This is a genomic window from Myxococcus sp. MH1 (genome assembly GCF_059738865.1).
In genome coordinates, this window is sequence record NZ_AP026947.1 from 1,594,949 (window position 1) to 2,512,061 (window position 917,113).

The 917,113-nt window shown below is 70.0% G+C and carries 733 protein-coding genes, 16 tRNA genes and 8 pseudogenes (2 of these 757 cut by a window edge); 352 read left to right on the forward strand and 405 right to left on the reverse strand.

Annotated features, from left to right (window positions below; all coding sequences use genetic code 11):
* Both AC6JA9_RS06585 and AC6JA9_RS06590 read left to right on the forward strand, forming a co-directional pair.
* Positions 1-520: the 3' portion of an SMODS domain-containing nucleotidyltransferase gene (locus AC6JA9_RS06585; protein WP_497959282.1), read on the forward strand. The gene continues 365 nt to the left of window position 1, outside the view; 520 of the gene's 885 nt are visible here — the last part of the coding sequence; the start codon falls outside the window, past its left edge; it ends in the stop codon at positions 518-520.
* Positions 521-530: 10 nt separating this feature from the next.
* Complete coding sequence (locus tag AC6JA9_RS06590; protein ID WP_497959283.1) at positions 531-1,430, forward strand: S-4TM family putative pore-forming effector; 900 nt, start codon at positions 531-533, stop codon at positions 1,428-1,430.
* Between the two features lie 293 nt (positions 1,431-1,723).
* Here the strand turns inward: AC6JA9_RS06590 and AC6JA9_RS06595 are convergent, their stop codons facing one another.
* The gene (locus tag AC6JA9_RS06595) at positions 1,724-2,401 is read right to left on the reverse strand and encodes a transposase (protein WP_497959284.1); all 678 of its coding nucleotides are present in this window, start codon (positions 2,399-2,401) and stop codon (positions 1,724-1,726) included.
* Positions 2,402-2,427: 26 nt separating this feature from the next.
* On the opposite strand from AC6JA9_RS06595, the gene AC6JA9_RS06600 reads away from it, so the two are divergent.
* Positions 2,428-3,159 carry a class I SAM-dependent methyltransferase gene (locus AC6JA9_RS06600; RefSeq protein WP_497959285.1) on the forward strand — a complete coding sequence of 244 codons (732 nt, stop codon included), beginning with the start codon at positions 2,428-2,430 and terminating at the stop codon, positions 3,157-3,159.
* 51 nt (positions 3,160-3,210) lie between these two features.
* Here AC6JA9_RS06600 and AC6JA9_RS06605 read toward each other — a convergent pair whose 3' ends face one another.
* Complete coding sequence (locus AC6JA9_RS06605; RefSeq protein ID WP_223783409.1) at positions 3,211-5,811, reverse strand: M16 family metallopeptidase; 2,601 nt, start codon at positions 5,809-5,811, stop codon at positions 3,211-3,213.
* A gap of 195 nt (positions 5,812-6,006) precedes the next feature.
* Here AC6JA9_RS06605 and AC6JA9_RS06610 point away from each other — a divergent pair, with 195 nt between their 5' ends.
* The 17 genes from AC6JA9_RS06610 to AC6JA9_RS06690 all read left to right on the forward strand — a co-directional run bounded on the left by AC6JA9_RS06610 (position 6,007) and on the right by AC6JA9_RS06690 (position 24,837).
* On the forward strand, positions 6,007-8,493 hold the full coding sequence (locus AC6JA9_RS06610; protein WP_483577092.1) for a coiled-coil domain-containing protein: 2,487 nt from the start codon (positions 6,007-6,009) through the stop codon (positions 8,491-8,493).
* 13 nt (positions 8,494-8,506) lie between these two features.
* Entirely contained in the window at positions 8,507-9,712 is a 1,206-nt protein-coding gene (gene hemW, locus AC6JA9_RS06615; RefSeq protein ID WP_223746217.1) for a radical SAM family heme chaperone HemW, read from the forward strand.
* 35 nt (positions 9,713-9,747) lie between these two features.
* A complete protein-coding gene (locus tag AC6JA9_RS06620) occupies positions 9,748-10,593 on the forward strand; it encodes a tetratricopeptide repeat protein (RefSeq protein ID WP_223746218.1) in 846 nt (281 codons plus the stop codon).
* A 167-nt stretch (positions 10,594-10,760) separates the two neighbouring features.
* Complete coding sequence (locus AC6JA9_RS06625) at positions 10,761-12,299, forward strand: DUF4388 domain-containing protein (RefSeq protein WP_223746219.1); 1,539 nt, start codon at positions 10,761-10,763, stop codon at positions 12,297-12,299.
* 282 nt (positions 12,300-12,581) lie between these two features.
* On the forward strand, positions 12,582-13,370 hold the full coding sequence (locus tag AC6JA9_RS06630) for a TadE/TadG family type IV pilus assembly protein (protein WP_223746220.1): 789 nt from the start codon (positions 12,582-12,584) through the stop codon (positions 13,368-13,370).
* Positions 13,346-14,914: a hypothetical protein gene (locus AC6JA9_RS06635; RefSeq protein WP_141327687.1), complete on the forward strand. Its 1,569-nt coding sequence runs from the start codon at positions 13,346-13,348 to the stop codon at positions 14,912-14,914. The genes AC6JA9_RS06630 and AC6JA9_RS06635 overlap by 25 nt, the downstream gene beginning before the upstream one ends.
* Positions 14,911-16,041 carry a hypothetical protein gene (locus AC6JA9_RS06640; protein WP_223746221.1) on the forward strand — a complete coding sequence of 377 codons (1,131 nt, stop codon included), beginning with the start codon at positions 14,911-14,913 and terminating at the stop codon, positions 16,039-16,041. Before AC6JA9_RS06635 ends, AC6JA9_RS06640 begins: the two co-directional genes overlap by 4 nt.
* Positions 16,041-16,892 carry a hypothetical protein gene (locus AC6JA9_RS06645; RefSeq protein ID WP_223746222.1) on the forward strand — a complete coding sequence of 284 codons (852 nt, stop codon included), beginning with the start codon at positions 16,041-16,043 and terminating at the stop codon, positions 16,890-16,892. Before AC6JA9_RS06640 ends, AC6JA9_RS06645 begins: the two co-directional genes overlap by 1 nt.
* Positions 16,893-16,903: 11 nt before the next feature.
* Positions 16,904-17,086 carry a hypothetical protein gene (locus AC6JA9_RS06650; protein WP_141327720.1) on the forward strand — a complete coding sequence of 61 codons (183 nt, stop codon included), beginning with the start codon at positions 16,904-16,906 and terminating at the stop codon, positions 17,084-17,086.
* Positions 17,087-17,490: 404 nt separating this feature from the next.
* Positions 17,491-18,294 (forward strand): TadE/TadG family type IV pilus assembly protein, encoded by an 804-nt coding sequence (locus AC6JA9_RS06655; RefSeq protein ID WP_223746224.1) that lies wholly within the window; start codon positions 17,491-17,493, stop codon positions 18,292-18,294.
* Positions 18,270-19,826, forward strand: a complete 1,557-nt coding sequence (locus AC6JA9_RS06660) for a hypothetical protein (RefSeq protein WP_497959287.1) — start codon at positions 18,270-18,272, stop codon at positions 19,824-19,826. The genes AC6JA9_RS06655 and AC6JA9_RS06660 overlap by 25 nt, the downstream gene beginning before the upstream one ends.
* A complete protein-coding gene (locus tag AC6JA9_RS06665) occupies positions 19,823-20,881 on the forward strand; it encodes a hypothetical protein (protein ID WP_223746226.1) in 1,059 nt (352 codons plus the stop codon). The genes AC6JA9_RS06660 and AC6JA9_RS06665 overlap by 4 nt, the downstream gene beginning before the upstream one ends.
* Positions 20,881-21,057, forward strand: coding sequence for a hypothetical protein (locus AC6JA9_RS06670; protein ID WP_223746227.1), 177 nt, complete (start codon positions 20,881-20,883; stop codon positions 21,055-21,057). Before AC6JA9_RS06665 ends, AC6JA9_RS06670 begins: the two co-directional genes overlap by 1 nt.
* Positions 21,058-21,270: 213 nt before the next feature.
* On the forward strand, positions 21,271-22,074 hold the full coding sequence (locus AC6JA9_RS06675) for a TadE/TadG family type IV pilus assembly protein (RefSeq protein ID WP_223746228.1): 804 nt from the start codon (positions 21,271-21,273) through the stop codon (positions 22,072-22,074).
* On the forward strand, positions 22,050-23,597 hold the full coding sequence (locus AC6JA9_RS06680) for a TadE/TadG family type IV pilus assembly protein (RefSeq protein ID WP_497959288.1): 1,548 nt from the start codon (positions 22,050-22,052) through the stop codon (positions 23,595-23,597). The genes AC6JA9_RS06675 and AC6JA9_RS06680 overlap by 25 nt, the downstream gene beginning before the upstream one ends.
* Positions 23,598-23,662: 65 nt before the next feature.
* Positions 23,663-24,661 carry a hypothetical protein gene (locus AC6JA9_RS06685; protein ID WP_223746230.1) on the forward strand — a complete coding sequence of 333 codons (999 nt, stop codon included), beginning with the start codon at positions 23,663-23,665 and terminating at the stop codon, positions 24,659-24,661.
* Positions 24,661-24,837, forward strand: a complete 177-nt coding sequence (locus AC6JA9_RS06690) for a hypothetical protein (RefSeq protein WP_194869318.1) — start codon at positions 24,661-24,663, stop codon at positions 24,835-24,837. Before AC6JA9_RS06685 ends, AC6JA9_RS06690 begins: the two co-directional genes overlap by 1 nt.
* Positions 24,838-24,864: 27 nt before the next feature.
* Here AC6JA9_RS06690 and AC6JA9_RS06695 read toward each other — a convergent pair whose 3' ends face one another.
* A complete protein-coding gene (locus AC6JA9_RS06695) occupies positions 24,865-26,106 on the reverse strand; it encodes an ABC transporter substrate-binding protein (RefSeq protein WP_497959289.1) in 1,242 nt (413 codons plus the stop codon).
* 184 nt (positions 26,107-26,290) lie between these two features.
* On the opposite strand from AC6JA9_RS06695, the gene AC6JA9_RS06700 reads away from it, so the two are divergent.
* The 8 genes from AC6JA9_RS06700 to AC6JA9_RS06735 all read left to right on the forward strand — a co-directional run bounded on the left by AC6JA9_RS06700 (position 26,291) and on the right by AC6JA9_RS06735 (position 33,133).
* A complete protein-coding gene (locus AC6JA9_RS06700; protein WP_223746232.1) occupies positions 26,291-26,803 on the forward strand; it encodes an SUF system Fe-S cluster assembly regulator in 513 nt (170 codons plus the stop codon).
* A complete protein-coding gene (gene sufB, locus AC6JA9_RS06705; protein WP_141327701.1) occupies positions 26,800-28,236 on the forward strand; it encodes a Fe-S cluster assembly protein SufB in 1,437 nt (478 codons plus the stop codon). Before AC6JA9_RS06700 ends, sufB begins: the two co-directional genes overlap by 4 nt.
* Before the next feature lie 3 nt (positions 28,237-28,239).
* The gene (gene sufC / locus AC6JA9_RS06710; protein WP_223783403.1) at positions 28,240-29,028 is read left to right on the forward strand and encodes a Fe-S cluster assembly ATPase SufC; all 789 of its coding nucleotides are present in this window, start codon (positions 28,240-28,242) and stop codon (positions 29,026-29,028) included.
* Positions 29,025-30,344, forward strand: coding sequence for a Fe-S cluster assembly protein SufD (gene sufD / locus AC6JA9_RS06715; RefSeq protein ID WP_497959290.1), 1,320 nt, complete (start codon positions 29,025-29,027; stop codon positions 30,342-30,344). The genes sufC and sufD overlap by 4 nt, the downstream gene beginning before the upstream one ends.
* Positions 30,341-31,564, forward strand: coding sequence for a SufS family cysteine desulfurase (locus AC6JA9_RS06720; protein WP_497959292.1), 1,224 nt, complete (start codon positions 30,341-30,343; stop codon positions 31,562-31,564). Before sufD ends, AC6JA9_RS06720 begins: the two co-directional genes overlap by 4 nt.
* A complete protein-coding gene (gene sufU / locus AC6JA9_RS06725; protein WP_141327708.1) occupies positions 31,561-32,022 on the forward strand; it encodes a Fe-S cluster assembly sulfur transfer protein SufU in 462 nt (153 codons plus the stop codon). The genes AC6JA9_RS06720 and sufU overlap by 4 nt, the downstream gene beginning before the upstream one ends.
* A gap of 18 nt (positions 32,023-32,040) precedes the next feature.
* Positions 32,041-32,583, forward strand: a complete 543-nt coding sequence (gene sufT / locus AC6JA9_RS06730) for a putative Fe-S cluster assembly protein SufT (RefSeq protein WP_223746236.1) — start codon at positions 32,041-32,043, stop codon at positions 32,581-32,583.
* A 160-nt stretch (positions 32,584-32,743) separates the two neighbouring features.
* Positions 32,744-33,133 (forward strand): hypothetical protein, encoded by a 390-nt coding sequence (locus AC6JA9_RS06735; protein WP_223746237.1) that lies wholly within the window; start codon positions 32,744-32,746, stop codon positions 33,131-33,133.
* 62 nt (positions 33,134-33,195) lie between these two features.
* Here the strand turns inward: AC6JA9_RS06735 and AC6JA9_RS06740 are convergent, their stop codons facing one another.
* On the reverse strand, positions 33,196-33,903 hold the full coding sequence (locus tag AC6JA9_RS06740) for a type 1 glutamine amidotransferase domain-containing protein (protein ID WP_141327712.1): 708 nt from the start codon (positions 33,901-33,903) through the stop codon (positions 33,196-33,198).
* A 240-nt stretch (positions 33,904-34,143) separates the two neighbouring features.
* Here AC6JA9_RS06740 and AC6JA9_RS06745 point away from each other — a divergent pair, with 240 nt between their 5' ends.
* Both AC6JA9_RS06745 and AC6JA9_RS06750 read left to right on the forward strand, forming a co-directional pair.
* Entirely contained in the window at positions 34,144-35,262 is a 1,119-nt protein-coding gene (locus tag AC6JA9_RS06745) for an isoaspartyl peptidase/L-asparaginase family protein (RefSeq protein ID WP_497959293.1), read from the forward strand.
* A gap of 81 nt (positions 35,263-35,343) precedes the next feature.
* A complete protein-coding gene (locus AC6JA9_RS06750; protein WP_497959295.1) occupies positions 35,344-36,717 on the forward strand; it encodes an alpha/beta hydrolase family protein in 1,374 nt (457 codons plus the stop codon).
* Positions 36,718-37,279: 562 nt separating this feature from the next.
* On the opposite strand, the gene AC6JA9_RS06755 is transcribed toward AC6JA9_RS06750, so the two are convergent.
* From AC6JA9_RS06755 to AC6JA9_RS06780, 6 genes are all read right to left on the reverse strand, one after another.
* Entirely contained in the window at positions 37,280-38,620 is a 1,341-nt protein-coding gene (locus AC6JA9_RS06755) for a PQQ-dependent sugar dehydrogenase (protein ID WP_223746240.1), read from the reverse strand.
* A 138-nt stretch (positions 38,621-38,758) separates the two neighbouring features.
* Positions 38,759-39,820, reverse strand: coding sequence for a hypothetical protein (locus AC6JA9_RS06760; RefSeq protein ID WP_223746241.1), 1,062 nt, complete (start codon positions 39,818-39,820; stop codon positions 38,759-38,761).
* A gap of 146 nt (positions 39,821-39,966) precedes the next feature.
* A complete protein-coding gene (locus AC6JA9_RS06765; protein WP_497959296.1) occupies positions 39,967-43,743 on the reverse strand; it encodes a DUF3858 domain-containing protein in 3,777 nt (1,258 codons plus the stop codon).
* Positions 43,744-43,819: 76 nt separating this feature from the next.
* A complete protein-coding gene (locus tag AC6JA9_RS06770; protein ID WP_497959297.1) occupies positions 43,820-45,673 on the reverse strand; it encodes a serine/threonine protein kinase in 1,854 nt (617 codons plus the stop codon).
* 114 nt (positions 45,674-45,787) lie between these two features.
* Positions 45,788-46,378: a GAF domain-containing protein gene (locus AC6JA9_RS06775; RefSeq protein ID WP_223746244.1), complete on the reverse strand. Its 591-nt coding sequence runs from the start codon at positions 46,376-46,378 to the stop codon at positions 45,788-45,790.
* A 305-nt stretch (positions 46,379-46,683) separates the two neighbouring features.
* Positions 46,684-46,932, reverse strand: a complete 249-nt coding sequence (locus AC6JA9_RS06780; RefSeq protein ID WP_255665747.1) for a hypothetical protein — start codon at positions 46,930-46,932, stop codon at positions 46,684-46,686.
* Between the two features lie 302 nt (positions 46,933-47,234).
* Between AC6JA9_RS06780 and AC6JA9_RS06785 the strand changes: the two genes are divergently transcribed.
* From AC6JA9_RS06785 to AC6JA9_RS06805, 5 genes are all read left to right on the forward strand, one after another.
* Positions 47,235-47,690, forward strand: coding sequence for a hypothetical protein (locus AC6JA9_RS06785; RefSeq protein ID WP_141331959.1), 456 nt, complete (start codon positions 47,235-47,237; stop codon positions 47,688-47,690).
* A gap of 48 nt (positions 47,691-47,738) precedes the next feature.
* Positions 47,739-49,172, forward strand: a complete 1,434-nt coding sequence (locus AC6JA9_RS06790; RefSeq protein ID WP_223783611.1) for a sensor histidine kinase — start codon at positions 47,739-47,741, stop codon at positions 49,170-49,172.
* Positions 49,169-50,512 (forward strand): sigma-54-dependent transcriptional regulator, encoded by a 1,344-nt coding sequence (locus tag AC6JA9_RS06795; RefSeq protein WP_046711316.1) that lies wholly within the window; start codon positions 49,169-49,171, stop codon positions 50,510-50,512. The genes AC6JA9_RS06790 and AC6JA9_RS06795 overlap by 4 nt, the downstream gene beginning before the upstream one ends.
* Positions 50,513-50,888: 376 nt before the next feature.
* On the forward strand, positions 50,889-52,145 hold the full coding sequence (locus AC6JA9_RS06800; protein ID WP_497959299.1) for a C39 family peptidase: 1,257 nt from the start codon (positions 50,889-50,891) through the stop codon (positions 52,143-52,145).
* Positions 52,146-52,814: 669 nt separating this feature from the next.
* A complete protein-coding gene (locus tag AC6JA9_RS06805; RefSeq protein WP_497959300.1) occupies positions 52,815-54,497 on the forward strand; it encodes a L,D-transpeptidase family protein in 1,683 nt (560 codons plus the stop codon).
* Between the two features lie 2 nt (positions 54,498-54,499).
* Here the strand turns inward: AC6JA9_RS06805 and AC6JA9_RS06810 are convergent, their stop codons facing one another.
* The 4 genes from AC6JA9_RS06810 to AC6JA9_RS06825 all read right to left on the reverse strand — a co-directional run bounded on the left by AC6JA9_RS06810 (position 54,500) and on the right by AC6JA9_RS06825 (position 57,462).
* The gene (locus AC6JA9_RS06810) at positions 54,500-54,913 is read right to left on the reverse strand and encodes a secondary thiamine-phosphate synthase enzyme YjbQ (RefSeq protein ID WP_223746247.1); all 414 of its coding nucleotides are present in this window, start codon (positions 54,911-54,913) and stop codon (positions 54,500-54,502) included.
* Between the two features lie 7 nt (positions 54,914-54,920).
* On the reverse strand, positions 54,921-55,667 hold the full coding sequence (locus AC6JA9_RS06815) for an alpha/beta hydrolase (RefSeq protein WP_497959301.1): 747 nt from the start codon (positions 55,665-55,667) through the stop codon (positions 54,921-54,923).
* The gene (locus AC6JA9_RS06820) at positions 55,667-56,404 is read right to left on the reverse strand and encodes a peptidylprolyl isomerase (RefSeq protein ID WP_223746249.1); all 738 of its coding nucleotides are present in this window, start codon (positions 56,402-56,404) and stop codon (positions 55,667-55,669) included. The genes AC6JA9_RS06815 and AC6JA9_RS06820 overlap by 1 nt, the downstream gene beginning before the upstream one ends.
* An 89-nt stretch (positions 56,405-56,493) precedes the next feature.
* Positions 56,494-57,462, reverse strand: a complete 969-nt coding sequence (locus AC6JA9_RS06825; protein ID WP_497959302.1) for a PGAP1-like alpha/beta domain-containing protein — start codon at positions 57,460-57,462, stop codon at positions 56,494-56,496.
* On the opposite strand from AC6JA9_RS06825, the gene speD reads away from it, so the two are divergent.
* The 7 genes from speD (at position 57,452) to AC6JA9_RS06860 (ending at position 65,990) form a co-directional block, all read left to right on the forward strand.
* Positions 57,452-57,970 (forward strand): adenosylmethionine decarboxylase, encoded by a 519-nt coding sequence (speD, locus tag AC6JA9_RS06830; protein WP_223746251.1) that lies wholly within the window; start codon positions 57,452-57,454, stop codon positions 57,968-57,970. The genes AC6JA9_RS06825 and speD overlap by 11 nt on opposite strands.
* Entirely contained in the window at positions 57,967-59,868 is a 1,902-nt protein-coding gene (locus AC6JA9_RS06835; protein ID WP_497959303.1) for a DUF4178 domain-containing protein, read from the forward strand. The genes speD and AC6JA9_RS06835 overlap by 4 nt, the downstream gene beginning before the upstream one ends.
* A 30-nt stretch (positions 59,869-59,898) precedes the next feature.
* Complete coding sequence (locus AC6JA9_RS06840) at positions 59,899-60,060, forward strand: hypothetical protein (protein WP_223746253.1); 162 nt, start codon at positions 59,899-59,901, stop codon at positions 60,058-60,060.
* Positions 60,060-60,287, forward strand: coding sequence for a DUF350 domain-containing protein (locus AC6JA9_RS06845; protein WP_046711323.1), 228 nt, complete (start codon positions 60,060-60,062; stop codon positions 60,285-60,287). The genes AC6JA9_RS06840 and AC6JA9_RS06845 overlap by 1 nt, the downstream gene beginning before the upstream one ends.
* Positions 60,288-60,334: 47 nt before the next feature.
* Positions 60,335-61,831 (forward strand): polyamine aminopropyltransferase, encoded by a 1,497-nt coding sequence (locus AC6JA9_RS06850; protein ID WP_223746254.1) that lies wholly within the window; start codon positions 60,335-60,337, stop codon positions 61,829-61,831.
* Entirely contained in the window at positions 61,822-63,453 is a 1,632-nt protein-coding gene (locus AC6JA9_RS06855) for an FAD-dependent oxidoreductase (protein WP_223746255.1), read from the forward strand. Before AC6JA9_RS06850 ends, AC6JA9_RS06855 begins: the two co-directional genes overlap by 10 nt.
* Positions 63,454-63,632: 179 nt before the next feature.
* Positions 63,633-65,990, forward strand: coding sequence for an arylsulfatase (locus AC6JA9_RS06860; protein WP_497959304.1), 2,358 nt, complete (start codon positions 63,633-63,635; stop codon positions 65,988-65,990).
* A gap of 78 nt (positions 65,991-66,068) precedes the next feature.
* Here AC6JA9_RS06860 and AC6JA9_RS06865 read toward each other — a convergent pair whose 3' ends face one another.
* Complete coding sequence (locus AC6JA9_RS06865; protein WP_497959305.1) at positions 66,069-67,235, reverse strand: acyl-CoA dehydrogenase family protein; 1,167 nt, start codon at positions 67,233-67,235, stop codon at positions 66,069-66,071.
* 87 nt (positions 67,236-67,322) lie between these two features.
* Here AC6JA9_RS06865 and AC6JA9_RS06870 point away from each other — a divergent pair, with 87 nt between their 5' ends.
* Positions 67,323-68,336, forward strand: coding sequence for an NADP-dependent oxidoreductase (locus AC6JA9_RS06870; RefSeq protein WP_497959306.1), 1,014 nt, complete (start codon positions 67,323-67,325; stop codon positions 68,334-68,336).
* 36 nt (positions 68,337-68,372) lie between these two features.
* On the opposite strand, the gene AC6JA9_RS06875 is transcribed toward AC6JA9_RS06870, so the two are convergent.
* From AC6JA9_RS06875 to AC6JA9_RS06900, 6 genes are all read right to left on the reverse strand, one after another.
* The gene (locus tag AC6JA9_RS06875; protein WP_223746259.1) at positions 68,373-69,440 is read right to left on the reverse strand and encodes a hypothetical protein; all 1,068 of its coding nucleotides are present in this window, start codon (positions 69,438-69,440) and stop codon (positions 68,373-68,375) included.
* 87 nt (positions 69,441-69,527) lie between these two features.
* A complete protein-coding gene (locus AC6JA9_RS06880; RefSeq protein ID WP_223746260.1) occupies positions 69,528-69,872 on the reverse strand; it encodes a hypothetical protein in 345 nt (114 codons plus the stop codon).
* A gap of 101 nt (positions 69,873-69,973) precedes the next feature.
* On the reverse strand, positions 69,974-70,579 hold the full coding sequence (locus AC6JA9_RS06885; RefSeq protein WP_223746261.1) for a hypothetical protein: 606 nt from the start codon (positions 70,577-70,579) through the stop codon (positions 69,974-69,976).
* A gap of 6 nt (positions 70,580-70,585) precedes the next feature.
* Entirely contained in the window at positions 70,586-73,138 is a 2,553-nt protein-coding gene (locus tag AC6JA9_RS06890; protein WP_223746262.1) for a BamA/TamA family outer membrane protein, read from the reverse strand.
* Between the two features lie 255 nt (positions 73,139-73,393).
* Complete coding sequence (locus AC6JA9_RS06895; RefSeq protein ID WP_046711330.1) at positions 73,394-73,705, reverse strand: hypothetical protein; 312 nt, start codon at positions 73,703-73,705, stop codon at positions 73,394-73,396.
* The gene (locus tag AC6JA9_RS06900; protein ID WP_497959308.1) at positions 73,702-75,150 is read right to left on the reverse strand and encodes a DUF6209 family protein; all 1,449 of its coding nucleotides are present in this window, start codon (positions 75,148-75,150) and stop codon (positions 73,702-73,704) included. Before AC6JA9_RS06900 ends, AC6JA9_RS06895 begins: the two co-directional genes overlap by 4 nt.
* A gap of 176 nt (positions 75,151-75,326) precedes the next feature.
* On the opposite strand from AC6JA9_RS06900, the pseudogene AC6JA9_RS06905 reads away from it, so the two are divergent.
* The 3 genes and pseudogenes from AC6JA9_RS06905 to AC6JA9_RS06915 all read left to right on the forward strand — a co-directional run bounded on the left by AC6JA9_RS06905 (position 75,327) and on the right by AC6JA9_RS06915 (position 77,787).
* Positions 75,327-76,629: pseudogene (locus AC6JA9_RS06905) on the forward strand (AHH domain-containing protein).
* A 1-nt stretch (position 76,630) separates the two neighbouring features.
* On the forward strand, positions 76,631-77,209 hold the full coding sequence (locus AC6JA9_RS06910; protein WP_497959309.1) for an imm11 family protein: 579 nt from the start codon (positions 76,631-76,633) through the stop codon (positions 77,207-77,209).
* A 98-nt stretch (positions 77,210-77,307) separates the two neighbouring features.
* The gene (locus AC6JA9_RS06915) at positions 77,308-77,787 is read left to right on the forward strand and encodes an SgcJ/EcaC family oxidoreductase (protein ID WP_141328359.1); all 480 of its coding nucleotides are present in this window, start codon (positions 77,308-77,310) and stop codon (positions 77,785-77,787) included.
* 7 nt (positions 77,788-77,794) lie between these two features.
* On the opposite strand, the gene AC6JA9_RS06920 is transcribed toward AC6JA9_RS06915, so the two are convergent.
* Both AC6JA9_RS06920 and AC6JA9_RS06925 read right to left on the reverse strand, forming a co-directional pair.
* On the reverse strand, positions 77,795-79,147 hold the full coding sequence (locus AC6JA9_RS06920; RefSeq protein ID WP_426747934.1) for a sigma-54-dependent transcriptional regulator: 1,353 nt from the start codon (positions 79,145-79,147) through the stop codon (positions 77,795-77,797).
* A 240-nt stretch (positions 79,148-79,387) separates the two neighbouring features.
* The gene (locus AC6JA9_RS06925; protein ID WP_408887984.1) at positions 79,388-80,599 is read right to left on the reverse strand and encodes a sensor histidine kinase; all 1,212 of its coding nucleotides are present in this window, start codon (positions 80,597-80,599) and stop codon (positions 79,388-79,390) included.
* Between the two features lie 332 nt (positions 80,600-80,931).
* Between AC6JA9_RS06925 and AC6JA9_RS06930 the strand changes: the two genes are divergently transcribed.
* The 4 genes from AC6JA9_RS06930 to AC6JA9_RS06945 all read left to right on the forward strand — a co-directional run bounded on the left by AC6JA9_RS06930 (position 80,932) and on the right by AC6JA9_RS06945 (position 87,502).
* Complete coding sequence (locus AC6JA9_RS06930) at positions 80,932-82,080, forward strand: hypothetical protein (protein WP_497959310.1); 1,149 nt, start codon at positions 80,932-80,934, stop codon at positions 82,078-82,080.
* Positions 82,081-82,094: 14 nt separating this feature from the next.
* Entirely contained in the window at positions 82,095-84,263 is a 2,169-nt protein-coding gene (locus AC6JA9_RS06935) for a bifunctional alpha,alpha-trehalose-phosphate synthase (UDP-forming)/trehalose-phosphatase (RefSeq protein WP_223746268.1), read from the forward strand.
* 157 nt (positions 84,264-84,420) lie between these two features.
* Positions 84,421-86,196, forward strand: a complete 1,776-nt coding sequence (locus tag AC6JA9_RS06940; RefSeq protein WP_497959311.1) for an acyl-CoA dehydrogenase family protein — start codon at positions 84,421-84,423, stop codon at positions 86,194-86,196.
* A gap of 103 nt (positions 86,197-86,299) precedes the next feature.
* On the forward strand, positions 86,300-87,502 hold the full coding sequence (locus tag AC6JA9_RS06945; RefSeq protein WP_497959312.1) for a serine hydrolase domain-containing protein: 1,203 nt from the start codon (positions 86,300-86,302) through the stop codon (positions 87,500-87,502).
* 164 nt (positions 87,503-87,666) lie between these two features.
* On the opposite strand, the gene AC6JA9_RS06950 is transcribed toward AC6JA9_RS06945, so the two are convergent.
* Together AC6JA9_RS06950 and AC6JA9_RS06955 are read right to left on the reverse strand one after the other, a co-directional pair.
* A complete protein-coding gene (locus AC6JA9_RS06950; RefSeq protein ID WP_497960641.1) occupies positions 87,667-88,971 on the reverse strand; it encodes a hypothetical protein in 1,305 nt (434 codons plus the stop codon).
* 171 nt (positions 88,972-89,142) lie between these two features.
* On the reverse strand, positions 89,143-92,802 hold the full coding sequence (locus AC6JA9_RS06955; protein WP_497959313.1) for a DUF3857 domain-containing protein: 3,660 nt from the start codon (positions 92,800-92,802) through the stop codon (positions 89,143-89,145).
* 270 nt (positions 92,803-93,072) lie between these two features.
* On the opposite strand from AC6JA9_RS06955, the gene AC6JA9_RS06960 reads away from it, so the two are divergent.
* Positions 93,073-94,038, forward strand: a complete 966-nt coding sequence (locus tag AC6JA9_RS06960; protein WP_497959314.1) for a DUF6624 domain-containing protein — start codon at positions 93,073-93,075, stop codon at positions 94,036-94,038.
* A 14-nt stretch (positions 94,039-94,052) separates the two neighbouring features.
* Here AC6JA9_RS06960 and AC6JA9_RS06965 read toward each other — a convergent pair whose 3' ends face one another.
* From AC6JA9_RS06965 to rsfS, 8 genes are all read right to left on the reverse strand, one after another.
* Positions 94,053-94,796, reverse strand: coding sequence for an arylamine N-acetyltransferase family protein (locus AC6JA9_RS06965; protein ID WP_473566260.1), 744 nt, complete (start codon positions 94,794-94,796; stop codon positions 94,053-94,055).
* 92 nt (positions 94,797-94,888) lie between these two features.
* A complete protein-coding gene (locus AC6JA9_RS06970; protein WP_497959316.1) occupies positions 94,889-97,612 on the reverse strand; it encodes a M1 family metallopeptidase in 2,724 nt (907 codons plus the stop codon).
* Positions 97,613-97,728: 116 nt separating this feature from the next.
* Complete coding sequence (locus tag AC6JA9_RS06975) at positions 97,729-98,997, reverse strand: SBBP repeat-containing protein (protein WP_497959317.1); 1,269 nt, start codon at positions 98,995-98,997, stop codon at positions 97,729-97,731.
* A 209-nt stretch (positions 98,998-99,206) separates the two neighbouring features.
* Positions 99,207-99,908 carry a ComF family protein gene (locus tag AC6JA9_RS06980; RefSeq protein WP_223746276.1) on the reverse strand — a complete coding sequence of 234 codons (702 nt, stop codon included), beginning with the start codon at positions 99,906-99,908 and terminating at the stop codon, positions 99,207-99,209.
* 158 nt (positions 99,909-100,066) lie between these two features.
* Entirely contained in the window at positions 100,067-101,608 is a 1,542-nt protein-coding gene (gene gpmI, locus AC6JA9_RS06985; protein ID WP_267697806.1) for a 2,3-bisphosphoglycerate-independent phosphoglycerate mutase, read from the reverse strand.
* An 86-nt stretch (positions 101,609-101,694) separates the two neighbouring features.
* The gene (locus tag AC6JA9_RS06990) at positions 101,695-102,846 is read right to left on the reverse strand and encodes an RNA ligase RtcB family protein (RefSeq protein WP_223746280.1); all 1,152 of its coding nucleotides are present in this window, start codon (positions 102,844-102,846) and stop codon (positions 101,695-101,697) included.
* Positions 102,847-102,917: 71 nt separating this feature from the next.
* A complete protein-coding gene (locus AC6JA9_RS06995) occupies positions 102,918-103,382 on the reverse strand; it encodes a 23S rRNA (pseudouridine(1915)-N(3))-methyltransferase RlmH (protein ID WP_483579392.1) in 465 nt (154 codons plus the stop codon).
* Positions 103,379-103,951 (reverse strand): ribosome silencing factor, encoded by a 573-nt coding sequence (gene rsfS, locus AC6JA9_RS07000; RefSeq protein WP_473566271.1) that lies wholly within the window; start codon positions 103,949-103,951, stop codon positions 103,379-103,381. Before rsfS ends, AC6JA9_RS06995 begins: the two co-directional genes overlap by 4 nt.
* A gap of 60 nt (positions 103,952-104,011) precedes the next feature.
* Between rsfS and AC6JA9_RS07005 the strand changes: the two genes are divergently transcribed.
* Complete coding sequence (locus AC6JA9_RS07005) at positions 104,012-104,326, forward strand: tetratricopeptide repeat protein (RefSeq protein WP_497959318.1); 315 nt, start codon at positions 104,012-104,014, stop codon at positions 104,324-104,326.
* Positions 104,327-104,332: 6 nt separating this feature from the next.
* Here the strand turns inward: AC6JA9_RS07005 and AC6JA9_RS07010 are convergent, their stop codons facing one another.
* A complete protein-coding gene (locus AC6JA9_RS07010; RefSeq protein WP_223746284.1) occupies positions 104,333-105,397 on the reverse strand; it encodes a hypothetical protein in 1,065 nt (354 codons plus the stop codon).
* Between the two features lie 99 nt (positions 105,398-105,496).
* On the opposite strand from AC6JA9_RS07010, the gene AC6JA9_RS07015 reads away from it, so the two are divergent.
* Positions 105,497-106,036, forward strand: a complete 540-nt coding sequence (locus tag AC6JA9_RS07015; protein WP_223746285.1) for a hypothetical protein — start codon at positions 105,497-105,499, stop codon at positions 106,034-106,036.
* 13 nt (positions 106,037-106,049) lie between these two features.
* On the opposite strand, the gene AC6JA9_RS07020 is transcribed toward AC6JA9_RS07015, so the two are convergent.
* Together AC6JA9_RS07020 and AC6JA9_RS07025 are read right to left on the reverse strand one after the other, a co-directional pair.
* Positions 106,050-107,117 (reverse strand): coiled-coil domain-containing protein, encoded by a 1,068-nt coding sequence (locus AC6JA9_RS07020; RefSeq protein WP_473566272.1) that lies wholly within the window; start codon positions 107,115-107,117, stop codon positions 106,050-106,052.
* A 174-nt stretch (positions 107,118-107,291) separates the two neighbouring features.
* Entirely contained in the window at positions 107,292-108,698 is a 1,407-nt protein-coding gene (locus AC6JA9_RS07025) for a sigma-54-dependent transcriptional regulator (RefSeq protein WP_223784778.1), read from the reverse strand.
* Between the two features lie 160 nt (positions 108,699-108,858).
* Here AC6JA9_RS07025 and AC6JA9_RS07030 point away from each other — a divergent pair, with 160 nt between their 5' ends.
* From AC6JA9_RS07030 to AC6JA9_RS07040, 3 genes are all read left to right on the forward strand, one after another.
* Complete coding sequence (locus tag AC6JA9_RS07030) at positions 108,859-109,434, forward strand: NUDIX hydrolase (protein WP_223746288.1); 576 nt, start codon at positions 108,859-108,861, stop codon at positions 109,432-109,434.
* Positions 109,435-109,659: 225 nt separating this feature from the next.
* On the forward strand, positions 109,660-110,436 hold the full coding sequence (locus AC6JA9_RS07035) for an iron-containing redox enzyme family protein (protein WP_223746289.1): 777 nt from the start codon (positions 109,660-109,662) through the stop codon (positions 110,434-110,436).
* Between the two features lie 230 nt (positions 110,437-110,666).
* The gene (locus AC6JA9_RS07040) at positions 110,667-112,457 is read left to right on the forward strand and encodes a methyl-accepting chemotaxis protein (RefSeq protein WP_483577128.1); all 1,791 of its coding nucleotides are present in this window, start codon (positions 110,667-110,669) and stop codon (positions 112,455-112,457) included.
* Here the strand turns inward: AC6JA9_RS07040 and AC6JA9_RS07045 are convergent.
* Positions 112,441-113,913 carry a sensor histidine kinase gene (locus AC6JA9_RS07045; protein WP_408887969.1) on the reverse strand — a complete coding sequence of 491 codons (1,473 nt, stop codon included), beginning with the start codon at positions 113,911-113,913 and terminating at the stop codon, positions 112,441-112,443. The genes AC6JA9_RS07040 and AC6JA9_RS07045 overlap by 17 nt on opposite strands.
* A gap of 70 nt (positions 113,914-113,983) precedes the next feature.
* Complete coding sequence (locus tag AC6JA9_RS07050) at positions 113,984-115,297, reverse strand: chitosanase (protein WP_223746292.1); 1,314 nt, start codon at positions 115,295-115,297, stop codon at positions 113,984-113,986.
* Between the two features lie 176 nt (positions 115,298-115,473).
* Here AC6JA9_RS07050 and AC6JA9_RS07055 point away from each other — a divergent pair, with 176 nt between their 5' ends.
* Complete coding sequence (locus AC6JA9_RS07055; RefSeq protein ID WP_046711358.1) at positions 115,474-115,743, forward strand: GlsB/YeaQ/YmgE family stress response membrane protein; 270 nt, start codon at positions 115,474-115,476, stop codon at positions 115,741-115,743.
* Positions 115,744-115,753: 10 nt separating this feature from the next.
* On the opposite strand, the gene AC6JA9_RS07060 is transcribed toward AC6JA9_RS07055, so the two are convergent.
* Entirely contained in the window at positions 115,754-116,389 is a 636-nt protein-coding gene (locus AC6JA9_RS07060; RefSeq protein WP_223746293.1) for a LysE family translocator, read from the reverse strand.
* A 100-nt stretch (positions 116,390-116,489) separates the two neighbouring features.
* Between AC6JA9_RS07060 and AC6JA9_RS07065 the strand changes: the two genes are divergently transcribed.
* Positions 116,490-117,446, forward strand: a complete 957-nt coding sequence (locus tag AC6JA9_RS07065) for a helix-turn-helix transcriptional regulator (protein WP_223746294.1) — start codon at positions 116,490-116,492, stop codon at positions 117,444-117,446.
* On the opposite strand, the gene AC6JA9_RS07070 is transcribed toward AC6JA9_RS07065, so the two are convergent.
* Positions 117,443-117,967, reverse strand: a complete 525-nt coding sequence (locus AC6JA9_RS07070) for a CGNR zinc finger domain-containing protein (protein ID WP_248542229.1) — start codon at positions 117,965-117,967, stop codon at positions 117,443-117,445. The genes AC6JA9_RS07065 and AC6JA9_RS07070 overlap by 4 nt on opposite strands.
* 310 nt (positions 117,968-118,277) lie before the next feature.
* A complete protein-coding gene (gene trhA / locus AC6JA9_RS07075) occupies positions 118,278-118,952 on the reverse strand; it encodes a PAQR family membrane homeostasis protein TrhA (protein ID WP_473566284.1) in 675 nt (224 codons plus the stop codon).
* A gap of 433 nt (positions 118,953-119,385) precedes the next feature.
* On the opposite strand from trhA, the gene AC6JA9_RS07080 reads away from it, so the two are divergent.
* A complete protein-coding gene (locus AC6JA9_RS07080; protein WP_141328814.1) occupies positions 119,386-120,072 on the forward strand; it encodes an STAS domain-containing protein in 687 nt (228 codons plus the stop codon).
* A 34-nt stretch (positions 120,073-120,106) separates the two neighbouring features.
* Positions 120,107-120,703 (forward strand): hypothetical protein, encoded by a 597-nt coding sequence (locus tag AC6JA9_RS07085; RefSeq protein ID WP_267697799.1) that lies wholly within the window; start codon positions 120,107-120,109, stop codon positions 120,701-120,703.
* A gap of 69 nt (positions 120,704-120,772) precedes the next feature.
* Here the strand turns inward: AC6JA9_RS07085 and AC6JA9_RS07090 are convergent, their stop codons facing one another.
* The 3 genes from AC6JA9_RS07090 to AC6JA9_RS07100 are packed head-to-tail and all read right to left on the reverse strand — an operon-like array spanning position 120,773 to position 122,332.
* Positions 120,773-121,429, reverse strand: coding sequence for an IS630 family transposase (locus tag AC6JA9_RS07090; RefSeq protein ID WP_223786110.1), 657 nt, complete (start codon positions 121,427-121,429; stop codon positions 120,773-120,775).
* Positions 121,351-121,887 (reverse strand): helix-turn-helix domain-containing protein, encoded by a 537-nt coding sequence (locus AC6JA9_RS07095; RefSeq protein WP_408889046.1) that lies wholly within the window; start codon positions 121,885-121,887, stop codon positions 121,351-121,353. The genes AC6JA9_RS07090 and AC6JA9_RS07095 overlap by 79 nt, the downstream gene beginning before the upstream one ends.
* Positions 121,888-121,924: 37 nt before the next feature.
* Positions 121,925-122,332 (reverse strand): DoxX family protein, encoded by a 408-nt coding sequence (locus AC6JA9_RS07100; RefSeq protein ID WP_141328818.1) that lies wholly within the window; start codon positions 122,330-122,332, stop codon positions 121,925-121,927.
* Positions 122,333-122,439: 107 nt separating this feature from the next.
* Here AC6JA9_RS07100 and AC6JA9_RS07105 point away from each other — a divergent pair, with 107 nt between their 5' ends.
* Positions 122,440-122,865 carry a winged helix-turn-helix transcriptional regulator gene (locus AC6JA9_RS07105; protein WP_408887966.1) on the forward strand — a complete coding sequence of 142 codons (426 nt, stop codon included), beginning with the start codon at positions 122,440-122,442 and terminating at the stop codon, positions 122,863-122,865.
* Positions 122,866-122,871: 6 nt separating this feature from the next.
* On the opposite strand, the gene radA is transcribed toward AC6JA9_RS07105, so the two are convergent.
* Positions 122,872-124,233, reverse strand: a complete 1,362-nt coding sequence (radA, locus tag AC6JA9_RS07110; RefSeq protein WP_223746299.1) for a DNA repair protein RadA — start codon at positions 124,231-124,233, stop codon at positions 122,872-122,874.
* A 225-nt stretch (positions 124,234-124,458) separates the two neighbouring features.
* Between radA and AC6JA9_RS07115 the strand changes: the two genes are divergently transcribed.
* From AC6JA9_RS07115 to AC6JA9_RS07140, 6 genes are all read left to right on the forward strand, one after another.
* A complete protein-coding gene (locus tag AC6JA9_RS07115; RefSeq protein WP_141328824.1) occupies positions 124,459-124,725 on the forward strand; it encodes a GlsB/YeaQ/YmgE family stress response membrane protein in 267 nt (88 codons plus the stop codon).
* Positions 124,726-124,898: 173 nt separating this feature from the next.
* Positions 124,899-125,927: a biotin synthase BioB gene (bioB, locus tag AC6JA9_RS07120; RefSeq protein ID WP_497959319.1), complete on the forward strand. Its 1,029-nt coding sequence runs from the start codon at positions 124,899-124,901 to the stop codon at positions 125,925-125,927.
* Between the two features lie 12 nt (positions 125,928-125,939).
* Positions 125,940-127,133, forward strand: a complete 1,194-nt coding sequence (bioF, locus tag AC6JA9_RS07125; RefSeq protein ID WP_497959320.1) for an 8-amino-7-oxononanoate synthase — start codon at positions 125,940-125,942, stop codon at positions 127,131-127,133.
* Positions 127,134-127,498: 365 nt separating this feature from the next.
* Positions 127,499-128,173: a dethiobiotin synthase gene (gene bioD / locus AC6JA9_RS07130; protein ID WP_223784787.1), complete on the forward strand. Its 675-nt coding sequence runs from the start codon at positions 127,499-127,501 to the stop codon at positions 128,171-128,173.
* Positions 128,174-128,304: 131 nt separating this feature from the next.
* Positions 128,305-128,583 carry a hypothetical protein gene (locus AC6JA9_RS07135; RefSeq protein WP_046711372.1) on the forward strand — a complete coding sequence of 93 codons (279 nt, stop codon included), beginning with the start codon at positions 128,305-128,307 and terminating at the stop codon, positions 128,581-128,583.
* Positions 128,580-129,752, forward strand: a complete 1,173-nt coding sequence (locus AC6JA9_RS07140) for a pyridoxal phosphate-dependent aminotransferase (RefSeq protein WP_497959321.1) — start codon at positions 128,580-128,582, stop codon at positions 129,750-129,752. Before AC6JA9_RS07135 ends, AC6JA9_RS07140 begins: the two co-directional genes overlap by 4 nt.
* A gap of 517 nt (positions 129,753-130,269) precedes the next feature.
* On the opposite strand, the gene AC6JA9_RS07145 is transcribed toward AC6JA9_RS07140, so the two are convergent.
* The 3 genes from AC6JA9_RS07145 to AC6JA9_RS07155 form a co-directional block, all read right to left on the reverse strand.
* Positions 130,270-131,706 (reverse strand): ABC transporter substrate-binding protein, encoded by a 1,437-nt coding sequence (locus AC6JA9_RS07145; RefSeq protein WP_473566295.1) that lies wholly within the window; start codon positions 131,704-131,706, stop codon positions 130,270-130,272.
* Complete coding sequence (locus tag AC6JA9_RS07150) at positions 131,706-132,524, reverse strand: tetratricopeptide repeat protein (RefSeq protein WP_141328838.1); 819 nt, start codon at positions 132,522-132,524, stop codon at positions 131,706-131,708. The genes AC6JA9_RS07145 and AC6JA9_RS07150 overlap by 1 nt, the downstream gene beginning before the upstream one ends.
* Positions 132,525-132,673: 149 nt before the next feature.
* The gene (locus AC6JA9_RS07155; RefSeq protein ID WP_223746306.1) at positions 132,674-134,467 is read right to left on the reverse strand and encodes a phosphoenolpyruvate carboxykinase (GTP); all 1,794 of its coding nucleotides are present in this window, start codon (positions 134,465-134,467) and stop codon (positions 132,674-132,676) included.
* Between the two features lie 262 nt (positions 134,468-134,729).
* Here AC6JA9_RS07155 and AC6JA9_RS07160 point away from each other — a divergent pair, with 262 nt between their 5' ends.
* Complete coding sequence (locus tag AC6JA9_RS07160; RefSeq protein WP_223746307.1) at positions 134,730-136,523, forward strand: SLC13 family permease; 1,794 nt, start codon at positions 134,730-134,732, stop codon at positions 136,521-136,523.
* Positions 136,524-136,533: 10 nt separating this feature from the next.
* Here AC6JA9_RS07160 and AC6JA9_RS07165 read toward each other — a convergent pair whose 3' ends face one another.
* The 8 genes from AC6JA9_RS07165 to AC6JA9_RS07200 form a co-directional block, all read right to left on the reverse strand.
* A complete protein-coding gene (locus AC6JA9_RS07165) occupies positions 136,534-137,160 on the reverse strand; it encodes a MiaE family protein (protein WP_223784791.1) in 627 nt (208 codons plus the stop codon).
* Positions 137,161-137,202: 42 nt separating this feature from the next.
* A complete protein-coding gene (locus AC6JA9_RS07170; protein ID WP_046711379.1) occupies positions 137,203-138,039 on the reverse strand; it encodes a GNAT family N-acetyltransferase in 837 nt (278 codons plus the stop codon).
* Positions 138,040-138,066: 27 nt separating this feature from the next.
* Positions 138,067-138,672, reverse strand: coding sequence for an AgmX/PglI C-terminal domain-containing protein (locus tag AC6JA9_RS07175; RefSeq protein ID WP_223746310.1), 606 nt, complete (start codon positions 138,670-138,672; stop codon positions 138,067-138,069).
* Positions 138,673-138,878: 206 nt separating this feature from the next.
* Positions 138,879-140,717: a patatin-like phospholipase family protein gene (locus AC6JA9_RS07180; RefSeq protein ID WP_497959322.1), complete on the reverse strand. Its 1,839-nt coding sequence runs from the start codon at positions 140,715-140,717 to the stop codon at positions 138,879-138,881.
* Positions 140,718-141,170: 453 nt separating this feature from the next.
* A complete protein-coding gene (locus AC6JA9_RS07185; protein ID WP_223746312.1) occupies positions 141,171-142,109 on the reverse strand; it encodes a hypothetical protein in 939 nt (312 codons plus the stop codon).
* Positions 142,110-142,244: 135 nt separating this feature from the next.
* Positions 142,245-143,192, reverse strand: a complete 948-nt coding sequence (gene gluQRS / locus AC6JA9_RS07190) for a tRNA glutamyl-Q(34) synthetase GluQRS (RefSeq protein ID WP_497959324.1) — start codon at positions 143,190-143,192, stop codon at positions 142,245-142,247.
* A gap of 250 nt (positions 143,193-143,442) precedes the next feature.
* Positions 143,443-144,654 carry a PEGA domain-containing protein gene (locus tag AC6JA9_RS07195; protein ID WP_408887960.1) on the reverse strand — a complete coding sequence of 404 codons (1,212 nt, stop codon included), beginning with the start codon at positions 144,652-144,654 and terminating at the stop codon, positions 143,443-143,445.
* Positions 144,655-144,817: 163 nt separating this feature from the next.
* The gene (locus AC6JA9_RS07200; protein ID WP_497959325.1) at positions 144,818-145,633 is read right to left on the reverse strand and encodes a hypothetical protein; all 816 of its coding nucleotides are present in this window, start codon (positions 145,631-145,633) and stop codon (positions 144,818-144,820) included.
* Positions 145,634-146,071: 438 nt separating this feature from the next.
* Between AC6JA9_RS07200 and AC6JA9_RS07205 the strand changes: the two genes are divergently transcribed.
* Both AC6JA9_RS07205 and AC6JA9_RS07210 read left to right on the forward strand, forming a co-directional pair.
* A complete protein-coding gene (locus tag AC6JA9_RS07205; RefSeq protein WP_473566303.1) occupies positions 146,072-146,926 on the forward strand; it encodes a metallophosphoesterase family protein in 855 nt (284 codons plus the stop codon).
* Positions 146,927-146,959: 33 nt separating this feature from the next.
* Positions 146,960-148,570, forward strand: coding sequence for an adenylate/guanylate cyclase domain-containing protein (locus tag AC6JA9_RS07210; protein ID WP_408887957.1), 1,611 nt, complete (start codon positions 146,960-146,962; stop codon positions 148,568-148,570).
* Here the strand turns inward: AC6JA9_RS07210 and AC6JA9_RS07215 are convergent.
* Both AC6JA9_RS07215 and rlmN read right to left on the reverse strand, forming a co-directional pair.
* Positions 148,560-148,943, reverse strand: a complete 384-nt coding sequence (locus tag AC6JA9_RS07215; RefSeq protein ID WP_046711388.1) for a hypothetical protein — start codon at positions 148,941-148,943, stop codon at positions 148,560-148,562. The two genes, AC6JA9_RS07210 and AC6JA9_RS07215, sit on opposite strands and share 11 nt — an antisense overlap.
* A 188-nt stretch (positions 148,944-149,131) precedes the next feature.
* Positions 149,132-150,211, reverse strand: coding sequence for a dual-specificity RNA methyltransferase RlmN (gene rlmN / locus AC6JA9_RS07220; RefSeq protein ID WP_223746478.1), 1,080 nt, complete (start codon positions 150,209-150,211; stop codon positions 149,132-149,134).
* 167 nt (positions 150,212-150,378) lie between these two features.
* On the opposite strand from rlmN, the gene AC6JA9_RS07225 reads away from it, so the two are divergent.
* The 3 genes from AC6JA9_RS07225 to AC6JA9_RS07235 all read left to right on the forward strand — a co-directional run bounded on the left by AC6JA9_RS07225 (position 150,379) and on the right by AC6JA9_RS07235 (position 154,359).
* Positions 150,379-151,869 (forward strand): glutamate-cysteine ligase family protein, encoded by a 1,491-nt coding sequence (locus AC6JA9_RS07225; RefSeq protein WP_408887956.1) that lies wholly within the window; start codon positions 150,379-150,381, stop codon positions 151,867-151,869.
* Between the two features lie 110 nt (positions 151,870-151,979).
* Entirely contained in the window at positions 151,980-153,407 is a 1,428-nt protein-coding gene (locus AC6JA9_RS07230) for a hypothetical protein (protein ID WP_223784798.1), read from the forward strand.
* Positions 153,408-153,612: 205 nt separating this feature from the next.
* Positions 153,613-154,359 carry a TolB family protein gene (locus AC6JA9_RS07235; protein WP_223746320.1) on the forward strand — a complete coding sequence of 249 codons (747 nt, stop codon included), beginning with the start codon at positions 153,613-153,615 and terminating at the stop codon, positions 154,357-154,359.
* A 58-nt stretch (positions 154,360-154,417) separates the two neighbouring features.
* On the opposite strand, the gene AC6JA9_RS07240 is transcribed toward AC6JA9_RS07235, so the two are convergent.
* The 3 genes from AC6JA9_RS07240 to hemG all read right to left on the reverse strand — a co-directional run bounded on the left by AC6JA9_RS07240 (position 154,418) and on the right by hemG (position 157,888).
* On the reverse strand, positions 154,418-155,197 hold the full coding sequence (locus AC6JA9_RS07240) for a LytR/AlgR family response regulator transcription factor (protein ID WP_223746321.1): 780 nt from the start codon (positions 155,195-155,197) through the stop codon (positions 154,418-154,420).
* Positions 155,194-156,249 carry a sensor histidine kinase gene (locus AC6JA9_RS07245; protein WP_141324242.1) on the reverse strand — a complete coding sequence of 352 codons (1,056 nt, stop codon included), beginning with the start codon at positions 156,247-156,249 and terminating at the stop codon, positions 155,194-155,196. Before AC6JA9_RS07245 ends, AC6JA9_RS07240 begins: the two co-directional genes overlap by 4 nt.
* Before the next feature lie 253 nt (positions 156,250-156,502).
* Positions 156,503-157,888, reverse strand: coding sequence for a protoporphyrinogen oxidase (hemG, locus tag AC6JA9_RS07250; protein ID WP_497959326.1), 1,386 nt, complete (start codon positions 157,886-157,888; stop codon positions 156,503-156,505).
* 96 nt (positions 157,889-157,984) lie between these two features.
* On the opposite strand from hemG, the gene AC6JA9_RS07255 reads away from it, so the two are divergent.
* Entirely contained in the window at positions 157,985-158,683 is a 699-nt protein-coding gene (locus AC6JA9_RS07255; protein WP_228556728.1) for an SDR family oxidoreductase, read from the forward strand.
* Positions 158,684-158,700: 17 nt separating this feature from the next.
* Here AC6JA9_RS07255 and pdxH read toward each other — a convergent pair whose 3' ends face one another.
* Positions 158,701-159,285: a pyridoxamine 5'-phosphate oxidase gene (pdxH, locus tag AC6JA9_RS07260; RefSeq protein WP_267697780.1), complete on the reverse strand. Its 585-nt coding sequence runs from the start codon at positions 159,283-159,285 to the stop codon at positions 158,701-158,703.
* Positions 159,286-159,362: 77 nt separating this feature from the next.
* Here pdxH and glgA point away from each other — a divergent pair, with 77 nt between their 5' ends.
* Genes glgA through AC6JA9_RS07275 form a run of 3 tightly spaced genes read left to right on the forward strand, consistent with a single transcriptional unit; the run spans position 159,363 to position 162,225 of the window.
* Positions 159,363-160,796: a glycogen synthase GlgA gene (gene glgA / locus AC6JA9_RS07265; protein WP_483577139.1), complete on the forward strand. Its 1,434-nt coding sequence runs from the start codon at positions 159,363-159,365 to the stop codon at positions 160,794-160,796.
* Between the two features lie 35 nt (positions 160,797-160,831).
* Complete coding sequence (locus tag AC6JA9_RS07270; protein ID WP_046711397.1) at positions 160,832-161,749, forward strand: serine/threonine protein kinase; 918 nt, start codon at positions 160,832-160,834, stop codon at positions 161,747-161,749.
* A complete protein-coding gene (locus tag AC6JA9_RS07275; RefSeq protein ID WP_223746326.1) occupies positions 161,749-162,225 on the forward strand; it encodes an LEA/WHy family protein in 477 nt (158 codons plus the stop codon). Before AC6JA9_RS07270 ends, AC6JA9_RS07275 begins: the two co-directional genes overlap by 1 nt.
* 3 nt (positions 162,226-162,228) lie before the next feature.
* Here AC6JA9_RS07275 and AC6JA9_RS07280 read toward each other — a convergent pair whose 3' ends face one another.
* On the reverse strand, positions 162,229-163,572 hold the full coding sequence (locus AC6JA9_RS07280; RefSeq protein WP_223746327.1) for a hemolysin family protein: 1,344 nt from the start codon (positions 163,570-163,572) through the stop codon (positions 162,229-162,231).
* Positions 163,573-163,626: 54 nt separating this feature from the next.
* On the opposite strand from AC6JA9_RS07280, the gene AC6JA9_RS07285 reads away from it, so the two are divergent.
* On the forward strand, positions 163,627-164,409 hold the full coding sequence (locus AC6JA9_RS07285) for a hypothetical protein (RefSeq protein WP_497959327.1): 783 nt from the start codon (positions 163,627-163,629) through the stop codon (positions 164,407-164,409).
* A gap of 3 nt (positions 164,410-164,412) precedes the next feature.
* On the opposite strand, the gene AC6JA9_RS07290 is transcribed toward AC6JA9_RS07285, so the two are convergent.
* A complete protein-coding gene (locus AC6JA9_RS07290) occupies positions 164,413-165,966 on the reverse strand; it encodes an LVIVD repeat-containing protein (protein WP_497959328.1) in 1,554 nt (517 codons plus the stop codon).
* Between the two features lie 144 nt (positions 165,967-166,110).
* Here AC6JA9_RS07290 and AC6JA9_RS07295 point away from each other — a divergent pair, with 144 nt between their 5' ends.
* Together AC6JA9_RS07295 and AC6JA9_RS07300 are read left to right on the forward strand one after the other, a co-directional pair.
* Complete coding sequence (locus AC6JA9_RS07295) at positions 166,111-167,118, forward strand: hypothetical protein (protein WP_223746330.1); 1,008 nt, start codon at positions 166,111-166,113, stop codon at positions 167,116-167,118.
* A gap of 103 nt (positions 167,119-167,221) precedes the next feature.
* Positions 167,222-168,217 carry a WD40 repeat domain-containing protein gene (locus AC6JA9_RS07300; RefSeq protein WP_223784805.1) on the forward strand — a complete coding sequence of 332 codons (996 nt, stop codon included), beginning with the start codon at positions 167,222-167,224 and terminating at the stop codon, positions 168,215-168,217.
* A gap of 12 nt (positions 168,218-168,229) precedes the next feature.
* Here the strand turns inward: AC6JA9_RS07300 and aat are convergent, their stop codons facing one another.
* Together aat and AC6JA9_RS07310 are read right to left on the reverse strand one after the other, a co-directional pair.
* A complete protein-coding gene (gene aat, locus AC6JA9_RS07305; RefSeq protein ID WP_497959329.1) occupies positions 168,230-168,928 on the reverse strand; it encodes a leucyl/phenylalanyl-tRNA--protein transferase in 699 nt (232 codons plus the stop codon).
* 12 nt (positions 168,929-168,940) lie between these two features.
* Positions 168,941-169,783 carry an LEA/WHy family protein gene (locus AC6JA9_RS07310; protein ID WP_223784806.1) on the reverse strand — a complete coding sequence of 281 codons (843 nt, stop codon included), beginning with the start codon at positions 169,781-169,783 and terminating at the stop codon, positions 168,941-168,943.
* A gap of 56 nt (positions 169,784-169,839) precedes the next feature.
* Between AC6JA9_RS07310 and AC6JA9_RS07315 the strand changes: the two genes are divergently transcribed.
* The 10 genes from AC6JA9_RS07315 (at position 169,840) to AC6JA9_RS07360 (ending at position 181,812) form a co-directional block, all read left to right on the forward strand.
* Positions 169,840-170,478, forward strand: coding sequence for a hypothetical protein (locus tag AC6JA9_RS07315; protein WP_497959330.1), 639 nt, complete (start codon positions 169,840-169,842; stop codon positions 170,476-170,478).
* Between the two features lie 838 nt (positions 170,479-171,316).
* Positions 171,317-173,428, forward strand: coding sequence for a TonB-dependent receptor plug domain-containing protein (locus AC6JA9_RS07320; RefSeq protein ID WP_497959331.1), 2,112 nt, complete (start codon positions 171,317-171,319; stop codon positions 173,426-173,428).
* 29 nt (positions 173,429-173,457) lie between these two features.
* Positions 173,458-174,138 carry an HmuY family protein gene (locus AC6JA9_RS07325; protein ID WP_408887948.1) on the forward strand — a complete coding sequence of 227 codons (681 nt, stop codon included), beginning with the start codon at positions 173,458-173,460 and terminating at the stop codon, positions 174,136-174,138.
* Between the two features lie 37 nt (positions 174,139-174,175).
* Positions 174,176-175,267 (forward strand): hemin-degrading factor, encoded by a 1,092-nt coding sequence (locus tag AC6JA9_RS07330; protein ID WP_408887947.1) that lies wholly within the window; start codon positions 174,176-174,178, stop codon positions 175,265-175,267.
* A complete protein-coding gene (locus AC6JA9_RS07335; RefSeq protein WP_408887946.1) occupies positions 175,264-176,136 on the forward strand; it encodes a heme/hemin ABC transporter substrate-binding protein in 873 nt (290 codons plus the stop codon). Before AC6JA9_RS07330 ends, AC6JA9_RS07335 begins: the two co-directional genes overlap by 4 nt.
* Positions 176,133-177,230, forward strand: coding sequence for a FecCD family ABC transporter permease (locus AC6JA9_RS07340; RefSeq protein WP_223746338.1), 1,098 nt, complete (start codon positions 176,133-176,135; stop codon positions 177,228-177,230). Before AC6JA9_RS07335 ends, AC6JA9_RS07340 begins: the two co-directional genes overlap by 4 nt.
* A complete protein-coding gene (locus AC6JA9_RS07345) occupies positions 177,227-178,030 on the forward strand; it encodes a heme ABC transporter ATP-binding protein (RefSeq protein ID WP_141324226.1) in 804 nt (267 codons plus the stop codon). Before AC6JA9_RS07340 ends, AC6JA9_RS07345 begins: the two co-directional genes overlap by 4 nt.
* Before the next feature lie 210 nt (positions 178,031-178,240).
* On the forward strand, positions 178,241-179,992 hold the full coding sequence (locus tag AC6JA9_RS07350; protein ID WP_408887945.1) for a hypothetical protein: 1,752 nt from the start codon (positions 178,241-178,243) through the stop codon (positions 179,990-179,992).
* A 513-nt stretch (positions 179,993-180,505) separates the two neighbouring features.
* Positions 180,506-180,898 carry a hypothetical protein gene (locus AC6JA9_RS07355; protein WP_497959332.1) on the forward strand — a complete coding sequence of 131 codons (393 nt, stop codon included), beginning with the start codon at positions 180,506-180,508 and terminating at the stop codon, positions 180,896-180,898.
* A 65-nt stretch (positions 180,899-180,963) separates the two neighbouring features.
* Positions 180,964-181,812 (forward strand): EamA family transporter, encoded by an 849-nt coding sequence (locus tag AC6JA9_RS07360; protein WP_223746342.1) that lies wholly within the window; start codon positions 180,964-180,966, stop codon positions 181,810-181,812.
* A 205-nt stretch (positions 181,813-182,017) separates the two neighbouring features.
* Here AC6JA9_RS07360 and AC6JA9_RS07365 read toward each other — a convergent pair whose 3' ends face one another.
* The 8 genes from AC6JA9_RS07365 to AC6JA9_RS07400 form a co-directional block, all read right to left on the reverse strand.
* The gene (locus AC6JA9_RS07365; RefSeq protein ID WP_267697765.1) at positions 182,018-183,943 is read right to left on the reverse strand and encodes a tetratricopeptide repeat protein; all 1,926 of its coding nucleotides are present in this window, start codon (positions 183,941-183,943) and stop codon (positions 182,018-182,020) included.
* Positions 183,943-184,581, reverse strand: coding sequence for a hypothetical protein (locus tag AC6JA9_RS07370; protein WP_223746344.1), 639 nt, complete (start codon positions 184,579-184,581; stop codon positions 183,943-183,945). The genes AC6JA9_RS07365 and AC6JA9_RS07370 overlap by 1 nt, the downstream gene beginning before the upstream one ends.
* The gene (locus AC6JA9_RS07375) at positions 184,578-185,108 is read right to left on the reverse strand and encodes a hypothetical protein (protein ID WP_408887943.1); all 531 of its coding nucleotides are present in this window, start codon (positions 185,106-185,108) and stop codon (positions 184,578-184,580) included. The genes AC6JA9_RS07370 and AC6JA9_RS07375 overlap by 4 nt, the downstream gene beginning before the upstream one ends.
* Complete coding sequence (locus AC6JA9_RS07380) at positions 185,105-188,377, reverse strand: tetratricopeptide repeat protein (protein ID WP_223746346.1); 3,273 nt, start codon at positions 188,375-188,377, stop codon at positions 185,105-185,107. Before AC6JA9_RS07380 ends, AC6JA9_RS07375 begins: the two co-directional genes overlap by 4 nt.
* Positions 188,374-190,023: a hypothetical protein gene (locus AC6JA9_RS07385; protein WP_223746347.1), complete on the reverse strand. Its 1,650-nt coding sequence runs from the start codon at positions 190,021-190,023 to the stop codon at positions 188,374-188,376. Before AC6JA9_RS07385 ends, AC6JA9_RS07380 begins: the two co-directional genes overlap by 4 nt.
* Positions 190,020-190,655, reverse strand: a complete 636-nt coding sequence (locus AC6JA9_RS07390) for an outer membrane beta-barrel domain-containing protein (protein WP_046711417.1) — start codon at positions 190,653-190,655, stop codon at positions 190,020-190,022. Before AC6JA9_RS07390 ends, AC6JA9_RS07385 begins: the two co-directional genes overlap by 4 nt.
* A gap of 63 nt (positions 190,656-190,718) precedes the next feature.
* The gene (locus tag AC6JA9_RS07395) at positions 190,719-192,941 is read right to left on the reverse strand and encodes an AgmX/PglI C-terminal domain-containing protein (protein ID WP_497959334.1); all 2,223 of its coding nucleotides are present in this window, start codon (positions 192,939-192,941) and stop codon (positions 190,719-190,721) included.
* 39 nt (positions 192,942-192,980) lie between these two features.
* Positions 192,981-193,388, reverse strand: coding sequence for a hypothetical protein (locus AC6JA9_RS07400; protein WP_223746349.1), 408 nt, complete (start codon positions 193,386-193,388; stop codon positions 192,981-192,983).
* A gap of 233 nt (positions 193,389-193,621) precedes the next feature.
* On the opposite strand from AC6JA9_RS07400, the gene AC6JA9_RS07405 reads away from it, so the two are divergent.
* The 6 genes from AC6JA9_RS07405 to AC6JA9_RS07430 all read left to right on the forward strand — a co-directional run bounded on the left by AC6JA9_RS07405 (position 193,622) and on the right by AC6JA9_RS07430 (position 205,404).
* Complete coding sequence (locus AC6JA9_RS07405) at positions 193,622-195,964, forward strand: MtsA protein (RefSeq protein WP_497959335.1); 2,343 nt, start codon at positions 193,622-193,624, stop codon at positions 195,962-195,964.
* A 142-nt stretch (positions 195,965-196,106) separates the two neighbouring features.
* Entirely contained in the window at positions 196,107-197,696 is a 1,590-nt protein-coding gene (locus AC6JA9_RS07410) for a thrombospondin type 3 repeat-containing protein (RefSeq protein WP_223746351.1), read from the forward strand.
* A gap of 170 nt (positions 197,697-197,866) precedes the next feature.
* Positions 197,867-199,195, forward strand: a complete 1,329-nt coding sequence (gene mtsC, locus AC6JA9_RS07415; protein WP_223746352.1) for a cell-cell cohesion MYXO-CTERM protein MtsC — start codon at positions 197,867-197,869, stop codon at positions 199,193-199,195.
* Between the two features lie 34 nt (positions 199,196-199,229).
* The gene (mtsD, locus tag AC6JA9_RS07420) at positions 199,230-201,218 is read left to right on the forward strand and encodes a cell-cell cohesion protein MtsD (protein WP_223746353.1); all 1,989 of its coding nucleotides are present in this window, start codon (positions 199,230-199,232) and stop codon (positions 201,216-201,218) included.
* A complete protein-coding gene (locus AC6JA9_RS07425) occupies positions 201,215-202,963 on the forward strand; it encodes a vWA domain-containing protein (protein WP_223746354.1) in 1,749 nt (582 codons plus the stop codon). The genes mtsD and AC6JA9_RS07425 overlap by 4 nt, the downstream gene beginning before the upstream one ends.
* 14 nt (positions 202,964-202,977) lie before the next feature.
* On the forward strand, positions 202,978-205,404 hold the full coding sequence (locus AC6JA9_RS07430; protein WP_497959336.1) for a hypothetical protein: 2,427 nt from the start codon (positions 202,978-202,980) through the stop codon (positions 205,402-205,404).
* A gap of 316 nt (positions 205,405-205,720) precedes the next feature.
* Here the strand turns inward: AC6JA9_RS07430 and AC6JA9_RS07435 are convergent, their stop codons facing one another.
* Positions 205,721-206,167: a hypothetical protein gene (locus tag AC6JA9_RS07435; RefSeq protein ID WP_223746356.1), complete on the reverse strand. Its 447-nt coding sequence runs from the start codon at positions 206,165-206,167 to the stop codon at positions 205,721-205,723.
* A 48-nt stretch (positions 206,168-206,215) separates the two neighbouring features.
* Here AC6JA9_RS07435 and AC6JA9_RS07440 point away from each other — a divergent pair, with 48 nt between their 5' ends.
* Complete coding sequence (locus AC6JA9_RS07440; protein WP_223746357.1) at positions 206,216-206,704, forward strand: hypothetical protein; 489 nt, start codon at positions 206,216-206,218, stop codon at positions 206,702-206,704.
* On the opposite strand, the gene AC6JA9_RS07445 is transcribed toward AC6JA9_RS07440, so the two are convergent.
* Both AC6JA9_RS07445 and AC6JA9_RS07450 read right to left on the reverse strand, forming a co-directional pair.
* The gene (locus AC6JA9_RS07445) at positions 206,701-208,371 is read right to left on the reverse strand and encodes a GMC family oxidoreductase (RefSeq protein WP_223784815.1); all 1,671 of its coding nucleotides are present in this window, start codon (positions 208,369-208,371) and stop codon (positions 206,701-206,703) included. The two genes, AC6JA9_RS07440 and AC6JA9_RS07445, sit on opposite strands and share 4 nt — an antisense overlap.
* On the reverse strand, positions 208,368-209,021 hold the full coding sequence (locus tag AC6JA9_RS07450) for a gluconate 2-dehydrogenase subunit 3 family protein (RefSeq protein ID WP_497959337.1): 654 nt from the start codon (positions 209,019-209,021) through the stop codon (positions 208,368-208,370). The genes AC6JA9_RS07445 and AC6JA9_RS07450 overlap by 4 nt, the downstream gene beginning before the upstream one ends.
* 137 nt (positions 209,022-209,158) lie before the next feature.
* Here AC6JA9_RS07450 and AC6JA9_RS07455 point away from each other — a divergent pair, with 137 nt between their 5' ends.
* On the forward strand, positions 209,159-210,526 hold the full coding sequence (locus AC6JA9_RS07455; RefSeq protein ID WP_473566336.1) for a hypothetical protein: 1,368 nt from the start codon (positions 209,159-209,161) through the stop codon (positions 210,524-210,526).
* Positions 210,523-211,074 carry a hypothetical protein gene (locus tag AC6JA9_RS07460; protein ID WP_223746361.1) on the forward strand — a complete coding sequence of 184 codons (552 nt, stop codon included), beginning with the start codon at positions 210,523-210,525 and terminating at the stop codon, positions 211,072-211,074. The genes AC6JA9_RS07455 and AC6JA9_RS07460 overlap by 4 nt, the downstream gene beginning before the upstream one ends.
* Before the next feature lie 322 nt (positions 211,075-211,396).
* Here AC6JA9_RS07460 and AC6JA9_RS07465 read toward each other — a convergent pair whose 3' ends face one another.
* The gene (locus AC6JA9_RS07465) at positions 211,397-212,041 is read right to left on the reverse strand and encodes a DUF3332 domain-containing protein (RefSeq protein WP_141328777.1); all 645 of its coding nucleotides are present in this window, start codon (positions 212,039-212,041) and stop codon (positions 211,397-211,399) included.
* Positions 212,042-212,179: 138 nt separating this feature from the next.
* Here AC6JA9_RS07465 and AC6JA9_RS07470 point away from each other — a divergent pair, with 138 nt between their 5' ends.
* Positions 212,180-212,998: a M15 family metallopeptidase gene (locus AC6JA9_RS07470; RefSeq protein ID WP_497959338.1), complete on the forward strand. Its 819-nt coding sequence runs from the start codon at positions 212,180-212,182 to the stop codon at positions 212,996-212,998.
* A 5-nt stretch (positions 212,999-213,003) separates the two neighbouring features.
* Here AC6JA9_RS07470 and AC6JA9_RS07475 read toward each other — a convergent pair whose 3' ends face one another.
* A complete protein-coding gene (locus AC6JA9_RS07475; RefSeq protein WP_248542174.1) occupies positions 213,004-214,368 on the reverse strand; it encodes a sigma 54-interacting transcriptional regulator in 1,365 nt (454 codons plus the stop codon).
* A 128-nt stretch (positions 214,369-214,496) separates the two neighbouring features.
* Here AC6JA9_RS07475 and AC6JA9_RS07480 point away from each other — a divergent pair, with 128 nt between their 5' ends.
* The gene (locus AC6JA9_RS07480) at positions 214,497-217,187 is read left to right on the forward strand and encodes an amidohydrolase family protein (protein WP_497959339.1); all 2,691 of its coding nucleotides are present in this window, start codon (positions 214,497-214,499) and stop codon (positions 217,185-217,187) included.
* A gap of 95 nt (positions 217,188-217,282) precedes the next feature.
* Here AC6JA9_RS07480 and AC6JA9_RS07485 read toward each other — a convergent pair whose 3' ends face one another.
* Positions 217,283-218,887 (reverse strand): ligand-binding sensor domain-containing protein, encoded by a 1,605-nt coding sequence (locus AC6JA9_RS07485; protein WP_223784821.1) that lies wholly within the window; start codon positions 218,885-218,887, stop codon positions 217,283-217,285.
* A 202-nt stretch (positions 218,888-219,089) separates the two neighbouring features.
* Here AC6JA9_RS07485 and AC6JA9_RS07490 point away from each other — a divergent pair, with 202 nt between their 5' ends.
* The gene (locus tag AC6JA9_RS07490) at positions 219,090-219,788 is read left to right on the forward strand and encodes a class I SAM-dependent methyltransferase (protein WP_223746365.1); all 699 of its coding nucleotides are present in this window, start codon (positions 219,090-219,092) and stop codon (positions 219,786-219,788) included.
* 9 nt (positions 219,789-219,797) lie between these two features.
* On the opposite strand, the gene AC6JA9_RS07495 is transcribed toward AC6JA9_RS07490, so the two are convergent.
* Positions 219,798-220,490 (reverse strand): response regulator transcription factor, encoded by a 693-nt coding sequence (locus tag AC6JA9_RS07495; protein WP_141332557.1) that lies wholly within the window; start codon positions 220,488-220,490, stop codon positions 219,798-219,800.
* Positions 220,487-222,019: a sensor histidine kinase gene (locus tag AC6JA9_RS07500; RefSeq protein ID WP_408891701.1), complete on the reverse strand. Its 1,533-nt coding sequence runs from the start codon at positions 222,017-222,019 to the stop codon at positions 220,487-220,489. The genes AC6JA9_RS07495 and AC6JA9_RS07500 overlap by 4 nt, the downstream gene beginning before the upstream one ends.
* A gap of 259 nt (positions 222,020-222,278) precedes the next feature.
* Here AC6JA9_RS07500 and AC6JA9_RS07505 point away from each other — a divergent pair, with 259 nt between their 5' ends.
* Positions 222,279-224,273, forward strand: coding sequence for a c-type cytochrome (locus AC6JA9_RS07505; RefSeq protein ID WP_497959340.1), 1,995 nt, complete (start codon positions 222,279-222,281; stop codon positions 224,271-224,273).
* A 9-nt stretch (positions 224,274-224,282) separates the two neighbouring features.
* Here the strand turns inward: AC6JA9_RS07505 and sitI6 are convergent.
* Positions 224,283-224,588: pseudogene (sitI6, locus tag AC6JA9_RS07510) on the reverse strand (SitI6 family double-CXXCG motif immunity protein); the annotation flags it as partial.
* A gap of 107 nt (positions 224,589-224,695) precedes the next feature.
* Here sitI6 and tnpA point away from each other — a divergent pair.
* The 4 genes and pseudogenes from tnpA to AC6JA9_RS07530 form a co-directional block, all read left to right on the forward strand.
* Positions 224,696-224,821, forward strand: a pseudogene (tnpA, locus tag AC6JA9_RS07515) (IS66 family insertion sequence element accessory protein TnpA); the annotation flags it as partial.
* A 3-nt stretch (positions 224,822-224,824) separates the two neighbouring features.
* The gene (locus tag AC6JA9_RS07520) at positions 224,825-224,974 is read left to right on the forward strand and encodes a hypothetical protein (protein WP_497959341.1); all 150 of its coding nucleotides are present in this window, start codon (positions 224,825-224,827) and stop codon (positions 224,972-224,974) included.
* 3 nt (positions 224,975-224,977) lie between these two features.
* The gene (gene tnpB, locus AC6JA9_RS07525; protein ID WP_497959342.1) at positions 224,978-225,343 is read left to right on the forward strand and encodes an IS66 family insertion sequence element accessory protein TnpB; all 366 of its coding nucleotides are present in this window, start codon (positions 224,978-224,980) and stop codon (positions 225,341-225,343) included.
* 151 nt (positions 225,344-225,494) lie between these two features.
* Positions 225,495-225,854 carry an IS66 family transposase zinc-finger binding domain-containing protein gene (locus tag AC6JA9_RS07530; protein ID WP_497959343.1) on the forward strand — a complete coding sequence of 120 codons (360 nt, stop codon included), beginning with the start codon at positions 225,495-225,497 and terminating at the stop codon, positions 225,852-225,854.
* 30 nt (positions 225,855-225,884) lie between these two features.
* Here the strand turns inward: AC6JA9_RS07530 and tnpC are convergent.
* The 8 genes and pseudogenes from tnpC to AC6JA9_RS07570 all read right to left on the reverse strand — a co-directional run bounded on the left by tnpC (position 225,885) and on the right by AC6JA9_RS07570 (position 233,772).
* Positions 225,885-227,395: pseudogene (gene tnpC, locus AC6JA9_RS07535) on the reverse strand (IS66 family transposase).
* Positions 227,396-227,411: 16 nt separating this feature from the next.
* Complete coding sequence (tnpB, locus tag AC6JA9_RS07540) at positions 227,412-227,786, reverse strand: IS66 family insertion sequence element accessory protein TnpB (protein WP_497960643.1); 375 nt, start codon at positions 227,784-227,786, stop codon at positions 227,412-227,414.
* A complete protein-coding gene (locus tag AC6JA9_RS07545) occupies positions 227,786-228,172 on the reverse strand; it encodes a hypothetical protein (protein ID WP_497959345.1) in 387 nt (128 codons plus the stop codon). The genes tnpB (AC6JA9_RS07540) and AC6JA9_RS07545 overlap by 1 nt, the downstream gene beginning before the upstream one ends.
* 415 nt (positions 228,173-228,587) lie before the next feature.
* Complete coding sequence (locus AC6JA9_RS07550; RefSeq protein WP_497959346.1) at positions 228,588-230,048, reverse strand: restriction endonuclease subunit S domain-containing protein; 1,461 nt, start codon at positions 230,046-230,048, stop codon at positions 228,588-228,590.
* On the reverse strand, positions 229,991-232,018 hold the full coding sequence (locus AC6JA9_RS07555; RefSeq protein WP_497959347.1) for a type I restriction-modification system subunit M: 2,028 nt from the start codon (positions 232,016-232,018) through the stop codon (positions 229,991-229,993). Before AC6JA9_RS07555 ends, AC6JA9_RS07550 begins: the two co-directional genes overlap by 58 nt.
* Positions 232,019-232,251: 233 nt before the next feature.
* The gene (locus AC6JA9_RS07560; RefSeq protein WP_497960644.1) at positions 232,252-232,704 is read right to left on the reverse strand and encodes a transposase; all 453 of its coding nucleotides are present in this window, start codon (positions 232,702-232,704) and stop codon (positions 232,252-232,254) included.
* 59 nt (positions 232,705-232,763) lie between these two features.
* Entirely contained in the window at positions 232,764-233,132 is a 369-nt protein-coding gene (locus AC6JA9_RS07565) for a hypothetical protein (protein ID WP_497959348.1), read from the reverse strand.
* A 61-nt stretch (positions 233,133-233,193) separates the two neighbouring features.
* The gene (locus tag AC6JA9_RS07570) at positions 233,194-233,772 is read right to left on the reverse strand and encodes a hypothetical protein (RefSeq protein WP_497959349.1); all 579 of its coding nucleotides are present in this window, start codon (positions 233,770-233,772) and stop codon (positions 233,194-233,196) included.
* A gap of 187 nt (positions 233,773-233,959) precedes the next feature.
* On the opposite strand from AC6JA9_RS07570, the gene AC6JA9_RS07575 reads away from it, so the two are divergent.
* The 3 genes from AC6JA9_RS07575 to AC6JA9_RS07585 all read left to right on the forward strand — a co-directional run bounded on the left by AC6JA9_RS07575 (position 233,960) and on the right by AC6JA9_RS07585 (position 237,270).
* Positions 233,960-234,922, forward strand: a complete 963-nt coding sequence (locus AC6JA9_RS07575; protein WP_497959350.1) for a hypothetical protein — start codon at positions 233,960-233,962, stop codon at positions 234,920-234,922.
* Positions 234,923-234,958: 36 nt separating this feature from the next.
* Positions 234,959-235,960, forward strand: a complete 1,002-nt coding sequence (locus tag AC6JA9_RS07580; RefSeq protein ID WP_141325653.1) for an NAD(P)H-dependent glycerol-3-phosphate dehydrogenase — start codon at positions 234,959-234,961, stop codon at positions 235,958-235,960.
* Between the two features lie 71 nt (positions 235,961-236,031).
* Positions 236,032-237,270 carry an MFS transporter gene (locus tag AC6JA9_RS07585; protein WP_497959351.1) on the forward strand — a complete coding sequence of 413 codons (1,239 nt, stop codon included), beginning with the start codon at positions 236,032-236,034 and terminating at the stop codon, positions 237,268-237,270.
* A 4-nt stretch (positions 237,271-237,274) separates the two neighbouring features.
* On the opposite strand, the gene AC6JA9_RS07590 is transcribed toward AC6JA9_RS07585, so the two are convergent.
* The 8 genes from AC6JA9_RS07590 to AC6JA9_RS07625 all read right to left on the reverse strand — a co-directional run bounded on the left by AC6JA9_RS07590 (position 237,275) and on the right by AC6JA9_RS07625 (position 244,960).
* Complete coding sequence (locus AC6JA9_RS07590; protein WP_141325651.1) at positions 237,275-238,336, reverse strand: M20/M25/M40 family metallo-hydrolase; 1,062 nt, start codon at positions 238,334-238,336, stop codon at positions 237,275-237,277.
* Positions 238,323-239,180, reverse strand: a complete 858-nt coding sequence (locus tag AC6JA9_RS07595) for a [LysW]-aminoadipate kinase (protein WP_483577151.1) — start codon at positions 239,178-239,180, stop codon at positions 238,323-238,325. Before AC6JA9_RS07595 ends, AC6JA9_RS07590 begins: the two co-directional genes overlap by 14 nt.
* Positions 239,177-239,959 (reverse strand): SDR family oxidoreductase, encoded by a 783-nt coding sequence (locus AC6JA9_RS07600; RefSeq protein WP_223746376.1) that lies wholly within the window; start codon positions 239,957-239,959, stop codon positions 239,177-239,179. Before AC6JA9_RS07600 ends, AC6JA9_RS07595 begins: the two co-directional genes overlap by 4 nt.
* Positions 239,960-240,187: 228 nt before the next feature.
* A complete protein-coding gene (locus AC6JA9_RS07605; protein WP_497959352.1) occupies positions 240,188-241,186 on the reverse strand; it encodes a sulfotransferase in 999 nt (332 codons plus the stop codon).
* A gap of 45 nt (positions 241,187-241,231) precedes the next feature.
* Complete coding sequence (argC, locus tag AC6JA9_RS07610) at positions 241,232-242,275, reverse strand: N-acetyl-gamma-glutamyl-phosphate reductase (protein WP_497959353.1); 1,044 nt, start codon at positions 242,273-242,275, stop codon at positions 241,232-241,234.
* Positions 242,272-243,123 (reverse strand): RimK family alpha-L-glutamate ligase, encoded by an 852-nt coding sequence (locus tag AC6JA9_RS07615; RefSeq protein WP_223746379.1) that lies wholly within the window; start codon positions 243,121-243,123, stop codon positions 242,272-242,274. The genes argC and AC6JA9_RS07615 overlap by 4 nt, the downstream gene beginning before the upstream one ends.
* The gene (locus tag AC6JA9_RS07620) at positions 243,120-244,154 is read right to left on the reverse strand and encodes a transketolase family protein (protein ID WP_223784831.1); all 1,035 of its coding nucleotides are present in this window, start codon (positions 244,152-244,154) and stop codon (positions 243,120-243,122) included. The genes AC6JA9_RS07615 and AC6JA9_RS07620 overlap by 4 nt, the downstream gene beginning before the upstream one ends.
* Positions 244,151-244,960 (reverse strand): thiamine pyrophosphate-binding protein, encoded by an 810-nt coding sequence (locus AC6JA9_RS07625; protein ID WP_497959354.1) that lies wholly within the window; start codon positions 244,958-244,960, stop codon positions 244,151-244,153. The genes AC6JA9_RS07620 and AC6JA9_RS07625 overlap by 4 nt, the downstream gene beginning before the upstream one ends.
* Positions 244,961-245,181: 221 nt before the next feature.
* Here AC6JA9_RS07625 and AC6JA9_RS07630 point away from each other — a divergent pair, with 221 nt between their 5' ends.
* From AC6JA9_RS07630 to AC6JA9_RS07640, 3 genes are all read left to right on the forward strand, one after another.
* A complete protein-coding gene (locus tag AC6JA9_RS07630; protein WP_223746382.1) occupies positions 245,182-246,864 on the forward strand; it encodes an AMP-binding protein in 1,683 nt (560 codons plus the stop codon).
* Positions 246,865-246,886: 22 nt separating this feature from the next.
* Positions 246,887-247,153 carry a phosphopantetheine-binding protein gene (locus tag AC6JA9_RS07635; protein WP_254037070.1) on the forward strand — a complete coding sequence of 89 codons (267 nt, stop codon included), beginning with the start codon at positions 246,887-246,889 and terminating at the stop codon, positions 247,151-247,153.
* Between the two features lie 124 nt (positions 247,154-247,277).
* On the forward strand, positions 247,278-261,884 hold the full coding sequence (locus tag AC6JA9_RS07640; protein WP_497959355.1) for a non-ribosomal peptide synthase/polyketide synthase: 14,607 nt from the start codon (positions 247,278-247,280) through the stop codon (positions 261,882-261,884).
* On the opposite strand, the gene AC6JA9_RS07645 is transcribed toward AC6JA9_RS07640, so the two are convergent.
* Entirely contained in the window at positions 261,881-265,600 is a 3,720-nt protein-coding gene (locus AC6JA9_RS07645) for a type I polyketide synthase (RefSeq protein ID WP_497959356.1), read from the reverse strand. The two genes, AC6JA9_RS07640 and AC6JA9_RS07645, sit on opposite strands and share 4 nt — an antisense overlap.
* 366 nt (positions 265,601-265,966) lie before the next feature.
* Here AC6JA9_RS07645 and AC6JA9_RS07650 point away from each other — a divergent pair, with 366 nt between their 5' ends.
* On the forward strand, positions 265,967-268,987 hold the full coding sequence (locus AC6JA9_RS07650; RefSeq protein ID WP_223784836.1) for an amino acid adenylation domain-containing protein: 3,021 nt from the start codon (positions 265,967-265,969) through the stop codon (positions 268,985-268,987).
* Between the two features lie 58 nt (positions 268,988-269,045).
* Positions 269,046-273,047 carry a non-ribosomal peptide synthetase gene (locus AC6JA9_RS07655; RefSeq protein ID WP_483577159.1) on the forward strand — a complete coding sequence of 1,334 codons (4,002 nt, stop codon included), beginning with the start codon at positions 269,046-269,048 and terminating at the stop codon, positions 273,045-273,047.
* A gap of 157 nt (positions 273,048-273,204) precedes the next feature.
* Here the strand turns inward: AC6JA9_RS07655 and AC6JA9_RS07660 are convergent, their stop codons facing one another.
* Together AC6JA9_RS07660 and hflX are read right to left on the reverse strand one after the other, a co-directional pair.
* Positions 273,205-273,645 carry a hypothetical protein gene (locus tag AC6JA9_RS07660; protein WP_046711455.1) on the reverse strand — a complete coding sequence of 147 codons (441 nt, stop codon included), beginning with the start codon at positions 273,643-273,645 and terminating at the stop codon, positions 273,205-273,207.
* 51 nt (positions 273,646-273,696) lie between these two features.
* Positions 273,697-275,349, reverse strand: a complete 1,653-nt coding sequence (gene hflX / locus AC6JA9_RS07665) for a GTPase HflX (RefSeq protein WP_141332144.1) — start codon at positions 275,347-275,349, stop codon at positions 273,697-273,699.
* Positions 275,350-275,512: 163 nt separating this feature from the next.
* On the opposite strand from hflX, the gene proB reads away from it, so the two are divergent.
* A complete protein-coding gene (gene proB / locus AC6JA9_RS07670) occupies positions 275,513-276,640 on the forward strand; it encodes a glutamate 5-kinase (protein WP_223784838.1) in 1,128 nt (375 codons plus the stop codon).
* Positions 276,641-276,650: 10 nt separating this feature from the next.
* On the opposite strand, the gene AC6JA9_RS07675 is transcribed toward proB, so the two are convergent.
* Complete coding sequence (locus AC6JA9_RS07675; protein ID WP_141332142.1) at positions 276,651-277,115, reverse strand: hypothetical protein; 465 nt, start codon at positions 277,113-277,115, stop codon at positions 276,651-276,653.
* Between the two features lie 247 nt (positions 277,116-277,362).
* On the opposite strand from AC6JA9_RS07675, the gene AC6JA9_RS07680 reads away from it, so the two are divergent.
* The 5 genes from AC6JA9_RS07680 (at position 277,363) to acnA (ending at position 285,255) form a co-directional block, all read left to right on the forward strand.
* Entirely contained in the window at positions 277,363-278,391 is a 1,029-nt protein-coding gene (locus tag AC6JA9_RS07680; RefSeq protein WP_223746390.1) for a helix-turn-helix transcriptional regulator, read from the forward strand.
* Positions 278,388-279,317: a helix-turn-helix transcriptional regulator gene (locus tag AC6JA9_RS07685; protein ID WP_141332140.1), complete on the forward strand. Its 930-nt coding sequence runs from the start codon at positions 278,388-278,390 to the stop codon at positions 279,315-279,317. Before AC6JA9_RS07680 ends, AC6JA9_RS07685 begins: the two co-directional genes overlap by 4 nt.
* A 6-nt stretch (positions 279,318-279,323) precedes the next feature.
* Positions 279,324-280,919: an FHA domain-containing protein gene (locus tag AC6JA9_RS07690; RefSeq protein WP_223784839.1), complete on the forward strand. Its 1,596-nt coding sequence runs from the start codon at positions 279,324-279,326 to the stop codon at positions 280,917-280,919.
* A gap of 138 nt (positions 280,920-281,057) precedes the next feature.
* On the forward strand, positions 281,058-282,305 hold the full coding sequence (locus tag AC6JA9_RS07695; protein WP_370640318.1) for a phospholipase D-like domain-containing protein: 1,248 nt from the start codon (positions 281,058-281,060) through the stop codon (positions 282,303-282,305).
* A gap of 214 nt (positions 282,306-282,519) precedes the next feature.
* Positions 282,520-285,255: an aconitate hydratase AcnA gene (gene acnA, locus AC6JA9_RS07700; protein ID WP_223784840.1), complete on the forward strand. Its 2,736-nt coding sequence runs from the start codon at positions 282,520-282,522 to the stop codon at positions 285,253-285,255.
* 105 nt (positions 285,256-285,360) lie between these two features.
* Here the strand turns inward: acnA and AC6JA9_RS07705 are convergent, their stop codons facing one another.
* The 6 genes from AC6JA9_RS07705 to AC6JA9_RS07730 form a co-directional block, all read right to left on the reverse strand.
* Positions 285,361-285,783: an HD domain-containing protein gene (locus AC6JA9_RS07705; RefSeq protein WP_046711464.1), complete on the reverse strand. Its 423-nt coding sequence runs from the start codon at positions 285,781-285,783 to the stop codon at positions 285,361-285,363.
* Between the two features lie 90 nt (positions 285,784-285,873).
* Complete coding sequence (locus AC6JA9_RS07710) at positions 285,874-286,473, reverse strand: hypothetical protein (protein WP_223746394.1); 600 nt, start codon at positions 286,471-286,473, stop codon at positions 285,874-285,876.
* Positions 286,474-286,487: 14 nt separating this feature from the next.
* Positions 286,488-287,561 carry a PilW family protein gene (locus AC6JA9_RS07715; protein ID WP_497959358.1) on the reverse strand — a complete coding sequence of 358 codons (1,074 nt, stop codon included), beginning with the start codon at positions 287,559-287,561 and terminating at the stop codon, positions 286,488-286,490.
* Positions 287,558-288,136 carry a type II secretion system protein gene (locus AC6JA9_RS07720; protein WP_223746396.1) on the reverse strand — a complete coding sequence of 193 codons (579 nt, stop codon included), beginning with the start codon at positions 288,134-288,136 and terminating at the stop codon, positions 287,558-287,560. The genes AC6JA9_RS07715 and AC6JA9_RS07720 overlap by 4 nt, the downstream gene beginning before the upstream one ends.
* Positions 288,133-292,377, reverse strand: a complete 4,245-nt coding sequence (locus AC6JA9_RS07725) for a hypothetical protein (RefSeq protein WP_497959360.1) — start codon at positions 292,375-292,377, stop codon at positions 288,133-288,135. The genes AC6JA9_RS07720 and AC6JA9_RS07725 overlap by 4 nt, the downstream gene beginning before the upstream one ends.
* A gap of 209 nt (positions 292,378-292,586) precedes the next feature.
* Complete coding sequence (locus AC6JA9_RS07730) at positions 292,587-292,967, reverse strand: peptide chain release factor family protein (protein WP_223746398.1); 381 nt, start codon at positions 292,965-292,967, stop codon at positions 292,587-292,589.
* 257 nt (positions 292,968-293,224) lie between these two features.
* Here AC6JA9_RS07730 and AC6JA9_RS07735 point away from each other — a divergent pair, with 257 nt between their 5' ends.
* Positions 293,225-293,773: a YceI family protein gene (locus AC6JA9_RS07735; protein WP_223746399.1), complete on the forward strand. Its 549-nt coding sequence runs from the start codon at positions 293,225-293,227 to the stop codon at positions 293,771-293,773.
* Between the two features lie 161 nt (positions 293,774-293,934).
* Positions 293,935-294,630 carry a pirin family protein gene (locus AC6JA9_RS07740; RefSeq protein WP_223784842.1) on the forward strand — a complete coding sequence of 232 codons (696 nt, stop codon included), beginning with the start codon at positions 293,935-293,937 and terminating at the stop codon, positions 294,628-294,630.
* 97 nt (positions 294,631-294,727) lie between these two features.
* Here AC6JA9_RS07740 and AC6JA9_RS07745 read toward each other — a convergent pair whose 3' ends face one another.
* Complete coding sequence (locus AC6JA9_RS07745; RefSeq protein WP_408891680.1) at positions 294,728-295,432, reverse strand: hypothetical protein; 705 nt, start codon at positions 295,430-295,432, stop codon at positions 294,728-294,730.
* Positions 295,433-295,684: 252 nt separating this feature from the next.
* Between AC6JA9_RS07745 and AC6JA9_RS07750 the strand changes: the two genes are divergently transcribed.
* The gene (locus AC6JA9_RS07750; protein WP_223784844.1) at positions 295,685-296,926 is read left to right on the forward strand and encodes a vWA domain-containing protein; all 1,242 of its coding nucleotides are present in this window, start codon (positions 295,685-295,687) and stop codon (positions 296,924-296,926) included.
* A gap of 308 nt (positions 296,927-297,234) precedes the next feature.
* On the opposite strand, the gene AC6JA9_RS07755 is transcribed toward AC6JA9_RS07750, so the two are convergent.
* The 4 genes from AC6JA9_RS07755 to AC6JA9_RS07770 all read right to left on the reverse strand — a co-directional run bounded on the left by AC6JA9_RS07755 (position 297,235) and on the right by AC6JA9_RS07770 (position 300,539).
* Positions 297,235-298,890 (reverse strand): hypothetical protein, encoded by a 1,656-nt coding sequence (locus AC6JA9_RS07755; RefSeq protein ID WP_408891679.1) that lies wholly within the window; start codon positions 298,888-298,890, stop codon positions 297,235-297,237.
* Positions 298,887-299,705, reverse strand: a complete 819-nt coding sequence (locus tag AC6JA9_RS07760; RefSeq protein WP_141325908.1) for an ABC transporter ATP-binding protein — start codon at positions 299,703-299,705, stop codon at positions 298,887-298,889. The genes AC6JA9_RS07755 and AC6JA9_RS07760 overlap by 4 nt, the downstream gene beginning before the upstream one ends.
* A 63-nt stretch (positions 299,706-299,768) precedes the next feature.
* Entirely contained in the window at positions 299,769-300,146 is a 378-nt protein-coding gene (locus AC6JA9_RS07765; RefSeq protein WP_046711476.1) for a response regulator, read from the reverse strand.
* Positions 300,147-300,293: 147 nt separating this feature from the next.
* Positions 300,294-300,539 (reverse strand): hypothetical protein, encoded by a 246-nt coding sequence (locus AC6JA9_RS07770; protein WP_141325909.1) that lies wholly within the window; start codon positions 300,537-300,539, stop codon positions 300,294-300,296.
* Between the two features lie 285 nt (positions 300,540-300,824).
* Here AC6JA9_RS07770 and AC6JA9_RS07775 point away from each other — a divergent pair, with 285 nt between their 5' ends.
* Positions 300,825-301,103 carry a hypothetical protein gene (locus AC6JA9_RS07775; protein ID WP_046711478.1) on the forward strand — a complete coding sequence of 93 codons (279 nt, stop codon included), beginning with the start codon at positions 300,825-300,827 and terminating at the stop codon, positions 301,101-301,103.
* A gap of 112 nt (positions 301,104-301,215) precedes the next feature.
* Here the strand turns inward: AC6JA9_RS07775 and AC6JA9_RS07780 are convergent, their stop codons facing one another.
* The 3 genes from AC6JA9_RS07780 to ggt all read right to left on the reverse strand — a co-directional run bounded on the left by AC6JA9_RS07780 (position 301,216) and on the right by ggt (position 306,015).
* Complete coding sequence (locus AC6JA9_RS07780; RefSeq protein WP_370640323.1) at positions 301,216-303,111, reverse strand: M3 family metallopeptidase; 1,896 nt, start codon at positions 303,109-303,111, stop codon at positions 301,216-301,218.
* Between the two features lie 320 nt (positions 303,112-303,431).
* Positions 303,432-304,214, reverse strand: coding sequence for a TatD family hydrolase (locus AC6JA9_RS07785; protein WP_223746405.1), 783 nt, complete (start codon positions 304,212-304,214; stop codon positions 303,432-303,434).
* A 4-nt stretch (positions 304,215-304,218) separates the two neighbouring features.
* Positions 304,219-306,015, reverse strand: a complete 1,797-nt coding sequence (gene ggt / locus AC6JA9_RS07790; RefSeq protein ID WP_497959362.1) for a gamma-glutamyltransferase — start codon at positions 306,013-306,015, stop codon at positions 304,219-304,221.
* Between the two features lie 458 nt (positions 306,016-306,473).
* Between ggt and glmU the strand changes: the two genes are divergently transcribed.
* The 10 genes from glmU to AC6JA9_RS07840 all read left to right on the forward strand — a co-directional run bounded on the left by glmU (position 306,474) and on the right by AC6JA9_RS07840 (position 318,776).
* A complete protein-coding gene (gene glmU / locus AC6JA9_RS07795; protein WP_223746480.1) occupies positions 306,474-307,883 on the forward strand; it encodes a bifunctional UDP-N-acetylglucosamine diphosphorylase/glucosamine-1-phosphate N-acetyltransferase GlmU in 1,410 nt (469 codons plus the stop codon).
* A 109-nt stretch (positions 307,884-307,992) separates the two neighbouring features.
* Positions 307,993-309,828 carry a glutamine--fructose-6-phosphate transaminase (isomerizing) gene (gene glmS / locus AC6JA9_RS07800; protein ID WP_223746407.1) on the forward strand — a complete coding sequence of 612 codons (1,836 nt, stop codon included), beginning with the start codon at positions 307,993-307,995 and terminating at the stop codon, positions 309,826-309,828.
* A gap of 173 nt (positions 309,829-310,001) precedes the next feature.
* On the forward strand, positions 310,002-310,829 hold the full coding sequence (locus AC6JA9_RS07805; protein ID WP_267697725.1) for a hypothetical protein: 828 nt from the start codon (positions 310,002-310,004) through the stop codon (positions 310,827-310,829).
* Between the two features lie 112 nt (positions 310,830-310,941).
* Positions 310,942-312,030 (forward strand): recombinase RecA, encoded by a 1,089-nt coding sequence (recA, locus tag AC6JA9_RS07810; RefSeq protein WP_141325914.1) that lies wholly within the window; start codon positions 310,942-310,944, stop codon positions 312,028-312,030.
* Between the two features lie 229 nt (positions 312,031-312,259).
* Positions 312,260-314,422, forward strand: a complete 2,163-nt coding sequence (locus AC6JA9_RS07815; protein ID WP_223746409.1) for an alkaline phosphatase D family protein — start codon at positions 312,260-312,262, stop codon at positions 314,420-314,422.
* 218 nt (positions 314,423-314,640) lie between these two features.
* The gene (locus AC6JA9_RS07820; protein ID WP_497959363.1) at positions 314,641-314,820 is read left to right on the forward strand and encodes a hypothetical protein; all 180 of its coding nucleotides are present in this window, start codon (positions 314,641-314,643) and stop codon (positions 314,818-314,820) included.
* A 49-nt stretch (positions 314,821-314,869) separates the two neighbouring features.
* Positions 314,870-315,415 (forward strand): GNAT family N-acetyltransferase, encoded by a 546-nt coding sequence (locus AC6JA9_RS07825; RefSeq protein WP_497959364.1) that lies wholly within the window; start codon positions 314,870-314,872, stop codon positions 315,413-315,415.
* Positions 315,416-315,460: 45 nt separating this feature from the next.
* Entirely contained in the window at positions 315,461-317,842 is a 2,382-nt protein-coding gene (locus AC6JA9_RS07830; protein WP_497959365.1) for a Tex family protein, read from the forward strand.
* A 134-nt stretch (positions 317,843-317,976) separates the two neighbouring features.
* Positions 317,977-318,411, forward strand: coding sequence for a MarR family winged helix-turn-helix transcriptional regulator (locus tag AC6JA9_RS07835; protein ID WP_497959366.1), 435 nt, complete (start codon positions 317,977-317,979; stop codon positions 318,409-318,411).
* Positions 318,408-318,776, forward strand: a complete 369-nt coding sequence (locus AC6JA9_RS07840) for a VOC family protein (RefSeq protein WP_223746414.1) — start codon at positions 318,408-318,410, stop codon at positions 318,774-318,776. Before AC6JA9_RS07835 ends, AC6JA9_RS07840 begins: the two co-directional genes overlap by 4 nt.
* Positions 318,777-318,860: 84 nt before the next feature.
* On the opposite strand, the gene AC6JA9_RS07845 is transcribed toward AC6JA9_RS07840, so the two are convergent.
* From AC6JA9_RS07845 to AC6JA9_RS07855, 3 genes are all read right to left on the reverse strand, one after another.
* A complete protein-coding gene (locus tag AC6JA9_RS07845; RefSeq protein ID WP_223746415.1) occupies positions 318,861-319,145 on the reverse strand; it encodes a hypothetical protein in 285 nt (94 codons plus the stop codon).
* 290 nt (positions 319,146-319,435) lie between these two features.
* Positions 319,436-320,554 carry a hypothetical protein gene (locus AC6JA9_RS07850; protein WP_223746416.1) on the reverse strand — a complete coding sequence of 373 codons (1,119 nt, stop codon included), beginning with the start codon at positions 320,552-320,554 and terminating at the stop codon, positions 319,436-319,438.
* Complete coding sequence (locus tag AC6JA9_RS07855) at positions 320,554-322,404, reverse strand: HSP90 family protein (RefSeq protein ID WP_497959367.1); 1,851 nt, start codon at positions 322,402-322,404, stop codon at positions 320,554-320,556. The genes AC6JA9_RS07850 and AC6JA9_RS07855 overlap by 1 nt, the downstream gene beginning before the upstream one ends.
* A 216-nt stretch (positions 322,405-322,620) precedes the next feature.
* Here AC6JA9_RS07855 and AC6JA9_RS07860 point away from each other — a divergent pair, with 216 nt between their 5' ends.
* The 4 genes from AC6JA9_RS07860 to AC6JA9_RS07875 all read left to right on the forward strand — a co-directional run bounded on the left by AC6JA9_RS07860 (position 322,621) and on the right by AC6JA9_RS07875 (position 328,721).
* The gene (locus AC6JA9_RS07860; protein ID WP_223746418.1) at positions 322,621-323,466 is read left to right on the forward strand and encodes a metal-dependent hydrolase; all 846 of its coding nucleotides are present in this window, start codon (positions 322,621-322,623) and stop codon (positions 323,464-323,466) included.
* A gap of 201 nt (positions 323,467-323,667) precedes the next feature.
* Positions 323,668-325,032, forward strand: coding sequence for a hypothetical protein (locus tag AC6JA9_RS07865; protein WP_497959368.1), 1,365 nt, complete (start codon positions 323,668-323,670; stop codon positions 325,030-325,032).
* Positions 325,033-325,168: 136 nt separating this feature from the next.
* Positions 325,169-325,858 (forward strand): dienelactone hydrolase family protein, encoded by a 690-nt coding sequence (locus AC6JA9_RS07870; protein WP_194869399.1) that lies wholly within the window; start codon positions 325,169-325,171, stop codon positions 325,856-325,858.
* A gap of 751 nt (positions 325,859-326,609) precedes the next feature.
* The gene (locus AC6JA9_RS07875) at positions 326,610-328,721 is read left to right on the forward strand and encodes an FUSC family protein (protein WP_223784854.1); all 2,112 of its coding nucleotides are present in this window, start codon (positions 326,610-326,612) and stop codon (positions 328,719-328,721) included.
* A gap of 9 nt (positions 328,722-328,730) precedes the next feature.
* On the opposite strand, the gene AC6JA9_RS07880 is transcribed toward AC6JA9_RS07875, so the two are convergent.
* Complete coding sequence (locus AC6JA9_RS07880; protein ID WP_141329901.1) at positions 328,731-330,323, reverse strand: HEAT repeat domain-containing protein; 1,593 nt, start codon at positions 330,321-330,323, stop codon at positions 328,731-328,733.
* Between the two features lie 107 nt (positions 330,324-330,430).
* Here AC6JA9_RS07880 and AC6JA9_RS07885 point away from each other — a divergent pair, with 107 nt between their 5' ends.
* The 4 genes from AC6JA9_RS07885 to rsmB are packed head-to-tail and all read left to right on the forward strand — an operon-like array spanning position 330,431 to position 334,365.
* Positions 330,431-331,012, forward strand: coding sequence for a hypothetical protein (locus tag AC6JA9_RS07885; RefSeq protein ID WP_046711492.1), 582 nt, complete (start codon positions 330,431-330,433; stop codon positions 331,010-331,012).
* A 28-nt stretch (positions 331,013-331,040) separates the two neighbouring features.
* Positions 331,041-331,976, forward strand: coding sequence for a methionyl-tRNA formyltransferase (fmt, locus tag AC6JA9_RS07890; RefSeq protein ID WP_074949816.1), 936 nt, complete (start codon positions 331,041-331,043; stop codon positions 331,974-331,976).
* Between the two features lie 41 nt (positions 331,977-332,017).
* Complete coding sequence (locus AC6JA9_RS07895) at positions 332,018-333,052, forward strand: type II 3-dehydroquinate dehydratase (RefSeq protein WP_497959369.1); 1,035 nt, start codon at positions 332,018-332,020, stop codon at positions 333,050-333,052.
* The gene (gene rsmB, locus AC6JA9_RS07900; protein ID WP_267697713.1) at positions 333,049-334,365 is read left to right on the forward strand and encodes a 16S rRNA (cytosine(967)-C(5))-methyltransferase RsmB; all 1,317 of its coding nucleotides are present in this window, start codon (positions 333,049-333,051) and stop codon (positions 334,363-334,365) included. The genes AC6JA9_RS07895 and rsmB overlap by 4 nt, the downstream gene beginning before the upstream one ends.
* A gap of 7 nt (positions 334,366-334,372) precedes the next feature.
* Here the strand turns inward: rsmB and AC6JA9_RS07905 are convergent, their stop codons facing one another.
* On the reverse strand, positions 334,373-335,278 hold the full coding sequence (locus AC6JA9_RS07905; protein ID WP_046711496.1) for a LysR family transcriptional regulator: 906 nt from the start codon (positions 335,276-335,278) through the stop codon (positions 334,373-334,375).
* Between the two features lie 137 nt (positions 335,279-335,415).
* On the reverse strand, positions 335,416-335,709 hold the full coding sequence (locus AC6JA9_RS07910) for a hypothetical protein (RefSeq protein WP_473566409.1): 294 nt from the start codon (positions 335,707-335,709) through the stop codon (positions 335,416-335,418).
* A gap of 75 nt (positions 335,710-335,784) precedes the next feature.
* Here AC6JA9_RS07910 and AC6JA9_RS07915 point away from each other — a divergent pair, with 75 nt between their 5' ends.
* Positions 335,785-336,882, forward strand: coding sequence for an MJ1255/VC2487 family glycosyltransferase (locus AC6JA9_RS07915; RefSeq protein WP_408891666.1), 1,098 nt, complete (start codon positions 335,785-335,787; stop codon positions 336,880-336,882).
* A gap of 20 nt (positions 336,883-336,902) precedes the next feature.
* On the opposite strand, the gene AC6JA9_RS07920 is transcribed toward AC6JA9_RS07915, so the two are convergent.
* Positions 336,903-337,952 (reverse strand): SDR family NAD(P)-dependent oxidoreductase, encoded by a 1,050-nt coding sequence (locus AC6JA9_RS07920; RefSeq protein WP_223784859.1) that lies wholly within the window; start codon positions 337,950-337,952, stop codon positions 336,903-336,905.
* A 21-nt stretch (positions 337,953-337,973) separates the two neighbouring features.
* Positions 337,974-338,444, reverse strand: a complete 471-nt coding sequence (locus AC6JA9_RS07925) for a TlpA disulfide reductase family protein (RefSeq protein ID WP_141332529.1) — start codon at positions 338,442-338,444, stop codon at positions 337,974-337,976.
* Between the two features lie 162 nt (positions 338,445-338,606).
* Here AC6JA9_RS07925 and AC6JA9_RS07930 point away from each other — a divergent pair, with 162 nt between their 5' ends.
* From AC6JA9_RS07930 to AC6JA9_RS07940, 3 genes are all read left to right on the forward strand, one after another.
* The gene (locus AC6JA9_RS07930; RefSeq protein ID WP_497959370.1) at positions 338,607-339,725 is read left to right on the forward strand and encodes an aminotransferase class I/II-fold pyridoxal phosphate-dependent enzyme; all 1,119 of its coding nucleotides are present in this window, start codon (positions 338,607-338,609) and stop codon (positions 339,723-339,725) included.
* Between the two features lie 168 nt (positions 339,726-339,893).
* On the forward strand, positions 339,894-340,778 hold the full coding sequence (locus AC6JA9_RS07935) for a hypothetical protein (RefSeq protein ID WP_223746429.1): 885 nt from the start codon (positions 339,894-339,896) through the stop codon (positions 340,776-340,778).
* A gap of 21 nt (positions 340,779-340,799) precedes the next feature.
* The gene (locus AC6JA9_RS07940; protein ID WP_370640319.1) at positions 340,800-342,104 is read left to right on the forward strand and encodes a choice-of-anchor X domain-containing protein; all 1,305 of its coding nucleotides are present in this window, start codon (positions 340,800-340,802) and stop codon (positions 342,102-342,104) included.
* 86 nt (positions 342,105-342,190) lie between these two features.
* Here the strand turns inward: AC6JA9_RS07940 and AC6JA9_RS07945 are convergent, their stop codons facing one another.
* Complete coding sequence (locus AC6JA9_RS07945; protein WP_223784860.1) at positions 342,191-343,246, reverse strand: hypothetical protein; 1,056 nt, start codon at positions 343,244-343,246, stop codon at positions 342,191-342,193.
* Between the two features lie 303 nt (positions 343,247-343,549).
* On the opposite strand from AC6JA9_RS07945, the gene AC6JA9_RS07950 reads away from it, so the two are divergent.
* Together AC6JA9_RS07950 and AC6JA9_RS07955 are read left to right on the forward strand one after the other, a co-directional pair.
* A complete protein-coding gene (locus AC6JA9_RS07950; RefSeq protein ID WP_194869534.1) occupies positions 343,550-344,296 on the forward strand; it encodes a PP2C family protein-serine/threonine phosphatase in 747 nt (248 codons plus the stop codon).
* A 149-nt stretch (positions 344,297-344,445) separates the two neighbouring features.
* Positions 344,446-346,272, forward strand: coding sequence for a methyl-accepting chemotaxis protein (locus tag AC6JA9_RS07955; RefSeq protein ID WP_223746431.1), 1,827 nt, complete (start codon positions 344,446-344,448; stop codon positions 346,270-346,272).
* Positions 346,273-346,476: 204 nt separating this feature from the next.
* On the opposite strand, the gene AC6JA9_RS07960 is transcribed toward AC6JA9_RS07955, so the two are convergent.
* On the reverse strand, positions 346,477-347,238 hold the full coding sequence (locus AC6JA9_RS07960; RefSeq protein WP_223746432.1) for an SDR family NAD(P)-dependent oxidoreductase: 762 nt from the start codon (positions 347,236-347,238) through the stop codon (positions 346,477-346,479).
* 126 nt (positions 347,239-347,364) lie between these two features.
* Here AC6JA9_RS07960 and AC6JA9_RS07965 point away from each other — a divergent pair, with 126 nt between their 5' ends.
* The gene (locus AC6JA9_RS07965; protein ID WP_223746433.1) at positions 347,365-348,546 is read left to right on the forward strand and encodes an acyl-CoA dehydrogenase family protein; all 1,182 of its coding nucleotides are present in this window, start codon (positions 347,365-347,367) and stop codon (positions 348,544-348,546) included.
* Between the two features lie 78 nt (positions 348,547-348,624).
* Here AC6JA9_RS07965 and AC6JA9_RS07970 read toward each other — a convergent pair whose 3' ends face one another.
* On the reverse strand, positions 348,625-349,122 hold the full coding sequence (locus AC6JA9_RS07970; protein ID WP_223746434.1) for a DUF2058 family protein: 498 nt from the start codon (positions 349,120-349,122) through the stop codon (positions 348,625-348,627).
* 499 nt (positions 349,123-349,621) lie between these two features.
* Between AC6JA9_RS07970 and AC6JA9_RS07975 the strand changes: the two genes are divergently transcribed.
* The 3 genes from AC6JA9_RS07975 (at position 349,622) to AC6JA9_RS07985 (ending at position 352,045) form a co-directional block, all read left to right on the forward strand.
* Entirely contained in the window at positions 349,622-350,659 is a 1,038-nt protein-coding gene (locus AC6JA9_RS07975) for a hypothetical protein (RefSeq protein WP_141332551.1), read from the forward strand.
* A 370-nt stretch (positions 350,660-351,029) separates the two neighbouring features.
* Entirely contained in the window at positions 351,030-351,557 is a 528-nt protein-coding gene (locus tag AC6JA9_RS07980) for a porin family protein (protein ID WP_141332550.1), read from the forward strand.
* Positions 351,558-351,700: 143 nt separating this feature from the next.
* A complete protein-coding gene (locus tag AC6JA9_RS07985) occupies positions 351,701-352,045 on the forward strand; it encodes a hypothetical protein (RefSeq protein WP_046711509.1) in 345 nt (114 codons plus the stop codon).
* Positions 352,046-352,063: 18 nt separating this feature from the next.
* On the opposite strand, the gene AC6JA9_RS07990 is transcribed toward AC6JA9_RS07985, so the two are convergent.
* Positions 352,064-353,578 carry a peptidase M3 gene (locus tag AC6JA9_RS07990; RefSeq protein ID WP_408891660.1) on the reverse strand — a complete coding sequence of 505 codons (1,515 nt, stop codon included), beginning with the start codon at positions 353,576-353,578 and terminating at the stop codon, positions 352,064-352,066.
* 139 nt (positions 353,579-353,717) lie between these two features.
* On the opposite strand from AC6JA9_RS07990, the gene AC6JA9_RS07995 reads away from it, so the two are divergent.
* Entirely contained in the window at positions 353,718-354,641 is a 924-nt protein-coding gene (locus tag AC6JA9_RS07995) for an RluA family pseudouridine synthase (protein ID WP_426747843.1), read from the forward strand.
* 6 nt (positions 354,642-354,647) lie between these two features.
* On the opposite strand, the gene AC6JA9_RS08000 is transcribed toward AC6JA9_RS07995, so the two are convergent.
* Both AC6JA9_RS08000 and AC6JA9_RS08005 read right to left on the reverse strand, forming a co-directional pair.
* Entirely contained in the window at positions 354,648-355,691 is a 1,044-nt protein-coding gene (locus AC6JA9_RS08000) for a glycosyltransferase (RefSeq protein ID WP_497959371.1), read from the reverse strand.
* A 570-nt stretch (positions 355,692-356,261) separates the two neighbouring features.
* The gene (locus tag AC6JA9_RS08005; protein WP_497959372.1) at positions 356,262-356,444 is read right to left on the reverse strand and encodes a hypothetical protein; all 183 of its coding nucleotides are present in this window, start codon (positions 356,442-356,444) and stop codon (positions 356,262-356,264) included.
* A 3,322-nt stretch (positions 356,445-359,766) separates the two neighbouring features.
* Between AC6JA9_RS08005 and AC6JA9_RS08010 the strand changes: the two genes are divergently transcribed.
* The gene (locus AC6JA9_RS08010; RefSeq protein ID WP_497959373.1) at positions 359,767-361,491 is read left to right on the forward strand and encodes a hypothetical protein; all 1,725 of its coding nucleotides are present in this window, start codon (positions 359,767-359,769) and stop codon (positions 361,489-361,491) included.
* Positions 361,492-361,495: 4 nt separating this feature from the next.
* Here AC6JA9_RS08010 and AC6JA9_RS08015 read toward each other — a convergent pair whose 3' ends face one another.
* On the reverse strand, positions 361,496-362,347 hold the full coding sequence (locus AC6JA9_RS08015) for a hypothetical protein (protein ID WP_223746439.1): 852 nt from the start codon (positions 362,345-362,347) through the stop codon (positions 361,496-361,498).
* A 60-nt stretch (positions 362,348-362,407) separates the two neighbouring features.
* On the opposite strand from AC6JA9_RS08015, the gene galU reads away from it, so the two are divergent.
* From galU to AC6JA9_RS08030, 3 genes are all read left to right on the forward strand, one after another.
* On the forward strand, positions 362,408-363,310 hold the full coding sequence (gene galU / locus AC6JA9_RS08020; RefSeq protein WP_223746440.1) for a UTP--glucose-1-phosphate uridylyltransferase GalU: 903 nt from the start codon (positions 362,408-362,410) through the stop codon (positions 363,308-363,310).
* The gene (locus AC6JA9_RS08025) at positions 363,307-364,062 is read left to right on the forward strand and encodes a hypothetical protein (RefSeq protein ID WP_223784868.1); all 756 of its coding nucleotides are present in this window, start codon (positions 363,307-363,309) and stop codon (positions 364,060-364,062) included. Before galU ends, AC6JA9_RS08025 begins: the two co-directional genes overlap by 4 nt.
* A 160-nt stretch (positions 364,063-364,222) precedes the next feature.
* Positions 364,223-364,852 (forward strand): glutathione S-transferase family protein, encoded by a 630-nt coding sequence (locus AC6JA9_RS08030; protein ID WP_141332251.1) that lies wholly within the window; start codon positions 364,223-364,225, stop codon positions 364,850-364,852.
* A gap of 266 nt (positions 364,853-365,118) precedes the next feature.
* On the opposite strand, the gene AC6JA9_RS08035 is transcribed toward AC6JA9_RS08030, so the two are convergent.
* Positions 365,119-365,790: a GNAT family N-acetyltransferase gene (locus tag AC6JA9_RS08035; RefSeq protein WP_223784869.1), complete on the reverse strand. Its 672-nt coding sequence runs from the start codon at positions 365,788-365,790 to the stop codon at positions 365,119-365,121.
* A 335-nt stretch (positions 365,791-366,125) separates the two neighbouring features.
* Here AC6JA9_RS08035 and AC6JA9_RS08040 point away from each other — a divergent pair, with 335 nt between their 5' ends.
* From AC6JA9_RS08040 to def, 4 genes are all read left to right on the forward strand, one after another.
* Entirely contained in the window at positions 366,126-369,152 is a 3,027-nt protein-coding gene (locus AC6JA9_RS08040; protein WP_223746443.1) for a sensor histidine kinase, read from the forward strand.
* A 170-nt stretch (positions 369,153-369,322) separates the two neighbouring features.
* Positions 369,323-371,716 carry a replication restart helicase PriA gene (priA, locus tag AC6JA9_RS08045; RefSeq protein ID WP_223746444.1) on the forward strand — a complete coding sequence of 798 codons (2,394 nt, stop codon included), beginning with the start codon at positions 369,323-369,325 and terminating at the stop codon, positions 371,714-371,716.
* Between the two features lie 15 nt (positions 371,717-371,731).
* Entirely contained in the window at positions 371,732-378,280 is a 6,549-nt protein-coding gene (locus AC6JA9_RS08050; protein WP_497959374.1) for a response regulator receiver protein, read from the forward strand.
* Between the two features lie 88 nt (positions 378,281-378,368).
* The gene (gene def / locus AC6JA9_RS08055; RefSeq protein WP_223746446.1) at positions 378,369-378,896 is read left to right on the forward strand and encodes a peptide deformylase; all 528 of its coding nucleotides are present in this window, start codon (positions 378,369-378,371) and stop codon (positions 378,894-378,896) included.
* On the opposite strand, the gene nth is transcribed toward def, so the two are convergent.
* The gene (gene nth / locus AC6JA9_RS08060) at positions 378,856-379,620 is read right to left on the reverse strand and encodes an endonuclease III (protein WP_223746447.1); all 765 of its coding nucleotides are present in this window, start codon (positions 379,618-379,620) and stop codon (positions 378,856-378,858) included. The genes def and nth overlap by 41 nt on opposite strands.
* A gap of 47 nt (positions 379,621-379,667) precedes the next feature.
* On the opposite strand from nth, the gene ltaE reads away from it, so the two are divergent.
* Both ltaE and AC6JA9_RS08070 read left to right on the forward strand, forming a co-directional pair.
* The gene (gene ltaE / locus AC6JA9_RS08065; RefSeq protein ID WP_223784874.1) at positions 379,668-380,693 is read left to right on the forward strand and encodes a low-specificity L-threonine aldolase; all 1,026 of its coding nucleotides are present in this window, start codon (positions 379,668-379,670) and stop codon (positions 380,691-380,693) included.
* A 596-nt stretch (positions 380,694-381,289) separates the two neighbouring features.
* Positions 381,290-382,198, forward strand: coding sequence for a M23 family metallopeptidase (locus tag AC6JA9_RS08070; RefSeq protein ID WP_426747835.1), 909 nt, complete (start codon positions 381,290-381,292; stop codon positions 382,196-382,198).
* A 109-nt stretch (positions 382,199-382,307) separates the two neighbouring features.
* On the opposite strand, the gene AC6JA9_RS08075 is transcribed toward AC6JA9_RS08070, so the two are convergent.
* Positions 382,308-382,577 carry an HU family DNA-binding protein gene (locus AC6JA9_RS08075; protein ID WP_002635502.1) on the reverse strand — a complete coding sequence of 90 codons (270 nt, stop codon included), beginning with the start codon at positions 382,575-382,577 and terminating at the stop codon, positions 382,308-382,310.
* A 534-nt stretch (positions 382,578-383,111) separates the two neighbouring features.
* Here AC6JA9_RS08075 and AC6JA9_RS08080 point away from each other — a divergent pair.
* A complete protein-coding gene (locus AC6JA9_RS08080) occupies positions 383,112-384,515 on the forward strand; it encodes a hypothetical protein (RefSeq protein ID WP_497959375.1) in 1,404 nt (467 codons plus the stop codon).
* Between the two features lie 19 nt (positions 384,516-384,534).
* Here the strand turns inward: AC6JA9_RS08080 and AC6JA9_RS08085 are convergent, their stop codons facing one another.
* Positions 384,535-385,656, reverse strand: a complete 1,122-nt coding sequence (locus AC6JA9_RS08085; RefSeq protein WP_223746451.1) for an alpha/beta fold hydrolase — start codon at positions 385,654-385,656, stop codon at positions 384,535-384,537.
* Positions 385,657-385,779: 123 nt separating this feature from the next.
* On the opposite strand from AC6JA9_RS08085, the gene pssA reads away from it, so the two are divergent.
* The 4 genes from pssA to AC6JA9_RS08105 all read left to right on the forward strand — a co-directional run bounded on the left by pssA (position 385,780) and on the right by AC6JA9_RS08105 (position 390,117).
* On the forward strand, positions 385,780-386,640 hold the full coding sequence (pssA, locus tag AC6JA9_RS08090) for a CDP-diacylglycerol--serine O-phosphatidyltransferase (protein ID WP_223746452.1): 861 nt from the start codon (positions 385,780-385,782) through the stop codon (positions 386,638-386,640).
* A gap of 189 nt (positions 386,641-386,829) precedes the next feature.
* Entirely contained in the window at positions 386,830-388,092 is a 1,263-nt protein-coding gene (locus tag AC6JA9_RS08095; protein ID WP_223746453.1) for a CinA family nicotinamide mononucleotide deamidase-related protein, read from the forward strand.
* On the forward strand, positions 388,089-389,549 hold the full coding sequence (locus AC6JA9_RS08100; RefSeq protein WP_223746454.1) for a hypothetical protein: 1,461 nt from the start codon (positions 388,089-388,091) through the stop codon (positions 389,547-389,549). The genes AC6JA9_RS08095 and AC6JA9_RS08100 overlap by 4 nt, the downstream gene beginning before the upstream one ends.
* 58 nt (positions 389,550-389,607) lie before the next feature.
* Positions 389,608-390,117, forward strand: coding sequence for a DUF1285 domain-containing protein (locus AC6JA9_RS08105; protein ID WP_223746455.1), 510 nt, complete (start codon positions 389,608-389,610; stop codon positions 390,115-390,117).
* On the opposite strand, the gene recA (AC6JA9_RS08110) is transcribed toward AC6JA9_RS08105, so the two are convergent.
* The gene (gene recA / locus AC6JA9_RS08110; RefSeq protein ID WP_223746456.1) at positions 390,114-391,142 is read right to left on the reverse strand and encodes a recombinase RecA; all 1,029 of its coding nucleotides are present in this window, start codon (positions 391,140-391,142) and stop codon (positions 390,114-390,116) included. The two genes, AC6JA9_RS08105 and recA (AC6JA9_RS08110), sit on opposite strands and share 4 nt — an antisense overlap.
* 298 nt (positions 391,143-391,440) lie before the next feature.
* Between recA (AC6JA9_RS08110) and AC6JA9_RS08115 the strand changes: the two genes are divergently transcribed.
* Positions 391,441-392,802, forward strand: a complete 1,362-nt coding sequence (locus AC6JA9_RS08115; protein WP_223746457.1) for an NAD(P)/FAD-dependent oxidoreductase — start codon at positions 391,441-391,443, stop codon at positions 392,800-392,802.
* Here AC6JA9_RS08115 and AC6JA9_RS08120 read toward each other — a convergent pair.
* Entirely contained in the window at positions 392,685-394,445 is a 1,761-nt protein-coding gene (locus AC6JA9_RS08120; protein ID WP_223746458.1) for a YifB family Mg chelatase-like AAA ATPase, read from the reverse strand. The two genes, AC6JA9_RS08115 and AC6JA9_RS08120, sit on opposite strands and share 118 nt — an antisense overlap.
* 297 nt (positions 394,446-394,742) lie before the next feature.
* Here AC6JA9_RS08120 and AC6JA9_RS08125 point away from each other — a divergent pair, with 297 nt between their 5' ends.
* Positions 394,743-395,315, forward strand: coding sequence for a hypothetical protein (locus AC6JA9_RS08125; RefSeq protein WP_223746459.1), 573 nt, complete (start codon positions 394,743-394,745; stop codon positions 395,313-395,315).
* On the opposite strand, the gene AC6JA9_RS08130 is transcribed toward AC6JA9_RS08125, so the two are convergent.
* From AC6JA9_RS08130 to AC6JA9_RS08150, 5 genes are all read right to left on the reverse strand, one after another.
* On the reverse strand, positions 395,216-395,839 hold the full coding sequence (locus AC6JA9_RS08130) for a DUF2378 family protein (RefSeq protein WP_074949874.1): 624 nt from the start codon (positions 395,837-395,839) through the stop codon (positions 395,216-395,218). The two genes, AC6JA9_RS08125 and AC6JA9_RS08130, sit on opposite strands and share 100 nt — an antisense overlap.
* Before the next feature lie 79 nt (positions 395,840-395,918).
* Entirely contained in the window at positions 395,919-396,419 is a 501-nt protein-coding gene (locus AC6JA9_RS08135; protein WP_408891648.1) for an ExbD/TolR family protein, read from the reverse strand.
* Positions 396,419-396,832: an ExbD/TolR family protein gene (locus tag AC6JA9_RS08140; protein ID WP_223746460.1), complete on the reverse strand. Its 414-nt coding sequence runs from the start codon at positions 396,830-396,832 to the stop codon at positions 396,419-396,421. Before AC6JA9_RS08140 ends, AC6JA9_RS08135 begins: the two co-directional genes overlap by 1 nt.
* A gap of 128 nt (positions 396,833-396,960) precedes the next feature.
* Positions 396,961-397,644 carry a MotA/TolQ/ExbB proton channel family protein gene (locus tag AC6JA9_RS08145; protein ID WP_141325234.1) on the reverse strand — a complete coding sequence of 228 codons (684 nt, stop codon included), beginning with the start codon at positions 397,642-397,644 and terminating at the stop codon, positions 396,961-396,963.
* 66 nt (positions 397,645-397,710) lie between these two features.
* A complete protein-coding gene (locus AC6JA9_RS08150; protein ID WP_223746461.1) occupies positions 397,711-398,463 on the reverse strand; it encodes an energy transducer TonB in 753 nt (250 codons plus the stop codon).
* 231 nt (positions 398,464-398,694) lie between these two features.
* Here AC6JA9_RS08150 and AC6JA9_RS08155 point away from each other — a divergent pair, with 231 nt between their 5' ends.
* The 4 genes from AC6JA9_RS08155 to AC6JA9_RS08170 all read left to right on the forward strand — a co-directional run bounded on the left by AC6JA9_RS08155 (position 398,695) and on the right by AC6JA9_RS08170 (position 405,304).
* The gene (locus AC6JA9_RS08155) at positions 398,695-401,901 is read left to right on the forward strand and encodes a TonB-dependent receptor (protein ID WP_223746462.1); all 3,207 of its coding nucleotides are present in this window, start codon (positions 398,695-398,697) and stop codon (positions 401,899-401,901) included.
* A gap of 36 nt (positions 401,902-401,937) precedes the next feature.
* Positions 401,938-402,633 carry a hypothetical protein gene (locus AC6JA9_RS08160; protein ID WP_223746463.1) on the forward strand — a complete coding sequence of 232 codons (696 nt, stop codon included), beginning with the start codon at positions 401,938-401,940 and terminating at the stop codon, positions 402,631-402,633.
* Between the two features lie 117 nt (positions 402,634-402,750).
* Complete coding sequence (locus tag AC6JA9_RS08165) at positions 402,751-404,295, forward strand: radical SAM protein (RefSeq protein WP_223746464.1); 1,545 nt, start codon at positions 402,751-402,753, stop codon at positions 404,293-404,295.
* A 94-nt stretch (positions 404,296-404,389) separates the two neighbouring features.
* Positions 404,390-405,304, forward strand: a complete 915-nt coding sequence (locus AC6JA9_RS08170) for a hypothetical protein (protein WP_194869177.1) — start codon at positions 404,390-404,392, stop codon at positions 405,302-405,304.
* Positions 405,305-405,722: 418 nt separating this feature from the next.
* Here the strand turns inward: AC6JA9_RS08170 and AC6JA9_RS08175 are convergent, their stop codons facing one another.
* The gene (locus tag AC6JA9_RS08175) at positions 405,723-406,430 is read right to left on the reverse strand and encodes a hypothetical protein (RefSeq protein WP_223747746.1); all 708 of its coding nucleotides are present in this window, start codon (positions 406,428-406,430) and stop codon (positions 405,723-405,725) included.
* A gap of 3 nt (positions 406,431-406,433) precedes the next feature.
* Positions 406,434-407,006: a DUF4920 domain-containing protein gene (locus AC6JA9_RS08180; protein ID WP_267697690.1), complete on the reverse strand. Its 573-nt coding sequence runs from the start codon at positions 407,004-407,006 to the stop codon at positions 406,434-406,436.
* A gap of 89 nt (positions 407,007-407,095) precedes the next feature.
* Here AC6JA9_RS08180 and AC6JA9_RS08185 point away from each other — a divergent pair, with 89 nt between their 5' ends.
* Together AC6JA9_RS08185 and plsY are read left to right on the forward strand one after the other, a co-directional pair.
* Positions 407,096-407,527: a DUF2752 domain-containing protein gene (locus tag AC6JA9_RS08185; protein WP_223747747.1), complete on the forward strand. Its 432-nt coding sequence runs from the start codon at positions 407,096-407,098 to the stop codon at positions 407,525-407,527.
* 9 nt (positions 407,528-407,536) lie between these two features.
* The gene (gene plsY / locus AC6JA9_RS08190) at positions 407,537-408,115 is read left to right on the forward strand and encodes a glycerol-3-phosphate 1-O-acyltransferase PlsY (RefSeq protein WP_223785731.1); all 579 of its coding nucleotides are present in this window, start codon (positions 407,537-407,539) and stop codon (positions 408,113-408,115) included.
* Here plsY and AC6JA9_RS08195 read toward each other — a convergent pair.
* The 3 genes from AC6JA9_RS08195 to AC6JA9_RS08205 form a co-directional block, all read right to left on the reverse strand.
* Positions 408,032-409,270, reverse strand: a complete 1,239-nt coding sequence (locus AC6JA9_RS08195; protein WP_223747748.1) for a THUMP domain-containing class I SAM-dependent RNA methyltransferase — start codon at positions 409,268-409,270, stop codon at positions 408,032-408,034. The two genes, plsY and AC6JA9_RS08195, sit on opposite strands and share 84 nt — an antisense overlap.
* A 51-nt stretch (positions 409,271-409,321) precedes the next feature.
* Positions 409,322-409,606: an antibiotic biosynthesis monooxygenase family protein gene (locus tag AC6JA9_RS08200; RefSeq protein ID WP_223747749.1), complete on the reverse strand. Its 285-nt coding sequence runs from the start codon at positions 409,604-409,606 to the stop codon at positions 409,322-409,324.
* Between the two features lie 124 nt (positions 409,607-409,730).
* Positions 409,731-412,829 carry an FtsK/SpoIIIE family DNA translocase gene (locus AC6JA9_RS08205; protein ID WP_223785729.1) on the reverse strand — a complete coding sequence of 1,033 codons (3,099 nt, stop codon included), beginning with the start codon at positions 412,827-412,829 and terminating at the stop codon, positions 409,731-409,733.
* 179 nt (positions 412,830-413,008) lie between these two features.
* On the opposite strand from AC6JA9_RS08205, the gene AC6JA9_RS08210 reads away from it, so the two are divergent.
* From AC6JA9_RS08210 to gatB, 4 genes are read left to right on the forward strand one after another with little or no spacing between them, the layout of a single operon-like run.
* Complete coding sequence (locus tag AC6JA9_RS08210) at positions 413,009-413,338, forward strand: TFIIB-type zinc ribbon-containing protein (RefSeq protein ID WP_141328100.1); 330 nt, start codon at positions 413,009-413,011, stop codon at positions 413,336-413,338.
* A gap of 28 nt (positions 413,339-413,366) precedes the next feature.
* On the forward strand, positions 413,367-413,654 hold the full coding sequence (gene gatC / locus AC6JA9_RS08215) for an Asp-tRNA(Asn)/Glu-tRNA(Gln) amidotransferase subunit GatC (protein ID WP_223747751.1): 288 nt from the start codon (positions 413,367-413,369) through the stop codon (positions 413,652-413,654).
* 18 nt (positions 413,655-413,672) lie between these two features.
* Positions 413,673-415,139, forward strand: a complete 1,467-nt coding sequence (gene gatA / locus AC6JA9_RS08220) for an Asp-tRNA(Asn)/Glu-tRNA(Gln) amidotransferase subunit GatA (protein ID WP_223785728.1) — start codon at positions 413,673-413,675, stop codon at positions 415,137-415,139.
* A 20-nt stretch (positions 415,140-415,159) separates the two neighbouring features.
* Positions 415,160-416,599, forward strand: coding sequence for an Asp-tRNA(Asn)/Glu-tRNA(Gln) amidotransferase subunit GatB (gene gatB / locus AC6JA9_RS08225; protein ID WP_223785727.1), 1,440 nt, complete (start codon positions 415,160-415,162; stop codon positions 416,597-416,599).
* 205 nt (positions 416,600-416,804) lie between these two features.
* Here gatB and AC6JA9_RS08230 read toward each other — a convergent pair whose 3' ends face one another.
* Together AC6JA9_RS08230 and AC6JA9_RS08235 are read right to left on the reverse strand one after the other, a co-directional pair.
* A complete protein-coding gene (locus tag AC6JA9_RS08230) occupies positions 416,805-417,821 on the reverse strand; it encodes a carbon-nitrogen hydrolase family protein (protein WP_497959376.1) in 1,017 nt (338 codons plus the stop codon).
* A 54-nt stretch (positions 417,822-417,875) separates the two neighbouring features.
* A complete protein-coding gene (locus AC6JA9_RS08235) occupies positions 417,876-418,838 on the reverse strand; it encodes an isopenicillin N synthase family dioxygenase (RefSeq protein ID WP_223747755.1) in 963 nt (320 codons plus the stop codon).
* 178 nt (positions 418,839-419,016) lie between these two features.
* On the opposite strand from AC6JA9_RS08235, the pseudogene AC6JA9_RS08240 reads away from it, so the two are divergent.
* Positions 419,017-420,108: pseudogene (locus AC6JA9_RS08240) on the forward strand (serine/threonine-protein kinase); the annotation flags it as partial.
* Between the two features lie 1,323 nt (positions 420,109-421,431).
* On the forward strand, positions 421,432-422,346 hold the full coding sequence (locus AC6JA9_RS08245) for a PilZ domain-containing protein (RefSeq protein ID WP_497960647.1): 915 nt from the start codon (positions 421,432-421,434) through the stop codon (positions 422,344-422,346).
* A gap of 46 nt (positions 422,347-422,392) precedes the next feature.
* Here AC6JA9_RS08245 and AC6JA9_RS08250 read toward each other — a convergent pair whose 3' ends face one another.
* On the reverse strand, positions 422,393-422,752 hold the full coding sequence (locus AC6JA9_RS08250) for a hypothetical protein (RefSeq protein ID WP_223785725.1): 360 nt from the start codon (positions 422,750-422,752) through the stop codon (positions 422,393-422,395).
* Between the two features lie 249 nt (positions 422,753-423,001).
* Between AC6JA9_RS08250 and rplU the strand changes: the two genes are divergently transcribed.
* From rplU to AC6JA9_RS08280, 6 genes are all read left to right on the forward strand, one after another.
* A complete protein-coding gene (gene rplU, locus AC6JA9_RS08255; protein WP_223747757.1) occupies positions 423,002-423,310 on the forward strand; it encodes a 50S ribosomal protein L21 in 309 nt (102 codons plus the stop codon).
* 38 nt (positions 423,311-423,348) lie between these two features.
* On the forward strand, positions 423,349-423,621 hold the full coding sequence (gene rpmA / locus AC6JA9_RS08260; protein ID WP_046711556.1) for a 50S ribosomal protein L27: 273 nt from the start codon (positions 423,349-423,351) through the stop codon (positions 423,619-423,621).
* Positions 423,622-423,749: 128 nt separating this feature from the next.
* Positions 423,750-425,174: a GTPase ObgE gene (obgE, locus tag AC6JA9_RS08265; RefSeq protein ID WP_223747758.1), complete on the forward strand. Its 1,425-nt coding sequence runs from the start codon at positions 423,750-423,752 to the stop codon at positions 425,172-425,174.
* Between the two features lie 4 nt (positions 425,175-425,178).
* Positions 425,179-425,859, forward strand: a complete 681-nt coding sequence (locus AC6JA9_RS08270) for a TrmH family RNA methyltransferase (RefSeq protein WP_046711558.1) — start codon at positions 425,179-425,181, stop codon at positions 425,857-425,859.
* A 77-nt stretch (positions 425,860-425,936) separates the two neighbouring features.
* Entirely contained in the window at positions 425,937-426,794 is an 858-nt protein-coding gene (lolA, locus tag AC6JA9_RS08275) for an outer membrane lipoprotein periplasmic chaperone LolA (RefSeq protein ID WP_408891641.1), read from the forward strand.
* A 49-nt stretch (positions 426,795-426,843) separates the two neighbouring features.
* On the forward strand, positions 426,844-428,511 hold the full coding sequence (locus AC6JA9_RS08280; protein WP_408891771.1) for a hypothetical protein: 1,668 nt from the start codon (positions 426,844-426,846) through the stop codon (positions 428,509-428,511).
* A 247-nt stretch (positions 428,512-428,758) separates the two neighbouring features.
* Here AC6JA9_RS08280 and rimO read toward each other — a convergent pair whose 3' ends face one another.
* The 7 genes from rimO to AC6JA9_RS08315 all read right to left on the reverse strand — a co-directional run bounded on the left by rimO (position 428,759) and on the right by AC6JA9_RS08315 (position 439,566).
* A complete protein-coding gene (gene rimO, locus AC6JA9_RS08285) occupies positions 428,759-430,156 on the reverse strand; it encodes a 30S ribosomal protein S12 methylthiotransferase RimO (RefSeq protein WP_274622640.1) in 1,398 nt (465 codons plus the stop codon).
* 33 nt (positions 430,157-430,189) lie between these two features.
* Positions 430,190-431,305: a DOMON domain-containing protein gene (locus AC6JA9_RS08290; RefSeq protein ID WP_223747762.1), complete on the reverse strand. Its 1,116-nt coding sequence runs from the start codon at positions 431,303-431,305 to the stop codon at positions 430,190-430,192.
* Between the two features lie 8 nt (positions 431,306-431,313).
* Positions 431,314-431,811, reverse strand: a complete 498-nt coding sequence (locus tag AC6JA9_RS08295) for a YajQ family cyclic di-GMP-binding protein (protein ID WP_046711562.1) — start codon at positions 431,809-431,811, stop codon at positions 431,314-431,316.
* A 24-nt stretch (positions 431,812-431,835) separates the two neighbouring features.
* Positions 431,836-433,476, reverse strand: coding sequence for a ribonuclease J (locus AC6JA9_RS08300; protein WP_223747763.1), 1,641 nt, complete (start codon positions 433,474-433,476; stop codon positions 431,836-431,838).
* Positions 433,477-433,581: 105 nt separating this feature from the next.
* Positions 433,582-433,944 carry a hypothetical protein gene (locus AC6JA9_RS08305; protein WP_223747764.1) on the reverse strand — a complete coding sequence of 121 codons (363 nt, stop codon included), beginning with the start codon at positions 433,942-433,944 and terminating at the stop codon, positions 433,582-433,584.
* 108 nt (positions 433,945-434,052) lie between these two features.
* On the reverse strand, positions 434,053-436,767 hold the full coding sequence (locus tag AC6JA9_RS08310; protein WP_497959378.1) for a serine/threonine-protein kinase: 2,715 nt from the start codon (positions 436,765-436,767) through the stop codon (positions 434,053-434,055).
* Positions 436,768-438,354: 1,587 nt separating this feature from the next.
* Positions 438,355-439,566, reverse strand: a complete 1,212-nt coding sequence (locus AC6JA9_RS08315; protein ID WP_497959379.1) for a polysaccharide deacetylase family protein — start codon at positions 439,564-439,566, stop codon at positions 438,355-438,357.
* Between the two features lie 361 nt (positions 439,567-439,927).
* Here AC6JA9_RS08315 and AC6JA9_RS08320 point away from each other — a divergent pair, with 361 nt between their 5' ends.
* Positions 439,928-443,569: a CARDB domain-containing protein gene (locus tag AC6JA9_RS08320; RefSeq protein WP_497959380.1), complete on the forward strand. Its 3,642-nt coding sequence runs from the start codon at positions 439,928-439,930 to the stop codon at positions 443,567-443,569.
* Positions 443,570-443,617: 48 nt separating this feature from the next.
* Here the strand turns inward: AC6JA9_RS08320 and AC6JA9_RS08325 are convergent, their stop codons facing one another.
* The 17 genes from AC6JA9_RS08325 to AC6JA9_RS08405 all read right to left on the reverse strand — a co-directional run bounded on the left by AC6JA9_RS08325 (position 443,618) and on the right by AC6JA9_RS08405 (position 456,986).
* The gene (locus AC6JA9_RS08325) at positions 443,618-446,437 is read right to left on the reverse strand and encodes an AAA family ATPase (RefSeq protein WP_141332461.1); all 2,820 of its coding nucleotides are present in this window, start codon (positions 446,435-446,437) and stop codon (positions 443,618-443,620) included.
* A gap of 238 nt (positions 446,438-446,675) precedes the next feature.
* Positions 446,676-446,760: transfer RNA gene (locus AC6JA9_RS08330), tRNA-Ser, on the reverse strand.
* A gap of 260 nt (positions 446,761-447,020) precedes the next feature.
* Entirely contained in the window at positions 447,021-447,563 is a 543-nt protein-coding gene (locus AC6JA9_RS08335; RefSeq protein ID WP_074949914.1) for an HNH endonuclease, read from the reverse strand.
* A 20-nt stretch (positions 447,564-447,583) separates the two neighbouring features.
* Positions 447,584-447,657 (reverse strand) — tRNA-Leu (locus AC6JA9_RS08340).
* A gap of 50 nt (positions 447,658-447,707) precedes the next feature.
* A tRNA-Leu gene (locus AC6JA9_RS08345) sits at positions 447,708-447,781 on the reverse strand.
* A 193-nt stretch (positions 447,782-447,974) separates the two neighbouring features.
* Positions 447,975-448,049, reverse strand: a tRNA-Arg gene (locus AC6JA9_RS08350).
* A 14-nt stretch (positions 448,050-448,063) separates the two neighbouring features.
* Positions 448,064-448,137, reverse strand: a tRNA-Arg gene (locus AC6JA9_RS08355).
* Positions 448,138-448,143: 6 nt separating this feature from the next.
* A tRNA-Ala gene (locus AC6JA9_RS08360) sits at positions 448,144-448,214 on the reverse strand.
* A gap of 22 nt (positions 448,215-448,236) precedes the next feature.
* Positions 448,237-448,310, reverse strand: a tRNA-Thr gene (locus AC6JA9_RS08365).
* Between the two features lie 101 nt (positions 448,311-448,411).
* Positions 448,412-448,484: transfer RNA gene (locus AC6JA9_RS08370), tRNA-Phe, on the reverse strand.
* Between the two features lie 202 nt (positions 448,485-448,686).
* Positions 448,687-448,759: transfer RNA gene (locus AC6JA9_RS08375), tRNA-Gln, on the reverse strand.
* 5 nt (positions 448,760-448,764) lie between these two features.
* A tRNA-Lys gene (locus AC6JA9_RS08380) sits at positions 448,765-448,835 on the reverse strand.
* A 742-nt stretch (positions 448,836-449,577) separates the two neighbouring features.
* Positions 449,578-450,603: a Kelch repeat-containing protein gene (locus tag AC6JA9_RS08385; RefSeq protein WP_497959382.1), complete on the reverse strand. Its 1,026-nt coding sequence runs from the start codon at positions 450,601-450,603 to the stop codon at positions 449,578-449,580.
* Positions 450,604-450,911: 308 nt separating this feature from the next.
* Entirely contained in the window at positions 450,912-451,679 is a 768-nt protein-coding gene (locus AC6JA9_RS08390; protein WP_223785719.1) for a hypothetical protein, read from the reverse strand.
* Between the two features lie 181 nt (positions 451,680-451,860).
* Entirely contained in the window at positions 451,861-452,625 is a 765-nt protein-coding gene (locus AC6JA9_RS08395) for a hypothetical protein (protein WP_497959383.1), read from the reverse strand.
* Between the two features lie 387 nt (positions 452,626-453,012).
* The gene (locus AC6JA9_RS08400) at positions 453,013-453,906 is read right to left on the reverse strand and encodes an RNA polymerase subunit sigma-70 (RefSeq protein WP_497959384.1); all 894 of its coding nucleotides are present in this window, start codon (positions 453,904-453,906) and stop codon (positions 453,013-453,015) included.
* Positions 453,903-456,986, reverse strand: a complete 3,084-nt coding sequence (locus AC6JA9_RS08405; protein WP_497960650.1) for a protein kinase domain-containing protein — start codon at positions 456,984-456,986, stop codon at positions 453,903-453,905. The genes AC6JA9_RS08400 and AC6JA9_RS08405 overlap by 4 nt, the downstream gene beginning before the upstream one ends.
* 404 nt (positions 456,987-457,390) lie before the next feature.
* Here AC6JA9_RS08405 and AC6JA9_RS08410 point away from each other — a divergent pair, with 404 nt between their 5' ends.
* Together AC6JA9_RS08410 and AC6JA9_RS08415 are read left to right on the forward strand one after the other, a co-directional pair.
* The gene (locus AC6JA9_RS08410) at positions 457,391-461,590 is read left to right on the forward strand and encodes a hypothetical protein (RefSeq protein WP_497959385.1); all 4,200 of its coding nucleotides are present in this window, start codon (positions 457,391-457,393) and stop codon (positions 461,588-461,590) included.
* Positions 461,591-461,592: 2 nt separating this feature from the next.
* Positions 461,593-462,222 (forward strand): hypothetical protein, encoded by a 630-nt coding sequence (locus tag AC6JA9_RS08415; RefSeq protein WP_497959387.1) that lies wholly within the window; start codon positions 461,593-461,595, stop codon positions 462,220-462,222.
* Here the strand turns inward: AC6JA9_RS08415 and AC6JA9_RS08420 are convergent.
* The 20 genes and pseudogenes from AC6JA9_RS08420 to AC6JA9_RS08515 all read right to left on the reverse strand — a co-directional run bounded on the left by AC6JA9_RS08420 (position 462,162) and on the right by AC6JA9_RS08515 (position 477,295).
* On the reverse strand, positions 462,162-462,875 hold the full coding sequence (locus AC6JA9_RS08420; protein WP_497959389.1) for a hypothetical protein: 714 nt from the start codon (positions 462,873-462,875) through the stop codon (positions 462,162-462,164). The genes AC6JA9_RS08415 and AC6JA9_RS08420 overlap by 61 nt on opposite strands.
* On the reverse strand, positions 462,829-463,119 hold the full coding sequence (locus AC6JA9_RS08425; RefSeq protein ID WP_497959390.1) for a hypothetical protein: 291 nt from the start codon (positions 463,117-463,119) through the stop codon (positions 462,829-462,831). The genes AC6JA9_RS08420 and AC6JA9_RS08425 overlap by 47 nt, the downstream gene beginning before the upstream one ends.
* The gene (locus AC6JA9_RS08430) at positions 463,113-463,502 is read right to left on the reverse strand and encodes a gamma-glutamylcyclotransferase family protein (RefSeq protein WP_497959391.1); all 390 of its coding nucleotides are present in this window, start codon (positions 463,500-463,502) and stop codon (positions 463,113-463,115) included. Before AC6JA9_RS08430 ends, AC6JA9_RS08425 begins: the two co-directional genes overlap by 7 nt.
* Positions 463,499-463,939, reverse strand: coding sequence for a gamma-glutamylcyclotransferase family protein (locus AC6JA9_RS08435; protein WP_497959393.1), 441 nt, complete (start codon positions 463,937-463,939; stop codon positions 463,499-463,501). The genes AC6JA9_RS08430 and AC6JA9_RS08435 overlap by 4 nt, the downstream gene beginning before the upstream one ends.
* An 85-nt stretch (positions 463,940-464,024) precedes the next feature.
* On the reverse strand, positions 464,025-464,987 hold the full coding sequence (locus tag AC6JA9_RS08440; RefSeq protein ID WP_497959394.1) for an amidoligase family protein: 963 nt from the start codon (positions 464,985-464,987) through the stop codon (positions 464,025-464,027).
* A 376-nt stretch (positions 464,988-465,363) separates the two neighbouring features.
* The gene (locus AC6JA9_RS08445) at positions 465,364-465,702 is read right to left on the reverse strand and encodes a hypothetical protein (protein WP_497959395.1); all 339 of its coding nucleotides are present in this window, start codon (positions 465,700-465,702) and stop codon (positions 465,364-465,366) included.
* A 243-nt stretch (positions 465,703-465,945) separates the two neighbouring features.
* A complete protein-coding gene (locus AC6JA9_RS08450; protein ID WP_497959397.1) occupies positions 465,946-466,308 on the reverse strand; it encodes a hypothetical protein in 363 nt (120 codons plus the stop codon).
* Positions 466,309-466,316: 8 nt separating this feature from the next.
* Positions 466,317-466,463, reverse strand: a pseudogene (locus AC6JA9_RS08455) (DUF2924 domain-containing protein); the annotation flags it as partial.
* A gap of 83 nt (positions 466,464-466,546) precedes the next feature.
* Positions 466,547-467,311, reverse strand: coding sequence for an IS21-like element helper ATPase IstB (istB, locus tag AC6JA9_RS08460; protein WP_223786106.1), 765 nt, complete (start codon positions 467,309-467,311; stop codon positions 466,547-466,549).
* Positions 467,308-468,927 (reverse strand): IS21 family transposase, encoded by a 1,620-nt coding sequence (istA, locus tag AC6JA9_RS08465; protein WP_408890297.1) that lies wholly within the window; start codon positions 468,925-468,927, stop codon positions 467,308-467,310. The genes istB and istA overlap by 4 nt, the downstream gene beginning before the upstream one ends.
* Before the next feature lie 32 nt (positions 468,928-468,959).
* Positions 468,960-469,505, reverse strand: coding sequence for a DUF2924 domain-containing protein (locus AC6JA9_RS08470; RefSeq protein ID WP_497959398.1), 546 nt, complete (start codon positions 469,503-469,505; stop codon positions 468,960-468,962).
* Positions 469,506-469,619: 114 nt separating this feature from the next.
* The gene (locus AC6JA9_RS08475; RefSeq protein WP_497959399.1) at positions 469,620-469,844 is read right to left on the reverse strand and encodes a DUF6900 domain-containing protein; all 225 of its coding nucleotides are present in this window, start codon (positions 469,842-469,844) and stop codon (positions 469,620-469,622) included.
* Positions 469,845-469,916: 72 nt separating this feature from the next.
* Entirely contained in the window at positions 469,917-470,213 is a 297-nt protein-coding gene (locus tag AC6JA9_RS08480) for a hypothetical protein (protein WP_497959401.1), read from the reverse strand.
* 146 nt (positions 470,214-470,359) lie between these two features.
* Positions 470,360-470,797 carry a hypothetical protein gene (locus tag AC6JA9_RS08485; protein ID WP_497959402.1) on the reverse strand — a complete coding sequence of 146 codons (438 nt, stop codon included), beginning with the start codon at positions 470,795-470,797 and terminating at the stop codon, positions 470,360-470,362.
* A 10-nt stretch (positions 470,798-470,807) separates the two neighbouring features.
* On the reverse strand, positions 470,808-472,661 hold the full coding sequence (locus tag AC6JA9_RS08490; RefSeq protein ID WP_497959404.1) for a hypothetical protein: 1,854 nt from the start codon (positions 472,659-472,661) through the stop codon (positions 470,808-470,810).
* A 121-nt stretch (positions 472,662-472,782) separates the two neighbouring features.
* A complete protein-coding gene (locus AC6JA9_RS08495) occupies positions 472,783-474,120 on the reverse strand; it encodes a phage tail protein (protein ID WP_497959405.1) in 1,338 nt (445 codons plus the stop codon).
* Between the two features lie 9 nt (positions 474,121-474,129).
* Entirely contained in the window at positions 474,130-474,525 is a 396-nt protein-coding gene (locus AC6JA9_RS08500; RefSeq protein ID WP_497959407.1) for a hypothetical protein, read from the reverse strand.
* 5 nt (positions 474,526-474,530) lie between these two features.
* On the reverse strand, positions 474,531-475,226 hold the full coding sequence (locus AC6JA9_RS08505; protein WP_497959409.1) for a hypothetical protein: 696 nt from the start codon (positions 475,224-475,226) through the stop codon (positions 474,531-474,533).
* Positions 475,227-475,233: 7 nt separating this feature from the next.
* Positions 475,234-475,764 (reverse strand): hypothetical protein, encoded by a 531-nt coding sequence (locus tag AC6JA9_RS08510; protein ID WP_497959410.1) that lies wholly within the window; start codon positions 475,762-475,764, stop codon positions 475,234-475,236.
* 1 nt (position 475,765) lies between these two features.
* A complete protein-coding gene (locus AC6JA9_RS08515) occupies positions 475,766-477,295 on the reverse strand; it encodes a baseplate J/gp47 family protein (protein ID WP_497959412.1) in 1,530 nt (509 codons plus the stop codon).
* Positions 477,296-477,479: 184 nt separating this feature from the next.
* Between AC6JA9_RS08515 and AC6JA9_RS08520 the strand changes: the two genes are divergently transcribed.
* Positions 477,480-478,346 (forward strand): hypothetical protein, encoded by an 867-nt coding sequence (locus tag AC6JA9_RS08520; RefSeq protein WP_497959414.1) that lies wholly within the window; start codon positions 477,480-477,482, stop codon positions 478,344-478,346.
* A 55-nt stretch (positions 478,347-478,401) separates the two neighbouring features.
* Here the strand turns inward: AC6JA9_RS08520 and AC6JA9_RS08525 are convergent, their stop codons facing one another.
* The 29 genes from AC6JA9_RS08525 to AC6JA9_RS08665 all read right to left on the reverse strand — a co-directional run bounded on the left by AC6JA9_RS08525 (position 478,402) and on the right by AC6JA9_RS08665 (position 500,019).
* Positions 478,402-478,788, reverse strand: coding sequence for a GPW/gp25 family protein (locus AC6JA9_RS08525; RefSeq protein WP_497959416.1), 387 nt, complete (start codon positions 478,786-478,788; stop codon positions 478,402-478,404).
* 10 nt (positions 478,789-478,798) lie between these two features.
* A complete protein-coding gene (locus tag AC6JA9_RS08530) occupies positions 478,799-479,473 on the reverse strand; it encodes a hypothetical protein (RefSeq protein ID WP_497959417.1) in 675 nt (224 codons plus the stop codon).
* 8 nt (positions 479,474-479,481) lie between these two features.
* Positions 479,482-480,060, reverse strand: coding sequence for a phage baseplate assembly protein V (locus AC6JA9_RS08535; protein WP_497959419.1), 579 nt, complete (start codon positions 480,058-480,060; stop codon positions 479,482-479,484).
* Positions 480,061-480,070: 10 nt separating this feature from the next.
* Entirely contained in the window at positions 480,071-481,354 is a 1,284-nt protein-coding gene (locus AC6JA9_RS08540; RefSeq protein ID WP_497959421.1) for a phage late control D family protein, read from the reverse strand.
* On the reverse strand, positions 481,351-481,692 hold the full coding sequence (locus tag AC6JA9_RS08545; protein WP_497959423.1) for a hypothetical protein: 342 nt from the start codon (positions 481,690-481,692) through the stop codon (positions 481,351-481,353). Before AC6JA9_RS08545 ends, AC6JA9_RS08540 begins: the two co-directional genes overlap by 4 nt.
* Positions 481,692-482,204, reverse strand: a complete 513-nt coding sequence (locus AC6JA9_RS08550; protein ID WP_497959424.1) for a CIS tube protein — start codon at positions 482,202-482,204, stop codon at positions 481,692-481,694. The genes AC6JA9_RS08545 and AC6JA9_RS08550 overlap by 1 nt, the downstream gene beginning before the upstream one ends.
* A 15-nt stretch (positions 482,205-482,219) precedes the next feature.
* Entirely contained in the window at positions 482,220-484,913 is a 2,694-nt protein-coding gene (locus tag AC6JA9_RS08555) for a phage tail tape measure protein (protein WP_497959426.1), read from the reverse strand.
* Between the two features lie 3 nt (positions 484,914-484,916).
* Positions 484,917-485,108 (reverse strand): hypothetical protein, encoded by a 192-nt coding sequence (locus AC6JA9_RS08560; protein ID WP_046711595.1) that lies wholly within the window; start codon positions 485,106-485,108, stop codon positions 484,917-484,919.
* The gene (locus AC6JA9_RS08565) at positions 485,105-485,878 is read right to left on the reverse strand and encodes a T4 family baseplate hub assembly chaperone (RefSeq protein WP_497959427.1); all 774 of its coding nucleotides are present in this window, start codon (positions 485,876-485,878) and stop codon (positions 485,105-485,107) included. Before AC6JA9_RS08565 ends, AC6JA9_RS08560 begins: the two co-directional genes overlap by 4 nt.
* 558 nt (positions 485,879-486,436) lie before the next feature.
* Complete coding sequence (locus tag AC6JA9_RS08570) at positions 486,437-486,898, reverse strand: phage tail protein (RefSeq protein WP_497959428.1); 462 nt, start codon at positions 486,896-486,898, stop codon at positions 486,437-486,439.
* A gap of 11 nt (positions 486,899-486,909) precedes the next feature.
* Positions 486,910-487,644, reverse strand: a complete 735-nt coding sequence (locus tag AC6JA9_RS08575) for a phage tail sheath family protein (protein WP_497959430.1) — start codon at positions 487,642-487,644, stop codon at positions 486,910-486,912.
* The gene (locus AC6JA9_RS08580; RefSeq protein ID WP_497959431.1) at positions 487,592-489,127 is read right to left on the reverse strand and encodes a phage tail sheath protein; all 1,536 of its coding nucleotides are present in this window, start codon (positions 489,125-489,127) and stop codon (positions 487,592-487,594) included. Before AC6JA9_RS08580 ends, AC6JA9_RS08575 begins: the two co-directional genes overlap by 53 nt.
* Complete coding sequence (locus tag AC6JA9_RS08585; protein ID WP_497959432.1) at positions 489,124-489,453, reverse strand: hypothetical protein; 330 nt, start codon at positions 489,451-489,453, stop codon at positions 489,124-489,126. The genes AC6JA9_RS08580 and AC6JA9_RS08585 overlap by 4 nt, the downstream gene beginning before the upstream one ends.
* Positions 489,450-490,352, reverse strand: coding sequence for an IPT/TIG domain-containing protein (locus AC6JA9_RS08590; RefSeq protein ID WP_497959433.1), 903 nt, complete (start codon positions 490,350-490,352; stop codon positions 489,450-489,452). The genes AC6JA9_RS08585 and AC6JA9_RS08590 overlap by 4 nt, the downstream gene beginning before the upstream one ends.
* The gene (locus AC6JA9_RS08595) at positions 490,352-490,957 is read right to left on the reverse strand and encodes a hypothetical protein (protein ID WP_497959434.1); all 606 of its coding nucleotides are present in this window, start codon (positions 490,955-490,957) and stop codon (positions 490,352-490,354) included. Before AC6JA9_RS08595 ends, AC6JA9_RS08590 begins: the two co-directional genes overlap by 1 nt.
* Positions 490,958-490,964: 7 nt before the next feature.
* Positions 490,965-491,606, reverse strand: coding sequence for a hypothetical protein (locus AC6JA9_RS08600; protein ID WP_497959435.1), 642 nt, complete (start codon positions 491,604-491,606; stop codon positions 490,965-490,967).
* Positions 491,603-491,881: a hypothetical protein gene (locus tag AC6JA9_RS08605; RefSeq protein ID WP_046711603.1), complete on the reverse strand. Its 279-nt coding sequence runs from the start codon at positions 491,879-491,881 to the stop codon at positions 491,603-491,605. Before AC6JA9_RS08605 ends, AC6JA9_RS08600 begins: the two co-directional genes overlap by 4 nt.
* The gene (locus AC6JA9_RS08610) at positions 491,878-492,402 is read right to left on the reverse strand and encodes a hypothetical protein (RefSeq protein WP_497959436.1); all 525 of its coding nucleotides are present in this window, start codon (positions 492,400-492,402) and stop codon (positions 491,878-491,880) included. Before AC6JA9_RS08610 ends, AC6JA9_RS08605 begins: the two co-directional genes overlap by 4 nt.
* Entirely contained in the window at positions 492,402-493,040 is a 639-nt protein-coding gene (locus AC6JA9_RS08615) for a hypothetical protein (protein ID WP_497959438.1), read from the reverse strand. The genes AC6JA9_RS08610 and AC6JA9_RS08615 overlap by 1 nt, the downstream gene beginning before the upstream one ends.
* A 1-nt stretch (position 493,041) precedes the next feature.
* On the reverse strand, positions 493,042-493,419 hold the full coding sequence (locus AC6JA9_RS08620; RefSeq protein WP_497959439.1) for a hypothetical protein: 378 nt from the start codon (positions 493,417-493,419) through the stop codon (positions 493,042-493,044).
* 8 nt (positions 493,420-493,427) lie between these two features.
* Entirely contained in the window at positions 493,428-493,655 is a 228-nt protein-coding gene (locus tag AC6JA9_RS08625) for a hypothetical protein (protein WP_497959441.1), read from the reverse strand.
* Positions 493,589-494,368, reverse strand: a complete 780-nt coding sequence (locus tag AC6JA9_RS08630) for a phage major capsid protein (RefSeq protein WP_497959443.1) — start codon at positions 494,366-494,368, stop codon at positions 493,589-493,591. The genes AC6JA9_RS08625 and AC6JA9_RS08630 overlap by 67 nt, the downstream gene beginning before the upstream one ends.
* A 45-nt stretch (positions 494,369-494,413) precedes the next feature.
* Positions 494,414-495,103 carry a hypothetical protein gene (locus AC6JA9_RS08635; protein WP_497959445.1) on the reverse strand — a complete coding sequence of 230 codons (690 nt, stop codon included), beginning with the start codon at positions 495,101-495,103 and terminating at the stop codon, positions 494,414-494,416.
* Positions 495,100-496,452, reverse strand: a complete 1,353-nt coding sequence (locus AC6JA9_RS08640) for an XkdF-like putative serine protease domain-containing protein (protein WP_497959447.1) — start codon at positions 496,450-496,452, stop codon at positions 495,100-495,102. Before AC6JA9_RS08640 ends, AC6JA9_RS08635 begins: the two co-directional genes overlap by 4 nt.
* A complete protein-coding gene (locus tag AC6JA9_RS08645) occupies positions 496,445-496,630 on the reverse strand; it encodes a hypothetical protein (protein ID WP_497959449.1) in 186 nt (61 codons plus the stop codon). The genes AC6JA9_RS08640 and AC6JA9_RS08645 overlap by 8 nt, the downstream gene beginning before the upstream one ends.
* Before the next feature lie 54 nt (positions 496,631-496,684).
* Positions 496,685-497,764, reverse strand: coding sequence for a head morphogenesis protein (locus tag AC6JA9_RS08650; protein ID WP_497959451.1), 1,080 nt, complete (start codon positions 497,762-497,764; stop codon positions 496,685-496,687).
* Positions 497,745-498,026: a hypothetical protein gene (locus AC6JA9_RS08655; RefSeq protein WP_408891566.1), complete on the reverse strand. Its 282-nt coding sequence runs from the start codon at positions 498,024-498,026 to the stop codon at positions 497,745-497,747. Before AC6JA9_RS08655 ends, AC6JA9_RS08650 begins: the two co-directional genes overlap by 20 nt.
* Positions 498,023-499,822 carry a phage portal protein gene (locus AC6JA9_RS08660; protein WP_497959453.1) on the reverse strand — a complete coding sequence of 600 codons (1,800 nt, stop codon included), beginning with the start codon at positions 499,820-499,822 and terminating at the stop codon, positions 498,023-498,025. Before AC6JA9_RS08660 ends, AC6JA9_RS08655 begins: the two co-directional genes overlap by 4 nt.
* Positions 499,819-500,019 (reverse strand): hypothetical protein, encoded by a 201-nt coding sequence (locus AC6JA9_RS08665; RefSeq protein ID WP_497959455.1) that lies wholly within the window; start codon positions 500,017-500,019, stop codon positions 499,819-499,821. Before AC6JA9_RS08665 ends, AC6JA9_RS08660 begins: the two co-directional genes overlap by 4 nt.
* Before the next feature lie 239 nt (positions 500,020-500,258).
* Between AC6JA9_RS08665 and AC6JA9_RS08670 the strand changes: the two genes are divergently transcribed.
* On the forward strand, positions 500,259-501,146 hold the full coding sequence (locus tag AC6JA9_RS08670; protein ID WP_497959457.1) for a hypothetical protein: 888 nt from the start codon (positions 500,259-500,261) through the stop codon (positions 501,144-501,146).
* Between the two features lie 10 nt (positions 501,147-501,156).
* On the opposite strand, the gene AC6JA9_RS08675 is transcribed toward AC6JA9_RS08670, so the two are convergent.
* From AC6JA9_RS08675 to AC6JA9_RS08695, 5 genes and pseudogenes are all read right to left on the reverse strand, one after another.
* A complete protein-coding gene (locus AC6JA9_RS08675) occupies positions 501,157-503,994 on the reverse strand; it encodes a TIR domain-containing protein (protein WP_497959459.1) in 2,838 nt (945 codons plus the stop codon).
* A gap of 730 nt (positions 503,995-504,724) precedes the next feature.
* Complete coding sequence (locus AC6JA9_RS08680; protein ID WP_497959460.1) at positions 504,725-506,245, reverse strand: hypothetical protein; 1,521 nt, start codon at positions 506,243-506,245, stop codon at positions 504,725-504,727.
* Positions 506,246-506,896: 651 nt separating this feature from the next.
* Positions 506,897-507,349, reverse strand: a pseudogene (locus tag AC6JA9_RS08685) (terminase); the annotation flags it as partial.
* Positions 507,231-508,346, reverse strand: a complete 1,116-nt coding sequence (locus AC6JA9_RS08690; RefSeq protein ID WP_497959461.1) for a terminase large subunit domain-containing protein — start codon at positions 508,344-508,346, stop codon at positions 507,231-507,233. The pseudogene AC6JA9_RS08685 and the gene AC6JA9_RS08690, both read right to left, overlap by 119 nt.
* Positions 508,343-508,879 carry a hypothetical protein gene (locus tag AC6JA9_RS08695; RefSeq protein WP_497959462.1) on the reverse strand — a complete coding sequence of 179 codons (537 nt, stop codon included), beginning with the start codon at positions 508,877-508,879 and terminating at the stop codon, positions 508,343-508,345. Before AC6JA9_RS08695 ends, AC6JA9_RS08690 begins: the two co-directional genes overlap by 4 nt.
* Positions 508,880-509,008: 129 nt before the next feature.
* On the opposite strand from AC6JA9_RS08695, the gene AC6JA9_RS08700 reads away from it, so the two are divergent.
* From AC6JA9_RS08700 to AC6JA9_RS08710, 3 genes are all read left to right on the forward strand, one after another.
* Positions 509,009-509,623 carry a tyrosine-type recombinase/integrase gene (locus AC6JA9_RS08700; protein ID WP_497959464.1) on the forward strand — a complete coding sequence of 205 codons (615 nt, stop codon included), beginning with the start codon at positions 509,009-509,011 and terminating at the stop codon, positions 509,621-509,623.
* A gap of 1,199 nt (positions 509,624-510,822) precedes the next feature.
* Positions 510,823-511,590, forward strand: a complete 768-nt coding sequence (locus tag AC6JA9_RS08705; protein ID WP_497959465.1) for a hypothetical protein — start codon at positions 510,823-510,825, stop codon at positions 511,588-511,590.
* Positions 511,587-512,261, forward strand: coding sequence for a hypothetical protein (locus AC6JA9_RS08710; protein WP_497959466.1), 675 nt, complete (start codon positions 511,587-511,589; stop codon positions 512,259-512,261). The genes AC6JA9_RS08705 and AC6JA9_RS08710 overlap by 4 nt, the downstream gene beginning before the upstream one ends.
* 154 nt (positions 512,262-512,415) lie before the next feature.
* On the opposite strand, the gene AC6JA9_RS08715 is transcribed toward AC6JA9_RS08710, so the two are convergent.
* The 6 genes from AC6JA9_RS08715 to AC6JA9_RS08740 form a co-directional block, all read right to left on the reverse strand.
* Entirely contained in the window at positions 512,416-513,336 is a 921-nt protein-coding gene (locus AC6JA9_RS08715) for an AT hook motif domain protein (RefSeq protein WP_497959467.1), read from the reverse strand.
* An 8-nt stretch (positions 513,337-513,344) separates the two neighbouring features.
* The gene (locus tag AC6JA9_RS08720; RefSeq protein WP_497959468.1) at positions 513,345-514,175 is read right to left on the reverse strand and encodes a hypothetical protein; all 831 of its coding nucleotides are present in this window, start codon (positions 514,173-514,175) and stop codon (positions 513,345-513,347) included.
* Positions 514,151-514,489: a hypothetical protein gene (locus AC6JA9_RS08725; RefSeq protein WP_497959470.1), complete on the reverse strand. Its 339-nt coding sequence runs from the start codon at positions 514,487-514,489 to the stop codon at positions 514,151-514,153. Before AC6JA9_RS08725 ends, AC6JA9_RS08720 begins: the two co-directional genes overlap by 25 nt.
* Complete coding sequence (locus AC6JA9_RS08730; protein ID WP_497959471.1) at positions 514,486-515,145, reverse strand: 3'-5' exonuclease; 660 nt, start codon at positions 515,143-515,145, stop codon at positions 514,486-514,488. Before AC6JA9_RS08730 ends, AC6JA9_RS08725 begins: the two co-directional genes overlap by 4 nt.
* Positions 515,145-516,320, reverse strand: coding sequence for a RecB family exonuclease (locus tag AC6JA9_RS08735; protein ID WP_497959472.1), 1,176 nt, complete (start codon positions 516,318-516,320; stop codon positions 515,145-515,147). The genes AC6JA9_RS08730 and AC6JA9_RS08735 overlap by 1 nt, the downstream gene beginning before the upstream one ends.
* 130 nt (positions 516,321-516,450) lie before the next feature.
* Positions 516,451-517,050, reverse strand: coding sequence for a hypothetical protein (locus tag AC6JA9_RS08740; protein WP_497959474.1), 600 nt, complete (start codon positions 517,048-517,050; stop codon positions 516,451-516,453).
* Between the two features lie 1,419 nt (positions 517,051-518,469).
* On the opposite strand from AC6JA9_RS08740, the gene AC6JA9_RS08745 reads away from it, so the two are divergent.
* The 12 genes from AC6JA9_RS08745 (at position 518,470) to AC6JA9_RS08800 (ending at position 530,467) form a co-directional block, all read left to right on the forward strand.
* Positions 518,470-519,153, forward strand: a complete 684-nt coding sequence (locus AC6JA9_RS08745) for a sigma-70 RNA polymerase sigma factor region 4 domain-containing protein (protein WP_497959475.1) — start codon at positions 518,470-518,472, stop codon at positions 519,151-519,153.
* A gap of 233 nt (positions 519,154-519,386) precedes the next feature.
* Entirely contained in the window at positions 519,387-519,707 is a 321-nt protein-coding gene (locus tag AC6JA9_RS08750) for a hypothetical protein (RefSeq protein ID WP_497959477.1), read from the forward strand.
* Positions 519,708-519,712: 5 nt separating this feature from the next.
* Complete coding sequence (locus tag AC6JA9_RS08755) at positions 519,713-520,456, forward strand: hypothetical protein (RefSeq protein ID WP_497959478.1); 744 nt, start codon at positions 519,713-519,715, stop codon at positions 520,454-520,456.
* 88 nt (positions 520,457-520,544) lie between these two features.
* Positions 520,545-522,053, forward strand: coding sequence for a DEAD/DEAH box helicase (locus AC6JA9_RS08760; protein ID WP_497959479.1), 1,509 nt, complete (start codon positions 520,545-520,547; stop codon positions 522,051-522,053).
* Between the two features lie 26 nt (positions 522,054-522,079).
* Positions 522,080-525,265, forward strand: a complete 3,186-nt coding sequence (locus AC6JA9_RS08765) for a hypothetical protein (protein WP_497959480.1) — start codon at positions 522,080-522,082, stop codon at positions 525,263-525,265.
* 89 nt (positions 525,266-525,354) lie between these two features.
* A complete protein-coding gene (locus AC6JA9_RS08770; RefSeq protein WP_497959481.1) occupies positions 525,355-525,552 on the forward strand; it encodes a hypothetical protein in 198 nt (65 codons plus the stop codon).
* 91 nt (positions 525,553-525,643) lie between these two features.
* Positions 525,644-526,180, forward strand: coding sequence for a DUF2924 domain-containing protein (locus AC6JA9_RS08775; protein ID WP_497959482.1), 537 nt, complete (start codon positions 525,644-525,646; stop codon positions 526,178-526,180).
* Positions 526,177-526,377 (forward strand): hypothetical protein, encoded by a 201-nt coding sequence (locus tag AC6JA9_RS08780; RefSeq protein WP_497959483.1) that lies wholly within the window; start codon positions 526,177-526,179, stop codon positions 526,375-526,377. Before AC6JA9_RS08775 ends, AC6JA9_RS08780 begins: the two co-directional genes overlap by 4 nt.
* Positions 526,374-527,933, forward strand: a complete 1,560-nt coding sequence (locus AC6JA9_RS08785) for a recombinase family protein (RefSeq protein WP_497959484.1) — start codon at positions 526,374-526,376, stop codon at positions 527,931-527,933. Before AC6JA9_RS08780 ends, AC6JA9_RS08785 begins: the two co-directional genes overlap by 4 nt.
* Positions 527,930-528,367 (forward strand): hypothetical protein, encoded by a 438-nt coding sequence (locus AC6JA9_RS08790; RefSeq protein WP_497959486.1) that lies wholly within the window; start codon positions 527,930-527,932, stop codon positions 528,365-528,367. Before AC6JA9_RS08785 ends, AC6JA9_RS08790 begins: the two co-directional genes overlap by 4 nt.
* A 114-nt stretch (positions 528,368-528,481) precedes the next feature.
* Positions 528,482-528,916: a LysM peptidoglycan-binding domain-containing protein gene (locus AC6JA9_RS08795; protein ID WP_408891537.1), complete on the forward strand. Its 435-nt coding sequence runs from the start codon at positions 528,482-528,484 to the stop codon at positions 528,914-528,916.
* 396 nt (positions 528,917-529,312) lie between these two features.
* On the forward strand, positions 529,313-530,467 hold the full coding sequence (locus AC6JA9_RS08800; protein WP_497959487.1) for a protein kinase domain-containing protein: 1,155 nt from the start codon (positions 529,313-529,315) through the stop codon (positions 530,465-530,467).
* 109 nt (positions 530,468-530,576) lie between these two features.
* On the opposite strand, the gene AC6JA9_RS08805 is transcribed toward AC6JA9_RS08800, so the two are convergent.
* From AC6JA9_RS08805 to AC6JA9_RS08815, 3 genes are all read right to left on the reverse strand, one after another.
* Complete coding sequence (locus tag AC6JA9_RS08805; RefSeq protein WP_497959488.1) at positions 530,577-530,930, reverse strand: helix-turn-helix domain-containing protein; 354 nt, start codon at positions 530,928-530,930, stop codon at positions 530,577-530,579.
* A gap of 170 nt (positions 530,931-531,100) precedes the next feature.
* Entirely contained in the window at positions 531,101-532,279 is a 1,179-nt protein-coding gene (locus AC6JA9_RS08810; RefSeq protein WP_497958474.1) for an IS256 family transposase, read from the reverse strand.
* 103 nt (positions 532,280-532,382) lie between these two features.
* Positions 532,383-532,721: a helix-turn-helix domain-containing protein gene (locus tag AC6JA9_RS08815; RefSeq protein WP_497959489.1), complete on the reverse strand. Its 339-nt coding sequence runs from the start codon at positions 532,719-532,721 to the stop codon at positions 532,383-532,385.
* 197 nt (positions 532,722-532,918) lie between these two features.
* Between AC6JA9_RS08815 and AC6JA9_RS08820 the strand changes: the two genes are divergently transcribed.
* From AC6JA9_RS08820 to AC6JA9_RS08840, 5 genes are all read left to right on the forward strand, one after another.
* Complete coding sequence (locus AC6JA9_RS08820) at positions 532,919-534,820, forward strand: serine/threonine-protein kinase (RefSeq protein ID WP_497959490.1); 1,902 nt, start codon at positions 532,919-532,921, stop codon at positions 534,818-534,820.
* A gap of 73 nt (positions 534,821-534,893) precedes the next feature.
* Positions 534,894-535,814 carry a DUF2381 family protein gene (locus tag AC6JA9_RS08825; protein ID WP_497959491.1) on the forward strand — a complete coding sequence of 307 codons (921 nt, stop codon included), beginning with the start codon at positions 534,894-534,896 and terminating at the stop codon, positions 535,812-535,814.
* Positions 535,815-536,461: 647 nt separating this feature from the next.
* Positions 536,462-537,901: a hypothetical protein gene (locus tag AC6JA9_RS08830; RefSeq protein ID WP_497959492.1), complete on the forward strand. Its 1,440-nt coding sequence runs from the start codon at positions 536,462-536,464 to the stop codon at positions 537,899-537,901.
* Positions 537,891-540,230, forward strand: a complete 2,340-nt coding sequence (locus tag AC6JA9_RS08835) for a hypothetical protein (protein ID WP_497959493.1) — start codon at positions 537,891-537,893, stop codon at positions 540,228-540,230. The genes AC6JA9_RS08830 and AC6JA9_RS08835 overlap by 11 nt, the downstream gene beginning before the upstream one ends.
* Positions 540,231-540,232: 2 nt before the next feature.
* Positions 540,233-541,567, forward strand: a complete 1,335-nt coding sequence (locus AC6JA9_RS08840; RefSeq protein WP_497960652.1) for a hypothetical protein — start codon at positions 540,233-540,235, stop codon at positions 541,565-541,567.
* A 281-nt stretch (positions 541,568-541,848) separates the two neighbouring features.
* Here the strand turns inward: AC6JA9_RS08840 and AC6JA9_RS08845 are convergent, their stop codons facing one another.
* Positions 541,849-545,874, reverse strand: a complete 4,026-nt coding sequence (locus tag AC6JA9_RS08845; RefSeq protein ID WP_497959495.1) for a hypothetical protein — start codon at positions 545,872-545,874, stop codon at positions 541,849-541,851.
* 604 nt (positions 545,875-546,478) lie between these two features.
* On the opposite strand from AC6JA9_RS08845, the gene AC6JA9_RS08850 reads away from it, so the two are divergent.
* From AC6JA9_RS08850 to AC6JA9_RS08875, 6 genes are all read left to right on the forward strand, one after another.
* A complete protein-coding gene (locus AC6JA9_RS08850) occupies positions 546,479-546,670 on the forward strand; it encodes a hypothetical protein (protein WP_497960846.1) in 192 nt (63 codons plus the stop codon).
* A gap of 272 nt (positions 546,671-546,942) precedes the next feature.
* A complete protein-coding gene (locus AC6JA9_RS08855; protein WP_497959496.1) occupies positions 546,943-548,424 on the forward strand; it encodes an STAS-like domain-containing protein in 1,482 nt (493 codons plus the stop codon).
* A 92-nt stretch (positions 548,425-548,516) separates the two neighbouring features.
* Positions 548,517-548,858: a transposase gene (locus tag AC6JA9_RS08860; RefSeq protein WP_497959497.1), complete on the forward strand. Its 342-nt coding sequence runs from the start codon at positions 548,517-548,519 to the stop codon at positions 548,856-548,858.
* A gap of 196 nt (positions 548,859-549,054) precedes the next feature.
* Positions 549,055-549,195: a hypothetical protein gene (locus tag AC6JA9_RS08865; RefSeq protein ID WP_497959498.1), complete on the forward strand. Its 141-nt coding sequence runs from the start codon at positions 549,055-549,057 to the stop codon at positions 549,193-549,195.
* Complete coding sequence (gene tnpB, locus AC6JA9_RS08870) at positions 549,195-549,782, forward strand: IS66 family insertion sequence element accessory protein TnpB (RefSeq protein ID WP_497959500.1); 588 nt, start codon at positions 549,195-549,197, stop codon at positions 549,780-549,782. Before AC6JA9_RS08865 ends, tnpB (AC6JA9_RS08870) begins: the two co-directional genes overlap by 1 nt.
* Positions 549,783-549,910: 128 nt before the next feature.
* On the forward strand, positions 549,911-550,654 hold the full coding sequence (locus tag AC6JA9_RS08875) for a hypothetical protein (RefSeq protein WP_497959502.1): 744 nt from the start codon (positions 549,911-549,913) through the stop codon (positions 550,652-550,654).
* Between the two features lie 601 nt (positions 550,655-551,255).
* Here the strand turns inward: AC6JA9_RS08875 and AC6JA9_RS08880 are convergent.
* The 3 genes from AC6JA9_RS08880 to AC6JA9_RS08890 all read right to left on the reverse strand — a co-directional run bounded on the left by AC6JA9_RS08880 (position 551,256) and on the right by AC6JA9_RS08890 (position 551,858).
* Positions 551,256-551,327: transfer RNA gene (locus AC6JA9_RS08880), tRNA-Asn, on the reverse strand.
* Positions 551,328-551,350: 23 nt separating this feature from the next.
* Positions 551,351-551,421 (reverse strand) — tRNA-Lys (locus AC6JA9_RS08885).
* A 278-nt stretch (positions 551,422-551,699) separates the two neighbouring features.
* Positions 551,700-551,858 (reverse strand): hypothetical protein, encoded by a 159-nt coding sequence (locus AC6JA9_RS08890; protein WP_497959504.1) that lies wholly within the window; start codon positions 551,856-551,858, stop codon positions 551,700-551,702.
* Between the two features lie 630 nt (positions 551,859-552,488).
* On the opposite strand from AC6JA9_RS08890, the gene AC6JA9_RS08895 reads away from it, so the two are divergent.
* From AC6JA9_RS08895 to AC6JA9_RS08905, 3 genes are all read left to right on the forward strand, one after another.
* Positions 552,489-552,863: a PadR family transcriptional regulator gene (locus AC6JA9_RS08895; protein ID WP_223747769.1), complete on the forward strand. Its 375-nt coding sequence runs from the start codon at positions 552,489-552,491 to the stop codon at positions 552,861-552,863.
* Position 552,864: 1 nt separating this feature from the next.
* The gene (locus tag AC6JA9_RS08900; protein ID WP_223747770.1) at positions 552,865-553,422 is read left to right on the forward strand and encodes an HAAS signaling domain-containing protein; all 558 of its coding nucleotides are present in this window, start codon (positions 552,865-552,867) and stop codon (positions 553,420-553,422) included.
* 92 nt (positions 553,423-553,514) lie between these two features.
* Complete coding sequence (locus AC6JA9_RS08905; RefSeq protein WP_223747771.1) at positions 553,515-554,681, forward strand: metallophosphoesterase; 1,167 nt, start codon at positions 553,515-553,517, stop codon at positions 554,679-554,681.
* A 349-nt stretch (positions 554,682-555,030) separates the two neighbouring features.
* Here AC6JA9_RS08905 and AC6JA9_RS08910 read toward each other — a convergent pair whose 3' ends face one another.
* Complete coding sequence (locus AC6JA9_RS08910; protein WP_473566477.1) at positions 555,031-555,516, reverse strand: hypothetical protein; 486 nt, start codon at positions 555,514-555,516, stop codon at positions 555,031-555,033.
* 93 nt (positions 555,517-555,609) lie between these two features.
* Between AC6JA9_RS08910 and AC6JA9_RS08915 the strand changes: the two are divergent.
* A pseudogene (locus tag AC6JA9_RS08915) lies at positions 555,610-555,774 on the forward strand (IS3 family transposase); the annotation flags it as partial.
* Between the two features lie 101 nt (positions 555,775-555,875).
* On the opposite strand, the gene AC6JA9_RS08920 reads toward AC6JA9_RS08915, so the two are convergent.
* The 4 genes from AC6JA9_RS08920 to AC6JA9_RS08935 all read right to left on the reverse strand — a co-directional run bounded on the left by AC6JA9_RS08920 (position 555,876) and on the right by AC6JA9_RS08935 (position 560,464).
* Positions 555,876-557,141 (reverse strand): glycosyltransferase, encoded by a 1,266-nt coding sequence (locus tag AC6JA9_RS08920; RefSeq protein ID WP_267697615.1) that lies wholly within the window; start codon positions 557,139-557,141, stop codon positions 555,876-555,878.
* Positions 557,142-557,319: 178 nt separating this feature from the next.
* Positions 557,320-558,333 carry a calcium/sodium antiporter gene (locus AC6JA9_RS08925; protein ID WP_223747774.1) on the reverse strand — a complete coding sequence of 338 codons (1,014 nt, stop codon included), beginning with the start codon at positions 558,331-558,333 and terminating at the stop codon, positions 557,320-557,322.
* A 58-nt stretch (positions 558,334-558,391) separates the two neighbouring features.
* Positions 558,392-559,048, reverse strand: a complete 657-nt coding sequence (locus AC6JA9_RS08930; RefSeq protein ID WP_223747775.1) for a potassium channel family protein — start codon at positions 559,046-559,048, stop codon at positions 558,392-558,394.
* A gap of 9 nt (positions 559,049-559,057) precedes the next feature.
* On the reverse strand, positions 559,058-560,464 hold the full coding sequence (locus tag AC6JA9_RS08935) for a TrkH family potassium uptake protein (protein WP_473566480.1): 1,407 nt from the start codon (positions 560,462-560,464) through the stop codon (positions 559,058-559,060).
* A gap of 860 nt (positions 560,465-561,324) precedes the next feature.
* Between AC6JA9_RS08935 and AC6JA9_RS08940 the strand changes: the two genes are divergently transcribed.
* Positions 561,325-562,149, forward strand: a complete 825-nt coding sequence (locus AC6JA9_RS08940) for a hypothetical protein (RefSeq protein ID WP_223784468.1) — start codon at positions 561,325-561,327, stop codon at positions 562,147-562,149.
* Positions 562,150-562,408: 259 nt separating this feature from the next.
* Here AC6JA9_RS08940 and AC6JA9_RS08945 read toward each other — a convergent pair whose 3' ends face one another.
* The 7 genes from AC6JA9_RS08945 to AC6JA9_RS08975 all read right to left on the reverse strand — a co-directional run bounded on the left by AC6JA9_RS08945 (position 562,409) and on the right by AC6JA9_RS08975 (position 565,492).
* Positions 562,409-562,684, reverse strand: a complete 276-nt coding sequence (locus tag AC6JA9_RS08945; RefSeq protein ID WP_223747778.1) for an ABC-type transport auxiliary lipoprotein family protein — start codon at positions 562,682-562,684, stop codon at positions 562,409-562,411.
* Positions 562,685-562,924: 240 nt separating this feature from the next.
* Entirely contained in the window at positions 562,925-563,983 is a 1,059-nt protein-coding gene (locus AC6JA9_RS08950; RefSeq protein ID WP_223747779.1) for an amidohydrolase family protein, read from the reverse strand.
* A 60-nt stretch (positions 563,984-564,043) separates the two neighbouring features.
* A tRNA-His gene (locus AC6JA9_RS08955) sits at positions 564,044-564,114 on the reverse strand.
* Positions 564,115-564,121: 7 nt separating this feature from the next.
* Positions 564,122-564,192: transfer RNA gene (locus AC6JA9_RS08960), tRNA-Ile, on the reverse strand.
* Positions 564,193-564,236: 44 nt separating this feature from the next.
* Positions 564,237-564,322, reverse strand: a tRNA-Tyr gene (locus AC6JA9_RS08965).
* A 98-nt stretch (positions 564,323-564,420) separates the two neighbouring features.
* Positions 564,421-564,579 carry a hypothetical protein gene (locus AC6JA9_RS08970; RefSeq protein WP_223747780.1) on the reverse strand — a complete coding sequence of 53 codons (159 nt, stop codon included), beginning with the start codon at positions 564,577-564,579 and terminating at the stop codon, positions 564,421-564,423.
* A 103-nt stretch (positions 564,580-564,682) separates the two neighbouring features.
* The gene (locus tag AC6JA9_RS08975) at positions 564,683-565,492 is read right to left on the reverse strand and encodes a helix-turn-helix transcriptional regulator (protein ID WP_223747781.1); all 810 of its coding nucleotides are present in this window, start codon (positions 565,490-565,492) and stop codon (positions 564,683-564,685) included.
* Between the two features lie 89 nt (positions 565,493-565,581).
* Here AC6JA9_RS08975 and AC6JA9_RS08980 point away from each other — a divergent pair, with 89 nt between their 5' ends.
* Positions 565,582-566,235: a glutathione S-transferase family protein gene (locus AC6JA9_RS08980; RefSeq protein ID WP_408891519.1), complete on the forward strand. Its 654-nt coding sequence runs from the start codon at positions 565,582-565,584 to the stop codon at positions 566,233-566,235.
* Positions 566,236-566,593: 358 nt separating this feature from the next.
* Here AC6JA9_RS08980 and AC6JA9_RS08985 read toward each other — a convergent pair whose 3' ends face one another.
* Both AC6JA9_RS08985 and AC6JA9_RS08990 read right to left on the reverse strand, forming a co-directional pair.
* Positions 566,594-566,851, reverse strand: coding sequence for a hypothetical protein (locus AC6JA9_RS08985; protein ID WP_223747783.1), 258 nt, complete (start codon positions 566,849-566,851; stop codon positions 566,594-566,596).
* Between the two features lie 98 nt (positions 566,852-566,949).
* Positions 566,950-567,156, reverse strand: coding sequence for a LytTR family DNA-binding domain-containing protein (locus tag AC6JA9_RS08990; protein WP_223748023.1), 207 nt, complete (start codon positions 567,154-567,156; stop codon positions 566,950-566,952).
* A 284-nt stretch (positions 567,157-567,440) separates the two neighbouring features.
* On the opposite strand from AC6JA9_RS08990, the gene AC6JA9_RS08995 reads away from it, so the two are divergent.
* Positions 567,441-568,508 (forward strand): serine/threonine protein kinase, encoded by a 1,068-nt coding sequence (locus tag AC6JA9_RS08995; protein WP_223747784.1) that lies wholly within the window; start codon positions 567,441-567,443, stop codon positions 568,506-568,508.
* 11 nt (positions 568,509-568,519) lie between these two features.
* On the opposite strand, the gene AC6JA9_RS09000 is transcribed toward AC6JA9_RS08995, so the two are convergent.
* Positions 568,520-569,497 (reverse strand): hypothetical protein, encoded by a 978-nt coding sequence (locus AC6JA9_RS09000; RefSeq protein WP_223747785.1) that lies wholly within the window; start codon positions 569,495-569,497, stop codon positions 568,520-568,522.
* A gap of 195 nt (positions 569,498-569,692) precedes the next feature.
* Between AC6JA9_RS09000 and AC6JA9_RS09005 the strand changes: the two genes are divergently transcribed.
* Entirely contained in the window at positions 569,693-570,355 is a 663-nt protein-coding gene (locus AC6JA9_RS09005; RefSeq protein ID WP_223784471.1) for a glutathione S-transferase family protein, read from the forward strand.
* A gap of 87 nt (positions 570,356-570,442) precedes the next feature.
* Complete coding sequence (locus AC6JA9_RS09010; protein WP_497959510.1) at positions 570,443-571,459, forward strand: hypothetical protein; 1,017 nt, start codon at positions 570,443-570,445, stop codon at positions 571,457-571,459.
* 13 nt (positions 571,460-571,472) lie between these two features.
* Here AC6JA9_RS09010 and AC6JA9_RS09015 read toward each other — a convergent pair whose 3' ends face one another.
* Complete coding sequence (locus tag AC6JA9_RS09015) at positions 571,473-572,009, reverse strand: AAA family ATPase (RefSeq protein WP_497959511.1); 537 nt, start codon at positions 572,007-572,009, stop codon at positions 571,473-571,475.
* 87 nt (positions 572,010-572,096) lie between these two features.
* On the opposite strand from AC6JA9_RS09015, the gene AC6JA9_RS09020 reads away from it, so the two are divergent.
* Entirely contained in the window at positions 572,097-572,438 is a 342-nt protein-coding gene (locus AC6JA9_RS09020; RefSeq protein WP_223747788.1) for a zinc ribbon domain-containing protein YjdM, read from the forward strand.
* A gap of 115 nt (positions 572,439-572,553) precedes the next feature.
* Here AC6JA9_RS09020 and AC6JA9_RS09025 read toward each other — a convergent pair.
* From AC6JA9_RS09025 to AC6JA9_RS09055, 7 genes are all read right to left on the reverse strand, one after another.
* Positions 572,554-572,624, reverse strand: a tRNA-Gly gene (locus AC6JA9_RS09025).
* A gap of 84 nt (positions 572,625-572,708) precedes the next feature.
* Entirely contained in the window at positions 572,709-573,290 is a 582-nt protein-coding gene (locus AC6JA9_RS09030; RefSeq protein ID WP_497959512.1) for a HesA/MoeB/ThiF family protein, read from the reverse strand.
* Positions 573,291-573,299: 9 nt separating this feature from the next.
* Positions 573,300-573,548: a hypothetical protein gene (locus AC6JA9_RS09035; protein WP_046711652.1), complete on the reverse strand. Its 249-nt coding sequence runs from the start codon at positions 573,546-573,548 to the stop codon at positions 573,300-573,302.
* Positions 573,549-573,738: 190 nt separating this feature from the next.
* A complete protein-coding gene (locus AC6JA9_RS09040) occupies positions 573,739-575,040 on the reverse strand; it encodes a S8 family peptidase (RefSeq protein WP_223747790.1) in 1,302 nt (433 codons plus the stop codon).
* Between the two features lie 139 nt (positions 575,041-575,179).
* A complete protein-coding gene (locus AC6JA9_RS09045; protein ID WP_223784474.1) occupies positions 575,180-576,265 on the reverse strand; it encodes a hypothetical protein in 1,086 nt (361 codons plus the stop codon).
* Positions 576,266-576,370: 105 nt separating this feature from the next.
* Positions 576,371-577,726 carry a hypothetical protein gene (locus AC6JA9_RS09050; RefSeq protein ID WP_497959513.1) on the reverse strand — a complete coding sequence of 452 codons (1,356 nt, stop codon included), beginning with the start codon at positions 577,724-577,726 and terminating at the stop codon, positions 576,371-576,373.
* Between the two features lie 36 nt (positions 577,727-577,762).
* Positions 577,763-578,794 carry a hypothetical protein gene (locus AC6JA9_RS09055; protein WP_223747793.1) on the reverse strand — a complete coding sequence of 344 codons (1,032 nt, stop codon included), beginning with the start codon at positions 578,792-578,794 and terminating at the stop codon, positions 577,763-577,765.
* 299 nt (positions 578,795-579,093) lie between these two features.
* On the opposite strand from AC6JA9_RS09055, the gene nfi reads away from it, so the two are divergent.
* The 3 genes from nfi to AC6JA9_RS09070 all read left to right on the forward strand — a co-directional run bounded on the left by nfi (position 579,094) and on the right by AC6JA9_RS09070 (position 582,933).
* Complete coding sequence (gene nfi / locus AC6JA9_RS09060) at positions 579,094-579,795, forward strand: deoxyribonuclease V (RefSeq protein WP_497959514.1); 702 nt, start codon at positions 579,094-579,096, stop codon at positions 579,793-579,795.
* Between the two features lie 184 nt (positions 579,796-579,979).
* Positions 579,980-582,322, forward strand: a complete 2,343-nt coding sequence (locus tag AC6JA9_RS09065) for a GMC family oxidoreductase N-terminal domain-containing protein (RefSeq protein WP_223747795.1) — start codon at positions 579,980-579,982, stop codon at positions 582,320-582,322.
* A 104-nt stretch (positions 582,323-582,426) separates the two neighbouring features.
* Positions 582,427-582,933 carry a DUF2267 domain-containing protein gene (locus AC6JA9_RS09070; protein ID WP_267697585.1) on the forward strand — a complete coding sequence of 169 codons (507 nt, stop codon included), beginning with the start codon at positions 582,427-582,429 and terminating at the stop codon, positions 582,931-582,933.
* Positions 582,934-582,935: 2 nt separating this feature from the next.
* Here the strand turns inward: AC6JA9_RS09070 and AC6JA9_RS09075 are convergent, their stop codons facing one another.
* The 4 genes from AC6JA9_RS09075 to AC6JA9_RS09090 all read right to left on the reverse strand — a co-directional run bounded on the left by AC6JA9_RS09075 (position 582,936) and on the right by AC6JA9_RS09090 (position 587,172).
* Positions 582,936-583,307 (reverse strand): Mov34/MPN/PAD-1 family protein, encoded by a 372-nt coding sequence (locus AC6JA9_RS09075; RefSeq protein ID WP_223747796.1) that lies wholly within the window; start codon positions 583,305-583,307, stop codon positions 582,936-582,938.
* A gap of 21 nt (positions 583,308-583,328) precedes the next feature.
* Positions 583,329-584,336: a hypothetical protein gene (locus AC6JA9_RS09080; RefSeq protein ID WP_497959515.1), complete on the reverse strand. Its 1,008-nt coding sequence runs from the start codon at positions 584,334-584,336 to the stop codon at positions 583,329-583,331.
* Positions 584,337-584,368: 32 nt separating this feature from the next.
* Positions 584,369-586,132 (reverse strand): vWA domain-containing protein, encoded by a 1,764-nt coding sequence (locus AC6JA9_RS09085; RefSeq protein ID WP_223747798.1) that lies wholly within the window; start codon positions 586,130-586,132, stop codon positions 584,369-584,371.
* Between the two features lie 332 nt (positions 586,133-586,464).
* Positions 586,465-587,172 (reverse strand): metallophosphoesterase, encoded by a 708-nt coding sequence (locus AC6JA9_RS09090; RefSeq protein ID WP_473566498.1) that lies wholly within the window; start codon positions 587,170-587,172, stop codon positions 586,465-586,467.
* A gap of 319 nt (positions 587,173-587,491) precedes the next feature.
* Here AC6JA9_RS09090 and AC6JA9_RS09095 point away from each other — a divergent pair, with 319 nt between their 5' ends.
* Both AC6JA9_RS09095 and AC6JA9_RS09100 read left to right on the forward strand, forming a co-directional pair.
* Entirely contained in the window at positions 587,492-588,163 is a 672-nt protein-coding gene (locus AC6JA9_RS09095; RefSeq protein ID WP_046711661.1) for an RNA polymerase sigma factor, read from the forward strand.
* 46 nt (positions 588,164-588,209) lie between these two features.
* The gene (locus AC6JA9_RS09100; RefSeq protein ID WP_223784479.1) at positions 588,210-589,397 is read left to right on the forward strand and encodes a hypothetical protein; all 1,188 of its coding nucleotides are present in this window, start codon (positions 588,210-588,212) and stop codon (positions 589,395-589,397) included.
* Positions 589,398-589,465: 68 nt separating this feature from the next.
* Here the strand turns inward: AC6JA9_RS09100 and AC6JA9_RS09105 are convergent, their stop codons facing one another.
* The 4 genes from AC6JA9_RS09105 to AC6JA9_RS09120 form a co-directional block, all read right to left on the reverse strand.
* Complete coding sequence (locus tag AC6JA9_RS09105; RefSeq protein ID WP_223784480.1) at positions 589,466-590,632, reverse strand: AraC family transcriptional regulator; 1,167 nt, start codon at positions 590,630-590,632, stop codon at positions 589,466-589,468.
* 11 nt (positions 590,633-590,643) lie between these two features.
* Positions 590,644-591,192 (reverse strand): zf-HC2 domain-containing protein, encoded by a 549-nt coding sequence (locus AC6JA9_RS09110; RefSeq protein ID WP_223784481.1) that lies wholly within the window; start codon positions 591,190-591,192, stop codon positions 590,644-590,646.
* Positions 591,185-591,829, reverse strand: a complete 645-nt coding sequence (locus tag AC6JA9_RS09115) for an RNA polymerase sigma factor (RefSeq protein ID WP_223747803.1) — start codon at positions 591,827-591,829, stop codon at positions 591,185-591,187. Before AC6JA9_RS09115 ends, AC6JA9_RS09110 begins: the two co-directional genes overlap by 8 nt.
* A gap of 123 nt (positions 591,830-591,952) precedes the next feature.
* Positions 591,953-592,438 (reverse strand): PaaI family thioesterase, encoded by a 486-nt coding sequence (locus tag AC6JA9_RS09120; protein ID WP_141326223.1) that lies wholly within the window; start codon positions 592,436-592,438, stop codon positions 591,953-591,955.
* A 125-nt stretch (positions 592,439-592,563) separates the two neighbouring features.
* Here AC6JA9_RS09120 and AC6JA9_RS09125 point away from each other — a divergent pair, with 125 nt between their 5' ends.
* Positions 592,564-594,876, forward strand: coding sequence for an ATP-dependent helicase (locus AC6JA9_RS09125; RefSeq protein ID WP_426747798.1), 2,313 nt, complete (start codon positions 592,564-592,566; stop codon positions 594,874-594,876).
* 214 nt (positions 594,877-595,090) lie between these two features.
* Here AC6JA9_RS09125 and AC6JA9_RS09130 read toward each other — a convergent pair whose 3' ends face one another.
* The gene (locus AC6JA9_RS09130) at positions 595,091-596,137 is read right to left on the reverse strand and encodes an outer membrane protein assembly factor BamB family protein (RefSeq protein ID WP_497959516.1); all 1,047 of its coding nucleotides are present in this window, start codon (positions 596,135-596,137) and stop codon (positions 595,091-595,093) included.
* 92 nt (positions 596,138-596,229) lie between these two features.
* On the opposite strand from AC6JA9_RS09130, the gene add reads away from it, so the two are divergent.
* The 4 genes from add (at position 596,230) to AC6JA9_RS09150 (ending at position 600,477) form a co-directional block, all read left to right on the forward strand.
* Positions 596,230-597,393 (forward strand): adenosine deaminase, encoded by a 1,164-nt coding sequence (gene add, locus AC6JA9_RS09135; RefSeq protein ID WP_046711669.1) that lies wholly within the window; start codon positions 596,230-596,232, stop codon positions 597,391-597,393.
* Between the two features lie 107 nt (positions 597,394-597,500).
* A complete protein-coding gene (locus AC6JA9_RS09140) occupies positions 597,501-598,280 on the forward strand; it encodes an SDR family NAD(P)-dependent oxidoreductase (RefSeq protein WP_267697579.1) in 780 nt (259 codons plus the stop codon).
* Positions 598,281-598,456: 176 nt separating this feature from the next.
* The gene (locus AC6JA9_RS09145; protein ID WP_473566506.1) at positions 598,457-599,881 is read left to right on the forward strand and encodes an RtcB family protein; all 1,425 of its coding nucleotides are present in this window, start codon (positions 598,457-598,459) and stop codon (positions 599,879-599,881) included.
* A 128-nt stretch (positions 599,882-600,009) separates the two neighbouring features.
* Positions 600,010-600,477, forward strand: a complete 468-nt coding sequence (locus AC6JA9_RS09150) for a hypothetical protein (protein WP_223747808.1) — start codon at positions 600,010-600,012, stop codon at positions 600,475-600,477.
* Here AC6JA9_RS09150 and AC6JA9_RS09155 read toward each other — a convergent pair.
* On the reverse strand, positions 600,470-601,003 hold the full coding sequence (locus tag AC6JA9_RS09155) for a GNAT family N-acetyltransferase (RefSeq protein ID WP_483577196.1): 534 nt from the start codon (positions 601,001-601,003) through the stop codon (positions 600,470-600,472). The two genes, AC6JA9_RS09150 and AC6JA9_RS09155, sit on opposite strands and share 8 nt — an antisense overlap.
* Before the next feature lie 7 nt (positions 601,004-601,010).
* Positions 601,011-602,240 (reverse strand): glucose-1-phosphate adenylyltransferase, encoded by a 1,230-nt coding sequence (glgC, locus tag AC6JA9_RS09160; RefSeq protein WP_223747810.1) that lies wholly within the window; start codon positions 602,238-602,240, stop codon positions 601,011-601,013.
* Positions 602,241-602,466: 226 nt separating this feature from the next.
* Between glgC and AC6JA9_RS09165 the strand changes: the two genes are divergently transcribed.
* From AC6JA9_RS09165 to AC6JA9_RS09175, 3 genes are all read left to right on the forward strand, one after another.
* Positions 602,467-603,348 carry a GGDEF domain-containing protein gene (locus AC6JA9_RS09165; RefSeq protein ID WP_046711675.1) on the forward strand — a complete coding sequence of 294 codons (882 nt, stop codon included), beginning with the start codon at positions 602,467-602,469 and terminating at the stop codon, positions 603,346-603,348.
* Between the two features lie 2 nt (positions 603,349-603,350).
* Positions 603,351-603,506 carry a hypothetical protein gene (locus tag AC6JA9_RS09170; protein ID WP_194869235.1) on the forward strand — a complete coding sequence of 52 codons (156 nt, stop codon included), beginning with the start codon at positions 603,351-603,353 and terminating at the stop codon, positions 603,504-603,506.
* Positions 603,507-603,712: 206 nt separating this feature from the next.
* Positions 603,713-605,257, forward strand: coding sequence for an MFS transporter (locus AC6JA9_RS09175; RefSeq protein ID WP_483577197.1), 1,545 nt, complete (start codon positions 603,713-603,715; stop codon positions 605,255-605,257).
* A 420-nt stretch (positions 605,258-605,677) separates the two neighbouring features.
* Here AC6JA9_RS09175 and AC6JA9_RS09180 read toward each other — a convergent pair whose 3' ends face one another.
* The 5 genes from AC6JA9_RS09180 to AC6JA9_RS09200 all read right to left on the reverse strand — a co-directional run bounded on the left by AC6JA9_RS09180 (position 605,678) and on the right by AC6JA9_RS09200 (position 614,491).
* Positions 605,678-606,706 (reverse strand): NAD-dependent epimerase/dehydratase family protein, encoded by a 1,029-nt coding sequence (locus AC6JA9_RS09180; protein ID WP_223747812.1) that lies wholly within the window; start codon positions 606,704-606,706, stop codon positions 605,678-605,680.
* A complete protein-coding gene (locus tag AC6JA9_RS09185) occupies positions 606,703-611,121 on the reverse strand; it encodes an AMP-binding protein (protein WP_223747813.1) in 4,419 nt (1,472 codons plus the stop codon). Before AC6JA9_RS09185 ends, AC6JA9_RS09180 begins: the two co-directional genes overlap by 4 nt.
* 8 nt (positions 611,122-611,129) lie before the next feature.
* The gene (gene larAH, locus AC6JA9_RS09190; RefSeq protein WP_223747814.1) at positions 611,130-612,740 is read right to left on the reverse strand and encodes an NPN-dependent hydroxyacid isomerase, LarAH14/15/16 family; all 1,611 of its coding nucleotides are present in this window, start codon (positions 612,738-612,740) and stop codon (positions 611,130-611,132) included.
* Between the two features lie 13 nt (positions 612,741-612,753).
* Complete coding sequence (locus AC6JA9_RS09195) at positions 612,754-613,419, reverse strand: HAD family hydrolase (RefSeq protein ID WP_046711679.1); 666 nt, start codon at positions 613,417-613,419, stop codon at positions 612,754-612,756.
* Positions 613,420-613,510: 91 nt separating this feature from the next.
* Positions 613,511-614,491 (reverse strand): NAD-dependent epimerase/dehydratase family protein, encoded by a 981-nt coding sequence (locus AC6JA9_RS09200; protein WP_223748024.1) that lies wholly within the window; start codon positions 614,489-614,491, stop codon positions 613,511-613,513.
* A 398-nt stretch (positions 614,492-614,889) separates the two neighbouring features.
* Here AC6JA9_RS09200 and AC6JA9_RS09205 point away from each other — a divergent pair, with 398 nt between their 5' ends.
* From AC6JA9_RS09205 to hemH, 6 genes are all read left to right on the forward strand, one after another.
* A complete protein-coding gene (locus AC6JA9_RS09205) occupies positions 614,890-615,207 on the forward strand; it encodes an SWIB/MDM2 domain-containing protein (protein ID WP_223747815.1) in 318 nt (105 codons plus the stop codon).
* A gap of 178 nt (positions 615,208-615,385) precedes the next feature.
* The gene (treY, locus tag AC6JA9_RS09210; RefSeq protein ID WP_483577198.1) at positions 615,386-618,487 is read left to right on the forward strand and encodes a malto-oligosyltrehalose synthase; all 3,102 of its coding nucleotides are present in this window, start codon (positions 615,386-615,388) and stop codon (positions 618,485-618,487) included.
* Positions 618,484-620,622 (forward strand): glycogen debranching protein GlgX, encoded by a 2,139-nt coding sequence (gene glgX / locus AC6JA9_RS09215; protein WP_223747817.1) that lies wholly within the window; start codon positions 618,484-618,486, stop codon positions 620,620-620,622. Before treY ends, glgX begins: the two co-directional genes overlap by 4 nt.
* Before the next feature lie 123 nt (positions 620,623-620,745).
* Complete coding sequence (locus AC6JA9_RS09220) at positions 620,746-621,696, forward strand: TerC family protein (protein ID WP_223747818.1); 951 nt, start codon at positions 620,746-620,748, stop codon at positions 621,694-621,696.
* 67 nt (positions 621,697-621,763) lie between these two features.
* The gene (apaG, locus tag AC6JA9_RS09225; RefSeq protein WP_223747819.1) at positions 621,764-622,150 is read left to right on the forward strand and encodes a Co2+/Mg2+ efflux facilitator ApaG/CorD; all 387 of its coding nucleotides are present in this window, start codon (positions 621,764-621,766) and stop codon (positions 622,148-622,150) included.
* Positions 622,150-623,241 (forward strand): ferrochelatase, encoded by a 1,092-nt coding sequence (gene hemH / locus AC6JA9_RS09230; protein ID WP_223747820.1) that lies wholly within the window; start codon positions 622,150-622,152, stop codon positions 623,239-623,241. The genes apaG and hemH overlap by 1 nt, the downstream gene beginning before the upstream one ends.
* On the opposite strand, the gene AC6JA9_RS09235 is transcribed toward hemH, so the two are convergent.
* From AC6JA9_RS09235 to AC6JA9_RS09245, 3 genes are all read right to left on the reverse strand, one after another.
* A complete protein-coding gene (locus tag AC6JA9_RS09235) occupies positions 623,189-624,211 on the reverse strand; it encodes a hypothetical protein (protein WP_223747821.1) in 1,023 nt (340 codons plus the stop codon). The two genes, hemH and AC6JA9_RS09235, sit on opposite strands and share 53 nt — an antisense overlap.
* Before the next feature lie 182 nt (positions 624,212-624,393).
* Positions 624,394-624,981 (reverse strand): hypothetical protein, encoded by a 588-nt coding sequence (locus AC6JA9_RS09240; RefSeq protein WP_223747822.1) that lies wholly within the window; start codon positions 624,979-624,981, stop codon positions 624,394-624,396.
* A 588-nt stretch (positions 624,982-625,569) separates the two neighbouring features.
* Entirely contained in the window at positions 625,570-626,541 is a 972-nt protein-coding gene (locus AC6JA9_RS09245) for an L-threonylcarbamoyladenylate synthase (protein ID WP_426747791.1), read from the reverse strand.
* 31 nt (positions 626,542-626,572) lie between these two features.
* Here AC6JA9_RS09245 and AC6JA9_RS09250 point away from each other — a divergent pair, with 31 nt between their 5' ends.
* Genes AC6JA9_RS09250 through AC6JA9_RS09270 form a run of 5 tightly spaced genes read left to right on the forward strand, consistent with a single transcriptional unit; the run spans position 626,573 to position 632,651 of the window.
* On the forward strand, positions 626,573-627,991 hold the full coding sequence (locus AC6JA9_RS09250; RefSeq protein ID WP_267697569.1) for a TIGR01777 family oxidoreductase: 1,419 nt from the start codon (positions 626,573-626,575) through the stop codon (positions 627,989-627,991).
* Between the two features lie 52 nt (positions 627,992-628,043).
* Entirely contained in the window at positions 628,044-628,973 is a 930-nt protein-coding gene (locus tag AC6JA9_RS09255) for an ABC transporter ATP-binding protein (protein WP_141329344.1), read from the forward strand.
* The gene (locus AC6JA9_RS09260; RefSeq protein ID WP_141329342.1) at positions 628,970-629,692 is read left to right on the forward strand and encodes an ABC transporter permease; all 723 of its coding nucleotides are present in this window, start codon (positions 628,970-628,972) and stop codon (positions 629,690-629,692) included. The genes AC6JA9_RS09255 and AC6JA9_RS09260 overlap by 4 nt, the downstream gene beginning before the upstream one ends.
* Positions 629,689-631,560 (forward strand): motility-associated ABC transporter substrate-binding family protein, encoded by a 1,872-nt coding sequence (locus AC6JA9_RS09265; protein WP_223747825.1) that lies wholly within the window; start codon positions 629,689-629,691, stop codon positions 631,558-631,560. The genes AC6JA9_RS09260 and AC6JA9_RS09265 overlap by 4 nt, the downstream gene beginning before the upstream one ends.
* A complete protein-coding gene (locus tag AC6JA9_RS09270; protein ID WP_223747826.1) occupies positions 631,557-632,651 on the forward strand; it encodes a hypothetical protein in 1,095 nt (364 codons plus the stop codon). Before AC6JA9_RS09265 ends, AC6JA9_RS09270 begins: the two co-directional genes overlap by 4 nt.
* On the opposite strand, the gene AC6JA9_RS09275 is transcribed toward AC6JA9_RS09270, so the two are convergent.
* The 3 genes from AC6JA9_RS09275 to AC6JA9_RS09285 form a co-directional block, all read right to left on the reverse strand.
* Positions 632,634-633,446, reverse strand: coding sequence for a GvpL/GvpF family gas vesicle protein (locus AC6JA9_RS09275; protein WP_497959517.1), 813 nt, complete (start codon positions 633,444-633,446; stop codon positions 632,634-632,636). The genes AC6JA9_RS09270 and AC6JA9_RS09275 overlap by 18 nt on opposite strands.
* A gap of 611 nt (positions 633,447-634,057) precedes the next feature.
* A complete protein-coding gene (locus AC6JA9_RS09280) occupies positions 634,058-634,468 on the reverse strand; it encodes a response regulator (protein WP_046711692.1) in 411 nt (136 codons plus the stop codon).
* Positions 634,465-636,579, reverse strand: coding sequence for a PAS domain-containing sensor histidine kinase (locus tag AC6JA9_RS09285; protein WP_370640353.1), 2,115 nt, complete (start codon positions 636,577-636,579; stop codon positions 634,465-634,467). The genes AC6JA9_RS09280 and AC6JA9_RS09285 overlap by 4 nt, the downstream gene beginning before the upstream one ends.
* Before the next feature lie 443 nt (positions 636,580-637,022).
* Between AC6JA9_RS09285 and AC6JA9_RS09290 the strand changes: the two genes are divergently transcribed.
* The 6 genes from AC6JA9_RS09290 (at position 637,023) to AC6JA9_RS09315 (ending at position 643,753) form a co-directional block, all read left to right on the forward strand.
* Positions 637,023-638,534: an FAD-dependent oxidoreductase gene (locus AC6JA9_RS09290; protein WP_497959518.1), complete on the forward strand. Its 1,512-nt coding sequence runs from the start codon at positions 637,023-637,025 to the stop codon at positions 638,532-638,534.
* A gap of 66 nt (positions 638,535-638,600) precedes the next feature.
* Positions 638,601-639,089 carry a hemerythrin domain-containing protein gene (locus AC6JA9_RS09295; RefSeq protein WP_223747829.1) on the forward strand — a complete coding sequence of 163 codons (489 nt, stop codon included), beginning with the start codon at positions 638,601-638,603 and terminating at the stop codon, positions 639,087-639,089.
* A gap of 54 nt (positions 639,090-639,143) precedes the next feature.
* On the forward strand, positions 639,144-639,815 hold the full coding sequence (locus AC6JA9_RS09300) for a DNA-3-methyladenine glycosylase family protein (RefSeq protein WP_223747830.1): 672 nt from the start codon (positions 639,144-639,146) through the stop codon (positions 639,813-639,815).
* 113 nt (positions 639,816-639,928) lie between these two features.
* A complete protein-coding gene (locus tag AC6JA9_RS09305; RefSeq protein WP_046711697.1) occupies positions 639,929-641,077 on the forward strand; it encodes a zinc-dependent alcohol dehydrogenase in 1,149 nt (382 codons plus the stop codon).
* A gap of 17 nt (positions 641,078-641,094) precedes the next feature.
* Complete coding sequence (locus AC6JA9_RS09310; protein ID WP_473566533.1) at positions 641,095-641,487, forward strand: hypothetical protein; 393 nt, start codon at positions 641,095-641,097, stop codon at positions 641,485-641,487.
* 514 nt (positions 641,488-642,001) lie between these two features.
* The gene (locus AC6JA9_RS09315; protein WP_497959519.1) at positions 642,002-643,753 is read left to right on the forward strand and encodes a hypothetical protein; all 1,752 of its coding nucleotides are present in this window, start codon (positions 642,002-642,004) and stop codon (positions 643,751-643,753) included.
* 3 nt (positions 643,754-643,756) lie between these two features.
* Here the strand turns inward: AC6JA9_RS09315 and AC6JA9_RS09320 are convergent, their stop codons facing one another.
* The 3 genes from AC6JA9_RS09320 to AC6JA9_RS09330 form a co-directional block, all read right to left on the reverse strand.
* Positions 643,757-644,536 (reverse strand): hypothetical protein, encoded by a 780-nt coding sequence (locus tag AC6JA9_RS09320; RefSeq protein ID WP_473566537.1) that lies wholly within the window; start codon positions 644,534-644,536, stop codon positions 643,757-643,759.
* 157 nt (positions 644,537-644,693) lie between these two features.
* Positions 644,694-645,470 (reverse strand): hypothetical protein, encoded by a 777-nt coding sequence (locus tag AC6JA9_RS09325; protein ID WP_497959520.1) that lies wholly within the window; start codon positions 645,468-645,470, stop codon positions 644,694-644,696.
* Positions 645,471-645,563: 93 nt separating this feature from the next.
* Complete coding sequence (locus AC6JA9_RS09330; RefSeq protein ID WP_497959521.1) at positions 645,564-646,880, reverse strand: MFS transporter; 1,317 nt, start codon at positions 646,878-646,880, stop codon at positions 645,564-645,566.
* Between the two features lie 295 nt (positions 646,881-647,175).
* On the opposite strand from AC6JA9_RS09330, the gene AC6JA9_RS09335 reads away from it, so the two are divergent.
* A complete protein-coding gene (locus AC6JA9_RS09335) occupies positions 647,176-647,580 on the forward strand; it encodes a hypothetical protein (protein WP_223747837.1) in 405 nt (134 codons plus the stop codon).
* Positions 647,581-647,650: 70 nt separating this feature from the next.
* On the opposite strand, the gene AC6JA9_RS09340 is transcribed toward AC6JA9_RS09335, so the two are convergent.
* The 13 genes from AC6JA9_RS09340 to AC6JA9_RS09400 all read right to left on the reverse strand — a co-directional run bounded on the left by AC6JA9_RS09340 (position 647,651) and on the right by AC6JA9_RS09400 (position 663,296).
* Positions 647,651-648,913, reverse strand: coding sequence for a pyridoxal phosphate-dependent aminotransferase (locus AC6JA9_RS09340; protein ID WP_223747838.1), 1,263 nt, complete (start codon positions 648,911-648,913; stop codon positions 647,651-647,653).
* Positions 648,914-648,960: 47 nt separating this feature from the next.
* Positions 648,961-649,767, reverse strand: coding sequence for a hypothetical protein (locus AC6JA9_RS09345; RefSeq protein ID WP_497959522.1), 807 nt, complete (start codon positions 649,765-649,767; stop codon positions 648,961-648,963).
* 180 nt (positions 649,768-649,947) lie between these two features.
* Entirely contained in the window at positions 649,948-650,424 is a 477-nt protein-coding gene (gene dps / locus AC6JA9_RS09350) for a DNA starvation/stationary phase protection protein Dps (RefSeq protein WP_046711706.1), read from the reverse strand.
* Positions 650,425-650,553: 129 nt separating this feature from the next.
* Positions 650,554-651,078, reverse strand: coding sequence for a carboxymuconolactone decarboxylase family protein (locus AC6JA9_RS09355; protein WP_223747840.1), 525 nt, complete (start codon positions 651,076-651,078; stop codon positions 650,554-650,556).
* A 6-nt stretch (positions 651,079-651,084) separates the two neighbouring features.
* A complete protein-coding gene (locus tag AC6JA9_RS09360) occupies positions 651,085-651,639 on the reverse strand; it encodes a peroxiredoxin (protein WP_141324803.1) in 555 nt (184 codons plus the stop codon).
* Positions 651,640-652,018: 379 nt separating this feature from the next.
* A complete protein-coding gene (locus AC6JA9_RS09365; RefSeq protein WP_497959523.1) occupies positions 652,019-655,159 on the reverse strand; it encodes an efflux RND transporter permease subunit in 3,141 nt (1,046 codons plus the stop codon).
* Between the two features lies 1 nt (position 655,160).
* On the reverse strand, positions 655,161-656,252 hold the full coding sequence (locus AC6JA9_RS09370) for an efflux RND transporter periplasmic adaptor subunit (protein WP_497959524.1): 1,092 nt from the start codon (positions 656,250-656,252) through the stop codon (positions 655,161-655,163).
* 232 nt (positions 656,253-656,484) lie between these two features.
* Complete coding sequence (locus tag AC6JA9_RS09375) at positions 656,485-657,852, reverse strand: TolC family protein (RefSeq protein WP_497959525.1); 1,368 nt, start codon at positions 657,850-657,852, stop codon at positions 656,485-656,487.
* 241 nt (positions 657,853-658,093) lie between these two features.
* Entirely contained in the window at positions 658,094-659,197 is a 1,104-nt protein-coding gene (locus tag AC6JA9_RS09380; RefSeq protein WP_408891483.1) for an alpha/beta hydrolase family protein, read from the reverse strand.
* A gap of 90 nt (positions 659,198-659,287) precedes the next feature.
* On the reverse strand, positions 659,288-659,926 hold the full coding sequence (locus tag AC6JA9_RS09385; protein WP_223747845.1) for a glutathione S-transferase family protein: 639 nt from the start codon (positions 659,924-659,926) through the stop codon (positions 659,288-659,290).
* Between the two features lie 60 nt (positions 659,927-659,986).
* Positions 659,987-661,141, reverse strand: coding sequence for an EGF domain-containing protein (locus AC6JA9_RS09390; protein WP_497959526.1), 1,155 nt, complete (start codon positions 661,139-661,141; stop codon positions 659,987-659,989).
* Positions 661,142-661,529: 388 nt separating this feature from the next.
* Positions 661,530-662,294, reverse strand: a complete 765-nt coding sequence (locus tag AC6JA9_RS09395) for a hypothetical protein (protein ID WP_497959527.1) — start codon at positions 662,292-662,294, stop codon at positions 661,530-661,532.
* 171 nt (positions 662,295-662,465) lie between these two features.
* Positions 662,466-663,296: a LysR family transcriptional regulator gene (locus AC6JA9_RS09400; protein WP_267697550.1), complete on the reverse strand. Its 831-nt coding sequence runs from the start codon at positions 663,294-663,296 to the stop codon at positions 662,466-662,468.
* Positions 663,297-663,381: 85 nt separating this feature from the next.
* On the opposite strand from AC6JA9_RS09400, the gene AC6JA9_RS09405 reads away from it, so the two are divergent.
* Both AC6JA9_RS09405 and AC6JA9_RS09410 read left to right on the forward strand, forming a co-directional pair.
* Complete coding sequence (locus AC6JA9_RS09405) at positions 663,382-664,224, forward strand: pirin family protein (RefSeq protein ID WP_223747849.1); 843 nt, start codon at positions 663,382-663,384, stop codon at positions 664,222-664,224.
* 39 nt (positions 664,225-664,263) lie between these two features.
* Positions 664,264-664,971: a hypothetical protein gene (locus tag AC6JA9_RS09410; RefSeq protein ID WP_223784500.1), complete on the forward strand. Its 708-nt coding sequence runs from the start codon at positions 664,264-664,266 to the stop codon at positions 664,969-664,971.
* Between the two features lie 60 nt (positions 664,972-665,031).
* On the opposite strand, the gene AC6JA9_RS09415 is transcribed toward AC6JA9_RS09410, so the two are convergent.
* Positions 665,032-665,934 carry a LysR family transcriptional regulator gene (locus tag AC6JA9_RS09415; protein WP_497959528.1) on the reverse strand — a complete coding sequence of 301 codons (903 nt, stop codon included), beginning with the start codon at positions 665,932-665,934 and terminating at the stop codon, positions 665,032-665,034.
* Positions 665,935-665,999: 65 nt separating this feature from the next.
* Here AC6JA9_RS09415 and AC6JA9_RS09420 point away from each other — a divergent pair, with 65 nt between their 5' ends.
* From AC6JA9_RS09420 to AC6JA9_RS09440, 5 genes are all read left to right on the forward strand, one after another.
* Positions 666,000-667,067, forward strand: a complete 1,068-nt coding sequence (locus AC6JA9_RS09420; RefSeq protein WP_223784502.1) for an alkene reductase — start codon at positions 666,000-666,002, stop codon at positions 667,065-667,067.
* A 156-nt stretch (positions 667,068-667,223) separates the two neighbouring features.
* Positions 667,224-668,642, forward strand: coding sequence for a hypothetical protein (locus AC6JA9_RS09425; protein WP_497959529.1), 1,419 nt, complete (start codon positions 667,224-667,226; stop codon positions 668,640-668,642).
* Positions 668,643-669,193: 551 nt separating this feature from the next.
* Entirely contained in the window at positions 669,194-670,627 is a 1,434-nt protein-coding gene (gene ltrA, locus AC6JA9_RS09430) for a group II intron reverse transcriptase/maturase (protein ID WP_408888341.1), read from the forward strand.
* Between the two features lie 215 nt (positions 670,628-670,842).
* Positions 670,843-671,028, forward strand: coding sequence for a suppressor of fused domain protein (locus AC6JA9_RS09435; protein WP_223784504.1), 186 nt, complete (start codon positions 670,843-670,845; stop codon positions 671,026-671,028).
* Positions 671,029-671,492: 464 nt separating this feature from the next.
* Entirely contained in the window at positions 671,493-674,012 is a 2,520-nt protein-coding gene (locus tag AC6JA9_RS09440) for a cation-translocating P-type ATPase (protein ID WP_483577206.1), read from the forward strand.
* Here AC6JA9_RS09440 and mgtA read toward each other — a convergent pair.
* The 8 genes from mgtA to AC6JA9_RS09480 form a co-directional block, all read right to left on the reverse strand.
* Positions 673,933-677,421 (reverse strand): magnesium-translocating P-type ATPase, encoded by a 3,489-nt coding sequence (gene mgtA, locus AC6JA9_RS09445; protein ID WP_223784506.1) that lies wholly within the window; start codon positions 677,419-677,421, stop codon positions 673,933-673,935. The genes AC6JA9_RS09440 and mgtA overlap by 80 nt on opposite strands.
* Before the next feature lie 180 nt (positions 677,422-677,601).
* Positions 677,602-678,093, reverse strand: a complete 492-nt coding sequence (locus tag AC6JA9_RS09450; RefSeq protein WP_141324781.1) for an Hsp20/alpha crystallin family protein — start codon at positions 678,091-678,093, stop codon at positions 677,602-677,604.
* A 220-nt stretch (positions 678,094-678,313) separates the two neighbouring features.
* Entirely contained in the window at positions 678,314-680,416 is a 2,103-nt protein-coding gene (locus AC6JA9_RS09455) for a PAS domain-containing sensor histidine kinase (protein WP_497959530.1), read from the reverse strand.
* Positions 680,417-680,424: 8 nt separating this feature from the next.
* Positions 680,425-682,767 (reverse strand): phosphoenolpyruvate synthase, encoded by a 2,343-nt coding sequence (gene ppsA / locus AC6JA9_RS09460; RefSeq protein ID WP_497959531.1) that lies wholly within the window; start codon positions 682,765-682,767, stop codon positions 680,425-680,427.
* Positions 682,768-682,783: 16 nt separating this feature from the next.
* Entirely contained in the window at positions 682,784-684,217 is a 1,434-nt protein-coding gene (locus AC6JA9_RS09465; protein WP_497959532.1) for a glycosyltransferase, read from the reverse strand.
* Between the two features lie 33 nt (positions 684,218-684,250).
* Positions 684,251-685,306: a zinc-binding dehydrogenase gene (locus tag AC6JA9_RS09470; RefSeq protein ID WP_223747860.1), complete on the reverse strand. Its 1,056-nt coding sequence runs from the start codon at positions 685,304-685,306 to the stop codon at positions 684,251-684,253.
* A gap of 129 nt (positions 685,307-685,435) precedes the next feature.
* A complete protein-coding gene (locus AC6JA9_RS09475) occupies positions 685,436-687,673 on the reverse strand; it encodes a glycoside hydrolase family 88 protein (RefSeq protein ID WP_497959533.1) in 2,238 nt (745 codons plus the stop codon).
* A gap of 368 nt (positions 687,674-688,041) precedes the next feature.
* Positions 688,042-689,142 carry a M23 family metallopeptidase gene (locus tag AC6JA9_RS09480; RefSeq protein ID WP_305070926.1) on the reverse strand — a complete coding sequence of 367 codons (1,101 nt, stop codon included), beginning with the start codon at positions 689,140-689,142 and terminating at the stop codon, positions 688,042-688,044.
* Between the two features lie 247 nt (positions 689,143-689,389).
* Between AC6JA9_RS09480 and AC6JA9_RS09485 the strand changes: the two genes are divergently transcribed.
* Positions 689,390-690,010, forward strand: coding sequence for a hypothetical protein (locus AC6JA9_RS09485; RefSeq protein WP_223784511.1), 621 nt, complete (start codon positions 689,390-689,392; stop codon positions 690,008-690,010).
* Here AC6JA9_RS09485 and AC6JA9_RS09490 read toward each other — a convergent pair.
* On the reverse strand, positions 689,986-690,276 hold the full coding sequence (locus AC6JA9_RS09490) for a hypothetical protein (protein WP_223784512.1): 291 nt from the start codon (positions 690,274-690,276) through the stop codon (positions 689,986-689,988). The genes AC6JA9_RS09485 and AC6JA9_RS09490 overlap by 25 nt on opposite strands.
* Positions 690,277-690,400: 124 nt before the next feature.
* Between AC6JA9_RS09490 and AC6JA9_RS09495 the strand changes: the two genes are divergently transcribed.
* Together AC6JA9_RS09495 and AC6JA9_RS09500 are read left to right on the forward strand one after the other, a co-directional pair.
* Positions 690,401-690,691, forward strand: coding sequence for an amidohydrolase family protein (locus AC6JA9_RS09495; RefSeq protein WP_408891469.1), 291 nt, complete (start codon positions 690,401-690,403; stop codon positions 690,689-690,691).
* Between the two features lie 100 nt (positions 690,692-690,791).
* Complete coding sequence (locus tag AC6JA9_RS09500; protein WP_497959534.1) at positions 690,792-693,047, forward strand: di-heme oxidoredictase family protein; 2,256 nt, start codon at positions 690,792-690,794, stop codon at positions 693,045-693,047.
* Position 693,048: 1 nt separating this feature from the next.
* Here the strand turns inward: AC6JA9_RS09500 and AC6JA9_RS09505 are convergent, their stop codons facing one another.
* The gene (locus AC6JA9_RS09505) at positions 693,049-694,656 is read right to left on the reverse strand and encodes a DUF1552 domain-containing protein (RefSeq protein ID WP_426747762.1); all 1,608 of its coding nucleotides are present in this window, start codon (positions 694,654-694,656) and stop codon (positions 693,049-693,051) included.
* The gene (locus tag AC6JA9_RS09510) at positions 694,653-696,446 is read right to left on the reverse strand and encodes a DUF1592 domain-containing protein (protein ID WP_483577212.1); all 1,794 of its coding nucleotides are present in this window, start codon (positions 696,444-696,446) and stop codon (positions 694,653-694,655) included. The genes AC6JA9_RS09505 and AC6JA9_RS09510 overlap by 4 nt, the downstream gene beginning before the upstream one ends.
* 77 nt (positions 696,447-696,523) lie before the next feature.
* Between AC6JA9_RS09510 and AC6JA9_RS09515 the strand changes: the two genes are divergently transcribed.
* The 4 genes from AC6JA9_RS09515 to AC6JA9_RS09530 are packed head-to-tail and all read left to right on the forward strand — an operon-like array spanning position 696,524 to position 699,612.
* The gene (locus AC6JA9_RS09515) at positions 696,524-697,438 is read left to right on the forward strand and encodes a hypothetical protein (RefSeq protein ID WP_497959535.1); all 915 of its coding nucleotides are present in this window, start codon (positions 696,524-696,526) and stop codon (positions 697,436-697,438) included.
* Between the two features lie 50 nt (positions 697,439-697,488).
* On the forward strand, positions 697,489-698,040 hold the full coding sequence (locus tag AC6JA9_RS09520) for an RNA polymerase sigma factor (RefSeq protein ID WP_267697533.1): 552 nt from the start codon (positions 697,489-697,491) through the stop codon (positions 698,038-698,040).
* 49 nt (positions 698,041-698,089) lie between these two features.
* Entirely contained in the window at positions 698,090-699,070 is a 981-nt protein-coding gene (locus tag AC6JA9_RS09525; protein ID WP_473566565.1) for a FecR domain-containing protein, read from the forward strand.
* Positions 699,067-699,612, forward strand: coding sequence for a hypothetical protein (locus AC6JA9_RS09530; protein ID WP_223747872.1), 546 nt, complete (start codon positions 699,067-699,069; stop codon positions 699,610-699,612). The genes AC6JA9_RS09525 and AC6JA9_RS09530 overlap by 4 nt, the downstream gene beginning before the upstream one ends.
* A 6-nt stretch (positions 699,613-699,618) precedes the next feature.
* On the opposite strand, the gene AC6JA9_RS09535 is transcribed toward AC6JA9_RS09530, so the two are convergent.
* The 3 genes from AC6JA9_RS09535 to AC6JA9_RS09545 form a co-directional block, all read right to left on the reverse strand.
* Complete coding sequence (locus tag AC6JA9_RS09535; protein ID WP_223747873.1) at positions 699,619-700,329, reverse strand: HEAT repeat domain-containing protein; 711 nt, start codon at positions 700,327-700,329, stop codon at positions 699,619-699,621.
* Positions 700,326-702,074 (reverse strand): eCIS core domain-containing protein, encoded by a 1,749-nt coding sequence (locus tag AC6JA9_RS09540; protein ID WP_473566566.1) that lies wholly within the window; start codon positions 702,072-702,074, stop codon positions 700,326-700,328. Before AC6JA9_RS09540 ends, AC6JA9_RS09535 begins: the two co-directional genes overlap by 4 nt.
* A gap of 129 nt (positions 702,075-702,203) precedes the next feature.
* The gene (locus tag AC6JA9_RS09545) at positions 702,204-704,243 is read right to left on the reverse strand and encodes a serine hydrolase (RefSeq protein WP_223784521.1); all 2,040 of its coding nucleotides are present in this window, start codon (positions 704,241-704,243) and stop codon (positions 702,204-702,206) included.
* Positions 704,244-704,457: 214 nt separating this feature from the next.
* On the opposite strand from AC6JA9_RS09545, the gene AC6JA9_RS09550 reads away from it, so the two are divergent.
* Entirely contained in the window at positions 704,458-706,065 is a 1,608-nt protein-coding gene (locus AC6JA9_RS09550) for a sigma 54-interacting transcriptional regulator (protein ID WP_223747876.1), read from the forward strand.
* 4 nt (positions 706,066-706,069) lie between these two features.
* On the opposite strand, the gene AC6JA9_RS09555 is transcribed toward AC6JA9_RS09550, so the two are convergent.
* Entirely contained in the window at positions 706,070-707,425 is a 1,356-nt protein-coding gene (locus AC6JA9_RS09555) for a hypothetical protein (RefSeq protein WP_408891458.1), read from the reverse strand.
* Positions 707,426-707,544: 119 nt separating this feature from the next.
* On the opposite strand from AC6JA9_RS09555, the gene AC6JA9_RS09560 reads away from it, so the two are divergent.
* Together AC6JA9_RS09560 and AC6JA9_RS09565 are read left to right on the forward strand one after the other, a co-directional pair.
* A complete protein-coding gene (locus AC6JA9_RS09560; RefSeq protein WP_497959536.1) occupies positions 707,545-709,020 on the forward strand; it encodes an ABC transporter permease subunit in 1,476 nt (491 codons plus the stop codon).
* Between the two features lie 8 nt (positions 709,021-709,028).
* Positions 709,029-709,763 carry an amino acid ABC transporter ATP-binding protein gene (locus AC6JA9_RS09565; RefSeq protein ID WP_223747879.1) on the forward strand — a complete coding sequence of 245 codons (735 nt, stop codon included), beginning with the start codon at positions 709,029-709,031 and terminating at the stop codon, positions 709,761-709,763.
* On the opposite strand, the gene AC6JA9_RS09570 is transcribed toward AC6JA9_RS09565, so the two are convergent.
* The 4 genes from AC6JA9_RS09570 to AC6JA9_RS09585 are packed head-to-tail and all read right to left on the reverse strand — an operon-like array spanning position 709,754 to position 714,527.
* Positions 709,754-712,648 (reverse strand): CHAT domain-containing protein, encoded by a 2,895-nt coding sequence (locus AC6JA9_RS09570; protein WP_497959537.1) that lies wholly within the window; start codon positions 712,646-712,648, stop codon positions 709,754-709,756. The two genes, AC6JA9_RS09565 and AC6JA9_RS09570, sit on opposite strands and share 10 nt — an antisense overlap.
* 7 nt (positions 712,649-712,655) lie before the next feature.
* On the reverse strand, positions 712,656-713,198 hold the full coding sequence (locus AC6JA9_RS09575; protein WP_497959538.1) for a hypothetical protein: 543 nt from the start codon (positions 713,196-713,198) through the stop codon (positions 712,656-712,658).
* Positions 713,199-713,232: 34 nt separating this feature from the next.
* On the reverse strand, positions 713,233-713,970 hold the full coding sequence (locus tag AC6JA9_RS09580; protein WP_248545770.1) for a hypothetical protein: 738 nt from the start codon (positions 713,968-713,970) through the stop codon (positions 713,233-713,235).
* Positions 713,967-714,527, reverse strand: coding sequence for an RNA polymerase sigma factor (locus tag AC6JA9_RS09585; protein ID WP_473566652.1), 561 nt, complete (start codon positions 714,525-714,527; stop codon positions 713,967-713,969). The genes AC6JA9_RS09580 and AC6JA9_RS09585 overlap by 4 nt, the downstream gene beginning before the upstream one ends.
* A 497-nt stretch (positions 714,528-715,024) precedes the next feature.
* Here AC6JA9_RS09585 and AC6JA9_RS09590 point away from each other — a divergent pair, with 497 nt between their 5' ends.
* Entirely contained in the window at positions 715,025-716,278 is a 1,254-nt protein-coding gene (locus tag AC6JA9_RS09590) for a sensor histidine kinase (protein WP_497959539.1), read from the forward strand.
* Here the strand turns inward: AC6JA9_RS09590 and AC6JA9_RS09595 are convergent.
* From AC6JA9_RS09595 to AC6JA9_RS09610, 4 genes are all read right to left on the reverse strand, one after another.
* Complete coding sequence (locus tag AC6JA9_RS09595; RefSeq protein WP_463750733.1) at positions 716,257-716,733, reverse strand: GNAT family N-acetyltransferase; 477 nt, start codon at positions 716,731-716,733, stop codon at positions 716,257-716,259. The two genes, AC6JA9_RS09590 and AC6JA9_RS09595, sit on opposite strands and share 22 nt — an antisense overlap.
* 1 nt (position 716,734) lies before the next feature.
* Positions 716,735-717,607 (reverse strand): 5-oxoprolinase subunit C family protein, encoded by an 873-nt coding sequence (locus tag AC6JA9_RS09600; protein WP_497959540.1) that lies wholly within the window; start codon positions 717,605-717,607, stop codon positions 716,735-716,737.
* A complete protein-coding gene (locus tag AC6JA9_RS09605; protein WP_267697524.1) occupies positions 717,607-718,893 on the reverse strand; it encodes a LamB/YcsF family protein in 1,287 nt (428 codons plus the stop codon). The genes AC6JA9_RS09600 and AC6JA9_RS09605 overlap by 1 nt, the downstream gene beginning before the upstream one ends.
* A 263-nt stretch (positions 718,894-719,156) precedes the next feature.
* On the reverse strand, positions 719,157-720,692 hold the full coding sequence (locus tag AC6JA9_RS09610) for a c-type cytochrome (protein ID WP_497959541.1): 1,536 nt from the start codon (positions 720,690-720,692) through the stop codon (positions 719,157-719,159).
* 153 nt (positions 720,693-720,845) lie between these two features.
* Between AC6JA9_RS09610 and AC6JA9_RS09615 the strand changes: the two genes are divergently transcribed.
* On the forward strand, positions 720,846-721,982 hold the full coding sequence (locus AC6JA9_RS09615; RefSeq protein WP_463750731.1) for an aminotransferase class V-fold PLP-dependent enzyme: 1,137 nt from the start codon (positions 720,846-720,848) through the stop codon (positions 721,980-721,982).
* Between the two features lie 8 nt (positions 721,983-721,990).
* On the opposite strand, the gene cysK is transcribed toward AC6JA9_RS09615, so the two are convergent.
* Positions 721,991-722,914 (reverse strand): cysteine synthase A, encoded by a 924-nt coding sequence (cysK, locus tag AC6JA9_RS09620; protein ID WP_223747889.1) that lies wholly within the window; start codon positions 722,912-722,914, stop codon positions 721,991-721,993.
* A gap of 44 nt (positions 722,915-722,958) precedes the next feature.
* Positions 722,959-723,804, reverse strand: coding sequence for a serine O-acetyltransferase (locus AC6JA9_RS09625; RefSeq protein ID WP_223747890.1), 846 nt, complete (start codon positions 723,802-723,804; stop codon positions 722,959-722,961).
* Between the two features lie 163 nt (positions 723,805-723,967).
* Here AC6JA9_RS09625 and AC6JA9_RS09630 point away from each other — a divergent pair, with 163 nt between their 5' ends.
* Entirely contained in the window at positions 723,968-724,876 is a 909-nt protein-coding gene (locus tag AC6JA9_RS09630; protein WP_426747746.1) for an Fpg/Nei family DNA glycosylase, read from the forward strand.
* Positions 724,877-724,967: 91 nt separating this feature from the next.
* Entirely contained in the window at positions 724,968-726,614 is a 1,647-nt protein-coding gene (locus tag AC6JA9_RS09635; protein ID WP_267697520.1) for an AMP-binding protein, read from the forward strand.
* A 13-nt stretch (positions 726,615-726,627) separates the two neighbouring features.
* Here AC6JA9_RS09635 and AC6JA9_RS09640 read toward each other — a convergent pair whose 3' ends face one another.
* The 3 genes from AC6JA9_RS09640 to AC6JA9_RS09650 are packed head-to-tail and all read right to left on the reverse strand — an operon-like array spanning position 726,628 to position 728,961.
* On the reverse strand, positions 726,628-727,143 hold the full coding sequence (locus AC6JA9_RS09640; RefSeq protein WP_483579395.1) for a TfoX/Sxy family protein: 516 nt from the start codon (positions 727,141-727,143) through the stop codon (positions 726,628-726,630).
* Between the two features lie 39 nt (positions 727,144-727,182).
* Positions 727,183-727,971: an endonuclease/exonuclease/phosphatase family protein gene (locus AC6JA9_RS09645; protein ID WP_426747742.1), complete on the reverse strand. Its 789-nt coding sequence runs from the start codon at positions 727,969-727,971 to the stop codon at positions 727,183-727,185.
* Between the two features lie 45 nt (positions 727,972-728,016).
* Entirely contained in the window at positions 728,017-728,961 is a 945-nt protein-coding gene (locus AC6JA9_RS09650; protein WP_267697519.1) for a LysR family transcriptional regulator, read from the reverse strand.
* Between the two features lie 70 nt (positions 728,962-729,031).
* On the opposite strand from AC6JA9_RS09650, the gene AC6JA9_RS09655 reads away from it, so the two are divergent.
* The gene (locus AC6JA9_RS09655) at positions 729,032-730,396 is read left to right on the forward strand and encodes an MFS transporter (protein WP_497959542.1); all 1,365 of its coding nucleotides are present in this window, start codon (positions 729,032-729,034) and stop codon (positions 730,394-730,396) included.
* Between the two features lie 3 nt (positions 730,397-730,399).
* On the opposite strand, the gene AC6JA9_RS09660 is transcribed toward AC6JA9_RS09655, so the two are convergent.
* Together AC6JA9_RS09660 and AC6JA9_RS09665 are read right to left on the reverse strand one after the other, a co-directional pair.
* Positions 730,400-731,482, reverse strand: coding sequence for a serine/threonine-protein kinase (locus tag AC6JA9_RS09660; protein ID WP_497959543.1), 1,083 nt, complete (start codon positions 731,480-731,482; stop codon positions 730,400-730,402).
* Between the two features lie 37 nt (positions 731,483-731,519).
* On the reverse strand, positions 731,520-732,671 hold the full coding sequence (locus AC6JA9_RS09665; RefSeq protein WP_223747897.1) for an oxygen-binding di-iron domain-containing protein: 1,152 nt from the start codon (positions 732,669-732,671) through the stop codon (positions 731,520-731,522).
* A gap of 251 nt (positions 732,672-732,922) precedes the next feature.
* Here AC6JA9_RS09665 and AC6JA9_RS09670 point away from each other — a divergent pair, with 251 nt between their 5' ends.
* Together AC6JA9_RS09670 and AC6JA9_RS09675 are read left to right on the forward strand one after the other, a co-directional pair.
* A complete protein-coding gene (locus AC6JA9_RS09670) occupies positions 732,923-733,393 on the forward strand; it encodes a YqaA family protein (protein ID WP_223784534.1) in 471 nt (156 codons plus the stop codon).
* Between the two features lie 219 nt (positions 733,394-733,612).
* Positions 733,613-735,274 carry a lamin tail domain-containing protein gene (locus AC6JA9_RS09675; RefSeq protein ID WP_497960656.1) on the forward strand — a complete coding sequence of 554 codons (1,662 nt, stop codon included), beginning with the start codon at positions 733,613-733,615 and terminating at the stop codon, positions 735,272-735,274.
* Positions 735,275-735,320: 46 nt separating this feature from the next.
* Here the strand turns inward: AC6JA9_RS09675 and AC6JA9_RS09680 are convergent, their stop codons facing one another.
* Positions 735,321-737,555, reverse strand: coding sequence for a hypothetical protein (locus AC6JA9_RS09680; RefSeq protein ID WP_408891449.1), 2,235 nt, complete (start codon positions 737,553-737,555; stop codon positions 735,321-735,323).
* A 107-nt stretch (positions 737,556-737,662) separates the two neighbouring features.
* Positions 737,663-738,826, reverse strand: coding sequence for an AI-2E family transporter (locus tag AC6JA9_RS09685; protein WP_408891448.1), 1,164 nt, complete (start codon positions 738,824-738,826; stop codon positions 737,663-737,665).
* Positions 738,827-738,946: 120 nt separating this feature from the next.
* Here AC6JA9_RS09685 and AC6JA9_RS09690 point away from each other — a divergent pair, with 120 nt between their 5' ends.
* Positions 738,947-739,363 carry a DoxX family protein gene (locus tag AC6JA9_RS09690; protein WP_223747902.1) on the forward strand — a complete coding sequence of 139 codons (417 nt, stop codon included), beginning with the start codon at positions 738,947-738,949 and terminating at the stop codon, positions 739,361-739,363.
* Positions 739,364-739,373: 10 nt separating this feature from the next.
* Here AC6JA9_RS09690 and AC6JA9_RS09695 read toward each other — a convergent pair whose 3' ends face one another.
* On the reverse strand, positions 739,374-740,633 hold the full coding sequence (locus tag AC6JA9_RS09695; RefSeq protein WP_144426625.1) for a threonine/serine exporter family protein: 1,260 nt from the start codon (positions 740,631-740,633) through the stop codon (positions 739,374-739,376).
* Between the two features lie 137 nt (positions 740,634-740,770).
* Between AC6JA9_RS09695 and AC6JA9_RS09700 the strand changes: the two genes are divergently transcribed.
* A complete protein-coding gene (locus AC6JA9_RS09700) occupies positions 740,771-741,598 on the forward strand; it encodes a pseudouridine synthase (RefSeq protein ID WP_497959544.1) in 828 nt (275 codons plus the stop codon).
* On the opposite strand, the gene AC6JA9_RS09705 is transcribed toward AC6JA9_RS09700, so the two are convergent.
* The 11 genes from AC6JA9_RS09705 to AC6JA9_RS09755 all read right to left on the reverse strand — a co-directional run bounded on the left by AC6JA9_RS09705 (position 741,581) and on the right by AC6JA9_RS09755 (position 754,849).
* The gene (locus AC6JA9_RS09705) at positions 741,581-742,228 is read right to left on the reverse strand and encodes a hypothetical protein (protein WP_497959545.1); all 648 of its coding nucleotides are present in this window, start codon (positions 742,226-742,228) and stop codon (positions 741,581-741,583) included. The genes AC6JA9_RS09700 and AC6JA9_RS09705 overlap by 18 nt on opposite strands.
* 19 nt (positions 742,229-742,247) lie before the next feature.
* Entirely contained in the window at positions 742,248-742,826 is a 579-nt protein-coding gene (locus AC6JA9_RS09710; RefSeq protein ID WP_223784539.1) for an RBBP9/YdeN family alpha/beta hydrolase, read from the reverse strand.
* A 16-nt stretch (positions 742,827-742,842) separates the two neighbouring features.
* Positions 742,843-743,667 (reverse strand): aminotransferase class IV, encoded by an 825-nt coding sequence (locus AC6JA9_RS09715; protein WP_267697511.1) that lies wholly within the window; start codon positions 743,665-743,667, stop codon positions 742,843-742,845.
* Positions 743,668-743,679: 12 nt separating this feature from the next.
* Positions 743,680-744,249, reverse strand: a complete 570-nt coding sequence (locus AC6JA9_RS09720; protein WP_223747907.1) for an anthranilate synthase component II — start codon at positions 744,247-744,249, stop codon at positions 743,680-743,682.
* The gene (locus AC6JA9_RS09725) at positions 744,246-745,697 is read right to left on the reverse strand and encodes an anthranilate synthase component I family protein (protein WP_497959546.1); all 1,452 of its coding nucleotides are present in this window, start codon (positions 745,695-745,697) and stop codon (positions 744,246-744,248) included. The genes AC6JA9_RS09720 and AC6JA9_RS09725 overlap by 4 nt, the downstream gene beginning before the upstream one ends.
* Before the next feature lie 49 nt (positions 745,698-745,746).
* A complete protein-coding gene (locus AC6JA9_RS09730) occupies positions 745,747-749,325 on the reverse strand; it encodes an ATP-binding protein (RefSeq protein ID WP_497959547.1) in 3,579 nt (1,192 codons plus the stop codon).
* A gap of 22 nt (positions 749,326-749,347) precedes the next feature.
* Entirely contained in the window at positions 749,348-750,382 is a 1,035-nt protein-coding gene (locus AC6JA9_RS09735; protein WP_497959548.1) for a hypothetical protein, read from the reverse strand.
* Positions 750,369-751,619, reverse strand: coding sequence for an endonuclease domain-containing protein (locus AC6JA9_RS09740; protein WP_420715323.1), 1,251 nt, complete (start codon positions 751,617-751,619; stop codon positions 750,369-750,371). Before AC6JA9_RS09740 ends, AC6JA9_RS09735 begins: the two co-directional genes overlap by 14 nt.
* A 207-nt stretch (positions 751,620-751,826) precedes the next feature.
* Positions 751,827-753,023 (reverse strand): cupin-like domain-containing protein, encoded by a 1,197-nt coding sequence (locus tag AC6JA9_RS09745; protein ID WP_497959549.1) that lies wholly within the window; start codon positions 753,021-753,023, stop codon positions 751,827-751,829.
* 63 nt (positions 753,024-753,086) lie between these two features.
* Entirely contained in the window at positions 753,087-754,031 is a 945-nt protein-coding gene (locus tag AC6JA9_RS09750; RefSeq protein WP_223784543.1) for an SDR family oxidoreductase, read from the reverse strand.
* The gene (locus AC6JA9_RS09755; protein ID WP_141324309.1) at positions 754,028-754,849 is read right to left on the reverse strand and encodes a lysophospholipid acyltransferase family protein; all 822 of its coding nucleotides are present in this window, start codon (positions 754,847-754,849) and stop codon (positions 754,028-754,030) included. The genes AC6JA9_RS09750 and AC6JA9_RS09755 overlap by 4 nt, the downstream gene beginning before the upstream one ends.
* A 100-nt stretch (positions 754,850-754,949) precedes the next feature.
* Here AC6JA9_RS09755 and AC6JA9_RS09760 point away from each other — a divergent pair, with 100 nt between their 5' ends.
* The 5 genes from AC6JA9_RS09760 (at position 754,950) to AC6JA9_RS09780 (ending at position 760,475) form a co-directional block, all read left to right on the forward strand.
* On the forward strand, positions 754,950-755,900 hold the full coding sequence (locus tag AC6JA9_RS09760; RefSeq protein ID WP_408891443.1) for an ABC transporter ATP-binding protein: 951 nt from the start codon (positions 754,950-754,952) through the stop codon (positions 755,898-755,900).
* Positions 755,900-756,928, forward strand: a complete 1,029-nt coding sequence (locus AC6JA9_RS09765) for an ABC transporter permease (RefSeq protein ID WP_497960659.1) — start codon at positions 755,900-755,902, stop codon at positions 756,926-756,928. The genes AC6JA9_RS09760 and AC6JA9_RS09765 overlap by 1 nt, the downstream gene beginning before the upstream one ends.
* Positions 756,929-756,938: 10 nt before the next feature.
* On the forward strand, positions 756,939-758,426 hold the full coding sequence (locus AC6JA9_RS09770; protein ID WP_497959550.1) for a class I SAM-dependent methyltransferase: 1,488 nt from the start codon (positions 756,939-756,941) through the stop codon (positions 758,424-758,426).
* A 21-nt stretch (positions 758,427-758,447) separates the two neighbouring features.
* Positions 758,448-759,614: an aminotransferase class I/II-fold pyridoxal phosphate-dependent enzyme gene (locus AC6JA9_RS09775; protein WP_497959551.1), complete on the forward strand. Its 1,167-nt coding sequence runs from the start codon at positions 758,448-758,450 to the stop codon at positions 759,612-759,614.
* A gap of 177 nt (positions 759,615-759,791) precedes the next feature.
* A complete protein-coding gene (locus AC6JA9_RS09780; RefSeq protein ID WP_141324305.1) occupies positions 759,792-760,475 on the forward strand; it encodes a LysM peptidoglycan-binding domain-containing protein in 684 nt (227 codons plus the stop codon).
* A gap of 137 nt (positions 760,476-760,612) precedes the next feature.
* Here the strand turns inward: AC6JA9_RS09780 and AC6JA9_RS09785 are convergent, their stop codons facing one another.
* Both AC6JA9_RS09785 and AC6JA9_RS09790 read right to left on the reverse strand, forming a co-directional pair.
* Complete coding sequence (locus AC6JA9_RS09785) at positions 760,613-761,581, reverse strand: fatty acid desaturase (RefSeq protein WP_408891440.1); 969 nt, start codon at positions 761,579-761,581, stop codon at positions 760,613-760,615.
* A 114-nt stretch (positions 761,582-761,695) separates the two neighbouring features.
* Positions 761,696-763,198 carry a class I SAM-dependent methyltransferase gene (locus AC6JA9_RS09790; RefSeq protein ID WP_497959552.1) on the reverse strand — a complete coding sequence of 501 codons (1,503 nt, stop codon included), beginning with the start codon at positions 763,196-763,198 and terminating at the stop codon, positions 761,696-761,698.
* A gap of 166 nt (positions 763,199-763,364) precedes the next feature.
* Between AC6JA9_RS09790 and AC6JA9_RS09795 the strand changes: the two genes are divergently transcribed.
* From AC6JA9_RS09795 to AC6JA9_RS09805, 3 genes are read left to right on the forward strand one after another with little or no spacing between them, the layout of a single operon-like run.
* The gene (locus AC6JA9_RS09795) at positions 763,365-765,410 is read left to right on the forward strand and encodes an FtsX-like permease family protein (protein WP_497959553.1); all 2,046 of its coding nucleotides are present in this window, start codon (positions 763,365-763,367) and stop codon (positions 765,408-765,410) included.
* Between the two features lie 4 nt (positions 765,411-765,414).
* On the forward strand, positions 765,415-766,719 hold the full coding sequence (locus tag AC6JA9_RS09800; RefSeq protein WP_408891437.1) for an ABC transporter permease: 1,305 nt from the start codon (positions 765,415-765,417) through the stop codon (positions 766,717-766,719).
* The gene (locus AC6JA9_RS09805; RefSeq protein WP_141324300.1) at positions 766,719-767,537 is read left to right on the forward strand and encodes an outer membrane lipoprotein-sorting protein; all 819 of its coding nucleotides are present in this window, start codon (positions 766,719-766,721) and stop codon (positions 767,535-767,537) included. Before AC6JA9_RS09800 ends, AC6JA9_RS09805 begins: the two co-directional genes overlap by 1 nt.
* 13 nt (positions 767,538-767,550) lie before the next feature.
* Here the strand turns inward: AC6JA9_RS09805 and AC6JA9_RS09810 are convergent, their stop codons facing one another.
* Together AC6JA9_RS09810 and AC6JA9_RS09815 are read right to left on the reverse strand one after the other, a co-directional pair.
* Positions 767,551-786,102: a non-ribosomal peptide synthetase gene (locus AC6JA9_RS09810; protein WP_497959554.1), complete on the reverse strand. Its 18,552-nt coding sequence runs from the start codon at positions 786,100-786,102 to the stop codon at positions 767,551-767,553.
* 127 nt (positions 786,103-786,229) lie between these two features.
* The gene (locus AC6JA9_RS09815; RefSeq protein WP_497959555.1) at positions 786,230-788,266 is read right to left on the reverse strand and encodes a hypothetical protein; all 2,037 of its coding nucleotides are present in this window, start codon (positions 788,264-788,266) and stop codon (positions 786,230-786,232) included.
* A gap of 113 nt (positions 788,267-788,379) precedes the next feature.
* Here AC6JA9_RS09815 and AC6JA9_RS09820 point away from each other — a divergent pair, with 113 nt between their 5' ends.
* From AC6JA9_RS09820 to AC6JA9_RS09840, 5 genes are all read left to right on the forward strand, one after another.
* On the forward strand, positions 788,380-788,562 hold the full coding sequence (locus AC6JA9_RS09820) for a Xan family putative trans-acting RiPP leader peptide (protein ID WP_046711779.1): 183 nt from the start codon (positions 788,380-788,382) through the stop codon (positions 788,560-788,562).
* Complete coding sequence (locus AC6JA9_RS09825) at positions 788,559-789,575, forward strand: Rieske 2Fe-2S domain-containing protein (protein WP_223784552.1); 1,017 nt, start codon at positions 788,559-788,561, stop codon at positions 789,573-789,575. Before AC6JA9_RS09820 ends, AC6JA9_RS09825 begins: the two co-directional genes overlap by 4 nt.
* A 52-nt stretch (positions 789,576-789,627) precedes the next feature.
* On the forward strand, positions 789,628-790,581 hold the full coding sequence (locus AC6JA9_RS09830; RefSeq protein ID WP_497959556.1) for a c-type cytochrome: 954 nt from the start codon (positions 789,628-789,630) through the stop codon (positions 790,579-790,581).
* Between the two features lie 98 nt (positions 790,582-790,679).
* The gene (locus AC6JA9_RS09835) at positions 790,680-792,593 is read left to right on the forward strand and encodes a hypothetical protein (protein WP_223784554.1); all 1,914 of its coding nucleotides are present in this window, start codon (positions 790,680-790,682) and stop codon (positions 792,591-792,593) included.
* Positions 792,594-792,610: 17 nt separating this feature from the next.
* Positions 792,611-793,756, forward strand: a complete 1,146-nt coding sequence (locus AC6JA9_RS09840) for a hypothetical protein (protein ID WP_223784555.1) — start codon at positions 792,611-792,613, stop codon at positions 793,754-793,756.
* 301 nt (positions 793,757-794,057) lie between these two features.
* Here AC6JA9_RS09840 and AC6JA9_RS09845 read toward each other — a convergent pair whose 3' ends face one another.
* Positions 794,058-795,338 carry a TldD/PmbA family protein gene (locus tag AC6JA9_RS09845; RefSeq protein ID WP_408891431.1) on the reverse strand — a complete coding sequence of 427 codons (1,281 nt, stop codon included), beginning with the start codon at positions 795,336-795,338 and terminating at the stop codon, positions 794,058-794,060.
* A 734-nt stretch (positions 795,339-796,072) separates the two neighbouring features.
* Between AC6JA9_RS09845 and AC6JA9_RS09850 the strand changes: the two genes are divergently transcribed.
* Positions 796,073-797,437 carry a metallopeptidase TldD-related protein gene (locus AC6JA9_RS09850; protein ID WP_497959557.1) on the forward strand — a complete coding sequence of 455 codons (1,365 nt, stop codon included), beginning with the start codon at positions 796,073-796,075 and terminating at the stop codon, positions 797,435-797,437.
* Between the two features lie 4 nt (positions 797,438-797,441).
* Here AC6JA9_RS09850 and AC6JA9_RS09855 read toward each other — a convergent pair whose 3' ends face one another.
* The gene (locus AC6JA9_RS09855) at positions 797,442-798,809 is read right to left on the reverse strand and encodes a cupin-like domain-containing protein (RefSeq protein WP_223784558.1); all 1,368 of its coding nucleotides are present in this window, start codon (positions 798,807-798,809) and stop codon (positions 797,442-797,444) included.
* Between the two features lie 94 nt (positions 798,810-798,903).
* Here AC6JA9_RS09855 and AC6JA9_RS09860 point away from each other — a divergent pair, with 94 nt between their 5' ends.
* Both AC6JA9_RS09860 and AC6JA9_RS09865 read left to right on the forward strand, forming a co-directional pair.
* Positions 798,904-799,788, forward strand: coding sequence for a pirin family protein (locus tag AC6JA9_RS09860; protein ID WP_497959558.1), 885 nt, complete (start codon positions 798,904-798,906; stop codon positions 799,786-799,788).
* A 90-nt stretch (positions 799,789-799,878) separates the two neighbouring features.
* Positions 799,879-800,523 (forward strand): hypothetical protein, encoded by a 645-nt coding sequence (locus tag AC6JA9_RS09865; protein WP_248544050.1) that lies wholly within the window; start codon positions 799,879-799,881, stop codon positions 800,521-800,523.
* A 22-nt stretch (positions 800,524-800,545) separates the two neighbouring features.
* On the opposite strand, the gene AC6JA9_RS09870 is transcribed toward AC6JA9_RS09865, so the two are convergent.
* From AC6JA9_RS09870 to pdxR, 4 genes are all read right to left on the reverse strand, one after another.
* Positions 800,546-801,763: a 50S ribosomal protein L11 methyltransferase gene (locus AC6JA9_RS09870; protein ID WP_141332408.1), complete on the reverse strand. Its 1,218-nt coding sequence runs from the start codon at positions 801,761-801,763 to the stop codon at positions 800,546-800,548.
* A gap of 87 nt (positions 801,764-801,850) precedes the next feature.
* A complete protein-coding gene (locus AC6JA9_RS09875; protein WP_141332409.1) occupies positions 801,851-802,279 on the reverse strand; it encodes a 2TM domain-containing protein in 429 nt (142 codons plus the stop codon).
* 70 nt (positions 802,280-802,349) lie between these two features.
* On the reverse strand, positions 802,350-802,826 hold the full coding sequence (locus tag AC6JA9_RS09880) for a carboxymuconolactone decarboxylase family protein (protein WP_497959559.1): 477 nt from the start codon (positions 802,824-802,826) through the stop codon (positions 802,350-802,352).
* Between the two features lie 112 nt (positions 802,827-802,938).
* Complete coding sequence (pdxR, locus tag AC6JA9_RS09885; protein WP_497959560.1) at positions 802,939-804,480, reverse strand: MocR-like pyridoxine biosynthesis transcription factor PdxR; 1,542 nt, start codon at positions 804,478-804,480, stop codon at positions 802,939-802,941.
* Positions 804,481-804,639: 159 nt separating this feature from the next.
* On the opposite strand from pdxR, the gene AC6JA9_RS09890 reads away from it, so the two are divergent.
* The 6 genes from AC6JA9_RS09890 to AC6JA9_RS09915 all read left to right on the forward strand — a co-directional run bounded on the left by AC6JA9_RS09890 (position 804,640) and on the right by AC6JA9_RS09915 (position 810,686).
* A complete protein-coding gene (locus AC6JA9_RS09890) occupies positions 804,640-804,912 on the forward strand; it encodes a helix-turn-helix domain-containing protein (RefSeq protein WP_223747934.1) in 273 nt (90 codons plus the stop codon).
* A 324-nt stretch (positions 804,913-805,236) separates the two neighbouring features.
* Entirely contained in the window at positions 805,237-805,440 is a 204-nt protein-coding gene (locus AC6JA9_RS09895) for a cold-shock protein (RefSeq protein ID WP_141332411.1), read from the forward strand.
* Positions 805,441-805,513: 73 nt separating this feature from the next.
* On the forward strand, positions 805,514-805,696 hold the full coding sequence (locus tag AC6JA9_RS09900; protein ID WP_141332412.1) for a hypothetical protein: 183 nt from the start codon (positions 805,514-805,516) through the stop codon (positions 805,694-805,696).
* A gap of 212 nt (positions 805,697-805,908) precedes the next feature.
* Positions 805,909-806,115 (forward strand): cold-shock protein, encoded by a 207-nt coding sequence (locus AC6JA9_RS09905; protein WP_141332413.1) that lies wholly within the window; start codon positions 805,909-805,911, stop codon positions 806,113-806,115.
* A gap of 90 nt (positions 806,116-806,205) precedes the next feature.
* Positions 806,206-807,081 (forward strand): ABC transporter ATP-binding protein, encoded by an 876-nt coding sequence (locus AC6JA9_RS09910; RefSeq protein ID WP_141332414.1) that lies wholly within the window; start codon positions 806,206-806,208, stop codon positions 807,079-807,081.
* Between the two features lie 11 nt (positions 807,082-807,092).
* Positions 807,093-810,686 (forward strand): ABC transporter permease/M1 family aminopeptidase, encoded by a 3,594-nt coding sequence (locus tag AC6JA9_RS09915; RefSeq protein ID WP_497959561.1) that lies wholly within the window; start codon positions 807,093-807,095, stop codon positions 810,684-810,686.
* Positions 810,687-810,754: 68 nt separating this feature from the next.
* Here AC6JA9_RS09915 and AC6JA9_RS09920 read toward each other — a convergent pair whose 3' ends face one another.
* Together AC6JA9_RS09920 and AC6JA9_RS09925 are read right to left on the reverse strand one after the other, a co-directional pair.
* Complete coding sequence (locus tag AC6JA9_RS09920) at positions 810,755-812,431, reverse strand: long-chain fatty acid--CoA ligase (protein WP_141332991.1); 1,677 nt, start codon at positions 812,429-812,431, stop codon at positions 810,755-810,757.
* Positions 812,432-812,577: 146 nt separating this feature from the next.
* Positions 812,578-813,222: a helix-turn-helix transcriptional regulator gene (locus tag AC6JA9_RS09925; protein ID WP_141332990.1), complete on the reverse strand. Its 645-nt coding sequence runs from the start codon at positions 813,220-813,222 to the stop codon at positions 812,578-812,580.
* Between the two features lie 53 nt (positions 813,223-813,275).
* Here AC6JA9_RS09925 and AC6JA9_RS09930 point away from each other — a divergent pair, with 53 nt between their 5' ends.
* The 5 genes from AC6JA9_RS09930 to AC6JA9_RS09950 all read left to right on the forward strand — a co-directional run bounded on the left by AC6JA9_RS09930 (position 813,276) and on the right by AC6JA9_RS09950 (position 819,350).
* Entirely contained in the window at positions 813,276-815,714 is a 2,439-nt protein-coding gene (locus AC6JA9_RS09930; protein WP_497959562.1) for a DNA polymerase domain-containing protein, read from the forward strand.
* A gap of 140 nt (positions 815,715-815,854) precedes the next feature.
* Positions 815,855-816,475, forward strand: coding sequence for a trimeric intracellular cation channel family protein (locus AC6JA9_RS09935; RefSeq protein WP_141327543.1), 621 nt, complete (start codon positions 815,855-815,857; stop codon positions 816,473-816,475).
* Positions 816,476-816,538: 63 nt separating this feature from the next.
* Complete coding sequence (locus AC6JA9_RS09940; protein WP_141327542.1) at positions 816,539-817,033, forward strand: nuclear transport factor 2 family protein; 495 nt, start codon at positions 816,539-816,541, stop codon at positions 817,031-817,033.
* 46 nt (positions 817,034-817,079) lie between these two features.
* Complete coding sequence (locus AC6JA9_RS09945) at positions 817,080-817,481, forward strand: tetratricopeptide repeat protein (RefSeq protein ID WP_497959563.1); 402 nt, start codon at positions 817,080-817,082, stop codon at positions 817,479-817,481.
* A 171-nt stretch (positions 817,482-817,652) separates the two neighbouring features.
* Entirely contained in the window at positions 817,653-819,350 is a 1,698-nt protein-coding gene (locus tag AC6JA9_RS09950; RefSeq protein WP_497959564.1) for a dihydroxyacetone kinase family protein, read from the forward strand.
* Here the strand turns inward: AC6JA9_RS09950 and AC6JA9_RS09955 are convergent.
* Positions 819,340-820,359, reverse strand: coding sequence for a hypothetical protein (locus AC6JA9_RS09955; protein ID WP_497959565.1), 1,020 nt, complete (start codon positions 820,357-820,359; stop codon positions 819,340-819,342). The genes AC6JA9_RS09950 and AC6JA9_RS09955 overlap by 11 nt on opposite strands.
* A 135-nt stretch (positions 820,360-820,494) precedes the next feature.
* On the opposite strand from AC6JA9_RS09955, the gene AC6JA9_RS09960 reads away from it, so the two are divergent.
* The 3 genes from AC6JA9_RS09960 (at position 820,495) to AC6JA9_RS09970 (ending at position 824,307) form a co-directional block, all read left to right on the forward strand.
* A complete protein-coding gene (locus tag AC6JA9_RS09960; protein ID WP_497959566.1) occupies positions 820,495-821,103 on the forward strand; it encodes a hypothetical protein in 609 nt (202 codons plus the stop codon).
* A 180-nt stretch (positions 821,104-821,283) separates the two neighbouring features.
* Positions 821,284-823,359, forward strand: a complete 2,076-nt coding sequence (locus AC6JA9_RS09965; RefSeq protein WP_497959567.1) for an endo-1,3-alpha-glucanase family glycosylhydrolase — start codon at positions 821,284-821,286, stop codon at positions 823,357-823,359.
* Between the two features lie 39 nt (positions 823,360-823,398).
* Positions 823,399-824,307, forward strand: a complete 909-nt coding sequence (locus AC6JA9_RS09970) for a WG repeat-containing protein (protein ID WP_141327537.1) — start codon at positions 823,399-823,401, stop codon at positions 824,305-824,307.
* Between the two features lie 127 nt (positions 824,308-824,434).
* Here the strand turns inward: AC6JA9_RS09970 and AC6JA9_RS09975 are convergent, their stop codons facing one another.
* A complete protein-coding gene (locus AC6JA9_RS09975; protein WP_497959568.1) occupies positions 824,435-824,590 on the reverse strand; it encodes a hypothetical protein in 156 nt (51 codons plus the stop codon).
* A 77-nt stretch (positions 824,591-824,667) separates the two neighbouring features.
* Positions 824,668-825,315, reverse strand: a complete 648-nt coding sequence (locus tag AC6JA9_RS09980) for a hypothetical protein (protein ID WP_141327536.1) — start codon at positions 825,313-825,315, stop codon at positions 824,668-824,670.
* A 73-nt stretch (positions 825,316-825,388) separates the two neighbouring features.
* Between AC6JA9_RS09980 and AC6JA9_RS09985 the strand changes: the two genes are divergently transcribed.
* The 3 genes from AC6JA9_RS09985 (at position 825,389) to AC6JA9_RS09995 (ending at position 828,305) form a co-directional block, all read left to right on the forward strand.
* Complete coding sequence (locus AC6JA9_RS09985; protein WP_426732808.1) at positions 825,389-826,435, forward strand: sensor histidine kinase; 1,047 nt, start codon at positions 825,389-825,391, stop codon at positions 826,433-826,435.
* Positions 826,432-827,217, forward strand: a complete 786-nt coding sequence (locus AC6JA9_RS09990; protein WP_426732807.1) for a LytR/AlgR family response regulator transcription factor — start codon at positions 826,432-826,434, stop codon at positions 827,215-827,217. Before AC6JA9_RS09985 ends, AC6JA9_RS09990 begins: the two co-directional genes overlap by 4 nt.
* A gap of 113 nt (positions 827,218-827,330) precedes the next feature.
* Positions 827,331-828,305, forward strand: a complete 975-nt coding sequence (locus AC6JA9_RS09995) for a TolB family protein (protein ID WP_497959569.1) — start codon at positions 827,331-827,333, stop codon at positions 828,303-828,305.
* A gap of 337 nt (positions 828,306-828,642) precedes the next feature.
* On the opposite strand, the gene AC6JA9_RS10000 is transcribed toward AC6JA9_RS09995, so the two are convergent.
* Both AC6JA9_RS10000 and AC6JA9_RS10005 read right to left on the reverse strand, forming a co-directional pair.
* Positions 828,643-829,437, reverse strand: a complete 795-nt coding sequence (locus tag AC6JA9_RS10000; protein WP_223747951.1) for a dioxygenase family protein — start codon at positions 829,435-829,437, stop codon at positions 828,643-828,645.
* 148 nt (positions 829,438-829,585) lie between these two features.
* On the reverse strand, positions 829,586-830,431 hold the full coding sequence (locus tag AC6JA9_RS10005) for a DUF6597 domain-containing transcriptional factor (RefSeq protein ID WP_497959570.1): 846 nt from the start codon (positions 830,429-830,431) through the stop codon (positions 829,586-829,588).
* Positions 830,432-830,521: 90 nt separating this feature from the next.
* Between AC6JA9_RS10005 and AC6JA9_RS10010 the strand changes: the two genes are divergently transcribed.
* Positions 830,522-831,040 carry a DUF3224 domain-containing protein gene (locus tag AC6JA9_RS10010; RefSeq protein ID WP_223784581.1) on the forward strand — a complete coding sequence of 173 codons (519 nt, stop codon included), beginning with the start codon at positions 830,522-830,524 and terminating at the stop codon, positions 831,038-831,040.
* A 62-nt stretch (positions 831,041-831,102) separates the two neighbouring features.
* Complete coding sequence (locus tag AC6JA9_RS10015; protein ID WP_223784582.1) at positions 831,103-831,765, forward strand: hypothetical protein; 663 nt, start codon at positions 831,103-831,105, stop codon at positions 831,763-831,765.
* A 9-nt stretch (positions 831,766-831,774) separates the two neighbouring features.
* Here the strand turns inward: AC6JA9_RS10015 and AC6JA9_RS10020 are convergent, their stop codons facing one another.
* The 4 genes from AC6JA9_RS10020 to AC6JA9_RS10035 form a co-directional block, all read right to left on the reverse strand.
* A complete protein-coding gene (locus AC6JA9_RS10020; RefSeq protein WP_497959571.1) occupies positions 831,775-832,917 on the reverse strand; it encodes a leucine-rich repeat domain-containing protein in 1,143 nt (380 codons plus the stop codon).
* A 72-nt stretch (positions 832,918-832,989) separates the two neighbouring features.
* A complete protein-coding gene (locus tag AC6JA9_RS10025; protein ID WP_223747957.1) occupies positions 832,990-833,229 on the reverse strand; it encodes a hypothetical protein in 240 nt (79 codons plus the stop codon).
* Between the two features lie 139 nt (positions 833,230-833,368).
* Positions 833,369-834,244 carry an NAD(P)-dependent oxidoreductase gene (locus tag AC6JA9_RS10030; RefSeq protein ID WP_497959572.1) on the reverse strand — a complete coding sequence of 292 codons (876 nt, stop codon included), beginning with the start codon at positions 834,242-834,244 and terminating at the stop codon, positions 833,369-833,371.
* A 30-nt stretch (positions 834,245-834,274) separates the two neighbouring features.
* Complete coding sequence (locus tag AC6JA9_RS10035) at positions 834,275-835,021, reverse strand: SDR family oxidoreductase (RefSeq protein WP_223784586.1); 747 nt, start codon at positions 835,019-835,021, stop codon at positions 834,275-834,277.
* 169 nt (positions 835,022-835,190) lie between these two features.
* Here AC6JA9_RS10035 and AC6JA9_RS10040 point away from each other — a divergent pair, with 169 nt between their 5' ends.
* The 3 genes from AC6JA9_RS10040 to AC6JA9_RS10050 all read left to right on the forward strand — a co-directional run bounded on the left by AC6JA9_RS10040 (position 835,191) and on the right by AC6JA9_RS10050 (position 837,118).
* Positions 835,191-836,000, forward strand: coding sequence for an AraC family transcriptional regulator (locus AC6JA9_RS10040; RefSeq protein ID WP_223747959.1), 810 nt, complete (start codon positions 835,191-835,193; stop codon positions 835,998-836,000).
* 44 nt (positions 836,001-836,044) lie between these two features.
* Positions 836,045-836,614 (forward strand): hypothetical protein, encoded by a 570-nt coding sequence (locus AC6JA9_RS10045; protein ID WP_267697471.1) that lies wholly within the window; start codon positions 836,045-836,047, stop codon positions 836,612-836,614.
* 66 nt (positions 836,615-836,680) lie between these two features.
* A complete protein-coding gene (locus tag AC6JA9_RS10050) occupies positions 836,681-837,118 on the forward strand; it encodes a GFA family protein (RefSeq protein WP_223747961.1) in 438 nt (145 codons plus the stop codon).
* Between the two features lie 22 nt (positions 837,119-837,140).
* Here the strand turns inward: AC6JA9_RS10050 and AC6JA9_RS10055 are convergent, their stop codons facing one another.
* The gene (locus tag AC6JA9_RS10055; protein WP_223784589.1) at positions 837,141-837,770 is read right to left on the reverse strand and encodes a TetR/AcrR family transcriptional regulator; all 630 of its coding nucleotides are present in this window, start codon (positions 837,768-837,770) and stop codon (positions 837,141-837,143) included.
* A 199-nt stretch (positions 837,771-837,969) separates the two neighbouring features.
* On the opposite strand from AC6JA9_RS10055, the gene AC6JA9_RS10060 reads away from it, so the two are divergent.
* Both AC6JA9_RS10060 and gad read left to right on the forward strand, forming a co-directional pair.
* The gene (locus tag AC6JA9_RS10060) at positions 837,970-839,811 is read left to right on the forward strand and encodes a M4 family metallopeptidase (RefSeq protein WP_497959573.1); all 1,842 of its coding nucleotides are present in this window, start codon (positions 837,970-837,972) and stop codon (positions 839,809-839,811) included.
* A 231-nt stretch (positions 839,812-840,042) separates the two neighbouring features.
* Positions 840,043-841,434 carry a glutamate decarboxylase gene (gene gad / locus AC6JA9_RS10065; protein ID WP_497959574.1) on the forward strand — a complete coding sequence of 464 codons (1,392 nt, stop codon included), beginning with the start codon at positions 840,043-840,045 and terminating at the stop codon, positions 841,432-841,434.
* A 64-nt stretch (positions 841,435-841,498) separates the two neighbouring features.
* Here gad and AC6JA9_RS10070 read toward each other — a convergent pair whose 3' ends face one another.
* From AC6JA9_RS10070 to AC6JA9_RS10090, 5 genes are all read right to left on the reverse strand, one after another.
* Positions 841,499-842,338 carry an alpha/beta fold hydrolase gene (locus AC6JA9_RS10070; RefSeq protein WP_497959575.1) on the reverse strand — a complete coding sequence of 280 codons (840 nt, stop codon included), beginning with the start codon at positions 842,336-842,338 and terminating at the stop codon, positions 841,499-841,501.
* 72 nt (positions 842,339-842,410) lie between these two features.
* Positions 842,411-842,611: a hypothetical protein gene (locus AC6JA9_RS10075; RefSeq protein ID WP_426747690.1), complete on the reverse strand. Its 201-nt coding sequence runs from the start codon at positions 842,609-842,611 to the stop codon at positions 842,411-842,413.
* Positions 842,612-842,620: 9 nt separating this feature from the next.
* The gene (locus AC6JA9_RS10080; RefSeq protein WP_497959576.1) at positions 842,621-843,556 is read right to left on the reverse strand and encodes a hypothetical protein; all 936 of its coding nucleotides are present in this window, start codon (positions 843,554-843,556) and stop codon (positions 842,621-842,623) included.
* Positions 843,557-843,610: 54 nt separating this feature from the next.
* Positions 843,611-844,348 (reverse strand): hypothetical protein, encoded by a 738-nt coding sequence (locus AC6JA9_RS10085; protein WP_497959577.1) that lies wholly within the window; start codon positions 844,346-844,348, stop codon positions 843,611-843,613.
* A gap of 201 nt (positions 844,349-844,549) precedes the next feature.
* A complete protein-coding gene (locus AC6JA9_RS10090; protein ID WP_223784592.1) occupies positions 844,550-846,022 on the reverse strand; it encodes an MDR family MFS transporter in 1,473 nt (490 codons plus the stop codon).
* A gap of 229 nt (positions 846,023-846,251) precedes the next feature.
* Here AC6JA9_RS10090 and AC6JA9_RS10095 point away from each other — a divergent pair, with 229 nt between their 5' ends.
* The 5 genes from AC6JA9_RS10095 to AC6JA9_RS10115 all read left to right on the forward strand — a co-directional run bounded on the left by AC6JA9_RS10095 (position 846,252) and on the right by AC6JA9_RS10115 (position 852,831).
* Complete coding sequence (locus AC6JA9_RS10095; protein WP_483577258.1) at positions 846,252-846,887, forward strand: SRPBCC family protein; 636 nt, start codon at positions 846,252-846,254, stop codon at positions 846,885-846,887.
* Between the two features lie 125 nt (positions 846,888-847,012).
* Positions 847,013-849,085 carry an alpha-amylase family glycosyl hydrolase gene (locus AC6JA9_RS10100; protein ID WP_497959578.1) on the forward strand — a complete coding sequence of 691 codons (2,073 nt, stop codon included), beginning with the start codon at positions 847,013-847,015 and terminating at the stop codon, positions 849,083-849,085.
* A gap of 117 nt (positions 849,086-849,202) precedes the next feature.
* A complete protein-coding gene (locus AC6JA9_RS10105) occupies positions 849,203-850,789 on the forward strand; it encodes a fibronectin type III domain-containing protein (protein ID WP_497959579.1) in 1,587 nt (528 codons plus the stop codon).
* Between the two features lie 63 nt (positions 850,790-850,852).
* Entirely contained in the window at positions 850,853-851,242 is a 390-nt protein-coding gene (locus AC6JA9_RS10110) for a BlaI/MecI/CopY family transcriptional regulator (protein ID WP_223747971.1), read from the forward strand.
* Positions 851,239-852,831 carry a M56 family metallopeptidase gene (locus tag AC6JA9_RS10115; RefSeq protein ID WP_408891404.1) on the forward strand — a complete coding sequence of 531 codons (1,593 nt, stop codon included), beginning with the start codon at positions 851,239-851,241 and terminating at the stop codon, positions 852,829-852,831. Before AC6JA9_RS10110 ends, AC6JA9_RS10115 begins: the two co-directional genes overlap by 4 nt.
* Before the next feature lie 7 nt (positions 852,832-852,838).
* On the opposite strand, the gene AC6JA9_RS10120 is transcribed toward AC6JA9_RS10115, so the two are convergent.
* The 7 genes from AC6JA9_RS10120 to AC6JA9_RS10150 form a co-directional block, all read right to left on the reverse strand.
* Positions 852,839-854,098, reverse strand: a complete 1,260-nt coding sequence (locus AC6JA9_RS10120) for a PAS domain-containing sensor histidine kinase (protein WP_223747973.1) — start codon at positions 854,096-854,098, stop codon at positions 852,839-852,841.
* Between the two features lie 129 nt (positions 854,099-854,227).
* Positions 854,228-855,904 (reverse strand): isovaleryl-CoA dehydrogenase, encoded by a 1,677-nt coding sequence (locus AC6JA9_RS10125; protein ID WP_223747974.1) that lies wholly within the window; start codon positions 855,902-855,904, stop codon positions 854,228-854,230.
* 87 nt (positions 855,905-855,991) lie between these two features.
* Positions 855,992-856,465 carry a Csu type fimbrial protein gene (locus AC6JA9_RS10130; protein ID WP_426747684.1) on the reverse strand — a complete coding sequence of 158 codons (474 nt, stop codon included), beginning with the start codon at positions 856,463-856,465 and terminating at the stop codon, positions 855,992-855,994.
* Positions 856,449-858,758: a fimbria/pilus outer membrane usher protein gene (locus tag AC6JA9_RS10135; protein ID WP_497959580.1), complete on the reverse strand. Its 2,310-nt coding sequence runs from the start codon at positions 858,756-858,758 to the stop codon at positions 856,449-856,451. Before AC6JA9_RS10135 ends, AC6JA9_RS10130 begins: the two co-directional genes overlap by 17 nt.
* Positions 858,755-859,534 carry a fimbrial biogenesis chaperone gene (locus AC6JA9_RS10140; RefSeq protein ID WP_408891402.1) on the reverse strand — a complete coding sequence of 260 codons (780 nt, stop codon included), beginning with the start codon at positions 859,532-859,534 and terminating at the stop codon, positions 858,755-858,757. Before AC6JA9_RS10140 ends, AC6JA9_RS10135 begins: the two co-directional genes overlap by 4 nt.
* Positions 859,535-859,549: 15 nt before the next feature.
* Positions 859,550-860,077, reverse strand: a complete 528-nt coding sequence (pru, locus tag AC6JA9_RS10145) for a fruiting body development fimbrial-like coat protein PRU (protein WP_497959581.1) — start codon at positions 860,075-860,077, stop codon at positions 859,550-859,552.
* 297 nt (positions 860,078-860,374) lie between these two features.
* The gene (locus tag AC6JA9_RS10150; protein WP_223747980.1) at positions 860,375-862,243 is read right to left on the reverse strand and encodes a glycosyl hydrolase family 18 protein; all 1,869 of its coding nucleotides are present in this window, start codon (positions 862,241-862,243) and stop codon (positions 860,375-860,377) included.
* A 402-nt stretch (positions 862,244-862,645) separates the two neighbouring features.
* On the opposite strand from AC6JA9_RS10150, the gene AC6JA9_RS10155 reads away from it, so the two are divergent.
* Positions 862,646-865,948, forward strand: a complete 3,303-nt coding sequence (locus tag AC6JA9_RS10155) for an nSTAND1 domain-containing NTPase (protein ID WP_497959582.1) — start codon at positions 862,646-862,648, stop codon at positions 865,946-865,948.
* Positions 865,949-865,956: 8 nt separating this feature from the next.
* Here AC6JA9_RS10155 and AC6JA9_RS10160 read toward each other — a convergent pair whose 3' ends face one another.
* A complete protein-coding gene (locus AC6JA9_RS10160; protein WP_497959583.1) occupies positions 865,957-867,411 on the reverse strand; it encodes a hypothetical protein in 1,455 nt (484 codons plus the stop codon).
* A gap of 311 nt (positions 867,412-867,722) precedes the next feature.
* Here AC6JA9_RS10160 and AC6JA9_RS10165 point away from each other — a divergent pair, with 311 nt between their 5' ends.
* The 5 genes from AC6JA9_RS10165 (at position 867,723) to AC6JA9_RS10185 (ending at position 872,617) form a co-directional block, all read left to right on the forward strand.
* On the forward strand, positions 867,723-869,219 hold the full coding sequence (locus tag AC6JA9_RS10165) for a sigma-54-dependent Fis family transcriptional regulator (protein WP_223748033.1): 1,497 nt from the start codon (positions 867,723-867,725) through the stop codon (positions 869,217-869,219).
* A gap of 40 nt (positions 869,220-869,259) precedes the next feature.
* The gene (locus tag AC6JA9_RS10170) at positions 869,260-869,739 is read left to right on the forward strand and encodes a hypothetical protein (protein WP_497959584.1); all 480 of its coding nucleotides are present in this window, start codon (positions 869,260-869,262) and stop codon (positions 869,737-869,739) included.
* A 10-nt stretch (positions 869,740-869,749) separates the two neighbouring features.
* The gene (locus AC6JA9_RS10175; RefSeq protein WP_497959585.1) at positions 869,750-870,553 is read left to right on the forward strand and encodes a DUF4347 domain-containing protein; all 804 of its coding nucleotides are present in this window, start codon (positions 869,750-869,752) and stop codon (positions 870,551-870,553) included.
* A 231-nt stretch (positions 870,554-870,784) separates the two neighbouring features.
* The gene (locus AC6JA9_RS10180) at positions 870,785-871,759 is read left to right on the forward strand and encodes a hypothetical protein (protein WP_408891397.1); all 975 of its coding nucleotides are present in this window, start codon (positions 870,785-870,787) and stop codon (positions 871,757-871,759) included.
* A 111-nt stretch (positions 871,760-871,870) separates the two neighbouring features.
* Positions 871,871-872,617 (forward strand): hypothetical protein, encoded by a 747-nt coding sequence (locus AC6JA9_RS10185; protein ID WP_497959586.1) that lies wholly within the window; start codon positions 871,871-871,873, stop codon positions 872,615-872,617.
* Positions 872,618-872,641: 24 nt separating this feature from the next.
* On the opposite strand, the gene AC6JA9_RS10190 is transcribed toward AC6JA9_RS10185, so the two are convergent.
* The gene (locus tag AC6JA9_RS10190; protein WP_497959587.1) at positions 872,642-873,385 is read right to left on the reverse strand and encodes an NIPSNAP family protein; all 744 of its coding nucleotides are present in this window, start codon (positions 873,383-873,385) and stop codon (positions 872,642-872,644) included.
* 172 nt (positions 873,386-873,557) lie between these two features.
* Positions 873,558-873,950: a RidA family protein gene (locus tag AC6JA9_RS10195; protein WP_497959588.1), complete on the reverse strand. Its 393-nt coding sequence runs from the start codon at positions 873,948-873,950 to the stop codon at positions 873,558-873,560.
* A 193-nt stretch (positions 873,951-874,143) separates the two neighbouring features.
* Between AC6JA9_RS10195 and AC6JA9_RS10200 the strand changes: the two genes are divergently transcribed.
* Both AC6JA9_RS10200 and AC6JA9_RS10205 read left to right on the forward strand, forming a co-directional pair.
* A complete protein-coding gene (locus tag AC6JA9_RS10200; RefSeq protein ID WP_497959589.1) occupies positions 874,144-878,028 on the forward strand; it encodes a Kelch repeat-containing protein in 3,885 nt (1,294 codons plus the stop codon).
* Positions 878,029-878,660: 632 nt separating this feature from the next.
* A complete protein-coding gene (locus AC6JA9_RS10205; protein WP_497959590.1) occupies positions 878,661-879,914 on the forward strand; it encodes an OmpA family protein in 1,254 nt (417 codons plus the stop codon).
* Between the two features lie 56 nt (positions 879,915-879,970).
* Here AC6JA9_RS10205 and AC6JA9_RS10210 read toward each other — a convergent pair whose 3' ends face one another.
* The gene (locus AC6JA9_RS10210; RefSeq protein ID WP_223747990.1) at positions 879,971-880,576 is read right to left on the reverse strand and encodes a LysE family translocator; all 606 of its coding nucleotides are present in this window, start codon (positions 880,574-880,576) and stop codon (positions 879,971-879,973) included.
* Between the two features lie 121 nt (positions 880,577-880,697).
* Here AC6JA9_RS10210 and gcvA point away from each other — a divergent pair, with 121 nt between their 5' ends.
* The gene (gcvA, locus tag AC6JA9_RS10215; RefSeq protein ID WP_223784607.1) at positions 880,698-881,600 is read left to right on the forward strand and encodes a transcriptional regulator GcvA; all 903 of its coding nucleotides are present in this window, start codon (positions 880,698-880,700) and stop codon (positions 881,598-881,600) included.
* Here the strand turns inward: gcvA and AC6JA9_RS10220 are convergent.
* Positions 881,590-882,939, reverse strand: a complete 1,350-nt coding sequence (locus tag AC6JA9_RS10220; RefSeq protein ID WP_223784608.1) for a hypothetical protein — start codon at positions 882,937-882,939, stop codon at positions 881,590-881,592. The two genes, gcvA and AC6JA9_RS10220, sit on opposite strands and share 11 nt — an antisense overlap.
* A 253-nt stretch (positions 882,940-883,192) precedes the next feature.
* Positions 883,193-883,654: a carboxymuconolactone decarboxylase family protein gene (locus AC6JA9_RS10225; RefSeq protein ID WP_141323994.1), complete on the reverse strand. Its 462-nt coding sequence runs from the start codon at positions 883,652-883,654 to the stop codon at positions 883,193-883,195.
* A 130-nt stretch (positions 883,655-883,784) separates the two neighbouring features.
* Between AC6JA9_RS10225 and AC6JA9_RS10230 the strand changes: the two genes are divergently transcribed.
* Complete coding sequence (locus AC6JA9_RS10230) at positions 883,785-884,669, forward strand: sigma-70 family RNA polymerase sigma factor (RefSeq protein WP_497959591.1); 885 nt, start codon at positions 883,785-883,787, stop codon at positions 884,667-884,669.
* 12 nt (positions 884,670-884,681) lie between these two features.
* Here AC6JA9_RS10230 and AC6JA9_RS10235 read toward each other — a convergent pair whose 3' ends face one another.
* The 3 genes from AC6JA9_RS10235 to AC6JA9_RS10245 form a co-directional block, all read right to left on the reverse strand.
* Positions 884,682-885,968 (reverse strand): YncE family protein, encoded by a 1,287-nt coding sequence (locus AC6JA9_RS10235; RefSeq protein ID WP_497959592.1) that lies wholly within the window; start codon positions 885,966-885,968, stop codon positions 884,682-884,684.
* A 252-nt stretch (positions 885,969-886,220) separates the two neighbouring features.
* A complete protein-coding gene (locus tag AC6JA9_RS10240; protein WP_497959593.1) occupies positions 886,221-886,967 on the reverse strand; it encodes a DUF2652 domain-containing protein in 747 nt (248 codons plus the stop codon).
* Positions 886,968-887,019: 52 nt separating this feature from the next.
* Complete coding sequence (locus tag AC6JA9_RS10245) at positions 887,020-889,053, reverse strand: radical SAM protein (RefSeq protein WP_497959594.1); 2,034 nt, start codon at positions 889,051-889,053, stop codon at positions 887,020-887,022.
* A gap of 188 nt (positions 889,054-889,241) precedes the next feature.
* Between AC6JA9_RS10245 and AC6JA9_RS10250 the strand changes: the two genes are divergently transcribed.
* Positions 889,242-890,312: a hypothetical protein gene (locus tag AC6JA9_RS10250; RefSeq protein ID WP_267697441.1), complete on the forward strand. Its 1,071-nt coding sequence runs from the start codon at positions 889,242-889,244 to the stop codon at positions 890,310-890,312.
* Between the two features lie 196 nt (positions 890,313-890,508).
* On the forward strand, positions 890,509-891,927 hold the full coding sequence (locus AC6JA9_RS10255) for an alpha/beta hydrolase (RefSeq protein WP_267697440.1): 1,419 nt from the start codon (positions 890,509-890,511) through the stop codon (positions 891,925-891,927).
* A 66-nt stretch (positions 891,928-891,993) separates the two neighbouring features.
* Here AC6JA9_RS10255 and AC6JA9_RS10260 read toward each other — a convergent pair whose 3' ends face one another.
* The 3 genes from AC6JA9_RS10260 to AC6JA9_RS10270 are packed head-to-tail and all read right to left on the reverse strand — an operon-like array spanning position 891,994 to position 895,008.
* On the reverse strand, positions 891,994-892,737 hold the full coding sequence (locus AC6JA9_RS10260) for a LytR/AlgR family response regulator transcription factor (protein WP_483577277.1): 744 nt from the start codon (positions 892,735-892,737) through the stop codon (positions 891,994-891,996).
* Positions 892,703-893,887, reverse strand: coding sequence for a sensor histidine kinase (locus AC6JA9_RS10265; protein WP_223784615.1), 1,185 nt, complete (start codon positions 893,885-893,887; stop codon positions 892,703-892,705). Before AC6JA9_RS10265 ends, AC6JA9_RS10260 begins: the two co-directional genes overlap by 35 nt.
* Positions 893,884-895,008, reverse strand: coding sequence for a pyridoxal phosphate-dependent aminotransferase (locus tag AC6JA9_RS10270; protein ID WP_223784616.1), 1,125 nt, complete (start codon positions 895,006-895,008; stop codon positions 893,884-893,886). The genes AC6JA9_RS10265 and AC6JA9_RS10270 overlap by 4 nt, the downstream gene beginning before the upstream one ends.
* Positions 895,009-895,230: 222 nt before the next feature.
* Between AC6JA9_RS10270 and AC6JA9_RS10275 the strand changes: the two genes are divergently transcribed.
* Positions 895,231-896,115, forward strand: a complete 885-nt coding sequence (locus AC6JA9_RS10275; protein WP_497959595.1) for an FAM151A/B family protein — start codon at positions 895,231-895,233, stop codon at positions 896,113-896,115.
* A 28-nt stretch (positions 896,116-896,143) separates the two neighbouring features.
* On the opposite strand, the gene AC6JA9_RS10280 is transcribed toward AC6JA9_RS10275, so the two are convergent.
* From AC6JA9_RS10280 to AC6JA9_RS10310, 7 genes are all read right to left on the reverse strand, one after another.
* Complete coding sequence (locus AC6JA9_RS10280; RefSeq protein ID WP_408891385.1) at positions 896,144-896,665, reverse strand: FmdE family protein; 522 nt, start codon at positions 896,663-896,665, stop codon at positions 896,144-896,146.
* A 62-nt stretch (positions 896,666-896,727) separates the two neighbouring features.
* Positions 896,728-897,948, reverse strand: a complete 1,221-nt coding sequence (gene rocD, locus AC6JA9_RS10285; RefSeq protein WP_408891384.1) for an ornithine--oxo-acid transaminase — start codon at positions 897,946-897,948, stop codon at positions 896,728-896,730.
* A gap of 36 nt (positions 897,949-897,984) precedes the next feature.
* Positions 897,985-899,061 carry a cytochrome-c peroxidase gene (locus tag AC6JA9_RS10290; RefSeq protein ID WP_408891383.1) on the reverse strand — a complete coding sequence of 359 codons (1,077 nt, stop codon included), beginning with the start codon at positions 899,059-899,061 and terminating at the stop codon, positions 897,985-897,987.
* On the reverse strand, positions 899,058-900,167 hold the full coding sequence (locus AC6JA9_RS10295; RefSeq protein ID WP_408891382.1) for an MbnP family protein: 1,110 nt from the start codon (positions 900,165-900,167) through the stop codon (positions 899,058-899,060). Before AC6JA9_RS10295 ends, AC6JA9_RS10290 begins: the two co-directional genes overlap by 4 nt.
* 112 nt (positions 900,168-900,279) lie before the next feature.
* Positions 900,280-901,230, reverse strand: a complete 951-nt coding sequence (locus tag AC6JA9_RS10300; RefSeq protein WP_426747662.1) for an NAD-dependent epimerase/dehydratase family protein — start codon at positions 901,228-901,230, stop codon at positions 900,280-900,282.
* The gene (locus tag AC6JA9_RS10305) at positions 901,227-903,836 is read right to left on the reverse strand and encodes an SDR family oxidoreductase (RefSeq protein ID WP_483577279.1); all 2,610 of its coding nucleotides are present in this window, start codon (positions 903,834-903,836) and stop codon (positions 901,227-901,229) included. The genes AC6JA9_RS10300 and AC6JA9_RS10305 overlap by 4 nt, the downstream gene beginning before the upstream one ends.
* Positions 903,836-905,731 (reverse strand): FAD-binding oxidoreductase, encoded by a 1,896-nt coding sequence (locus tag AC6JA9_RS10310; protein ID WP_497959596.1) that lies wholly within the window; start codon positions 905,729-905,731, stop codon positions 903,836-903,838. Before AC6JA9_RS10310 ends, AC6JA9_RS10305 begins: the two co-directional genes overlap by 1 nt.
* Before the next feature lie 171 nt (positions 905,732-905,902).
* Between AC6JA9_RS10310 and AC6JA9_RS10315 the strand changes: the two genes are divergently transcribed.
* The 5 genes from AC6JA9_RS10315 to AC6JA9_RS10335 all read left to right on the forward strand — a co-directional run bounded on the left by AC6JA9_RS10315 (position 905,903) and on the right by AC6JA9_RS10335 (position 911,321).
* On the forward strand, positions 905,903-906,430 hold the full coding sequence (locus tag AC6JA9_RS10315) for a TetR/AcrR family transcriptional regulator (RefSeq protein WP_223748006.1): 528 nt from the start codon (positions 905,903-905,905) through the stop codon (positions 906,428-906,430).
* A 204-nt stretch (positions 906,431-906,634) separates the two neighbouring features.
* The gene (locus AC6JA9_RS10320) at positions 906,635-907,657 is read left to right on the forward strand and encodes a deoxyhypusine synthase family protein (RefSeq protein ID WP_046711849.1); all 1,023 of its coding nucleotides are present in this window, start codon (positions 906,635-906,637) and stop codon (positions 907,655-907,657) included.
* Positions 907,658-908,174: 517 nt separating this feature from the next.
* Positions 908,175-909,008 carry a hypothetical protein gene (locus AC6JA9_RS10325; protein ID WP_223784622.1) on the forward strand — a complete coding sequence of 278 codons (834 nt, stop codon included), beginning with the start codon at positions 908,175-908,177 and terminating at the stop codon, positions 909,006-909,008.
* A 43-nt stretch (positions 909,009-909,051) separates the two neighbouring features.
* Positions 909,052-909,510: a lipocalin-like domain-containing protein gene (locus AC6JA9_RS10330; protein WP_223748008.1), complete on the forward strand. Its 459-nt coding sequence runs from the start codon at positions 909,052-909,054 to the stop codon at positions 909,508-909,510.
* A gap of 92 nt (positions 909,511-909,602) precedes the next feature.
* Positions 909,603-911,321, forward strand: coding sequence for a B12-binding domain-containing radical SAM protein (locus AC6JA9_RS10335; RefSeq protein ID WP_223748009.1), 1,719 nt, complete (start codon positions 909,603-909,605; stop codon positions 911,319-911,321).
* A 3-nt stretch (positions 911,322-911,324) separates the two neighbouring features.
* On the opposite strand, the gene nhaA is transcribed toward AC6JA9_RS10335, so the two are convergent.
* The 3 genes from nhaA to AC6JA9_RS10350 form a co-directional block, all read right to left on the reverse strand.
* Positions 911,325-912,734: a Na+/H+ antiporter NhaA gene (nhaA, locus tag AC6JA9_RS10340; protein WP_223748010.1), complete on the reverse strand. Its 1,410-nt coding sequence runs from the start codon at positions 912,732-912,734 to the stop codon at positions 911,325-911,327.
* A 151-nt stretch (positions 912,735-912,885) separates the two neighbouring features.
* Positions 912,886-913,614, reverse strand: coding sequence for a hypothetical protein (locus AC6JA9_RS10345; protein WP_483577281.1), 729 nt, complete (start codon positions 913,612-913,614; stop codon positions 912,886-912,888).
* Between the two features lie 415 nt (positions 913,615-914,029).
* Positions 914,030-914,920, reverse strand: coding sequence for a sigma-70 family RNA polymerase sigma factor (locus AC6JA9_RS10350; RefSeq protein WP_497959597.1), 891 nt, complete (start codon positions 914,918-914,920; stop codon positions 914,030-914,032).
* A gap of 75 nt (positions 914,921-914,995) precedes the next feature.
* On the opposite strand from AC6JA9_RS10350, the gene AC6JA9_RS10355 reads away from it, so the two are divergent.
* On the forward strand, positions 914,996-915,301 hold the full coding sequence (locus AC6JA9_RS10355) for a hypothetical protein (RefSeq protein WP_483577283.1): 306 nt from the start codon (positions 914,996-914,998) through the stop codon (positions 915,299-915,301).
* A 13-nt stretch (positions 915,302-915,314) separates the two neighbouring features.
* Here the strand turns inward: AC6JA9_RS10355 and AC6JA9_RS10360 are convergent, their stop codons facing one another.
* On the reverse strand, positions 915,315-915,698 hold the full coding sequence (locus AC6JA9_RS10360) for a VOC family protein (protein ID WP_497959598.1): 384 nt from the start codon (positions 915,696-915,698) through the stop codon (positions 915,315-915,317).
* A gap of 231 nt (positions 915,699-915,929) precedes the next feature.
* Here AC6JA9_RS10360 and AC6JA9_RS10365 point away from each other — a divergent pair, with 231 nt between their 5' ends.
* Positions 915,930-917,113, forward strand: the 5' portion of a protein-coding gene (locus tag AC6JA9_RS10365; RefSeq protein ID WP_426747657.1) for a S1C family serine protease. The gene runs 646 nt beyond the window's last position; only the first 1,184 of its 1,830 coding nucleotides appear in the window; its start codon is at positions 915,930-915,932; its stop codon lies off the right edge, out of view.

A 917,113-nucleotide genomic window follows, 5' to 3' on the forward strand; every position in this document is an offset into this window, starting at 1 on the left:
GCCCGGCTTCTACGTTGGTCCCGCGCCTCGTAGCGGTCACCCGGTGTTCGCCATCCCGGACGGCGCGGGCCGCTGGCTCAACACCTCGCCACAGGCCCACGGTAAGTACCTCAAGGATGCCGACGAAGAGGCGGGAGGCATGCTCTCGAGTACCATCCGGCTGCTCAAGGCGTGGAAGTACGCGCGCTTCCCCAGCATCCCCGGCCTGTCGTTCCAAATCGAGATGCGCCTCGCGTCAGAGGGAACCTGTATCGGGATGGCGAGCTACGCGCTCTGCCTGAGGGACGCGTTTCAGCTTCTTCGAAGCGACGAGGGGCTGGCGCTGAGCGACCCGCTCGGGATCTCCGGCCTGATCCCCATTGTCTCCACCGAGAACCAGGGGAAGAACTTGCTCAACGACCTCGACTACGCCATCACCCACGTCAGGACGGCCCTCATGGCTGACTACCTCGGCCACCTCGACGAGGCGTTCCGGCAGTGGAACATCGTCTTCAACGGTGAGTTCCCCGCGAGGCGGTAGCGCCCCGTCCATGAGCGTGAGCAACGACATCAATCAGCGCCAGGACGCCGCGGACAACTTGGAGCGTCTCGCCGCCCAGCGCTATCTCTACTCGCGCGCCAAGAGCGTCCGCGGCACGGTCGCCTTCGTCGCCGGCGCGCTAGCCGTGGCTGCCCCACTCCTGGGGGCGTACTGGCCGAAGTCATCCGCCGCGCTTGCCCTGGCCGCGCTCGTCTGGGCACTAGTCGAAATGATGTTCCTGGACGGAGTTGAGGAACAGTGCCGGCAGCTGGCGGCCCTCATCCAGGAGGACTTCGACACCCGCGTGTTCAGCCTACCGTGGAACGGCGCGCTCGGAGAGCGCCCCCCGCCCGAGTTCGTCGTTGAACATGGCGCTGACGGCGCGGGAGACCCGAGCCTCCGGGGCTGGTACGCGGATGTCAGCGAGCTCCCGCAGTCGCTGGCGGTCCTCGTCTGCCAGCGCTCTTCGGTATCATGGGATCGCCAAGCCCGAACCCGCTATCGGACCCTGCTCGCGGCGCTAGGGCTGGCCTTGGTAATCGGCGCTTTATGCGTGGCGTTCCTGACCGACCGCAGCCTCGCGGACTTCCTCGTTTCCTTCGCCGTACCGCTGCTGCCCCTGCTTCAGCACGTGATCAAGACTTTCAGGGGACACGGCAAGGCCCAGCTCGAGCAGGAGCGCCTCCTCGGGGACATTTCTGCAGCCTGGACTCGCGGGCTTTCGGCCGGGGGCCATGTCGCTGTTGACGAGCTTCGGCGCGTGCAGGACCGCCTGCTCATCCTGCGGCGGGAGCAGACGCCCGTGCCCGACCTGCTCTACCGCTGGCTGCGGTCGCGCGCCGAGAACTCGATGCAGGCGACCACTCGACGCCTCATCGATGAGGCCAAGCGAGGCCTAACCATCTCCTGAAACCTGTTCTCCGCGATCTGGCTTACGATCCTTCGAATGCTGGGGCGATAGCTGGATCCCCCGCCAAGGAAAGCTGCTAGCCCTCTTCGAGATACCACCGGGCCGTGTCCCGGTTCGCGCTGAGCGCTTGCGCTACGGCAATCGCCGCTTCGCCGCGTAAAGCGTTGAGCTACACACGGGTCCGGTTTCGCTGCGCAAATCGGCGGTGCCTGCCGTCGGTGGAGAACAATGCAGAAGCTACCTGCTCCAGGGCAGACGCGTTCTCCACATCTTTTGCCGCTCGGGCAACTCTCTCAAGAATGGGGCTTGTCGGCGTCATAGGCCTTGTCGTCGATGAGCCGCGCGGGAAGCTCGTCGATGAGGCTCTCGTCGAGCGTGACTTCGAGGAGCCGGGTTTCGTGGGGAGAAGCACTTGCCGCGCCAATGGCGAGAGGAAGACCAGCGCCGTCTGCAACTGCCATGACCTTCGTCCCCTTGCCCCGCTTTGTCTTCCCGACGCAGGGCCCCCCCTTTTTCGCCGAGGCGAAGAACGCGTCGACGAAGCCCTCCTCCAAGTCGAATCCTCCGCGCTCCTTGAGGTCCAGAACCAGAGCGCGAAGGACATCGTGGAAGGTGCCGTCTTTCACCCAGCCCTGGACCGTCTTGTAGGGCGGATACTTCCCCTGCGGCAACTTGCTCCACTGCGCACCGGTCCTCAGAATCCACAGGATGCCGTCCCACAGCGCTCGAGAGGGCGTGGGCGTTCGCCCTGGGCGATAGGGACGTGCTCCAACATTCGCGTGCGTAAGGCGTCTGGGAGTCGCTCGAATGCGCGAGTCCACTGACCCTCGCCTCCAGTGCGCTCGAAGATACGCAAGAGACGATCGACCTTTCCCTGTGGACTCAGGCTCGTCATGGCTCCACGCCCTCCACGCCCTCGACTTGCCCCACGTCTGACATTCTTTGACTCCCGCCAGAGTCCCTGCTCGCATCGTCCCCTTCCACCGGGGGCGCACGCATGTCCGAGCAGTACGACAGCATCGGGACCAAGTACGAGCAGTTCAAGAACACCGCCGCTCTGCCCATCCCAGAGCGACACACCTTCCTGCGACTGGTCGGCGACCTGCGCGGGAAGCGTGTGTTGGACCTCGCCTGTGGCACGGGCCACTACTCACGGCTCCTCAACGAACTCGGCGCCGACGGCGTGGAGGGCGTGGACATCTCCCTGGAGATGGTCCAGCTCGCGCGCGACAAGGAACAAACCCAACCCCGCGGACTGCGCTACCACGTGCTCGACGCCCGAGCCCTCCCGCGACTCGGTGACTTCGACCTGGTGACAGCCGTCTACCTGCTGAACTACGCGGGCGCTCGTCAGGAGTTGCTCGACATGTGCCGCGGCGCCTACGCCAACCTCAAGCCCGGTGGGCGCTTCATCGCGATGACCATCGACCCGACCTTCGACGTGGCCCGCTCGAGCTGGGCACCCTACGGCGTCGAGGTCCTCAGCGAGCAGCTCGAGGACGGGCGCCACTTCTGCAAGGCCCTCTTCCTCACCGAGCCCCCAGCGCCCTTCGAGTACTTCCGCTGGTCCACCCAGGTCTACGAAGCCACCCTCGCCGAGGCGGGCTTCCGCGACATCACCTGGCACCCCTTCGAGATTCCCGAAGAGGCCCGTCAGAAGTACGGAGACGACTTCTGGCGCGTCTACCGAGACAACCCACTCCTCACCGCGCTCAGTGGCCAGAAGTAGCCCCGCAACGAGAAGGCGAGCGCCCCAACTCCGGCGCTCGCCAACCCAAGCTCACGGCCCGACGACGGCGAGCACGCTCTTGTCGAAGTCGATGACCTTGCGCGCCACGTCCCGCACCTGCTCCGACGTCACCGCGGCGATGTGCTCCGCGTAGTGCAGGAAGTTGTCCAGGTTCAGCCCGTACAGGGTGTCCATGGCCATCATCCCCGCGCGCGCGCCGTTGCGCTGGAGCGCGATTTCATGCGTGCCGATGAGGTTCTGCTTCGCCCGCTCCAGCTCCGCCTCGGGAATCCGCTCGTCACGCACGCGCCGAAGCTCCGCGCGGATGCCCTCCAGCGCCGCGTCCACCTTCTCCGGACTCGTCCCCATGTACGCCGCGAAGTAGCCCGGCTCGATGCCCTCCACGCCGAAGCTGCTCACGCTGTACGCCATCGACCGCTTGTCGCGCAGCTCCACGAACAGCCGCCCGCCCTGGCCGGACAACACCCCCGACAGCGCCTCCAGCGCGTGCCGCTCCGGGTCGTTGATGCGCATGCCCCGGAAGCCCATCACCAGGTGCGACTGCGCCTTGGCCAGCACGCGCTTCTCCTCGCGCGCACCCTCCAGCGGCCCCTCCTCCAGGATGCGCGGCGCCGGCGCGGCCTTGCCCCGCGACTTGCCGAAGTACTCGTTCGCCAGCGCGAGCACCTCGTCCACCTTCACGTCGCCCACCACCGTCAGCACCAGCTGCGACGGGTCCATGTACTTCTCGTGGTACGCGCGGAGCGCCTCGGGCCCCAGCGCCTCCACCGACTCCTTCTCACCCAGCGTCGGCATCCGGTACGGGTGCGTCCGGAACAGCGTCCGGTTGAACAGGTCGAACGCCAGGCCCGACGGCTTGTCCTCCCGCGTGAGGATGTCCTGGAGCATCAGCGAGCGCTCCCGCGCCACCTCCACCTCGGGGAACGAGGGGTGCAACACGCTGTCGGAGAACAGCCGGAACGCCGCCTCGAAGTGCCGCGAGAGGAACTCCCCGCGCAGGTTCACCGAGTTGCGTCCGCTCAAGCCCCCCATGCTGCCCGCGTAGATGTCCGCGAGCTGCGAAATCTCCTCCGCGTCCCGCGTCGGCGTTCCCCGCGTGAGGCTGCGCGCCAAGAGCGTCGTCAGTCCGTTGTCCGCCGGCGTCTCGTAGCGCAACCCGCCCATGAACGCCGCGCGCACCGCGAACAGCGGCACCGCCGGCTCCACGCGCACCACCACCTTCGCCCCCGAAGGCAGCGTCTCCTGGATGATGTCGCTGGGACCCTTCGCCTTCGCGCCCAGCTTGAGCGAGGGCTCGCCCGCCGACACCTTGCTCGCCCTGCGCTCGGGCGGCGCGGCCACGGGGCCCTTCTCCACGCGGTCCAGCACCGCGTTCACCTGCGCCTCCGTGAACTCCGTCCCGTGCGGCAACAGCGCCGTGACGATGGCCTTGTCCAGCCGCAGGTACTTCTCCGCCGCCTTCTGGATGTGCTCGGGCGTCAGCGAGCGCACGGCCTCGTAGTAGCGCGCCTCCGCCTCCAGGCTGCCCATGCCGGACTGGAAGTAGCCCATCTTCCGCGCCACGCCCTGCACCGTCTCGCGCTGGTAGACGGCCTCCGCCTCCAGCAGCGCCTTCGCCGTGGACAGCTCGTCCGCCGTCACCGGCGTCACGCGCATGGTGGCCAGCGTCTTCGCCGCCTCCTCCAGCGCGCGCTCGCAGTGGCCGGGCTGCAGCGTCATCGACACCGAGAACAGCCCCGGGTCCTGCGGCGTGTACGCGAAGGCGTGGATGTCGTTGACCAGGTTGTGGCGGCGCTTCACCTCGCGCGACAGCCGGGACGCCTCCCCCTGGCCCACCATCATCGCCAGCACGTCCAGCGCGGGCGTGTCCGGGTGCGCGGCCTCCGGAATCGGGAACGTCAGGTGCAGCCACGCCTCCTTCACCTCGTCCGGACGCAGCAGCACGCGGCGGCCCGTGAGCGCGGGCTCCTCGGGGCGCTTCACCTCCCCCTCGAACGGCCGGCCCCAGTCCCCGCCGAAGATCTCGTCCACCCACCCGCGCAGCTCCGCCTCGCTCAGGTCCCCGGAGACGGACAGCACCATGTTCTTCGGCGTGTAGTACCGGTGGTAGAACTCCAGCACCTTCTCGCGGCTGAAGCTGCGCACGCTCTCCGCGGTCCCCAGCACCGGCAGCCGGTACGGGTGGCGCTGGAAGGCCGTGGAGAACAAGTCGCGCGACGCGCGCCGGGACGGGGTGTCCTGGCTGCGTTTGATCTCCTCGCAGACGACCTCGATTTCGCGCGAGAGCTCCTCGGCGTCGAAGGCGGAGCGGCGCACCGCGTCCCCGAGGATGTCCAGGCCCGTCCGGGCGAACTGGCTGGCGATGACGATGTGGTAGACCGTCTGGTCGTAGGACGTCCAGGCGTTGATCTCCCCGCCGTGGGCCTCCACGTCCCGCGCGATTTCGCCGGGGCCGCGCCGCTCCGTGCCCTTGAAGAGCATGTGCTCGTGCAGGTGGGCCAGGCCCGCCTGGTCCGGGCGCTCGTCGGCGCTGCCGACCTTCACCCAGACCTGGAAGGCCGCGACCTTGGCGGCGTGCTGTTCCTCGAAGACGACAGTGAGCCCGTTGGGCAGCGCGTAGCGGATGGCCATATGGAAGGGTCCGAAGCTGGCACTCGCCCCCCAGGAGGGCAAGGCGAGGTGAGATTTATCCCTCACTGGCTAACGCCCAGGCGCCCCGGCGTCGAGGGGTCCGTGGGGCCTCCCCGCGTCCGGTCGCCCGAACCGACCCTTCCCGTCACGCGTCCCTGGTAGGCCGCGCCGCCGGGCGGTAACCTGCGTGGGCCCATGCCGTCACCTCCGGAAGAGGTGGATCCGCTCGCGGACCTGCGCGACAGCCTGGACCTGGAGGACACTGGCGTCCAAGCGGCCCCCCCCGCCCCCACCGCCACTGCCCTCCCCAGGCCCCAGCCCAAGCCCCCGCCTTCGGCGCCACCGCCCGCTGCCCCGCCCCCTCTGCCCCCTCGCCGTCCGGCGGCGTCCCCGGCTTTGTCGTCGGCGGGCACGGGCGCGGCCAAGGCCCCCGCGGCCACCCCCGCCCCCGTCGCCACCACCCCGGCCCCGGTTTCGCGGGCGGTGCGGGTGCCCGGGGATGATCCCTTCAAGGAGGCCGCCGAGCCCCGGATGCCCATGGGGGCTTCTCCGGAGGAGAAGCTCGAGTACTTCCGGGCCGTCGTCCGGCAGAAGACGGAGACCCTGGCCCGGGCGCGCACCCTGTACGCCGAGCGCGACGGGGAGGTGACGGGGCTCAAGCAGTCGCTCACCCAGGCGCGCAAGGAGGCCGCGGAGGCCAAGGCGCAGCTGGGGGCGGTGAAGGACTCCCCGGCGAAGCTGGCGCAGACCTCGGAGGCGCTGGCCAGCGCGGAGAAGCGCGCGGCGGACGCCGAGGCGAAGCTCGCCGCGGTGGAGGCGGAGCTGTCCGCGGTGGATGCGGACCGCAAGGACTTGTCGCGGGCGCTCGCGGAGGTGGAGTCGGAGGTCCCCCGGCTGACGGCGGAGCTCCACGACGAGCGCGAGTCGCGGGGCGCGGTGGCCGAGGAGCTGGTGGGCGCCAAGGAGGCGCTGTCGCTGGCGCAGGACCGCGTCGCGGAGCTGGCGGCGGAGAAGTCCGAGGCGCAGGGCGCGCTGGAGGCCGTCCAGGAGCAGTACCAGCAGGTGCTCTCCGACGTGGAGCGGCTGGGCGGCGAGCTGGAGACGGCCACGGCCGAGCGCGACTCGCTGGGCCTGCGCGTGGGCCAGCTGGAGGCCGCGCTCGCCGAGGCGCAGGGCGCGCTCTCCGCGGTGGAGAGCGAGAGCGACTGGTCCAAGAGCTCGCTGGAGGAGGCGCAGACCCGCTCGCGCACGCTGGAGGAGGAGCGCGACCAGGCGCGCCGCCAGCTCGCGGTGGTGGAGGAGGGGCTGCGCACGCTGCAGGCGCAGACCTCCGAGCTGGAGAAGGCGCTGGCCCTGAAGGACGCCGAAATCGTGGGCCTGCGCGCGGCGCTCACCGCGCGCACCACGGAGGCCTCCGAGCTGCCCGTGCTGCGGCAGGCGCTGGAGCAACGCGCCGCCGAGGTGGCCCGACTCGCGGCGCGGCTGGAGACCGAGGCCGCGCGCGCGAACGAGCGCGCCCAGGCCCTGGAAGAGGGGCTCGCGCAGGCCGGCGAGCGGGCGCAGGTGGCGGAGGGCGAGGCCGCGGCGCTGAAGGAGGCGCTGGAGGCGCTGGAGGTCGAGCAGGTCTCGCTGCGTGACCGCATGGAGGCGGACGCGGCCGCGCTGGGCGAGGCGGCGCAGCAGGCCGAGGCGAAGGTGGGCGAGGTGTCCGCGGCGCTGGAGGCCGCGCACGCCGAGCGCGACGATCTCAAGAAGCAGCTCGCCGCCGCGGAGATGAAGACCGCCACCACGGACGCCGAGCGCGTGGGACTGGCCGCGCGGGTGACGATGCTGGAGACGGCCTCCGCGCAGCGCGAGGCGGAGCTCGTCCGGGTGCAGGGCGCGCTCGCGCAGGCGAAGGAGGAGGTGTCCCTGGAGCGCGTGCGCCGCGAGGCCGCGGAGGCGGAGCGCTCCGACGCGCAGGTGCACGCGGCGGAAGTGGAAGCCCGCGCGGATGCGCTGGCGGAAGGGCAGGGCGGCGCCGAGGCCCAGCTGGCGGAGCTGCGCGAGGAACTGGAGGCCGCGCGCGCCGAGGCGGACAAGGCGGAGCGGCTCCAGCAGCGGCTGAAGATGCTGGAGGGCGCGCTGGAGACGGCGAAGACCGACGCGGCCCGCGCGAGCCAGGCGGCGCAGACCGCGCAGGCCGGCAAGCAGAAGGAGGAGGCGGCGGCCCAGGCGGCGGAGACCCGGCTCAAGGACGTCGAGGTGGCGCGGCTGGAGCTGGCCTCGAAGCTCGAGGCCGTGGAAGCGACGCGCGCGGAGCTGACCTCGAAGCTCCAGGAGGCCGAGGCAAGGCTTGCTCGCGCGGAGTCCTCGCAGGCGGGCAAGGCGCAGGAGTCGGCCGCGACGCGCGCCGCGTCCGAGAAGAAGCTGGAGGAGGCGAAGGCGGCGCTGTCTGCGGCGGAGGCGAAGCTGCGCGCCGAGCAGCAGGCCCGCGAGGCGCTGGAAGAGAAGCTGGCCCAGGCATCACAGCCCGTGGCGTCGAGTGCGCCCGCCGACTGGGAGGCCGAGCGGGAGGGGCTCAAGGCGGACGCGGCCAACCTCAAGCGCAAGCTGGTGGCGGCCGAGACGGCCCTCGAGGCGGCGGCTGGCTACAAGGCGAAGATCGCCAAACTGGAAGCGCAATTGAAGGGCCGGAAGTAGAGGTTTGCTCCTCATGCCGTTCGACGCGCCAGTGGACCTGCTCACGGGGATGCCGGCGGCCCGCTTCGGGCTGTACCTGCACTTCCCCTACTGCCTCGCGAAGTGCCCGTACTGCGACTTCGCCGTGGCCGTGGCGCGCCAGGTGCCCGAGGAGCGCTACGCGAACGCGGTGCTGGCGGAGCTCGACGCGCGCCTCGCCGTCTCGCCCGGGCTGCGCGACAAGCCCCTGGAGTCCATCTTCCTGGGCGGTGGAACTCCGTCACTGTGGCATCCGCGTTACGTCTCCCGCGTGCTGGACGGAATCGCCGCGAGGCTGAAGGTGTCGCCCGGCGCGGAGGTCTCGCTGGAGGGCAACCCGGAGCGCGCGGACGCGGAGCGCTTCGAGGGCTACCGGGCCGCGGGCGTGAATCGGCTGTCCCTGGGCGTCCAGTCCTTCGAGCCCCGGACGCTCAAGGCGCTGGGCCGCGCGCACGACGCCGAGCAGGTGGAGCGCGCGGTGGAGCTGGCACGGCGCGCGCGCTTCCCGGTGGTGTCCATGGACTTCATCTACGGCGTGCACGGCCAGACGGTGGCCCAGGTGGAGCAGGACGCGCGCCGCGCGGTGGCGCTCCAGCCCGAGCACCTGTCCACGTACGCGCTGACGGTGGAGCGCGAGGTGCTGGCGGTGGACACGCCCTTGTCCAAGCAGCTCAAGCGCGGCGAGCTGGAGCTGCCCTCGGACGACGACGTGGTGACGATGGCCGCCACGGTGCGCCAAGTGTACGGCGCCGCGGGCCTCACCCGCTACGAGGTCTCCAACCACGCCAGAGCGGGCTTCAGCTCCCGGCACAACGCGCTGTACTGGACGGGCGGCGAGTACCTGGCGCTGGGCGTGGGCGCCACGGGGATGCTGCTGTCCCCCGAGCCCTCGCGCTACGCCAACCTGCGCAGCCCGGAGAGGTACCTGGCCCAGGTGGAGGCGGGGCGCCTGCCCGAGGACAGCCGCGAGGCGCTGGGCGCCGAGGAGCTGTTCGCGGAGCGGCTGGCGATGGGGCTGCGGCTGGTGTCGGGCGTGGACTGGGAGGCGGTGTGTGAGCGATATGGCCAGCCGGTGGAGCCCCGACGGGCGGAGGTGGCGCGGCTGGTGGAGCACGGCTTCGCGACGCTCACGAACGGGCGACTGGCCTTGACGGAGAAGGGCGCGGACGTGCACAGCGCCGTCTGCGCGCGGCTCTTGTAGTCGAGCCGGCGCGCGCGAGGGATTTCGAGGAGCGTATGAGCAAGTGGCTGTTGTGGATGTTCCTGACGCTGCTGACGGGCAGCCCGCTGTTGTCGCTGGGCCTGGTCATCGTCTTCATCTTCGTGGCGGACCGCTTCACGTGGCGGCTGTTGCCCAGCCCCGTGCGGATGATGAAGCGCTTCCAGCGCGCCGGGTACCTGGCGGGGACCATCCTCACCAACCCCCACGAGCGCCGCGCGCGCCACGAACTGGCGGACATCCGCGTGGAGCAGAAGCGCTATGAGGAGGCCGTGGACATCCTCAAGCCCAACCTGGAGGCGGGCGACGAGGACGTGGACACCCTGTTCCTGCTCGGCGTCGCATACCTGGGCGCGGGCGACGCGCAGCGCGGCGAGCTGCTCCTGGACGAGGCGGCGAAGCTGGACGCCGGCTACCGCCAGGGCGCCATCGACCTGGAGCGCGGCCGCTTCCGATTGAAGCGCGGCGAGGTGAAGGGCGCCATCGAGGCGCTGGAGCGCTTCTGCGCGACGCGGCTGGGCTCGGTGGAGGGCCGCTACCTGCTCGCCCGGGCCCTGGCGAAGGACGGGCGCAGCGCGGACGCGAAGCGCGCTCGGGACGCGGCGTGGAACGAGTACGTCGTCGCCCCGGGCTTCCAGCGTCGCCGCGAGCGCCGGTGGGCGTGGCTGTCCCGACCCAGCCGTCCGCTGACCTACGCGGTGCTGCTCGCGCTGGTGCTGGGCACGGGCGCGACGATGGCCCGCCAGATGGGCCTGTTCACCCAGCGCACCCACCGCTATGGCGGCGGCTACGGCGAGGGCTACCCCCCGGGCGAGGCCCCCTCGGCCGCCGGCTGGGAAGAGGCCGGGCCCCCAATCGAGTAGCGCGCCGGGTAGCCCCAGACCCCCGGACCGCGAGTGGAGGCCGGTCCGCTCGCTGTTCGGACCTCCTGGTGAAGGGCCCTGGGGCCGGGGGATGTCTGGAGTGGCGGGACGGGCGTAGGCTTCAAGACGTCGTCCCTCCCCGCGTCCACAGCCGAGGCCCCCGCTCCATGTTTCCCTCCCCGTCGCAGGTGCTCCGGCAGCGCGAGGGATTGCTCGCGGACACGCCCTTCCCGCTGCTGCTCCAGGCGCTGATGGCCGAGGAGCGCACGTGCACGCTGGAGCTGAAGGTGCGCCAGCGCGAGAAGCGCATCCTCTTCGAGGAAGGCTCGCCCGTGGCGTGCCAGTCCAACCTGCTCCACGAGACGTTGGGGAAGTACCTGGTGGAGAAGGGCAAGCTGTCCGAGGCCGACTACCAGAAGTCGCTGGCGGAGAGCGTCTCCTCGGGCATGCAGATGGGCGGGCTGCTGGTGCAGAAGGGGCTCATCAGCCCGTTCGACTTGTACAAGCAGCTGCAGGCGAACCTGGCGCACAAGCTGCTCGACTGCTTCCGGTGGGTGGACGCGAAGTACCGCCTCATCGCGGACGTGGAGACGCCCGACGCGAGCGTGCGGATGAACACCGCGCAGCTCATCCTCACGGGCGTGGAGGGCGTGATGCCCTTCGACGCGGTGGCCACCCACTTCACCTTCACCGACGAGCGCCGCTTCGGGCAGATGCCCGCCGTGGAGTCGGGCCCCAAGCTGTCGTCCAAGGACGCCCGGCTGCTCCAGCAGCTGCGCCAGCGCCCCACCTTCAACGAGCTGATGGAGCGCACGGGCTTCGACATGGAGACCGTCCTGCGCCGCCTGTACGCGCTGTGCCTGCTGGGCGTCGCGGGCTTCGTAGAGGACGTGGACGCCCGGGCCGTGGAGCTGTCCTCGCGCGCGGTGCCCGTGGCCGCCCCGCCTCCCGAGCCCGTGGCGCCCGAGCCCGTCGCCGCCCGGGGCCTGCCCTTCAGCGACGAGGACGTGCCCACGCGCGACGCGCTGGTGTCGGCCTTCCTCGCGCACCGCGCCAAGGACCCCTTCGCGCTGCTGGAGGTGCCCGAGGACGTGCAGCCCCTGCCGCTGCGCCGGGCCTTCCTCGCCTGGGCCGAGCGCTTCTCACCCCTGCGCTTCCAGACGCCCGAGCTCAAGGAGAAGGCCGAGTCCCTGCTCGCCGCCTACGCCCGCGCCTATGGCACCCTGTCCGACGCGGAGCAGAACCTCCTGTGGCGGAAGCGCCGCGCCGCCCACCGCGAGAAGGAGCGCACCGCCACCGGGCGCCCCTCCACCGCCGAGCAGTTCCGCATCCGCACGGATTTGCTCGACGCCAGGACGCAGTTCGACGAGGCCCGCCGCCGCCTCAACGACAAGCAGTACGCCGGCGCGTTCGAGTACTTCGAGTACGCCTGCGACATCGAGCCCAAGCCCCTGCACCACGCCTGGCGCGCCTGGGCCCGGTATCTGATGAAGCCCGAGTCCCACGGCCGGCTGGCCCTCCAGGAGCTCCAGGAGGTGGTCCGCCAGGAGCCCGGCCTGGAGGATGGCTGGGCCTTGCTGGGCGAGGTGGCCCAGGGCGAGGGCCAGTGGGCCCTGGCCGACGAGGCCCTGCGCAAGGCCTTCAAGCTCAACCCCAAGAACCGCCGCTACGTGGAACTCATCCAGGAGATGGCCCGCCGCCGCTAGCCCGGTCAATCCCCCCCGAAAGCAGCCGTCCGAGCGGTGCATGGATGTCTCTTCACGTCACCCGCTTTTCCAGGCGCTGAGAGTTTTCCGGGGACCCATCGGTCATCTGGCCGAACAGCTCTTTCGCGCACGGCATTTTCTCCCAAGGAGAGGGATGCTCCCAGAGGGGGGGACGGGGCTCGCAACAACGGGCCCTTCATTCGCGAGATCTAAAGGTCCGTGCAACCCTGTTGTCGTCCGGCGGCAGCCCCCGGTGGGGTGCCGCTCCTGAAGCGAGGCTGGATGCGTTCCGTCCCCACAAGGGCCCAATCAGGCCAGGCCGCGGTGGAGTCCGCCATCGTCCTGCCGCTGTTCGTGTTCCTCATCCTGGGCACGTTGCAGCTGGGGCTGATGCACCAGGCGCGGCTGCTCGCGAAGTACGCCGCGTACAAGGCCGTGCGCGCCGGCTCGCTGCACAACGCCAAGGTGGAGACCATGGAGGCCGCCGCGCTCGCGGTGCTCCTGCCCATCCTCAGCACCCGGACCTCGGGCGAGGCGGGCATCGAGGTCGTCAAGCCCGTCGGCAGCGCCCAGGAGTTCGAGACCAAGTTCGAGGAGCTGAAGAACAACCAGATGCCCGGGGCGAACCTCAAGTACGCCGAGGTCACCATCTGCGGCCCCACGCAGGAGGAGGTGTCCGGCGGCGGTGAGTTCGACTTCGACGACCCGGACAACATCCACCCGGACGGCTGGCGGGAGAACCACCGCACCAAGCTGCGCATCCAGCTGACGCTCAACTACCGACTGGTGGTGCCGTTCGCGGACTGGGTCATCTACAAGGCCGCGCGCGGCCGCGAGGTGCCCATGCTGATGCGCATGGGGAAGATGAAGGCGGAGGAGCAATCCAAGACGTCCACCCGTCGCTTCGGCGGCGCCGCCACGGGCGAGGGCCCCTACGAGAGCGCCGCCTCCCAGGGCATCTACATCATGCCCATCCGCACCACGTACACCATGCGGATGCAGTCCAACCTGTACCTGGGCGCCAACGCCCTGCCCGCGAGCAACGCATGCCTCTTCCCGTTCTCCTACTGAGCCGGCCCGCCCGCCGCCGCCAGCGCGGGCAGGCCATCGTCCTGGGCTCGTTGTCGTTCCTCGTCCTGGCGCTGATGGTGACGCTGAGCTTCAACCTGAGCCACGCGCTGCGCCGCAAGATGTCCCTGCAGCAGCACAGCGACACGCTGTCGTTCTCCATGGCCGTGCTGGAGGCGCGCGCGCTCAACTACTACGCCGTCAGCAACCGGGCCATCGCCAGCTCCTACGTGGCGATGAACAGCCTGCACGCGTACATGTCCGCCGCCAGCCTCACCGGCCAGATGATGCGCGCGTCGTCGAACAACTTCATGCAGATCGCCATGATTGAGTTCGGCCTGTGCGTCGCCTGCGAGTTCATGTGCGACCACTGCGAGCACATGGCGGAGGCGTTCAAGATTTCCGGCGACTTCCGCGACGCGGGCAAGGACTACGACGACAAGGTGGAGGCCTTCGAGTCCAACTTCCGTCAAGCCATGGAGGCCCTGGACCTGATGGTGGACAACATCCACACCGCCCAGCGCGAGGTCCACGACAAGACGCTCCAGGCGGTGAAGGACGGCAGGAGCCACGGCCTGGGGCAGCTGCGCGACTACACCGCGCCGCTCGCCACGGATTTGGTCTCCGCGGTGGGCTCCATCAACGCCAACGAGTTCAACTGCGCCGTGGACGGCATGGAGTGCCAGGGCAGCGAGAGCAACACCTCGCCCGAGGCCCGCGCGCGGGTGATGACGGAGATCGCCAACGCCACGCGCTCGGGCTGGCCCGCCAACCGCGACAGCCCCGGCGCAGGCGCGTCCGCCAACCTGCCCAAGTACCTCAACTCGCAGTTCTTCGATGAGCTGGACGAGATTCCGGACAACGAGGCGACGAAGCTCATCTCGGGCACCAAGGGCACCGCCAAGACGGTGAAGAGCAAGGGGCAGCTCACCCAGGGCGGCCAGTCCGGCGGCAACGACGGCACCATGGTGGCCGCGTCGGACGAGGGCAACATCTTCCACCGCTGGGAGCACGGCGTGGGCACCAGCAACTTCAAGTCGGAGGTCTGGAGCGACGACGGCGGCGGTGGCCACGTGAACAACGGCGCGCACTCCGGCCAGCACCGCTTCGAGGGCGTCAACACGCGCGCGCTCACCGGCTGCGCGGGCTCCGGCAACTGCTTCATGAAGTTCCGCGCCAACCCGGACCCGGACCGGGACTGGGGCCAGCCGCGCGTCTACAGCTACGTGTCCATGCCCTTCCGCGTGGGCAACACGCGCCAGGCGCCGTGGGAGCTCAACTCGTCCGCGCAGGTGCGCCTCACCCACGGACAGCAGGGCCAGGGCAGCCTCACCGTGGCGGCCACCGAGGGCATGGCCATGTCCAAGTCCCTGGTCTACTACCACCGCTTCGGCGAGGAGGGCTGGAAGGAGGCGCCCAACCTCTTCGCGCCCTACTGGCGCGCCAAGCTGCACCCCTTCACCAAGGGGGATGCGCAGCAGGTGCTGGACGCGGCGGGCAACTCGGACGCGGCGCAGATGTCCCAGGTGGACGGGGTGGCCCTGTGAAGACTTATGGACAACGCGCGAGGCGCGGCGCGGCCGCGGTGGAGACGGCGCTGTGCATGCTCGTCATCATCCCCGTGTTCATGTACGCGCTCTTCGTCGATGACCTGCTGAGGCACACGCTGGACTCGCAAGAGACGGCGCTGTCGACCATCTGGGACTACGCCGTCCAGGACTATCCGACCAAGCCCAAGAACCCTCCGCCCGAGGGCGGCGCGGAAGAGCCCTTCTATGGCTTCAACGGCGCCCAGTACTACGCGCGCCTCCAGTACTGCGACCACGAGTCGGGCCTGGACAGCTTCGGCCCCGGCAAGGGCCCCGAGTGCGAGAACGACGAGGGCCACCACGCCGAAGTCACCGCGCACGCGTGCTGGCTCAACCCGGGCGCGCAGCAGGTGCAGTGCACGCTGAACCAGGCGGACCCGAACGGCGGCGGCGGTGGTGGGCCCGCGGGCGCGTACAACGTGACGCTGCACCAGGCGTACATGGATGACTTCGGCAAGGGCGGCGTCATCCGCTGCTCGGCGCGCCTGGGCGTGCAGAACTACCTGTTGCCGCGCACCTTCCTCCAGGACTTCAGCCAGGTGAACCTGGCGCGCCAGACGAAGAAGAAGAGCGACGGCATCCACAGCAACGCGCAGGGCGGTGATTTGCAGGACGACCCGCGGGGCCTCGCGGGCGATGTCTACCTGCTGCCCTGGGAGCGCATCGCCATCGTGACGGACACCTGGGCGCTGACCAAGGAGGCCCGCTACGAGCCGGGCACCGAGGACAGCGACCAGGAGAACCTCTACGCGCGCGTGTCGCAGATCTACAAGAGCGGGGACAACCCGGCCTACGAGCAGATGTCCTCGGCCGCGGAGGCGTTCGTCAACGAGGCCACGCAGGAGGTGCTCAGCAGCGACATCCGCCTGGATGACATGCCGCCGGGGGATGACCCGCGCGAGGCGAGCCTCTCCATCGTCCCGTTCCCGTCCAGCGGCGGCCCGACACAGACGATGAACCAGAATGGCGGCAGCGCCACGTACTTCAACAGCGAGTGGCGGGACTGGGACCGCAACAACAACGAGAAGACGCACAACGCGCGAGGGAACAACTACCTGGGCTGCGCCCAGGCGGAGCGCTGCTGATGCCCAAGTCGTCGAGCCTGGTCATTCGCGTGCCCGCGCTGCTGTTCTCCGTGGCCGTGGTGGGCGCGTTGATCGGCTTCGCCTGGGAGGGAGCCGTCTACGGGCGGCGGGACGTGTCCGAGGAGTGGTCTCCTCCGCCCTCGTTGGATGACGCGCCTCCGGCGAAGGCGCCGGGCCGCTCGCCCGCGGAGGAGGCGGCGCTGAAGCGGGCGCTGGTGCACTTCCCGGCGTACCCGCGCGCGAGCCGCGCGGAGCTGCTCGCGGTGGACTACCTGGGGCCGGACGTGCCCATCGCGGTGGCCTGGTTCACCACACAGGACACGCCCGAGCAGGTGCTGGAGCACTACCGCAAGGTGCTGCTCGACAACGGGCTGCCGGTGCTCGGCGAGCGGCACGGGGTGAACGGCGGCTGGGTGGGGTACTGGAGCCCGGCCACGGAGGAGATGCGGCTGGTGTCCGTGCTGGCGCAGGGCGGGGAGACCCTGGGCTTCGTGTCGGCGGGGCAGGTGGCGCCGCTGCTCAAGCGGGCCTCGAAGGTGCCGTCATGGATGCCGCTGCCGCCGGAGCTGAGCGAGCCGGTGACGCTGTCCTTCGACATGGAGGGCGCGGCGCACCACGTGGTGTCGGGCAGGCTTCCGGGAGACTCCCCCCAGGTGGTGGGGGAGACGTACCGGGCGCTGTTGAAGGAGAAGGGCTGGGAGGTGGGCGCGGTGGAGCCGATGGACGCCGGGGGCATCGGGTTCGAGGTGACGCGGGGGACGACGATGGGTCGCGCCACGCTGCGCCTGAAGCTGCCCGAGCCGGGCGTGGAGCTCCAGTTGTCGCTGCTGCAGCGCGGGGCTGTGCCATGAAGGAGGCCGTGGTGGAGAAGTCGCTGAGGAAGCAGGGGCGTGCCCGGGGCCAGTCGATGGTGGAGTACGCCGTCGTCACCGCGGCGCTGATGGGCTTCACCGTGATGGGCTGGCCGTTCCTCGTGCAGCTGCTCAACGCGCTGCACCGGTACTTCAACTCCATCTATTACGTCATCCAGTCGCCGATTCCGTAGAGGCGCTGGCGGTACCCGTGGCCCGGGACGAGTCGCGCGCTCCTCGCGCGCTGGATTCGACCGGGCTGTTTCATTCCCGTCAGGTTGATTCGCGTTCGCTCGCGTGGGCGCTGCCTGCCTGGAGGGCGGACGGGAAGCCCTTACGTGTTTTCCGAAAGACAGCCACCTCACTGCCCTCCAGGGCGATGAAGTGTCGCGGAGGCGTCGTTGTGTCGTGGATTCCCCCGAGGCGGATGCCTGTATTTGTTTGATGGGGCTGCGGGCAGGCAGGCGGGGAGGCCGGGATGGCTTTGTCCATTCATGACTGTCATTGGTGTGAGGCGCAGGACATTCCCAGTCAGGGGCGGAAGAATCGAATCCTCGGCTTTTGTGGTTCTTTCTGCGTGCGTGGTAGTGATTGATGGATGCGATGCTCCTTCCGCTTACATCCCGCGAGGGCGCAGTCCGGGCAGTCCGCGGTGGAGACCGCGATTGTCCTGCCGCTCTTCGTGTTCCTCATCCTGGGCATCCTGCAGCTCGGGCTGATGCACCAGGCGCGGCTGCTCACGAAGTACGCGGCCTACAAGGCGGTGCGGGCTGGCTCCATCCACAACGCGAACGTGCGGGAGATGGAGAAGGCGGCCGTCGCCGTGCTGCTGCCCATGCTCGCCCAGCGCGCGTCCGGCCAGGGGGGCATCGAGTACGTGCGGCCGGTGGGCAGCGGGCAGCAGTTCGCGGACAAGTGGAAGGAGCTCAAGGACAACAAGATGGCGGACACGGAGCTGAAGTACGCCGAGGTCACCATCTGCGGGCCGACGAAGGCGGACGCGGGCGGGAGCGGCGGCGAGGTGGACTTCGACGACCCGGACAACGCCACCTCCGCTGACTGGAAGCAGAGCCACCGCACCAAGCTGCGCATCCAGGTCACGTTCAACTTCCGGCTGGTCGTCCCGTTCGCGGACTGGGTCATCTTCAACGCCGCGCGCGCCCGCGACATGCCCATGGTGATTCGCATGGGCGAGGTGAAGGGCACGGAGAAGAGCAAGGTGGCCGTCCGGAAGTTCGGGAGCGCCTCCACCGGCGAGGGCCCCTACGACGCCGCCGCGTCCAAGCGCATCTACATCGCCCCCATCCGCGCCACCTACACCATGCGGATGCAGTCGAACCTCTACACCAACACCGACGACCTGCCCTCGAGGAACGCATGCCTCTTCCCGTTCGCATACTGAGTCGCCGGCCGCGTCGCCGCTCTCCTCGCGGGCAGGCCATCGTCCTGGGCTCGCTGTCGTTCCTCGTCCTCGCGTTGATGGTGACGCTGAGCTTCAACCTGAGCCACGCGCTGCGCCGCAAGATGTCCCTGCAGCAGCACGGCGACGCGATGGCGTTCTCCATGGGCGTGCTGGAGGCGCGCGCGCTCAACTACTACGCGGTCAGCAACCGGGCCATCGCCGGCTCCTACGTGGCGATGAACAGCCTGCACGCGTACATGGCGGCCGCGAGCGTCACCGGCGAGATGCTGCGCGCGGGCGGGGTGAACTTCACGGCCATCGCCGCCTCCGAGGCCGCCAAGTGCGCCGCCTGTCAGGGGAAGTGCCCCTGCTGCCAGCACGCCGTCGAGGCGGGGCAGATCGCCGCCAAGTTCGCCAAGCAGTCCTTGATGTACGACCGGGACGTCCGGGGCCTGGAGGGCAAGTTCAAGAACGCCATGGAGGGCCTGGACCTCATGGTGGACAACATCCACACCTCGCAGTGGGAGGTGCATGAGAAGACGCTGCAGGCGGTGAAGGACGGCTCGAGCCATGGCCTCTCCCTGCTGAAGACGCAGACGGTGCCGGAGGTCAGCGACCTGGCGTCGGGGGTGGGGGCGCTCAACGCCAACGAGTTCAACTGCGCCGTGGACGGGATGGAGTGCCAGGGCAGCGTGGCGAACACCTCGCCCGAGGCGCGCGCGCGCGTGGTGACGGAGATTGGCAACGCGAGTCGCTCGGCCTGGCCCGCCAACCGCAAGGGCCTGCCGCCCAACCACCTGCACGAGAAGTTCCTCGAGGAGTTCAAGACCATCCCCAACAACAAGGGGACGCACCAGTTCGTCGGTCACTTCGGCTCGTCGAAGACGGTGCAGAACATGCTGGGCGTCTACCTGCCGGGGCAGATGGGGGGCAACCAGGGCACCACCGTGGCGGCCAACGAGACGGGGGCCCTCGCCCAACTGTCGTGGGAGGACGCCATCCCGGCGACCGCGCCCTACCTGGCCAACATCTGGAGCGACGACAGGGGCGGAGGCCACACGGTGCTGATGGCGCACTCGGGGCAGCATCGCTTCGAGGGGACGAACGCGAAGGCGCTCACGTCGTGCGCCGGCTCGGGCAACTGCTTCATGAAGTACCGCGCCAACCCCGACTCGGAACGCGACTGGGGCCAGCCGCGCGTCTACAGCTATTACACGATGAAGCTGAACGTGGGGAACCCGCGCGAGGCCCCCTGGGAACTCAACAACTCCCGCAGCGTGAAGTTCACGCATGGCGAGCAGGGCACCGGCAGCCTGACGCTGTCCGCGGCCGATGGCATGAGCCTGTCGAAGTCCCTGGTCTACTACCACCGCTTCAAGCAGGGCGGCTGGTCGGAGCCCCCCAACCTCTTCGCGCCCTACTGGCGCGTGAAGCTGCATCCGTTCAAGCCCGATGAGGCGAAGAAGGTGCTGGAGGAGGCGGGCAACTCGGACGCGGTCGCCATCGTCGAGGCGCCGGAGGTGTCGCTGTGAGCGCCAGGACTGGGAGCCGCCTCGCGCGAGGCTCGGCCGCGGTGGAGACGGCGCTGTGCATGCTCGTCATCATCCCCGTGTTCATGTACGCCATCTTCCTGGACGACCTGTTGAAGCACGTCCTGGACGCCCAGGAGACCGTGGTGTCCACCGTCTGGGATTACGCGGTGTCGGACTACGCGGCCAGGCCGGAGGGCGGTGAGGCCTTCGCGAACTTCGGTCAGACGCAGGGCCTGGCCCGGCAGATGTTCTGTGACCACGAATCGGGGCTGGACAGCTACGGCCCCGGCAAGGGGCCCGAGTGCGACAACGACGTGCGCCACCACCAGGATGTGGTGGCCCATGCGTGCTGGCTGTATCCGGAGGCCAAGCAGGTGTACTGCTCGGTGGACCAGAACGCTGTCGGGAGCTACGGCGTCACGTTGCACGCCGCCTACATGCGGCAGTTCAACAAGGGAGGGCTCATCCGCTGCTCGGCGCGCAGCAGCGTCCAGAACTACCTGCTCCCCACGACGTTCCTCCAGGAGTTCTCGCAGGTGGACCTCGCGAAGGAGCAGAAGCAGAACAAGGGGCAGGTCCACAGCAACTCCCAGGGAGGGAGCGAGAAGGACACCTACCTGCTCCCGTGGGAGTACATCGCGCTGGTGACGGACACGTGGGCCCTCACCAAGGGCCAGAGCTTCTCGCCCGGGGAGGGACAGAAGGAGGAGGGTGACCTCTACGCGCGCGTGCAGCAGCTCTACTCGAACCAGGAGAACTCGGGCTACCCGCAGATGGCGTCCGCCTCCGAGGAGCTCGTCAAACAGGCCATCGACCGCAACCTGCTCGCCTCCAGCCTGGCGCTCAACCACACCCCCGGCGACGACCCGCGTGACGTCAGCCTCTCCATCCAGCCGCAGAACGGCGGCGCCCCGTCGCAAATCGTCATCCAGGGGCTGACCCCCGCCACCTACTTCAACAACGAGTGGCGCGACTGGGAGGTGAACAACAACCAGGCCACCGCGCGGCAGCGGGGCAACTACTACATGGGCTGCAAGCAGCCGGGGAAGTGCTGATGGCCGTGCTGAACCGACGCAAGCCTCGCGGCCAGGCCATGGTGGAGTACGCCGTCGTCACCGCGGCGCTGATGGGCTTCACCGTGATGGGCTGGCCGTTCCTCGTGCAACTGCTCAACGCGCTGCACCGCTACTTCAACTCCATCTACTACGTCATCCAGTCGCCCATTCCGTAGGGGCGCTGCCTGTCTGGAGGGTGGACGGTGAATCCTTACGGGTTTCCCGAAAGACAGTCTTCGAGCTGCGGGCGGGCAGGCGGGCTGCTGGAGTGGGTTCGTCCCAATGTGTGGTTGTCATGGGTGTGCGGCGCAGGACATTGCAGGCCAGGAATGGGAGATTTGAGCCCCTGGCTTTGTGGCTGTTTCCGTGTGCGTGGTAGTGATTGATGGATGCGATGCCCCTTCCGCTCACATCCCGCGAGGGCGCAGTCCGGGCAGTCCGCGGTGGAGACCGCGGTTGTCCTGCCGCTCTTCGTGTTCCTCATCCTGGGCATCCTGCAGCTCGGGCTGATGCACCAGGCGCGGCTGCTCACGAAGTACGCGGCCTACAAGGCGGTGCGGGCTGGCTCCATCCACAATGCCAGCGTCGCGGAGATGGAGAAGGCCGCGGTCGCCGTGCTCCTGCCGATGCTGGCCAAGCGCGCTGAGGGACCCGACGGCATCGAGTATGTGCGTCCGGTGGGCAGTGGCCAGGAGTTCACGGACAAGTGGAACGAGATGGCGGGCAACCGGATGGACAAGGTTGGCCTGAAGTACGCCGAGGTCACCATCTGCGGGCCCACCCGCGAGGACCTGGGCGGTGGGAGTGGCGAGCTGGACTTCGACGACCCCGACAATGCCACCTCCGACAATTGGCGACAGAGCCAACGCACCAAGCTTCGCGTGCAGGTGACGTTCAACTACAGGCTCATCATTCCGTTCGCGGACCGGGTCATCTACTACGCCGCACGGGGGCGGGACCTGCACATGTCGCTGCGGTTGGGGCAGGTGAAGGACGATGAACGGTCCAAGGTGGCTCAGCGCAGGTTCGGGAGCGTCTCCACGGGAGAGGGGCCCTACGAAGGTGCGGCATCGAAGGGGGTCTACATCGCTCCCATCCGTGCCACCTACACCATGCGGATGCAGTCGAATCTGTATCTCAATACGTCGGACATCCCCTCGAGGAACGCATGCCTCTTCCCGTTCTCCTACTGAGCCGGCCAGGGCTGCGCCGCCAGCGCGGGCAGGCCATCGTGCTGGGCTCCTTGTCCTTCCTGGTGCTGGCGTTGATGGTGACGCTCAGCTTCAACTTGAGTCATGCGCTGCGGCAGAAGATGAGCCTGCAGCAACATAGTGACTCCATGTCGTTCTCCATGGCGGTGCTGGAGGCCCGGGCGCTCAACTACTACGCGGTCAGCAACCGGGCCATCGCCGGCTCCTACGTGGCGATGAACAGCCTGCACGGCTATATGGCCGCCGCGAGTGTCACGGGCGAGATGCTGCGGGCGGGCAAGGACAACTTCGACAAGATCTTCCGTATCGAGATGGCCTTGTGCGTCGCCTGCCGCTTCTCGTGTGACCACTGCAAGCATGCCGCTGATGCCGAGAAGATCGCCAATCGGTTCGAAAAGGATGCGCTGATGGTCGACAGCAACGTCCGCGGCCTCGAACCGAGCTTCCGTACGGCGATGCAAGGCATGGACCTCATGGTCGACAACATCCATACGTCCCAGCGGGAAGTGCATGAGAAGACCCTCCAGGCCGTCAAGGATGGCTCGAGCCATGGCTTGTCCAGACTCAAGGGGGATACCGCCCCCAATGTCAGTGAGCTGGCATCGGCGGTCGGGAGCCTGAACGCCAACGAGTTCAACTGCGCCGTGGATGGCATGGAGTGCCAGGGAAGTGTCGCCAACACGTCGCCCGAGGCGCGTGCCCGCGTGGTCACGGAGATCGGGAATGCGAGCCGCTCGGACTGGCCTGCCAACCGCAATGGCAAGCCACCCAAGCATCTTCACCCGGACTTCCTCAAGAAGCTCAAGGACATCCCGGGCGAGGGCAATTACACGGTGCTCCAGCACGACGGCTCCGCCAAGGCGGTGCAGAACAAGTCCAGGGTCTTCAGCGAGGGCTCGAGGAGTGGAAACCAGGGCACCACCATCGCCGGCGCCGAGAAGGGCTCCGTCCAACACCAGTGGAAGCACAACCTGGTGTCCTCGGACTACGACACCGTCGTCTGGAGTGACGCCAATGGTGGAGGTCACGAGAACGGCGGTCGGCAGCATGTGGGGCAACACCGCTTCGAGGGGACGAACACGAAGGCGCTCACGTCGTGCGCCGGCTCGGGCAACTGCTTCATGAAGTACCGCGCGAACCCGAGCTCTGCGCGCGACTGGGGGCAGCCCCGGGTCTACAGCTACTACTCGATGAGGCTGAACGTAGGGGACCCTCAGACGGCGCCCTGGGAGCTCAACAGCTCGCGCTCCGTCAGGTTCCAGCACGGCGGGCAGGGCAGGGGGAGCCTGACGTTGTCGGCGGCCGATGGCACCGCCATGTCCAAGTCGCTCGTGTACTACCACCGCTTCAAGCAGGGAGGCTGGACGGAGGCGCCCAACCTCTTCTCCCCCTACTGGCGCGCCAAGTTGCACCCCTTCACGGCGCCCGAGGCGAAGCGGGTTCTCGAGGATTCGGGCAACTCCGATGCGTCGACCATCGCGGATGCACCGGGGGTGTCGCTGTGAGGACTCGGACGCGACGAGGGACGAGGTGCGCTCGGGGCTCAGCCGCGGTGGAGACGGCGCTGTGCATGCTCGTCATCATCCCCGTCTTCATGTACGCCATCTTCCTGGATGACCTCCTGCGCCACACGTTGGACGCCCAGGAGACCGCGCTGTCCACCATCTGGGACTACGCCGTGTCGGATTACGCGGCGGAGCCGACGGGGGGAGAGGCCTTCGCGGGTTTCGGCCAGACACAGGGACTCGCGCGGCAGATGTATTGCGACCATGAGTCGGGAATCGACAGCTATCAGACCGACCCTCCCGAGTGTCGGCTGCGGACCATGCATCACCATCAGGAATTGGTAGCACATGCCTGCTGGATGCATCCCGAGGCGCAGCAGGTGGAGTGCACGGTCGACCAGAACGCTGTCGGAAGCTACGGGGTGACGCTGCATGCCTCGTACATGCGCCAGTTCAATCGAGGTGGGCTCATCCGATGCTCGTCGCGCAGCGGCGTCCAGAACTACCTGCTCCCCACCACCTTCCTCCAGGAGTTCTCCCAGGTCGACCTCGCGAAGGAGCACAAGGATGGCGATGTCCACGACAACGCGGAGGCCAAGGGCGATCGAAGCAAGGATACCTACTACCTCCCTTGGGAGCGCATCGCCCTGGTCACCGACACGTGGGCGCTGACGACGCCGCAGAACACGGAGCCTGGCGTGAAGGACACCGAGCCGACCAACGTCTACGTGCGCGTGGCTCACATCTATTCGAGCCAGGAGAACTCGGGCTTCACTCAGATGTCTCCCGCCGCGGAGCAACTGGTCCGGCAGGCCATCCAACGGAAGTTGCTCGATACCTCCCTGCAACTGGACAACGATGCCGGAGATGACCCGCGCAACGTGAGCATTTCCATCAAGGCCCAGACTGGAAGCAACGCGCCCACCCAGCGCATCGACCAGGGCGATGGTGCCGGCACCTACTTCAACAACGAGTGGCGCGACTGGGAAGCCAACAACAACCAGGCCACGGCGCAAGCGCGCGGCGAGTACTACATGGGCTGCCAGCAGCCGGGGAAGTGCTGATGGCCTCGCTCACGCGTCGCAATCGCCGAGGCCAATCCATGGTGGAGTACGCCGTCGTCTCCGCCGCCTTGCTCGGCATCACCACGGTGGGCTGGCCCTTCCTGGTCCAGCTCCTCAACGCGCTGCACCGCTACTTCAACTCCATCTACTACGTCATCCAGTCCCCCATCCCGTGAGGGAGGGGGACCGGGCACGCGTCACCGCTACGGCGTCACGGTGGTGACGAACTCCGCCTTGCCGCCGGCGACCTTCAGCACGACGGCCTCCTTCACCGCGTCGCGGTTGACGTCCAGCGTGATGCGCCCCGCAACGCCCGGGAAGTCCTTCGTCGCCGCGATGGCGTCGCGCAGCGACGGGCCGCTCAGGTCCGGCGCGCGCTTCATCGCCTCCACCAGCACCCGGCCCGCGTCGTACGCCAGCGCCGCCACGCTGTCCGGCACGCTGCCGTAGCGGGCCTTGTAGCGCGCCAGGAACGACTGGAGCACCGGGTCCGGGTTGCCCGGCGAGTAGTGGTTGGAGAAGTAGCTGCCCTCCAGCGCGGAGCCGCCCAGCTCGAACAGCTTGTCGGAGTCCCACCCGTCGCCGCCGAGCAGCGGCACCTTCAGCCCCACCTCGCGCGCCTGCCGCGCGATGATGCCCACGTCCGTGTAGTAGCCCGGCACGAACACCGCCTCCGGCTTCAACTGCTTGATGGCCGTCAGCTGCGCGCGGAAGTCCGTGTCGCCCTTCGAGTAGCTCTCCGTCCCCACCACCTGTCCGCCGAACTCCTGGAACTTCGCGGTGAAGACGTTGGCGAGCCCCATGGAGAACGCGCTCTTGTTGTCCGTGAGCACCGCCACCCGCGACAGCTTCAGGTTCTCGCGCGCGAACTTCGCCATCACCAGGCCCTGGAACTCGTCGATGAAGCAGACGCGGAAGATGTAGTCGCCCTTCTTCGTCACCTCGGCGCTCGTCGACGTGGGCGTAATCATGGGCACCTTGCCCGCCTGCGCCTTCTCCGCCATCGCCATGGACACCGACGAGGCCGCCTCGCCAAGAATCGCCACCACCTTGTCCTGGGTAATCAGCCGCGTCGCCGCCTGCGCACCTTCCTCCGGGCGCCCCTGGCTGTCGTACACGCGCACCACCACCTTGCGGCCCTTCACGCCGCCGGCCGCGTTGGCCTCGTCCAGCGCCAGCTCGATGCCGTTGCGCGCCGACACGCCGAACGTGGCCTCACTGCCCGTGAGGCTGCCCACCTCACCCACCACGATGGGGCCCGAGTCCCCATCCGCCTGCGCCTGAGCGCCCGGCTGGGTGGGCGCCTGCGCTGGAGTGCCCTCCTGGGAGCCTTGGGGAGCCGTGGCCTGGCCGCTCGGCGGGGCGTCGGTGGGGGTGGGCGCGGACTTCTTCTCACAGCCCGCCAGACTCAGTGCCAGTGTGGCCAGGAGCAGCAGATGACGCATCGGCGGATTCCCTCCAGGTGACAAGGGCCTCACCCTAGCCCTGTCCCAGAAGCCCTCCAACCGCAGGGCCGCCCGCCTTCCGTCAAAATGCAATGTGGACTGAAACGGTCCAGATTACATATGACGCCCCGGCGGGCTGGAGGGCCCGCGTGGGAATGGACCCAGAGAGGAGAGAGCGTCCCGCATGCTTCGGATGAGCAAGATGACCGACTACGGCATCGTGCTGATGACCGAGCTGGCTCGCGCGGAGGGTGGCACCCGCACCACTCGCGAGCTGGCGGCACGCACCCGTGTGCCATTGCCCTCGGCCAGCAAGGTGCTCAAGGGCCTGCTTCAAGCGGGCCTCGTGGTGTCCCACCGCGGCGCCAACGGAGGCTATGGCCTGGCGCGGCCGCCGGCGTCCCTGTCGCTGGCGGAGCTGGTGGCCTCGCTGGAGGGCCCGGTGTCGCTCACCGAGTGTGGCGTGCACCCCACCGGCGGCGCGCCCTGTGAGCTGGAGGCGGTGTGCCAGGTGCGCGGCCACTGGCGCCTCATCAATCAGGCCATCCAGGAGTCGCTGGCGCGCCTGACGCTGGCGGACCTCATCGCCCCGGCGCCGCGCATGCCCGAGCGGCTGGTGGGCCTGGGCGTGCCCTCTCGGCCCACGAGCCCCAACGCCCCCCCGACGACTTCATCCGTGACAGGAGCACGCTCATGACCACCGACACCCTCCAGGAACTGACGCGCCGCCCGTACGCGGCGGGCTTCGTCTCCGCCGTGGAGGCGGACACCTTCCCGCCCGGCCTGAGCGAGGACGTCATCCGCGCGCTGTCCGAGAAGAAGGGCGAGCCGGCCTTCCTGCTCGAGTGGCGCCTGAAGTCCTTCCGCCACTGGCTCACGCTGCGCGAGCCCACGTGGCAGGCGGTGACGTACCGCCCCATCGACTACCAGGCCATCAGCTACTACTCGGCGCCGCGCTTCAAGCCGAAGAAGGACAGCCTGGACGAGGTGGACCCGGAGATTCTGCGCACCTACGAGAAGCTCGGCATCCCGCTCGAGGAGCAGAAGCGCCTGCAGAACGTCGCGGTGGACGCGGTGTTCGACTCGGTGTCCGTGGCGACGACGTTCAAGGACAAGCTCGCCAAGGCGGGCGTCATCTTCTGCTCGTTCTCGGAGGCGGTGCGCGAGCACCCGGAGCTGCTCAAGAAGTACCTGGGCACGGTGGTGCCGCACTCGGACAACTTCTTCGCGGCGCTCAACTCGGCGGTGTTCAGCGACGGCTCGTTCGTCTACGTGCCCAAGGGGGTGAGGTGCCCCATGGAGCTGTCCACGTACTTCCGCATCAACGCGGCGGAGACGGGCCAGTTCGAGCGCACGCTCATCGTCGCGGACGAGGGCTCCTACGTGAGCTACCTGGAGGGCTGCACGGCGCCCCAGCGCGACACCAACCAGCTGCACGCGGCGGTGGTGGAGCTGGTGGCGCTCAAGGGGGCCACCATCAAGTACTCCACGGTGCAGAACTGGTACCCCGGCGACGCCGAGGGCAAGGGCGGCATCTACAACTTCGTCACCAAGCGTGGCATCGCGCACGAGAAGGCGAAGATTTCGTGGACGCAGGTGGAGACGGGCTCGGCCATTACGTGGAAGTACCCGAGCGTCATCCTCAAGGGGGATGACTCGGTGGGCGAGTTCTACTCGGTGGCGCTCACCAACAACCTGCAGCAGGCGGACACGGGCACGAAGATGGTGCACATCGGGAAGAACACCCGCTCCACCATCGTGTCCAAGGGCATCAGCGCGGGCCGGGGACAGAACACGTACCGGGGGTTGGTGAAGGTGCTCAAGAGCGCCCAGGACGCGCGCAACTATACGCAGTGCGACTCGCTGCTCCTGGGTGACAAGTGCGGCGCCCACACGGTGCCGTACATCGAGGTGAAGAACGCGTCCGCGCAGGTGGAGCACGAGGCCTCCACGTCGAAGATTGGCGAGGACCAGCTCTTCTATTGCAGGCAGCGCGGCATCTCCCAGGAGGACGCGGTGTCGATGATTGTGAATGGCTTCTGCCGGCAGGTCTTCAAGGAGCTCCCCATGGAGTTCGCGGTGGAAGCGCAGAAGCTGCTCGGAGTGAGTCTGGAAGGGAGCGTGGGGTAGGTCATGGCGCTGCTGTCGGTTCGGAATCTGCACGCCCGCGTGGGCGACAAGGACATCCTCAAGGGCATCGACCTGGAGGTGGGCGCCGGTGAGGTGCACGCCATCATGGGGCCCAACGGCTCGGGGAAGAGCACGCTGGCGAGCGTGCTCGCGGGGCGTGACGCCTACGAGGTGACGCAAGGCGAGGTGCTGCTCGACGGCAAGTCATTGCTGGAGCTGTCGCCCGAGGCTCGCGCGGCGGAGGGCGTGTTCCTGGCCTTCCAGTACCCGGTGGAGATTCCGGGCGTGGGCAACCTGCACTTCCTGCGCACGGCGCTCAACGCGCAGCGCCGGGTGAAGGGGCTGGAGGAGCTGGATGCGATGGACTTCCTCCAACTCGCCAAGGAGAAGTCGAAGCTGGTGCAACTGGATGCGGCCTTCATGAACCGCTCGGTGAACGAGGGCTTCTCCGGCGGCGAGAAGAAGCGCAACGAAATCTTCCAGATGGCGGTGCTGGAGCCGCGCCTCGCCGTGCTCGACGAGACGGACTCGGGCCTGGACATCGACGCGCTGCGCACGGTGGCGGGGGGCGTGAACGGCCTGCGCTCCAAGGACCGCGGCATGGTGCTCATCACCCACTACCAGCGGCTGCTCGACTACATCGTCCCGGACAAGGTGCACGTCATGGCGGCGGGCCGCATCGTCCGCTCGGGCGGGCGCGAGCTGGCGCTGGAGCTGGAGGAGAAGGGCTACGGCTGGCTGGGCCTGGAGGGTGGCAAGGGGGCGCCGAAGGGCGGGGAGGTCCGGCGATGACGCGCTACCTGGACGTCGCCTCGCGCTTCCAGAAGGAGTCCGCGAGCGCGCCCGCCTTCCTGCGTGCCCTGCGTCAGGAGGGGCTCGCGCACTTCGAGCGGCTGGGCCTGCCGACGACGAAGGACGAGGCGTGGAAGTACACCAACGTCTCGCCCATCGCGGAGGGAGGCTTCACGCCCGTGTCGGCGCTGCGTGACAGCGCGGTGCTGGCGCCGGTGGTGGACAGGCTCGCGCTCGTCGGTGGACCCCGGCTGGTCTTCGTCGACGGACGCTTCGCTCCGGAGCTGTCGAGCGTGACGGGGCTGCCGCGCGGGCTGACGGTGAAGCCGCTCGGCGCGGCGCTGACGGAGGACTCGGCGCTGCTCGAGGCCCATCTGGGGCAGCGGGCGCGGGCGTCGGAGCAGGCCTTCACGGCGCTCAACGCGGCGCTGCTGGAGGACGGGGCGCTGGTGCACCTGTCGAAGGGCGCGCTGAGCGAGGTGCCCGTGCAGCTGGTCTTCCTGACGCGCGGAGACGCCGCCGTGCTGGCGAGCCCGCGCGTGCTGGTGCTCGCGGAGGAGGGCAGCGAGGGCACGCTGGTGGAGACGTACGCCAGCGCGAGCGGAGGCCCCGTGGCCACGTTCACCAACGCGGTGACCGAGGTGACGCTGGGGGATAACGCCAGCCTGAAGCACTACCGCCTCCAGTCGGAGGGGGACGCCGCGCTGCACGTGGGCGGGCTGCATGTGAAGCAGGGGCGCGACAGCCGCTTCGTCTCGCACACGTTCGCCTTCGGCGGCGTGCTGGCGCGCAACGAGGTGCACGTCTCCTTCGCGGGCAAGGGTGGCGACGCGACCCTCAATGGCCTGTACGTGGGGCGCGGGACGCAGCACCAGGACGTGCGCACCGCGCTGGACCACGCGGTGGCGGACTGCTCCAGCCGCGAGCTTTACAAGGGCGTGCTGGATGACCGGGCGCGCGGCACGTTCCACGGTCTGGTGAAGGTGCGGCAGGACGCGCAGCGCACGGACGCGCGGCAGCAGAACCGCAACCTCCTGTTGTCCGAGCACGCGCAGGCGGACACGCGGCCGCAGTTGGAGATTCTCGCGGACGACGTGAAGTGCGCGCACGGCGCGGCGGTGGGGCGGCTGGACGCGCAGGCGCTGTTCTACCTGCGCTCGCGAGGCATCCCCCAGGCGGAGGCGGAGCGGCTGCTCACGTATGCCTTCGCCCGTGAGCTGGTGGAGGCGGTGCCGGAGGGGCCGGTGCGCGCGAGCGTGGAGTCACTGCTGGCCCAGCGGTTGCCGGGCGCGGCCCGGACGGAGGTGACGGCATGAGCACGTTCGACGTGCAGCAGGTGCGCGCGGACTTCCCCCTGCTGCGGCAGGAGGTGCGGGGCCGTCCCCTCGTCTACCTGGACAGCGCGGCCACGGCGCAGAAGCCGCAGGCGGTCATCGACGCCATCATCCGCTTCTACCAGCACGACAACGCCAACGTGCACCGGGGCGTCCACATCCTCTCCGAGCGCGCCACGGAGGCCTACGAGGGCGCGCGCGAGACGGTGCGCGGCTTCCTCAACGCCCGGGACGCGCGCGAAATCATCTTCGTGCGCGGCACCACCGAGGCCATCAACCTCGTCGCGCAGACCTACGGCCGCAAGCACATCGGCGCCGGGGACGAGGTGCTCATCACCCAGATGGAGCACCACGCCAACATCGTCCCCTGGCGGATGCTGTGCGAGCAGACCGGCGCCACGCTCAAGGTGATTCCGGTGGATGACCGGGGCGAGCTGGTGATGGACGCGGTGGACGCGCTGCTCACGGAGAAGACGCGCATCCTCGCGGTGACACACGTGTCCAACGCGCTGGGCACGGTGAACCCGGTGAAGGAGCTGACGCGCCGGGCGCACGCGAAGGGCATCCCCGTGCTGGTGGACGGGGCGCAGTCGGTGACGCACTTCCCCGTCGACGTGCAGGACCTGGGCTGTGACTTCTACGCCTTCAGCGGGCACAAGACGTTCGGCCCCACGGGCATCGGCGTGCTGTACGGGCGGCTGGAGCGACTGGAGCCGATGCCTCCGTACCAGGGCGGCGGGGACATGATCCTCTCCGTGACGATGGAGAAGGTGACGTACAACCGCGTGCCGCACCGCTTCGAGGCGGGGACGCCGAACCTGGAGGGCGCGGTGGGGCTGGCCGCCGCCATCCGGTATCTGCAGGGCGTGGGGCTGTCCGCCATCGCCGAGCACGACCGGGAGATGATGGCCTACGCGACGGCCGCGCTGGAGTCGGTGCCGGGGCTGCGGCTCATCGGCACGGCGCGCGAGAAGGCGGGCGTGCTGTCCTTCACGCTGGAGGACATCCACCCGCACGACGTGGGCACCATCCTGGACCGCGAGGGCATCTGCATCCGCACGGGCCACCACTGCGCGCAGCCAGTGATGCAGCACTTCAAGCTGCCGGCGACGGCGCGGGCGTCGCTGGCGCTCTACAACACGCGCGAGGACGTGGACGCGCTCGTGCGCGGGCTGCACAAGGTGAGGGAGGTGTTCGGATGAGCTCGGGCTCGGATGACTTGAAGGACCTCTATCAAGAGGTGGTGCTGGAGCACTCGAAGCGGCCGCGCAACTACCGCGTGGTGGAGGGCGCCAACCACGAGGCGGCGGGGCACAACCCGCTGTGCGGAGACCAGCTCTCCGTGACGATGAAGATGGAGGGAGACGTCATCCGCGACATCGGCTTCCAGGGGCAGGGCTGCGCGATTTCACGCGCGTCCGCGTCGCTGATGACGGGGGCGGTGAAGGACAAGTCGCGCGAGGAGGCGGAGGCGCTCTTCGCGCTGGTGCACAAGCTGGTGACGGAAGGGCCGGAGTCGGTGGACCTGGACGCGCTGGGCAAGCTCGCGGTGCTGTCTGGCGTGAGCGAGTTCCCCGCGCGGGTGAAGTGCGCGAGCCTGGCGTGGCACACGATGCGCGCGGCGCTGGCGGGACACAGTGAAGCGGTCTCCACGGAGTAGGGAAGGAGGGAGCGGACCATGCGAGGCGTGACGGCGATGCTGGAGCGGGAGGTCCCCGCGACCATCATCCCCAGCGGTGACAGGGTGGTGCTGCCGGAGGGCGCGGAGCTGCGGGTGATGCAGACGCTCGGCGGCAACATCACGGTGCAGGACCCCTACGGGCAGCTTTTCCGCATCGACGAGAAGGACGGCGCGGCGCTGGGCGAGGAGTACGCGCCCAAGGAGAAGGCCGCGGGCGACCCCAGCGAGTTCCACGAGGAGCAGGTCTGGGAGCAGCTGCGCACGGTGTATGACCCGGAGATTCCGGTGAACATCGTGGAGCTGGGCCTGGTGTACGCGTGCAAGGCGGAGCCGATGCCCGAGGGTGGGCAGCGCGTGGACATCCAGATGACGCTGACGGCGCCCGGCTGCGGCATGGGGCCGGTGCTGGTGGATGACGTGCGCACCAAGGTCAGCGGCGTGCCCGGCGTGAAGGAGGCCCACGTGGAGCTGGTGTGGGACCCGCCCTGGGACCAGAGCCGGATGACGGACGTGGCCCGGTTGCAGCTCGGGTGGATGTGACTCCCTGATTCGAGCCCACCGCGGGCCTCGTGCCCGCGCGTGTCGAGACCGCGGAGCGATACTTCTGCCCCCGAGTTGCTCTTGATGTCCGGATTGCGGAGGATGCCGCCGGCTCGGTCGTCCTTCGCTCGCACACCTTCTCGACACCAGGAGGTCTGCCATGAAGTCTCTGAAGCTGTGGCTGTGGGCTTGCGCCGTCAGTCTTGTGGTGGGGTGTGGCGGAGTGCCCGCCGAGACGACGGTCGACGAGGGCGATGCCCTGACCTCCGCTTCGGAGGCGCTGGTGGGCTGTTACGCCTCCTGCTCGGATGGCACCACCGTCACGTGTCCGACGACGCCCGTCACCTGCACTTCGACGAACTACGTGAGCGTGGTCTGTGATGGCACGACGTACGCGTGCCCGCCCACGGGCTGCCGGCCTGGGATGCCGACCTGCTCCTTCGCGCGGACCAAGATCTGCCTCGACCTGTCCACCTTCTCCTGCTGCGATGACGGGGAAGTGGGGGAGTGCACCTGCCGGCAGGTGGGTGGAAATCCCCGCTGCCTCTGAGCGGCGCTCGACCTCGTCGGGCCCGAGGAGGGCCGTGGAACACACCACGGCCCTCGCGCGCTTCAGCGTGAAGCCGCCAGCCGGCGCACGCCGAAGCTGATGGCCGCGGTGGCCAGGCTGCCCGCGAGCAGCCGGGGCCAGCGCCGTCCGGACTCCTCCGTCGTCGGGTGGTAGCGCGCGGCCACGGGGTGCTCGTCCTGGGCCTGACGCAGGCGCTCGCGCACCTCGGGCATCTTCTCCGCGAAGAGCTCCACCATGGCGCGCTCGAAGGCGGGCAGGTCCTGCGGCCCCCGGCTGGAGACCCAGTTGTCGTCGCGCACCAGCTCGTCGTCGCGCCACAGGGCGCCGGAGTTCTTCACATCGTCCTGGATGCCGGGCCACGACGTGAGCGTGCGGCCCTCGGTGAGGCCCGCCGAGATGAGCAGCCACGGCGCATGACAGATGATGGCCATGGGCAGGTTGAGCGAGTCCGCGTCGTGGACGAAGTCCTTGGCCAGCGCGCTCTGGCGCAGCGTGTCCGGGTTGATGAGCCCGCCGGGCAGCAGCACCGCGTCGAAGTCCGCGGCCTTCACGTCGCGCAGCGTGGCGTCCACGCGGACCTTCTTGCCCGGCAGCATGTGGTTCATGCCCCGGATGTGGCCGGGCAAGAGCGACACGATGGTCACCTCCGCGCCCTGGCGCTGCAGCTTCTTGACCGGACGCGTCAGCTCCACCTGCTCGAAGCCGCTCGTCGCCAGCACCGCCACCCGCAAGCCCTTCAGCTTCTTCATCACGCGCTCCCCGGTTCCGTGGACGACCCCGAGACTGTGCACGCCATCGCCATCCGGCACGGGAAACGGAGCGGGCAGGAAGGCCCTTCACCCGTGGCCTGCTCGCCGCCTGGAGAGCAGGCAGGAGGCCGTCGTTGTGCCCTTCGGAGCGCCGTGCTACCGACGCGGGCACATCGCCTGTGAACACGCGTGTCGTCACCTCATACGCGTCGTCTCGCGGGTCCCGCTGGAGGTCACGGAATGTTCGCTTCCCTGCCGTCTCTTCCCCGAAGCCTCGTCGCGGGGACCGCGCTGTTCCTCCTGCCCGTGGGCTGCACGAGCACCCAGGGCGCGCGGGTCGATGACGCCCGACTCACCCAGGAGGGCTCGGCTGCTCGCAAGCCCCGGTGGGGGCTGGTCATCCACGGCGGCGCGGGCGTCATCTCGCGCGAGAACCTCTCGCCCGAGCGCGAGGCCGAGGTCCGCGCGGCGCTCCAGCAGGCCCTCGCGGCGGGACATGGCGTGTTGGCCCAGGGCGGCAGCAGCCTGGACGCGGTGAGCGCGGCCATCCGTGTCCTGGAGGACTCTCCGCACTTCAACGCGGGCAAGGGCGCGGTCTTCAACCACGACGGCGTCAACGAGCTGGACGCGGCCATCATGGACGGCAGGACGCGCTCGGCCGGGGCTGTCGCGGGGCTGCGTCACGTGAAGAACCCCATCGACCTGGCGCGCCGGGTGATGGAGCAGTCGCCGCACGTGATGATGATGGGAGAGGGCGCGGAGGCGTTCGCCAAGGCGCAGGGCGTGGAGCTGGTGGACCCGAAGTACTTCTACACGGAGGAGCGCTGGCAGGGCCTCCAGCGCGTGTTGGAGAAGGAGCGCGCGACGCCGGCTCCGGGCACGACGCCCTCGACGCTGCGACCCGGGTATGACCCGGTGACGGGGGACCACAAGTTCGGCACCGTGGGCGCGGTGGCGCTGGACCAGGCCGGCAACCTCGCGGCGGGCACGTCCACCGGTGGCATGACGAACAAGCGTTACGGCCGCGTGGGGGATTCGCCCATCATCGGCGCGGGCACCTACGCGGACCCGCGCTGCGCGGTCTCCGCCACGGGGCACGGAGAGTTCTTCATCCGCTACACCGTGGCGCGCGACATCTGCGCGCGCGTCGAGTACCAGGAGCTGCCCCTGCCCGAGGCCGCCAACCTCGTTGTCAACGACGTGCTGGTGAAGGCGGGAGGCGAGGGCGGCGTCATCGCGATGGACCGCGATGGGAATGTGGCGATGCCGTTCAACTCCTCGGGCATGTATCGCGGCTACGTGGGCGAGGACGGTCAGCCCCACGTGGCCATCTTCAAGGAACCCGAGGAAGCGAAGTAGCGCGGGCGCACTGTCGGGGCGGTGACGAAGAATCCGCGCTCGCCGCTTCCAAAAAATCCGGACTGCGGTGTCTTGGGGCTCATGCGCACGACACGATGGGTGATTCTCGTCCTGGCCCTGTTGGGCTGCTCCTCGTCCGACCTGGAGCCCGAGGCGCCGCTTCCTCCCGAGGAGCAGGAGAACGACTCCAAGCCCCTGACGGTGACCGTCCTGGGCTCGGGGCAGGCGGCGGCCGGTGGGCAGCAGTGGGCGTACCAGCTGCTGCGGCTCCAGGAGGAAGGGAAGGCGGCGTCCTACGCGCAGTGGTTCCCGCCGAGGAGTCCGGGCGCCTGGCCCGTGATGATGCTCACGCGTCCCTACGACGGAATCACGTGGACGGGCGAGGCGGTGGACGCGAAGTGGGCTGCGCGAGGCAACGGCTTCCATCCGGATGACAGCGAGCCGGGCCACCACGCGGGCTCGTCCAACATCGTCTACAGCATCAGCACGCCGGAGCTCATCGCGAGCGAGTCGTTCTTCTACCTGTACAACGGCTTCGGCGTGCTCAACGTCTTCGGCCGCTTCTACGCGGGTGGCAGCATCCAGAACGACCGGGACGACATGCACGCGGGGCTGCGCTTCCTCGCGCAGGCGCCCGAGGTGGACCGCTCACGCATCGGCATCCAGGGAGGTTCCTGGGGCGGCTTCGAGGCGCTCTACGCGGCGGCGGATGCGCCGGCGGCGGTGCGTCCCAGGGCGGGTGTGGCGCTCTTCCCGCTGTCCGACTTCGCGCGGCAGTTCGAATACCTGGAGACGGTGATTCCCTCGCGCGTGTCGGACCCGTGGGTGCGCTCCCAGTACGCCACGTTCTTCGAGCCCTATCGGCGCCGCATCGTCGCCGCCACGGGAGGGGCTCCGGGGGCGCCGGGCGCGGACTACAGCGCGTGGACGCGCGAGCACCTCGCGCCGAGGCTGACGACGCCCTTCCTCGTCCTGCACGAGGACTGGGACACGCTCGTCCCCGTGGAGCAGACGCAGACGCTCGCGCCGCTCGTGGGCCCGACGATGTCTCCGCTGTACATCCAGCACCTGGAGGTCCCGGACTGGAACACGCGCGCGTTGGACCACGGGCAGCTGGTGGTCCAGTACGCCCATGCCCTCACCACGGTGTCCCTGGGGTATCTGCTGACGAACCTGGGGCCCGAGGAGCAGTCGCTCTACGTCCCCTTCGTGCAGGACGCGTTGGTGGGGTGGCTCCAGGCGCAGCGCGTGCTCCAACTGAACGGGCGGGACGTGTCCCAGGTGGCCCCGCGCCTGTTCGAGCTGGCGGACCCTCGCGTCACCCTGGTCGAGATGACCTCGGGCAGCGTCTACGCGGGCCCGGAGGGGGTCGCCGTGCTGGTGAACGCGCTCTGGGGAACGCAGTATACGGCGGGGGAGATTCGCGAGGTGCTCTCCACGGGGCTGCCTCCCTGACGTCTCGTGGGCTTCGTCGCCGGATTGCAACGGGGATACTGCTGTAGGCTCCAGGGGTGGACCCACGGGTGGGCGGGTCCGCTTGCGCCGAAAGGAGCCTTTGCATGAGGTGCGTGTCCTCGTCGTGGCGTTCCCCTGTCCGGATGCTGTTCGCGGTGATGCTGCTCTGGCTCGGCGCGGCTCGCGCGGAGTCGGACGACGCGGTGGTCTGTGAAGCGTCTTCATCCCCGCGGGCCTTGTTCTGTTCCGAGGGGGACTGCCTCTCGGAGAGCGACTGTTGGTCCCTGTGCCCCATTGCCCGGAGCGTCTTCTGCAATGCGAGCAATGTCTGTGAGTTCGATGTGGGAGGCGGAGGGGGTGGCGGTGGTGGTGACCCGGTGTGCGAGATGCAGGAGTGTTCGGAGGACAGGCACTGTGTCTGCAATGGGCGTCCGGGCTCCTGCGGGCCCGACTTCCTCTGTTACTACTGACGTCCGCTGATCCGCTGGAGCGGGCGAGGACAGCGGACACCCCGGACGGACGTCAGCGCGTCGCGTCCGGGGTGCCGCCTGTTGAGCTCCTGTTACGGCGTCACGGTGCGCGTGCCGGTGAACTCGATGCGGCGCACCTCTCCGCCTCCGGCGTACGTCGTGTAGTAGAGCGCCTGGCGCGTGCCCGACGGGCCGAAGCGCAGCGTCACCGCGGAGCCGGAGCCCAGGCCCGTGGCGAACGCGTCCACCGTCACCGCGCCGCCCGCGCCGCGCACCAGCTTGAACACCTTCCCGCAGATGTAATCACTGAAGAAGTACGCGTTGTCGTCCGCGTTCGCCCACGCTCCAGGCGGCGCGAAGGCCCCTCCCGTGATGGAGTTGCAGTTCTGGAACGGCGAGCCCGTGGGGTTGGTGCCGCGCTTGTAGTCGAAGAGGGGGTTCGTCATCCCCGCCGGAGGCGCGCCGCAGTTGGTGGTGGAGTTGTTCGCGCAGTGCCCCTCGCGCGTGTTCCAGCCGTAGTCCGCGCCCTTGATGCCCTCGTCAATCTCCTCCCACAGGCTCTGGCCCACGTCGTTGATGAAGAACGTGCTGGTGCCCGGCTGGAAGGCGAAGCGGAACGGGTTGCGCAGGCCCGTGGCGTAGTTCTCCTGGCACGGCCCCGTGCCCGTCGGCACCCCCGCGGGATTGCCGCAGCGCCGGCTGCCCGACACCGCGTACCAGGGGTTGTCCGTGGGCGCGGTGCCGTCCTTGTTGATGCGCAGCATCTTCCCGAGCAGCACGTCCAGCCTGCGCGCCGTGGTGTTCGCTCCCCCGCAGCGGCTCGGGTCCCCGAGCTGACAGCCGCCGTCTCCCACGCTGACGTAGAGCAGCCCATCCGGGCCGAAGTGCAAATCACCGCCGTTGTGATTGCCGCCCGGGGACGGGATGTTGTCGAGCAGCACCACCTGGCTCGACGGGCTCACCACGTTCGTGCTCGGCAGCGTGAAGCGCGACACGCGGTTCACCGCCACGTTGGCGATGTTCGTCGTGCACGTGTTGAACTTGTTGAACGTGTAATAGAGGAAGATGTGCCCGGTGGTCGCGAAGTCCGGGTCCACCGCCACGCCCAACAGGCCGCGCTCCGAGTTGGTGCACAGCACCGCGGAGAGGTCCAACGCCGGCGTCGGCAGCAGCACGCCCCCGCTGAACACCCGCAGCTGCCCCGTCTGCGTGGTGATGAGCAGCCGCCCATCCGGCGTGAAGGCCAGCGCCGTGGGCCGGGCGATGGCCGTCACCTGCGCGTCCGTGTACGACGGGGGCAGGGTGATGGCCGCGCGGGAGGTCTCCAGGCCCTCCGGGGCCGGAGTCTCTTCCGCCGCGGGCTCCGGCGCGCAGGCCGGGGCCACGAGGAACAAGGACAGCAACACCGCGAAACGACAGGACCCAGGTGTCATGGTGCACTCCTGAAGGAGGGGGATGAGGCACCTGGGTTTTGCTGTTTAGTCTTGATTTTCGCGAGTCTGAACGACGCCCCTGTCGAGGGGTGAACGCTGGGGGGGCCCCCGGGGGGAGGCGGGCCCCGAGCCAGGGCTCTAGCGTCGGCGGTCGCCGTCTCCCCAGCCGCCGCCGCGTCCGCCGCGGTGGCGGTCGCCGCCGCGGACGGGCGTGGCCTCATGGCCGCGGGGCGAGGAGCGGTGGCTGGGGGCGCGCCAGCGCTCGTGGCGCTCCGGCCCGCGGTGGTGGCTCTTCCAGCGGTCATCGCGGCCGCGCCACGAGTCGTCGCGGCGGTGGTAGCCGGGGCCCGGCGAGGCGCGGTGGTAGTAGGTCGGCGAGCGCCAGACGCGGTCATGCCGGTAGTAGTGGCCGGAGGCGCGCCACGGGCGGTGGTAGTAGTAGCGGACGGCCGGCGCGCGGTACCACGTGTGCGCGAAGTAGTTGGGGTGGCCCCAGCGCACGGACACGCGGGCGTGGCGGAAGACGGGCACGGTGACGTGCAGCGAGCCGCGCGGCGCCCAGCCTCCGCTGACGAAGTGCCAGGTCAGGCCGCGCTGCACCCAGCGGGGCGACACGAAGACCAGGCCCGCGCGCGGCGGAGCGGCCCACGTGCCATCCACCCAGTCCCAGTTGTTGCCGGACCAGTACCAGTAGCCGGGCTCCCAGGTGAGGTCGGCGGAGGGCGCGGCCGGACGGATTTCCTGGCGCGGCGCGGGAGGCGCCTGCTGCACGGTGAGGGCCTCGGAGGACACGGCGATGGGAATCTCCACCTCGGTGGTGCCCCGCCGCGCCCAGCCGCCGGAGACCCAGTACCAGGCCCCCCGGTCCTCCTCCCAGTAGCCGTTCACGAACTGGTAGCCCTCCATGGGGGCCAGCCACGTGCCCGGGTTGAAGCGCCACTCGTCGCCGTCCCAGTACCAGTGCCCGGAGGCCCACACGGCGCCGGCATAGGGCCTGCGCGAGGGCTGCTCCGTGGGCAGCGCCGGAGGAGGCTGGGGCGCCATGGGGGCAATCTCCTCGTCGGAGTCTTCGTCGAACTCGCCTTCGCCGTACTCGCGGCCGTCGTACGAGGGGTCCGCGGCGGGCACTGGCGTCGTCTGCGCCTGAACCACCGGGGCCGACAGCAGGGCCACCATCCAGAGCCAGCTTCGAGGACTCATGACGTCTTCTCCAGGTTGAGAATCCAGCGCCCCGTGCAAGGGGCACCTCACGCCCTTCGGACGCGGGGAGGGGCTCCGTATTCAACCCGGGAGCCCCTCACGGGTCGACCCGTCTCGCCGGCAGAGCGGGCGGACAGGCGGGCGGGCTACTGCTTCACCAGGAACATCTCCCGCGTCTGGATGAGGTCCACGTCTCCGGTGAAGCCGGCGAACTGCTCGTACTGGCGGGGCGCGACGCGCGCGCGAGGCAGCCGCAGCGACTCGGTGATGGTGAGCGTGGCGCCCTCCTGCTTCTCGGTGCGGGTGAAGTGGCCGAAGGGGTTCTTCACGTCGATGGGGGGCTGCGGGTCGGGCAGCTTCCAGCCCGGGGGCAAGGACAGCGCCACCTGCGTGCTGCTGGCCTCGGTGTTGTCGATGTAGAGCGGCGTGCGGCGGCTGCTCAGCTGCACGTAGCGGCGGCCCAGCTGCGCGGGGAAGGTGAGGGGGCCCAGCGCCATGCGGTTGCCACCCTCCAGCCGTCCGAAGCGCGGCACGGTGAACTCGTAGCGCAGCACGAAGGGCGCGCCCACCTGGTCCCGGTGGTCCAGCGTGACGCTGGAGAGCGCCGCGCCGCCGAAGTAGCGCGCCACCGCGCCCTGGAGCGCCTGGTTGCGGCTCTCCGCCGACAGCTGGTTGAAGGCCTCCGCCAGCTGCGCCGCCTCGAAGCCCGTGTACGTCTCCTCGCCCTTGCCGGTCATCTTCCCCTCGGCGTCGAGCGAGAGCGTCAGGCGCACCTGCTTGCCCGTGGACTGCTTCGTCGCGGGCGTCTTCACCACTTCCAACTTCCTGCCCGGCTCCGGCAAGAGGTACGCCGTCAGCTCGCCCATGGCGAACTCCGGCAGCTCACCGAAGGGCCCGTAGCGCACCGACGTGTCCACCCACACCGGCTCGCTCCCCGGCACCTCCACGCGCAGGGCGGCGTAGGGCAGCAGGCTGTCGTTGGGGAACAGGTACTCGGCCGGGTCCACGTTGAAGGTGCGCACCGCCGCCACGCGCGAGGGGATGCCCAGCTCCTCCAGGCCCGCCTTGAGCACCGTCAGCCGGCTGCCCCGGTCCTGCGCCACCGTGGACGCCGCGGACTGGCCCAGCCCGTTGTCCCGTCCGGAGAAGCGCTGCATCACCGCCGCGTGCAGCGCCTTCACCGCCTCCAGGCCCTCCTTGCCCTGGGTGGCCTCGCGGGTGAAGCGGACGACCTCCGCGGTGCGCGCCCAGCGCTCCTGGAACGCGTCGCCGTAGATGCGCGCCAGGCTGTCGTTGCCCGTGGCGCCCGCGCCCACCATGACGAAGGGCAGGTACTCGTTGCCGGAGGGCGGCGCGTCCGGCTCGGGAATGAACGGCGGCACGCGGCGCGCCTCGTAGTGGAAGACCTCCTCGTCGCCCCTCACCGTGGGCTGGGGCGCCTTCATCGCGTGCGCGTCCACCTTCATGCCCGTGCCCTTGGGCGCGGCCACCGTGTACGTGGTCCACGCGTTGGGCTGGTTGGCGATCTGGAAGTAGAACGCGGACGCGGTGAAGCCCGGCTGCGCGGGGCCGCGCGGGCTCTCCGCCAGCAGGTACTCCACCTGCACGCTGTCCCCCACCTGCACGCCGGGCAGGCTCACCGTGTCCTTGCCCTCGATGTTCTCCGGCTCGAGCACGCGCCCGTCCGCCTTGAGCGTGCGCAGCGCCAGCACCTGCGCGCCGCGGGGCACGTTGACCTCCGCGATCTCCTGCACGCCCGACTGCTCCAGCGCCTTCTGGATGGTGTGGATGCGGTTGACGATGCTGCCGTCCGGGTACACGCGCACCGCCGCGGCATCCAGGACGAACACCGCCGCGCCGCCGGTCACGGGCTCCGCGTCGTAGGCGCGCAGCGCCTCCTGCCCGTCGATGGCGAACTCCTGCAGCAGCTCCTTGCCCGTCTTCGCGCGCTCCACCGCGCGGCGCAGCGACAAATCGTCCCCCTCCAGCGCCAGCGCCTTCTCGCGCAGCGCGAGCGCCTCCGCGCCCTTGCCCGAGTACTCGCGCACGTCCGCCATGCGCTTGAGCAGCTCCGTGTTGCGCGGCCACGTCACCGCCAGCTTCTCCAGCACGGCGATGGCGTCGTCATGGCGACGCAGGCCCACGTAGAGGGTCGCCAGCGACGTGCCCGCGCTCACGCTCGTCGGGTCCCGGGCGAGCAGCTGCGCGTACTCGCGCGCGGCGGCCTCCAGGTCCCCGCGCGTGCGCGCGTGGTCCGCCCGCCGCGCCGCGACGCCGGGGCAGTCCTTCTGCGCCTCCACCAGCGTGTTGGAGCGCTCCACCGCGTCGCGCCGCCGCGCCAGGTTGTACTGGAGCCCCAGCGCCTCACACAGCTGCGGCTGGAGCTGCAGCGCCGCGGCCAGCGACTCCTCCGCCAGCGCGTCCACGTCCAGCGTGAGCGCCGCGCGCGCGCGCATCAGGAACAGCGGGAAGCCCGGAGGCTGCACCGCCTCGCTCGCCGTCTTCAGGGTCTCCAGCGCGCTCGCCGCCTGCCCGTCGTCCATGAACAGGTCCGCGCGCAAGAGCAGCGCGGCCACGTGGGTCGGGTCCTTGGACAAGAGCGCTTCCAAATCCCGCGTGGCCCGGCCGCGCGCCACCTTGGAGGGCACCGTCCGGTCCGCCGCGGCCACCTCCGCGCGCAGGGCCAGCAGCGCGGGCGTCGTCGCGTCCACGTCCGCCATCAGCCGCCGGGCGCCGTCCGCGTCGCGCGCCAGGCCGTCACGCGCCGCGAGGAACGTGGAGAGCAGCTCCCCCGCCTCGCCCGAGAGCGCGTCCTTGATGGACTTCGCGGTGGGGTAAACGCCCTTCGCGTCGGCCAGCGAGGGGGCGCTGCCCCACGTCGCGGGCGCCGGTCCGGTGGCCGCGGTGAAGCGCACGTTGGCGGGCTGGCCGTCCTCTCGCAGCAGCGAGAACGACAGCACGCCGGAGGTGCCGCCCTTGAGCTGACGGACGATGATGCGGTGCTTGCCCGCCGACAGCTTCACGGCGCGGCTGGTGACGGTGGAGGTGGCCTGCGTCCACGCGGCGCGCTCCAGCACCAGCGTGCCGTCCACCACCACCTGGTGCGACGCGGCGCTCACCGAGCGCGCCACGTAGGTCGCCCCTTGCGGCACCTCCGCGTCGAAGGCCATGAGGTACACGTCGCCCTCGCCCGGCTCGCCGCCCAAATCCAGCCGGCCGTCCGGCGCCAGCAGCTTGCGCGTGGGGAGCGCCCCGAAGGCGCCGGTGAACGGGCCTGTGAGCGAGCCGCCCTGGCCGGTGGGCCACGCCTCGTCCCACGACAGGACATGGAAGGCGGAGAAGGGCCCCACGAGCGTCGCCTCGGACACGCCGCCCAGTTCCTTGAGCACCGCGTCGCGCGCCTTGAGGTCCCCGCGCGTCACCGCGACCGACAGCCTCGTGCCGCGCAGCAGGTACGCCGTCTCGCCCGACGCGCCCGCCGCGAGCGCCTTCTGCGCCGCCGCGAGGATGGCCTCATCCAGGGGCGGCGCGGTGCCCACGGTGTCCAGCGCGTAGCGCGCGCCGATGAGCGCCAGCGGGTGCGTGGGCGCGCGCGTCACCACCTCCAGCGCGGCCACGAGCGCCCGGTCCGGCCGCCCCGCGCGGCGCGCCAGCAGGTGCTGGCCGATGAGGGCGTAGGGGTCCGCCGGGTCCTTCGCCACGGCCGCGTCGAAGCGCTGCTGCGCCGCCGCCGCGTCGCCTTCCATCAGGTACGCGTGGAAGCCGGCGAAGGCGAGCGTGCGCGCCTCGTCCGTGCCGGAGCGCGCCTTCTCCGCGGCGCTCTCCAGCACGCGCGGCGCGACGCTGGGGGTGGGGGAGTGGGAGCAGCCCGTGAGGCCGGCGACGAGTGCGAACGCGGTCAGGCCGCGGCGGAAGGTGCGCATAGGAGTGCCGAGGGATAATGCAATCCCCCGTCACTGGCCATATTCCCCTGCGGAACTCTGTCGCCTTCGTGCCCGTCTAGCGGCGCTTGCCGTTCTTGGGCGCGGGCTTGACGGGCTGCTTCTTGGGGGGCGGAGGAGGCGCCTTCTTGGGCACCACCGCCTTGGCCGGCACCGCCGCGGCCACCTTCGGCGGGGACGGGGTGGGCGTCGGCGGCACCGGCGCCGTCGTCCCTACGGGCGGCGACTGCTTGAGCACGTAGGTGATGCCGGACACGCGGCAGGTGCCCTCGATGCAGCCGAAGCCGGGGAAGGGCGCGTCGCCGAACTGCTCCACCCAGCCCGCTCCCAGCACCAGCGGCTCGAAGAGCGCCCGGCGGTCCTTGCCCGTGCCCAGGAACGCCTCCAGCCGCCCCTCCGCGTCCACCGCCAGCTCCACGTTCACCGGGCCCGCCTTGGGGGACTCGATGCCGAGCATCGCACCCCGGCGCTCGCCGAGCGCCCACTCCAGCCGCAAGGGCTCGCCCACGCCGTTGTGCACCAGCGCCACGTAGCGGCCCGTGCTGCCCAGCAGCAGCATGGACGCGGTGGGCGGCGGGGACGGCTGGTAGAGGCTGAACATGTCGCGCAGGCGGCGCTCGAAGGTGAGCGGCGGCGCCTCCGTGAGCAGCTGCGCCGTGAGGCTGAGGCTGTCGCCGTCCCGGCGCGTGACGTCCACGCGCACCCGGCCCACGCTCTGCTCGTCGTCCTGCCAGGGGAAGACGAGCGTCTTGTCCTCGAGCGTGACGGGGCGTCCGGCCACCACCAGGCTCTGCTCCGCCAGGCCCTCGCCCAGGGTGAGCCTGCGCCGCTCGGGGTTGGACTCCTCGCGCCCGGGCACCGGCTGGATGCGCGGCTCGCCCAGGTAGGCCATGAGGGTGGCGCCCGGCGCGGACGCCGCGCGGCGCTCGCCGCTCAGATAGAAGGCCGTGCCCAGGACCAGGCTGGCCGCCAGCACCATCACCACCGCGGCGGCCTGCATGGTGGTGCGCACCACCTTGCGCACGCCCGCCTTGAAGCGCTGCACCCGCGTCTGCTTCACCGGCAGCATCGACGGCAGGCTGCCGGGGACGAGCAGCTCCAGGTCCGCGATGAGCGCCGCCACCGACGGGTAGCGGTCCTCCGGGTCCGGCTTGAGGCACTTGGTGACGATGCCGTCCAGGCGCGCGTCCAGCCCGGGCTTGCGCTGCGAGGGCGGGTCGAACGTGCCCAGCGGCACCTCGCCGGTCAGCCACTCGTAGAGGATGACGCCCAGCGAGAAGATGTCCGCGCGCGCGTCCGCGTTCTTCGCGTCCACGCGCTGCTCGGGCGCCATGTACGACAGCGTGCCCATGGACACGTGCGTGGACGTCAGCGCGTAGCGCGACGAGGGGCTGGCGTCATCCAGGAACGAGGCGAGCCCGAAGTCCGACACCTTGGCGATGCCGCCGGCCTGCTGGTCCAGCAGGATGTTCTCCGGCTTCAGGTCGCGGTGGATGACGCCGCGGCCGTGCGCGTACTCGATGGCCCGGCAGATTTCGAGCATGCGCCTGAGCGCGCCCATCATGTCGAACTGGGACTGGCGGATCAGCTCGCGCAACGACGGGCCGTCCACGAACTCCATCACCAGGTAGTAGGTGGCGTCCGTCTTACCCTTGTCGACGATGGAGACGACGTGGGGGTGGCTCAGCGCGGCGAGCGCCGCGGCCTCCTTCTGGAAGCGCGCGATGAAGGACGGGTCCTTCGCCAGCTCCTGGTTGAGCAGCTTCACCGCCACCGTGCGCCCGAGCGACAGCTGGGTGGCCTTGTGGACCTCGCCCATGCCTCCGGTGCCCACGAGCTTTTCGAGGCGGTAGCCGCTGATGAGGTCGGGGGAGCGAGGCCGGCTGATCGCCGTCGGGTCGATGGAGGACATGGCGGTAGACAGGGGGCCGCCAGGGTAGCAGAAACCCTCGACGCACGGGGCCAGGGCTCAAGGGGGGAGGGTCGCCCGCGCCCTCCGTCGCCTGGCGACCGGGGAGGCGAGGGGCTAGTGCCCGGACGCCGGCGTGCGGCCCACCGCCGCCCTCAGGCTGTTGCGCACCTGGTCCAGCGAGGAGCGCATCTGCCCGTGGCGCACCGACGCCGCCACCGCCCGCGACAGCGACTTGAGCAGCGACACGTCCTCGGGCTTCCAGGCCCGGGGCTGCCGGCAGTCCTCGAACACCGCCACGCCCCACCACTGCTGACGCGAGGGGTTGATGGGGCACAGCAGGATGGAGTGCGTCCCCTGCCGCTCGAGCAGATCGCGCATCATCGGCGGCGCGTCACGGGTGGGGCACGCGACCACCATCCCCGCCTCCAGCATGTCCACCCAGCCCGGCGCGAAGTCCCGGAACGAGAACGCGCGCAGCACGGGGTTGGCCAGGGGCGACGCGGTGGGCGGCTCTGCCCAGGCGTAGCGCAGGTCCGTCACGAACCGGCCGTACGTCTGCGACACCCGGTTCTCGAAGATGTAGGCCCGGTCCACGCCCATCGCGTGCCCCACCAGCCCCAGCGACTCCACCGCGGTGGCGGGGCAGAGGCCCTTCTCCAGCAACAGCTTCGAGGCTTCCGACACCTTCGAGAAGGCTTCCACCATGGGGGTGACTCCAGGAAAAGACGGATTTGCAATGGGGTTCCGCAGGAATCCGGAACCGACTGTCATCCTCTGAAGTCGTATTAAGCTCGATTACTGTGTTTCTGTCAAATCCCAGCTTTGCTGAAAATCAAGAGCTCGCCACGGAGACAATGACCCAGGCGGGGTGTAGATGACACAGGTGACTTTCCGAGGGAGGCGACCTGGCCGTGAAGTGTCCGGGTGATGACAGACCCCGAAATGCCGCGAGGGCGCCCCCCTTGGAAAGGGCGCCCTCGCGGGGATTCCTCGAAGTGAGGAAATCGAGACTACTTGGTCTCGGCGGCCGTCTCGGCCTTGGGGGCGGCCTTCTTGGCCTTCTTGCCCTTGGCGGGCTTGGCCTCCGCGGCGGGCTTGGCCTCGGCCGTCTCGGGCTTGGCCTCCTCGGCCTTCATCTCGGCGGCGGGAGCGGGCTGCGCCTCGGCGGCGGCGGGCTTGGCCTCCGCGGCGGCCGGAGCGGGGGTGTTGGCAAACGCGGTGGCGGCGGCGAGCAGGGCGGCGGCGAACACGGTCTTCATGGAATGCTCCGTTGAGGCAGGACGACGCAGGATTGCGCCGTATCAGCGGACAGGCGCTTGAGCAGCGGGCGTGCCAGCGCGGCCTTCCGAGGGAAGCGCGTGGGCTTTCGTGCGCGTGCTGGGGAGGAAATCCTCAGTTGAGGCTCCAACATTGGGGGCTTGCTCCCCAGACGGGCGCTTGTCGCTTTGACGACACCGGGCCACTTGAGCAAGCTGCGCACGCGTCCTTTGCTGCAACAGGACACGAGCCCGTCGCACCTCGTCGCGAATCTCTCGCGACCGCGGCGCGGGAGAGACGGTGTATGCGGTCCCTGTGGTTCGCGATGGCGACGGCGGTGGCATGGCTGGCGACAGGGTGCGCGCGAATCCCGCCTGAGCGCCTGGAGGCGCAGGTGCTGGAGACGCTGCACTGGCAGCGCCAGTACGAGGCGGAGCGCGAACGCATGGAGTCGGTGGCGGTGAAGCTGGCGGCGCTGGAGTCGGCCATCGAGCGGCTCAAGCAGGAGCGCGCGGAGGCGGAGCAGGGCCGCGCGGCGCTGATGGAGGAGCTGGCGCGCACGGAGGCGGACCGGCACGCGCTGGAGGAGCACAACACGCAGCTGCTCGCGCGGGAGCGGGAGCTCAACGAGCTGCGGGAGATGCACGAGCAGCTGTCGGACGTCTTCTATGAGTCGGCGCTGGAGCGGGCGCGGCGGCGGTTGCCGTCGGCGCGGCAGCCGGATGCTCCGGCGGCAGGCGACGGGACGGCGGCGCCCTGAAGGTCAGGACGCGGGTCCTCGGCCCGTGCTCCGTGGTACAGGACGACCCTGGTGAGCACCCGCAAGTCCATCCGTGGCTATCGCGCCGGCTTCTTCTTCGTGGTGGCCCTGCTGTCGGCCGTCACCGCCTTCATGTTGTGGACGGAGGTGCGTACGGGCGCGCAGGTGGACGCGCTGGTGAAGCAGGCGCTGGAGCGCGCCGGCCTCATCGGGCGCATCCGCGTGGACGCGCTGTCGCTGGAGTCCGCGATTGAGGCGCACATCCGCGCCACGGACGACCGGGAGCGCGGCGCGGCCGACGCGGTGATGGAAGAGATTCTCACCGACATCCGCTTCGCCTCGGAGGCGTACACGCGCAACCTGCCCTCGGGCGACAAGGCGATGTGGGAGCGCTTCAACGCCGCGTGCCAGGGGCTGGCGGACCAGGTGCGCGCGGCGGCGGTGTTCTCGCAGCGGCGCGAGGCGGACCGGGCGCGTCGGCACCTGGCCGAGCGCATCCGGCCGGTGGCCGCGCAGCTGGACGCCTTGGGCGAGTCGCTGTCGGAGGAGAACGCGAACGAGGCGCGCCGGCTGGTGGGGCGGCTGGCCGACCTGCGCGTGCGCAACACGGCGCTGGGCGCGGGCACCACGCTCCTGGCCATGCTGCTGTCGGTGCTGGTGGGGTGGCACATCACGCGGCTGCTCAAGCGTCAGGACGCGACGATTCAGGGGCAGCTGGAGGAGCTGGGGCGGCACAACCAGGAGCTGGATGCCTTCACGCGCCGCGTGGCGCACGACCTCATCAGCCCGCTGGCGCCGCTCAAGGGCTACCTGACGCTCATCCGTCGCACGGGCGCGGTGAAGGACGCGGGCGCGCTGGAGATGCTGGCGCAGTGCGAGTCCAGCGCGGTGCGCATGGGGGAGCTGATTGAGGCGCTCTTGCGCTTCTGCCGCGCGGGCACGCGGGGCGAGCGCACGGTGGGCGAGCTGGACACGGCGGTGACGACGGTGCTGCTGGAGGTGTCGCAGGTGGCGGCGCTGCAGAACGTGGCGTTGGACCGGGCGCTGGAGGCGGGCGTGGCGGTGGACTGCCCGGGGCAGCTGTTGCAGGTCACCGCGCGCAACCTGCTGACGAACGCGGTGAAGTACTCGGCGGGGCGGCCCGACGCGAAGGTGACGGTGAGCGTGGCGACGGACGGGGCGGACGCGGTGCTCGAGGTGTCGGACAACGGCATCGGCATGGGGCCCGCGGTGTTGACGTCGTTGTTCCAGCCGTTCTTCCGCGCGCCAGAGGCGCGCTCGCTGCCGGGGCATGGGTTGGGGTTGGTCACCACGAAGCGGGTGGTGGAGGCGCACGGGGGGACGCTGGCGGTGCGCTCGGAGGAGGGGAAGGGGACGCGCGTGGTGGTGCGCTTCCCGAAGGTCGCGCGGCAGACGGTGGGAAGCGCCGTCCAGTCCGCGGAGTCGTCCACGGCTTCCGCAATCCGCAAGGTGGCTTCGTGAGCTCAGCGCGCATCCTCGTCGTGGACGATGACCCTCAGGCGAGGGATTTGCTCCAGCGGTTGCTGGGGCCGCTCGGCTCGGTGGCGCAGGCGGCGCACCCCAAGGCCGCGCAGGAGAAGCTGGCGGAGGGCGCGTTCGACCTGGTGCTCACGGACATGGCCATGCCCGAGCCGGGGGATGGGCTGAAGGTGCTGCAGGAGGTGAAGGCGCACCTGCCGGACACGCCGGTCATCGTGGTGACGGCGTTCGGCAACATCGAGGGCGCGCTGGACAGCATCCAGCTGGGCGCGTTCGACTACCTGGCCAAGCCCTTCGACGTGGATGCGATTTTGCGCATCGCGCGCCGGGCGCTCGAGCAGAAGCGCTTGGTGGAGGAGAACCGCTCCTTGCGCCAGCAGGTGGACCGCACGGCGCTGGTGGGACGCAGCCCCGCGCTCCTGGAGGTCTACAAGCAGGTGGCCCGCGCGGCCGCGAGCAACGTGCCTGTACTGATTACGGGCGAGACGGGGACGGGCAAGGAGATGGTGGCGCGGGCGCTGCACAAGCGCTCGCCGCGCTCGACGGGGCCGTTCATCCCGGTGGACTGCGGCGCCATCACCGAGTCGCTGATGGAGAGCGAGCTGTTCGGCCATGCGAAGGGCAGCTTCACGGGCGCCTCGGGCGCGCGTCGGGGTGTCTTCGAGGAGGCGAACGGCGGGACGCTCTTCCTGGATGAGATTGGCGACGTGGGGATGAAGGTGCAGTCGCAGCTCCTGCGCGTGCTGCAGGAGGGCGAGATCCGCCGGGTGGGCGAGAGCGTGCCGGTGAAGGTGGACGCGCGCGTGGTGGCGGCGACGAACAAGGACTTGAAGGAGCGGGTGGCGGAGGGCGTGTTCCGCGAGGACCTGCTGTACCGGCTGGACGTGGTGCACCTGCACCTGCCGCCCCTGCGTGAGCGGCGAGAGGACATCCCGGCGCTGGTGCAGCACTTCGCGTCGCGGCATGCGCGGGGTGGGGTGAGCCCGGTGGTGACGTCGGAGGCGATGGGGCGGCTGACGGCATACGACTGGCCGGGCAACGTGCGGCAGCTGGAGAACGTGGTGGCGCGGGCGCTGGCGCTCAACGTGACGGGCGTGCTGGGTCCACAGGACTTCCCGGAGCCGATTGGAGATGCGCCCAAGCGGCTGACGGGGCTCGCGGGGGACATGCCGAGCCTCGCGGAGCTGTCGCGGCGGTACGCGGCGCACGTGCTCCAGTCGGTGGGGGGCAACAAGAGCGAGGCGGCGCGCCTGCTCGATGTGGACCGCAAGACGCTCTACAAGCTGCTGGATGGCGCGGGCACGGAGACGCCGGAGGCATAGGCGCTTCGGGTTGGCGCGGCTCGGCCGCTTTCTCGTCGAGACCGTTGTGCGTGAAGGACCGTGTGCATCGCGCCTGTCGAGGCGCTCGCGAGAGCGTCGAGGTGCGGTGCGCGGGGCCGTATGCGGTGGCGCGTAGGTCGGCGCCGTCATGCGGTAGTGCCGGGGTGGGGGGGCGCGGGGCGCTCTCATGCCGTCGCGAAGGCGCGGCGCCCGAGCGCGTGCCGGGCTGTGAGGCGCTCCGAGCGCTCGTTCGTCATCGGGTGTTCCGCTGCGCCTGCGAAGGGCCGCTCCGGGTGCATGCGAGCTGTCCGGTGATGGAGCGTGTCGCTGCGATGCGCCTTGTCTGGAATGGCGGAGCCCTCGCAGACTCCGGGCCGTGAACGCGCGCTCCCTGTCGACGCTGGCCCTTCTCATCACCTCCACGCAGACCGCCTGTGTCTCGCCGCAGAAGGGGCGCGAGGAACTGCCCGTGGAGGAGCCGGGGGCTCCGGCGCGATTGTGGCGGCGCAGCGCGAGCGAGCGCGACTTCGAGCGCTTCACCCGCGAGGGCACGGCGGTGACGGCGGATGGTGCGCTCGTGCTGGAGGCCTCGGCGCGGACCGCCAACGTGCCCGTGCCCGCGGGCCGGTTGGAGGATGGGAGCACGCGCTACCACGAGGCGACCTACCGACTGGGGAGCGCCGTCTCCGAGGTGCAGCTCGTGCCAGGGGGCTTCAACAGCGTCATCCCGTCCTTCGATGCGCTGACGCCGCCGGGCACGTGGGTGAAGGTGACGCTGGCCGCGCGCATCGAGGGCGTCTGGACGAAGGACTACCACCTGGGGGTGTGGGCCTTCGACAAGGAGCCCGTGGCCCGGCACAGCGTGGAGGGACAGGGCGACGCGGACGGTCAGGTGTTCACGGACACGCTCAACCTCAAGCGTCGCGCGGACGCGCTGCGGATGACGGTGTGGCTGTTCTCGTCCAACCCGGAGGCCACGCCGCGTGTGCGCGCGTTGTCGGCGGCGGTGAGCGACAAGCAGGGTGTCGCATGGGATGGCGGTGGAGACCGGAGCGTCTGGGGGACGGTGCTGGAGGTGCCCGGCCACTCGCAGATGCTGTACCCGGACGGTGGGCCTGTGTGGTGCTCGCCGACGTCCACCACGATGCTGCTCGCGTATTGGGGGCGGAGGCTGGGGCGGCCGGAGCTGGTGACCACGGTGCCTTCGTCGGCGGACCGGACGTATGACTGGGTCTACAAGGGCACGGGGAACTGGGTCTTCAACACGGCCTATGCCTCGGCGATGGGCGACGGCGCGCTGCATGGCGCGGTGCTGCGGCTGGATGGCTTCGCGCAGGTGGAGCGGCTCATCGCCGCGGGCATCCCGGTCAGCATCAGCATCGCCTACGAGGAGGGAGAGCTCACCGGCTCACCCGTGCGCAGCTCCGATGGCCACCTCATCGTGCTCAAGGGCTTCACCCCCGAGGGGGATGTCGTGTGCAACGACCCCGCCTTCAAGACGGATGAGACGGTGTCGGTGACGTACAAGCGCGAGGAGCTGTGGCGCGCGTGGCAGCACTCTCGGGGCGCGACGTATGTGCTGTGGCCCTCGGGCACCGCGCTTCCTGTCGAGCTGATTGGGGTGCTGCGCTGACCGGGGCGTGTGGGCTGTTTCACCGTGAGACAATGTCTCGGGGCTCCTGGTGCATACGGGATTCCACTCGTGCGGGTGGGGTTGCGGGAGGCTCCATTCCGTTACATGTGACATCCACCGTCGTGGCGGCACGGATTACGCACCCGAGCGGAGTCGTGCGCAGGGGGCCCCACCTCGGACGACGTTGAGCAAGCGGGCGAGCCCTCGTACCGTGTCGTCCACATGCGACGTTGGCTTCAGCTCGCCCTTCTCCTGCCTGGAATCGCCTGCACGCCTTCGTCCAAGACGACGGAGGAGCCCGGTCCGGCGGGCACCGTCACACCTCCTGGCCCGATAGCAGCGACCGCCGCGCGTGATGAAGCGGGGACGCCTTCCGCCGCGAACGGGCTCGGAGCTGTTCCAGGTGGCGCGAACAGCGGCGGAGCAGGGCCGGCGGCCACCGAGATGGGACACTCGAACGGACTCGAAGGCGGCGGACCGACGCAGCCTGGAGCGGCACCGCTCGCGAATCCTCCCTCGGCGCAGGGACTGGCGAACAGTGCGGCCACGCCGCCAGGTCATGTGAGCGGTGCACCGGTGGAACTCGGAGCAGCACCTCTCGCGAATCCCTCCGCACTCGGCGACACGGCTCGGGCCGATACGACAGTCCCTTCCGCGCAACCCTCCTCGGTGGTTCCCCCGGTCGACGGAGGCACACCCGTCACCGCCGCGACACCGGGCGAGCTGCTCGCGGCCTGGAACCGCACGGCGCCGGTGCTCGACACGGATGGCGGTCCCTCGCGTCCCGTCGTCGCCACGCAGCCCCCGCACTCCGGCGCCCCCTCCGCCGGCCACGAGCCCTCGCTCTCCATCGACCCCGAGCTCAGCGCTACCCCGAAGCCCGAGCGTCAGGAACTCCCCCTCGAAGAAGACACGGACGCGCCGCCACCCGCCGAGCAGCTCGTCGTCATCCCCGACCGGAAGAACCCCAGCGAAGAGCTCGTGCTCGGTCCCGACGGTGAGCCCCTCGAGGACACCAGCCTCGTGCTCGACGACCCCTCCCTCGGGCTCGACGGCGAGGACTCCGAACCCACCGCCTCCACCAGCCCCGACGCGGGCTCCGAGCCCGTCGCAATTCCCTACCAGCCCGACGCCGGCTCGCTGCGCGTCCTCCGCTCCATCGCCGTGCGCTCCGAGCCGCGTCAGAGCTCCCCACCCCTGGGCACCGTGGCCCAGGACATGCGCGTCCTGTGGAAGAGCGAGACGGCCATGCGCAGCTCCGAGTGCGAGGCCTGGGTCGAAATCCAGCCGCGCGGCTGGGTCTGCGAGCGCTACCTGGAGCAGAACTTCCGCGAGCCCCGCGTGCGCGACCTCCCCCGCCTCCGCGAGGGCGAGCTCACCCCCGGCACCTACGCACGCGTCGTCGGCAAGCGCGTGCGCGCCTACCCCAGCCTCGCCCTGGCCCGCGCGCGCAGGAAGGGCGTGCTCCTCAAGGGCTCGGTGACGGTGCAGCTGCGCGGACAGGTGCGCGTGGGACGCCGCACCTTCTGGCGCACCACGGATGGCCAGTACCTGGAAGCCCGGGTGCTGCGCGAGTACCGGCCCTCGGCCTTCGTCGGCGTGGACGCGGAGCAGATGTCCGAGCTCTCCTCGCCCTTCGCCTGGGCCCAGTCACGCCTCAAGCCCACCGCTCCCGTCGTCGTCCGCGTCGCCCCCGACGAGAAGGCCGCGCGCGAGACGGTGCTCCCTCCGAGGACGCTCGTCGCCGTGCGCGAGCTGTCCCCCGATGGCCGCTGGGTGCTCATCTCCGAGGACCACTGGGTGTCACGGGACGATTTGCACGTGGCCTGGTTCACCCACGCGCCCCCCGGCGTCGAGCCCGGCGAGCGCTGGCTGGACGTGGACCTGGAGGCGCAGGTGCTCGTGGCCTACGAGGGCGAGCGCCCCGTGTACGCCACGCTCGTCTCCTCCGGGAAGCCCGGCACGGACACGCCCGAGGGCCTCTACCGCGTCTGGATAAAGTTCGCCGAGGCCGACATGACCGGCTCCGGCACCGCGGGCAATGACACCTACCGCGTGGCCACCGTGCCGTGGACCATGTTCTTCGAGCGCGACTACGCCCTGCACACCGCCTACTGGCACGACCGCTTCGGCGAGCCCACGAGCCACGGCTGCGTCAACCTCTCGCCGCGCGACGCCCGGCTCCTCTACACCTGGGCCGCGCCCGAGGTCCCCACCGGCTGGTCCATGGTGCACGCCACGCCGGAGTCTCCCGGCTCGTGGGTGCGCATCCGGGGACAGGCGAGCCTGCCCCCGAAGCCCCAGAAGGAGCGCAGGGCGCGCGTCGTCGCCAGCACGCGCGGCCTGCGCTGACTTCAGCCCACCACCGACACGGTGACGCGTCGGCGGTGGGGCGACGTGCGGTGCTCCCAGACGTAGACGCCCTGCCACGTCCCCAGGTCCGGCGCGCCGTTCTTCACGGGGATGCTCAGCGAGTTCTGCGTGAGCACCGTGCGCACGTGCGCCGGCATGTCATCGGGCCCCTCCGCGTCGTGGACGAACAGCGGGTCCCCGTCCTTCACCAGCCGCGCGAAGAAGGCCTCCAAATCCCGGCGCACATCCGGGTCCGCGTTCTCGCTCAACACCAGGGACGCGCTGGTGTGATGGAGGAACACGGTGCACAGCCCCTGCTCCAGGCCGCTGTGCTCCACCACTGTGCGCACGTCCGCGGTGATGTCCGTGAAGCCCCGTCCCCGCGTGGACACCGTGAGCTGCTTCGCGTGGTACATGCCCTCGTCAGCCTCCCAGGCGGGCCTTCAGGAACGCGGCCAGGCGCGTCAGCTCGCCCTCGTCAATCGTGTGCGGCCCGTCGAAGGGGAAGAAGTCCACGGACAGGCCCGCCTTCACCAACGTGTCGCGCAGGCGCTCGGCCGCCGCGAGGGGCAGCACGTCGTCATGGCGACCGTGGGCCTGGAACACCGGCAGCCCCTGACGGGCCTTGGCCTTCTGCGTCCACTCCGCCTCCGCCAGCAGCGTGCCCGACAGGATGCACAACCCCGCGGGGCACTCCTCCAGCCGCAGCGCCACGTCCGTCGTCACCATGCCGCCCTGGCTGAAGCCGCCCAGGACGATGCGGTTGTAGGGCAGCTTCGTCGCCGTCGACACCGCGTCCACCACGGACGTGACGGCGCGGCGCGCGGCGGGCAGGCCCTCCGGGACGCTCTTCCCATACGTGTCCCAGTCCCGCTGCTGCCCGCGCATGATGGACTCGGGCAGATGGAACCAGGCACGTCCGGACGCCATGCCCCACTGCGCCAGCGACAGCGGCGCCCCAGGGAACACGAAGCGCACGCGCCCGGCCAGCGAGGCCTCCAGCCCGACAAGCTCCGGCGCCAGCATCACCAGGTCCGTGGCCGGCGCGCCGAAGCCGTGGCAGAGCACCACCACCAGCTCCGGCGTGGCGCCCTCGGACAGCCCGTCCACCACCTGGCAGTCCAGCTCGCCCAGGCGTGTCGCCACGCGGCGCAGCTTGGGCGGGCTCATCACTTCGCCCCGGCCGTGGCCGGCGCGTCCGCCAGGGTGATCTTCTGGATGACCACCGGCTCCACCGGCCGGTCACCGGGGCCCGTCTTCACCTTGGAAATCTTCTCCACCACGTCGTAGCCCTTCGTCACCTCGCCGAAGATGGTGTGGCGGTTGTTGAGGAAGTCCGTCACCGCCGTGGTGATGAAGAACTGGCTGCCGTTGGTGCCCGGGCCCGCGTTGGCCATGGCGAGCAGGCCCGTCTTGTTGAACGTGCGGCCGCTCTGGAACTCGTCGGCGAAGCGGTAGCCCGGGTCACCGCGGCCGGTGCCCGTGGGGTCGCCACCCTGAATCATGAAGTTCGGAATCACGCGGTGGAAGATGACGCCGTTGTACAGCGGCCGGCCCGTCACCTGCTCGCCCGTGTTCGGGTCCTTCCACGGCTTCTCGCCCGTGGCCAGGCCCACGAAGTTGGCCACCGTCAGCGGCGCGTCCTTGGAGAACAGGCGCAGCTCGATGGTGCCCTGGTTCGTCTCCATCGTGGCCAGCAGGTCCTGACCGGCCTGGACCTTCTTGGTCCACTCTCCGGTGGCCTCGGGGGCGGCGGGGGGCGGCGTGGCCGCGACGGGCTTGTCCGCGGGCTTCGTCGCGGCGGGCGGGGTGGGCGTGGCCGCGGTGGGCTCCTTCTTGTCGGAGGAGTCCTTGCAAGCGGCGAGGGAGAGGCTCAGCACGAGCGCAGTCAGGATTCGGAAGGTCATGGGCGGCGCAGATTACCCCCACCCGCGCCGGATTCCAGGACGTCTCGTCGCCCCCCGCCCCGGACGTCCACCGCAGGGCACAATCCCCCTCAGCGGGGCTCGAGCGCCAGCGCCACCATCACCTCGGTGAGGTCCCCCGGGTGGTAGCGGCTGAAGCCCGGGAAGGCGCGCAGCGCGGCCTCCGCGTGGTCCATGTCCGACAGCCGCACCAGGCCCGCCCCCGGCACCTCCGCGTCCAGCGCCGTCACCATGCCGTCGGACGCGTACTGGTAGCGCTCGTCCAGGTAGCGCTGCAGCGCGTAGAGCGACGACAGCCTCGACAGGCGCGAGGTGGCGAGCGCCACCGTGGGGATGTCCAGGGGGTAGGGGTGCCGGCGGATGAACTCCATGCGCTTCGTGTAGGACAGCTCCTCCACCGAGCGCGACACCCCGTGGAACAGCAGCGGGAAGGCGAAGTCGATGAGCCTGCGCATCTCCGGCGTGGTGGACAGGTCGTGCGCGATGGGCGAGCCGCCGTACGGCGCCTGCAGCGTCACCACCGCGCGCACCACGCGGCGCAGCTCCGGGTGCAGCGCGAGCACCGCCGTGCACTCCACGCCGCCCTTGCTGTGGCCCACCAGCACCACCGAGCGCCCGAAGTGCGCCGCGTCCAGCAGCGCCTCGCGCAGCACCGCGACGTTGTCGAGCAGCAGCCCCTCGGTGTCCACCGGCGCCTCGCGCACGTCCAGGCCCCGGCGCTCCAGCCGCTGCACGTTGTCCAACAGGTACCCAGGCAGCTCGTCGCCCAGCATCCCCCGCACCAGCACGTACTGGTGACGCCACGCCTCCACCGGCAACACCGGCTCGCCGTCCCGCACCCGCGCGAGCAGCGCGTGGAAGCGCGGCGTCAGGTCCACCGACGGAGGCGCGCCCGCCGGCAGGTTCAGGAGCCAGCCAGCCATGCCGCCACAGCCCGGTCCCCACCAGCGCGGCGCGGCGGGAAGTCCTCTCAGACCTCGCGTCAGCCGGGCGATGGCCCCGGGCTCCCGCTCCGGAGAGGGCGTGGGGATGGGGGACACGGGCACTTCGGGGGGCGACGGCTGCGTCATTTCACTTGCGGAGCGTAGCGGCAAGCGCGGGCCGGACGCCAACGAGGGGGCGCCCCGGGGGCACGAGCGGCTTTCGTGCGTCGGGGCTCGTGCTAAAGAGGTGGGCAGAGGCGGGAGGACTTCGAAGCTGACGACCGGACAGGAATGGCTCGTTGACGCGAGCGGCTGCTCGCCTGGGTTGCTCAAGGACGCGGCCGCGTTGGCGGCGCTCTTCGAGGAGCTCATCGTCCTGCTGGACCTGAAGGTCGTGGGTCAGCCGCAGTGGCACGTGTTCCCGGAGCCCGGGGGCATCACCGGCCTGACGTTGCTGGCCGAAAGCCACCTGGCCATCCACACCTTCCCCGAGCATGGCTTCGCCGCGCTCAATGTCTACTGCTGCCGCCCGCGCTCCCGGCCCGACTTCGAGTCGCTGCTGGCCAGGCGCCTGGGCGCGGCCTCATGCGAGGTGCGTGAGCTGAAGCGGGGGGTGATGGCGTGAGTCAGGGGAGGTGTCCGTCGTGCGGCGCGGACGTGGAGTTCACCGCCGGCTCGGCGCAGGTCGTGGTGTGCGGCCACTGCCAGACGGTGGTGGCCCGCAAGGGCGATGACTTCGAGTCGCACGGGAAGATTGGCCGCATCGTCCCCACCGACTCCCCGCTCCAGCTGGGTGCGGAGGGGCGCTACGCGCGCTCGGGCTTCCGGGTGGTGGGCCACCTGCAGAAGGACCATGGCGCGGGCCCGTGGGACGAGTGGTACGTGGAGTTCGACGACGGCCGCGCCGCGTGGATGAGCGAGTCCGAGGGCGCCTTCCACCTGCTGCTCGACGGCGGCGTGGAGGAGGGCCTCCAGCTGGAGGACATGCACCCCGGCCAGCGACTGAAGCTGCGCAACCGCGTCTGGGTGGTGGAGGAGCGTGGCCACGGCACCGTGGTGGCCGCCGAGGGACAGCTCCCCAGCGACGTGGACCCCACGCAGGACTCCTATTACGTCGACGCCACCGGCTCCAACGGCGCCTTCCTCACCCTGGACTTCGGCACCCGCCACCGCGACCCGGAGGTCTTCATCGGGGAGCGGCTCAAGCTGGAGCAGCTGGGCATCCCCGCCGACCAGCTGCGCCCGCGCGCGAAGCGCAAGGTGGACCTGCAGCAGGCGCGCTGCACCGAGTGCAACGGCCCGCTGGAGCTGCGCGCGCCGGACCAGTCGCTGCGCGTGGCGTGCCCGTTCTGCGGCGCGCTGCTGGATGTGCGGAAGGGCAAGCTGTCCTTCCTGCGGCTGCTCGAGAAGCCCGACCATCCGCCCCTCATCCCGCTGGGCGCGAAGGGGACGCTGAAGAACACGGAGTGGATGTGCATCGGCTTCCTCGTGCGCTCGTGCACGGTGGAGGGCGTGCGCTACCCGTGGGAGGAGTACCTGCTGTACCACCGGGCGAAGGGCTTCGTCTGGCTGATGAACTCCAACGGCCACTGGGTGTTCCTGGAGCCGGTGGCCGCCGGTGACGTGTCGCTGGCCCCGCTGACGTCCGCCTTCTTCGACAAGCGGCGCTACAAGGCCTTCCAGAACGTGCACGCGGTGACGGAGACGGTGCAGGGCGAGTTCTACTGGAAGGTGCAGGCCGGCGAGTCCGCCGAGGCCACTGAGTACGTGAATCCGCCGTACTCCCTCAACGTGGACGCCACCGAGGACGAGGTGACGTACACGCATGGCGAGTACCTGGCGCCGGAGGTCATCCAGAAGGCCTTCAACCTGGAGCGGCTGCCGCCCGCCGAGGGCATCCAGCCCAGCCAGCCCAACCCCTTCTCCGAGCGGATGAAGTCCACCTTCCTGTGGTCCTTCATCTGGTTCCTGGGGCTGTTGGTGCTGTCGGGCTTCTTCTCCATCAGCGCGCTGAACCGGGTGGTGCTGGAGGAGGGCGTCAAGCTGCCCCCGGAGGCGATGTCCAACACACCCTCCGCCACGCGCTTCAGCGCGCCGTTCGAGCTGACCAAGCGCGGCAACGTGAAGGTGGAGCTGTCCTCGGGGCTGGGCAACAACTGGATTGGCGTGCAGGGCGACCTGGTGAACCAGGACACCGGGGACGTGACGAGCTTCTACCAGGAGCTCAGCTACTACTATGGCCAGGACAGCGACGGCTCCTGGTCCGAGGGCAGCCCGAGCGAGACCCTGTACCTGTCCGCGCTCCCCGCGGGGAAGTACGTGCTGCGCACCACGGCGTCCTTCGATGCGTCACCCCACCCGGTCGACCGCGGCTACCACGTGAAGCTGGTGCACGACGTGCCCAACGGGAGCTGGTTCTGCGTGGCGCTGGTGCTGCTGCTGCTGGGGCCGGTGTTCGCGTTCTTCCGCTCGCACAACTTCGAGACGCGCAGGTGGGCGGACAGCAACCTGGGCAATCATTAGGCTCGCGATGGCACGACACGGAGGCGGGGCATGAAGTGGTTCGGAGGCGTGGTGCTCGCGGCGTACGCGACCATGATGTTGACCGCGTGGTCGCCGTTCACGCGTGAAGAGAAGGACCGGGTGCCGGGCACCGTGAAGCGCGGCCCGGGCGGCATCCTGCTGTGGACTGGTGGTTTTCAGGGAGGGAAGTGATGCTGTTACTCGGCGTCGTCGTGAGCTGGCAGGGTGTGCTGGCGAGCGTCATCTATTCGCTCATCGGCCTGGCGGTGTTCGTGGCGGGCTTCTACGTCATCCGCCTCATCATGCCGTTCGACGTGCACAAGGAGCTGGAGGTCGACCAGAACACGGCGGTCGGCATCGTCATCGGCTCGTTCATCCTCGGCCTGTCCATCATCGTGGCCGCGGCCATCGGTGGTTGACGGGGCGCTTGCCGTCGGGTGGACCGACGCGGCCGTGAAGTGACGACGTGAACAAGACGCTGCTGTACATCACCGTCATCGTCATCGCGACGTGCGGGCTCGTCTACGAGCTCGTCGTCGGGGCGCTGGCCAGCTACCTGCTGGGCGACTCCATCACCCAGTTCTCCACCGTCATCGGTGGCTACCTCTTCGCGATGGGCATCGGCAGCTACCTGTCGCGCTACATCGACAAGGGGGTGGCCCAGCGCTTCGTGGAGGTGGAGCTGGCGGTGGCGCTCCTGGGCGGCATCTGCGCGCCGGTGCTGTTCCTCACCTTCACGCTGACGGACATGTTCCAGGTGGCGCTGTACGGCAGCGTCATCGTCATCGGCGCGCTGGTGGGGCTGGAGATTCCGCTCCTCTTGCGCATCCTCAAGGACCAGCTGAAGTTCAAGGACCTGGTCAGCCAGGTGCTGTCGCTCGACTACCTGGGCGCGCTGGCGGCGAGCGTCGCGTTCCCGTTGCTCCTGGTGCCCAAGCTGGGGCTGGTGCGCACGTCACTGTTGTTCGGCATCCTGAACGCGGCGGTGGGCCTGTGGAGCACGTGGCTCCTGGCGCCGCTGCTGGGCAACCCGCTGCGCCTGCGCATCAAGGCGGTGGTGCTGACGGTGTTCCTGGTGGTGGGCTTCGCGCTGGGGGACAGGCTGACGACGTTCTACGAGGACCAGCTCTACGCGGACGACGTGGTGCACGCGTCCAGCTCACCGTACCAGCGCATCATCCTGACGCGCGGCAAGCGGGGCTTCTCGCTGTTCCTCAACGGCAACCTCCAGTTCGCGAGCCTGGACGAGTACCGCTACCACGAGTCGCTGGTGCACCCGGCCATGGTGCGCGCGGGCAAGGTGGAGCACGTGCTCATCCTGGGCGGCGGCGACGGGCTGGCCGCGCGCGAGGTGCTGCGCTACCCGGAGGTGCGCTCCGTGACGCTGGTGGACCTGGACCCGGCCATCACGGGCCTGGCCATGCGCTTCGACGAGCTGGTGAAGCTCAACCACCACTCGCTGACGGATGCGCGCATGCGCGTCATCAACACGGACGCGATGCAGTTCCTGATGGAGGGGACGCAGCAGTACGACGTGGTCATCGTCGACTTCCCGGACCCGAACAACTTCGCGCTGGGCAAGCTGTACACCACGGGCTTCTACAAGCTGCTCAAGAAGCGGGTGGCGCCCGACGGCGTGGCGGTGGTGCAGAGCACCAGCCCCCTGTTCGCGCGGCGCTCCTTCTGGTGCGTGGAGAACACGCTCAGGGCCGCGGGTTATTGGACGGAGCCCTACCACGCGCTGGTGCCGTCCTTCGGTGAGTGGGGCTACGTGCTGGTGGCGCACGAGGCGCCCGGGCACCACCGCGCGCTGCCCGAGGGCCTGCGCTTCCTGGACCTGCCCACGCTGGAGTCGCTGACGCGCTTCCCTCCGGACATGGGCCCGCTGCCCACGGAGGTGAACCGGCTCAACAACCAGGTGCTGGTGCATTACTACGAGGAGGAGTGGCGGCGGTGGAACTGACGCGGCGGGAGCTCATCGCCGCGTTCCTCGGCTCGGCGGTGGCCAGCGCGTGCAAGCGCGACGCTCCCCGCGCGCCCATCCCCGGCGCCGTGGTGGACCGGGCGGTGGAGGTGGGCCACAAGCTGCGCGGCGGCCCGCTTCCTGTCGCCCAGACGGTGGAGCCGGTGGACGTGCTGGTGGTGGGCGGCGGCATCGCCGGCCTGTCCGCCGCGTGGCGGCTGATGGGCGCGGGCGTGAAGGACGTGCGCGTGGTGGAGCTGGAGGCGGACGTCGGCGGTACGTCCCGCTCCGGGCGCAACGCGGTGACGTCCTTCCCCTGGGGCGCGCACTACCTGCCGGCGCCCACGGAGGACCGGGGCCCGGTGGTGCGGCTCTTGCGCGAGATGGGCGCGGTGTCGGGCGTGGACGCGCAGGGCCTGCCGACGTTCGAGGAGACGCTGCTCATCCAGGAGCCGGACGAGCGCCACTTCTACCGGGGCCACTGGTACGAGGGGCTCTACCTGCGCGTGGGCGCCACGGCCGCAGACTTGGCCGAGCTGGAGCGCTTCGATGCGCGGATGAACGCCTTCGCCGCCGCGCGCGACGCGAAGGGGCGCAAGGCCTTCGCGGTGCCCACCTCTCGCTCCAGCGACGACGCGGAGTGGACGGCGCTGGACGCCTTGAGCATGGCCCAATGGCTGGAGCGCGAGGGCTTCCACTCCACGCGGCTGAAGTGGCTGGTGGACTACGCGTGCCGCGACGACTACGGCGCCACGTCCGAGCACGTCTCCGCGTGGGCGGGCATCTGGTACTTCGCCGCGCGCCAGGACGGGCAGGGCGAGCGCAGCGAAGGCTTCCTGAGCTGGCCCGAGGGCAACGGACGGCTGGTCCAACAGCTGTCGAGCTCGCTGCCGCCGCGCGCGGTGGAGCGCGACGTGCTGGTGCACACCGTGACGCCTTCGGTGAAGGGGTGCCGCGTGGACGCGCTGGATGCGCGCACGGGCCAGCCGCGCTCCTTCCAGGCGCGTCAGGTGGTGCTGACGTGTCCCCGCTTCATCGCCGCGCACGTGGTGGCGCCGTGGCGCGCGCAGCGGCCCGCGTGGCTGTCCGCGTTCACCTACGCGCCGTGGGTGGTGGCGAACCTGACGTTGTCCTCGCCGCCTGTGTCCCGGGGCTTCCCGCTCGCGTGGGACAACGTGTTCCAGGAGAGCAAGAGCCTGGGCTACGTGGTGGCCACGCACCAGCGGCTGCGCCAGGACGAGAACGGCCCCACGGTGCTCACGTGGTACCTGCCGATGGCGGGCGGGGACGTGAAGGCGGAGCGGGAGAAGGCGCTCTCCGCCAGCTACGCGGACTGGGAGGCGCTCGTCATGGCGGACCTGCGCCCCGCGCACCCGGGAATCTCCGCGCAGGCGCAGCGGCTGGAGGTCCAGCGCTGGGGCCACGCCATGGTGCGGCCGACGCCCGGCTTCATCTGGGGGCCGGAGCGCCAGGCCGCGCAGGAGAGCCTGGGGCCCAGCCTGCACTTCGCGCACACGGACCTGGGGGGACTGGCCCTCTTCGAGGAGGCGAACTGGTTCGGGGTGAAGGCCGCGGAGCGCGTGCTGGCGGGACTGGGCGTGGCCTCCGAGAGCTGGCTGTAGCGCGAGTGACGTCCAGGGGCTGTCGAGCCGGGCCCTGCTCGCCCGGCTCCACCCTGGGGACAGCGGTGGCTGTCCGATGCTGTGTCCATTCCTGAGCTTCGGGGCCGGTGCGGTGTCCTCCCGTGACGGGGGCTCGCGGACGCGGCTCGCGGTGTCACGTCTTCTCGGAGGCAAGGGACATGTCGCTCAAGGAATACACGCCGGGCAGTGCCTTTCCCGGCACCATCGGTCGCACGTGGGAGCAGTCCTCACCGGCCTGGCCCCGGCCGCTGCGCGCGAAGGACGGCGCGCCGAACGTCCTCTTCATCGTCCTGGACGACACGGGCTTCGGGCACCTGGGCTGTTATGGCTCGCCCATCCACACGCCGAACCTGGACCGGCTGGCGAAGGGCGGACTGCTCTACAACAGCATGCACACCACCGCGCTGTGCTCCCCCACGCGCTCGTGCATCCTCACCGGTCGCAACCACCACTCCAACGGCATGGCCACCATCACCGAGGTCTCCCTCGGGTATCCCGGCTACAACGGCACCATCCCCTTCGAGAACGGGTTCCTCTCGGAGATGCTGCAGGAGCAGGGGTACAACACGTATGCCCTGGGCAAGTGGCACCTGACGCCCGCGGAGCAGACGAGCGCGGCGGGGCCCTACAACCGCTGGCCGCTGGGGCGCGGCTTCGAGCGCTTCTACGGCTTCCTCGGCGGCGACACGCACCAGTATTTCCCGGACCTGGTCCACGACAACCACCCGGTGCTCCCGCCGAAGACGCCCGAGGAGGGCTACCACCTCACCGAGGACCTGGTGGACCGCGCCGTGGACTTCATCGCGGACTCCAAGCAGGTGGCGCCGGACAAGCCCTTCTTCATGTACTTCTGCACGGGCGCGATGCACGCCCCGCATCACGTGCCCAGGGAGTGGGCGGACAAGTACACGGGCCAGTTCGACGACGGCTGGGACGCGTACCGGAAGAAGGTCTACCAGCGCCAGCTGAAGCTGGGCGTGATTCCTCCGGGCACGAAGCTGTCCCGGCACGACCCGGACGTGGCGGAGTGGGAGACGCTGTCCGCCGACGAGCGGCGGCTCTACGCGCGGATGATGGAGGTGTTCGCCGGCTTCCTGGAGCACACGGACCATCACATCGGTCGGCTGCTGAAGTTCCTGGAGGAGACCGGTGAGCTGGACAACACGCTCATCATGGTCATCTCCGACAACGGCGCGAGCGCGGAGGGCGGGCCGCACGGCTCCGTCAACGAGCTGAAGTTCTTCAACAACACGCCCGAGTCGCTGGAGCAGAACCTGGAGGCCATCGACGAGCTGGGCGGGCCCAGGTACTTCAACCACTACTCCTGGGGCTGGGCGTGGGCGGGGGATACGCCGTTCCGCCGGTGGAAGCGGGAGGTGTACCGCGGCGGCACCACGGACCCGTTCCTGGTCCACTGGCCCAAGGGCATCCGCGCGCGCGGCGAAATCCGCTCGCAGTACTGCCACGCCATCGACATGGTGCCCACGGTGCTCGACTGCCTGGGGCTGACGCCGCCGGCCGCGCTGCGCGGGGTCACCCAGTCCCCCATCGAGGGCGTCAGCTTCCGCCACACCTTCGACGACGCTCGGGCGGAGAGCCGGCACCGCACGCAGTACTTCGAGATGTTCAGCAACCGCGCCATCTACCACGACGGTTGGCGTGCGGTGTGCCCCTTCCCGGGCCCTTCGTTCACCGAGGCGGGCGAGGGCTTCGGTGAGTCGAAGCTCACCGAGGAGCGGCTGCGCCAGCTCGACGCGGAGGGGTGGGAGCTGTACCACGTGGCGGAGGATTGCTCGGAGACGAAGAACCTCGCGTCCGAGGAGCGGGGCAAGCTCATCGAGATGATTGCCCTCTGGTACGTGGAGGCGGGGCGCTACCAGGTCATGCCGCTCGCGTCGCCCGACCGGGCCGTCTTCTCCGAGGAGCGGCCGCAAATCACCCGGGACCGCAAGCGCTACGTGTACCGCCCGCACACGTCACCGGCGCCGGAGAACGTGGCGGTGCACGTGCTCAACCGGCCACACTCCATCACCGCCAGGGTGGACGTGGAGGGCGACGCGGAGGGCGTGCTGCTCAGCCACGGCGGGCTCACCGGCGGCTACACCTTCTTCATCCAGGACCGGCGGCTGCACTACGTCTACAACTTCGTGGGCGAGCGCGAGTTCCACATCGAGTCCGGGGTGGAGATACCCGTGGGGCCCTCTGAGTTGAGGTTCGAGTTCGAGCCCACGGGGGCGCCGGACCTGGCCGAGGGCAAGGGCGCGCCGGGACGCGGGCGGCTGTTCATCGACGGGGAGCTGGTGGCGCAGAGCGACATCGCCGCCACCATGCCGTTGGTCATCAGCCTGGGCGAGGGGCTGACGTGCGGACGGGATGACAACTCCGCGGTGAGCTCGATGTACCGCGCGCCCTACGCGTTCCGAGGGGGCACGCTGCGCGAGGTGGTGGTGGACGTCTCCGGCGAGCACCTGCGCGACGAACAGGCCGAGCGCAAGGCGGCGATGGCCCGGCAGTAGGCATGGGGTGACACGTCGTCGCCCCTCGGGGCCCGGTCTCTTCCCAGCGCTTCAGGGAGGCCGGGCCCCTTTTTCGTGTCACAGCACGGGCGTCGGCGGGTCGAAGCCCAGGAGGATTCCGCCGGTGAGCTCCAGCGTGGGCCGGGCCACCATGGCGTGCTGGGTGAGGGTGTGCACGTCGCGCAGGCAGCGCTGGAGCGCGCTCGTGTGGAAGACGGCGGGGCCTCCCGCGGCCTCGTACATGAGGTCCACGGCGCGCGCGGAGCTTCGTGTGGCGTGGGTCATGGCCAGGCGCAGCTCGGCCCTCGCGCGCACCGAGGCGGGGCCGCGGGAGGCCTCGTCGAAGACGGCGTGAATCGTCTCCAGCGCGAAGGCACGCGAGGAGCGCACGAGGGCCTCGGCCTCGGAGACGGCCTCCTGCACCGCGGGGCGCGCGGCCAGCAGCCTGCGCTCCACCACCACCGTCTTCTGGCGGGCCAGCAGGGTCAGCTCGTCGATGGCGCGCCGGGCGATGCCGAGCGCCACCGCTGGGATGCCCAGGCCGAGCAGGCCGAAGGGGAAGCCATACAGCGGCCGGGCGACGCGCGGGGGCGCGAAGAGCGAGAAGCCGTGGTCGTCCGGGACGAAGAGGTCCTTCACCTCCATGTCGCCGCTGCCCGTGCCGCACAGGCCCGCGGCGAACCACGTGTCGTGCAGCGTGACGTGCTCGGCGGGGAAGAAGAACAGGCGCGTCTCCGGCACGCCCTCGCGCACCATGCGGGGCTTGCCGCCCTCCGTCACCAGCGCGCCGCCAATCAGCCAGTGGCAGTGCTGACTGCCGCTCGCCCAGGTCCAGCGGCCGGTGACGTGGTGGCCACCCTCGACGCGCTCGGCGCGGCCCAGGGGCGCGGCCACGCCGCCGGTGATGACGTCCGGCCGTGAGAAGATGGCGCGGCCCACGGCCTCCGGGAGCCACGCGGCCGTCAGCGCGGTGGCCGCGCCAATCATCGCGTTCCAGCCCGTGGCGCCGTCCGCGCGCGCGAGCGCCTCGATGACCTGGAACGACAGCGCGGGGTGCAGCTCCAGGCCGCCGTAGGTCTCGGGAATCATCATCCGGAAGACGCCGGCGCGGTTGAGCTCGGAGACCAGGTCCGCGGGCAGGCGGCGCGCGCTCTCGATTTCGGCCGAGCGCTCGGACAGGCGCGGCGCGAGCTCCCGGGCGGTGGCGAGCAGGGGATGGACGGGGGGCGTGGGGAGACTCGTCATGGTGGACAGCCTAGGAAGACATGAGTTCCTGTTGCCAGTCGGAGGTGGACGGAAGAAGGTGGGGCGCCTCGAACCCGGAGCCTGTCGATGAGCCCTCTGCCGAGCCGTCACATCGTCCTCGCGCGCCACATTCCCGGGCGTCCGGAGCCGGAGCACTTCCGGTTGGAGCCGGTGGAGGTGGGCGAGCCCGGGGAGGGGGAGCTGCGGGTGCGGACGTTGTTCGCGTCGGTGGACCCGGGGACGTTGGCGCGGCTGGGCGGCGTGGACTCGTATGCGCCGGCGTTGAGGCCCGGAGAGGTCATCGGGAGCGCGACGGTGGGCGAGGTGTTGGACTCGCGGGACGCGCGCTACGCGGTGGGGGACGTGGTGGCGGGCGGGTGGGGCTGGCGCGAGCACGCGGTGGTGAGCGCGAAGGGGCTGCGCAAGGTGGAGCGCGGAAGCGAGTCCCTGTCCGCGGAGCTGGGCGTGTTGGGCATCCCGGGGCTGACGGCGTACTTCGGCATCCTGGAGCTGGGGCGCCCCCAGGAAGGCGAGACGGTGCTGGTGTCCTCGGCGGCGGGCGCGGTGGGCTCCGTCGCGGGACAAATCGCGAAGCGTCAGGGGGCGCGGGTGGTGGGCATCGCCGGTGGGGCGGAGAAGTGCCGCTGGGTGAAGGACGCGCTCGGCTTCGACGCGGTCATCAACTACCGGGCGGAGGTGGACCTGGGCGCGGCGGTTCGACGCGAGTGTCCACGGGGCGTGGATGTGTACCTGGACAACGTGGGCGGGACGATGCTGGACACGACGCTTGCGTGCATGGCGCTCAGGGGCCGCGTCGTGGTGTCGGGACTGGTGGCGGACTACGGCGTGCCGCCCGAGCAGCGCGCGGGCCTGAAGAACACGCCGTTCCTCATCACCCACAGGCTGCGTATGGAGGGCTTCGTGGTGCTCGACTACTTCGCGCGCTTCGGCGAGGCGCGGACGGCGCTGCGCGAGTGGCTCCAGGACGGCACGCTGAAGCACCGCGAGCACGTGGCGGAGGGACTCGAGTCCGCGCCCGCGCTCTTCGCCGGGCTGTTTCGCGGCGAGAACTTCGGGCGCGCGGTAGTGAAGGTGGGGTGAGGCGCGCCACGGCATCGCGGCGCGCCTCGGGGGAGGCTAGCCGTTGGGGCCGGGGCAGGTGGGGATGAGCCCGTCCGGGGTGGAGGTCAGGTCGTTGCAGTTGCGGCAGTCGAGCGGACAGGACTGGGTTGTCTCGCCACCGTTGCAGACGAAGTCACCGCACTGGGCGCAGTCGCTCCCGCACGTCCTCGAGCTCTCGCTGTTGCTGCAGACCCCATCGCCGCACCAACCGCAGTCATCGGCGCAGGAGGTGGCGGTCTCCCGGGGGCCGCAGATGCCATTGCCGCAGACGGTGCAGTCCGACGCGCAGCTCAGCTCGCCTTCGTGGGCATTGCAGCTGTTGTCGCCGCAATAGACATACGCGGCGTGGGCCGTGTAGAGCGTCGTGTTCCCTCCCTCCGTGACGATGGCCTTGGCCGCCCACTGGAAGTCGTAGGCCACGGTGTAGGCGTTGGCGTTCCGGGTGTCCTCGTCGTCGGTGAAGATGACACCCGCTCCCTTGCCGAAGCGGAAGTAGGGTGTCGCGAAGACGCCATACTCGAACTCGAGGATGGGCAGCGAGCTGGCGGGAGTCGTCGCCCCCGTGAAGAGGCAGAAGTACAGGGTCGTGTCCCGACCCTGCAGGTTGGGCCAGATGTTGGCCGAGTTCGAGTTCGAGTTCATGTTGTCGCGGTCTTCGTTGTCGAAGTAGCGACTGAACTCGGCGCTGCCCGCGGGACAGCTCGCCCCCAGCTTCAGCAGCGCGAAGTTGCTCGACGGGCCCGCGCTGGTCGAGAGCGCCCTGAACTTGTTCCCGTCGACCCGACAGAAGGTGAAGGTGGTGTTGCCGGCCCCGTTCACCTGGGTGGCCCCCACCCAGCCGCTGACAGAGCTGGTCTGGCGGCTGTCCTCGTTGTCCATGTGAATCCAGACGGTGGGAGCGAAGGCCGGGCAGCCACCCGCGGGCGCAATGACTCCCACGTCATTCGTGCTCAACGGGGCGGACGAGGAGGCGACGACCTCGATATCCGGTTCGAGGTGCGAGGGTTGCAGGTCTTCTTGACCACAGCCCAGTTGCGTGGAGCACAGCGCCCAGACCACGAGTCCACGGACGACATCGCGCATGAATCCCCCCAGGGGTTTGATTGACAGGCGCAGTCTGGTTGCTTCTGTAGTTTAGTCAATGATTTGTGAGAGGGTTTCCTGGGGCCGTCAGGGCTTGGCCGTGGCGCCGAGGTGGGTGACGTAGCGCGTCGGGATGCCGGAGGGCGTCCAGGGACCCGACGTGCGCTCCGTGTCCACCGCGATGATGACGATGTCCTTTCGCTGCCCCAGCGCGACGAGCTCGCTGGGGCGCGGCTCCACGGCGCCGGCGGCGCCGCTCACCCCCTCGGGGAAGAAGAGGGCGCGGTCCTTCTCCAGATAGAGCACCGGGATGCTCGCGCCCTGGGCCTCGGCGTCCTCGGGCGCGAAGACATGCACCGTGCTCCCAAGCGACTCCAGGCGCAGCCCACAGGACGTGAGCAGGACGGACAGGGTGAGAAGCCAGCGGCGCATGACCATTCTCCGTGCCCCGACGCGAGGCCGGGCACCGCGATTCGTGTGGGACCCATGGGGATGGGCGTGTGTGTCTGTCGTTGCCGGGGCGTCCCTCCGCCTCAGGTGGGCGGAGCGACGTCGCAGCGCCCGGAGGCGCGTCGGGTGAGGTCTTCCGCGACGGAGCGCAGCAGCGTCCCCGTCAGGCTGCTGCGGCCTGCCTCTGCCTCTTCATCCTTCCACCGCAGCCACGAGGCCATGCGTCCCAGGCTGGCCGCCGTCACCACGTTCAGCCTCACCTCCACCTGGACGACGAAGCGGTCGGCCACGTCGGGGCGGGACTCCAGCGTCCAGGCGACGCGCTCCAGTTCCAGCGCCGAGGGCCCTTGTGGAAGCAGCCGTCCATCCAGCAGATAGCCCTCGCGGCCGTAACCAATCACCTGCGTGAGCCGCGCGCCGTCCAGCCGGGTGTTGAACCACAGCGTCCGGCGCTTCCACAGCGACAGCTCCACCTCCACCTTGCCCGCCATGCCCAGCCGCACCAGCCGGTCCAGCTCCTCCGAGAGGAAGGCGAAGGCCTCCGGGCGCACCAGCACGCGCCGACCGGAGAGCGTGGCGGTGCAGGCGACGCGAGGCTCCTCCGCCAGGGCCTGGGGCGCGAACAGCCCCAGCGCGGCCACCATCGCCGCGCCGAGCCTGCGTCTGCGGTGTATTCCCGTGCGTGCCATGGGCCTCTAGAACGTCCGCACGAAGAACAGGCGCGCCTCGGGCGTGGCCGTGGCCTTCTCGTCCGTGCGCCACGCGACGTCCATGCGCACGTCGTCGGTGAAGTGGAAGCTCGCGCCCACGCCGAGTCGCGGGTCCGTCCACTCGCCCTCCCCGCGCACCGTGCCCAGGTCCGTGAAGAGGCCGAAGGCATGCCACCGGTACTCGGCGCTCGCGAGCATGGACACGTCGCCCTTGAACTCCTTGAAGCCGAAGCCTCGCAGCGCCGTCCACCCACCGAGCGCCTCGCGCTTCTGCTCAGGCAGGTTGTCACCGCCCGCGCCCCGCAGGCGCAGCCGCAGCCCCGTCTTCGCGCTGGTGGGCACCACCAGGGAGGCGTCGCCCACCAGCTTCCAGAACCGCTCGTCCGCGCCGGTGGTCGCCGGCCCCTCGCCCACCTCCAGCGTCATGAAGGCGTGCAGGAACGGGCGGTGGTCCCAGTCCCCGTCAATGTCGAGCAGCGCCGTCTCCGGCGTGCGGAACAGCGAGCCCACCTTCGTTCCGCGTGGCGCGTTGCTGGCGTACTCCACCCGGGCCACCACGGACTGGAAGCGGCCCTCCGTCACCGGCGCGTTGGGGAAGGGCGGCGAGTCGCGGCGGAACAGCGAGAGCGGCGGGGAGAAGCTGCGCAGCGTCTCGTAGCGGTCCGAGTGGTACTCGACGCCCGCGAGCCAGTCGGACCAGCGGAACGTGGCGAAGCCCGCCACGCCCTTGCGGCGGAAGTAGTCGCGGTCCGGCCGGTTGATGAGCGCCGAGTACAGCGACGAGTCGATGTCGCTCATCCGCCAGCGGTCCAGCGTGTCGGTGAAGTCGTGCGCCTGGGCGCCCAGCTCCGCCAGGCCCACCGCCGGAATCTCCACCTTCGCGCCGCCGAGCAGGTTCACCCGGCGCTGCCGCTTCGTGCCCTCGGGGTCGTCGGGGATTTTCTGGCCGCCCAGTCGCAGCGCCAGGAACGCGGCGGCGTCGAGCGTGGTGTGGATGCGGTCCTTCCCATCCCAGAGGCGCAGCGAGCCCGCCAGGCCCGGCGCCAGTCCCGTCACCTGCGTGTGGATGGGCAGCAGGGACACGTCGACGTCCGGGCGGCGCGGGCGCACGTGCACCACCAGCTTGCGACCCTCCAGGGTGATGCCGTCCCCGTCGCGGCCGTGGCGCCAGGACTCGAAGAGCTCGCCCCAGCTCAGCTCGACCTCGACGTTGTCGCGGCGGCGCTTCTCCTTCCGCTTCTGCTCCTGCGTCCGGTAGTGGCGCACGCCATCGGCGGTGCGCTCCTCGACGATGCGCGCGTCGCGGCGCCGGGCCGTGTCCCGGGAGTCGGTGTCCACGCTCTTCGCCTCCAGGAACGGCAGGCGGGCCTCCAGCCGCTCCATGGCGCGGCGCGCGTCGCTGCGCAGGAAGACGTCTCCGGGCTTGAGGTCCAGCGCGTCGCGCACGCGGTCGGCGATGGCGCCCTCCACGCCCACGACGTCGACGGCCTCCAGTCGTCCCTCGTCCACGATGACGGTGAGCTTGCCGTCCGGCGTCAGCGTCCCCGAGAGGCTCGCGAGCATGTAGCCGTCCGAGCGCAGCTCCCTCAACGCGCGCTGCAGCGCGGCCGTCACGCCGCCGAGGACGATGCCCGGGCGGTACGTGTCCTTGTCCATTCGGGCCAGCCACTCGCGGGGCGGGTGCTGGGGCGGGCAGGGCCTGGTGACGGTGAGCGTGCCGCGCGCGCCGTTCACCCGAAGGGTGGCGACGAACTCCTCGTCCTCCTCGTCGCCGTCCTCGTCCGGGTAGCGCGGCGGCAGGTGGAGCAGCTCCTCCAGGATTTCATCGAGCTGGAGGTCCCGCAGGCCCTCGACCTCCACCTGGGTGACGATGGGGTGCTCCTCCAGGTGGATTTCGAGCACCGCGGCGCCCTGCTCGGTGACGCGCACGCGGGGCTCCACGCGGGAGAACAGGCCCGTGCGCGCGAGCCGGCGCAGCGTCTGCCGGAGATTCGCCGGTGTGGGCGTGCTGCCCTCCTCCGGGGTGGGACGGATGAAGGCGCGGACCTGGGCGTCTGTCAGCCGATGCAGGCCGTGCAGCTCGAGCGTGGTCGGCGTGAGCGCGCGGCCGTCGACGTCGAGCTGGAGCGGCGCGAGCACGGACAGCTCGTCGCTGTCGTCGTCCTCCAGGTCCTCGTCCTCGCACAGGTCGCGCTGCTCGCGTGACGCGTCCTTGCGGCCGTCGCGCGACTTCTTGCCGCGCTTCGAGCGCTGGTGCTCGGCGCGTGCGTCCTCCTCGGACGTCTTCACGCGGAGCTGACCGTAGTCGCCCTCGGGCTCGGACGCGTGCTTGTCGTCACGCTCGTCGTCGGCTCGCGGGTCGCGCCCCTCGGGCTGGGCGGCGCTCCCTGGACTCGCCGTGGTGGCGGGGCCAGGCGTGGTGGAGGAGGGCGTGTCGACGGCCTGGGGCCCGGCGGCGACGCCAGCGTCCGGCACGGACTGGGCGCCGGAGGCGAGGGAGACGAGGCAGGAGAGAAGCGCGAGGCGGTTCATGCGCATGGGACAGAGCACGCTGCGTTCCAGCCGCCGCGTCGTGACAAGTGCTTGAAAGGACGAGGGCCGGCCAGCCGTGTCGATGTCATGGGCACATCCTGATGTCGAATCCGGATGTGATACTGACATCGCGCCCCGCGATTGCGGCACGTCTTCACGCCTGTCCCGAGGGAGCACTCCGGGTCCCGGAGGCTCGCGCTGTCGGAGGACGTGGGTGTGTCAGACGGGGCGCGGCCTTCCGGCCCGGCGTCCCGCTTCGTCTCAGCCCGGGAACTCGGCCTGGTGCGCGTCCCACCACTTCAGCCAGCCGCGCCGGTTCGCCTCCAGGTCCCCCACGACGCCCTCGCCGAAGGTGGTGACGCCGGTGATGCGGCGCAGCGCCGCGCCCCAGAACACGCTGCCGTGGCGGTAGCGCTCGATGATGAGCGGCACCGCCGCGCGCCCGAGCCCCACGAGCGACTCGAAGGACGGATGCTGGACGAACACGAAGGGATTGGATGCCTCCCGGTGCTCCTCGCAGTGCCGCTCCCACTCCGCGGCCAGGGCGTCGAAGCGCTCGCTGGACGGGCTCATGACACGCTCACCGGCCGGGGCCGCACGTAGACTCGCACGGGCGCACCATACGAAGGCCCGGTGAGGTCGTCAGCGCTGTTGTGACGGATGAGCGGCTGGGTGCCGATCTTGCTCGTGAAGCGGCCCTGCTCGTCCATCAGCGCGCCGTGCGTCACCTCGAGCGGGCCGTTGCCCGTCACCGGCTTGCGGCCGTAGATGACCACCTTCTCCAGCGTGGGGTCGTGGCTCAGGTCCAACGTGTCGAGCGGCTGGTAGCCCTGCTGCGCGTAGAGCTTGTCGAAGTCCTCCACGCGCGTGCCCGGCCAGACCCACTCGTTGCGGTTGCCCAGCGTCCACGCGATGCAGTTGTAGCGCTGTGACGAAGGGCCGATTCCCACGAACTTGTCCGCGGTGAGGTGGGGGAAGCTCTTGCTGCGCAAGAGCTCGTTCTTCCAGCCCGGCTCCGCGTCGTCGCGCGTGACGCCCACGGAGAACTTGAAGTTCTGCCCGTTGGCGGAGTCCCACGTCGTGTTGTCGTCCGCCTTGCCGCGGAACCAGACCTGCACGTCCGTGGCCTCGAAGGGCACGCGGACCGAGGGCATGAACGCGCCGCCCTTGCCGCCGTCCTGGGCCTGCAGGTCCAGCGGGAACTCCAGCGGCGGCTCGCCGTTGAAGGAGACGCAGGCGACGACCTCGGTGGGCGTCTTGCCGCCCGCGAGCGACTTGAGCCGGTCCTGGTCATACGCGAGCTGCAGCTTGTCGCCCGCGCGCAGCGTGCCGTCCACCTGCGTCTGGAAGTCGTCGGTGAAGGACACCGTCGCGCCCTCGGCGGAGGCGATGGAGGCGTCGCTGCTCGGGTCCCACTGGTTGCTGGTGCGCCCGGACGCGTCCGTGGTGCGGAAGGAGATGCGCACCAGGCCCGTCGCGTCTGGAGGGACGTCGAAGGTGCCCGGCTGGAGGTTCAGCCGGCCCTGTGCGTCGCGCGTGCCGTCCGACATGGGGACGACGTTCTCCGCGCCGCCGGGGACCAGCCGCCACACCAGCTCCACCTTCTGGTGCTGCGACGAGAAGCGCGCCGGGTCCGCCGTCACCGTCAGCGGCTTGCCCGCCTCCGCGTGGAAGGAGGGGCCACGGCCCGAGCCGGTGGGCAGGTGGACCTGTCCCTGGCCCTCGACGTGCGCCGTGGCGGTGCGCTTGCCCGAGCCGAAGTGGGCCGAGTACCCCGTGGCCGCGTGGAGCTGGGGCTGGATGTCCGCGGCCTTGGAAGGCAGGGCGACCGCCGCCGTCGGGAGCGCGGTGCCCAGGAGGGACGCGTTGGGGCGGGCGGCGCGCGACTCGAACTGGTCGACCTTGGCGCGGGTCTGGGAGGACTTGTCGCCGGTGGCCCGGGCCGACCGCTCGCGCTCCGGGGTGAGGCCCGTCTGCGCGGTGGGGACGAAGGTGGGGCGGCCGATGCGGTTCGACATGGGGCGACTCTTCCTGTGGGGCGACCTGGGGGTGGCCGCATGGGATTATCGCCCCGGGGCTTCCTGGGTTTCCTGCTCACTGGGAGTCGCACGGGGAATCCCGTTGAAGTTGCTGGACACTGGACCCAGGATGCCATCCGCCCTGGATTTCGGGAGATTCACCTTCGGGGGACTCTATGAGGTGGGTTGGGATACTCCCGCTGCTGTTGCTCACGGCCGGTTGTGCCACCGGCCGCGTCGTCCAGCTCGACACGGGGAGCGGTCAGCGGGTCGTCCACGAGTCCGTGGACGTTGACCCGGTCGAGGTCACCGAGGATGAGTTCAAGTCCGCCCTCACGGCACTCATCCTCGACCTTCGGATGGACGTCGCCTTTCGCGAAGCGGACGAGGCCGACCAACGAGGTTGGGTGCGGTCCAGGACGCTGCTCGTGTCCTCGAAGGGCATTGTGGACTCAGGCCATGGAGGCTCGCCCGAGTCGCTGTCCGCGCGCATCTGCCCTGATGGCGATGAGTGCCTGACCCTCGTTGGGGCAACGGGTCTGACCTTCTCTCGCAGGGACCGGACGTTGATGGCGCTGTCGTTTCGCGCTCGATACTGTTTGGGAGAGCGTCGAGGTGGAGGTCGGCAAGGTGCTGAACCCGGCGGCACTCAAGGCCCTGCTGACCTCGGCTGCTTTGACAGTGCTCCTCACGATGGCTCTTCCTGAGCCCATCACGAAGGTCATCGCGGTGGCGTTGACGGCGGCGATGGTGGCCTACCTGGGCGTCCTGCCGGTCTGGGAGATCGGCCGGGGCTTCGTGAGGTTGTGGGACGACGCGGAGCGAGCAACGAGCGTCATCGAGTTGCAGGACATCGGGCATCGGTTCGGGAGGGTGTTGGGGACGAACGGCACGCGCGTCCTGGTGCTGCTCGTCACCGCGGCGCTGGGCGGCAAGAACGCCATGGCGGCTCAAGGTCCGAAGCTCCCTGGCTTCTCGCAAGCCGTGGTCCGAGCGCGGGCTGAATCGGGGTTCCAGCTCGGAGCGGCGATGAATGGCGGTGTGACTTCGATGGCGCTTCCCGCCGCCGGCGTGCTCCATGTCGCGCTGGCGCCTGGCGCAGCCGCTGCCCTGGCGATGTACTCGGATGGGCGGATTCCCGGTGACGAGGTCGGGCCTGTTCACCACATCTGCACGAACAAGAACCCGATTTCGGATGCAACAGGGGGGCCTTGGACGCCTCAGTGCCTGAAGATATTCGAGAAGGCAGGCATGTCTCTCGAGGACGTGGCAAATAAAGTGCGGCTCAATGGCCACGAGGGGCCTCATCCTGAGCTGTATCACCGAGCGGTGATCCGGCGCCTCGAGCTTTCGGTTTCGCGCTGCCGAACCACGGAGGCCTGCCGGGCCAGTTTGACGAAGGAACTTGCGAAGATAGCCAACGAGCTTCTGACGCAGGGCTCCGACTTGCGGAGCTTCATTGTGAAGGTGGAGGGGTGAGGTGGAGCGCCATTTCTATTCGGTGGAGCCTGGAGATGTGCCCCGGTGGCTACTGGAAACGCCGACGCGGGATTCTGGCGATGCGTTTGACGAGCCTTGGATGTTCGCGGATGGCCGCGTGCTTCCAGACCTTGGACCTCTCAAGGCACGCATCGCACATCCCGGTAGGAAAAGGGCGTTTGCTTTTTCTGTGATTGAAGCAGCCCCCATCGTCAGCGATGCCGTCGCGAACGTCTTCCGGACACTGGCTCCAGAGGACGTCCAGCTTCTTGAGGTGTCCATCGAGGGGGAGCCCGAACGGTACTTCGTTGTCAATGCAACCAAGGTCGTTGATGCCATCGATGAGGCACGGTGCAGCGAGGTGCATCATTACGACGACCATCCCCCTGGATTTGAAGGGGAGTACAACTGGATCTACGGGCTTCGCATCGACCCCTCGAAGACCGAGGGCGCGCAGGTCTTCCGGCTGAAGAAGTTCAAGGTCGCGCTCGTTGTTTCCGAAGACATCAAGAACGCACTCGAAGGAGTCGGGAACCTTGGAGTGTCATTTGAACGCGTGACGGGCCCCAGCGAAGGATAGAATGGCACGCCAAGGCCACCACCCACCCCGAGAACCCTCTGATGCTCGCTGACCTGCTCCCCGAACTGCCCCTCGACACCGCCCGGAGGTTTCGGGTGATGACCGCGTGCGCATGGCTGATGTTCCCCCTGGCGTGTTCACACGTGGACCACACGCGGGACGAGCAGCGGATTCGTGAGCAGGTGGACGCGCAGACGGCGGCTTGGAACCGCCAGGACGCGGTGGTGTGGTCCCAGGACTTCGCGCCCGACGCGGACTTCATCAACATCGCGGGGACGATGTTCGAGGGGAAGGCGCAGATCCAGGAGCGCCACGCGGCCATCTTCGAGTCGCTGTTCAAGGGCAGCCAGAGCAAGGTGACGGTGCGCCGCATCTCCTTCGTCGGCGACGACGTGGCGGTGGTGGACACGACGCACGAGGTGACGGGCCATCCGGGCCTTCCTCCGGGCGTGCAGAACACCGAGCCGGGAGTCCTGAGGACGCAGATGCGCTACGTGATGCAGCGCTCGGCGGACGGCGCGTGGCGCATCGTCGCAGGGCAGAACACGGACGTGAAGCCGCGGCCCGCGGCTCCGTGAGGCGCGTTCAGCTCACGGGAAGGCCGAGCGCCTTGATGCGGCGATAGAGGTTTCCCCGGTCCACCTGGAGCAGCCGCGCGGCGCCGGCGATGCTCTCGCCTTCCTGGAGCGCGGCGCGGATGAGTTCGCGCTCGAAGTCCTCGACGTGCTCGCGGTAGCTCTTCTCGCCCACGCTGGCGCGCTTGGGGGTGGGGGAGGCGAGGGGGCCGGAGACGGCCTCCGGTCCGAGCACCATCGGCCCGTCGCCGCGCAGCAGGTTGAGCCGCTCGATGACGTTGCGCAGCTCGCGCACGTTGCCGGGCCACGGGTAGGCGCGCAGGGCCACCTCCGCGCCGGGCGCGAGCGTCAGGGGCACCTCGCGTCCGGCGAACTCCGCGGCGAAGGCGCGGGCGAGGGGGAGCAGGTCCTCGGGGCGCTCGCGCAGCGGCGGGATGTGGAGCGGCATCACGTTGAGGCGGAAGAAGAGGTCCTGTCGGAAGCGGCCGTCCTTCACCGCGCGGGCGAGCTCCTGATGGGTGGCGGCGAGCACACGCGCATCCACCGGCACGGGCGCCGAGCCGCCAAGTCGCTCGACCTCGCGTGTCTCCAACACGCGCAGCAGCTTGGCCTGCAGCTCCAGCGGCATGTCGCCAATCTCGTCGAGGAACAGCGTGCCGCCGTGGGCCTGCTCGATGCGCCCCGCGCGCCGGCTGTGCGCGCCGGAGAACGCGCCCTTCTCGTGGCCGAACAGCTCGCTCTCCAGCAGCGTGGACGGGATGGCCGCGCAGTTGACGGCGACGAGGCGTCCCTTGCGGCCCGAGGCCAGGTGCAGCGCGCGTGCGACGCGCTCCTTGCCGGTGCCGGTCTCGCCGGTGATGAGCACCGCCGTGTCGCTCGGGGCCACGCGGGTGATGAGCCGGCGCAGGGCCTCCATGGCGGGGCTGTCGCCCACGAGGTGTCCAGGGCGGGCGAGCGCGTCCAGCAGTCGCTCTCGCTCCTCCTGGAGCGCGCCGAGCGCCAGCGCGTTGCGCAGCGCGGTGAGGAGTCGCTCGGGGGAAGGGGGCTTCTCCACGAAGTCGGTGGCGCCGAGCTTCAGTGCCTGCGCGGCTTCGGAGGGAGAGGCTTCGCCCGACAGCACGACGACGGGCACGGGCAGGGGGCGGGGCAGTCGCGCGAGGAACTCCAGGCCTGTCTCTCCGGGCATGCGGAGGTCGAGCAACATCATCGCGGGCGGAGCCTCGGGGGCATCGAGGACGCGGGTCGCCTCCGCAGTGGAGCGGGCCTCGACGACAGTGAAGCCCTCGTCGCTCAACAGGCCCCGCAGGGCTTTGAGGACGCCGGGGTCGTCATCGATGACGAGGATGCGAGGGCCGGGCTTCATGACGGAGACACCTGGAGAGGTTGAGGCACGAGGGGATGCTCCACGTCGTGCGGGAGGCAGCGCATGGCATCGAGGACGCCAGGGTCGTCATCGACGACGAGGATGCGGGGGCCGGACTTCATGACGGAGACACCTGGAGGGGCCGTGGCACCAGGGGGACTCCACGCCGCGCAGGAGGTCGCGCACCGGCGTCGAGGATGCCAGGGTCGTCATCGACGACGAGGATGCGCGAGCCGGGCTTCATGACGGAGACACCTGGGCGGGCGGAGGCACGAGGGGAAGCTCCACGCTGGCGAGCGTACCGCCGCCCGGCGCGGGCTCCAGGCGAAGCTGTCCGCCGTGCTCGTGCGTGATCTTCTGCGAGATGGGCAGCCCGAGTCCGCTGCCCTCGGGCTTCGTGCTGAAGAGTCCACGGGTGAGCGCCGCACCCTCGAGGACACCCGGGACGCCGCTGCCTCCATCCGTCACGGTGACGCGCACGCCGCCCGTGGAGGACTCCTCCACGCAGACGCGCACCGGAGCGGCGCTCTCGGAGGATGCCTCGGTGGCGTTCTTCACGAGGTTGCCGAAGAGGCGGCGAAGTCCGTCCGGGTCCGCGCGCAACGAGACCTCGGGACCGGGGACGAGCTCCACGGGGACCGCAGACGTCCGCGCGTACAGTGCGCAGACCTCGGAGAGCAGCGGCCGGAGCGGCACGTCCTGGAAGTGCGGCGCGGGCAGCCGCGCGAAGGTAGAGAAGCTCTGCGTCATGCGCATGAGCAGCTCCACCTCTTCCTGCAGCAGCGCCACGGACTCGGCGATGCGCGTGGTATCCGCGGGAGAGCCAGGGTCCGAGCGCGACAGCCGCGCGAGCGAGAGCTTCATCGCCGTGAGCGGGTTCTTCAGCTCATGGGCCAAGGCGCGCGCCACGTCCTGCCATGCGGCGATCTGCTCGGCGGACTTCGCGCGCTCGCGTTGTGCGACCAGCTCCTGTCCCATCCGGTTGAACTGGCCCAGGAGGAACTGGAGCTCGTCGCGCGGCGGGTCGACGGCAGGCAGACGCACCGACAGGTCGCCACGGGCATAGGCCCACATGCCCTCGGTCAACGTCGTCACCGGCCGGGTCAGCGCGCGGCCGAGCAGCACGGCGGCCAGCGCGAGCACACAGCCCGAGACGAACACGAGCACGGTGATGAACGCGGGGACCCGGCGCGCCAGTGCCCGTCGGGTCAGCTCCGCCTGCGCGAGGTTCAGCCGCGCCTCGTCCAGTGCGTCACGAGAGAGCCCTTGTCGCTCCAGGTTCACGGACACCTCGTCCAGCACGGCCTCCACGGGCGCGACGGAGACGGACAGCACACGCTCCAGGACGCCCTGCGCCACCACGCCCAGCAACACCAGGGGCACGAGCCCCGCCAGGAGCATCACCGCCAGGAGCCGACGACGGAAGCGAGGGGGCGGGGGCGTGGAGGACATGGCGGAAGCTTCGGGAAGGAGGTCGACAGGCGCACTACGCGGGAGCCGCGCCGCGCTTGCAAGCCCCTCCACTTCCCGGCGCGGACTGAATCGCCGCGAGGGCCGGACACACCCTGCCTGGGGCCCTCCACTCCATGGCGTTGCCGGCCTGGTCAGATGCCCGCCTCTCTCTCGTGCTCTCCGTCTGCGTCGCCCACGTGGGAGCGGCGCACCACTCGGCTCATCCGAGTTGATGGCGATGTGGCCTGGACACCTCGCCTCCTCGTGCCTCCACGAGGGGGCCGAGCCTCGCCACCCAACCGCTCCACGGTGCTGATAGCCTCTCGGTCCGGATGCCCCGCTTCCTCGCGCCTTCCCAGAGCTGGCTGTTCGGTCCGCGCGTGGACCTCGCCGTGTTCGCTGGCAGTGCCCTCGCGTCCGTGGCCCTCGTGCTCGCCGCGCCGTGGCTCGGCGCCGCGGGGGACACGCCTCCTTGGGCGTGGCTGCTGCTCGTCGTCTGCGTGGACGTGGCCCACGTCTGGTCCACGCTGTTCCGCACCTACCTGGACCCGGGGCAGCTGCGTGAGCGCCCCGGGCTCTACCTGGGGGCTCCCCTGGTCGCCTGGGTCGTGGGCGTGCTGGCGCATCAAATCTCCGCGGGCGCGTTCTGGACCCTGTTCGCCTACGTGGCGCTGTTCCACTTCGTCCGCCAGCAGTACGGCTGGGTGGCGCTCTACACGCGCAAGGCCCGCGCCTCGGACCTGGAGCGTCGCCTCGACGCCGCCGCCATCTACGCCGCCACCGTGGGCCCCGTGGTGTGGTGGCACGCGAACCTGCCGCGCGCGTTCTGGTGGTTCGTCGAGGGCGACTTCCTCCCGGGGCTGCCCCCGTGGCTCGGCACCGTGGCCCTGGTGCTGCACGCGGGCGTGCTCCTCACCTGGGCTGGCCTCCAGCTCGCCCGCGTGGCTCGCGGCGAGGGACTCCAGCTGGGCAAGGTGCTGCTCATCGGCGCCACGTGGGTGACGTGGTTCGGCGGCATCGTCCTCGCGCGCGACGACTTCACCTTCACGGTGATGAACGTCGTGCTGCACGGCGTGCCGTACTTCGCGCTCCTGTTCCGCTACGCGCGAGGCCGCGACGGGGAAGGGGACTTCGGCGTCGCCAGCTCCATCCTCCGCGCGGGCCTGCCGGGCTTCCTCCTGTTCCTCGTGGCGCTGGCGTTCGCGGAGGAGCTCCTGTGGGACCGCTTCATCTGGCACGAGCGCACGGGCTTCTTCGGGGGCTCGGAGTGGACGCTGTCGCCGGACCTGCTGGCGCTGGTGGTGCCGCTGCTCGCGCTGCCGCAGGCCACGCACTACGTGCTGGATGCGTTCATCTGGAAACCCGGCCGCGAGCCCGCGTTGCTCGCGCGACTGGGCTGGGCACCTCGGGCGACACGCGAGGGTCCAACAATCGCCACCTCGCGCGAATCGGCGATGGCCATTCGTGGAGGGAGTGAATAAGGGTTTGAGGTTCTATGCCTCGACTCCTGCTCGTCTCCAATCGTCTCCCTGTCACCGTCAAGGTGGAGAAGGACAGTGTCGCCGTGGTGCTCAGCTCCGGCGGGCTGGCCACGGGCCTTCGACGACCCCATGAACGCTCCGGCGGCCTGTGGATTGGTTGGCCCGGTGACGTGTCCCGTCTGTCGGAAACCCAACGCACCCAGGTGGAGGCGCGCCTCGCCGAGGAGCGCTGCGTGCCCATCCACCTGTCGCCCAGCGAGGTGAGCCGCTACTACGAGGGCTACTCCAACCGGGTGCTCTGGCCGCTGTGCCACTACATGCTGGAGCGCGTCCCCCGGCAGGACCGCGACTGGGAGGTGTACCGCAAGGTCAACGAGCGCTTCGCGGACCTGGTGGCCCGGCACTATCAACCCGGTGACATCATCTGGGTCCACGACTACCAGCTCATGCTGGTGCCGGGGCTGTTGCGCCAGCGCCTGCCCGAGGCGCGCATCGGCTACTTCCACCACATCCCGTTCCCCTCGTCCGAAATCTTCCGCACGCTGCCCCGTCGCGAGGCGCTGCTGAAGGGGCTGCTCGGCGCGGACCTCATCGGCTTCCACACCGTGAGCTACGTGCGGCACTTCTCCGGCTCGCTCTTGCGGCAGCTCGGCCTGGACACGGACGTGGACCGCATCATGTGGGAAGGACGCCAGGTGCGCGTGGGCGCGTTCCCCATGGGCATCGACACGGAGGCCTTCGAGTCACTGGCGAAGGAGCCGAGCGTGCTGGAGGAGGTCGCGTCCCTGCGGCGCAGCGCCGAGGGCCAGCGCATCCTGCTGGGCATCGACCGGCTCGACTACACGAAGGGCATCCCCCGCCGGTTGCTCGCCGTGCAGCGCCTGCTGGAGCGCGAGCCCACGTGGCGCGGACGGCTGCGCTTCATCCAGGTGGCGGTGCCCAGCCGGACCCAGGTGAGCGAGTACGCCACGTACCGCGAGCAGGTGAACGAGCTGGTGGGGCGCATCAACGGCCAGTACGGCACGACGCAGAACGTGCCCGTGCACTACCTCTACCGCTCCTTCAACGAGAAGCAGCTCACGGGGCTGTACCGCGCCGCGGACGTCATGCTCGTCACGCCGGTGCGGGACGGGATGAACCTGGTGGCGAAGGAGTTCTGCGCCGCCCGGCCGGACGACGACGGCGTGCTGGTGCTCAGCGAGTTCGCCGGCGCGGCGGACGAACTGCACCGGGCCGTCTCCGTCAATCCCTATGACGTGGAGAAGGCGGCGGACGCCATCGAGGAGGCGCTGGAGATGGGCGAGCCCGAGCGCCGCGAGCGCATGCGCGCCCTGCGCGCGCAGGTGAAGGCCCATGACGTCCACTGGTGGGTGTCCAGCTTCCTGGGGCGGTTGCAGGGGCTGCCCTCGGTCTCCGTCCGCAAGTTCCAGGGCGCCACCGAGGCGCTGGAGGTGATGAAGTCCGCCGGGCGGCTGGCGCTGATGCTCGACTATGACGGCACGCTGGTGGGCTTCGCGCGCAGGCCGGAGCTGGCCGCGCCGGACGATGCGCTGCGCGAGCTGCTGGCGAAGCTGCTCGCGCGGCCGGACCTCTCGGTGAGCGTGGTGAGCGGCAGGCCCAAGGAGACGCTGGAGGCGTGGTTCGGGACGCTGAACCTGGGGCTCTACGCGGAGCACGGCCTGTGGTCGCGGCCCAGGCCCGGGGACACGTGGAAGATGCTGGAGGGGGTGTCCGCCGAGTGGAAGGCCGCGGCCCGGCCGGTGCTCGACGAGTTCGCCGCGCGCGTGCCGGGCTCGTTCGTGGAGGAGAAGTCCGCGTCGCTCGCGTGGCACTACCGGCAGGTGGACCCGGAGTTCGGCGCGCTGCAGTCGCGCGAGCTGCGGCTGAAGCTGGCGGAGACCTTCGCGCGCAGGCCGGTGGATGTCCTCCCCGGCGACAAGGTGGTGGAGGTGCGGCCGCACGGCGTGCACAAGGGCCGGGTGGTGGAGGGCGTCCTGCGCGGGCTACCCCCCGGCACGCTTGCGGTGGCCATCGGCGATGACCGCACGGACGAGGACCTGTTCGAGGCCATGCCCGAGGACGGGCTCACGATTCATGCGGGCAACAAGCCCACGCGCGCCACCTATCGCGTCAGCGGTCCGGAGGAGGTGCGCAAGCTGCTCGCCGCGCTCGTGGCCTCCTGAGCGCGGATGGGCTGGGGGCTTCGCGCTCGCCCGCAGGTGGAGGCGGGTGCGGGGAGGATGGTTGGGATTGCGGGTCTGGATGTTTGTCTTTGATTGGGCAGTGTGGTGGGGGCCGCGTTATCAGACACGCCGCTGTCCACTCCAGAGCGAGGTCCGCATGTCCGAGTCCCGTGTCCCGGTGGCCGAGTCGAACGCGCGTGAGCGCGAGTCCCGTTTCGCGCGGCTCTTCGCCGCCGAGGTGTTCCGCCAGCGGGAGCACCAGACGCTGGGCGAGCGGGCGCGGCATGCGTACCGACAGCTCCAGGAGGTGCACCGGGGGCTCGGGTCGGGGAAGGCCATCGCCCAGGACCTGCCCAGCCTGTTCGCGCTGTTCGAGTGGTCGGCGATGCTGGCGCCGGAGCTGTTCCTGGTGCTCAGCGGGCACTTCAACCTCACGCTCAACGTGCTGCTGAGCCTGGGGCGCGGGCGCACGGACCTGGAGGACTACCTGCGCGAGCTCGACAGCGGGGACTCGGTGGGCGTCTTCCTGCTGACGGAGCTGGGGTATGGCAGCACCGTCTTCAGTTTGGAGACGGAGGCCGAGTATGACCATGACCGGCGCGGCTTCTGGCTGACCACGCCGCGCGACGCCGCGTTGAAGTTCATGCCGAACGTGGGGGCGGAGGACGTCCCCAAGCTCGTCGTCATCGCCGCGCGGCTCAAGGTGGCCGGGGAGGACCAGGGGGTCTTCCCCTTCATCCTCCGCCTGAGGGGGAAGGACGGCGGCCTCCATCAGGGCGTGCGTGTGGTGCCCCAGCCGGAGCGGCCGCTGTATGCCATGGACAACGCGATGATCGGGTTCGACCGTGTCTGGCTTTCCTTCCGGGACTGGCTGCCGGGGGACGCGGGCTCCATCAGCGAGCAGGGGGTCTTCCACAGCGACTACGGCCGGCGTGAGCGCTTCCGGCGCACCATCGAGATGCTCCAGACAGGGCGGGTGGCCCTGTCGTGCGGGGCGGTGGCGAGCGCCCGGGCCTCGCTCTCCATCGCGCTGAGCTACGCCCGCCAGCGGCGGGTCGCGGTGCCGGACCGGGGCACTGCTGCGATGCTGGAGTGCTGGAATGTCCAGCATGACCTCCTCATCGGGCTGGCACGCATCCAAGCCTGCACGCTGTTCGGCCGGTTCGTGCAGGAACGCTTCAGTGAGGAGGGGGACGAGGAGCGCGAGAGTCTCTCGCTGCTCGCCATGCTGCTCAAACCGTACATTTCCCGGACGGCCTTCGAAATCATCCAGACGTGTCGGGAGCGTTGCGGCGCGCAGGGCATGTTCGGCGTCAATCGCATCCCGGAGTACCTGGGGACATGTCAGGCGGTGATGACGGCTGAAGGGGAGAACCAGGTGCTGCAGCTCACCGCCGCCAGGCGCCTGGTGATGGGAGAGCACCTGCGGACCCCCTCGGAGGGGACGGACGCGGCGCGGACGGAGGGCTCCAGCCTGTTTGCCGAGCGGGCCCGACGGCTGCGGACGCGAATCGCACAGGGCCTGGAGGCGCCTCTGGGGCCCGGGGAAGATCGCTTCGAGCGTTGGAACGCGTGGTCCACGGAGGCCATCGCCCTGGCGGAGGCGCAGGGCGAGGCGCTCGCGCTGGAGTGCTTGCAGGTGGCGCTCCGGGCGAAGGTCCCGTCGTCGGAGGGATTCCGGACGGCGAGCGCGGTGCTCCGGGTCTTCGTGGCCGACGGCCTGCGGCGTCACGCGGGTTGGTTCCAGTCCGAGGGGCTGCTCGGCGCGGAGGAGGCGCGGCGGTTGGACGTGGAGCTGCGCGAGGCCTGCGTGGAGCTGCTGCCCCACGTGCCTCGGGTGCTGGAGTCCTTCGCGCTGCCCGAGGCCCTGAGGGAGGCGCCCATCGCCGCCCCGGAGGGTTACGTGGAGGCGTGGGCCCGACGCTTCCGCTGACCTGACGTGGTCCAGTCCACGAAATCCCCACGGAGCGGGTGACACCGCTCCCCCTCACTGGTGTTCTGTCTCCGGGCCGGAGTTTCGAGAGGGGAGAGGGAACATGGATGTCCCGCGCCGGGGTCTGCGGGTCGGTGCCGCGGTATTGGTGGTGAGCTTCTCCGGGACGGGGTGTGCTCCCGGGGACGAAGCGCTCTCCAACGAAGTGGACACCCGTGAACAGGGCCTGGACTGGGGCCAGTCACTGCTGGCCCCGCTGGACCGCGAGACGCTGCGACAGGTCATCATCGAGCTGCCCGACGCGACGGCCGCCCAGGTCCGCGTGCAAGGCTCCGCGGGCCGCTGGCTCGGCTCCGCGGGTGTGGCGGACCTGCACACCGGCGCGCCGATGCCTGGTGACGCGCGCTTCCGCATCGGCGGCCTCACACAGACCTTCACCGCCACGGTGCTGTTGCAGCTCGCCGCCGAGCGCCGCGTGGACCTGGACCGTCCGGTGCAACATTCGCTGCCCGGCCTGCTGCCACCCAACTGCCCGCTCATCACCGTCCGGCAGTTGCTCAACCACACCCACGGCCTGCCCGGTGTCCCGCTGTCCACGCGCCATCCCGAGTGGTTCTTCGAGCACCGCTTCCGTCGCTGGTCTCCGCGCGAGCTGGTGGCGCTGGCGCTCCCACAGGGGCCGCGCTTCACGCCGGGGACCGTGCAGGAGTACGGCCACATCGGCTACCTGGTGGCGGGGCTGCTCATCGAGAAGGTGACGGGTCGGCCGTACGGCCATGCCGTGCGCGAGCGCATCCTCACGCCGCTGGGCCTGCGCGACACGTCCGTGCCGGGCAACGACCCGACGATTCCCGGTCCCCACGCGCGGGGCTACGAGGCCCTCGCCAGCGCGGATGGGACGCAGCGCTGGGTGGACGTCACGGAGGCGAACCAGTCCCTGATGTGGGCCGCGGGGGAGATGATCTCCTCCACCGCGGACCTGGACACGTTCCTCTCCGCGCTCTTCCGGGGCCGGCTGCTGCCCTCCGAGCAGTTGGAGGAGATGTTCACCGTGCCGGACGTGCCCTCGGCCCACGGTGGTCGCGCGGCGCACGGCGCGGGCCTGGCGCGCTACGAGTTGGGCGGCGTGACGGTGTGGGGACGGCGCGGGGCGCGCCAGGGCTATGTCAGCGGGATGGGCGCCACGCGGGATTCGAGCCGGCGCCTCGTCTATGCCTTCAACACGCACCGCATGGGGCACGCGCGGCCGGTGCTCGCCGACCGCATCATCGCCACCACCTTCGCCGCCCGCGTGCCCCGAACCTGAGGCGGAGCGTCGCTCAGCTCACCTCACGGGCGGGGACATGCCAGGTGGGGGGCAAAGTCGCTCCTCGTGTACGCGAGGGGCGTGGGTTGATGCTGGGGACCACAAGTGCGTCGGCGGCCTCCGCGGACCCGATGCTCGCACTTCGAGGACTCGCTCAAGTCGCGTCAGGGGTTCGGCGCCGGTGCGCGAGCGTCGGGGGCCTGGAGCACCAGGTCTCCAGGTCGGGGCCCCGCCTTGGCCTGCCAGCCAGGGGCGAGCTCCAACACCCAGCCCTCGCCTTCCCAGCGGGCATCTCGAGGCTCCGTGCGAGGAGCGGTCACCGTGGCCGTCTTCCAGTCCGAGGACAGGAGCACATCGGAACTCACAGTGAGCGAGCCCCACGCATCGACGATGCGCGCACCGGGATACACCGTGCCGTGCTCGGCCAGCGGGATGAGCTCACCTGGGTTGAACTGGATGCGCATGCGGACCAGGGGCAGGCGCAGCACCGGGCCCTCCACCAGCTTCTTTCGCAGCGCCTCGGCCCGGGCCTGAGCAAGGCGCGCCCGCTCGCGTTCGGTCTCCCGCAGCGCGGCGCCGTCGTAGCGTGCCTCGCGCTCGGGTGATGGCTCGGGCGTCCCCAGCTTCAATGCCTCCTGTAGCAGCGCTCCCAGGTCCGCCCCGGCGAGCGCCCGGGCACGCCAACCCTGGGCGCGTGGGCCCGCCTCGTCCAGCAGGAGGCCGTAGGCAGGACCCGATGCATAGGCGAAGGCGCGCACGAAGGACTTCCGTTTGGCGCCATCCTCGAGGTTCTCCAGCGCCAGGGCTCGCCTGCCACGTGCATCGGCCCCCGCCAGCGCCACGCCCGTGTACTCCGCGAGACCTTCGTTCTCCTCGAGGAGCCCCTCCGCGACGGCGGCTCCCTCGAAGCGCGCTCGACGCTCGCGACGGAACACCAGCGCGTCCTCGACAGCCCGAGCGCGCACCGAAGGGTTCGTCGCGCGCAGCGCTGCCGCGAGGGCCCGCCACTCGAGTTGCAGCAGCGTGCGGCCCTCCATGCCATCGAGGTGGGCATTGTCCTTCTCACGCCCGGGCTGTCCCAGGGTGGTGCGGAGCCGATGAAAAGCCTCATGGGCCAGCAGCGCACGGCGACGCACGGGGACGTCGGGCAACGGCCCCTGGAGCTGGACCCACGTGGTTCCCGCCCAACTCAGGGCCGTGTTCGCGATGGTGAGCTCCGAGGGGAGCACGCCCACCCAGGGCCCCGTCCCCGCGCCCTTCGGCCAGGTGCTCGCGACGAAGACGCGCGTGCCGGGATGGACGACGAGGAGCGGAGCACACAGCGAGTGGCCCCACAGCCGCTGTCCGTCCGCGGCACACGTCCGCTGGAACTCAGCGAAGGCCGAGGTGAGTGTGCCCACCTCCAGGACCTCGGGCAGGGGCTTCACCTCGGGCTCGGCCGAGGCCGCGCCGGAGCCCGAGAAGACCATCGACGCCACAGCCAGTCCCGCGAGTCTTCCGCGACGTAGGTGCCTCATCGAGCCGCCTCCCATGATGGAGGCGACAGTACACGGCCAGGTCCCCACGGCAACCCTCGCGGAGCTGCTGCCCGCGCGCCCCGGCCCCAAGGCGGGGCGCGGGGGGACGTCGCTCCACTCACCTCACGGGGTGAGCGACGCGGTGCGGCCGCCGGGGCCCTGGATGATGACCCGACGCCCGAAGGCGCGGTCCACCCGGCCCAGGAACTCCCTGAACGCCGGGTACTCGTCCGACTTGATGCGCGCGACGGAGAGCTTCACCTCGCCCTCGGCGATGAGCTTGCCCTCCTCCACGCGGTAGGTGAGCCTCAGCCGGCCGAACGGGTTCGTCTCGTCCACCGCCTGCGGCAGCTCCGTCACGGACCAGCCCGCCGGCAGCGTGTAGCGCAGGTTGAACAGGTTCACCCACGGGCTCTGCATCACCAGGTCGAAGCGGCGCTCCGCCAGCGGCGCGAAGGCCTGCTGGTAGGTGCGGCCCGTGCCGAAGGGCAGGAAGCGCACCGCATTGGACAGCACCTCCGCGTAGCGCGGGATGCTCATCCGGAAGCCCATCGCCACGTCCTCGTCCAGCCGCGTGGTGTCGTTGAGCGACACCTCGTTCACCGTCAGGCCCGGGAAGCTCTGCGCCCACGCGCGCTCGAAGGTGGACTTGCGCGTGGCCTCGGGACGGTAGGCGCGGCGGTACTCGGGCGCGCTCTGCCCGCTCACCGTGCTGGAGCCCGTCACCTCGGCGCTGCCGTCCGCGCGCAGCGTCACGTCCATCTTCAGGCCCGTGGCGTTGTCCTCCGCCTTCGCCTCCGGCGTCACCATGAACGTGCTCTTGCCGTCCGGCTCCACCACCAGCACGTTGGCCACCCGGTCCGCGCTCGGCAGCTCCTTGGCCCCGTGGAACTCCGCGGTGCCATCCAGGTACAGGTCGAACTTGGGCACATACGCAATCGCGTGGTTGAACGCCGCCAGGCTCGCCGGCTCCGCGTCCAGCGCGCCCAGGTTGCGCATGCGCAAGAGCACCAGCCGGCTGTCCACACCCGCCACCCGCAGCATGGAGTGGATGAGGCTCGCCTTGTCCTTGCAGTCACCGAAGCGCCGCGCCAGCACGCGGTCGACCCGGTAGGGCTTGAAGCCGTGGATGCCGAACTCCAGCGCCACGTAGCGCGTGTTCGTCACCACGAAGTTGTAGATGGCGCGCACCACCGCCAGCTCGTTCTTGCGGTCCACGCCCTGGAGCACCTGGTCCACCGTCTGCTTCAGCTCCGCGTTGGGCTGCAGCTGGTCCCTCACGAGCCCCCACCAGTAGCGGCCCACCTGGTCCCACGTCTGGTACGTGGAGACGTGCAGGTTCTGGGCGACCTCCGCCCAGCCCGGCATGCCCGGCTCCGGCACCACCTTGGCCACGTGCTTCGCGCCCCAGCGGTACAGCACGCGGCCGCCCTCCAGCGACTCCTGCGCGCTCTCCACGCCGGTGAGCTTGCTCTTGTTCCAGTACAGCGGCCGCTCCTTCGGCGTCTCCACCAGGTACTGGAAGCGCAGCTTCGGATAGACGCCCTGCACGCTCTCCACGTCACCCCAGTAGTCCGACAGCAGGTTCTCCTGCGCGGTGTCGTCCAGGCGGTACGTCACCTCCAGCGTGTCGCCGGCGGCGAGCGACGGGAAGGACAGCACCTTGGCGCGGGCGTCGTAGTACATGCCCGTCCACGGCTCGTTGATGTTGCGGTCGTTCTCCCCGTAGCTCTCCACCACGGAGCCGTCCGCCTTCGTCACGCGCGCGCGCAGGATGCGCACCTCCTGACGGTCCGGCGAGTAGGTGATGGGCATCGAGCGGAACGCGTCCACGCCGCGCGCGTTCTGCACCTTCACCACCATCTGCGACAGCCGGCTGGACAGGCCGCTCTTCTGGACATTCACGTAGGTGTTGTCGACCAGGTAGATGGCGTCCTCGTGGACGTAGGCCTCGGCCTCCTTCGCCAGGGGCCTGGCGTCCACCACGTGCTGCATGCCGGCGCCGGTGCCCTCGCCCTTGAGGGCGCGCAGGGCCTCCTTGAGGCCGGGGTTCTGCGGACGCAGCACCAGCGAGCGCTCGAAGGCGGCCAGCGCGGGCTCACGCCGACCGGCGGCGAGCAGCGCGCGGCCCTCGCGCTCGTAGACCTCCGGCTCATCGGGCGACAGCGCGCGGGCCTCGGCGAACAGCGCCACGGCCTGCTCCACGTTGCCGTTGCTGGCCTTGAGCTCGGCGAGCCGCACGCGCGCGCCGTTGTCGAACGGGTTGAGGGCCACCAGCTGCGCGTACTCGCGCTCGGCGGCCTCCACCTGACCGGAGTCCGCCAGCAGCGCGGCCAGCGAGCGGCGCGTGCCGGTGTCGTCGAAGCGCAGCGCCAGCACCACGCGCATGCGGTCCATGGCCTCGCGGTTGCGGCCCAGCTGCCGCGAAATCTGCGCCGCCGAGCGCACCGCGCGCGGCTGCCGGGGCTGATGGCGGAAGGCCTCCTCCACCAGCGCGTGCGCGCGGGGACGCTCGCCCAGCGCCTCGTGGGCGCGCGCGAGGACCAGGCGCGCGGGCGCGTCGTCCGGCGTCTTCTCCAGCACGGGCGCCACCAGCGGGATGACGCGCTCGGGGTGGCCGCGCTCCAGCTCGAAGTCGGCCAGCGCCACGCGGGCCTCGGGCAGCGCGGGGTCCGCCTTCACAGCGGCCTCCAGGAAGCGGCGGCGCTCGTTCAGGTCATCGCGCTGGAGGCTCGCCGCGAGCATCTGCAGGCGCGCGTCCTGGGGGGCGAGCTCCGCGGCGCGCGTGGCCTCCACGGTGGCGGTGTGCTCGCGGTCATCGAAGCCGCGGTAGAAGCCGAGCACCCGCGCGTAGTCGCCGCGCAGGGCCGCGTCGTCGGGGTTCTTCTCCACCAACGCCTTGAGCGCGGAGGTGAGCGTGGGCAGCACCTGGGGCGCGGGGGGCGCGCCGCGCTCCACGGCGGGGGCCTTGGCGGGCAGCGCCGCGCGCACGCCCGGCGACTCCTGGCGCAGGTAGAAGCCCAGCGGGCCCGTCTCCTGGCACACCTTGAGGAGCACGCGGTTGAGGCCCTTGCGCAGCTTCACGGACACGCGCGCCTGGTCCGGGCGCGGCAGGTTGTAGCGGTCCTCCTTGGAGGCGAGCTGGCCGTTGACCCACAGGCGGTAGGCGCCGGAGGTGCCCAGGCCCAGCGTCACGCGCGACTCCTGGTTGGACTCCAGCCAGGTGGCCGCGTACGCCACGGCCTCGCGGTTGGGGCGCACCGCGGTGGCCAGGTCCACGTAGCCGTCCGCCGTGTTCGCCGTCAGCTTGCGCCACGACACCTGGCGGCCCTTGGCGCCCGGGTAGGTGGCCGTCAAATCCAGCGCCGCGGCCTCCGGGCCGAAGTCCGTGTCACACCCGGACTTGCCCTCGTTGTCGAAGCCGCCGACGACGTAGTAGTCGCCCACGAAGCCCATCCACTGGCGCACCTCGTTGGCGCGCGTCAGCCGGCCGCGGGCCCGCTCGGTGTCCAAGAGGAGCAGCTGCGCGGTGGCGCGCGTGTTCGCGTCGAACTGGCGCCGCGAGGCGATGAAGGCGTACGTGCTCACCAGCGGCGTGAGGTCCTCCACCTCGTCCACCAGGGAGTGCAGCCGCAACAGGCCGGCGGCGCCTCGGGGCGAGGAGGCCTGCTTCATCGCCTCGGCCGCGTAGACGCGCGCTGTTTCGTCCGCCGCGGGCCGGGCCTGCGCCCAGAGGGGGCAGGTGAGCACGAAGACTGCGGCCAGCCATGTGAAGCGCGACATCCGTTCTCCTCGGTGCGACATGCGTGGGGCACAGCGTCCCATTCCTGGGGGCGCCGACGGCGATGAACAGGCGGACCCTCCGGGGCCTTCCCCTGCATGCGACCCCGGACGGCGCACAGGCAACCGAAAACGTTACCCGGGGTGCGCTCGGGAACGGGGTGGGTGTGGGTGGGCCTCCGGCGGATTTCGCGGTGGACGAGCGCTTGGTGTCCCGAAAAACCCGCCTACACTGCTACCCCGTTTTCACCTCACACCCCCTGGAGCCCCCGAATGCGTCGTCTCGTCATCCTGCTCGCCGCGCTGAACCTGGCCGCCTGTGCCCACGCGTCCGGAGGCGCGGCCACCCCCGCCGAGGCCCAGGCCGCCGCGCCCAAGCCCGTGGCGACGCCCGAGGCGCGCAAGGCCGCCATGGAGGCGACCGGGCTGGCCGCCGTCGGCAACGGCGAGGCGGCGCTGCCGCTGTTCCGGTCCGCCTGGGAGGGTGGGGTGCGCAGCAACAACATGGCCTACAACGCGGCCTGCGCTGCGTCGATGCTGAACCAGGGCGAGGAGGCCCTGATGTGGCTGGGGCGCGCGGCGGACGAGGGCTTCGATGACGCGGCCCACATGAAGAAGGACACGGACCTGGACAACGTCCGGGGCCTGCCGGGCTTCGCGGCCATCGAGAAGCGCGTCGCCGAGGAGGAGGCGAAGCAGCTGAAGGCGGCGGACCCGGCGCTGCGCGACGAGCTGCTGTCGCGCATGGAGGTGGACCAGCAGGTGCGCATGACGCTGATGCGGAACAACTTCCAGGACGAGGCCATGACGAAGAAGCTGGAGGAGGTCGACGCGAGCAACACGGCCTGGCTCAAGGACGTCATCGCCAAGAAGGGCTGGCCGGGCCAGGCGCTGGTGGGCAAGAAGGCCTCCCATGCGGCGTGGCTCCTGGTGCAGCACGCGGACAAGGACGTGGCGTTCCAGGAGCAGGTGCTGCCCCTGCTGGAGGCGGCCGTGGCGCGCGGGGAGGGCTCCAAGCAGAACCTGGCGTACCTGACGGACCGCGTGCTGGTGAACACGGGCAAGCCGCAGCGCTACGGCACGCAGATGGAAGAGGTGAACGGGCAGATGGAGCCCAAGAACCTGGAGGACCCGGCCAACGTGGACGCTCGCCGCGCGGCCGTGGGCCTGGGGACGATGGAGGAGTACAAGGCCTCGTTCGAGGCGATGCGCAGGCAGGCCGCCGAGCAGAAGCCCTGAGGCGTGGGGCCTGGCTAGAGGCGGATGCCGAAGTGCTCCGCCAGCGCCCGGGCGCGGGCGTCCTCGCCCTGCACGGGGTGCTCCTCGCGGGTGGTGCCCCGGGTGAGGACGAGGGCGCCTTCCTTGAGGGTGACGCGGCCCTCCCGCGTCGCCCGGGTGCACAGGCGCCCCCGCGTGAAGATGGACTGGGGCGACGTCTGGTGGTGGTGACACATGTCCACGAAGTCCCCGAGCGCGCGCGGGACGAGGGACAGGGAGTACTGCGGCTGCCAGCCGGAGTCGTCGCGCCGCAGGAGCATGAGCCGGTCGCCCTCGGGCGCGAGCCGGAAGTCGCGGCCGGCGCGTGTCTGCACGCCTCTCTCGTCCAGGCGCAGGGGCTCGAGGAAGCTGTCGCCGAAGCCCACGTCGACGAGCCACGTCCCCTCGCGGTCCTCCACCTGGAGCGTCAGGTGGTCGAACTCCGGGCCGAAGGTGCCGTCCCGGGGCTCGGTGGCGACGCGCGCGGACAGCGGCGTCACGCGCAGGCCGCGCGCGGTGAGCAGGCGGGAGAACAGCCCGTTGAGCTCGTAGCAGAAGCCGCCGCGCCGCCGGACGACGACCTTGTCGAAGAGCGCGTCCGGGTCCAGCTGGATGGGCCGGCCCAGGTGGATGTCCAGGTTCTCGAAGGGCACCGACTCCAGGTGGGCGCGCTGCAGCTCGGCGAGCGATGCGTGCGCGGGGGCGCCGATGCGTTCGAGGTAGCGGGCGGAGTCGAGCATGGCCCCATGTCTAGCGCGCTCGCGGGGCGCGCGCACCGTCTGCCCGCGTGGAGCGGGCTCCCTCTTGAACACGAGGGAGCCCGCACGGGCCCTCAGCGGGTGGGCGCCGCGGTGACCTGGGGCAGCTTGCCGATGAACGCGCGCACGCTGTCCTGGTGGAGACGGTTGGACTCCACGCACAGCCGCACGGACTCGAGCGCCCGGGCGTAGGCGCGCGGCGCACCCTCCAGCTTGTCGACGCGAGGCCCGAGGAAGGCCTCCATCTGCGCGCGGCTGGTGTCGTCACACAGCGAGCCCGTCATCGCGATGAGCCAGCCCAGCTCATCCGAGCGGACGCGCGAGGCCAGCGTGTCGAAGTTCTCGCGGTAGAACTGCCACGCCACCGCCCGCGTCTCCGGCCCGCTGAACGCGCCCCCGAACAGGGGCCGCGCGTCGCGCACGTCGAACTCCGTCATCGCCAGCGTCAGGTTCTGCTTCACCAGCTCCGGGTCGCGGAAGGCCGACAGCGCGTTGATCATCTGGTTGCGCTCGTTGCGGTCCTCCGCCTTGCGCGCGCGGGTGAGGAGCTGCTCGTGGAGCGCGCGGTCGGAGTTGCGCGCCGCCACCGCCAGCGCCACCGGCACCGCCTCCGGGCTCACGCTGTCGCGCTGCGCCAGCCACTTCGTCACCAGGGCCTTGGCCTCGCGCGTGAGCGTGGGCTCGTCACCCATCATCGTCGCGAGCGACAGGAACAACGAGCGCGTCTGCTTCACCTCGTCGCTGTCGCCCTTCGCCGGCTGCCAGCCCAGCGCCCGGGCGCGCGCGCCGTAGAGCTTGCCCACCCAGGCGCGGAAGCGCTGCCGCTCGGCGGGCGTGAGCGAGTCCTCGCCCACCAGATGCAAGAGGCGCGCGCCGCTCAGCGCGATGCCGCGGTCCGGGTCCTTCGCCGTGTCGTTCACCAGGGACAGCACCTCCCCGAGCCGCACGTCGCCCCGCTGCACCGCGCCCTCGATGTCCGCGAAGAAGGCCAGCCGCTCGGGCACCGTCAGCGACTTGCTGGCCACGCCGTTCACCTGCTGGAACTGCCGCAGCGTGTAGCTGGCGCGGTAGTAGCCCATGCCGCCCGCGTTGAGCAGCACCCACTGGGGGCAGCTCTTCATCGGCAGCTCCATCTCGCCGGTGCGCTCGGAGAGCAGCTGGCAGGCGCGCACGTCGCCCGCGCGGTCCCCGGCGCGCACGCACACGGGGACGGACCAGGTGGCGTCCTTGGACGCGGTGGAGCCCGCGGGCAGGAAGCGCTCCTGGGACAGCTTCAGGCGCGGCGCCTTGCCCGCGTCGCACACCAGCTGCGCGGAGATGTGGGGCGCGCCGGGCTGGTCGATGAAGCTGCGGAAGGAGCGCGCGACGTCGGGGCTCGCGGCCTGGGCGAGCGTGGCGGCGAAGTCATCCGACGTCGCCGTGCCCCACTCGTGCTTGCGGATGTGCGCGCGCAGGATGTCGCGCATCTTGGCCTCGCCCAGCCACGACTCGAACATGCCGATGATGGCGGAGCCCTTGGCGTAGGTGGTCGAGTTGTCGAACGAGCCGATGACCTCGTCATGCGTGTTGGCGGGCTTTCTCACCGGCAGCGCCGCGGCGAGCGCGTCCGCGCTCATGGCGCCCGCCAGCGCGTTGGTGCTCGCGTCCCGGCCGAAGCCCCAGCTCGGGTCGAACCCGTCCATCTGCTTGCGGTCCAGCCACGAGGTGAGCGACTCGTTCAGCCAGATGTCGTCCCACCAGCGGCAGGTGACGATGTTGCCGAACCAGTAGTGTCCCAGCTCGTGGCCCGCGATGTTGACGTACCACTTGCGCCGCTGGAGCGTCTCCTCGCCGGGGCGGATGAGCGTCAGGGGCTGGCCCAGGGCGACCAGGCCCGGGTGCTCCATGGTGCCCCAGTAGCGGGGCACCACCGCGACGTCGAGCTTCTCGTACGGGTACGCCTGGTCGAAGAAGTCCTCGAGCACGGTGACGATGCGCGGGGTGACGCTCGCGGCGTACGCCGTCTCCGCGCCGCGGCCCTTGGGGACGACGAAGCGCAGCGGCACCTTGTTGCGCCCGGTGGTGCCCGCGTCCACCACGTCGAACGGGCCCACCACGAAGGCGACGAGGTAGCTGGGCATGGGCTTGCTGTCGCGGAAGGTGATGCGCTGCAGCCCGTCCGGCAGCGTCTCCTTCGCCTCGATGGCGTGGTTGGCCAGCGCCACGTCGTCGGCCTTCACCGTGAAGCGCAGCTGCCAGGGCACCTTGAAGCCCGGCTCGTCGAAGCACGGGAAGGCGCGGCGCGCGTCCACCGGCTCGAAGAAGGTGTAGAGGTAGTTGTGGCCGCCCTCCTCCTGCGAATACAGGCCCCGGCTGCGCTCCTTGTCGATGGTGCCCGTGAAGGCGATGACGATGCGCGCCTTGCCCGCGGGCAGCGTCTCGGGCAGCAGCAGGCCCAGCCGGCCCTCGCTCGCGGTGACGGGCCTGGCCTCGAGCGCGCGGCCCTGCGTCTCGATGCGCGCGGAGGTGACCTCCAAATCCTGTCCGTGCAGCCAGACCTGGCGCACCGGCTCGCGCACGTCCACGTCGATGGTGACGGTGCCGGAGTGGGTGGACTCGGTGGAGATGAGCTTCAGGTCCAGCAGGTAGTGCAGGGGCTGGACGGTGTCCGGCAGGCGCAGCGCGGGAGGCTGGGCTTCGGGCCACTCGGGCGCGGCCGCCACCGAGGCCTCGGGCCTGGACGGCCCGGCGGACCCGGTGGCGTGGGTACAGTGGAGTGAGAGCAACGCGGGGACGAGGAGGAGGGAGTGCCAGCGCATGCCGCGAGGCTATCGCGCCCTCGACGATTGGCCACCGCGAAGCTTCCGTCCTGGATTCCGCGTGAGACAGGCAACGAACACCTGTCCCACGTCCGGACACGGAATGCGGGCCTGTCTCAGAAGCGGACGAGGAACGCGTCGTAGCTGCCCGCGTTGGTGCCGCCCAGGCTGCCGTAGGTGGAGCCCGTCACGTAGGCATTGCCGCTGGTGTCCACCGCCACGCCGCTGCCGACGTCGGGCAGGTGGGTGCCGACGACGCGCGTGCCCAGCTTGGTGCCCGAGCCGTCGTAGCGGGTGAAGAATGAGTCCTGGCTGCCGGCGTACGGCTGGCCGTCCAGGGCGTTGGCCGTATAGCCCGTGACGTTCACGGTGCCGCTGGCGGCCACGGCGACGCCGCTCGCGTAGTCGGGCTGCGCGCCGCCGAGCAGGCGGCTCCACTGGCGGTTGCCCACGGCGTCATAGCGGGCGAGCACCACGTCGATGGTGCCGGCGTTGGTGTGGCCGTCGAGGGTGCCGAAGGTGTCGCCGACGAGGTAGGCGCCGCCGTCGGGGCTCACCGCCACGCCCTTGGCGTCGTCGAGGTCGGAGAGGTCCAGCTGGCGCACCCACTGGGTGGCGCCGAGGATGTCCAGGCGCAGCAGGAACAGGTCCGTGCCCGTGGGCGTGGTGGCGCCGTCGAGGCTGCCGCTCGTCTGTCCCACGACGTACACCTTGTGGTCCGGCGTCACGGCGATGCCGCGCGCGATGTCGCTGCTCGTCGTGCCCAGCTGCCTGAGCCAGTACGGGTTGCCGGCGGAGTCGTAGAGGCCCACGAGGGCGTCGTAGTGGCCGGGGTTGCCGCCGTTGGCGAAGCTGCCGCCGGTGTAGCCGGAGAAGTACAGCGTGTCGTCCGCGCCGATGGCCAGGCCCGTGCCGAAGTCATCCATCTGCGTGCCCTGCTGGCGCACCCAGAGCTGTTGGCCCTGCGGGCTGTACTTGGCGATGAAGAAGTCATAGCCGCCGGCGTTCGTGTGGAAGCCCATCGAGCCGTACGTCCGGCCCGTCACGTACACGTTCCCCTCGGAGTCGGTGGCCGCGGCGGCGGGGCGGTCATCCTCGGGCGTGCCGAACTGGTGCACCCACTGCAGCGCGCCCGCGGTGTCGTACTTCGCGACGAAGACGTCGTTGCCGCCGGCCTTGGGCTCGGGGCCGAGCTGGCTGGTGGTGTTGCCCACGACATAGACGGCGGTGCCCGCGACGGCGACGGCGCGGGCCTGCTCGTCGAGGTTGGCGCCGAACTGCCGCGTCCACGAGGGCGCGGGGACCTGGGCCTGGACGGGGGCGGGGAGGCCCAGCGCGCACACGGCACCGGCGAGGGCGAACGAGCTCAACACGGGGAGCTTCATCACGGACTCCGTTTCGAAGAGGGGGGAAGCGAGCCGTGAAACGCGACTCGAAATGTCTCGTGACACGGCACTGATGCAAGAACACGGGACGGAAAGTCGCGGAAGATGGGTAATGAAAGACACGCGGGGTCCGCGCTGAATCCGGGCGTGAGTTGTCGTGGACCCGGTTGCAGTTGACGCGCTGTGACAGTTGCTGCGTCAGGTGGTGTTCACGTCATGGTGAAGGCGCGGGCGAGGGTGAGGACCTCGACGCGGGTGGCGCCGGCGACCAGGAGCGCGGTGGCCGCGGCGCGCGCGGTGGCGCCGGTGGTGAAGACGTCATCGAGGAGGAGCACGTCGCGCCCCGCGAGGTCGTCCGAGGCGACGAAGGCGTCCGCGACGTTGTCGGCGCGCTCGGCCTCGGTGAGGCCCACCTGTCGTTGGGTCTCCCGCGTGCGCGTGAGCAGCCCGACGGGGGCGCGCAGGCCCAGGTGTTTCGCCAGCGCGCCCGCGAGCAGCTGGGCCTGGTCGTACTTGCGCGCGTGGTAGCGGCGGGTGTGGAGCGGCAGCGCGACGACGAGGCGGGGCGCGCGGGTGAGGAAGCGGTGGGCCTCGGCCGCGAGCATCTCGCCGAGGGGCGCGGCCAGCTCCGGGTGGTCTTCGTACTTGAAGCGGTGGACGGCGCGGGCCACGGGGCCTTCGTGCGCGAACGGGGCCCAGGCGCGCAAGAAGGGTGGGGGAGAAGCGCGGCAGCGTGGGCACATGCCGGCGGGGAACGGACCCGGCTCCGCGCAGGTGCGGCAGCACACGGGCGGCAGGCGCTCCACGGCGGTGTCGCAGGGCTCGCAGAAGAAGGCGCCGGGACCTGGGAGGACCTTCGCGCAGGCGATGCACGCGGGAGGGTAGAGCACGTCCAGCAGGGCCCTCAGCATGGGCGCGCGCTCGTGGACGCCCGCTGCGTGGAACCCCTGCACCCGACTCGTGTCGTCCCCATCCCCATCGCCCGTTCCCCCACCGCCCGCTTGGGAACGCTAGGCGGCGGTGGAGGGGAGCGTCGAGTGGATTCGTGGGGCCCGGAGGGGCCGCGTGCTCAGGGCAGCACGCCCTGCCGGTTCATCTCCTTCGACTGCGGCAGGTTCATCACCTTGCACAGCGTGGGCGCGATGTCCGCGAGGATGCCGGGGCGCAGCTTCTGTCCCCGGAACGCCGGGTGGATGAGGTGGAAGGGCACCGGGTTCAGCGTGTGCGCCGTGTGCGGCTCGCCCGTCACCGGGTCCACCATCTGCTCGCAGTTGCCGTGGTCCGCCGAGATGGCCATCACCCAGCCGTTGCGCTCGCACGCCTTGCCGAGCACGCCCAGGCACTCGTCCACCACCCGCACCGCCTGCATCGCCGCGTCCAGCCGGCCGCTGTGCCCCACCATGTCCGGGTTGGCGAAGTTCGCCAGCGCGAAGTCATACGTCCCCGAATCCAGCCGCCGCACCAGCTCCGCCGTCACCTCGCGCGCCGCCATCTCCGGCTTCAAGTCGTACGTCTTCACGTCGCGCGGACTCGGCACCAGGTGCCGGTCCTCACCCGGATACACAACTTCGCGCCCGCCGTTGAAGAAGAACGTCACGTGCGCGTACTTCTCCGTCTCCGCCGTGCGGAACTGCCGCAGCCCCTGCCGCGCCAGAATCTCCGGGAAGATGTCCTGCGGCTGGTCCGGCGCGAACGCCACCGGCAGGTCGAAGGTCTCGTCGTACTGGGTCATGCACACGTACCGCCCCAGCCGGAGCCCGCCCCGGTCGAACTCCTTGAACGTCGGATACGCCAGGGCCTGCGTCAGCTCCCGCGCCCGGTCCGCGCGGAAGTTGAAGAACACCACCGTGTCCCCATCCTGGATGCGGCCCACGGGCGTCCCATCCCCGCTCGCCATCACCGTGGGCTTCACGAACTCGTCCGTCACCTTCTCCGCGTACGACGCGCGGATGGCGCTCAGCGCGTCCGGCGCCTTGGGACCGCGCGCGTGCACCAGCGCCTCGTACGCCAGCTGCACCCGGTCCCACCGCTTGTCGCGGTCCATCGCGTAGTACCGCCCGCTCACCGTGGCGATGCGGCCCGTGTGCGTCTCGTGGAGGAAGCGCTCCAGCGCCTCCACGTAGCCCAGCGCGCTCTGCGGCGGCGTGTCACGTCCGTCCAGGAACGCGTGCACGTACACGTGCGGCACACCCCGCTCCCGCGCCGCCTTCAGGAGCGCGTACAGGTGCTCCATCGACGAGTGCACCCCACCCGGCGACACCAACCCCAACAGGTGCAGCGCCTTGCCGTCCGCCTTCACGCCGTCCATCGCCGCGCGGAGCACCGGGTTCTGCGCCAGCTCCCCCGACTCGGCCGCGCGGTTGATGCGCACCAGGTCCTGGTAGACGATGCGACCGGCGCCGATGTTGGTGTGGCCGACCTCCGAGTTGCCCATCTGCCCCTCGGGCAGACCCACGGCCAGCCCCGAGGTCTGTAGCTCGGTGAACGGGTAGGGGCTCGTCAGCTTGTCCAGGTTCGGCGTGCCGGCCAGGAGGATGGCGTTCGCCTCTCGCTCGTGGCGGATGCCCCAACCATCCAGGATGCAGAGCAATACCTTGTGCGCGGGAGTCATGCCCGAACCCTAACCACGCACCCGCCGGACGCGGAGGGGAAAAACGCGCTGCGACTCCAGGGCCGGCTTCTTCCCACGGGCCCGCGCTACTCCTCGTGGGAGCGCGTCTTGTACGTCAGCACCGGCGCCAGCGTGGCCACCACCTTCACCAGCCCCGCCTCCACCAGGTCCGTCACCACCCGGTCGATGGCCTTGTACGCCTGCGGCGCCTCCTCGAAGAGCAGGTCCTTGTTCTCGCAGACGACGTGGCTCTTGAAGCTCGTCCGGGTGAGCGACTCCGCCGTGAAGCGCTCCTTGATGCGCTCCCGGGCCGCCGTGCGCGTCCACTTGCGCCCCGCGCCGTGCGCCAGGCTGTACGCGCTGCCCGTCCCATCCCCCACCGGCGCCACCAGATAGCTCAGCGCGCCACGACTGCCCGGAATCACCACGGGCCCCTCGTCCGCTGGCGCCGCGCCCTTGCGATGCAACCACCTCAGGGCCCCGTCCTCGCGTCGTGGGGTGACGCTGTTGTGGCAGACATCCAACACTCGCCGCGCCGGAGCGCCGATGCCATCCAGCACCCTGCGCGCCACCAGCGCCCGGTTGGCCCGGGCCCACGCCACCGCGTGGTCATGCCGCGTCAGGTACGCCCGCGCCTCGTCCGAGCCCGCCGTCAGCCCGCCCGCCGCGTGCCGGTCCACGTGGGCCCGCAGAATCGCCTCGCCCAGCCCCCGCGAGCCCGAGTGCACCAGCAGCAGCAACCGGTCCGCCTCCAGCCCCAGCTCGGCGAACGCCCGCGCGTCGTGCACCGCGTCCACCCGCTGCAGCTCCGCGAAGTGGTTGCCGCCGCCCACCGTGCCCAGCGCCCCCTCGAAGCCCGAGGGCCTCACCCCTTCCTCCGCCAGGAACCCCTCCACGTCACCGTTCCAGGGTCCCTCCACATCCAGCTTCGAGGCCCAGCGCTCGGCCTTCGACTTTCGCGCCAGCATCCCCACGTCCCACAACCCCATCCCACAGCCGATGTCGTTGCCCACCAGGTAGGGATAGAAGAGCCCCTCCGAGGTGAAGGCCGCGCCCACCGGCGCGCCCTTGCCCGGGTGCAGGTCCGGAAGTCCCACCGCGGCCTTCATTCCGGGCAGCCGCGCGACGGCCTCGAGTTGCCGCACCGCCTCACCCTCCACCCACGACTGGGGCGAGGCGATGACGCGCACGGTGGCGGCGGGGGAGGGAAGGGAGGTCTCGGTGCTGGCGGTGCTCATGGGGCCCGTTGACGCCTCCTGTCCGACGGCCCTGACGCCAGCGCGCAAGGGGGCCAGGGAGGCCCGCCTGCCTACTTGTGGTACGGCTCACCCTTGAGGATGGTGAAGGCCCGGTACAGCTGCTCCACGAGCACCACGCGCGCGAGCCGGTGGGGCAGCGTCATCTTGGACAAGGACAGCGTCAGGTGGGCCTGGGCCCGCACGCTCTCGTCCAGGCCCTCGTCGCCGCCGATGACGAAGAGCAGGTCGCGCGAGCCCGTCTGCGCCTTGCCCACGTAGCGGCCCAGCTCCACCGAGTCGATGAGCGAGCCGCGCTCGTCCAGCGCCACCAGCCAGTCCTGCGGCTTTCGCTTCGCGAGGATGGCCTGGGCCTCCGCGGCCTTGGCGTCGCCGGGCTTGAGCTTCTTGCCGCTCGCCTCGGCGAGCTCCACCAGCTCGAAGCGGGTGTAGTGCCCCAGTCTCCGGGCATACTCCTGGACCGCCGGCTCGAAGAGGCCCGAGCGGTCCTTGCCGATGGAGAGCAGGCGGACCTTCAGGACACCTTCTCCCGGGCGGCGTCCGCCCAGAGACCCTCGAGGTCGTAGTGCGCGCGCAGGTCCGCGAGGAACAGGTGGGCCACCACCTCGCCGTAGTCGAGCAGCACCCACTGGCCCGTGTCCACGCCCTCGGTGCCCAGCGCGCGCTCGGGCGCGTCACCCTGCTTGAGCTGCACCTGGACGTTCTCCGCCATGGCGCTCACCTGGCGGTCGCTCTCGCCGGAGGCGATGACGATGTAGTCCGCGTACGACGTCATGCCCCGGACATCCAGGATGACGACGTCCAGCGCCTTCTTGTCGATGAGCAGCTGCGCCATGCGGCGCGCCAGGGCCTGCGCCTGGGGGTTCTCCGCGGGGCCCGCCTTCTGCTGCGGGGCGGCTGGCAGCTTCGCCTTCTTCTTGGGCCGCAGCGGCGTCTTGCCCGTCGTCTTCTTGCGCGCCGGGGCCTTGGCCTTGGCGGGCGCCTTGCTCGCGGCGACCGTCCTGCCCGTCGCCGACTTCTTGCCGCGCGCCGGCGCCTTCTTGGCCGCGCTCTTCTTCTTGGGGGTCGTCTTCTTCTTCGTTGCCATGTGCGGCGCACCCTACCGCACCCTTGGCAACACGCCATGGGTCCTCTAAGGGTCCTGTCCATGAGCGACGCCCGGCTGGAACAGTTCAAGAAGATGGTGGCGGACTTCCCCGACTCCCCCATGAGCCACTTCTCCCTCGGCAAGCTGTACCTGGAGCGCAAGCAGTACGCCGAGGCCGCCGCCGCCCTGGAGCAGGCGGTGCGGCTGGATGGGACGTACGCGGCCGCCATGGTCTCCCTGGGGGACGCGCTGTCGGGCGCCGGGCAGTCCGAGCGCGCCCGCGAGGTGTTCACCCGGGCGAAGGAGCACGCGCTGGCCCAGGGACACCCGGGGCTGGCCGAGGAGATCGACGAGCGCATCTCCGACCTGGGCTGAGCGCCCTCAGTCGCGCCAGGTGACGCCCACGCCGAACACCTGGCGGGAGTAGCTCAAGTCGTTGCGCGGCAGCCGCGTGCTCCACAGGCCCCAGGACAGCTCCAGGTCCACGCGCTCCGAGACGGGGCGCGACAGCTTCAGGGACAGGGAGTTCTGCCCCTCGTCCTCCTCCACGAGAATGATTTCCGGCGACAGGTAGATGCCGTCCGGATAGCGCGTCACGCCCAGCGAGCCCTGCGCCAGCAGCGTCATCCGCCAGGGCAGCCGCACCCCGGCGTTCGCCGACACCCGGTGGCGCAGCACCGTCTCCCCGTAGCTGTTGGAGGAGACCTCCTGGTACGTGTAGCGCAGCCCCAGGGTCAGCGGCCCCCGGTAGTTGTAGCCGAAGCCCGCGGTGAGGGCGCCGTCCTCGCGCCGCCCCGGGGAGCTCTCCACGCCCGGACGCGGGCGCGCCAGCGGCCCGTAGCGGCGCGCGCCCCAGTCGCCGAAGACGGACAGGCTGTGGCGCCGGTCGAAGCGGTAGCGCCCCAGCACCCCCAGCTCCAGCCCGCCGAAGTTCGCCGTGGGGTCCGGCCGGTAGACGAACCTGCGCGCGCCCGCCCGCACCCGCAGCGCCAGCCGCACGTCCGGGGCGTACTCCGCGAAGGCGCTCGCGCCCAAATCCGAGTACGCGCGGGTGCCGCCCCGCCGGTCCTTCGCGTGCCCCTCCGCGCCCAGGCCGAACTCCGTGCCCAGCGCCAGCGAGGCCTCGAGCGCGCCGGCCTGGATGAGCGTGTCCTCGTCGGAGAAGCCCGCGTACTTGCGCGCCCCCAGCTCGTAGCGGCCGACGAGCTGCGTGCGCTCGAACGTCCCCTTCCCCTCGGCCGACCCCAGCACGCTCAGCGCCGGGTCCACTCCGGGCGAAGGCGTGCTGCCGTCGGTGAAGTCGCGCGGGGCGTTGGTGTCCGCCAGCAGCCGCAGGGTGCCCTTGAGCGCGCCCTCCCACTCGGCCGCGGACGCGGGGCGGGCGGTGGCGAGCACCAGGAACACCAGGAGGGTAGGGCGGACGCGGGACACGACGCGGGGCACCATACCCGGCCTCGTGCCTGCACGCCCCACTCGCGGGAGGACGGGCCCGGCCGGTTGGCTGGCGACGGTGACGACACGGCTCGCGCCCGGTACATTGCTGGAATGCGCCCTGCCTCACTTCTCGCCGCGGCGGTCGGCCTCGGGCTGGCCGCCTGCGCCCAGTCGACGTTCATCACCGAGGTGAGGGGCGAGACGACCGTGCCCGCGAGCCTGCCGGGCGGCAGCACCGAGCTCAACGCCTTCCCCCCCATCAGCAGCTTCGCGGGGATGGACTTCGACCAGAACCAGGACTTCAAGAACCAGGGGCTCTCCAAGAGCGAGGCCACCTCCGTCCACGTCGACTCGCTCTCGCTCCAGATTCTCAGCCCCAACGACGTGGACTTCACCTTCCTGGACAACGTGGAGTTCTTCGTCCGCGCCGGAGACCGCGAGTCGCGCATCGCGTGGAAGAATGACCTGTCCCGTGGCAGCCCGCGCGCGCCCAACCCCACGCTGCGGCTGGACCTGGCGGACGTGGAGCTGCAGCCCTTCGTCGCCGCGCCCACCATGAGCATCATCATCCGCGGCAAGGGCCGGACGCCCGAGCGCGAGGTGCGGCTGCGCGCGGTGGTGCGGCTCGAGGTCGAGTCCGGGCTGCTCTAGCCCGAGGGCGGCCCTACTTCGTCAGCTCCTGCGCGCGGCGCTCCAGCGCGCCGGCCCGGCCATCCAGCTCCCCGGCCAGGGCCTCCAGGCGCCTGGCCTCGGCCTCCATCGCCGTGAGGTCCACCGGACCTCCGGCGGCCAGGTCCTGGGCGCGCACCCCGTCCACCAGGGGGCGGCGGTCCGTGGCGCGGACGGACATGGGCTCGGGGCGGCCCGTGGTGGGCGTCCCGGGGGTGTCCGGCATGGAGGGCTCCGGCGGCCCGCCCGTGCCCGGGTTGCCCGACATGGGCGGCGCGTCGCTGTCGCCGCTGGCCTCCTGGAACAGGCCACCGCCGCGGTCGCTGGGCTCCACCCGCAGGCTCCGGTCCGAGCTCATCCTGAGCCGCAGCCGCCGGTCCTGCTCGTCGAACATCGACTCCTCGCCCAGGAAGTCGCTCATCCGGCGGTCCAGGTCGCGCTCTTCGCGTGCCTCGGTGATTCGCGCGCGCATCAGCTTGAGCCGCTCGCGCACCTTGTCCTCGGCGTCGCGCAGGGTGTCCGCCTGCTCCAGCAGGTCCTCCGGGTCGTCGCCGCCCGTCGTCGTCCTGTCCAGCGTGGGCACCTTGGAGGCTGGCAGCGCCAGGCGGACCGAGTCGCGCTCGGTGCGCGTGGTGCGCATCACCTCCAGCAGCGTGGCGCGCTGGGCGCGGTCCGCCGTCTTGTCCCAGGCCGTCATCAGCCGACCGAGCTCGTCCGAAAGCGCCTGGTGCAGCGCCACGTGCGCGCGCTCCGACTCGCCCTCGGCCGTGGACACCGCCTGCGCCAGCTGGGTGAGCGAGCCGCTCAGCTCCTGCGAGCGCCTGAGCGCCGTCTCCAGCTCCGTGCCCGTGGTCAGCCGCCCCTGGGCACGGGCCTTCAGCGCCTCGATGCGCTCGGCCACGCCCTGCAGCTCGTCCCGCAGCGTCTGCTGCTGGGTCCTCAGCGCCCGCGCCTCCGTCCTCGCCACCTGCGCCCGCGCGCGCGCCGCCTCCAGGCCGGACGCGGCCCAGGCGGGCACGCCCACCAAGAGGCACAACGCGAGGACGAGGGAGCGGGGGTTCATCAACAGGCCCCCATGAGCAAGGCGGATGCCAGCCCCGTGGCGCCCCCGTGTCCCCACCTCGCGCGAAAAGCGCTGGGATTCCAGGCGTCTGGGCGCGCCGGGTGGGACGGGGTGGGGAGGGGGGGCCGGTGGAAAGTCATGGGGCGTGGGCCTGGGGTCACGGATTTCCGAGGATCACCCCTCCTCGGGCGCGGTGCCCTTGGGGAGGAAGCCATACTTCTCCAGCTTGTAGTACAGCGCCGACGTCTTGATGCCCAGCAGGCGGGCGGTCTCCGTCTTCACCCCGCCGGCCTTCTCGTAGGCGCGGGCGATGAGCTGCCGCTCCAGGTCCTCCAGGATGTCCGGCAGGGGCCTGTCGCCGTGCGGCACCGGCAGCCCCGCGTCCATGCGCGGCGTGCCGCCGGTGAGGTGGCCGGGCAGGTCCTGGGCGGTGAGCACCTCCCCTTCCGCGAAGACGAGCGCCTGCTCCACCACATTCTCCAGCTCGCGCACGTTGCCGGGCCACGCGTGGCGGGCCAGGGCGCGCAGGGCGCCCTCGTCCAGCCCCGTCACCCGGCGGTTGACGCGCACCGCGTGCTTGGCGACGAAGTGGCGCGCCAGCGCGGCGATGTCCTCGGGGCGCTCGCGCAAAGGCGGCAGCACCAGCGGGACGATGTGCAGCCGGTAGTACAGGTCCTCGCGGAAGCGGCCCGCCTTCACCTCGGCCTGCAGGTCGCGGTGCGTGGCGCTCACCACGCGCACGTCCACCTTGAGCGTCTCCTCGCCGCCCACGCGCTGGATCTCCTTCTCCTGGAGCACGCGCAACAGCTTGGTCTGCACCGCGTGGGGAATCTCCCCGATTTCGTCCAGGAAGAGGGTGCCGCCGTCGGCCAGCTCGAAGCGGCCCAATTTGCGCTTCACCGCGCCGGTGAAGGCGCCGCGCTCGTGGCCGAACAGCTCGCTCTCCAACAGCGTCTCCGCCAGCGCCGCGCAGTGCACCACGACGAAGGGCCCGTCCTTGCGCGGGGACTGCTGGTGCAGCATGCGCGCGATGAGCTCCTTGCCGGTGCCGCTCTCGCCGCGAACGAGCACCGTGGCGTCGCTCATCGCCGCCTTGCGCGCCTGGGAGAGCAGCTTCTGCATGGGCTCGCTGTCGCCCACCAGGCTGCCGTGCGTCAGGGCCGCGTCCGCGTCGTGCGCGGCGGTGCGCCCCTCCAGCTTCTCCACGCGCCGGCGGGTGCTCGCCAGCTCCAGCCCCTTGTCCACCTTGGCGCGCAGCACGTCGGGCGTGAAGGGCTTGGTGATGAAGTCGTAGGCGCCCTCCTGCATGGCCCGCACGGCCGTCTCAATCGTGCCGAAGGCCGTCACCACCATGACGACGGCGGAGGCGTCCAGCGCCTTGAGGGCCTGGGTGACGGCGATGCCGTCCATGCCGTCCATCTTCAAATCCGTGACGACCAGGTCGAACGGGGCCTTGCGGTATGCGGCCAGCCCGTCCGCGCCGCCGCGCACCGCGGACACGGCGTGCCCGGAGCGCGTGAGCGTGACGGTCATCCCCTCGCGGAGGGTGTCGTGGTCGTCGATGACGAGAATGCGCGCCATGCAGGTGCTTGCCCTCAGGTCCTCATGCCAGCGGGGCCGGCCGCCCCGGGTGCGTCCGCATGAGAACACACCCGGCCAGAACCCTACACCGCCCCGGGCGGGCCGGCCGCTTCCAGAAGGCGCTGGCGTGTGAGGGCCCGCCGGGGATACGTGGTCGCGCATGGAATCCCAGAACGCCCACGCCCTGCGGGAGCTCCTGGCGCGCCACGTCCCCGGGGACGACAAGGAGCGCCAGGACCTGGAGCGGATGCGCCACCACGCGGCCACGCTCGCCTCGCCCTTCTCCCGCGCGCAGGCCACGGCGCACTTCACCGGCAGCGCGGTGGTGGTGGACCCTCGGGGCGAGCGCGTGGTGATGGTGCTGCACGGCAAGCTCCACCGGTGGCTGCAGCCGGGCGGACACGCGGACCCGGCGGACGGCGGCGACATGGAGGCCACCGCCCTGCGCGAGGCGCGCGAGGAGACCGGCTGCCGCGTGGTGCTCCACCCCACCGCGCCCCGCCCGCTGGACGTGGACGTCCACACCATCCCCGCGCGCCGCGACGAGCCGGAGCACCAGCACCTGGACGTGCGCTACCTCGTCGTGGCCGAGGACCCGGAGTCGCTCGCGCACGACCCCCACGAGTCCTCCGGCGCGCAGTGGCTCACGTGGGACGAGGCGCTCGCCCGCGCGGACGAGGCGCCGCTCCAGCGCATGCTGGAGAAGGCGCGCCGCCAGGTGGCCCGCACCCCGTGACGGCGGGCGCGAGTCGCCGTCGGTCGGAGAGACAGGCCCGCTGTGGGGCGCGCGACGCCTCCAGGTGCCCCCGGCTGAAATCTGAAACAAGGCGGTGAGAAAAGCGTCGGGCGACGACAGTCGCGTGGCCTCGTGGAGGTGCTGTCACCACTATGGGGCCGCCCTGGCGGGTGAGGGGGGCCATGTCGGTCTGGAACCCGCCGGGTGCAGGAGCCTCGTGCCGCCATGTCGTCTTCCGAGCAGGAAGTGCGCAGCCTCACGTCTCGTGTGCCCGTGCGTCGCTATGGGCCTCCGCCGCTGAACCCGTCGGCGCATCCCCGCTGGCTCGAGTCCATGCTGGATGCGACCCGCCGGGACTGGGACGCGGCGTGCTGGCCTCCGCTGTTCCGCGCCACCGCCGAGGGCCGGCGCCCGCCGCTGGTGTACTGGCGCCGCGTGCTGTCGCAGTTCTTCCTCATCGTCGAGTCCTTCCCCAAGTACATGGCCCTGTCGCTGGCCAAGACGACGTACGGCCGCTCCGAGGGGGACGCGAGCATCCGCCGCTGGCTCCTGCAGAACCTGGCCGTGGAGGCGCGCCACGCGGAGTGGTTCATCGACTGGGTGCGCGCGCTCGGCCTGGAGCCCGAGGCGCTCTTCCAGGTGCGGCCGCTGCCGGAGCTCCAGGCGCTGCACGCGCACCTGCGAGACACCTGTGCCCGGGGCACGCTGGCGGAGGGCATCGCCGCGTCCAACTGGGCCATCGAGGGCATCACCGGCGTGTGGACGCGCGACGTGGTGGAGCCCTTCCGCGCCTATGCCGCGGACGGCGCGCGCATCGACGCCAGCGCGATGATGTGGCTCAAGGCGCACGCTCGCTATGACGACCTGCACCCGGTGGAGGCGCTCGAAATCCTCAAGCTCTGCACGGACCCCACCGGGGACGAGCCTGCCCGGGTGCTCGACGCCACGCGCAAGTCCCTGCGCCTGTATACCTCCGCCATCCGCGCCTGCTGTGTGGATTGAGGCTGAAATCGCCGCGTCTGTCTTCTTGCTCAACCTTTCCGGGGGAGGTTGATTTCCAGATTGTGTATGCCTTTCGACGAGCGCCCGGCTGACGGGAGTGCAATGTCTGGAACCGGGCGTGCGCCGCTCGCTTTCGTCTCGACGACGTGCGGAGAATGGGGTCGTCCGCCATCCCTCCATTCCTGGACTCACCGCGTCCCCTGGCCGGAGGCGCGGGAAGGCAATCCCGCATGAGCATCGAAGATTCGTTGATTCGCGAGTATCGCTGGCGCGCGCTCAGGGTGTTCATGTCCTGGGTGGTCCCCGCGGCGCCCATCGCGGCGTACCTCAACGGCATGTCCATGGGCGTCGCCGGGTGGGAGGGCGTGAGGGCGGTGGCGTGGGTGCTGCCGCCCATCCTGGTGGGCCTGGGGATGCTCTACCCCGCGCTGCTGATGCGGTGGATGGTGGGCAACGCGCTGCGCGCGCGCGCGGGCGACAAGCCGGGTGAGCGACTGGAGCGCATCCTGCGGCTGCCGTGGCGCGTGGCGGTGGGGACGTCGTGGGTGGGGTGGACGCTGGGGGGCTTCTGGTTCAGCCTCCACGTGTGCCTGACGTGGCACAAGGATTTGTCGCAGGTGGTGCTGGGGACCATCATCGGCGTGTGCTGTGGCGTGCTGCTGGGCTTTCCCATCAGCGTCTCGCTGGAGCGGATGTTGTTGCCGCTGGCGCTGGAGGAGCAGCGCAAGCACGCGACGGTGGCGCTGGCGGGCGGCGGCTTCTCGTGGCCCCGGCAGGCGTGGTTCCTGCCCTTCACCTTCGGCGGCTCCATCATCTCCGCGCTGGTGCTCAGCGGCTGCGTGGTGGTGGTGAAGCTGGAGGCCATCCGGGACACGCTGGCGCTGGAGCTGGAGTCGGAGGGCGCGCGGCGCTCGGCGCGGATGCTGATGGAGCTGGGCGGGGTGCTGGCGGGGGAGCTGACGTTCAGCCTGGCGTGGGTGGGCGGGCTCCTGCTGCTGCCGGGCATCACCATGTGGATGCTGGCGCGCAGGCAGGCGCGGGCGGCGGACGCGGTGGGGCAGGCGATTGAATCCGTGGCGGCGGGGCGCGTGGTGGCGCCCGCGTGGGTGTCCACGGACGAGATGGGGGACCTGGCCGAAGGCATGAACGCGGTGCTGGCGCGGCTGCGTCAGCTTCCCCTGACGCTGCAGGCCTCGGCGGCGCGGCTGGGGGAGGCGGGCGGGCACCTGCGCGCGGCGAACGACGCGCAGCAGCAGAGCCTGTCGAAGCAGTCGGCGGCGCTGCACCAGGCGCAGGTGACGTCGGAGGAGATACGGCGCACCTCGAGCATGGCGGCGGACCGGGCGGAGGCGGTGCTGCAGGTGGCCCGGCGCGCGGAGGCGCTGGGGCTGCAGGGCGAGGCGGCGGTGGAGAAGAGCGTGGCGGGGCTGGCGGACATCCGCGGCGCGGTGGACGGCATCCAGCAGCGGCTGGACAAGCTGGCCCGGAGCGCCTCGCTGATTGGCGACATCACGGAGACGGTGAAGGACCTGGCCGCCCAGTCGCACCTGCTCGCGGTGAACGCGGCCATCGAGGCGGCGCGCTCGGGGGAGCAGGGCAAGGGCTTCGCGGTGGTGGCCCGCGAGGTGCGGGCGCTGGCGGACCAGTCGCTGCAGTCCACGCGGCGCATCCGCGACGTGCTCCAGGACGTCAGCGTGGGCATCCAGGACGCGGCCCGCATGGGCGAGCAGGGCGTGCGCACCATCGGCACGGGGCTGGACCAGATGCGGGCGTCGGGCGACTCGCTGCGGGCCTTGTCGCTGATGTCGCAGGAGAACTCGGCCGCGGCCCGTCAGATTGCCGCCGCCGTGACGCAGCAGAACGCGGGCATCTCGCAGATCTCCATCGCCGTCTCGGACCTGTCGCAAATCATGGACGAGACGATGAAGCGCCTGGAGTCCACGCAGGAGGCCACGAGCACGCTCGCGCAGGTGTCCGGCGAGGTGGGGCAGATGGCGCGTCAGTTCAACGAGGCGGGCTGACGGCGCCCAACGGCAGCGTCAGGGTGAAGGTGGTGTCGCCCGGCGTGGACGTCAGGTGCAGCTCGCCCCCGTGGGCGCGGGCAATCTTGCGCGCCAGGGGCAGGCCCAGGCCGGTGCCCTTCTCCCGGGTGGTGAAGAAGGGCTCGAAGATGCGCTCCTTCTGGAGGTCGGGCACGCCCGCGCCGGCGTCGTGGACCTGGATGGCGTAGCGCCCGTCGCGCACGGCGCCGTGGATGCGCACGTGGCCTCCGGATGGCGAGGCCTGCACGGCGTTCTTCACCAGGTTCAAGAGGGCGGCGGTGAGCAGGCTGCCGTCGGCCTCGAGCAGGGCGAAGGAGGCGTCCACGTCCAGCACCACGTTCCGGGACTGGGCCTCCGCGGAGGACAGCTCGCTGACGATGGACAGGAGCGCGGGGGCCTCCACGGGCGCGCGGGCCAGGGGCTGCTCGCGGGCGAAGGCGAGGAAGTCCTCGACGATGCGCTGCAGGAAGGCCACCTCGCGCTGGATGCGCTCGACGTGCGCGCGCGCGTCCTCGTGGGCGCCGGCGCGGAGGTCCTCCTGGAGCAGGCCGGAGAACAGGGCGATGCCGCCCAGGGGATTTCGCACCTCGTGGGCGACGCCCGCGAGCATCATCTTGAGCTGTCTGTCCCGGCCCTCCAGCGCGCCGCGCATCTCCTCCAGCTCGCGCGCGAGCACGCCGATTTCGCGCGTGGGCTCGGGCGGCACGGGCGTGGTGAGGTCGCCCCGGCCGATGCGCAGGGCGGAGTCCATCAGCCGGCGCAGGGGGCGCGCGAGGCCCCGCGCGGTGAGCAGCGCGACGACGGCGAGCGCGGCTAGGGCGAGTGCGCCCATGATGGCGAAGGTGCGCGACAGCCGCTGCAGGGGGCCGAAGAAGGCCGCGCTGCCCTCCACGCCCACCGCGCCCACCACCTGGCCCGCCAGGGTGATGGGGGCATAGCCCGTCTTGTAGAGGCGTCCGTCGGAGCCGGTGAAGAGCACCTGGCTGGCGGCGTGCTGGCCGGCGAAGACGCGCGCCAGCTCCAGCCTGTCGCGCGCGAGCTCCGGCACCTCCGCGCCCACGGGCAGGCCGCCGCCCACGTCCGCGCGGACGCGGCCCTGGACGTCGACGGCGAAGACGCGGCGCACGTTGCTGGCCTCGCGCACGCCCTCGAGCAGGCGCACCACGTTGCGCCAGGTGCGGGTGCCGCCCACGTCGTCGCCGGGCTCGATGGTGAGCATGCGCTCGCCGTTGAGCTGGCTGGCGGTGGCGGCGGCGATGTTGGAGAGGCTGGTGCCCAGCTCCTCCTCGAGGATGGCGCGCGCCAGCTGGTACACCGCCGTGCCCGTCACCGCGAGGATGAGCAGGGTGGGGACGAGGAACGCCGCGAGCAGCCGCGTCGACAACAGGTGCGGGACGTCCCGCCAGCGGAAGGTGTCTCGGCGCTCCGGGCTCATGCGTGGGCCGGACTCTACTCCGTCGGCCCACGCACGAGGGACTGACGCTCCCCGGGCGCTCACCCACCCCTCACTGACACGAGAACGTGTACGAGCCGGGGGTGCTCCAGGTGCCGTCCGCGTTGATGTTGCGCACGGTGTAGCCGCTGAACGGATAGGGCGAGTTCCAGCAGTCGCTGGCGCGCACGTCGTTGCGCACGGCGGCGGACAAATCCCAGTTGCCCCGGCGGCGCAGCTTCTCGTACGCGGCCACGCGGTCGATGGCCTGCAGCCACGTGGCGTCCGCCGCCAGCACGTCGCGGCGCTTCTCCAGGAAGCGCTGTAGCCACGACGACTCCGTGATTCCGTTGTAGCCCACCGCCGGCGCCACCTGGGCCGTGTTGCCCAGCGCGTTGTTCGCCGCGCGCACCAGGCTCTTCACCCCTGACTCGCCGTGGTTGATGTACGCGTCATACAGCGCCATCTTCGACAGCGCGCTCGTGGCGCCCCACTTGTTCGCCTCCGCCATGGCCGGCGTGTAGTAGAACTGGTCGCTGACCTGGTCCTGGCACGCCTTGAAGTCCGCGCGCGTGGTGGTGTTGTTGTAGCTGGCGGCCCAGTCCGCCCGCCAGTTGCCGATGACATCCAGCTCCGACGTGGATGGCTGCGATTGCCCCGTGGACAGGAAGCGGTTGTTGATGGTCGTCAGCCCCGGCATGTACTTGGCCATCACGTTGCCATTGGCCGCGCTGCGCCGCGCGTTGTAGCACTGGATGACCTGGATGGCGTCGCCCGTGCCCGTGCAGAACCCCGCGCGCCCGCTGGTGTACCCGCGCCCGTCCTGGATGTTCTCCGAGTACGCATACGCCAGCACCGGCGTGTCGTTCTCCCAGATGCTCGTGAGCCCCTCCGACACCTTCTTCTGGTTCTCCGTCAGCCCACCTCCCGGGGGAGGCGGCGTGCTCCCGCAGCTCGGGTCGCTGATGACGATGTTGCTCGCCGTCCACGACGTGTTCGAGTTCGTCGAGTAGTAGAACGTGTAGGACGCGTTCACCCCCACCGTCAGCCCCGAGGTGCGCGAGTACGTGCACGTGCTCCCGCTCTGCGTGTGCGTCCAGCCCGGCTCGTCGTGGTCGCACGTCACGCCGCTGGGAACCCCGAACGCAATCGTCGGGCTCGTCATCGCCGCCGCGCCCGTGTTCTTGAAGACGATGGTGCCCCACCAGTCCGCGCCCACGTACGTGTTCGTCGTAATCACATACGCGCAGGCCGCGAGCCCCTGCTCCCCACGGGCCTCCTCCACCGGCCCACCTCCCACCTCCGCCCCACCACACCCCACCAGGGCCCCCGCCCACAGCAGGGCTCCGCACTTCATCCACAGTGAATCATTCCGATGACGACCCATGGGCGCTCTCCTTTGCGCGGTGTCTTTCTTCAGCTACCTCCGAAAGAACGGAAAGTCAGTCAAAACCAGCTCGACGCCCGCTTGCCTGCCCTGCGAACGGCCCGGCCTCCGTTCGAACGCGAACCGGCGTGCTTAGGTTTGCGCCAGACACATCAGTGCGACCCGAGGAGGAAGAGATGTCTTTGGAAACGATTCTAGTGTGGGCGGTCATCGGCCTCATCGCCGGGTGGTTGGCGTCGGCCGTGGTCGGCGGGGGCTACGGGCTCATCGGCGACATCGTCGTGGGTGTGGTGGGAGCGTTCCTGGGCGGCTTCATCTTCCGTGCACTGGGAGCGGGCACGCCCTTCGGCGGCCTGGCCGGGACCATCTTCGTGGCCTTCATCGGAGCGGTGGTGCTGCTGCTCATCCTGAGAGCCATCCACTCGACACGCGTCCGACGCACATGAGTGGGCGGCTTCAGGTGCCGCGCCAGCCCTCGAGGGCGGTGACGACGGCGGCGAGCACCATGAGGCCTCCCACGGCCTGAGCCACGCGCGCGCTGGCGGAGGGACGTGACTCCAGCCAGCCGCGCGCGCGGTCCGCGACCAGGGTGATGGCGCCGTACACCGCGCCCTGGGTCAGCGCGATGATGGCCCCCAGGACCAGGGCCTGCAGCCACAGCGGCCCATACTCCTTCCGCAGGAACTGGGGGAAGACGGCGAGCATGAAGACGTAGGCCTTCGGGTTGAGCAGGTTGGTGAGCGCTCCCCGGCGGAACGTGGCCAGGGCGGAGCGCTGGCCGGCCTGCGAGGACGGGGAGAAGGTGGACGGGCTTCGCACCAGCGCCACCCCCATCCACGCCACGTAGAGCGCCCCCACCCAGAGCAGCACGTTGAACGCGGCGGGCATCACCGCGAGCAGCACCGCCACCCCCGTCGCCCCCACCGCCACGTGACACACGCCGCCGCAGATGATGCCGCCCACCGCGGCCAGCCCCGAGCGGCGTCCTCCCACCAGGGAGCTGGCCAGGACGAAGGCCATGTCCAGCCCGGGGAGGATGACGATTCCGGACACGAGCACGAAGAACAGCCAGAGGTGGGACGTCTGCGTCATGGGGGCGCCCTCCAGGGGAGCGGGGAGGGCGGCACCGTACGGAGCATGTAGGGCGGAATCGGCCCTGATTCGAGCGCCCCTGGCGTTAGGTTCCCGACCTATGTCCCGGCCCACCACGCGCGTGCTCACCGTGCTCGAGTTGCTGCAGACCCATGGGCGGATGAGCGGCTCGGAGCTGGCGCGGCGGCTGGAGGTGGACCGGCGCACCGTGCGCCGCTACATCCTGAAGTTGGAGGAGCTGGGCATCCCCATCACCGCCGAGCGCGGCAGGGACGGCGCCTACATGCTGGTGGCGGGCTTCAAGCTGCCGCCCATGATGTTCACCGAGGACGAGGTGCTGGCGCTGTCGGTGGGGCTGCTCGCCTCGCGCGGGCTGGGCCTGGCGGAGGCGGCCCCCGCGGTGGAGAGCGCCCAGGCGAAGCTGGAGCGGGTGATGCCCGCGACGCTGAAGCGGCGCGTGCGCTCCGTGGACGAGTCGGTGACTCTCGACATCTCCCGCGCCCGCGAGATGGCGGACAACACCGCGCTCGTCGCCCTGAGCTCCGCGGCCCAGCTGCGCAAGCGCGTGCGCCTGGGCTACCGGGGAGCGCGCGAGGAGGACACCGAGCGCGACTTCGACCCGTATGGCCTCGTCTGGCGCGGCGGGCGCTGGTACGCGGTGGGCGTCTGCCACCTGCGCGAGGATTTACGCACCTTCCGGTTGGACCGGGTGCGCGCGGTGCTCCCGCTCGACGTCCACTTCACGCGGCCGGACGGCTTCGACGCGCTGGCGCACGTGGAGGCCGCGGTGGCGTCGCTGCCGCGCGCGTTCGCCGTGGAGGTGCTGCTCGACACGGACCTGGCCCGGGCGCGCCAGCACCTGTTCGCCACGCTGGGCGTGCTGGAGGTGGTGCCCGGCGGCGTGCGGCTGTCGGGGCAGACGGATGACCTGGACTGGTTCGCGCGGGAGCTGTCGCGGCTGCCCTTCGCGTTCCACATCCAGCGCCCCGACGGGCTGCGCGCCGCGCTGGAGGCCCGCGCCCAAAAGCTGCTGGCCCTGGCGCGCGGGGGTGGCTAGCGGGCCTCCTGCCGCTGCCGACGCCGGAACTCGGCCACCTTGGCCTTGTTGCCGCAGCCGGACATGGAGCACCAGCGCCGCAAGCCCGAGCGCGAGGTGTCCACGAAGAGCAGGCCACAGTCGCGCTGCTCACACGTGCGCACGCGCTCCGCCAGCTCGCCGCCGAGCAGCTCCGCGCCGTCGCGCGCCACCGTCACCAACAGCCCCCGGATGTCCGCGCCCGCCCAGAACAGCCCGCGAGGCCCCAGCTGGGGCGCGGGCGGCGGCTCCGCGGCCCAGCGGTTGAGGATGGAGCGGTCCCTCGCGGAGAAGTTCTCCCCGCGAGCGCGGGCCAGGGCCAGCCGGTGGAGCGCCTCGCGCAGCTCGCGCGCCTGGGCCAGCTCCTCCGCCGTGGGCTCCTGCACCTGCGCCGCCAGTCCCGCGGCGATGAGCCACCGGCCCAGGTCCTTCGGCGTCTGGAGCAGCTCCTGGGGCGTGTCCTTCAGCCGCCCCGCCAGCGTCGCCGGCAGGTCCAGCGACACGCGCCCCGCCCGGAACGCGAAGCCGTCCCTTCGCTCTCCCTTGGAAATCGGCGGGGAGGGGGGAGCAGCGCGTTGCCTGGCGACCATGGAGAGACCTCGAGGAGGGGGGAACCGCAATGGCAAACTACCTGGAATGCGCGCCAACGCACGCGTGAAGTTGGTAACCCTTCCATGGGGTTTCATTCCGACGCATGCGTGGGTTTCACCCCGTGTCTGGCTTCGGAGCCAGGCGCGCGCGGGTCACTAGAGGAGATGCGCGAGGGCGCATGCACGCATCGTCCTGGTGCGGGCGCGCGCCGTCACCCCGTCGTCATCGGCTCCAGAGGAAGTCGACGAGCACGAGGTAGTGCGTGGAGGCGGCGGCGATGACCATGAGGTGGAAGACCTCGTGGTAGCCGAAGACGGCGGGGCTGGGGTCCGGCCACCGGCGCGCGTAGACGACGGCGCCCACCGCGTAGAGCAGGCCGCCCAGGAGGAGCCAGGTCGCGCGAGTCGAGCCCACCACCGAGGGCAGCCGCAGCATCACCGGGGCGGAGAGCGCGCCCAGGATGACGTAGAGCACCGAGCGCACGCCCCGCGTGCCGGAGATGCCGAAGAGCGACAGCCCCGCGCCCGTGAGCGCGCAGCCCCACATCACCCAGAGCAGGTGCCGCGTCCACGCGTCGGGTGCGTCCAGCGTGGCCAGCGGCGTGAAGGTCCCGGCGATGAGCAGGTAGATGGCGGCGTGGTCCATCCGCCGCAGGCGCTGGTACGCGGCCGGGCCCCAGGTGGGCACGTGGTAGGTGGCGCTGGTCCCGAACATCAGCACCAGCGACAGGCCGAAGACGCAGTCGGCGAAGTGCTGCAGGCCCTTGGCCGGCGCGAGCGCGAGCGCGATGAAGCCGCCCAACGCCGCGAGGAACGCGAGCGCGTGCGACACGCCTCGCAGCCGGGGCTTCACCTCCGCGACCACGGCGCGGAGCTCGGGAGGGACGATGGACGCCATGCCCCCTGTCCTAGTCACGCCCGGTCACCGGCGCGTCAGCGCCCCGGACATCCCGTCCACCCGTGGACGGCGGTCCCGCCCCGAGCGTCGACTGCTCCGCACTCGAAGGGCCCCGCGACGTCCAGGAGCCCACGCCGTGTCCATGGCTCCGACGCGAAGCGTTGCCCGTGCGCGCGGGCGGTCCGCGAGCGCTCGCCCGTCCGTCTGGGTTTGGGCCTTCGATTTGAGAGGAATTGGCCGCGCCCCGCCGGGCTGACAGCGCTTCCCAGGGAGTCTGTTCTCTCTCTGGAGAGGCGGGCTTTTCAATGTTTCATCCGGGTCGATGTCCACCCATTTGAAGCATTGAGAGGTTTTGGGCATACCCTGATGTGTCGAATCCGTTTCGGGCCGTCCAACGCCAACTCCCTCGTCCACGGCCCGGGCCTCATCGCCCATGAATCAGTCGCAACCGCAGGTCATCGAAATCAACCTCGAGCGTCTCGAGCGCATCCGGGACGTGCTGGCGATGATTTCGCTCGGGGAGTTCAACCCGGACGAGCATCTCATCGCGGTGGAGAACCATGACGTGTTCTCCTCGTTCGAGGACACCATCAACCTCTTCGCCCGCCAGCTCCACGCGTCCGTGCAGGAGAGCGAGCAGTCGATGCTCAAGCTCGACGCGGCCCGGCGCGAGCTGGAGGAGAAGCTCTCCACCATCGAGAAGCAGCGGCTGGCCATCCGCGACTTGTCCACGCCCATCATCGAGCTGTGGGAGGACGTGCTCACGCTGCCCATCGTCGGGGTGGTGGACACGCAGCGCTCGCTGGAGATGACCGAGCGGCTGCTCCACCGCATCTCCCAGGGCAAGGCCCGCTGCGCCATCATCGACATCACGGGCGTGGAGGTGGTGGACACCTCCACCGCGAACCACTTCGTGAAGATGGTGAACGCCGCCCGCCTGCTCGGCACCTACTGCGTGGTGACGGGCATCAGCCCGGTCATCGCCCAGACGCTCACGCAGATTGGCGTCGACCTGCGGGACGTGAAGACGCTCGGCAGCCTGCGTGACGGGCTGAAGGAGTGCTTCCTGTACCTGCGCAACCACACCGCCCACCGCGCCCTCGACGCGGGCGGCCGGTAGCCCTCCGAACCCTCTTTCCGGAACCCAGACTCACATGTCCCAAGTCACCCACGAGCCCGGCATCACCGTCACGGGCGCGAGCGTGGCCTCCATCGTGGAGGCCATCCAGTCGTTCACCGTCCTCGTCAACGCCCTGCTGGACGTGATGAAGGTCCCCGCGCGCGGGGCGGGCGCCGAGCGCGCCATCGACGTGACGGCCTGGTACCCGCTGGAGGACTACCTCCAGGCGTACCGGAAGATCGACTCCCTGCTGGGCGGGCGCGGCCTGGAGAAGGTCGGCTCGATGATTCCCAAGAACGCCGTGTTCCCCTCGGACATCACCGACATCCACAAGGGGCTCGCCTCCATCGACATCGCCTTCCACATGAACCACCGGAAGAACGGCCGGTCCATGTTCAATCCCCTCACGGGGGAGATGGCGGACGGCATCGGCCACTACTCGTACAGCGCGGTGCCCGGGAAGAACGAGGGCCACGTGGTGTGTGGCAATCCCTATCCGTGCCGGTTCGACCAGGGCCTCATCAAGGGCATGGCCCAGCGCTTCATGCCCCACGCCGTCGTCGCGCATGACCCGGACCAGGGCTGCCGTCAGAAGGGCGGCGCCTCCTGCACCTTCATCGTGACCTGGTAGCGGAAGGACACCTCCGCCGCGCCCCCGTCGGGAACGAGGGCGCGGCGGCTTGCGCATGGAGGACGCCGCCTAAGTAGGTCGCCAGAAGTTCTCTAACAAATCGCGTAGCCAGAAGCCCTCGGCGAGGCAGCCGGCCTTGCGGAGGGCGTCCCGTGCAGAAAGGCCCAGCACCCATCGGATGGCGGCGCCGACGTGCTGCTCGACCGTGGGGTACTGACGGTTGGCGGAAACGCGTTGCTTCAGGGAGCGCCACAAGTGGTCCATGCAGTTGAGTTCTGAGCGCTGCTTGGGCAACAGCAGCAGGTGGATTCCGAGGCGAGCGGCGAGCTGCTGGGACTTCTGGGCCGTGTGACAGCTGGCGCGGTCCAACACCAGCAGCAGAGGGCGACCGGGGTAGGCGGCACGCAGGGCGCGCAGAAAATCCATGAAGTCTTCGCGTCTGGCGCGCTGGGTTGCCAGCAGCACGCGCTTGCCGGTGCGAGGGTTGATGGCGCCCCACAGTGTGCGCTTGGCGTTCTCGCCTGTAATCGGCACCACGGCCTGCTCTCCCCTGGGGGCCCAGGCGGCGCGCAGCGGCGGAAACCACCGCAGCACCGTGCTGTCCATGACGAGCAGCACGGCCCGGGGGAACAGGCGTTTGAGCCGTTTCAGACGGCGGACAAGGCCCCCTTTTTCTGCCCTGGATGGGGCGCCGCCGTGGCGTACACGTACCGTGGCCGCTTCCACGCCAGGCCCGCCTCGTGCAGCCGGCGGCGCAGTGTACGGGGCGACACCTCGATGCCCTGTCGCTTCAGGTGCGTGCACAGCAGCGGCACCGTCCAGCCGTGGCTCGCCCAGGACTGCTTCTCTGGGCTGCCTCGGACGACTTCGCGCAGGCGCTCGGCCGTCAGGCGCGGCGCATTCCTCGGCCGCCCCTGCCGCGGGGCATCTCGCAGCGCTTCGGGGTCACGCTGCGCCAGATAGCGCTCCAGCCAGAAGTAGACGGCTGGCCGACTCAGGGCTGCCAGATGCGCAGCCTCGCCCGGGCCTTTGCCCTCTGCGAGGAGTCTCACTGCCAGTAGTCGACGGAAGTGGCGGGCGTCGCGCACGCTTCGCAGCGCATGCTCCAGCTTCCGCCTGTCCTCTGCTGTCAGCCCCAGTTCGGCAGGGCTCCTTGCCGGTCGCATGGTCCAGAAAATGCGCATGCGACCGGCATTTGTCTCGGAACTTCCGGCGACCTACTTAGTTCGGGCCGCGCAGGGGCAGCAGCGCCCGCACGCGCGCGTCCCTGAGGAACAGGCCGCCCCAGGCGATGACGCCCAGCAGCACGGGGATGAGGAACGAGTCCCCCTGCCGCACGTGCGTCACCGTGGCGCCGCCCAGGTAGCCCGTGACGAGGATGGCCCCCAGCACCGCCGTGCGCGGCACCGCGTAGAGCAGCGCCGAGAGCAGCTCCGCGATGCCGATGGGCACGAGCACCGACGCCGGGAAGCCCGACTTGGCGAAGCCCTCCACCACCTCCGGGGGCTGCCGCAGCTTCATGGACGCGCTGGCGACCAGCGCCAGCACGACGAGGCCGGAGAAGACCCGGCCCGTCCAGAGGGCCCAGGGTTTGGAGGCGGGGACGGCGGTGGTGGCGGCGGTCGTCATGGGGGGACGGCTCCTGATGGGAGTGGGTTCCGAAAGGTTCGTCGGTTACAACCCGTAACCGGCGCTCGTGTAACGGGGGCCCGTTTCGTCCGCAAGAAGGCACATCCATGTCACCACCTCCCGCCAAGCGTCCCCGCTCGAAGAATCCCCATGGCGCCACCGAGCCCTGTCTGGCCGTGCGCGACGTCCTCACGCGCGTGGGCGACAAGTGGAGCGTGCTCGTCGTGGGCAGCCTGGGAGACGGGCCGCTGCGCTTCAGTGACTTGAAGCGCGGCATCGAGGGCATCTCCCAGCGCATGCTGACGCTCACCCTCAGGGGGCTGGAGCGGGACGGGCTGGTGACGCGCACCCAGTACCCCACGGTGCCGCCTCGCGTGGAGTACGCGCTGACGCCCCTGGGGCACACGCTCTTGGACCCCGTCCAGGAACTGGCGAAGTGGGCGCTGCAGAGCCGCGCCGCCATCCAGACGGCCCGGGGCCGCTATGACAAGAAGCCCAAGCCACCTCCTCCGACGGGGCCCACGCGGAGGTAGGGCCCGTCAGTCGAACATGGCCCGGAGCGCGTCGCCCAGGGTCTCCACGCCCACCACGCGCAGCTTCGTGGCCTCCATGCGCCGGGCGCTGCCCGCGGGCATCACCACCCGCTTGAAGCCCATCTTCGCCGCCTCGATGAGCCGGGGTTCCACCTGGCCCACCGCGCGCACCTCACCCGCCAGGCCCACCTCGCCCAGCACCAGCGTGTGCGGGTCCAGCGGCCGGTTCTGCAGGCTGCTCACCAGCGCCGCGCAGACAGCCAGGTCGCACGCGGGCTCGTTGAGCTGCATGCCGCCCGCGACGTTGACGAACAAGTCACACCCGACGAGGGGAATCTCCTCCTTCTTCTCCAGCACGGCGGCGAGCAGGGCCACGCGGTTGCTGTCCACGCCGATGGCGGTGCGCCGCGCGGTGCCGTAGCCGGTGGGGGCCACCAAGGCCTGCACCTCCACCAGGAGGGGGCGGGTGCCGTTGAGCGTGCTGGTGACGACGCTGCCGGACTTGCCCGCGGGGCGCTCCGACAGGAAGAGGGCGGACGGGTCCGAGACCTCCACCAAGCCCGCGCCCTTCATCTCGAAGACGCCAATCTCGTTGGTGGAGCCGAAGCGGTTCTTGTGCGCGCGCAGGATTCGGAACGGGTGGCCGCGCTCGCCCTCGAAGTAGAGCACGGTGTCCACCATGTGCTCGAGCACGCGGGGGCCCGCGATGGAGCCCTCCTTCGTCACGTGGCCCACGATGAAGGTGGGCACCCCCGTGCGCTTGGCGTAGGCCATCAGCCGCCCGGCCACCTCGCGCACCTGGGTGATGCTGCCCGGCGCGTTGCCCAACTCCGGCAGGTACATGGTCTGGATGGAGTCCACCACCAGCGCGCGCGGCTGGAGCGATTCGGCGGCGGCCAGCACCCGCTCCGCGTCCGTCTCCGCGAACAGGTGGATGGAGTCGCCCTCCACGCGCAGCCGCTCGGCGCGCATCTTCGTCTGGCGCAGGCTCTCCTCGCCGGAGACGTAGAGCACCGCGCCCTGGCGCGCGAGCCGGTCCAGGGCCGCGAGCAGCAGCGTGGACTTGCCGATGCCCGGGTCGCCGCCCAACAGGACGACGGAGCCCGCCACCACGCCGCCGCCCAGCACCCGGTCGAACTCGGCGATGCCGGTGCGCTGGCGCACCTCCGCGTCCCCGCTGACGTCCTTGAGCAGCATGGGCTTCGCCGCGCCGCCCGAGGCGCCCCAGGCCGGGCGCTTCTCGTCCTGCTTCGCCCCGGCTTCCTCCAGGAGCGAGCTCCATGCGCCACAGTCCGGGCACTTCCCCAGCCACTTCGCCGTCTGGTACCCGCACGCCTGGCAGGTGTAGTGCGTCTTCGCCTTCGCCATGGGTCGGGTGTGTATCGCACTACCCTGACGTCGCCACGGGCGGACGAGCAGGCACGTCTGGAGAGCAGGCAGGCTTGGTGTCAAGACCCATGCCGTCGAGTTGTACGTTGGGGAGGGGCGACCCAGCTTCATTCCCACGGGCGGCGCGATGGGCGCTGACCCTCGCACAAGCCGGGTGGGCGCCACACCGTGCGCCCTCTTCACCACTCACTGTGAGGTCGTGTCATGGGGATCATCGCTTTCCTGGTCATCGGTCTTCTCGCCGGTCTTCTCGCTCGGGCCCTGATGCCCGGCAACCAGTCCATGGGTCTGGTGGCCACGACGCTGCTGGGTATCGTCGGCTCCTTCGTGGGTGGCTTCATCGGCTCGCTGTTCCGCAGCGACGGCCGCGTCTTCGACCTGCACCCGTCCGGTCTGCTGTTCTCCGTCCTGGGCGCGCTCCTGGTCCTGTTCCTGGTGGGACTCGCCGGCCGGCGCCGCGTCCACGTCTGACGTGTGCCCGCATGACATGAAGGGTGGAAGGCCGGCGCTCCAGGGGTCTCCTCGGGCGCCGGTCGTCCGTTCGGGGGTGGGAGGGAAGTCGTCAACCTGTTCTCGCTGAGTGGTTGACAAGTCCGCGCCGCCCGCGCACGTTCGCGCTCCTCTTGCCGTCTGTCGAGGAGCCCATGTCCGACGCCGCCACCGAGTCCTTCCACGGCCATGCCCACCACGCCGAGCCCGCTCCGGAGGGAGTGGCGGTGCGGCACGACTGGACGCTGGCCGAGGTGCGGGCCGTCTACGCGCTGCCGCTGTTGGACCTGGTCCATCGGGCGCAGACGGTGCACCGCGCGGTGTTCCAGGACAACAAGGTGCAGCTGTGCTCGCTGTTGTCCATCAAGACGGGCGGGTGCTCGGAGGACTGCGCGTACTGCCCGCAGGCGGCGCGCTACAAGACGGGCGTCAAGGCGGAGAAGCTGATGGCGGTGCCGGAGGTGCTGGCCGCCGCCCGGAAGGCCCGCTCCGCGGGGGCCACGCGCTTCTGCATGGGGGCCGCGTGGCGCGAGGTGAAGGACGGCCCGCAGTTCGACAGCGTGCTGGAGATGGTGCGGGGCGTGCGCGAGCTGGGGATGGAGGCGTGCGCCACGCTCGGCATGCTGACGGACAGCCAGGCCAAGCGCCTGAAGGACGCGGGGCTGTCCGCGTACAACCACAACCTGGATACGTCCGCCGAGCACTACGGGGACATCATCTCCACGCGCCTGTATGAAGATCGGCTGCGCACGCTGGGGCGGGTGCGGGACGCGGGCATCTCCGTGTGCTGCGGCGGCATCATCGGCCTGGGCGAGTCGGTGGATGATCGCTGCAACCTGCTGCGCACGCTGGCCAATCAGGATCACCACCCGGAGTCGGTGCCCATCAACGCGCTGGTGGCGGTGGAGGGCACGCCGCTGGCGGAGCAGCCCCGGGTGGAGACGGTGGACATGGTGCGCACCATCGCCACCGCGCGCATCCTGATGCCCCAGTCGATGGTGCGGCTGTCGGCGGGCCGGCAGCAGATGAACGAGGAGGCGCAGCTTTTGTGCATGATGGCGGGCGCGAACTCGCTGTTCTTCGGCGAGAAGCTCTTGACCACGGGCAACCCCGAGTACACCCAGGACATGGCGCTCCTGGAGAAGGCCGGCATCCGTCCGCTGGAGCCCCGGCAGGACCGGTAGGGTGAGTGGGCCGTGAGTGATTCGACGCGCGACGTGGCCTCGGAGTGGGCGCGCGAGGAGGTGTCGGCGCTGCAGGCGCGGGGACTCCGGCGGGGGCTGGAGCCCCTGGACTCGGCGCAGGGGCCGGTGGTGACGGTGGGGGGCGAGACGCTCGTCAACTTCTCGTCCAATGACTACCTGGGGCTCGCGGCGTCCTCGGCGGTGAGGGCGGCGGCGATGGCCGCGGTGGAGCGCTACGGCGTCGGCACGGGCGCGAGCCGGCTGGTGGTGGGCGACACCCTGGCGCATCACCGGCTGGAGGCGCGGCTCGCGGCGTTCGAGCGGGCGGAGGCGGTGCTGCTGTTCAACAGCGGCTACGCGGCGAACACGGGCATCCTCCCCGCGCTGGTGGGGCCGGGGGACGCGGTGTTCTCGGACGCGCTGAACCATGCGTCCCTGGTGGATGGGTGCAGGCTGTCGCGCGCGAAGGTCGTCGTGTACCCGCACGCGGACGTGGAGGCGCTCACGGAGGCGCTCGCGTCGACGACGGCGCGGCGCAAGCTGGTCGTCACGGACACGGTGTTCTCCATGGATGGGGACGTGGCGCCGCTGCGTGCAATCGTGGAGGCGTGTGAGGCGCACGGCGCCGCGCTGATGGTGGACGAGGCGCACGCGACGGGGGTGCTCGGCGCGCGGGGCGCGGGGCTGTGCGAGGAGCTGGGGCTGGAGTCGCGGGTGGCGCTGCGGATGGGGACGTTGAGCAAGGCGCTGGGAGGGCAGGGGGCCTACGTGGCCACGTCGCGCGTGGTGGTGGACCTGCTCACGAGCCGGGCGCGGCCGTTCATCTTCTCCACGGCCTTGCCGGCGGCGCTGTGCGCGGCGGCGGAGGTGGCGGTGGACGCGGTGGAGAAGGATGTGGAGCTGCGCGAGCGGCTGTGGCGCAACATCCGCCGCTTCGCGGAGGGGCTGCGGGGCATGGGCCTGCGCGCGGAGGCTCGCAGCGCGGTGTTCCCGGTCATCCTGGGCGAGCCCGGGCGCGCGCTGGACGCGGCGAGGCGGCTGCGCGAGGCGGGGGTGCTGGTGAAGGCCATCCGTCCGCCCACGGTGCCCGAGGGGACGAGCCGGCTGCGCTTCTGCCTGTCGGCGGGCCATACGCTCGGGCACGTGGACCTCGCGCTCGAGGCGCTGCGGCACGTGGGCGTGCATGACCGTGGCACGTCGTGGTGAGGGCCTCGCCTCACGTATACGGAGCACGGCCCGTCAGCAGAGTGGCATGTGCGACGAGCGGATGCTTCTCGGACCGGCGCCTGGGCCTCGCCACACGCCCATGGATGGCGCAGTGTCATGCGCGAGGAGCGGACGCTTCTCGGACTGGAGCCTGGGCCTCACCACACGCCGAGGGAAGGCGCGGCGTCATGCGCGAGGCGCGGACGCTTCTTGGGCAGGCGCTAGCTCCTCGCCTCACGCTTCGGAAGCGCGCGGCGCGCCCGCGAACCAGACGCCCTCGTCATTCTGTACGTCGCGCGAGCGTGCCTCGGTCCGCGGCGGCCTTCGCGCGAAGGCCCGGGGATGATCCACGGAGACAACACCGCATGAGCCGACCGTTCCAGATTTTCGTCACCGGCACGGACACGGGGGTGGGCAAGACGCAGGCCTCGCGCGCGCTCCTGTCCCTCCTCGCCGACGCGGGCCTGTCGCCCCAGGGCTTCAAGCCCTATGAGTCCGGCTGCGCCTCCCTGCGCGCCCCCGCCGACGCGCTCTCGCTGCGAGAGGCCGCCGGCAGCACGCTCCCGCTGGATGTCCTGTGTCCGCACCGCTTCCGCCTGCCCGTGGCCCCGGGCGTGGCCGCCGCGCGCCTGGGCCGCGAGCCGGACTGGAAGACCACCCTGTCGGCCTGGAGGCAGCTGAAGGGCGGCCCCGCCGTGGTGGAGGGCGCCGGGGGGCTCTTCGTCCCGCTCGACTCGCGCCACGACGTCATCGACCTCATCCAGACGCTGCGGCTGCCCGTGCTGCTGGTGGCGCGCGCGGGCCTGGGCACGCTCAACCACACCGCGCTGTCCCTCCAGGCGCTCGCCGCCCGGCGCATCCCCGTGCGCGCCGTGCTGCTCTCGCGGAGCACCTCCACCCGTGACGTCTCCGAGCGCGACAACCGCGCGCTACTGCAGGCGCGCCACGGTGTTCCCGTGCTCGGGCCGGTGCCGTTCGAGCCCGACGCGCGACGTCGGCACGCCGCGTTCCGGCGCGCCCTGCGTCCTCTGATGCCGTGAGCGCCGGGGCCGAGAATTCGGCCTCCCGCGCGTTCGGCCGGACAGACGGGTGCTACAGGTCGCGCAAGTTTTCGGGTGACGCGGCCGTGAAATGGACGGGCCGATTTTTCCGCGCGAGAAAGCCGTCACGAATGGCGGACATCATCGACCTCACGTTCCTCGCGGACGTCCGACGCTTCTTCCACAAGCTCATCGACCAGAGGGGGCTGTCCTACTTCCTCCAGAAGGACGGGGCTCGGCTGTTCCACATCGAGCCCACCAAGGTGGAGCTCGTCCTCCGTACCGCCCTGCGAGCCAGGGACCCGGAGCTTCCCAGGCCTCATGAGAAGGCCATCGAGCACTGCCGCAAGGAAGTGCGTCGCGAGCTCATCCGCCGCGTCGCCAACGCCATGCTGCAGACGGGGCTGTGAGCCGCTTCTCCCTCCGCTCGGACTTCTCCCGCACCCCGAATCCACTGGCGGAAGCGCTCGCCGGGCTCCGCGCCCAGGGCCTCCCCCCACTGGACCTCACGGCTTCAAACCCCACCCGCGTGGGGCTCCCGGCGCCCGACGCTGGAGTGCTCCACCCTCCCGGCGCCTTCGACTATGCGCCGGAAGCACTCGGCCTCCCCTCGGCTCGCGAGGCGGTGGCCGGGTACCTCCGCTCCCGGGGCACCGCCGTCTCCCCGGAGCACCTGGTGCTCAGCGCGAGCACCAGCGAGTCCTACGGCTGGCTCTTCAAGCTCCTGTGCGAGCCGGGTGACGACGTCCTCGTCCCCGCGCCCTGCTACCCCCTCTTCGAGCACCTGGCGCGTCTGGAGGCCGTCCAGACGCGCTCCTACCGCCTTCCGCTCGCGCACGGCTTCGGCCTGGACGCGGGCGAGGTGGAGGCGGCCCTCGGCCCGCGCACCCGCGCCGTGCTCATCATCAACCCCGGCAACCCCACCGGCCACTTCCTGCACGAGGGCGAGCTCTCCGCGCTCGCCGACGTCTGCGCGCGCCACCAACTGGCCCTCATCAGCGACGAGGTGTTCGCCGATTACGCCTGGGCCCCGGCGCCCGGCCGCGTGACGACGGTGGCCGGCCGCGCGCTCCCCATGCCCACCTTCAGCCTGTCCGGCCTGTCCAAGGTGGCGGGCCTGCCCGGCCTGAAGCTTGGGTGGATGCACGTGGGCGGGCCCGAGGCCGCGCGCGACGAGGCCCTGGCCCGCCTGGAGTGGGTGGCCGACACGTACCTGTCCGTGGCCACGCCCGTGCAGCTCGCGCTGCCCCGACTGCTCGCCCATGCGCCCGTGTTCCAGGCGGCGCTGCTCGAGCGCGTGCGCGCCAACCGCGAGCACCTCCTGCGGGCCCGCCCCCCGGGCGCGACGTGGGACGTGCTGCCCGCGCACGGCGGCTGGAGCGCGGTGCTGCGCATTCCGAGGGAGCCCGGCGAGGAGGCCACGTGCCTCGCGCTGCTGGAGGCGGGGGTGCTCGTCCAGCCCGGCTACTTCTACGACTTCGGCGGGGGCGCGTTCCTGGTGCTCTCGCTGCTCTCCCCGCCCGAGGACTTCCTCGCCGCCCTGGCGCCGCTGACGCGGGTGCTCGGGGCGACGGGGTAGCACGCTCCCTCGGCTGGGGGAGCGCTCCTTCCAGGCACCGGCGCTTCTTCAGTCCTCGGCCGGAGCGATGAGCTCCACCGTCCTGACGCGGGTGCTCGGGGCGGCGGGGAAGAGCGCGCCCTCGGCTGCGGGAGCGCTCCTTTCACGCACCGGCGCTTCTTCAGTTCGCGACCGGAGCGATGAACTCCACCGTCCATCGCCGCCCTGACGCGGGTGCTCGGGGCGACGGGGTAGCGCGCTCCCTCGGATGAGGGGGCGCTCCTTCAGCCCAGGCTTCTTCAGTCCACGGCCGGAGCGATGAACTCCACCGTCCATCGCCGCCCTGACCCGGGTGCTCGGGGCGACGGGGGCGCACGCTCCCTCGGCTGCGGGAGCGCTCCTTCCACGCACCGGCGCTTTCAGTCCGCGGCCGGAGCGATGAGTTCCACCGTCCATCGCTGCCCTGACGCGGGTGCTCGGGGCGGCGGGGTAGAGCGCTCCCCCGACCGAGGGAGCGCTCCTTCAACCCGGGGATGCTTCAGTCCGCGGCCGGAGCGATGAGCTCCACCGTCTGGAAGGCGCCGTCGACAATCTGGAACAGCTCGTACTCGGACGGCGCCTCGCCCGTGGCATCGAAGTCCAGCGGGCCGCTGGCGCCCTGCACGTTGATGAACTTGCCCGCGCTGATTTCGCCGCGCGCCTCGGTGAAGCGGCTGAAGCCCAGCGCGTAGGTGGTGGCCGGGGTGGCCGGAGGCGGCGTCACCTTGGCCAGTCCCTGGGCGATGCGGTCGCCGGTGATGGGCTGCGGGTTGTTGACCTCCGCGCCCGCCGCGTACGCCGCGCCCAGCGCCACCAGGTACATCGAGTCGTACGCGTGCGCCGTGAAGGAGAACTGGCCCGGGTCCGTGCCGTTGTAGGCCGTGCGGAAGCGCTCCTTGAACGTCGTGTAGACCGCGTCACCCGGGCGCGCCTGCGCGGGCGCCGTGCCGTAGGCGCCCTCGACGATGCCCTTCGAGGTGCCCAGCGACGTGATGAGGTTCGAGTCCTTGCTCGCGTCCGTGAAGAAGTAGCGCTGGCTGGTGCGGCCCTGGGCGGCGGCCTGGGTGATGATCTTCGCGTTGTCCTCGGAGAAGCCCATCATCACCGCGATGCTCGGCGCCGGGTTGGCCGCCAGGTGCGTCACGGCCGCGCTGACGTCGCCGTTGCGCGCGTAGAACGCGGAGGAGGGCGTCCGGCCGTTGCTCACCCGGCCGAGCACGGTGTCGAACAGGCCCTGACCGTAGGCGTCGTTCACGTAGACCAGGCTCACCGTGGTGGTGTCGGCGAAGGGGCGCTGGTCCCCGCTCACCGCGCGCACGTTGCTGACGAGGTCCGCGATGATGCGGCCCTGCAGCCGGTCCGACGGCGCCGTGCGCCACACCAGGCCCGCCTCACCGGACGCCGCCGTCTTGTCGCTCAGCGTGGCGATGTCGGGGCTGGTCGCCGTGTGCGTCATCAAGAGCACGTTGCGCGGAATGGTGATGGTGCTGATGGCGATGGTCTGCGCGCTGCCCGAGGAGAAGATGGCGGGCACGCCGCGCTCCGTCACCAGCCACTCGGCCTGCTCGCGGGCCCGGGCGGGCTCCGAGCGCGTGTCGCAGATGAGCAGGTTGAACCGCCGGCCGCCCACGCCCTCGCGCTGGTTGATCTCCTCCATCGCCAGCTTGAGCGCGTTGAGCGCCTGCCGCTCCGACACGTCCTCGCCGGTGGACGTCGTCAGGGGCAGCGCCGCGCCCAGGATGATGGGGTTGCCCGTGGTGGGGCCCACGATTTCGCCGCAGCCCTCCGGCTGGGGCAGGCAGAAGCCGCCCGCGGAGCAGACCTGGTTGGTGTCGCAGTCCGCGCTGGTCTCGCACTCGTCGAGCCCGCCCGCGGTGGTGAAGCTGCAGCCGGCCAGGAGCGCCGCGCAGCACGACATGAGTCGCAGGGTCTTCATCAGAAGCTGACCTCCAGACCCGCGCCGGTGCCACGAGGCGCCAGGGTCATCCGGACCTCGCCTTCCGCCGGGGGGCCGTCTTTCGGATACAGGATGATGGCGGTGATGGCGCCGGCCAGGCCCACGCCGAAGCCGATGTCCGCGAGCAGCGCCTTGGTCTTCGTGTTGTCCGCGAAGGTCTGCTTGGTGTCCTCGGTGCGCGCCGCGTCGAACTTCTCGCGCTCGTCGCGCGCCTGCAGGCCGAACAGCACGCCCGCGCCCACGCCCAGCACCGCCACGCCGCCCACCGCGTAGGCGGCGATCTTCTGGCGCTGGTAGGACTTGATGGCCCGGTCCAGCTCCGCCTGGCGCTGGCGCAGGTTCTCCTCCTCGGCGCGCTGCGCGGCGAGCTGCTCCTCCTCCGCGCGCTTCTTCGCCGCCTCCGCCTCGCCCTGCAGCTTCAGCCGCTCGGCCTCCGCGGTGGCCTGGGCCTGGTTCTCCTTGTCGAGCAAGAGCCGCAGCTTGTCGATGCTGCGCGCGCTGCGCTTGAGCAGCGCCGGGTCCGTGCCCTCGGTGTTGCCCACGTATTGCTGGTACCAGGAGAGCGCCTCGCGCAGATCCCCGGCGTTCTCCAGCGCCACGGCGATGTTGAAGATGAGCCGCGGGTTGGGCTGGGCCTCGTGGGCCTTCTTCAGCGCGTCCGCTGCCTCCTGGTACTTGCCGGCTTGATACAGCCGCTCGCCTTCCTTGATGAGGGCCGCTGGATTCTTGGCGCGCTGGGCGAACGCCACCGGGGGCGACAGCGCGAGGGCCGCCGACAATACGAAGACCAGTCTCATGATGAGCACGAGACTAGCGCGCCTTCGGCCCCGGGGCGAAGAGGGTGACCTCACACCTCGTGAAACGAGGTCGGGGCCGCTTCCACCCCCAGACTGGGAGAGGGAGCGACCCCGACGGGTGCTTCAAGGCGCTACAGCCGACGGGCGCCTCAGTGCTCCAGGCGCGAAATCAAGAGCTTGCGCTGGAGCATGAGCGCCTCCGGCGCCTTGGTGCCCAGCTGCTCGAAGAACACCTCCTGGCTCTTGAGCTCGGTCTTCCACTCGTCCTCCTTGATGGAGGTGGCCTCGGCGACGGCGTCCGCCGACATGTCCAGGCCCTTGAGGTTGAGGCCCTCGTCCTGACGGGGCACCCAGCCCAGCAGCGTCTCCTTGGTGGGGACGCGGCCGTGCACGCGGTTCACCACCCACTCCAGCACGCGCATGTTCTCGCCGAAGCCCGGCCACAGGAACTTGCCGTCCTTGTCCTGACGGAACCAGTTCACCTGGAAGATCTTGGGCAGCTGCGGAATGGTCTTCTGCATGTCCAGCCAGTGCTGGAGGTAGTCGCCCATGTGGTAGCCGCAGAAGGGCAGCATGGCCATGGGGTCGCGGCGCACGACGCCGACCTTGCCCGTGGCCGCCGCCGTCGTCTCGCTGCCCATGGTGGCGCCCAGGAACACGCCGTGGGTCCAGTTGAAGGCCTGGAGCACCAGGGGGACGGTGCTGGAGCGACGGCCGCCGAAGATGAGCGCGGAGATGGGCACGCCCATCGGATCATTCGCCTTGGGGCTGAGCACCGGGTTGTTGGACATGGGCGCGGTGAAGCGGCTGTTCGGGTGCGCCGCCTTCTCCGTGCTGCCCTTCTTCCAGGGCCGGCCCTGCCAGTCGATGAGCTCCTCGGGGACCTCGCCGTCCTTGCCCTCCCACCACACGTCACCATCCGGCGTCAGCGCCACGTTGGTGAACAGCGTGTCCTTGGAGATGGTCTCCATGGCGTTGGGGTTGGTCTTGTTGTTGGTGCCCGGGACGACGCCGAAGTAGCCGGCCTCCGGGTTGATGGCGTACAGCCGGCCGTCCGGGCCCGGGCGCATCCAGGCGATGTCGTCGCCCACCGTTTCGATCTTCCAGCCCTTGTACTCGGCGGGCGGAATCATCATCGCGAAGTTCGTCTTGCCGCACGCGGACGGGAAGGCGGCGGCGACGTAGGTCGTCTCGCCCTTGGGGCTCGTCACCCCGAGGATGAGCATGTGCTCGGCCAGCCACCCCTCCTCGCGGCCCAGGAAGCTGCCGATGCGCAGCGCCAGGCATTTCTTCCCCAGCAGCACGTTGCCGCCATATCCCGAGCCGAAGCTCCAGATGGTGTTGTCGTGCGGGAAGTGGCAGATGTAGCGGCGGTCCGGGTTGACGTCGCCCGTGCTGTGCAGGCCGCGGTTGAAGTCGTCGCTGTCGCCCAGCATGTCCAGCGCCTGCTGACCCATGCGCGCCATGATGCGCATGTTCAGCACCACGTAGATGCTGTCGGTCAGCTCCACGCCAATCTTCGTGAAGGGGCTGCCGATGGGGCCCATGGCGTAGGGCACCACGTACATGGTGCGGCCCTTCATGCTGCCGGCGAAGAGCTGGCCCAGCTTGTGGTACGCCTCGTCCGGCTCCATCCAGTTGTTGGTGGGGCCCGCCTCCGCCTTGTTCGGCGTGCAGATGAACGTGAGGTGCTCCACGCGCGCCACGTCGTTCGGGTTGGAGCGGTGCAGGTAGCAGCCGGGCCGCTTCTGCTGGTTCAGCGGGATGAGGATGCCCTCACTCACCGCCTGCTCCGTCATCCGCTTCTTCTCGGACTCGGAGCCATCGCACCAGACAATGCTGTCCGGCTGGGTCATCTTGGCCATCTCGGCCACCCAGGCCAGCAGCGTGGGGTTGTTCGTGGGGGCCTTGGAGCCCTCCGCCGCCACTTGCGTCGAAGCCATGGAAGTTTCCTTGTGTTCTCTCAAGATAGGGGCTCCCCGTCCTGGTGAAGTAGGGCACGGCCCCTACCAGCGGGAGAGACGACAAAACTTCTGGAAGGGGCGCCTAAAAGCAACTGGCGTCCGACGATGCCCCGCCCCACCAGGCACAATCTCCTAATTCCTCTTATCAGCGCTCGGTCATCTAGTAGTTGACGACACAGTGCGGCAGGGGCTCGCCGCCCCGGCGGACAGGGCACAAGTTGGCGGCCCCCACTGGTTTTCCATGACCATCGCCATCGTCCTGGCCGTCGTTCTCATCGCGCTGGTTCTGTTCACCATCGATAGCATCCCCATCGAGGTCAGCTCGCTGGTGGTGGTGTGCCTGTTGGCGCTGACGGGGGTGCTGACGCCCCGGCAGGCCTTCGAGGGCTTCAGCAACGACACCGTCATCTTCATCTTCACGCTGCTGGCGATGACGCAGGGGCTGGCGTCGACGGGCGTGGTGCAGCTGGTCGGGCAGCGGCTGGCCTTCTTCGCGCGCTTCGGCCACCAGACCTTCGTCCTGGCGATGATGGTGGTGGTGGCGGTGTTCTCGTCCGTCATCTCCAACACGGTGACGACGGCGGCCTTCCTGCCGGTGGCCATCGGCGCGGCGAACCGGGCGAAGGTGCCCAAGAGCAAGGTGCTCCTGCCCCTGGCGTACGCGTCGATGCTGGGCGGCATGGTGTTCCTCTACGGCACGTCCACCAACCTGGTGATGTCCGCGGCGCTCGAGCGCATGGGGATGCGGCCCATTGGCGTGGCGGAGCTGGCGCCGGTGGGGCTGCCGGTGGCGGTCATCGGCATCCTCGTCGTGGTGCTGCTCGGGCCGCTCCTGCTGCCCTCGCGGGTGGGCAAGGGGAGCGCGGACGAGTGGACGCTGCGCGACTACCTGACGGAGGCGGTGCTGCCCGCGGGCTCGCGCTACCTGGGCAAGCCGCTGGCCGAAATCACGGAAGGGCTGGGCCTGCGCGTCATCGGGCTGCTCCGCGACGGGAAGGCCACGTCGGCCACGCCCACGCAGGTGCTGAGCGGCGACGAGCGGCTGCTGGTCGAGGGCTCGCGCGAGGACATCCTCCGGGTGAAGGACCTGCAGGGCATCGAAATCCGTCCGGACCTGCGGCACGCGGACGAGGCGCAGCTCGACGAGGACACGGCGCTGGTGGAGGCCGCGGTACCGCCGGGCAGCCCGCTGGTGGGGCGCAGCCTGAAGGAGGCGCTCTTCGTGGAGCGCTACGGCCTGGTGGCGCTGGCCCTGCACCGCCACCCGAGCCTCCAGCGCGTCACCAAGCTCCAGCTGTTGGGCCGCACCTTCGGCGAGCGGCGTCTGTCGCTGCTGCCCCTGGCGGTGGGGGACGTGCTGCTCTTGCGCGGACCCCGCGAGAAGGCGGCGGAGCTGGCGGACGGGCTGAGCCTGACGGTGCTGAGCGGCCACGAGTACCAGCCGCCGCGCTACGGCAAGGCGCTGCTCGCGGTGGTGCTGTTCCTGTGCGCGCTCGCGGCGGGCTCGCTGGACATCCTGCCGCTGTCGGTGGCGGGGCTCACCGGCATGCTGGCGATGATCGCCACCGGCTGCATGGACGCGCGCAAGGCGTTCCGGGTGGACTGGCGGGTGGTGCTGCTCATCGGCTCCATGATGGCGCTGGGGCTGGCCATGGAGGTGAGCGGGGCGGGGAAGTTCCTGGGTCAGCGGGTGGCGGAGCTGGGGGACTTCGGCGGGCCGCGCACGGTGCTGGTGGCGCTGATGCTGCTCACCATCGTCCTGTCCGCGCCCATGTCCAACCAGGCCGCGGCGCTGGTGGTGCTGCCGGTGGCCGTGAACGCGGCGGCGCAGCTGGGCGTGGACGTGCGCCCCTTCGCCATCGGCGTGACGCTGGCGGCCAGCTGCTCGTTCATCACGCCGCTGGAGCCCAGCTGCGTGCTGGTCTACGGCCCCGGGCACTACCGCTTCACGGACTTCTTCCGGCTGGGCACGCCGCTCACCCTGCTGCTCGTGGTGGTGCTGACGGTGGCGGTGCCGTGGGTGTGGCCCTTCTGAGGCGAGGGCGTCAGTGGATGGCCGCGCGCACGCCGATGTCCTCGAGCACCCGCGCCTCGTGGTCGAGCATCCACTCCATCCGCTCGCGCACGGGCGCGTCGTCGCCTCCGGACGCGGTGACGGCCAGCCGGAAGAACAGCGACTGGTGGCCATCCTCGGACTGGGCCAGCTCCCCGTAGAAGCGCGCGAGCGCCGGGTCCGTCAGCCCCTCGGCGAGCAGTGACAGCCGCTCACAGGAGCGCGCCTCGATGATGGCGGCGACGAGCAGCCTGTCGGTGCGCCGCTCGGCGGCCGGGGTGCGCACCAGCTTCTGCAGGCCTTGGGCGTACGGGTCCCCGGCGTCCTTGGTGAGCGTGAGCCCCCGGGCCTCCATGAGGTCGAGCACGCGGGCCAGGTGCGCGCTCTCCTCGCGCGCCAGCCGGGCCATCTGCGCGGGCAGCCCCGGCAGGTCCGGGTAGGCCTGCAGGAGCGACAGCGCGTTGGCGGCGGCCTTCTTCTCGCAGTGGGCGTGGTCCACCAGCACGGCGTCGAAGTGCTCGAGCGCCAGCGGGAGCCAGCGCGGGTCCGTGGCCGAGTGGAGGATGACGGGGCCCTCTCCGGAGAGGGGGCGGCGGGAAGGCGTGGGACGGCTGCTCATGGAGGGCGCGGACTGTACGGCATCGCGCCCGGCCTGGGCGAGCTACTCCACCAGCACCAGCCGCCACGTGCGGCCGGCCAGGTAGCCGACCTTCCGGGCGATGCGGGCGGTGCTCTCGTCGCGCTCGTCGATGCGCATCGTCAGCCGCGGCAGCGAGGACAAGAGGTGCCGGGAAATCTGTCCCAGGCACAGCGTGGCGTGGCCCTTCTGGCGCTCGGAGGGCAGGGTGTAGAGGCCCTCCAGCTCCGCGCCGTACTGGGAGCGGCTGCCGATGTCGACCTTGAGCACCAGCGCGTCGTTCTCCTCCAGCACGTAGGTGCGCTTCTGGCGCACGCGCTGGACGACGCGGGCCTCGTAGCCCCGGGGGTCCTCGGAGAGCGGGTCTCGCTCCATGGCCTCGCGCACGTAGCCCTGCGCCAGCGGCAGCAGGCGGGGCAGGTCCTCCTCGCGCGCGAGCCGCAGGAGCGGGTTGGTGAAGGGGCCCAGGTCATCCGCGGACACGCTGAACAGCCGCTGCGTGCGCGACAGCCGGGGCTTTCCGGGGGACAGGCTGCGCAGGAGCGCGTCCACCGAGGACTTGTCGCCCACCGCGGCCTTCAGGCTCAGCGAGGAGGCCAGCGCGTCCGCGATGACGCTCGTGGCGCTCGCGTCGCTGGCGCTGGGCACCACCAGGCCGCCTTCTCCGCCCACGAAGACGGCGGCCGTCAGCAGCTTGTTGTCGAAGCGGCCGTAGAAGGCGAAGGGGATGCGGCCCCGGGCGGCGATGCCGAACTCCTCCAGCAACCCCAAGAGGTAGAGGTTGTGGACCGGGTCCTTCGAGAGCAACGCCCGCAGGGCGTCCGCGTCCTGGGGGCCGAGCTGTTCGACGGAGACGGGCATTGAGGTGGGGTTGGGGGCCTTGCGACCTTACTCCAACGGTACGCGGAACTCGAAGGGGTACACCACCGTCGCCCGGCCCCCTCGGGACGGGGTCTTGAACCCGATGTCCAGCAGCGAGTCCACCACGCACGCCTGCACCATCGGGTCCGGGATGGTGCTCGCCAGCACTTCGCCCTTGTCCATCCGCCCCTCGCCCTCGCCGCGTGACTCCAGGTTGAAGCGCAGCTTCACGGCTTGTGGGCCCCGGTTTCGCTGTGCGGCATCCTGGAAACATTGCTGCACGAGCGGAGTCACCGCCTTGAGGGCGGCCTCGATGTCCTCGGGGCGGAAGTCGCCGTGGATTTCCTCGAGGGTGAACTCGCTCTGGATGACGCGGCGCTTGTCGGGCTGCTCGGGGACGGGCACCTCGGACTGAGGCGAGGGGAAGGCGGGGGGCGGCACCACGGGCGGCGGGGTGAGGCGGGGCGGCGGCGTGGGGGCCGGCGGGGGCGCCTGGGCGATGGGCTCCTCGGGCGGTGGCGGCGGCGGGGAGGTGGGTTGGGTGAGCCAGTAGGCCAGGGCGGCCAGGAGCAGGAGGAGGCTCAGGCAGACCAGGGGCAGGGCGAGCCAGCGGGTGGTGGAGCTCTGGGACATGGCGCACTCGGGTGAAGCGGGCGCGCGAGGATATGCCGACGCCGGTGCTCCGTGGGGCCCGCATGGCGCGGAGGCTGGCCGGGGAGCCCGGGGCTCGTGGCGACAGGAGCGGCGGTGGCCTGGGCGCTGAGGCCCCTCGTGGCGACAGGGGGCTCATGGCGACGGGAGCCGGGGCGCGGAGGGCGGCCCCGGCTCTCCTGGAGACTTCAATCGCAGGAGCGCTGGTCGGGCTTGCCGTCGGTGCACTGGCCCATCGGGGCGAAGCGCGACTCGGCCTCGGTGACGACGTCGTCGACGGGGCGGGCGCACTCGTTCTGGGCGAGCGTGCCGCGCACCTCGAACAGGCGCAGCACCTCGGCGCAGCGCTGCTGGAAGGACTTCACGCCCTCCTTGAAGAGCGGGCGCATGACCTGCGGCGAGAACGCGTAGCCGCTGGCGGTGGCGAGCTGCGACTCGGGCCGGAACATCCACGACGAGCGCCAACTGGACGCGACCTGCTCGAAGCGGGCGGGGCCCAGCCACATGCTGGTGGCGGCCTGGAGCGAGCGCGGCTCGGTGGGGACGAAGCCGGTGCCGGTGCGGCGGCAGTAGGGCTCCACCGCGGTGGGGTCCTCCACCTGGGCGAGCCGCAGCGCGCAGACGTTGTACTCGGCGAAGCGGCGGCCCACGGCGGCGAGCTCCGCCTGCTGCACCTCGCCCACGCGCGGCTGGGCGACGAACAGGTCGATGGTGCGCATCAGCGTGGTGACGGCGTTGTCCGGGGCCGGCACGGGCGTGGACTCGAGGTTGCCGGTGGAGATGACCAGCACGCGCTCGGCGCCGCGCTGCACGGCCTGGAGCACGGGCAGGCCCGAGCGCACGCCGCCATCCAGGAAGGTGCCCGTGTGGCGGCCCTTGCTGGAGGGAATCCAGGGGACGGGCTCGGCGAGCACGGGCTCGACGATGGAGGCGAGCACGGCGTTGATGAGGCCGTCCACGCGCTGCGCCTCGGTGGCGGTGCGCGGGAAGTCCGCGGGGTCCTGGTCGCTGACGCCGTGGACGTCACCGGTCTCGAAGTCCACGGAGACGGAGACCAGCTCCGTGCCGTTGGTGAGCTGCGCGGGGACGACCATGGCGCGCAGCTTGTTCTCGATGCCGTCGAAGCGGACCAGTCCCTTGAGGTCCGAGGCAATCTTCCAGACCCACGTCGAGTTGACGCAGTACAGGTCCGACTCCACCGAGCACGTGTAGTTGCCCAGGAGCACGTCGCGGGCCTTCTGCTCGTACCCGGGCGTGTGGAACAGGTCCACGAGCGTGCTGATGAGCGCGCCGGTGCTGGAGCCCGCGGCCAGGTCGATGCGCGCGTCGCCGCAGCCCTCGGGCTCGGGCTTGCCGCGGCACTGCTCGAGCACGCCGAGCAGGCGCCACAGGATGCCCGCGCTGAAGGCTCCGTTGGCGCCGCCGCCGCTGAGGACGATGGCGTTGGAGGGGCGCCCCAGCTTGCGGCTCCAGCGGCGGGCGCTCACGTACTGCGCGGCGGACTCGGCGCCCTCGCGCAGGCCCTGGTTGAGCAGGCTGGGGTTCACTGGGTCCGAAAGCGAGTCACCCAGCGCGGCGAGCGACGCGGCGATGCCCATCGCGTTGCCGAGGAAGCGCTGCGCGTCGACCTCCGCGGCGGTGGGCGCCGTGGGGTTGACGCTCCGGGGTTGGGTGGGCAGGCCCCAGATGCCGCCGGGGACGGTGGCGCGCAGGAAGGCGTCGTAGCAGGTGGCGTTGCTGCCGCCGGCGTGGGCGCGCAGGCACTCCACCTGCTCGACGATGGGGCGGGGGGCGCTGCCGAGGGCGGACATCCACTTCGCGACCTCGGCGGGGTCGGCGTAGGCGTCGACCAGGTGGGAGCGCGTCAGGCGGCCCACGCGCTCGCGGAAGGAGGGGGGAAGGGGAGGCGTCTTCGGCTCCGAGGGCTCGTTGAGCGCCTCGAGGATGTAGCCGGTGCGCAGGAAGCAGCCGCCACTGAGGGTGGCGAGCAGCACGAGACACAGCAGGGACGTCCGACTTCGGTTCACGAGCTTCCCCCGTCATGGAGCGTGACTGGGGGCCTGGAGGTGTGAGGGCGCCCCCTGATGACGACTCGCGAGCAGGTTACCGCAGGAGGCCCACGGGGCAGCGCGTCGTCGTGCGGGGGACGGCGCATCGTGCGGTGCCTGGTGGACGCGAGCGACGCCCTGGCGTGGAGCGATGAACATCTCAACCCCGCGCCATTCCGGAGCGCGGACCGGCCGAGGGGCGGCGCGAGCGAGTCGTGCTCCGTGTGGCGCGGGTGCGCGCGAGGGCCCGCCGACCGACTTCGCGGGGGCCCTGCGTCACGCGACGCTCCGTCGGGCACGGTTCGCCGCCGTCAGGGCCTTGTGCGGGGCGAGCGCGCCTGGGGCTCGCTCTCGTGGCTGGATGGGGACGACGCGAGGCCCACCCCCGTGAAGGAGTGGGCCTCGCGTGTGCCGCAAGGGCGCTTCGTTGCCTTACGGATACACCTCACGGCGGGTCGTCGTTCCCGGCGTGGAGATGGCGCCCTCGGCGTAGACGCGCTGGCGCTTGCTCACGCCCAGGCCCGCGCCGAGCACGGAGGCGATGAGGCCCAGCAGCAGCGCGCCGAAGATGCCCCAGAAGACGCGGCCGGACTTGTCCGCGGCCACGAGCGCGCCCTGCTGCACCTGCTGGCCGACCTGGCCGACCTTCGTCTTGGCGGCATCGATCTGCACCTGCACGCGGTTGGCGACGTCCTCCGAGTCCTGCCGCGACAGGCGCGTGTTCTCCGCGATGGAGCTGACGAGCAGCTCGCGGTCCACGTTGCCCGTGCGCACGCCGGTGGTGACGATGTCCTTCGTCGCGGCCTCGAGCTGGTTGGCGGTGATGGCCGGCTTGCCCTCGGCGCGCAGCCGCTCGTTCACCGGACCGAGCGCGTCGTTGGCGTCGAGGCCGAAGGCGTTGGCGACCTGGTCACCCTGGGAGGCCGCGCCCGCGACGGCGGCGCCCGTGGCACCCACCACGCCGGTGGCGGTGCGCACCGCGGTGCCGACGATGGTGGAGATGACCATGCCCATGAGGGCAACGCCCGCGATGGTCGTCAGCCCCCACATCACGGCGCCGTGCATCGCGCCGCCGCCCTTGTCCACCACGCCCGCGGTGCGGGCGGCGACGAAGCCTCCCGCGAAGAGGGCGATGAGCGGAGCGATGAGGCCCCAGATGCCGGTGCCGATGCCCGCCGAGCGTGCACTGCCTGGGTTGCTCGGGTCGACGGACGACAGTCCGAGCGCGAGGCCCAGGGAGTACAGGAGGATGAGCACGCCGAGCGCGACGAAGGTGCCGCCGAGGATGGCGCCCCAGCTGAGCTTGAAGGGCGTTCCCGCGCTGGCGGAGATGACGCCGGGTTTCTCTCTTTCCACGATGGTTGTTGCCATGGGCCGGGCCTCCTGCCGCGGTGAGCACCCCTGAAGCGGGCTGCTCGGGTTCCGCGGCAAACATGGGCATCGTCGGGCCGCGGACGATTCCACGGCTCCAGGACGCCTCCTCGGTGAGAGGGAGACGGCGGGGGCTCACCGCAGGTCGAGTGCCTTGAGGAGCACGGCTTCCTTCGCCACCACGGGCGAGCGGGGGAGGGCTTCGATGGAGAAGGCGCGCAGCAGCTCGTCGAGAGTCCTGGGAGTCCCGTCCCCGAGCCCGCTCCACGCGGCGAGCAGGCCCAGCACGTGCTCGGGTGCGACGCCGCGCTCGCGCAGCTCAGCGAGGGCGAAAGCACCCTCGCGCTTGGCGAGGCGCTTGCCGTCCTCGCCATGCACGAGTGGGACGTGGAGGAAGTCGGGCGCTCGTTTCGCCAGGGCGTCGTAGAGCTGGAGCTGGCGGGGCGTGGAGGAGAGCAGGTCGTCGCCGCGCAGCACGTGGGTGATGTCGGAGGCCGCGTCATCGACGACGACGGCGAGCTGGTAGCTGGCGACGCCGTCGTTGCGGCGCACGACGAAGTCACCGACCACGGCGTCGACGTCCTGGGTGTAGGGGCCCATCAGGGCGTCGATGAAGTGGACCTCTCCGGGACGGGCGCGGAAGCGGATGGCGGGGGCGCGAGTCCTGGCGCGCTCGGCGATTTGCGCGGAGGTGAGGTGGGCGCAGGTGCCGGGGTAGCGGGGGCCTTCCTCGGAGAGGCCGTGGGGTGCGCTGACGGCGCGGGCAATCTCCGCGCGGGTGCAGAAGCACGGGTAGACGAGGTCCTGTTGCTCCAGGGTGGCCAGGGCCTCGCGGTAGAGGTCGTCGCGCTGGCTCTGGACGAGGGGTGTTTCGTCCCAGTCGAGGCCGAGCCAGCGCAGGTCCTGCATCAGGTCGTCGACGTACTGGGGCTTGCAGCGAGCGCGGTCGAGGTCCTCGATGCGCAAGAGGAAGCGCCCGTTGGCCGAGCGAGCCTGGAGCCAGCCGAGCAGGGCGCTGCGGATGTTGCCAAGGTGCATCCGGCCCGTGGGGCTGGGCGCGAAGCGTCCGCGGAAGGTGCTCATGGGCGGCACTGGCGGTTCATGAAGCGCACAGGGTCCAGGGGGTGTTGCGCGAAGCCGTCACGAGAAGTGCCCATCGGTAACGCGAGATGAGGCGAGCGTCGAGCGATGCTCCGGTGCGGTCGGCTCAATCGGTGGGGCGCGAAGCTGTCACGAGAGGCGCCCATCGGTGGCGAGAGATGAGGTGAGCGTCGAGCGATGCTTCGGTGTGGTTGGCACAGGCGGTGAGGCGCGAAGCCGTCATGAGAGACGCTCATGGACGGACGAGCGGCTTGCGGATGGCATCCGCGGGCTTGCGGACGGGGGCGACGGGCTTCGCCGCATCCGCGACAGGCACGGCATAGACCGTCTGCGAGACGTGTGCGTTGCGCGAGGCGCCGGGGGTCGGTGAGAGCGGAACGGACTCGGCGAGTCCCGCCTCCACGCCGCGCGAGGCGAGCTGTGCCGCGATCTCGCGCAGCGGGTCACCCGCGTCGAGCAACTCCAGGTCCATGGCGATGCGCGGCAGCCTGCGTGGCGAGGTGTCGCCGGGCGCGAGGACGAACGCGTCGAGGGCGAGGCCCGAGCCCAGGCGGGACAGGGTGCCGAGCACGACGAAGTCAGCGCCGAGGTCGCGACCGAGCTTCGACGCGGCCTTGAGCGCGGACGCATCGAGTTGATTGTTGGAGAGCGACATCGCCAGCGACGCGGCGGGGCCATCCCCTGGAGGCATGAGGAGCACCGGCACCTCGCGCTCGGCCACGGCCTCGGCCACGCCCGCGACGACCTCGCCCGAGGGGAGCGTGGCGCGCCACAGGTGCGCGCCCGGAGGCACATGCAGCACCCGGACGGGCGTGGTGCCGACGGCGGTGCCGTCGAGCGTGACTTCGACGCCGGGGGGAACGGACTCGAAGCGGAGCGTGGCGCGAGGCTGCGCGGCGTGGGTGGTGCGGACGCGCTCGACGGTGTGCGCGAAGAGCGGGGACGTGGCGGCCAGGGGGAGGGGACGCCCAGGCGCGATGGAGAGCGCGTGCGTGAGGGCCTGGGTGGCCTCGTCATCACGGCCGACGGCGTAGCGCACGGCGGCACGCAGGGCGTAGGTGTCCGCGAGCTCCGCTCCGTCCGTGAGATGAACGGCGTTGTCCGCGTAGAACTCGAGCGCGCGGCCGAGCGCGGCGTCTGCCCGGGAGAAGCGACGGGCTGCACGCGCGGTGGTCGCCTCCTGCACGGCGGCACGCGCGGCGGCGAGCGCGTCGACCGTGGTCTCGGCGGGCGGGGTCGCGGGAGGGTCGACGAGCGCCAGCCCTGCGGTGCCATGGACCTCGGAGGCGAGCCGCGCGGCGAGCCGTGGGCCAGCGCGCGCGGGGACATCACCGGAGATGGCCTGGAAGGGCAGCACGGCCACCTTCTTCCGAGCCACGCGCGGCTGCGCGGCGAGGGAAGAGGCGCCCAGGACGAGGCAGAGCAGGAGCGCGAATTGCTTCATGGTCGGCAGTGACTCCGACCGTGTTCCTAGCACGGAGCGGCGTCCCGTGCCGCCGGCCCCTCCTGCCCCACAGTGCGTCGTGGGAACCGATTGCTTACTCGACGCGGAGCTGGGAGTCCCTCGGTGAACGGTTGCCACGGGACAGCATCCAGGATGAGGCACATCATGGAATCGAGGGCTGGGACCTCACGGGCAGAGGCAATGGTCGAGGCTTCAGTCCATGGCGCTGCTTGAACGCGAGCCACTCCAGGGAGAAGGCACGGGATGCCTCCTGTACCCTCTCGTCGAAGGACTTGTTGAAGTCGGGGGCGGGGCGAGGAGGAGATGGCGCTTCACCGAGACGCTCTCGCAACAGCGTGAGTCCCTCCAGGGCCGCGTGGGAAACCCACTCCCTCTGGTTCAATGTCTCGATGACGTTTGCCGTTACTCGGTCGACGTCGGCGCTGGCGTAGCCGCGAAGCAGGGTGAGCATCCTCATGAACCCGTCATCGAGAGAGGGGCGCTCGACCAGGGACTTCGCCAGCGCGTCTCGCTGTGCCCAGGTCAGTTGCCTCATGGCGGAGACGCGAGGGCTGTCGGCGTCATCGCGCTCATGGAGGGAGGGCGCCAGTCCATGCATGGCATCCCAGCGCGTCACCGGATGGGCTGCGGCGAGGACCTGCCAGTCTCGATGAATGGCCCCGTAGTCGGGAGTCTTCCCCACGATGCGCGCTTGAATCCACCGGTCCTGGGCCTCCCGGGCGGCGGCGACGACGCGCCGGTAGTCCTCCGTCTCCGAGTCGTTCGCCGGGCGGCGGACTCCGAAGGCGAGCGCCACGGTCCACCAGTGACCGTGCTCCTCTTCGAGGAGGGCGATGACAGTCTCCCCAACCTCGTAGTCAGGCGTCGCCGGACAGGCGAAGCGGTTGAAGTGGACCTCGATGCGCGCATCTGGGGGTGCCGAGCCCTTCCAGGTCTCACGAACCCTCAGGGTTGCCACGAACGTGTCCTCCCAGCTCCGGTCATGGGTGGACGTGGAGGGAGACGGAGTCACGCGCTCGACCTCGGCCAGGACGATGAGTCGCGCGGACCAGGTCACATTCCAGAGCGTCTGAGGCGCTCCGCCATGGGCGTGGGCCCCCGTGGGGAGGAGACACGACGCGGCGAGCAGCAGGAGCACCCACCCGTGGCGTGTACGCGTCGTCGAAGGGGCGGGTGCTTCATGGACCGGAGCGGTGACGGGCTCGTACATGGGCGAGCATGAAGTCTCCATTGCACTGGGGGACGCGAGCGCATGGCCTCCTCACGACTCCATCACCGTTTCAGCACGGGGCCGCCGGTGAACGGCCACTTCAGGAGGCGTCGATGGTGCTTCCCCCCATTCGCCATCCGGAGAGAATGTCCGCACCCGGCCGCCCGTTCCCGGGCGGGAGTCTCGATGCGCTTCATCCACTGTTCCGACGTCCACATCACCGACGACTACTTCGCGCTGCCCCTGCACAAGCTCGGCTGGCGCCGCTGGGTCGCCCTGGCCGAGCTCACCGTCGGAGGCCGCGCGAAGCGCTACGCCCGCGCCCCCCACTCCCTCTCCGCCATCGCCCGCGAAGTCGACCGCCACGCCGCGGACCACTTCATCCTCTCCGGTGACCTCACCGCGTACGCGCTCGACAGCGAGTTCAAGGGCGCGCGCCAGGCCCTCGGCCCCCTCGCCGACGACCCGAGCCGCTGCACCATCATCCCCGGCAACCACGACGTCTACACCCCCGGCAGCCACCAGAAGGGCCGCTTCGCCAGCCACTTCGGCCACCTGCTCCACAGCGACCTTCCCGAACACCGCCGCGAGGGCGCCTTCCCCTTCGTGCGCCTCGTGGGCTCCGAGGCCGCCGTCGTGGGCCTCCTGTCCGCCCGCGTCCCCGCTTCGCCCGGCCTCTCCTTCGGCGTCATCGGCGACGCCCAGCTCGACGGCCTCTCGGCCCTGCTGAAGGACCCCCGGTTGGACGGCCGCGCCGTCCTCGTCGTCGTCCACCACGCCCCCCTCACCCGCAGGGGACGCGCCGACCGCTGGCACCACGGCCTGCGCGACGCCCAGGCCTTGCTGCGGCTGCTCCCAGGCCCCCGCCACGCCGTCCTCCACGGTCACATCCACCAGCGCTACCACCACCCCGCCACCAACGAGCGCCCCCACATCTTCGGCGCCGGCTCCTCCACCGAGGCCGGCCACGAGGGCTACTGGCTCATCGAGGTGGCCCACGGTCAGGTCGTGGGCGGCCAGCCCCACACGCCGCCCCTGTGACAACGCCGCGTCCTCGGCGGTAGAACCCGCCTCATGACGCATCCGCTGGCCACGGACCTGAGCCTCGAGGAATACAAGACGCTGCGCGCGCTCCACCGCGCGGTGGATGACCTCCTCGAGGAGAGCCTCCGCGCGCGTGAGAACCTCACGCAGACCTTCCGCCGCTGCTTCCCGCCCATCCTCGCGCTCACCGGCGCCCGCGCCGTGGCGCTGACCACGCGCGACGAGGACCTGCGCACCCGCACCTGGCAGGAGGGCGACTGGGGCGGAGACTTCCCCGGCCCGCTGCTCGACGGCGCCCCCGGACCCCAGCGAATCGGAGACGCGACGCTCGTCACCCAGCCGCTCGACGTCGCCGGAGACCCCGTGGGCTCCTTCGGTCTGCTCTTCTCCGGAGACCACACGTCACCGGAGGCCTCCGCCCGCGCCCTGCGCCTGCTCGACACCATCGCCGAGCAGCTCGACACCGTGCTGTGCCTGGTCCACACCGCGTCGGAGAAGCACCAGCTCATCATCCAGTGCAACGCGCACCTGGCCAACCCCGTGTTCGAGGTGGGCATGGACCAGGCGGTGCTCACGCTGGCCCAGCGCGTGCGCGTGCCCTCCTTCCTCCTGCTCTACCGCGACGCCGTGCGCCCCCAGGTGCTCCACTACCGCCTGTACCGCAACGGCCACCTGGAGTTCGAGAGCGGCGAGCAGCCCAGCCAGGACGTGGAGCGCGCCCTGCGCCAGCACGGCCACCGCCTGCTGTCCGAGGAGGTCTCCGCCCTGCGCCAGCTGCTCCCTGGCCGCACCACCGAGGCGGTGCTCATCTCCGGCTCGGCCTCCAGCGAGCCGTTGGGCAAGATCGCGGTCGCCTGCGACGAGGGCTTCTCCGCGTACACGATGGACCTCTTGCGCGTGCTGGCCTCCACGCTCAGCCAGCGCCTGCTCGACTACAACCGCGAGCGCATCCACCTGTCGCAGTTCTTCCCCACCAGCATCATCGACGCGCTCCTGCAGGACCCCAACTACGCGCAGCACCTGCGCGCGCAGGACCAGGAGGTGGGAATCCTCTTCGCGGACATCAACGGCTTCACGCGCATCTGCGAGCACGGCTTCGACAGCCCGCGCAACATCGGCCGCTTCGTGGACGAGTGGAGCGCGCGCGCCGTGGACTGCATCTGGGAGCACGGCGGCGTGTTCGACAAGATGGTCGGCGACTGCGTCATCGGCCTGTTCGGCCCGCCCTTCTTCAAGTCCAGCCGCAGGGAGCGCGCCGAGGCCGCCGTTCGGGCCGCGTGCGACATCCAGGCGCTCACCGCGAGGCTCGGAGCCCGCGAGGAAGTGGCCGCGCTGTGCGAGCGCGTGAAGCTCCCCGGTCTGGGCGTGGCCGTGGGCGTCAACCTGGCCCACGTCAACTGCGGCCTCTTCGGCCCCAACCGTCAGTACACCGCCTTCTCCAGCGGCATGAACCAAGCGGCGCGCCTGCAGTCACTGGCGGGCTTCCGCGAGACGCTCGTCATGGCGAGCGCCCGGGACGTGCTGGTGGACTCCACCGAGCCCTTCATCCAGGGCCTGCGCTTCGGCGCGCTCACCGAGACGCCGGTGAAGAACGTGGCGCAGCCCCTGCGCCATCACCGACTGGACAGCCTCACGCCGTGAGGTGCGAGGCCGCGTAGCGCCGGGAGAAGTGGATCCACCGGCGCTCGTCCACCTCCACCTGCCACTCGGAGTTGGGCGTGAGCGGCAGCCGCTCCTTGAGGAAGCTCTCCAGCTGGTCCGCCGCCTTCACGGGCGTGAGCCCCGGCGCGCGGAAGGCGATGTGCAGCAGCACCTCCAGCCCCGCGGAGACCTCCACGCACGCGCTGATGCGCAGCGGGCCCACCCGGCGCTGGTAGAGCGTGTTCTGACCCGGCCATACGGCAGGGTCCGTCTCCCGGCGCGCGGCCGAGAGCCAGTTGGACGGCTGGAGGATGAAGTCGAGCAAGTCGCTGCTCGCTTCTTCCGTCGTCGAATGCTCCTGGATGGAAAGCATCGCCCACCTCCCCGGGGAAGCCGATGGAAAGAATGTGCCCACGGCCATGGAGCGTGCAAGAGCCCCCCCGCGGAAACCTCGCGGGTGTCCTCCAGCGACACAAGATGAGGGTGTGGGTCCGGAGCTCGGCACAAGGCCTCCGGCGGCGCGACGTTAACGGGCGCGGCTGACATGCGCGCGCGAGCGCGTCACGGGCTGGTGGGAAGTGAACGGCGCGAGCGTCGCTCCACGGCGGACTTGAGCTGACCACAGCCCGCGTCGATGTCGATGCCCCGGCGTTGACGCACGGTGCTGGGGACACCGTGCGACATCAGCACGTCCTGGAAGGTGCGCACCGACTCGGGGCGGCTCGGCCCGCCGTCGTAGCCCACCGTGGGGTTGAGGGGGATGACGTTGACGTGCGCGTCCATGTCACCCAACAGCGCGCCCAGCGTGTGGGCGTGCTCCACCGTGTCGTTGCGGCCCTCGATGAGCGTCCACTCGAAGAAGATGCGGCGCTTGCGTCGGGCGATGTAGTAGCGGCACGCGTCCATCAGCTCCGCCAGCGGCCAGCGTCGTCCCGCGGGCACCAGCGCCGCGCGCTCCGCGTCCGTCGCGCCGTGCAGGCTCACCGCCAGTTGCACCGGTCGGTCCTCGTCCGCGAGTCGACGGATGCCCGGCACCACGCCCACCGTGCTCAGCGTGATGAAGCGCGGCGCCAGGGCCAGGCCCAGCGGGTCCACCAGGACATCCACCGCGGCCAGGGTGTTGTCGTAGTTGTGCAACGGCTCGCCCATGCCCATGAGCACGACGTTGCGCAGCGTCTCGCCCGACTCGCGGAGGATGCGCTGCACGTGGAGGATCTGCCCCACGATTTCGCCGGGCGTCAGGTGACGCGACAGGCCCATCTGCCCCGTGGCGCAGAAGACACAGCCCATGGCGCACCCTGCCTGAGTGCTGATGCACACCGTCGCGCGGCCCTTGAAGCGCATGAGGACGGTCTCAATCGTCTGTCCGTCCTCCAGCTTCATGAGCAGCTTGTGGGTGTGGCCGTCGGAGCTGAACGCCTCGTGGTGCGTGGTGAGCTGTCCCAGCCGCGCGCGCTCGCGCAGGGCCTCGCGCAGGTCCGCGCGCAGCCCCTCCACCTCGTCCAGCGCCCGGGCCTGTTGTCGGTACAGGCCGGACCAGAGCACGTCGCGGTGGTGGGGCCGGTAGCCCCAGTCGGACAGCAGCGCGCCGAGCGCGGGCCGCGTCAGGTCGTAGAGGTTGGTGGGCGTGTCGGACGGCATGGCCAGGACGCCAGATAACACACCCGGGCCCCTCGTCACCCGGGTGCCCCGGGGTGGAAGACGGGCGTGCCTCCGGAGCGGACGGCCCGAGGCAGTCCCGGCGGCCGGGCCGGCGAGCCCCTGGCGAGTGCTGCCGGTGCGGGCGACCGTGCACAGGTTGTCCGCGCATGGGGCTCTCCATCCAGCAGGAGCAGTTCGGTCCGGAGGACTTCGAGCGCTTCTCGCGCAGGCTCGACGAGAGCCTGGAGGCGCTGCGCGTCGTCCTCGCCAGGCCCGGCTTCGGCGAAGGACCGACGACGATTGGCGCGGAGCTGGAGTTGTTCCTCGTGGACGACCGGGGCTTCCCGCTGCCGATGAACCAGCAGGTGCTCGCGCGCACGAAGGACCCGCGCGTGACGCTGGAGATGAACCGCTTCAACCTGGAGGTCAACCTGCGCCCGGGGCCGCTGGCGGGGCGGCCCTTCACCGCGCTCCGGGCGGAGCTGGAGGACGCGCTCGCGGAGGTGCGGCGCGCGGCGGCGGCCGAGGGCGCGCGGGTGGCGGTGATTGGAATCCTGCCCACGCTGCGCGAGGCGGACCTGGGCAAGGGCGCGCTGACGGCCCAGCCTCGCTACCGCGCGCTGAACAACGCCATCCGCCAGCGCCGAGGCAAGCCCATCGAGGTCGCCATCCGGGGCGACGAGGAGGCGCTGACGCTCGCCTGGGACGACACGACGCTCGAGGGCGCGAACACGTCCCTCCAGTTCCACCTGCGCGTGACGCCCGCCGACTTCGCGCGCCTGTACAACGCCGCGCAGCTGGCCACCGCGCCCGCCTTGGCCATCAGCGCCAACTCGCCGCTGTTCCTGGGGCGCAAGCTCTGGGACGAGACACGCGTGGCGCTGTTCCGTCAGTCCGTGGATGACCGGGGCGAGCCGGGCGAGGGCGGCTTCCAGCCCCACGGGCGCGTGACGTTCGGCCACGGCTGGGTGCGCGAGGGCGCCTACGAGCTGTTCGCCGAGTCGGTCGCGCTGCACGCGCCGCTGTTGCCCGTGGTGGGGCACGAGTCCCCGCTGGAGCACGCGGCCTCGGGCCGTCCGCCGGGGCTGGAGGAGCTGCGGCTGCACCAGGGCACCGTGTGGTCCTGGAACCGGGCCGTCTATGACCCGAAGGACGCGGGGCACCTGCGCATCGAGCTGCGCGCGCTGCCCGCGGGGCCCTCCGTGGTGGACATGGTGGCCAACGGCGCGTTCCTCCTGGGCCTGACGCTGGGGCTCGCCGAGCGCATCGACGCGCTGCTGCCCGCGCTGCCCTTCGCGCACGCCGCGGGCAACTTCATCCGCGCCTCGCGCAAGGGGCTGGACGCGGAGCTGCTGTGGCCGGGTGAGTCCGCGCCGAGCCCCCGCGTGGTGCCCGTGGTGGACCTGGTGCGCAGGCTCATCCCCGTGGCGCACCGCGGGCTGGTGTCCGCGGGCGTGGAGGCACAGGAGGCGGACCGGATGATGGAGGTCATCTCCCGCCGGGTGGACACGCGCAGGACGGGGGCGCGCTGGCAGCGGCAGGTGCTCACGCGGTTGGAGGCGGGCATGCCCCGCAGGGACGCCCTGGCGGCGATGCTGGAGCGCTACCTGGAGCTGACGGCCTCGGGGGCGCCCGTGCACGACTGGCCGGTGGAGTAGGCGCGGGCGGGCGGCCTCGGGAGGACCCCCTCCGTTGCGAGCCGGGCGCGGCTGGGGCGAATATCCGGGCGCCCGCCACGTCAGCGGCAGAGGTCCTGCTCTTCGCGCCCATGTTCCGACTCCTTCCTCCGCTGTTGCTGCTCGCTCTTTTGGGAAGTGCCTGCTCCACCCTGCGAGGTCGCGCCGACGAGCTGGCGCGCAACGGCCAGTTCGTCGAGGCCGCCAGCCTCTATGACGACCTCGTCGCCAAGGACCCGCATGACAAATCCCTGGTCATCGAGCGCGATGGCCTGCGCGGCAAGGCGCTCAGCCAGCTGCTCGGCAACGCGCGGCGCTTCCGGTTGGACGGCATCGACGAGAAGGCCGAGGACGACCTGCTGCGCTTCCTCGACCGGCGCGTGCAGTGGAACGCGAAGCTCAGCGGTGGCCTGGAGAGCTCGCTCCTGGAGGAGATGGAGGGCACGCACCGGCACCTGCGCGCCGTCATCGTCGCGCCCGCGAGCCAGGGCCACGCGCTGACGGCGGAGGAGGCGCTCATCCGCAAGCGCCCGCTGCTCGCGCACAAGGAGATGGTCGGCATCCAGCGCGAGATGGAGTCCTCCGTGCTCCAGAGCGGCAAGGACACCTGCGGGCGCCTCAAGGCCGTGACGTCCGACACCGGCGCGCACTGGCGCGAGGTGGTGTCGCGCTACTGCCGCCACTGGCGCGAGCCCGCCCCCGAGCCCGCTCCGGCCCCCGAGCTCACCGGCGTGCCCACGTGGGAGGGCCAGGTGTCGGGCCTCGACTCCGCGCGCATGGCGCTCCTGCGCTCGCGGCTCGCGCGCGCCTACGAGCTGTCGCCCTGGTACTCGCCCGCCGCGAAGCCCCAGCCGGAGCTCTTGCTCGCCGGCCGCTTCGACACGCGCCGCGGCAGCGAGAACGTGGCCATGACGGCGCCGTACACGGAGCGGGTCCCCTACACCGACCACGAGGAGCGCAAGGAGACCATCGAGGAGCCGTTCGAGGCGGACGAGACGTACACCGACAAGGACGGCAAGACGCAGACGCGCAAGGTGACCAAGGTGCGCACGTACACGCGCAACTTCACCGTGCCCGTCACGCGCTACAGGGATGTGGCGCGCACCTTCGAGTACCACGCCCTGCGCCTGTCGGTGGAGCACCAGCTCACGCTGTCCTCCTCGGGGGTGCTGGACGCGCGTCGGGCCCCGCTGGCGACGGTGCTCCAGGACCACCTGTCCGAGTCCTCGCTGGAGCACGACGTCCACTTCGAGCCCGGTGAGATTCGCCCGCGCCGCGCCAGCTTCACCTCGCCCGAGGGCTGGCTGGAGCAGCGCGTGGAGCTGATGGCCCGCCGCTTCGCCGAGTCCCTCTCCGTCCACTGGCGCGAGTCCTACTGCGACGTGCCCATGCGCACATTGGACGAGGCTTCCCGCTGTGCACGCGCCGGCACCACGCTTCCCACCCCTGCCCACCAGCTCCTCTCGGAAGTGCTGGGCGACGACGCGGCGCGCATCCCGGCGCTGTTCGTCAACCGCTGACGCGGTGCGAGAGGCGCGTTGGGTACTCGGCGGGTCAATTGAGACTGGGTGGATTGTTCCAGCAGTCTGACGTGAAATACCCGTGAGTGCGGGTCAGACTCCTTTGTCAGTATTCGTACTCGGCAGCGGAAATTTTCACACAGAGGACCGTATGCATCCGAATGAAGTCCGAAGCATCGCTCGTCGCGGGACACTCGTGATGTGGATGGCTTCTTCTCTGGCGCTGACCGCTTGCGGTGGCGCGGACATGGAGGCCGCATCCTCCGGCGGTGACGCCACCGTGGCGGAGCAGTCGCAGAGCGCCGTCGCGGACCGACGCATCATCGTCTACCTCACGCCGAGCCAGCAGCTGTACGGCGTGAAGGACGGCAAGTCGACGCTCATCGCCGAGCGCGCGAGCGCCCCGTCGGTGTCGCCGGACGGCAGCCAGGTGGTGTTCTCGAAGCTGCCCTCCTCGTGGAACGTGGGCCAGCCGGTGACCAGCGCGGAGCTCCACCTCTACAAGGCGAGCAACGGCAAGACGGAGCGGCTGACGACGGGCCATGACGACCAGAGCGCGTCGTGGACGCCGGACGGCAAGAGCATCCTGTTCCAGTCGAAGCTGCGCTCGGGGCTCGCGTCCTTCTGGCGCGTGAAGGCCAACGGGAAGAACCTGATGCAGGTGACGAACCGGAGCACGTCGCTCGCCACGGACCCCGCCTACGTGCCGGCTCCGGTGAGCAACACCCCCGTGCAGTGGGGGCCCAACCAGCGCCGCATCATCGTCTACCTCGCGCCGCAGACGACGACCACCACCGAGGTGCGGGTGATGAAGCTCGACGCCCAGGACAACGTCGCGTCGGCCTACAGCCTGGGACAGGGCACCTCGCCCGCGTGGACCGAGGACGGCAACGTGCGCTTCCAGCGCGAGGAGAACGGCCAGCTCGTCGATGTCGAGGTGAGCGTGCAGTAGTCGCAGGTGAGGTGCGGCGCGAGCTGGGCGCGCCGCGACACGCGAGGGGGACCTGCGGTCAGCCCTCGTCCTCGGCGCCCTTGCGCAGACCCAGCATCCTTCGCAGCTCGCGCGCGGACTGGCGGCTGACCTCCACCGCGTGGCCCCGGGACGTGCGCGCCAGGTAGCCCCCCGTCTCCAGGGGCTCCAGCCTGGCGACGTGGCGCAGGTTGAGCAGCGCCCGGCGGTGGACCCGTTGGAACAGGTCCTGGGGCAGCTTCTCCGCCAGCTCGTTGAGCGTGAAGTCGGTGAGGAACTCGCCCTGCGCGGTGAACACCGTCACCAGCTCGTCATCCAGCGCCGCGTGGGAGATGGTCTCCGGGTCCACCAGGACGATGCCCTGCCGCGTGGGGATGGGCAGCCGCGCCAGCGCCCGGGCCTGCTGCGGCGGCTTCTCCGTGGGGGCGCCGTCCCCGCGGGCGCGGGGCTCCGCGCCGATTCTCGCGCGCACGCGCTCCAGGGCCTTCTGCAGCCGCGCGGGCTCCACGGGCTTCAAGACGTAGTCCACGGCGCCGTGCTCGAAGGCGTCCACGGCGTGCTCGGCGTGCGCGGTGCAGAGCACCACGCGAGGGCCGTCTTCCGGCAGCAGCGCGAGCGCGTCCAGGCCGCTGAGGCCGGGCATGTGGATGTCCAGCAGCACCACGTCCACGCCGCCCGCGCGCACCGCGGCGAGCACCGCCTCCCCGTCCGCCGCCTCGCCGCACACCTGCACGTCGGGCAGCGCGCCCAACAGTCGCGACAGGCGCTTGCGGGCGAGCAGCTCGTCGTCGGCGATGAGGACACGCAGGGGAGGGCTCACGTGATGACTCCTGGCAGGGGGCCCGAGCGGGGCAGGGTGACGGTGACACGGGTGCGCTCCGCGTCACTGGTGAGCGACAGGCGCGCCTGTTCGCCATAGGCCAGCGCGAGCCTGCGCTCCACGGTGGGTAGGCCCGCGCTGCCCTCGCGCGGCCCCCGGGAGGCGCCGGGGTTCTCGATGGCCACCGCCACCTGGCCGTCGCGCACCTGCACCTCCAGCGACAGCCGGCCCCGGTGGCCCGCGGCGGGGCCGTGCTTCACCGCGTTCTCCGCGAGCGGCAGCAGCACCAGCGGCGGCACGGGCACGTCCTCGGCGCCGGGGCGGATGTCCACCGCGAGCTGGAACAGCTCCGGGTCCCTGAGCAGGTGGAGGTCGAAGAGGGTGCGCATCAGCGCCAGCTCCTCGGAGAGGGGCCAGGTCGCCTTGCGCACGCCGGCGAGCACCGAGCGAAGCATGGTGGACAGCCTGAGCACCGCGGCCTCCGCCACCGCGCCGTCCTCGCGGCACCACTCGGCGATGGCGTTGAGCGTGTTGAAGAGGAAGTGCGGGTCCAGGTGGCTGCGCAGCGCGAGCAGCTGCGCCTGCTCCGCCTCCAGCGCGAAGCGGGCCGCGCGGGCGCGCTCCTTGGCCAGGGACTCCTCGAAGCCGATGTCCCGCCCCAGCCCCCAGCCGCCGACGAGGAACAGCGCGTTGCACACCATGAGGTTGGTGCGCTGGGTGAGGAACGTGGGCCCCATGTCCAGGAGCTTGGGCAGCACGATGCCCATCATCAGCACCACGCCGCTGCCCAGCGTGCCGTACATCAGCACGCGCACGCCGCCGTGGCTCAAATCCAGCCCGCTGGGGAAGAGGACCCGGTAGGTGACGGGGGCCACGCCCACGAAGACCAGGCACATGAGCACGCCCAGGTGCGGGGCGAGCGGCTCGCGGCTGAAGCTCACCTGCGCGGCGACGAGCGGGGCGCAGACGAGGAGGATGGGCACCAGCCTGCGGGGCTCCGCGAGGGCCCGCAGGGTGGCGCGGACGATGGACCCTTCGGGCTTCTCCGACATGCGCCCGGCGGAGCCTACACCGTCGGAGGCGTCACTGCTCGGGGGCCTTGTCCACGTCGAGCTCGAGCGCGTCGACGAGGATGCTTCCGGCGAGGACGACGGGGAACAGGACGATGGCGGCGGCGACGAGGAGGGTGGGGGGCATGGGGGTCTCCGGAGGCTGCGCAGCATGCATGCCCAGTCTGACGTGCCCCTCGTGCCCCACTGACCCGGTGGCGCCGGACGGTCGCCGCCCGGGGCCGAGCCGTCGCTTTCAGGCCCCCGCGTCCACCAGCGCGTCCGCGAGCGAAAGCCCGTTGCGGATGCAGTCGTTGAGGCCCACGCCCTTGTAGGCGTTCCCCGCCAGGTGCAGCCCGGGCAGGCGCGTGAGCGCCCGGTCCACGCCGTCCATCCGCTCCAGGTGACCCACGTTGTACTGGGGGATGCCCCGCTTCCAGCGGAAGACCTCGGTGAGCGTCGGCGTGGCGGTGACGCCCGCGAGCGCCCGCAGCTCCTCGCGCGCCAGCGCCACCAGCGCGGCCTCGTCCAGCGCCACCAGGTCCGGCCGCGTCGCGCCGCCCACCATGCACGTGTACAGCACCCGGCCCGCCTCCACGCGGAAGGGGAACACGGTGGACGCGTGGATGGCGCCGAGCAGGCGGCGCTTCTCCATCGGCGGCACCAGGAAGCCGAAGCCGTCCGGCGCGGGCGTCGTCCCCGCGTCGAAGCCCAGGTGCACCACGGCGATGGGCGCGTAGTCGATGCCGCCCACGCGAGAAGCCAGCTCCGCGTCCAGCAGCTCCAGGAGGCCCCGCGTCACGTATGCGGGCGCGGCCAGCACCACGTGGGACGCCTTCAGCTCCGAGCGCTGTCCCCGCTCGCTCACCGCGAGCCGCCAGCCGTCGTCTCCCCGCGTCAGGCCCTCCACCGTGGCACCGGTGTGCGCCGCGTCCCCGAGCGCCGTGCCCAGGGCGTCGATGAGCGTGCCGAGTCCGCCCTCGAAGGTGCTCAGCGCGCCGCTCAGCTTCGGCGCGGTGCTGCCCGCGGGCAGGGCCTTCTGCGCCTTCGCCTGGGCCTTCTGGGCGTGGATGGCGCCGAGCAGGAGGCTTCTGTGCTCGCGCTCCAGCTTCACGAGCTGCGGGAACGTGGCGCCCACGCTCAGCTTCTCCACGTCGCCCGCGAAGATGCCCGTCTGCACCGCGTCCAGCAGCACCCGCGTCGCCGTGGGCCCCAGATGCCGGCGCCCGAAGTCCGCCAGGGATTCGTCCACACCAGCCGCCGCGCGGCCGCTGAACAGCTCCCCCATCACCCGCAGCTTCGCGCCGAAGGGGAGGATGTCCGACTTCAGGAACGCCGGCGGCGATGCGGGCACCGAGCGCAGCTTCCCCCGCGTGTAGACATACCGCCGCTTCGCCGCCCCATCCGCCGCGCGAATCCTGTGTTCCAGATTGAGCGCGGATGCCAGTTCTCTCATGGCGGGCTCGCGGTCCAGGAAGCTGTTGGGGCCCGTCTCCAGGAGGAAGCCCTGCTGCGCGCGCGTGCCCACCGCGCCACCGAGCCGGGGGGTTGTCTCCAGGAGAACGGCATCCCTACCGCGGGAGCGCAATCGCCAGGCGACGACCAGACCTGAAATCCCACCTCCTACGACGGCGACAGTCATGGGTTGTCTCTCCTGAATCAAATTTTCCGGTGACCAGCGTGCACTCACTCGCGTCATTCGTCCGTGTTTTGCCAAGGACATCCATTCGGCGCGTTAATGAAGAGCATGCGCTACGTCATCACCGGAGCGAGCAGGGGCATTGGGTATGAGTTCGTCCAACAGCTCCTCGAGCGCGGCGACATCGTCGACGCCGGGGTGCGCACCGAGGAGGGGAGGCGGCGGCTGGAGCCGCTGAAACACGACTGTGCGGGGCGCTTGAGAGTCCATGCGCTGGACGTGGCCGACGAGGCGAGTGTCAGGGATTTCGCCGACGAGGTGCTGCTGGAGCCGGTGGATGTCCTCATCAACAACGCGGGCGTGCCAGGGTTGTGGTGCGCGCTGACGGACGTGGACTACGCGGACGTGGTGCGCACCTTCGCCGTCAACGCGCTGGGGCCGCTGCGTGTCACCAGCGCGCTGCTCCCGGGGCTCCTGCGGGGCCGCTCGCGCAAGGTGGCCTACGTCACCTCGCGCATGGGCTCGCTGTCGTCCAACAGCGACGGCGGCGCCTATGCCTATCGGATGTCCAAGGTCGCGTTGAACATGGGCGTGCGCAACCTGTCCAATGACTTGCGTGCCCAGGGCATCGTCCCCGTGCTCTTGCACCCCGGTTGGGTGAAGACGGACATGGGCGGGCCGGACGCGCCCTTGCCGCCACGCGACTCGGTGCGAGGGATGCTCAACGTCATCGATGAGCTGCGCGCGGAGCACAGTGGTCGCTTCTTCGACTACCAGGGCGCGGAGGTGCCCTGGTAGCACGAGGGGCCGCGTCGCTACGGGTAGAGCATCTGTGTGCGCCACGCGTCGCCGTCGCGCAGGTAGACGTGCCGGTCATGCAGCCGGCTGGGCTGGGCGTGCCAGAACTCGATGCGGTCGGGCACCACGCGGAAGCCGGACCAGTGCGGCGGGCGCGGCACGTCTCCTCCCGCGTAGCGCTTCTCCACGTCCTCCACGCGCGACTCCAATTCATCGCGCGAGCCCAGCCGCTGGCTCTGGAGGCTGGCCCACGCGCCCACCTGGCTGCCGCGCGCGCGGCTCCTGAAGTACTGGTCCGCCTCCTCGGGGGACACCACCTCCACGCGGCCCTCCACGCGGACCTGCTCGTCCAGGGGCTGCCAGTAGAAGCACAGCGCGGCGAAGGGGTGGGTGAGCAGCTCCTGGCCCTTGCGGCTCTCGTGGTTGGTGAAGAACACGAAGCCGCGCGCATCGAAGTCCTTGAGAAGGACGACGCGCGCGCTGGGGCGGCCGTCGGCGCCGACGCTGGCCACCACCACCGCGTTGGGGTCCACGGGGATGGCCTTCTTGGCGCGCTCGAAGACGTCCGCGAAGCGCTGGATGGGGTCGGGAGGTATCAGCACGGGCGCACCATAAGGGACGCGGACAGTGGGCGCACGTTCACGGTTGACTCATCCGGCGCAACCGTCATGGTTGTCACATGAAGATTCTCTTCATCTCCTCGGAGGTGGCGCCCTTCTCGAAGACGGGGGGACTGGGGGACGTGGCCGGCGCGCTGCCCGCCGCGCTCGCCTCGCTGGGGCACGACGTCAAGGTCGTCACCCCGCGCTACCGTGACTTGCGCGACGCCGGACGACTCGCGCCCACCGGACAGTCGCTCCAACTGCGCTTCCCCTTCGGCGAGGTGGGCGGGCCCATCCTCTCCGCCCGCGTGGCGGAGGGGCTGGAGGTCCTCTTCCTGGAGAACGAGCACTTCTTCGGCGGCCGCCACGGGCTGTACGGCGACGCGGCGGGTGAGTTCGGCGACAACGCGCGGCGCTTCGCCTACCTGTCCGTGGGCGCGCTCCAGGCGGCCCAGCGCGTGGGCTTCCAGCCGGACATCATCCACGCGAACGACTGGCAGACGGGGCTGGTCCCGGTGGCGCTGCGGCGCGGCTTCCAGTCCACGTCGCTGTCGCGCGCCAGGAGCGTGTTCACCATCCACAACCTGGCCTACCAGGGGCAGTTCCAGAAGGACGCGATGGCGGACCTGGGGCTGCCGTGGGATTTGTTCACCTCGGAGGGCGGGCTGGAGTTCTACGACACCGTCAACCTGCTCAAGGGGGGCCTGGTGTTCTCCGACGCGCTCACCACCGTGTCGCCCACGTACGCGCGCGAAATCCAGACGCCCGAGCAGGGCTACGGCCTGGACGGGCTCTTGCGCCGCCGCGCCCACCGGCTGCACGGCATCCTCAACGGCGTGGACGTGCACGAGTGGAACCCCGTCACGGACCCCTACCTGCCGGCGCGCTTCGGCCCTCGGGAGATGGAGGGCAAGGCGGTGTGCAAGCGGGCGCTGCTCCAGCGCTTCGGCCTGCCGGAGGGGGACGCGCCCGTGTTCGCCATCGTCAGCCGGCTGGCGTGGCAGAAGGGCATGGACCTGCTCCTGGAGGCGCTGCCCACCGCGCTGCAGGCGGACATCCGCTTCGTGGGCGTGGGCAGCGGCGAGGGCCCCCTGGAGGAGGGCCTGCGCGCCCTGCAGGCCCGCTTCCCGCGCCAGGTGTCCGTGCACCTGGGCTTCGACCCGGCCCTGTCACATCTGGTGGAGGCCGGCGCGGACTTCTTCCTGATGCCCAGCCGCTACGAGCCGTGTGGGCTGAACCAGATGTATTCGCTGCGTTACGGGACCGTTCCCATCGTCCGGGCCACCGGGGGGCTGGTGGACACCGTGGAGGGGGGGCTGGACGGCAACGGCATCCTCTTCGAGGCCTTCCACAAGTCGGCGCTCCTGGCCGCCTTCCGCCGGGCCCAGGCCCTCTACGCGGACCCGCCCCGGCTCGCGGATTTCCGGCGGCGGGGCATGGAGAAGGACTTTTCCTGGGATGTCTCCGCCCGGCGATACGAGGCCCTGTATTCAGCCTTGATGGCTGAATAGTGGGTGCCTGCGGAAAATCGCAGTAGGCTTGTGTCGTGGCGGATGCTCCGGACCTGGGTGGCTACGAGGTAGTCGGCCGACTGGCCGTTGGCGGCATGGCGGAGGTGTACCAGGCGCGAGCCCGGTCCACGACGCAGCGCTCGCCCGGCGAGCCTGACGAAGTTGTCATCAAGCGGTTGCACCCGTCGTTCCGCAACGACACGGCCTACGTGAAGGCCTTCGTCGACGAGGCGAAGCTGACGGTGCGCCTGCGACACGCGCACATCGTCCGGACGTTCCGCCTGTTCAAGGCGGGGCCGGACTACCTCATGGTGCAGGAGCTCGTCAGTGGCCGGACGCTCGGCTACATGCAGGAGCTCTTGCTCAAGGCCGGCGCGGCGATGCCGCCCGAGGCCGCGTGCTACATCGCGTGGTGCCTGCTCAAGGCGCTCGACTACATCCACCGGGCGAAGGTGGGGGAGAACGGCGCCACCATCGTCCACCGCGACCTCAACCCGGCCAACGTGCTCTTGGGCATCAACGGCGACGTGAAGCTGACGGACTTCGGCGTGGCGGAGGTGGAGGGGATGATGCGCGGCGACGCGGGCGCGCTGCGCGGCACGCTGCCGTACATGAGCCCCGAGCAGGTGCTGGGGCAGGCGGTGGACGCGCGCACGGACTTGTTCGCGGTGGGCATCATCCTGTGGGAGCTGTTCGCCAGCCGGCGGCTGTACTCGGGCGACAACGAGGCGGACCTGATGCACAAGGTGCGCGACGCTCGGGTGCCGCTGCTCTCCTCGGTGACGTCGGACCTGCCGGACTACGCGGGGCTGGTGGTGCGCAAGGCGCTCTTCGCGGACCGGGCGCGGCGCTTCCAGTCGGCGGCGGAGTTCATCAAGGCGCTGGAGGCGCTGGCCCGCCGGGCGGGCTGGCCCCTCACGGTGGAGGCGCTCCAGCCCCTGTTGGGCGGCTGATGCGCGCGCGGCTCCTCGTCCTCGGGGCATGGGCGGCGCTCGTCGGCCCGGGCTGCCTGGGCGCGGTGCCCCTCAAGCCGCGCGCCTACGACGAGGCGGTGCGCGTCGAGTCGCTGGACGTGGACTTCCAGGCGGACGGCTCGGGCCTGCTCGATGTCGGGCTCCAGGTGAGGAACCCCGCGTCGGACCCGGCGACGCTCACCGCGGTGGACTTCGAGCTGTGGGTGGACGGACGGCGCGTGGCCACCGGCCAGCAGCACGTGGACGCGGCGCTGGCGCCCCAGGGCGAGGTGCCCCTGCGCGTGCTCTTCCCGCTGGCCGCCGAGCGCGTGGTGCCGGTGACGGGGGCGGTGCCGGTGCGGCTGCGCGGCGGGGTGGTGCTGCGCTTCGGCGGCACGGAGCGGCGGGCGTCCTTCCGGGCCCAGGGCTCGCGCAAGCTCACGCACGTGCCCCCGCTGGAGGGCATGGCGGAGTGACGCTCAGGACTTGGCCGCGGAGGCCTCGGAGCGAGGCTCCTTGGGGCGCGTGTCCTTGCCCGGCGTGGCGCTCTTGAGCCGGGACATGCGCACGCGGTCGATGCGAGCGCCTTCCTTGTTGGCCACGACGAACTGCCAGCCGTTGTAGGTGAAGCGCTCGCCCACGTCCGGCAGGTGGCCGGCGAGCGACGACAGGTAGCCGCCCAGCGTGTCGAAGTCGCCCTCGGGCAGCGGGAAGCCGAACGCCTGGGTGAAGCTGTCCACCTCCATGGCGGCGTCCACCATGAAGCTGCCGTCCGCCATCTTCTCGACCTGCTTCTCCTCCACCTCGAACTCGTCGCCGATGTCGCCGACGATTTCACGCAGGATGTCCTCCAGCGTGACCACGCCCATGAAGCCGCCGTACTCGTCCACGACGATGGCCATGTGGATCTTCCGCTTCTGCATGTCGCGCAGGAGGTCGCCGATGGGCTTCATCCACGGCACGAAGTGCGCGGGGCGGATGATGTCCTGCAGGACGATGAGCTCCGGGTGCTGCAGGAGCGGGATGATGTCGCGCGCGTGCAGCACGCCGATGATGTGGTCCACGTCGTCCCGGTACACGGGGATGCGCGAGTGGTTCTCCTCGGCGAGCAGCCGCAGCAGGTCCTCGGAGGAGATGGTGCTGTCGACGGTGACGACCTCGGTGCGCGGCACCATGACGTCGCGGCAGCGCTTGTCGGACAGCTCGAAGATGGAGCGGATGAGCTGGGGCGCGCTCTTGTCCACCTCGTTCTTCGCGGCCTGCGCGGCGAGCAGCTTCTCCAGCTCCTCGAGCGGCGGCGGCGGCGGCTCGAAGCGCAGCGTGCGGCCGAAGGTGCGCGCCATCAGGTTGAGCACGCCGAGCACCACGCGCATGGGCGGGTAGAGCACCGCCACCAGCAGCGACACCACGCCCGACAGCCGCAGCGCCCAGCGCTCCGGGTTCGCGTTGGCGAGGCCCCGCATGGTGACCTCCATGAGGCTGGCCAGCACGCCGACGAACAGCGCGCCCGCGGCCACGGTGGCGACGGGCAGCCACGCGGCCTCACCGTAGCGCGTCAAATCCAGCATGCGCGGCGGGACGAACGCGCCGATGGCGGCGGCGAGGAACCCGCTGAGCAGGGTGCCCAGGCGCAGCGCGGTGGCGGTGGCCTCGCGCTCGGTCTTGTGGCGCAGCACGCGTCGGCTCGACGCGCCCTTGTGGGACTCGGCCAGCTCCTGTGCACGCAGGTCCGACGTTCCGTAGAGCGCGGATTCGGCCGCGGCGACCAGCGACCTGACGAAGCACAGCGCCAGGCAGGCGACCCAGAGGGCCCAGGTAGGCATAGAGCACCGTTCTTATCCCGTGCTAAGGGTCCGTTCCACCCCGCCGGAGCCCCGATGCCCGCTCGCATGTATTCCCTTGGAGCACTCCTGGCCCTCCTCGTCCCCACGCTGGCCCTGGCGTGGCCGGTGGACCTGGTCCGTCCCCTGGACGTCGACAAGGAGCAGTTCCAGAAGCTGGCGGCCGTCGAGTGGGTGGAGGTGGAGGACCCCTCCGTGGCCCACGTGGAGGTGCTCCAGGGCAGCAACGAACTGTTGCTCAGTGGGCGAAAGCCCGGGCGCACGCTGATGCTCCTGTACGCGGAGGGGCGCTTCGCCGTGTGGCGGCTCACCGTGGGCAACCCCCCGGACGAGGACGTCACGCCCCGGCTGGCGGCGGCGCGCAAGGCGTGTCCGGACCTGAAGGCCACGCAGGGTGCGGAGCGCGCGCTGACGGCCACGGTGAAGGACGCGGCGTGCCGCGCGGCGCTGCTGGAGGTGCTGCGCACGGACGCCTTCGTCGCGCGGGACCTGGAGCTGACGTTCGACGTGCCGGCGCTGCAGGAGCAGCTCACGTCGTTCACCACCGCGCTGCAGCCGCTGGGCCTGGAGGCGCGCTACAGCGGCGCGGGGCTGGTGGTGTCGGGCTCGGCGAGCCGCGAGGACTGGCACAAGGCGCTGTGGGAGCTGTTCCGCCGCTCGGCGGGGCGGGTGCCGCTGGAGGACCGGGTGGAGGTGAAGGCCCCGGAGCCCTCGGCCGCCACGCCGGACGCGGGCCCGGACGTGAAGCCGGAGCCCCCGGTGGAGATTGAAATCCTCAAGCCCGCGCCGAAGAAGCCCACGCGCAAGAAGGCGCAGTGAGGCTCAGGGCGTCTCGCGCAGGATGAGCAGGCCGCGCGAGGTGTCCACGGCGTAGACGAAGCCATCCCCGGGCACGCGCATGCCGATGGCGCCGTCGTAGAAGCTCTCGCCGCGCATCGGGTCGTCCGGACGGAAGGTGTTGTAGTGGGCCACCTCGCGGGGGCTCTCCGGGGTGGACACGTCCAGCACGCGCACGCCCTCGTGGTACCAGGCGACGTAGAGCTTCGTGCCGGACAGCACCATGTTGTGGATGGAGACGTGCTGGCGCAGGCGGTACTCGCCGATGCGCTTGGGGTTCGCGGCGTCCGTCACGTCCAGCACGCGCAGGTGCGCGCCCCAGTCCTCGCCGCCCTCGAAGGCGATGAGGCGCTCGCCGTAGCGCGCGACGGCGCTGGCGTGGCTGTTGGAGTGCTCGTAGCGGTACGCGCCGAGCTGCCGGGGCGCGGCGTCGTCCTGCAGCGACGCGATGACGTAGCCGGCGCGCCAGAAGTTGACGTAGAGCCGCCCCTCGAAGGCGAACATGTCGTGGGGGCCGTAGGACGTCGCCGCGGTGAAGCCCGTGGCCTGGAAGGTGCCCGTCAGCTGGGGGTCGAGCGGCTGGGAGATGTCATAGACGAGGACTTCTCCGGTGGGCGCGGGGGACGCGGCGAACAGGCGGTTTCCCTCGACGAACACCGTGTGCACGTTGGTGCGTGAGGTGCCCATCGCGCGCACCTCCAGGGGCTCGCCCGGGGTGCTGATGTCGAAGACGATGACGCCGCGCGAGTCGCTGGCGATGTAGAGCGCGTCGTCCTTGGCCCACACGCCGTTCCAGTAGTTGTCGTTCGTGCGGCGGATGTTGCGGGTGAGCCGGGGGTGGGCCGGGTCGCTCACGTCGTAGACGAAGAGGCCGCCGTACAGGGACACGACGTAGGCGTGGCCCTTGGTGACGTAGACGTCGGCGGCGAGTCCCGCCGACACGGCGGTCTCGGACATCAGCTCCAGGCCGGAGGACACCGGCTCGCCGTCGCGAGGCGTCACCTTCCACGCGTCGAAGGTGCCCTCGCTCTCGAGCCGGCCGTTGATGCAGTCCACGTAGCAGCCCTGCAGGCGGTTCGGAGCGGGGGACTGGCAGCCGATGAACGAGCGGCGTCGGGAGGTGGTGCCCGAGGTGAATGAGCCGGAGGCGAAGACGACGCCACCGGCATGCACCTGCCGCGTGTCGAGGGGCAGGCCGCCCGCGTACTGGTCGCCCGAGTCCGCCAGCCGCATCGATTGCGACGAGAAGGCGTAGGTGTTGCCGTAGCGGGGCGTGCGCGCGCGCACGTGAATCGTGTAGACGCCGTCGGGGTCCAGCGAGGCGAGCTGCCCGGGGGTGCAGCCGGTGATGTCGAAGCTGCCCAGGCTGCCGCAGGCGTTGGAGGCGGCGTCCACGCCGCAGGTGGCGAAGGGGCCCGTGTCCTCCCAGTCGCCCTCGTCGGCATTGCTGACGGGAGGTTGGGGCTCGGGGTCGGGCTTGTCCTTGCCGCAGGCCATCAAGGCCAGTGTCATCGCGGCCAGCATCGACAGGGCGCGCATGGGCTCATCCTGGTGAGTGGGTGTCGGGGTGTTCATATCGCGAAGGTGCTGGCCGTGCTTCGGGCGCGGTGCGTCGAGGTGCCGCCAGGCGCCGGGCTTGGGGTATGAACGCATCCAGGATTCGAGTCGCCTGGAGGAGAGCGGATGCGATTGTCGATGCGGTCGACTGCGTGGGTGTTGGGGTGGGCGCTGCTCGCGCCGTGGAGCGCGGGGGCGCAGGACGATGATGGCTCGGTGAAGTTCATCGTCCCCTCCGACGTGGAGCGGGGCTGTCCGAAGCGCCCGGACGTGGTGCCCTTCACCCAGCGCTCGCAGGCGGGGCTGGAGGGCTCGGGCTGGTTGGTGCACCAGGCCATCATCCCCGAGTCGAAGGACCCCTACTTCAAGGGGCTGGAGCGGGAGCGCGCCGGCGTCAAGCGGGTGGACGAGCTGGACATCCGGAAGCTGGGCGCGCCGGACCCGACGATTCCACTGTGGATCTACGGCAAGACGGACGCGGTGCCCTGTCGCGCGGTGCCGAGCGCCTGGTGGGCCGTGCGCATGGGCGCCACGGACGCGGAACGCAAGACGTTCCTCATGGCGGAGGTGCAGGCGGAGTGCGACCTGCTGCCGCCGGGCAGGTTGTCCGGCACGCCGGTGGCGCTGCGGCAGAAGGACGAGCCCACGGGCTGCAAGCTGCGCCGACCGACGGAGCGCGAGACGGGCAAGGAGGCGGAGGGGCTCCCCTCGGACGTGATGGAGTACGTGCCCGCGCGCGACTGCGACATGCCGGAGTGCGGACGGCTGTGGGAGCGCATCGGCGCGAGCTGGGAGGACGGCACCACGGTGAGCGACTTCCTGGTGACGTGGATGGAGCGCGCCGGGAAGAAGAACCCGTGTGACTGGGCCACGGAGGACCTGTCCCTGGTGCTGCACAAGCCCATCGGCGCGCTGACGCCCGTGCAGCTTCGCAATGGCGGCTCGGTGTTCTTCGGCGGCCTGCACGACAGCGGCGGGCTGAAGTTCATCCTCACGCGGGACTTGATGTCGCTCTACGTGCACGAGGTGGCGAAGCCCAAGGCCGCGCCGAAGGCCGTGCGCTACAGCAGCCCCTCGGAGGAGGACCTGATGGTGCAGCAACGCACCCTGTCCCCGTGCAAGGTGAGGCGCTGAGGGAGTTCGTCGTCTCCGGTGACCGGGGACGCGCCCTGGCTTCGCATGCGGAGGGTGGGGCGCGGTCAGGCCCCCGCTCCCGCCCCGTCGGCCGAGCATCCCCATGCGAGCTTCCCGTCCCGTCATCACCGAGTCCAACGCGGAGAGCCTCAAACCGGTGGCAAGGCTCGGTCCCGCTGTGCCGGACTTGTTTGCCTGTGGCCAGCGGCTCGTCTTCGACCCGACGGGTGCCCGGCTCGGCGCGCTGGCGCGGAGGGGACAGCCCCTGCGGTGGTGGGATGTGGAGACGCTCTCGCCGGAGCCGATGGGCACCCACGAGTCCGCGTCCGGAATGCACTCCCTGGCGTTCCCTGACGCCGAGCACGTCTTGACGGTGGTGTCCGCGAACCGGTCGCCCCAAGGACCGTGGCGGCCGAGGTTGGTGGCCTTCTGCGCGACGGACGGTGCACAGGTGCGTGAGCGGCACCTGACGCACGCGGTGACCCGGCTCGCCGTGTCCTCGGATGGCGCGCGGTTGCTGCTGATTCCGTTGGAAGGTGACTCGCCCGAGGTGTGGGACCTGAAGTCCTGGCGGCCGCTTCGTGAGCTCACGCCGATGGACCTGGGCGTGTCGGTGACGGCGTGCGCGCTCTCTGCGGAGGGCCGCTACGCCGCGGTGACCTTCCACGCCGATGACCGACGCAGCGAGAACCTGTGGCTCTGGGACGTCGCCTCCGAGGCCCGCCCCGTGGCGCTCTCCATCGACGCGTCCACGGTGTGGAGTCTCGCCTTCCATCCGACGCAGCCGCTGCTCGCCGTGGGCGGAATCACGGAGGAGGTCGCCGTGGTGCACGTGGGCGAGCGTCGCCAGGTGAAGTCGCTTGCGGGCTTCCAGGGCTACGCGTGCAACCTGAGCTTCAATCCCGAGGGCACACTGCTCGCCGCCTCTCGCGATGGCCGAGGTTTCGGCGTGCATCGCTTCGACACGGGCGAGGCCCTGTTCAGCCATGGCGACGGCGAGGACCTGCACACGAGCGACGCGGTGTTCTCGCCCGACGGGCGCCTGGTGGCGTGGGGCAGGGCGGACGGCACCGTGGAGCTGTGGGGCGTGGAGGACTGACGCTCGCGCTCGTCACTCGGACGCGGGCTGGGTCCACTTCCCCTGCCGCGTCGGTTGGCGCAGGGCCTCGCGCAGCGCGGTGAGGAAGCGCTTCCGGGGCCAGGACTCCGCGCCGAAGCGCGACAGGTGCTCGGTCTCCACCTGGCAGTCCACGAACTGGAAGCCCCACGCCTTGAAGCGCTCCACCGCGGTGACGAAGGCCACCTTCGACGCGTCCGGCGCCAACGCGAACATGCTCTCGCCGAAGAACGCCGCGCCCAGCGACACGCCGTACAGCCCGCCCTTCAACTCGCCTCCCGCCCACGCCTCCACCGAGTGCGCATAGCCGCGCTCGTGCAGCGCGACGTACGCCTCCAGCATCTCGTTGGTGATCCACGTGCCGTTCTGCCCGGGGCGCGTCACGCGGCCGCACTCGGTGATGACGCGCGCGAAGGCCGTGTCGTAGCGCACCTCGTACTCGCCCCGCGCCAGCGTCTTCTTCAGGCTGCGGCCCACGTGGAGCTTGTCCGGCTCCAGTACGAAGCGCGGGTCCGGCGAGTGCCACAGGATGGGGTCCCCCTCGCTGAACCAGGGGAAGATGCCACGCGAGTACGCCGCCAGCAGCCGCTCGGGGCTCAGGTCCCCGCCCACGGCGAGCACGCCGCTCTTGTCCGCGCGGTCCGGAGGAGGGAACAGCTCCGGGTGCTCTTCACTCAACAGATAGATGGGCACGCATCGCCCATCCTAGCGGGACACGTTCAGCTTCACCTCGCCCGTCAGCGAGTACGGCACCCGCATCAGTGGACCCGTCAGCTCTCCTGTCACCCCATAGGGCAGGATTCCCCGTGAGATGAGGGACTTCACCTCCGGCCCCCACGAGTCCTTCGTCACCGCCACCTCCACCGGGTACACACCCGTGGCGGACGCATCCACGCTGTCGGCCTGGGCCAGCGTCCCGCTGTCCAGCGCCTTGCCCGCCACCGCCACCTGCCACGTCAGCCCATCCAGCTTCAGCGGGAAGGGGTTGGGGTTGCGGATACCCAGCCGGAGGTTGAGCTGCACCTCCTCGGCCGAGTAGCGCGCCCCATCCAGCTCCTCCACCACCACGGTGGGGAGGCGGGGCACGCGCACCGCGCGGCTCGCGGCGAAGGGGACCTGCTGCTCGGAGTCGCCGGAGCGCACCACCAATACGCCTCGGAGGGCGAGCAGCACCGTGCCGCCCTGGGCGCTCAGGCGCGCGAGGTCCTCGGGGCTCTGGACGTAGGCGGCCTTCTCCTCGAAGGAGACCTCCGTCGCGGTCCCGGGCTGGAGGGCTGTCTCCAGCCTGGCGGAGCCCTTCTTGAGGACCTTCCCGTCGGAGACGAGCTCGTAGTCGGCCCGCTCCACCATGCCGGGGCCGGCGCTCTCGAGCTGGGCGCCGAAGCGCAGGGTGGCCTCGGTGAGGCCCTGGGATTCCACGGAGGTCTGCTGGCCTGTCAGCGAGGCCGAGGCCGACGGACGGGAGGGGGCCGAGGCGCACCCCAGACCCAAGCAGACGAGTGCCGCGAGCTGGACGACGAGCGAAGTCTTGCGCATGACGCTAGACATTGTGTGCACCCTGGAGGGCCTCCCCAAGGGCTTTTCCGCTAGACTGTCCACCACTCGTGGTCCGACGCCGCCCCAACTTCAACAAGACGGTCCGCGCCCTCATCCGGGACATCGCGACGAAGCTGCCGGAGTTCGCCCACGTGAAGGCGGGCCGCATCCTGGTGGTGGCGGGTGAGGCGCGCCGAGCCTCCCGCGGCACCGTCAAGCCCCTGTGCTTCCGGGGCGGCAAGAGCAAGGACCGCCGGGGCCGGCGCAAGCCCGTCATCCGCATCCGCGGCCGGCGGATGCTCTACTGCATCACCCTCCGGCCGCTGTTCTTCCGGGGGTCCACCGCCCGGGCCCGACTGGAGACGGTGATGCACGAGCTCTTCCACATGTCGCGCCGCTTCGACGGCACGCTGCACTCGGGGCGCAGGCACGCGGTGCTCGGCAAGGACTTCTCCCGGAAGCTGCGCCCCCTGGTGCGCCGCTACCTCAAGCAGTGCCCTCCGGAGCTGCTCTCCGCCCTGGCCCTCACCGGCGAGGTGCGCGTGCTCCAGTGGCTGGAGCGTCCCGGCCCCGCCTACGTCCCCGGCACCCACCGGCGCGTGCGCAAGGTCTACACCGAGGACCAGCTCTATTACGGCATCGCCCGCATGGTGACGACCAAGCCTCGCATCCAGCGCGAGGCCGCCGCTCGGCCCAAGCTCCACTGAACCCGAGGGGCACGTCCAGCTCCCGCTTCAGGGCGAGGCCGCTGTTCGCCCCAAGCTCCACTGAACCCGAGTGGCGCGCCCAGCTCCCGCCTCAGGGCGAGGCCGTCGCCTGAGCGAAGCCCCACTAAGCCGAGAGGTAGCGCCTGGCTTCTGACTCAGCGGCGCGCTCGCTCTCCGCGCGAAGTTCCGCTGCGCCGAGGGGCTGCTGCGCCCATCTCCCGTCTCCGTGGTGCCTCGCCAGTGCGGTGACGCCCGGGCCGCGTCCTCATCGAGAGGCCGTCTGCGCCCATCTCCGCAGTGCCCCGCTCGCGAAGTGACTCCCCGCCTCCCCATTCGCGAGCCCTCCGCTCGCCCCGGGCCCCACGAGTGTCCGCCCCGGACAGTCCCTGGGTGCGCCAATCCCCACTCACCGTCCTCCTGGAACCCGCACTTGTCCACCCCGGGACAGAACCTGGGAGAGAAGATTGACTTTGATAATGAGTATCAATATCGTCAGTCGCGTTTCAGACACCGGGGTGGAGATGCGCGACGGATGCCAGCGGGAAGGCGAGGCGGGCGAGCTGCGGTGTCTGTGCGGAAGTCTGCTGGCGAGGCGGGTGCCCGAGGGCGTGGAGCTCAAGTGCCGGCGGTGTCATCGGACGCGGGTGGTGCCGCTGGAGCGGCCGCCGGGTGATGGGCGCGCGAAGGGCGCGCACGGTGGAGCGGTGGGAGTTCCGGGGCGCCCGTCCCGGGGTGTCACAGGTTTGGACTTTGAGGCCCGAGGCCGTTGAGCCCAGTGCCCCGTGGGGACTCCAGGACGCTGGGGAGTCTCGACCGGTCGCGGGCCGGAGGACGTTGTATGCGCGGCAGTTGGTGTCTCTTCGTGTTGGCCTGTGCCGCGCCGTCGATGGCGTGGGGCTCGATGTCGTCGGAGCCCGGGGCCGCCGCGCCCAAGTCCTCTGTCCCTTCTGAAGTTCAGTCCGCCGGGGAGCAGGTCCCGGCGCAGTCGGAGTCTTCCGCGTCGGGCGTCACCGAGGATGCGGCGGAGCAGTCGAAGCAGGCCGAGGTCGTCGCGGGTCCAGGGGCCTCGACGACCTCGGCATCTTCGACGCCCGTGCCCGCGGACGCGTCGCTCGACGAGGTGCCCACGGCGCGCACGGTGGTGACGGCGTCGCGCAGGCAGGAGCGGCTGAGCGAGACACCGGTGGCCACCGAGGTCATCACCCGCGCGGAGATCGTCGCCAGCGGCGCACGCGACGCGTCGGAGTTGCTCGCGGCACACCCGGGCCTGGTGGTGAACCAGACGTTCGCGGGCGCGTCGCTCCAGGTGCAGGGCCTGGGACCCGAGTACGTGCTGGTGCTGGTGGACGGCGAGCGCGTCGCGGGCCGCGTGGCCGGCAGCGTGGACCTGTCGCGCCTGTCCCTCGAGGACGTGGAGCAGGTCGAAATCGTGAAAGGTCCCTCGTCCGTCCTCTACGGCAGCGACGCGGTGGGCGGCGTGGTGAACTTCATCACGCGGCGCGCGCGCAGGCCGCTCGGCGGAGAGCTGCGGCTGGCATACGGCCAGCTGGACCGGCTGGACCTGGACGCCACGGGTGAGGCGCGAGGCGAGAACTGGGGTCTGCGGCTGAGCGGCGGCCTGCAGCGCCGCGCGTCCTACGATTTGGACACGACCGACGTCGGCACCAGCGGCAGCAGCCTGGACGGCTTCGACGTCTCGGCGAGCGGCGACCTGAAGAACCAGGGGGCGATGTCGCTGGAGGCGTCCGCGGGCGTCTCGCGGCGCACCCAGCGCGGCATCGACCTGGGCGCCACCGGCGCGGTGTTCGACCGGGCCAGTCGAGACACGTCCATCAACTCGCGCGTGGCGCCGTCGTGGAAGCTGAGCGACGACGCGTCGCTGCGCGTGGAGGGCTCGTACTCGCGCTTCCAGCGGACGTACCTGCGCGACCAGCGCCGCTCCTCCGCGCTGGACACGGTGGAACAGACGCGCGACCAGCAGGCCCGCCTGGGCACGCAGCTGGACGCGCGCCTGGGTGAGCGGCACGCGCTCGTCGTCGGCGCGGAGGCGCTGGGCGAGTGGCTGACGGCGGACCGGCTGGAGACGGGCACGGGCGAGCGGGGCCGAGGCTCTCTGTACGCACAGGACAGCTGGACGCTCCTGACGGAGCCCAGGCTGGTGGTGGTCCCCGGCGCGCGCGTGGACGTGGACACGCAGTTCGGCTCGGCGGTGACGCCCCGGCTCGCGGCGAAGGTGGACCCGCTGTCGTGGCTCACCGTGCGCGCCAGCTACGGCTGGGGCTACCGGGCGCCGGGCTTCCAGGAGCTGCTCATCGACTTCGAGAACCCCTCGGTGGGCTACGTCGTGCGCGGCAACCCGGACCTGAAGCCGGAGCGCTCGCGCAGCTTCAGCGTCGCCACCGAGGTGCGCCCCACGGAGCGCTCGCTCTTGTGGGTGAGCGCGTTCCAGCACTCGCTGCGCGACATGATTGGGACGTCGGTGGAGCAGGGCGGCGAGCAGCAGCAGTTCTCCTACGTCAACGTGGCGCGCGCGCGGGTGCGCGGCGGCGAGCTGGGCCTCCGTCAGCAGTTCCCGTGGCGACTGTCGGGGGAGCTGGCGTACTCGCTCACCGACGGCCGCGACCAGTCGCAGGAGCGCGCGCTGGAGGGCCAGGCGCGTCACCGGCTGACGGCGCAGGTCACCTGGCGCCACCGCGAGTGGGGCCTGGAGACGTGGGTGCGCGGCGCGCTCGTCGGTAAGCGCCCCTTCTATCCGGACACGGATGGGGACGGCGTCGCCAACCCGTACGACTCGGACGCGTACCTCTCCCTGGACGCGCGCATCGCGTGGCGTCCGCGCGAGGCGCTCCAGTTCTTCGTCATCGGCTCCAACCTGGCCGATGCGGGCAACCCGACGGACCTGCCCATTCCTCCGCGTTCCTTCCAGGCCGGCGTCGCTGTCCGGCTGTGAGCTTCCACCCCCACTTCCCAGGAGCCCGTATGTCCCGTCCCACCTTCCTCTCCGCGTCCCGCGTCGCCGCCGCGCTGTGCCTGTCCGGTCTGCTCGCCGCCTGCGGTGACGACCTGGCGCCCACGCCGGGCGAGGACCTGGACCCGACGGACGGCACGCACATCAGCCACGTGAGCAATGCGGACGGCTCCATCACCACCACGGTGAACGCCACGGACTCGTCGGTCTGGATTGGCCTGGACCTGGACGAGGGCGCGCAGGTGTCGCCGGAGACGGACGCGCTCTGGGACCTGTCCTTCAATCGCTACCACATCCGCTCGCGCGGCGGCGTCAACGGCACGGGCGGAGTGGAGGTGGCGGTGGTGTCCGGTCAGGACTTCGCGGGGCTGACCCAGGCGCCCGCGAGCGGCTACGCGGTGGACCAGGACGACGGGGACGACGAGGGCTCGGACCCGGACACCGTCTTCGAGGCGAACGGCGCCTGGTACTCCTATGACGTGTCCACGCACAAGCTGACGCCGCGCGCGCAGGTGTACGTGGTGCGCACCGACTCCGGCGCGTACGTCAAGGTGAAGATGGAGTCCTACTACGACGACGCCGGCACGCCCGCGATGCTGAAGCTGCGCTGGTCGAAGCTGACGGCGCCCACGGGTGGCGCGGCCGTCGATGACGTGCCGTCCGAAGAAATCTCCGCCGAAGCCTCGCGTTGATGTCGCCGTCCTGTTCCCCCCTTTCCAGGTGTCCGCCATGATTTCCAACCCTGCCTCCACGGCCTCCTCCTCCGAGCCCACCGCCCTCCTCCAGCGTTGGAACGCGCTGCGCGAGGCCGAGCCGCGCATGCGCATCCGCGACGCGGCCCAGCAGTTGGGCGTGAGCGAGGCCCAGCTGCTCGCCACCGGCGTGGGCGGCGACGTCGTCCGGTTGGACCTGCGCCTCGATGCCCTGCTGCCCCGGCTGGACACGCTGGGCAAGGTGATGACGCTCACGCGCAACGAGAGCGCGGTGCACGAGAAGCGCGGCCTGTATCGCAACATCGAGGTGAACGGCGCGGTCGCGCTGGTGCTCGACGAGAACATCGACCTGCGCCTGTTCCTGACGCGCTGGCGCTTCGGCTACGCGGTGCGCGAGACGCGGCCCGAGGGCATCCGCCGCAGCCTGCACTTCTTCGACGCCACCGGCATGGCCCTGCACAAAATCTATCTGGAGGACGAGCAGGGCGTCTCCGCGTTCGAGCGCATCGTCGAGGACTTCACCCACGCGGAGCAGACGAAGGTCGTCCCCGTGGAGGCGGCCACCGCCCCCGAGGCGCCGCGTCCGGACGCGGACATCGACGTGGCGGGCCTGGTGGAGGGCTGGCGCGGGCTGCAGGACACGCATGACTTCTTCCCGCTGCTGCGCCGCTTCAAGGTCGCGCGCACCCAGGCGCTGCGGCTGGTGGGCAAGGAGTTCGTCACGCCCGTGGCGTCCGCGTCGCTGACGTGGGTGCTGGAGAAGGTGGCGGCCTCGGGGCTGGCCATCATGGTGTTCGTGGGCAACCCCGGCGCCATCCAGATCCACACCGGCCCGGTGCACACGGTGAAGGCCATGGGCCCGTGGATGAACGTGCTGGACCCCAGCTTCAACCTGCACCTGCGCACCGACCACATCCACTCGGCCTGGATCGTCCGCAAGCCCACGCGGGACGGCGTCGTCACGTCGCTGGAGCTGTTCGACAAGGACGGCGAGAACATCGCGCTCATCTTCGGCAAGCGGAAGCCGGGCGTGCCCGAGTCCACCGACTGGCGGGCCCTGGTGGAAGAGCTCGTCGCCGTGCTGCCCGCGCCCGGGGTGGTGTCATGAAGCGCTGGAGCCTGGGGCTCGCCGCGCTGCTCCTGTCGCAGGGGGCGCTGGCCGCCACGCCCCCCGTCGCCGCGAAGAGCGCGCCGGTGAAGCTGGTGACGGTGGGGCCCGCCGTCACCGAGACGGTGTTCGCGCTGGGGATGGGCGAGGCCGTGGTGGGCGTGGACGACACCAGCCTCGCGCTGCCGGTGGCGCGTGGCCGTCCCAAGGTGGGCTACCAGCGCGCGCTCGCATCGGAGCCCCTGGTCGCGCTCGGCGCCACGGCGCTGCTCGCGTCCGAGGAGGCGGGGCCTCCGGGCGTGCTCGAGCAGCTGCGCTCGGCGGGCATGGACGTCGTCATCCTGTCCAACAAGCCGACGCTGGACGAGGCGCGCAACCGCGTCCGCGTGCTCGCCAGGAAGCTGGGGCGCGAGTCCCAGGGCGAGGCGCTGGTGGCGGACCTGGAGAAGCAGCTCCAGGACGCGGCGGCGCGGGCCGCGAAGGGCAAGCAGGGCAAGCCCGTGCGCATCCTCGCGCTGTACGCGCGGGGGGCCAACGCGCTGATGGTCGCGGGCAAGGAGACGCCCACCGACGAGCTCATCCGTCTGGCGGGGGGCGCCAACGCGGTGACGGAGTACTCGGGGCACCGGCCGCTCACGGCGGAGGGTGTCATCCTCGCCGCGCCCGACATCATCCTGGTTCCGGATGGCACATTGACGGCCATTGGCGGGGAGGCAGGGCTGCGCGACGTGCCGGGGCTGTCCCAGGCGAAGGGCTGGAAGGCGACCACCGTCGAGGACGTGCACTTCATGAGTCTGGGGCCGCATCTGGGCAAGGCCGTGCAGCGCATCCAGGACGGCATGGGGTTGCCGGCGCGGGACGCGAAATGAGCGCCTCGGACGTGGCACCGGCTCCCGCGAGCTATCCCGCGCGCGAGTCGGTGAATCCGGCCCGTCTCCGTCCACGTCCGTGGTGGGTGTTGGGCGCGGCGCTCGGGGTGGCCGCGCTGACGTCGCTCTCGGTGGGCTCGGTGCGGGTGCCGCTGTTGGGGCTGGCGGGCAGCGTGCTGGGAGCGCTCGGGGTGGAGACGGGGCATCGGCTGGAGGCCGTGCAGGAGGCGGTGTTGCTGTCCATCCGCCTGCCGCGCGTGGTGCTCGGGGTGATGGTGGGCGCGGTGCTGGCCACGTGCGGCGCCGCGCTCCAGGCCCTGTTCCGCAACCCGCTCGTGGAGCCGGGGTTGTTGGGCACCTCGGGCGGCGCGGCGCTGGGCGCGGTGCTGGCCATCATCCTGGACCTGTCCATCGATTCGAGGCTGGGCGCGTTCAGGCTGCTGGCGGTGCCGGGCATGGCCTTCATGGGCGCGCTGGGCGCGACGTTGCTCGCGCAGCGGCTGGGCACGGGGGGAGGACGCTCGGAGACGACGCGGGTGCTGCTCGCGGGCGTGGCGGTGACGGCGGGCGCGGGGGCGGGCATCGGCCTGCTCACGCACATCGCGACCGACGCGCAGCTGCGCACCATCACCTTCTGGACGTGGGGCAGCCTGAGCGGGTCCTCGTGGAGCGTGGTGGGCGCGGCCGCGGCGCCGCTCTTGGTGGCGCTGGCGCTGCTGTTGCGAGAGGCGCGCTCGCTCAACCTGCTGCTGCTGGGGGAGCGCGAGGCGTGGCACCTGGGCGTGGACGTGGAGCGGCTCAAGCGCAGGCTCATCCTGGCGGGAGCGCTCGGCGTCGGGGCGGCGGTGTCGGCGTCGGGCGTCATCGGCTTCGTGGGCCTGATGGTCCCCGCGCTGCTGCGGCTCGGGATGGGGCCGGACCACCGTCGGTTGATGGGGGCCTCGGCGCTGCTGGGCGCGGCGCTGCTCGTCGTGGCGGACACGCTGACACGCACCCTTGCGGCTCCGGTGGAGCTGCCCGTGGGCGCGCTGACGTCGGCGCTGGGGGTGCCCGTCTTCATCGCTCTGCTGGCGCGCAGCAAGGGGACCCTATGAGCCTGGAGGCACGAGGAGTCGAGGTGTGGCGGGGCCGAGGGCGCACGCTGGGGCCACTGTCCCTGGAGCTGGTGCCCGGCGAGGTGCTCGCCGTGGTGGGGCCCAACGGCGCGGGCAAGTCCACGCTGCTGTCCGCGTTCTCGGGCGAGCTGCCCTGCACCGTGGGCGAGGTGCTGCTGGATGGGCGCCCGCTCTTGAAGTGGCCGTCTCGCGAGCGCGCGCTGCGGCTGGGCGTGCTCCCGCAGGAGTCGTCCCTGGGGTTCGGCTTCACCGTGCTGGAGGTGGCGCTGCTGGGACGCAGTCCGCATCCGATGCGCGGTGACAGCGGCGCGGACCTGGACGTGGCGCAGGCGGCGCTGGACGTGATGGACATCCGTCACCTGTCCTCGCGTCCGTATACGTCGCTGTCGGGCGGCGAGCGGCAGCGCGTGCAGCTGGCGCGCGTGTTGGCGCAACTCTGGGATGCGCCCGCGCATGGGGGCCGTTACCTGTTGCTCGACGAGCCCACGTCGAGCCTGGATTTGTCGCATCAGCACCTGGTGCTGGAAGAGGCGACGCACTTCGCGCGCAACGGTGGCGCGGTGCTCGCGGTGCTCCATGACTTGAACCTGGCGTCGCGGTACGCGCATCGCATCGCCGTCATCGCGGGAGGTCGGCTGGTGGAGCTGGGCCCTCCCGCGCAGGTGCTCCGCGCGGACCTCATCGCGAGCACCTTTGGTCTGCAGGTCCAGGTCGTCGAGTGGCCGGAGGTGCCCGGTCCCTTCGTCATCCCCTCGGGCCGCGTCTCACCTCCCGCGTGAGCGGGAGTCTGGCAGTCGTTGTCTGAAGCTGCTTCTCGCGGGGGTGTGCGGCGAACCCGGCCTCCCTCCAGGCTGTACCGCCGGGCGCCCGCCCCCGCGAGGAGTGTTCTTGTCTGACCCCAGGCTGACCGCCCGTCCTCGGGCGTGGAGCAGCCGGGCAGGCGGTGTTCCAGCTGCTGTTGTCTCCTGATGGACAGAGTGCGCGCTCGGATGCGAGCGAGCAGGGGACCCCCGCGCTTCCTGCTCCTGCAGTCCTCGGAGGAGCGCGTGTTGTCCTGCCGCGCACCCGTCACCAGTGTGGCGGGCGTGGAGGATGTCCCCCTGGTGGGTTTCGAGTCCGCGGTGCGAGCGTGGGCGCTGGTGGTGTGGAGCGTGGGGTTGCTGGCGTGCGGCGCGGGCGCGCCCTGTGATTCCGCGTGCGAGCCCTCCGATGAGGCGTGCCGACAGAGCGCGTGCGGCGCCCTGCCCGAGGAGAGCCCCCGGATGCGCATCGCCTGTGACGCGCTTCCCCCCGAGGGGAGATGTCTGGGCCCTCGCGTGGTGGAGCGCTGTGTCGATGGACAGCTCCAGCAGCGGGACTGCGCGATGGGTGAGGCCTGTGTGGAGGCAGGTGGCGCACACTGCGAGGCCGCGGCGGCCTGTGTGGAGGGCACGTCCCGTTGCTCCGACGCGGGCGCGCTGGAGCGCTGCGCGGATGGGCGCTGGGCATCCGCCGCGTGTGACGCGGGCTGTGTGGCGGAAGGGAACCGCGGCTTCTGCGGCGCTCCCGGGCGGACGCTGAGCGGCATGGCCCGCTATGCGCGGCGACTGCCGGACGCGTCGTTCCGCGACTGGGCGCCGGAGGCGGAGTGGGTGTCCGCGCGGGGCTTCCTCGTCGCATCGTTCCAGGGCGGGGCGCTCGTGGACCTGGCCGTGACGGATGGCTCCGGGCGGTTCACCGTGCGCGTGGCGCGGGAGGTGGGCGCGGAGGACGCCGTGGTGGTGTACGCGGCGGGGCAGGGGCAGACGGGGTTGGTGGAGTACGCGGTGGCGGACCCGGGACTGTCGGGTGCGCAGGGCGTGCCCGCGACGCCTGGTTCCTCGGCGCGCATCTGGAGCTGGTCGAGGCCGACGCGTGCGCTGCTCGATTCACCCGTGGTCGCCATCGAGGAGTCCGAGGGCTCCGGGGCCGCGGCGGTGTTCGAGGCGGTGAGCGCGGCGTGGCACGGGACGCGGGAGCGATATGGCGACACGGGGCTGCCGCTGGTGGCCTGGCTGGGCTTCGGCACGACGTGGTCCTGTGGGGCGTGCTTCGCGCCGTGGCAGGTGACGGCGGTGGGGCGCCGCTGGTCCGCGCAGCTCTGGCTGCCCGGGGACTCGGATGCGGCGTGGTGGTCCGAGGCGATGGTGCTCCACGAGCTGGGACACTGGGCCATGGCGAGCCATGGGACGAGCCCGGCCGAGGGCGGGCCTCATTTCCTGGGCGTGCCGACGTTTCCGGGGCAGGCGTGGAGCGAGGGGTGGGCCACATGGTTCAGCTCGGACACACGTGGCAGTCCCCGCTACTACGACCGCCAGGGCGGGACGATGTTCTGGCTGGACCTGGAGACACGCTCACCGGAGATGATTGCGTGGAGCCGGCCTCGTCCCGAGGACGGGCTGCTCCAGCCCATCGAGGAGAACGAGGTGGCCGCCATCCTCTATCGGCTGGGCACGAGCACGCCGTCGCGGCAGCTGTTGTACGAGTCGCTCGCGGCTCCGGCGATGAACCTGGCTCCGTGGGCGCGGGGCTATCGCAAGCACACGTGGCGCATGGAGGAGGGGACGCCCGTGGATGTGGCGGAGACGCTGGAGGCCGCGCCGTGTCTGGCGGACTTCCTGGATGCGCTCATGTGCGGAGGCTTTCCCCGCGAGCTGATGGACGCCGCCACCGAGCCCGCCGTGGCGTATCCGTATCCGAGCCACTCGCCCCTGTGCAGGTGAGCGGAGCATGTCCATGTTCGCGCCAGGGGCCGTAGGGAGTTCGTCGTGTCGATGATGGGAAGTGGACGCGGGTCGCCCATGAGGTGGCTCGCGAGTCCTCGACGGCGCATCGCGGGTGCGGTGCTGGCGCTGGCGTTGGTGGGAGCGCTCTCGGCGGGAGTGGCCTCGGGAGTGGAGCGAGCCCGAGGGCGTCCGCGTAGGAGTCCGGAGCCTTCGCCGCCGCTCTCACAGCAGGAGGGCGCAGCCGTGGGCCGTGGAGTGTCTTCACGTGCCACGCCTCGGATGGCGCGCGAAGTGGAGGCACCTGCTCGGGCCTCGTCTCGCGGGAGCGTGTCGACGGCGACCGCCGTGGTGCGCGAGTCGGGTGCGCGTCATCAGGTGCGAGAGGCGCTCTTTCGGACACCTTCTTCGCGCGGTCGCGAGGAAGAACCCCGGACCTCGTCGGACGAACATGTCCACTCGGGAAGTGCCACGGGCGCGGCGAGGGGGCTGACGTCGCGAATGCCCGCGCCGATGCGGGTCGATTGGCGCGAGGTGGTGTCCGAGGGCGGTGCTCTGTCACTCGTGGCCGAGGTGGAGCGACGCGCGGGTTTCGACGCGGACATCGAGGTGAGCATCGTGCTCCCCGAGGGTGTGCGTGTCGTCGAGGGCTCCACGGAGTTCGTGTTGCCGAGGAGCGCGGGGGCCCATGCTCGGGTGACGCCCTGTGTGGTGGCGGTTGCTCCCGGCGTGGTTCCGGAGACGGACCTGGTGTTGTCCGCGCAGGCGCGAGGCGGGTCCTTCGGGGCGCACGCGGAGGCGCGGTACACCTTCGGACGTGCGAGTCGGCTCGAGCGACCTCCCGCACCCACGGGGCCGGTGTTGCCGGCCCGGTTCCTCTCGGGGAGTGACTCCGACGTGCCGTGAGCAGATGAGGACCCGAGCGGGGTGGCTGGAGTAGATACGGGGCCTCGTCGTTCCGAGGTGCCTCGTTGCAGACCGCTGCCCTGGTGTTGGTGTTGCTGTCCGCGTTCCTTCACGCGTCGTGGAACGCGATGCTCAAGCGGCATCCGAACCCCGAGGCCGGGGTGGTGGGCGTCATCACCGTGGCGACAGTGGGCGGAGGACTGTGGGCGCTCGGGATGAGGGGCGAGGCGTTCCCGACGACGCGAGGATTGATGTGGGCGCTGTGCGCGGGAGCGTGCGAGAGCGTCTACCTGGTGGCGCTCGCGCGAGCCCTGCACCGAGCACCGCTGGGGCTCGCCTACACGGTGTCGCGCGGTGGCGCGATGTTGCTGGTGTGGCCGGTGTCGGTGCTGCTGCTGGCAGAGCGCGTGTCCGTGTGGTCACTGACGGGCGCGTGGGTGTTGGGCGCGGGGCTGGTGGTGATGCACGTGTCGCGTCCTCAGGGACGCGCGGCCTCGGGCGTCGCGTGGGCGGCGCTGTCGGCGGTGGCGATTGCTGGCTATCACCTGAGCTACAAGCTGGCGCTGGCGGAGCGCGCGCTGCCGCCCGCCCTGTTCACCACGGGCCTGCTCATCGCGCTCCCAGTGTTGATGGTGGAGCGCGGGCGACAGCTCGGCTGGATGGAACTCCTGCGACAGGCGTGGAGCCGGCCCTGGCTGGTGCTCATCGGGGGAACCATCAGCATGCTGTCCTTCTCGCTGCTGCTGACGGCGTTGAGTGACAGCGGGGCAGGGGTGGTGCTCACGCTGCGCAACACGTCCATCGCCTTCGCGCTGCTGCTTGCCGCGTTCCAGGGGGAACGGCTCGGACACCGTCAGCTCTCGGGCGCGGTGCTCGTGTCCGTGGGCGCGGTGCTGCTCGGCATCCCGGCGTAACAACCGCCCAGGCGGAGTGAGCTCAGGAGGAGGCGCTGCTGTGCCCGCTGGCGTGAAGCCGCTGGCCGGGGGGACGCGCCAGCGCGGACACGGTGCTCGCGTCAGTCGGTGCTGCTCGGCATCCCGGCGCGAATCACCGCCACTCGGACCCGGGCCAGGGCCGTGGCCCCGGGTTGAAGAGGGCGGGCATCCACCCGCCGGCTGACTACTCCGCCTTCGCGGATGCGGCACCACCCAGTCGCTTCAGGGCGATTTGCGCATCCTCGTGATTCGGCTGGAGCTTCAGCGCCGTCTGATACTCCTGCTTCGCCTCATCCACGCGCTGGGTCGCCTCAAGCAACTGCCCCAGGGCGTTGTGCGGCTCGGCGAACGTCGGGTCCACCTGCGCGGAGCCCCGGAAGGACTTCTCCGCGTCCTTCGTGTTGCCCTGCTGGTACAGCGCATGGCCCAGGTACAACAACGTCAGCGCGTTGCGAGGCTCCACCGCCAGCGCATCACTCAGCACCTTGCGCGCCTTTGCCCCATCACCACCACGCAGGTACAGGAAGCCCAGCTCCGCGCGCGCTTCAATCTGCGCCGGGTCCTTGGCCACCACCGCCTCCAGCTCCGTCACCGCCTGCTCCGGCCGCCCGCGCCGCGAGTGGACGATGCCCAGCCGCGCCAGCGCCGCCGTGTCGGCCTCCTCGCCCTCCTTCGGACGCAGGTACGTCTCCGCGCCAGGGTAGTCCCCCATCGCCATCAGCAGGTCCGCCAGCCCCAGCTTCGCCGCGCGGTGGTTCGGGTCCTCCTTCAGCACGCCCAGGAACAGGGGCTGCGCCTTCGCCGCCACGCGCTTCTTCGCGTACGTGTCCGCCAGCGCCAGCCGGTTCTCCACCGTCGGCGACAGGGCGACGCACTCCTCGTACTCCGCGATGGCGCCATCCAGGTCACCCTTGGCCTTGAGCGCCTCGCCGTAACCCGCGCGCGCCGCCGCGTCCTTGGGGAACGCCTCCACCGCCGTCTTCAGCGTGGCCACCGCCTCGTCCGCCTTGCCCAGCGAGAGGTACGCCCGGGCGAGGCCCTGGTACGCCTCCGTCGTCTTCTTGCCGTCGTCGGAGCTCTTCTCGATGGCCTTCTTGAACGCCTCCACCGCCTGCTTCTTCTTGCCCTGCTCCAGGTACAGGTGGCCCAGCTGCGTGTACGGGCCACTGGCCCGACGCGGCTCGAGCACCAGCGCCTTCTCGAAGGCCTTGGTGGCGCGTACGTTGTCGCCCAGCTGGTAGTACGCGAGCCCCAGGTTGAAGTGCGCCTCCGCGTACTTCGGGTCCGCCGCGATGGCCTTGATGAACGCGTCGGTGGCCTTGCGCGGGTCGCCCTTCTCGTTGAGCGCCACGCCCAGGTTGTTCTGCGCGCGCGCGTGCTTCGGGTCCGCCGCGATGGCGCGCTGGTACTCGCCGATGGCGCCGTCGAAGTCGTTCTCGCGCAGCAGGATGACGCCCAGGTTGTAGTGCGCCTCCGCGTCGCCCAGCTTCTCGCGCGTGGCCTCGCGCAAGGTCGCCTTCGCCTCGCCGTTGAGGCCCTTCTCCGCCAGCGCCTTGCCCAGGTTGATGCGCGCGACGTTGAGCTGGGCGTTGAGCTTCAGCGCCTCGCGGTACGCCTCGATGGCGTCGTCCGTGCGGTTGGCGCGCTGCAGCGCCTCACCCAGGTTGAAGCGCAGCTCCGCGTCCTGCGGCGCCAGCTCCACCGCCACCGAGTACTGGCTGATGGCCACGTCCGTCTCGTCCAGCACGCGCGCCAGCAGCCCTCGCTCCGAGCGCAGCGTCGCGTCCTCGGGGAAGGCCGCGATGGCCTGATCCAGCAGCGTGCGCGCCTTCTGCGCGTCGCCCGCCAGCCTGAGCGCGCGTCCCAGCGCCAGCCTCGGCGGGACGAGCTCCGGCTCCAGCTCCACCAGCTTCGTCAGCGGCTCCACCGCCTTCTTCGGTTTGTTCAGCGCGAGGAAGGCCGTGCCCAGACGGTAGAGGGCGTCGGCGTCGTCCGGGGACGCGCGCAACCGGGCACTCTCCACCGCCGCGGTGCGTTCGAGCGCCGCCGCGTCGGGGGGAGGCGCCTGGGCGGTGAGCAACTGGAGGACTAGGACGCCGGCTTTCGTCATCACAGGTTCTCCACGTAGGGACTGGCGCGCGCGTCGAACGTCTTCTTGGCGAGGGCGGACTTCTTCGCCTCCCACGCCTCACGCGCCGCCTTCTCTTCCTTCTCTTCCTCGGCGAGCTCGGCCCTCTCCGACTTCACCTCCGCCTCGCACTCGGCCACCTGCTCCTCGTACTCCTTCGGGTCCAGCTCCTCGCTGCCCTGCACCTTCGCCTTGCGGGCCGACGTCAGCTTGGCCAGCTCGAACTTCGCGAAGGCGCAGTCGCGCGCCAGCTCCGACACGTCCCGCAGGCCCACCGACAGCCGCTGCTTCGCGCGCAGGTACTCCACGCGCGCCTCGGACTCCTCGATGGCCAGCTTCGCCACCTCGCGCGATACCTCGTCCGTGGCGCGGTCCACCTCGTCCTCGGCCGCCTCCTGGCGGTCCTTGGCGCGGCGGATGTTGTCGCGGGCCCGGTCGATTTCGTTGTTCGCCTCGTCCACCTTGTCGACGGCGAGCGCCAGCTCGTTCTCCGCCTCGAGCAGCTCGATGCGGACCTCGAACGGGAGCTTCTTCACCAACGAGTTGGGCACCTTCATGCCGTAGCTGGAGCCGCAGCCGGCGGCGAGCAGGGGAAGGGTGAGCAGGAGCAAGTGCTTCATGGAACGGTGGCCTCGAAGCTGCCGAAGATGGTGCGGCCGGAATAGATGTCGGTGCCGTTGACGAACGTGACGTGGAACTCGCCGCTGATGCGCTGGCCCTGCGCCGTGGGAATCCGCTGGACCACCAGCGAGCCCCGCTCGAGCGGAGGGAAGACGCGCGCCGGCTCGTCCAGCACGCTGCGGCCGATGGCGCCCCGCTGCGCGCCACCCTCCAGGACCTCGGCCAGGTTGATGTCCAACCCGCCCGTGTAGCCCTCCGGAATCATGTCCCCCACGCGCGCGCTGACCTTCAGGAGCGTGTTGACGCCCGGCCCCTGGGGCTTGACGAAGTTGATGGACAGCTCGCCCTCCGCCAGCACCGCCTCCGCGCGCTTGTAGCGCAAGTCGAGCAGCGGAGAGACGCTGCCCTCCAGCCGGCCGCCCTCGTCGCCGCACGCGCACAGGCCGGCCACCAGCACGGCCGCCAGCGCCAGCCCCCGGAGGGGCCGGACGCTGGAGATGGACGTGGCGTGGATGCCCGGGCTCACTTGCACGCCTTCCAGCCCGCGCTGTCCACGTCCGAGCCCGTGAGCGAGCCCACGTCCTTGAGGACCGCCAGCTCCCGCCGGGCCCCGTCCACGTCGCCGAAGCGGCAGCGCAGCGCGGCCAGGTTGAGGCGGGCCTTGTCGTAGGTGGGGTCGGAGTCCATCGCCTTGGCGTAGGCCTCGCGCGCGCCCATCGCGTCGCCCATGTTGAGCAGCGCCCAGCCCAGCGCCGAGTGCGCCGAGGCCTTGGTGTCCTGCAACTCCGTCACGCGGCCGAACGTCAGCTGCGCCACGCCGAACTGCCGCGCGTCCAGGTACGCCATGCCCAGCGCCTCCAGCGCCTCCACGCTGAGCGTGCGCTCGGCCTTCTTGCGCAGCTCGTCTAGTGCGGCCGACTGCATCGGCGCGCCCGGCTGCGGCACCGGCAGCGACGCCTGCTCGGAGCGGGCACGGCAGCCCACCACCGCGGCGTTGAAGACCTCCAGCGACTCGGCGCGGGACAGACACGCCTTGAAGGCCTCCTCGGAGCGCGCCTTGAGCGGCCCGACCTGCTCCTTCACCGCCGCCTGGAACTGCTGCGACTCGGAGGCCGACAGCCCGCCCGGCACCGGCGTGGACTCCACCACGTCCGCGATGTGCCCGTACGCCAGCGCCAGCCGCCACAGCGACGCCACCGCCCACTCGGGATAACCCAGCGACGCGGCCTGCGTGTAGATGCCCTCCAGGCCCTGCAGCGCGGCGACCTTCTCCTCCACCTTGTCGGAGGGCAGGTCCTTGTAGCCGCGGTAGAGGATTTCGCCGAGGTACCACAGGCCCTTGGCCGCCTCTTCCGTCTGGCCGTTGGGGCCCTGCACCGCCGTGGTGAGCGTGGCCACCAGCGCGTCCGCGCTCGCCGTGGGCGCCGTGGTCGCCTGCACCTCGGCGAGCACCGCCGCCGCGCCCGCGCTCCTCGGGTCCTGCTTCAGCGCGGCCTCCGCGGCCAGCTTCGCGCGCGAGTAGTCCTTCGCCTTCAGCCGCGCCTCGGCCAGCAGCACCAGCACGTCGCCCTTGCGAGCGCCGGAGGACTCCGCCGCCGTCTCCAGGTTGCGCGCGGCCTCCTTGTACTCACCCAGCGCCATGCGCAGCCGCGCGCCCGCAAGCCACCCGTCCACGCCGGCCACGTCCGAGCCCAGCTTCTGGCCCACCTGCTCGAACCAGCTGGCCGCCTCGCCGAACGCCGCCGCCTCCGCCGCGTGACGGCCGAGCGTCAGGAGCACGTCCGACAGGTACTGGCTCTTGGGGTAGTCCTGCGACAGCTTGGAGCCCAGCTCGCGCTCGGCCTGCAGGTCCCTCTTCTCGCGCGCCGCCGTGAAGGCGCCGTACAGGGCCTTCTCGCCGATGTCGCTGTTCTTGTTCTCGTCGGCCACCTTCACGAGGCCCTGGATGACGTCGCCCGTCTCCTGGGCGCTCTGCAAGGCCAGCTCGTCAAGCGCCTCGGCGCGGCTCTGCGTGAGGATCTTCTGCACCTCCGCGCGGAAGTTGCCCGGCAAGGGCGCGCCGAGGAACTTCTTGCCCGTCTCGTCCAGGCCCTTGAAGTCGTTGACCTGCCGCAGGCTGTCCAGCGCCAGGTTGCCGGCGACGGTGGACTCCTTGTGCTGCGGGTGGGAGAGGGCGAAGGCGGTGAACAGCTCCGCGGCCTTGGGGTAGTCGCCGTCCTCGTAGAAGGCGCGCGCGATGTTGAACTTCACGTCCAGGGCGTTGGGGCTCTTGGGGTAGCGCGACACGTACTCCGCGCCGAGCAGCTTCATGGCCTGGCGCGCGTCCGCCACCTCATACGCGTTGCGCTTGAGCGCCTCCTCCGGCTTGAGCGTGGAGAAGTGCGCGAGCAGCGCCGCGTAGATGGCGTCCTCCTCGCCCTTCACGTCCTTGGCCTTGGCCTCGTAGCGGGCCAGCTCCTCGAACTGGCGCGCCGCCTCCGGGAAGGCCTTGGCGGAGAAGAGCGCCTCCGCGCGGTTCTTCATCATCGGCCGCACGTACTGCTCGGGACGGAAGAGGCTCAGGTACGCCTCGTACGCCTCGGCGGTGCTCAGGTAGAGCTCCTTCTCCTCCTTCTTCTGCGCCGCCAGGTGCAGCTGGGTGGCCAGGTCGCGGCCCATCTCCTCCAGCTCCGCGAGCTGCTTCTTGCGCTCGACCTCCACCAGCTCCGGGTCCGTCTTGCTCTGCACCGCCGCGCGCACCAGCACGCGCAGGTCCTCCGGCTCCGGCAGCACCTTGCCCTTGGACGCCTTGAGCGCGTCGTAGAGCTTCTGGCTCCGCTCCAGGTCCATCTCCGGGTCGTGCTGGATCTCCATCAGCTTGCGCAGCGCGGGGATGGCCCACTCGTACTGCTGCTTGATGAAGTAGCGGTTGCCCAGCTTGTCCAGCGCGAGCGCGTACGTGGCCCGGCTGTCGCTGAGCTTTTCGAAGTAGTTGAGCGCGCCCTTGGGCGGCTTCGCCTCGGTGTAGCTGTAGACCAGGTCCAGCAGCGCCTCGCGCTTGACGTTGAGCGCCTTCTTCACGTCCACGCCCGGCAGGGGCGCGCTCGCGGCCGCGGCCTCGAAGAACGTCACCGCCTCCGCGTGCTTGGCCTGGTTCACGCGAATCCAGCCCATCTTGTAGCGGGCCAGGTCGTGAACAGGGGAGGGCGGCGCCTCGAGGATGGCCTGGTAGTGCTTCTCCGCTTCGACCAGGTCGGCCTTGTCGAAGAAGTGGTCGCCGAGAATCTGCTCCGCCTCCAGCCTGAGCGGGCTGTTGGGGAACTTGCGCGTCAAATCGCCCAGCGTCTTGAGCATCTCGTCGAACTGGCCGAGCTCGCGCTGCTCGTGCGCCAGGTAGAACGTCACCTGGTCGCCGTCCTTGAAGTCCGGGTACTCGCGCAGCAGGCGGTAGTACATCTGCACCGCCTTCTGCTTCATCAGCCGCGTCTCGGGAGAGACGATGGCGCCCGTGGCTCCCTCGGGCCGGGACTCGGCCTGCAGGTAGTACACGTAGCGGCTCTTCTCCACGTAGAGCTCGGCCAGCCGGAACTGGAGGTCCGGCAGGTACGGCGCGTTGCGGCTCTTGGAGATGAGCTTCTCCGTCTCGCCGATGGCGCGGTCCACCTTGAAGATGTCGCGCTTGAGCTTGGCGATGAGCTCGTCGCGCTCCTTCGCCTTGGACACGATGGGGTTGAAGCCCGCGGCGTTGCGGCCCGGGCTTCCAGGGGCGGCCGCCAGCAGGGCGGCGGCAATCAGGCCGGTAAGCTGGCCGGTCATGGGGTCTCCTCGATGCAGCGGCTCTCGATGCTGACCCGGTACGACTTGAGCTCGTCGTTCCAGTACTCGCCGTCGAAGCGGAAGGCGACGCTGTCGGGCGTCAACAGGGGCTCATCCACCGGCACCACCAGCTTGGAGCCCTTCTTCACGCGCTCGTACAGCTTCAGTCCCACTTCGTATTCCATCAGCCGCACCTGCTCGGCCGCGCGCAAGAGCGTGTCCGCCTCCTGCCGCACCGCCTTGGCCAGCCGCGCGTCGTACACCCGCACGGCCTCCGCGCGGGACAGGTCATAGAGCTTCGTCAGGTGGGTGAAGAGCCGGTCGCCGAAGCTGCCGGCGTAGCGGCCCAGGCGCTCGCCCTCCAAATCCAGCGTCTCCACGAAGCGAGAGGCGCGCTTCGTGCCGCCGTGCGAGTTGGCCGCGCGGCGCAGGCGGATGTCCTGCGTCAGGTCATCGCGGTTGCGCACCGCCTCCAGCGAGTCCGCGAAGCGGCGCGTGAGCTCCTTGGCGGCGCGCTTGGCGGGCAGGTAGTGGCACAGGTCGCGGTAGATGAGCGCGCGCAAGAGGTACTTGTCCGGCAGGAACTCGTCGCGGAAGGACGGCGCGTCCAGCGTGGTGAGGATGCCCAGCGACGCGCGCGGCTCGCCCAGCTTGTAGCGGGTCCACGCCTCCTCCAGGTAGAGGCTGGCGCGGCCCGGGTCCAGCTGGGGCAGCTTCACCAGGTTGTAGGCCTCCAGCGCGCCCGTGTAGTCCTGGCGCTCGTAGCGCAGGCGGGCCACCGCGAGCGCCGCCTCGTTGCGCGCCGAGCGGGTGAGCTTCTCGTCCTTGGACAGCGTGAGGAAGTCCGAGATGAGCTCCTCGGACGGCTCCTTCACCTGCTTGAGCCGGGTGACGAGCAGCGCGAACTTCGCGTGGCTCGCCTCCGCGCTCGTCTCCGACAGCTTGGCGAAGTGCGTGTTGGCCCAGCGCTCGTTGCCCACGCGCAGGTCCACCAGGCCCTGCTGGTAGTGCGCGTACGCGCCCGTGTCCTCGGGCAGGAAGCCCAGGTCCAGCGCGCCGAACACCTGCTCGTCGATCATCACGTCATCGTGCGGCTGGTCCGTCAGCGCCTTGAGGGCGTCGAGCGCGCGCGGGATGACGTTGGGGTTGGAGCGCTCGCGCGCGATGCGCGCCAGGTACGACGCGCCCGCGTGCGTGAGCCCCAGGTCGATGAGGCTCCTGGCCAGGAAGTACTGGCCCCAGGCGTAGTTGTCGTCCGTCTTGGGCGCGGCCTCGAGCCAGGCGTACAGGGGGCCGGCGGCGTCGCGCGGCTTGCCGTCGAAGTAGTCCTGCAGCGCGCGGTCGAACGTGGCCGGGTCCACCTTCTGCGGCAGCGACGCCGGTGGGGCCTCGGCCTTCTTGTCGCCCTCGGGCTTCTTGTCGGCCCCGGGCGCGGCGGCGGGCGTTCCTGGCGCGGCGCTGCCCTCCGCGGGCTTGGCGGCGGGCGCGCCGGACGCGGGCGGCGTGGCGGGGGCGGACGCGGGCTTCGCGTTCCCCGGGGGGGGTGGCATGGGCAGCGCGCCGGCGCCGGACTGGGCGCGGGCGGCCGCTGGAGACACGACGAGCGCGGCGCTGGCGAGCGCGGCGATGAGTGAGCGGGAAGTCATTCCGTGGCGCCGAAGTTGAACGCGGTTCCGAGCTGGACGACCGGGACGTTGATGATGCGCGAGGCGCCGGCGAAGACGACGTTGTTGGACACGTCCAACCGGAACGACACCGTCTTGCCGGAGAACATGCGCACGCCCAGGCCCAGGTTGACGGCGGGGCGGAAGCCGTCCTGCCGGTCAATCTTGACCACCGTGCCGCCGCCGAGCAGGAACGCCTCGAAGTGCAGCACGGAGCTGTTGAGCACCGCCGTCTTGCCGTACAGCGGGCTCCACACCAGGTCGGAGCCCACCATCCACTGCACCTGGTCCTCGAACGCGGACGCGGTGGGGGCCACGTCGAAGTCGCGCTCCAGCTGGCGGCGCAGCGACGTCTGGATGTTGTAGCTGTACGTGCCCCGGCCCACCTGCCACGCGAACGTGTCGCTGAAGTGGTACGTGTACGAGACGCTCCCGGTGAGGCCCTTGTAGAAGGCGTCCGCCGGCAGCACGCCGACGCCGAGGTACAGCTCGTGGTGCATCCGGTACTGCCGCTCCTGGATGGCGGAGACGGAGCCGGGGTTCTCGAGCGCCTCGGCCTGCGCGCGGGCAAGGCCGGGCGCCAGGAACAAGAGGATGAGCAGGGCGTATCGCACGGTGGGGGCTTCCTGGCGGATGAGCGGAACGGAACGCGGGGGGAGGGGGTGGTCCCCCTCGCGTCAGTAGCCGACGGAGTTGAAGAGGAACGGGTAGGTGATGATGACCACGCCGCCCTTGGGGGCGGGGAAGGTCCAGGTCTTCAGGTTGGAGAGGATGCACGCCTCGACGGAGGCGTTGCGCAGCGTGGAGGACTTGGTCTTCGCCGCGGCCACGCGGCCGTTGGCGCCGATGGTCCACTCGAGCACCACCTTGCCGGCCAGGCCCGGGTCCTTGAGCAGCGCGCGCTCGTAGCAGCCGTGCACCTCGTTCAGGTGGCTGTTGATGACGCGCGCCACGGCCTCGCGGTCCACCGTGCCCTGCGTGGAGGCGATGCTGCGCGCGGTGGCGCGCGTGACGGTGCCTCCCACCTTGCCCTTGCCCACCGAGCCCGCGCCCAGGGCGCCGATGCCGCCGCCGCCCTTGCCGCGCAACAGCTCCGCGCCCAGCGTGGCGCCGCCGCCCTTGCCGCCGCCGCCCAGGCCGAAGGTGCCCAGGCCCGCGTTGGCGATGGGCGCCTTCCCGATGAGGCCCGACAGCTTGTAGTTGGAGTTCTTCACGTTCTTGCTGCCCGGCCCGCTGCCCAGCTTGTCCACCGCGGCCAGCAGGTCGTTGGTGGCGGGGCCCGCGGCCGACAGCTTCGCGAGCGCCTTGAGCGCCTTGTTCTCCGGCGGCGCGGCGGCCACGGCCTTGGCGGGCTGGGGAGGCGGCGGCGTCTTCTCCACCGGCTTGGGCGGCGCCTTCTCCGCCACCTTCGCCTCCTCCTTCTTCACCGGCTTGGCCTTCTCCTTGAGCGCCTCCAGCTTCTTCTTCGCCTCCTCCTTCTTCTTGGGCTCGGGGGCGATGAGGCGCAGCGCCACGGGCGGCAGGTTCTTCTGCGTGAAGTCCGCCGTCTCCGGCGTGGGCGGCTTGAGCGCGATGAACGCGCCCAGGCCCGACGCGAACAGCGCGAAGCACGTCATCGCCAGCCACGGCAGGCCGCGCAGCGGGTTGACGAACACGCGCGCGGGCACGGGCGCCGCGTAGGCGACGAGCGACATCTGCCCCTGCGTCAGCCGCGCGCCCACGCCCTCGCGCAGCGTGATGAAGCGGCGGCTGCCGTCGGACTCGAGCGAGGCACCGGTGACGGGCGTGAAGCGGCCGTCGGAGCCGCTCTTCTCGACCTCGGTGCCCGGGGGCACGAAGAGGCGGAAGGAGCCGCTGATGGACTCGGCCAGCGTGAAGGGCGCGCCGGTCTCCGGCAGCGTGAAGCCCCACAGCGGCATCGCCTCCGGCAGCTCGAGCGAGGCCACCACGGGCTTCTTCCTGTCCGGCGCGAAGCGGCGCGCGTCGCGGCGCACGGTGCCCCAGTACAGCTCCAGGTAGAGCTGGGAGGCGCCCTTGCCCGGGTCGATGCGCGGCGCGTGCGTGGGCCGGGAGGCGGTGACGCGCGGCTCCTGGAGCAGCGGGCCCTGCGCGACGGGGAGCGGGTCCAGCGCCACGTCCGCGAGCAGGTCGTCCGCCAGCAGCATGCCGGTGTTGACGGGCGCGGCGGCGGCGGGGGCGGGCTCCTGGGTCGCGCGGCGGCGCACGGACGGGACGGTGCCCGCGGGCACCGGCGCGTGCAGGGGGATGGGCTGCGCGGGCGGGGCGGCGTGCGCGACCGCGCCGTGGACGGACGCCTGCGGCGCGACGGGCGCCGGCATGGGCACCACCGCGGGCTGGGCCGCGTGCTGCGGATAGATGGCCTGCGTCGCGGCGGAGGGCGCGGTCTGCTGCGGCACCGCGCGCACCGCGGGGACGGTGGTGGCGAGCGGCTGCGTCGGCGCCGCCTGCACGGGGCGCAGCTGGCGCACGGGCGCGGCCTGCGGCGCGGGCGGCTGGGGCGGGGCGGGCTGCGGCGCGCCGAACAGCGCGGCGACCTCCGGCGGCGGCTGGGGCTTCACCTCCTGGGGGCGCTGCGCGAGCACGCGCGTCTTGAGGACGAAGGGACCGCAGAGCACCTCGTCCACCGAGCGGATCTCACACGCGGTGACGCGGTGGCCGTTGACGAACAGGCCCGTGGCGGTGCCCGCGTCCTGGATGGCCGCGCGACCGTTCTGGAAGTAGAGCAGTGCGTGACGCGGCTCCACGGCCGGGTCATCCAGGCGCAGGTCCGACGTCGGGTCCGACCCGAGCGCATACGTGCCGGGGACGAACACTTCCGTCCCAACGAGGAGTCCGTCGCGGAGGATGACGACTTGCAGGACGCTGGGCTGGCCGCTCAACGGTGACGCTCCCTTCAAGGGCGGGTGGGCGGTACTGCCCTACTGGTCGTACACGGTGGCGAGCGTTTCGGCGCGGAAGCTGTCGCGCTCGCGGATCATCGACCGGGTCTTCAATTCCTTGCGGTCATACAGATACACCGCGCCCGACTTGTTCGTCTGACCCTGGATGAGCCGGTCATCGAAGTCGATGCGCGAGGGCCCGCGCTGCGGCGGCGCCGCGGACGCGGTGGCGTCCGGCTCGCCCGTCACCGGGTCCGTCACCGGCGCGCCCTTGGTCTCGATCTTGGGCGGAGCCTTGGGGCCGGACTTCTTGCCCGCCGCCTTCTTGGCCTTCGCTGTTTTCGCGGAACGGCCGCGGCCCTGGGCCCATGCGTCGCTCGGGTGCAACAACGTACCGATGCCGAGGAGCTGGGCGACGACCATGCAGAGGAGGAAGCGTCGCATCATCAACAGGTTAAGCGATGCGCGTATGGACCTGTCAACGCACACTCCAGGGCCATTCACGAGGCGTGGTGCGACAGGTGTGGGGGGCACTCCACCCCATGTGGGGCGCGTGCTCCACGACTCGTGTCTCGCGTTGCCGGCCGACTGGAAATGTGGCGTGCCGCTCCGCATCCAAATCCAAGGAGGCGCCGTCCAACCGGGCGAGCGCCCGGAGAATCATCGCGGCGACGCGGGGGATGAGAGATGCTGCGCGCGTGACGAGCGCGCTGCGCAGATGGAGTCTCCTGACGGTGGGCGTCCTGCTCTGGTCCGCCGCGGGTGTCGTCGGATACCGGCTCAGCGCGCGGGAGCCCCGGGGTCAGCCGCCCCCGCGGGCACAAGGTCCCACTCCACCCACCACCGGGCCCCGACTCACCGGCGTGGGCCCCAGGCTCACCAGCAACGAGACCTCCCAGCCGCTCTCCGTGCATGGCGAGCAATTGGTGACCGGGTTGCGACTGTCACTGGGTCCACCCCTGTCACTGGAGCTGCCGCTGAGGGTGGTGGACTCGCGCCACGCCTTCGCGCGGCTGCCCTCCGGGCTGAAGCTGCCCGAGGACTCGCCCCAGGTCGTGGTGGAGGCGCGCCTGGTGTCGGAGCGGGCGGACTGCTGCGAGGGACAGGACGCGCTCACGGTGGTGAACGACACCGCCTTCCCGGACCTGACGGGCATGGTGGCCTCGCCCGATGGGCGCACGCTGTTCGTCGTCTCGCCGCCCACGGACACGGTGTACGCGCTGGACGTGGGCTCGGGCCACGTGGAGGCGCTCCCCGTGGGTGACGGGCCCTCCGCGCTGGCCACGTGGAAGGACGCGAGCGGCAGGGCCTTCCTGGGCGTGGTGCACCGCTTCCAGCCGGAGCTGTGGGTGTATGCGCTGGAGGCGCGCGGCGCGCCGCGGGTGTGGCCCGCACCGCTGGGGGCCTCGGGGCTGGAGGTGGATGGCGCGCGGGGCGTGGCCTACATCGCCGAGCAGGTGCGCGACACGGTGCGGGCGGTGTCGCTCGAGGACGGGCGCGAGCAGTGGGCGACGCCGGTGGACCCCAACCCGCGCGCGCTGGCGCGGTGGCGCGACGTGCTCGCGGTGGGCAGCCTCCAGACGGGGCAGGTGGAGCTGCTGCGGCTGCGGGACGGCACGCCCGTGTTCACCGTGGCGCCGGGGCCGGGCGTGGCCATCGTCGGCGGACGCACGGAGCCCTTCCGCGCGCAGGTGATGGGCGGCCACGCGCCGCGCTCGCTGGTGGCCAGCGCCCGGCTGGGGCGGCTGTTCATGGGGAGCCTGGGGCCGAACGTGGGCCCCATGCCCCAGCGCAAGGAGGTGCACGGCAGCAGCGGCGTGTCCGTCATCGACCCGGCCACCGGCGACTTCGTGCGCCACCGGGGCTTCGGCGTGGGCATGACGGAGGGGCTGGCGCTGGATGACGCGGCGGGGCTGCTCTACGCGGCGGACGTGGCGCTGGGCCAGGTGCGCGTGCTCGACGCGCGGGCGCTGGTGTCCAACGACGACCGGGTGGCGCGCGACGCGGTGTTGCAGGAGCTGGTGCTGGCGCCGCCCGAGGGCACGCCGCTGGTGCGCCCCGCGGAGGACTTCTCCGTCAAGGGCCGCGCGGGCCCGGAGCTGCACTCGGGGCCGCGCTCGCTGGTGCTGTCCCCGGACGGCCAGCGGCTCTACGTGCTCAACCGCTTCACCCGCGAGGTGGCGGTGGTGGACGCGCGCGAGGCGCGCGAGGGCGGGGCGGTGGTGGCGCGGCGGCTGCCCGTGGTGGCGCTGCGGCATCAGGCCAAGCGCCAGCTGGGGCAGGTGCTCTACTCCGCGGACCTGGGCCGCACGGGCATCACCTGCGACGGGTGCCACATCGAGGGGCACACCGGCGGGCTCTTCTACGCGAAGAAGTATCCTTTGCGCATCTACCGCTCGCCCACCGTGCAGGGCAGCCGCGACACGCCGCCCTTCTTCACGCCGGCCAGCCAGCACAGCCTCGCGGAGACGGCGAGCTTCGTCGGCGCGCGCAACCGCTTCCACAACCCGGACCCGTCGCCCTCGGAGGTGGAGGCGCTCACGCTCTTCTCGTCGTTGATTGCCACGCTGCCCAACCCGTACCGGGGCGGGGACGGCGCGCCGCCGCCGACGGTGACGCTCCCCGACGGAGCCGTGGGGCACCCGGCGCGGGGCCGCGCGCTGTTCGAGGGCAAGGGCGGCTGTGTCGCCTGTCACCCCGCGCCCCTCTACACGCTGGACCAGGACGCGGCGACGCGCGGCCAGTACCTGGACGTGGGCACGCCGGTGGCGCTGCCCTTGCGGCTGGAGCAGCAGGACCTGGTGGTGGGCGCGGCGCCTCCGTCCCTGGTGGGCACGTGGGATGTGTGGCCGCTGCTCACCAGCGCCTCGGCGGGTTACGGGGTGAAGGATGGCCGCCTGGTGGTGGACACGCGCTTCCCGTTGAAGAAGGTGTTGGAGATGGCGGGCCCCGCCCATGGAGACGCGCGCGCGTTCAGTCCCCAGGAGCGCGACGACGTGCTCGCCTTCCTGCTCACATTGTGAGCGCGAGGCCGAACCCCGCGCGTCCAGGTTCCGTGGCGGGGCGAAATCACCGCCATCGCTGTGTGCGAGCGCGGGGAGATTTCATCGCGGACGCGGCTGTCGCTTGCGTTGTCGTGGGGGGCTGCGGTCTACAATCCATCTGATGCGCCCCCTTCCGCGCTCCGCGTGGCCGCTGCTTCCGATTCTGCTCCTGTCCTGCTCCGACGCGGGCCTGTACGCCATCGACGGGCGTGGGGCCAACGGCGGAGACCGCGCCAACTTCTCCGGCAAGGTCTGCGTGCCGCTCGCCGGCGGCGATGCGTTCCCCACCAAGGTCCTCTTCGCGCTGCAGGGCGGCGAGGGCGTCGAGACGGAAATCGTGGGCTACGCCACCGACGGCCTCGCCACGCTCTCCAGCCGCTTCTCCGGGCCGTTCGTGAAGTTCGGCCTGGTGGCGTACCACTCGGTGGCCACCGGCATCCTGGGCGGCTTCTCCGACGCGGCGGACTTCCAGGCCGCGCTGCCGCGCTTCGCCACCTATCAGGAGACGGGGCCCGTCAGCATCCGCTCCTCGCTGCGGCTGGCCAAGACGCTGCTCGCCGGTGACATGCAGACGTCGTGTCGCGGCGAGGTGGCCCGCACGCGCTACGTCGTCGTCGTCGTCGTGCGCAGCCAGGACACCAGCTGCGCCAACCCGGCCTTCAACATCGGCCTGGACGCCACGTGCAACGCGCTGACGGACAAGGTCGCCTGCAGCCAGTGTGAGCTCACCGCCGTCACCGGCGAAATCAAGGCCCTGGCCCAGCAGTACGGCGCGGGCGAGGTGGTGGTGCAGCCCATCTACGTGCGCGACGTCGCGGACCCCAACACCCGCGCGCACGTGGCGGCCATCGCCCACGCGGGCGGCACCCAGGCGGTGGAGACGGACGCGGCGGGCCTGTCCCCCACGCTCTCCGGCATCCAGTACGCCGCGCGCACCAACACCCTCAAGCTCAAGCGCTTCCTCGCCTTCAACCGCAACGTGGTGGTGCGCGCCGGCCAGGTGCTCGTCGACAGCGACGGAGACGGCCTGCCGGACGTGGACGAGGTCGCCCTGGGCACGGACCCCACGGTGGTCGACTCGGACCAGGACGGGCTGATGGACGGCATCGAGGTCCGCGTCGGGTTGGATCCGCTCGTCCCCGACATCATCAACGGCTGCAACCTGTCGCTCGACGAGGATGGAGATCGGCTCAACACCTGCGAGGAGCGCGTGCTGGGCACCAACCCCTGCATCGGCGACAGCGACGGCGACACGATTCCGGACCTGGTGGAGGTGCTGTCGCAGACCAACCCGCTGGTGCCCGAGGACCTGCTCGACTCGGACCGCGACGGCATCACCAACGTCGCCGAAATCGAGGCGCATGGAGACCCGCTGAGCGCCGACCTCGACTTCCACCGCGAGCGCGCCTACGGCTACGACCTGGTGGAGTCCGAGCCCACCGTGGACGGACGCACCTGCTACGACTCGCGCGTGGAGAACATCACGCTGGTGCGCACGCTGGCGCGGCCCCACCCGCTCGTGCCCGGCGAAACCATCCCCGCGGGCACCAACGAAATCTACCTGTACCTCCAGGCCGGCCGGGACAACGACCCGCGCGGCGCCGGCATCGGCTCGCTGCTCATCCAGAGCATCCAGTACGACGAGAAGGAGGGACGCACCCCCTCCGGTACCCTCCTGTTGGACCCCGAGGCCTTCATCCTCGGAACCTGATCCACCCGTGGGTGTGGGGTCTTCCCCTCGCCCGGGCTGGGGAGTGCCCCCCACACTCCTCCGCCCAGTCCTCTTCACTCCATGCGCAACCCTCTGGAATCACGGATGTTTGATTCACGACGGGGAGCGGATCGACTCTTGCTAAGGGCTCGGGGCTGAAAGGAGTCACCATGTCACGCGTTCGATTCGCTCCGGTGCTGATGCTCGGGGCAATGCTGGTCGTGAACCCCGGTCTTGCCCAGGCACAGTCCAACGACAATCCCGACAACCCGGAGTGTCTCGGCGACAGCTGCGGCAAGCCCCAGGAGGAGGGCGGCGGGTGCGGGTGCGGGTGCGGCGGCTCGGTGTGGGTGAACTACACGGACGACGGCGACACGCTCGCCTACACGGACGACGCGGACGGCGACGGCCGCGCGGATGACCGCGACAACTGCCCGTTCGCGTCCAACCGCGACCAGGCGGACAGCGACGGCGACGGCGTGGGCAACGTCTGCGACAACTGCGCGACGCTCTCCAACTTCCAGCAGCGCGACGCCGACGGTGATGGCATCGGCGACGACTGCGACCCGGACCGCGACAACGACGGCATCGCCAACGAGCAGGACAACTGCCCGCTGATTCCCAACCAGGACCAGGCCAACCTGGACGGTGACGCGCAGGGCGACGTCTGCGACGCGGACGACGACAACGACGGCGTGGCGGACGGCACGGACAACTGCCCGCGCGTCGCCAACCCCGACCAGGTGATGCCGGCGGACGGCAGCCAGTGCCGCGTGGACGCGGACGGCGACAACATCGCCGACAGCAGCGACAACTGCCCCGGGCTCGCCAACCCCGAGCAGACCGACAGGGACAACGACGGCGTGGGTGACGCGTGCGACCCGGACGACGACGACGACGGCGTCCTCGATGACGCCGACAACTGCAAGGACGTGGCGAACCGCGACCAGGCCGACAGCGACGGCGACGGCGACGGCGACGCGTGCGACATCCTCTTCTGCGTCGTGGTGGACCCCACGCAGAAGCAGAACTGCCTGGACCCGAAGAAGGCCTTCGCGGTCAGCGCCGGCGGCACCATGAAGCTCTCCCGCTCCGGTGAGTCGCTGCGCCCGCCGCTGTTCGCCAACCGCAACGGCGCGGCCATGGAGTACCGCTGGACGGTGACCAAGCGCCCCTCGGGCTCCAACGCCGTGGTGGAGAACCCCCAGGGCGCGGTGACGCTCAGCCGCAACTGGCAGTACTCGTACGTGGACGGCAGCGTGCCCAACTTCGTGCCCGACACCGAGGGCACGTACGAGCTGACCGTGGAGGCCCGACTGGCCTTCGCCGACCGCGTCTTCCCCGAGCAGCGCGTCTCCACCAGCACCCTCGTGCTGACGGTGGGTGAGGGTGACGGCGAGGGCGGCAACTGCAGCTCCGTCCCCGCCGGCTTCAGCGCCACCGCGCTGGGCGCCGCGCTGCTGCGCATGCTGATGCGCCGTCGTCGCAGCGAGCAGTAATCTCGTCGTCCCCCTCGCCAGGAGGTCGTACCGCATGCGTCGCCTTGTCCGACTCCCGCTGCTGATGGCGGGCCTCCTGGCCACGGGGCTGTTGTCCTGTACCGACTCCATGTTGGAGCCCCGGACGGAGCAGCAGACCCACGTCGATGACCGCGTGATGCTCCAGGGGCGCGTGTGCACGCGCCCGCCCAACCCCTCCGGCTTCCCGGTGAAGGTGGTGGTGGTCATCGACGAGTCGGGCAGCATGTGCATCAGCGACCCACCGGGCGCGCAGACCGACAGCGGCTTCTGTCAGCGCGCCGAGGTGCAGGCCATCATCCCGCCGGGCGTCACCGAGCCCGCGCGCGTGCGGGCCCTCAAGCGCCTGGTGAACCAGTTCCGTCAGGTCAACGCGGCGGGCGGCAACGTGCAGGTGTCCGTGGCCCCCTTCGAGACGAACGTGCGCAACGTCTGGCCGCCGGCCACGACGGGCAACCGCTTCGCCCGGCCCGACACCAACATCGACAGCTACATCGACGGCCTGCAGAGCCAGCTGGGCAAGGGCACCGACTACCAGGGCGCGCTGTCGTACGCGTACAGCCTCATCGCCAGCGACATCAACGCCGTGGCCCTGTCCAACCCGGAGGTGCTGCCGCGCACCCGCTACGTCGTCGTCTTCCTCACGGACGGCACGCCGTACCCGCGCTGCTCGGCCACCGACAACCTCAGCGTGTACGCCAATCCGGACAACCCGGACCTGACGTGGGCGGACTCCATCGTGAGCTTCTGCAACGCCACGAACACCACGGACCAGATCGACGGGTTTGAAATCGGCACGGACCGCAACCAGAACTACCAGCTCTTCAGCTACGTGCGCCGGCTGATGGAGCTCAAGGACCAGTACAACGTCGGCGACGTGCGCATGCACACGGTGCTGCTCTTCAACCAGGAGGCGGTTCGCGCGTGCGGCCCCATCTGTCAGGAGATCTACGGCATCTACCCCGGCGTACCGCAGGCCCAGTACCCGGAGGCCGCCAAGAAGATCGCCTCCTGGCTGCTCAAGCGCTTCGCGGACATGGGCAACGGCGTCTACCAGGAGTTCAACGACACGGCCGAAATCTCCAACCTGGGCCTGGGCGCGCTGGACTACTCGTCCTTCGCGTCGCGCAACGTGATGAAGACGCTGCTGGTGGAGCCGCTGAGCTCCTCGCCCGGACTGGACGGACGCGTCATCGACAGCGACGGCGACGGCGTGCCGGACGACGTGGACAACTCCTTCACGCTGAAGACCCACCCCTTCACCTCCGACAGTGACAGCGACTGCCTGGACGACGGCTTCGAGCACCGCCGCGAGGACCAGGGCTTCAGGGCCGCCAACGATTTGGACGCGCGCGGCTGCAACCCGAACTCGCCGCTGACGCCGCGCTGCACGTGCCGTGACACGGACGGTGACGGGCTCTCCCAGTTCGCCGAGGCCTACCTGCGCACGCGCGAGACCATCGTCGACAGCGACGGCGACGGCATCCCCGACAGCATCGAGGCGCGCTGGGGCCTGAACCCGCTGGAGCCCAGCGTGGCGGGGCTGGACACGGACGGTGACGGCCTGCCGGACGAGGTGGAGCTGCGCGCGGGCACGGACCCCACGCGGCGCGACAGGGCCTTCTTCGAGAAGAACGGCTTCCAGTACGAGACGCGCATCGCCGAGGTCCTCCCCAACGGGAGCATCTGCTACGACTACACCGTCTCGAACCTCCAGATGGTCGCCACGCCGGACCGGCCGGGCACCAAGCAGGGCTTCAACCTGTTCAAGCTGTGGTTCGCGGAGGCGCCGGAGAGCGGCGTGGCCACCGACTACGGCGTGTGGCGCGCGGCCTGCGCGTGGTCCCAGTACTCGCCGCCCAGCGTGCGCGTGCCGGTGGGGCCGGAGCTGACGTTGACGAACGACAACTTCATGGTGCCCACGGAATTGAGCAATCCCTGGGACAGCCAGGGCCGGTGCGTGGGCGCGCCGCCCTCGGGCCAGCAGGGAGGTCTGCTTCCGTGAGTGTGGCCGCACGTATCCTGGCGGGGCTGGTGGTCGCGGTGGCGGTGACGGTGGCCTGCACCGACTCGTATCTGTATGACCCGCGCCGCGACGTGGAGGTCCCCGTGGACCGCTCGGTGTCCATCCAGGGCCGCTTCTGCAGCACGGGCTCCAACGAGGTGGTGCGGCCCATCAAGCTGGTGGTCGCCATGGACGCCTCGCAGTCCATGCGCGTCAGCGACCCGGACGGCACCCGCGCCACCGCGCTGGTGGAGCTGATTGAAAACCTGCCCAGGGACCCGGAGGTCCACCTGGCGGTGGTGCTCTTCGCCGGCAGCACCACGGCGTTCCTCACCCAGACGCCGGGCAGCCCGCCGCAGGACGGCTTCGTGCAGGTGGCCAGCTTCGACGACGCGCGGATGCGCCAGCTCACCGAGCAGCTGCTCACCTTCCGCAACCCGGACAACTCCCCGAACCGCGACTCGACGGACTTCGTCAAGCCGCTGTCGGACATCTACTCGCTCATCAACACGGACATCGCGCGCAGCCGGCTGGAGCCGGGCGGCGCGCAGGCGCTGGCCCAGGCGCGCTACTCGGTCCTCTTCCTGTCCGATGGTCGGCCCACCACGGACCAGGACGACGAGCTGCTGCAGGGTGACGCGGTGGTGCGCATCCGTCAGCTGCGGGACCTGGTGGAGGACGTGCGCGTCAACACCGTGCACGTCTTCAACCCCACGCAGCCGGTGTCGTCGGTGTGTGATTTGTCGGGCGACGGCGGCTGCCCGCTGCTCATCATCAACCAGAACTCGGACCGGCTGGAGAAGATGGCGGCGCTGGGCGGCGGCAACTTCCGCGACTTCCGCAACAACGAGCCCATCAACTTCCTGGACTTCAGCTTCGGGCAGGTGCGCCGGACGTTCATCGTGAAGGAGGTCATCGCGACGAACTTCTCCTCGCCGCCTGGCAGCCCCTTCGACGAGGCGGACACGGACGGCGACGGGCTGTCGGACGCGCGCGAGCGGGAGGAGGGCACGGACCCCAACCGCGTGGACACCGACGGCGACGGCTTCAGCGACGGCGTGGAGGTGTACTTCCGAGACCGCGGCGTGGACTTCGACCCCACGCAGGTGGCGGACCCGGACGGCGGTGGCCTGGACAAGGGCTGCCCGCCGCTCCTGCGCGCGTCGGACTCTGACTGTGACGGCCTGCTCGACTGCGACGAGCAGTTCATCGGCACCAACGCGACGCTGGCCGACAGCGACCGCGACGGCGTGCCCGACGGAATCGAGTGGCGCGGCGGCACCCAGGGCGCCAGCGACGACCTGGACGAGGACCCGGACAACGACGGGCTGTCGAGCCGCGCCGAGCTGCGCCTGCACACCCGCCCGCTGGTGGTGGACACCGCGAACCTGGCGGCGGAGGGCTACCGCTACTCCTTCGAGGCGGACGGCCCTCCGGACGAGCTGGGCCGGCAGTGCTACACGCTGCGCGTGGACAACGTGCTGTTGGCGCCCACCATCGCCTCCGCGGACGACGCGGGCGTGGTGGTGCGGGGCGCCGGCTACAACGACATCGCCTTGTCGGTGGCCATGGTGCCCGCCGACGACCCGACCGCGCGCACGCAGGTGCGCACCTTCCGGGTGAACCACGTGCGCTACCCGGTGGGGGGCATCAAGTCCCCCGCCGACGGCATCATCCGCGTGAATCCCGAGGACTTCGTCGACGGCTGCCCTGGCCGTCCCGACGTCACCCTCCCGACGCCGTGAGAAACGACGCTGCCATGAAGACCCAAGCCCGACTGCTGTCGCTCGCGCTGCTCGCCCTCGCCGCCGCCTGCTCCTCCAAGGGTGATGACAAGGAGGACGCCGGCACCGTGGCGGTGGTGGATGTCTGCAACAGCCGCGAGGAGGCGCTGACGCTGGACGAGTGCGAGCTCAATCCCGGTGAGACGCTGGAGCGCTTCCTGGCGAAGGAGGGCCCGCAGCGCGAGGGTGACCAGGACTGGTACCGCATCGTGCTGCCCGCCAACACCACCGCGCGCACGCTGCTCAACCTCAACGGCGTCTACGTGGCCTCCAGCACCGCGGTGCAGCTGTCGCTCACCGTGCTGGAGACGCTGCCGGACGGCAAGGAGGCGGCGCTCGCGAAGAAGGACGACAAGCACGGCCAGGGCGCGCCCAAGCCGGTGGACATGGTGCTGCCCCTGCGCGCGGACCTGGCGGGCAAGACGCTGCTGGTGCTGGTGCAGGACTCGCCGGACGTCGTCTCCCAGCCCAAGTTCGATGCGCGCAGCCCCTACCGGCTGACGGCGCGAATCACCGAGAACCCGGACACCAACGAGCCCAACGACGCCATGGCGGCCGCCACGCCGGTGGCGCTGACGTCGGCGGGCGGGGGGCTCACGGGTACGGCCACCGGCTACCTGGCCACGGACAACGACGTGGACCGCTTCACCTTCGACGTGCCACAGGGGAAGGTCCTCTACGTGGGCCTCACCGCGCCGGACCAGGGCTTCGTGCCCAACTGGCGGCTGTCGTACCAGCTCTTGCGTCCCGGCTTCCTCGTGAAGGAGGAGAAGGAGGACGAGGACCAGGTGCGCCCGAGCGTGCGCCCCGGCGTGCTGGCCACGGCGCGCAAGGTGAAGGAGGCGAAGTACGGCGGCAAGTGGATGCTGGTGGTGCGCGGCTACCGCGGCATCAGCGACCGGGACACCGCGTCGGGTGACATCCAGCAGGCCTATCAGGTGGACGTCCGGGTGCTGGACGAGGCCGACGCGCAGGACTCGCGGGTGGTGGACGGCGTGGTCGTGGGCAACGACAAGGTGGCGGACGCGCTGGCGCGCGGGCTGACCGCTCCGGCGCAGGACCTGGCCACGACGATTCCCTCGGGCGCGACGACGACCTTCACGGGGCGCCTGGGCTACATCGGCGACGAGGACTGGTACGAGGTGAGGCTGCCCGCCACCGCCGCGCCCACGCGGCTGCACTACCACCTGGTCCCCAAGAGCGAGGGGGGCCGCTTCCCGCCGCTGCCGGACATCCCGGACCGTCAGGTGCTCGTCTTCACGCTGGTGTCCAAGGGCGCCACCATCGAGGACTGGCGCACCGCGTGCGTCAACGACAGCACCGAGTGCCCCAAGGGCTACGGGGAGAACCCGGACATCGCCCCGCTGGTGCAGGACTACTGCCGGCGCACGGACTTGCCGGCGCCCATGTGCCTGCACTCGCTGCGCGAGGAGGTGTCGGAGAACCCGCGCTTCGTGAACCTGAGCAACTTCCGGGGCGTCATCCCGGTGCCGGCATTCACCGGGGAGAAGCGCTACCTCTTCAACGTCCAGGACAACGGCGTGGGCTGGGCGGACGACAAGGACTACGACCTGGTGGTGACGTGGCGCGAGGAGGACGCGGACGAGCAGGGGCGCTACTCGGGCGGCGTCGAGCAGGTGGTGACCAAGGCCATGGCCTCCACCACCGCGTTCCCCGCGCCGCCGGACACCGCGGAGTACAGCGTCTCCGGCAGGCTGTCCCACGGCTACGGCCGGCTGCGCAGCGGTGACGACCGGGTGAACGGCCGCGGCGTGCGCGGCCCCATGGACTACGACGCGGTGCCTTCCGACGTGGACTCGTACCTGTTCACGCTTCCCGCCGTGCCCGCGCCGGAGGACCGCGCGTGGCTGGTGCAGTGGGAGGTGGCGAAGTCACCGGACGGTGGCACCGCGCACGGGCTCGCGCTGGATTTGACGTTCTGTGACGGCGACGCCCCGGCGACGCCGGACGCGGGCATCGAGAACTGCGCGGTGGTGCGCGCGGGCAGCCGCAACCAGGGGCTCACGCTGGGCTACCGCTCGGATGCGCTGAGGGCCTGGCACACGCCGGCGGGTGCTTCGGCCAGCACCCTGCAGCCGCTGTACACGCTGGAGGAGCGGCCCAACTCCACCGTCGTCACCCTGGCGCCGTATGCTTGCGGTTGCCTGGAGGGACGCTTCGTGCGCGGCGGGAAGATGCGCGTGGATGTCTCCGCGTCCGAGCGCAACTCCTACGAGCAGGTGGGCTACACGCTGCGCACCGGCTACGCGGACTACCCGCAATCCTATACGCGGGATGGCGGTGTCACCACGCAGTGCCCGGGGCCCGCGGATGCGGGCACGGACCCGGATGGCGGCGTGGCTCCGCTGAGTGGTGGCTGTGTCTTCACGCGTCAGCCTTGAGCGTCGTGGGGGGCGGGGGCCCACCTTCGGGTGGGCGCTCCCGGGCCGTCGTGTCCGGCGGGCGCGGCTCCCACCGGGACAAGGTCTCCCCCCACGCGAGCAAGCCGTGTCTGGCCATGAAGGGGTCGTCCGGAACGACTCGCGCGTCCGCCGTCGGGATGCCGACGCGGTCGGCATGCAAGTCATTGCAACGGGGGCGCTCGCGCGAGGCCGCGGGCAGGGCCTCGTGGCGCAAACCCTGGCGGGCAGTCGACCGCACGGCGCCAGGGTGGATGGGGCGGTCAGGGCCGCCCGTCATCGCTTCGTCCAACGTGTCTCAGGGAGGCGCGATGCCCAGCCCGTTGAGCGTGATGCTCTTCTCGGGGAGGTTCGCCGCGTTCGACTTGATGACCAGCGCGCCCTGATACTGCTGGGCCTCGCGGGGGCGGAACGCCACCTCGACGAAGAAGCGCTCCTTGGACTTCACCTGGAAGGCCTCCTGGGGATTGAGGTCCTGGCCGTCCTTGGAGACCTTCATCGTGAAGACATTCGGACCGGAGAGGGCGATGCTGGAGACATCCAGCGTATCCTCGCCCATGTTCTTCACCTGGACGGAGTTGAAGCCCGTGGTTCCGACGTAGGTTCCGGAGCGGAACTCCTGGTCGAAAGCCATCTCGTCGCGGTCCGAGATGAGCTGCGGGGCCTTGGGGATTTCCTCGGCGCCTTCGCCGCAGGCGGCGAGTGAGAAGAAGAGAATGGGGAGCCACGGGGTGTGCAGTCGCATGGACGTTCACTCCTCGCTAGAGGGTCGATGATGATGAATGTTGTAACAGTGTTCTGTCGTAAGGCCCAGAGCGTCGGTGCATTCCTGCTCACGTTGCTGGCGGTGGGATGCGGAGACACTCGCGACGACTTCATCGGTCCGCGTGTGAAGGATGTGTGTGATGAGTCATGGCCCGTGTGTGGCCGCGTCGCCGGCTGCATCCTGGGCGAGGAAGGCTATTCGGAGGGTCGCTTCCCCGGCCGCAGCCAGTTCATCGTCCAGGTGCCGGAGGCGTCTCACATCAAGGTGAGCTTCTACCTGGATGAGGTCACCGCGGCGGGCGAGGAGACGGTGGTCATCTTCCACGAGGAGGGCTGTCGGGCGCGCATCCGGACCGCGGCGGACGGCCGCGCGGTGCTCGACTCGATGGAGAAGTTCAGCGTCTTCACGCGCGAGGCGGAGCTCACCGGCGTGGGAGACCACCTCATCGAGTTCGAGTCCGACATGCAGGCGCGCTACGCCGTGAAGGTGGACGTGACGCCCCTGCGCAATCGCTAGCCGCCGGAGGAGACGCCTTGCTTCAGCGTGCGCACCAGGTGGCTGGCCACCCGGAAGCTGTTGGCGGCGATGGTCAGCGTGGAGGGCACGCTGCCGCCGGTGGGCATGAAGCTGCCGTCCACGACGTAGAGGTTGTCCACCTCGTGCGCGCGGCAGTTCCGGTCCAGCACGGACTCGGCCGGGTCGTCGCCGAAGCGGCAGGTGCCGTGCTGGAGGATGGTCGTCTCGCCGGCGACGCTCTTGCGCTCGAGCGAGTCCGGCTCCAGCCGCAAGAGCACCTCCTCGCCGCGCTCGACCAGGAAGCGCGTCGCCGCCAGGTCCATGGGGTGGCGCTCCACGGTGATGGCGGCCACGGGGATGCCGTGCTTGTCCTTCACGTCGCCCTCCACGCTCACGTAGCTGCCCTGCGTGGGGAGGTACTCCGCGTAGACCTCGAACAGCAGGACGCGCGAGTCGCGGTACGCGCGCATGCGGTCCTTGAGCTCCTTGCCGAAGACGGCGGACGCGCCGCTGCCCGCCAGCCCCGACGCCGCGTGGATGGGATTGGGGTGCGTCCACATGAAGCCCAGCGTGCCGCCCTTGCGGAAGCCGAAGCGCGCGTCGGGCATCAGGTAGAAGTCCTGGAGGCTGCGGTTGACGAAGGGCCCAGGGTCCTTCAGCCACGGGCGCCTCTCCGCCTGCTTCGACAGCCGGAACGTCGCCTGGGACTCACCGAAGGAGCTGAAGATGAGGTTCCGCCCCACCAGGCCGTTGCCGTTGGCCAGGCCCCGCGTGAAGCGCCTGGACGTGGAGTTGAGCAGGAGCCGCGCGCTCTCCACCGCGGTGGCGGACACGACGACGACCTTGGCGGGCTGCTCCTGGGCCACGCCGTCCGCGTCCAGGTAGACGACGCTCTTGGCGCGCCCCTTCTTGTCCACCTCCACCGTGCGCGCCATGCAGCCGGGGCGCACCTGGACGTTGCCGGTGGCGACGGCGGCGGGGATGAGGCTGGCGTTGGTGCCGCTCTTGGCGCCCATCTCGCAGCCGTAGCTGCCGCACAGCGCGCAGTACGCGCACGGCGCGCGGCCCTTGTACGGGCGGCTGATGATGCCGCGCGCGGTGGGAATCGAGTGCCAGCCCATGGCCTGGCAGACCTTGTCGATCTCCGACGCCACCGGGTGCACGTCCAGCGGGGGCAGCGGAAAGGGGCCGCTCCGGGGCTCGGCGAAGGGGTGGGGCACGGCCTGTCCGGACACGCCCAGCTCCGCCTCGGCCTTGTCGTAGAAGGGCGCCAGCTCCTCGTAGGAGATGGGCCAGTCGGCGAGCGTGCTGCCCGGCACCGCGCCCAGCGTGGTGCGCAGCCGGAAGTCCACCGGCTTGAGGCGGTAGAAGAAGCCGCTCATGTGCACGGTGCCGCCGCCCACGCAGTTGGCGGTCCACGCCGCGGTGCTGCGCTCGTACTTCCCTTGGGCGCCCTTGCGCACCAGGTGCGGCTCCTCCCAGGGCAGCGGCATGAAGAAGTTGCGGCGGCTGTTGAGGATTTCGTCGTGGACGAAGTCCTGCGGCCGGTAGTGCGGCCCCTTCTCCAGCACCACCACCTTGAAGCCCGCGCGGCCCAGCTCCAGCGCCATGGGCGCGCCGCCCGCGCCGCTGCCGATGATGCAGACATCCACCGGGGGCAGGCTCACTTGTGAACCCCGCACTCGCGCAGGCACTTCGGGCCGTCGTAGCCCTCGGGGGGCGCCATCGCCACGGTGCCCACCGTGTCGAAGCCCATCAGCCTCCAGCCCACCTTGCCCTTGTTGCCGCCGTAGGACGGGTCTCCCAGGAAGCCCTCCAGCGTCAGCACGGTGAGCAGCTCCAGGAAGTGCGCCTCGCCGCTCCTGGGCGGGCTGTCCTTGAAGAGCGTGAGCAGCTCGTCCTGCTGCGCGGGCGTGAGCGACGCGAAGCCCTTCTGGAACATGCGCTGCGAGCGGTGCTCCAGCGCGGCCAGCCCCGACATGAAGTCCTCGCGCATGGGCTGCATCGAGGGTGTCTGGAGGATGCGGTCGATGTAGACGGGCACGTCCGCGTCGAGCGCGCCCGGGTCCTCGTCCTTGGGGAGGATGCGCTCGGTGGCGGCGGCCACGACGGCGAACTCGAAGGAGGAGAAGGTGTGCGTCTGCCGCCCTCCGGAGGTGGTGCCCAGCGGGCCGGGGTCCTTCGCGGGCTTGGGCTCCTCGGAGGAGCGCTTGCAGGCCAGGGGCCCCAGCAACACCACGCCTCCGCCGAGGAAGCTCAGCCGCTGGATGAAGGAGCGCCGGGTCAGGCGCCGACGAGCAGGACGCGCACGGGACATAGGCGCGGAAGCGTAACCCAGCGGGGGCATGCCTGGCGCGTGTCTGGATGCGCGCTGCTCGTCTGCTCCCTCGGGTGCGTGGGTGAACTAGGATGCGACGCAACGTTGTGCACGGCCGGAAACGCAAGGAGACCAAGATGAGACGTCATGCCTGGGCACTGGGATTGGCGCTGGCGATGGGCTGCGGCAAGGACTCGAAGCCGGACAACCCGGACGCGGGCCGGCCGGATGGCGGCGGGGGAACGACGGAGACCTTCACCAAGCTGGAGGTGGACGCGGACCCGAGCGAGTTCAATCCCATCTCCAACATCGCCATGGCGGTGGGGCCGAACGACCGCATCGGCATGGTGTACTTCGTGAACAACGGGACGGCGACGGGGAGCGAGACGAACTACGACCTGCGCTACCGCGAGTTCGACGCGGGCGTGCTCGGGCCGGTGGAGAAGATTGCCACCGTGCAGCGGGTGTACGGCGTGTCGGTGGCCTTCGGCGCGAACGGCCAGCCGGCGGTGTCGTACCTGGGCGGCGGACGCGACAACTCCACGTTCTGGCTGCAGAGCGACCTGGCGGTGTCCTACCGCTCGGCGGCGGGCGTGTGGACGGAGAGCATCGTCGCCACGCGCTCCAACGCGGCGGCCATCAACAACCCGCTGAGCGACGTGGGCTTCCTGGTGGGGCTCAACTCGTCCATCGTGTTCTCGGGCAGCCAGGCGCTCATCGCGTATCGCGACGGGCACAACGGCAACTTCGGGCGCCAGGACTGGGAGTCGGCGGACCTGGAGCTGGCGAGCGGCGGTCCCCCGTCCAGCTGGGCGTTCCGCATGGTGGCGGCGTCGGGTGACACCAAGGCGGGCTACGGCGGACACATCGGGCTCATCATGGCGGGCGCGCAGCCGGCGGTGGTGCACGACTACGTGAAGGAGGGCGCGCAGGCGACGGGCGCCGGAATCGTATTCCAGCGGCGCGCCGCGGATGGCGTGGCGTGGAGCGCTCCGGTGGAGGTCGCCACGGCGGAGAGCATCGGCAACACGCAGCTGGGGCCCTCCATGGCGTTCGACCCGGAGCAGGGCTTCGGCATCGCCGTGCAGAACCGCGGCTCCTCGTCGCGTGGCGACGTGCTGCTGTACCTGGACTGCCCGAGCCCCACCGCGACGAGCTGCAACACGAAGGGGGAGTGGTCCACGCCGGACCCGGTGTTCGGCCGTGGCACGGGTGGCTGGTATCCGTCGCTCGCGTTCGACCCCATCAACCACGAGCCCTCCATCGCGCACTACTTCTGCTCGTCGGAGTCGGGGAACAACGACACGGGCTGCAACCCAACGGAGGACCGGCTCCTCATCAGCACGCGCATCGGCGGCATCTGGCGTGAGACGGTGGTGGACGAGGACGGCGCGTGGTCCCCGAAGCTCGCCTACCTGTCCACGGGCAAGCGCGTGGTGCTGTACCGCCTGCCGGTGATGGCGCCGTCCAAGAAGGGTGTCCTGCGTCTGGCGGTGGAGCAATGAGGAGCGCGCTCCGCGCCCTCGCGGCGCTGACGCTCTCGGGTGTGGTCTCGGGCGCGGGGATGCTCGCGTGCGCGCGTCCGGACAATTCATTGTCCGGCAGCGTGTCGGAGCTGTTCCCGCTCGAGGTGTCGCGGGTGGAGATCCTCCGCAACGCGGAGGCGCTGCAGGTGAGCTACTTCCGCAACAACGACCTGGACGTGGACCTGGTGGTGCGGCTCACCGTATCCACGGAGGGGTTGGACCTGCGGCCCGGCGCGAAGGTGAACCTGGCGGGCACGACGCCGTCGGGCGTGGCGCGCGCCACGGTGGTGCACCTCAACGCGGGCGAGCCGGCGCGTGTCTTCGCGCCGGTGGAGAAGGGGGACCTGCAACTGGAGTCGGGAGGCAACCCCGGCGAGCAGACGCGCGGGGACTTCTCCATGTCCTTCAAGAAGGGCGAGGGCTACGGCGCCGGTCGCAGCCTGGAGGGGACGTTCTCCTCCGAGGCGCGCGACGCGGGCTTCGGGCCGGAAGAGGGCGAGCCGCTCGACGCGGGTACGCCTCCGTAGGACCGAGGCGGAGGCGACGCCCGGAGGCTCGGGCGTCGCCTCGCGCGAGGGGCGCGGTCCGCTCGCGCGTCTCAAGTCGGCGCGTCGGCCCCGAGGAGCGCCGCCGCCGCGCCAGCGCCTGGCGCGAACCCTCCGCGCGTCTCGGGTCGGCGCGTCGGCCCCGAGGAGCGCCGCCGCCGCGCCAGCGCCTGGCGCGAACCCTCCGCGCGTCTCGGGGTCGGCGCGTCGGCCCTGAGGAGCGCCGCCGCCGCGCCAGCGCCTGGCGCGAGCCCTCCGTCAGCGTGCGGGAGGGCCCGCCGGGCGCGCTGCTCGCGGAGCCCCGTCAGTGCGCCGCGCAGGTGTTGAGCGCGAGCCCCTGGGACACGCGGGCCTGGTCCACGGTGTGGCGGGCGAGCGCCGTGGCGCCGCCCTCCTCGTAGATGCGCCGCGCGAGCGCCAGGGCCTCGCTGGCGTGCACCGTCAGCGTCTGGCCCGCGGCGTCCGTCACCGCCACCGTGCCGTCCGCGGCGCCCTCGGCGCGGACCAGCAGGGCGCCCGCGTCGTCGCGCACCGCCATGCCGTTCTCCAGCGGCTCGAAGTGGCGGATGACGGGCTCCTGGCCCTCGCGCTCCAGCTCCAGCCGCATCACGCCGCTCTGGGCGTCGCGCGACATGCGCAGCACGTCCGTGGGGCTCAGGCGCACCACGCGGGTGCCGTCGTCCTCGCCGTCCACGCTGGACACGGGGTTGTTGCCGCTCCAGAACTCGATGCTGTTGATGATGAGCGCGTCGATGAGCGAGCCCAGTTGGTACACGGGCACGATGACGAGCACGAGGAACATCAGCCACTGCACGAACTTCTCGCCCGAGATGTTCTTGTTGAACTGCCAGATTTTCTGCGTGAGCTTGAAACTGCCGAAGCACCCGGTCGCGTGCATCGAGATGAAACCGGCGCACAGCACGGCGAGCCAGGGAGACGGACGCTTCATCGTGAACCCTCCTGGGGGGATGGAAGGACTGCGAAGGCAGACGCACCATGCCACGTCGGTTTTCCCCGGCACACCGTGTTCGTGGCTTCATCCGATGGACAGCACTTCCCAGCCCTTGGAGGTGCGAGGATGCGGGGGATGCCTTCCCCGCGTTTGTCATCGAAAGCCTTCGTCGCGTGGCTCCTGTCCCTGCCGGTGCACGCCGCCGAGCCCGTCGACGCCGAGACGCGCGCACAGCCCCGTGAGGCCGATGCGCCACCCGCCGCGCTCGTGTGTCTGGCCCGGTGGTATCCGGCGCTCACGCCCGTGCGACTCGACTCGTGCTGGGGCTTCTTGCTGCCCGACGGACGCTCCTTCCCGTTCGACGACGGACAGACGAAGTCGTTCGCCCGCAGGCTGGAGGCCCCGGACCTGGAGGACACGCTGTCCATTCCCTATCGAAAGGGGCCCATCACCCCGGTGACCCGCGAGGACGAGGACCCCGGCCGCATCCGCTTCGAGCCGCTGTTCGAGGCCACCTACGGCGCTGCCCGGGAGCAGGTGGACGTCATCCCCATCGACTTCCTGGGCCAGCGCTTGAAGGTGAACCGCAAGGTGGCGCCCGCCTTCGAGCGCGTCAGCGCCCGGCTGGCGTCACTCGTGGCGAAGGACGCCTCGCTCAAGCCCTATCTCCAGGGCGTGGGCGGCACGTTCGTCTGGCGCAACATCGCCAACACGAACCGACGCAGCGCCCACGCGTACGGCGTCTCCATCGACCTCAACGTCGCGCGCTCGCACTACTGGGAATGGCAGAAGCCTCGCAATCCCGTGCGCTGGCGCAACTCCATCCCCCAGGCCCTCGTGGACGCCTTCGAGGCGGAGGGCTTCATCTGGGGAGGCCGCTGGTACCACTACGACACGATGCACTTCGAGTACCGGCCGGAGCTGCTCGACGCCGCGTGTGCTCCGGCCCGGTGACGAGGTCAGTCGCCCTCGCTCTGCACCAGCCCGTACTTGTGCAGCAGCGAGTAGAGGTGCTTGCGGTCCAGCTCCGCCTCGCGGGCGGCGCGGGCGATGTTGCCCTTGGCGCGGCCCAGCAGGCGCGTGAGGTACTCGCGCTCGAAGGCGCGGATGAGCTCGTCCTTGCACACCTTGAACGGGCCGGTGAACTCGGCGGGCAGGAAGTCGCCGGCGGGGGCGGGGGCCTCGCGGGTGAACTCGCGCAGCAGCGCGTCCCCGGCCAGCTCCGGGATGTCCACCATGTGCCGCGCGCGCTCGAGCGCGTTGCGCAGCTCGCGCACGTTGCCCGGCCAGGTGTGTCCGTTGAACTGCTCGCGAATCTTCTCCGGCAGCCGCAGCCACAGGCCCTCGCCCGCGAAGGCGTCCACCAGCAGCGGGATGTCCTCCTTGCGGTCTCTCAAGGGCGGCAGGCTGACGGTGAACACGGAGAGGCGGAAGTAGAGGTCCTCGCGGAAGCGGCCCGCCTGCGTCTCGGCCCAGAGGTCCTTCTTGCTCGCGACGACGATGCGCGCGTCGAACGAGATGGGCGTGGAGGCGCCGAGCCGGCGGAACTCGCGGTCCTCAATCGCTCGCAAGAGCTTGGGCTGGAGGTCCAGCGCCAGGTCGTCGATTTCGTCGAGGAACAGCGTGCCGCCGTTGGCGCGCTCCAGACAGCCGATGCGCTGGCTGACGGCGCCGGTGAACGCGCCCTTCTCGTGGCCGAACAGCTCGCTCTCGATGAGGGAGTCGGAGACGCTGGCGCAGTCGAAGACGACGAGCGGCCCGGGCGCGCGGGGGCTCAACTTGTGGATGGCCTTGGCGGCGGCGCCCTTGCCGGAGCCCGTCTCGCCCACCAGCAGCAGCGTCGAGTCCGTGGGGGCGATTCTCTGGAGCAGGGCGAAGATCTGCCGCATCGGCAGGCTGCGGCCCACCAAGTCTCCCAGCCGGTCCTCCAGCGTGGGCTCCACCTGCACGGGGGCCAGCTGGGGGCTGAAGCGCAGGCGGACATCGCCCACCTCGAGCAGCGCGCCGGGCCGCAGGTACGCCTCGCGCACCTGGGCGCCGTCCAGGAAGGTGCCGTTGGTGGAGCCCAGGTCCTGGACGAGGAAGCGGTCACCCTGGCGGCGCACCACCAGGTGGTTGCGGCTCACCGTGGGGTGGTCGATGACGACGTCGTTGTCGGCCGCCTTGCCGACGCGCAGCGCTTCGTTGGCGAGCGGAAAGACGGTGCCGGCGCGCTCGGTGTCGAGGAGGACGAGGTGGAATTGCTGCGCGGAGAGTCGCTCACCCTGGCCTCGCGCGTTGATGACGGTGTGCGAGGGGATGGGGGCTGGGGGCAGAGGGGGCATGACCGGGCGGGGATTCTAGACGGCTTCTCGTCGCGAGGTGACTTCCTGTCGGGTGGGGTTCAGGCCGCCCTCCAGGCGACCGGGCATGGTTGGAGCCCCAGGGGGCCGTGATACGACGGGCCACCCCTATGCGCTCCTCCTCCCTGCTCCTGCTGCTGGCCTCCGCCTGCGCCACCGTGCCGCGGGCTCCCACCCCCACCACCCCCGCCGAGGCGCCCCCCGGGGCCACGCGTGTCTGGAAGCAGACGCGCGCGGTGGTGGTGCGCCACGCCACGGTGCTGCCCGCCTCCGGCCCGGCCATCGAGGACGGCGCGGTGGCCTGGGTGGATGGAAAGCTGACGGCGGTGGGACGCAACGCCGAGGTCACGAGCCCCCCGGGCGCCGAGGAGGTGGACGGCACCGGCCTCTACGTCACCCCGGGCATCATCGACGCCCACAGCCACCTGGGCGTCTATGCGTCGCCCGACTCCTTCTCCAACTCGGACGGCAACGAGGCCACCGCGCCGGTGACGGCGGAGGTCTCCGCGGAGCACTCGTTCTGGCCGCAGGACCCCGGGCTTCGCCGCGCCGCGGCGGGCGGCGTCACGTCCCTGCTGGTGCTGCCCGGCAGCGCCAACCTGATTGGCGGCCGGGGCTTCCCGGTGAAGCTGCACTTCGGCCGCTCGGCGGCGGAGGTCCGCTTCCCGGGGGCGAAGGACTCGCTGAAGATGGCGTGCGGCGAGAACCCCCGGCGCGTCTATGGCGCGGGGCGCAACATGGCGCCCGCCACCCGCATGGCCAACGTGGCCGGCTACCGGCAGGCCTTCGCCCAGGCCCGCGACTACATGGCCAAGCGGGACGAGTGGACGAAGAAGAAGGAGAAGAGCCTGGACGAGGCGGGTCCGGAGCCGATGCGTGATTTGAAGCTGGAGACGCTCGCGGAGGTGCTGCGCGGCAACATCCTGGTGCAGAACCACTGCTACCGCGCGGACGAGATGGAGGTGATGCTCCAGGTGGCCCAGGAGGCGGGCTACACCATCCGCGCCTTCCACCACGCGCTGGAGGCCTACAAGGTCCGCGACAGCCTGGCCGCCAAGGGCGTGGCGGTGGCGACGTGGGCGGACTGGTGGGGCTTCAAGCTGGAGGCGTGGGACGGCATCCCGGAGAACGCGGGTCTGCTGTCGCAGGCGGGCGGCAAGGCCGTCATCCACTCGGACTCCGCCTATGGCATCCAGCGGCTGAACCAGGAGGCCGGCAAGGCGATGTGGCGCGCGCGGGAGTCGGGCATCCCGATTCCGGAGGACGAGGCGCTGCGCTGGGTGACGCTGAACGCCGCGTGGGTGATGGGCGTGGAGGGCGTCACCGGCTCGCTGGAGCCGGGGAAGATGGCGGACGTGGTGCTGTGGAAGGGCCACCCGCTGAGCGTCTACGCGCGGGCCCAGAAGGTGTGGGCGGACGGCGTGGTGACGTTCGACGCGGGCTCGGGCGCGGTGGAGGCGAGCGACTTCGAGGTGGGCGAGATGGCCCAGGGCCCGGCGAAGCTGGTGGCCGCGTCCGCGCCGGTGCCGTCGCTGACCGACTTGGGCCTCACCGAGCGCTGCGACGTGACGAAGACGCGCGAGTGCGCGCAGCCCCTGGCGCTGGGCGCCGAGGCCTGCACCGTGTTCCAGGGCGTGACGGCCTTCACGGGCGCCGCCTGGGTGAAGGGCGCCACGGTGGTGGTGGACGGCGGCAAGGTCGCGAGCGTGCGCCAGCAGGGCGAGGGCGGCGCGGTGCCTTCGGGGTGCCGCGCGGTGGACGGCAAGGGCCGCGTGCTGACGCCGGGCCTGGTGGACCCGCTCACGCAGCTCGGACTGGTGGAGGTGGGCGCGGAGGTGTCGACGCAGGACGACGGGCTGCGCGGCGAGGCGAACAAGCGCGACGTGCGCGCGGCGCTGGTGTCCGCGGAGGACGTCAACCCCGTGTCCGCCGCGTTCGCGGTGGCGCGGCTGGGCGGCGTCACCAGCGCGCTGACGGTGCAGCACGGCGGGCTCATCTCGGGACAGAGCGCGCTCGTGTCGACGGACGGCGCGGTTCGACGCACGCCGCTGGCGATGCACATCCACCTGGGCATCGGCGGGCGGGACGCGGTGTCGGGCTCGCGGGCGCTGGTGCTGGAGCGGCTGCGCGAGGTGCTGTCGGACGCGCGCGAGTATGGCCGGCGCAAGGGTGACTTCGAGCAGCGGCGCATGCGCGACGTGGGCGCGAGCCGCCTGGACCTGGAGGCGCTGCAGCCGGTGCTCGCGGGCAAGCTGCCGGTGGTGATGGTGGCGCAGAAGGCGTCGGACATCCGGGCGGCGCTGACGCTCGCGCGCGAGTACAACCTCAAGCTCGTCATCGCCGGGGCCAGCGAGGCGTGGCTCGTGGCGAAGGAGCTGGCGGACGCGAAGGTGCCGGTGATCCTTCAGCCCACGCAGAACCTGCCCCTGGACTTCGACCGGCTCAACAGCCGGCTGGACGCGTCGGCGCTGCTGGGCGCGGCGGGCGTGAAGGTGCTGTTCTCCGTGCTGGGCGAGCCCGGCATGGTGCGCACGCTGGCGCAGGAGGCGGGCAACGCGGTGGCCTGGGGCCTGCCGCACACCGAGGCGCTCAAGGCGATGACGTCGAACGTCGCGGACGCGCTCGAGCTGCCGGTGGGGCGGCTCGCCCCGGGCGCGACGGCGGACGTGGTGCTGTGGAACGGAGACCCGCTGGAGTCGGCCACGCGGCCTTTGGGCATGTGGCTGGCCGGACGGCAGGTGCCGCTGGTCAGCCGTCAGCAGGCGCTCTTCGAGAAGCACCGCGCGCTGCCCGCGAAGTAGCGCGGGACGTTCGCTGAAATTAACCACGCGGCGACCGCCCCCCGAGGAGGACGGCCGCCGCGTGCCTTCATCGGGACACGAGGCGCGGGCCCGACTCAGTTCCCTTCATAGATGCCGATGACCCCCGCCACCCACTTCTTGGTGGTGGAGTCCTGGTAGCCCAGGAAGGACACCAGCATCCGCCGGCCACTGCCGGAAGCATCCGCCTGGATGTCGCTCACCCGGGACATCCCGTAGCGGCGACCGAACACGTCCAGGCCATAGTTGGTGATGTTGCCGCCCTTGACGCGCGACAGACCGCCGCCCCACGACGCGCCCGTCCAGATGCTGCCGTCGGACGGGTCCTTGCCGAGCGCGGACAGGTACTTGTCCACCAGCCCCGAGCCCTTGCCCAGGTGGCCCAGCACCGCGCCGTTCGCGTCGATGCGCACCAGGCCGTTGCTGAAGGAGCTCAGCCACACCGTGCCGTCGTTGGCCACCACCGCGCCGGAGATGTTGTCCGGCACGCGCTCGGCGGGCGTGGAGTACTCCGGCTTCGCGTCCGGCCACAGGTCCAGCTTGTTGGTGGAGTCGTTCTCCGAGCCCGTCTGCGCGCGCCAGAAGTTGCCGCCCAGCGTGCCGTAGCGGAAGCGCGTGGTGCGGTCCGAGCCGCCGAACCACACGTCGCCGCCCGGGTCCACCGCCACGCCGTAGTACGCGTCCGTCAGGAGAATCACCCGGCCGTTGGCGTCCAGCGCGTTGACGTGCGGGTGCACGTGCTCGAACACGCCGGTGCAGTTGAGCTGGCCGTTGCACATGGGCGCGCCGTTGAACTCCGCGTTGCCGCGCGCGAAGCCGTGGTTGCCGCCGAACCAGATGCTGTTGGTGCGCTTGTCGTAGCGCAGCCGCAGGATGTTGCAGAGCTTCTCGCGCCCGCGGGGCTCCGCGGCCACCACGTTGGGGCCGGAGAAGATGTCGTAGTGGATGACGTCCAGCGTGCCGTCACCGTTGAGCGTCACCTTGTCCGCGTCACCGCTCTTGTAGCGCGCGGGGTCGGGGCTGGGGCCGTCCCAGTTGTTCTCGCAGTGCTCGGAGCCCTTGCCGGGCATGCCCTCGTAGCCGACGAAGACGGTGCCCGCCTTGCCGCCCGCCACGGAGATGACCTTCAGGTACTTGGCGCCCGGCGGCGTGCTGCCGTCGTCCATGTACCCGTACGGACGCAGGCCGTCCTCCATGCCGTAGCGCACGAAGCGCTCCGCGCCGCGCTTGAGCAGGAACAGGCCCTCCTCGCCGCCGGCCACCCAGATGTTGCCCGCCTCGTCGGCGCTCACGCCGTACACGGTGAGCGGGCCGCCCTGGTCCGCGCCGTAGAAGCGCCAGCCGGGCGCCGAGGGCAGCGGCGGAATCTCCGCGTCCGCGCGCGGGTCCGGCGTCGTCGGGCCGCCACCGCCGTCCGGCGTGCCGGCATCCGGCCCGGTGGGCTCGCCACCCCCGCCGTCCGGCGTGCCCGCGTCGGGCTCGGTGGGCTCACCGCCCCCGCCGTCCGGCGTGCCCGCGTCCGTCCCGTCCGAGGGGCCCGGCCGCTCGGGCGGAGGACCCGGGTCGTCCATGCCTGGGTTGTCCTGCTGCGACTCGTCGCTGCTCTTGGAGTCGCAACCCGCCATGGTCCACATCGCGCCCGCCATGAAGAGCGCACCCGCCCAGCGCCATCCCCGCGTCATCCGCATCCACCCCGCGAAACCCGGACCGCCCCGGATGGGCGACCGTCGTCCGGGCACCTGCATCGCAAGGCCGATGCCAGGGTTTACCGCCGCGCCAAGCCGCCCTTCGTCCGCTCCCGGACAACGGGTGGGCAATCGGCTGCCCTGCCAGGGCAAGTCGCTGTCCCGAAGACCCCAGCAAACGTGCTAGTGGCTTGCCTCCATGGGTGGGAACGACGCGCGAGGTCGCACACCGCTGTCCCTGGTGGGCCAGGAGCCGGACCTCCTCTTCTACACACGGCAGGCGGCCGAGCACGGCGGGCCAGTGTTGGTCCTGGGCGCCGCCAACGGCCGGGTGGTCTGGGCCCTGGCCGAGCACGGCTACACCGCGGTGGGCGTGGACCCCTCCGAGGTGATGATCCGCTCCGCCGAGGAGCGCCGCGCCTCGGAGCCCGCGGAGGTCTCCAACCGCGCCCGCTTCCTCGTCGCGGACCCGCGAGCGCTCCGGATGCCGGACCGCTTCCCTCTGGTGCTCGCCCCCCAGCACGCGCTGGGGCTGATGCCGGGCAATGATGATTTGGAGGCGTTCCTCGCGACGGTGCGCCACCACCTCACGCCCGACGGCACCTTCGTCTACGACGTGCTCAACACGCCGCGCGAGCCGGTGCTCCCGCGCGATGATGAAGAGCCCAACGCGGGCCTGGAGCCGCGCCGCCCGCTGTTCGCCCTGCACCTGCGCGAGCGCAAGCAGCCGGGCGTGCCCAGCCCCATCCGCCGGCTCAAGCTGCGGCACTTCTCGCCCCAGGAGCTGGACAGCGCCCTCACCGCCGCGGGCTTCATCCCGCGCGAGCGCTACGGGCGCTTCGACGGCAAGCCCTTCGACCTGGAGGACTCGCGCCACATCGGCGTCGCGGGGCCGTGAGCTCCACGGCTACTTCTCGAAGCGGTAGCCCAGGCCCCGGACGGTGACGAAGTGGCGCGGCTCCTCGGGGTTCGGCTCGAACTTCAGCCGCAGCTGGCGCATGAAGTTGTCCACGGTGCGCGCGCTGCCCTCGTAGTGGTAGCCCCACGCGCCGGACAGCAGCTCCTCGCGGGTGAAGGTGCGCTCCGGGTGCGCCAGGAAGTGCGCCAGCAGCTTGAACTCCTGCGCCGTCAGCTCCACGGCCGCGCCGCCCCGGGCCACGGTGCGCGCGTTCATGTCCACGCTGACGTCGCCGAACGTCACCGGCGGCGCGCCCCCCGGCGTCGGGTAGCGGCGGCGCAGCACGGCCTTGATGCGCGCGAGCAGCTCCTGGAGGCCGAAGGGCTTCACCACGTAGTCGTCCGCGCCCAGGTTGAGGCCCAGAATCTTGTCGGTCTCCATGCCCTTGGCGGAGAGGACGACCACGGGCGTGTCCCGGCCGCGCTGGCGCAGCTCCTTGAGCAGCTCGAAGCCGTTGAGCTCCGGGAGCATCAGGTCCAGCACCATCAGGTCCGGGTTGTCGTCCAGCGCGCGCTGCAGGCCGGTGCGGCCGTCCTGGGCCTGGAGCACCTCGTAGCCCTCGAAGCGCAGGTTCATGGAGAGGCCGGTGAGGATGGACAAGTCATCCTCCACCACCAGGATGCGCCGCGTCGTGTCGCTCATGCCTTCTGCACCGGAAGGTGGATGGTGAACCGGCTGCCACGGCCCAGCTCGCTCTTCACGGTGATGCTGCCGCCGTGGGCCTCGATGATACGCCGGGCGATGGCCAGTCCCAGCCCGCTGCCCTCCGTCTTTCGCGTCAGCAGGTTGTCCACCCGGTAGAAGCGCTCGAAGATGCGCTTGCGTTCCTTCGGAGCGATTCCCACGCCGTTGTCCTCCACCGTCAAGTCAACCCACCGGCCGGAGCGGTGCGCGCTCAGCTGGATGCGCCGGTCCGCCGGCCCGCTGTACTTGTAGGCATTCTGCAGCAGGTTGAGCAGCGCGCCCGCGACGGCTTCCTTGTCCACGTCCACGCGCGGCAGGTCGTCGGCCACGTCCACCTTCAGGTCCACGCCGCCCTCCAGCCGCTGGGCGCGGAAGGCGGACACGGCGGTGTCCACCACGTCCATCACCGGCAGGGGCTCGCGCTGGTACACCTTGCGTCCGCCCTCGATGCGCGACCAGTCCAGCACCCGCTCGATGAAGACGGACAGCCGCTCCGTCTCGCGCGTCAGCAGGGTGAGCACCTCCTGCATCTGCGCGGGGTCCTTGAGGCGTCCCAGGGCGAGCGTCTCGATGAACATGCGGATGGAGGTGAGCGGCGTGCGCAGCTCGTGGCTCACCAGGGACACGAAGTCCGTCTTCATGCGCGACAGCCGCGCCTCGCGGTACAGCACGCGGCCGGTGTAGACGACGCCGAAGGTGAGCGTCAGGTAGAAGAGCCCCAAGAGCACGCCGTACACGGCGCGGTTGCGCGTGGAGGCGCGGGCCACCGGGTCCTCGCCGGTGGGCAGCACCACCAGCCGGAAGTCCTGCAGGGGCGGGGACAGCACGCGCTCGGCGAGCACCTGCGGCCCCAGCGCGCTGGCGCGGGCCTGGGCCACCTCCGACACGAGCTTGCCCATGAGGCCGCCCTCGCCGGAGGACTCGCGGGGCACGGGCATCAGGCCGAAGCGCACCGGCTCGCTGGACACGGCGCGCGGCTCCACCTGCTCCGTCATCAGCGTCTCCAGGGCGCGCACGGACAGGCGGACGCCGCGCACGACGGCGCCGTCACGCTCGGCCACCACGACGACGGAGCGTCCACCGGTGGACAGGGAGAAGAAGGTGGGCGCCTCGGGGAGCGAGCCGACCTCTGGCAGCACGGTGCCCAGGGCCTCGGCGAGCTGGGGGTCCTCGGTGATGGCGCGACCGCCCTCCAACTGGAAGGTGCCGTCGGGCTCGGAGAGGATGCGGCCGTCGGCGGCCTCCAGGCGCAGGGTGCCGGCCTCCTGCTCCAGCCGGGCCTCGGCGAGCTGCCGGGGCAGCTCCTGGGAGAGCGTCTCCAGCGTCCCGCGCCAGGCGGACTCCAGGCGCTTCTCCACCGCGGCGCGCTCGTTGATGATGGCCACCACGCCGAAGCCGGACAGGCCGGCGGAGGGCAGCACCACCAGGATGATGAGCAGGGCGAAGGTGCGCCGGAAGCTCAGGATGACGGAGGACGAACGGGACACGTCCCACTCCTTTACTCCCACCCGGTGCGACACGCTCGGGCGTTTCGTCCTGGGGGGCGGCGAGGCCGTCTGTCCGGCACCCGGAGGCCGCCCCGGGAGGCCATCGACTTCGCGGGGGGTCTGGTGCAAGCATGCCAGGCTCGCGGGGGAGGCGAGCGACCAGGGCCGGGCGTGTCCTCCCCTCCGACACAGCGCGGCAACTTCCGACGACGAGGCACGGTGGGTGGTGGTCCCGTCGGGGGACGCGAGAGGAGACTTCATGAAGCGGCATCTTCTGGCCGGAGTCCTGGCGGCGGCGCTCGGGCTGTGTGCGTGCGAGGACCGCTCCACGGGCGCGGCGTGGACCAACGCCTCCGGCTCGGTGGCGCTCAGTCGGGACGACGCCTTCCTGTACGTGGTGGACGCGGACACCGGCGTGCTCGCCGTGGTGGAGACCGCGAGCGGACAGAAGGTGGGCGAGGTGAAGGTGGGCGCGGGGCCGGAGCGGGTGGTGGTGGGCCCGGACGACACCGTCTACGTCTCCAACCGCGGGGCCCGCAGCGTGTCCGTCATCCGGCGGGGTGACTGGAACGAGGCCGCGCGGGTGGCGGTGGGCGTGGAGCCGATGGGGCTGACGGTGTCTCCCAACGGGGACACGCTCTACGTGGTGAACAGCACGGCGCTGGACTCCTCGGTGTACGGCACGCTGATGGCGGTGGACACGCGCACGCTGGAGGTGCGCTGGGAGCTGCCGGTGGGCGAGGAGCCGCGCGGCGTCGCGCTGGTGGATGGTGGACGCAGGGCGCTGGTCAGCTTGTTCCGGCACGCGGACCTGGTGACGGTGGACCTGTCGGACGCGCACCAGCCGCGCATGCAGCGCGAGGGCACGGACCTGTACGCGCGGGCGAACACGCGGCAGGGCGTGGCGGCGGATGAGCCGATTCCCTTCCCTTCGTCGGACGTGCTGTTCCGTCCGCGAGGCATGGCGGACGTGGTGGTGGCACCGGACGGCGCGCGGGCCTTCGCGCCGACGTTGTGGGCGCGCGAGGACTCGCTCACGAGTGACGGGCGGGGGCCTGGGGGGTCGCTCTATGGCGGGGGTGGGCCGTGCAACACGGCGGGCGTGGTGGCGCCGGGCGTGTTGACGTTCGACACGGGGGATGGCTCGCCGCGCGTGGACGATTTGGACCAGTGCCGTCCGCCGCCGAGCGAGGAGCCGGACTTCCCGCCGTCGACCATCGTGAGCCCGGAGTCGAGTCACCCCATCCAGGGGCCGGTGGCGGCGGTGGTGGACCCGTCGGGGCAGTGGCTGTTCCTGGTGAACCGCGAGACGGACAACGTGGCCATCCTGCCGACGCAGCGGCGCACGGGGTTGGATTTGACGGGGGAGCGGGGCAGCACGGTGCGGCAGTTGGTGCGGGTGGGCTCGGGGCCCAGCGGCATCGCGATGACGCGCGATGGGCGCAAGGTGTACGTCTACAACGCGTTCGACCACACGGTGACGACGTTGGTGAACGACGGCTCGGGGAACGTGGCGAACGTGCGCACGCAGGGTGCGCCGATTCCGGTGGTGGGGGAGGACGTGCTGACGGCGCAGGAGGCGGCGGGGCGCAAGCTGTTCTATTCGGCGTTGGATTCGCGGATGACGAGCGCGGGGGTGGCGGCGTCGTGTGCGTCGTGTCACCTGGACGGGCGGGATGACGGGCACGTGTGGGGCTTCCCGGACGGGCCGCGGCAGACGCCGAGCCTGGCGGGGCGGAAGGTGACCGAGACGGGACCGTTCCACTGGAGCGGGGAGTTCCCGTCGATGAGGGACTTCCTGGACGCGACGGTGCGAGGGCGGATGGGCGGTACGTCGCTGGATGGGGTGATGGTGGCGCAGCTGTCCGCGTTCATCGACGTGATTCCCACGCCGGACAATCCGTATCGGGGCTCGGTGCAGACGGCGGCGCAGGCGCGGGGTGAGCAGGTGTTCAAGAAGGCCGCGTGTGACACGTGTCACGAGGGCGCGCACTTCACGAACAACAAACAGGCGGACGTGGGGACCTTCATCACCACGGGGCCGATGCGGGACGACGACAACACGCGCAAGCGGGGATTGAACACGCCGTCGCTGTTGGGCCTGGCGCGCACGGCCCCGTACCTGCACGACGGCAGCGCGCTGTCGCTCAAGGGCCGGCTGATGCAGGGCAGGGCGTCCAACAAGCACGGCACCACCGCGGACCTCACGGAGACGGAGGTCGACGACCTGGTGGAGTACCTGCGCACGCTGTGAGGTGCGCGCTCAGCGGGTGGGAAGCTCGCGGAACGTGATGCCGTCCAATTGCAGGCGGCTCACGGTGTCCACGAGGCGCTCGGTGCCGATGAGCATCGTGGCGAAGTTCCCCAGCCTGAACAGGTCCAGCTCCATGGGGAGTGAGGCCGCGTCCAGGATGGGGGCCTCGGGCCAGCGGAGGTTGAGGCGACCACATGTCGAGCAGGGCGGTGGATGGTCGGGAGGCATGCAGTCGGAGTGGAGCTTCCCGACGGGATTGAGCTGAATCTCCAGCAGCTCTGGTGGGTTCTTCTGCCGGAAGCGCAGCTCGGTGCGGCGTAACTGTCCGACGAGCGACGTGCAGGGAGGCATTGCCGGGGTAGCAGTCGTGGTGGACCCTGGCCGGAGTGTCGAAGCGGGTTGAGAAGTAGGAGTGGTTCCAGGTCGCCGAGGCCTTCGAGGCGAGCGGCCTGACGCAGAAGGAGTTCTCCGCACAGCGAGGGTTGAGGCTGAGCACGCTGCAGTCGTGGGTATACCGGAGCCGACGTCAGCGCCCCCGGAAGGAGTAGGAGGTGCGGCTGCTGCCGGTGGAGGTATCGACCGTCGCGCCGCCGAGCCCGGTGCAGTTCGAGGTGGTGCTGGCCAGTGGAGCTAGGTTGCGGTTCGCCGCGGACGCCGACGTCGACTACGTAGCCCGGCTCGTCACCGCCCTGGGTAGGTGAGGCGTGTTCACGCTTCCGGCGTCCGTGCGCGTGGTGCTGGCCACCGAGGCGGTGGACATGCGCAAGTCGATTGATGGCCTCATGGCGCTGGTGAAGTCCGCCTGGGGTGAGGACGTCTACTCCGGCCACCTCTTCGCCTTCGTCTCGAGGCGGGGCGACCGCATCAAGGTGCTGACGTGGAGTCGGGGAGGCTTCGTGCTGCTGTACAAGCGGCTGGAGACGGGCCGCTTCCGGCTGCCCAAGGTGGACGCGGACGCGAGCGCGGTGCACCTGGACGCGACGCAGTTGGCGATGCTGCTGGATGGCATGGACGTCACCGAAGTCAAACGCTCGCCCGCCTGGACGCCACCCGGGCGCACGTCTTCGTAGCGCGAGGACAGCCCGAGGCGCGGCAAGGTGTTGGCACCAGGTGCCACGCGAGCTACCCCAAGACCACCACTGCGCCTGGAGAGAAGAGGCCGAAGAGCTCAAGGCCGAGGTGAGCCGGATTGGCGGAGAGCTGGACTCGCTGCGAGGACGAATGGCGGCGATGGAGCGGCGCCTCTTCGGTAGGAAGACGGAAAAGCTGCCGTCGGTGGCCAAGGAGCTCAAGCCGTCGTCCACGCGTCCGGAGGACGAGGCGGCCCGGGCCGCGAGTGCGCTGCGGACCCGACGCGAGCGCGCTGCACGCAAGGCTGCCAAGGCCGTGGAGCGCGAAGTCCCGCACGAGGTGCCCGCCGAAGAGCGGCGCTGCCCGGCGTGCGGCAGCGAGGCCCTCAAGTCTCTGGGCGAGGGGCGCCGGACGGTGGTGTACGAGTACGTGCCGGCCTTCTTCGAGAAGCAGGTGCATGTGCAGGAAGTCCGTAACTGTTCGCCGTGCCCCGTCCCGGCGCCGTGCTGACCCGCCCGGGACGGCCGGCGGGAGCGACCGTCAGTCCTGGCTCTTCGGAAGTGTGACCGTGCCTGGGTTCTCAATGGCAGCGAGCGCAGCGCGCCGCAGGTAGTTACCGGGGTCCTCACCTCGCAGGCGTGCCGTCTCGATAAGGGAGTAGAAGAGCGCGGCGACCTCGGTGCCTCGCTTCGACTTGCTGCCGTAGTGGTTCTTGCGGCCCATCACCATGTCGCGCATCTGCCGCTCGACGTGGTTGTTGTCGATGGGCACCACGGGATTTCTCAAGAAGACGGTCAGCCCGTCCCACAGCTTCAGCATGTACTCCAGGGCCTTGCGGACGCGCTGCCCGGGGCGGCTCGCTGGGCCAGTGCCCACTGCCGGATGCGCTCGACGACTGGCGCGGAGCGCTGCTGGCGTACGGCGAGCCGCTGCGCGAGCGCGACCTGGCGCTCCTCTGCCGTCAGGGCGTACCAGCCGGGCAGGTCCGCCTCAATGGCATACACCTCGCCGATGAGCCGCAGCACCTCTTCGCATGCTGGCGCGAATTGCTTCGCCTCGAAGAATTTGCGGCGCACGTGCGCCCAGCAGAAGGCCAGCGTCGCGGGGGAGGGCCCGTCCGGGCCCGACTTCGTCGCCGTCTGGTATGCCGCGTACCCATCCACCAGGACGACTCCGGCGTAGTCTCCCAGCACCGTCCTGGCCGTCGCACCGGAGCGGCTGGGGAGGATGCGGTGAAAGACGGTGTCCGGCGAGGCCACCGTCCAGGCGTACCATTTGGTGCCTGGCCCCTTCTCCAACAGCAGCCAGTACGTCTCGTCCGCGTGGATGACAGGCGAGGTGAAGACTTCGGCCAGCAGCGCCTCGTAGGACTTCTGCAGGTGGCCGGCCAGCGCGTCGAGTTGGTCCCAGAGCGTCTGCGCCTCCACCACCAGGCCCTCGCGCAGGTACAGCCGCTGCTGACGGGCCAACGGCAGGTGGAAGCCGTACTTCATGAGGGCCACGTAGACGGCGAACTCCAGCGAGTAGCGGCCCCCCGGAATGAGCCGCGGCGGCGCGGGGGCTGTCACCGGCGCACAGCCCTGGTGGCAGCGGTACTTCTGCCGGCGCACGCGACGCAGCACGAAGCTTCTCTCGACGACGGTGACTTCCTCGCAGTCCTCCGTCTGCCCCTCCCACGCGTGCAGGCCACCGCCGCACAGGCCGCAGAGTCGGTCCGACTCATCCAGCGGCAGCAGGACTTCTTGCACCTTCAACTCGGGCTGGGCCGTGGGGCCGTGGCCGCGCTGCGGCTTCGTGCGCGGAGGCTTCGCGGGCTTCTCCCCGTGCTTCTCACTGGAGGCGCCGAACAGACGCCTCTGCAGGAGGGCCAACTGCTCCTTGAGTCCCTCGAGCTCCAACTGAAGCCGCGCCTGCGCGTCCTCGCCCTTGAGCCGGGCATTCTCGAGGGCGAGGGCTTCAAGGCGCTGGTGCAGCCGGGCGTTCTCCGCCTCCAGCAGGCTGGCCACCTGCCTGGCTGTCTCCAAGTCTCGAAGCTGTTCCACGCGCGTCATGACTCTCCGCTGGGTGCTACATCGCACCGCCTATCGCAAGGACTTTGTCGTCCACGGCGGGCGGCGACAGCTTCCACCGCCCCGCCAGCTCGCAACCCTCCAGGAAGAGAGACAGCTCGCTCACCGTCAACTCCACCGCCTGCGCGCCCTCCTCGCTCCAGGGCCTGGCGAAGCGTCCCCGGAAGAGTCGCTTGGTGAGGAGCACCAGGCCCGTGCCGTCGAAGTGCAACACCTTGGCTCGACGCCTACACCGGCCGACGAAGAGGAAGACGTCGCCCTTGAGCAACTGCTGCCCCAACTGCTGCTCGACGAGGGCGCTCAATCCATCGAAGCCCCGGCGCATGTCCACCGGGGCCGCGTATGCGAAGACACGCACCGCGCGCGTCAGCATCAGCACTCCAGCTTCTCCAATAGCTGCGCGGCGCTCTCCACGCTCAGCCCTTCGACGCGCCAACCTCCTGGCGTCACCAGCGCCACCTGCTGCACTCCCGCCTGCGTCGCAAGCCGCGCGCTGACGCGTACCGGGACCAGCGCCGCGCTCTTCTCCGCGGGCTTCGGACGCGAGCGGCCCTTTCGCCATTCGTAGAGTGTCGGCCCAGAGACGCCCAGCTTCTTTCCCGCGTCCGTCATCGTCCCGCCCGACGCCACCGTGTGCTCGGCGTAGCGGACCGCGAAGGCTCGCAACGCCTCGGGAAAAGACAACGAGCCGCTGCGCCTCCCGGCCTTCAGCCGCTGCGCTTCCTGCCGGAACTGCTCCAACTCCTTCTCCAAATCCATGGACCACCTCCTGGCGTGTGGCCAACGGTGGTCTCACGAGCGGCTCGGCCCGTCACGACGGGGCACGGCGAGGTCTTACGTACCAAGCGCTTCGGCGCCGGAGCCAGCGAGACCAGACGAGTTGGGCGAGGATGAAGACCTTGGTGGACCGATGGCTTCCGAAAGCCCGTATCCAGCATCCCTGGCCAGACGAGCGTTTCGACGTCACCACTCGAGGCAAGAGCCCAGTGCGTTAGCAGCGCCCGCTGGGATCTGTGCGGGGGGCGGCTCCAGCCTTCACGGGTGAAGAGTCGTCCCTACCGCGACTACTCAAGGAAGCTCTCCAGCTCCCTTTCCAGCCGATTCATCTGCGTTGGCGTCATGCCTGGGGAACAGTCCGCTCGCCCTCACTCATTCTTGAAGTGACCAAGTCGTATTAATTGGGTGTCGCCAAATCTCCCATGAACTCTGTCTCAAGCTCGGCTATGGCCGCTCGTTCTGCTTTGCTTGCCTTTGCGAATAGGTTCCAGGCGTTCACTGCATCGTCACCGAGCTTGTTTGCCTTCGCGTCCCGTGGGAAAGGCAGCTTGAGCAGGGAGATGTCTTGTGCTGTCAGTCCGTCGATCACTGACCCACGGGCTAGCGATTTGAAGATCTGCTGAATCGGGCCACATGCGCAGGCAAGGTAGAGCAACCCGGGGTGCACATTCTGCTTGGCTTTCAGTCGGACGATATGCCAGTTTGCTGCCATTCCCTCCCGGTCGTCTCTCACGAGCACGCAGTCCGCCAAATTCTCCTCAGCGCGACCGTCGCACGTCACCAGTACCATGTCCTTGGTGAGCAAGTAGTCGTTCATGTCGTCCCAAGCCTTGCTGCTGACACTCTGCACTGCAATTGTCTTGCATTGAGCGATTTGCCGACCGTTCAACACTTTCACTCCGTAGGTCTCGTCCGCCACATAAAGCGTTTTCTTGCGGCCCAGAAGGACAACGTCGGCAAGATCACTCACGCTCGTTGCGCTTCCGCCGGCCATTATGCGGTCACGGTATGTCCTATACAGAGGCGCATAGGGCTCGCTGTCGAATCGGTCGGCGAGCACTTTCCTTGATATCGAGAAGCGGCGGGCCTCGTTTCCGGTCTTCAACGCCAGTTGCTGAGGCGTCAGCCCGACGTGCTCTAGGAACTCTCCCATCACCTTTTCAATCGCCAATCTCGCCTGCTCTCGGAGGTCTAGCCCGGCGCGAAAGGCATCGATGCACTTCGTCTTGAGTGTAGCGTTCACTACAGGGTATTGAAGCGCGGCAACCTGCTTTGGGCCTAGATGGTCAATCACAGAGCCGTTGCGGTCTCGCCGGATCAGTGCTTGGCCAATCTTTGTGCTCATCAGGGCAGTAAAGTAGAGCAGTTCGTCGGTGCCTGGCAGTGATATACGAATCATGTCGTCGGAGACAGTGAATCGCTCCAGGTATTTGTCTACCATTGCTACTGGGCCAAGGTTCCGTCCCGACCGGACAATTAACAACCAGCCCCGCTGGACTTCTGTACTTGCATAGTCCTTGACCTGGGACTTGCTTAGGTAATCCCGTGACCAAGGAAGGTAGCGGAAGCAATCGTACGGGACGAGGAGCGGCTTACCATGCTCAGCCGAGGCGGCAATCACTCGTGTGATGCGGGGCGGCATCCAGATGTTCCTCTTGCCAAAGACATCCCCAACCGTGACCATCGGCCACTTGCCTTTTATCACTCTCAGGTATGCGACTTGCCCCTCGTCGAGGAAGAACTTCGAATCGAGGCGAATGGCCGTATAGACGTCAGTCGCTTTGGTGGTTGCGACCCGCATCACACGCCCCCGCGCATCGAGCGCCGACCGGCCGAACTCGACATCCGATCCAGCCATTCTAGATAGCTGTCGGCGACCTCATCTAGTTCGTCATCGACGATTGGCTGCTTCGACTTCACCACTACTTCTTGGATTTCGCCGGTCCGAGATGTCCGAGTCTGCCTGATAGCCTTTTCTTCGAGAATTAGACTCCCGTCCGCTTCACGCTTGTAAACTACTGCCCCTCGCTTGTTGTGCCCCACTGCGTCGGCGATCGCCATGAAGATCGGGTAGTCTCCTTGTTTCTCGGCATTCTGCCCCTCGCCCCACTTTCGCAGCAACACCATGCTCGTCTGGGTGTCGTTATTCGGTTGGAATAGGTCCCGGTGCATGTCTACGACGGCAAGGAGTTGCGCTTTTTCGAGGATCACCTTTCGGAAGTAGGCCAACCCGGTGTTGTTCAGAAGCCCGTTCGGCAGAACGATGGCCATCCGACCACCTGGCTTTAGAAACTGGATAGCTCGCTCGACGAACAGAAGTTCCGGCGGCTGGGATGACTGGAGGATAGGCTTCCCGTCGGCCATCCGTCTCATGCACAGTGGGACCGGTTTGCCTTCATCGTCCTTATCGGTCCACTGCGCCGCGACGTCGTACTGCTGTAGAATACGCGGCTCGTCGCGGACGATTTTCGTCCCGAAAGGCGGGTTGGCAAATAGCACGTCGATTGAGCCCAGCGGGACTGCTTTGGCCGCCTCCTCGGGCCAGCGGTGCGGGTGCTCCAACGAATCGCACTGGTAGAGGCTTCCCGAGCCGTCATTGTTCATTACCATGTTCATCTTCGTTGCCCGGACCAAATTCGGATTCAAGTCCAAGCCGAAGATATTGTTGACTAGGAACTGGCTGCGGGCGCGGTGATATTCTAGAGTCTGTGTTTCGGTTGGCTTGCCATTTCGCCACCTCTTGCGGTGGTTCTCGTGGATGATGTCGAGGACGTGGTTCATGGCAATGGTCAGGAACCCGCCTGTGCCACACGCTGGGTCTAGTATGCGCTCGCCGGGCTGCGGGTTGAGCATCTTTACCGCCATGCGGCAGGCGTTCCGCGGGGTGAAGAACTCGCCGCGGGCACCACGGAGGTTGCTTTCGACCACCGCCTCGTACGCCACGCCCTTGACGTCCACTGGCGAGTCGAGCAGTGCATATTGCTGCAACTCGCTGACCACGTAAGTCAGGACTGCGGGCTTCATTTCCAACTGGTCATTCGGCTTGAAGATGGTCGGGTACTCCTTCACCACCTTCTCCGTGAACAGCTTCTGTAGCCTGACCTTCACCTTGGCCTGCTGGGTCATTGAGGACCGCTCAGTCTGTGTCACATAAAACTGGAGGGTATCGTCCTCAGACCGCTCGTCTTCAATCTTGCAGAAGATCAGCTTCAGTAGCTCCCAAAATGCCTCCGGCTTTTGGAGCCCCTGGTTGCCAGCGATATAGTTGTGACAGCGACGGAAGGCGAAAAGGAGGTTGTCGCCAGTCGCAGGGCGAAGCACGTCACGGGTTGGCGCCTCGGCCTTTTTTCGTCCCTGAGCTGGAATGTCGATGGACTCGATGAAGATGTGAGTGCCTTTGTCTGTTCCCCGCTGATAACAGACCCGATCCTCCCCGTTGGTCCACATCCCGTATTCGGCGTTCAGGCACGCAGCCATGTATGATTTGAGCTGGCCCTCGCCGTCGTTTTTGTCCTCCCGTTTTGTCCCCTCTTTTTTCGTCTCGATGATGACCGAGATGTTCTCCTGAACATGCTGTGTGTCCGGCGGGAAGATGGCTAAGTCCACGCGCTTCCGGCTCGACCCCACCTTAACCTTGAACTCCACCTCGATCTGCGAGCGGTCGTAGCCGTACTCCAGCACGAGGCTCATGGCGACGTTCTGGCGGACGTACTCCTCGGGCGTGTCCGTGAGGAGGTTGCCGCTGATGAAGTCAACGATCTTGCCTTCGGGAATAGCCGTGAGGGCGGCTGCTGCGGCCGCCACGTCCACCGTCTTGCTCTTTGCCATCGCGTACCCGTCCGTCCATTTGCCGGGCAATGAAGCCACTCACCGCCCGTCCGCAGCACCTACATGTCCGCAGAGTCTCTCGGGAGAGTGGGGCGGCGGCAACAGAAATCCCGGCAGCGCTGAGGCTTCTCCGGTTGCTTCGCGGTGCCTAACGACGTGCAGCAGCGGTCTGTACGGATTTTGTACGGACCGGGAGGGTGTGTGACGGACCGGGGTAATGGATCGCCGGCGGGTCACCCAAGCTGTTCGTAGCGGGGGCGGCCAGCGGACTGCCCTTCTTGTCCGTCACGACATGGTGCTTGGTGCCCTTCCTCCCTCTGTCCGTGGGGTTCGGGCCGGTCTTGGGCCCCCTTTTTCGCCCGGATGCTGCCGGAGTCGAACGCTGCACGCCGCCAGTCGATGCGCGCCCGGATGCCCAGGTCATCCAGCAGTCGCTGCTGGAGCCGCTCGAACACCCCGGCACGCGTCCACTCGTCCAGCCGACGCCAGCAGGTGATGCCGCTCACGCCGAAGACCTCGGCCGGTAGGTCCTCCCAGGCGATGCCCGTTTTGAGCACGAACATGATGCCACGCAGCGCCGCCCGGTCGTCGCACCTGGGCCGTCCTCGAGTAGAGGCCCGGCGACGACGCGGTAGCAGTGGGGCTACCCGCTTCCAGAGGGCATCAGTCACCAACTCACGCCTCATGCCCCTGAAGGTGCGGTGCGCACGCAAGGAAGCGGATGCATCCTGGCGCACCTACGGGACTATTTCTTGAAAGGACCTCTTAGGGGCGGGCCCAGTTCCTCGGGGAGCGGTGTCCGGAGGAATCGCTTTCCCGTGGGGAGGACCACGACCTGGAAGCCCTGTCCCTCGATGCGCACGAGTTCTCCGTGTGTACCCGCTCCGCTGGCGAGCCATTCATCCGCCAGTGCTCGTGTCGCGAAGTCCTGGGCGATGCGAACCTCGGAGGCCGGATCCGAGAACTCCGCTCGATACTGGAGGAACGCATCCATTTGATGCGTATGCCGGAGATAGAGCAGGGCGATGCCGGCCAGTTGGATGGCCTCGTCCTCCTTGGACCCAGGCTCGTGATGGCCACCGACCTTGTCGAGGAGGCGCAGCGTCGTCTCCATGTCGAAGTTCTTGGGCGAGGTCATCGACTCACTGGCTGCACGGCGGGGTGACGCTCTCAGCTCACGGCGTGCCGGAGTCCACCTCGGGCTCCGGTGGCGTCGGTACGCGGAAGGAGTCCGGACGCGTGGCGCCGAGCGCGAGGCGCGCGACATCCAGCGCCTGTTCCGGCGAACCCCCGAGCCACGTGACGATGAGCGCGCACGGCGTGTCGTCATCCCACGCCATCACCTGCAACATCCCCTGCGCCGGAGCCCTGCGCGCCGCCGCCTTGCCGAGCGCCGGAATCTCCTCGCCGCCCAGGCTCAACGTCGGCTGCAACAAGGCCTGCGTGTCCGCTTGTGAATAGTGCGGCTTGCAGTCCCACGTCACCGACACCGTGACGTCCTTCTCCGACGCCGAGCGGAACGTGCACAGCGGACCGCACGTCGGACACGCCCGGTCCTCCTTCATCGTGAAGCCCGGCAGCATCGACTCACGCACGTCCGAGGGCAGCAGCACCTCGCACGCGGGCAGCATCGCGTTGACCGGCGCCACCCGCGCCGCCGCTCCCGCATCCGCGTCCGCCTCCGTCGCGCGCGAGCGACACGCCAACCCCATGGCCAGTGTCACCCACAACGCCACGCGCCCTCCTGCCCTCATCCCTTGGCTCTCCTCGGTCGCCCACCACCCGGCGCGCCGCGGATGGTAGACCGGTGCGGCGCCGCCGAGGACACGTTTCCCACCGCCCCCTGCCCACCAGCCGACGGGGCATACCCAGCGTAGCGCCCCATCCCGCACCCCGGCTCGTGTCCCTCCCGCGCCGTGGACTAAGCTTGCGGCCGTCTCCATGCCCTCCGTCCGCTTCCTCCTGGTGCCGCTCGCCCTCACCCTCGGGCACGCCACCGCCTGGGCCCAGGTCCCGGTGGGCCGCACCCCTCCGCCCGAGAAGCGACCATGGGACCCCTCGGCTCCACAGCCCGCCGAGCAGGTGCCCGCGCCCTCCCGGAACGACTCCCCGGACGACACCTCCTGGACCGGCTTCCCGGGCGCCACCACCGCGCCCACCGGACCGGACGCCGCGACGCTGCCCCGCCTGCCCGAAGTCCCACCCCTCGTCCCCGTTCCGGACGACGAGGAGCCCGTTCCCGTCGCGCCCTCGACACCGCGCATCCCCGAGCCCCCACCGGGCCCTCCCCCCGTCCCCAACCGCGTCAGCCTCCTGGGCGCGCGCTCCGTGGGCCCGGGCGGCGTGGCCGTGGGCCTGTCACTCGGCTTCCCCGTCGCCTCCGTCCGAGCGGCATTGGGCGTGCTGCCCCGCGTCGACGTGCTCGCGGGCTTCGACACCCTCTACGGGATGATGAACGAGCCGCGCGTGGGCCTGCGCTGGACGGCGCTCGACGGCGGCCCGCGCTGGAGCCTGGGCCTGGTGATGGAGGGCAGCCACGCGTTCTTCCTGCGCTCGGCCAGCCTGGAGGACCGGGGCGCGCGCTACCTGAGCGGGCGGCGCAACTGGAACCTCATGCCCGGCATCGTCGGCACCTTCCAACTGCGCGGCGCACGCGCCATGCGCCTCTTCGCCGACGTGCGTTATCACGTGGCCCTGGACACCGAGCCCATCCAGCGCACGCCCCTGGGCGGACTGCCGCCGGACCTGGTGTCCTCCGGCTCCGTGCCCGTGCGCCTGGGCGCCGAAGTGCCGCTGAGCGAGAAAACGTCCTACTCTGTCTCCCTGGGCGGCGACTTCCGCAGCCGCCCCGAGGACGCGACCTTCATGCCGGTCGTCTCCATCGGCATCGTCACCGGCCTCTAGCGCCGGTGCCCTCCACCCCCTCGAAGCGAGGTCTTCATGCGTGGCAGTGTCATCGGCTCGGGTTCCTTCGGTACCGCCCTGGCGAACGTGCTGGCGGCGAACTGCGAGGACGTCCGCCTCTGGGGCCGTGAGCCGACGGTGGTGGACGCCATCAACACACGGCACGAGAACCCCACCTACCTGCCCGGCATCCCCATCTCCGAGCGCGTGCGCGCCACGCTGGACCTGCAGGAGGCGCTCGACGGCTCGGAGCTGGTGGTGCTCGCCACGCCCAGCCACGCCACGCGCCAGGTGCTCGCGCGCGCCAAGGACTTCCTGCCGCGCAACGTGCCCATCATCACCGTGTCCAAGGGCATCGAGAACGAGACGCTCCTGACGATGACGGAGCTGCTCGAGGACTGTCTGCCCGAGGAGTTCCACCCGTACCTCGCCGTGCTCTCCGGCCCCAGCTTCGCCAAGGAGCTGGCGCGGCGCATGCCCACGGTGGTGACCATCGCGTCGCACTGGGACAAGGTGGCGGTGCGCTGCCAGAAGGCGCTGCAGACGGAGACCTTCCGCAGCTACACGTCCACGGACGTGGTGGGCGTGCAGTACGGCGGCGCGCTGAAGAACGTCATCGCCATCGCCGCGGGCATGGCGGATGGCCTGGGCATGGGCCACAACGCGCGCGCGGCCATCATCACGCGCGGCCTGGCCGAAATCACCCGGCTGGCGGTGCGCAAGGGCGCCAACCCCCTGACGCTGTCGGGCCTGTCCGGCATGGGCGACCTGGTGCTCACGTGCACCGGTGAGCTCAGCCGCAACCGGCACGTGGGCATGGAACTGGGCAAGGGCAAGAAGCTGGCGGACATCCTCGGGCAGATGAAGGAGGTCGCCGAGGGCGTGAAGACGGCGCGCAGCGCGCGCGACTTGTCGCTCAAGACGGGCGTGGAGCTGCCCATCTGCCAGCAGGTCTACCTGATTGCCTACGAGGACAAGAACGCCAAGATGGCGGTGGTGGACCTGATGACGCGTCAGCCCAAGTCCGAGCTCGTCTGACACGGGTTGGGATGTGGGCCCCGCGCGCTGTTCCGGCGCGCGTCGGGGTGCTGTTAGAAACCGGGCTCAGCGTGTCCCTCTCGAGCCTGGCGAACCTGCCGTCCTTCCGTGCCTTCCGTCACCGGGAGTTCCTCGCGGTGTGGTCGGGGGCGCTCGTCTCCAACGTGGGCACGTGGATGGAGGTGCTCGCGCTGGGCGTCTTCGTCACGAAGGTCACGGGGCGCGCGGAGTGGACGGGCGGTGTGGCGGCGCTGACGTACCTGCCCTCGCTCATCCTGTCGCCGTTGGGCGGCGCGCTGGCGGACCGGTTCGACCGGCGCAAGTACGTCGCGGTGTGCGCGGCGTCGCAGGCGCTGCTCGCGGGGGTGCTGGCGACGCTGGCCTTCACCGGGAGCCTCACCGTGCAGGCGGTGGCGGGCATCTGCTTCCTCAATGGCTGCGTGCACGTGCTGTCGGGGCCGGCGTACACGGCGCTGGTGGCGGGGCTGGTGGCGAAGGAGGACCTGCACAGCGCGATGACGCTGATGTCGGCGCAGTTCAACCTGGGGCGCATCATCGGGCCGGTGCTCGCGGCGGGGTTGCTCGCGGCGGGCAACGTGGCGTGGGTGATGGTGGCGAACACGCTGTCGTTCTTCGCGGTGTTGTTCGCGGTGGCGCAGGTGCGCGCGGAGCCCAGGGCCTCGCTGCCCGCATCCTCCCGGGGGCTGTGGGGCGACATCCTCGAGGGCGCGCGGCTGGCGCGCGGCGACTCGGGCATCCGCCTGTCGATGGTGGCGCTGTTCCTGCTCGCGCTGTTCATCTCGCCCTTCATCGCGTTGGTGCCGGTGTTCGCGCTCCAGGTGTTCGGCGCGGATGCGTCCGCCGCGTCGGTGCTCATCGCGGTGCAGGGCGTGGGCGCGCTCGTCGCGTCGGGCCTGGTGGGCGGCCTCGCGGTGCGCTGGGGCAAGGACCGGGTGGTGGACCTGTCGATGATGTTGATGGGGCCGGTGACGATGGCGTACTGGCTGTCGCCCACGCTGCCCGTGGCGATGGGGAGCATGTTCGTGCTGGGCGCGGTGTACCTGGTGGTGATGACGGGGCTGAGCACGCGCAACCAGGAGCGCGCGCCGCGCGAGCTGCAGGGCCGGGTGAGCAGCCTCGCGATGATGCTCGTCAACGTGGGCTACTCGGTGGGCGTCTGGGCGCAGGGTGCGCTCGCGGACCGGGTGAGCGTGCGTGGCGTCACGGCGACGGCGGCGGCGCTGTTCTTCCTGTCGATGGTGGGGCTGCGCTGGCAGCGCCCGCGTACGGCGGACGTCGCGAGCACCTGACGTCTCAGCCCTTGTTCGGCAGGAGCGCGAGCACGCGGGCCAGCACGGCGACGCCCTCTTCGTACTCGCCCAGCTCGATGTGCTCGTCGGGCGTGTGGTCCAGCGCCGAGTCACCGGGGCCATAGGCGACGGTGGGCACGGCCCAGGTGTCCGCCACGGTGTTCCAGTCCGAGGTGCCCGTCTTCACGCGAAGGGTGGGGCGCGCGCCGCGCTCGCGGATGGACTGCTTGAAGGCGCGGGTGAGCGCGTCGTTGCCCTCGGCGGACACGGCGCCCTTGCGGGACACCGTCTTCACCGAGACGTCGGGCACGCGGGTGAGACACGCGAGCAGGGCGTCCACGTCGCTGGTGGGGCCGGTGCGGATGTTGATGTTCGCGGTGGCCCACTCGGTGTCGTGGTCGGTGCCCGTGTGGAAGGACAGGAGCGAGGGCAGGTCCTGCTCGAAGAGGGTGCAGCCGGGGTTGCGCTCGTCGCAGCGGCGGCGCAGGGCGTTCCAGGCGTCGACGAGGTGCTCGGCGGGGGCGCGATAGTTGCGGCTCGCGGTGTGCTTGCGCGCGGCGCGGTACTCCAGCTCCAGCCGGACGAGGCCCTTGTAGCCCAGGGTGATGGCGTGAGCGCCGCTGGGCTCGCCGTTGACGACGAAGTCCGGGCGGTGGTGCTCGCGAGCGTGGAGCGCTCCCCGGGTGATGGCGACCTCCTCTTCCACGCAGCCCAGCAGCAGGAAGCGCTTGCCGGCGCGCTCCGAGTCGTCGAGCAGCTCCGCGGCTTCGATGAACGCGGCCAGCGCGCCCTTGGCGTCCACCGCGCCACGGCCGAACAGGCGCGTGCCTTCGAGGCGCACGGGGATGTCGCCGGGCACGGTGTCGATGTGGCCCAGCAGCGCGACGCAGGTGTCGCCGTCGCCGAGGCTGGCCACGGTGTTGCCCATCTCGTCGACATGGGCGCGCCAGCCGCGACGCTCCAGCCGGTCCGCGAGCGCGCGGGAGAAATCGCGCTCCTGGTGACTGGGGCTGTAGTGCTCCAGCATCCACCGCAGCAATTCCGAGCTCGCCTCACGCACCCGCATCAGCCACCTTCACACCCGAAGAAGTGAGCTTCGTGCCCGCCTCGCCCGCCAGCGCGGACAGCACGGGCCGAGGCGCCGCCGAAGCCGTGATGTACGCGGACCGCACGCCCCCCGCGAGCGCGCGCCGAGCCGCCTCCAGCTTGTAGCGCATGCGTCCCCTCGCGAAGCCCATGACCCGCTCGACCTCATCGCTCTCGCGGATGAGCGAGCTTGGGTCCGTGGGGTCCTCGAGCAGCCCCGCCACGTTCGACAACATCACCAGCGCGCGAGCCCCCAGCGCGGCGGCGATGGCGGCGGCCACCTGGTCCGCGTCCACGTTCACCAACGTCCCGTCCTCCGTCACCGCCGGAGGACACACGACCGGAGTCTGGCCCGCGTCCATCAACACGCCGAGCAGCCGCGTGTTCACCTCGGTCATCTCCCCGGCCAGGTGCGTGCGGTCGATGCGCGTGCGAGTCCCGTCCTGAATCTTCAAGGGCGGCCTGCGCCGGGCCACGAGCACCCGCCCGTCCGCGCCGCACATCCCCATCGCGGGGACACCGCGCGACAGCAGCGCGAGCACCGCGCGCTTGTTGACGTCCCCCACCCACGCCATCGTCAGCACGCGCAGCGTGGCCTCGTTCGTCAGCCGCACCACGTTGCCCGAGGCCGTCAGCGCCTCGGTGCGCTCCATGCCCAGCGAGGCCAGCAGCGAGTCGCCCGCCTCCGAGCCCCCGTTCACCACGACGACCCGCTCGCCACGCTGACGCAGCTCCGCCACGTCGGCGCAGACGTTCTCCAGGTCCACGCCCGCGGCGCCGCCAATCTTCACCACCAGGGGCGCCGGCTGGGACACGGTGCTCATCCGATGACGCTCGCGCCGCCGTCGATGAGCTGCACGGTGCCGGTGATGAACGACGCGCGCTCACTGGCGAGGAACGCGGCCGCCGCGGCGAACTCCTCCGGCTCACCCACCCGCCGGAGCGGGATGTGCGCGGCCATGGCCCGAAGCCCCGCCTCGACATCGCCCGACGTATTGCTCCCCGCCGTGCGCTCCACGGGCGGCGTGCGCGTATAGCCCGGCGCGAGCACGTTGACGGTGACACCGCAGTCGCCCAGCTCCTGCACCAGCGCGGAAGCAAACCCCACGATGCCCAGGCGCGCCGTTCCGGACAGGGCGAAGCGCGCCACCGGCCGCACGACCGTCTCCGAGGTGATGAGCAAGAGCCGTCCCCACTTCGCGGCCTTCATGTACGGCAGCGAGGCCAGGGCCAGGTTGATGGCCGGCAACATCACCGTGTCGATGGCCTCCTGGTACGCGCTGATGTCGAACTTCGTCGCAGGCCCCGGCGGAGGCCCGGCGCTGTTCGTCACCACGATGTGGGGGCCGCCCAGCTTGCTGGCCACGTCCTCCACCCACGCCTTCGCGGCGCCGTGCTCCTTCAGGTCCACACGCGTGGCCAGGACCTTCCCGCCGCGCGACATCAAGCGCAGGTGCGCCTCGGCGCGAGCCAGCCGCTCGGCGTCGCGCGCGCCGATGGCGACATGCGCGCCTTCCTTCACCAGCTCCTCGGCCACGGCCAGCCCCAGTCCGCTGGAGCCACCGGCGATGAGTGCGACCTTATGGGTGAGTCCCAGTTCCAAGGTTCTTCCTCCGAATGTCCGACACGGTCCTGACGGGACCTGCTCCAGCGCAGGGGTTCATCGCCAGCCCCAGTCCACTGATGCTTCCGGCAATGAGCGCGACCTCATGGATGAGTCCCGGTTCCACGGTTCTCCCTCAAGTGTCCGACATGTCCTGGTGGGGCCTGCACCATCGCGGGGCTCCTCGCCAGCCCCGGTCCCCGGGCTCCACCGTCGATGAGCGCGGCCTTATGAATGAGTCCCGGTCCCCAGGTTCCCACTCCGAGCGTCCGACACATTCTTCGCGGGCTCCGCTCCGGAGCCGACGTCCACGGGGGCTGGCGCTCCCCGGTACTGGTAGCGCCCCGTCAGCGGCCACGCGAGCGTGGACACCAGCGTCTTCACCTTCGCCGGAAGCTCCTTGCGCCACGCATCGTCGCCGGGCCGCAGCAGCGTGGAGCCACTGAGGAACCGGTCCGGGTTGCCGGTGACAGTGTGGTTGCGGCCCAGCACCACCGTGCGCCCCTTCACCGGATTCACCGAGCGGTCCACCTGGATGAGCTCCAGCAGCGAGTCGATGGTGGCCTGAGGCGACGCGATGAAGTCCTCGTAGCGCAGGAACAGCGAGCGCTCCGGGTGACGCCGGGTGACCAGCTCCGAGGCCACGTTGAAGCCCAGCCAGTATGCGGTGCTCCGCGCGGCGGACATCGGCACGACGTACTGCTTCGTCTTCGTCCACGAGTGCGCCACCGCGCGAGGGTCCCGCACCAGGTGCAGGTAGTACGGAGTGATTCCGTCCACGTGCGGCAGCAGCGCCGCCTCGGAGGGGAACTTCCCGCTGTCCACGATGATGTGGCTGCCGGTGGCGTCCGCGATGGTGCGGTAGGTCCGGGCGAGCAGCTCCGCGTGCTCGTACAGCGCCGGCGAGGGCGTGCCCTGCCGCAGCACGCGCCACGTGTGCCGCGTGCGCACCGTGTCCAGCTGTCGGCGCACCACCCGCGCGGCGTGGCCCTGCGCAGACTCACCCGGCGCCACGCCCTGCTCCAGCACCTTGGCCCACAGGGCGCACTGCACCAGCGGCGTGCCGCAGCCGCACATCGTGTTGGAGCCGTTCCCGTAGGCGTTCTTCCACAGGAAGCTCAGCTCACCGGTGTGGAAGCAACCCGCCACCTCGTTGAGCACGTTGCCGATGATGGTGCTGCCGCTGCGGCACCAGCCGGTGATGTAGAGGACGGTCAGCGTGCTCATGGGCGGGCACCGAGGGGGAGGTGGCGCATGGGGGAGTCTTTCACGTCAGAGGGGGTGGAGGCCGCGGAAGCCGAGGCCCTCCGTTTCGGGCCTGCCCAGCATCAGGTTCAACGCATGCACGGCCGTACCCGCCGCGCCCTTCACCAGGTTGTCCAGCGCCGCGTTCACCACGATGCGCCCGCGCTCCGCGTCCGCGTCCACCGACAGGTCACAGTGGTTGGTGCCCGCCAGCGGGCCCGGCTCGGGGAACGGTGACGCGCTCGCGTTGGCGCGCAGCACGTTCACGAACGGATGCTCGCGGTACGTCGACGCGAGCGCGCGCAGGGGCTCGTTGGCGTCCTCGAGCGGACGCGCGGCGAAGGCGTGCACGGTGGCGAGGATGCCGCGGACGCTGGGCACCGCCGTCGCGCTGAAGTGCACCGTGGCGCGCGTGCCGGTGAAGCGCTCCGTCGCGGCCTCGATTTCGCCCGTGTGCCGATGTCCCGTGGGCCGATAGCAGCGCAGGGCCGAGGCCCGCTCGGGATGATGCGAGGAGCGGTCCGGCGTCGCGCCGCCGCCCGACGAGCCCGTCTTCGCGTCCACCACCACCATCTCGGGACGCACCAGCCCCGCACGCACCAGGGGCAACAGCCCGAGCAGCGCCGCGTGGGCCATGCACCCGGGCACCGCCACCAGCCGCGCGTCCCTCAGTCGTGCGCCCGCCCACTCCGGCAGGCCATAGACGAACTCGGGCAGCTCCGCGGGCCGGGGCGCGCGGGGATACCAGCGCGCGTGCTCGACGGGGCCGAGCCGGAAGTCCGCGCTCAGGTCGATGATGCGCGCGGCGAGCGGACTCACCTGCGACCAGCGGCGGATGAGCTCGCCGGAGGGCATGCAGGAGACGAGCACGTCGCACGGCTCCAGCGCGTCGTGGGGCGCGAAGCGCAGCGTGCTCGCGCCGCGCAGGTGCGGGTGGGGGAAGTCGAGCCGCTTGCCGGCGTGCTGCTCGGACGTGGCCTGGGCCACCTCCACCGCCGGGTGCGCGAGGAGCAGCCGCAGCACCTCGCCGCCCGCGTAGCCCCCGGCCCCCAGCACCGCGACGCGCGTCATCGCAACGTCTCCCGCACGTAGTCCGCCATCAGCTCCGGCAGGGGGATGCCGGTGAACTCGATGCTCCGCGCGAACTCCACGCAGTGGTTGATTTCGTTCACCATCACCTCGCCTGTCCGCGTCTCCAGCAGGTCCACCGCCACCATCTCCCCGCCCACTGCGCGCGCGGCCTGCTCGGCGAGCCGGGCGTGGGACTCGGGCACCTCGTAGCGCTCCGGCACCGCGCCCCGGGCGGTGTTGGTCACCCAGTGCTCGGAGCGTCGGCGCATCCCGCCCACCGCCTTGCCGATGACGTACACGCGCAAGTCGTAGCCCGGCTTGTCGATGTACTGCTGCACCAGCGCCACGTGGTCCTGCGCGCCGCCCATCTCGAAGCGCATGGACATCATGCCCTCCGCCGCGTGGACGCCGTCCACGCGCGCCACCATGCGTCCCCACGAGCCGAGCACGGGCTTGGTCACCACCGGGAAGCCGCGCTCCTGCATCTGCGCGACGCAGGCCTCCTCCTCGAAGCCCACGAAGGCCCAGGGGATGGGCACCTCGGCCCTGGCGAGCGCGAGCGTGGTGAGCGCCTTGTCCCCGCACGTGGCGATGCACTGCGCGGTGTTGAGCACGCGCGAGCCCTTCACCTCCAGGATGGAGGCCAGGTAGCGAGCCCGCGTGAAGGACATGCTGCGCATCAGCACGGGGCCGCCGTCCTGCCAGCGCTCGCGACTCAGCGGGAGCACCAGCTCCGAGTCCGCGTGCGTCCTCACCCCGAAGCCCCGCGCGCGCAGCGCGTCCGCGAGCATGCGCTCCTCGGTGCGCAGGCGGGTGTAGACCAGGTGGACCTCGTGGCCTTGCATCATCCCCTCCTGGCCGGTGCCAGCGCCGCCAGCCGGGGGCGGGGCAGGGCGCCGAGAATCGTCTCCACCAGCGCGCCCGCCTCCAGGCCGTGGCGCCGCAGCAGCGACTCGTGCGTGCCGGCCGTGGAGTCGTAGCGGTCCTGGATGCCCGCGCGCACCACGCGCCGGCCCAACCCATGACTCGCCACGCTCTCGCACACCGCGCCGCCCAGGCCGCCGAGGATGGAGTGCTCCTCCACCGTGACGAGCAGCCGGGTCCGCTCGGCCGTCTCCAGGAGCGCCTCCTCGTCGAAGGGCTTGAGCGTGTGCAGGTTCACCACGCGCGCACAGACGCCCTGGGTCTCCAGCCTCGCGGCCACGTCCAGCGCCACGCTCACGCCCACCTCGCCGTGCGCGATGATGCCCACGTCGCCGCCCTCGCGCAGGCACATGGCGCGCCCCAGCGCGAACGCGGGCCGGGCCACGTCCAGCCGCGTGACGCGGTTGCGGCCCAGCCGCAGATACACCGGGCCCTCCAGCTCCAGCACCGCCCGCGTCGCCTGAATCGTCTCCAACCCGTCCGCCGGCGACACCACCGTCATGTTCGGCATGGAGCGTAGGATGGCCAGGTCCTCGATGGCGTGGTGCGTGGGGCCGAAGAACGCGCCGGACAGTCCGCCGTAGTCGCACACCAGCTTCACGTTGGCGCGCGCATAGGCCAGCCCCAACCGCACCTGCTCGCACGCGCGCATCGCGCCGAAGGGCGCGAACGTGTGCGCGAAGACGACGTGGCCGGTGGCCGCCATGCCGCTGGCGATGTCCAGCATCGCCGCCTCGCAGATGCCCAGGTTGAGGAAACGCTCCGGGTGGCGCGCGGCGTACGGGTCTCCACCTCCCGCCAGGTCCGCCTCGAGCAGCACCACGCGCTCATCCTGGTCCGCGAGCCGGGCCAGCGCGTGCCGGAACACCAACCGGTTGGACAGGCCCGGCTGCTCCGCGAGCCAGTCCGAGGGCGCCGTCAGCAGGTCCGCGCCGCTGGAGGTGGAGCTCGTCATGGCGTCACCTCCCCCAGCGACGCGAGCGCCCGCTTGAGCTGCTCCGGGTTGAACGTCGCGTAGTGCGGCCCCTTGCCGCGCAGCATCGGCACCCCCGCGCCCTTCTTCGTGTTCGCCACGATGGCGCGAGGCCCCTCGGCGGGCGCCTCCAGCGCTCGCGCCAGCGCGTCCAGGTCGTGCCCGTCCACCTCCACGGTGCCCAGGCCGAACGCGGAGAGCCGCTGCCCCAGCGCGGCCTGGGAGAGGATGCTCTCCGTGGGCCCGTCGTTCTGTCCGCCGTTGCGGTCCACCAGCACCGTGAGCCCGCTCAGCTTGTGCTGCGCCGCGATTTGCAGCGCCTCCCAGTTGGAGCCCTCGCCCATCTCACCGTCTCCACAGATGACGAACACGCGGTTGGCGCGCTGCCGCAGCCGATGCCCCAGCGCCATCCCCACGCCCAGGCCCACGCCGTGTCCCAGGCTCCCCGTGGGGAACTCGACACCCGGCACCGCCGCGCTCACGTGTCCGGTATAGGGACTGCCCTCCGCGTTGTAGCGCTGCACCAGTTCTTCAGCGTCGATGAAGCCGAACTCGGCCAGGGCGGCGTAGAGCCCCGCGGCGGCGTGGCCCTTGGAGAGGATGAGCGAGTCGCGCTCCTCCCAGCGGGGCTCCTGGGGCCGCACGTTCATCACGCGGCCGAGCAGCACCACGAGCAGCTCCACCATGGAGAGCGAGCCTCCCAGGTGGCAGCCCACGGGCGTGGCGGCGAGCCGGAGGATGGTCCGGCGGATGCGACGGGCGCGCTCCTCGAGGGGTACCTGGACCATGGGTGTCATGCCGGTGGAAGCGTGCCCGGTGTCATCATCGCGTGGGACGCACAATCCTGGCTATTCATTCCAAAGTAGGAAACCGAGAGCGGCCCCGTCAATGTGAGTGAGGCTCCTTGGGGTGCAGACATGTGAGCTTTCGCAGTCTTGCTGGTTTTACATGCGAATCGGTATGGTTCGCGCGGTCCGGAAAGTCACGCGGTCCATGGAGGATGTGGACGATGGACGCACGGTTCGGGAGCGGCCCCACGCGGGAGCAGGCGGCGCTGTACCGGAGCAGGGGCTGGTGGCGTGACGAGACGGTGCTGGACGACCTGCGTCGTGCCATCCAGAAGCACCCGGACAAGCCGGCCATCGTCGCGGCGCGCTACTTCGCCAAGGACGTCACGCGCATCAGCTACGCGGAGCTGGGACGGTACGCGGAGCGCTTCGCGGGCGCGCTCGTGTCGCTGGGCGTGGCCCGGGGCGAGCTGGTGGCGGTGCAGCTTCCCAACTGGTGGCAGTTCACCGCGCTGGCGCTGGCGTGCGCGCGCATCGGCGCCGTCATCGCGCCCATTCCTCCCGACTACCGACGCCGCGAGGTGGAGTTCATCCTCGGCAGGACGGAATCCTCCGTCTACATCGGACCGCTGAGCTGGAGCGGCCACTCGCACCGGGACATGCTGCGCGAGGCCGTGTCGTCGCTGCCGGCGTTGAAGCACCGCGTCTTCCTCGGCGCGCAGGGCGCCACCCAGCCGGGCGAGCTGGACTTCGAGGCTTGCTTCGTCGAGCGGCGCTGGGAGGACGAAGTCGCCCCGGCGACGTTGGACGCCAGGTCCGCGCGCGCCGACGACATCTGCAATGTCCTCTACACCTCCGGGACGACGGGCGAGCCCAAGGGCGTGGTCCACTCGCACAACACCAACTACGGCATCACCCGCGCCATCGCGGACGTCATGGCCCTGGGCGAGGACGACGTGGTGTGCCTGCCCTCGCTGCTCACCGCCTCCAGCGGATTTACCTACCTGTACTTGATGGCGGTGAACCTGGGGGCGACGGCTGTCTACATGGACGTGGGGGACCCGGAGCTCACGCTGCGCTGCATCCAGGAGCACGGCGTCACGTTCATGTATGGGATTCCCACGTATGTGATGAACGTCATCGCGGCGAAGAAGAAGCGCGGCGGTGAAACATCCTCGCTGCGCCGGCTGTCCACCGGCTCCATCCCCGTGCCGCCGCACCTCATCGCCGCGGTCCGCGAGAGTTTTGGCGTGCCACTGCACACGCTGTGGGGGATGACGGAGAACGGCGCGGTGACGATTACGCGGCGCGACGACCCGCCGGACTGGCCGTCCCACAGCGACGGGCGCCCGGTGGAGTGGATGGAGGTGCGAATCGTCCCCGCGCTGGCGGAGGACGGCTCGCCCTATCCGGAAGGGACGGGACGGCTGCTCGTCCGGGGCGCGAGCCAGTGCCTGGGCTACTTCAAGCGGGAGGACCTCTACCGCGCGAGCGTGGACGCGGAGGGTTGGTTCGACACGGGGGACCTCGCGCGGGACGACGGGCGCGGGGGCATCCGCATCGTCGGGCGGCTCAAGGACGTCATCTTCCGCTATGGCCAGAAGGTGCCGGTGGTGGAGGTGGAGTCGGCGCTGTACTCGCATCCGAAGGTGAAGGAGGTGGCCGTCATCGGTCACTCCGACGACCGCATCGGCGGCGAGCGGGTGTGCGCGGTGGTGGTGGCGCGCGACGAGGCGCCGACGCTGGACGAGCTGCGCACGCACTTGAAGGGCCTGGGCATGTCCAACCAGTACTGGCCGGACCGGCTGGAGGTGGTGGAGGAGATGCCCAAGACGCCGTCGGGAAAGATTCGCAAGTACCTGCTGCGCGAGCGGCTCAAGGGCCCCACCGCCAAGGTGGGCTGAGGCGTCACCATGAGGAGCACACGTGAGCACTGACACGAGCACCACGCCCCTTCAGCGCCAGCTCGCCGCGTACTGGCGCGAGCTGCTCGGGGCCGAGGTGGTGAGGCCGCAGGACCACTTCCTGGAGGTGGGCGGCAACTCGCTGATGGCGACGATGCTCGCCAACCGCATCGAGGAGGAGCTGGGCGTCCAGCTCTCCATGGTGGACCTGTTCGACACGCTGGAGCACGTCACCGCGGTCTGCGAGGAGCAGCTGCGCGAGCAGGGCCGCACCTTCCCCGCGGCTTGAAGTCCCGCCCGGGCAGTCCCCGGGCACACGCCTCACGCCTCACGCCTTCGCGAAGTGAAGCGACCTGTCCGTGTCGTGGGGCTTCGTGTCTTCGAGATCTGCTTCCTTGAGTTGAGGTGTCGACATGTCCGCGAATGAGTCGAAGCCCGCGAGCCCCCGTGCTCGCAGGCCGCCCCCCGTGGTGCCGGTCCGCCGCGAGGGCGCGCCGCCGCTCTCCTTCGCCCAGCGCCGCATGTGGTTCCTCTCGCGGCTGGACCCCTCGGGCTTCGCCTACAACGCGCCGTTCTTCTCGCGGCTGAAGGGCAGGCTGGACGTGGCCGCGCTGGAGCGGGCGCTGACGGAGGTGGTGCGCCGGCACGAGGCGCTGCGGACCACCTTCGCCGAGGTCGCGGGCGAGCCGGTGCAGCACATCTCGCCCGAGGCGACCGTGACGCTGCACGCGGAGCGGGTGCAAGGGGAGAAGGAGGCGCGTCGGCACGCGGAGGAGGAGGCGAGGCGTCCGTTCGACCTGCGCACCGGGCCGATGCTGCGCGCCCGGCTCCTGCGGCTGGGCGAAGACGACCACGTGCTGCTGCTGACCCTGCACCACATCGCGTGCGACGGGTGGTCGCTGTCGCTGCTGGAGCGCGAGCTTCGCGAGCTGTACGGCGCGCTCGTCGAGGGGCGCGAGCCCGCGCTGCCGGCGCTGACGGTGCAGTACGCGGACCACGCGGCGTGGCAGCGGGAGTGGTTGACGGGCGAGGTGCTGGAGACGCAGCTCGCATGGTGGCGAGAGCACCTGGCGGGGGCCTCGCCGGCGCTGGAGCTGCCCACGGACAGGCCGAGGCCCGCGGTGCAGTCGACGCAAGGCGCGGTGCTGGGCGTGCCGCTGCCCGCGGAGCTGATGCGGGCGCTGCACGAGCGGTGCAAGCAGGAGTCGGTGACGCCGTTCATGTGGCTGCTCGCGAGCCTGCAGGTGCTGCTGTCGCGGCACAGCGGCCAGCCGGACGTGGTGGTGGGCACGCCCATCGCGGGGCGCACGCGGCGCGAGGTGGAGGGGCTCATCGGGTTCTTCGCCAACACGCTCGCGCTGCGCACGGACGTGGATGGACACGAGTCCTTCAAGTCGCTGCTCGCGCGGGTGCGCCGCTCGTGCCTGGGGGCGTATCAGCACCAGGACGTGCCCTTCGAGCGACTGGTGGACGCGCTGCGGCCGGTGCGTGACCTGAGCCGCTCGCCGCTGTTCCAGGTGCTGCTCGTCCTGCAGAGCGCGCCGCCGCTGGTGCGACTGCCGGGGCTGGAGTCGCGCGACGCGGACTTCGAGCCCGGCGTGGCCAAGTTCGACCTCACGCTCTTCGTGCGCGAGACGCCGGACGGCTGGATGGGGTTGTGGGAGTACAGCACCGCGCTCTTCGACGAGGCGACGGTGCGCAGGCTCGCGGGGCACTTCGTCCGCTTCCTGCAGGGCGTGGTGGGCGACCCGGAGGCCCGGGTGGGGACGGTCCCGCTCCTGGATGACGAGGAGCGACAGGCGGTGGTGCGGGAGTGGCACTGGAGGCAGGAGTACCGGTCTCCCTCCTGGTTGCTGCATCGGCGCGTGGAAGCCCAGGTGGCGCGCACGCCGCACGCGGTGGCGGTGACGGATGGACGCGAGTCGTTGACGTACGCGCGATTCGAGGCGCGGGCCAATCAGCTCGCGCACCACCTGCGGACGCTGGGGGTGCTCCCGGGTGACGTGGTGGGTCTGTGCTTGGAGCGGGACAGCCTGGACCTGCCCGTGGCGGTGCTGGCGACGTTGAAGGCGGGCGCTGCGTGCATGCCCCTGGATGCGAGCTACCCACGGGAGCGACTGGCCCGGATGCTCGAGGACGTGGGCGCGCCGGTGGTGCTGGCGCACTCGTCGCTGGAGGCCGTGCTTCCTCCGGAGGGTGCATCGCGTCGGGTGCGATTGGATGAGCAGGCCGAGCGAATCGCCGAGGCGTCCACGCTGGCGCCCGCGTGGGTGCTGTCTCCCGTCACGCCCTGCTACGTCCTCTTCACGTCCGGGAGCACGGGCCGGCCCAAGGGCGTGACGATGTCCCACGGCGCGCTGGACACGCTGGTGCGCTGGCAGCTCGAGAGCACGGCGGCGCCGCGCGCGCGGACGTTGCAGTTCAGCGCGTTGAGCTTCGACGTGTCGTTCCAGGAGATGCTGTGCACGTGGTGCGAGGGCGGGACGCTGGTGCTCGTCTCGGCCACGACGCGGCAGGACCCGGCCCTGTTGCTCGCGCACATGCGGGAGCATGGCGTGGAGCGGCTCTTCCTGCCGTACGTCGCGCTCCAGTCACTGGCCGAGCGAGCCCGGCACGAGCCGGCGCTCCCTCCGTTGAGGCAGGTGGTGACGGCGGGCGAGCCGCTGCAGGTGACGCCCGCGGTGGTGTCGTTCTTCGAGCGGCTGCCCGGGTGCGTGCTGGAGAACCAGTACGGTCCGACGGAGTCGCACGTGGTGACGGCCTGGAGGGCGGAGGGCCCGCCGTCGACGTGGCCCGCGCTCCCCCCGGTAGGCAAGCCCATCACGCTCGCGACGGTGTTCGTGCTGGATGCGTTCGGAGAACCGTGTCCCATCGGCGTCACGGGAGAGGTGTACCTGGGAGAACGGAGCCTCGCGCACGGCTACTGGGGACGTCCGGAGTTGACGGCGGAGCGCTTCGTCCCCAGTGCGGTGCAGGGTCATCGAGACGGGAGGCGCCTGTACCGCACGGGTGACCGGGGACGGTGGCTCGCGGATGGGAACCTGGAGCTCCAGGGGCGCTCGGACGAGCAGGTGAAGGTGCGTGGCTTCCGCGTGGAGCCCGGCGAGGTCGAGGTCGCCCTGAAGGCAGTCGAGGGCGTGGAGGACGCGGCGGTGGTGGCGCGTGTCTCCGAGCGGGGTGGGAAGCAACTGGTGGGCTACGTCGTCGCGACGGGCGCCTGGGATGCCGAGGCGCTGAAGCGTCGTCTCGCGAAGCGGCTGCCCGAGTACATGGTGCCCTCGGTGCTGGTGCCGCTGGAGGCCCTGCCGCTGACGCCGAGCGGGAAGGTGAATCGCCGGGCATTGCCCCGGCTGGAGTCAGCACGAGAAGAGCCGGGTACGCGCTACGAAGCGCCGCGCACCGCGATGGAGGAGATGCTCGCGAACGTGTGGCGCGAGGTGCTGGGCGTGCCGCGTGTCGGCGTGCGAGATGACTTCTTCGCGCTGGGTGGACACTCGCTGCTGGCGACGCGCGTGGTGTCGCGTCTGCGGGACGAGCTGGGCCACGACGTCCCCGTGCGACTGTTGTTCGAGGTGCCCACGGTGGAGGCGCTGGCCGAGCGACTGGGCACGACGGCGGGCGGGAGTCCGCGGCGCCCCTCGCTGACTCGCGGGGACCGACCGGTGGACCCACCGCTGTCGTTCGCGCAGCGACGGCTGTGGTTCCTCGCGCAGCTGGATGCGGGCGGACACTCGTACAACCTGCCCTTCGTCGTCCGGCTCCAGGGGGCGGTGGACGCGCGTGTCCTGGAGCAGGCCCTCACGCAGGTGGTGCGCAGACACGAGGCGCTGCGCACGAGCTTCGTGGAGGTGGGCGGAGAGCCCGTGCAGCGCATCGCCCCGAACGCGGCAATCTCCCTGTGCGTGACGTCCGTCGAGGACGCCGTCGACGTGGAGGCGGCGGTGCATGAGCAGGTGGTTCGCGAGGTCCAGTCGCCCTTCGATGTGACGCGAGGCCCGCTGCTCCGGGCGAGCCTGTTGAGGGCGGGCCGGGACGAGCAGGTGCTGGTGGTGGTGCTGCACCATCTGGTGGCGGATGGCTGGTCGCTCGGCGTGCTTACGCGGGAGCTGGAGTCGCTGTACGTCGGGGCGGAGCTGCCTGAGTTGCCGGTGCAGTACGCGGACTATTCGGCGTGGCAGCAGGACTGGTTGAAGGGCGAGGTGGAGTCCGCGCAGCTCGCGTGGTGGGGCGAGGGGTTGAAGGGCGCGCCGCCAGTGTTGGAGCTGCCCACGGACAGGCCGAGGCCGCCGGTGCAGGGCTACCGGGGCGCGAGCGTGCCAGTGCGGCTGTCCGCGGAGCTGAGCGAGTCCCTGCGACAGCTGGGGCGGCGCGAAGGTTTGACGCTGTACATGACGCTGCTGGCGGGCTTCCAGGTGCTGCTGGCGCGCTACAGCGGACAGTGGGACGTGGTGGTGGGTTCACCGGTGTCGGGTCGCTCGGCGAGGGAGACGGAGGGCCTCATGGGCTTCTTCGTCAACACGCTGGCCCTGCGGGGGCAGCCGGATGCGGCGCGCTCCTTCGAGGTGTTCCTGCGTCAGACGAAGGAGTCGGTGCTCGGGGCGCTCGCGCACCAGGACGTGCCCTTCGAGCGACTGGTGGAGCACCTTCGTCCGGAGCGGGACCTGAGCCGCTCGCCGCTGTTCCAGGTGCTCTTCACGTTGCAGGACGCCGCGCCGCTGTTGTCGTTGCCCGGTGTCACCGCGAGCCCCTGGGACTTCGCGAGCACCATCGCCAAGTTCGACCTGGAGTTGTTGCTGGTCGATGCCCCCGGCGCGAGCGTCGAGGGCCAGTTCATCTACAACGCGGACCTCTTCGATTCGTCCACGGTGCAGCGAATCGCCGCGTGTTTCCTGGAGCTGTTGTCGAGCCTGTCCGCCCGTCCCCAGGCTCGACTGTCGACGCTGCCCCTGCTGCCCGCGGAGGACCGTGCGCGACTGTTGGTCGAGTGGAACCAGACGGCGGTCGAGTTCCCGCGTGAGGCGTGTGTCCACCACCTCTTCGACGAGCAGGTGGCGCTGCGCCCCGACGCGGTGGCGCTGGAGTTCGGTGACGAGCGGCTCACCTATCGGGAGCTGGAGGCACGAGCCAATCAGCTCGCCTGGGCCTTGAGGGCGCGCGGCGTCGGCGTGGACGTGCTGGTGGCGGTGTGTCTGGACCGCTCGGTGGAGCTCATCGTGTCGCTGCTGGCCATCCTCAAGGCCGGTGGCGCGTACGTGCCGCTCGACCCCAGCTACCCGGCGAAGCGACTGGAGCAGATGCTGGAGGACTCGGCGCCGCGGTTGCTCATCACCACCCGGGTCCTCCTGGAGCAGCTGCCTCGGGAGGGACGTCCCGAGCTGATGTTGCTGGAGGAGGAGCGGCTGGACGGACAGCCGACGACGGCGCCGCGCATGCCGGTGTCGGGACGCAATCTGGCGTACGTGGACTTCACGTCCGGGAGCACGGGCCGTCCCAAGGGCGTGGCGGTGGAGCACCGGGGCGTGCTGCGGCTCTTGTACGGCGCGCCCTACGCGAAGCTGGGACCGGAGGAGACGTTCCTGCTCATCGCGCCCATCTCCTTCGACGCGTCGACGTTGGAGGTCTGGGGGCCCCTGTGTCTCGGCGGAAGACTGGTGGTCTTCCCGCCGCGCTCTCCGAGTGACCTGGACCTCCTGTCCGAGGTGCTCCGTCGGCACTCGGTGACGTTGCTGCACCTGACGTCGGGCTTGTTCAGCCAGATGGTGGAGCTGGGGCTGGAGGGGCTGAAGACGGTGCGTCAGCTCCTGACGGGCGGCGACGTGGTGTCCGCGCCGCACGTGAGGCGCTCGCTGGAGGAGCTGCGCATCCCGGTGACGGCCTGCTACGGGCCCACGGAGAGCACGCTCTTCACCTCGACGCATCGGATGACGCGAGTGGAGGACGTGGGGACGTCGGTGCCCATCGGCCGGCCCATCGGCAACACGCAGGTCTACATCCTGGATGAAGGGATGGAGCCGGTGCCCGTGGGCGTGGCGGGAGAGCTGTTCATCGGTGGCGATGGACTGGCCCGAGGCTATCTGCGCCAGCCCGACGTGACGGCGGACCGCTTCATCCCGAATCCCTTCAGCGCGGCGCCGGGAGAGCGCCTCTACCGCACGGGGGACCTGGCGCGGTGGCGCCCGGACGGGGTGCTGGAGTTCCTGGGGCGACGCGACAGCCAGGTGAAGGTGCGGGGCTATCGCATCGAGCTGGCCGAGGTGGAGGCGGCGTTGCTCGCGCATCCCTCGGTGAAGGAGGGGCTCGTGGTGGTGCGGGACGGAGCCGGCGGCAAGCGGCTGGTCGCGTACTACGTCGAGCAGCAAGGGCCCGAGACGCTGAAGGTGCGCGACTGGCTGAAGCAGAAGCTGCCCGAGTTCATGGTGCCCTCGGCCTTCGTGCGACTACAGGCGTTGCCGCTGACGGCCAACGGGAAGGTGGACCGCAGGGCCTTGCCGTCGCCGGACCAGGAGGGGCCGGGCATCGAGGAGGTGCAGAGTCCTCGGACGGTGATGGAGTCACTGGTCGCGCGCATCTGGACACCGCTGCTCGGCGTGGCGCGGGTCGGCGTGAAGGACGACTTCTTCGCGTTGGGGGGCCACTCACTGCTGGCGACGCGCGTGGTGTCGCGACTGCGGGAGGCACTGGGGCGTGACGTGCCGGTGCGGTGGTTGTTCGAGACGTCCACGGTGGAGGCGCTGGCGGAGCGACTGGAGGGGCTGACGGCGCGAGGCTCCGGTGCGAGCCTCTCCGTGCCGTCGCGCGTGCCGAGGCTCGCGGGGATGCCGCTGTCGTTCGCGCAGCAGCGTCTGTGGTTCCTGGGGAAACTCGACGCGGGCGGGTATTCGTACAACCTGCCGTTCGTCGTGGGCCTGAGTGGCCCGCTGGACGTGGAGTTGTTGGAGCGGGCGCTCGCGGAGGTCGTGCGGCGACACGAGTCGCTGAGGACGACATTCGAGGAGGTGGAGGGACAGCCGGTGCAGCGCATCGCCTCCGAGGCGGTGGTGCGGCTCGCGGTGGCCTCCGTGCAGGGCGAGCTGCGTGACGCGGTGGAGAGGCTCGCGCGCGAGCCGTTCGACCTGGGCGCGGGGCCGCTGCTGCGGGCGACGCTGTTGAAGTCGAGCGAGCGTGAGCACGTGCTGGTGCTGGTGGTGCACCACATCGTGGCCGACGGCTGGTCGATGGGGGTGCTCGCGAAGGAGCTGGAGTCGCTCTACGGCGTGATCGCTGAGCCGCTGCCGGAGCTGCCGGTGCAGTACGCGGACTACGCGGTCTGGCAGCGCGAGCGGTTGCAGGGCGAGGTGCTGGAGGAACAGTTGTCCTGGTGGAGGGCGAGGCTGACAGGAGCGCCCGAGGTGTTGGAGGTGCCGACGGACCGGCCGAGGCCCGCGGTGCAGCGCTACCGAGGGGCGACGGTGGAGGTGGGCCTGCCCTCCGAGCTGAGTGAGAAGCTGAAGCGCCTGAGCCGACAGGAGGGCGCGACGCTGTACATGACGCTGCTGGCGGGCTTCCAGGTGCTGCTGGCGCGCTACAGCGGACAGTGGGACGTGGTGGTGGGCTCACCGGTGTCGGGCCGCACGGTGAAGGAGGTGGAGGGACTCATCGGCTTCTTCGTGAACACGCTGGTGGTGAGGACGGAGGCGGCGGGAGAGCTGACGTTCCGGGAGATGTTGGGACGGGTGAAGGAGTCGGTGCTCGGTGCGTTCGGTCACCAGGAGGTGCCGTTCGAGAAGCTGGTGGAGGCGCTGCAGGCGACGCGTGACACGAGTCGGGCTCCGTTGGTCCAGGTGGCCTTCGGCTTGAACGGGCCGGCGCGGCTGCCCGCGTTGAGAGGCCTGAAGGCGTCGGAGGTGAAGTACGAGCCCGGGATGGCGAAGTTCGACTTCGCGCTCTCCGTCCGGGAGGACGCGGAGGACCTCACGGGCTTCTGGGAGCTGAACACGGACCTGTTCGAGGTCTCCACCGTGGAGCGGATGGCCGCGCACTATCAGCAGGTGCTGGAGGCGGCCGTGGCGGACCCCGAGGCGCGAGTGGGGACGCTGCCCCTGTCGGGACATCGCGAGGTGCCGGAGAAGGTGGACGTCGCGCGCATCCAGGCGCGTCGGCTCGAGCGTGTGGCGCGCGACTCCGTGCCCGAGGGTTTCATCGCGCCTCGGACGGGCTTCGAGGAGCTGGTGGCGGGCGTCTGGGCGCCGCTGCTGGGCGTGAAGCATGTGAGCGCGGAGGCCCACTTCTTCGAGCAGGGGGGGCACTCGCTGCTGGTGATGCAGGTGGCCTCTCGGCTGGGTGACGTGCTCGGGCGAGACGTCCCCGTGCGGACGCTCTTCGAGAACCCCACGGTGTCCTCGCTCGCGAGGAGCCTGGAGACCCTGGTCCGTGGAGGGCCTGGAGCGGAGCGTTCCGCGCTGCTGCCCGTGCCGCGCATCGGCGCCTTGCCGCAGTCGTTCGCGCAGCAGCGCCTGTGGTTCCTGGACCGCTTGGAGCCCGACAGCCCGCTCTACAACATCCCGCTCGCGCTGCGACTCGAAGGCGCGCTCGAGGTCAGTGCCTTGGAGCGTGCCTTCGAGTCGCTGGTCCGCCGCCACGAATCCCTGCGGACGACCTTCCATCAAGAAGGGCAGGGCGCGGTTCAGTCCATCCAGGCCGCGGGCCCCGTGGCGCTGCCTGTGGTGGACCTGGGTGGCGTGTCCGGGGTTCGTCGTGAGCAGGAGGCGTTGCGGCTGGCCGTCGAGGAGGGACGTCGCCCGTTCGACCTGGGCAGGGGACCGCTGCTGCGAGCGACGTTGTTGAAGCTGGGCGAGCACGAGCACGTGCTGGTGCTGGTGGTGCACCACATCGTGGCGGACGGCTGGTCGATGGGGGTGCTCACGAAGGAGCTGGAGGCGCTCTACGGCGCGCATGTGAGAGGCGAGGCCGCGACGTTGCCGGAGCTGCCGGTGCAGTACGCGGACTACGCCGTCTGGCAGCGAGAGTGGTTGCGGGGGGAGGTGTTGGAGGATCAGCTGTCCTGGTGGAGGGCGAGGCTGACAGGAGCGCCCGAGGCGCTGGAGGTGCCGACGGACCGTCCGAGGCCGAAGGTGCAGAGCTACCGAGGCGCGAGCGCTCCGGTGCGATTCTCGCGGGATCTGAGCGAGAAGCTGAAGCGCCTGAGCCGACAGGAGGGCGTGACGCTGTACATGACGCTGCTGGCGGGCTTCCAGGTCTTGCTGGCTCGCTACAGCGGACAGTGGGACGTGGTCGTGGGCTCGCCGGTGTCGGGCCGCGCGGTGAAGGAAGTCGAAGGGCTCATCGGCTTCTTCGTGAACACGCTGGTGGTGCGCACGGAGGCGGCGGAGGAGCTGACGTTCCGGGAGATGCTGGGACGGGTGAAGGACGCCGTCCTCGGAGCGCTGACGCATCAAGAGGTGCCGTTCGAGAAGCTGGTGGACGCGCTGCAGGTGAGCCGTGACCTGAGCCGCTCGCCGTTGGTGCAGGTGTCCTTCGCGCTCCAGACGGCGCCCGTGGGTGAGCTGTCCTTGCCGGGGCTCACCGCGCGCACGCTGGACCTGGGAACGAGGACCGCCAAGTTCGACCTCGCCCTGGCCCTGCGGGAGGACGAGGAGGGACTGGTCGGCGCCTGGGAGTTCAACACGGACCTGTTCAAGACGGCGACCGTGGAGCGGATGACCGTGCACCTCCTGCGCTTGCTGGACGTGGCGGCGGAGGTGCCGGAGGCGAAGCTGAATGCGCTCCCGATGCCGGGCCATCGCGAGCCGTCACGGAAGGTCACGGGCGCGCGCATCTCCGCCCGGGGCAAGGCGCAGGGCTCCCAGGCGGAAGGCTTCATCGCGCCGAGGACGGCGATGGAGACGCGGGTCGCGGAGGTCTGGGAGCCCTTGTTGGGCGTGGGGCGCATCGGCGCCGAGGACCACTTCTTCGAGAAGGGCGGCCACTCGTTGCTGGTGATGCAGGCGGCGTCCCGTCTGCGTGAGGCGCTGGGCGTCGAGGTCCCGGTGCGGATGCTGTTCGAGTCCCCCACCGTGTCCTCGCTCGCGGAGAGCCTGGAGGGATGGGTCCGAGGGGGCACGACGCCTCGAAGCCCGGTGCTCGTCCAGTCGACACGAGACGAAGCCCCGCCGCTCTCCTTCGCCCAGCAACGCCTGTGGTTCCTCGATCGACTGGAGCCGAACAGCCCGCTCTACAACATCGCCCTGGCGCTGACGCTGGAGGGTGCGCTCGAGGTCGGAGCGTTGGAGCGCTCGTTCCAGGAACTGGTCCGGCGCCACGAGTCTCTTCGGACCACCATCCGCCAGACCGAGCAGGGCGCGGTGCAGCACATCGACCCCGCCGCCTCCATCCAGGTGTCCCGGGTGGACCTGACGGGCCTGCCCCCGGAAGAGCGAGCACGAGAAGCGCTGCGACTGGGGACCCAGGAGGAGCAGCGTCCGTTCGACCTCGTCACGGGGCCGTTGCTGCGAGTGACGCTGCTGAAGCTGGGCGAGCACGAGCACGAGCACGTGCTGGTGCTGGTGGTGCACCACATCGTGGCCGACGGCTGGTCGATGGGCGTGCTCACGAAGGAGCTGGAGGCGCTCTACGGCGCGGACGTGAGAGGCGAGGCCGCGACGCTGCCGGAGCTGCCGGTGCAGTACGCCGACTACGCGGTCTGGCAGCGTGAGCGACTGAAGGGCGAGGCGCTGGAGGAGCAGCTGTCGTGGTGGAAGGAGCGGCTGACGGGAGCCCCCGAGTACCTGGAGGTCTCGACGGACCGTCCGAGGCCCGCGGTACAGAGCTTCCGCGGCGCCGCCGTGCCGGCGCGACTCTCTCCGGCCTTGAGCGAGAAGCTGAAGCACCTGAGCCGACAGGAGGGCGCGACGCTGTACATGACGCTGCTGGCGGGCTTCCAGGTGCTGCTGGCGCGCTACAGCGGACAGTGGGACGTGGTGGTGGGCTCGCCGGTGTCGGGGCGCACGGTGAAGGAGGTGGAGGGGCTCATCGGCTTCTTCGTGAACACGCTGGTGGTGAGGACGGAGGCGGCCGGAGAGCTGACGTTCCGGGAGATGTTGGGACGGGTGCGGGAGTCGGTGCTCGGCGCGTTCGGTCACCAGGAGGTCCCGTTCGAGAAGCTGGTGGATGCGTTGCAGTTGAGTCGCGACCTGAGCCGCTCGCCGTTGGTGCAGGTGTCCTTCGCGCTCCAGACGGCGCCCGTGGGTGAGCTGTCCTTGCCGGGGCTCACGCAGCGACCGTTGGACCTGGGTTCGCAGGTGGCCAAGTTCGACCTCGCCCTGGCCCTGCGGGAGGACGCGGAGGGGCTGGCGGGGTACTGGGTCTTCAACACGCACCTGTTCGACCGCGCGGCCATCGAGCGCATGGCGGACCACTTCCAGTCGCTCCTGGAGGCCGCGGTCGAAGTGCCGGAGACGAAGCTGAGCGAGCTGGCGATGCCGGGGCATCGCGAGGTGCCGGTGAAGCACCCTGTGTCGCGCATCCAGGTCGGACGCTCCACGAGGTCGGAGTCGCGACAGGTGACGGAGAGCTTCATCGCGCCGAGGACAGCGATGGAGGAGTTGGTCGTGGAGACCTGGGCCCCGCTGCTGGACGTGAAGCGAATCAGCGCCGAGGACAATTTCTTCGAGCGCGGTGGACACTCGTTGCTGGTGATGCAGGTGGCCTCGCGCTTGCGCAAGGTGCTGGGGCGCGACGTGCCGGTGCGCCTGCTCTTCGAGGCGCCCACGGTGTCCGCCCTCGCCGCGAAGCTGGAGTCGCTGGTGCGCGGCGGAGGCGGGACGGGGCGGCCGGAGCTCGTCCCCGTGACGCGGGTCGAGGGGATGCCGCAGTCCTTCGCGCAGCAGCGCCTGTGGTTCCTGGACCGCCTGGAGCCCGGGGGCTCGCTCTACAACATCGCCTTCGGGATGCGCTTGGAGGGAGACCTCGACGTCGCGGCGCTGGAGCGCGCCTTCAACACGCTCATCCAGCGTCACGAGTCGCTGCGAACCACCTTCCAGCAGGAGGCACGGGGGGCGGTGCAGCACATCCACGCCTCCGCGGCGCTGGTGCTGCCGGTGGTGGACCTGAGTGGGCTGACGCTTGAGGCCCGCGAGCAGGAAGCCCTGCGTCTGGGCGCGGAGGACAGCCGTCGTCCGTTCGACCTCGTCGCGGGCCCGCTGCTGCGCGTGACGCTGTTGAAGCTGAGCGAGCGGGAGCACGTGCTGGTGCTGGTGGTGCACCACATCGTGTCCGACGCCTGGTCCATGAGTGTGCTCGCGAAGGAGCTGGAGACGCTCTATGGCGCATACGTGAGGGGGGAGTCCGCGACGCTGCCGGAGCTGCCAGTGCAGTACGCCGACTACGCGGTCTGGCAGCGTGAGTGGTTGAAGGGTGAGGTGCTGGACGAGCAGCTGTCGTGGTGGAAGACGCGGCTGTCGGGAGCGCCGGAGTACCTGGAGGTCCCGACGGACCGCCCGAGGCCGCCGGTGCAGAGCTACCGGGGCGCGAGCGTCCCGGTGCGGTTCTCGCGGGAGCTGAGCGAGAAGTTGAAGCGCTTGAGCCAGAAGGAGGGCACGACGCTCTTCATGACGCTGCTGGCGGGGTTCCAGGTGCTGCTTGCGCGCTACACCGGACAGTGGGACGTGGTCGTGGGCTCGCCGGTGTCGGGCCGCACGGTGAAGGAGGTGGAAGGACTCATCGGCTTCTTCGTGAACACGCTGGTGCTGCGCACGGAGGCGACGGGGGCGCTGACGTTCCTGGAGCTGTTGGGGCGCGTGAAGGAGTCCGTGCTCGGTGCGTTCAGCCACCAGGAGACGCCATTCGAGAAGCTGGTGGAGGCGCTGAGCCCGAAGCGGGACATGAGCCGCGCTCCCGTGGTCCAGGTGGTGTTCCACCTGCTGAACACGCCGTCCGGAGACCTGTCCCTGCGGGGACTCACGCAGCGTCCCCTGGACCTGGGACTGAAGGCCGCGAAGGTGGACCTGTCGCTGGGCCTGCGGGAGACGGCCGATGGAATCGACGGCCTCCTCGAGTTCGGCGCGGACCTGTACGACGTCTCGACCATGGCCCGCTTCTCCGAGCACCTGGTCCGGTTGATGGAGGCCGCGGTGGAGGCGCCGCGGACGCGCCTGTGGGACCTCCCGCTCCTGTCCGGGGCCGCGCACGGTGAGCTGCTCACCCAGCAAGGCCACGCGGAACCCTCCGAAGGCGAGTGCCTGCATCGCCTCTTCTCTGCCCAGGCCGCGCGCACGCCCGACGGCGTCGCGGTGGAGATGGACGGACAGCGGCTGTCCTACGCGGAGCTCGACCTGCGCTCCCAGGCGTTGGCGGTGTTGCTGCGCGAGCGGGGTGTGGGGCCCGACATGGTGGTGGGCCTGTGTCTGCGGCCGGGCTTCGAGTGGGTGGTGGCGATGCTCGCCATCCTCAAGGCGGGAGGCGCCTACCTGCCGCTGGACCCCGACCATCCGACGGAGCGGCTCGCTTACCTGCTGAACGACTCCGGAGTGCGGCTGCTGGTGTCCCGCTCGGAAGAGGCTTCGCGGCTCGACTACTCGGGAGACACTGTGTTGTTGGACCGGGTGGTGGTGCCGGAGGGCCGCGCGGGCGAGGTGGCGCCCGAGGTCACGGCGCGAAACCTCGCGTATGTCATCTACACGTCCGGCAGCACGGGCCGCCCGAAGGGCACGCTCCTGGAGCACCGTGGCGCGGCGAATCTGGCGCGGTCCTTCCCCACGGTGCTCGGAGGGCTGGGGCCAGGAGACCGCGTGTTGCAGTTCGCGCCCGTGAGCTTCGATGGCTCGGTGGCGGAGCTCATCCCCACGTTGTTGAACGGGGCGACGTTGTGCCTGGCGCGTCGCGAGCAGATGTCACCCGGCAGCCCGTTGACGGAGCTCCTCGCGCGGGAGCGAATCACGGTGACGATCCTCCCGCCCTCCGTGCTCGCGGTGTCCCCGGTGGTGGAGTTGCCCGCGCTTCGGGTCCTGCTCTCCGCGGGCGAGGCGTGCAACGCGGAGTTGGTGGCGCGCTGGAGCCCCGGGCGTCGCTTCGTCAACGGCTATGGCCCCACGGAAGGGACGGTGTGCGGCACCTGGGGTGAGTGCTTCGCGGGCGCCCGGCTCACGATTGGCCGGCCGTTGCACAACGTGGTCGTGAGGGTGATGGACGAGGCGGGGCACCTGGTGCCGCCCGGTGTCTGGGGTGAGCTGTATCTCGGAGGGATGGGGCTCGCGCGAGGCTACCTGGGCCGACCCGACCTGACGGCGGAGCGCTTCGTCCCGGACCCGTACGCGGACGGAGGCCGCCTGTACCGCACGGGCGACGTGGTGCGCATGCTGGAGGACGGACGGCTCGAGTACCTGCGTCGAGCCGATACCCAGGTGAAGGTGCGTGGCGTGCGCATCGAGCCGGGCGAGGCGAACGCGGCGCTCGCGACGTGCCCGGGAGTGCGGTCGTCCGTCGTCATGGGCCGCGCGGACACTCCGGGGGACATGCGACTGGTGGCCTACGTGGTGCCCGAGGAGGACGTCACGCTGACGGTGGACGTGCTGCGAGCGTGGATGAAGCGCACGCTCCCGGAGGCGCTGATTCCGTCAGCCTTCGTGCTGTTGCGCGAGCTGCCCCTCACGCCGAACGGGAAGCCGGACTGGAAGGCGCTCCCCGCGCCGGAGTCGAGTCGCCCGGAGCTCAGTGGCGGCTACGTGGCGCCCCGGGAGGGACTGGAGGCCGTGCTCGCGCGACTCATCGCGGAGGTGCTGGGGCTGGACCGCGTGGGCGCGGGAGACAACTTCTTCGACCTGGGTGGCAACTCGCTGCTGTTGCAGACGCTCCAGGTGAAGGTGGAGGCGGAGCTGTCGCGCAAGGTGCCGTTGGTGTCCCTGCTCCAGTTCCCCTCCGTGCGAGCGCTGGCCGAGCACCTGTCCCCGACGCAGGAGGCGCCGAAGTCTCCGTCGACGGCGGAGAACCGGCGCGAGGGACTCCAGCGGCTCGCGCGCCAGCGGCGTCAGCGGCCGGGCTCGGATTAGGGCAGCAGCCGCGCCAGCTTCGCTCCGAGCACCTCGACGTGAGGTGCCTGGAGCATCGTGTAGTGGTCGCCAGGAGTGATGTCCACGCGCGTCGCCGCGCCCAGGTCCAGCCAGCCCAGCTCGGGGTGTGGAGGGAACCCCGGGGGCGGACGTCGGGCGCGGAAGTACTGGACCTCTCCTCCCTCCCAGCGCGGTGGCGTGTAGAGGCTCAGGGCCCGGGAGTTCGCTCGCAGCACGTCGAGCTGCCGACGCGCGTCCTCGACGGTGGCGAAGGGCGGCGCGAGACCTTGGCGCTCCGCCTCCTCCTGGATCCTGCGGAACTGCTCCTCCACGGGGAGGTCCTCGGGCCACTTCGCGGCGGGGTCGAACATCTCCCCCGCGCGGAAGGCGAGCAGGGATATCCGGTCGGCGAGCTCGGTGGAGAAGGAGCCAGGAGGCGGCGTGTCCAACAGCGCGCACAGGGGCACGGCCTCGCCTTCGGCCGACAGGCGCCGCGCCATCTCGTAGACGATGGTGCCGCCCAGTGAGGCGCCGATGAGCAGGTAGGGGCCTGTCGGTCGGATGACTCGGAGCGCGGCGACATAGTGCGCCGCCATCTGCTCCACGGTGGTGAGGCAGGGCTCGTCGCTCTCGAGGCCCACGGCGGAGAATCCGTACACGGACCGGTCGGGCGCGAGCTGTCGGGCCAGCTCCCGATAGAAGAGCACCTGTCCGCCCGCGGCATGCACGAAGAACAGGGGGGCCTTCGAGGACGTGCCGGTCTGAAGCTGGACGACACAGTCGGGGCTCGTCTTCGGTGTCGGGCGAGCACCGCTGATGCGCTCGGCGAGTCGAGCGACGGTGGAGGCTTCCAGCACGGCCTTCAAGGGCAGCTTCGCGCCGAGGCGCTCCTGGATGCGTGCGCTCAGGCGCAAGGCGAGCAGGGAGTCGCCACCCAGCGCGAAGAAGTCATCGTGGATGCCGATGTTGTCGAGGTGGAACGTGAGGCGGAAGCACTCCAGCAGCGTGGCCTCCGTGTCGTCGCGAGGTGGCGCGGCGCGCGAACCCTCGGGCCGTGGTGGCGCGGGCCTGGGTTCTTCACGGGGCCCCACGGAGCGCGGAGTGGCCGTGACGGGTTCAATCCAGTACCGCTCGCGGTCGAAGCTGTAGCCGGGGAGGATGACACGCCGCCGCTGTTCGCCCGCTCGGAAGCGCTCCCAGTCGATGGTGATGCCCGCGAGCCACGCCTCGCCGAGTGACGCGAGCGGATGCGTCGGCTCCTCGGAGGTGTACGGCAACGTGGAGACCACGGGCTGGGTGGAGCGGCTCGGATGGCGTCGGGCGAGCGAGGACAGGGCCGTTCCGGGGCCGACCTCGATGAAGGCTCGCTCCTTGCCCGAGAGCAGCAGGTGCAGGGCCTCCGAGAAGCGCACCGTCTCTCGCAGATGCCGGCACCAGTAGTCGACGGTGACGGCCTCGCGCTCGGTGAGCCAGTCTCCGGTGAGGCTGGAGACGATGGGGAGCTTGGGCGCGCGCGGCTTGATGCGGGACACGACGCGCGCGAAGTCCGGCAGGTGCGGCTCCAACATGAACGAGTGCGCGGCCTGTCCCAGCCGGAGCCGTCGGGCCTCGATGCCTCGCGCGCCGAGCTCCGACTCGAGGGCGTCGAGCGCCTCCAGTGCGCCGGCGATGACACAATCGGAGGGTGTGTTCAGCGCGGCCACGGACAGTCGTGGATGGAGCAGCGCCTCCACCTGGGCCACGGGCGCGAGGACCGCCGTCATCCCACCGGGCGGGAGCTGCTCCATGATTCTTCCGCGCGCGGTGACGAGCTCCAGTGCCTCCTCCAGCGTGAAGACGCCCGCCACACACGCCGCCACGTACTCGCCGAGGGAGTGGCCGAGCAGCGCCTCGGGCTGGACGCCTCGGGCGAGCCACAGCTGCGCGAGCGCCCAGTCGCAGGTGAACAGCGCGGCCTGGGTCCAGAGGGGGCGTGACAGCTCTCGCGCCGCGGTGTCGTAGCGCTCGGCGGGGGCGAACATCACGTCGCGCACGTCCGCGCCGAGAGGACCTCGGAGCAGCGCCGCGCAGCGGTCGATGGCCTGTCGGAAGACGGGTTCGTCGAGCAGCTCCGCGCCCATGTTCACCCGCTGGGAGCCCGCGCCGGGGAACAGGAAGACCGCGCCACGCTTCTCCACCGGGTCGTGGCTCGTGCGTGGACGTTGTCCCGGGTCGCGCAGGCGCGCGGCCGCGTCCTTCGCGGTGCTCGCGGTGACGAAGCGCCGGTGCTCGAAGCGGTGACGTCCGACCTGGAGCGTGTGTGCGAGGTCCGCGAGCGCGTCCTGGGTGTGCTCCAGGTGCTCGGCCAGCTCGGTGGTCATCCGCTCCAGCGCGGCGTCGGAGCGAGCGGAGAGCAGCAGCAGCTCCGTCCCGCGGGACGCAGGTGACGCGGGACTGACAGGGGCCTCCTCGAGCACCACGTGCACGTTGGTGCCGCCCATTCCGAACGAGCTCACGCCCGCGCGGCGCGGCCCGCTGGAGTCCCACGGACGAGGCTCGGCCACGACGTAGAAGGGACTGTCGTCGAGGCCCAGGAGCGGATTGGGCCGACGGAAGTGGACCGTGGGAGGGAGCTGGCGGTGCTCCAGCGCCAGCACGGTCTTGATGAGTCCCGCCACGCCGGCCGCCGAGTCGAGGTGGCCCAGGTTGCTCTTCACCGAGCCCAGGCCGATGGAGCCCGGCGCCACGCCCTCGAACACCTGCTTGAGGGCGGTGACCTCCACCGGGTCGCCCAGTGGCGTGCCCGTGCCATGCGCTTCGACATAGGAGATGGAGCCCGGCTCGACGCCCGCGAGCGCCAGCGCATCACCGATGGCGGTGACCTGTCCGGAGACGGAGGGCGCGGTGAACCCCGCCTTGCCGCTGCCGTCATTGTTGGCGGCCGAGCCGAGGATGACCGCGCGAATGGGGTCGCCATCCGCGAGCGCGTCCTCCAGGCGCTTGAGCAGCACCACGCCCACGCCGTTGCCCGGCACGGTGCCAGCCGCCTGGGCATCGAAGGCGCGGCAGTGTCCGTCGGGCGAGGAGATGCCACCCTCCTGCGTGGGGTAGGCGCTCAACTGCGGCGAGCGCACGGCCGTGCCACCGGCGAGCGCGAGCGTGCACTCGCCCGCGAGCAGCGACTGACACGCGAGGTGCACGGCGGTCAGCGATGTGGAGCACGCCGTCTGCACCGTCATCGCGGGGCCGGTGAGGTTGAGCTTGTAGGCCACGCGCGTCGCCAGGAAGTCGCTGTGCGTGCCGAGGACGCTCTCCGTCCAGTCGCTGGAGCGGCGCTCCATGTTGGGCAGGACGTTCGTCAGCAGATAGCTGCTGAGGGACGCACCGCCGTAGACGCCCACGTGCAGGGGCCGGGCGCGAGCGGTGTAGCCCGCGGCCTCGAGCGCCTCCCAGCAACACTCCATGAAGAGCCGCTGCTGCGGGTCCAACTGCTCGGCCTCGCGCGGTGAGTAGCCGAAGAAGCGCGCATCGAAGAGGTCCGCGCCCTCGATGACACCCGCCGCCGCGACCCACCCCTCTTCCGAGGGATGGCCGGCCCTCGCCCGCTGCTCGGCGTCCAGCACCGTGACGCTGTCGACACCCGAGATGATGTTGGACCAGAAGCTCCGCGCGTCAGAGGCGCCCGGAAAGCGGAGCGACAACCCGATGATGGCGATGGCGGACGCATGCTCACTCATCCCTGAAATAGAGCATGCCCCGCTCCGCGAGTTGAGCCCGCACCACGATATTTCCAGTGGAGTCCCGAGGGGGATGTGCCCCCGCTTGCCATCCCGCGCGGGAGCGGCGCACCCGTTCCGACGAGGTCGCCCAGGTTCCAGACCCGCGTTGTGTCGCGGGTCGTGCCTGGCCCGCAGGCGCAGGGAGGTGCGGGGTGTTGGATGAACTGTCTTTCAGCCCGAGAGGGCTTGCGGGACTGGGTATGCCGCGATGGGTTTGCGTCCGAGGGCTCGGGTGGAATGAGGCGCGGTTGTTGTGTGATTGTTGTGTGGGCCAGCGGTTGAGTCTTCCATTGCTGGCTCCTTCTCTGTCCATGGAGGCCTCTCGTGTCGAACAAATCCGTGCTCGACGGCTTTCGTCGTCAGTGTGCCCTCAATCCCAGTGCCCCCGCGGTGGTGGGGCTCCGTGAGCGCCTCTCCTATGCGGAGCTGGACGCGAGGAGCAGCAAGGTCGCGGCCCATCTCCAGGCGCGAGGTGTCGCCAGGGGCTCCTTGGTGCCCGTGGTGACCGAGCACTCGGAGAGCCTCATCGTCGCTTTCCTGGCCGTCATGAAGGCGGGCGCGGCGTACGTGCCCATCGACAAGGCCTTCCCGGACCGCCGCAAGCAAGCCATTGCCAGCCAATGTGATGCGCCCCTCGTGCTCTCCACCACGTCCTCGACCATGACGTTGCCGGGCTGGGAGGTGCAGTCCCTCGATGAGCTGCTGCGCCAGGCGCCCGTGAAGGCCTTCCGTGAAGTGGACATCCAGGGGCATGACGCGGCCTATGCCATCTTCACGTCGGGGACCACGGGGCAGCCGAAGGGCGTGGTCATCGAGCACCACTCCCTGGCGAAGCTGGTGCGGTGGCACAACGCCCGGTTCGACATGGGGCCTGGCAGTCACACGCTGTTGATGGCCAGCGTGGCCTTCGATGTCTCGCAATGGGAGGTGGGCTCCGCCCTGGCGGCGGGGGCTTGCATCCACGTGCTCACGGACGACATCCGTCTGGACGTGGGGGCCTTGCTGGCGTTCTACGCCGAGCACGGCATCACCCACGCCTTCCTCCCGACGGTGATGGTGCCAGACTTCGTCGGAAGGTCCGCACACCAGAAGCTGGCCCTGCGCTACCTCTTCACCGGGGGCGAGAAGCTCCATCCGGTGGAGACCGAGGGACTCTCCTACACCCTGGTGGACTATTACGGACCGACGGAGACCACCATCTTCGTCACCCACCGGGTGGTGGAGAGCAGGCGCCTGAACCGGCCCGCCTCCATCGGGACGCCCGTCGCCGGCGCCGAGGTCTTCATCCTGGATGAGCGACTGGAGGTGGTGCCTTGGGGGGAGGCGGGGGAGTTGTGCATCGCGGGTGACTGCCTGGGGCGCGGCTATCTCGGAGATGCCGCGCTGACGGCCGAGCGCTTCGTCACGCCGCCTTCGCTCGGTGGCCGCGTCTATCGCACGGGGGACCTGGCGCGTGGGCTGCCGGATGGGAGCATCCAGTTCCTCGGGCGACAGGATGAGCAGATCAAGATTCGCGGCAATCGCGTGGAGATGGGCGAGGTGGAGTCCGTCCTCATGCGCGGCCCGGCGCTCAAGGCCGCCGCGGTACTGGTCGATGACTCCGCGGGTCCCTCCAACAAGCGACTGGTGGCGTTCGTCTCGCCGCGTGACACCCAGGTCCCCACCTCGACGCTCATCGCGAGCCTGAGGGCGGCGCTGCGCGTGGAGCTGCCCGACTTCATGCTGCCTGGCCAGTACCTCTGTCTGGCCTCGCTCCCCACCACCGCCAATGGCAAGACGGACAAGCAGGCCCTGCGGGAGATGCTGCGGACCTCCACGGTGCGGACGCAGGGCGAGGAGGCGTTCTCCGGCGAACTGGAGAAGAGCCTCGCCAGCGCCTGGACGGAGGTCCTCGGCCACTCCGGGTTCACGGCGGACGACAGCTTCTTCGAGGTGGGAGGGCACTCGTTGCTGGCCTCCACGCTCGCCGCCAGCGTCTCCCGTCGTCTCGGGCTGAAGGCCTACATTCGTGATGTCTACGAGCACAGGACCGTTCGGAAGCTCGCCTCGGCGCTGGAGCCGCGAGCCGCGCACGGGGGCGCGATGCATGACCCGGAGCCCCTGCGCGCGCTCCGGGAGGATGTCTGGCTCCTGCCCGGCACGGACTTCTCCTCGGGCTTCGACCCCGGGCGGCTCGCGCGGCCGCGGCACATCCTGCTCACGGGGGCCACGGGCTTCGTGGGCGTCCACCTGCTGTCGGAGTTGCTCTCGCGCAACGACGCCGACGTCCATTGTCTGGTGCGCGATGTCAGCGACGCGCTGGGACGCGCGCGGCTGCGACAGGTGGTCGACCACTATCAGGTGCCGCTGAGCGAGCGTGACTGGGAGCGGGTGCGGGTCCATGCCGGAGACATCGCCGCGCCCCGCTTCGGGATGTCCGAGGAGGACTACCGCCAGCTGTCCGCGTCGGTGGACGTCATCTACCACTCGGCTGGCGCGGTGAACTTCATCGAGCCCTACTCCCAGATGAAGCGCGACAACGTCGAGGGCGTGCGGCAGGTGATTGCCTTCGCCGGCCATCAGCGGGTCAAGGCGCTGATGCTGTTCTCGACGCTCTCCATCCACAGCTGGGGCAACCGGCTCACCGGCAAGAAGGTGATGCGGGAGACGGACGACATCGACCAGAACCTCCCCGCCGTCATCTCCGACATCGGCTACGCGAGCAGCAAGTGGGTGATGGAGAAGATCGCCGACCTCGCGCAGTCGCAGGGCCTGCCCTTGATGACGTTCCGTCTGGGCTACGCGACGTTGCACAGCCGCACGGGCGCCTTCGCCAGCTACCAGTGGTGGGGACGGCTGGTCAGCACCTGCCTCATCCTGGATGCCGTCCCGGACCTGCGGGGGCTGCACGAGGGGTTGACCACGGTGGACTACATGACGTCGGCGATCGCCGTGATTGCCCGCGACCCGAAGGGGCTGGGCAAGAAGTTCCACGTCGCGCCCGCCCCGGAGCACGACCTGACGCTCCTGGAGTTCTTCGAGCGGGTGGGAAAGTCCCTGGGACGTCCCCTGCCGGTGGTGCCGTTCAAGGAATGGGTCTCCCTGTGGGACACGGACCCCGAGGCGCCCATCTTCCCGTTGCTGAGCATCTTCAGGGACCCGTTGAGTGGGGGACAGGCGATGGTGGAGCTGTACCAGGACAACTACGTCTGGGATTGCACCCATGTGCGCCAGCACCTGGCCGGCTCGGGGATCCAGGAGCCCACCTTCACCCCCGAACTGCTCGGCTTCTACCTGGACAAGGTGCGCGGCAGCCCGGGGATGATGTCCTGGCGCCCCAAGCAGCGGTGGAAGGCGGCGGGCTGAGGCCGTTGCTCGAACCCGCACGTCGCTTGGCGCTATAAGTGTCGGCGGAGGTGCAGCCATGGCCGCGCCCGAGCCGAAGCGAGTGGTGGGGAGGGGGCGGGGGTTCCCTCCCCTGGTGCCCGTGTCGAGGGACACGGCGCCTCCGCTGTCCTTCGCCCAGCAGCGCCTGTGGTTCCTCTCTCAGGTGGACGCGGGAGGCTTCTCCTACAACGTGCCCTTCTTCGCGCGGCTCCAGGGGCGCCTGGATGTCCCGGCGCTGGAGCGCGCGTTGTCGGACCTGGTGCGACGGCACGAGTCCTTGCGCACCACGTTCGGCGAGGAGGCGGGGCGGCCGGTGCAGCACATCCTGCCAGAGGTCGCGGTGACGCTGCGGGTGGCGCAGGTCGCCGACGAGGCCGAGGCACGGCGCGAAGCGGAGGCGGAGGCGCGGCGCCCGTTCGACCTGGGCACGGGGCCGATGCTGCGCGCCCGGCTGCTGCGCGTGGCGGAAGACGACCACGTGTTGCTCCTGATGCTGCATCACATCTCCTGCGACGGATGGTCGCTGGGCGTGCTGGAGCGCGACCTGCGGGAGCTTTACGCGGCCCACACCGAAGGGCGCGCGCCCGTGTTGCCCGCGCTGCCCATCCAGTACGCGGACCACGCGGTGTGGCAGCGCGACTGGCTGAAGGGGGAGCTGCTGGATGAGCAGCTCGCGTGGTGGACGGAGCTGCTGACGGGAGCCGCTCCCTCGCTGGAGCTTCCCCTGGACCGGCCCCGACCTCCCGTGCAGACCTTCCTGGGCGCCACCGTGGCGGTGCCGCTGTCTCCATCGCTCTCCCAGGCGGTGAAGGCCCTGGGGCGCGCCGAGAGCGTGACGCCGTTCATGCTGCTGCTCGCGTGCTTCCAGGTGTTGATGTCGCGCTACAGCGGACAGCGTGACGTGGTGGTGGGGACGCCCATCTCGGGACGCAACCGGCGCGAGCTGGAGAACCTCATCGGGTTCTTCGTCAACACGCTCGCGCCCCGTGTGGACGTGGACCCGGAGGAGTCCTTCCGTTCGCTCCTGGGCCGGGTGCGGCAGGTGTGTCTGGGCGCCTATGCGCGACAGGACGTCCCGTTCGAGACGCTGGTGGAGGCGCTGCGCCCGCCGCGTGACTTGAGTCGCTCGCCGCTGTTCCAGGTGATGTTCGTCATCCAGGGGCCGCGCTCGCTGCCGTCGTTGCCGGGGTTGGTGGAGCAGGAGGTGTCCTTCGACTCTGGCATGTCGAAGTTCGACCTCATCTGCTTCCTGCGCGAGACGCCCGAGGGCTGGGTGGGCTTCTGGGAGTACAACACCGCGCTGTTCGACGCGGCGACGGCGCGGAGGATGGCGGGGCACTACGTGACGCTGCTGGAGGGACTGGTGGCTGACCCGAGCGTGCGCGTCGGTGATGCGCCGCTGCTCGCGGAATCGGAGCGGCGGCAGCTGCTGCGCGAGTGGAGTGGGCGCGAGACACCGGACGCTGTCGCGGGGCTGATGCACGCGTGGGTCGAGGCCCAGGTGGCGCGCTCGCCTGACGCCGTGGCGGTGACGGATGGCGTGGCCTCGCTGACCTACGCCGAGCTGGAGCAGCGCGCGAATCAGCTCGCGCATCACCTGCTCGCGTTGGGGGTGACGCCAGGGAGCACGGTGGGCCTGTGCCTGGAGCGTGGCGACCTGGAGATGCCGGTGGCGGTGCTGGCCACGCTGAAGGCGGGCGCGGCGTTCCTTCCCCTGGACCCGAGCTATCCGGCCCAGCGTCTGGCGCAGATGCTGGAGGACACGGGCGCGCCGGTGGTGCTGGTGCAGGGAGAGCTCGGACGCGCGCTTCCCGAGCATCCGGGGACGAGGCGGGTGCGCCTGGAGGACGAGGCCGCGCGAATCCGGACGAGGCCCGGACAGGCTCCAGCGCTGTCCCTGTCTCCCGAGACGCCCTGCTACTTCGTCTACACGTCGGGGAGCACGGGGCGTCCCAAGGGCATCCTCATGTCCCATCGCGCGGTGGGGAACATGCTGCGGTGGATGCTCGCGCGCACCGTGGACCCGGGTGCGACGACGCTGCAGTTCGCGTCGCTGAACTTCGATGTGTCGTTCCAGGAGCTGTTCGGCACGTGGTGTCTGGGCGGCACGGTGTTGCTGGTGGTGGAGGCGGAGCGCAAGGACCCGGTGGCGCTGCTCGGGCGCATGGTGGCGCATGGAGTGGGGCGCTTGTATCTGCCCTTCGTGGCGCTCCAGGCGCTGTGCGAGGTGGCGCAGCATGAAGCGAAGCTGCCGCCCCTGCGCGAGGTGGTGACGGCGGGTGAGCAGTTGCAGGTGACGCCCGCGCTGGTGTCCTTCTTCGAGCGACTGCCAGGCTGCGTGCTGGAGAACCAGTATGGCCCGTCGGAGGCGCACGTCGTCACGGCCTGGAGGGCGCGAGGCCCGCCATCGACCTGGCCAGCGTTGCCTCCCGTGGGGACGCCCATCTCCAACGTGAAGGTGTACGTGCTGGACGAGCGGGGCGCGCCGAGCCCCGTGGGCGTGGTGGGAGAGGTGTACGTCGGCGGCGCGAGCCTCGCGCACGGGTATTGGGGCAGGGCGGAGCTGACCGCGGAGCGCTTCATCCCGGATGCGCTGAGCGAGGTGCCGGGGGCGCGGCTGTATCGCACGGGCGACAAGGCGCGGTGGCTCGGCGACGGGAACCTGGAGTTCCTGGGGCGCGTGGACGGACAGGTGAAGGTGCGTGGCTTCCGCGTGGAGCTGGGCGAGGTGGAGGTGGCGCTGAAGGCGCTGCCGGGCGTGAGGGACGCGGTGGTGGTGGCGAGGCAGGAAGAGGGCGGCGAGAAGCGACTGGTGGGCTACGTGGTGCACGAGGCGCCGTGTGACGTGGAGGTGCTGCGCGGGCGCCTCGAAACACGGTTGCCGGAGTATCTGGTGCCGAGTGTGCTCGTGCGCCTGGACACACTGCCTCTGGCGCCCACGGGCAAGGTGGACCGCAAGGCGCTGCCCGCTCCGGGCTCGTTCCAACGCGTGGCTCGCGAAGGACACCAGGAACCTCGCGACGCACTGGAGCGCGCGCTGGTGGGCGTGTGGGAAGAGGTGCTGGGCGTCCGCCCTGTCGGCGTGACGGAGGACTTCTTCGCGCTGGGAGGTCACTCGCTGATGGCCATCCGGTTGCTCGCGCGCATCCGTGGCGTCGTGGGCAGGAGCCTGCCGGTGGCCGCGCTCTTCCAGCGCGCGACGGTGGAGCACGTGGCCTCGGTGCTGCGACGTGAGTCGTCGTCCTGGACTCCGCTGGTGCGACTGACCGAGGGACGTGGACGTCGGCCCTTCTTCTGTGTGCATCCCGTGGGCGGCACGGTGCTGAGCTACGCGGAGCTCGCGAAGCACTTGGGGCCGGAGCAGTCGTTCCACGGACTTGAATCCCGTGGGCTCGATGGGGAAGCGCCGCCCTGCGAGAGCGTCCCCGAGATGGCGAGCCTCTACCTCGCGGCGATGCGAGACGTGCAGCCGCACGGGCCCTATCGGCTCGGAGGCTGGTCGATGGGCGCCAGCATCGCGTGGGAGATGGCGCACCAGCTCGAGCAGCGAGGAGAGCGGGTGGAGGTGCTCGCGCTCATCGACGGCTTCGTGCGTCCGTACGATGGAGACGGCGCCGCGCCAGGGCACGACGAGGCTCAGCGCTTCGGCGAGCTGTTCCACCTCGACCTGCTGCGCGCGATGGGACACGGCGAAGCCGCGCAGAGCGCCGAGACACCCGAGGCGCTGCTGCGCATCCTGGAGACCCACGCTCGCGAGCAGGGGAGTGGCGTCACACCGTCACTCAGTGCCTTGCGCCGCGTCTTCGAGGTGAACCTGTTGGCCGCGTGGCGCTACGTGCCCAAGCCCTATTCAGGGCCTGTCGTCTCCATCGAAGCGACGGGCACTCGCCGTGTTCACGGCTGGGAGCAGGTGGCGACAGGCGCGCTCACCGTGCACGCGATTGCAGGAGACCACTACTCCATCCTGCGCGCCCCCGACGTGGGACAGGTGGCGTCAGTCCTTCGGGGCTACCTGGACGAGGTCGAAGACAGTCCGTAGCCGGAGCGCCTGGCGCCGCGACGCAGCCACCACACGAGCAACGGACCGAGAGTGATGACAAGGAAGAGGCTGAAGTAGAGGAACATCTCCCCGGAGCTGGGGTAGTCGCAGTGAGCAATCGTGAACTGCATGCTTCCCCCCTCGTTCACAGACGACCTCAGTAGCGCCGGGCGCTCGCCTCGGGGGCGGCGCCACGGATGCGCCAGACCGTCAGGCGCTGCGAGTTGGTGTGGCTCACCACCATGCCGTCCTGCTGCATCTGCTCCAGCAAACGGTGGGTCTTCAGTCGGTCCAGCCCCACGGCCTTCGCCAGCACGTCACCCGGCAGTCCGGTGATGTTGCTGCGCAGCTCGTTGACGATGGCCTTCTTGAACTCGCTCTTCTGCAGGCCGTCCAGGTCCTGCGTCCTCCACGCCTGGAGGATGCCCGCGGCGATGAGCACCAGCGTCAGCACCGCCACCAGCGGGTAGATGATGTGGCTGTTCTGCTCCAAAATCTCGAAGTACTTCGGAGACATGGAGGAGACGGGACGGGTGTAGTCCGGCACCGCCTGGGCGAGCAGGACCGACGACAAGGTGGACGCGAGGGAGATGGACACGGCCCCCCGACTCTAGGGGGAGCCATGCCACCTCGCAACCCGCACGCCGCGTCAGACGATGCCCATCGACTCGGACGCCCCTTCTGCGAACAGCGTGGTGTCCGCCTTCGCCAGGAGGGTCTGCAGCCCGTCGCGTGTCTGGGCGCTGATGGCCACCCCGCCCCGCGAGCGAAGCAGCGACTCCACCTCCTCCGCGGAGAGCAGGTCCGCCTTGTTCCACACCATCAACCGGGGCTTCTCCATCAACCCCAGCGACGACAGGATCTTCTCCACCGCCTCCACCTGGTCGTCGCGCGCCGGGTCGCCCGCGTCCACCACGTGCAACAGGAGGCTCGCGTCGTACAGCTCCTCCAGCGTCGCGCGGAAGGCCGCCACCAGGTCCTTGGGCAGGTCCCGGATGAAGCCCACCGTGTCGGTGATGATGACCTCGCGCTCCTGCGGGAAGCGCAGCCTGCGGCTCGTCGGGTCCAGCGTGGCGAACAGCTTGTTCTCCGCCAGCACCTGCGCGTTCGTGATCGCGTTGAGCAACGTGGACTTGCCCGCGTTGGTGTACCCGACGATGGAGATGACCGGCAGCTCGCGGCGGTTTCGCTGCGCCCGCCGCACGCTGCGCTCCCGGCCAATCGTGTCGATGCGCTTCTCCAGATGCGTGATTCGCTCGCGCACCCGGCGTCGGTCGATTTCCAGCTTCGTCTCACCGGGGCCGCGCCCGCCGATGCCGCCCGCGAGCCGGCTGAGCGAGTCATCGCTCTGCACCAACCGCGGCAGCCGGTACTTCAGCTGCGCCAGCTCCACCTGGAGCTTGCCCTCGGCGCTCTGCGCGCGCTGCGCGAAGATGTCGAGGATGAGCTGGGTGCGGTCCAGGACCTTGAGGCTGGTGGCCTCGCCGATGTGGCGCCCCTGCGAGGGGGTGAGGTCCTTGTCGAAGATGAGCAGGTCCACCATGGACTGCATCGAGCGCAGGTTCAGGTCCTCCAGCTTGCCCCGCCCGATGAGGTAGCGAGGGTCCGCCTCGCGCTTCACCTGGAGCACGCTGTCCACCACCTCCACGCCCGCGGTGCGCGCCAGCTCCCTGAGCTCCGCGAGGCTCGCCTCCGCCTGCGCCCGGTTGCCGTCCAGGCACACCGCCACGAGGATGGCCTTCTCCCGCCCACTCACCGCGCGCGCCGCCGCCTTGCGGTTGAACTCCTCCTCCAGCGCGTCCAGCGTGTCGATGAGGTCCGGCTGCTCCAGGTGCACGGAGGGCAGGGTGGTGACCTGCCAGAACTCACCCGTGCCGTTCTCCGGCACGAGGTGGGCGTAGTGCAGCACGCCCGGCAGCCCCTCCTGTCCCACGCCCACCGCGGCCACGCAGTCCAGGCGCAACAGCGCCAGGTCCGTCAGGTCGTCCTTGGTGAGCGGCTCGCTCTTGAGGTGCGTGTGCACCAGCCGCAGGCCACGCAGACGCACCTGGCCCGCACGCGCGCGGCCGATGTCCGGCAGCTCCAGCTTGTGGGCATTGCCCACCACCACGTGCTCGATTTCCCCCTTGCGGTTGATGAGCACGCCCACCTGTCGGTTCGTCTCGTGGGACAGCTCGGTGAGGTGGCGGGCGAGCTCGGGCGACACGATTTCGTGAGGCGACACGCGCCGGCGGAAGGTGTTCCGCAGCCGGTGTTGCTCGTTCGCCTTGAGGCCCAGGGTGTTGCCGTAGATTTCCTTCAAACGCTTGCTCTCCTGACGGAAGCCGGCTGACCCCGTCCTTCCCGGCACTTTATACGGCGCCCCAACGATGTGGCTGACACGCCCCTCCGGCCCGGGTTGCCGGAACCGTAGTGAACACACGGCCCTTGCGCCCTGTTTCCTTTTCCGTCCTACGCTCGCGGACGTGACTCACTCGGGACGTAACGCCCTGCGCGCCGCGAAGCGCGTGGTGGTGAAGATCGGCACCAACGCCCTCACGCACGCCACCGGCCGCTTCAACCGCGAGCACTTCGTGGCGCTGGGGGAGGACCTGCTGTGGGCGGCCCAGGGCCGCGAGCTGGTGGTGGTGTCCAGCGGCGCCATCGCCCTGGGCATGGAGCGGCTGGGCCTGGGCTCGCGCCCTCGCGACATCCCGGGCAAGCAGGCGTGCGCCGCGGTGGGACAGAGCCGGCTGATGCAGGCGTACGAGGACGTCTTCGGCGCCCAGGGACAGGCGGTGGCCCAGGTGCTGCTCACCCACGAGGACATGCGGGACCGGCGGCGCTACCTCAACGTGAAGCACACCCTGGAGCGCCTGTTGTCCGCGTCCGTGGTGCCCGTCATCAACGAGAACGACACTGTCTCCGTGGACGAGCTGAAGTTCGGTGACAACGACACGCTGGCGGGCCTGGTGGCCGGCGTGGTGGAGGCCGACGCGCTGGTGCTGCTCTCCGACGTGGAGGGCCTGTTCACCGCGGACCCCCGCCGCGACGCGGGCGCGCGCCTGCTGGACACCGTGGAGGAGGTCACCTCCGACGTCCTCGCGCTCGCGGGGGGCACCTCCAGCGGCGTGGGCACCGGCGGCATGGCGACCAAGGTCCGCGCCGCCGCGAGCGCCGCCGAGCAGGGCATCCGGGGCGTCATCACCTCGGGCGCCTTGCCCGGCCGGCTGCGCGCCGTGCTGGAGGGTGAGCCCGTGGGCACCCTCTTCGAGCCCACCGGCGCGCGCCGGGGCTCCCGCGCCGCGTGGATTGCCCATGCGCTGCGGCCCCTGGGCACACTCACCGTGGATGCCGGCGCGCGCGAGGCCATCGTCCACGGCAAGCGCAGCCTCCTGCCCAGCGGCGTGAAGCAGGTGACGGGCGACTTCGACCGGGGCGACCCGGTGGACCTGGCGGACGCGTCCGGCGAGGTGTTCGCGCGGGGGCTGGCGTCCTACGGCGCGGACGAGCTGCGGCGCATCGCCGGACGGCGCACGTCGGACATCGAGTCCGTGTTGGGGTACCGCTACCTGGATGAGGCCGTGCACCGCGACGACCTGGCGGTGCTGTAGCCGGCGTGGATCAGATGGAGCAGGAGGTGCCGCTCTTGCCGCCGTCGGTGCCCAGCTGCATGAGGGCTCGGAACTCGGGCGAGTCCACCTTCATCAGGAGCAGCGACACTTCCAGCTCGCCCGGCACGCGGCCGAGCTGCAGCTTGCGCTGCTGGCCGTGGAGCAGCGCCAGCTCCGAGTGGCCCTTGGCCTCCGGCAGCAGCAGGTCCAGCTGGAGGAGGAAGGACTCGCCCTCGGCGCGCGGCATCAGCACCAGTCGGTAGTCCGCCGTGGCGGCGCCCGGGCGACGGCGCTCGGCGCGCAGCGTGCGGCCCGTCTCTCCGAGCAGCTTGGGCTGGGCCACCAGCCGCCCGTCGCGCCAGACCTCCACGGCGAAATAGAGGGGCTCGGCTTCAGCGGAGGCAGGCATCATCCCGCAGAACAACCCCACCAGCAGTGCCAGCCCGGCGACCACGTCACGGAAGGTGCGGTTCATGGAGAGGTCCCTTCTGAAGCTGGCGCAGGAATATCCCAAGTCGCGCCCATAGTGCGAGCCCTCCTTGGCGGGTTCAACCTTCCCACCTGTGTCGCAACCATCACACAATCAATTACCTGCTTGCCTGTTCAGTCTTGGCTGGCTATCTGGCCTGGACGCGTGCGGGCCGGGCCGTTGTTTTCCTCCTGTCACGTGCCCCTTCCTTGACCCCCTGGGGTCCGCCCGGCATCGTCGCCGACCTTCCCGAATGGACCGCACCGAACGCATCCTCGACCTCGTGGCCCTCTTGCTCGACGCGCGCGAGCCCATCTCCTGGGCCGAGCTGCGCGAGCACTTCCCCGCTGATTACGGAGGCTCGGACGACGCCGCCGAGCGCAAGTTCGAGCGCGACAAGGCGGAGCTGGTGGAGCTGGGCTTCCCGCTCACCTACGTCCAGGGAGACGACGAGCGCCGCGACGGCTACATCGTCGACCGCGACGCCTACTACCTCCCGGAGGCGGACCTCACCAAGGAGGAGCTGGCCGTGCTCTACGCCGCCGGCTCCGCCGCGCTCACGTCCGGCGCCTTCCCCGGCCGCGATGACCTGGCGCACGCCCTGCGCAAGATTGGCTTCTTCGCCGGCCAGTCGCTGCCCACGCCCAGGGTCCGCATGGAGCTGGGCGCGGTGCAGGAGGGACAGGAGAAGGAGATCTCCGCCCGCCTGGAGCAGCTCTGGGACGCGTGCGCCGCGCGCAAGTGGGTGGAGATTTCCTACGCCAGCCCCAAGCACCCCCACGCCACCCAGCGCCGCGTGGACCCGTATGGCCTGGCGCTCCGGCGCGGCGTGTGGACGCTGGTGGGCCACTGCCAGTTGCGCGGCGGCCTGCGCACCTTCCATGTCCACCGCGTGCGCGAGCTGAAGGTGAACACCGCGCGCCCGCGCACCCCGGACTTCCAGGTGCCGGAGGACTTCTCGCTCGACAACCACGTGGCGTACTTCCCGTGGCAGCACCGCTTCCACGAGCCGCAGGAGGTGGTGCTGCGGCTGTCGGGCGCGCTGGCCTCGCGCGCCTCGGGCCTGTTCCCCGGCGCCGTGCTGGAGCAGGTGGCCGAAGGGGGCATCACCCGGGCCCACCTCAAGGTGAGCTTCCTGGATGGCCTGGTGCGCTTCTGCCTGTCGCTGGGGGCGGACTGCGTGGTGGAGGGACCCGAGAGCGCCTGTGCCCGCCTGCGGGAGATGGCCGCGCGCGTGGCCAACCGCCACGCGGACGCGCAGGAAGACAAGGTGAGCGCATGAGCAACGTCCACGAGCGGCTCCGCCGCCTGCTGTTCCTCGTCCCCTACGTGTCCAAGAACCCCGGCGTCACGGTGGAGGCGCTCGCGCGCGCCCTCAACGTCAGCCGGGAGGACCTGCTGGAGGAGCTGGACCTGCTCACGTGCGTGGGCCGGCCGCCCTTCAACCCGGACGACTACATCGACATCTACGTGGACAACGACCGCGTCTACGTGGACCTGGACCAGCGCCTGTTCGCGCCGCCCCGGCTGACGGCGGGGGAGGCCGCGGCCCTGGCCGCCGCGGCGGAGCTGCTCCGGCCGGCCTCCGGGGACGCGCTGCAGAGCGCCCTGCAGAAGCTGGAGCGCGTGCTGCCGCCCCAGGTGCGCGAGCGCTACCGGGAGATGTACCGGAAGATAGACGCCTCCGCCGAGGCGCCCCAGGCCCTGGGGCCGCTCACCCGTGCGATTCTCGAGCGGCGAGAAGTCACCTTCGGATATGCCAGCCCCGGACGCCCCGCCGAGCCCCGCAGGGTGCGCCCGTACGAACTGCTCAGTCACCGGGGGCAGTGGTATCTGCAGGGCTTCTGCCACACCCGGCAGGACGCCCGACTGTTCCGGCTGGACCGGATGGAGGACCTGGCCGTCACCGACACCCCCTTCCTCCCCCCGCCCGATGCCCGGGCGGATGTCCCCAATCCCGCCCGGAGCCGCTCCGAGGCGTCCGTCCGCGTGCGCTTCTCGCCCGTGGCGGCGCCCTACGTGAAGGAGCGCTTCGGCCAGGACGCCCGCCCGCTCGCTGACGGGGGCGTGGAGGTCCTGGTGGCCGGCGACAGCGAGCGCTGGCTCACGCAGTGGGTGCTGTCCTTCGGGGGCGAGGCGGAGGTGATGGAACCCGTCTCCGCGCGAGCCGCCGTTGCCCGAGCGGCGCGAGCCTCGATAGGATTGTAGAGCCCCATGCCTTTCCAGCTGACGATCTCCGAGGGAAAAGACGCCGGCAAGGAGTTCGTCTTCGACCAGGACTCCGTGCTCATCGGTCGTACGTCCGAATGCGACGTCGTGCTGTACGACCCAGGTGTCTCCCGCCGCCACTGCCGCCTGTTCCTCGACGGTGACGCCTACAGCGTCGAGGACCAGGGCAGCGCCAATGGCACCCTGCTCAATGGCACCTCCGTGCAGACGCAGGCCCTGGAGGACGGCGACAAGCTGACCCTGGGGCCGGTGACGTTCGTCTTCACGCTGATGACGGCCGACGCCGCCACCGGCGAGGAGGAGATACCCGCCGGCGCCGAGGACGGCGCGAACAGCACGCGCATCGTGTCCGTGGACGCGCTCAAGCGTCAGCGCAACAAGGGCGTGGCCCTGGCCCCCGAGGGCGCCGACGAGCAGTCCCTGGCGGAGATGCGCCAGGGCGCCACGCGCAACAACCTCCGGGCCCTGCGTCCGGCCGGCCAGAGTGGCGCGCGCGCCGCGCTGCCCGCGTCGGCGGAGGCCCCCGCGGCCATCGAGCGCGCCGCGTCCTCCGCCCCCGCGCGCGCCCGTCCCGGCACCGGGGCTTCAGCGCCCGTGCGCTCCAGGCCGACCTCCAACGCGGGCGCCGCCAGCGGCCTGTCCGCCGCCGAGCGCGCCCGCATCCGCCGCGAGTCGCCGGGCCTGGTCGCCAGCGCGAAGCTGTTCTGGGCGGACGCCACCAACATGGTGCGCGGCGGCATCATCGGCGGCGCCGTGGTGCTGGTGCTGGGCATCTTCGGCCTCCTGTACTGGCTGGTGCTCAGCGGCGTGGACACGGGCCCCGTGGGCGAGGAGCCCGCGATGCTCACCGGGCAGCCCATCCGCGACTCGTTCGGCCTGGGGCCGGACGTGACGTGGAACCGCCCGGACATGAAGATCTTCGAGTGGGAGTACACCGCCGCCACCCGCGCGGTGGTCATCCTCCACTACCAGGCGCAGGGCATCTCCAAGGACGAGGTGATGGTGAGCGTCAACGGCGTGGACGTGGGCAAGGTGCCCCCGGACACGCTGGCCAGCCAGGACCGCTCCCTGGAGCTGATGATTCCCGCCCAGCACCTGAAGAAGGGCGAGCCCAACCGCATCGTCTTCGACAACACGAAGAACCCGCCGGGTGAGGACCCCTGGCGCATCTGGAACGTGTGGGTGGAGCGCGCGCTCCTGCCGGACCTGCTCCCCGAGGAGCTGGTGCGCCAGGCCAGCGAGTCCTACAAGCGCGGCCGCAAGAACAGCGACACGCCGGACATCGGCGCGCGCAACCGCTACGAGGCCTGGAAGGGCTTCCGCGAGGCGTGGCTGATGCTGGAGGCCCACCCGGAGCCCAAGCCGGACCTCTACTACGAGGCCCGCGAGCGCATGCAGACCGCGCAGCAGGAGCTGGACCGCACCTGCGCCAAGCTCCTGCTCGAGGTGGAGAAGTACTACAACCAGGGCAACTACAAGGGCGCCGCCGCCACCCTGGACCACGTGAAGCAGTACTTCCCCGAGTACGACCAGCCGTGTGCCACGCGCGCCGAGAACAAGCGCGCCGAGTACGGGCTGTAGTCGTCGCGGGTTTTCGCCGGGATGCACCGTCCTGCACAGGACGGTGCATCACCCCGAGGGGCCGTCCGCGAGGCCCGTCGGGTTGCCGGCGCGAGGGGCCGTCCGCACCGTAAGGTCGCCATGCGCGACCTGGAGGTCATGAGCGAGAGGACGGGTGTCTCGGGTGAGGAGCCGCCCGAGGCCGGCTGTTCCCAGGGCCCCCTGCCGGAGCAGGCGCCCGTCTGGAGCCCTGGTGTCTCCAGCCTCCTGCTGGCGCGCTACTACCTGCCGCGCGGCCACTCGGTGGTCCGGGGCAACGCGTGCGAGCTGCTCCGCGACGGCGTGGAGGCCTATCCGGCGATGCTGGACGCCATCCGCCGGGCGCGGCGCTACATCCGCCTGGAGACGTACATGTTCATCACCGACGCCGTCGGTGAGCTGTTCGGCCAGGCGCTCGCGGAGGCGGCCGAGCGGGGCGTGCACGTGAAGGTGCTCTACGACGCGGTGGGCTCGTGGACCAGCCGCAAGTCGTACTTCGACACCCTGCGCCAGCGCGGCGTGGACATCCGCCCCTTCAAGCCCTTCAACCTGTCGCGCGGCTGGCGCCACCTGCTGCGCCGGGACCACCGGAAGATCCTCATCGTCGACGGGGAGGTGGCCTTCACCGGGGGCGTCAACATCTCCGCGCACTGGGCGCCGGCGGGGGAGGGCGGCGGCTGGCGCGATGACGTGCTGCGCATCGAGGGGCCCGCGGTGCACGCGCTGGAGCGCCGCTTCCTCGCCACGTGGAGGATGATGTTCCAGGACCGCTTCCACCGCTGGGCCACGGGCCTGGGGCGGCTGCGGCGCCGGCGCGGCGGGGGCGCGCGGGGCCAGGTGGGGCTGGCGGTGCTGTCCAGCCGCCGCAGCATCCACCGGGCGTACCTGCACGCCATCCAGCGCTCGCGCAAGAGCGTGCTCATCGCCGCGGCCTACTTCGTGCCGGACCGGCGGCTCGTCGCCGCGCTGCGCGACGCGGCCCGGCGGGGCGTGGAGGTGAGCCTCTTGCTCAACGCCCGCTCGGACCACCCCCTCCTCGAGTTCGTCACCCGCGCCTTCTACGAGAAGCTCCTGGGCGCGGGCGTGCGCATCTTCGAGTGGCAGCGCGGCGTGCTCCACGCCAAGACGGCCGTCGTGGACGGGGCCTGGGGTACCCTGGGCTCGTTCAACCTGGAGCGGCTGAGCCTGGCCTTCAACCACGAGGTCAACGCCGTCTTCGCCGACCCGCGCCTGGGCCGGCAGCTGGAGGAGTCCTTCCGGACGGACTGCGGCGACTGCCGCGAGGTGACGCTGGCGGAGTTCCGCCGCCGGCCCCTGTGGCGCAAGCTGCTGGAGCGCGCCCTGTACGCCCTGCGCAAGGTGCTCTGAGGGCCCGCCCCGGGGTTGTCCTGGGGCTGCCCCGCCGTGACGCAAGAGGTGTCGCGGACGACATTCCCCCAGCGGGACGCATGGTTCCGATGAGCGGGGCTGGACCCTTGCTGGGTCAACCGTCCATCGCCGGATGCGTGTGCAGGAACCCTTTGCAACGCGTCAAAGGCGAGCCTAGAAGTCCCCACATCCTGCGCACGGAAGGGCACCGCACATGACCGACAGTTTCGGCACGAAGTCCAAGCTCCAGGTGGGCTCGGCCACCTATGACTACTTCAGCCTGAGCAAGCTGGCCAAGGCCCACCCGTCGGTGGACCGCCTGCCCTTCTCGCTGAAGGTGCTGCTGGAGAACCTGCTGCGCAACGAGGACGGGCGCGTCGTCAAGCGCGAGCACGTGGAGAAGATGCTCGCGTGGGACCCCAAGGCCACCCCGGACGTGGAGATCTCCTTCCACCCGGCGCGCGTGCTGCTGCAGGACTTCACCGGCGTCCCCGCCGTCGTGGACCTGGCCGCCATGCGTGAGGCGCTCGCCTCCATGGGCGGCGACCCGTCGAAGATCAACCCGCGCAACCCCGCCGACCTGGTCATCGACCACTCGGTGCAGATCGACTCCTTCGCGACGACGGCGGCCTTCAAGGAGAACGCGGAGCTGGAGTTCGAGCGCAACCGCGAGCGCTACGCCTTCCTGCGCTGGGGCCAGAGCGCGTTCAAGGGCTTTGGCGTCGTCCCGCCGGACATCGGCATCTGCCACCAGGTGAACCTGGAGTTCCTGGCGCAGGTGACGTTCCGCCAGGGCAGCACCGTGTACCCGGACACGCTGGTGGGCACCGACAGCCACACCACGATGATCAACGGCCTGGGCGTGGTGGGCTGGGGTGTGGGCGGCATCGAGGCGGAGGCCGCGCTGCTCGGCCAGCCGATTACCATGCTCATCCCCCAGGTGGTGGGCTTCAAGCTCACCGGCCAGCTGCCCGCGGGCGCCACGGCGACGGACCTGGTCCTCACCGTCACGCAGATGCTCCGCAAGAAGGGCGTGGTCGGCAAGTTCGTGGAGTTCTACGGCAGCGGCCTCAAGGGCCTGTCCCTGCCGGACCGCGCGACCATCGCCAACATGGCGCCCGAGTACGGCGCCACCATCGGCTTCTTCCCGGTGGACGAGGAGAGCCTCAACTACCTGCGCTTCACCGGCCGCCCCGAGGCCGTCGTGGCCCTCACGGAGGCGTACGCGAAGGAGCAGGGCCTGTGGCTCAAGGCCGACGCGCAGGACCCCCTCTTCAGCGACACGCTGGAGCTGGACCTGTCCACCGTGGTGCCCAGCCTCGCCGGCCCCAAGCGCCCGCAGGACCGCGTGCCCCTCAAGGACATGAAGTCCGGCTACGAGAAGTCGCTCGTGGAGATGCTCTCCGCCGGCAAGAGCAAGGGCGAGGATGACGAGGGCGGCGGCAAGGCCAAGGCGGCCCCCGCGGCCGAGGTCCCCGCCGAGCGGCTGGCCCAGAGCGTCACCGTGAAGCAGGGCCGCCAGAGCTACCAGCTGGGCCACGGCGCGGTGGTGATTGCGTCGATCACGTCCTGCACCAACACGTCCAACCCGGCGGTGCTGGTGGGCGCGGGCATCCTGGCCAAGAAGGCCGTGGAGAAGGGCCTCAACCCCAAGCCCTGGGTGAAGACCAGCCTGGCGCCGGGCAGCCGCGTCGTCACCGAGTACCTGCGTGACTCCGGCCTGCTGCCGTACCTGGAGGCCGTGGGCTTCCACGTGGTGGGCTACGGCTGCACCACCTGCATCGGCAACTCGGGTCCGCTGACGGAGCCCGTCGCCAACGCCGTCGTCGAGGGCGACCTCGTGGTGGCCGCGGTGCTCTCCGGCAACCGCAACTTCGAGGGCCGCATCAACCCGCACGTGCGCATGAACTACCTGGCGAGCCCCCCGCTCGTGGTGGCGTACGCGCTGGCGGGCGAGGTGGGGCTGGACCTGGACACGCAGCCCTTGGGCACGGACCCGAACGGCCGCGAGGTGTTCCTCAAGGACATCTGGCCCACCAACGACGAAATCAAGGCGGTCATCCGCGCGTCGGTGAAGCCCGAGCAGTTCCGCAGCCAGTACGCCAACGCCATGGAGGGCGACGCGCTCTGGCAGCAGCTGCCCGTGGGCAAGGGCTCCACGTTCCAGTGGGATGAGAAGTCCACCTACGTGCGCAAGCCGCCCTTCTTCGAGAACCTGCCGAAGGAGCCCAAGGCCACGCAGGACATCAAGGGCGCGCGCGTGCTGGCGCTGCTGGGTGACTCCGTGACGACGGACCACATCTCGCCCGCGGGCAACATCGCCAAGACGAGCCCGGCGGCCAAGTACCTCATGGCCGAGGGCGTGGAGCCCAAGGACTTCAACTCCTACGGCGCGCGCCGCGGCAACCACGAGGTGATGGTGCGCGGCACCTTCGCCAACATCCGCCTGAAGAACCTGCTGGTGCCCGGCGTGGAGGGTGGCGTCACCGTCCACATCCCCACCCGCGAGCGGATGAGCATCTACGACGCGTCCATGAAGTACCAGGCGGACGGCACGCCGCTGGTGGTGCTGGCCGGCGCCGAGTACGGCACGGGCTCCAGCCGGGACTGGGCCGCCAAGGGCACGCAGCTGCTCGGCGTGAAGGCCGTCATCGCCAAGAGCTTCGAGCGCATCCACCGCTCCAACCTCGTCGGCATGGGCGTGCTGCCCCTGCAGTTCGAGGCGGGCCAGGACGCGCAGTCGCTCGGCCTCACCGGCCACGAGGCGTTCGAAATCACCGGAGTCGCGCAGGACCTGGCGCCGCAGAAGAAGCTCACCGTGAAGGCCACGGGCGAGGGCGGCGAGAAGAGCTTCACGGTGGTGTGCCGCATCGACACGCCCAACGAGCTCGACTACTACCGCCACGGCGGCATCCTGCAGTACGTGCTGCGCCAGCTGGCGAAGGCGTAGCGCGCCGCGAAGACGAAGACGAGACGGGCCCCGCTTTCCTCGGCGGGGTGCCGGCTCACACGACGGCCCGGAGTGCCCGCTGCGGCGCTCCGGGCCGTGGTGTCTTCAGAGCTGCTTCAGGCGCGCCCAGGCGGCGCGGTAGCGCGCCAGCCGGTCCATGTCCTTCGCCGTCACCTGGGTGAGCCGGCGCACGTCCATGTTGTCCTCCAGGTCCGCCAGCTTCACCCGGCGCGCCAGCGGGTCCGGGCGCAGCCGCTCGATGAAGGCCTCGTAGGACTCCTCCTGGCGGCGGGTGAGGCCCTCCAGCGCGCGCAGGACGGGCTCCGCGTAGCCCTGCTCGCGCAGGCGCTCAATCGTCCAGGGCGTGTCCTCCACCACGTCGTGGAGGATGGCGACGGTGCGCTCCTCCTCCGTCTCCAGCTTCAGCATCAGCCGCAGCGGGTGCAGGATGTAGGGCTGTCCGGCCTTGTCCCGCTGCCCGCGGTGCGCCTCCACCGCGAGGGCAATCGCGTCTTCGAGCGTGCGCATTCCAGGTGTCCTCCGTGACGGGAGGCCCAGGATGTCGCCGCGGGAGGCCGGGGCGTCGCGCGTGGGTGGGCCCCCTCGCGCGACGCGTCGTCAGTTGCAGTTGCCGGAGCCCGAGCCCGCGGTGCCCTGGGCGCAGTTGGTGCCGCCTCCGCCGTTGTAGCTGAGCAGGCCCTCGAGCGCGAGCTGGGTGGGCGTCTGGGCACCGTCCGCGCGGCGGGGGCGCAGCGTCTCGGAGATGCAGATGGCGCCCACCAGCGCCACCTGGTCGTTGTCCCGCCGCCAGTCGACCGTCAGTGGCGCGAACTCGTCCTCGTTGTCGCGGATGTAGATGTAGACGTCGGGCTTGCCGTCGCCGTCCACGTCCGCGAAGAGCTCCGGGTGGTTGGAGCGCAGGGTCGGGTCGGCGGGGTTGGCCGGGTTCGGGTTGAAGCTGGAGCGCACCGGGTCATAGACGGCAGGCTGGGACAGGTAGGTGTTCCAGCTGGGGTAGTTGCGCCCGAAGTAGCTGCGCGCGAGCTGCAGGCCGCTGTCCGCGCAGCTCTGGCGCTGGCTGGCGCGGCTGCTGGCCACGGCGCGGATGCGCTCGCCGCCCGCGTACATCATCAGGCTGGCCACCAGGCCCAGCAGCACGGTGACGAGCAGGACCACCACCAGCAGCGTGGCCCCGCGAGGGGAGGGAGGGGTGCGCATGGGAATCCTCGGGCTCACAGGTTGGCGGCCGCCAGGTTGGGCAGCTCCATGCGACGGGTGAAGAGGCTGCGGTAGTAGCCGTCCGCGGCCACCGTGGGCGCCCGGACGTTGTTCTCCACGGTGACGGGCTTGTCGTCCGCCAGCACCGCGGAGCTCTGGCTGTTGCGGCGCGGGTTGCGGCCGGTGGCCACCACGCTGATGCGCAGCGTGCGCAGCCCCGACTGATGGTCGGCGCCCTGGCCGTGCCTCCAGGTGTACTGCGCCGGGTCATCCCTGCCCGTGGTGTCGAACCCGAAGGCCACCTGGAAGTCCTCCACGTTCTCCTGCACGACGAAGGGCGTCGCCCCGGCCATGTCGGAGAAGGGGCGGCCCAGCGCGTCCGCCACCAGCCGGCCCTCGGTGCGCAGGAGCGACGGGCGCCTGGAGACCGGATGCGGGCCGATGAAGAAGTGCACCAGCCGCACCGGGTACACCAAATCCCCCTTCTGGAAGCCGCCCTTCTCCGGGGCGTTGGAGAAGCCCGGCGTGCCGGACTCGGCGTAGTTCACCCGGCCCGGCACGCCCGGCGTGGACGGGACGATGTTCAGCTCGGAGATGAGCGCCGCGGAGGTCATGTTGCTGACCAGGTGGAGCTGCGGGGCCTTGAGGCTCTGGGTGCAGTTGACCTCGAGCTCGCCGGTGCCGGGGCGCACCACGGACACGGCGGCGCCCGGGGTGACGCAGGGCTCGCCCAGGTAGTCGCGGTCCGGCACGACCAGCCACAGGTCGTCGCTGCCGTCGGCCGTGGTGACGTTGCCGGAGGTGCCCGCGCCGGTGGTGCCGTCGCGTCCGAAGAAGGCGCTGGTGCGCACCGGGACGCCGTTGCGGCGCACCCAGATGCCGTTGGGCGCGCCCGCGCCCGCCTGACGCACCAGGCTCATGATGGCCTCGCCCGCCAGGCGCGCCGAGTCGTGGCTGTCCGTCGTGTGCTCCGTGTTGTGGACCACGCGGCTGCCGGCCACCATCAGCGCCGCGGCGGCCGCGATGATGATGCTGGTGAGCGCCAGCGCCACCATCGTCTCCAGCAGCGTCATGCCTCGCGTCTTCATTGGACGAACACCTCGCTGTGCGCCTGCGCGCGGGCGGCCGTGTCGCCCTTGCGCACGATGCGGGCCCAGACCGTCACCGGCTGGGCGCCCGGGGGGAGGACTCCGGGGACGGCGGGCTCCCTGGGCAGCCCCTTCGTCACCAGCATCTCCCGGCAGTACGTGCCGTCCGGCAGCGCGGGGGCGTTGCACGGCGTGCCGGCGGGGATGCCCGCCAGGGGCTCCACCGTGCCGTCGGCGGACAGCTTGAAGTAGGCGCCGGAGGAGGGGTCCCCCGGCACGTGCGTGCTCACGTCCGCCTTCCACGGCGCCGCGCCCGGGGCCAGCTCCGTGGGGAAGGTGGCGGGGCGCTCCACCGCGTCGACGATGAGCCTCGACTTCGAGGCCAGCCGCAGCCGCTGCATGCTGGCGTCGAGCATCATCCGCTTGGCCTGCAAGAGCTGCCCGTCATGGACGTCGCGGGAGGCGAACACCATGCCTCCCACCGCGCCCGCGGCGGCCAGGGCCAGCACGCCCATGGACACGAGCACCTCGACGAGACTTGCGCCGCGGCGCGCGGCGAGACGTTGCGAGCTCATTCGAAGAACCTCTGGCTCCAGTTGAGCAGCCGGAAGACGAAGCCGTTCTGGCCGTTGACGCGCATCTGCTCCTTCGCCTCGGGGGTGTTCGCCCCCGCCGGGTCGTTCATCGTGTGGCGGGCAATCTTGCTCACGCCCAGGCCGATGACGTGGCTCTGGGACGACGCGCCGCTGCCCTGCTGGAACACCGCCACGCCGCCGAAGTTGGCCACCGTCATGGAGGACAGGCTGCTGACGGCCCCCGTCCCCGACGTCGCCGTGTTGCCCAGGTCCAGCGCCCACGTCTTGCCGCTGATGTTGCCCTCGACGGACATCAGGTCGGAGCCGATCTTCCCGTTCGCGGTGGAGAAGTACGCGGTGCGCCCCGCGACGGTGATGGTGCCGTACACGTGCTGCGGAGCGCCGAACGTCAGCGGGAAGGGCGTGGGCTCCTGGAGGATGCCCTGCTGGGTGGCCAGCCCCTTGGCTTCCGAGGCGCTGATGTTGGTGCCGTCCAGCTTGAGGCCCGCGGTGCCCAGCGGCAGCCGGCGCGAGGTGCCCAGCAGCGCCAGGTGCAGCTGGCCCGCGTCGTCGGCCGGCACCCAGTCCACGCCGCCCGTGCCCACCAGGGCCACCAGCTCGCCCTCGTAGTTCTTCAGGGCGCTGCCCGCGGTGATGTTCTGGGGCAGGCGCGCCAGCGCCACGTTGGTGGAGAGCGGCCGACGGTCACCGGTGACGGACTGCGCGTCCAGTCCGGTGAACTTGCACGGCGTGGCGCACGGCGGGTTGGCGCGCGCCACGTTGACGTTCTGCCCGGTGGCGCCGTCCAGCTCCCACAGCTTGCCCTCCATGTCGCCCGTGTACACGCGCGCCGCGCCGCCGGTGTCCGTCAGGACGGTGGGCGCGTGGGGCGGCGTGTTGTCCACCCAGGCCTGGGTGTAGCCGCGCTCCCACTGCCACAGCTTCTGGCCGGTGGCGATGTCGATGGCGAACACCTGCATGCCGAAGGTGGGCGAGCCCTGCGCGCCGGAGCTGCTGGCGCCGACGAAGACGGTGTACGTGGGCTCCAGGCCCTGGCGCACCACGCCCACCGACAGGCCCCGGGTGCCGCCCATCTCCGTGTAGTTGTAGAGGCCCGTCGGGTGGCGGCCCGGGTCGTCCAGGGGCGCCATGACGAAGTGGGCCGTCTCCTCGCGCCACTTCGCCGCCCACTGGGTGCCGCCCGTGTCGCGGTCCGCCAGCTCCACCGGCGCGTGCGGAGGGAAGCTGCCCGCCTGGAAGTGGCTGCCCACCAGGTGCCACAGCAGCACGGGCCTGAGCGGGTTGGTGATGTCGAGCGCGAACAGGTCCCGCCCCTTCTGGCCCGCGTTGGCCACCAGCACCGTGTGCCACTCGCGCTTGCCGCTGCCCACGAAGTCCGCGAAGACGTCCAGCACCACCGGCGCGCTGTTGACGGCCGCCGCGTTGCTGCGCAGCCACGGCAGCTGGGTGGCGGGCAGGAAGCTCCACAGCTCCGTGCCCGGCGGGGGCGTGGAGCCGCCCTGGAAGCTGGCGCTCCAGTTCTTGGGGAAGGCCGTGTCCGCGGGGCTGACGTTGGGGAAGGACAGGTTCTCCGCGGGGCCCGCGTAGCGCGCGCCGCCGGACACGTAGAAGGCGTGGAGCTGACCGTCCAGGCCCGCGGCGTAGGCCACGGTGGGCCGGGGCGCGACCTTGTCCGGGATGTACCCGCTGGGCTTCACCACCGCGGGCGAGGAGTGCACGAAGCCGCCCAGGCGCGCGCGGTTCTCCGCGTCCTCGTTGTTGCACTGGCTGTCGGAGGGCTCGAGCACGGGGCTGCCCGAGCCGTCGTTGCCGGTGGAGGTGGCGTAGCAGAAGCCGCGCACGCGCTGGAGCATCTGCGCCACCGCGTTGAAGTCGTTGGCCAGCTTCGCCTTGTTGACGGCGGCGGTGCTCTGGCCGAAGTCGGTGCCCGCGAGCTGCTCGGTGAACTGCACCGCCTGCTGCAAGTCACACACGCCGTCGCCGGTGGGCGTGGTGACGAAGTCGAAGCGCGAGGTGCCGTCGGGGTTCTTGACCTCGCCCAGCTTGAGCACGTCCACGCAGTGGGGGTTGGGGCCCGAGCCGTAGTTGGCGTTGATGGCGGTGCCGGCCACGTTCTGCGGCTTCCAGCCCACCTGGAGCACGCCGCGCGGCGCGCGCAGGCCGGTGCCCAGGGACGGGTTCTCCTTCACCTGGCCACCGAAGTAGGTGAACAGGTTGCGCTCGCGCGGGTGGGGCATGACGGTGTCCGCGTCCCACAGGGTGGCCTCGTCCAGCGCGCTCTCGCCGGTGGCGAGCGCGTTGCCGCCGATGAGCGAGTGGGCGCGCAGGTGGCCCGGGTAGTAGGGGAACACCCAGTGGGAGCCCTGCGTCGGCAGGAACGTGTCCGCGCCGGGCGGGTAGCCCCTCACCGCGTCGTACGTGGCCGCCATCACCAGCGCGCGCGAGCCGTCGCCGTCACTGCCGTTGGGGTCCTCGAAGGCCACGGGCGCGGAGAGGGCGCGCTCGTTGCTCAAGGGCTCCGAGCCCAGGTTGAGCAGCGTGTTGAGCACGATGCGCGTGCCGGGGACGCTCGCCTTGAAGTCGTGCCCGGCGAGGTAGACGATGGTCGCCTTCTTCGGGTCGTTGTCCTTCTGGTTGAAGGAGAAGAAGTCGTGACCGCGCCGGGCGTCCTGGCCGACGTGGGTGGCGTTGTCGTAGACGTGCTCGTCCTTGTGGCCGTACCAGCTCACCGCGAGCCGCCGCACGCCGTCCTTGTACGTCGCGCGGTAGTTCTCCGTGTGGCCCACCACGTTGTTGAAGCGGAAGTCGCCCATCTGGGAGAACGGGTCCCCGGCGTTGGGGTAGATGACGCACTGGCCGCGGTTGCGCTCCGCCTGCGCCATGTAGTCCGGGTCCGTGCAGTTGCGGCCGTCCCAGCTCCTGCCGCCGCTGAGCTGGTTGATTTGAAAGCCGGACTCGGCCTGGAAGCGCGAGGAGAGCACGGGCGTGCGGTCCGGCTTGAGCGTCGCCTCGTAGGACCAGATGCTCGCGCACTCGGCGAACAGGCCGTTGCCGCGCTGGTTGGTGAAGTACTCCACGTTGTTGAGGGCGTTCTCGCGCTGGGTGGTGGCGCCGTCGCCGTTGGGCACGTACTCGCGGCGGGTGATGTTCCCGATTTCCCAGTGGGGCGCCCAGAACACCTTGTAGCGGGGCTTCTTGGTGACGGGGTCCACCGCGTTGAGCAGGCCGTTCTTGAAGGTGGCGGTGGAGACCAGGTCCGCGTTGGCGTGGAGCGCGTCGTAGATGAGGCCGGGCTTCTTGCCGTTGAGCGTGCAGCCGGACGTCGTGCCCTCGGGGCAGCCGCCCGCGCCCGGGAAGTCCAGGCCGGCGTTGCGCAGGTAGTCGTCCAGCATGCCGCCCTTCACCAGCGGGTCGCCGGCGCTGTTGAAGCCGTCCGACAAATCCAGCAGGGCGATCTTGGGCGGGACGCGGTTGATGCGGCGGGCCACCGGCGCGGTGAACTCGATGGTGGCCTGGTGCATGCGCACGTGGTGGCAGCCGCTGTTGTTGGTGAAGGTGGCGCAGCCCCGGGCGCAGGTGGTGCGGAACTTCTCCGGGGACAAATCACCGGAGCCCGAGCGGATGAAGTCGATGGCGTTCTTCGCGTCCTCGGCGGCGATGATGAAGGCGCCGCCCGAGTAGCGCGCGGTGGTGAAGCGCGGGTTGGCGACGGTGTGGTTCAGCGTCACCGCCGTGAAGTAGGGCCGGGCCTGGGTCGCGGTGGTGGTGAAGTTCTCGATGGCGGCGTTGGGATAGACGCCGCTCGCGGGGAAGGGGACCCCGTAGTTCACCGGCACCACGGGCTGCTCGTTCTCCTTGGTGTTGGTGATGGTGAAGTCGCAGCCGTCGTTCCACCGGTCGTCATTGGCGGGCGCCGGCGCGGTGTGACGGTTGGTGGGCACGCACCGGTTGGGGGACGTCTTCTGGTCGTTGATGGCCAGATACACCGTCACCGGGTTGTTGGCGTTGAAGCCGCCCGGCTGGTTCGCCTGGAGGATTCGCCACACCAGGCCGTACGCGGACAGCGAGCCGCAGCCCTGCTGGAAGGTCGCGTTCTCGGGGATGATGAGCGAGCCGCGACTGAAGGTGACGAGGTCCGCCGCGGACGCGGGGAGCGCCAGCAGGACGCACATCGCGAGCAGCGCGCGACGCAGCAGCGAGGAGGGGGGCCGAGGGCTCATGGGGTGCTCCCACCGGGGGGGTGAGCCGACCCGGGACAGGGTCAGCCTGGCCACCCGACTGCACACCCTGTGCCCGTCTCCGACGCCCGCTTGCTCCCAGTGGAGTGCTGGAAACTTCTCCTCAGCCCTGAATGCTCGGGGGACGAACGGCTATGAAAACTTTGCGACTCCGCAAGGGCTTGCGTAGCCAGGCGCCCGGGAATCCCGAGCTACCAGTCGCCCTTGCCGCGCAGGGACTTCTTCTCCGACGTGCGCTTCTTTCCTTCGAGTCTGCGTCGCTTCGCACCGGCGGAGGGGCGCGTGGGCCGGCGCACCTTGGGGACGATGGTGAGCGCCTTCAGGCCCTCGCGCAGTCGCTCCAGGGCCACGCCCTTGTTCTGCGTCTGGCTGCGCCGCTCGGTGGCGGAGACGGACAGCTCGGTGGCCGCGTGCGTGAGGCGCACGCCGCTGGCGGTGGTGTTGCGGTGCTGCCCGCCGGGACCGGAGGCGATGAAGTAATCCACCTCGCACGTCTTCAGCAGGGCCTCGTCGTCGAGCGCGAGGGCCTCTCGCGCGGCTTGTCGGCGGGTGGGTGAGGTCGTGGTGGTCATGGCGTCTCTCGAAAGGTAGCCCTCGACGCCGGTGTCTTGCACCGACTGACTCGGCGCCCTCGCGCTCCCGCTCCGGCCCAGGCCGCCCCCGCCCTCCAGGTGGCCGGGCAGGCTCTCGGGGTGAGAGGGTGGTTGTGTCAATTTGAGAGGGTTTGCGCTGGCTCAAGCTTGAGTTCGAAGTGATTCCAGTGGGTTACGGGTTGGCCTGACGGTTGCTCTAGGGGTGGTCAGACGCGGTAACCCAAGGAGACACGGACATGGCCCTCAAGACCTGGCAGTTGGACGCGGCGCACACGACGGTCGGCTTCATGGTTCGCCACATGGTGGTGGCGAAGGTGCACGGCCGGTTCACGAAGTTCGAGGGGAAGGTGGTGGTGAACGGGGATGACCTGTCGCAGGGCTCGGCGGAGGTGAAGATTGAAGCGGCGAGCATCGACACGGGCGTGGAGCAGCGTGACAACCACCTGCGCTCGCCGGACTTCTTCGACGCGGCGGCGTTCCCCAAGCTCATCTTCCGCAGCAAGCGCGTGCAGGACGCGGGCAAGGGGCACTACCGCGTGGTGGGCGACCTGACGATTCGCGACGTCACGCGCGAGGTGACGCTGGACACGGAGTTCCTGGGCAAGGTGAAGGACCCGTGGGGCAACGAGCGACTGGCCTTCCAGGCGAGCACCAGCATCGAGCGCAAGGAGTTCGGGCTCTCGTGGAACCAGGCGCTGGAGGCAGGCGGGCTCCTGGTGGGTGAGCGTGTCGATATCACCCTGGACGTGCAGGCGGTGGCGGTGGCGGCGGAGCAGGCGGCGTGAAGTGGCATGCGGCGGGGCGCCCGCTGTCCCGCAGGTCCGTGACGGGCGGGCTGTTGGTCGGAGCCTCGGGCCTGGTGGGTGGCGGGCTCCTGTCGCGCCCCGCAACGCGGGGCGAGGTTGATGCATCTGAGTTGCAACTCGAAGGGAAAGGGAGGCAGGCGATGATCTACGTCCGGAATGCAGAGGAGAGGGGCCATGCCAACCACGGCTGGCTGGACACGCATCACACGTTCTCGTTCGCGGACTACTACGACGCGGACTTCATGGGGTTCCGCACGTTGAGGGTCATCAACGAGGACACCGTGGCGCCGCAGCGCGGGTTCGGCATGCACCCGCACCGGGACATGGAGATCATCACCTACGTGCTGGGCGGGAAGGTGGAGCACCGCGACAGCATGGGCACCCAGGCGGTCATCCAGCCGGGTGAGGTGCAGCGGATGAGCGCGGGGACGGGCGTGGTGCACAGCGAGATGAACAACTTCTCGGAGCCGCTGCACATGCTGCAGATCTGGATCCTCCCGAAGGAGAAGGGCCTGAAGCCGGGCTACGAGCAGAAGGCGTTCGACGCGAAGGAGCGTCAGGGGCGCTTCCGGGTGGTGGCGTCGCCGGACGGGCGGGAGGGCTCGCTGACGGTGCACCAGGACCTGCTGCTGCACGGCACGCTGCTGGGCAAGGGCGAGTCCGCCGAGTACGCGCTTTCGCCGGGGCGTCACGCCTGGGTGCAGGTGGCGCGGGGCTCGGGCACGCTGAACGGCGTGAAGGTGAAGGCGGGGGACGGCGTGGCGGTGTCGTCCGAGGACAAGCTGGTGCTCACCGCCGACACGCCGGTGGAGGCGCTGCTGTTCGACATGGCCTGAGCGCGTGAGCGCCGGGCGTTCGCGAGTCGCACCCGGGCCGGGTGGCGAGGACCTGGATGAAGGTCCCTGCTCCCCGGCCCTCGTGCGTCCTGGGACTTCAGCGCATGTCGAGCGTGAGGCTGGTCCTGGCCGTGCGCCCGTCCTCGGCGGTGGCGACCACGGTGACGGCCACGGGGATGCGGGCGACGCTCGTCGTGGTGGCGATGAGGATGTTGGCGGATGCCTGGTCACCGGGGACGACGACGGGCTGGGCGGTGATGCGCCGCGAGTCGGACTCCAGGCTGAGCGTCAGCGGGCCGGTGAAGCCCTCGGCGCGCGTGAGCTGCACGGGCGTGAGCTCCGACTGTCCGACGAACAGGGTGAGCTGCCGCTGCGCGAGGGCGATGGAGAAGTCGGGCTGGCTGGTGGTGGCCGGGAGGACCACGACGTAGAGCTCGGCGCCGGAGACCAGGTCCTTGCCGGAGTCGTTCGCCAGGAGCAGCGTGCGCTGGGCGCCGGTGACGGCGATGTCCTGCGCGACGCTGACGGTGACCATCTGGGTGGTGATGCCCTCGCCCTCGGGGACGATGATTTCGGGCGTCATGGTGATGCCCTCGGGCGCGGACTCCATGTTCACGCGGAGCTCACCGGGCTGGTCGCCCACGCGGTTGAGCGTCACCTCGAACTGGGTGGACTGGCCGGGCTCGAGGCTCACGGCCCAGGGCATGGTGAACTGGAGCCGGTAGTAGGGCGAGTTGCTGTTGCACGAGGCGACGAGCAGACAGCCGAGGAGGAAGAGGCTTCGGCGGAGGACGGGCATCATGGGCGTGGTTCTCCCGGGAACGGCTCAGCATGAAACCGCCGCCCCCGTGGAGCAAGCCGCCTGGATGGACAGCGTGCGCGGAGCGACATCGGCGGCGTGAAGGAAGCAGGACATCCCAACGTCCGGGATTCAGGGGCATTCCTCGGCGAAATGTGGGGGGCGTAGACCTTTGGACGGGCTGGTCCGTTCATGGAGGGGAACGCGCGCGCAGCCACCCCTTTTTCCACGCAGACCCTTCCTCCGGAGTTCGCCATGGACCTTTCGTCCCTGTCGCGGGCCGTGCTGTCGGCCGCGCTCGCCCTCACCCTGTCCTCCACCCCCGCGCTGGCCGAGTCGCTGCCGAGGGCCGCGGTCACCACGCCTGCCCTGCCGCAGGGCGACGTGGCGCCCAAGGTCCAGGACGTCGTGGCGCCCAAGGTCCCCGACAAGGTCGAGGTGAAGGCGGCCCGGCCCGAAATCGAGGTGGTGTTCGTGCTGGATACGACGGGCTCGATGAGCGGCCTGTTGGAGGGGGCCAAGCAGAAGATCTACTCCATCGCCTCGCGCATCGCGCAGGGTCGGCCCACGCCGCACCTGAAGGTCGGCCTGGTGGCGTACCGGGACGTCGGCGATGACTACGTGACGAAGCGCTTCGACCTGAGCGACGACCTGGACACGGTGTTCGCGAACCTGCGTCGCTTCCAGGCGGGCGGTGGAGGAGACACGCCCGAGCACGTGGGGCGCGGGTTGGGTGAGGCGGTGTCGAAGCTGTCGTGGAGCCAGGACCGCACGGTGATGAAGGCCATCTTCCTGGTGGGGGACGCGCCTCCCGCGGCGCGCAACGACGACTGGGACTTCAATCACTGGGCGCAGCGGGCGCGCGACAAGCACATCGTGGTGAACACGGTGCGGTGCGGCCTGGATGCCGAGACGCAGAAGTCGTGGAAGTTCGTGGCGAAGCTGACGGACGGCACCTACGACTCCATCGACCAGTCCGGCGGCATGGTGGCGGTGACCACGCCCTATGACGCGGAGCTGGCGAAGGTGAATTCGGAGCTGGCCTCCAAGACGCTCTACACCGGCAAGGCGGCGGTCCAGGCGAAGAACAAGGAGCGGGCCAAGGCGATGGCGGAGCTGGCGCCGGAGGCCGCGTCGGAGCGCATCAGCTACATGCGCAAGACGGCGGACAAGGGCTCGTCCGGCGCCGCCGCTCCGAGCAGCGCGCCCGTCGCGGTGGAGGGCGCGGTGGACCTGGTGGTCGCGCCGGGGGCGCTCGCTCGGGTGAGCGCCGACGAGCTGCCCGATGAACTCAAGGGCCTGGATGACAAGGCGCGCGCGGCGAAGGTGAAGCAGCTGGGCGAGGAGAAGAAGGTGCTGGAGGCGAAGGCCTCCAAGCTGGCCGCGGAGCGCGAGGCGTGGCTCGCGAAGAACCGCTCCGAGAAGGAGGACGCCTTCGACGCCAACGTGATGAAGGGCGTCAAGGCGCAGGCCGCGCGGCACGGCGTGACGTACTGAGGTCGCTGGGCGGCCGCTCCGAGAAGGAGGACGCCTTCGACGCCAACGTGATGAAGGGCGTCAAGGCGCAGGCCGCGCGGCACGGCGTGACGTACTGAGTCTCTGGGCGGCCGGAGCGGGGGGCTCCGGCGCCAGAGGCGCATGCGTGTCGGCGCGGCGTGGCGACGCTACTTGATGTGGTGCCGCACGAGACGGGCTGCCCCTCGCAAGGCCGCTGCTTGCGACGCCGCCCGGTGCGATGCGTCCGGAAAAGGACCCGCTCCTTGCGTGGAGTCTGCTCGCGTCGCGGCGCTCGTCGGCGCGACGAGCTACTCGCGCGTCACCGCCTGGAGGATGGCCTCGCGCCGCCGGTCCAAGAGGCGCAGCGCCAGCGGGAGCGAGGCCCGGTAGATGGCCAGGTAGAGGCCCGCGCACAGCGCGATCATCATCGCGGACTGCCAGGTGGGCCCGTCCTTGCCGGCGAGCTTCAGCGTCCAGCCGAAGGGCATGCACCCGATGCTGGCCGCGACGATGCCGAGCATCGACGCCGTCAGGGGCACCTTGTCGCGCCGCTTGAGGTTCGCGTGGAACTTCACCGGGAAGTACAGCGACAGGAAGTTGCCCGCGGCCAGCAGGATGGGGAGCACGCCCACCACCGCGGCGAGCGCGCACGCGATGTCCACCCACGTGCCGAAGCCGAAGTACACCCGGTAGAACAGCGCCACCAGCACCGCCATCCCGAGCGCGGCCGCCGCCTGCACCCGGTTCTTCGCGTGCAGCACCTCCGCCAGGTTCAGCGGCGCCGCGAGGAACGCCGCGAAGCCCTGCCCGTCATAGGCGAATGTGTTCTGCGAGAACGTGGACGCAATCACCACCGCGCCATAGATGCACAAGCCGCCCATCAACCACGTGTCCGCGGAAGCCCCCAGCAGGAACACGAACAGGTCCCGCCCGGACAGCAGCTTCAGCAGGATGGCCAGGATGAAGGGCACCGACGCGAGCAGCCTCGCGCGCGGGTTTCTCCACAGGTCCAGCGCCTCGCGCGTCACCAGCGTGGAGAAGCGCGTGCGCGTGCGCGCGAACGGGTTCCCATCCTGCGAGTCCTTCGACTGCGGCCCCGCGCGCCCCGCCTGCCGGTGGAAGCGCATGAGCAGCGCGTACGCCACGCCCATGCCCAGCGCGGCGAAGAACAACAGGCCCACCGCCTCCGCCATCGCCACGCGCGGGCGGAACCACGCGAGCTGCCCCAGCCCGTCCCCGAAGAAGCCCGGCGGCACGCGGCCCAGCGCCACCGCCGCGTTGATGATGAGGCTCATGTCCAGCGCGTCCACGCCCTCGGTGCCCACCGCCGTCAGCCACGACGTGTCGATGGGCGGGATGAACGACGCGGCCACCAGGAAGGCCAGCAGGCCGCCACCCATGATCTCCGCGCTGCGCTTCTCGCGCAGCACGTTGATGACGGCGTACAGCGCCACCCGGCTCCACGCGGCGCACAGGAGCGCGAACAAGACGTACAGCACCACCGCGAGCCACGGCGCCCACAGCCGGTTGACCGACGCGAAGCCCAGCGCCGCGCCGGTGAGCGGCGCGTAGAACACCAGCGCGCGCGGCTCGAAGAGGCTGGCCACCGTGGAGGCGATGAGCAGCCGGAACGGCGAGATGGGGAAGGCCGCGTACCGGCTCAGCTCCGAGTGGTCATCCACGCCCGCGGACAACAGCGGCCACGTCACCCAGACGGAGAAGGTGACGAAGCACAGCAGGTTGAGGATGAAGTACGGCCACACGTCGCTCCGGGCCACCGGGCCCAGCCGCATCAGCCCGAAGAAGAACAGGCCGAAGAACACACCCGGCGCGCTGGACGCGAGGAACGCGCCCACCGCCAGGAGCCGGCTCTTGCCCGGCCCCTGGTTCAGCCCGATGTCGAAGCGCAGCCCCCACAACAACAAGAGGTGCCGGAAGAAGCCCGGGACGGCGGGGCGGCTCATGCCGGCTCCCGCAGCGCGACGACGGGCGCGGGCGCCTCACCGTAGAAGGACAGGCGCGCGTTGCGCGAGGCCGGCACCGCGATGAGCTTCTCGAACACCGCCTCCAACGAGGGACAGTCGTAGCGTCCGAGCAGCGACGACACCGTCCCCTGGTCCAGCATCCGCCCGCCCTGGATGATGCCCGCGTGCGTGGCCAGCCGCTCCGCGATCTCCAGCACGTGTGTGGTGAGCAGCAGCGTCACCCCGCGACGCGACAGCTCGCGCAACAGCTCCCGGATGACGCCCGCGGCCAGCACGTCGATGCCCTCGAAGGGCTCGTCGAGCAGCACCAGCTCCGGCGCGTGGATCAACGCCGCGGCGATGGCGAGCCTGCGCCGCATGCCCTTGGAGTACTCGGCGACGAGCGCGCCCGCCTTGTACGTCAGCTCCGTCAGCTCCAGCAGCTCCGCCGCGCGCGAGGCCGCCTCGTCGCCGTCCAGGCCATACATGCGCGCGCAGAACGTCAGGTACTGCCGGCCGGTGAGCCGCTCGAAGAGGCTCAGCTCCTCGGGCACCACGCCCACCCGGCGCTTGACCTCCATGGGCTTGTGCACCGCGTCCACGCCCAGCATGCGGATGCTGCCCGCGTCGGGGCCATACACGCCCGTCAGGAGCGCGATGCTGGTGGACTTGCCCGCGCCGTTGGGGCCCAGGTACGCGTAGAAGGCCCCCTTCGGAATCTGGAGGTCCAGGCCGTTGAGCGCGGTGAAGGAACCGAAGCGCTTGACGAGTCCGCGCGCGTCGACGGCCAGTTCATCGGAAGAGGAGGGCGTCATGAAGTGGCGCCATCTCACCCGAGCCGGCACCCCGCCGACAACCCCACCCGGGGCCCGGAGGCGTCAGTGCACGAACGTCATCTCCGGCATGCCGACGATCTGCTGCACCGTCTGGCGGACCTTGTCCAGGTCCACCGGCTTGGAGATGTAGCCGGCGGCGCCCACCAGCTCCGCCTCCCACTCGAAGCCGTAGCCCGAGATGATGATGATGGGCAGTCCCCGAGCGCGCGGCATCTTCTTCAGCGCGTCGAGCAACCCCCAGCCGCTCATCACCGGCATTCGCAGGTCCAGCAGCACGGCGGCGGGCATGTCGCCCTCGAGATGATCCAACGCCTCCCGGCCATTGGCGGCCTGGGCGGTTTGGTAACCCATCTCCTCGAGGGCATCGCAGATGAGCGTGCGGTGACTCGCGTCGTCATCGACGACCAGGATGTGGGACATGGCAGGGCCTCAGAGGGGAGCTGCGGCGTCTCTAACCGCGGGATTCTATGGGCCGCAAGATGGGAACGGCTGCGGGATTCCGGAAGGGGGCACGCGACTTTTCAACAGCCAACCACCCTCGGGATACAGCCATCCTCGGGACCCGCGTCACTCGTGCGTCTTCTTCGTCACGTCCGCGTCGCCGGGCGCCTGGGCGGTGTCCGTGCGGCGCAGGTACGTGTTGTGCGCGTAGCCCTGGCGAGACAGTCGCTGGGACTCGATGGCGTCCGCGACCTTGGTGCACACCTGGCTCAAGAGCCTCAAGGACTCCGCCAACAACTTCTCGGCGTGGTCCTGGGCATCGGCGTTCTTGATGGTGGTTCGCTCCTTGCGGAACAGCCCTGGCAACCTCATTCCTCCAAATCTAGGAGACCCCGACGCCCCGCGCCACCGCCCCCACGGGGCCCGGGCGCCGCGCGGGCCTCCAGACCGGGCGCCGCCAGGCCCCTTAACCGGATTGACGGCCCAGCAAATTTACATTTTTGAGCAGTCATCGCGGACCTCGCTCGCCCGCACCCCCTGACTGTCGCGTAACCCACGGATATCAAAGGCGCTTAACGAATTTTCAAGAGGGGGGATGACAGGAAGTTAATTGATCCCTACATTGCCCACGTCGCATTGGACGCAAAGGAGCTGCGCATGGCTTACGACGGCGAGCTGGTGAAGATGCAGAACGGTCGCTGGGCGCGGTTCCAGCGGTGCCAGGTGTACCGCCCGGGTGTGGCGGACGCGGGTGAGACCATGTTGCTCATCGCGGTGGAGCTGGAGGAGCGCTACCAGCTCCTGCTCGACGGGGCGGCGGACTCGCTGGCCCAGTACCGCTACCAGGGCGTGCCCGTGCAGGTCCGGCTGGATCCGGAGGCGCAGGCCATCACCCTCCAGCCCGAAGTGGCTCCGTCCGCACCCGCGGTGCACTGACTCCCACGCTCCTCGTGAGCGTAGCGGCGCCGGTTTGACGGATTCACAACACAAGGGGCCTCGCGATTCACATCGCGGGGCCCTTTGAATTTACAGCCTCCGGCGTGACGCGTCAGCGGCCCTCCAGCCAACGCGAGTACGCCCCGAAGTCGTAGCCCCGTCCCAGGAAGTCGCGCACCAGGTCCGCGGCGTCCTCGGAGCCCCCGGGCGCCAGCACCTTGTCGCGGTATCGCCGGGCCGTCTCCACGTCCATCAGCCCGTGCGCCTCGAACGGGGTGAGCAGGTCCCGCGCGATGACGAGCGACCAGAGGTACGTGTAGTAGAGCGCCGAGTAGTCCCCGTCGAGCTGGGTGAAGGCCAGGTGGGCGTAGGTGCCGTCCACGGCGCGGAAGGGCAGGTAGCGCTCCTGGAGCGCCAGCACGCGCGCGGTGGAGTCGCGGCCGGCGGGGTCTCCGTCGTGCAGGTGCAGGCTGACGGCGGCGTAGAAGAGCTGCTGGCGCACCCACAGCCCCTTGCCGAACGAGTCCGCGCGGCGCATCCGCGTGATGAGGTCCTCGGGCAGCGGCGCGTCCGTGTCCACGTGCCGGGCGAAGCGCTGCAGGGTCTCCACGCTCCACGCCCACTCCTCCAGCACCTGGGCGGGCGCCTCCACGAAGTCCACCTCCGTGCGCGTGCCGGACAGCCCCGCCCAGCGCGTGCGGCCGCCCAGGAGGTGGTGCAGCAGGTGGCCGAACTCGTGGAAGAAGGTGCGCACCTCGGAGTGCTGCAGGAGCGCCGGGCGCGCGCCGGGGCGGGGGAAGTTGCACGTGAGCACGCCCTCGGGCAGCGCCTTGCCCGCGCGGCCCACGGCCAGGTCCCACTGCGCCGCGTGGGTGTACTTGCCCGGGCGCGGGTGCATGTCCAGGTAGAAGCGGCCCAGGCGCACGGGGCCCTCGAGGACGTCGTAGACCTCCACGTCCGGGTGCCACACGGGCGCGTCGACCACGCGCCGGTAGGTGAGCCCGAAGAGGCGCGCGGTGAGGTCCAGCACGCCCTCCTTCACGCGCGTGTACTCGAAGTAGGGCCGCAGCTCGCGCGAGTCGAAGCGGAAGCGCTCGGCGCGCACCCGGTCCTCCAGGAAGGCCTGCTCCCAGGGCTCCACGCGCGTGGCCTCGGGCTCGTCGCGGCGCTTCCTCTCGAGCAGCGCGTCGTACTCCTCGCGCACGCGCCCGGTGACGGTGGTGGAGAGTGACTCGATGAAGTCCGCCGCCACGTCCTGGCGCTTCACCATCTTGTCCTCGGCCGCGTACGCCGCCCACGTCGGGTAGCCCAAAAGCGTCGCCAGCGCGTGGCGCGCCTGGAGCATGCGCGCGAGCGTCACCAGGTTGCGCGGGTGGCCGCGGCGCCGGCCCAGCCGCCACAGCGCCTCGCGCGTGGCCGTGTCGCGCGCGTACGTCATGAAGGGGCCCAGGTCCGACGTGTCCGTGCGCAGCCGCACCCGCCCGTCCGGGCCCGGTGGGTGCGCGCGCACGTAGTCCTCCGGCAGGCCCGCGAGCGCCGAGGGCGCCACGTCCAGGTGCCGCACGTCCTCGTGGATGTGCCGGCTGAACTCCTGGCCCAGCAGGATGAGCTCCTCCTGCAGTTGCCGCACGCGCTCGCGCGTCGTCTCGTCGCGGTCCACCCCCGCGCGCTTGAAGCCGCGCAGCACCCGCGCCATCCAGTGCCGCGTCACCGCGTCCTGGCCCGCGAGCGTCAGCCCCGACAGCACGTCGTAGACGCGCCGGTCCAGCGCGATGTCCGTGCGCACCCGCTCCACCGCCTGCTCACACCGCTCGGCGGCGGCGCGGAAGGCCGCGTCCGGATGCACGTTGGCGCCGATGCCCGAGCGCCCCACGACGTCGTCCAGCAGCGCCATCGCGTCGTCGTACGTGGTGAGCACCTCCACCTCGGGCGCCGCTCGCGTGGACGGCGCCGTCAGCTTCGCCACCGCCGCGCGCGCCGTCTGGATGTCGCGCCGACACGCCTCCATGAACCGCGAGGGGCTCACGGCCAGCAGTCGCCCCGCGTCCGGCACCAGCAGCGCGCCTCGTGCGTCGCCCGCGCGGACAGGGCCCTGCCGGGACGGGCCCGTACAGCCCGCCAGCAGCAGCGTGACGACGATGACGAACCTGAAACGCAAAGGCCCTCCCGAACCGGCAAGTGTGGAAGCGGAGCGCGCCACCTGGGGGCTAACCCGTACCCGCTTTCGCAAAGAGGACGGATGGGAGTCCAGTTTGTTGCAAAATTTCAGTGAAAGCGGAGTCGCGGGGCCAATCCATGCGGGCCTGAAAAGGGGCCGGCGAGGGTGGCTCAGGGGGTGATTTGGAAGAAGCGGGCGGCGTTGTCGCGGGTGACGCGGCGCACGAGGCGCTCGGACAGGCGGGCCTTGGACAGGAGGTTGGTGACGCGGGCGAGGCCCAGGATGTCGCCCGCGCCGTCGCCGGCGTCGGAGTTGAGCACCAGCCGCTCGCTGCCGAGCCTGCGCACGAGGATGACGGCGCGCTCGGCGACGAGCGCCTCGGGGTGCAGCGTCAGCCCGGCCCAGTGGCCCACCTCCAGGATGGTGCGCACGGTGCGCGCGCTGGCGTGGTCCACCAGCACGCGCGAGGGCAGCACGCCGGACTGGCGCAGCAGCGTGAGGATGCGGCGCGTGTGTCGCTCCTTGTCGGCCAGAGGCGTGTGCACCACGACGCGCAGCTTGAGGCGGCGCGCCAGGGCGAGCTGCTCGAGGAAGGCCTCCTCCTCCTCCTCGCCGCCGGCGTGCAGCCCCGTCTCGCCGAGCGCGACGACGCGGCCGCCCTGGAAGTAGTCGGGCAGCGTGGAGAGGACCTCCGACAGCCCGCGCCGGGGGATGCAGCGCGGGTGGACGCCCAGCGCGGCGTACGCCCGGATGCCCAGCTTCTCCAGCCGGGGGAGCTGCCGCTCGACGATGTCGTCGAAGTGGCGCAGCAGCGCCTTGGACGTGGGCTCCGGGAAGTGGTGCGCGACGACGAGCGCCCGCTCCACCCCGAAGAAGCGCATCGACTCCAGGTCCTGGTCGCTCAGGCTCTCGGGGTGCAGGTGCGCGTCGAAGATGGGGAGGGGCTCGGCCACGGCGTCAATCCTGTCCCAGGGAGACACCTTCGTTGCGAGGGTCGCTCGCGGCGAAGCGCAGCCCCGTCTTGGGGTCGACGAAGACGGCCTCCGCGTCGCCCCACTGCTCCACGCGGCGCACCTTGTGGCCCTTGGCCTCCAGCGCCGACAGCGTGGCGGGCTCCAGCCCCCAGCGGTCCACCCACAGCTCGTCCGGCAGGTACTGGTGATGGACGCGGCCCTCGTTCACCGCGCGCACCACGTCCATGCTGCCGTCCACCACGTTGCTGATGACCTGGATGACGGTGGTGGGGATGGTGGAGCCGCCGGGGCTGCCCACCGCGAGCATCACCTTCTTCGGGTCCTCCTTGGAGAACACCAGCGTGGGGGACATGGAGGACTGGGGCACCTTGCCGGGGTGTACGGCGTTGGGCTCGCCCGTGACGAGGCCGTACGCGTTGGGCACGCCGGGCTGCGCGGCGAAGTCGTCCATCTCGTCGTTGAGCAGCACGCCGGTGCCCTTGGCCACCACGCACGAGCCGAAGCTGTAGTTCACCGTGGTGGTCAGCGCCACCGCGTTGCCCTGCTTGTCGACGATGGAGATGTGCGTGGTGTTCTTGCGCTCCGGCTCCGGCGTCAGCGTGGCGGGCTTGTCCGTCAGCGTGGAGCCCTGCTGCGTGCCCGCCGCCTGCGGCAGCAGCGCCAGGCTGGAGGTGGCCTTCTTCGGGTCGATGGAGCCCGCCAGGTCCGCGATGTGTCCCTTGGAGATGAGCCGCTGGGTGGGCACGTCCGCGAAGTCCGGGTCACCCAGGTACTTGGCCCGGTCCACGTACGCGCGCCGCAGCGCCTCCACGTACAGGTGCACGCTGTCCGGCTCCCTCCAGGTGAAGCCCTGGGGCCTCAACTGCTCCAGCGCGCCCAGGACCTGGAGCACCGCCACTCCGCCCGCGCTCGGCGGCGGCATGGTGAGGATGCGGTGGCCGCGGTAGCTGCCCTCCAGCGCCTGACGCTCGCGCGTCTTGTACGACGACAGGTCCTCCAGCGTGACGATGCCGCCGCCCGCCTTCACCGTGTCGACGATGCCCTTGGCCACGCTGCCCGCGTAGAAGCCCTTGGCGCCGCTCTTTGACACGGCCGTCAGCGTGCGCGCCAGGTCCGGCTGGCGCACCAGGTGGCCCACCGGCGGGATGATGGCCTCGCCCTGCTCGTTCTTGGTCAGGAAGATGCGGCTGGCCTCCGGGTCCTTGCGCAGGCACTCCAGCCGGCCTTCCGCCAGCGCGCGGTAGCGGGGCGTCACCCACAGGCCCTTCTTCGCCGCCTCGATGGCCGGCGCCAGCACCACGGCGCGCGGCAGGGTGCCGTGCTTCTCGAGCAGCTCCAGGTAGCCCGCCACCGCGCCCGGCACCGCGACGCTCAAGACGCCGTCGGTGGACAGCCCCGGCACCACCTTGCCGTCCTTGACGAACATGTCGCGCGTGGCCGCCTTGGGCGCCACCTCGCGGAAGTCCAGCACCCGGGTGGTGCCCGTCCTCGCGTCGTGCACCAGCGCGAAGCCGCCGCCGCCCACGCCCGAGTGGTAGGGCCCCACGACGGCCGCCACGAAGGCCGCCGCCACCGCCGCGTCCACCGCGTTGCCGCCGCGCTCGAGCATCTTCAGCGCCGCCTCGCTCGCGGGCGGGTACGCCGTGGCCACCGCGCCACCCCGGTACGGTCGCGCCGCCTGGGCCACGCCCGCCACCAGCATCAGCACCACCAGCGCCGCCGCCTCCAGCACCTTCGCGCGCGTGCGCGGGGCCTGCTTCTCGAAGCTCGTGTCGTTCACGGAATCCACCCCTCCTCGGGGCGCAATCAATACCTTGTGGCTGGCATTCGTCGCAGGGGATGTGTTACCCGGCGGACACTCACCCACACCTTGGGGCCGGGACTCGGGGGCGCCTGAGCGACTACACCTCTCCCGGTATGCACGAACTGTCCGCACCGGACCATGATTTCAACTCGGCAACATTTTTCCTCTTGGATTGTTCCTCCAGAGGGAGCATCCTTCCCCCATCATGAGCCGCGAGTGGGGGAGCACATGAGCGCACCGGTCATCCCAGACAAACAGCCCCGACCCGGGTCTGTTCCGCCCTCCGGCCGGGTCACCCTCTTCCTCAAGCCCAGCTTTGGAATCACGGTGAAGAGCAACGCGCTGTGTGTCGCCGTGCAGGCAAAGCCCCGACCCGACAACACCTCGGAGACTTCGGAGCTTCGCCCGGTTGACGACTCGAATCCCGGTCCCTAATCCTCCGCCGCATGACAGCTCTGTCGGCGGTGGTGCTGTGTGCGGGCAAGGGCACGCGGATGAAGTCGAAGAAGGCCAAGGTCCTTCACGCCATCCTCGGAAAGCCCCTGTGCGCGTATCCCCTCAAGCGAGCGCTCGAGCTCGGTGCCACGTCGGTGGTGCCAGTGGTGGGCCATCAAGCGGAGAGCGTGGAGAAGGAGGTCCGCGCCCTGTTCCCCCAAGCGCCCCTCACCTTCGCGCTCCAGCGTGAGCAGCGGGGTACGGCGGACGCGGTGCGCTCCGCGGAGGAGGCCCTGAAGGGGTTCTCCGGGCGCGTGCTCATCCTCTACGGGGACGTGCCGTTGCTGCGCAAGGAGACCCTGGCGTCGCTGTTGGCCGCGCATGACGCGGCGGGCGGCGTGCTGGCGATGGTGACGACGGTGCTCGAGGACCCCACCGGCTACGGGCGCGTCCTGCGCGAGGGCGGCCGGGTGACGCGGGTGGTGGAGCAGAAGGACGCCAGCCCCGAGCAGCGCGCGGTGAAGGAGTGCAACGCGGGCATCTACTCCGTCGACGCGGCCTTCCTCTGGAAGGCGCTGGCCGATATCAAGCCGAACAACGCGCAGGGCGAGTACTACCTCACGGACCTGGTGGAACTGGCCGCGAGGCAGGGCCCGGTGGGCACCGTCGTGGCGGACGCCACCGAGACGGCGGGGGTGAATGACAAGGTGGAGCTGGCGGCGCGGGCCAAGGTGCTCCAGCGGCGCATCAACGACGCGCACATGCGCGCGGGCGTCACGCTGCACGACCCGGACACCACCTTCATCGAGGAGGACGTGGTGGTGGGCTCGGACTCCGAGGTGGGCCCGGGTGTGTCGCTGACCGCGGGCAGCGTCATCGGCGAGGGCGTGGTGATTGGCCCCGGCTGCGTGGTGAGCGCCTCCACGGTGGCGGACGGCTCCGTGCTCAAGCCCTACTCCGTGCTGGAGGAGGCGAAGGTGGGAGTGCGGAACGTCATCGGCCCGTTCGCCCGCCTGCGCCCGGGGACGGAGCTGGCAGAGGACGTGCATCTGGGCAACTTCGTGGAGACGAAGAAGGCGCAGATCGGCAAGGGCAGCAAGGCCAACCACCTGACTTATCTGGGGGACGCCCGGATTGGCGCGGGCTGCAACATCGGCGCGGGCACCATCACCTGTAATTATGACGGGGTGAACAAGAGCCTGACGGAGCTGGGCGACGGGGTCTTCATCGGCTCCGACACGCAGCTGGTGGCGCCCGTGAAGGTGGGCGACGGGGCCTATGTCGGGGCGGGCACCACGGTGACGAAAAACGTGCCTCCTGGGAGCCTCGCTGTGTCACGTGCGCCACAGGTGACGAAGGAAGGTTGGGTGGCCGCGAAGAAGGCGCGTCGCGCGGCCAAGGGTGGTTGAGCCAGGGCGTGGCTCTTGCTTGGGGAGCGGCCGGACTGCCGCTCCCGGAGATGTACGGGTATCCCTCGGTTTGCTCCGGCGGGCGTGGGCGTGAGAGAGAGGTCAGAACATGTGCGGGATTGTTGGTTACGTCGGTGACAAGGAATCGGCTCCCATCCTCGTTTCCGGGCTGAAGAAGCTCGAGTACCGGGGGTATGACTCGGCGGGCGTGGCGGTGGTGAACCGCAACGAGCTGAACGTGGTGCGCGCCACGGGCAAGCTGCGCAACCTGGAGAACCGCGTGGTGGCGGACCAGCCGAAGGGGAACATCGGCATCGGTCACACGCGCTGGGCCACGCACGGGCGTCCCTCGGACGAGAACGCGCACCCCCACACGTACAAGAACGTCGCGGTGGTGCACAACGGCATCATCGAGAACCACCTGGCGCTCAAGGAGCAGCTGCGCGCCAGGGGCCATGTCTTCTCCTCGGAGACGGACACGGAGGTCTTCGCCCACCTCATCTCGGAGGAGCTGGAGAAGGGCAAGGACCTGCCGGACGCGGTGCGCGGCGCGATTGAGCAGGTGAAGGGCACGTACGCGCTGGCGGTGGTGAGCGCGACGGACCCCAACCGCATCGTCGCGACGAAGAACGCGTCGCCCATGGTGCTGGGCCTGAGCGAGGGGCAGAACTTCATCGCCAGCGACGTGCCCGCGGTGCTCGAGCACACGCGCGACATCGTCTACATGGAGGAGGGTGACCTGGCCATCGTCACCGCTTCCAAGGTGGACATCTTCAACCGCCAGGGTCAGCCGGTGAACCGCGCCACCCGCCGCATCGACTGGACGCCGATGATGGCGGAGAAGGGCGGCCACAAGCACTTCATGCACAAGGAGATCTGGGAGCAGCCCCGCGCCGTCGCGGACACGCTGCGCGGCCGGATGCTCCTGTCCGAGGGCGACGTCCACTTCGAGGGCTGGAACCTGACGCCCGAGAAGGTGCGCTCGCTCACGAAGATCACGATTCTCGCGTGCGGCACGTCGTGGCACTCGGGCGTGGCCGGCAAGCACATGATTGAGACGCTGGCGCGGCTGCCGGTCGAGGTGGAGCTGGCGAGCGAGTTCCGCTACCGCGACCCCATCGTCGAGGGCACGCACCTGGCCATCGCCATCAGCCAGTCGGGTGAGACGGCGGACACGCTGGCGGCGTTCAAGGAGGCCAAGGCGCGCGGGGCCACGGCGATGGCCATCTGCAACGTCATCGGCAGCGCGATGACGCGCGAGGCGGAGTTCTCCGTCCTGACGAACGCGGGCCCGGAGATTGGCGTCGCGTCCACCAAGGCGTTCACCACGCAGCTGGTGGCGCTCTACCTGCTGGCGGTGAAGCTGGGCCGCATGCGTGGGACGTTGTCGGTGCAGGCGGCGCAGGAGCACCTGACGCACCTGACCGAGATCCCGAAGATGATCGAGGACGTGCTCAAGTGCGAGCCGGCCGTGAAGCGCGTGGCGCGTGAGTTCATGAACGCGCAGGACTTCCTCTTCCTCGGCCGTGGCCCCATGCACCCGGTGGCGCTCGAGGGCGCGCTGAAGCTGAAGGAGATTTCGTACATCCACGCGGAGGGCTACGCGGGTGGCGAGATGAAGCACGGCCCCATCGCCCTCATCGACGAGAAGATGCCGGTGGTGGTCATCGCGCCGAAGCAGCCGCACGTGGCCTACGAGAAGATCATCGGCAACGTGGAGGAGGTCCGCGCGCGCGGCGGCAAGGTCATCGCCGTCATCGACGAGGACGACAAGCAGGTGGACGGCCTGGCGGACCACGTCATCCGGATTCCGGCGGCGTGCGCGCTGCTGGCGCCGGTGGTGGCCACGATTCCGCTGCAGCTCCTCGCGTACCACGTGGCGGAGATGCGCGGGAACGACGTGGACCAGCCGCGCAACCTGGCCAAGAGCGTGACGGTGGAGTAGCCGTCGCTCGCGCCTCCTGATGCACGCGGAGCCCGGGTTCCCCTGATGGGGGCCCGGGCTCCTGTCGTTCCGGGGCTCGGGCCTCCCCGGTGGGCCGGCATGCTGTCGCCCGGAGGAAGTCGCGGGCGCCTCGCGCTTTGATGCCCACCCGCTTGCGTGGATACAGTCACCGGGTGTCGGACGCCACGCGCACCCAGCCTCCCCTGCACCAGACCGAGCAGGAGCCCGGCGAGGAGCGTCTGGGGGACCTGGCGCCCTGGACGCCCCCTGGCGCCGAGGCCGGGACCCAGGGCCTGACGGACCTCTCCTCCTGGGCCGCGCCCGCCCCGGCGCACCTGGTCCGGCCCACGCCTCCGGTGGAGCTGCCCCTGCCCGTCCTCGTCCGGGTGGAGCAGGCCGTGGCCGCGCCCGAGGCGGAGCGCCCCGAGGCCGCCTCCCGGCTCAATGAAGTCCTCGCCCAGCTCGCCCAGGGCGGCGGGGAGCGTCAGGTGGCGGACACCCTGCACCGGCTGCTCGACAGCGGCCGGCTGGAGGGACTGGTGGACGCCCGGGGGCGCTCGTGCCGCGCCGTGGCCGTGGAGGCGCTCCTGTCCCTGGGCTTCCCCTACGCCCTGGAGGTCCAGCCCGAGGACCTCAAGCACCTGCGCGCCAACCACGCCTCGCGCCCCCAGGGCCGCCCCGGCGCGCTCGACTTCGGCCCGGAGGTCCCCGCCCTGGTGCTGGGCGGCGGCCTCTTCGCCCAGATGGTGGAGGAGTTCCTGCGTCCCGGCGTGGTCGAGGGCACGGTGACCTTGCAGGTGGGCCTGTGCGTGCTGGCCATGCTGGCCTTGTGGCTTGCCCCGCCCCGGACTCCCGTGTACCGCCTGGGCCTGGGATTGCTGGCCCTCGTGTCGGGCTACGGGCTGCTGCTGGCCCTCGGCTCGGCGGGGCATGCCGGGGGGCTGTGGGCAGGTGTGGCAGGCGCGGTGGCCGTCCTCCTGGCTGCCCTCCGCGAGAGCTGACCGGCAGGATTCAACACGGATGTCAGAGGGGTGGACTAGGGTCTACCCATCGCGTACTAAAAGCGCGTTCAGGTGAGCCGGGGTGGCTCGCCAATACAAGGAGCCAAGAGAAATGGCCGTGAATCAGGAGAAGGAAAAGGCGATCGAGCTGGCGATGTCCGCGGTGGAGCGCCAGTTCGGTAAGGGGTCCATCATGCGGCTCGGCAACGACGAGCCGCTGATGCGGGACGTGCAGGCCATTTCGACGGGCTCGATTTCGCTGGATATCGCCCTGGGCGTGGGCGGCGTGCCCAAGGGCCGCATCATCGAGATCTTCGGACCGGAGTCCTCCGGCAAGACGACGCTGTGTCTGCACATCGTCGCCGAGGCGCAGAAGCGCGGCGGCATCTGCGGCTACGTGGACGCCGAGCACGCGCTGGACGTGGGCTACGCGCGCAAGCTGGGCGTGCGCACCGACGACCTGCTCCTGAGCCAGCCGGACACCGGTGAGCAGGCGCTGGAAATCGCGGAGATGCTGGTGCGCTCGGGCGCCATCGACGTGCTGGTGGTGGACTCGGTGGCCGCGCTCGTTCCCAAGGCGGAGCTCGAGGGCGAGATGGGCGACGCGCACATGGGTGTGCAGGCCCGTCTGATGAGCCAGGCCTTGCGCAAGCTCACGGGCACCATTGCCAAGAGCCAGACGTGCGTCATCTTCATCAACCAGATCCGCATGAAGATCGGCGTCATGTTCGGCAACCCCGAGACGACCACGGGCGGCAACGCGCTGAAGTTCTACGCGTCGCAGCGCCTGGACATCCGCCGCATCGGCGCCATCAAGAATGGCGAGAACGTGGTGGGCAGCCGCACCCGCGTGAAGGTGGTGAAGAACAAGGTGGCGCCTCCGTTCAAGGAGGTCGAGTTCGACATCATGTACGGCACGGGCATCTCCCGTGAAGGCGACCTCATCGACCTGGCCTCCAACGACAACATCGTGGAGAAGAGCGGCAGCTGGTTCTCGTTCAACGGCGAGCGCATCGGTCAGGGCCGGGAGAACGCGAAGGACTACCTGCGGGAGCACCCGGAGGTGGCGCGCGACATCGAGACCCGCGTGCTGGAGAAGTACGGCATCGCGAAGGGCGCGCCCCTCTCCGCGGCCCCCGCAGAGGAGGCCCCCGCCGAGGGTGCCAGCGAGAAGCGTCAGCGCGTGAAGGCCGTGAAGTAACGCCTTCCCTCGCGGAACTTCGACAGACGGGGTCGTCCTCCTTCGTGGGGGCGGCCCCGTCGTCGTTGCCGGCCCCACGCATGCGGGGCGCACGGGTGGCCCCGGGCGCCGAGTGCTGACACGACGCGTTGTGTCCGGCGTGTGGCGGGGATGTTGCCGGAGTGATGGACGAGGGCCGTAGACTCCCGGGCGTTTCGTTTCGCTAGCGCTTGCCCCTGGGAGTGTCACCTTGTTCGACCGTCTGAATCGTCGCAGCTTCCTTCAGGCCGTGGTCGCCGTCGCGGCGAGTACCTCATTCGGGTGCTCGGATGATGACGACACGAAGAAGCCCACCGCCGATGCGAAGTACTTCCCGCAGTCGGTCTGCTCGGGAGACCCGAGGCCGGACAGCGTCATCCTGTGGGTGCGCGCGTGGGACCCGGACAACGCGGGCGCGGACGCGCCGGTGCGGCTGGAGGTGTCCACCCGCGCGGAGTTCAGCGACTTCGTGTTCCGGGGCGACTTCACGGCGCTGGCGGCGAACGACCACGCGCTCAAGGTCAAGGTGACGAAGCTGTCAGCGCGCACCACGTACTACTACCGCTTCGTGCTGACGAAGAACGGGACGGAGTACACGACGGCGACGGGCCGGACCCGCACGGCGCCGGCGGCCGGGGCGGACGTGGCGGTGAAGTTCGCCTTCGCCAGCTGCCAGGACTACATCGGCCGTTACTACAACGCGTGGCAGCGGCTGCTGGAGCTGGACGAGGACCTGGACTTCATCGTGTTCCTCGGCGACTACATCTACGAGACGACGGGGGACAAGTCGTTCCAGTCGGGCAACACCGAGCGGCGCGTGGTGTTCAGCGAGCCGGACAAGGCGCTGCAGCTGGGCTCGGGTGAGTCGACGTATTACGCGGCCAACGCGCTGTCGAACTACCGCGACCTCTACAAGACGCTGCGCACCGACAAGCTCATCCAGCAGGTGCACGAGCGCTACCCGTTCATCATCATCTGGGACGACCACGAGTTCTCCGACGACAGCTGGGGCTCCAACGCGACGTACCTGGACGGGCGCGCGGCGGAGAACCAGATTGAGCGCAAGCGCAACTCGGAGCGCGCCTTCTTCGAGTACATCCCGCTGGACAACACGGCCTCGGCGGAGGGCGCCATCGACGTGGCGAGCGCGCCGGTGTTCCCGAACACGCGCGTCTACCGGGACTTCGACTTCGGCAAGCACCTGAAGCTGGCGGTGTCCGACTACCGCACCTACCGCCCGGACCACCTCATCCCCGAGGACGCGTACCCGGGCAAGGTGGCGGTGGAGGCGTCGGTGCTGGGGTTGGCGCTGCCGACGCTGCCGGCGCCGGTGCAGGCGCTGCTCCAGTCGGAGACGTTCGCGTACACGAGCCTGGACCTGCCGGAGCACGCGACGCAGAAGGCGGTGCTCCAGGGCGCGTACGTGCAGCAGGCGGTGGCGGCGGGCCTCACCCAGGACGCGGCCACGGTGAAGGCCCAGACGTGGGTGTCCGGGAACGTGTCGCTCTTCTACGCCAACCAGGTGCTGACGGCGGTGAACGCGGCGCGCGAGGCTGCGGGGCAGCCCGCGATTCCGCTGCTCTCCACGGCGGGCACGCTGCGAGGGCTCGCGTACGTGCACCTGGGCAAGGGCTCGCTCTTCAACATCCAGGGCTCGCGCTACATCGTGGTGAAGCCCATCTACGACTTGTTCTCCGCCCTGCGCTACGCCACCTCGGCCGGGCTGAGCGAGGACGCGCTGGGCGCGACGCAGCAGGCGTGGCTGCAGAACCAGCTGAAGGCGGCGAACACCTGGAAGATTGTCGTCAGCTCCGTGTCGATGACGTCCATGGTGTTCGACCTGTCGGCGAAGACGGACATCCCGGACCCGACGCTGCGCCAGGTCTTCTACTTCAACGCGGACCAGTGGGACGGCTTCCCCGCGAAGAAGAAGGAGCTGCTGGAGTTCATCGCGCAGAACCAGGTGAAGAACGCGATGTTCATCTCCGGCGACATCCACGCGTCGTTCGCGTCCGTGGAGGGCGGCGTGCCCGCGCTGACGGCGCCCGCGATCACCTCCGGCTCCATCAAGGAGCTGGCGGGGCTGGCCGTCATCGGCGCGGGCTACGGCCCGGGCAGCGCCGTCTACAAGTACGTCGTCACGGAGCTCAACGAGTCGCTGGCCGCGGGCAACCCCGGCATGCGCTACGTGAACGGTGACGCGCATGGCTTCGTGGTGCTGGAGGTGAAGGGCGACGAGGCCCTGGCCGCCTTCCACCTCATCCCCAGCACCGAGGTGACGAAGGACTACTCGGTGCGCGGCGCCGCGGAGCTGCAGGCGCAGTTCACCCGCGTGGACTTCCGCGTGCAGAACGGGGCGATCACGAAGCTCTGAGCCCACGGGCACCGAAGCGCTCCCACGCTCACCCGTGGGAGGACGAGGGCCGCGCCGGGAGCCAGAAGGCTTCTCCCGGTGGCGGCCCTCGCCGCTTTGGTGGGATTGGAAAATTTCCTAGGGACTGGCGTTTTCCGTGAATTACCCTCGAGTCCTCCGTGTCGTCGTCCGGCACGGTGAGACACCTGGCGGGTTCACCTGGAAAGGAAGGCAGCACGATGAGCGCTCAGTCCCCGAAGAAGAAGCTGACCCTGAAGAAGGAGACGCTCCGCACGCTCGAGACGGTGGAGCCGTCGCTGCTGGAGGGCGTCGTCGGTGGCGCGGGCCTGGGGCTCGAGAACGCCGTCACGCTGACCGTCACGCAGGACCCCAGCCGCCTCACGCTGAAGACGCGCTGACCTTCCGTGGGGAGTGTCCCGCTCGCCGGAACGGGTTAGAAGTCCGGGCATGGTGACTGGCGTCGCGGCCCCGGACCTGTTGCTCGTTCCGGCGCATCCCGAGCACGTGGACTTCTGGCTGGCGCTGCGCGCCGAGGCCGGGGCCCGTCGCTACGTGGACACGGAGGACGACTCGCGGGAGGTGCTGGTGAAGCGCATCCTGGAGGCGGGCACGCTGGAGGAGCCCCGCGCGAAGGGGTTCCGCTGGTTCGTGCGCCTGGGGGACGCGTGGGTGGGCACGGTGTCCGCGCGCGACGTGTCCCGGGAGCACGGGCGCCTGCAGATTGGCTACATGATGGCGGAGGCGTACCACGGGCGCGGGCTGGGCTCGCGCGCGGTGGGGATGATGCTGGAGCGCCTGTTCACGCTGCCGTTCCTGCACCGGGTGTGGCTGACGACGCTGTCGGAGAACCTGGGCTCCCAGGGCGTGGCGCGCAAGCTGGGCTTCTCGCTGGAGGGGACGATGCGGGGGCACAGCGTGCTGCGGGGGGAGCGCAAGGACCAGCAATTCTGGGGAATGTCGCGCAGTGACTGGGAGGCGCGCCGGCGCGGGTGACGCGCGCTGGGAGCCGTGTGGGGGGCGGGTTATAGAAGCGGCGTCATGCACGCCTACGCCGCTGAGCTGTCGCAGGAACTGGGCCTGAGGCCCGAGCAGGTGGACCGCACCCTGGCGCTGAACGCCGACGGAGCCACCGTCCCCTTCATCGCGCGCTATCGCAAGGAGGTCACCGGAGGGCTGGACGAGGTGCAGATCCAGACCATCCTGGACCGGGCCGGCGAGCGCGCCGAGCTGGACTCGCGCCGCGAGACGATTCTGCGCTCCGTGGAGGAGCAGGGGAAGCTGACGCCGGAGCTGGCGAAGGCGCTGAAGGCGGCGAAGACGCGCACCGAGCTGGAGGACCTCTACCTGCCGTACCGGCCCAAGCGCCGCACGCGCGCGGCGATTGCCCGGGAGCGCGGGCTGGAGCCGCTGGCGGACCTCCTGTGGAAGCAGGATGGCCGCAAGGGCGAGGACGCGGACGCGAAGGTGCGGCCGTTCGTGAACGCGGAGAAGGAGGTGCCGGACCTGGCGGCGGCGCTGGCGGGGGCTCGGGACATCTGCGCGGAGCGGGTGAGCGAGGACGCGGGGCTGCGCCGCGAGTCGCGCGAGGTGTGCGCGAAGCGGGGCACGCTGCGCTCGGACGTGGTGCCGGCGAAGAAGGGCGAGCCCACCAAGTTCGAGAACTACTACGGCCACGAGGAGCCGCTGTCGCAGGCCCCGTCCCACCGCGTGCTGGCGCTCCTGCGGGGTGAGGAGGAGGGCGTGTTGAAGGTGCGGCTGAACATGCCGGACGACGAGGTGAAGGCGCTGCTCGCGAGCCGGGTGGTGACGAAGCCGCAGGCGCTGTTCGCCTCGGAGCTGCGCGCGGCGGTGGAGGATGGGTGGGAGCGGCTGATGGGGCCGTCGCTGGAGTCGGAGCTGCGCGCGGAGCTGAAGGAGCGCGCGGACAAGGGGGCCATCGGTGTGTTCGGAGAGAACCTGCGGCACCTGTTGTTGACGGCGCCGGCGGGGGCTCGGGCGGTGCTGGCGTTGGACCCGGGGCTGCGCACGGGCATCAAGCTGGCGATGCTGGACAACACGGGGAGCGTGGCGGAGACGCTGACGCTCTACTCGGAGCGCAGCGCGGACGAGCGGGCGCGGGCGGCGAAGCTGTTGTCCGCGGTGGTGCAGAAGCACAAGCCGGAGCTCATCGCGGTGGGCAACGGGACGGGCAGCCGCGAGGCGGAGACCTTCGTTCGCGACACGCTGAAGGCGCTGGGGGTGCAGGTGCCGGTGGTGTCGGTGAGCGAGCAGGGCGCGTCCATCTACTCGGCGTCGGAGGTGGCGCGTGACGAGTTCCCGGAGATGGACGTCAGCCTGCGCGGCGCGGTGTCGATTGGGCGGCGGTTGCAGGACCCGCTGGCGGAGCTGGTGAAGATCGACCCGAAGAGCATCGGCGTGGGGCAGTACCAGCACGACGTGGACCAGGGGCTGTTGAAGAAGAAGCTGGGCGAGGTGGTGGACTCGTGCGTGAACGCGGTGGGCGTGGATGTGAACACCGCGTCGCCGCAGCTGCTCGAGCACGTGTCCGGCGTGGGGCCGTCGCTGGCGAAGAAGCTGGTGGCGCACCGCGCGTCGAAGGGGCGCTTCACCACGCGGCGGGAGCTGTTGAAGGTGAGCGGGCTGGGGCCCAAGACGTTCGAGCAGGCGGCGGGCTTCCTGCGCGTGCGAGGGCCCGAGCCGCTGGACGCGAGCGCGGTGCACCCGGAGCGGTACGCGGTGGTCGAGCGCATGGCGAAGGATCTGGGCGTGGATGTGGGAGCGCTGGTGGGCAACGCGTCGCTGGTGCGGAAGATCGACCCGAAGAAGTACCTGGGCCCGGACCTGGGCGAGATGACGTTGAAGGACATCCTGGCGGAGCTGGAGAAGCCGAGCCGGGACCCGCGTGGAGACTTCTCGGCGCCGACGATGCGTGACGACCTGCGCACGCTGGAGGACGTGAAGGAGGGGATGGTGCTTCAGGGCGTGGTGACGAACGTCACGGCGTTCGGCGCGTTCGTGGACGTGGGCGTGCACCAGGATGGCCTGGTGCATGTGTCGCAGATCTCGACGAAGTTCGTGAAGGACCCGTCCGAGGTCGTGAAGGTCGGGGACCGCTTGACGGTGCGCGTGCTGAGCGTGGATTTGCAGCGCAAGCGCCTGGCGTTGTCGGTGCGCGCGGCGCAGGAGGGCGGAGCGGCGCAGCCCTCGGGCAGGCCCGCGGTGGGCGGGGCTTCGGGAGCGGGGCGGATGACGGACCGGGGTGGGGCAGGGGCGCCTCGGCCGGGTGGTGGAGCGAGCGCGCGGCCTGGGGGACAGCAGGCCCCGGGCTCGTCGTCCGGTGGTCAGCGACCGGGTGGTGGTGGTGGTGACAAGAAGGGCCCGGAGCCGTTCAACAATCCGTTCGCGAAGCTGAAGCGCTGAGGCGGAGCCCCCGCTCGATGGCGCGGGTGCTCGAGATGCCCCCGCGCCCATGGGCCCCTTCTTTTGGACCTTGTGTGCCTGTGGGCCGGCCCGCATTTGCGAATTTGGTTCATGCGCGTTAACTATGTGGGCGCATGAACCAACGGCTCGGCAGCCTCCTCGAATCCTTCCTGGGCCACGTGTCGCACTCGCGTGGCCAGGTGCTCTCGCTCCTCTCGGAGCACGGCGTCACGGCCGACCAGGGCATCCTGCTGCGCCACGTGCGCGAGCAGCCGGGCGAGCCCCTGTCGAGCCTCGCGGAGCGGATGGGGCTCTCCCTGCCCTCGGTGAGTCAGATGGCCGAGCGCCTGGTGACGCTCGGCTATGTGACGCGGCGGGAGGATCCGGAGGACCGCCGGCGCAAGTCGCTCCAGGTGACTCCGAAGGCGAGCCGCTTCCTCACCGCATTCAAGAAGGTGCGCGCCGAGGAGCTCGCCCTGGGCTCCGCTCGCCTCTCGGAGCCCACGAAGCAGCGGCTGGTGTCCGCGCTCGAAGCCGCCCTCACAGAGCTCGAAGGAGAACCATCATGATGCAGCTGGACCACCTGGCCGTGGACGCACGCGACGTCGACGCGTCCTCCCGATTCCTCGCGCGGATCCTGGGCGCGCAGGCCCCCGTCCCCGAGGGCGCCGATGACGACATGCGGCGCATCGACCTGGACCACGGGTGCTTCGTCCTGTTCTCGGCCTCGTCCGAGCCGCGCTTCTCGCACGTGGCCTTCCGCGTCGACGCGAAGCGATTCGCGGAGGTCGTGGAGCGGCTCCAGGCCGAGCGCGTCCCCTTCGGCAATGACCACTTCGACACGGCGAACGGGCAGACCCAGGACCCCCTCGGTGGCGCGGGCCGCGTGTACTTCAATGACAGCAATGGCCACCTGTGGGAGGTGACGTGCTGAGCCCAGGCTCGTGCGCCACACCCCACCACTGAAACGTGGTGGGGCATGACGTCTGTTCATGTGCGGCGAAGCAATGACTGACGATTAGTAGCCCCAGCAGGCGCCGTTGTGGCCGTTGTAGCCAAGGGACCGGCAGAAATCGAACGCCGCCGAGGCGCAGTTGCCATAGCCCACCACGGAGACGTGGCCGACGACGTACCAATAGCTGACGGAGTCGTTGCACTCGGCCAGACAATAGTTGTTGCCGTCATAGCCGGTACACGTGGCGAACGCGCTGACCCGGCCGTCCTCGGACGACGTGTCGGGCGAAACCTGCTCCTCGGCGGGCGGCGTGACGGGCTCCGTCGCGCCACCCTCGTCCAACTCCATACCGCCACCACAAGCCGTTGCGACCACTGCGAACATCGTCAGAAGGGAGTGCCTCGCGAGATGCATGGTGGGTCCTGTCTGGCTTCGAGTGTCCGTGCGAATGGCAGACATCCGCCGGGAGCGCCTGGGATGGGCGCGGGACCCTTGTAAGGGAAGTCCATCCGGCCAGGGTATGGGCTGTGTCTGGATTGCCGGCTGCTTCACAGACACCGCGAGACAAACGCAGGATTCCAATCAATCCCTGGTGGATTCCCACGAGGCCGTGATGACCCCGTGGGCGCCTCTCACCATCAATCGAGCGGGAACTCGCGCACTTCCTCGGTGAGCCGCTGGATGCGCGCGAGCCTGCGCGCGTAGCGGTCCGTGCCGTTGCGCGTGTCGAACCGCGTGGCGATGGCCTGGGCCTGCTGGCGCATCCACGCGTGCAGCGCCTTCACCTCGTAGCCGCCGTCCGCTCGGTGCTCGGGGAACGACTTCGTCAGGCGCAGGCTCACCACGTCCCGGTCTCCCGCCGCCAGCACGCGCTCCAGCAGGAACGTCGCCGCGACCAGGAAGATGAACCGGTCATTGTAGCTGCCGTGGTCCAGCGTCCACTCCAGGTGCTTCTCCAGCACCGTCAGCCCTCGCGCCAGGTTGCCCGTCAGCGTCAGGAACTCCAGGTGGTCTCCCACCGTGGCCAGGAAGTCGCGGTTCTTCGACGTCAGCGCGTAGCCACGCCGGTGCAGCTCCGCCGCGCGCTCCAGCTCCCCCAGCTTGAACAGGGGATAGAGCAGCGTGCCCAGCGTCAGGTGCGGAATCTCCGCGCACTTCACCCGCCCGTCCAGGATGGGCTTCGCCTTGCGCAGCGCCTGCTCCCACTCGCCCTTCTCCACGTGGTGGTCCAGCTCGTCGTCCAGCTCACACGCCCGGCAGTCCGTCAGGTGGTCCCGGGGCGCCGCGAGCCACGCCTCCCACAGCCGGTCCACCTCCGCCGCGTCATCCCCCATGTCCCGCGCGGCCTGGTAGCGCAGCTTCAGTACCGAGCGCTTGCCCGCGTCCACCTTGGTGAAGCACTGCTCGATGTCGTCCAGCGCGTCGACGATCTGCTTGCGGGAGATGTGCGGGAACTCCTTGATGCGCCCCACCACCCACTTCTGCTTCCAGAGCATCGCCTCCGGGTCGAAGCGCTCCGGGTCCTTCTTCTGCTGACCCCGGCACCACGCGAAGGCCACCAGCGCCTTGTCCGGGTAGCCACCGAAGGTCGCCGCGTCGATGAGGTCGTCACGCAGCTCGTAGCCCAGCTGCACGTCGCCGTGCGAGTCGGCCATCCGCACCGCTTCCTCCAGCAGCCGCACCTTGCTCTCGCTGGAGCGCTGCCGGCTCGCCCTGTCCCAGAGCGCCTGGGCCTCCTCGCGCCAGTCCGTCGACATCAGTGCAGCCCTCCCGAGCTTCCGCCTCCGTCACTCTCGCCGCCGCCACCCGTGCCCAATTGCGCGGAGATGAGCCCCAACAGTCCCTGGTTCAGCAGCGTCATCTCCTGCGCGTTCAGCGGGTGCTGCCCGAGCAGCAACGCCTGCACGTAGAGCATCTCCACCGACAGCTTCATCATGTTCCGGTCCGACACCGCCGCCAGCCGCCGCACCACCGGATTGTGCAGGTTGAAGCACAGCTGCACCGGCTCGCCGCCCGCGGCGGCCATGACGCCCTCCAGCACGCTGGCGTACAAGTCGTCGGACTCGTCGCGGGCCCGCTCGGCGTCACGCCGGAACGAGCCCTCCTCGTCCGAGCTGTAGAGCGTGGGCACTTCGGCCGGGAAGAACTTCTTCACCGCCACGCCGCAGTGGAACGGCGCCAGCACCTGCTCGGCCGTGCGCAACAGCGGGAACACCGCGTCGCGCTCGTCCAGCGTCAGCTCCTCGAAGCTCTGCGGTAGGTCGGACGAGGAGAACGGCTCCACCTGCGCGTCCTGGATGACGTGCGGCAGCTTCTCCAGCAGCGCCGCGTCGTGCGTGTAGGCCGCGTTGATGATGCACAGCCCCTGCGCGCCCGCCACCCGCGCCACCTGCCGGAAGCCATCCAGCGTGGACGTGTAGCGCACCACCGGGTACGCCCGGCGGTACTCCGAGAGCGTCGTCACGCCCAGCGACGTCTCGAACGGCAGCCACCCGATGACCAGCCGGTAGAAGTCGTCGTCGTCCAGCGCCAGCGCCTTGACGCTCAGCCCATGCAGGCCGATGAGCCGCTGGAGCGCGCGCGGGTCCTCGTGCGCCAGGTCCATCAGGTACTTGCGCAGCCCCTGTCCCAGCGCCACGCGGGCCTGGGCGAGCGAGTCATCCTCGTAGAACGACTCGCGGCTGGCGGTGGGCCTGAGCGCGTTGGCGTTCACCACGCACTTCACGAAGAAGGCCCACTCCGGCAGCAGGTTCTCCGCGCTCTCCGAAAGCAGCATGTGCTTCAGGTACACGCGGTGCTTCTGCTTCGCGTTGAAGTGCGGCGACGCCGGCAGCACGAAGGCCACCCCGTCCACGTCGCCCGCCTCGGAGCGCAGCGGGATGCAGTCGATGAAGTCCGTCTCGAAGACCTCGCGCCCGTAGTCGAGCAGCGCCTTGCGACGCTCGGCCGCGCTCGCGTACTCGCGCCTCCACGGCGGCCCGTCGGCGTCCAGCCGCTCCACCTCGCCGCCCACCGACAGCTGGATGGGGAAGGGCAGCAGGCCGCCGTAGTGCCGCGCCAGCTGGCGCACCCGCTCCGCCGCGAACCACTCCGCCATGTCCGCTCGGGCCACCAGGAACACCTGCGTGCCCGGCTTCTCCAGCGGGTGCGCGGACTCCTGGACCGCGTAGGTGCCGTCGTGCCGGCCGCGCCACTCCAGCGTCCGCCCGTCCCCGCGTGCCGAGCGCGTCACGAGCAGCAACTCGTCGCACACCATGAAGCACGACAGCAGGCCGATGCCGAACTGGCCGATGAAGTCCTTGCGGCGGGCCTCCAGGGCCTCGCGCTTGGAGGACTCGCCGATGGTGGCCAGGAAGCGGTGGATTTCTTCTTCCGTCAGGCCTACCCCGTCGTCGCTGAAGACCAGGGTGGGGGGGCCTCCGTCCTGCTTCTCCACCAGCTCCAGACGCACGGTGCCGGTGTGGGAGGGCTCCAGGTGCTGGCGGGCCCGGATGGCGTCGGTGGCGTTCTGGAGCAGCTCTCGGAGGTAGACGCCGGGGGAGCTGTACAGATGGTGGGACAGGAGGTCGATGACCCCACGGAGGCTGACTTGGAATCGGTGGTCCACGCTGGGTCCACCATCCTTCCCGGAGGGCGTCATGTCGACCGTTCTTTCGAGATTGCGGCCTTCGCGCCGCCGGGGCATCTGTCCGCCCCGGGGCAGGCGATGTGCGCAGGCCCTTGATTGGCCGCCCGGACAGTGCCAAGCGGCGGCCCGGCCGGGGGTGTGCCCTCGTGGCAACCCGGCGACACGTCGAGACTTTCGACCCGAGAGAGGACAACCATGCGGAACGAGCTCAGGGCAGTCGCGGTGGGGGCGCTGTTGACCTTCGGTGGCACGGCCATGGCGCAGGACGCCGCCACGCCCCCGGCGGCCCCGGCCCCGAAGAAGGCGGACGCCGCGAAGCCCGCGGCCACCAAGGGCAAGGTGGAGGTGACGTGGTGGGGCCACGCGGCCTTCGTGGTGCGCACCCCGGGTGGGGCGGTGATTGCCATCGACCCGTGGCTCACCAACCCGAAGGCGCCCAAGGACGCCCCGCAGCCGGAGGCGCTGGACGCCATCCTCCTCACCCACGGCCACTTCGACCACGTGGGCGAGGCCAAGGCGCTGGCGCAGAAGACGGGCGCCAAGGTGTTCGGCTCGTTCGAGCTGGTGAACCAGCTGGGCCTGCCGGAGACGCAGGCGGTGGGCGCCAACGCGGGCGGGACGTTCCAGGTGAAGGACGTCACGCTGCACCTGGTGGAGGCGGTGCACTCCAGCAGCTACCAGGCGGACCCCAAGGCCCCGGCGCAGTACGCGGGCGCGCCGCTGGGCTACGTGCTGAAGGTCGACAAGGGGCCCACGCTGTACCACGCGGGTGACACGGGCGCGTTCGAGTCCATGTCGCTCATCGCCACCCAGTTCAAGCCCACGGTGGCGATGCTGCCCATCGGCGGGCACTTCACCATGGGGCCCGCGGAGGCGGCGCAGGCAGCGCGGCTGCTGAAGGTGCAGAGCATCGTCCCCATGCACTTCGGCACCTTCCCGCTCCTGCAGGGCACGCCCGATGCGCTGCGTGGCGAGCTGAAGAAGACGCGCCCGGGCACGAAGGTGCTGGAGCTGGAGCCGGGCAAGTCCACGGCGCTGTAGGCCCGGGTCTGCGTCCGGGGTGGGACTCTTCCGGCGCCGTAGAAGTCTGGGTTCTGGAGGGGCTGACTCCGGGCGGTCGAATCTCCCGAAGGCCGGGTGGCGTCGCGGAGGCCCCCTGGGTTACATCCGGCGGACCGTCTCCAGGCGTCCGTCGGCGGGTCCGGGGGTGTTCCGGTGTTGGATTTCAGCAAGGCGGGGTGGTTGACCCCGCTCCTCAACGAGGCGGTCGCGGCCCATCTGGGGTCGCCCGCTCCGGAGGAGAGCGCCTTGCGGCTGGGGCCCGGGCGTGCCCGGGCTCGGGCGTATCTGCGGCGCACCCTGCGCGCCAGCGGGTTGTTGTACGGCACTCCCGCGGACGCGCCCACGGCGCTGGACGCGATGCCGGACACCGAGTTCCAGGCGCAGGCGCTGGAGGACCAGCTCTTCCACGCGGTGCTGCGCACGCTGGCGGCGCTCGCGCTGGAGCTGGCGCGGCAGGTGGGCGCGCCCGAGGGGCGCCGGGTGGAGCAGCTGCTGGTGCTCTTCTCCGTGCTGGGCGGGGAGCTGGTGCTGGCGGAGGTGCTGGCGGAGCAGCTGGCCCAGGGCAAGCCGGTGACGAAGCGGCAGGTGGCCAAGGTGGAGGTGGCGCTGCGCAAGCGCGAGCCCACGCTGGCCGGTGACCCCGTGTACGGGCTGGTGCTGCACAACGGCGCGCAGTACGCGGACGCGCAGCTGTTCTGTCGGCAGGCCATCGACTACTTCGCGAGCGGGCGCTTGTCGCGTGAGCAGACGCGGCGGCGGCTGGACTTCGCGTCGAAGCAGAAGGCGCTGCTGGTGGAGGTGCTGACGGGGCTGGCGTGCGTGGACCGGTTGCCGGGGACGCCCGCGCGGCGGGCCATCCTCAAGCAGGTGGAGGACCTGCGGCTGCCGGCGGCGATGGCGTCGGAGCTGAAGTCAGCGGTGAAGCAGTCCTTCGAGCGGCGGCGCTCGGTGCGGGACGTGGTGCGCCAGGTGCGCAGCGTGGACATGCGCCACTTCCTGCTGGAGCAGACGCTGCTGGCGGCGCTGGTGGACGGGGGGCGCACGCGGCGCGAGCGGGCCTTCATCGACACGCTGGCGGACGCGCTGCACGTGTCGAAGGAGGAGCTGCATCGGCTGGAGCTGGAGATGGCGGAGTTCTACGCGCGCCATCGCTCCATCGTGGATGTGTTCACGGTGCGGGACGCGGCCAGCGCCATGGGTGACGACATGGTGGCTGGCATGCAGGAGACGCTGGAGAAGAACTTCTACCGGCTGATGCAGGAGGTCCGCGAGACGGGGGACCTGGCGGTGCTGGTGGCGAAGGTGGCGCGGCGCCAGAAGCTCACGGAGGACGAGCGGCAGCGCATGCGCGCGCAGCTCATCGACGTGGCGAAGGCGATTCCGGCGCTCGCCATCTTCGCGGCGCCCGGTGGGTTGCTGCTGTTGGCGGCGCTGGCCAAGTTGCTGCCGTTCAGCCTGTTGCCCAGCGCGTTCCGGGACGACGACGTGCCCGACGTGCTCCCCGACGATGTCGAGGACTTCGGCCCGGAGCGCGAGGCGGGGTGAGACGGGAGGTCGGCCGCTTGGATGTCGGCCTGCCCTGGCTCCTGGCGTGAAGGCGCTGCCATCGGCGCGGACGGTCCCCAGCTTCAGGGGGCGGACCGGGCCCGCGTGGCGCCCATTCCCCGCGGGAGGAAGGCCGATGCGCGTCCATCAGCGTGATGTGGAGGTCGGCGTCGCCGGACGCCTGCTCGCGGGGTTCCTGTGTGTCCCCGAGCGGGCGAGCGGCCTGGTGATGCTCGTGGGGGACGAGGAGCTGGCGAAGGACTCCTCCGTGCGCGAGGTGCTGCACGCGGCGGGGCTCGCGACGCTGGGGCTCGACTGGCGCACCGCGGACGAGGAGCAGGCCGAGGACTGGACGGTGCGCGAGGGCGCGCACGTGGAGCTCATCGCGCATCGGCTGGAGGTGGCGCGCGACTGGTTGCAGCGTGACGACGTGTTGTCGCTGTTGCCCGTGGGATTCTTGGGGATGGGATTGGGCGCGGCCGCGGTGCTGGTGGCGGCGGCGCATCAACCTCGGGGTGTGCAGGCGGTCGTCACGCTGGGGGGAAGGCCGGACAAGGCGGGCTCGGTGGTGGCGGAGGTGCGCGTGCCCACGCTGGTGCTCGGGGCAGGGGAGGACGCGGACCGGGCGATGCTCGCGCGGCGGGTGTTCGACGGATTGGCGCCGGGGATGCGCAAGGGGCTCCAGTTGGTCGAGGGCGCGAGCCGGCGGTTCGAGGAGGCGGAGCCACGGGCGCGCGCGGCGCGCATGGCGGCGGCGTGGTTCTCGGATTGTTTCCGCGCGGTCGCGGGGCCCGGGGTCGTCGAGTGGAGCGAGGGCACCGCGTGACGTGGGTCGGAGCTCAGGCTGCGTCGGATTGCGCGAGCGCTCCTCCTGAGGGCGCGCGCTTCTGGGGGCTGCGTCGGTGCGCGGACTGTCCAGGTGTCTCCGCGCAAGCGATGGGATGGACAGGTGCGGCGCGAGGGCGCCGCGTGGCGTGTCCCAGTGAAGAGGGCGCGTCGGGCAGCGCAAGTACCTCGCATGGGGGCTCGCCCCACTGCGTGAAGTGGCGGGGTGCGAGCGGCCCGGGCGCCTCCGCGCGTGCGATGAGAAGGACGGGTGCGGCGCGAGTCCCCTGCGTGACGTGTCCGGGTGAAGAGGATGCGTCGGGCGGCGCGAGTGCTTCGCATTCGGGCTCGCCCTACTGCATTCAGTGGTGGTGTGCGAGCCGTCCAGGTGCCTCCACGCAAGCGACGGGACGGACAGGCGCGATGGCGCTGCCCGGGTGGTTCGGCGGTGGCCTCTCTCTCGTCACACGTTGGACAAGCGGGGACACCGCGACTGCGGGAGGTTGTCGGTGGATGTTGTTCCTCTCGACGCGCCATCCGGCCATGGCGGAGCCGGATGGGCGCAGGGGGCTTGAACGGAACGTGCGTTGGACCGCGCAGCGCTCGTCCGCACGGCGTTCCTCATCTCCGTGGCTTATCGATGCCTCACGTATGGGGCGATGGCGCTCGTCGCCTCGCATGGCGGGCGTTGTGCCCGGGCGTTACTCCGGGGATGTGGCGTGGAGGGGCGTGATGAGGGAGTCGCGAGGTCCATGAATGTGTTCCGGCGCCACTTGGAGTCGTTCGTCCGGGTGGAGCCCGTGCGCCCCGCGCTCGGTGCGGGCCTGCGCGCGGCGCTCGCGGTGGGCCTGCCCATGGTGGTCGCCGCCACCCAGCACCTGCCCGCCGTGACGTGGGTGGGCATGGCGGGCCTCTTCGTCACGCTCGTGGACCGCGGCGGTCCCTACCGCGACAGGGCCATCAACATGGGCGCGATGACGCTCCTGGGCGCGGTGATGGGGCTCGTGTCCGCGCTGCAGCTCCCCGACTGGGCCGATGTCCTGCTCACCCTCGCCTGGGTGACGGCGTGCGGCTTCGCGCGCTCCTATGGCGACACCCCCGGACTCATGGGCGTGGTGCTCGCCAACTACACGGTGGTCTCACTGGCGCTGCCCGCGCAGGGCTTCGCCGACGCGCTGTCCCGCTCCGGGTTGTTCATCCTCGGTGGCCTGTGGGCCATGATGCTCGCGCTGGTGCTCTGGCCGCTGCGCCCCTATCGCCCCGCGCGCCTCGCCATCTCCCGCTGCTACCGCGCGCTGGCCTCCCGCGCCGAGGAGGTCGGTCGCTGGCCACTCGAGGGTCCGCCTCCCCCCGCCAACCTGGTGGAGGTCGTCGACTGGGAGTCGCGCGTGCGCATGTCGCTCGAGGACGCGCGAAGCGTGCTGGCCTCCACCCGCCGCAACCGCGCGGGTGAGAGCAACCGGGGTGAGCACCTGCTCGTGTTGCTCGAAGGCGCGGACGCGCTGCTCGCGATGCTGGTCGCGCTGCCGGAGACCCTGGAGCTCGCGCCCCGCGAGCCTCGCTTCCACGCCCTGCGCGCCGAGATTCAGCGAGCGCTCGCGGACCACTCGCGGGACCTCCTGCACATCGCCCGTGCGCTGGAACAGGAGAAGCGCGAGGTGGAGTCCTCGGTCTGGAGCACGGACCGGGTCCGTCGCGCGCTCGCGTCCCTTGTCACCGAGGGCCGGTTGCCCGACTCCGCGCGCGCCGCGTACTCACATGCGGAGGCCCTGCTGGTCCGTCTGCGCGAATACTCGGAGGCCCTGCTGGAGGTGGCCAACCACCTGGAGGACGGCGGCCCCGTCGAGTCGGACCTGCCCATGGGGCCGCATCCCGCGTCGGCGCGGAGCCGTCCCCTGCTCGAGCCCCTGCGCGACAACTGGGGCACCGACTCCGTCATCTTCCGCCACGCGATTCGCCTGGGCATCACCGCCGCGCTCGCCACCGCGCTCGTGCGCGGACTCGGGCTGAATCACGGCTATTGGGTCATCATCACCGTCATCGTCGTACTCCAGCCCTACTCGGGGATGACCTTCGAGCGCGGGGTGCAGCGCGCCGCGGGCACGCTGCTCGGTGGCGCGCTGGCGGCGGGGCTGGTGGCGCTCGTGAGGGACCCGGTGGTGCTGCTCGGCGCCATCATGGCGTTCTTCGCCGTGGCCATCGCCGTGAAGCCCATGAGCCTCGCGGCCTTCCAGGTGCTGCTCGCGCCCGCGCTGGTGCTGCTCGCGGAGATCCAGACCGGAGACTGGGAGCTGGCCGGAGTGCGCGTCATCAACACGCTGCTCGGCGGCGTGCTGGCCCTGGTGGGCGCGTGGCTCCTGTGGCCCAGCCCCGAGCACTCGCGCTTCCCGGAGGAGGTGGCCAACGCGCTGCGCGCCGACCGCGACTACCTGTTGAGCGTGGCCTCCGCGCGCTCGGACGCGGAGCCCCAGGTGCGCGAGGCGCGGCGCAAGCTGGGCCTCCAGTTGCTGTCCGCGGAGGCCTCCTTCCAGCGGCTGCTCTCCGAGTGGCGCGGCTCCTCACACCAGCTCGAGCCCGCCATGGCGCTGCTCGCGTATGCCCGGCGCTTCGGCTCGGCGGTGACGGCGCTCGCCGCCAGTCGGCAGGGGCGCAAGGACCTGGCGCCCGTCATTGGCTACGCGGGCAACGTGCTCGAGGACCTGGCGCTCGCCGTGGAGCACCGCCGCGCACCGTCCCCGCTGCCCCGGTCCGCGGCGCAGGAGGGCCTGGACGTGCTCTCCCGCACCCAGATGGACCGGCTGGTGCGTCAGCTCACCGTGCTTCACAAGGCCACGGTGCGCGCGGCGCCGCAGCTCACGGGGTGAGTCCTCGAATCAGGTCCGCTCGATGCGCGCCAGCAGCCGGCGCAGGTCCTCGTTGACGCTGGCGTACTGCGTGACGCCCTGCTCGGCCTGGAGCTGCTTGCGCAGGTCCGGCAGCGACGTCTCGCGGACCTTCTTCGCCGCGTCCTGCGAGCCGTCCACCAACCACCCCATGGCGAGGATGAGCGCCAGGCGAACCTCCGTGTCGCGCTCGGACAGCTTCGCGGCGAGCGCCGGCGCGTGCTCCGCCGAGCCCGCGCGCCCCACCTCCAGCGCCGCGCGCTCCATCATCGGCTTGGTCGCCTTGTCCATGCGCTGCACCCAGCAGCCCGCGTTGCCCGTGCACGCCTGACCCGCCTCCAGCAGCGCCGCGTGCGCGGTGATTTCATCCGCGCGCTTCTTGCCCAGCCCCGCCGCGTCCTCGCAGCCTTCCTCCTGCGTGGCCTTGCAGTCGGCCGCGGTGCGCGCCGGCTCACCGGTGGCCAGCTTCTGCAGGATGGGCTGCTCGCGTGCGTCACCCAACATCGCCAGCCCCTTCACCGCCACCTCGCGCGCATACCAGTCACCCGTGCCCGCGGCCTTCTCCAGCGCGGGGAGCGCGTCGCGGCCGCCCAGCCGCACCAGCGCCTTCACGTACGCGTCACGCACCGTGGGGTCCGTCTCCAGCACCAGCGTCGTCAGCGGCTTCACCGCCTCCGTCGCGCGCAGGCGGCCCAGCGCGTCCGCCGCCTGCATCCGCACCAGCGCCTGGATCTGCACGTCCGAGTGCGAGAACGACAGCAGCTTGAGCAGCGGCTCCACCGCGCGCTTCTCACGCAAATCCCCCAGCACCGTCGCCGCCTTCATCGGGTAGCTGGCCGGGTTGACGCCGTTCGTCTTCGCCCACGCGAGCAGCTCCGCGTCACGCCCCTCCAGCGCGGGCAGCAGCGCGTCCGCCGCGGGCTGGCCCAGCTGGAACAGCGCGAAGCTGCTCTCCACGTAGAAGGACTTGCCCTTGCGCTCCTTGGTCAGCATCCGGATGAGCGCCGGCGCCGCGCGGCCGTCACCGATGTGGCCCAGCGCCTCGATGGCCTTCTTGTTGAGGAACGGCTCCACGCCCTCGTCCGTGGCCAGGACGATGAGCGGCTCCACCGCCTCCTTCGCCTTCATGCTCCCCAGGACTTGAATGGCCTCGATGCGCGCGTACGTGTCCTTGGCCCTCAACAGCGGCACCAGCGCGGGCACGGCGCGCACGTCGCCGATGGCGCCCAGCGCCGTCACCATCGCCTTGTTCGCCAGCTGCGAGGACATGTCACCCGCCGCCGGGTCGATGGCCGCCGACAGCGCCTCCACCGACGACGCGTGGTGCACGTCGCCAATCGCGCGGGCCAGCGCCGCCTTCACCTCGGGCTTGCGCTCCTGCGAGAGCGCCTCGTGCAGCATGGGCAGGAAGCTCTCGTTGACCTTCGTCTTCGTCCGCATCGCCTCGATGAGGCGCACCCGGTCCTCGGCTCGCCGCGTCTGCTGGAGCGTCCCGGCCCAGTAGTCGGGCGAGTTCGGGTCCGACTTACAGGCGACAAAACAGAGAACAGCGGCAACACACCACGCTGCGAGGGGGCGGCTCATCGAGGCTCCTGGGCGTCGTCTGCGGGGTTGTCCTGTCGGCAGTCGTAAACCTCCTGTCACGAAGGAAGCAAACCACCCAGGTCACCTGGGGTACGCTGGTCAACGACATGTCCGACGACACTCACAAGGCGCCGCGCCCGGGCTACACCCGACGGACCTACCTGCTCGACCGGGAATTCCAGCTCAAGTACATCCTTCTGCTGGCTGGCATCGGTGCGGGCAGCGTGGCGGTGTTCGGAGCCCTGGCGTACCGGCTCCATGCCTCCTCGGTGGACTCCGGCGTGGAAGCGGGTGACTCCATCATGTGGCTCACCGTGCTGGGCTCGGTGGGGCTGGGGGCGCTGTTGGGCCTGTTCGGCCTGCTCTTCACCCATCGGGTGGCGGGCCCCGTCCATGTGATGAGCCTGTATGTCGCCGCGCTGGCCGCCGGGCGCTATCCCCGGCTGCGGCCCCTGCGCAAGAAGGACGAATTGAAGCGCTTCTTCGACCGCTTCAGCGAGGCGGTGGACCGCATCCGCCAGCGCGAGGCGGACGAGGCGCACGCCCTGGAGGGCGCCCTGGCCGCGTTGAAGCCGGTGGCCACCACCCCCGAGGCGCGCGAGGCGCTGGAAACCCTGTCCGCGCTGTGCACGCGCAAGCGTCAAGCAGTGGACAATCCCACCGCGAGCACCTTCAAGTCCGTGGCTTGAAGCCTGCCCCGAGGAGAGCCCGAACAACATGAGCAGACCCCGCATCGTCTTCATGGGCACGCCGGATTTCGCCGTGTCATCGCTCGAAGCCTGTTTCGATCTGGGCGACGTGGTCGCCGTCGTCACCCAGCCGGACAAGCCCAAGGGGCGCGGCAACACGGTGACGGCGCCGCCGGTGAAGGAGCTGGCCGTCGCGCGCGGCGTGCCCGTGTTCCAGCCGGCCAAGCTGCGCACGCCCCCGTTCGTCGAGGAGCTGCGCCGCTTCTCGCCGGATGTCTGCGTGGTGACGGCCTATGGCCGCATCCTCCCCAAGGACATCCTGGAGCTGCCGCCCAAGGGCTGCGTCAACGTGCACGGCTCGCTGTTGCCGCGCTTCCGGGGCGCCGCGCCCATCCAGTGGTCCATCGCGCACGGGGACACCGAGACGGGCGTGTCGCTGATGGTGATGGACGAGGGCCTGGACACCGGCCCCGTGCTCGCGATGAAGCGCCTGCCCATCGGCCCCGAGGACACGAGCGCCACCATGTACCCGAAGCTGGCCGCGCTGGGCGGCGAGGTGCTGCGCGAGTTCCTGCCGGCGTACCTGAGCGGGGCGCTCAAGCCGGTGCCCCAGCCCTCGGAGGGTGTGGTGCTGGCGCCCATCATCGAGAAGGAGGAGGGGAAGCTGGACTTCACCCGTCCCGCCATCGCGCTGGAGCGCAGGCTGCGCGCCTTCACGCCGTGGCCCGGGGCGTTCACGTCGATGGGCGGCAAGCTGGTGAAGGTGCACCGCGTGAAGGTGGCGCAGGGGAAGGGCGCGCCGGGCACGGTGTTGTCCGCGGGCGCGGAGGGCATCGAGGTGGCGTGCGGCGAGGGCTCGCTCGTGCTGCTGGACATCCAGTTGGAAGGCAAGCGGGTGATGAAGGCGGCGGAGTTCCTCACGGGCCACAAGCTGGCCGTGGGCAGCCAGCCGTTCGGCACCTAGTCGATGGCCACGACGAGACGGACTCTTTCGAGTACAGGCGCATGGGTATGAGACTGCTGGTGTTGCACGGGCCGAACCTGAACCTGCTGGGCGTGCGTGAGGGCGGGCGCGGGCTGTCGGACCTGGATGCCGCGCTGAAGGCGCGCGCGAAGTCGCTGGGGATGGAGCTGACCGTCCTCCAGTCCAACCACGAGGGCGCGCTGCTGGACGCGCTCGCCGCCCACCGCGAGAAGGTGGACGGCGTCCTCGTCAATCCGGCGGGCCTGTTCGGCTCGTACGCGCTCAAGGAGGGCCTGGAGTCGGTGGGGCTGCCCGCCATCGAGGTCATGCTGCGGCCGCCCGCGCGCGAGTCCGTGGTGGCCGAGGCGTGTGTCCTCCAGGTGCACGGGGCCGGCGGCTTCGAGCCGTACCTGGAGGCGCTGGAGACCTTCGCCAGCGGCGTCTTCACGCCCGGGAGCGCGAGCAAGGCGCCCGACGGTGACGATGACATCGTCCAGTCCCCGAGGAAGTCCAAGGGCGCGCCCGCGAAGGCGCTGGCGCTCGCTCCGAGCAAGACGCTGGGGCGCAAGGACTCGGAGGCGGATGCGCCCGCGTCGAAGAGCGGCAAGAGCCTTGGGCGCAAGGCCTCCTCGGACGAGGATGACGCTCCGGAGCCCAAGGGCGGCAAGACGCTCGGGCGAAAGGCGTCCTCGGACGAGGACGACGCGCCGGCATCGAAGGGCGGCAAGACGCTGGGCCGCAAGCCGTCCTCGGCGAAGGACGACGCCCCCGAGTCGAAGGGCGGCAAGACGCTGGGGCGGGGGACGAAGTCCGCCTCGGTGACGACGGACCTGCTCACGCGGGCGCTGGTGCACCAGAAGATCTCCGACCGGCTCGCGGGCCGGCTCACCGCCGCGGAGCTGGCCTCCTGGGCGCGCTCCCGCTATGAGGCCCTCCAGCGCGGACTGCCCGCGGAGCAGGGCCAGCGGGCCGTGCTCGAGGAGCAGCTCCAGCGCCTCACGCTGTCCCACCTTCCCTCGACGCGGCTCTCCGATGAGCAGCTCGTGGACCTGATGACCCGGCTCGACGAAGGATGAATCCCCGCGCTCTCGCCATCCTCGTGCTGGCGCGCGTCCGCGCAACGGACGCCTACCTCAACGTGGTGCTGGACACGATGCTGTCCGAGTCACCGCCCAAGGACCCGCGCGACGCGGGCCTCGCCACGGAGCTGACCTACGGCGCCACCCGCCGGCAGCTCGCGCTCGACTACGCCATCACCCGCTTCGCCGACCGCAAGCTGGACGCCATGGAGGACCGCGTGCTCGCGGCCCTGCGCATCGGCGCCTATCAAATCTTCCACACCCGCGTGCCCGCTCGCGCCGCGGTGGCGGAGACGGTGCAGGCGCTCAAGGAGGTCGGCCTCACCCGCGCGGCGGGCTTCACCAACGCCATCCTGCGCAAGCTCGCGGAGCTGCCTTCGCCGCCGCTGCCGTCGCCGTCCGACGTGGCCCACCACCTGTCCGTGCGCGAGAGCCATCCGCAGTGGCTGGTGGAGCGCTGGCTGCGCCAGTTCGGCCGCGAGCGCGCCGAGGCCATGCTGGTGGCCGACAACCAGTCCCCGCCCGTCGTCATCCGCGCCAACACCGCGAAGGTGACGCGCGACGCGCTGCTCACCCAGCTGCAGGAGGTGGGCGTCGACGCGAAGGCCGCCACCGTGTCCCCCGTGGGCATCATCCTGCCGCCGGTGGGCCGCGTGGAGGACGTCTACGGCTACTCGGAGGGCCTGTGGCAGGTGCAGGACGAGGCCGCCCAGCTCGTCGGCGTGTACGGCGCCATCCCCGCGTCCGCCCGCGTGCTGGACGCATGCGCCGCCCCCGGTGGCAAGTCCTGTCACCTGGCGCAGGAGCACGACGTCGTCGCCGTGGACCTGCACGCCCACAAGCTGAGGAAGATCGACGGCGAGGCGAAGCGCCTGGGCCTGACGTCGCGCTTGAAGGCCTACGCGCACGACGCGGCGGAGCCGTTCCCGGAGGCGTGGGGCGAGTTCCACGCGATGCTGGTGGACGCGCCGTGCTCGGGGCTGGGCACGCTGCGCCGTCACCCGGAGCTGCGCTACCGCCGCAAGGAGGAGGACCTCTCGCGGCTGGCCACGCTGCAGCGGCGCATCCTGGAGAACTGCCAGGAGTCGGTGCCGGCGGGCGGGCTGCTCGTCTACGCGGTGTGCACCATGGAGCCGCAGGAGGGGCAGGACCAGGTGGAGATGTTCCTGCGCAGCCACCCGGAGTGGACGGCGGAGCCGCCCGTGTTGCCGGGCCTCAAGCTGCCGCTCACCCAGGCCTACTTGAGGACCCTGCCGGGTCCGGAGGGCTTCGACGGGTTCTTCGCCGCGCGCCTCCGGAAGCTCTACTGAGAGACGCTCAGGCCTCCTCGGTGGCGGGCAGGTTCGCCGCCGCCTTGAAGGCCTCCAGCACCGCCGCCGAGGCGCGGTCCAGGTACTTGCCCTTGCGGATGAGCAGGCCGATGGGCCGCGACACGGGCCCCTCCGCGAAGGGCTTGGCCACCAGCGAGCCGCCCTTTACCTCGCCCTGCGCGGTGGACACCGGGAGGATGGCCACGCCCAGGCCCATCTCCACCGCCCGCTTGATGGTCTCCACGTTGTCCATCTCCATCACCGGGTTGATGTCGATGTTCTTCTCGCGGAAGAGCCGGTCCAGCGCCTTGCGCGTGGGCGCCTCGCGGTCGAACGCGATGAAGGGCACGCCCGACAGCGCCGTGAGGCTCACCTTCGCCTTGGAGGCGAACGCGTGGCCCGGCGCGCACACGACGGCCAGCTTGTCGTCGCGGAAGGGCAGGATGTCCACGCCCGCGCGCGGCTGCGGGTACGCGACGATGCCAATCTCCGCCGCGCCCAGAATCACGTCGTCGTAGACTTGGTCGTTGCGGCGGTAGTTCAGCCGCATGTTGACCTTGGGGTGCGCCTTGAGCAGCTGCTTCTGCACCGCGTTGAGCTCGTGCAGACCCACCGAGTAGATGGTGGACACGGTGCTCGTGCCGGCCACCTCCGTCGCCTGCTCGCGAATCTCCTGCTCCACCTCCGCGAAGCGGGCCAGAATCTCCTTGCAGCCGCGGAACAGCCGCTCACCCGCCGGCGTCGGCGTCACCTGCCGGGCGCTGCGCGACAGGAGCTTCTGCTCGTAGCGGTTCTCCAGCGCGCGAATCTGCTGGCTCACCGCCGACTGCGTGACGTGGTTGAGCTGCGCCGCTCGCGAGAAGGAGCCGGTCTCCACCACATCACAGAACATTTTCAGGGACTCGAGCTGCATGGCCGCTCCCTACTCCCGAACCTAATGGCCTGGCCACTATTAATTAGTCAGCCTACGTCACACCGCCAAATGAGCTAACCCTTCAAGTCGGCCGGCTGTCGGGCGAAAGAAGGACGAGGGCCCCGGAGGGCTGGTGCTCAAGGCGCCTGGGGCGGGACGGGCGGGCGACGACGCACCAGGACGAAGAGGGCGCTGCCCAGGGCGACGAGGGCGCCGCCCGCGAGGCTCTGGAAGCGGCCCAGCTCGTGCGTGGCCTGCTGGAGCAGCTCGCACTCGGGGCCGGACAGCCCCGCGCACTCCAGCGTGCCGAACAGGCCCCTGAGGCCCGCGGCGAGGAGGCCCAGGCCCCCGAGGAGCAGCCCTCCGGCCAGCCCCAGCGCGGCGGCGCGCGGCAGCGAGGGCTTGGGAGGGGGCGGCGGAGCGGAGGGCATGGTGGGAGGGTAGCTATAGCCGCGAGCGGCGGGCGGCTCAACGGGCGAGGGGCAGGCCGCGTATGCTCGCGCACCATGCGAATCCTCTACGGTGTCGTCGGCGAAGGCATGGGCCATGCGACGCGCTCACGCGTGCTCCTCGAGGAGCTCACGAAGAAGCACGAGGTCCACATCGTCGTCTCCGGGCGGGCCCAGGACTACCTGGCCAGGCGCTTCCAGAACGTGCACGGCATCTGGGGGTTGACCCTGGCGTACGAGGGCAACTCGGTGAAGAAGTGGCAGACGGTGCTGCAGAACCTCACCGGCGCGGTGAAGGGCTGGCCGCAGAACGTGCGCCAGTACTTCGAGCTGGTGGACGACTTCAAGCCCGACGTCGTCGTCAGCGACTTCGAGTCCTTCAGCTACCTGTTCGCGCGCACCCACCGGCTGCCCGTCATCAGCGTGGACAACATGCAGGTCATCAACCGCTGTCAGCACGAGCCGTCGCTGCTGGCCGGGTACGAGGACAGCTTCGAGACCTCGCGCGCCATCGTGAAGGCGAAGCTGCCGGGCGCCTTCCACTACCTGGTGACGACGTTCTTCTACCCGCCCGTGCGCAAGCGCCGCACCACGCTGGCCCCGTCGATCCTGCGGCCCGAAATCATCGAGGCGAGGTCGGAGCCCGGCGAGCACCTGCTCGTCTACCAGACGTCCACCACCAACACCGCGCTGCCGGACATCCTCAAGGCCGCGGGCATCCCCTGCCGCGTGTACGGGCTGCGAAGGGACCTCACCGAGGACCTGGTGGACGGCAACCTCACGTACCGGCCGTTCAGCGAGAAGGGCTTCATCGACGACTTGCGCACCTCCCGCGGCGTGGTCGCCAGCGGCGGCTTCACGCTGATGAGCGAGGCCGTCTACCTGCGCAAGCCCGTGCTGAGCATCCCGCTGGAGGGCCAGTTCGAGCAGATCATCAACGCCCTGTACCTGGAGAAGCTGGGGTACGGGATGTACGTGAAGACGCTGACGGTGGACGCGCTCAAGGAGTTCCTTTCGCGCGTGCCGCGCTGCCAGCAGGCGCTCCAGGGCTACGAGCAGGAGGGCAACACGAAGATGCTCACCGCGCTCGAGGAGCAGCTCGCCCTGGCGTACGAGCACCGGGGGCACTGGGCCATGGAGATGGCCCAGGACTGACGCCCCGCGCGGCGCCCCTGTCAGTGCAGGGGCACGTCCTGGTTGTTGTTGCGCTCCGCGGCCCTGCGCGACAGCTCGGTGAGCCAGGAGCGGGTGAGGGGCGTCTGGCTGTCGACGCCTCGGTGCGCGTCCTGGCTGCTGCTCTGCGGGAGCAGCCGGTTGGCCCAGGCGAGCAGCGTGGCGGTGAGCTCGGGCGCGAGCGCGCGGCCCACCGCGCCCAGCTTCGCGGCCGCGCCCACCAGCACCTCCGCGTCGCCCCGACGGCAGCCGTCCAGGATGAGGCGCGCGGAGCGCTCGGCGCTCACGGAGACGCCGGGCAGCGAGTCGCTGATGGAGAACCACGCGTACTCCGCCTCGTGCTGGCCCTTGAAGCGCGCGTTGAGCGGGCTGCCGGTGCGCATGAGGCCCGGGCACACGGTGGTGACCCGGATGCCGTCCTGGCGCAGCTCCGCGCGCAGTCCATCCGACAGGCCCACCAGCGCGAACTTGCTGGCGGAGTAGGGCAACAGGTGCGGCACGCTGAGCCTGCCGCCCACGGAGGCGATGTTGACGATGCGCCCCTCGCGCCGCTGCTTCATCGCGGGCAGCACCGCGAGCGTCGTGTACAGGGGGCCCCACAGGTGCGTGTCCACCGCGTCCTCGAAGTCCTCCACCGTCATGGACTCCATCGGCCCCACCTGGATGGTGCCCGCGTTGTTGATGAGCACGTCCACCGCGCCCCAGTGCTCCAGCACCGCGCCCACCATCGCCTCCACCTGCACGGAGTCGCGCACGTCGCACGGCAGCGCGAGCACCTCGCCGCCCTCGCGCTCCAGCTCCTCGAGCGCCCGCTCCAGGGACTGCGTGTCGCGGCCGCACAGCGCCACGCGCGCGCCCTCGCGCACCAGCTGGCGGCAGAGCACCAGCCCCAGCCCGCGCGAGCCGCCGGTGACGAGCACCGTGCGCCCCTCGAATGAATAGCGCGGGCGTCTGAGGAGCCCGCGCAGCCCCAGCGCCGCGCCGATGCCGGCCGCCGCCAGCGTGCCGGGGGTGAAGCGCGCCGCCGTCCTGTTCTTGCGCCAGTCCGCCATGAGGTGACCTCCGGGAAGCCTTCAGGGCGCGGGAGCCGCGGCCGAGGTGTCGTACTGGGTGAAGCGCTCGAGCAGCGGGCGCACGCGCCGGGCCGCGTCCTTGCCGCACAGGTGGTGGCGCAGCCGCCCGTCCGCGTCGAAGACGAGCCACGCGGGCGTCTGCTTCACGCCGTACGCGCGGGCCATGGAGCCGTCATCCACGGCGATGGGGTAGACCAGCCCGTGCTCGCGCGCGAAGGCCTCCACCGCGTTGGTGTCTCGCAGCTCGCTGGCGGAGTGGGTGACGTCCACGCCGATGACCTTCAGCCCGCGCGGACCGAACTCCGCGAGGAAGCGCTGCAGGGACGCGAAGTCGTTGGCGTCCGCGTCCTCGGCCAGCGAGAAGAAGTGGAGGAGCACCGGCAGCTCGTCCAGCTCCGAGACGTGGACGGGCGCGTTGATCCACCCGCCATCCGGGTCCAACAGGGTGAGGGGAATGTCATGCGTGGGCATACGGGCTCCCGCGAAAGGGGCTGGGACTTGAGGGACGCTCCTCAAGCTATGCATCCCCCAACGCCCGCCCGGACCGGGGTGCCGGCCGCCTGCCCGGAGCAGAACGTCCGGCGCGGCTGTCGCTGGACGGCAGGCCCTCCGAGAGGGCAGACAGTCGCTCTCATGCGCATCCCCGATTTCAAGCTGGAGCGGTACTTCGCGCGCTGGGAGTTCGCCGCGCCCTACACGCTGTGCTCCTCCGACATCGAGGGCTGGAAGATGAAGGAGCTGCTGGCGCTCGCCGACCCGGACGCGCTGGGGCGCTGGGAGGCGCTCACGCTCGGCTACACGGAGGCCCCGGGGCTGCCCGCGCTGCGCGACGAAATCGCCACGCTCTACCCGGGCCTGTCGTCGGACGAGGTGCTGACCTTCGCGGGCGCCGAGGAGGCGGTGTTCATCCTGATGAACGTGCTCTTGGGTCCAGGCGACCACGCCGTCGTCACCTGGCCGGGCTACCAGTCCCTGTACGAGGTGGCGCGCGCCACCGGCGCCGACGTGACGCTGCTGCCCCTGCGCGAGGATGACGGCTGGGCGTTCGACGTGGAGGCGCTTCGCCGCGCGCTCACGCCGAGCACGAAGCTGGTGGTGGTGAACTTCCCCCACAACCCCACCGGCGCGCTGCCGGACCTGGCCACGTTCCAGGCGCTGTGCGCGCTGTGCGACGAGCGCGGCATCCACCTGCTCTCCGACGAGGTGTACCGGCTGCTGGAGCACGACGCGTCGGCGCGGCTGCCCGCGGCCGTGTCGCTGTCGCCGCGCGCCTTCAGCCTGGGCGTCATGTCCAAGGCCTTCGGCCTCGCGGGGCTGCGCGTGGGGTGGCTCGCCTGCCGCGACGTGGACGTGCTGCGCCGGTGCATGGCGTACAAGGACTACACGACCATCTGCAACAGCGCCCCCAGCGAGGTGCTCTCCCTCATCGCCCTGCGCGCCAAGGAGCGCGTGCTGGCGCGGAGCCGCGCGCTGCTCGCCTCGAACCTGGCCCTGCTGGACGACTTCTTCGCGCGCCACGCGGACACGTTCCACTGGGTGCGTCCGCGCGCCGGCAGCGTGGCCTTCCCGCGGCTGCTCCGAGAGCAGCCCGTGGCGCACTTCACCGACGCGCTCGTCCAGCGCGAGGGCGTGCTGCTGCTCCCCGGAGACGTCTATGACTTCCCGGGCAATCACTTCCGTCTCGGCCTGGGGCGCACCAGCCTGCCCGAAGCCCTGTCACGCCTGGAGCGCTTCGTCTCCGACACCCGGTGAGACAACACACGTGTGACAGAGGGCGACGCATTGCGTCAGGTTTTGCGCCGGGTTCACGGTTTCCGTGTTCTCGACCTTTTACACCCCGAGACTCTAGAGTGGACGCTCCCCTGTCCGGTCCCCCACCCGACGGGCAGCTCCCCCACTCCGAGCCGGAGGCGTTCCACGATGAAGAAGCTGATGGGTACGGCGGTTGCCGCAGCAACGCTGTTGTTCGGTACGCAGGCCTTCGCGACCGACTACACGCTGTGGATTCACGGACGCAACGGTGGAACCACGCAGGCGGGCAACTACGCCGACTTCAGCTACTGGGGACCGGCCGGCACCGCGGCGGGCGTGAACAAGAAGGCGGTGAACTGGAACGGCAAGGAGCGCATCGGCGGGCAGAACGCGCGCATCCGCGACGCGCTCGACTGCTTCTGCACGGGCAACAACTGGTGCTACATCGCCGTACACAGCGCGGGTGATTTGCAGATTGGCTATGCGCTCGCCATGTATGGGACGAGCCAGCGCACCAAGAAGAACGCGTCGCCCAACGCGAGCGGCGTGTGTGGCAACACGGACGGCTCCACCCAGACGGGCTGGAACATCCGCTCGGTGCGCGTGGCGTCCGGCGCCGGCGGCGGCAGCGAGCTGGCGGACCTGGGCGAGTGGGCGGTGAGCGAGCCGCTGGTGAGCGACCTGGTCACCACCACGGCGCGCACGATGTACAACCACAACGTCACGGCGGACGTGAAGTTCTACATGTACGCGGCCTCCAAGGGCACGCTGTACTCGGGGCTCCTGCCGGGCCAGGACGACGAGGCGGTGGCGTACCACTCGACGGGCGGCGTGTCGGGCAGCGCCGGCAGCTCGCTGTGCAACCCCGGTGACTGGTTCTGCGGCGGCACGCTGACCACGGGCACGGGGAAGACGAGCAACGGCCTGGCCAAGTGGCTCAACCACGACGTGAAGCTGCGGGACGACGGCGAGTCGTTCAATCACTACGCCAACGGGAACTGGGGCGGCATCGTCGCCAAGGTTCGCGAGGCCGTCGTGGCGGAAGCGAAGTAGGGACGTCGCCGCGAAGCACGCATGATGCCCGCCCGCCCTGAGTCCGCTCGTGTCTCCCTCCCGCGCCGTCTCGGGGGGGGCTTCGTGGTGATTGCGTTGGCGCTCGGAGGCGCGGCGTGGTGGCGATGGAGCGTGAGGTCCGGGCAGGGGGACGCTGACGTGGCGTCCGCCACTGCGCAAGCCGCCTGGAGGGGCTCGCCGGCCGGCCCCGCGTCCAGGATGGAGCGCATCGGTGACGGCGTGGGGCTGGCACAGGGGCCGTCGCCGAATGCGCAGGGCACGCACGTGTCGGTGGTGAACCTGGAGCAGCGCGAGCGCCTGGCCCGGCGGGAGCTGTGGGCCGAGCGACTGGCGCGGGCGAAGGAGACGCTGGAGTCGTACGTGGCCTCCACGCGATATCCGCCGCAGTCCCGCTCCATCCGCGACCATCCGGACCAGGTGGTGCTCGCCGAGCCGGAGCGCACGCGTCCGCTGAGCCGCGAGCACACCGACGTGCAGCTGCGGCTCAAGCAGGACCGGGTGTTCGTGGTGGGTGACGAGGTGGTGCTCTTCTCCGTGTCCTGTGAGGACGCGCACCGCGCGCCGAGGCCGTGCGAGGTGCTGTCCGCCACCGCGCGCGAGGCCGACCACATGCCGGGCGCGGGGGGCATGCCCGCGGTGCCGGTGGCCTTCACGGACGACGGCGCGGCGGGTGACGCGCTCGCGGGGGATGGTGTCTTCACCGGGCGCTTCCAGCCGTCGAAGCAGGGCTTCCCGCTGTACTCGGGCACGCTGCGCGTGGACGTGCAGGTGCGCTCGGGGCGCGCGGAGGGGTCGGCGTTCCTGGACATCCTCTACACGCCGACGCCGCCCGCGGTGCTCACGGGCAAGGTGCGCGAGGTGGTGGAGGATGGCTCGCTGTCCTTGTACCTGGGCATCGACGTGCGCAAGGCGGGGCGGTACGTCGTCGCCGGTCGTCTGGACGACGAGAGCGGCGAGCCCTTCGCGCACGTGTCCTTCAACGAGGAACTGAAAGAGGGTGCGCGGGAGGTGAAGCTGACCGTCTTCGGCAAGCTCGTGCTCGACGACGCGCCCACGTTCCCGCTGCAGCTGCGCGACGTGGAGGGCTTCCTGCTCAAGGAGTCCGGAGACCCGGACCGCGAGCTGATGGCCACGAAGCGTGGCTATCTGCACACCACCCAGGTGTATCCGTCGTCCGTGTTCTCTCCCTCGGAGTGGCAGGGTGAGCAGCGCCTGCGCTACATCGACGAGTACCAGCGCCAGGTGGACGAGGCCCAGCGGGAGTACGACGCCACCTTCGAGGAGCCGAGCGAGAAGCGGCCTTGAGGGAGGGACGGGCCTGCCGCGAACGGCAGGCGTCGCCAGCGGCCCGGTGGGCTCGAGGCCGCGCGTGACGCGGCGGTTCGCGAGCTTCAGGTCGAGGTCGGCTCCGTGCCGCGCTCGGAGGCGGAGGGCTCGCCCAGGAGGTCGGCCTGGGCCACGGCGGGCTCGACGAAGACCGACTGCTCCGTGAGCGACGCCACCTGCTGCGAGAGCGCCTCGGCCGAGGCCTCGGTGACGACGCCCGGCGAGGCAAACGAATCAAGCGACGTCGCCGTGTCGACGGGCTGCGCGTCCGGCTGGAGCTCCACCGACTCCGCCACCACGTCCACGCCCTGCGCGCTCATCGCCGCGCTGACGGGCACGCTGGCCGCCGCGGGGTTCGCCGCGAGCGAGCCCATGACGCCCGCGAGCGCCGCGTCCCCCGGGCCGATGTCCTCCGGCACCATGTCGCCCAGGTCATCCAGGTCCGCGAGGAACTCGCTCGGCCCCGCCGGACGCACCGACGCGTCCATCCACTCCGCGGCCGCGTACCTCCCCGCGTCCAGTCCATCCGCGCCGCCCACCGCGTCCTCGAACCCGTCCATGTGCAGGTCGAGCGCCGGGTGCACCGGCCCCCACGCGTTGCCCGGCGGGTCCAGCATGGAGAGCAGATCCTCCGGCGCATCCACGCTGGGCGAGGACGTGTCCAGGTTCTGCAGCTCCCACGCGGCCTCGTCCGGCGACAGGATGTCCGAGGCATCCGGCACGCTCGCGCCCCCGCGACGCGACGACGGCCCCACCGCGTTGCCCGAGTCGCGAGGCGCGCCCAGCGACGAGGGAAGCTGCGAGCCCAGGCGCTGCGCGTAGCGGGGCGCGGCGGCCTCGAAGGAACTCTCACCGGAGAAGACGCGCAGGGCGGCGTGGTCCAGCTCGCGCGTGTCGCCCGGCTCCATGTCCGCCGACTCCAGCGAGGCGAGGAGCGCGTCGGCGCCGTCCGCGCCGTCCACCTGGAAGTCACTCTCGTCGGAGAACCCCCGGCGCACCTTCTCCACGGCCTCGAGCGACTCGCCAGGCTTCGTGGGCGCCACGGAGCCCACGTCCGCGTCCAGCGACGTGCGCCGCAGGGACGACAGGATGCTCGAGGACAGTCGGCGGATGGATGTCATCTGTCACCTCCCGGGACGCACGACGGGCTGCATCCGTATTGTCGGTTCTCCCACGGAGAAGTTGCCAGGGGACGGGGGGAGCGCGCCCATCACCTGGGGGGTGCACCCCCCTTGGGCTGGTCAACAATCGCGAGCCCCGGGCGCTTGCAACGTCCGCCAGCGAACGAGTGCGGGGCGCGCGCCGAGGTCCCCTGGCACTCAGGTCCCAGCCGTCACACAAAGAGAGGTATCCGTAGTGGGTGCCCACCTGGGGATGGGCGCTGGCCTCCCGCTTGCTGGGGGAGGGCCCGAGGAGGCGGTGTCATGCTGCGTTTCGAGAGCGCGGGACAGACCCATATCGGTCGCCGGCCCCACAACGAGGACTCCTACTGTGTCCTGCCGGAGCTGGGGTTGTACGTGGTGGCGGATGGGCTGGGTGGGCAGGAGGGCGGCGAGGTCGCCAGCCGCTGTGTGGTGGATACGTTCGCGGGCCTGGGCCAGCGATGGGAGCGGGAGCACGAGGCGGCGTGGCCGGAGGTGGCCGACCCCCGGCGCACGCGCGAGGAGAACCTGTTGGCGGCGTGCTCACAGCTCGCCCAGGCCAACCTGCGGGCTCAGCGGGTGGGCCGGCTGGCGGAGATGGCCTCCACGGTGGTGGCGCTCGCGGTGGGGCGGGACGGCGCGGCGGTGGTGCACGTCGGCGACAGCCGCCTGTACCGCCTGCGGGGTGGCCAGCTGGAGTCGCTCACCCGCGACCACTCGTTCATCGAGGAGCTACGCGACGTGGGCATGGAGCCCCCCGGCGGCGCCTCCAACTGGCGGCACCTCATCACCCGGGCGCTGGGCACCGACAACGCGGAGCCCACGCTCCAGCGGCTGCATGCCCAGCCCGGCGACGTCTTCCTCCTGTGCTCGGATGGCCTCTACGAGCCGCTGGGCCTGGAGGGGCTGACTCGCAGGCTGTGTCTGTCCTCGGCGCGTGAGGTCTGCGACGCGCTGGTGGCGGATGCCTTCGAGGCGGGGGGCAAGGACAACATCACCGCCGTCGTCCTGCGCGTGGCCGACGCGTGAGAACACGTCAGTGAAGGTGGGAGGGTCAACCGGGGGCTCCCGGGTCATCCTCGCCTTACTGCGAAATCCCCGGATGTTGCGGTAGGGTGGGCCCTCCCGGTGGCGCTCCCATCCGGGGCCCTTCCCCCTCTCGTCCGACATCGCAGCGCATGACGCACAGCCTCGCCGCTCGTCTGACCGCCGCCATCACGCTGGTCATCCTGGTCCTCACCGCGCTGTGCGTGACGTTCACGGGCGTCGTGCTGCGCTCCCGGATGGACACGGAGCTGGCGCATTCCCTCACCCAGGACGAGTCCGCCTGGAGCCGGCTGGTGGCCCAGGAGGGCCGCACGCTGCGGGTCCTCCTGCGCAGCGCCGCGGCGAACGCCCGGCTGCGGGAGTTGTTGTCCGGGCCCACGTTGGACTCCGCCGCGCTCCAGGCCTTCGCCAAGGAGCAGCAGGCGCTGGTGTCGGTGGAGCTCTTGCTCATCACCCGGCCCGAGGGTGAGCTCGTCGCGGGCTCGTACGCGGGCGCGCTGCCCGCGCTCGTGGGGATGGTGAAGTCCGGCACGCCGGGCGTGCTGTTCGTGGGGGAGACGCCGTACTGGGCGGTGTCCCGGCCGGTGGAGGTGGACGGGCGCGGCGTGGGGCACCTGGTGCTCGGCAGCCGGTTCGACGACGCGCCGCTGAAGGACCTGCGCAACCAGCGGGGCGTGGAGCTGGTGCTGCACGCGGGCTCGCGGCTGGTGGCGCGCTCGGTGGACACGGTGTCGCCGGAGGCGTTGCTGGCGGCGGTGGACGCGGCGGAGGGGGAGGGACGGGTGGAGGTGGAGGACGTGAGCTTCCGCGTGGCGCGTCAGCCGGTGGGCGCGGGGCTGGAGCTGGTGCTCGCGCGGGACGAGAGCACGGAGGCGTCGCGCTTCACCACGGCGGTGGTGCTCATCGTCGGGTTGGGGTTGTTCACGGCGCTGGCGGCCGGCGGCATCATCTTCCTGTTGGTGCGGCGGATGACGGGCCCCTTGCGGGAGCTGACGGCGGCGGCGGCGCGGGTGGTGGCGGAGGGCGACTTCCGGGGCACGCTGGAGGTGCACTCGCGGGATGAGATTGGTCAGCTGGCGTCGTCCTTCGCGGAGATGATGGTGCAGCTGCGCTCGCTGCTGATGGCGCTGAAGGGCTCGGCGGAGCAACTGGAGGCCGCGGCGTCGCAGCTCACCGACTCCGCGACGGTGCAGAACGAGGCGGTGTCCCAGCAGGCGGTGGCGCTGCACGAGACGCAGCTGGCGGCGCAGCAGCTCCAGGAGAGCTCGCGCGCGGCGGCGAAGCGGGTGGAGACGATTCAGCGCGAGGCGGAGAAGGCGAGCGGCTTCGGTCAGGCGGGCGAGGCGGCGGTGTCCGGCAGCGTGGGCGGGCTCACGCACATCCGCTCGCATGTCGAGCAGATCGGCCGCACCATCTCCGAGCTGCATCAGCGCACGCGGCTGGTGGGCGACATCACCCGCACGGTGAAGGACCTGGCGGACCAGTCCAACGTGCTCGCGCTCAACGCGTCCATCGAGGCGGCGCGCAGCGGGGACCAGGGCCGGGCGTTCTCGGTGGTGGCGCGCAACATGCGCTCGCTGGCGGACCAGTCCGCGGGCGCGACGACGCGGGTGCAGGGCATCCTGGGCGACATCGGCCGGGCCATCTCGGACGCGGTGCGCATCAGCGAGGGCGGCGCGCGCGAGGTGGAGGGTGGCCTGGAGCAGGTGCGCGCGGCGGGTGAGAGCCTGCGCTCGCTGGCCGGCATCATCCAGAGCAATGGCCAGACGGTGAAGAGCATCTCGGACGCCGTGCGCCAGCAGGACGCGGGCATCGCGGAGCTGTTCGCCGCGCTCAGCTCCATGGCGGACGTGGCGGACCAGATTGTCGACCGCATGGCGGAGAGCGAGCAGGCCGCCATCCAGCTCTCCGCCGCGTCGGGCGAGCTCTCCGCCATCGTCGGCCGCTACCAGATTTGAGGGGCCCGCAGGCCCGTCGAGCGGCTCGCCCCCCTGTGGGCTGCTCCGTGCGTCGAGGCGGGAGGCCGCTGATGGGCGGGACGAGGAGCGGCTCACCCCCACCGCTCGCAACCGGAGGCGTGGTGCTCCGCTTGGCGAGGCGCGGGCGGGCCGCGTGAGGCGCGACGGCCCCCGTGCGTGAACGAGGGGCCGAGGCGCGGGCGCTCAGCCCAGCTCGCCGCCGTCGATGGCGTGCGCGGCGCCCGTGATGGCGCCCGCGGCGTCCGAGGCGAGGAACAGGCACAGCGCGGCCACCTCCTCCGGCTGGACGATGCGGCCCATGGCGTTCATCGACGCCAGCGCCTCGCGCGCCTGCTCTCCGCTGCGGCCCGTCGTCTGGGTGATGGCCGCCGTGGCGTTGGAGAACATGTCCGTCTCCACCCAGCCCGGGTTCACCGCATTCACCGTGATGTTCTTCTTGGCGTACTCCACCGCCAGCGCGCGCGTCAGGCCCAGGAGGGCGTGCTTGGAGGCGCAGTACGCGGACGTGTACTTCATGCCGCGCACCGCGGCCATGGAGCCGATGTTGATGACGCGGCCGCCGCCCTCCTTGGCCATGGCGGGCATCAGCTCCCGGCAGAGGATGAAGGGCGCCGTCACGTTGATGGCCATCACCCGCGCCAGGTCTTCGGTGCGCGTCTTGGTGAGCGGCGCGGACACGGTGATGCCCGCGTTGTTCACCAGCACCCGGGGCGCGCCCTCCGCGAGGATGGTCTTCGTCGCGGCCATCAGCGCGTCCTCGCTCGCCACGTCCACGACGAGCGGCCGGACGCCCTCGCCGCCCTCCTTCGCGAGCGCCTCGAGTGCATCCGCCGCGCGGGCCAGGGCCCAGACGCGATAGCCCTCACGCGCGAAGGACAGCGCCACGGCGCGGCCGATGCCCCGGCTCGCACCCGTCACCACCACGGTCTTCTGGGTCGTCGTCATGGCGCGCGAGCCTAGCGCCCCCGGCGTCGACAAGGGGCACGTCTTCACCTGCGTTTCGCAGCCCGTCAGTGCCAACAAGCCCTCGCCCCGTTTGACGCTCCCCGAGGCGGGCACTAGGACGGCGCCATGGCACGTGCGGACATCACGGACTTGTTCCGGCTCGACGACCTGCTGTCCCCCGAGGAGAAGGCCGCGCGCGACACCGTGGCCGCCTTCGTGGACCGCGAGGTGCTCCCCATCATCGGCGGACACTTCCGCGACGGCACCTTCCCCGTGCACCTCATCCCCCAGCTCGCGGAGATGGGCGTGCTGGGCGCGAACCTGCACGGCCACGGCTGTGCGGGGATGAACACCGTCAGCTACGGCCTCATCCTCCAGGAGCTGGAGCGCGGTGACTCGGGGCTGCGCTCCTTCGCGTCCGTGCAGGGCTCGCTGTGCATGTTCCCCATCCACGCGTACGGCAGCGACGAGCAGAAGGAGCGCTTCCTGCCGGCCATGGCGCGAGGCAGGAGCATCGGCTGCTTCGGCCTCACCGAGCCCGACTTCGGCTCCAACCCCGGCGGCATGCGCACCCGCGCGCGCAGGGACGGCGACGGCTACGTCCTCAACGGCACCAAGACGTGGATTACGAATGGCGCCATCGCCGACGTGGCCATCGTCTGGGCGAAGACGGACGACGGCGGCCCCGAGTCCGTCCGCGGCTTCCTCGTGGAGAAGGGCATGCCCGGCTTCAGCGCGCGGGACATCCCCGGCAAGTTCTCCCTGCGCGCGTCGATTACCAGCGAGCTGTCCTTCCAGGACGTGCGAGTCCCCGCGCGCAACGTGCTGCCCGGCGTGGTGGGCCTGCGCGGTCCGCTGTCGTGCCTCAACAACGCGCGGCTGGGCATCGCCTTCGCCGTCACCGGCGCCGCCATCGCGTGCTTCGAGGGGGCTCGCGAGTACGCGCTGTCACGCGCGTCGTTCCACGGCAAGCCCGTGGCCGGCTACCAGCTCACGCAGGAGAAGCTGGCGGACATGCTCCAGGACATCGTGAAGGCGCAGCTGGTGGGCCTGCGCGTGGCGCGCCTCAAGGACGAGGGCAAGGTGACGCCCGTCATGGTGAGCCTGGCCAAGCGCAACAACGTGAAGAGCGCGCTGGAGATTGCCCGCGTCGCGCGGAGCATCTACGGCGCCAATGGCATCACCGACGCGTACCCGCCCGTGCGCCACATGCTGAATCTCGAATCGGTCTTCACCTACGAGGGCACCCACGAGGTGCACACGCTGGTGTTGGGCAAGGCCATCACCGGCCTCGACGCGTTCGACTGAAAGGCCTCCGCGCCAGGCACCTCCCCTCGTTCCGTTGGGAAGAGGGGAGGGCCTCGTGCGCTTCGCGGGGGCCTGACGTCAGCCCTGGTTCTCGCCGCCCTCGGGCTTGGGCGTCTCGGCGGACGCCTCGGCCTCGGCGGGGGGCGCCTCGGGGGCGGCCTCGGCCTCGGGCTCGTCGGAGACCTCGGGCGCGGTGCCAGCGGCCTCCGCCGCCTGCTGCGCCTTGAGCTCCTCGTCGTTCATGAAGCCGATGGGGCTGTCCTTCCGGTTGAGGAAGCGCACCGCCTTCTTCGAGAGCGCGAACATCTGCTCGGCCGCCGCGGCCGGCACCAGCGCGTGCTCGATTTGCGCGGGGTCCGGACGCTCCACCACGCCGAGTTCGCCGTCCTCCAGCCGCTTGGCCTGCTCCGGCGTCAGCTCCATCCGGCGCAGCTTGCCCTTGCGGGTCATGAAGTAGAACGCCGTCTCGCCCGGCTCCTGGGCCACCTGCGAGCCCATCACCAGCTCGCGCAGCGCCTTGTCCAGCTCCACCTGACGCTTGGACTCCGCGCGCTGGTAGGCCTTGGAGCCCGGCATGGGGGGCAGCTTCGGGATGGGCCGCTCGGGCGGAGCGGAGGAGGACGGCCGGCCGTGCTGGGGGGGGCCGCTGGGACGGAAGGAGCCACCGCCGCCACCGCCGCTGGGACGGAACGAGCCGCCGCCACCGGGACGACCGCCACCCGGCCTGCCACCGCCGCCACCGGGACGACCGCCACCCTCGCGGGGAGGCCGCTCCTCACTCCGCGCCGGAGGACCCCCGGATGTCCGGTGGTCATCACGTCGGGGTGGGGGACGGTTTCCGCCTGGACGTCCGCCGTCCTGGGACGAGGGCCTCCGGGCTTCCGCCTGGCTGGCCGCCGTATCAGCCTTCTTGGACTGTTCCTCGGTGACGAGGCCCGCCTTCAACAACTTGTCGCGCAGGTTCTGCATGAGATGGGCGTTCTATCCCTTGCACGGCCGCACGCAAGCCGCAGCTTGCCGCTCCTGTACGCGCCACGTAACTTGCCGCCCCCGTGGTACCCCCTCCGGAGGAGTCGTGAGCCGTTCGAAGAAGTCCGCCTTCATCCTCGCCGTGGCACTGGCGGCCTCGGGCTGCTCGGACCCGGTCGACAAGGCGGCCAAGGCCCGCATCTTCTCCCCCGAGGACCCGCCCAAGGTGGTGGCCTCCGCCCAGCAGAAGCTGCCCCCGGAGGATGTCGCGGACAACCCGCAGGTGGCGCGCCGCATCCTCGGCATGGACGCCGCCGAGGTGACCGAGCGGCTGGGGCCCCACCGCTACCAGGCCACCCTGGGCTACGAGTGGACCTCCGCCGAGTCCAACCCGGTGAAGCTCACGGAGACGCGCACCTTCCGCGCGGGCGCGGGCGGGGTCAGCGGGGACTTCCACGGCGTGCTGGAGAACTCCCGGGACCAGGGCCTGGAGGTGATGCGCATCGCGGGGCAGGTGTTCGCCCGCAACCGGTATGGCCCGTTCCGTCAGCGGCTGCGCGACCGCGGCATGGCCGAGCGCACCCGCGCGGAGCTGACCGGCGCCATCCGCGACTTCGACAGCCTGTTCCAGGGGCGGCTCAAGCTGTCGCCCCAGGGCACGGTCACCTACGAGGGGCGCACGGCGTGGCGCTACCAGGTGACGCTGGCTCCCGCCTCGGAAGGGGATGCCTCCCGGCCGCTGCCGGCGCTGCTGCAGCCCAAGAACGGGGCGGACGAGACGACGCGTCGCCGAGGGAACTTCTTCGCCCACCGGCTGCCGCGCTCGCTGGACGGCGAGGTGCTGGTGGACGCGGCCACGTCGGTGGTCCTCAAGGCGCGGCTGGACGGGCGCATCGGCGTGCCGTCGGACAAGACGCCCGAGGCGGCGGAGCTGCGGATGACGCTGGAGGCGGCCCTGACCGAGGTGGGCAAGGACCAGAAGCTGGCGCCTCCCGAGAGCTTCCTGCCCGACGCGGACAAGCCGCAGGGTATCGCCGACGCGTTGGACCGCTTCGGCATCGAGCGCGCCAAGCCCGAGGGCGCCAAGGGTTCGACGGCCGGTGAGGCTCCGCCGGAGCCCGAGGACGAGGGCGGCGGCGAGTAGCCCGCTGCGGGGCGTTCCCGCCGCCCGAGGATGGGGCGGCGGCGAGTCGCCCCGTGTGAGGCGTCCTCGTCGCCCGAGGACGATGGTGGCGGCGAGTCGCCCCGAGCGGGGCTTCCCGTGACGCCCCTTTGAAGTCGCTGGACGTCCTGGGCGTGGAGGCGGGTGACGCCTCCGCCTGGGCCCGGTTCGAGGGGATCGCCGCACCCGGACAGTCGCGTCATGGGGCCCCTCCTCTCCGTCGTCTCGACGTCCGCCCGCCTGCCCTGACGGCTCCGCCCGGACGCCCGCGTCAGGGCCACGCAGAATCGCCTCAACCCACTGTTTTCACACGGGTTCCACCGTGGCGTGTGGCTTGCTCTCCCGCAGGGCCATGCGTCGTCTCCGCCCCCTCCTGGCCTGTCTCTGCGGGCTGCTCGCGTCCCGCGTCCAGGCGCAGCCCCCTGCCCGGAGCCTGGGCGTCACCGTGTTCCCGGTGGGCGCCTACGTCCTGTCGGACACGGAGGGCGGGCGCGAGGCGGGCTACAGCGCGGGACTGGCCTGGAGCTATCGCCGGGAGGCGTCCCTCCTCGAGGTGGGCGGCCACGTGGCCTCCAGTCGACAGCTCACCGAGGCGACGCCCATGTCCCTGCGAATCACGCCCCCGGGGCCCCGACGGGTCCGTCCCTACCTGGGCCTCGGGCTGAGCTTCATGGTGGCCCACGCGCTCCGGGAGGAGGGGGCGACGCGCTCCCTCCAACTGGGGGCGGAGCTGTGCGGGGGCCTGGACGTGGAGCTGGGCCGGGGACTTTTCCTCTCCGCCGAGGCCCGCTACCAGAACTTCTCCGCCACCGGCTCCCCGTTCGCCGGGGAGCGACAGGCGCTCTCGTCCGGATTCCTGGGGCTGGGAATGCACCTGTAGGCGCCTCGCGCTACAGGGCGGGCCCAACCTGTTGGAAGAAAATTTGCGCTGACTCTTGCGTCCTCTACAATCCTCGTCGGTTGCGGCCCAGACGCGTCCGACATGCTCGGAAGTTCAGTGGGCTGTACAGCAAGGGAGCGGAGATGGAGCGCAAGGTCGGGAGTAGCACGGTGACGGCCAAGGAGGTCAAGGCGGCGCTGGAGAAGACGCGCACGCTGTCGGCCGAGGAGGAGAAGGTGCTGCGCATGCGGCACGGCGCCGACGCTTCCAGCACGCGGGCTCCGCTGCCGCGCGCCGCAGGGGACAACGAGGAGCTGGGTGACGAGCTGCTCTTCATCGAGATGCAGCTGATGAAGGCCATGCGCGCCCGGGCCGCGGCCAAGACGCCCGCCACGAAGGCGGCGGCGCCCGCCGCGCCGCGTGCTCGCGAGACGGCCGCCAACCCGACGAAGGACAAGATTGTCCGGGCGCTGCGCAAGAAGAAGTAGTCGCCCGCGCGGTCACCACTACCGGTTGAGGATGGCCACGAGGCGCTCTCCCGCCTCGGGCAGCGCCAGCGGCGTGCCCGAGATTTCCGTGGCCAGTCCCTCCGCGTCATCCGTTCCACCCCGCGCGTACAGCCCCTTCAACCAGGCGGCGGCGGGCGGGTTGCGCCAGAAGTCCTCGTTGAAGCGCTCGGTGAGGCGCCCGGTGAGCCGGGCCTCCAGCGCCCACGCTCGCAGGTAGTGCGCCACGTAGAGCTGCGGGTCCACGTCGGACAGGAAGAAGCCGGGATGTGGCTCGGCGAAGAGGGCGCGGCGCTGGCCGTCGGCGTACTCGTCCGCGCGCTCGGTGGATGCGCCCTTCTGGCTCAGGGACAGCTCGTAGGACAGCTTCGCGCAGTGGCGCCGAAGCACGGCCAGGGCCTGGAACGCGGCCAGCCTCGCCGTGTCGCGCGCGAGCACCGCGCCCAGCCCCAGGTAGCGCTTGAGCCACTCGGGGGAGAGCAGCAGGCGCTCGAAGACGGCGGCGTGGGCCTCGGTGATGCCCGCGTCGCCCAGGCGGCGCAGCTCCATGGGCAGCGTCGCGGACACGTGCGCGCGGTGCTGCGCGTGGCCCAGCTCGTGGAGCAGGCTGCCCAGCGCGTCCAGTCCGCCGCGCGGCTGGAGCACCAGGCGGACGTCGTCCGGCACGCGCACGGTGACGACGAAGGGGCGCGAGGACTTGCCGGGGCGGTCCTCCTCGTCCAGCCGGATGCGGCCGTCCGCGTGCGGCGTGAAGCCCCACTCCATCAGCCAGCGCACCACGGCGGGCCACGCGTCCTCGCGGCGCAGGTGCTCGTCCATCCAGGGCGCCAGCAGCGCGGCCTGCACGTCGTGTCGGCGCGCGTCGCCGCCGGGCAGGGGCCTGAGCAGCGGGTCCACCTTCTTGAGCACGTACGCGAGCACGTCGCGGTACGCGTCCTCGGTGCGCCGGAGCGTCTCGTCCGCGGCCTTGGCGAGGTCGGCGTAGGGGATGCCGGTGACGTCCTGGCGCAGCGTGGGGTAGTCGGTGGCGCCCAGGCGCTCGGCGGCGTGGAGGGCGGCGTCGCGGCGGTCTCCGTAGGGGCCGCGCTGCTCCCAGAGGAAGTTGCCCACGGCGCGCTCCAGGCCGGCGCGGCGCGCGCGGCGGGGCTCGCGGGGGAGGCGGCCGAGGGCCTCCGTGAAGGCGTAGGTCTGGTCGTCGATGGTGAGCACCGCCTTGCTCTCGAGGTCGGCCACGGCCCGGGCGGCTCGGGCGGCGAGCGCCTCCTCGACGTGGGTGGCCACCAGCTCGCGCAGCAACTGGATGCGGCGCACCGCGAGGGGGTCCTCCTTGGCGCGGGCCTTGGCGAGCGCCTCGTTGGCGGCGATGAAGGTGTCCGGGGAGGACAGCTCGGGGAAGGAGGCGTGGAGGCTGGGGGGCTCGGAGGAGAGCCCGGCGCCGTGGCGATATTGGAGCGTGGCCAGCTCGGCGAGGAAGTCGTCCAGCCGCGTACGCACCGAGTGAAGGGGGCGGTCCATGGGGCCGCGCAAGCTACCAGGGGACGCGCTCGCCCGGGGGAACAGGTGAGGGGCCCTGGTGGCCCGTGGACCTGGCGGGTGGGCCTTGTGGTGGGCCGCGCCTTTCTGTAGCGAGCGGACTGGAAGTGAGGTGCCGCGAGTGAAGCGTCGGACATTCCGGGTGGAGGGCGCGGGGCGCGCCGTGGCGGAGGCGGTGGCCGGGGAGCTCGGACTGTCCGAGGCGCAGGCGCGCGAGCTGGTGGACGTGGGCGCCGTGTACGTGGGCGGCAAGCGCTGCCGCGACGCGAAGCTGCGGCTGACGTCCGGGCAGGTGGTGGCGGTGGTGCTGGAGGAGGGTGGGACGAGCTCGCTGGCCCAGGCGCCGGAGGCCCCCACGTTCCGGGTCCTTCACGAGGACGCGGAGGTGCTCGCGGTGGACAAGCCAGCGGGGCTCCCCGCGCAGCCCACGGAGGCGCGCGTGGGGGGCAACCTGGTGGACCAGGTGAGCCGGTACCTGGGACGCGAGGCGGGGCTGGTGCACCGGTTGGACCGCGAGACGTCGGGCGTGACGGTGTTCGGCAAGTCGGCGCGGGCGACGTCCGCGCTGGCGGCGGAGTTTCGCGAGGGGCGCGCGCGCAAGCGCTACGTGGCGGCCACGGGGCCGGGGCTGCCCGCGTCGGGCAAGGTGGACCTGCCGCTGTCCAAGGACCCGTCGCGTCCGGGGCGGTGGCGGGCGAGCCGGGCCGCCAACGGGGTGCCCGCGTTGACGTACTTCCGCACGCTGTATGCCGGGCCGGAGTTCTGCGTGGTGGAGCTGCTGCCGCACACGGGCCGCACGCATCAGCTGCGCGCGCACCTGACGGCCTTGGGGGCACCGATTCTGGGGGACGCTCGCTATGGCGGCGCGGCGAGGGCGGCGGGGACGGAGGCGGCGCGGTGCCTGTTGCATGCGCACGCGCTGGAGCTGGCCCATCCGGACACGGGGCGGACGCTCTCGGTGGAGGCGCCGGTGCCCGAGGACCTGCTGCGCTTCTTCACCCTCGCGGGCGTCGCGGTGCCGAGCGGCGCGGTGCCCGAGAAGTAGCGCGCCTCAGGCCACGCAGGTGAAGTCCCGGCCCTCGACCCAGCCCAGGTGGGCCAGGTCCTGGCGCAGCTCCTCGCGGGCCCAGCGCACGCCGACGCAGACGAGGAGCGGCTCCTGTCCCGGCGGCCCCAGCTCCTCGGGGCCCACGACGGGAATCCCGTTGAGCCGGGTGCCCTTCTTGCGCGGATGCACGTCGATGTAGCGCCGCACCTCCACGCCGTGCTCACGGAGGAGTCGCGTCATGAGCTTGCCGCTCGGGCCCGAGCCCCAGAGCGTGCAGACGCGGGCCTTCGAGAGGGGGCCGCGGCGGGCCACCAGGTAGCGGGCCTTGGTCCACATGAGCCTCTCGAGGCCATAGCGCGGGTCCGTCCGCGTCAGCCGCGCGGGGCTGTCGCGCCAGCGCAGGAGGACCTCGGGCAGGTTCTTGAGGGCGTGGCCCTGCTCGAGCAGCTCCAACCAGAGGGCGTAGTCCTCGGGGAAGTCCCCGTCCCGCCAGGCGCCGGTGGACGTCAGCGCGTCGCGGCGCAGGCAGACGGACGGGTGGCACAGGGGGCTCTCGATGAAGCGGGCGTGGAAGAGCTGCTCGGGGGAGGTCAGGCTGTTGATCCACCGCGCATAGGACTGGAGGGAGGGGCTCACGGGCTGGTCGTCCCGGAAGAGCTCCACGGCGGTGCCCACGCCGGCGAGCCCGGGGTCCGCCTCCAGGGCGTGGAGGCTGGCCTCGAGGCGCCGGGGCAGGGCCTCGTCGTCGGCGTCCATCCGGGCGACGTAGGGGGAGGAGGCTTGCCGGAGGCCCAGGTGGAGCGCGGAGACGAGGCCCCGGCCCTGGCCGGTGAGGACCTCCACGCGCGAGTCCCGGGCGGCCAGGGCCTCCAGGACGGCGCGGGTGGCGTCGGTGGAGCCGTCGTCGATGGCCAGCAGCCGGAGGTCCTGGAGGGTGCCGTCGAGCAGGCTCCGGGCGGCGCGGGCCACGGTGGCCTCGGCATTTCGAGCGGGAAGGAGGACGGTGACAACCGGGATGGCCATCGTTGTGTAGACTGCCGCACCCATGGGTGGCGTGAGAAACGGCAAGGGCGCCGGAACGCCGGAGCCCGCGGCCGTCCGACAGGAGGTGCCGCGAGCCGGCACGCTCGACGTCGGGTCGACGGATGAGGCGGCGGAAGGGGTGGCTCGGCACTTCCGGGCCGCCGCGCGCTGGCTGCGCGAGGGCTCCGCCGCCCGGGCGTTCGAGGAGCTGACGACCGCCCGCCGCACCCTGCCGATGACGCCGCGCCTGGCCGCCGCGCTGGTGCGCTTCGGGCGGCTGGCGGGGGCCGAAACTGTTGCCATCGGGTTGCTGGAAGCCGTGCCGCCCACCGAGTCCGCCGACGTCCGGCTCGCCGTGCGCCGACAGCTCGCGCGCCTGTTGCGCAAGACGGGGCAGGGGACCCGCGCGGTGGCGGTGCTCGACGCGCTGACGTGGGAGTTCCCGGACGAGCGCCGCGCGCGGCGGGTCCTGGAGGCGCTCCGTGCGAAGAGCACGAAGCCCGCCGCCGCGCCCGTGGGGAGCGTGCTGGAGAAGCTGCCGACGAAGAAGACGGGCGCGCAGGGCGTGTCCATCTGGGAGGAGGACGAGGTCGACTACCACGCGGCGACGGTGGTGGACACCTCGGGCGTGGCGCCGAAGGTGACACCGGTGGCGCCGCCGCCGCGCTCGCTGACGATGGAGTTGTCGCAGGTGGAGTTCCAGGTGGAGGGACCGCCCCTGGGATTGGAGACCTCCGGGGCTGCTCGGTCGCTGGAGGGCGAGCCTCGGGAGAGCACGCGTGGTGGAGCCGTGCCATGGGAGGTGACGCCGACGGAGCCGGTGGCGCACGCGCGGGTTTCGGCGACGACGGGTGAGGCGTCGGCGGTCGAGGGTGTGTCGCGGGTCGAGGCGTCGAGCGCGGCCAGTCGGTCTTCCGAGTCTGGTGCGGGAGAGGATGTTCGGGCTTCGGCGGGAGAGGACGCGCAGACGCGTGAGCCGACGGAGGTGGCGGCCTCGCCACTCGCCAGTACGGAACCGAGTGTGAGTCGTACCGATGCGCTGGCCCTGCCACTGGGCGATGAAGCTCGCGAAGAGTCGGGCACGACGAACGGTGTCCCCGTCGAAGGGGCTCCCGGTGGTTCGTCGGGCGCGGTCCCTGCGGTCGGGCTCCCGACGCCTGTTGGCCCGACGGATACGGCTGCCGATGCTTCGTCGAGTGCGACCCCGGCGGTCGGCAGTGCGCCGGCCGCTGACCGCGCGGATGCGTCTGGTGGCGAAGGGGCGAGCGGGGCCTCGGCGGAAGGAAGCGAAGCACACGTCGGCCTGGGCTTTGCGGCGGCCGAGACTTCATCGGGCACGAGTCCGACCGAGCGCGCGGCTCCGAGCCTCCGTCCGGAGACACCTTCGTCGTTCAGGAGTCCTGCGGAACTGATTCGCGCGGAGCAGGGCGCTGGAGGCGCGTCGGGTCCTCAGTCTCTTGACGCGAGCGGTTCGGCCGCCATCGGCCGGAACTGGGCTCCGGATGATTCCTCGACGGATGCCATCGAGGGCTCCGCGCGTCCGCTGCTGGAGGCTCCGCCCTCCGAGACCGACCTGCCCGCGAAGACCCAGGTCGAGATGCCCGCGGTCCACCTGGGGGCACTCTCGGTTCCCTGGGACGACGCGTCCGAGGAGCCGGCTGCGCCGCGGCCCGCCCCCCCGAAGGGGAACCCGTCGGTTGTGGAGCCTCCCGCCCTCCAGCCCGCGGAGACGGAGCCGTCCGCGCGGGGCGCTGGCCCCACTCGAGTCGAGGACGCTCCGCGCTCGGAGACGACGGAGGTTCCGCTCGCGGACCTCCTCGCCGCGCTCGGGCGCGCATCCACGGGTGGCGATAACGCGGGTCGAGCCGCGCCTGCTCCCGTGGGAAGCAGCAGCGCCCCGGTGCCGCCGCGCTCGGGACGTCCGGGGTCGGGCGAGCATGTCCACGGCGAGGACACGGAGGAGTGGGCGCACTCCCAGAAGCTGGAGGCCCAGTTCATCGCGCGTCGTGCGTGGAAGGAGCTGGCCCAGCTGTACCTGAAGCGCGCGGACCGGGCGAAGGACCCGGCGATGCGCGCGGAGGCGCTGACGCGACTGGCGGAGGTGATGGAGACCGAGCTCCAGGACCCCGCGGGCGCCGCGCGCATGTACGGCGAAATCGTCGAGCTGACGGGAGATCGCGTCGCGCTTCGTGAGCAGGTGCGGCTGTTGTCCTCTCGTGATGATGCCTCGCTGGTCCGGCGCGCGCTCGACGAGGCCATCCAGCGAGCGCGGACCGGGCGGGCGCGTGCGACGGCGCTGCTGACGCGAGGCGAGCGCTGGCTGCACATGGGGGAGCTCCAGAAGGCCCGTGCGGACTTCGAGGCCGCGGATGCGCTGGTGCCGGGGATGGTGCCCGCGCTGGCGGGGCTGCTGCTCTGTGTCGAGGGCGAAGAGAGACGCTCCCTGGCGTCTCGCCTGCGCACCGTGCTCGCGGGATTGCAGCGTCGGACGCCCGACCGGGCCGAGGCGCTTCGGGTGCTCGCGCGCACCGCCGAGGAGCAGCTGCGTGATTCGCAGCTGGCGCAGTGGGCCTGGAGTGAGGTGCTCGCCGAGAACCCCGAGAGTGAGCAGGCTCGGGAGCGGCTCTTGTGGCTCGCGCGCGAGCTGGGGGACACGCAGTCGCTGGGGAAGCTCCTGCGCGCGCAGCTGGCTCGGGAGTCACGCGGCCCCGCGGCGCGACAGGCGCGGCTCGAGCTGGTGGCCACGTTGGAGGCCGCCGGGGAGATGGAGGCCGCGCTGGGGGAGCTTCGCCAGGCGGTGCGTTTCGAGCCGGGGCACAAGGAGGCGTGGCTCCTGCTCGTGGAGCGGTTGTGGGCGCGTGGCAACCAGGGCGAGGCGGCCTGGGCGCTGGAGCATGCGGCCACCGCGACCGAGGACGAGCTCGAACGCGAGCAGACGTGGGAGCGGCTGGCGCGCTTGTGGCGCGAGTCGCTCGGCAACGCGGAGCGGGCGCAGGTCTACGCGCGGCGCGCGGAAGGGTTGAGGCTGGCGCGTGAGGAGCGGGAAGCGGCGCTGCCGCCGCCCGAGCCGCCCCGCAGCGCGACGCCTCGCCGCGAGTCCAGTGGGCCGAGGTCTCCGTTGGCTCCCTCGCCCGCGAAGTCGACGTCGCTCGTGGCGGCGGGCGGAGACCTGTCCGAGGAGATCACCTCGAGCTCCGACCCGAATGTCCCTCCGGGACAAGGGAGCGTCGAGGCGACGAGCATCGCGCCTCCTCGGGGCGACAGGACGACGGGGCCGTCGGCGGCGAGTGGTGCATCCGGGGCAGCCGCTTCACAGCCGCAGGCGGGCGCCGCTGCCGTTCCCTCCGGCGCACCACGAGCCGAAAGGTCCGCACTTCCGGCGGGGGCGAACAGCCCGAGTGCCAGGGGCGAGAGGGGCGCACCCGGCGACGTCGCGACGCCGTCGAGTACGAACAGCCCGGGTCCGCGAGGTGGGAAGTCCGCGCAGCCCGCCGACGGGCTGTCCGCCAACGCTTCCTCTCCGCGCACTCATGCGCCCACGAGTGTCTCGCCCGCCAGCGCGCCTCGTGCGGAGAAGGGTGCAGCGGCTGGCAACGCGCCTCGCGCGGAGAAGCCCGTTGCGTCCGCCGATGTCGCGCCCGGCAATGCGTCTCGTGCGGAGAGGGACCTTCTGCCCAGCGGTGGTGCGCCCGCCAGCGCGCCTCGTACGGAGAGGGGTGCGGCACCCGGCAACGCATCTCGCACGGAGAAGCCTGGCCCCTCCGCAGGTGCGGTACCCGGCAACGCGCCTCGTAATGAGAGGTCCGCTCCATCGACCGGCGCCGCTCCCGACAACGCATCTCGCACGGAGAAGCCGGCGCCCTCGGCAGGGCCTGTATCCGGCAATGCAGCTCGTACGGAGAAGCCTGCAGCGTCCGCGGGGGCCGCATCTGGCAACGCACCTCGTCCGGAGAATCCTGCTGCGTCTTCAGGAGCCGCAGCCGGCAAATCACCTCGCTCGGAGATGCCAACTGCATCCGCGGGCGCAGCACCTGGCAACGCATCTCGCACGGAGAGACCTGCTGCGTCCGCGGGAGACGCTGGTGGCAACGCATCTCGCATGGAGAGACCTGCTGCGTCCGCGGGAATCGCGGAGGGCAACCCACCTCGCTCGGAGAAGTCCGCGCTCTCCACCGGCGCCGCGGCCGGCAACGCACCTCGCTCGGAGAAGCCCGCGCTCTCCACCGGCGCCGCGCCCGGCAACCCACCTCGCCCGGAGAAGCCCGCGCTCTCCACCGGCGCCGCGCCCGGCAACGCGTCTCGCCCGGAGAAGCCCGCGCTCTCCACCGGCGCCGCGTCCGGCAACGCGTCTCGCGGGGAGAACCCCGCGCCCCGCGCCGCGAAGCCTGCGCCCTCCGGTGCGCGCACGGAGAAACCCGCGCCCCCGGTCCTCGCTCGCGTGGAGAAGCCCGCGCCCCGCGAGGACAGTCTCGCCGCGCTCGGTCCGGAGCTGGAGCGTCCCGCCCCGTCGGGCTCCACGGTCGTCTTCGGCGAGAGCGCCCCCGCGCCTCGCGCGGACCCGCAGCCCCGCGCGCCCCGAGACGAGAAGCCCCGAGCCCCGAGCCCCGCGCGTCCCCCGGAGCCCCAGCCGCGAGGTGGCAGGGCCATCGACCTGATGAGCGGCGGCGCCATGGACCTCGACGCTCCGCCCGTGCCCGAGACGCGCATCATCTCCTGGGAAGCCCCGCCGGGCCGCATGGACCCCGTGCGCCGCGTCCACCGCGCCAACCGCCCCGAGGGCACCGCCGCCGGCCCCGCGCCGGGCCGCACCTTCATCGCGAAGCCCCCGCCGCCCGCCGCTCCGCTCGTCGGCGCCGCCGAGACGCGCGAGAACCCCATCGTCGTCCCCGAACCGGCCCCCGCCTCGGACACCGAGCCGGAGGTCTTCCGCCAGCTCCGCGAGCGCCCGCTCGACACCGCCACCTACGAGCAGCTCGCCGACTTCTTCGACACCCGAGGCGACGCCCCCCGCGCCGTCCTCATGCGCGAAATCGTCGAGGCCCTCGCCGGTCGCGAAACGCCCGCCCCCCGCCTCCAGCGTCCACCCCTCACCGGCGACGAGCGCGCGGGCCTGCGTCACCCGGGCCTGCGCACCGCCTCGGGCGAGCTGCTCGCCTGCGCCGGCATCGCCCTGTGCCGCCTGTTCCCCGCCCAGGGCCGCGCCGCGGACGCCTCCGAGCCCCTGCGCGCCGTCGCCGGCCCGGGCGCGCCCGCCGTCCTCGACGCACTCCACACCTCCGCGCGCATCCTCGCGATGAACCTGCCGGAGCTCGTGCTCGCCGACGACGACGGCCCGCCCTTCACCGCCGTCCACACCGACAAGCCGCGCCTGCTCGTCGGCCGCGCCGCCATCCGCCAGCCCCTGCCCGCCGCCGAGCTGCGCTTCCACGCCGGCCGCGCCCTCCTGTCCCTCTCCCCGGACCTGCTCGCCCTGCGCGCGCTCAAGGGCGCCCAGCTCCTGCGCGCCCTCGCCCTGTTGTCCACCGTCCTCAAGGACCCCAAGGACTCCAGCGCCGACGCGCGGCTCGTGCGCGACGCGCTGTCCCCGCGCGCCCTGGAGCGCACCCTGGAGCTGCTCGAGCCCGGCACCCGCGACTTCAACGCCTCCGCCCTCGCGGACGCCGCGCGCGACTCCGCCAACCGCGCGGGCCTGGTGGCCTGCGGCGGCGTGGGCCCCGCCGTCACGGTGATTCGCTCCCGCCGCTCCCAGGACCCGGAGCTGGTGGAGCTGCTGCGCTTCGCCGCGTCCGAGCGCTACCTCGCGCTGCGCGCCCCCTCGCGCTGAAGCCTCAATTCACCTGCAGGCGGATGGTGAGCGCCAGCATGCGGCTCTTCTCCCCACCCAGCTCGTGCCGGTACGCGATGTCCAGCCCGCCGCCCTGCTCCGTCATGAAGCCCAGGCCCGTGCTCAGCCGCGACGTGCGCGTGAAGCCGTCATACGAATAGCCGGCGCGGATCGGCACCTGCATCCCCATCAGGTACTCCAGCCCACCCGCGTACGTGAGCGTCGTCTTGTCGTCCGTCTCGAAGTCCGCGCGCACGTCACCGGCCAGCGTCAACATCCCCGACATGATGCCGATGTGGCCCGTGTAGTAGCGCGACAGCTCCACGTTGTCGGTGTTGATGAGGTTGTGCCCCGACACGCCGGCCACGAACGACTGCGACAGCCGCATCAGCACGCCCGTGTCCACTGTCACCGAGTTGGCATATCGCCCCGTGCCGCTCATGCGCAGGTAGCGCGCCACGCCACCAATCAGGATGCCCGGGGTCAGCGGGAACCCCACGCCCAGCGAGCTCAGATGCGCGCTGGTGCGAGCACCGCCCCGGCCCAGGCTGACCCAGTGGTAGTCCACCCCCATGGCCAGCTTGCTGGTGGCCCCGTCGATGACGGAGATGCCGAGCATGCCCTCCTTGAGCGCCGTGTCCCACGCGCCCGTGCCCTCGAAGCGGTAGGCCGGCCACAGCGCCATGGCGGCGGGGTTGCCCAGCACCGCCTCCGTGCCCAACCCCAGGGCGCGGTACGCGCCCCCCATGCCATAGGCGCGCGCGCTCATGATGTCCCTCAGGTCCTCGGAGGGCTGGGCGGAAGCGGCGGTGGAGACACACACAGCCAACAACAGGACGACGGGACGGAGCGACATGGGATGGCCATCCTAACCAGCTTGATGGGGGGGAAGGGCGCCAATAGATTCGCTGCCCTCATGTCCGCCAACACACCGAAGGCAGAGTCCCTCATCCGCAAGTGTGTCATCCCGGCAGCCGGGCTGGGCACGCGTTTCCTGCCGGCCACCAAGTCGGTGCCCAAGGAGATGCTCCCCATCGTCGACACGCCCACCCTCCAGTACATCGTGGAGGAGGCCGTGTCCGCCGGCATCGAGGATGTCGTCCTCATCAATGGCCGCGGCAAGGGCGCCATCGAGGACCACTTCGACATCGGCTTCGAGCTGGAGACCACCCTGCGCGCCCGCGGCAAGACGGCGGACGCCGACAAGCTGCGCGCCATCGCGGACCTGGTGCGCGTGGTCAGCATCCGCCAGAAGGAGCCCAAGGGCCTGGGCCACGCGGTGCTCTGCGCCAAGAGCGCCATCGGTGACGAGCCCTTCGGCGTCCTCCTGGGCGATGACATGATCGACGCCGAGGAGCCGGGCATCCGCCAGCTCGCCCGCGTGTTCCGCAAGTACAACCAGGCCGTCATCGCGCTGATGGAAGTGCCCGACGACGAGACGCACATGTACGGCATCGCCGCGGGCACGGACCTGGGCGACGGCGTCATCCGCATCGACCGCGTGGTGGAGAAGCCCAAGAAGGGCACCGCTCCCTCCAACCTCGCCGTCATCGGCCGCTATGTGCTGCCGCCGGAGATCTTCCCCATCCTGGAGAAGCAGACTCCCGGGGTCGGCGGGGAAATCCAGCTCACCGACGGTCTGGCCACGCTGCAGCAGTCGCACGGTCTCTTGGGCTACAAATTCAAGGGTCAGCGCTATGACGCGGGCGACAAGGTGGGGTACCTCAAGGCGAACATCGCCTACGCGCTCAAGCGCCCCGACCTGCGGGGCGGGCTGCTCGAGTACATGCGTGAGGTCGTGAAGACGGAGAAGCCGTGAAGCGCATCGTCGCACTCGTCGCAGTCCTGCTGTCCTTCACCGCTTTCGCCTACGTGCTGCCGGGGGGCTCCATCCTCCGGCGCATGGTGACCGAGCGCGACGAGCTCAAGCTGTCCGGGCTGCGCGTGGAGGGCTCGCTGAGCTTCCTGGGTCCCGCGGTGAAGGAGGCTGGCGCCGCGCTGGGCGCGGCGACGGACCGCCCCGACGTGCAGGGAGACGGCGTGCTGTACCTGCGCATGCCGGGGCGCTGCCGCTTCGAGGCGTCCGTGCCGGATGGCAACTCGCGCTCCGCGGTGGTGCAGGTGGCGGGGCGTCGCCGGCTGGAGGGCAACGAGATTGCGTCCCTGTCGGTGCTCGTCGCGCAGGTGTGCCCGCTGTTCGCCGCGGGCGGCGGCCCCGTGCAGCAGCTCAAGGAGTCCGTGCAGCAGTACCTGCAGGGGCTGGGCGTCGACACGACGCGCACGGGCCTGGCGCGCTTCAGCGGAGAGGTGACGTACGTGCTCGGCGAGCAGGGGGAGAACCGTCCCCAGTTCTGGGTGTACAAGGACTCGTTCCGCCCCGCGCGGCTGCGCTACACGGACGCGGCGAAGGTGGCCTGGGACGTGCGCTTCCTCGACTACAACTCGCCCGCGGTGGGTGAGGCCATGCCGCGCACCATCGAGGTGTGGCGTGGAGACCAGCGCGCCGTGCGCTTCACCGCGCTGAAGGGCGACACCCGGGCCACCGTGCCCGACAAGCTCTTCACGCCGTAGCCAGACACCGCTCCCCTCGCCGGAGACGTTGACGCGTCACGGCGAGGCGCGAGGGCGGTGCCGGGTGTTCCTTGCGACTCGCTTGCGACGTTCCGGTGGCGCGTTGAAGAGTCACGCCCGTCCGGTCGCTGTCCGCCGGCCCACTGACGGAGGAACGCACATGAAGGTCTTTGGCCATCCGCTGAGCACCTGTACGCGCAAGGTCCTCGCCACGCTGGCGGAGAAGGGGCGCGAGGCGGAGCTCGTGCTCGTCGACCTGACGAAGGGCGAGCACAAGTCGCCGGCGCATTTCGCGCGGCATCCGTTCGGCGTCATCCCGACGCTCGAGGACGATGACGGCTTCATGCTGTACGAGTCGCGCGCCATCATCCGCTACCTGGACCGCGTGCTGCCGGGGCCGTCGCTCACGCCCGCGGCGCCGAAGGCCTACGGCTTGATGGAGCAGTACCTCAGCGTGGAGCAGTGCTACTTCTCTCCCTCGGCCTTCAAGGTGTCGTGGGAGCGGCTCTTCAAGCCGCACATGGGCGGCGGCCCGGTGGACGAGGCCCGCGTGGCCGAGGGGCGTCAGGGCGTGGCGAAGGTGTTCGCCATCCTCGACCCGGTGCTGGCGAAGCAGCCGTTCCTCGCGGGTGACAGCTTCTCGCTCGCGGAGGTGGCGTGGCTGCCGGACCTGACGTTCTTCCTCACCTTCGACGAGGAGAAGGCCCTGCTGGCCGAGCACAAGCACGTGGCCGCGTGGTGGGAGCGCATCAGCGGCCGCCCCGCGTGGCGCAAGGTGACCGGAGCGTAGCCGAGCGGCGACGGGGCCGTGCTCGCCCGTGAGCGCGGTCCCGTGGGCTTTGAGCGGGAGGTGCTGTCGCGCGGCTTCGCATCGGGCCCGACGGCCGTGGACGGATGCGCGTCGAGCCCGGTGCCGCGCGTGTGGCGGTGCGGCGTTTGTCGGGAGCCCCCTCTCGCGCGGGCGAGGTCCCTCGCTCGACGTGCTTCGCGCATGCAGTGGTGTGTCGCTCGTCGGCGGACCGCCACCTCGCGCGAGATGCTCGCGGGTGCGTCCTGCTATGCCCCCGAGGTGCGCCGGGCGACGTCGGAGTCAGCTCGGGGCGCCTCGTGCGCGGGCGCGGGGCGCCACATGAACCACTGCGGCGGGCCGCCGTCGAAGCAGGGCTCGGTGCGCTGCAGGTCGAAGCCGAAGCCCTGATACCAGTCGCGGTTGGAGGCCTTGGCCGTCTCCAGGAAGCACGGCGCGCGGGTCTCCTCGGCCAGCGCCAGCCCCGCGCGCATCAACCGCGCGCCCACGCCCTTGCCCTGGTGCGCCGGGTCCACGGCGATGGTGGCCAGGTACCAGTGGGGCGGCGTGTGCGGGTGGTATCGCTCCAGCCTCGCCAGCGCCTGGAGGGCCAGCCGCGCGCGCCCTGGGAAGTACCGCAGTCCGGCCCAGAGCGTGGGCAGGAAGACGGCCTGCCGTCCGAGTGACTGGGGGAAGCCGCCCGGACTCAACCACGCCGCCACGCCCGTGAGCTGCCCGTCCGCGACGGTGGCATGCACCACGCCGTGCGCGAGGCAGTCCTCCACGGTGGCCCGATAGAACTCGGCCGACACCCGCGCCCGGCGCTCGGAGGGGCCGGGGAAGAGCTCCGCGAGGAACGGGTAGTCATCGAAGGCACGCGCGCACATCGGGCCCACCTGTCCCAACAGCTCCGGCCCCAGGCTCTCGATGCTCACGCTCATGCGTCAGGGACTGTAGCCCGGGCTCACCCTGCGCGGGTCCGTCATCCCGCTCGTGCCGTGAAGTCAGGCGCCTCCGCGGTGCGCCATCCCTGGAGCGAGCCTCACCACCCAGGGCCTCCGCCGAGCACCTGGTGACACGCTCGCCTTCGTGCCAGCCAGGTCGCGGGCGAACCGACCGGCTTCACGTCGGAGCCCTCGCGTCACGTGGGCCCTGGCCGGGGTGGGGACTCGTTCTATGGTGCGACCCGATGGGTGTTCGACCAGGGTGTGACGGGGGCCAGGCCACCCCCGGGCCGGCGCGATGCGATGACAGGAGCGGACGACTCCGTGGGCTCGTGCTCGCGCTCGTCCTGACCTCGTCGGTGGCGTGGGCCCAGGCGCCTCGGAACGCCACGCTCCAGGACTTCCATCACACGGCGTGGACCCAGAAGGACGGCGCGCCCGCCGGAGTCTGGGCCATGGCGCAGACGCGCGATGGCTGGCTGTGGTTGGGGACGGCCTCGGGGCTGTATCGCTTCGACGGCGTCCACTTCGAGCGCCACGACCTGCTGCCCGAGGGGAGCCTCGCGTCGCGCTCGGTGGGCGTGCTTCACGCCCTTCGCAACGGAGACCTCTGGGTCGGCTACTCCTTCGGCGGCGCGAGTGTCCTCGGGGCGGGCGGCGAGGTGCGCCACTTCGCCCCGGGCGGGCTGCCCGAGGGCAAGCCCGTGGAGTCCTTCGACGAGGACGGCGACGGGCGTGCCTGGGCCCACACGCCCCAGGGGCTGCATGTCTTCGAGGCGGGCGGCTGGTCGCGTGCGGACGCTCGCTGGGGGCTGCCGGAGGATGAATGGTCCGACAGCCTCCAGGACGTGAGCGGCGCGTTGTGGATGGTGGGCTCGAGCGGCGTGTACGTGCTGCGACCCGGGACCCGTCGCTTCGAGCGCGTGGAGCACGACGGCCCCACCTTGCATTCCCTGGTCCTGGGCCACGATGGGAGCTTCTGGCGGTACGACGAGCGCGGCGCCAGCCCCCTGCGAGGACCTGGCTTTCCAGCGCCCTCGGCCCACGTCCCAGCCGAGGCGTGGAGCAGCCACGCGGTGATTTCCGTCTTCGACCGGGATGGCTCCAACTGGCTCGTCGGGTGTCCGCAAGGCGGTATCTGCCGGGTCGCGAAGCCCTTCGAAGGGGGGCGGTTCGTCCGGCGCACCGAGGCGACCGATGTCTTCGGCGCTCGCGAGGGGCTCTCGTCGGACGCGGCCATGACGCTGTTCCGGGACCGCGAGGGCAACGTCTGGGTCGGCACCCAGCTCGGCGTGGACCGCTTCCGGCGCAATGATGTCGCCACCCTGCGCTTCCCCACGCATACGAGCTACTTCGCGCTCGTGGCGGACCGTCAGGGCCGCGTGTGGTCGGGCTCCGCCATGCGGGTGCGCAACACCGACTTCTGGTGGCGGTTGGAGGCGTCCCCGGTCCGCGTGCCCGGCATCGAAGGGGAGATGACCGCCACCTTGCTGGACTCGGACGGGCGCCTGCTCCTGGGCGGCTCGTCGGGCTTCTGGCGCTTCGACCCGGAGACCGGCCACGTGGAGACCCTCTCCCGCCCCGAGCAGGAAGAGGAGCAGCGCATCCAGGCCATCGTGCGCGACGCCGAGGGCCGGCTGTGGGTGTCCTTCCGCGCCTCGACGGTGTACCGGCTGGATGGGGAGACCTGGACGCCGAAGGGGGGCCTCGCCGCGCTGCCGGACCTGCCGCCCGCGCGCGCGGTGCTGGATGACCAGGGCCGCCTGTGGTTCGGCTACAGCTCCAACCAGGTCGTCATCCTCGAGGGCGCGCACGTGCGCTCCTTCACCGAGGCACAGGGCCTGCGCACCGGCACGGTGACGGCCATCCTCCCTGGAGAGACCACGCTGGTGGGCGGCGCGCTGGGGCTGGCCGCGTTCGACGGCGCGCGCTTCCGGATGCTGAAGGCGACGCAGGCCGAGGTGCTGACGGGCCTCACCGGCCTGGTGAAGACGGACGACGGAGCACTGTGGCTCAACGGCCAGGCGGGTGGCGCGCGCATCGCCGCGGAGGACCTGCGCCGCGCGCTGGCGGAGCCGGACTTCGTGATGCCCGTCGAGCGCTTCGACATGAACGACGGCATGCCTGGCGGCGCGCAGCAGATCCGCCCGTTGCCCACGCTGGTGCGGGGAGCAGACGGTCGGCTCTGGTTCGCCGCCGTCAACGGCCTGGGCTGGATGGACCCGCGCCGCATCGAGCGCAACGCCTTGCCCCCGCCGGTCATGATTCGCTCCGTGTCCTCCGGCGAGACGTCGTACGCGGGCACCGCGCGACTGGCGCTCCCGCCGCGCACACGCGAGCTGCGCATCGCCTACACGGCGCTGAGCCTGGGGATGCCGGAGCGGGTCACCTTCCGCTACCGGCTCGAAGGCGTGGATGACGGCTGGAAGGACGCGGGCGCCCGGCGCGAGGCGACGTACACCAACCTGGGGCCGGGCCACTATCGCTTCCAGGTGATGGCGGCCAACGAGGACGGCGTCTGGAACGAGCAGGGCGCGTCGCTCGAGGTCGACATCGCGCCGACCTTCTTCCAGACGCGCGCGTTCGCGGTGCTGTGTGTCGTCGGGGGCGCGGGGCTCCTGTGGCTGCTGTACGCGCTGCGGATGTGGCGCGTGACGCAGCGCTTGCGGTTGCGCCTGGAGGAGCGCCACGCGGAGCGCGAGCGCATCGCCCGGGAGCTGCACGACACCCTGCTGCAGGGCATCCAGGGGCTCGTGCTCAACGTGCACGTGGTGACGTCGAGTCTTCCAGCGGGGGATGCGCGGCTCGGGCTCGAGTCCGCGTTGGACCGCGCGGACTCCGTGCTGACGGAGGGCCGGGACCGGGTGAGCTCCCTGCGGGACACCTCCGCGAGCAAGGACGACCTGGCCGAGGCCTTCACGTCCCTGGCGCGGGAGCTCGACGAGCGGGAGGGGCCCCGGCTGCGCATGGTGGTGCGGGGCGAGGCGCGCACGCTGGAGCCCCTGGTCGCGGACGAGCTCTATCGCATCGGCCGCGAAGCCATCGGCAACGCGTTCGTGCACTCCCAGGCGCGCGAGGTCGAGGTGAGCCTGCTGTTCGAGCACCCCGAGCTGCGGCTGTGCGTGCGTGACGACGGCCGAGGCATCGACGTGGCCACGCTGGAGCGGGGCGGACGCGCTGGGCACTGGGGCTTGCGCGGCATGCGCGAGCGTGCAGAGAAGGTCGGCGGCCGGCTCGACATCATCAGCGGCGAGGGACGCGGGACCGAAATCCAGGTCGTGGTGCAAGCCCAGCGCGCCTATCTGCGCCGGCCACTGGAGGGACTGCGGCGACTGGTGCCTCGGCTCGGTCGGCGCTGAGGTTCGCGTGCCGGAGTCGGACGGCTCGCACGCCCGGACGGGTGGTGGGCGAGCACGCGCTGGCGCCGGACGGCCCACGTCCCTCGGGACGCCCATGTCAGACAGCCCTGGCACTGTGGACCCCGGTAGCAGGACGGACGGGGCAGGGGCGGTGGGTCGAAGGGAGCGCCATGGAACAGCGACCGTTGTGGGACGAGCCGACGGCGGACGACGCGGAGGAGGCCTCCACCAGGGGTTCCATCCCGCTGCGTACCTTGGGTGCGAGACGTCGCCGGGAACTGTCCCAACCGGAACAGGCCGCTACAGTGGCGTTCGCAGTGAGCGAGCACCCTCCCGTCCTGGCCTCCGTCGCCGTGGCCCGCCCCGTCCGGGGTGAATTCACCTACTCCGTGCCGGAGGCCCTCCTGGGGAACCTGGCCCCGGGGCAGCGCGTGCTCGTGCCCTTCGGCCGAGGCACCGCGCTCGGCTTCTACCTGGGCCCCTCCACCGTGACGCTGGGCGAGAAGGTCCGGCTCAAGCCCATCCAGCGCGTGCTGGAGGACTCGCCGTCACTGCCCAAGGACCTCATCGCGCTCCTGCGCTTCGCGGCCGAGCACTACCGCTACCCCCTGGGCGAGGTCATCCGCGGCGCGCTGCCCCCGGGGTTGTCCAAGCCCGTGGACGGCAAGGAGGCCCAGCCAGATGTGCAGCAGTTCGCGGTGGCGCTCGTCAACGAGGTGCCCGCGGCGCTCGCGCGCGCGCATGCCCAGTCCGCCGCGCTCGCGTACCTCTTGGCCGTGGGCGGCAGCGCCCCGCTGGAGGAGGTGAGCCACGCGATTCCCGGCGCGAGAGCGCACCTCAAGAGCCTGGCCACCAAGGGCCTCGTGCGCATCGAGGAGAAGAAGCTGGAGGCGGGCGTGAAGGAGGGGCTGATTCAGGGCCGCCCCGACCGCCTCACCCCCGAACAGGCCGCCGCCGGTGAGCAGCTGCGCGGCGCCCTGGACGCGGGCGCGTTCCAGCCCTTCCTCCTGCACGGCGTGACGGGCAGCGGCAAGACGGAGGTGTACCTGCGCGCGGCCGAGCACGCGCTGTCCCTGGGCAAGAGCAGCCTCATCCTCGTGCCGGAGATTGCCCTGACGCCGCAGCTGGTGGGCCGCTTCCGCAGCCGCTTCGGCGCGGAGGTGGCGGTGCTGCACTCGGCGCTGAAGGACCGCGAGCGGCTGTTCCACTGGCAGGCCCTGCGTCGGGGCGAGGTGAAGATTGCGGTGGGCGTGCGCTCGGCGGTGTTCGCCCCGGTGGAGAACCTGGGGCTCATCGTCGTGGACGAGGAGCACGACCCGTCCTTCAAGCAGGACGACAGCCTGCGCTACCAGGCGCGTGATTTGGCCGTCGTGCGCGGCAAGCAGGCCAGCGCGGTGGTGGTGCTGGGCTCGGCCACGCCGGCGCTGGAGACGCTGGAGAACGTCAAGAAGGGGCGCTATCGGCTGCTCGAGCTGAAGCGGCGGGTGGATGACCGGCCCATGCCCTCCATCGAGCTGGTGGACCTGCGTCAGGAGCGCCCCCGCGAGGGCATCGTGACGGAGGAGGCGCCCATCCTGAGCCCGCCGCTGCTGCAGGCCATGGAGGAGACGCTCGCCAAGGGCCAGCAGGTCATCCTGTTCCTGAACCGCCGGGGCCACAGCACGGTGCTCCTGTGCGAGGTGTGCGGCCTGTCGCTCAAGTGCACCTCGTGCGACGTGTGCCTGACGCACCACCGCTCGCAGAACCGGGTGGTGTGCCACTACTGCGGGCTGACGATGCCCGTGCCCGAGCGGTGCCTGGAGTGCACGGGCCCCATCCTGAAGCTGGGCATCGGCACGGAGCGGGTGGAGGCGGAGGTCGTCGAGCGCATCCCGAACGCGCGGGTGGCGCGGCTGGACCGGGACTCGGCCACCAGCGCGGAGCGGCTGACGGAGCTGCTGGCCTCGTTCGCCCGCCGGGAGCTGGACGTGCTGGTGGGCACGCAGATGGTGGCCAAGGGGCACGACTTCCCGGGCGTGACGCTGGTGTGTGTCGTCATGGCGGACACGTCCCTGGCCATTCCCGATTTCCGAGCCGCCGAGCGGACCTTCCACCTGTTGACCCAGGTGGCGGGGCGGGCGGGGCGGGGCAAGGACCCGGGGCGGGTGCTGGTGCAGACCTACAACCCGGACGCGGAGCCGGTGAAGCGGGTGCTGGCGCACGACTTCGACGGGTTCGCCCAGCAGGAGCTGGAGTGGCGCAAGGCGTTGGCGTACCCGCCCTTCGCGCGCATGGCCTCGATTCGACTGGAGGGGGAGCACCCGGAGCAGGTGGCCAGCGTGGCCCGGCACCTGGGCAACCTCGTCTCCCGGAACATGCCCCCGGCGTCGGCGGGGGTGCGGCTGTTGGGGCCGGCGGTGGCGCCCATCGCCAGAATCCGGGGGAAGACGCGCTGGCAGCTGCTCTTGAAGGGGCCGACACATGTGGCGCTCGCCCCGCTGCTCGCCAGGGTGGAGACGGCCCTGGCCGACGTTCCTTCCGCGGTGAAGGTCGTCCTCGACGTGGATCCGGGGGCCATGCTGTAGACTCGGTGCCCCCCCATGGGCGCACCGGTCCTCCTCGTCCACGACGACATCGCCACCATCGCCGCAGTGCGGCGTCTGCTCACCCGTGAGGGGCACGAGGTCATCCTCGCGACCTCCGCCGCGGATGCGCTCATCGCCTACGGGCATCACCTGCCGGCGCTCATCGTGCTGGCTCCTGGCGTGGAGAGCGGCCGGGGTCGGCTGGTGCTGGAGGAGCTGCTCCAGCATCCGGACGGCAAGGTGGCCCGGGTGCTGTTGTTGGGCGAGCCCATCGCGGGGTTCAGCGCGCCGGTGGCGCCACTGCCGTTGGATGGGACGAGCTTCGTGGAGCTGGTGGACTCGCTCATCCGCGCGCCGTCGGCGGCGGACGCGTGGCATGTGCTGGAGAACCGGAGCCTGCCGGGGATGCCCGAGGCGAAGGGGGCGGAGGACGCGGAGACGTGGCACGCCACGGCGCCCGGGTCCGCGGTGGGTGGGGACCCGACGCTGGCGAACGCGCTGTTCGGCGACCTGGCGCCGCTGCACCAGACGGACTGGGAGCTGGCGGCGATGACGCGCGAGGAGCGCAGCGAGCACGAGGAGCAGGCTCGGCGCGCGCCGCTCGACGTGCAGTCGACGCTGGAGAAGGTTCAGCAGGAGGAGGAGGCCGCGGTGCTGGCCTCGGCGCAGACCGCGTTGGCGGGAGGCGGCGAGGACTGGGGCGCGGCGGTGGCGGGGGAGGGCGCGTTCGACGAGAGCGCGCTGCCCGCGGACGAGGTGTTCCGGGGCGAGGGCGAGTCCGCGTTTCCGGGCGATGGCGGCGCGGGGCCCCAGGCGGATGCACCGTCGTGGGAGGGCGAGGCTCCGGCGACGGAGAACGCTGAATGGACCGAGCAGGAAACGGCCCCCGCTTCGAATCCGGAAGCAGCCCACGGTCCGCAGACCTGGTTCGACGACGCGGCGGAACAGGGCACGCCTTCGGGCGCGGACGCCTACGGTGGCGATGGAATGACGGAGGGGACTCCGGAGCACGGCACCGCACCGGGCCTGGACTCCGTGAGCACGAACGACGGCACGGATTGGACAGGTGTCGCTCCCGAGCAGGGAGAGGCGTCGGATGACTACGGCGCCGATGCATGGGGAACACCGCCAGGCGTGGCTCGTGTCGGAAGAGACACCCGCGTGTACGGCGACGCGCCGTGGACGGGAGCCGTCACCGACGAGCGCGGCGACCTCCTGGGCGAGGGCGCTGACGACGCGTCCATCGGCGACGAGTGGACGAGCGAGCCCACGGAACAGGGGGCGTTCGAGGCCACGTCGCCCCAGTCCGCGGAGGCCCGCTTCACGGCGGCCACGACGTCACCCGCTGACGCGCAACTGTCCGACGGCGCGGATGCGCTTCCCGCGGAGGGAACCGACACGGGGTACGCAGTGGCTCCGGGCCCCGACGCGATGGTGGAGGGAGCGGGAGACGACACGTTCTCGGCTGGCTTCGGGCCTCCCGCGTCAGACGCCGGGAGCACGAGTGGCGCCTCAGGCGGTCCAGCGACCGTGCTGTATGGCGTGAGTGGTTCCGACACGGGGGCCGTCTCCGCGGAGTGGTCCGCCGCGTCCTCGGCGGGGGACGAAGCCCCGTTGCCGGTGGGCAAGCTCGCCTGGACGGAGGAGCCCGTCTCCGCCGCCACTCGGCCCGAGACCCAGTCGCCGCAGCTCGGTGAGGAAGGCTTCTTCGACGTCGACGCTCCCGCGCCACAAGGCGATGCGCTCTCGGCGGCCGAGGCGGAGCTGGCCGCGATGCGTGATGCCGAGCAACGCGTACCCGAGCCGGTCGACGCGTCTGCCTGGACCGAGCTTCCGCCCGACCCCGAGGTCGAGAACGCCGCGAAGGGCTTCACGACGTCGGATGAACCGACCCTGCCCGCGCACATCGACGCGAGCGCGGATGCACCTTCAACCGAGTTCTCCGCCGAAGCGACAGGCGAAGAAGAAGAGGCCTTGCCTGCCTCGCCCTGGGACGTGTTGGAGGCCGAGCTCCAAGCCAAGGTCCGAGCCGAGGACGAAGACTCCGCGAGCACGCCCCCCGAGTCCGCCAACAACCGCCAGGTGGGCGAGGACTGGTTCGACTCCGAGTCCGACGAGAAGCAGTCGCCTCCGGAGGTCACGGCCTCGAGCGGCAGCGACCTCGAGGCGCCCGCCCTCGACACTCGAGAGGACACGACGGAAGCAGCGCATCCGGAGCCCTCCGGTGATGCACCGGAGTCGGCCGAGTCCACGACTCCACCCTCTGCCCTCGGAGAGTCGGAGCCGGGGGACGACGACGATTGGACCAGCGCCAGGGCGGACGCCTCGGCATCCGGCGTGGCGGTGAGCTGGGGGACGGCGGGAGCCAACGCCGACACCTCGATGGCGGACGTCGCCGCGGGCTGGGCTGACACGGTCGAGCCCTCCGACCCCACCGCGTCGGGAGTGGATGCGGACGCGCGAGCCGTCGCGTCTCCCGAAGAGCCCGAGGCCTCCTCCGGTTGGTTCGACGCGGAGCCCGAGCTGCCTGCTTCGACGCAGCCCCCCGCGAGCGAAGGCTGGTTCGACGCCGACACGGAGTCTCCGGATGAGACCGCGAGGACCGCCTCTCCCGACGAGCCCGGGCCGAATGAGCCCTCCGTCGGAACCGCGCCGGAGCAGACCGCGGACGCGGTGTCGGCGAGCACCGTGGACGACCCGACCCTGCGCGCGCGCTGGGAGGAGTTCGAGCGCCAGTTGGAGGAAGCGCACGAGCGGGTCCACGCGCTGAAGGCCGCGTTGGATGAGGAGCGCGCGCTTCGCCAGGAGACCGGGCGACAGGCCCAGGAGGCCCGCGAGCTGAGCGAGTCCCTGCGCACCATCCTGGACCGCGAAGCCGCGCTGCGCGTGGACGCGGAGACCGCGCGAGACCGACAGACAGAGCAGCTCCAATCGCTCCAGACGCGGCTCGAGGTCCTCGAGGAGGAGCGCTCTGGCGACGCGACGTTGCTGGCGGAGGTGGACCAGCAGTTCCAGGAAGCCCGAGCGAGAGAAGACGAGAACGCGGCGGCGCTCGCGCGGGAGGCGCGTGCGCGGCGGGAGCTCGAGGCCGAGCTGGAGCTGCTTCGCCAGCGTGAGTCCGAGCAGGGTGTGCGCAGTGGCTCGGAGGCGGAGACCCTGCGCACGGAGCTCGCGAAGCTCCAGGCGCGACTGGTGGAGGCGGAGGCGCTCGCGGAAGCCGAGGCGCGCGCGCGGGCCTCCGTGGACGAGGCCGCGAAGGCGACGCTCGGACGCATCGAGTCGCGAGAGCAGGACTTCATCGAGCTGCGCGCGTTGTTGGAGACCTCGACGTCGGAGGCGCGCGAGCAGGCGAAGCAGTCGGCCGAGTCCCTGGCGCGCGCGGAGGCGGAGGTCCGCGAGGCGCTCATCGCCCGGGATGATGCGCAGGAGCGCGCCGACCGTGAGTCGCTCGCCCGGGCGGAGGCGCAGGCCCGGCTCGTGGAGCTGGAGGCGAAGCTCGCGGAGTCTGAAACGCGAGAGGCCGCGTCGGCGCAGGCGATGAAGGAGGTCGAGCTCCGCCTCGAGGACGAGGCCGCGGGCCGTGTCGACGCGGAGGCGCGAGCCGAGGCGGAGGTCCGTGCGAGACAGGCGCTCGAGGCACGAGTGAAGTCCGCGGAAGTGGCGCTCGTCGAAGCGGAGGCGAGGGCGGGCGCGGAGGCCCTGGCCCGAGCAGAGGCCGAGGCCCGGGCGGAGGTCGCGGATGCGGCCCGGCTCGAATCGGACTCTCGAGCGAGGGCGGAGTCGAGGGCTCGCGCGGAAGCGGAAGCCCAGGCGGAGCTGGAGTCGCGAGCCAGGAGCGAAGCCGAGGCGCGAGCGGAAGCGGAAGCCAAGGCGCGCCAGGAGGCGGAGGCGCGCGCCAGGGCCGAGGTCCAGGCGCTCACGCAACTGGAGACCCAAGCCTCGTCCGAGGCACGAGAGCGCTTCGCGCAGGAGGCCCAGTCGCGCGAAGAGGCGGAAGCCCGGGCCGAAGCCCAGGAGCAGGCTCGCGCCGAAGCCGAAGCGAAGGTCGAGGCCGAGACGAAGCTTCGTGAAGAGGCCGAAGCCCGAGCGGAAGCGGAAGCCAAGGCGCGCGAGGAGGCCGAGGCGCGAGCGGAGCTCGAGGAGAAGCAGCGAGAGGAAGCCACCGCACGCGCCGAGGCTGAAGCCAAGCGCCGCGAAGAGGCGGAAGCGAGAGCCGAATCCGAAGCGAAGCGCCGCGAAGAGGCGGAAGCGAGAGCCGAATCCGAAGCGAAGCAGCGCAAGGACCTCGAAGCCCGAGCCAAGGCCGAGGAGAAACAGCGCAAGGAGCTCGAAGCCCGAGCCAAGGCCGAGGAGAAACAGCGCAAGGACCTCGAAGCGCGCGCCAAGGCTGAGGAGAAGCAGCGCAAGGACCTCGAGGCCCGAGCCAAGGCCGAGGAGAAGCAGCGCAAGGACCTCGAAGCGCGCGCCAATGCCGAGGAGAAGCAGCGCAAGGACCTCGAAGCCCGCGCCAAGGCCGAGGAATCACGGCGCAAGGAACTCGAGGCTCGCGCCAAGGCCGAGGAGAATCAGCGCAAGGAGGCCGAGGCCCGCGCGGAGATTGAGGAGTCGCAGCGCAAGGAACTCGAGGCTCGCGCCAAGGCCGAGGAGAAGCAGCGCAAGGAAGCCGAGGCCCGTGCGGAGATTGAGGAGTCGCAGCGCAAGGACGCGGAGGCGCGAGCCGAGTCCGAAGCGAAGCAGCGCCAGGAAGCCGAAGCGAGGGCGGAGGCCGAGGCAAGACAGCGCGCGGAACTCGAGGCCCGAATCGAAGCCGAGGTGAAGCGGCGCGAGGACGCCGAAGCCGAGGCCGCGTTCGAGGTGGAGCTGCGCGAGGAGGCCGAGGCCCGAATCGAAGCCGAGGCGAAGCGGCGCGAGGAAACCGAATCCGAGACGAAGCAGGCCCAGGCGCTCGCCGAGTCGGAGGCCCGTCAGCGCGCCGAAGCCGAGGCCCGAGCGGACACGGACGCGAAGCAGCGAGTCGTCGCGGAGACGCGAGCGGAAGCAGAGGCCCGTCAGCGAGCGGAGGCGGACGCGCGAGCCGCCGCCGAGGCCGAGGTCCGCGCGGACGCCGAGGCCCGCGCCCGAAAGGCGGAGCAGGCCCTGGTCGACGCGGAGGCTCGAGCCAAGACGGAGGGCCGTCACCGCACCGCCCTGGAAGTGCGCCTGGAGGCGGAAGCCCGTCAGCGCGCCGCCGTGGAGACGCGCATCGAGGAACAGGCCCAGGCGCTGAGCGCCGCCGAGGCCCGCGCCACCCAGCTTCAGGGACAGCTCGAGCAGACGGACGCGGAGCTCGCGCGCCTGCGCACGGAGCACGACGAGGCCCGCGCGGCCCTGGAGGCGCTGCGCGAGGAGAAGGCCCGCCTGGAGAAGGACTCCGCGGAGGAGCGTGTCCGCGCCGAGCAGGAGCGACTGGAGCTCGAGGAGCGGGGACGTCGCGAGGCCGAGGAGGCCGCCGCGCAGGCCCGAGCGGCGCTGCTCCCCCTGGAGGCACCTCCAGGACGTCCGGAGCTCGCGGTCTCGCGCAGCGGCAGCGTCACACAGGAAGGTCTCGCCCGACTGGTGCTCCGGCTCTGCGAGGCGCGCATGGAGGTGCGCCTGGAGCTGAAGGTGATGAACGCGCTGCGCGTGCTGTGGCTGCGAGACGGCCTGCTCGTGGGCGCCGTCTCATCGGCTCCCGGTGAGTCGCTCATCGACCGCGCCCGCGCGGATGGCCTCATCGACGCGAGGCAGGAAGGCGAGCTGCGACTGGTGCGCAGCGCCACCACCGGCGCGCTGCTCGACGCGCTCCGGGGACGCGGCTATCTGCGCGAGTCCGAGTCCGTGCCCCTGGTCCAGCGCTACACGGAGCAGGTCTTCCTCGACGCCCTCTCCGAGCCCTCCACGCTGTACCGACTGGTCCAGGAGCCGGTGCCACACGAGGTGGCGCTCGCCGCCGCCACCCGGCCGCCCCTGTTCCTCCTGGCCGAGTCCCTGCGCAACACGCTGACCGCCGAGTCCCTGCTCGAGGCCGCCGGCAGCCTGCGCGCCCGCGTCACCCGTGGCGACCTGCACCTCGCGCCCGACGACTTCGGCCTGCCCGCCAGGGACCTGCAGCTGCTCTCCCAGGTGGACGGCGAGCACACGCTGGAGGCGCTGCTGCTCGGGGCGGGGCTGCCCCAGGACTCGGCGCTGAAGGCCCTCTCCGTGGCGAGGACGCTGGGCCTCATCACCCTCCAGCCCGCGAGCACCGAGGACTCCGACGAGCTGCCTCCCGAGCTTGACGTGCGCCGGCTGGAGTCGAAGTTCGAGGAGATTCAAGACGCGGACTACTTCACCGTGCTGGGGCTGGCGCGCACGGCGGGCGGCGAGGAGGTCAAGCGGGCCTACGAGCTGCTCACCGCCGAGTTCCACCCCCTGCGCTTCGCGGGTCATCCGGACCCGGCCCTCCAGCACCGCGCGCAGCAGATTCGCAGCGTGTTGTCCGAGGCGGCCCAGGCCCTGGGGGATGACCGACTGCGCGCCGAGTATGCACGGAGCCTGCTCGACTGACGTGGGGTGGACGTCCTGCGCGAAGGGAGGGCGGGCGGCGGCCGGGGCGGGGTTGCCCGTCCGCGCGGGGGGCGTTAAGACGGCCCGCATGGTTCGTGAAATCCTCATCTGGCCCGACCCCATCCTGAAGCAGAAGGCCAAGCCGGTGACGAAGGTGGACGACTCCGTCCGCGCGCTGGTGAAGGACATGTTCGAGACGATGTACGCCGCCGATGGCGTGGGGCTCGCCGCGCCGCAGGTGGGCGTGCTCCAGCGCGTCATCGTCCTGGACACCACGCCCCGCCAGCCCGAGTCCAAGCCCCTGGCGATGATCAACCCCGAAATCATCACCCTGGAGGGCGAGACGACCTACACCGAGGGTTGCCTCTCCATCCCCGGTGAGTCGGAGGACGTGGACCGCGCCGCCGTCGTCACGGTGAAGTACCTGGACGTGGACGGCAACGAGCAGACGCTGCGCTGTGACGAGCTGCTCGCCATCGCCGTGCAGCACGAGACGGACCACCTGAACGGCACGGTGTTCGTGGACCACGTCTCCACGCTGAAGCGCGAGTTCATCCGCAAGCGGATGAAGCGCCTCAAGGCTTCGCGCGAGAACGAGCTGGGCGCTTCGCGGTAGCCGTCTTCTTCACGCGAGCCGGGGCCGGGGACTTCTCCGGCCCCGCCTCACGCGCATCGACGCCCTTCTTCGGGCACAGCTCCGCCACGACGCAGCGGGCGCACTCGGGCGAGCGGGCGAAGCACGTGCGTCGTCCGTGCCACACCAGGAGCTGGTGACCCATCATCCAGCGCTCCGGGGGCAGGACGGCCTGCATGTCGGCCTCCACCTTGTCGGGGTCCTCCTGGAGGGTGAAGCCGAGCCGGTACGCGAGCCGCTTGACGTGCGTGTCCACGGGGAAGGCGTTGTCGCCGCCCAGGTGGATGCACACCACGCCCGCCGTCTTGCGGCCCACGCCGGGGAGCTCCGCCAGCGTGTCACGCTCGAGTGGCACCTTGCCGCCGTGTTTCTCGGCGAGGATTTTCGCCGCCGCGACGATGTTCTTCGCCTTGGCGCGGTACAGGCCGCAGGTGCGGATGAACGGCTCCACGTCGGTCGGTTTGGCCTGGGCGTACGCCTGGGTGTCGGGGAAGTGTTGGAAGAGGGCGGGCGTCACCATGTTGACGCGCTTGTCGGTGCATTGGGCGGACAGCATCACCGCCACGAGCAACTGCAGGGGGGATTGGTAGTCCAGTTCGATGCGCGCGTCGGGCATGGAGGCTTCCAGTCGCTCCATGACCTTCACCGCGCGCTCGCGCTTCGCCGCCGCTGTCTCACGTCCGGGCACGCGGCCGTTGTATGTCACCCTTGCCGGGTCCCCAAGCACCGGCTGTGTCCACTCTCGGGAGAACCATGAAGCCCATCGACTTTCGCTCCGACACCGTCACGAAGCCCACCGCGGCGATGCGGCGAGCCATCGCCGAGGCGGAGGTCGGCGACGACGTCTATGGCGAGGACCCCACGGTGCTGCGCCTGGAGGCGAAGGTGGCCGAGCGGCTCGGGCTGGAGGCGGCGCTGTTCGTGCCCTCCGGCACGCAGGCCAACCAGCTGGCCATCGGCGCGCACTGCCGGCAGGGGGACGAGGTGCTGACCGAGGCGGGCAGTCACATCCTGCACTACGAGGGCGGCGCGGTTCCGGCGCTGTGGGGCGTACAGCCGCAGCCTTTGCCGGGCGAGTGGGGTGTGTTGTCGCCGGAGGTGGTGGCGGCGGCGGTGCGCGAGGAGAACATCCACAATCCGCGCACGCGGTTGTTGTCGCTGGAGAACACGCACAACCGGGGCGGTGGCGCGGTGTGGTCCGTGGAGCGCTTCGCCCAGGTGGTGAAGGTGGCGCGTGACGCGGGGCTGGCGGTGCACCTGGATGGCGCGCGGTTGTTCAATGCGGAGGTGGCGGCGGGAGTCCCCGCGTCGTCGTGGGCGAAGCTGACGGACACGACGGCGGTGTGCTTCTCGAAGGGGTTGGGAGCGCCGGTGGGCTCGGCGTTGGTGGGACGTGCGGACCTCATCCGCGAGGCGCGCCGGCTTCGCAAGCGGTTGGGCGGAGGCATGCGTCAGGCGGGCATCCTCGCGGCCGCGGCGCTGTACGCGTTGGAGCATCACGTGGAGCGGCTCGCGGAGGACCACGCGAACGCGCGTCGCCTCGCGGCGGGGCTCGCGGAGGTGCCGGGCGTGAAGGTGGACGTGAAGCGGGTGGAGACGAACATGGTCTTCGCCGAGTTCGCGCGTCCGGCCCGGGAGGTGGTGCCGCTGCTGAGCACCCAAGGTGTGTTGACGAACCCCGCGGGCGGCCCCCACACGGTGCGCCTGGTGACGCACCTGGATGTGTCCGCCGCGGACATCGACGAGGCCGTGGCGCGTGTGCGTCGCGCGCTGAAGTAGCGCGCGTGCCGCGCCCGGCGGCTTGAGCTGGACCGTGGAGGGCCGCACCTTGCGAAGGTGTCCGCCACGGGCCTCGAGACAAGGCCACGGCGTGCGTATGTCGCACGCTGCCGTCGCGCGTGAGTGCCCGGCAGCGCGAGCTGTGCCGTGGGGTGACACCGCGGAGCACGTCCGCCACCGGCATCGACAAGGCGATTGCCTGCGTCCACCGCGTGCTCAGGTCAGGCCCCTCTCGTTTCACTTCGATGCGATGGGTTGCCGTCATCGTGGACACGGCATCCGCGCTTGCTGTGCCGGCAGTCGCCGCCGGGCAGCCTGGGCGTTCAATCCGTGAGCATGTCGCGCGGTGGCCGCGGGACGCAGCGCCGCAGGGCAGGGCCCGCGGCGACTCTGGTGTGCCCTGGGCGCAACGCGGATGCGGGCTCGGCGCCAACGGATGGAGCCCCTCGGCCGAGCTCCCTTGCCTGCTGCACCGGGGGGCGGGGTGGGCATGCCTCGCGGCAGGGGCGTGGTACGCTCGCCGGGCCGTGCGTCGACTGCCCCTCCTCGCCTTCGTCGGTCTCTGTGCCTGCTCCTCGACCCGGTCGGAGCAGAAGATGAGCTTTGACGAGGTCTACGACACCTCGGAGTACGTCGACACCGAGCCCGCCCCGGTCGCTCCCCGCGAGCCCCAGCCCGCCCCCGCGCGGACGCTCTCGCGCATGGCCTCGCCGGAGCCCTCCGAGGCGCTGCAGGGCGCCCTCTCCACCTTCGCGGAGCGGGCCCGCGCCCATCGCCGCAAGGTGGCCCGGGGCGGCCCGATGCCGCTGGCACAGGTGCAGGGCTGGGAGGTGATGAACGGCGTCCTCGACGCCTTCCTGGAGCGCGCCCTGGAGCGCACGGACGCCCGCGACGTGGCGAAGGCCCGAAGCGTCCTGGAGACCGAGCTGGAGCAGGACGGCAGGACGTACGGCGACATGCCGGGTGCGCTCGCCGAGGCGGTGGTGCTGAGGGTGGGACGGCTCGCGGTCCGCATGGCGGAGCTGCGCCGGCTCGAGCACCCGGAGAACGCGGACGGCCTGCCCCGGCTGGCCTGGCCCGTGGACCCGGTCACCATCACCAGCGTCTTCGGTCAGCGCTGGCACCCCATCCGGGGCGAGCAGCGCCGTCACCTCGGCGTGGACCTGGCGGCGAAGCAGGGGCAGATCATCTACACCGCCGCGAAGGGCGTGGTGCTGCGAGCGGGCTGGAACGGCGACCATGGCCTCCAGGTGGAGGTCCAGCACGAGGGCCGCTGGCTCACGCGCTACAGCCACCTGTCCCGCGTGCTGGTGGAGCCCGGCGAGATACTGGACCCGGGCCACGCGGTGGGGCTCGCGGGCGAGACGGGGCTGGCCACGGGCGTGCACCTGCACTTCGAGCTGTGGAAGGACGGCGAGGTGGTGGACCCGCTGGACGCGCTCGAGGACGCCGGTGACGAGCGCCCTCGCGCGCCGCCCGTGGCCCGCGGCGCGACGGGCTCTTGAGGCCCGCAACGCATCAGGGGCGCCACCCACGAAGGCAGCGCCCCTGAGGAGGAGCCCGGCCCAGCGCGAGTCCCGGGGACTCCGCGGGCTGGACCGGGGTGGCGTCAGCTCACAGCGAGTTCTTGAGCTCCTTGGCCGGGCGGAAGCCGATGGTCTTCGACGCCTTGAGCTTCATCATCTCGTTCGTCTGGGGGTTGCGGATCTTGCGCGCCTTGCGGGAGCGCACGGACCACGTGCCGAAGCCGGGGTAGCTGAAGCGCGCATCCTTCTTCACGGCCTTGCCGATGTTCGTGAAGACGATGTCGAGGATCTGCGCCGCCGACTTCTTGGTGAGACGTGTCTGCGCCGCCACCACCTCGACGAGCTCTGCCTTGGTCATTACGCCCCTCCGTCCTGCGTTGTCTGGCCTTGAATGCGCGAAAGCCAACCGGTGGTAACAAATCGTTCTTTTCCCTGTCAATGCTGACCGCGTTCCGAGGCCGGAAAATCGGCCTCCGGACGAAAAGTTGGCTCGGTGAAACACCGGGCGTAGACAGAGTGGGGAATCCACGTCGGAGCCACCGACACACCGCGCGGAAATCACACGCCAAAAGCACTCTGGCTGATCGTGATTGGAAGAAAGTCTTTGAGATTCCGATCGTTTGGCGTGTGTGGCTGATCGCGCCCGGGCGGGGCGGGGCCGGAATGGGGTAGGCTGCTGCCTCTCGTGCGTTTCCGAACGTTTCCGACCGTCGTGATCCTGGCGCTGGGCGCCTGCCGGAGTCCGGGCCCCTCGGCCCAGGCGCCCGCGGTCGTCTCCAGGCCGGAGTCCGGGCGGACGGAGCTCTGGGTGGACGGTACGACCCCGGGGCCAGGGGACGGCACGCGCGAGAGACCGTGGTCGTCCCTGGCCGAGGCCCTGGGGCGGCCAGGGGTGGTGACGGTGCACCTGGCGGCGGGGGAGTACCGGGGGAGCTTCACCTTGCCCGAGGGTGTCCGGCTGGAGGGCGAGGGGCCCGCCACGGTGCTGGTGGCGGAGGGCCCGGAGGCCGTGGTGCTGCGAGCCGAGGGATCCGAGCAGAACGTCCTGCCCCCGGTCCTCGACGCGCCGAGCCCGGAATCACGAAGCGCCTCGGGCGCGGATCAACCCCTCGTTGCCGAGCAGGGCGTGACGCTCCTTCGCAACCTGTCCATCCGAGGGGGGGCCTGGGGGGTGGAGGTGACGCGTGGCCGGCAGGTGCGCGCGGAGAAGGTGTCCTTCACCGGGCAGCGTCGAGGCGGCGTCCAGGTCCGCGCCGGCCGATTCGACGCCGAGTCCTCGCGCTTCGAGGCGAGCATTCCGGAGACCGTGGGCGTGGTTCTGGAGACTCCGCCGGAGGCCGCGGTGGCGCCCGTGTCACCGAGGACCACGCGCCTCCGGGACATCCATTTCACGGGCCCCTTCCGCCGGGCCGTGCGCGTTCGCGGCGCGCAGGCCTCCGCCTTGTTGGAGGAGGTGGTCGTCTCGGGCGCGGTGTCGGCCCTGGGGATGGATGGCGGCCACGCCGAGGTACGGCGCTCGTCGGCCCAGGCGGGAACAGGCGCGGCGTTCTCGGTGGTGGAGGGCACGCTGGTGCTGCGGGAGGTAAGTGTGGCGGGCCACGAGCTCGCGCTCTCCGTGGTGCAGTCACCTCGGCTCGAGGTCCGCGGCTTCCAGTCCGTGGGCGCCGGGCGCGCGGGGCTCGCCGTGGTCGCCTCGCGAAACGTGGTGTTGCAGGACGTGGTGGTGCGGGGCAGCGGCAGCCACGGCGCGCTCCAGCTCACGGGCTCGCAGGTGGAGGTGCGGCGGCTGCGTGTGGAGGCCGCGGAGGAGTATGGGGTGCTCGCGGTGGGAGGTCGCCTGCGGCTGCGAGATGCCATCGTGTCGCGCGTGCACTCGTCGGACGGCATCACGGGTGACGCCCTGCACCTGCGCCAGGTCGTCGCGGACGTGGAGGGCGTGGTGGTGCGGGGCGCCTCGGGCGCCTGCGTGCTGGCGACGCAGAACGCACGGGTGGCGCTGCGTGACGCGGACCTCGAACGCTGTGGTCAGGCCGCGTTGCTCGCGGACACGCTCGCGACGCTCGATGCCCGGAGCGTGGAGGTGCGCGACAGCGCGCGGACGGCCCTGTCGGCCATGGGCGACGGTGTCCTCCGCGTGGACGTCCTCCGCTCGAGAAAGAGCGGCCAGGGCCTGGTCGGGGCCGAGTGCACCGGGGCCACGCGAATCCATCTGGGGCGCGTGGACAGCGAGGACTCGCGTGGCACCGAGCTGTCTTGCGTGAAGCGAACGGTCGAGCCCGCACCGGGGCCGCGCTGAGCCGCGGGCACGCGGCGGCTCAGGCGGGCGGCGGGGGCGCGGCGGAGGCGCCGAGCGGCGTGGCATGCTTCTCGAGCCACTCGCGGATGACGGGATAGACCTCCGTGGGAGCGCCCTTGCCGAACACGAGGTCTCCGTGGCCGTAGTCCATCGCGTCGCCGTGGTCCTTGCCGAAGACGTGGAGGGTGCGGTCCGGCGCGGTGACGAGGGCGAACTGGCTCTCCACGTTCTCCGCGGTGGCGAGCCGGTCCGCGCTTCCGCCCATGACGAGGATGGGCAGCTGGAGCCCGGCGATGCCCGCGCGCCAGTCGCGGGTGCGGTCGAACGAGCGGAACGCATCGTGCTCGATCCAGTCCTGGAACTGGAGCAGCACCTTGCGGCTCATCGACGACATCATGTTCGCGTACACCTGCCGCTGGATGCGCGGAGGGATGTGCAGCGGATTCACCACCAGGTCGGACAGGGGCAGCGTCACGTAGCCCAGGAACGGCGCCAGGCTCGCGCTCATCCACTCCTGTCGGAAGCGGGCCGGCCACGCGGCGCGCACGCCGAGCGAGATGAGCGTGCGCAGGAACGGCTCGGACTTGAAGTGCACGGGCGCGCCGAGCGTGAGCAGCCCCGCGAGCTTTTTGCCCTCCGGCCCCTGGGCCAGCCCATAACCGACGAGCCCGCCCAGCGAGTGCCCCAGCCAGAACGCCCGCTTCGCGCCCGTCTCATTCAGCGCCAGCTCCAGCAGCGCGGGCCCGTCCTGCAGGATGTGGTCGTCGATGGTGAAGTCGGTGTACCGCCGCCCTCGCGGTGGCAGGCGTGAGTGCCCGGTGCCCCGCCACTCCACGCTGAAGCAGTCGAAGCCCGCTTCGGCCAGGTAGTGGGCCACGGAGTAGGGGGGCTCGAAGTCGAACGTGAACCGGTTGGCCGCCAGCCCATGGCACAGGAGCACCGGCTCCTCGAAGCGCCTCACCGGCGCGCGCCGGACATGGACCGCCACCTCCCACCCGTCCGCGCACCGTGCCTTGAAGGCCTGGGGAAGGGGCGTGCGTAGACGGTACCACCGCCGGACCAGCGCCACCCAGAGGACATTCCCCAGCACCACGACGAGGCCAGCGACCAGCACCCACACGACCCAGCGCCCGTCTCCCATCGCGCCTGCTCTCCTTGCCGACCCCTGGGTCTGACGGTTCCTCGAATAAAACCCTGCTAAGGTTCGTTCTCCGGCCGTCCTGCTGCCAGGAACTCATGGGCATCAGAGGAAGTCGAGGGATCGATGAAGTTACGGAAACTGATGTTCGTGCTGCCGAACCTCTTCACTGTCACGTCCATCTTCTGTGGCTTCTATGCCATCACGCTGTGCGCGGGCGAGGCGGAGCCGGTCCACCTCTACCAGGCCGCGTTGGCCATCTTCTTCGCGATGTTCTTCGACGGGTTCGACGGCCGCGTCGCCCGGTTGACCAAGACGCAGAGCGACTTCGGTGTCCAGCTGGACAGTCTGGCGGACGTCGTCTCCTTCGGGGCGGCTCCCGCGCTGCTGGTCTACAAGTGGGCGCTGGCGCCCCTGGGCTTCGCGGGGCTGTTCGTCTCGTTCGCGTTCGCCGCGTGCGGCGCGCTGCGGCTGGCGCGCTTCAACGTGCTGGCGGCGCGCAATCCCCACGGGGGGGGCGGGAGCTTCTTCGTGGGCCTGCCCATCCCGATCGCCGCGGGCATGCTCGTCTCGGTCATCATCTCCCATCACGTGGCCTCGCAGGGGGAGTCTCTGCGCGAGTCTGCCTACGTCCCGGTGGCGGTGGCGGTGGCGGGCCTGTCGCTGCTCATGGTGTCGACGGTGCGCTACCGCACCTTCAAGGACACCCGCCCCAACCGGAAGAGCGCGGCCGTGTTCATGTTGATGGTGGCCGCCGGTGTGGCCATCGCGACGCAGTATCATCCCGCCTGGTTGCTGGTGGCCTGCTGTGGCGCCTACCTCGCGCTCGGGTTGGTGGAGTCCGCGGTGCAGGTGCGCACGCACCTGGCCGCGCGCAAGCTCGCTGCGGGCTCCGCGGCCGTCGCTGGCGTCATCGATGACGAGGACGACGACGAGGAGTCCGAGGACGGCGAAGGTCCCCGCAGCAACGGACCCGCCTTCCTCTGAGTTGAGGTCCCCAGGCCGCCGCCGGGCAGCACGTCCTGCCCGGCCCGTCCCGGGGGGTGTGGCCCGCTCGCCAGCCGGGTCCAGGGTGGAGGCTGCCAGACACCCGGCCGGCTTCCCGCCTGGAGGGCAGGGCCCGAAGACGCATCCGTCCGTGCCGAGGTCCTCGCGTGTCGCTAGGATGCGCGCCCCATGCGGGTCGAACTGCTGTGCACGGGTGACGAGCTGGTCACCGGCCTCATCACGGACACGAACAGCACCTACCTGGAGGCCCGGCTCTTCGACCTGGGCGTGAAGGTGGAGCGGGTGGTGCTCGTCGGGGACGTCCGACCGGACATCACCCAGACGCTGCTCGAGGCCGCGGCGCGAGCGGATGTCGTGGTGGTCTCCGGCGGGCTGGGCCCCACGGCGGATGACTTCACCCTGGAGTGTGCCGCGGCCGCCGCGGGGGTTCCGTTGGAGGAGGACGCCCGGGTCCTGGAGTGGCTGCGCGAGCGCTACGCGGCGCGGGGCATCCCCATCAATCCCAGCGCGCTGCGCATGGCGCGAATCCCCCGTGGCTCCGAGCCGGTGCGCAATCCCGCGGGCTCCGCGCCGCTCGTCGTGCTCACGCTGGGGCGCTGTCGCCTGTTCTTCCTGCCAGGGGTGCCGCGCGAATATCGGGCCCTGCTGGACAACGAGGTGCTGCCGCGCATCCGCGCGGAGCTGGAGTCGAGGCCGGGCCGTCTGTTCCGGGCCTTCCGGCTGCTGCGCACCGTCGGCATCCCCGAGTCCGAACTGGACCTGGCCGTGGCGCCCCTCGTGCCCAGCCACCCCAGGGTGGTGTTCGGCTTCCGAACGCACGCGCCGGAGAACCACCTCAAGCTGATGGCGGAGGCGCCCACGCAGGCCGAGGCCGACCAGGCCCTGGCCGCGGTGGAGGCCGAGTGTCGTCGCCTGCTGGGGCGGCATGTCTTCGCCGCGGACGGCGAGGAGTACGCGCCCGCGCTGCTGTCGGCGCTGGGGCGCGCCGGGGCCACGCTGGCCACGGCGGAGAGCTGCACGGGAGGCCTCATCGCCCAGCGGCTGACGGCGGTGCCGGGGTCGAGCACCGTCTTCATCGGTGGCGCGGTGGTCTACTCGGAGAAGATGAAGACCGCCTGGGTGGGCGTCCCCACCGAAGTGCTCGAGCGTCATACCGCGGTCTCCGCTCCGACGGCCGTGGCCATGGCCGAGGGTGTGCGTGCCGCCTGCGGCGCCACATATGGCCTGGCGGTGACGGGGTATGCGGGGCCCGGAGGCGGGACGCCCGATGACCCGGTGGGCACCGTGTATTGCGCGCTCGCGGGGCCGGGGTTCGCCACGCGGTGCGAGCGCATGTCCTTTTCCGGAGACAGGGAGCGCGTGCGCCTCTTCGCTGCCTCCCACACCCTGGAGATGCTGCGGCAGCACCTGCTGACCGCCGCCCAATCATGAGCCGCTCCAAGTCCAAGCGCCCCGCGCCGTCCATGCCCGAGCCTCGGCCCGCGCCCGCGGTCGAGCCCGCCGCCACCGCGCCCGTGGAGCCCGCCGCTCCCGCCGTCACCGAAGGGGTGGCCGGGCCCGTGGGCAGTGGAGGCTCGGTCGGCGCCGTCCTTCGCGTGTGGTTCGCGGCCTACCGGGTGGAGGTGCTGTTGTTCCTGGTGGCGTTCGTCGTGCTCGCCAGCTTCAGCTCGCAGCGCTTCCTGCGCCAGAGCGCCGCGCCGCACTTCATCTACCAGGCGCAGGGGTGGCTGGAGGGGCGGCTGGACGTGGACCCCCAGGTGCTTCCGAACCTGGAGGACTGGGCCTGTGTGCGGCAGGTGAATGGCCAGAAGGTCCGCTGCGAGGGCCGGCCGCTGCCCGATGACCGCTGGTTCGTGAGCTTCCCGTCGTTCCCCGCCGTGGCGATGCTGCCCTTCGTCGCGCTGCACGGGTACCAGTTCAACGACACCTCCTTCGGCGTCATCATCGGCGCGCTGGCGGTGGCGCTGTTCTACTCGTTGCTGCGCTTCCTTGCCCGGGAAGGCGAGACGGCGCGCACCCGCGACGAGAACGTCGTGCTCGCGCTGACGCTCGCCTTCGGGACCTTGTTCTTCTACTGCGCCATCCGTGGCGAGGTGTGGTTCAGCGCCGAGGTCATGGGCGTGGCCCTCACCTGCCTCTATGTGCGCAATGCACTGCGGGCCCGCCGTCCTGTCCTGGCGGGTGTGTTCTTCTCCATGGCGACGCTCACGCGCACGCCGCTGTTCTTCGCGGGGCTCTTCTTCGTGCTGGAGGCCCTGTGTCCGGGCCCCGAGCCCCGCTTGCAGCAACTCAAGGAACTGGGGCGCCACTGGAAGCAGGCCGCGAGGAAGGTGGGCCTGTTCGCCCTGGGGGCCGCGCCCCTGGGCCTGCTCGCCGCCGGCTACAACGTGTATCGCTTCGGTCGCCTGAGCGAGTTCGGCCACGCGTATCTCTTCAACAACCGCGTCAACGTGGACATCGACCGGTGGGGGCTCTTCCACTGGGAATACCTGGGGCGCAACCTGGAGGCCGCCTTCCTCAAGTGGCCCTCCCTGTCGCTGTCGCCGCTCAAGCTCGGGTATGACCCGCGCGGGCTCACGCTGCTCCTGACGCTGCCGTTGCTCGTCTTCCTGCTGGTGCCGAAGCTGCGGCCTCGCCTTCACTGGCCCCTGTGGCTCACCGTGGCCGTGTGCGCGCTGCCCGGTCTGTTCTACCAGAACACGGGCTACATGCAGTTCGGCTTCCGCTTCAGCCTCGACTACACGCCCTACCTCCTGTTGCTCTTCGCCATCGGGGGTTGGTCGCTCCGCCAGCGCGTGGTGATGGGCACGCTGGTGCTGGGCGTGCTGGTGAACTTCTGGGGCGCGGTGGCCTTCCGTGGCTACACGGAGCTTGTCCGGAACTGGTAGGGCGCTGCCTCCCGAGGGGTTGAAACCCCCGGGCCGGGCGCGCAGATAGAGAAGAGCCATGCAACCTCCCACCGGACAGCCCCCCGCCGGCAAGCGCTGGCACACTCGCGAGGACAGCGGCATCCGCCTCGATGCCGCCCTGCGCTGGTGGCATGACGACGAGCCCATCGAGCACCCGAAAATCATCGAACTCTTCAACGCCTCTCTCATCCTGGACGACGAGGGTCGCTACCAACTGCGCATCGGGCAGGACTGGTGCTACGTGCAGGTCGAGGACGCCGCGTACGAAGTCCGGACCGTGGACGTCACGCCGGACGCACGTGTGTCCATCCGCTTGAGTGACCGCACCGCCGAGGCCCTGGAGCTGGACTCGCTCCAGGTGGATGGCGCGGGCGTCCTGTCATGTCGGGTGAAGCAGGGCCGGGCCAAGGCGCGCTTCTCGCGAGATGGCCAGTACCAGTTCGGAGCGCTGTTGGAGTCGGGCCCGGATGGCGGGCTGGTCGTGCGCGCCGGAGAGCGCCAGCACCCGGTGGCGCTCTCCCTGGAGTCATTGACCGGCTCCGTCTAGGCGGCGGCTTCCACGGCGGGCGAGGGGCAGGGGAGCGGCGGTGTCCCCGCGAGCTCCCGGGCCAGCGCCTCCATCGTGTCGGAGTGCTCACGCAGCCACTCCGCGGCGCGCTCCCTTCCCTGGCCGATGCGCTCGCCTCGGAGACTGAAGTGGCTGCCGGACTTGTCGATGAGTCCCGTGGCCACGCCCAGGTCCAGCACCTCCCCGGCGCGGTGGATGCCGCTGCCGTACAACAAATCGAACTCCGCCTCCTGGAAGGGCGGGGCCAGCTTGTTCTTCACCACCTTCACCCGGGCCCGCGAGCCCACCACGGCGTCTCCCTCCTTGAGGTTGCCCGTGCGCCGAATCTCCATGCGCACCGAGGAGTAGAACTTCAGCGCGTTCCCTCCGGTGGTGGTCTCTGGGTTGCCGAACATCACGCCAATCTTCATCCGAATCTGGTTGATGAAGACGATGCAGCACCCCGAGCGGCTCACCGCGCCCGTGAGCTTGCGCAGGGCCTGGCTCATCAGCCGCGCCTGCACACCCATGTGCGCGTCGCCCATCTCACCCTCGATTTCCGCGCGAGGCACCAGCGCCGCCACCGAGTCCACGATGATGAGGTCCACCGCTCCCGAGCGCACGAGCTGCTCGGTGATTTCCAGCGCCTGCTCACCCGTGTCCGGCTGGGACACCAGCAGCTCCTCCACCCGCACCCCCAGCTTGCGCGCGTAGGAGATGTCGAGCGCATGCTCCGCGTCGATGAACGCCGCCACGCCGCCGGCGGCCTGGACCTGCGCAATCGCATGCAACGTGAGCGTCGTCTTGCCGGACGACTCGTTGCCGAACACCTCCACCACGCGGCCCCGCGGATAGCCTCCCACGCCGAGCGCCCGGTCCAGCCCCACCGAGCCGGACGGAATCACCGCGACCTTGTGCTCCTGCGTGTCCCCGCCCAACGTCATCACCGAGCCACGTCCGAACTGCTTCTCGATGGACGCCACCGCCGCCGCCACTGCCTTCAGCTTCTCCGTCAGCTTGCTCATCGCTCCCTCGCCGCCCTGTCCTTGAGTCCGTGCTGCGCCCTGTCGCCCCGGAGCGGGGCGCCCGACGCATCGGCGCGGGAGAGAGCAACAGGCATGCCGCGAGGTACTCCCTGTGAACACATGAAGAGAGGCGTCCGCGAGGGACTGCGGGCGTCTCACGGGGTGGAGGGCGAGCCCACGTCTGGATTTCCAGGATGAGCGAGCGGCTGCTCGCCCGTCTGCTGAATTCACGGCGCTTTGCGTTGAAGTTTGGAAGGGGCGGCATGACCTTTCGCTCGTGAAAACCCAACGCGAAGACATGCCCCATGTGGTCATCCTCGGCGGCGGGTTCGCCGGGCTTCGGGCCGCGCAGCAGCTCGCCAAGGCGCCGGTCCGTCTCACCCTGGTCGACCGGCACAACCACCACCTCTTCCAGCCGCTGCTGTACCAGGTGGCCACGGCGACGCTGAGCCCGAGCGAGATTGCCGCGCCGCTGCGGGCCCTGCTCGGACCCCAGGGGGTCGCGGTGGTGCTGGCGGACGTGACGGGTGTCGACACCGCGGGGAAGCGGGTGCTGCTCTCGGATGGAGAGCTGAAGTACGACTACCTCGTCATCGCGACGGGGGCGACGCACTCGTATTTCGGCAATGACCAGTGGGCGCGCCATGCACCGGGTCTGAAGTCCATCGAGGACGCGGTGGAGATTCGACGCCGGGTCCTGCTGGCGTACGAGCTGGCCGAGCGTGAGACGGACCCTCGCATCCGCAAGGCCCTGCTCAACTTCGTCATCATCGGAGCGGGGCCCACGGGCGTGGAGATGGCGGGCTCACTGGCGGAGATCAGCCGCAAGTCCCTGTCGGGCGACTTCAAGAACATCGACCCGCGCGATGCGCGCATCATCCTCATCGAGGGCCTGGGCAAGGTCCTGCCCGTCTACCCGGACGACCTGACGGACAAGGCGCGTCGCACGTTGGAGAAGCTTGGGGTGGAGGTCCGCACGGGCGCCCGGGTGACGAACATCGACGAGACGGGCGTCTACATCGGCACGGAGTTCATCGCGGCCCGCACCGTGATTTGGGCCGCCGGTGTCGCAGCCTCGCCGGTGGCTCGTTCGCTCGGTGTGCCGCTGGACCGCGCGGGGCGCGTGCATGTGACGCCTGAGTTGACCGTCCCCGGTCACGAGGACGTCTTCGTCGTGGGAGACCTGGCCTCGCTCAATCAAGAGGACGGCACGCCCGTGCCGGGGCTCGCGCCCGCCGCGATGCAGGAGGGCAAGCACGCGGCGGCCAACATCCTGCGCCGGCTGCGCGGGGAACCCATGGTGCCCTTCAAGTACTGGGACAGGGGCTCCTACGCAGTGATTGGCCGTGGCCACGCGGTGGGCATCGCCTTCCGGCGCTTCAAACAGACAGGGCTGCCCGCGTGGGGCGCCTGGCTGTTCATCCACCTGATGTTCCTCATCGGCTTCAGGAGCAAGCTGGCGGTGATGCTCAACTGGGCCTACTCCTATCTGACGTTCGGCAAGTCGGCCCGAATCATCACCGGCCCCGCGCCCAGGTTGGATCAGCTCACGCTCGTGGCCTCGTCGCCGGACGGGAAGGGGGCCCCCACGGATGACACGGAGGGGGCGTCGCGCCTCGTCTCCTCCTCGAATGAGCTGTCTCCTCCGTCGACCCACTGAGGCCTGACGCCTCGGGCACTGGGCAGGGACCCATCGGCGGCGGGCGGTCTCCACCGCCCGCCCGCGCCTGAACGAAGGGGAGGGGGGCCTCCCTGGGTGTTCGAGTGCAGCCAGCCTCGTCGGTCCAGCGCCCTGGAGTCGATGGCGAGCCGCATGTCCACGTCCTCGATGCGTCCGTGGTCCTCCAGGTCCGCGCGAGTCAGGGCGAGCTTCAGGAGCCGGTCATGGGCTCGCGCGGACAGCCCATGGCGCCGTACCGCCAGCTCCAGCATCCGCTCTGCGCCGGGGCTCAGGACGCAGTGACGCCGCAGCAGGTGGGACGGCAGCTGCGCGTTGCAGTGCACGCTCGGCTCGTCCCGGTACCGCTCACGCTGACGTTGCCGCGCGGCCTCCACGCGCTCCCGATGGTGGCGACTGGAGGACTCCTTCGCCTCCGCGCGCGCCAGGTGGTGGTACTCCACCGGACGGGTCTGCAAGGTGATGTCGACGCGGTCCAACAGCGGGCCACTGACGCGGGCGTGGTAGTCGAACACGCGGTGCTCCGGACACGTGCAGGTGTGTCCCGGCACGTTGAAGTAGCCGCAAGGGCAGGGGTTCATCGCCGCCACCAGCATCACCTGGCACGGGTAGCTGATGTTCTGGTTGGCGCGCGCCAGGTGGATGATTCCCTCCTCCAGCGGTTGTCGCAGCACCTCCAGCACGTTGCGACGGAACTCCGGGAGCTCGTCGAGGAACAGGACGCCGTGGTGCGCCAGCGACAGCTCTCCAGGACGGGCCAGGGGGCCACCTCCCACGAGCCCCGCGTCGGACAGCGTGTGGTGGGGCGCGCGGAACGGACGCTCGCGCACCAGGGCGTGGCCTTCGTTGAGCAGCCCCAACACCGAGTAGACCTTCGTCACCTCGAGTGACTCGGCGAAGGTCATCGCCGGAAGGATGCCGGGCAGCCTGCGCGCCAGCATCGTCTTGCCCGAGCCGGGGGGGCCGCACATCAACACGTTGTGCCCGCCCGCCGCCGCCAGCTCCAACGCCAGCTTGAGGTCGGGCTGTCCCCTCACGTCCGCCATGTCCGGCTCCGCGCGTCCACGGCCCACCGGATGCGAGACACCCTGACGAGAGAAGGGAGGGATGACGCGCGTCCCGGTGAGGTGGTCCACCGCCTCGCGCAGGCTCGTCACGGGCAACACACTCAAGCCCTCGACGAGCGCGGCCTCGGCCGCGTTGGCCGCGGGCACCATGACCCCCTCGAAGCCCTTGTCCCGCGCGGCCACCGCGAGCGGCAGCACGCCCTTGATGGGCTTGAGCGTGCCGTCGAGCGACAGCTCCCCGCCGAAGAGATAGCGCCCCAGGGGCGCCTCCTCGAGCAGCTTCGCCGCCGCGAGGACTCCCAACGCGATGGGCAGCTCGAACGCCACGCCGTCCTTGCGCAGGTCCGCCGGTGCCAGATTCACCGTGACGCGCTTCTGTGGCAGCTCGAAGCCGGTGTTCTTCAGCGCGGAGACCACGCGCACCTTCGACTCGCGCACCGCGCCTTCCGGCAGTCCCACCACGTTGAAGTAGGGGAGGCCGAGCGCCATGTCGACCTCGCACTCCACCACCACCGCGTCGATGCCCATCAACGCCCCCGACCGCACCCTCGCCAGCATCCGTCCCCCTCCCGCATCGCCCGGCTCCGCGTGGAGCAACCCGCGTACCGCCATCCCTCCGAGGAGAATCCCGTGGAGAGCCAATCCCCTGGGGCGGATGCCTGTCCCATCCCCAGGAACTCCAGGGTTCCACACTCACTGGATAAGTGAAGGGGCCTCTAGCCAGGGCGGGTGCGCCTTGGGTAGCTTGGCAGGGAGTTGGGGAACGCAGGGGGAATGACGCAAATGGGGTCGCAGGAGATTCAGCGGCGTCGTCCGGTCCGTATCCGCCGGGCAGACATGAAGCGGGGTCAGCGGATGAAGGTCGCCTTCGCGATGTTCCGCTTCTGCCTCTACGGCATGGTGGGCATCAGCTCGGAGATCTTCTTCTACAACCTGGTGCGCGTATCCCGGGACGTGCCCGTCCTCGGCTCGCTCTTCCAGTTCCAGTGGCGGGTGGATGACCGCCTGGGGCTCAACGCCATCTGGGACACCCCCGCCGTCACCGCCTACGGGCAGTGTTCGCTGTGGATGTTCTTCATCTACGCCATCGCCTGCTTCTTCTTCGTGGAGCCCGTCTTCCGCTGGATGCTCTACCAGCACGCCAGCCTCCGGGCCGCCGTCTATGGCGTGGGCATCCTGCTGTTCGAGGGCTTCAGCGGCCTGGTCCTGGAGCGGCTCACCGGCTACCGCATCTGGTACTACGGCGACGCGGGCGCCATCATGGGGCAGATGACGTCGCTCTACATCCTGCCCATCTGGATGGTGACCGGCCTCATCGCCGAGTTCATCTACAGGGAACTGATGGACCCGGACCTCATGGCTGCCTTGGAGTCGCCGCTGCCGGCCACGCCCGAGGAGACCGAGGCTTCCTTCCAGCTGATGCGATAGGTGCAGGCGTGGCCGTCGTAGCCTGACGGCTCCACGCGCACCTCCTGGGCGCCGGCCACTCGCAGGCCGGCGTGGATGATGCCCGCCGTGAAGTCCGGGTAGTCGCCCACCTCGTTCATCCACAGCTCGAACTGGGTGGGCGTGAGCTCCACCAGCTTCGACTCGGTGTAGTTGTTGCCCGCCCGGAAGTTCTGCGTGGCCCGCATCAGCGTCCGGCGAGGCCCCAGCACCCGCAGCAGCGACAGCACCGCGCGGCCGAGCATCGTCTCGCGGAAGCCCTCGATATAAGCCTCACCGAGCTTCCAGGTCCCCTGGGCGACGGCCTCCTGGGGGAACAGCTCCTCCGCGGCGATGCGTAGGAACGCCATCCAGGACGTGAAGGAGTAGGCGGGACGCAGCTTCTGGTCCACGTCGAGCCCCGCCTGCTTCAGGCGCTGCTTGCAGGCAGGCGTCAGCCGCCCGTGCAGCGCGCGCAGGAAGAGGGCTTCGATGGTCTGTTCAAAGACGAGAAGCTCGTCGGCCATGAGGAGTGGACTCTAGCCGACGAGCTTCTGATTGTGAACCGCGACTCCAACCCGGAGCGTAGGCTCCGGGAGGGACATGTCAGGGCGTGGGAGCGGGCGCCGGGGTGCCCGTGTCCACCTGCGTGCCCTGGATGATGGCGTTCGACGGCAGCTCCGTCGCCATGCCAAGCACCTTCGCGCCGGCCGCCTTCGCGCCGTCCAGGGCCGCGATGAGCCGCCCGTAGTTGGTCGCGTCGTCCGCCATGAAGAAGACGACCTTCTCGTCCGCCTTCTTCGCCGCCAGCATGCGCTTGAGCCGGTTGACGTAGTCCGACGCGGGCACCTTCTCCGTGTTGATGGAGTAGCTGCCGTCCTTGTCCAGCAGGACCACCAGCTGCTGGTTGTCTGGATTCTCGGGAGGAGGCTCGTTCTCCACCTCCGTGTCCGGCACGCGCACCAGGATGTCCTTCTCCAGGAGGGGCGTGACGACCATGAAGATGATGAGGAGCACCAGCACCACGTCCACCAGCGGCGTGACGTTGATCTCCGAGTTGGGCGCCGACTGCGGCTTCACCCACTGGCGCTGCTTGTGGCCGGCCATTACTTCTTCTCCTCGACGCCGAGCGCGATCTGCTTCGCCTTGGCCTTGCGGGCCACGTCGAGCACCTTGCGCACGTCGCCCACGTTCACCGTGTTGTCACCCTTGAGCAGGATCTTCTTGCCCGGGTCCTTCACCAGCTCCTCCGCGATGCGGTCCTGGAGGGCCTGCTCGTCCACCTGATCATTCTCCACGAACACCTTCTTGTCCGGGGTGATGGAGACGTAGAGAGGGTCCGAGTCCTTGCCCTTCTCTTTTTCGATCTCGGTGGCCTTGGGCAGCTCCACGGACTTGCCGCGCTGGAGCATGGGGGTGACGACCATGAAGATGATGAGGAGCACCAGCACCACGTCCACCAGCGGCGTGACGTTGATGTCGCTCTTGATGCCCCCCTTGGGGCCTGCTGACATTCCCATGCGTTTAACCTGCTTCCGGATGGTGGAAGCCCGCCTTCCCAAGGTGGCGTCGCGGGCCCCGAGGTTCAGGAGCCGCGTTCACGTCAGGAGGCGGGCCTCGGGTCGTCCCCGGGCTCGCCGGTGACTGCTCAGGCCGCGTGCGAGGACTGCGCGCCGCCGCCCAGGTGGCGGGCCACGACGTCGAGGAACTCGTTGGAGGACTCGCTGATGTCCACCGCGCGAGCATCCACCCAGCCCTGCAGGAAGTTGTAGGCCATCACGGCGGGGATCGCCACGAGCAGACCGAAGGCCGTGGTGATGAGCGCCTCGGCGATACCGGCCGAGATGGTGCCCAGACCGCCGGAGCCGGCCGCCGCCATGAGCTGGAAGGCGTTGACGATACCCATCGTCGTGCCGAGCAGACCGACGAAGGGGGCCGTCGAGCCGACCGTGGCCAGGAGGCCCAGGCCGCGCTTCATGCTCTGCACCTCGCGCTGCGCCTGGCGCTCGAGCGCGCGGGCCACGGACTCCACCGCCACGTCCTTATTGTTGGGGCTGATGCGGTAGGCCGTCAGACCGGAGTTGATCACCCGGCCCAGGTGGCCCACGTCCTTGCCCAGGTTCGTGTTGGCCGCGGTGGTCAGGTCACCCTTTGCCAGGATGGCACCCATCTTGGCCGCGAAGTTGCGGCTGTCGGACCGGGTCTTGCGGAAGACGATCATCCGCTCCGCCATCACGACCAGGGACGCCACCGACATGATGGCCAGGGTGAAGATGATCATACGGGCGAAGAGGCCCGTGTGTGCCCAGATTTCGACGAGAGTGAATTGCATGGCTTTGGAGCGCTCCTCCTCACGAGCGCGGGGTGGTCGGCGGTGCTTCTCTACGGCGCGCCCGGATCAGCGCGGCAGCTTCAGATTCAGGGTGAAGGTGTAATCCACCTGGACCGGACGGCCCTGGAACGTGACGGGCTTGTAACGTGACGACGTCAGGGCGTCCATGACGGCCTGTTCCATGTGGGGCAGGGGCTTGATGATTCGGCAGCGCTCCACACGGCCTTCCACGGTGATGACGCACTTGACGATCATCGTGCCCTGCACGCGAGACTCGAGCGCCTCGCGGGTGTACTCGGGCTGCGGACCCGAGACCTTCTCCGGACGGGTCATGCCCGCACCGAACGGCAGCACTTCCGTGCCCGTCCCACCCAGCTGTCCACCGACCACGCCGCCGATCACACCACCGACGACGCCGCCCACGACACCACCGGCCACGCCACCCTCGACACCGCCCTCGACCGCCTCTTCACTGGGCTCCTCGGCGGCCTCTTCCGGCTGCTCGGTCGGCTCGACCTCCTTGGGGACCTCTTTCGGGATCTCCTTGGGCTGGACGATGGCGTCGGGCTTCTTGGGCTTCTTCGGGGTCGTCTTCGGCTTGGAGGTCGCCGCCGGGGGAGGGGGCGGCGGCGGAGGAGGCGGCGGGGCCATGGTGGCCTTCAGCGTCACCTCGATCTCCTTCTCCTCCTCGACCGGAGGCCTCGTCGAAAGAACGTAGGCCACCACGAACAGCGCCACATGCAGGATCACCGAGATGGTGGTTCCCACACCGAACCGCGCTTTGGGCGCCTGACCGCGGTCAAGGACTGAATCAAACATGTACTAGACTCCTCTTCACCAGTGGACACCCACCACGCCACCCCCGGCTGAAAGGGCGCGCCACCATACAGAAACGCGTTCCGGGTTCAAGTGAGCACGGTCAAGGGTAACTGACGTGATCGCGCAATTGCCCCACTGGTTACCAAAAAGCAACGGTCTATTGACAACTGCTCGACCTCGGATATTTTCCCCAGTCATTTTCGGTTGCAGCCCACCTTGGAGGGGTCTGGTATGCACTTGAACCGAGTGCTCCGGGAAACCGGAGTTGTCCTGGCCGCAGGTCTGCTTTATGGATCGGCGGCTTTCGCGCAGTCGAGCACGATGATCGGAACGATCATCGACGCTCAGAGTCGGCAGCCTGTTCCTGACGTGGTGGTAACCGCGACCTCGCCCAACCTTCAGGGTGAGCAGACCGTGGTTTCCGACGCACAGGGCAACTACCGTATTCCCCAGCTTCCGCCTGGTGTTTACACCCTGCGGTTCGAGAAGGAGCAGTTCAAGCCCTACGCCCGGTCGGACGTGCAGCTGCGTCTGAACCGCACCATCCGCGTCAACGTCGAGCTGCTCCCCGAGTCCCTCGGTGAGGTGGTGGAGATCGTCGGCGCCCCGCCGACCATCGACGTGGGCTCCACGACCACGGGCGTCAACGTGGATCAGGAGTTCATCAAGCGCATCGCGGTCGCCCGTCCGGGTGGCAAGAGCGGCGCGGCTCGCTCCTTCGAGTCCCTGGCCGAGCTGGCGCCTGGCGCCCAGAACGACCAGTACGGTGTCTCCATCAACGGCGCGACCTCGCCTGAGAACGGCTACGTGGTGGACGGTCTGTCCACGAACGACCCGGCCTACGGCGTGAACGCGAGCCCGATGAGCATCGAGTTCGTGCAGGACGTGAACATCATCACCGGCGGCTACCTGCCGGAGTTCGGTCGCTCCACGGGCGGCGTCATCAACGCGGTGACCCGGTCGGGCTCCAACGAGTTCCACGGCTCCGTGTTCGCCAACTGGACGCCTGGCACGTTCGAGGGTACCCGCAAGACGATCCGGTCGGAAGGCTCGGTCATCAGCGGCCTCAACGAGCTGAAGAACATGGGCGACTTCGGCGCCACCCTCGGTGGTCCGATCCTCAAGGACAAGCTGTGGTTCTTCGCCGGTTTCGCGCCGTCCTTCACGCGCTACCAGCACACCCGCACGCTCAACGCCATCCGCCTGGATGCGCAGGGCAACACGGTCACGGACGACACGGGCTTCACGGTCGTCGACCCCATCGCGGGCTCGGATCGTCAGTACTACGCTGACTCCCGGACCGTGCAGTACATGGGTAAGTTGACCTACCTCATCAACCAGGACCACACGGTCTCGCTCGCCCTCAACGGCACGCCGACGACCACGGGTGGCATGGGCAAGCTGTCCATCAACCCGCAGTCCGGTGGTCTGCCGGGCGCGATCTTCTCCCGTCCGGGCGACTTCGCCTTCACGGAGACGAACGCGAACGCCACGTCCGTCGCCCTGAAGTACGGCGGCGCGTTCATGGACAAGAAGGTCCTCGTCGACGCGACGGCCGGCTGGTTCCACCAGACGGCGTCCACCCTGCCGGCGGACGGCAGCAAGCTGGGCTCCTCCGAGGGCCTCGCGGGCTACTCCCGCTTCCAGTACACCAGCCAGCGCTCCCTGGCGGACCTCGAGGCCCTGCCCGCCGGGCAGGAGGGCGCCTGCGCCCCGTTCGAGACGGTCGATGAGGACGGCAATCCCGTCGTTGTCGAGCGCTGCCCCGTCATCGGCTACACGGTCGGTGGCCCGGGCTACATGAACGACTCGAAGCTGGATCGCTACCAGTTCAACGCGAAGGCCACCTACCTGCTCAACGCGCTCGGCACCCACGTGCTGAAGGCCGGTGCGGACGCGGAGTTCCTGTCCTACGACCAGCTCAAGGCGTACGGCGGTGGCGTGTACTTCCGTGAGTCCGCTCCGTATGCGGGCGCGACGCTCAACGGCCAGCCCTACTCCGGCGGCGCGGTGCAGGACTACCGTCGCTACGGCTACCAGGCCTCGCCCGACAGCCCCATCACCCAGCTGACCCAGCAGTCGAAGACCACCAGCACCACGGTCGGTGGCTTCCTGCAGGACTCCTGGTCCATCGCCAACCGCGTCACGCTCAACCTCGGCGTGCGCTACGACGTGCAGGCGATGTACGGCGGCGACGGCGAGCTGGCGCTCATCATGGGCAACCAGTGGTCGCCCCGCCTCGGCGCCATCGTCGACCCGTTCGCCAACGGCCGCACCAAGTTCTTCGTGAACTTCGCTCGCTACTACGAGCAGGTTCCCCTGAACATGCTCGACCGCGCGTTCCCGGGTGAGCGTCGCTACGAGGCCCGCCGCGCGCTCGCGTCGGACACGCAGGCGGGCTGCAACCCCACGGACCGCCAGAGCCAGCAGACGGAGTGCCGTGACCCGGCCTACGTGCTCGCGCAGCCCGAGAGCAACCGCAACCCGAACCGCCTCTACACGGGTGGCAAGGTCGAGAACGAGCCGATCGACCCGGACATCAAGCCGCAGTCGTCCAACGAGCTGGTGGTCGGCGCTGAGTACGAGCTCATCGCCAACACCCGCGTGGGCGCCAGCTACACGCACCGCAACATGAACATGGTCATCGAGGACATGAGCCGCGATGACGGTGCGTCGTACTTCCTCGGCAACCCGGGCAGCGGCTTCGCCAAGGAGTTCCCGAAGCCGGAGCGTAACTACGACAACGTGACGGTCTACCTGAACCGTACGTTCTCGGATGGCTGGCTCGCCGCGGCGAACTACACCTGGTCCCGCCTGAACGGTAACTACCCCGGTCTGTTCCGCCCGGAGACCGCGCAGCTCGACCCGAACATCCTGTCGGACTTCGACCTCGTCAGCCTCCTGGCCAACCGCACGGGTCCGCTGCCGTTCGACCGTACGCACCAGATCAAGGTGTTCGGCGCGAAGGAGTTCAACTTCACGAACGAGCTGTCCGCCAGCCTGGGTCTGTCCTACCGCGGCAACTCCGGCTCGCCGATCAACTACTTCGGCGCGCACTCGCTCTACGGTCCGGACGAGTCCTTCGTCCTCCCCCGTGGCGCGGGTGGTCGTACGCCCTGGCTGAACGTCATTGACTCCAACATCGGCGTCAACTACCGCGTCAGCAAGGACAGCGTCATCTCCGTCACCCTGGACGTGTTCAACCTGTTCAACTTCCAGGGCGTGAGCACGGTCGACCAGACGTACACCCTGCTCTCCGTGCAGCCCATCGCGGGCGGCAAGCCGTCCGACCTCCCTGGCAACGTCCAGTGGCAGGCCGGCGAGGAGCGCGACGAGCCGTTCGGCACGGTCGAGAACGACGTCAACCCCAACTTCAAGAACCCGACCAGCTACCAGCCGCCGCGCCAGATGCGCCTTGGTGTCCGGTACACGTTCTAGTCACTGGCCATTCACGGAACCAGGATTTCAAGTCACATGACCAAGAACATCTTCAATGCGGCAATGGTCCTTGTTGGCACGGCGGGTCTGCTGACGGGTTGCAACTTCGACCAGCCCGAGGCTCCCTGCTTCGTGCAGGACAGCGCGAGCTGGGCGACCCGGTATGACCCCATCGACGACCCTGTCGATGCCAATGGCGTGGGTTGTGAACTGCGGGCTCCCGTCGGTGAGCTGGTGGGCGTCTACAAGTTCAGCGATCCGGATGACCTGAGCAACTCGCTGCTCACCCTGCGTCCGCAGGGCGTGGCGTCCATCGCGAACCGCGACCCGGGCCCCACGACGGATCAGACGGCGCTGGGCCGGTTCGACACCGAGCCGGACGCGGATGAGTTCTGCACGGCGGAGACGCTCTCGGTTGCCTCGGTCAACGCCGCGGCCACCCAGACGCTTCCGGCGACGACCATCAGCTACGAGTTCAGCAACATCCAGGTGTACGCGGCGCCGTCGACGCCGGGTACGCAGCTGCGTGGCCAGGTGAAGTACACGCGCAATGGGTGCACCTCGAACTACGCCATCCGTTCGATGTGGCCGGCGGTCGCCTGCGACCCGTCCGATGCCACCTCGTGCGCGACCAACGCGAACCTGAACCCGGACTTCGCCACGGAGTGCCTCCAGGTGAGCGCGACGACGGCGATCTGCGTGCCGTCGAAGCCGGTCCCGTCGTTCAAGTAGTCGTCCATCGCTGAACAGCGCCACCCGCCTGGGTGGCGCCTCGCGGCCCCGGCAGCCCTCCTCAGGGAGTGGATTGTCGGGGCCGCGGTGTTTGAAGGCAGTACCCACTGGAGGCACATGGAGGGCCGTTACTCACTCATCCACCACGTCCGCTCGCTGCTGGACGACGAAGAGGGCACCCTCTACAAGGACGCGCCCTTCCGCGTGGCGCTCTGCTACCCGAGCCCCTACCACGTGGGCATGAGCTCGCTGGGCTTCCAGGCCATCTACCGGGAAATCCACCAGCACCCCGGTGCCACCGCCGAGCGTGTGTTCCTCCCGGATGACGTGGAGGCCTTCAAGAAGACGCGCACGCCGCTGTTCACCTGGGAGTCCCAGGCCCCGGTCTCCAGCTTCCAAATGCTGGCGTTCTCGGTGGCGTACGAGCTGGAGCTGACGGGGTTCTTCTCGCTGCTGGAGCTCGCCGGGCTGCCCGTGCTGGCGGAGGAGCGCCGGGATGGTCGCCATCCGCTGGTGGTCGCCGGTGGACCGCTGACGTTCTCCAATCCGGATCCGCTGGAGCCCTTTGTCGACGTGCTCGTCCAGGGCGAGTCCGAGGAGCTGATCCACGTCCTGGTGGAGGCCGCGGCATCCATGGAGCGCGAGGCGCTGTTGGATCATCTGGCGCGCATCCCCGGCTTCCGGGTGCCGGGCAGGGGAGGGGCGCGCTACCACGTGGCCCGGGCGACGGACTCGCGGTTGCCCGCCCGCTCGCAGATCATCACGCCGCACACGGAGCTGCGCTCGATGTTCCTCATCGAGCCGGAGCGCGGCTGCTCTCGCGGGTGCCATTACTGCGTCATGCGGCGCACCACCAATGGGGGCATGCGGACGGTGCCGCCCGAGCGGGTGCTGTCGCTCATCCCGGAGAACGCCAAGAGGGTGGGCCTGGTGGGCGCGGCGGTGACGGACCACCCGCGCATCGTCGAGCTGCTGCGCACCCTCGTGGACTCGGGGCGCGAGGTGGGCGTGTCGTCGCTCCGGGCGGATCGACTGACGCAGGAGCTGGTGGATCAACTCCGCCGGGGCGGGGCGACGAACCTGACGGTGGCGGCGGACGGGGCCTCGCAGCGGATGCGGGACATGGTGGACCGCAAGCACTCCGAGGAACAGATTGTGCGCGCGGCCGGGTATGCCCGGACCGCCGGCATGAAGCAGCTCAAGGTGTACAACGTCGTGGGCCTTCCGTTCGAGGACGAGACGGACATCGACGAGTTGATCCGCTTCACGGCGGAGCTGTCGCGCATCCTCCCCGTGGCGCTGGGCGTGGCACCCTTCGTGGCCAAGCGGAACACGCCGCTGGACGGCGCGCCCTTCGCGGGCATCCGCGAGGTGGAGAACCGGCTGGAGCGGCTGCGCAAGGGCCTGCGGGGACGCGCGGAGGTGCGTCCCACGTCCGCACGCTGGGCCTGGGTGGAGTACATGCTGGCCCAGTGTGGTCCCGAGGGTGGGCTGGCGGCGATGGATGCCTGGCGGGCGGGCGGCGGCTTCTCCGCGTGGAAGAAGGCCTTCGAGGCGAGGGGCTGTGAGCCCTATCTCGCGCGTCGGGTGGAGGATGGGCGGCGCAATCCCACCCTCTGGCCCACTGTTCCGAAGGTGGCGCCCGCGCCGTCGGCCGCGTGACGGCGGGCGTACGAGGGCCATGCATTGTGGGCCCGGGTTCCGCTAGAAGACCGCATGCGCCGATGGCCGGCGCCCAGGGGCAGCGGAGAACCAGGTGAGCACGCAGCGCGTGGACAAGGCTTGGCAGCAGAAGGGTCTCAAGGAGTTCTCGACGGAGGCCCTGCTCGGGACGCTCGGCCACTACGGCATCCCGGTGACGGAGGAGGACTTCCGGAAGCTGTCGGAGTCGACCTTCCCGTTGGGCATCGCCCAGCAGTGGAAGTCGAAGTGGAAGGGCACCGGGCCCTTCAAGGATTTCGTCGTCGCCGCTCCCGTGGAGCTGTGGCGCCGCTGGCTGCCGGACCGCGTGGCGCCGCATGAGATGACGGACACGCTGGCGTCGCTCATGAAGTCGCTGCTGGAGCTGCTCAACGGCAAGACGGATGCGCCGGTGAGCGCGGCCTTCGAGCGGATGACCAGCCTGCGCGCGCGGCTGCCCGTGGATGACAAGGGCCTGCCCCAGGAGCGCTTCATGCAGGAGGCGCTGGCGCCGTTCTCCGAGAAGGACGCGGAGCTGTTCGACCGCCTCGCGGAGCTGCTCGCGCGCTCGGGCCACGTGAATCACGCGGAGTCCTTCGCGGAGATGGAGGAGTTCTTCCTGCCGGACCGCAAGGGCATCTCGCGCGCGATGGTGCGCGCGGCGAAGGGCGAGAAGGACGAGGCGGCGACGGACCTGGTCAAGCTGTCCGAGGACACGAGCCGCTCTCCGATTGCTCGCATCCTGGCCGTCGACGGCCTCATCCACCTCCAGACGCACGGCGTGGCCGCCACGGCCGCCCGGACGCTGCTGGCGTGGGCGGAGGAGAACAAGGACCTGCACCTCGCGTTGGACCTCATGCCGCGCCTGGAGCACATCTACAAGGCGCAGAACGACCGCGTGGCCCTGCTGGACCTGATGCGCATCGCCGAGCGGCTCGAGTCCGAGCACGACCGCATCCACCCCGGTCACAACCGTCACCGTCACAGGTAGTGAGCAGGACCTCCGGCACGGCGCGCGGACCTCGGGTCCACGACGCCGTGCCCGAGTGGATGTCTTGAGGCAGAGCATGACCGCGGTCATCCTGAAACCCTTGTCGCCTCGCCATGTCGTGAGTCTTCATCCGGCCTGGCGCAGGGGCTTGATGGGCCGTGACGAAGAGCCCGAGTCACGGGCTCAGGGCCGCGTACGACTGCGGTCATCCTGAAACCCTCGTCGCCACCAGGGCGTGAGGCCTCTACCTGCCTGGCGCGTGGGCTTGAGGGCCAGGTCCCTGTCTCGAGGCTGCATACGAGCAGCGTCACCCCGCGACGCTCGTTGCCGTCACAGGCCGTGAGTTCGCTGACACCACGGCGCGAGGGCTCGAAGAAGGACGCGCTGACAGGTCAGCGATGGGCTCGTGAGCGCCCCGTCACTCCGACGTGCCCGGGCCGCTGCTCTCGGAAGCGTCCGTGGACTTGCGGCGCCGCGCCCGCTTCTTCGGCGCGGGCTTCGCGTCCTCCTGGGCGGTCTTCACCGGGGCCACGTCCTCGAGCTCGCCCTGCTTCGTGGGCATGGCCGCCGCGCCCGGAGCCTCGGGCGTCGTGGACTCCTCCTGGGCTCTCAGCGGCGTCGAGCGCCTCAGGGGAATCTTGAGCACGTTGGGCACGCCCTCGACCACGTCTCGCGTGGAGACCACCGCGCCCACCGTCGTGTAGCGGATGGCGCCCGTCTGGGTGAAGGCGTGCTTGAGCGGGTACTCCTTCGCTCGCGGGAGGAACCAGTCGCGCGCTGCGCGCAGCGGCAACACGTGCATCTCCCCCTGCGAGAGGAACACGTACACGAGCAGGTCCGCGCCGCTGTAGAGGAAGCAGCCCGGGGTGTCCTTCTCCAGGTTGGACACCAGCTCGAAGAAGTACCGCTTCCGGGTGGCGTTGCGGTCCCCCTTCACCTCGATGCCGCGCACCTCGCCCGAGGGCAGCTCCCACAGCAGGTCCACGCCCCGATGCTGGAAGCGCGGGTCCGACTGCACGTCGTGCACGCGCGAACCCGGCTCCGTCTCCAGCAACCACGCCCTCGCGTGCTGGACGGCGCGGTCCGCGGCGCCCTGCACACCCTTCATGCTGAAGCTGCGCGCCATGTGTTACCGGCGCAGCTCGACGCCCGTCGCCACCAACTGCACCTCGCGCGGCTTGCCGTCCGCGCCGCGCGGGACGATGGCGCCCTCGGCCTCGTAGTGCGCCGCGTGGCCTTCGCTCAGCTCGGCCACCTTCACCACGCCCTCCACGCGCGCCTGCGAGCCCGCCGAGTCCAGCGGCACGAAGAAGCCGTAGTCCTTGAACGTCACGCGCACGCCCGGGCCCTTGGCCTGGCCCTCGGGGGCGAGCTCCATCCAGCAGCCCTTCTTCTCACACGCCTTGCGCACCGTGCCCTCGAGCCGCACCGTCTTCCCGTCGTGGGCCTGGGGCTTGGAGAGCAGGTCCGCGAGCTTCACCTCGGAGGCGCCCTTGAGGGCCTCGCCACGGGTGAGCTTCCAGCTGTCGTCCTTCGCGGCCTCGGGCTTGGGCGCGGCCGCGGCCTTGTCGGCCGGGTGGTGACAGTCGGCGGCGGCCGCGGCCTTGTCAGCCGTCTTTCCCTTGGCGGGCGTCTTGTCGCCAGCGAGGGCCACCAGGGGAACAGCGACCAGCAGCATCAGGGACGTGCGGAGCGAGTTCATGACCTGCCCGCTTAGTCAAAACTCGTTGCCCCGGCAAGGCGGCGCCCGTACTAGAGTGTGACTCCCGCACACCCCGGGGCGCGCAGCCCATGAAGGTCTTCCTCCCTCCTCGCAACCGCCGGCTCGGCACGGTGGACTACCTGGGCCTCATCGGCCTCGTGGGGCTGCTCGTCGCCCGCTTCATCCCGGTGGCGAAGCTCATCCCGTTCTGGGGCTGCGTGCTGCGCGAGCGGACAGGCTGGCCCTGCCTCGGCTGTGGCCTCACCCGCGTGGCGGACCGCGTGGCCCACTTCAACTTCGTGGGCGCGTGGGAGGCCAACCCCCTGGGCACCGTCGCCGCCGTGCTGTTCGCGCTCGCGGCCGTGGCCATGGTGGTGCACCTGGTGTTCGCCGTCCCCATCCCCGAAATCCAGCTCTCGCTTCGGGAGTGGAAGGCGTTCCAGGTGGTGATGCCCGTCATCGTCCTGGTGAATTACGCCTACGTGGTGGTGAAGACGCGCTTCCCCCACCTGCTGCTATAGCGTGGGGTCGTGACTCTCGCGCTCGTCCTGCTGGGCTACCTCGCCGGCTCCATCCCCTTCGGTGTCCTGCTGACGCGGTGGCTTCGCGGCGTGGACGTGCGCCAGAGCGGCAGCGGCAACATCGGCGCCACCAACGTCACCCGCGTCGCGGGCAAGAAGCTGGGGGCGGTGGTGTTGGTGCTCGACGCGGTGAAGGGCGCGCTGCCGGTGGCGCTCGCGATGCGGCTGGTGCCGGAGCTGCCCGGGGTGCACGTGCTGGTGGCGCTCGCCGCCGTGCTGGGCCATGTCTTCCCGGTGTGGCTGAGGCTGCACGGTGGCAAGGGCGTGGCCACCGCGCTGGGCGTGTTGCTGGTGCTCGTGCCCCAGGCGGCGCTGGCCGCGGGGCTCGTCTTCATCGCCATCTTCGCGGTGTGGCGCGTCAGCTCGCTGGGCTCGCTCGCGGCGGGGGCGACGGCGGTGGGCACGTCCGCGCTCACCGCCCGCGCGCCCGAGTACGCGGGCCTCTCAGCGGTCCTCTTCGCCCTCATGCTGTGGACGCACCGGAGCAACATCCACCGGCTCATGCGACGCACCGAGCGGCGCTTCTGAGTCCTCGCCGCCGCCGCCCGAGGGCCGGTAGCCGAGCAGCGTGCAGTCGATGGGGCCGTTCATCAGGTCGCGCCGCGCGGAGGGGCGCGCGTGGAATGCGCTCTCGAAGGCGGGGTTGCCGCTGAGGACCCAGACGCGCCAGCCGGGCACGCGCAAGGACTCGCCCAGCTTGTAATAGAAGCTCTTCATGCCCTTCTGTCCGCCCGTGCCGATGCGGTCTCCATAGGGCGGGTTGGTGAGGATGAGGCCACTGGAGGCCGGCAGCGGCGGCAGCTTCGTCGCGTCGCCCTCGGCCAGGGTGATCTCCTCGGACAGCCGGGCCGCGCGCACGTTGCGCTGGGCGGCGTCGAGGGCCTCCGGGTCCTTGTCGAAGCCCCAGAGGGGGACCTCCACCTTGCGCTCGTCGCGCCGCGCATCCGCGCGCATGTCCGCGAGCAGCTCCTTTGCTCGAGCCCCCAGCTCCGGCCAGCGCTCCACGGCGAAGTCGCGGTTGAGGCCGGGCGCGCGCCGACGGGCCATCATGCCCGCCTCAATCAGCAGCGTGCCCGAGCCGCACATCGGGTCCACCAGCGCCTCGTCGCCCGTGTAGCGCGCGGCGCGCAGGATGGCGGCGGCCAGCGTCTCCTTGAGGGGCGCCACGGTGGGCCGCACGCGGTAGCCCCGGCGGTGCAGAGGCTCGCCGCACAAATCCAACGAGAGCGACAGCGTGTCGCGCGACAGGTGCGCCACCACGCTCACGTCCGGGTTCTTCGTGTCCACGTCCGGCCGCGTGCCCACCACGTCGCGCATGCGGTCGACGATGGCGTCCTTCACCTTCAGCGCGACGAAGCCCGAGTGGCTGTGCTCGCTGTCCTTCAGCGTCGCGTCCACGGCGAACGTCGTGGTGGGCGTCAGGTGCTCCTCCCAGGCGACCCCGCGGGCGGCGTCGTACAGGCCCTGCGCGCCGCGGGCCTCGAAGGCGCCCAGCGGGTAGAGCACGCGCATGGCGATGCGGGACCAGAGACAGACCTTCAGCGCCTCGTCGAGCGAGGCCATGAAGCGCACACCGCCACGGTCCTGGCGGATGCGGCGCGCGCCGAGCTCCTTGAGCTCGTCGGCGAGCAGGTCCTCGGTGCCTCGGGTCGTGGTGGCGAATAGGGCGATGCGTTCAGCCATGGGACACCGCCCATAGACGACCTGCGCCTGCTTGGGAATCCAATACGCGCCTCACGTGCCCACCACCTCGTAGATGGCGAAGGTGGCCCCCTCCTGCTCGGCGCTGGCCTCCTTCGCCTTCCGGAAGTCCTCCGACTGGAAATAGCGCCGCATCGCCTCCTTGTCCCGCCAGCGCGTCACCAGCAGCAGCTCCGGCGAGCGCTCGAACGAGCGCAGCACCTCCAGCCCCAGGAACCCCTCGTGCGCGTCCACCCTGCGCGCGCGCTCCTGGAAGCGGGCGACCAGGCGCTCGGCGTCCTCGGGCGCGGCGCGGAAGCGGGAGATGGCGACAATCATGGGCACTCACCTGGAACACGTCGGGGCGGGCTGGGGATGCCCGCGCGGGGAGGAGAAACGGACAGGGGGCGCCCGGACCGAAGCCGGACACCCCCTGGGAGAACAACGGTGTGCCGCGGGTGGACTACATCGCGCCCGCGCCCGGCATGTCGCCCACCCCTCGGATGAGCACCTCGCGGGGCTTGGCGCCATCGGCGGCGCCGACGACTCCGTCACGCTCCATGCGCTCAATCATGCGCGCGGCGCGGTTGTAGCCGATGCGCATCTTGCGCTGGAGCATGGAGATGGAGACGGCGCGCATCTCGCTGACCGTGGCGAGGGCCTGGTCGTACAGCTCGTCGGACAGCTCGTCCTCCTCGCCGCCGGACTCCACGTCCTCGTCGCGCGGCTTGAGGATGGACTCGTCGAAGACGGGCTTGCCCTGGGCCTTGAGGTGGTCCACCGCCTTCTTGATTTCGTTCTCCGACACGAAGGCGCCGTGCACACGCTGCAGGTGCGCGCTCGTGGGCGGCATGATGAGCATGTCGCCCATGCCCAGCAGGGCCTCGGCGCCCACCGTGCCCAGAATCGTCATGGAGTCCGGCTTGGAGCGGAGCATGAAGCTGATGCGCGTGGGGAAGTTCGCCTTGATGATGCCGGTGACGACGTCCGTGGAGGGACGCTGCGTCGCGACCATCAGGTGGATGCCGGCCGCGCGAGCCATCTGCGCCAGGCGCGCCACGTACGTCTCCACCTCGCGGCTGGCGACCATCATGAGGTCCGCCAGCTCGTCGATGATGACCACGATGTAGGGCAGCTTCTTGAGCTCCTTCTTCTCCGGCTTGGCCGCCGCGGCGTCCAGCGGCGCGCCCGCGTCGTCGTCCTCGGGCTCGGCCTCCACCTCGGGCACTTCCGGGGCGGCCTCGTCCTCGGAGGACACCAGCGCCTCGCGCAGGTCCTCCATGTCCTCGCGCGGCGCGGCCACGCCCAGCCCGTCCGACGCCTGGGCCGCGGGCTTGGGCTCGCCACCCTCCAGGTCCACCACCAGGACCTTCTTGGGCTTGGACTTCTTGGGCGAAGGCTCCGCGGCGGCGAGCACCTCCTTCACCTCGGAGGCGGAGCTCTCCACCAGCTTGTTGTAGCCGGCGATGTTGCGCACGCCCGCCTCGGACAGCATCTGGTAGCGGCGCTCCATCTCCTCCACGGCCCAGCGCAGCGCGAGCGCCGCCTTCTTCGGGTCCGTCACCACGGGCAGCAGCAGGTGCGGGATGCCCTCGTACACGGAGAGCTCCAGCATCTTCGGGTCCACCATGATGAAGCGGACCTCCTCCGGCGTGGACTTCAGGAGGATGCTCATGATCATCGAGTTGACGGCCACCGACTTGCCGGAGCCGGTGGTGCCGGCGATGAGCAGGTGCGGCGCCTTGGCCAGGTCGAAGACGTACGGCATGCCCTCGATGTCCTTGCCCACGCACATGGTCAGCTTGCTGGGGCCCTTGAGGAACGCGTCCTGCTCGGCGATCTCCTTGAGATAGACGGTCTCACGGTCCTTGTTCGGCACCTCGATGCCCACCACGCCCTTGCCGGGGATGGGGGCGACGATGCGAACGCGCATCGCCTCCATCGCCATGGCCAGGTCGTCGGCGAGCGCGGCAATCTTGCTCACCTTGATGCCGGGGCCCGGCAGGAACTCGTACATGGTGACGACGGGGCCGGGGCGGATCTCCACGACCTCGCCGACGATGCCGAAGTCGGCCAGCTTGGCGCGCAGCTTCTCCGCCGTGGACAGGAACGCGTCCTTGTCCAGCTCCGAGCGCTCCTTCTTGTCGTACTCGAGCACGTCGAGCGGCGGCAGCGAGAAGCTCTTGCGGTCACCCACGAACTCGAACTGGTCCTGGGTCTTCTTGACGGTGGGCTTGGGCGGCGCCTTGGGCTCCACGATGAGCGGCATGCGCGCCAGCGCGGACGCGGCAGGCGCGGGCTGGGGCGCCGCGGTCTGCGGAGGCTGGGGCAGGGAGATGACGGGCGCGGGCGCCGGGGCCACGGGCTCGGTGGACTCGGGCAGCGCGGCGACGGGCGCGGCGGGGCCAGTGACGATGTTCGGCGTCTTGCGGCGGCCGCGCGGGGGCTCGACGCCCTCGGGGACGATGGGGGGCGCGGAGTGGGGCTGGGGCGCCAGGAAGGACGCGGCCCAGGCCGGGTCCGCGCCAGGGGCGGGGCGCTTCTCCGCGATGCGCGGCAGCAGCTTCTCGGCGGCCACCGGCGGGGAGGACGTGGGCGGCAGCGAGTCCGTGTCCTCGGGCAGGGGCAGGGCCTTGCGCGTCTGCTTCTCCAGCTTCTCCTTCTCGCGGGCCTCCTTGAGGGCCAGCTTCGCGGCGGCGGCCTGCTCCTTCTCGTTCTGACGGGCCAGGCGCACGGCCTCCTCGGCCATGGCCTCCGCCTCGGCGGCCTCGGCCTCCTCGGCGGCGCGCTCGGCCTCGGCGAGCTCCTCCTCGTCGGCTTCAATCTGCGCGAGGAATGCGGCCTCCTCGAGCTTCTCCTCGGCGGCGCGCTCCTGGCGGGCCTTGTACGCGACCTTCTGCTGCTCCCAGAAGGCCTCGGCGGACTCGGAGACTCGGCGGCCCAGCACGCACAGTCCGGCCCACACCAGCGAGCACAGCTTGAAGAACGTGTACTGGGTGCCGACGATGAGCGCCGCGGCGCTGATGGCGGTGACGAGGATGACGGTGCCGACGGTGGAGAACAGCCCCTCCATGACGCCGCCCAGGCTCGCGCCCAGCGCGCCGCCGGGCGGGTGTGCCCAGCCCTTGTCGCCGGCGAAGATGAGCTGCGCCAGCACGGCCACGCTCGCCGTCAGCAGCACGAGGCTGACGATCTGCGGCCCGCGCTTGCGCTCGCGGCTGCCCACGAAGAGCACCATCGCGGCGTAGACGCCTCCGACGGGTGCCAGGTAGGCGCACACGCCGAGCATCCCCCGCAGGGTCTCCGCGATGAGGTGGCCCATGGGGCCCACCGCGTTGCGGAAGCCCGGTCCGACCCGGTCATGGGCGTCGAACGTGGCCACCGACAACAATGACAGCAGGGACGCCGCCAGCAGGAAGACACCGGTGATGGCTCGGGCCGTCGTGCCGTCGCCGCCGTCGACCCCCGCCTTGCGCCGTTTGTCCGCGAGCGCCTTGCGACGCGTCGCGATCTCCTGCCGGGACAGCACTGCCTTCTCCGCCCGACCCTTCTTCGCCGTCATGACCTTCTTCCCTCTGCGCGTCTCAGCCGCGTAGCGGGCTGTAGCAATGCCCGCGACGAGTGTAGGGAGGGAGGGGGTCCGGTCAATTTTCCGGCTGCCGGACAGGGGGCCTACATTTCGGCTGCGCGTTGCACCAGAGGGGGTATGGTGCCGCCACGATTTCCTGGAGGTACATCGCCATGGCAGACAACGACAAGCCGTCCTCGAGCGAGGAGGAGTACTTCGCCCGCGAGGAGATTGAGAAGAAGCGGAAGCTTGCGCTCCAGCAGGCCGCCGACACGGCCCAGGCCCAGCGCGACGAGCTCAAGAAGCTCCACTGGATGAAGTGCCCCAAGTGCGGCATGGACCTGCAGACGCTCAAGCAGGGCAAGGTCGAGCTGGAGACGTGCTTCAACTGCGGCGGAGTCTTCCTGGACGCCGGCGAGCTGGACCAGATGGTGGCGCAGCACGGGCACGAGGGTGGCGGCAAGGTGATGGGCGCCATCCTGAACCTCTTCAAGAAGAAGTAGACCCGAGGTCCCGGGGAGGTCTGCGGGCATGGCCCTCACGCTCGAGCAGGTGCGACACGTGGCCACGCTGGCGCGGCTGGCGCTGACTCCTGAAGAGGAGCAGCGCATGGCCACGCAGCTGTCGGCGGTGTTGGACGCGGTGGCGCAGTTGCAGACCCTGGACGTGGGGGACGTGGAGCCCACCTCGCATGCCACGCTCACGGCCTCGCTGCTCCGCGAGGACGTGACGCGGCCCTCCCTGCCGCCGGAGAAGGTGCTGGCCAACGCCCCGGCGAAGTCGGGGACCTCCTTCGCGGTGCCGAAAATCATCGACTAGCCGAAGGGGTTCCACGTCATGCAGCTGACGGACCTGACGATGCTGGAGCTCGCGCGGAAGCTGGACGCGGGCGAGGTGTCCTCCGTGGAGGCCACCCGCGCGTGCCTGGCGCGCATCCAACAGGTGGACCCGAGGATTCGCGCCTTCCTGCGCGTGGACGAGCAGGGCGCGCTGGCGGCCGCGGAGGCGAGTGACGCCCGCAGGCGCGCGGGGACCCCGGCGAGCCCGCTGGACGGCGTGCCGGTGGGGCTCAAGGACCTGTTCCTCACCGAGGGCGTGGAGACGACCGCCGGCTCGCGCGTGCTGGAGGGCTTCGTGCCGCCGCTGGACGCGACGGTGGTGCGGCTCCTGAAGGAGGCGGGGCTGCCGCTGGTCGGCAAGCTGAACCTGGACGAGTTCGCGATGGGCTCCTCGAACGAGTCCAGCGCGTACCACCCCACGCACAACCCCTGGGACGTGACGCGTACGCCGGGCGGCTCCTCGGGAGGCTCGGCGGCGGCGGTGGCCGCGCGCGAGGTGTTCGGCGCGCTGGGCACGGACACGGGCGGCTCCATCCGTCAGCCCGCGGCCTTCACCAACACGGTGGGGCTCAAGCCCACGTACGGGCGGGTGTCCCGCTACGGCGTCATCGCGTATGCGTCGTCGCTGGACCAGCCGGGGCCCATGACGCGCACGGTGTCGGACGCGGCGGCGCTGCTGCAGGTCATCGCGCGGCACGACCCGCTGGACGCGACGAGCGCGCCGGCGAAGACGCCAGACTACTCGGCGGAGCTGGAGAGCGGGGTGCGCGGGCTGAAGCTGGGCGTGCCGCGCGAGTACTTCGCCGAAGGCATGGACCCGGAGGTGGAGGCTTCCGTCCGCGCCGCGCTGGCCGAGTACGAGCGGCTGGGTGCGACGCTGGTGGACGTGTCGCTGCCGCATACGCAGTACGCGCTGGCGACGTACTACCTCATCGCGCCCGCCGAGGCGTCCAGCAACCTGGCGCGCTACGACGGCATCCGCTACGGGCTGCGCGCGAAAGACGCGCGGGGGCTCAAGGAGCTGTACGCGCAGACGCGCGAGCGGGGCTTCGGACCGGAGGTGAAGCGCCGCATCATGCTGGGCACGTACGCGCTGTCCGCCGGCTACTACGACGCCTACTACCTGCGCGCGCAGAAGGTCCGCACGCTCATCCGCGAGGACTTCACGCGCGCCTTCAAGGACGTGGACGCGCTGGTGGCCCCCATCTCCCCCGTGGCGCCGTTCAAGCTGGGGGAGAAGGTGGATGACCCGCTGTCCATGTACCTGATGGACGTCTACACGCTGCCCTGCAACCTTGCGGGCATCCCTGGCCTGTCGGTGCCCTGCGGCTTCACGAAGGCGGGGCTGCCGGTGGGGCTGCAGGTGCTGGGGCGGGCCTTCGACGAGGCCCTGCTGCTGCGCATCGCTCGGGCCTTCGAGCGTGAGCACGACTTCTTCCGCCGCCTCGCGCCTGTCCCGGCGTAGGGCCGCTTGGTGACACCGCCATGCCCGTGAGCGATTTCCAGCCCGTCATCGGCCTCGAGGTCCACGCGCAGCTCCTCACGCAGTCCAAGATTTTCTGTGGCTGCTCCACCGCGTTCGGCGCCGAGCCCAATCGGAACACCTGTCCGGTGTGCCTGGGCATGCCCGGCGTGCTGCCCGTGCTCAACGAGCGCGTGGTGGACTTCGCCATCCGCGCGGGGCTCGCGCTGGAGTGCCGCGTCAACGCCAGGAGCGTGTGGAGCCGGAAGAACTACTTCTATCCGGACCTGCCCAAGGGCTACCAGATCACCCAGTACGACCTGCCCATCTGCGAGTTCGGGCGCCTGGCCATCGAGACGCCGCGGGGGGAGAAGGTCATCCGCGTCCGCCGCATCCACATGGAGGAGGACGCGGGCAAGAGCGTGCACGACGGGGACGGGGGCCAGAGCCTGGTGGACCTGAACCGGGCGGGCGTGCCACTGATTGAGATTGTCAGCGACCCGGACCTGCGCGACGCGGACGAGGCGGTGGAGTACCTCAAGGCGCTGCGCGACATCCTGGTGTACCTGGGGGTCAACGACGGCAACCTGGAGGAGGGCAGCTTCCGCTGCGACGCCAACGTGTCGGTGATGCCCAAGGGCTCCGACACGTTCGGCCAGCGCTGCGAGCTGAAGAACCTCAACTCGTTCCGCTTCGTGAAGCAGGCCATCGAGTACGAGATTGCCCGGCAGGTGGACGTCATCGAGTCCGGCGGGAAGGTGGACCAGGAGACGCGGCTGTGGGACCCGAACAAGGGCGTCTCGCGCTCGATGCGCAGCAAGGAGGACGCGCACGACTACCGGTACTTCCCGGAGCCGGACCTGCCGCCGCTGCACGTGACGACGGAGGTCGTCGAGGCGGTGGGCAGGTCGCTGCCCGAGCTGCCGCGCGCGAAGCTCCAGCGCTTCGTGAGCCAGTACGGGCTGCCCGCGTATGACGCGCGCCTGCTCACCACGGAGCGCCCGCTCGCGGACTTCTTCGAGGCGTGCGCCCAGCGCTACCCGGACGCGAAGAAGCTCTCCAACTGGTTCCAGGGGGAGCTGCTGCGGCTGCTCAAGGAGTCGGGCACCACCGTGGGCGAGGTGCGCTTCACGCCCGCACAGCTCGCGGAGCTGCTGACCCTGGTGGACCAGGGCACGGTGTCCGGCAACGCGGGCAAGGACGTGCTCGGGGAGATGTTCCGCACGGGCCGCGCGCCCGCGGACATCGTCGCGGAGAAGGGCCTGGCGCAGGTGCGCGACACGGGCGCCATCGAGGCGGTGGTGGACGACATCCTCGCGAAGAACCTGGGCGAGGTGGAGAAGTACCGCGCGGGCAAGAAGCAGGTGTTCGGCTTCTTCGTGGGGCAGGTGATGCGCGCCATGAAGGGCAAGGGCAACCCCACGCTCGTCAATGATTTGCTGAAGAAGAAGCTCGGCGACTGACGACGCGGGCCCTCTTCCGCAAGGGGGCTCCGCATGCGCGAGGGCCCGTCGTGGGTTGGCACTGGGGCAGAGCCGATGGGCGGGCGCGAGCGCAGGACGCCGTCCATCACCTCACGAGGACTGCCGCGCGTTGGAGGCGATGTTCAGGGCGCGAGCGCGTGAAGCGCTCATCACCTTTCGAGGACGTGCCTCGGGTTGGCGCGCGTCAGGCGGCGCAGACCGGTACGAGCGCGTGAAGCACTTCATCGGCTCGTGAAGGCTCCGCTCGTGCGAGGACTCGCGTCGTTCCCCCGCTCGTGCGCTCGACGATGAGCGAGGGCGCCTCGAAGCGCTGGTCGAACAGCTCACCCGCGAGCTGCGCCGTCACGGTGTAGCGGACGTGACGCAGGGCCGGCAGTTGCCCGAGGAGCCCCTCGTCGAGCGAGCGTTCATCCCAGTCCCCTGGATGCGCGGAGGGATGGGCGACGACCTGTGCTCGCCATGTGTCCAGGTACTGTGCGCAGGGGACGAACCAGGGCTCCTTCGACGTGCGAGGTCGCGCGGCACCGTCGTAGCCAAGCAGTGTCCCCAGTCTGCCGAACGGCGTGTCGATGAGCGTCAAGTCCTCGGGCCGGCCGGGGCTCAGGCGCAGGCGGTCCTCGCTCGCAGGCAGGACGTTCACCTTGCGCGCCGTGGCCACGCGGACACCCTCGGGTGAGAAGGTGTGGCTGGTGTTGAAGATGCGCGCGCCCCGGGGCTCGAAGTCCGGGCCGTCCTTGGTCAGGCGGTTGTCGGGGAGGAACGCGCTGCCCGCGACGACCCACAGGCCGAAGTCCCGGGCGATGGCGGAGAAGGTCTCGTGCATCACCCGGTGCACGCGCGACGCGAGCGTGGCGTGCAAGCACTCCACCATCGTCGGCGGGTGGAACTCCTTCCACGTGCGCCACACGTCCCACCACTCGGCGCGCGCCACCCTCCGCAGCGCGCTCCTCACCGTCGTGTGGCGCTGCACGCGCTGCACGTGGCCCAGCAGCTCCAGCGGCGCCCCCACCCACTCGGGCCACACGGCGAGGGCGGGATGGCGCGGACGACCTGCCTCGTCGCGGGTCCGCAGGCGGTCCACCCGCTCGGCGAGCGCGCGGTGCCTCGCGGCGAAGGTGGAAGGGGAGGCGTAGTCCTCCAGCGCGACGCGCGGCTGGAGGGCGAACAGCTCCACATGCGTGGGCAGGCGTGCTTCGTCCACGAGTGCATCCAATGCCCGGTGGGACGCGCGCGTCGGACACCGGACGGTGAGGGACTACTTGATGAGCCCGTTCTCGCGCAGGCGCTGCTGCAGGAAGGCGCCGGCGGTGATGGGCCCGTGGCGGGCGGGGTTCTCCGGCGTCTGGGTGCAGGGCAGGGGCTCCAGCACGCAGTCGGAGTAGGGGTGCACGAAGAAGGGCAGCGAGTAGCGGACGGTGTCCTCGTCCGCGCTCTTCGGGTTCACCACCCGGTGCGTGGTGGCGGGGATGACCTCGTTCGTCACGCGGCTGAGCATGTCGCCCGAGTCCACGACGATCTGCCCGCGCAGCGTGTCCACCGGCAGCCACTCGCCATCGCGCGTGAGCAACTCCAGGCCCGACGCGGTGCCCTCGCACAGCAGGGTGATGAGGTTGATGTCCTCGTGCTCGGCGGCGCGCACGCCTCCGGGGATGAAGCGCTCCTTCAGCGGCGGGTAGTGGATGAGGCGCAGCACGGAGTTGCCATCCGTGGCCATGCCGCTGAAGGTGTCGCGCGCCACGCCGAAGAACTCGGCCAGCGCGTGGAGCATCACGCTCGCGGCGCCATCCAGCTCGCGGAAGAGGGCGAGCGCGTGCTCGCGGAACGAGGGGACCTCGCCGGGCCACACGTTGGCGCCGTAGTGCTTCAGGTATGGGTGGCCTTCGGGCAGCTCGCGGCCCACGTGCCAGAACTCCTTCAGGTCCCCCACCTTGCGGTCCTTCGCGTGCTCCTTGCCGAAGCCCGTGTAGCCGCGCTGGCCGGCGAGCTCCGGCACCGCGTAGCGCGTCTTCACGTCCTCGGGGAGCTGGAAGAGCTGCTCGACGTCCGAGTAGGTGCGGCGGATGAGGCCATCGTCGATGCCATGTCCCACCACGGAGACGAAGCCGAACTCACGCAGACCCTCGCCGAAGACTTGGACGAAGCGGGCTCGCTCGGTGGGAGTGCCGGTGCGGTAGTGGGACAGGTCGATGAGGGGGATGCGGCGTGAGGTTCCGGACATGGGCGCCGCACTCTAATCGAGCGTGATGGATTGTCGGCACCTTCAGCGTCCGCCGGAGGACCGTCTCCTGGCACCGCGGCGCGAGAGCCCACTTCGCCAGCCGACATCACCGGAGGCCGGCAGTGGCCCCGCCTGGACGTGAATGTCCAGATTAGCTGGGCAGGCCCGGGGGAGTGGCATGGCCCAGGAGAGCAGCGCTGATGCGTGCGAGGCGTGCGGCCACCGACATGGGTCGGCGTCGTCATGCTCGACGCTGGTCCGAGCCGAGGGTGAGAGCGTGCCCGCTCGGCCCCGCTGTTCGTCCGTCTCCGTGGAGGTGGACCCGCTGGTGGGCACGAAGCTGGGGAGCTTCCGGCTGGTGCGTCGGCTGGGCCGCGGGGGGATGGGCGCGGTGTACCTGGGCGAGCACGTGTCCATTGGCAGCCGGGTGGCGGTGAAGGTGCTGCACGAGCACCTGGCGACGTACCCGGAGCTGGTGCAGCGCTTCCACGCGGAGGCGCGGGCCGTGAATGTCATCGGCCACGAGAACATCGTCAGCATCTTCGACCTGAACGCGGGGCCGCCCAGGCCGTACCTCATCATGGAGTATCTGGATGGGGCGCCCTTGTCCGCGTGGGTCGGCTCGCCGCTGCCGGCGCCGGCGGTGGTGTCGGTGCTCTCGCAGGTGTGCGACGCGCTGCAGGCGGCGCACCTGAGCGGCATCGTCCATCGCGACCTGAAGCCGGACAATGTCTTCCTGGTTCGGCGCGGGCGGGGCACGCCGTTCGTGAAGGTGCTCGACTTCGGTATCGCGAAGCTGGCGGACGCGAACATGCCGCAGACCCACGCCGGCATCATCGTGGGTACGCCCGAGTACATGGCGCCCGAGCAGTCCCTGAGTCGACGGGTGGATGGTCGCGCGGACCTGTATGCGCTGGGGGTGATTGCGTATCAGTTGGTGACAGGTCGGCTGCCGTTCGAGGACGAGGGGCTGACGGCGCAGTTGGTGGCGCATCAGATGCGGGCGCCTCCGCCGCCCCGGTCCGTGCATGCGGCCGTGCCCGTGTCGTTGGAGCGGGTCATCCTGCGCGCGCTCGAGAAGGCGCCGGAGCAGCGGTACGCGACGGCGGCGCTCCTGCGCGCGGCGCTGGAGGGGGCACTGGCCGAGGAAATCCATGTCCGGTCTCGGCAGGCGCGGCCCGTGGAGCCCGCTGTTCGAGCCCGGAGTGTTCCCGCACCCGTGGCGGGTCCGGGGCCCGTGGCGGGCGAGGGGAGGAACGCGCTTCCCGTTCCGGTGATGCTCGAGACGGACCTGCCCGAGCCCGTGTCGAACGGGAGTGTGGCGCCGCGACAGGGCCGGCCCGTGGAGGGCGTGAAGTCGACTGGGGCCCGGCCCGTGGAGGGGGCGAAGCCGCACGGGGCACGGTCCGAGGAGGCCCGTCTCTCGCCGCCGGGACTCGTGCACGCGGTGGGCGAGGTGTCGACGTCGGGAGGCCCGCGACCGTCGCCGCGCGCCCAGGTGTCGCAGCCTGTGGATGCGAGGGGGGCGGGGGCGGGGGCGCGTCCGTCTCCGGCTGTGCCCGTGCAATCGCCAGTGGGAGCGATGCCAGCGGGGGCGCGTCCGTCGCCGTCCGTACCCGTGCAATCGCCGATGGGGGCGATGCCACCGGGGGGGCGTCCGTCGCCGTCCGTGCCCATGCAATCGCCGATGGGGGCGATGCCACCGGGGGGGCGTCCGTCGCCGTCCGTGCCCATGCAATCGCCGATGGGGGCGATGCCATCTGGGGCGCGCCGATCTCCGTCTGTGCCCGTTCACTCACCAGTGGGCGCGATGCCACCGGGGTCGCGTCCGTCGCCGCAGGTGCTGGTGCAATCGCCGATAGGAGCGATGCCACCGGGGTCGCGTCCGTCGCCGCAGGTGCTGGTGCAATCGCCGATAGGGGCGATGCCACCGGGGGCGCGTCCGTCGCCGCCGGTGCCGGTTCAATCGCCGATAGGAGCGATGTCGCCGGGGGCTGGGCCTGCCCCGATGCAGGCTCGGCCGTCCGTCGAGGCACGACCGGAGGCTGCTCGACGTCCTTCGCCATCGCCTCACGCACAGGCCCGACCGTCCGTCGGCGAGAAGTCAGCGGAGGCACGTCGTCCTTCGCCATCGCCCCACGCACAGGCCCGGCCGTCCATCGACGCGAAGCCAGCAGAGGAGGCTCGTCGTCCTTCCCCATCAGGGATGGCTCGTCCACGCACCGACGAGATGTCGGCGGAGGCTCGTCGTCCGTCGTCCCCGGGCAGCCCACCCCGCGCGTCCGATGTCGCGCCCTCCGGGCGCCCGTCATCCGACAGACGCGATGCTCCAATGCTCGCCACACCGAACCACAGCGCGCCGGCTGCCCCGCTGTCGTCCGGACGGAGCGTGCCTCCCGTCCCCACGCCGAAGGGGGTCGCGGCGTCGGAGGACTCCGTCGCGCCCTGGTCCCCGGTCGCGAGCCTCGCATCCCGGAACTGGGGCGCCGCTGTGCAGAACGCCTCGGGCGCTGCACCTCCGGTCCTCCACCCCTCCGGCGACGGAGCCCAGCCCAGCCCCAGCGAAGTCTCACAAGCCGCCCGGCCGCGCACGGTGGAACTCCCCGTTCGCGTCGTGCTGCGCCCGGGCGAGACGCCGGTCTGGCTGACCGCGTCCGACCTGTCTCGCGGTGGGTTGTTCCTGCGCAGCGACGGCCTGTTGCCCCCGCTGTTCGCGCGACTGCCGCTCGTTCTGGAACTGGAGTCGGGCCCGCAGTCCGTCGTCTGCGAGGTGGTGCGCCACGTGCCCGCGGAGCAGGCCCAGGTCTGGGGGATGCCCACCGGCTTCGGCGTCCAGTTCGTCGAGGCCACCCTGGCCCTCAAGTCCTCCGTGGACGCGCTCCTGCGCGCGGGTCCTGGCAGACGGGTGGCTCCGCCCGCAGCCGCCTCACCCTCGGAGGACAAGGAGGCCGCCCGCGTGCTGGAGGCCTATCGGGCCCGCTTGACGGGGGACCACTACGCCGTGCTGGCCGTCCCCCCCGACCTGGACATGGGCTCCCTGCGCCGTTGCACCCGCGAGGCCCGAACCACCCTGGAGTCCCTGCGACAGCGTCCCCTGTCCTCCGCGCAGTCCCTGCTGCTCGACTCGGTGCTCACCCGGCTGCACGAAGCGGGGGAGGTGCTGGGCACCGTGACGCAGCGGGCGCTGTACGACGCCTGGCGGGGCAATCACCGGGGCGTCGCGCGCTGCCTCGAGGCAGGGCTCACGCCCGAGCAGCTCGAGTCCCTCCGCCGCGAGTTCCTCACCCGGCGGCCCCAGTCCGCGGGCATGGCGCGCGTGCACTACCTGTCCGGCTCCGCCCTGGAGCGCGAGGGCCAGCTTGCCCGCGCCCTGGAGACCTACGAGCGGGGCCTCGCCCTGGACCCCCTGGAGTCCAGCCTCCATCACCGCTACCGCAGCGTCCGTCGCGCGCTGGACGCCCGGGGCGCCGCCGCGGAGCCCTCGAACGAGAGGGCCCGGCCCCCCTGAGGGGAGCCGGGCCCGGTGCCACCAGCTCGGACGGCGGGCTACCCACCTACCCACCGGCCGCCGCGGCGCAAGCGGCGCTGAGGCCCTCTGCCCGCTGGAAGCAGGCGCTGAACTGATCGACCCACTCCATCTCGGCTCCCACCCGGCAATCGGGCAGGCCCCGGATGCAGTCCGCCACGTCCTGCAGGCGGTCCTTGTCGCTGTCCGAGCAGGCCTCCAGTGCGTCCTCGCAGCGCCCCTTGTCGAAGTCCTCCTCGTCCATCCCCGTGTCGGTCCCACAGGCCTCCGTCTGATCGTTCACCGCCCGGCTCGCGTCGGCCAGGTCGTCGCAGACGTCGTCGCCGCCACAGCCGACGCCGAACAAAAGGGTGCCGGCGGCCACCAGGCCGTACATGAGTTTCTTCATTGTGGAATTCCCCCCGGGGGTTGATGGTAGGACGGTGTGAGGCCGGGCTTTTCGGCCGGACCATCAGGTAGGGGCGCCTGGGAGCGGGGGCAATCTGCACCGCCGGACGAGATGATCCAGCATCCGTCTTGACTCCCCAGGGCATCTCCCGTAAATCCGGCCGTCCTTTGCGCTAGGGCGGCCCGTCCGTCCGAAATGCGCGGCCGATTCCACGGGTTGACCCAACCCGAAGCTGACAGGGGTTAGACGATGTACGCAGTGATTCGCACGGGCGGAAAGCAGTATCGCGTCGCCGAGGGCGATGTCCTCCGGATCGAGAAGATCGCCGGCGACATCGGGGCCGAGGTGTCCTTCACCGACATTCTCCTGCTGGGCGGTACGGACAGCCCGAAGGTGGGCCGGCCGACGGTCTCCGGCGCTCGCGTCGTGGGCAAGGTCCTGGCGCAGGACAAGCACCGCCGCGTCCTCCACTTCCGCAAGGAGAAGGAGGGTTGGACCCGTCGCCGTGGCCACCGTCAGCCGTACACCGAGGTGAAGGTCACCTCCATCTCCGGCTAGTCCGGACGGTTTCACCTCAACTTCAGGAGCAAGGTGTCATGGCCCATAAAAAAGGTCAGGGTTCTTCGCGCAACGGTCGCGATTCCAATCCGCAGTACCGCGGCGTGAAGGTGTACGGAGGCCAGGAGGTCTCGGCCGGCAGCATCCTGGTTCGCCAGGTCGGCACGGTCATCCACGCGGGCGCGAACGTGAAGCTCGGCCGCGACTACACCCTCTACTCGGTGGTGGACGGCGTGGTGAAGTACGAGCGCCTGGGCCGCGACCGCAAGAAGGTTTCGGTCTACCCGGCCGCTGAGCAGCCCAGCGCCTGACGGTTTCCCGGCCCCTCTGAGGGCCGGTCGCCGCGCGGCATCCACGAGCGGGTCGCTTCTCCCGTCCCCGCGCCTTCTGGCGCACAGGACGTGAGGCGGCCCGCTCTGCGTTTTTCAGGAGAGCTTTCATGAAGTTCGTCGACGAGGTCCGCATCTTCGTGAAGGCGGGCGATGGCGGTAACGGCTGTGTGTCCTTCCGCCGTGAGAAGTTCATCGAGCGCGGGGGTCCCAACGGCGGTGACGGCGGCAACGGTGGCTCCGTCATCTTCGTGGCGGATCCGCAGCTGACCACGCTGCTCGACTACCGCTACCAGCAGCACCACCGCGCGAAGAGCGGCGAGCACGGCATGGGCAACGACTGTAACGGTCGCGCCGCGGAGGACATGATCCTCAAGGTGCCGGTGGGCACGCTCGTGAAGGACCACGCCACGGAGGAGCTGCTGGTGGACCTGAGCCAGCCGGGGCAGGTCTGGGAGGCGGCGAAGGGCGGGCGGGGCGGCCTGGGCAACATGAACTTCGCGACCTCGACGCGGCAGACGCCGCGCTTCGCCCAGGACGGGACGAAGGGCGAGGAGTTCACGCTGCGGCTGGAGCTGAAGCTGCTGGCCGACGTGGGCCTGCTGGGCTTCCCCAACGCGGGCAAGAGCACGTTCATCTCGCGGGTGAGCCGGGCGCGGCCGAAGATCGCCGACTACCCGTTCACCACGCTGGCCCCCAACCTGGGCATGGTCCAGTACAAGGACCACCTGTCGTTCGTCATGGCGGACATCCCCGGCATCATCGAGGGCGCCAGCGAGGGCGTGGGCCTGGGGCACCAGTTCCTGCGGCACGTGGAGCGGTGCAAGGTGTTGATCCACCTCATCGACATGGGCGCGGAGGGCGAGGGGCGCGAGCCGCTGCACGACTTCGACGTGCTCAACCGGGAGCTGGAGAAGTACAGCGAGGAGCTGTCGAGGCGGCCCCAGGTCGTCGCGGCGAACAAGCAGGACCTGCCGGACGCGCAGGCGCGGCTGGGGCCCTTCACGGAGGCCCTGCGTGAGCGCGGCATCCGCGTGTTCCCGGTGTCGTGCGCCACGGGCGAGGGGATGCAGGCGCTGATGGACGCGGTGGCGGAGGTGCTGTTCACCGGCCGCACCGACAAGCTCCACGTGGAGGCGCCGCCTCGGGCCAAGGGCGCGGCGAGGAAGTCCGGGGCCTCCGTGGCCAGGGCGACCATCGCGGCGGTGCGCGAGGCGTTCTCGGGCAGCGAGGCTCCGAGCACGAAGAAGGCCCCGGCGAAGAAGGTCGCCAAGGCGAAGAGCACGAAGGCTCCGGCGAAGAAGGCCGCCAGCGCGAAGAAGAAGCCGGCCACGAAGAGCGCGAAGGCTCCGGCGAAGAAGGGCGCGGCGAAGAGGGCTGCGGCGAAGACCACCAAGGCCGCCGCGAAGAAGGCTCCGGCGAAGAAGCCGGCCGCGAAGAAGACCTCGGCCAAGAAGGCCGCCACGAAGAAGGCTCCGGCGAAGAAGCCGGCCGCGAAGAAGGCCCCGGCGAAGAAGTCGGGCGGGAGGCGCTGATCCGATGTCCGGTGGTGGCCCTCGCTACGAGCGCTTCGAGAAGGACAAGCTGGAGCCCGAGCAGTTCCTCCTCGACGTGCGCAAGGAGAAGATCGACCGCGTCGTCAGTCAACGCACGCGCAACTTCACGGTGGTCCTGGACCGGCTGGAGGACAGCTTCAACATGGCCGCGGTGCTGCGCACCTGCGAGTCCATGGGCGTCCAGGAGGTGCACGTCGTCATCAACCCGGAGGCCCCCTTCCTGCCGAACTCGAGGGTGGCCCAGGGCTGTGACAAGTGGCTGGACGTGAAGCTGTACAAGTCCTTCGCCGAGTGCCGCGAGCACCTGAAGTCGCGGGGCTTCCAGTTGTACGCCTCGGCCATCCGCGAGGGCGCCACCAGCCTCTACTCGCTGCGCTTCGACCAGAAGGTGGCCATCGTCCTCGGCAACGAGCGCTACGGCGTCAGCGACGACGTGCTCAACGCCGTGGACGGCACCTTCTGGGTGCCGATGAAGGGCTTCAGTCAGAGCCTCAACATCTCCGCGGCCGCCTCGGCGTGCGTCAGCCGGGCGATTGCCTGGCGGGACGAGCACCTGGAAGGCGGCTCGGGGGACCTGCCGCCCGAGGAGGCGCAGGCCCTGCGCGAGCGCTTCTACGTGCTGGCCATCAAACAGAGGAAGCGGCTCTTCAAGAAGCAGCCATGAATGCCGGCCCCCCGGGGCGCGTCGGTATGGGGTAGATGGACGCCGGGGGCCTACCTGCCCTCCTGGAGACGCACGCCATGTTCCTGGAAACCCTGCTCGCCACGCTCCTGTCCGCGCAAGCCGTGCCGCAGTCCGCCGCTCCCGCTCCGGCCGTCACGGTGGCCCAGGGAGCCCCGGCGGGCGCTGGAAAGCCCCTGGTCACTCCGTCCGAGGCGGCGAAGACTCCGGCGCCCTCCGGTGTGAATCAGGCCGCTCCCGCGCAGGCGCCGGGCAAGCCGGCCACGACGCCCGCGCCGGCCGCCGAGACGAAGCCCGCGGCGAAGCCGGCCACGCCGATGACGCCCGAGGTGAAGACGCTCGTCGACCGGATGCAGGCGTTCTACGAGAAGACGGGCGACTTCCGGGCGAGCTTCAAGCAGGACTACAAGTACAAGACCTTCCGCCGGACGCAGTCGTCCGAGGGCGTCGTCACGTACAAGAAGCCGGGGCTGATGCGGTGGGAGTACCAGACGCCCTCCGCGCGCACCTTCGTGCTGGCCGGCAACAAGGTCTACGCGTACGACCCCGCGGCCCAGTCGCTCACGGTGGCCAGCGTGGACACCAGCCAGCTGTCCGCGTCGGTGACGTTCCTCTTCGGGCAGGGGCGGCTCGCGGACGAGTTCGCCATCACCAAGGGCGCCTGCAAGGACTGCAAGGGCACGCTGCTGGTGTTGAACCCGCTGAAGGAGGAGCCGCGCTTCAAGCAGGTGCGGCTGGAGGTGGACCCGGCGTCGGCCCAGGTGCTGAAGAGCACGGTGGTGGACCCGGATGGCAGCGAGAACACCATCTCCTTCGTGAACCTGAAGACGAACGTGGGCCTGGCCGCGGACAGCTTCAAGCTGGATGTCCCGGACGACACGCGCGTGGATGACTTCACCAAGCAGAAGAAGCAGTAATCTGCGCGGCGTGCGCGGCGCGTTCCTGCTCTGGCTGTGTCTGGGTGTGATGGGCTCGGGATGTCACCGGGAGGTGGCGCCCGGCCCGTCGTCCCGGACCGAGGGGCTGGTGGGCCGCACGTTGCCGCTGTTGGCCTCGCCCGCGCTGAGGCTCACGGTGGCGGGGAAGCTGGGGACGCGGACGGTGCCCGTCGTCCTGGACGTGGCGCGGCCCCTGTCGATGGTCTCCCAGGAGTGCTTCGAGGGCGGCATCCCTCCGCCCGAGGGCACCGTGCGCGCGCCCGAAATCGCCGGGGGCTTTCGTGCCTGGCCGGTGGTGCCGTTGCCCGCGCTCACGGTGGGGGGCGCGTCCGTGCCGCTGCGCACGGCGGGCGTGTCCGGGGAGAAGCCCTGCTCGGTCACGCTGGGCTCGGACGTGCTGGAGCCCTACGCGCTCACCGTGGACCCCTTGCGTCGCGAGGTGACCTTCACGGCCTCTCGGTCGCGGGAGGCGTATGTGGCGGAGACCTCCGCGTCGGACGCGGCGCGGGAGGTCCACAGCGTGGAGCTCAGCCGCGAGCCGGTGGGGGACTGGCCGCTGCTGGCCGCTCGGGTGGCACAGGGGGAGTCGGAGCTCACGGGCCCGTTCGTGTTGTCGACGCGGGAGCCCTTCTCGCGCATCGCGCTGGGGCCCGCGGAGGCGCAGGGGCTGCAGCCGTTGGAGACGGCGGCGAACCTGCCGCCACGCACCTTCGCGGTGGACTCGGTGGACGTGGCGGAGGGCGTGGGCGTGCGGCCTCTCGTCGTCGAAGCGGCGGGGCGATGGGACTCACCGAGCAGCCTCGGTCGACTGGGCCCGGATGTCTGGGGGCGCTTCACCGCGACGCTGGACGCGAAGGGCGGGGTGCTGGTGCTGCGCAGGCCCCGGGTCCTCGCGTCCGAGGCTTCAGCGTCGAGGGGCACCGAGGCGCTCGGCCCGGACAACGTGGAGAGCGTGGGGCGGATGCAGGGCAGCTCTCCCGACTCGGGCATCGCGTCGGGAGGAGGCGCCTCGTCGAAGGGGGCTCGTCCCGACGGCCTCTCCACGCCAGCGCCAGGGCCCGTAGCCGCGTTGGAGGACACGCATGACGCCGCTCCTGCTGTATCGAGCCCCGGGCCGGCGGCCACACCGTCGGAGGTCTCTCGGGAGGTCTCCAGCCCGTCGGGAGCTCCATCTTCACGGCTGACACCGCGCCAGCGCTGCGCGGATGCACACGGTGTCTTCAGCGAGGAGGCCTGTTACGGGCTCCATGTGCGCCGCGAGCCGGACGGGACGGTCTCCGTGGTCGGCGCGGTGTTCCGAGACCTCCCAGAGGGAGGCCGGGTGCACCTGGAGCCGGTGGGCGCGGAGGGGCAGCGCCTGGAACCGGGCTGCGCGGTGGGCCTGAGCTTCCCCGCCACCAGCCGGGGTCTCACGACGCAGCACCGTCTGCCCTGGCCCTCCCTGGCGCAATCGCTGCCCGCGTGCCACGCCGCGCTCACGCAGGCGAAGGACTTCCGGCTGTCCCTCTACGAGGAGGCACGTCAGCCCGAGTGCCCCACGGCGTGCGCCTTCGTCACCGAGACGGCCACGCGCCGCACGGTGTGCGAGTGCCAGCCCACGCCGCTCGGAGAAGGCGTCGCGGCGCCATCCCGCAAGAAGACCTCTCGCGAGCCCCCGCCCGAGGAGCGCGAGCTGGAGCCCGAGGACCCTCGGTAGTCGCGCGCGGGCTCGCGCAACACGCGCCGAGGCCCCGTGCACCCACGTGAGCGGGCGCGAGCGGCACTGTCGAGGAGCCTCGCTCCCTCCAGTCACCGGGATCTTCCTCGGGGCTCCGTCGCGAGTACGGTGAGCTGCCCCGAGGCGCGTGGTGCCGAGGAGCCTCGCTCCCTCCAGGCACCTCACTCCAGACAGCCAGACGCCCGGGCCACGTCGCGAAAGGCGCGCGGCCCGGGATGCTTCACGTCTACTCCAGCCGCGTCACAGGCCGGGGCGCGGGCACCACCGGCACGGGGGCCGGGTGCGCGTCACGCGCCACGTGCTGACGCTGCTTCGGGTCCGGCCGCTCCACCACGCGCGCCACCAGGTCGTAGTCGTGCGCCTCCGTCACCTCCACGGTGACGAGCTCACCCGGGTACGCCAGGCCGTCGTTGATGTAGACCAGACCGTCAATCTCGGGCGCCTGCCCCTGGTGGCGACCCACCAGCAGGTGCTCCGTCTCCGGCGCCGGGCCCTCCACCAGGACCTCCAGCCGCTTGCCCACGAGCTTCTTGTTCTGCTCGCGGTTGATGCGCTTCTGGATGGCCATCACCTCGCGCCACCGGCGCTCGATGATCTTCTGCGGCACCTTGTCGGGAAGGTCGTACGCCGCCGTGCCCTCCTCGTCGGAGTACTGGAAGACGCCCAGGCGCTCGAAGCGCTGCGTCTTCACGAACTCCTTCAACATCTCGAAGTCCTCCTCCGTCTCACCCGGCAGGCCCACGATGAGCGACGTGCGCATCACCAGCCCCGGCACGCGCTCACGCAGCTTGGTGAGCAGCCCCTTGAGGAACTCCGAGTTGCGGCCGCGCTTCATCGACAAGAGCAGCTTGTCGCTGACGTGCTGCACCGGCATGTCCAGGTAGCGGGCAATCTTCGGCTCCGCCGCCATCACCTCGATGAGCTCGTCCGGGAACACGCGCGGGTAGGCGTAGTGCAGGCGGATCCACCGCACGTCCACCTTCACCAGCGCCTTGAGCAAATCGTGCAGCTTCGGGCGGCCCGGCAGGTCATGCCCGTACGCCGTGAGGTCCTGCGCGACCAGGTTCAGCTCCTGCACGCCGCTGTCCGCCAGCCGCTGCGCCTCGATGACGATGTCTTCGATGGTGCGCGAGCGCTGCCCGCCGCGCAGCGTGGGGATGATGCAGAACGCGCAGGCGTTGTCACAGCCCTCGGACACCTTGAGGTACGCCGTGTACTTCGGCATCGAGTTGATGCGCGGCGTGTCGGCGTCGTGGATGTAGTCGGGGTCCGGAATCACCTGACGCGGCGACGCCTCGGCCGCCAGCAGGTCGCCAATCTGGGCGTACGCGCTGGTGCCCAGGAAGTGGTCCACCTCCGGCATCTCCTTCGCCAGCTCCTCGCCGTAGCGCTGGGACAGACAGCCCGTCACCACCAGCGTGCTGCAGCTCCCCGACTTCTTCAGCTCGGCCATCTCCAGGATGGAGTCCACCGACTCCTGCTTGGCCGGACCGATGAAGGCGCACGTGTTGACGACGATGACCTGCGCCTCGGAGGCCTCCTGCACCAGCGTGTAGCCGCGGTGCTTCAGCGTGCCGAGCATCACCTCGGAGTCCACCCGGTTCTTCGGGCAGCCGAGGGTCATCATGTACAGGCTCTTGGTGGTTTCCACTGCGGTCTACCTGCTTCCCAGTTCGGTTCGCGTGAAGTGGTCCCCACTCCAAACGAAGTTCATCATCGCGCCGTTCGAGTAACGGATGGTCAGCCCGTCCTCTTCGTCCAGCTCCACCGAGGACGCGCGCCCCAGCGCGCAGGTGGCGGCCGGCCACTCGAGCACTCGCCGCGCCGTCTTCCCCGTCACGAGGTAGAGCCCCAACCGCAGCTCCGTCTCGGCGTCGCATTGACCCGCGACGGCATATGGATTCTTCCCCGAGAGCACCGTCACGAAGGACAGCTCGCCTGTCAGGCTGAGGGACTCGGGGACGTTCACGTTCACCGACTTGGCGTCCACGGGCTTGCCCACCACCAGCTCGCGCAGCGACTCGGGGGACAGCTCCTCGTCCCCCTGCGCCCAGGCCGGGTAGCTGAGCAGGTCCCACCCCAGCCAGCCGGTGGCCGCGGGCTCCAGCGCCGTCACGGACTCGGGCGGCTTGAGCTTGAGCGCCTTGCGCGGCTCGTCCGGCAGCCGCAGCGCCTCGCCCACCATGGTGCCGCTCTGGCAGTTGGAGACGGGCACGCCCTTGCCCTCGCCGTCCTGGTCCTCGTAGGTGATGCACACGTCCATCACCATCGGGTCGATGGAGGGGAAGCGCGGCAGCGCGCGCACCGGCACCGCCGCCACCAGCGACAGCGTGGTGCCCCGGCGCTCCACCGCCCCGTTCACCTTCTGCTGGGCGAACTCCGGCGTCCCGCTGGTCGCGCCCGAGTCCCGCTTGCCGTCGAACCCGAAGCGCCACGTGTAGCCCGTCGTGAGCGGGCCCGTGTCCGGGAAGTAGATGGACAGCGTGACGGTGTCGCCCGCGAGCAGCTGGTCATCCTTGGCGTCCACGCCCACGTAGAGCGTGTCCTTGCGGAAGCCCACCTTGGCGGTGAACGACGCGCTGGCGCCGGACACGTCCGTGGACTTGAGCGTCAGCGGCGAGGCGAAGCCCTTCAGGCCGCCCTGCAGCTTCGGCGGCTTGGACATGTTGGGCACCAGCTTGGACGGCCGGGGCGGGGGAAGGGCTTCGTCCTGCGCGGAGGCAATGGCCGGGACACAGAGCAGACAGCAGAGGGACAGGGCAGCGACTCGCATGGCTTCTATCAATCGCGGAAGTTGGTGAACTGCATGTCCAGCTTCAGTCGGTCCTGCTCCTTGCGGAACAGGGCGATGGCGGCCTGGAGGTCGTCCCGGTTCTTCCCGGTGACTCGCAGCTGGTCGGCCTGGATGGAGCCCTGCACCTTCATCTTCGAATCCTTGAGGAGCTTCACCAGCTCCTTGGACTTCTCCACCGGGATGCCCTGCTGGAGCTTGATGACCTGCTTCACGTTGTGCAGGCCCGTCTTCTCGATGTCGCCGTAGTCGAGCGCGTTCAAGCTGATGTTGCGCTTGGCCAGCTTCGCCAGCAGGACGACCTTGGCGGCCTTGACGTGGTCCTCGCTGTTGGCCTTCACGGTGATGGCCGTGTTGTCCGGGGCGATGACTACGTCCGCCTGCGCACCCTGGAAGTCATAGCGGGTGCTGAGCTCCTTCTTGGTCTGGTTGACCGCGTTGTCGAGCTCGGCGATGTCGATTTTCGAGACGACGTCGAACGAGGGCATGGGCAACAGCGGCGCTTAACACACCTACACCCTGACGACCATGGGCACCACCAGGGGGCGCTTGGAGCTGTACAGCCGGAACGCACGGCGCACCACCCGGGTGAGTTCCTCTCGCACCAGGGCGTCGTCGCCCCGCAGCTGGACGGACAGCTCCTCGAAGAGCGCCCGGGCGTCCTGGGCCACCCGGGGCAGCAGCACCTGTTCATCCAGCGACAGGCCCTGGCCCGACAGCTGGGGGCCGCCCACCAGCTGCTGCGTGCCCCGCTGCAGGACCACGACGGCGGCCACCAGCCCCGTCTCCGACAGGCGGACCCGCTCGTGGAGTGTGTCCGGCGTCACCATGCCGCCTCCGAAGCGGTCCTTGAAGATGCGGCCGGAGGGCACGCTCCCGGTGAAGCGGCCCCGGCCCTCCTCGAAGCCCACGACGTCGCCGTCCTGGGCCAGCAGGCACTGCGCGGGCTCCAGGCCGGCCTCGCGGGCGGTGGCCAGGTGTCGGTGCAGGTGGCGGCCTTCGCCGTGGACGGGGATGAAGTGGCTGGGGCGCACCAGCTCCAGCACGCGCTGCTGCTGGGGCCGGCTGGCGTGGCCGGACACGTGGACGCCGGGCTCCACCTGGGCGTACACGACCTTCGCGCCCCGCCAGTGCAGCTGGTCGATCAACGCCCCCACGCCGCGCTCGTTGCCGGGGATGGGGCGGGAGCTGAGGACCACCAGGTCTCCGGGGCCCACCTTCAGCGGCCCGTCACCGGAGGCGAGCTGCGACAGGCCCGCGCGGGGCTCTCCCTGCGCGCCGGTGGTGAGCACGAGCACGCGCTGGGCGGGGAGCAGCGGCACCGTGTCCAGGTGCACGAAGAGCGAGTCGGGCACGTCCAGGTAGCCCAGCTGCCGCGCCATCTCCACGTTGCGCTGCATGCTGCGGCCCTGCAGGGCCACCTTGCGCCCCAGCTTCTCCGCGAGCGTCAGGAGATGTCGCACGCGGTGCAGGTTGGAGGAGAACAGGGCCACGACGATGCGGCCGGTGGCGCCCTGGAACAGGCGCTCGAAGGTCTGCTCCACCACGCGCTCGCTGCCGGTCTCCTCCGTCAGCTCGGAGTTGGTGGAGTCCGACAAGAGGCACAGCACGCCCTCCTCGCCGGCCTCGCCCCAGCGCTCCAAGTCGGTGCGCAGCCCGTCGATGGGGTCCGGGTCCAGCTTGAAGTCGCCGGTGTGGATGAAGGTGCCTTCGGGCGTGCGGATGATGAAGCCCACCGCGTCCGGCACGGTGTGCGTGACGCGGCTGGCCTCCACCTTGAACATGGTGCCGACGTTGAACGGCTCGCGCGGCTCGATTTCGCGCAGGTCCGCCTCCACGCCCAGCTCGTCCAGCCGGTGGCGCGCCATGGCCAGCGTGAAGCGCGTGCCGTACACGGGCACATTCACCTCGCCCAGCAGGTAGGGCAGCGCGCCCAGGTGGTCCTCGTGGCCGTGCGTGAGCACCACGCCCTTGAGGCAGGCGGCGTTCTGCTTCAGGTGGGTGAAGTCCGGGATGATGATGTCGACGCCGGGCATCCCCTCGGAGGGGAACATCAGGCCCGCGTCGATGAGCAGCATCTCCCCGTTGCAGGCGATGACCAGGGAGTTGAGGCCGATTTCTCCCAGGCCGCCCAGGGGAATGACTTGAAGCATTTGGGGGAGTCTAAGGACTCACCCCGCCTCGCGCGGTGGAAAGTTTCGCCGTGACATCCATGGAGGGGCCGCGGACCCCGGCGATGAACCTGGACGGCGGGCGGCCTAGGAGAGACGGATGGGCAGGCCGCAGCCGCAGGGCGACGCGGGCCGGGCGGTGGCGCCGGTGCCGAAGAGGTCCGGGTAGCGCAGCCAGGGCTTCTGGGGGACGCCGCTCCAGGGCTCCAGCTTCGAGTGAGGCGTCCAGGGCCTGAGCGGCAGCCTCAGGAACGGGCGAGGGGGCTGCCCGGAGAGTCGGATGGGGAGCCCCGCGCCCTCCAGCCTGTGCCCGTCGAACCTGTCCCGGCGAGGGGTCGAGGGGGCTCCCGTCTTCGGTGACGCGGGCCGGGGCGCCGGGGGAGTGGGCTTCGAGGTGGCCGGGCGTGGACCCATCCTGGCGGCGGACTTCGATGGCTTGTCGATGCTCATGACGCAATCCCCCATCGCGTGCGGTGCCTTCAGTGAAAAGGCTTGCATGGGGAGTATCGGGCGAGGCCGGCGCGAAGGTGCTTGGGATGGTTTTCGAGGGTTGGCTTTTCAGGGACGTGACACGGGGCCGGTGCTCATCCAGTCCCGGACGCGGCGGGCCTCGGCGGTCCACAGGTCCGGTGTGGCCTCGTAGAAGCCCAGGGCCTGCTGCGCGAGCGAGCGCGCGCGGGAGGACTCGGCGGCGCCGAGGGCGCGGGCGAGGGCGAAGCGGGTGGCGGCCAGGTCCTCTCCGAGGCCCGGCGTGGTGGCCCGCAGGGTGAGGGCGCGCTCCAGCGTGGCCCGGGCCTCGCGGGTGCGTCCCAGCGCGAGCTGCGCGAGGCCGAGCGTGGTCAGCGGCGCGGCCTGGTCGGGGTGGCCCTTCTGGAAGGCCTCGTAGGCGTTCACGCTGCTGCGGGCCAGCTCCACCGCGTCGCGCGTGCGTCCCTCGCTCAACGCGAGCTGGGCCAGAAGCGCCCAGTCGGCCGCGGTCTCCGGATGCGTGGCGCCGTGGGTCTTCAGGTCCAGCGCGAGGGCGCGCTCCCGCAGCGGACGCGCCTCCGCGAAGCGCCCGAGGGATTCCAATGCGGTAGCAAGGTTGTTGAGGGGATAGCTGAGCGTCGCGCTGTCGGGGCCCATGGCGCGCTCCTCCAGGGTGATGGCCTGGCGCAGGTAGGGCAGGGCCTCGTCGAAGCGGCGGCGGAGCGTCAGGTGATAGCCGACGGCGTTGGCGGCCAGGGCCGTCTGGGGATGGTCGGGCCCCATCACCACCTTCGTGAGGTCGAGCACGCGGTGGAGCAGCTTCGAGGTGCGCTCCGTCTCGTCGGTGCGGGAGAGAGCGGAGGCTTGATTGCGCAGGGACTCGAGCGTGAGCAGGTGCTCGGGGCCGTGCGCCTGTTCGCGCAGGGCCGCCGAGCGTCCGAAGGCCTCCGCGGCCTCGGCGTACTGGCCGCGGAAGAACGCGTTGCGCGCGAGGCTCGTGTGGAGCAGGGCCTCCAGCTCCGGGGCGCCCCCCGCGCGCTCGATGCTGGCGCGGGCCTGCGCGACGCCCCACTCCTCGAGCTCGGGGGAGCGCGAGAGGGTGGTGACCCAGCGGGCGGCGGCGCGCGCGGCGACCTCGTCATGGCGCGTGGCCTGGGCGAGCAGCAGGGCCTCTCGCAGCGCCTTCTGCGCGCGCGCTTCGTCTCCGAGCACCAGGCCCAGGCGTCCCTCCAGCTCCAGCGCCTCCGCGAGCACGGGGCGGTAGCCGAGCGCGCGGGCCTGGACGAGCAGCGCCTGGAGCTCCGTGTGGGCCTGCTCGTAGCGGCCCGCGTCCACCAGGGCGGTGGTGCGGTCCAGTCCGGCGCGGAGGCGCTCCACGCGCTGGCGTTGCTCGCTCGACTCGGGGAGGCCCAGGCGCAGGGCGTCCACGTTCGCGCAGTCGTCGACGGAGGGCAGCCGCTGGGCGGCGTCCAGCGCGGTGGCGAAGGAGGCTTCGTCCGTCTGCGCGAGCACGCCCACCACGGCGTCGAGCGTCGAGCGGCGCCGCTCCAGGCACGCCATGCGCAGCGACAGCACCGCGTCGGATTGGTGGCCATGCACACGGGTGGCCTCGCAGGCCTCCAGGTGCATGCGCGTCCAGTCCTGGGCGAAGGTGTCCAGGCTCTGCGTCACGCGCGACAGCAGCTCGGGGGCCTGGGGCTTGTGGGTGGCGGAGAACGCCTTGCTCACGGCGTCCCTGCGCGAGGCGTCCCAGATGCCCGTCAGCCGCGCCCCTGCCTCCAGACAAGGCGCGTGACGGCGATTGCCCATCCACCACGCGACGCCGATGGCGCCGTAGAGCACGAGCACGCCGGCGGCCATGATGCCCCGGCGTCGCCAGATGACGGACGGGTCCTTGCTCAGCTCCGCGAGCAGGGCCTCCATGGAGGGGTAGCGGGCGTCGGGGGTGGGCGCGAGTCCCCGGCTGATGGCGCGCAGCAACCACGCGGGGACGCGGCTGCCTCGCGGAGGTGGGCGCACGTTGCCGGCGAGCGACTCGCGCAGGTAGACGCTGGCGGCCTTGCCCTCGAAGGGGAGCTGTCCGTAGAGGGCCTCGTAGAGCGAGGCGCAGAAGCTGAACTGGTCTCCGCGCGCGTCGGTGCGTCCGTCCTCGTGTTGCTCGGGCGGCATGTACGCGGGCGTGCCCATGACGAGGCCCGCCTCGGTGAGCGGGGACTCCAGGAGGTCTTCGCGCCGCAGGGCGAGCTGGGAGGGCGCGGTGGGACGACCATCCTCGGCGGCCTCCTGGTCCGCGCTGTTGCGAGCCAGTCCGAAGTCCGTCACCTGCGCGCGGCCGTCGCGGCTGACGAGCACGTTGGCGGGCTTGAAGTCACGGTGGACGAGCCCGGCGGCGTGCGCGGCGGCGAGCCCCTTGCCGGCCTGGCGGAAGAGGTCGAGGACGTCGCGCCAGGAGTGGTCCGTGGCGCGCAGCCAGTGGCGCAGGGACACGCCGTCGACCAGCTCCATGGCGATGAAGACGCGGCCGGCGAAGGTGCCCGCGTCGTAGACGGAGACGACGTTGGGGTGGGAGAGGCGGGCCATGGCCTGGGCCTCTCGCAGCAGGCGCGTCGCGCCGTCGGCGCGGACCACGGTGTTGGCGCTCGGGTGGAGCAGCTTGATGGCGACGCGGCGGTGCAGCTCCGGGTCGTAGGCGTTGTAGACGACGCCCATGCCGCCCGAGCCCAGCTTGTCGAGGATGTGGTACCGGCCGACGAGCGTCCGCGAGGGAGCCTCGATGGATGGCGGCTCCGACGATGGGCGAGGCACACGCTGGCTGTTGCCAGGTGGCGGAGCGACCTGCGTGCCAGCGCCGAAGGGAGGGCGGGGCGGAGGAGCGACCTGTGTGCCCTCGACGACGGGAGGGCGGGGTGGCGGAGCGACCTGCGTGCCCTCGACGACGGGAGGGCGGGGTGGCGGAGCGACCTGCGTGCCCTCGCCGTAGGTCGGTGATGGAGCGCCGGCGCTGGACGGGCCTTGGGAAGCCGCGACCGCCTCGGAGGCGGAGGGAGGCGGAGGACCGGAGGCGCTCGCACCGGCCATCGGCCGAGAGGCAGGCGAGGGTACGGAGGTGCTTGCTCCGACCAGTGGCCGAGAGGGAGGCGAAGGACTGGAGGTGCTCGTGCCCACCGGTGCCCGCGATGACGGCGGCGGCACGGAGCTGCTCGCGCCGGCCAGGGGGCGCGACGGCGGAGGAGACGCGGAAGCGTCTTCACCGACCAGGGTGCGCGATGGATTCACGGGGGACTGCCTCGTGCTTGCGGACGAGGCCGGGGAAGAAGGGGTCGCCGCGTTCGTCCCGAGGGGACTCGCTGGTGGCGTAGGTGCACGTCCAGCAGCCACGGCTGATGCTGGGTCCGATGTCGCCGCCGCGTTCGTCCTGAGAGGCCCCGCTGGTGGCGTAGGCGAGCGTCCAGCCGCCACGGATGACGCTGGATCCGATGTGGCCGCCACGCTCGTCCCGAGCGGAGCCGGTGGAGCCGCGGCCGAACGTCCCTCATTCGCGGATGACGCTGGAGGCGATGTCGCCGCCGCGTTCGTCCTGAGAGGCCCCGCTGGTGGCGTAGGCGAGCGTCCAGCCGCCACGGATGACGCTGGAGCCGATGTGGCCGCCACGCTCGTCCCGAGCGGAGCCGGTGGAGCCGCGGCCGAACGTCCCTCATTCGCGGATGACGCTGGAGGCGAGGTGACGGGACTGCTCGCGCCGACGGGAGGCCGCGACGGTTGCCCCGAACTCATGGACACCTTCGGCGCCGGCGCAATCTGGGTCCCCGCCTCCGCGACCGCTGGGAGCTCCAGCAACGTCTTCGGACCCTCCAGGCGCCGGGGCACTGGCGCAATCAGTGTCCCCGCGTCCGGCGCGGCCTCCTCGGGATGAGCGCTCGAACTGCCCACTTCCGGGTCCATGCCCCTCTTCCGCGCGGCACGCAGTGGCTCCGTGGGCGGGTCGAAATCCCCCACCATCGCCATCAACGCGGCGCGCGGTAGGGCCAGCTCCGTGGCGTCCTCCTGCTGCGGCGTGACGCGATGTGCCGCGCTGCCGGGCGGTGTCAGCCTCGCCAGGAGCGCCGCGCACGCACGGCATCCCTCCGCATGACGCCGCAGGCGCTGGGCCTCCACGACGGAGAGCACACCGCTGACCAGCGCTTGCGCGGTCTTCTCGTCGAAGCAGGACACCCCTCGGATGTAACCCCACACGGCGGGTACATGAGAAGGGGGCCCGGATTCGCGACTCCCAATGGGCCACACAAGGGTCGGACACAGCCCATTCTCAGCCGATGGGAGCCCTGTCTGTCCTTTCGGCCCCACCCCCGGATGCCGCGGCGCGGCGAGCCGACCCCGCGCCGCCCGGGAGCCTCATCGGGGGATGAGAGCGATTGAGTCCAGGTACACCGCCGCCTGGTCTGCTCCCGAGTCGTCCTGGATGTAGAGGTCCTGCATCACGCCCGACGAGGCCCCCAGCGCATCGAGCGAGAGCGTGACCTTGCGCCACTCGCCCGGGACCAGCGGCCCGCCCAGCGCCTCGTCCAGCCGCTGACTCCCGAGCACGTTGGTGCCGTCATGCAGCACGACGCGCACCCCCTGACCGCCCGTGGTGCCACCATGCACCCACAACTCCAGGGACTGGTACCCCGACAGGTCCACGCCCGAGTGGTGGAGCATCAACCCCGCCCACGCGTCGGGCTCGAAGCGGATGGACGCCGAGCCCGAGTGGACCGTGGTCGTCTCGTCCAGCGAGTGCTCCGCCCAGCTCCAATCCGCGAAGCCTCCCTCCAGGGCATCGCCATAGATGCTCATCCCCGCGGTCGGCTCCGGCTCCGTGCGGCCGTTCATCAGCGCGAGCCCCTGCGACAGCGTCACCGTGAGCGCGCCCCGGGTGTGGAGGTGGTCCAGGATGCTCGCGAAGTTGGACGTCTTGTATTGTGTGTCGCGGGTCGGCGTTCCGTCCACGAACTCGTGGAAGACGAGGATGAGCCAGCTCTTCTCCGCGAGAGCCTGGTCAATCCAGCCGCGCACCGTGGCGACGGAGACGCCACGCGCCACGTCATTGCCACGCAGCTCGTACACGATGGTGTCGCGGAAGTTCCGGCCCGCGTTCACCGTGCGGCTGCTGGCGTAGTGCTGCCGGATGGAGGCGAGCACGGTGGCGTCGTAGGCCCCATACGGGATGATGAAATCCGGCACCGCGCTCAGGCCCAGCGACCCCACCAGCCAGTCGCGCGAGTCCCGCAGCTCGGCGACGAGCTCGGTGGGCGACAGCGTGGTGAGGTCCGGGTGCGTGAGGGTATGGCTGGCGATGCCATTGCCCTCGGCGATGAGCGTCTGGACTTGGGAGGTGCTCATGTAGCCACCCCAGCCCTGGGCGAGCGCCTGGGTGATGATTCCATACGTCGCGGGAATCCCTCGCGCATTCAGCGCGGGCCGCGCCTTGGTGTACTGGGTGGCCCAGCCGTCATCCAGGGTGATGGTGACCATGCCCTGCGAGAAGGGCTCGGCCGCGAACGCGGACGTCGTCAACAGCACCAGCAGCGCGGCAAACCCTCGCATCGTCTCGGAACCCTTCGCCATGGACAGCCCCCCGGGGCAGTTCGCCGCATGCGGCGCGAGGCGCGCGATAGCAGAGGACTTCCACACAGGGCAACCCGAGGCCCTCGACACGTTCACCCCTGGATGCGCGTCGCGCTCAGGGGGCGCAGGGGACTCGCTCGCCGTCACACGTATCGAGAAGTGAGGTTTTGTCGTCGAGGGAGTCCTTTCCGACTTCATGAAACGGTCATGTTTCATCAGGGCTTTCATTCGGGCGGCCACACCCTTAGTGCGCGTGCCTGGAGCCGGCGTCGAGGCTCGTCGCCGTGCTCCACATGTGACTTCAACGGGAGACTTCATGAAGAGGCCGGAGTGGAGCGTGACCGCCACGAGTTGGCTGGTCATGGGTTTGTGCATCGGTGTGGGCACGGGCTGTTCGGGAGGCGAAGGGGCCTCGCGGGAGCCCGGAGTCGAGGCGGCATCCAGTCCGCTCCAGACGGGGCCGGACCTCGTCATCCGCGAGCTGCGGGTCCCCGCGAGTGTGAGTCGGGGTCAGGGCTTCAACGCCACGGTGACGGTGTGCAACCAGGGCAGCGCGCCGGTCAGCGGCGTGCAGACCCGGTTCTTCATGTCCGTGGATGACGTGCTGACACCCAGCGGCCCCCAGGCTCCTCCGCTGGACCAGCTGCTCGTGGGAGACTTCTCCCTGTCGCAGACGCTTACTCCAGGAGCCTGTGTATCGCGCGAGGTCTCGCTGACCGCCTCGCTGCCTGCGTTGGCCCAGCAGGACGGCGCCTACTACGTGGGGGCCATCGTGGATGACCCGTCCTCCGTCCAGGAGCTGCGGGAGGACAACAACAGCGCGGTCCAGCGCATCGGCGTGGGCAATCTCCCGGACCTGGTCATCACGGAGCTGCGCGCTCCCGCCAGCGTGATGACGCAGCAGATGTTCGAGGTCCAGGCCCGCGTGTGCAACCAGGGCACGACGGCCTCCTCCAGCACGCGGGTGAGCTTCCTGCTCTCCGTGGATGATGTGTTGACGCCGTCGGGGCCCGGCGCGCCTCCGCAGGACCAGGTCGTGGTGGGCTCGCTGCAGCTCCCCTGGTTGGAGCCGGGGCAGTGCCTCGCTCGCTTCTCGCAAGTCGGCGCGTGGCTGCCGCCGTCGGGAAATGGCCAGGGGCGGTATGTGCTGGGCGCCATCGTGGACGACCCGGCCTCCGTGCCGGAGCTGCGCGAGGACAACAACACCCACGCGACCACCGTCATCGGGGTGGGCAGTCGCGCGGACCTGGTGGTCCGGGAGCTGTCGTCTCCCGCGAGCTTCACGCCCGGGCAGTCCACTCCCGTCCGCGTGACGGTGTGCAACCAGGGCACGCAGTCCAGTGGCTGGGCGCGGCTCGGGCTGTACCTGTCGCTCGATGACGTGCTGACGCCGATGACGCCTCCGGGGCCTCCGCCGTCGGACCAGGTGCAGGTGGGCATGGGCTCGTTCCCGTCGCTCGCGCCTGGCCAATGCCTGACGCGCGAGGAGAGTGTCTGGCCCTCGTTCCCGCCCATGCCCACGGAGGCCACCGCGCTCTATCTGGGTGCCATCGTGGATGACGCGGGCGAGGTGCTGGAGCTGCGCGAGGACAACAACACCTTCGTGAAGGGCCTGGTGGGGCTGGGGTATCGCCCGGACCTCGTCGTCACGGACGTGCAGGCTCCGCCCTCGATGTCCTTCAGCCAGTCCTTCCAGGCGACGGTGACGGTGTGCAACCAGGGCACGCAGTCCAGCAACCCGGTGCGCGCGCAGCTCTACCTCTCCACGATTCCGACGCTGTCGCCCATGCCGTCGGGCCCCGCGCCCATGCCGCCGAACCAGTCGCCGGTGGGCGACGTCCAGGTGTCCTCGCTGGTGCCGGGACAGTGCGCGACGCGCTCGCTGACGGGCTGGCCCATGGTGCCGCCGGGTGCGACGGGCGCGGGCCCCTTCTACGTGGGCGCCGTCGTGGATGACGTGAACCAGGTGCTGGAGCTTCGCGAGGACAACAACACCTTCGTGAAGGGGCTGGTCGGCGTGGGCAACGGGCCGGACCTGGTCATCACCGCGATGACCGCGCCGCCGAGCCTCGCCTCGGGGCAGCCCTTCCAGGCGACGGTGACGGTGTGCAACCAGGGCACCCAGCCGAGCAACCCCGCTCGCGCGCAGGTCTACCTGTCGACGGACACGGCCCTGACGCCGATGACGCCGTGGCCCGGCCCGTCGATGCCGCTGGACCAGACGCCGCAGGGTGAAATCTCCGTGCCCTCGCTGAGCCCGGGCGCGTGCCTGGTGCGCGAAGGGGCGATGCCGGGCGCCGTCATCCCGCCGGCTGGAACGGGCGATGGGGCGTACTACCTGGGCGCCATCGTGGACGACCCGCCCTCCGTGCAGGAGCTGCGCGAGGACAACAACGCCTTCATCCAGGGGCAAGTGGGCGTGGGCCTCATGCCGGACCTGGTCGTCACGGCGCTGGGCTCGCCGGAGAGCCTGCCAACCTCGGGGCCCACCACGGTGACGGTGACGGTGTGCAACCAGGGCACCCGCCCCAGCAACTCGACGCAGGCGCAGCTCTTCGTGTCCTCGGACGCGGTGCTCTCGCCCATGTCGTCGAGCCCCGGCCCCGCGCCCATGGACCAGGTCCCGGTGGGCTCCGTCTCCGTGCCGTCCCTCGGCGCGGGCCAGTGCACCACGCGCTCCAACCCGGTGTGGGCCTCCATCCCGCCGGACTCGCAAGGGGATGGCGCGTTCTTCCTGGGCGCCATCGTGGATGAGCCGTCGTCCGTGCAGGAGCTGCGCGAGGACAACAACAGCTTCGTGAAGCGCGTGGGCGTCGGCCAGCGCCCGGACCTGGTCATCACCGCGATGACCGCGCCCCGGAGCGTGGGGGTGAGCCTGCCGCTCGCCTTGTCCGTGAATGTCTGCAATCGCGGCACCCTGTCGAGCCCTCCGTCCACCGCGCGCGTCTACCTGTCGACGGACGCCGTGCTGACGGCCACCGCGCCGTCCGCGCCTCCCGCCATGGACCAGGTGATGCTCGGGAGCGTGGATGTCCCCGCGCTCGCCATCGGCCAGTGCCTCTCCCGCTCGCTCACACCGAACGCCTGGCTGCCGCCGGACGCGCAGGGCGATGGTGCCTACTTCCTGGGTGCCATCGTCGACGAGACGAACTCCGTGCAGGAGCTGCGCGAGGACAACAACGTCTTCCTCCACGGCCTCATCGGCGTGGGCAGCCGCTCCGACCTGGTCGTGACCGCGATGACCGCGCCGGCCAGCGCGCAGAATGGCCAGTCCCTGCCTGTCACCGTGACGGTCTGCAACCACGGGACGATGCCCAGCCCCGTGTCGAGCGTCCGCCTGTTGATGTCGGTCGATGACCAACTCTCCGCGTCGCCGCTGCCTTCGGAGGAACAGCAGCCGCTCGGCACCGTGGACGTGCCCGCCCTGGCCGTGAGTCAGTGCCTGCAGCGCAGCACCACCGTGTCGGTGACCGCGCCGCCGGGCCTGCAGGGCTGGGTCTTCCACCTGGGCGCCATCGTCGACGCCGCGTCGCAGGTGCAGGAGTTGCGCGAGGACAACAACACCTTCGTCCACGGGCTCATCGGTATCGGCGCGAGGCCGGACCTCGTCGTGTCCTCGCTGACGGGGCCGGTGTCGGCCATCTCCGGCAGCCGCATCTCCGCGACGGCTCGGGTGTGCAACCAGGGGACGACGGCGAGCGCCTCGAGCACGGTGACGTTCGTGGTCTCGTTGGACACGAGCCTCGCCCCGGAGGCGCCCGTGCCCCCGGGTGGCGTGCCGCCGCTGGACCAGGTGCCCATGGGAGGCGCGAACATCCCCAGCCTGGCCCCGGGAGCCTGCATCACGCAGTCGGTGACCAACCTGCAGGTGAGCCTGCCCCCGGATGCGCAGGGCGCGCCCGGGGCCCGGTTCCTCGGTGCCTACGTGGACTCGTTCCTGGCGCAGCAGGAGCTGCGCGAGGACAACAACACGCGCACCACCCCGCTGACGGTGACGAACTAGCGTGAGGGCGGAGGGGACGGGGCCGTCGAGCCCGTCCCCTCGCTGCCTTCAGCTCCCCAGCGGAGGCTCGGTGGGGGCGCGTGAAATCCACGCGGCGATGAACACGTCCAGCTCGCCTCGCAGCACGTCCTTCACGCGGGGCGTGCCGGCGCCGGTGCGCGGGTCCTCCACCCGGGCGCTGCGTCCCAGGTAGTAGCGGCGCGCCTCGTCCGTGCTGCCGCCCTGTCCCGCCACCACGCGCGCGGCGATGTCCTTGAGCTCCTCCAGCTCCCCCGCGCCGGTGAGCGTGAGCACGCGCCCGGTGGACTCGTCCTTCACCGTCACCTCGGTGCGCACGCGCTGGAGGTAGGCGCCCTCGTGGCTCTTCACCGGACGGCCCAGCACCTCCAAGAGCTCCAATTCCTCCTCGGAGAGCGCGCCGCCCCGGTGCACGCGGACATACGCGCGCTGGCGCTTCTCGTCCTCCAGGCGTCGGTGCATGCCCGCCTCTCCCGCCAGGAACCCGTATGCACCCGGCCCGGCGATGCGCACCACGACACGCGAGGGCTCGTCCGCCTCGGCCACCGCCACCGCCTCGTAGCCCCGGCGCTGCGCCCACCCCAGGTACATGGTGGCCAGCTCCTGCACCCACACCGCCTGCGTCTCCGCCGAGTCGCTCGCGCAGATGTCCACCAGCGCCTCGGTGTCCTGCTGCGAGGCGCCCGAGGCATGGAGCGCCTCGGCCATCTGCACCTCGCGCGCGACCTCCTCCACCTGCCGCGCCGCGGAGCCCAGCTGCACCTCGTTCTTCGCCTCGCGCACCAGCCGGCGGGCGAACAAGCACGCCGCCTCCAGCCGCTCCATCTCGTTGAGGTGGGCCTCCACCAGCCGGAAGGCGCGGATGACGTCCGCCGCGTGCGTGGGGTCGTCCCAGAGGTTGGGGGCCTGCGTCTCCGTGAGCAGGGCCGTCCTGCGCTCCTCCAGCTCCGGTCGCCCCGAGGACGCCGCCAGCGCGCGCGCCTTGCCCACCAGCCGGTCCATCTCCACCAGCAGCGACTTGCGGTCCAGCCGCCGCTTCACCGGGGCCGCGCGCGCGGAGGGCAGCAGCAACTGCGCGGTGGGCGACGGCGGCGGGGCGGCGGGCTCGGCCACGGCCACCACCCGGTCCCCCGCGCGTGCCTCCACGCGCACGGGCGTGCCCGGAGGCAGCGGCTTGCGCGCAATCTCCACCGCGAGCGCCGCGGTGAGCGTCTTCTCGATTTCACGCTGCAGGTAGCGCGCGCCGAACTGCGGCGAGTACCCGCGCTCGACGAGGATGTCGACCACCTCGGGCGTCACCTCCACGTCCAGCGAGCGCGCGCGGATGCCCTCGCGCTCCAGCACGCGGCCCACCTCGCGCTGGGCAATCTTGCGGATGTCCACCTTGGACAGCGGCTGGAAGTGACAGATGGCGTCGAAGCGGTTGAGGAACTCCGGACGGAAGGACTCGCCGATGCGCCGGTCCACCTCCGTCACCATCTCCTCCGCGCGCCGCGTCCCCGCGAAGCCCATGGCGGGCTCGCGGTACACCTCCGCGCCCACGTTGGACGTGGCGACGATGAGCGTGTTGTTGCACGACACCACCTCGCCCGCGCCGTTGACGAACGTGCCCTCGTCGAAGAGCTGGAGGTAGCGGTCGTGCACGCTGCGCGCGGCCTTCTCGAACTCGTCCAGCAGCAGCACGGAGAACACCTTGCCGTCGAGCAGCGCCGTCAGCTCGCCGCGCCGGGTCTCCAGCGCCGGCGCCCAGGACGCGCCGAAGGGCACGCTCTCGTCGCCGTCGTTCGGGTAGTCCGCCATGTTCAGGCGCACCAGTCTGTCCGCCGAGCCGAAGAGGTACTCGGCCAGCAGCTTCGCCAGCTGCGTCTTGCCCACGCCCGTGGGGCCCGCGAACAGGAACACGCCCAGCGGCCGGCGCGGGTCGTTCAGCCCCGCCTTGAGCAGCGCCACCGAGCGCAGCACCGCCGCCACCGCGTCCGTCTGGCCCAGGAGCCGCTCGCCGAAGAAGCGCTCGGTCTCCTCCAGGTCCAACGGCATCGCGTCGTCCACCACGAAGCGCGGCAGGCGCGTGGCGGCGCAGAAGCGGGTGAGCACGTCCTCGGGACCCACGTGGTCCTTGGCCGCGCCCGCCGCTTCCGCCGCCGTCTCCTTGAGCAGCTCGATGGCCTTGCGCGGCATGCGCTGCGCGAGCAGGAACTTGGACGACAGCCGCAGCGCCAGGTCGCACGCCGCCGGGTCGATGGGCAGCCGCAGCTCGCGCTCGAGCTCCTCCGCCACCCGTCCCAGCACCCAGCGCGCCTTCTCCAGCGGAGGCTCGTGCAGGGGCAGCAGGTGGAGCCGCTCGGCGAGCGCCTCGTCGGAGCGCAGGAGCTCCTGGACGCGCTTGGGCTCGGTCTCGAAGATGAACCGCATGCCGCTGGTGCGCAGCGCGCGCACGGCGACGGGGGCCAGGGGGCCGCCCAGCGCCACGGGCAAATCACGGATGTAGACGATGGGGCAGGCCTGCCGGGCGAGCCGGGCCAGCAGCTCCTCGAAGCTCTCCGCCGCCTGTCGTTGGGTGGAGCGCGCGAGGATGTTGGCGATGGACACCTCCACCAGCCGGGCCTGCGCCAGCTCCGCGTCCACGCGGCCCTCGGCGATGCGCCGGGCCACCTCCTGCACGAGCGCGCTCTTGCCCACGCCGGGGTCTCCGGCCAGCAGGGGATGCTTGCCACCGCGCGTCAGCAACCCGAGGACCTCCGTCACCGCGGCGTCCACGCCATGGGCGGCCGGCAGCCGGCCCTCGCGGGCCAACGCGGTCAGGTCCCGGTCGATGAGTCGCTCCTGGTCCTCGCTCTTCCTCGTCGCCATGTCTCGTCAACCGCCCCCTCGCCGGAGCACGCACTCTAACCGCTGAACCGTCGAGGTGAGCGCGCAATCCCGGCCTGGGTCGGCAACAGGCCCGCCTGTGCGAGCCGGGCCCGGACCCTGGGTGGGCGGGTGTGGCAGCGGAAGTCGGAGGACTCGAACCCCAAGCCGGAAGGCCGGCTCGCACCCGGTAGCAGCGGGGCCTGGCGCCATCGCCAGTCCAACTTCCAAAGAGACAGACCGGAGCAGGGTGGAGTCGAACCACGGGCCCCGAAGGGCCCTCCCGATTTCCAGCCGGGCGGCCGGCCACCCGGCCTGCATGCTCCAAGACACAGCGGAAGACAGGGGACTCGAACCCCGAGCGCGTCATGCACCCGCACCGTTTTCGAAACGGGCCGCCAGCCTCTGGCGTCGGTCTTCCAGGAAATGTGCCGGCAGCGGCGCTCCCGCCTGCCGGCGCGCGGGGAGCTTCCTCCGGGCGGGAGGTCCACCTCTGGCGGACCTCCTCATCCCCCGTCACCCGTGTGGGCGGGGACGAAGGGGACGGAGGCCCGCCTCTGGCGGACCTCCTCCACTCGGAGGGAGCTCAGGACTCCAGCTCGCCATGCCAGTACGCCACGTCCCTGAGGAACTTGGCCCACGACATGGGCATGCCCTTGTCGAAGACGAACGACAGGTGCAGGGTGTCCGGCAGCTTCTTGGGCTTCACCGGGGCGCAGCGCAGCGCCATCTTCGCGTGCTCCGGCGTCCGGTTGCCCTTCTTCTGGTTGCAGGGCACGCAGGCGATGACGACGTTGTCCCAGGTGGTGCGGCCGCCCTGGGCGCGAGGCACCACGTGGTCATACGTGGCCTCCGCGCGCGACACCTTCAGGCCGCAGTACTGGCAGCGGCAGTGGTCTCGCACGTAGACGTTCTCCCGGCTGAACTTCACGCCCTTGGGCCCCTTGCGCAGGCCGCGGAAGAACCGGATGACGGACGGCATGCGAATCTCCACCGTCACCGAGCGCACGAAGCGGTCCTCGTACTCCTCGACCACCTCGACCTTGCCCTGGAAGATGAGCATGACGGCGCGCTGCCAGGGAATCCGCGCGACGGGCTCGAAGGACTGACTGAGAACCAGCGTCTCCATGACGCAACGCCTTTCGTTTGTATCCGCGGCGAGACTCGAACTCGCACTGGGCCGGGTTTGAGCCGGCGGCCTCTCCCGTTTGGGCTACGCGGACGGACTTCGGGAGCTCCTGCTGACCTGCGACGACACGACGACGACGAACAGTGCCGGCGGCGGGAGTCGAACCCGCAACCTCCAGGTTCTCGACCTGGCACCTCTACCTGTTGGGCTACACCGGCAAGACTTCGAGGACACAGTGCACGCCCCGGGAATCGAACCCGGCGGGAACGGTGTGTGGGACCGTCGCCGTCTCCAGCTGGCTCGGCGTGCGAAAGACGAGTTGCGGAGCAGGGAGTCGAACCCTGGAGGCCGGGCTTATGAGGCCCAGTGGGGCACCGACCCCACACCGCAAGAAGAAGTGAACCGCTCGGAGGCTCCCGGCAGGATTCGAACCTGCGACCTTGCGCTTAGGACGCGCGTGCTCTGGTTCCGCTGAGCTACGGGAGCGTGAGGAGAGACAGTGCCCCTGGCAGGGATTGAACCTGCGGCCTCACGGTTCGGAACCGTGCGCTCTCATCCACTGAGCTACAAGGGCAAGAAGTGGAACCGCCGGGACTCGAACCCGGACCGCTCGGGTGCAAACCGAGTGCTCTCCCATTGAGCTACGGACCCATGATGACTGCGTGAAGAACAGTGCCCCCGGTCGGGTTCGAACCGACAACCGCCGGTTTACGAAACCGGTGCTGCTACCAGTTGAGCTACAGGGGCGAAACGAAACAGGCCGCCGAGGAGTTGAACCCCGCCCGCTCGGATTTGGAGTCCAGGCTGCTCCCGGAGCGCGGCCTATGAAGGTGAAGCAGTGCTGCGAGTGCCGACCCTCGGAATCGAACCGAGTCCTCCCGCTCTTCAGACGGGCGCGCGGACCACCTACGCCAGGTCGGCAGATGTGAAGCTTCCCGAATGAATCTCTGGGCGAACTCGTTCTCTGGTTTTCTTTAGAGAACTCGAACTCTCTGAGCGGTAGAAAGACGAGTGATATTCAGGGGTTTGAGACTGGAACCTGCTGTTGTCTTTCTGTCGGGGTCCGATTGGTGCTGCGAACTTTGGCAGGGAACCATCCCCACCAGAAGAACAGCCTGGAGAGAACCGGAGGCAGGCTTTGCACCTGCACCTGCGGAGTCAGAGTCCGCCATCCTCGCTGGTTAGACGACCCCGGTATGAGTACCTCCGGAGGGATTCGAACCCTCGCCGTCCGCTTAAGAGGCGGATGCTCTTCCAATGAGCTACGGAGGTAGATTGCTTGCCGCCCCGGATGCACGCGGGCGGCATTCATTCACCACGACGATTCAGTTGTCAGAGACCTTGAGGCTGCCGGGGGACCCGAACCGGGATGACTGGTGCACGAACGCGTGTCCGGCCTCGGGTGATGCCCCGCGATACGGTGAGGCTGTGCGTGGCGGGCCACGCGGGCGTGGCATGAGGACGCTGGAGCCCGGAAAGCCGAGAGGCCGGGTCCCTGATTGGGAGCCCGGCCTCTACTTGGCTTGGCGCTTCGATGACGGAGCGCGAGCTTCAGCAGGGTACGGGCGGAAGGCCGCCATGGCGGTCAAATCCCACGAGGGACTTCGACGCGAAGCTCACAAGGGAGCAGGAGGCGGCGTCGAACTGGGGCCAGAGGCTGTTGCGATAGCTGCGCTTCATCGGGTTCGTCCGCATCGTCAACGTCGTCATGGTCGCCGCTCCTTTCAGGAAGACTCTACGGCGGGTGATTATCGTTCCTGACAAGGCCCGGATTATCTCGGGGAGACTGAAGCGGTTGCGCAGCCTTCTTTCTCTAGGATTTCCCTCGCGGGGAAGGACAGAAGCGGCGGGCGTCCAGTGGGGCGGTTCACGCTGGGACCATAAACGCCGTCGAGAGCCATGTGGCTGGTCTGGTCCGCGTCAGGGCCGCCACAGGAACTCGCTGGCTTCGTGCACGCCCGTGCATTCGTCTTGACATACGTCCGGGGCAGCGACCGGATTGGGGGGCTGTCTCTCAAGGGACAAATCGCTCAACGGTATTGAGTATTTCGCCGTTGCTCGCAGTGCCTCCGATGATGAGCACGCTTCCTGAATCTAGCCACGTCGCGGTGTGAGAGGCACGCGCGCAGGACATCGGGGAGAGCAGTTCCCATGTGCCGTTCTGACGGAAGATCTCCGCAGATGCGCGCGGCGCTCCATTTGAGAGAGAGTTTCCACCGACCACAAGGACCTCACCCGAGGGCAAGAGGGTGGCCGAGTGTGCGAAGCGGGCTTCTCTCAGGTCTTGCTGCGGGGACCACGACCAGTTCCCAGGGTCGAAGAGGTCCACGTCGCGGAGGACCGTTCCAGGTGACCCCAGCAATGAGCCGGCAACCAAGATTTTCCCTGAGGGTAGATGCGTGGCTGTATGGCCGTTGCGGCCATTGCTCATCCGCTCTTCGATGCGTTGCCAGCCTGCATGCACTTGGCTTGAGTCGTAGACCTCGGCGGATCGCTCCGCGCCCGTTTCACTGTAGCCACCGATTGCGACCACCTTGTCCCCGTTGAGCAAGGTGAGGGTCAGGACATTCCGCTTGAAACCCATGTTGCCGGCGTCCGTCCAAGTGTCGTTGTTCGGGTCGAAGAGCGCGGTCGTATTGAGTCCCGTGGAGTCGGATGTTCCACCACCTGCGACCAGCACCTTGCCCGACGCCAACAGAATAGCTGCATGCCAGGCCCGCGCGCCATTGGGGATGGAGAGGGCGTCCGTCCAAGTGTTGGTATCGACGTCGTAGACTTCAGCGGTAGCCAGTGCTTCGTCCGTAAATCCCCGTCCACCGACCACCAAGACTCTTCCATCGTTCAGCAGGGTTGCCGTATGTCCCGTACGTGCCGTCTTGAGGCTCTTGGCAGGACTCCATCTATTGGACGAGACGGTGTAGAGTTCCGCCGTGTTCGTGGGGCTACATCCTTGGCTGATACTTGTGGTGCACCCTCCGATGACGAGCACCTGTCCGTTCTTCAGGTCCGTGGCCGTATGACCTGTGCGGCGCATCTGCATCGAAGGCACGAGTTTCCACCCTGGGGGTTCGCGCCCACTGTCTGGTGGTCCCCGATCCGGGCCAGCATCTGACCCGCCGTCGTCGTCAGTGGCTCCATCATCCCCAGTGTATCCGCCATCCGGCACATCATCACCGCCATCTCCATCCAGGACGCCATCTCCGTCAGAGGCTGCAGCCTCTCCTCCATCCCGGCAGGCACCCGGGCTTTTGATGCAGAACTGGAGGACTGCGTCATCGACGTCGAGGCATGCAGCGACATGAGCGCCAATCACGAGCAGGCCAAGCGCTGTCGAGAAATGAAGGGGTCTCATGGCAGCTTCCCCGAAATCGACACTGACGTTCCGTCCAGCCCGACTTGAACGGGCACCTGCGCATCAGGTGCTCCCTGCAGATACATTCCCATGGCGGCTCCCAGCCCCACCAATCCGCCTACAAGCAGTCCCACGGAGACCGTCTGCATCCCGCGCGCGCTTTGGGCCAGGTTTCTGGCGTCAGCCTCAGTGCGGAGCTCCGGAGGCTTGTGCACCAGCTTTGACTTCTTTCCCTCCGCCAATTTCCAGAAGACGCCTGCTGTGACGACGAGTGCGCCTCCCGCCACGGCAGGGATGATTGCTCGCTCTCGCAAGGTTGGGGATGAGGGTGGCACTTCTGACACGGGCGAGGACGAAGACTCAGAGAGTCTCGAGGCCGCTTCGGGGAGCGGCCCTCGTGGCGCTGGCTGCCGTTGGAGCCGCGTCGGCGCATCTGTTTTCAGAGGTCCCCGGTCTTCCCCTCGCAAGGCCAACTCGCCCAGAACCTCCTCGCGCACGGCTTCGAATCGCCGCTTCAACTTAGGGGAGACACTTAACGGGAGTTGGGCGTCGGGGGCTAGAAAGAGGGCTGCTTTGAAGGCAGCATTGGATTCGTCCAGCCTCCCAGCGCTTAGCTCCGCCACGAGGATGCCCTCGTAGAGCGATATCGCCACATCATCCTCGGGCCCCTTGGACACCTTCTTGCCTCGGGCAACCTGCTCCAGTGCTCGCTCGTACGCGAGGTCTTCGATGAGTTGGTGGATGGACACCAGGTAACGCCGCATGTCGGGGGAGACTGCGCCTCGGGCTCCTCCAGGGAGGATGCAGAGCCCGAGGAGGAGGCCCCAGACACAGGCGCGACTCCGCGATAGGACGCTCGACACGATGGATTTGCCCTTGATGTCACTGAAAGAAGACATCATGCCCTCACGCGAATGACGCTTGGATTCGCCTGTCGTTGCGATGTCACGAGAGCGAGGGACTGCTCTCCGGCTGAGGGGGGACCGAGTTGTCGGGGACCGTGATGGGAGGCACCGCTCCAGGGTTGGGAGACTGCGCCTCAGGGAACAAGGTATCGGCGGGCGAGGGCATGAATGGTTGACCGAAGCGCGCTGGAGGGCAATCCTGCATGCCATTCATGCTCGTCGCGGTGAATGGGGCCCCAGGCGCTTCGCCGCTCCCGGCCGTCTGGATGACTTCCTGCGGCGGGGGAGTCAACCCCAGCAGCTTCTCGAGCTCCGCCTTCCGGCTCGTGCCCTCGAAGGCCGAGTCGAGCTCGTTCTTCGTCGGCTTGACCTTATCGATGTCCCTCTGGCTGTAGGGCGGCGTCTTGGACTCCTCGACGGCCAAATCGTTCGCCTTGCGCATAGCCTTCTCGGCGCTCTTCGCAGCGAGGGCTGCCTTCTCCTCCGCGTCCTGGAGTTGCTGGGCCGCCATCCTGGAAGCCTCGGTGGCCTCCTTGAGCTTCTTCTCCGCAGCGGCGAGGGCTTCCTTCGACTTCTTGGCCTCCGCGGGTGTCTGTCCGGGCCTCTCTGCGGCTTTGCGTGCGTCGGTGACAGTCTTCTCCGCCGCGGCCTTCTTTCGTCGCGCGGAATCCGCCTCGCGCTTGGCCTGCGTGAGGTTGTCCCGCGCCGCCTCCGCCGCCTTGCGCTTGGCCTCAGCTGCGAGCCGCGCTGCCTCCGCCTTCTGGCGGGCCTCCTCGGCGCGGCGTTGCGCCTCCGCGGGGTCCACTTTTGCCGCTCCAGAGCGACCGACCGTTGTCACTGAGCCCATGACTATCTCCTCTTGCCGAGAATGCCTCGCGTCAGAAACGAGGCAGATGCGATGCACTTGATTGGAGGTGCGAACACGGAGCGGCTCCGAGGCGCGGTGCGGCCGGCTCGAGTCGATTCGTGTCTGCTCCTGCAATCGAGGAGAAAGAGGGAGGATGCCAGCCGGCGTCCCACAAAAGTCTGGAAGCAGCGTTGACCGGCTGGGGAAGGTGTTGGCTCCGAGCCCGCACCCCGAGAGCGTCAGTCGTAACGATGACGGCGGGATGGCTATGACGCCGCCCGGTTTGTGTGGACTATCGGAGATGCCGGTTCGTGTGAACCCGGTGGACGTGTGGAGATAGAGGCATCAATCCAGCAAGCCGTTGACGCTGATGTCCAGTCGGCTGCCAACCAATCCGACGAGGCTCTCCAGCGCGATCTCATCCTGCTTCAATCGGGGGGCAAGTTCCTTGCGGACGTGCTCAAGCAGCAGTCTGCGAGCATCCGAAACTCGTCGCGCCACCGCAGAGCGCGAGCCGCCATACACCAGGGTCAGCCGATCCATGGTGAATCCATGGACGTGGTGCAAGCGCAGCAGTGCCCGCTCTTGCTCGGGAAGCACCGCCACGGCCTTTCGGAGCGACTCGACGAGGAGCTGGCGTGCGTCTTCGCGCAGCAGCGCGTACTCAGGGTCTCTCGGTGCCAGGAGTCGCGCGAGCTCCTCTGGGGGTTCCGCGACGAGTTGAAGCCGTTCGTCCCGGCCCACCAGCTCCCCTGCGATGCGTGTCGCGATGATTCCCACCCAGGCGAGCAGGGGCCCCCGGCCCCCATAATTCGCAATCCTCGGTGGCGTGTTCCCGCTGGCCACCAGCAGCCGCTCTCGCAGCACCTGCAGCACCTCCTCCCCTGAGTTAGGAGGCAGACGTCCAAGCCGGACGGGGATGTGCCGGAGGATGTGTTGCTCGAAAGCCCGGAGGGCCGAGGGTTCCCCGGTGGCGCAGGCGCATGCGAGGTACATGTCGGCACCGTTGAGGATGCGCACCACGTCCGAGACCTTTCCTGCAGGCATGTGTCGAGCCAGGTGCCTGAAGAAGGACTCAACAGAGAGCGGCAACGTGGGCCATCTGGTCCGAGCTGCCTCGACGTGCTCGTGCAGCAGCACTTCCAGCCTCTCGACGGCGTCCACCTCCGCGTGCTGCTTCCGTGGCAGGTGCTCTCTCAGCAGCGCTGTCAGGGGACTTGACTTCGATTGCGCGCTCATCGCTTCGCCTCACGCCGCTGCCAGGCCAGAATCTTCTGGAGGTCCTTTCGACCTCGGACTCCCACGGACTCCAGCCGCGTCCGCGCCTCCTCAGCCATCGCGAGCGCCCGAGCTCGGTCCAGGGGGGCGCGTGTCTCCAGGAGTGCCCGGGCCAGCAGGAACGCGGTCTTGCCGGCGACCTTCGGGTCCTTGACCTCGCCCCATCGGGTCTGGATACGCCGTGCGTGCTCGAGCAGGGGGATGGCTTCCGCCACGGCGCCTAGCACCAGATATGCCTCCCCGGCACAGCTCAGGGCGCTGGCACCGTCCTCGGACTCCTCTCCGTCGGCAGTCTCTGTGACCTTCCGCGCACGTTCGCAGTATGCAAGCGCCTCCTTTGGCGCATGAGTCGCCAGGGCCAGTTCGGCTAGGGGGAGCAGCACGGGGACCGTCTTCCCTCTCTCCGGGCCGTGCTTCTTCTCCAGCCGGTCCAGGGCGTCCTGCAGGTCGCGCCTGGCCTCTGGGTAACGGCCTGCCTTCAGGTGGACCTGCCCCCGGAAGGTCAGCGGTAGGGCGGCGCGTGTCGTGTCCGGGCCCAGTCCGCGCTGAATGCGCTCAACTGCCTCGGTCGCGAAGACCAGCGCCTCGTCGTCCTGTCCCGCATCACTGGAGATATACGCCTGCTCCGCGAGTGCGTAGACAACCGTGAGGTGGTCGGGGCCGCGGGCTCGCTCGAAGATGGATTGCGCCCGCTTGGCCTGGGACTGCGCCTCATCCAGCCGGCCGTCGATGCGCGAGACCCCAGCCAGGTTCAGCAGCACTGTCCCCATGGGGGGGGTCTCCGGAGTGGAGGCTGCCTCCTGGAGTGCCAGGGCCTTGTGCCAGGCGCTGACGGCCTCGGCGTGCTTTCCCACTTCCAGCGAAGCCGTGGCGACCCGGTTGTAGGAAGTAGCGAGAGCCGGGTTGTCCGGACCGAGCACGCGCTCTCGCAGCTTCAACGCCTCACGGTGGGCCTTGAGCGAGTCCTCGTAGCGGCCCTGGTCGAAGCGGATGCGTCCCACTTGGTGGAGGAGGTTGGGCGTACGGAGGCTGTCCGGGCCATTCCTCCTGCGCGAGAACTCCAGGCCCTCGAGTGCCTCCTGCTCCGCCTCGGCGAGATGGCCCTGCATCTCTCTGAGCGAGGCTATGCGCGTGTGCAGCTCCGTCGTGATGTCCGGGAAGCGCTCTCGCCCCAGTCGTTCGACAGCGGCCCGCGCGTGTCGGACGAGCTTCTCCGCTTCATCGAGGCGGGACTGCTCCTCGCCCGCAACATGGATGAGCTCCAGCCAGGTCCTCGCCACTGTCTCTTCGTCGCCCGAGGCCTCGGCCGCCCATAGGGCCTTATACAAGAAGGCCTCCGCCTCCTTGGTCTTGTTGAGGCCCCCGAGGAATGTGCCGTGGGACAGAAACATCTCTGCCTCCAGAGGCTTGTAGCCGAGTCCCTTCAGCTCTTCGAGGAGGGCGGACGTCATCGCGAGGCCCTCCTTGAACCGGTGTGACACGAGGTGGGTGTGGGCCAGCGCCAGCTTGTGCCGTGCCGCATCCACCTGGGCGCGAAGGTCGTCGGGGGGCTGGGGGCGGCTGGAGAGCCCCGGCGTGTCCCGGCATCCGACAAGGCCCTCAAGAGATAACGTCAATTGACGTGCGTTCTGCACTGTCTGCGCGTCGGCCTTCTCCAGCACCTCCGTGACAGCGGCGATTTGCCAGAGCCGTGCATCAAGGCATGCGGCGATCTGCCTGCCCTGGTCCGCGGTGTCGCCTGTCGCGGCCCGACAGGCGTCCGTGCGAAGCACCCGCCACTGAGCCGTGTGAGCATCCAGCACCGCCGCGAACTGCTCCCAGGCCTGGGCGGCAGAGGCCACGCCTGTTGAAAGGAAGGCCGCGCGGACCCGCTCTCTGCGCGCGGGCCCCCAAGCCACCGCCACCTTCTCCGCTTCCTGGGCACAGCTGGTCTCACGCCGCTGCGCCGTTGTCCCGTAGGCGGCGAGGATTCCCATCATTCCGGCCAGGCCCGTTGTGACGAGAAGCTGCACGAGTCTGCGGTGCGGCGGTGGGGAGAGGGCCGCCAGCAGGGACTGCATGGTTGGGAAGCGCTCCTCGGGCTTGGCGCTGAGCCCTCGGCGTAGCGCGCGTCGAACCCGGGGCGGGACCTTCCCGTCACGCTTCGAAGGGCTCATTCGCCCTTGCTGCGCGGACTGGACCAATTCCTTCAGCGTCTCACCCTGGAAGGGACGCGTGCCAAAGAGGGCCTCATGGAGTGCCACGCAGAAGCTGAACTCATCCGAGCGCGCGTCGGCGCGCATGCCCTGAAGGAGTTCCGGAGCGAGATAGGCAGGAGTACCCAGGACCTGGCCTGTTCGAGTGAGTGACTCCATGACGGAGGTTGGGGGTGAGACGTGTTCCCGTGTGGTTGATGGTTCATCCTCCCGGTGGAGGATGCGGGCGATACCGAAGTCCGTGACGAAGACCCTTCCATCCTTCCCTATGAGAGCGTTGGCTGGCTTGAAGTCGCGGTGCACCAGCCCGGCGGCGTGGGCGGCTGCCAGACCCTTGCCCGCGTCGACGAACACCCGGAGCACGTCCTTCCACGGACGTGGTTGCTTCATCCACTCCGCGAGGGTGGTGCCCTCCACCAGCTCGATCGCCAGGAAGACGCCGTCACCGTAGGTTCCCACGTCATACAAGGTGACGATGTTGGGGTGGGAGAGCCGGGCGAGCGCCTGGGCCTCGCGCAGCAGCCGCTGCTGGAGTTCTTCGCGGTGGCATCCCTCAGGGCGCAACACTTTGAGGGCTACCCGTCGGCCCAGCTCAGGGTCATCCGCAGCGTACACCACGCCCATTGCCCCGGAGCCAAGGCTCTCACGCACGATGTAGCGGGAAACGTGAGTGCCAGCCACCAATGCCTGGACGGGTGCCTCGCAAAGTGTGGTCGAATTGTTGGGGTGTGCTTGGGCTTCAGCTCCCGCCGCGAGGGCCCATTGGCAGTCCGGACAGCTCTCCACATGTGCCAGGACGTTGGCGCGCTGCTCCGCGGAGAGCAATCCCGCGAGAAAATCAGTCAGCGTCGTCTCCTGGGGACATGGCTGGGTGGATGCGGGCTCAGCGACACGTTGGAATTCGCCAGACTTGGCTGATGTCGGTTTTCGTTCACCCACGATGTCCCCCCTCAGGAAATCTTGGGATGAAGATTAGGTGATCCCCTCTTCCTTCTCGAGCGCATGGGTAGGCGTGCGTTGAGTCGTACACGGAAGGAGGAGGCTTTGTCTCGGAAGACTATTCTCTAGGTGACACGCTCGGTGCTCCGTGCGTCTGAAAGGGCCTTCCGCCGCATGCCACTGAAAGTCGTCGTGTGCGGAAGGGATAGCCAAGAGCAGGGCTCAAGGCTCTTTCATTGGGGATGATTAGCCCTCGGTTGTTTGTGTGTCTGATGTGATTTGTTGACCTTTTTGAATGAGGGGGATTTTCAATGGGTACTGTCGCACCAGCGAGTGGTTCCGGCGTCGCAAAAGAAGCCCCTGCCGAGAAGAAGCGCAATGAAGAGGTGGTCCCATCGAAGGCGGAGGTGGCGCAGCTCGCCGCCGAGGCAAATCGTAAAGCAGTGACGAAGGCCAGGGGCGCTTTGGCGCAGGCCAAGCGTGACGCAAAATCTGCCCAGCAACAGGAGGACGCTGCAAAGAAGGTTGCCGTGGATGCGCGCAAGACTGCGCAAAGTCCTGGGCAAATCCCTGCGGGGGCAAAGAAGTCCAGAGAGGACTCCAATACCGCAGAGAAGAACCTCAAGAAGGCCTCCGAGCGGTCAACGATTGCGGACAAGAAACTTCAGGCTGCCGAGGAAACGGTAGCCCTCACCGCGAAGAGCGCCGAGGAGGCCATGCGCAAAGCGAACGCGTTGGCCACTGCGGAGACCAAGCCATCGCCCTACAGCCAGAAGGACATCGACAAGGTCAAGCCGACGAACAACGAGCTCAGCTCGGCCTTTGAGGGTACGAGTCGAAAAGCAGAACTGGAGAAGCTGCTGGGCTTCGCTCCCCCGCCGCCGCGGGATGTCGCGCGGAAGCCCGAGAAGGGCGAGTTGCCTCCGCCGCAGCTCGACGCGGTGGATGCCAAGGACGCGAAGGTCGCCTCCCAGGTAGACGAAGGGCAGACGTACACCGACCCGTCCTCCGGCACCCGGTACCAGGTGAGAAAGAACGCCACCACGGGCGAGACGCTGTTGTCCGACGCCGCGAGCGGTAGCAGCGTCACCATCAAGCCGGACGGCAGCTACACGTCCACGGTGACGTCGAAGGAGTCGACGAAGTCAGGCGGCACGCGCGAGACGACATGGACCAGGTCCTCGGATGCGAAGGGGCAGGCCACGGGGCTGGAGTCGCGCAAGAGCCAGACGGAGCAGCAGGCGAAAACCGGGTCCACCACGACGACGTCCACGATGACGTACGACACCACGCGCGCTCCGCCGAGGCCGCTGTCGCGCACGGAAGAGGCGAGAATGGAGAGGCCCCCGGCTGCCCTCGCGAGTCAGAAGGGAATGCCGCAAGGGCCGACGACGGTGACGACGGAGACGCAGCTCAACGCGCAGGGGTTGCCGACGAAGCAGGTGAAGACGACGCAGGTGCAGACGCCGGGCTTCCGGGCGGGAGATGTGAATGCCTTCGAGTCGGGGCAGGCCGCCGCTCTCCGGAATGCTTCCAAGGGGGAGGACCACCACCGGACGAACAACGCCCCATCGGCCCTCAAGCCGGGTGAGTCGAGCCTCACGATAACGGAGGAGATCCGCTTCAACGCCCAGGGTGAGCCCGCAGTCTCCACGAAGAAGACGGAGTCCGTGGCCACGCAGGCGCTGCCGACGGACAAGAATGGCAACGGCGTGCAGGTGGTGCGCAGTCAGCAAGAGGTGACGCGCGGGCCCCGGGACGCCGCATCCACCGACGCATTGCCGGCGCTGACCCCGAAGACTCCCGGCGCCATCACTGAGCGGACCACGGTGACAGGGTATGACCCGGACGGCAGCGGCTTCGGCGAGAGGCACGCCAGTCGCTCGCGGACGGTGTCCCAGGCTTCCGGCACCGTGGACGCTCTCGGCCAGAAGCAGTTGAAGCATCAGCCCCGGGAGGTCCAGAGCCTCCAAGAAGCCAGCGACAACCGGTGGCGGTATGACCACGTTGCGCTCGACGTGGGCGCGGACGGCAAGGTGGTGGAGGGGACAGAGCCCCGGCAGCTCGACAAGGAGCGCCAGCTTCCCTGGTACGAGGATGCGAAGGAGTTCGCTGGCGACGAGCTGAAGGCCCTGGCGGACACAGCTGGTGAGGCCGTGGACGGCGCCTTCGACGTCGTGACGGCGCCGCTGGAAGACGCGCTGACGAACGAGGTCAAGAAGCTCAACAGTGCCGGGGACTCGGTGTCGCTGAGTGGGAACCTGGACGTCAAGGTGGGGCTGAAGGGGGGAATCAGTGGAGAGGCAGCCATCGAACGGACGGAGGATGGCAAGTACCAGCTGTCGGCGGAGGTGACGGCGGACGTGGGCGTGGGTGTGTTGGGCTCGGCGTCGGTGGGGGCCGGGGGCCGTATGGAGTGGAAGCTCGACACGCCCGAGGAGGCAGCAAAGGCGGCCCTCATCCTGGCCAAGGGGCCCTCGGCGATGATTCCGGGGAGCGAGGACGCGAAGTTCCTCAAGGACCACTTGTCCGCGGTGGAGGTGAACGTCAATGGCGAGGTGGAGGGAGGCGTCAACTTCAAGGTTGGTTCGGGAAATGTCGACCTGTCCGCGAGCTTGGGGGCGGCGAGTGGGATGCGGGTGGAGTTCGACAAGGGCAAACCGACGCACCTGGTGAAGACGGTGGAGTTCGAGGGCTCGGGCGCAGCGGGTGTAGCCACGGGGCTCAAGGGCAAGGCGGACCTCAATGTGGGCGGAGAGGTCAGCGGCTCGGTGAGCATCGAAACGAAGACTCCACTGGATGCGAGCAAGCTGGATGGCACGGACGTGTTGTCGTTCCTGACGGGCGCTAAGAGCGACGCGCTCGCGGGGCCGTCGGAGACGAGCATCACCGTGGAAGGCTCCGTGGATAAAGGCAACGAGGGCCATTACTTCACGGCAGAGGTGGCTGGGCTGTCCGACAAGGACGTGCAGTCCGTGACGGACAAGTTGAAGGCTGGCAAGTTCGAGAACGCCTTCGACGACCTGGCGAAGGATGCGAAGATCACTCAGGGGACCTACAAGGACCGCGAAGCCGGATTGGGGGCGAAGCTGGTGGTCGTGGACTTCGAGCTCAACGCGCGGCACCGCGACGTGACGGCGGAGGGTGGCGGTGGCGGGAGTGGAAGCACCTCCGTCAGTCTGGGCAGCGGGAAGCGGCATGGGGGAAGCGACGGGCCGTCGGGAAGTAATGGCTCGACAGGCGGGCCCAACCGCTCGACGGGCAATGAAGCGACGGGCGGAACGGGGCCGTCCTCGAAGACGTCTGAAAACACCTTGGCGGGAAGAAATAGGCCGCCCGGCTCGACAGATGGGGCGGAGCTGTCCGCTCCGTCGCCTGGAGATATGACAACGAACCGGGAGCCGCCCACCCAGTACCGGGTGAATCCGGCGACAGGGCAGTTCATGCCGATGCCGCGCCAGGACGAGGGAGCCGCACGTGCTGGGCAGCCCGAGACGCCGAGCACCCTGGGGCCCAGCGCCGAGAGTCGTCCTACGCCTTCGAAGGAGCAGGGGGGGATGCGTCCTGCATCCGGACCTCGTCCTGTGCCGGTCGTGAGGAACCCTGACCTGCCGGGCAACACCATCAATGTGGGGCCAGTGCCAGACTGGCCGGGAGTGGGCGCGGCGGTGAACATTCAACAGCAACCTACGCCACCCACGAGGATTTCTATTTCTGAAAAAGAGGAAAGGAAGTTCGAAGAGGCCATCGCCCGACCGCGCAACTCCAAAACGGAATCGAAGAACGCATACGAAGCTTTGATGGGAAAAATTCACTTAGACTACGCCAAGCGCACCTATGACCCGAGGCTTCGAACTCAGGCCGAACTCAACCGTGACAGCAAGCCAAAATACTACATCCAGAGGGATCCGGCCACGAACGAGAAGCGCCCCATTGAGTCGCAGCGGTATGCCACGGCGCGCTCAAAGCTGGCCATGGAAGAATTGAATAGGCGGCGCGCAATCCGCGAGCAACAGTTGGACGAGGAGTACCCGAATGGCCCTATGATCGACGTGGCCGAGAACGAGCTGATGCATGGTGCTGACCACGACGCGCACACTATATCCAAGCACGGCGCCAACGTGCCCTACTTCGCCGCGCAAGCGCCTCCGGGAGCCCGCAGCCTCGAGAGCCGTGTCACCACCGGTGCCGGCTGGCCTGACAATCGGACCGAAACCAAGTCGTTCCAGTGGGAGAGCGATGCGGTGATGGAATCGACCATCAGGACGTACGTCAGGGATAATTGGACTCATATAAAGGCTGCGCTAGCCGAGACCGGGTTTTTTGACAAGCTAGACATCTCCGCCCCTGTCGGGACGAAGGTGGGCAGGGGTTTTACGGTAAGAACTGATGAGATAGGCAATAAGGTGGCCATCCCACAGACCGCGACACACTACAACATCCGATTGCGCCTGATCGACGGCATTCCGCCGCAGGTGGTGTTGTTGACCTCTTTCCCGGGCGTCCCATAGCTATGACTACCGACCCCAAGACAGCCGCCATCGTCGAACAGTTCCGGGCCCAGATGGAGGCCCTCCAGAAGGCACCCGCTCTTGAAAAGGCGCGTACCTTCCTGAAGGCTTACTGCGCCCCCAACTCGGAGCTGGCTGAAGTGGAGGAGCAGATCCAGCATGCGCTCGGGTTCAACAGTATCCCGTTGTGGACGGGCCTCGAAGGGCTGGAGGCAATCCTCGCCGACAAGACACTTCCCGCCGCGACGTTGGTGGTGCTGATGCGAGAGGACGCGAGGCGCCAGGATCTTCCGGCCACGGCCGATGCGGCCCGAGAGTATCTCGGGAATGTATTGGGCTTGCTGCGCAAATACCTGCCTGCGGAGCCTGAATCCGAGGGAGTGTTCAGCTTCGGTATCAACGACGTGTACAATATGCGCAATCCCGCCGGGAAGTTGGAGCGGCTACGCTGCGTCGATGTGGTGGGTGTTGGGGCGGAGAGCTTCGCCGTGCTCGTGCCAGAGCATGCTAGCGAGGACCAGGGCCCCTTCACGGTCTACCGCTACCGTGCGGTGTTCCAGCAGCCGCTGAGCTATGAGCGCGTGACGGACCCTGGCCTCGTCGTCCAGGTGCTCAATGCGTCCCGGGGCTGAAACAGGCCTCTGCCGCGCATTGTAAGTTGGTGTCTGGTAGAGCCCTGCTCTGGTGTCCGTGTTGGAACATGTGCGCTACCCCACGAGGATTCCGGACCTCCCTCCTTCGCGTATGCGTCAGCTATCGAGTCGTAGGGCGTTGTGCGAGCAGACACGGACGCAACGTTGATGGCGCTGGTCAGCGCCATTCTGACGGTGGTGGTCGAGGCGACCTTGAAGCCCGCGTCAGGGAATGCGCAAGTGCCGCGGCCCGGGAGCATGTCGACGAGGTGGTAGGCCTCGCCGATGCCGGGCCGCGTCCGGACGACGAAGCCGCGCCTTTCGAGGACTCGTCGGAGCTTGAGGTTGGGGCGAGCGCACCGTACCGCGTGGACAACCCACTCGATGCGGCCAACGCTCCTTGCCTGGGCGAACCGGCGCACCAGCCTCCAGAAGGCGGGGAGGATGCCCTCCCCACCGCTGTCGATGTGCGCCAGCTCCACGAAGAGGGTGTCGGGCTGAAGCCTGAAGCAGCCGAGCAGCTCCGTGGTACCGATACGGATGACGAGGGGCTCACCCGTCAGCACGAGGGCGGCCAGCTCCTTCTCGGCCAGGCGGAGCACCTCGTCAGACGTGTAGCCCTCGATGAGAATGGGCCGGGCGCCTCCAGTCATGTCCCCCTCGCGCCGCCAAGCCCTCGCGGACCATCTCGTCCACGAGCGAGGCGGCCTTCGCCTCGTCCGTGTCACCCTGCACGCGCAGCGCGACAGACTCGAAGCGCTGGGCATTCGCCACCACCCAGTCGACGTATTCGCTCAAGGACAGGCGCTCCACGCCGAATGCGATGTCCTGCATTGCCCGCACGATTTGGACAGGCGTCCCCTGGAGGACCCGCCCGTCGCGCATCTCGATTACCATGGTTTCCTCTCCTTTATGTGTCGACGCCAGCAACCGGACTCGATGATGAGGCGGTCAGCCAGCCGCTCCTTGGGGAACAGGTATGCCTCGACGCAGCCGGCACCGTCGAGGGCAATGGGCGTGCGCTCGTAGAAGCGAGGGTGGCCCTCGAGCCTGTCGAGTGCCGCCAGCATGAGCGCGTCGACTTCGTACACTTCGCCCTTGATGGAGTGTTTGCCGCCGGAGGCGAGAGCGGGGAAGGGCCCGTAGTCGTGAAGAGTGAAGCGCGGACGCGTCCGCCCGGGGCCGATGAGGCGTGCGCCGCGCAGGAGGCGGTGGTTGGGCTCGCCGGACAGCAGCGTTCCGTAGACGAAGACGCGTGTCGATGTCGAAGCGCGCGTCACGCCACACCTTCCAGGGCGCCAGCGAGCGCGGCGCGGTTGAAGCCCAGGCGCCCATAGGCGTGCCAGAGGATGCGGAAGTAGCGGCCAGCGGGTGGCCAGGGTTCGAAGCCAGTCTCGGGCTGGAGGTACACCAGCGCGCGGCGGCGCAGGCCAACTCTGTCCTGCACCAGCCGAATGGCGCGCCGGTACGCGAAGGGGTGTCCCTCGAAGATGTCGAGGGCCCGCAGGTCCTCGGGAGTGAGGCGGTACAGCAGCCCCTCGACATGGGCGCCACGCACCCGCTGGAGGCTGGCGACGGCCCCGCCCCAGCGGCGGCTGTGCCCGCCAAACACCAGGGTGTGGCCGGGAAGGGTGGCCCGGGCCTCGACGGTGGCGCCAGGGCAGCGCGCGCGCATTTGGGCCCTGTCGAGGTTGGAGCCGTAGGCGAAGTAGAGCATGGGATTCCTCCTGTTGAGGGCGGGCGCGGGGCCCGCCGTTGTTGTGACTGGCCAGGACCCCGAAGGGCCCGGCGTTGAGGCTGCTTCACGCGGCCATGGCTTCGGTGGGCGCGCCCCCCTGCGTGCCCCCAGCGCCGCCCTGCGCGCCCTCGCTGCCGGGCGAGCCGTCCTCGCCCCCGCCCGAGCCGCGCCTGTCGCGGCGCTGGCCCTTCCAGGCGGCGCTGCCTTCCAGGCGCTTCAGGAGGTGGAGGCGGGCCGTCTTGAATTCCTCTCCGATGAGGCCCAGGTGGAGGAGGAACACCCGGAAGTCATACTTGGCGGTGGCGGGGTTGAAGTCGCGGCGCTTGCTGGAGGCGGCCTTCGAGGCCAGGGCCCGGGCGGCCAGGGCCAACACCAGTTGGACGTAGGACTTCACCTCCCCGGCGTGCAGCGAGCCGTTGAAGTAGCGAAATTCAATCGTGCCCCGGAAGAAGAGGCTGTTGAGGTTGAGGCCGTGGTAGCGGCTGGCGTCGTAGCGCGCTGGCGTCGGGTTGCGGCGCCCGTACCAAGCCTCGTTCACCTCTTGCATCGTGCGTGGGCGCCGGGCCTCCAGCCGCTGGAGGAAGGCTCCGTCGATGGGCTTGCAGAAGCGGTTCAGCCGCGCGGCGCTCACTCCGAGGGCCGTCTCCAGGAGGCGCTCTTGTTTGTGCACCATCTTCACGAGGTTGGTGACGCCCTTGGCGTCGAAGCGGCTGCCGTCGACGTGGATGTGGATGCCGCAGGAGGCGTCGGCGCGCGCGCCGGCTTCGCGCACCGCGCGCACGACCAACTGCAGGGCGTCCAGGTCCTGGTAGGTGAGGATGGGGGAGACGATTTCGCCGCTGTATTCACCCCCGCTCAGTGAGCCGTCCGGCACCACCTTCCAGGAGCGGCCCTGGGTGTCCGTCACCTGCCAGCCCCCGTAGTCGCCGGAAACGTACCCACCCACCGCGCTCTGAATCGCGTGGGCCAGCTTCTGGCGGCTGGCGCCAACCGTCTCAATCTCAACTCCAAACCGGAGCGTCTTCATGGGGTTTGCCTCTCGCATTTGCGCGGGGCTGTGGCGCCCGTCGCGAAACACATACACGCTCTGGTGTGTGAATGAAGCAAGTCCAGTTCGATGGCTGGGGTGGGGATTTCTGGTGTCTGGAATAGTCGCGAGAAATCGCGGAGTTTCACGCCGGCCGTTGGTGACGGGGGCGACCCGGCGTTTCGGGGCTCGGGGCGGTAGGTGGATTTCCAGTGTGTGTGATTGCCGCGGGCAAGGCGGGAGGGTGGCTTGGCGGCATGTGCCGACGCGGGAGCCCCCACCCCGTCCGCAGGTTCAGCCGAAGGAGCCTGCCACCGGTGCCGGGCTGCTGGCGGGCGCGCGGGTGCTGCGGCGCGGATTCCCCCGGCCCTTGCGTTCAGCCCAGCAGGATGTTGAGGAGCGCCATGCCCCGCAGGGCCTCGGCCTCGTCGCCTTCGGCCAGCTCCAGGTAGATGCGGCCATGGTTCGGCCCCACGCAGCAGTCGCTCTGGATGAGCCACCGCTCGTTGGGAGGGGTATTCAGCTCCAGGCTGGCGGCGAAGGTGTGGATCAGCGCGCTCGTCTGCCGGTGGGTGGCGCCGGGCTGTAGGATGATGTCCAGTTGAGGCTGGGCCGTGCCGTACCGACTCTTGCCGAGGGTCAGCGTCAATACGGTATTGCTGAAATCAACAACCTTGACCGGGACGATGAAAGTAGGGATGGCCGTGGCACTCATGGTCGATATTCCTGCGGAGTCGCGCGGTGCTTTGTTGCCCGTCGCGAAAGGCATACACGCTCTGGGCGGCGGGCGTATCAAGTCCTCTTTGGTACTTTGGTGGGGATGTGCTGCCCGGGACTGCGGGCTGTGAGAACGGGTGGGGGCGGGCTGGGTTGCGAGTGGCTCCGTGCGCGGCGCGTGCGCTCGGAGTGCCAAGTTTGGGCTGGGGCGGCGGCTCTGGCTTCCGCCCCCACGTCCATGTCAGCGGAGAGCCCTGTGCAGGACTTGCAGCCCGCGCTCTGCCTCGTCACGAGTCGGACGAGGGCCACCCTCGCCGAGTAAGAGCAGGTGGACGCGGCCTGTGAGCCCGTTGTCGAGCACCTCCGACTCGACGAGCCAGTGCTCCTGCGTCGGGGTGCGCAGCTCCACCTGTGCGGCGAGGAGGAGGAGGGCCGCGTTGCGCTGTCGCGACGAGGTGCCCTGCGGGAAGGCGACTTCGACTTCGGGCTGTAACTCGCAGCCGCTGCTGTGAAGGGCCAGCTTCACCTCTACACGTGCCCCCGCGAGCGCCTTGCGAAGCGCCACCGACACGAGGGCGTCGGTGGCTTGTTCCTTTGTCGCCATGCTGGGCCTTACTCCTCAGCCTTCGGGGCGAAGTGCGCGGCGGCCTCGGTGGCGCCCATGACCGTGAGTTCGCGGTGCACCGCGCGCATGAAGAAGCGCGTCCGGCTCGGCAGGCTCGCGTCGCGCCAGGCCTTGTCCAGGGCCTTGAGGGCCTCGTCCCTCAATGGTCAGGTGAAAACCGGCCAAAGAGGGTCCCGTCAAAACCGGCCAAAGAGAGAGGGCCGAGACAGGGGGACTCCTACCCTGCGGACTCGGCGGACCGCAACTCCATGGCCCCCTTGGTGCGCCAGCTTCGAGGGCCGAATTGGACGACGTGGGCATGGTGCAGGAGCCGGTCGAGCATGGCGGCCACGGCGGCGTTGTCGCCCAGGAGCTTCCCCCAATCCTCCACGGGCCGGTTGGAGGTGATGAGGGTGGAGGCCTTCTCGTAGCGGCGCATGATGAGCTCGAGCAGGTCCTCTGCGGCGGTGGCGGGCAGCTTGCGCATGCCGAGGTCATCGATGACGAGCAGCGGCGCGCTGGTGAGCGCATCGAGCTTCTGGCGGCGGGTGCCCTCGAGACTGGACTCGGCCAGCTCCTCGAGCAGGTGGTGGGCTTCGCGGTAGAGGACGCGGTGGCCCTGGGATTGGATGACGGCGCGGCCGATGGCCTGGGCGATGTGACTCTTGCCGGTGCCCGGAGGGCCGAGGAAGAGCGCGTCCTCGCGCCGCTCCACGAAGCCGCCGGTGGCCAGCTCGAAGACGAGGCGGCGATTCATCTTCTTGTTGAAGTCGAAGTCGAAGCCGTCGAGCGTCTTGCCCGCGTCGCGGAAGGCGCCCTGCTTCAGGCGGCGTTGGATGAAGCTGTCGCTTCGACGTGTCAGCTCGTCGTTGACGAGCGCGGAGAGGAAGTCGAGCGGAGCGAGCTTCTCGGCCTGGGCCTGGAGCAGGCGCGCCTCGACGGCCTGGGCCATGCCGGACAGGCGCAAGGTGGTGAGGGCACGGGTGATTTCGACGAGATTCATGTCTCGGTGTCTCCTGGGTGAGGGGTGGGCTGGGTAAGGCGGGCGATGACGTCGCGGTAGTGGGTGAGCTCGCGGATGAGCGGGTCCACCTGGCGCAGGGTGGCGGGAGTGGGAGTGCGTCTTTCGAGGTAGCGGCGCACGAAGCGGTAGGTGGGGACGCCCACCTCGAGTGCCACCTCGCAGGCGTCGTCCAGGGCGGCGGTGCCGTACTTCCTGGCCAGGGACAGCACGCCGAGGATTCGCCGGGTGCCCGTCTCGCCTTCCCGGTGGTGCACCTCGGTGCAGAGCGTGGCGACGCTGCGTCCGGCCCGTGCGGCGCGCTCGAGCAACTGCAACGTGGTGCGCGGCGCGTGCGAGGGCCTGTCCTCCTCGCGCGTGCGGTGGTGGCCGCGAGGTGTCCGGGTGTGCTCGCGCAGCAGCAGCCCCGAGGAGGGCAGCAGCAGGCGCACGTGGAGGCTGTCCCACTGCACGTGCAGCTTGCGGCCGATGTGGCCCGGGGGCACCGAGTAGTACGCGCCCTCCACCTCGACGTGCCCGTCCAGGTGCACCACGCGCTCGCCGAAGGCGTAGTACCGGAAGGGCTCCACCGGCAGGGGCAGCAGCTTCGGGCACTCCTCGCTGAACATGGCCGCCACCTGGCGCTTGGTGGTGCCGTGGATGCGGGTGTCCGCCCACCGCGTCTCCCACGCGTCGAGGTAGGCCTGCGCGCCCTGCAGGGACTCGAAGCGCAGGCCTTTGAGCGGCGTGCGCTGCGCGTGCCCCACCGCCGACTCCACCTTGCCCTTCCTGTCCGGGTGGCGGACCCGGGCCGGCAGGGCCGTGGCGCCGTAGTGGGCCAGCACGTCCCGGAAGAGGGGATTGAGGGCCGGCTCGTACACGTCCGCCGCCAGCACGCCCTCTCGCAGGTTGTCCAGCACCACCGTGCGCGCCACACCTCCCAGCCGGCGGAACGCCTCCTCGTGCAACTGCGCCCACGTCCGGCTGGAAGACTTCCAGCACAAAAGCCTCACCGACTTGCGGCTGTAGCCCAGCGTCATGACGAACATGCGCGTGCGCCGGTACTTCCCCGTCTCCGGGTGGCGCACCATGGGCCCCTCCCCGTAGTCCACCTGCGCTTCCTCTCCGGGCGCCGTGTGGATGACGGCCTTGGCCTCCGGGCCCTGGCTGTCCCTCAGCGTGCGCACGAAGCGACGCACGCTGATGTAGCTGCCCGTGTAGCCGTGCGTGTCGACGAGCTCCTCGTAGACGGCGCGCGCGTTGCGGCCCACCTCCAGTCGCTGCTGCACCAGGTCCACGTACGGGGCGACGATGCTCGCCCTCAGGTGTCGGACTGCGGCGCGGCTGCGCGGTGCGGCGTCGGTGGTCCCCTCATTGGCCGGTTTTGCTCCCGCGGAGGGCTCCTCGCTCGCGGGACGCACCTCGGTGGTCCCCTCATTGGCCGGTTTTGTCTTGCCCCACCGGCGCGGCGGACGCACTCCTACTCCCGCCGCCTTCAGGTAGCCGCTGGCCGTCTCACGGCGGACCCCCGTCGCCTCCTCGATTCGTCTCAGACTCCAGCCCAACCGACCCAGGGCGATGACCTGCTGCTGCTTCTCGTCGCTCAAGACGTTGCCCATCCCCCAGGCGGACTCCACGTCCTACCCGGGCGTCAACGTCTCGGCCCTCCCCTTTGGCCGCTTTTCAGGGGACCTTCATTGGCCGGTTTTGGGTGACCACTGAGGTCGTCGTCGAAGGAGAGGGGGATGACGCGCTTGCCGTCCTCGCGCACCTTCACCTCGCGCTCGGGGCGCGGGCCCACGTTGACTCGCCCGGCCTCCGCCTCCCGAATCTTCCACTTGAGGTAGGAAATGTCGCTGCTACCCGTCGGGCGCCCCACGACTTCGCGGTACTTCGCCTGCAACTCCTCCAGCGACATGCCGGCGAAACGCCCGCGTCGAGGGGCAGGCTGCGTGCCTGCGGCTGGCGTGGCGGCCGGTGCGGCGGGCGCCGGAGGCGCGCTGGGGGCGGCGGCCTGCGCCCGGCGGGAGGGGCTGCGCTGCTTCTTCGCGGCGAGGGACTCCTCGATGCGGCGGATGAGGTACTTCTTGTTGGGGCTGCGCGTCTCCTCGCCCACGACTTCGCGGAAGCGGGCGCGCAGCTCCGTCAGGTTCATGGACTCCAGCTTCTTCGTCTTCGGGGCGGTGGTGCGGGGCATGGTGATGTTTTCCTTTCCGGGCCGTGGGTACACGTCTGTCGTTCACGAGGGCGGCCCGGCGGCCCTCATGCGCTGGTGCCCCGCTGGGCGGGGCGTGGGTGGTGAGAGGAGGCGCTACTTGCTGCGGGTGTTGCCGGCGGCGCTCAGGCCGGCCTGATAGGCGGCTTCGAGAGCCTCCTTCAGGCGCCACACCGCCACGTCGTGAAAGTCGAGGCTGCCGCTATTGCGTGTCTTCAGGGTTTCGATGTTGAGCGTTTCGCTTGCGATGCGCTCGAGGGTTGCTTCGGGCGCCCGGGCAGGCTTCGCGGTGGCTGCGGTGCGTGGCTTGCGGGGTGTCATTGTTTCATCCCTTGGTGCGCCGTTGGGTGGCGCGCATGAGGCATACACGCTCTGTTGCGCGCGTATGACAAGTCATTGTGCGCTGGGGTTGCGCAGGTGCGCGAAGCACTCCAAATCGATGGCGCGCGGGTCGACATGCACGAAGGAGGTCGTGCCGTCCGGGCGAATGGAGGCCGCGTCGATGCGGTCCTCGGCCGTGACGCCCCCGAGGCGCGCCAGCTTCTCGTCCGTGTCCGCGTAGTAGTCGTCGGCGTCCGGGTCGGCGTCAGGGCGGGTGCCGCCGTGTAACACCGCGAAGATGCGGACCTTCTGCCCCTGGAGGCCGGGGATTTCGTTGCCGAGGTAGGTGGTGTCAGTGCCGATAACCATGCGTGTCTCCCTGGCGCGCAGTGAGCAGCGCGCGAAGACATACACGCTCTGTCTTCGAGACATGGCAAGTCGAGAAGGGAGAGACTTGGAGCTGCCTCGAGGTGTGACGGGCGTGGAGTGTCCTCTGGTTCGCTGGCAGTGTATGCCTATTGGCTGGACTCCCCCGAGACGCGGGGCTGCTCGTCGGACGGCACCTCGATGCGCAGGCCCTGCGGAAACCAGCGCTCGCGAGCATCCTGAGACAGCGGGCGCACCACCACCTTGCTGGTGCTGCCCCCCTTGGGCTTGAGCACGGTGTGCAGGCGCCCGCGTTGGACGAGCTCTGCGTGGAGGTGGCCGACGAGGAGCTGGTGCAGGTGCCCAAAGCTGCCTGGCGCCGGGTGCTCTGGCTCGCTCTCCGGCGCGCGGATGAGGAACTCGGTGGAGCGGCAGGCGGGACAGGGCGGGAACTGGACGAGGCCATCGTCCGCGTCCTCGCGACGCGCGACGCCGACCTCCAGGCTGTCGAGGGAGATGCGATTGCCGCTGCCGCACCGGGCGCAGCGTTGAAGCACGTCGTCGACGGTGACTTCGTGAATGGCCATGGGGGCATCCTCACGCGACAGCGGTGTACGCGCCGAACCAGTACGTCGAGGCGAGGCCTGGGAGGGTTTGGTGGCTGTAGAAGGCGAAGCCGTCTCTGTCCGGCACCATGACGGTGGGATTGCCAACGAAGCTTCCGGCGAAGGCGTACGGGCTGAGGGTGATGGAGGAGGGCACGGTGGGAAAGCGGCTGCGGAACGTCACCGAGCCGCCGCCGGACAGGCTGTCGTGCGCGGCTGTGTCGCTGTTGCTGTACTGGAGGCCGAGCCGGCCCACCTCGCGCACGCTGCCCGCCAACTCGAAGGAGGTGTTGTTGGTGGTGCTGCTCAGCGGGAGTCGCAGCGTGCGCGTCCAGGAGGCGAAGGTGGCGGTGAGGCTGGCGTCATGGAGGAACTCGGCCTCGTTGCGCGAGAGGCGGAAGCCGGCGGCAGCCGCGCCGGTGGTGTCCCGGGCCCAAGCGCTCCCATTCCAGGCGGCGTTGAGGGTGAAGCAGACCGAGTCACCGTCCGCGTAGAGGCGCAGCCGCGCGGCTGCGCCGCCCGCGCCCTGGGCGTCGAGGAGAAGGACGCGGCCGGCGCCGAGGACGGGCTGGACGATGGCTTTGTGCTGGCCCGCCGCCGCCTCGTTGCCGCGGAAGTGCCCGCCGCTGAAGGCCGCGAGGACTTCCGAGAGGGCCGCTTCGACGGTGCCTGCCGTCAGCAGGTCGCCTGCGTCCGCGACGGAGACAGCGGAGGCAGCGTGGGCCCCTGCTCCCTGGGTGACGTGCCCGTTGAGGAAGCCCAGCAGCGCGGCCACCTGCTGCCGCAGGCTGCTGGCGGCAAGGGCATGGGGCGTCCCGGCCAGCGCGTCTCCTCCGACACGAGAGGCACCGGGGCTTCCGGCCGTCGTCTCTCCGAGGCGGGTGACGACTTCCTGGAGCTGGGCCTGCACGCTGGTGCTGCTGACGTAGCCGTGGGGCGTGGCGGCAATGGCGCTGGCGTGGTGGGCCCCGGTTGTCGCGCCCTGGTGGGCATTCACGAAGCTCAGCAGCGAGGAGAGCTGCGCGTCCACGGTGCCCGCCGGCAGGAGGTTGGGCGTGCCGGGCACCGCGTCCGCGCCCACGCGGGAGGCGCCCGGTGTGCCAGCGGTGGCCGAGGAGAGCTTGTCGACGACTTCGTCCACGGCCTCCTGCACGGTGGTGGAGGTGAGGAAGCCGTGGGGCGCGTAGTCCACAGCACTCGCCTCGTGCCTCCGGGCGGCGCCGGAGAAGTGGCCGACCAGTTCGGCATCCACCTCGTCCAGTGTCGCCTGCACGGTGTCCGCGCTGGGGCTCAGCACGTCCCAGGTGCCGCTCTCCACGGCCACGGAGGTGCCCCGGGCGAAGATGAAGGCCTGGCGGCGGGAGGTGTCCAAGTCCGCGGCGAGAAGCTGCGTCTGCCCCGGGCGGCGCCGGACGTCACACAGCAGCAGTTCGTCGGGCTGGAGGGCGGGCTTGGGCGCCTGGCCCACGGGCCCCTCGGGCGCCTGACGCACGATGAGTTCGAAGGACTCGTCGCGGCGGAAGTACACCTGCTGGGAGTTGCCGTCCGTGCGCGGCTCGGACAGCAGGCGGGTGAAGCGCAGGAAGATGCCCACCCACCGCTCGCTGCCCGAGGTGGAGACGTCCGTGGGGATGCCCGAGACGTCCACCGCGCAGTCCACCGTCTGCCCGGTGCCGAAGAAGATGCGCTGGCCGAGGTTGTCGTAGGCGCGGCCCGGGGCCGTCAAGTCGACGGAGAGGTTGGGCACGGGGGAGTGCGGCGCGGGGACGGCCCCGGAGATGACGCCGTGGACGCCCAAGTCCGAGGCGAGGTTTCTGTCCGCCAGCTCCAACTGCGCGAAGGCCAAGTCCAGCTCGGCCTCGCTGACACGTTGCCTGAAGAAAAAATCCAGCCGGTTGCTCATGCCTGCGCCCTCCAGTGGAGTGCAAAGGCACGGCACGAGAAATCGGGGACATGCAGGGCGGGCGTCAGTGCAGAGTCGACGTCTCGCCCAACTCGCTGAGCCCCAGCTCCCAGTGCTCCGGGAGAACGGACGGCAGGGGTTCCACCAAGTCCACGAAGTGGGTGTGCGCGGGCTTGAGGTACTCGACGAGGGTGCGCAGGCGCTGGCGCTCCGCGGGCGTCAGGAGGCGATCCACCTCGATGTTGAAGGCGTAGCGAGCGAAGCGCTCCGAGGGGCCCAGTACCCAGTCGACGCCCAGGTCGGACTCGCCCAGCGCGAGGGTGTCCGACGCGAAGGGGGAGATGGCCCTCACCTCGATGCGCAAGAAGAAGCGGATGGCGTTGCGCAGACCCAGCGCGGTGCCCTTCTGCTGGTACATGTCCACGAGGACGGAGGCCAGGCGGCGCCGGGCGAGGACGTCCAGCTCGAAGGCGAAGGGGTTGCCCAAGTCCTGGAGGATGGCGTCCAGGAAGGGCTCCGGCGCGCGCTCCAAGTCGAAGACGTCGGGAAAGGCGTCCAAGTCAGAGAGGAGCAAGTCCGTCACCTCCTGGAGGCAGGAGATGAAGCGGTGCAAATCTCCCGTCACATCGTCGCGGCGGTTGTGGCGGGGCAGCATGTCCCAGAGCTGGAAGCTCCGGGAGGGCGGCCTGGCCGGCCGGAAGCCCTCGAAGGTGGCGCGGTGGTAGGGGGCGAGCACCGTGTTGCCGTGCGCGTCCGTCACGCCCTCCACGCGGGCCTCGTACACCACGTCCGGCGTCAGCTCCGTGTCGAGGACGAGGTGGACGAGGGGGCCGTCGGCAGCGGCCTCGAGTGAGGCCACCGGGACTGCGGGGGCGCCACGAGGCGTGAAGGTGAAGCGCGCCAGGGGAGGCACCCGCACGTCCTCGTCGAAGGCGAGGCGCACGGACTTCGGAGCCAGGGCCTGGGCACCGACGAGACGGGGCGCTGTCCTGTCCTCCACGGTGAAGGTGTACGTCTCGTCGAGGAGGTGCGCGCCGCCGGCCGTGGCGGAGACGACTCGCACGGAGACGGTGGCCTGGCTGGCCAGTGGCACCGCCGGGTGGAGCACCACACGCAGGGTGTCCGCCGTCTGCGTCACCTCCGCCAGCGGCCCCACGAAGGCGGGTTGCACCTCGACGCTCTCCCCGCCCGCGAAGGCGAGGACTCCACCCACCCATACGCGTGTGGCCGCCCGGGCGATGCCGTCCACGCCGACGTCCACCAGCTCCAGCTCCAGCGCGGAGTCGATGGGGACGTCCTCCTCTCCTGGTCCCGGAGCGCGGTTGAGGAGGAGGGGGCGGCGCGTCTCAGCGAAGAGGGAGACGGTGTCGACGTAGAGGGCGGGCAGCTCAACCGTGGCCATGGGGCTTCCTCACGGGGAGACGAGCTCCAGGCGGACGCCCACCGTGTGGACACCGGAGAGCTTCGAGACGTTGGCTGCGAGGTCCGTGACGAGGCGCTCGCGGCCGGGGCGCCCGAGGCAGCGGGCGTACTTCATCCCGCCCACGACGAGGGACGCTTCCCAGGCCAGGCCCGGCGGGACGCCTGAAGGCACACGGAGGCGCACGGCGGCTCGGACCAGTTCCACGCCGGTGACGTCCACGGCTTGCGTCACCTCGGCATAGTCCCCGGGAGCCAACGCGAAGCGGCGTCCAGGCTCCTCGTCGCCGAGGACGAAGAGGTACTCGCCCGAGGGCGGCGTGGCCCGCTGGGGCCGGATGCGCCCCTGGCCCAGGCCGAGGCGGCTGGTGAAGGCGGTGAGGGCCATGGGCGTCACACCTGCCGGGACAGCTCGAGCGAGTCGAAGTACGCCCGGCGGGTGACGTCCCGCACGGCGAAGCCGAAGCCGCCCCGGCCGGAGGTGAGGGGCTGGCTGCCGGAGTTGATGCCGAGGGCGTCGTCGATGAAGTCGGCCATGCCCGGCACGGGCTGCCAGTCGGGAGGCGTGCCGAGCGGGTGCGCGGCCAGGTCGTTCTGAAGGGCCTTGAGGATGACGTCGCCGTTGGCGTTGACGATGACGTCCAGCCGCAGGTGCAGCCAGGTGCCCTGGGTGAAGCTGGCCGAGGACTTCAGCAGGACGCCGGGCCCATCCGCGTCGGGCAGGCCCGTGGCCACCGCGCCCTTGCGCAGCACCACCCGGTGCGGCTCGTCGTCGGAGAGGCCGAGGAGGTAGGCGGAGTCGTTGACGGAGGTGCCCTGGCCGCAGAGGAAGAGAAAGGGAGCGAAGCCGGTGGGGCCGCCGCCCGGCCCGCGCTGGAGGCAGCCGCGGATGCTGCCTCCCTTGGCCATGGGGGCGAAGTCGGGGAGGTTGGCGAAGAGACCCACTGCGCCCTGCGCGGCGGTGAGGGAGTTGAAGGCGAAGAGGAAGTTGCCGCCGCCGGGGGGACGGGCGATGCCCGCCGTCACGCCCCTGTCCACGGTGGCGATGTCCAGTCCGCCGTTGAGGTAGGTCCAGTCTGCGAGTGCCATGGTGTCCTCACTGCGTGGCGGCCAGAGGCCACCCAGTGTCGAAGTCCTCGGTGGGCTGCGTGGTGTTGAAGAAAGCCCCGCGCGCCGTCACGTCCTCCCAGCGCCAGGCGTAGGCCTCGTTGGTGTGCCAGCGCTGCCCGAAGTCCTCCCGCGGTGAGTCGCTGAAGAGGCCCTCCACGGAAGCTGCGTCCACCCAGTCCGTAAGGAAGGGCCCTTGGCCCCACGTCTCGACGATGTTCCCCTCGAAGCGGTGCGGGACGAGCAGCGCGGGCGGCAGCTCGAAGAGGAAGCCGTCGTTGTCCCAGCCCCGAGAGAACGCCTCGAAGCCCTCGCGCTGGCCGGAGAAGAAGGCGAGGGCCACAGGGACGTCGGAGAGGGCGGCGCGCCACACGTACCAGCGCTCGAAGTCCTCGCACGCCTCCTCCGGCACGCCGAAGCCCGCCAGGACTTCGAGGCGCGTCACCGCCGTCAGCGTCCAGTGAGCAGCCTCGCCGGGCCGGGCGCCCGCGTCCTCGAAGCTGGGATTCAGGAGGGCCATGTCAGAGCAACCCTCCGGTGTCCCCGTCCTGGAGCGTGACGCTGCCCAGCACCGGCAGCTCGCGCACCGTCAGCCGCACATCCGCGGGCAGGCCGTTGAGTGCCAGGTCCATTCGCGCGTCGCCCAGCTTCCGCACTCCGGGCACATCGCGGATGACGTTGAAGACGTCGGACCAGGCCACCTCTCCGGCCGGGAAGCCCTGGGCGTCCTTGAGGTTGAAGCCGAAGTCGATGCGCGGGTTGGGCGTGCCGTCCGGCTCGCTGACGCGGAAGTGGGCAGCCAGCGCCTGGCGGATGCGCGAGGCGACGTCCTGGGTCGAAGCGCCCTGGCGCAGGAAGAGGCGCGCGGAGACGTCCACGCGCCGATACACCGGCTCCTGGACGCTCACCTGGAAGGTGAGGGTGCAGGGGTAGACTTCCGTCACCTGGCGCAGCACCTGGGCCTTGAGGGCAGGCGTGGGGACTCCGCCGCCCTGGGGCACCACGTAGAGGATGCCTGCATTCTCTGCGATGCTGGCGTCCTCGTTGGACGTCAGCATGAGGGCGCGGGCCACGCCGGGGAGGCGCCGGGCGTTGATTTCGAAGTCCTCACGGGAGACGGTGCGCGTCATGGCCCGGAGACTCTCGGGGGCGAGCAGCTTCGCGGAGGCCACCGTCTGCCTGTCCGCGCCGCCCGAGGCGGAGGCGGGGTTGTGGACGGACACCTGCACTGCGTGGCCGTGGGCGTCCCGAAAACTGCCCTCCAGGACGACGAGGCGACCCGCGTCCACGTTGCCGGCCGTGCCGCCCCCCGTCTTGTACACCACCGCCACGGTGCCAGCGGGCGACAGGCCGTTGGTGCCGGTGCCGAAGCGGACGGTGGCCTTGTCCCCTTGGTCGACGCTGACGAGGAAGTGGGTGTCGGAGGCCCGCGAGTTGAGGAAGGTGTCCACCTCGGTGAAGGCACCCAGGGCGGTGGACACGCGAGCGGAGCCGTCGAGGTAGGGCGCGAAGTCGAGGTGCGCCTCGAAGTCAGCGAGGCCGCGGGCGTCGAAGAGCTGGGTGTGCGTCTTCGAGTGCTCAACCACAGCGAGAACGCGCGGCGGGTTGGCGCCGGCTGGAATGGTGACGGACGAGAGGAACTGGAAGCGGACGGCCTCCGTCACCTCCTGGGTGCGGACGACGGTGCCGGCGGGGAAGGTGACGGGAGCGGCGGGAGGTAGGGCCAGGCGCAGCTCCACCTCGGCCGTGGCCGCCTGCGCGCCGTGAAGCCGGTAGCCCAGCATGCGCGCCAGGGCGATGACGTTGCGGCGCTGGGTGGCCGTGGCGAGGCGCGACTCGCGGGCGAGGTTGTCCTGGTAGAAGCCGAGGACGTCGCCGACGAAGGCGTACATCTCCAGCAGCAGGTTGCCGAAGCTGGAGACGTCGAAGTCCGTCCAGTCCGGGAAGACGCTCTTCACGAGCGCCACGAGGCGCGCCCGCAGGGCGTCGAAGTCGCGGTGGGTGTAGTCGGTGGACGCGGGAAGAAGTGGCACGTCGGCGAAGGCCTCCACCGGGAGACAAAGGCCTTCGGCCCACTTCTTTTCGGGGACATGGGGAAAGTGCTTGGCGTTGGAGGCTGCCTCGTCGCCCTCATACGTGGCCCCAGCGCTTCAGTACCCGGCGCTCCGGCCACAGGTAGGATGGGGCGCATCAACTGGCGCGCGAAATCCCATCGACGTGAGGAGTCCTTCCAGCATGGATGCAGCGTGGTTCTGCCCGACGTTCGACTTCCGACGCCACCCGCCTGATGAGGTGCTGCTTCGGGGAACCCGACTCTTGATTGCCGACATCGGCACCAAGCACGTCGACCAATGCTTCTGCGGACGGTGTGGCGTGCCGGTTTACAGGTCGCCCACCGACGGGCCTCGAAAACTCGGTGGAATTGTCCCGCGCCTGTCTCACTATCCTGGTTACGAGGATGTTCCGTGTGCCGAGCGTCCGTCGAAGGCCAAGGCCACTGCGCACGGTGCCACTCCAGTAGGGCGCCCGTCCTTTGTTTCTGGACCAGAGACGACGCTGGTACCAGTTTGGCTTGCAGCTCGCGAAGCGCCGGGCGGAGTTGCGGGAGAGGCGAGCTTTGCTCTCCACCATGAACGCAAAATGGTTCGGCCACGCGTCGCTTCAGGAGTCGCACGCTCGCGCTCGAGCGCCCGGGTCACTGTTCAGCAGATCGCGGACAGCCTGCCCTCCCTGCTCGAGAATCCCTTTGCGACAGGGGGGCGACTTCGCGACTTCATCCGTCCCATCCATCTGATTGACGGTGCGGACGATGGAAGCGAACCAAGGCTGTGGTGGGGCCGTTTACATAGCGTCAGCCATGGCAATGCGATGAATTGGCTCAACATCCGCACGCGTGACCGCTCCCCTGCAGCTTTCTGGGTGAAGCACAGCGTGGTTCCGAAGTTCCGCTCCGCGTGGGAGGAAGACCGGATTGTCCTCGCCTATGCCTCCTTCGTGAGGGAGACCAAGAACGGGAGGCCGAAGCTACGCTTGGACATTCACGACAAGGGGCAGATGGCCCTCGTGCCTGTAGAGCACGAATCGTGTTTGACAAATCTGTAGCAGGACATGAGCAGAGTTTTCGACACGAGGTGGACGCACGGCTGCTACTCGTGACTCAGGGTCCCCGCTGGAGAGGAGCGTCGAAGTCCGCTGTCGTGTCACCCTCGCGCACGCGCACACGAAGCGTCAGCGTGGCTACCTCTTGCTCGACGCGGACCTGCACGAGCTGGACGCCGGGCAGCCAGCGCGCGAGAGCGTCACGGACGTACACGCGCGCCAGCTCCGCCAGCACGGTGTCATTGCGCTGATGGCGAAGGCGCGAGAGGCCCGCGCCGAAACTGGTGCGCCAGGGCAGCTCGCCGGTGGAGTGGGGCGTTGCCCCCTCCGTGAGCAGCACCTGCCGCACCTTCGAGGCGAGCAGCTCGTCCCCGCTGCCCATGGCGAAGTCCCGCTTCCTGTCTCTGCGGAAGGGGACGAGGATGTTCTGGCGGGCTCGACTCATGGTGTCCTCCTCACGGAAGGGGGATGGCCGCGCGCACCTGCTGCAGCGTGCGGACGATGGCGTCGAGGGGCGCAATGGCCTCCTCCAGCGCGCTTCCCTCGAGGCTGGAGAAGTCCGGCACCTGGGGGCCACCCACCAGGCCGAGGAGGACGTTGAGGAGGGCCATGAGCTGGGAGAGGGCGGCGAGGGCCTTTCCGACGTTGGCGGCCTCCTGCGCGACGTTGGCCTCCGCGCAGCCGGCCACCGCCAGGAGGCCCGCGTCTCCAAGCTGAGCGGCGCGCAGCCGGGCCTGCCCGACGCTCGACAGGCGCAGCTGCAGGTGGAGGAGCTGGCCACGGGCATGGCCCAGCTCGCCCAGTACGATGTCGATGACGCTCACCACCGCGAGTGGCACCGAGAGCTGGGGGACGAGGCGGAGCAGCTTGGACACCTTCTCGGCCAGGTTCGGCAGAGCCGCGGCGATGGCTGTCGGATCCGGCGGCGGCCCCAGCGCGTCCGGTATCGCCTTCACGACTTCGAAGACAGCGAGCACCGCGCCGATGATGTCGAAGAGGGGCGTGAGCGGTGCGAGCGCCGGCTGGACGGCCTGCAGGAGCTGGTGGTGCTGCAAGGTGGCGCCGCCAGGCAGGGTGAGGGTGGGCGCCTCGGGCAGGGGAGGGAGGTGGATGCAGATGGGCAGCGCCATGGGCGTCCTCAAATGGGCTCGGCAATGGGGCGCACCACACGCCCGGCGATGGTGACTTGGGCCGCCTCCAGGGAGATGGCGCCGACCGCGCGCAGGGTGAGGGCGGTGGTGGCCTCCAGGGTGACGGTGTTCTCCTCCGCGTCGAAGGTGAGGCAGTCACCCGTCTTCCGGTTGGTGAGCTTCAGCTTCCGCTTCCCCGCGGACTCGTCCAACTCGACGCGGAAGGTGGGCGTGGCGAGGACGCGGTTGTCGGGCGGAGACACCTGGGCTTCTTCGGGCACCTCGCTCTGTCCGCCCGGCTTTCCCCAGTGCGCGCTGAGGTAGTAGGGCGCGTCGACGTCGCCCTGGTTGAAGAAGACGGCCACCTCCGCGCCCACGTGCGGCACCGCGAAGAAGCCCGTGTCCTTGGCGCCGCCCCCGGAGGTGCCCAGGGGCCAGGCCCAGGCGGACTCGGGCTCGAGGACACCGGGGATGCACACGCGGACGCGGCCGAGCTGCGCCTCGTCGTCGCGGCTGGTGACGTAGCCCACGTACATGCCGAAGAGGCGCGTGTCATGGGCGAGGATGTCGTCGTCGAAGGTGCTCATGGTGGGCTCGCTACCTGGGGAGACTCATTCCGGCTTCGGGGTCCTCGACACCGATGGGCTGCCCGTCGCGGCGGTACTCGATGTACCGGGTGCCCGTGTCCCTCTCGAAGGCCTCGACTTCCTTCAGCGCCCCCGTCGTCTCGGGCGCGCTGGTGTTGGGCTGGCCGCCCTGGGGCTGGCCTTGCTTCTCAGGGCTGGCTTGCTGCCGGCGGCCGGTGCCGTCGCGCGACAGCTTCAAGTCCGTGGTGTAGCCAGAGGAGGAGAGGACGTGCTTCGCCTCGGTGACGTAGTACCGGCCGGACAGGAAGCTGGAGATGCCGCGCACCTCCACGACGGACTTCGCGCGCAAGGCGGGGTTGCCCACCACCTGGAGGGACAGCTTCACAGTGCCGGCTTCCGCGCGCCGGAAGCGGGCCTCAGACTCGCGTTGGGCCTGGGCGGGTGTCGACGCTGAGGTGGGCTGGACGCTGGTGGTGCTGTTGCGGAGCTGCAGCGACGTGGTGCCCGTGCGCTTGTCCACCACCTCCAGGAAGTCCGCGAGCGTGGTGCGCTCCACGGTGGCGCTGCTCGCCTGGCCTTCGATGTTCGCCTTGGCCATGGCGTCCCGGCCACGCACGTCCACCTTGCCCACGCGGCGGCCCAGCTCCGACTCGACGTTAACGGAGAGGACGTCGCCCCGGCCCGCGTCCGCATACCACCACAGCACCTGGGCGGGCGCGGCGGCCTGGTTGCGCGGGCCGAAGGTGAGGCCCCTGTCGTCGACGTGGAACTCGAACTCCTCCCGCGCGGCCAGGCGCCGGAGGAACCTCGCGTCCGTCTCCCCTGCCTGGTGGATGGTGTCGAAGGCCTCTCCGGTGTCCTCGACGTGGACGGAGCCCTCCTCGTAGCCGTACTCGGCGGCCACCTCGCGCACCACCTGGGCGCGCGTCTTGCCCTTCCAGGCGCGCGTACGCGCTTCGCGGTGCATGAGGGCGCTGAGGGCCTGGCCCTCGATGGTGAGCACCTGAAAGCCCTTCAGCTTCTTGATGACGACTCGCCGCGGGGGCGCCATGAGGCCCGGGTAGCCCCAGGACACCTCCAGCACCGCGCCGCCCACCAGCTCCGCCCTGTCGAATAGCGCCAGGTCGAAGTTGTCCAACTGGAGGGACAGCTTGTCGGCCTTCGTCGCGGAGTCCTCGAAGGTGAGGCCGAGGACGCGCCCCTCAAGCGAGAGGGGCTCACCGCTGCGGGCCTTCTCGTGTGCCAGCTGCGTGAGGCGCACGCCAGGCGCGCTCCTGTCGAGGGGCCGCGTCATTCGCTAGCCCTCCACCGCTGCTCGCTGAGGATGACGTCGGTGAGGACGCGCAGCGAGGGGATGTAGAGGCGCCGCCCCGCCTCCAGCTCCAGCGTCGCGTCGATGATGGGCTCCGGTTGGTAGTCCGCAATCGCCCACCAGAAGCCGCAGGCGCGCGGCAGGGGCGCGAAGTAGCGGCCGGCCAGCCCCCAGAGGGAGTCGCCCTCGGCGATGAGGTGGACGCGCGTGTCCGCGTGCGGCTGGAAGCCGTAAGGCACCCTCTCGCTGAGGAAGAGGCGGCCGGCCTCGTCCCGCAGGCCGAGGGAGAAGGAGTAGCGGCTGCCGGCGTGAGGGGCCACTACGGCGCCTCCTGACGGAGCTGCTCGGAGGTGACGCGGGTGTCGAGAATCTCCTCGAAGGTGACGGTGGCGGTGTAGACGAGGACGCGGCCGTCGACGGCGAGCTGGCGGTACTGGAACTCCACGCTGGCGACGACGCACTCCACGGTGAGGAGGCCAGGCCAGAGGACGAGGACGCGCGGAGGGGCCGTCGCAAGCACACCCTCGGTGCCCGCCGGGGGCACGGTGAGCGCCCGCAGGAAGCCGCGGAACTCCATGATGTTGGAGGCGTCGGCCTGCTGCGTGGCGAAGAAGGCGTCGAGGTAGAACTCCACGCCCGCCAACTGCCGGTTGGAGGTGCCCTGAAACTGGAGCACCTGGTGGGAGAGTCCTGGCACCGTCAGGCGGTTCCAATTCACCTGGAGCTTCTCCACCAGTTGGGTGGGATTGAAGAGGCACTCCATGGCCTCGCCGGTGAGGACATTCACGAGGAGGCAGCGCGGGGGACGGGCAAGGCCGGCGGCGATGGACATGTCGGGGCCCGCCTCTCAGTAAGACGCCATGGGGGAGAAGCTGCGGGAAGCGGCGTCCCTCTCGGCGCGTGCAGTGGCCTGGGCAAGCACCTCGCCGTCCACCTGGACACTCACGAGGACGGGCTCGGCGGGAGTCGAGGCTGGCTGCGAGGAGAGCACCTCGGGTTGGGGTAGCGAGGCTTGGAGGGCCGCCACCGCCGGCATGGACGAGGACTCCAGGGGCCAGTCCACCGGCGAGGTGGGCGAGGCCGTGGCGACGACGGAGGCGGGTGTGGCGGCGCTGCCGGTGGCTTCCTCAAGGCCGAAGGCGACGGACAAGTCCCGGTGGAGGCCCAGTCGAGCCGTGCGCAGCGCCTGCTGGAGGCCGGTGTTCGTGCCGAAGAGGCTCGCCACCGCGTCCACCACACCGAGGATGGCGCCCACCAGCTCCAGGAGGACGCCGGAGATTGCGTCGACCGTGCCGAAGACGATGAGCCGCAGCCCTGTCCACGCCTCGGCCCAGTTGCCGGTGAGGGCCCCGCCCAGCGTCAACACCACGCCCCAGAAGACGTCGACGATGCCGGAGAAGGCCGCCAGGGCCGCGTTGAGGACGCCTCCCACCACGGACACCACGAGGGAGACGGCGGACACCAGCACGCCCACGACGGTGGTGATGTTGCCGATGGCAAACCCGATGGCCTGCCCCATGGCCACCCAGATGCTGCCGCCGTCCCTCGCGGCGGAGCTGGTGCCCAGGAGGCCAGAGAGCGCCCCGCCGAGGACGCGGCCCAGGTGCGCCAGGCTGCCCAGGAGGACGTCGACACCGGCCTTCATGTAGCCCCACTGCCCCGCCAGCCCTTCGGCCACCTCGGCACTTGCTGTCATTCCCATGACGACGAAGTCGAAGACGCGGGCGAGGGCGCGCCCCACGGTGGCCCCGGAGGCGCCGAAGGCAGCGAACTTCGCGGCGGCGGTTGCCGCGTCGTCCCTCTCGGAGAGAAAGCCCAGCGCCGCGCCCACCCGCCCTAGCGTCGCCTGGAAGGCCTCGAGGGTGGGACGCGCTGCTTCGAGTCCGGAGGCGAAGCCGTCGGCGAGGCCCGAGAAGAAGCTGTGGATGCGATGGCCCCACAGGTAGAGGTTGATGAGGAAGTCCTTCAGCCCGGCATTCTCGGCGCGGCCCAACTCCTCGCGCACCGCGCCGGAGAAGCCCCCGTCCTCGAAGAGCTGGACGAGGCCGCGGAAGCCGAGCGTCACCTGCTCTTGCACACGCCGGACGAAGTCGCCCAGGCCACCGAGGTTGTGACGGAAGGCATAGGCCAGGCCGGCTGCGGCGACGCCCAGGAGGACGACAGCGCCCACGGCCGGAAGCACCGTGGCCAGGAGGCCACCCAGCGTGAGGCCCAGCACCTTGAGGCCCACCACCATCAGCGCCAGGCCCACCTTCGCGGCGATGACGGCGCCGACGAGGGAAACCAGTGCACCCGCCCCGAGCACGAAGGCTGCGAAGGCGCGCTTCACCGGGCCGGGCAACGCCTGGAAGACACCCAGCACCTGCTGCACCGCGCTGGCGACGAGGGTGACGAGGGGCTTCAGCACCTGGCTGAAGGGCTCGCCGAGGACGATGGCCAGCGTCTCCAGGTTGCCGGCGAGCAGCGTCTTCTGGCCCTCGAAGGTGTCCAGCATCTGCTCGCGGAACTTCGTGGCCGTGCCGCCCGCCTTCTCGAACGCGCCTCTCAGGTACTCGAGGGCATCGGCGCCGCGGACGACTTCGCCGGTGTCCTTGCGGATGCCGTTGGAGAACTGCGTGAGGATGGCATTCACGCCGCCGAGCGCTTCGCGGCCGAACGCCTTCAACAGGAACGCGGAGCGCTGCGCCGCCGTCATGCGCTCGAGGGCGGGCGACAGCTTGTCGAGGATGCCGAGGAAGGAGAGGAAGTTGCCCTTGGAGTCGGTGACAGCGACGCCCAGTCCACGCAGGTGCTTCTGCACTTGAGGGTCGGCCATGCGCTCCATGGCCACGGCCACGGCGGTGGAGGCGCGCTCCACGCCGGGGACGACGTTCTTCACGAGGCCCAACGAGATGAGTGTCTCGGGCAGGGACTGATTGAGGGCCTGCGCACCACGCGCGGCGGTGCCGAGGGCCAGGGGTAGCTCATTCGCGCTGAGGGCGAAGACGTTGACGGCTTGGAGCATCTGGTCAACGGAGAGGGAGGCCTTGTCGGTGGAGATACCGAAGGCCTTCATGGCCTGACTGGCCAAGCCCGCCGCACCTTGGGGCGTCAGCTCCCCCAGCGAGCCGCCGGCCAAATCCAAGACGGGCTCCAGCAGCTTCATGGCCTCCGCGGCGGTGAAGCCGGCTTGGGTGAGCTCGCGCAGGCCCAGCACGGACTCGGTGGGCGTAAACTGCGTGGCGAGGCTGGCCTTGGTGGCCGCGTCACGAAGCTGTCCGAGCACCTCGGCCGAGGCGCCAGAGACGGCGCCCACGCCCGCCACGGCCTGCTCGAATTGGCCGGCGGTGTTGGCCAGGGACAGCGACGCGCCCAGGGTGACGGCGCCCGCCGTGAAGAGGGACATGGCGACGCCGAGCCGCTGGAAGGAACTCTCGATGCGCGCGGTGCCCAACCCCACGCGCCTGTCCATGCGCGTGAAGTTGACCTCCACCTGGGAGAAGACTCCGGAGGCCAAGTCTCTCGCCGTGAGGACGAAGCCGAGGCCGAGGTTGTTGAGCATGCGTTACCTCCGCTTCGCGGCCTTCTCCAACGCCTTGGCTTCCTGGGCGCGCTGCTGGCCGATGCGTTCGAGCAGCCAGTCCCTGTCCGAGGTGGGCAGCTCCAGGGCGTCACCGAGGGGGGCTGCGAGGCCGCTGCCTCCGTGCTGGTGCCAGCAAAGTTGGAAGAGGCCCTCGCGCCACGTCTCCAGCGTCACACCGGGGAAGAGGTGGAGCGCTCCCGGCGCCTCGTTGTCCGTTGCGTCCCCGGGAGGAAGAAGCCCCGGTCGAAAGGGAGCTCCACCTCCTGGCGCATGAGGCACTCGGGGCATTCGACTTCGAGCGTCGTGTCCACGCCGCAGTCGACGGCGTCAAACTCGTCGACGAGGAAGTCGGCGTCGCGCAGGCTCAAGTCTTCGAGGAAGCGGCGCTTGTCGCGCGCGTCGACGCCGTCGACGTCCTGCACCCGGTAGGTGAGGACGGAGGACAGAAGCTTCTCGGGCGCCGCACGCTGGAGCTGCGGCAGCCGCCGCTCGTCCTCTCCCGTCAGCAACTTGAAGCGGACGCGCGTGCCAGAGTCCGGCAGCGTCGTCTCGAAGCGGTTGCCGGCCATGAAGGCCGCGCGGCTCGTGTCCGAGAGGGCACGCACCGGCAGTTGCGTCAAGTCCAGCTCCCAGTCGATGCGGGCCCGGCAGGCAGCATTCTGGCAGGGGACGGCGAAGGCATACTCGGGGCCGTAGGTGAGGACGCGCACCTGGAGGAGCGCGTAGAAGCGGTCCCCCTGCAGCACCCGGCCCCAGTCCACCTTCCCGTCAGGGAAGGCGTAGGGGCCTGCTTCCACCAACTCCTCCCAGCACGACGAGAGCAGCTCGTCCACCTGGCCGCCGCTCTTCGCCAGCTTCCTGTCCGCGAGGATCCGCTCCTCGCGCACCTTCATGCCGCGGATGCGGCCCGTCAGCCCCGAGGGGCATGAGATGATGTCCGCCATGTCCTTCCTCCAAGGAGGACAAAGGCTTCGGGCACCAAATCGGGGACATCGACAGTCGCAGCATCCAATCTGCGTGGGGGACTCATGAGCGCGTTGGTCTGGGCAGGACCGTTTCGGATTTCAGAGTTGCTGGCGCGGTGCATGGACGACCAGGTCCTGCCTCCGGAGTCGAGGGGCGTCTATCTGGTCTCTCAGCTAGGCTGGAAGGGAAAGCCAACCATGGGCTGCATTCCGCTCTACTTCGGAGGAAACACGGGCTCCTCGAAGCGCTTTCGCACTCGAATTGGGGACCTGATCGCCGACCTGCATGGCTTCTACGGCGGCGGGACAGGCCACCACAGTGGTGCGCAGGCGCTTCGCGATTGGTGCGTCAGCAATGACGTCCACCCAGGACAACTCTTTCTGGGCTGGGCAACGAAGAAGCCCTGGTGTGGGCGGTGTGCTGAAGTCTTTCTCGCGAAGACGTTCGCTTCGTCATGGGCTGGGCGGGCGCCTCTGTGCAACGTCAGGCGCCCGCCAGGGTGCAGCACCCATGGAAAGTACGTGACCGGCTGAGTCCTACTTGGCCAGCTCGAAGAAGTCGTAGGTGAGCGTGACGGACTCGATGACGTTCTCGTCACTCTCGTTGTCCCACTCGCCCGCGACGAACTTGACCGGCCAGACGCGGGAGAGGCTCCACCGGCGCAGCGTGGTGCCGTCCCTGTCTTGCTGGACGATGTCGGAGTTGCGCTTGTAGAGCGCGTCCGGCAGGCCCAGGCCGCTCGACATGTGGACGACGTCCTGAAACCAGTCGAAGAGCTGGTGGTCCTGCGTGGCGCCTCGCTCCAGGGTGACGTCGGAGAAGGTGAGGCGCCCCGGGGACTTGTTGGGGATGAGGCTGCCGCCCTCGAAGTATTGGATGTTGGCGACCTCGACGGACAGCTCGGAGCACTTCTGGAAACCAGCGTGGCCGATTTCGTCAATCTCGACGAGGAACTTGAAACGCTTATGGAAGCTGCGCGGCTGTCCGATGATGGCCATGGCCAGTCTCCTTACAGGCCCGCAGAGGCCAGCTCGGCCTCGAGAGCGCGGGTGTCCTGAGAAACCTGCAGGACGATGAACTCGGCCGGCTTGTTGGTGGCGAGCCCGATGCGCGCCACCAGCTTGCCGGCGAAGATGACGGACGGCGGGTTGAGGGCGTCCGAGACGTCAACGAAGAAGGCCGTGGCGGGCTCCTGGCTGCGGAAGGCCCCGTTCTTCATCTGCGCGAGGAGGAAGGCGGCAATGGAGCGCCGTACCTGGGCGCGCAGCCCCTCCGTGTTGTTCCGGTGCCGGGCGAATTGCAGGCCCGACTTGAGGCTCTTCTCGATGAAGGACACCCCGCGCCGCTCGGCGACGTAAGGGAAGTTGCCGCTGGCCTTCAGCGTGCGCGAGCCATCGATGAAGCGAGGCAGGCCGGGCCCGGTGGTGAGGGGATTGATGCGGCGGGGGTAGACGACGTCCCGCTTCTTCTCTTCGAGGACCTCCTTGGTCTCGAATCCGAGGATGCCGAACATGCGCCCGGCCTCGATGCCCGCGGGCGCGTCATACACACCCCCGGGGCGCGCGCCGTCGTTGCGCGCGAAGACGCCGGCGATGATGCCGGAGGGCGGGACGACGAGCTGCTCCACGTTGCCGAAGACGCCGCGGGCGGGGTTGAGCACCTTCACGCGGGGCCAGTAGAGGGCCGCGTGCTCAGAGAGCCCTTCGAGGGCGGCCTCCTGCGAGACGTAGGAGACGATGTCCACCGCGCTGTAGCCCGCGGGCGAGTCGAGGACAGCAAAGGCGAGGCCGCCTCTGGCCACCTCGCAGTAGCGCACCATGGCGTTGTGGACGGCGGGCGTAGCGCGCCCGGGCACCAGGAGGATGGAGAGGTCCTGCACCTCGTCGAGCGCGTAAAAGGCCACTCCGGCCGGCCTCGGAGCCGATGAAGTCCGCGTCATCGAGGCCGATGAGGCCGTCGGTACCGCCCGAGAGGGACACCGTCTGCTCGTCGGGGAAGGCGCCGGGTTGCACCATGAAGGCCCGGACGTAGCTGGAGCCGGTGCGCTCGTCATTGAGGACGCGCTCGGCGTAGCGCGCGTCGTCTTCGGCCGAGGAGAGGTTGGGGAAGGACTCGCGGTAGGTGCCGTCCTCGAGGACGAGGACGTCGAAGGTGTCGGGCGCGCCATTCGTCGCGGGGCGTACCTCCACCTCGAGGCGGTTGGCGTAAGTGCCCGCGTCCCTGGCATCGAGGTGGAGGACGTCGGTGGCGCCGGAGGCGTCGCCCGTGTGCAGCAGCGCGTCGAGTCCGAGGCCGGAGCCCGCGTCACCCTGCACACGCAAGGAGGCGCCAGGCCCCGTGGCCTGGGTGAGCAACTGCAGGGCCCCGAGGGAGGACGGCGCTACGCGGACACCCGGCACCGCCGCCTCGACGAGGGCTCGCACCTCGGCCAGCTCGACGGCGCGCAGACTCTGGACGTTGCCGCTCCCCACCTGGGGGCCGCCGGGGAAGCCGAAGACGGTGTCGGCCACCTCGTCGCCCACCTCCAGGCGGCTTGCGGCGCCCTGGGTGTCGCTGGCGATTCTCAGCACACCGGCCTCCACGGTGGCGCGTCCGCCAATGAGGCCCGTGTTGAGGACGGCGGCCACCTCCTGGGCGGTGGCCTGGGCGATGTCGTCGAAGTCCTCCTCTCTGAAGGGGATGAAGACGTCCCGACCGTCGTCGACGCGCACGCGGAGCGACTGTCCGGCGGTGAGGGCATAGGGAGCAGGCCGCCCCGCGGAGACGGAAGCCGCGGCGCCAGAAAAGACGACGTCCACCGCCTCGGCGCCGCTGAGGAACACGCCCAATCGCCGGCCGTCGGCGAGGGTGAAAGGGGGCCGCAGGGTGCCGCGAACGACAGCGGGCGTGGGCCCGCCACCCGTGGTGAGGGCCGCCGCAGCGCGCGTGGCCGTGTGCGACTCGGGGTTTGAGGCGTCCTCGTAGTGGACGGTGCGCACCGCCCAGAGGTGGCTGCCGCCCTGCTCGAAGAATCCCATGGCGGCGAGGGCCAAATCGGAGTCCGGCGTGAAGCCGCCGAAGGTGGCCTGGTACTCCTCGAAGGAGGTGCACAGCACGGCCTGGCCAATAGGCCCGCGCTCTGCCAGGCCCACGGCGCCGGCCACGGAGGTGGGCACGGAAGGAATGCCACGGACGCGCGGCTCCTCCTCCTCCACGACAACTTTGGATGCCAGCAATTCTCGACTCACGGCACACCTCTCTTCTTGCGGGACGCGCGCGCCGACATCTCCAGCGAGGCAGAGGGGGGCGACGACGGCGGGGTTGTGGGGGCCTGCCGCTTCAGGGTGACTTCGCCCCGTCGAATGGCAGCGGCCACGGCGGGCACCGAGAGAGCGGCCTCGGGTACGTCCTCCAGCGACACTCCCGTGGCCAGGGTGAGGGAGGAGGGCAGGCGTCGGCCGCCACGGCCAGGCTGCACGCCGCAGGCGCACGTGCCGCGTGCGACGCAGTACGACTCGTGAGGCAGGAGGAAGGTGACGAGCCTGCCCAGGGCATTGGTGAGGGTGACGCTCATGAGGTGCCTCCGGAGAGAGAGTCCGTTTCGAGGTGCGTGTCGGCGACGGCCTTGCCGATGTCGAAGGGCATGCCCTCGTCCACGTCGAAGCCGCGCACCACCAGGCCCCACGTGAAGGCGCGCACGTCGTCGCGGCTGCCAAGCTGCGTGCGCACCTCTCCGTCTGCGTCCATTTCCCAGCGCACGGTGCCGCGCGAGGCGTCTTCCTCGTCTCGGGCCATGGAGAGCCAGCGGTTGCGGTTGAGGAAGGTGGCCATGGCGGCCATGAGGTTGAAGAGCTCGGCGGTGCGCTCGGAGGCCACCGTGAGGGTGAAGGCCAAATCCACCGTGTACGCGGGGCGCCTGCGCACCAGCTCCGCGCCGGAAGGGCCCTGCGCGACGTCCTCGTGCAGGACGTTGGTGGAGTAGCGACGACTCTCGCGCAGCGTGGGGCCTGACAGCACCACGGAGGGCAGCGAGGCCATGGCGATGACGTTGAGTCCGTCGGCCACCGTGTCGTCGTAGTCGACGGAGACGCTGGCGCTGACGTTGGCCACCACCTGCTGCTTCAGCTCGCGCAGCAGCGTGCGCACGAGGCGGGTGAGCGCCGCTTCCTTCGCGACGCGGGGGCGCAGGTAGCGGTACGCGCCCGAGAGGACGGCGGCCTCGCCTGGAATAGGGCGTCCGTCCGCGAAGAGGTTGTGTAGCTCCACGTCGACGGTGCCCGCCTCATGGGGCGGCGTCCTCATGTCGACATGCGAGGTGCCCGACTGCTGGCGCACGGAGAGCACCTCCGCGCGCAGTCCGCCCAGGTGCACGGCCACCCGCGCGGCGAAGTCCGTGCCGACGAGGCGGAGGATGTCGCCGCCGCTGGTGGGCCCCGAGGAGGGTGTCACGGAGGTGAGGGCGGGGACGGCCATTACCCGGGCCCTCCGAGGCCCAGCTCCTTCGCGACGCGCGCGAGGAAGCGGCGGCTGGCGCCCTGGCGAAACCGCGCGAAGGCCGGCCGTAGGAAGGGCCGCGCGGGCGTCTGCGTCACAACCGCTCCGCGCCCCCTGCCGCTGCTGCGCGACTGGCCGGCCAGGCCGGCCTGGCGCAGCAGCGCGAAGAGGAAGCGCCGCATCTTCGGCGTCAGGGGAATGACGACGGGCGGCCCCCCGTACTCCTGGAGCTGCGCGACGTCGACGAGGGGCTCGCCGTCCGGACTCTTCGCGGTGCGGGACACACCGATGAAGGCCTCGTCGCCCTCCACGACGACACTGATTGAATTGCGCAGCGCCGCGGAGACGAGGAGGGCCTTAGTCCCGGAAAATCCCGCGAGCTGCCGCGCCGCCAGCGTGAGCGGCGAAGGCGGACGGAGTGGCTCACCACCAGGCGCCTGCTGGGTGAGGCCCTGCACCACCTCCTTGCGCAGGGCGTGCGCCTCCTGCCGCAGGGCCGTCTGCATCGCCCCCTCAAGGCGCGACGAGCCCGCCGCCAGCAGTTGGCGGGCCCGAGCCCAGTCTCCGGTGCGAGAGGCGGCCATGGGTGCCTCAGCCCTGCTTGGGCCGCAGGTGGGGGACGTGCGAGTTGAGCCACTCGAGGGCCACGTGCGTGGCCTCACTCACCACCGCGCCGTGGCGGACGGACACCGAGGTGAGGGCCAGGGTGTGGGCGGCGACTTCGACGTCCTCCGGCCGGCAGCCGTAGTGCTTGAGGCCCTCGGCCATGGGGCGCACGGCGGGCAGGGTGCCGTAGCGCCAGTAGTGCAGCTCCAGGTTGCAGGTGTACGCCTCGGCCTCGTAGCGGGCGCGCGCGGAGGTGCTGGTGAGGTAGGCCAGCTCGTAGCTGGGGCCCTCCTCGTCGTGCTGGACGACGTGCTGGTGCTCGTGGACGCACACCACCACCTGGGCCCACAAGTCCCACCCCCCCTTCGGCACGCCCACCTCGAAGGGCAGGTAGAGGGTGCGGCCCACGGTGGTGGCGTACTTCTCCAGGAAGCGCTGCCTGTCGAGGATGCCCATGCGCTGCAGGGCCTCGGCAGCGAGCTGCATTTCGAGTGAGTCCGACTTGCGTGCCGTCTTGGTTCGCAGGCGCGACTGCATGTGCTGGTAGAAGGCCCACACCTCCGCGGGCTGAATGTCGCGCTGGAAGAGGCCGCCCACGCCAGGCAGGGACTGGAGGTAGCCCTTCACAGGACACCGCCTTCCTCGGTGCCGGCGTCCACGGTGGCGGGCAGGCAGGTGTGGCCGGCGACGCCCTCCTCGTTGACGTAGGCGCACGTGAAGCCAGCGTTGCTGTGCTCGCTGACCGCGTCGCAGTCGGCGAGCACCTGCCAGTTGCCGTCGCCGTTGCAGACTTCGGCGACGTTGCCAGCGCAGCGCGTGGACACCGGCGCGCAGCCGTCCGGCGCGCGGCAGCGGGTGAGGAGGGCGGTAGCGAGAAGAGAGGTGAGCAGCAGTGCTTTCATGCGAGTCCTCGGACTTGGGGCCTGTCGTTGAAGGTGACGAGCAAGAGATTCCGGCGAGGCCTCCGGCGGTGGAGTCCGAAGCCCGTGGGGCGCGCCTCCGTGACGTACAGCCCGGGAGGCGTCCTCACGGCCTGCACGAGGGCGCCTGAGACGTCGTAGAGCGCGCCCAGCCTGTCGCTGGGGCGGATGAGGGCGTCGCCCGTGGCCGCGTCCACGAGGCCGAGGCGCTCCAAGTCGCGGAAGTGGAAGACGAGTTCGAAGCTCGTGCGGGGGCTGTTGCCGGAAGGAGTCATGCGCAATGACTCAAAGGCATCCGGCTCCACCTGGCAGGGGACACGCACAGGCGGAAATTCGCGGCGGAAGGCTTCGGCCAGGCCGTCGTCGTCCGCGTCCACCAGCACCGGCTCGCGGAAGTCCGCGTCGTACCCGCTGGCATGGGGGCCCGGGCTGGGGCCCGCCATGGCAGCGGTGTCCAGGCGGTGCAGCTCCGCCAAGAAGGGGAACACGAGTCGGCCCCGCATCAGACGGCTCCGGGCAGTGAGGGCTTCACGTAGGGCGAGAGCAAGAGGTCCACTTCCGGCTCGCCGGTGAGAGGTCGCACCACGGGGCGGACAGTGTCGAGGCGGTAGCTCTGTTCGCGCGTCCTCTCCTCCACCACGCGCCAGCGCGTGCGCTCCTCCAGGGAGGCTTCGTCCGCCAGCGGCGAGAGGCTGCGCAGGACGAGGAGCATGCAGGCGCGGCGGACGGCGGGCGGCGTGCGCCCCTCCGGCGCCCCATCCGCCTCGGTGTAGCCCCACCGCGCGCCCACGGTGATGTTGCCCTCGCCGCGCGGGAATACACGGCCATGGCGAAAGGTGAGGCGAGGCCCGTCGAAACCCGGCCCCACGGGGGCACCCACCACGAGCAAGCGCTCCCTGGAGAAGGACACGTCCTCCCCGTGGAGCGCCAGGCGGTAGATGCGGATGGGCGGCACCGGCAGCCAGAGAGACGGAGTGCCGCGCCCGTCGAAGTGCAACGTCGCTGAGCGCGGCTCGAAGTGCCACCCCGTCACCTTGTCGATGGTGCGCGTTGCCTCTTCCAGGAGGACGGCCAGGCGGGTGTCGCCCGCCATGGCCGGTGTGACGCCCTCGGCGCGCATGTCGGCCACCGTGGCGTACACGTCAGTCCTTCTCCCGCTTGGCGCGGCGCGTGTCCTTCTCCTCGCTGGCCTTCGGGATGTCCTCCGTCGTCAGCGTGCCGGCGGGCCGCGCTGGACTCAGCTTCAGCTCGTCGCTGGCGCTGCGCTTCACGCGGGCCTCGTCGGCCTCGGTGGCATCGAGGGCCTTCGCCTCGGCCTCCGTGGACACGTCGAAGGCGAGCGGCGAGTAGGTGTCGCCGGGCAACTGGTGCACGGTGCGCAGGTAGTCCGCCACCGGCTTCTCCACCCGGTACCAGCCGCGCTCCTCTTGGAACTTGATGCCGGCATACGTGTAGCGCCGCAGCACGTGGCCCCGGCGCGCGTCGTAGGCCTTCAGTCGGACGAGATAGGTGTTGTCCATGGTGAGCCTCACAACTGCACGTTGATGGCCTTGGCCGTGCCGGACTCTTCGGCGAATCGCGCGTCGAAGCGCAGGGTGGCCACCACCTTCAGCGTGCCCTCGGAGATGTCCCGCGCGGACTCGATGCGAATCTGCCGCCAGATGCCGACGTGGATGTTCTTGGGGTTGGTCAGCAGGATGGCCGTGCGGTCATTCGTCGCGCCGAGGTTCTCCGGCCAGAGAGGAATCGGCCGCACCGGGACGCCCGAGTAGAGGACCGGCGCATCGCCCTCGAGGAACTTGTCGCCGACCGCCGTTGCGCGCTCCGCGAGCGTGCTGCGGTAGTCCAGGTCCGCGTCGACGCTGGTAAGAGGAACCCCATGCTGCTCTTGTCGCGCAGGTGCTCCGACGGCAGCGACTTGAGCAGGTCGCCCAGGACGTCCTTGGAGATGGGCGCGCCGGCCGCGTCCACGACGTTGGAGGTGGCCTGCTTCAGCACGCCGTCCATCGTGGCGAGGAAGGGGTCCGCCGAGGCCGTGTCCCCGTTGACGAGGATCTCCTCCATGTCGCGGCTGATGGCATCCGCGAGCATCTCCATGAGCGTCTGCCGCAGCTCGCCGCGCTCGATGGAGTCCTCGAGCACTTCGTCGGAGAGTCGCACTTCGCCCTTGAAGAGCTTGGCGTCGAGCTCCACCTGGGAGAGGTCGGGCTTCACGCGCTGGGTGGCGGGGACAGCGGTGGCCTCCTGGCCCGGGCGGAGGATTCGGCTGCCGAACTTCAGCTTGGAGAACTGCTGCTTGGGGGCCGCCATCGGGACGACGGTGCACTGCTGCAGCAGGACGGATTGCTTGATGAGCAGGCGCAAGAACTTCTGCGCCTGCGCGGGCTGGAGGACGCCGCCGCCGGCCGTGAGGTCGGCGAGGGCCAGGTCCGCCTTGGCCAAGAGGGTGCTGTTGTCGAGACGACTCATGGGGATTCCTTGGGCGTTGAGGCTTCCTGGTGGCGGGTGGGGACGTCAGACGTCGTGGAAGGAGAGGGCCTTGTCGACGCTCTCCCGGTTGAGGGGCTTGTTCATGTCGAGGGGCCAGCCGACGTCCTCGACGGCGGGCTTTTGCGGGCGCTCCGCGGGGGCGCTGCTGTTGGGCAGGCCGAACTGCTTCTCCACGCGGCCCAGCCGCTGGTGCTGCTCCTTCACGGAGCCTTCCAGCGCGCGGACGGCGTCGGTGAGCCTCGTCAGTCCTTCCATGACGCCGGAGGCGTCGGGGCTCGGCGCGGGCGGAGTCGGCTGAGGAGCCGGCACGGGGTTGGCGGCCTTGGCGCGCGCCTCGACGTCCTCCTCGTCCTCGGAGTCGTCCTCGTCCTCCAGCGCGTCGGCCAGCGCGCGCAGGTGCTGGGCCACCTCCACCACGCGCACGCCGTCGATGCCGTCCGTAGAGGTCAACGCCTCGACGAGGGTCGTCACCGCTTCGAGGGCCTGTTGGGCCGCGGCGAGGACTGCGTCATCGGCCTTGGAGGTGTCCGAGGTGGCGCTGTTGGCACCCTCGGGCGGCGAGGTGTCCTGGGAAGCGTCGTGCATGGTGTCTCCGTCTCGCTTCACCAAGAGGAAGCGGTGCTTGTTGGCGGCCCTGTCCACGAGGGACACCTCCTCCACCACCATGTCGACGAGGCGGTGGACGGAAGCGGGGCCTTGGTTGGTGCTCGTCATGCGGCCTCCGGCTGGGAGTCAGCAGCAGGTGTGTCGGAACGAGGCGGCTTGGTGGCAGTGGAGGCCTCGGGGAGACGGCGCGCGGTGCCGCCAATCGAGAAGCCCGTCAGTTGCCCGTCCTTCACACGCCCCCAGAGCTCGTCGGAGAGGACGCGCACGGCGAGAAGCCAGGTGCCCTTGCGCACCGGCACTTCGCCCAAGGAGAAGTCGACGGGAGCCAGGTAGCTCTCCAGCACCTTGACATGCGAGTTGACGCGCATCTGGTGCATGAGGCCCAGGCCCCCGAATTCCTCCATGAAGCGGTGCGCGGCCTGACGAATCTCCGCGGCGGAGTAGATGTCGCCTTGGGCGTCCACCGTCTCTGGCTCCAGGACGACGCCCAAGACGTACCGCTCGTCGTCGGGCTCGACGCCCTTGAGGAGCGGCTTCGTCGCGAGGAAGGAGGCGGTGTCGGGCGACTCCTCCGGCTGCCAGTCGTCCACCGTGAAGTCCGGGCCACCCTCCATCGCCTTCGCGGCGGGCTGGTAGTTGGAGACGAGGAGCTGCGTCAGCACGGAGGAGCCGCCCACGCCGCGCATGGCGGCGATGGTGCGAGGCGTCCGGATGCGCTTCACCACGAAGCCGGAGCCCTTCAGCATCCCGGGCAGCTTGCCCCGGATGCCGTACGTCATGAGCCAGCGGCCCTTGAGCGACTTGAGGGTGTTGTAGAAGCGCTCCTCGTCGAAGTCGCCCTCGCCGACGTCGACGTTGTAGCCAGGGTACGGAGGGTCGAGAAAGAGGACGGTGTCCTTCCCGTCGTACTTGCGGACCACCTTCTCGTAGTCGCCGCCGTACACCTTCACGTGCTTGAGGCGCGGGGCGAACTGCTCGATGCGGGCGAGCGTCTTCGCCTCGACGCCCATGCTGTTGGGGCTGACGCTGCGCCCGCGCAGCTTCCCGTAGGAGAAGTGCGTCAGGTAGAGGAAGCGGTGCAGGCGCTCCACGTCCCCCTTCGGCTTGGAGTCGAAGAGGCTCTTGAACGTCTTCTCGTCGCCGACCCACGGCAGCTTCTTCAGCTTGGCGAGGCCCGCGGGCGTCAGCTTCTGGAGGAGGTGGTATGCGTCCGCAATCTCCGGGTCCGCGTCGTTGATGGCCTCGACGTCAGAGGGCTCCTTGGCAAAGAGGACGGCAGCGCTGCCGGCGAAGGGCTCCACATACGTCTTGTGCGGGGGCAGCATCGCCACCAGGCGCTTCGCCAGGCGCTTCTTACCCGCCGGGGAGCCCCAGATGGTTTTTTCCACCGGCTCACCCTGGAGGGACTCCAGGACATGCCGGGCCCGGGCGAGGGCCTTCGTGAGGGCATTACCCATCGCGCAGACCCTCCGGGTCGAAGCCCCACGACAGCTCTCCCGAGGTGGGGAGATTGAGGTCGCGAGGCCAGACGACGGACGTCGCCTCGGCCTTGGCCGTGGAGGTCGACTCCTGCGTCGTTGCATTGCCCTCCGTCGTCGGAGGTGAAGTGGGGGTCGGTGTCGAGGTTGCCTGCATGGCGTTTCGCCTCCGGAAGAGACAAAGGCCTGCGACGCGAAATCGGGGACATCACTAAGTGACGGCGAGCGTCGTTGTGCGGCAGAAGCCGTGGTACGGCGGGAAGCCCACGCCCGCGTCCGCGAGCTGCCGGTCCGAAGCGAGGGCGCGGAACTCGCCGACGTCGTCGCGGGTGCCAGCGGCGGAGCGGAGCACTTCGGCCAGGCGCGTCTCCTGGCTCCCTCGGTTGACGTAGAGGAACGCGCGACCGGTGTCTGCGTCCAGGCGCTCGCGCACCCAGGGCAGCTCCTGCTTCACGTCCTCCGGCCGCTCGAGTGACTCGACATGCTCGAAGCGCTGGAGGGCATCCGCCACGGCGAACGTCTTGCCGTGGAGGAAGCGGCACACTTGGGTGGTGGCCTCGTCGAGGACGGCCTCGATGCGGTAGCGGCGGATTCCGGCCTCGGCGTAGCTGCTCACCTGGGCGAAGGAGCGCCCCTGGCTGACGAAGTGGCTTGCCACCACCTCCCAGTAGAAGGGGGCTCGCTCGATGAGCGCGCCGCGCGCAGCCCGCTCCAATGACTCGGCGATGTCGCTTCTGCCGAGGCCGGCCTCCAGCCCCTCAGCCACGAGCCGCCGGGCCTCCTCGCCGAAGGCGTCCAGCCGGCGCCCGTACTCGTCCCGCACGAAGTTGCCCTGGGTGCGGACGATGTGTTGGGCAATGCGCCTGTCGACAGCGTTGAAGCGGGCGGCGAGGGCGAGGCCTTGCTCGCGTCGGGCATGGCTGCGAGTGGAGGCCACCACCTCCTCGGCTGCGTCGCCGAGGGGCGCCTGGATGCGAGAGGGGATGGCGGCTGTCCGCCGGCCGGCTGCCTCCAGGGCCTGGGCGACGAGGCGCCTGCGCTGGACTGCCGTCGTTGTCCTCCAGTCCACGTCGAGGACGGCCACCGCCTCCCGCATGGCGTCCACATCCGCGCGCCCGACGGCGCGGCGGAGGCGCGCGGCAATCAGGGCCACGGCGCGGTCCATGCCCGCGGCGGTGCCGACGTCCAGGGCCTTGGCCACCGGCTGCCGCAGGACGTCTCCAAGGAGAGTGTCTGCCACCGCCCGTGCCTCGTGCAGGAGGAGGAGGCTGTCAGCGGGGGCCGTGCACACGGGGCGCCTCCTGCGTCACCAGCTCCACGGGGTTGCGGCGCCTGGCGCGCACCTCGACGCCAGCCGGAGTGGGGGAGAAGACGACGTCGTGGCTGGCCGCGCACTTGTCACACAGGGCGAAGACGAGGAGGCCGTTGCGCCACAGCGTCGTCGTCTCCTCCAGGGGGCCGCGCCTACGGCACATGCGGCACTCCAGGACGCCGCGCTCGGCGTCGGCCTGAGCCTGGAGCACCCACGCGCGCTGGAGCTGCTCGGGCGTCATGTGGACTGCCCCGAGAACCAGGTGTCGAACTCCTCCTTCGGCACGGGGACGCGCTCGGTGTCCATGTACCGGCGGGCTAGCGCCAGGCGTCCTTGGGCCAGGCGCTCCTCTTCAGCCCGAAGCTCCTCTCGCAACCCCAAGAGGCGTTTCGCTTCGCCCACCAGCGAGCCCTTGTCCGTCCGGGGCTTCAAGTCTTCGACGCCTGTTTGAATGCCCGCGAGCGTAAGGGTGATGGGGCGCTTCACCCAGTCGTCCCCAATCTTGCGGAACTCCCTGTGGAAGATGTCGCCGGCCAGGTGGCGGCCCTCCTCGGGAGTCAGCACACCCACGCGGACCAGGCGCTCCACCATCTCCGTCATTCGCTCCGGGTCTCGGGTCGCAGTCGTCTGGCTGCGGAAGCGCCAGAAGCGCACGCCCATGTCCGCGAGCACCTTGCGGTTGAGGAGGAAGTCGAACTCGTCGCGCTCGGGCTGGAAGACTTGGTCCTCGGCGAAGCGCAGCTGCGCCTCCGCCACCGAGCGGTTGAAGTCACGCCCGTCGCCGCGCAACAGCGGTGGCAGACGGAAGGCGCTGCCCACCTTGTCGATGTTGCGCTGGTCGTACTGCTGAAAGAGGGCGTCCTGCTGCTGGGCCTCCGTCAGGGGGCGCAGCTCAATCTTAGCCCGGCCCCCGTCGCCGGTGCCGGCGCCGTCCGCCTCGAGGATGAGAATCTTGTGGAAGTTGGCCTTGCCCTTGAGGTTCTCCTCGATGAAGCGCTCGATGCGCGGCACTGAGGCGTCAGAGAGCCTTCCGCCCGAGACGAGCAGCGCCAGGGGCGGGACGGACTTGTTGTTGAAGTAGAGGTAGTTGACCTCCTCCATCTGCCGGGAGCCGAGGACGGACAGTAGGGTGCCCACCCAGCGAGGGATGCCGTAGGGGGAGCGCGGCGAATGGATGGCGAAGTGGATGAGCTCCGTGGCGGGGCCGTCCGAGGCGTCTGCGGACTTGAGGGCGGTGACGTCCTTAAAGGCGCGGCCGGTGAGGCGGGAGATGACGCGCGAGTCCCCGAAGGACTTGAAGTACACCCGCTCGCTGCCCTGCACCTGGATGTAACGGCGCAGGCGTCGGCGGGTGGTGACGGTGTCGAAGCTGACGGCGGAGATGCGGACGCGCTCGCGCACCTCGACGGCCTCCTTGTCGAGAGGGAGGAGCCGCACCGTGTACGAGGGGACGTAGACGAAGCGGGCGATGTCGCCCTTGCCGTCGCGCAGCACCTCCCAGTACGCGTTGCCCGTCACCTCCAAGTCATGGCGTGTCCGCCTTCGAAGCTCGACGAAGCTGGAGTCGAAGCAGCAGAAGTCAAAGAAGGACTCCAGGCGGGCCTTCTCAACCCGGGCCTGCTGACGAACCTCCTCCTCATGCGCGGCGACTTCCTCGTCCGAGGGGCGTAGGGCCGTCCCTGAAGGCAGCGTGCCCGCGTCACGCGCGGACAGACGCTCCAGGGCCATGGCGTCGGCGACCTTCTCCCTGGCGCCGTCGGCGTCGAAGTCGATGGCGGGCTCGAAGCGGAAGCCAAAGCCGTCGATGTTCGTCGCGTAGGCGTCGACGTTCTGCCTCAGCGAGTTGGAGTGCTCGACGAGGAGGCAGAGCGCTTCCGGCTCATATGGGGGCTGGAGCGCACCCGCGTCGGAGAAGGCCAAGGCCTCCTCTCCGCCAGGACGACTGGCGGGCTCGTCGACACGGGCGCCCACCACCACTGCCTTGAGGATGTCCTGGAGGCGCTCCTCAGCCTGGTGGACTTCCGCAGGCACTGTCACGGGCGGTCCTCCACGTAGGCCAGGAGGCCCATGGGGGTGTGGGAGACGGCGCGGACGCGCTGGCCGCGCGCTGCCAGCTCTGCGTGCAGCGCCTCCAGCAGGCCGTCGTGGGTGCTGGCCTCGACGGTGAACTCCGGCCCGGGGCGTGCCGCGCCCGAGGGGGAGGAGAGGACGAAGACTCTGACGACGCTCTGCACACGGGCCTCCCACACGAAGAAGAGGCAAGGCGCACGGTGGGAGGGGGGCCCCCTGCGTCAGGGGGCGTTGGGAGCCGCACGCCTTGCCTCCAGCGAAGACAAAGGCTTCGGGCCCGATTTCGGGGACATCGGGTGGGAGTGCTTTGCGGGTGTGTCGAGACGAACTGCGACACGCCAGGGCGGCTCGTCGCGTCGTCGATGGCGAAAGCGCTGTAGCCCTTCAGCTCCGAGGAGACACCATGGACACCTACCGCGTCGCCAGACTGCCCGCGCGCCTGCGCGGCTTCGCACTGCCGGACACGAGCCTGTCACCCGAGGGTTATGTCGAGGCGGGGGACTACCTCGTGCTCGAGGAGAAGGCTCGCCACCCCACGCCCGACACCGACTACGCCCGGCTGGTGGCGCCGCAGTTGAGCGGGCTCGACATCTGGGTGTGCACTCGCTGGCGCACGCAGCGCTACGCGACGCTCGTCTCCCAGGAGCGCGCGCCTGCCATGGACCGGCTGTCATTCGCCAATGAGCCGCTGGCCGTCTCGGAGGAGCGCCTCTTCGCACTCCTGGGGGCGTTCCTCGACTACAGGTACGACGCGAGCCGGACGTACTACCCGTGGGCGTTGCCCGGCGTCCGTGTCCCGTTGGCGCCGCCCCGGCTGAACAACTGCTGCACCTTCATCGAGGCCCTGCTGGTGAAGGCCTTCTCCGAGGCGCATGGCGCGGCCTTCTCGTGGGACATGCGACGCCACAGGCAGATGATGATTGCCTCCACCCAAGACTACTTCTCCCCGGTGACGGCAGCCGTTGAGTCTGGCATGGCCCTGCTGGCGCCGTCGGCGGATGTTCCACCCCACCCCTGGACACTCATCCAGGGGTGGCGAAGCCAGTGGGGCTCCGGGCACACCTTCCTTGCCGTGGACCACCACGCGGAGACGGACAAGGTGCTGGTGCTGGAGTCCAACGCCGCCTTCGGGCTCGACGGCGTTGGCTACCGTGGTCTCGGCAACCTGCGGGACGTCGGCCTCCAGCCGCCTGCGGACTGGTGGACGCGGAGCGAGGTGTGGACGTGGCGCCGCATCTGCTCGACGTACCCCTTCCGGCGGCAGGGCTGGTTGAAGGTCAAGGCTCGCTAATACGGCGCAGCTAGGCACCTTTTCGTAATTTCTGCATTTGAGAAATCGTCTTTCGGAGTCCCCGCGCTACGTCGGTAAACGCTGTGTCGCTATCAGACCATGAGGTAATGGGCTTAGCGTCCTTGGGGAGGGCTTGTAGTTGGCCAAAATGCGCCGTGTTCCAGTCGCAAGCGCGCAGAATGATCGGAACCACTACTGCGGTGCCCTCTGCGTGTCGCTCCATGGCGCGCTCCATTTCGGTGGCGAAGCAGTACTCAGAGGAGATGAAGTCGGCACTGATGAGGAGCAAGATTACGTGGGCGGACTCGAGATGACGGTCGATTTCGGTCGCCCATTGTTGGCCCGGGACAATTTCGCGGTCGTGCCAGAGGTGAATTAACCCCTCTCTCCGCAGTAACGATAGGTGCTTTTCTAGCTCCTGTCGGAGGGGCTCGTCTTTGTGGGAATATGAGATGAAAAGGTCTAGGCCATCGGTCACGTTTGCCTCGTCGCTGTCGGTGTCTGAGTGGGGGAGCATTTCCTTTAGGGTGCGCGTAGTGTTGATGGCCGCCTCGAGGAATTGGGTGCTGTCCGTATCCAGCGCGTCGAGTTGCTTCAGAGTTGTGTCGCGCTGTTCGAGCGACATGCGCTGGGCCTGGACTGCCTCTTCTAGTGTTTGACGGTAGAACTGAAAATACTCTCGCAGCCTTTGGAAGTATTCGTCGATGCCGTCTTTGAAATCCGTTGCGAGGAAATCGTCGAACTTGATCGCGATCTCCTCCACGCTCTTGTGGACGGCTTGTTTTGTGTAGTGCGAGACTTCGTCAAGATGTATGAGGTGCCGATCTTTGGTTTTTACGGAGTATGTTACCTCGTGTTCCCATAGCCAAAGGGTGTACCAGCGAAACTCGCGCCGCGACTGGGTTACTATTTTTCCAGGCTCAAATTTCGTTAGATGGTGGGCAAGGCTGATTTTTTCGAGAGGGTTGGTTAGCTTGGGACGCGGAAATTCGAGAGGTACGTCGAATTGCCGTTTGATGCGTTCTGCCGCTCGTTGAAGGATGGGGCGCGTCTCGGTGGTCAGGATTTTCTCAAACTCTCGCCGAGTGCTGTCGACTCGACGAGTGGTCGCCTCAAGTGCTTGTTCGATCTGTGGTCGAATTTTGCTTAGGGCAATGTCAACGGCGTAGTTTGCAAAGCCTTGCGCGTCGACCTGGGTGTCGAACTCAACGATTTCCGAGACACTGTCGTGTGGAATCCCTAGGTGTCGAGCGACAAGTCGCTTGCCGCGCTTCAAAAATCCCTGGAGCGCCGAGGCTTCGCTGTCTTCCTTGCTTTTGAAGACAAGTCGGATGTCTTCTTCGATGACGGGCTGAAGTCTCCTCCGAAGAAGTTTAAGGTGCTCTCGAAGGTCCTGTTCGACCCCTGCGAGTCGAGCGTCGACGCTGCGTCTGCTCTCTTCAAGGCTCCTGAGCTCTCGATCAAGGTTGGTAAGCTCAAGTTCAATTGTTGATGCGCTCGCACGAATTGCTCGGTGTCGCAACCGTGCGTCGTTGCGGAGCGTTGTGAGATGGGAGCGCGCTACGGAGAGTGCGACTTGCAGCGAACGAGGTGCTACTTCCGCAAGTAGTCGCTCAATCGCTTGGGTAAGGAATGTGTCGAAGCCGGAACGAGCCCATAGCTTTTGCGCGCGCTTTGCAAGGCTGTCGTCTGTTGCCTCCTCAAGGTCATCCTCCCATTGCGTTGCGCCGAAAACGAGCGGGGCGAGGGCAGTGGCTGCTGGCCATTTACGGAGACTGCTTCGATCTGTGGCGATATCTCCGTGCTCGCGTAGATAGTCGGCGGCTCGAAAGGCGTGCTTTGCAGAAACTTCGAAGATCCGATTGGCTGGCAGTGGCTTTCTGAATTTCAAATGACCAGCGATGAATTGCCGGACCTGGTCGTCGCTCATGCCCTTGTTGTCGCGCTCGTCGATTTTGTTCACGATGACAAAGATGTTTTCTTCGCCGACAATTCGCGCGACAGATTGCACCTCTTTGCTGACGAGTTCTGCGGCTTGGGTGTTCAGTTGAGTGAAGTCGAGTACCAAGAGTACGAGTGAAGTTTGTGCGAGCTGCTCGGAAACAATTTGCCCGAGCAAGTGATGCTGACGTGCCTCGTTCGGCCCCGGCGTATCCACGATCACGAGCGTGCCGCTGCGGTGTTTTGAGATAGGTGAGGAGTTTAGGAATTTTGCGTTGATGCGTGGGAGTTCAAAATCCTTGATGCCGATAAGAGAGTTTGGTCCATCCAGGAGTGCGGCTGCTCGGAATAGATCGTTGATTTTGAGTAGAGTGCTTTGTACGGAAGTGATGCCAGAGAATTTTGATGCAAAGGGGGCAGTTGGATGCTTGCCCAGTTCTTCAAATAGTGACTGGACCTCGGGATTCTCCGGTGCGAGGTCTTTGCTGGCTGCAAGTCCGCGTGATAGGACGGCTTGGTGAAGTTTCTGCCACAGTCCCCTGAACTGACGGAGTGTGGGCTCAGGGAGAGTTAGTATGTAATCGGTGGCGTGTGGGTCGTCCGCTATTTCTGTTGGGATGCTCGTCATTGCCGAATTTCTTGTCGGCAGTATTCCTGCTCCCAGGATCGCGTTGATGATTGTGGACTTCCCGGCTTTGATGGGGGCGACGATTGAGAGTCTCAGTTCAAGGGCTGCTACTTTTCGTCGCTCAAGACTTACGATCGAGGTGAGCTGCTTATAGAAATCGGGCTTATTGAGCCAACTCTCGCCTCTTTGCAGAAGCTGTTCGACTGCTTCCAATAGGTGTATCGTTGATTGTTGAAGCTCAGTGATTGAAGCTGTTCGCCGGGAGTCGGGTGTGTCCATGTTCTCGGTGAATTTCCCCCTGCTGTCGGCGACACGTAAAGCTCAGATTGCGGCGACTGGTGAAGTCCATTAGGACTCCCCTCCTAGAGCGATGTGGTTTTTGGTGGCGCAGTGTGTGTGGTGCGCGGCGTCACATGGGGCGCAATGGGTAGGGGCAAGCGGGGAGTCATCCCTTTTTGCGCCATTTCGTGCCTGGCGCGGAATTGGTTCGCGTCGAAGCCTGCAGCGCAGGGCCTCTTGTTGATTCTGGGCACTCATCCAGGCCTGGTGTCGCCAGTGGAGCTTGGGCCACACATTCCTCGTCGTGGACTTCCTACCGGAGACGGACAAGGTCCTGGTGCTGGAGTCCAACGTCGCCTACGGGCTCGACGGCGTCGGCTACCGTGGCCTCGGCAATCTGTAGGACGGCGGCATCCAGCCGCCTGCGGATTGGTGGACGCGGAGCGAGGTGTGGACGTGGCGCCGCATCTGCTCGACGTACCCCTTCCGGCGGAAGGCTTGGCTGAAGGTGAAGGCGCACAAGTTGCTGCGGCGTTGATTCCTCTCTGTTTTGTTCACAAGGTGCAGGGATTGAGGGGATTGCTTCCTCAAAGTCAGCCAGTTCCCTGGGCTTGGCGGACCGTCGTCGGCTGGCTGGACTTGCTATGGTCCGGCCAGTCCGGTCTCGGCGGGCGTACTCTCCGCCGGGCTATCTTTGTTCGATCACGACGAGGCTTTATGGAGGGGAAACTTATATGCCAAGGTCGTCCACATATGAGAGGACCTTCTTTAGTACGTACTGCTGTATGTGGCCGGGAGTGAGTGTGTTTTGGACATCATCCCTGCCGTCTGGTATTGGTTCGCCTGTGGTTCTCCATGTTGGCTCCAGGCATATGATCCCTCTTCCATCGAGGCGAACCTGGACATCTGGTTTTAGGTTGCTGTCAGGTAGAGATTGTTTCTCGGAAACGATCTCGCACACTACTTCGTCCACTTTTAGCGTGTGGTCAAGAAGTGCTCCGAGCGCCTTGTTTAGTGATTTGTCATCTTTGGCGGCGGACTGCTGTAGCCGATTGTATTCTGTCGCAGTTGTTGGATCGGTGGCTTTTGGTGCGCCTGTTGTCGCCGACGTGAAATCAAGAATGGCCCGGTAGAATGCTGTTGAACGCAGTGCCTTTGCCACTTGGTCAAGTGCCGCGGTCTTCAGATTTAGTGCCGATTTGAGTGCGTCAGGGCCATAGATACGCACGGAGCCGAGTGTGACATTTGGAGGCAGTACGAATACTCGAACATCGAGTAGGGTCATCAGATACGCCATGCGTTCTCTGCGTTTCTTCCATTCCTTCAGGTAGGCGGCATCGAGGTTGGGGTCGTCCAGGTATCCTAGGAGCCGCCGAACATCGACCTCGTTTCTGATGCCATGCGTTAGGACTGTAACTGTGGTATAGATCTCCTTGGCATCGTCGCCTGCCAAGAGAATCCACACACGCGGGACAACTCGTTCCTTTAATACATCTCCGGTGAGGCTATTGATCTCGCGGGAGCGAACCTGGAGCCTTCCGTAGAACTCAGCGATTGTTTCGGCTTCGCGTATGATGGGTTCCGCTTCTGCACGCGTAATGCCGAATGTCTCGAGGGTGCGGCCGCCATTGAGCGTCTGTGTTGTGATGTCGGCTGTGTCGTAAAAGTACTGTTTCTCTAGTCCAATAAATCTGAAGGTTCCCTTGGTCGCGACGTCAACAATGCTGTCACGGCCAACTTCCCACGCGGTTCGTGCATACTCTGCTGCCTTGGCTTCATCCGTAATAGGCCAAAGAAGCACTATCCCACCCTCTGCCTCGCGAAATAGAACACGGAGGCTCTCAAAAAAAGCACGTACCGTGTTGTTGTCTTCTTGCGGATTGTCCCGGCCGAATAGGACATAGAATGCACTCTCAGTTGTGCCTGCGCGGTGCTTTCGAAGGTGGTCCGCTACGTCTGAGAGTTGAATCGCGGCAGGCAATTCGTGAACTGGTGCCCCTGCGTAGAATACCGGCAAGGTACGCAAGAACGTTGTTTTTCCAGAGCCTGATAGCCCCAGGACGAACTCGAATCGGCCAACGCCCTGATCTCTTACTGCGCGGAGTAAGTCCTCGGCGCGACGAGTAGCAGTGTCCACCTTTCGTACAATATTCTCGAGAGGAACCTTCTCTGCAATGGCGACCTCGTGGAGCTTTTCGAAGCGAGCCGGTAAGACCAACTTCGGGAGAGGGACTCCGCGTGGTGTGTCCATAGGGTGCCTGACTGTGCCTTTGGGATGCGCTGGAACGCGCGAGTTGGTAGTTTTGGAGCAGCAGTTCGGGCGCGCAGGAGTGATGGCGCCAGGGCGTCTTGTTAGATGTCGAAGGGCCGTTGGTTGCGGCTCAACGAGTCCTACCCTTCAGCGTAGCAACTCAGCACATAGGCGGCAGGCGGCAATCCCCCAGGAAGAAGCTACATCGCTTCTTGTGTCGGTTGGCCGAGAAGCGTTAGTCCTTGTCCTTGTGGTGGACCTGCTCGCAGTAGGAGCAGCGGCCATGATATAGCTCTCCGGCGAGGTAGACCTCCGACCACGGCATCTGCTCCGGACATTCGGAGCAGACTGGCGGTTCTGGGGCCTCTCCGAGCGCTACGGTCTTCGCCCTATACTCGGGAAAGCGTTGCTGAAACCATTCGGTAACTCCTGCGATGAGAGCGTAGTGCTGCTTATTGGTGAGATCTCGCATCGAACCATCAGCAACGACCTTTTTGGCAACGCCTCCGGACGCACCTTCGAGTTGCTCACCTGCAACTAGCTCGCTCAAGAACTCGACAAACTCCCCCACATGGCACCTCCAGCAGTTGCGCCCAACTCTACACGCACTCTTCGCGCGTCCTCAACGGGAAGCACAAGTCGTTCGCGACCTCAGCCAATCACCCGCACGCCGATCTCCCCGCTACCTCCTCGCTCGGGCCCCCGCTCGCGCTGGCATGCGAGGGCAACGGCCCAGAACTTGTCCGCATGCCCGCGGTTGGTGCGCTCGGCGTCGAAGGACACCTTCCCCGAGGGCAGCACGCGGCGCTTGATGGAGTGAATCTGCCCGACAAGCTCACGCTGGCGCGGCAGGGTGACGTCGCGGCGCTGGAGGAGAATCTTGAAGTCGGTGGCCCAGCGCTCCTTGGCCTCGTTGGTGAAGCTCTCCTCCACCACCTGGGGGAAGTCGCGGGCGAGATTCTCCGCGAGGTTCATGCCGATGCCGCTACGGTCGACGGAGAGACGCGCCACGGGCAGGACGGAGAGGAGGCGCCGCAGGTGGGCCTCTTGTTCCGCGAAGGGGACACCCTCGAAGCTCTTCAACATGCGGCAGGTGAAGCGGCCCTCCGCTTCTTCGAAGACGGCCAGCTCGGAGCGGTCTCGCGTGCGGCCCACGTCGAAGCCCGCCACCAGGCGGCCCTGGGGGACGGGCACGTCGGAGGTGTCCTGGGCCAGCGGCAGCTCGTCGGTGGTGCACGGGAGGATGAGCTCGTAGGGCAGGAAGCTGTAGGACTCGTCGACGTAAAAGGCATTCGAACTCCTGCTGGAAGTCCTCCTGCGGCAGGGAGTCGAACTGCTCGGTGAGGACGGGGCGCCCGAAGCGCGCGACGCGCTCCTCGGTGGACATGAAGGGGGCCTCCACCGAGGCGCGCCGCACGTCGAGGGAGAAGAAGCGGCACAGCCACCAGGGCACCTGCTGGCGCGTGTGGTGAGGGTACTTGCGCAGCTCCTGCGAGGCGATTTCCCAGAAGATGCCGCGCCGGCCCAGCGGGGTGCTGCAGCCCGTGAGCTGCCCGTGCGAGCGGAGGATGAGTGCGGTGCTGCCCGTGTAGACCTCGCGGTCGTTCACGTAGTGGGCCAGCTCGTCGAGGTACGCGTCGCCCCGCTTTCCTCGCGGAGGCTTGGAGGGCACGGAGATGATGCGCGAGAGGCGCCGGCCCTTGGCGTTGGACTCGAAGGCCAGCTCCGTCTTGGCATCAGTCACGAGCCTCTTCTGGTAGGCGAGCGGCAGCTCCTCGTACACCTGCCGGGCGATGAGCACCTTCTCGACGGCGTCCGACAGGTTGTAGGAGACGAACACCGCGGTGTGGCCGTCACGCAGGTGGCAGCGGGCGAGGGCCTCGAGGGCGAAGAGGAAGGAGAAGCCCACCTGGCGGCTCTTCGCCACCCAGCGGAAGCGAGAGCGGTTGTCCAGCAGGGCCTGCTGGTAGGGCTCCAGCACCACCGGCTCGCTGTCGTAGTGGCACAGGCCGGAAATGAATCCGGACTCGGTGGCCAGCCACTGTGAGAGGTCACCCTCGGTGCGCTTGACGATGCCGAGCGTCACGCTGTCCTCCTTCATCCGAGACCGACGGTCATCGACGAGGAACGCGCGGCATCCTCCAGGACGCCGAGCACCTCGGCGCGCCAGAGCAGCTCGCAGGCGGAATGTTCATGGTGGGAGAGGGGGACCGCCTCGGCGTACCCCCAGCCCGCGTCCGTCAGCTCCCACGCGCCACTCGCGGCTTGCCGCTGGAGACCGCACGCCTCCAGGCGGAGGTTCATCGTCTGGATGGACAGCCCCACCTTCTGGCCGAGCTGCGCGGCGGTGAGGTGCGCGGGTCGCTTGGCGGCGGCAGACAGCCCCCTGCGATGGGGCTCCATCGTCAGCCCCGTGTCCGTGTGGATGGCGTCAAGCGCGCGGGCCGCTGCCAGCTCCGGCGTGAGGCTCGGGATGAACGAAGCGAGCGTCCTGGCCACTTCCAGGTGGGCCAGCACCAGGTCCTGGAGTGGTGAGACGGGGGCCAGGCGTGGCTGTGGTGACGGAGCCCCTGACGCCGTGTGGCTGCCCGCCTTGCGGTGTGCCTCGAAGTTGAAATGGGCCAGCGGATGCACAGCGACTCCTCTCGGGGAAAGGCCGAGGCCGCGCGGGGCCCGGCTCAAGAACGCGCAGCGTGGTTAATGACTTGTCTTGTTGGGACGACAGAGCGCGTATGGCCGCGTCCTCTTCACGAAGGAATCGCCATGTCTGCCTATGCCGCTGTCGTCCGAGCACCCCGCACTCTCACGGAGAAGGAGGTGGCGCGGCTGCTGCGCGCCACGGGGGAGCACAAGGAGGGATTCAGAGACCACTGCCTGTACAGCCTCGCGCTGGCCTCGGGCCTGCGTGAGCACGAGCTGGTGGCCCTCAACATCGGTGACATCTTCGACGAGCGCGGGCGCGCACGCCGGCACGTGCTGCTGCACATCTTCAAAGGCTGCCGCCGGCACCCGCGTCCCCAGGAGGTTGTCCTCTCGGACACGGTGCGCGCGAAGCTGGAGAAGCTGCTGCGGCTGAAGCGCTCGCAGGGGCACGACGTGGAGGCCCAGGCTCCGCTCTTCCTGAGCCGCAAGGGCCTGCGCCTGTCCACGCGGCAGGTGCGCCACGGCTTCGGAGTCTGGCAGCAACGCGCGGGCCTGGAGAGACATCTCAACTTCCACAGCGTTCGCCACACCGCGTGCACCGGGGTGTACCGGCGGACGAAGGACATCCGCCTCACCCAGCGCTTCGCGCGGCAGCGCAGCATCGACTCCACGGTCATCTACACGCACCCCTCGGACGACGAGCTGGTGCGCGTGACGCAGGACTTGCCCTGCTGATGGGGAATGCCGCCTCCGCGCTGAGCGTCCACGAGAGTCCCTGGTTGGGCCGGGGTGCCGCGCGGAGGCGGTGAGGGGCGGACGTGCGCAACGCTCGCGCATGCCGCTCCAGGCGCCGCCGCCGCAGCCGGCGAAAGTGAACAGCGCGAGGCGTTCACTTACCGGGCGCAAATGAATAGGGGCGGGGTGTTCACTTTTTCGGGGGTGCCCCTCTCGAAAAGGGCCCCAGGTACACGCCCCGGCGGCGCACCCCGCACGAAAGATCGCACCACCCCCCACCCTGGCGTCAGAGGTAGGCGAGGTAGGCGTGCTGGCGTCGTCGGTAGGCATGGTTGCGCCCGGCCGGGTCCGGCGGTGAAGGTGAGTGGGGACGAGCTGGGCCGCGCGTTGGGCGGCTGGTGGCGCGAACCTGCGGAAAGCGGCAATCGGCCTCGGCGCTTCGGCCCTTCATGAGGGCTCGTAAGCGCGCGAAACAGCGTGGGGGGCGTGGCGGCGAATGGCCGCCTTTACCCATTTCCGGCCATTCAGCCCGGCCCTGGTAACGGCACGCGCGCCCAGGTGCGCGCGGGGCGGAGTGTGGGAGCGCGGAGGGCTTGGTTCGGAGTCGTGGGGCTCACGAGGAGGACAAAGGCCTGCGGCCCAAAGCGCTGGGGGACACGCGCGCACGAAAGGGGCGTCACGCGGCGACAGGCGCGGCGCGCGGGCTGACCGGGGGCGCGCGCCAGATGGGCCACGCGGCGGCCAGCGGGGCTTCGGCGGGGAGGGGGCAGGTGGGCTGGGGAAGTGAACGGCGCGCTGTCGTCCGGCCCGCTGGACGGAGTGTGCTTCCAGGCAGGAGTTCTGGCCAGAACTCGTACCGCGGCGCTCGAGGACATGGTGGCTGTCCGCCCTAACCTCGCGAAACTACGAAGGCTGTGGCACCAGGCGTGTGCATCCGCGCGCCAAGCAGGAGCTCCACGGGGAAAGTGACCAGGCTCGGCCTGGCCCGGCGAAAGTGAACGGCTAAACTGAACGCGAAAGTGTCCGCGTTCACTTCCTGGAGGGCGGTCTCAAGCGCGTTTGGCGGGGGATCACATTAACGTGGGTGTAGTCGTCGATGGGGTGCTCCAGGAAACTGGGCCTTATCTTCCGTAACCCGCTGAAGTGGTGGGGGGGCTGCTCTTGTGATATTGTTTTGATTTGAGGGTTGATGGAGGGGCTTGCGATTCGTCGCCACGGAAATGGGGATGGTGATGCGTAAAGCTGTGCAGCATCTAGTGCCGGAGTGGATCTTAAACGCGTTGCTGAGGTGCGCGTTCTTTGCACTGTTCTTTCTGGTAGCGTGGCAGATAGCAGGAGGTCGGAGTGAGGAGCCATTTCGAGCGCTTGCTGCGTTGATCCCGTGGATGATGGGGCTCTACGGTGTGTCCGAAGCTGCTTCCCTCCTTCTCGTTTGGTGGGATGGTGTGCGGGAGGATGCGCCGAAGCATGAAGTGGCAGTGGATGCCGCAATGAAAATGGCATCGGCTGAGAGAGCTGCGGCGCTTGAGGTTGCGGAGGCGCAGGTGGCAGAGTTGGCGGCCGCGCTGAGGGAGGCCGCAGATAAGGAAGCCGCGCTAACGGCCGAGCTTCGTGCTGCACTAGAGGCGGTTGCTGCAAAGGAGCGCGCAGTACGGGAATCTGCGATGAGGGAAGCTGCGGCTCGGCTAGCTGCGGCAAAGGAGGCGGAAGCTCAGGCGCCTCAGTCACCGACCTCACTGCAATCTGCACTTGGCGTGCTGTCGCAGGACGAGCTCGTGGTCAGTGAGATCGCCAAGAGGTTCATCGAAAGCTTGGCGCCCCTGGTGCAGGCGAAGCCGCCAACGCATGAGTTCGTCGAACTGGTCAGGGCTGAGACTGCCGCAGCGCTGGAGAAACTGAGGCACGCTACACAACAGGTGGAGATGGGGTCGACTGGCGAAGTCCAGTCGAAGGAGCAGTGGAAATGAAGCCGCTCTATAACTTGCTTAAGGGCGGAATCGGTGCGTCGGTGGGGGCGGTCCTTGGTGGTATTGTCAATGTCGTCGTGTTCGTCGTTGCTCCGGATGCATACAAGCAGCTTGTTGTCGACGGCATGACCCCGAACGTCTTCTTGGCGATGGGCGGTGCCGTTGGTGGCATGGTCGGATTGCTGCTAGCTGAGTGGCTGAGCGCGTCGGCAAAGCCTGAGATTCTTGCGGTAAATGTTGATGAGCTTGCGAAGCATTTGACGTCTGCGGTGGCAAAGGCGCGAATGGAGGGCATGCTCCTGCAGCACTACTACTCTGTTCTGGGGCTCCAGCGAGCAGCAGTCGAACTCGATGTCTATGCGCGCGCGAAGAAGCAGATGAGAGATGCGGCCCTCTCCGCTTTCATGGAAAAGCTTCGGTCAAATGGTTCGGACCACGCTGAAGGCTTGAGGAAAGCTGCCGAGGGAATCCTTCCCAGCTCAGTGCATGCTGCAGAGCAGGATGCTGCGGCAAAGGATGCTGCGGCAAAGGCTGCTGCGGCAAAGGATGCTGCGGCAAAGGATGCTGCGGCAAAGGATGCTGCGGCAAAGGATGCTGCGGCAAAGGCTGCTGCGGCAAATGTAGCGAAGGCTTTGAATGAGGGCGGTGTCACGGAGCCTCCCCGGCGGTAACGTTCGGATGCGGCCATTGCAGGTCGATGGGCTATGCGGTCATCTTGGACTCGTCTACTCAAGTTGGTGACGACAGTGGCTCCCGTATTCGCCACCGTACGTAGGGGGCACGACATCAGAGCCCGGATGGGTCGAGCGGCGCAGGGCGGGCTCTTCAAGGCAGGGTATGTTCCCTGCTGTCGCACCTCGGGACGCCGATGGCCTCGTTACCGCTTTCTACCTCCGCGTCCACCTCGCCGCGCTCGGCGGGCGTCGTCTCCCGCGCGGCGCGCAGGGCCTGTGCGTGCCGCGCCTGCAAGCCCTCCAGCGAGAAGGTGGCGTGCAGTTCCTGGCGAGAGTCGGCGCCGCCCATGACGAACTCCTTCAGGCGCACCATGGTGTTGAAGTCGGTGGGGTTGTCGACGCGCACGCGGCCTTCGGCGAGGGCCTCCTCGAATCCGAGGAGGTAGCCGTCAATCATCTTCAGGGCGTCGTCCTTGGAGACGGCGATGGCGGTGGCGCGCAGCTCGATGAGCTTCTGGTCCGCCTTGGTGGCGATGCGCGTCTTGGCCTCCTCGCGACGGCGCAGGCAGTTGTGCTCCTTGGCGTAGTTGGCGACGAGGGAAGTCGCGACGCCGAAGCGCTCGGCCAGCTCGCGGTACGAGGCGTAGGACGTCATGGTAGAGCCGTCGGGGAGCGCCTTCACGTCGCCGAAGACGAGGGCGCGGTCCAGCTCCTGGCGCGGGAGCGCGGGCTCCTCGGACTTGCGGGGGCGGCCCGTCTTGCGCTTCGCGGGCGGTGGAGGCGTTGGCGCCTCGGGATGTTCCTCCATCTCGGGTGGAGGTTGCCCCGCGAGGAGGCGTTTGCGGCGGCCGAGGCAGTCGTGCTGCTGGGCGTACTTGGCAACGGCGCTGTGGGCGACGCCGAAGCGCTCCGCCAGCTCGCGCAGGGAGGGGAAGCGCCGCTTCACACGCCCTCGTGTGGTGGGCACTTCCTCGCCTTCCACGAGGAGCCGGTCCACCTCGCCGTGAGGCAGCCGGGGGCCCTCAGCTTTGGTGGGGCGTCCCAGCTTCTTGAGGGACTTCTTCTGGCCCATGCCTTCCCTCAGCAGCCTCCGGTGGGCTGAGCCACCGCATCGACTACCTGGGCACGGAGGCGCTGCATCAACCGCGTGCGCTGGCGCTTCAGCCGCTGGTATGTCCGCTCCGCCTCGGCGGCGTCACCTTCGACGAGGCGACTGACGTAGGTGCGCAGCTTCTCTCTGCGGACGACGGTGGCCATGAGGACTTCGGCGTCGCTGCGAGGCAGGGTGGCCTGGGCCAGATGCACCAGCACGGCGTCACGCTTCACGAAGCTGCGGCGGATGCTGGCTCGCCTCGGGTTTTCCACCGGGGTGGCGTGACGGGTGTCGGGCAGCCACTCGGCGAGCTGCGCCTGCGTGTACGTCTCATGCTGCTCCGCTCGCTCCTTCCGGAGGTGGCGGAACACGGCTCGAGCCGTCTGCTGGCGCAGGCGTACTGCTGTCCAGTCGGCCCAGCGTGAAAGAGGGAAGGCGCGCCCGACGGAGAGGAAGGTGGCAAGAACGAGCTGGTCCAGGTCCTCCCGGGGCACCGCGCTGCCGAGGAGCCGGCGGCGCAGGCGGCGCAGCATGGGGGCGTAGGCGGAGGCGAGGGCTGCCGTCCACGCGGGGCTGGATGAGGACTGCATTTCGGCCAAGAGGGCTCGGGTGAGGGCTTCCCGCTCTGGGTATGTCTCCTCATGTGCGTCAGCCAGGGCGGCCAGCACCGATTCGAGGGTGGCATGGCGCGCGAAGGCCGGCCGCCGCGTGCGCGCAGCCGCGAAGACGGCCTGGTGCCGAGGCGCGAGTGCTTCCACTCGCAGGAGGCCTAGAAGGTGGCCGAAGAAGTCACTCACCGTGGGCGGGCCTCCCACCACTCGCGCAGCAAGTCGAGGAAGTCATCCAACTGCATGGTGACGAGGGGCGGCTGCCCGTCGTCCTTGCACACGGCCAGCGGCCAGCGGCCCGGCGGGCACGTCTCCACCGCCTGTCGCATGGCTTCGCGGACGTTGGTGCGCTGGTGGGCCTTCGCTTCGACCCAGAAGCACGGCACCTCGACGTCGGACATCTCCTGGCCGGTCCGGTACTGGAGGCCGCGGCGGATGAGGGCCTCGGGCATCGCTTCACGGAAGCGGTGGACGAGGGCTCGCTCGAAGTCGACGCCCTTGCGACGGGAGGCCGCGCCGCTCACGAGACACCTCCCGACTCCTCCATCAGCCGCTCCATGTGGCCGCCCCGCGCCATGCGCACTGCGAGGCAGCGGGCCAGCTCTAGCGTGCAGCGGGCATCCGCCATGGCGCGGTGAGGTGTGGGCCGGTGGAGACCGAAGCGCTTGGCCAGGGTGTTGAGGGAGAGGGACTCCACCTCGCCAGTGGCGAGCAACGGCCACGCGAGGCTGGCGGTGTCGAGGCGGTGGTAGTCGACGCGGGGCAGGGCCAGCTCGGTGCGTCGGTAGCTCTCGACGAGGAAGCCCCAGTCGAAGCTGGTGTTGTGGCCGGCCACGAGGGTGCCCGCCAGGAGCGGCGTCACGGTGGCCAAGACTTCATGGAGGGGGAGTGCGTCCCGCCACTCCTCGTCGGAGTAGCCGCACACGGCCAGGGCCTCGGGGTGGGCGTCGGCCAGCCGGGTGGGCTGCACGCGGGTCTCGTACTCCGCCAGCACCTTGAGACTTCGGGCATCGACGCGCAGCACCGCCACCTCCAGCACCTCGTGCCGGGAGGCGTCCAACCCCGTCGTCTCCAGGTCGATGAACGCCAGAGTCCTCAGGTGCGGCGGGAGGCCAGGGAAGAGCGGCTCGTGGAGACTGGAGACAGGAGTGATGTCAGAAGCAGGGTGAGCGAGCAGCACTATGCGACCTCCTTGGCCCAGAAGCGGGGCGAGTGGTGTTTGGCGGCGAGGGAGTCCAGCTCGGCCTTCAGCAGCGCGACGCGCGCGGAGCCCAAGCGCTTGCCCGCGTCCTTCAGCAGCGCGTCGAGGGCCTTCTTCTCGACTCCAGCGAGGCGCTGCACCAGCTCCTCACGGGGGAGACCAGTGGCGCGGGCCAGCACCGCGACGGTGGGCTCCAGCGGGTAGTCGAGGCTCGTGGTGTTGAACATGCGGTAGCGCGTGCCGGCGAGGACGAGCTCATCCTGCTCGGCGAGGTGGGCGCGGAGGACGTCCTCCAGCTCCGCCTTGCGCGCGCCGAGAATCTTCGCGAGGTGGGCGACTTCCTGGCGCTCGCGGGCGACGGACTCCAAGTCCGAGGTGTCCTCGCAGATGACTCCGCGCTGGCCTTCCAGCGCCTGTGCGTAGGCGGGGCAGTTGTGCCGGTGGTCGCAGTACACGCAGTTGGGGTTGAGGCGCGCGGGGAAGGACTCCGCCTTCTCCATCTGCTGTCCCAGCGTCTCGACGTAGGCGAGGGCGGCTTCCAATTGCTCCTCGGTGCGCGTCGTCTCCTGCAGCACACCGTGGCGCAGCATCCACATGGACAGGCGCACGCGCTTTGCCCAGGGCCACATGCGGCGGGCGGCGAGGGCGTAGAGGCTGAGCTGGAGACTGGAGTCCAGCTCCTCACGGGTGAAGATCTGGTGGTTGGACTTGTAGTCCATGACGTGGACTGTCTCGTCGTCCACCCAGTCGACGCGGTCGATGAAGCCCAGGACGGTGAAGGGCCCCACCGGCAGGCGGAACTCCTTCTCCACGGCGAGGATGTCACGGGCGTCCACGCGCCCCTGCTGGCGGACGAAGTCCTGGAGGATGCTGAGGCCCTGCTGGAAGAGGTCCAAGCCGGAGAGGCCGGAGGTGGCCCACTCTTCACGGTAGAGCTGGAGGGGGCGCTCCTCGGAGAGCGGGCCCGCGTACTCGGTGTCGATGACCTCCTGGAGGAGCCGCTCGAGGACGGCGTGCAGTGCCTTCCCGAAGCTCAGGGGGACACCGGGCTCGGCGGTGTGCTTGTCGAGGTAGTGGAGCTTGTAGGACAGCGGGCAGGCCTCGAAGCGGCTCAGCCGGCTGTATGACAAATGCTCGTTTCGCAGGGCGCTCATGACGTGGGCCTCCGGGCCGGTGCAGTGGCGTGTCGCGAGACAGTCATCACGCTCTTTTCGAGAGACACATCAAGTCGAAGAGGGCAGGCCGCGCTGCCCTCTGAGTGTGTTTCACGGACGTGGACCACGTTCATGGCGACACCTCCGATGAGGGTTGCCGCTTCTCGAAGGACATGACGCGCGAGCCCGGGAAGGCAGACAGGACGCGCACCAGGGTGGCGGCGTGCTCGGGGGTGAGCTCCCTTCGGGCCTGGCCGGTGTAGGCCGGGACGAGCCACACCTTGCCGTAGGTTTCGGAGGCGAAGCACACCTCGGCGTTGAGGGCCTTGAAGCTGGCGATGTCCTCGTCGGTGAGGCCGCGCAAGGCCTGCGCGGCCAGCCCCTTCACATCGGGAGACGGAACTGGCGGCGCGGGTTTGGAGGCGGGGGCCGGGGCGGGCTTCTTCGAGTCCGACTCGGGAAGGGGATGACCGAAGAGATCCACAGCGACTGGAGCGGCCTTCGTCGGAGGCGCGGGGACAGGCGGCGCGGCCACGTCACGAGGAGGCCGGGCCTGCCGATTCACCTTCAGCCACTCGGTGCAGGTGCCGCCCACGCTGGGCAGGGTGCATCTCCCGCCAGTCCGGTAGTGGAAGCAGTGCTTGCCCTCGCCGCGGACGTACGCTTCGCACGTCACGCCGGGAGGGCTTTGCTGTGCGGTGGTGGGCTGGAGGTGGCGTGTAAGGGCCATGCGCGGATGTCGGCGGCGCGTGATTGCCGATACACCCTACAAGCACCCCTTCACTTCAATTTGGGACAAGGAATCTTTTCGCCCGATTTCTTTTCTGATTTCCAGGCGAGCGAATCGCCGAGGGAAAGAGGCACAAAGGCATCCGGCGATGAATCGGGGACATCCCCTCGGCTGTGGACAGCCCTGGGACAGCGCTGGGACAGGTTGCTGTCCACAGGTTTCGCCAGTGATTGCCTGAGGATAGGTGAGTGTGGACAGTGTGGACAGCTTTTGAAGAGTACCCCTACGTCATGTGCGCGCGCACGCGAAGGCTCCATGTACAAGTGCGCGCACGCGCATACGAGTCTCTCCCCATAAAAGCTGTCCACACTGTCCACACTAAGGCTTTCGTTAGAGAAATCATGAAGTTAAGTGTGGAGAGCGTGCTGTCCACACCTGTCCACGCTGTCCACACCCGCTCTTGAAGTGGAAGCCGGTGCGGCTGAATGTGAGAGAGCGCGCGGCCGGTGCTCGGCACGGCCGGGACCCAGAAGTGCCCCGCCCTGTGAATCGCCGTAGAACGGCCGGAAACGGCCTCCTGGCGCACGATGCGGTTCCAGGGCGGGCCCAGTTCATGAAAGAGGGCTTCCATGCGCCTGGAGGCCGTCCATCGCCTTCGCGCCCGCAGTCTGTGAAATTACCCGAGCGACTCTCTCGTGCTGATACATTGAGAAATATGTGTTTCACGTTGTGTGGGCCTGAGAGTCGGGACGGTCCGTCCAGCCCTGTGCACCCGTGCGACAGGCCCGAGCGAGAGACATCCTCAGGATGCTTGTTCGCCTGCCCGGGCATGGAAGTCGCAGAGCTCGTCTGCCGCGTCCCTGAACCCAGCTGAGGCCCATGCCCCTGGAGGGACGCCAGGAAGGTGAAGTCGCGAGGGAGTCCACCTGCGTGGGCCCTTCGTGCAGGGGAAGCGCTTTCCGTGGGGGACAGCGCGACGACGCATGCCGCGAGTCGACACGTGGCTGCGCAGAGAGGGGAAGACGTGTCGCTGACACTCGTGGAAGTTCGGTGCAGGCGGTGTCACCAGGTGCTGGCCGTCCGTGACGGGGCCGGGCCTCGCCTGCGCACCGACGAGGGAGTCGTCGTCGCAGACTGGGTGGCAGGCTCCATCGAGTGCCCACACTGCAGCCCCTCCGCGGAAGCTCCCGTGAAGGTTCTCCTTCCTCGCCCGTCCATGCGGACGCCCGTCTTCGTCACCCTGTTTCCCAAGGCGTGACAGGGCGTGGCGCTTGCCGAGGCCGGAGAGGCGCCATTCGTGCCTCCCGCCCGGCGTGTTCCTCGGAACTCATTCAACCAGGAGGCGTTGTGCGCAGGCGCTGGGAGGCCCTCCGTGAGGGCTTTCGCCAAACCATGGAGAGCCGAGGGGCGCGGCAGTCCTTGCGCAGGGTGCAGTCCAGGCGGCTGGCGCTCGCCGGCTTCGTGACACCGTCGGCACTCGTCGCGTACCTCAACAGTCGGGACGAGGATGCGGGGGCGAGGAATGCCGTCTTCGCGACGCTCGTCTCCATGGTGCAGGAACGTGATGAAGGGGCGTTGGCCTCGACCCTGTTGTGGCTGGGCCTGTGGCCCGCCCTCGACGCCATATACCGCCGGCGTCGTCGGTGCTTCGAGTCGTCCGACGAGCTCACCTCGGCCTTGTCCTTCGCCTTCTCAGCATTGGTGGCCCGCGTGGACTTGCGGCGCACCCACCGCGTCGCCGCGACACTCGTGTTGGGGGCGGAGAGGGACTTGGTGAAGGCGCTGCAGCGCACCCGGAATGAAGGGGCCCAGGTTGAAGCTCTGCGACAAGGGACTGCGGGAGTGGCGTCCTGGGTGGAGCCTCCTTCGGCCTCGGTGCTGGGGCTGTCAGTGCGCTTGACGCTGGAGTCGGAGGAGGAAGCGCTTCGCGAGTGGTTGCTTCCGTTGGCGGGAGGGGACACGGAGTTGGTGGTGTCCGTCCTTCTTCGGGAGGAGAGTCACTCCGAAGTGGGCGAGCGCTTGGGGCTTGCGCCGGAAGTGGCGCGCAAGCGCTTCCAGCGCGCGCTGCGACGCCTCCGGAAAATGGCCGATAAATTCCGGTGAAAAGATTCCGTGTCCCAAATCTCCGCGCAGGGTGCATGTAGTGGATGTGGGTTTTGAAACAACGGGCGCGACGCAGCGAGGATAAATGTCTCAAGCCCGATGTCCCCGTCTGGCTGCGCGCTGCCTTTGAGTGAGAGGGGCTTCCTCGCCCCTGCCCAGTCCGCCTCTGCGTCTGCTTGGCCTCTCGGAAGGGCCAAGGACGCTTTCCTATTGCCGCCTCCCGGAAGGACAGAATGAAGACAGCCGAGCGAAAGCCACTCGAGCGTGAAGAGACGCTCCTGCACCTCATTTCTCACCACGTGCGAGTCGTGAGCGTCGAGGAGGGGCGCGGGGCCAGCGCAGGCCGCGCCTGCCGGTGCTGCGAGTGCGCCGAGGACAACGACTATGTCCGCATGCCGGGCCTCTTCCGAAGGTGGGAGCTCGAGCACCTCGTCGACACCGAGGCGGACTTCAACGTCGAGCCTGCGGGCTGCACTGCGGACGGCACCGAGTTGTTTGCGGTGTACCGGCGCGAGCGTCCCGCCACCACCACGCACCGCCAGAAGGAGGAGTGAAGCACATGCCCAACATGTGGGAAATGACGGCCGAGATGGCCAAGCAGCATGAGCAGCAGGGCAGCGTCTGGCTGAAGCTGGCGAATGACGGGGACACCGCCGTCGTCGTCTTCCTGGGGGAGCCGTACCCGCGGGAGGTGTGCTTCATCGGCGGACGGTGCGTCGGCTTTGACGAGAAGCTGAAGGCCCAAGGGCACAAGCCCTCGTTGCGAATCACCTACAACCTTGCCCTCTACAGCACTCGCGAGGTGAAGGTGCTGGAGCGGCCCACCGCCTTCTTCGACTCGCTCATGGAAGTCCGAGCGAAGTACGGACTGGAGAAGTGGGCCTTCGAGGTGAAGCGCCACGGGGCCGCCAACGACCCGAAGACGACGTACTCGATTCTGCCGGAGTGTCAGCTCACTCTGGATGAACAGCAGGCTTTCCAGCGGCTGCACCTGCACGACATTCAGAAGCTGCATGCCGCCGAGGCCGCGGGGAATGGGGGCGGGAGCGGGGGCCCCTCGCCGGCAGCCACTTCCAGTGCGAAGGCGGGCGAGCCTGTCGACGTGAGGCTCGCGCAGGCCATGGCCACCGCGCTGAAGGCACTGCCGCGCGAGGCGGTGGACCGCTTCCTCCAGAAGTTCGCCGTCCAGCGCATTCGGGACATCCCGGCGTCGAAGGCCGAGCTCGCGCGCGCCTTCGTCGACTCCTTGGTGGCCGAGTACTCCGCAGAGAGTGTCGCCGACGCGGACCCTTTCGGGCCGTAAGCCCGCCTCGCCATAGCTGGTTGCCGTATCCGTGCGCGAAGGGGGCCTGCTGCGTGCCCCCCGACGCGCCTCACCGAGGACAGCAAGAATGGAAGACTTCTCCGAAATGCACGGGGACGGGGGGCGTGTTGTCTCTCGAGCCCAGGACTCCAACGTGGGGGACGCGCCGTCTGCGCCTGCTCGCAACTCGGGCACGGGCAAGCAGACGCTGCGCGTGCGCGTGGATGCCGGCCTGCGGCTCGCGGTGGGCGACGTGCCACCCAAGGTGCTGGAGGGCCTCTGCCGGGCGCTCTCTCTGCCCAACCCAGCCTTCTTGAAGCTGGTGCGGCTGCGCAAGCGCCCCGGGGCGGAGCCCCAGACGCTGTACTTCTTCCGCCAGGAGGAGAAGGAGCTGGTGTTGCCGCGCGGGGCCATCCACCTGCTGCGCCGGGCCGCGGACGATGCTGGCCTGACGCTGTCCCTCGAGGACGCCCGGATGCTGCCGCCCAAGCGCCTGGCGAAGCTGCCGGCGGTGCCTCTGCGCGACTACCAGGCCGCGGCCGTGGAACGCCTGGTGAAAGTCACCCAGGGGACGGCGGTGCTGCCATGCGGGGCAGGGAAGAGCGTCCTCGCCGTCGGAGCAATCTCTCGGCTCCGCACGCAGACGCTCATCCTCGTCCATACCTTGGACTTGGCTGAGCAGTGGCGTGAGCACGTGCGCGAGCGCCTGGGCCTGGAGGCGGGCCTCGTGGGCGCGGGTGAGGAAGAGGTGCGGTCCGTCACCGTGGGCGTCGTCCAGTCCCTGGCTCGGTGGGAGGAGGCGAAGCTCGACGCCTTCCTCCGCCGCTTCGGCCTGCTCGTCCTCGACGAGGCCCACCACATCGCCGCCAGCGCCTTCCACCGAATCGTGGACCGCTGCCCGGCGCGCTACCGGCTGGGCCTGACGGCGACGCCCGAGAGGGAGGACGGGCTGACACCGCTCTTGCGCCTGTACCTGGGCGCGCCGCTTGCCGTGGTGAAGCATGAGGACCTCGTCGCACGCGGCGTGTTGGTGGTGCCCGAGGTGCGCGCCGTGGAGACGGCCTTCGACTTCCCCTACTTTGGCGCCTCGGACTACGCGCCCATGCTGGAGGCTCTGGCGGAGGACAAAGCGCGCAACGACCTCGTCCTCGGGGCCGTGGCCCGCGAAGCGTGGGCAGGCCACCTGTGCCTCGTCCTCACGGGGCGTGTGGACCACTGTGAGTTGCTGGCGCAGCAGCTCTCGGCCACGGGCCTCGCGGCCGCCGCGTTGACGAGCGAGGTGCCGCGCGAGGCGCGAAAGGCCCTCCTGGACCAAGCCCGCTCCGGGCGCGTCCGTGTGCTGGTGGCCACCAGCTTGGCGGATGAGGGGCTCGACTTGCCGCGCCTCTCGCGCGTCTTCCTGGCGTACCCCGGCCGCGCCAAGGGGCGCACCGTCCAGCGCCTCGGACGCCTCATGCGTCCCCACCCGGAGAAGAAGAGCGCCGTCCTCATCGACTTCGTCGACGGGCTGGTGCCGCTGCTCCGGCGCCACCATGCGGAGCGCCGCCAGCAGTACGCCACGGTGCTGGGGGTGGCCGCCGCCGCCAAGGCCCTTTGAATCGCTGCATGGAGTGAGCACCTTCGATGACGACGCCCTCTGACACCACTCCGAGCACTCCCAACCCGGACGCTATCCGCGCCACCTGGCGGTGGTTGGCGCACGCGCCGCACGGCGTGAGTGAAGTCCGTGTCATCCGCCCGGGCGGCGGGGGCGTCGTTGGGCTGGGCTTCTTCGACGACGAGGAGACCTTCGTCGCGGCCTGCGCGGCTGCGAATGCTGACGGCAACGTGTACGTGGGTATCCAGCCTCGCCCCCGGCGCCTGCTCGCGCTGGCCCCCAACGTCCTGCGGCCGCTGAGGACGGGGGCGGGCAGCAAGGACATCGAGGTGGTGACGGCCACGGTGGTGGACCTGGACCCTGTGCGTCCCAAACACACGGCCAGCACTGAGGACGAGCTCTCGCTGACGCTCCATGTTGCGGACGCCGCCGCGGCCTGGTGTGAAGCCCAGGGGCTCGTACGCCCGCAGATGATGATGAGCGGCAACGGGGCGCAGCTCTGGTTTGCCCTGCCGCCGCAGTCCCTGGGGGGCGAGCGCCACGAGCGCGTGCATGCGGGCCTGAAGGTTTTCGAGGCCGAACTGCGCGCCCGCTTTGCCTCGGAGCGCGTGCGCGTGGACTCCATCCACGACGTGGCCCGTGTCATCAAGGTGGTGGGCACAGTCAGCAGGAAGGGGACGGGGACGGTGGAGCGGCCTCACAGAGCAGCTCGGGCGCTGGACGGCTTCGAGCGTGTGGAGGATGCGCAGCTCCTCGAGCGCCTGCTGAGCGCGGCGGCTCCGCAGGAGGAGGGGAGCCTGTCGCGCCCAGCGCAGGCGGCGCTGCCGCTGTCCTCCTCTTTCTCGGCACCGCAGGGGACGGTGAAGGCCCGGCGGACGGAGGCAGGGGAGTACGACTGGGCGCAGCCGGTGGAGATGTGCGGTCCCGTCCAACGCCTGTGGAATGAGGGCGCGGAGGACCGGAGCGTCGCCATCTTCAACATGGTGCGCTTCTTCGCGCACAAGGGGCTGGGCCTCGACGAAATCACCGAGCTCGTCCTGGAGTACGACCGCCGTGGCCTCGGGAAGCTGAAGGGCCGGGATGGCGCCGGGTACGTCCGAAAGGCCTACGAGAAGGTGGCGGCCACCTCCCGCGAGGATGGCTCCGTGGCGCCGCCCTGCCACTCCCTCCAGGGCATGGGCTTCTGCCGCGTCAACCGCGAGCCGGAGGTGCGCTGCGAGCTGTACGACGTCGTCTTCGACATTGAGGCGGCTGTGGAGCGCTTGGCCACGGTGCCGGCCCAGGAGGTGGAGTACCGCCTCAAGCCGATTCTTGAGGCGATTGCTCACCGTCCGCCGTCGGCGCAGGAGAAGTACCTGGCGCTGCTGGAGGTGCGCACGGACCAGCCCGCCCAGAAGCTCCGGCTGTCCATGGCCCGCGCTGTGCGCACCCAGGCCGCAGGTGAGGGCGCGGACACCAAGGGCGGAGGGAAGAGCAGCACCGGCGACGACACCATCGACGGCGAGGTGTACGAGGACGCGTACTGTTACTACACGGTGACGCAGCGGGGCGAGGCGAAGGCCATCTCCTCTTTCACCTTCACGCCGCGGGCCCTTGTGGAAACCGAGGAGGGGGAGGTGTTCCTCGGGGATGTGCGCACGGACAAGGGCACCGTCCTGGAAGGAGCCCGACTGCCGCGACGGGCCTTCCATTCGCGCAAGGAGTTGCTGAACCACCTCCCCTCCGTCCACACGCAGTGGACGGGTAGCGACAACAACGTGCAGGGCCTGCTGCGCGCGGTGGCGCGCCGGCCGGTGCCGCGGCTACCGGGCACCACCACGCTGGGCGACTTCAAGCAGGGAGCGCACCACGTCTGGGTGGCACCCGGGTGCGCCATTGGGCGGGAGGGCTTCCTTTCGGCCTCCCCCGTGGCGTACCTGCCGAATGGGACGTCGCTGGAGGCACGCATCCGCTACGAGGCTGCGGACGAGGACACCTTCCACGACGTCGCAGGCACCGTCTTCGAGTACCTGCCACAGCTCAATACGCCGCAGGTGGTGGTGCCCATGCTGGGGTGGTTCTTCGCCACGCCGATGAAGCCGCGCCTCATGGAGAAGGTGGGCTCCTTCCCGCTCCTCTTCATCCACGGGACTCAAGGGAGCGGCAAGTCGAGCATGTGCACCGACATCTTCTGGCCCCTCTTCGGCGTGCCCACTTCCGACGCGTACAGCGTGACGGAGACGGAGTTTGCGTTGGTGAAGCTGTTGTCCGCCACGCGCTCCGTGCCGGTGGTGGCGGACGAGTACAAGCCCTACGACATGCCGCTGCACCGGCTGCAGATGCTGCACCGCTACATGCGGCGCCTCTACCGCGGGGAGACGGAGGAGCGAGGCCGCTCGGACTTGTCGGTGGTGAGCTACCGCCTGCACGCGCCGCTGTGCGTAGCGGGCGAGACGCGTCCCACGGAAGCCGCACTCCTCGAGCGCCTCCTCACCGTCAACCCCGAGAAGGCGACGCTGAAGCGGCGCGAGTGCCGGGCGGCTTTCCGCAAGCTGAAGTCCGTCAACCTGGCCCTGCTCGCGCCTCGGTACATTCAATTCTGCCTGGGGCGAGACTTCGACGCGGACTTCCAGGTAGCCCGGGCGGTGTCGGATGTCTTCCTGACGGGACGGGAGGTGCCCACGCGCGTCGTCGACAACGTGGTGGCGATGCTGTTGGGGCTGCACCTCTTCGAGGAGTTCGCGCAGGAGTGCGGGTACTCGCTGCCCGAAGACTTGGGAGCTCGCGAAGCAGTCGACGCGGTGCTGGCGGACATCCTCGAGACGGAGGCCGGAGTGAAGAATGCACTCGACGCCTTCCTCGAGATGCTGGGCGTCATGGCCATTCAAGGGGAGCTGCGGCACCGGGTGCATTACGTCTTCGACGCCGAGCGCCTCTGCCTGCACTTGGAGAGCGCGTATGACGCCTTCCGCGCTCACTGCCGGCGCATCGGCTACGAGGGCGAGGTGGTGGACACGAGGGCCTTGCGGCGCCTGCTGCAGGAGAACCACCGTGAGGGCGGCTACGTCACCGCCCTGAATGAGCGCATCTGCTTCGACGGGCGGATGAACCGTCGCCGCGCCGTGGTGATGGACTTGTCGCGCACGCGCCTCGTGTCAGCGGAGGACTTCCCCCATTCGCACGACTGGCGCGCGCGCCACGGCGACTACATGACGGAGGACGCCACCAGGTAGTCGGCGAGGAGGCGGGTGCCTTACGGCTGGATGCCGTGGGCGTGAAGAGGTGTGGGTGTGTCCCCCAATGCTCGTAGGTGGCTTTCGCCATGGCGATGGACCCGAGAATGCCAAAGCAGGTTGAGGTTGACGTCGCGGTGGCAGAGCGGCCAATCCCCGAGCGGCAACGCCGCGAGGATGCAGTGGACGTGCTGACCGAGGCCCTCTGGGAGTTGTGGTTGCGCAGGCATTCGCAGCCGAAACAACAGGCGCCCGCGAGGGGCGCGGAGGAGGGCAAGCATGGCTGAGCCGCAGACTCTGGACTTGTCTTCTGCCGAGGACAGAGCGTCCATGCACTCCGCCCGAGGGCAGGTTGCCCCGGGCGAGGGAGACAACACCATGGCGAAGAAGGGGACTGCTCGGGCCGCGCGCCAGCAGTTGTCGGACCTGCCAAAGCAACTGGCTGCACTGGCCACCATGCCTGTACCCGCTTTGGCGGCGAAGTACCTGGAGCTGTACGGCGAGCCTACGCGCAGCCGCAACCGGGACTACCTGAGAAAGCGCTTGGCCTTCCGCCTTCAGGAGTTGGCCGAAGGGGGCCTCACCGCGCGCGCCGTGGCTCGAATTGCGGAACTGGGGGACACGTTGCCTGAGAGCTGGCGGATGCGGCAGGCGGAGGCAGAGAAGAAGTCCGCAGCCCCACCGCTCGCTGTACCCGACGGCCGCGACGCACGCCTGCCGCCGCCCGGCACCGTGCTGACGCGCGTGTACCGAGGCACTGAACTCAGGGTGACGGTGCGGGAGGGCAGCTTCGAGTACGAGGGCAAGCTGCACCGCAGCCTCTCCAGCATCGCCAAGCTGGTGACGGGGACGGCCTGGAACGGCTTCACCTTCTTCGGCCTCACTGCAGGGAGTGCCAAGGAGGTGACGCAGTGAGTGGCCCGTCCTTCTTTCAGACGTACATGGGGCAGACCTACTACCAGGTGACGATGCCGGGGCTCGTCCGTGAGCTGAAGCGCCTCAACGACAACCTGGAGCGACTGGTGTCCGCGGCCGAGCGTCTCGCAGAGCCGCTTCCGTCCTCGAGTGCGGGTGCGGAGCCTTCGCTGCCAAGGGACGTGGAGGGGAAATGAGGCGGCCCAAGCCGACGCGCGTTCCGACGAACGCGAAGCGCTGCGTCGTCTACACCCGCAAGTCGACCGCCGCGGGCTTGGAGCTGGAGTTCAACTCCCTCGACGCCCAGCGAGAAACCTGCGTGGCCTACGTGCAGCGTCAGCCAGGCTGGGCGCTCGTGGACGAGAGATACGACGACGGCGGCTTCACCGGGGCCAACATGGAGCGGCCCGCATTCCAGCGCCTCTTGCAGGATGTGGACGCGGGGCTGGTGGATGTTGTCGTCGTCTACAAGGTTGACCGTCTCTCGCGCTCCCTCCTCGACTTCGCGAAAGTCATGGAGCGCTTCAACGCGGCAGGTGCTTCCTTCGTTTCGGTGACGCAGAACTTCAGCACGGCGGACGCCATGGGGCGCCTGACGTTGAACATGCTGATGTCCTTCGCCGAATTCGAAAGGGAGATGATTAGCGAGCGGACGCGGGACAAGGTTGCCGCTGCGAGACGCAAGGGCAAGTGGACGGGCGGGCGCGTGCCGTTGGGCTACGACGTCGTGAATAGACGCCTCGCCGTGAATGAGTATGAGGCCGTGGTGGTGAAGGAGGCCTTCGAGTTGTACCTCCGACATGGGACGGCTTCGGGCGTGGCCCAGCTCCTCAATGAGAGGGGGCGGCAGACGAAGCGCTACGAAAACCGTAGCGGTGGGACACAAGGCGCTCGTCCCTGGACGACGCAGGATGCCCTGCGCCTGTTGCGCAACCCCCTCTATGTCGGCCTGATGTCCTACGGGAGTGAGAAGCACCCAGGAGAGCACCCGGCCATTGTGGATGAGGGCGACTTCCGTCGAGCTCAGGCGATGCTGGATGGCCGTCGCTTCGGCGGCCAGTCTCACGGACGCAACCCGGACTACGTGCTGCGGGGCCTGCTGCACTGCGGCCTCTGTGGGGCAGCCATGACGCCCGGCAGCAGCCGCAAGGGCACGCGCGAGTACCGCTACTACCGCTGCACCACCCGGGACAAGCAAGGACGGGGCGCCTGTCTGTCCGCCCCCATGGCAGCACCGGCCCTGGAGGACTTCGTCGTTGAGCAACTCCGAGAGGCCTCGGTGAGCGGTCCCCTCGCTGGGGATGTATACGCCTGCCTCACGACGCGATTGGAGGAGAAACACCAAGCCCTCCGTGCCGAGCGCGCACAGTTGCCGAAGGAACTGGCGCGGCTCTCCAAGGAGTCGGCGAAGTGGGTCGACTCGCTCTCTCAATTGGAGGGGCCCGCCCGGCGCGTCGCCGAGGCGAAGTTGATGGCCGCGGAGGAGAAGGCCGTGGGCCTCGAGAAGCGACTCGCGGAAGTGGAGCGCGGCTTGGATGCCACGCAGGGCGAGAAGTTGGAAGCCGCGTGGGTTGCTCAAGCTCTCGCGGACTTCGATGCCGTGTGGGACGCCCTCGTCCCTGCCAACCGGGGAAGGCTGCTGCGCGCGCTCATCGGACGGGTGGTGGCGAATGACGTGACGGGCTGCATCGACGTGTACCTGGCCCAGGCCGGTGACGGTGTTGTGGCCACGCGCGGGACTGCAGCGGCATGAGCACGAGCCGCGAATCCTTGCCCGCGGAAATGAGCCTCCTTCGTGCGCGCTTTCACCGCGTCCGTCGGATGGGTGTCACGTTCGTCGAGGGGCCCAGACCGCCCCCGCGCGAGGAGTCGCGTCGGCCGTCTCATGTGGCACGGATGGTGGCCCTTGCTCACCACCTGGATGCGGCCATCAACCAGGGGCAGATGCGGAACGCAGCGACTGTGGCATTCCAACTGGGGCTCACTCGGGCGCGTCTGACGTACCTGCTGGACTTGCGTCTGCTGGCACCCGACATCCAGGAGGAGTTGCTGTTTCTCGATGCCGTGGACGGGGAAGAGCCCCTCGGCGAGCGAGTCCTGCGGGCCGTCGTACACGCGGGAACGTGGGAAGCGCAGCGCGAGAAGTGGCGTGCCGTGTCCTCGGCGCGGGGCGCAGAGGGAGAATAGCGTCGAATTACGGCGGAGAGTCCGTAATACGAATTGCAATCTGTTGTCGAATAGATGGAACGTCGTCATCGAAATGCGCGGGCTTTGAGTCCGCAGAGAGCGAACGGTACCCAGATGCAGAATGACATGATGAGCGCGATTCGAGCCGTGGTGGCCGAGGAAGTTGGCAAGACACTGGGGCGCCAGGTGGAACTCCTGGAGCAGATTGCTCAGTACCTGGGCGTGCCTACCGCGAGTCGAGTGGAAGTGGTGCCCGCTCCGAGGCGCGCCCCGCCTGCGTCGGCGAGACGGCGGCAGGAAACTGCGAAGCCTGCAGCGAAGAAGCGAGGCCGTCCTCGGAAGGCGGCGAACGAAGCGCCGGTGGAGGGGACGGACGAGCCGAGCGCGTCGCCCTTCAAAGTAGGGCAAGAGGTCCGCTACAAGCAGGGGCGGGGGACGTTCCCTTCCGTGGTGAAGGCCATCGACACGAAGGCTGGGACTCTCACGCTGGAACGCCAGAGCGACGGCAAGCAGGTAGAGCGTCCGTACGCGAAGGTGGAAGTGGCATAGTTACGGGCAATCAGGCTGGGAACTTCACTGGCCCCAGTCCTCGCCAGGCCAACTCCGTCGAACTTCAAAGGAGTGTCGGTCCAAGCCCGTCTGGTGAACTGCTGTAGCAGGCCGTCCTCTCGATGCGTCCATCTTGGTGGCGGACGTGGGATGGGAGGGATGACGTCGTTGACAGGAAGGCAGCAGCCTGCGGTTTGCTGGATGGTGCGGGTACTGGCTTCCCATGAGGGGATGGTGGTGGTACTTGTTGGGTGCTTTCTTGTAAACCTGACTAGTGCTAGTTTCGCAGCGCGACCCCGCTGCCACTCTCGACAGCCACCGACGTCCGCAGGCGGATGCCTGAGGGGCGTCGTGCTGACGTGACGCTGTCCCACTCTTCCTCATGGAGTGCCGCCCATGGCCATTACCGCCGATGAAGTCAGCACGGACGAGGTCCCCTGCTACCCGGCCTCCGTGCCGCCCTTTACGCCTCATTTCCTCTTCAAGGTGGGTGAGGTCCGGTACGACGCCTTGGCGGAACTGGAGCGACGCCAGTCGGGAGAAGTGCTGTTACTCGCCCGGCGCCGGGTGAGGAAGGAGACCCTTCCGGGACGGTGCTTCGTGCGACGCCTGCCGAATCCCACCACGTATATGCGCAGGAGGAGGCTGGTTGAGGAGGTGCAGTTGGCCTTTCGCCTAAGCCACCCAGCCATTGCGCAGGTGCACCACCTGGGCATCTACGACGATGCGCTGCACGTCGTCATGGAGTACGTGCCGGGCCCCTCGGTTGAAACGCTGGTGACGGCGGGCGTGGTGCGTGGGCACCCCTTGTCCGAGGCTTTCGCTCTCTACCTAGGGGCCGAGTTGGCGGAGGCACTGCACCACGCACACACTGCAGTGGACGAGGACGGACGCCCACTGGGTGTTGTCCACCGCGACGTCAACCCGCGGCATGTGGTTGTTGGGCCTCACGGCGAAGTGAAGCTGATGAGCTTCGGAGCCGCCTTCTCGCTGCTGGTGGGACGGGAGGAGTCGCCGGAGAGCTTGGTGCGAGGTGACGTGGCTTATGCCTCGCCGGAGTACATCCGTCGAGACTCGCTCACCCCTCGCTCGGACGTCTTCGGCCTGGGCGTGCTTCTGGTGGAGCTCCTGACGGGCACCCACCTTTTTGATGTGGCAGACGTGCCACGACTCCCTCCAGGGCGGCCGCTGCGCGCAGAGGCCATTCCCTCGTTGCCCTTGAAGCAGATGCGGGCGTTGCTCGCCAGCTTCGGTCCGGACTCCGTGGAGAAGGCGGTGGCTGGGCTGGCGCCGGATGTGAAGGTCATTCTCCACAAGGCCCTACGCGCCAACCCCGAGGAGCGCTTCGCCTCAGCCGCGGAGCTGCGTGACGCACTCCGTGTTGCGCAGTCCCTGCGGAGCGAGTCCTACGGGAGACAGGATGCTGCTGCGGAGGTGGCGCAGGTGCTAGCGGAGGGCGGACGCCTGCGCGACAAGGTGGAGTTCGGCGAGGTCGGCCTCTATCCCGAGGGTTTGGACGCCCACGAACTCATTGTCGCGGAGGACGAGTAACGCGCCAGCGTGTGCTGTCGCGTTGCCCTGGACGGCCGGTGCTCGCCAACTACCAAAGTGCCGCCTTCGGTGTCGTCTCCGCCATGCGGTGGCCGTCGCCACCGCCCCGTTAGCGAGCGAGCTCCGTCGCGACGTGGACAAGCGCGTCCAGCTTCCCTGCGTCGAGCTTACGTGCCAGGTACAGCAGCCGGCGCAGAGTCGGGGCGTCGTCCTCAGTGGCTCGCGGGCCCTTCCCTCCCTGGGCGGACTTCGCGAGGCCAAGTAGTTCTTCCGGGGACACCTTCAGCTCGGTGCACAGTCGGTACAGGGTTGGGACGCTGGGCAGCATCAGCCCGCGCTCGAGGCGGCTGTACACAGGGGCCACGAGTCCGACGCGTGTCGCTACGTCGGCCTGCGTGAGGCCCATTTGCTCTCGGGCGGCACGGGCTGTTGCGCCGATGGTGATTGCCAGGTCCTGGTCCATGAGGTGAGGCACATTGTACCTGAGAAGTCTCCTCCTCAAGCATGCGTGCGACTCACCGCATCGCCGGAATCAGGTGGAGAAGCGCCTTCACCTGGCGCTCCTCGGTCAAGTCCCGAATCGTGTGTAGTTGTTCGGAGGGGGGTTCGGGGGAGGAATGCTCCTTGGCGGGGTCAAGCAGCGGCAGTGTCTGGGGTTGAGTTGAGCAGGGTCATGTCGAGGTAGCGGCGGTCGTCCCAGATACCAGTCACTTCGAGGGCGACGGCGGTGATGAGACGCAGCGCGCTGGCACGGTCCGGGAAGGCGCCCACGGAGCGGATGCGGCGCTTCACTTCGCCGTGCAGACGCTCCAGGCCGTTGGTGCTGCGCAGGCGCTTCCAGTGGGCCTTGGGGAAGGAGAAGAAGCAGGTGGCGGCGGCGAAGCCCTCGCGCAGGCACTCCATGGCCTCGGGGATCTGGCGGCCCAGTCCGGACTGGAGCGCCTCCAGACGCTTCCTGGCGTCCAGGAGAGAGGGGGCCTCGAAGACGGCCGAGGTCTCCTTGCCGAGGCGTCCGCGCAGGCGCCAGGGCGCCTTGGCGAGGACGTTCCGGGTGAGGTGCACCGTGCAGCGCTGGAGCTGGGCCTCGGGCAGTGCCTGCCGGGCCGCGGCGGCCAGTCCCGCGTGCCCGTCGGCGATGACCAGGCGCACGCCCCTCAACCCTCGCTCGAGCAGTTGGCGCAGCAGCTCCAGCCAGGAGTCCTGCGACTCGCTGCCCCCCAGAGTCACGGCCAACAGGTGCCGGTGCCCATCCTCTCCCACGCCGTAGGCCACCAGGGCCGAGACGTTCTGCACCGTGCGCGCCCACCGGGCGTCCAGGAAGGTGGCATCCAGGTACAGGTAGGGGAAGGCCTGGGTGAGAGGCTGGGTGCGAAGGCCCTCCACCTTCTCTTCCAGGGACTTCGTCACTCGGCTCACCGTCGAACGCGAAACCTCCGCCCCCATGAGCGCTCGCGTCACCCGGCCCATCTTCCGCGTGGAGACGCCCTGCACGTACGCGCTGGTAATCGCCTCGTCGAGTTCCTCGCTGCGCCGTTTGTAGCGGCCCAGGACGGCCTCCGCCGAGCCGCTGGCCCGCGTCCGGGGCACGGCCACCTCCAGGTGCCCCATGGACGTCAGCAGGCCTCGCAGGTAGCTGCCGTTGCGCTGGTCCTTCCGCCCTGCCACCTGCTGCCAGCGCCCGGCCCCCACCAGCCCTCGAATCTCCTCCTCCAGCAGCATCTCCAGCGTCATGCGGATGGCTCCCAGGAACAGGCCTCGCACGTCGGTGCGCACCTCCTCGTGCGAGGGCGCGGCAAACTCGGTATCGTCCACTTCAGGGAACTCCTCGGCTCCCCTGCCAGGGGGAGACCGTCTCGGTTGGTTTCACCGAGGAGCTTCCCTCTTTCCCGCTCGTCCCTGCTCGCCGACTACACACTTATAGGGACACGACCCGCTCCTCCAGCTTACGCACCTGCTGTACCAGCAGTCGCAGGGCACGGGAGGCGGGAGGAGACTCCGCCTGGAAGCCATGTCCAAGCAGGGCGTCCGAGGATGTGCAGAGGACGGTGGCGAGGCCGTAGAGCGTCCGGACGCTGGGGAGCATTTGGCCTCGCTCCAGCCTGCTGTAGACGGCGGTGGCGAGGCCGACACGCTTCGCGACGTCGGCTTGGGTGAGGAAGAGGCGTTGTCGAGCCGCCCGGGCGTTGGTGCCAATGGTGCTCGCGAGGTCGGGCGACGGTGTGTCCTGGGGGCTCTCTGTGGGGGGCGCAGTCATGAGGGGGATGTGGCGAGAGTGTGCCATTCCAATGTAGCGAGTTACATGCAGGGTTGGCAATTCTCTGGGTAGGGCTGCCTTCGGAAGGAGAGGACTGTCCCTTCAGGTTTTGGTAACGTCGTGGCGTATCCGGGAGGGAGACGCCGCATGCGGCAAGGTGCAGTCCTTCAGTCCGCATTGCCTGGGTGGGGGCCGTCATGAGGGACGATGGGCCTCCGGCCATGCTGAGCCCCGGGGATGTCGTGGTGGGTTACACGGTGGAAGGACAGCTCGGGCGCGGTGGCTTCGGCACCGTGTACCGCGCCACATGCGAGGGCCAACTCGCTGCCTTGAAGCTGCTGCACCTGCCACGAGTCGGCGCGCGCGTGGAGCGGGAGGTGTCCATTCTCCTTCGCCTGCGTCACCCCAATGTCGTGGGGATTCGTGGCTTCGGGTACTGGCCCGCGGCGGCACCGGAGTTTGCCGTCATCGCCATGGAGTACGTGGAGGGGCGGCAACTGGACGCGTGGGCTCGGGATGAGAACCCCTCTGCCCGGCAGGTGCTGAAGGTGGTGCTGGATGTGGCGCGGGCGCTGGCGGCCACCCACGAGGCCGGCGTCGTGCACCGGGACGTGAAGGAGGCCAACGTCATGGTGCGCGCCTCTGATGGCCTGGCGGTACTGGTGGACTATGGCGTTGGGGACTACGAGGGCGCCCCGGGTGTCACTCTCTCCGTGCTGCCTCCTGGGACCCCAGAGTACCGCCCTCCCGAGGCCTGGCTGTTCTTCGAGGAGCACTCTGGGGTGCGAGGTGCTCGCTATATCCCCGGCCCAGCGGACGACTTGTGGGCGTTAGGAGTGGCTCTCTACCACCTACTCACCGCCAGAGCGCCGTTCGAGGCTGGGGACGACCAGTCCTTCATCAACGCTGTCATCTCCCACACGCCCACGTCTCCTCGAGAGGAGAATGCGCGGGTGCCGCAGGCTCTCAGCGACGTGTGCATGCGCCTGCTGGAGAAGGACCCCAAGGAGCGGTACCTGGATGCAGGTGCACTGTGCGCGGCGCTGGAGACAGCGCTGGCTGGAGCCGACGAGGCGTGGAACGTCCCCCTGTGCGACGCGTATGGGCTGGACACTGCTACCACTGAGGGCAAGGTCGACCCAGTTGCGCAGTGGATGAACAAACCGCTGCACCGGCCTCGACGAGGGAAGAGACCCGCGTCGGCTGTCGCTGGTGTACTGGCCGCGCAGGACTCTGAGCTGGGCCTTGAGGGCTTGGCCTTGCCTAGCGGGGAAGGACCCGAAAGCGATGGGGGCCCCGCGTGGCCTCCAGAGGTGGCGCAGTGGTCCGACGTGAATGCGCGGCTACCGAGGCCGCCGCTCCGACGTGGGGTGTGGACGGCCGCAGTAGTCAGCTTTCTATGCGTTGCCGCGGCCTTGGTGCTTCTCTGGGGGGAACGGGATGTCGGCCTAAGGGGAAGTCAGGCGCTTCCGGGCCGCCAAGAAGTAGCGACATATGCCAAGAAACCTCAAGCTGCCCCGGCCGCAGCTCCCATCGGGCCGGAGGCCACACCTGCGGCCGTCGCTCCCCCTGCGACGCTTCCCGAGGTGACTGCAACCGTGACGACATCCAAGCGCGACACCCCTTCCTCCCCGTCAGCGCCTGCCAAGAAGGCCACGAGGACCTTCAGTAGTGCCTTGGCGACGACGGCCCTCTGCGGTGCGCTGGCTTGTTCGGGTCCCCAGGTGCGCCCAGCTCCGGAGCCCGAGCCGTGCCCGGCAGGAGCCACTAAGGGCATGAAGATGCTCGGCATGGGGATCGGGGACGAGGAGGGTGGGGCCTTCATTCAGGATGACTCAAGATTCATAACGGTGAAAGAAGGCACTGCGCAGATTTTCCTGGGGGGCATGGCTACTCTGTCTGGGCGGCTCATTATCGCCGACCGCGTCTATGTTCGACTGACCCGGGCCCGCACGAGCAAAGGAACGTTTCCCGTGTGCTTGGAGGTGCTGGACAGCTCAGGAAACCGCGGGCTCGCGATAAAAGAAGGGGGAGGGGATACTGGTAGGGCGCGCGTGTTCTCAGCTGTTACCGTCAGGGCAGTGAGTGAATTTGAGTGAAGTGTTGCTGTCTGGCAGACGCCCGTGAGTCGCCAGCGGCGTCGCTGCTGGCTTGGTCCAGGAGAAGCGTCGAGTGCATCATTCCGTGTCGGCCGTGCTGCTTTCCCTCCTTCTCTCAGGATCGGGGACAGCGCTGGCGCAGTCGCCCTCATCCAACGTGGGGCTGAGCATTCGGCGAATCGATCTGGTCGCGGACGATGCTCAGCCAGCGACTGAAGTGGCAGTGAGCCCGGGGCTCTCGACGGTGTTCCTCTTTGATTCGGAGGTGAGTCGGGAGGGGCTGATGCTCGAGGGACGCGAGCACTTCGCGATGGTGGACGCTGGGCTCAAAACCTTGCGACTGGTCCCTTCAGAGAAAATCTCGGCGGGCGAGCGGCTCAAGCTGACGGTGCGTTTCCAGGATGGGGCGGCCCCGGCCACTGCGACGTTTGTCTTGGTCTCGCACCCTGCACGGTCGGAGGCGCATGTCGAAGTCTATCGACGCCAGAGGAGCGTCGAGACATACCAGGAGGAAGTCCGTCTAGCGCGCATCGAGGCTGAGAAGTGCAGAGAGGAGCATGCGCGCCTGCGCGCAGAGCGAAGTGCTCCTGACGGGCTGACGGGGCTCATCTCGACAGCAGTCCTCAGCAAACGAGGCGTTGACTACCGCGACCTGACCGAGGGTGTGACCCCGACCCCAGGAGGGGCAGCAGCCAAACAGTATGTCTATGCATACCGCACAGCCCGCAGGGTGGCTGTTGAGGTCACCGTCACGCCACGGGGGGACGCCCAACCGTGGACGGCAGTGGGGGCGATGCTCCGGGGCAAGGGCAACGACGAACTGAAGGTGCTCCAAGTGTGGCAGTCTGGCCCTGTGGCCCCTGGCTCTGGAGTCCAGCGCGTGGTGGTTGAGGCTGAGGCTTCATCCGAGTCTCCCCAAGGCCCCTTCACGCTGAAGCTCTGGGACGTGGATGGGCGCCGCACCGTCACGCTGGGCAACGTCACCTTCCCATAGATAGCTCCGGAGTGAGCGGTCTCGTGGCCTCTCGCATTCCTCGTGCGCTTGGGGACTTGTGGGGACTGTGCTTTTCGGGTTCAATGGATTGTACTTTTTAGGTGCAGTTCATGGGTGGGCCCTGGAGAGCGACATGAGCCTCGTAGCGTTGGAGTGTGTGCGGGTACATGCGCACCTCCGCTGTCTTGGTGGCAACAGAGTGGGAGCCGAGGGCGATGCCCCAGAGCCGCCCTCGTGACGTCACCCCATCTGAGCTGAACCGGGCTTGGGGTCATCGGTGCAGGACTTCGGCACGTCAACGAGTGGCGCGTGTCGGCGCTGCATGACGTGCCCGTAGCTGTCTGCGCTTCGTCGGGCCGCATGCCTGACGGGCGCTGAGGAGCCCTTCCTCAATCCCCCATTTGCACGTTGGAGGCATTCGCGGGGCCGGACTGTCCTGGTGCCGTGACGTGACACGTCTGCCTGCTGCTCTAGGCGGGGCCGGGACTCCTGGCGCCGTGGCGTGACACGTCTGCCTATGGTTTGACCCAGTCGGCCTGCCAGTGACTACCGCAATGCAATTCATTTACCCGCGGCCGGCGCCCTGCCTGGCCGGACGGGAGACCTCTGTCCATCGCCCCTTCCTGGGGCCTTCACAGGAGATGTCGATGTTCATGCGCTGGGCCGTCGTGTTGCTGCTGGTGTTGCCTGGAGTCGGGTGGGCGGAGGTGCCGCCCGAGTACAAGGGCGTCCCGGGACTGGACGAAACCATCCTCCTCGAACCGGACGTGGACGAGCCGCTCGAGGGTGTCGTTGAAGAAGACGAGGACGAAGAGAAGGAAGCGGCTCCGGCCTCTTCTGGCTCGGGCTCTGGCTGGGCGAACCGGCTGAGCTTGGAGACCACGACATGGGCGCTGCTGCCTCGCCGTGGTGCGGGGACGGATGAGGGCTTCCTGCAGCTCCACCCACGGCTGGAGGTCGTTAAGCCAAGCTTCCTTCAAGTCGACCTGGGCGCTCCGGTGCGCCTGCGCATGTGGGGCGGGGAGGCAGGGGGCAGTCTGGTGCGCAAGGAGGACTGGGACGAGCTCTCCGACTGGGGCCAGGTGGTGCAGAACCTGATGGTGGGGGGCGACGCACCGAACTTCGTGTGGGTGGGTGCCTTGGAGTCGTACACGCTGCTGTCCGGGCACCTGGTGCGCCGCTACAACAACCGGGGCAACCCCGACTACCACCCGGCCGGCGCGGTGGTGACGGGCATGCTGAGGCCCCTCTACGTCGAGGCCTTCGCCTCGGACGTGCTGGGCGCGCGGCTGATGGGGGCGGAAGTCGTCCTGGACATGCAGCACCTCCTCGTGGGTCGCCAGCCGTACCCCATGCAGTACACGCTGGCGCTGTCCGCGGTGCATGACTGGGGCAAGGCGGGAGGTACGTCGGCGCCGATGACGTTGGCCCACCTGGATGGGACGGCCATGCTCGTGCGGCGCCGCAATCCCGACGGGGGCTTCGAACTGCAGGCGAATGCGGGCTGGGGCGGGCGTCCCGGCGAGGGCGGCGCGTGGGGCGCGGTGGCGGGGCTGGGAGCTGAGTATCTGACCTCAAGGATGGACCTGCGTGCGCGCCTGGAGGGCCGCCTCCAGCGCGGAGGTTTCCGTCAGGGCGCCTTCGGCCCGGACTACGAGCTAGCGCGCTTCCAGGTGGCGGGCCCGACTGCCCTGCCGCAGGCGGACGCGCCTTTCCCGGACGGGTACTCGGCCTACGGCGAGGTGATTCTGAGCTGGGATGCGGAGAGCCTGAGCGTGCTGGGGCATCGCCACTTCCGGCTGACGATGGGCACCGAGGTCTTCAACTGGGGCCGGGTGGACGTAGACGGCCGGCTCGAGACGCAGCTCTTCCACCGCAACCTCTCGGTGGGGGTCGGCGGCGTGGCGGTGGGTGCGGGCCAGCCAGGAGCGCGCTACCTCGCCTCGGCCGAGACGCGATGGCGCTTCCTGGGTGGGAAGCTGTACGCGGTGGGGCAAGGGGGCACGCTGCTCTTCCCAACGGCGGAAGGGACGCTGCGGCCAGGCGCCTTCGCTTCCGTGGGGCTGGGGGTGGACAATGCGCGCTGAGCAGCCTTGGCGCAGCGGGTTTGGCCTCGCGCTGGTGGTGGCCCTCCTGGCCTCCGGGTGCGCCTCGTTGCCGGCGCGGCTGGGCCATGCGGGCCCCAGTGCGGCCCCGGCCTTCAGTCCCTTCTCCGTGCCCGCCCAGGCGGCGAGGAGCGTGGCGACGGCGGTGTACCAGGGGGAGGCGTTAGGCCCCGCGGACGGGACGCCAGAGCCGGCGCCGATGGGCTATCGGCGAGTGCCCACCGGCAATGCCGTCAACGGGAAGGGAGTGCGCGGCTCGGGCGGTGAGGACGGCGCCTTCATTTGTGGCGGCAAGGCCCTACCTCTGGGCTGGCCCCGATTGGACTCCAGCCGAGAGGTACTGGCGCCCTTCCTGGCGTGTGCCTCGCCCGCGGAGTTCGTGGCCATGCAGCGCGGGGTGGGGGACATGGGCGCGTTGGTGCAGTCCCTCACGGCCTGGGACGCTGTCCGGCTGGGCGCCCTGGGGCCGATGGACGACGACGCCTCGGCCGTCCTCAGTCGCAAGCGCGCGGACTTCATGGTCACGGCCACCGAGAAGTACGGCATCCCGTATGCCGAGGTGTTCGCCCTCTTCGTCCTGCACTCGGCCTTCGACGACGAGCTGCGCGAGGTGGTGCAGCGACTCGCCCGTGACAAGCAACTGGACGAGACGCTAGGCGCAATGGTCGCTGTCCGCGAGGAGCTGAAGCGGCGGGGCCTGGCGATAGATGGCTTCCCGGAGCGAGGAGCGCAGGGCCGCGACGTCCTGCGCGGGCTGGGGCGCGCGGGCAGGGACATGCTCTCCAGTACCTTGGTGAGTGGTGTGGCCCGGTACTCAGAGCTCATGGCCATGCGTGGGCAGATGCCTCCGCCCTACCAGTCCGCCCTCGACGAGGTGGAGAAGGCCCTGATGGAAAGGCACTACTCGCCGGGAAGCGTTTCGGCGGGGGCCTTCGACCACCTCACCTTCGGTGTGCCGGTGGGCTTCTACCACCTGGCGGTGGGGACGGGGCACGGGGCGTACTCGCTGACGCAGGGCAAGTACGAGCAGGCCACGCGCGAGCTGGCGCCGGCCGCGCTGGCGGTGACGCTGTACGCCGGAGGCAAGGGCGCTCGGGCCCTGGTGGAGGCGCGCGGAGGGCTGAGGCGGCTCCAGATGCCGGCGCTCGACGTGAGCGCCATGAAGGCGCTGATGGCGCACCTGGAGGAGCAGCTCGGTTTCAACGCCGCGCGCGACTTGCTGCGCCACCTCCAAGCGAGCCGCGAGGGCGCGCTGGTGGCCGCCGAGTGGGGGGAGGCGGGCCTGTTGGCGCTCTACGAGGCGCGGGGAAACCCCGCGAAGGCGCAGGCGGTACTGATGGAGGCGGCGAGCCGCGAGCCCGTCCAGTCCGTGGCCACCAGGGGCTCTGCGGGGAAGCGGCCCGTCAACCTGGACCTCTTCGAGCAGAACGTCGAGGCGGCCGCTACGGAGGCGCAGGCGGCCAGCCGCGAGTCCTCCACGGCTGCAACGATGAGGGAAGGGGTGACTCGCGAGCCCGCCCGGTCTTCGGCGGCAAGGCGGCAATTCGACAACCTGGACCTCTTCGCCCAGGACGCCAAGGTCGGCGCTGCGGAGGCCGCGAAGGCGAAGCTGTTCCTGGCGGAACTGGAGTCTTCGGGTCCACGGCTCCCGAAGGACGTGAAGCTGCTGAAGGAGCAGGCGCCGAAGCTGGAGGAGCCACCGCCGGGAGTCGAGCAGGGGGCGGCGCTCTGGCAGGAGTACGTCGCCTACCGCAAGAGGCGGCTGAGGGAGATTCAGGACGGTGACGCCGTCAAGGGCCCCCTGAAGTGGGAGGGCTACGGGGGGATGCGTGCCTACTATGCTCGGGGCATGGCCTTCGAGAGGACCATGATCGCCATCCTGGAGGCGGACGCCGCGTTGCCCCGTGCTCAGCGGCGGTGGCTCGGCGACTTCGAGCAGCCGCGCATCGAGACGCACGTGGGCGTGTCGAAGGTGGACTTCCGGTACGCCGACGTCCTCGTCATCGAGGAGCGCCCCTCACCAGGCCAGCCACCCCGGGTGGAGACGTTCAGCTTCAAGAGCCGGAACTTGGCCGTTCTGGACGAAGATGCGCTGCCTGTGCAGGTGAGAACGGACGCCAGTAACGCAATGAAGTACTACGGCGGAACGCTCAAGATTCTTCGGGACGGCATGCGACAGCAAGCGGATGTGAAGCGAGTGCGACTCGTCTATGAGGGCGAGAATCTTCTGCCCAGAGAGCGCGACATGCTAATTGATGCGGCGAAGGACGCTCAGATCCGGAACAAGGGTGTGGAGGTACTGTTTCAATGAAGATGAAGACGCTGACGCTCCATGATTTGAACAAGGTGGATAGCCTGCGCTTCTTGTTTGATGGAGCATTCAATTCAGAGAGTGGTGTCGAACCCGAGTTGACCCCATTCCTCGATGCTCTTGAGAAATATGCTGGCGGCTGGATGCCGACGTTCGTCAAGACGAGTCGGAGGCGAAAATACTCCCGAGATGCTGTTTGGCGCGCGATTGAGGAGCGGCGCGACACCTATGGCTCAAGCGTCGGGCTGTTCCGCTCAGAGGATCCCGCCGTGTCACTGTCGCTGACTCTTGGTTTTACACAGGAGGAGCCCGAACTGCGTGTCAGGCTCAGTGTGCAGCCAATCTCTTCCTTTGCGGAGGAGGGGGCCTGTCAGAGCATTGTAGCAATGGCCAGAGCCTGGGCTTTCCGGTATCCCGCTCAGCATGCAGTGGCGCACAGCTTGGCTGACCGAGAGCTCTCGGGCGCCCCTTCCTTCGGTCGCGACGAGGCGACGTGTAGGCGGGATGGGTTCGACAAGGTTTATGAGCTGTGCTGGCTGAACGTCTTCGGCTCGAAGTTGGTGGAATCAGTAGGCCGTGAGCGGATGCTCTTGACGCCTGCGCACCTCGTGGAGGAACTACCCAATGGCGCTGTCCTCCTGGTGCTGTGGCCAACTCCTGCTGAATTCGCGAGCGACGAGGCGCGTGTGGCCCAGGCCCGAGCCCACGTCCACCTGCGACCAGACCTCGACTTCGATACGGTGCTTCGCACGCTGCGGGAGCGCAGCGCCGCGCTCGTGCCCGTCGAGCCGCGCTTCCACCCTGACGTGGCGCCGTTCCTCTCGCGGCTGCCGGATGAGTTCGCCATCAGTGAGCGGCAACGGAAGATTGCCGAACTCAACGCCTTCCGGCCTCCTGAGTCGGAAGAGTGGTTGCCGGCTGCCCTTCCATCGGACGTGGAGAATCCGGAGCGCGTCCTCGAGTCCTACGGAGACTTGTCCGAAGGTCTCGTGGCAGCGCTGCACACCAAGGTGCCCTCCATTATGGACGAGACGGCCGAGTCCCTCACGGACCTCGACTTCTACTTCTGGCGGGACAACTTCCCCGAGCGGTACGAGCGCGGACTGATCGACAGTCACACGGCTCCGGCACTAGGTGCCTATATGGGAGGCGTGCTGGTGCGGCGGTTGGGTGGGACCTGGGTGCTGCGGCAGAAGCTGGAGGAGTCCCAGGTACGAGTGGGCAAGCGCATCTGGCTGCCCTTCCTCAGAGCCCGCCGGTACATGCAGTCCCGCCAGTCGCTGCTGGACTACTCGCTCACGCAGTTTTTCCTTGAGGTGGAACGGTACCGGCCCTGACCTGGGGCGTATGCTCCTCGCGCACTAGGCAGCGTCGGCTGGCGCGCGGCCTAAGGCGAGGTGCGCCGTGTTGGAGGCACGCCATAGGTGCTAGTCGACCAGCGTGGGCCGAACTGTGCCCACGCCTCCTGGGCATGACGGCAGCCTTCGTCGTGGTGATGGCGGTATCGGCGCATCGCTCGCCTTGACGCACTGCCGAACGTGGCCTTGACGCACCCATGGTGTGGCGCTCGAGTTTAGGTAGGCACAAAGAACAGGACGGGGGCTCTGGTGAGGCTTACTCATTCGCCGCGGTCTTCCTTAGCTCTCTGCTCCTGCTCCCTGAGATCCTCTTCCGCGACTTTGAGGCGCCACTCCCAGAACGGTCGAAGAATCGAGTCGGTCTCAGCGGCCAGGGCCGACTTGGCCTCCTTAACAGCAGAGACAAAGACTTCAGGGACTTCACCTCGCGTGCCGGACCAGCCCTGGAACTCTCCCTCTATCAAGACATGGAATAGCGACCACTGCTCCTTCTGCGTGAGGTGGTGCTGGCTAGCGGCCAGCGCAGCCTTCGCGATTGTTCTCCACGGGGCTGTACCCACTAAATACGCGCCCCCAATGCGCGCCAATTGTCTCACTGCTGTGGCAGTAGAGGCGCCCTGGATTCTTGCGGCAACCGCAGCAGGGATGGCTATTCCTTCTGGATCGATATCACGCAGTAGATCGGGAATGATGTGAGTCATGCCTCCTTCGGCATCTAGCAATGACAGCAGGGTGTCGATGGCTTGGGTTGTCGCACTATCTCCGATATCGGTGGCCGCAATGTGCCGGACGTATTTGCCGAACCTGAAGTTGTAGCTGACGGCGTGGGTGCGAATATTCGTGTCCTGATTGGCCACCATGTCCTTGCGGGCAAAGAGTGCTTCTGGCAGCCACGACACATGCACGCGGCCAGTGCGCCTAAGAATTTCGTCAAGTCGCCATTCGGCGTTGCTTCTAAACGCGTCGAGGTTCGGCGCGGTGAGAAGCTGGTTCAGTAGCCATTCGCCGAGTCCTGGTGGGAGCCTCGCTAGCTCTGATTCGCGTACAGCCCAAAAGAGACCATCAATGAGTCCCAGTAGCACGGGTGCGCGCCCATCAGGCGGCACCGACCGAAGAGCGTCTTCAATCAGCGTTCGGAGAGTCGGCCATGCGTGGTTGATTGTGAGCGCTGTTGCTGTCGCGAACGCAGCGAGCTTGCCGGTGTCGGTGAACAGTTGCCTCTGGGATCTCAGGAGGTCAATCTCCTCGATGGAAAATTGACCGACGTCCCGGGGTGTAGGGGCTGAACCATAGATCTGGAGCAACAGATTCACGCGTTGCTCGTCGCTTCCGCACGATGTTGCTAGATCGATAACAACGCCACATGTTCGCGCAGGCAGGCCGCCCTTTCGAACGCTAGCAATCCAGCTGGTTGCCATCACTGTGCCCAAGACTGTGCGAGGGCTCGTCGAAGATTTTCCAAGGGAGTGCTTAATGAATGTTTGGAGGACCTCCTGCGTATCCGCGTGTGCTCCGAGGTACCAGAATATGCCCGTCAATTGGCTGAGTCCCTGCTCGCTGCCAAGAAAGGCGACTGCGCGCTCAATGAACGCTGCAATATCATCCGGTGTGCGTGAGGTGGCCAGTTCAGCCGCTTTGGAGATGATTCGTGGCTCACGCCGTTCCCATTCCTCAAGACTCAAGAGGGGTTCAAATTCCGCAGCGAGATCATTAGCCACATACAGGGCTTCAAGCTGTACGCTCGCCTGCTTGAGGTCCATGTCGGACTCGAAACTGTGGTGCCAGTTCCAGAGACTACGAGCGGCGGACAGTTCCTCAAGGCTGGCAGCGCGTTGCGCAAGTACATCGTGGGCCCAGACAAGGTTGCTCACGAGGGCGTCATGGTATTGCTGGTCCTTGTGTCGCTGGTCTTTTTGTCTTCCCCTCCTATAGTGTCGGTTGATATCCCCGTGGGCCTCCGCGAGAATACGCCAGAGTTCGACTCTGCTTGCGATCGGCGTGGTGTCGGCTGAGAGCAAGTCTTTGATGTGTGAAAGCAGTGCGTGGCGTGTTGCCCAGCCCGAATGGTCGGGCCCGAGTATGATTGTCTGAGTGAAAATCGAACTCTGGTCGCTCCAAGTTTGTCTCCGCACTAAGGCGATTGCAGGCTGCACGAGCGACTTGAGGAGAGCTTTCTTTCCCAGTGTTGGTGACTGGCGGCCGAGCTCTGTCAGCAGTTCGTCGCCTAGCGACTTTGCCGCCCCGTCGAAATTGCCCCAAAACTGCGGGCTGCCTTCGAGTACGCTCTCGATGATGGTCGCCGCACGCTTGCCGTCATTGGGTAGGCCACGTTCCAACTGTTGAGCTATATCTGCCTCGACTTCAGCGAGGGCACAAAGCTCTCGAAGTATTGCCTCCTGTGCATCTGGTGTTAGTGCGCCCATCGCAGCGCGTAGTAGCGGTCGTGCTAGTGCGAGTAGGACGTCGTTCTGCCCGACGACGGTCTCGCCGAGCACGGTCTCGTACCTGTCATCGGAAACAGTCGACTGACGCATCGCCTTGATGAGTGCTACTGTGGCAGTGGGTTGGAAGAGCGCGACCGCTTCAAGCGCGTCAACCAGCGCACGGCGCTGGCGAGCGCTCATCGCAGGTACGCCCGTTTGAATCGATTCAAAGAAGTGGGCAAGCAACGGGACGTCGTTACCCGAGAGTCGTAGAATGAACTCAGTTCTTGCCAGCGAGACGAGTATCGAGAGGCGGGGATATTTGAGTGTGCCCGCCAACGCTTGATTTCTTACGGCCTCGATGATCGCCTTCGACTCATCGGAAGCGACGACTGGACGTAGTCCGAATTTGACTTCAGCGAACAGCCAGCTCAAAAGAACATGGTCGCGTAGCACGTCCGGCTTTATTTCGACAAAGCGATTGTGGGCTCCTCGTTCAACAAGCGCGCGGCGGGAAACCAGCGCTGCGAGCTTGCGTCGCACTGCGACAGGGCCACCCGCTCCGCTTCCGTCGCCGATGAGTTCAATTGTTGAGTCGTCCTCTCGATTAACTGTTCCGGTGAGTGCCACCCATCGAAGGAGTTCGCGGACCTGTTCCGGCCGTGAGTCATCCTGGCTTCGCTCGACTTCGCTCAGGTAGTCATTAGCAAGGCCCTTTGCCGTCTCAGGCACGCTGGTCAGGTTGCCCCGTTCTTCAAGAAGGTGAACGGCTAGGGTGAGCCAAATTGGATGCCGAGAGAACATCTGACCCAGCTTGCGCGCGGCATCGCGTCGGTCTTCTTCGGGTAACCTCGCGAGTTTGCCCGTGCTGAACATGTCTGCACACATGGCTTCGGCTGCCGCATCCGTAAGGGCGTGAATTGCAAGGTCACGCACTCTTGGCTGCATTCGAGGACTACGGAGGTAGTGGAGTACCGGGTCCTTTGGTGATCGGACGGCGACAATGATTTTCCACTGGGCCATTCGTCCATCAAGTTGTTCTGAAAGTTGCTGTAGCAACGCGGAATCTGGGGGCTCATCAACGAGCAGAAGCGTTGGTCTCTCAACAACCACGGCGCCGAACCATGCACCTGACGCTGCCATGCTGTCGACGTTCGCCCATAGCACTTGCCACTTTCCCTCGCCAGCAACCATCTGGCCCGCTTCGAAGAGCAGGCGCGTCTTCCCCATTCCTCCTGCGCCGTCGAAGACAAGAAACAGCTGGGTCGATGCCAAAAAGTCGTGTACCTCACCGAGTTCAGAGTCGCGGCCGAAGAAGCAGCCAAGCTCGGCGCGGCGAAGGAACGGCTCGCGTTGGAGGAATCTCTCACGCGCCTCTGGCACCGAGATAAGGACACGCGTCTCGTTCTCGAAGAAGGCGCGATGAATCTCGGGGTGCTTAGCGAGAAATGCGTTGAGATTCCGTCTCTCCCAATAGTCCACGGTGAGGTTAAGGGCGGCAAACAATGGAACAACCTCGTCGTCCCATACCTGCTTGTCGGTAGGGTTAAATGGGGCGTTGGTCACAAGCCTCCAGTGCTTTACGCCCTTCCACTGTTCGAACCGAGAGTGCTCTTGCTGTCGGTATGCCTTGATCTTCGCGGCCTCGTTCTTCGCGTCGGTGATGGCTTTCGCCGGTGACTCGTCCACATGATGCTTCGCCTGAAAAACGATCGTGCGGTCACCTGAGCGAGCGTCCTGGCCGCCATCCTTTCCGCGGCGCCCAAAGAGTGCCGCCGTTGAGTCCTCGAAGAAAATTATCGTGGTCGCAAGTGCCTCGAACGTTGCCCCACTGGTAATGGTTCCCCACTTCGGCTCAGTCATTCTCCCCTCCAAGCTTGAACACACGTTCTCGAGGCCAGGTCGATGCACGGTGGCCGCCGTGGGGCACACGCAATGGCCTGCCGAGGCCGAGAGTGCTACTGTACAGCACCGGCTTTTGGCGAGGCCAACATGGTCGTCGGGGTGCACTCTGCACTGGCCTTCGTGCTCTCAGGCCCAGATTTGGCGAGAGGATGTTCTGGCACTCCCAGGCGGGCCATGGGCTGGACCTGCCCACTCATGCGGAGGAGATGGTTGCTTAGCGCGGCGGGCCGGCGGCTCGGAACACTCGGCCGGACTTGACAGGGCAGGGCGCTTGACTCGGCTTGGCGCTCGTGTTCGCCACTTCCTCGAAGCCTCGGTTTTCGAGGGCACGACAGATGGTAGACGCCCGAACCTCCAGGCTATCTCATTCCTTTGGTGATTCCTCCGCTTCGCCGGCAGAGGAACGCAGCGGCCACGTGCGCACCTCGCTCATTTGCCTTGACGCACTGCCCAACGTGCCTTGACGCACTCATGACGCAGCGACCGAACTTTGGGTAGGCACAGGCGTCGAGGCTCTACTGGCCGCCCGGGCCTCACCCCTGGGTGGTATGGACCCGGGGGCTTGGAGTCGCTTTCGAACACGCTGCATGCCTTCTTCCCAGCATCCACTGGAGCCTGCCTGGGGGACGTGCTGGTGCGGCCGTTGGGAGGGGAGTGGGTGCTGCGGCAGAAGATGGAAGAGTCTCAGATGCGGGTGGGCAAGCGCGTCTGGCTGATCTTCCTCCGTGCCCGTCGGTACACGCAGTCCCGCTAGGCACTGCTGGACTACTCGCTCACGCAGTTCTTATAGGAGGTGGAGCGGTACAGCCTCTGAGTGAGGCAGCCGTCCCTCGCAGGTCAGGCAGTATTGACTAGCCCGCGGTCCAAGGCGGAGCGAACTGTATAATGGGGAGTCGCCACAGGCGACCGTAGGGGCTTGATGTGGGCGCACGCGACCTGCGTTCAACTAACCTGGTGTTCCAGCAATCAGGTACGGTACATGATTACCAATCAGTCGGGCCGGTCATAACGGTCGAGGGAGGTCGGATGTCACGAGCGAAAATCCGAGCGGCACTTGTGCGTGCTCGGCAAGGCGAGAAGGAGTTTGCCTTGGCGGATCTGCGGATGATCGAGAATCAGGAGGCGGTTCGCCGTCACCTCCGGTTCGCCATCAACAGGAATGACCCGGCGGCCCTTTCTCTTTGGAAGGGTCTCTTCCCAAATGAAGATGTACTCGAGTCACCTACTTCGGATACGGCTGATGTAGCGCGCTCGTCTCTTGCGGTGAGGTCCCCGGAGCGCTCTACGCTCACCCTCCCGTCTCGCATCGAACTCTCCAATCCGGCGCCGCTCTTGACAATGCTCGGGAGCACCTCGGAATCGACCATTCACTTCAATGGCACGTTCATTACCCAAGTGTGGGCTCTTGTGGGTATTGCTGCCCTTGGGCGAGAGCCATCGAGCAACGCTTGGCAGGTCAATATGGAGGGGTACAGCAATGGGGTTGGATTTGCCCGAGCCCTAGGTCTCCAAGATGCAATACTTGGCTATAGTAATGATGACTGGGGGGAGCCTGGGCGTACGGTGAAGTTGCGGCGAATTCGAGAGATGAAATTGATTGAGCCGGTCGCTAGCCGGATTTCAACGCTCATTGCTCCGACTGACCACGTGGCACAGGCGACGTTGTACTATGTTGTCGTTGAATTGTTGCGCAATGTTCTGCAGCACAGTCGGGACCCCTTGGGCGCTGTGGTTGCGGCTCAGGCGATGACCGAGGCGCAGCAATACTCGCGTCCTGCCGTACAAGTGGCAGTGGCTGATACGGGGATTGGTATTTTGGAACATCTCCGCGGCAAGCACCGCGAACTACGAGATGCAAGCTCTGCGCTTGAAAAAGCGTTGCGTGCCCACATCTCCGGAACTTTTGAGGAAGGACTGACTGGTTCGCTATATAATGCGGGCTTCGGGCTGTTTGCCATCGCAGAGCTTGCTAAGCTCACGGGCGGTCGCCTTCTCCTTGCCTCCAGAGGCGCTGCCTTATCGATCCAGGGGGATCGAAACGATGTCAACAGGCACTCATCTTCGATTATTGGGCCGATAGGCACGGGTTTCCCAGGAACACTAGTGGCCTTCGAGCTACCGCTGGGTGATACCCGCGACTTCAGTGTCTACATGGAAGCGGTGAAACAGCGCGCCAAGCAGCAAACGCCTGCGCGAGCCGTCCATCGCTGGATTGCTTATGAGAATCCCCCTTCGGGAGCTCAACGAATCCTGGTAAATATCGTTCGAGAGAATACAGATTTGGCGGCCGAAATTGGCAAGAAGGTCCGTAATAGTATTCTTGCGGGTGAGCCTATTGTTCTGGATTTTGCCGGGCTTTCCTTTGTTACGCAGAGCTTTCTCCATGCATTGCTGTTTCGGCCGCTTCGCTTGGCTTGGGCAGATGCTATCCCTATTCATGCGATGAATGTTTCGCCGGCGGTCCGTAGTGCTCTCGAGGCCTTGGAGGAGTATGCTCTGGGCGGGTAGCGGGTGAAGTTGCCCCGGTCTCGAGGCTCTTCCTCCGCCCCAGGATTTCTTGAGACACCTCTCTGGGGATAGCCTCCCCTCGTGAGGTGGATGTGAAGAAGCAGCAGAAGCAGGACAGAACGGCGGAGCGTGGTCGGTTCTCGGCGAAGCGGAAGAAGGAGGCCGTCCTCCGTCTGCTCAAGGGCGAGGAGCTCGACGCGCTCTCGCGGGAGCTGGGCGTCACCGCGGCAGTGCTCAGCGGATGGCGAGAGAAGTTCCTGGCGGGAGCCGAGGCGAACCTCAAGAGCCGGGAGCCCGAGCCAGCCGACGACGAGGTGCTGCGGCTCAAGGCCATGGTGGGCGAGCTGATGATGAAGAACGAACTGCTCACCGAGAAGGCTCGGCTGCTGGAAGGCAACGTGCCGGGTTCTCCCTGGAGGAAGTCGAGAGGATGAGCGCCCAGCTCTCGCCTTCCAGCGGCAAGTCGTACGGGCTGGCGCTCGTGACGGCCACCTGGCGCGTGCCTCGCGCCACGGTGTACCGGCACCGGGCCCGTCGTCAGGCACCAGGTCTTGGCTGTACAAGGAGTCGCGGGCCACTCCGGTCCGGCGGTCCGAGACGGCAGGCAGACCGCGAGACGCGTTTCTTCCCGTGGAGGTCGTCGCGTCTCCCGCGCCGCGAGTCCGAGACGGACTGCTGCTCGAGGTGGCGCTGCCGCGCGGGCTCCTCCTGCGCTTCCCGGAGGGCACGCAGGCCGAGTACCTCGCGCACCTGGTGGCGGTGCTCGGCTGATGCTGCTGTTGCCCCGGGCGGTGCGAATCCTGCTGGCAAGAGAGTCCGCCGACATGAGGAACAGCATCGATGGGCTGGCGGCGATAGTGCGCGCCGAGTGGAAGGAGAGCCTCTACGCCGGTCACCTCTTCGTCTTCGTCTCGCGGCGCGGGGACAAGGTGAAGATTCTCTCCTGGGACGCGGGCGGCTTCGTCCTCACCTACAAGCGCCTGGAGCAGGCCCGCTTCCGCCTGCCTGCTTTCGCCGAGGACGCCCTGGGCGCGCAGTTGGATGCCACCCAACTGTCCATGCTGCTCGACGGAATCGACGTCACGCACGTCCGGAGGCCAGGCAAGTGGGCACCTCCCCCCGGCGCCGAGGCGACAACTTCCCTGACACAGGGGGGGAGGTACAGCACGGCCAGGGGCCAGACCATGCCCTGGTATGTGCGCTCTTGTGCCGCAGGCATGTGCTGGGCCGGGAGGAGGGCACGAACCGCCCGGACGAGAGAGCCTACGCCGGGTGGCAGGCGCCCGCAGGCTCCATCTGGATACACTCTCGAGCTGCCGGATGCTGGCGGTTGGGTGGATGCACTTTCGCCTGAGTAAGAACTGAAGGTATAGACTCAGCACCGATGGTCCAGGTGCGGGCCATTAGAACCCGCTATCAAGCTCTGGATACCCACGAGGCCCGCGCCACTCGCTGGGGCTAATGTCGCCCGCACAAGGAGGTCCGAATGCCGTGCCTAATTTGCGGAGTCGCCAAGACCGTCCACGCCCACCTCATTCCCAAGACCTTCGCGCGTGAGGTCCAGGTGGGGAAGGCGCATGCCGTTGTTCGCGACTCCGGCGAGTACGAGGACACCCAGTCTGGCATCTGGGATAGGGACATCCTATGCCGTGACTGCGACAACAGGATCGGAAGATGGGAAGGAGGTGCAAAGCAATCTCTCGATGCTCTCCGGGCCGACGCCGTTGGGAAGCCCTGGGGCCTACATTGGCTTGCTGGCGTCGTAGGTGACGACCTCATCCGCTTTCTTGCCGCTCTCCTATGGAAGTATTCATCAACTAGGCCCGCCCTGGGACGCATCGAGTTGGGCCCGTATAGGGCGATACTGGAGGACATCTCCTTCCGTGGCGCGCTGGTTCCCTCAAGCGTGAACGCAGTTGGATTCCGGCTGCTGCGAGAGCAGGGCGATGATGGGGTCTTTGCTTACCGAACACCGAGGCTCGACAGGAAGGGCGGGGTCAATATGGTGCGTTTGATGATCGGCGGTGTTCTTTTCTTCGTGAGGCTGGATCAGAGAACTCCGATTGACGCAGTACTCCGGGAAGGGGAAATAGCTGGACGGACCGACCTTCCGTACTGGCTGGCTCCCGCCTCCATGTTCGAGGAATTCACGCAGGGACGCGAACTCGTGAATCGAGGAGAGCTCTCTCTCTTTCTAGATCGTCAAGAAGGGCACAAGCCTCCGAAGTAGAGCGCAGACTTTGGCGCACCTCGCGCTGCGCGCCTAGCGCGTGCATCCCCAGAGTGGAGACTCCTCAAGGACCGCGAAGCGCTGTCCTGGGAGTGAGATGCCGGAGTTGTCGCTGACCCTGTTGGAAGGGGTAGTTCGAGGGTCGGCGGTGCTGGGGAGGTTGGGGCCGTTGGGAACGCAGGGCAGGAGGGCGCAGGCTGGCCCGCCGAAAGGGGCCGTTTCCGCCGCACGCTCCCTCGGAAGCCTGCAAAGCATGTAAGGGACGAAACCGGAAAGCGGAGAGAGCGGCCGTCCTGGACACCCTAGAGCGGAGAAGTGAGACTCTCAGGGAATTGTGTTAACCGGCGCCCCAAGGGTTAACAGCACCTGTTAACCGCTCTCAGTTGTTCTCTCCCCAAATTGGACGAAAGAAAGCCCAATCCGCAGATGAATGGATGGGCAATCGCGTTCTGCGTCGAAGCGCGTAGAGAGTGACCTCTGAATCGTCGTGGGGTGAAGACCCTTGTGATTCAGGGGCTTAAGCGCGAGTGTCGAGCGCATTCAATCGCGCGACTCGTGTTAACCGAAAAGGCACTGCCGGTTTGCAGGCCCTTTCAATCAGCTTCCCAGGAGGGACTCGAACCCTCAGCCTTGCGGTTAACAGCCGCCTGCTCCGCCATTGAGCTACCGGGAAATGTGCTGCGTTTGTTCTACGAGTACCTCCGGAGGGATTCGAACCCTCGCCGTCCGCTTAAGAGGCGGATGCTCTTCCAATGAGCTACGGAGGCAGATTGCTCGCCGCCCCGGATGCGCGCGGGCGGCATTCATTCACCACGACGATTCAGTTGTCAGAGACCTTGATGCTGCCGGGGACACGAGCCAGGAGTTCTGGCGCACGAACGCGCGCCAGGTCCTCGGTGATGCCCCGCGATGCGGTGTTGCTGTGCGTGGCGGGCCACGCGGGGCGGCATGGGGACGCTGGAGCCCTGAAAGCCGAGAGGCCGGGTCCCCTGGATGGGAGCCCGGCCTCTGCGTGGCTTGGCGCTTCGATGACGAAGCGCGAGCGTCAGCAGGGGACGGGCGGCTGGCCGTGGAGAAGGCCGAAACCCACGTTGGCGGTCGAGCCGAAGCTCGCGAGGGAGTTGGAGGCGGCGTTGAACTGGGACCAGAGGTTGTCGAGATTGCTGTGCTTCATCGGGTTCGTCCGCATCGTCAACGTCGTCATGGTCGCCGCTCCTTTCTGGGAGACTCTACGGCGAGTGATTTTCGTTCCTGACAAGGCCCGATGATTCGAGCTTCACGGCCGTGGCTCACGTGCCAGTGGCGGGGGCAAGTCCCGAACCTGGTGGCGTTGGTGCATTGGGCGTTGTCGTCGGGTCGCACTCGACGCAGAGGAGGGATGCCGCCAGGGCACTGTGAGCATCGTCGGTGCCGTCCACGCAGGGAGGGATGTCGCTGGGTGGGGGTAGCCCAGTTCCGCAGCAGCGATGGCCGAGTCCCATGTGGATGGGTCTGCCCTGCGCGCCAGAGAGTGTCGGCTGGCGCGCAGGTTTCGGTGAGGCAGGTTGGGGCGGCTAACCAGCTTCAGGGATGTCCGGCAACGCACGAGCCTGTGTGAAGAAAGAAGGCAGCGAAAGGGTCGTGGCAGTGGCCCCCTCCTCGATTCTCGGTCCGCGCCCATTGACGCAACAATGTGACTGCGCCCCTCCTTCGTTGCGCACGTGCGGTGAGGATCCGAGGTGTCGAGGTCGCCGCCGCTGGCCCACGAGCGCTCTTCTCGGAGGGGTTGACAGGGGGCCCCCTGCCCAGCAATATGCCTTGCATAACAAGGTATGCGGCATGGCAAGGTGCGGAAGTGGCAGACCAAGATCCGCAGGAGAAGTGGCAGGTACAGCTGCGCAAGGGGGCGCTGGAACTGGTGATTCTGGCGGCGTTACGAGGGCGGTCCGTGTACGGCCTGGCGTTGCTGCGCCATCTGCAGCGCTTTCCCACGACGGCCATCACGGAAGGCACGCTGTATCCGCTGATGGATCGACTCAAGCGTGAGGAACTGGTGAGCGCCGATTGGTTGCAGGAAGGCGATAGCCGGCCTCGCAAGTACTACCAGCTCACCGTGAAGGGCGAGCAGAAGCTCACCGCGCTCGTGCAGGCATGGCGGCAGTCCGTCGCTGATATCGACGCCCTGCTGACCGTATCGGCCAGCACCGAACTCTCCGACAAAGGAAGCTGACATGGACTCGCGTCAACCCATCCATGCGTACATGCACGCGCTCCGCTCGCGGCTTGGCAAGTTGGACCCGGCCGAGGCCGAAGAGGTCATCCGCGAAATCGAAAGCCATCTCCACGAGGTGGTGGAGCAAGCCGAATCCCGAGGTGAAACACCTGACGTCGCCGCGTTGCTGGAAGGCTTCGGCGCTCCGGATGTGCTGGCCGAGCAGTATGTGGCGCACATCCAGACGGGTGCGCCCCCTCCATCCGGCTTTCGCGTCATCCAGCGGGTCAGACAGACTGTCACGCACGGTTTGTATTACTCGATGGGCGCATTCGGGTTCTCGGTCGCCGCGGCGCTCCTGCTTCTGGCGCTGGCGAAGGTATTCGAGCCTTCGTCTGTTGGCGTGTGGTCGACCCGGAGCGGCGAATCCGTCACGGTGGGCTGGTCGGGCTCGCCGTCTCCGGAGGCCACGGAGCTGTTGGGGTTGGGGTTGATACCCCTTGCCCTGCTGGCTTCGGCATGGTGCGCGGAGCTGACCCGTCGGGTGCTGCGCGTCTTGCGACGTGGGCTGGTCTGAGCAACCCCGAGCCCCCCTCCCCATCGGAAACATTGTGTTGCGGCCCGCGCGGCTGCGGGCCTTCTTTTGTCTCAAGAGAAGGAGCATCTGCCGTGAGAATCGTCTGGACCTTCGTCTGGCATTTCCTCTCCGTGCTCTCGATTCTGGTGGTGGTCGCCGCCGGCATCGGACTCCACGAGGGGGTCGACATCTACTATGGAGAAACCACGGAAGCCTTCAAGGCGGGCGACGAAGGGCCGCATGTGTTCCAGCAGGGAGGCCAATGGGTATCACAGACCCTGCGGGGTAACCGTGAGGAGGGGTTCTGGGTCGAAGAGAAACGCCACGCGCTGACGGACACGTTCCAACTCGAGGTGTCCTTCCCGTTGGACCGGAGCCGGTTCAGCGTCCAGGCCACCCCGGAGTTCGCCACCCCGCCATCCCGCTATCAAGATAGTGGACCGGTGTTGGCCCTCTCCGACATCGAGGGCAACTACAAGGCGCTGCGCGACTTCCTGGTCCACGCGCGGGTGATGGATGCCCAGCTCAACTGGACGTTCGGGGAAGGACATCTGGTGCTGCTCGGTGACTTCGTCGACCGCGGCCCATCGGTCACGCAGGTGCTGTGGTTGATCTACAAGCTGGAGCACAGCGCCCGACAAGCGGGCGGACGCGTGCACTACATCCTGGGCAATCACGAAATCAAAAGCCTGCAAGGCGACCTTCATTCGTCGCATCAGAAGTACTTCAATGTCGCCACAATCCTCGGTCGACAGCAGTCGGAGCTCTTCGGGGACGATTCCTTCCTGGGGCGCTGGCTGATGAGCAAGAACACCATCGAGGTGATCAACGGCGTCCTGTTCGTGCATGGCGGGTTGCATCCAGCGCTCGCCGAGCGCGACCATTCCCTCGACGACCTCAACCGGATCGTGCGCGAGCACTATCGCCAGAGGTGGTACCCTCGTCGCGGAGCTGGCGAGGAGGAACTGCTGCTAGACACCAAGACAGGGCCGTCATGGTATCGCGGCTACTTCAAGGAAGACCTGACGCAGGAGCAGGTGGAGCAGACCCTGTCCCGGTTCGATGCGAAGGCGGTCGTCGTCGGTCACACGCTGAACTGGCGCGTCACGACGTTGTTCGACAAGAAGGTGTTCGCCATCGACGTCAAACACCCGTTGGACCACCGCGAAAGCCTTCCACCAAGACACTCGGAGGGCCTGCTGCTGGAGGGCGACGCCGCGTGGCGTGTGTTGGAGGACGGCAGCCGTGTGGAGCTGTAGGGGCTCGCGATGTGCCCCAGGCACGGGAAATGTCATATGTCCGCCACTAGGGGCAGGAAATCACAGCGACGCTGGGCCATTGCGATACAGCCGTCACTGGGTTTGCGTCAGTTTCGTTGAGTCCGTTCAACAACCGAAGCCTCCATATCCCCCGCATCGCGACGCCCCTTCGGAAGCCTGCAAAGCATGTAAGAAACCAGATTGCTCCCGGTTCGTTTCCACGTCCGAAAGGGAGCAGCCGGATGCGCTGGTGTCGATGGGACAGCCCGTCGAATCATCGGCAGCAGCACACGGAAATCTCACGAGATTTCAGGTCCCGATTTCCGGTGTAGCGCGAGTAGCCGGTCTCCTACTCCGAACCGAAGACCTGCGAGAGATAGTGCTTCGAGAACGCCGTCCAGTCAGGACTGTCGAAGAGTGCTGCCTCGACCCAGTGGTGTATGAAACGCATGGCAAAGCCGCGCTGCAGATAGTCCTCGACGCCCACGGGTAGCGGCCGGAGCTCTCCGGCTCCGTCGAGTGGCACGAAATGCAGCCGGTCGAGGACCCGGCCCGATTCCATTTCGAGGCAGACCGCGAACTCGCCCTCGCAGTAATCGAAGGGCGCGAGGCGGTCGAGCAGCTCACGCGCCTCCGGAAAGGCTCCGTACGGGTCGAGTAGTTCCGCTCCACGTCGGCCGTCGATGCCGTCGACACATGTGGAAACAGGGAGGACGTTCGCCTCTCCCCCAACGATGTCGATCTCGCGGTCGAGGTGCTCGATTGCGGCGCCTTGTTGCAAGCGCCATCGGAGCTGAATTTCGCCACCGAGGAAGCCGCGAGGGGCGCGATGCAAGCATGGTATCGGTCCGAGACCGGATTATCGCTCATCGATGGATGATACGTTAGGAGATGTGTTCGTCGAGCCGTGCCACCCACGCTGGAGCTGGAGCTCGTCTACGCCACCTGCTTCAAGACGCGTGAGGAAGTGAAGCGAGCGTTGTTCGAGTCCATGGAGGTGTTCTACAACCGGAGGCGTCGCCACTCATCCCTGGGCTACATCAGCCCGGTCGAGTTCGAGCGGGTGGCCGCAACGAGCAGGCTGGCAGCTTGACCCACCTGTCTACGGAGTCGGGCCACGCCCCAATGACGCCGCGGCCGAATTGGGAGGCAAATCCAAAGCGGGCTGAGCGGCCGATTGGCGAGGGGCATGCATTAGGTTGATGCCCGCCGGTAACTCCCCTCCAAATGTGCCTGTTCGATGAGGCGTACGGCGCGCGCGGCCCCGTCCTCTGCTCGGATGCGTTCACCCACCGCTGCGGCCTGCGCCCGTACCGTCGGAGACAGTGCTGTGCGGATGGCATTCGCGAGCCGTTCGGCCGTGAGCGACTTCTGCGGTACCGGCTGTGGCCCGACCCCCGCGCGGAGAACCACGTGCCCCCAGAAGGGCTGGTCGCCAAGAAAGGGGCAGATGACAGTGGGCTTGCCCGCGCGCAGTCCCGCCATCGTGGAGCCGGCCCCGCCGTGATGGACCACCGCGCTCATTCGAGGAAACAGCCAGTCATGCGGTGCGGACTCCAGCATGAAGACATTGGACGGGAGCTCGCGCGCTTTCATGCCTCCCCAGCCTGTGGCCAGCACCGCGCGCTCGCCGGTCAACGCGATGGCCTTCAGGACGGTGGCGGCACGAGAATCTGCATGCGCCGCGCCCATGCTGCCGAAGCCCACGTAGACGGGCGGAGGCCCCTCCTCGAGGAACGCGTGCAACTCGGCGGGCGGAGTCCATTGGTCAGCCTCGTCGAGGAACCAGCAGCCCGTCACCTGGGCCTGGGGAGGCCAGTCGGAGGGACGTGGTAGCAGCTGCTCGCTGTATGCGTACAGCGCCGGCACCGCGGAGCCATCGGCCTTCTTCATCGGGTCCGCGAAGCGAGAGAGCGGCGGGAGGCCCAGTGTCTTCACCCGGAAGTCGTTGGTTGCTCCGGCCCAAACCGCGTTGGCCAGCGTCAGGACTCGATAGCTGAGCGCGTTGAGCCAACCGCCGAGTCGGAAACTCGGGACTATCGGCACCGGGAACTCGCGTGTCGGAGTCAGCGGCAGCGGCATCGCCAGCAACTCGACGGCCCCGAGCTTCTCCGCGATGTGATGACTGCCGAGCGCCTTGGAGTGGTACACGAGCACGTCCGGCTCCAGCTCCCGCGCCGCCTTCCACTCGTCCTCCAGGCCCGCCCGGATGATGGCGCCGAACCCCTTGAACAGCCGCCGCTGCTCGGCACGTGTCGGGGCGCGTAGAACCGCCTCCGTCAGCTCCAGCACCGCATTGTCCATGTGCGCGTAGGGAATGCCGTGGCGCTCCGCCATGCCTCGGAAGCCGGTGGGCGTGCAGAGTGCCACGACGTGTCCATGCGCCTTCAGTGCCTTGGCGAGCGCGACGAAGGGCTGGACATCACCTCGGGTTCCGTAGGTGGAGATGAGCACGCGCATGAGAACCCCATTCAGGAGCTTGTCCGCGGCAACAACCGCGGGCGGGTGGCGGCCCGACCACCGAGGAACCTGTGCGTGCCAGGAGCGCGCGACGCACACCCTTCGAGATGTGTGGCCAGTGTCTCAGAACAGGGGGCTCCAAGCCACGGAAACCATGTGGCCCTGCCAGGCCTCTTGCCTACGTGCTGGTGAGCCCCACCCAGAGCTGCCAGCCCATGAATGCCAGGTAGAGCGCGACGAGCAGCAGTCCTTCTGGGCGCGTGATGGTCCAGTCGAAGGTGATGGAGAGTGGGAAGAGCACCAGGGTAAACCCGAGAACGGCCATCAGGATGAGGGGGCCACCCCCGGGCAAGGGGACCGTGGCAATGATGGACGTCGTGCCCAGGATGAAGAGCAGGTTGAAGATGTTGGAGCCGACCACGTTCCCCATGGCCATGTCGGACTGCCCCCTCCGCACCGCCATCAGGCTGGTGATGAGCTCCGGCAAGGTGGTGGCTATCGAGACCACGGTGAGCCCGATGAGCTGCTCGGACAAACCCAGTGCCTGCGCCGCCCCGGTGGCGCCCACCTCACCGAGCTTCCCTCCGAGCCCGAGCAGCGCAAGCCCTCCAAGCACCATGCCCACTGCGAGCCGCCAGGACAGCAGGGGTTCGCGTCGCACGACCTCGGTGGCGTCGCTCGCAAGAGCGGCGCCCACCTTCGAGGGCTGCTTCGCCGCGCGGAGGAGCATCACCAGGAAGCCGAGGAAGCAACCCACCAGGAGCACCCCGTCGAGCCGCGACAGGCCGAGCTGTCGCCTGGCATCGAGGTGGTTGGGAAGCCAGGAGAGCGTCAGGAGGAGCACCACGGTGCCCAGCAGCACGGGCAGCTCCCGCCGGAGCAGCGAGGATTGGACCTTCACGGGGCGGACCACCGCTGCCAGGCCGAGCACGAGGCCGATGTTGGTGAGCGACGAGCCCGTCATGTTGCCGAACGTCAGGGCTGTCGAGCCGCCGAGCGCGGCCGCGACGTTGAGCGCGAGCTCCGGGGCCGAGGTTCCGAAGGCGACGAGCGTCAGGCCGATGGTGAGGGCAGGGACACCATGTCGCTCGGCCAGGGCGACCGCGCCCTTGACGAGCAGGTCGCCACCCAGCAACAGCAGCACGACGCCTCCAACAAAGAGTCCCAATGAGGTGAGCAGTTCCGAGGACATGGGTTCCCCAGGGGCCGGTGAGCGGGCACGGCAGAGACTTTGGCGAGGGAGGTGGGCGTCACTTCAGCACGGCCACGGCCGCGAGCGCGGAGGGCTCTCCGGCGACGAGCAGCGCGTCGGAAGGAGTGAGCGGCCGGTCTGGGTCCGGTACTGGCAGCATGCGGTCCTGGAGCACGTCGTGCACGGCCACCACATGCACGCGGTAGCGCTGTGGCAGCGCCAACTCGCGCAGGCTTCTTCCATACCAGGCCTCCGGCACCGGCATCTCTTGCAAGCCGAAGTCCTGCCCCAACTGGACGTACTGGAGGAGCCGGCCGCTGGTGATGCGGTTGGCGAGCCCGAGCGCGCTCTCCCGCTCGGGAAAGATGCTCTCCGAGGCCCCCAGCGCGTTGACGATGCGCGCATGGTCGTCCGAGCGGACCTTCACATAGATGTCCTGGATGCCTGTGTCCCGCAGGGCGAGCAACGCGAGGATGCTGGCCGAGAGGTCCTCGCCCGTGGAGACGATGGCCGCGTCCGCGCCGCGCGCGCCCACCTCCTGTAGCACCTGGCGCTGTGTGGCGTCTCCCACCATGGCCTTGGAGACGCGCGAGCCCAGGGCATCCACGACCGCTGGCCGTGGGTCGATGGCGATGACGTCATGTCCCTGCTCGTGCAGGCGCGCGGCGATGACCGAGCCGAAGTTGCCCAGGCCCACCACGATGATGCGCTTCATCCCTGCTCCTTAACCAACGATGAGGTCCTCTTGCGCGGGGCGCACATGTCGCAGGTGTGTCCGGGCACGCAGGCTGAGGGCGGCGAAGAAGGCAAGGGGGCCCAGCCTTCCCACGAACATCAGCCCGATGACTTGAAGCTTGCCCGCGACACTCAGGGAAGGGGACACGTCCATGGTCAGCCCCACCGTGCAGAAGGCGCTGACGACTTCGAAGAAGAGGGGCAGGAAGCTGGCGCGAGCAGTCTGCACCGATTCCTCGCCGTGTCCCTCCGTGAAGCTGAGCGCGAAGACAGCGGCGGTCATCACCCCAAAAGCGATGAGGGCGAGCGATACGGTCCGCTCGATGGTGCCTTCCGGAATGGCGCGACCGTGCAACTCGGCATGCCGGCGGCCCCGGATTCGAGTGAAGGCGAGCGCCGCGAGCACCGCCAGCGTCGTCGTCTTCAGGCCCCCCGCGGTGGAGCCAGGACTGCCCCCCACCACCATCAGCAGGATGGTGAAGAAGCCACTCGCGTTGCTCACCTCGGAGTAGCTCACGCTGTTGAATCCCGCGGTGCGCGCCGTGGCGGACATGAACCAGGCGTTGGCGACCCGGTCCACGTAGCCCATGGACCGCAGCACCCCGTTCCACTCGAAGAGCGTGAAGAGCACGGCGCCACCAACGAGGAGGACACTCGTGACGAGCAGTGCCGCGAAGGTATGGACACTCATGCGCCGCGAGCGTTGGTTCCGACCGCGCCACCAGCGCAGCGCCTCTTCTCCTGAAAGGTAGCCCAATCCCCCGAGAATGATGAGGCTCGAGACGATGAAGAGTGTGAGTGGGGCGCTCGCGAAGCCCACCAGTGAGTCACTGAATGTCGAAAAGCCCGCGTTGCAGAATGCGCTCACTGAGTGGAAGACGGCATGCCACGCCGCCTCCTTCCATCCGAACCGTGGCAGCCATAGCAGCCACAGGAGCAGCGCCCCCAATGCCTCCACCCAGAGGGTGAAGCGCGCGACCCGCAGGGTCAGCGACACGACGTTCTGTCGGTGCGTGTAGTCGATGGGGGCGCCGACAATGACCTCGCTGCGAAGGGACAGCTTCCGGCCGAGCGCGCCAATGACAAGGGTGGCCAGGGTGATGAGTCCCAGCCCACCCAACTGGATGAAGACGAGGAGCCACAGTTGACCCCAACGGGTAAAGGTCGTGGCGGTGTCCACGACGGTGAGTCCCGTCACGCACACCGCGCTGGTCATCGTGAAGAGCGCGTCGAGGAGCCCCAGTCGCGGCCCGGTGTACAAACCCGGCAGCCAGAGCAGTCCGAGCGTCCCGAATGCGATGAGGACCCCGAAGGAGAGGGCCAGCAGCATGGCCGGAGAGATGGAGGACCAGCGCAGCCAGAGCCACTGTATGGGCGAGCGAAGGAGGGGCGTCACTGAGTGGGGGCAACCATCCATCACCCAAGGGCGGCCCACCAGTTTTTCGAGTGTGAATCTGGACGCCCGGCACGCGGGGGCCTCGTGCCCCACTCCTCGCCGGCGCCATGAACCTCTCCGGCTCCGGTGGCAGAGGCCATGATGCGTGGAGCGAGGCCTCGCGATGCGGAATTTGTGCGGGCCTCCCTGCCCGGGCTGGCAGCAGCGCCAGGTGCTGCAGGTCCCCTCGTGTCAGGGACGTTGACGGGTCGTGGGCGGCCACGCGCCCACCGACTCGCTGCCGCCCTGCATCACGGCCCACGACGGAGACGGGGCCCATCTTCGCCCACACGTTGAGCTACCAGGGCCGAGCCGTCCCGCCCGGGCGCCGCGCTCACTCGCCTTGACGCGCTATTGGACTGGCCTTGGCGCGCCCATGACGCAGCGACCGAGTTCTGGGGAGGCACAGGGCCAGTTCCTGCTTCTCGTCCGTCCCTCCTTCGCCAACTCGACGATTCGCGCTCGGAACTCCGGCGGGTATGGAGGCTTCGGTTTCGGCATCGTTGGGTCCTTCTCCCACAGTTGAACGGACTCAACGAGCCCGACGCAAATCCAATCGAGGTCCTCCCTCGAACCACAGAGGCCCTCATCGCAATCACTGCCGCGGCCGGCAAGGTTTGCCCCCGTTCTCGCGGCAAACCTTACCGGTCCTCTCGCGCCCCTCCTCGGAGCATGCACTGGCACTCGGGTTGCTCTACCCGGGCTCACTCCGTGATTCGGACCCGCATGACGCGGTATTCCGGTCCGGAGCCTCCTCGGCCACGCTCGGTACGCTGCCTTCCGCTCTCGCGTGGCTGTCATTGAAAGGAACAGGTCTCGCCGTGCGCAACCTCCTTTTCGCCCTCCCTCTCGCCACCTTCACTGCCGCTTGCGGCGGTGAGCCCCTCGCTGCCGACACTCTCGAGGCGGCCTCGCCCGTCGTCGCCGATGAGGCCGTCGACCAGGTCGAGCAACAGGTCAGCCTCTCCAGCCCCTATACGTGGCGAACAAACCGGGCCGAATCCATCTCCACTTCCATCGGCACCTCCACCAACCGTACCTGCTTCCTCACCGGCCTCGGCGGAAGCCTCCAGCCCGCCTTCCCTGACGACATCAGTTGGGCCTCCGCCGGCACCCACATCTACGGGGGTGAGTGGATCCTCTCCATCAACCAATACGTGAGCACGGCCCTCTCCACCACCGTCCAGTGCGTCAACACCGCCGCCAACCGAACCCCCGAGGTCTTGTGGTCCAAGGGCGAGGCCGCCAAGCTCCTCGGCGCCGTGACGCCCAACCGTCGCTGCTTCCTCACCCGGATTGAAGCCTCCGGCGCATTCGACTCCACCGCCGACTACGTCCGCGTCTGGAATGACAACATCAACTGGTACCTCGGCGGTGACCTCGCCGATGACGGCGGCGCCCGCGCCCTGTGCGTCGACTTCCCTGAAGGCCACGGCAATTGGCTTTGGGTCTCCGGCGCTGACCCCATCAACCGCGACCTCGCCTACAACTCCGGTGGCGTCGCCTGCTTCCTCTCCGAGCTCGGCGGCCGCTTCAACCAGGACAGCTATTACGACGGCGTGAGCGTCAACTACAACGCCGGCACCCGCACGTGGGAGATGGACCTCTCCCCCGTCAAGCGGGGCCGGGCCGGGTGCGTCAAGTAATCCCTCTCCCCCCAAGACCTGGGCTCGTCTGCAGCGGGCCCAGGCTCCTCTCCCAGTCATCCCGCACCGTGCTCACGTCGTCGAAGCCGCACCCCGTCGCCACACGGTGACTGTCTCCACCCACGAAAATCCATACCCGCGATGCTCGTCCAGTCAGAGCAGGGGGAAGTGCGCATCGCCGGTCTCGCGCGCGACCTGGGACTCAACCAGGACGCGTTGGAGAACGGGGTGTGCCGCTTCCGCGAGTCGAGCGCCAGCATCACCAGGACGAGGAGCCCGAGCACGGACGTCCCACTCCACGAGCTGCAGCAACCGCCACCGCCTTCGTTCCCCCCGAAGCGGGAGACGCCACGCAGAAGACGTCCGAGGCATCGACCGTGCCTCCGCCATTCACCACCGTCCACATGGCCAGGAATGCGGGCGCCTCGTTGCCGTACATGTCGAACGCCCGCACGCTGAAGGTCACCGAGCCTCCCGCGGGACGCAGGGGGTTCTGCGGCGAGAGGAGAACTCCCAGGCCCCCTGATTTGCTCACGAATCATCCTGTTTCACGGGCCCGAAGACACCGTTTCACCCCTGCGGAGAGCAACGAGAGGCCGGGCGGGAGGTCGCGTGCGGGGAGCCGAAAAAACTCCACGGAAACGAGGACCCGGCTCGGGCGACGCCGGCCGGAGAGACCCACGGCGCACCGCGGAGACGAGGTCCTGGGGACCTCGGAGCAGGAGCGCCCTGTCAGCGATGGATTCTGCGAGTCGGCAGAGACCGACGGGGTTGGTTACCGGTGTCCCTGGGCGAGGACCCCATGAGGGCTTGGGGCCAGCCGGAGCTGGAACAGGTCCCTGGCATTGCCGTGGGTGATCTTCCGTCGGTCGAGCTCGCTGATGGGGGCGCGGTCGATCCATGCCGCCGCGGGCGCGGCTTCGGAGTAGGGGTAGTCGACCGAGAACATGATGTGGTCGGCTCCGACGGTGAGGATGGCGTTCGTGAGGGCGCTGTCGGAGAAGCTGCCGCTCGTGGTGAGCCAGATGTTGTCGGCGAAGTACTCCGGCAGCGTCTTCTTGAGTCGCTTGTCGAAGCGGTTCAGCTCGAACATGTTCTGGGTTCGCCACAGCAAGGCGGGCAGGCCCTCGCCCATGTGCCCGAGGATGAGCTTGCAGCTCGGGAACCGGTCGAAGTGCCCGCCCAGGAGGAGCCGCACGGCGTGGGAAGCGGTCTCCGTGCCGAAGCCCCAGGTGGCGCCCTTCATCTCGGGGTGACCGGCGTAGGCCAGCAGCCCTCCTGGAAGCGCTGGGCGAGGGTGCAGGTAGACCGGCACGTCGAGCCCACAGAGGGCCTCCCAGAATCCGTGGAGCGAAGGGTCGTCGAGGTAGAGACCGACGTTCGGGTCCGCGGTGTTGGTGTAGCCGTTGATGAGCACGCCCTTGAATCCGAGCTCGGTGACGGCCCGGCGCGCTTCGGCGATGGCCTCTTCACCGGCTTGAAGCGCGACGGCGGCGAAGCCCGAGTAGCGGTCGGGGTGCTCCGCGATGCGCTCGGCCAGGAAGTCGTTCTCGAGCCGGGCCTGCGCGGCGGCCTTTCGCGGGTCGACGATGCGCTGGATGCCTGGAGCGGTCAGGGACAGGATGGCGTGAGCGATGCCCGCCTCGTCCATGCTGCGCAGGCGGGCCTCATCGAAATCACCGAGGAGGGGCAGGATCGGACGGTAATAGTCGGTCGTGACGCCACCGCCATCGGAGAGCTGGGCGAGGGCGGCCTCGTCGCCGAGCACTCGGGCCACATCGGCGGGGTGGAGATAGGCCTCCTCCAGGGCAACCTTCGGCAGGCGGACGTTCATCGGGATGCCTCCTCAATCCCGATGCCTATCTCACGAGCGCCCCGCGCTTCAAATGTTGAGGTTGACCGGAGGGAATCGAACCCTCTTCGCCGGGGTCACATCCCGGTGGCTCACCATTCGCCTTCGGCCAACATGATGTCGGGGTACCCGGAATCGAACCGGGACCGCTCGCTTATCAGACGAGCACTCTGCCTTAGAGCCATACCCCGTGATGCAAGGTCTGTGATTGAGGTGCGTGGCCTGCGCCACGCAATGGGGACGCTGGGAGTCGAACCCAGCGGGCCCTGTCGGGCTCGGGCTCTACAGGCCCGCGCGTCTTCCCTAACGCTCTACGTCCCCAGGAGGAGCAGTGGGACCCTGGAAGCCGAGAGGCCGGGTCCCCTGGATGGGAGCCCGGCCTCTGCGTGGCGCGGCGCTTCGGAGACGGAGCGCGAGCGTCAACAGGGGGCGGGCGGATGGCCATGGATGTGGCCGAGTCCCACGATGGAAATCGAGGCGGCGTCCACGTGCGAACGGGAGGCGGCGTCGAGCCGGGTCCAGAGGATGTGGCGATAGCTGAACTTCGTCGGGCTCGTCCGCTTCATCACCGGGGTCATGGTCACCGCTCCTTTCAGGGAGAATCCACGGTGGATGATTTTCGTCCCTGACAAAGGCTCCGAACATCCTCGGGTCGTACCTGGCGGGCCCGCGCGGTGGGGCTCAGGGCGGCGGCGCTCGCTCCTGGAGCAGCTGCTCGACCGCGCGCGCGGAGGCGTCATCCACCGGCGAGAGGACGACCATGCTGAGGCCGTCGCTGTCATCGACGGTGAACATGGACGCCTCGAACCGGAGCTCACCCACGTCGGGGCGAACGAGCCGCCTGGGCCTCACGCCGTGCGTGTGCAGCTCGTTCTCGGCCCAGAGACGGCGGAAGTCCTCGCTCGTCGCCATCAGCTCGTCGACGAGCGCAGCCGCCTCCGGCGTGGCGCCCGCGCGCGCGATGGCGACGCGAAACGCGGCGAGGCAGGTTCGCTGCATGTCCTCGGCGTGGGGCAGGAACGTGGTGGCCTTGGGGTGGAAGACCCGGCGCAGCATGTTGCGCTCGTGCTCCGGCATGGCGGCGTAGTCGCCGAAAAGCACGACGGCGGCGCGATTCCACGCGACGATCTGGAACGTCGGCGTCTTCACGAGCGCGGGCACGCGGAGGTTGTCCAGCACGCGCTGAAGGGCGGGCGTGACGTCGGCGGGCGGCGTGTGCCGGCGCGGAGGTGGGCGTTCATGCGCGAGCAGGAACAACATCTCGCGGTTCGTGTCGTCGAGCTCGAGCGCGCGAGCGAGGCGTTCGAGCACGTCGTCGGAGGGGACTCCGCCTCGCCCCTGCTCGAGCCACGTGTACCAGGTGACGCTCACGCCGGCGCGCGCCGCGACCTCCTCGCGACGCAGCCCTGGCGTGCGCCGCCTCCCAGTCACTTCGGGCTGGAGCCGCTCTCGGCGGGCGCGGAGGAATTCAGGGAGGGTGGTAGTCGCCATACCGGTATCCGGGCACGTCTTTTCGCCGTGCCATGCGCAGCCTACGGTTCGCGCATGACCACCACAACGCCACGGGCAGGAGTGCTGCCTTGCTGACGCTTCATCACCTCGGCCGCTCACAGTCCGAGCGCATCGTCTGGCTCTGTGAGGAGCTCGGGCTGGACTATGTGCTGAAGCGCCATGCGCGCCGGGCCGACAACCGGCTCGCGCCGCCGGAGTACAAGGCGCTCCACCCGATGGGCACGGCCCCCATCCTCACCGATGGAGACCTGGTCCTCGGGGAGTCCGGGGCCATCTGTGACTATCTCATCCAGACCCATGGAGGCGGCCGCCTCGCGGTGCGGCCCGGCGAGCCCGGCTTCGCCGACTACCTCTACTGGTTCCACTTCGCCAACGGGACGTTGCAACCCGTCGTCCTGCAGGTGAGATACCTGGAGCGAGTCGACCCTTCAGGAAGCTCCGCGCTGCTGCAGGCGGCCAGGGAGCGCTTCACGCTCGTCCTCTCCACCCTGGAGAAGCGGCTGGGCGAGGCTCCCTATCTGGCCGGCAACGCATTGACGGCCGCGGACATCATGACCGTGTTCTCGTTGACCACGATGCGGCTGTTCAAGCCGTATGACCTCTCGCCCTGGCCGGACATCCTGGCGTACCTGCAGCGCATTGGCGCGCGGCCGGCGTATCGCCGGGCAATGCAGAAGGCAGACCCGGATTTGACGCCGGTGCTGGGAGCCTCCCCGGAATAGGCCTCGGGCTTCACTGCTTCCGGCCCGGGCGGCAATCCCAGCGCCTCTCGTACTGCCCTGGAGAGGTCGTACAAGGCAGCACTGCACATGAGGAGGGCCAGATGCGAGCAGGCATCATCGGAGCAGTGATTGCGACGGTGCTGCCGATGAGCCGTGTTGGCTCCGGGCCCGGCCGCCGAGGAGCCCGACGCGCTCGGGCAGGTCGAGGGGCGCAGGTCGGACGACTGCGTGAAGCGAAGCCGTCCCAACTGCGTCATCCTCCCCTGGAACAGGAGGTTCGGGCTTCCCTGCCGCGGTGCAAGCGGTCAGGCGGACGGCAGTCTTTGGAGGGGATGCCGTCGCCGCCGGATGCGTCAGCTCAGCACTCCTGGATGTACACCGAATAGCTCGACCGGCCACCCCAGACATAGAGCCCGCCGCAGTAGCAACCATACTCACCGATGAGCTCGGTGTACGTGGCGTCGCTGTAGTACCTGTGGAGGTTCGCGTTCGGCTCGTTGGAGCAGTCCGGCAGCGGTGCCTCCTGCGAGGCCAGGTCCGGCTCGCCCTCCTGCGTCACGGGACCGCCACAGCCCACCAACGTCGCCAGCAGCGCACCAGGAATGAATGACCGCATGTGTCCTCCTCGAAGGGGAACACCATACCATGTGCGGTTCGTGACTGCGTTTGACGCAAGTCGTTGCAGGGAGTGGGTGTCCCCGTTCGCGGGTGGGGTTACGCCTCCCGCCGCTTGCGCAGGACGGGCAGTCGGCTGCGACCCACGGGCAGGCGGGTGCCGTCTCGCAGCTCCACTGCGGTGCGTGAGCCCTCCGAGGCGACGAGCTCACGGATGTCCGTCGTTCGGACGAGATAGGAGCGGTGGATGCGGACGAAGTCGGTGGGGAGCAGTTGCTCGAGCCGCTCCAGGCCCTTCTCGCTCAGCTCGGTGCCCCCGTCGCGGAGGCTCCAAGGCCGTGCACCTGGTGCTGGAGGGCGCGGGACAGGATGGGCTCTTCCAGTCGGACCCGCGCATCCTCGAGCGGATGACGTCCTTCCTGAAGGGCGAGGCGCTCCGCGACGAACGGTTGTAGCTCAAGTCGAAGCCCGGCGGTCCTTGACCCACCCGGCGTTCGAGCGGGAGTCGGGTCGCGGTGTTCGAGGCGGCGGCCCGATTCTCGCCTCCTGTCGCGAAATCGGGGGCGGCACATCTGCTAATCATCCGTCTCGTGACATCCCAACTCGGTCCATACACACGCACCCGACTGCTCTTCGGCGGCATCATCGAGGACCACCTCGCCCAGGTCTCCGGCCCGCGCGGGCGCGAGAAGCCGCTGGTGCTCCAGTGCCTCCGGTCGGACATGGCCGAGGATGTGGGGTTCGCGGAGCTGTTCCTCGACACGGGGAGGCATGCCACCCTGCTCGACCATCCGAACATCGTGAAGGTCTTCGACTTCGGTGTGACGGACGGCACGTACTTCCTCGCCAGGGAGCACATCGAGGGCCCCAGCCTGCGCGAGGTGCTCAAGCACATGGCCGCCCAGCGGATGACGCTTCCGGCGACCCTGTGCGCGCGCATCATCTCGCAGGTCTGCGAGGGGCTCGCCTTCGCCCATGACCTCGCGGACTCCGAGACGGGCGAGCCGCTGAGGCTCATCCACCGCTGTATCAGGCCTTACAACATCCTCCTGTCACACCAGGGGAAGGCCATGATGGTGGACTTCGGCGTCGACGAACTGCGGTCCCGGTTTACGCCGCGCATGATTCCCCTCGTTCACGACGAGGTCTACAACGCGCCCGACGTCATGAGCCGCACGCCGGTGGACCGGCGGATGGATGTCTATTCGCTCGGTGTGGTGCTCTATGAGCTGCTCACCCAGCGCAGGCCGTTCGAAGCCACGCCCGAAAGGAGCGTGATGCAGGCAATCCTGACCGAGCCCATGATACCCGCGGAGCGGCACCGGCCGGACCTGCCCGACGCCCTACGTGAAATCCTCGCCCGAGCGCTCGCCAAGGAGCGGGATGAGCGTTATCCGGACTGCCACGCGTTCAAGGCGGACCTGGAGAAGTTCATCCGCTCCACGGGTGAGTCAGTGAAACCGAAGCACGTGGCCCAGCTCGCCCAGCAGGTGAGCCCGACCTCGGACCGCCTGGAGACTCAGCCACGGCTCACCGTGACGCGAGGTCGGATGCTCGCGGCGGCCGTGGGGCTCCTGGTGCTGCTCGGAGGCGGCCTCTTGCTCTGGCGGATGGGGGCCGCACCCGAGCCCCCGCGGGCCCCCGCTACGACTCCGTAGGGCCGGCGTCCTCACCCCACACGTTCACGAAGCTCGAGCGGCGCGCCCGGGCTCACCGGAGGGTTCGTGGCGTGGATGCGCAAGGGCTGGCCGGGCTCGGCGGTGAGCAGGAAGAGCGCGTCACGGTCCTCGGGGCCCACCCACCACCGGTCGCGTCCGGCGGACGTCACGGACACGGGGCGAGGCCATTCCCCTTCGAGCGTCTCGAGCACCTCGAGCCCGGGCAGGGACACCAGGAGCATCTTGTCCTGGACGAAGAGGGCCGCCCGGTCCGCATCGAGGACACATATCCCGGCCCCACCCCAGGTCAGCTCATCCTCGTCCTCATCGCTGTCACTGCGCGGGAGGGAGCCGAGCAGGGTTCCGTCGAGCGCGAAGTGGAGGAGCCCCGTCAGCCTGTAGTTGACGATGAGCAGCAGGAGGACGCCGTGCGGCGTGGCCAGGGCCCTCCAGAGGTCCTGCTCATGGCCCGGCTCCACCTGGAGTGCTCCTTCCGGCTGAGTCGCGCCCGAGCGGAGCACGTAGACGCGGCCCCGGCCCTTCTCCACGACGGTGATGCCGAAGGGGCTGCTGTCGAGGAACGCCCCGTCAGGCGACTCCGGAAGTGGGAGCCCCTCGGAGTATCCGTACCCGTGCGTGGCGGACACGGGGGCGGGAAGGGGCATGGGCTCCCACTTCTGCCCGGACCCATCGGTCGTGAAGAGGGTGGTCAGGGCGAGGTTTCCGTCCACCTGCGCTCCGATGAGCCGGTCTCCATCGGTAGTGAGATCGAAGCACTCCCTCGGAAAAGCCTGGGCGGGAGTGCTCGCATCGGCTCCCACGGAGAAGACACGCCCCTCTCCATTCCCCACCCAGACGTCCTTCGCCTCGTCGAGCGCGGCGAGCACCACGGGCGCGGAGGGATGACCCGGCGAGTCCGCTGCCAGCTCCCGGCGAACACCCTCGGCTCCGTGGACGACGATGAGTCGCTGCGGATTGATGTCGAACAACCACGCTCCACGAGACAGGAGACGACGCGTCGGGTGCATGGCCTCGCAGCATACCGTGCGAGCGCGCTCCTGCTGTCTCGGTCCGCTCGCCTCACTGCGGACGAACCAGGGTCATGCCGGACATTTCGCGAAAGAGCGTCGGGACGGTGCCTCGCGGGCCTCGACGGCAGGTGGGCGGGAGCCAATACTGCGAGAATGCTCACGGTCCATGGCTTTGGCCGCGTCAACTCGAAGGTGGTGGGGCTCACGAGGGATCTGCGCGTCCTGTGGGCGCTCGAGGAGCTCGGCGTGCCCTATCGGGTCCACGGCGTGGACCATCCCGCGGGGGAGCTCGGGAGCGAGGAGTTCCGGCGGATGAACCCCTTTGCCCAGGTGCCGGTGCTCGAAGACGAGGGCTTCGTGCTCACCGAATCAGGCGCCATCCTGTTGTACCTCGCGGAGAAGACGGGCCGGTTGATGCCCGCGGACTTCCAAGGCCGCGCCCAGGTGATGCGGTGGTGCTTCGCCGCGCTCAACAGCGTCGAGCCTCCGCTGTTCCAGTTGGTGATGATCGACCTGTTCGGCGCCGCGGACCCCACTGGCGCGCAGCGGCGTCCCGGGGTGGTCCAGTATGCCGAGCGCGTGCTGGGCGCGGTGGAGGCCTGGCTGGAGGGCCGTCCGTATCTGGCTGGCGAGGCGTTCACCGTGGCGGACATCCTGATGGTCACCGTCCTGCGTGAGGTCCGCAACGCGGGCGTGCTGGAGGGCTTTCCGAGGGTCTCCGCCTATCGCGAGCGCTGTGAGCAACGGCCCGCATGGCAGCGGACGCTGGATGCCTATGAGCAGCGTCTGGGCGTCCCGGCGGGCAGCGCGCGTTAGCTTCGCGCCGCGATTATCATGACGTGAGCACCCTGGCGTGATGCTCCCTCGCGGGGAGCGGACCTGCCGACTGAGCGAGGACAGCCCTTGGAGTCACGACACCTCTCCGCACCCGCCTGGTCGGCATTCAAGTCCTGGCTGCTCAAGCTGACCGGCGTTCCCGTCTCCCGCCTCCGGCTGCTGACAGGAGGCTGTCCCTCGGAGGAGCTGCCCGCGCTCGCGAAGGAGCTCAAGCGCGTACGGGCCGACTTCAAGAAGCGCCCCAACGAAGTCTCGGCCCCCGCGGACGAGGGTCTGCGGAAGGACTACGAGGCGCTCGACGTGCCCTGGTCCGCGTGGAGCGAGGTGGCGAGCGAGGTCCAGCGTGACTTGAAGCGCAACCGCTACGCGCGCTGGACAGGCGTGGATGCGCTCGAGTTCCCCGAGGGGCCTGCCTTCGGCGACCTGGTGACGGTCGTGTTGTTCGGAGGCGTGGAGCAGGCACGCTCCCATCTGCTGCGTCGCGCGTCGCGCTCCGCGGGCTCTTTGGAGGCGCTGTGGTGCCGCTGGCTCGGAGGGGCGCCGCTCGAACCCGAGGCACTGCGCGCCTTCGCGGGCGCACCGGAGCAGCTCGCCGAGCCCCTCTACACGCCGGATATTGAAGAGCTGCTGCCGCTGTACTTCGTGGAGCCCGACGCCGTGCGCGCTGAACGAGCGCTGGAGGTCGTCGCAGGCAAGCTGGGGCAACCACTGTTGGACTTCCTTCGCTCCCTGCTCGGCCTCTGGAGGAAGGAGACTTCAACGGAGGAGGTGAGGGCGCGCTTCGATGCGTTCGTCGCGTCCGTCCCTCCCTCGAAGGTCGCTCAGCTGTGCGCGCCCGCCTCTCTGTACGGCCGATACGTCGAGGCGCTCCCGGCTCACGCGTTGCTGGAACAGGTGGGCGCGCGTCTCGAGCGCATCGCCGTACCCGCCAGGGTCGCGGACGTTGTGCCCGTGATGGAGGCGCTCACCGCGGTCGAGGAGTTGGCGGCGATGGGGCTGGGCCTGCGCGTGGAGCAGGTGCCTGGGAAGGTCCTCCTCTCCGCACAGGAGCCGGAGACAACGGGCGGGGACGAGTTCCTGTAGCGCCGACGCGGCCTCAAGGAAGGTTCGCGCGAACGAATCGCACCCGCTCTGGAATCGAGGTCCGGGGAAGAGGAAGCAGCTCGTAGCCGAGGCGTGTGTAGACGTCGACCATCGAGCGATGCGTGGCCTCCGCTTCGACGGAGTCCTGCTTGCGCTCGACATCCTGCTGGAAGATTTCGGGCCAGTGCGGCGCGATGAAGACGCGTCGGTTGTAGCGAAACAGCTCCGCGGCCTTCCAGAGATGGTGAGGCACCGGCAGACCGCAGACTTGCAGATACCCGATGACGTCGGGGATGCCTCGGTCCAGGATGACGGGAACGCCTCTCTCTCGCGCCTCCTGGTGGGAGCGCAGCTCCCAGCCCAGCATCAGCTCGGCGAAGGCCCTCCGGTCGGCCCAGGGAAGGGCCGCGCCGCCAATCGCCACCTGTTGCTGGATGATGGCACGCCCCGCCTCGGGCATGTGTGCGAGCCCCTCCGCCGCCAGAGCCTCGATGAGACGGCTCTTTCCGGAGCCCGGGCCCCCGGTGATGACGTGCAGATGAACGGTCACGGTCTTCCTCGGTCGGAGATGATGGAGTGGAGGCCCTTGGCGCGTCGCTCGTGTATATGCCCTCGCGTCTCTCTCCTTGGAATCGACATGAGCGCCTTGCCTGCCTGCCCGAAGTGCAACTCCGCCTATACGTACGAAGACGGTAGCCTCTACGTCTGCCCGGAGTGCGCTCACGAGTGGTCGACAGCCGCCGCGGTCGAGCAGGGGGAGGCGAAGCGCGAGGTGCGTGACGCCTACGGCAACCTGCTGCAGGACGGCGACAGCGTCACCGTCATCAAGGACTTGAAGGTCAAGGGTTCGTCGACGGTGGTCAAGGTCGGCACCAAGGTCCGGAACATTCGCCTCGTCGATGGGGACCACGACATCGACTGCAAGGTCGACGGCATCGGTGCCATGGGGCTCAAGTCGGAGTTCGTGAAGAAGGCGTAGGTATCGCCCATGGGCGATGCCTCTCCATCCATTGACGACGCGGGATTCGCCGTGGAGTCAGAGTCCGCCAGCCTGCTGGTTGGACGACCCCGGTAGGGTTTGTTGCGTGAGGCGAAGCGGGCGACGGGATTCGAACCTGTGTCGACGGTATGGGAAACCGTCATCCTGCCGCTGGACGACACCCGCGTTGCTGCGCTTCCAACGAGCTTGCGGGGAATCTACGGCGGAGCAGTTTCATCCCTGACTCCGCCCTGTCTTCCCCGCGCCTCGTCACGTTCCCGCGGTGGGGATGACGGCCGACAGGTTCACCAGCGTGTCGCGTCGGGTGCCGTGCTTGACGAAGTCCTGGATGCAGCGAGCCAGCGTCGCGGCCAGCAATCCCAACAGCGGCAGGTGCGCGCCGCCCTCGCAGGTGGCCTGTCCGGCGCTGTCCTCGGCGTCCGGCGTGAAGCGCTCGTCCCAGCGCACCAGTCCGAAGGTGCCATCCGCGCTCACCGCGCCGTGCACCAGCGGCTTGCCCGCCTCCCGAGCGAACCCGGAGACCACCCGTCGGCTGTCCTGGTTGTCGAAGCAGTCCACCACCAGGTCCGCGCCGCCGCACAAAGCCGTCACGTTGTCTCGGGTGACGCGCACGCCGAAGGACTCCGCCTTCACGCCGTGCAGGTTGAGGAGCTGGAGCTTGAGCGCCTCGGCCTTGTTCTTCCCCACCGAGGGCTTCACATAGGCCTGCGAGAGCAGGTTCTTGGACTCCACGCGGTCGAAGTCGACGAACACCAGCGTGGCCTCCAGGTTGCGGCACAGCACGGCCGCCAGGGAGCCGATGGCCCCCACGCCACAGAAGACGATGCGCATGACGTCACCTCACCGCGCGCCGAAGGGGACCTTGGGGCGCAGGTAGATGCGCTCGTCGCCGCGGGCGCCGCGGAAGCGGTCCACCATGAAGTGCTGGAAGGCGTCCTCGCGCAGGTGGGCCAGGTGCAGGCCGGGCACGCCACCCGAGCGCACCATCTCCGTGGCGATGCGGCGCACGTCGGCGTCGGAGACGGGGCGGTCCAGCTCCACCGGCACGTCTGCGGACATGCCGTCGTAGGTGATGTTCAGCGTGGCCATGGTGGGGCTCCTCGCGGGGCCCTCGTGGGACGCGGGAGCGCGGCCGACGGGGTGGCTCGCGGGACGCGGGCGGGCGCGGCTTCCTGACCGGGGGCGCCCGGGCGCTGGAAAGACGAGGGCCGGACTCCGCCGTGGAGACGGAGCCCGGCCCTCGGGGGCCGCGAGGGGGAGGGTCCTCGCGGCCGGATGCCTACTTCGAGCCTTCGCCGCTCACCGTCGTCGGCGAGGGTTCGGGCGGCGTGCTCACCGTGGGGGTGAGCGGCAAGGCGCCGATGAAGCCCGAGTACGCCATGCGGTTGGGCGTGCACTCACCCGCGCTGCGCACCTCGCCCTCGGTGGCGTTCTCGAACAGCGCGCTGGCGACGGCGTCGGGGGTGGCCTGGGGGTTGAGCTCCAGCCAGAGCGCGGCCACGCCCGTCACGTGCGGCGCGGCCATGGAGGTGCCGCTCAGGATGCGCGTCTGGAAGTCGCCGTAGTGCCAGGCGGAGGTGATCTTGTTGCCGGGCGCGAAGACGTCCACGCAGTCGCCGTAGTTGGAGAAGTGGGCGCGCTTGTCGCTCGTGTCCGTGGCGGCCACGGTGATGGCCTCCGGCGCGCGGGCGGGCGAGTGCTTGCACGCATCTCCCGACTCGTTGCCGGCGGCGAGCACGTAGACGACGCCCGACGCGATGGAGCGGCGCACCGCCTCGTCGAGCGCCGGGTCCGTGTCGGTGCCCAGGCTCATGTTGGCCACGGCGGGCGACTTGTGGTTCTTCGTCACCCAGTCCACGCCCGCGATGACGCCGGCCGTGGTGCCGCTGCCATCACAGCCGAGCACCCGGACGGAGTGCACCGTGGCGTTCCTCGCCAGCCCGTAGGAGCTGCCCGCGGCGGTGCCCGCCACGTGCGTGCCGTGGCCATGGCAGTCATTGCCCTTCATGCTGTCGCCGATGGCGTCGAAGCCGACGGAGGCCCGGCCGCCGAACTCCTTGTGGGAGAAGCGCACGCCGGTGTCCAGGATGTACACGTGCACCCCCAGCCCGGTGGCGTTGTACATGTAGAGCTTGTCGAGCGGCAGCTGCCGCTGGTCCACCCGGTCGATGCCCCACGTGGGCTTGGGCTGGCTCTCGCGGATGGACACCACGCCGTTCTCCTGGACGAAGGCCACGGCGGAGTCCTGCGACAGCGCGCGAGCCTGCTCCTCCGTCATCCGCGTGGCGAAGCCGCGCACCGCGTGCTCGTACACGGAGAACGCGGTGCCTCCGTACTTCGTGGTGAGGCCCTGGGTGAGCTGGGCCACGGCGAGCGGCTCCAGGCTGGCCTCGGGCTCCTTGAGCACCACCACGTACTCGCCCGGCACCTTCTTGCTCACCTCGACGAACTTCTCCCGAGGCGGCGCGAGGAGCGCGGCGGTGGCCGTCGCGTCCCTGCAGGTGGGCCGGCTGCTCGAGCAGCCCCCCAACAATGCCAGTCCACCCATGGCCAGCGTCATCGCTGTCGTGCGTCGATTCATGGCTCATCCCCCTGCACTGGGTCTCCCCGAATGATACGGATGGACTTATAAATCGGCTTAATCCTGATTGTGTCCCGAGGGATGAGACAGTCGTCTGTCATTGAACGAAGCGCGGAATGCCGACATGGGGGCGTATTGCCTACCAGGCGCGCGCGGTGGTTCCCCACCAGTAGAGGGAGGCCTCCAGCGGATGCTGATGTGGTTTTTCGAGCATCGGACGGATGCCCATCTCCCGCGCGGTGTTGCGCAGGTCCGCGTGCCAGTCCTGATGCTCCGGGGACAGTCGCGTGGCGGCGATGGCCAGGGCGCTGGCGCCCACGGAGTAGCCGCCCTGGAGCAGGGGACCACTGGCGGAGTCCTCCTTGCCCTTCACGCCGCGAGGCCATTCCCGACAGGCCGCGAAGGGGAGCAGGGCACCTGCTGGGTGGTCACAGTGTCCCTTCACCAGCGCGGAGGTGAAGGTGGCGGCGGAAGGGTGCGCGCCCATGGCCAGGAAGGCGCCCGTCCACGCCAGGGTGGTGCCGCGAGGCAAGGGCTCCACGGGCTTGCCCCGCGCATCGACCTTCGTGGGAAAGCCCGAGGGCAGGGCCGCGAGCTCCACCAGTCGGGCGGTGAGGCGCTCACCCATCGCGAGCGAGGCCGCGTCGCCGCGCAGCCGTCCGTGGAGGAGCAGCCCCGCGGCGGCGGGCGCGCTGTCACACGGCCAGATGGACTTGCCGAAGGAGGGCAGCAGGAGCTGTCGCTCCAGTGCCTCGACCAGCTGGTCGGCCAGCGCGTCGAACAGGGCGGTGCTTTGCGCGTCGGACACGCCCGCGCGCTCCATGCCCGCGAGCATCAACAGGACGTAGCCCCGGTACAGCACGCTGCGCGGAAGCGAGTGTCCCTGGACGACGGTGACGCCGTCCCGCAGGAAGGGCGCGCGGGCCCGTGTGAGGGCGTCGTCGAGGAGCGCCTTCAGTCGCCTGGGAGTCTCGGGCAGGGGGCTCCCCGCGAGGGACCTCTGGACGAGGATGAAGGACAGGTGTCCGTCACACAGGAGCTGCGCCTCCACGAAGCGGCGGCTCGCGTCGCCCAGGAGTCGGGGCTCGCAGCCTCGTCCGAGGATTCTCCGCTCCAGTTGCGCCAGGGACGGGGCCGACGGGGCCTCCGTCGGTGGGGTGTCCGTGAGGCCGGCCTCGCTCGTACCGAGCGCGAGCAGGAGCAGTGGCAGGAGCGGGGAGGGCATGCGTCCCACAGGGGAGCATGGTGGCGCCGGGCCGTGGGCGACGGGGTCCTCACCGGTCGCCGAGCCGGTGGGAGTGGTCGCTCCCACCGGCTGGACGGCGTGGCCTCAGGGGCCTTCGCGCTGGACCTTCAAGTCACTGAAGCGGCCTTCACGCTCCAGCCGCCAGAGGTCCTCATCGGTGACGAAGGGTTGGCCGAGCAGCTCGCGCGCGCGTTTGACCTTCGCGAGCAGCACCGGGTCCAACACGGGCGTGCTGTTCTCGCGCGTGGGGCGGGGAGGCGGTCGCATGATGGAGAAGGTCCCCCGCGCGGGATGTCCATCCTCGGTGGTTCCCTCGAGCAGATAGGTGACGTGTGTCACCGAAGCCTCGGCGCGGGTGTCGAGCGCCACGGGGACTTCCACGTCCTGGCCCACGGGGAGCAGGTCCACGCCCAGGCTCACCTCGGCGGTGTCCTCGGGAAGCGGCGGTGCATCGGCCTCCGGGACGAGCGAGCGCAGCGCCGTCACCCGCTCCAGTCGCACCGGACGCTTCCAGCGGTGGGACAGCTGGAAGGTCTGACGGACCACGCCCTGCGCGTCCTCGACGGGGAAGCGCGGCGAGCCCACCGCGAGCACCGTGACGATGCCTTTCTTGGCGAAGTTCTCGAACGTCGTATCGAGGAGCTGGAGCGAGGAGCGTCCCGCCGCCTTCTTCCCGGACGCATCGAACGCCTCCACCTTCACCAGGTGCTGCGAGTACAGCGCCGCGGGCCGCATCGGGTCGGGGCGCAGCGAGTGCGTCACCCGGGGCGCGCTCGTCGTCACGGTGTGACGGTCGTCGAAGGTCCAGACGAACTTCACGGGTGTGAAGGGCGTGGGCGCGGCGCCGGGGCGGGGGCGCTCCAGGATGCGCGCGAGGAACTCGAACTCCTCCTCCGTGTTTGGCGCGCGTCGGGAGAAGATGTCCACCTGTCGCTCCGGCTCACAGTCCTTCACCGTGTACCGGGGCACGCGCGCCTGGGTGGCGACGTTGTCCTTGCCGAACACCGTCACGGTGGGCAGCTCGTACGTCCCATCCGCCATCCGCCAGACCCGCAGGGGCACGCGCAGGCCGCTGCCCGCGCCGATGGTGGCGTGCAGGTGGGTGTCGTCTCCGTCCGGCGAGTGGGCGCGGACGCTGATGAGGTTGTCCTCGCCGGAGCAGACCTCCCGCTTCTCCACCGTCACCTCGTCGATGAGGGGCGCGGGGACGCGAGGCGCGGCGGCGGGCCTCCGCGCGTGCTCGGTGCGCGAGGGCAACACCGCGGTGGTCCGCACCTCGGCGCGCGTGGGCGTGCCGTCGAGGGCGGGAGAGGGCTTGGGGCCGGGAGGTGTGTCCGGCTCGTTCGAGCGCAGCAGCACACCCGCCATCAGCGCCGCGATTCCCAGTCCGAGCATGAACGTCCTGCGTCTGCGCCACCGTGAGGGTTGCGTGGGAGTCATCCAGGGCTCCTGTCGATTCGAGCGACGCGTGAGGGCTCACTGCCAGCAGCCGTAGACGTTGCCGCCGGAGTTCCACTGGAGCTGATGGGAGTAGTCGCTGGCCCACAGCGTGACGTTGGACGGGTGTACGCCCCAGCCGCCGATGCGGTCCGGGCTGATGGAAGTGGCGGTGGCGTTGGGGTCGTCGCGCACCTGCCGCCAGATGACGCTGGTGCTGGTGTCGCAGCGGTTGGCGGACATGCAGTTGGCCACCTGGTTGCCGGCGTTGGTGCACACGTTCCAGAAGACGGGGCAGATGACGCTCAGCGCGACGTTCTCGAACCAGCCCAGCGACTCCTTGCACTGGCCATGCACGCCCCAGTGGACGGAGTTGGCCGCGTTGGCGGTGACCTCGTGCGGGTACGTGTACGGGGAGACGGCGCCCTTGCCCGCGTAGACGTGCGCGTAGGCGAGGAAGGTGGAGCACACCATGCCGTTGTTGGCCGCGTTGCCCGGAATCTCGTGCGCCGCCTCCAGGTCCCGGTACTGGAACAGCGAGTAGGGCACGCGTGAGCCGTTCCACAGCGGCCGGTCGATGCGCTGGCTTCCATCGACGCGCGAGACGTCGCTGACGTACGGGTGGTTGAACCAGAGGCTGTTCGCGATGCGGGCCGCGCCCGCGGGGTCGCCCAGCTGCCACGCCGTCCAGTCCGGCCCGTGGCCGTTCGCATCGTAGAGGTAATGGTAGATGCCGCCCTGGTTCACCTGCTCCAGGCCCGGGTAGCCGTACTGGAGCTGCGACGCGACGAGCGGTGTTCCACAGACGGTGGGCCAGTTGTTCTGGGCCGGGTCCTTCATGGTGGCGTGGGTGACGCCGCCGGTGGGGCCGTGGGAGAGCATGGAGTGCGTACGGAACTCGCCAATCGCATCAATGACGTTGCGGATGGGCCCGTCGTTGCTGCGGCTGAACACCACCGCGCCGTTGGGGGCGTTCCACCCGGCGGCGGTGTAGCCACACTCCGAAGCGGCGGCGGGAAGCGATGCTCCCAGCGCGGATACCGCGAGACAGCCAGCGAGGACTCGACGCATCAGATACTCCCGGACATGCGACGCTCCCGTGGGCCGGCCCTCTGGTGTCCCAGGCGCGGCGCGAAGCAGAGGTCCGTGGGAGCGGCTTCACCGATGCCTGGGAGGCTGCACGGTAGGCACGGCGGCCGTGTATTCCAGGCTGGACCTGGAGGGCAGTACGACGGGGGACAGGGGCTCACCCTGGGAGCCGGTGGGAGCGTTCGTGGGTCCACGCCCAGGACGTCCTCGGGGGACCTCCCGGGTTGCAGGCGCGGTGCGGGGACACATCCTCGGGGCAGGCGAGAGGAGGCGTGTCACACATGGAACTGTCAGCTCCGATGCATCGCTGGGACGTCACGCCGACGGAGGCCGTGGCGCTCCAGCGCGAGCTCCGGGAGCGGGTGGTGCTCCAGCCCCCACCGGGCCTGAGGGTGGAGCGTGTCGCGGGCGCGGACGTGTCCACGGAGAAGGGGCGGGACACGGGCTTCGGCGGAGTCGTGGTGCTGGACGCCGGCGCGCTCGTGCCCGTGGCCCAGGCGGGTTCGGCGGTGACCCTCGGGTTTCCGTATGTGCCGGGGCTGCTCTCGTTCCGGGAGCTGCCGGTGGTCGCCGTCGCGTGGGAGCGGCTCTCGATGCGGCCCGACGTCCTCATCTTCGACGGGCACGGCATCGCCCATCCGCGACGGCTGGGCATCGCGAGCCACGGTGGGCTCCTGTTCGGCATCCCCTCCATCGGGTGCGCCAAGTCCCTGCTCGTCGGCACGCACGGCAAGCTTGCGGACGCGCGTGGCTCCACGTCGCCCATCATCCACAAGGGCGAGGTGGTGGGCATGGCGGTCCGCACGCGCAAGTCGGTGCAGCCCGTGTACGTCTCGCCGGGGCACCTGATGGACCTGCCCACGGCGGTGGAGCTGGTCCTGCGGGCGAGCCCGAAGTACCGCGAGCCGGAGACGACGCGTCACGCGCACCGGATGGTGAACGCGCTGCGCCGCGCGGACGGCGAGGCCGCGGAGCTGGAGTGAGACGACCTCCCTGGATTTGACCGACGGCCCGACGACCTCTATGTCCAGAGTCCTCGAGATGGGGACGGTACCGGGCGCGAGCACGGCCCGGGCAGACGTGTCCCCGGCCACCTGACGCGAAGAGGGCGTGGGCGCTCTCGTGAGGGTGGCGCAGCGAAGGTGGGGGTCGCCCGTGGGAGCGTCGATGCGGAGGTTGTCATCCCGGTGGAGTGAGCTGGCGTCGCATTACCCCGTCGTCGTGGTGGGGTCGGGGTATGGCGGCGCCATCACCGCCAGCCGGCTCGCCAGGGCGGGGCGCCAGGTGTGCGTGCTGGAGCGGGGCCGCGAGCTGCAGCCGGGGGACTACCCGCGCACGGAGGCGGACTTCGCCCAGGAACTCCAGGTCCACATGGAGGCGGAGAGCAACGTCGACCTGGGCCGCGCCACCGCCCTGTTCGAACTGCACCGGGGCGGCGACGTGGCGGTGGTGTCGGGGTGTGGGCTGGGCGGCACGTCGCTCATCAACGCGGGCGTGACGCTGCGGCCGGACCCTCGCGTGCTCCAGGATTCACGCTGGCCGGAGGCGTTCCGTGAGGACGTGCCCGGGCTCCTGGAGGATGGCTTCACGTGGGCCGAGCGCATGCTGCGGCCCACGCCCTATCCGGAGTCCTCGCCGCGCCTGGCCTCGCTGGCGGCCATGGAGCGCGCGGCCCGTCGCATGGGCGGCACCTTCAAGCGCCCCCCGCTGGCGGTCTCCTTCGAGGAGCAGGTGAACGACGCCGGCGTGAAGCAGGGCGCGTGCACGCTGTGCGGGGACTGCCTCACCGGCTGCAACCAGGGCGCGAAGAACTCCGTGCTGATGAACTACCTGCCGGACGCGCATCGCCACGGCGCGAAGGTCTTCACCGAGGTGTCCGTGCGCTACCTGGCGCGCGACGGGAATCGCTGGCGCATCTACTACCGGCCGATGAACACCGGTCGCGAGCGCTTCGAGGCGCCGGACCTGTGGCTGACGGCGGACCTGGTGGTGCTCGCGGCGGGCACCATGGGCACGGCGGAGATCCTGATGCGCTCGCGCGCGCTGGGGCTGTCGCTGTCGAAGCAGCTGGGCCAGCGCTTCAGCGCCAACGGGGACGTGATGGCCTTCGGCTACAACACGGACGTGCCCGTCAACGGCGTGGGCCACGGCGTGAATCCGCCGGAGGGCCGCGAGCCGGTGGGCCCCACCATCAGCGGCATCATCGACGAGCGCGCGACGGCCCGGCAGGAGGACGGCATGGTCATCGAGAACGGGGCCATGCCGGGCGCGTTCGGCAAGCCGATGCTGGCGCTGCTGTCCGCCGCGGCCGCGGTGGGCGGCGAGGACATGGACTCGGGGCTGAAGGACAAGCTGGAGGAACTGGCCCGGGTGGCGGACAGCGCGGTGCGCGGCCCGTACCACGGGGCCATGCGCAACACGCAGACCTTCCTCGTGATGTCCCACGACGCGGGCGTGGGCGAGCTGCGCATGGAAGGGGACCGGGTGCGGGTGCACTGGCCGGACGTGGGCACGCAGCCGGAGCTCGCGCGCGTGGACCAGCGGCTGCGCGAGGCCACCGCGGCCCTGGGCGGCACCTTCGTGCGCAACCCGCTGTGGAACCGGCTCACCGGACACGAGGTCCTGTGCACCCATCCGCTCGGAGGCTGCGTCATGGCGGAGCACGCGGGCGCGGGCGTGGTGGACCACGAGGGACGCGTCTTCTCCCGTCATGAGGGGAGCGAGGTCCACGAGGGGCTCTACGTCAGCGACGGCTCGGTGATTCCGAGGTCCCTGGGGACCAACCCGCTGTTCACCATCTCCGCGGTGGCCGAGCGCTCCGTCGCGTTGCTGGCGCGTCGGCGAGGCTGGCACATCGACTACACGCCCGCGCTGGAGGCACCCGCGGCCGAAGCGCGGACGCCGGTGGGCGTGCGCTTCTCCGAGACGATGTACGGCCACGTGTCCGGCGCGGTGCATGAGCATGAGCTCGTCGCGGGAGACCCGAAGCGCGAGGGCGCCACGCGTCTGCGCTTCGTCGTCACGGTGGAGACGCGAGACCTGGAGCGCACGCTCGAGGACCGGCTGCACCCGCTGGCGCTCTCCGGCATGGTGGAGGCCCTGGCGTTGTCGCCCCGGCCGCTCGTCGTGGAGGGGGGCGAGCTGCACCTGATGACCCAGGAGGGCGCACGTCCTGGCGGGCGGCGGATGCGCTACCTGCTGCCGCTCGTCGCCGAGTCGGGTGAGCGCTTCTTCCTGGATGGGTACAAGGACGTCCACGACGATGCGGGCTTCGACCTGTGGGCCGACACCACGCGGCTGCTCGTGTCCGTGTACCGGGGCATGGACATCTCGGGCCCCTGCGTCGCGCGCGGCGTGCTGTCACTGGACCCGGCGGACTTCGCGAAGCAGCTCTCCACGTTGCGCGTACTCGGCGCGCGGGACGCGGTGGGCCAGTGGCAGACACTGCTGCGCTTCGGCCGCTTCTTCTTCGGCGCCCTCTACGACACCTATGTGAAGAAGGCCGCGTAGCGGGCGGGGAGCCGGCGGCCTGTTCCGCCGTGCCAGCGGGTGGTGCTCCTCCCGTGCGCCGTGGGCAACCTGACCCCACGAAGGCACTCTGGGAGGACACGGCCATGGCGGACAAGCGGGAGCGCGAAGGGCAGGAGTCTTCTTCGACGGACGGCTCGAACGAGCGAGGCGGTCTGCCCATCGAGGCCCGCCGCGCCCGTCGGAAGGAGGCGCACGCGAGCCAGCACTACGCGGCCTTCCTGAAGCACCTGTGCGAGCGGGGCGGCATGTCGCCCTCGGTGGCCGAGAAGGCCGCGGTGTCCGTGCTCTGCGCGGTGGAGCAGCGCATCACCCAGGGCGAGACGCAGGACCTGGAGGCTCAGCTTCCCAACAAGCTGACGCTGCTGCTGCACCGCTGCGAGCGCCACGAGGACGAGCTGCCCAAGGGCTTCGGCCGCGAGGAGCTGCTCGCGCGCGTAGGCGAGGACCTGGCGCTCAACCCGGAAGCGGTGGAGCCCGTGGTCCGCGCGGTGCTCAACTCCGTGCGGGCGCAGATTTCCGAGGGCGAGGCCGAGGACGTCATGGACCAGCTCCCCGAGGACCTCAGGGAGCTGTGGCGCCGTCCCAGCTGACGTCAGGCCCGCGCCATCGGCGTGTAACGCATGCCGGAGATTTCGCGCAGGGGACCGGTCCACCAGGGCTCCTCGGACACCCAGACGTCGCGGCCGTCCTCGCGGGCCACCATGCCGCCGGGGGCCACGACGGAGAAGCGGGGGGCGCGTCCGAGCGCCTCGGTCAACGCGGCCATCGTCGTCTCGTCCTCCTCGGAGAAGCCGAGTGGACCCTCGGGGTGGCTGTGCGTCACCTCCACCAGCTCCTCACGCCAGTACCAGATGGCCTCCCAGCGCGCGCGGGAGTCAGGCAGCAGCACGGGGCTGTCGGAGGCCTCGCACCACAGCACCTCCTCGTCCCGTCCGATGAGCAGGCACACCTCATGCGACGACATGGTTCCTCCTCTCTTCGCGTGTCACGCGTGCCGGGTGATGACCAGCACGTCCGTGTCGATGGCCTCGCGGATGACCGAGGGCAGGCTCTCCAGCGTCACCTCGCTGTCCGCTCCCGCCAGGCACACGCCCGCGTCCAGCACCTGGAGCGTGCGCGCGTCCACGATGGAGACGAACCGCTCCCCCATGAAGCTGAACGTCACCTCCAACTGGTTCCCCGCCATGCGACGATGATGCAGCAGCCGCGCTCCCGCGCCCCGCAGCGCCACCTCCGCGCGCGAGGGGTCTCCCACTGGCGCGCCCCGGCCCCGTGACATGTCGCCCGACAGCACCCGTCGACGGGCCTCCTGGGCCAGCTCGGAGGCGCGGACCGTCTGCGCGTCGAGCCACGCTCGCTGCTGCTCGGCCACGCGCCGCGCCTCGAGCGCCCGCTGGTGGACCCGCCGCTCCTCCGCCAGGGCGCGCAGGCACGACTCCGCCTCCGGACGGCCCAGCTCAGCCACCCTCAGCACCCGCCCTCGCGTCTCCGCGGGGGCGAAGCGGATGTCCAATGTCCTCGACGCGGCCTCCAGCAGCGCATAGCCGAACGCCGCGCGCAGCGGAGCGCTCACGCCCTTCACGGACGCGAGCGGCCGTCCCTCCTCCAAGGCCCGACGCGCGGCGTCCTCCGCCTCGCCCTCGAACTCCACGCCGTCGAACAGCAGCGCGCCGTCGTGCCAGCGCCGCGCGCTCACCGGCGCGAGCGGTGACGGCTCATCCTCCGGCAGCAGTTCCAAGGGCCGTGCCACCGCGCCCTCAAGCACCAGGCGCGCTCCCCAGACATGACCGCGCACCCGTGGCAGCGCCTCCAGGCCCTCGGGCCCGGCGGGCTCGCGGGCGGTGGCTTCGCGCCCCTTCAACTCGAAGCGCCACCACCCCGGGGCCACGGGGGGGGTGACACGGAGGCGTCGCGTGGCGGTGTCCACGGTGCCGCCGCCCAGATACGGCAGCACCGCCGACTCCACCTTCCCGAGCAACTTCCGGTAGTCCACGACGCCTCCTTGCCTTCACCGCGACTTCGCGCTCACGCCACCTTCAACAGCGGCGTGCGCATCACCCGCTCGACCCAGCCGGACTGGCTGGCACCGGGCAGCGTCGGCGCGTCCAGCAGCGCCTTGAGCACCCGGGGGACCTGGTAGGGGTCCGCGAACTGGTCCACGTTCACCTCGCTGAAGGGCACCCGCAGCTGGCTCGCGCACGTGCGCACCGTGTTGCCACGGCCACCCGCCACGCTCACCAACAGCGCCATCGCCGCCACCGGGAAGCCGACGTCGCGGAACGCCCGGGCGAACTGGTCGCCCGCCTCGCCCGCCTCGTCGCCCACCACGATGACCACCAGCTTCGCCCCCTCCGGCACCCTCATGCCGTCCCGGTGCAGCGCGTGCACGCCGGCCGCGTGCGTCGTGCCACCCGAGGCCTTCAGCCCCGCGAGCATGTGCTGCACCGCCGTGCGGTTGGAGGCCTTGGGCCGGAGCACGGTGCCCATCGTGTCGAACGCCGCGATGTGCAGCTTCTCCATCGGGAAGCCCGCGAGGATGCGCGCGAGCGCCTCCTTCGAGTTCTCGATGGCCCCGTCCATGGAGCCCGACTTGTCGATGAGGAACATCACCCGCACGTCGGTCTCCGCCGTCGCCTCCGCCACCGCCTGTCGTGCCGCGTTGTCGCTCGCCTCCTCCAGCTTCTGGCGCAGCACCTCGCTGCGCACGTTCTTCGCGATGTTGAGCGCCCGCTGGTCCGTCGCCGTCTGCACGGCCTTCTCCCAGCGCGCGCGCACCGTGGGCTCCGCCAGCAACCCCAGCTCCTCCAACGTGGGCGTCATCAGCCGCAGGTCGCGGTCCGACAACGAGGGCAACAGCGCCGCCATGATGGCCGGCGTCATCCCCACGTCCTTCGGCAGCCGACCCACGACCTCCTTGTAGGAGAGCCGCTCGGAGTCGATCCACTCGCAGATCTCCGCCTCGGACAGCCCGTCGAAGCGCTCGCGCTTGACCAACGTCAGCCCGCTCAGGCCCACCGTGCGGTGCCCGCCCTCGGCCTGCTTCTGCTTCCAGCCGAGCACCTCGAAGAAGCCCTGCGTGAGCGGCTTGTAGCCCGCCTTGCGCGCAAGCTTCTTCAACGTCTCCTTGTAGCCGGCCTTCATCAGGCCCTGGAGCATCGACAGGTTGGACTCCCGCGCGGCCAGCCACCTGGACGCCACGCGCTTCCAGCGGCCCATGGGCGGCTTGCGCGACGCCGGGTCCCCGAAGCCCGCCTGCCGGTTGAGGCTGGCGATGTCCGGCAGCTCGAGCAGCTCCGCCACCCGCAGCACCGCCTTGGGCGTGAGCATGCGCGTGGACTTGCGCTCGTAGTGCAGCACCATGGCCTCGCCGATGGAGCGGTAGTCGTCGTCGTGGAACGCCACCTGGCCGTCGTCACCGCGCACCGGCTGGCCCGCGTGCTGCTGCACCAGCATGAGCGCGCACGTGGCCACCTTCAGGTCGCGCCAGTCCGTCTGCGTCAGCGCGTACGACGCGAAGTGCGCCATCAGCTCCGAGTTGAGCTGGTGGATGTCGAGCAGCTGCCGGTAGAGCTTCACCGCCGCGGGCACGAAGAGGCCCGGCTTGACGGGCTTGCCCACCGCGCGCTGCGCCGGCGTGGCGTGCGCCGCGGCCACCCACGTGCCGCCCACGTCCAGCCCCGGACGGTTGTGCCACAGGTGGGCCGAGCCGCTGAGCACCAGGTCCAGGAGCTTCTCGGCGGGGCCTCGCTGGGACTCGGGCAACAGCTGCGTGTTCGGGTTCGTCGACATGGGGAGTCCCCCTTTCGGGACGTGCGGCGGGTCAGGCGCGGGGCGGACCTCGAGCCCGACAGGGCCCTGGGAGTGCACCGCGCGTGGAGCGCACGGGGGGCGTCAGGTGCACGAGGCACGGCCACCCGCGCGAAGCTGGGAGTGAGGAGGAAGGAAGGTGCGCCCGAGTGACGAGGCCGGTGATGCTGGATTGAATGTCCAGTGTTCTACCGTTGAACTACGGAGCCTGACGGCCCCGGCGGGATTCGAACCCGCACCTCTCATTGCGTGTCTGGCCCTGTCGGCCGGGCGCGAGGCTTTTCAGTCGGAGTCGACGCGTCGGTGACGGGTGCTCACGAGTAGACGCACACGTCGCCATGCACCGGGAACTTCGCCACGTCCTTGCCGCCCCGGTATGTCTTCCGGGCCGGCACCGAGACGAGCTCCCACGTCGGCAGCACCACCGCCGTCAGGGAGCGTCCGTAGACGCACCCCGTGTCGATGCCCACCGCGTGCTCGGTGACGAGCGGCTGGTCGAACACGGTGTGTCCGAAGATGACCCGCTCCGGGCCCTTCCAGTGGTGGGTCCAGAACGTCCACCCCTGAGGTGCCTTGGAGGGCCAGTAGCTCTTCTTGGCGGGCGGCTGGATGCACTGCGCGTGGAGCAGGTGGTACGGGTCCTGCGCCTCCACGGGCAGGCCGGGCATCATCCCGGCGTGGACGACGACGGCGTTGTGCTCGGGCAGCCTCAGGTAGTGGGGCAGCCGGGCCATCCACTCGTAGTGCTCGGGCTCGAGCACCTGACGGGTCTCCAGGTGGTCGGGATTGAGCCGCTCGGCGGCGCGGTGGCGCTGCTGCAGCGTCGTCTCCTCGTGGTTGCCCAGGATGGCCTCGTGCCGCATGGCCAGCTCCACGCACTCCCGCCGCTTGGGCCCCCGGTCCACCAGGTCTCCCGCGAAGATGACGCGGTCGCTGGAGGTGGCCCCCACCTTGGCGAGCAGCTCCAGGGCCTCGTCGTGGCAGCCGTGGAGGTCTCCGATGACGATGGTGCGGGGGGACATGACCGAGGGTTCCTTGGAAGCGGGAGGGTGGGCAGGCGCCCGGAAGCAATGCGGCCAGGGACGGGGGCCCCCCACGTTCCTGACCGGGAAATTCCCGTTCCCCCTCCCGGACGGCCCCGGGGATCATCCTGTCAGGAAGTCGGCGACCCGGGCGTCGGGCTTCGTGGGTGCCACGACTGTCCGGTCGTCCGGGTGGCCTGGGCACCCCTGCTCCACTCGGAGGCTGCCTGCGGATGCCAACGTGGTACCTTGCCGCGCGACATCCCTGTAATCCCATCTCCCGGGGCGGGTCTCCGGGCACAGCTCCCAGGTCCTTCCGGTGTTCGAGCAGCTCACGGATGACGAATTGTTCGCGGAGGTGGTCCGCCGCCGCGCCACGAACGAGCCCATTGGGGGCCCGCTCGGAGCGTTGGTTCAGCGGTGGAGCCGGCCTGCCCGGTACGTCATCAGCAAGATTCAGGCGAGCTACGGTCGCGGTTCCCCAGCGGACGGCGACGAGCTCTATCAGGACGCGGTCGGCAAGTTCCTCGACCGCGGGCTGGACCAGTTCCGTGGCATCTCCCAGCAGATGCCGGGCCGGAGTGCGTCTCCCAAGACGTTCTTCCTGCGCATCGTCAAGCACGTGGCCATCGACTTCTACCGGCGGCACCGCGAGGAGCTCGCGGCGCCCTCGTCGGACCCCGATGACGTCATGGAAGAGCCGCCTTCCGAGCGGGCTCGCGCTGTCGAGATGGGCAGGAGGACGGAGGAGCGCGCGGACGCCCAGGAGCTGTACTGGGCCGCGTTCGCACGGCTCCAGCAGGAGCACCCCAAGGAGGCCTCGGCATGGGAGCTGTATCACCACGAGGACGTGGAGGATCACGAGGAATGCGCGCGTCGGCTGAACATCACCGTGGTCAATTCCTACAAGCGCGTCAGTCGCGCGCAGGCCTACTTGAAGCTCTACCTGCTGGATCTCCAGCGCGAGTCGCCACGAGGGGAGGAAGCGTGAGCCTCCTTCCCGGCCACACCCCGGGGTATTCAGGAGGAATGAAGTCATGAAGACCGAAGCCATGTCCCGCTCTGCCGCCCGTCGCTCCCAGCTCACCGCCGCGAGTGTCCCCCCAGGAGTCGTCCTCGAAGCCGCCGGAGATTTGTTGAGGCGGGCGACCCAATGGGGGACCGAAGGTGTGGAGGCGGCCCTGCGGGGCCTCGGTCGACCGGAAGTGGAGACCTGGCTTCAGGCGCAGAAACCGCAGGCGCTCCAGCCCGTGCTGTTGAGGGCCGCGGAAGAGGCGATGGAAGTGGCGCTGGACGGGGGTGAGGAGGCCGAGGTGTGGCGCGCCTCGGCGCTGGAGGGACTTGCCGCTCGTGACAGGGCCGCCTCGCAGGCATCTGCCCTCGCCGCCTGGGAGGGCCTGCATGGCGACTTGCAGGGGGATGCGGCGCGAAATCGAGACCGCTTCCTCGAGTCGCTCGGGAACCTGGACGCGCTGCTGCTTCCCCGGGCCCGTTGGTTCATTCCCCTCAACCCCGAGCGTCGCCAGGAGCAAGCGCTCCTCGAGCCCGCGGAGCAGGACAAGGCCTGGTGGTTCGGTGCCCGGGCCGGCTGCGATGACCTGGTGGCGACGTGGACCTCCGGCCCCCAGAGTCCGACCCCCCACATCCAGGGTTGCGCCGAGTGCCGCGCGGACATCGCGGACGCCGCGCCGGTGGATGCGCCTCCCCGTCGTCACCTCACACGGGATGATTTGTGGCGCTTCGACATGGGCCTGATGACGGCCGACGAGCGCGAGCGCGTGGACGCGCACACCGCGCGCTGTGGCGAGTGCGCCCAGGCGGTGCTGGCGCTGGGCGAGGGTGACGACGCGATTGAAGAGGCCCTGGAGATGGACGAGGGCGACGCGGGCGTGGCCCGGGCCGCGCGCTCGTCCCGCGCCCCGGTGTCGCAGCGCCCGTCCTCGGCGCGCCACCCGGAGCAGCGCGAGGTGCTGGAGGAGCGGCGCGACTTCCGCGTGGTGCTGGTGCGCGAGCGTCAGCGCGTGCGGCTCCTGGTGCAGCCCCTGGCGGGCAGGACGGTGACGGCGGCGGTGTTCCTGAGCCCCGGCCGGCCCTCGCTCAGGCCCACGAACGGGCCCGAGGGTTTGTCGTTCGATTTGTCCTCGGCCTCCGCCACCGGCGCTCGCACCGCGCACCTCTCGGTGCAGGCGGGCAATGACACGCTGGAGCGGGACTTCGCCTTCTGAGAGGAAGGCCCCGGCCGTCCCAGGGGCCGCGCGAGCGGCCTCGGGACTCCAAGGGCCCACCGCCACGACTACTGCGGCGGAGCGGTGACGCTCGGTGTGTTGAGCGCCTCGCGGCTGCGGACGGGCGGCTGCGGGATGGGGAAGTTGCGCGGGGGGACGACGCGGCGGAAGCCGTTGTCGAGGAAGCTCAGCACGAGCTGCGCGGTGGGCGGGCGGGTGCTCAGCGCGGCGCCGCACACGTCGACGAGGTCCAGGACGCGCGGACCCTCGGTCGTCACATAGCGGTTGCAGGTGCTGTCCACCGGCGCGTCCTTGTCCCGCTTCAGCTGCCGCGTCAGCCGGCCCCACTTCATGGTGAGCGCGTCCGGGCTGAGCTGGATGCTGACGGGCTCCTCGCCCCAGCTGCCCTCGATGTGCGTGAGCGACGTGCCGGCCTTCACGCGGAGGTCCACCTGCCGCTGGCCGAAGGTGCCCGTCACGGCGATGCCGTGCTCGTAGATCTCCTCGGAGAGGATGCTGACCCAGACGCCGTCGTGGCGCCGCGTGTACGGCTTGGCCGCCGCGATGCGGCCGTTGTTGAACCAGATGTCACCCACGCGGCCCACGGGCAGTTGGTCGTTCTTCGCGACCGGCGTGGGCTCGTCCAGCCCGGCGGGGCCAGTGGAGGCCACCAGCGGGCGCGAGGCGAGCAGGTCCGTCACGGCGACCGACTCGTCCACCACCTCGAAGCGCACGCCGTCCAGCCACGCCTGGCCCGTGCCGCTCATGATGAGGCCCGCCATGATGGTGGTGGCCTCCTTGGGCACGTCCAGCACCACCTCGTGGCGCTTGCAGCCGCGGGTGCCCACGAGCGCGCGCGACTGCATGTTGTCGAAGGCGAGCGGCTGCTTGGGGTCCGGCCCCTCCACGCGCATCCACAGCCCCGCCCAGCCATCCACGTCCTTCACGCGTGTGGCGGCGGAGAAGCGCAGCCGCTTGCCGCGGAAGTCCTGCGCGCCGAAGGCCTGCATGAAGGTGCCGTAGCCCGCCTCGTCGTGGCTCAGCGAGCGCAGGTACGCGCTGCGGCTGCCCTCGCACGGGGCGCTGGTGTCCACGCCCGCCTCGTAGCGCTTGGGGGCGCTCTCGGTGACGTACCAGCCCACCGGCAGCTTCGGCGTGCTGCCCGACGGCTCGGCCAGGGCCGCGGGCGCGGCCAGGGCGAGCAGCAGGGCGGCGAGATTCTTCCGGAAGTCCATGGCGGGCGTCCTCACAGCGACACGGGCTGGCGCGCGCTCAGCGCGCCCTCGGGGAGACCCGTCCGGGCCTCATAGCGGGGGACCTCGGCGATGCCCGAGGGGGTCATGACCAGCAGGCCCCGCTCCGCCGCCTTGCGCGTGCAGAACGCCTGCGTGGCCAGGTCCGGGCAGGCCACCACGTTCGTCGCCGGAAGGTCCTCCTCCAGTCCGAGCGCCAGTGTGGGCGGCAGCACCTCCCCGGGTTCCAGCTCCCGCGACTGCGTGGCCTTGCCCCCGGGCAGCAGCACCAGGGCCAGCGAGGCCGCCAGGGCCGCGATGGCGACGCCCGCGGCCGCGCGGCGCGCGTGCCAGCGCGCGGGACGCGCCACGCGCTCCTCGCGGACGCTCCAGTCCTGGGCGACCTCGTTGAGCTGTTCGGACAGGAGCGCCTCTTCCTGCAGCAGCAGGGCGCAAGGCTCACACTCCAGCGTGTGGGCCTCCAACGCCGCCGCCTTCTCCGGGGCGAGCGCGCCCAGGATGTACTGCTCCGCGGAGTCGCGGGTCAGGTGGGGCTTAAGCATGGGTCTCCTCCTCGAGCGCGGAGCGCAGCTTCTTGCGCACCTCGCACAGGATCTGCCGCACGCGCTGGACGGAGAGTCCGACTTTCGCGGCGACTTCGGCATGGGGTAGCTCCTGGCCGTCACAGGCCAGGAGGAAGACGCTCCGCGCGCTCGGCGACACCTGGGCGAGCGCGGCATGGGCGCGGGACAGTTGTTCCTCGGACAGCAGGCGACGCTCGGCGGACACGGCCGGGTCCACCGGATGCTGACGCTCGGGCAGTTCCTCCACCGCCCCGGAGATGGACTCTCGCCGGGCCCGGCGGGCATCGTCCGCGGCCAGGAAGGCCGCCTGGGTGAGGGCGAGGTTGGGCAGGCGCAGCTCCGTCAGCAGCCCACGCTGCTGTTGTTGGATGAGCCTCGCCCACGTCTCCTGGGCGAGCTCGTGGGCCCGGTCCACCCGGACGCCCCGGGCCAGGAGCGATACCACGACGCGGCGGTGGTGGCGCGCAACCAACGCGTCCCAGGCAGACCGGTCGCCGGCGAGCGCCTTGCGCGCCAGGACCTCCTCGTCCGCCCCGCGCGCCGCCTCCATCGGCTCCTCGGCTTCCCTCGCTAGTCGAACCGTCGTCATCCGCAGGCCCTGCACGGCTGCACTCATGCCGTCTTCCCGTCGCTCTGCTGCGTCTGGGGGCTCTGGCCGCTCCCCGGTCTCCGGGGAACGTACGTCCGTGGCGGACATATCGCCGGGCGCCAGCAGGATGTGCGGAGGGGTGGCCAAAGGTCAGTTCGCGGCGGGGCTTTCCCCCGAGGGCCAGGGGAGGTTGGAGAGGCGGACGACGCCCTGGCACTGGCCGCAGACGCGGTTCTCGCTGTCGTAGACGCGGGCGGTGGCGAACAGCAGGGTGAGGCCCTGGCTGTCGATTTCGGCCTCCACGCGCAGGTGGTCGCCGGTGACGGGGCGCTGGAAGCTCATGGAGAGCTGCACGGTGGCGCATCTCCGGGACGGGTCCACCAGCGCGCCGCTGGTGCCGATGGCGTAGTCGAAGAGGGCGGCGAGGATGCCGCCGTTGACGGCCGCGGCGCTGCCCACGCCGCCGCGGTGTTCGGGCTTGAGCTCGGGGATGGTGACCACCACCTTGCGGCCCTCCGGGAAGGCGACCTGGGCGCCGAAGTGGCGCAGGGTGAGGCTCTGGTTGAACAGCTCGGCGTAGCGGTCCAGCGCGGCCTGGGAGGGCTTCGCCGGGGGGACGGAGGGGGCGTCGGACATGATGTCTGGCCCTATATACCCGAGCCTCGGCGCCCGAGGGACCGGCCGGGCGTGCCAGGGGGTGCGGAAGGACGCCCACCGGACGGTGAAAGACGTTAGAAGCAGGGGCTCCCCCCGAGTCGCCCGTGAACGTCCACGAATCCGCCCTCCTCGAAGACCTGAATGACCCCCAGCGCGAGGCCGTGCTGCACCACGGCGGCCCGCTCCTCGTCCTGTCGGGCGCGGGCAGCGGCAAGACGCGCGTCATCACCCGCCGGGTGGCGTACCTGGTGAAGGTCCACGAGGTGTTCCCCTGGCGCATCCTCGCCGTCACCTTCACCAACAAGGCGGCGCGCGAGATGCGCGAGCGCCTGGTGCAACTGCTGGGGCGTCAGGCGAACGACCTGGTGGTGAGCACGTTCCACTCCTCGGCCGCGATGATTCTGCGCCGGGAGGCGGAGCACGTGGGGCTCACCCGCTCGTTCGTCATCTACGACGACGGCGACCAGCTCAACGTGGTCAAGCGCGCCATGCGCGAGGCGGGGCTGGAGCAGTCCATGCAGCCGCGCGAAATCCTGAGCCGCATCGACCAGGAGAAGAACCAGGCCCGGCTGCCCGAGGACATGGAGGTGGAGCCCGGGGACGAGCGCGGGCTGCTCGTCCAGCGCGTCTACCACGCGTACCAGGAGCGCCTGCGCGCGGCCAACGCGGTGGACTTCGGGGACCTGCTGCTCCTGCTGGTGACGCTCTTCCGCAAGCGGCCGGAGGTGCTGGAGAACTACCGCCGGCGCTTCCACCACGTGCTGGTGGACGAGTTCCAGGACACCAACCCCGTGCAGTACGCGCTGCTCAAGCAGCTGGCGCCGCCGCCCTCGGCGAACCTCGTCGTCGTGGGTGACGACGACCAGTCCATCTACCGCTGGCGCGGCGCGGACGTGGACAACATCCTCAACTTCCCGCGCGAGTACCCCGGCGCCAAGGTGGTGAAGCTCGAGCAGAACTACCGCTCGGACCGCAACATCCTGGACGCGGCCTACGAGGTCATCCGGAAGAACACGCGCCGGATGGAGAAGAAGCTGTGGTCGGACCGGCCCGCAGGCCAGACGCTCCAGCTGATGCTCAACCGCGACGAGCGGATGGAGGCGCAGGAGGTCGCGCGGCAGATTCTGGCGCTCCAGCGGGAGGGCTTCATCAAGTTCTCCAGCATGGCGGTGTTCTACCGCGTCAACGCGCAGAGCCGCGTGCTGGAGGAGGCGCTGCGGCTGGCGCGCGTGCCGTATACGCTGGTGAGCGGGCGCAGCTTCTATGACCGGGCCGAGGTGCGGGACGCGTCCGCGTACCTGCGGTTGATGGTGAACCCGCGCTCGGACGCGGACCTCTTGCGCATCATCAACACGCCGGCGCGCGGCATCGGCGACACCACGGTGGAGCGGGTGGTGGACCACGCGAACACCCGCAACCAGAGCCTCTACGAAGTGCTCGCCGAGCCCGGGCTCATCCCCGCGCTCAACACCACCGCGGTGAAGCGGCTGCGCACCTTCCACGGGCTGCTGGAGTCCCTGCACCGCTACGCGCAGGGGACGACGGACGCGGCGAGCGCGGTGGACGAGATGCTCCGCGAGACGAAGCTGGTGGAGACGCTGGTCGCCGAGGGCAGCGACGAGTCGACGACGCGGGCGGAGAACCTCCGCGAGTTCCTGGGCGCCGCGCAGGAGTTCGACCTGAACCGCGCGGCGGCGGCGGTGGCCGCGGCGTCCGGGCCTCAAGTCGAGGTGCCTCCGGAGGTGGACGCGGCGCCCCTGTCGGCGGACACGCCCCCGCTGCAGGCGTTCCTCGAGCAGATTTCGCTGGTGGGCGACGCGGACGCGGAGGTGGGCGAGGGCCGGGTGGCGCTGATGACGCTGCACGCGGCGAAGGGGCTGGAGTTCGACGCGGTGTTCCTCACGGGCCTGGAGGACGGCGTCTTCCCGCACTCGCGCGCGCTCAAGGGCGAGGACCCGGACAACGGCGAGGAGATGGCCGAGGAGCGGCGGCTCTGCTACGTGGGCTTCACGCGCGCGCGCAAGCGGCTCTTCGTGAGCCTGGCGCAGTGCCGCTCGCTGTTCGGTGAGCTGCGCTACAACCCGCCCAGCCGCTTCCTGCGCGACGTGCCCCCCAAGCTGTTCGGCATCAGCGAGCAGGACATCCCGGAGCCGCCCCGGCCCGCCCCCATGGCGGCGCCGCGCAAGCGGACCTGGGACGAGGACGACGGTCCGCGCATCGACCGCTCCTACTCGCAGGCGTCGGACATGGACGGGGTGAGCGGCGACGTGCGCGGCATGCGCGTGCGGCACGAGCAGTTCGGCGTGGGCCGCATCGTCGCCGCGGACGGCACGGGGCCCAACGCGAAGGTGACGGTGGAGTTCGGCGGCGCCGTGGGCCTCAAGCGCGTCATCGCCCGCTTCCTGATGCCAGGGTAGCGGGGTGGGGCAGTCCGCGCCCGAGTGAGGAAGCCATGAGGGTCGACTGCCAGGTTTTTAATCTGGTGCCTTTACCATTTGGCTACCCCTCCACGTGAATGGAGGGGGCTGGATTCGAACCAGCAGAGTCCTGAGCGTGTAAGGCCTCGTCGGACGGGCGCGGATTCCGGTAAGGACGCGCGGGCCCAAAGGCGCCTGACGGACACGGTTCGCCTCAGGGACTGTTCTCGAGCGGGCGCAGCTTCCAGGACAGCACCCGCCCGTCCTGTCCGAGCACGAACACCTGGTCCCCCTGGACCACCGGCGGCGAGCGCAGCGCCGTGTCGGTGCGCAGGGAGAACGCGCGCTCCCACGTCGGACGCTTGAGCGCCACCAGTCGCCCCTGCCGTCCCTGCGTGGGCACCAGGAGCAGCTCCCCGATGGCCTCGGCCACGCGCGTGGTGAGCGGGTCGGGCAGCCCCATGCGCGCCAGCTCCTTCCCGTCCGACGGCGCGAGCCCCACCAGCACCGGCGCGTCCTGCGTCCGAGCCCCCACCCACACCATGCCCAGCGCCAGGGACGGCGGGCCCGTGAGCGAGTCGGCCAGGGTCTTCTCCCAGAGCATCACGCCGTCCTTCGCGCGCAGGGCCCGGACGTGGGCCTCCTTCGTGCCGAGGAACAGGGTATCCCCCTCCGCCTCCAGGCCGAGTACGTCCCCCGGGGTCTGCCGCCAGAGCGGGGCGCCGTCCGTCACGGACAGGGCCACGAGCCCCGCGCCCCCGAGCGCGATGACGAGCCGTCCGTCAGCCAGGACCGGCGCGGGGAGGCCTCGGCCCGACTCCGGCGGGGGCTCGGCGGACTTGGGCGCGGGGGTCCTCCAGCGGACCTTCCCGGTGTCCACCGCGAGCGAACGCACCGCGCCATCCGGGGCCACCACGAAGAGGGACTGCCCGTCCGGAGCCACGACGAGGGGCGTCAGGACGGGGGGCTCACCGGTGAGCCGCCAGCGCTCCGAGCCGTCCGCCAGGGAGAGGGACACCAGGTCTCCGGCGACCGTCCCGGCGATGACGCTGTCACCCGCGACGACGGGGCGCGTGGCCACCTCGCGGCCCAGGGCCACCCGCCATTGCAGGGTGCCCGTCCGGTCCAGGCGCACCACGGCGCCGGCCTCGTTGCCGGTGAGGACCCCGTCGGACAGCGGCGTCAGGCCCGCGCGGGAGGATGCATCCGTGGAGTACCGGAAAGCCGTCTGCGCGGGTTCTCGACACCCCGCGGCCGACACCAATGTCAGGGCCAGGGCGAGGAGGGTGTGCCTGCATGGACACGCGCGGGGCGACATGGTTTGGAGGATGGCGTAAGGAAGGAAATTCGACCATGCCTACGATTCGTGACGACGAGATTCCCAGCGCCACCGGCATCCCTTCTGGAGCCCGGCGGACGGACTTCGTCCCGCCCCCCACGCTGGCGGTGACGGAGGAGCTGCTGCACGCGCTCCCCAAGACGGACCTGCATTGCCACCTGGATGGCTCCATGCGGGTGAAGACCATCCTCGAGCTGGCCGAGCAGCAGAAGGTGAAGCTGCCCGCGGACACCGAGGACGGCCTGGCGCGCGCCATCCACATGGGTGAGGTGTGCAAGAGCCTGGAGGAGTACCTGGTCGCGTTCGACGTGACGCTCTCGGTGCTCCAGACGGCGGACGCGCTCTACCGCGCGGCGTACGAGCTGGCGGTGGACGCGGCGGCGGAGAACGTGCGCTGGCTGGAGGTGCGCTACTCGCCCGCGCTGCATCTGCAGAAGGGCCTGAAGATGACCACGGTCATCGACTCGGTGCTCGAGGGCCTGCGCGTGGCCAAGCGCGAGACGGGCATCAAGTGCGGCGTCATCGTCTGCGGCATCCGCCACATCAACCCGCAGACGTCCATGCGGCTGGCGGAGCTGTCGGTGGCCTACAAGAACCGGGGCGTCATCGGCTTCGACCTGGCCGGCGCCGAGGCGAGCTTCCCCGCCAAGGACCACAAGGACGCCTTCCAGCTCATCCTCAAGAACAACGTCAACTGCACCGCGCACGCCGGTGAGGCGTACGGCCCCGAGTCCATCTCCCAGGCCATCCACAACCTGGGCTCGCACCGCATCGGCCACGGCACGCGGCTGCGCGAGGACGGGGACCTGCTCAACTACGTCAACGACCACCGGATTCCGCTGGAGGTCTGCCCCACGTCCAACGTGCAGACGGGCGCGGTGTCCAGCCTCCAGGCGCACCCGCTGAAGTTCTACTTCGACTACGGCCTGCGGGTGACCATCAACACCGACAACCGCCTCATCACCGACACCACGGTGACGAAGGAGCTGTGGGTGGCGCACAAGGAGCTGGGGCTGTCGCTGGACGACCTGGCGACCATCATCGTCTCCGGCTTCAAGAGCGCCTTCCTCCCGTTCCGGGAGAAGCAGGACATGCTGCGGCTGGTGAACGAGGAGATCGCCAACACGTTGGTGGCCTTCGACAAGAAGCGGCATGTGCCGGTGAAGCAGCCGGCGTGATGGCGTAGCCTCCACCGTGCGCGCGGCGTCATCGGCCGCGCGTCGGTGGCCAGGCAGGTGGCTCCCTCCCGGGCCTCCTGGTGTCATGGCCCGGGACGGAGGCGCACATGGACCTGGAGCTGGGTGGCAAGGTGGTGCTGGTGACGGGGGGCTCGGACGGGCTGGGGGCGGCGGTGGCCCGGCGGCTCGTGCGCGAGGGGGCGAAGGTGGCCCTCTGTGCCCGGGGCGCGGAGCGGCTGGCGGCCACGGCCGAGGCGCTCAGGGCCGAGGGCGGGGACGTGCTCGCGGTGCAGGCGGACGTGTCCAGGGCGTGGGAGGTGGAGCACTTCGTCGACGCCGCGCATGCGCGGTGGGGCCGGGTGGACGCGCTGGTGAACAACGCCGGCACCGCGGCGGCCCGGCCCTTCGCGTCGGTGTCGGACGCGGAGTGGGAAGCGGACCTCCAGCTCAAGCTGTTCGCGGCCGTGCGCGCGTCGCGCCATGTGTTGCCACTGCTGAGCGAGGCGGGTGGTGGCGCCATCGTCAACGTGCTGGCGATTGGGGCGAAGACGCCGGGCGCGCAGTCCACGCCGTCGTCGGTGTCGCGCGCGGCGGGCCTGGCGCTCACCAAGGCGCTGTCGAAGGAGCTGGGGCCGCGCAACATCCGCGTCAACGCGGTGCTGGTGGGCATCATCGAGAGCGGCCAGTGGGTGCGCCGGGCGCAGGAGCTGGGCAAGCCGGTGGAGACGTTCCAGGCGGAGATGGCGCGCAACGCGGGCATCCCCCTGGGGCGCGTGGGCCGCGCGGACGAGTTCGCCGACGTGGTGGCCTTCCTGCTGTCGCCGCGCGGTGGCTACATCAGCGGCGCGGCCATCAACGTGGATGGGGGCCTGTCCGGCGCGACGTAGTGGCGCACGGGCGAAGGACGTTGTCAGGTTCGTGGACCCACGGCGTCCCTGCGCGCTGAGGATGGCCTTCGGGCCGTCCGGCGACCGCGGCTGCTGACCCAAGGTCCACCATCTCCTCCGCCACGTCCCCCCGGGGCGCTCGCACGCGAGCCCTCGGGGCATTCCCGAGTTGGGTCATGCAGCCGAAACTGAATCGGCTCCTGCGGGCGCTTGCCCGCGAGGGGCTCGAGGTGACCTATGACGGTCGCCTCTACTCCGTGCGCCTCCTGGGTGACGCGAACGCGCCGCCCGCCGAGGTGCTCCTTCCTCCAGACCTGCCCGTCGAGGGCAAGGCCTTCCAACAACTCGCGCACCTCGCGGCCCTGAAGCACCCGGGCGGCGGAGAGGTCCTCCGCGTGCGCGCCACCCCCGACTTCCACCCGGGTGACTCCGGCGTGGCCATCGGCTCGGTGCTGCACACGCGGGGGCTCGTCGTCCCCGGCGCCGTGGGCACCGACATCAACTGCGGCATGCGCCTGCACGTCGCCGATCTGTCGGTGGAGGACTTCCTCTCCCGCCGGGACGACTTCGTCGAGCGCATGAAGGGCCACTACTTCTTCGGCACGCGGGACGTCGCCATGTCCTCGCGCGCCTCCACCGCGCTCCTGCGTGAAGGCCTCCCCGGCTGGCTGCTGGAGACGCTGGACACGCCGCTGGGCTGCGCTCGCACCGCGGACCTGGCGCAGCTCGACGCGGAGGTGGACCGCATCCACCTGGGCGGCGCGCTGCACGGCGACCCGACCTGGGCACCGGACGCGCTCACCCGCGAGGGCGTGGTGCGCGACGCGGGCCTGGCCACCATCGGCGGAGGCAACCACTTCGTCGAGGTGCAGCGCGTGGAGGCCGTCGAGGACCGCGCGCGGGCCTGGGCGTGGGGCGTGCGCGAAGGCCAGCTCGCGTTCATGATTCACTCGGGCAGCCGGGACGTGGGCAAGCACGTGGGCGTGGCCTGGAGGGAGCGCACGCGCAAGGCCTGGCCCCAGGGCGCGCCCTTCCCGGAGAGCGGCATCCTCCCGCTCGCCGACGAGGCGCTCGTCGCCGGCTACCTGGAGGCCGAGGCCACCGCCGCCAACTACGCCTTCCTCAACCGGCTGCTGCTCGCGGAGCTGTTGCGCCAGACGCTGCGCGAGCTGTTCGGGGACGTGGAGGCGCCGCTCGTCTACGACGTGCCCCACAACCTCACGCTCCCGTACGAGGGCGGGTGGCTGGCGCGCAAGGGGGCCTGCCCCGCGGGCGACGGACAGCCCGTCATCATCCCCGGCTCCATGGGCGCCACGTCCTTCCTCATGGTGGGGTGCGGCGACGCGCGCTCGCTCGAGTCCGCGTCGCACGGGGCGGGCCGCGCCCGCTCGCGCTTCTCCATGTCGCGCGGCGGAGCGGACCACAGCGAGGCCGCGCTGGGCCTGTCCGGCGTGGACTGCATCTCCCTGCGCGCCGAGCGCCGCGTGGAGGAGGCCCCCGCCGCCTACAAGCCCATCCGTCCGGTGGTGGACTCCCAGGTGGAGGCCGGCATCGTCCGCGAAGTGGCCCGGCTGGCCCCGCTGCTCACCTTCAAGGCCTGAGCTACAACGACAGCCCGGGGACGACGGCGTGCCATTTTCCTTGGTCCACGCCCCGTCCCCTGGCTGGAATGCGCCCCACGCGCGTGGGCCCGGGCCCACCCTTCACGCTTCAAGGGAGAGACAAGGACATGGAGAACACCTACGGAGCTCCCGCGGGAGACGGCTTTCCTCGCTCCAACCCCAAGGACGCCGTGTCCGTGCCGGCCATCCTGCTCATGGTGCTGGCCGGCGTGAGCCTGCTGTGGGCCATCGTCAGCCTGCTGTCGCCGGTGAATCCGGACGACCTGGAGCAGCTCTTCAACAACCCGGCGCTCGCGCCCTATCAGGACGCCTTGGAGCAGAACCGCGCCCTGCTCACCTCCACCAGCTCCTTCGCGGGCCGGCTCATGTGGTACGGCCCCGTCATCCTCCTCAACGCGCTCGCCTTCTTCGGCGCGCTGATGATGAAGAAGCTCCAGAACTGGGGGCTCGCGGTGGCCGGCTGCTTCGCGTCACTGGTGCCATGCTGTGGCACCTGTGGCTGCCTGGCGCTCCCCATCAGCATCTGGGCCCTGGTGGTGCTCTTCAAGCCCGAGGTGAAGGCCGCCTTCAGATAGGCGCGGGCGCTGCCGTGGTGACCCCACGGCGCGTCGGGAGCACGGGCCTGCGCTTCTGCATCCGCACGCAGGCCAGTTGCACCCGCGCCGTCAGGGGCCGCCGCGCCTCGTGCAGCGACACGTAGCCCCGGTGACGGTAGAAGTCCTCCGCGTTGAGGCTCGCGTCCAGGCCCACCTGGGGACTCCCTCCGCCCCAGGCCACCGACTCCAGCGCGGCGAGCAGGTGGGTGCCCACGCCGTGGCCCACCTGGTCCGGAAGCACATACAGCGCCTCCAGCTCCCCGTTGAGCGAGTCCAACTGGCCGAAGCCCACCAGCCGCCGGTCGCGCTCCGCCACCAGCACGGTGCGCGGCCGGTCCGGGCGCAGATAGCCCTCCGGCCGCAACAGCCGCACCCAGGTGCTCAGCTCGTCGGGCGCATAGACGCCCTGACACAACGTCCCCACCGCCTCGGTGTGGACGCGCCACAGGGCGCGCCGGTCCGAGTCCCGCGCTGGCCGAAGGTGGAGCCCGCCCGACGCGCCCATGGCCGCCTCACGTCACCTTCATGCCCTTGGGAATCACCACCACGCCATCCGGCGTGACGTGGAAGCGCCGCTTGTCCTCCACCGGGTCGTAGCCAATCGTCGTGCCCGGCGGAATCTCCACGTTCTTGTCGATGATGGCCTTGCGGATGCGGCTCCTGCGGCCGATGGTGACGTTCTCGAAGAGGATGGACGCCTCCACCTCCGAGTAGGAGTTGACGCGCACCTTCGGGGACAGCACGGAGCGGTTCACCTTGCCGCCGGAGATGATGCAGCCCTCGGCGATGAGCGAGTCCGTGGCGTGGCCGACCCGCTGGTTGTCCTGGTCCGCGAAGACGAACTTGGCCGGCGGGTAGTTGTTGGCCTGCGTGTGGATGGGCCAGCGGTCGTTGTAGAGGTTGAAGATGGGGTCCACCTCCACCAGCTCCATGTTGGACTGGTAGTACACGTCGATGTTCCCCACGTCCCGCCAGTAGCCGCGCTCCTTGGGCTCCTGCCCGGCAATCTCGTTGGTGGCGAAGTCGTACACGTACACCGGCGCGTACTTGTAGAGCTCGCTGATGATGGACTTGCCGAAGTCGTGCGCGCTCGCCTCGTTGGCGGCGTCACGCACCACCTCCTGCACCAGGACCTCCGTGGTGAAGAGGTAGTTGCCCATGGAGGCCAGGCACATCTTCGGGTTGCCCGGCATGGGCGGCGGGTCCTTGGGCTTCTCCAGGAACTGGCGCATGCGCCCGTCGGGGCCCACGTCGATGATGCCGAACTCGCGGCCCTGCTCGATGGGCACGGGGATGGCGGCCACCGTGCACGCGGCGCGCTTGGACACGTGGAAGTCGAGCATCTGCCGCGTGTCCATCCGGTACACGTGGTCCGCGCCGAAGACGAAGATGAAGTCGGGCTCCTCGTCGGTGATGATGTTGAGGTTCTGGTAGATGGCGTCCGCGCTGCCCTTGTACCAGTCCACGCCGGTCCGCATCTGCGCGGGCACGGCTTCCACGTAGTGGCCCAGGAAGGCCGACATCCGCCAGGCGCGGGACAGGTGGTTGTTGAGCGAGTCGCTCTTGTACTGGGTCAGGACCTTGACGCGGTAGACGCCGGAGTTGGTGAAGTTCGACAGGGCGAAATCGATGATGCGGTAGCGCCCCCCGAAGGGGACGGCGGGCTTGGCCCGCTCACGGGTGAGGGGCTCCAGGCGCGTGCCAGCGCCGCCCGCAAGAATCATCGCCAGGACTTTGGACATAGGTGGGCCGGACGTTAGTCCGCCCCCCTCGGGCGACAAGGGCGCCGAGGCCTGCTCGGCTGCCTTCGTTGAGTGCCCAACCGCCCGCCCACGTCCTCTTCACCGGGCCGGACTCGCCAGATGTGGGACATCGGCGCCCCCGGGGCTCCGGCAGGACGCCGGGAAGCACGGTTCCCACCTGGGTTGCTTGGCTTCCGAAAACGGGGTCGTGCTAGCCTTGGCGGCGATGTCAGGCGACGAAACGCGCGTCACCAAGATTTCCTCCCTGGATCTGCGCCCGGAGCGCAGCACCGAGTGCTGCCTCGTGCAGATCCACGGCCCGGAGCTCGGCAAGAAGTACCTTGTCGACGACTCCGAGCTGACCATTGGCCGGGACCAGCACAACCACATCGTGGTGGACCTGGACAACGTCTCCCGCCGGCACGCCCGCGTGCTGGGGCGGGGCGGGAAGATGCTGGTGGAGGATCTGGGCTCCACCAACGGCACCTACCTGAACGACCAGGAAGTGCTCCAGGCCCAGCCCTTGCGCAGCGGCGACCTCATCAAGGTCGGCGGCTCCATCTTCAAGTTCCTCGATGGCGACAACATCGAGACCCAGTACCACGAGACCATCTACACGCTGACCATCGCGGACGGCCTCACCGGCGTGAACAACAAGCGCTTCTTCCTCGAGTACCTCGAGCGGGAGATGGGGCGCTCCAGCCGGTACAAGGGCACGTTGTCGCTGATGATGTTCGACATCGACCACTTCAAGCAGATCAACGATGTCCACGGGCACCTGGCCGGGGACTACGTGCTGCGGGAACTGGCCCAGTCCGTCAAGCGGCTGGTGCGCCGCGAGCAGTGCTTCGCGCGCTACGGCGGCGAGGAGTTCGCCGTGGTCATCCCCGAGGACGGGCCGGACAAGGCGCGCCTGTTCGCGGAGAAGATTCGCAAGCTCATCGCGGAGAAGGCGTTCGTCTACGACGAGAAGGAGATTCCGGTGACCATCTCCATCGGCGTGGCGGAGATGACCGGCGACATGACGGAGCCCACGCACTTCATCAAGGTCGCGGACGCCAACCTCTACAAGGCGAAGAAGACCGGCCGCAACAAGGTGGTGGGCTGAGCATGGCGCAGGCTGAGGCGGGGCCCTCGGTGCTCGCGCGGCTGGTGCTCGTGCTGCTCGGCTTGAGCTTCCTCGGCGCGGCCTGGGTGTGGAGCCACCGCTCGGAGCCCTGGGCGGGGCGGATGGTGGAGCGCGCCCGCCAGACGGTGGGCCGCTAGCCTCCGGAGCGGACGGCCTCCTCTCCCGAGGCCCCCTCCGTGACGGCGCGGTCCCGACTGAATCGACAGGACATGGAAGAGGCGCGCTCGTGTCCGGGCCGCCAGGGGTGTGTTGTCAGGAGTGGGCGACGTGGCCGTCGGCGGGCTCGGCGCCGACCTGGGGCATCCCGAGGCAGCGCTTCGCCGCGAGAGCGGGGGGACCCACGATGCTGACGACGGAGCAGGACCTGGCGAGCCCGGTGCCCGCGCGGGCGGGACGGCGGGAGTGGACGGGGCTGGCGGTGCTCGTGCTGCCCACGCTGCTCATCTCGGTGGATGTGACGGTGCTGTACCTGGCCCTGCCGCAGCTCAGCTCCCAATTGGGCGCGAGCAGCACGCAGCAGCTGTGGATCATGGACATCTACGGCTTCATGCTCTCCGGGCTGCTCGTGACGATGGGCACGCTGGGGGACCGCATCGGCCGGCGCAAGCTGCTCTTGATGGGCGCCGCGGGGTTCTGCGTGGCGTCGGTGGTGGCGGCGTACTCGCGCAGCCCGGAGATGCTCATCGCGGCGCGCGCGGCGCTGGGCATCGCGGGGGCCACGCTGATGCCCTCCACGCTGGCGCTCATCAGCAACATGTTCCAGGCGCCGGGCCAGCGCTCGGTGGCCATCGCCGTATGGCTCAACTGCTTCCTCATCGGCATGGTCATCGCGCCGCTGCTCGGGGGCTGGATGCTGGAGCACTTCTGGTGGGGCGCGGCGCTGCTGTTGGGCGTGCCGGTGATGGTGGTGCTGCTCCTGACGGCGCCCGTGCTGCTGCCCGAGTACCGGGATGCCTCGGCGGGGAGGCTGGAGCTGACGAGCGTGGTGTTGTCGCTCGCGGCCATCCTCCCGACCATCTACGGCATCAAGGAGCTGGCGCGGCACGGCTGGCAGGTGGAGGCCTTCGTCGCGTTGGTGGTGGGGCTGGGGATGGGTGTGGTGTTCGTGCGGCGGCAGCTGACGCTGGAGCACCCGCTGCTGGACCCGAGGCTGTTCGCCAATCGTGCGTTCAGCGCCACGCTGCTCATCCTGCTGCTGGTGGCCATCGTCACCGGCGGGATGGGGTTGCTGGTGCCGCTCTATCTCCAGATGGTGGCGGGGCGCACGCCGCTGGAGGCGGGGATGTGGATGGTGCCGCAGATGCTGGGGATGATGGTGGGCTCGTCGCTGGGGCCCTTCGTCGTGCGCCGCATGCGGCCGGGCTACGTCATGGCGGCGGGACTGGCGCTCTCCAGCGTGGGCTACCTGGTGATGTCCCAGGTGGACAGCGTGGGTGGGCCCGTCGTGCTGGTCATCGGCTCGGTCATCGTGACGATGGGACTCGCGCCCATGGCGGTGCTGGGGACGGACCTGGTGGTGGGCTCGGTGCCGCCAGAGAAGGCGGGCTCGGCCGCGTCCACGTCGGAGACGGCGAACGAGCTCGGTGTGGCGCTGGGCGTGGCCATCCTGGGCAGCTTCGCCACCGCCATCTACCGGCGGAACATGGCGGACGCGGTGCCGGCGGGAGTTCCGGACACCGTCGCGGCCAGCGTGCGGGAGAGCATCATCGGCGCCGTGACGTCGACCTCCGCGCTCCCCGCGGAACTGCGCGACGCGGTGCTCGCGCCCGCGCGGGAGTCCTTCACGCAAGGCATCAACATCGCGGCGGGGCTGGGCGTGGTCGTCTTCGCGACGCTCGCGGTGCTCGCGGCGGTGACGCTCAAGCACGTGCGCGCGGGACAGCACTGAGAGGGCAGGGGGCTCCGGGACCATTCCAGGGGAGCGCGTCTCATCTCGATGGCGCGAGCTGCTCGCGCAAGGACCCGGATGGATGCGCGAGGTGGGGCGCGCTCATCTCGATGGCGCGAGCTGCTCGCGCAAGGACCCGGATGGATGCGCGAGGTGGGGCGCGTCTCATCTCGATGGCGCGAGCTGCTCGCGCAAGGACCCGGATGGATGCGTGAGGTGGGGCGCGCTCATCCCGATGGTGCGAGAGGCTCGCGCAAGGACCCGGATGGATGCGCGAGGCGGGCGTACCCACGAGGTGCGCTCTCGGGGCGGCATCACTCGCGCGCGTCGGTGCGGCTCACCCTGGGGGACGGTGCTTGAGCCGTGCACGGCCCCGGGTCTCGATACGGGCCCCGTGTCCCGGCCCATATCGAGTGTTGCTCAGGTCCCGTCGCGCAGCTCGCCGAGGCGACCCTTGGTGCCGGGCAGGCTTCCAGGAGGCAGCTTCGCGTAGATGTGCTTCACCGTGTCCGCGAGCGTCTCCTGCGCATCCCGCGCGCGGAAGCCCAGCTCGGCCTCGGCCTTGGCGGCGTCCAGCCAGAAGTAGTGCTCGCCAATCTCCACTTCCTGCGGGTCCAGCGGCGCGGGCGTGCCACGCACCTTCGCCCAGCGCTCCAGCAGGTGGCCACCCAGGATGTTCACCTGCTTGGGCAGCTTGAGCCGGGGCGCCGCGACACCCGTGAGGCGCTCGAGACGGTGGAAGAACTCCGTCATCGTCATGTTCACGCCCATCAGGTGGCGGCCGTACACCTCACCCCGCGTGAGCGCCTGGAGGAACGCGTCCGCAGCGTCGCGCACGTCCACGAAGGACATGCCGCCACCCGGCATCGCCGGAATCTCCCGGTTGAGGAACTTCACCACCGTCCACGTGGACGACAGCCGGTCATCCCCGGGCCCCATCAGCAGGCTGGGGTTGAGCACCACGAGCGGAATCGCGTGCTTGCGGCAGTACTCCAGCGACAGCTTCTCTTCGTAAATCTTGGACAGGTAGTACGGCCAGCGCGCCACCACCGTGAGCGGGTAGTCGGCGGACTCGTCGAGCACCGCCTCCTCCTTCGACACCGCCGTGGTGCCGGAGGTGGACGCGAGCACCACGCGCTTCACGCCCGCCTCGCGCACGTCACGCAGGAGCTCCCGCGTGCTGTCCACGTGCAGTTCGAACATCTTGCGCGCGTCCTTCGGCTGGAAGGAGACGAGCCCGGCCAGGTGGTACAGGCCCTCCACGCCGTCGAGCGCGCGGCGCACCGCGTCCCGGTCCTTCAGGTCCCCCGCGACGTACTCGGTGCCCTCGTAGGCCGGCCCCGTCGGACGCGAGCGCCCGATGAGGCGCACCGTGTGCCCGGCCGCCACCAGCTTCGGCACCAGATGCGCGCCGAGGAACCCCGTGCCTCCCGTCACCAGCAGCTTCACGAGTTCTTCCCTCCCGGCGCGTCATGCGCGGGCATGACCTGCACGTCCACCGAAGGAGGCGCGTCCAGGTGCAGCACCCGTCCGTCGCGCAGCTCCCGCACCGCGTCCTCGGCGATGCGCGTGGCGTAGCGGTAGCTCTCCGAGCGCGCCATGCCCTGCGTGCGCGCGCGCAGCGCCTCGTGGCCCAGCGCGGGACCGATGCTCACCTTCAGGTCCTTCGACTTGGGGAACACGCTGCCCTTGGGCAGCGCGTCGAACGCCCCGTGGATGTACAGCGGCAGCACGTCCACCCGGTACGTCAGCGCCAGGTAGCCCAGCGTGGACTTGAACTCCTGCAGCTCGCCGGTGGGCGAGCGCGTGCCCTCCGGGAAGATGAGGACGTTGAAGCCCTGGCGCAGCGCCTCGCCGGCCTGACGCAGCGACTCGCGCAGCGAGCCATGGCGTTCAATCGGCACCAGGTTGGTGAAGTTCTCGAACCAGGCGCGCTTGAGCGGCGTGTCGAAGAAGTAGTCGCGCGCGGCCAGCGACACCAGCCGGTCTCCCTGCTCCTCCAGCACCACCCGCACCAGGCCCGCGTCCAGGTGGCTGGCGTGGTTGGCGATGACCAGGAAGTTGCGGTTCATCGGGATGAAGGGACGGCCCGTCACCTTCACGTCGAACACGCCGCCGTAGAGCACCTTCTGCCCGAAGGAGAGCAGCTGCCGGCCCACGTCCGCGACGACGTCCGGCACCGGAATCTCCACCTCCTCCGCCTTCGCGTTCTGCTTGGAGATGTCCTTCGCCCGCGTCTCCGCCGAAGGGCGCTTCCCGGAGGCCACCACCAGCTTGCGCAGGTCCTCCACCGTCTGCACCTGCGTCAAATCATCGATGGCCGGCAGCGGCACTCCCGCCGCCTCCAAGGCGGAGGACAGCTCCGTGAGCATCAGCGAGTCGAAGCCCAGCTCGCCCGTCAGCTGCGTCTCCGGCCGCACGCTCGACACCGGCTTGTGGCTCACCTCGGCGATGAGCGGGAAGAGCCAGTCGGCCACGCCGCCCGTCGTCGTCGTCGTCGCGGCGGACACCTTCTCGCGCGCCTTGGTGGCCGAGGCCGCCATGCGCTCCAGCCGCTGCAGCTCCTCCACCACCAGCTTGCGCTTCACCTTGCGCGTGGAGGTGCGCGGCAGCTCGCCATCCCAGAAGCGCAGCACCTTCGCGCGACGGTAGAAGGGCATGCCCGCGCCCGTCTTGCGGAAGTGCTCCTCCAGCTCGCGGCGCACCTCCTCGCGGGGACGCTCGCCGTAGTCCGGCACGCACAGACACGCCACCTTCTCGCCGCCCGCCTCGTCGGGCAGGCCGACGACGGACAGCTCCTTGATGTGCGGGTGCTCCTGGTACAGCTCCTCGAGCTCGTCCGGGTAGATGTTCTTCCCGTTGTGGTCGATGATGACGTCCTTGGCGCGGCCCACCAGGTACAGCCGCCCCTCGGCGTCCAGCCGGCCCAGGTCTCCGGTGTGCAGCCAGCCCTCCTTGAGGACGGCCTCCGTCGCCTCGCGGTCCCCGAAGTAGCCCGCCATCACGTTGGGGCCCTTGGCCAGCACCTCGCCGATGCCGTCGTTGTCCGGGTTGAGGATTCGCACCTCGACGCCTGTGAGCGGCTTGCCCACCGAGCCCGGCGTGCGCTTGTTGCCCGGGTTCGCCACCGCGAGCACCGGCGCCGCCTCCGTCAGGCCGTAGCCCTCCGTGATGTTGAAGCCCAGCTCGTGGAAGGCCTTGTGGACCTCCTCGGGCAGCGCCGAGCCGCCGGACACCAGCACCTTGATGCGACCGCCGAACTTGCGGTGCACCGGCCAGAACAGGAGCTTGCCCAGGTTGATGTCCGCCCGGTTCCGCAGCTCGCCGTGCGTGGCCATCATCGCCTTGATGGCCTGCTCGACGATGGGCGGGCGGCTGGCGAACTCCTGCGTCATCTTGCGGTGCAGGAGCTGCCACAGGGCCGGCACGCCAATCATCGCGCTGATGCGGCCCGTCTCGAAGACCTCGCCCAGCCGGTCCGACGTCAGCTCGTCGATGTACGTGATTTCCGCGCCGCGCGAGAACGGGGTGAGGAAGCCTGCGGAGAACTCGAAGGTGTGGTGCAGGGGCAGCACCGACAGCACGCCGTCGCCCACGCCCACGTCGAACACGCCCGCGAGCTTCGCCACCAGCGAGGCGAAGTTGCGGTGCGTGAGCATCACGCCCTTGGGCGTGCCCGTCGTGCCGGACGTGAAGATGAGGCTCGCCAGGTCATCCGCCGAGGCCGACTTGCGCACCGTGCCGATGCGGTCGTCCTTGGCCGCCGGGTCGCCCGTCATCGCCTGCGCCAGGCTCGCGATGAGGACCGAGTCTCCCAGCGCGCCGAACAGGCCGGGGAAGTCTCGCGCCGCGTCCTCGGACATGAGGCACACCTTCGCCTCCGCCCGCTTCGCGATGTTGATGACCTCCGCCTCGCTCAGGCCCGGGTCCACCGGGACCATGGTGGCGCCCGCGCGGAGGATGCCGAAGAAGCACGTGCCCCACTCGGGCCGGTTCTCCGACACCAGCAGCACCCGGTCTCCCGCCTTCACGCCCGAGCTGAGCAGGAAGCTGCCCACGCGCGCCGCGTAGCGGTGCACCTCCCCGAAGGTGAAGCGCTCCTCCTTCTCGCCCGACACCATGCGGAAGGCCACCCGGTGACGGTACGCGTGCACCGTCGCCTCGAACATCTCCAGCAAATCCCTGTGCGCGGGGATGACGGTGCGCTTCTCGCGCTCCTCCTCCAGGCCCGGGAACACCCACTTCTCCAGGCCCGGCAGGTGCGTCTCCATGAAGTACGCGCGCCAGTCGATGTGCTCCGGGTCCCACGGAATCTTCAGCCGGTCCGCGTGCGCCATGCGCTCATAGACGGAGCGCGTGTTGTCGCAGCGGAAGACGTAGCGGTTCTCGTAGAGGAAGGGGAGGAACAGCTCCGTCATCGCGATGAGGCTCGCGTTGCCGTCCACCACCCCGTCGAGCGACACCTTCGCCTTGTCCAGCATGGCCTGCACGGCGGGCGCGCCCCAGGCGGGCCGCACCTCGTCGATGGCCTTCTTCAGGAACTTCGCGCCGCGCACCAGCATGGGCGCGCTGAACAGCTCGAACTCCAGCTTGCTCACCGGCTGCGGCTCCAGCCGCGAGCGCAGCGAGTTGAGCACCGCGTTGCCCGACTCGCGGTTGCGGTAGTAGCGCCGGCGGTACAGGCCCACCAGCTCCACCGAGCGGCTGGCGTAGAACGGATTCACGTCGCCGGACGCGAGCTGGTACACGCGCCGCTCCTCCACCTGGATGGAGTGCGCGGTGATGCCGAGCGTCGCCCCCGCCACCTGGTCCACCGGGATGATGTCCAGGATGGTGTTCTCACCGGCGGGGATGCCGCCGGGGCCCTTGATGCCGGCGAAGGCCAGCGGCGCGGACGTGGTGAAGCCCTCGTTCCAGCCGGGGAAGGGGAAGTGCCGCGCGCTCTCCACGATGGAGGGCCGCACAATCGCGTAGCGCAGGCCCGGCGTGGCGGCGATGACCTGCTCGCCCAGGGACTTCGTGTACGTGTACGTGTTGGGCCAGCCCCAGTGCGCCGCGCGCTCCATGCCCGCGCGCACCAGCTCGCCGCTCAGCCACAGCTTGCGCTCGCGGCCCACGGCCAGGCGCAGCGTCTTCTCGTCGTTGACGTCGCGGCCCTCCTCGGCGAGCCGGTCCAGCGCCTTCTTGCGGAAGGTGGACGTCAGCGCGCGGTCATCGGCCTGCTCGCGCAGCCGCGCGACGATTCGCTCCGCGTCCTTCAGCTCCTGCTCCAGGCTGAAGTCGCGCCCGTCCAGCTCGTCCTTCTTCGGGAAGTAGCCGCGCACCTCCTCGTCCTCGAAGACGAGCCCGTTGCGGTTGCCCGCCACGAAGGAGGTGGACATGTGGATGAGCGGCACGCCCCAGCGCAGCGCCAGCTCCACCGCGTACTTCACGCCGTGGGTGTTGACGTTGAGGCCGACCTCCAGCGACGGGTTGAAGGACACGAGGCCCGCGCAGTTGACGAAGGCGTGCACCTGGCCCGTCAGCTCCGCCACCCGCGACTCCTCCATCCCCACCCAGGGGTCGGTGATGTCGCCGTCGATGACCTCGCACTTCTTGCGCAGGAACTCGAGCGCGCCCTCCTCGCCGTAGGTGTCGCGCAGCGGCTGGAAGGGCTCGCTCGTCGCCACCTTGTCGAAGAAGCGCCGCTCGGCGGAGGCCGCGCTGCCCTTGCGGACGAGCACGTACACCCGCTCCAGCTCCTGCCCGTAGCGGTGCAGCAGCATGGACAGCGTCACCTTGCCCACGAAGCCCGTGGCACCGGCGAAGAGCAGGCGCTTGCCGGTGAAGACCTGGGAGACGTTCAGCTCGGGAAGCGGTGACATGGCCGTCCTCACTTCACGTCCACCATCACCGTGGGGGCGATGCGAAGCAGGCTGATGGTGGCCGAGCGGCCCATGAAGCCGCGCGCCTCTTCAATGGCCTCGGTGAGCGTGTCGGTGCGGTCCCAGCCGAGCAGCGCCGGGACGTGGTTGTTCTCCGCGCCCGCGACGATGACCTTGCCCACGTGCTGGCGGCCGTTCTCGCCCCAGTACCACATGTAGAACGGGTGCACGCCGTGGTAGGCGTTGTTCTTGCGGTACAGGTGCACGTAGCTGGGGTTCTCCGCGAACTCCTTCTCGTACTTGTGCTCCAGCTTCATCGAGTCGCGCGTCTCCGGCAAAAGCCGGTGGAAGAACTCGATGTAGCTGGGGTGGTGCTCGGGGTCGAACTCGTCGTAGGCCGGGTGCAGGAGGATGAGCACGCCGCCCTTCTTCACCAGCGGCACGCCGCGGTTGAGGTTGAAGAAGTAGCCCAGCCCCATCACCTGCACGAGCAACGGGTTGAGGATGGAGTTGACGCTGTACGGGGAGATGAACGGGATGGGGAAGATGACGATGTCGCTCTGCCCCTCCACCGGCACCGAGTACTGCTTCCAGCTGGTCTCCAGCGTCTTCTGGTGCGCGGGCTCCGTCGCCCCGGCGTACACACCCGTGACGTCATAGGGCGCGGGGATGGCGTTGAGCACCTTGCGCGCCGCCGCGCGCGGCATCTTGGACAGCGCGTAGCGCATGGCCTGGAACTTCAGCCGGTCGCCCTCGGTGTAGTCCTCCTCGCGCTTGGCCAGGAAGTCCACGGGCGCGCCGAACATGCGGTTGTTCAGCGTGGTCTCGATGTGGAAGACCTTCAGGTGCTTGTCGATGTTGCGCCCGATGCGCTCGTTGCTGCGATAGAGCGCGCTGGTCTTCGGCTCCATGTAGCTGTCCGACGCCCGGATGGTCTTCGGGTTGTGGTGGTGCCTGAGCGACGCGTAGTTGGACACGCCGGTGCCCATGGACTTGTGCCCGCCGTTCATGGGCACGAAGTTCACGTTCACGTAGACGATGAGGTCGCTCTCCGCGACGCGGCGGTTGACGGAGACCTCCTCGCCGTGCGCCGTGCGCTCGAGCGCCACGATGCCGTCCGGGTCCTCCGCGTCGTGGTTGTAGTAGCGGTCCGGGTAGTAGGCGTCGAAGATCTTCTCGCCCACCATCCGCTTCATCTCCCCCTCCGTCATGCGGCGGTGGAGCGCGTTGGCGATGACCAGGTGCACGTCGTCCACGCCGCTGTCCGCGGCCAATTCCAGGACGATCTCCAGGATGGACTGGCGCACGTCCGGGGTCACCATGGGCGGCAGGGGCACGCTGATGTCGTCGATGACGCACGTCAGGCGCATGCCCGGCTTGAGCAGCGCGTGCAGCGGCTCCATGCCCTCCGGGTGGTTGATGGCCCAGCGGATGGCGGCCTTCACGTTGGGCACGCCCGCCATGGGCGGACGGGGGAAGATGACCCGGGTGCCCACGGGCAGGTCTTCCTGGAGGAAACCCTCACCGTAGAACAGGGCGCGCGGGGGGCTGCCCTTCTCGGTGATGACGACCTGGCTTTCCTCGTCGTACAGCTTCTGGAGCGTCTTGAACGGGCGCATGGCGGGCAGGGGGCTACTTGAGGTCGAGGATGGGCCAGTTGTAGGCGCGCGCGATGGAGCGCAGCCGCAGGTCCGGGTTCACCGCGGTGGGACGTCCCACCACCGCGAGCATCGCGTAGTCAGAGGCGCTGTCGGAGTAGCCGTGGCACTTGTCCAGGGTCAGGCCCTCCTTGGTGCAGTAGGCGCGGATGGAGTTCGCCTTGTTGGCGCCCTCGATGATGGGCGGAATCACCTTGCCGGTGGCCTTGCCGCCCACGAACTGCATCTTGTTGGCGATCAGGTCATCGGCGCCCAGGTGCCGGGCGAGCGGACGCATGGTGAAGTCCAGCGCCCCGGTGACGAGCACGACCTTGCAGCCGCTGCGGCGCGCCTGGTCGATGAGGTCCTGGGTCTGCTCGAAGAGCGCCGGCTTGAGCACGTCCTCGAACATGTCCTCCGCGATGGTGACGAGCCGGTCCTCGCTCAACCCCGCGTAGTACCGGTAGAAGAACTCGTTGAACGTCTTGCGGTCCAGCGCGTCCATGACGCCGAAGAGCGGTACGCTCATCGCGGTGCTCAGCGTCCTGCCCGCGATGCCGAGCACGGAGCCCCGGTTCATCGCGTAGTACGCGTAGACGTGGACGACGTTCGTCTTCACGAGCGTCCCGTCGACATCGAAAAATGCGGCTTTCGAGGGCATGTGGCAGCGCAGCTTCCTGACACTCCAAGGGGGGGTAGGTCAACGAAACGAGGGGGCCGGGGGGCGGCAAGCCCCGACCCTGCTAGCACGGCTAGAGCCAGCCATGCTCGCGGTACCACTCGGCGCTGCGGCGCACCGCGTCCTCCACCCCCCTTCGGGGACGGAAGCCCAGCAGCCGCTCGGCCTTCGCGCCCGAGCAGGTCCAGGCCGGGGCGAGCAGCTGCCGCGCCATCTTCCGGCTCAGGGGCAGCTTGCGGCCCGTCACGCGCGACACGCCGTCCGCCGCCGACGCGAGGGTGGTGAGCAGCCAGGGGCTCACGCGCACCGTGCGGGGTGACAGCCCCAGCGCCCGGGCCCCCAGGTCCTGCACCGACTCCAGGGAGAGGGGTTCGCCGGGACCCGCGCAGAAGAAGGCCTCGCCCACCGCGCGCGGGTGCTCGGCCTGGAGGATGAGCGCGTCGACCACGTCCTCCACGTCCACCATGGTGAGGGGGCGGGGCCCTCCGGCCAGCTCCAGCCGGATGCCCTTCGTCGCCAGCCGGAAGAAGGCCAGGTTCTCGCGGTCCCACGGCCCCAGGATGCGCGGCGGCCGGGACACCGTCACCGGCAGCCGGTCCCCATAGGAGAAGGCGATGCGCTCCGCCTCCGCCTTGCTCTCGCCGTACCACTCGTAGGGCCGGAAGGGGTCCTCCTCCACATGGGGACGGGTGGGGGAGGAGGGGCCCATGGCGGCCAGCGAGCCCACGAGCACCAGCCGGGGGCGGCTCCCGGAGGCCACCATGGCCTCGCACAACAGGCGGGTGCCCTCGGCGTTGACGCGCATGAAGTCCTCGCGTGTCGCGCCGCGGCGAACACCGGCCAGATGGAAGACGACGTCCTGTCCCTCCACCGCCGGGCCGAGCGAGGCCCCCTGTGTCACGTCCCCCTCCACGCGGGTGTGGGGGATGCCCTCCAGGCCCGAGGCATCCGAGCCTCGCCTGAGGAGGCACGTCACCTTGTCACCCCGCGCGGCGAGGGCGCGGGTCAGCCAGATTCCGAGGAAGCCACCAGCTCCGGTGATGAGGGCACGCATGGGCATGGGCGTTTCATCCGAAAAAGTACACCTCGTCCGCAAGGGGTTTTCCCATCCGGGCCCGTTCGAGCGCCCGGGGGACGACGAATCGCGCGGAGGCCGGATGGTCGGGCCCTGGCGGCGACGAAGGGGGGCCGCTCCCGAGCAGGAATGCACCCTGGCGCGGTGGCCGTCCGGGCGCATTTTTCGCGTCCGTGAGGTTCGCCCCCGAGGGAAAACGTGCTGCGGAGCCGGTTTCTCGGGCATGAAACGCGTTGCGTAGGGCGTTTCCCGAGGGAAAAACGCAGGAGAGGGCTGTTTTTCGGGCTTGGGCGTGCTACCTACGCCCCACCGGCACTGGCTTAAAATCAAGCGAGGCCGCACAACGTCCCCTTCGGAGGGGAGGAGACTCAAGACGAATGGCTGCCAAGAAAGCTGCTGCGAAGAAGGCTCCCGCCGCCAAGAAGGCTGCTGCTGCCCCGAAGCGTAAGCCGAACGCGTCGTTCATGAAGGAGATGACTCCTTCCGCCGCCCTGGCCGAGATCGTCGGCAACAAGCCGCTGCCGCGCACCGAGGTCGTCAAGAAGCTCTGGGCGTACATCAAGAAGAACAACCTCCAGGACGCGAAGAACAAGCGGCAGATCAACGCCGACGACAAGCTCAAGCCCATCTTCGGCGGCAAGAAGAACGTCACCATGTTCGAGATGACCTCGCTGGTGAACAAGCAGCTGAGCTGAACCCGACGCCGGCCCGCCCGGCGGCTGCATCTCGAGGGCTCTCCGGTGGATTCCGGTGAGCCCTCTGCTTTTGTGGCGCGAGGCTCGTGGGAATCCGGGCCCTTGGAGCGTTGGCTGGAGGTCGGAAGCCGCTCTGGGTGCTGGCGCGGCGCGCGACGGCGCCCTACCTCTGGGCCCCATGCTCCGCGACGGATTGGAAGAAGAGGGGACGGCTCCCACGGGCTCGTCGGGTGCCACCTTGAGCGCCGAGGCCCTGGCCGAGGGCCTGTTCAAGCGGGTGAAGGACGCGCTGGTCGAGCGCCCCCGGACGCCGCTGTCCACCTACCGGGTGCAACTGCATCAGGGCTTCACCTTCCAGCAGGCGCGCGACGTGGTGCCGTTCCTGCGCCGCCTGGGCATCAGTGACTTGTACGCGTCCCCCTACCTCAAGGCGACGCCGGGCAGCACCCACGGCTACGACTGCGTGGACCACCAGCACCTCAACCCGGAGGTGGGCTCCACCGAGGACCACCAGGCCCTGTGCGCCACGCTGCAGGAGCACGGCCTGGGGCAGGTGCTGGACGTGGTGCCCAACCACATGGGCATCGAGCGCGGCAACCCGCTCTGGTTCGATGTGCTGGAGAACGGCCCGTCCTCCGTCTACGCCAAGTACTTCGACATCGACTGGTCGCCGGTGAAGGAGGAGCTGCGCGACAAGGTGCTGCTGCCGATACTCGGCGACCAGTACGGCGTGGTGCTGGAGAAGGGCGAGCTGAAGCTGTCCTTTCGCGACGGCGCCTTCTTCGTGAACTACTACGACCACCTGCTGCCGCTGGCGCCCCGGCAATACGGGCGCGTGCTGCGCCACGGGCTGGAGCGGCTGGAGGCGAAGCTGGGCGCGGAGTCCGAGCCCATGGTGGAGCTGCTCTCCATCCTCACCGCCATCGAGCACCTGCCGCTGCGCACGGAGGTGGAGCGCCCCCGCGTCGTGGAGCGCCACCGCGAGAAGGAGGTCATCAAGCGCCGGCTCGCCGCGGTGGTGGAGAAGAGCCCGGAGGTCGCCGCGTACATCGAGGACAACATCCGCGTCTTCAACGGCGAGCCGGGCAACCCGCGCTCGTTCGACCTGTTGGACCGGGTGCTGGCCTCGTGCAGCTACCGGCTGGCGCACTGGCGGGTGGCGGGGGAGGAGATCAACTACCGGCGCTTCTTCGACATCAACGGGCTGGCGGCCATCCGCGTGGAGGACCCGGAGGTGTTCCAGGAGGCGCACGCGCTGGTGTTCCGCTGGCTGCGCGACGGCTGCGTCACCGGGCTGCGCATCGACCATCCGGACGGCCTGTTCGACCCGACGGCGTACTTCCTGGACCTGCAGGAGCGCTACTTCGTGGAGCGCGCGCACGCGGTGTTCCTCCAGGACCTGGCCGGGGACGACACGCGCTGGCCGGGCGTGGAGGCGGCGCTCAGGGAGCGCTGGCGCGCGGAGGTGACGCAGTCTCCGGACAGCGTCCTGCGCAAGGCGCTGTACGTGGTGGTGGAGAAGATTCAGGGCGGCCGCGAGCGCATTCCGGAGGCGTGGGCGGTGCACGGCACCACCGGCTACCGCTTCGCCAACGCGGTGAGCGGCGTGTTCGTGCACCCCGCGGCCGAGCCGCACCTGACGGAGACGTACGAGCGGCTCACCGGGGAGAAGGGCGACTTCGCCGAGCTGGTCTACCAGAAGAAGCTGCTCATCATGCGCGTGTCCATGGCGAGTGAGATCAACGTGCTGGCGCACGAGCTCAACCGCATCTCGGAGATGAGCCGCAGGACGCGCGACTTCACGCTCAACTCGCTCAGGCGCGCGCTGGTGGAGTTCATCGCGCTGTTCCCCGTGTACCGCACGTACGTGGACGGCTGGCGGCCGGGGCTGGACGCGCGCGACGTGCAGTACGTGGAGTGGACCATCCAGCGCGCCAAGGAGCGCAACGCCACCACCAACGCGTCCATCTTCGACTTCCTGCGCGACATCCTTCTGCGCCAGTACCCGCCCCAGTCCGACGAGCGCGAGCGCGCCGTCATGCTGCGCTTCGCCATGAAGCTGCAGCAGGTGACGGGCCCCGTCATGGCCAAGGGCCTGGAGGACACCGTCTTCTACATCTACAACCGGCTGGTGAGCCTCAACGAGGTGGGCGGGGAGCCCGAGCGCTTCGGCACGCGCACCACCACCTTCCACCTGCGCAACCAGGAGCGCGCCGAGCACTGGCCCGCGAGCCAGCTCACCACCAGCACCCACGACACCAAGCGCAGCGAGGACGTGCGCGCGCGCATCAACGTGCTGACGGAGCTGCCCGAGGAGTGGCGCAAGCTCGCGCGCCGCTGGCTGCGGCTGACGGAGAAGTTCGCGCAGGCCCTGCCGTCCGGCGCGGCCCCCAGCGCCAACGACGTGTACCTGTTCCTGCAGACGCTCGTGGGCGCCTGGCCCATGGGGGAGGCGCTGTCGCCCGAGGCCCGGGCCGACTTCCACCGCCGGATGCGCGAGTACATGTCCAAGGCCATCAAGGAGGCCAAGGTCCGCACCTCGTGGACCAACCCGGACGGCGCCTATGACGACGCGGTGGCGGCCTTCGTGGACGCGTGCTTCGACGAGGAGAAGGGCGGGGGCTTCCTGCAGGAGGTGCGCGTCTTCAAGCGCCGCATCGAGCGCGCGGGGCAGCACAACGCCCTGGGGCAGCTGGTCCTCAAGCTCGCGTCGCCCGGCGTGGTGGACACGTACCAGGGCTGCGAGCTGTGGGATTTGTCCCTGGTGGACCCGGACAACCGGCGGCCGGTGGACTTCACCTTGCGCTCACGGCTCCTGGAGGAGCTGGACGCGCAGGCGCGAGAGGACGCGCCCGGGCTGTGCTCGCGGCTGGTGGCGGGCCTGGATGACGGGCGGGCCAAGCTCTTCCTCCTGGCCCACGGGCTGCGGCTGCGCCAGCGTCAGCAGGACCTGTTCCGGCGGGGCGGCTACCGGGCGCTGGAGCTGTCCGGGCCCCGCGCCCAGGCGGCGGTGGCCTTCGCGCGCGAGCTGGACGACGCGGGCGTGGTGGTGTGCGCGCCGCGTTACGTGCTGGAGGCCCTGGAGTCGCCCCAGGGGCTCTCCGGCGCCTATGCCGACACGTTCCTGGACCTTCCCGAGGCATATGCGGGCATGATGTTCCGCGATGTCTTCACCGGGCGACAGGTGCGGCCCGAGCGTGGTGCGGGTGGCGTGGTGCTGCCCCTCGCGCCGCTCCTGGAGCGGTTCCCGGTGGTGCTGCTGGAGAGGAGCACGGGATGAGGAGGGCCGAGGTGCTTCCAGGGAAGCCGTTCCCCCTGGGCGCCACGTATGACGGGCACGGGGTCAACTTCGCGGTGTTCAGCGAGCACGCGAAGAAGGTGGAGGTCTGCCTCTACGACGCACAGGAGCCCACGCGCGAGACGCGCCGCTTCCCGCTCCTGGAGACCACGCACCAGGTGTTCCACGGGTACGTGCCCGACCTGAAGCCGGGCACGCTGTACGGCCTGCGCGTGCACGGGCCGTTCGAGCCCAAGAAGGGCTTCCGCTTCAATCCGCACAAGCTGCTGGTGGACCCCTATGCCCGCGCCATCCACGGGCAGGTGGACTACCGCGCGCCCATCTATGGCCACGTCCAGGGCGGCAAGGACGAGGACCTGGTCCAGGACAAGCAGGACGACGCCGCGGGTGTGCCCAAGGCCGTGGTGCTCGAGGACACGTTCGACTGGGAGGGGGACACCCACCCGCGCGTGCCGTGGCACCAGACCGTCCTGTACGAGCTGCACGTCAAGGGCTTCACGAAGCTCAACCCCCGCGTGCCGGAGGCCCTGCGCGGCACCTACGCGGGCCTGGGGCACCCGGCCACCCTCGAGCACCTGAAGAAGGTGGGCGTCACCGCGGTGGAACTCCTGCCCATCCACCACATCGTCGACGAGCCGTTCCTCGTCGAGCGCGGACTCACCAACTACTGGGGCTACAGCACGCTGGGCTACTTCGCGCCGGACGCGCGCTACAGCGCCCCGGGAGGCCCGGGCTCCCAGGTGGACGAGTTCAAGGGGATGGTGAAGGCGCTGCACAAGGCGGGCATCGAGGTCATCCTCGACGTCGTCTACAACCACACCTGCGAGGGCAACCAGCTGGGGCCCACGCTGTCCTTCAAGGGCCTGGACAACGGCGCGTACTACCGGCTGACGGAGAAGGACCCGCGCTACTACCTGGACGTCACCGGCACGGGCAACTCGTGGAACGCCACGCATCCGTACGCGCTGAAGCTGGTCGCCGACAGCCTGCGCTACTGGGTGGAAGAGATGCACGTGGACGGGTTCCGCTTCGACCTGGCCACCACGCTGGGGCGCGACCGGCACGGCTACGACACCCGCGCGGCCTTCTTCCAGATCGTCCACCAGGACCCGGTGCTCAGCCGGGTGAAGCTCATCTCCGAGCCGTGGGACGTGGGCGACTTCGGCTACCAGGTGGGCAACTTCCCCGTCTTGTGGAGCGAGTGGAACGGCAAGTACCGCGACACCATCCGACGGTACTGGAAGGGCGATGACCGGCAGGCGGCGGAGATCGGCTACCGGCTCACGGGCAGCTCGGACCTGTACGCGCTGTCGGGCCGCAAGCCCTCCGCGAGCGTCAACTTCGTCACCGCGCACGACGGCTTCACGCTGCACGACCTGGTCACCTACAACGACAAGCACAACGAGGCCAACGGCGAGGACAACCGCGACGGCGGCAACGACAACCACTCCTGGAACTGCGGCGTGGAGGGCGAGACGGGCGACGTCAAAATCAACGCCCTGCGCGAGCAGCAGAAGCGCAACTTCCTGGCTACGCTCTTCCTGTCCCAGGGCGTGCCCATGCTGGTGGCCGGCGACGAGATGGGCCGCACCCAGAAGGGCAACAACAACGCCTACTGCCAGGACAACGCCCTGTCCTGGGTGAACTGGGAGCTCGACGACACCCAGCGCGCGCTGCTGGACTTCACCTGCCGGCTGACGCGCCTGCGCCGCGAGCAGCCCGTGCTGCGCAAGCGCCGCTTCTTCCGCGGCGCCCACATGTGGGACAGCGAGCTGAAGGACCTGGCGTGGTTCCGGCCGGACGGCAAGGAGATGCGCAAGGACGACTGGGAGAAGCCCTATGTGCGCTCGCTCGCCATCCTCCTGGGCGGGGACGCCATCGCCGCGCCGGACGACGAGGGCAACCGGATTGTCGGTGACACGCTGTTGGTGCTGATGAACGCCCACCACGAGCCCATCAGCTTCCTGCTGCCGGCGCTCGAGTGGGGCGCGGACTGGGAGCAGGTGGTGGACACATCCACGTCGGAGGAGTCCCAGCACGCCCACACACCGGCGGGTGGCAAGGTGCAGGTCGCGGGGCGTTCGTTGATGGTGCTGCGCCGGCCGTCGACGGAGTAGCGCCGCGGGCGGGGACGGTGGGCCGGGCCTCCAGGTGGGGGCCTGGGCGGTTACACGGAAGTGTCGACGCCCGGACGCGCCGCCGCTAGGGTGCGCCCGCCGTTCCTGAAACAGGATTCATACGTGAATACGCAAGTCGCGCTCTGGGTGGGCTTCAACCTCTTCGTCCTGGCGATGCTCGCCGTGGACCTCGGGCTGTTCCACCGCAAGGACCACGCGGTGACGCCCAAGGAAGCGGGCATCTGGACGCTGGTGTGGATCACCATCAGCCTGACGTTCTGCGGAGGCATCTGGTACTTCTCCGGCAGCACGCCCGCGCTCCAGTGGGTGACGGCGTATGTCGTGGAGTACTCGCTCTCCGTCGACAACCTGTTCGTCTTCCTGCTGGTGTTCAGCTACTTCCGGGTGGCGCCCGAGCACCAGCACCGGGTGCTGTTCTGGGGAATCCTGGGCGCGTTCGTCATGCGCGCGGTGCTCATCATCGCCGGCACGGCGCTGGTGTCGCGCTTCCACTGGCTCATCTACCTGTTCGGCGCCTTCCTGGTCTTCACCGCGCTGAAGATGCTCTTCTCCAAGGACGAGGAGATCGACCCGGAGCAGCAGGGCATCGTCAAGCTCGCGCGCCGGGTGCTGCCGGTGGCCCGCATGGGCGAAGGCAGCCGCTTCTTCGTCACCGAGGACGGCCGGCGCAAGGTGACGCCGCTGTTCATCGTGCTGCTGGTGGTGGAGGCCACGGACTTGCTCTTCGCCCTGGACTCCATCCCCGCGGTGCTGGGCATCAGCCAGGACGCGTTCATCGTCTACACGTCCAACGTGTGCGCGATTCTCGGCCTGCGCTCGCTGTTCTTCGTCGTGGCCAGCCTGATGGAGAAGTTCCACCTGCTGAAGCTGGGGCTGAGCGCCATCCTGGCCTTCGTGGGCGTGAAGATGCTCATCACGTTCTTCGACATCCACATCCACATCGGCCTGTCGCTGGGCGTGATTGGCGGCATCCTCCTGCTGGCCATCATCGCCTCGCTCATCTGGCCCAAGAGCCCGGAGCCCGGTCAGGACCGGGAGAGCGCCAAGACCTGAGCCCGGGGGCGGGGGGGCGCCGGGGTTTTGCTTGCAACCCGGGGGCCTTGCCTTCAAATGTGGAGGCATGTCTTCCAGCGCCACCACTGATGGCATCAAAATCACCGTGAAGCCGGCCTACTGGCCCGAGCGCAGCTCGCCCGAGTCGGGGCAGTACGCGTTCATGTACACGGTGGAAATCGTCAACGAGGGGGAGGCGCCCGCGCAGCTCAAGGCGCGGCACTGGGTCATCACGGATGCCTCCGGGAAGGTGGAGGAGGTGAAGGGGGAGGGCGTGGTGGGCCGCCAGCCCCGCGTGGCCCCGGGCGAGCGCTTCGAGTACACGAGCTGGGCGATGCTGCGCACGCCCTTCGGGACGATGCGCGGCAGCTACGACATGGAGCGCCCGGACGGCTCGCACTTCGATGCGCGCATCGCCGAGTTCGCCCTCACGCTGCCCAACGCCCTGCACTGATGAACACGCCCGCGAACAAGCGAGGGTTGCTGCTCGTCAACCTGGGCACGCCGGACGCGCCCCACAGCGGGCCGGTGCGGCGCTACCTGCGCGAGTTCCTGAGCGACCCGCGCGTGGTGGACATCCACCCGGTGGGGCGCTGGATGCTGCTCAACCTCATCATCCTGCCCACGCGGCCCGCCAAGAGCGCGGAGGCGTACCGCAAGGTGTGGATGCCGGAGGGCTCGCCGCTGCTCGTGTACAGCCGGGCGCTGGAGGTGGCGGTGCGCGAGAAGCTGGGCCACGAGTACGACGTGGCGCTGGCCATGCGCTACGGCAGCCCGTCCATCCCCGACACCGTGGCGGCCATGCGCGCGCGCGGCGTGTCGGACTTCACGGTGCTGCCGCTGTACCCGCAGGAGGCCACGTCCTCGTCGGCGTCGTCGCTGGCGCGCGTGTACGAGGTGCTCTCCAGCGGCTGGGACGTGCCCAACGTGCGCGCGGTTCCGGCCTTCCACGGGCACCCGTCGTTCCTGGACGCCTTCGCGGAGGTCGCGCGGCCGGTGATTGCCGAGGCCCGCGCGGACCACGTGCTCTTCAGCTATCACGGCGTGCCGGAGCGGCACGTGCGCAAGACGGACACGTCGGGCCAGCACTGCTTCGCGTCCGCAGGGTGCTGCGACGCGCTCACGGACGCCAACCGGCACTGCTACCGCGCCCAGTGCTTCGCCACCACGCGGGGGATTGTCGAGCGGCTGGGACTTCCCCAGGGCGGCTTCAGCGTGTCCTTCCAGTCTCGGCTGGGGCGCACGCCGTGGGTGAAGCCCTACACGGACCTGGTGCTGCCGGAGCTGGCGAAGCAGGGCGTGAAGCGGCTGGCGGTGATGTGCCCGTCCTTCGTCGCCGACTGCCTGGAGACGCTGGAGGAGGTGGGCATGCGCGCCCGCGAGCAGTTCGTCGAGGCGGGGGGCGAGTCGTTGACGCTCGTCCCCTCGCTCAACGCCCACCCGACGTGGGTGGACGCGGTGGTGCGGATGGTGCGCGAGTCCGACGGCGCGGCTACTGCTGGGGCTTCGCCGTGGCCGCGGGGGGCACCGACTCCCGCGCGGTGAGCTTGAGCTTCACCGTGCCGGGCGGCACCTGCAGGGCGTTGGTGGGAAAGGGCCCGCGCGAGGACGACGCGATGGTGCCCTCCCACGTGCGCCACCGGCCGGCCTTCACCAGGAACTCACCCTTGCCGGTGATGCGCACCTCGGCGCTGGCGTCCGTGGTGGGAGGGCCCGCGGACTCGTCGGCGGGCTCGGCGTCCTCCTCGGCCGGGTCGTCCGCGCGCGCGGGCACCGCGGGCGGGGCGCGGCGGCTGGTCACCTTGCCGGAGAGCTGCTCGAGCAGGTCGTACTCCAGCGTGGCCACCTGGTCGTCGCCCTCCTGGGTGAGCGCGGTGAGCTTCACGCGGTTGCGGCGCTCCGTCTTGGTGGTGGTGAACAGGGGACCCAGCGCGTCGTGCGTGAGCAGCTCCGTGCCCAGCGCCCAGGTGTCGTTGGGGCCCACGGGCGCGAGCGGCAGCTCCAGCACCAGCGCGGCGATGTTGCGGTTGATGCCCTGGAGGCCGTCGAGCACGAAGCCGCGCTCGCTCAGCGCGCCCGTGTCCTCGGTGGTGTCCTTGCCCTCGGGGAGCACGCGCAGGCGGTAGTCGCCGGAGTTGGTGCGCTCCAGCACGTAGGTGAAGCCGGTGGGGAAGGACGCGGCGGGGGCGGCGGCGCGCGGGGGAGCAGGCTCCTCCTTGCCCTTGCCCTTCTTGCCCTTGGCGGGCGTCTCCTCGGCGGCCTCCTGCGGCGCGGGGGCGGCGCCGGAGCGCTCCAGGTCCAGGTGGTAGGTGACGGGGGCGCTCGCGGCGAGCTTCCAGCGGAGGGTGACCTTGGACGGGTCCACCGGAGGCTGGGCGGCGGCGGTGGGCGCGGCTCCCGGGGCGGGGGCGTCCTTCAGGCCCGGAGGACGAGGAATGGGCTCGAGCTGGCCTCGGGGTTCTTCCTTGCAGGCGGACAACGACAGGGCGACGACCAGTCCGAACAGGCTTCGCATCACGCGGGGACGCTCCTCTGGGAGTACACGCGGGATATCGGAGCCCCACCCCTCATTCAAGTCCGTCACCCGGCCGCGTGTCCCCCGGCGCGCCCGGGTGGAGTCACGGTCCGAGCGGGCCTCTGGCCCTGGGGACGTGCCCTCGCGGCGCTGCTGGGGGCCGCGAGGGTTGTCCGGATGCGTCATCGGGGCTCGTGGGCGACGTAGAGGTCGACCTGCTCCTTCACCTTGTTGGCGAAGTCGGGGTTGAGGCGCTCCAGGATGGCCCACTCCAGGTCCAGGTTGCGGCGGATGTTGGCGCGAGCGGAGCGCGTCTGGAGTTCGGGTTCGGAGGCGATGAGCTCGGCGGGGGTGGCGTTGGGTTTGTCGTCGATGGTGGCGCTCGTCGTCTGGCGCAGGCCGAAGGGCAGCGCCTGTGTCCTGGCGAAGGTGGTGGCGGCCATCTCGTAGGCGCGCACGACGAAGCGCCCGTCCGCGCGGACGCGGCCCTCGACGTAGAGGCGCGACCAGCTGGAGCCCATGTCGTAGTTGCCGCTCACCTTCCACGGCGTCTGGAGGAAGTAGGGGTCGGTGCTGGGCAGCAGCGCGTAGCCGCGCTCCCCGAGCTCCGCCTCCGCGGCCTTCATCACCTGCATGGCGGGCAGGTCGTAGACGACGAGCCCGCTGGTCCGACCGAGCAGCGCCTTCTGAGGACTGCTGGCGCAGCCGGATGCGCACACGACCGCCACCAGGCCCGCGCAAACGGCGAGCCACCGTCTCGTCATCGTCATCGTCGCCTCGTTCCCGGGTGTGGCCGCGTGCGGAGGGAGACTCGCCTCATACGCGGGACGTCCTGAACAACGCGGAAGCGCGCGCGGCATATCGCGCGGCGCAGGCGGCGCGAGGTCGTCAGGCGCCAATCCTCGGATGTGCCAGGGGCTGCGCGGCGCAGGCGGCGCGAGGTTGTCAGGGGCCATGCCTCGGATGTGCCAGGCGCGGCGCAGGCGGTGCGAGGTCGTCAGGCGCCAATCCTCGGATGTGCCAGGGGCCGCGCGGCGCAGGCGGCGCGAGGTCGATTCAGACGCCCTGCCTCGGATGTGTCAGGGACCGCGCGGCTCGGGTGGTGCCACGATTCGAGCGTGCGCCAAGCCTCGGATGTGCCAGGGACCGCACGGCTCGGGTGGTGCCACGGTTCGAGCGTGCGCCAAGCCTCGGATGTGCCAGGGACCGCACGGCTCGGGTGGTGCCACGGTTCGAGCGTGCGCCCTGCCTCGTGAGTGACGTCAGTGCATGCACTTGCGCCGGCATGCTCGAGGGCCCGCAGGTCTGTGCCACGCTCATGTGCCGGACGCGCGTGCCGGCCGAGGTGGCCGAAGCGCTCAGTGATGGGGCGTGCGAGGCGCGGCGGCGCGCGCGAGCCTGTCGCGCACCGCGATGCCCAGGCCGCTGGCCGAGGGCAGACAGGCCACGAGCACGTCGTGTCCCTTCTCGTCCGCCTCGCGCAGCCTCGCGTACAACACGCGCGCCGCGCCCGCCGGGTCCTCCGGCACGTCGAAGCGCGGCACATCCCCTGGCAGCTCCAGCCCTCGCGGCCCGAGCACGCCGACGCTCAACCCCTGCTCCCTCAATGCACGCACGCGGGCCGCGGCCTCTGTGGGCTCCGCGAGCACCACGCCCGCGCGGGGCGCGTAGTGCGACTCCAGCGAGCCCGACACGCGGACCTTCGAGGCCACGCGCACCGGCACCGGATGCCCCAACACCCGCTCGATGGCCTCGGCCGACAGTCCGCCTGGCCGCAGGATGGCGGGCGAGCCGGAGCTCAAATCGACGATGGTGGACTCGACGCCCACGTCGCACGGTCCGCCATCCAACACGAGGTCCACGTCGCTCCCCAGGTCCACGCGCACGTGCTCCGCGGTGGTGGGGCTCACCCGTCCGAAGCGGTTCGCGCTCGGCGCCGCCACGCCGCCGCCCAGGGCCTTGAGCACCGCGAGCGCCACGGGGTGTCCGGGCACGCGCAGGGCCACCGTGTCCTGGCCTCCGGTGATGGCGTCCGTGGCGCGCGGCGTGCGCGGGAGCACCAGCGTGAGGGGCCCCGGCCAGAAGGCGTCCGCGAGGCGACGCGCGGCCTCGGGGGCCTCCCGGGCCCACGAGGTCAGGTGCTCGACACCCGCCAGGTGGACGATGAGCGGATGGGTGGCGGGGCGACCCTTGATGGCGAAGACACGACGCACGGCCAGCTCGTCCTCGGCGTTGGCCGCCAGGCCATACACCGTCTCCGTTGGCAGGGCGATGACACCACCACTGCGCAGCACTTCCACCGCGCGTTCGACGAGCTCCGGCTTTACCATGCGATGCCGCACTGTCGCGCCAGGAGGCGTCATGAGCAAGTCACTCGTCTTCGAAGCGCGCAGTCGGGCGCCCATCCCCGCGACGGAGCTGTTCGCCTGGCATGCCCGGGAAGGGGCGCTCGCACGGCTGACGCCCCCATGGGAGCGGATGGAACTGCTCGAGCGCACCGGCGACGGCATCCACACCGGCGCCCGCGTCGTCATGCGGATGCGCATGGGCCCCATCCCCCGACGCTGGGTGGCCGAGCACACCGCGTACGTCGAGGGCTCCCTCTTCCAGGACACGCAGGTGTCCGGCCCCTTCTCGAAGTGGGTCCACACCCATCGCATGTGGCCCGAGCCCGCCACCCACTCCTCCATCCTCGAGGACGAAATCGAGTACGTCCTGCCCATGGGCCCGCCAGGCCGGCTCCTCGGAGGCGGCTTCGCGCGCCACACCCTGGAGCGGATGTTCGCCTATCGCCACCGGGTGACGCTCACGGACGCGCGACGCCACGCCGCGTTCGCGGACCAGGGCCCGCTGCGCGTGGCCGTCACCGGCGCGTCGGGGCTCATCGGCTCGGCGCTCCTGCCGCTGCTCACCACCGGAGGCCACCAGGTCCAGCGACTGGTGCGAGGGCGGGCGGACGCCTCGCGGCACGAGGTGGCGTGGGCGCCGGACAAGGGACAGGTGGACACCGACGCGCTGGAGGGCGTGGACGCGGTGGTGCACCTGGCGGGAGCCAATGTCGCCGGCAAGCGCTGGTCCCCCGAGTACAAGGACGCCATCCTCAAGAGCCGCTCCGAGGGCACGCTCACGCTGGCCGAGGCGCTGGCGAAGATGAAGAAGAAGCCCCGCGTGCTGGTGTGCGCGGCCGGCAGCGGCATCTACGGCGACCGGGGTGACGAGCCGCTCACCGAGGAGAGCGCGCCGGGCACGGGCTTCCTCGCGGACGTGTGCCGCGTCTGGGAGGCCGCCACCGCGCCCGCCGAGGCCGCGGGCATCCGCGTGGTGCACCTGCGCATCGGCCCGGTGCTGGACGCGCGGGATGGCGCGCTGGCGAAGATGCTGCCCGCGTTCCTCGCGGGCGGCGGTGGGCCCATCGGCTCGGGGCGCCAGTGGATGGGCTGGGTGTCGATGGAGGACATCCTGGGGCTCATCCACTTCAGCCTCTTCACCCCGGCGGCCCGGGGGCCCATCAACGCCGTGGCGCCGGGCGCGGTGCGGCAGGCGGACTTCGCCCGGACGCTCGGCCGGGTGCTGCGGCGGCCCGCCTTCCTGCCCATGCCCGCGGCCGTCATCAGGACGCTCTTCGGACAGATGGGGCAGGAGGCCCTGCTGTCGGGTGCCCGGGTGCTCCCCAACGCCGCCGAGCGGCTCGGCTACGCGTTCCTCTTCCCGGAGCTGGAGGGGGCGCTGCGCTTCACGCTCGGCCGCACCACGGCGGGCCCGGAGTTCCGCCATGGCTGAGCGGTTCGAGGCTTGACAATCCCCCCTGGGGGGACTGATGGAATGGCCCCCTATGATTCAGGTCGAAGGGCTGACCAAGTACTACGGTGAGCACGCGGCCATCCGGGACCTGGCCTTCACCATCGGCCAGGGAGAGGTCATCGGCTTCCTCGGCCTCAATGGCGCGGGCAAGTCGACGACGCTGAAGGTCCTGGGGTGCGTGCTGTTGCCAACCGCCGGCCGCGTCGTCATCGACGGCCATGACGTGGTGAGCAACGCCCACGAGGTGCGCCAGCGCATCGGCTACCTCCCGGACGTGCCGCCGCTCTACGAGGAGATGACGGTGGGCGAGTACCTGGCCTACGTCGCGCAGCTGCGCGGCGTGACGGCCAGGGACACCCCCGCGCGCGTGGGCGAGGCCGAGGAGAAGACAGGGCTTCGCGAGGTGGACGGCGAGCTCATCTCCACGCTCAGCCACGGCTACCGTCAGCGCGTGGGCGTGGCACAGGCGCTGGTGCACAAGCCCGCGCTGCTCATCCTCGACGAGCCGACGAGCGGCCTGGACCCGCGGCAGATCGTGGAGATGCGCGACGTCATCCGCGGCCTCAAGGGCACGCACACGGTGCTGGTCTCCAGCCACATCCTCCCGGAGATCTCCCAGACGTGTGACCGGCTGCTCATCATCCACAAGGGCACGCTGGTGGCGCAGGGGACGGAGGAGGAGCTGGGCCGGAAGATGGGCGGCGGAGGCTCCGTCGAGGTGGAGGTGCGGGGCGACTCCGCGCGCGCCGTCGAGGTGCTGCGGCCCTTCGGCGAGGTGGAGGTGGGCAGCGCCCGCGACGGGCTGGTGGCGCTGACGCTGCGCGCGTCGCCGGACGTGCGGCCGCGCGTGGCGCAGGCGGTGGTGGGGGCGGGGTTGGAGCTGCTGCGACTGGACGTGGGCGCGGGACACCTGGAGTCCATCTTCCTCAAGCTGACGCATGGTCAGGAGGTGCGCGCGTGAAGGCGCTGCTCATCGCCCGCCGCGAGCTGTCCGGCTACCTGCGCACGCTCAGCGGCTACGTCGTCATCGCGGTCATCCTCGCGTTGAACGGCCTGTTCTTCAACGCGTACGCCCTGGGCGGCGCGAGCAAGCGCTCCGCCGAGGTGCTCTCGCAGTTCTTCTATTACTCGAGCGGCTTCACCATCGTCGCCTCGGTGTTCATCTCCATGCGCCTGCTCGCCGAGGAGCGACAGACGGGCACGCTGCCCCTCTTGTACTCCTCGCCGCTGCGCGACAGGGACATCGTGCTGGGCAAGTTCCTGGCGGGCTTCGCGTTCCTGGCGCTGTACGTGCTGTGCACGCTGTACATGCCGGTGCTGGTGCTGGTGAACGGCAAGGTGTCCTGGGGCCACGTGGGCGCCGGCTACCTGGGGTTGCTGCTCCTGGGCAGCGCGTCCCTGGCGGTGGGCACGTTCGGCTCGGCGCTGGCGAAGAACCAGCTGCTCGCGGCGATTACGTCCGCGGTGATGCTGGTGGCGCTCATCCTCTGCTGGTTGCTCGCGCGAATCACGGAGCAGCCGCTGGCGGACGTGTTCAGCGCGATGTCGCTGTGGAACCAGCACTTCCCGCCGTTCCAATCGGGGCTCGTGCACGTGCGTGACGTCGTCTACTACCTGGTGGTCACCTACGTGGCGCTGTTCGCGGCCACGCGGGTGCTCGAGGCGCGGAGGTGGCGATGAGCGCGCGCACTTCGGGGAGCGGGCTCATGGCGACGCTGGCCTTCGTGGCGGGCCTGCTGGCCGTCTTCATCGGCGAGCGCATCCTGGGCGTGGGGACGGGCCGCGGGCTCTTCTCCGGGCTCGGCGTGGCGCTGGCGGTGGGCGCGACGGCGTGGCGGTTCGTGGGCTCGCGCGGCGCGAGCCTCGACCGTCGCCGCGTGGATGGCTGGGTGCTGGGCCTGTACGGGCTGGGGCTTCTGGCGCTGGGGCTCTACTTCCTCCAGTCGGACCTGGGCCTGTCCCTGTTCGACGCCCCCCTGTCGCAGAAGGCGCCGAAGCTGGCGGTGATGCTGGCGGCGCTGTTCCCCGCGCTGCTCGCGTGCTGCCTGGTGCCGCTGGCGCTGGTGGAGGTCGCGACGCAGGCCATGGCGCGCGCGCCGGTGATGGAGACGGGCCGGGCCCGCAGCGCGCTGTACTCGGGGCTGGGGCTGTCCTTCGTGCTCGTGTTCGCGTTCGCCACCATGTACGTCGTCACGCAGGCGAACACGACCTGGGACCTGTCGTACTTCCGCACGGCGAAGCCCGGGGACTCCACGCGCAAGGTGGTGCGCGGGCTCAACGAGCCGCTCCAGGTCATGCTCTTCTTCCCGCCCGCGAACGAGGTGGGCGAGGCGGTGGGGCAGTACTTCCGCGACCTGTCGGTGGAGAGCCCGGGGCTGCTCAGCGTGGAGCGGCTGGACCAGGCGGTGGAGCCCGCGCGCGCGAAGACGCTCGGCGTGCACAACAACGGCACCATCGTCCTGGCGCGCGGTGAGCGCAAGGAGCCCTTCACGGTGGGCCTGGAGCTGGACCGCGCGCGGGGACAGTTGCAGCGGCTGGACCAGGAGGTGCAGCGGCGCCTCTTGACGGTGGCCAGGCCCCGCCGCGTCGTCTACTTCACCGCGGGCCATGGCGAGCGCGCGGAGACGCGGCCGGTGCCCGGGGAGATGCCGAAGCCGTCCGTGGCGCAGCTCAAGGAGTTGCTGCGCGCGCAGAACGTGGACGTGCGTCCGCTGGGCGTCGCGGAGGGACTGGGCCGCGAGGTGCCTGGGGACGCGGCGGCGCTGGTGGTGATGGGCGCCACGCGCGACTTCCTCCCCGAGGAGCTCACCGCGGTGCGCGAGTACCTGTCACGGGGCGGTCGGCTGTGGATGGCGCTGGAGCCGGAGGGCCCCAGCTTCGAGGCGCTGCTCGCGCCCATGGGGCTGAAGTACCTCGGCACGCCGCTGGCGAACGACCAGGTGTACTTCCGTACCGCCCGTCAGCAGAGCGACCGTGGCAACCTGGGCACGGCGAGCTTCAGCTCGCACCCGTCCGTCACGTCGCTGTCCGCGATGGCGGGCCAGTCCCCCGTGGCCTTCCTGGGCGCGGGCGCGCTGGACCAGCTCCAGCCGCTGCCCAACGGCGTCATGCACGACATCTCCGTGCGCGCGCATGGGGCCACCTTCGCGGACGCCAACGGCAACTTCAGCCCGGACCCGGGCGAGATGCGCCGCACCTGGCCGCTGGTGGTGGCTGTGGAGGAGCCCGCCGCCAAGGGCAAGGAGCCGATGCGCGCGGTGGTGATGGCGGACGCGGACGTGGTGAGCGACGTGGTGCTGCCCAACATGGGCAACGCGTACCTCGCGGTGGACACCCTGCGGTGGCTGACGGGCGAAGAGGCCGTCGCCGGCGCGGTGTCGTCGGAGGAGGACGTGCCCATCCAGCACACCCGCGAGCAGGACGTGGCGTGGTTCTACGCCACCGTGTTCCTGGCGCCGGCGCTGGTGCTGGCCGTGGGCTTCGTGACGACGCGGCGGCGGGGCCGCCGTGCTCCGCGCGCCAGCGTGGCGGCGGGAGGTGAGCAATGAAGGCCCGGGACCTGGCCCTGCAGGGCGCCCTCGCGGTGGTGGCGCTGGTGGCCGCCTACCTGGTGTGGCAGCGCGCTCCGGCGGGCGCCCCTGGTGACGTGACGGTGGTGGAGCTGCCGGCGCGCGCGCTGGACAAGGTGCGCTACGAGGACGAGGCGCGCTACGTGGAGCTGTACCGCGACGCGCGGGACCGGGACGCGCTCTGGGTCCGCCTGGGCTTCAAGCCCGCGAAGCCGCTGCCCCCGGTGGAGGGTGTCGCCGACGCGTCCGCCGACGGTGGCACGTCCGTGGATGGCGGCGCCGGCGCGGCGCTGGCACAGGGGGCGGCCGACGCGGGGACGCAGCCCTCGGCGCAGCCGCCTCCGCCTCCTCGCGACATGCGGGCCAACGAGGTCGCCCAGAAGCTCTATCCGCGCTTCGCTCCGCTGCGTGCCACGCGCTCGTTGGGCGTGCTCGACGAGAAGAAGCTGGCGGAGGTGGGGCTGACGGGCTCGCAGCGCAAGCTGACGCTGACGTTGGGTGGCAGGACGGAGTCGTTCACGCTCGCGTCGATGACGGGCGGGTGGGGGACGCCGTACCTGCGCCGTGACTCGGACGGACAGGTGTTCCTGCTCGGCCCCGCGTTGCTGCCGGACCTGGAGAACGCGACGACGCGCCTGGTCGACCGGCGGCTGCATGTCTTCGACCTGGGCGAGTTCGACTCGGTGGTCATCTCGTCGGGCGGCTCGTCGCGCGCGTTCGTGGCGAGCGGCAAGGCGCCCAACCCGGTGACGCTTTCGCCGGAGGAGTCGCCGGACAAGCCCGACGAGTTCACCCGCAACTGGCATGACCGCGTTTGGCGGCTGGTGCCGTTGGACCTGCTGGGCCGCGACGAGCAGCCTCCGGGGGGCGAGCCGAAGGAGTCCTTCCGCGTGGAGTACCGGCGCGGCGGCAAGCCGGTGGGCGAGCTGACGGTGGCGCGCGCGACGGATGGCTTCTACGCGCGCACCGAGCACACGCCAGGGTGGGTCCGGCTGCACGCGGGCGTGGACCCGCTGGCCGCCGAGGCCGCGCGGGTGACGACGCCGGTGTCCTCAGCCGGCGGTCCGTGACCCCCGGGGCTCCGGGGCGTCGGCGCGGCCCAGTCGCACGTCGACGAAGCTGTACGGCGCCCAGGGGCCGGTGAAGCGGAAGGTGTAGAGGTCCGAGCGCGCCGCGAGCATCCGGACCTTCGCCTCGAAGGCGGGGCCGTCGCGCCGGGCGACGAGGAAGGCCGCGTTGAGCAGCATGCGCTCGCCCACGGGCGCGTCGGTGCGAGACGCCGCCGCCAGCGGGCGCAGGCCCTCCAGCATGGCCGCCATGTCCAGCGCGGCGCGCAGCTCCACCGCGCGCCCCAGTCGCTGCTCGTGCTCGGCCTCCGACTCGTCCCCGCGCCGACGCAGCGCCTCGTCCTCCAGCTCCATGCGTCGGTTCAGGTGCTCGCGGTGGTAGAGCACCTTGAGCCCCAGCTCCACCTTGCCCTCCAGCGCGGTGAGCACGGAGGTGAGCGCCTCCTGCGTGGAGCGCAGCATGGCGCGCACGTCGGCCTCCGAGCCCAGCACGGTGCCGAAGGCCACGGGCAGCAGCGTGTGCTCGCGCAGCACCACCTCGGCGGCGCGCTGGTGCGCCAGCAGATGGGCCCGCGTCGGGTCCACCCTGCGCGAAGGCGTGGAGGACACCAGCGCGGCCAGCCCCCCCTCGCGCACGGCGCGCACGTGGCAGGGCGGCATGCCCAGGCCGATGGGACCGAAGTCCAGCGGGCCGTCGGCGCGCACCACGCCGTAGAGATACTGGGGCCCCGCGAGCTCCTCGGCCGTGGGCGCTTCCGGCTGGGGGCGAGCGCTCTTGCCCTGAGGGTCGGCCGGCACCGCCCGAGTGCTTGGGGCTGCGGACCGCATGGGGCGAGGGCTGTCGCCGCCTCGCGCGGGAGCGGCCTCACTCAGGATGACGGCCCCCCCGGTGCTCTCGAGCAGCGCTACGTCCCGCGAACCGTCGGGTGTCACACCGACGATGTGGCTCTCGGGCATCACCTGGGGCGGGACGTCGGGCGTCAGCGTGTCCGAGCTGGTGTGGGCAGTCCTGCTCCCGCGAGCGAGCGCTGCCTCCCCCAAGGCCGTATTGTCATCCGCGCCGCGACTCGCGGGTGTCAGCCTCCGTGTGGACGCAGCCTTGCTCCCGCGTGAGGGCACCAGCTCCGGAGAGACATCGGACGTGGGCGTCACCTCTCGCGTGACAGCGGCCTTGCTCCCACGGGACAGCGTCGTCGCTCGCGGCTCGGGCCGCTCCGCCTTGCCGCCACGCGCGGGCGTGTCGGGAGCAACGGAGGTCCGCGGAGGCGCGGCGCGGGACGCGGAGACCCCCGGGCGCTTCGCCTCGGCGGTGGGCGCCGCGCGTCGGACGCGGGAGGGCTTGGGCGAGGCGGCGCCTCGTCGGGAAGAGGCCTTGCTGGGAGGACGGGGGGACCGGGACACGGCACGCCTCAGCGAATCGCGGCGCCTCCGCGCCGGGCGAGGATGGTCCGCACCTCCGCCACGAGCTCGTCGGGCAGGCACGGCTTGGTGACGAAGGAGTCGCACCCCGCGCCCTTCGCTTCATCGGACTGGCCCGTCATCGCATGCCCCGTGAGCGCGACCACGGGGATGGTGCGCGTGCGCGCGTCGTTCTTCAGCCGCCGCGTCGCCTCCCACCCATCGATGATGGGCAACGACAAATCCATCAGGATGATGTCCGGCGTGAGCGCGAAGGCCTGGTCCAGCGCCTCCTGCCCGTTCCTCGCCTGCGCCACGCGGAACCCGGAGAACTCCAGGTACTCCGCGTACATCTCACGCGCGTCATCGTAGTCGTCCACGACGAGCACGAGCGGCTTGAGATTCGGGGAGGGATTCGTCATGTCCGCCTCGGGCGTCGTGGGAAGTGCAGCGTGAAGGCCGACCCCTGCCCCTGGGTGCTCTGGAGGGTGACGCGCCCCCCCAGCATGTCGGCCAGACGTCTGCAGATGGACAACCCCAGGCCCGTGCCTCCATAGGCGCGGGTGGGCGAGCTGTCCACCTGTTGGAAGTCCTCGAAGATCTTCTCCTGGTCCGCCGGGGCGATGCCAATCCCCGTGTCCTCCACGCAGATGGTGAGCATGGAAGATGACGGCTGGTACTCCGCCACCACCTTCACCGTGCCCTCGTGCGTGAACTTCAGGGCATTGGACAGCAGGTTGAGCACCACCTGCTTCACCTTCTGACGGTCGCTGTGCACCGGCGGCAGCCGCGCGCCCAGGTGCGTCGTCACCGTCAGCTTGCTGCGCGCGATGATGGGGTCCATCTCCGCCATCACCTCCTGGAGCAGCTCCGGGATGACGAAGTCCGACAGGTGCAGCGGCATCCGCCCCGCCTCGATGCGGGTGATGTCCAGGATTTCGTTGATGACCTCCAGCAGGTGCCGGCCATTGGAGTCGATGCGCGTGAGGTTGCGCTTCTGCGGCGCGGTCAGCTCCCCGGACACGCCCTGCAGCAGCATGTTCGTGTAGCCGAGGATGGCGTTGAGCGGCGTCCTGAACTCGTGGGACATGTTGGCCAGGAACTGGGACTTGGCCGCGCTGGCCTGCTCCAACTGGATGGCCTGACGGCGCAGCTTCTCGTTCTGCTCCGCCAGCTCCGCGGTGGCCACCTGCACGCGCGCCTCCAGCAGCGTGGAGACCTCCTTGAGCCGCTCGAGCAGCCGCGCCTTCTCCAGCGCCTCGCCCCGGTCCTGGAAGAGCGTGACGATGCCCGTCAGCTCCCCGCCTTCGCCCAGCACCTTGCTCGCCACCGCCTCCACCGGCAGGGTGGCGCCGCTCGTCGGGTCCACCAGGCTCAGGTGCCCGCGCCAGCGGGGACTGCCGCCCGTGTCCAGCACGTTGGCGAGGAACGACACGAACGTCGCGTGGTTGGAGCGCACGCGGCGCTGCGCTGCGCGGCCTCCCTCGGGCGGCAGCGAGAAGAGCCGCTCGGCCGGCTCGTTCATCATCACCGTGACGCCGGACGGGTCCGACAGGATGATGGGGTCCGCCACGGAGTCCAGCACCCGGTCCAGCCGGTGGCGCTCGCTGCGCGCCTCGCGCTCGGTGGCGCGAAGGCGCCGGTAGCTCTCACCCAACGCCTGCGTCGCGCGGCCCAGGTCCGTCACGTTGCGCAGCACGCTGACCATGGCCTCGCGGCCGTCCGGCTCGTACACCCGCGTGCTGACCATCTCGAAGAGCAGGTCCAACCCCTCCACGGGGTCCACCAGCGGCACCTCGCGCCAGCTCACCCCGGGCTGGCCGCCGCTGGCGCTGCTCGCCACCGCGGCGGAGAACACGCGCTGGTTGAGGTGCACGGCGCGGCGGCGGCCGTGGCTCGCGTCGGGGCCCGCCATCAGCAGCGCCTCCGCGCGCGCGTTGGCCAGGCGCGCGCGTCCCTCCAGGTCCGTCAGCAGCACCGGGTCCGTCACCGCGTCGATGATGCGGCGGAACAGCTCCGAGCCCCCCGCGGCGAGCGGACCGGACGTGGCCTGGCGCGCGAGGAAGGGCCCCGCGTGCCCGGCGACCCAGGCGACCTCGGCGGGCAGCTCGGGGGTGCTCGCCCAGACCAGCAGCAGGCCCACGGGGGATGCGCCCGCGCGTCCCAGCGGCACGGCGAACAGGCCCTGCGCGCCAGGGGAGGGCAGGGGCGCGCGCTCCTTCGGGAAGAAGCGCGGCACGGCCTGGGTGAGCACGTCCGCCAGCGGGTGCGTGGAGTCGGCGTCGGACCACGCGGCGAGCGCCGCCTGCTGGGCCTCGCAGAGCCCCTGCGCGGCCAGGCAGGTCATCCGGGCTCCGGGCTCCTCGCGGGCCACGCAGGCCGCGGCGAGCGCCTGGGCATGCGCGGGCAGCCACTCCACCACGGCCCGGGCACACCCTCTCGCGGACTCGCAGGCGAGCAGCTGCTCGGCCAGGGCGAGGCGCGCGTCGACGGAGGAGGCGGGGGCTGGGGCGAGCGGGGCGTACGAGACCAATGCGTCAGGCTCCAGGAGGAAGTCGAGGTGTGTCGTCAGCAGGAGGGGTGTCTTCGACGCGAAGCTCCAGGGAGGTCACCACGACGGGCGCGCAGGGCTCGGGGGCGTCCGGTGGGACGGTGCCGTCCCAGCGCAGGCCGCGGTCCAGGACCCGGTCCATCACATCGACGAGGCTGGTGCTCCCAGCCAATCTTTCCACCGGCATCCTTCGTGGCTCCCTGGGTACGAGGCAGGGGTCGGGGGGCCGTCCCTGCCCTCTATGTATCGCGGGCCGCTCCACCACCCCAGAACCGCTTGGAATCCCGCGTGACTTGCCAACACCCGGCGGCTTGCTCTGTTTGCCCGTTCACATCCCGGGTGGCCCCGACGCCGAGCAGGCGGCCAGGCATGGGCGCCGGCCGCGTCGGGTTATCGCACCTGAGGCGCATCCCTAGTCTTGGGACATGGATGAGACGCGGACGCATCGCTCGCTCTGGACGCTGACCACGCCCACGCGAGACTTCCCCACGCTGCCCGGGGACCTGACGGTGGACGTGGCCGTCATCGGCGGGGGGATGGCGGGCCTCACCACGGCGTGGCTGCTCAAGTGCGCCGGCAAGCGGGTGGCGGTGCTGGAGATGAACCGCATCCTGTCCGGGCAGACGGGGCAGACGACGGCGCACCTCACGGAGCTGCTCGACACGCCCTACGCCACGCTGCGCCGCGACTTCGGGGAGAAGGGCGCCCGGCTGGCGGCGTCCTCCAGCCGCGCCGCGATGGAGCAGATTGCGTCGCTGGTGGAGGAGCTGCGCCTGGACTGCGATTTCCAGCGCGTGCCCATGTTCCAGTACGCGGAGACGGCGCGCGAGCTGCAATCGCTGGAGGAAGAGGTGTCCGCCGCGCGCGACGCGGGGCTGCTCGCCACGCTCACGCAGCGCGTGCCGCTGCCCTTCGCGGTGAAGGGCGCGCTGCGCGTGGAGGACCAGGCCCTGTTCCATCCGCGCAAGTACCTGCTCGGGCTGGCGGACCGCATCCCCGGCGAGGGCTGTCACCTGTTCGAGAACACGCGGGTGCTGGAGGTGCGGGACGGCAAGCCCTGCCGCGTCGTCACGGACCGGGGCGTCGTCACGGCCACCGACGTGGTGGAGGCGACCACGACGCCGCTCAACCGCGTCTTCATGCACACCAAGCTCTTCCCGTACCGCACCTACGCGGTGGCCGGTCCGCTGGACGGAGCGTTGGAGCCCGCGCAGTACTACGACTGCAAGGAGCCCTATCACTACATCCGCACGCAGCCGGTGGACGGGCGCACCTACGTCATCGTCGGCGGCGAGGACCACAAGGTGGGCGCCGAGGAGGACACGGCGCGCTGCTACGCGGCGCTGGAGGACTTCGCGCGCGAGCGCTTCCCGGTGGAGTCCATCACCCACCGCTGGTCCGGTCAGGTCATCGAGCCGGCCGACGGGCTGGCCTACATCGGCCGCGACAGCGCCCGCAAGCACGTCTACGTGGCCACCGGCTTCTCCGGCACGGGGATGACGTTCGGCACGCTGGCGGGGATGCTCCTCACCGACCTCATCCTCGGGCGGGAGAACCCCTTCGCCGCGCTGTACGACGCCACGCGCGTCAAGCCCATGGCGGGCGTGAAGGACTTCATCCAGGAGAACGCGGAGGTGGCCTTCCGCTTCGTCGCGGACCGGCTGGCGAAGCCCGATGGCAAGCACCTGTCCGAGGTGGCTCCTGGTGAGGCCAAGGTCCTGGAGGTGGACGGGCAGAAGGTGGCCGTCTACCGCGAGGAGGACGGCACCTCGCACGCCGTCTCTCCGGTGTGCACGCACCTGGGCTGCCATGTGCATTGGAACGGCGCGGAGCGCTCGTGGGACTGCCCCTGTCACGGCGCGCGCTTCAGCCCCACGGGCAAGGTGCTCAACGGACCCGCGGTGAAGGACCTGCCCTCCCGCAAGCTGCCCACCTGACGCCCGCCACCCGCGCGTCTCCCGAAGTCAGACGAGCCTTGAACCCCGCCGACATGGAGACATGACATGAACGCGATTGAGTTGCTGAAGCAGCAGCATGACGAGGTGAAGAAGCTTTTTGCCCAGTACGGCAAGCTCCCGGACCACGCGGACGTGCGCAGGGGCGAGCTGTTCAAGATGATCGCCGACCGGCTCGCCGCGCACGCCACCATCGAGGAGCTGTACTTCTATCCGGCCACCAGGTCGGAGCGGACCGAGGACGAGCTGCGTGAGGCGGTGGAGGAGCACCTGTCCGCCAAGCGCATCATCGCGGACCTGCTGGAGATGTCTCCGGACGACGAGGAGTTCGACCCGAAGATGAAGGTGCTCCAGGAGCAGATCGAACACCACGTCGAGGAGGAGGAGGGCGAGCTCTTCAAGAAGGTCCGCAAGCTCTTGTCCAAGGAGCAGCTCGAGGACCTGGGCATCCTGATGGAGCAGCAGTTCGAGGAGTTGATGGAGGACGAGCCCCGCAACAACGTCCCCGCCGAGACGGACCACGCGGCGCCGCTGTAGGTCGCAAGATTCGGGTTGCGCGGAGCGGCCGGAGCGGCAGCATGGGGTTTGTCCATGCCCCGCCCCGCCTCCTCCGCTCCGCGCCTGCCCGAAGCCTTCACCCCGAGCGCCCGCCGTGCCCTCGCGCGCGCCGACCCGACGCTGGGCGCCCTGATGAAGCGCGTGGGCGCCTTCCGCATGGAGTTGAGCCCGCTGCACAGCCCGTTCGCGGCGCTGGCGCGCTCCATCGTCTTCCAACAGCTGCACGGCAAGGCCGCGGCGACCATCTTCGAGCGCGTCAGCGCTCAGGTGGGCACGGGCCGTGACTTCACTCCGGAGGCCCTGCTCGCGACGCCGGAGAAGGCGCTGCGCGAGGCGGGGCTGTCCGCCAACAAGATGGCCGCGCTCCAGGACCTGGCGCGCAAGACGCTGGATGGCACGGTGCCGCCGCTCGCGCGGGTGCGCCGGATGAGCGACGAGGCCCTCATCGAGCACTTCACCCAGGTGCGGGGCATCGGCCAGTGGACGGTGGAGATGCTGCTGATGTTCCGGCTCGGCCGCCCGGACGTGCTGCCGGTGGACGACTTCGGCGTGCGCAAGGGCTTCATGCTCGCGTACGGCCTGGAGGAGATGCCCAGGCCGAAGGCGCTCCTGGAATACGGCGAGCGCTGGCGGCCCTGGCGCTCGGTGGCGAGCTGGTACATGTGGCGCGCCACGGAGCTGAGCTGGGAGCCGTCCGAGGGCTGAGCGGCGCCCCTCGCGCTTCATGGCGAGTGAGCGAGCGGGGGGCTCGCTGATGACGCGCCTTGCCGCACGGCGCTGGCGTCCTCACCCGTAGATGAAACGGGAGAGACGCCCTCATGCGAGCATTGACCTACCAGGGACCCTTCAGGGTCCGAGTGGAGAACAAGCCGGACCCCCGGCTGGAGCACCCCCAAGACGTCATCCTGCGGGTGACCAAGAGCGCCATCTGTGGCTCGGACCTGCACCTGCTGCACGGGCTGGTCCCGGACACCCGGGTGGGCCACACCTTCGGGCACGAGTTCACCGGCGTGGTGGAGGAGACGGGCACGGAGGTCTCCCAGCTGCGCAAGGGCGACCGCGTGGTGGTGCCCTTCAACATCTCGTGCGGCGGCTGTTTCTATTGTGAGCGGGGGCTCACGGCGCTGTGTGAGAACAGCAACCCCTCCAGCGACGTGGCGTGCGGCGTGTATGGCTATTCGCACACGACGGGCGGCTACGACGGTGGCCAGGCCGAGTACGTGCGCGTGCCGTACGCGGACGTGGGGCCCCTGAAGATTCCGGACGACATGGAGGACGAGGAGGTGTTGTTCCTCGGTGACATCCTGCCGACGGGCTACATGGGCGCGGAGATGGGCGAAATCAAGGGCGGCGAGACGGTGGTCGTCTTCGGCGCGGGCCCGGTGGGGTTGTTCGCCATGCGCTCGGCGTGGCTGATGGGCGCGGGCCGCGTGGTGGCGGTGGACTGCGTGCAGTACCGGCTCGACTTCGCGGAGCGGTTCGCGAAGGTGGAGACGGTGAACTTCCAGGAGGTGGGGGACGTCGTCGCCTACCTCAAGGAGATGTTCGAGGGCCGGGGCCCGGACGTGTGCATCGACGCGGTGGGCATGGAGGCCGAGGGCTCCACGACGCACCGGGTGATGGGCCTGGGGATGAAGCTGGAGGCGGGTGCTCCCACGGTGCTCTCGTGGTGCATCGATGCCGTGCGCAAGGGCGGCAATGTCTCCATCGTCGGCGTGTATGGACCGCCGTGGAACGTGATGCCGATTGGCACCGCGATGAACAAGGGGCTCACGCTGCGGATGAACCAGTGCAACGTGCGCCGCTACATGCCGCACCTCCTGAAGCACATCCGGGAGGGGCGCATCGATGCGAAGGCCATCATCACCCACCGGTTCGGGTTGGAGGATGCGCCGGAGGCCTACCACCTGTTCGCCCAGAAGCGTGACGGCTGCGTCAAGTGCGTCCTCACGCCGGGCCATGCGTGACGAGAGGGAGTGAAGCCATGCCGGATAGACCTGTACCTGGCGCCGCCGCGGACCTGGATTTCTCCAGCCGCCCCGGCGTCCCGATGGAGACACTGCCGCATCCCTTGCCGGGGGCTCGGATGCCCATCCGGTTCCAGCACTCGCCGGTGCGAGTGTTCAAGCACCCGGGACGGGCGCAGCTGCCGCCGGTGTATGGAACGGCGCAGCCGCCGAAGGGGCTGAGTGGGGTGTTGCGCCGCGTGGCCTATGGGTTCCCGGACCACAAGGCCCGCCACTGGATGGTGTTGTTGCTGGCGGACCGGGTGGATGTCTGGGAGCACCGCCTGGCGAAGGTGCTGCCGTGGGCGCTGCCCACCGCGGGAGTGCTGGCGCTCACGAACACCGTGTGGCGCAAGTGGGCCCGCGCGTGAGGTGAGGTGGGGCCCGGTGTGGCGCCGGGGTGGGTGGGACCCGGCGCCCTGGGGAGGCGACATGCAGGCCTGTTCTCTGTGAGGATTCCCGGGAATGCCTCCCTCGAAGCCGCCACCTCGACGTCCCACCTCGAAACCCTCGGGGGCCAGGCCCCCTGCGGAGGCCGCGAAGAAGACGGCGCGGAAGCCCGAGCCGGGTGCGGCCGCGACGCCGGCCGTGACGCCTCAGCGAGGACAGGCGAAGCCCGTCGCGAAGACGGCGAAGGCCGCGAAGACGGCGCCGAGTGCTTCGGGGCAGAAGGCCGCCGCGAAGCCTGGGGCTCCTGCTTCCGAGGGAAAGGCGATCGCGAAGACGGCGGGCGCGAAGGCCGCCGTGACGCCCGCGGAAGGGAGGGGCGTCGCGAAGACAGCGATTGCTGGAGCGAAGGTCGCTGAGAGGCCCGTCGCGGTCCCTTTCCAAGGGAAGGCGGCCACGAAGACGGCGGAGTCCGGACGGAGGTCGGAGGACCCGGTCGTGAAGGGCGCACCTCGGCCCGTCGCGGCGCCTCCAGACGAGAACGTCACTGAGAAGACTGGGGCGACGGACGCTGCTGTGAAGGCTGCCCCGCGACTCGTCGTGGTGTCCGCGGAAGGGGACGTCGACGCGACGACGGCGGGCCCACGGCTCGCAGCGGAGTCTTCGGAAGAGAGCGGCGCAGTCACCGTGATGCCTGCCTCGGGCGAGAAGACAGAGGCCACGCATGACGTGCGTGAGCTGGCGAAGGCCCTCGAGGTCGACGCCACACGCGAGGAGGAGACCCCCTCGCCTCGCGTCTCCGCGCATCCGCATGAGCGGCCCCCGCTGCCTGTCGGAGCGTTCGATGCGAACGCGCTCCCCATCGCGGCGCTCGAACCACTCGAGGGAGCGTTCACGGGTGCGCCGCTGCTCATCCACGCGAGCCCCGAGACGATTCGGACCTCCGGAGTCCTCGGCACCACGATGGGGCGCATCGTGCCCGGCAAGAGCGAGGGCGGCTTCACATTCGCTGGTCAGGCCCGACTGTTCCTCCGCACCGTCAATCGCGTGGGCGAGACCTTCGCGCGAGATGACCAGGGACTGGTGACGCAGACCGCTCCCCCGACGGAGACGCAGCGCTGCTCCATCGTGCTGCGCAACACCTCGGGCCGTCCCATCCATCTTCGGCTCGCAGGCGTCGTCTTCTCCAAGTACCTCACGCCCCAGTTCCCCGCGAACGCACGCGGTGAGCCCTTCAACCCCGACGAACAGGACGCGCTCGCCGAGGACCTCACGGGACTCATCGAGTGGACGTCCGGAAAGGTCCCCGACCCGGAGGGGCTCTTCTTCCGAGGGCCTCACGCTGTAATCGCCGCCGGCTTCATCGATGCGCGCGTCGACCCGCGTCCCCAGGACGAGCGCGAAGCCGAGCCGCTCCTCCGTGAGGAGCTCGACCTGGCTCAGCTCGACGACGTGCGTCTGGGCACCCGCGGACGCATCGAGGCCACGCTCACCGTTCAGCCTGGTGACACCGTGGTCGTCCTCTCCGCGCGCCACGAGAAGGGAGGCACGCTCCATTCGCTCCTGGACTTCACGGCCGTGGACGCGAAGGGACAGCTCGACGTGGGCGCGAGGTTCCGCCTGGCCACCGTGTCCAGCCCGCTGCCGCTCACCTCGGAGGAGCTCACCGCCATCTCCCGTGGAGACCACCCCGTGGCCAGCGCGGGAGCGGACGTGCCCGAGACCGCCGCCCCAGCGTTTCCTCCCCAGCAGGGTGTTCTCGAGGCCGGCAGTGTCTTCGTGGGTGGCCGCACGGTGCGGCTGTCCGCGGGCAAGCGCGCGGGAGACCTCGTCATGTCGATGCCCGGCAGACACGGTGGTGTCTGGCCCGATGCCGCGCCCCTGACGCCGACCACGCGCGAGCCCGAGCCGAGAGCGCCCCGGACCCACGAGGGCGCCCGAGGTGTCTCGTACGTGCTGACGTACATCCTGGAGAACACCGACGCGGAGCCGCGCGAGGTGGAGCTGCTGCTCACCTCACCGCGTCGTCATCCCATGGAACACTTCTTCCCGCAGGCGGGTGTCCTCCAACTGGCGATGAAGGTCGACGGGGAGCGAGTGGACGTTCGCGTCAACCAGCGCGGTGACGGGCGGGTGCTCGCGTGCTTCGAGCTGCCGCCCGAGGGCCGGCGAGAAGTCCGACTCGAGTGGACCCACGCGGGAGGCACCTTCCCTCCCGCGGGCCTCGAGTGGCGCATGCGCGCCGGCTGAGGACTACTCGGACCAGGTCGTCACGCGCACCATGCGCACGAAGCGGCGGTCCGTGCTCACCGCGGCGATGTAGTAGCCCGCCGTGTCACCAGGGCCGCCACCGCCGCAGTACGTCCGGCAGTACCAGCTCGCGTAGTAGAGCCGGTTGCTGTTGCGGGAGATCTGCGTGATGAACGCCAGCGCGCCATCCACCTCGTCGGAGTTGGGCAGGCCGTTGTCCGTCTGAGACGTCAGCTCGGCGAGCAGCTCCTGGACGGTGATGGGTTGGAAGTTACGCGGATACCCATAGCGGAAGGCCGCGCCGGCCTTGTAGTTGAGCGTGGCCTGGTTGGCGACGCCCTGGCCACTGGGGATGTAGCCCTCCATGATCTCCGTGGAGACCGTCAGCGGACCGGTGGCGCCGAAGTAATCCGCCGGGGTCTGCGGGAGGACGTCGAGCCACAGCGGCGCATGTGTGGTCGCGCCGTCGTTCAGCTCGTGGACGTCGATGAGGTACTTCATCGCGGTGGCCGTCACGCCCACGTTGAAGGGCTGGTCGGCGATGCGGTCGGCCAGGTAGATGCGCTCGGCCGCGTCGACCTTGCTGTCATCCTGGAAGAACCGGCTGACGGCGCCGCGCATCTCCGTGCGGATGACGGTGGCACCTCCCGGGCTCGTGGCGAGGCGGGCGGCGGCGATGTCCGCCTCGAAGAGGGGAATCGTCGTGGTGCTGTCCGCGAATGCGGGAGCGGCTGCCAGCAGCGCGATACCACCCAGCAGCGACCTCAGTGACGAAGAGAACATGCGTTGCTCCTCTCGCGGACGCTTACGTCCACGATGCAAGGGGGGACAACGCGAGCGTATTTAGCATGCGCACTGAGAGTGTGACTTCGATGGGCCCACGCGGGAGGCGGCTTCCCTCCCGCGTGGCTCTCCGTGGCGCGGGCGCGCCGCTGGAGGACTAGTCGGACCAGGTCGTCACGCGCACCATGCGCACGAAGTTGCGCTCCGTGCTCACCGCCGCGATGAAGAAGCCGCCCGCGTCGCCGGGGCCGCCACCGCCGCAGTACGTCTGGCAGGACCAGCCCGTGGTGTAGAGCCGGTTGCTGTTGCGGGAGACCTGCGTGATGAACGCCAGCGCGCCGTCCACCTCATCGGAGTTGGGCGTGCCGTTGATGACGTGCGCCTTCAGCATCGCGAGCAGCTCCTGGACGGTGATGGGCTTGAAGTATGACACGCCCTGGAGCCCCCAGGCCGCGTTGGCCTTGTAGGTGAGCGTCCGCTGGTTGGCGACGCCCATCCCGGCGGGGATGTTGCCCTCCTTGATGTCCGTGGAGGTGGTGAGGGGCCCGGTGGCGCCGAAGTAGTCGGCCGGCGTCTGCGGGAGGACGTCGAGCCACAGCGGCGAGTACCAGGTCAGGCCGTCATTCAGCTCGTGGGTGTCGATGAGGTACTTCATCGCGGTGGCCGTCACGCCCTGCTTGAACGTCAGGTCGGCGATGCGGTCGGCCAGGTACGCACGCTCGACGGCGTCGACCTTGCTGTCGTCGTGGAGGAAACGGTCGACGGCACCGCGCATCTCGGAGCGGATGACGGTGGTGCCACCCGGGCTCGTGGCGAGGCGGGCGGCGGCGATGTCGGCCGCGAACGCGGGAATCGTCGTGGTGCTGTCAGCGAGGGCAGGGGTGGCGGCCAGGACGACACCACCCAACAGGGACTTCATCGAAGAAGAGAGCATACGTTGCACCTCTCGTGAGCGAGCGCGCCCACGATGAATGGGGGACAGCGCGTACGCACTTAGCACCCGCGACTGACACGTCTCGCGATGTGCTCAGCGTGTGCCTGTTTCCACGGGAGGGCTCTCGTCTCGAGGCTGTGGGGCGCTGTTTTCGTGTGACACATCCGTGACGAAACGCGCCTGGAGATGACGGATGGGAATCAGCAGCGCGAGGAACGCGACGGACAGTCCGGCGCCGAGCAGGAACACGGGGCCATAGCCCAACGCGAGCCCGTGCAGGGGGTCCGCCAACCAGCCCGCGAGAGGCGCGGCGGGGGCCTTGCCCCAGACCTCGATGCTGGCCATCAGCGTGTAGTGCGACGCGCCGATGCGCCGGTCCACGCGCGACATCATGAACGCGAACATCACGGTGGTGAGCGCGCCGCCGACGAGCTCCTCCGCGAGCGTCACGCCGATGACGCCCGCGTCGCTGACGCCGTGGGTGGCCAGCCACCAGCGCCCCATGAGCGGGAGCACGCGCAGCGACGCGGTGAGCGACAGGGCTCCGAGGATGGGCATGCGCGTGGCGAGCACGCCACCTGTCACGGAGCCGAGGATGGACGCGGCGTTGCCCCACGTCCCCACCCACTGGCCTATCTGCCAGGCGGGGATGCCCGCGTCGACGAGGAAGGGCTTGTAGAGCACGTCCGCCATCGTCTCGCCGAACTTGTACGTGCCGATGAAGAGCAGCACCCAGCCGATGCCCGGCTGACGCACCGTCGTGAGGAACACCGCGAACCACTGTCGCCAGCTCTCGGTCTTCGGCGCGGTGGGCTCGGCGTCGCGCTCACGCGGAGGCGCCTCGCGAGACAGGAGCGTCACCCCGAGCGCGATGGCGCACAGCAGGGCCATGCCGTGGAACAGGCCCGGCCAGCCCAGGCACTTGCTGGCCCAGACGAGCAGCCCGCCGCCGGTGAGCATCCCCAGCTTGTAGCCCACGACCTGTACGGTGTTGCCCAGGCCCAGCTCCTCGGGGCGCAGCAGGTCCACCGCGAGCCCGTCCACGGCGATGTCCTGGGTCGCGGCGAAGAGGTTCATCACCAGGATGAGCCCGAGCAGCACCTTCAGCGAGCCGCCTTCCGACACCAGCATCCCCGCCGCCACGCACGTGAGCGTCAGGCCCGCCTGCATGGGGAGGATCCACGACTTGCGTCGTCCGATGCGCGCCGAGGAGTAGCGGTCCACCAGCGGCGCCCAGAGCACCTTGAGTCCCCAGGGCAGCGCGAGCACCCCCGCGAAGCCCAGCGCGGTGAGCGACACCCCCTGCCCGCGCAGATAGACGGGCAGCGCGGTGGCCTGGAAGCCGAAGGGCAGTCCCTGCACGAAGTAGAGGACGCCGAGCAGTGCGAGCCGGGAGGCGGGGAGTCTCATGGACACCGCCGAGCATAGGGCCTCCTGAAACGCGCCGCGCGGGCTCGCTTGGGCGCCTGGCGTGCGCGCGGGGGCCCCGCCTCAATCGCTGGACGGTCTCCTGGAAACCCGGCACCCGCCCCGGCTCGCCGGGTCGTCCCGGAACCCGGCGCCGAGCCGCCCGCCTCGCGCTGAGTGCCAACAACCACGTGTCTCGTTTTCTCGGGACCCGGGGTGTTTGACAGGTTAGGGCCTCCATAGAATCGTGACGCGCCTCCCATCAGCACACTGGGATTCCACCTCAGAGGGGGCAGTCATGGGTTTGCCCGAGAGAAGAGCCATCGCGCAGTACAAGCAGAACGTCTTCCCGAAGTGGCAGCAGAAGCTCAACGAGCTCGTTGGCGCGCCCGTCGAAATCGAGGTCGAGTGGGACACGCTCGGCGCCGACGGCCTGGCGCACCTCTTCGAGCAGGGCATCGACGCCATCTACTTCGAGCCGCTGGTGCTGGCGCTCCAGGACATCGGCGTGGATGACTTCTCCAAGCAGGCCATCCGGGACGGCTTCAAGAAGTACTTCATCAGCGGCACCGAGCCGGAAGACCGCATCTTCTACCGCTTCGAGAACAAGACGCTGTCGTATCGGCACAACTTCAGCAACATCGAGAACTACACGAACGAGCGCCGTCAGCGCATCGTGAACCTGCTGGAGCAGGGCCTCTAGTCCGTCGTTGTCTGGGATTGCCTTCCGGAGTCGCCGCGGAAAGCGCGCTCCGGAAGGTGGCCGTCTGTCTTCAGCGGCTGTGCTTGAGCACCATCGCCTCCAGCCGCGTGAGGGCCTTCTCCAGGACCTCCATCGACGGGCCGAAGGACAGGCGCACGTAGCTGCGGAAGCGCGAGGGGCGCGCGCGGCGCTTGCCGGGGTTCACGTCGAAGAACTCACCGGGCACGGTGATGATCTTCTCCTCCAGCGCGGCACGGAAGAAGCCCATGCCGTCGTTGAGCGGCGCGGGCAGGCCGGACACGTTGCCCCAGACATAGAACGTCCCGTCCGGCGCGCGGTCCGTGCGGATGCCCAGCCGCTCCAGGCGCGAGTGGAACCTGTCTCGCTTCTCCCGGAACGTGTTGTGGATGGCCATCGTCTCCGCGACGACCGGCTCCTCCTGGAGGAGCGGAATCGCGGCGCGCTGCAGGGGCCGGCTGCCACCGCCGTCCAGGAAGCTGCCCGCGCTGGAGACGGCTTCAATCACCTGCTTGGGCCCCACCGTCCACGTCATGCGCCAGCCCGGGTAGCGCCAGTTCTTGGTGAAGCCGTCGAACAGGACGATGGGGTCCCGGTTCACGTCCTCCACGTAGCGCGCGGCGCTCTCCACCGGCAGGTGCCCGGGGCGGCCCGTCCAGACGTAGTGCGAGTAGAACTCGTCGATGAGCAGCGTGCACTCCAGCTCGCGCGCCACGCCCACCCACCGGGCCAGCTCGTCCCCCTGCACCAGCTTGCCGGTGGGGTTGCACGGGTTGGAGAAGAGCAGGGCGGACAGGCCGCGCCCCTGCACCTCGCGCCGCAGGTCCTCGTGCGTGAAGGCGTAGCCGCGCTCGCCCTCCAGCAGGATGGGGATGGCGGTGAAGGCCTTGAAGACGTCCAGCAGCTCTTCGTACGCCGTGTAGTCCGGCAGGAAGTGGCCCAGGTTGATGGAACCCAGGCTCGCCGCCGCCCGCGTCAGCGCCGCGCGCCCGCCGCCCGAAAGACAGACGTTCTCCGCGCTGTACTGGCCGGGCATGCCCTTGCGGTAGAGGCGGTTGTAGAGGCCGGCGATGGCCTCCCTCACGTCCCACAGCCCCGCGACGGGCGCGTACTCCATGTCCGCCACGTCGATGTTCACCGAGCCCAGCCGCGCGGGGGCCCCGGGCAAATCCCCCGTCTCCGGCTGCCCCTGGCCCAGGTTGCACCAGTCCGGGTCGCTGGAACGGTAGCCTCGGCGCGTGGCCTCGGCGGTGACGTAGATGACGCCCGTGCGCGGCACGGAGCGGAAGGCGGGAATCGTGACGTCGTCGCTCACGGCGCCACACCCTAGCGGAAAACCGGCGCCGCGCGCGTGGCCCGGCGCTACCGGACGATGGGCACCGTCACCGGCGAGTGGTCATCCACCGTCAGCTCCACCTTGCCCACCCGCCACAGCACCGGCTTGAAGCTCGCCTCCACGTGGTGGCCATCCGCCGTCTCCAGGACAGCCATGCCTTCCTTGGGCAGATACTCACCCACCTCGTATTGCAGGGTGGTGAGGGTGAGCTTGTCCACGCCGTCGGGGCCGCTCAGCTCGCCCGTGCCGTCGAGCAGCAGCGACGAGCCGCCCAGAATCGGCATGCCCGGACGCTTCGTCACCTTCGCGTCCATCTTCATGGTGTGGCCCTCGCGCCCGGGGATGTCGCCCTCGGCCTTCACCCAGACGCTCGTCAAATCGCCACAGGTGCCGTAGCCCACCTCGGCGGGCAGCACCACGCCCTCCACGCGCAGCTGGCGCAGGTCCGCCTCCACCTCCATCCGGTCCTCGCCGCCGCGGTATTTGAAGAACACGCGCCCGGAGAGGCCCAGGCCGTGGACCTGACAGTCGGGGCCGCTGAACGTCACCACCACGCCGTCCGTCACTGCGTCGAGCGACTCCACCGTGGTGGTGGCGCACGCGAGCCGCTGGGACAGGTCCACCGTGGCGATGTCGAGGAAGCCGCGGCGCGGCTCGCCGCACGTGTACACCGGCATCAACCCCAGCACCTCGAGCGCCCCGCGCGTCAGGTGCCCCACCGCGGCGGCGCGCTCCACCTTCGCCTTCGCGGATTGGACCAGCTCCTCCGGAGGCTCACCACCACAGCCGGACAGCAGGGCGACGACGACGGACAAAGAGAAGAGGCTTCGCATGGCGCTGCTCCAAGGTATCCCATCCGCGCCTTCGCGGGCGGGGTGCACCCTGGGAGAGCAACCGCTGTGCCTGGAGACAACCTCGCGGAAGGACTGGGAAAAGTCAGACGCTACCCTCCGCGAGGGGCGTGAAGCGCGGTGCACACTCCGGGCACACGCGCCGCACGTGACAGGGATGTCTCAGCTCTCCAGCGACGCGCGCAGGAACCAGGCGTGCTTCTCGAACTCCACGATGATGCCGGTGGCCAGGTCCTCGGAGTCCGCGTCGTCCACCTCGACGAACAGCTTGCGGCTCTCACGCAGGCCGTCCAGGTACACCTCGATGCGCTCGGCCAGGAGCTTCACGTGCTCCAAATCCTTGGTGGTCTCCTGCGGGTACTCCGGCAGGCGGCTCGCCTTGCCCACGTGGCGGGTGGTGCCGTAGGCCTTGCCACCCAGCGTCACCGCGCGCTCCGCGATGGAGTCGTTGTGATTGGCCAGGCTCACCGCGAAGGTCTCGAACAGCGGGTGCAGCGCCGCGAACTGCGGGCCCTTGATGTTCCAGTGGGCCACCTTGATCTGCGAATGCAGGTCCAGGCCGTCCGCCAGTCGGGCGTTGAGGGATTCGACGACGGAGGCGCGGGTCTTCTCGGGAAGGGGGCTGGGGCTGCGGTACATGATGGCTTTCCTTTCGTGCTCGTTCGTTCTGGACGCCCGTTGGATGCGCGGCGCCGGAAAAGGAAGCGCCCCCCGGTGTCTCCACCGGAGGGCGCCTCACATCACGTCAGTGACTCGCGGCTGGGAGCCTTACGACTCCAGACCCACCGCCGCGGCGTGGATGACCGACGCGACGCGGACCGCGTCGTGCACCTGGTCCTCCGACAGGCCGCCCTCGAGGACGACCTTCTCGTGGGACTGCATGCACATCTCGCAGCCGTTGATGGCGCTCACCGCGAGGCAGACCAGCTCGAAGTCCACCTTGTTGGTCAGCACCTGCGCCAGCCTGTTCATCCGCAAACCGGCCCGCTTGGTCGAGTAGGACTCCTTCCCGATCATGTGCCGGAAGCGGTAGTAGACGTTGTTCATCGCCATCAGCGAGGCGGCGGCGCGCGCATCCTCGATGACGGGCTCGGCGTTCGTGAGTGCCTTCCGCGCCTCGTTCAACATCGCCTCCTTCAGCCGCTCATTCCGAGCGGCGAAGGCGCACGCGACGGCCACGCCCCAGCGCTGCTCCGGGGTGAGGCTGCCGCCTTCCAGGACGGCCTGGAGGTTGAGGCGGGTGTCCTTGTGGGCGTCCGTGAGTTCCGCGCGGACGACTTCGAGTGAGGCCATGATGCTTTACCCCGCCTTCGCCAGCTTCTGGGTGAGGGTCTCCTCGCCCTTGCTCCAGTTGCAGGGGCACAGCTCGTCCGTCTGGAGCGCGTCCAGCGTGCGCACGGTCTCGGAGACGTTGCGGCCCACGGACAGGTCGTTCACCGTCACGTGGCGGATGATGCCCTCGGGGTCCGCGATGAACGTCGCGCGCAGCGCCACGCCCTCCTCCTTGTGGAGGATGCCCAGCGCGTTGCACAGCTCGTGCTTCAGGTCCGCCAGCATCGGGAAGGGCAGGTTCTTCAGGTCCGGGTGGTGCGTGCGCCACGCGTGGTGCACGAACTCGCTGTCGGTGCTCAGGCCCAGCACCTGCGCGTCACGGTCCTGGAAGTCCTTGTTCTTCTTGCCGAACTCCGCGATCTCCGTGGGGCAGATGAACGTGAAGTCCTTCGGCCAGGCAAACAGCACCAGCCACTTGCCCTTGTACGTCTCGTTCGTGATCTCCTGGAACTCCTTGCCCTTCTCCAGGCTCACGGTGGCCTTGACCTTGAAGCTCGGGATCTTGTCGCCAACGGTCAGCATGTCGTTACTGCTCCTTGGGTTTGGGGGGCCGGGGATGGCCCCTGGGAAGGTGTCTTCTTGCGCACTGCTATAGCAGTCTTCGTGCCAGCCCATCCACTGCAATGATTCCGGGGACTTGGCTTCCATCCCCTGCGAGTCACTGCCGCCGGGGCGGTGAATAACGAAATGTCGGTGGCACTCGCCACTGCAATTTCGGTGGATGAACAGCCGGGCCGGTGGAGTGCCCTCCATCACGGCTGGAGAGCCGGCGGAAAATACGAGAACTCTCGCGAGGTTGCACGCGGTACAGGCGGGCAGACGCCCGATTGATGGGCCGCCAACTGAAAAGGCCCGGGCCCCGACATGTGGGTGCCCGGGCCGGTGACAGGGCCTTCGTTCCTCAGTGCGAGGGCGTGGCGACAACGCGTGCGTCGGGGGCGGCCAGCTTGGCCTCGCCGCGCAGCTTCTGCACCAGCACGTAGAGGCCGGGGATGAACACGAGGTTCACCACCGTGGAGACGAGCATGCCGCCGAACACGGCCGTCCCCAGCGAGTTGCGTGAGCCCGCGCCCGCGCCCGACGCGGTCATCATGGGCACCACGCCGAGCAGGAAGGCGGTGGACGTCATGAGGATGGGGCGCAGGCGGACCTCGGCGGCCTCCACCACGGCGTCGGTGATGCTCCGGCCCTGGGCGCGCAGCTGCTCGGCGAACTCGACGATGAGGATGGCGTTCTTGCTGGCGAGCCCCACGAGCATCACCAGCCCCAGCTGGCAGAACACGTCGTTGGCCTGGCCGCGCAAGAGCTGCAGGCCGAGCGCGCCGAGGATGGCGAGCGGCACCGAGAGGATGATGACGAGGGGCAGGCTGAAGCTCTCGTACTGGGCGGCGAGGACCAGGAAGACGAAGAGCAGGCCCAGGCCGAAGATGAGCAGGGATTGGCCGCCGCTCTCTTTCTGCTCCAGGCTGATGCCTGTCCATTCGGCGCTCATGCCCTGGGGCAGGTGCCGGGCGGCGAGCTCCTCCATGGCCTCCATGGCCTGGCCCGAGGAGACGCCGGGCGCGGCCTGGCCGCTCAGCTCCACGGCGCGGAACAGGTTGTGGTGGCGGATGAGCTGCGCGGAGATGGTGGGCTGGACCTTCACCAGGGACTCGAGCGGAATCATGTCGCCGGTGTCGCTGCGCACGTAGAAGGCGGCGATGTCCGCGGGGCTGTCGCGGAACTGCTGCTCGGCCTGCACGTAGACGCGGTACGCGCGGTTCGCGTAGTTGAAGTCGTTGATGTACTGGCTGCCCATGTAGACCTGGAGCGTGCTGAAGATCTGGTCGATGGGCACGCCCACGGCCTTGGCGAGCTGGCGGTCCACCTCCACGTCGAGCAGCGGCGTGTCCGCGTTGAAGCCGGTGAAGACGCCGCGCAGCCGGCCGTCCTCGTTGCCCTGGGCCATGAGCTGCCGCGCGGCGGAGGCGAGCTGGTCCAGGGAGCTGACGCCCGCGGTGTCCTCGACGACGAACTGGAAGCCGCCCACGGCACCGACGCCCCGGATGGCGGGCGGCTGGAAGGGCACCACGCGCGCGCCGCCGATGCGGCTCAAGGGGGCGCGCAGCCGCTCGACGAGCGCGGCCACGCTCTGGTCCTCTCCGGTCCGCTCGTCCCAGGGCTTCAGGGGGACGAAGATGTTGGCCAGGTTGGAGCCGGTGCCCTGCGGGGACATGCCGCCGTTGGCGAAGAGGGCGCGCACCTCCGGCTGGGCGAGCAGCACCTGCTCCACCTCGGCCATGACCTTCTGCGTCTGGGAGAGGGACGTGCCCTCGGGGCCCTGCACGGTGACCAGCAGGTAGCCCTGGTCCTCGTCGGGGATGAAGCCCGTGGGCGTGACGACGACCAGCGCGGCCGTGGCGACGACGCACACGAGGAAGGCGCCGAGCACGAGGGCCGGATGCGTCAGGAGCCGGCGCAGTCCTCGGCCGTACAGGTGGCGCGTCAGGTCGAGCACGCGGTCCACCTGACGGAAGAAGACCCACTTGTCCCCGGTGTGGTGGGACAGCATGCGCGCGGCGAGCGCGGGGGTGAGGGTGAGGGCGCAGAAGGTGGAGAGGGCCACGGACGCGGCGATGGTGAGCGCGAACTGGCGGTAGATGGCGCCGGTGGTGCCGGGGAAGAGGGCCACGGGGAGGAACACCGCCACCAGCACGATGGAGATGGCGATGACGGCGCCGGACACCTCCTTCATGCCCTCGCGCGCGGCCTCGGCGGCGGTCAGCTTCCGCTCCAGCATCAGCCGCTCGATGTTCTCGATGACGACGATGGCGTCGTCCACGACGAGGCCCGTGGCCAGGGTGAGGCCGAAGAGGGTGAGCGTGTTGATGGAGAAGTCGAGCAGCTTCACGAAGGCGAAGGTGCCCACGAGCGACACGGGGAGGGTGAGCGCGGTGATGAGGACGCTGCGCCAGCCGTGGAGGAACAGGAAGATGACCAGGACGACCAGGACGATGGCCTCCACCAGCGTGCGGACCACCTCGCGCAGGGTGGCGCGCACCGCGAGCGTGGTGTCGGTGCCCGTCTGGTACTCCATGCCCGGAGGGAACTGGGCGGACAGGCGTTGCAGCTCGGCGAGGACGGCGTCACGCACCTCGAGCGCGTTGGCGGTGGGGAGCTGGAAGGTGGCGATGCCCACGGCCTGCTTGCCGCTGAAGCGCAAGAGGGTGCCGTAGTTCTCCGCGCCCAGCTCCACGCGGGCCACGTCCTTCATGCGCACGGCCCTGCCGCTTTCGTCCCGCATGAGGACGATGTCGCCGAACTCCTCCGGCTCGATGAGGCGGCCGCGGGCGCGCACCGCGAGCTGGTAGGGCTGGTCCTCCTCGGACGGGGGTTGGCCCACCTGTCCCGCGGCCACCTGGAGGTTCTGCTCCTGGAGGGCTCGCGTCACGTCCAGGGGTGTGAGCTTGCGGCGGGCGAGCTCGGTGGGGTCCAGCCACACGCGCATGGAGAACTTGCGCTCGCCGAAGATGCGCACGTCGCCCACGCCGCGCACGCGCTTGATGGCGTCCTTGAGATTCACGTCCGCGTAGTTGGAGAGGAACTTCGCGTCGTAGCGGTCATCCGGGCTGTAGAGCGCGACGGAGAGGAGGACCTGGCTGGAGGCCTTGTTGACCACGATGCCCGTCTGGTTCACCTGGGCGGGCAGTCGCGCGGCGGCGCGGCTGACGCGGTTCTGCACGTCCACGGCGGCGACCTCGATGTCGCGCGTGGCCTCGAAGGTGATGGTGACGTTGCTGGTGCCGTCGTTGCCGCTGGTGGAGGAGATGTAGCGCATGCCCTCCACCCCGTTGAGCTCCTGCTCCAGGGGGATGGTGACGGCGCTCTCCACCACCTCGGCGCTGGCGCCCACGTAGGTGGCGGACACGGTGACCTGGGGCGGCGCCAGGTCCGGGTACTGCGCGACGGGCAGGGTGGGGACGGCGATGAGGCCCACCAGCGTCAGCAGGATGGAGCAGACGATGGCGAAGACGGGCCGGCGGATGAAGAAGTCGATGAACATGTCAGCGTCCGTTCATCCGCGCGGCGGTGTGCAGCGAGGCCTTCACCTTCACGGGCGCGCCGTCGCGCAGGGCCTGCAGGAACGAGACGGCCACGCGCTCGCCTGTCTCCAGGCCCTGCTCCACGACGTAGCTGCGCTCGCCGAGCGCGCCGAGGGTGATGAGCCGGCGCTCCACCACGGTGGCGCCGTCCTTCTCGCGCACCACGAGGGCGAAGGGCTGGCCGCTCTGACGCACCACCGCGAGCGCGGGAATCTGGAGCGCGTCGCGCACGGAGTAGACGAGCCGCGCGCGCACCAGCTCACTGGGCCGCAGGCCCTGGGTGTTCTGGAACGCGGCCTTCACCTCGACCAGCTGGGTGCGAGGGTCGGCCTGGGGCGCGACGAAGAAGAGGGGGCTGGTGAGCAGCACGGCGCCTTTCGCGTCGAGCACCTCCATCACCGTGTCGGGCTTCAGCGAGCGGGCGCGATGAGATGGCACGGACACGCTCACCTCGAGGATTTCGGCCTGGGCGACGCGGGTGAGCGGGGTGGAGGCGGTGACGAAGTCGCCTTCACGGGCGAGCACGTCGTCGACGGTGCCGGCGAAGGGCGCGCGGATGACGTGGAACTGGAGCTGCACCTGGCGCTGGGCGACCTGGGCCGAGGCCGCGCGCTCGGTGGCCTGGGCGGCCTCGACGCGGGCCTGGGTGCTCTCCAGTTCCTGCGCGCTGGCGAGCCCCTCCTGACGCAGCGCCTGGGTGCGGGTCAGCGTGCGGCGAGCCAGCTCCAGTTCGACCCTCGCGGAGCTGAGCTGCGCGTGCGCACCGTCGAGCGCGGCGGTCTCCACGCGGGAGTCGACCTCGAGGAGCGGTGCACCTGACTCCACGTGCTGGCCCGGGCGCACGTGGATGCGGCGCACGTAGCCGTCCACCCGGGGGAGCACCGTGACGCTCTGTCGCGACAACAGGCTGCCCAGGTACTCCCCTGTGTCGCGCACTTCGCGAGGGGCCACGGTGACCACGTCGATTTCCCGAGGCTCGGGCGCGGCTGGGGCCGCCTTCTTCCCCGAGCACCCCAACACCACCCACAACGCCACACTCCACAGCCGCTTCATCCGAGTCTCCAGGGGCGCACCAGCCGCTTCATCCGTCGCATCGGGCCTCCGTCATGCGGTCGTCCAGGTGAGCCCGGACGAGCCGTCCACAGCCGCTTCATCCCTGTCTCCAGGGGTGCATCGGGGGGATTCATCCGTTGCAGCGGGCCTCCGTGAGGAAGGCATCCAGGTGGGCTTGGACGCGCTGTCCGCGGACGCGTCATCCCTGTCTCCAGGGGGCGCATCGGGGAATTCATCCGTTGCATCGAGCCTCCGTGAGGAATGCGTCCAGGTGGGCCTGGACGCGCTGGAACTCACGCAGCACCAGGTTCAGCTCGGCCTCTCGCAGGGCCGCGCCGCTCTGCACCAGCTCCAGGCTGCTGCCCCGTCCCACCTCGAACGCGCGGCGGGTGAGCTGGTCGGTGCGCTCGGCGAGGTCGCGTGACTCCACCGCTGTCTTCACCAGGGACTCGGCCACCTCCACGCTCCGGCGTGCGCGTGTCACCTCCACCGAGACATCTCGGCGGGCGTCCTCCAGTTGGGCCTCGGCCTGCTTCTCAAGGCCCGCGCGCTCGCGCACGAGTCCTTCTCGCAGGCCGCCCTCCCAGAGCGGAAGGGAGAGCACGGCGGAGACGCTCCACGTCGCGAAGCGACCGAAGCCCGGCTCCGTGGTGAGGCCGAGGAGCGTGCTGCTGACACCGAGGGTGGGGAGATATCCCGCGACAGCTTGTCTCCGACTGTCACGAGCCGCGGCCACCTGCGTCCGCGCCGCCACGAGGTCCGCCCGGGCGTCCAGGTTCTCCAGCGCGACGCAGTCCCTCCGGGTGTCATCCACCAGCCCGTGCAGGTCGAAGGACGGGTCGACGCCTATCGACTCTCCGAAGCCGAGCGCGAGTCCCAGCGCCTCACGCGTCCGTCGCAGTTGCTCATCCCCCGCGACGAGCGCGCCGCGCGCCACCGCCACGTCCTGCTGGACGCGCACCACGTCCAGTTGGTTGCCCGCGCCCAGCTCGAAGGCGCGCTGCGTGAGGGCGGCGCGCTCCAGGGCGCGCAGCAGGCCGACACGGTTCATCTCGGCCGCGCGTTCGGCGGCGACCGTGGCCACGAGGGCCTGCGCGAGCCCGAGGACGAGGCGACGGCGGAGGTCCTGGAGCGTGGCCACCGCGCCGGCCTCGACTTCTCGCGCGGAGGACAGGCCTCGCCACGCGCCCGGGTCGACGAGCGACTGGGTCAGCGTGGTCGTGAGCGTGAGCGCGGGCTGGGTGGCGGTGCGGTCGTCCCCTGCCGCCCCGGGAAGAACACCTGGGGCCAGGGAGGGATTGAGGAGGTCCTGGGCCACCGCCACCTGGGTGCGTGCCTGGGGCAGCAGCGCCGAGAGCGCCTGTCGCCAGCGGCCGCTCGCGCGCTCCACGCCCGCTTCGGCGCCGCGCAAATCCGTGGACCGTTCCCGGACGAGCGCGAGCGCCTCACCCCAGCTCCTCACGAGCCGGGGTGCGGGAGGGACGGGGCTGAGCATCGCGTCCTCGACCTTGAGAGGAGGCAGCGGCTCGGCGTGTGTCGGAACGGCGACGAGGACGAGGGCGAGCGCCAGTCGACGAACGCCCCGTGAGTGGTGACTCACGATGGCGTGCCGCCCACGGCCGTCTGGGTGTCGCCGTCATCCTCGGTCGCACATGACGCCGGACCGACAGCGAGGAGAAGGACAGCGCGCCGCTTGCACGACATGGGACATGCCTCCAGGCAACAGGTCGTGGAGGCACGGTGCCCGCGCGAGCAGCACGCGGGTGGAGTGTTCTGTCAGCGGGCCCGCGCGAGCGGCGAACGGGGTCCATCCGTCGGCGAACGGGACCGGCGAGTCCCGCTCAGTCGCCGCCGAGCGTCCGCCGGAAGAACGCCACGGCCTCCGCGAGCGTCCGAGCTTGCGAGGCCCCTCGCGTCCCGGGCGTGGCGTCCCGACACAGCATCTCCGCCACCTTGAATCCGAGCTCCGTGCACCGGGGCAGGAAGGTGAAGTGCGCCGCGTCCTCCAGCACCACCGTCTTCGCCAAGGGCAACAGCTTCGCCAGATGCATGCCGTTCTGCGCGTGGGGCATCAGCTCGTCCCCCTGGGCCAGCACCAGCGCCACCGGTACGTCGATGTCCGCGACGTCCCGTGCCTCGTAGCTCCCCGCCATGCCGGGGGCCATGGAGAAGGCCGCCCTCACCCGGGCATCCTTGTACGACGCCCGCGCCACCGCGAGGTCGATGCGGCTGTAGTCCACATCGCGCAGCTCATCGCAGCCCGGGTGCGCGCGCGTCTCCGGCGCGGTGCACCCCTGCATGATGGGCGACAGGTTGAGCCGCGCCCCCGCCAGCGCGAGCGCCGTGTAGCCTCCCATGGAGTGACCCGCCGCGCCGATGCGCCCGGCATCCACCCGAGGTCCCCAGACCGCGTCCTTCGACACCGCATCCAACAGGGCCGTGAAGTCCCGGGGGCGCTCCCAGCCGCGCACATAGCCCTCGGGGCTCGTGTCGCCGTAGGTGTTGCCGGGGTGGTCCACCGACATGACGATGAACCCATGGGCCGCCAGGTGCGCGCCAAACCACGACATGTTGATGGCCGCGCCGCCGTTGCCGTGGGACAGGACGACGAGCGGCCAGCGCGCGTGGGCCGTGGACACCGGCGCGTCCTTCGCGGCGACGAAGGGCACGAAGATGGGCGACGTCGGGTGCTCCTCCATCCGCGTGCCCTCGGCCGCCGGATACCAGACCACCGTCTTCAACACCCGCTGGCGCGCCGCATCCGTGTAGCTGAGCGATGTGAAGCCCACCGCATGGGCCGCGTCGGCACCGTCCGGTGACGCGGCCGCCACGCCGGGGGCGGGGCGGGAGGTGGCACATCCACCCATCAGGAGCGCGAGCCCGAGGACTCCCGAGCGAAGGTGGGCGAAGTGGGGACGGGGGGCTCGAAGTGGACGAGGGGCCATGGCGCTCAAGGAACGCTCCAGGGGGGCCCCGATTGCAACCTCGCCTTCTCGCCCGTCCCCGATTTCACCCCAAGGCCGTCTCCGCTCGACTCAGCCGCGAGCCGGCAGCGGCAGGGTCGGAGCGGTGCGCTTCCACGCCTCGAGCTCCTGCACGCGGCCGAGCCACGTCCGGACGTTCGGAAAATCCCCGAGCGGCAGGCGCGCCGGTCCGGCGAGCGCGAACCCCGCGGCCAGCGAGAAGTCCGCGAGCGTCAGGCGCTCCTGCGAGACCCACGTCTTGCCCGCGAGGTGCTCGTCCAGGAGGCGTGCGTACTTCGCGAAGAGCGCTTCCCCCCGCGCGACCTCGGCGGGGTCCGGCGGTCCACGGCCCGTCATCGCCTTCACGAAGTTCTCCTGGACCAGGATGGTGCACGCCGGCGCCATGTGCGCCGAGCACCAGAAGAGCCAGCGGCTCACGTCCGCGCGCCCGCGCGCCTCCGTGGGGAGCAGCGTCTGTCCCGGTGTCAGCTCGACCAGGTACTGCATGATGGCGCGAGACTCCCAGAGCAGGAAGCCGTCGTCGTCGAGGACGGGGACGAGCCCGTTGGGGTTGCGACCCAGGTGCGACGCCGCGCGCTGCTCGCCCTTGGGCAGGTCCACCATGACGCGCTCGAGGGGCACGTCGAGGTGGGTGGCGACGAGCAGCACGCGGCGCGAGTTGCCGGACATCGGATGGAAGTAGAGTTTCATGAGCGGAAGCTCTACCCACCCGGAGTGACAGGGGGATGTCAGGATACTTCGCGTGGGGGCCTACGGAGCGGAAGGCTCCGGAGCGAAGCTGCCCCAGTAGGTCATCCGCCCCACGAATCCACGGGTGGGCCGTCCGCACTCCGGTTCTCCCGTGGAGTGGGCGGTGACGGTGGTGCTGCCCAGGTGGGTGGTTCCATTCCAGGGGCCCAGGTACGTCGCGGAGGCGCTGACCGGATTGTTGAAGCTGGGGGCCGGGTCGAAGGACCTGGCTTCGAAGCAGATGTTGTAGTCGCCGAGGTCTGGCTCGACGCCCGGCGCCCAGTAGACGACCTCCGGCCCCTTCCCATCCTGGTCATCGAAGACGAACAGCTCCTGTCCCTCCGGTCCTGGGTTCTGGGCGCTGTAATGGATGCCGCCGGGGGCCCTCACGATGAGGTCTCCGTTCCCCGGCCGGCTCCAGGACAGGGTGAAGGCCAGCTTGCCGATGGTCTTGCACACGCCACGAGCACAGACATCCCTCCAGCCACAGCGATTGCCGCAGCGGCCGCAGTTCTCCTTGTCCGTATACAGGTTGAAGCACTGATTGCCGCAGACGGAGTGGGGCGGCCGGCAGACGCCCTCCCAGCAGAAGAAGCTTCCCGGCCTGTTGATGCAGGAGAAGCCCGCGGCGCAGTTGTCGAGCCGTTCCGCGCACTCGTCGATGTCCGTGCAGACGCTGGGGGTGCTTTCGCACCTGAACCCCGCCTCCTTCTGGCAGTCGCGGCTGCATCCGTCCCCCGAGGTGCGGTTCGCGTCGTCGCACGTCTCGCCTTCGTTCGGCTGGCCGTCGCCACAGGTGATGCCGTCGGAGCCCATGTTCCGCACCGCGTCCACCCCGTAGAGCGCGAGCACGCCTGTCATCCGCACATAGCGATAGGGGACGGGCTTGTCCTGGTACGGCACTGTGGTGGTGTGCGTGCCCAGCTCCAGGTTCGCCAGCCGCAGCGGGCCGGTGCTGATGACGCTCTTGTCCGCGCGCAGGAACTCCACCCACGTGAGGACCTCCACCGTCGCGTTCCGATAGGAGACCTCCAGGTCTCCCGTCCCCTCGGTGCCCTCTCCCATGTCCAGCACCAGCGCCGCGCCAGGGAGGCTCAGCACCAGCGCCGCCTGTCCATCGGGCGGACCCAGCGCTTGCGCGGGTTGGAGCACGCCCGCCGTGGAGGTCGAGTCCACGGCTTGGGCATACGATGGCTGTGACGCCAGCGGTGTCGGGACCGGGCCGGCGCGCTCCTCTGGGACGAGGCGGGTGAGCGCCGCTTCGTCAGTGGCGGGCTCGAGTCCACCGCTACAGGCTCCGATCAGTGTCAGGACACACGCCGTGCCCCACCCCTTCGCGAAGAGAGTCTTTGTCTCGGTTTGCATGTCACGCTCCGATGGCCCGCTGTCAGGAGATGGCGCCCGGGCATGAGCCTTCCCCTCGGGGAAGTCGAATCCACCCCGAGCGCGAGTCTTCCATTTCGGGCGCACGGAGCCGCGGCGGTGTCGGCCTCCTGGTGACTTGCGGACGCTGACTCCGACTCGGAGGCGGCGTCCGCTCGTTCAGGGGCGGACAGGCGCCGCGCTACTGCTCGACGACGAACGCGGTGGAGTCGACGCCGGAGTTTCCGGTGGCGGGGTCGAACGCCGTCACGGTGACTTCGTAGATGCCCGGCTGCTGCACGGACAGCGCGGCCTCGTAGGTGCTGGTCTTCCCGGCGAACTTCAGGGGGACCTGGGAGAGGGGCTTGCCGTTGTGCTTCACGGAGGCCCGCAGCTCGTACCGATTGGAGTCCCAGATGCCGTTGGGCTCGGTGGAGCAGCCACACATGAGCACCAGGTTGGCGCGGAGTGGCACGGTGAGCTTCTTGTCGGCCGGCAGCTTGATGAACTCCTGCGCGGACGGCGTCACCACGTCGACGACGAAGCCGGGCAGCTCCAGGATGAGGCCATCGCCCTCGACGTGCTTGCCGGGCAGGAGCCACAGTTGCGTCGTGCTGGTGGCGAGCGCCTGCCGCTGCGCGAGGGGCCCCGAGACCTCCACCGTCACCAGGGTCGGCTCGGTGAGGTCCACCGTGGCCGTGTACTTCGCGGAGGCCTCGTCCGCGAGCGGCGCGCCGCGCACCTGGGGCTGCTTCATCAGCGTCTGGGTGTTGCCCGTCGAGCCGGCGGTGACGCCCTGGGTCAGCACCTGACCCGTCCGTGCATCGCGGAGCACCACCTGCACGCCGCCCATGGACGTCCCGACGAACTTGCCGTCCCGGGCGCGCGCCCGGACGACGAGCCGGGTCTCGACGGCCAGGCTCTCCGTGGCGAACAACAACAGGGTCCAGAGGATGAGGCTGCGCATGGCTTGCTCCGTGGCGGAGATGCTTGGGCGAAACCGCATAACATGGCGGACGCTCGAGGACCGCGTCGTCGAGGGGCTGGATGCCGAAATCGATGATGGCGCCGCCATGGACAGAGGTCACGTTGCGTCTGCTCGGGGAGCTTCGTCCCTGATGCTCGCGTGACCTCCGCGCTACTCGGCGAAGGCGTCCTCCGTCGAGCGCAGCGCGGTGAAGATGTCGCTCTGGGTCTCTCGAAGCGCCTTGGGGACGCCGCGAGCCATCGGCGCGAGGAGCCAGAGCGGTGGCCCACCGTCGAGCTCCCGCTCCAACTGCAGCCGGGCATCTCCATGCGCGAGGAAGGACGGGAGCGCGGCCCTCCCAAGCCCCACGCAGCACGCGTCCCGCATGGCCAGGAGTGAATTGCACGTCACCGCGCCCGGCGAATCCCCGGGCACCTCGCGCCACCAGCGCATCGAGGACTTGGCGCGCAGCTCGGCGCTCGGCTGGAGCCAGTCCGCATTTCCGCCCTTCGCGCGGTAGACGCCGACCTTCAGCCGCCCGAGCCGCCGACCGCGCAGCGAGCCGCTCGGGTTCTGGCCGGGGCGCAGCGCCAGGTCGACCTGGCCGGGCAAGAGCTCCAGCTCGTCGTCGCTCACGAGGACCTCCACCGCCTGCGCGGGGCGTGCCTTCGCGAGCGCGCGGAACAGGAGCGGCGCCAGCACGTCGCTGGTCGTGACGACCACGGTCCGCTCCCGACCCCGCCGCTCGGACCCCAGGAAGCCCTCGATGTCCCGGGCCGCATCGCGCATGGGCGCGGCCCGCTCGGCGATTCGCAGCGTCAGCGTGCCAGGCACCAGGCGCGCACCCCGCGCGAAGAGCGCCGTTCCCAGGCGCGCCTCCAGCGCGGCGATGCGTCTGGAGACGGAGGAGTGGCGCAGCGACAGCTCGCGCCCCGCGGCCTCGATGCCGCCGGTGCGGACGAGCGCCTCGAGGGTCTGAATCTCATCCCAGGAGATGTGCATGGGCACACATCCTCTGTGCGCCCACGCGCAGGTGTCAAACGAGGCGTGCCCGGCTATCAATCCCACCACGTAGGAGCACGCGCTGATGGCCCGCCACCCCACCTTCCGCCGCTCGGGCACCGGGTCGCCCGACGACGCCTCCCAGGCGCACGTCGTGACGCTCTCCCGTCGAGCGTTCGTTGCCGGGAGCGCCGTCGCCCTCTCCGGCTGCCGCACCGAAAAGAGCACACCCATGCCGCACCTCGAACACCGTCCGCTCGCCTCCCTGCCACGAACCACGCTCTCGTGGCTCTCGCTCCGTGACCACTTCGTGGCGACGGTGGGACCTCACGCCGGACGGGGGAAGCCGCTGGGGCCGCTGCTCGTCCTCGCGGACGCGACGTTCGCGCCGAGGTCGCGCTTCCCGCTCCATCCACACGAGGAGATGGAGATCCTCAGCATCGTCGTGGACGGGACGCTGTCCCACCACGGAGACCAGGCGCACGGCGCCACGATGGGCGCCAGGACCGCGCAGTTGATCTCCGCGCGGGATGGGATGGTGCACGCGGAGGGGAACGACACGGACAGCCCCACGCGGATGCTCCAGCTGTGGTTCCGGCCGAACACCCATGGGGGGCCGCCGGTCTACTCGTCGCGCGACTTCTCGGGGGGAGGGCGCCAGCTCATCGCGGGCGACGAGGGAATGTCGCTGCGCGCGGACGTGAAGGTCTGGTGGCTCCCGCTCGCCGCGGGCCGGTCGGAGCGGCTCACCATCGGCCGTGCCCGTCGTGGCTACCTGCTCGCGACGACGGGGCCCGTCCGGGTGGAGGCGGTGGGAGGTGGCTCGGGCGTGGACCTGGCGCTCGGCGAGGGCGCGCAGCTGGGGGAGGGCGAGGTCCAGCTGAGCGCGGCCACCGGGAGCGCCGCCATCTTCATCGACGTGGCCTGACGCACGCTGGGCGCGGGCCGCGTTTGATATGACGGCCCGATGTTCCCCGACCTGGCAACGCGCGTCGTCCCGCTCGACGAGATCAAGGCCCGCTTCGAGGCCGCGAACGAAGCGGAGACCTTCAGCTGGTTCGTCCAGAACCTCGAGCACATCCAGGAGCGGGCCGGGCAGCACGACAATCCCGTGCCCGAGATTCATCTGGCGACCGGGCCCGTGCGACTCGAGAAGCTCGTCCCCGAGTCTCCGTGGATTCTCGTGGTGGATGGCGACCTCGAGGTGGCCGGCGACATCGACCTGTCGACGAGCCCCTACGACATCAGCTTGTTCGTGGTGTTCGGCGAGGTGCGCGCCAGGAACCTGCGCTTCAGCGGCAGCGCGTGCTGCTACGTGACGAAGTCGGTGGAGCTCACGGGCGGCTGCTTCGGAGACCACGGGGACGAGTCGGCCGAGTTGCACACGGCGCGCTTGAAGGCCCGCGTGGTGATGCTCGATGGTCACACGGGGGTGAACGCCACCGAGCTCGACGCCGTGGTGTTCGCGGGCGAGGGCTGGGGCCTGCCGCTCCACTTCACCTCGAAGGACGTGGCCGCGGAGTTCTTCGTCCCCGAGGCGCTGGATGAGGACGGCTACCACGAGGAGTCGGTGTGGGAGTTGATGGCGAGCGGGAAGGACCCGTTCCTGCCCGGCGCATGGGAGAAGCTCCGCGCCCGGCACGTCGAGGCCGAGGCCCGGCTCAAGCCCCTGTGAGGGGCGCCGTGGGGGCGAGGCTGAGCCGGACGGGCACCGCCTCCCGCCGCCGCGAGGCCATCACGGCTCACCCCCGCGAACCGCGGCCTCACAGGAGCCGAACGTCTCGCCCAGCACCGTGAGCATCGCGCGCAGCGCCGCGCTCGGGTGCCGCGCGGCCGGATAGACGGCGAAGGCCTGGTGCGGGGCTGGCGCGAACGGTTCGAGGACCTCCACCAGGGCGCGCGTGTTCGCCTGCGCGCGGGGCAGGCGCGCCAGCCCCGCCCCCGCGGCCGCCAGCGCGCACAGCACCTGGAAGCTGTTCACCGCGATGGCCGGCCGGATGCTCACGGGCCGCGTCCCGCTGAACGCCCAGGTCATCGGTGAGGTGGAGCTGCCCATGCTCAGGCACCGGTGCGCCGACAGCTCGCGAGGGTGCTTGGGTCTGCCCGCCTTCTTGAGATAGGCGGCGCTCCCGAAGACGCCCACGTGCGAGGGCGCGCCGAGCTTGCGGGCGATGAGCTGCGAGTCCCGGAGCGGACCGACGCGGATGCACAGGTCATGTCCCTCCTCGACCATGTTCACCTCCCTGTCGGTGAGCTCCAGCTCCAGCTTCACCTGCGGATACCGCTGCGCGAAGGCCGCGAGCACCCCGCCCATCAACCGCTGGCCGAGCTCGACCGGCGCGCTCATGCGGAGCCGTCCGCTCGGGTGCGCTTGCAGCTCGCTCACCAATGCCTCGGCGTCACGCAGCGCGGCCATGGCCGGCGCGACCTCACGTTGGTAGCTGGCGCCGATGTCGGTGAGCATGACGGTGCGCGTGGTGCGCAGGAGCAGCTGGACGCCGAGCTGCTCCTCGAGCACCGCCACACGCTGGCTGACCGTCGACTTGGGCAGGGCCAGCGCCCGCGCGGCGCCCCGGAAGCTGCCGCGCTCGACGACCTCCAGGAACGCGATGATGCCATTCGGGTCGACTGTCCGCATATCCGGACAGTGTATCCCGTCCAGGTTCGATTGTCCGGAAGCCTTCGTCCGCGCATGTTCCGCGCATGGCACTGTTCACTCCCTACGGATTGGGTCGCATCACGCTGTCGAACCGCGTCGTCATGGCGCCCATGTCGCGAAGTCGCGCCATCGGCGGGACGCCCAACGCGTTGATGCGCGACTACTACCGGCAGCGGGCGGAGGCGGGGTTGATCATCACCGAAGGGACGAGCCCCTCGCCCAACGGCCTCGGCTTCGCCCGTGAGGCGGGCATCTACAGCCGCGAGCAGGTGGCCGGCTGGCGTGAGGTGACGGACGCCGTGCACGACGCGGGCGGCCACATCTTCGTCCAGGTGATGCACTGCGGCCGTGTCGGCCACGTGCTCAACCTGCCGCCGGGGGCGCGATTGCTGGCGCCGGGCGTGGTGCCGGCCCAAGGAGACATCTTCACCGACGCCCAGGGGCCCAGGCCCATCTCGACGCCCGAGGCGATGACCTCGCGGGACGTGGCCCAGGTCCGACGCGAGTTCGTCCAGGCCGCGAGGAACGCCATCGACGCCGGCTTCGACGGCATCGAGCTGCATGGGGCCAATGGCTTCCTGTTCGAGCAGTTCTTCAACCCGCACCTGAACCCGCGCACGGATGCCCATGGCGGCAGCCTGGAGAACCGCGCGCGGCTCCTGGTGGAGGTGGCGCACGACTGCGCCGAGGCGATTGGCGCGGACCGGGTGGGCGTGCGGTTGTCGCCCTACAACACCCACGTGGACATGCCCCTCTACGACGACATCCACGCGCTCTACACCTACGTCGCGGGCAGGCTGCGCGGTCTGGTCTATGTCCACGTGGTGGGCAACTCGCACCAGGCGTTGCCGGCGACGGTGAAGGCGCTCCGCGCCGCCTTCGGGGGGGCGCTCATCGCCAACCGGGGCTTCACGGCGCAGAGCGCCCAGGCCGCCCTCGCCGCCGGGCAGGCGGAGCTGGTGGCCTTCGGTTCGCCATTCATCGCGAACCCCGACTTCGTCACGCGCGCACGAGAGGGGCTCCCCCTGGCGGAGATTCGCAAGGAGCTGCTCCATGCGAGTGGCGCGGAGGGGTACACGGACTACCCGCGCGGCACGCCCTCCGCGAGGTGAAGCGCGAAGCGCACCCGAGGCGCGGGCAAGCTGCCAGGTCCGCACTGGAGCCGGTGCTCGCACGGGCCCGGGTTCCCACGAATCCGACGGTGGAGGAATATGTCCGGCGCGCGCCAGTCGTTCATCGAGGGCCGCGGGTTGGCCATGGAGGCTTCGATGCGATGGTCCGGAGTGATGCTGGGGCTGTTGGGGTTCGTGGGATGTGCCGGCCCCATGCGAGGCCTCGCGACCCAGTACAACCCGGAGACGGGCCAATACGAGGTTCCGGCGGAGGAGCTCGTCTACCAGGTGCCCGTCGAGGACGCGATGATGACGGCCCGGCACATCCTGGAGACGGGCCGCTTCGACGTGCTGGAGAAGGAGGGCGGCCTGGAGATGTTCTCTTCCTTCATCCCGGACATCTCCCCGCCGGAGCGCTTCTACATCCAGGGTGAGCGGCACGGCCCCCGACAGTCCGTCGTCCGCATCTTCCGCCTTCGCTACGTGCATGACCCGGCGTTCGCCTCCGAGGTCCGCGGCACCCCGAGCAGGCAGGTGGATATCATCGCCGACTTCAAGGGCCTTCCTGGCCTGGAGGGCTACCGGCCGGCGCAGGGCCTTCGCGACATGGGCGTGGAGCAGCGGCTCCTCGCGGCGCTGGAGATGGCTCCCGCGCTGGAGCTGGTGGGTGGCAATCCTCCCCTGCCCATGCGCTCGGTGGTGATGGAGGGAGGCAACGAGGAGGAGCGCGCCCCCGTCGCTCCGCCCTCCTGTGGTGCTCCCGTGGAGGGCGCTTCGTCGCTGTTCTCCGCGGGCGGCGTCCTGCTGGTGGCGGACCCGCTGGGCACACAGGAGGTGCCGTCCGTGGCGCTGCGGATGTTGTGTGAGGCCACGTCCCGGGAGTTGCCGGTGACGCTGGCGCTGTCCATCCCCGACGTGGAGCAGCCGCTGCTCGAGCGCTATCTGGGCAGCTCCGGCGACTCCTCCGCGTTGCAGGATCTCCTCTCGGGGAGCGCCTTCTGGCGCCGGGTGTACCAGGACGGGCGCAGCAGCCGCGCCATGCTCTGGCTCGTCGAGCAGGCGCGCCGCCTGCGCGTCTCCGGCAAGGACGTGGCCGTGGTCGCCATCGACTCCGACAAGGCGCACGGCAACGAGCGCGAGGAGCGGATGGCCCAGGGACTGTTGAAGGCGCGGGCCAGGCGCCCCCAGGCCTGGACGCTGGTGCTCACGGGGAGCGTCCACGCTCGCACCACGCAGGTGAGCTGGGATGGGGACCTGGAGCCCATGGGCTCGCGGGTGGCGAAGGTGCTGCCCTCGGTGCGAGCGCTGGACGTGGGCTTCCGGCGCGGCACCCAGTACGTGTGTCGCTACAGCGTCTGGGAGGAGGACGTGGAGTGCAACGTCTTCGGCATCAGCCCGTCGCTGGAGGCGCGGCAGGCCACCGCGCAGGACGCGGGGCTGAAGCTCTACCCCGCCCGACAGCCGGATGGTTTCTCCGGCCGGCTCTACGTGGGCGCGTTGACCGCGTCACTGCCTCCGCTCCAGGCACCGCCGCGGCCCGAGCCCGTCAAGCCGCCTGTGCCCGCCACGAAGTGACGTGACGGTAGACTGGCCGCATGGTGCGTCCTGAAGGACGAGAAAGAGGAGCACGTCCATGCTCCACCAGACCTGCGGGTGAGAGTCCCGTCCGGGTAGACACCGGAGTGCCCGGTAGCAGGCCCCAGCCGGTCGCCGAGAGGCGGCAGGCTACAGCGGGGCGTCAAAAGCCTCCGACAGGGAGGGAGCAAGAGCACGGGCCGCAACATGAAGTGAAGCCTGCCGCCTCGACAGAGACACAATGGGAGAGCCGAGCCGAGCATGTCACGGTGAAGGCCAGGTCCGCTGCGGACGAGTCCGGGTGTGAAGCAGCGGAACTCCCCGGGGTATGGGGCGCGGCACGTGTTCAAGGAGTGGTGGGGAACAGGAGAGACCCGACTGCGCAGCCGTCGTCGCGGCAGGGCCCCGCGTATAAGCCGAAGGCGAAAGCGAGGGGAGTGCAGCGGGAGTCCGAGGGGGCCGTAGTACCGATGAGGGGCGTGCAGGACAACGCGCCCGGAGGGAAGGGCCCCTGCTTGAGTGGTGCTTGGGTGGGAGGTAAGAGCGAGGGCATGAGCCGCCACGGCGGCTCCAATCTCCCCGGTGGACCAGAGTCCACCGACAAAGTTCGACGACTCCAGCGCAAGCTCTTCGTGGCAGCCAAGCGGTGCAAGGAGCGCCGTTTCCATGCGCTGTATGACCGAGTCCACCGGAGTGACGTCCTGTGGGAAGCGTGGGAGCGGGTTCGACGCAACAAGGGCGCGGCTGGCGTGGATGGAGTCACGCTGGCGGCGGTGGAGCGGTACGGCGCGCAGCGGCTGGTAGAGGAGCTGGGCGAGGTGCTGCGAGCAGGAGCGTACAGGCCGCCCGCGGTACTGAGGCGGTACATCCCCAAGGCGGACGGGAAGCGAAGGCCGCTGGGCATTCCGACGGTGAAGGACCGCATCGTGCAGATGGCGGTGAAGTTGGTGCTGGAGCCGGTATTCGAGGCGGACTTCCTGCCGTCCTCGTATGGCTTCCGGCCTCGCCGAAGCGCGTTGCAGGCCCTGGAGCGCATCCGGGAGGTAGTCAATGCCGGATGTCGCCACGTGCTCGACGCGGATATCCGCGATTACTTCGGCAGCATCGAGCATGAGCTGCTGATGGAGCGGGTGGAGCGACGGGTGTCGGACCGCAGGGTGCTCAAGCTGCTGAGGCAGTGGCTGAGTGCGGGAGTGGTAGAAGAGGGCCGGTACTCCGAGACGGTCTCGGGGACGCCGCAGGGCGGAGTGGTTTCTCCGTTGCTCTCCAACATCTACCTGCACGTCTTCGACAGCGTGTGGCAGCGGCAGTGCGCGCGGGTAGGCGAGCTGGTGCGCTACGCGGATGACTTCGTGGTGCTGTGCAAAAGCCGCGAAGCTGTCGAGGAGGCTGAACGAAGAGTGCGAATCATCTTCGAGAGGCTGAAGCTACGACTGCATCCGGAGAAGACGCGGCGAGTGGAACTCACCGAGGGCAAGGAAGGCTTCGACTTCCTGGGCTGTCACCTGCATCAACGCATGTCGGGCAAGCTGCTGGAGGAGCGTGGCCTCAAGCGCTACTACCTGCACAGATGGCCGTCAGCGCGGAGCATGAAGCGGGTGAGGGCCCGGGTGAAGGAGCTGACGAGTCGTCAGCGGTACGGGGTGAAGGACGTGCGAGTCATCATCGCCGACCTGAATCCGGTGCTGCGAGGGTGGGGCAACTACTTCCGCAGCGGGAATGCAGCCCGGAAGTTCAATCAGCTCGACTCCTACGTGTGCAGGCGGCTGCACCAGTTCATGGTGAAGCGCAGGGGAAGGAACCTGCGAGCCGGACAGGCTCACGAGTGGAATCGGGAATGGTTCTGGGGACAGGGGCTCCACCGATTGCGTGGGACGATTCGTTACCCGAAACCGTGCATGCTGCACGACAACACTCTCGTTAAGCCGTATGCGGGAAAACCGCACGTACGGTTTGAAAGGAGGCGGGTGGAAACGGGCCGCTGACCGGTACCGCGCCACCCATCTACCAATGGACTCACCCGAGCTGTTCCAACAGGACCTCCGGCGGACCGTCGTGCTGGGGGCCTACCTGCGGCACTGGGGCATGCCGCGCGACCGGCAGCGCTTCTCCCGGCAGACCGACGTCGTCGAGGTCTACTTCTTCCCGGCCTCCGCGGAGTCTCCCGTCGCGCGCTTCGCCACCGCCCGTGGACGAGGCCGTGGGGGAGGACGAGGAGTTCGGCGGACTCCACCTGGGCCCCCAGCACCTCGAGCTGTGCTGGCTCGTGCCGCTGCATGAAGCGGAGTACGCGTTCATCCAGAAGGAAGGGTTCGACGCCTTCAGCGAGCTCCTGGAGGCCAGCGACGTGAGCCCTGCGGACGTCCATCGCCCTTCGCTCGTCTGAGCTCAAGCGGGCTGTCCGGGCACGCGCCAGCCGTCCGCGCGCCAGGGAGCGCGCACGCGGGCCCCACGCACCACGGGCCCAGGGCAGCACTTCCTCCGGGATGGCGCAGTGGGGGTGGCCGGCGGGCGCCGCTTGTTGACCCTGTTCCTGTCGCTGGCGGTAGTGGACCTCTTCTACCTGGAGCCATTGCTCGACCTTGATGCCCGCCAGGGGATGAGCCCATCCCGTCGGCGCGGTCTTGGCGGGTCGGGGGCGTCCTGGCGGGACCCGGCGGGGGACAGCGCGCCGAGCGCCCGAACGGAGCCGACGCAGCGACCCTGCGTGGGGGCGGTGAATGTGCGACGCGTGCTCCCGCCGCACGTTTCCCTCGAGCCCATCCGGAGTCGGGCGTCGCCGCCAGACCCGTCTCCGTGGACGCCCTGGCGACCCGCCAGCCTCGCGACGAAGCGGCACCGTGAGCGCTCATGCGCATCCCCGTCCCCACCCGCCGCCTGCCCTGTCCCCTGGAAGAGGCCACGGGGCTCGCATCCGACGAAGTGCTGGCGCGACGCGGGCAGTATGGCCGCAATGACGTGGTGGTGAGGCCCCGCCGCTCCACCCTGGCGAGCCTTCGCGAGGCGGCGGGCGACCCGATGCTCTGGTTCCTCGTGGGGATGAGCACGCTCTACCTCGTGCTGGGCAAGGTGTCGGAGGGGCTGGTGCTGCTGGGAGCCATTGCTCCACTGCTCGGCATGGATGCCTTCCTTCACCATCGCACGCGCGTCTCCACCGAGGGCCTGCAGAGCCGGTTGGCGGCGCGGGCCGTCGTGCTCCGGGATGGGCGCGAGGCGGAGGTCCCCGCCGCGGAGGTGGTGGTGGGGGACCTGGCCCGCGTGGACGCCGGTGCCTACTTCCCCGCCGATGGCCTGGTCGTGCGGGGCGAGGCACTCCAGGCCGAGGAGTCCTCGCTGACGGGCGAGTCCCTGCCGGTGGGCAAGCGGCCCCTGGGCCAGCTGCCGCCCGGAGAGGCGCCACCCGTGGAGGGGCGATACTGGGGCCTCGCCGGGACGCGCCTGCTGACGGGGACGGCCTGGGTGCGCGTCGTCTACACGGGCGCCGACACGCTCTATGGGAGCATCGTGCGCTCCGCCGAGCGGGGCGCGCGAGCCCGTACACCGCTCCAGCAGGCCGTGGCGCAGCTGGTCTCCGTCCTGGTGATGGTGGCCGCCGGGCTGTGTGGCGTCCTCGCCTTCGTCCGCTGGCGCCAGGGCTTCGGATGGGCGGATGCGCTTTTGAGCGCCGCCACGCTCGGCGTGGCCGCGCTCCCCGAGGAGTTCCCCCTGGCGCTCACCTTCTTCCTGGGCGCGGGCGTCTACCGGCTCGCGCGCAGGCAGGCCCTGGTGCGGCGCGCCGTCTCCGTGGAGAACATCGGCCGGGTCACGTGCATCTGCTCCGACAAGACGGGCACGCTGACGGAGGGTCGGCTGGGCGTGGCCAGGGTGCTCCCCTCGTCGGACGTCACCCGGGAGGAGCTGCTGCGCGTCGCGGCGCTGGCGTCGCGCGAGGAAGGGCAGGACCCGCTCGACACCGCGCTGCTCGAAGAGGCCGCGCGGGCCTCGGTCCCCGTGCGCGGAGGGCGGGTCCGGGCCACGTTCCCCTTCACGGAGGAGCGCCAGCGGGAGACCGCGGTGGTGGAGGAGGGCGCTGGGCTGCTCGCCGCCGTGAAGGGCGCTCCCGAACAGGTGATGGCCCGCGCTGCGCTCGCGCCCGACGACCGGGCGGCGTGGGCCCAGCGCGTCTCGGCGCTCGCGCGCGAGGGGCGCAAGGTCATCGCGTGCGCGAGTCAGCCGCTGGACCCCGCCTCGTGGCGTGGGGGCGAGCCCGACCAGGGCTTCCACTTCCTGGGGGTCATCGCCTGCGAGGACCCGATTCGCGTCGGGGTCAGGGAGGCGGTGCGCGAGTGCAGGGAGGCGGGGCTGCGCACCGTGATGGTGACAGGGGACCATCCGGAGACGGCGTTGACGGTGGCGCGGGAGCTGGGGCTCGGCGGCGCACGGCCCGTGGTCATGACGGGCGAGGTGCTGGAGGCGCGCCTTCAGGACGCGGGCGCGCCCCCGGCGGTGGACGTGGTGGCCCGGGCGCTGCCGGCCCAGAAGCACGCGCTGGTGCGGGCGCTGCAAGAGCACGGCGAGGTGGTGGCGGCGACGGGGGACGGGGTGAACGACATCCCCGCGCTCCAGTCCGCCGACGTGGGCATCTGCATGGGGGAGCGCGGGACGCGCGGCGCGCGCGAGGCCTCGTCCATCGTGTTGCTCGACGACGACTTCGGCACGCTGGTGCGCGCCATCGCGGAGGGCCGACAGCTCTTCGACAACCTCCAGCGCTGCTTCCAGTACCTGCTGCTCGTCCACATCCCGCTCGTGTTCACGGCCGCGCTGCTCCCGCTGGCGGGCTATCCGCTGCTGTACCTGCCCATCCACATCGTGTGGTTGGAGCTCATCATCCACCCCACGGCGATGCTGGCCTTCCAGGAGGCGGCGCGGCCGGGCCGGCTGGGGCCCTCCCGGGGACGGAGCGCCACGCGCGTCTTCTCCTCGCGGGACTGGGTCACCCTCGTGGTGGCGGGCGGGTTGCTGACCGCGGGACTGGTCTGGGGCTACGACCGGAGCCTCGGCCCCACGCGCGACGTGGAGCACGGTCGCGCGGTGGCGCTGGCCTCGCTCACGCTCGCGAGCGCCTGCTTCGCGGCCGTGCTCACGGGGCTGCGCACCCGCACGGCCCGGTGGATCTGCGCTTTGTCCCTGGGCGTGTCCGTCCTGCTCATCCAGGTGCGGCCCTTCGCGGCGGTGCTGGGGCTGCACCCCTTGCATGTCGATGACTGGGCGCGCGTCGCGCTGGGGGTGCTGGTGGCGCTGGTGCCGCTGCTCATCGGACGTGGGCTGGGTCCTGTCTCCGGAAGAAGGGCCCCTTGGCCTGCTCCGCTGCGACGACATACAGCAGGGTGATGGTGGTCACCGCCACGAGCAGCAGGAGGGGAGGGCGCACGAAGCCGAGGACGCTCGCGTGGGGGATGAAGGGCACCAGGAAGGTGAGCGCGATGACGGCCCCCGTGGAGACCAGCAGCAGCCTCCCAGGGCGGCTGCGGTAGAAGGGACGGCGCGTGCGCACCACCAGCGCGACCGCCAGCTCCGTCAGCAGCGACTCGATGAACCAGCCGGTGCGGAACAGCTCGGGGCCGGCGTGGAACAGCTGCCGCAGCACCCCGAAGGTGAGGACGTCGAAGAGCGAGCTCAGCAGTCCGAAGGTCACCATGAACCGCCCGATGAGGCGCTTGTCCCAGCGCCGCGGCCGGTCCACCAGCTCGGGGTCCACGCTGTCGCCCGCCAGCCCCACCGCGGGGATGTCGGAGAGGAAGTTGTTCAGGAGGATCTGCCCCGGCAGCAGCGGCAGGAAGGGAAGGAACAGCGAGGCGGCCGCCATGCTGATCATGTTCCCCAGGTTCGCGCTCGTCGTGGTGAGCACGTACTTCATCGTGTTGGCGAACGTCCTGCGCCCCTCCTCGATGCCGTGTCGGACGACGTCCAGGTGTCGCCGGAGGAGGACGAAGTCCGCGGCCTCCCGGGCCACGTCCGCGGCCTGGTCCACGGAGAGGCTGGCATCGGCCGCGTGCATCGCCGGGGCGTCGTTCACCCCGTCTCCCAGGAAGCCCACCACATGGCCCTGCTTCTTCAGCGCCAGGATGATGCGCTCCTTCTGGGTCGGGTCCACCTCGACGAAGAGCTCCACGTGCTCGACCTGGTGCCACAGCGCCTCGTCCGTCAGGTGGTGGAGCCGGGCGCCCGTGAGCACCCGCTCGGCGCCGAGCCCCACCTGCCTCGCGACGTGCTCCGCGACCCTGCGGCTGTCTCCGGTGATGAGCTTGACGCGCACCCCCAACCCGGAGAGCTCCAGGAGGGCCTCCCGGGCGCCCGCCTTGGGCTGGTCGACGAAGGTCAAGAATCCCAGGAAGGTCAGCTCGTGCTCGTCTTCCCGCGTGTAGCGCTCCCGGGCCTGGATGGCGCGCGTCGCCAGGGCCAGCACGCGCACTCCCTGTTCTCCCCAGGCGTCGACCTGGTCCTGGAGCCTCGCCCGGAGCGGCGCGTCGAGCGGGGCTCCTCCGGCCGTCCGGGTGCAGGCCTCCACGACCTGGGGGAAGGCCCCCTTGGTGACGAGCAGGACCTCGCCACCCTGGCGGACGATGACGGACAGGCGCTTGCGGACGAAGTCGTAGGGAATCTCCCCCAGCTTCCGGGCGCCCTCGGCCGGGAGCGGTCGCGCCCGGAGGATGGCCTCGTCGAGCGGATTGGCCAGGCCCGCCTGGAGTCCGGCGTTGAGGGTCGCCAGGGTGAGGACGTGCTCGGATGGCTGGCCCGAGGTGTCGTGGGCCCCCAGGAGGCTGACGACCCCTTCGGTCAGGGTCCCCGTCTTGTCGGTGCACAGCACGTCCATGCTGCCCAGGTTCTCGATGGCGCCGAGCCTGCGGACCAGCACGCCTCGGTTGGCCATGGCCTGAGAGCCTGCGGAGAGGTTCACGCTGAGGATGGCCGGCAGCAGCTCCGGGCTCAGCCCCACCGCGAGGGCGAGGGCGAACAGGAGCGTCTCCAGGGGCGGCCGGTTCAGCAGCGTGTTGATGGCGACGACGGTGAGCACCATCACCATCATGGTGGTGAGCAGGACATGACCGAACTGCCTCAGGCCCCGGTCGAACTCCGTCTCGGGGGCCCGGAGCGCCAGGTGTCGGGTGATGCCTCCGAAAGACGTGTCCCGGCCGGTCGCGACGACGAGGCATCGGCCGGTGCCATTGCGCACATGAGTCCCCCGGAAGACGCAGTTGTCACGTCCGATGAGCGCCGCCTCGGGGAGCGCGCTCCCGGGGCGTTTCTCCACCGGGAAGCTCTCTCCGGTCAGCACCGCCTGGCTGACGAACAGGTCCGTCGCCTCGAGGAGGCGGGCGTCCGCGGGCACCACGCTGCCCGCCGACAGCAGCACGACATCCCCCGGGACGATGTCCGGCAGCGGCGCGGTGGTGGGTCGCCCGTCGCGCAGGACCTTCACCCCGGTCGTGACCTGCTCCCTCAGCCGCGCGATGGTGGCCTGGGCCTTGTACTCGCGTGAGTAGCCGAGCAGCACGCTGCCCGACAGGATGGCCAGGACGATGAGGGCATCGCTCCACGCGCCGGTGAACGCGGAGATGGCCGCCGCGATGACCAGGAGCAGGACCAGGGGGCTCTTGAGCTGGCCCCAGACGACGCCCAGGCGGGAGGGCGCATGCGTCTGCTCCACCGCGTTCGCGCGGTGAAGCTCCCGCCGACGCGCGGCCTCCTCACGGGAGAGTCCCTCGGGGGTCGTCCGCAGGGCCTCGAGCAGGGCCGGGAGGGACTGACTCCAATATCGCTCGACGGGGCTCGGACGGGAGGCCTCCCGTTGCCCGCGCAGCTCGCGCCTGGACAGCAGCAGCCCGGGGACCAGGGGGAGGTAGAAGCTGAACCCACGGAACAGCAGCGTCGCCGAGAGCGACGCCTCCATCGAGACGCCCATCAGGTGCAGCAGGCCGATGGACGCGGCCTCGAACGTCCCGAGGCCGCCGGGGACGACCCCGAGCGTGCGGGCCAGCGTGGACAGCATGAACGCCGTGAAGACCCCCGCCGCGGGAGCGTCCACCCCCACCGAGCGGAGCAGGGCCCACAGGGTCGCGGCGTCGAGCAGGTGGATGAGGAAGTTGTAGCCGGTGGCCTCGCCCAGCACCCGGGGGCTGTGCGTCAGTGACGGTGGTGCTTCGCTGAGCGCCTCGAGGAGGGTCCTGGCGCCGGGAATCCTCGCGATGCGCCGCGAGGACGGGACACCGCCGCGCCCCCTTCGGGACAGTCGCAGGAGCAGGCCGATGAGCGCGCCGGTGAGGACGATGAGCACCCCCGTGGCGAGCCACACCAGCGCGCGCGCCTCGCCGACCCAGCCCTCCGTCCCGAGCGCGAGCAACAGTCCCAGGATGAGCGCGGCCTGGTTGGTCATCGTCTCGACCACCACACACGCCATCACGGCCCCTCGGCCGACCCCCCGCCGGGTCATCCCCTGGACGATGAGCACCGAGCCGCTGATGCCCGCGGAGGGGAGGGCCTGGTCGATGAAGAGCTTGGCGACGCTCATCGAATAGAGCGCGCCTCGCGGGACGCGGAAGGGCGTCCTCGCCAGCACGGCGCTCCACACCGCGGACTGGGACAGGTACGTCGCCGCCTGCAGCAGCGCGGCGAGCAGCAGCCAGGAGGGCGCCGCCCGACGCAGCATCAAGGCGAAGTCCCGCTCCTCCGTCCATCGCGTGGCGACCAGGACGACGGACGCCAGCAGCGCGAGTCCGAAGCCCCACCTGCGCCACTCCATCCGGGGCCGCGGCCCCGCCCCGCGCTCAGCCCGGGGGGGAGGCTCGCGGCGGTGTCTGTCCATGCTGCGATGAAGCATGCGCGGACACTCCCAGCCGCCCCACCGGGCGCCTCCGCGGAGGCGCCTCGGGCGCGGGCCGCGTCCCCCGCGGTGCGGGGCCGGCTCCTGGCGGGACGAGGCTCACGCCTTGCCCTTGGCCGGGCCACTGCCGATGGGGATGCGCCTGGACCTGCCCTCCGGGCGCTTGGGGATGTTCAGGGTGAGCACGCCCTCCTTCAGCTCCGCGTTGACGTTGTCCAGGTCCACGCCCTCCGGCACGGTGAAGGTCCGGGCGAAGCTGCCGTGGCTGCGCTCGTACGTGAAATAGCGCTCGCCCTCCTCGCGCTTCTCCTCTTCGCGCTTGCCGCTGATGGTGAGCCGCTGCCCGGTGACGGAAATCTCCACGTCCTCCTGCTGGATGCCCGGCAGGTCCGCCTTGAAGACGTAGGCGTCCTGCGTCTCCTTGACGTCGAAGTCGGGGGAGAGCGTCCAGTCCTCCCTGGCTCCCGGCACCAGCCCTCGCAGTGACTCCGTGGGGGCTGCCTGGAGCAGCTCCCGCATCTGAGCGAAGGGGTCCCAGGATTGCTCGCTGCTCGCGAGCCTCTTCGCGCGTCGGACGGGAAGCATTGCCATGGTTCATGACCTCCTTGGGGCTGACCGGCGCGCGCCATGCGTGCCAGGCCTCTGGCTCCCTCTTGAAGGGTAAGGGGGGCCTCGGAGCGCGCAAGGTGTGCTGGGCCCCGGACGCGGGGGCCATCGCCGCCCTGCCCGTGTTGGGGCTTCCTCTCGGACCGCCACGACAGACCTGCCCCCGTGCCCGGCCTCGGCGAGCGTGCGGCCTGCCGCCGTGGACTCACGCGTGAGGTGGGTGTGGCTGGTCGGCCGACGCTTGCGTGGGGAGGGTGAAGCAGAAGGTGCTTCCCTGTCCGGGGCGGCTGTCCACCCAGAGCTTGCCGCCATGCGCGTCGACGAGCCCCTTCACGATGGCGAGCCCGAGTCCCGCGCCCTCCTTCCTCCCCGCCTGCGCCTGCCAGAAGGGCTCGAAGACATGCGAGAGGTGTTCCGGTGCAATCCCGGGCCCTGAGTCCCGGACGGAGAACCTCATCATGGCTCCCTCGGGGACGGCCTGGAGGTGGACGTGTCCGCCGGCGGGCGTGAACTTGATGGCGTTGCCGAGCAGGTTGGAGAGGATTTGGACCACCCGGGCATGGTCGGCGAGGAGCGCCGGGGCGTGCAGGGGGACGTCACTGGAGAGCTGGATGGATTTCTCCTCGGCGAGCGCGCGGTGCAGGTCGAGCGCTTCCTGGACGAGCAACGCGCCATCCACCCGCGCACGCTCGACGAGCAGGTGCCCGGACTCCATCCGGGCGACATCCAGCAGGTCCTGGATGAGCCGTTGGGCCCGCTCCACCGCCTTGCGGAGGGTCTCGAGCGTCTGGGTGGGAGGCCGCTGGCCGGGGGGCCTCCTGCCGAGGGACTCCGTGCACAGCGCGACGACGTTCAGGGGCGTGCGGAGGTCGTGGGCGACGACGCGCAGGACTTCGTCCCGCAAGCGGGTCGCCTGCTCGGACCGCTCGTGGAGGCGGGCGTTGTCGATGGCGAGCGCCGCGCGGTTGGCCAGGGCCTCCGCCAGCGCCAGGTCCTGCTCGCCGTAGCGGCGCCCGGACTCGGACGTCCACAGCATGACCGCGCCCAGGGTCTGCTCCCGGGCCCGCAGCGGCACGATGAGTCCCGAGACGGACCCGAGGCCGCGCAGCAGGTCCAGCGGGCAGCCGTCCTCCCGCGGTGTCTCCGCTCCGGAGGACTCCGGCAGGACCACGGAGCGTCCCGTTCGGAGCACACCCGCGACGAGCTCCCCCTGGAGGGAGGGGAGGCACGGGTGGTGGGCGAGCAGCGCGTCCAGGCGCCTGGACTTCTCGGGGGAGACCGCCGCGGCTTGCACCGCCCGGACCTGCCCGTGCTCATCCACCAGGCCGACGATGCACCCGTCGGCCAGCGCGGGGACCGCGAGCCCCGTGACGGCGGCCATCGTCGTCCGGGAGTCCAGCGAGCCCGCCAGTCGTGGCCCCGCTTCCGCCAGGAAATGTTGGGCCCGCTCCAGCTCCTGGCGCTCGGAGATGTCCTGCACCTGCGCGATGAAGTGGAGCGGCTGCCCCCGGGAGTCACGGACCAACGAGGCGGTGAGCAGGATGCTCACGGTGTGCCCCTGCTTGTGCAGGTAGCGCTTCTCCAGTTGATAGGTGTGGACCTCCCCCCGCAGCAGTCGCTGTCTGTTCTGGAGCGTCACCTCCAGGTCCCCGGGCCAGGTGATGTCCCGGAAGGTCCGGGCGAGGAGCTCCTCCGGCGTGTAGCCAACGATGTCGCACATGGCGGAGTTCACGCTCAGGAACCGGTCATCCAGCCCGACCAGGGCCATGCCGGTTGGCGCGTTCGCGAACGCCGTGCGGAAGCGCTCCTCGCTGGTCCGGAGCACCTCCTCCGCCTGTCTGCGGGTCGAGATGTCGCGCAGGATGACGGTGAGCACGAGCGTGCCCTCCTGCTCCACCTTGGAGATGCTGGCCTCCGCGGGGAACTCCTCGCCATTGCTGCGCCGGCCGATGATGGTGCTCCGCTCGCCCATCTGTCGGGAGAGCCGGGAGCCCGCCGCGAATCGCTGGACGTGGTGCTGGTGGGCCCCTCGGTAGCGCTCCGGGAGCAGGATGTCCAGGGGCTGACCCACCGCGTCCCCTGCGGAGTACCCGAAGATGTGCTCCGCCCCCTCGTTGAAGAGGGTGATTCGCTGCCGCGTGTCGACGGAGATGATGGCGTCGACCGTGGTGGCGATGAGCCCGGACAGGCGCGCCTCCGCCAGCCGGAGCGACTTCTCCAGCGCGGCTCGGGAGCGCCTCGCCTGGCGCAGCCGCGGCAGGCGCAGGCGGGCCCAGAAGGAGGGCGCTCGTGGCGCTGTCCGTCGCATGCGACGCATCACCGCGCTCGCGCGGCCTCGAGCAACAGCCGTCGCTCCGCCGCCGCGATGACCTCGCGTGTGGCCCAGGCCGCCGCGGGGTCCACGGAGATGGACGTGATTCCCGCGCGCACCAGGTGCTCGGCGAACTCGGGGCGGTTGGAGGGGGCCTGACCGCAGAGGGAGCAGGTGATGCCGGCTTCACGGCTGGCCCGGATGATGCGGACGATGGCGTCCAGCACCGCCGCGTCCGCTTCATCGAACAGCTCCGCGCACGACTCGGAGTCCCGGTCGACCCCGAGCATCAGCTGCGTGAGGTCGTTGGAGCCGATGGACACGCCGCTGATGCCCAGCCGCGCGTACTCGGGGATGCGGTAGACGACCGAGGGCACCTCCGCCATCACCCAGCGCTCCAGCCCGCGGTGGCGGCCCAGGGGGCTTGCGTCCAGGGCCTCGAGGCAGGCGGCCAGCTCCCACGTGGTGCGCACGAAGGGAATCATCACGTGCAGGTTGGGGGTCTGCTCCCGCACGCGGGCGACCGCCTCCAGCTCGAGCCTGAACACCTCCGGCTCGCGGATGTACCGGTAGCAGCCGCGAAAGCCCATCATGGGGTTGGACTCGGCGGGCTCGAACTCGGCGCCGCCCTCCAGGCCCCGGAACTCGTTCGTCCGGAAGTCCGTGGTGCGGTACACCACCGGCCGCCTCCCGAAGGCGCGGGTGACCTGGAGCAGCGCGTCGGACATCCGCTCGACGAACTCGCGGCCGCGCCCCTCGGCGATGAGCTTGCGTGGGTGGACCCCGCCCAGCGCCTCGGTGAGCATGAACTCGGCGCGCAGCAGCCCCACGCCGTCCACGGGGAGCGCCGCCGCGTCGCGGGCCTGCTGGGGGAGGGCCAGATTGACGTAGAGGCGCGTGGCGAGCACTTCGGGCGTGGCGGTTCCAGCGGAGGCCAGGCCGCTCGGCCTCCGCGGCTCGGACGAGACGACCCCGGGGGCTTGCTGCTCCACCCGGCCTTCCAGGACCGTGCCCGCGGAGCCATCCACCGTCACCTCCTCGCCGTCCTGGAGCCGCCGGGTCGCCGTGCGCGTGCCCACCACGCAGGGCTTGCGCAGCTCCCGGCTGACGATGGCGGCATGGCAGGTCATCCCGCCGCTGTCGGTCACCACCGCGGCCGCGCGCCGGAGCGTCGGCACCCAGTCCGGAGAGGTCATCGGCGCCACCAGGACCTCGCCTGTCTGGAGCCGCCGGCCCTCCTCGGGGCTTCGCAGCACGCGCACGCGCCCCGTCGCGACCCCTGGAGAGGCGCCCAGCCCGGACACCCGGGGGCTTTTGGGCCGCGCGTCCTTGCGCTCCTCCTTCGTCGCCCCGCCCAGCGTCGTCACCGGACGCGACTGGACGAGATAGAGCCTGCCACCGGCCTGTGCCCATTCGATGTCCTGCGGCGCGCCATAGTGGCGCTCCACGCGCAGGCCCAGGCGCGCCAGCTCCAACACCTCCACGTCCTGGAGCACGCGCTGGTGGGCCTGCGCGGGGGAGAGCGCTTCGCGCCGCTCCTGGCCCACGCCATCGCGCACCCGCTGGAAGGACTTCTCCCCGACGCGCACCTCCAGCAGACGCGGCCCCTGCTTGGCCACCACGTACGTGTCCGGCTCCACCTGGCCGCTCACCACCACCTCGCCCAGGCCGTAGGCGGCCTCGATGATGACGCGGTGGAGGTCCCCGGTGGCCGGGTCCGCGGTGAACATGACCCCCGCGCGAGTCGAGTCCACCATGCGCTGCACGACGACGGCGATGGCCGGCTCCTCGGTGAGGCCCTGGGCCTTCCGGTAGGCCACCACGCGCTGTCCATAGGCCGAGGCCCAGCACGCGCGCAGCTTGTCGAGCAGCGCCTCGTCACCCACGACGTTGGTGTACGTCTCGTGCATGCCCGCGAAGGACGTGGCGCCGGTGTCCTCGGAGGTCGCCGAGGAGCGGACGGCCACGGCCCCCTGCTCGCCCAACTGGTGATAGGCGCCGAGCAGGGCGGAGCGCAGGCGCTCGGGCACGGGGACCTGGCGCACCGTGGCTCGCAGCGCCTCGGTGACCTCCGCCAGGGACTGCGGGTCCTCCGGGTCGACGCGCTGCCAGAGCTCGCGGAGCCGGGGGCGCACGGGCGCCATGGCCTCCTGGAAGGCGGCGGCGGTGACCACGAACCCCGGCGGTACGGGGAGGCTGGCGTGGGTCAGCTCCCCGAGATTGGCGCCCTTGCCTCCCGCCACGCTGACGTCATCTCGCGACAGCGAGTCGAACCAGCGGATGAGGTCTGGGGTGGCGCCGGGCGCGTCGGGCCGGACGGGCTGCTGGCTCTCATGGGAAGGGTCCATGCTTCCATCTCCTGTGTCAGCGCGCGTCCAGTCGTTCGATGAGGCGCGCGAGGTCCGTGAGGTGACGAGGGGCGGTGAAGCGGGCGCGGACCGTCTCACGGGCACGGCGCCCCAGCGCGGCGGCCCGCGCCGGGTCCTCCAGGAGCGAGCGCACCGCGCCCGCGAACGCCTCCGTGTCCTCGGCCTCCCGGATGAGCAGGCCGTTCTCCCCGGTGACGACCTGGTCCTGGAGTCCGCCCACCGCGCTCGCCACCACGGCGCGCTGCTTCCACATGGCCTCGGTGAGGGTGAGCCCGAAGCCCTCCTGGAGGCTCTTCTGCGTCACCACGCTCGCGTGGCGTTGCAGCGCGTTGACGATGGCGGCGTTCTCCTCGCTGTCGGCCATGGGCAGGCACGCCAGATGGACATGCTGGCGGACGAAGCGCGATTGCTGTCGCCACAGCGCGTGGACGTCCTCGAGGGTCGCCGCCGCGTCGGGGTCATCGGCCACGGACGTGACGGCGGGCCCCGCGAGCACCAGCTCCGCGTGCACGTGGGGCGCCTTGCGCAGCATCCTCGCGAACCCGAGCAGCACGCCCGCCGGGTCCTTCAGCGGATCCCACCGGGACACCTGCACCACGAGGGGAACTTCGGCGGTGGGCCCCGCGCCCAGCCGGATGACGTCCACGCCCCGCGACACGCGCCCCGTCACGCCGTCGGCGCGCGTGAAGACGGGCGCCGCCGTGTCCGGCGTCTCGCGCAGCAGACCGGTGGTCGCGAGGATGGCGCGCGCGACCTCGGGCGCCATGGGCTGGTTCTTCACCGCGAAGATGTCGATGGAGGGCTGGATGACGAGCGCCCGGCCCGCGCACTGGGGGGGCGCATACGCGGCCCGGCTGAAGACCGTGAGCCGGGCGGCGGCCAGGCCCGGCGCGAGGAACTCCCACGCCCGCTCCACCTCCGCGTTCGGCGTGTCCCGGCCGATATGGCAGCGCCAGGCCACGTGGGCGCCCGCGGAGGACAGGGCGGGGCCGAGCCCCACGGTCTGCGGGTCGTGCAGCAGGACCACGTCCCCGGGCTTCACCAGGACGAGGATCTCCTCCGCGTTGTCGCGGAGGACCTCGTCGTAGCAGTCGTGCTCGGACGTCCCCAGCCCGGAGCCGTCACCGGGGGAGCCATGCAGTGCATGGTGCAGCCGCTTGGTGATGTGGAAGAACTCCGGGGTGCCGGTGAGCACGAGCCAGCGCGCGTCCACGCCCGTGCCGCGCGCGTAGGCGATGAGGCGTGGGAGCATCTCCGCCACGCCGCCGCCCCTCGCCGTGGAGCTGATGTTCCAGAACGTGCGACCGGCCATTCGGGCCTGCGTCTGCTGTGCGAGCGTCCGCAGTGCGTTCCATCCCTGCTCGTCCAGCTCGTGCTCGAAGCGGGTGAGGGGTTCCGCCGGGACGTGCACCTCGAAGGGCTTGAGCATGGGGGCTCCGGTTCAGGCGGAGGGGGGCGTCACTCACGGGTGGATGACGACCTTGATGACGCCGTCGCGGCGCTGGCCGAAGAGCTCGTACGCGTCCCGGATGTCCTTCAGCGCGAAGTGGTGGGTGAGCAGGGGCGTCAGGTCGACCCGTCCCGACTGGACGACGGCCATCAGCCGGCGCATGCGCTCCTTGCCACCCGGGCACAGGGTGGTGACGACGCGGTGGTCCCCCAGCCCCGCGGCGAACGCGTCGTAGGGCAGCTGCAGCTTGCCCGAATAGACCCCCAGGCTGGAGAGGGTGCCGCCCGGACGCAGCGAGCGCAGGGCCGTCTCGAACGTCTCCTGGGCGCCCAGGGCCTCGATGGCCACGTCCGCGCCGCTCCCCGTCAGCCGCTTGACCTCCGCCACGACGTCCTGGCTTCGAGGGTCCAGCACCACGTCCACGCCCATCCGCCGGGCGAAGGCCCGCCGGGACTCGTCCCCGTCGACCCCGATGACCCGCGCGGCGCCCATCAACCGGGCGCCCAGGGAGGCACACAGTCCGATGGGGCCCTGGGCGAGGACGACCACGGTGTCGCCGATGCGCACGCCGCCCGACTCGGCGCCGCTGAATCCCGTGGAGGCGATGTCCGCCAGCAAGAGCACCTGTTCGTCCGAGAGCCCCGCGGGCACCGGCGCCAGGTTGGCCTGCGCGGAGGGAATCCGGACGTACTCGGCCTGGGCCCCATCCAGGGTGTTGCCCAGCCTCCAGCCGCCCATCGCCTCGTATCCCGTCCCATGTCCGCACTGGGACAGGTGTCCGGACAGGCAGGCGTTGCATTGCCCGCACGGCGTGATGGCGCCGACGAGGACGCGCTCGCCCGGTTGGAAGCCATGCACTCCGGAGCCCAGCTCCTCGATGACCCCCACCATTTCGTGGCCGAGCGTGAGGCCCGGCTTCACGGCGTACTCGCCTCGGACGATGTGCAGGTCCGTGCCGCAGATGGTCGTCGACGTCACGCGGACCACGGCTTCGCCCGCTCCAGCCCGGGGTTGCTCGACTTCCTCGAGACCGAAGTCCCCGACGCCTCGAAAGACGGTTGCTCGCATGATTCCCCCCCGGCGGGATGTGCCTCGGGTCCACCTCACGACAAACCTCAGGCGCATGCCATCGACGTGCAACGGCGACGCCCGCCTCGGGCCGTGGCCCGAGGCGAGCGTCAACCTGGCGGGGTGCCCTCAGGCCGCGATGCGTGAGCGCCCGCGCCGACGCGTCAGCCATAGCACCACGCCGCAGAGGGCCAGCGCCCCGGGGCCGGGGCTGGCGGCGCAGCCCCCCTGTACCTGCGGTGAGTCCTCGGGCGGGAGCACCTCACCGAGGGCCTCGGCGTCGGGCGTGGGCTCGGCGGCCGCCCCGCTCCTGACGACGTGGTTCCTCACGACATAGGTGTCATTGCCCGTCGTGCCATTGAGCGTCACCTTCCCCAGGTCATTCGTCGAAGGGGCGTTCGAGCGGAAGGCGTAGTTGTTCGCGATCTGGATTTCGGCGCCGCCCGGCGGGCGCACCCAGACGCTGTAACGTCTGGCGTCGAGGTCCGTCACCATCCGCACGTGGTACGTCGCGTTGGCGGTGTAGGGGACGGTGGTGAGCGCGGCGTAGCGGTCTCCGTCGCGCGCGTCGAAGCGGCCGTCCGTGCTCATCCGGATGAGCATGGCGGAGCTGGAGAACGACGTGATGGTGGTGGAGGTGTCGGCGTAGCCGATGACGCCATCCATGAGGCTGAGGGCCGGCGTCACGTCGAACTCGGTCGTCACCGTGCCGGTGTTGCTCGTCCCCAGCCCATGCACGGCCGCCGAGAAATCGACCCGCGAGGGCCAGGCCATCGAAGAGGCACCTGACACCGTGTGACGGGTCACCGTGTACGCGTCGTTCGCGGTGGTGCTGTTGAGCACCACCTTGCCGAGGTCATCCGTGGCGGGCGCGTCCGAGCGGAAGGCGTAGTTGCTGGCGAGCTGGACTTCGGCGCCGCCCGGCGGACGTACCCAGACGCTGTAGCGCCTGGTGTCGAGGTTCGTCACCATGCGTACGTGGTACGTGGTGTCGAACGCGTAGGGCACTGGGGTGAGCGCGGCGTAGCCCCCTCCATTGCGCACGTCGAAGCGGCCGTCCGTGTTCATCCGGATGCCCATGGCCATGCTGGAGAAGCCCGTGACGGTGGTGGACGTGTCGGCGTAGCCGATGACGCCATCGATGGGGTAGCGCCGTGGCGTCACGTCGAACTCCACCGTGACGACGCCGGTGTTCTGGGTCCCCAGGTCATGGACCCCCGCCGGGAAGCTGGTGCGCGCGCCCCAGCCCGCCAGCAGGCGGTCCTGTTGCTTGAAGCGCTGGAGGGCCTCGACGAAATAGTAGTCCCCGTAGATGAGGCCCACGTCAATCTCCTTGCCCGCGGGCAGGTTTCCCACGGCGTGCTGGAGGACGCTGGCCTTGCTCGTCCCGCTGGCGAGGTAGGGCGCGGCGCTGAGCGCATCGAGCATGCGGAGGGCCGCGTCCCGATAGCGCTGCCGGGTGGCCGTGTCCGTGACGTAGTTGCTCAATTCCAACAGGGCCGAGGCGGCGACGGCGGCCGCGGAGGTGTCCTTGTACTGCTGGCTCGCCGGAGCATTGAAGTCCCAGATGGGAACCATGTCCGCAGGCAGGTGGCTCAGGTACCAGTCGGTGGTCTTCTGGGCCGCGGCCAGCATGCGCGTGTCGCGCGTGTAGCGGCACACCATGGTGTAGCCATACATGAGCCAGGTCTGCCCTCGGGCCCAGGTGGAGGAGTTCGAGGCGCCCTGGAACGTGCCGCGCAGGCGCATGGCGCCCGTGTTCGGGTCGAAGTCCGCCATGTGGAAGGAGCTGCCGTCCGAGCGGACGAGCACGCTGAGCGTCTTGAGCGCGTGGTTGACGGCCATGTCCCGCCAGGCGGCCTGCCCCCCGTGCGCGGCGCCCCAGAGGAGCAGCTCGAGGTCCATCATCGTGTCCACGAAGATGGGCGCCAGCCACACGGGCCGGTTCCAATCGCAACACACGATGACGCCCAGCCTGGCGTTGTAGCGCTTGGCCAGCGACGCGGCGCCCGTGAGCAGCACCTGCCGCTGGGTCTCGTCGCCCGTGAGGCGGTACGCGTTGCCGAAGCTGGTGATGAGCTTGAAGCCCGTGTCGTGTGTCGTCGAGTTGGTCTGCTGGACCTTCAGCGGCGCCGTCCGGGCGGCCGCCAGGGATTTGAAGGTGGCGATGCCCGAGTCCTCGAAGAGATACCAGAGCTCGCCGGGGAAGAATCCCTGGGTCCATTCAATGGGCGCGGCGGCATCGAAGGTGGTCCACCCACCGTTCGTGGTGGCCTGGGGATAGCGGCCCGCGGGTACCAGCGCGTCCGTCCTGGTCGCCTGCTGCTGGGCGAATTGCAGGGCACGATTCGCTGTCGCCTCGTCCATGGCAGGGCTGCTGCTCGCGAAGAGCAGGCAACCGAGCCCCCAGAGAAACGTCCATGTTCTCGCACGAAGATTCATTTCCACCCCTCCTCTCGAGCATGGAGGGTGATTTCGATGGGAGGGGTGGACACCTGGTCCAGCAGTGGCATTGCGTATCGGGTGGAGTACGCAATGTGGCTCACGCGGGCCCTGCTGACTGATGGCGCTCGGCTACTTCCTCCTCTTCACGCTCGTGCGCTACGGGCTCTTCGCCACCCGGAAGGAGAAGGGCTGAGCGGCGAATGTTCCGACGCTGTGCCTGTCCAAGGGGCCGCGAGGTTGGGAGGTCGCGGGGTATTCGCACCATCGCGTTGTGAGCACGGGGGCGCCCGTCAGAAGTTGGGGTTCACGGGCGCCTGTCCCTCGTTCCACAGGTGGATGCTGAGGGCGCCGCTGGGATGATTGCGCCACGCCCACGGGTCGAAGCCGCTGGGCGCGGCCCACCCATAGATTTCGATGTTGCTCGTCATGGGTGGGTGGTCCGTGCTCGGAATCGAGTAGTCCCGACGGTACTCCGACGCGGTGTTCGTCAGGCGCGCCACGGCCAGGTGCAGGTGGGGGCCGGACGAGCACCCCGTGGTGCCCGCGTAGCCGAGCACCTGGCCCTTCTTGACGACCTGCCCGTCCGTGACGACGTAGGACTTGAAGTGGGCGTAGTAGCTCACGAACCGCTCCAGGTATTCACCCGCACCGACGTCGTGCTGGACGTAGACCTCCTTCTGGATGGGAGAGGCGCAGGGGACCTCCCGGTCCCTGGCGAGGAGGACCGTGCCGTTGGCCACGGCGAGGATGGGCGTGCCGGTCACCATCCCCCAGTCATGGCCATCGTGGTTGTTGACGAAGTTGGCATTCGACTGGTCCCGCCCCAGGTGGTCCACGATGTGCGCGCTCGCCGAGCCCGTCTGGCCGAAGTCGGCGACGTCCAGGGGGACGTCCTGCGCGAAGTCGAAGCCCGTCGCGTGGAACACGCGCGTCAGCAACGAGAAGGGCGCATCGAAGATGGGCAGCGCGTCGGGCGCCGCGGTGAACACGCAGCCCTGGCGCTGGTGGTTCGTGGCGTCTGCATGGGCGGACTGGAGCGGGGAGGCGCCCAGGCCGCTCCACAGCCCCACCGTTCCGTCCGCGCACCGTGAGATGACGTTGTTGCGTCCCTGGGCGGAGTAGAGACCGGCCCGGACGACGCTGCCGCCCGCGGACTGTGCGCGAAGCTGCTCGCAGGGGGCCGAGTCCGTGGTGGGCTCCCAGGCGAAGGCCCAGCCCTGCTCCGGCCAGCGCATGCTGCAGTAGTGCCCCATCCCTGCCGGGACGGCCAGCACCGGGCTCACCTCCTCCTGGGGTGGCTCCGGGAGCGGCCTCGGGTCTCCCGCGCAGGCCTGGAGGGCCAGCGCGAGGAACACTGTCGGGAGGCGAAGCGTCGATGGAGTGGGGCGCATGGTGCCGACATTATGGTCGGCACCCAGGCTCATCCACGTGGATGCTTGACGGATGAGGAGGAGCGCCGCGTTGACAAAGTACGATTTGAATCGTACGTTGGTTTCAACCTCCAGGGGATGATTCGAGGTGGGGCTCCACACCGCGAGGGCTGTCCGGCGCATCCGGGTGACTTCGCGAGTGGGGGGCGACTGCCGTTGTGTGCCCCGAGGCTGTTTCAATCACAGTCGTTCTCCATTGGAGATGTCCATGAAGAGCCTCACGTTCGAGTGCGCGGCGCTTGTCGCGACGCTGTTCCTTGCTTCGAATCCCGTCTGGGCCGCCGCGCCTGGACAAGCCTCCGGGTCGCCTCTCGCGGAGTCATCCCTGTCCTGCGCGGACCTGCCGGGAGCCCTCTCGGTGGCGGCGCAGGAGGCGGGAGTCCCCATCCATGTCGGGCGGATTTCGACGGCGACCTCGGACCTGTATGTCGCCTCGGCGGGGGCTGTCGTCGGGCTCGAGAACGTCTCCGCCCTGCAATACGCCCAGGGCGTGGACGTGGCCTTCGTCTACCTGGATTCGCCCTCCTCGAACATCCCGGTGGGCTACTACCGGCTGAGGGCCACGGCGAAGGCGGGTGACATCCAGGTGGGCACGTACTCGGGGAGCGTCGGGTTCTTCGACCTGGCGGGGCAGGAGGTCGCTCGGGTCGTCGCGACGTTCGAGACCACCTCGCTGACGAGGCCCGAGGGTGGGCCTGTCCCTGCGGCGCGGGTCCTCATTGGAGGCAAGCCCCCCGGCGCCGCCACGCTGGAGGACCTCATTCGTGGGATGGTGTTCCGCATCTGGCTGCCGAGCGGCGTCATCTACATCCCCGCCATCGTCCTGTAGGCCTCCGGTCGCGCCGGCGCGGAGCGAACCCATGCCGCGCGCGAAGGCCTTCCCGACAGCCGCCGCCCCGAGCGCTCCAGTCGCTTTGACAGGAACGAGTCGAAGCCGATGGCGTTCGACACCGCGCCGCTGAACAGCACGGAGCCCGTCAGCGGCGGATTGTCCGCGAGCGCCCCTCCGCTGGACGCCAGCGCGGCGGCGGTGAAGAGCCCGACGGGTGAGGACGCGCGAGGAGGCCTGGCCGTATCGCGCTGGCGAAGATACATGGCCAGGGGCGTCGCGAGGTGACCGTCTTCAGCAGACAGGTCCGGGCGCTCACAGTGACTGGACACCGCGCACCGGGAGCGTCACACCTTGTTCCATCGTTCCCGGCGGCAGTGGACGACTGTCATGGGCACGCTCCTCTGGTGGAGCCTTCCTCTTCCGGCATGGGGCCTGGAGCCCGAGGTGCCCACGCGCCTCGCCCTGCGCGCCGAGCCCCTGAACGCGGCGGAGCTGCTGCGCCTGCAGGACCAGCTCGGCTCGGTGGAGCCGAACAAGCTCGCGGACCTGGTCGCGGTAGAGGGCGACCCGCTGAAGGACATCCACGCGCTGAGGCAGGTGCGCTTCGTGATGAAGGACGGACAGGTGGTCCTGGACGCCGGAGCTCCACGCAGACGGGGGGATGCCGCGACCCGGTGAGGCCCCGCCGATATCTGATTTCAAACAGACATGGGAGGGATGCGAAACGTCCATCCGTGAGTTCTCGAATTGCTGATTTCGCCGGGATATAATCCCTGGCATGAGAGAGCCTTCCAGCACACGCGCGGCGGCTTGGAGTCTGGCCATCCTGGGGTTGTTCATGGGCGCCTGTGGGAACGCGCCCCAGGCGCATCAGGAGGAAGCGCCGCCGGAAGCCTCCTCCACCGTGGCGCCCCTGGCCCCGGTGGTCCCGCTCTTCGACGCCAGCACTCCGCTGGAGCCCGCGCTGGTGGTGGATACACCCACGGCGCTCATCACCCGGCTCGCGGACCGGTCGAGAGATCGCCACGCGCGGGAGTCACAGTTCCAGAGCTACGAGCACTACCTGCCGCTGTACTTCGAGTACCGCACGTACAGCATCGAGGTCATCGACAGGGTGGCCAGGGGCGGCAACGACATCACCGTCAACATCACCTCGCTCTGGCCCCTGGACACGCCGGACTTCCGCGCGTTCTACCAAGGCCAGGCGGTGCTCTCTCAATACTGGTTCAACGTGGACATGGCGCAGGTGGACCCCCTGCGCTACACGGCCACCATCAATTACAACGCGAAGGAGAACCGGCGGCTGCAGGTGGGCGACCGCATGGAGATTGAAATCAGCCCCTTCATGCTGCCTCCCGTGGTGGGGCGCGCCAACTACTACGGCACGGCGTTCCTCTACATCGTGGGCCAGGGCGGCATGGTGCCCTGGGAGGGAAGGGGGGCGAACCTGGACTCGTTCCCCCTCGCGGAGACGGCGTGGCTGGGTGGGCGCACGACGCTGGGCTACAACTACTCGAACGAGCCGGCGCACCTGTTCAAGCAGATGGCGACCAACCTGGCGCCGGTGAATGCCCAGCCGTTCGTCGAGGGCCGGCGCCTGCATCACACCGACTTCGCGGACGGCACCCACTCGGAGGCTGGCAACCCGAGCTTCACCGCGCAGCAGAACAAGCTGGGCCCCTCCTATATCGCTCGCAGCTGCGTGGCCTGCCACATCAACAATGGCCGCGCGCTCCCGCCGGACCCGGCGACGTCCCTGTACACCGTGCGGTTCTATGTGAACGCCGCGCCCTGGGCGGACGTGCACTACCGGCTCAACGGGGGCTCGCAGCAGAGCTTCCGGATGGCGCGTGACAGCTCCGGCACGAACACCCAGGTGCTCACCAACGTCCCGGCGGGCTCGGTCGTGCAGTACTACTTCACCATCGGCAATTCCTCGGGAGGGCTGAGCACCACGTCCCCGGTGAGCATCACGGTGAACGGCGCGGACTCCACTGGAGCCAGCCCCCATGGCCACGTCGTCGTCGCGCCGCCCCTGCGCCACACCGTCAGGGTGGGGGCCGTCGGCACCACGGTGACGGCGCATCCGGCGTTGGGATGGGTCCTCCAGCCGCAGAGCACCCAGGGGACCCCCGAGGGCAGCGTGAGCATCTCGGGCTGGACGGTGACGAACGGCACGTATGGCGACGGCACGGGCTATCAGCTGCGGCGCCCGGTCTACGCCTTCACCGGGCCTGTTCCCACGCACCACTCGGCTCGCATCACGCCGCCCCTCGTCGGCCTGGGTTTGTTGGAGGCCATCGATGAGAACACGCTGGCCAGCCTCGCTGACCCGAATGACGCCAACGGCGATGGCATCTCCGGCCGCGTGCAGACGGTGGTGGACCCGCAGACTGGGCAGACGCGCGCGGGGCGCTTCGGCTGGAAGGCGGGCAAGGCGAGGCTCCGACATCAGGTCGCGAACGCGCTCAATGTCGACATGGGCGTCACCACGTCTGTCTTCCCCATGCCGGATTGTGGCTCGCAGCAGACCTGCGCGGGCGCGAGCACCGAGCTGGCGGACGCGGACCTGGAGAAGATGGTGCGCTACATCGCGCTGCTCGGAGTCCCCGCGCGCCGCAATCTCGGTGACGCCCAGGCGCTCCAGGGGGAGAGCCTCTTCGGGGGCATGGGCTGCGCGCGGTGCCACGTCTCGACGTTGACGACCAGCCCGTACCACCCCTACGCCGAGCTGCGGAGCCAGGTGATTCGCCCCTACACGGACCTGCTGTTGCATGACCTGGGCGCGGGGCTGGCGGACAACCTCCCGGAGGAGGGGGCGTCGGGCGCGGAGTGGCGCACGCCGCCCCTCTGGGGCATCGGCCTGACGGCGGGCGTCAGCGGCGGCGAGGCCTATCTGCACGATGGCCGCGCGCGCAGCCTCTCCGAGGCCATCCTGTGGCACGGAGGAGAGGCCGAGTCCTCCAAGGAGGCCTTCCGCACCGCGAGCGCCGCCCAGCGCGCGGCGCTGCTCAGGTTCATCCAGTCGCTCTGATTCAGGGCGCGAGGAACGGCAGGAGCTCTCCGGTCTTCTGCCACATCGACGCCGGGTAGGCCTGCGCCGAGCTGAAGCCCTTGTTCGTGAAGAGGTACTCGTAGGTGGACTGGTATGACGCCTTCCAGCCGTAGCCGGGGTGGTCCGTCTCGCTCCACTCCGACTTCGGGATGCCCATCGCCTGGAGCGCGGTGCCGAGCCACTGGTTGTAGAGCAGACCCGCCCACAGGAAGCTGCCCTCGCTGCCCGTGCTCGAGTCGCCGCTCACCTTGCGCGTGATGTTCCGGTAGTCGCAGTAGCTGCCTGTCTTCAGGGCGCCCCCCGCGCTGCCGGCGGTGACGACCGGGACGGAGAAGGAGAAGTGTGGCGTGTTGCCGTTCTCCTGGCCCCACGCGATGAGCGCGTCATCCAGCAGCGTCCCGCCCGCGCCGTTCGAGAACCGCTCGAAGCGGGAGACGAGGTCGAGGAACACCTGCGAGAAGAAGACCTGGTTGAACTGGACCACCAGGTCCTGGTTGGCCCCGGGCACCGTCGAGGGGTGCACGACGTTGTTGTGCCAGTCCTCTCCCTGCGGCGCGCGTGGGGTGAAGGTCAGGTTCTGGTTGTTCTCGTCGATGCTCAGGGTGGCGACGCGGCAGACGCCGCAGTTCATCGCCACCGCGAGCACCTCGTTGATGAGCCGGAAGTACTCGACGTTCATCGCGGGGTCGCCCGCGAAGGCGCTGGAGTTTCGCAGCGACAGGTTGTCGGTGGTGGGGCGGGCCGGCACCTGGCAACCGGCGCTGGTGGTCTCCAGGCGGCGCTGCAGCTCGGCGACGGCGTCGATGTGCTGGTCGAGTCGCCGCTTGTCCTCGGCCGAGAGCCGACCGTTGCCGTTGCGCAGCCGCCGGTAGCTCTCCAGGACCTTGTCCACCACGGAGGGCCGGGTGGTGCCGGGGCTGCTCGTCCCGGCCAGCAGGGTGTCGAAGAGGGCGAGTGAGCTCTCCGTGCCGCCGATGGCGCTCGTGGCCACGCCGGAGGAGCGGACCCCGGGCGTGCTGTATCCCCAGCTGCCCGTCGACGTGCCCGAGCCGGCGATGGCGACGCTCCGCTTCCGGACGGAGGCGACGCTTGGATAGAACGCCGGGGAGTAGGCCATCACCTGGTCGATGGTCGCTCGGGGGGAGCCGGGCCGCTGCTTGTCGAAGTCGTAGTAGCCCAGCGGGGCGCCGAAGTTGTGACCCATGTACAGGGGGTAATCGAGCCCCCGCAGGATGTTCATCTTCGAGACGAGCGTGGGCGTGAGCACGGACGACCTCGCGGTGAGCACCCGGCTGATGGCCGCGTCACCGCTCGCGTTGGCCGTCGCGACCAGGTCTCCCCTCCGGACGTCGTGGTCCGCGTAGAACAGGCTCTGCGTCAGCGCGGCGTCCGTCGGCCACATGCTCGCGCCGAAGATGGCGCCGTGAGGGGTGCGGAAGTGCACGAAGCACTTCGGGCGCTGAGCGGCCTGGGCCTTCGCCTCGCGGGGACTCAAGAGCGAGGGGAGCAGCGGCAACGCCAGCACGGCGCCGCCCGCGCCGCGCAGGAACATGCGGCGGTCCCATCGGATGACAGGTGTGTTGCTCACTGGAAGCTCCTCTGCTTGAAGGTGGGGTGTCGGGCGATGGTCTTCAGCAGGTCGGCCATCGGCGCGCCGCTGCGCGCGACGGACTCCAGCTCCGAGAGCAGGCAGCCATCGCGAGAGGTGGACTCCACGCGAGCGTGCGCGAAGCGGAAGTAGTGCTGCGCGACGCAGGACTCGAAGAGCTGGCTCTCATCGACCATCCGCGACAGCTCCGCGGCGTTGGAGATGACCCGCTGCTCGGAGTCGTAGAGCCACACGTCCGCGGAGGTGTCCACGGCGGGCGCGGCCGTCTCCTGGCCCTGCGGGTTGAACAGCCGCTCCACGCCGCGCTCGCGTCCCAGCGCATCGAACCCCTCCAGCACGAAGCCCGGGGGATTGATGGAGTTGTTGTGGCATCCCCCGCAGCTGCCTCCGGAGGTGAGCTGGGTCACCACCTGCCGCGTCGTCATGCGGTCCGTCGGCGCGGGGGGCCTGTCGCTGGCGTTGGGCGGTGGGGCGCCGACCTGCTGGCAGAGCAGCGCGTTGCGCACCAGGTAGCCCTTGTGGATGGGACGCGTCGACGCGGTGCCCGTGGCCAGCAGCGCCGCGCGGGTGAGCAGGCCGCTGCGATTCTGGGAGGGGATGACGGGCGCTGGACCCGAGCCATCCCAGACGGGGACACCGTAGATGCCGGCCAGGAAGGGGTCGGCCGTGTAGGACCGCCGGTCGTTCAGGAAGTCGCTCACCGAGCCGCCCGACACGAGGGTGCTCCACGCGGAGAGCTGGACGTCCTCGAACATCGCGGTGCGCGTGGCGTCCGTGGGCATCTGCGCGCCGACGAAGGAGCGGTAGATGGGGTCGTTCCGGAGCGCTACCAGGGACGGCAGCTCATCCAGGCGCAGCCACTCGCTGACGAACTCGTCCAGCGAGCCGCGCAGTCGGGGGCTCTGGAGCATCCGGTCGAGCTGGGCCTCGAAGCCGCTCTCCGTCAGGAGCGAGCCATCCTCCGCCGAGGCCCAGAGCGCGTCGTCCGGAGGCGCCTGCCAGAACTGGTAGGACAGCTTCGCGGCCAGCTCGAACGCGGAGAGGGGACTCGCGGGCTGGCCGGCGGTGGTGCCGTGCTCGATCCGGTAGAGGAACCCGGGCGAGTTCAGCAGGGTGGTGATGACGTCCGCCACCGCGGCCCTGTCCACGGGCGTGGTGCCCGCGATGTCCGCGAAGACGGTGACCTCCGCGGTGGACAAGGGATGGCGCAGGACGCGGGCGCCCCAGCCTCGGAGGAAGGACTCCAGACAGGCCCGGTCGTTGGAGGTCTGGCTGTCGCTCGCGCAGTGGCCCAGCAGCGCGTCGCGGCGCGCGTCGGTGCTGGTGAGCTCCTGGGCCACGGCCTTGCCCAGGTCGTACATGACGTCGACCTGGGTCTGCTGGATGGACTGGTCCAGCCGGCTGAAGCCGCCCTTCACGTCGCCGGGCGCGGGGGTGCGCTGGTCCGTGGGGTAGCGGGCGAGGATGGGGGTGAGCTTCGTCCAGATGGCATCGGCTTCTTCCGGCAGCGCGCGGTCGACGGCGGAGCGCAGCGAGTTCATCAGCTGCTTCCGGGACAGCCGGGGCAACGGAAGCTCCGTGGGGACGGCGCTCGTGTCGCAGGAGAACTTCGCGGGTGCCGGACGGATGGCGTCGGACGGGGTCGGAGGCTCGGGTTCGCCACCTCCGCCTTCACCTCCGCCGACATGGTGGTTGTTCTTCGCGGAGCCCTCACAGGCGGCCACGCCAGCGCAAAGAAGAAGGATGCTCACGGAGCGAAGGAGCGTCATGTCCCTGGCTACTCCCGAGGCCGAAAATACTTTCCTGCCCGAAGGGACACGGCCGACGGTACTCTCGCCGACACCGCATGACCGCCTTGCTCTGCGCGCTCTCCCTCGTCGTCCTGACCCAGTCCCCGGTGGTGTCTGTTTCCTTCGACCTTCGCGCGCTCCCGGATCAGGACTATCGGCGCTGGGACGGAGTGGAGCTGGAGCGGAAGGTGGCCCTGCGGCTGATTCAGGAGGGCTTCGCGGTCGTCTCCCCACGCGGCCCGGCCCAGCTTCGGCTGCGCGCGAGCCGGACTCCCGATGGACTGTTGCTGGAGGCCGTCGGACCGCGGCAACGCGTGGAACAACGTGTGCGCGTGGGCCGGGGCTCCATCGCGGAGCTCCATCTGGAGGTCGCGCAGAAGCTCGCCGAGATGACACGCGCGGTGCAGCCCGAGCCGGAGCCTGAGCCGTCCCCGCCCGAGCCGGTGCTCCAGCCTCCCGTGGAGGTGGCCGCTGCCCCGCCGGTGCACGCATCCGGGGTGGACCTGGGCTTGGGGTTGGGGACGCTCTGGGGCGGACCCGGGGTGGCTCCACACCTCCTGCTCTCGGCCAGGTGGGGGCTGGGGGACCTGGGACTGGATGTGGAGGCGGGGCTCGGTGTGTCCCGCGAGCCGGCGCTGAACGTGGTCGAGGTGCAGGGTGGTGCGTTCTTCAGCTATCGCCACGCCGTGACGGAGCGCCTGCGACTGGAGCCGGCGGTGGGCGCGGGCCTCGTCGTCCATGCCTTCCGGCTCGAGGACACCTGGGTGTCGGAGCCGCGCGGTACCCAGGTCTCTCCCGCGGGCTGGGCCCGGATGAAGCTCGGCTGGCGGTTCACCGAGCGTCTCGCCGCGGAGGTGCGCGTGGCCCTGGGGCTGCTGCGGCCCGTGACGCATGTGCGCGAGGGCGAGACACTGTGGTCACGAGGAGGGGCGAGGCTCGAAACCGGCGTGCAGCTCTCGTGGGGGCTGTAGCCTCCGGAGGAAAGTTCCTTCCGCCTCATTCGTAGGTTCGCAGGTGATGGATGTCGCGTGCTGTCCACTTCAAGGCCCTGCCTGCCCGGCCCGTGTCCTTCGACGCGCTCTACGAGGCGCACGTCGAGGACGTCTACGTGTGGGCGATGCGGTACGCGGCGGGCCGTACGGGGTGGGCCGAAGACGTCACGCATGACGTGTTCCTGAAGGCCTGGGAGCACCAGACCTGGCTGCGCGAGGAGGATGTGCGGGGCTGGCTCTTTCGCGTCACGCAGAACGTGGCGTTCTCGGCCCTGCGTCGCGAGAAGACGTTCCGACAGCGCATCGCCAGCTTCTTGTTTCCGGAGTCCTCCACACCGCCGGAGTCCACGCCGGATGCGGCCCTCGAGCGCAGGGAAGCGGTGAGCAGCGCCACGGCGACGTTGGACCGCCTGCCGGGGCAGGAGCGGGTGGTGATGACCTTGAAGCTCCTGGACGACTTGAGCCAGCGCGAGATTGCCCAGCTCCTCTCGCTGTCAGAGGGCTACGTGTCGAAGTTGATCAGCCGCGCCCAGGGCCGCCTGACGGCCTGGGGCTGGAAGGTGGACGATGGCGCCCCGTGACCTCCGCGCAGAGCTGCGGCGTGAAGAAGCCCTTCGCCGCGAGCAAGGGATGCCGCCCGCTGTCCGTGCCCGGGTGGGCGCGCGGCTGCGGGACGCACGCGAGCCCAGGCCCACCGCGTGGCACAGGCGTCCGGTGTCCTGGGGGCTCGTTGTGTCGACGGTCGCGGTGGCCCTCGTGGTGTTCTTCACGCGGGCTCCTGCGCCGCGCTCCGTGGGCGGGCTCGAGGTCGCGCAGGCGAGCGCCGACCTGTTGGTTCGGGAGGACTCCGAGGGGGTGGTGATTCAAGGGGGCGAGGCCACGCTGCTGGACGCGTCCCGAGGCATCACTGTCCGGAACCAGGGAGCGCTCGTCGTTCGTCGGGAGCCCACAGGTGTTCGGCTGGTCCGGGGGCGCGCGGAGTTCTCGGTGAATCATCGCCCGACAGATGCGCTCCCCGCGGTCGTGCTCGTGTCGGGCGGCGCCATCGAGGTCATGGGCACGCGCTTCACGGTAGAGGAGAAAGGGAGGGAAGGCACCGTCACGCTGCACGAGGGAGCCATTGTCTTTCGCCAGCTCGGTGGCGAAGTGGTGCCCGTGCAGGTGGGGCAGAGGTTGGCGTGGCCCGTGGTCAAATCCGACGAGCCAGTGCTTCTTGTGCCTGTATCCCCCGAGCCAGCGCTTCCCGAGTCGAGACCGCCTCCCGCGCTAGCGACGCCGCCGACGCCGAAGGTCGTTCCCTCTCGCGCTCCCTCGACGTTGGTTCGTGCTCCGAGCGTGGACGAGGTCTTGCGAGAGCTGGAGGTCCTTCGCGGTCGCCACGAGTTCGAGCATGCGGCGCGGTACATCGAGGAGTCGATGCGCCAGCAGCCGGTGGCGACGCGCGAGCGCCTCAGCTTCGAGCTGGGCTCGTTGTTGACGTATCAGCTGAAGGATGCGCAGCGGGCCTGTGCGCACTGGTCCCGGCATGAAGAGCAGTTCCGGCGCGGACGCTACGCGGAGGCCGTCCAACGTGCGCGTGGGACGCTGTCCTGCGAAGGGCGGGAGCGATGAGTCGCCGGAGCCTGCTGTGTCTGGCCATCGCGCTGACCGCCTGCGGGGAGGTCGTCATCGACCATGCGCCGACCTCCAACCTGCTCGACGCCGAGACCGCTTCCCTGGAGACAGGGCTCGGAGTGTGGACCGCGTGGTACGGCGTCACCGCTTCGAGGGCGTCCACCGACGCGAGAGAGGGTGAGGCGGTCCTGCGCGTGGAGGTGACAGAGCCGTATGGCTGGGGTGTTCACCTGGACAACTGGCCGGGGTTCGCCGCGGCGCCGGGGGCACACCGTGTTTCTTTCTGGGCACGAGGGACCACGGCACGCTCGGTCGTCGCGCAGCTGAAGGTCAGCTGGCGTGACTCGGACGGCGAGGAGCTGCAGGCGCAGACGCTCACCAGCCCGGTGCTCTCCGGGCAGTGGGTGCGGACCGCGCTCGAGCTGACGGCTCCGGAGGGAACGGCGCGGGTGTCCGTGGAGGTGACGGGCGACGAAGGGACCGTGGGCGATGTCATCGAGCTGGATGCCCTGGTCGTCCAGGCATCGAGCGCCCCCTGACGTGCCTCAGGCGTCGCGGCCCTCCAGCTCATCGAGGGCGTTCCGTGCGCTGGATGAGACGCTGCCCCACGGCGTGGCGGCATGGTCTCTCAGCGAGACCTCTCGCAGCGGCTCGATGGCCTTTGCATCACCCTGTTGTCCGAGCGAATAGGCCGCCGAGTAGCGCACCTTCGCGGACGCGTCCCGGAGCTGGTCGATGAGGACCTCCACGATGCCCTCATGTCTGAAGTGGGCCAGGGCCTCCGCGGCGTCCGCCCTCATCTCTTCATCTTCGCTCGGGTCCAGCAGGAGCTTCATCACGTGTGGCGCGGCCCGCGGTGGACTGAAGATGCCCAACGCGTGGAGCGCGGCCCGCCGGACGGATGGGGAGGCATCCTGCTCCATCGCCTTGAGCAGGACCTCGATGGAGGCGTCGTGCGCGACGAGCCCCAGTCCCACCGCCGCCTCCTCCCGGAGCTTGTCCGAGGACTCGGACATGAGCGGTTCGAGCAGTGTCTGCGCCCCGTCGAGCTCCAGCCGCGGAATCAACCAACAGATGTCCGCGCGAAGCTCGGGGTCGAGGCTCGGGTCCCCCAGCATCCTGACGAGCTGCTGCTCCGATGTCCCTCCCGCGCTGACGACGGAGGCCACGAGCGCCTCGGTCTGGGCCCGTCCATCGACGAGGGTTCCCTGGACGATGGCGTCCAACTTCTTCGCGAGCTTGCGGTCGGGTTTCATCGCTTCGAACACCTGCAGGCAAGGTGCTTGGGGCGGCAGCCACGCGGCATCATCGCATTGAAGGCATGCTTGGCGGCGAGGCACGCTGCATCCTCGCTGGCGGCGCTTACGGGAGGGCCGTCGACGTAGGTGCCATCGTAGGGACACTTGTTCTCAGGCAATGCGCTGGGGATCTGCAAGACGGCGCTGTGGCCGTAGCAGGTCCATTTCCCTCCCGAGCCCTTGTCCTTCTTCTTCTTGGAGTCCTTGCCTGCCTGTTCCGCCTGGGCGGCCTCCTTGGCCTCCTTCTTCTCGGCCTGGGCGGCGGCCTCCTTGCCGACGGCCTTCTCTGTCTTGGCCGCGCCTTGCGAGGCCTCCACGGCGGCCTTCTCCGCCTGGCTCGCGGCCTTGACCTCCTTCAGCCCCTTGGCGATGCCTTCCTCGCCGAGCCGGAAGGCCGCCTTCTCGGAGACCTTGATGGCCCCCTTGCCCGCGATGGCCCCGAGCTTCACGCCATCTCCCCAGGCGGGCACCATGGCCACCGCCGAGAGCCCCGCGTTGGCCCAGTCGCCCTCCAACGCATAGATGCCAGCGTTCACCCCATCGGGAATGGCTCCCAGGACTGGGATGAACCCCGCGAGGTCCAATGCGCCATGCACGATGTCCATGGCCGACAGCGACTTGTGGCGTGTGCAGCCGGACGAGTCCTCCGAGACTGCTTCGTCGAAGACCATCAGGTCCCCTTCGAGGCAGCAGTGGGGATGGTCGAAGTTGCGCCAGACCGTCAGGTAATACGTTCCGGACGAGAGGTTGCCGAAGGAGAAGGTCCTGGGGCCCCCCGTGGTGGCCTCGCAGGTGCCAATCTCCTGGTCGAACCCCCAGTCCACCGAGCGGGTCAACGTGACGTGGTAATCGAAGTCCCGGCAGTTGGGGACGCCCCGGTCCACGGCCTGAGGGAGCAGCACGACGCGCAGGCCGCCGTTCGTGACCTCGAACTTCCTCGATTCGAGGACCCGGTGACACACCTGCACCGTGCTCTCGAAGCCCTTCTTCATGAGCGTGGTGGAGGCGCCCCCGGCGGAGACCCGAGGCGTGTCCTGGTGGCTGCCGGAGCGCAGTCCCCTCGCGCCGGACTGCTGCACCACATGCGTCAGCTCATGGGCCAGCAGGCGCCGTCCTTCATGGGTTCCTGGCGCGAACTGCCCCCGGCCGAAGACCACGTCGTGGCCGACGGTATAGGCATGGGCATTCAGGCTCCGGGCGGACTGCGCGGCCCGGGTGTCCGTGTGCAGGCGCACGGAGGAGAAGTCGTACCCGAAGCGCGGCTCGAAGAAGGCCCGGGTCTGCGCATCGAGCGGCTGGCCTGACGAGCGCAGCACGTCGCTCACCGTGTCACGTGACCAGCTCGAGGGCCGGGACCCGGCGGCCATTGTCTGGATTGTGTCCTCCTCCTCGCAGGAGGTGCATTTGCGGCTGAGCTGCAGCGGGGAGGTTCCGACAGGGCCGACCTGCTCGGGCATGCACAGCACCTGGTCGGCGACGCGGTCCGCCTCGCGCTCCAGCGGGCCCTGTGCCTCTCCGATGGAGAGCTTCGTTTGGGGCGCGGTGGGTGGGAAGAGCGGGATGTCGCCGATGCTCCACGACCCCAGGGGCGCGCTGGCCACGTGCTCGGCGTCATTCCCCACGAGGCCCTTGCCGACCCTCGCCATGGGCCGGGGGGCACTGGACCGGACCGGGTCCTGGGCCTTCCTGGTGTGCATTCGCATCGCGTGCCTCCCGAGCTCGGGTGCCTCCGATGGAACAACGCCGTCAGGCCGAAAGGTTGAGCGAGATTCGACGAGAGGGCAAGGGACCGGCGGAGGCGCTGGCGCGTCCCGCCGGTCCCACGTGCCGGATTAGAACAGGTCGTGTGCGGGCCAGGCGTTGACGCCGTTCACCACGCTCCACATGAGGCTGTCGAGGTTGATGTCGGGCACGCCCGAGCTGGTGCTGTTGTCGGAGTTGGTCATGACCGACCAGGTGAACTCCTCGGTGCGGCTGGGGCCGTAGCGGTCATCGGTCCGCACCAACAAGGCCTGGGTGCCCGGGACGTAGCCGCCGTGCCACCAGTTGGGGATGCTGTTCACCGACCAGCCCTTGGCGTAGTTGACGGCGTTGCCCGCGGTGTCCGGCGCCGTCGTGCGCGTGGTCATCGTGGTGGTCGAACCCGCGCTCAGCAGGTCCGGCACGGTGGAGAACCCATCCGCGCGCACGGAGACGCGCAGCAGGTCGATGGGCGTGACGACCCAGCCGCCGTGCGCGTCCATGCGGCGCACCGGCATGCCGTACGGGTTGGCCGCCCCCGCGCCGAGCTGGTAGTAGGCGACCTCGTTGGACAGCCGCGCGGCCAGGGTGTCGCCGCCCACCGCGAAGCTGGTGGCGCCGCTGGGCGTGAACACGCGGCTCTGCATGTAGGCGTCGTAGGTCATCCCCGTGACGCGCTCGATGATGCGACCCAGGACGCTGTAGCCGAAGTTCGAATACTGGTACCGCGTCCCCGGCGCGAACTCGAGCGGCACGTTCTGCAGGACCCACTGGATGAGCTGCGCGTGGTTCATGGCCGTGTTCATGAACATCGGGTCGCCCGTGCCGTCGCCGCCGTCGTTGTCCCAGGCGCCCGCGGTGTGCTCCAGCAGGTGCTGGACCGTGATGTTCAGGACGCGGCTGTCGGCGTAGGTGCCCTGCGCGCCGTAGAGCTCACCGAGCAGTGCGCCCCGGCCGAAGACGCGGTCCGTCAGTTGAATCTGGCCGCTCTCGATGAGCCGCATGATGCCGATGGCCGTCATCGGCTTGGAGACGCTGGCGACGCGGAAGCGGTGGGAGCTGTGGACCGGGGTGTTGTTGCTCCGGTCGGCCAGGCCATAGCCCTTGGCGAACACCAGGCGCCCGCGGCGGGTGATGGCCAGCGACAGGCCGACGGTGTTCGTGGCGTTCATCGCCTGCTGGACGGTGGTGTCGATGTGCTGCAGGTCCGCGGCGCTGAACGTCAGGTTCTGCCAGAGCAGCGAGAACTCGGGCGCGCTCCCGTTGTTGTGCGCCGCCACCACGACGGGGCGGTACCCCTGGTTCTTGAGGTCCGTCGCGGCCTGCTGATACGCGGCCGAGGTGAGCCCGTGGCGCGCGGCCATCGGAATCCCCGAGGACGCGTGGAAGATGGCCGCGTACCGGTCCGTGCCGCCCACGTTGTAGCTGCTGACCTTCGCGAGCTGGTAGCCCTGGGACGCATTGGTATTGAAGGTGGACTGGTACTGGGCCGCGGTCATCCCGTGGTGGGCTCGCCAGGCCGGCCCGGCCGACTGCTCCCAGATGGCCGCGTAGCGCTCCGCGCCACCGGACGTGTAGCCACTGACGTGCACGGGACGGTAGCCCTGGCCCGTCCAGGTGTTGAACTCCGTCTGGTACTGGGCCGCGGTCATGTCATGGCGGGCCACCCACGGGGCGCCATTGTCCGCGTGGAAGATGACCGCGAAGTAGGCGACGCCTCCGACGCTGTAGCCGTTGACCATCACCGGGCGGTAGCCCTGCGCGTTCTGGTTGACGACGGCCGTCTGGTACTGCGCGGAGGTCAGCCCGTGTGAGGCCCGCCAGGCGGGCCCGCTCGTGTCCTCGAAGATGGCGGCATAGCGGGCACTGCCCCCGTCCTCGTAACCGCTGACATAGGAGAGGCGATAGCCTTGCCCCGTCCAGGTGTTGAACTCCGTCTGATATTGGGCGGCGGTGAGGTTGTGGCGGGCGACCCAGGGGTCATAGGGACCAACCAGGGCCTGCTGGGACGTGGACTCGGGCGTGGACTCCGGAGCGGCGGGCGCCTCCTGCTCGGGCACCCCGCATCCCACCAGGGACGCCATCAGCACTGACAGGGCTGTCAGCAGCGGCTTCATTCCAAAGGCTTTCATGTGCGTGGACTCCTGCTTGACGGTGTGGCTGCCAGCCAGGAACGAAGCCCGCGCCCGATTCACCTCAGGTGCGGAAGGTCGAAGCCGCCTCCCTCGCGCCGAGTGTTGGGTTTGCAAGCGTTTCGGCAGATGGGCCTACATCCCGTGCCCGCGCCACGAAATCTCGGTGCCTCGGGCACTGCAATTTCGGTGGAACGCTATTATCCATCGCCTCATGGCGGATGAACTGTCGGGCCGAGTCGAGGGCGTGAAGGACGCGCGGGACCTGGTGGAGCTGGCGACCACCGAGGACTCGGTGGAGGAGCTGCTGCGTCGCGGGCTCGACTGGCTGACGCGCGTGGTGCGCTTCGACCTGGCGACCCTGTTCCTCCTGCGGGACGGCAAGCTCGTCTCCGTGGCCGCGCGCGGCCCGCTCGCCAACGCCAAGGTGCGCCACCACGCCCTGCCGCTCTCGGAGTTCCCCTCCCTGCGCCAGGCCCTGGAGACCCGCCGCGCCCGCGCCTTCACCGAGGAGGACCACTCCCACGGCGACGGCGACCCGTTCGACGGCGTCCTCGACCTGCCCCCGGGCCACGCCTGCATGGTCGTCCCCCTCTGTGCGGGCGAGCGCTCCTACGGCGTCCTCACGCTCGACCGCGCCGAGTGCGAGACCTACCCGCAGCCCGTGGTGGACCTGGTCGAGGTCTACGGTCAGATGCTCGCCACCGCCCTCCAGGCCGCCGAGCAGCGCGCCACCTTCGAGCGCCTCCACCGCCAGGACCACGAGCACGCCAAGCTCCTGGAGGCCCAGCTCGGCGGCGAGTCCGAGGGCATCCTGGAGACCTCCCTCAGCACCGTGATGCGCGACCTCGCCCGGCGTGCCCGGCAGGTGGCCGAGACGGACACCCCCGTCCTCATCACCGGCGAGACGGGCACCGGCAAGGAGCGCCTCGCGCGCGCCATCCACCGCTGGAGCTCCCGCGCGGACGAGCCCTTCGTCACCCTCAACTGCGCCGCCATCCCCGCGGGCCTGCTCGAGAGCGAGCTCTTCGGCCACGTGAAGGGCGCCTTCACCGGCGCCACCAAGGACCGCGCGGGCCGCTTCCAGATGGCCCACGGCGGCACGCTCCTGCTCGACGAGGTGGGCGAGCTGCCCGTCGAGCTCCAGGCCAAGCTCCTGCGCGCCCTCCAGGAGAAGGCCTTCGAGCCGGTGGGCAGCGACAAGACCGTGCGCGCGGACGTGCGCATCCTCGCCGCCACCCACGTGGACCTGCAGCGCGCCATCGCCGAGAAGCGCTTCCGCGAGGACCTCTACTACCGCCTGAGCGTCTTTCCCCTGCGCCTGCCGCCCTTGCGTGAGCGGCGCGAGGACCTGCCGCAGCTGTGCGCGTTCCTCCTCGAGGAGCAGGCCCGGCGCACCGGACGTCGCGGCATGCGCGTGTCCCCCGCAGGGCTCGCCCGGCTCGCGTCCTACGAGTGGCCCGGCAACCTGCGCGAGCTGGCCAACGCCCTGGAGCGCGCCACCATCCTCGCGACCGGCACGGAGCTGGGGCCCTCGTCCTTCGACATCACCTCGCACGCGGGCGCCACCAGCAGCGCGCCGCAGCTCGAGGCCTCCGCGGTCCCCGGTGGGGTGGACGCGACGATGAAGCCCGGCTCCGTGCTGACGCTGGCGGCGGTCCAGCGCGAGCACATCCTGCACGTGCTCTCCCTCACCCGGGGCCGCGTCTATGGTGCCGGTGGCGCCGCGGCGCTGCTCGGCCTCAAGCCCTCCACGCTCCAGAGCCGGATGAAGAAGCTCGGCATCGCCCGGCAGGAGCAGTTCGTGGTGGACGAGGTCTGACGGCTCAGTTCGCGCGCGGCTGCGTGGCCGGCAGCGGGTACGTGGTGCCCGTCTTGCCGAACGGCGCGTCGAACAGGTGCGGGTCCGACTGGCGCGTGCGGAACAGGTCGATGATGTAGTCCATCCGCTGGTCCAGCTTGCTCCAGTCCTTGGCCGCGGTGCCCTTGAGGCTGTCGGGGCTGGAGTCCAGCTTGCCCAGCAGCGCGCGCAGCTCCGGGTTCTCGATGGAGCGCAGGTGCGGCGGGAAGAGCGTCGACTCCATGCCCGCGGGCGGCGGCAGATCGTTGCCCAGCTTCAGCGCGCCACCCGGCACCGCCAGCTTCATCATGTGCTCGGTGGCGAGCCGACGGAACACGGTCGCCGTCGCGTCCACCACGGGGCCGAGCGCCGCGTCCACCAGGCCCGTCTTCAGCGCGGCCTGGCCCGCGAGCCTCGCCGGGAAGGGCAGCCCGTTGATGCCCGACTCGATGCTCTGCTTGAGCACGTTGCGGAAGGTGTCGTGCACCGGCGAGTTGAGCGCCTTCTCCACGAAGCCCTGCAGCTGCGTCTGCTCGTGCAGGCCAATCTTGTCGTTGGCCAGCAGCATCAGCTCCGCCTTCTTGTTCGGGTCCTTCTCGAACATGGCCTTCGTGTAGTGCGCGAAGGCCTCCTTCAGCACCGGCTTGTCCTTCGCGAAGCCGTCCAGGTACTTCTGCGCCTTCGCCGCGTCGTACGACGTGTCGCCCTGGAAGGTCTCGATGAAGCGGGCGAACTCCTGGCCCACCTCGTTGAAGACGAACTGGTTGCCCTCGGCGATGGAGCCGCTGACGTTGTCGAGCGCCTCCTTGCCCGCGGCGGCGATGTCACCCAGCGGCAGCGCGGGCAGGCCCACCTTGCGCAGCACGTCGTCCACCTTCTTCAGCGGACCGGCCAAGTCCCCGGCCTTCTGCAGCGCGTCCGTGAGGAACCTGGGCATGTCCTCGTTGCGGATGCTCACGCCCGCCTGCTTCGAGGCCCAGGTCGCGAAGGTGGACCAGTTGGCGTTCTCCTTGCCCAGCATCTGCCCCAGCGCGTTGGACAGGTCCGAGTAGCCCTGGGTGATGGCGTAGTTGCGCGCCACCGGGTCCTGGATGGAGGAGATGGCCTTCACGTCCGCCACGCTGGGGTAGCTGCCCGGGGCCACCTGCGTGCCCTGGGGCGCGACGGGCGGGGTCAGCGCCACCACCGGCTTCTGGGGCGTGCCCACGTCGAAGCGGGACACGTCGCGGGAGTCACCGCGCGCCACCGGAGCCTGCGGCTTCACCTCGTTGCGAGGCGGGGGCGCTGCGGGGGTCTCGAGCGGACGGGGCTGGACGCGGGGGCCGGAGATGGGGGTCTTCATGATGTGGAGGAAGTATCGCTCCGAGGAGGGCGGAAGTTGCGCGGCTGTCAGGGCTGGCCCGGCCCCTGCGGAAGTCCTTGAAAGGACAGGGAATGTTGTGCATGTGAGCGGTTCGTCCCATGCCGCGCCACCGCCTCTGTTCCCTCTGGGCCCCCCTTCGTGGGCGCGTCCTGTCCTGCCTCGCCTGGGGATTGCTGGTGCTCGTGGGGCTCGGCTGTGGCCGCCAGGACGCTCCCGCCGACCGGAGCAACTGGACGGGGAAGACGCTGCGCATCGGCACGGACGCGACCTACCCGCCGTTCGAGTCCGTGAAGGACGGCGAGCTGGTGGGCTTCGACGTCGAGCTGGGCGCGCTCGTCGCCGAGGAGCTCGGCGCGAAGGTGGCGTGGACGAACACGTCCTTCGACGGGGTGTTCCCCGCGCTGATGGCCGGCAAGTTCGACCTGGTGATTTCGGCGGTGACCATCACGCCCGAGCGCCAGCAGCGGCTGGGCTTCTCCACGCCGTACTACACGGCGGGCCAGCTGGTGGTGGTGCGCCAGGGCGACACGTCCGTCACCGGCATCGAGACGCTGCGAGGCAAGACGGCGGGCATCCAAATCAACACGAGCGCCGCGCTGGTGCTGGAGAAGTACCCGGACATCCAGGTGCGGCAGTATCCGAGCATCGACCTGGCGCTCCAGGACCTGCGCAACGGCAACCTCGCGGGCGTGGTGGGGGACGGGCCGACGCTGCGCTACTTCCTCGCCCACGGCTTCGAGGGCCTCCGCGCCGCGGGCGGGCTGCTCACCGAGGAGCACTACGGCATCGCGCTGCGACCGGATGACACCGCGCTGCGCGAGGCGGTGGACGGCGCGCTCCAGCGACTGCGCGACAACGGGAGGTTCGCCGCGCTGGAGGAGCGCTACTTCGGCGAGGCGGCGCAGAAGGCCCAGGCCGCGCGAGCGGAGGTGCCCTGGGGCAAGGTGGCGTGGCGGCTGGCGCGGGGGCTGGGGCTGACGCTGGGGCTCACGCTGCTGGCGCTCGTGTCCGGGCTGCCCCTGGGGCTGGCGGTGGCGCTGGGGCGGCGTGTGCGCTTCAAGCCGCTGTCGTGGCTGTGCGCGGCCTACGTCGAGGGGCTTCGTGGAACGCCGCTGCTGGTGCAAATCATCTTCATCTACTACGCGCTGCCGCAGCTGCTCGGCGTGGACCTGGCGCCGATGCTGGCGGCGGTGTTGGCGCTGACGCTCAACAGCGCGGCCTATGTCGCCGAAATCTTCCGGGCGGGCATCGCCTCGGTGGACCCGGGGCAGGAGGAGGCGGCGCGGGCGCTGGGCCTGAGCCGCGCGCAGGTCATGCGCCACGTCATCCTGCCGCAGGCGGTGCGCAACGTGCTGCCGCCGCTGACCAACGAGGGCATCGCCCTGCTCAAGGACTCCTCGCTGGTGTCCATCATCGGCATGGCGGAGCTGACGCGGGCGGGGCAGGAGCTGGCGAGCCAGCTGGCCGCACCGCTCGCCGTCTGGCCGCTGGTGGCGCTTTTCTATCTCATGGCCACGCTGCCGCTGACGCGGCTGGCCTCGGCGCTGGAGAAGCGCCTCCACCGTCAGGCGTGAGGAAGGCCATGGCGCTCGTCGAGGTTCGCAATCTGCACAAGCGCTTCGGCGCGCTGGAGGTCCTCAAGGGCGTGGACCTCACGGTGCAACCCGGAGAGGTGGTCGTCTTCGTCGGCCCCTCCGGCTGTGGCAAGTCCACGCTCCTGCGCTGCCTGTGTGGACTGGAGGTGCCGTCGGAGGGGGAGGTGGTGGTGGGCGGAACGCCCGTGCGCGATGACCCGCGCTCGCTCCAGGCGCTGCACCGCCGGGTGGGCATGGTGTTCCAGCGCTTCCACCTGTTTCCCCACCTGAGCGCGCTGGACAACGTGACGCTCGCGCCGCGCAGGGTGCTGGGGCTGTCGGACGCGGACGCCGAGGCGCTCGGCCGCCGCATGCTGGGGATGGTGCACCTGGACGCGCGCGCGGAGGCCTATCCGGCGCAGCTCTCCGGTGGACAGCAGCAGCGGGTGGCAATTGCGCGGGCGCTGGCGATGAAGCCGGAGCTGATGCTCTTCGACGAGCCGACGAGCGCGCTGGACCCGGAGCTGGTGGGCGAGGTGCTGGAGGTCATGCGCACGCTCGCGCGCGAGGGCATGACGATGTGCGTGGTGACGCACGAGATGGGCTTCGCGGCGGACGTCGCCCACCGCGTGCTGTTCATGGACGCGGGCAAGGTGGTGGAGGAGGGCAGCCCCCAGCAGGTGCTGCGCGAGCCCCAGCACCCGCGCACCCGCGAGTTCCTCGCGCGCCTGCTTCAGCGGTGAGTCTGGCGGGAGCGCCACCGCCACCCGACGAGGCCCAGCAGGAGCACCCCGGCGAGCGCAGCGACTCCCAGCAGGAGGAGGGAGGGCAGGGGGCCCTCGCGCGGCGGCGTCACCGTGAGCGACGCGTCCCCCAGCACCACGAGCCCCGCCCAGGCCGCGGCGGGCAGGCCGTCGTCGATGGCGTCGAGCTGCGCGCGCCTCAGGGCCGCGGAGCTGCTCAGGCCCTGGGCCAGGTATTGGTAGAAGCGCGCCACCAGGTCCGCGGCCTCGTCGTCTCGCAGGGGCCACAGGCTGGCCACCACCGCGCGCGAGCCCGCCTCGAAGAAGGCGCGTGACAGGCTGAGCACGCCTTCGCCCGGCAGCACCGCGCCAGAGGCGCTGCGACATGCCGACAGCACCACCAGCGCGCCCTGGAGGCCCAGCTCCGCGATTTCGCGCGGCTGGAGGATTCCGTCCTCCTGCTCGCTGCCCGGGGCGAGCACCAGCGCCGAGCGCTCGGGGGCCTCGGCGTCGACGACGGCGTGCGCCGCCACGTGTAGCACCCTCACCCGTTCCAGGTGCGCGCGCTTGAGCGCGCGCTCGGAGGCCGCGGTGCCCGTGCGCAGGTCCGGGGTCACCTGCGTGCCTTGCAGGGCCTCCACCACCGCGCGGCCCTCGCGCCGGGCCTCGGGCAGCGCTCCGACGCGCGCGGCCTCGGCGAACACCGTCATGCGCTCCCTGGCGACCACGCGCGCGTCCGACACGCGCACGCTGCGGTCCGGGTCCGCGAGCACCAGGGCTTCGCCTCCCGGGGGGCGCACGGCGGCCTGGCGCCAGTGACGCCACAGGCTCGCGGAGGGCACCAGGGACAGCTCGTAGCGCGAGACGAGCGGTGGCCCGTCCGCGCCTTGTCTCAGCGTGGCGAAGGGCAGGTCATGCAGCGGACCGTCCGGCACCACCATCAGGCGACGCACCCCGGCGGGCAGCTGCGCGAGCGCGGGGCCGAGCAGCTGGGTGTACAGGGCCGCCGCCGCGCCCGCCTCGGAGCCGTCGCGCCGCTCCAGCAGTCCCGAGAACAGCGCGATGGCCGGCGTCAGGAGCGCCCGCTCCGGGATGCGGTGCGCGCGCGTCCCGCTCCTCGTCACCGCCAGCACCCACGCGCCGCCCGCGAAGCCGCCGCGCGTGTCCGTGTCGTCGCCCACCAGGAACGCCAGCAGGGCCTCGTCCTCGCCGAGCCCCTGCTCGATGCTCTCCAGTGAAGCGAACTCCCGGGCGCCCTGTCGCGGCGCGGGACGCAAATCCCGCTCGATGCGCTCCAGCTCCTGGAGCTCGCGCAGCGCCGCCTCCCGCTGCTCCGCGGTGCGCGTCGGCTCCAGCAGCTTGCGCTGCACCGCCGTCAGCCGCCCGCGCACCTCGTCGCGCTGGGCCTTGTGCTTCGGGGTCTCCTCCAGGGCCGCGAGCGCGTGTGAGGCCACGAGCGCGTCCAGCAGGCTGCGGGCCCGCATGCGCTCGCTCAGGGCGAAGGCCCGGCTCAGGGCCTCGCGCGGGTTGATCAGCACGCTCTTCCCCGTGGCGCCGCCCGCCTCCAGCGTCCACCCCGCGAGCCGGTGGTAGTCGCTCGCCCAGCTGGCGAACAGCTCCGCCTGGATGAGGGCGTCGCTCTGCGAGGCCCGCAGGGACTCCACCGCGTCGAGGGCGCGCTCGGCGTGCTCCAGCGCCATGGGGAGCGCCTGCGTCAGGTACGCCACCTGCGCGCGCCCCCGCAGGGCCAGGGCGAGAATCAGCGGGTCCGGGACACCGAGCGCCAGCTGGATGGACTCCTCCGAGTCCTGGATGGCGCCGACCGGGTCGTCGTGGGCCCTGCGCTCCGCGCGAGTCCACAGGCACGAAATCTTCCGCTCGTCCGAGGCCAGCTCCTCCGCGATGCGCATGCACTGCCGCAGCAGCGCCTCCGCCTCGCGCTGCTCCTCCGGGCTGTCGCCGAGCAGGTCGGCGATGAGCCGCAGCGCCTTCGCCTCCAGCTGCTGGACACCCGCGTTGCGCGCGGCGACCAGCGCCTCCCGGGCCATGCGCAGCGCCTGGGCGCGCGTCTCGGGCGCCCTGTCGCGCAGGTGCCGGCGCGTCATGAGGTTGGCGAGGGAGTGCCGCGCGCGCGCCTCCGAGAAGAGGTCGCGTGAGCCGCGCGCCACCTCCGCCAGCCGCACCGAGGCCTCGGTGGCCTCCTCCAGCCACCCCAGCCGCTCGCTGATGGAGTGGAGCAGCGTCAGGTACTGCTTCTGCAAGCCTGGAGCGCCGTCGGGGAAGGTGAGCGGCTCGGCGCGCTTGAGCACGCGGACGGCGCGGCCCAGGTCATGCTCCACGTCGTGCAGGTGGCTGGCCTCGACGATGAGTGCGCGGGCGAGCAGGTCGGGCTTGCCCGAGGCGCGCGCCACCTCTCCCACGCGGTGCGTCCAGGACAGGGCCTCCTCCGTGCGCCGCTGCTTGAGCAGGATGGAGCGCAGGTTGATGGACGCCAGCACCTCGCCCTCCGCGTCCTGTCGCTCGTGGAAGAGGTCCGCCGCGCGCAGATAGGCCGCCTCGGCGGCCTTGCGGTCCGACAGGAACTCCACGTGGCCGAGCACCAGGGCGAGCCACCCGTTCGACGGGTGCTTCTCCCCCAGCGAGATCAACGCCCGTCGGACGGTGTCCCGCGCCTGGGGGACCTGCGCGCATTCGTAGAAGCACATCACCGCCGCCTGCTCATCGGGACGGGCCGCGAAGCGCTCCTGGCAGTCGACGAGGGTGGGCGCGGGGGCCCGCCCATCCTCCGCGGCGGACACGACGGCCGGGCACACGACGAGCAGCATCCCCACCACGAGGGTGCGGAGGTGCTCGGTGCCGCGCCGGAGCCGTCGCGTCGGACTCATCTCATCCCTACGGGGCCGCGCGGACCTGGGTGGGGGGCGGGTCATCGGGAACGCAGACGCGAACCGTGGTGGGGCCGTCGGGGCGGTCCGGCTCCGGCATGATGGGGACCAGCTCCCAGTGGCAGGTCTGCGGGTAGCTCCACCCCGTCGGGGAGCGTGGGTTCCAGCGCTCCACGGTGAGGACGGGCACGGAGAGCTGCGGCCCGGTGGTGGGCGCGAAGGCGCGTCCATACACGGGGCCACTCACCGAGGGCCGATAGAACAGCCGCATCGGCGCGTCCGGCCCCACCGTCCCCTGCGTCTGCGCGAGCACCGCGCCCGTGCTCGCATCGACGACCTGGAGCACCACGGACTGGGTCGCCCCGGTGCGCACCGCGTTCTCCACCACGGAGAACACCACCGTGTCGCCGCTCTCGCCGGCGATGGAGGGGGTCCTCCCGCTCGTGTACGTCGTCGCCTGTCCCCAGGCCTGCGCGGAGAGGCCCAGCGCCAGCGTCAGCAGTCCCCCGCGAATCCATCCTCGCATCGTCATCGCATGCTTCGTCTTCATGAGGCGTCCCCCTTCGTGATTCCCCACCATGATTTCACTCCACGCGGTTGACGAAGGTGGCGCTCCTGAGCACCTGACCCTCCGGCAGCCGCGCCTCCACCTGCCACAGCAGCTTCGTGCCCGACTTCAGCGGCGCGAGCACCGACTCCGGCACGCGGTACTCGCTCTGCTCCAGCGAGTCCGCGCGGTGCACCCAGCCCAGGTCCTCGGTGGACAGCCGCACCGACCAGCGCGTCCCCTCGACCCCACCGCTCCAACGCAGGACACAGTCATTCCTTCGCAGCGGCGCGTCCTCGGGCACGCGCGAGACCAGCCCCGCGGTGTCCCTGCCCCGCAGGTTCGGCGCGTCGGCGTCCTCCGGGAGCCTGACGGCCACCACCACCAGCACCAGCGCCGCGGTGGCCACCGCGCCCCACATGGGCCGGCTCCACGCGAAGCGGAACCGCCGCTCGTCGCGCGCCCTGCCACGGCTCCTCCGGGCCCGAAAGCCCTGGCCGTCGTCGCGCTCGTCGGAGGTGGACCGGCGGGAGGCGCGGTTCAGCTCGTGTGCCAGCCGCCACGCCGCGGCCCAGGCGGGGTCGGCCGCCACGCGCTCCACCACGGCCCGGCGCTCCTCGGCCGGCAGCTCTCCACTCACCGCGCGCCAGATGAGGTCCGGGTCCACCGGCGAGCTTGCGTCCTCGGAGGCGTCCTCGCCGCGCACCACGGCGCGCAGGCGCTCGACGGTGGCCTCCTCGGGAACCACGGTGTCGTCGCGTCGGTGCTCGCTCACGGCTCGAATCCCTTCGCGGAGAGGCAGGCGCGCAGGCCGCCCAGTCCGCGGTAGACGAGGTTCTCGGTACGCTTCCCATCCCAACCCAACAGCTCCGCGGCCTCCGGGACGGTGTGGCCCTGCAGGTACAGCGTCACCGCCAGCCGTCGGTCCTGGACCAGTCGCTTGAGGCAGTCGCGCACCGCGCGGGCAATCTGCGAGGAGCCCGCGGAGCGCTCCGGGTCACCCGAGGCCACCGGCGACTCGGGCAGCGACTCCACCTCCTCCAGCGCCACCTCCTTGCGCCGCTGCACCCCGCGCAGCTCGTCCACCAGCGCGGTGTACGCGACGCGGTACAGGTACGCGGGGGCCAGCCTGGAGCGCTCGGGCTCGCGCCGCTGCAGCTCCATGACGCGCATCATCGCCGTCTGCACCAGGTCGTCGCGCCGCTCGGCCAGGCGGGGAGGGCAGACCCGCGCGACGGCGTGGGTCAAATCCCTTCGGAGCTTCTCCAGCTCGTCATCGAGCAGGGCGCCCGCGGCCTGGGTCGGTCTCGGTCGTGGCTCCACGTGGACCATCCTCCGGGGAAAGCTCATGGTCATCGAAAGGCTCCTCCCGCGGCAAGCGTGACGGAGACTCGCGCACGGCGGTGCTCGCGGCGCCGCGCCACGGGGTGCCGGCGGCAGCGCGTGCGGGCGTCACCGCGGGGATGGGGGCTGTCCGAGCGGCGGAGGCGAAGGGCGACGTCCTGATGCGATGACACGGGGAGCCTCTCGGAAGGGGCACCCGGTCGTCGTCATGACGGGCCGGGATGCGCACCTGTCCCCTGAACGAAACCCCCGCTTTTTTCCCCTCACCCGGGTGCTCGCTTTTCTGAACGGGCGCAGCGGAACCTTCCAGGGGCGCGCGCGGTTGCAACTTTTTCCGTTCCTGCGGGAACGAGGGGTGTGGAAGGGTGTGGAGACAGGACGGATGGAGGCAGGTCGCCAGGCCGCTTCCCTGGCGGCGCGGCGAGCGAGTGAACGTCCTTCCTTTCGGAGGTGTTGGCTGAGTCTTGCTCCCAGGGAGGTCGTCCTTGAGAAGGTTTCAGGAACGTTTGCCACTCGAGGCGCTGACATTCGATGACGCGCTGGTGTTGTTGGAAGTGGTGCAGGAGCTGTCCCATCTGAGGGAGCTGGAGGACGTGATGGCGCTGGTGCGCCGCGCGGCCCGACAGCTCAGTGGCGCGGACGGCGTCACGTTCGTGCTGCGCGAAGGGGACATGGTCCACTACGCGGACGAGGAGGCCATCGCGCCCTTGTGGAAGGGGCGGCGCTTCCCCATCCACGCGTGCATCTCCGGCTGGGCCATCCTCCATGGCGAGGCGGCGGTCATCGAGGACATCTACGCGGACGAGCGCATCCCGCACGACGTCTACCGCTCCACCTTCGTGAAGAGCCTGGTCATGGTGCCCGTGCGCCGCGCGGACCCGGTGGGCGCCATCGGCGCGTACTGGGCGGAGCGGCGCATGCCGGGCGCGCGCGAGGTGGCGCTGCTCCAGGCGCTGGCGGACTCCGCCGCCGTCGCGGTGGACAACGGGCGGCTGTACGACGCGGAGCGCCGCGCGCGCAAGGCGGCGGAGTCGGAGACGCGGCTGCGCGGGGAGCTCCTGGCGATGGTGTCCCACGATTTGCGCAACCCGCTGGGCGTCATCACGATGACGACGTCATTGCTCGCGCCGCTCCTGGCCCCGCTCAACGGGCGCGCGCGCCATCACCTGGACACGCTCAACCGCTCCGCGCTGCGCATGGAGCGGCTCATCCATGACCTGCTGGACTTCGCGGCCATCGAGGGCGGCGGCTTCCGCGTGAGCCAGGAGTCGATGGCGCTGTCGCGGCTGTTGGAGCAGGCCTCGGAGCTGGGGCCCCTGGCGCAGGAGCGGGGCATCGGCCTGGAGCTGCGCCACCACACCCACGACGTCGACGTGTGGTGTGACCCGGACCGCATCCACCAGGTGTTCTCCAACCTGGTGGGCAACGCCGTGCGCTTCACGCCCGCGGGCGGACGAATCACGGTGATGGCGCAGGTGCGCGAGAACGTCGTCGAGGTGAGCGTGGAGGACACGGGCTCGGGCATCTCCCCGGAGCTGCTGCCCGTCCTGTTCGACCGGTTCCAGCGCCCCACGACGCGCGCGCCGGGCAGCGGCGTGGGCCTGGGGCTCTCCATCACCCGGGGCATCGTGGAGGCCCACGGCGGCACGGTCAGCGTGCGCAGTCAGCTGGGCCTGGGGACGACGTTCACCTTCTCGCTCCCCACGGGCGCGCCGGGTCAGTCCGGGCCGCGCTCGTAGCGCTCGTCGCTCACGCCGTGGAAGCCCAGGGCCTGCGCCAGCCGGATGGCGGCGCGGTTCTGGGGCCGGGTGAGCGCGAAGAGTCGCCGCAGGCCGAGCGTGGTGAAGCCGAAGGTGATGAGCGCCCGTGAGGCCTCGTGCGCGTAGCCGTGGCCCCAGAACGCCGGGTCCAGCTCGCAGCCGTACTCCGCGACGGTGTCCCCGGCGGACGCCTTGCGCAGCCCGCAGGTGCCGATGACGCGGCCCTCCAGGGTGATGGCGAGCTGGTACTTCGCGCGGGGGACCTCGTGGGCCCACTGGCACAGCCGCTCCACGAAGCCGCGCACGTCGTCCGCGGTGGGCGGCGGGTGGCCGTAGTGCTCCAGGTAGGCGGGCTTGGATTGATACGCGAGGACGCTCGGGGTGTCCTCGCGCCGGAAGTCCCGGAGGACGAGCCGCTCGGTGCGCAGCTCCATGTCAGCTCTCCGCGTGGAAGCGCCGCGCGTGCTCGCGCCAGGCCTCGCGGGCCTCGTGCTGGCTCACCGCCTGGAACTCGACGGACATGCCCGCGCGTCGGGCGCCCAGCCGTCCCCAGTCCGCGCGGATGACGGTGGCGATGACGGGATAGCCGCCCGTGGTGGGGTGGTCCGGTCCGAGGATGATGGGCTCGCCTGACAGCGTCACCTGGATGGCGCCGCGCACCATGGGGCGTGAGGTCCTCGCGCCCTCGTCGCCGTGCGCGAGCGCGGGCCCCTGCAGTCGCATGCCCACGCGGTCGCTCGCGCTGGACACCGTGAAGGTGCCGCCCAGCAGCGAGGCCGCCATCAGCGAGTCGAAGTGGCGCGTGTCGGGGCCCAGCGTCAGGCGGATGGGGCCCGCCGCCTCCCACGGTCCCTCCACGGGCATCGCGAGCGAGAGCGCGTCCGCGACAGGCAGCGAATCTCCCGGGCGCAGCATCCGCCCCTCGTGTCCTCCCAGCCGCGCCACCAGCAGCGTGCCCCGGCCTCCGAGCACCACGGGCACGTCCACGCCGCCGGCCACCGCGACGTAGCTGACGCTGGCGCGCTCGGAGGCGGGGACGCGGAGGACCTCGCCTTCATCGAGCGCGTGGGGCTCATGGCCATCCACCGAGACGCGCAGGGGGGCGCCACGCGCGCGCAGCTCCAGCGCGCCCAGGCACTCCAGCGCGGCGGCGTCCCAGCGGTTGCCCACCGCGCGGTTGGCTCGCGCCAAGAGCTCCGGCACCACCGCTCCGCCGGGAGGGACGCCATGGTGCATCTGTCCGGGCCTGCCGCCGTCCTGCACGGTGGCGGGGGCCCGCATCGCCGTGATGTCCAACCAGCCCGCCATCAGTCCACCCGCTCGAAGCGCACCCTGTCACCGAGCTGCAGTACCGCGCCCCGGTCCGGGTGGAAGGCCGTGAAGTCCAGCGCCGTGCCAATCAGGTTCCAGCCGCCGGGGGACGCGAACGGGTACACGCCCGTGCGGCCTCCGGCGATGCCCACCGCGAGCGCCGGCACGCGCGTGCGCGGCGTGGGCAGTCGGGGCACGACGATTCTCGGGTCCAGCTCGCCCAGGTACGCGAAGCCGGGCAGGAAGCCCACGCAGCGCACCGTGTACTCGCGCGCGGTGTGCAGCCGGGCCACGTCGTCGACGCAGAGGCCCGTCCGCTCGGAGACCTTCTCCAGGTCGGGGCCGTCGTAGCGCACGCGCAGCGTGACGAGCGCGGCGGCTTGCGTGGCCACGGGCTCCCTCAGCAGCCGGGCGAGGGCCAGTCGAGGCTCCGCGGGCGGCCTGTCGGGGTCGAAGTACACGCACGCGTGCTCCTCGGTGACGACGGCGTCCACCACGCCCTCGAGCGCATGCAGCACGTCGCGCGCGGCGCGTCGCTCGATTCCGGCGGGGAGCACGACGCGCAGCGCGCCGTCGCCGAGGGGCTCCAGGGGCAGGGCGAGGGCCTCCAGCGTCGTGCGCACCTCTCGGGCCAGCTCCACCGCGCCGGGCGTGTCGCCGTGGACGCAGACGGTGTCGACGCCTCCGCCCGTCACCAGCCGCACGGTGTTCTCGCGGACCCTGGCCAGGTCGGTGAGCACGGCGCCGGGCTGGCCGCGCGGAATCAGGGAGCCGTCCGGGAGGGTGCCTCGGTCGGCGAAGCCCTCGCGCGCGAGGCACAGGCCCGCGTCGGTCGCCGCGTCCGCGAGCGCGCCCGTGGGCGGGCCGATGAGGGTGACGCCGGTGCCCAGCGCTTCGACGATGCCCTCCACCACGGCGCGGGCGAGCGCGGGTGAGGCATTGGCCGCGTGGTAGAGCGCGCCGTGGGGCTTGGCATGGCTGACGGGGAGGCGCTCCTCGCGGGCCAGGCGGGCCAGGCGGGCGCACTGGTGGGCGACTTGTCGACGGAGCGCCTCGGGGGGCACGTCGAGCGCGCGGCGTCCGAAGCCTTCCCGGTCCTCGTAGGACGGATGCGCGCCGGCGCGGGTGCCATGCCGTGCGCACAGGGCGAGCGCGCGGCGCATGGACGCATCGTCGCCCGCGTGGGCGCCGCAGGCGATGTTGGCCACGTGGGCGAGCGCGTAGAGCCGCTCATCCTCGTCGGGCAGCTCACCCAGGTCGATGTTGAGGAGGCACTCCGTCATGCGTCCACGCTATGCGAGCCGCGTCCCGGACGCAGCCCTCCGTCCGGGAAGCGCAGCGAGGACTCGGAAGATTACACACGCCACCCCGGGGCAGGGGCCGGATGGCACCGGGGTGGCGCGTGCCCCGGTGTTGTCGAAAGACACCCCGAGGAACTTCCAACCCAGATACGTGGGGGCGTGCTTTCTCGGGTCATTTCGCGCGAATTATGCCGCGCGGCCGGCACGCGGGGCGCGAGGTGGCTTCGCCGTGCGTCGCGGTGGGCTCAGTGGGCGACAGGGGCCAGCGTCGCGGGGCCACCGGACTTCACCCAGCGGACCAGGGCCAGCGCCGTGCGCTCGTCGAGCAGGTCCGCGTACGTGGGCATGGGGGTGCCGGGCTGGAACTGCTCCGGGTTGCGCACCCAGCGCACCAGCTCGGTGTCCGAGCGGCGGGACGCGCGGGCAATCTGCTCGTGGTAGCGGGCGCCGGGGGCATGGCAGCCCGCGCAGCCCAGCTGCGTGAAGAGCTTGGGCGCGTCCACCTTCGGAGCCGCGGGCCGGGGCCTGCGGGGCGCGGGGGGCGTGGTGGCGGGAGGCTGCGTGCCTGCGACGGGGCGCGTTGTCTCCGGGCCCTGCGACGTCGTACCCGCCACGGTGTTCGAGGCCACCGCGGTGGCCGAGCCTTGAGTCGCCGTGCCCGCCACGGTGGTGGCCGGGCCCTGCGGCGTCGTGCCCGCGACGGAGCCAGTCGTCGGCGCAGCGGATGCCGTGCCCGTACCGGTCGTGGTGGCAGACGCCGCCTCCGCCACGGTCGTCGACTCGGCGCCCTCATCGCCCTCCGCACCGTCATCGGCGCCATGGACCTTCGTCACCCAGGTGGGGCGCACGGACGTGGCGGTGAGGCGCGGGCGGGCGCCATCCACGTTGTTCTTCTTGGGCGGCACCGAGCGCAGATAGTCATAGAGCGCCTGCGCCTCCACCGCGTCCATTCCACGGAAGCGGGGCATGGGCGAGCGCAGCGCGGACCCGTCCGGCGCGATGCCGTCCCTCACCGCGCGGGTGAAGTCCTCCAGCGTCCAGTGCGCGAGCCCCGTCCCGTGGAAGGTGATGTTGCTCGACTCGACGTCCTGTCCCTCGGGGTCCTTGAAGGACATGCCGCCGGAGAAGACCTCGTCGCCCTCGGTCTTGCGCGGGCTGAAGCCCGGCGTATGACAGGACGCGCAATCATAGACGTCATGCGCCATGTAGCGGCCGTACTCCAGCGTGGCCGCCTTCTCCGGCACGGGGATTCCCAGCGGCGGACGGGGAATGGGCTCGTTGCCGGTGATGATGCGGAAGCCCAGCCCGCCGATGAAGCTGAACTCGGAGCGGGGCGCGGGCGTCGGGTCCGGCGTGAAGAGCGGATGCCCCGAGCGAAGGAACCCGAGCACCGCCGCCAGGTCCTTGTCCCCCATCCCGTAGCTGGGCATCACCATCAGCCGGCCATCCCGGCTCACCGCGTACCGGATGACGCGCGCCAGCTCCTCGTCCGTCGCGGAGCCGATGCCCGCCGTGGGATGGGACGTCAGGTTGGAGGCGTGGAACTTCCCCATGTACGACGGCAGCTCGTGCAGGGGCGCGCCGGAGGCCGTCTCGTTGTCACCGCCGCGGTGACACGACTCGCAGCTCGCGTGGAAGATGGCGGCGCCGCGCGCGATGGCCGCGGGCGAGGTGTCCGCCTGGAGCTTGGGATAGGGCGCCTTGACGGTGCCGGCACATCCGGCCAGCAACACGCTCGCCAACACCATGCTCCTCACGACACCGCGGACCTCGCGTCGCATGTGCTGCCCTCTCTCCTGGAACCGGGGCCCGATGTTTATCCCATCCACCCACCGTCCCGGGAGGGGGGCTCCTGCTCTCGGGTGAACGGGCAGCTCCTTGGAGTGTCAACGTCACCCGCCCGGCTGGCCGGGCTCCTGGCTAGACTCGCGCGGATGACGCGCCCTCTCGAGTCCTACCGTGCCCTGTTCCCCGTGCTGCGGGAGCAGCTCTATTTCAACCACGCGGGAGTGGCCCCCACCAGCCTGCGCGCCGCCGAGGCCGTGCGCGGGTGGATGGAGGACCTGGTCCACCATGGCATCCAGCACGAGCGGGGCTGGGAGGCCCACTGCGAGCGCATCCGCGCCCTGGCGGCCCGCCTGCTGAACGCGGAGCCGGGCGAGATGGCCTTCGTGCGCAACACCAGCCATGGCCTGGGGCTCGTCGCGGAGGGGCTCGACTGGAAGCCCGGGGACGAGGTGGCCGTGGCCACGTCGCTGGAGTACCCCTCCAACGTCTATCCCTGGCAGCACCTGGCGGACCGGGGCGTGGTGGTGCGCGAAATCGAGGCACCGTCCGGCGGCGTCACGGTGGAGGCGGTGGCCCGGGCGCTCACCCCTCGCACGAAGCTGGTGGCGGTGTCCTCCGTGCAGTTCGCCACCGGCGTGCGCACGGACCTGGAGGCGGTGGGCGCGCTGTGTGAGAAGGCCGGCGTCCTGTTCTGCGTGGACGCCATCCAGAGCGTCGGCTGTGTGCCCGTGGACGTGAAGAAGTGTCGCATCCACTTCCTCAGCGCGGACAGCCACAAGTGGATGCTCGGCATCTCCGGCATCGGCGTGCTGTACGTGGCGAAGGAGGTGCTGCCGCGCGTGCGCCCCGTGCTCGTGGGCTGGCGCAGCACCACGGACGCCTGGAACTTCAACCGCACCCACTTCGAGCTGCGTCCGGACGCGGGCAAGTTCGAGGAGGGCAGCGCCGCCTACCCTGGCCTCTACGCGCTGGGCGCCGCGCTGGAGCTGCTCCAGGAGGTGGGCGTGGAGAACATCGAGGCGCGCATCCAGGAGCTGCTCGCGCGCCTGGAGAAGGGCCTCGTCGAGCTGGGCTGCGAGGTGGGGCCCACGCCCGGGCTTCGCGCGGGCATCCTCACCTTCCTGCCGCCCGGGGCCAACGTTCGGGCGCTCAGCGCGTACCTGTCCGAGCACCACGTCTCCCACTCCGTGCGCCGGGGCCGCATCCGCCTGTCCCCCCACTTCTACAACCTGCCGTCGGAGATGGACCGGCTGGTGGAGCTGGTGAGGGGCTTCGGCGGCTGAACCCGCGTCTACTGCTGCGCGGGGAAGAGCGTCTCGATGGAGAGGTAGCGCTCGCCGGTGTCGTAGCAGAAGCACAGCACGCGGCTGCCGTCGGGCATCTCGCCCAGCTTCTGGTTCACCGCGGCCAGCGCGGCGCCGGAGGAGATGCCCACGAAGATGCCCTCCTCGCGCGCGGAGCGGCGGGCGAACTCGGCGGCGTCCTCCTCGTTCACCTGGATGGTGCCGTCGAGGACGTTGGTGTGCAGGTTCGCCGGGATGAAGCCCGCGCCGATGCCCTGGATGGGGTGGGGGCCGGGCTGGCCGCCGCTGATGACGGGCGACTTGGTGGGCTCCACCGCGAACACCTTCAGCTTGGGCCAGTGCTGCTTGAGCACCTCGGCGCAGCCGGTGATGTGGCCGCCCGTGCCCACGCCGGTAATCAGGTAGTCGAGCCCGTCCGGGAAGTCCTTCAGGATTTCCTGCGCGGTGGTGCGCTTGTGCACCTCGATGTTGGCCTCGTTCTCGAACTGCTGGGGCATCCACGCGTCGGGCACCTGCTCCACCAGCTCCTTGGCGCGGGCGATGGCGCCCTTCATGCCCTGGGCGCGCGGGGTGAGCTCGAACGTGGCGCCGTAGGCGGACATGAGGCGGCGGCGCTCGATGCTCATCGAGTCCGGCATCACGAGCACCAGCTTGTAGCCCTTTACCGCGGCCACCATGGCCAGGCCGATGCCGGTGTTGCCGCTGGTGGGCTCGATGATGATGCTGTTCTTCTTGAGGATGCCGCGCTTCTCCGCGTCCTCAATCATGGAGAGCGCGATGCGGTCCTTGATGCTGCCGCCGGGGTTGGCGCGCTCGAGCTTCATGTGGACCGTGACGCGAGACGGAAACAGCCGGTTGATACGCACGTGCGGCGTGTTGCCGATGGTCTCCAGGATGTTGTTCGCCTTCATGTCGGGCCTCGTCGGGGGCTGCGCGGTGGGTGCTTCGGGAGCGTTCAGATGTGGAACTCGATGGCGTCCATGGCGCCGTCGGCCCCTCGGGGGCGAATCTCGCTGCGGCGGGTGACGACCGAGTTGGGGGGGATGCTCTGGGTGAGCCAGGCGTTGCCCGCGACGATGCTTCCGCGCCCCACCACCGTCTCCCCGCCGAGGATGGTGGCGTTGGCGTACACCACCACGTCGTCCTCGAGCGTGGGGTGGCGCTTCTTGTCGGCCAGGGCCTTCTCCACCATGAGCGCGCCCAGCGTGACGCCCTGGTAGACGGTGACGTTGTTGCCGATGAGCGTCGTCTCGCCGATGACCACGCCGGTGCCGTGGTCGATGACGAACCTGCGGCCGATGGTGGCGCCCGGGTGGATGTCCACGCCGGTGCGCTGGTGCGCGTGCTCGGTGAGCAGGCGCGGCAGCAGCGGGAAGCCGAGCGTGTGCAGCGCGTTGGCCACGCGGAAGATGGCGATGGCGAGGAAGCCCGGGTACGTGAGGATGACCTCGTCCACGGAGCGCGCGGCGGGGTCGGCCTCGAAGATGGCCTGCGAGTCCTGTCGCAGCCAGTCGTAGAGCTCCGGCAGCCGCTCCATGAAGCGCGTGGGGATGCTGGCGTTGATGTCGGGGTAGAGCGGGGCGAGCGTCTCGCGCAGGCGGTGGAGGCTGGCCTCCACGGTGGTGACGTCCCGGCGCACGGCGGCGGCGGTACACTCCAGGCGCTCGGCGAAGTGGGGGAACAGCAGTCCGAGCACCTGTCCGACGAACTCGGGAGCCGCCCGCCGCACATCCGGGGGGAAGCAGTGGCGCTGTCGGGCCTCCAGCAGCGCGGCGACCAGCCTGGCGTTTGAGTCTTCCATGAACCTCCCCCTTTTAATGCGGTGCGTGGTGAGCGCGCATCAGGGGAACGCCCGATTCGGTGGTGGGGAGGAGCCCAGTGGACAGGGGCGCCGCCCCGGCTGGTCCCCGGGCGGGGGGCAGGGGCGCCTTGGCGCCTGGAAGGGCCGGGGGTTACCCAGGGGGATGCCAGAAGGGAACATCATCCACCGGGTGGCGCGGGTCCATGGCCGCTGGCTGTCGGGCCGGCGCTTCACGGCGGACTCGCCGCAGGGGCGCTTCGGAGACGGGGCGCGGGTGGTGTCCGGGCGGGTGCTCCAGGCGGTGGAGGCGCACGGCAAGCATCTCTTCTATCGCTTCGAGGGCGAGGTCCGGCTGCATGTGCACCTGGGGTTGTTCGGGAACATCCGCCACTTCCGGAGCGAGGCGCCTGTGCCGTCCCCGGCCTGTCGGCTGCGGCTGTCCTCGCCCCACGCCACGCTGCACCTGACCGGGCCGCAGGCCTGTGAGCTGTTGACGGCGGAGGACGAGGCGAAGCTCCGCGCGAGGCTCGGAGAGGACCCGCTGCGCGCGGAGTCGTCGCCCGAGCGTGCGCGCGAGAAGCTGTGTCGGGGGCGGATGCCGCTGGCGCTCGCGCTGTTGGACCAGGAGCGGCTGTCCGGCGTGGGCAACATCCTCCGGGCGGAGGCGCTGTTCCTGGCGAGGCTTCCCCCGTTGCTGCCGGCGGGCGCGCTGAGCGAGGCGGACTTCGCGAGGCTGTGGGACGTGCTCCAGCGGCTCTTGGCGGATGCGTCGCGGGATGGGCACATCGTCACGCCGGGCGCGCCGCGGGTGCCGGAGTGTGTCGCGGGCAGGAAGCGCGCGGAGCGCTTCTGTGTGTATGGCCGTGAGGGGCAGCCCTGTCCGCGCTGTGGCACGAAGGTGTGGAGGCGCGAGCTGGCGGCGCGGGGGCTGTTCTTCTGCGCGGAGTGCCAGGGCGTCGACGCGGTGCCTCGACCTCGGGTCGCGAAGAAGAAGGCCCGTACCGTCCAGGTGAAGCGACGCGACGCGCGGCGCGAGATGAAGAAGCGGACCGCCCGCTCGACGGCCCGGTGAGGTGCCGCGCAATTCCTGCGCGACGATGGGGAGTGTGCAGGCGGGGACGGTGAGGCTTGCCCACCGCGATGGACGGCGTGACGATGCCGGCATGAGCCCACTGCCTCCCTCGTACGTGCATGGCACCAGTTCCACTCCGCTGCTTGGAGAGACTATCGGGCAGAACCTGCGGCGGACGGTGGAGCGGTACCCGGACGGCGAGGCGCTCGTGGTCGTCTCCCAGGGCTACCGGGCGACGTACCGTGAGCTGTGGGACACCACGACGCAGGTGGCGAAGGGGCTGCTGGCCATGGGCGTGGAGAAGGGGGACCGGGTGGGGCTCTGGTCTCCCAATCGCTTCGAGTGGGTGGTGACGCAGTACGCGACGGCGCGCATCGGCGCCATCCTGGTCAACCTGAACCCGGCCTATCGCACGGCGGAGCTGGAGTACTCGCTCAACCAGTCGGGCACCAGCGTGCTCCTGCTGTCCAAGGGCTTCCGGCAGACGGACTACAAGTCGATGCTGGAGCAGGTGCGTCCGCGCTGTCCCGAGCTGCGCGTGGCGCTGGTGCTGGACGAGGACTGGGAGCTGCTCCTGTCCAACGCGAAGCACGTGAGCGGGCACACGCTGGAGGCGCGCGAGGCGTCGCTCCAGTTCGATGACCCCATCAACATCCAGTACACGTCCGGGACGACGGGCTTCCCCAAGGGGGCCACGCTGTCGCACCACAACGTGCTCAACAACGGGTACTTCATCGGGGAGGCGCTGAAGTACGGCCCCGCTGACAGGGTGTGCATCCCCGTGCCGTTCTACCACTGCTTCGGGATGGTGATTGGCAACCTGGCCTGCACGTCACACGGCTCCACGATGGTGATTCCGGGGGAGGCCTTCGAGCCGCTGGCGGTGATGCAGGCGGTGCAGGCGGAGAAGTGCACGTCGCTGTACGGCGTGCCGACGATGTTCATCGCGGAGCTGGACCATCCGCGCTTCGGCGAGTTCGACTTCTCCACGCTGCGCACGGGGGTCATGGCGGGCTCGCCGTGTCCGGTGGAGGTGATGAAGCAGGTGCAGTCGAAGATGAACATGCGCGAGGTGACCATCTGCTACGGGATGACGGAGACGTCACCGGTGTCGACGCAGAGCTCGCTGGATGACCCGCTGGACAAGCGCGTGTCGACGGTGGGGCGCGTGCATCCGCACCTGGAGGTGAAGGTCGTCCACGCGGAGACGGGCGAGGTGGTGCCGCGCGGGACGGCGGGGGAGCTGTGCACTCGGGGGTACAGCGTGATGCTGGGGTACTGGGCGAACGAGGAGGCCACGGCGAAGGCGGTGGACCGCGCGGGGTGGATGCACACGGGTGACCTGGCGACGATGGACGCGGACGGCTACGTGCGCATCGTGGGCCGCATCAAGGACCTCATCATCCGGGGCGGGGAGAACATCTCGCCGCGCGAGGTGGAGGAGTTCCTGCACACGCACCCGGGCGTGAGCGAGGCGCAGGTCATCGGCGTGCCGAGCGTGAAGTACGGCGAGGAGGTGATGGCCTGGGTGAAGGCGAAGCCGGGCGTGGCGCTCACGACGGAGGAGCTGACGAAGCACTGCACCGGGCGCATCGCGAGCTTCAAGATTCCGCGCTACTGGAAGCTCGTGGATGCGTTCCCGATGACGGTGACGGGCAAGGTGCAGAAGTTCCGGATGCGCGAGGTCTCCGTCGCCGAGCTGGGGTTGCAGACGGCGGCGGACATCAAGACCGCCTGAGCGGCGCGCGGGCTCACCGACGGCGTGACGAAGGCTTCGCCTTGCGCGCGGTGGAGGCCTTCTTCGCGGCGGGCTTCTTCTTCGCCGAGGGCTTTTGGGCGGGAGCCTTCTTCGCCGGGGTCTTGGTGGCCTTGCGTGGAGCGGCGGCCTTCTTCGCGGGCTCCGCAGGAGTCTTCTTCGCGGCAGCCTTCTTCTTCGGCGCCTTCTTCAGCGCGGCCCGGGTCGCCGCGTCGACGCCGCGACGGGCCCAGGGCAGCAGCGCGTAGGCGTCATCGCTGGCGTCGGCGGGCGGCGTCCAGTAGCTCATCTCGATGCGCTGGCCCCCGCCTTCCCAGACGAAGGGACGGCAGCCCGCGGCCTGGAACTCCGGTCGGGAGATTTCGTCCGTCTTCAAGTAGAGCTGGCCGTCGCCGATGAGGCCGAACATCCGCCCGCCGAAGTACAGCCCCCAGCCGCCGAACATCCGCCGGGCCTGCACCGGGCCGAGCTTCTCCAACAACTCGACCGTGTACTCCACGAAGCTGTCCATTCGAGCCACCGTGTTCCTCCGTTTCCCTGGCGCCGCTTCTTAGCGGAAGGTCGCCACCAGCGGGTTGTGGTCGGACGTGTCTCCCACGTCGATGACCTCCGCGGAGACCAGTCGCTCCGCCATGCGCGGCGAGGCGAAGACATAGTCCGTGCGGTAGTCGATGGTGACGCCGCCCCGGTTGCGCCGCGCCGTCACCCAACGCGTCGAAGCCGCCCGCGTCGGCAGCGTGTCCACCCAGCCGTAGTCCTCGATGTCGTCGATGACGTCGAAGCGCGGCGGATGGCCGTACTTGTCCGTGCCCGCCCGTCGCAGCCGGTCCTCCAGGTCCACCGGATATGGGTCCCTGCGCGACAGCGAGTTGAGGTCGCCGACCAGCAGATATTGCCCCTCGCGGAACCGGGACGCGTCCAGCAGCGAGCGCAGGTAGCGCGCCTCCACGTAGCGCAGCTTCTCGTGGTGCGCGTCGAAGTGTGTGCCGAACAGCGTCACCGGGCCGCTGGCCTCCAGCTCGCACTCGACGATGCAGTGGCCCAGGAAGTGCCGGTCATTGTGGATGCGCAGCGAGCGCAGGGGAGGGCGGCTCACCACGGCGACGTGGTAGCACCGCCCGCTGGGCCGCGAGCGGGACTGTCCCAGCACCAGGTGCGCCTCGTCCTGCGGCACGTCCAGCGCCTCGGCCACCCGACGCAGCCTCCCGCCGTCGTCCCAGCCCAGGCACTCCTGGAGCACCAGCACGTCCGGTGCGTTCCGGGCGAGGAAGGTGACGATGTCGTCGAACCGCTCCTCGCCTCCCTGCAACACGTTGAACGTCATCACCTTCAGCGGCATGAATCTCCTCTCTCGCCTCAAGGACGCTTCCGTGGGCTCGCCAAGCTACCGCACCCGCGAGCCCGAGGCCGCTCCCGCGCGCCTGCCCGCCCCCCATGGCTCGGGCATCGCTCGCACGCTCTCCACGATGAACGACTTGAGCTCGCGCGCCGCCGCGGTGAGGTAGCCCTCGCCCCGATGCACGAGCGCCACCTGGCGCTTCAGCCCGCTCTTCGCGAGCGGCACCACGTCGAAGCCGCGCGACTGGTGGTCCCGCGCCATCAGCTCCGGGATGAGCGCCACGCCCAGGCCGCGCTCGACCATGCGCCGCATCGCCTCCGCGTTGTCCGTCTCCAGCGCGAGCCTGGGCGTCACCCCGCGCGCCTCGCACTCGGCCTCCAGCGCCCGCGTCCCGCTCATGCTGGGGATGACCACCCACGTCTCCTCCACCACGTCCGCCAAGGACAGCGGCCGGGTGACCTTCGTGAGGCGATGCCCACGCGGCACCGCCAGCACCAGCACCTCCTCCCACAGCTTCTGCGCCACCAGGTCCGTGTGCCGCACCGGCAACGACACGATGGCCAGGTCCAGGACGCCTCGGACCACGTTGTCCTCGAGGGCCGTGCTCATGCCCTCGCTGAGCCGGGGGCGCACCTCCGGGAATCTCCGCGCGAACGTCGGGATGATGTCCGGCAGCAGGTACGCCCCCACGGTGTGCAACGTCCCCAGTGACACGGGGCCGCGAGGCGTCCCCGACAATCGCTCCAGCTCGGACGTGCCCGCGGCCAGTGCGTCCAGTGCACGTCGTGCATGGGGCAGGAAGCGTTCACCCGCGTCGGTGAGCACCGCGCCAGCGGGCGTGCGGACGAGCAGCCGGGTGCCCAGCTCCGCCTCGAGCGCCTGGAGCTGCCGGGACAGTCCGGACTGGGACAGTCCCAGGCCCTTGGCCGCCGGAGAGAGGCGCCCCTCTTGTGCCACTCGGAGAAAGGCCTGGAGCTGGTCTCGAGTCATGCGGATTCGGCAAGAACTCTATGCGGAAGTTGCGATTTCCGCATGGGCAGCCCCCGGTTACACGTTCGGAATGGATGGAAGCGGTGTGTCGGTAGAGCCGGTGCCCTCCGCTCGGCCCGGGGCGGCGAGGCGGACGGCCACCGGGGCGGTGCTGCTGGCCCTGGTGGTCAGCGCCTTCGAGGGCACGGTGGTGACCAGCGCCATGCCCACCATCACCCGCGACCTGGGCGGCCAGCACCTCTACTCGTGGGTCTTCTCCGCGTTCCTCTTCGCCTCCACCGTCGGCGTGCTCATCTCCGGCAAGCTGGCGGACCGGCTCGGCCGCAAGCCCGTCTTCTTCGCGGGCATGGGGTTGTTCCTCGTCGGCTCCGCGCTGTGCGGGCTCGCCGACTCCGTGCACGCGCTCATCGCCTTCCGGGTGCTGCAAGGGCTCGGCGCCGGCGCGCTCCAGCCCACCACGCTCACCATCAGCGCGGACCTCTACACGCTGCGCGAGCGCGCCGCCGTGCAGGGCCTGTTCACCGGCGCGTGGGGCGCGGGCAACGCGGTGGGTCCGCTCATCGGTGGCTGGCTGGTGATGCACGCGTCGTGGCGGTGGGTGTTCCTGGTCAACGTCCCCGTGGGCCTGTTCGCCGCGCTGCTCCTGTATCTCTCGTACCGAGACCCGCCGCGCCGCACGGACGTGAAGCTGGACCGCTGGGGGCCCGTGCTCGCGGGCACCTCCGCCGCGATGCTCCTGTTCTCACTGGAGCCCGGGCACGCGGAGCTCAGGTGGCTGTGCCTCCTGGGCGCGGTGGTGCTGGGCGCGGGGCTGGTGTTCCAGCAGCGCAAGTCCCACGCGCCCCTCCTGCCGATGGAGCTGGTGAAGGACCGCACGGTGCTCAGCGGTGTCGCGGGAGGCATCGCCGGTGGCGCGCTGCTCTACAGCATGGCCGCGTGGGTGCCGCTGTGGATGACGGAGCAGGGCGGACAGACGCCCATCGTCGCCGGACTGACGCTGCTGCCCATGTTGCTGGGATGGTCCGTGGGGTCGACGTTCGGCGTGAAGCTGCTGGTGCGAGGCGGTATGCGGCTCAGCGCGGGCGTGGGCTTCGCCGTGGCGGCGACGGGCGCCGGGCTGCTCGCGCTGACGGCCGCGTACGGGTGGGGCACGTATGCGGCGCTCGCCTCGCTCGCGGTGCTGGGCATGGGGCTGGGCCCCGCGGCGAGCACGTCGCTCATCGGCCCGCAGTCGCGTGCGCCCTGGCACCACCGGGGCATCGTCACGAGCAGCCTCTACGCGACGCGTCTGTTGGGAGGCTCGCTCACGGTGGCCGCGCTGGCTCTGGCACGAGGCCACTTCGCCTTGCAGTTCGCCATCGCGGGCGGGCTGGCCGGTGTCGTCGCCCTGGGGCTCGCCGTGGCCGCTCCCGGCAAATCCACGAGCGAGGCCTGACCCTCAGTGCGACTCCTTGAGCGCGAACGGCCACAGCTTCGCGAGCGCCGAGCGTAACTCCGTCGCGCTGGCGTAGCGGTCCTCGGGGCGCTTCTCCAGCAGCTTCAGCACCACCCGCTCGAACGCCCCCGGCAGGTTCGGCCGCAGCGTCGTCAGCGGCACCGGCGCCTGCTGCACGTGCAGGAACATCAGCGGCACCGGGTCCGAATGGCGGAACGGCAGCTGCCCCGTGAGCAGCTCGTACGCCACGATGCCCAGCGCATACAGGTCCGTCGTGGACGACACGGGGGGACTGCCCATCACCTGCTCGGGCGCCATGTACTCCGGCGTCCCCAGCACCGTCCCCTGCGCCGTCGTCCCGGCCACATGCGCGCTCTTCGCCAGGCCGAAGTCCATCAGCTTCAACACCCCACCGCGCGTGATGAACAGGTTCGCCGGCTTCACGTCCCGATGCAGCACCCCCCGTCCATGCGCGTGCTCCAGCGCCACGGCCGCGTGCGTGAGCCACCGCAGCGCCTCCGCGAGCGTGGGGCGCCGCTCCATCATCCGCTGGCGCAAGTCCATCCCGTCCAACAACTCCACCGTGAGGAAGTGCCGCTCCCCATCCATCCCCACGTCGAAGACGCGCAGGATGTTCACGTGCTCCAGCGCCCGGGCGTGCTCCACCTCCTGGCGGAACCTCGCCACCGTCGCCGCGTCCGCGTGCGGCGTCGCCAGCACCTTGAGCGCCACGCGATGCCGCTCGAGCAGGTCGTGCGCCTCGTACACCGTGGAGCTCCCACCCGCGCCCAGCCAGCGCTCCACGCGGTAGCGCTGGGCCACCACCTGCCCCGGCATCAGCCCTCGCACCAGCGCCGCGGGGAGCGGCGCGGGCGTGGGGATTCCCTGGAGCAGCGTCCCGTGCGGGGACACGGGCGTCGAAGCGCGCAGCGTCTCGCCCAGGGACACCGGGGGCGGAGGCGTTGTCGGCGCGGGACCCCACGACAGCTCGGGCGCGGGAGGCGGCGTCACGCCGCCCGTCACCTTCGTCTCCTGCACGCCGCCGAGGTACACGACACCCCCGGCGTCATCTTCCGTCGAGCCCACCGCTCCTCCCTCGGTGTCCGTTGGCCCGTGCCGCGGCTCAGGGGTCCAGCAGCGAGATGTGCGAGGGGGCTCCCGCGCCCTCGATGTCCAGGTGCGGCGTGGGCAGGTTGTACTCCGCCGCCGCGCTGGTGGCCTCCACCATGATGGGGCCGGCGATCTCCGGCGGCTCACCCTTGCACAGCACGTCCACCACGTGCTCCACCGTCCACTTGCCCAGGCGGTTCACCACCAGCCGGTTGCCCTCGAACGTCGACGTGTCCGACAGCTCGTCACTGGCCCCCAGCTTCACGTCCACCGACTCGCCCAGGTAGCCCCGCGCGAGCGCCAGCACCCGGTCCACCACCGCGTTCCAGGCCTGGATGTGCGTCCTGTCCTGGGCCTCGTCCATGATGTCCAGGCCCACCTGCAGCCGCTCCATCCGCTCCAGGAACTGCTGCACCAGCGGCCCCCGGATGACGCGCCCGTGCTGCGGCGCGATGATCTCCACCGCCGGCGTGAGCTTGCGGATGGTGGCCACCGTGCGCGCCAGCGCCGCGTTCACCGGCATGTAGATTTGATGGAACGCGCGGATGCCCGCCCAGTCGGACTCGTCCGCGTACAGCCCCTTCGCGTTGGCGTCCGTGAGCCCGCCGAACAAATCCCCCGTGAAGAGCACGCGCGTCTGCGGGTCGTAGAGCATCACCGCGCCCCGGAAGTGACAGAAGGGCGAGGGCACCGGCAGCAGCTTGTGCCCGGTGGGGACGCTCAGCCCTTGCGAGAACTTCTCGGTGGCGATGAAGCGGTTGCGCGGCAGGTTCTGGTGGACGATGAGCCGCCAGGTGTCCTCCGAGCAGAGGATGCCGGCGCGAGGCGCATAGCGCGCGGAGATGATGCTCGCCGACGAGCCCACGTCCGGGTCCTGATGGTTGATGAACACGGCCGACAGCCGCTCCATCCCTCCGATGAGCGACGTCACCTTGGTGTGGATGGTGGAGAAGTCGCTGCTCGAGCCCGGGTCGATGAGGAGGTTGAACTCCGAGGCCCGCTGCGTCTTCACGTCCGTTCCCCGGAAGCGTCTCAGATAGGGGTTGGCGTAGAAGATGTTGCCCGGCTCCCGCTTGCCCACCCAGAACGTCTCGGGAGCAATCTCCACGGGGACGATTCTCAGGTCGTTGCTCAAGCCCGATGCGGGATGGTCGCTGCTGCTCATGAGACGGGGTTCCTTCACGGTGAGGTGATGTCCCCTCCCCGTAGCAAGGCGTGCGCCGAGGCCCGTCCTCCCTCGGGGAGCGCGGCGCCAGCCACCTGCGCGCCGTGCATTTCCTGCGCGCCCGGGAGCAGGCACGCAGTTCCTGCGGGCCCGGGGCTCACCCCCGGTGGGGGCAGGCGGGCTGGACGCGGAGGCTGCGAGCCTGCGTGTGCACATGGCACACTGCCGGGGTCCTTCGCACCCACCTCTCCATGCCAGACGCCTCATTCCTCTCCGCCTGGGGGCTCCCAGGCCTCTTCTTCGTCGCGATGCTCGCGGGCTCGGTGGTGCCGGTGCCCTCCGAGGCGCTGCTCGCCGCGCTCATCTATGGCGGCGCTCCGCCGATGCTCGCCACGGGCGTGGCCACGGTGGGCAACGTGCTGGGCGCGGTGTCGCTCTACCTGTTGGGGCTGTGGGTGGCGCGCGGCGGAGGCGGAGCGCTGGGGCGCTGGTATGCGCGCCGTCGTGAGAAGGAGGGGCCCCGCATGGAGCGCGTCGAGGCGCGGCTGCGCACCTGGGGCGCGCCCGCGCTCATGATGTCGTGGATGCCCATCGTCGGCGACGCGTTCGTCATCGCCGGCGGCATGGTGGGCGTCAGGCCCCTGCCGTTCGTCGTCTTCGTCACGCTGGGCAAGGGCCTGCGTTACGCGTTCGTCGCCCTGTCCACCGCCGCTGCCCTGTAGGGCGACGTCTCGTCATGTTTCAATCGTGTTTCGCCAGTATTTCCGTCAGTCCCGGAAGGTAAGTTGAGGCCGTGGTTCCAGGCGAAGCCTGTCTGGCCCACCCGTTCAGCATTCGTTGCCGACCCTCAACCGCTCCCCCTGGCGGGAGCAGGACTGGACCTCGTGCGAAACACCCTCGCAGTCTCGACGCGCGCGCTGTCGTCATGGCGCCACTGGCTCATGGTGTTCTTCCTGGGACTCGCCGCCTGCGGTGGCGAGGCGCCCGTGTCGGACGCGCCCTCGGAGGAGACGTCGCTCGGTGAGCGCGGTGACGCGCTGGCCAACGTGCGCCTGCGGCTGATGGCGGCGAACCTCTCCAGTGGCAACGGGCAGGACTACGACCCGGGCCACGGCATCCGCATCTTCCAGGGCACGGACGCGGACATCGTGATGATTCAGGAGTTCAACTACAAGACGGACTCCGCCGCCGACCTCCGCGGCTTCGTGGACACCGCCTTCGGGCCGGGCTTCTCGTACTACCGCGAGTCCGGCGCGCAGATTCCCAACGGCATCATCAGCCGCTACCCCATCATCGCCTCGGGCGAGTGGGACGACCCGCAGGTCAGCAACCGCGACTTCGCCTGGGCGCGCATCGACATCCCCGGGCCCAAGGACCTGTGGGCGGTGAGCGTGCACCTGCTGACGGCGAACGCCAGCACGCGCAACACGGAGGCGCAGAGCCTGGTCAGCCGCATCCAGGCGAACATCCCCGCGGGGGACTACCTGGTGATTGGCGGCGACCTGAACACGGGCAGCCGCTCCGAGTCGGCCTTCGGCACCCTGTCGCAGGTGGTCAACACCGCGAGCCCGTACCCCGCGGACCGCAATGGCAACACCAACACCAACGCGGGCCGCAACAGCCCCTATGACCATGTGCTGGTGGACAGCGACCTGCGGCCGTACCAGACGGCGGTGGTCATCGGCGGCAGCTCGTTCGCGAACGGGCTGGTGGTGGACACGCGCGTGTACTCGCCCATCGGCGAGATTTCCCCGGCGCTCTCGGGCGACAGCGGCGCGTCTGGCATGCAGCACATGGGCGTCATCAAGGACTTCCTCATCCCGGGGGACGCGGTGTCCTCCAGCCTGACGGTGACGTCGCCCAACGGCGGTGAGAGCTGGACCACGGGCAGTGCCCGCTCCATCTCCTGGACGTCCTCGGGCGTGTCGAGCGTGCGGGTGGAGTACACGCTGAACGGCAGCACGTGGACCACGCTGTCGTCGAGCACGTCGGCCTCGGCGGGGAGCCTCGCCTGGACGCTGCCCACCACGGCGAGCACCACGGCGCGCGTGCGGGTGACGGACACGTCCGACGCGAGCATCACGGACACCAGCGACGCGGCCTTCTCCATCACTACGGGCGGTGGCGGCGGCACGGGGACGCTCCTCATCAACGAGGTGCTGGTGAACGAGGCGGGCTCGGATGTGAATGGCGAGTTCGTGGAGCTGGTGAACACGGGCACGGCGGCGCTGAGCATCGCGGGGTGGACGGTGTCCGACGCGGCGAGCGTGCGGCACACGTTCCCCAGCGGGACGACGGTGCCGGCGGGTGGCGTCATCGTGGTGTTCGGCGGCGCGGCGGGCATCCCCTCGGGCACGCCCAACGCGGTGGGGGCGTCCACGGGGACGCTGGGCCTGTCGAACAGCGGTGACACCGTGACGGTGAAGAACGCCTCCGGCACCGTGGTGGACACGGCGGTGCTGTCCTCGGCGATGGCGGGCACGGACGGGGTCTCCGCGAACCGCAGCCCGGACCTGGGCTCGGCCGCCACCTTCGTGCTGCACACCAGCCTGTCCGGCCTGACGTCCTCGCCGGGCCGGCGCGCGAGCGGCGCGGCGTTCTGATGAAGCCTTCCGCGCCCCCTCGGTGTGAAGAGGGGGCGCGGGTCGGTCAGCGGTACAGTCGGATGTCGCAGATGCGCGAGTGGCTCGTGATTCCGGAGAAGGTGCCCGCCGCGTAGAACCGGATGTAGCGCGCCGTCAAGCCGCCGCCGGAGCGGTCGGTGTAGTCCTTCACGAGCGTCTGGTGTGGCACGTAGGACAGCGAGCCGCTGTCCTGCATGCCCCACTGGTATCCATTGAGGCTGATGCCCATGTACCAGCTCGGCGGGTTCCAGTTGCCGAACAGCACCTCCATCCGCTTGACGAGGTGCACCTGTCCCAGGTCGATGTAGACGGACTGCTCGTTGCCGTTGCTCGTCCACCAGCACGAGCCGAGGTCCGAGTCCGTCACCGTGTACGCCGCGATGGCATTGATGGTCGCGTTGCCGGACGTCGCGGGAATCTTGAGCTGCACCTCGGACGAGACGAAGAAGGGTAGGGTGACGCCGAAGTGGCCGGGGTCGGCGCGGTCCACCACCTTGAGCGTCACGTTCGAGCCGCCCCAGCCTCCCGTGTAGAAGTTCCAGTCCGCGAACGTCGTGGGGCTGACGGACTCCGCGAGCTTGGTCCACGTCGCGCCGTTGTCGCGCGAGGCGTAGTAGTCCACGGCCACCGGCGTCGGGTTGGACCAGGAGAGCCGGACGTTGACGCCGTCAGCGGGTGGGGTGGGCAGGTGCGGCTGCTTGACCTCGATGCCATTGCTCACCGTCAGTGTGATGGCGTTGGAGACGACCTCCGGCTGATGCGGGTCCACGACGCGCCACTGCGACGTCGTCGGAAGCACCGCGGGGTCCAGCGGGATGAAGAAGTTGGAGACGGTTCCGACCGTCTGCCAGCCATTGAAGTCCGTGCCGGTGCGAGCGCGCTGGAGCTCCACCGTGTCGCCTCCGCCGTTGACGAAAATCACGGGCACCGTCTGGCGAGGATTGACTGGGTACTCGAAGGAGATGGTGGGTTTGGCGACGGGGTTCTGCACCCAGATGGGCGCCAGGGTGACCTCGGCGTTCTCCCACTGCTGGTTGAGCGTGATGACGTAGATGGACTCGTAGGGCGTGAGCGAGAAGACCTGCTTCAGGTCGATGAGGCTCGGGTCGGTGTAGGTGAACTCCTTGATGGGCGTGCCGGGCTGGAAGGGACTCCAGACCCTGAGCTTCGTCCAGTTGTTGCCGCCGCCGGTGCCGTCCTTGGTGGTGCCCCAGACGGTGAAGTCGAGCCGCCGCTCGGCCGGGGTCAGCGAGAACTCGGAGCCCATGGTCCGCCCGTTGACCATGAAGAAGCCGGACGCCGGCGGCAGCGCCGTGCGGTACACCCATCGGTTGCGCAGCGCCCTCAGGAAGTTGCCGTAGTCGAACCATTCACCCGGGGGCAGCACGATGCCGGTGCGGCCCTGGGCGGTGTCGCGGCCGTGAATCTTCTCGCGGGGGACGCCGGGCTCGTCGATGTAGGGCAGCACCCAGGCGCCGTTCGGGTGCTGGAAGGTGAAGGGCTCGCCAAGCTGCGCCCGGGTGGTGGCGTGGGAGTCCGTGTTGGAGGCGGGCGCGACGCGGAAGCCGCGGCGCAGCAGCTCGAAGTATCTGTCGTTGTACTCGGCCAGTTCCACCGCGTCGCGCACGTTGCGGCGGCGGTCCGGCTCGGTGGGCAGCGCGAAGAAGACGTCCTCGTTCGGGTGGTTGAGCTGGACGTGGGTGCTCTGGAGCGGGTCGGTCGAGTAGTGGTTGAGGATCTCGTGGTGCCAGTTCCAGAGGCTGTTCGAGTTGAACCGGATGCGGCGGTTGAAGCTGTTGAAGTGGTGCTCGGGGTCGGAGCCCAGGTGGCTCTCCACCCCCGCGAGCGTCAGCATCTCCGGCTGCCCGTTCGCGTCCTGCTCCAGGCTCACCTGCCCGACGGGGTCGTCCTCGTCGTAGGACGGCCAGAACGTGGTGTGGTTGCTGGTCCCGAAGAAGTCGTAGCCATGGCGGAAGGCGGAGAGCAGGACCTCGTCACGCCGGATTTGTGGCGTGTAGTCGAGGCTCACGCCCCCCATCTCCGAGTGTCCCCGGGGGTGGCTGTGCAGGTCTCCGACGAAGGTCTGCCAGCCGCCTCCCAGCTCGGTGGCGATGCGGTTGCGATACCGGCTCTCGCGTACGGCGGGGAGCGGATAGCGGTCGGAGGAGCCGACGTTGGTCGTGTCACTCGCGAGGCCCGGGCTCGCGGATAGGACGGTGGCCAACAGCATCCAGGGACTGCGACTGCCACGACGAGACATGGGGACTTCCTCTGTCAGCAAAGGGGGGGCGCGGGCCTCGAAGGGCCCCGCGCGGCTGACAAAGGGACTACGGAGGGACGCGACGAACCTGGTCGTCGCGCCGTGTCTCAGTGACTCTCGCCCGGAGACGTCAGTGCGCCCTCGCGCTCCGAGGTCCGCGCGGTGTGCGCGCCTCCATCCTGGGGACCGGGCGTCGGCGGGCTCGCGGGCGTCGGGTGGTTGCGGCCGTAGTCGCGCTCGTGGATGCGCACCAGCGCCAGGAAGAAGGCGACGATGAGCGGACCCAGCAGGAGGCCCACCGTGCCGAACGCGGCCAGACCGCCCAGCAGCGAGAAGAAGACGATGGCGCCGTGCTGGTGCATGCCGCGCTTGGCGAGCAGCGGCTTGACGATGTTGTCCACCAGCCCCACCACCACCGTGCCCCAGATGACCAGGAACAGCGCCGCCCAGGGGTGACCGCTGAAAAACATCAGCGCCGCGGCCACCAGCACGACGATGGCCGCGCCCACCGCGGGAATCAGCGCCATGAAGAACGCCACCCCCGCGAAGAACAGCGGCGCGGGCACCTGGACGATGAGGAACCCCACGAGCGCCGCGAAGGCCTGCACCCCCGCCGTCACCACCGACGACAGCAGCACCGCGCCGGACACGCTGCGGAACTCGCGCATGATCTCCAAGGTCTCACCGCGCCTGAGCGGCGACACGCTCTCAATCCAGTGCACCAGCTCCCGCCCGTCCGTGAGGAAGAAGAACAGGGCGATGAGCATCATCACCGTCTGGAAGGCGATGGAGCCCGTGGCCGCCACCGCCCCCGTCACCGCGCGCGCCGCCGTCCCTCCCTGGTTGCTCACCTGCTCCTGGATGGTCTGGTCCAACTCCTGCTCCTCCAGGGGCATCCGCTGCATCAGGCTCTCGGCGCCCTTGCGCACGGGGCTCGGCAGCTTCTGCACCAGCCCCTCCACGCCCTCCTGCTGCACCGTCTTGGTGATGAACTGCGCGCCGGAGGACACCTCCGCCACCACGAACGCGGTGAGCCCACCCAGGGGCAACAGCAGCGCCAGGATGACGGCCGTGCAGAGGATGCCCGCCGAGATGTTCTTGCGCCCCCTGAGCTTGCGCGTCAGCCGGACGTGCAGCCCATAGAAGACGCCCGCGAGCACCGCCGCCAGGAAGATGCCCTTGGCGAAGGGCTTGATGACCAGGGCCAGCAGGAACAGCGACAGCAGGATGAGGCCGGTGAACACACGCCGGGCGGTCTGCTCGGAAGCCATGCCCGTGAAGCTAGGGCGGGTTGCGCGGGAGGGAAGGGGGAGGCGGCCCCCCAGGCCGGCTGCCTGCTCCACGAGCAAGAAGACTTGGGCCCGGGCCCCGGGCGGCTAGAGTGCCCCGCCATGCCGGCATTCGATTCGAGTCAGTTCACCCCGTGGCTGCTCCAGGCGCTGTGCGCCGCCTTCCTCGCCATCCTCTTCCTCCAGTCCGGACTGGACAAGGTCATCGACTGGAAGGGCAACCTGGGCTGGCTCACCGGGCACTTCGCCAAGAGCCCCCTGAAGGGCATGGTGCCGTTGATGCTCGGCGTCATCACGCTGCTGGAGCTGGCGGCCGGCGCGCTCAGCGGCGCGGGGGTGGTCTCGCTCATCGCCACGGGCAGCCCGGCGCTGGCCTTCTTCGGCGCGCTGCTGTCCGCCGTGTCGCTGGTGTGCCTGTTCTTCGGCCAGCGCATGGCCAAGGACTACGCGGGCGCGGGCGGGCTGGTGCCGTACTTCCTGCTGTCGCTCGCGGCCATCTACTTCACGCGCATGCGCTGAAGGCCCCGCGTCACATCACCTTGCGCGTGGGCACCAGCGCGTTGGCGGACAACAGTCCGGCCACCAGCGCCACCGCCACCATCAGCATGTTGAAGGCGGTGTCGACGCCCGCCACCACGTCGCGCTCGAGCAGCGAGGACAGGCTGCGGAAGCCCACGCTGCCGGGCACCAGCAGCATCAGCCCGGGTACGACGACGGTGACGGAGGGCTTGTTGCGAAGCCGCGCCAGCACGTTGCCCACGATGCCCAGCGCGAGCGCCCCCACGAAGGCGCCCAGCTGCGGCCCGAGCAACTCCGAGCCCAGGCGGGCCCCGAAGAACGCGAACGTGCCCGCGGCCGCAATCCAGCCCCAGTCCCGAGGCCGCGCGCGGAACAGCACGCCGATGGCGACGCCCGCCACCAGCAGCGCCACGGCCTGGGTCCACGAGGGCAGCGAGGGCGGCGGCGGGGCGACGGGCGGCGGCAGCAGCACGGACAGCTTGCTGCCCAGCGCGACGCCGAAGCCCAGCTGGAGGAACACCACCGCGGCGCCCGTGAGGCGCGAGGTGCCGGAGATGAGGTGGCGCGTGGCCAGCTCGTTGAGGGCCACCGTCAGCGTCAGGCCGGGCAGCAGGACGATGAGGCCCGCCAGGGTGGCGACCTGGATGGACAGCGGGCCGATGACGCTCGCGGCCAGCACGGCGAGCGCGGAGGAGAGGATGGCGCCCACGGGCTCGAGCACGCGGGCGGTGGTGGGCTGGCGCTGCGTCACCTCACTGAGGATTCCGATGAGCAGGCTGCTCACCGTGGCCACCGCCATCTCCTTCAGTCCTCCGCCGAACAGACGGGCGCCCGCTCCTCCGGCGAGCGCCCAGCAGAGAATCTGGAGCACGGGCCCGAAGCGCGGGGGGCGGGCGAGGATGTCCTCCACGCGCAGCGCGCCCTCGGCGGGCGTGAGGCGCGAGTGGATGACGTCGTCGGCCAGGACGTCGAGCTGCGTGAGGCGCTCCAGGTCCATGTCCCCGGGCTCCACGCGGATGAGGCTGGTGCGCAGCGCCTCGGGCGGGCCGAAGGACGCGAACAGGGACGTGGGGGTGGAGAAGAAGCGGCCCTCCAGGCCCAGGCGCTCGGACACGCGCTTCATCAGCCCCTCCAGCCGGTGGGAGGGAGTGCCGTAGCGGTGCAGCGCCTCGGCCAGTCTCAGGGTAAAGGCGACGGACGGCCCTGGCGGTGCCGGGTGGTGTTGGAGCGAGGCGGCGATTTCAGGAGGGACGGCCACACGCGGCGCAATGGCAGAGCCGCCCGGGTGGAGTCAAATGGCGGCACGGTGACGTCCGCCTGTCCGCCATGCGCGCTCGGGAAGCACGGCTGATGGGGTCTCCAAAGAAGACAAGGGATGTCGGGGTGGTGCAGGAAGGAGACGAGAGCATGGCGCGCAAGAGCAGGACGCCCAGGTGGCTGGAGGCGGCGCGGAAGCGGGACGCGGTGGCGGTGGCGGCGGGGCGCTCGGACTGGCTGGCGCGGGCGCTGGGGCGCGCCGGGGTGATGCCTCGGGCGGAGGCGGAGGCGGCGATTCGCGCGGGCCGGGTGGAGGTGGACGGACGGGTGGTGACGGAGCCCTTCGCGCCGGTGGGGCCGGAGCAGACGGTGCGAGTCGATGGGCAGGGACACACGCTGACGTCCGTGACGCGGGTGTTGATGTTCCACAAGCCCGCGGGGCCGGTGGTGCATGGCACGGACCCGGAGGGCGTGGGCACGGTGTTCGAGCGCCTGCGCGCGGTGCTGCCCGAGTCCCTGCGGGGCTACGAGTGGCTCGCCGTGGGCCGCCTGGACCGGGACACCACGGGGCTTCTGCTCTTCAGCAATGACGAGCGCTTCGTGCGCCACGGCACGGCGCCGGAGACCCATCTGCCCAAGCGCTACGTGGCGCGGGTGGAGGGCCAGCCTGTCGAGTCCGCGCTCCAGCGACTGCGGGACGGCGTGGAGCTGGAGGACGGGCTCACGCGTCCGGCCCGGGCCGAGTCACGGGCTCCGGGGGTGGTGGAGCTGACGCTGACGGAGGGCCGGCACCACCAGGTGAAGCGGATGCTGGCGGCCGTGGGGCATCCGGTGCTCACGCTCCATCGCGAGGCCGTGGGCGCGGTGGTGCTCGACGTGCCCGAGGGGGGATGGCGGGAGCTGCGTGCGGCGGAGGTCTCCGAGGCGCTGGGGTTCGGCGCTCAGGGGGAGTCCGACGGGTCAGCGCAGGGTGAGTGATTGGCAGGTCTCCAGCGCGGCCCGCGCGAGGTTCCGGTTCTGGCTCGAGAAGGTGCAGAGGAACGCGGGGCTCGTGGGGGATGCGGAGTACATGCAGTCCGCCTGATAGGGATGCGTGGTGTCCTTGGGCGTCTCCGTCCAGAGGCAGTGCTCGCCCACGCGTTCGATGCGCGCCGTGGCGTCGGTGAGCCGGTAACCGCTCTCGATGCTCTTCAGGCTCTGGAAGAACTGGGGGATGTAGAGGCCGAGTCCCCGGACGTTGGCGAGCTGCACGTCGAGCTTGGACAGGCCCGGCGCGGTGGCGGGCAGGGTCAGCTTCACCTTGACCCCTTGAGTCCCGGGGTCCTCCAGGACGTAGCTCGCCTGGAAGGGGGAGACCACGTCCAGCTCGAGGGCCGTCTTCACGCCGAACGACTGCACGTCCGAGGCGGGGATGGTGAGCCGGGTGCGCTTCGCGGGGGGCTTCTCCGGCGCGGGGGCCTTCGGTCTGGGCGAGGAGGCCGCGCCCGGACGTCGCTTCGGAGGTTGAGCTTGGGGCGAGGGGGGCTCGGCGGACGCGCTCCCTGCGCACAGGAGCATGACGAGGGCGGAGGCCAGGAGGAGCGGCGAGGTCGCGCGAGGAGAGCCCATGGTGTGAGCTTTCCATGTCCTATCGAGGGCGTGCGCCGAAATGTGATTGCACCGCTTCGAGCACGGCGGGCTCGCGCGGGTTGTTGAAGTGGCGTCCCCCGGGGACGACGATGACCTCGGCGCCCAGGTGCTCCTCCCAGAGTCCTTGATTGCGACGCCAGTCGGAGGTGAACGGGTCGCTGTCGGAGAGCACGACGACGGCGCGGCCCAGCGCGGCGCGCACGCGGGCGAAGTCGATGGGCGTGTCGAGCCAGGGGCGCAGCGCGTCCCACGGCTTGTCCACCTCGAACCAGCCGGAGACGAACACGGCGCCCTCCACGCGGTGTCCCTCGGGCATCGCGGCGAGGTAGCGGAGGAGGGTCTGACAACCCACGCTGTGGCCCAGGAACACGGTGGACGGCGGAGGCACAGGGCCGAGCGTGCGCGTGAGCGTGGACACCCAGCCGTCGATGGTCGGCGTGGCGGGCTCGGGCATGTCCAGCGTGAGGATGTCGTCGAAGGGCGCGGGTGGCTCGCGCAGCTTCTCCTCGAGCCAGGGATAGAAGTCGGTGTTCGGACGTCCGGCCCAGCGGTGCACGACGACGAGGGTGCGGCTCATGGGGCCGCAGTCTGCCTCAGTCCTCGCGTGATGCCATCGCCAGGATGTGCTCCCGGAGCCTCGCCGCGAGTGACAGGCTCTCGGGCAACGTGTGGCCGAGGAGGCGCGGGACTCCGGTGGCCAGCACCGCGGCGTTGGTGAAGACGCCTGCACGCGCCTCGGCGAGCCGCGCGAGGGGAAGCGCCTGCTCCATGATGGGGACTCCATCGATGGAGCCCGAATCGAGGAGCACCGCGCGGATGACACCGGGGAGGCACGGCGCATCGAGCGGCGGAGTGACGAGCGCGCCGTCCAGGAGGACGAAGAGGTTCGCGGTGGGCAGCTCGCACGCGTGAGCCAGCTCGTTGGCCAGCACGGGGAGCTGTTGCATCCGCGAGAACTGCCGGAAGTACGACAAGCCCTTGTGGTTCGGAGACGTCTCCCCGTGACGATAGGCGCCGTGCTCCACCGTGAGGATGGCGCGTCCCTCGTGCTGGAGTCGCTCGGCGTCGGGAGCGTGGGGCCGGAGGGTGAGCAGGAGCTGCCCATCGCTCGCGGACAGCTTGCCGATGCCCTGGAAGCGGGGACCGAGCAGCGGGTCGGCGGCGAGGCAGCGTCGCAGGGTGTCACGAACGGAGGCGGGCTCCAGCAGCTCGGGCGAGGGCGCGCGGACGGTGTCCGTGTGAGCCGCGAGGCTCGCCGTGAGTCGGCGCAGATGACGGGACAGGAAGAGGGGGGCGCCGTCCTCGATGCGGAAGGTGGTGAAGAAGCCCGCGCCGAAGAAGAAGCCCTGCGCGAAGTCGTGCAGGCGCAGGTCCTCCCAGCGCTTCACCTCGCCGTTCACCGCCACGGTGGAGAGCATGGTGTGGCTCCGTCAGCGCCGAGCCGCCAGGAAGTTGGCGAGCAGTCGAGGCCCGTGGGTGGTGAGGAAGGACTCGGGATGGAACTGGACGCCCTCCAGCGCGGGCAGCGCCTTGTGCCGCATGCCCATGATGAGCCCCTCGTGCCAGGCCGTCACTTCGAGACACTCGGGCAGGCCCTCCCGCTCCACGACGAGCGAGTGATAGCGCGCGGCGACGAAGGGCCGTGGGAGTCCCTGGAACACCCCCTGGTTCTCGTGCTGGACCTCGGCCGTCTTCCCATGCACGGGGACGGGAGCGCGGACCACCTTCGCGCCGAAGACCTGTCCCAGACACTGGTGGCCCAGACACACGCCGAGCAGGGGGACACGTCCGCCGAAGGCTCGGATGACCTCGAGTGAGACGCCCGCGTCCTCGGGCGTCCCGGGGCCGGGGGAGATGACGATGCGCTCGGGCTGGAGGGCCTCGATGTCGCGCACGGTGACGGCGTCGTTGCGCACCACCTTCAGCTTCGCGCCCTGCGCGCCGAGCGCCTGGACGAGGTTGAAGGTGAACGAGTCGAAGTTGTCGATGAGGAGGATCATCGCGTGGCTCCGCTCGCGCGCAGGGCGAGGAGCTGGGAGCGCGCCTTGTTCAGCGTCTCCTTGAACTCCTGGCGAGGCTGCGAGTCGTGGACGATGCCCCCGCCGACCTGCGCGTAGGCGCGGCCGTTCTTCACGAGCAGGGTGCGGATGACGATGTTCAGGTCCAGATCGCCGCTGAAGGACACGTAGCCGAGCGAGCCCGTGTAGAGACCGCGAGCGTGCGGCTCCAGCTCGGTGATGAGCTGCATGGTGCGAATCTTGGGGACGCCAGTGATGGTCCCGCCGGGGAAGAGCGCGCCGACCACGTCGAGCGGCTCGGTGTCGGGCGTGAGCTGTCCTATCACCTCGGATTCGATGTGGAGGACGTGGGCGTACTCGACGATCTCCATCAGCTTCGTCACCTCGACGGTGCCGTAGGCGCAGACGCGGCCGAGGTCATTGCGCTCCAGGTCCACGAGCATGGCGTGCTCGGCGCGCTCCTTCTCGCTGGTGCGCAGCTCCTGGACGAAGCGGGCTTCTTCCTCGGGCGTGCCCCGGCGGCGGGTGCCGGCGATGGGGCGGGTGATGGCGCGTCCGTGCTCGACGCGGACCAGCCGCTCGGGGGAGGCGCTCACGACGTGGAAGCCGTCTGCTTCGAGGTAGCTGGCGAAGTGGACGGGGTTGGTGGCGGACAGGGTCTCGTAGAGCGCGAGGGGCTCGCCCGGGAAGTCGACCTCGAGGCGCTGCGAGAGGTTGACCTGGTACGTGTCTCCGGAGCGGATGTACTCGCGCACACGCTCCACCGCGTCCAGGTAGCCCTGCTGCGTGAAGTTGGAGCGCGGCTCCGCGAGGGGGGCATCGGCGGCGGGGGGGGCGGGAGGCGAGGTGGGCGTGGCCTGGCGCACGATGGACGCGAGGGTGTCCAGGCGGCGCTGACAGTCCTCCCAGTCCGAGCCGGTGGCGATGGCGAGCAGGTGCCCTTCGAGATGGTCCACCGCGAGGAAGGTGTCCACGAAGGACAGGGCGATGTCCGGCAGTGCCAGGTCATCGCGCGGGTGGACGGGGAGCTTCTCGAAGTAGTGGTTGGCCTCGTAGGCGAAGAAGCCGACGGCGCCGCCGAGGAAGAGCGGGAGCCCATCGATGCGAGGGCCGCGCCACCGACGGAACAGGGCTCGCAGCGTGTCCAGGGGCGCACCCTGTTGGGGCACGTCGTCGATGAAGCACTTGGGGCCCTTGGCGACGAAGCGCAGGAAGGGGCTCGCGCCGAGGAACGAGTAGCGCCCCTCTTCACTGACGCGGGTGCTCTCGAGGAGGAAGCGGTGCTGCGCGGGGAGGGCGCGCAGCAGGTCCACGGGCCGCGGCGCACCGGTGTCCCACCGTCGATACACGGGGACCTGGTTGAAGCCCTGGGCCACGAGCGCATCGAAGCGCTCGCGGTCCAACGGTGGCGGAAGCGGCCGGGTGCTCATTCCGGGGGCTTCCTAGCAGGAAGTCCCGGAACGGGCATCCGGCGGTGGTTCAGGACGTGCCCGTGCTCTGGGGGCCGCCCGCCTGGGCCTCGCGTGACTTGCGCGCGTACAGGAGGATTTCGTCCTCGGAGAGCTGGTTCGTGCTGATGGCCGAGCGGTCCGCCTTGAGCTGCTGGACCTTGCCCTCGCGCAGGACGTGGAACTGGCCTGGCTTCTGTCCGGGGAGCTTGGCGTCGGCGTCGACGCGCGCCTCGCTGAACATGGGATGGAGCTTCTTGATGGCGCTGCCCTCTTTCACGAGGCCCACTGACCAGGTGCGCACATTCTCCCGGCACTTGTAGTCGAAGTCTCCGGGGCTCTGCGTGGCGAGCATGATCCCCAGGCCCGCGGAGCGCGCGCGCTTGAGGAGGCTCTCCATCGGCTCCTTGGTCGCCGGCTTGCTCGTCGCGGGCAGATACATGTCCGCCTCGTCGAAGAGAATCACGGCCTGGAGCTTCGGTGATGGATTCTGACTGGCCCACCGATGGGTCTCCAGCAGGAGCTGGGAGACCCAGAAGAGGATGCGAGATTTGTCACCGAGGAACTTGGTGCTGATGATGCTCAAGCGCGTGCGACCGGGTACGTTGTGGACCCCGCGCCCGAGCATCTCATCCAGGTCGAGCCGCTCACCGCTCGAGGCCAACAGCGTGCGCAGGTTGATGCGGAGCACGCTGAGATCCTGGGCGAGCTTGTCGAAAGTCCGGGTGGGAATTCCGTCGGTGGCCTCCAGGAGTGCTGGGTCCTGCGACATGACGAACTTCTGGATGAGTTCGAGGGTGACTTCCTTCCCGAAGGACTGGCTCATCAACAGCCGGAGTGCTTGCGCGAGCACGGCCTTGGCGGCCTTGTCGTTGGGGTTCACTTTGTAGTCGAGCATGCCGGCGATGGCATCCGCGGCCTGCTGTACGCCCTGCTCACGCTCCTCGGCGGGGAGCGTCTCCAAACCATGCGGGACGATGGGAATGGCCAGAGGTCTGCCATCCGAGCGACCTGGCGTATAGAGCGCGACGTCGACCCGTTCACGGAGGAGTCTGCGCCGCTCGCGCAGCGTGGCGTCCTCGATGCGCTCCTCCCAGGCCTCGGGGCGTGCGTACGCGGCGAGGTCGCCCTTCCTGTCCACGAGGATGACGGGGATGCCTCGGAGCAGGAGCTGCTCCAGGATGTTGAGCGCGAGGGTGGTCTTGCCGCTGCCCGTGCTGCCAAGGAAGGCGCTGTGCCGCGTCAGCTCGGAAGTCTCGACCATGATGTCCTGTGCGAGCAGTCCTTCGGAAACCCCCAGTCGTAGAGGGCCGGTGAGGACTACGTTCGGCACGGGTGTCCCCGCGGCTGGTGTCACGCGGGGCTTGCGCGCGAGGTTGCCGGGAGCATCGGGCTTCTGGACGGGCTTGGGGTCCGGATCGGGCAGCAGCTTGCTCACGGGCTTCAATTCCGAGAGGTCCGTGTCGTCATCCTCGGAGGACGCCGTCTTCGGTCCCGTGGAGGAGGCGGTGCTCGCTTGCTGCGCTACGGGGAGCGTCCCCGAAGGACGCTCTGTCCTGGGGTCCTTCGCGGCCTGGGCGGGAGTTGTTGGCGCCGCGGCCAGGTTTGATGCATCGCGGAGTGCTGGCGCAACTGGAGGAGTCACCACTGCGTTCTCGAACAAGCCCGACTGCCTGGGAACGAAGTTGTTCTCGTTCTTGATGCGGACGGGCGCAGGTGGCGCCACTTCGGGAGCCTTTGCATCACGCTTCTCGGAGGCCTGAGCGGAATGGTCCTTCGATGGGCCCGGAGGCGGGAGCGACGGGCCAAGGGGCTCCAATCCCAGGATGTCACCCATGGACTTGAGTCGGGTAACGGGACGGGCGGAGCGGCTCCATCCCGCGAGTGCCGTCTGCCCTGCGTGCAGGGAGCGGAAGTCACGGAGAGCAACGAGCTCTCGGAGGTCGCTGTCTCCCAGCACCACGCGGCGCCCGCCTTGCCGGATGAGTTTGCTCAAGGCATCCGAGACCAGTGTTCCCGTCGATGAGGGGAAGTCAGAGGTCCGGATGAGCACCGGTGTCTTCCCTCTCGCGGCAGTGAGGGCCTCGCTCATCTGTCGCCCCAACCCGCCTCCGTGCGGACGACGCTCGCATAGCGCGAGGACGAGCTTCTTTCCCGAAGGATGCACAGCCACGTCCAGCAGGTCGTCCCCATTGCGGGTCTTCACCGCGAAGCGAGGCGAGCCTCCCATTTCCTCGCTCCCGACCTCGACAGCCCACGCGAGCAGCGCGGTGATGTCGGAGGCATCCTCTGGCAGCTTCTCCTTGTAGGTGGCGCGGAAGTCCGTCCACATCTGGTCCATGTCGATGGAGGGACCCTCGGTTGGCTTCGGTGCCTGCGCGCCCGTTTGCCGGCTTGGCAACGGGAAGGTGTCCGGGAGGCGCTGCAACTCGATGGCCTTATCGCGGTAGCGACGGCACTCGTTCAGGACGTCGCGGGCGCGCTGGCCGGCGAGCATGTCGAAGCCCTGCGCGGGAATGGGGTAGGTGGGCTCCTCGGGGTGGTACTTCACGCCGCGCTGTTCGTAGAGGACGCGCAAACGTCGGGCTGCCATGTCGCGAGCGGTGGCCGCGGTGACGGTGCGCTCCAGCGTCACGGGGTCCGGGTCGTTCTCGATGCGGTCGACCATGGCCCGGTTGAGGTTCGGGCGCATCAGCTCCCAATAGTCGGACAGGCAGCAGATGACCACGACGGCGTTGGGCACCTTGCCGGCGATGGCGGCCAGGGTGTTCATCGCCCGGCGGAAGGCGTTCTCGGACTGAGGCCGGTGCTCGAAGTCGTTGATGTCTTCAATCTGGTCGACGCACAGCACGAGCGCGTGGCCCAGCGCGTTCATGACACGGCCCAGTTGCTCGACCATTCGAGCGGGGGCGTCGTCGGAGGTTCGCGGGACGAGTTCGCCGATGACCTTCCGGTCCTCGGGCGTGATGTCCTCGCAGCGCAGCCAGTTGAAGATGCGGCGGTTGATACGAGGGTCCCTGCGCTGGAAGTAGATGAGCGCGCGCAGCAGGTCCACCTCGACGCCTTGGAAGCGTGGGTCGGCAAGAAGGTCGTCCGCCACCGCGCGGACGGTGCCATGCAGCTCATCGTCCTCCAGGACCTTCTCCTCGGGCTCGATGAGCGGCGCGAAGAGGCTGGTGCACTGGCCCATCAGCAGGTTCGACAGGTACATCATCCCGCTGTCGTCACCCTCCGCCACGTCATAGGGATGGTGGTCGAGCGAATCGATGAGGTTGGACAGCAGATATCGGTCGTAGTGAGCCGAATCCACAGTCATGGGCACGTAGCCGGTGAAGCCTCGCTTCTGACCGTGCGCGGCATTGCGGAATGCGCGCACGAGGTGCGTCTTTCCGCTGCCAGACTCGCCGAGCAGGAGGAGGAGCTTCCCGGTGTCGGGACGAGGTGATGCCGTCGCGCGGTCCAGCAGTCGGTTGAAGGCGCGGCGCGCGGAGGGGTTGAGGGTCTCCACATCGAACGGGTCGGGCTGCCAGAGATACTGGCCCTGTTGGACGCTGCTGAAGACCTCGCCGCTGTCGGAGAGGAAGACCTTGAGTCGAGGGTCGCTGGACATGCGCGCTCCTGGAAAGGACGAATCAGACGACGACGAAATGGAAGCTGGAGCCGTGGGCACGCACTTCGGACTCAGCGACGTCCGTGGGGTCCATGGTCGCGATGAGGTCCGCGCGCGTCAGCGACAGGTGCTGGGAGCGGTTGGCCTCCAGGAGCGCGGCGTCGAAGGCCTCGCGGTTGCTCCACTCAGGCTGGAGGGCTCGCCACACGTGAGAGATGAACACCTTGTCGCGTCCGTAGCGGCCCGTGGGCAGGGCACGCGCCACCGAGAGCACGTGCTCGGCGAAGGACTCCACCAGGGCCGTAGGCGGTGGTGCAGAGGGCGCGGTGGCCCGCGAGGGCGTGATGGCGTGACTGGGCGCGGACCCGGTGTCGCGCGTGGGTGCGGTGGACGACTCAGGGAGGAACCACTGCCGCAGCAGCGTCAGGCGAAGAATCTCCGCGTCGGCGCGAGGTGCCCCAGCGGCGCGGGCAGCGAGCTGCTCCACGGCCTTGCGCGGATTCTTCACCTCGGTGTCGAGCATCTTGCCGAGCAGGTGGGCCTGCACGGCACCCAGGGAGAACGGCCGCTCCGTCTCCACACCCAACTGGCGCCAGAGCAGCCTGTCCCGAATCTGCGACAGGGACGGCTCTCCCTCTCCGACCTCGGGATGGTGCCGGGCGAGCACCGCCGCGCGGACGCCATCCGCGTCGTTCAGGCGGGTGAGCGTGGCCTTGGAAGGTGCGACGTCCAGGCTGTTCGCGAGGAGGTAGGTGGCCTTGAGCTTCTTCCAGGTGAGCCCCTTGGGGAGCTGCTCCAGGCGCAGGAACTGGAGGACGCGCTCCATCCCCGCGCTGGTGAGCGTCAGGCCCGCCTTCTTCTTCGCGGCCACGAGCTCATCGCGCAGGAGCTGCTCCAGCACGGCGTCGAGTCGGGCCTTCCACTCGGGGCGCGAGAGGCGGTGCTCCACGAAGGGGCGCAGGGCATTGCCGAGCTCCGTGCGGGTGCCGCTGCGTTGTGGACGCGGCGCGAGCCAGGTGAGTGCGAGTCCCGCCAACCGGTTGTCAGGGCTGTCCATGCGTTGTCCTTTGCGCGGTGGCTTCTCGCCGCCGGGCCTCCATGAGCGATTCGAGGGTCTTCAAGATGTCTTCACAGTGAGGGTGCAGGTCCTCGTAGAGGAAGCGGGCCACCCAGTAGCCGATGCGCTGGAGCGCCAGGTCCTTGCGTCGGTCCCGACGGAACCGCTCGGGGTCGAGGAAGTGGTGTTGGCCGTCGATTTCGACGGCGAGCCGCAGCTCGCGGCTCAGCAGGTCGACCTCCAGCGGGCGCTTGCCCTCGCCGAGCTCCACCTTGGCGTTGAGGGTGAAGACGTCCTTGGTGGCCGGATGGACCTGCAGGATGTCGTGGTAGAAGAAGTGCTCCATCTTGCTGCGGGCGCGGGCCTCGGACTTCTCGCGCTCGGCGACCATGGCCTCCGCGTTCTCCCGGAAGCGCTCCAGCAACGGCGGCGCGACGTGGGGCTCCGGCTGTGAGGCCGGAGCCTTCTTCTTCGAGGATGCACGTCGAGGGGACGCGGGCTCGCCGACGGGCGCTCCCTGCTCGGAGGTGACGGCGACAGGGTCCGGGAGCTCGAGCAACCCTTCCCGCATCATCGCGAGCGCGTGGGAGTCCTTGCGTCCACGGGTGCCTTCGAGCGCATCGGGTGGCAGCACGCAGGCGACGTGAAGCAGCGGGGCCGCGGAGCAGATGGCGGTCGCGGTGCGGAGGCTGCGCGGGTCGGAAGGGGAGAGCGCCAGGTGGAGGGCGGGGGCGCGGCCTTCGGGGATGATGAGCAGCAGCGCGTGGAGGACGCGGAGCGGGTCGTGGGAGATGGCCTCACGGACCTCGTTGGGGAGCGTGCCTGGGGGCGCGGGCTCCGGGGCTTCGAGCAGCTGTCGGCACAGGGCCCACGTCACGGGCTCGGCGTGGGGCGGCTCCAGTCGCTCGAAGAGGACGCGGCGGTCGTGCTGCGTCTTGCCCTCGAAGTGCAGCTCGCGGGAGGAGATGGCGCGCTGGGAGAAGACGACGTAGCTCTCCGCGTCTCGGAAGAGATTGCGCTCACGGGCGAGCTGGGTGGCCCAGGCGGCGACGGTGGAGCGCAGGTCCTCGCTCTGGGCGAAGGCCGCCTTCAAGCCGCTGCGGTGGAGCCATTCCGTCCAGAGCCGGAGCGCGCGCTCCGGGTCGCCCACCAGGGCGCTCAGGGTGGGAATCCCTTCCGCACGGCGCCGGGCATGCCGGTCCAGCGAGTCCAGGAGAGCGGTGTCTGCGGTTGTCACCAAGCCCATGCCCCCACGGGTCCCCGGAGATGGACCCGTCACACCGGGTAGAGCCTGCGCCCTTCATGTCATTCCTTGCAAGCGGCGAGACCCGGTGCATCCAATGTCTCACACCGCCCGCCGGGTCTGTCACGACATCGATGCGAGGAGTGACTCACCCCGTGGGGGTATGGACTGGAGTGACTGTCTTCGTCAGGGGCGCAATCCCTACCGCGGCGCCGGGTCCCCCGCGGGCAGCTCCATCACATCCGGCATCTCCGCCAGCATGTTGGCGTTGGGATAGAGCGTGAGCTGTCCCGCTTGTCGTTCGATGAGTCCCGCGAGCCCGCCGGCTGTCTCCTCGAACGGCGCCCCGTGCGTCTGGAAGGCGAACGCCTCCCACAGCCGCGCCACATGCTCACGCCATGAACCCGGCAGCTTCTGGAACGTCACCCGCGCCTGCTCCGCCAGCGCCGAGGACTCCGAGACCTCCTCCCCCGCGAACACCCGACGGCGGAACAACTCCCGCTCCCGGTTCCGCTCCTCGGGCGTCGCCTTCGCCAGCGCGCGGATGCCCGCCGACAGGTCCTTCCACAGCTCCAGCGTCGCCGTGGACGGAATCGTGGTGATGAAGCTGTTCACCATGACATGCATCGCCCCGAAGGACTCCACGTGGTGCCACCAGAAGGGCGGAATCAGCAGCGCCTCCCCGGGCTCCACCACCGCCACGCACGCGTGCTCCATCGCCGTGCGAAACCGGGGGAAGCGCTCCAGGTCCAGGTTCAACAGGTGCACGGGCGTCGTGGGCGCCCCGCCGCCCAGCACGTCCAGCGGCGCGTGGTACAGGTTCTCCAACTGCTCCGGCGGGAACATCGTCACCCGCTTGGTGCCCTCGAACATGCAGATGAAGTTGATGCAGTCGTCGTAGTGCAGGTTCACCACCTGCCCGTCCGAGCCCACCCAGAACTTGCTCTCCACCCCCAGCGGGTCGCTGAACGACAGGAAGTCGAACCGCAGCTTCTCGCGCACGTGGGACTGCTCGAGCATCCCGTTCTGCATGTACACGTACTCGCCCGTGCGCACCGCCGCCTTCAGCCGGTCCGCGAAGTCCGCGAAGCTGCCCTGCTCGGGCATCACCGCCACGCCCCCCTCCGCGTCGCTCACCACCAGCTTGGGCCGGTAGTGCCCGCCCGACTCCGGAGGCAACACGCAGAAGTAATGCTGCGGCCGCTCCCCCAGCTGCGCCTCCAGCACCGCGAGCTTCCCGTCCAACGTCCCCTGCGAGCGGAACGCGTCCAGCGCCCCCGAGGCGTCCAGGAGCCCCCGGACGATGACCGGCTCACGGTAGTGCCACTCCCGCAGCTCCTCGAGCGACGGGCGCTCCAGCCTGCGGACCGGCCTGGCGGAAAAGGGCAGGGGCTTCATCGGCATGGGGCTCCAACTCGCGGCACGAGGGAGCCCTCACGCTACCACGTCCACGCGGGGGCCCTAGATGAGCCCCCCGGACACGGGCGGCGGCGCCGCTTCACGGTAGATGCGCAGCGTGTCCGCCACGCTGTGCCGGTACTCGAACCCCGTCGCCTCCAGGAAGCGCCGGTTGTCCACCACGATGGGATAGCGCAGGTGGTCCAGCGCCCCCACCGACAGGCGCGGGAAGCCCGCCCGCCCCAACAGGAACGACAGCACCTGCGCCGGCAGCGGCACCGCCGTGCGCCGCGTCTCGCGCACGATGACCGACAGCGGAATCGGCGGAGGCCCGGCCACGTTGAAGATGCCCCGGATCTTCTTCTCCAGCGCCAGCTGCAGCGCCGTCACCACGTCCTCCTCCTGGAGCACGTGGAACAGCGGGTCATAGCCGAGCACCATCGGCACCCGTCGCCCCTTGAGGAACGAGGCCAGCGTCCCCGTGCCCGGCGCGCCCAGCGTGTACGGCAGCCGCAGCACCGCCGTCGTCACCTCGGGCAGGCGCCACAGCGCCGTCGCGGCGTACAGGTCCGCGGCCACCAGGTCCGCCAGCTCCGGGATGGCCTCCAGCGCGCGCGGCGGCTCGTCCTCGGAGTGGTACAGCGGCGAGTCCGGCGCCGCGCCATAGAAGGTGTGCCGCCCGACGAAGAGCAGCTGCTTCACGCCGTGCGTCGCGCAGTGGTCGAACACCGCCTTGGTGCCGTCCAGGTTGATGCGCCCGCGCTCCGCGCCCGGCACCGTGAAGGCCGTGACGGTGGCCATGTGCACCACCGCGTCCGGACGCCAGCGGCGGAAGACGTCCTCGGCGACGCGCTTTCGCACGTCGCCGCGGAACACCTGGATGTCCGCCTCCTGGGCCGTGTCCCACGGACGGATGTCCACCCCCGCCACCTCGTGGCCCGCCCGCTTCAACCGCAGCGCCAGCTTGCGCGCGATTCCTCCGGAGATACCCGGGATGAGCACCCTCATGGCAGCAGCTTTCTGGCCAGCCCGCGGTGCTGTCGCCCCGCCCGGCCGCGCTCGATGAGACCCGCGATGCGCTCCTTCACCTTCGCCACATACCCCTCGATGACGTGGTCCTCCTCGTCCCCGGTGCCCCGGAAGACGAGCGGCTCGCCATAGTGGATCTCCAGCCGCACCGGCAGCGGCACCGGCAGCAGGTACGGCGTCAGCGGCACGTACGGCACCCCCAGCAGCCTGCCCAGCGTGTACGCGTTGAACACCGTCGGGATGGCCGAGCCGCCCCCCAGGAACGCGAACGGGATGATGGGCGAGCGCGTCTGGAGCGCCAGCCGCACGAAGCCCGTGCCGAAGTCCACCAGCGAGTAGCGGTCCGGGAACAGCTTCGCCGTGCCGCGCGCGCCCTCGGGAAAAATCATGAGCAGCCGGTCGTCCTCGAGCAGCCGCCGCGCGTGCTCGGGCAGGCCGGTGAACTGGCCGGTGCGGCTGGCCCACAGCGAGGAGACGGGGAACTTGTGGAGGAATCGCTCCACCATGCCCTGGGCGAGCCGGGGCGGGTCCATCTCCAGCAGGGTGGACGTCAGCACCATGGCGCCGTCCACGGCCACGCCGCCGGAGTGGTTGCCCACGAGCATGCCCCGGCCCCGGGCGGGGATGTGCTCGATGCCGTGGCAGCGCACCCGGAAGTAGTACCGGTAGATGAGCGCGAAGACGCGCAGCGCATCCCTCACGTGCTTCCGGGAGATTCCGTACGGGTCCACGCCGTACTCGTTGAACGGCAACTCCAGCCGGTCAACCCGCGCATCCAATCCGTCGCTCAGGGCCACGGCGGCGGACCGTAGCACCCCCGGACGCGGCCCGCCGCATTCCACGCGCGCGCCGTTGGGCCCAGGCCCGCCTTGGGCCATACTGCCGCCCACTCCCCCCATGACATCCCCAGACGAGCTCGCCATCGAGGTGAAGGGACTGGTCAAGCGCTTCGGCGACGTCACCGCCGTGGACGGCATCGACCTGGACATCCGACGCGGCGAGTGCGTGGGCCTGCTCGGCCCCAACGGCGCCGGCAAGACGACCACCGTCGAGATTCTCGAGGGCCTCCAGGAGCCGACCTCCGGTCATGTACGGCTGCTCGGGCTGGACTGGAAGCGCGACGCGACGAGGCTTCGCCAGCGCATCGGCCTGACGCTCCAGGAGACGAAGCTGGTGGAGCAGCTCACGGTGGAGGAGACGGTGCGGCTGTTCGCGTCCTTCTATCCTCGCCCGCTGCCGCTCGAGGAGCTGATTGGCATGGTGCAGCTGGGCGAGAAGCGGCACGCCCGGGTGGGCAAGCTGTCGGGCGGCCAGCGGCAGCGGCTGGCCCTGGCGCTGGGGCTGGCGGGAGACCCGGACCTGCTCTTCCTGGACGAGCCGACCACGGGCCTGGACCCGCAGTCGCGCCGGGCCCTGTGGGACGTGGTGGCGACGCTCAAGGCGAAGGGGCGCACCGTGGTGTTGACGACGCACTACATGGACGAGGCGGAGGTGCTCTGCGACCGGCTGGTCATCATCGACCGGGGGCGCGTCATCAGCCGGGGCACGCCCGGGGACATCGTCGCGTCGCTGGGGGCCGAGCAGGTCATCGAGCTGGAGGCGGAGCCGTCGCTCGACCTGGAGCGGCTGTCGCCCCTGCCCGCGGTGGTCTGCGCGCAGCGTCACGCGGACCGGCTGTCCCTGCGGGTGAGGGCGCTGCACGAGGCGCTGCCGTGGGTGCTGCGCGAGGTGGAGGCGTCCGGCGCGAAGCTCAAGCACCTGTCCACGCGGCGGCCCACGTTGGATGACGTGTTCATCGGATTGACGGGGCGCTCGCTGCGCGAGGGCAACGAGGAGAAGGCGGCGTGATGGGCTCGCTGGGTGAGCTGGTGTTGATGCGCCTGCGGGTGCTGTGGCGGCAGCCCGAGGTGCTGTTCTGGACGTTCGTCTTCCCCATCGTCACCACGCTGGTGCTGGGGCTGGCCTTCCGCAACGAGTCGCTCGGGCCCGTGCGCGTCGCCATCGCGCAGGGCGAAGGGGCCCCCGAGCTCTCCGCCCGGCTCGCGGGCACGCCGGAGCTGGAGGTGGAGACGCTGGAGCTCCTCGAGGCGCGCCGTCAGCTCGCCCGGGGGCGCGTGATGCTGGTGCTGGTGCCCGGCACGCCGGAGCCCGAGGCGCTGGTGGACCCCAGCCAGGCGGAGGGGAGGACGGCGCGGCTGCTCGTCATGCAGGCCCTGTCGCGCGCGCCGGATGCGCCTCGGCTGGAGGCGGTGCGGACGACGCCGGTGTCGGAGCCGGGCAATCGCTACATCGACTTCCTCATCCCGGGCCTCCTGGGGATGTCGTTGATGTCCTCCAGCCTGTGGGCGCTGGCGGTGCCGCTGGTGTCCATGCGCGGCGGCAAGCTGCTCAAGCGACTGGCGGGCACGCCGATGTCGCGCACGCACTTCTTCCTGGCCTTCTTGCTGGGGCGCACGGCCTTCGCGGTGCTGGAGGTCGCCTTCTTCTGCGCCTTCGCGCGCTGGCTCTTCGGGGTGCCGATGTTCGGCAGCTACGTCGCGCTGCTGGGCATAGGGCTGATGGGCGCCATGTGCTTCGCCTCGCTGGCGCTGCTGGTGTCCATCCGCGCGCACAACGAGGAAGCGGTGGGCGGGCTGGTCAACCTGGTGTCCATGCCGATGCTGTTCCTGTCCGGCGTCTTCTTCGCGTCGGACAACTTCCCGGGCTGGTTGCAGCCGGTCATCCACGCGCTGCCGCTGACGGCGCTCAATGACTCGCTGCGCGCCATCATGCTGGAGGGGACGTCGTTGATGGCGCTGGGGCCGGCCATGTGGGTGCTCGCAGCCTGGACGGTGCTCCCCCTGGTGGTCGCGCTGCGCTGGTTCCGCTGGGTCTGAAGGAGAGTCCATGTCGAAGCCTCCCGCGTCGCCCGCCTTCGTGCAGCAGCTCAACTTCCTCGGCCGTGACGCGAGCAACGAGTCGGCGGCGCTCCAGGCCGCGTTCTCGCTCGGGTTGTTCGGACAGCTCTCCGCGGGGCCGGGCGCGTGGCCCCTGTCCCTGGACTCGCTGGCCGAGCACCTGGGCGCGAATCGCCGCGGGGTCCGCGCCATCGTCGAGCCGCTGGTGGGGCTGGGCTTCGTGCTCTTCGAGGAGGGACGGGGCTACCTGCTCGCGGAGGACACGGCCGCGTTCCTCGCGGATGCGGCGTTCCGCGCGCGGCTGAGGGCGGTGCCGGAGTGGTGGCACACGGTGGCGAAGCTCCCCGAGGCGGTGCGCACCGGTGCCTCGGTGGACGGGCGGGATTTGCTGGGGTGGTTCCACGCCCTGTTCCTGGCGCCGTCGCCTGCCGCGCCCAACGCGCGGGCCGAGGAGTTCTTCGACCGGTACGCGCGCAACTTCGCGCGCACGCAGGTGCTGGTGACGGCGGCGGAGCTGGGCCTGCTCGCGCGGCTGGTGGAGACCGGGACGCCTCGCGACACGCTCGCGGCGGAGCTGAAGGTGCACCCGGAGGGACTGGGCGTGCTCCTGGGCGTGCTCGCCTCGCTGGGCGTGGCGCGGGAGGAGGCGGGGCGCTGGTCCTTCACGGAGGCGGCGGCGCGGATGCTCGACGCCACGAGCCTGCCGTACTTCCAGCGCGCGCTGCCGGCGACCATGGCCTACTGGGAGGCCTTCGGGCATCTGGGGGAGGCCGTGCGCGAGCAGCGCTTCCGCCTGGACCTGCGGGACCCGGAGACGGCGCGCCGCATCTATCAGGAGAACGCCTCGCGCATCTCCGGCATCTTCGGCTCGCACCTCCGGCTGAGCCGCAAGGCGGCGGAGCTGGTGGGGCAGATGCGCTCGCTCGCTGGCGCGCGGGTGCTGGATGTGGGCACGGGCTCGGGCGTGTGGGGCGCGGCCTTCGGGCTCGCGGCGCCCACGACGCACGTGACGTACCTGGACTCGGTGCACGTGCTGGACGCGGTGCGCCCGCACCTGACGAAGCTGAAGCTGGAGGCGCGCTCGCGGCTGTGGGAGGGGGACTGCCTCTCGGTGGACTACGGCGAGGCGGAGTACGACGTCATCCTCCTGCCGCAGATCATCCCCGCGCTGCCGCCCGACGCGCTGCCCGGCTTCTTCGCGAAGCTCGCGCGAGCGCTCAAGCCCGGCGGGCTGCTCCTCATCTCCGGCTATCTCTTGACGGACCGTCGCGACGGGCCGCTCGACGCGCTCTACTTCGCGCTGCGGCGCTACGTGTCCAATGAAGGGGACGTGCTGTCCCTGCCGGAGTTCCAGGCGCTGCTCTCGCCCGTGGGCCTGACGTCGGCGAGAGCGTTCGACATGCCCATCCAGCAGGTGGTGGTGGCGCACCGCGGGGATGTCGCCTGGCCTGAAGTCGCCGCCGTGCCGGCCGCCTGAGTCCTCACATCCGGAGTCGAGATGGAACCGCTGCGCTCATTCTTCATGGAGGACTACCTGGAGGGCTCGCGGTTCACCGCGCGCTACAACCTGGGGGAGTCCGGAGGCCGTCCCGTCACCGTGGGCGAGCTGCTGACGGGCTCGGGGGTGAGCCCCGACGAGGCCTCGGCCGTCTTCCTGTCCACGCTGCTGCGTGACAGCCCCAACTGGGGCCGCGCGGACCTGAGGGACCTGGTCGCCGCGATGCACCCGGGCGCCACGCGGGAGAACGTGCTCATCACCACGGGCACCAGCGAGGCGCTGCTGCTGCTGTTCCGACAGCTGCGTCCGCGCAAGGTGGCGCTGGCGTGGCCCGCGTTCCAGCTCCTCTATGAGCTGCCCATGCAGCAGGGCGCGCAGGTGGTGCGGCTGCCGGTGCGCTGGGACGAGCGGGGCCGGCCGTCCATCGACGCGGGCGACTGGGTGGCGCGGCTGGAGCGCGAGCGCCCCGACGTGGTCATCCTCAACACGCCCCACAATCCGAGCGGCCTCGTGCTGGACGCGGGCCTCTTGGACACCGTGGCGAAGTGGGCGGACGCGAACGGGGCCACGGTGGTGGGCGACGAGCACTACCGCTTCCTGTCCTCCGAGGACGCGGTGCTGGGGGCCACGGTGTATCGGCCGGGCACGCGCTCGTTCGTGACGGGCTCGTTCATCAAGTGCCTGGGCTGTCCGGGGCTGCGCATCGGCTGGTGCGTGGGCGACACGGCGATGCTGGCGCGGATGCAGAACGAGAAGAACTACACGACGCACACGGTGAACCCGGTGACGGAGTGGATTTCGTACGAGGTGCTCAAGGACCTGCACAGCCCCGCGCTGAAGCGCGCGCGCGAGGACTGGCTCCAGAACCGGCGCACCCTGGCTGCGTTCCTGGAGCGCTCGCGGGGCGTGTACGGCACCGCGCCCCAAGGGGGCCTCGTCACCTGCATCGGCGTGAAGGGGGCCCTGGAGCCCGCGGCCTTCACCTCGCGGCTGGAGGCCCTGGCGGCGGAGGGCGTCTTCGTCCTGCCGCTGAGCGCCATGGAGGTGGGAGATCCAAACGGCAGCCACCCGCTGGAGCGGGGCCACGGCTTCCGGCTGGGACTGGGGGCCGAGCCCGCCCATTTCGCGGAGGCCCTCTCAGTGATTGAGCGCGCCACCGCGCCGTGAGTCCTCTCGGAGTGAATACGTGCGGAGATTTATCACTCTCCGTCTTGAAATCTCCCTCGGAGACGGGGGCTACTCTACAGCCCGGGCAGAAATCTCACAATTTTGTAAACAGGCAGAGAATTGCGGGGCGATCAGCAACTCAGCCAGGGGAACCCCGAGAATAGGGCAGGAGCTTTTATGGCCAACTACCGGATCAATCCTCGTGAGCGCCGTACGACCCCCAAGGACTACGTGATTCAGCGTGGCGACACGCTCACGAAGCTGGCGGCTCGGTTCGGCACCACCGTCGACAAGCTGGCGCGCGACAACAACATCGCGAACAAGGACCTCATCTTCACGGGCGCGTCCCTGAAGGTGGGCTACTCCGGCAAGGACACCTTCGAGCCGAGCGGCTCGCGTCAGGGCCTTCGCGGCGGTGGTCGTCCGACGGGCGGCCAGGACGTGGGCGGTCCCACGGGCGTGGGTCCCAGCAGCGCGTCGTCGGGCATGTCCCGGCTGGCGGATGCCGCGCGCCGCGCCGCGATGGGCATGGGCGGCTACAACAGCCAGGGCCTGTGCGCCACGGGCGTCAGCCGCGCCATCCGCGATGCGTACGGCATCGGCGTGTCCGGCAACGGCAATCAGATCGACAACAACCTGCCGCGCGACAAGTTCAAGCAGGTCAACATGTCGCTGGAGGAGGCGCTGAAGATTCCGGGCCTCGTCCTCACGTGGGAGAGCACCTCCACGCGCCTCGGCAGCATCTACGGCCACACCGCCATCACCCTGGGTGACGGCCACTCGTCCGCGAGCGACTTCATCGAGCGCAACACGACGAACAGCGGCCGCACCGGCTTCAAGGTGTTCATGCCCATCGAGTAACGTCCGGCCCACACCGGCGATGCTCCAGAAAGCCTCGGTCCCTTCAGGGGGCCGGGGCTTTTGCGTTCCGGCGCGCCGCCTGAAACAGAGGCCCTGGAGCGGTGAGGCCCTCGGGGCTCGCTGCGCCCTCGGCTTCGCTACCGCAGCAGCGCGGAGAAGGAGTGGTCCCTGGCCGAGTAGTCCGCGTCCTCGAGCAGCAACTGGTGCACGCGGCCCTGGAACGCGGTGGGGACGGCGGGGAACAGGTGGTGCGTCAGGTGGTACTGGTCATGACGGGGGAAGAGCACCCGGTTGAGCCAGCCCCACGCGAAGATGTGATTGCGCGAGCGGTGGAACTCATCCGCCGAGCCGATGACCCCCGCGTGGTCCACCGCATCCGACCAGTAGCGAATCACCTGGTACGGCACCACGTACGGCACCACGTAGAAGAGGGCGAACGCCTTCCAGCCGATGCCCCACTGTGCCAGCGCCGCCAGCCCCGCGATGAAGCCCCACCGCGCGAGCGTCACCATCCACGGGTCCGCGCGGTGGAAGAGCACCGGCTTGAGGAACGCGGGCAGGTGCATCAGCGTCAGCGGCCGCAGCAGATGGTCCTTCACGAACGGTCGGTCGGCTTCAGCGAAGCCGAAGCGGCGGCGGGGCGCGAAGTCCAAGTCCTTCTGCGCATCCCCCAGGTGCAGGTGGTGCGTGAAGTGCTCGCGCGTGTACGGCTCCAGCGCCGTCCAGTCGATGATGGCCAGCACATGGCCGAGCGCGCGGTTGCGACGCTTGCCGCGCACGAACATGCCGTGACAGGCCTCGTGCAGCATGTTGCCCAGCGCGCGGAAGCGGGTGCCGATGAAGAAGGCCACCAGCGGGTAGAGCCCCCAGCCGGCCCAGGGATGTATCGCCAGCAGGCTCGCGCACCCGAGCGCCGCGCCCGCGCCGAGACCGATGTGAAACAGCAGATGTCCCACGCCGCCCGGCAGGGAATGCGAGTGATAGCCCAGGGAGGCCACCCGTCGGGCGAACCGTCCACGGAGCTTCGCGGCGATGGACCCGCCCAACTCGCCCGCCTCGGGTGAGGTCTGCGTGCCAGGGCTGTCGAGCTGCGGCGCTGCGCGCATCAGGACCTTTCAGGGGTCTTGCTCGAACGCGGGGGGAATCGGAACGGTAGTCGGGGTGAAGCACCGCGAGCAAGCAAGGGGCGGTGAAATCCCTCCGTGTGACGCGGCGCGTGCTCAGTCCGCCAGCAGAGAGGGCAGGGCCACCCCGGGCCGGGCCGCCAGAATCATCTCCTGCGTGGGCAGCGGGATGCAGACGGACGAGGACAACCCCACTGCTTGCAGGAGCTGTCCGTACTCGGAGGCGGACAGCAAATCCCCCTCGTTGGTCATGAACCGCCGCAGGCCGAAGTACAGGTGGTCCAGCGGACCGTCGCGCCGCTCGTTCAAGACATACTCGGCGATGAGCAGCACGCCGTCCGGCTTGAGCGCCCGGGCCACGCGCGCGAACAGGCCGGGCAGGCTCTCCGGCCTGAGCACGTTCAAGACCTGGGGAAGGATGATGACGTCGAAGGCCGCCTCGCCGAAGTCGTGGGTGAACAAATCCCCAGGCCAGAAGCGAGCGCGGTCCGCCACCTGGAGCCGCGCCAGGTTCGTCTTCACCTGCTCCAGCACCACGCCCTGGTCGAAGTAGGTGACGTGGGTGGTGGGCGTCGCGCGAGCGAAGGCCGCGCCCCACACGCCCGAGCCCGTGCCGATGTCCAGCACCGCCGCGCCCTCCAGCGGGTGCGCCTTCGCGAGCGTGGTGGCCGCCTTGCGGCTGAGCTGGAAGTGCGACGCGAACACCGCGGTGATCTGATTGGAGTTGTCCGCGTAGAAGCGCCGGCTCACCTCCGGGTCCTTCAGGTCCAGGATGAAGCGCTCCTCGCGCACCGTCTCGTCCAGCCGGCCCAGCGCCTCGGTGTACTGCGCGGACACGCTGAGCGAGCGCACCAGGTACGCCAGCGCCTTGCCGTCGAGGAGCCGCTTCGCCTCCGTGCTCAGCCCGAAGGCCTCGCCCTCGCGCGTCACCAGCCCCAGCGCCTCCAGCACCTCCACCACGACGCGCAGCCCCGTCGTGCTCAGGTACGTGGCCGCGCCCAGCTCCGGCAGCGTGCGCGGCGCGGACGCGAGCAGCTCCAAGAGGCCCAGCCTCCCCGCGGTGATGAGCACCTGCGTGCGCGCGCCGCTCCGGGCGAAGCGGTCGAAGAAGTCCTCCGCGAAGTCCTCCGCGCTCCCAGGTACTGCCTTGGCGCGCGTGTCCTCCAGGAACAGCGCGCGGTAGTGCCCGAGCACGTCCCAGCGCTGGCCCTCGTGCTCCACGGGCTCGCCCCGCTTCACCGCCTCGTCGAGCAGGGACAGGGGGGCCCACCAGGGCAGCTCGGCGCGCAGCCGCTCGAGGAAGGTGGCGTCGCGCAGGAACGTCGCGGCATGACGCGCCAGGGCGAAGTGTTGCGTGTCATCCAGGGAGGCGTAGCCCAGGCAGACGAGCAGCTCGAGCAGGGCTCGCAGTCCGCGGGGCGAGGACTTCGTCGCGGTGGCCAGGGCACCGAGCGAACACGCGGTGGTGGTGCCCTCCACCGGCAGTGCGTCGAAGAGGCCCAGGCGGAGCGAGGCGCGCAGGAGCGCGGACTCGTTCGCGGCGTTGCGTGCCCAGAAGTGGACCGACTGCGCGAGGGAGGGGCTGGGGGTGGCCGACATGCACTCGCAGCTTGGTCCGGTCGTCTCGCGTCGCGCAACCCGGCGGGGCGCATCGCTTGTATCGCCCGGGTGGGTTCTCTATCGTCGGGGGCTCCACGTCCGGTCGAGGACGCCCGCCCGCCCCGCTGGGGCGAGGGTGCTGGGTCCGCATCGCGAGGAGTCTCCATTGACGTTGCTGTCCTTCGCGCTTCAGAGCGTCGTGGCCCGGCCTCGGAGCTGGGTGGTCGCATTGCTGGCGCTCGGCTCCGCGCTGCTGCTCGCGTTGGGGCTCGCGATGGTGGCCGGCATCTCCGAGGGCACCCAGCGCAGCGTCATCGAGAGCGGCGCGGGGCACTTCCTCGTCTACAACTCCCAGTCCGCCGAGAAGGCCGTGGTGGTGACCGGCCCCACGGGCGCGCCGGTGCTGATGCCGCTGCCTGACTACCCGTCACTCGAGACCCGGTTGCGACAGACACCGGGTGTCCAGGACGTCGTGCCGCTCGAGGTGGGCATGGCCGCGACGTTCCGCGGCAACTACCTGGACGACAAGCTCTCCACCGCGCGCGCCGTGGCCCGTCAGCCTCCCTCGCCGGAGCGCGACGCGCGGCTCTCGAGGCTGGCCACCGATTTGGAGCGCACGCTGCGCGACGTGGCGCGCGACGCGGACCGTCAGACGGAGGCCTTCCTCACCGCCGACGAGGCGCGCATGGACCGCGCGGCGCTGGAGGAGACATCGAAGCCCGCGTTCTGGGAGCGCTTCCGCGCCGAGCCCCTGGTGGCGCTCGAGTACCTGGAGAACCACGTCGCCCGGCAGGTGGGCGAGGGCGAGTCCATCGACATCGAGTACCTGGGCAGCGACCTGTCCCAGTTCGCCCGCGCCTTCCCACGCTTCGAGATGGTGACGGGCACGCTGCCGCCCGAGGGACACCGGGGGCTGCTCCTGGGCCACGGCCTCTACGAGCAGCGCTTCAAGCTGCCGGTGGCGGCGCGGCTGGATGAGCTGAAGCGGGAGCTGGACCGGGGCGCGCTGCTCGCGGAGGACGAGCGCCTGCGCACGCTGGTGGAGCGCGCCTCGGCGGAGCTGCCGGACCTCTTGGCCCGCGTGGACGCGGAGCGCTCCGATGCCGCGCGCGCGGTGCTCCAGCGTGTCCTGGGGCACGCGGGAGAGCCGGAGGCCCTGTGGCGCGAGTTCCTGCAACTGGACGACGGAAACTTCGCCGCCCGTCACCAGGTCTTCTACGCGGAGCTGGCGCCCCTGCTGCCGCTGTACCGCGTGAAGCCCGGGGACACGGTGGTGCTCAAGGGGTTGGACTCGCTCGTCAACGGCGTGCCGCTCAAGGTGTGGGGCACGTATCGCTTCCGGGGACTCGGCGGGGACACCAGCCGCGTCAACACGCTGAGCCTGATGGACCTGGTCAGCGCGCGCTACCTGTCCGGGCGCCTGTCGCCGGACATGGTGGAGGAGGCGAAGCGCGATGCCCAGTCGCTGGGGCTCGACTTCCTGTCGGAGGCGGAGGTGGACCAGCTCAAGCCGGCCACGGTGGTGGAGGTGGAGACGGTGCCCGCGCGCGCGACGGACATCCCCGACTTCCCGCGCGCCCGCGCCTGGCCGGACACCTTCTCCGCGACGGAGCTGCGCGGAGGCAGCGTGCTCCAGGCCGCGGTGGTGGTGGCTCCGGACGCGGACCCCGCGCGGGTGGCCGAGGTCGTGGTGCAAGAGGGCACGAGCGCCTCGGCGCCGCTGGCCACGGTGGACTGGGAGGCCGCGGGCGGCTTCATCAGCGGCGTGGTGGGCATGACGCGGGTGGTGCTGCTGGCCTTCTCGGTGATGCTGTGCCTGTTCGTGGTGTTGGTCTCCGCGGGCACGCTGCTGCTGCTCGCCCAGGAGCGAGTGGGCGAGGTGGGGACGATGCGCGCGGTGGGCATGCAGCGGCGGGACGTGTTCGGCTCGCTCTTGATGGAGGGGCTCCTGCTGGGAGGCCTGGGCGCGGGCGTGGGCATGGCGCTCTCGGCGCTGCTGCTGTTCGGGTCGATGGGAGATGGCATCTCCGTCACCGACGAGGCGCTCCAGTTCTTCATGGGCGGCCCCGTGTTGATGCCCCGGCTGTCGTGGGGTCAGGGCCTGGGGGTGTGGCTGGGCGTGGTGGGCGTGGTGGTGGTGGCGTCGCTGGTGCCCGCGTGGCGGGGCAGCGCGGTGCCTCCCGCGGTGGCGATGCGAAAGAGGGAGGACTGAGGCCATGTTCTCCCTTCTGCATCTGGCGCTGCGAAACCTCTTCGCCCACCGGGAGCGGGTGCTCCTGCTGCTGGGCATCACCGCCGCGGCCAGCGGCGTCATCGTCGCCGTGTCGTCGCTGGCGGCCGGGGTGGCCACGGCCCAGCGCGAGGCCGTCACCACGTTCCTCACCGGTGACCTCAACGTGGGCGGCTTCTTCAAGGTCCACCCGGACTCGATTGCGCCGGTGGTGGGTGACGCCGGCAAGGTGCGCGGCGTGCTGGAGCCCCAGGTGCCGCAAGGCTGCTACCTGCGGGAGCGGGGCCGCAGCTTCGCGCTCGCGGGCGCGGGGCGCCGTCGCACGGGCTCCTTCCTGGTGGGCATGGACGTCGCGAGCGAGAAGGACTCCCTGGCCCGTTTCCGCGTGGCGTCCGGCCGGCTGGAGGACCTCGCGCGGCCGCGCACCCTGGCCGTGTCCACCACGCTGGCCGAGCGGCTCCAGGTGAAGACGGGAGACCTGGCCACGCTCTTCGCGCAGCCGGTGGGCGGAGGCCGTCGCAACGCGCTGGACGTGGAGGTGGTGGCCATCACCGAGAAGGCGGGCCTGCTGGGTGAGTCCGCCGGCCTGCTCGTCTCCAACGAGACGCTGCGGGAGCTGGACGGCTTCAAGCCGGGCTCGGCGGGTGTGCTCCAGGTGGTGTGCGGTGACACGCCGGTGGACGTGGACGCGCTGGGCACGTCGCTGCGCGACTCCCTGCGCGGCGCGGGCTTCGACGTGCTGCCCGCCGCGAACCAGTCCTACGCAGAGAAGCAGATGCTGCTCCTTCGCGAGGGCTGGCGGGGCCAGAAGCTGGACGTCAGCACGTGGGAGGACGAGTCCTCGTTCATGTCCTTCGTCACGCTGGGCCTCACGGCGCTTGCGGTGCTGGTGAGCCTGGTGGTGCTGGTGCTGGTGGTGATTGGCCTCTTCGTCGCGCTCAGCGTCGCGGTGCGGGAGCGCACGCGGGAGATTGGCACCCTGCGCGCCATGGGCATGCAGCGCCGGAGCGTGGTGGCCCTCTTCATGACGGAGGGGCTGCTCCTGGGCTTCGTGGGCTCGGCGCTGGGGGTGGTGGTGTCCTCGGTGCTGTGCGTGGCCTTGCGCGGCGCGGTGCCCTTGCACGAAGAGATCGCCAACCTGTTCTTCAGTGGCACCTTGCCCCTGACGCCCAACGTGGGGCTGTGCGTCCTCGCCGTGGTGCTCGTCACCGTGGGCGCGGGGGTCGCCACCTTCATTCCGGCGGCGCGTGCCGCCTCGCTGACACCTCGGTCCGCCATGGAGTCCCTGTGATGCAGACATCCATCCGCCGTCTCGCCGTGATGTTCGCCCTGTCGCTCGCGCCCCTGGCTCCGGCGGCGCAGAAGGAAGAGAAGCCCGCCGAGCCGAAGGCCGCGGAGTCGAAGGCCGCAGTGTCCGCCGAGGAGGTGATCCGGCGGGTGGATGCGCGCATGGCGCTCAAGAGCGACTTCAAGAGCACGGTGCGCCTGCGCGAGAAGCGCAAGGACGGCACCGAGGCACTGCTGGAGATGCTGGTGTTCCGCCGGGACTCGTCGAAGGACCTGCTCATCTACATCACCAAGCCGCGCAACATGGCGGGTGGTGGTTACCTGCGCATCGGCCGCAACCTGTGGGAGTACGACCCGTCCGTGGGTCACTGGCAGCGGACCACCTCGCGCGGCAACATCGTCAACACCATCTCCTGCGAAGAGGACTTCGACCGCTCGCACCTCTTGGAGACCTACGAGGTGCAGGACGAGGGTGAGGAGACGGCGGCGGGCACGAAGTTCCGCAAGCTGTTCCTCAAGGTGCGCCCGGGCATGGAGGCGTCCTTCCCGCAGCTGCGTGTCTGGGTGGACCCCGACTACAACATCGTCAAGCGCGTGGGCTACGCGCCCTCGGGCCGGACGCTTCGCACCGACGTCATCCGCGGCTACCAGAAGATTCTCGACCCGGCCGCGGACAACCGGCCGGTGTACCTGATGCGCGAGGTGCTCGAGGTGGAGGAGGCCGAGGGCACGCAGCTCACCGTGCGCTACGACGAGGTGGAGCTGGCGCCGCTCAGCCCCAACATCTTCACCAAGACGTGGCTGGAGGGCCGCTTCCGCTAACGCGGCCCCCGCCTCACGCCTTGCCCAGCGCCGCGAGCAGCAGCGCGGCCAGGGTGTCGACCTCGGGCGGGTGGAGCACGGTGGCGTGCTCCCCCTCCATCTCCAGCACCTCCAGGTGCTCGGCGGGCAGGTGGTGCGTCCAGCCCAGGCGCGCGTCACCCACCTGCTCACGCAGCGCGCGGCTGGTGATGAGCGTCGGGCGCACGCGCGTCAGGGGGATGGTCCACGCGCGGGCCTGCGGCGTGAGCACCTCACCCAGCACCCGCCAGATGCGCGCGAAGTCGCTGCCCCGGAAGTGCGGCGCGGCCGTTCCCCGCTCGCGGGCCCGCTTCGCCACGTGCTCCCACTGCTGCTCGCGGGAGAGCGAGGCCAGCTCCTGCTCCATCGCCGCGTCGCGCACGCCGAACTCGCTGGCGAGCACGAGCACGGCGTCCTCATCGGACGACGGCGCGACGGCGCGGATGGCCTCCCACGTGGCGGTGTCCATCAGGGCGAGCAGCTCCACCGTCTCGCCCTGGGCCTCCAGCAGCGCGGCCACGCCGAGCGCGGGATAGCCGCCGTACGAGAAGCCCGCGAGCCGGTAGGGCCCATGGGGCTGGATGGCGCGGATGTCGCGCGCGTACGCCTCCACGCGGGCCTCCAGCGTCGCGTGTCCGTGGCCCGTGGCCAACGTCTCCGGGGCCTGGATGCCATGGCAGCGGAAGTGCGGCTCCAGGCGGGGGACCAGGTCGCGGTAGTGGTGCACCTCGCCGTCGCCCGCGTGGAAGAGGAACAGCGGGGGCGTGTCCTCGGGGAGCCGGGGGCTCGACAGGCGCACCGCGCTGGTGCGGCGGGGGCCTTCTCGCAGCAGCGCGAGGATGGCCTCGGAGGACTCGCCCAGCGTGGGGCTCTGGAAGAGCGTGGCCAGGGGCAGCGGCAGGCCCAGCTCCTCCTCCAGTCGCGCGAGCAGTCGCATCGCCAGGATGGAGTCACCGCCCAGCGCGAAGAAGTCGTCGCCAGCCTGGACGCCCGGTCGGCCGAGCACCTCCGTCCACAGGCGCTGGAGCACCATCTCCAGCGTGGTGCGGAAGGGCGTCTCCAGCTTCGAGTCGGACGCGGGCGCGGACGCGGGTTCGGGCGCGACCACGGCGTCCGGGTCCGGCAGCGCCTTGCGGTCCACCTTGCCGTTGGCGTTGATGGGCAGCGCGTCCATCACCACGAACGTCGCCGGCACCATGTAGCCGGGGAGCTGTGAGGCGACGTGCTCGCGGAACGGCTCGGAGCGCGCGACGCCCGGAGCCTGCACGTAGGCGTACAGCGACGTCACGCCGGAGGGAGACACGCGCGCGATGACGACGGCCTCCTGGACCAGCGGGTGGCGGCGCAGGCACGTCTCAATCTCCGACAGCTCGATGCGGAAGCCACGGACCTTCACCTGGTGGTCGGCGCGGCCGAGGAAGCGCAGGCGTCCGTCGGGCAGCAGCCGGGCCAGGTCGCCCGTGTGGTACATGCGCGCGCCGGGCGTGGCGGAGAACGGGTCCGGCAGGAAGCGCTCGGAGGTGAGGTGTGGCGCGCGCAGGTAGCCGCGTGAGAGCGCCGCTCCGCCGATGTACACGCGGCCCGGCAACCCGGGAGGCACCGGCTCCAGGTGTTCGTCCAGCAGGTAGAAGCACACGCGCGGCATGGGCCGGCCGATGGGGAACGTGGCGGCGGTGCCCAGTCCCTCCACCCCGGGGATGTCACAGGTGGCGGACGTAATCGTGCACTCGGTGGGGCCGTAGACGTTGACCCACGGCGCGTGTCCACCGCCCACGCGCACCCAGGCCTCGAAGGTCTCCTTCTTGAGGACATCGCCACCGGGGGCGAGCAGCTTGAGGCGCGCGGGCACACGCTGGCCCAGTGCCTCCATCTGACGAATCCACTCCTCGATGTACGTGGGAGGCAGGCTGATGATCGTGATGCCCGTCTCCTCCAGGTACGGCGTCATCGCGTGCGCGGGCACCAGACCGCTGCGCATCACCACCGTGCCGCCCACGAGGAGCGGCGGGTACAGGTCCTCGGCGGCGGCGTCGAAGGTGAGCGGCGCGAAGTTGAGCATCCGGTCCCCCGCCACCAGCCCGAAGCGCTTCGCGATGCCCACGTTGTGGTTCACCACCGAGCGGTGCTCCACCATCACGCCCTTGGGCTCGCCCGTGGAGCCGGAGGTGAAGACGATGTACGCCGTCTGCGCGTCGAGGACGCGGCGCGGCCCGGGCTCCAAATCGTCCGAGACGGACGCGGGCATGGGCGGCACCTCCACGTCCTCGACGAGTGACAGGTGCGGCTCCAGCACGTTCGCGTCCACCCACAGCCTGTGCACCTCGGCGCGCACGAGCACGTCGCGCTTGCGTGGCTCGGGCCAGTCCGCGTCCAGCGGGACGTAGGCGCCGCCCGCCTTGAGGATGCCGAGCAACACCGCCATGGCCTGGGTGGACGGCTCCATGACCACGCCCACCCGCTCCTCGGGCTTCAGCCCTCGCTCGAGCAGGCGCGAGGCCAGGAGGTTCGCGCGTGCGTTGAGCTCCGCGTAGCTCCAGGTGACGTCCCCATGCGCGACGGCGGCCGCGTGCGGCGTGCGACGCACCTGGGCCTCGAACAGCGTGTGGATGCACGTGTCCGGCGCGATGTCCTGCGCGGGGCCGGCCAGCGCGGCGAGCACCTCCCTGCGCTGGGTGGGAGACAGCATGGACAGCTGGGGCAGCGAGACCTCCGGCGCGCTCAGCGCGGAGGCGGCGAGCTGCTCGAAGGCGCGTGCGAAGCGCTCGCCGGTCTCGGGCGTGAAGAGGGCGCCATCCAGGGCGATGAAGCCGGACAGCGGGCCCGCGTCTCCGAGCGTGACGCTCACCACCACGTCATACGCGGGGATGACGCCGTCGACGTCCAGCTCCGTGACGGACAGTCCGTCCAGGCCGGGCAGCCCGGGGCGCTCCGCCTGGAGCAGCGCCTGCGCGAGTCGGGGCGCGGTGCGGTCTCCATCCGGCTGCACCGTGTCCGCGATGCGCTTGAACGGCACCTCCTGGTGCGTGGTGGCGTGGGCCACGACATCGCGCACGCGGCGCAACAGGCCGCGCAGGCTGGGAGCGCCGGACACCTCCGTGCACAGCGGCAGCACGTTGGCGAAGTAGCCCAGCAGCGACTCCACCTGGGGCGTGGAGCGGCCCGAGAAGGGCGTGGCGACGACGACGTGGGACTGGCCGCTGAGGCGGTGCAGCCACGCCTGCGTCAGTGCCAGCAGGACGCTGAAGGACGAGACGCCCTCGCTCCGGGCGAGCGCGCGGATGGTGTCCGAGTGCTCCGCCGAGAGCGACACCGTCACCGCGCGCATGTTGTCGTTGAGCGCGGGCGCGCGGCGCGGGAAGTCGAGCGGCAGGTCCAGCAGCGGCGGTGCATGCGCCAGCGCCTGCTTCCACGACGCGAGGCCCTCCTCGAGCCTGCGCAGCTGCTCGGGCTGTCGCTGCCAGACGGCGTAGTCGGTGTACTGGAGCGCCAGCGGGGGCAGCCGCGCGGGGCGACCCTCCACCGCCGAGTTCCAGGCCGTCGCCAGCTCCTCCGCGAAGGTGGCCAGACCCACGCCGTCGTTCACGGTGTGGCTGAAGGCCAGGACGAGCGCATGGCGTGAGCCGCGCTCATCCAGCTTCAACAACTCGAAGCGATACAGCGGGCCCTGCGCGAGGTCGAAGTGCTCCCGGTCCAGCCGCACCACGGCGTCGCGGGCGACCTCGAGCGCGTGCGTCGCGGACAGGCGGGACAGGTCCACGCGCGTGAGGACCGAGGCGCGTGGAGGATGGACGCGGACACGGAGCGCCTCACCCTGCTGGAAGAATGTGGTGCGCAGCGTCTCGTTGCGCTCGACCACGGCGGCCAGGGCCTCCTCCAACCGGTCCGCGTCCAGCGCGCCTTCGAGCATCAGGCCGAGCGTGAGGACATACGGCGGCGCCTGGGGAAGCTGCAGCGCGTACCAGAGCCGCTCCTGGACCAGGGACGGTGGCAGCACCTCCGGGCGGGCGACGACGGTGGGGACCTCGAGCACCGCGCGAGGCGCCGCGTCGATGAACGCCGCCACCGAGGCGATGGTGGGGTTCGCGAAGAACACCGCCAGGGGCAGCTCGACGCCGAAGGCCTGACGCAGCCGCGCCACGAGCCGGGTGGCCGAGAGGGAGTGGCCGCCGTGCTCGAAGAAGTTCGCCTGGCGGGAGAGCTGCGCCAGTCCCAGCGCGGCCTGGAACAGGGTGGCCACCCGCTCTTCCGTGGTGCCGCGGGGCGCGTCGTCACCGAGCGAGGGCAGCTCCTGTCGAGGCAGCTCCTGGAGCTCCAACGCCTTGCGGTCCACCTTGCGCGACGACGTGAGCGGCAGCGCGTCGAGGAGCACGAAGGCCGAGGGGACCAGGTGCTCGGGAATGCGCTGACGCAGCCACGCGCGCACCGTGTCGACGACGAGGGCCTCCGGATGCGTGGGGACCAGGAACGCCACCAGCCGCGTGCCTGTGTCCACGTCGTCGCGAGGCACCACGGCGACTTCGCGCACGTCCTCGTGGCGGGTGAGCACGGCCTCGATTTCACCGGGCTCCACGCGGATGCCACGCACCTTGAGCTGCGTGTCCAGGCGACCCAGGTACTCGAGCTGCCCGTCCGCGAGCCAGCGCACCCGGTCTCCGGTGCGGTAGAGCCGCTCGCCCGGCGTGGTCGCCAGGGGATGCGGGATGAAGCGCTCCGCCGTCAGCTCCGGGTGCTCCAGATAGCCCCGCGCGAGGCCGGTGCCGCCGACGTACAGCTCACCGGGCACGCCGATGGGACTCGGCTCCAGGCTCTCATCGAGTACGTAGAGGCGGGTGTTGGGCCAGGGCGTTCCCACCGTGACGCGGGACACTTCCGTGGCCCCGCCGCCCGACGGATGTCCGAGTCCCGGGAAGGGCGTGACGGTGGCGGCCACCGTGACCTCGGTGGGGCCGTAGGAGTTGAGCAGCGCGCGGCCCGGGGCCCAGCGTCGGACCAGCTCGGCCGAAAGGGGCTCGCCGCCGGAGACGATGACCTGGAGCGACTCCAGTCCCTCGGGCTCGAGCAGGGCGAGCACCGTCGGCGTGAGCGCGCAGTCGGTGATGCGCTGCTCGCGAAGCAGCGTGCGCAGCGGCAGGTCGGGGAGCAGCCGCTCCTTGGGCGCCATCACCAGCGTGGCGCCGGAGAGCAGCGTGGAGAAGATCTCCCAGACCGAGCCATCGAAGGTCGCCGAGGCGAACTGGAGGACCCGCCGGCCCGGCTGGAGCCCGTGCGCCTCCAGCGCCGCGAGGGCCGTGTTGCACAGGCCCTGGTGCGTCAGCAGCACGCCCTTGGGCTGGCCCGTGGAGCCCGAGGTGAAGATGACGTACGCGAGCTGCGCGCCTTGCGCGGACTCGGGCAGCTCCTCCACCGGCTTGCGTGAAATCTCCGCGGCGTCGGTGTCGACGTACGCGGACATGATGGCGACGGACGAGAACAGGTCTCCCAGGCCCTCCCGCGTCACGAGGACCCGCGCGCCGGCGTCGATGAGGAGCTGGGCGAGTCGCTCCGGAGGATGCGCGGGGTCCAGCGGCACGTAGGCCCCGCCGGCCTTCAGCACGGCGAGCATGGACACGACGAGCCCGGGGCCGCGCTCCAGGCAGAGGGCGACGCGCTCCTCGGGCCCCGCGCCGAGCTCCCGCAGGAAGTGCGCGAGCTGATTGGAGCGGGTGTGCAGCTCCCGGTAGGTGAGCGTCTGTCCCTCGAAGGCCAGGGCCTCCGCGTCGGGCGTGCGAGCGACCTGCGCGGCGAAGCGGGAGACGACGGTGTCGTGGGCGTCGCGGGCGCGTGCGGAGGCGTTGAAGTCGAAGAGCACCTGTCGATGCTCCGCCTCCGTGAGCAGGGACAGCCGGCGCACGGGCGTCGTGGGCGCGAGCAGCGCGGATTCGAGCAGGCGCACGTAGTGCGAGACCATCCGCTCCGCGCTCGCGGCCTCGAACAGCGCGGTGGGGTACTCGAGGTAGAAGCCGAACCGGTCTCCGTCCTCCTCGGCGGTGAGCATCACGTCATAGAGGCTGGCGGCCGAGCCGAGCTGCACCGGGCGCGCCTCCAGGCCGGGGAACCCATCCGACAGCGTGCGCGGGCTGGGGCTCAGCTCGAACATCGCCTGCACGAGCGGCGCGTGGGAGAGGCTGCGCTCCACCTGGAGGGCCTCGACCACCCGCTCGAAGGGGACCTCCTGATGCGCGAACGCCTCCAGCGCCGTGGTCCGTGCCTGACCCAGGAGTGAAGCGAAGGAGGCCTCGGAGTCGACCTGCGTGCGCAGCGCGACGGTGTTGATGAACAGGCCGACCAGGGGCTCCAGGGACGGATGGACCCGCCCCGACACCGGCGTGCCGATGCTCAGGTCCGACTGTCCCGTGTAGCGATGGAGCAGCGCGGTGAAGGCCGCGTACAGCGCGATGAAGGGCGTGACCTGGTGTTCGCGGCACAGCTCCCGCAGCGCTTCGACCAGGTGCACCGGCAGCGGGTGGTGCCGTGTGAAGGCGCCCGCGTGTCCGCGCCCCGGATGCCGGGGGACGTCCGTGGGCACCTCCAGCACGGTGGGCGCGCCGTCCAGCTTGCGCCGCCAGTACTCGAGGTGGGCATCCTGTCGAGCGAGTACGGCCGGCGTGCGCTGCCAGGCGGCGACGTCCGCGAAGTCGAGCGTCAGGGGCGGCGCCGTCGGCGCGCGGTTCTCGCGGCAGGCCGCATACGCTTCCGCCAGCTCGCGCAGGAGGAGGTCCATCGACAGGCCGTCCACCACGATGTGGTGGAACACGAGCAGCAGGACATGGTGCTGGGGCGCGAGGAGGAACAGGTGGAAGCGGTAGAGCGGCCCCGTGTCCAGGCGGAAGGGACGCTCAGACTCCTCCGTCAGCCGCCGCATCAGGGCGTCGCGAATCGCGGCCTCGGCCGACAGGTCCTCGCGGTCGAGCACGCGCATCGGCACGGGCTCGAGCCCCAGCCGCGGGCCCCCTTCGGCGGGCGTGAAGATGGCGCGCAGCGCGGTGTGTCGCTCCAGCAGGAACAACAACGCGGACTCCAGCGCCTCGACGTCCAACGGTCCGCGCAGCTCCGTGGCCTCCGGAATGGCGAGCGACGCGGAGTCAGGCTGGAGCTGCTGGAGGAACCACATGCGCTCCTGCGAGAACGACGGCACGGTGGGCGCGTCACCGGGCCGGGGCACGGGCTCGGGGAGCGGGAGGGCCTGTCCCGGCGCCAGCTCGGTCAGGGCTCGCGCGATGCCCGCCACCGTGGGCGCGAGGAAGAGGGTCTTGAGCGGCAGCTCCTGCCCCAGCGCCCGGCGGATGCGCGACACCAGCCGCGTGGCGCTCAGCGAGTGGCCACCCAGCGCGAAGAAGTCCGCGTCGCGGGAGACGCTCTCCAGTCCGAGGACCTGGCGGAAGAAGCTCGCGAGCAGCTGCTCCAGCGGTCCGCGCGGCGGCGCATCGCCAGTGCCTCGCGTGACCTCCGGCTCTGGCAGGGGGAGCGAAGTGAGGGCTCGGCGGTCCGTCTTCCCGGAGGGCGTGAGCGGCAGCGCGTCGAGCACGACGACGGCCGAGGGGACCATGGCCTCGGGGAGCACGGGCTTGAGCGCCGCGCGTGACGCCTCGGCCTCCTCCGCGCGCCCCTCTCGCGGGACGACGTAGGCGATGAGGCGCGTATCACTCCGTGGGCTCGTTCGAGCCACGACGACCGCGTCGCGCACGGCGGGCAGTCGCCTCAGCGCGACCTCAATCTCCTCCAGCTCGATGCGCTGTCCGCGCACCTTCACCTGGAAGTCGGTGCGGCCCAGGTACTCCAGCGTGCCGTCGCCACGCCAGCGTGCGAGGTCTCCGGTGCGGTAGAGGCTCGCGCCGGGCGTGTCGCTGAAGGCGTCCGGGAGGAAGCGCTCGGCGGTGAGCTCGGGGCGACGCCAGTACCCGCGCCCGACCTGGAGGCCGCCGATGAAGAGCTCCCCCTGCACGCCCACCGGGACGGGGTGCCCCGCGGTGTCGAGGACGAGCAGGTGCGTGTTCGCCACCGGGCGACCGATGGGCACACTCGTGCGCGGGTCGCCCCGAGGGCAGCGCCAGTGGGTCACGTCCACCGCGGCCTCGGTGGGGCCATAGAGGTTGTGGAGCTCCGTCGTAGGCAGCCGCTCGTGGGCTCGCTGGACGAGGTCGGCGGAGATCGCCTCGCCGCTGCACACGAGCGCGCGCAGGTCCGGGAAGGACTCCTGCCAGGGCTCCTCGAGGAAGGCCGCGAGCATGGAGGGGACGAAGTGGGTGACGGTGATGTGCTCGTCGGCCAGGACTCGCGCGAGGTAGGCGGGCTCGCGGTGCCCGCCCGGCCGTGCCAGCACCAACCGCGCGCCCACGGTGAGCGGCCAGAACAGCTCCCACACCGAGACGTCGAAGCTGGTCGGCGTCTTCTGGAGCACGCTGTCACCCGCGACCAGCGGGTGGACCTGGCGCATCCACGTCAGTCGATTGACGACCGCGCGGTGCGCGTTCATCGCGCCCTTGGGGCGCCCCGTGCTCCCGGAGGTGAAGATGACGTACGCGAGCGAGTCGGGGTGCGGCCTGCCCGAGACGCGGGTGCTCGGCAGGCTCGCGAGCCGCGTGGCCTCCGCGTCGAGGAGGACCGTGTGGCCCGGGTGCGAAGGCAGGTGGCTCGCGAGCTCCTGGCGCGTGAGGACGACGGCGGCCCCTGCGTCCTCGAGCATCCCGGCCAGTCGCTCGCGAGGCAGCTCCGGGTCCAGCGGCAGGTAGGCCGCGCCGGCCTTGAGGATGCCCACCAGCGCGATGACGAGCTCCAGGGAGCGCTCCAGGAACACGCCCACGAGGACCTCGGGCCCCGCCCCGAGGGACTGGAGATGCCGTGCGAGCTGATTGGCCCGGGCCTCCAGCTCTCCGTAGGTGAGGTGGTGTCCCTCGAAGGTGAGCGCACGGAGCCCGGGCGTGCGCTCCGCCTGGGCCTCGATGAGCGAGACGAGCGTCGTGTCCGCGTCGTACTCCCGCCCGGTGTCGTTGAAGTCGCGGAGCACCTGGCGGCGCGCGTCGACATCGAGGAGGGACAGGTGCGCGACCTGCCGACTCGGGGTGCGCAGTGCGTCCTCGAGCAGGTGGACGTAGTGGGACAGCAGGCGCTCGATGGTGGGCGCCTCGAAGAGGTCGGTGCTGTACTGGAAGGACAGCTCGTGACCCTGGGGATTCTCGGTGACGGTGAGGGCCAGCTCGGTCTGGGTGTTCAGGCCGTCGACGACGAGGGGCCGGGCCTGGAGGCCGGGGAAGGTCCCGGCGAGCGTGTTCTCCGCGCGCTCCCAGAAGAGGCCCACCTGGAACAGGGGGGCGTGAGCGAGGCTGCGCTCGACCTGGAGGGCCTCGACGACCCGCTCGAAGGGGGCATCCTGATGCGTGAAGGCCTCGAGCGCCGTGGTCCGTGTGCTCGCGAGCAGCTCGGCGAAGGTGGTCCCCGGGTCGAAGCGGGTGCGGAGGACGACCGTGTTGGTGAAGAGGCCGACGATGGACTCCATCGCGGGGTGCGGACGTCCGGAGACGGGCGTGCCCACGGACACGTCGTCCTGCCCGGAGTGTCGATGCAGCAGCGCCGCGAGCGCCGCGCTCAGCACCATGAAGGGTGTGACGTGGTGTTCCCGGCAGACCTGGGTGAGTGCCTGTTCCAGCGCGGGAGACAGTCGATGGAAGCGGCTCAGCGCGCCCGCGTCACCGAGGACGGAGGGGCGGGGCTTGTCGGTGGGCAGGGCGAGGAACGCGGGAGCGCCGGCGAGCTGGCGCTTCCAGTACTCGACGTGGTGGTCCTCACGGGCCCGGACGGGAGCGGAGCGTTGCCACGCGGCGACGTCGGCGTAGGTGAGCGAAGGCGTCGGAAGGGAGGGCGTCTGGTGCTGGCTCAGGGACGCGTAGGCCTGGGACAGCTCGCTCAACAGGAGGTCGATGCTCAGGCCATCGACCACCACGTGGTGCAGCACGAGCAGGAGGACATGGTGCTCGGGGGAGAGGCGGAACAGGTGGAAGCGGTAGAGCGGCCCCTGCTCCAGTGACAGGACGCGAGTGCTCTCCTCGCGCAGCCGGAGGTGCAGCGCGGGACTGTCCGCGTTGGTCGCGGAGAGTTCCTCGACGTGGAGCACCTCCACGGGAAGCGGGTTGTGTCGTGGAACCGGCCGCCCGTCCTCCGCGATGAAGGTCGTCCGCAGGTCCGGGTGACGATCGAGCAGCAACCGCAGCGCGCCATCGAGCGCCGGGATGTCCAGTGCGCCGCGAAGCTCCACGGCCTCGGGGATGTTGTAGGCGCGCAGCTCGGGTTGGAGCTGATGGAGGAACCAGAGGCGCTCCTGCGCGAAGGAGGGCTGAGGAGGCAGTGCGGAAGGCGCGGGAGAAGGGAGCGGGAGCGCGTCGTGGTGCAGGGAGAGGAGGAGAGCGAGCCCTGCGACGGAGGGGGAGGAGAAGAGGGCGGCGAGAGGAAGCTCGACGCCGAAGGCGAGGCGGATGCGGGAGACGAGGCGGGTGGCGGAGAGGGAGTGGCCACCGAGGGAGAAGAAGTCCGCGTCGCGAGGGACGTGAGAGAGGGAGAGGACGTCGGCGAAGAGTTGGGCGAGGAGCGCCTCGGCCTGTCCACGAGGAGAAGCGTCGGAGGAGGGGACTTCAGCGGCGGAGATGTCGAAGGAGGAGAGGGCCGTCCTGTCGACCTTGCCGCTGGTGGTGAAGGGGAGAGAGGGGAGGGAGAGGAAGCGAGAGGGGACGAGGGCTTCAGGGAGGGAGGAAGCCAGCGCGTCGCGGAGGGAAGCCAGCGGAGGAGCGCCGTCGTCGAGGACGAGGAAGGCGACGAGGAAGGTGTCGCGAGAGGGGCGGAAGGGGAGGACGGCGGCCTGGCGGACGCCGGAGAGGCGAAGCAGAGCGGCTTCGATTTCTTCGACTTCGACGCGGACGCCGCGGAGTTTGAGCTGGAAGTCGGAGCGGCCGAGGAAGGAGAGGGAGCCGTCGTCATTCCAGCGGGCCCTGTCGCCGGTGTCGTAGAGGCGAGCGCCGGGAGAGGTGCTGAAGGAGTCAGGGATGAAGCGCTCTGCGGTGAGGTGGGGGAGTGAGTGGTAGCCGCGAGCCAGGCAGATGCCGCCGATGAAGAGGTTGCCGGGGACGCCTGGGGGGAGGGGCTGGAGGGAGTCGTCGAGGACGTAGAGGCGGCAGCGGGGAAGAGGGCTGCCGAGACGGACGGGCCGGTGAGGGAGGGAGATTTCAGCGGCGACGTTGATGCTGGCTTCAGTGGGCCCGTAGGTGTTGACGAGGCGGGTGGAAGTCAGCGCGAGGGATTGGACGAGAGAGTCTGGGAGGACTTCGCCGCCGGTGACGAGGACGGAGAGGGAGCGGAAGGCGTCGAGGGCACCGGGCTCCTCGAGGGCGGTGGCGAGGGAGGAGGGGGTGATGACGACATGGGAGACGGAGTGGCGGCGGATGTCGTTGCCGAGGCCAAGAGGGCCGACGTCGCGGAGGATGACGCGAGCGCCGCGGGAGAGGCTGAAGAGGATTTCCTCCTGGTGGATGTCGAAGGAGAGGCTGCCGGAGGCGGCCCAGGTGTGGCCCGTGGAGGTGGAGTAGAGGGCGTCGAAGGCGTCGAAGCAGTGGACGACATTCTGCTGGGTGGAGAGGACGCCCTTGGGAGTGCCGGTGGAGCCGGAGGTGTAGAGGACGTAGGCGAGGTTGTCGGGCAGGGCGCGCAGAGGCTCCGCCAGCGCCGCGTCAGCACGCTGCGCATCTCCTGGCTGCACCAGCACCGCGTCGAGCGTCACGCCCTCGAAGAGAGCAGGCGAAGAGACGACGAGGCATGCACGGGACTGCTGAAGCAGTTGTGCGCGCCGAGCCGGCGGGTGCGAAGGCTCCAGAGGGAGGCACGCGGCGCCGGAAAGATGGACGGCGAGGAGGGAGACGACAGCCTCGGACGAGCGCTCGACACAGACACCGACGACAGCTTCCGGACGCGCACCAAGAGCCGCGAGATGCGCGGCGAGACGCGAAGCGCGAGAGTGGAGCTGGGAGAAGGTGAGGGTGGCGTCGGGAGCGACGAGAGCAACGGCGTCAGGCGTCCTCGCGAAGGAGGCAAGCAGCAGGGACGCAACGGTGCCGTCGGAGTCGAAGGGACGGTGGGAATCGTTGAAGTCGAAGAGGACGCGCCGGCGCTCTTCGACGGAGAGCAGCGAGAGGCTGGAGAGGGGCGCCTGGGGCGAGGCGAGGACCTGTTCGAGGAGGATGACGAAGTGGGAGAGCATGCGCTCGACGGAGGCGTGCTCGAAGAGGTCGGTGCGGAACTGGAAGAAGAGCTGGAGGGAGGAGTCGGGCAGCTCGGTGGCGGTGAGGGCGAGGTCGAGCTGGCTGGTGCCGTTGTCGACGAAGACGTGCTGAGAGGAGAGGCCGGAGAAGGAGAGGGGCGAGTCGACGCGGCGCAGGTCGAACATCACCTGGAAGAGGGGCGCGTGACTGAGGCTGCGCTCGACGTGGAGCGCATCGACGACCCGCTCGAACGGCGCATCCTGGTGGCTGAAGGCGTCGAGCGAAGTGCTCCGGACCTGCGCCAGCAGCGAGGCGAAGGTCATCCCTGCTGGAAGCTGCGTGCGAAGGACCAGCGTGTTGAGGAAGAGGCCGACGATGTCCTCGGTGGCGGCGTGCGTGCGGCCGGAGACGGGAGTGCCGACGCACAGCTCGCGCTCACCCGAGTAACGGTGAAGCAAGGTGGCGAACACGGCATAGAGCGCCATGAACGGCGTCACCTGATGCTGTCGGCAGAGCGCCTCCAGCCGGAGGCGGACTTCACGAGGCAGGACCTGGTGACGCGAGAAGGCGCCTCGATCCGTGAGGACCGGCGGACGCGGCTTGTCCGTGGGGAACGCGAGCAGCGCGGGGGCATCGGCGAGCTGCCGCTTCCAGTAGTCGAGGTGGACATCCTCACGCGCGCGGAACTCGGGGGTCCGCTGCCACGCGGAGATATCCGAGTAGGTGAGGGGCGGCGTGGGGAGCAGCGGCGCTCGTTGCCGGCTCAGCTCTGAGTACGACTGCGCCAACTCGCTCAGGAGCCGGTCCATGGACAGGCCATCCACGACGATGTGGTGGATGACCATCAGCAGGACATGGCGATCGACCGCGACCCTGAACAAACGGAAGCGATACAGGGGCCCCTTCTCCAGTGAGAACGGGCGCGAGCTCTCCTCCTCCAGACGTTGCTGGAGCAGTGCGCGCAGTGCCTCCTCGCCACGGACGCGAGGCCGGAGGTCCTCCACGTCGAGCAATTGCTCGGGGACGGGCTGGAACGCCAACCGAGGCATCCCCTCCGACGAACCGAAGACCGCGCGCAACGATGAGTGCCGCTCCGGCAGCAGTCGCAGCGCGGCCTCCAGCGCGGCTGTATCCAGGACTCCCGTCAGCTCGATCGCCTCCGGAATCACATACGCGGCGGAGTCAGGCAGGAGCTGATGGAGGAACCAGAGGCGCTCCTGCGCGAAGGAGGGCTGAGGAGGCAGTGCGGAAGGCGCGGGAGAAGGGAGCGGGAGCGCGTCGTGGTGCAGGGAGAGGAGGAGAGCGAGCCCTGCGACGGAGGGGGAGGAGAAGAGGGCGGCGAGAGGAAGCTCGACGCCGAAGGCGAGGCGGATGCGGGAGACGAGGCGGGTGGCGGAGAGGGAGTGGCCACCGAGGGAGAAGAAGTCCGCGTCGCGAGGGACGTGAGAGAGGGAGAGGACGTCGGCGAAGAGTTGGGCGAGGAGCGCCTCGGCCTGTCCACGAGGAGAAGCGTCGGAGGAGGGGACTTCAGCGGCGGAGATGTCGAAGGAGGAGAGGGCCGTCCTGTCGACCTTGCCGCTGGTGGTGAAGGGGAGAGAGGGGAGGGAGAGGAAGCGAGAGGGGACGAGGGCTTCAGGGAGGGAGGAAGCCAGCGCGTCGCGGAGGGAAGCCAGCGGAGGAGCGCCGTCGTCGAGGACGAGGAAGGCGACGAGGAAGGTGTCGCGAGAGGGGCGGAAGGGGAGGACGGCGGCCTGGCGGACGCCGGAGAGGCGAAGCAGAGCGGCTTCGATTTCTTCGACTTCGACGCGGACGCCGCGGAGTTTGAGCTGGAAGTCGGAGCGGCCGAGGAAGGAGAGGGAGCCGTCGTCATTCCAGCGGGCCCTGTCGCCGGTGTCGTAGAGGCGAGCGCCGGGAGAGGTGCTGAAGGAGTCAGGGATGAAGCGCTCTGCGGTGAGGTGGGGGAGTGAGTGGTAGCCGCGAGCCAGGCAGATGCCGCCGATGAAGAGGTTGCCGGGGACGCCTGGGGGGAGGGGCTGGAGGGAGTCGTCGAGGACGTAGAGGCGGCAGCGGGGAAGAGGGCTGCCGAGACGGACGGGCCGGTGAGGGAGGGAGATTTCAGCGGCGACGTTGATGCTGGCTTCAGTGGGCCCGTAGGTGTTGACGAGGCGGGTGGAAGTCAGCGCGAGGGATTGGACGAGAGAGTCTGGGAGGACTTCGCCGCCGGTGACGAGGACGGAGAGGGAGCGGAAGGCGTCGAGGGCACCGGGCTCCTCGAGGGCGGTGGCGAGGGAGGAGGGGGTGATGACGACATGGGAGACGGAGTGGCGGCGGATGTCGTTGCCGAGGCCAAGAGGGCCGACGTCGCGGAGGATGACGCGAGCGCCGCGGGAGAGGCTGAAGAGGATTTCCTCCTGGTGGATGTCGAAGGAGAGGCTGCCGGAGGCGGCCCAGGTGTGGCCCGTGGAGGTGGAGTAGAGGGCGTCGAAGGCGTCGAAGCAGTGGACGACATTCTGCTGGGTGGAGAGGACGCCCTTGGGAGTGCCGGTGGAGCCGGAGGTGTAGAGGACGTAGGCGAGGTTGTCGGGCAGGGCGCGCAGAGGCTCCGCCAGCGCCGCGTCAGCACGCTGCGCATCTCCTGGCTGCACCAGCACCGCGTCGAGCGTCACGCCCTCGAAGAGAGCAGGCGAAGAGACGACGAGGCATGCACGGGACTGCTGAAGCAGTTGTGCGCGCCGAGCCGGCGGGTGCGAAGGCTCCAGAGGGAGGCACGCGGCGCCGGAAAGATGGACGGCGAGGAGGGAGACGACAGCCTCGGACGAGCGCTCGACACAGACACCGACGACAGCTTCCGGACGCGCACCAAGAGCCGCGAGATGCGCGGCGAGACGCGAAGCGCGAGAGTGGAGCTGGGAGAAGGTGAGGGTGGCGTCGGGAGCGACGAGAGCAACGGCGTCAGGCGTCCTCGCGAAGGAGGCAAGCAGCAGGGACGCAACGGTGCCGTCGGAGTCGAAGGGACGGTGGGAATCGTTGAAGTCGAAGAGGACGCGCCGGCGCTCTTCGACGGAGAGCAGCGAGAGGCTGGAGAGGGGCGCCTGGGGCGAGGCGAGGACCTGTTCGAGGAGGATGACGAAGTGGGAGAGCATGCGCTCGACGGAGGCGTGCTCGAAGAGGTCGGTGCGGAACTGGAAGAAGAGCTGGAGGGAGGAGTCGGGCAGCTCGGTGGCGGTGAGGGCGAGGTCGAGCTGGCTGGTGCCGTTGTCGACGAAGACGTGCTGAGAGGAGAGGCCGGAGAAGGAGAGGGGCGAGTCGACGCGGCGCAGGTCGAACATCACCTGGAAGAGGGGCGCGTGACTGAGGCTGCGCTCGACGTGGAGCGCATCGACGACCCGCTCGAACGGCGCATCCTGGTGACTGAAGGCCTCCAGCGCGGTCGCCCACACGTGCGCCAGCAACATGGAGAACGGCGCGGAAGGCAGCAGATGTGTCCGCAGGACGAGCGTGTTGATGAACAGCCCGACGATGTCCTCGGAGGCCGCGTGCGTGCGTCCGGAGACCGGCGTGCCGATGCACAGCTCGCGCTCGCCCGAGTAGCGCTGGAGCAGCGTGGCGAACACGGCGTAGAGCGCCATGAACGGCGTCACCTGGTGCTCTCGGCAGAGCGCCTCCAGCCGCAGCCGGACCTCGCGAGGCAACACGTGGCGACGCGAGTACGCGCCGCGGTCGGACAACACCGGCGGCCGAGGCTTGTCCGTGGGCAGCGCGAGCAGCGACGGCGCGTCGGCGAGCTGTCGCTTCCAGTAGTCGAGGTGGATGTCCTCGCGCGCGCGGACCTCGGGCGTGCGCTGCCAGGCGGACAGGTCCACGTAGTCCAGGGAGGCGGGCGCGGGAGGCGGGGTGCGGCCTTCCTGGAGCGCGGAGTACGTCGTCGCCAGCTCGTTGAGGAGGATGCCCATCGAGAGGCCATCCACCACCAGGTGATGCAGCACCAGCAGCAGCACCTGGTGCTCGGGGCCGCTCGTGAACAGGTGGAACCGATACAGCGGCCCCTCCTCCACCGAGAGCGGTCGCGAGGCCTCCTCGCGCAGCCTGCGCTGGAGCAACGCCTCCGCGGTCCCGCTCTCATTCGGCGGGCGTGACACGTCCTCCACCGTGAGCAGCGGCTCGCGGACCGGATGGACGCGCAGTCGCGGGCTCCCCTCCACGGGCGTGAAGGTGACGCGGAGCGCGGCGTGCCGCTCCACCAGTCGCCGCAGCGTGTCCTCCAGCGCGGCCCTGTTCAGCGTGCCCCGAAGCTCCAGCGCATCGACGACGAGGTACGCCGCCGAGTCCGGCTGGAGCTGCTGGAGGAACCACAGCCGCTCCTGCGCCAGGGAGGTCATGGGCGCGACGTCCGCGGGGAGCGGCGTGGGGCCGGCGAGTGACGCCGAGAGCGACTCGGAGATGGGACCCAGCGCCCGGGCCAGACGAGCCACCGTCGCGTGCGAGAACAGCGTTGTCAGCGGCAGGTCCACACCCACCGCGTGCCGCACGCGCGCCAGCAGTCGCGTGGCGCTCAGCGAGTGCCCGCCCAACTCGAAGAAGTCGCTGTCCCGGCCCACCCGCTCCACGCCCAACACCTGCTGGAACAACCCCGCCAGCAGCACCTCCAGCTCTCCACGCGGCGCGCTGTCCGCGGACGCGCTCGCGGCGTCGACGCGGCCGAGCGACAACGAGCCCAGCGCCTTCCGGTCCACCTTCCCGGAGGACGTCAGCGGAAGCGCGGTGAGCGTCACGAGCGCGGAGGGCACCAGGTGCTCGGGGAGCTGCTGCTTCAACCACGGGCGCAGCACCGCGCTCACCCGGGTCTCATCCTGTCCCTCGGCGGGGACGAGGAAGGCCACCAGGGCCAGCTCGCCCTCCGCGACTTCGCGAGCCACCACCGCGACCTCGCGGACCTCCGGGTGGCGCGCGAGGACGGCCTCCACCTCGCCCGGCTCCACGCGCATGCCGCGCAGCTTCACCTGCGAGTCGACGCGGCCCAGGTATTCGAGCTCGCCGTCCACCGTCCACCGCGCCAGGTCTCCCGTGCGGTAGAGCCGCTCACCCGGCGTCGAGCCGAACGGATGCGGCAGGAACCGCTCCGCCGTCAGGTCCGGTCGCCCCAGATAGCCACGGGCCACGCCCACGCCGCCGATGAACAGCTCTCCAGCGACGCCAGGAGGCAGCGGCTCCAGCGCCTCATCGAGCACGTACAGTCGCGTGTTGGGCCACGGCGTGCCCAGGGTGATGGCGCCCGGCACCACCGCGTACGGCGTGATCGCCGCGCAGACCGTGGCCTCCGTCGGTCCATACGCGTTGAGCAGCCGCCGGCCCTGGCCCCAGCGCTCGGCCACCGCGATGGGAAGGGCCTCGCCCGCGGAGATGACGGTGCGCAGGCCCTCCAGCCCGTCTGTCTCCAGCTGCGCGAGCACCGACGGCGTCAACGTCACCGCGGTGACGGCGCTCTCACGCAGCAGCGTCCGCAGGGGGGCGTCCGGGAGCAGCCGCTGTCGGGGCGCGAGCACCAGCGTCGCACCCGCGAGCAGCGTGGCGAACACCTCGCACACGGACGCGTCGAAGCTCATGGACGCGAACTGGAGCACCCGGTCCTCGGGCCGGAACCCATGCGCCCGCACCGCGGCCAGCGCCGTGTTGCGCAGCCCCGCGTGCGCCACCAGCACGCCCTTGGGCCGCCCCGTGGAGCCGGACGTGTAGATGACGTACGCCAGATGGTCCGCCGAGGCGACCGCCTCCAGCCGCTCCACGGAGTGCCGCGCGAACGGCGGCAGCAGGCCGTCCAGCTCCACGGTCAGCTCGCCTCGCAGCGGCAGCTCGTCCAGCATCTGCTGCCGCGCGAGCACCACGGGCGCGCCGCTGTCGGAGAGCACGAAGCCCTGCCGCTCCGCGGGATGCGCCGGGTCCAGCGGAACGAACGCGCCTCCCGCCTTGAGGATGCCCAGCATCCCCACCACCTGCTCCACCGAGCGCTCCGCGCACAGCGCGACGCGCGTCTCCGGCCCCACGCTCAGCGAGCGCAGATAGCGCGCGAGCTGGTTGGCGCGCTCGTCGAGCTGCCGGTACGTCAGCCGGGTGCCCTCGAAGTCGAGCGCCGTCGCGTCCGGCGCGCGGTCCACCTGCTGCTCGAAGCAGGCCACCACCGTGTCGCCGCCCTCCAGGTGCTGCTCGGAGGCATTGAAGGTGACGAGCACCCGGTGCCGCAGCGCCTCGGTGAGGACGGGACGTGGGGCCATCGCGCGCTCGGCCACGGGGGCGGCGTCGGGCGCGGCGGCGGAGTCGACAGGGGGAGCCTTCCGTCCGTGCGGACCGGGGGAGGTCGGGGCGGAATCGTCGTGAGCGGTCATCGTGAAGTCTGTGCTCTCAGAGCCGGAGTCGAACGTTGATGCCGGCGCGGAACAGGCCCATGTCCACCGGCGCGCTGGGGGCGATGCTGGCGTCGGGCTGGAAGCGGAACTCGCCGCCGCGCTCTCCAAAAGGAACTTCCACGTAGGCGGCGACCGTCACGTCGCGCAGCCGGGAGGCATTGATGTCCAGGCGCGCCACGTAGGACGGGTCTCCCACGTTGCCCATCACCGTGAGCGTCGTCGTGGGCTCGTAGATGTTGCGCGCGGTGACGGCCACCTGCGCCATGCCGTAGAAGCGGCCGAAGTAGAGCGGCTGGAAGTCACCCACCGCCTGCACCCACGTCAGCAGCTCGCGGTCGTCGCTGCCCAGCTGGTTGTAGAACCCCTCCAGCCGCACCACCGTCTTGAACGTGTCCGCCACGCGCAGCTCCACCTGCGCGCCGCCGCTGGCCTGCACCTGGAGCCCGTCGAGCGCCCGCACCTGGAAGCCCCCCGCCCGCGAGCGCTCCCACGTGGCCACGTCCGCGCCGTGCACCAGCGCAATCTCGGTGTTGAAGTCCAGCCGCCCCAGGCCAATCGAGTAGTCCACGCCGTAGCGGGGCCGCCGGCCCTCCATGAACGAGCCCGAGACCGCCAGCTCGCTGGTGCCCAGCGCCATCTCCGCGCGCACCGCGCCGCCGTAGCGCACGCGGTCCCCGTCCGCCGTCACCTCGTCCAACAGGTCCGCCGTGCCGATGAGCCACAGGTTGGCCGCCATCTCCTCCCACGGCACGTTGACCTTCACCATGTCCACGCCCGGCCTCAAGTCATAGAGGAACAGCGGGTCCGGGTTGCGCGCGCGCAGGAAGTCGGTGGTGTTCCAGATTTTGGAGCTGCCCCACTTGATGTGCTGCCGCCCCGCGGTGATGAAGACGTGGTCGAACAGGCCGAAGTAGATCCACAGCCGGTCCAGGCTCGTCGCGGGCGTGGAGAGCACCGGGTCCAGCGGGTCGTACGCCATGCGGCCCACCGCGAAGCTGCGCAGCCCGTCGAACGGCTTGAAGTCCAGGTACACGTCCAGGAGCGCCGGGAAGAACGGGTCCACTCCCGTGGCCGACGTGCTCGCGCGCCTGGCCCCGGCCACCTCCGCGCGCTGCAGATAGAAGCCGCCCACCGTGAGCAGCTCGGGCACCTTGAGGAACGCGGAGGGGTGCAGCGGGTCCTCCTCGACGGCGTCCTCCGTCACCGGCTGGGGCCCCGCGGTGGGACCTCCCGCCGCGGAGGCGACGCTCGTGCCCGACGCGGCCACGTCATCCACCACCACCGGCCGCAGCGACGTGTCCACGTCCATGGGCGGCGCGGGGCGCGGGGCCGCCGTCTCGCCCTCGATGGTGGGCACCGCCAGCTCCAGGCTCGCCACGGCGGGCTGCGTGGCGGTGGCGGGCTCCGCGAAGGCCTCCACCGTGTTGCCGTCCGCGGTCTCCGTATCGTCCTCGGACGCGGTGCCGGAGGCGGACACCGTGTCGCCTGCCTCCTCCGGGGCCACGGTGCCGGCGGAGGACAGCTCCGGCGGCGGCTCCACGCTCGCGGTGAGCGCGAGCTTGCCTCGCACGGGCTTCTGATACGTCAGCGCGCGCACGTCGCCACCGGCGAAGAACACCGCGAGGCCCCGCGACGGATAATGGAAATACAGCGAGGTGTCCGCCGTGGCCTTCACCACGTAGCAGGGCTTCTTGCTCCAGCCCGTCTTGGGACACGCGGGGCCGAATTGTTTCTCCACCGCGGCGCGCGTGGGCGCGCGGGTGGGGAAGACATCGATGCGCCGCAGCTTGCGCGTGCGTGTATCGACGGTGAAGCGCGCGCGCTGCGTCCCCGCTGGCGAGGACTGCCCCTGATAGTCGAGCACCAGCGCGCCGTCCTCGCGGCGTCTCGCGTCGGGCTCGCCGAACAGGATGCGCAGCTGCGCCTCGGTCGTGACGCCCGGTCTGGCTTTCTTCCAGGGCTCCGCGTGAGCCGTGCCATGAATCAGACACAACATGGCCACGATGCGCACGACAGAGGGGGCAGGGGGCATGGAGGGCCGCAGTCTAGTGGTGTTGTGACACGCGTGGAAACCCACGGTGGGTTGACATTCCCCCGCTCTTCCTCCGAGCATCCACCTCCCCCTGCGTAGTGGAGGCCACCCACATGGCGTCGGAAGAGGCGGTTCAGTCCCCATCCGAAACAGCGGCGAACGCGGTATCCACTCCGAATCCCTCCGAGGCTCCCGAGGCGGTGTCAGCTGCTCCCGAGAAGCTCGATGAGATAGAGGAGATCGACTTCCTCCTCGAGGAGATTGAAAGCAAGATCGCCCCGCTCGCCCTGGCATGAGCACGGCTGGCGAGGTCCGCTCGTACCGGGACACCTTCGTCCCGTACTGGCATCCGGTGGCGTACGCCCATGAGCTTCGGGAAGGCCCCCTGGCCGCCCGGCTCCTGGAGACGGAGCTGGTCCTCTGGCGCACCGCCTCCGGTGTCGCGGCCACCCAACGCTACTGCGCGCACCGCGGAGCAGACCTCTCCGCCGGGACTGTCACACCCCAGGGACTTCGCTGCGCGTTCCATGGATGGACATACGCCCAGAGCGGCTCGTGTGTCCGCATTCCCTCTCAACCCCAGACGCCCGTCCCCGAGCGGGCCCGGGTGAGCCGCTACCTTGCCGCGGAGCGGCATGGGCTCATCTGGGTCTGTCTTTCGCCCGAGCCCGCGGCGCCGCTGCCCGAGTGGCCGGAGCTGGCCGACAGCGCGACGGTGGCCACGGTGCCGCTGCCCCGCCTGGACTGGGACACGTCCGCCGGGCGCATGGTGGAAATCGTCCTGGACGTGGCTCACCTATCGTTCGTTCATGAGGGCACGTTCGGCAATCCGGAGCAGCCCGAGGTGCCGGCGTATGACGTGGAGAAGCTGCCGGACGGGCTGCGCGCGCAGATTGTCTACCCGGCGCTGGCGCCCGCGGTGGGGAGCGCTCCACCCCGGGTGGACCGCACCACGCTCACGTACGAGGTGACGTTCCCCTTCACCGCGCGGCTCACCTTCAAGCCCACGCTCTTCTATCCGCACACCGTCTACGCGGTGGCCTCGCCCTGGTCGGAGGAGAAGATGCAGTGCTTCTACTTCGCCTCGTACCACCCGAGGATCCGCAACTTCGCGGAGCTGTTCGTGAAGTCGGAGTCGGCCATCCTGGAGCAGGACCGCCGCGTCGCGGAGGGGCAGCGCCCGCGCGCGCACCCGCTGGACTTCTCCGGAGAGGTCCCCGTGAAGGCGGACCGGCTCCCCATCGAATACCGCCGGGCCCTCGCGGCCCTGCGCCTGGGCCGTCCTCCGGACGCGCCCGCATTGGACTAGCCACAGGAGTCGCTCGAACGTGAATGCCGGGGGCCGAAGCTGGGAGAGGTGCGTGTCCGTGGTGGCGCTGCTGGTCGCCGTGAGCGGCTGTCGGGAGAAGGACGCGGCCCCCAAGCCGCCGCCGCCCGCCGTCGTCGAGGCGAAGCCCGCCGCGCCTCCCGCCCCCAAGCCCGTGTCCGCCCAGGCCGCGCTCGTGGAGCGGGGCCGCTACCTGGGCGAGTCGGTGCTCGGCTGCGTGGACTGTCACACGCGGCGAGACACGGGCCGCTTCGGTGGACCCCTGTCGGGTCCCCCGCTCGCCGGCGCGTGCTTCGGCCCGGAGTGGGACCTCCCCGGCACGCTGTGCGCGCCCAACATCACCTCCGACCCGGTGCACGGCGTGGGCAGGTGGACCGACGCCCAGCTGCTGCGCACCCTGCGCGAGGGCTACGGCCAGGGCGACCGCACGCTCTTCCCGATGATGCCGTACATGGAGTGGCGCGCCACCCTGTCCGACGGTGACGCGAAGGCCGTCGTCGCGTGGCTGCGCACCGTGCCCGCCGTGGCCCTCCCCACGCCTCCCTCCCAGCTCGCGCCCGAGGTGCTCGCGGACATCAAGGACCTGGCCGGCCCCCTGCCCGGACCCGTGGCCGAGCCCGCCCAGGACGACGTCTCCCGGGGCCGCTACCTGGCCACCAGCGCCCAGTGCGCCTTCTGCCACGCCAGCGCGGACGAGGAGCCCAGGCCCTTCGCCGGAGGCCGCGCCGCCCCCACGCCCCTGGGCGAGGAGCCCGTGCCGTCCCTGCTCCCGGAGGGGCCCATCCTGAAGGACCTGAGCGAGGACGCCTTCGTCGCCCGCTTCACCGCCTTCAAGGACCTGGCCCCCGCCCCCAGCAAGAAGGGCCAGGTCAACAAGCTGTCCATGCCCTGGCGCGCCTTCTCCTCCATGAAGGAGGAGGACCTTCGCGCCGTGTACCGCTTCCTCAAGACCCAGGGCACGGCAACGCAGCGCGCCACGGGCCCATGAATTGGCGCGGCGCTTTCTGAGAAAGTAGGATACACGCCTAGCCCTCCGCTGAACGTCACCGTGCCCTGCGCTGGTGAGCCGCGCTGGACTCGAATCTCATGACCCTGTCCTTCAAGAAGTGCGTCCTGATGCTCCCGGTGCTGGCGGTTGCCTCGGGCTGCAACCTGCTCGACACGTCCGACGTGGAAGGCACGCGTGGCCGTGGTGCGCGAGCGTTCGACCCGTACTCGAGCTCCGCCTCCGGGGCCATCTCGCTGTCCCTGCTCTGGTACAAGGGCTGCGCCATGCTTCCCACGGGTGAGCCCGTGACGAAGGGTGACCTGAACCTGCCGGACTATGGCGCCACCTGCTACAACCTGAACAACGGCTACCCCTCGGAGACGAAGCCCTTCGAGCCGGTGGAGCCCTTCGCCCGGATGATCGTCACGCCGGGGGAGCTGTACTTCCTGCGCGAGTTCTCCGCGATGGACGTGGAGCTGGCGCGCTTCGAGGACCCCAACGACAGGCGCACGCCGGCCGCGTGGATGCGGATGGAGTCGCTCTTCAAGGACCTGGACTGGTCCGGCCTGTCCTCGGGGCGCGACGCGTGGAAGCGCCTGGAGCCGAAGACGTTCCTGCGCGAGACCTTCTACGAGAACGCCGCGTGGATGCTGGCCACGGACGACACGTTCCTCCTGGAGGTGCTGGACGCGGACGGCAACGTGCGCACCAGCATCACGTACTCGCGCCGGGACTTCCTCGCGGAGAGCGCCGTCACGGGCCGCACCCGCGCCAGCTTCACGGTGACGGGCCTGCAGCGCCCGCTGTTCCCCGGAGACCCGACGCCGCGCCGGGCGGAGAACTACGACGCGCTCGAGTTCGCCACGGCGGTGAAGGTGTCGCTCGCCAACTCCACCAACCCGTTCAAGTCCTTCACCATGCCAGACCTGCGGGGCGAGGGCGTCATCCGCCTCACCTGGAGCCAGCTGCCGCTCAAGCCGTTCCTCTTCCCCGTCACCTTCCAGCCCTCCTCGGAGCGGCTCGCGACGTGCTACCAGCTGGGGCCGGACGGGCTGGCCACGGACGTGCCCACGCCGTGCGGCTTCGGCCTCAAGCAGCAGGTGCAGGTGTCGCGCCCCGCCAACGGCACCTTCTTCAACGCCGGTGAGACGGTGGACTTCGTGGTGTCGCTGCAGGACGGCGACGGCCACGGCCTGCACCCGCGCGACTCCATGCCGTCTTACTTCGACTACCTGGGGGAGGGCTCCAACGGCCTGGCCTACTTCAACGAGCAGATGCTGCTGACGTGGCGTGACAGCAGCGCGTCCGAGTCCGGCTTCAAGGTCGTGGGTCCGCTGCAGAACCTGAAGGTGGTCAACGGGGACTATGTGCCCAAGGACTACTTCGCCTATCCGGCCGCGAGCGAGCCGCAGTTCTACGTGCCGCCGGACATCATGGCCGTCGCGGGCGGCATGGCGGTGCGTCCGACGACGCGCTACGCGGTGCCGCTGCCTCCGGACGCGAAGCCCGGCACCTACGCCATCCTGCTCAAGGGGCACCGCAACTACGAGGGTGAGCGGCTCAACCGGTTGGACCCGTTCTTCTTCCAGGTGGGCCAGGCCGCGCCGACCTCGTACCCGGGCCGCATCGGCAACTGCCAGGTGTGCCACAACGGCGTGGGCTCGCTGAGCAACGTGCACCACGGCGTCTCGGTGGACCACGTGGAGACGTGCAAGGTGTGTCACCACGACGACGTGGTGGGGCACGTGTCGGACTTCATCCACCGGCTGCACATCTCGTCGCCGAAGTACGCGCAGAACAAGGGTGACTGCACCCTGTGCCACCTGACGCGCGAGAGCACGCTGCGTCCGAGCATGAACGCGTGCGCGGGCTGCCACCCGGGCACGCACGGCACCGAGTACTTCGACCTGCAGTTCCAGGAGCTCAACTCTCCCCCCAACGCCTTTGGCAACTGCGCCAACGCCTGCCACGTGACGACGGTTCCCGCCGAGCACGTGCTGCCGGCGCGCTGAGCCCTTCGAGGACCGCGATGAAGCTCCGCTCCCTAGCCTCCAGCTTCCTGCTCTTCGCCGCCGCCGGTGGGTGTTCCAGCTCCGACGCGCCCGTCAACATCCCGCCGGACACCGCGCCCGTCGTCGACCTGCCGGCGCGCACGACGAACGTCTCCGGCGTGCTCTACGACCCGGAGGCGTTCCTCGTCGCCTTCATGACGGTGCCCGAGGAGGAGGCCGGCAACGCGCTGCCCGGCCTCTTCGAGGGGCCGTACACCTTCCTGTCCGCCATCATGGGGGGGCAGGTGTCGCTGTCGTCACCGGAGGGCGGCGGCGCGCTGGTGTCGGCGCCGTCGGACTTCGGAGGGACCTGGTCGGTGGTGGGGGCTCCGTCGGGTGAGACGACGGCCTATCTCGCGTCCGCGACGCCTCCCGAGGAGCCGGTGGAGCCGAACCCCGACTTCCCCGTCCCGATGCCGACGACGACGTACTTCCCCACGACGTACGTGCGGCCCATCCTGGCGAGCGTCACGCAGTGCTACGGCCAGGCCGCGGTGCTCGTGGGCAACACGGGCGCGCTGGACGCGGTGGCGCAGGCGATGACGGAGGCGGGCACGCCGACGACGCCCGCGGACCTGTTGGACCCGACGAAGACGGGCGGTGTCGCGCTCCTGTTCGTGCACGACATGAGCTTCCTGGCGGACCTGTTCCAGACGCCGGTGTCCAGCATCGCGGAGGCGTCCGCGGGGCGGCTCTTCCCGCTCGACTGGGCGCCGGTGGAGGAGGCTCCGCTGCCGGGGCAGTCGCCGATGGGCTTCATGGTGCTGCCCGGCTCGGAGAGCTTCCTGGGCTACTTCGCGCTGGTGCTGCCGCCCAACACCACGGAGCCGGTGACGGTGAACCTGGTGGACACCTTCGTGCCGGAGCCGGAGCCGGACCCCGAGGCGCCGCCCCGGCCGTACCTGATTCCGCCGGTCATCGTGGAGCCGCGCCCGGGTGAGGTGAGCGTGTACCGGGCCTTCGGGCAGATTCCGATGCCGCCGGGCGAGGAGCCGCCTCCCGGGGGTGGGCTCGAGGACCCGCCGCCGCCGGAGCCGGAGCCCACGTGGACCTGCTACATCCCGCCTCCGCCCGTGGAGCTGCCCGAGGAACCTGTCGACCCCGAGGGTCCGCCGGCGGAGTAGCGACGAGGGCCCCCAGGCCGTTGGGTCGTGACACGAGGACGCGCTCCGATGTCGAGGAGCCGTCCTCGGTTCGTTTCGTGGGGATGCTTCGGTCGTGAGGGTTCGTGTGTAGGGGCGGTACGTCACGAGAGCACGCGCTCCGACTTCGATGCACCCGGTCTCCGCCTGGTTAGCTCGGATGCCGCGGCCATGAGGCGCGCGCCCGGATGGCGGTAGGCCACGCGAGCATTCGCCCCGAGGTTTCGCGTCCTCGGCTGGAGGAGCGAGCTCGTGGCGGCAGGTGCCCGCCTCGGGCCCCCGCTCAGGTCCCGGGCCGCACGCGCAGCTCGCGGAAGCGGACCGAGGGCTGCCCGAAGGACACGGGCAGCGGGCCATGGTCCAGCTTGCGGCACCCTCGCGTGGCGAAGAGGTTGCGCGCGTCGGCGCCCACCGCATCGATGTGGGCCAGCGCCGTCAGCCCGTTGCCGGAGAGGACGCCGGGGCCCACGCGAGGGCCCGCGCGCCCGTCGCGCACCAGGCGCGCCTCGACGATGTGGAAGCTGAAGTCCCCCGACAGGAGGTTCATGTGCCGCGGCGTGAGGTGCTGCACGAGCAGCCCGTGGCCCACGTCCGCGAGGAGGGACGCCAGGTCGCCTTCATGCGGCTCCACGCGGGTGTGCGCCATGCGTGGCAGGGGCGGGTGACGGAAGTCCACGCGCCGGCCATGACCGTTGGGCTCCAGGCCGAGCGCGCGGGCGCTGCGCGCATCCAGCATGGGCGAGGTGACGATGCCTCCACGCAGCAGGGGCACCGCGCGCGCGGCGTGCCCCTCGTCATCCCACGTGAAGCCGAGCGCACCCTGCGCATCCGTGGGGTCGTCGGACACGTGGACGAAGGGCTCGGCCACGCGCTGTCCCAGTCTGCGCGCGAGGAAGGAGCCGCCGCGCGCGACGACATCGCCCTCCAGGGGATGGCCGCAGACCTCATGGAAGAAGCACGCGGACGCCGCGCCCGGAGGGAAGAGCACGGGCAGCGCATCGTCGGGGCACGGCACGGCGGGAGTCGTCTCCCGGAGCTCACGCACCAGCGTGTCCACCCACGCTTCCAGCGAGGGCAGGGCGGCATGGAGGCGCGTGGCGTCGGGATGCGTGACGCAGCGCCACGCATCGAACCGGGGACCGCCGGCCTCGCCATGGAACGCCTTCACCTCCAGCAAGGCATGGCGCGTGTGGTCCTCCACCATCCGCTCGGGCTGAGCGTGGAGCGTCCAGCGGTCCACCTCACGCAGCGTCACCTCGAGGTGGAGCGCCCCGGCCGCGCGTGCGACGTCCACGAGCCGGCGCACCACGTCCTCACGGAGCGCGGCGCCCTCCGAGAGCCTGGAGGACTCGGCGAGCGGCGCACGTGCCCGTTCGAGCACTTCGGACGGGAGGAGCCCCGGAGCGGGTGTTCCACGAGACAACTCCGTCCACGTGTATTCACCGTGGCTCGGGGGACCTTTGCGGACACAGGCGCCACGCTCGAAGGTGGCGGGCAGAATCCGTGTGCCGGAGCGGAGGTGGAGCACGTCGGAGACTTCGCGCCGCTCCACGAACCAATCCAAGACGAGGGCTCCTTGTGTCAGCGTCGGGGGCGCGCGAGGGAACGCGTCCCTCCGGGTTGTATCACGCTGCGCGCTGCTGGACCGAGACCCCACCCACGCGCACGCGCCGCGAAGATGTCGAGCATGACCTCCGGGCGGCTTCGGCCTCGAGCCTGTCTGGGTGCACCGATTGATTCCGATGAGGCCCGCCAGCCCGTGTCGACAGGGTGCTTCGCAGTGGGCGGGCATCAGGCCGAAGGGCATGACGGCCCCAGGGAGAGGGCCCTCGGTCATGCGCGATGGCGCGCGCCGACTGATTCTGATGGGAGCCTGCGAGCCCCTGAGGCCGGGGCGCTTCGCGGTGAGCAGTTCATCGGGTTGATGCCGCGACGGACTTCGGACAGGTCTCTGCGACGAGCCTGTCTCGGTCTGGCCCTCGGGCTCCGATAGGAGCCGGCCTCCGCCGCTCGCGCGCTTCGTGGCGAGCAAGGTGTCGGGTCGAGAACGGCGATGGACTCCAGCCAGGTTCCCGCGATGAGACTGGCTCGGTCAGTCCCGTGGGCTCCGATGGGAGCCGATCTCCACGGAGAGCGTGCTTCGTGGTGCGCGGGGCCTCCGGTCGAGGGCCGTGGCGGACTTCCGTGATGCATCTGTCTCGGTCTCGTTGGTTGATTCATGATGGGCTTCATCCCGTGATGACGGTGGGCAGGTCGTCAGGTTTCGGATGTGCCGAGCGATGCGAGTCGGGAGTCTGCATGTCGGAGCATGACGAGGACGTGAGGTTGGAAGACGCCAGCCTGGTCTCCACGGGCGGCCTGTCGCCCCAGGACTGGATTGTCCTGGCGCGGGAGGTGATGGACCGTCTGGGCCGCGAGCGTGGCTGGCGGGGCGTGGAGCTCTACCTGCTGTCGTACGACAACCTGTCGCTGGACTACGACGTCGCCTCGAAGACCTTCTCCAGCAGCTCCGGTGGTGCGCTCACCGTCTCGGCCCGGGTCTGGCTCGGGGAGGCCGTGGGCACCGCCATCGATTGCGTGCATGACCGGGCGACCCTGGAGCAGGTGTTGCTGTCCGCGGAGGAGAAGGCTCGCACGGGGTCGACCGGGGGCTTCCCCACGACACCGTCGCCAGGAACCCCCCTGCCCACGGACGCATGGCGCGGGGCGACGGACTTCTCTCGCGCCCACCGGTGCGCCGAACGCATGGTGAAGGACGTGCTGCCCCCCGGCGTCGTCGTGCAGGCCCTGGTGGTGAAGCAGGAATGCACGGGCGCCTTGTCCGTGCGAAGCGACGGCTTCGAGGCGTTCCGTCGGACCCATCAGGAGGTCGCCTTCCTGCGCTGCGAGACCTCTCGCGGCGCGGTGGTGGACGCCGTGCCCCTTTCTTGGGAGGCCTCGAAGGGGAAGGGCGACCTCGAGCCCATCCGCGCCCGGCTGGCCGACGCCGTGGCCGCGCTCGAAGGACCCGCGAAGCAAGCGGACCGCGCGCTCCCGCTCGTGCTGCGGCCCCTGGTCGCGGCGCCGCTCGTCGCGGGGCTCACGTGGCTGTTGCGAGGAGACATCGCCACCGCGACGCCCGCGCTCGTGCGCGCCGTGGGCCGCAAGCTCTTCCCCTCCATCCTGACCGTGGAGGACGACCCGCTGGACCCGCGCGGCCTCCAGCGCCGTCAGCTCGATGACGAAGGCCGGCCCACCCGCGTCCTGCGCCTCGTCGACGAGGGGCGCCTCGTGGGCTTCCTCCACTCGGAGGAGACGGCCGCGCGCCTCGGCGTCGAACCTGGAGGCCGAGGGCTCCGCGACCTCGTGCATCCGGCGACGCCCACGGCCCTCAACTTCTGCGTCCTGCCGCGCGAGGACACCCTGCCCGCCGACTACACGGAGCTGGTGGCGCGCGTGGAGAACTTCTCCACCATGTCCACGCCCGGCATCGTGTCGCTCATCGCGGGAGGCTGGGAGGTCCGCGACGGCCGCCGCGTGCACCGCGTCGAGCCGCTGGAGCTGGAGCTGCCCGTGCTCGAGACGTTCCGCTCCCTGCGCGGCGTGGGCTCGGACCTGGCCTTCTTCCCCTCGGCGGAGGGCTGCGGCACGCCCACCCTGGTCCTCCCTCCGCCGGGAGGCTGAGCCGTCAGCGCCGACGCACGGGCTCGTGGCGCCACACCGCGCGCCACCGCGCCAGCTCATCCAGCAGCGAGCGCACCCCCGCGCGAGGAAACGCACGCGGCGGCAGTCGCCGGAAGAAGTCCTCCTCCAACGTCCCCACCGACACCGGCCTGCCGGAGCTCAGCGTCTCCGTCAGCGCCTCGAGCCGCCGCCGCGCCACCGGCGAAGGGCGCAGCGTCCGCGAAAACCCATTGGCCGCCACCACCACCTGTCCGCCCTCCAGCGGCACGGTGACGATGGGTCGCGCGGGGCTGCCCACCACCGTGTCCTCGGGCGTGAGCGGCGAGAGCCCCCGCGCCTCCGGAGGCGGCCCATCCAGCGCGCCGTTGGTGAGGAAGCGCACCCAGCCCTCGGTGAGCGTGTTGCGCGTCGTGCGCAAGCCCTGTCCGCGCCCCTGCTTGCCGAGCGCGTCGCGCACCGACCTCGGCAGCGCCCAACCCTCGACCCGGGGCAGCTCTCCATGGGACAGCCGCTGCGGCCACGGCTGCTCGGGCGCGCGGTCCAGGAACATGGGCGCGCGGAAGTTGAAGCCCAGCGAGGCGGCGATGGTGAGGCCCTCGCTCGGCTCCGAGCGGTGCCAGTACGACGAGGGCCAGTACATGATGTCGCCCGCGCCGGCCTCCAGGAAGCTCGCCTGCGCCATCACCTGACGCGTGTCCTCCGCGTCGCGCAGCACCACGCCGTGTGGCCGGTCCTTCAGCCCCGGGTCCGCGTGCGGCGCCACCTCCGGTCTGGAGCGCATCGCCTCCAGCGGCCAGAAGCTCATCCGTCGACGCCCCCGGATGACGAAGTAGAAGACGTGCAGGTCATCCTTGTGGATGCCGAAGGGCGTGTGTCGGTAGTTGCCCAGGAACAGCGCGGAGTCCGCGCCCCCCAGCGGCACGCCGAGCGCGCCGTGGACGCCGGACAGGAAGGTGCGCATCTGGAGCCAGTGACTCCAGTGGTGGCTCTGCGTGTTGCTCAGCACCAGCCCGAACCTGCGTCCGTGGAGCAGGTGCTCCATCCGCCGCGCGTACCCGTCGACGTCGCCGTCTTCCGCCAGGGGCAGGTAGCGCGACATCGCCACGGCCGCGAAGACCTCCGGCGGTCCCTCCGCCGTGGCCTCGTGCTCCACGTAGAAGCGCACCGGCAGCATCACCTCGCCCTGGCGGTAGCGCGTGCCCACGTCCACCAGCGCCTCGAAGATTTCGGCGGGCGATGGAAAGTGGCGGGGGAACAGGCTGGGGAAGAGGGTGGGCCCCACGTCCCAGTGCTCGCGGGCGAAGCGCTTCCAGAAGGCCCTGGGCAGGGCGAGGGACGGTTCGACCGGGAGTGCGGCGGAGGCTCGTGCCATGGGTCCGGGGGGATGCGCGAGGAGAAGGCCAGGTGATACTAGCATCCGGCATCCGGGCTCCACGACACGGGGCGCCCGGCCAGGAGAATCGAGCATGGGGAAGGAGTCATCAGTGGCGGCGCGCGTGGACCCTTCGGTGGAGCGCGGCGTCGCGGCCCTGTGGACCGCGAAGCCGACGGAGCTGGTGGGCGAGTCGCGGGTGCTGCGCGCCCTGCCCAGGGTGGAGCTGCGGCGCGTGGGCCCCTTCGTCTTCTGCGACCACTTCGGCCCCGCCCCCGCCACGCCGGGCACCATGTCCGTGCCGCCCCATCCCCACGTGGGACTCCAGACGGTGACGTACCTGTTCTCCGGCGCCATCCGTCACCGCGACTCGGTGGGCTCGGTGCAGGACATCCACCCGGGGGACGTGAACTGGATGACCGCCGGGCGCGGCATCGTCCACGCCGAGGATGTCGACTCGAGCCCCGGCGCCGCCCCGCTGCACGGCCTGCAGACCTGGGTCGCCCTGCCGCGCGAGCACCGCCACACGACGCCGTCCTTCGAGCATGTCCCCGCCTCCAAGCTGCCCCTCGTCGAGCACGAGTGCGCCCGGGTGCGCGTGCTCGCCGGCCGGCTGGGGGACGCCGTGTCCCCCGTGCCCACCTTCCATCCCCTGACGTACCTGGACGTGGAGCTGGAGGCGGGCGCCTCGGTGTCGCTGCCCGTGGAGTCCACGCACGCGCTCGCGCTCTACGTGGCGGACGGGGAGGTGGCCGTGGGCGGGACGACGGTGGAGCGGGGCGTGCTCGCGCACCTGGAGGACGGCGGCGCCGCGCTGGCGCTGCACTCGGTGCGGGGCGGCCGGGCGGTGGTGCTGGGCGGTGAGCCGCTGCCGGACCCGCTGGTCATCTGGTGGAACTTCGTGGTGGACAGCGTGGCCGAGGGCCGCGCGCGGCTGGCGGACTGGGAGGCCGGACGCTTCCCGCCGCTCGCCCCCTGAGCTTCCGGGGTGACAGGCCCTCGCACCCGAGGGCTTCCTTCGCACGACGCGAATCCGGTGCATGCTGCGCGCGCACTCGGGAGGACATGGATGTCGGGTCAGTCGTTGGCGATGAAGCTCTTGGAGGGCGCTCGGGAGTGGGCGAGGCGCCTGCCGTCCCCGCTCTCCGGAGACGTCGCGGTGGACGTGGGCGGCAAGCGGCTGCGGCTGTCCCACGTGCGCGTGGAGACGGTGGTGCGCCAGCTGCTGGTCAAGGCGAAGAACGTGGAGCTGCGCCACTGGGAGGCCCGCCCGGAGCTCTATGACATCCGCCTGTCCGTGAAGGGCTGGAAGGTGCGCGTGGAGACGACGCTGGAGCGCGTGGAGTTCGCCTCGGGGCGCTACCGGCTGTGGCTGCGCACGCCCGGCCGCGTCGAGCTGGAGGAGTCGCGCGGCGCCTCGTCGCTGGTGATGGGCCTGCTGCGCGCGGGGGCCGGCCGCTCCGCGCTGCGCGCCATGGCGGAGCGCCTGTTGCCACCGGGTTTCCGCTGGGATGGTCAGGTGCTCCAGGTGGAGGGCCGCCTGCCTCCGGAGGGCGTGCTGTCCGCGAAGCTCTTCGAGAACGCGTCACTCGCCATGAGCGTCGAGCACGTCGAGGAGGGCCTGTGGCTGGGCGCGGAGGCGTGGCCCGGCCTGGTCGACCTGCTCCAGGCGGTGTTCGGCACGGAGCTGCCGCGCACGCCCCCGGGGATTTGAGCCCCGAGGGCCTGGAGGTCGCTCAGGCCAGCTCGACCTTGAAGCGGTGTCCGTGTGAGCGCTGGAGGCTGGAGCGGATGCGCACCTTGTCCCCGGGCTTCACCTGCACCCGCTCCCGGAACTCCTTCACCAGGAAGCCCCAGCACGTCGCGGGCGCGGTGGGGGAGGTCGACAGCACGGTGTGCTCGTCCATGTGCGCGCGGAAGTAGAGGGCCACGCCGCCCAGGGTGCCGGGCGCGTCCGCCTCGAGCACGGATTCGACGGGCGCCTCGTCCATCGCCTCCGTCAAGTCCTGGTCGAGCCTCACGTCCCGCAGCACGCAGGGCCTGGTGAGCAGCGTCTGCGGCGGGCCTGGCGGCACGTTCATCCCGCCCAGGTCGAAGTTCGGTCCGGCCACGTCGTACGCCTCGCGCAGGCGCTGGAGCACGGGGCGGAAGGACAGGCCGTAGAAGTCGTCGAGGTTCTCCGCCTCGCGCAGCATGCGCTGACCGGAGCTCACCGGCTCGGTCATCTGGACGCCGACGCACATCGCCTCGATGCGATGCGGAATCAGCCGGCCTCCGGGCGCGAGGAACCGCCGCGTCGCGTCCTGCATCGCGGGCAGCAGGTTCTCCCCGAACGGGTCCACGTTGAGCAGCTCATGGACAATCACATTCGCGCGCTCGGGCAGCTCCACGTCCCGGCTGTTGCCGTGGAACAGGGTGATGCGGTCCGCGACGCCATTCTCGGCGTACATCTCCAGCGCCACCTCCGCGATGGCGGACTCGTCGATGGCATAGACATGCCGCGCCCCTGCCTTCGCGGCGAGAATCGCGAGCACGCCCGTCCCCGTTCCGATGTCCAGGACGACCTGGTCCCTGGCGTGCCGGAACAGCGCCGAGCGGTACGCGTGCACGCGGACCGTGTCGTAGAGCATCCGGTGGTGCTCGGTGATGTCCGCCCATCCCCCGGGCCCCATCAGGTAGCGCGAGCTGTCCACCGCCGCGCCCTTCACCGGCACCACCAGCGAGTGCTCGACGAGCGTGTCGAGCGCCTCGGTGAGCTGCTCGCGCGAGAAGGTGCTCGGCTTCGACAGCAGCGCCTCCTTCGGGAGCGCCGCCTGCAGCGAGCCCACCAACCACCACTGCGCGGGGGTGAGCGTCAACGGCGGCTGGGACATGGACCCGATGGCGGTCATCTGCCCCTGCGCGTTCATCATCAACAAGATGGACTGAGATACCCGGAGCTGCTCGGTCGACACGGTGGCCTCGCTCGGTTTCAACCCAATTCTGGGAAAGCGAGGCTGAGTCTGCCTTATCTCGAGGTCCGTCCCATGCGCATTCGCGCGCTACTCATCCTCCGGGACGTTCAGTGCGCGTCGGGCCATGCCCATCGTCACGCCCATGGTGTGGAACGCCAGGCCGATGCCCCAGCCAATCGCGGGCCAGACCACGAACCAGGTGGGGCCGGAGAGGATGTCGATGAGGGTGAGCGCGCCGATGACGATGGTGTAGCTGAGGCCGTGCGTGGCGAGCCCCAGCAGGTCCTTGCGCAGCTTCAGGCGGTCCTCGTTCTTCTTCCCGCGGGTCGCCAGCGCGGCCTCCACGGACGCCTCGCTCAAGCCCATCTCGCGCGCCATGGCGAGCACCTCCTCGCGCGTGAGCTTGCGCTCGTGGGCGCGGCTCTTGAGGGCGTGGGTGCTCGCCTCGCGGATGAGGTCCGCGGCCTCCGCTTCGGTGAAGTGGGTGGGTGGCGACTGGGTTCGGGTCTCGGCCATGGACCGGGGACGTTAGTGCGTCACCCGGGCCCGCGTCGATACGGGGCGCCCGCGCCCGACGGCCTCCGGCTCAGCCCGCCTTCTGCGCGGCCGTCGGCGCCTGGTACGTGCCGGGCAGCGTGCGGGCGGAGATGGCCAGGCGGTTCCAGGCGTTGATGGTGGCCACCGCGCCGGTGAGGTCCGCCAGCTCCTTGTCCGTGAAGTGCGGCTTCACCACCTGGAAGACGGCGTGGGACACGTGGCCCTCCTTCAGGTTCGTCACCGCCTCCGTCCAGGCCAGCGCCGCGCGCTCGCGCTCGGTGTAGTAGGGGCTCTCCTCCCAGGCGTCCAGCCCGTACAGCCGCTGCTCCGACTCGCCGAGGGCGCGCAAGTCCTTCCAGTGCATGTCGATGCAGTAGGCGCACCCGTTGAGCTGCGAGGCGCGCAGCTTGATGAGGTGCAGCAGGCCCGCCTCCAGGCCACACTGGTGCAGGTACTTCTCCAGCCCCATCATCGCGCTGTAGATGCCCGGGGCGAGCTTCGCGATGTCGAAACGCTGCGCTTCCATGATGATTCCTCCGTGGCGAGCGGGACGTCGTGTCCGTTCGTCGATGGGCGTGAAGTAACCGGGCGGCGCCCACGGCGCGAGGGCCACTCGCGCACCCGTCGATGGAGCCACTTCAGCGCAGGGCCCGCGCGAGCAGGCGGACCCCTTCTTCAATCTGGTCCTCGGGCACGCAGGAATAGCCGAGCAGCAGCGCCCCGGGCCCCCGCGACGCGACGCGGAAGGCGGACAGGGGCTGCGTCATCACCCCGGCCTCGATGCCCCGCGCCGCGGCCACCCCGTCGTCCACGCCCGCTGGCAGCCAGCCCACCAGGTGCATGCCCGTGTGCAGGGGCTCGAGCCGCAGCCGTCCGGAGAGCTCGCGCCGGGCCGCCTCCAGCAGCGCCTGCTGCCTGCGCCCGTACAGCACGCGCATGCGGCGCACGTGGCGGCTGAAGTGGCCCTCGTGGAGGAAGTCCGCGAGCACCGCCTGCTCCACCACGGGCGTGTGGGTGTCGATGAACCGCCGCGCCGCGCAGAAGGCTTGCACCAGCGACTCCGGGACGACGAGGTAGCCCACCCGCAGCGCCGGGGACACCACCTTGCTGAACGTGCCGATGTAGATGACGCGCGCGTCCGGCGACAGCCCCTGGAGCGCGGGCAGCGGCCGGCCCTCGTAGCGGAACTCGCTGTCGTAGTCGTCCTCGACAATCCATGCATCCGAGCGCGCCGCCCACGCCAGCAGCGCCCGCCGCCGCGCCGGGCTCATCGCCACGCCCAGGGGGAACTGGTGCGCGGGCGTGACGATGGCCAGCCGCGCGTCCGGCGCCAGCCGCGCGCCCGCCGCCACGTCCAGCCCCTCGTCGTCCACCGGCACGGGCACCAGCGTGGCGCCCGCGGCCACGAGCGCGCCCCGGCTGGCGAAGTAGCCCGGGTCCTCCACCCACGCGGCGTCACCGGGGTCCAGCAGCACCTGCGCCGCCAGGCTCATCGCCTGCTGCGCTCCGTTGACGATGATGACCTGCTCCGGCACGCACCGCACCCCGCGCGAGGTGGCCAGGTAGTCCGCGACGGCGCGGCGCAGCGGCGGGTGCCCTCCGGGGTCCGCGCGCTTGAGCAGGTCCCCCCACGAGCGCCGCCAGCGCGTGTGCAGCAGCCGGCCCCACAAGTCACTCGGGAAGGCGTCCACCGCGGGCGTGCCCATGCGGAAGGCCAGGCGGCTCTCGGGGATGCCCGGCGCGCTGAGCCGCACGTCCGGAAGGCCCGCCACCGCGCTGCCCCGGCGCGAGATTCCCGGCGTGTGCCGGGCCCCGGGCGCCTCCTGCCGGGCGCGCCGCGAGGACTGCAGCCGCTCCGGCAGCTCGCTGGCCACGTACGTGCCCGAGCCCAGGTGGCCGCGCAGATAGCCCTCCGACAAGAGCCGCGAGTACGCGTTGAGCACCGTGTTGCGCGACACGTCCACCTGCTCCGCCAGCGCCCGCGTGGAGAGCAGCCGCGTGCCCGGCCCCAGCCGCCCCGAGACGATGGCCGAGCGCAGCGCCTCCACCAGCTGCGTCTGCAGCGAAGCGCCCGTGGAGCCGTCCAGCACCACCGACGTGGCCGCCATCACCGGAGGCCGCTTGCGCGCGCGACGCCGAGCGGGCTTGCCGCCGCGAGGCGCGGGCTTCGCGGACGTCATCGCGCCCGCTCCCACCCGGCGCTGGAGCCCGGGCCGGGCCGGGTCCAGGGGAATTCACCGGGGTGATGTCCTGAATCACGAGCCATCACTGTTGGAAACGCGCGCAAGCGGGCTAGGTGGGGGGCGTAGCGCCCATCCAACGAGGGAAGGGGGAGCGTCATGTTCGGGGTGCCCTGGTTCCACTTCATCGTCGCGCCACCGCGCGCGAGAATCGAGGGAATGCGTGAGCGCCTCTTGCGCGCCGCCGAATCCCTGCTGCGCGAGGAGGGCCCCCAGGCGTTGACGCTGGAGGCCGTGGCCCGACGCGCCCACGCGGGCCGGGGTGCCCCGCGCTACCACTTCGGCGGGCGACAGGGGCTCCTGGAGGCGTTGGCCGCCCGTCAACACCCCCGCGTCCAGGGGCGACGTCGAGTGCCCCACACTGTGCGTTGAAGACGCTGTCGGCCCCTCGTCACTTCGAGGGCGGACCCGGCGTTTCGCCTGTCTGCCTGGATGCTTCGTCCAAGCGTCCCACATGTCCCGTCCGCGCGCGCGCCTTACCTTCCGAGATGCGGCGGACCGGAGGGGCGACCATTAAGCTGAAACGAGAATTGTTCGGGGTGCCCGTGCGTTCTTCCGCGCGGGGTTGGGGTCGGTGGGTTTTTTCGAGGTCACCCGGGAGATGACAGGGGCCTCCTATCAGGCTAAGGGCAGTTCCGCTCCCCAGGTTCGGGGGGCAGGGCGGCCTTGGATGCCGCGAGAAGAAAGAAGACGCATATGGCGACTGGTTCCGTGAAGTGGTTCAACGACGCGAAGGGCTTTGGCTTCATCGCGCAGGACAATGGCGGCCCTGACGTGTTCTGCCACCACACCGCCATCCAGGCGGACGGGTTCCGGACCCTGGCCGAGGGTCAGAAGGTGGAGTTCGAGGTTACGAAGGGCCCCAAGGGGCTGCAGGCGTCCAACGTTCGTCCCATCTGAGCGCGTCGCCTGGTAACCCGTGGCCCGGTCTCCTCGCGAGGGGCCGGGCCTTTACTTTCAGGAGGGAGGCGGCATGCAAGGAAGGTCGACGAAGCGCCAGAAGGAGCAGGCGCGCAAGCAGCATCAGCAGGAGAAGGACGTCAAGCGCGAGGAGCGCAAGCGCCTGAAGGCCGAGAAGGGACCCCGCCAGCCTGGCGACGTGGACCCCGACATCGCGGACATCGTTCCGGGGCCGCAGCCGCAAGTGGAGTACTGAGTCGTGGTCTCCCCATCGAGGCCCACCACGCGTCTTCGTGGTGGGCCTTGTCGTGTCCGGAGCTGAAGTGTCCTGGGGGCAATCGCTCACTGGTGGATGATCGCCCCCTCGCCCCGTCGACACGCCCTCCGGGTGTGGGCTACGCGTCCACTCCCGTGCCACGTTCCGGGCACGCGGCGACGTCCGACGTCGCGACAGGGAGGATGCCGAGTATGGCGACGGGTACCGTGAAGTGGTTCAACGACTCGAAGGGCTTTGGCTTCATCGCGCAGGACGATGGGGGCGCCGACGTGTTCTGCCACCACACCGCCATCCAGTCGGAGGGGCACCGCACCCTGCGGGACGGGCAGAAGGTGGAGTTCGACGTCACCAAGGGCCCCAAGGGGCTGCAGGCCGCCAACGTCCGCGCGCTGGACTGAAAGCGCGCCGCTCGCCCGCGCGGCCGTGCAATCGCACGTGGGGTGGGAGCGTAGGTGGGAGGTCCTCCCCAACGCTTCCTCCGGCGCCCCATGCTGCGAATCTCCGCTGTCTCCAAGTCCTACCCCAACGGCGTCCAGGCCCTGCGCGGCATCGACCTGGACATCGAGCGGGGGCTGTTCGGCCTGCTCGGGCCCAACGGCGCCGGCAAGTCCTCGCTGATGCGCATCCTCGCGACGCTGCAGGCGCCGGACGCGGGGCAGGTGACGTTCGACGGGCTGGATGTGCTCGCCCACCCGGAGGCGCACCGCCGTCACCTGGGCTACCTGCCCCAGGACTTCGGCGTGTACCCGGGCGTGAGCGCGGTGGAGCTGTTGGACCACCTGGGCCTGCTCAAGGGCCTGTCGCACGCGAAGGCGCGCCGTGAGCAGGTGGACGCGCTGCTGCACCTGACGAACCTGTACGCCCACCGCAAGAAGGCCGTCAGCGGCTTCTCCGGCGGCATGCGGCAGCGCTTCGGCATCGCCCAGGCGCTGCTGGGCGACCCCCGGCTGCTCATCGTGGACGAGCCCACCGCGGGCCTGGACCCGGAGGAGCGCCAGCGCTTCCACAACCTGCTGGGCGAGGTGGGGGAGAACGTCGTCGTGCTGCTCTCCACGCACATCGTCGAGGACGTGCGCCAGCTGTGCCCGCGCATGGCCATCCTGTCGGAGGGGCGGGTGCTGTGCGAGGGCGCGCCCGAGGCGCTGGTGGCGTCCCTGGAGGGGCGGGTGTGGCGCAAGACGGTGGAGAAGGCGGCGGTGGAGCGCTACCGCGCGGACTTCCCGGTGCTGTCCACGCAGCTGAGGGCCGGGCGCACGCGCGTGCACGTGCTGGCGGACGCGCGACCGGAGGAGGGCTTCGAGCCGGTGACTCCGGACCTCGAGGACGTCTACTTCTCCACGCTGTCCGCCCGGCGCGCGGCGTGAGGGAGGCGGGCATGCTCGGCGGAATCCTCCACTTCGAGTGGCGCCACCAGACGCGCCAGGCCGTCTTCTTCGCGGCGGCGGCGGCCTTCGTCGCGCTCGCGTTCCTCTTCGTCGCCACCGGCTACGGAGGCGACAACCTCCACGTCAATTCGCCGCACAGCGTGGCGCAGTCCCTGGGGCTGTTGTCGCTGACGTCGCTCTTCGTGCTGGGCATCTTCTGCGCGAACACCGTGCAGCGCGACGCCGAGCACGGCATGACGGAGCTCATCTACACCACGTCCGTGCGCAAGCGGGACTACCTGCTGGGCCGGTTCCTGGGCGCGACGCTGGCGACGCTCGCGGTGTTCGGCGTGGCGACGCTCGCGCTGATGGCGGCGCCCTTCCTGGTGTCGCTCGCGCCCGAGCGGGTGGGGCCGGTGGGCGTGGGCCGCTACCTGTGGCCGCTCGTCGTGCTGGTGCTGCCCAACATCGTCTTCGCCGCGTCGCTGCTGTTCGCCGTCTCCGCGCTGTCGCGCAGCACGCTGGCGACGTACGTGGGCGGCATCCTCGTCTACGCGGTGTACGTGGTGGGCTCCATGTGGGCGGACTCGCCGCTGATGGCGGGGACGTCGCCCCAGACGCCGGAGGCCCTGGCGCGCGCCGCGTTGCTGGACCCGTTCGGCCTGTCCGCCTTCTTCGAGCAGACGCGCTACTGGACGGAGGCCGAGCGCAACACCCGCCTCTTCGCGCTGGAGGGCCACCTGCTGTGGAACCGGCTGCTGTGGCTGGGCGTCGCGGCGTGTGTGCTGGGCTGGGTGCACGCGCGCTTCTCCTTCCGCAGGTCCGCGGTGAAGCGCCGGCCCGACGCGAGCGCGGATGAGCTCTCCCGTGGGGCGCCGTCCACGTACCGGCCCGTCGAGGTGCGTGAGGCTTCCTGGTGGGCGGCGCTCGTCTCCGCGACGCGGCTGGAGCTGCGGCACGTGCTCGGAAGCTGGCCGTTCCTGGCGCTGCTGGTGCTGTGGCTCTTCATCGTCGGCATGGAGGTCGTGACGGGCGCGGGCCGGGGCGAGTACGGCACCCTTCGCATCCCCACCACGGGCCGGGTGGTGGAGCACCTCTGGACGCCCCTGTCGCAGCTGGGCACGTTGGTGCTCATCTACTTCGGCGCGGAGCTGGCGTGGCGCGAGCGCATGGCGCGCTTCGACGCGCTGCTCGACGCGACGCCCGTGTCGAGCGCGGTGTTCGTCGCCTCCAAGCTGCTGGCGTTGGTGGCGCTGGTGGGCGTGCTGACGGGGGCGCCCATCCTGCTGGGCATGGCGTTCCAGCTGTCGCGGGGCGTGACGGCGCTGGAGCCGGGGCTGTACCTGTCCTCGTTCTACTTCGCGGGGCTGCCGCTGGTGCTCTTCGCGGTGGCGGTGCTGTTCCTGCAGGCGGTGAGCCCGCATCGGTATGTCGGCATGGTGCTGAGCCTGGCCCTGGCCATCGTCTCGAGCCAGGGCGCGGGCTGGGGCCTGGAGCATCCGCTGACGCGCTTCGCGGCGGCGCCGGGCGTGGTGCACACGGACCTCAACGGGCTGGGGCCCATGGCGGGCTCGTTCACCGCCTTCATGGTGTACTGGAGCGCCTTCGCCGTGGTGCTGGCGCTCGTCACCTGGGGCCTGTGGCGGCGCGGCCTGGGCTTCTGCCTGCTCGCGCGCCTGCGGAGTGTTCCGGCGCGGTGGGGCAGGGGCGGGTGGCTCGCGGCGGGCGTCGCGGGGGGCGTGCTGGTGCTGATGGGCGGCGTCATCCTGCGGGACACGGTGCTCCAGGGGACGTACGAGTCGCGCGAGGCCTCACGCGACTGGAAGGAGGCGTACGAGCGCACGTACAAGGTGCACGAGGCGCTCCCGGTGCCGAGCATCACCGCGGTGACGGCGAAGGTGGACCTCTTCCCCCAGGAGGCGCGCTACCGCGTCACGGGCAGCTACCGGCTGGAGAACCGCACCCGGGAGCCCATCGACACGCTGTGGGTCGCGGTGCCCCGGTCCGCGCGGCCCGTGTCGCTGGCGCTGCGCGGCGCGGAGCAGGTGTCCCACGACGAGCGCTTCGGCATGGTCCGCTTCGCGCTGTCGCCCGCGCTGCCACCGGGCGGCGTGTCCGAGCTGTCGTTCGACGTCACCCGGGAGGAGCGGGGCGTGAGGGCGACGGACTTCGAGCTGTCGCTGGTGGAGAACGGCACCTTCCTGCGCAACACGGAGGTGTTCCCCTCGCTGGGCTACCGCCGCACGTATGAGCTGGGCAACGCGGCCGAGCGGCGGGCGCGGGGCCTGCCGGAGCAGCCGAGGCTGCCGAGGCTGGACGAGCGCGGCGCCGTGCCCCTTCCGGTGGAGCAGGGCTGGCACACGCTGGACCTCACCGTGTCCACGGACGGGGACCAGACGGCGGTCGCGCCGGGCGCGCTGCGACGCGAGTGGACCGAGGCGGGCCGGCGCCACTTCCACTTCGTGGAGGCGCGGCCGATGACGCCGATGTTCGCCATCGTCTCCGCCCGCTACGCGGTGGAGCGGACGCGGCACCAGGGCGTGGACGTGGAGGTGTACTACCACCCGTCGCACCCCTACAACGTGAAGGCCATCCAGGCGGCGGTGACACGCTCGCTGGACGACTTCGGCGCGCGCTTCCAGCGCTACCCTGACGCTCAGCTGCGCGTGGTGGAGATTCCTTCGTACTGGGACTTCGGCGCGCTGGCCCTGCGGCAGGTCATCTACTTCGTGGAGGACCGGGGCTTCCTCACGGACATGGGGCGCGAGGACGACGCGGTGGACCTGGTGACGCGGCGCACGGCGCACGAGGTCGCCCACCAGTGGTTCGGCCACCTGCTGGACCCGGCTCCCGTCGAGGGCGCGACGATGCTGGTGGAGTCGCTGACGAAGTACGCCGAGCAGCGGGTGCTGGCGGGACAGGACGGTGAGCGCTCGCTGTTGCCGGTGCTCGCGTTCGACAGGGACCGCTATCTCTCCGGCCGGGGCGAGGAGGCGGAGGCCGAGCCGCCGCTCTACAAGGGCGCGGGCCAGTCCTACCTCTACTACGGCAAGGGCGCGCTGGTGATGAACGCGCTGCGCGACCTGCTGGGCGAATCGCGGCTGGACGCGGCGCTGCGCCACCTGCTGGCCTCGCAGACGCGCGAGAACACGCTGACGACGTTGGATTTGCTGGCCGCGCTGCACGCCCAGGCGTCCGCCGAGCAGCGCGTCCTCATCGACCAGTGGATGAAGGAGGTCGTCCTCTACGACTTGAAGGTGGAGTCGGCCACCGTGGAGGCGCTGGAGGACGGGCGCTTCCGGGTGACGGCGCGCGTGGCCACGGCCAAGCACGCGCGGCGCGGGAGCGAGGATGTGCCCCTGCCCATGGACGAGGTGCTCGAGCTCGCGGTCTACCGTGGCTCGCCGCGCGACGGCGCCGTGGAGGACGTCCCGCTGCGCGTGGAGCGCCACCGCTTCCAGGGCCCGTCCACGGAGGTGGCCTTCATCGTGGAGGAGCGCCCCGCGTACGTGGGCGTGGACCCGGGCTTCCTGCGCATCGAGCGGGAGCGCGGGGACAACTTCCGGAAGCTGACGCCCCGGGTAGAGGCGTCAGCGTCCCGTTAGCGCGCCTCTTCCGGCGGCCCAGCGCCAGCATGGCCCGGGCCGCCGTGACGAGCGGCGCGCCGCCTGAATCAGGCGACCTTCTTCTCGCGCAGCTCGCGGCGGAGGATCTTGCCGACGTTCGTCTTCGGCAGCTCCGTGCGGAACTCGATGGACTTGGGCCGCTTGTAGCCGGTGAGCTGCTCGCGGCAGAAGTCCATGATCTGCGCCTCGGTGAGCGACGGGTCCTTCTTCACGATGAAGAGCTTCACCACCTCGCCCGAGTGCTCGTCCGGGATGCCCACCGCGGCCACCTCCAGCACGCCGGGGTGCATGGCCACCACACCCTCGACCTCGTTGGGGTACACGTTGAAGCCGGACACGAGAATCATGTCCTTCTTGCGGTCGACGATGCGGGTGTGGCCGCGCTCATCCATGATGCCGATGTCGCCGGAGCGGAAGAAGCCGTCCGGGAACATCACCTTCGCCGTCTCGTCCGGACGGTTCCAGTAGCCCGCCATCACCTGCGGACCGCGGATGCAGATTTCGCCCGACTCGCCCATCGGGACGTCCTTGCCGTCCTCGTCGCGGATGGCGATCTCCGTGCCCGGCACGGGCAGGCCGATGGTGCCCGAGTACTCGGTGGCGACGGGCGTGTTGCTCGTGGCGACCGGGGACGTCTCCGACAGGCCGTAGCCCTCGATGAGCGGCACGCGCGTGAGCGCGAACCACTTGTCCGCCACCGCCTTCTGCACCGCCATGCCGCCACCGTTGGAGACCATCAGGTGGGAGAAGTCCAGCTTGGCGAAGTCGGGGTGGTTGACCAGCGCGTTGTAGAGCGTGTTGACGGCGGGCAGGATGTGGAAGGGCTGCTCCGACAGCGTCTTGATGAACGCCGGGATGTCGCGCGGGTTGGGGATGAGGATGTTCATCGCGCCCATGCGGATGCCCATCAGCCCGCACACGGTGAGCGCGAAGATGTGATACATCGGCAGCGCGCAGACGATGTTCACCTGGTCGATGTTGCGCCCCTTCTGCGCCGGCGCCAGCCACGCCTCCACCTGCAGCAGGTTGGCGATGACGTTGCGGTGCAGCAGCATCGCGCCCTTCGACACGCCCGTCGTTCCGCCCGTGTACTGCAGGAAGGCGATGTCGTCGCGCGTCGTGGTGGCCGGCGTCAGCGTGCGCGAGCCCCCCTCCGACAGCACCTGCTTGAAGCTGACCGCCCGCGGCAGCTCGTACGCGGGCACCATCTTCTTGACCTTGCGCACCACGAAGTTGACCAGCGTGCCCTTCAGGCCGCCGAGCAAATCACCCATCGTCGCGACCACGACGTGGCGCACCGGCGTCTTGTCCAGCACCTGCTGCAGCGTGGTGGCGAAGTTCTCCAGGATGAAGATGGCCTGGGCTCCGCTGTCCTTGAGCTGGTACTCCAGCTCGCGCGGCGTGTAGAGCGGGTTGACGTTCACCACGATGTAGCCCGCGCGCAGGATGGCGGCGATACACACCGGATACTGCAACACGTTGGGCATCATGATGGCGATGGTCGCCCCACGCTCCAGCCCGCGCGACTGCAGCCACGCGCCGACCCGGCGCGACAGCGCGTCCAGCTCACGGTACGTGATGATCTTGCCCATGCATTTGAAGGCCGGCCGGTCCGCGTACTTCGTGAAAGCCTCCTCCAGCAGGTGCGTCAGCGTCGGGTACTGACGGTCATCGATCTCCGCCGGAACTCCAGGCGGGTAGTGCTTCAACCAGGGCTTCTCCATCGGCTCGCCTCCAAGGCGCGTGTCGTGGGGTTGGGTTGGGGGACGCGGATGGTATCCCGATTGCGCTCCTGTTCGACCCTTCACGTCACCGATGTTCGTTGTCTGCCTTTGATGCGGTGCGGCATGGTCGTTGGCGCGCGGGGAATTCAGGGCTCGAAGGCGCGCAGCACCTCGGCGTGGACGATGCGGTCCAACCGGAAGGGGCGCCGCGCGCCGCTCTGCATGTCCTGGGTATCCAGGCGTGTCTCGTGTCGGTCCATCACGACGGAGAGGATGCGCACCTCGCGCGTGGTCTCCAGGAAGTTGCCGTCCACGTACGTCAGGCGCAGCGGCTGCTGCTCGAACCAGGCGCGCTCGATGGCCGCTCGGACGGCGGGCTTGCTCGGCAGCGACGGCACGCCCAGGAAGCTCAGCTCCTTGAGCCGGTCGAGCAGCTCGCGCTGCGCGGACGTGGAGAGCGCGGCGCGCACCTTGTCCAACGCCGACTCGAGCGTGCCCGCGAAGGGCATCAGCCGCATGTCGATGGCGAAGCGTCCCAGCGCCACCAGCAGCGCCGCCTCGCGCGCGGTGAAGTTCACCGGCGGCAGGCTGTAGCTGCGGTCCAACGCGTAGCCGCCGCCCCGTCCCCGCTCCGCCGCCACCGGCATTGACGCGGCGCGCAACGTGTCGAGGTCGCGGTAGATGGTGCGGATGGTGACGCCGAAGCGCTCGGCGAGCGTCTCGGCGGTGACGCCGGTGCGGCGGCCCCGGAGGTACTCGGCGAGTGCGAAGAGTCGCTCGGTGCGTTGCATGGCGTGGGTTTCCTGACATACCGCTGACACCCGGGAGCGGCAAGGTGTGGGGCATGATGGCGGGCATGGTGGAGGACGAATGGCTGTGGGGCTGGGACGCGACGCCGGGCATCGTCTCGGTGTGGGCGGAGCCCGACGGCCGCGCCTTCGTGTGGCGCAGGCTCCCGGAGTCGGGGGCGCTGGTGCGCGAGGACGTGCGCTTCCGGCCGTGGCTGGTGCTGTCGAACCTGGAGGACCTGGAGCACCTGGGGCCGCGGCTGCGACCGGAGCGTGAGGGGCCCGCGCCGCGTCGGGTGACGTACCAGGAGCTGTCGGGGCCGGGGGCGCTGCGCTTCCTGATTCGCGCGGAGGACGGGCGCGCGCTCGCATCGGACGTGTTGCAGGGCGCGTCGCGGCGGCTGGGGCGGCCGTTCGCGAACCTGCGGGACCTGAGCGCGGAGACGGTGCTGTCGCTGCCGCCGGAGGAGCAGTACCTCACGGCGTCCGGGCGGACGTACTTCCGGGGGCTCTCCTTCGAGTCGCTGCACCGGCTCCAGTTCGACTTGGAGACGACGGGGCTGGACCCGGGCAGGGACCGCATCTTCCTCATCGCGATGCGGGGGCCGCGCGGGGACACGGACGTGCTGGAGGCGCACGGGGACGGTGACGCGGCGGAGGCGGACCTGCTGCGCCGGTTCGTCGAGCGGGTGCGCCAGTGGGACCCGGACGTCATCGAGAACCACAACCTGCATGGGTTCGACCTGCCCTTCGTCGCGCGGCGCGCGCGGCGGCTGGATGTGCCGCTGGCGTTGGGGCGCGCGGGCTCACCGGGCCTGCGGCACCGTCCGTCCGCGCGGGGCTCGGCGTTGGGGCGGGGGGCGGAGCGCAACGCGGATTCGATGCGGCGCGCGCGGTACACGGTGCCGGGGCGCGAGTTCATCGACACGTTGGACGCGGTGCTGCGGCACGACTTCTCGGCGCGGGATTTGCCGGGGCATGGGCTCAAGGTGGTGGCGCGGCACTTCGGCATCGCGGGCCCGGCGCGTGAGTACATCCCCGGGGCGCGGGTGCACGAGGTCTTCAAGACGGACCCGGAGCGGGTGCGGCGCTACGCGCGGGACGACGTGGCGGAGGCGGAGGGCGTGGCGCGGCTGTTGGGCGGGGCGGCGTTCGCCCTGGCGCGCATGGCGCCGCGCCGGTACGAGCGCCTGGCGGACGCGGGGCCGGCCACGGGGGTGCTGGACCCGTTGCTGGTGCGGGCGTACCTGCGCTCGGGGGCGGCGATTCCGGCGCACGAGGGCGGGGATGGCACGGCGCACAGCGGGGCGGCGCTGCACCTGTTCGCCACGGGGGTGGCGCGGCGGGTGGTGAAGGCGGACGTGGCCAGCCTGTATCCGTCGTTGATGCGCGAGTACCGCATCGGGCCGAAGCGGGACAGGTTGGGGGCGTTGTTGTCGGTGGTGGACCGGCTGGTGGACCAGCGGCTGGCGGCGAAGAAGCGGGCCCGGGCGGCGCCCGCGGGCTCCACGGAGCGGCACGAGAACGACGCGCTGTCGTCGGCGATGAAGATCATCGTCAACTCGGCCTATGGGTACATGGGCGCGGTGGGGTTGACGCGCTTCTCGGACGTGCACGCGGCGAACGAGGTGACGCGGCGCGGGCGCGCGGTGCTGGCGCTCCTGTGTCGGGAGCTCGCGCGGCGGGGCGTGACGTTGTTGGAGGCGGACACGGACGGCGTGTACTTCGCGGTGCCGGAGGACTGGCGCGAGGAGGACGAGCGGCGGGTGGTGGCGGAGGTGGCCGCGCTGTTGCCTCGCCGGGTGCAGCTGGAGTTCGACGGGCGCTATGCGGCGATGTTGTCGCACGAACCGAAGAACTACGCGCTGCAGTCGCATGACGGGACGCTCCACCTCAAGGGTGTGGCCTTCCGCTCCAGCCGCGCGGAGCCGTTCGGCGAGGCGTTCCTGCGCAAGGCCTTGCGGTGTCTGTTGGCGGGAGACGTGGCGGGCGTGCGGGACGTGTACGTGGACACGGTGATGGCGCTGCGCAGGCGGCGGGTGCCGACGACGGAGGTGGCGGCGCACGTGCGGCTGACGAAGGACTCCGCGCAGTACGCGGCGGTGCGTGAGCGCAGGCGCGAGCTGGCGTACGAGGCGATGCTCACCGCGGGCAGGACGTCGTGGGCGGCGGGTGAGCGCGTGCGCATCTACCGCGCGGTGGGCGGGCGCGCGGGCCTGCTGCCCGAGCCGGAGCCGGATGACGTGGAGGAGGTGTCCGCGCAGGGCGCCGAGGACCCGCGGGACTACGACGTCGAGTACTACGTGCGGCTCTTGAAGGACACCTTCGCCGCGCGCCTGGAGCGGGGCCTGACGCCGCTGGACTTCTCCACCGTGTTCGACGACCCGGGGCAGCCCTCGCTCTTCACGCCGTCACTCGTGGACTCGCGTCCCATCCTCACGGTGGTGCAGGCGCCGCCGGAGGACGAGACGCAACAGGAGTCGCTCGGCGGCTGACAGCCCGCGGTGCCGTGCTGTTCAGAAGATGTCCTCCGTCACCCGTGTCGCGTTGAATCGATGCGGGCGCTGCGTCAGACCAGGAGCTCCAGGGGGATGGGATGCGGCCAGCATCGATGGAGAGGTCGCCCACGCGTGGGATGTCGCGTGCGCTGCTGACAGCGGGAGACCTCGCGGGCACCTTCGTCTTCGCCGTCGAGGGAGGGCTGACGGCGGCGCGCGCGGGCCTGGACGTGCTCGGCATCCTGGTGCTCGCCTTCGCCACCGCGCTGGGCGGAGGCATGGTGCGGGACGTGCTGCTCGGCGCGGTGCCGCCGCTGGCCCTCCAGGATTGGCGCTACGCGACGACGGCCTTCGGCGGCGGCGCGCTGGTGATGCTGCTGAGCGGCCCTTTGGGACACGTGCCCGTGACGCCGCTGCTCATCCTGGATGCGGCGGGGCTCGCGCTCTTCACGGTGACGGGCGCGGGCAAGGCCCTCTCGCTGAAGGCTACTGCGCTGGCGGCCATGCTCCTGGGCGCCATCACCGGCGCGGGCGGGGGGACGATTCGGGACGTGCTGCTCGCGCGCGTCCCCCTGGTGCTGCGCGCGGATGTCTACGCGGTGGCGGCGCTGTCGGGCGCGGGCGCGTTGCTCCTGGCGCGCAGGCTGGGCGCCTCCGCCGTGCTCGCCGCGAGCGTGGGCGCGGCCGTCTGTTTCGGATTGAGGACGCTCGCCATCCTGCTCCACTGGAAGCTTCCGGGAATCCTCCCTCCGCCCTGAGCCGCTTGTTGGCAATTCAGCGTGTATTCCCAGGCTGACGGGCTGAGCCTAGAGTTCCCGTCCATGCGCGAAAAAGACACGCAGTATGTATTGGATTGGATTGCCATCCAGGAGCTGGTGGCGGAGTACGGGCAGGCCATCGACTTCGGCAAGGACACCGGGGATTGGAGTCGGTGGGCGAACGTCTTCACGCCCCAGCTCACCGCGGACTACAGCCGCTTCATGGGCGGCGAGCCCATCCACATCACCCGCGAGCAGGCCGCCGAGTACGGCCGGGTGGCGGTGAGCGCCTTCAGCCGCGTCCAGCACGCCACTGCGACGACCCTCCGCATCCACTTCAAGAACGAGACGCAGGCCCAGGTGATGGCCTACGCGGAGGTGGCCCACTACTTCACGCTCGGCGGCGTGCAGCAGGAGTGGACCATCGTCGCGCGCTACACACATGACGTGGTGAAGACGGCCGAGGGCTGGCGCATCGAAAAGGTGCTCCTGGACCCCGTCCACTACCGGGGCAACCCCCTGGGCCTGGAGTTCGTCCAGGGCAAGAGACTGGCGTGAGCGACACCTCCGGGTGTCTGCGCTCGCACCTGGGAGGAATCGCATCATGGGTGCTGAACATCCCCTGCGCATCGCATCCGAGCTCGCGCGAGCGGGCAGGATTGACGAGGCCATCTCGTGCCTGGAAGCCGCGTTGGAGCGCGCCCGCTCCATGGCGGAGCGCCCCGCCAACACCTCGCTCCTGGCGAGGACGGCGGGGCTGCTCTGTGAGGAGGCTGGACGGCTCCCACAGGCAGCGCGCTACTACGAAGAGGCCCTTGCCGTTGCGGCGGAGCGCGAGCCGCTCCTGTTGCTTGCCCTGGCGGAGGTGCATCGGCGCTCGGGGCAGGTCGCCGGAGCCCAGGTCTGCCTGGACGAGGCCGAGGCACTGGCTCGCGGCTCCGCGGAGGTCGACGTCGCGTTGAGGGTTGCCCAGCTCGGCGAAGCGTGGGCGCGCGATGAGCGTTGAGAGAGCGAGTGGCCCCGGTCGAAGCAGCGCCTCGCCGGAAGTGAGACCGTCGCGACGTGCCCGCTGACGGACGATTCCGGTCCGTCGCCCGCGGGTCCCCGGCACCCGCGCGCCACGCGCGTGGTTTACTCCCGCCTCTGGACAGCACAGGTCGCCAAGGAGCGGGAACCGGTGAAGAAGCTCGTCAATGAGCCCAAGGCCGTCGTGAGGCAGATGCTGGAGGGATTCGTCGCGCTCGCTCCAGGACAGGTGTTGCTCGATGACGAGACGGTGGTCATCCGGAGCGACACGCCCGAGGACCCTCGACAGCGCAAGGTGTCCGTCATCTCCGGCGGCGGAAGTGGCCATGAGCCCGCTCACGCCGGCTACGTGGGCGCGGGCATGCTGGACGCGGCCGTGGCCGGTGACGTGTTCACCTCGCCCAGCACCGACGCCGTGCTCACCGCCATCCGCGCGGTGTCCGGCCCCGCGGGCTCGTTGCTCGTGGTGAAGAACTACACCGGAGACCGGCTCAACTTCGGCCTCGCCGCGGAGCTGGCCCGCGCCGAGGGCATTCCCGTGGAGGTCGTGGTGGTGGCCGATGATGTCGCCCTGCGCGACACCGTGGAGCCCTCGCGCCGTCGCGGCATCGCCGGCACCGTGCTCGTGCACAAGGTCGCGGGCGCCGCGGCCGCCGCCGGACTTCCTCTGTCGGACGTGCTCCGTGAGGCCCAGGCCGCATCGGCGGAGCTGGGCACCATGGGCGTTGCGCTCGGGCCCTGCACCGTGCCCGCGGCGGGGCGCCCCGGCTTCACCCTCGGCGACGAGGAGATCGAACTGGGCCTGGGCATCCACGGTGAGCAGGGCGTTCTGCGCGCTGAGCTCCAGTCCGCGGACGCGCTGGTGGAGACGCTGCTCGCCGCCATCGTCGAGGACCGCCGTCTGACCTCGGGCGCGCGAGTGGCGTTGCTCGTCAATGGACTCGGTGGCACGCCGCCGATGGAGCTCGCCATCGTCACGCGCCGCGCGCTGGCCGTCCTGCGCGAACGAGGCCTTCGCGTCGAGCGGGCCTGGAGCGGGACGTTCCTCTCCGCGCTGGAGATGCCCGGCTGCTCGTTGTCTCTGTTGAAGGTCGACGACAACCTGCTGACCCGGCTGGACGCGAAGACGTCCGCGCCCGCATGGGGCGGGGAAGGGCGGCTCGCTCCGGAGCGTGCGCCCAGGCCCGTCACCGCCGCGCCCTCCGTGTCCTCAGCCCCCGCCGCGAAGCCAGCGGGGATGGAGAAGGTCCACGCGGCGGCGCTCGCGGTGGCGTCCGCTTTCGAGGCGAGCGAGTCGCGCCTGACGGAGCTCGACAGCGCGGCGGGAGATGGCGACCTGGGCATCAGCCTGTCGCGCGGCGCCGCGGCCATCCGCGCGCTCCCCGAGTCCTCGTGGACGAGTCCCTCGCGAGCCCTCACCTCCATCGGTGAGGCCCTGCGCCGCGCCATCGGCGGAAGCTCCGGGCCGTTCTATGCCACGGCGCTGCTGCGCGCCGCGCGCCGCTTGTCGGAAGGGCCCGTGGATGCGCCGGCCTGGGCGGAGGCGTTCGTCCTCGCCGTCGACGCCGTGGCGAACCTCGGCGGCGCCAGGCCCGGAGACCGCACCATGCTGGACGCGCTCCGTCCCGCGGCGGACACCTTCGCCCAGGCGCTGAAGGCGGGACAGGCACCCGCCGAGGCCTGGGCCGCGTGCGTGCGCGAGGCGGAGCAGGGCGCCGACGCCACCTCGCGCATGCAGCCCCGCCTGGGCCGCGCCAGCTACCTGGGGAGCCGCGCGCTCGGTGTCCCGGATGCGGGCGCCGCCGCCGTCGTCGTCTGGGTGAAGGCGCTCACGCCCTTCATCGGATGAGCGGAGGCGTGCTGCCCTTCGACGGCGGCACCGCCGACAGGCTGTTCGCGGCCGGACGCGAGGTGGCCGAGACCCGCTTCGGGGGCCGCCACCCGAGCGACACCCGCAGGTAGGGCGCCGGGCCCGTGGACTGGAGCATCCCCAGCTCCACCCGGTCCCGGTTCCTGTCGAGCAGCGCGTAGTCGTTCAGGAAGTCGAGCCCCAGCGAAGTGCTCAACCACAGGCTGCTGCCACCCAATCGCGTGTTCACCGTGGGGCCCGCGCGCAGCGCCGTCTCCCGCACGTAGCGGGCCGCCAGGGCCTGGCTGCCCTCGGGCAGGCGCGTGCGGAACACCTGCTGGTCGAACATGGCGCTGAGTCCCAGCTCCAGGCCGTCGCCCACCTTGAGCATCGCGGTGAGCCGGGGCAGGCCCAGCTCCAGGATGTACGCGCCCTTGCGATAGGTGAAGGCCACCATGGGGATGACGGGCGTGGCGTCGAACGGGTAGAGGGCGACGAGACCGAAGGTGAGCCGCACGTCCGGGTCTCCGCCCATCAGGTAGTTCGCCATGGCGAAGCCCGCCCACGACGTATCCAGCCCCACGTCGAACGAGCTCTTGAAGTCGGTGCGCGGATTCGCGGACACGCCCGAGATGAGCATCCACCGGGGCGCCAGCGGACGAATCACCGTGAGCCCCAGGCTGAAGCGATGGAAGCGCCGGCTCAGGTCCTCCTCGGACACGTCCGCGAGCGGGCCGCGTCGCTCGAGCCCCATGAAGCGCGTCTCGTACCCGAACGAGGGCACCAGCACCGTCTTCCCCAGGAAGAGGGGAGGAAGCGGCAGGCGCAAATCCAGCTGATGTCGTTCCTCCAGGCGCCCGCCCTGCGAGCCGATGCGAGTCCCCCGCGCGACGGTGATGCCGACATAGGCCCGGTCCTCCGTCGTCTGCGCCGAACCCGCACCCGCGAAGACGAGCACGCAGGCGAGCAGCACCTGTTGGAGGGGCGCCCAGCGCACAGCCCTGGTCACTGACACATGGACCTCACCACGGTTTTCCCGGCCGAGCCCCCACTATACAAGGAGTCGGCGCTCCCACGTCCGTCCAGGGAGTCCGCCGAAGACATTGTCCTCGTCACCCGGGCCGCGGACTTCTACCCTGGGGCCATGAAGCTCTTCGATACGTTGCTGCAGGAAGTCTCGTTGCACGACAAGGCTGGCTCGGCCCCCAAGCGGGCGGCGCTCAAGGCGAAGCTGACACCCACCGACACCGTCGAGCAGGTGGCGGGCGACCTGCGCATCGGCGAGGGCGAGGACCGGCGCGTGGGCGGCGGCCTCGTGGTGAAGGGCAACCTGGTGCTCGAGGACCAGGGGCGGCTGCTCGTCGCGGGCGACCTGGTCGTCGAAGGCAGCATCATCCACGAGGGCTTCGACTACTCGCTGCTCTTCGTCGGCGGCGCGCTCCAGGCGGGCAACCTGCTCGTGCACGGCGAGGTCGTCGTCCTCGGCGCCTTCAAGGTCCAGGGCGTCGCGTGGACGTACTACAGCGACTACTCGACCTACGCCGACACGCTGACGGCCCGGCTCGTCGTGGCGGATGACCGCGAGGACGCCATCGGCAAGGTGAGCGCGGAGCACCACCTCGTCGGTCACTCGAGCGAAATCGGTCCCAAGCTGAGCAAGCTGCTCCAGAAGGGTCTCGTCGATGCGGAGGGCGAGTGGTCCTACACCACGCTCGCCAAGAAGCTGCTGAAGAAGGGAGCGCTGCTGGCGTGAGGCGGGGACCGCGCCCGGTGCGCTGTCGATAAACCAGGAAACCTCCGGATTGTTCGCGCCATCCGGAGGGTGCGTGTGTCCGAGGAGCAACCCCCCACTCTTCGTCCTCCAAGGCGATGAGCCCTCCGAGGTCCAATCCATATGCACACACCCTGGGCTTTCCCCCGGGCACGGCTCGCCGTGTCCTTGCTGGTGCCGTTGCTCTCGTGGTCCTGCGCGGGTGGTGCACCGGAGGAGCAGGACGTCTCCTCGGGCGACACGCCGCGGGGCGAGGCGCCCTCTGCGCCGGGGGAGGCGAGTCCGCTCGGCACGGCCGCCGAGGCGCTGGAGACGGTGCTCGTCGCGTCGGGCGCGACGTGGCGCTACCTGGACACGGGCGTGGACCTGGGCACGGGCTGGACGGCGCCGGGCTACGCGGATGGCGCGTGGGCCTCGGGCGCGTCACCGCTGGGCTACGCGGAGACGGACCTGTCCACGACGGTCTCCTTCGGGAGCAACACGGCGAGCAAGCACATCACCACGTACTTCCGGCGCGCCTTCACGGTGACGGACGCGGCGTCGGTGCGCGAGCTGCGCCTGCGCTTGCAGCGCGACGACGGCGCCATCGTCTACCTGAATGGTGTGGAGGTGCTCCGCAGCAACCTGCCTTCGGGCACGGTGGGCTATCGCACGCTGGCGCCCGCCACCATCTCCCTGCCCGTGGAGGAGCAGACGTGGCACGAGCAGCCCCTCGACACGGCGGCGCTGCGCACGGGCACGAACGTGCTCGCGGTGGAGCTGCACCAGTCCGCGGCCAACACGTCGGATGCGCGCTTCGACCTGGATCTGAGCGCGACGGTGGCACCCGCGCCCTCGCCCATCTCGCAGTGCTACCCGTTCGACATGCCCGCGACGAGCGTGCTGCGCGCGGCGCCGAAGAAGGTCTTCGGCTTCTATTACCCCATCTTTCCCATCTCCATCGACAACAAGGCCCCCGCCGAGGACCACTGGACCAGCTGGCTGACGCCCGAGGCGCGCGGCGGGGAGTACGCGAACATCGGCGGGCTGATGCGTGACCGGCCGCTGCCGCGAGCGCCCTGGGCCGACAGCGCGTGGCGCCAGCGCGACTTCGAGGTGGAGGTGCGCCGTGCCATCGCCGCCGGCATGGACGGTTTCCTCTACGAGCACCCATACCGCGTCTCGTCCGACACGCGGAACAACCAGCTGACCACGATGCTCGCCGCCGCGGCGGCCGTGGACCCGGAGTTCCGCATCGTCCTCAGCCCCGACTTCCCCACCGAGGCCACGGGCACCACGGACGGCCTGGTGTCGATGATTGCCTCCGTCGCCAACCACCCCTCCGTGCACAGGCTCGACGGCGCTGTCGTGCTGGCCAGCTTCAACCCGGAGCGCAAGTCGGTGGCCTGGTGGACGGAGGTGAAGACGCGGCTCGCGTCCCAGGGCATCCAGGTCACCTACTGGCCGCTGCTCTCGTACACGGGAGACGTGACGAAGTACGCGGAGTGGAACAACCTGGTGACGGGCTTCTCCACCTGGGGTGAGCGCACCGCGCAGTCCGGGGAGGCGATGCGCCGCTGGAGCGTGGAGTCGCACCGGCGCGGCAAGCGGTGGATGTCTCCCGTCGCGTTCGAGGACGTGCGCCACAAGCTCACCGACAGCGAGAACAGCAGCCGCGTGTACTGGGAGGCGCAGAACAGCCTGGCATTCCGCACGCAGTTCGAGAAGGCGATGGAGGGCGACGCGGACTGGGTGACGCTGCTGACGCTGACGGACTACGGCGAGTCGTGGATGACGGCGTCGCGGGAGCGCGGCTACGTCATCATGGATTGGATTGCGTACTACACCACCTGGTTCAAGACGGGGCAGCGGCCCACCATCGTCCGCGACACGCTCTACTACACGCACCGCCGGCACCGCACCGACGCGCCGTTCGATGCCACGAAGCAGACCGCGCGCGCCATGAAGCTGCGCGGTGGCGTGGCCGCATCCAACCAGGTGGAGCTGCTCGCGTTCCTCAAGGAGCCGGGCCGGCTGGTCATCACGCAAGGCACGGACGTGCGCACGCTGGACGTGACGAGCGCCGGCGTGACGGCCTTCCATGCGCCGCTCGTTCCCGGCACCACGCCCGTGTTCGAGCTCCAGCGCAACGGTGTCACGGTGCAGCGGCTCCAGAGCACCACACCCGTCGTCGCGCAAACCGTTTACCAAGACTTCATGTATCACGCGGGTGGTGGACGCTCCTGCGCGAGGCCTTGAGCGTGGACGGACGCGGGCCCGGTGTCTAGGGTCCGCGTCATGTCCGCCACGCGCTACGGCTTCATCGACACGAAGGGGGAGCTGGTCATCCCCAGTCCCCACGGTACGCCCTTCAGTTTCAATGAAGGGATGGCGCGCATGCCCGTGGGCGGCGGTTGGGCCTTCATCGATGTGAAGGGCGAGACGAAGTTGACGGTGAAGCGCGCCTTCATGGGCTTCAGCGACGGGATGGCGCTGACGGACGAGGGCTTCATCGACCCGAGCGGGAAGCTCGTGCTGCCGGTGGTGTTCAAGGCGAACTTCACGAAGTACGTCATCGCGGGGGCCACGTACGTGAACGTGGGGCGCTTCGATTCGGGGCTCGCGCCGGTGATGCGCTCCGGGGCGAAGGCCTCGGATGGCTACATCAACCCCCAGGGCGAGGTGGTGCTGGACGGCTTCGGTGGCGGACTGGCCCGGGCCTTCTCCAAGGGCAGGGCACTGGTTGGCCTCAAGAAGCCACCCAAGGGCGAGACGTCGCGCCTCATCGACCCGACAGGGACGTGCCTTGCGACCTATTCGTTCGAGTCGATGGGCTCCACGTTCATGGACGGTCTCGTGGTGGTGGTGCAGGGCACGAAGCTCGGCTTCGTGAACGAGGCGGGCGAGTGGGGGCTGGCGCCTGAAATCCCGTCGTGGGACGGCGCCCTGTCCGAGTGCTGGTTCAGCGAGGGGCTGGCCCGGATGAAGGTGAAGGGGCGCTACGGCTTCATCGACAAGAAGGGGGCCCAGGTTATCGAGCCCCGCTTCGAGGCGGTGAACGGCGGGTTCTCGGAAGGCCTGGCCGCCGTGAAGGTGGGCGGCCTGTTCGGCTACATCCACCCGGACGGGAGCTGGGCGCTGACGCCCCGCTTCGCGTCGGCCCAGCCCTTCACCCATGGACGGGCCGTCGTGCTGAACGCCGGGTGAGCGCTTGCGCGAGCCGAACTCCGGGAACGACAGCTTGCGCGGCGTGGCCACGGGGTACCAGCCGCCCGCCGGCGGACCGAGTCCCAGGAAGGTGCCCTGCAGGCCCCAGCCCCAGAGGTCGCCTGCTTCATCGAGCGCCACCGCGCAGCGGCTGCCACCCGCGGCCCAGGGGGGCGAGCGCCACGCTCTGGAATCCGCCGCCCGCCACGTCCTTGAAGCGCAGTTCCCGGGGCCGCGCGATGTCTACCGGCGGGACCAGGTTGTACGGGTTGGAGTGCCCCACGCGGAGCTGCCCGCGCGGTTGGAGCCGAGTGGGCTCGATTGCTGGAGGGAAAGGAAGCCAGGTTCCGTGGCGGCCCATCAGTCGAGGTAGACGCCGTCCGGATAGAGGTCCTCGGGCGCGGTGTCGCGGACGTCCCGCACGTAGGCCTCGAGCCAGTCGAGGAAGTGGTCGAACACGGGCCCGGGCTTCTGGCCTGTCGTCTCCCACACGAAGCGGCCGGAGTCCTGGAGGCAGGCCCAGGCCAGCGCGTCCATGCGGTTGAGCACGAGCACGGGGGCCTTCAGTCCGCCGCCGTTCGTGGCGATGCACCACTGGACCTCCCGAGGCAGTCGATGGGCGGCGGCGAAGGGGATGAGGTGCGCCGTGGTGATGGGGTGTTGGTCTCGGGTGACGCCCGCGGGGATGCGCACCAGGGACAGCGACGCCAGCACCTCATCGGGTGAGTACACGCGGAAGTCCGCGGGCAGGGCCGTCCACACGGCTTCCTCGCCGTCCTCGGCGCGGAGCACCTCGACGCGGGCGAACCCGCACAGTCGCCAGAAGTCGAGCAGCCCGGAGGGGAGGGGCGCTCCCGTGGAGGCGCTGGTTCCCAGCAACTCGGGCAGCAGGGCCAGGTCCTCCTCGGGGACGGGCGGCCCCAGGACGAGCCTTCCTCCGAAGCCCTTCGCCCATGCTTCGACATCCGCCAGCAGCCTCTGGTAGTGGACTTGTGTCTCTTCACCCATGCGCGAGCTTGTACTTCATGGGCGGGCGCCGCGTGGATGTGAACGTCGATGTGACTTTGTGTACGGTGAAGCCATGTCACGCGGACGCGGCTGGCTGTTGTGGGTGGGGGCCTTCTCCTACTGGACCTTGCAGGGACTGGCGGCCTCCAGTGAGGCGCACTCCGTGCGGGGCGTGTCCTGGACGCAGGCGCTGCTCACGGATGGCTTCGCCACGGCGCTGTGGGCGCCCGTCACCATCGCGGTGGTGCACTTCGGCCTGCGCTTCCCGTTCGACCGGCGCCTGTGGCGCTCGCGGCTCGCGCTGCATGTGGGGGGCGCGCTCGCGGTCTCGTTCTTCCGGGCGACGGTCATCTACTCGCTGGACCCGTACTTCCACTGGTACGACGCGCCGCCCGCGTACACGGCGGTGCTCGAGCATGCGCTGCTCTACAACCCGTTCATCTACCTGACGCTCCTGGGCGTGGCCCACGCCATCTACTACGCGGAGCAGCTGCGGCTGCGTGACACCCAGCTCGCCCGCGCGCAGCTCCACGCGCTGGAGGCGCAGCTGCATCCGCACTTCCTCTTCAACACGCTCAACTCCATCTGCGCGCTGGTGCGCAGGGACCCGCTGGGCAGCGAGCGGATGATTGCGCGCCTCAGTGACCTGCTGCGGGAGACGCTCCAGGCGGCGGGGCGCGAGGAGGTGCCCCTGCGCGACGAGCTGCGCACGCTCCAGCTCTACCTGGACATCCAGGGCGTGCGCTTCAACGACCGGCTCCGGGTGGAGCAGGACATCTCGCGGGAGGCGCTGGGCGCGCGGGTGCCGCACCTGGTGCTGCAGCCCCTGGTGGAGAACGCCATCCAGCACGGCATCGCGCCGCGCTCGGCGCCGGGCACGGTGACGGTGACGGCCAGGCGCGAGGGGCCGGAGCTGCTGCTGGAGGTCCGCGACGACGGCGTGGGGCTGCGCGAGGGCGCGGCGGCGAAGTCCGAGCGGGGCGGCAAGGGGCTGTGGATCACCCGCGAGCGCCTGGTGCAGCTCTACGGCCCCGCGCATCGGCTGAAGCTGGAGGCTCGCGAGGAGGGTGGGGCGCGGGTGTCGCTGGCCATTCCCTTCCGGACGGAGCGTGCGGCGTGACGCAGCCCATCCGCGTGCTCATCGTCGACGACGAACCGCTCGCCCGGGCGCGGCTCAAGGAGCTGCTCTCGGAGGAGCCGGACATGGCCGTCATCGGTGAGTGTCGGGACGGCAACGAGGCCATCGACGCCATCGGCAGGCAGCGCCCGGACCTGGTGCTGCTGGACGTGCAGATGCCGGAGCCGGATGGCTTCGGGGTGCTGCGGGCGGTGTCGCGCGAGCACCCGCCGGCGGTCATCTTCGTGACGGCGCACCGGGACTTCGCGGTGCAGGCGTTCGAGGCGAACGCGCTCGACTACCTGCTCAAGCCCTTCGACCAGGAGCGCTTCCGGCGGAGCCTCTCGCGCGTGCGTGAGCGCAGGCGCACGGGGGCGACGGAGCTGGACGCGGAGCTGGTCGAGCGGCTGGAGTCGCTGTCCTCGAGACTGTCCCCCGCCCCGGAGCGGTATGCGACGCGGCTGGTGGCCAAGGTGGGCTGGCGCATGCGCTTCTTGCGCGTGGAGGACATCGACTACCTGGAGGCGGAGGGCAACTATGTCTGCGTCCACCAGGGCAAGCAGTCCTTCCTGACGCGCGAGACGATGAGCGCGGTGGAGGAGAAGCTGGACCCGAGGGACTTCGTGCGCATCCATCGCTCGCTCATCGTCCGGCTGGACCGGGTGGAGGAGGTGGAGCCGCTGGCGCCCGGGGAGATGGTGCTCACCCTGCGGGACGGCACGAAGCTGACCTCCGGACGCAGCTACCGTGCCCGGCTGCAGCGGGCCCTGGACCTGCCCTCCTGAGCGTTGGTCGGGGCGGGCTCCACGGTTCGTCCCGGAAGCTCCACCGTTCATCCCATCGTCAATGCGGCCGTCGAGCAGGGAGGCGATGGTGTCTCCAACAAAGGAGACGCCGCATGCAGCGCTTCACGCCGAGCAAGTCGTGGTCCGTGGGATTCATCGCCGCCCTGTCCTCCCTGTCGATGGCGTGCGCCTCGCAGGCGCCGGAGACGGCACCGGTGGCCGAGGCGCTCGGGGCGAGCGAGGTGTCCAGCGAGGCGTTGCGCTTCCTGAGCTGCACCCCGGGCGGCGACATGTTCGCGCCTGGAGAGGTCTCGCTGCCGGACCGCTCCGAGTACCGGCTCACCTTCTCCGCGGACGGCAACACGGCCTACTACCACGTGGACTCGGCCGAGGCGCCGTTCCAGGCCATCTACGAGACGCGCAAGGTGAACGGCCACTTCACGCCGGGCCAGTTGGTGTCCTTCTCGGGGACGTGGCTGGACACGGACCCGTTCCTGTCGGTCGACGGCCAGTCGCTCTTCTTCTCGTCCACGCGGCCGGTGACGGGGACCGAGGAGCGCGCGGACTCGGACCTGTGGGTGGTGCACAGGCAGGCGGATGGGAGCTGGGGTGAGCCGCTGCACCTGGGGCCGAACGTGAACTCGGACCGGCAGGAGCTGTACGTGAGCGCCACGCGGGATGGGACGTTGTACTTCGCGAGCGGGACGTTCGACTCGGACTTCAACGTGTATCGCGCGGAGCGGCGGGGGCCGGGGTACGCGCCGGCGGAGAAGCTGAGCGTGGCCATCAACAGTCCGGATTATTGGGAGTACAACTCGCACATCTCCGCGGATGGGCGGGTGCTCATCTTCGCGTCGCTCAACCGGCCGGAGGGTTACGGGCTCGGTGACCTGTACGCGAGCGTCAACATCGGCGGGAAGTGGACGAAGGCCATCAACCTGGGGCCGGCGGTGAACACGGAGAAGGACGAGTTCCACCCGTCGCTGAGCGTGGACGGCCGTCACCTCTACTTCGTGCGCCAGACGTGGGCCCCGTTCGTGCCGTCGGACTTCTACACGCTCGACACCCTCTGCCTGCTGTTCCAGTGACGGCGAGGCGCCCTCCGCCCGGGGGCGGCGCCCTCGCCACGCAGCAAGGCGCGGCGGGCGAGGCGTGGTGGAGCCGCGCCACGTCTCGTCCGTCCTCGCCGTGGCCGTGAGGTGGGTTTGACGATGGGGACGCCCTCCGCCCGGGGGCGGCGTTCTCGTCGGGTGGCAAGGCGGGGTGGGCGAGGAGTGGAGCAGGGCCACTCCTCGTCCGCCTTCGCTGTGTGGCTTCGGCGCGCGCAGCGCCAGCGTGCCTGCGACGCGCATGTTGGCCGGGGGATGGCTTCGTCGTCGGGCGGCGAGACGGGGCGTGGAGTGGTGCCCCTGGGGCGCCTCGGCTTCAGCCCGGGATGCCCACGACGAGCGTGACGACGTAGCCGTCCGCGACGCTGCCTGTCACGGTGGCGACCTGGGTGGAGGAGCCATCGCTGAAGACGTTGTCCGTCGCGAGGCTGACGCGTTGGAAGTTGGCGACGCTCTGCGAGTAGCCGGACGTGGCGTAGACCTCGTCGCAGGCGGCCTTGGGCAGGGCGAGCTGGGAGGTGACGAGCTTGTTCGCGGACGAGGTGGCCGAGGCCAGGTCCGGGTACACCTCGAAGTGGATGTGGGGCCAGCGGCCGCTGTAGCAGGCGGGGAAGATGCTGGTGAAGGTGACCTGGCCCTGGCTGTTGGTCTCCTGCACGCCGCGCAGGTAGTTCTCGTTCGTGATGCCCGCCCCGTAGAGGGAGTACTCCCCCGAGTTGTCGCAGTGCCACAGATAGACGGCGCGGCCGGCGAGCGGGGCGCAGGCATCGTTGACGTCGACGAGGGTGAGTGTCACCGTCGTGAGGACTCCCTCGGCGACGGTGCGGGTGTTGCCGAAGCTCGCGCGGATGTCCGAGCGGACGATGCCCGACTGCTGGAGGACGTTGGGCCCGTTCGAGCCGTCGGCGGGGTAGGGGCCGGCGGTCTCCTCGGGGATGCGCGAGCAGCCGGACGGGTCCGGTGTCGGGTCGTCATCGTCGCCGCAGCCGAGCCATGGAATGAGGCTGGCGCCGGCCATCCAGCGCAGCACCTGTCTGCGTCCCGCGCGTGCCATCAGGACGCGCAGGTCCTGCTGGAGCCCTTGATGGTGACGCGGATCCTCGTCGCTCATGTGTCCTCCCCTTGGGTCGTGCCAAGGTAGGAACCCGGTCTGAAGGAAGTCCGCGCGGGCGTGGTCCACTCAACGCCTGTCCCGACAGGTGTTGGCGACTGGAGGTTCGTGTCGCGCCGGAGCGCGGGCTTCCTGAGACCCATGAGGTTCACGGGCGTCGGCGGACCTGCTGCCCCAAGGCGCTCCGGCTCGCGGCGGCGCGCTCGGCGTACTGTCCCGGAGAGCAGCCGACCAGGGCCTTGAAGTCGCGGATGAAGTGGGACTGGTCGAAGTAGCCCAGTTGGAGCGCCAGGCTCGCCATGTCGGGCACCTGGACGCGCGCGAGCTGCTCGGCGGCTTCGTGGAGCCGGTAGCGCTTGAGGACCCACTTGGGACTCACTCCCACCGCCGCGCTGAACCTCCGCTGGAGGTTGCGCGGCTCCAGCTTCGCCAGCGCGGCCACCTGCTCCATCCGTGTCACCGACGCGTCCGCCGCCAGTCGCTCCACCAGGTCCCGCATCCTCGCGATGGGCTCGGGCATGGGCGGCAGCCGTCGCCGCAGGAAGTCCTGCGCCAGCGTCACGCACCGGCGCACGTCCGGCTCCGCCAGGATGGCGTCCTTCAGCGCGATGCCCTCCCTCCCGAACACCGAACGCACGCTCACCGTCCGGTCGGTGAGCTGGGACAAGGGCGCCCCCAACACCGGCTGGAACGCCGCGGGCCGGAACTTGATGCCGAACACCCGCGACTGTCCCTGAATCCTCCGGCGGAACCGGCGCGACTGCACCCCCGTGACGCGGCCCTGTCCCCGGTCGAACACCACATGCACACAGGGATGGGGGAGCGTCTCCGCCAGGAGCGGCGGCTCGCCGCGCAAGTCCCACCGCACCGTCCAGAAGTGCTGGATGAACTCCTCCAGCTCCGCGGCGGGCGCGAAGCGCTCATGCACGATGCTGTCCGCGGGAGCGGGACGTTGGAGGACGCCACGCACGGCGTCGATGCGAGGGCGACTCACCAGCGCGCATTCTGTCGGCGTGTCGCGTTTTTGCAATCCACCCGCCGCGCCGCCACGTATCTGACGGCCCACAACCACGAAGGAGCTCCCATGACGAAGACGGGAACGAATGTGTTGGCGTGGGTGCTCGGCGCCGTGCTCTTCCAGGGCTGCGCGAGCACCCCTGCGGCGGCGACACCCACCCGGACCGGAAGCGAGACGAACATGACGAAGCACGTGAAGGGCATCTTCAACGTCAAGGCGACCCCCCTGGCCCCGGACGCGGGCGCGGCGCAGTCCCCCATCGGCCGGCTGTCCATCGACAAGCGCTACCATGGCGCACTGGAGGGCACGGGCGTGGGTCAGATGCTCGCCACGCTCGACGAGGGCCAGTCCGGTGGCTACGTCGCGCTGGAGCGCGTCACCGGCACCCTCGAGGGACGCAAGGGCAGCTTCACCCTCATGCACTCGGGCTCCATGACGCGCGGAGCATTCAAGGTCGTCGGCTCCGTCGTGCCCGAGTCCGGAACGGACGACCTCCAGGGCATCTCCGGCACGTACGAGATTCAAATCGACGAGAAGGGCGTCCACCTGTACGTGCTCGACTACACCCTCGCGAGCCAGCCCTGAGCAAACGGCCCGAAAGCCCCGAGCGACTTCCGTTCTCGCTCGGGACGGGATAGAGGCCACGCATGGCGAGCGCGACGTGGCGAGAGGATTTGAAGGCCCTGCTGGACGAGATGGACGCCTGGGCCCAGGCGCGGGGCTGGCGGCTCATCCGGGAGGCACCCCTGACGCGCGAGGAGGTGGACGCGCTGCCCCGCATGCTGACCGGGTTCGAGTACGAGCTTCCGACGCCCTATCGCGAGGAGGCCTTCGTCATCCCGGACAGCTATCGCGAGTTCCTGATGCTGCACCGCGAGGTCCGGCTCGAGTACCAGCCGGACACCGAGGAGTGGGAGACGTATCGCCCGTTCCACGTCTGGGCGCCCACGATGGCCTCCCTCACGGCGGCCTGGACTCCCGCGGGCACCACGGTGGATGGCCGGGAGATCACGACGACGGACCTCATCTCCTTCGCGGATGCGTACATGGGCGTGGAGGCGTCGCGGTGGTGCTTCTACACGCGCACCACACCGAAGGATGGAGAGCTGCCCGTCTACTTCGAGGATAACGACTACGAGGCGCTCGCTGGCCACTACGTGGACGACGGCACGTGGTTGGACGAGAACGACCCGATGATGTTCGGCTTCGAGAGCTTCGAGCACTGGTTCCGCGCGCTGTGCAAGGTGCTGCGTCGCGAGGACGTGGACCCCGAGGACCTCCGGCAGGTGGGCGACTCCATCCAGGAGTGAGTCCCCCCGTCACGGTCGCGGATACATCGAGCACTCGGGACGGGCCTGTCTGAAGGCCTCGAGCTCCCCCGGTGGGACGTCCGTGCGCGACAGGTCCAGGAACTTGAGCGCGGGCAGTTGGCTCAGCCACGCCGGCAGCGCGGTGAGGCGCGTGTTCTTGAGGCTGAGCGAGCGCAGGCGCGGAAGCTGCCCGAGCGCCTCCGGGAGCGTGGCGACCGCGGTGTGGTCCAGGTTGAGTGACTCGAGGTCCTGAAGGCGCCCCAGCTCGGCGGGCAGCGTGGCCAGCTCCGCGTTCCAGGAGCAGTCGAGCTGCTTGAGCTTCGTGAGCTGGCCCAGCACGGAGGGCAGCTCCTTGAGCCCCGCCCCCTTCACCGTCAGGGTCTCCAGCTGGGAGAACTCGGCCACCATGTCCGGCACCACGCCCAGCTTGCGGTGGAGCAGCGAGATGGCGCGGGTGTCACGAGGGAAGGTGTCGAAGAGGGCCGCCGCGCCCGCCTGCCTCGCCTTCGCCGCCACTTCGCCGAGGGACTCCTGGAGCAGCGCGAGCGGGTCCCCCAGCTCGGGCTTCTTCGCCGGCTTCGCGATGGCCTTGCGCAGGGGTTCGAGGGCCTTGCCGAGCCACGCTTCAAAGCTTCCCAGCTCGCGCAGGGGCAGGCTGTCCTCCACCTGGAACACGACGGGGGCGCCGCCCTTCGCACCGAGCCCGAAGGCGAAGCCGTTGACGTCGTTCAGGTCCGCGGAGGCGAACATCACGAAGCGGTACACGTGACGGCCCGCCTCCCGCTCCTTACGCACCTCGGTCCACTGACGGTTCGGCTCGCCCATGCCCTGGGACGCGCTCGCGCGCCAGCGCGGCGGCAGGAACGCCAGGGCCTTCTTGCCCGTGTTGAGCCAGCGATACCCCAGCGCCTCGACGAAGCGCTGGTACGACTCGGGCAGGAGTCCCGTCTCGTCGGGGCCCTGCTCGAACACCCGGCTCATGGGCTCCAGGTCCGCGGGGTACTGGCCCACGGCCTTCTCCCCCAGCACGGCGAGCACCTGCTGCTCCAGCCCGGTCCACGCCGCCTCGGGAGCGACAGGCTCCGGCTTCCCGGCGGAGGCGCGGGGCGTGGACTTGCTCTGGGGGGACGAGGAGGTCTTCTTCTGCGCCATGCAACACCACGGGTTCGAGTCGAGGCGCACCGCGCGCGGGGTGCCCGCGGTGCGCCTCGTGACGAATCCCGTCTAACACTCTTCGGCGAGACACTGCGTCATGCACTCCGTATTCGTGCCGCACCGCTGACGACAGATGCGGTTGCACAGGCAGGTCGGGTTGTCCTCACACGCCTGCGCGCTCACGTCCGAGCCGGTATCCGCCGGCTGCTCGCTCACGGGTTCTTGAGTCTCCTCGGGCAGCGGTGCGCCACATCCGAACATCAGGCCGAGGGCCGTCACCGTGGCCAGCCACATGCTTGCTCTCTTCATCCTGTCTTCCTGGTGGGACGCGCGGGAGTGCGCACCCGGAGTCTAAAGGCAAGCAGTCCAGGAGCGCGAACGCTGCAGTGAGAGCGTCAAATGACAATCAGCCATGCTCTCTGACGCACCGCTCTATCCTTTGTCACACTCAGCGCAGGAAGCGCGCGAGGACCGAGAAGTCGTCCTGTCCGTGCCCCGCCTTCCGGGCGGTCTGGATGAGTGCATCCATGGCCTTGGGGAGGGCGTGGTGGATGTTCCGCTCCTCGCACAGGTGAAGCAGGTGCTGGAACGCCACGTTGTGCGTGTCGAGCGTGGCGGGGCTCTCGGTGTCCGCGCTGTACCGCTCCTGCTGGATGCGCTGGAGCAGGTCGGCCACGCCGAACTGAATCATGGGCACGACGGAGTCCAGATGCGGGCCGAGCGCGTCGAGCGCAATCCCCTCCGCCCGGCAGATGGCCGCGGCCTGCAGCCCGCTGAACAGCGAGCCCCACATGTGGAACAGCATCGCGCTGTCGAGCGCGGAGGCATGGCCCTCGTCCTCGCTCACGTGCTGCGTGTTTCCACCGAGCGCCGCCAGCACGGCCTGGTGCTTGTCGTACAGGGCCTTCGGGCCCGCGTACAGGAGCGTGCAGTGGGGCTGACCGATGAGGTCTGGCGTGGCCATGATGGCGCCGTCCAGGTAGTCGATGCCGTGCCGACGTGCCCACGTCGCCTGCTCGCGCGCCAGCCTCGGCGAGCCGGACGTGAGCTGCACCAGCACCTTGCCGCGAAGCTCCCGCGTCACCTCGTCCTGGCGCAGCAGCGCGTCGCTGGTGTCGTAGTCGTTCACGTTCACGATGACGACGCTGGCGGCGTGTACCGCGTCCCGCACGGAGTCGGCGATGCGCGCGCCCGCCGTGGCCAGCGGCTCGCACCGTGCCCGGGTGCGATTCCAGACCGTCGTCGTGTATCCGCTCTGGAGGAAGGCCTTGACCAAGGCGGAGCCCATGCGGCCCGCGCCGATGACGCTGATGTGTGGCTTCATGTCGTGTGTCCTTCGAGGTGGAAGTGGAACTCAGAACTGCGACAGGCCGCCGTCGACGGGCAGCTCCGCGCCGGTGGTGAACGTGGCCTCGAGGCCGAGGAACAGCGCCGCCCGGGCCACCTCCTCGGCGTCCGCGATGCGCTTCATGGGCGTCAGGTGCAGGCCCTCCTGCTCGAAGGCCTCCACCTCCTGGGGCGTGGCGCCGGTGACGCCCAGCGTGGGCGTGCGCGTGAAGCCCGGGCTCACCGCGTTCACCCGGATGCCCCGCGCCACCAGCTCCGCGCCGAGCACCCGCACGAACGAGCGGACCGCCGCCTTCGAGCCCGAGTAGACGCTCATGCCCGGCGCGCCCGTCTCGTCCGCCACCGACGTGGTGAAGACGAACGCGCCGCCATCCCGCACGAGGGGCGCCAGCCGCTGCGCCGTGAAGAACGCCCCCTTCGTGTTGATGCCGAAGGTCTCGTCGTACACCGCCTCTGTCACCTGCTCGAAGGGCACCAGCTTCGCGAACCCCGCGTTGACGAGGACGAAGTCCACCGCGCCCAGCGTCTGCTTCACGTGCGTGGCCAGGGCGTCGATGTCCCGCAGGCTCGCCGTGTCGGAGCGCACCACGTGGGCACGCGGCCCCAGCTCCTTGCGCGCCGCCTCCAGTCCCTGCTCGCCGCGGCCGGTGAGCAGCACCTCCGCGCCCTCGGCGAGCAGCGCCTTCACCGCGGCGAGCCCGATGCCCGCCGTTCCTCCCGTCACCACCACTTTCTTCCCGGAATACCGTCCCATGTCGTCTCTCCCCTGAGGTCCTGCCTGGATGCACGGCCGCACGCCGAGCGCGTCGGGCGCGGCGGCTTCATCGCGTGTGGGAGAGGAATACCGACGGCCCCCTCGGGGGTCGCGCACGCACGGATGTTTCGGGAGCACGAAAGGACGCCGCCCCCTATATTCAGGGGCCATGAGCGAGCACGCGCGACGACCTCGAGTCGGCCTGGGGGTCGACCTGCGCACCACGCGCGCCGGAGACCGGGTCCACCTGGCGAGCTCGGACCATGTCCTCAACATCCACGCCGGTGAGCCCGTGCGGGTGTCCTGTCTCGCCAGCCAGAACTATTCGGTGCGCACGCGAGGAGAGCTGTTCCTCCTGCCGGCGGGCCACACCGACACCTGGGTGGAGGACGATGACAGCGTGGGCCTGGACCTGCGCCTGCCGCACTCCCTTCTCCAGCGGGCGGCCGAGGACATGGGGTTGGACCCGGACCGCGTGGGCGTGGCGCTGCGGCACCACTTCCGCGACGCGCAGTTGGAGCACATCGCCTGGGCGCTGGAGGCGGAGGCCCGCGCGGACTTCCCCAACGGGCTGCTGTACCGGGAGAGCCTGGGCCTCGCGCTCGCGGCCCGGCTGCTGTCCCACTACCGCGCGGAGGTCGAGGTGCGTGGGGGCCTGTCCGCGGACCAGCTCCAGCGCGTCACGGACTACGTGGAGACGCACCTGGACGAGGACCTCTCGCTCGCGACGCTGGCCCGCGTGGCGGCCGTCAGCGCGTCGCACCTCAAGACGCTCTTCAAGCGCTCCACCGGGCTGCCCGTCCACGAGTACGTGATTCAGCGCCGCGTGGAGCGGGCCCGCACGCTGCTCCTGCGCGGCGAGCTGCCCACGGGACAGGTGGCCCTGGAGGCGGGCTTCTCCCACCAGAGCCACATGGCCCGCTGGATGCGCCGCGTGCTGGGCGTGACGCCGGGTGACATCCTCCGCTCGCGCGCCTGATTCCGCGTTGCCGGTGGGGCCGATGCAGGCGTAGAGCCTTCCTCATGTCCGAGGAGACGCCCGATGTCCGCATGCTCGCCATCTTCGAGGCGAATGGCTTCCACTTCGCCTCCGCCGAGGAGGCCTGGGCCCGCGCCCGGCACCTGTACCCGCTGCTGCCTTCCGTGGTCGACCGCTTCCCGGAGGAGCGCGCCCACCAGGTCTGCGCGGACTGGTTGAGCCGGGTGGCCGAGCGCATCCAGGACGCGCGGCCGGCGGCGGAGCTGTTCGCCCAGGCTCGCGCGAAGACGCCTCCACGCCAGGCGCACCTCGTCGCCAGCGGGCTGGGAGACCTGCGCAATGCGTGGGTGCTGGGCGGGAAGCCCGCGGCCGCCGCCTTCGCCGATGCCGCCAGCCACCTCGCGGAGGTCTGGGCGGCCAGGACCTCAGGGGAGGAGGACGCAGAGACCGACGCGTGGGCGCGCTCCCAGGAGGCCTCCAAGGCCCTGGTGACGGCCTGGGTGCTGAACCAGGGGCGGGGGGACCAGGACAAGGAGGCCCGGGTCCAGGCCCGCGAGGCGCTGACCGACCTGCTGCGGGAGGCCCGGGCCGCGAAGGCCCTCGAACAAACCTGACATACTCCTGTCACGGGCAGGGTCCATAACTCCCTCATCACAGCGACTCACCGAGGAGAACCCGCCATGAGCCTGACCCCTGCCCAGAAGTCCCCCACCCTGAAGAAGTACGTCGGCGGCTGTCACTGCGGCGCCGTGCGCTTCGAGGCCGAGGTGGACCTCGCCGAGGCGGTGAACCGCTGCAACTGCACCGTCTGCACGAAGATGGGCGGCACGACGACGCAGGTGGCCCCCAGCTCGTTCCGCGTCCTCCAGGGCGAGGGCGAGACGGGCGAGTACCGCGTGGGCAAGAGCCCCAACTACCGGCGCTTCTGCAAGCACTGCGGCGTCCAGGCCTACGGCGGTGGCTTCGTCGAGGAGCTGGGCGGGGACTTCCGCTCCATCAACGTGGGCTGCCTGGACGGCGTGGACCTCTCCAAGCTCACGGTCCAGTACTGGGACGGCCGTCACGACAACTGGGAGGCGGGCCCGCGCTCCGAGCCGTGGCCCCTGCGCGCCGCCTGAGGCGCCTCGAGCGGGCCCGTCCTCAGCGGCGGGCCAGCGTGGCTTCCAGGCCGAGCAGCACGACGTCCAGGCCGCGCCGGAACTCCTCGTCAGGGGGGAGCCGCCGCGCGTCCCCGGCCGTCTGTCGCAGCAGGGGATGGCGGCCGGCGTCCAGCTGTGTGAGCGCGGCGGTGCCCTCTCCGGACAGGGCGCCCAGGTGCATGAGCTGGACGGAGCCGAAGACGTGGCTCACCAGCGTGCGCAGGGCGACGAGCCGCCCAAGGCCCTCGAAGCCGCCCTCCGTCAGGAGCGCGAGCAGCGCCTCGGCCCACGCCAGCGTGCCCTCGGTGCAGTGGCGCCGGGTGAGCACCAGCGGCGCGACGCAAGGGTGGCGCGCCACCGCCCCTCGCACCTGTCCCAGCAGCGTCTTCACCCGCTCGGTCCAGGGCGTGTCCCCGCCCGGGCCGGGCAGGCGCACGTCCCGCATCACCGCGTCGACGACCAGCGACTCCAGCGCCTCCCGCCCCTCCACGTAGCGGTACAGGGACATGGTCCCCATGCCGAGCGCGCTCGCCACCGAGCGCATGGACAGCGCGGCCAGCCCCTCCCGCTCGATGACGGTGAGGGCGGCGTCGGCGATGCCGGGCAGGGTGAGCGAGCGGGGACGTGGCATGGGCGCGGGGCTGGCGTACAGCGTACGCCCAGGGTGGGGCCGTTACGACTCATCTTGAGCGGAGGCCGGGGCCTCCATGATTCCGGCAGGTTGCCTGCTCCGACAGGGCGTGTGTGCTTTTTCCTCCTATCGCGACACAACCTCGGGTGCCCAGAGTCCGAGAATCTTCACGAACCTGTCACCTCTGGGCCCCCCCACCATGAAGATTCGCGCCGACCTCCCGAAGCTTCCCGTCACGCGTTCCACGGACCCCCGGCCCGCGACGGCGCCCGAGGTGAAGAACAAGGCCCTGGGCTTCACCGAGGGCTCCACCTTCGAGGCGGCGACGAAGCCCGCGCTGGCGAAGCCGGCCACGCCGCTGACGGCGCCGACGGTGAAGTCCGGCCCGGTGGCCCTGGACAGCGACACCAGCAAGGCGGCCATCCAGACGACGGTGGACTTCCTGCAGAAGCAGGCGGCGCCCACGGTGTCGCAGCTGCTGGCCGGCAAGCAGGGCGTCAACGCCGCGGACTTCGCGCCGCGCGCGGTGGAGAAGGACGACCTGGGCTTCACGCACGTGCGCATGGACCGCAAGCACGAGGGGGTGCCCGTCTTCGGCGAGCAGGTGGTGGGTCACCTGGACCGCGAGGGCAAGCTGGAGAGCCTGACGGGTGACGTGGGCACCATCCCCGCGGGCCTGGGCAAGAAGGAGACGAAGCTGTCCGCCGAGGACGCGCTGGCCGTGGCCCAGAAGGAGTTCAACGGCCCCACGGACCGCAAGCCCGTCTCCGAGCGCGTCATCTTCAAGGACGCCAACGGCGAGTACAAGGCCGCGTACCACGTGGAGCTGAGCAACACGACGGACGTGGGCCCGGGCAAGGACCCGCGCCGCATGCAGTACCTGGTCGACGCGAACACCGGCAAGGTGCTGGAGCAGTACAACCAGATGGGCGGCGTGGGCAGCCACGCGCACGGCGCGGACCACGCGGGCCACTCGCACGGGGTGAAGCCCTCGCTGACGGCCGAGACGCCGACGACCGAGGAGCCCGGCACGCCCACACCCTCGAGCAAGGCGGACGACACCACCCAGTACAGCGGCAAGGTGGAGATCGGCAGCACGAAGAACGCGGACGGCACGTACTCGCTCGAGGACACCTCGCGCGGCGGCGGCGTGGTGACGCGCGACGCGCTCAACCGCGACCCGAACACCGACAACACCACGCACGCGGCCGTCACCGACGACAACGACATCTGGGGCGAGGGCACCGACTCCGCGCGCAACAAGGACGCGGTGGACGCGCAGTACGGCGCCCAGGCCACGTACGACTTCTACAAGGACGTGCTCGGCCGAGACTCCATCGACGGCAAGGGCGAGAAGCTCATCTCCGACGTGCACGTGGGCAAGGACTTCGCCAACGCCTTCTGGGACGGCGAGAAGATGAACTACGGCGACGGTGACGGCGACCAGTTCGGCTCGCTCACCACGCTGGACATCGCGGGCCACGAAATCACCCACGGCCTCACCGAGCGCACCGCGGGCCTGCAGTACCGCAACGAGTCGGGCGCCCTCAACGAGGCGATGAGCGACATCATGGGCGTGGGCGTGGAGTGGTACGCCAGCCAGCGCAACGAGGCGGTGAAGTTCGACTGGACGGTGGGCGAGGACACGTTCACGCCCAACAACGGCGACGACACCGACGGCCTGCGTGACCTGAGCAACCCCTCCAGCGACGGCATGTCGCCGGACCACTACTCGAAGCGCTACACCGGCTGGCAGGACAACGGCGGCGTGCACATCAACTCGGGCATCCCGAACAACGCCTTCTACCTGCTGTCCGAGGGTGGCAAGAACCGCACCTCCGGCGTGGAGGTGAAGGACGGCATCGGCATCGAGAAGGGCCTGAAGATCTACTCCCGCGCGCTGAACTTCTACATGACGCCGACCACCAACTTCGCCCAGGCGAAGGAGGCCACGTACAAGGCGGCGCAGGACCTCTACGGCAAGGACTCCGTGGAGGCCCAGAAGGTGCTGGAGAGCTGGGGCGCGGTCGGCGTGAAGTAGTCGCGGTCCCTGCTGCTTCATCCCCGCCGCGCTCGAGTCACCCGGCTCGCGCGGCGGGGCGCATTGCCGGGCCTCCCCGTGCGTCGTCGGCGCCGCGTGCACCTGACAACCGGGGGCTCCCGGGTGGAGCGGACGGCTGCCCGCCGGCTCGTCCCTCTCCGGGGAACGAGGCTCCCACCTGAGGGCAACACCATCTCCTCTTCCAGAGCGCCTTCACCGCCTGGAGAGCACATGCCCCTGCATGGAAAAGACGAAGTCCGGGACCGCCTCAACGATGACGTCTACGCCTCGCCGGATTTGTCCGTGCCGATGCCGAAGTACCGCATCCCCGAGGACGAGCACAGCCCGGACCATGCCTACGCCGTGGTGCACGACGAGCTGCTGCTGGACGGCAACTCGCGGCAGAACCTGGCCACCTTCTGTCAGACCTGGTCCGAGCCCCAGGTGCACAAGCTGATGGACGAGTGCCTCGACAAGAACATGATCGACAAGGACGAGTATCCGCAGACCGCCGAAATCGAGACGCGCTGCGTGAACATGCTCGCCGACCTCTGGCACGCGCCCCACGCGTCCAGCGCCATGGGCTGCTCCACCACGGGCTCCAGCGAGGCGGCCATGCTGGGGGGCCTGGCGCTCAAGTGGCGCTGGCGCAAGCGGCGCGAGGCCGAGGGCAAGCCCACCGACAAGCCGAACCTCATCTGCGGCCCGGTGCAGATCTGCTGGCACAAGTTCGCGCGCTACTTCGACGTGGAGCTGCGCCAGGTGCCGCTCGCGCCCGGGCGCATGGTGATGACGCCCGAGGAGGTGCTCAAGCACTGCGACGAGAACACCATCGGCGTCGTGCCCACGCTGGGCATCACCTTCAACCTGCTCTACGAGCCGGTGGCGGACATCGCCGCGGCGCTGGACGAGCTGGAGGTGCGCACGGGGCTGGACATCCCCATCCACGTGGACGCGGCCAGCGGCGGCTTCCTGGCGCCCTTCATCCACCCGGACGTCGTCTGGGACTTCAAGCTGCCGCGCGTGAAGTCCATCAACGCCTCCGGCCACAAGTTCGGCCTCACGCCGCTGGGCTGCGGCTGGGTGGTGTGGCGCGACAAGGAGGACCTGCCCGAGGAGCTCATCTTCCGCGTGGACTACCTGGGCGGCGACATGCCGACCTTCGCGCTGAACTTCTCGCGGCCGGGCGGCCAGATTGTCATCCAGTACTACAACTTCCTCAGGCTCGGGCGGGAGGGCTACCGGCGGTTGCAGCAGGCGTGCTCGGAAACCGCGAACTACATCGCGAAGGCCATCGAGCAGATCGGCCTGTTCGACATCGTCTACGACGGACGGGGCGGCGTGCCCGGCGTGTGCTGGAAGCTGAAGGAGGGGACGGACCCGGGCTTCACCCTCTACGACCTGGCGGACCGCCTGCGTGAGCGGGGCTGGTTGGTGCCCGCCTATCCCATGCCCGCGAACATCCAGGACCTGGTGGTGCAGCGCGTGCTGGTGCGCCACGGCGTGAGCCGGGACCTGGCGACGCTGCTGGTGACGGACCTGCTCGCGTGCATCGAGCACTTCCGCCGGCATCCGGTCAGCGCGCCGATGACGCGGGAAGAGGCCTCCGGCTACCACCACTGAGGTGGCGCTGTCGGGGAGGGTGCGGGAGCGCGTCGGGTGCGGACGCGCTCCCGTTTCTTCCGCGTCAGCGCTCGTCGTTGCGCTGGAGGAAGTCCACCAGGCTGTCCACGTAGCGCGAGTCGATGAGCGTCGTCAGGTGCGTGCGGCCGGGGATGATGACGTTCTCGAACCCCGCGAGCTCGCGCTCCAGGCGCACCGTCTTGGAGTAGGGCGCGTCGAACTCGCCGTTCACCGCCTGCACCGGCACGCGCAGGGAGGGCAGGTCGATGGAGGGCGGCCACCAGGCGGTCCACGCCTCGGTGATGGCGGCGACGAAGCGCGGGTCCGGCGGCGGCTCTCCGGCGATTGCGTCGAGGATGCGCTGCTCGTCGGGGTCCGTGCCCTTCGGGTCCCGGGCCTCGGCTTCCGCGCGGATGACCGGGTCCAGCTCCTCCACGCCCGCTCCGCCCAGGCTCGCGCTGATGACCCGCTCGGGTGCGCGGGTCATCAACACGCGCGTCAGCGCCGCGCCCATGGAGTAGCCCACGAGGTGGGCCCGCTCGATTCCAAGGGTGTCCATCAGCTCGAGGACATCCCGCACCATGGGCTCGCCGTAGGCGGAGGCCGTGTAGGGGACGTCGCTCTGCCCATGGCCTCGCTGGTCCAGGAGGATGAGGCGGTGGCCCTGCTTCGCCAGCGCTCCGGCGATGCCCGGCGCCACCCAGGACGGATGCGCGCTGCCCAGCAGCCCGTGGAGCATGACCACGGGCGAGCCGCGCCCCTCGACCTCCAGGTAGTGCAGCTTCAGCCCGTCCCGGTTGGTGAACCAGCGGTCCTTCGGCTCCGACGCGGGCTCGGGGTCTTCCGAGCAGCCCACCAGCGCGAGGAGGGCGAGGGGCAACAGGGCCACGTACGACTTCAGCATGCGGTGTGTCTCCCGGAGAGATGCCGTGGTCTCCGGGAAACACCGCGTACTTGCGAAGCTGTTACTGCTGTCTCACCGAAACGCGATGGGCTCGAACTGCTTCCCGTCGCGCGAGGACGTCAGGTGGTGGGGACCACCGTCCACAGCCTGTCCCCGGCGACGACGAGCCGGGGGCGGCGTGCCCGCGAGCGCCGCCACCTTCCCGTCGGAGGTGACGTGCACGTCCGCGAACACCGGGGCCGTCGCGTACACGTCCGGCGCGGCCTGCTTCACGGCCCGGGACTACTTCGCGGCCTTGGACTTCTTCGTGGTGGGCGCCTTGCCCTTGGCGTCCGGCTTCTCGCCCGACAGCGCTTCCAGCTCGCGCACCAGCGGCTTGTCACCCAGCTTCTTCGCGCGCTCGAGGAGCGACTTGCCGCCGACCTTGAAGTCCAGGTTGGCGCCGAGCGCGCGCAGCGCGAGCAGTCGACCCACGCGGCAGGGCGAGGTGACGGGGCCCTTCAGCTCGGCGGACACATCCCAGTCCCCGACGTGGAGCATCCCCTGCGCGAGGTCCTTCGCGCGCTGGCCCTTGGCCGCCCGCGGCTTGCGAGCGCGCAGCCATTCGAGGAAGCCCTCGTCCGCGAACGCGCCCTCCAGTCCCCGGAACGCGGAGGCATGGTCATCCGGATGGAAGGGCGAGGGACGGGGATGCTCGGCCACCCAGTCCAGCAGGACCTGATAGGCGTCAGGCTTGCCCTTGCGCGCGCGGTGGATGGCCTTCCACGCCATCACACCGCGCTCGGCCCGTCGCTGCTCGGGGCGGTCCGCATCCAGCGACTGGCTCTCGGCCAGCAACTGCTCCGCCTGCTTCAGCCGCGCGGGTGTGGGGTCCGTGCGAAGGATGTTCTCCGCGTGCTGTGCCAGCGCGAGCGCGCGAGCCCGGTGCGCCACCGTGTCGCCGCCATCCGCCTTCACCTTCTTCGTCAGCTCCAGGATGCGTCCACGCACCGCGCGCTGCGGCTCCTGGAGCCTGCTCTGCCACTCACCAGGGGAGTGGTCCCGGTCGTGCTCATAGGCCCGGTTCAGCGCGTGCAGGGCCTCCAGGTGGTCCGGTTGCGCGGTGAGGACCTCCTGGAGCAGCGCCTTCGCCTTGGCGAAGCTCTTCGGATACTGGTCCAGGAGCTTGTCGGCGCGGGCGAAGAGCGAGTCGAGGTCGGCGGGCGCAATCTTGGGCATGGGCGCGCAGAGACTGCCCGCAGCGGCCGCCGCGAAGCAATCGCCGAAGCGTCCTCAGGTCGCCGCCGGACTCGTGGCTCGCAGGCCCGGGAGCTCGGCGGTCCGTCGACCTCGCGGCGTGGCGCGGTACAAGGCGTCGACGAACTCCGAGAAGGCCGCATGGCTGGCATCCACCATGGACAACAGGGGCGCACGCTCGCGGGGTGTGAGGCGGGCCTCGAGCAGGCCCGAGTGGTCCACGTCGAAGCCCACCGCATGGCCCGTCTCATGGGACAGATGGAGGCTACCTGCGAACTCCAGGCGCAGGCCCTCGGCCTCCTCCAGCTCCTTCGCCACGGGCGTCAGCGCGCGGAACATCACGTTGCCGGTCTCCTCCATCACCTCGATGAGCACCCACCGCTGGAGCGCGCTGGTGCCGCGGATGCAGCCGGCCAGGGTGTACGTCAGCCGGCGCGCGGGCGCGGTGTCGTCGGACCAGAGCTGTCGAAGGTGGTGCGTCAGCGTCCGCGGGCCGTTGAGCTCCAGCGCCTCCAGGTCGTTGAGGAACCAGGGCCAGTGGTTCTCGTCCTCGCGCGTATGGAGATTGACCGCCTCCTCCAGTGCGTTCCGGGGCTCCGGGAAGCGCAGCACGTAGCGATTGAGGTCCCCGAAGCTCATGATGAAGTGGGACATGAGCGGCAGGAAGCTCAGCCGCTCCCGAGGGGGAATGGAGGTGTCTCGCAGGAAGGCGAACAGCGGCCGCCGCGAGAACTCCAGCTTCTGATGGGCAATCCTTTCCAACACCTGGTGCATGGGAAGCTCCTCGAGCGACGGCGCGGGCCCGGAGGCCATGGGCCCGGAGTGCGATGGAGATGTCTTTCCATGGAAGAGCTAGGGAGCGTCGCCGGACCTGACAAGTGTTTGTCTTTGCGGCGCCCGCGCGCACGGGCCCGCAGGCCCCGCCCGCACGGGCGAGGCCTCCGAGGTGTGCGGGGCCCGCAGGTCCGAGCCGGCTCAGTGCGGCGCGGCGGCGCTGTCGCTGGGGACGGGCGCGTTCGTGTTCCGGCTCACGCGGGGGAAGAACAGCCCCGACACGAAGGCCGCCACCGAGAAGGCGCAGATGAGCCAGAAGTTGATGTTCAACCCCGCGGTGAGCGCCCCGCTCAGCGACTTGAGCATCGCCTCCGGGATGGCCGCGTGCCCCCGCTCGGGCCCCAGCAGCGCGTTGGCGGCCGACAGCGGCACCGACGGGTCCTTCATCAACTGCGACACCATCACCCCGCCCATCAACCCCACGCCCAGCACGCCGCCGATGGTGCGGAAGAACATGTTGCTCGCCGTGGCCACGCCCCGCAGCTCCCAGCCCACGCTGGTCTGCACCGCGATGAGCAGCGCGGTGGACGCGAAGCCCAGCCCCACCCCGAACAGCGCCATGGCCACCTGGAGCGCGATGAGCGACGCGCCCTGGACGAGCAGCAGCGTCATCAGCACCGTGCCCACCATCGTCAGCCCCAGCCCCCCGACGATGAGCGGCCGGAAGCCCGTGCGCAGAAGCAGCTTGCCCGCGAACACCGAGGCCAGCGGCCAGCCGACAATCATCGGAGTAATCATCCCGCCCGCCACCGTGGGCGAGCTGCCCAGCACCGCCTGCACGTACAGCGGCACGTACGTGGTGGCCCCGAACATCGCCGCGGAGAACAGCGCCCCGGCCACCGAGGAGATGGCGATGGCGGGCGACTGGAAGATGCTCATCGGGATGACCGGCGCGGGCGCACGGTGCTCCACCGCGACGAACGCCCACAACAGCCCCAGCGCCACCGGCAGCGCCCACAGGTTCATCCCCAGGCCCTGCACCCCGACGAGCAGCGCCACCACGCCCGCGCACAAGAGCGCCGCGCCCGCGTAGTCCAACTGCTGCGGCTTTCGCTCCACCTGCTCGTGGAAGAACGCCACCACCAGCGCGAACGTCAGCACGCCCACCGGCACGTTGATGAAGAAGATCCAATGCCAGCTCAGGTACTTCACGATGAGCCCGCCCGTGACAGGCCCCACCAGCCCCGCCACGCCCCACACCGCGCTGAACGCGCCCTGCACCCGCGCGCGCTCCTGCATCGTGTACAAATCCCCGATGATGGTCAGCGCCACCGGCTGGATGGCGCCCGCCCCCAGGCCCTGCAACGTCCGGAAGGCGATGAGCAGCCCCATCGACGTCGCCAGCCCGCTGGCGATGGAGCCCACCAGGAACAGGCCGATTCCGAACAGCAGCACCGGCTTGCGACCGTACAGGTCCGCCAGCTTCCCGTAGATGGGGACGGTGATGGTGGACGCCAGCATGTACGCGGTGAAGACCCACGCGTAGCGCTGGATGCCACCCAGCTCGCCCACCACCGTGGGCATCGCGGTGGAGACGACGGTGACCTCCAGCGCCGCCATGAAGAGGCTCGTCGCGAGCGCCAGGGTCGTCAGGGGACGGTGAGTCTTTCGCATGATGTCGGGCGGGGTGGGGTCGCCCACTTCTAATGGCCACCTCCCACAGACGCCAGCGTCAATCTTTTCGGGTACTTGGGAAATCGTGGAAAAGCCCGGGGAGCGTGTCGATCCGAGCCTTGCTCGTTCGTCGCGAAAAAAGAGTGGCGAGTGGCGCGCTCGGTCCACGGCCCGGGGGGGCCTTCAGGAGAGGTCGGACCGAGCGCGCGCCACTCCTTCGAGGAGCTTTATGAAGAAGACACCCGGAGTCCTGTTGGCGGTCATCGTCCTGGGCTTGTTCGTGGCCATCAGTCGCAGGTCGGACACCTTCCGCGTCGAGCGCACGGCCCACATCCAGGCTCCCGCCGAGCTCGTCTTCACGCTGGTCAACGACTTCCGCTCCTGGGAGCAGTGGTCGCCGTGGTGGAAGCTGGAGCCCACGCAGCAGGTCTCCCTGACGGGCGCTGCCTGGGGCGTGGGGGCCGTCTACGAGTGGCGGGGCCAGCGCACCGGCTCCGGGCGGATGGAAATCGTGGAGAGCCGCCCGTACGAATACGTCCGCATCCGGGTCGACTTCCTGGAGCCCATGCGCGCCACCAACACCACCGAGTACACGCTGACGCCCGCGCCGGGCGGAGTGGCGCTCACCTGGGTGATGGCCGGTGAGAACACCTTCGCGGGCAAGGCGCTCCAGCTCTTCTCCAGCATGGACGAGGTGATGGGGCGCGACTTCGAGCGGGGCCTGGCCGACATCAAGCTCGTGGCCGAGTCCCTCCGGGGCGCCGCGAGGCCCTCCGTGGGCGACGCGGGCTTCCGCGGCGACAGCGACTCGCGGGACGCCGCGCTCGACGTCGTCGTCACCCGGCAGCGTCAGAACCACGAATAACGTGTATTTGTTATCAGGCGGAGACGGCTCCGAGGACGGCCGCGGCGCCGTGACACATGGGACACGCAACCTTGGGGGCTCCTGGCCGATACTGAATCTGGATTTCTCCAGACAACGGCCGAGACATGTCACCCCGGATTCCCCCACCGAGCCGTCCCGCTGCCTCCTCCACGTCCTCGCAGGCCCGCTCCTCGGAGTCCGAGGCACAGCCGCCCCAGGCCCTGTCCCGCCCTGGTGGCGCGGGTGCGCGCGGACCTGGGGTGAAGGACTTCTTCGACGACGCCCGCCAGAAGCGCAACGCGGAGGCGAAGCGCGCGCCCACCCAGGCCTCGCAGGTGGACCACGGGCCGGTGGCCCGGGCCTTCTCGCGCAAGGACGGCAGCCTGCTGGCGACGCCGCTGGTGCCCAGCGCGGCGACGGTGCCCACCCAGGCCTCCAGCCGTCCGGGCATGGGCGCCATCCCCTACGACGGCGGCACGACGTTCCGCGTGTGGGCGCCCAACGCGCAGCGGGTGCAGGTGGCCGGCGACTTCAGCAACTGGCAGTCGGTGGAGCTGCAGCGCGAGCCCAGCGGCAACTTCTCGCTCGACGTGCCCGGCGCGAAGGCGGGCGACCAGTACCAGTACGTGGTGCAGGGCAAGTACGGCGACTGGCGCTGGAAGGGAGACCCGCGCGCCAACGACGTGACGAACTCCACGGGCAACTCCGTCGTCGTGGACCACAAGGCCTACGAGTGGAAGCACGACTGGGAGTTCAAGATGCCGCCCTGGAACGAGGCGGTCATCTACGAGATGCACGTGGGCACGTTCAACGACGAGCCCGGCTGGGGCCCCGGCAACTGGCAGAGCGCCATCGACAAGCTGGACCACCTGAAGGAGCTGGGCATCAACGTGGTGGAGCTGATGCCGTCGGCCGAGTTCGCCGCGGACTTCTCCTGGGGCTACAACCCGGCCTTCCCCAACGCGCCGGAGAGCGCGTACGGCACGCCGGATGACCTGAAGCGCTTCGTCGACGAGGCGCACAAGCGCGGCATCGGCGTGGTGATGGACGTCGTCTACAACCACCTGGGGCCCAGTGATTTGCCCCACTGGGACTTCGACGGCGAGACGTACGGCAAGGGCGGCAGCTACTTCTACACGGACTGGCGCGCCAAGACGCCCTGGGGCGACACGCGCCCGGACTACGGCCGCCACGAGGTGCGCGACTACCTGCGCGACAACGCGATGATGTGGCTGCGCGACTACCACATGGACGGGTTGCGCCTGGACGCCACCAAGGAGATCCGCCAGGCCAGCGGCGCGAACAACCCCGAGGGCTGGCAGCTGCTGCGCGACATCAACGAGGCGGTCAACCGCGAGTTCCCGCAGAAGATCATCATCGCGGAGGACCTGGGCAACGAGGCGGGCCTCACGCACCCGGACGGCGCCAACTTCGACACGCAGTGGGATTCCAACTTCGTGCACCCCATCCGCGCGGCGCTGACGGCCCCGTCCGATGCGGCCCGGGACATGAACGCCGTCGCCGACGCCATCCGCTTCAAGTACAACGGCAGCGCCAACCAGCGCGTCATCTACACGGAGAGCCACGACGAGGTGGCCAACGGCAAGCAGCGGCTGCCCAGCGAGGTGGGCGGCTGGGACGCGGGCGGCTACCACGCCAAGAAGAGCTCCATCCTCGGCGCCGCGCTCACCATGACGAGCCCCGGCATCCCGATGCTCTTCCAGGGCCAGGAGTTCCTCGAGGACGGCCACTTCCAGGACGGAGATCCGCTCGACTGGAAGAAGAAGGAGACGTACGCCGGCATCAACCAGGCGTACACGGACCTCATCAAGCTGCGCCGCAACTGGAACGACAACACGGCGGGGCTGCGCGGTGAGCACGTCAACGTCCACCACGTGAACAACCACGACAAGGTCGTGGCCTTCCACCGCTGGGACAAGGGCGGCGCGGGCGACGACACCATCGTCATCGTCAACTTCGGCGGCAAGCACCTGTCCGACTACGAGCTGGGCCTGCCCTCCGACGGCACGTGGAAGGTGCGCTACAACAGCGACTGGAAGGGCTACTCCGACAACTTCGGCAACGCGCAGAGCTTCGACGTGGGCGGCCGCTGGACTGGCAAGGACGGCCTGCCCGCCAGCGGCAGCCTCAACAACCTGGGGCCCTACAGCGTCGTCATCCTGTCGAAGGACAAGTAGCCCCCGCCGCGCTTCGGACGCGGTGGGGACTGACCCGGGCCCCTGTCGCTTGAAGGACAGGGGCTCGCCCCCCGTGGACAATGTCGTGTGCGGCGGCCATCCGGCACAACGGCCGGCATGGCCAGAAACACGATGGTGGTGGTGGCGCGCCCGGAGTGGGTTGCGGGCGGCAGTCCCTGGTGGTCGACCTTCAAGGTGACGCTGCTCAACCTGTCGGACGTGGCGGTGGTCAACCCCGCCATCGGCTTCCGGGTGGCGCCCGACCAGGTGGTGCAGAACAACTACGGCCTCGTGTGGCGGCGTCACGGCGACACGCTGACGGGCACGCTGGTGGCCGAGCGCCAGACCATTGCTCCGCGCGCGTCCCAGGAGTTCCGCCTGTCCATCCGGACGGAAGGGGTGCACCGGGGCGCGCTCCCCTCCTGCTTCACCGTGGACGGCGAGCCCGCGGACCCGCCGCGGGATGTCGAGCCGCCCTCGTCTCCCCGGCGCGTGCGCGCGACGCTCGTGGGCTCGCGGCTGCTCACGCTGGGCTGGGACGCGTCCACCGACAACGTGGCCGTCGCGGGCTACCAGGTGACGTACTCGAGCGTGGACCGGGAGGAGTCTCGGACGCTCACGTGCACGAGGCCTTCCATCACCCTCACCGGCCTGACGCCTCGCACCGAGTACCTGGTGTCGGTGGCGGCGTATGACTTGTCCGACAACCTGTCGAAGCTCACGCCTCCGGTGATGGTGCGCACGGCGGCGCCCTCGCCGGACGCGGGAGACTGGGACGTGCCCCGCGCGCCCTTCCTGGACCTGGTGTCCGCGCCCCGGCCCGTCGTGTCGGAGCTGGCGCGGGCGTGCGGGCTGGATGGCGTCATGCTCGGCGGGCTGGGCGTGCGCGCGGGCGGCGCGCGGAAGGTGACGTGGGGCGGACACCTGCGGCTGGTGGACGCGGTGGACGGGCGCTCCCACGAGGCGGAGGCCTCCGTCTCCGACTACGGCAAGGAGGACCTGGAGGCGTTCCGACGAAGCGGGGGCAGGGTGGTGCTGTCCTTCGGCGGCGGCGCCGGGCTGATGCCACTGGAGGTCGAGGAGACGGATGTGGCCCGCCTCGTCGCCACCTACGCGGCCATCCTCCGCAACTACCAGGTCCGTCACCTCGACTTCGCCTTCGACAGCGCGTTCCTCCACGATGACGCGGGCCTGGAGCGCCACGTCGCGGCCATGTCGCAGCTCCTGCTGGTGTGTCCGTCGCTGAAGCTGTCGTACTCGCTGCCGGCGGATGGCGCGCCGGGGGCGCTCGCGGGCTTCAACGACGCCGGAGTGCGCCTGCTCCAGCGGCTGTCCTTGGCGGGAATCGAGCCGTCGCTCGTCAACGGCCTCCTGCTGGAGCTCGGACCGACGGCGCCCGTGGACACCTTCGAGTGCTGTGCCCAGGCGCTCCACGGCATGCACGCGCACCTGTCCGCCGCCTTCCCGCGCTGGGACACGGACAAGGTCTGGCGACGCCTGGGCGCCAGCCCCCTGTTCGGCGGACACCCCAACGGCCGCGACTTCACCCTGGAGCATCAGCGCAGGCTGGTGGCGCTCGCCCACACGCTGCGCCTGGGCTGCCTCTCCGGCCGCGCGGGTGCCCGGGACACGGGCCTGTCCTTCTCACGGTGCATCGCCACCTACCTGCCGGGCGCGACCGCCACACCCGCGCTCACCTCGTGAGCCCCTCCCCGAAGTACGACGCGCGTCGTTGACAACATACGATTCGAGTCGTACTTTGGGGACATGACGACAGAAGCCATTCCCACGGAAGTGGAGCTCGCCATCCTGGGCGTGCTCTGGAAGCGCGGGCCCTGCACCGTGCGGGACGTGCACGAGGCGCTGGGGCGCGAGGACGGCAAGAGCGCCGGCTACACCACCACGCTCAAGCAGCTGCAGGTGATGGCGGCCAAGGGGCTGGTGAGCCGTGACGAGCGCTCGCGCAGCCACGTGTACGCGGCGAGCATCGGTGAGGCGCGCACCAAGCGCCAGCTGGTGAAGGACCTGTTGGAGCGCGTCTTCGGTGGCGCGTCGGGTGAGCTCGCGGTGCAGGCGCTGTCGCTCAAGCCCGCGTCGAAGGAGGAGCTCGAGGACCTGCGCCAGCTGTTGGACGAGGGCAAGGGGGGCAAGCGATGAGCCCGACCTGGCTGATGGAGGAGGGGGCCCGGGTGCTCACGGTGTGGCTGGCCCAGGGCGTGTGGCAGGCGAGCCTCGTCGCGCTGCTCGCGGCGGCGGCGCTGTGGCTCCTGCGCGGCCGCTCGGCGCGGCTCCGGTACGCGGTGGGGTGTCTGGCGCTGGCGGCGCTGGTGCTCGCGCCGGTGGGCTCGCTATTGCTGTCGTCCCCGGAGGCCGCGCGGGGGGAGCCGGCCTCGCGCGCCGTCGAGGTGGCCCCGTCCGGGCTCGAGGGGGCGCGGACGGAGGCTCCGCCCGCGGGTGAGCGCGTGTTCGTTCCCCAGGCGGCGGCATCCGGTGACGTCCTCGGACCGTGGCCCCTGGTGCTCGGCGGGCTCTGGGTCCTGGGCGCGTGCGTGGGGCTGGCGCGGCTGCTGGTGGGCGGCTGGCGCACGTCGCGGCGGCTGGTGCGGCCGGCGACGCCCGTGTCCTCGGCGCTGAGCCAGACGGTGTCGCGCGTCTCGGAGCGGCTGGGGCTGCGGCGCGCGGTGCGCACGCTCGAGTCCCCGCTCGCGCCGTCCCCGCTGGTGGTGGGCGTGGTGCGTCCGGTGCTGGTGCTGCCGCAGGGGGTGGGGGAGCGCCTGTCGTCCGCGCAGCTGGAGTCGGTGCTGGCGCATGAGCTGGCCCACGTGCGTCGTCACGACACCGCCGTCAACCTCCTGCAGTGCCTGGTGGAGACGCTGTTCTTCTTCCACCCGGCGGCGCGGTGGCTGTCCGCGCAGGTGCGGCTGGAGCGCGAGCACTGCTGTGACGACGTGGCGGTGGGCTTCTGCGGCAACGTGCGGCTGTACTCGGGCGCGCTGCTGGGGCTGGAGGAGCTGCGGCAGTCGGGGCCGGCGCTGGTGCTCGGCGCGGGCAGCCATCCGCTGGCGGCGCGGGTGCGTCGGCTGCTGGGGCGCGCGCCCGTGGAGCCGTCGCGCGGCGGGGGTTGGGCCCGGCGCGTGGGCAGCGCCCTGGGGGTGCTGGCCGTCTCCTGCGCGGCCTGGGCGTGGGAGGCTCCGGCGAGCCCGCCCCGTGACGGCAAGGGCATGCTCGCGGCGGGGATGTGCTCGCGCCCCGTGTACCCGAAGGACTTCACCGCCATCGCCACCCACGTGAATGGGGACCGCACGTTGCGCCACCGGCTCTTCGTCTCGCGCTGCGGTCGCATCCGCCTGGAGGACGCCACGGGCGCGTCCGTGTACACGCTCCTCTTCGACGTGGGCACCGGGGAGAGCGCGATGCTGAATGCCCGCGAGCACACCTATGAGACGCACTGGGACGAGAAGGAGCCGGGCCTCCCGCTGCACCTGCCCGGGGGCTGCTCGGCGCCAGGCCCGGGCTGCGAGCGTCAGGCGGAGGAGGCGGTGGCGGGACGTCGCGCCCGGCGCTGGCATCGCGTGCACTCGGCCCATGACACCGTGACGCGGTGGATGGACCTGGAGCTGGGCTATCCCATCCGCGAGGAGTCCGAGCTGTTCGGCACCCTGACGCTGTCGGACATCCGGCTGGTCGAGCACGGCGCCGCGCTCTTCACCCTCCCGAGCGACTACCGGGCGGAGCCAGCGCCGTAGCGGCGCCTCAGGGCGCGGGCTTCGCGGTGGGGCCCACCTTGGCGAGCAGCGCCTCGCGGGGAATCCTCAGCGTGAAGGTGGAGCCGCGCCCCAGCTCGCTCTCCACGTCGATGGTGCCCGCGTGCGCCTCGACGATCTGGTGGGTGATGAAGAGCCCCAGGCCCATGCCGCCGTAGTTGCGCTCGGACACCGCGCGCACGAAGCGCTCGAAGATGCGGCGCTGATGGGTGGGGGCGATGCCAATGCCCTCGTCCCGCACGGTGATGACGGCGTCCGTGTCCGCCACCCTCGCGCTCACGTGGACGGGCTTGCCCGCGCCGTACTTGATGGCGTTGGTGACCAGGTTCGTCACGGCCTGCTCCAGCCGCCGCCGGTCCCACGTGCCCTCGATGGGCCCGGCGACGTCCACGTCCAGCCGGCAGCCCGCGACGTGGGCCTGGGGCGCGTAGCGGACGGCGATGTCCCGCAGGAGCGCGGACAGGTCCATGCGCTCGGGCTCCACCGTGAGCCGGCCCACGTTGATGCGCGAGACATCCAGCAGGTCATCGATGAGGTCCGCCAGCTTGCGCACCTGGCCGCTCGCCGAGGCCAGCTCGCGCGACAGCCTGCCTTCCGCCAGGAGCGCCTGGGGATTCGTCTCCGCGATGCGCCGCATGGCGGTGAGCTTCAGCTGCAGCGGCGTCAGCGGCGTCTTCAGCTCATGCGAGGCCACGGAGAGGAACTCGTCGCGCGCCCGCAGGGCCTCGCGCAGCCGCTCCAGCTCCCGCGTCTCCTCGGCGTGCTTGCGCTGGGTGAAGTCCCGCGTCACCTTGCCGAAGCCCCGCAGCTCCCCGCTCTCGTCGAACAGGGCGGTGATGACCACGTTGGCCCAGAACCGGGTGCCGTCCTTGCGCACGCGCCAGCCCTCGTCCTCGAAGCGGCCCAGCCGGATGGCGGACTCCAGCTCCCAGGCGGGCTTGCCCCAGGCGATGTCCTCGGGGGGATAGAAGCGGCTGAAGTGCTGGCCCAGGATTTCGTCGGCCCGGTAGCCCTTGATGCGCTCGGCGCCCAGGTTCCAGCTCGCGATGTGGCCCTCCACGTCCAGCGTGAGGATGGCGTAGTCGGACACGCTCGCGATGAGCAGCCGGAGCTGGTCCTCCGTGTCCCGCCCGGCGCGGTCCCTCCGCGAGTAGGTGATGACCCCGTCGTTCGAGTTCAGAAGGTGGTCGTTGTCGCCCAAGGTGCCCTCTTCCAGCCGCCAAGAGAACACGTCAGTGTCGACACGCAAGCGTCCACCCCATCCTTTCGTCCGATAGACGAAGGCGTTCCCCTCCTGCCAGGGCGGTGGATGGACCGGAGGCCCCCTCGCCCGCCCTGGGCGAGCAGGCGAGGGAGCACCCCGAGCGAAGCAGCCCGCTCAGGCCGAGGCGTCCTCGCCGAAGGCGCGCTCGACCAGGGCCTTCAACGGCGCGTGGGCGGGCAGCGTCCCGAAGCAGGCGCCGTGGGCGCCGCCCAGCCGCGTCTCGCAGAAGGTGTCGGCGACCTGGCTGTTGCCGGCGCGCAAGAGCAGCGAGGCCTGGAGCGCCAGGGCCAGCCGCTCCACGACGAAGCGCGAGCGGCCCTCCAGCGTGGCCGTGTCGGCGAAGTCCTTGGAGATGCGGGCCAGCTCCGCGTCGAACGCGGGGTGGCCGCCCTGTGCCGCCATCAGCTCCTGGAACAGGGCCTCGCGGCTGGCCGGCTCACGGGTGGCCGCGCGCAGCACGTCCAGGCACTGGATGTTGCCGCTGCCCTCCCAGATGGAGTTGAGGGGCGCCTGGCGGTAGAGCCGGGGCAGGTTGGACTCCTCGACGTAGCCGGCGCCGCCCAGGCACTCCTGGGCCTCGTTGACGAAGATGGGCGCGCGCTTGCACACCCAGTACTTGCCCACCGCGGTGGCCATGCGGGCGAAGGCCGCCTCGCGCTCGTCGCGGGGCCCTGCGTCCACGGCCCGGGCCACGCGCGCCGTCAGCACCGTGTGCGCCTCCGACTCGAGCGCCAGGTCCGCCAGCACGTTGAGCATCAGCGGCTGGTCGACGAGCCTGCGGCCGAACGCCTTGCGGTGGCGCGTGTGGTGGATGGCCTGCACCAGCGCCTGGCGCATCAGGCTGCTGGAGCCAATCATGCAGTCCTGCCGGGTGAGGGCCACCATCTCCAGGATGGTCGCCACGCCGCGGCCCTCCTCGCCCACCATCCACGCCACCGCGCCCTGGAACTCCACCTCCGAGCTGGCGTTGCTCCAGTCGCCCAGCTTGTCCTTGAGCCGCTGGATGCGGATGGCGTTGCGCTCGCCGTCCGGCGTGAAGCGCGGCAGGAGGAAGCACGACAGTCCGCCCTCGGCCTGGGCGAGCACGAAGAAGGCGTCGCTCATGGGCGCGGAGAAGAAGAACTTGTGCCCCACCAGCGAGTACGGATTGCCGGGCCCCTTCTCGCCCAGGCGGTGGGCGCGCGTGGTGTTGCTGCGCACGTCGGAGCCGCCCTGCTTCTCCGTCATGCCCATGCCGATGGTGACGCCCGTCTTCTTCTCGGACGGGATGAAGCGCGGGTCGTACGACGGCGCGGTGACGAGCGGCAGCCACTTCTGGGAGAGGCCCGCGTGGTGGCGGAAGGTGGGCACACACGCGTACGTCATCGTCAGCGGACAGCTGGTGCCCTGGTCCGCCTGGTTGTGCAGATAGGACAGCGCCATGCGCGCCACGTGCGCCCCGGGCGTCTGCTCGTGACGCCAGGCGAAGTTGGGGATGCCGTGGGTGATGGCCGCCTCCATGATGCGGTGGTAGGCGGGATGGAACTCCACCTCGTCCAGCCGGTGGCCATAGCGGTCGAAGGGCTTGAACTTCGGCTTGTTCTCGTTGGCGAGGAAGCCCTGCTGCATCAATTCGCCGCCCACCAGCGGGCCGTACTTCGCGATGTCCGCCTCCGCCCAGCCGCCGCCCTCGCGGTGGATGGCCTCCCGCAGGGGCAGGTCGGTCTTCCAGGCGTCGTACACCAGGGGCGGCGCCTGATTGGTGACTTCATGGGTGGCGAAGGTGGGCGCGAGGGGGGCTGAAGAACTCATGGGGGAAGGATAGGCGAGCGCCCCAGGTCGGGCGAGCGCAACCTCCGCGCCGGCTCGCACCCGAAGTGAGGGAGCGCGGTGTCCCCGTCAGAAGGTCATCGTCATCACGAGCGTGTCGGAGTAGGTGCCCGCCGGGACGGTCTGCTGCGCGGGGATGCGCCCGTAGATGGGCACGGTGACATCGATGGCGAGTAGGGGGATGACCGGCCCGTAGCGCGAGGTCCCCGACACGCCGTTGCCCCAGACGCGCAGCCGCGCCGCGTCCAGGTAGAGGTTGTACGCGAGCGTGCTGGAGGAGGGGCCCTGCATGCGCCGGTTCGCGTAGGTGCTCGAGCCCCCCGCGCTCAGGTCGATGGTCATTGGCGTGAGCTGTAGCAGACATTGGTAGGTGATGCTCCCCGCGGTGTCGAGCGGGAGCGGCGAGGTGGGGGTGTAGTTGGCGAAGTTCAGCCCCACCGCGCTGCGAATCTGGCACGCCGCCCGTGCCTGTCCCGGCGCCAGCAGGCCCAGGCCCGCCAGCACGAGTGCCCCCGCTCCCAGGGCTTCACTTCGACGCCTCATCCACACACCCCACGGTTCCCAGGTCGATGACCTGGCCCGCGAGGGATGGGACCTCCAGTGTCGCGGCGCATCGTCCACCGGGGTGGGTGACGTGTGCCACGTGGCGTCCGGGTGGGATTCCCACCAGTTCGAACTCACCATGCCAGCCGATGGGCGAGCTGTAGCGCTGGCCGTCCACCACGAGCTCGAGCTCGCCGTGCGCGGGCGTGGCCTGTCCGCCCTCGAGCACCAACGTGCCCCGGAAGGCGCGCACCGAGTCCACCTGGAAGTCGAGCACCACGCCGCCCCGTCGCCACGGCGCCACCAGCTTCTCCGTGGTGCGCACGTACACCTCCAGGGGGAGGTCCCCGTCGGTGAGCGACAGCCGGTTGGCGCCGTACGCCTGCAGCCGCGTCACCATCAGCTCACCGCGCGAGTCCGTATGGCCGATGAGGTGGTTGTCCAACCGCACGCCCACGCCCTCCACGCCCTCCACGCGCACCAGCGCGTAGCCCTGGTCCACCGCGCGCGTGGCGTGGATGCGCCCGCCCAGGGCCACCAGGCCGCCGGACACCTCGGCGGCGCCCACCAGCACGCCCTGGCGCCACTCCGCGCCGCCCGCATAGCGGCCCACGTCCGTCTCGTACTCGACGCGCGCGAGCGCCCGGTCCTGCCGCCCCGCCTGCGCCTGGACCTGGAAGCCCAGGCCGCCCTCGAGCGGGATTCCCCGCGACAGGTCCACCGCCGTGTCGCCGCCGCGCTGTCCCTGCGTGTGACCCACCGTGCCCGAGGTCCTCGCATCCAGGATGGCCGTCAGGTGCACCATGCCCTCCAGCGCCGAGGGGCCGCGGGACTCCTGGTTGCGGCTGGCCGAGAAGGAGAGCATGGCCCGGTCCATCACCTGGGCGGACGTGGACGCGCCCAGCCACGTCGTCCACCCGCGGCCCTTCCAGCGCGTCACCGCGGCCTGTCCCCCCAGGCTCACGCGGCTGCCCAGCGCCACGAAGAGCGAGCCCCCTGCCTCCAGCCTCGGGTGCGCCCCTGGCGCCAGGCTCGCGTTGGCGTAGTGGGGGCTGAGCGCCCGCGTGAAGAGCGAGCCCCCCGCCCACCGCCCCTGGAGCGAGTAGCCCAGGCCGGCCGCGAGCCCCGTGCGCCGCTCGCTGACGCTCAGCGCCTGCGACACCTCCAGCTCCCCCAGCGGCAGCTGCAGCCACTGCACCGCGCCCGTGCTGACCAGGTCCGGTGACAGCTCCAGTCGCACGCCCGGCGTCAGCCACGACGTGGCGCCCATCCGGAAGTGGCCCAGCATCAGCGGCCGGCCGTAGTCGAAGCTCTCCGTGGCCAGCGACTCGCGCTCGACGCCGAGCGACAGCTGGTAGTCCGCCACCCCCGGCGCGAGCAGCTGCGCGCCCAGCGAGTACGCGGCGCTGACCTCGCGCGTGCGGCCGAAGGCGTCGCGCACCACGTAGCGCGCGGTGCCCTCGCCGCGCGGCACGGCCAGGTTCTCCAGCCGGTAGGGGCCCGGCGGCAGCTCGCTGCGGCTCACCAGGCGGTTGTTGACGTACACCTCCAGCGTCGACGGCGTGGTGACGTCTCCGGCCAGGTCCTGCACCGGGTTGCGCACGAAGTAGGGGTTGAGCTCGAACGAGCGCAGCACGTGCGCGCCCGCCACCACCGCGCCGCCTCCCAGCACGCCCCCGTAGCCCGTGGCCTCGCCGGCGATGGCGCGCAGCATGTGCTCGGGGAAGTCCACGGTGAGCTGGCTCAGCCCCCGCAGGGGTGTGGTGCCGGGGTTCCAGCGCGCCTGGGTGGTGAGGAGCACGCGGCCCAGCGACGCGCCCGTCTCGCCGAACAGCGACACGCGCGCGTTGCGGGCATGGGCCGCGTAGTTGACGAACGCGCTGGGGCTGCCCGTCAGCGCGTAGCCGGGCGGCGCCGCGGGGCTCAGGTTCACCCGCGTGGTGGCGAAGGCCCAGGCGGGCAGCTCGCACACCAGCTCCGTGGTGCGCTCGTCCAGGTGGAAGCGCGCGCCCAGCGACTGGAGCGAGACGTAGTCCTGTCCCTCGATGCGCTCCACGCCCGCGCCCAGCCTCCCCACGTCGACGCCCGCGGCCTCCAGCGCCTCGACGGGCATCAGCACGTCCTCGCCCCGTGGCATGGGGAAGGCATCGCCCCGGGGGACACCGTTGAGCGTCAGCCCGACGACGATGGGCGCCTGGACGGTGGCGGGCTCCACCGCGCGCGCACGGCCCCCGTGCAGCGCCAGCATCAGCGCCAGCGCCGCCCACGAACACCTCGCTGTCGCACGGCTCATGGGACGGCGGGCGCCACGCAGGGGACGGAGGCCTTCACGGGCGAGGACTGGCGGAACACGCCCTGGTCCGTCTCCACCTCCACCTCCAGCGAGCGGATGCGCTGGCACTGCGCCGCGGGCGTCTCCAGGGCGAAGACGCGCGAGCCGCCCGACAGCACGTACCAGCCGGGCTCCTCCTTCTCCACCAGCCGCTGGCCCTTCTCATCCAGCCCGCGCACGCGCGCCTGGCGGATGAAGAAGCTGACGGTGCCCGGGTTCTTCACCCGGAAGTGGAACCGCGACTGGCGCAGGTCCACCTCCTCCACGCGGGCCTGGAGGTCCTTGTGCTGGGGCGCGACGAACACCGGCACCGAGACGCGGGTGAGGATCTTCAGGCCCATGCTCGGTGGCACGGGGCCGAAGGGTGGCAGTTCCTCCACGATGAGCCGGAAGGTGCGCTCGGTGTCCCGGGGAGCCGAGGAGATGCCCACCCGGATGGGGCGGGACTCCCCCGGCTCCAACGTCAACATCGACGGGAAGAAGAACACCTCCTGCGTCGGCTCGAGGCTCATGCGCCCGGTCTCGTCCTGGGTCCACGTGTGCATGGACGCCTGGAAGCGCGTGGTCTCGTCGCCCAGGTTCTTCACCGTCACCACCACCCCCCGGGCGCCGCCGACGAGCTCCAGGCGCACGGGGTTGACCTCGACGGAGGCGGCGAGCCCCGGGACGGGCAGCGCGAAGAGCCACAACGCCCACCAGCGCAGGTGGCGGGCCCAGGAAGACAGACGCGGATGCATGGTGCCTCGGGTGGCTCAGAAGGTGATGGTGGCGACGACGGTGTCGTTGTACGTGCCGGACGGGACGACCTGCCCGCGCGTCACCGTGCCGTAGACAATCACCGGCGTGGACAGGCCCGTGCCGATGTACGGCAGGCCCGTGCCCGCGGTGTTGCCCCACACCACCAGGCGCGCCAGGTCCTGGTAGAGGTCATAGGCCAGGTAGTCATTGGAGTTGGTGTTGCGCATGCGACGGCGCGGCACCGCGTCCGTCGAGCCCGTGGCGGCGTGGGTGCCCTGGCCCAGCGTCACCACGGCGGTGCCCAGCAGGGTGCACTGCACCGTCAGGGTGCCGGTGCCCAAGAGGTCGATGCCGCCCGCGGAGTTGATGACCACCGGGTCGTAGTTGCCGAAGTTGAGCGTGCCGGAGTTGATGGTGCACGCGGACGCGACGGTGGCCGTCACGGTGAGGTTGGCGGTGGCCGTGGCGGCGTCGGCGCTCGTGGCGGTGAAGAGGGCCGCGGCGGCGGTGGCGGCGGCGAGGGTGCCTTGAATGGCTTTCATGTGAATGGCTCCAGCGGCGGACGGGGGAATCCCTTCCGTGGCGTCTGGCCATTGCAGACTGGGCGCCAACGCCCGTGGCGCCAAGGCGGCCAGGCGTGGGGCGCCTCGCACTTCACGCTCGCGGCGTGGAGTGCATGGCACTGCCGGCCCCGCGGGGCCGCGGACTTTCCACCGCCTGTCGTCCGCCGGGGCGAGGGAACCCCGGGCGCGCCTCGGGTCGCCCGGGTGTGCGGGCCCGGAGGGTGGGCGGGTTTCCCTCTCGGGCCCGCCGCTTTCCCTCCCGGGCCCCACGGGGACTCAGGGCTGGAAGGCTTCCTTCACGGCATCCAGGGGAGGATTGGCGCCGGTGGAGGGATTGGTGCAGCCCTGGTTGAGGGTCCAGATGATGGTGCCGCCGAAGCCGTTGGCGCGGGCCCACGCTCCCTTGGCGGCGATGGCCTGCGGCGAGTCATACGAAATCCACCGCACGGTGCCGTCCACCACGGGGCGGGTGAAGGTGACGTAGCTGGACTGGGCCGCCGCGTCCCAGCGGTAGGTGCCGCTGGCGGACAGCTGGAGGATGCGCGCGTAGGTGAAGTCGTTGTCGCTGCCCACGTAGTCGGACCAGTCGGTGTAGGGCTGGTAGGGGCCGGTGATGTTGCGCCAGGCCATGCCGTAGAAGGGCATGCCCATGCCCAGCTTCGCCTTGGGCAGCCCCGCCGCCACCCAGGCGTTGAGGCTGGAGGACACCGACGTCGGATGCGTGCCGGACTCGCCCGTCAGCGCGGAGCTGTACCACGAATCCCAACCGCCCCACGGGCCGGTCATCTCGTACGTCATGACATTCATCTGGTCCATGTAGGGCACCAGGTTGGTGAACCACGGGTCCGCGTCCTCGGGGAAGTTGGCGTTCACCCAGTTGATGGGGATGGTCATCAGCATGTTGGGCCGCGCCGCGCGCAGCTCCCGCACCAGTGCCAGCAGGTTGGGCTTGTCCTCCGGCTCGATGGGCTCCCAGTCGATGTCCAGGCCGTCGTAGCCGAAGCTGTCCATGGCGGCGAGGAGGTTGCTGACGAAGCGGGCGCGGTTGGCATTGGAGGCGGCGCCCACCCAGCCGTCGTGCTCTCCGGAGCCGCCCACCATGATGAGCGCCTTGCGGCCCGCGGCGTGCGCCCGCGTGGACAGCGTGCGGGCGATGGCCGGCCCGTTGTCGTTGTCGAACTGGGTGTTCACCGTGCCGTCGGGGTTGGGCGTGACGCGGCCGACCAGGATGTGCGTCAGGGCGCTGAAGTCCACCTTCTCCGGGGGGTACAGGTCCGCGTTCCAGCCGGTGTAATAGCCAGACACCCACAGCCCGCCGCCGGGCGCGGCGCTGACGGTGACGGTGGCCTCGGCGGACCGGCTGGGGTCCGCGAGGCTCTGGGCCACCACGTGGTACGTCCCGGGCGTGGCGGGCGCGGTGTAGACGCCCGCCTGGGTGACGGCGCCGCCGGCGCTGCCCTCGCGCACGCTCCAGAGCACCTGGGTGTTGGTGGTGCCCGTCACCGTGGCGACGAAGGTGCTGGTGCCGCCTGGGGGCAGGGTGACGGCGGGCGGCGAGACGCTGACCTGCACGGGCGCGGGCCCGTCCGAGTCCTCCAGGCGCACCTCGTCGAAGTAGAGCGTGGGCAGCGCCACTCCGCGCGTCTCCTGGAGCACCAGGCCCTTCATGCGCGAGCCGATGGAGAGCAGGGCCGACAGCGGCACCCGGCACGTCACCCAGGTGTTGGCGCGGATGCGGCCCCCGGTGCAGCGGGCGCCCAGGGGCGTGCCCGGCGTGAGCACGTTCTCCTGGAAGGCGCGCACCTGCACCGCCGCGGACTCTCCGCCCGTGCCGCCGTGCACGCGCAGGACCAGGGTGTCGGTGGCCGCCACCACCCGGGGCTCCGTCTGGAAGAACAGGCCTTCATTCGCTCGCATCGTCACGGAGATGGAGTGTCGTCCTCCGGAGACGGGCGAGGTGTTCGTCAGCGAGTGTTGCGCCCAGGAGAAGTCCTGCCACGGCGCCACCATGCCATCCAGGTATATCCAGCTCGTGATGGCCAGCCCCTGCTCCTGGGGGACCTCCGCCCTCGGCGCCTGCGCGTGTGTCTCCCAGGCCGACAGCAGCACCACGGCCATGGCCATCCATCCCACCCAGCGTTTCATGTATTCTCCTCTCGGGGCATGTCGGGCACCGCGCTCAGCAGCGGCGTCGCACGGGCCATGGGCCCCGGTGGCGGTCCGAGATGGACGGGCCACGTGAGGCAAGCTGGGTGAAGAGCCCCCGGCAGCAAACCCCGCCCCCAGTCCCAGACGGCGGCCGTGAGACGACATTCACGCGGCGACTGGGACAATGAATGGCGTCAATCCCTTACAGCAGGCGCCCCTCGTCTGGGATTTCAGCCGCGCTCTGTCGGCTCCAGGGGTGGTGATTCGGACCCGGCTTGCCCATGGCGTCCCGGCCTGGGTGGGCCCGGGTGGTCATGGCGCCTGTCGGCCGGTTGGCCCTAGCATCCTCGGGCGAGCCGCGACCGGGACACATGAGGAATCGCTGGGGGTGGGGCGGACATGAGCAAGTGGGGCTTGGGCGCGTCGCCCGAGGCGACCGATGATTTGCTCTCCACGGGTTGTCTCTTGGAGGGCTTCCGGGTGCTGCGGCTGCTCGGCGAGGGCGCGTCGGGGCGTGTCTACCTGGCGCAGGACCTGTCCTTGGGGCGCCACGTCGCGCTCAAGCTCCTGCGGCCGGAGCTGCTCGGTCCTCCTGGCGCGGAGCGGATGTTGGAGGAGGCGCGCACCACGGCCCGCTTCAACCACCCCCACATCGTCACGGTGCACGCCGCGGGCGTGTTCAAGGGGCAGCCCTACCTCGCGCTGGAGTACCTGGAGGGGCAGACGCTGCGGGAGCGGATGTCGCGCGAGCGGCTGTCGCCCGGGGAGGTGCTGCGAATCGGGCGGGCCATCGCGGACGCGCTCGCGGAGGCGCATCGCCACGACATCATCCACGCGGACCTCAAGCCGGAGAACGTCTTCCTGCCGAGGGATGGGCGCCTGCGCGTGGTGGACTTCGGGCTCGCCCGGCACGCGGGTACCACCGCGCAGGCCGCCTCGGGGACGCCCGCGTACATGTCCCCCGAGCGCTGGCGGGGCGCGCCTCCGTCGCCGGCGATGGATGTGTGGTCGCTGGGGGTGATTCTGCACGAGCTGCTGGAGGGGAAGCGGCCGGTGGAGGACGCGCACCTGGCGTCGTTCGCGTTCCAGCCGCGTCCGCTCCCGGGGCCGGCGCCGCATCTGCACGGGGCCTCGCTCTTCAAGGATTGCCTGGCGCTCGTGCCCGAGGCGCGGCCCACGGCGCGGGCCCTGGAGCAGGCCCTCACGCAATGGCTGGAGCCGGTGCGCGCCGCGCCGGGGGAAGGGGAGGAGGGCGCGAGGGCGCCGTTCCATGGGCTGCGCTCGTTCGCCGAGGACGAGGCGGAGGACTTCTCGGGACGGGAGATGGAGGTGGGGGCGCTCGTCGAGCGGCTGCGTCAGGACGCGCCCGTGGTGCTGGTGGGGCCGTCCGGCATCGGCAAGAGCTCGCTGTTGCACGCGGGCGTGGTGCCCCGGCTGCGGCAGATGGCGCGCTGGGAGGTGGTGTCGCTGCGCCCGGGCGCGCGTCCGCTCGCGAGGCTGGTGGAGGTGCTCGGGCTGAAGCGGGAGCTGGCCGAGACGTTGTCCGTGACTCCGGGGGCGCTCGTGGGGCTGCTGCAGGCGCGTGCTCCCGGGCCCGCGCTCCTGGCGGTGGATGCGTTCGAGGAGGTCTTCACGCTGGGGGCGCCGGAGGACGCGGTGGCGCTGGCGCGGTGTCTCGCCGCGGTGGCCTCGGCGGGCATCGGGTGGCGGGTGCTGGTGGTGCTCCGCGACGACTACCTGGGGCACTTCGCGCGCGTGGAGCACCTGGGGGCATTCCTTGGCCATGCCTTCGTGGTGGGGCCGTTGTCGCCCGGGGCCCTGGCCGAGGCCGTCACCGGGCCGCTGCGGCGCGTGGGGTATGCGCTGGAGGAGGGGCTCGTCGAGCGCATCGTCGCGGATGTCCGGGCCCAGCCGGTGGGGCTGCCGCTCCTGCAGGCCACGTGCGCGGCGCTCTGGGAGCGCAGGGCGCGGGGGCCCCGGCTGCTGCGGACGAGCGTCTACGAGGAGCTGGGCGGCGTGGCGGGGGCGCTGGCGGCGCAGGGGCGGCAGCTGCTCGGGCAGCTGTCGGCGCGGGACATCCACACGGCGCGCCTGTTGCTGCTGGAGCTGCTCACGCCCGAGGGGACCCGGAGGCCCCGGCTGCGCGAGGAGCTGTTGGAGACGCTGGGGGCGGGGGCGAAGCCGGTGTTGGACGCGCTGCTGTCACACCGGCTGGTGGTGGCCTCGCGGGACGTGAAGACGGACGGGGCGCTGGTGGAGCTGGCGCACGAGGCGCTGGCCACGGCGTGGCCGGAGCTGGCGCGCTGGCGGCAGGAGTCGCGGGACGAGCATCAGCTGGTCAGCGAAATCGACCAGGCCTCGGAGCTGTGGGACCGGCGGGGGCGCAGGGACGAGGAGACGTGGGGCGGGAGCGCGCTGGACCAGGCGTTGCGTCGTCTGTCGGAGGGGCAGGTGCCGTTGGTGAGTCGCTCCCGGGCGTTCTTGGAGGCGGGGAGGCGGCGCGAGCAGGGGCGGCTGCGCAGACGGCGGCTGGGGTTCGTCGCGGGAGGGTTGTTGCTGGTGCTCGCGACGGGCATCGGGACGGCGGTGGTGCTCGCGTTCCAGCAGAGCCAGCGGGAGGCGACGCGGCGGCAGCGGGAGATGGAGCTGATGTCCCTGGACCAGGGGGACTTCGACCTCGTGCTGGAGCTCTTCGACTACGACGCGGGCGCGCTCGCGTGGACGCGGGTGCCCGTCACCGAGCCGCTCCGGTGGAGCCTCGCGCCCGCTGAGGCTGGAGGCGAGGGGCCCGCGTATGACGACACGCGGCTGACGCGCCATCCGGGACAGGTGGATGGGGAGGGGGCCTGGCGGGAGCGGGTGCAGGCGCCCTCGAGGGCGGCGTGGCTCACGGTGTGGCGTGGGGCATGTCCGCCCTCTCGGGTGCGGCTGCTGCGATTGCCGGGGTATGCGCAGCGGGCTCGGCGCGAGGCGCTGAGGCTGCCGGTGCCCACGTGCGCCGCGTCGCGGGCCGGGCAGGTGCCCGTTCCGGCGGGGTGGTACTGGCGTCCGGAGGTGAGGCCCGAGCAGGAGGTCCGGGTCCACGTCGACGCGTTCTCGATGGACCGGACGGAGGTGACGAACGCGCAGTTCCAGCTCTTCGAGGAGCACATCCTTCCCCGGGTCGGCGGCCAGCGGGAGGCGCCCCCGAAGCATCCGAAGTATGCCCATGCGGCGGAGGCGTCCCGCCCCGTCTCGGCCATCGACGCGGAGGTGGCCGAGGCGTTCTGCCATTTCCTGGGCAAGGCGTTGCCCACGTATGAGGAGTGGTCGAAGGCAGGGCGCGGCGGTGAGTTCCTGGACGCGGACGGGCGTGTGCCCAATCCCATGCCCCGGCGACAGACGGTGTGGGGTGATGACAGGCGTGTGCCGCCGGCCAACCTGAATGGCGAGGATGTGTTTCCGACGCTCGCGCCCGTGGGGTCGTTCCCAGAGGACCTGGGCCCTTACGGCATGGTCGACCTCGCGGGCAACGTGGCGGAGTGGACCGCGACCGATGCGACGGAAGGGGACTTCCCGGGCTACCGCATGGTCGCCGGGGGGCGGTGGGACGCTCCCCCGGAGGCGCAGCACCACTGGCTCGTCTGGGCCAATCACAAGTCACCCCGCAGCTTTGAATTCGGCATTGGGATGCGCTGTGTGGAACGAGGGCGGCGACGATGAGTCGCGGCTTACGCGTGCTTCTGGAGCGGACGGTAGATTCGGTGTCGCGCCATGCTGCCTCGGAAGGGGACGGCGAGGGCGCTCCACATCGGGTTGGCGTCGTGCATCTGCTTGAGCTGACGAATCATGCGCGAGTGGACCGACGGGATGTCGGCGTCGGGCGTCAGGCCGGCGACCACCGCCGCCGCGACGAGGTGCGCGGCGTACGTCCCCTCTGCCAGCTCCCCGGCGAGCTCCACCGGGCCGCGCGCCAGTCCCCTGGCGAGACGATTGACGCGCGCCTCGTCCTCGTCCCGCCAGTTCTGGATCTGCCCCAACGCATGCCCCTCGAGCGCGGCGGGACGGTAGGTGACGAGGACCTGGGCGACGGCATCCGCGGAGCTCTTGGCCAGCTCACGCGTCACGGAAGCCCCTTCGAGGTCGAGCTTCCTCCCGTTCAGGTCCGTATCCACCTCCCGCTCGATGAGCTCGCCCCAGGCCGTCCCGGTCGCGAAACGGAGCTTCTGGACGGTCGCCGCCGCCAGGTAGCCCCGCAGGACGTCCGCGGGATGGGTGTCTTCGGAGGGGCCATCGCGCCGAAGGACCGGGCCACCTCCCCAGGCCGCGTTGAGCCCTCGGAAGTAGCCCACCAGGCCCAGGCCCGCCGTGGGGCCCATGTTGAGGATGCCGAGCACATCCGCGGCCGACTCGTCGATGCGGTCCGCCCAGTAGGTCGCGAGCGAGGGGAAGCTGCTCTTGAGCTGGTCATACACGGCGTTGGAGAGCTCCGCCGTCAACCCCGAATCCGCGTTGAGGATGTCGTGTCCCGCCGCCTCGTGAGGCAGCGCGGCCCAGCCCAACAGCCCTCGCCGCGCATGGGCCGGTGGAAGGCTGACGATGCCCGCCTGTATCCCGAGCACGCTCGAGGTGGCATCCACGGGCCAGGTGTAGGGGCCGAAGTCCGGGTTGCCCCACTTCACCAGCGGCGGCAGCACACCCAGGTCCGGAGGGAGGACCCCCCTGCGGTCCTCGGCGCTGAGGAAGCCATCGACCAGGTCGCTGACGACCTCCTGGAATGCATCCGTCGCCACAGGCTCGTAGCGCTCCGCGTTCTGGAGGACCGCGTGTGCCGCGTCCAGCAGGAGTCCCGCGCTCCCCTCCCGCCTCGGGTCCTGGTGGAGCAACTGCGCGAACCGGGCAGGGCCCAGCTCCGCCACCTTGTTGAGGAGCGGCTGGTAGAAGGTGTCCCGGTAGGCGGCGGGAAGGGTATCGCGCGCGGCGGACAGTCGACTGAACAGCGTCTGATAGCTCGTGGGTTCCATCGGGCCCGGGTCGCCATCCAGCGCCGCGTCGCGAGCGTCCATCGTCAGCTCGCGCAGGTTGTGATGGGGTTGACGCGGCGAGAAGAGGGAGTCCTCCTGCTCGCTGGTGGAGGAGGACAGGGAGGACACGGGGGTGATGGGCATCTTCTTGAGTCGTGACATGGGTTCCTCGGTGGAGGGCCCCGATGCTCGGCATCCTGCGGGGCCCACGTCACCGTGAGAGCAATCACCATGCCTTGACACGCGGATGGTTGATGCAGACGTATGTGAAACGGCCGGGCGACATGTCTGTCAACTTCCGTGGACAACGCCTCTCGTTCCCGTCAAACGCCGTGGACGCACCGTGCGGATGCGACGCCAGTGTCCTCCCTGGGCGGGACGTGGCGTGGTCCCTGCAATGACTGTCCGAGCCCATGCGCTCCCTCTGGCTCGCCAGCATTGCCGTGCTTCGAACGGGTGGTATCGTGACTGACATGGTCACCCCCGAGGCTCGCATTGCCCGTGAGCGAGATTTGTATCTCGCGGTGCTTCGCGTCATGGATGCACCCAATCCCCTCCAACCCCTTCAGGATGTCCTGACCTATCTGGTCGAGCTGGCCGACGCGCAACGTGCGGGGCTCGAACTGTATGGAGATGGCTCGGTCGAGCGTCGGGAGTGGTCGCTCTTCCATGGTTGTTCGGAGCTGGAGCGCGAGGAGATTCGCGAGCTGACCTCTCGCGGAATCGTCGCGTCGGCCATCGCCGCTGGCAAGTCCGTGCACACGGCGCACGCACTGCTGGACGCACGCTTCTCCGGCTCCGCCAGCGTCAAGTCCCAGCGATTGGAGGCGGTGCTCTGCGTGCCCCTGGCGGGACGACTGCCGGGCGTCCTCTATCTCGAGGGAAAGCGCGGTGCGGGGCCCTTCTCCGAAGAGTTGGTGATGCTCGTGGAGTCCGTGGCCCACTTCCTGGGCACGGCCGCCGAGCGGGCCCTGCTCCAGAACAAGGGGCGTGGGGATGACCCGACCCACCCCTACCGGCAACGCTTCCAACTGGAGGACATCGTCGGGCGGAGCCCGGGGATCGCACAGGTGTTCGCGCAGCTCGCCGTCGCCGCACCGCTCGACGTGACGGTGATGATCAGCGGCCCATCGGGGACGGGGAAGACCCAGCTGGCGCAGGCGCTCCACGTCAACAGCAAGCGCAGGCTGGCGCCCTTCGTGGAGCTCAACTGCGCGGCGGTTCCGGAAGGGCTCTTCGAGAGCGAGTTCTTCGGGGCCTTTCCCGGGGCCTTCCCTGGGGCGCGCCGGACCATCGGAAAGGTGGAGGCGGCGGAGGGCGGGACGCTCTTCCTGGATGAAATCGCGGAGATTCCGCTGGCCGCGCAGGCCAAGCTGCTCCAGCTGCTCCAGTCCCGACAGTACTTCCCGCTGGCCAGTCCCAAGCCCTTCAAGGCGAATGTCCGCCTGGTGGCCGCGAGCAACGCCAACCTGGAGCAGCTCGTCCGCGAGCGGCGCTTCCGCGAGGACCTCTTCTACCGGCTCAATGTCCTGCCTGTCCGGATGCCCTCACTGGCCGAGCGGCGAGAGGACATCGCCCCCTTGGTTGAGGCACTGCTCGCGCGGCTGGCCGAGGAGAATGGCTTGCCGAGATTGAGCCCCTCTCCCGCGTGCTTCGCCGCCTGCGAGACGGCGGAATGGCCCGGGAACATCCGTCAGCTCCGGCACCGTCTGGAGGCCGCGCTCATCCGTGCCAGCGCCGAGGCCGCGACGTTCCTGGAGCCACGCCACCTGTTCGAGTCGGCAGCCGTTTCACCGGCCGGAATCATTTCATTCCATGAAGCAACACGCCGCTTCCAACGAGACCTGCTGCGCCGCGAGCTGGAGTGCGTGGATTGGTGTGTCACGGATGTGGCCCGGCGGCTCGACCTGACACGCCAGCATGTCTACAACCTGATGAAGGCTTTCAGTCTGACACGGGAATCCAAATAAGCAGACAGTTGAAGTCCCACCCGCAGTCCCGGAGTGCCCCATGCCCCCGACGCCGTTCTACGATGACTCCACCCAGACGCCTCAGAACTCGGTGCAGGATTTGAGGAACTGGTGGATGCCCACCGTCGAGAAGTTCCCCTCGAAGGGGTACCGGGCCTACAAGGTCCAGGTGAAGAGCACGATTCCGAATGCCTTCACGTTCGACTTGATGGCGCTCGACGGAGCCTCTCCCACGTATGTGGGGTTGACGGTCGACCTCGGGAACCCCGCGGACGTGTGGCCGGGGCTGCCGTCGACGGCGGTGTTCGCACAGGTGGGCCAGTTCGGATACCTGCTGCTGTCGGAAGCGTACCTCAGGGGTCAGCAGGTCACGAACCTGGACGCCTACTCGGATGGGAAGGGAAAGTGGCCCTTCGGCACCGACAGGCTGCAGCGTCGGGGGAACGCGGTCCGCGACGAGATGCTGCGCTCCGTGTCCCTGCTGCTGGCGTCGCTGGCGGCCCTGCAGGACGAAGGGTGAGGGAGATGCCATGCACTTGACCATCATTGCGTATGCCTCGACCCTCGACTGGGAGGTCGAACGGGCCGTCTTCCTCGTGGATGAAGTGCGGGATGCCCGGCGCAGGTTCGAGCGCTGTCAGAAGGTGGAGAAGCTTCAGCATGTCGTGAAGGAGGCGGTCAGCTTCGCCCGGGCGAAACTGAGCCGGCTGGACATCTTTGGTCATGGGCAGCCAGGGACGCTGACGCTCGGGGACTCGGGCGAAGACATCGTGACGCCCGATGAAGCGAGCTGGAAACACTTGCTGGCGCTCGATGGATTCCTCGCCGATACCGCCGAGCTGAGGCTGTTGGGTTGCGATACGGCGGTGGGAGTCGAGGGCCGGCATGTCCTGCAAGGGCTCCAGGCGGGCCTGTCGAAGAATGGCAAGCAGCGCACCGTCTGGGGGACCATCGCGACGCTCTCCAGCTTTGATTTCGGCCCCCAGGGATTTCGTGAAGCGGTTGCGAGCGCCTACCTGCGCTCCGCGTCACAATTGACGGAGCCGGCACAGGGAGTCCTTCGGTTTGGGCTCATGGATGACAGCCTCCAGGAGGAAATCCAGGCGGGTCTGGCGTTGCTCCCCGAGGGGTATGTCCCGGCTGGGTTCCATGACATGCATGGAGCCATTGTCGAGGAACGCTCACAGAAGAGCGGGCGGCAGCTCACGATGCTTGCTGCGCGCCGATTGATTGCAATCAGCTCGAATCAGATGCGCGGAGTCGCGCTGTACCGGTGGGAGCCCACGGTGGCGCCACCCAGCAGGCAGGTCATCTTGAGCCATTCGAGCCGATGAGCTCGGGCCAGGGCTGACATTACTTCAAGGCAAGCGGTGGGTTGTGTTCGTTGAGTCCACGGACATGGGGGACGTGTCTCCATGTCCTGGGGGCAGTGCGCCCGTCGGTGCTGTCGGGCGCACTGCTGCCGGCGTGATGTCGATGCGGCTCCATGTGTCGCTTCCGGTGCCAGGGGTGTCTTCTTTTCAGAGGCGTGTATGACAGAGTGGATTTCGTTCGGAGTTGCGTTCGTGGCAACGCTTCTTGCGATCATTGAAGAGGTGCTTGACCTCAAGGATCGTAAGTCGGAGCGTGGCAAGGTGAGGATTGTCGCTCAGTGTGTGGTGATTCTGGGGCTTGGAATTACTGTCCGTGAACGCCATGACGATGCGCGCCAGAACTTGAAGGCTGGGGAAACAGTAGCGAAGAAGCTGGAGGCGCTCTCCGCTCGCTATCCCGAGGGAGATAAAACGCTCAGGGAGGAAATCCGGGGGGTCGCGAAGCAGATCAGGGAGAGTGATGCGGCTCCTGGGATGTTGATGTATTCGGTCTACCTGAGTCTTCAAGATACGGCATTGAAGCTTGAGGGCATGGCGAAGGGGCTGCCAGCTCAGTTGGGAACAATCGAAAGTCTGGCTCGAAGTTCTGACAAGCATGCCGCCGCTGGAGAACTGGAGGCAGGCAAGGCGTATGAAGAAGCCCGGCGAGCGACGAAGGCGGCAGGTGATGCTCAATCCCAGGCCCGCAGTGCGACGAGTGAGGCGATAGCCGCGAAGAACGTGGCAGGTGAGGCAAGGAGCGAGGCGACGGCTGCGAAGAACGCAGCAGTGGAGTCGAGGAATGAGTCGACTCAAGCGAAGGTCGAGGCGACCGCCGCGAAGGTCGAGGCGACCGCCGCGAAGGGCCTGGCGGGAGATGCGAAGGTCGAGGCAGCCCACGCCAGGACTGAAGCGACCGCCGCCAAGCACGCAGCGCTCGAATCGAAGGAGGAAGCCACCCAGGCCAAGAATGAGGCTGCCGCCGCGAAGGGCCTGGCAGGAGATGCGAAAGCTGAAGCCTCCGATGCCAAGAACGAGGCGATAGCCGCCAAGAACGAAGCTGCTCGGGCCAGATGCGAAGCGGAGGTCACCGCAAACGGCTCGGCGGGCAGAACCACAGCCTCCTCGGGCACTTTGCCGGACACACCTGACGCAGGTCGTACCGACGAGGCCTCATCGGGAACGTGAGAGGAGCAGAGGTCTGCCTGGCCCCGTACTTTCGCGGCCTTCCAGGGTGCTCTGAATCCCAGGTTCCACTACACTTCCAGGAAACCTGTGACTCCCAGTTGGAGACGAATGATGTTCAGTGTCTTTCCGCGCACCCTGCGAAGCCTCGCCGCCATGGCGGCCCTCCTGTCCCTGACCGCCTGTGGCGACGACGACGACAACACTCCCGAGCCGCCCGGGCCCCTGGCGTGTGACGCCTCCACCTACGCCGAGGCCGTGCGCAACGCGGCGGAGCCGACGAGCGCCGACATCTCCACGGACCTGTGGGCCATCAGCCCGTCCAACACGAAGCTCGTCTGGAACGAGGACAAGACGGCCGTGCGCATGGCCATCTGGACCACGTTCCAGGGTTACACGGTGGGCCAGAATACGCTGACCCGCGAGGTGTGGGTCACCCCCGCGCCGCAGCTGCAGACGTTCTGCAAGACGGTGCCCCAGGTCAAGCTGGTGGCGCGCGTCAACCAGTACCTGGGCCTGCCCCCCGCAGGCGAGAGCGACAACGGGCGCTACATCGTCGAGCTGTGGGTGAAGCCCTCGGACATGTTCCGCCCCTGCCCGGACTCGGAGATCGACGACGGCAGCTGCGGCCTGCAGTTCCCCGAGTCCGCCACCAACGAGCACAAGAACTGGATGAACGCGTACTTCGCCTCCAGCTACGGCTTCTGGCAGCGCACGCAGTACCCGTGGACCGGCCTGGGCTACACGTATGACTGGTGCAACGCCGACACGCACGTCGGCGCCAGCGAGTACGTGGTCCGCTCCGGCTCCATCGTCGACGTGACGGGCAAGTTCGAGCGCGCCGTCTACTGCGCGCAGTAGTCGCCGCACCGCCCTCCGGTCCGCTCACCTGAGCCGTGAGCGGGCCGTGGGCTCCAACTGCAACGTCTCCGGCTCCGCCTTCAGCTTCGCGCGCAGCCCGGGGCGCACCGTCTCCTTCCAGCCGAGTGAGCCCTCCAGCCGCTCCACGTGCGCGCGGTACGCCTCCCGACTCGCGAACCGCGTGAAGTAGACGACCACGTGCTCTCCCTCGCGCACGGGCAGCGCGGGGAAGGTGTTCGTCGCGTGCTCGCTCTGGAACACCGCCAGGGGCGTGGCCCCCGCCTTCGTCAGCTCCGGCACCAGCTTCCCCTCGACGTACTCCACGAACGCCGCGTCCACGGGCGCGTCGCGGTGGAGAAGCGTCGCCACGATGAGTGAGCCGGGCAGCTCGCGCGCCTCCACTCCCGGGCGCGCCTGGGACGACGCGGGGAACCCCCGTCGACCCGGGAGCGGCCTCAACAGGAGCACGTTCGACGAGTCCAGCATCGTCGCGTTCGCGGCCTCCCGGTGCGCCTTCCACACCGGGCTGCCATAGAAGGACCTCAGCACCGCCTCGCGCGCCACCATGTCCGAAAAGCCGCGCAGCCACACGAAGCGCTCGGACCTCGCCGCGTCAAGGAACTGACCGACGAGCCGGGCGCCTCGCTCCTCCTGGCTCTCGATGAACTCCCGCTCGAACAGCGAGACGAGCACGTCCCGCTGTCCCTCGCGCAGCGTGTACTGCCTCAGCTCCAGCACGGCGCAGCATTCGTCCGACGACGGTTTCACGGGCGTGACTCCAGCACCGGAGGCCCGCGGGAGCGCGTGGGCCGTCCACGTCAGGGACCCGCAGAGAACGAGGAGGGGCAGTCGCATCGGGCCTTCCGGAAGAAGAAGGCCCCACGGTACGGACGAACTAGGACAGTTCCGGTCCTCATTCGGACGGCCCGCGCCGCGCGGCTCAGGGCACGTAGGCGACGCAGTCGATCTCCACCACCAGCCCCTCGTCGGGGAGCGCCGACACCTGCACGGTGGTGCGCGCGGGGCGGTGTCCGGCGAAGACGCGCTCGTAGACGGCGTTCATCCGGCGGAAGTCCTTCATGTCCGTCAGGAAGACGCCGCAGCGCAGGACGTGCTGGAGGCTGGAGCCGCCCGCCACGAGGATGCGCTCGAGGTTTCGCAGCACCTGCTCCGTCTGCGCCTCGATTCCCTCCGCCTGCTTCCCGGTGGCCGGGTCCGTGGCGGCCTGTCCGGAGACGAAGAGCAGCGACTCCAGCTTCATCGCGGGCGAGTAGGGCCCCACGGGCTTGGGCAGCCCCGGCGCGCTCACGACTTCGTGTTTCGTCGACGTCATGGGTGGATGCCTCCTGGAGCCAGGGACACCACATGACCTCCCAGGGCGAGTCAAGTGGGTCCGGTTCAAGGAAAAGCGTGATACAGCGTGCGTCGACACGCGCGGGTCCTTCCGCGTGGCACGCGCCCCGGCGCGTAGGCCCGTGATTCACGCTCGGGTCCTGGGAGGGTGACAGATGCAGTCGAGATGCGTCTTGCAACGCCTGGTCTTGATGCTGTGCTGTGCCGTGGTGTGGTCGTGCGAGCAACAGCGCGACCTGCCCGCGGCGGAGGATGCGCTCGCCCTGGCCCGGAGCTACTTCCCGGAGCTCGCCACGGACGAGGCCGCCCCCAGGCGCTTCTCGTCGTCCCACATGCCGGCCTCCGGCTCGGACGCGCGGGCGCTGACGGCCCGGCTCACCGGGAGCGGGACGCTGGAGATTTCCACCCGGGGGCTGTCCTTCCGGGTCGAGTCGTCGCCGGGTGAGGCCGACCACGGGACGCCGCGCCACGAGGGCGCCGTGTCGTACGTGGGCGAGAGGCACTTCTTCTTCCCGGTGGGCGGCTTCGCGGCGCTGAGCCAGGGCTGGCGCGGCTCGCGCATCGAGGAGGCCTGGGTGGTGGACGCCTCCGAGCCCAACCACCGCGCCGAGTACCGCGTCACGCTCCCGGCCACGGTGACGCGGCTGCGGGACACGGGCGAGGTCATCGAGTTCCTCGACGAGGACGGCGCGCCGGTGCTGCGCTTCCACCCGTCCGAGGTCCGTGACGCGCAAGGCACCTCCCGTCGCGGGACGGCGCGGCTGTCGGGCGTGCGCGCGAGCGCCGTCGCGAAGGTGTTCGACGTCGTGGCGCCTCAGGTGGGAATCGTCTCGGAGGTCGCGCTCGCGGGGCTCCAGGCGCCGCTGGTGGTTGACCCCGGCTGGTCCTCGACCGCGGTGATGGCGACCGCGCGGGCCCAGCACGCCGCCATCCCGCTGACGGATGGCTCCGTCCTGGCGGTGGGCGGCGTCAACAGCCTGGGCTTCGTCACCAGCGCGGAGCGGTTCGACCCCACGCGGGGCGCCTGGTCCGCCGTCGCGGCCCCGGGCATCACCGGCAATACGTCGGTCGGCGTGATGCTGCCGACGGGCAGGGCCGTCGCCTTCATGGACGGCAGCCTGACGGGGCGCCTGTACGACGCGACGACGAACACCTGGACCGCCACGGGCGCGATGTCCGCGAGCCGCTCGCTGCCGACCGCCACGCTGCTGTCCTCGGGGCAGGTGCTGGTCGCGGGCGGCTCCAGCCTGGCGACGGCGGAACTGTACGACCCGACGACGAACACCTTCACGGCCACGGCCTCCATGTCCACCGCCCGCCGCGCCCACGTCGCCGCGCGGCTGAGGGATGGTCGGGTGCTGGTGGTCAGCGGCTTCAACCCTGGGGGTGGGAACGTCCCCAGCGCGGAGCTCTACGACCCCACCTCCGGGACCTGGACGCTCGCGGCTCCGCCCCTGGTGCCGCGTCATTACGCGACAGGGACGCAGCTGCCCGATGGGCGCGTGCTGCTCGCGGGCGGCCGCTCGGGCGCGAATGTCGTCACGCACGCGGAGCTCTACGACCCGGTGGCCAACACCTGGACCGCGACGGGCGCGCTGCGGCTTCCCCGCAACGGCCACACGGCCACGCTGCTCCCGGATGGGAAGGTCGTGGTGATGGGCGGCTCGGATGACGCGAGGGTGGCTCAGACCGTCTCGGAAATCTATGACCCGGCGACGGGGACCTGGAGCGACGCGGGCACGGTTGCCATGGGCCGCGAGAACGCCACCGCCACGCTGCTCGTCACCGGGCAGGTGCTGGTCACCGGTGGCTTCAACCAGTCGGGTGGGCCCACGGTCTTCACCGCGGAGACGGACCGCTACGAGGCCTCCAGCTCCCGCTGGACGCCGGCCGGCGCGCTGGCGACGGGGCGTGAGGGTCTGTCGGCGGTGCTCTTGCCCTCGGGGCAGGTGCTGGTCGCCGGAGGCCGCGCGGACACGGGCGTGCTCGGCGACGTGGAGCGCTACACGCCCGCGAGTGACGCGTGGTCCGCCGCGGCCCCGATGAGCACGACGCGCGAGCGCGCCACGTTGACGCTGCTGCGCTCGGGACAGGTGCTCGCCGTCGGTGGCGCCAACAACGGCGGTGCGCGCCTGTCCTCGGCGGAGCGGTATGACCCGACGACGGACACCTGGACTCCGGCGGGGAACATGGCGGGCGCGCGCGATGGCCACACCGCGACGCTGCTCGCGACAGGCGACGTGCTGGTGACGGGTGGACGGCTCGCGGGCGTGACGGAGATCTACGACGTGGCCGCCAACACCTGGCGTCCGGTGGCCACGACTCCGGAGACTCGCACGAACCACGCCGCGGTGCTGCTGCCGGACGGTCGGGTGCTGGTGGCGGGCGGGCGCTTCAGCTCGACGTCGGTCAACTCGGTGGAGCTGTATGACCCGGCCCTGGACACGTGGTCCCCCGCCGCGTCGCTCGCGGAGGGCCGGGCCCACTTCTCGCTGACCCTGCTGCCATCCGGGCGGGTGCTGGCCGCGGGCGGCCTTTCCCCCACGGCCGAGACGGCGACCGCGGAGCTGTACGACCCGACGACCAACACCTGGTCTCCGGCGGGGACGCTCACGACGGCGCGGGCCCATCACTCCGCCGCGCTGCTGCCCTCCGGGCGCGTGCTCGTCGCGGGTGGCGAGGGCGGGGGGAGCGTGCTGAACAGCGCGGAGCTGTACGACCCGGTGACGAACACCTGGCAGCCCGCGGCGAACCTGCCCGAGGGCCGGACGCTCTCGAAGCTCATCGTGTTGTCCACCGGCGAAGCGCTGACCTTCGGCGGGCAGGACGCGGGCGGTGCCTGGCTGGCGAGCGCCTCGCGCTATGAGGACACGGGCGCGCAGCCCGCCTGGCGGCCGACGGTGGCCACGCCGGACCAGGTCCCCATCGGCTGTCCGGTGCGCATCACCGGCACGGGGTTCCAGGGCATCTCCGGGGCCAGCTCGGGTGACTACCGCGACTCCTCTGCGGCCTTCCCGCAGGTGCGCCTGCAGGCCAACGAGGGCCGGCGGCTGTGGAGCCTGCCGGGCAGCGACATGTCCGCCACGGGCGTGACGGCCACCATCCCCGCGAGCGTGACGCCGGGCGCGTATGTGCTCTCCGTCTTCGCCAACGGCGTGGGCGGTGGACGCGTGGTGCGCGCGGTGACGAACACGGCGCCCACCGTGCAGGGCCTGACGGCCCTGTCGAGCAACGGGGCGCCCGCGGAGGTGACGCTGACGGGCACGGACGCGGAGGGCTCCGCGCTCACGTTCATCATCGTCACGCCGCCGGCGCACGGCACGCTCACGGGCACGCCGCCCGACCTCACGTACACGCCGAACCCGGGCTACCTCGGACCGGACAGCTTCACGTACCGGGCGCGCGACTGCGGGCTCGACAGCAACGAGGCCACCGTGACGGTCGACGTGACCGATGACCCGCCGACGCTCACCTGTCCGGCGGACCTGGTGGTGGACGCCACGAGCGCGGCCGGCGCGGTGGTGACCTATCCCCCGGCCACGGCGTCCGACAACGGCGGGCCCGCGCCCACGGTGACTTACTCGCACCCCTCGGGCAGCACGCTGCCTTTGGGCGACACGACGGTGACGGTGACGGCGGAGGACGCGGGCGGCCAGCAGGTCACCTGCACCTTCCTGGTGACGGTGCGCGACACGACGGCGCCCACGCTGACGTGCCCCGCCGACATCCAGGTCCAGTCCGACGCGCAGGGCGGCGCGGAGGTGACCTACAGCGTGCCGCCTCCGACGGACACCGCCGGCGCCGTCACCGTGACGACGTCGCACCCGTCCGGCTCGCGCTTCCCGGCGGGCCGCACGCGCGTCACCGTCACCGCGACGGACGCCTCGGGGAACGCCTCCCGGTGCGAGTTCGACGTCACCGTGCAGACCTTCGTGGTGCGCATCGCCGGCGGCAGCTGCCAGGCCGCGGGCGGTGGAGCGAACCTGGCGTTGGTGGTGCTGGCGGTGCTCGCCGTGTGGGCGAATCGTCGTCGTGGCCGCGAGGAGGCGGGTCGATGAGCGCCTCGAATCCTCTCCTCCGACTCTTCAGCTCGAAGGACCTTCCCTTGCGTAAATCGGCACGGATGTGTGTGCTCGCCGCGGCGCTGGCCTCGGCGGGCGGAGCCTCGGCGCAGACGACCTCCACTCCCCTGAGCCCCTTCGACGCGGAGCGGCTGCGGCTGAACGCGTCGGCGGTGGACTCGCTGACGGTGGACACCGGGCGGCTGCTCAACGAGGGTGGCTACCGGCTCAGCCTGCTCGTGGGGTACGAGCGCGGCATCCTGGTGCTGGAGGGCAGCGACGGCAGCGAGCGCTCCATCCTCCACTACCGCACGTCGGCCTGGGTGCAGGGCGCGTGGTCGCCGGTGGACCGGTTGGAGCTGTCCGCGCGGCTGCCCGTCATCATCCACCAGGGCGGCCATGGCGAGGGCATGTACGTCGGCATCTCCACGCCGTCGTCCTCGGGCCTGGGCACGCCGGAAGTGGGCGCGCGCTACTCGCTCTTGCGTCGCGACGAGGGCGCGCCCTTGTCGCTCGCGGTGGGGCTCGACGTGGGGCTCCCGGGTGGACGCGCGAGCGCCTTCGGTCGACAGGAGCACTGGGCGGGCCTGCAGTTCTCGCCCCGCGTCTCGCTCGGCCGCGAGGTGGGTATGTTCGCGCTGGGTGCCAGCGCGGGCGCGCGCATCCGGTCCACGGAGGTGAACCCGGGCCGCGACGTGGGCACGGAGCTGGAGCAGTCCGTGGTGGTGGCCACGCGCGGCGAGGGGCTGCGCGGCGAGCTGGCGCTGCAGGTGGCCGAGTCGCTGGTGCAGCCCGACGTGGCGGTGGAGCTGCTCGGCGGCGTGCGGCTTCCCATCGGTCACGGCTTCGAGGTGAACGCGCTCGCCGGGAAGGGCTTCACGAACATCCCCGGCACGCCCGCGTGGCGGCTGGGCGCGGGAATCGCCTGGGCGCACAACCCCGCCCGCGAGGACGTCTGCCAGGGCGGACGCAAGCACACGCCCGAGCAGTGCCCGGACAACGACGACGACAACGACGGTGTGCTCAACAAGTCCGACCGCTGCCCGAACGAGGCGGGCTCGGCGGACAACGAGGGCTGCCCGGACCCGGACTCGGATGGCGACGGCGTGCCGGACCGGAACGACGCGTGCCCGAGCGAGGCCGGCAGCAAGGACGCGGGTGGCTGCCCGGACAAGGACGGCGACGGCGTGCCGGACGCGAAGGACCAGTGCCCGGACGAGAAGGGCACGGCCGAGAACCAGGGCTGCCCCGCCACGAAGGACACGGACGGCGACGGCGTCCCGGATGACCAGGACAAGTGCCCCGACCAGAAGGGCACGGCGGAGAACCAGGGCTGCCCCGCGGCGAAGGACACGGACGGCGACGGCGTGCCGGACGACGAGGACAAGTGCCCCGACCAGAAGGGCACGGCGGAGAACCAGGGCTGCCCCGCGGCGAAGGACACGGACGGTGACGGCGTCCCGGATGACCAGGACCAGTGCCCGAACGAAGCGGGCGTGGCGGGTCGTCAGGGCTGCCCGGAGCCGGCGCCGGTGGAGGAGAAGCTGTCGCTGGCGGACCGTCGCGTCACCTTCACGGTGGGCCGCGCCGAAATCGAGGGCGAGGGCACCAGGGTGCTGGATGACGTGGCCGCGCAGCTGAAGGCGCGTCCGGACGTCGCCATCCGCATCGAGGGCCACACGGACAACACCGGTCCGGAGGAACTCAACCGCACGCTGAGCCAGGAGCGCGCGGAGTCGGTGCGCGCCTACCTCATCAAGCGCGGCATCGACGGCAAGCGCCTGGAGGCCAGGGGCTACGGTCCGTCGCGTCCCATCGCGACGAACGACACCCCGGAAGGCCGCGGCGAGAACCGCCGCGTGGAGTTCATCATCAAGCGGTAACGGCAGGACCTGGAGGCCCGCGGAGCCACGAGGCTCCGCGGGCCTTCGGGGGCGGCTCACGCCACGGCGACGTAGGCGGCCACCGCCACCATGCACGCGCCGAACGTCCAGCCCTGGATGCGCAGGGCCCGCTCGGAGCGGAAGCGCCCCAGGATGAGCTTCCCGCCGTAGATCCACGGGAAGTGGCACGCCACGCAGACGACCAGGAAGGCCCCGGTGAGCTGCGCCGTCTGCGCGAGCATCCCGAGCTCCGGCCTCAGGAACTGCGAGAACATCACCAGGACCATCGAGTGGATCTTCGGGTTGAGCGCGACGGCGAGCACGCCCTCGACGAACCCGAGCCGCTCCGGCTCCGCGTCCTCCGCGGTGGGCGCGCGCGTGCCGCGCACGAAGCTCCACGCGAGATGGAGCAGGTACGCCACGCTGCACCAGCGCAGGACGTGCAGCAGCGCGGGCACGCCTTGCAGCGCACGGCCCAGCCCCAACCCGTAGACGAGGCACAGGGCGACGTTGGCCACCTCGAAGCCGAGCCAGAATGGCAGTGTACCGCGAAGGCCGAAGCGGCCTCCGGCGGTGGCGAGCACCGTGTTGCCGGGGCCCGGACTGAACACCATCGGCACCGTGTAACCGAGGAACATCACCCAGACTTCGACGGGAATCATGGCGCAAGCCCCAAGCCCCCGGCGCGTCCATCGCGTCGGGCACACGCTGGGACAAACTCCATTTCGAGCCCGCTCCCCAGCGAGCTATCCTCGGGCCCTCGATAAAGGGAGCTCATCGAGCATGCGACGCATTCCACCGCTCGGAGCCCTGCGTGCCTTCGAGGCGGGAGCACGGCACCTGAGCTTCACCCGCGCCGCCACCGAGCTGCGCGTCACGCAGGCCGCCATCAGCCATCAGGTGCGTCAGCTGGAGGACTGGCTCGGCGTGTCGCTGTTCGAGCGCCGGGGTCACGCGCTGACGCTGACGCAGAAGGGACAGGCCTACCTGCGCGAGCTCACCCCCGCCTTCGAGCATCTGGCCGAGGCGACCACGCGCCTGTACGAGGCCCAGCCGGGGCCGCTGCGGCTCACCGTGCTGCCCTCGCTCGCCGCGTGTTGGCTGGTGCCCCGGCTCGCGTCCCTGCGTGAGCGACACGAGGCGCTGGAGCTCCAGATTTCGAGCGCCGGCGAGCTGTGGGACTTCCTGGACGACCGCTTCGATGTCGGCCTGCGCTCCGGGCTGGGGAAGTGGACGGGGCTCAAGGCCGAGCTGCTGGCGCCGGAGGGGCTCACGCCCGTGTGTACGCCCGCGCTCGCGAGGCGCCTGCGCTCGCCCTCGGACCTGCGCAAGCTCCGGCTCCTCCACGACACGCCGAAGGACGGCTGGCGGCGCTGGTTGGACGCGGCCGGGGTGGAGGGCGTGGACACCACGAAGGGCTTCGCGTTCAACGACGCGGGGCTGGTGCTCCAGGCCGCGCGTCAGGGGGAGGGCGTGGCGCTGGGCCGGCTGATGCTCGCCGCCGAGGACCTGCGGACCGGACGGCTCGTCCGGCCCTTCGAGACGGTGCTCCCCAACGACTACGGCTACTGGCTCGTCCACCCGCGGCCGCTGTCGGGCCGCTCCGACGTGGCGACGCTGCGCGCCTGGTTGCGCTCCGAGGCGCGCGCCACCGCGCGTTTTGTGGGGCTCGCCGTTACGGGGTAGCCCTGGCCGCGCACGAGAAGTCGGCCGGCGTGCTCCACAGCTGCTGGTCGCCCGTGTCGTCCTTGGCGAAGAAGAAGACGTGCTCGCCCAGGCGGCGGAAGCCCGCGGGCGAGGAGCCCCATGGGCCCGGGGTGATGTCCGCGAGCTGCCCCGTGGTGGCCGACGTGCCCCGCGTGAACCAGGGCTCGGTGGCCCCGTACTCGGACCCGCTGAAGAGCAGCGCGCCGTGGCCCGTGTCGAACAGCGGGGAGCTGGAGTCGAGGCTCAGGTCCAACGGACGATGGATGAACCGGGTGCCCGCGGCGCTGCCATCCGTCACCCACAGCGACACGTCCTGGTGGCCGGGCCCCGTGCCGCCGATGGCCATGGAGAAGTAGAGCTTCCCTCCGGAGCGCAGCGTGCGCTGCAGATAGGGCATGGCATCCGGGCGATTCGCGTAGGGGTTGTCCAGGGTGGTGATGCGCGCCTTGCCGCCGCCCTCCAGCGAGAGGCGCTCCACGTGGAGCGCGCGCATGTTCGACGACAGCGTGCCCAGGTAGACCCAGTCGCCCAGCACGCCGAGCAGCCGCGTGGACCTGCCGAAGGAGTCCAGGCGCACCGTGCCCTGGGCGGTGCCGTCGGTCTTCCACACCTCGTCGTGCGAGCCGTCGTTCATCACGAACAGACCCACGTCGCCCGTCGGGTCCACGTGGTGGACGTACGCGTCACGCGAGTCGACCTTCTTGACGGCGAGCGTCCCGGAGGGCGTGCCGTCGGTGCGCCACAGCGTGGTGCCGCCGCGCTCCGAGGACAGGAAGAAGAGCAGCGAATTGCCCACCTTCAACGAGGTGGCCTGGACGATGACGTCGTCGGGGATGAGGGCCACGCGGACGGTGCCGTCGGGCGTTCCATCCGAGCTCCACAGCTCGTGATGCACGTAGGGCGGCTGGGAGTCGAACGTCGCCCGGACGAAGACGAGCACGTCCTCGAGCGCGGTGTGATGCATCAGCGACGAGCCCTCCGCGCCGGGCGTCATGTCCTTGAGCAGCCGGCTCCCCGCCTGGGTGCCGTCGCTGACCCACAGCTCGTTGCCGGTGTCGGGGTCGTCGACCTCGAAGAAGACCTTGCGGCCCATGGCCACCAGGCTCCCCAGTCGAGGGGCGCGCCGCGGGGCGGGGGCGAAGCGGTTCACCTCCACGGTGCCCCCGGGGGTTCCATCCGTGCGCCAGAGGGTGGCGCCGCCATCCTGGAAGTTGGTGCCGAAGTAGAGCATCCCGCCCATGTCGACGAGCAGGTCCGTCCCGCGCTGCTTGCCGGCGATGAGGACGGGGCCCGAGCCCGGTGGCGTGATGACCTTCAACCGGGAGGCCGTGCCCTGGGGACAGGCCTGGGCACGGGCTGCGCTTGCGCCCGTGTCGACGGCCTGTGTCGCTTCGGGGCTCGTGGAAACTCCGCACCCCGCCAGTCCGAGTCCCAACAAGGTGCACCAGAGTCTTGCCCGCATGTCCGTTCCTTTCCGGGTCCAAAAAAGCAACGGACGGTGGGGTGGGAGGCCCGGACTTCCAACGTGCTCCGTGGGGAGGGGGTCCCGTTCAGGACACGTCGCATGTCACCTACCAGCGGGCGTTCGGGTCCACCCGCTGGCGCGTCGCCGCGTTGAGGCGGTTCCAGAGGTTGACCAGGCCGATGGACATCACGAGCGCGCCCAGCGCCGGCTCGTCGTAGTGCCGGGCGGCCTCCTGCCAGACGTCGTCGGGCACCGCGTCCGAACGGTCGCTCAAGCGGGTGACGCATTCGGTGAGCGCCAGCGCGGCGCGCTCGGCGTCGGTGAAGTAGGGCGTGTCGCGCCAGGCGGCGACGGCGAACAGCCGCTCCTCGCTCTCACCGGCCTTCCTGGCCGTGCGCGGGTGCATGTCCACGCAGACCGAGCAGCCGTTGATTTGACTGGCGCGCAGGTGGACCAGGTCCAGCGTCTTCTGCGGCACGCCGCCCTGGCTCGTGGCCTTGGAGAGCGCCATCAGCGCGTGCATGGCCTCGGGGACGACCATCGCGGGGTTCTTCATGCGGGAGTTCATGACAGGAGTGCTCCGGGAGCCGCGAAGGGCTCCGGTGGAAGGGAGTTGCTGAACCGCTGTCTGCGTGTCACATCGACGCCGTGCTGCGTCCGGCGCCGCGATGACGGAGCCCCGCGAAAGAATGTGACCGATGGACGAAGAAATTCGGCGAGCCAGGGAGTTCGAGTCCCACCGGATGCACCTTCGGGCCGTGGCGTACCGGATGCTGGGCTCGGTGAGCGAGGCGGAGGACGCGGTGCAGGAGGCCTGGCTCCACGTGAGTCGGGCGGACACCCATGATGTGGTGAATCCCCGGGGCTGGCTGACGACGGTGGTGGCGCGGGTGTGCCTGGACTTCCTGCGCACCCGCAGCTCCCGCCGCGAGGAGTCCGCGGACCTGCAGGGCGTCTCCCGGTTGGAGCATGTGCCCGCCGCGGGCGACCCCGAGCAGGCGTCGCTGATGGCGGACTCGGTGGGCGTGGCGCTGCTGGTGGTGCTGGACGCGCTCAGTCCTCCGGAGCGCATCGCCTTCGTGCTGCACGACCTGTTCTCGCTGTCGTTCGACGACATCGGGCCCATCGTGGGGCGCACGGCGACGGCGGCCCGGCAACTGGCCAGCCGGGCGCGGCGCCGGGTGCATGGGGCCGCGCTCTCTCCAGACGCGGACCTGGGCCGGCAGCGGGAGCTGGTCGCGGCTTTCCATGCGGCGGCGCGGGGCGGGGACCTGGACGCGTTGCTCGCGATATTGGACCCGGACGTGGTGGCGCGCACGGATGCGCAGGTGTTGCCACCCGGGGCGTCGCGGGAGGTCCGGGGCGCGGCGTTCGTCGCGCGTCAGGCCACCCTCGCGTCGGCGCGTGCGCGCTTCACACAGCTCGCGCTCATCGATGGGCAGGTGGGGCTGGTCATCGCGCCGGGAGGCCGGCTGGTCTCCGTGCTGCGCTTCACCGTGGAGGCAGGGCGCGTGGTGGCCATCGAGTCCATCTTCGACCCCGAGCGGCTGAGTCAGCTCGAGGTGGCGGTGTTCCCCGCCTGAGTCCGTCGCGGCTCACCAGGCGGTGCCGCTCAGGCTGCTCTCTCGCAGGCCGCCTTGGGGGAGCACGGTGAGGAAGCGGCGCGCCACCGGGTGCCACGCGGTGGGCTTGAGGGTGGCGTCCTCGTGCAGCTTCTCACCGGTCTCGATGTCCCAGACGGCCGTGCCGGTGTCCGCCGCGCTGGCGAGCAGCAGGTTGCCGTCGCACTCGAAGGCGCCTCGGGGACCTGGGAACCAGCGCAGGAGCTTGCCGGTGGAGACGTCGTGGAAGAGCGCGGCGTCGATGAGCTTGTCGACGTCTCCACCGAAGCCCCACGTCGCGAGGATGCGGGGGCCGACGAAGCAGCGCGGGCCGTCCCAGTAATAGGGGACCTCGCGGAGCCGTCGCTGCGAGGGGCCGTCCTCGGACTCCCAGACGTTCTCCCGCACCCAGCGCCGCAGCGAGAGGCTGGTGAGGATGCCCACCGGGTGCCAGACCCAGCCGTCGTCCACGAGCCACTCGTCGTTGGGGGACACGGTGAGGCCGCAGTGGAAGTAGTCGAGCTCGTGCGCGCGGATGGGTTGATTGGGCTCGCCTCGGGACGGCGGCTCGCGGGCGCTCAGCAGCGCGCCGCTGGCGGGGTCCGACAGGTCCAGCCGGTTCCACCCGGTGGCGTGTACGAGCAGCGTGCGGTCGCCATCGCGGAAGAAGGCGACGGAGTAGTCGCAGTGCTTCGTGTGGTACGAGCCCCGGTCGAGCCGCATCGTCACCGCGCCGGTGGTGAGGTCGACGACGACGCCGTGGCTGCCGCGCAGGTTGACCACGGCGGCGAAGCGGGCGCAGGCGGAGACGTGCAGCGCGAGGGGCGCGGCGAGGTCGAGCGCGGTGTCGCTCACCGAGCCCAGACGGGCGGGGGGGGCCTCGTCGAGATCCAGGCGGAGCAGGGCGCCCTCCGGGTCCACCGCGAGCCAGCTCGACGCGCCGAGGGCGGCGACGGCGAGCGGCGTGCGTCCGGTGAGCGCGGAGAGGCTGTGCTCGCGATGCTCGAAGCGCAGGTCCGTGGCGCGGGAGCGGGACTCGGGGCGGCCGATGACGCCGATGAGGTCGAAGCCACGGGCGACGGTGGCCTGCTGACAGTCGGTGCAGACGGCGCGGTGGGCCTGTCCGGGGTGGCTGACGCGGCCGCAGTCCTCACAGAGCAGGTCCATCCAGGCGCCCCTGCCGGTGAAGCGGACGTAGTAACCCGCGTCTTCGTTCTCGAGCAGGTGGACGCAGCACAGACCCGCGACGGGCGCGGCATGGCCACAGGCGAGTGTCTCCACGGCGGACCTCGAGGTGAAGGTGAGGTCGGCAAGGTACCCGAGCCGCATTGTCGTCGCATCCGACGCGGGTCGCGGAGGCGCGCCATGGCGTGCGCGGTGGCCGTGCGTTGGCGTCCGGGTCCGCTTGTGTCGAGAAACTCCGCCCGCGCTTCACCTGGGCGCTCGAGTGCGTGCGCCGGTGAGCGGGTGGCCTACCTGAGCGCCGACGCATCGAGCCTTGGGCCAGCCTGGAAGATTCCGCCGCGCGTCCGGTCAGGTGCGGTGGTCCGCCTTGGACGCTTCACTCGCGTCGACGACCTCCACGTTGCGGAAGTCCTCACAGGGCTTGGCGAAGCCGAGCACGTACTTCAGCGTGCGCAGCTCCAGCAGCAGCTTGTTCCAAAGCCTGCGCGGCAGGCTCGGCTTCACGGAGACGGGCAGCGTCAGCGCGCTGTCGTTGAGGTCCAGGTAGTGGCAGGTCGTGCGCCCCAGGCCCTCGAACTCGTGCTCCAGCCCTTGGGCCTTGCCTCGCAGCTCCGGCTCCAGCCGCTGGTGCACCGCGTCGGTCATCAGGACGTACTCGGACACCGGCACGTCGTTCTTCAGCATCCGATGCACGAGGATGACGTCGACGCCCGCCAGCTCCGTGAGGTGCTTCACGCGCTGGAACGCGACTTCTCCGGAGTGGGCCACGAACTTGAGCGTCAGCGAGCCCACCTGCGTGCACCCGTCGCACTTGCACATCCGGTCCACGTCCAACAGCGTCCGCCGCGCGAGGAACGCACGCCGGATGTCGGCGATGCGCTGGGCGAGCGAGCCGTGGTCCTCTCCCACCGCGTAGAAGAACGCCGCGTCGCCTTCCAGCTTGGCGAGCTTGAGCTTCCCCGACGCGTCGATGACCGCCTCGAGCAGCTGCGCCACCGAGTCCTGCGCGTGCGCAAGACTGAAGCGGTGGTGCTTCATGAAGCGGGTGTAGCCGCCGATGTCCGCGATGAGCAGCAGCGCCTTCTCTGTCGCCATTCGGCCATCAGCGTAGCCCAGCGCCCCGGAGAGGCAAGCCGCCCACCCGGGCTCAGCGCTCCGCCTCCACCTCCTCACGAAGGCGGTGCAGGGCCTCCGCGAGCGGATTGTCGGGATGGAGCCTCACCTGGATGGGCATCCCGAGCAGCACCTCCAGCTCCGTGAACCCCTTCAACACCGGCCCCGGCGCCTGGGTGTCGACCTGAATCATCAGGGACTTCTCCCAGGACACGGTCTCCAGCCGGTCATCCGCGGACAGGTACGGCCGAAGGCGTGGCACCATGTCAGCGGCCCCAGGGCTCTTCTTCGCGAAGTACCCGGTGACGATGACGCGCTGGCCCGTGAGCATGAGCGCCCGTCCTCCCTGTCGATGGGCCAGGTACCCCAGCCGAGGACCGAAGTGCCCCTCCTCGAGCAGCACGTGCGCGCCGGCCACGGTGACGGCGCCCTCCAGGTCCCGGGCGTAGCGAGCCGCGGCCTCCGCCGAATCGAACAGGACCCAGAGCCTCGTCCGAGTGGCCCTCGGATGTCTCGACGCGAGCACCTGCTTCAGGTTGGCCTCCCGAGCCACCTCCACCAGCTCCGCGGCGAGCACCGCCTCATGCTCCCCGGCAATCGCGGAGAGTCGGGTCACGACCGTGTCGAGCGCGTCCTCCTCGCCTGACTCGCCCCAGAAAGCCACCAGTCCGTGGAGCTGGTTCGCGTGGCGGATGAAGGTGCCGAGCTTCGACGCGTCCAACGCGCGCGCGAGCGCGGGGAGCGACGCCGCGTCCTTCACCCCGAACACCGTGGCCAGCATGACCTGCGCGTGGACATGGATGCCTGTGTGGACCAGGCGGCCCTTTCGCTTCCACACCAGCGTCCGCAGCGCGCGGAAGTCGTCTCCCAGCGTCATGTCGGTGTGCATCAGCACCGCGCGCCCCACCGCGAGCATCACCTGGGGCGCATACTCATCCGCCGCGATGGGGATGCCCTCGGCCGCCAGCAGCGTCTTCCACCGCTCGGGGTAGTCGCTCCCCGACTTCCAATCGGGAACGAGCATCTCCAGATACGCGGTCGCCTCCTCGGACGTGTCGAAGCGGCCCACGAGCACGCAGTCGCCGCTGTTGTTGCCGGAGAACCCGCGCCACACCCGGACACCGTCCTCGAGCGCATCCGCGCGCGGCGAGCTCACGCGCGCGCAGCCCGGCAGGGGCGACGGCGTGGACAGCGTCGCCTGATTCCCCTCCCACGCCTGGAGCACGTCCTCCGCCGAGCCGATGGGCAGGCCCGCGCCATGGAACGAGCAGGACTTCAGCTTCCGGTCCGACGTCAGCGTGACGAAGTCGCGCCCCGCGCCGCAGTCACCGCCGAAGAGCCGGGGCACCTCCAGCAGCATGTCCCCGAAGCAGACCGACAGCCGCGTGCGCACCGGGCTCGCCGCCACGATGTCCGTGAGCCGCGCCTCGTCGTCCGCGCCGAGCCGCAGCGCCGCATCCCGCCCCACGTAGCGCAGGAGCGCGACATCGCGGCACCCCAGCGCCTCCAGCCTCCGCAGCCGCTCCGGGAGGCCCGACACCTGCTCCGGCGTGGCGAGCAGGTTCACCCCGAAGGTCTGCCCCGCGCGGGCCAGCCGCGCCACGCTGGCCTCCCAGTCGTTGTCCTCGTACAGGGACACCCGCACCTCACCCAGGTGGGGTTGCAGTCGCGCGAGCCGCTCCTCCGAGAGCAGCACCCCGTTCGTGGTGAAGTGGATGGCCAGCGGCGTGTGCGTCGCCAGCCGCTCGACGAGCGCATCGAAGCCCCGGAACGCGAGCGGCTCCCCGCCACCGAAGGCCACCTCCAGCGTCCCCGCGCGCGCCAGCCCCGAGAGCACCTCGAACGCCGAGTCCACCGTCCAGTCGCTGCGCGCCTCGCGCTCCCGCGAACAGAAACCACACGCCAGGTTGCACGCGTTGGTGATGCCGAAGAGCACCAGCCGGGGCGCGCGGCGTCGCAGGTGCCGTGTCCTGGGGGCATCGAGCCGGAGGTTCGTCCCCGTCTTCCGATGGAACCAGAGGAGGGCACCGTCGAGAGCATGGGGGCGCCAGTCGGGCTGCGGCTGCATGGGGACCTCGTGGGGAGAGCGGCCCCCATACGTCCACCTTCGCACAGCCCTGACTCGATGGCGCGCCCGGTCGAACGCTCGCTCAGCTCCTGGTAGTCCGTGCTCTCACACCACAAGAAACCTTTGCGGGGACCGGGCCGATAACCGGACAGACGCCCCGCTCATCCCCACCCCCCGAGGTTCCAGTCATGGGCATCCGGCTCCCCAGCTTCAACGACGTGAAGAAGACGGTGACCCGCACGGTGGACGACGTGAAGGACACCGTCGTCGACAAGGCCCAGGGCGTGAAGGACACCGTCGTCGACAAGGCCCAGGACGCGAAGAAGGCCGTCGTCGACACCTCGCGCGACGTCTTCGAGGACGTGAAGCGCAACCCCGTCGCGGACGCCTTCAAGAAGGCCATCACCGACCCCAAGGACCTGGCGCGGGACGTGTTCCAGACGGGCCTGCGGACCGCCTACCACGGCGCCAACGCGCTGCTCCCGGACGGCGCGACGAACGTGCTGCTCAAGGGCACGGAGCTGGGCGTGGACGCGCTCGCCAAGACGTCCGAGGTCGTGCTGGGCAAGGACGCCTCGCTCACCGACAGCCTCAAGAAGCTGGGCGAGGTCGACCTGGAGGCCATCAACCGCACCACGGACCCGGTGACGGGCCAGAAGCTCGAGGCCGACTGGACGAAGCTGTGGGGCACGTGGCTGCTGGAGGAGAAGCCGGCGGACCTGGGCACGTGGGACAAGACGACGGACGGCGAGGGCCGCACCGTCGACCGCGTCACCATCACCGATGACAAGTACACCCAGGACCTCGCGGGCCGTCCGCACCAGCAGCAGCTGACCGAGGAGTTCTTCAAGATGTACCCCAACCCCCAGCCGGGCGACGTCTTCCCGCCGACCAGCGGGGACCCGAAGGCCATCGCCGAGGCGAACGACAAGGCCCTGTATCGCTTCACCGGCCCCGGCACCTCGGAGGAGAACAAGGACGCGCCGTACACCGCGCTCGAGTGGTTCATGGGCTCGTACAGGACGCAGATCGAGTGCACCGGCATCGACCCGAAGACGGGCAAGCCGAACCTCGAATACAAGGTGACGAACAACTCCCACCTGGAGTCGGGCACGCGCGTGCCCCAGTCCTTCCAGGACAAGGGCCTGCCGGACGCGCTCGTGGGCGACGTCGAGCGCGAGCGGGGCCTGGGCGTCGGCGGCAGCTTCATCCAGGACTTCGTCTGGACGAGCAACGGCGTGGACAATCCCAACAAGTAGCGCACGTCCTCCCGCTGTATCCATGAAGGCCCGGTGGCCCGCGTCGATGCGGTCCCGGGCCTTCTGTCTTTGCGTGACAGAGCCCACGTCCTGGAGTGTTTGTCTTTGTGCGTCAGCTGATTTTCGCGCACATCGGGAAACTAATTCCTACCCGTCGCGATGATAAAGGCATCCCCCAGCCATTCGAGGCGATGTCATGGCCCCCATCTCATCTGTCGACCGTGGAGCAGCCGAGGCAGCCCGCAGGCGCGCGGAGGCGGCGCGAATCGCCGCCCAGGCCCAGGCAGCCGCCGCCAAGGTGAAGGAGGAGGCCGCTCGGAAGCCCCAGCCCCAGCAGACGCTCACCGCGTTCGAGGGGCCTCGGAAGGTGGGCGCGGAGCGGCTGACAGGGGAGAAGGCCTCGCCCGTGGCCAAGGGCCCGCTCGACGCCGCGCCCGCGGACCCGAAGGCTCGCGCGGGCTGGTGGAAGCAGCTGTCCCCCACGGAGCAGATGCAGGCGGTCAGCTCGGACCCGAAGAAGGTCGGCTCCCTGGATGGCCTGCCCGCCTCCGTGCGTGACACCGCGAACCGCCAGCAGCTCAAGAACGAGCTGACCCAGCTCACCGCCGAGGCCGACAAGGCCAAGAAGGACTACCTGGACAACCGCTCGCTGGGAGACAAGCTGCGCGACGCGCTCCGTCCGGGCAGCGCCGCGGACGAGCCCGCGGAGAAGTTCCTCCCGAAGGAGAAGCAGCACCAGCTGGAGAACGCGCGGGCGGTGCAGAAGCAGCTGGAGCGGACGGAGAAGGAGGTCGGCTCCGCGCAGCTGCTCGTCTACGACTCCGCCTTCGTCAAGGGCGAGGGGCGCGCGGCCATCGTCGCTGGCAACCTGGACACGGCGAAGCACGTGTCGGTGAGCGTGCCCGGACTCAACTCGGACGTGCGCGACTACATGGACAACATCACCAGCGACGCGCTGAACCTGCACAAGGCCGCGGGCAAGGAGCACGGCGAGGTCGCGACGGTGGCGTGGATGGGCTACGACGCGCCGGGCTTCCAGAACGTGGCGTCCGACAACGCCGCGGAGAATGGCGCGAAGCTGCTCGCCGCGGACGTGGCCGGCATCCGCGCCAGCCGCGAGGGCAACCAGCCCCACCTGACGGTGATTGGCCACAGCTACGGCAGCACCACGGCCTCCATCGCCGCGGACAAGAACGGCCTGCGGGCGGATGACCTGGTGCTCATCGGCAGCCCGGGCGCCGGCAGCGCGAAGTCGGTGAAGGACTACGACGGGCCGCTCGCCAACGGGCACGTCTGGTCCGGCTCGGCCAGCCGGGACTTCGTCTCCTGGCTCAACGGCAGCAACCTGCCGGGAGACCCGCTGGGCCAGGACCCGACCGAGGACCTGTTCGGCGCCAAGCGCTTCACCGCCGAGGCGACGGACCGCGGGGACAAGAGCAACTTCGAGGACCACTCCAAGTACTACCGCGCGGGCTCCGAGTCCCTGGGCAACCTGGCCGACATCGTCACCGGCAACTACGGCGGCGTGGACTCGGCGAAGCACCGCTACGGCGAGCACGACTGGTTCAAGGGCAACCGCGTCATCGACCCGGAGACGCAGCGCCCCGTGTCGTGATGCGGCCTGTGTGACTCAACGCAGGTCCAGCGTGTCATCGAGTTCCTGCCGTACGCGCCAGGGGCGTCAGCCGAAGCGCTCCTTGAGCACGGCCGCGTAGCTGCGGCTGAGCGGCAGCGGTGACTCGACGCCGCGCAGGTACACGTCGCCACCGCCACCGAGCCCCCGGTCCACGCGCTCGACGAGCGTCAGGTTGACCAGGGCGGAGCGGTGGATGCGCGCGAACGTCCGCTCCGGCAGCCGGGTCTCCCACTCCTTCAGGGGCCGGGGCGAGAGCGTGCACGTCCCATCCGCCGTCACCAGCTCCACGTAGTCGCCCGCGCCGCGCAGGCAGACCAGCTGGTCCACCCGCACGAAGCGCGACTTCGCGCCGTTCTCCAGGAACAGCATGTCCGTCTCGGTCAGCTTGTGTCGCGAGGGTCCCTGCGCGGGGGCGGGCTTGTCCTTCTCCGTGTCCTCCAGGCGCGCCAGCGTCCGGGCCAGCCGCTCCGGGTGCACGGGCTTGAGCAGGTAGTCGAGCGCGTTGACCTCGAACGCCCGGAGCGCGTGCGCGTCGAAGGCCGTCACGAAGATGACCTCCAGGCGAGGTTCCGGCAGCCGGGCGAGCAGGTCGAACCCGCTCTCTCCCGGCATCTGCACGTCCAGGAACAGGAGCTCCGGCTTCAGCTCGTCGATTCGCGCGAGCGCGCTGGCCACGCTGTCCGCCTCGCCCACCACCTTCACGTGGGGGAAGGGCGTCAGCATCTCGCGCAGCTCGGCGCGCGCCAGCCGTTCGTCATCCACCAGCAACGCGCGCAGCGGGTGCGTCATGTGACTCCTCGGCGAGAATCGGGGTCCACTCCTGGGCGGGCAGCTCCACGCGGACGCGCACCCAGCCCTCCTCCTCGGAGGTCTCCAGCCGCGCGCGCTCCGCGTAGAGCTGGGCCAGCCGCTCGCGCACGTTGCGAAGGCCCGTGCCCGTGCCCTCGGGGCCCATCTCCCGAGCCGGCGGCGCCCACACGCCGGTGTTCTCCACCAGGATGCGCAGCACGTCGTGCTCCCGCGTGATTCCCAGCCGCACCCGCACCGGCAGCTTCCCCGACGCCAGCCCGTGCTTCACTGCGTTGTCCACCAGCGGCTGGATGAGGAACGCCGGCACGGAGAGCCGCTCGGTGCCCGGCATCACCGACACCTGTACGTCCAGCTTCTCCTCGAAGCGCACCGACTCGATGCTCAGGTAGCTGCGCACCATGGCGAGCTCCTCCTCCAGGGGCACGTGCGGGCTGTCCCCCTTCTGGAGCGAGAAGCGCAGGAAGTCCGCCATCTCCGTCACCATGCGCCTGGCGCGCGCCGGGTCCTCGCCAATCAGCGCGCGCACCGACGTCAGCGCGTTGAACAGGAAGTGCGGACGCACCTGGTGCCGCAGTGACGCCAGCCGCGCCTCCTGCGCCAGGGTGGCCGCCTTCAGCGCCCGCTCGCGCTCGTCCTGCCACGCCTGGGCGTGCTTGATTCCGAAGTACAGCCCGCTCCAGCCCAAGAGCGTCACCGCGTAGTCGAGCGCGGCCCTGCCGAACATCATGCGGTTGGTGCGCCAGTTGTACGTGTCATACAGCCACGTGGCCCACACCTCGGCGAGGCCCATCCACACCACGCCGAATACCGCGCTGGTGGCCATGGCCCAGGCGGCCTGACGGGTGAATCCGCCGGGGAACAGCCGCTGGTAGCCCAGCCGCATCAACGATGTGAGCACCAGGCCGAACATCGCCCGGCTGCCCTTGGCCATGAGCAGTGACACGGTCCGCCCATCGGCCGCGGCCGCGGGCAGGAAGGTGACGATGAGCAGGAGCGCGTAGAGCCCCCAGCCGCCGAACTGCATCGGCCAGAAGGAGGGCCTCGACGCCGCGCGGGAGTCCATGCGCGGCAGGGTACCAGAGGCCCCCGTGAGCGACGACGGACCGACGTGTTCGCCTGGCTGCTTCATCGCCCGAGCATCGAGCGCAGCAGCGCGGCGAAGGCGGTCATCTCCTCCACCGTGCCCACCGTCAGCCGCAGGCGCGCGGCCTCCGCCGCGATGGGCACGGTGGGCTGGGTCGTCAGGTGGAAGCCGTGGGGCGCGAAGCGCACGGGCAAATCCAGCAGCTCCGGGGGCAGGGGCATCCAGACGAAGTTGGCGTGGCCCGGCACGTACTTCATCCCCACCGTGTCCAGGGCCTTGGTGGTGATGCGGCGCGCGTCGGTGATGAGCTTGCGGATGCGCGGCACGAAGGCCTTGTCCTGGAGGCTGGCGAGCGCGGCCTCGATGGAGAGGGCGTTGGGCAGCGTCATCTGCCGCTCGGAGAGCTTCTTCACGAGTGCGGGCTGGGCCAGCGCGTAGCCCACGCGCATGCCGGCGAGGCCGTGAATCTTGGAGAAGGAGCGGGTGATGATGACGTCCTTCCCCGCGCGCACCTGGTCGACCATGGAGAGGCCGGGCGCGGGCTCCAGGTATTGGAGGTAGACCTCGTCCACCAGCACGGTGGCGCGGGGGGCCACGGCCTCGCAGAAGGCGCGCAGCCGGCCCGAATCGACGATGGTGCCCGTGGGGTTGTTGGGATTGCAGACCGAGACGAGCTTCGTGCCCGCGTCCACGCGCGCCGCGAGCGCGTCCAGGTCGTGCGTCATCGTGGCGTCCAGGGGCACTCGCTGGACCTTGCCTCCGGCCCGCTCGGCGTAGGTGGCCACGATGGGGAAGGACGGGTCGGGACAGATGACGCCGCCTCCTCCGGAGGCGAACTCGTTGGCGATGAGGACCAGCGCCTCGAAGGCGCCCGCGGTGAGCAGGACGTGCTCGGGCGTCAGTCCTTCCTGCTCGGCGATGAGGCGCTTGAGCGCGTCGACGCGGTCCTGGGAGGCATAGCGGCTGGAGAGGTGGAGCGACTCGCGCATCACCCGCAGGGCGCCCTCGCAGGGGCCGTAGCGGTTCTCGTTGAAGAAGAGGCGGACGGGGTCCTGGCTCCAGTTCTTGCGAGGGGCGGGCGCGGCCATCGACAGCTCGGGGCGGACCACGAGCGCGGCGGTGGCGCCGGCGAGGAGGGCTCGGCGGGTGGGAAGGGGGTGGGGCACGAGGGTTCTCCCTGCGCGAGTGGGCGGGGTGTGGGTTCGCGCCAGGGGGAGGTTAGACGTTCCCGCGGGCTTCCGGGGGAGGGGCATCTGTGAGGCGCACCCGGCGTCGGTGAGTGGCGAGCCGCGTCGACGAGCTGCGGCATTCCTCGGGCTTACAGCCGGGATGGACGCAGCACCTTTCGCGCGTCGATTCCCGAGAATGTGCTGGGGAGGCTTCGAGCCATGTCTTTCGATTCCGTCGGCCGTATCCGTCGTCCGGTGGTGGAACTGCCCAGACGTCCGCCTCCACCTCCGCCCGCCGAGGCGAAGCCCGCCGCGAAGCCCACGGGCTACTCCCAGGCGGACACCTTCGAGGCGAAGCCCGCCGCCGAGTCCTCGGCACCCGCGGGCAATACCTGGTCCGGAGACCTGCCGTTGTCGGAGGCCCGCAACGCGCACCGCACCAACACCAAGGAGGAGTTCCAGGCCGCGCTCGACAGCGACGCCAACTGGTTCGAGGGGGATGTCCGCAAGGAGATCAACAACGACACGCCGGAGATGCGTCACGACAAGGCGCACGAGGACGGCGACAACCTCACCCTCAATGAATGGCTGACGATGGGGAAGGAGTCCGGGCGCGGGCTCAAGCTCGACATCAAGGAGAGCGACCAGGTGCCGGCCGTCCTCGATGAAATCGAGAAGGTGGGCATTCCCCAGGACCGGCTGATGCTCAACCTGGGCTTCGACGCCATGGAGAAGTGGGGGCCGGAGATTCGCGAGCGCTTCCCCAATGCCATCCTCGCCATCAACCCGCCCACCGAAGGCGAGGTGAAGGCCGCCGACGCCCGGAGGATGGTCGAGCAGGCCGAGAAGTTGGGCGGCCCCGTCACCTTCGTGGTGCGCCACGACAAGCTGTCGGACGAGGCCATCGAGACCTTCCTGCCCGCGGGCACCGTGTCCGTGTGGGGCGAGGCCGACGACCCGGTGAAGGCCGCCGAAGCGCTGCGCGAGCGGGGCGTCAACGGCGTCGTCGACATCGCCGGGCCCCACGGGAACAACTGGGGCGGCAAGGTGGACGCCGCGAAGAACTGGTTCCGCACGCAGTGGGACAAGGCCTTCGGCGGCTGAGTCGCGGCGGACGCGACGTCGGCGCGGCTCACGGCGTTGGAGTGTCCGCCGTGTCGACGACCTCGAAGACCTCCGCATCCGTGAGCGTGAGCACCTCCCGGCCCGCGGCCGGCAGGTGCGCGCGGGGCACGTCGAGGTAGCGCGTGGCGAAGCTCGCCGCGGGCTTGAGCGTGAGGCGCTGCCCCGTGGCGCGGTTGCGGTAGGTCGTGAAGATGGCGTCGGCGGGCGCCGAGTGCACGAGGGTGAGGTTGAGCTTGCCCAGGCTCGCGCCCGTCGCCGCGGCGGCGCCATCCGCGATGCAGGCGTACTGCACCTTCTCGGGGCTGTGGTGCACCACCTCCACGTCGAAGCTTCCAGCGGACAGACCCAGCGCCTGGAGCGCATGGATGCCCATGCGGTAGCCCGCGACGGCCCATGGGCCCGCGCCGCCGTGGATGGCGGCCACGCGCGCCAGCGCCGCGTCCTCGGTAGAAGGTGACGGGCGGGAGCCCGCGCAGCCAGGCAGCGCGAGCAACGTGAGGGCGATGAGCAGGCCGGGACGCTGGGACACTCGGGGACGCTCCGAGGCGAGGGGCAGGGCCTTCTACCCCGAGCCCCTTGCGCCGGGGAGCGCTACAGCGCCTCGACGACCTTCTTGATGCGCTCGAAGGCCCAGTCGAGCTCGGCCTGGGTGATGACGAGCGGGGGCGTGAGGCGGATGACGGTGTCGTGGGTCTCCTTGCTCAGCACCCCCTCCTTCATCAGTGCCTCGCAGGCGGGGCGCGCGGGGATGTCCAGGGACAGGCCGACCATGAGCCCCCGACCGCGCACCTCCACGACGTGGCGGCTCTTCAGCGTCCTGAGCGCGGCGAGGAACGTCCTGCCCAGCTCGGCGGAGCGCTCCACCAGGCGCTCGTCGCGCAACACGTCCAGGGCGGTGAGCGCCACGGCGCAGCCCAACGGATTGCCCCCGTAGGTGCTGCCGTGCTGCCCGGGCTTGAGCACGCCCATGACCTCGTCGTCCGCCATGACGGCGGACACGGGGTAGAAGCCGCCCGACAGCGCCTTGCCCACCACGATGACGTCCGGCCGCACGTCCTCGTGCTGGAAGGCGAACATCTTCCCGGTGCGCCCCAGGCCCGTCTGGATTTCATCCACCATGAACAGCACCCGGTGCTGACGGCACAGTTCGGACGCCTGCTTCAGGTAGCCGTCTCGTGGAATCAGCACCCCGGCCTCCGCCTGGATGGGCTCCATCAGGATGGCGCAGGTGTTGGGGGTGATGGCCCTCCGCAGCGCCTCCACGTCGTCGTAGGGCACCACGGTGAAGCCCGGGGTGAAGGGGCCGAAGCCGTGGCGGTAGCTCGGCTCGGTGGAGAAGCTGATGAGGCTGATGGTGCGCCCGTGGAAGTTGTTCGCGAAGACGATGACCTCCGCCCGGTCCTCGGGGATGCCCTTGACGGTGTGTCCCCACTTGCGCGCCAGCTTGATGGCCGTCTCGCATGCCTCCGCGCCCGTGTTCATCGGCAGCGCTCGGCTCAGGCCGGACAGCTCCCGCAGGGCCTTGTAGAGGTGGGGGAGCTGGTCGTTGCGGAAGGCGCGAGAGGTGAGGGTGACCTTCGCGGCCTGCTCGCGCAGGGTCTCCAGGATGCGGGGGTGACAGTGGCCCTGGTTCACCGCCGAGTACGCGCTCAGGCAGTCCAGGTATTTGCGGCCCTCCACGTCATGGACCCAGCAGCCCTCCCCGCGTTCGATGACCAGGTCCAGCGGCCGGTAGTTGCGCGCTCCGTAGCGCTCCTCCAGGTCGATGTAGTCGCGAGTGGAGAGAGGGGCGGTGGCGTGCTGGGTGCTCATCGAGGTTCCTCGGAGTGTGGGGCCAGTCCCCCCTCACTACCTCGGACCCACGGAGGTGTCGGTGAGAAACGCCTCGTCGGTCAGCGTCTGTAGGAATGCGAGCACCGCGGCGGTCTCCTCGTCGTCCAGCGCGAGGCCCACGCCGCTCCCAGCGCGCCGCAAGGCGGTGTCCAGCGTCGAGGAGGGCGTCACGCCGTGTCGGTAGTGCCGCAGGACGTCCTCGAGCGTCGCGATGCGCCCGTCGTGCATGTAGGGCGCGCTCACCGCGACGTTGCGCAGGGTGGGCGTCTTGTAGCGGCCCGCGTCCTCCTCCCGCAGTGTGACGCGCCCCCGGCCCCGGCTCACGTCCTCGCCTTCGCCGAAGCGCGCATCCAGGCCGTTGTTGTGGAAGGCGTTGTCGGTGAAGAGTTCTCCCTCGTGGCACGGCGCGCAGCGCTGGCGCACGACGTCGAGCCCCCGGCGCTCGTGCGCCGTCAGCGAGCCGCCGGGCTCACCCCTGCGCCACGCGTCGTAGCGCGAGCGCGCGGAGACGAGGGTGCGCTGGTATTGCGCCAGCGCGCGCAGCAGGTGGCCGAGCGTGGGCGCTCCAGGACCGAAGGCCCGCTCGAACCTCCGGACGGCGGACGTGTCCGCGGCGAGCGTCGCCAGCATTCCCTCCAGGTCCGTCTGTCCCATCTCGTCCGGATGGGTGAGGGGCGCGAGTGACAGCGACTCGAGGTTCCTCGCGCCACCATCCCAGAACAGGCCATCCGCCCACGCGAGGTTGATGAGGGTGGGCGCGTGGCGCGCCAGCGGTCTGCCCGAGACGCCTTGCGTGGAGAGGGCCTCTGGGGCGGCGAACGCATGGGGCTGGAGGTGGCAGGTCGCGCACGACACGCGCCCGTTGCCGGACAGCTGGGGCGCGTGGAACAGCCAGCGCCCCAGCTCGACGCCCTCGGGCGTCATGCGGTTGTCCTCCGGCTCCGGCAGGAGGGAGTACCCCGCGGGGAGCACGAGACCCAGGGGCCCCTCGGGAGAGGACGGGAGGGTGTCCCCTGGAGCCCCGCCACAGGCGCCCAGCAGCAGCCAGACGCAGAGCCGGGCCGCGAGCCAGGGCGCCCGGGCGCGAGTCATCGGTCCGGGTTCTCCACCGTCTCCACGGAGAACATCGACTGGAAGGCGTCGGACAGCGTGGCGCGAGCACCGGCGTTGCTGGCGTTGATGGTGGCCGTCGTGCGGGGGCTGAGCGTGGAGAACAGCGTGGCCACGTCGGCGCGCAGGCGCACGGTGAGCTGCTTCTGCGAGTTGACGGTGACGGGCGAGGGGAAGGTCTGGCTCACCGTGCGGTAGTCCGGGTTGGTGCCCGTCTCCCAGGCGAAGTCCGCGAGGCCGCCCGCCGAGGGGACGTACTGCCCCTTCGTCTTCGTGAAGATGTAGCTGGTGAACCACATCCAGCTGACGGACGTCATGTTCGACAGGACGTGCAGCTCTCCGGCCTGCCGGCTGAGGTCGTCATTGTGGGTGGGGTCCACGCCAACGCTGAACTCGATGCCCGTGTAGGTCCCCGCGGGGACCGACGACACGTCGACCTGCTCGCGCCGACGCGCGGGGAGCACCGTGGGGGACGCGGTGCCCTCCACCGGCTGCTCCTTCAGGACGTCCATCAGGTGATAGCTGTCGGCGAGCGCCACCGTCGAGCCGTCCTGCTTGCGCAGCTTCACGTTGGTGAGCCAGTAGCGCAGCTCGCTGAACCGGACGGTGTCACCACCCGCGGTCGTGAAGGACTGGTCCAATTCGAAGGGGCGGTCGCCGAAGACGAGCCTGGCCACGAGCGACAGGCTGCCCTGGGTGGCCAGCAGCAGGGCCTTGAGTCGCTCCACCTCCGCGCGCGCCTCGTCGAGCCGGAGCAGGACGCCATCCCAGTCCTGGGACTCCAGCAGGGCCCGGGCCTCGGCGAGCTGCGTCTGCAGCGTCTGCACCTGCGTGGTGAGGGCCGCGTTCTCCTGCTCCGCCTGCCCCTGCTCCTGCTGCTGCCGGCTCACCTGGGCCTGCAGCCGGGTGACCTCCGCCTCCAGCTCCGTAATCTGGCGCTCGAGCTGCTGGCGCTCCTCGACGGAGAGGGCGGAGGGCTCGGGCATGGCGTCATCGCCACAGGCGGCGAGGACACCGAGGGTCAGCGACGCCACCAGGAGCGAGGAGGCGAAGCGGGAGGGACTCGAGAAGCAGGCGGGCAAGGGCATGATGCGCTCCTCTTGCCAGAGGCCTCGCGCGGCCGGAGTGTGGCACGCCGCCGCGCGACAATTTGCCACGGGGCGCGGTGCGGGACACGATGCGCGCGTCCCGCCCGTCTCGTCAGGCGCGGGGCTGGGACTGTCGCAGCCACGCCACCGTGTCGCTCAGCGTCTGGCGGTGGGCGCGCGGCTGGTAGTCGAGCTCATCGTGGCTCCACAGGGTCTTGAAGCCCCAGTGGCACGTGGACATCTCGAGCACGACGGGGTCCGGCAGCTTCTTGAGCGGCACCTTCGAGCCCAGCTTCGCCAGGCCCTGCACGACGAGCGTGGGCACGTCGGGCTTGTCCACCTTGATGCCGGCGACCTCACCCACGCGCTCGAAGAAGGTGCGCAAGGGCAGGGACGTCCCGGGCAGGTGGTACGTGTCGCGCCAGGTGTCGCGCTTCGCCAGCCGCGCGAGCGCGTGCGCCACGTCGCGCACGTCGGTGAAGGCGATGCCGCCCGCGGGGATGAAGGGCAGCCGGCCGTTGAGCACGCGCGCGACGTTGGTCGTCGAGCGGCCCAGCGTGTCGCCCGGCCCGAGCAGCACCGGAGGCCGCACCACCGTCAGCTCCACGCCGAGCTGCTTCGCGAGCTTCCGCGACTGCTCCTCGGCGCGAATCTTCGACAGGTAGTAGGGCCAGCGGCCGACGACGCCCTCCGCGTAGAGCGAGTGCTCGTCCGCCTCGATGGTGGCGTGGGGGAAGCAGCCCACCGTGCCGGACGTCGACACCAGCACCATCCGCGCGTCGAGCGCCTTCGCCGCGCGCACCATCGCCAGCGAGCTCTCGATGTTGAAGCGCACCATCTCCTCGGCGTGGTGCCGGCTGTGGTGCACCATGCCCGCCGCGTGAATCACCACGCGCGTGCCCTTCGCCTGGGACAGCCACGCGTCGGGCTCCATCGGAGTGCCGGACACTTGCTGAACCTTCGCGTCGAGCGGCGAGCGCACCAGGGCAATGGCGTCGTCGCCCAGGACCTCGAGCAGGTTTCGCCCCAGAAAGCCGCTGGCACCCGTGACGAGCGTCTTCACGACTGCACCTCGCCCCGCCACGCGCAGGCCTGCTGGAACTGGGCGAGCTGCGCCGCGTTCGGGCCCCACTCGAGGTCGTCACCCGAGGGCTTCACGATGTCGAGCGACAAGAGTGCCTGCACCACGCCGTCCAGGTGCGGACGGTGCGCCACCGGCACGGCCTTCAGCTCGCACGGCGCGCTCACCTTCGTCGCCTCCAGGTAGTCGCGCACCACGGGCTCGAAGAGCGCCTTCACCACCGCGTCGACGCGCGCGTCGCCCATCTCCGCCAGCGGCGTGGCGCACCAGCGGTAACGCGACAGGTGCGTCTCCAGCGCGGGGTTGCCCGGCTGGCGCGCCAGCACGTCGCCCGCGAACCAGTTCTGCCACTGGTTGCGCAGCGAGTGCGCCAGCGTCGGAGTCAGGGGCGAGGGCACCGGCAGCTCGCTGGCGATGACGCGCCCGCCCCGCCGCTCGATGGCGTCCTTCAGCCAGGCCTCGTCGACGCCCGGAATCGGGTGCTCGGCGAGGAACGCGCGCAGGTGGAAGCTGCTCACCGTGGTGTGGCGCTGCAGCTCGGCCATCACCGTGTGGCTCAGCGCGCGCACGTCCGTGTCCGGGCCCATCGCCTGGGGCTGGCCGCACGCCACGTGGACGCGGCCCAGCTGCACCTGCCCACGCGCGAGCCGGCCCAGCCACGACATGACGCCCGTGAGCGTCATCTTCGGGCGCGGCTTGCCCGACAGCTCCTCGCACAGCGACGCCTCCTCCGGGAGTCGGTCGTAGGAGATGGCCACCGGCAGGACGACGAACTGGCGCCCCGTGTTCTGCAGGGCGCGCAAGAGGCCCCGCTTGGGCGGCAGCATCAGCCGCGCGCGGCTGCGCTGGCCCTCGATGAAGAACATGAGCGACGCGTTCTTCTCGGTGAGCCGGCGCAGCTCCTCGCCCAGCTCCGGCACCTCGCGGCCCACGCCGCGCTTGATGAAGAAGGCCTGCGAGTCCTTGAGGATGGGGCCCACCACCGGGATGCGGCCGAACTCCTCCGCCGCGGCGATGTGCGGCATGGAGATGCCCAGCTCCGGGTGCTGGAAGCACAGGTAGCTGGTGAGCAGGAAGTCGAAGTAGCTGCGGTGCGTGGGCGCCAGCACCACCAGCGCGCCCGGGGGCACCTGCGCCATCGCACGCTCGAACGAGGGCCGGTCGAACGTCACGTCGCTGGTGCAGTGGCGGAACGTCTTGCGCAGCGCATAGCCGAACACCTTGAGCGTGGTGTTGGAGGCCGGGCGCTCCTTGAGCCACGTGCTGTCCGCCCGCCCGTCATCGTGCTTGGGCCCGGCGAAGGACACCTGGGACTCGTCGCGCGACAGCAGGTGGCGGTACATGCCCTCGTTCACCACGCGCACGTACTCGCGCGGCTCGAAGCCGGGGACCTCCAGCGGCGCGGAGCGCACGAAGTCGAAGGTGTGGTGCGTGAAGTACGAGAAGCCCTCGTTGAGGTACTGGACCTTCTGGTCCGCGCGCACCAGCTTGCGCAGGGCCTTGCTCTGCCCGAGCACCGTCAGGGCGGCCTTCTGCAACTGCACGGGCAGCTCGCGCCGCACCAGGTCCGCGGCGTCGAAGCCGTGGTCCTTGCGGCCGACGAACATGTCGGGCGCCTTCACCACGCCGGGGCGGTGCTTGAACCACTCGATGGTGGCCGCCGCCGCCATGTCGATGCGCAGCGCCCGCTGCACGCCCATGGTGGCGTGGACGATGGGCACCGGCTGACCCTCGGCCGGCATGGGGCCGAACACCGCGCGCACCACTTCACTGGCCACCACGTCCACCGGCACCACGTCCAGGCGCACCGACGGGTCCGCGTTGAAGGCCCGCACCACGCCCAGGCCGCTGTACAGCAGGCACCCGGCGAGCGCCGCCGGGCTGTCGAGCCAGCCGGGGAAGGGCGCGCGGTGCGCGGCCGACACGATGCTGGGGCGCACGATGACCACGGGCACGTGGCCGCGCCGCTCGCAGATGAGGTGCTCGGCGACGCTCTTGGTGAGCGTATAGGTGTTGGGGTGGCCGGTGAGCGTCAGCCACTCGCGGCCGTCGCCTTGCGCCACCTGGAACGCCTCGTAGAGCTCCGAGGCGGGCTTGGGCAGGTGCGCCAGCTTCTCCTCGACGGGGCCGGGGCGCCAGACGCTGACGTACGCGGTCGACACGTCGACCATGCCCACCACCTTGGGGCACTCGCGCGCCAGCTCCAGCACGGACAGCGCGCTGCGGATGTTGGCGGACGTCGCCTGCGCGAGCGGCAGGTCGAACTCCACGCTCGCCGCGCAGTGCACCACGTGCGTGACGCCGCCGCGCACGGCGTCCCGGTCCGCGGCGGACAGGCCGCAGGCGGGCTGCTCCAGATCACCGCTCACCACGTCGACCTGCTGAGTCCAGCCGGCCGGCAGGCGTGAGAAGCACGCGGCCTGGGCCACCTTGGCGAAGCGCTCCGCGGCCGACTGCACGCGGCCCTGACGGTCCTTGGACTCGCGGACCAGCACGGTGACGCGCTCGACGCCCTGGTGCAGCAGCGCCTCCAGCACCACCTTGCCGACGAAGCCGGTGACGCCGGTGAGAAAGACATGGCGGGACATCAGTGAGGCTCCTCGTTCGGGGTGAGCGCCACCGGGCCGTTGATGCCGCTGTTCGACGCGCCGAAGACGTTCTGCGGGTCGATGGCCGCCTTCACCTTGCGGTTCAGCGCCAGCGCGCCCTCGGAGTAGACCTCCGGCAGGAAGTCGCGGCGGATCTTTCCGACGCCATGGTGGTGCGACAGTGAGCCGCCCGCGGCGAGGATCTCCTCGCGCGCCGCGTGCTCGAGCGCCGCGTAGGCGCCCACCGGGTCCTCCACGCCCTTCGCGTAGAAGCCCAGGTAGAAGTAGATGACCACGCCCGTCTGGTAGACCTGGGTGAGGCGGCCGGTGAAGAACACCTTGCCGGGCAGCTTCAGCAGGGCGTGCTCCTTCTCCACCCGACGCTGCACGCGCTCGTAGAGCTCCAGCGCGCGGCTCCACGGCACGCTCGTCTCGAAGCTCTCCGCGATGGCCCAGTGCTCGAAGGTGAGGTCGCGGATGTAGGCGATGCCGAAGGTGAGCTGGTAGCCGCGCTCGCCGTTGGCGCCGCCGCCCTTCATGCCGCCGTGCGCCGCGGCGATGCGGTACAGCGTCTTCTCCTGGAAGTCGACCTCCTCGCGCGAGCCCTCGAACACGATGGTCGCCACCGCGAGCTTGTACGGGTCGAAGCCCTTGAGCTTGGTGACGACGACCTTCTCCAGCTCGCTCTTCAGCTTCGCGGCCAGCCCGTGCTTGGCGGGCTTGAGCGCCTGGCCGAAGTGGAACTGGGTGTTGTCCATCACCCGCACGCTGGCGGGCACCGCGCCGGACTGCTGCAGCTCGTAGAGGAACGCCAGGCCCGCGGCCAGGTCGGGGAAGATGACCGAGCCGTAGCGCTGGACCTCGGGCAGAGGGAAGAGCTTCACCACCGCCGTGGTGATGATGCCGAAGTTGCCCTCGCTGCCGAACATGTACTGGCGCGGGTTGACGCCCACGCTCTCACGCGGCGCCTGGCGCGGGCGCTCCACGATGCCCTGGGCGGTGACGACCCGCATGTCCAGCACCAGGTCCTCGATGTTGCCGTAGCGGTTCTTCTTCATGCCGCTGGCGTTGGTGGCAATCCAGCCGCCCAGCGTGGAGAACTCCAGGCTGTCGGGCTCGTGGCCCATGGTGAAGCCGAACTTCGCCAGCTCGCTCATCAGGTGGCGGCCGGTGGCCCCTGCCTCGATGCAGGCCATGCGGTTGACGGTGTCGATCCAGAGGACGCGGTTCATCTGCCGCATGTCCACGGCGATGACCAGGCGCGCCTCCGACAGCGGGATGCGCAGGGCCTCGGTGACGTTGGTGCCGCCGCCGAAGGGGATGACACACGCGCCGTGCTTCGAGGCGGTCTCCACCAGCTTCACGACCTCGTCGTGGCCGCGCGGGAAGACCACCAGGTCCGGGACGCGGTCCAGCTTCGTGTAGCGGATGGCCCAGATCTCCCCGCCCGTGTGCCCGTGGCCCCGGCGCAGCCGCTGCTTCGGGTCGTCGGTGAGCTGGTCCTCCTTCAGGAAGGCGCGCAGCGCGGTGAGCAGCGCCTCGTCCTTCTTCGCCTCGGGAATCTGGGGCGGGTAGTGGGGCTCGTTGCGGTTGTCGTAGCCCAGCGGCGAGGCCAGCTTGGCGGCGAACCACGGCATCAGCTCCGGCAGCGCCACGTTGCTGATGTTGTAGCGGGTGCCCGTCAGCAGCGTGCTGCCATCGGGTTGCACCACGAAGCGAGTGTCCTCGAAGCCCCAGCCCTCGAGGGATTCGACGTCCTGGGACGCGGGGGAGACGGGGGGCGTGAAGCGCGTGTCTCCAGACGACACGGTGGACGACTTGCCGTCGAGGCGCTCGCCGGTTCCGCTCTGCACCGCATTACCCAGACGGTGCAGCAATCCTGATTTGTCAGCCATGGTCGCGCGCAGTGGTACATAGGGTTGCTCGCTGCGTCAACGCGCGCGCTTTGCGCAGGTGCGCACCGCGTTACGCACTTTCGGAACGCATCGTCTCGTAAATGGGCTAACGAGACCCGTGGTCTCGTAATCCGGCTTCTTCCGAGACAGGAAGTCTCGTAAAGAGAAGCCATGCGTGCAGGCCGACCGAGGGACGAGGGCGTGCGCCGGGCCATCCTGGTGGCGGCGCAGGAGCTGGTGCTGGAGCGGGGCTATGCGGCCGTCACCATGGGGGACGTGGCGAAGCGGGCCGGTGCGGGGAAGCAGACCCTCTACCGCTGGTGGCCCGGCAAGGGGGCGCTGGTGCTGGACGCGTTCTCGGAGTGGGTGAGCCAGGCGCCCAGGCTGCGCGGCCCGCGCAGGCCGTCCCTGTCCTCCACGCTGGTGGAGCTGTGCCGGGGCGCTTCGGAGGCGGCGCCGGTGCTGCGCGCGCTGATGGCGGAGGCGCAGTTCGACGAGGACCTCCACCGGCGGCTGGTCGCCCAACTGGTGCGGCCGCGCGGCGACGAGCTCCGGGCCTGCCTCGTCGACCGGCGGCCGGCGGACCGGGAGCTGGTGGTCAACGTGCTCTCCGGGCTGGTGTGGCAGCGGCTGATGCTCAACGAGCCGCTCGACGCGCGCTTCGTGCGCTTCGCCCTGAGGGTGGTGGAGCGCATCTGAAGGGGGCAGGCGGCCGGGCGGGCCCCGCCTGGGGGCGGGGTTGAACGAAGTTGGCCGGCCCGCTCCCGCTGTGCTAGCTAGCGCCCAGCCACTCGACGCTCCGATGGCGGCGCGGCATCTCGTCGCGACCGTAGGGTGTCCTCGGGTGGCATTTCTTCGGCTGGCGCCTCCCGAGCATCGACCCCGTTGTTGCTGGAGGCCTACATGTCGACGTCCGAACTGCCCGTCCTCGAGTTCATCCTCGCGAACTACAAGAACTTCAACGCGCGGGCGACGCGCGACTCGCTCTTGTCCTACTGGGACCACGTCTCCACGGGGGGGCGGATGTTCTGGAGCGTCGCGGGCGCGATGTCGTCGGCGCAGCTGGGCATCACCCTGGCGCCGGCCATCCGCTCGGGCCTGATTCACGGCCTGTCCGTCACGGGCGCCAACCTGGAGGAGTCGCTCTTCCGGCTCGTCGCGCACGCGGCGTACAAGGACTTCCCGGAGTACCGCTACTTCACCAAGCAGGACGACACGAAGATCCTCGAGCAGCGGATGCGCCGGGTGACGGACACGAGCATCCCGGAGGACGAGGCGTTCCGCGCGGTGGAGAAGTTCATCGTCCCGATGTGGAAGACGGCGACGGAGAAGGGCCAGCGCCGCTTCTGGCACGAGTACTTCTACGAGGTCATCCAGATGCTGGACCCCTCGGCGTACGAGGGAGACCCGGAGGCCTGCTGGCTGCTCGAGGCGGCGCGGCGCAAGCTGCCCATCGTGGTCCCCGGCTATGAGGACTCGACGTTCGGCAACATCTTCGCGTCCTACGTGAAGTCGGGCGAGTGCAGCGCGAGCATCGTCAAGTCCGGCATCGAGTACATGGCGGACTTCTATGACCGCTACGAGGAGCTGTCCGCGGGCCAGGGCGTGGGCTTCTTCCAGATTGGCGGCGGCATCGCCGGTGACTTCCCCATCTGCGTCGTCCCCTCCATCAAGTACGACCTGCAGAAGCCCGTGAAGCCGTGGGCGTACTTCTGCCAGATCAGCGACTCGACGACGTCCTACGGCTCGTACTCGGGCGCCACGCCCAACGAGAAGATCACCTGGGACAAGCTGACGGAGACGACGCCGATGTTCGTCATCGAGTCGGACGCCACCATCGTCGTCCCGCTGATGCTGCGCGCGCTGCTCGAGTGCCAGGGCAACCCCAAGGCGGCGGGCGCCCTCATCGCGAAGCACCGCGGCTGAGACGTTCGCAGGGCTGTGACGGCTTGCCGGGGCGGTCCGTATCTCCGCCCCGCGCCGGATTCGCCGTGACGTGGCCGCCTCGTGGAATGCTCCCACGAGGCCTGGCCGCTCCGGTGCCGAGGTGACGCTCCTCGAGGGTCGACGTGCTCGGGTGCTCGCGCATTCCCGCGAGCCGTGCTGACGCGCCTGGAGGCCCGGTGAGGCCCGGTGTCGACCGGTGGGCACTGGCCCTGGCGGGCGAGCCCCGGGCGCGGGTGCGGGGCGCGGGTGAAACACAGGCGGGGCGCGTGATGCGGGGTGTGTCGGCGCCCGCATTGTCTGTGATTGTTGCCCTGGAGTACGTCTGTGTTTCGGGTTGACGTCAGGGACGGGCGTGGTGATGTATGAGCCGCCCGGTCGTGAATCGTGCCGTGCTCATCCAGGGAGACATCGGGTTTCCGACCGGGCGTGATTCATCACCTGCCCGAGTGGCTCGCTCCGCGCTGTCGTCAGGCGTGGACAGGAAGGGACGCGTGCAATGAAGCCTCTGCTCGAACTCATTGGAGAGACCGCGCCGTATGCCAGGGCGTTCGACGTGACGGTCAAGGATGATGTCGTGCTCGGCTGGTTCAAGCCCGAGCAGCGGCGTCACGCCGAGACGACGTTGTTGAGCCTCTCCGAGACGCTGCGCTCCATGGCCCTCCACGGCGCCCTGATTGGCGCCGCGGCGAACCCGGTGAAGGCCCGTCACTACTACCTGGGCAGCCGCGCCGAACTCCGGGTGTTCCCGGTGGAGGCCACCGAATCGGAGGTCTTCCAGTGCGTGGGACGCCTGGAGGGCATCGACCGCTCGAACCAGTTCCCCATCTATCGGGTGAGCGGGATGTGTCTGACGGACAAGGGCGAGCGCTACGCGGAGCTGGACGGAGCCTTGCTGGTCCTGACGGAGGAGGAGTTCGTGGGGCTCAAGGGCGCTGATGCGTCGGCGCGGCCCTCGTGGTCCCCCGGGCAGCCGAGCCCGTATGCGGACCCCATTCGGCCCATGACGCTGGAGTGGATGGAGCCCGGGAGGATGCTCCGGGCGTCACTGCCGGGGTTGGCTCGCGAGGACTTCGCGGGCCACTTCGACCTCCGTCCGCTCTGTCCCCTGACCCTGACCCTGGCGAATGCGTGCTCGTTGGTGGGGCACTTCCCCGGGTACGGGAGGTTCTGGATCAGCCGCTGTGCCATCTCCTGCAAGGACGTGGTGGACCCGGGCCAGGCGCAGCGGATCGTCTGTGTCTCCGACGGGGCGGGCCGGTTCGTCATCACCGTGGAGAGCGACGCGGGCCAGCGGCTGGGCCGTTTCAAGCTCGAGGTCGTGCCCGCCTGAGACCCGCGACGTGATTCCCGATGTTCCACATGGAGGTGACGTGATGCTCAAGGATGAACTGGTGGGAACCTGGAAGCTCGTGTCCATGGAGTACGTGCAGCCGGATGGCCGGCGCAGCCACCCCTTCGGAATCCACCTGCTGGGCTGCCTGATGTACGACGCGCACGCGAACATGTCCGTCCAGCTCATGCGCGGAGACAGGGCCTTCTTCGAGTCCCCGGACCCGCTGGCCAGCAAGCCCCAGGAGGCGAAGGCGGCGATGGATGGGGCCGCCTTCTACTTCGGCACCTACTCCGTCGACGAGGACGCGCGCGTCGTGTCCCACGCCATCGAGGGGAGCCTCTTCCCGAACTGGGTGGGGGTGGTGCAACGGCGGCATGTCCTCGTGGAGGGCGAGAAGCTCTCGCTCCGGACCGACCCCATGCCCTTCGCGGGGGGCAGCGGGGTGATGGTGCTGACCTGGCGCAGGCTGAGCGGCCGGGCGGGCACGCCGAGCCACTGAGGGCCCGCTCCGAGGCTCGAACCTGGAGCGCGTCCACCGCCCCGGATGGACTACGCTGGGCGGCCTTCGTCGGAAAGGTCGGTGCGTGTCCCATGGGTGGTGGTCGTGTGCTCTCGCCAGTGCTCCTCGTCGGTGCCGGGATGGGGGAGGCCACGTGCGGCATCCTCTACCTGGCGAGCTACCTGCGACGCGGCGGCATCGAGGCCTTCGTGCGGCTGTACGACGGCGACGAGACGGAGGCCGAGGTCATCCGCTCGTTCGAGGCCCTGGTGCGACGCGTGCGCCCCAAGCTGGTGGGCATCAGCCTCAAGTGGTTCCACCACGTGGACCGCGCGCTGCTCATCGCGCGGACGCTGCGGAAGATCGACCCGTCCATCCGCGTCGTCGTGGGCGGCAACTCCGCCTCCTTCTGGTGGCGGGAGCTGCACGCGTTCGACTGCATCGACCACGTGGTGCTGGGGGACGGTGAGCGGCCGCTGCTGGCCCTGTGCCAGGGGGAGGACTCGCCGCCCAACTGCGTGAGGCGGGACCCGGACGGCCGGGCGCGCCGGCTGCCGCTCGAGTACGTGCAGGGCGCCACCAACACCGAGGACGTCTTCTACTCGCACTTCGACGAGATGTTCCTGAGCCAGCTGGACCTGAGCTCCTTCTCCGGCTGGGTGGCGCCGGGCAAGGGCTGCGGCGAGAACTGCCTGTACTGCGGCGGCGCGCGCGGGAACCAGAAGGCCGCCTTCGGTCGGGCGAAGCCCTTCCTGCGCTCCGAGGAGAGCGTGCGGAGGGACCATCAGGAGATCGCCGGCAAGACGTGGCAGATGCGCTACGACTTCGCGGGGAGCTCGGCGGAGTTCCTGGGCAGCACCTGGGCGGGCGTGGACCTGTCGCGCCACTGCTGCACGTACTTCCTGTGGGGCGTGCCGCGCCTGGAGCTCGTCGAGGCGCTGTCGAACACCTTCGAGCGCGTCTACATGGTGGTGGACATCGGCTGCTTCTCCGAGAAGCAGCGCCTGGAGCAGATGGGCCGCGGGCTGCTCAAGCCGTGCGCGAAGGACCGGGAGCTGCTCGAGCTCATCGAGGGCTGCCGCCGCTACAAGAACCTGGGCGTCGAAATCTCCGGCATCGGCGGGCTGCCGTTCGCCAGCGAGGCCACGCTCGTCGAGGAGCTGGCGCTGGTCCAGCGCATCATCGACCAGGACTGCGTGGTGGGCTACCAGCGGCTGGAGTCACAGCCCGGCGCGCTCGTCACCGAGCACCCCGCGCGGTTCGACATGGTGAGCGAGGCGCGCACGTTCAACGAGTTCCTCGACTTCTTCGAGCGCCGCGAGCCGGGGGACGTGTCCGTCCCGATGATTCGCTTCCGCGACGCGAAGCTGGAGGCGGCGGTGCAGCGCACCTCCGAGCAGGTGGACGCGCTGGCGTGGAAGCACCGCGACGCCCGACGCAACCTCGACGTCAACGGGCGCACGCGGCTGGTCAACACCGCGTCCTCGCCCCGGCGCTTCTCGCTGGGGGACTGGCTGGGCAGCCACCGGGCTCCGGTGAAGGTCGCGCGGGAGGAGGTGACCGTCCTGCGCTCCGTCGACGGCATCACCTTGAGCTGCGCGCCCACCGTCAACCCGCGCAGGTTCTCCGACCCCACGCTGGTCCAGGGCGACGACGGGGCCATCCTGCTGGCGGCCCTCGCCGCGTTCGAGCGCCCCACCACGGTGTCCAGCGCGGTGTCTCACCTGGGCAGCAAGGCCCGGCTGGACCCCCACTCCGCCCGGGAGGTCATCGACCACCTGGTGGAGGGGCGCTTCCTGCAGCCGGGCTGAGCCTCACAGCTCGGTGGAGCTCTCCGCCTCGTCCGCGCTCCTCGCCGCGTTGCCCGGGGGGACGGGCGAGAGCAGGAGCCGGCCGAGCACCAGCGCGAGCACCGCCGCGCAGGCGCTCGCGGCCAGCACGCCCAGCTTCGCGCCCGCGAGCAGGCCTGGGTCCGTGAAGGCGAGCTGCGCGATGAACAGCGCCATGGTGAAGCCCACGCCGGCGACCAGGCCGAGCACCACGAGGTGGCGCACGGTGAGCCCCGCGGGCAGCGTGCCGATGCGCAGCCGCAGCGTCGCGCCGATGGCGAGCAGCACGCCCACGGGCTTGCCCACGACGAGGCCCACGGCCACGGCCATCGCCACGCTCCAGGCGGAGGCGCCGAGCGTCCCGCCCGAGAGCTGGACGCCCGCGTTGGCGAGCGCGAACACCGGCATGATGCCGAAGGCCACCCAGGGGTGGAGGGACTCGATGAGGCTCTCGGCGGGAGACAGGGCCTCGCGCCGCGCGACGTCCACGTGCCGGAGCACCCGTGAGAGGTCCTCGGGCGAGTGCGCGCCCTTGGCCTGTTGCCCGAGCGTCTCCAGCTCCTGGCGCACGTCGACGAGGAGTCCCTGGGGGCCGAGCCACGCGCGCACGGGCGTCATGAGCCCCACGATGACCCCGGCGATGGTCGGGTGGATGCCCGCGGCGTAGATGCCCGCCCACGCGACGAGCGCGGGGACGACGTAGGCCCACTTCGAGCGCACGCCCACTCGCTGCATCGCGAGCACGCCGACGAAGCCGAGCGCGGCCGTCAGCAGCCCGACGAGCGAGACACCCGAGGAGTAGAAGAGCGCGATGACGACGATGGCGCCCAGGTCGTCGATGACGGCCAGGGCCAGCAGCAGCACGCGCAGGGCGGGCGGCACGCGCTGGCCGAGCAGCGTCAGGATGCCGAGCGCGAAGGCGATGTCGGTCGCCATCGGGACGCCCCAGCCGCTCTTCGTCTCGGGGGCTCCCGCGAAGGCGAGGTAGAGCAGGGCCGGCGCGAGCATCCCGCCGAGCGCCGCCGCGATGGGGAGCGCCGCCCGGCGCCACTCGGACAGCTCGCCGTGGTGGACCTCGCGGCGGATCTCCATGCCGACGACGAAGAAGAAGATGACCATCAACCCGTCGTTGACGACCCACTCCAGCGAGCGCTCGAAGCTGAACGCGCCGAGCCGGAAGCCGACGGGGGTGTGCCAGAGGCGGGTGTAGCTCTCCGCCCACGGGGAGTTGGCCCAGGCGAGCGCGACGGCCGCGGCCACCAGCAGGAGGATTCCGCTCGCGGCCTGGATGTGGAGGAAGCGCTCGAGGGGGCGGCTTGCCAGGCGCACGAGGCGGAGCAGGGGCTCCCAGGCCTCCGGCGGAGATGTGGGACGGGGAGGAACAGGGGTCGACATGGCGCATCCTCGCCGGCGACTCAGCCGGCTCGGATGGCGGCCCGACCATCCACTGTCCTGCAGCGGTGTGCTGCACCCTTGCGTTGTGTGAAGCCCGGGCACCTTCTCACAGGCGGCTTCGTGGGTCGACGAATACCGGCGCGTGGAGGGCTCACGTGTTGCCTCGGAAGGGGATGCCCGAGGCGCGGAAGAAGACGGCCGTCAGGGCCGCTGGGAGCGCGGCGAGCAGGGGGGAGAGCAGGCCGTTGGGCCCGCCATTCATCCTGGCGGGTATCTCCAGGGTGACGAGGAGCCCGCCCGCGACGGCGAGCAGCAGCAGCGCCCGGAGGTCCGAGGGGCGCGCTTCTGGGGCGATGACCAGCTTGAGGGCTCGCCAGGCTGTCAGGCCCCCGGTGAGTGCTGCCACGAACTGGGAGAAGGGGGGGATGGGGGAGCCGTGGAAGGCGAGGCTCATCATGGTGTGGCCGACCAGGCTCACGACCACGGTGCCCAGGCCCCCCAGTGTGGTGAGCGCGGCCGAGATGACGAGGACCCATCGCGGCGGTGCGAGGGTGGGGGTGCGCCCGAAGGTGAGGTCCTCGGGTGTCAGGCGCCGTGCCTCGGGGCCATTGAGCTTGAGCAGCGCCTTCACCGCGAGCATCCGGCAGGAGCGTCCCTTCCGGTCGCGCACGGTCGTCAGGGGGCCGGAGCTCAGCAGTTCCCACAGGACAGCGCCCAGCTCGGGCGGCCCGCCTCGTTGGGCCACGTCGCGCAGGCGGGCGCTCAGGGTCTCCACGTCGAGCGTGGTCTCGCCCTGCTGGGCGAGCACGGCCTGCTCGGCGAGGCCGCGCATCGTCGCCACTTCCATCGCGGTGAGGTCGGACTGCGAGGGCTCGAGCACGGCGCGCAGTCTATGCCAGACGTGTGTGTTTGAGGCACGGGCCCGCGTGTGAGTGTTCAGCGAGGGGCCGAGGACCTCGCGAGCGCTGGTGCGCGTGGCTTCCGCGAGGACGCGCCGTGGGCGTTGGCGCGAGGTGCCTGGGCCCGTGAGGGCTCCGGCGTGTGTGACGCTCCCGCGCAGCCTCATCGTGGAGGGGGCGGCGAAAGGCGCCTGGGCCCGTGAGGGCTCCGGCATGAGTGAGGTGCCCTCGCGACCTCCTCGTGAAGAGGTCGGCGCGAGGAGCCGGCGAGTCATGTCGGGCTTCGGCGTGAGTGAGGCGCGCCCGCGACCTCATCGTGAAGAGGGCGGCGCGAGGAGCCGGGCCATATGTGCGACCCTGGCGTGCGCAGCTCCATCCGACCTCCATCGCGGCAGCTCAGGACCCAGGCGCGAGCAGGGTGATGTGCAACCTGCGCAGGTGCGCATGCTCGCTGATGACGTTGAACGCGGCGACGCGGTCTCGCGCGATGTCGACTTCGAGGACCAGCCGCAGCCGTCCCCGTGGAGCGACGACGATGCCGGGCTTGCCGTCGATGAGCGCGACCCGGGCGAAGCGCGCCCGGCCCGTGTTGGTGAGGGTCTCCTCGGCCACGCGGCGGGCACCGCGTACCTCGGCCGGTGTCGCGGGCCGCAGCGCTCCCGCGTCCGCACGCCGGACGACGTCGGGGGCCAGCACCGCGAGGAGCGCGTCCAGGTCACCGGCGCGCGAGGCGGCGAGGAACGCCTCGATGACCTGCCGGTGATGGTCGAGCTCCGCTGGGGAGCCCAGCGGCCTGCCTCGCACGCGGTGCCGGGCACGGCTCGCCAGCTTCTTCGCGGCGACGGGCGAGCGCTCCACGATGGTGGCGATGTCCTCGAAGGGCAGGCTGAACAGGTCATGCAGCACGAAGGCGATGCGCTCGGCGGGGCCCAACGTCTCGAGCACCACCAGGAGCGCGAGCCCCACGGACTCGGCTCGCACCGCCTCATCCTCCAGGCTCGGCGTCTCGCCCTGGGCGAAGGACTCCTCGAGCAGCTCCGTGTCTGCCGGTGTCTCGCCTCGGTGCTGGCGAGCGCGCAACATCTCCAGACAGACGCGACTGAGGACCGTCGTCCACCATCCATCGGGATTGGCGATGGCGTGCGTGTCGACCCGGCTGGCGCGCAGCCAGCACTCCTGCACGGCGTCATCCGCCTCCTCCGCGGTGCCGAGCATGCGGAAGGCCACCGCGCGCAGACGACTCCGGGCGCGCTCGAAGGTCGCGGAAAATTCAGCGGAAATTCCCACCGGTCACCTTTCGAGGTCGTGGTTCATCAACACGGTGGAAGCGATGAACGACACGAACGCGACGAGGAGCCGAATATGCCGACGCTGATGGTCCGATACAAGGTGAAGGAAGAAGGTGTTCCCGAGGTGCTGGCCGCGGTCCAGGCGGCCTTCGCGGCCATCGAGGCGAAGCAACCGCCGGGCCTGCGGTTCGAGTACTTCCACCAGCCCGAGGGCCACGAGTTCTTCGGGCTGCTGGAGCTGGAGGAGGGCGCCGAGAACCCCCTGCTCGGCATCCCCGACGCCCGTGCCCTGCAGGCCACCGTGGCGCGACATGCCCTCGGAGGCGCCCCGACGCCTCAGCCCTGGGTGAAGCTCGGCTCCCACGGCTTCGCGCGCTGAGGCCGAGGCGCGCTCAGCGTTCCCGATAGAGGGCTTCCATGTTGTTGCCATCGGGGTCCAAGACGAAGGCCGCGTCGTAGCCCGAGGGATAGCCCTGGGCGGTGTCGCGCAGCCCCGGCGGGCCGTTGTCGATGCCGCCCGCTTGCACGGCCGCCGCATGGAAGGCGTCCACCTCCGCGCGACTGCGCGCCGCGAAGGCGGTGTGCTGTCGCACGCCGTGCGGGTGGAGGCGGTCGATCCAGAAGATGGGATACGTGATGCCGTAGCCCACGCCGACGGTCTGCCCGTCCTCCGCGAGCTGTTCGACCCGCCGCAGGCCGAGCGCTCCCAGTGCCGCGTCGTAGAAGGCGGCCGAGCGCGCGACATCCGCGACGCCGATTCCCGTGGGGTCAATCACGCTGTGTCCCTCCAGGGTTCGAGCGGGCGGGAGGCTCGCCACGAACGGAAGCTTCCTGAAGCCCTGTCCCCACACGAGCCCGGGTTTCTCGAGCATGCGAGGGGCCTCCGGCGGGGGCACGCACGGACGCGACGGCGCGCGCGTTCGGAGGCATGATGGACGAGCGCCGTCGACCTCGCGGAGGACGCACGCGCGCCAGGAGCCACGGGCGGTGGCTGGGGGAGCGCGGGAATGTCGGAGTCGGTCGAGCTGAGGTGCCTCCGGTGTGGTGCGCCGGATGCGGGGAACGTGGCGCGATGTGTGTGCGGCGCCAGCCTCCGGGTCGATGTGGTGTTGCGGGACGCGGTGGTGGACGAACGGGCGCGCTTCGCGCTCGCCCGGGCCATCTCGCAGCTGGGCCCGCCTGCTCCCTCGTTCTCCGAGGCTCGAAGCCTGCTCGCCAGGGCGGGCGCGCCCCTGGCCCACGGTGTCTTCCGCGCCTTCGCGGAGAAGCTCCTGACGGTGCTTCGCGCCCAGGGCGCCCGCGCGGAGCTGCGCCCCTTCGTGGAGGTGGCGGTCCTCTCCGAGGAGCCCGCGAGGGGCGGTCGCCGCGCGCTCCTCGGCGTGCTGCTCCTGGTCGCCGTCGCGGTGGGCGTGTGGGTGGCCCGCTCCCCACGCTTCGCGCAGGCGCGCTCGGAGGTCCTGTCCCTCGCCTCGGGTGAAGCGCCTCCGGGCGACAAGGCCCCTGGGCCCGTGGCCCTCTCCACCGCGGAGATCTCCCGCCGCGCGGGGCCGAGCACCCTGACCCTGCGGTGTGGGAGCAAGACGGGCTCCGGCTTCTTCGTGGAGCCGGAGCTGGTGCTGACCAACGAGCACGTGGTGTGCCCGCCGGGCAAGATGATGACGGCGGTGCTCGCGGATGGGCGCGAGCTGCTCGGCGAGACGGTGGCCAGCGACGTGGACCTGGACCTCGCCACCGTCCGGGTCGTGGGCGCGAAGGCCGCGCCGCTGCCGCTGGGCGACGTCACGCGCCTGGAGCCGGGAGACCCGCTCGTCTTCATCGGCAGCCCCCAGGGGCTGGACTTCACCGTGCACGAGGGGAAGGTGGGCTACGTGGGCCGCCACTACCTGGGGACGGGCTACGTGCAGTTCAACGCCTCGGTGAACCCGGGCAACAGCGGTGGGCCGCTGCTGAACGGACAGGGCGAGGTGGTGGGCGTCGTCTCGATGAAGATCGAGAACTCGGATGGCCTGGGGCTGGCGCTGCCCATCGCCTACGCGAGCAAGCTCGTCCCGGTGCCCACCACGCCCGAGTCCACGGAGCGCTGGAAGGCGCTGCTCGAGCGCGTGGCTCGCGACGAGGCGCGCGAGGCGCAACGCTTCCAGATGGACACCGAGCAGCAGGTGCTCCTCTCCGTGCAGCGGGTCGACGGGCT

Bases quoted from the DNA above. Each gene is read 5' to 3' on its own strand.
- AC6JA9_RS08620 (WP_497959439.1), bottom strand. From the start codon at position 493,419: ATGGACAACACCTATCTCGTCCGACTGAAGGCCTACGACGCGCGCCGG.
- AC6JA9_RS09600 (WP_497959540.1), bottom strand. From the start codon at position 717,607: ATGGCGGGCTGGTTGGACATCACGGCGATGCGGGCCCCCGCCACCGTG.
- AC6JA9_RS08610 (WP_497959436.1), bottom strand. From the start codon at position 492,402: ATGCGGGGCCGACTCGTGTTCCCCTTCTTGGCGGAGCTGCACCGCCTG.
- istB (WP_223786106.1), bottom strand. From the start codon at position 467,311: ATGAATCTCGTCGAAATCACCCGTGCCCTCACCACCTTGCGCCTGTCC.
- AC6JA9_RS09280 (WP_046711692.1), bottom strand. From the start codon at position 634,468: ATGACGAATCCCTCCCCGAATCTCAAGCCGCTCGTGCTCGTCGTGGAC.
- AC6JA9_RS06765 (WP_497959296.1), bottom strand. From the start codon at position 43,743: ATGCGCACCTTCCGCCGCGGCCTGACCGCGTTCGCACTCGTCGCCGGC.
- AC6JA9_RS07590 (WP_141325651.1), bottom strand. From the start codon at position 238,336: ATGCGGGTGCGTGAGGCGAGCTCGGAATTGCTGCGGTGGATGCTGGAG.
- AC6JA9_RS08165 (WP_223746464.1), top strand. From the start codon at position 402,751: ATGGAGGGCCGTTACTCACTCATCCACCACGTCCGCTCGCTGCTGGAC.
- AC6JA9_RS09420 (WP_223784502.1), top strand. From the start codon at position 666,000: ATGGCACTGTTCACTCCCTACGGATTGGGTCGCATCACGCTGTCGAAC.
- AC6JA9_RS07985 (WP_046711509.1), top strand. From the start codon at position 351,701: ATGGAGCGCAAGGTCGGGAGTAGCACGGTGACGGCCAAGGAGGTCAAG.
- larAH (WP_223747814.1), bottom strand. From the start codon at position 612,740: ATGCGCCCGTTCAAGACGCTCCAGAAGCTGTACGACGAGGAAAGCCAG.
- AC6JA9_RS07235 (WP_223746320.1), top strand. From the start codon at position 153,613: ATGGCTTCTTCTCTGGCGCTGACCGCTTGCGGTGGCGCGGACATGGAG.
- AC6JA9_RS07345 (WP_141324226.1), top strand. From the start codon at position 177,227: ATGAGCCTGGAGGCACGAGGAGTCGAGGTGTGGCGGGGCCGAGGGCGC.
- AC6JA9_RS10315 (WP_223748006.1), top strand. From the start codon at position 905,903: ATGCGTGCAGGCCGACCGAGGGACGAGGGCGTGCGCCGGGCCATCCTG.
- AC6JA9_RS09400 (WP_267697550.1), bottom strand. From the start codon at position 663,296: ATGCACATCTCCTGGGATGAGATTCAGACCCTCGAGGCGCTCGTCCGC.
- gluQRS (WP_497959324.1), bottom strand. From the start codon at position 143,192: ATGAGCACCTTCCGCGGACGCTTCGCGCCCAGCCCCACGGGCCGGATG.
- AC6JA9_RS07430 (WP_497959336.1), top strand. From the start codon at position 202,978: ATGAAGACCCAAGCCCGACTGCTGTCGCTCGCGCTGCTCGCCCTCGCC.
- AC6JA9_RS09835 (WP_223784554.1), top strand. From the start codon at position 790,680: ATGACCCTGTCCTTCAAGAAGTGCGTCCTGATGCTCCCGGTGCTGGCG.
- AC6JA9_RS09615 (WP_463750731.1), top strand. From the start codon at position 720,846: ATGACGCGCCCTCTCGAGTCCTACCGTGCCCTGTTCCCCGTGCTGCGG.
- AC6JA9_RS08555 (WP_497959426.1), bottom strand. From the start codon at position 484,913: ATGCTCAACAACCTCGGCCTCGGCTTCGTCCTCACGGCGAGAGACTTG.
- AC6JA9_RS10130 (WP_426747684.1), bottom strand. From the start codon at position 856,465: ATGAGGCGTCGAAGTGAAGCCCTGGGAGCGGGGGCACTCGTGCTGGCG.
- AC6JA9_RS07680 (WP_223746390.1), top strand. From the start codon at position 277,363: ATGGACCGCACCGAACGCATCCTCGACCTCGTGGCCCTCTTGCTCGAC.
- AC6JA9_RS10245 (WP_497959594.1), bottom strand. From the start codon at position 889,053: ATGCAGCCGCAGCCCGACTGGCGCCCCCATGCTCTCGACGGTGCCCTC.
- mgtA (WP_223784506.1), bottom strand. From the start codon at position 677,421: ATGGAGTGGCGCAGGTGGGGCTTCGGACTCGCGCTGCTGGCGTCCGTC.
- bioB (WP_497959319.1), top strand. From the start codon at position 124,899: ATGTCCGACGCCGCCACCGAGTCCTTCCACGGCCATGCCCACCACGCC.
- AC6JA9_RS08280 (WP_408891771.1), top strand. From the start codon at position 426,844: ATGGGCTCGGGATGTCACCGGGAGGTGGCGCCCGGCCCGTCGTCCCGG.
- AC6JA9_RS08290 (WP_223747762.1), bottom strand. From the start codon at position 431,305: ATGCGAGTCGCTGCCCTGTCCCTCTGCTGTCTGCTCTGTGTCCCGGCC.
- AC6JA9_RS07095 (WP_408889046.1), bottom strand. From the start codon at position 121,887: ATGCGCATTTTCTGGACCATGCGACCGGCAAGGAGCCCTGCCGAACTG.
- AC6JA9_RS10085 (WP_497959577.1), bottom strand. From the start codon at position 844,348: ATGCACCAGGTGTTGGAAAGGATTGCCCATCAGAAGCTGGAGTTCTCG.
- AC6JA9_RS08900 (WP_223747770.1), top strand. From the start codon at position 552,865: ATGGACTCGCGTCAACCCATCCATGCGTACATGCACGCGCTCCGCTCG.
- AC6JA9_RS09860 (WP_497959558.1), top strand. From the start codon at position 798,904: ATGGGGAAGGAGTCATCAGTGGCGGCGCGCGTGGACCCTTCGGTGGAG.
- AC6JA9_RS08315 (WP_497959379.1), bottom strand. From the start codon at position 439,566: ATGGCGAAGGGTTCCGAGACGATGCGAGGGTTTGCCGCGCTGCTGGTG.
- AC6JA9_RS07355 (WP_497959332.1), top strand. From the start codon at position 180,506: ATGCGGGTCGATTGGCGCGAGGTGGTGTCCGAGGGCGGTGCTCTGTCA.
- AC6JA9_RS07835 (WP_497959366.1), top strand. From the start codon at position 317,977: ATGAACCAACGGCTCGGCAGCCTCCTCGAATCCTTCCTGGGCCACGTG.
- AC6JA9_RS08135 (WP_408891648.1), bottom strand. From the start codon at position 396,419: ATGGCCGGCCACAAGCAGCGCCAGTGGGTGAAGCCGCAGTCGGCGCCC.
- AC6JA9_RS07045 (WP_408887969.1), bottom strand. From the start codon at position 113,913: ATGAGCCCGGAGCGCCGAGACACCTTCCGCTGGCGGGACGTCCCGCAC.
- AC6JA9_RS07940 (WP_370640319.1), top strand. From the start codon at position 340,800: ATGATGCCCGCCCGCCCTGAGTCCGCTCGTGTCTCCCTCCCGCGCCGT.
- AC6JA9_RS10060 (WP_497959573.1), top strand. From the start codon at position 837,970: ATGAAGATTCGCGCCGACCTCCCGAAGCTTCCCGTCACGCGTTCCACG.
- AC6JA9_RS10265 (WP_223784615.1), bottom strand. From the start codon at position 893,887: ATGAAGCAGCCAGGCGAACACGTCGGTCCGTCGTCGCTCACGGGGGCC.
- sufB (WP_141327701.1), top strand. From the start codon at position 26,800: ATGACCACCGACACCCTCCAGGAACTGACGCGCCGCCCGTACGCGGCG.
- AC6JA9_RS08030 (WP_141332251.1), top strand. From the start codon at position 364,223: ATGAAGGTCTTTGGCCATCCGCTGAGCACCTGTACGCGCAAGGTCCTC.
- AC6JA9_RS07745 (WP_408891680.1), bottom strand. From the start codon at position 295,432: ATGATGCCCGTCCTCCGCCGAAGCCTCTTCCTCCTCGGCTGTCTGCTC.
- AC6JA9_RS09775 (WP_497959551.1), top strand. From the start codon at position 758,448: ATGGAACCGCTGCGCTCATTCTTCATGGAGGACTACCTGGAGGGCTCG.
- AC6JA9_RS10015 (WP_223784582.1), top strand. From the start codon at position 831,103: ATGGCGAGCGCGACGTGGCGAGAGGATTTGAAGGCCCTGCTGGACGAG.
- AC6JA9_RS06635 (WP_141327687.1), top strand. From the start codon at position 13,346: ATGCCTCTTCCCGTTCTCCTACTGAGCCGGCCCGCCCGCCGCCGCCAG.
- AC6JA9_RS08630 (WP_497959443.1), bottom strand. From the start codon at position 494,368: ATGAGTCGTCTCGACAACAGCACCCTCTTGGCCAAGGCGGACCTGGCC.
- AC6JA9_RS09560 (WP_497959536.1), top strand. From the start codon at position 707,545: ATGCCGCGCCACCGCCTCTGTTCCCTCTGGGCCCCCCTTCGTGGGCGC.
- AC6JA9_RS09750 (WP_223784543.1), bottom strand. From the start codon at position 754,031: ATGAGGGTGCTCATCCCGGGTATCTCCGGAGGAATCGCGCGCAAGCTG.
- AC6JA9_RS09320 (WP_473566537.1), bottom strand. From the start codon at position 644,536: ATGTTCTCTTCGTCACTGAGGTCGCTGCTGGGTGGTATCGCGCTGCTG.
- AC6JA9_RS07885 (WP_046711492.1), top strand. From the start codon at position 330,431: ATGTCCGACGACACTCACAAGGCGCCGCGCCCGGGCTACACCCGACGG.
- AC6JA9_RS08690 (WP_497959461.1), bottom strand. From the start codon at position 508,346: ATGAAGGAGGACAGCGTGACGCTCGGCATCGTCAAGCGCACCGAGGGT.
- AC6JA9_RS08635 (WP_497959445.1), bottom strand. From the start codon at position 495,103: ATGACGAGCACCAACCAAGGCCCCGCTTCCGTCCACCGCCTCGTCGAC.
- pdxR (WP_497959560.1), bottom strand. From the start codon at position 804,480: ATGACGTCCGCGAAGCCCGCGCCTCGCGGCGGCAAGCCCGCTCGGCGT.
- AC6JA9_RS10105 (WP_497959579.1), top strand. From the start codon at position 849,203: ATGGCCAGAAACACGATGGTGGTGGTGGCGCGCCCGGAGTGGGTTGCG.
- AC6JA9_RS08675 (WP_497959459.1), bottom strand. From the start codon at position 503,994: ATGGACACACCCGACTCCCGGCGAACAGCTTCAATCACTGAGCTTCAA.
- AC6JA9_RS09880 (WP_497959559.1), bottom strand. From the start codon at position 802,826: ATGGAAGCGCAGCGTTTCGACATCGCGAAGCTCGCCCCGGGCATCTAC.
- AC6JA9_RS08795 (WP_408891537.1), top strand. From the start codon at position 528,482: ATGCAGAATGACATGATGAGCGCGATTCGAGCCGTGGTGGCCGAGGAA.
- AC6JA9_RS08755 (WP_497959478.1), top strand. From the start codon at position 519,713: ATGCCCAACATGTGGGAAATGACGGCCGAGATGGCCAAGCAGCATGAG.
- AC6JA9_RS08640 (WP_497959447.1), bottom strand. From the start codon at position 496,452: ATGGGTAATGCCCTCACGAAGGCCCTCGCCCGGGCCCGGCATGTCCTG.
- AC6JA9_RS07340 (WP_223746338.1), top strand. From the start codon at position 176,133: ATGAGCGCCTCGGACGTGGCACCGGCTCCCGCGAGCTATCCCGCGCGC.
- AC6JA9_RS09765 (WP_497960659.1), top strand. From the start codon at position 755,900: ATGGGCTCGCTGGGTGAGCTGGTGTTGATGCGCCTGCGGGTGCTGTGG.
- AC6JA9_RS09685 (WP_408891448.1), bottom strand. From the start codon at position 738,826: ATGGCTTCCGAGCAGACCGCCCGGCGTGTGTTCACCGGCCTCATCCTG.
- AC6JA9_RS07630 (WP_223746382.1), top strand. From the start codon at position 245,182: ATGGACGCACGGTTCGGGAGCGGCCCCACGCGGGAGCAGGCGGCGCTG.
- gatB (WP_223785727.1), top strand. From the start codon at position 415,160: ATGCCCGTGAGCGATTTCCAGCCCGTCATCGGCCTCGAGGTCCACGCG.
- AC6JA9_RS07695 (WP_370640318.1), top strand. From the start codon at position 281,058: ATGAGCGAGAGGACGGGTGTCTCGGGTGAGGAGCCGCCCGAGGCCGGC.
- AC6JA9_RS07860 (WP_223746418.1), top strand. From the start codon at position 322,621: ATGCGGAACGAGCTCAGGGCAGTCGCGGTGGGGGCGCTGTTGACCTTC.
- AC6JA9_RS07385 (WP_223746347.1), bottom strand. From the start codon at position 190,023: ATGACTTCCCGCTCACTCATCGCCGCGCTCGCCAGCGCCGCGCTCGTC.
- AC6JA9_RS06760 (WP_223746241.1), bottom strand. From the start codon at position 39,820: ATGAGTCCTCGAAGCTGGCTCTGGATGGTGGCCCTGCTGTCGGCCCCG.
- AC6JA9_RS08820 (WP_497959490.1), top strand. From the start codon at position 532,919: ATGAGGGACGATGGGCCTCCGGCCATGCTGAGCCCCGGGGATGTCGTG.
- AC6JA9_RS09200 (WP_223748024.1), bottom strand. From the start codon at position 614,491: ATGCGTGCCCTCATCACCGGAGCTGGTGGCTTCCTCGGAATCTGGCTG.
- AC6JA9_RS07215 (WP_046711388.1), bottom strand. From the start codon at position 148,943: ATGCTTTCCATCCAGGAGCATTCGACGACGGAAGAAGCGAGCAGCGAC.
- AC6JA9_RS08845 (WP_497959495.1), bottom strand. From the start codon at position 545,874: ATGACTGAGCCGAAGTGGGGAACCATTACCAGTGGGGCAACGTTCGAG.
- AC6JA9_RS10170 (WP_497959584.1), top strand. From the start codon at position 869,260: ATGCCCCCGACGCCGTTCTACGATGACTCCACCCAGACGCCTCAGAAC.
- AC6JA9_RS07560 (WP_497960644.1), bottom strand. From the start codon at position 232,704: ATGAGGCGTGAGTTGGTGACTGATGCCCTCTGGAAGCGGGTAGCCCCA.
- AC6JA9_RS09205 (WP_223747815.1), top strand. From the start codon at position 614,890: ATGGCTGCCAAGAAAGCTGCTGCGAAGAAGGCTCCCGCCGCCAAGAAG.
- AC6JA9_RS07400 (WP_223746349.1), bottom strand. From the start codon at position 193,388: ATGATGCGACGCTTCCTCCTCTGCATGGTCGTCGCCCAGCTCCTCGGC.
- pssA (WP_223746452.1), top strand. From the start codon at position 385,780: ATGAAGTTACGGAAACTGATGTTCGTGCTGCCGAACCTCTTCACTGTC.
- AC6JA9_RS08970 (WP_223747780.1), bottom strand. From the start codon at position 564,579: ATGACCCCGGTGATGAAGCGGACGAGCCCGACGAAGTTCAGCTATCGC.
- AC6JA9_RS07555 (WP_497959347.1), bottom strand. From the start codon at position 232,018: ATGGCAAAGAGCAAGACGGTGGACGTGGCGGCCGCAGCAGCCGCCCTC.
- AC6JA9_RS10305 (WP_483577279.1), bottom strand. From the start codon at position 903,836: ATGTCCCGCCATGTCTTTCTCACCGGCGTCACCGGCTTCGTCGGCAAG.
- AC6JA9_RS09725 (WP_497959546.1), bottom strand. From the start codon at position 745,697: ATGAGCACCCGGCCGCTTCCGCCACCGTTGGACCGCGAGCGCTTCGAT.
- AC6JA9_RS09915 (WP_497959561.1), top strand. From the start codon at position 807,093: ATGCTCGGCGGAATCCTCCACTTCGAGTGGCGCCACCAGACGCGCCAG.
- AC6JA9_RS10140 (WP_408891402.1), bottom strand. From the start codon at position 859,534: ATGCATCCGCGTCTGTCTTCCTGGGCCCGCCACCTGCGCTGGTGGGCG.
- AC6JA9_RS10010 (WP_223784581.1), top strand. From the start codon at position 830,522: ATGACGAAGACGGGAACGAATGTGTTGGCGTGGGTGCTCGGCGCCGTG.
- AC6JA9_RS10210 (WP_223747990.1), bottom strand. From the start codon at position 880,576: ATGATTCCCGTCGAAGTCTGGGTGATGTTCCTCGGTTACACGGTGCCG.
- AC6JA9_RS06780 (WP_255665747.1), bottom strand. From the start codon at position 46,932: ATGAAGACCGTGTTCGCCGCCGCCCTGCTCGCCGCCGCCACCGCGTTT.
- AC6JA9_RS06590 (WP_497959283.1), top strand. From the start codon at position 531: ATGAGCGTGAGCAACGACATCAATCAGCGCCAGGACGCCGCGGACAAC.
- AC6JA9_RS10175 (WP_497959585.1), top strand. From the start codon at position 869,750: ATGCACTTGACCATCATTGCGTATGCCTCGACCCTCGACTGGGAGGTC.
- AC6JA9_RS07935 (WP_223746429.1), top strand. From the start codon at position 339,894: ATGAAGAAGCTGATGGGTACGGCGGTTGCCGCAGCAACGCTGTTGTTC.
- AC6JA9_RS07910 (WP_473566409.1), bottom strand. From the start codon at position 335,709: ATGCCCTCCGCTCCGCCGCCCCCTCCCAAGCCCTCGCTGCCGCGCGCC.
- AC6JA9_RS08890 (WP_497959504.1), bottom strand. From the start codon at position 551,858: ATGACGACGTTGACGATGCGGACGAACCCGATGAAGCACAGCAATCTC.
- AC6JA9_RS09995 (WP_497959569.1), top strand. From the start codon at position 827,331: ATGCAGCGCTTCACGCCGAGCAAGTCGTGGTCCGTGGGATTCATCGCC.
- AC6JA9_RS07055 (WP_046711358.1), top strand. From the start codon at position 115,474: ATGTCTTTGGAAACGATTCTAGTGTGGGCGGTCATCGGCCTCATCGCC.
- tnpB (WP_497959500.1), top strand. From the start codon at position 549,195: ATGCTGCTGTTGCCCCGGGCGGTGCGAATCCTGCTGGCAAGAGAGTCC.
- glmS (WP_223746407.1), top strand. From the start codon at position 307,993: ATGTGCGGGATTGTTGGTTACGTCGGTGACAAGGAATCGGCTCCCATC.
- AC6JA9_RS08155 (WP_223746462.1), top strand. From the start codon at position 398,695: ATGCACTTGAACCGAGTGCTCCGGGAAACCGGAGTTGTCCTGGCCGCA.
- AC6JA9_RS09175 (WP_483577197.1), top strand. From the start codon at position 603,713: ATGCTGACGACGGAGCAGGACCTGGCGAGCCCGGTGCCCGCGCGGGCG.
- AC6JA9_RS07460 (WP_223746361.1), top strand. From the start codon at position 210,523: ATGAGGAGCGCGCTCCGCGCCCTCGCGGCGCTGACGCTCTCGGGTGTG.
- AC6JA9_RS06695 (WP_497959289.1), bottom strand. From the start codon at position 26,106: ATGCGTCATCTGCTGCTCCTGGCCACACTGGCACTGAGTCTGGCGGGC.
- AC6JA9_RS08525 (WP_497959416.1), bottom strand. From the start codon at position 478,788: ATGAGTCGAGCCCGCCAGAACATCCTCGTCCCCTTCCGCAGAGACAGG.
- AC6JA9_RS08070 (WP_426747835.1), top strand. From the start codon at position 381,290: ATGAGCTTTGACGAGGTCTACGACACCTCGGAGTACGTCGACACCGAG.
- AC6JA9_RS08130 (WP_074949874.1), bottom strand. From the start codon at position 395,839: ATGGCCGACGAGCTTCTCGTCTTTGAACAGACCATCGAAGCCCTCTTC.
- ltaE (WP_223784874.1), top strand. From the start codon at position 379,668: ATGAAGCCCATCGACTTTCGCTCCGACACCGTCACGAAGCCCACCGCG.
- AC6JA9_RS07980 (WP_141332550.1), top strand. From the start codon at position 351,030: ATGCGTCGTCTCCGCCCCCTCCTGGCCTGTCTCTGCGGGCTGCTCGCG.
- AC6JA9_RS06750 (WP_497959295.1), top strand. From the start codon at position 35,344: ATGCGCACGACACGATGGGTGATTCTCGTCCTGGCCCTGTTGGGCTGC.
- AC6JA9_RS07950 (WP_194869534.1), top strand. From the start codon at position 343,550: ATGCTGCGTTTCGAGAGCGCGGGACAGACCCATATCGGTCGCCGGCCC.
- AC6JA9_RS07435 (WP_223746356.1), bottom strand. From the start codon at position 206,167: ATGCGACTGCACACCCCGTGGCTCCCCATTCTCTTCTTCTCACTCGCC.
- AC6JA9_RS08700 (WP_497959464.1), top strand. From the start codon at position 509,009: ATGTCTGCCTATGCCGCTGTCGTCCGAGCACCCCGCACTCTCACGGAG.
- AC6JA9_RS07830 (WP_497959365.1), top strand. From the start codon at position 315,461: ATGCACGCCTACGCCGCTGAGCTGTCGCAGGAACTGGGCCTGAGGCCC.
- AC6JA9_RS09935 (WP_141327543.1), top strand. From the start codon at position 815,855: ATGTCGCGTGCGCTGCTGACAGCGGGAGACCTCGCGGGCACCTTCGTC.
- AC6JA9_RS08450 (WP_497959397.1), bottom strand. From the start codon at position 466,308: ATGGCGACAAAGGAACAAGCCACCGACGCCCTCGTGTCGGTGGCGCTT.
- AC6JA9_RS09550 (WP_223747876.1), top strand. From the start codon at position 704,458: ATGGCGGATGAACTGTCGGGCCGAGTCGAGGGCGTGAAGGACGCGCGG.
- AC6JA9_RS09720 (WP_223747907.1), bottom strand. From the start codon at position 744,249: ATGATCCTCCTCATCGACAACTTCGACTCGTTCACCTTCAACCTCGTC.
- AC6JA9_RS07960 (WP_223746432.1), bottom strand. From the start codon at position 347,238: ATGACGACGACCCAGAAGACCGTGGTGGTGACGGGTGCGAGCCGGGGC.
- AC6JA9_RS09610 (WP_497959541.1), bottom strand. From the start codon at position 720,692: ATGCGACGCGAGGTCCGCGGTGTCGTGAGGAGCATGGTGTTGGCGAGC.
- glgA (WP_483577139.1), top strand. From the start codon at position 159,363: ATGAAGATTCTCTTCATCTCCTCGGAGGTGGCGCCCTTCTCGAAGACG.
- AC6JA9_RS08975 (WP_223747781.1), bottom strand. From the start codon at position 565,492: ATGGCGACTACCACCCTCCCTGAATTCCTCCGCGCCCGCCGAGAGCGG.
- AC6JA9_RS09235 (WP_223747821.1), bottom strand. From the start codon at position 624,211: ATGCGAAGCCTGTTCGGACTGGTCGTCGCCCTGTCGTTGTCCGCCTGC.
- AC6JA9_RS09085 (WP_223747798.1), bottom strand. From the start codon at position 586,132: ATGTCGACGAACCCGAACACGCAGCTGTTGCCCGAGTCCCAGCGAGGC.
- AC6JA9_RS06675 (WP_223746228.1), top strand. From the start codon at position 21,271: ATGCGATGCCCCTTCCGCTCACATCCCGCGAGGGCGCAGTCCGGGCAG.
- AC6JA9_RS06645 (WP_223746222.1), top strand. From the start codon at position 16,041: ATGCCCAAGTCGTCGAGCCTGGTCATTCGCGTGCCCGCGCTGCTGTTC.
- AC6JA9_RS08510 (WP_497959410.1), bottom strand. From the start codon at position 475,764: ATGGCCCTCCTGAATCCCAGCTTCGAGGACGCGGGCGCCCGGCCCGGC.
- AC6JA9_RS08180 (WP_267697690.1), bottom strand. From the start codon at position 407,006: ATGAACTCGCTCCGCACGTCCCTGATGCTGCTGGTCGCTGTTCCCCTG.
- AC6JA9_RS10290 (WP_408891383.1), bottom strand. From the start codon at position 899,061: ATGACTCGCGCCCGGGCGCCCTGGCTCGCGGCCCGGCTCTGCGTCTGG.
- AC6JA9_RS10055 (WP_223784589.1), bottom strand. From the start codon at position 837,770: ATGCCACGTCCCCGCTCGCTCACCCTGCCCGGCATCGCCGACGCCGCC.
- AC6JA9_RS09240 (WP_223747822.1), bottom strand. From the start codon at position 624,981: ATGACGATGACGAGACGGTGGCTCGCCGTTTGCGCGGGCCTGGTGGCG.
- AC6JA9_RS10240 (WP_497959593.1), bottom strand. From the start codon at position 886,967: ATGGCGACAGAGAAGGCGCTGCTGCTCATCGCGGACATCGGCGGCTAC.
- AC6JA9_RS06965 (WP_473566260.1), bottom strand. From the start codon at position 94,796: ATGCTCGACTCCGCCCGCTACCTCGAACGCATCGGCGCCCCCGCGCAC.
- AC6JA9_RS07595 (WP_483577151.1), bottom strand. From the start codon at position 239,180: ATGAGCACCGTGTCCCAGCCGGCGCCCCTGGTGGTGAAGATTGGCGGC.
- AC6JA9_RS07230 (WP_223784798.1), top strand. From the start codon at position 151,980: ATGTTCCGACTCCTTCCTCCGCTGTTGCTGCTCGCTCTTTTGGGAAGT.
- rocD (WP_408891384.1), bottom strand. From the start codon at position 897,948: ATGAGCACCCAGCACGCCACCGCCCCTCTCTCCACTCGCGACTACATC.
- AC6JA9_RS06670 (WP_223746227.1), top strand. From the start codon at position 20,881: ATGGCCGTGCTGAACCGACGCAAGCCTCGCGGCCAGGCCATGGTGGAG.
- AC6JA9_RS08015 (WP_223746439.1), bottom strand. From the start codon at position 362,347: ATGTCGCTCCGTCCCGTCGTCCTGTTGTTGGCTGTGTGTGTCTCCACC.
- AC6JA9_RS09705 (WP_497959545.1), bottom strand. From the start codon at position 742,228: ATGGGCTCTCCTCGCGCGACCTCGCCGCTCCTCCTGGCCTCCGCCCTC.
- AC6JA9_RS09075 (WP_223747796.1), bottom strand. From the start codon at position 583,307: ATGTCGTCGCATGAGGTGTGCCTGCTCATCGGACGGGACGAGGAGGTG.
- AC6JA9_RS09805 (WP_141324300.1), top strand. From the start codon at position 766,719: ATGCAGACATCCATCCGCCGTCTCGCCGTGATGTTCGCCCTGTCGCTC.
- AC6JA9_RS09380 (WP_408891483.1), bottom strand. From the start codon at position 659,197: ATGGCCCCTCGTCCACTTCGAGCCCCCCGTCCCCACTTCGCCCACCTT.
- AC6JA9_RS08500 (WP_497959407.1), bottom strand. From the start codon at position 474,525: ATGGCCCTCACCGCCTTCACCAGCCGCCTCGGCCTGGGCCAGGGGCGC.
- AC6JA9_RS07870 (WP_194869399.1), top strand. From the start codon at position 325,169: ATGCGCGTCCATCAGCGTGATGTGGAGGTCGGCGTCGCCGGACGCCTG.
- AC6JA9_RS08670 (WP_497959457.1), top strand. From the start codon at position 500,259: ATGGACACCTACCGCGTCGCCAGACTGCCCGCGCGCCTGCGCGGCTTC.
- AC6JA9_RS09170 (WP_194869235.1), top strand. From the start codon at position 603,351: ATGGCGCAGGCTGAGGCGGGGCCCTCGGTGCTCGCGCGGCTGGTGCTC.
- AC6JA9_RS06770 (WP_497959297.1), bottom strand. From the start codon at position 45,673: ATGTCCTCCATCGACCCGACGGCGATCAGCCGGCCTCGCTCCCCCGAC.
- AC6JA9_RS08540 (WP_497959421.1), bottom strand. From the start codon at position 481,354: ATGACGCGGCCCCTCGACAGGAGCGCGCCTGGCGTGCGCCTCACGCAG.
- AC6JA9_RS09670 (WP_223784534.1), top strand. From the start codon at position 732,923: ATGCCAGACGCCTCATTCCTCTCCGCCTGGGGGCTCCCAGGCCTCTTC.
- AC6JA9_RS07490 (WP_223746365.1), top strand. From the start codon at position 219,090: ATGGGTGGGAACGACGCGCGAGGTCGCACACCGCTGTCCCTGGTGGGC.
- dps (WP_046711706.1), bottom strand. From the start codon at position 650,424: ATGTACCGCAGCCCCAGCCCCCTTCCCGAGAAGACCCGCGCCTCCGTC.
- AC6JA9_RS09890 (WP_223747934.1), top strand. From the start codon at position 804,640: ATGTTCGGGGTGCCCTGGTTCCACTTCATCGTCGCGCCACCGCGCGCG.
- AC6JA9_RS08100 (WP_223746454.1), top strand. From the start codon at position 388,089: ATGAGCCGCTCCAAGTCCAAGCGCCCCGCGCCGTCCATGCCCGAGCCT.
- AC6JA9_RS09480 (WP_305070926.1), bottom strand. From the start codon at position 689,142: ATGCGCCCCACTCCATCGACGCTTCGCCTCCCGACAGTGTTCCTCGCG.
- AC6JA9_RS10100 (WP_497959578.1), top strand. From the start codon at position 847,013: ATGTCACCCCGGATTCCCCCACCGAGCCGTCCCGCTGCCTCCTCCACG.
- AC6JA9_RS07405 (WP_497959335.1), top strand. From the start codon at position 193,622: ATGAGAGATGCTGCGCGCGTGACGAGCGCGCTGCGCAGATGGAGTCTC.
- AC6JA9_RS07135 (WP_046711372.1), top strand. From the start codon at position 128,305: ATGGCGGACATCATCGACCTCACGTTCCTCGCGGACGTCCGACGCTTC.
- AC6JA9_RS08760 (WP_497959479.1), top strand. From the start codon at position 520,545: ATGGAAGACTTCTCCGAAATGCACGGGGACGGGGGGCGTGTTGTCTCT.
- AC6JA9_RS09910 (WP_141332414.1), top strand. From the start codon at position 806,206: ATGCTGCGAATCTCCGCTGTCTCCAAGTCCTACCCCAACGGCGTCCAG.
- recA (WP_141325914.1), top strand. From the start codon at position 310,942: ATGGCCGTGAATCAGGAGAAGGAAAAGGCGATCGAGCTGGCGATGTCC.
- AC6JA9_RS09355 (WP_223747840.1), bottom strand. From the start codon at position 651,078: ATGGCCTCACTCGAAGTCGTCCGCGCGGAACTCACGGACGCCCACAAG.
- AC6JA9_RS09905 (WP_141332413.1), top strand. From the start codon at position 805,909: ATGGCGACGGGTACCGTGAAGTGGTTCAACGACTCGAAGGGCTTTGGC.
- AC6JA9_RS09485 (WP_223784511.1), top strand. From the start codon at position 689,390: ATGAAGAGCCTCACGTTCGAGTGCGCGGCGCTTGTCGCGACGCTGTTC.
- AC6JA9_RS10185 (WP_497959586.1), top strand. From the start codon at position 871,871: ATGTTCAGTGTCTTTCCGCGCACCCTGCGAAGCCTCGCCGCCATGGCG.
- AC6JA9_RS07295 (WP_223746330.1), top strand. From the start codon at position 166,111: ATGCGATTGTCGATGCGGTCGACTGCGTGGGTGTTGGGGTGGGCGCTG.
- AC6JA9_RS06605 (WP_223783409.1), bottom strand. From the start codon at position 5,811: ATGGCCATCCGCTACGCGCTGCCCAACGGGCTCACTGTCGTCTTCGAG.
- AC6JA9_RS06720 (WP_497959292.1), top strand. From the start codon at position 30,341: ATGAGCACGTTCGACGTGCAGCAGGTGCGCGCGGACTTCCCCCTGCTG.
- AC6JA9_RS09450 (WP_141324781.1), bottom strand. From the start codon at position 678,093: ATGGCAATGCTTCCCGTCCGACGCGCGAAGAGGCTCGCGAGCAGCGAG.
- AC6JA9_RS09735 (WP_497959548.1), bottom strand. From the start codon at position 750,382: ATGGACAGCCCTGACAACCGGTTGGCGGGACTCGCACTCACCTGGCTC.
- AC6JA9_RS08680 (WP_497959460.1), bottom strand. From the start codon at position 506,245: ATGGACACACCACGCGGAGTCCCTCTCCCGAAGTTGGTCTTACCGGCT.
- AC6JA9_RS09020 (WP_223747788.1), top strand. From the start codon at position 572,097: ATGAGCGCCTTGCCTGCCTGCCCGAAGTGCAACTCCGCCTATACGTAC.
- AC6JA9_RS06660 (WP_497959287.1), top strand. From the start codon at position 18,270: ATGCCTCTTCCCGTTCGCATACTGAGTCGCCGGCCGCGTCGCCGCTCT.
- AC6JA9_RS07025 (WP_223784778.1), bottom strand. From the start codon at position 108,698: ATGGCGCGCATTCTCGTCATCGACGACCACGACACCCTCCGCGAGGGG.
- AC6JA9_RS10035 (WP_223784586.1), bottom strand. From the start codon at position 835,021: ATGGGACGGTATTCCGGGAAGAAAGTGGTGGTGACGGGAGGAACGGCG.
- AC6JA9_RS09940 (WP_141327542.1), top strand. From the start codon at position 816,539: ATGCGCGAAAAAGACACGCAGTATGTATTGGATTGGATTGCCATCCAG.
- AC6JA9_RS08790 (WP_497959486.1), top strand. From the start codon at position 527,930: ATGAGCACGAGCCGCGAATCCTTGCCCGCGGAAATGAGCCTCCTTCGT.
- AC6JA9_RS07105 (WP_408887966.1), top strand. From the start codon at position 122,440: ATGTCACCACCTCCCGCCAAGCGTCCCCGCTCGAAGAATCCCCATGGC.
- AC6JA9_RS09110 (WP_223784481.1), bottom strand. From the start codon at position 591,192: ATGCTTAAGCCCCACCTGACCCGCGACTCCGCGGAGCAGTACATCCTG.
- AC6JA9_RS06970 (WP_497959316.1), bottom strand. From the start codon at position 97,612: ATGCGCTGGCACTCCCTCCTCCTCGTCCCCGCGTTGCTCTCACTCCAC.
- AC6JA9_RS06845 (WP_046711323.1), top strand. From the start codon at position 60,060: ATGCTGTTACTCGGCGTCGTCGTGAGCTGGCAGGGTGTGCTGGCGAGC.
- AC6JA9_RS10155 (WP_497959582.1), top strand. From the start codon at position 862,646: ATGAGCAAGTGGGGCTTGGGCGCGTCGCCCGAGGCGACCGATGATTTG.
- AC6JA9_RS09635 (WP_267697520.1), top strand. From the start codon at position 724,968: ATGAGCCCACTGCCTCCCTCGTACGTGCATGGCACCAGTTCCACTCCG.
- AC6JA9_RS08775 (WP_497959482.1), top strand. From the start codon at position 525,644: ATGGCGAAGAAGGGGACTGCTCGGGCCGCGCGCCAGCAGTTGTCGGAC.
- AC6JA9_RS09920 (WP_141332991.1), bottom strand. From the start codon at position 812,431: ATGGAGAAGCCCTGGTTGAAGCACTACCCGCCTGGAGTTCCGGCGGAG.
- AC6JA9_RS08095 (WP_223746453.1), top strand. From the start codon at position 386,830: ATGCGGGTCGAACTGCTGTGCACGGGTGACGAGCTGGTCACCGGCCTC.
- AC6JA9_RS09980 (WP_141327536.1), bottom strand. From the start codon at position 825,315: ATGGGTGAAGAGACACAAGTCCACTACCAGAGGCTGCTGGCGGATGTC.
- AC6JA9_RS06880 (WP_223746260.1), bottom strand. From the start codon at position 69,872: ATGCGCCGCTGGCTTCTCACCCTGTCCGTCCTGCTCACGTCCTGTGGG.
- AC6JA9_RS07655 (WP_483577159.1), top strand. From the start codon at position 269,046: ATGGCCGCGCCCGAGCCGAAGCGAGTGGTGGGGAGGGGGCGGGGGTTC.
- AC6JA9_RS10090 (WP_223784592.1), bottom strand. From the start codon at position 846,022: ATGCGAAAGACTCACCGTCCCCTGACGACCCTGGCGCTCGCGACGAGC.
- AC6JA9_RS07255 (WP_228556728.1), top strand. From the start codon at position 157,985: ATGAAGAGCATGCGCTACGTCATCACCGGAGCGAGCAGGGGCATTGGG.
- AC6JA9_RS07620 (WP_223784831.1), bottom strand. From the start codon at position 244,154: ATGACGAGCTCCACCTCCAGCGGCGCGGACCTGCTGACGGCGCCCTCG.
- AC6JA9_RS09790 (WP_497959552.1), bottom strand. From the start codon at position 763,198: ATGTCGGCCACCCCCAGCCCCTCCCTCGCGCAGTCGGTCCACTTCTGG.
- AC6JA9_RS09140 (WP_267697579.1), top strand. From the start codon at position 597,501: ATGGACCTGGAGCTGGGTGGCAAGGTGGTGCTGGTGACGGGGGGCTCG.
- AC6JA9_RS08335 (WP_074949914.1), bottom strand. From the start codon at position 447,563: ATGGAGACGCTGGTTCTCAGTCAGTCCTTCGAGCCCGTCGCGCGGATT.
- AC6JA9_RS10125 (WP_223747974.1), bottom strand. From the start codon at position 855,904: ATGAGTTCTTCAGCCCCCCTCGCGCCCACCTTCGCCACCCATGAAGTC.
- AC6JA9_RS10050 (WP_223747961.1), top strand. From the start codon at position 836,681: ATGAGCCTGACCCCTGCCCAGAAGTCCCCCACCCTGAAGAAGTACGTC.
- AC6JA9_RS07350 (WP_408887945.1), top strand. From the start codon at position 178,241: ATGCGAGCGAGCAGGGGACCCCCGCGCTTCCTGCTCCTGCAGTCCTCG.
- rlmN (WP_223746478.1), bottom strand. From the start codon at position 150,211: ATGCCGTCCGACACGCCCACCAACCTCTACGACCTGACGCGGCCCGCG.
- AC6JA9_RS07455 (WP_473566336.1), top strand. From the start codon at position 209,159: ATGAGACGTCATGCCTGGGCACTGGGATTGGCGCTGGCGATGGGCTGC.
- AC6JA9_RS07150 (WP_141328838.1), bottom strand. From the start codon at position 132,524: ATGAGACTGGTCTTCGTATTGTCGGCGGCCCTCGCGCTGTCGCCCCCG.
- AC6JA9_RS09165 (WP_046711675.1), top strand. From the start codon at position 602,467: ATGTCAGGCGACGAAACGCGCGTCACCAAGATTTCCTCCCTGGATCTG.
- AC6JA9_RS07320 (WP_497959331.1), top strand. From the start codon at position 171,317: ATGCGCGGCAGTTGGTGTCTCTTCGTGTTGGCCTGTGCCGCGCCGTCG.
- AC6JA9_RS06735 (WP_223746237.1), top strand. From the start codon at position 32,744: ATGAAGTCTCTGAAGCTGTGGCTGTGGGCTTGCGCCGTCAGTCTTGTG.
- AC6JA9_RS08105 (WP_223746455.1), top strand. From the start codon at position 389,608: ATGCAACCTCCCACCGGACAGCCCCCCGCCGGCAAGCGCTGGCACACT.
- lolA (WP_408891641.1), top strand. From the start codon at position 425,937: ATGTTCCTGGAAACCCTGCTCGCCACGCTCCTGTCCGCGCAAGCCGTG.
- AC6JA9_RS07530 (WP_497959343.1), top strand. From the start codon at position 225,495: ATGGCGGCGATGGAGCGGCGCCTCTTCGGTAGGAAGACGGAAAAGCTG.
- AC6JA9_RS08535 (WP_497959419.1), bottom strand. From the start codon at position 480,060: ATGAGCACCTTCGACGACGACATCCTCGCCCATGACACGCGCCTCTTC.
- AC6JA9_RS10045 (WP_267697471.1), top strand. From the start codon at position 836,045: ATGTCCGAGGAGACGCCCGATGTCCGCATGCTCGCCATCTTCGAGGCG.
- AC6JA9_RS07780 (WP_370640323.1), bottom strand. From the start codon at position 303,111: ATGGAGGCGTGTCGGCGCGACATCCAGACGGCGCGCGCGGCGGTGGCG.
- AC6JA9_RS10020 (WP_497959571.1), bottom strand. From the start codon at position 832,917: ATGGCGCAGAAGAAGACCTCCTCGTCCCCCCAGAGCAAGTCCACGCCC.
- AC6JA9_RS08920 (WP_267697615.1), bottom strand. From the start codon at position 557,141: ATGCGCGTGCTCATCTCCACCTACGGAACCCGAGGTGATGTCCAGCCC.
- AC6JA9_RS08645 (WP_497959449.1), bottom strand. From the start codon at position 496,630: ATGCAGGCAACCTCGACACCGACCCCCACTTCACCTCCGACGACGGAG.
- AC6JA9_RS07100 (WP_141328818.1), bottom strand. From the start codon at position 122,332: ATGACGACCGCCGCCACCACCGCCGTCCCCGCCTCCAAACCCTGGGCC.
- AC6JA9_RS10070 (WP_497959575.1), bottom strand. From the start codon at position 842,338: ATGCTGAAGTCGTACGTGGCCCTGTTGCCCCTCGCCCTCCTCGCGCTG.
- AC6JA9_RS07820 (WP_497959363.1), top strand. From the start codon at position 314,641: ATGAGCGCTCAGTCCCCGAAGAAGAAGCTGACCCTGAAGAAGGAGACG.
- AC6JA9_RS09555 (WP_408891458.1), bottom strand. From the start codon at position 707,425: ATGAAGACCCCCATCTCCGGCCCCCGCGTCCAGCCCCGTCCGCTCGAG.
- AC6JA9_RS08305 (WP_223747764.1), bottom strand. From the start codon at position 433,944: ATGAGCATCGACAAGCCATCGAAGTCCGCCGCCAGGATGGGTCCACGC.
- AC6JA9_RS10295 (WP_408891382.1), bottom strand. From the start codon at position 900,167: ATGCCCTTGCCCGCCTGCTTCTCGAGTCCCTCCCGCTTCGCCTCCTCG.
- AC6JA9_RS08925 (WP_223747774.1), bottom strand. From the start codon at position 558,333: ATGTCCTCGGAACTGCTCACCTCATTGGGACTCTTTGTTGGAGGCGTC.
- AC6JA9_RS07945 (WP_223784860.1), bottom strand. From the start codon at position 343,246: ATGACATCCATCCGCCGACTGTCCTCGAGCATCCTGTCGTCCCTGCGG.
- ltrA (WP_408888341.1), top strand. From the start codon at position 669,194: ATGAGCCGCCACGGCGGCTCCAATCTCCCCGGTGGACCAGAGTCCACC.
- AC6JA9_RS07060 (WP_223746293.1), bottom strand. From the start codon at position 116,389: ATGACGCAGACGTCCCACCTCTGGCTGTTCTTCGTGCTCGTGTCCGGA.
- AC6JA9_RS07775 (WP_046711478.1), top strand. From the start codon at position 300,825: ATGGCTTACGACGGCGAGCTGGTGAAGATGCAGAACGGTCGCTGGGCG.
- AC6JA9_RS06600 (WP_497959285.1), top strand. From the start codon at position 2,428: ATGTCCGAGCAGTACGACAGCATCGGGACCAAGTACGAGCAGTTCAAG.
- AC6JA9_RS06915 (WP_141328359.1), top strand. From the start codon at position 77,308: ATGACCGCGTGCGCATGGCTGATGTTCCCCCTGGCGTGTTCACACGTG.
- trhA (WP_473566284.1), bottom strand. From the start codon at position 118,952: ATGGCGTCCATCGTCCCTCCCGAGCTCCGCGCCGTGGTCGCGGAGGTG.
- gatC (WP_223747751.1), top strand. From the start codon at position 413,367: ATGGCCCTCACGCTCGAGCAGGTGCGACACGTGGCCACGCTGGCGCGG.
- AC6JA9_RS09875 (WP_141332409.1), bottom strand. From the start codon at position 802,279: ATGGCCGAGACCCGAACCCAGTCGCCACCCACCCACTTCACCGAAGCG.
- AC6JA9_RS08205 (WP_223785729.1), bottom strand. From the start codon at position 412,829: ATGACGGCGAAGAAGGGTCGGGCGGAGAAGGCAGTGCTGTCCCGGCAG.
- AC6JA9_RS09195 (WP_046711679.1), bottom strand. From the start codon at position 613,419: ATGCCCTCGAAAGCCGCATTTTTCGATGTCGACGGGACGCTCGTGAAG.
- AC6JA9_RS08480 (WP_497959401.1), bottom strand. From the start codon at position 470,213: ATGGTTATCGGCACTGACACCACCTACCTCGGCAACGAAATCCCCGGC.
- AC6JA9_RS07615 (WP_223746379.1), bottom strand. From the start codon at position 243,123: ATGATGCAAGGCCACGAGGTCCACCTGGTCTACACCCGCCTGCGCACC.
- AC6JA9_RS09070 (WP_267697585.1), top strand. From the start codon at position 582,427: ATGGCGGACAAGCGGGAGCGCGAAGGGCAGGAGTCTTCTTCGACGGAC.
- AC6JA9_RS09840 (WP_223784555.1), top strand. From the start codon at position 792,611: ATGAAGCTCCGCTCCCTAGCCTCCAGCTTCCTGCTCTTCGCCGCCGCC.
- AC6JA9_RS07880 (WP_141329901.1), bottom strand. From the start codon at position 330,323: ATGAGCCGCCCCCTCGCAGCGTGGTGTGTTGCCGCTGTTCTCTGTTTT.
- AC6JA9_RS07275 (WP_223746326.1), top strand. From the start codon at position 161,749: ATGCGCGCGCGGCTCCTCGTCCTCGGGGCATGGGCGGCGCTCGTCGGC.
- AC6JA9_RS09715 (WP_267697511.1), bottom strand. From the start codon at position 743,667: ATGCTCTCCACCGTGGCGGTGAACGGCGAGGTGAAGCGCTGGGAGGAC.
- AC6JA9_RS09630 (WP_426747746.1), top strand. From the start codon at position 723,968: ATGCCAGAAGGGAACATCATCCACCGGGTGGCGCGGGTCCATGGCCGC.
- AC6JA9_RS06975 (WP_497959317.1), bottom strand. From the start codon at position 98,997: ATGAAGCTCCCCGTGTTGAGCTCGTTCGCCCTCGCCGGTGCCGTGTGC.
- add (WP_046711669.1), top strand. From the start codon at position 596,230: ATGCCTACGATTCGTGACGACGAGATTCCCAGCGCCACCGGCATCCCT.
- AC6JA9_RS08875 (WP_497959502.1), top strand. From the start codon at position 549,911: ATGCCGTGCCTAATTTGCGGAGTCGCCAAGACCGTCCACGCCCACCTC.
- AC6JA9_RS08085 (WP_223746451.1), bottom strand. From the start codon at position 385,656: ATGGGAGACGGGCGCTGGGTCGTGTGGGTGCTGGTCGCTGGCCTCGTC.
- AC6JA9_RS09675 (WP_497960656.1), top strand. From the start codon at position 733,613: ATGGTGTTCTTCCTGGGACTCGCCGCCTGCGGTGGCGAGGCGCCCGTG.
- AC6JA9_RS06740 (WP_141327712.1), bottom strand. From the start codon at position 33,903: ATGAAGAAGCTGAAGGGCTTGCGGGTGGCGGTGCTGGCGACGAGCGGC.
- AC6JA9_RS08735 (WP_497959472.1), bottom strand. From the start codon at position 516,320: ATGAGCGCCCTGCGAAACGAGCATTTGTCATACAGCCGGCTGAGCCGC.
- AC6JA9_RS07495 (WP_141332557.1), bottom strand. From the start codon at position 220,490: ATGAGCGACACGACGCGGCGCATCCTGGTGGTGGAGGATGACTTGTCC.
- sufC (WP_223783403.1), top strand. From the start codon at position 28,240: ATGGCGCTGCTGTCGGTTCGGAATCTGCACGCCCGCGTGGGCGACAAG.
- AC6JA9_RS07020 (WP_473566272.1), bottom strand. From the start codon at position 107,117: ATGAACCCCCGCTCCCTCGTCCTCGCGTTGTGCCTCTTGGTGGGCGTG.
- apaG (WP_223747819.1), top strand. From the start codon at position 621,764: ATGTCTTCCAGCGCCACCACTGATGGCATCAAAATCACCGTGAAGCCG.
- AC6JA9_RS08770 (WP_497959481.1), top strand. From the start codon at position 525,355: ATGGCGATGGACCCGAGAATGCCAAAGCAGGTTGAGGTTGACGTCGCG.
- AC6JA9_RS07720 (WP_223746396.1), bottom strand. From the start codon at position 288,136: ATGAGCTCGCAACGTCTCGCCGCGCGCCGCGGCGCAAGTCTCGTCGAG.
- AC6JA9_RS08750 (WP_497959477.1), top strand. From the start codon at position 519,387: ATGAAGACAGCCGAGCGAAAGCCACTCGAGCGTGAAGAGACGCTCCTG.
- AC6JA9_RS07310 (WP_223784806.1), bottom strand. From the start codon at position 169,783: ATGTCTAGCGTCATGCGCAAGACTTCGCTCGTCGTCCAGCTCGCGGCA.
- AC6JA9_RS08120 (WP_223746458.1), bottom strand. From the start codon at position 394,445: ATGCTGGCGAGGGTGCGGTCGGGGGCGTTGATGGGCATCGACGCGGTG.
- AC6JA9_RS10030 (WP_497959572.1), bottom strand. From the start codon at position 834,244: ATGAAGCCACACATCAGCGTCATCGGCGCGGGCCGCATGGGCTCCGCC.
- AC6JA9_RS09540 (WP_473566566.1), bottom strand. From the start codon at position 702,074: ATGCGAATGCACACCAGGAAGGCCCAGGACCCGGTCCGGTCCAGTGCC.
- AC6JA9_RS09245 (WP_426747791.1), bottom strand. From the start codon at position 626,541: ATGGTAAAGCCGGAGCTCGTCGAACGCGCGGTGGAAGTGCTGCGCAGT.
- AC6JA9_RS09770 (WP_497959550.1), top strand. From the start codon at position 756,939: ATGTCGAAGCCTCCCGCGTCGCCCGCCTTCGTGCAGCAGCTCAACTTC.
- AC6JA9_RS09760 (WP_408891443.1), top strand. From the start codon at position 754,950: ATGACATCCCCAGACGAGCTCGCCATCGAGGTGAAGGGACTGGTCAAG.
- AC6JA9_RS07465 (WP_141328777.1), bottom strand. From the start codon at position 212,041: ATGAAGCGTCCGTCTCCCTGGCTCGCCGTGCTGTGCGCCGGTTTCATC.
- AC6JA9_RS07955 (WP_223746431.1), top strand. From the start codon at position 344,446: ATGACGCACAGCCTCGCCGCTCGTCTGACCGCCGCCATCACGCTGGTC.
- AC6JA9_RS09665 (WP_223747897.1), bottom strand. From the start codon at position 732,671: ATGAGCAGCAGCGACCATCCCGCATCGGGCTTGAGCAACGACCTGAGA.
- AC6JA9_RS07565 (WP_497959348.1), bottom strand. From the start codon at position 233,132: ATGGAGACGACGCTGCGCCTCCTCGACAAGGTCGGTGGCCATCACGAG.
- AC6JA9_RS08655 (WP_408891566.1), bottom strand. From the start codon at position 498,026: ATGACGCCCGAGCAGCTCCAGCGCGCGTGGGTGCTCCAGGCTCAGGCC.
- AC6JA9_RS08715 (WP_497959467.1), bottom strand. From the start codon at position 513,336: ATGGGCCAGAAGAAGTCCCTCAAGAAGCTGGGACGCCCCACCAAAGCT.
- def (WP_223746446.1), top strand. From the start codon at position 378,369: ATGGTTCGTGAAATCCTCATCTGGCCCGACCCCATCCTGAAGCAGAAG.
- AC6JA9_RS08445 (WP_497959395.1), bottom strand. From the start codon at position 465,702: ATGAGTGCCACGGCCATCCCTACTTTCATCGTCCCGGTCAAGGTTGTT.
- gcvA (WP_223784607.1), top strand. From the start codon at position 880,698: ATGCGACGCATTCCACCGCTCGGAGCCCTGCGTGCCTTCGAGGCGGGA.
- AC6JA9_RS09300 (WP_223747830.1), top strand. From the start codon at position 639,144: ATGCCCCGCCCCGCCTCCTCCGCTCCGCGCCTGCCCGAAGCCTTCACC.
- AC6JA9_RS07050 (WP_223746292.1), bottom strand. From the start codon at position 115,297: ATGGGTCGTCATCGGAATGATTCACTGTGGATGAAGTGCGGAGCCCTG.
- tnpB (WP_497960643.1), bottom strand. From the start codon at position 227,786: ATGCTGACGCGCGCGGTGCGTGTCTTCGCATACGCGGCCCCGGTGGAC.
- AC6JA9_RS08590 (WP_497959433.1), bottom strand. From the start codon at position 490,352: ATGGCCGTCCCCGCCCTCACCTCCGTGACACCCTCCTCGGGGCCCACC.
- AC6JA9_RS07300 (WP_223784805.1), top strand. From the start codon at position 167,222: ATGCGAGCTTCCCGTCCCGTCATCACCGAGTCCAACGCGGAGAGCCTC.
- AC6JA9_RS09930 (WP_497959562.1), top strand. From the start codon at position 813,276: ATGATGGCGGGCATGGTGGAGGACGAATGGCTGTGGGGCTGGGACGCG.
- AC6JA9_RS09065 (WP_223747795.1), top strand. From the start codon at position 579,980: ATGCGGAGGTTGTCATCCCGGTGGAGTGAGCTGGCGTCGCATTACCCC.
- AC6JA9_RS10310 (WP_497959596.1), bottom strand. From the start codon at position 905,731: ATGGCTGACAAATCAGGATTGCTGCACCGTCTGGGTAATGCGGTGCAG.
- AC6JA9_RS10040 (WP_223747959.1), top strand. From the start codon at position 835,191: ATGAGCGAGCACGCGCGACGACCTCGAGTCGGCCTGGGGGTCGACCTG.
- AC6JA9_RS08855 (WP_497959496.1), top strand. From the start codon at position 546,943: ATGTCACGAGCGAAAATCCGAGCGGCACTTGTGCGTGCTCGGCAAGGC.
- AC6JA9_RS09645 (WP_426747742.1), bottom strand. From the start codon at position 727,971: ATGCCGCTGAAGGTGATGACGTTCAACGTGTTGCAGGGAGGCGAGGAG.
- AC6JA9_RS07725 (WP_497959360.1), bottom strand. From the start codon at position 292,377: ATGAGCCCTCGGCCCCCCTCCTCGCTGCTGCGTCGCGCGCTGCTCGCG.
- AC6JA9_RS07480 (WP_497959339.1), top strand. From the start codon at position 214,497: ATGCGCTCCTCCTCCCTGCTCCTGCTGCTGGCCTCCGCCTGCGCCACC.
- bioD (WP_223784787.1), top strand. From the start codon at position 127,499: ATGAGCCGACCGTTCCAGATTTTCGTCACCGGCACGGACACGGGGGTG.
- AC6JA9_RS09945 (WP_497959563.1), top strand. From the start codon at position 817,080: ATGGGTGCTGAACATCCCCTGCGCATCGCATCCGAGCTCGCGCGAGCG.
- AC6JA9_RS07740 (WP_223784842.1), top strand. From the start codon at position 293,935: ATGATCTACGTCCGGAATGCAGAGGAGAGGGGCCATGCCAACCACGGC.
- AC6JA9_RS09960 (WP_497959566.1), top strand. From the start codon at position 820,495: ATGAAGCTCTTCGATACGTTGCTGCAGGAAGTCTCGTTGCACGACAAG.
- AC6JA9_RS10255 (WP_267697440.1), top strand. From the start codon at position 890,509: ATGGCCCCCATCTCATCTGTCGACCGTGGAGCAGCCGAGGCAGCCCGC.
- AC6JA9_RS07705 (WP_046711464.1), bottom strand. From the start codon at position 285,783: ATGCGCACGCTCGAAGACGCGATTGCCCTCGCGGTGGAGGCGCACCGC.
- AC6JA9_RS06775 (WP_223746244.1), bottom strand. From the start codon at position 46,378: ATGGTGGAAGCCTTCTCGAAGGTGTCGGAAGCCTCGAAGCTGTTGCTG.
- AC6JA9_RS09520 (WP_267697533.1), top strand. From the start codon at position 697,489: ATGTCGCGTGCTGTCCACTTCAAGGCCCTGCCTGCCCGGCCCGTGTCC.
- AC6JA9_RS09345 (WP_497959522.1), bottom strand. From the start codon at position 649,767: ATGCGAAGCCTCTTCTCTTTGTCCGTCGTCGTCGCCCTGCTGTCCGGC.
- AC6JA9_RS09515 (WP_497959535.1), top strand. From the start codon at position 696,524: ATGACCGCCTTGCTCTGCGCGCTCTCCCTCGTCGTCCTGACCCAGTCC.
- AC6JA9_RS07770 (WP_141325909.1), bottom strand. From the start codon at position 300,539: ATGAGGTTGCCAGGGCTGTTCCGCAAGGAGCGAACCACCATCAAGAAC.
- AC6JA9_RS07570 (WP_497959349.1), bottom strand. From the start codon at position 233,772: ATGAGGGCAGGAGGGCGCGTGGCGTTGTGGGTGACACTGGCCATGGGG.
- AC6JA9_RS09655 (WP_497959542.1), top strand. From the start codon at position 729,032: ATGGATGGAAGCGGTGTGTCGGTAGAGCCGGTGCCCTCCGCTCGGCCC.
- AC6JA9_RS09050 (WP_497959513.1), bottom strand. From the start codon at position 577,726: ATGACTCCCACGCAACCCTCACGGTGGCGCAGACGCAGGACGTTCATG.
- AC6JA9_RS06610 (WP_483577092.1), top strand. From the start codon at position 6,007: ATGCCGTCACCTCCGGAAGAGGTGGATCCGCTCGCGGACCTGCGCGAC.
- AC6JA9_RS09730 (WP_497959547.1), bottom strand. From the start codon at position 749,325: ATGTCCAGCGACCCTCGACTCAAGGTCTTCCTCTCCGACAGCGGCGAG.
- AC6JA9_RS07195 (WP_408887960.1), bottom strand. From the start codon at position 144,654: ATGAAGCAATTCGCGCTCCTGCTCTGCCTCGTCCTGGGCGCCTCTTCC.
- AC6JA9_RS09425 (WP_497959529.1), top strand. From the start codon at position 667,224: ATGCGATGGTCCGGAGTGATGCTGGGGCTGTTGGGGTTCGTGGGATGT.
- sufT (WP_223746236.1), top strand. From the start codon at position 32,041: ATGCGAGGCGTGACGGCGATGCTGGAGCGGGAGGTCCCCGCGACCATC.
- AC6JA9_RS06680 (WP_497959288.1), top strand. From the start codon at position 22,050: ATGCCTCTTCCCGTTCTCCTACTGAGCCGGCCAGGGCTGCGCCGCCAG.
- AC6JA9_RS09330 (WP_497959521.1), bottom strand. From the start codon at position 646,880: ATGAGACTCCCCGCCTCCCGGCTCGCACTGCTCGGCGTCCTCTACTTC.
- AC6JA9_RS10025 (WP_223747957.1), bottom strand. From the start codon at position 833,229: ATGAAGAGAGCAAGCATGTGGCTGGCCACGGTGACGGCCCTCGGCCTG.
- AC6JA9_RS07715 (WP_497959358.1), bottom strand. From the start codon at position 287,561: ATGAAGACGCGAGGCATGACGCTGCTGGAGACGATGGTGGCGCTGGCG.
- AC6JA9_RS09045 (WP_223784474.1), bottom strand. From the start codon at position 576,265: ATGCCCTCCCCGCTCCTGCCACTGCTCCTGCTCGCGCTCGGTACGAGC.
- AC6JA9_RS07895 (WP_497959369.1), top strand. From the start codon at position 332,018: ATGGGTATGAGACTGCTGGTGTTGCACGGGCCGAACCTGAACCTGCTG.
- AC6JA9_RS08435 (WP_497959393.1), bottom strand. From the start codon at position 463,939: ATGCTCTACTTCGCCTACGGCTCCAACCTCGACAGGGCCCAAATGCGC.
- AC6JA9_RS09465 (WP_497959532.1), bottom strand. From the start codon at position 684,217: ATGCTCAAGCCCTTCGAGGTGCACGTCCCGGCGGAACCCCTCACCCGC.
- AC6JA9_RS09490 (WP_223784512.1), bottom strand. From the start codon at position 690,276: ATGTATCTTCGCCAGCGCGATACGGCCAGGCCTCCTCGCGCGTCCTCA.
- AC6JA9_RS08000 (WP_497959371.1), bottom strand. From the start codon at position 355,691: ATGGGTGCGGCAGTCTACACAACGATGGCCATCCCGGTTGTCACCGTC.
- AC6JA9_RS09305 (WP_046711697.1), top strand. From the start codon at position 639,929: ATGCGAGCATTGACCTACCAGGGACCCTTCAGGGTCCGAGTGGAGAAC.
- AC6JA9_RS09470 (WP_223747860.1), bottom strand. From the start codon at position 685,306: ATGCGAGCAACCGTCTTTCGAGGCGTCGGGGACTTCGGTCTCGAGGAA.
- AC6JA9_RS07330 (WP_408887947.1), top strand. From the start codon at position 174,176: ATGATTTCCAACCCTGCCTCCACGGCCTCCTCCTCCGAGCCCACCGCC.
- AC6JA9_RS09570 (WP_497959537.1), bottom strand. From the start codon at position 712,648: ATGAGTCCGACGCGACGGCTCCGGCGCGGCACCGAGCACCTCCGCACC.
- AC6JA9_RS08830 (WP_497959492.1), top strand. From the start codon at position 536,462: ATGTTCATGCGCTGGGCCGTCGTGTTGCTGCTGGTGTTGCCTGGAGTC.
- AC6JA9_RS07280 (WP_223746327.1), bottom strand. From the start codon at position 163,572: ATGCCTACCTGGGCCCTCTGGGTCGCCTGCCTGGCGCTGTGCTTCGTC.
- argC (WP_497959353.1), bottom strand. From the start codon at position 242,275: ATGACGCGCGTCGCGGTGCTGGGGGCCGGGGGCTACGCGGGCGGCGAG.
- speD (WP_223746251.1), top strand. From the start codon at position 57,452: ATGGGGGACACGGGCACTTCGGGGGGCGACGGCTGCGTCATTTCACTT.
- AC6JA9_RS08485 (WP_497959402.1), bottom strand. From the start codon at position 470,797: ATGGCCATTCACGAAGTCACCGTCGACGACGTGCTTCAACGCTGCGCC.
- sufD (WP_497959290.1), top strand. From the start codon at position 29,025: ATGACGCGCTACCTGGACGTCGCCTCGCGCTTCCAGAAGGAGTCCGCG.
- AC6JA9_RS09985 (WP_426732808.1), top strand. From the start codon at position 825,389: ATGTCACGCGGACGCGGCTGGCTGTTGTGGGTGGGGGCCTTCTCCTAC.
- AC6JA9_RS09495 (WP_408891469.1), top strand. From the start codon at position 690,401: ATGGGCACGCTCCTCTGGTGGAGCCTTCCTCTTCCGGCATGGGGCCTG.
- AC6JA9_RS09510 (WP_483577212.1), bottom strand. From the start codon at position 696,446: ATGACGCTCCTTCGCTCCGTGAGCATCCTTCTTCTTTGCGCTGGCGTG.
- AC6JA9_RS09370 (WP_497959524.1), bottom strand. From the start codon at position 656,252: ATGAAGCGGCTGTGGAGTGTGGCGTTGTGGGTGGTGTTGGGGTGCTCG.
- AC6JA9_RS07645 (WP_497959356.1), bottom strand. From the start codon at position 265,600: ATGAGTGAGCATGCGTCCGCCATCGCCATCATCGGGTTGTCGCTCCGC.
- AC6JA9_RS07675 (WP_141332142.1), bottom strand. From the start codon at position 277,115: ATGAACCGCACCTTCCGTGACGTGGTCGCCGGGCTGGCACTGCTGGTG.
- AC6JA9_RS09410 (WP_223784500.1), top strand. From the start codon at position 664,264: ATGTTCCCCGACCTGGCAACGCGCGTCGTCCCGCTCGACGAGATCAAG.
- AC6JA9_RS08520 (WP_497959414.1), top strand. From the start codon at position 477,480: ATGGATGCAGCGTGGTTCTGCCCGACGTTCGACTTCCGACGCCACCCG.
- AC6JA9_RS07245 (WP_141324242.1), bottom strand. From the start codon at position 156,249: ATGTCGGAGAAGCCCGAAGGGTCCATCGTCCGCGCCACCCTGCGGGCC.
- AC6JA9_RS07905 (WP_046711496.1), bottom strand. From the start codon at position 335,278: ATGCAGCTCGAGTCCCTGAAAATGTTCTGTGATGTGGTGGAGACCGGC.
- AC6JA9_RS08530 (WP_497959417.1), bottom strand. From the start codon at position 479,473: ATGGCGCTGCCCATCTGCATCCACCTCCCTCCCCTGCCCGAGGCGCCC.
- AC6JA9_RS07710 (WP_223746394.1), bottom strand. From the start codon at position 286,473: ATGCGCACCCCTCCCTCCCCTCGCGGGGCCACGCTGCTGGTGGTGGTC.
- AC6JA9_RS07065 (WP_223746294.1), top strand. From the start codon at position 116,490: ATGTCCCGGCCCACCACGCGCGTGCTCACCGTGCTCGAGTTGCTGCAG.
- AC6JA9_RS09575 (WP_497959538.1), bottom strand. From the start codon at position 713,198: ATGAAGACGAAGCATGCGATGACGATGCGAGGATGGATTCGCGGGGGA.
- AC6JA9_RS09745 (WP_497959549.1), bottom strand. From the start codon at position 753,023: ATGAAGCCCCTGCCCTTTTCCGCCAGGCCGGTCCGCAGGCTGGAGCGC.
- AC6JA9_RS08570 (WP_497959428.1), bottom strand. From the start codon at position 486,898: ATGGCCATCATCGGACAGCCGCGCAGCTTCCATAAGCGTTTCAAGTTC.
- AC6JA9_RS08425 (WP_497959390.1), bottom strand. From the start codon at position 463,119: ATGGTAATCGAGATGCGCGACGGGCGGGTCCTCCAGGGGACGCCTGTC.
- AC6JA9_RS07080 (WP_141328814.1), top strand. From the start codon at position 119,386: ATGAATCAGTCGCAACCGCAGGTCATCGAAATCAACCTCGAGCGTCTC.
- AC6JA9_RS07640 (WP_497959355.1), top strand. From the start codon at position 247,278: ATGTCCGCGAATGAGTCGAAGCCCGCGAGCCCCCGTGCTCGCAGGCCG.
- AC6JA9_RS07185 (WP_223746312.1), bottom strand. From the start codon at position 142,109: ATGGCAACAACCATCGTGGAAAGAGAGAAACCCGGCGTCATCTCCGCC.
- AC6JA9_RS09265 (WP_223747825.1), top strand. From the start codon at position 629,689: ATGAGCGCGCGCACTTCGGGGAGCGGGCTCATGGCGACGCTGGCCTTC.
- AC6JA9_RS07380 (WP_223746346.1), bottom strand. From the start codon at position 188,377: ATGACCGGCCAGCTTACCGGCCTGATTGCCGCCGCCCTGCTGGCGGCC.
- AC6JA9_RS09605 (WP_267697524.1), bottom strand. From the start codon at position 718,893: ATGACGGAGTGCCTCCTCAACATCGACCTGGGTGAGCTGCCCGACGAG.
- cysK (WP_223747889.1), bottom strand. From the start codon at position 722,914: ATGAAGGCGAACAACATCCTGGAGACCATCGGCAACACGCCGCACGTG.
- AC6JA9_RS09810 (WP_497959554.1), bottom strand. From the start codon at position 786,102: ATGGCCCCACGTCCCGTCCTCACCGAGGCGCTGCGGCACCGGGTGCTC.
- AC6JA9_RS09500 (WP_497959534.1), top strand. From the start codon at position 690,792: ATGAGAGAGCCTTCCAGCACACGCGCGGCGGCTTGGAGTCTGGCCATC.
- AC6JA9_RS09865 (WP_248544050.1), top strand. From the start codon at position 799,879: ATGTCGGGTCAGTCGTTGGCGATGAAGCTCTTGGAGGGCGCTCGGGAG.
- AC6JA9_RS08985 (WP_223747783.1), bottom strand. From the start codon at position 566,851: ATGCGGTCATTCATTCCTGGTGCGCTGCTGGCGACGTTGGTGGGCTGT.
- AC6JA9_RS08035 (WP_223784869.1), bottom strand. From the start codon at position 365,790: ATGAGCGTGAGCATCGAGAGCCTGGGGCCGGAGCTGTTGGGACAGGTG.
- AC6JA9_RS07205 (WP_473566303.1), top strand. From the start codon at position 146,072: ATGCGCTTCATCCACTGTTCCGACGTCCACATCACCGACGACTACTTC.
- AC6JA9_RS07485 (WP_223784821.1), bottom strand. From the start codon at position 218,887: ATGACGCGGGGATGGCGCTGGGCGGGTGCGCTCTTCATGGCGGGCGCG.
- AC6JA9_RS06785 (WP_141331959.1), top strand. From the start codon at position 47,235: ATGCGGTCCCTGTGGTTCGCGATGGCGACGGCGGTGGCATGGCTGGCG.
- AC6JA9_RS07875 (WP_223784854.1), top strand. From the start codon at position 326,610: ATGAATGTGTTCCGGCGCCACTTGGAGTCGTTCGTCCGGGTGGAGCCC.
- AC6JA9_RS07475 (WP_248542174.1), bottom strand. From the start codon at position 214,368: ATGCCCCCTCTGCCCCCAGCCCCCATCCCCTCGCACACCGTCATCAAC.
- AC6JA9_RS08565 (WP_497959427.1), bottom strand. From the start codon at position 485,878: ATGGCGGACATCATCTCATGCCCCTCGGGGCTGACGGGCCGCATCCGC.
- AC6JA9_RS09405 (WP_223747849.1), top strand. From the start codon at position 663,382: ATGGCCCGCCACCCCACCTTCCGCCGCTCGGGCACCGGGTCGCCCGAC.
- AC6JA9_RS09035 (WP_046711652.1), bottom strand. From the start codon at position 573,548: ATGGCCACGCTGAACATCACCTACGACGGCATGTCCGCAGACGTGCCG.
- AC6JA9_RS09395 (WP_497959527.1), bottom strand. From the start codon at position 662,294: ATGCGCAGCCTCATCCTCTGGACCCTGTTGTTGTTCGCCACGGAGAGC.
- AC6JA9_RS06745 (WP_497959293.1), top strand. From the start codon at position 34,144: ATGTTCGCTTCCCTGCCGTCTCTTCCCCGAAGCCTCGTCGCGGGGACC.
- AC6JA9_RS08300 (WP_223747763.1), bottom strand. From the start codon at position 433,476: ATGCTTCAAGTCATTCCCCTGGGCGGCCTGGGAGAAATCGGCCTCAAC.
- AC6JA9_RS07370 (WP_223746344.1), bottom strand. From the start codon at position 184,581: ATGAAGCACTTGCTCCTGCTCACCCTTCCCCTGCTCGCCGCCGGCTGC.
- rimO (WP_274622640.1), bottom strand. From the start codon at position 430,156: ATGACCCTCGGCTGCCCGAAGAACCGGGTGGACTCCGAGGTGATGCTC.
- AC6JA9_RS09440 (WP_483577206.1), top strand. From the start codon at position 671,493: ATGCGCATCCCCGTCCCCACCCGCCGCCTGCCCTGTCCCCTGGAAGAG.
- istA (WP_408890297.1), bottom strand. From the start codon at position 468,927: ATGGGCAACGTCTTGAGCGACGAGAAGCAGCAGCAGGTCATCGCCCTG.
- AC6JA9_RS10110 (WP_223747971.1), top strand. From the start codon at position 850,853: ATGACGACAGAAGCCATTCCCACGGAAGTGGAGCTCGCCATCCTGGGC.
- AC6JA9_RS06875 (WP_223746259.1), bottom strand. From the start codon at position 69,440: ATGCGCGATGTCGTCCGTGGACTCGTGGTCTGGGCGCTGTGCTCCACG.
- AC6JA9_RS07040 (WP_483577128.1), top strand. From the start codon at position 110,667: ATGAGCATCGAAGATTCGTTGATTCGCGAGTATCGCTGGCGCGCGCTC.
- AC6JA9_RS09690 (WP_223747902.1), top strand. From the start codon at position 738,947: ATGCCGGCATTCGATTCGAGTCAGTTCACCCCGTGGCTGCTCCAGGCG.
- AC6JA9_RS07085 (WP_267697799.1), top strand. From the start codon at position 120,107: ATGTCCCAAGTCACCCACGAGCCCGGCATCACCGTCACGGGCGCGAGC.
- AC6JA9_RS09090 (WP_473566498.1), bottom strand. From the start codon at position 587,172: ATGTCCCCCCGCACCATCGTCATCGGAGACCTCCACGGCTGCCACGAC.
- AC6JA9_RS09855 (WP_223784558.1), bottom strand. From the start codon at position 798,809: ATGGCACGAGCCTCCGCCGCACTCCCGGTCGAACCGTCCCTCGCCCTG.
- AC6JA9_RS07850 (WP_223746416.1), bottom strand. From the start codon at position 320,554: ATGTCGACGGACTGGCGCGAGGAGGCCCAGGCGCTCTGGGACAGGGCG.
- AC6JA9_RS09850 (WP_497959557.1), top strand. From the start codon at position 796,073: ATGTCGGAGCATGACGAGGACGTGAGGTTGGAAGACGCCAGCCTGGTC.
- radA (WP_223746299.1), bottom strand. From the start codon at position 124,233: ATGGCGAAGGCGAAGACGCACTACACCTGCCAGGCGTGCGGGTACCAG.
- AC6JA9_RS09455 (WP_497959530.1), bottom strand. From the start codon at position 680,416: ATGCGACGGACAGCGCCACGAGCGCCCTCCTTCTGGGCCCGCCTGCGC.
- obgE (WP_223747758.1), top strand. From the start codon at position 423,750: ATGAAGTTCGTCGACGAGGTCCGCATCTTCGTGAAGGCGGGCGATGGC.
- AC6JA9_RS08160 (WP_223746463.1), top strand. From the start codon at position 401,938: ATGACCAAGAACATCTTCAATGCGGCAATGGTCCTTGTTGGCACGGCG.
- AC6JA9_RS06655 (WP_223746224.1), top strand. From the start codon at position 17,491: ATGCGATGCTCCTTCCGCTTACATCCCGCGAGGGCGCAGTCCGGGCAG.
- AC6JA9_RS09185 (WP_223747813.1), bottom strand. From the start codon at position 611,121: ATGTCACCGCTTCCCGAGCTGAACGTCTCCCAGGTCTTCACCGGCAAG.
- AC6JA9_RS08710 (WP_497959466.1), top strand. From the start codon at position 511,587: ATGAAGCCGCTCTATAACTTGCTTAAGGGCGGAATCGGTGCGTCGGTG.
- AC6JA9_RS09710 (WP_223784539.1), bottom strand. From the start codon at position 742,826: ATGAGCCGCACCCTCGTCGTCGTGCACCGCTGGGCCGGACGTCCGAAC.
- AC6JA9_RS09595 (WP_463750733.1), bottom strand. From the start codon at position 716,733: ATGGAGCTGCGCACCGAGCGGCTCGTCCTCCGGGACTTCCGGCGCGAG.
- AC6JA9_RS09625 (WP_223747890.1), bottom strand. From the start codon at position 723,804: ATGGAAGACTCAAACGCCAGGCTGGTCGCCGCGCTGCTGGAGGCCCGA.
- AC6JA9_RS08150 (WP_223746461.1), bottom strand. From the start codon at position 398,463: ATGTTTGATTCAGTCCTTGACCGCGGTCAGGCGCCCAAAGCGCGGTTC.
- AC6JA9_RS09815 (WP_497959555.1), bottom strand. From the start codon at position 788,266: ATGCCCCCTGCCCCCTCTGTCGTGCGCATCGTGGCCATGTTGTGTCTG.
- AC6JA9_RS06820 (WP_223746249.1), bottom strand. From the start codon at position 56,404: ATGACCTTCCGAATCCTGACTGCGCTCGTGCTGAGCCTCTCCCTCGCC.
- AC6JA9_RS07765 (WP_046711476.1), bottom strand. From the start codon at position 300,146: ATGTCCCACATCCTGGTCGTCGATGACGACGCGAGTCACCGCACGCTC.
- AC6JA9_RS08200 (WP_223747749.1), bottom strand. From the start codon at position 409,606: ATGATTGTCGCCATCTCCCGCTTCCGCGCCGCGCCCGAGGACGCCGAG.
- AC6JA9_RS09145 (WP_473566506.1), top strand. From the start codon at position 598,457: ATGCAGCCGAAACTGAATCGGCTCCTGCGGGCGCTTGCCCGCGAGGGG.
- AC6JA9_RS09100 (WP_223784479.1), top strand. From the start codon at position 588,210: ATGAAGACCGAAGCCATGTCCCGCTCTGCCGCCCGTCGCTCCCAGCTC.
- AC6JA9_RS08320 (WP_497959380.1), top strand. From the start codon at position 439,928: ATGGGTTTGTGCATCGGTGTGGGCACGGGCTGTTCGGGAGGCGAAGGG.
- AC6JA9_RS09005 (WP_223784471.1), top strand. From the start codon at position 569,693: ATGCTCACGGTCCATGGCTTTGGCCGCGTCAACTCGAAGGTGGTGGGG.
- AC6JA9_RS09820 (WP_046711779.1), top strand. From the start codon at position 788,380: ATGGCGTCGGAAGAGGCGGTTCAGTCCCCATCCGAAACAGCGGCGAAC.
- AC6JA9_RS10000 (WP_223747951.1), bottom strand. From the start codon at position 829,437: ATGAGCGACGAGGATCCGCGTCACCATCAAGGGCTCCAGCAGGACCTG.
- AC6JA9_RS07920 (WP_223784859.1), bottom strand. From the start codon at position 337,952: ATGGCGGACTGGCGCAAGAACAGGACGGCGGCGCGCTTCACCCCCGGC.
- AC6JA9_RS07965 (WP_223746433.1), top strand. From the start codon at position 347,365: ATGGCACGTGCGGACATCACGGACTTGTTCCGGCTCGACGACCTGCTG.
- AC6JA9_RS08840 (WP_497960652.1), top strand. From the start codon at position 540,233: ATGAAGACGCTGACGCTCCATGATTTGAACAAGGTGGATAGCCTGCGC.
- AC6JA9_RS10165 (WP_223748033.1), top strand. From the start codon at position 867,723: ATGGTCACCCCCGAGGCTCGCATTGCCCGTGAGCGAGATTTGTATCTC.
- AC6JA9_RS08295 (WP_046711562.1), bottom strand. From the start codon at position 431,811: ATGCCCTCGTTCGACGTCGTCTCGAAAATCGACATCGCCGAGCTCGAC.
- AC6JA9_RS09925 (WP_141332990.1), bottom strand. From the start codon at position 813,222: ATGCAACGCACCGAGCGACTCTTCGCACTCGCCGAGTACCTCCGGGGC.
- AC6JA9_RS10115 (WP_408891404.1), top strand. From the start codon at position 851,239: ATGAGCCCGACCTGGCTGATGGAGGAGGGGGCCCGGGTGCTCACGGTG.
- AC6JA9_RS07685 (WP_141332140.1), top strand. From the start codon at position 278,388: ATGAGCAACGTCCACGAGCGGCTCCGCCGCCTGCTGTTCCTCGTCCCC.
- AC6JA9_RS10260 (WP_483577277.1), bottom strand. From the start codon at position 892,737: ATGACGCACCCGCTGCGCGCGTTGCTGGTGGATGACGAACGGCTGGCG.
- AC6JA9_RS07325 (WP_408887948.1), top strand. From the start codon at position 173,458: ATGTCCCGTCCCACCTTCCTCTCCGCGTCCCGCGTCGCCGCCGCGCTG.
- AC6JA9_RS06940 (WP_497959311.1), top strand. From the start codon at position 84,421: ATGTCCGAGTCCCGTGTCCCGGTGGCCGAGTCGAACGCGCGTGAGCGC.
- AC6JA9_RS09565 (WP_223747879.1), top strand. From the start codon at position 709,029: ATGGCGCTCGTCGAGGTTCGCAATCTGCACAAGCGCTTCGGCGCGCTG.
- AC6JA9_RS07410 (WP_223746351.1), top strand. From the start codon at position 196,107: ATGCGCCCCCTTCCGCGCTCCGCGTGGCCGCTGCTTCCGATTCTGCTC.
- AC6JA9_RS07825 (WP_497959364.1), top strand. From the start codon at position 314,870: ATGGTGACTGGCGTCGCGGCCCCGGACCTGTTGCTCGTTCCGGCGCAT.
- AC6JA9_RS08495 (WP_497959405.1), bottom strand. From the start codon at position 474,120: ATGGCCACGGTTGAGCTGCCCGCCCTCTACGTCGACACCGTCTCCCTC.
- AC6JA9_RS07005 (WP_497959318.1), top strand. From the start codon at position 104,012: ATGAGCGACGCCCGGCTGGAACAGTTCAAGAAGATGGTGGCGGACTTC.
- AC6JA9_RS07730 (WP_223746398.1), bottom strand. From the start codon at position 292,967: ATGACCACCACGACCTCACCCACCCGCCGACAAGCCGCGCGAGAGGCC.
- AC6JA9_RS07845 (WP_223746415.1), bottom strand. From the start codon at position 319,145: ATGGAGTTGGACGAGGGTGGCGCGACGGAGCCCGTCACGCCGCCCGCC.
- rplU (WP_223747757.1), top strand. From the start codon at position 423,002: ATGTACGCAGTGATTCGCACGGGCGGAAAGCAGTATCGCGTCGCCGAG.
- AC6JA9_RS07760 (WP_141325908.1), bottom strand. From the start codon at position 299,705: ATGACGCCCTCCTCTTCCGATGAACTGGCCGTCGACGCGCGCGGACTC.
- AC6JA9_RS10325 (WP_223784622.1), top strand. From the start codon at position 908,175: ATGAAGCCTCTGCTCGAACTCATTGGAGAGACCGCGCCGTATGCCAGG.
- AC6JA9_RS09780 (WP_141324305.1), top strand. From the start codon at position 759,792: ATGGCCAACTACCGGATCAATCCTCGTGAGCGCCGTACGACCCCCAAG.
- AC6JA9_RS08805 (WP_497959488.1), bottom strand. From the start codon at position 530,930: ATGGACCAGGACCTGGCAATCACCATCGGCGCAACAGCCCGTGCCGCC.
- AC6JA9_RS09530 (WP_223747872.1), top strand. From the start codon at position 699,067: ATGAGTCGCCGGAGCCTGCTGTGTCTGGCCATCGCGCTGACCGCCTGC.
- AC6JA9_RS09895 (WP_141332411.1), top strand. From the start codon at position 805,237: ATGGCGACTGGTTCCGTGAAGTGGTTCAACGACGCGAAGGGCTTTGGC.
- AC6JA9_RS09290 (WP_497959518.1), top strand. From the start codon at position 637,023: ATGGATGAGACGCGGACGCATCGCTCGCTCTGGACGCTGACCACGCCC.
- gad (WP_497959574.1), top strand. From the start codon at position 840,043: ATGCCCCTGCATGGAAAAGACGAAGTCCGGGACCGCCTCAACGATGAC.
- AC6JA9_RS08010 (WP_497959373.1), top strand. From the start codon at position 359,767: ATGGAGAGACCTGCTGCGTCCGCGGGAATCGCGGAGGGCAACCCACCT.
- AC6JA9_RS07165 (WP_223784791.1), bottom strand. From the start codon at position 137,160: ATGAGCAGCCGTCCCACGCCTTCCCGCCGCCCCCTCTCCGGAGAGGGC.
- AC6JA9_RS10275 (WP_497959595.1), top strand. From the start codon at position 895,231: ATGTCTTTCGATTCCGTCGGCCGTATCCGTCGTCCGGTGGTGGAACTG.
- AC6JA9_RS06860 (WP_497959304.1), top strand. From the start codon at position 63,633: ATGTCGCTCAAGGAATACACGCCGGGCAGTGCCTTTCCCGGCACCATC.
- AC6JA9_RS10195 (WP_497959588.1), bottom strand. From the start codon at position 873,950: ATGACGTCGACGAAACACGAAGTCGTGAGCGCGCCGGGGCTGCCCAAG.
- AC6JA9_RS09250 (WP_267697569.1), top strand. From the start codon at position 626,573: ATGAGCAAGTCACTCGTCTTCGAAGCGCGCAGTCGGGCGCCCATCCCC.
- AC6JA9_RS07450 (WP_497959337.1), bottom strand. From the start codon at position 209,021: ATGTCCCGTGCGCGTCCTGCTCGTCGGCGCCTGACCCGGCGCTCCTTC.
- AC6JA9_RS07160 (WP_223746307.1), top strand. From the start codon at position 134,730: ATGACCATCGCCATCGTCCTGGCCGTCGTTCTCATCGCGCTGGTTCTG.
- AC6JA9_RS10135 (WP_497959580.1), bottom strand. From the start codon at position 858,758: ATGAGCCGTGCGACAGCGAGGTGTTCGTGGGCGGCGCTGGCGCTGATG.
- gatA (WP_223785728.1), top strand. From the start codon at position 413,673: ATGCAGCTGACGGACCTGACGATGCTGGAGCTCGCGCGGAAGCTGGAC.
- AC6JA9_RS07365 (WP_267697765.1), bottom strand. From the start codon at position 183,943: ATGACGAAAGCCGGCGTCCTAGTCCTCCAGTTGCTCACCGCCCAGGCG.
- AC6JA9_RS08250 (WP_223785725.1), bottom strand. From the start codon at position 422,752: ATGAAGAAACTCATGTACGGCCTGGTGGCCGCCGGCACCCTTTTGTTC.
- AC6JA9_RS08410 (WP_497959385.1), top strand. From the start codon at position 457,391: ATGGGTACTGTCGCACCAGCGAGTGGTTCCGGCGTCGCAAAAGAAGCC.
- AC6JA9_RS06890 (WP_223746262.1), bottom strand. From the start codon at position 73,138: ATGCGCATGAACCGCCTCGCGCTTCTCTCCTGCCTCGTCTCCCTCGCC.
- AC6JA9_RS08505 (WP_497959409.1), bottom strand. From the start codon at position 475,226: ATGGCACTCGCAGACTGGACCTACCTCAACGGCGGACTGGACATCGCC.
- AC6JA9_RS09585 (WP_473566652.1), bottom strand. From the start codon at position 714,527: ATGGTCCACGTGGAGCCACGACCGAGACCGACCCAGGCCGCGGGCGCC.
- mtsD (WP_223746353.1), top strand. From the start codon at position 199,230: ATGCGTCGCCTTGTCCGACTCCCGCTGCTGATGGCGGGCCTCCTGGCC.
- AC6JA9_RS08075 (WP_002635502.1), bottom strand. From the start codon at position 382,577: ATGACCAAGGCAGAGCTCGTCGAGGTGGTGGCGGCGCAGACACGTCTC.
- AC6JA9_RS07505 (WP_497959340.1), top strand. From the start codon at position 222,279: ATGAAGCGGCATCTTCTGGCCGGAGTCCTGGCGGCGGCGCTCGGGCTG.
- AC6JA9_RS06690 (WP_194869318.1), top strand. From the start codon at position 24,661: ATGGCCTCGCTCACGCGTCGCAATCGCCGAGGCCAATCCATGGTGGAG.
- AC6JA9_RS08785 (WP_497959484.1), top strand. From the start codon at position 526,374: ATGAGGCGGCCCAAGCCGACGCGCGTTCCGACGAACGCGAAGCGCTGC.
- AC6JA9_RS09525 (WP_473566565.1), top strand. From the start codon at position 698,090: ATGCCGCCCGCTGTCCGTGCCCGGGTGGGCGCGCGGCTGCGGGACGCA.
- AC6JA9_RS10225 (WP_141323994.1), bottom strand. From the start codon at position 883,654: ATGAACTCCCGCATGAAGAACCCCGCGATGGTCGTCCCCGAGGCCATG.
- AC6JA9_RS07605 (WP_497959352.1), bottom strand. From the start codon at position 241,186: ATGAGCACGCTGACCGTCCTCTACATCACCGGCTGGTGCCGCAGCGGC.
- AC6JA9_RS08195 (WP_223747748.1), bottom strand. From the start codon at position 409,270: ATGGCTGAACGCATCGCCCTATTCGCCACCACGACCCGAGGCACCGAG.
- AC6JA9_RS08385 (WP_497959382.1), bottom strand. From the start codon at position 450,603: ATGCAGATGCGCCGCACAGGTCATACGGCCACGGACCTGAAGAACGGA.
- hemH (WP_223747820.1), top strand. From the start codon at position 622,150: ATGAACACGCCCGCGAACAAGCGAGGGTTGCTGCTCGTCAACCTGGGC.
- nfi (WP_497959514.1), top strand. From the start codon at position 579,094: ATGGAACTGTCAGCTCCGATGCATCGCTGGGACGTCACGCCGACGGAG.
- AC6JA9_RS06685 (WP_223746230.1), top strand. From the start codon at position 23,663: ATGCTCGTCATCATCCCCGTCTTCATGTACGCCATCTTCCTGGATGAC.
- AC6JA9_RS09700 (WP_497959544.1), top strand. From the start codon at position 740,771: ATGGCGCGCAAGAGCAGGACGCCCAGGTGGCTGGAGGCGGCGCGGAAG.
- AC6JA9_RS07115 (WP_141328824.1), top strand. From the start codon at position 124,459: ATGGGGATCATCGCTTTCCTGGTCATCGGTCTTCTCGCCGGTCTTCTC.
- sufU (WP_141327708.1), top strand. From the start codon at position 31,561: ATGAGCTCGGGCTCGGATGACTTGAAGGACCTCTATCAAGAGGTGGTG.
- AC6JA9_RS08400 (WP_497959384.1), bottom strand. From the start codon at position 453,906: ATGAGCGCGCAATCGAAGTCAAGTCCCCTGACAGCGCTGCTGAGAGAG.
- AC6JA9_RS09155 (WP_483577196.1), bottom strand. From the start codon at position 601,003: ATGGGCGCGTCGGGCGGGCTCCACCTTCGGCCAGCGCGGGACTCGGAC.
- AC6JA9_RS06925 (WP_408887984.1), bottom strand. From the start codon at position 80,599: ATGTCCTCCACGCCCCCGCCCCCTCGCTTCCGTCGTCGGCTCCTGGCG.
- AC6JA9_RS07575 (WP_497959350.1), top strand. From the start codon at position 233,960: ATGCCCTCCGTCCGCTTCCTCCTGGTGCCGCTCGCCCTCACCCTCGGG.
- AC6JA9_RS08115 (WP_223746457.1), top strand. From the start codon at position 391,441: ATGCCCCATGTGGTCATCCTCGGCGGCGGGTTCGCCGGGCTTCGGGCC.
- AC6JA9_RS08585 (WP_497959432.1), bottom strand. From the start codon at position 489,453: ATGAGCGTCACCCTCACCAATGCCCTGGGCAGGCTCGTCACCTTCCTC.
- AC6JA9_RS07035 (WP_223746289.1), top strand. From the start codon at position 109,660: ATGTCGTCTTCCGAGCAGGAAGTGCGCAGCCTCACGTCTCGTGTGCCC.
- AC6JA9_RS06700 (WP_223746232.1), top strand. From the start codon at position 26,291: ATGCTTCGGATGAGCAAGATGACCGACTACGGCATCGTGCTGATGACC.
- nhaA (WP_223748010.1), bottom strand. From the start codon at position 912,734: ATGTCGACCCCTGTTCCTCCCCGTCCCACATCTCCGCCGGAGGCCTGG.
- AC6JA9_RS10230 (WP_497959591.1), top strand. From the start codon at position 883,785: ATGGACGAAGAAATTCGGCGAGCCAGGGAGTTCGAGTCCCACCGGATG.
- AC6JA9_RS06755 (WP_223746240.1), bottom strand. From the start codon at position 38,620: ATGACACCTGGGTCCTGTCGTTTCGCGGTGTTGCTGTCCTTGTTCCTC.
- AC6JA9_RS06960 (WP_497959314.1), top strand. From the start codon at position 93,073: ATGCGTCGTCTCGTCATCCTGCTCGCCGCGCTGAACCTGGCCGCCTGT.
- AC6JA9_RS08800 (WP_497959487.1), top strand. From the start codon at position 529,313: ATGGCCATTACCGCCGATGAAGTCAGCACGGACGAGGTCCCCTGCTAC.
- AC6JA9_RS06920 (WP_426747934.1), bottom strand. From the start codon at position 79,147: ATGAAGCCCGGCCCTCGCATCCTCGTCATCGATGACGACCCCGGCGTC.
- AC6JA9_RS07470 (WP_497959338.1), top strand. From the start codon at position 212,180: ATGCCTTCCCCGCGTTTGTCATCGAAAGCCTTCGTCGCGTGGCTCCTG.
- AC6JA9_RS10330 (WP_223748008.1), top strand. From the start codon at position 909,052: ATGCTCAAGGATGAACTGGTGGGAACCTGGAAGCTCGTGTCCATGGAG.
- AC6JA9_RS09900 (WP_141332412.1), top strand. From the start codon at position 805,514: ATGCAAGGAAGGTCGACGAAGCGCCAGAAGGAGCAGGCGCGCAAGCAG.
- AC6JA9_RS07840 (WP_223746414.1), top strand. From the start codon at position 318,408: ATGATGCAGCTGGACCACCTGGCCGTGGACGCACGCGACGTCGACGCG.
- AC6JA9_RS08175 (WP_223747746.1), bottom strand. From the start codon at position 406,430: ATGGCGCGCAGCTTCAGCATGAAGGGTGTGCAGGGCGCCGCGGACCGC.
- AC6JA9_RS08125 (WP_223746459.1), top strand. From the start codon at position 394,743: ATGAAGGTCGCCTTCGCGATGTTCCGCTTCTGCCTCTACGGCATGGTG.
- AC6JA9_RS09115 (WP_223747803.1), bottom strand. From the start codon at position 591,829: ATGAGTGCAGCCGTGCAGGGCCTGCGGATGACGACGGTTCGACTAGCG.
- AC6JA9_RS07970 (WP_223746434.1), bottom strand. From the start codon at position 349,122: ATGCCGGGCTCCAAGGCCTACCAGCGCGCGGAGTCCAAGCGTCAGGTG.
- pru (WP_497959581.1), bottom strand. From the start codon at position 860,077: ATGAAAGCCATTCAAGGCACCCTCGCCGCCGCCACCGCCGCCGCGGCC.
- AC6JA9_RS06930 (WP_497959310.1), top strand. From the start codon at position 80,932: ATGCCCCGCTTCCTCGCGCCTTCCCAGAGCTGGCTGTTCGGTCCGCGC.
- AC6JA9_RS09415 (WP_497959528.1), bottom strand. From the start codon at position 665,934: ATGCGGACAGTCGACCCGAATGGCATCATCGCGTTCCTGGAGGTCGTC.
- recA (WP_223746456.1), bottom strand. From the start codon at position 391,142: ATGAGCAAGCTGACGGAGAAGCTGAAGGCAGTGGCGGCGGCGGTGGCG.
- AC6JA9_RS10080 (WP_497959576.1), bottom strand. From the start codon at position 843,556: ATGCCCAAGATTGCGCCCGCCGACCTCGACTCGCTCTTCGCCCGCGCC.
- glgC (WP_223747810.1), bottom strand. From the start codon at position 602,240: ATGTCCAAAGTCCTGGCGATGATTCTTGCGGGCGGCGCTGGCACGCGC.
- AC6JA9_RS06950 (WP_497960641.1), bottom strand. From the start codon at position 88,971: ATGGTCTTCTCGGGCTCCGGCGCGGCCTCGGCCGAGCCCGAGGTGAAG.
- AC6JA9_RS09055 (WP_223747793.1), bottom strand. From the start codon at position 578,794: ATGCGTCGAGTCCTCGCTGGCTGTCTCGCGGTATCCGCGCTGGGAGCA.
- rpmA (WP_046711556.1), top strand. From the start codon at position 423,349: ATGGCCCATAAAAAAGGTCAGGGTTCTTCGCGCAACGGTCGCGATTCC.
- AC6JA9_RS08390 (WP_223785719.1), bottom strand. From the start codon at position 451,679: ATGCGGCGTTACCTGGTGTCCATCCACCAACTCATCGAAGACCTCGCG.
- gpmI (WP_267697806.1), bottom strand. From the start codon at position 101,608: ATGACTCCCGCGCACAAGGTATTGCTCTGCATCCTGGATGGTTGGGGC.
- AC6JA9_RS06810 (WP_223746247.1), bottom strand. From the start codon at position 54,913: ATGTACCACGCGAAGCAGCTCACGGTGTCCACGCGGGGACGGGGCTTC.
- AC6JA9_RS07735 (WP_223746399.1), top strand. From the start codon at position 293,225: ATGGCCCTCAAGACCTGGCAGTTGGACGCGGCGCACACGACGGTCGGC.
- AC6JA9_RS09040 (WP_223747790.1), bottom strand. From the start codon at position 575,040: ATGAATCGACGCACGACAGCGATGACGCTGGCCATGGGTGGACTGGCA.
- AC6JA9_RS08185 (WP_223747747.1), top strand. From the start codon at position 407,096: ATGAAGGTCTTCCTCCCTCCTCGCAACCGCCGGCTCGGCACGGTGGAC.
- hemW (WP_223746217.1), top strand. From the start codon at position 8,507: ATGCCGTTCGACGCGCCAGTGGACCTGCTCACGGGGATGCCGGCGGCC.
- AC6JA9_RS09120 (WP_141326223.1), bottom strand. From the start codon at position 592,438: ATGTCCGACGCCCCCTCCGTCCCCCCGGCGAAGCCCTCCCAGGCCGCG.
- AC6JA9_RS09270 (WP_223747826.1), top strand. From the start codon at position 631,557: ATGAAGGCCCGGGACCTGGCCCTGCAGGGCGCCCTCGCGGTGGTGGCG.
- AC6JA9_RS07175 (WP_223746310.1), bottom strand. From the start codon at position 138,672: ATGTCCCAGAGCTCCACCACCCGCTGGCTCGCCCTGCCCCTGGTCTGC.
- AC6JA9_RS07690 (WP_223784839.1), top strand. From the start codon at position 279,324: ATGCCTTTCCAGCTGACGATCTCCGAGGGAAAAGACGCCGGCAAGGAG.
- AC6JA9_RS09970 (WP_141327537.1), top strand. From the start codon at position 823,399: ATGTCCGCCACGCGCTACGGCTTCATCGACACGAAGGGGGAGCTGGTC.
- AC6JA9_RS09545 (WP_223784521.1), bottom strand. From the start codon at position 704,243: ATGAAAGCCTTTGGAATGAAGCCGCTGCTGACAGCCCTGTCAGTGCTG.
- treY (WP_483577198.1), top strand. From the start codon at position 615,386: ATGCTCCGCGACGGATTGGAAGAAGAGGGGACGGCTCCCACGGGCTCG.
- AC6JA9_RS07580 (WP_141325653.1), top strand. From the start codon at position 234,959: ATGCGTGGCAGTGTCATCGGCTCGGGTTCCTTCGGTACCGCCCTGGCG.
- AC6JA9_RS06840 (WP_223746253.1), top strand. From the start codon at position 59,899: ATGAAGTGGTTCGGAGGCGTGGTGCTCGCGGCGTACGCGACCATGATG.
- AC6JA9_RS09295 (WP_223747829.1), top strand. From the start codon at position 638,601: ATGAACGCGATTGAGTTGCTGAAGCAGCAGCATGACGAGGTGAAGAAG.
- AC6JA9_RS08740 (WP_497959474.1), bottom strand. From the start codon at position 517,050: ATGGCCCTTACACGCCACCTCCAGCCCACCACCGCACAGCAAAGCCCT.
- AC6JA9_RS09255 (WP_141329344.1), top strand. From the start codon at position 628,044: ATGATTCAGGTCGAAGGGCTGACCAAGTACTACGGTGAGCACGCGGCC.
- hemG (WP_497959326.1), bottom strand. From the start codon at position 157,888: ATGACTGTCGCCGTCGTAGGAGGTGGGATTTCAGGTCTGGTCGTCGCC.
- priA (WP_223746444.1), top strand. From the start codon at position 369,323: ATGGAACAGCGACCGTTGTGGGACGAGCCGACGGCGGACGACGCGGAG.
- AC6JA9_RS09680 (WP_408891449.1), bottom strand. From the start codon at position 737,555: ATGTCTCGTCGTGGCAGTCGCAGTCCCTGGATGCTGTTGGCCACCGTC.
- AC6JA9_RS10095 (WP_483577258.1), top strand. From the start codon at position 846,252: ATGAAGAAGACACCCGGAGTCCTGTTGGCGGTCATCGTCCTGGGCTTG.
- AC6JA9_RS07925 (WP_141332529.1), bottom strand. From the start codon at position 338,444: ATGCCCACGCATGACATTCCCCTCACCCTGTTGGACCCGGATGGCGGG.
- AC6JA9_RS06870 (WP_497959306.1), top strand. From the start codon at position 67,323: ATGAGCCCTCTGCCGAGCCGTCACATCGTCCTCGCGCGCCACATTCCC.
- AC6JA9_RS07990 (WP_408891660.1), bottom strand. From the start codon at position 353,578: ATGGACCGCCCCCTTCACTCGGTGCGTACGCGGCTGGACGACTTCCTC.
- AC6JA9_RS08420 (WP_497959389.1), bottom strand. From the start codon at position 462,875: ATGACTGGAGGCGCCCGGCCCATTCTCATCGAGGGCTACACGTCTGAC.
- AC6JA9_RS06900 (WP_497959308.1), bottom strand. From the start codon at position 75,150: ATGTCGAACCGCATCGGCCGCCCCACCTTCGTCCCCACCGCGCAGACG.
- AC6JA9_RS10250 (WP_267697441.1), top strand. From the start codon at position 889,242: ATGGGCATCCGGCTCCCCAGCTTCAACGACGTGAAGAAGACGGTGACC.
- AC6JA9_RS08440 (WP_497959394.1), bottom strand. From the start codon at position 464,987: ATGAAGACGCTCCGGTTTGGAGTTGAGATTGAGACGGTTGGCGCCAGC.
- AC6JA9_RS09385 (WP_223747845.1), bottom strand. From the start codon at position 659,926: ATGAAACTCTACTTCCATCCGATGTCCGGCAACTCGCGCCGCGTGCTG.
- AC6JA9_RS09105 (WP_223784480.1), bottom strand. From the start codon at position 590,632: ATGGACTTCCGGAAGAATCTCGCCGCCCTGCTGCTCGCCCTGGCCGCG.
- AC6JA9_RS09310 (WP_473566533.1), top strand. From the start codon at position 641,095: ATGCCGGATAGACCTGTACCTGGCGCCGCCGCGGACCTGGATTTCTCC.
- AC6JA9_RS08140 (WP_223746460.1), bottom strand. From the start codon at position 396,832: ATGGGAATGTCAGCAGGCCCCAAGGGGGGCATCAAGAGCGACATCAAC.
- AC6JA9_RS09325 (WP_497959520.1), bottom strand. From the start codon at position 645,470: ATGCTCTCTTCTTCGATGAAGTCCCTGTTGGGTGGTGTCGTCCTGGCC.
- AC6JA9_RS09365 (WP_497959523.1), bottom strand. From the start codon at position 655,159: ATGTTCATCGACTTCTTCATCCGCCGGCCCGTCTTCGCCATCGTCTGC.
- AC6JA9_RS06895 (WP_046711330.1), bottom strand. From the start codon at position 73,705: ATGAGCCCGTCCAGCGAGCGCTTCGACGCCCTGGCCGCGGAGTGGGAG.
- AC6JA9_RS07225 (WP_408887956.1), top strand. From the start codon at position 150,379: ATGGGGCTCTCCATCCAGCAGGAGCAGTTCGGTCCGGAGGACTTCGAG.
- AC6JA9_RS10205 (WP_497959590.1), top strand. From the start codon at position 878,661: ATGTTCGCGCTGGGTGCCAGCGCGGGCGCGCGCATCCGGTCCACGGAG.
- AC6JA9_RS06980 (WP_223746276.1), bottom strand. From the start codon at position 99,908: ATGCTGAGGGCCCTGCTGGACGTGCTCTACCCTCCCGCGTGCATCGCC.
- rsfS (WP_473566271.1), bottom strand. From the start codon at position 103,951: ATGGCAACGAAGAAGAAGACGACCCCCAAGAAGAAGAGCGCGGCCAAG.
- AC6JA9_RS08550 (WP_497959424.1), bottom strand. From the start codon at position 482,204: ATGTCCATCGCCGCCGGCCTTGCCCGTCCCCCGCGCTGCCTCCTCGTG.
- AC6JA9_RS08470 (WP_497959398.1), bottom strand. From the start codon at position 469,505: ATGCCCCGCACCACCGCCCCGAAGACGAAGAAGCTGGAGTCCATGAAC.
- AC6JA9_RS09535 (WP_223747873.1), bottom strand. From the start codon at position 700,329: ATGAAACCCGACCGCAAGCTCGCGAAGAAGTTGGACGCCATCGTCCAG.
- AC6JA9_RS08930 (WP_223747775.1), bottom strand. From the start codon at position 559,048: ATGAAGCGCATCATCGTGGTGGGCCTGGGCAACTTCGGCTCGGTCATC.
- AC6JA9_RS07335 (WP_408887946.1), top strand. From the start codon at position 175,264: ATGAAGCGCTGGAGCCTGGGGCTCGCCGCGCTGCTCCTGTCGCAGGGG.
- AC6JA9_RS07010 (WP_223746284.1), bottom strand. From the start codon at position 105,397: ATGGTGCCCCGCGTCGTGTCCCGCGTCCGCCCTACCCTCCTGGTGTTC.
- AC6JA9_RS08950 (WP_223747779.1), bottom strand. From the start codon at position 563,983: ATGAACGTCCGCCTGCCGAAGGTTGCCCTGGAGGAGGCCTATCTCCAC.
- glgX (WP_223747817.1), top strand. From the start codon at position 618,484: ATGAGGAGGGCCGAGGTGCTTCCAGGGAAGCCGTTCCCCCTGGGCGCC.
- AC6JA9_RS10335 (WP_223748009.1), top strand. From the start codon at position 909,603: ATGGGTGGTGGTCGTGTGCTCTCGCCAGTGCTCCTCGTCGGTGCCGGG.
- AC6JA9_RS07750 (WP_223784844.1), top strand. From the start codon at position 295,685: ATGGACCTTTCGTCCCTGTCGCGGGCCGTGCTGTCGGCCGCGCTCGCC.
- AC6JA9_RS09150 (WP_223747808.1), top strand. From the start codon at position 600,010: ATGGAGAACACCTACGGAGCTCCCGCGGGAGACGGCTTTCCTCGCTCC.
- ppsA (WP_497959531.1), bottom strand. From the start codon at position 682,767: ATGGACCCTTCCCATGAGAGCCAGCAGCCCGTCCGGCCCGACGCGCCC.
- AC6JA9_RS06955 (WP_497959313.1), bottom strand. From the start codon at position 92,802: ATGTCGCGCTTCACATGGCTGGCCGCAGTCTTCGTGCTCACCTGCCCC.
- AC6JA9_RS07755 (WP_408891679.1), bottom strand. From the start codon at position 298,890: ATGAGCCGCCCCGCCGTCCCGGGCTTCTTCCGGCACCTCTTGTTGTTG.
- AC6JA9_RS09335 (WP_223747837.1), top strand. From the start codon at position 647,176: ATGGGTTTGCCCGAGAGAAGAGCCATCGCGCAGTACAAGCAGAACGTC.
- AC6JA9_RS07545 (WP_497959345.1), bottom strand. From the start codon at position 228,172: ATGGATTTGGAGAAGGAGTTGGAGCAGTTCCGGCAGGAAGCGCAGCGG.
- AC6JA9_RS08050 (WP_497959374.1), top strand. From the start codon at position 371,732: ATGGGCGCACCGGTCCTCCTCGTCCACGACGACATCGCCACCATCGCC.
- AC6JA9_RS09360 (WP_141324803.1), bottom strand. From the start codon at position 651,639: ATGCTGACCGTTGGCGACAAGATCCCGAGCTTCAAGGTCAAGGCCACC.
- AC6JA9_RS08270 (WP_046711558.1), top strand. From the start codon at position 425,179: ATGTCCGGTGGTGGCCCTCGCTACGAGCGCTTCGAGAAGGACAAGCTG.
- AC6JA9_RS06815 (WP_497959301.1), bottom strand. From the start codon at position 55,667: ATGAGCCCGCCCAAGCTGCGCCGCGTGGCGACACGCCTGGGCGAGCTG.
- fmt (WP_074949816.1), top strand. From the start codon at position 331,041: ATGAGCAGACCCCGCATCGTCTTCATGGGCACGCCGGATTTCGCCGTG.
- mtsC (WP_223746352.1), top strand. From the start codon at position 197,867: ATGTCACGCGTTCGATTCGCTCCGGTGCTGATGCTCGGGGCAATGCTG.
- AC6JA9_RS06885 (WP_223746261.1), bottom strand. From the start codon at position 70,579: ATGGCACGCACGGGAATACACCGCAGACGCAGGCTCGGCGCGGCGATG.
- AC6JA9_RS09640 (WP_483579395.1), bottom strand. From the start codon at position 727,143: ATGGACAGCTTCGTGGAGTACACGGTCGAGTTGTTGGAGAAGCTCGGC.
- AC6JA9_RS09785 (WP_408891440.1), bottom strand. From the start codon at position 761,581: ATGCGCGCAGCGCCGCAGCTCGACAGCCCTGGCACGCAGACCTCACCC.
- AC6JA9_RS07915 (WP_408891666.1), top strand. From the start codon at position 335,785: ATGCGAATCCTCTACGGTGTCGTCGGCGAAGGCATGGGCCATGCGACG.
- AC6JA9_RS06990 (WP_223746280.1), bottom strand. From the start codon at position 102,846: ATGAGCACCGCCAGCACCGAGACCTCCCTTCCCTCCCCCGCCGCCACC.
- AC6JA9_RS08145 (WP_141325234.1), bottom strand. From the start codon at position 397,644: ATGCAATTCACTCTCGTCGAAATCTGGGCACACACGGGCCTCTTCGCC.
- AC6JA9_RS08765 (WP_497959480.1), top strand. From the start codon at position 522,080: ATGACGACGCCCTCTGACACCACTCCGAGCACTCCCAACCCGGACGCT.
- AC6JA9_RS08210 (WP_141328100.1), top strand. From the start codon at position 413,009: ATGGCAGACAACGACAAGCCGTCCTCGAGCGAGGAGGAGTACTTCGCC.
- AC6JA9_RS08815 (WP_497959489.1), bottom strand. From the start codon at position 532,721: ATGACTGCGCCCCCCACAGAGAGCCCCCAGGACACACCGTCGCCCGAC.
- AC6JA9_RS08595 (WP_497959434.1), bottom strand. From the start codon at position 490,957: ATGGCCGCCTCTCGCACCGGAGACTGGGCTCGGGCCCGCCAACTGCTG.
- AC6JA9_RS07625 (WP_497959354.1), bottom strand. From the start codon at position 244,960: ATGGTCCAGGTACCCCTCGAGGAGCGCGCCCGTCGCATCCGCCGGACC.
- AC6JA9_RS10150 (WP_223747980.1), bottom strand. From the start codon at position 862,243: ATGAAACGCTGGGTGGGATGGATGGCCATGGCCGTGGTGCTGCTGTCG.
- AC6JA9_RS08235 (WP_223747755.1), bottom strand. From the start codon at position 418,838: ATGTCCGGAACCTCACGCCGCATCCCCCTCATCGACCTGTCCCACTAC.
- AC6JA9_RS07285 (WP_497959327.1), top strand. From the start codon at position 163,627: ATGCCCGCTCGCATGTATTCCCTTGGAGCACTCCTGGCCCTCCTCGTC.
- AC6JA9_RS09650 (WP_267697519.1), bottom strand. From the start codon at position 728,961: ATGACTCGAGACCAGCTCCAGGCCTTTCTCCGAGTGGCACAAGAGGGG.
- AC6JA9_RS07210 (WP_408887957.1), top strand. From the start codon at position 146,960: ATGACGCATCCGCTGGCCACGGACCTGAGCCTCGAGGAATACAAGACG.
- acnA (WP_223784840.1), top strand. From the start codon at position 282,520: ATGACCGACAGTTTCGGCACGAAGTCCAAGCTCCAGGTGGGCTCGGCC.
- AC6JA9_RS08325 (WP_141332461.1), bottom strand. From the start codon at position 446,437: ATGGCGACGAGGAAGAGCGAGGACCAGGAGCGACTCATCGACCGGGAC.
- AC6JA9_RS10160 (WP_497959583.1), bottom strand. From the start codon at position 867,411: ATGTCACGACTCAAGAAGATGCCCATCACCCCCGTGTCCTCCCTGTCC.
- AC6JA9_RS08415 (WP_497959387.1), top strand. From the start codon at position 461,593: ATGACTACCGACCCCAAGACAGCCGCCATCGTCGAACAGTTCCGGGCC.
- AC6JA9_RS06630 (WP_223746220.1), top strand. From the start codon at position 12,582: ATGCGTTCCGTCCCCACAAGGGCCCAATCAGGCCAGGCCGCGGTGGAG.
- AC6JA9_RS06625 (WP_223746219.1), top strand. From the start codon at position 10,761: ATGTTTCCCTCCCCGTCGCAGGTGCTCCGGCAGCGCGAGGGATTGCTC.
- AC6JA9_RS06620 (WP_223746218.1), top strand. From the start codon at position 9,748: ATGAGCAAGTGGCTGTTGTGGATGTTCCTGACGCTGCTGACGGGCAGC.
- AC6JA9_RS09800 (WP_408891437.1), top strand. From the start codon at position 765,415: ATGTTCTCCCTTCTGCATCTGGCGCTGCGAAACCTCTTCGCCCACCGG.
- AC6JA9_RS07170 (WP_046711379.1), bottom strand. From the start codon at position 138,039: ATGCCCGTCTCCGTCGAACAGCTCGGCCCCCAGGACGCGGACGCCCTG.
- AC6JA9_RS10320 (WP_046711849.1), top strand. From the start codon at position 906,635: ATGTCGACGTCCGAACTGCCCGTCCTCGAGTTCATCCTCGCGAACTAC.
- AC6JA9_RS08475 (WP_497959399.1), bottom strand. From the start codon at position 469,844: ATGACACCCCGCAAGCCACGCACCGCAGCCACCGCGAAGCCTGCCCGG.
- AC6JA9_RS09030 (WP_497959512.1), bottom strand. From the start codon at position 573,290: ATGCGCATCGTCTTCTGTGGCGTGGGGGCCATCGGCTCCCTGGCGGCC.
- AC6JA9_RS07145 (WP_473566295.1), bottom strand. From the start codon at position 131,706: ATGAAGACCCTGCGACTCATGTCGTGCTGCGCGGCGCTCCTGGCCGGC.
- AC6JA9_RS07030 (WP_223746288.1), top strand. From the start codon at position 108,859: ATGGAATCCCAGAACGCCCACGCCCTGCGGGAGCTCCTGGCGCGCCAC.
- AC6JA9_RS07290 (WP_497959328.1), bottom strand. From the start codon at position 165,966: ATGCGCGCCCTGTCGATGCTGGCCGCGATGACACTGGCCTTGATGGCC.
- rsmB (WP_267697713.1), top strand. From the start codon at position 333,049: ATGAATCCCCGCGCTCTCGCCATCCTCGTGCTGGCGCGCGTCCGCGCA.
- AC6JA9_RS08605 (WP_046711603.1), bottom strand. From the start codon at position 491,881: ATGAAAGCACTGCTGCTCACCTCTCTTCTCGCTACCGCCCTCCTCACC.
- AC6JA9_RS09475 (WP_497959533.1), bottom strand. From the start codon at position 687,673: ATGGACGAGGCGACAGCGAATCGTGCCCTGCAATTCGCCCAGCAGCAG.
- AC6JA9_RS06595 (WP_497959284.1), bottom strand. From the start codon at position 2,401: ATGCGAGCAGGGACTCTGGCGGGAGTCAAAGAATGTCAGACGTGGGGC.
- AC6JA9_RS07155 (WP_223746306.1), bottom strand. From the start codon at position 134,467: ATGGCTTCGACGCAAGTGGCGGCGGAGGGCTCCAAGGCCCCCACGAAC.
- AC6JA9_RS08835 (WP_497959493.1), top strand. From the start codon at position 537,891: ATGCGCGCTGAGCAGCCTTGGCGCAGCGGGTTTGGCCTCGCGCTGGTG.
- AC6JA9_RS10355 (WP_483577283.1), top strand. From the start codon at position 914,996: ATGCCGACGCTGATGGTCCGATACAAGGTGAAGGAAGAAGGTGTTCCC.
- AC6JA9_RS09825 (WP_223784552.1), top strand. From the start codon at position 788,559: ATGAGCACGGCTGGCGAGGTCCGCTCGTACCGGGACACCTTCGTCCCG.
- AC6JA9_RS07550 (WP_497959346.1), bottom strand. From the start codon at position 230,048: ATGGCTGGATCGGATGTCGAGTTCGGCCGGTCGGCGCTCGATGCGCGG.
- galU (WP_223746440.1), top strand. From the start codon at position 362,408: ATGTCCGCCAACACACCGAAGGCAGAGTCCCTCATCCGCAAGTGTGTC.
- AC6JA9_RS06945 (WP_497959312.1), top strand. From the start codon at position 86,300: ATGGATGTCCCGCGCCGGGGTCTGCGGGTCGGTGCCGCGGTATTGGTG.
- AC6JA9_RS06865 (WP_497959305.1), bottom strand. From the start codon at position 67,235: ATGACGAGTCTCCCCACGCCCCCCGTCCATCCCCTGCTCGCCACCGCC.
- AC6JA9_RS06935 (WP_223746268.1), top strand. From the start codon at position 82,095: ATGCCTCGACTCCTGCTCGTCTCCAATCGTCTCCCTGTCACCGTCAAG.
- AC6JA9_RS07930 (WP_497959370.1), top strand. From the start codon at position 338,607: ATGCGCATCCCCGATTTCAAGCTGGAGCGGTACTTCGCGCGCTGGGAG.
- AC6JA9_RS07015 (WP_223746285.1), top strand. From the start codon at position 105,497: ATGCGCCCTGCCTCACTTCTCGCCGCGGCGGTCGGCCTCGGGCTGGCC.